At 72.0% G+C, this 685,444-nt stretch carries 595 protein-coding genes, 1 tRNA gene and 38 pseudogenes (1 of these 634 only partly in view); 292 read left to right on the top strand and 342 right to left on the bottom strand.

All coding sequences use genetic code 11. From position 1 onward, the window contains the following. Positions 1–419 precede the first annotated feature (419 nt). Complete coding sequence (locus DC008_RS35325) at positions 420–746, top strand: hypothetical protein (RefSeq protein WP_123954061.1); 327 nt, start codon at positions 420–422, stop codon at positions 744–746. A gap of 35 nt (positions 747–781) precedes the next feature. Here the strand turns inward: DC008_RS35325 and DC008_RS35155 are convergent, their stop codons facing one another. Next, on the bottom strand, positions 782–1,585 hold the full coding sequence (locus tag DC008_RS35155; protein ID WP_208646075.1) for a class I SAM-dependent methyltransferase: 804 nt from the start codon (positions 1,583–1,585) through the stop codon (positions 782–784). A gap of 184 nt (positions 1,586–1,769) precedes the next feature. Here DC008_RS35155 and DC008_RS36215 point away from each other — a divergent pair, with 184 nt between their 5' ends. Next, positions 1,770–1,976 carry a helicase associated domain-containing protein gene (locus tag DC008_RS36215; protein WP_341867319.1) on the top strand — a complete coding sequence of 69 codons (207 nt, stop codon included), beginning with the start codon at positions 1,770–1,772 and terminating at the stop codon, positions 1,974–1,976. A 602-nt stretch (positions 1,977–2,578) separates the two neighbouring features. After that, positions 2,579–3,270, top strand: a pseudogene (locus tag DC008_RS35140) (restriction endonuclease). A gap of 323 nt (positions 3,271–3,593) precedes the next feature. Here the strand turns inward: DC008_RS35140 and DC008_RS35135 are convergent. The 3 genes and pseudogenes from DC008_RS35135 to DC008_RS35125 all read right to left on the bottom strand — a co-directional run bounded on the left by DC008_RS35135 (position 3,594) and on the right by DC008_RS35125 (position 6,548). Next, positions 3,594–4,646, bottom strand: coding sequence for a replication-relaxation family protein (locus tag DC008_RS35135; protein ID WP_164492422.1), 1,053 nt, complete (start codon positions 4,644–4,646; stop codon positions 3,594–3,596). Between the two features lie 433 nt (positions 4,647–5,079). Further along, a pseudogene (locus DC008_RS36210) lies at positions 5,080–5,389 on the bottom strand (hypothetical protein); the annotation flags it as partial. A 73-nt stretch (positions 5,390–5,462) separates the two neighbouring features. Next, positions 5,463–6,548 (bottom strand): coiled-coil domain-containing protein, encoded by a 1,086-nt coding sequence (locus DC008_RS35125; RefSeq protein ID WP_108710479.1) that lies wholly within the window; start codon positions 6,546–6,548, stop codon positions 5,463–5,465. A 515-nt stretch (positions 6,549–7,063) separates the two neighbouring features. On the opposite strand from DC008_RS35125, the gene DC008_RS35120 reads away from it, so the two are divergent. The 3 genes from DC008_RS35120 to DC008_RS35110 all read left to right on the top strand — a co-directional run bounded on the left by DC008_RS35120 (position 7,064) and on the right by DC008_RS35110 (position 10,160). Next, positions 7,064–7,612 carry a hypothetical protein gene (locus tag DC008_RS35120; RefSeq protein ID WP_108710478.1) on the top strand — a complete coding sequence of 183 codons (549 nt, stop codon included), beginning with the start codon at positions 7,064–7,066 and terminating at the stop codon, positions 7,610–7,612. Positions 7,613–7,830: 218 nt separating this feature from the next. Beyond that, positions 7,831–8,940: an ImmA/IrrE family metallo-endopeptidase gene (locus tag DC008_RS35115; protein WP_244221475.1), complete on the top strand. Its 1,110-nt coding sequence runs from the start codon at positions 7,831–7,833 to the stop codon at positions 8,938–8,940. A 107-nt stretch (positions 8,941–9,047) separates the two neighbouring features. Beyond that, complete coding sequence (locus DC008_RS35110; RefSeq protein WP_123954060.1) at positions 9,048–10,160, top strand: hypothetical protein; 1,113 nt, start codon at positions 9,048–9,050, stop codon at positions 10,158–10,160. Here DC008_RS35110 and DC008_RS35105 read toward each other — a convergent pair. From DC008_RS35105 to DC008_RS35085, 5 genes are all read right to left on the bottom strand, one after another. Beyond that, positions 10,157–10,786 carry a hypothetical protein gene (locus DC008_RS35105; RefSeq protein ID WP_123954059.1) on the bottom strand — a complete coding sequence of 210 codons (630 nt, stop codon included), beginning with the start codon at positions 10,784–10,786 and terminating at the stop codon, positions 10,157–10,159. The two genes, DC008_RS35110 and DC008_RS35105, sit on opposite strands and share 4 nt — an antisense overlap. Before the next feature lie 512 nt (positions 10,787–11,298). Then, positions 11,299–11,372: transfer RNA gene (locus tag DC008_RS35100), tRNA-Met, on the bottom strand. Between the two features lie 60 nt (positions 11,373–11,432). Then, on the bottom strand, positions 11,433–12,005 hold the full coding sequence (locus DC008_RS35095) for a transcriptional regulator (protein WP_108710474.1): 573 nt from the start codon (positions 12,003–12,005) through the stop codon (positions 11,433–11,435). Next, positions 12,005–13,609, bottom strand: a complete 1,605-nt coding sequence (locus tag DC008_RS35090; protein WP_108710473.1) for a helix-turn-helix domain-containing protein — start codon at positions 13,607–13,609, stop codon at positions 12,005–12,007. Before DC008_RS35090 ends, DC008_RS35095 begins: the two co-directional genes overlap by 1 nt. Continuing rightward, positions 13,606–13,893 (bottom strand): acyltransferase, encoded by a 288-nt coding sequence (locus DC008_RS35085; protein ID WP_108710472.1) that lies wholly within the window; start codon positions 13,891–13,893, stop codon positions 13,606–13,608. The genes DC008_RS35090 and DC008_RS35085 overlap by 4 nt, the downstream gene beginning before the upstream one ends. Before the next feature lie 396 nt (positions 13,894–14,289). Between DC008_RS35085 and DC008_RS35080 the strand changes: the two are divergent. Further along, positions 14,290–14,640, top strand: a pseudogene (locus DC008_RS35080) (hypothetical protein); the annotation flags it as partial. 75 nt (positions 14,641–14,715) lie between these two features. Continuing rightward, positions 14,716–15,369: a class I SAM-dependent methyltransferase gene (locus DC008_RS35075; protein WP_108710471.1), complete on the top strand. Its 654-nt coding sequence runs from the start codon at positions 14,716–14,718 to the stop codon at positions 15,367–15,369. Positions 15,370–15,587: 218 nt separating this feature from the next. Here DC008_RS35075 and DC008_RS36540 read toward each other — a convergent pair whose 3' ends face one another. Then, positions 15,588–15,794, bottom strand: coding sequence for a hypothetical protein (locus DC008_RS36540; protein ID WP_208646074.1), 207 nt, complete (start codon positions 15,792–15,794; stop codon positions 15,588–15,590). 259 nt (positions 15,795–16,053) lie between these two features. Between DC008_RS36540 and DC008_RS35065 the strand changes: the two are divergent. Then, positions 16,054–16,503, top strand: a pseudogene (locus tag DC008_RS35065) (telomere-associated protein Tap); the annotation flags it as partial. A 3-nt stretch (positions 16,504–16,506) separates the two neighbouring features. Then, positions 16,507–16,851: pseudogene (locus DC008_RS36535) on the top strand (telomere-protecting terminal protein Tpg); the annotation flags it as partial. Between the two features lie 290 nt (positions 16,852–17,141). Here DC008_RS36535 and DC008_RS35055 read toward each other — a convergent pair. The 4 genes from DC008_RS35055 to DC008_RS35035 form a co-directional block, all read right to left on the bottom strand. Beyond that, the gene (locus DC008_RS35055; RefSeq protein WP_108711013.1) at positions 17,142–18,047 is read right to left on the bottom strand and encodes an endonuclease/exonuclease/phosphatase family protein; all 906 of its coding nucleotides are present in this window, start codon (positions 18,045–18,047) and stop codon (positions 17,142–17,144) included. 1,487 nt (positions 18,048–19,534) lie between these two features. Beyond that, positions 19,535–19,912 carry a VOC family protein gene (locus tag DC008_RS35045; protein ID WP_108710469.1) on the bottom strand — a complete coding sequence of 126 codons (378 nt, stop codon included), beginning with the start codon at positions 19,910–19,912 and terminating at the stop codon, positions 19,535–19,537. Continuing rightward, positions 19,909–20,658 (bottom strand): arsenate reductase/protein-tyrosine-phosphatase family protein, encoded by a 750-nt coding sequence (locus DC008_RS35040; RefSeq protein ID WP_108710468.1) that lies wholly within the window; start codon positions 20,656–20,658, stop codon positions 19,909–19,911. Before DC008_RS35040 ends, DC008_RS35045 begins: the two co-directional genes overlap by 4 nt. Before the next feature lie 269 nt (positions 20,659–20,927). Further along, positions 20,928–21,326 carry a DUF6223 family protein gene (locus DC008_RS35035; protein WP_108710467.1) on the bottom strand — a complete coding sequence of 133 codons (399 nt, stop codon included), beginning with the start codon at positions 21,324–21,326 and terminating at the stop codon, positions 20,928–20,930. A 234-nt stretch (positions 21,327–21,560) separates the two neighbouring features. On the opposite strand from DC008_RS35035, the pseudogene DC008_RS35030 reads away from it, so the two are divergent. Then, a pseudogene (locus DC008_RS35030) lies at positions 21,561–21,911 on the top strand (sensor histidine kinase); the annotation flags it as partial. 601 nt (positions 21,912–22,512) lie between these two features. Here the strand turns inward: DC008_RS35030 and DC008_RS35025 are convergent. From DC008_RS35025 to DC008_RS35015, 3 genes are all read right to left on the bottom strand, one after another. Further along, complete coding sequence (locus tag DC008_RS35025; RefSeq protein WP_108710466.1) at positions 22,513–23,502, bottom strand: ornithine cyclodeaminase family protein; 990 nt, start codon at positions 23,500–23,502, stop codon at positions 22,513–22,515. A 154-nt stretch (positions 23,503–23,656) separates the two neighbouring features. Next, the gene (locus DC008_RS35020) at positions 23,657–23,908 is read right to left on the bottom strand and encodes a hypothetical protein (protein ID WP_108710465.1); all 252 of its coding nucleotides are present in this window, start codon (positions 23,906–23,908) and stop codon (positions 23,657–23,659) included. A 382-nt stretch (positions 23,909–24,290) separates the two neighbouring features. Next, positions 24,291–25,214, bottom strand: coding sequence for a restriction endonuclease (locus DC008_RS35015; protein WP_108710464.1), 924 nt, complete (start codon positions 25,212–25,214; stop codon positions 24,291–24,293). Between DC008_RS35015 and DC008_RS36530 the strand changes: the two genes are divergently transcribed. Further along, positions 25,103–25,666: a WhiB family transcriptional regulator gene (locus DC008_RS36530; protein ID WP_425276562.1), complete on the top strand. Its 564-nt coding sequence runs from the start codon at positions 25,103–25,105 to the stop codon at positions 25,664–25,666. The two genes, DC008_RS35015 and DC008_RS36530, sit on opposite strands and share 112 nt — an antisense overlap. 258 nt (positions 25,667–25,924) lie before the next feature. After that, on the top strand, positions 25,925–26,077 hold the full coding sequence (locus tag DC008_RS35605; protein ID WP_164492420.1) for a hypothetical protein: 153 nt from the start codon (positions 25,925–25,927) through the stop codon (positions 26,075–26,077). A gap of 125 nt (positions 26,078–26,202) precedes the next feature. Here the strand turns inward: DC008_RS35605 and DC008_RS36390 are convergent, their stop codons facing one another. Beyond that, a complete protein-coding gene (locus DC008_RS36390; RefSeq protein ID WP_341867318.1) occupies positions 26,203–26,331 on the bottom strand; it encodes a hypothetical protein in 129 nt (42 codons plus the stop codon). Positions 26,332–26,491: 160 nt separating this feature from the next. On the opposite strand from DC008_RS36390, the pseudogene DC008_RS35000 reads away from it, so the two are divergent. Then, positions 26,492–26,782, top strand: a pseudogene (locus DC008_RS35000) (transposase); the annotation flags it as partial. Positions 26,783–27,121: 339 nt separating this feature from the next. After that, positions 27,122–28,954: an AMP-dependent synthetase/ligase gene (locus DC008_RS34995; RefSeq protein ID WP_108710462.1), complete on the top strand. Its 1,833-nt coding sequence runs from the start codon at positions 27,122–27,124 to the stop codon at positions 28,952–28,954. A gap of 69 nt (positions 28,955–29,023) precedes the next feature. On the opposite strand, the gene DC008_RS34990 is transcribed toward DC008_RS34995, so the two are convergent. Beyond that, a protein-coding gene (locus DC008_RS34990; RefSeq protein WP_108710461.1) for an IS5 family transposase occupies positions 29,024–29,841 on the bottom strand; the annotation gives its coding sequence in 2 pieces (ribosomal slippage) (positions 29,024–29,499 and positions 29,499–29,841; 819 coding nt in all). Positions 29,842–30,145: 304 nt separating this feature from the next. On the opposite strand from DC008_RS34990, the gene fxlM reads away from it, so the two are divergent. Beyond that, positions 30,146–31,342: a methyltransferase, FxLD system gene (gene fxlM / locus DC008_RS34985; protein WP_244221474.1), complete on the top strand. Its 1,197-nt coding sequence runs from the start codon at positions 30,146–30,148 to the stop codon at positions 31,340–31,342. A gap of 638 nt (positions 31,343–31,980) precedes the next feature. Here the strand turns inward: fxlM and DC008_RS34975 are convergent. Then, positions 31,981–32,885: pseudogene (locus tag DC008_RS34975) on the bottom strand (IS5 family transposase); the annotation flags it as partial. Positions 32,886–32,920: 35 nt separating this feature from the next. On the opposite strand from DC008_RS34975, the pseudogene DC008_RS34970 reads away from it, so the two are divergent. Together DC008_RS34970 and DC008_RS36200 are read left to right on the top strand one after the other, a co-directional pair. Further along, positions 32,921–33,019 (top strand): annotated as a pseudogene (locus tag DC008_RS34970) (IS5/IS1182 family transposase); the annotation flags it as partial. A gap of 22 nt (positions 33,020–33,041) precedes the next feature. Continuing rightward, a pseudogene (locus tag DC008_RS36200) lies at positions 33,042–33,239 on the top strand (pyridine nucleotide-disulfide oxidoreductase); the annotation flags it as partial. 148 nt (positions 33,240–33,387) lie between these two features. On the opposite strand, the gene DC008_RS34960 reads toward DC008_RS36200, so the two are convergent. The 5 genes and pseudogenes from DC008_RS34960 to DC008_RS36195 all read right to left on the bottom strand — a co-directional run. Beyond that, entirely contained in the window at positions 33,388–34,098 is a 711-nt protein-coding gene (locus tag DC008_RS34960; RefSeq protein ID WP_108710458.1) for a potassium channel family protein, read from the bottom strand. A gap of 1 nt (position 34,099) precedes the next feature. Next, positions 34,100–35,479 carry a TrkH family potassium uptake protein gene (locus DC008_RS34955; RefSeq protein WP_108710457.1) on the bottom strand — a complete coding sequence of 460 codons (1,380 nt, stop codon included), beginning with the start codon at positions 35,477–35,479 and terminating at the stop codon, positions 34,100–34,102. A 185-nt stretch (positions 35,480–35,664) separates the two neighbouring features. Next, positions 35,665–36,531 carry a potassium channel family protein gene (locus DC008_RS34950; RefSeq protein ID WP_108710456.1) on the bottom strand — a complete coding sequence of 289 codons (867 nt, stop codon included), beginning with the start codon at positions 36,529–36,531 and terminating at the stop codon, positions 35,665–35,667. A 130-nt stretch (positions 36,532–36,661) separates the two neighbouring features. Next, complete coding sequence (locus DC008_RS34945; protein ID WP_108710455.1) at positions 36,662–37,915, bottom strand: cation:proton antiporter; 1,254 nt, start codon at positions 37,913–37,915, stop codon at positions 36,662–36,664. A gap of 859 nt (positions 37,916–38,774) precedes the next feature. Next, positions 38,775–39,031, bottom strand: a pseudogene (locus DC008_RS36195) (alanine:cation symporter family protein); the annotation flags it as partial. 94 nt (positions 39,032–39,125) lie between these two features. Here DC008_RS36195 and DC008_RS34935 point away from each other — a divergent pair. Continuing rightward, positions 39,126–39,563: an NfeD family protein gene (locus tag DC008_RS34935; RefSeq protein ID WP_108710454.1), complete on the top strand. Its 438-nt coding sequence runs from the start codon at positions 39,126–39,128 to the stop codon at positions 39,561–39,563. Positions 39,564–39,592: 29 nt separating this feature from the next. Continuing rightward, positions 39,593–40,684 (top strand): SPFH domain-containing protein, encoded by a 1,092-nt coding sequence (locus DC008_RS34930; RefSeq protein WP_108710453.1) that lies wholly within the window; start codon positions 39,593–39,595, stop codon positions 40,682–40,684. Between the two features lie 179 nt (positions 40,685–40,863). Here the strand turns inward: DC008_RS34930 and nhaA are convergent, their stop codons facing one another. Beyond that, the gene (nhaA, locus tag DC008_RS34925; protein WP_108710452.1) at positions 40,864–42,159 is read right to left on the bottom strand and encodes a Na+/H+ antiporter NhaA; all 1,296 of its coding nucleotides are present in this window, start codon (positions 42,157–42,159) and stop codon (positions 40,864–40,866) included. Between the two features lie 252 nt (positions 42,160–42,411). Between nhaA and DC008_RS36190 the strand changes: the two are divergent. Further along, a pseudogene (locus DC008_RS36190) lies at positions 42,412–43,007 on the top strand (cation:proton antiporter); the annotation flags it as partial. A 200-nt stretch (positions 43,008–43,207) separates the two neighbouring features. Here DC008_RS36190 and DC008_RS34915 read toward each other — a convergent pair. Together DC008_RS34915 and DC008_RS36525 are read right to left on the bottom strand one after the other, a co-directional pair. After that, positions 43,208–44,740: an alanine/glycine:cation symporter family protein gene (locus DC008_RS34915; RefSeq protein WP_108710451.1), complete on the bottom strand. Its 1,533-nt coding sequence runs from the start codon at positions 44,738–44,740 to the stop codon at positions 43,208–43,210. 341 nt (positions 44,741–45,081) lie between these two features. Next, positions 45,082–45,456 carry an STAS domain-containing protein gene (locus DC008_RS36525; protein WP_425276561.1) on the bottom strand — a complete coding sequence of 125 codons (375 nt, stop codon included), beginning with the start codon at positions 45,454–45,456 and terminating at the stop codon, positions 45,082–45,084. Between the two features lie 895 nt (positions 45,457–46,351). Between DC008_RS36525 and DC008_RS34910 the strand changes: the two genes are divergently transcribed. Continuing rightward, positions 46,352–47,434 carry a glycerophosphodiester phosphodiesterase family protein gene (locus DC008_RS34910; RefSeq protein ID WP_108710450.1) on the top strand — a complete coding sequence of 361 codons (1,083 nt, stop codon included), beginning with the start codon at positions 46,352–46,354 and terminating at the stop codon, positions 47,432–47,434. 571 nt (positions 47,435–48,005) lie between these two features. On the opposite strand, the gene DC008_RS34900 is transcribed toward DC008_RS34910, so the two are convergent. Beyond that, positions 48,006–49,487, bottom strand: a complete 1,482-nt coding sequence (locus tag DC008_RS34900) for a SulP family inorganic anion transporter (RefSeq protein WP_108711012.1) — start codon at positions 49,485–49,487, stop codon at positions 48,006–48,008. Between the two features lie 5 nt (positions 49,488–49,492). Beyond that, positions 49,493–50,071 carry a carbonic anhydrase gene (locus DC008_RS34895; protein WP_108710449.1) on the bottom strand — a complete coding sequence of 193 codons (579 nt, stop codon included), beginning with the start codon at positions 50,069–50,071 and terminating at the stop codon, positions 49,493–49,495. A 1,162-nt stretch (positions 50,072–51,233) separates the two neighbouring features. Here DC008_RS34895 and DC008_RS34885 point away from each other — a divergent pair. Next, positions 51,234–52,004, top strand: a complete 771-nt coding sequence (locus DC008_RS34885; RefSeq protein ID WP_108710447.1) for a FadR/GntR family transcriptional regulator — start codon at positions 51,234–51,236, stop codon at positions 52,002–52,004. Here the strand turns inward: DC008_RS34885 and DC008_RS34880 are convergent. From DC008_RS34880 to DC008_RS34845, 8 genes are all read right to left on the bottom strand, one after another. Next, a complete protein-coding gene (locus DC008_RS34880; protein WP_208646072.1) occupies positions 51,989–52,825 on the bottom strand; it encodes an amidohydrolase family protein in 837 nt (278 codons plus the stop codon). The two genes, DC008_RS34885 and DC008_RS34880, sit on opposite strands and share 16 nt — an antisense overlap. Next, positions 52,822–53,160, bottom strand: a complete 339-nt coding sequence (locus DC008_RS34875; protein WP_164492419.1) for an L-rhamnose mutarotase — start codon at positions 53,158–53,160, stop codon at positions 52,822–52,824. The genes DC008_RS34880 and DC008_RS34875 overlap by 4 nt, the downstream gene beginning before the upstream one ends. Further along, entirely contained in the window at positions 53,157–54,338 is a 1,182-nt protein-coding gene (locus tag DC008_RS34870; protein WP_108710446.1) for a mandelate racemase/muconate lactonizing enzyme family protein, read from the bottom strand. The genes DC008_RS34875 and DC008_RS34870 overlap by 4 nt, the downstream gene beginning before the upstream one ends. Before the next feature lie 31 nt (positions 54,339–54,369). Next, positions 54,370–55,272 carry a carbohydrate ABC transporter permease gene (locus DC008_RS34865; protein WP_208646070.1) on the bottom strand — a complete coding sequence of 301 codons (903 nt, stop codon included), beginning with the start codon at positions 55,270–55,272 and terminating at the stop codon, positions 54,370–54,372. Between the two features lie 2 nt (positions 55,273–55,274). After that, positions 55,275–56,228, bottom strand: a complete 954-nt coding sequence (locus tag DC008_RS34860; RefSeq protein ID WP_108710444.1) for a carbohydrate ABC transporter permease — start codon at positions 56,226–56,228, stop codon at positions 55,275–55,277. Between the two features lies 1 nt (position 56,229). Continuing rightward, positions 56,230–57,543: an ABC transporter substrate-binding protein gene (locus tag DC008_RS34855; protein ID WP_244221473.1), complete on the bottom strand. Its 1,314-nt coding sequence runs from the start codon at positions 57,541–57,543 to the stop codon at positions 56,230–56,232. 707 nt (positions 57,544–58,250) lie between these two features. After that, on the bottom strand, positions 58,251–59,012 hold the full coding sequence (locus DC008_RS34850; RefSeq protein ID WP_108710442.1) for an SDR family oxidoreductase: 762 nt from the start codon (positions 59,010–59,012) through the stop codon (positions 58,251–58,253). Continuing rightward, positions 59,009–60,028 carry a zinc-dependent alcohol dehydrogenase gene (locus tag DC008_RS34845; RefSeq protein ID WP_108710441.1) on the bottom strand — a complete coding sequence of 340 codons (1,020 nt, stop codon included), beginning with the start codon at positions 60,026–60,028 and terminating at the stop codon, positions 59,009–59,011. The genes DC008_RS34850 and DC008_RS34845 overlap by 4 nt, the downstream gene beginning before the upstream one ends. A 142-nt stretch (positions 60,029–60,170) precedes the next feature. Here DC008_RS34845 and DC008_RS34840 point away from each other — a divergent pair, with 142 nt between their 5' ends. After that, complete coding sequence (locus DC008_RS34840; protein WP_108711009.1) at positions 60,171–61,166, top strand: aldo/keto reductase; 996 nt, start codon at positions 60,171–60,173, stop codon at positions 61,164–61,166. Positions 61,167–61,521: 355 nt separating this feature from the next. Beyond that, positions 61,522–63,921, top strand: coding sequence for a right-handed parallel beta-helix repeat-containing protein (locus DC008_RS34835; RefSeq protein ID WP_208646068.1), 2,400 nt, complete (start codon positions 61,522–61,524; stop codon positions 63,919–63,921). Between the two features lie 826 nt (positions 63,922–64,747). On the opposite strand, the gene DC008_RS36305 is transcribed toward DC008_RS34835, so the two are convergent. Both DC008_RS36305 and DC008_RS34820 read right to left on the bottom strand, forming a co-directional pair. After that, a complete protein-coding gene (locus DC008_RS36305; RefSeq protein ID WP_279632354.1) occupies positions 64,748–64,873 on the bottom strand; it encodes a hypothetical protein in 126 nt (41 codons plus the stop codon). After that, the gene (locus tag DC008_RS34820) at positions 64,870–65,919 is read right to left on the bottom strand and encodes an aldo/keto reductase (RefSeq protein WP_108710439.1); all 1,050 of its coding nucleotides are present in this window, start codon (positions 65,917–65,919) and stop codon (positions 64,870–64,872) included. Before DC008_RS34820 ends, DC008_RS36305 begins: the two co-directional genes overlap by 4 nt. Positions 65,920–65,995: 76 nt before the next feature. Here DC008_RS34820 and DC008_RS34815 point away from each other — a divergent pair, with 76 nt between their 5' ends. After that, complete coding sequence (locus DC008_RS34815) at positions 65,996–66,538, top strand: TetR/AcrR family transcriptional regulator (protein WP_108710438.1); 543 nt, start codon at positions 65,996–65,998, stop codon at positions 66,536–66,538. 111 nt (positions 66,539–66,649) lie between these two features. Here the strand turns inward: DC008_RS34815 and DC008_RS34810 are convergent, their stop codons facing one another. After that, positions 66,650–67,579, bottom strand: a complete 930-nt coding sequence (locus DC008_RS34810; protein ID WP_108710437.1) for an SDR family NAD(P)-dependent oxidoreductase — start codon at positions 67,577–67,579, stop codon at positions 66,650–66,652. Between the two features lie 96 nt (positions 67,580–67,675). Continuing rightward, positions 67,676–68,563, bottom strand: a complete 888-nt coding sequence (locus DC008_RS34805; RefSeq protein WP_108710436.1) for an SDR family NAD(P)-dependent oxidoreductase — start codon at positions 68,561–68,563, stop codon at positions 67,676–67,678. A 72-nt stretch (positions 68,564–68,635) separates the two neighbouring features. Here DC008_RS34805 and DC008_RS34800 point away from each other — a divergent pair, with 72 nt between their 5' ends. Then, positions 68,636–69,550 carry a LysR family transcriptional regulator gene (locus DC008_RS34800; protein ID WP_208646066.1) on the top strand — a complete coding sequence of 305 codons (915 nt, stop codon included), beginning with the start codon at positions 68,636–68,638 and terminating at the stop codon, positions 69,548–69,550. A gap of 373 nt (positions 69,551–69,923) precedes the next feature. On the opposite strand, the gene DC008_RS34795 is transcribed toward DC008_RS34800, so the two are convergent. Then, on the bottom strand, positions 69,924–70,820 hold the full coding sequence (locus DC008_RS34795) for an oxidoreductase (RefSeq protein ID WP_108710434.1): 897 nt from the start codon (positions 70,818–70,820) through the stop codon (positions 69,924–69,926). 61 nt (positions 70,821–70,881) lie between these two features. Between DC008_RS34795 and DC008_RS34790 the strand changes: the two genes are divergently transcribed. The 4 genes from DC008_RS34790 to DC008_RS34775 all read left to right on the top strand — a co-directional run bounded on the left by DC008_RS34790 (position 70,882) and on the right by DC008_RS34775 (position 75,781). Further along, positions 70,882–71,475 carry a TetR/AcrR family transcriptional regulator gene (locus DC008_RS34790; protein WP_108710433.1) on the top strand — a complete coding sequence of 198 codons (594 nt, stop codon included), beginning with the start codon at positions 70,882–70,884 and terminating at the stop codon, positions 71,473–71,475. Positions 71,476–72,064: 589 nt separating this feature from the next. Then, positions 72,065–73,519 (top strand): dihydrolipoyl dehydrogenase family protein, encoded by a 1,455-nt coding sequence (locus tag DC008_RS34785; RefSeq protein ID WP_108710432.1) that lies wholly within the window; start codon positions 72,065–72,067, stop codon positions 73,517–73,519. 82 nt (positions 73,520–73,601) lie between these two features. Then, a complete protein-coding gene (locus DC008_RS34780; protein WP_108710431.1) occupies positions 73,602–74,903 on the top strand; it encodes a DUF2254 domain-containing protein in 1,302 nt (433 codons plus the stop codon). A 227-nt stretch (positions 74,904–75,130) separates the two neighbouring features. After that, entirely contained in the window at positions 75,131–75,781 is a 651-nt protein-coding gene (locus DC008_RS34775; protein WP_235071318.1) for an RraA family protein, read from the top strand. 44 nt (positions 75,782–75,825) lie between these two features. Here the strand turns inward: DC008_RS34775 and DC008_RS34770 are convergent, their stop codons facing one another. Then, the gene (locus DC008_RS34770; protein ID WP_108710430.1) at positions 75,826–76,731 is read right to left on the bottom strand and encodes an NmrA family NAD(P)-binding protein; all 906 of its coding nucleotides are present in this window, start codon (positions 76,729–76,731) and stop codon (positions 75,826–75,828) included. Positions 76,732–77,051: 320 nt separating this feature from the next. On the opposite strand from DC008_RS34770, the gene DC008_RS34765 reads away from it, so the two are divergent. Together DC008_RS34765 and DC008_RS34760 are read left to right on the top strand one after the other, a co-directional pair. Next, a complete protein-coding gene (locus DC008_RS34765) occupies positions 77,052–77,969 on the top strand; it encodes an NADP-dependent oxidoreductase (RefSeq protein ID WP_208646065.1) in 918 nt (305 codons plus the stop codon). Positions 77,970–78,155: 186 nt separating this feature from the next. After that, positions 78,156–78,629 carry a VOC family protein gene (locus tag DC008_RS34760; RefSeq protein WP_108711006.1) on the top strand — a complete coding sequence of 158 codons (474 nt, stop codon included), beginning with the start codon at positions 78,156–78,158 and terminating at the stop codon, positions 78,627–78,629. A gap of 74 nt (positions 78,630–78,703) precedes the next feature. Here DC008_RS34760 and DC008_RS34755 read toward each other — a convergent pair whose 3' ends face one another. The 5 genes from DC008_RS34755 to trxB form a co-directional block, all read right to left on the bottom strand. Then, complete coding sequence (locus DC008_RS34755) at positions 78,704–78,976, bottom strand: DUF6510 family protein (RefSeq protein WP_108710429.1); 273 nt, start codon at positions 78,974–78,976, stop codon at positions 78,704–78,706. Between the two features lie 118 nt (positions 78,977–79,094). Continuing rightward, positions 79,095–79,838 (bottom strand): ferredoxin reductase, encoded by a 744-nt coding sequence (locus DC008_RS34750; RefSeq protein ID WP_108710428.1) that lies wholly within the window; start codon positions 79,836–79,838, stop codon positions 79,095–79,097. Continuing rightward, positions 79,808–80,407, bottom strand: a complete 600-nt coding sequence (locus DC008_RS34745; RefSeq protein WP_108710427.1) for a sulfite oxidase-like oxidoreductase — start codon at positions 80,405–80,407, stop codon at positions 79,808–79,810. The genes DC008_RS34750 and DC008_RS34745 overlap by 31 nt, the downstream gene beginning before the upstream one ends. 101 nt (positions 80,408–80,508) lie before the next feature. Beyond that, the gene (locus tag DC008_RS34740) at positions 80,509–81,717 is read right to left on the bottom strand and encodes a cation:proton antiporter (RefSeq protein ID WP_208646063.1); all 1,209 of its coding nucleotides are present in this window, start codon (positions 81,715–81,717) and stop codon (positions 80,509–80,511) included. A gap of 62 nt (positions 81,718–81,779) precedes the next feature. After that, positions 81,780–82,961, bottom strand: a complete 1,182-nt coding sequence (gene trxB, locus DC008_RS34735; protein ID WP_244221471.1) for a thioredoxin-disulfide reductase — start codon at positions 82,959–82,961, stop codon at positions 81,780–81,782. Positions 82,962–83,253: 292 nt separating this feature from the next. On the opposite strand from trxB, the gene DC008_RS34730 reads away from it, so the two are divergent. After that, a complete protein-coding gene (locus DC008_RS34730) occupies positions 83,254–84,483 on the top strand; it encodes an AI-2E family transporter (protein WP_388238623.1) in 1,230 nt (409 codons plus the stop codon). 883 nt (positions 84,484–85,366) lie between these two features. On the opposite strand, the gene DC008_RS34725 is transcribed toward DC008_RS34730, so the two are convergent. Together DC008_RS34725 and DC008_RS36520 are read right to left on the bottom strand one after the other, a co-directional pair. After that, positions 85,367–85,705 (bottom strand): MerR family transcriptional regulator, encoded by a 339-nt coding sequence (locus tag DC008_RS34725; RefSeq protein ID WP_108710425.1) that lies wholly within the window; start codon positions 85,703–85,705, stop codon positions 85,367–85,369. A gap of 569 nt (positions 85,706–86,274) precedes the next feature. Then, a pseudogene (locus tag DC008_RS36520) lies at positions 86,275–86,501 on the bottom strand (RNase J family beta-CASP ribonuclease); the annotation flags it as partial. Between the two features lie 561 nt (positions 86,502–87,062). Here DC008_RS36520 and DC008_RS34715 point away from each other — a divergent pair. From DC008_RS34715 to DC008_RS34705, 3 genes are read left to right on the top strand one after another with little or no spacing between them, the layout of a single operon-like run. Next, entirely contained in the window at positions 87,063–87,389 is a 327-nt protein-coding gene (locus DC008_RS34715; RefSeq protein ID WP_108710423.1) for a PadR family transcriptional regulator, read from the top strand. After that, complete coding sequence (locus DC008_RS34710; protein WP_108710422.1) at positions 87,386–87,742, top strand: DUF1048 domain-containing protein; 357 nt, start codon at positions 87,386–87,388, stop codon at positions 87,740–87,742. The genes DC008_RS34715 and DC008_RS34710 overlap by 4 nt, the downstream gene beginning before the upstream one ends. 1 nt (position 87,743) lies before the next feature. After that, complete coding sequence (locus tag DC008_RS34705; protein ID WP_108710421.1) at positions 87,744–88,070, top strand: DUF1048 domain-containing protein; 327 nt, start codon at positions 87,744–87,746, stop codon at positions 88,068–88,070. 198 nt (positions 88,071–88,268) lie between these two features. On the opposite strand, the gene DC008_RS34700 is transcribed toward DC008_RS34705, so the two are convergent. Both DC008_RS34700 and DC008_RS34695 read right to left on the bottom strand, forming a co-directional pair. Next, a complete protein-coding gene (locus tag DC008_RS34700; RefSeq protein ID WP_108710420.1) occupies positions 88,269–88,598 on the bottom strand; it encodes a hypothetical protein in 330 nt (109 codons plus the stop codon). A gap of 72 nt (positions 88,599–88,670) precedes the next feature. Continuing rightward, positions 88,671–89,118, bottom strand: a pseudogene (locus tag DC008_RS34695) (transposase); the annotation flags it as partial. A gap of 160 nt (positions 89,119–89,278) precedes the next feature. Between DC008_RS34695 and DC008_RS34690 the strand changes: the two are divergent. Further along, entirely contained in the window at positions 89,279–90,169 is an 891-nt protein-coding gene (locus DC008_RS34690; protein ID WP_108710419.1) for an aminoglycoside phosphotransferase family protein, read from the top strand. 217 nt (positions 90,170–90,386) lie between these two features. On the opposite strand, the gene DC008_RS34685 is transcribed toward DC008_RS34690, so the two are convergent. The 8 genes from DC008_RS34685 to DC008_RS34655 all read right to left on the bottom strand — a co-directional run bounded on the left by DC008_RS34685 (position 90,387) and on the right by DC008_RS34655 (position 98,337). Next, entirely contained in the window at positions 90,387–91,250 is an 864-nt protein-coding gene (locus DC008_RS34685; protein ID WP_108710418.1) for a MurR/RpiR family transcriptional regulator, read from the bottom strand. Positions 91,251–91,370: 120 nt separating this feature from the next. After that, the gene (locus tag DC008_RS34680; protein ID WP_108710417.1) at positions 91,371–92,666 is read right to left on the bottom strand and encodes a cyanophycinase; all 1,296 of its coding nucleotides are present in this window, start codon (positions 92,664–92,666) and stop codon (positions 91,371–91,373) included. Positions 92,667–92,748: 82 nt separating this feature from the next. After that, positions 92,749–93,996 carry a M20 family metallopeptidase gene (locus DC008_RS34675; protein WP_108710416.1) on the bottom strand — a complete coding sequence of 416 codons (1,248 nt, stop codon included), beginning with the start codon at positions 93,994–93,996 and terminating at the stop codon, positions 92,749–92,751. Beyond that, a complete protein-coding gene (locus tag DC008_RS34670; RefSeq protein ID WP_108711003.1) occupies positions 93,993–94,745 on the bottom strand; it encodes an amino acid ABC transporter ATP-binding protein in 753 nt (250 codons plus the stop codon). The genes DC008_RS34675 and DC008_RS34670 overlap by 4 nt, the downstream gene beginning before the upstream one ends. A 155-nt stretch (positions 94,746–94,900) precedes the next feature. Then, positions 94,901–95,452 (bottom strand): amino acid ABC transporter permease, encoded by a 552-nt coding sequence (locus DC008_RS36185; protein WP_244221470.1) that lies wholly within the window; start codon positions 95,450–95,452, stop codon positions 94,901–94,903. Beyond that, positions 95,449–95,862 (bottom strand): ABC transporter permease subunit, encoded by a 414-nt coding sequence (locus DC008_RS36180; protein WP_244221469.1) that lies wholly within the window; start codon positions 95,860–95,862, stop codon positions 95,449–95,451. The genes DC008_RS36185 and DC008_RS36180 overlap by 4 nt, the downstream gene beginning before the upstream one ends. A gap of 2 nt (positions 95,863–95,864) precedes the next feature. Further along, entirely contained in the window at positions 95,865–96,812 is a 948-nt protein-coding gene (locus DC008_RS34660) for an ABC transporter substrate-binding protein (RefSeq protein ID WP_108705094.1), read from the bottom strand. 361 nt (positions 96,813–97,173) lie between these two features. After that, positions 97,174–98,337, bottom strand: coding sequence for an alkane 1-monooxygenase (locus DC008_RS34655; RefSeq protein ID WP_108710415.1), 1,164 nt, complete (start codon positions 98,335–98,337; stop codon positions 97,174–97,176). Between the two features lie 291 nt (positions 98,338–98,628). On the opposite strand from DC008_RS34655, the gene DC008_RS34650 reads away from it, so the two are divergent. Together DC008_RS34650 and DC008_RS34645 are read left to right on the top strand one after the other, a co-directional pair. Further along, positions 98,629–99,180, top strand: a complete 552-nt coding sequence (locus tag DC008_RS34650) for a TetR/AcrR family transcriptional regulator (protein ID WP_164492418.1) — start codon at positions 98,629–98,631, stop codon at positions 99,178–99,180. 224 nt (positions 99,181–99,404) lie between these two features. Beyond that, positions 99,405–100,629 (top strand): annotated as a pseudogene (locus tag DC008_RS34645) (cytochrome P450). 292 nt (positions 100,630–100,921) lie between these two features. Here DC008_RS34645 and DC008_RS34640 read toward each other — a convergent pair. The 5 genes from DC008_RS34640 to DC008_RS34615 form a co-directional block, all read right to left on the bottom strand. Then, positions 100,922–102,187, bottom strand: a complete 1,266-nt coding sequence (locus tag DC008_RS34640; RefSeq protein WP_108710413.1) for a cytochrome P450 — start codon at positions 102,185–102,187, stop codon at positions 100,922–100,924. Then, positions 102,184–102,801, bottom strand: coding sequence for a GTP-binding protein (locus DC008_RS34635; RefSeq protein ID WP_062668330.1), 618 nt, complete (start codon positions 102,799–102,801; stop codon positions 102,184–102,186). The genes DC008_RS34640 and DC008_RS34635 overlap by 4 nt, the downstream gene beginning before the upstream one ends. Then, entirely contained in the window at positions 102,782–103,138 is a 357-nt protein-coding gene (locus tag DC008_RS34630) for a DUF742 domain-containing protein (RefSeq protein WP_108705098.1), read from the bottom strand. The genes DC008_RS34635 and DC008_RS34630 overlap by 20 nt, the downstream gene beginning before the upstream one ends. Next, a complete protein-coding gene (locus DC008_RS34620; RefSeq protein WP_341867317.1) occupies positions 103,135–105,309 on the bottom strand; it encodes a roadblock/LC7 domain-containing protein in 2,175 nt (724 codons plus the stop codon). Before DC008_RS34620 ends, DC008_RS34630 begins: the two co-directional genes overlap by 4 nt. Positions 105,310–106,094: 785 nt before the next feature. After that, entirely contained in the window at positions 106,095–107,072 is a 978-nt protein-coding gene (locus DC008_RS34615; RefSeq protein WP_108710411.1) for a helix-turn-helix transcriptional regulator, read from the bottom strand. 113 nt (positions 107,073–107,185) lie between these two features. Here DC008_RS34615 and DC008_RS34610 point away from each other — a divergent pair, with 113 nt between their 5' ends. Next, positions 107,186–107,941: an NIPSNAP family protein gene (locus DC008_RS34610; RefSeq protein WP_108710410.1), complete on the top strand. Its 756-nt coding sequence runs from the start codon at positions 107,186–107,188 to the stop codon at positions 107,939–107,941. Between the two features lie 300 nt (positions 107,942–108,241). Here the strand turns inward: DC008_RS34610 and DC008_RS34605 are convergent, their stop codons facing one another. The 11 genes from DC008_RS34605 to eccD all read right to left on the bottom strand — a co-directional run bounded on the left by DC008_RS34605 (position 108,242) and on the right by eccD (position 138,408). Further along, positions 108,242–109,699, bottom strand: coding sequence for an oxygenase MpaB family protein (locus DC008_RS34605; protein ID WP_108710409.1), 1,458 nt, complete (start codon positions 109,697–109,699; stop codon positions 108,242–108,244). Beyond that, positions 109,696–110,460 carry a polyprenyl diphosphate synthase gene (gene uppS, locus DC008_RS34600; RefSeq protein WP_279632353.1) on the bottom strand — a complete coding sequence of 255 codons (765 nt, stop codon included), beginning with the start codon at positions 110,458–110,460 and terminating at the stop codon, positions 109,696–109,698. Before uppS ends, DC008_RS34605 begins: the two co-directional genes overlap by 4 nt. Positions 110,461–110,641: 181 nt before the next feature. Then, the gene (locus DC008_RS34595; protein ID WP_108710408.1) at positions 110,642–129,187 is read right to left on the bottom strand and encodes a hypothetical protein; all 18,546 of its coding nucleotides are present in this window, start codon (positions 129,185–129,187) and stop codon (positions 110,642–110,644) included. Positions 129,188–129,259: 72 nt separating this feature from the next. After that, complete coding sequence (locus tag DC008_RS34590) at positions 129,260–129,634, bottom strand: hypothetical protein (RefSeq protein ID WP_108710407.1); 375 nt, start codon at positions 129,632–129,634, stop codon at positions 129,260–129,262. After that, entirely contained in the window at positions 129,634–130,089 is a 456-nt protein-coding gene (locus DC008_RS34585) for a YbaB/EbfC family nucleoid-associated protein (RefSeq protein ID WP_108710406.1), read from the bottom strand. The genes DC008_RS34590 and DC008_RS34585 overlap by 1 nt, the downstream gene beginning before the upstream one ends. 180 nt (positions 130,090–130,269) lie before the next feature. After that, positions 130,270–133,578 (bottom strand): AAWKG family protein, encoded by a 3,309-nt coding sequence (locus DC008_RS34580; RefSeq protein ID WP_108710405.1) that lies wholly within the window; start codon positions 133,576–133,578, stop codon positions 130,270–130,272. A gap of 27 nt (positions 133,579–133,605) precedes the next feature. Continuing rightward, positions 133,606–134,076 carry a type VII secretion system-associated protein gene (locus DC008_RS34575; RefSeq protein WP_108710404.1) on the bottom strand — a complete coding sequence of 157 codons (471 nt, stop codon included), beginning with the start codon at positions 134,074–134,076 and terminating at the stop codon, positions 133,606–133,608. A 122-nt stretch (positions 134,077–134,198) separates the two neighbouring features. After that, on the bottom strand, positions 134,199–134,507 hold the full coding sequence (locus DC008_RS34570; RefSeq protein ID WP_055620471.1) for a WXG100 family type VII secretion target: 309 nt from the start codon (positions 134,505–134,507) through the stop codon (positions 134,199–134,201). 88 nt (positions 134,508–134,595) lie between these two features. Continuing rightward, entirely contained in the window at positions 134,596–134,931 is a 336-nt protein-coding gene (locus DC008_RS34565) for a hypothetical protein (protein WP_108710403.1), read from the bottom strand. 467 nt (positions 134,932–135,398) lie between these two features. Then, positions 135,399–136,961 (bottom strand): type VII secretion protein EccB, encoded by a 1,563-nt coding sequence (gene eccB / locus DC008_RS34560; protein ID WP_108710402.1) that lies wholly within the window; start codon positions 136,959–136,961, stop codon positions 135,399–135,401. A 40-nt stretch (positions 136,962–137,001) separates the two neighbouring features. After that, the gene (eccD, locus tag DC008_RS34555; protein WP_108710401.1) at positions 137,002–138,408 is read right to left on the bottom strand and encodes a type VII secretion integral membrane protein EccD; all 1,407 of its coding nucleotides are present in this window, start codon (positions 138,406–138,408) and stop codon (positions 137,002–137,004) included. 404 nt (positions 138,409–138,812) lie between these two features. Here eccD and eccCa point away from each other — a divergent pair, with 404 nt between their 5' ends. After that, positions 138,813–142,853: a type VII secretion protein EccCa gene (gene eccCa / locus DC008_RS34550; protein ID WP_244221467.1), complete on the top strand. Its 4,041-nt coding sequence runs from the start codon at positions 138,813–138,815 to the stop codon at positions 142,851–142,853. 63 nt (positions 142,854–142,916) lie between these two features. Here the strand turns inward: eccCa and DC008_RS34545 are convergent, their stop codons facing one another. The 4 genes from DC008_RS34545 to DC008_RS34530 all read right to left on the bottom strand — a co-directional run bounded on the left by DC008_RS34545 (position 142,917) and on the right by DC008_RS34530 (position 149,553). Beyond that, complete coding sequence (locus DC008_RS34545; protein ID WP_108710400.1) at positions 142,917–144,152, bottom strand: S8 family serine peptidase; 1,236 nt, start codon at positions 144,150–144,152, stop codon at positions 142,917–142,919. Beyond that, entirely contained in the window at positions 144,149–147,463 is a 3,315-nt protein-coding gene (locus DC008_RS34540) for a right-handed parallel beta-helix repeat-containing protein (RefSeq protein WP_108710399.1), read from the bottom strand. The genes DC008_RS34545 and DC008_RS34540 overlap by 4 nt, the downstream gene beginning before the upstream one ends. Before the next feature lie 150 nt (positions 147,464–147,613). Next, positions 147,614–148,810, bottom strand: coding sequence for a ricin-type beta-trefoil lectin domain protein (locus tag DC008_RS34535; protein ID WP_108710398.1), 1,197 nt, complete (start codon positions 148,808–148,810; stop codon positions 147,614–147,616). Then, on the bottom strand, positions 148,807–149,553 hold the full coding sequence (locus DC008_RS34530; protein ID WP_108711000.1) for a type VII secretion system-associated protein: 747 nt from the start codon (positions 149,551–149,553) through the stop codon (positions 148,807–148,809). Before DC008_RS34530 ends, DC008_RS34535 begins: the two co-directional genes overlap by 4 nt. Before the next feature lie 484 nt (positions 149,554–150,037). On the opposite strand from DC008_RS34530, the gene DC008_RS34525 reads away from it, so the two are divergent. Next, entirely contained in the window at positions 150,038–151,300 is a 1,263-nt protein-coding gene (locus DC008_RS34525; RefSeq protein WP_108710397.1) for a mannose-binding protein, read from the top strand. Positions 151,301–151,413: 113 nt separating this feature from the next. On the opposite strand, the gene DC008_RS34520 is transcribed toward DC008_RS34525, so the two are convergent. Next, a complete protein-coding gene (locus tag DC008_RS34520) occupies positions 151,414–151,662 on the bottom strand; it encodes a DUF4387 family protein (protein ID WP_244221465.1) in 249 nt (82 codons plus the stop codon). A gap of 39 nt (positions 151,663–151,701) precedes the next feature. On the opposite strand from DC008_RS34520, the gene DC008_RS35600 reads away from it, so the two are divergent. The 3 genes from DC008_RS35600 (at position 151,702) to ppk2 (ending at position 153,430) form a co-directional block, all read left to right on the top strand. Then, positions 151,702–151,905 carry a hypothetical protein gene (locus DC008_RS35600; protein WP_164492237.1) on the top strand — a complete coding sequence of 68 codons (204 nt, stop codon included), beginning with the start codon at positions 151,702–151,704 and terminating at the stop codon, positions 151,903–151,905. Between the two features lie 248 nt (positions 151,906–152,153). Then, on the top strand, positions 152,154–152,396 hold the full coding sequence (locus tag DC008_RS34515; RefSeq protein ID WP_108710396.1) for a DUF6411 family protein: 243 nt from the start codon (positions 152,154–152,156) through the stop codon (positions 152,394–152,396). A 44-nt stretch (positions 152,397–152,440) separates the two neighbouring features. Further along, positions 152,441–153,430 (top strand): polyphosphate kinase 2, encoded by a 990-nt coding sequence (gene ppk2 / locus DC008_RS34510; RefSeq protein ID WP_108710395.1) that lies wholly within the window; start codon positions 152,441–152,443, stop codon positions 153,428–153,430. Positions 153,431–153,489: 59 nt separating this feature from the next. Here ppk2 and DC008_RS34505 read toward each other — a convergent pair whose 3' ends face one another. The 5 genes from DC008_RS34505 to aztB all read right to left on the bottom strand — a co-directional run bounded on the left by DC008_RS34505 (position 153,490) and on the right by aztB (position 158,932). Continuing rightward, positions 153,490–154,134, bottom strand: coding sequence for a dihydrofolate reductase family protein (locus tag DC008_RS34505; RefSeq protein ID WP_055620456.1), 645 nt, complete (start codon positions 154,132–154,134; stop codon positions 153,490–153,492). A 399-nt stretch (positions 154,135–154,533) separates the two neighbouring features. Further along, on the bottom strand, positions 154,534–155,736 hold the full coding sequence (gene aztD, locus DC008_RS34500) for a zinc metallochaperone AztD (RefSeq protein WP_108710394.1): 1,203 nt from the start codon (positions 155,734–155,736) through the stop codon (positions 154,534–154,536). An 88-nt stretch (positions 155,737–155,824) separates the two neighbouring features. Further along, positions 155,825–156,787, bottom strand: a complete 963-nt coding sequence (gene aztC, locus DC008_RS34495) for a zinc ABC transporter substrate-binding protein AztC (protein ID WP_108710393.1) — start codon at positions 156,785–156,787, stop codon at positions 155,825–155,827. Continuing rightward, on the bottom strand, positions 156,784–158,025 hold the full coding sequence (locus tag DC008_RS34490; protein ID WP_108710392.1) for a hypothetical protein: 1,242 nt from the start codon (positions 158,023–158,025) through the stop codon (positions 156,784–156,786). The genes aztC and DC008_RS34490 overlap by 4 nt, the downstream gene beginning before the upstream one ends. A 10-nt stretch (positions 158,026–158,035) precedes the next feature. Next, positions 158,036–158,932, bottom strand: coding sequence for a zinc ABC transporter permease AztB (gene aztB, locus DC008_RS34485; RefSeq protein WP_108710391.1), 897 nt, complete (start codon positions 158,930–158,932; stop codon positions 158,036–158,038). Positions 158,933–158,946: 14 nt separating this feature from the next. Here aztB and aztA point away from each other — a divergent pair, with 14 nt between their 5' ends. The 3 genes from aztA to DC008_RS34470 all read left to right on the top strand — a co-directional run bounded on the left by aztA (position 158,947) and on the right by DC008_RS34470 (position 161,543). Beyond that, entirely contained in the window at positions 158,947–159,690 is a 744-nt protein-coding gene (gene aztA / locus DC008_RS34480) for a zinc ABC transporter ATP-binding protein AztA (RefSeq protein WP_374207372.1), read from the top strand. A gap of 93 nt (positions 159,691–159,783) precedes the next feature. Then, entirely contained in the window at positions 159,784–160,809 is a 1,026-nt protein-coding gene (locus tag DC008_RS34475) for a permease (protein WP_108710389.1), read from the top strand. After that, positions 160,806–161,543, top strand: a complete 738-nt coding sequence (locus DC008_RS34470; RefSeq protein WP_108710388.1) for a TIGR03943 family putative permease subunit — start codon at positions 160,806–160,808, stop codon at positions 161,541–161,543. The genes DC008_RS34475 and DC008_RS34470 overlap by 4 nt, the downstream gene beginning before the upstream one ends. A 472-nt stretch (positions 161,544–162,015) precedes the next feature. Here the strand turns inward: DC008_RS34470 and DC008_RS34465 are convergent. The 5 genes and pseudogenes from DC008_RS34465 to rpmG form a co-directional block, all read right to left on the bottom strand. Further along, positions 162,016–162,239: pseudogene (locus tag DC008_RS34465) on the bottom strand (response regulator transcription factor); the annotation flags it as partial. 28 nt (positions 162,240–162,267) lie between these two features. Then, positions 162,268–162,504: a 30S ribosomal protein S18 gene (gene rpsR / locus DC008_RS34460; RefSeq protein ID WP_108710387.1), complete on the bottom strand. Its 237-nt coding sequence runs from the start codon at positions 162,502–162,504 to the stop codon at positions 162,268–162,270. A 59-nt stretch (positions 162,505–162,563) separates the two neighbouring features. Next, positions 162,564–163,715, bottom strand: a complete 1,152-nt coding sequence (locus tag DC008_RS34455) for a CobW family GTP-binding protein (RefSeq protein WP_108710386.1) — start codon at positions 163,713–163,715, stop codon at positions 162,564–162,566. After that, positions 163,715–163,969, bottom strand: coding sequence for a type B 50S ribosomal protein L31 (locus DC008_RS34450; RefSeq protein ID WP_108710385.1), 255 nt, complete (start codon positions 163,967–163,969; stop codon positions 163,715–163,717). The genes DC008_RS34455 and DC008_RS34450 overlap by 1 nt, the downstream gene beginning before the upstream one ends. Positions 163,970–164,016: 47 nt before the next feature. Continuing rightward, on the bottom strand, positions 164,017–164,181 hold the full coding sequence (rpmG, locus tag DC008_RS34445; protein WP_108710384.1) for a 50S ribosomal protein L33: 165 nt from the start codon (positions 164,179–164,181) through the stop codon (positions 164,017–164,019). A gap of 76 nt (positions 164,182–164,257) precedes the next feature. Between rpmG and rpmB the strand changes: the two genes are divergently transcribed. The 5 genes from rpmB to DC008_RS34420 all read left to right on the top strand — a co-directional run bounded on the left by rpmB (position 164,258) and on the right by DC008_RS34420 (position 167,792). Beyond that, positions 164,258–164,494, top strand: coding sequence for a 50S ribosomal protein L28 (gene rpmB / locus DC008_RS34440; RefSeq protein ID WP_108710383.1), 237 nt, complete (start codon positions 164,258–164,260; stop codon positions 164,492–164,494). Further along, positions 164,494–164,799 (top strand): 30S ribosomal protein S14, encoded by a 306-nt coding sequence (gene rpsN, locus DC008_RS34435; protein WP_108710382.1) that lies wholly within the window; start codon positions 164,494–164,496, stop codon positions 164,797–164,799. The genes rpmB and rpsN overlap by 1 nt, the downstream gene beginning before the upstream one ends. A gap of 225 nt (positions 164,800–165,024) precedes the next feature. Beyond that, positions 165,025–165,195, top strand: coding sequence for a 50S ribosomal protein L32 (rpmF, locus tag DC008_RS34430; RefSeq protein WP_055620446.1), 171 nt, complete (start codon positions 165,025–165,027; stop codon positions 165,193–165,195). Then, on the top strand, positions 165,188–166,369 hold the full coding sequence (locus DC008_RS34425) for a GTP-binding protein (RefSeq protein ID WP_108710381.1): 1,182 nt from the start codon (positions 165,188–165,190) through the stop codon (positions 166,367–166,369). Before rpmF ends, DC008_RS34425 begins: the two co-directional genes overlap by 8 nt. Positions 166,370–166,727: 358 nt before the next feature. Continuing rightward, positions 166,728–167,792 carry a hypothetical protein gene (locus tag DC008_RS34420; RefSeq protein ID WP_108710380.1) on the top strand — a complete coding sequence of 355 codons (1,065 nt, stop codon included), beginning with the start codon at positions 166,728–166,730 and terminating at the stop codon, positions 167,790–167,792. 647 nt (positions 167,793–168,439) lie between these two features. On the opposite strand, the gene DC008_RS34415 is transcribed toward DC008_RS34420, so the two are convergent. After that, on the bottom strand, positions 168,440–171,550 hold the full coding sequence (locus DC008_RS34415; RefSeq protein WP_208646142.1) for a discoidin domain-containing protein: 3,111 nt from the start codon (positions 171,548–171,550) through the stop codon (positions 168,440–168,442). A gap of 719 nt (positions 171,551–172,269) precedes the next feature. Continuing rightward, complete coding sequence (locus DC008_RS34410; RefSeq protein ID WP_108710378.1) at positions 172,270–173,220, bottom strand: ion transporter; 951 nt, start codon at positions 173,218–173,220, stop codon at positions 172,270–172,272. A gap of 657 nt (positions 173,221–173,877) precedes the next feature. Here DC008_RS34410 and DC008_RS34405 point away from each other — a divergent pair. The 3 genes from DC008_RS34405 to DC008_RS34395 all read left to right on the top strand — a co-directional run bounded on the left by DC008_RS34405 (position 173,878) and on the right by DC008_RS34395 (position 177,270). Then, positions 173,878–174,525: a carbonic anhydrase gene (locus DC008_RS34405; protein WP_108710377.1), complete on the top strand. Its 648-nt coding sequence runs from the start codon at positions 173,878–173,880 to the stop codon at positions 174,523–174,525. 974 nt (positions 174,526–175,499) lie between these two features. Beyond that, on the top strand, positions 175,500–175,949 hold the full coding sequence (locus DC008_RS34400) for a DUF1931 family protein (RefSeq protein ID WP_108710376.1): 450 nt from the start codon (positions 175,500–175,502) through the stop codon (positions 175,947–175,949). A 127-nt stretch (positions 175,950–176,076) separates the two neighbouring features. After that, positions 176,077–177,270 carry a PP2C family protein-serine/threonine phosphatase gene (locus tag DC008_RS34395; protein WP_108710375.1) on the top strand — a complete coding sequence of 398 codons (1,194 nt, stop codon included), beginning with the start codon at positions 176,077–176,079 and terminating at the stop codon, positions 177,268–177,270. Between the two features lie 5 nt (positions 177,271–177,275). On the opposite strand, the gene DC008_RS34390 is transcribed toward DC008_RS34395, so the two are convergent. Next, on the bottom strand, positions 177,276–177,671 hold the full coding sequence (locus tag DC008_RS34390) for a DUF2267 domain-containing protein (protein WP_244221464.1): 396 nt from the start codon (positions 177,669–177,671) through the stop codon (positions 177,276–177,278). An 83-nt stretch (positions 177,672–177,754) separates the two neighbouring features. Here DC008_RS34390 and DC008_RS34385 point away from each other — a divergent pair, with 83 nt between their 5' ends. After that, positions 177,755–177,967 carry a hypothetical protein gene (locus tag DC008_RS34385; protein WP_108710373.1) on the top strand — a complete coding sequence of 71 codons (213 nt, stop codon included), beginning with the start codon at positions 177,755–177,757 and terminating at the stop codon, positions 177,965–177,967. Between the two features lie 109 nt (positions 177,968–178,076). Here DC008_RS34385 and DC008_RS34380 read toward each other — a convergent pair whose 3' ends face one another. From DC008_RS34380 to dnaK, 9 genes are read right to left on the bottom strand one after another with little or no spacing between them, the layout of a single operon-like run. Next, positions 178,077–178,574: an Hsp20/alpha crystallin family protein gene (locus tag DC008_RS34380; RefSeq protein ID WP_108710372.1), complete on the bottom strand. Its 498-nt coding sequence runs from the start codon at positions 178,572–178,574 to the stop codon at positions 178,077–178,079. Positions 178,575–178,620: 46 nt separating this feature from the next. Beyond that, positions 178,621–180,402 (bottom strand): FAD-dependent oxidoreductase, encoded by a 1,782-nt coding sequence (locus DC008_RS34375; protein ID WP_108710371.1) that lies wholly within the window; start codon positions 180,400–180,402, stop codon positions 178,621–178,623. Then, a complete protein-coding gene (locus DC008_RS34370) occupies positions 180,402–180,665 on the bottom strand; it encodes a UBP-type zinc finger domain-containing protein (protein ID WP_108710370.1) in 264 nt (87 codons plus the stop codon). The genes DC008_RS34375 and DC008_RS34370 overlap by 1 nt, the downstream gene beginning before the upstream one ends. Positions 180,666–180,671: 6 nt before the next feature. Continuing rightward, positions 180,672–181,130, bottom strand: coding sequence for a thioredoxin (gene trxA / locus DC008_RS34365; RefSeq protein WP_108710369.1), 459 nt, complete (start codon positions 181,128–181,130; stop codon positions 180,672–180,674). Next, on the bottom strand, positions 181,127–183,766 hold the full coding sequence (gene clpB, locus DC008_RS34360; protein ID WP_108710368.1) for an ATP-dependent chaperone ClpB: 2,640 nt from the start codon (positions 183,764–183,766) through the stop codon (positions 181,127–181,129). Before clpB ends, trxA begins: the two co-directional genes overlap by 4 nt. Then, a complete protein-coding gene (locus DC008_RS34355; protein ID WP_108710367.1) occupies positions 183,757–184,164 on the bottom strand; it encodes a chaperone modulator CbpM in 408 nt (135 codons plus the stop codon). The genes clpB and DC008_RS34355 overlap by 10 nt, the downstream gene beginning before the upstream one ends. After that, positions 184,161–185,117 carry a DnaJ C-terminal domain-containing protein gene (locus tag DC008_RS34350; protein ID WP_108710366.1) on the bottom strand — a complete coding sequence of 319 codons (957 nt, stop codon included), beginning with the start codon at positions 185,115–185,117 and terminating at the stop codon, positions 184,161–184,163. The genes DC008_RS34355 and DC008_RS34350 overlap by 4 nt, the downstream gene beginning before the upstream one ends. Positions 185,118–185,123: 6 nt before the next feature. After that, positions 185,124–185,777, bottom strand: coding sequence for a nucleotide exchange factor GrpE (locus tag DC008_RS34345; RefSeq protein ID WP_108710365.1), 654 nt, complete (start codon positions 185,775–185,777; stop codon positions 185,124–185,126). 38 nt (positions 185,778–185,815) lie between these two features. Further along, entirely contained in the window at positions 185,816–187,729 is a 1,914-nt protein-coding gene (dnaK, locus tag DC008_RS34340) for a molecular chaperone DnaK (RefSeq protein ID WP_108710998.1), read from the bottom strand. A 340-nt stretch (positions 187,730–188,069) separates the two neighbouring features. Between dnaK and DC008_RS34335 the strand changes: the two genes are divergently transcribed. After that, positions 188,070–189,848 (top strand): PucR family transcriptional regulator, encoded by a 1,779-nt coding sequence (locus DC008_RS34335; RefSeq protein WP_108710364.1) that lies wholly within the window; start codon positions 188,070–188,072, stop codon positions 189,846–189,848. Between the two features lie 325 nt (positions 189,849–190,173). On the opposite strand, the gene DC008_RS34330 is transcribed toward DC008_RS34335, so the two are convergent. After that, positions 190,174–190,464 (bottom strand): hypothetical protein, encoded by a 291-nt coding sequence (locus tag DC008_RS34330; protein WP_108710363.1) that lies wholly within the window; start codon positions 190,462–190,464, stop codon positions 190,174–190,176. A 283-nt stretch (positions 190,465–190,747) separates the two neighbouring features. Here DC008_RS34330 and DC008_RS34325 point away from each other — a divergent pair, with 283 nt between their 5' ends. Beyond that, positions 190,748–191,323 carry a dihydrofolate reductase family protein gene (locus DC008_RS34325; protein WP_108710362.1) on the top strand — a complete coding sequence of 192 codons (576 nt, stop codon included), beginning with the start codon at positions 190,748–190,750 and terminating at the stop codon, positions 191,321–191,323. Here DC008_RS34325 and DC008_RS34320 read toward each other — a convergent pair. Together DC008_RS34320 and DC008_RS34315 are read right to left on the bottom strand one after the other, a co-directional pair. Further along, complete coding sequence (locus tag DC008_RS34320) at positions 191,305–192,015, bottom strand: helix-turn-helix domain-containing protein (protein ID WP_108710361.1); 711 nt, start codon at positions 192,013–192,015, stop codon at positions 191,305–191,307. The two genes, DC008_RS34325 and DC008_RS34320, sit on opposite strands and share 19 nt — an antisense overlap. 38 nt (positions 192,016–192,053) lie before the next feature. After that, complete coding sequence (locus DC008_RS34315) at positions 192,054–192,614, bottom strand: DM13 domain-containing protein (protein WP_108710360.1); 561 nt, start codon at positions 192,612–192,614, stop codon at positions 192,054–192,056. A gap of 224 nt (positions 192,615–192,838) precedes the next feature. Here DC008_RS34315 and DC008_RS34310 point away from each other — a divergent pair, with 224 nt between their 5' ends. Then, positions 192,839–194,428, top strand: a complete 1,590-nt coding sequence (locus DC008_RS34310) for a PQQ-binding-like beta-propeller repeat protein (RefSeq protein WP_108710359.1) — start codon at positions 192,839–192,841, stop codon at positions 194,426–194,428. Positions 194,429–194,536: 108 nt separating this feature from the next. Here the strand turns inward: DC008_RS34310 and DC008_RS34305 are convergent, their stop codons facing one another. Beyond that, positions 194,537–195,454 (bottom strand): SDR family oxidoreductase, encoded by a 918-nt coding sequence (locus DC008_RS34305; protein ID WP_108710358.1) that lies wholly within the window; start codon positions 195,452–195,454, stop codon positions 194,537–194,539. Positions 195,455–195,865: 411 nt separating this feature from the next. Between DC008_RS34305 and DC008_RS34300 the strand changes: the two genes are divergently transcribed. Then, positions 195,866–196,684, top strand: coding sequence for an alpha/beta fold hydrolase (locus DC008_RS34300; protein ID WP_108710357.1), 819 nt, complete (start codon positions 195,866–195,868; stop codon positions 196,682–196,684). A gap of 85 nt (positions 196,685–196,769) precedes the next feature. On the opposite strand, the gene DC008_RS34295 is transcribed toward DC008_RS34300, so the two are convergent. Continuing rightward, entirely contained in the window at positions 196,770–197,441 is a 672-nt protein-coding gene (locus DC008_RS34295) for a TetR/AcrR family transcriptional regulator (protein WP_108710356.1), read from the bottom strand. 68 nt (positions 197,442–197,509) lie between these two features. Between DC008_RS34295 and DC008_RS34290 the strand changes: the two genes are divergently transcribed. Together DC008_RS34290 and DC008_RS34285 are read left to right on the top strand one after the other, a co-directional pair. After that, positions 197,510–198,409: an SDR family NAD(P)-dependent oxidoreductase gene (locus DC008_RS34290; RefSeq protein WP_108710355.1), complete on the top strand. Its 900-nt coding sequence runs from the start codon at positions 197,510–197,512 to the stop codon at positions 198,407–198,409. Between the two features lie 324 nt (positions 198,410–198,733). Beyond that, entirely contained in the window at positions 198,734–199,405 is a 672-nt protein-coding gene (locus DC008_RS34285; RefSeq protein ID WP_108710354.1) for a CBS domain-containing protein, read from the top strand. Between the two features lie 331 nt (positions 199,406–199,736). Here the strand turns inward: DC008_RS34285 and DC008_RS34280 are convergent, their stop codons facing one another. Next, the gene (locus DC008_RS34280; protein WP_108710353.1) at positions 199,737–200,684 is read right to left on the bottom strand and encodes a LysR family transcriptional regulator; all 948 of its coding nucleotides are present in this window, start codon (positions 200,682–200,684) and stop codon (positions 199,737–199,739) included. Positions 200,685–200,754: 70 nt separating this feature from the next. On the opposite strand from DC008_RS34280, the gene DC008_RS34275 reads away from it, so the two are divergent. Together DC008_RS34275 and DC008_RS34270 are read left to right on the top strand one after the other, a co-directional pair. Beyond that, complete coding sequence (locus tag DC008_RS34275) at positions 200,755–201,699, top strand: NAD-dependent epimerase/dehydratase family protein (RefSeq protein ID WP_108710352.1); 945 nt, start codon at positions 200,755–200,757, stop codon at positions 201,697–201,699. A gap of 50 nt (positions 201,700–201,749) precedes the next feature. Further along, complete coding sequence (locus DC008_RS34270; RefSeq protein ID WP_108710351.1) at positions 201,750–202,637, top strand: aldo/keto reductase; 888 nt, start codon at positions 201,750–201,752, stop codon at positions 202,635–202,637. A 388-nt stretch (positions 202,638–203,025) separates the two neighbouring features. Here DC008_RS34270 and DC008_RS34265 read toward each other — a convergent pair whose 3' ends face one another. Then, entirely contained in the window at positions 203,026–204,072 is a 1,047-nt protein-coding gene (locus tag DC008_RS34265) for a hypothetical protein (protein WP_208646061.1), read from the bottom strand. 498 nt (positions 204,073–204,570) lie between these two features. On the opposite strand from DC008_RS34265, the gene DC008_RS36175 reads away from it, so the two are divergent. After that, positions 204,571–204,774, top strand: coding sequence for a DUF6183 family protein (locus tag DC008_RS36175; protein WP_108710350.1), 204 nt, complete (start codon positions 204,571–204,573; stop codon positions 204,772–204,774). A 137-nt stretch (positions 204,775–204,911) separates the two neighbouring features. After that, a complete protein-coding gene (locus DC008_RS34255; protein ID WP_244221463.1) occupies positions 204,912–206,351 on the top strand; it encodes a hypothetical protein in 1,440 nt (479 codons plus the stop codon). 88 nt (positions 206,352–206,439) lie between these two features. Here the strand turns inward: DC008_RS34255 and DC008_RS34250 are convergent, their stop codons facing one another. The 4 genes from DC008_RS34250 to DC008_RS34235 all read right to left on the bottom strand — a co-directional run bounded on the left by DC008_RS34250 (position 206,440) and on the right by DC008_RS34235 (position 210,411). Next, positions 206,440–206,766, bottom strand: coding sequence for a hypothetical protein (locus DC008_RS34250; RefSeq protein WP_123954056.1), 327 nt, complete (start codon positions 206,764–206,766; stop codon positions 206,440–206,442). Positions 206,767–206,921: 155 nt separating this feature from the next. Continuing rightward, on the bottom strand, positions 206,922–208,229 hold the full coding sequence (locus DC008_RS34245; RefSeq protein WP_108710348.1) for a hypothetical protein: 1,308 nt from the start codon (positions 208,227–208,229) through the stop codon (positions 206,922–206,924). Then, positions 208,229–208,807 (bottom strand): hypothetical protein, encoded by a 579-nt coding sequence (locus DC008_RS34240; protein WP_108710347.1) that lies wholly within the window; start codon positions 208,805–208,807, stop codon positions 208,229–208,231. Before DC008_RS34240 ends, DC008_RS34245 begins: the two co-directional genes overlap by 1 nt. 209 nt (positions 208,808–209,016) lie before the next feature. Then, positions 209,017–210,411, bottom strand: coding sequence for an amidohydrolase family protein (locus DC008_RS34235; protein ID WP_108710346.1), 1,395 nt, complete (start codon positions 210,409–210,411; stop codon positions 209,017–209,019). Between the two features lie 467 nt (positions 210,412–210,878). On the opposite strand from DC008_RS34235, the gene DC008_RS34230 reads away from it, so the two are divergent. Beyond that, complete coding sequence (locus DC008_RS34230; RefSeq protein WP_108710345.1) at positions 210,879–211,184, top strand: Atu4866 domain-containing protein; 306 nt, start codon at positions 210,879–210,881, stop codon at positions 211,182–211,184. Between the two features lie 156 nt (positions 211,185–211,340). Here DC008_RS34230 and DC008_RS34225 read toward each other — a convergent pair whose 3' ends face one another. Beyond that, positions 211,341–211,796, bottom strand: a complete 456-nt coding sequence (locus DC008_RS34225) for a DUF5959 family protein (RefSeq protein WP_108710995.1) — start codon at positions 211,794–211,796, stop codon at positions 211,341–211,343. Between the two features lie 212 nt (positions 211,797–212,008). Further along, positions 212,009–212,650 carry an MBL fold metallo-hydrolase gene (locus DC008_RS34220; RefSeq protein ID WP_108710344.1) on the bottom strand — a complete coding sequence of 214 codons (642 nt, stop codon included), beginning with the start codon at positions 212,648–212,650 and terminating at the stop codon, positions 212,009–212,011. A gap of 86 nt (positions 212,651–212,736) precedes the next feature. Here DC008_RS34220 and DC008_RS34215 point away from each other — a divergent pair, with 86 nt between their 5' ends. Beyond that, on the top strand, positions 212,737–213,162 hold the full coding sequence (locus DC008_RS34215; RefSeq protein WP_108710343.1) for a MarR family winged helix-turn-helix transcriptional regulator: 426 nt from the start codon (positions 212,737–212,739) through the stop codon (positions 213,160–213,162). 125 nt (positions 213,163–213,287) lie between these two features. After that, positions 213,288–213,971 (top strand): annotated as a pseudogene (locus DC008_RS34210) (class I SAM-dependent methyltransferase); the annotation flags it as partial. A gap of 89 nt (positions 213,972–214,060) precedes the next feature. Here the strand turns inward: DC008_RS34210 and DC008_RS34205 are convergent. Further along, positions 214,061–214,456 carry a DUF302 domain-containing protein gene (locus tag DC008_RS34205; protein ID WP_108710342.1) on the bottom strand — a complete coding sequence of 132 codons (396 nt, stop codon included), beginning with the start codon at positions 214,454–214,456 and terminating at the stop codon, positions 214,061–214,063. Positions 214,457–214,650: 194 nt separating this feature from the next. Between DC008_RS34205 and DC008_RS34200 the strand changes: the two genes are divergently transcribed. From DC008_RS34200 to DC008_RS34185, 4 genes are all read left to right on the top strand, one after another. Then, a complete protein-coding gene (locus tag DC008_RS34200) occupies positions 214,651–216,015 on the top strand; it encodes an MBL fold metallo-hydrolase (protein ID WP_108710341.1) in 1,365 nt (454 codons plus the stop codon). Between the two features lie 37 nt (positions 216,016–216,052). Further along, positions 216,053–216,418 (top strand): rhodanese-like domain-containing protein, encoded by a 366-nt coding sequence (locus DC008_RS34195; protein ID WP_164492417.1) that lies wholly within the window; start codon positions 216,053–216,055, stop codon positions 216,416–216,418. Then, on the top strand, positions 216,415–217,158 hold the full coding sequence (locus DC008_RS34190) for a sulfite exporter TauE/SafE family protein (protein ID WP_108710339.1): 744 nt from the start codon (positions 216,415–216,417) through the stop codon (positions 217,156–217,158). Before DC008_RS34195 ends, DC008_RS34190 begins: the two co-directional genes overlap by 4 nt. Before the next feature lie 134 nt (positions 217,159–217,292). After that, positions 217,293–217,868 carry a rhodanese-like domain-containing protein gene (locus tag DC008_RS34185; RefSeq protein WP_108710338.1) on the top strand — a complete coding sequence of 192 codons (576 nt, stop codon included), beginning with the start codon at positions 217,293–217,295 and terminating at the stop codon, positions 217,866–217,868. A gap of 517 nt (positions 217,869–218,385) precedes the next feature. Here the strand turns inward: DC008_RS34185 and DC008_RS34175 are convergent. Beyond that, positions 218,386–218,730, bottom strand: a complete 345-nt coding sequence (locus DC008_RS34175) for an alpha-amylase (protein ID WP_244221462.1) — start codon at positions 218,728–218,730, stop codon at positions 218,386–218,388. Positions 218,731–219,093: 363 nt separating this feature from the next. Then, on the bottom strand, positions 219,094–219,717 hold the full coding sequence (locus DC008_RS34170) for a hypothetical protein (RefSeq protein ID WP_108710337.1): 624 nt from the start codon (positions 219,715–219,717) through the stop codon (positions 219,094–219,096). 325 nt (positions 219,718–220,042) lie between these two features. On the opposite strand from DC008_RS34170, the gene DC008_RS34165 reads away from it, so the two are divergent. Both DC008_RS34165 and DC008_RS34160 read left to right on the top strand, forming a co-directional pair. Then, the gene (locus tag DC008_RS34165; RefSeq protein WP_208646059.1) at positions 220,043–220,288 is read left to right on the top strand and encodes a hypothetical protein; all 246 of its coding nucleotides are present in this window, start codon (positions 220,043–220,045) and stop codon (positions 220,286–220,288) included. A gap of 237 nt (positions 220,289–220,525) precedes the next feature. After that, a complete protein-coding gene (locus DC008_RS34160) occupies positions 220,526–220,885 on the top strand; it encodes a hypothetical protein (protein ID WP_208646057.1) in 360 nt (119 codons plus the stop codon). Positions 220,886–220,914: 29 nt separating this feature from the next. Here DC008_RS34160 and DC008_RS34155 read toward each other — a convergent pair. Together DC008_RS34155 and DC008_RS34150 are read right to left on the bottom strand one after the other, a co-directional pair. Beyond that, positions 220,915–221,364, bottom strand: a pseudogene (locus DC008_RS34155) (inositol monophosphatase family protein); the annotation flags it as partial. Between the two features lie 157 nt (positions 221,365–221,521). Beyond that, positions 221,522–222,100, bottom strand: a complete 579-nt coding sequence (locus DC008_RS34150) for a histidine phosphatase family protein (RefSeq protein ID WP_108710336.1) — start codon at positions 222,098–222,100, stop codon at positions 221,522–221,524. A 243-nt stretch (positions 222,101–222,343) separates the two neighbouring features. On the opposite strand from DC008_RS34150, the gene DC008_RS34145 reads away from it, so the two are divergent. Both DC008_RS34145 and DC008_RS34140 read left to right on the top strand, forming a co-directional pair. Further along, positions 222,344–222,562: a CbtB domain-containing protein gene (locus DC008_RS34145; RefSeq protein ID WP_055620396.1), complete on the top strand. Its 219-nt coding sequence runs from the start codon at positions 222,344–222,346 to the stop codon at positions 222,560–222,562. Between the two features lie 14 nt (positions 222,563–222,576). Further along, complete coding sequence (locus tag DC008_RS34140; protein ID WP_108710335.1) at positions 222,577–223,332, top strand: CbtA family protein; 756 nt, start codon at positions 222,577–222,579, stop codon at positions 223,330–223,332. An 80-nt stretch (positions 223,333–223,412) separates the two neighbouring features. Here DC008_RS34140 and DC008_RS34135 read toward each other — a convergent pair whose 3' ends face one another. From DC008_RS34135 to DC008_RS34125, 3 genes and pseudogenes are all read right to left on the bottom strand, one after another. Further along, complete coding sequence (locus DC008_RS34135; RefSeq protein WP_108710334.1) at positions 223,413–224,105, bottom strand: DUF305 domain-containing protein; 693 nt, start codon at positions 224,103–224,105, stop codon at positions 223,413–223,415. A gap of 95 nt (positions 224,106–224,200) precedes the next feature. Then, positions 224,201–224,656, bottom strand: a complete 456-nt coding sequence (locus DC008_RS34130; RefSeq protein ID WP_108710992.1) for a hypothetical protein — start codon at positions 224,654–224,656, stop codon at positions 224,201–224,203. Positions 224,657–224,693: 37 nt separating this feature from the next. Then, a pseudogene (locus tag DC008_RS34125) lies at positions 224,694–224,957 on the bottom strand (LbetaH domain-containing protein); the annotation flags it as partial. On the opposite strand from DC008_RS34125, the gene DC008_RS36385 reads away from it, so the two are divergent. Then, entirely contained in the window at positions 224,953–225,513 is a 561-nt protein-coding gene (locus tag DC008_RS36385; RefSeq protein ID WP_164492236.1) for a hypothetical protein, read from the top strand. The pseudogene DC008_RS34125 and the gene DC008_RS36385 sit on opposite strands and share 5 nt — an antisense overlap. Positions 225,514–225,522: 9 nt before the next feature. Here DC008_RS36385 and DC008_RS34120 read toward each other — a convergent pair whose 3' ends face one another. Together DC008_RS34120 and DC008_RS34115 are read right to left on the bottom strand one after the other, a co-directional pair. Then, positions 225,523–226,143: an NUDIX hydrolase gene (locus tag DC008_RS34120; protein WP_108710333.1), complete on the bottom strand. Its 621-nt coding sequence runs from the start codon at positions 226,141–226,143 to the stop codon at positions 225,523–225,525. A gap of 262 nt (positions 226,144–226,405) precedes the next feature. Next, positions 226,406–227,206: an SCO4651 family lipoprotein gene (locus DC008_RS34115; RefSeq protein WP_108710332.1), complete on the bottom strand. Its 801-nt coding sequence runs from the start codon at positions 227,204–227,206 to the stop codon at positions 226,406–226,408. A 250-nt stretch (positions 227,207–227,456) separates the two neighbouring features. Between DC008_RS34115 and DC008_RS36380 the strand changes: the two are divergent. Beyond that, positions 227,457–227,609 (top strand): annotated as a pseudogene (locus tag DC008_RS36380) (M20 family peptidase); the annotation flags it as partial. A 69-nt stretch (positions 227,610–227,678) separates the two neighbouring features. Here the strand turns inward: DC008_RS36380 and DC008_RS34105 are convergent. Further along, positions 227,679–228,284: a dihydrofolate reductase family protein gene (locus tag DC008_RS34105; RefSeq protein WP_108710331.1), complete on the bottom strand. Its 606-nt coding sequence runs from the start codon at positions 228,282–228,284 to the stop codon at positions 227,679–227,681. 130 nt (positions 228,285–228,414) lie between these two features. Here DC008_RS34105 and DC008_RS34100 point away from each other — a divergent pair, with 130 nt between their 5' ends. From DC008_RS34100 to DC008_RS36515, 3 genes and pseudogenes are all read left to right on the top strand, one after another. Beyond that, positions 228,415–229,257: a helix-turn-helix domain-containing protein gene (locus DC008_RS34100; RefSeq protein WP_108710330.1), complete on the top strand. Its 843-nt coding sequence runs from the start codon at positions 228,415–228,417 to the stop codon at positions 229,255–229,257. Positions 229,258–229,386: 129 nt separating this feature from the next. After that, positions 229,387–230,004 (top strand): dihydrofolate reductase family protein, encoded by a 618-nt coding sequence (locus DC008_RS34095; protein ID WP_108710329.1) that lies wholly within the window; start codon positions 229,387–229,389, stop codon positions 230,002–230,004. 77 nt (positions 230,005–230,081) lie between these two features. After that, positions 230,082–230,204 (top strand): annotated as a pseudogene (locus DC008_RS36515) (dihydrofolate reductase family protein); the annotation flags it as partial. A gap of 137 nt (positions 230,205–230,341) precedes the next feature. Here the strand turns inward: DC008_RS36515 and DC008_RS34085 are convergent. Next, positions 230,342–231,271 (bottom strand): RNA polymerase sigma-70 factor, encoded by a 930-nt coding sequence (locus tag DC008_RS34085; RefSeq protein WP_108710327.1) that lies wholly within the window; start codon positions 231,269–231,271, stop codon positions 230,342–230,344. Beyond that, positions 231,268–232,479: an NAD(P)/FAD-dependent oxidoreductase gene (locus DC008_RS34080; protein WP_108710326.1), complete on the bottom strand. Its 1,212-nt coding sequence runs from the start codon at positions 232,477–232,479 to the stop codon at positions 231,268–231,270. The genes DC008_RS34085 and DC008_RS34080 overlap by 4 nt, the downstream gene beginning before the upstream one ends. Before the next feature lie 152 nt (positions 232,480–232,631). Here DC008_RS34080 and DC008_RS34075 point away from each other — a divergent pair, with 152 nt between their 5' ends. Next, positions 232,632–233,282: a LysE family translocator gene (locus DC008_RS34075; protein WP_108710325.1), complete on the top strand. Its 651-nt coding sequence runs from the start codon at positions 232,632–232,634 to the stop codon at positions 233,280–233,282. A gap of 343 nt (positions 233,283–233,625) precedes the next feature. Here the strand turns inward: DC008_RS34075 and DC008_RS34070 are convergent, their stop codons facing one another. Beyond that, positions 233,626–234,027 carry a DUF6578 domain-containing protein gene (locus DC008_RS34070; protein ID WP_108710324.1) on the bottom strand — a complete coding sequence of 134 codons (402 nt, stop codon included), beginning with the start codon at positions 234,025–234,027 and terminating at the stop codon, positions 233,626–233,628. A 249-nt stretch (positions 234,028–234,276) separates the two neighbouring features. Here DC008_RS34070 and DC008_RS35320 point away from each other — a divergent pair, with 249 nt between their 5' ends. Next, a complete protein-coding gene (locus DC008_RS35320) occupies positions 234,277–234,642 on the top strand; it encodes a hypothetical protein (protein WP_123954054.1) in 366 nt (121 codons plus the stop codon). 135 nt (positions 234,643–234,777) lie between these two features. Here the strand turns inward: DC008_RS35320 and DC008_RS34065 are convergent, their stop codons facing one another. Continuing rightward, complete coding sequence (locus DC008_RS34065; RefSeq protein WP_108710323.1) at positions 234,778–235,206, bottom strand: hypothetical protein; 429 nt, start codon at positions 235,204–235,206, stop codon at positions 234,778–234,780. Positions 235,207–235,388: 182 nt separating this feature from the next. Between DC008_RS34065 and DC008_RS34060 the strand changes: the two are divergent. The 4 genes and pseudogenes from DC008_RS34060 to DC008_RS34050 all read left to right on the top strand — a co-directional run. Then, positions 235,389–235,638, top strand: a pseudogene (locus tag DC008_RS34060) (xanthine dehydrogenase family protein molybdopterin-binding subunit); the annotation flags it as partial. Further along, positions 235,638–235,813, top strand: a pseudogene (locus DC008_RS34055) (2Fe-2S iron-sulfur cluster-binding protein); the annotation flags it as partial. The pseudogenes DC008_RS34060 and DC008_RS34055, both read left to right, overlap by 1 nt. 67 nt (positions 235,814–235,880) lie before the next feature. Next, positions 235,881–236,294: a serine hydrolase gene (locus DC008_RS36160; protein ID WP_244221461.1), complete on the top strand. Its 414-nt coding sequence runs from the start codon at positions 235,881–235,883 to the stop codon at positions 236,292–236,294. Continuing rightward, the gene (locus tag DC008_RS34050; protein ID WP_244221460.1) at positions 236,236–237,318 is read left to right on the top strand and encodes a serine hydrolase domain-containing protein; all 1,083 of its coding nucleotides are present in this window, start codon (positions 236,236–236,238) and stop codon (positions 237,316–237,318) included. Before DC008_RS36160 ends, DC008_RS34050 begins: the two co-directional genes overlap by 59 nt. A gap of 15 nt (positions 237,319–237,333) precedes the next feature. Here the strand turns inward: DC008_RS34050 and DC008_RS34045 are convergent, their stop codons facing one another. Continuing rightward, entirely contained in the window at positions 237,334–238,257 is a 924-nt protein-coding gene (locus tag DC008_RS34045; RefSeq protein WP_108710322.1) for an RNA polymerase sigma-70 factor, read from the bottom strand. 61 nt (positions 238,258–238,318) lie between these two features. Beyond that, positions 238,319–238,792, bottom strand: coding sequence for a carboxymuconolactone decarboxylase family protein (locus DC008_RS34040; RefSeq protein ID WP_108710991.1), 474 nt, complete (start codon positions 238,790–238,792; stop codon positions 238,319–238,321). A gap of 234 nt (positions 238,793–239,026) precedes the next feature. On the opposite strand from DC008_RS34040, the gene DC008_RS35590 reads away from it, so the two are divergent. The 5 genes from DC008_RS35590 to DC008_RS34015 all read left to right on the top strand — a co-directional run bounded on the left by DC008_RS35590 (position 239,027) and on the right by DC008_RS34015 (position 244,462). After that, positions 239,027–239,341, top strand: coding sequence for an NAD(P)-dependent oxidoreductase (locus tag DC008_RS35590; RefSeq protein WP_164492415.1), 315 nt, complete (start codon positions 239,027–239,029; stop codon positions 239,339–239,341). Between the two features lie 84 nt (positions 239,342–239,425). Next, positions 239,426–240,628 (top strand): AAA family ATPase, encoded by a 1,203-nt coding sequence (locus DC008_RS34030; RefSeq protein WP_108710320.1) that lies wholly within the window; start codon positions 239,426–239,428, stop codon positions 240,626–240,628. Then, complete coding sequence (locus DC008_RS34025) at positions 240,625–242,193, top strand: VWA domain-containing protein (RefSeq protein WP_388237538.1); 1,569 nt, start codon at positions 240,625–240,627, stop codon at positions 242,191–242,193. Before DC008_RS34030 ends, DC008_RS34025 begins: the two co-directional genes overlap by 4 nt. A gap of 104 nt (positions 242,194–242,297) precedes the next feature. Next, entirely contained in the window at positions 242,298–243,458 is a 1,161-nt protein-coding gene (locus DC008_RS34020; RefSeq protein ID WP_244221459.1) for a pentapeptide repeat-containing protein, read from the top strand. Positions 243,459–243,616: 158 nt separating this feature from the next. Further along, a complete protein-coding gene (locus DC008_RS34015) occupies positions 243,617–244,462 on the top strand; it encodes a hypothetical protein (protein ID WP_108710318.1) in 846 nt (281 codons plus the stop codon). A 47-nt stretch (positions 244,463–244,509) separates the two neighbouring features. Here DC008_RS34015 and DC008_RS34010 read toward each other — a convergent pair whose 3' ends face one another. Both DC008_RS34010 and DC008_RS34005 read right to left on the bottom strand, forming a co-directional pair. Beyond that, positions 244,510–245,067, bottom strand: coding sequence for a YcxB family protein (locus DC008_RS34010; protein WP_108710317.1), 558 nt, complete (start codon positions 245,065–245,067; stop codon positions 244,510–244,512). 461 nt (positions 245,068–245,528) lie between these two features. After that, positions 245,529–246,119, bottom strand: a complete 591-nt coding sequence (locus tag DC008_RS34005; protein ID WP_108710316.1) for an SMI1/KNR4 family protein — start codon at positions 246,117–246,119, stop codon at positions 245,529–245,531. A 186-nt stretch (positions 246,120–246,305) separates the two neighbouring features. Here DC008_RS34005 and DC008_RS34000 point away from each other — a divergent pair, with 186 nt between their 5' ends. Further along, entirely contained in the window at positions 246,306–246,548 is a 243-nt protein-coding gene (locus DC008_RS34000; RefSeq protein WP_108710315.1) for a DUF6411 family protein, read from the top strand. 171 nt (positions 246,549–246,719) lie between these two features. Here DC008_RS34000 and DC008_RS33995 read toward each other — a convergent pair whose 3' ends face one another. Continuing rightward, entirely contained in the window at positions 246,720–247,817 is a 1,098-nt protein-coding gene (locus tag DC008_RS33995; RefSeq protein ID WP_164492413.1) for a MerR family transcriptional regulator, read from the bottom strand. Between the two features lie 488 nt (positions 247,818–248,305). Here DC008_RS33995 and fxsT (DC008_RS33985) point away from each other — a divergent pair, with 488 nt between their 5' ends. From fxsT (DC008_RS33985) to fxsT (DC008_RS33975), 3 genes are all read left to right on the top strand, one after another. After that, a complete protein-coding gene (gene fxsT, locus DC008_RS33985; RefSeq protein ID WP_108710312.1) occupies positions 248,306–250,735 on the top strand; it encodes an FxSxx-COOH system tetratricopeptide repeat protein in 2,430 nt (809 codons plus the stop codon). Between the two features lie 139 nt (positions 250,736–250,874). Then, positions 250,875–251,333 carry a chromosome partitioning protein gene (locus DC008_RS33980; RefSeq protein ID WP_123954053.1) on the top strand — a complete coding sequence of 153 codons (459 nt, stop codon included), beginning with the start codon at positions 250,875–250,877 and terminating at the stop codon, positions 251,331–251,333. Between the two features lie 89 nt (positions 251,334–251,422). Continuing rightward, the gene (gene fxsT / locus DC008_RS33975) at positions 251,423–253,558 is read left to right on the top strand and encodes an FxSxx-COOH system tetratricopeptide repeat protein (RefSeq protein WP_164492412.1); all 2,136 of its coding nucleotides are present in this window, start codon (positions 251,423–251,425) and stop codon (positions 253,556–253,558) included. Here the strand turns inward: fxsT (DC008_RS33975) and DC008_RS33970 are convergent. Continuing rightward, positions 253,547–254,692, bottom strand: coding sequence for a pyridoxal phosphate-dependent aminotransferase (locus DC008_RS33970; protein ID WP_123954052.1), 1,146 nt, complete (start codon positions 254,690–254,692; stop codon positions 253,547–253,549). The two genes, fxsT (DC008_RS33975) and DC008_RS33970, sit on opposite strands and share 12 nt — an antisense overlap. 138 nt (positions 254,693–254,830) lie before the next feature. Next, complete coding sequence (locus DC008_RS33965) at positions 254,831–255,391, bottom strand: YciI family protein (protein WP_108710308.1); 561 nt, start codon at positions 255,389–255,391, stop codon at positions 254,831–254,833. Positions 255,392–255,588: 197 nt separating this feature from the next. Here DC008_RS33965 and DC008_RS33960 point away from each other — a divergent pair, with 197 nt between their 5' ends. Next, entirely contained in the window at positions 255,589–256,539 is a 951-nt protein-coding gene (locus DC008_RS33960; RefSeq protein WP_244221458.1) for a DUF389 domain-containing protein, read from the top strand. A 26-nt stretch (positions 256,540–256,565) separates the two neighbouring features. Here the strand turns inward: DC008_RS33960 and DC008_RS33955 are convergent, their stop codons facing one another. After that, positions 256,566–257,315 carry a metallophosphoesterase gene (locus DC008_RS33955; RefSeq protein WP_108710306.1) on the bottom strand — a complete coding sequence of 250 codons (750 nt, stop codon included), beginning with the start codon at positions 257,313–257,315 and terminating at the stop codon, positions 256,566–256,568. Between the two features lie 167 nt (positions 257,316–257,482). Between DC008_RS33955 and DC008_RS33950 the strand changes: the two genes are divergently transcribed. Further along, positions 257,483–258,100: a CGNR zinc finger domain-containing protein gene (locus tag DC008_RS33950; RefSeq protein WP_108710305.1), complete on the top strand. Its 618-nt coding sequence runs from the start codon at positions 257,483–257,485 to the stop codon at positions 258,098–258,100. Between the two features lie 178 nt (positions 258,101–258,278). Then, the gene (locus DC008_RS33945; protein ID WP_244221522.1) at positions 258,279–258,818 is read left to right on the top strand and encodes an SMI1/KNR4 family protein; all 540 of its coding nucleotides are present in this window, start codon (positions 258,279–258,281) and stop codon (positions 258,816–258,818) included. A gap of 41 nt (positions 258,819–258,859) precedes the next feature. On the opposite strand, the gene DC008_RS33940 is transcribed toward DC008_RS33945, so the two are convergent. Continuing rightward, entirely contained in the window at positions 258,860–259,606 is a 747-nt protein-coding gene (locus DC008_RS33940; RefSeq protein ID WP_108710303.1) for a phosphotransferase family protein, read from the bottom strand. Positions 259,607–260,043: 437 nt separating this feature from the next. Here DC008_RS33940 and DC008_RS33935 point away from each other — a divergent pair, with 437 nt between their 5' ends. The 3 genes and pseudogenes from DC008_RS33935 (at position 260,044) to DC008_RS35585 (ending at position 262,902) form a co-directional block, all read left to right on the top strand. Beyond that, positions 260,044–262,410, top strand: a complete 2,367-nt coding sequence (locus DC008_RS33935; RefSeq protein ID WP_388237549.1) for a M4 family metallopeptidase — start codon at positions 260,044–260,046, stop codon at positions 262,408–262,410. Between the two features lie 147 nt (positions 262,411–262,557). Further along, positions 262,558–262,671: pseudogene (locus DC008_RS33930) on the top strand (AAA family ATPase); the annotation flags it as partial. Between the two features lie 63 nt (positions 262,672–262,734). Further along, positions 262,735–262,902 (top strand): hypothetical protein, encoded by a 168-nt coding sequence (locus tag DC008_RS35585; RefSeq protein WP_164492411.1) that lies wholly within the window; start codon positions 262,735–262,737, stop codon positions 262,900–262,902. An 8-nt stretch (positions 262,903–262,910) separates the two neighbouring features. Here the strand turns inward: DC008_RS35585 and DC008_RS33925 are convergent, their stop codons facing one another. The 3 genes from DC008_RS33925 to DC008_RS33915 all read right to left on the bottom strand — a co-directional run bounded on the left by DC008_RS33925 (position 262,911) and on the right by DC008_RS33915 (position 264,855). After that, a complete protein-coding gene (locus DC008_RS33925) occupies positions 262,911–263,576 on the bottom strand; it encodes an HAD family hydrolase (RefSeq protein WP_108710988.1) in 666 nt (221 codons plus the stop codon). 64 nt (positions 263,577–263,640) lie between these two features. Further along, a complete protein-coding gene (locus tag DC008_RS33920; RefSeq protein ID WP_108710302.1) occupies positions 263,641–263,823 on the bottom strand; it encodes a zinc ribbon domain-containing protein in 183 nt (60 codons plus the stop codon). A 141-nt stretch (positions 263,824–263,964) separates the two neighbouring features. Next, positions 263,965–264,855 (bottom strand): winged helix-turn-helix domain-containing protein, encoded by an 891-nt coding sequence (locus DC008_RS33915; protein ID WP_235072559.1) that lies wholly within the window; start codon positions 264,853–264,855, stop codon positions 263,965–263,967. 296 nt (positions 264,856–265,151) lie between these two features. Between DC008_RS33915 and DC008_RS33910 the strand changes: the two genes are divergently transcribed. The 3 genes from DC008_RS33910 to DC008_RS33900 all read left to right on the top strand — a co-directional run bounded on the left by DC008_RS33910 (position 265,152) and on the right by DC008_RS33900 (position 266,629). After that, positions 265,152–265,604, top strand: coding sequence for a peptidase inhibitor family I36 protein (locus DC008_RS33910; protein WP_308313321.1), 453 nt, complete (start codon positions 265,152–265,154; stop codon positions 265,602–265,604). Then, positions 265,601–266,005 carry a peptidase inhibitor family I36 protein gene (locus tag DC008_RS33905; RefSeq protein ID WP_267145847.1) on the top strand — a complete coding sequence of 135 codons (405 nt, stop codon included), beginning with the start codon at positions 265,601–265,603 and terminating at the stop codon, positions 266,003–266,005. The genes DC008_RS33910 and DC008_RS33905 overlap by 4 nt, the downstream gene beginning before the upstream one ends. Positions 266,006–266,377: 372 nt before the next feature. Next, complete coding sequence (locus DC008_RS33900) at positions 266,378–266,629, top strand: hypothetical protein (RefSeq protein WP_108710298.1); 252 nt, start codon at positions 266,378–266,380, stop codon at positions 266,627–266,629. A gap of 25 nt (positions 266,630–266,654) precedes the next feature. Here DC008_RS33900 and DC008_RS33895 read toward each other — a convergent pair whose 3' ends face one another. Then, positions 266,655–267,287, bottom strand: coding sequence for a hypothetical protein (locus tag DC008_RS33895; protein ID WP_244221457.1), 633 nt, complete (start codon positions 267,285–267,287; stop codon positions 266,655–266,657). 203 nt (positions 267,288–267,490) lie between these two features. Here DC008_RS33895 and DC008_RS33890 point away from each other — a divergent pair, with 203 nt between their 5' ends. Both DC008_RS33890 and DC008_RS33885 read left to right on the top strand, forming a co-directional pair. Next, positions 267,491–268,018, top strand: coding sequence for a DUF488 domain-containing protein (locus DC008_RS33890; RefSeq protein WP_108710297.1), 528 nt, complete (start codon positions 267,491–267,493; stop codon positions 268,016–268,018). A 104-nt stretch (positions 268,019–268,122) separates the two neighbouring features. Continuing rightward, the gene (locus DC008_RS33885; protein ID WP_108710296.1) at positions 268,123–269,640 is read left to right on the top strand and encodes an MFS transporter; all 1,518 of its coding nucleotides are present in this window, start codon (positions 268,123–268,125) and stop codon (positions 269,638–269,640) included. A 58-nt stretch (positions 269,641–269,698) separates the two neighbouring features. Here the strand turns inward: DC008_RS33885 and DC008_RS33880 are convergent, their stop codons facing one another. Continuing rightward, positions 269,699–270,277: a TetR/AcrR family transcriptional regulator gene (locus DC008_RS33880; protein WP_108710295.1), complete on the bottom strand. Its 579-nt coding sequence runs from the start codon at positions 270,275–270,277 to the stop codon at positions 269,699–269,701. A 92-nt stretch (positions 270,278–270,369) separates the two neighbouring features. Between DC008_RS33880 and DC008_RS33875 the strand changes: the two genes are divergently transcribed. The 3 genes from DC008_RS33875 to DC008_RS33865 all read left to right on the top strand — a co-directional run bounded on the left by DC008_RS33875 (position 270,370) and on the right by DC008_RS33865 (position 273,606). After that, positions 270,370–270,816 (top strand): anthrone oxygenase family protein, encoded by a 447-nt coding sequence (locus DC008_RS33875; protein ID WP_108710294.1) that lies wholly within the window; start codon positions 270,370–270,372, stop codon positions 270,814–270,816. A gap of 144 nt (positions 270,817–270,960) precedes the next feature. Then, entirely contained in the window at positions 270,961–272,022 is a 1,062-nt protein-coding gene (locus tag DC008_RS33870; RefSeq protein WP_108710293.1) for a fatty acid desaturase family protein, read from the top strand. Between the two features lie 153 nt (positions 272,023–272,175). After that, the gene (locus tag DC008_RS33865; RefSeq protein ID WP_108710292.1) at positions 272,176–273,606 is read left to right on the top strand and encodes a S28 family serine protease; all 1,431 of its coding nucleotides are present in this window, start codon (positions 272,176–272,178) and stop codon (positions 273,604–273,606) included. 79 nt (positions 273,607–273,685) lie between these two features. On the opposite strand, the gene DC008_RS33860 is transcribed toward DC008_RS33865, so the two are convergent. Both DC008_RS33860 and DC008_RS33855 read right to left on the bottom strand, forming a co-directional pair. Further along, positions 273,686–274,510, bottom strand: coding sequence for a class I SAM-dependent methyltransferase (locus DC008_RS33860; protein WP_108710291.1), 825 nt, complete (start codon positions 274,508–274,510; stop codon positions 273,686–273,688). 114 nt (positions 274,511–274,624) lie between these two features. Then, a complete protein-coding gene (locus DC008_RS33855) occupies positions 274,625–275,212 on the bottom strand; it encodes an XRE family transcriptional regulator (RefSeq protein ID WP_108710290.1) in 588 nt (195 codons plus the stop codon). A 118-nt stretch (positions 275,213–275,330) separates the two neighbouring features. Between DC008_RS33855 and DC008_RS33850 the strand changes: the two genes are divergently transcribed. Continuing rightward, positions 275,331–275,987, top strand: coding sequence for a CBS domain-containing protein (locus DC008_RS33850; RefSeq protein ID WP_108710289.1), 657 nt, complete (start codon positions 275,331–275,333; stop codon positions 275,985–275,987). A 14-nt stretch (positions 275,988–276,001) separates the two neighbouring features. On the opposite strand, the pseudogene DC008_RS36155 reads toward DC008_RS33850, so the two are convergent. Beyond that, positions 276,002–276,235, bottom strand: a pseudogene (locus DC008_RS36155) (NADPH-dependent FMN reductase family protein); the annotation flags it as partial. A gap of 183 nt (positions 276,236–276,418) precedes the next feature. Then, positions 276,419–277,198, bottom strand: coding sequence for an NAD(P)H-dependent oxidoreductase (locus DC008_RS33840; protein ID WP_108710288.1), 780 nt, complete (start codon positions 277,196–277,198; stop codon positions 276,419–276,421). Between the two features lie 151 nt (positions 277,199–277,349). Between DC008_RS33840 and DC008_RS33835 the strand changes: the two genes are divergently transcribed. Beyond that, the gene (locus DC008_RS33835; RefSeq protein ID WP_108710287.1) at positions 277,350–278,219 is read left to right on the top strand and encodes a helix-turn-helix transcriptional regulator; all 870 of its coding nucleotides are present in this window, start codon (positions 277,350–277,352) and stop codon (positions 278,217–278,219) included. A 62-nt stretch (positions 278,220–278,281) separates the two neighbouring features. Here DC008_RS33835 and DC008_RS33830 read toward each other — a convergent pair whose 3' ends face one another. Next, positions 278,282–278,968: an alpha/beta fold hydrolase gene (locus tag DC008_RS33830; protein ID WP_108710286.1), complete on the bottom strand. Its 687-nt coding sequence runs from the start codon at positions 278,966–278,968 to the stop codon at positions 278,282–278,284. A 109-nt stretch (positions 278,969–279,077) separates the two neighbouring features. Between DC008_RS33830 and DC008_RS33825 the strand changes: the two genes are divergently transcribed. Next, on the top strand, positions 279,078–280,037 hold the full coding sequence (locus DC008_RS33825; protein ID WP_108710285.1) for a helix-turn-helix transcriptional regulator: 960 nt from the start codon (positions 279,078–279,080) through the stop codon (positions 280,035–280,037). Positions 280,038–280,084: 47 nt separating this feature from the next. Beyond that, positions 280,085–280,462 (top strand): nuclear transport factor 2 family protein, encoded by a 378-nt coding sequence (locus DC008_RS33820; protein WP_108710284.1) that lies wholly within the window; start codon positions 280,085–280,087, stop codon positions 280,460–280,462. A 67-nt stretch (positions 280,463–280,529) separates the two neighbouring features. On the opposite strand, the gene DC008_RS33815 is transcribed toward DC008_RS33820, so the two are convergent. Beyond that, positions 280,530–281,801, bottom strand: a complete 1,272-nt coding sequence (locus tag DC008_RS33815; RefSeq protein ID WP_108710283.1) for an acyl-CoA thioesterase/bile acid-CoA:amino acid N-acyltransferase family protein — start codon at positions 281,799–281,801, stop codon at positions 280,530–280,532. 206 nt (positions 281,802–282,007) lie between these two features. Between DC008_RS33815 and DC008_RS33810 the strand changes: the two genes are divergently transcribed. Next, positions 282,008–282,469, top strand: a complete 462-nt coding sequence (locus DC008_RS33810) for a hypothetical protein (RefSeq protein ID WP_123954051.1) — start codon at positions 282,008–282,010, stop codon at positions 282,467–282,469. A 95-nt stretch (positions 282,470–282,564) separates the two neighbouring features. Here DC008_RS33810 and DC008_RS33805 read toward each other — a convergent pair whose 3' ends face one another. Both DC008_RS33805 and DC008_RS33800 read right to left on the bottom strand, forming a co-directional pair. Continuing rightward, positions 282,565–284,289 (bottom strand): acyl-CoA dehydrogenase family protein, encoded by a 1,725-nt coding sequence (locus DC008_RS33805; RefSeq protein ID WP_108710281.1) that lies wholly within the window; start codon positions 284,287–284,289, stop codon positions 282,565–282,567. Positions 284,290–284,362: 73 nt separating this feature from the next. Continuing rightward, positions 284,363–284,920 carry a PadR family transcriptional regulator gene (locus DC008_RS33800; protein ID WP_108710280.1) on the bottom strand — a complete coding sequence of 186 codons (558 nt, stop codon included), beginning with the start codon at positions 284,918–284,920 and terminating at the stop codon, positions 284,363–284,365. 170 nt (positions 284,921–285,090) lie between these two features. Here DC008_RS33800 and DC008_RS33795 point away from each other — a divergent pair, with 170 nt between their 5' ends. Continuing rightward, positions 285,091–286,467: a pyridoxal phosphate-dependent decarboxylase family protein gene (locus DC008_RS33795; protein ID WP_108710279.1), complete on the top strand. Its 1,377-nt coding sequence runs from the start codon at positions 285,091–285,093 to the stop codon at positions 286,465–286,467. Between the two features lie 7 nt (positions 286,468–286,474). Here DC008_RS33795 and poxB read toward each other — a convergent pair whose 3' ends face one another. Both poxB and DC008_RS33785 read right to left on the bottom strand, forming a co-directional pair. After that, on the bottom strand, positions 286,475–288,217 hold the full coding sequence (gene poxB, locus DC008_RS33790; RefSeq protein ID WP_108710278.1) for a ubiquinone-dependent pyruvate dehydrogenase: 1,743 nt from the start codon (positions 288,215–288,217) through the stop codon (positions 286,475–286,477). Positions 288,218–288,292: 75 nt separating this feature from the next. Continuing rightward, positions 288,293–289,081, bottom strand: coding sequence for an acetoacetate decarboxylase family protein (locus tag DC008_RS33785; protein ID WP_108710277.1), 789 nt, complete (start codon positions 289,079–289,081; stop codon positions 288,293–288,295). Between the two features lie 661 nt (positions 289,082–289,742). Between DC008_RS33785 and DC008_RS33775 the strand changes: the two are divergent. Further along, a pseudogene (locus tag DC008_RS33775) lies at positions 289,743–290,399 on the top strand (LysR family transcriptional regulator). Here the strand turns inward: DC008_RS33775 and DC008_RS33770 are convergent. Further along, a complete protein-coding gene (locus DC008_RS33770) occupies positions 290,383–290,940 on the bottom strand; it encodes a GNAT family N-acetyltransferase (RefSeq protein WP_244221456.1) in 558 nt (185 codons plus the stop codon). The pseudogene DC008_RS33775 and the gene DC008_RS33770 sit on opposite strands and share 17 nt — an antisense overlap. Positions 290,941–290,985: 45 nt before the next feature. Between DC008_RS33770 and pyrF the strand changes: the two genes are divergently transcribed. The 3 genes from pyrF (at position 290,986) to DC008_RS33755 (ending at position 292,664) form a co-directional block, all read left to right on the top strand. After that, positions 290,986–291,696 carry an orotidine-5'-phosphate decarboxylase gene (gene pyrF / locus DC008_RS33765; protein ID WP_108710276.1) on the top strand — a complete coding sequence of 237 codons (711 nt, stop codon included), beginning with the start codon at positions 290,986–290,988 and terminating at the stop codon, positions 291,694–291,696. 63 nt (positions 291,697–291,759) lie between these two features. After that, entirely contained in the window at positions 291,760–292,161 is a 402-nt protein-coding gene (locus DC008_RS33760) for a VOC family protein (protein WP_244221455.1), read from the top strand. Next, positions 292,158–292,664: a mycothiol transferase gene (locus tag DC008_RS33755; RefSeq protein WP_208646055.1), complete on the top strand. Its 507-nt coding sequence runs from the start codon at positions 292,158–292,160 to the stop codon at positions 292,662–292,664. Before DC008_RS33760 ends, DC008_RS33755 begins: the two co-directional genes overlap by 4 nt. A gap of 9 nt (positions 292,665–292,673) precedes the next feature. On the opposite strand, the gene DC008_RS33750 is transcribed toward DC008_RS33755, so the two are convergent. The 3 genes from DC008_RS33750 to DC008_RS33740 are packed head-to-tail and all read right to left on the bottom strand — an operon-like array spanning position 292,674 to position 293,572. Continuing rightward, a complete protein-coding gene (locus DC008_RS33750) occupies positions 292,674–292,943 on the bottom strand; it encodes a DUF3224 domain-containing protein (protein ID WP_108710275.1) in 270 nt (89 codons plus the stop codon). Positions 292,944–292,949: 6 nt separating this feature from the next. Beyond that, positions 292,950–293,327 carry a hypothetical protein gene (locus tag DC008_RS33745; protein ID WP_055620330.1) on the bottom strand — a complete coding sequence of 126 codons (378 nt, stop codon included), beginning with the start codon at positions 293,325–293,327 and terminating at the stop codon, positions 292,950–292,952. Continuing rightward, positions 293,327–293,572 (bottom strand): hypothetical protein, encoded by a 246-nt coding sequence (locus tag DC008_RS33740; protein ID WP_108710274.1) that lies wholly within the window; start codon positions 293,570–293,572, stop codon positions 293,327–293,329. The genes DC008_RS33745 and DC008_RS33740 overlap by 1 nt, the downstream gene beginning before the upstream one ends. A gap of 335 nt (positions 293,573–293,907) precedes the next feature. Between DC008_RS33740 and DC008_RS33735 the strand changes: the two genes are divergently transcribed. Together DC008_RS33735 and DC008_RS33730 are read left to right on the top strand one after the other, a co-directional pair. Next, the gene (locus DC008_RS33735; protein WP_108710273.1) at positions 293,908–296,700 is read left to right on the top strand and encodes a glycosyl hydrolase; all 2,793 of its coding nucleotides are present in this window, start codon (positions 293,908–293,910) and stop codon (positions 296,698–296,700) included. A gap of 284 nt (positions 296,701–296,984) precedes the next feature. Beyond that, a complete protein-coding gene (locus DC008_RS33730; protein WP_108710984.1) occupies positions 296,985–298,334 on the top strand; it encodes a M1 family metallopeptidase in 1,350 nt (449 codons plus the stop codon). Positions 298,335–298,346: 12 nt separating this feature from the next. On the opposite strand, the gene DC008_RS33725 is transcribed toward DC008_RS33730, so the two are convergent. Beyond that, on the bottom strand, positions 298,347–299,096 hold the full coding sequence (locus DC008_RS33725) for a hypothetical protein (RefSeq protein WP_108710272.1): 750 nt from the start codon (positions 299,094–299,096) through the stop codon (positions 298,347–298,349). A 403-nt stretch (positions 299,097–299,499) separates the two neighbouring features. On the opposite strand from DC008_RS33725, the gene DC008_RS33720 reads away from it, so the two are divergent. After that, positions 299,500–300,291 carry a GNAT family N-acetyltransferase gene (locus DC008_RS33720; protein ID WP_108710271.1) on the top strand — a complete coding sequence of 264 codons (792 nt, stop codon included), beginning with the start codon at positions 299,500–299,502 and terminating at the stop codon, positions 300,289–300,291. After that, positions 300,288–300,512 (top strand): translation initiation factor IF-1, encoded by a 225-nt coding sequence (gene infA, locus DC008_RS33715; protein WP_108710270.1) that lies wholly within the window; start codon positions 300,288–300,290, stop codon positions 300,510–300,512. The genes DC008_RS33720 and infA overlap by 4 nt, the downstream gene beginning before the upstream one ends. A gap of 59 nt (positions 300,513–300,571) precedes the next feature. On the opposite strand, the gene DC008_RS33710 is transcribed toward infA, so the two are convergent. The 3 genes from DC008_RS33710 to DC008_RS33700 all read right to left on the bottom strand — a co-directional run bounded on the left by DC008_RS33710 (position 300,572) and on the right by DC008_RS33700 (position 305,476). Beyond that, entirely contained in the window at positions 300,572–301,873 is a 1,302-nt protein-coding gene (locus tag DC008_RS33710; RefSeq protein ID WP_108710269.1) for a phosphatase PAP2 family protein, read from the bottom strand. A gap of 315 nt (positions 301,874–302,188) precedes the next feature. Continuing rightward, entirely contained in the window at positions 302,189–304,456 is a 2,268-nt protein-coding gene (locus DC008_RS33705; RefSeq protein ID WP_108710268.1) for a M4 family metallopeptidase, read from the bottom strand. 486 nt (positions 304,457–304,942) lie between these two features. Continuing rightward, a complete protein-coding gene (locus DC008_RS33700; protein ID WP_208646052.1) occupies positions 304,943–305,476 on the bottom strand; it encodes a DinB family protein in 534 nt (177 codons plus the stop codon). Positions 305,477–305,869: 393 nt separating this feature from the next. Between DC008_RS33700 and DC008_RS33695 the strand changes: the two genes are divergently transcribed. The 3 genes from DC008_RS33695 (at position 305,870) to DC008_RS33685 (ending at position 312,017) form a co-directional block, all read left to right on the top strand. After that, positions 305,870–306,961, top strand: a complete 1,092-nt coding sequence (locus tag DC008_RS33695) for a GDSL-type esterase/lipase family protein (protein WP_244221520.1) — start codon at positions 305,870–305,872, stop codon at positions 306,959–306,961. 147 nt (positions 306,962–307,108) lie between these two features. Then, complete coding sequence (locus DC008_RS33690; protein WP_108710265.1) at positions 307,109–310,897, top strand: S8 family peptidase; 3,789 nt, start codon at positions 307,109–307,111, stop codon at positions 310,895–310,897. Between the two features lie 115 nt (positions 310,898–311,012). After that, positions 311,013–312,017 (top strand): helix-turn-helix transcriptional regulator, encoded by a 1,005-nt coding sequence (locus tag DC008_RS33685; protein ID WP_108710264.1) that lies wholly within the window; start codon positions 311,013–311,015, stop codon positions 312,015–312,017. Positions 312,018–312,023: 6 nt separating this feature from the next. Here DC008_RS33685 and DC008_RS33680 read toward each other — a convergent pair whose 3' ends face one another. Continuing rightward, complete coding sequence (locus tag DC008_RS33680) at positions 312,024–312,575, bottom strand: GNAT family N-acetyltransferase (RefSeq protein WP_108710263.1); 552 nt, start codon at positions 312,573–312,575, stop codon at positions 312,024–312,026. Positions 312,576–312,743: 168 nt separating this feature from the next. On the opposite strand from DC008_RS33680, the gene DC008_RS33675 reads away from it, so the two are divergent. The 3 genes from DC008_RS33675 (at position 312,744) to DC008_RS33665 (ending at position 318,434) form a co-directional block, all read left to right on the top strand. Further along, complete coding sequence (locus tag DC008_RS33675; protein ID WP_108710262.1) at positions 312,744–313,532, top strand: SAM-dependent methyltransferase; 789 nt, start codon at positions 312,744–312,746, stop codon at positions 313,530–313,532. A gap of 271 nt (positions 313,533–313,803) precedes the next feature. Then, on the top strand, positions 313,804–316,674 hold the full coding sequence (locus tag DC008_RS33670) for a PQQ-dependent sugar dehydrogenase (RefSeq protein WP_108710261.1): 2,871 nt from the start codon (positions 313,804–313,806) through the stop codon (positions 316,672–316,674). Positions 316,675–316,691: 17 nt separating this feature from the next. Continuing rightward, positions 316,692–318,434, top strand: a complete 1,743-nt coding sequence (locus DC008_RS33665) for a ThuA domain-containing protein (RefSeq protein ID WP_108710260.1) — start codon at positions 316,692–316,694, stop codon at positions 318,432–318,434. Positions 318,435–318,505: 71 nt separating this feature from the next. Here the strand turns inward: DC008_RS33665 and DC008_RS33660 are convergent, their stop codons facing one another. The 5 genes from DC008_RS33660 to DC008_RS33640 all read right to left on the bottom strand — a co-directional run bounded on the left by DC008_RS33660 (position 318,506) and on the right by DC008_RS33640 (position 324,821). Beyond that, positions 318,506–321,043, bottom strand: coding sequence for an FtsX-like permease family protein (locus DC008_RS33660; RefSeq protein WP_108710259.1), 2,538 nt, complete (start codon positions 321,041–321,043; stop codon positions 318,506–318,508). Positions 321,044–321,046: 3 nt separating this feature from the next. After that, a complete protein-coding gene (locus tag DC008_RS33655) occupies positions 321,047–321,814 on the bottom strand; it encodes an ABC transporter ATP-binding protein (RefSeq protein WP_108710258.1) in 768 nt (255 codons plus the stop codon). Between the two features lie 38 nt (positions 321,815–321,852). Next, the gene (locus DC008_RS33650) at positions 321,853–322,764 is read right to left on the bottom strand and encodes a CPBP family intramembrane glutamic endopeptidase (RefSeq protein ID WP_244221453.1); all 912 of its coding nucleotides are present in this window, start codon (positions 322,762–322,764) and stop codon (positions 321,853–321,855) included. A gap of 120 nt (positions 322,765–322,884) precedes the next feature. Next, positions 322,885–323,541 carry a response regulator transcription factor gene (locus DC008_RS33645; protein WP_108710256.1) on the bottom strand — a complete coding sequence of 219 codons (657 nt, stop codon included), beginning with the start codon at positions 323,539–323,541 and terminating at the stop codon, positions 322,885–322,887. Beyond that, positions 323,529–324,821, bottom strand: coding sequence for a sensor histidine kinase (locus tag DC008_RS33640; protein ID WP_108710255.1), 1,293 nt, complete (start codon positions 324,819–324,821; stop codon positions 323,529–323,531). Before DC008_RS33640 ends, DC008_RS33645 begins: the two co-directional genes overlap by 13 nt. A 180-nt stretch (positions 324,822–325,001) precedes the next feature. Between DC008_RS33640 and DC008_RS33635 the strand changes: the two genes are divergently transcribed. Both DC008_RS33635 and DC008_RS33630 read left to right on the top strand, forming a co-directional pair. After that, the gene (locus DC008_RS33635) at positions 325,002–325,196 is read left to right on the top strand and encodes a hypothetical protein (RefSeq protein WP_108710254.1); all 195 of its coding nucleotides are present in this window, start codon (positions 325,002–325,004) and stop codon (positions 325,194–325,196) included. A gap of 165 nt (positions 325,197–325,361) precedes the next feature. After that, positions 325,362–326,825 carry a glycoside hydrolase family 76 protein gene (locus DC008_RS33630; RefSeq protein ID WP_108710253.1) on the top strand — a complete coding sequence of 488 codons (1,464 nt, stop codon included), beginning with the start codon at positions 325,362–325,364 and terminating at the stop codon, positions 326,823–326,825. Positions 326,826–326,998: 173 nt separating this feature from the next. Here the strand turns inward: DC008_RS33630 and DC008_RS33620 are convergent, their stop codons facing one another. Continuing rightward, the gene (locus tag DC008_RS33620) at positions 326,999–327,490 is read right to left on the bottom strand and encodes a hypothetical protein (RefSeq protein ID WP_108710252.1); all 492 of its coding nucleotides are present in this window, start codon (positions 327,488–327,490) and stop codon (positions 326,999–327,001) included. Next, positions 327,487–328,782 carry a molybdopterin-dependent oxidoreductase gene (locus DC008_RS33615; RefSeq protein ID WP_108710251.1) on the bottom strand — a complete coding sequence of 432 codons (1,296 nt, stop codon included), beginning with the start codon at positions 328,780–328,782 and terminating at the stop codon, positions 327,487–327,489. The genes DC008_RS33620 and DC008_RS33615 overlap by 4 nt, the downstream gene beginning before the upstream one ends. Before the next feature lie 209 nt (positions 328,783–328,991). Between DC008_RS33615 and DC008_RS33610 the strand changes: the two genes are divergently transcribed. Genes DC008_RS33610 through DC008_RS33600 form a run of 3 tightly spaced genes read left to right on the top strand, consistent with a single transcriptional unit; the run spans position 328,992 to position 330,634 of the window. Continuing rightward, the gene (locus DC008_RS33610) at positions 328,992–329,597 is read left to right on the top strand and encodes a molybdopterin-dependent oxidoreductase (RefSeq protein ID WP_108710250.1); all 606 of its coding nucleotides are present in this window, start codon (positions 328,992–328,994) and stop codon (positions 329,595–329,597) included. Between the two features lie 2 nt (positions 329,598–329,599). Beyond that, positions 329,600–330,310: a ferredoxin reductase gene (locus DC008_RS33605; protein ID WP_108710249.1), complete on the top strand. Its 711-nt coding sequence runs from the start codon at positions 329,600–329,602 to the stop codon at positions 330,308–330,310. A gap of 33 nt (positions 330,311–330,343) precedes the next feature. Further along, on the top strand, positions 330,344–330,634 hold the full coding sequence (locus DC008_RS33600) for a DUF6510 family protein (RefSeq protein ID WP_108710248.1): 291 nt from the start codon (positions 330,344–330,346) through the stop codon (positions 330,632–330,634). 419 nt (positions 330,635–331,053) lie between these two features. Here DC008_RS33600 and DC008_RS33590 read toward each other — a convergent pair whose 3' ends face one another. Further along, positions 331,054–331,917: an SDR family NAD(P)-dependent oxidoreductase gene (locus DC008_RS33590; RefSeq protein ID WP_108710247.1), complete on the bottom strand. Its 864-nt coding sequence runs from the start codon at positions 331,915–331,917 to the stop codon at positions 331,054–331,056. A 178-nt stretch (positions 331,918–332,095) separates the two neighbouring features. Here DC008_RS33590 and DC008_RS33585 point away from each other — a divergent pair, with 178 nt between their 5' ends. The 3 genes from DC008_RS33585 to DC008_RS33575 all read left to right on the top strand — a co-directional run bounded on the left by DC008_RS33585 (position 332,096) and on the right by DC008_RS33575 (position 335,245). Continuing rightward, the gene (locus DC008_RS33585; RefSeq protein WP_108710246.1) at positions 332,096–332,974 is read left to right on the top strand and encodes a helix-turn-helix transcriptional regulator; all 879 of its coding nucleotides are present in this window, start codon (positions 332,096–332,098) and stop codon (positions 332,972–332,974) included. Positions 332,975–333,533: 559 nt separating this feature from the next. After that, a complete protein-coding gene (locus DC008_RS33580; RefSeq protein ID WP_108710245.1) occupies positions 333,534–334,418 on the top strand; it encodes an NAD-dependent protein deacetylase in 885 nt (294 codons plus the stop codon). 248 nt (positions 334,419–334,666) lie between these two features. Beyond that, a complete protein-coding gene (locus DC008_RS33575) occupies positions 334,667–335,245 on the top strand; it encodes a DUF6328 family protein (RefSeq protein WP_108710244.1) in 579 nt (192 codons plus the stop codon). A gap of 27 nt (positions 335,246–335,272) precedes the next feature. On the opposite strand, the gene DC008_RS33570 is transcribed toward DC008_RS33575, so the two are convergent. Then, entirely contained in the window at positions 335,273–336,313 is a 1,041-nt protein-coding gene (locus DC008_RS33570; RefSeq protein ID WP_108710243.1) for a LacI family DNA-binding transcriptional regulator, read from the bottom strand. 299 nt (positions 336,314–336,612) lie between these two features. Between DC008_RS33570 and DC008_RS33565 the strand changes: the two genes are divergently transcribed. The 4 genes from DC008_RS33565 (at position 336,613) to DC008_RS33550 (ending at position 341,480) form a co-directional block, all read left to right on the top strand. Continuing rightward, positions 336,613–337,923 carry an ABC transporter substrate-binding protein gene (locus DC008_RS33565; RefSeq protein ID WP_108710242.1) on the top strand — a complete coding sequence of 437 codons (1,311 nt, stop codon included), beginning with the start codon at positions 336,613–336,615 and terminating at the stop codon, positions 337,921–337,923. 93 nt (positions 337,924–338,016) lie between these two features. Then, positions 338,017–339,009, top strand: a complete 993-nt coding sequence (locus DC008_RS33560) for a carbohydrate ABC transporter permease (protein ID WP_055620299.1) — start codon at positions 338,017–338,019, stop codon at positions 339,007–339,009. Positions 339,010–339,021: 12 nt separating this feature from the next. Further along, positions 339,022–339,945, top strand: coding sequence for a carbohydrate ABC transporter permease (locus tag DC008_RS33555; protein WP_108710241.1), 924 nt, complete (start codon positions 339,022–339,024; stop codon positions 339,943–339,945). Between the two features lie 95 nt (positions 339,946–340,040). After that, the gene (locus DC008_RS33550) at positions 340,041–341,480 is read left to right on the top strand and encodes a GH1 family beta-glucosidase (protein ID WP_108710240.1); all 1,440 of its coding nucleotides are present in this window, start codon (positions 340,041–340,043) and stop codon (positions 341,478–341,480) included. Between the two features lie 160 nt (positions 341,481–341,640). Here DC008_RS33550 and DC008_RS33545 read toward each other — a convergent pair whose 3' ends face one another. Then, positions 341,641–342,663, bottom strand: coding sequence for a LacI family DNA-binding transcriptional regulator (locus DC008_RS33545; RefSeq protein ID WP_108710983.1), 1,023 nt, complete (start codon positions 342,661–342,663; stop codon positions 341,641–341,643). A gap of 138 nt (positions 342,664–342,801) precedes the next feature. Here DC008_RS33545 and DC008_RS33540 point away from each other — a divergent pair, with 138 nt between their 5' ends. From DC008_RS33540 to DC008_RS33525, 4 genes are read left to right on the top strand one after another with little or no spacing between them, the layout of a single operon-like run. Continuing rightward, complete coding sequence (locus DC008_RS33540; protein ID WP_108710239.1) at positions 342,802–344,103, top strand: ABC transporter substrate-binding protein; 1,302 nt, start codon at positions 342,802–342,804, stop codon at positions 344,101–344,103. 10 nt (positions 344,104–344,113) lie between these two features. After that, positions 344,114–345,070, top strand: coding sequence for a carbohydrate ABC transporter permease (locus DC008_RS33535; protein WP_055620294.1), 957 nt, complete (start codon positions 344,114–344,116; stop codon positions 345,068–345,070). Beyond that, a complete protein-coding gene (locus DC008_RS33530) occupies positions 345,067–345,885 on the top strand; it encodes a carbohydrate ABC transporter permease (protein ID WP_108710238.1) in 819 nt (272 codons plus the stop codon). Before DC008_RS33535 ends, DC008_RS33530 begins: the two co-directional genes overlap by 4 nt. Continuing rightward, complete coding sequence (locus tag DC008_RS33525; protein WP_108710237.1) at positions 345,882–348,263, top strand: beta-xylosidase/alpha-l-arabinosidase; 2,382 nt, start codon at positions 345,882–345,884, stop codon at positions 348,261–348,263. Before DC008_RS33530 ends, DC008_RS33525 begins: the two co-directional genes overlap by 4 nt. Positions 348,264–348,343: 80 nt before the next feature. On the opposite strand, the gene DC008_RS33520 is transcribed toward DC008_RS33525, so the two are convergent. After that, positions 348,344–348,514: a hypothetical protein gene (locus DC008_RS33520; RefSeq protein WP_055620292.1), complete on the bottom strand. Its 171-nt coding sequence runs from the start codon at positions 348,512–348,514 to the stop codon at positions 348,344–348,346. Positions 348,515–348,695: 181 nt separating this feature from the next. Here DC008_RS33520 and DC008_RS33515 point away from each other — a divergent pair, with 181 nt between their 5' ends. Both DC008_RS33515 and DC008_RS33510 read left to right on the top strand, forming a co-directional pair. Further along, on the top strand, positions 348,696–349,271 hold the full coding sequence (locus DC008_RS33515) for a dihydrofolate reductase family protein (protein ID WP_108710236.1): 576 nt from the start codon (positions 348,696–348,698) through the stop codon (positions 349,269–349,271). 315 nt (positions 349,272–349,586) lie between these two features. Beyond that, positions 349,587–350,771 (top strand): beta-ketoacyl-[acyl-carrier-protein] synthase family protein, encoded by a 1,185-nt coding sequence (locus DC008_RS33510; RefSeq protein WP_108710235.1) that lies wholly within the window; start codon positions 349,587–349,589, stop codon positions 350,769–350,771. 3 nt (positions 350,772–350,774) lie between these two features. Here DC008_RS33510 and DC008_RS33505 read toward each other — a convergent pair whose 3' ends face one another. Next, entirely contained in the window at positions 350,775–352,931 is a 2,157-nt protein-coding gene (locus tag DC008_RS33505) for a SpoIIE family protein phosphatase (RefSeq protein WP_108710234.1), read from the bottom strand. 217 nt (positions 352,932–353,148) lie between these two features. Here DC008_RS33505 and DC008_RS33500 point away from each other — a divergent pair, with 217 nt between their 5' ends. Next, a complete protein-coding gene (locus DC008_RS33500) occupies positions 353,149–354,105 on the top strand; it encodes a GlxA family transcriptional regulator (RefSeq protein WP_108710233.1) in 957 nt (318 codons plus the stop codon). A gap of 114 nt (positions 354,106–354,219) precedes the next feature. Then, on the top strand, positions 354,220–355,218 hold the full coding sequence (gap, locus tag DC008_RS33495) for a type I glyceraldehyde-3-phosphate dehydrogenase (RefSeq protein ID WP_108710232.1): 999 nt from the start codon (positions 354,220–354,222) through the stop codon (positions 355,216–355,218). A 74-nt stretch (positions 355,219–355,292) separates the two neighbouring features. On the opposite strand, the pseudogene DC008_RS36510 reads toward gap, so the two are convergent. From DC008_RS36510 to DC008_RS33480, 4 genes and pseudogenes are all read right to left on the bottom strand, one after another. Further along, positions 355,293–355,397, bottom strand: a pseudogene (locus DC008_RS36510) (SDR family oxidoreductase); the annotation flags it as partial. A gap of 55 nt (positions 355,398–355,452) precedes the next feature. Beyond that, positions 355,453–355,608, bottom strand: a pseudogene (locus DC008_RS36505) (SDR family oxidoreductase); the annotation flags it as partial. An 89-nt stretch (positions 355,609–355,697) separates the two neighbouring features. Next, the gene (locus tag DC008_RS36150; protein WP_235072603.1) at positions 355,698–355,976 is read right to left on the bottom strand and encodes a hypothetical protein; all 279 of its coding nucleotides are present in this window, start codon (positions 355,974–355,976) and stop codon (positions 355,698–355,700) included. Positions 355,977–356,051: 75 nt separating this feature from the next. Next, positions 356,052–358,199: a SpoIIE family protein phosphatase gene (locus tag DC008_RS33480; protein WP_382110946.1), complete on the bottom strand. Its 2,148-nt coding sequence runs from the start codon at positions 358,197–358,199 to the stop codon at positions 356,052–356,054. Between the two features lie 405 nt (positions 358,200–358,604). Between DC008_RS33480 and DC008_RS33475 the strand changes: the two genes are divergently transcribed. Then, positions 358,605–359,264 carry an NADPH-dependent F420 reductase gene (locus DC008_RS33475; RefSeq protein ID WP_108710229.1) on the top strand — a complete coding sequence of 220 codons (660 nt, stop codon included), beginning with the start codon at positions 358,605–358,607 and terminating at the stop codon, positions 359,262–359,264. Between the two features lie 81 nt (positions 359,265–359,345). Here the strand turns inward: DC008_RS33475 and DC008_RS33470 are convergent, their stop codons facing one another. Together DC008_RS33470 and DC008_RS33465 are read right to left on the bottom strand one after the other, a co-directional pair. Next, a complete protein-coding gene (locus DC008_RS33470; RefSeq protein ID WP_108710228.1) occupies positions 359,346–359,774 on the bottom strand; it encodes an SRPBCC family protein in 429 nt (142 codons plus the stop codon). A gap of 24 nt (positions 359,775–359,798) precedes the next feature. After that, positions 359,799–360,809, bottom strand: a complete 1,011-nt coding sequence (locus DC008_RS33465) for an aldo/keto reductase (protein WP_108710227.1) — start codon at positions 360,807–360,809, stop codon at positions 359,799–359,801. 169 nt (positions 360,810–360,978) lie between these two features. On the opposite strand from DC008_RS33465, the gene DC008_RS33460 reads away from it, so the two are divergent. Further along, positions 360,979–361,890 carry a LysR substrate-binding domain-containing protein gene (locus DC008_RS33460; RefSeq protein ID WP_108710226.1) on the top strand — a complete coding sequence of 304 codons (912 nt, stop codon included), beginning with the start codon at positions 360,979–360,981 and terminating at the stop codon, positions 361,888–361,890. Positions 361,891–361,902: 12 nt separating this feature from the next. Here the strand turns inward: DC008_RS33460 and DC008_RS33455 are convergent, their stop codons facing one another. Then, complete coding sequence (locus DC008_RS33455) at positions 361,903–362,775, bottom strand: aldo/keto reductase family oxidoreductase (RefSeq protein ID WP_108710225.1); 873 nt, start codon at positions 362,773–362,775, stop codon at positions 361,903–361,905. A 130-nt stretch (positions 362,776–362,905) separates the two neighbouring features. On the opposite strand from DC008_RS33455, the gene DC008_RS33450 reads away from it, so the two are divergent. Beyond that, positions 362,906–363,349 (top strand): winged helix-turn-helix transcriptional regulator, encoded by a 444-nt coding sequence (locus tag DC008_RS33450; protein WP_108710224.1) that lies wholly within the window; start codon positions 362,906–362,908, stop codon positions 363,347–363,349. 11 nt (positions 363,350–363,360) lie between these two features. On the opposite strand, the gene DC008_RS33445 is transcribed toward DC008_RS33450, so the two are convergent. From DC008_RS33445 to DC008_RS33410, 8 genes and pseudogenes are all read right to left on the bottom strand, one after another. Beyond that, complete coding sequence (locus DC008_RS33445; protein ID WP_108710223.1) at positions 363,361–364,278, bottom strand: DUF6891 domain-containing protein; 918 nt, start codon at positions 364,276–364,278, stop codon at positions 363,361–363,363. A gap of 82 nt (positions 364,279–364,360) precedes the next feature. Beyond that, positions 364,361–364,855, bottom strand: coding sequence for a flavodoxin domain-containing protein (locus DC008_RS33440; protein WP_108710222.1), 495 nt, complete (start codon positions 364,853–364,855; stop codon positions 364,361–364,363). Between the two features lie 28 nt (positions 364,856–364,883). Then, positions 364,884–365,606: a CBS domain-containing protein gene (locus tag DC008_RS33435; protein ID WP_108710221.1), complete on the bottom strand. Its 723-nt coding sequence runs from the start codon at positions 365,604–365,606 to the stop codon at positions 364,884–364,886. Then, a complete protein-coding gene (locus tag DC008_RS33430; protein ID WP_108710220.1) occupies positions 365,603–368,302 on the bottom strand; it encodes a bifunctional acetate--CoA ligase family protein/GNAT family N-acetyltransferase in 2,700 nt (899 codons plus the stop codon). The genes DC008_RS33435 and DC008_RS33430 overlap by 4 nt, the downstream gene beginning before the upstream one ends. Positions 368,303–368,406: 104 nt before the next feature. After that, positions 368,407–369,312, bottom strand: coding sequence for a universal stress protein (locus DC008_RS33425; RefSeq protein WP_108710219.1), 906 nt, complete (start codon positions 369,310–369,312; stop codon positions 368,407–368,409). Between the two features lie 108 nt (positions 369,313–369,420). Continuing rightward, a pseudogene (locus DC008_RS36145) lies at positions 369,421–370,036 on the bottom strand (hypothetical protein). Positions 370,037–370,213: 177 nt separating this feature from the next. Further along, a complete protein-coding gene (locus DC008_RS33415; protein WP_108710218.1) occupies positions 370,214–371,122 on the bottom strand; it encodes a DUF1918 domain-containing protein in 909 nt (302 codons plus the stop codon). A gap of 322 nt (positions 371,123–371,444) precedes the next feature. Then, complete coding sequence (locus tag DC008_RS33410) at positions 371,445–371,711, bottom strand: transcriptional regulator (RefSeq protein ID WP_388237620.1); 267 nt, start codon at positions 371,709–371,711, stop codon at positions 371,445–371,447. 235 nt (positions 371,712–371,946) lie between these two features. Between DC008_RS33410 and DC008_RS33405 the strand changes: the two genes are divergently transcribed. The 5 genes from DC008_RS33405 to DC008_RS33385 all read left to right on the top strand — a co-directional run bounded on the left by DC008_RS33405 (position 371,947) and on the right by DC008_RS33385 (position 380,149). Next, a complete protein-coding gene (locus tag DC008_RS33405; RefSeq protein WP_108710216.1) occupies positions 371,947–373,500 on the top strand; it encodes a PH domain-containing protein in 1,554 nt (517 codons plus the stop codon). Between the two features lie 296 nt (positions 373,501–373,796). Further along, positions 373,797–375,182, top strand: a complete 1,386-nt coding sequence (locus DC008_RS33400) for a chitinase (protein ID WP_108710215.1) — start codon at positions 373,797–373,799, stop codon at positions 375,180–375,182. 56 nt (positions 375,183–375,238) lie between these two features. Beyond that, positions 375,239–376,540: a ThuA domain-containing protein gene (locus DC008_RS33395; RefSeq protein ID WP_108710214.1), complete on the top strand. Its 1,302-nt coding sequence runs from the start codon at positions 375,239–375,241 to the stop codon at positions 376,538–376,540. Between the two features lie 124 nt (positions 376,541–376,664). Then, on the top strand, positions 376,665–378,551 hold the full coding sequence (locus tag DC008_RS33390) for a Na+/H+ antiporter NhaA (protein WP_108710213.1): 1,887 nt from the start codon (positions 376,665–376,667) through the stop codon (positions 378,549–378,551). A 107-nt stretch (positions 378,552–378,658) separates the two neighbouring features. Next, on the top strand, positions 378,659–380,149 hold the full coding sequence (locus tag DC008_RS33385; protein ID WP_108710212.1) for a VCBS repeat-containing protein: 1,491 nt from the start codon (positions 378,659–378,661) through the stop codon (positions 380,147–380,149). Positions 380,150–380,162: 13 nt separating this feature from the next. Here DC008_RS33385 and DC008_RS33380 read toward each other — a convergent pair whose 3' ends face one another. Beyond that, positions 380,163–382,241, bottom strand: coding sequence for a SpoIIE family protein phosphatase (locus DC008_RS33380; protein WP_108710211.1), 2,079 nt, complete (start codon positions 382,239–382,241; stop codon positions 380,163–380,165). Between the two features lie 310 nt (positions 382,242–382,551). Between DC008_RS33380 and DC008_RS33375 the strand changes: the two genes are divergently transcribed. Beyond that, positions 382,552–383,484, top strand: coding sequence for a Rieske (2Fe-2S) protein (locus tag DC008_RS33375; protein ID WP_108710210.1), 933 nt, complete (start codon positions 382,552–382,554; stop codon positions 383,482–383,484). A gap of 12 nt (positions 383,485–383,496) precedes the next feature. Here DC008_RS33375 and DC008_RS36140 read toward each other — a convergent pair. The 4 genes and pseudogenes from DC008_RS36140 to DC008_RS33355 all read right to left on the bottom strand — a co-directional run. Beyond that, positions 383,497–383,723 (bottom strand): annotated as a pseudogene (locus DC008_RS36140) (hemerythrin domain-containing protein); the annotation flags it as partial. 57 nt (positions 383,724–383,780) lie between these two features. After that, complete coding sequence (locus tag DC008_RS33365; protein WP_388237915.1) at positions 383,781–385,634, bottom strand: glycoside hydrolase family 76 protein; 1,854 nt, start codon at positions 385,632–385,634, stop codon at positions 383,781–383,783. 96 nt (positions 385,635–385,730) lie between these two features. Beyond that, a complete protein-coding gene (locus DC008_RS33360; protein ID WP_108710208.1) occupies positions 385,731–386,117 on the bottom strand; it encodes an ArsR/SmtB family transcription factor in 387 nt (128 codons plus the stop codon). 194 nt (positions 386,118–386,311) lie between these two features. Continuing rightward, positions 386,312–386,686, bottom strand: coding sequence for a roadblock/LC7 domain-containing protein (locus tag DC008_RS33355; protein WP_108710207.1), 375 nt, complete (start codon positions 386,684–386,686; stop codon positions 386,312–386,314). Between the two features lie 363 nt (positions 386,687–387,049). Between DC008_RS33355 and DC008_RS33350 the strand changes: the two genes are divergently transcribed. After that, entirely contained in the window at positions 387,050–389,326 is a 2,277-nt protein-coding gene (locus tag DC008_RS33350; RefSeq protein ID WP_108710206.1) for a catalase, read from the top strand. A gap of 234 nt (positions 389,327–389,560) precedes the next feature. Next, complete coding sequence (gene rph / locus DC008_RS33345) at positions 389,561–392,155, top strand: rifamycin-inactivating phosphotransferase (RefSeq protein ID WP_108710982.1); 2,595 nt, start codon at positions 389,561–389,563, stop codon at positions 392,153–392,155. 9 nt (positions 392,156–392,164) lie between these two features. On the opposite strand, the gene DC008_RS33340 is transcribed toward rph, so the two are convergent. From DC008_RS33340 to DC008_RS33330, 3 genes are all read right to left on the bottom strand, one after another. Then, entirely contained in the window at positions 392,165–392,671 is a 507-nt protein-coding gene (locus DC008_RS33340; RefSeq protein ID WP_235075281.1) for an ATP-binding protein, read from the bottom strand. 218 nt (positions 392,672–392,889) lie between these two features. Next, positions 392,890–394,500: an MFS transporter gene (locus DC008_RS33335; RefSeq protein WP_108710204.1), complete on the bottom strand. Its 1,611-nt coding sequence runs from the start codon at positions 394,498–394,500 to the stop codon at positions 392,890–392,892. A 140-nt stretch (positions 394,501–394,640) separates the two neighbouring features. Then, the gene (locus DC008_RS33330; RefSeq protein WP_108710203.1) at positions 394,641–395,606 is read right to left on the bottom strand and encodes an SMP-30/gluconolactonase/LRE family protein; all 966 of its coding nucleotides are present in this window, start codon (positions 395,604–395,606) and stop codon (positions 394,641–394,643) included. Between the two features lie 144 nt (positions 395,607–395,750). On the opposite strand from DC008_RS33330, the gene DC008_RS33325 reads away from it, so the two are divergent. From DC008_RS33325 to DC008_RS33310, 4 genes are all read left to right on the top strand, one after another. Next, the gene (locus DC008_RS33325; protein ID WP_108710202.1) at positions 395,751–396,707 is read left to right on the top strand and encodes an ArsR/SmtB family transcription factor; all 957 of its coding nucleotides are present in this window, start codon (positions 395,751–395,753) and stop codon (positions 396,705–396,707) included. A gap of 61 nt (positions 396,708–396,768) precedes the next feature. Further along, on the top strand, positions 396,769–396,984 hold the full coding sequence (locus DC008_RS33320) for a hypothetical protein (RefSeq protein WP_235075278.1): 216 nt from the start codon (positions 396,769–396,771) through the stop codon (positions 396,982–396,984). Positions 396,985–397,073: 89 nt separating this feature from the next. Beyond that, positions 397,074–398,021 (top strand): PLP-dependent cysteine synthase family protein, encoded by a 948-nt coding sequence (locus tag DC008_RS33315; protein WP_108710200.1) that lies wholly within the window; start codon positions 397,074–397,076, stop codon positions 398,019–398,021. A 187-nt stretch (positions 398,022–398,208) separates the two neighbouring features. Further along, positions 398,209–400,608, top strand: a complete 2,400-nt coding sequence (locus DC008_RS33310; RefSeq protein ID WP_108710199.1) for an RICIN domain-containing protein — start codon at positions 398,209–398,211, stop codon at positions 400,606–400,608. A 152-nt stretch (positions 400,609–400,760) separates the two neighbouring features. Here the strand turns inward: DC008_RS33310 and DC008_RS33305 are convergent, their stop codons facing one another. Further along, positions 400,761–401,585 (bottom strand): phosphotransferase, encoded by an 825-nt coding sequence (locus DC008_RS33305; protein ID WP_108710198.1) that lies wholly within the window; start codon positions 401,583–401,585, stop codon positions 400,761–400,763. 153 nt (positions 401,586–401,738) lie between these two features. On the opposite strand from DC008_RS33305, the gene DC008_RS33300 reads away from it, so the two are divergent. Next, positions 401,739–402,557, top strand: coding sequence for an SAM-dependent methyltransferase (locus tag DC008_RS33300; RefSeq protein WP_108710197.1), 819 nt, complete (start codon positions 401,739–401,741; stop codon positions 402,555–402,557). A gap of 157 nt (positions 402,558–402,714) precedes the next feature. Here DC008_RS33300 and DC008_RS33295 read toward each other — a convergent pair whose 3' ends face one another. Continuing rightward, positions 402,715–403,938 carry an MFS transporter gene (locus DC008_RS33295; protein ID WP_108710196.1) on the bottom strand — a complete coding sequence of 408 codons (1,224 nt, stop codon included), beginning with the start codon at positions 403,936–403,938 and terminating at the stop codon, positions 402,715–402,717. 402 nt (positions 403,939–404,340) lie between these two features. Here DC008_RS33295 and DC008_RS33290 point away from each other — a divergent pair, with 402 nt between their 5' ends. Next, positions 404,341–404,562, top strand: coding sequence for a hypothetical protein (locus DC008_RS33290; RefSeq protein WP_055620249.1), 222 nt, complete (start codon positions 404,341–404,343; stop codon positions 404,560–404,562). 95 nt (positions 404,563–404,657) lie between these two features. Here DC008_RS33290 and DC008_RS33285 read toward each other — a convergent pair whose 3' ends face one another. Further along, positions 404,658–404,960: a hypothetical protein gene (locus DC008_RS33285; protein ID WP_123954050.1), complete on the bottom strand. Its 303-nt coding sequence runs from the start codon at positions 404,958–404,960 to the stop codon at positions 404,658–404,660. Positions 404,961–405,086: 126 nt separating this feature from the next. On the opposite strand from DC008_RS33285, the gene DC008_RS33280 reads away from it, so the two are divergent. From DC008_RS33280 to DC008_RS33270, 3 genes are read left to right on the top strand one after another with little or no spacing between them, the layout of a single operon-like run. After that, positions 405,087–407,150, top strand: coding sequence for a DUF4139 domain-containing protein (locus DC008_RS33280; RefSeq protein WP_108710194.1), 2,064 nt, complete (start codon positions 405,087–405,089; stop codon positions 407,148–407,150). A gap of 4 nt (positions 407,151–407,154) precedes the next feature. Further along, positions 407,155–408,714 (top strand): mucoidy inhibitor MuiA family protein, encoded by a 1,560-nt coding sequence (locus tag DC008_RS33275; RefSeq protein ID WP_108710193.1) that lies wholly within the window; start codon positions 407,155–407,157, stop codon positions 408,712–408,714. Then, complete coding sequence (locus tag DC008_RS33270; protein WP_108710192.1) at positions 408,711–409,265, top strand: TlpA family protein disulfide reductase; 555 nt, start codon at positions 408,711–408,713, stop codon at positions 409,263–409,265. Before DC008_RS33275 ends, DC008_RS33270 begins: the two co-directional genes overlap by 4 nt. Positions 409,266–409,323: 58 nt before the next feature. Here DC008_RS33270 and DC008_RS33265 read toward each other — a convergent pair whose 3' ends face one another. The 3 genes from DC008_RS33265 to DC008_RS33255 form a co-directional block, all read right to left on the bottom strand. Continuing rightward, entirely contained in the window at positions 409,324–413,595 is a 4,272-nt protein-coding gene (locus DC008_RS33265) for a galactose-binding domain-containing protein (protein WP_108710191.1), read from the bottom strand. 395 nt (positions 413,596–413,990) lie between these two features. Beyond that, entirely contained in the window at positions 413,991–414,575 is a 585-nt protein-coding gene (locus DC008_RS33260; protein WP_108710190.1) for a TetR/AcrR family transcriptional regulator, read from the bottom strand. Continuing rightward, the gene (locus DC008_RS33255; protein ID WP_108710189.1) at positions 414,572–416,062 is read right to left on the bottom strand and encodes an MFS transporter; all 1,491 of its coding nucleotides are present in this window, start codon (positions 416,060–416,062) and stop codon (positions 414,572–414,574) included. The genes DC008_RS33260 and DC008_RS33255 overlap by 4 nt, the downstream gene beginning before the upstream one ends. Before the next feature lie 270 nt (positions 416,063–416,332). Here DC008_RS33255 and DC008_RS33250 point away from each other — a divergent pair, with 270 nt between their 5' ends. Then, positions 416,333–417,340: an NADP-dependent oxidoreductase gene (locus DC008_RS33250; RefSeq protein ID WP_108710188.1), complete on the top strand. Its 1,008-nt coding sequence runs from the start codon at positions 416,333–416,335 to the stop codon at positions 417,338–417,340. Between the two features lie 25 nt (positions 417,341–417,365). Further along, complete coding sequence (locus tag DC008_RS33245; protein ID WP_108710187.1) at positions 417,366–418,418, top strand: alcohol dehydrogenase catalytic domain-containing protein; 1,053 nt, start codon at positions 417,366–417,368, stop codon at positions 418,416–418,418. Between the two features lie 10 nt (positions 418,419–418,428). On the opposite strand, the gene DC008_RS33240 is transcribed toward DC008_RS33245, so the two are convergent. The 7 genes from DC008_RS33240 to DC008_RS33210 all read right to left on the bottom strand — a co-directional run bounded on the left by DC008_RS33240 (position 418,429) and on the right by DC008_RS33210 (position 425,814). Beyond that, positions 418,429–418,821 (bottom strand): cupin domain-containing protein, encoded by a 393-nt coding sequence (locus DC008_RS33240; protein ID WP_108710981.1) that lies wholly within the window; start codon positions 418,819–418,821, stop codon positions 418,429–418,431. Between the two features lie 85 nt (positions 418,822–418,906). Continuing rightward, on the bottom strand, positions 418,907–420,313 hold the full coding sequence (locus DC008_RS33235) for a glucoamylase family protein (protein ID WP_108710186.1): 1,407 nt from the start codon (positions 420,311–420,313) through the stop codon (positions 418,907–418,909). Between the two features lie 157 nt (positions 420,314–420,470). Continuing rightward, positions 420,471–421,673, bottom strand: coding sequence for a glycoside hydrolase family 1 protein (locus DC008_RS33230; protein WP_108710185.1), 1,203 nt, complete (start codon positions 421,671–421,673; stop codon positions 420,471–420,473). 144 nt (positions 421,674–421,817) lie between these two features. Continuing rightward, positions 421,818–422,687 carry a carbohydrate ABC transporter permease gene (locus tag DC008_RS33225; protein WP_108710184.1) on the bottom strand — a complete coding sequence of 290 codons (870 nt, stop codon included), beginning with the start codon at positions 422,685–422,687 and terminating at the stop codon, positions 421,818–421,820. After that, entirely contained in the window at positions 422,684–423,655 is a 972-nt protein-coding gene (locus DC008_RS33220) for a carbohydrate ABC transporter permease (RefSeq protein WP_108710183.1), read from the bottom strand. Before DC008_RS33220 ends, DC008_RS33225 begins: the two co-directional genes overlap by 4 nt. A gap of 15 nt (positions 423,656–423,670) precedes the next feature. Then, positions 423,671–424,915, bottom strand: a complete 1,245-nt coding sequence (locus tag DC008_RS33215; RefSeq protein ID WP_108710182.1) for a sugar ABC transporter substrate-binding protein — start codon at positions 424,913–424,915, stop codon at positions 423,671–423,673. A 470-nt stretch (positions 424,916–425,385) separates the two neighbouring features. After that, a complete protein-coding gene (locus tag DC008_RS33210) occupies positions 425,386–425,814 on the bottom strand; it encodes a hypothetical protein (protein WP_108710181.1) in 429 nt (142 codons plus the stop codon). A 577-nt stretch (positions 425,815–426,391) separates the two neighbouring features. On the opposite strand from DC008_RS33210, the gene DC008_RS35755 reads away from it, so the two are divergent. Continuing rightward, positions 426,392–426,568 carry a hypothetical protein gene (locus DC008_RS35755; RefSeq protein WP_208646050.1) on the top strand — a complete coding sequence of 59 codons (177 nt, stop codon included), beginning with the start codon at positions 426,392–426,394 and terminating at the stop codon, positions 426,566–426,568. A 10-nt stretch (positions 426,569–426,578) separates the two neighbouring features. Here the strand turns inward: DC008_RS35755 and DC008_RS33200 are convergent, their stop codons facing one another. From DC008_RS33200 to DC008_RS33190, 3 genes are all read right to left on the bottom strand, one after another. Further along, positions 426,579–426,791, bottom strand: a complete 213-nt coding sequence (locus DC008_RS33200; RefSeq protein ID WP_123954049.1) for a hypothetical protein — start codon at positions 426,789–426,791, stop codon at positions 426,579–426,581. Between the two features lie 5 nt (positions 426,792–426,796). Beyond that, a complete protein-coding gene (locus DC008_RS33195) occupies positions 426,797–427,393 on the bottom strand; it encodes a DUF5994 family protein (protein WP_108710179.1) in 597 nt (198 codons plus the stop codon). 248 nt (positions 427,394–427,641) lie between these two features. Continuing rightward, positions 427,642–428,157: a DUF5994 family protein gene (locus DC008_RS33190; RefSeq protein WP_108710178.1), complete on the bottom strand. Its 516-nt coding sequence runs from the start codon at positions 428,155–428,157 to the stop codon at positions 427,642–427,644. A gap of 177 nt (positions 428,158–428,334) precedes the next feature. Between DC008_RS33190 and DC008_RS33185 the strand changes: the two genes are divergently transcribed. Together DC008_RS33185 and DC008_RS35750 are read left to right on the top strand one after the other, a co-directional pair. After that, positions 428,335–428,586 carry a hypothetical protein gene (locus DC008_RS33185; RefSeq protein WP_108710177.1) on the top strand — a complete coding sequence of 84 codons (252 nt, stop codon included), beginning with the start codon at positions 428,335–428,337 and terminating at the stop codon, positions 428,584–428,586. Between the two features lie 157 nt (positions 428,587–428,743). After that, positions 428,744–429,292 (top strand): DUF5994 family protein, encoded by a 549-nt coding sequence (locus tag DC008_RS35750; RefSeq protein ID WP_208646048.1) that lies wholly within the window; start codon positions 428,744–428,746, stop codon positions 429,290–429,292. Between the two features lie 54 nt (positions 429,293–429,346). Here DC008_RS35750 and DC008_RS33175 read toward each other — a convergent pair whose 3' ends face one another. Continuing rightward, positions 429,347–429,745: a DUF5994 family protein gene (locus DC008_RS33175; protein WP_108710176.1), complete on the bottom strand. Its 399-nt coding sequence runs from the start codon at positions 429,743–429,745 to the stop codon at positions 429,347–429,349. Further along, positions 429,742–430,068, bottom strand: coding sequence for a hypothetical protein (locus DC008_RS36375; RefSeq protein ID WP_208646046.1), 327 nt, complete (start codon positions 430,066–430,068; stop codon positions 429,742–429,744). The genes DC008_RS33175 and DC008_RS36375 overlap by 4 nt, the downstream gene beginning before the upstream one ends. 346 nt (positions 430,069–430,414) lie before the next feature. On the opposite strand from DC008_RS36375, the gene DC008_RS33165 reads away from it, so the two are divergent. Next, a complete protein-coding gene (locus DC008_RS33165; protein ID WP_108710175.1) occupies positions 430,415–430,759 on the top strand; it encodes a hypothetical protein in 345 nt (114 codons plus the stop codon). A gap of 21 nt (positions 430,760–430,780) precedes the next feature. Here DC008_RS33165 and DC008_RS33160 read toward each other — a convergent pair whose 3' ends face one another. Then, complete coding sequence (locus DC008_RS33160; RefSeq protein WP_108710980.1) at positions 430,781–431,860, bottom strand: LacI family DNA-binding transcriptional regulator; 1,080 nt, start codon at positions 431,858–431,860, stop codon at positions 430,781–430,783. Between the two features lie 127 nt (positions 431,861–431,987). Between DC008_RS33160 and DC008_RS33155 the strand changes: the two genes are divergently transcribed. Next, the gene (locus DC008_RS33155) at positions 431,988–432,416 is read left to right on the top strand and encodes an MDR/zinc-dependent alcohol dehydrogenase-like family protein (protein WP_235074748.1); all 429 of its coding nucleotides are present in this window, start codon (positions 431,988–431,990) and stop codon (positions 432,414–432,416) included. 62 nt (positions 432,417–432,478) lie between these two features. Here DC008_RS33155 and DC008_RS33150 read toward each other — a convergent pair whose 3' ends face one another. Together DC008_RS33150 and DC008_RS33145 are read right to left on the bottom strand one after the other, a co-directional pair. Further along, positions 432,479–433,312: a sterol desaturase family protein gene (locus tag DC008_RS33150; RefSeq protein WP_108710174.1), complete on the bottom strand. Its 834-nt coding sequence runs from the start codon at positions 433,310–433,312 to the stop codon at positions 432,479–432,481. Continuing rightward, entirely contained in the window at positions 433,309–434,037 is a 729-nt protein-coding gene (locus DC008_RS33145; RefSeq protein ID WP_108710173.1) for a FadR/GntR family transcriptional regulator, read from the bottom strand. Before DC008_RS33145 ends, DC008_RS33150 begins: the two co-directional genes overlap by 4 nt. Before the next feature lie 261 nt (positions 434,038–434,298). Here DC008_RS33145 and DC008_RS33140 point away from each other — a divergent pair, with 261 nt between their 5' ends. From DC008_RS33140 to DC008_RS33130, 3 genes are all read left to right on the top strand, one after another. Next, on the top strand, positions 434,299–434,991 hold the full coding sequence (locus tag DC008_RS33140; protein ID WP_108710172.1) for a hypothetical protein: 693 nt from the start codon (positions 434,299–434,301) through the stop codon (positions 434,989–434,991). Between the two features lie 139 nt (positions 434,992–435,130). Then, a complete protein-coding gene (locus tag DC008_RS33135; protein WP_108710171.1) occupies positions 435,131–435,415 on the top strand; it encodes a hypothetical protein in 285 nt (94 codons plus the stop codon). Between the two features lie 69 nt (positions 435,416–435,484). Next, positions 435,485–436,558, top strand: a complete 1,074-nt coding sequence (locus tag DC008_RS33130; protein WP_108710170.1) for an NAD(+)/NADH kinase — start codon at positions 435,485–435,487, stop codon at positions 436,556–436,558. A gap of 21 nt (positions 436,559–436,579) precedes the next feature. On the opposite strand, the gene DC008_RS33125 is transcribed toward DC008_RS33130, so the two are convergent. Next, on the bottom strand, positions 436,580–437,206 hold the full coding sequence (locus tag DC008_RS33125; protein WP_108710169.1) for a VOC family protein: 627 nt from the start codon (positions 437,204–437,206) through the stop codon (positions 436,580–436,582). Positions 437,207–437,371: 165 nt separating this feature from the next. Between DC008_RS33125 and DC008_RS33120 the strand changes: the two genes are divergently transcribed. Together DC008_RS33120 and DC008_RS33115 are read left to right on the top strand one after the other, a co-directional pair. Further along, a complete protein-coding gene (locus DC008_RS33120; RefSeq protein WP_108710168.1) occupies positions 437,372–437,695 on the top strand; it encodes a hypothetical protein in 324 nt (107 codons plus the stop codon). A gap of 101 nt (positions 437,696–437,796) precedes the next feature. Beyond that, the gene (locus tag DC008_RS33115; RefSeq protein WP_235074757.1) at positions 437,797–438,606 is read left to right on the top strand and encodes a universal stress protein; all 810 of its coding nucleotides are present in this window, start codon (positions 437,797–437,799) and stop codon (positions 438,604–438,606) included. Positions 438,607–438,616: 10 nt separating this feature from the next. On the opposite strand, the gene DC008_RS33110 is transcribed toward DC008_RS33115, so the two are convergent. Then, a complete protein-coding gene (locus DC008_RS33110) occupies positions 438,617–439,381 on the bottom strand; it encodes a calcium-binding protein (protein WP_123954048.1) in 765 nt (254 codons plus the stop codon). Between the two features lie 245 nt (positions 439,382–439,626). Between DC008_RS33110 and DC008_RS33105 the strand changes: the two genes are divergently transcribed. Beyond that, a complete protein-coding gene (locus tag DC008_RS33105) occupies positions 439,627–439,911 on the top strand; it encodes a DUF4190 domain-containing protein (protein ID WP_108710166.1) in 285 nt (94 codons plus the stop codon). 125 nt (positions 439,912–440,036) lie between these two features. Beyond that, positions 440,037–441,248: a phospholipase D-like domain-containing protein gene (locus tag DC008_RS33100; RefSeq protein ID WP_374207450.1), complete on the top strand. Its 1,212-nt coding sequence runs from the start codon at positions 440,037–440,039 to the stop codon at positions 441,246–441,248. Between the two features lie 21 nt (positions 441,249–441,269). Here the strand turns inward: DC008_RS33100 and DC008_RS33095 are convergent, their stop codons facing one another. After that, positions 441,270–441,698: a VOC family protein gene (locus DC008_RS33095; RefSeq protein WP_108710165.1), complete on the bottom strand. Its 429-nt coding sequence runs from the start codon at positions 441,696–441,698 to the stop codon at positions 441,270–441,272. Positions 441,699–441,758: 60 nt separating this feature from the next. Here DC008_RS33095 and DC008_RS33090 point away from each other — a divergent pair, with 60 nt between their 5' ends. Next, positions 441,759–442,631: a PhzF family phenazine biosynthesis protein gene (locus DC008_RS33090; RefSeq protein ID WP_108710164.1), complete on the top strand. Its 873-nt coding sequence runs from the start codon at positions 441,759–441,761 to the stop codon at positions 442,629–442,631. Positions 442,632–442,694: 63 nt separating this feature from the next. On the opposite strand, the gene DC008_RS33085 is transcribed toward DC008_RS33090, so the two are convergent. Further along, positions 442,695–444,836: an FG-GAP repeat domain-containing protein gene (locus DC008_RS33085; RefSeq protein WP_123954047.1), complete on the bottom strand. Its 2,142-nt coding sequence runs from the start codon at positions 444,834–444,836 to the stop codon at positions 442,695–442,697. Positions 444,837–445,066: 230 nt separating this feature from the next. Here DC008_RS33085 and DC008_RS33080 point away from each other — a divergent pair, with 230 nt between their 5' ends. Further along, positions 445,067–446,491 (top strand): Gfo/Idh/MocA family protein, encoded by a 1,425-nt coding sequence (locus tag DC008_RS33080; protein ID WP_108710162.1) that lies wholly within the window; start codon positions 445,067–445,069, stop codon positions 446,489–446,491. 169 nt (positions 446,492–446,660) lie between these two features. On the opposite strand, the gene DC008_RS33075 is transcribed toward DC008_RS33080, so the two are convergent. Beyond that, positions 446,661–447,296, bottom strand: a complete 636-nt coding sequence (locus DC008_RS33075) for a class I SAM-dependent methyltransferase (protein ID WP_108710161.1) — start codon at positions 447,294–447,296, stop codon at positions 446,661–446,663. A gap of 142 nt (positions 447,297–447,438) precedes the next feature. Between DC008_RS33075 and pgm the strand changes: the two genes are divergently transcribed. Both pgm and DC008_RS33065 read left to right on the top strand, forming a co-directional pair. After that, positions 447,439–449,079 (top strand): phosphoglucomutase (alpha-D-glucose-1,6-bisphosphate-dependent), encoded by a 1,641-nt coding sequence (gene pgm / locus DC008_RS33070; RefSeq protein WP_108710160.1) that lies wholly within the window; start codon positions 447,439–447,441, stop codon positions 449,077–449,079. A gap of 115 nt (positions 449,080–449,194) precedes the next feature. Beyond that, entirely contained in the window at positions 449,195–449,662 is a 468-nt protein-coding gene (locus tag DC008_RS33065) for a GreA/GreB family elongation factor (protein WP_108710159.1), read from the top strand. Positions 449,663–449,669: 7 nt separating this feature from the next. Here the strand turns inward: DC008_RS33065 and DC008_RS33060 are convergent, their stop codons facing one another. The 3 genes from DC008_RS33060 to DC008_RS33050 are packed head-to-tail and all read right to left on the bottom strand — an operon-like array spanning position 449,670 to position 453,375. Then, a complete protein-coding gene (locus tag DC008_RS33060) occupies positions 449,670–450,206 on the bottom strand; it encodes a gluconokinase (protein ID WP_108710158.1) in 537 nt (178 codons plus the stop codon). Beyond that, a complete protein-coding gene (locus tag DC008_RS33055) occupies positions 450,203–451,552 on the bottom strand; it encodes a glucose-6-phosphate dehydrogenase (protein ID WP_108710157.1) in 1,350 nt (449 codons plus the stop codon). The genes DC008_RS33060 and DC008_RS33055 overlap by 4 nt, the downstream gene beginning before the upstream one ends. Then, positions 451,549–453,375 (bottom strand): glycoside hydrolase family 15 protein, encoded by a 1,827-nt coding sequence (locus DC008_RS33050; RefSeq protein WP_108710156.1) that lies wholly within the window; start codon positions 453,373–453,375, stop codon positions 451,549–451,551. Before DC008_RS33050 ends, DC008_RS33055 begins: the two co-directional genes overlap by 4 nt. A 228-nt stretch (positions 453,376–453,603) precedes the next feature. On the opposite strand from DC008_RS33050, the gene DC008_RS33045 reads away from it, so the two are divergent. Further along, complete coding sequence (locus tag DC008_RS33045) at positions 453,604–454,386, top strand: DUF899 family protein (protein ID WP_108710155.1); 783 nt, start codon at positions 453,604–453,606, stop codon at positions 454,384–454,386. Positions 454,387–454,399: 13 nt separating this feature from the next. Here the strand turns inward: DC008_RS33045 and DC008_RS33040 are convergent, their stop codons facing one another. Next, positions 454,400–454,858, bottom strand: coding sequence for a universal stress protein (locus DC008_RS33040; RefSeq protein ID WP_108710154.1), 459 nt, complete (start codon positions 454,856–454,858; stop codon positions 454,400–454,402). Between the two features lie 108 nt (positions 454,859–454,966). Beyond that, positions 454,967–456,202, bottom strand: coding sequence for a PP2C family protein-serine/threonine phosphatase (locus DC008_RS33035; protein WP_108710153.1), 1,236 nt, complete (start codon positions 456,200–456,202; stop codon positions 454,967–454,969). Positions 456,203–456,548: 346 nt separating this feature from the next. On the opposite strand from DC008_RS33035, the gene DC008_RS33030 reads away from it, so the two are divergent. Both DC008_RS33030 and DC008_RS33025 read left to right on the top strand, forming a co-directional pair. Next, positions 456,549–457,328 carry a serine/threonine protein kinase gene (locus tag DC008_RS33030; protein ID WP_108710152.1) on the top strand — a complete coding sequence of 260 codons (780 nt, stop codon included), beginning with the start codon at positions 456,549–456,551 and terminating at the stop codon, positions 457,326–457,328. After that, positions 457,325–458,173, top strand: coding sequence for a protein kinase domain-containing protein (locus DC008_RS33025; RefSeq protein WP_108710151.1), 849 nt, complete (start codon positions 457,325–457,327; stop codon positions 458,171–458,173). The genes DC008_RS33030 and DC008_RS33025 overlap by 4 nt, the downstream gene beginning before the upstream one ends. Before the next feature lie 225 nt (positions 458,174–458,398). Here the strand turns inward: DC008_RS33025 and DC008_RS33020 are convergent, their stop codons facing one another. The 4 genes from DC008_RS33020 to DC008_RS33005 form a co-directional block, all read right to left on the bottom strand. Continuing rightward, entirely contained in the window at positions 458,399–458,845 is a 447-nt protein-coding gene (locus DC008_RS33020) for a DUF3618 domain-containing protein (RefSeq protein WP_108710150.1), read from the bottom strand. After that, positions 458,842–459,273, bottom strand: a complete 432-nt coding sequence (locus tag DC008_RS33015) for a phage holin family protein (RefSeq protein ID WP_181890244.1) — start codon at positions 459,271–459,273, stop codon at positions 458,842–458,844. The genes DC008_RS33020 and DC008_RS33015 overlap by 4 nt, the downstream gene beginning before the upstream one ends. Positions 459,274–459,531: 258 nt before the next feature. Further along, positions 459,532–461,160 (bottom strand): DEAD/DEAH box helicase, encoded by a 1,629-nt coding sequence (locus tag DC008_RS33010; RefSeq protein WP_108710149.1) that lies wholly within the window; start codon positions 461,158–461,160, stop codon positions 459,532–459,534. Between the two features lie 90 nt (positions 461,161–461,250). After that, entirely contained in the window at positions 461,251–461,454 is a 204-nt protein-coding gene (locus DC008_RS33005) for a cold-shock protein (RefSeq protein WP_007502648.1), read from the bottom strand. Between the two features lie 279 nt (positions 461,455–461,733). Here DC008_RS33005 and DC008_RS33000 point away from each other — a divergent pair, with 279 nt between their 5' ends. Beyond that, complete coding sequence (locus DC008_RS33000; RefSeq protein WP_108710148.1) at positions 461,734–462,165, top strand: DUF6003 family protein; 432 nt, start codon at positions 461,734–461,736, stop codon at positions 462,163–462,165. 120 nt (positions 462,166–462,285) lie between these two features. Here the strand turns inward: DC008_RS33000 and DC008_RS32995 are convergent, their stop codons facing one another. The 6 genes from DC008_RS32995 to DC008_RS32970 all read right to left on the bottom strand — a co-directional run bounded on the left by DC008_RS32995 (position 462,286) and on the right by DC008_RS32970 (position 466,772). Next, positions 462,286–463,248: a YihY/virulence factor BrkB family protein gene (locus DC008_RS32995; RefSeq protein WP_108710147.1), complete on the bottom strand. Its 963-nt coding sequence runs from the start codon at positions 463,246–463,248 to the stop codon at positions 462,286–462,288. 133 nt (positions 463,249–463,381) lie between these two features. Further along, complete coding sequence (locus DC008_RS32990; protein WP_108710146.1) at positions 463,382–464,224, bottom strand: SCO4651 family lipoprotein; 843 nt, start codon at positions 464,222–464,224, stop codon at positions 463,382–463,384. A gap of 235 nt (positions 464,225–464,459) precedes the next feature. Then, positions 464,460–465,101, bottom strand: coding sequence for an Rv1733c family protein (locus DC008_RS32985; protein WP_108710145.1), 642 nt, complete (start codon positions 465,099–465,101; stop codon positions 464,460–464,462). 102 nt (positions 465,102–465,203) lie between these two features. Continuing rightward, positions 465,204–466,013 carry a rod shape-determining protein gene (locus DC008_RS32980; RefSeq protein ID WP_244221452.1) on the bottom strand — a complete coding sequence of 270 codons (810 nt, stop codon included), beginning with the start codon at positions 466,011–466,013 and terminating at the stop codon, positions 465,204–465,206. Further along, entirely contained in the window at positions 466,010–466,381 is a 372-nt protein-coding gene (locus DC008_RS32975; protein ID WP_108710144.1) for a TraR/DksA family transcriptional regulator, read from the bottom strand. Before DC008_RS32975 ends, DC008_RS32980 begins: the two co-directional genes overlap by 4 nt. A gap of 55 nt (positions 466,382–466,436) precedes the next feature. Then, positions 466,437–466,772, bottom strand: coding sequence for a TraR/DksA C4-type zinc finger protein (locus DC008_RS32970; RefSeq protein WP_108710143.1), 336 nt, complete (start codon positions 466,770–466,772; stop codon positions 466,437–466,439). Between the two features lie 378 nt (positions 466,773–467,150). Here DC008_RS32970 and DC008_RS32965 point away from each other — a divergent pair, with 378 nt between their 5' ends. The 4 genes from DC008_RS32965 (at position 467,151) to secD (ending at position 471,526) form a co-directional block, all read left to right on the top strand. After that, positions 467,151–468,113, top strand: a complete 963-nt coding sequence (locus DC008_RS32965) for a HAMP domain-containing sensor histidine kinase (RefSeq protein ID WP_108710142.1) — start codon at positions 467,151–467,153, stop codon at positions 468,111–468,113. Then, a complete protein-coding gene (locus tag DC008_RS32960; RefSeq protein WP_108710141.1) occupies positions 468,110–468,775 on the top strand; it encodes a response regulator transcription factor in 666 nt (221 codons plus the stop codon). Before DC008_RS32965 ends, DC008_RS32960 begins: the two co-directional genes overlap by 4 nt. Before the next feature lie 99 nt (positions 468,776–468,874). After that, positions 468,875–469,240 carry a hypothetical protein gene (locus DC008_RS32955; RefSeq protein ID WP_108710140.1) on the top strand — a complete coding sequence of 122 codons (366 nt, stop codon included), beginning with the start codon at positions 468,875–468,877 and terminating at the stop codon, positions 469,238–469,240. Positions 469,241–469,312: 72 nt separating this feature from the next. Next, positions 469,313–471,526 carry a protein translocase subunit SecD gene (gene secD, locus DC008_RS32950; protein WP_108710139.1) on the top strand — a complete coding sequence of 738 codons (2,214 nt, stop codon included), beginning with the start codon at positions 469,313–469,315 and terminating at the stop codon, positions 471,524–471,526. A 10-nt stretch (positions 471,527–471,536) separates the two neighbouring features. On the opposite strand, the gene DC008_RS32945 is transcribed toward secD, so the two are convergent. The 4 genes from DC008_RS32945 to DC008_RS32930 all read right to left on the bottom strand — a co-directional run bounded on the left by DC008_RS32945 (position 471,537) and on the right by DC008_RS32930 (position 474,582). Beyond that, the gene (locus DC008_RS32945; protein WP_108710138.1) at positions 471,537–472,631 is read right to left on the bottom strand and encodes a hypothetical protein; all 1,095 of its coding nucleotides are present in this window, start codon (positions 472,629–472,631) and stop codon (positions 471,537–471,539) included. 60 nt (positions 472,632–472,691) lie between these two features. Continuing rightward, positions 472,692–472,937 (bottom strand): DUF5133 domain-containing protein, encoded by a 246-nt coding sequence (locus DC008_RS32940; protein WP_108710137.1) that lies wholly within the window; start codon positions 472,935–472,937, stop codon positions 472,692–472,694. Between the two features lie 164 nt (positions 472,938–473,101). After that, a complete protein-coding gene (locus tag DC008_RS32935) occupies positions 473,102–473,917 on the bottom strand; it encodes a class I SAM-dependent methyltransferase (RefSeq protein WP_108710136.1) in 816 nt (271 codons plus the stop codon). A gap of 191 nt (positions 473,918–474,108) precedes the next feature. Further along, positions 474,109–474,582: a GNAT family N-acetyltransferase gene (locus DC008_RS32930; RefSeq protein ID WP_235074829.1), complete on the bottom strand. Its 474-nt coding sequence runs from the start codon at positions 474,580–474,582 to the stop codon at positions 474,109–474,111. A 254-nt stretch (positions 474,583–474,836) separates the two neighbouring features. On the opposite strand from DC008_RS32930, the gene DC008_RS32925 reads away from it, so the two are divergent. Continuing rightward, positions 474,837–476,474, top strand: coding sequence for a GMC oxidoreductase (locus tag DC008_RS32925; protein WP_108710134.1), 1,638 nt, complete (start codon positions 474,837–474,839; stop codon positions 476,472–476,474). A gap of 52 nt (positions 476,475–476,526) precedes the next feature. Here DC008_RS32925 and DC008_RS32920 read toward each other — a convergent pair whose 3' ends face one another. The 5 genes and pseudogenes from DC008_RS32920 to DC008_RS32900 all read right to left on the bottom strand — a co-directional run bounded on the left by DC008_RS32920 (position 476,527) and on the right by DC008_RS32900 (position 479,252). Then, positions 476,527–477,015, bottom strand: a complete 489-nt coding sequence (locus DC008_RS32920; protein ID WP_108710133.1) for a carboxymuconolactone decarboxylase family protein — start codon at positions 477,013–477,015, stop codon at positions 476,527–476,529. Positions 477,016–477,017: 2 nt separating this feature from the next. Further along, positions 477,018–478,094, bottom strand: a complete 1,077-nt coding sequence (locus DC008_RS32915; RefSeq protein ID WP_108710132.1) for an NAD(P)H-dependent amine dehydrogenase family protein — start codon at positions 478,092–478,094, stop codon at positions 477,018–477,020. A gap of 68 nt (positions 478,095–478,162) precedes the next feature. Then, complete coding sequence (locus DC008_RS32910) at positions 478,163–478,387, bottom strand: hypothetical protein (RefSeq protein WP_208646045.1); 225 nt, start codon at positions 478,385–478,387, stop codon at positions 478,163–478,165. A gap of 44 nt (positions 478,388–478,431) precedes the next feature. Next, entirely contained in the window at positions 478,432–478,653 is a 222-nt protein-coding gene (locus DC008_RS32905) for a hypothetical protein (protein WP_055623125.1), read from the bottom strand. 66 nt (positions 478,654–478,719) lie between these two features. Next, a pseudogene (locus DC008_RS32900) lies at positions 478,720–479,252 on the bottom strand (TetR/AcrR family transcriptional regulator). 8 nt (positions 479,253–479,260) lie between these two features. On the opposite strand from DC008_RS32900, the pseudogene DC008_RS32895 reads away from it, so the two are divergent. Beyond that, a pseudogene (locus DC008_RS32895) lies at positions 479,261–479,497 on the top strand (FAD-dependent monooxygenase); the annotation flags it as partial. A 7-nt stretch (positions 479,498–479,504) separates the two neighbouring features. On the opposite strand, the gene DC008_RS32890 reads toward DC008_RS32895, so the two are convergent. Continuing rightward, positions 479,505–480,206, bottom strand: a complete 702-nt coding sequence (locus DC008_RS32890; protein ID WP_108710131.1) for a FadR/GntR family transcriptional regulator — start codon at positions 480,204–480,206, stop codon at positions 479,505–479,507. Positions 480,207–480,434: 228 nt separating this feature from the next. Between DC008_RS32890 and DC008_RS32885 the strand changes: the two genes are divergently transcribed. From DC008_RS32885 to DC008_RS32855, 7 genes are all read left to right on the top strand, one after another. Further along, entirely contained in the window at positions 480,435–481,676 is a 1,242-nt protein-coding gene (locus tag DC008_RS32885) for an aminotransferase class V-fold PLP-dependent enzyme (RefSeq protein WP_108710130.1), read from the top strand. Beyond that, the gene (locus tag DC008_RS32880) at positions 481,673–482,974 is read left to right on the top strand and encodes an ABC transporter substrate-binding protein (RefSeq protein WP_108710129.1); all 1,302 of its coding nucleotides are present in this window, start codon (positions 481,673–481,675) and stop codon (positions 482,972–482,974) included. The genes DC008_RS32885 and DC008_RS32880 overlap by 4 nt, the downstream gene beginning before the upstream one ends. 2 nt (positions 482,975–482,976) lie before the next feature. Then, a complete protein-coding gene (locus DC008_RS32875) occupies positions 482,977–483,960 on the top strand; it encodes a carbohydrate ABC transporter permease (RefSeq protein ID WP_108710128.1) in 984 nt (327 codons plus the stop codon). Next, on the top strand, positions 483,957–484,793 hold the full coding sequence (locus tag DC008_RS32870) for a carbohydrate ABC transporter permease (RefSeq protein WP_108710127.1): 837 nt from the start codon (positions 483,957–483,959) through the stop codon (positions 484,791–484,793). Before DC008_RS32875 ends, DC008_RS32870 begins: the two co-directional genes overlap by 4 nt. A 405-nt stretch (positions 484,794–485,198) precedes the next feature. Next, on the top strand, positions 485,199–489,467 hold the full coding sequence (locus tag DC008_RS32865; protein ID WP_108710126.1) for a HAMP domain-containing protein: 4,269 nt from the start codon (positions 485,199–485,201) through the stop codon (positions 489,465–489,467). 73 nt (positions 489,468–489,540) lie between these two features. After that, complete coding sequence (locus DC008_RS32860; RefSeq protein ID WP_108710125.1) at positions 489,541–492,018, top strand: SpoIIE family protein phosphatase; 2,478 nt, start codon at positions 489,541–489,543, stop codon at positions 492,016–492,018. A 147-nt stretch (positions 492,019–492,165) separates the two neighbouring features. Beyond that, positions 492,166–492,723, top strand: a complete 558-nt coding sequence (locus DC008_RS32855) for a Dps family protein (RefSeq protein WP_108710124.1) — start codon at positions 492,166–492,168, stop codon at positions 492,721–492,723. 76 nt (positions 492,724–492,799) lie between these two features. Here DC008_RS32855 and DC008_RS32850 read toward each other — a convergent pair whose 3' ends face one another. Beyond that, positions 492,800–493,315, bottom strand: coding sequence for a MarR family winged helix-turn-helix transcriptional regulator (locus tag DC008_RS32850; RefSeq protein ID WP_108710975.1), 516 nt, complete (start codon positions 493,313–493,315; stop codon positions 492,800–492,802). Positions 493,316–493,363: 48 nt separating this feature from the next. Between DC008_RS32850 and DC008_RS32845 the strand changes: the two genes are divergently transcribed. The 7 genes from DC008_RS32845 to DC008_RS32815 all read left to right on the top strand — a co-directional run bounded on the left by DC008_RS32845 (position 493,364) and on the right by DC008_RS32815 (position 499,149). Beyond that, positions 493,364–494,299 (top strand): EamA family transporter, encoded by a 936-nt coding sequence (locus DC008_RS32845; protein WP_164492408.1) that lies wholly within the window; start codon positions 493,364–493,366, stop codon positions 494,297–494,299. A 143-nt stretch (positions 494,300–494,442) separates the two neighbouring features. Further along, positions 494,443–496,101, top strand: a complete 1,659-nt coding sequence (locus DC008_RS32840; RefSeq protein WP_108710122.1) for a PP2C family protein-serine/threonine phosphatase — start codon at positions 494,443–494,445, stop codon at positions 496,099–496,101. Beyond that, positions 496,098–497,204, top strand: a complete 1,107-nt coding sequence (locus DC008_RS32835) for a cobalamin B12-binding domain-containing protein (RefSeq protein ID WP_108710121.1) — start codon at positions 496,098–496,100, stop codon at positions 497,202–497,204. The genes DC008_RS32840 and DC008_RS32835 overlap by 4 nt, the downstream gene beginning before the upstream one ends. Further along, complete coding sequence (locus DC008_RS32830) at positions 497,201–497,608, top strand: STAS domain-containing protein (RefSeq protein WP_108710120.1); 408 nt, start codon at positions 497,201–497,203, stop codon at positions 497,606–497,608. Before DC008_RS32835 ends, DC008_RS32830 begins: the two co-directional genes overlap by 4 nt. 129 nt (positions 497,609–497,737) lie before the next feature. Beyond that, complete coding sequence (locus tag DC008_RS32825; RefSeq protein ID WP_108710119.1) at positions 497,738–498,109, top strand: STAS domain-containing protein; 372 nt, start codon at positions 497,738–497,740, stop codon at positions 498,107–498,109. A 74-nt stretch (positions 498,110–498,183) separates the two neighbouring features. Beyond that, positions 498,184–498,588, top strand: coding sequence for an ATP-binding protein (locus DC008_RS32820; RefSeq protein WP_235074817.1), 405 nt, complete (start codon positions 498,184–498,186; stop codon positions 498,586–498,588). 102 nt (positions 498,589–498,690) lie between these two features. Continuing rightward, on the top strand, positions 498,691–499,149 hold the full coding sequence (locus DC008_RS32815; protein WP_108710117.1) for an SRPBCC family protein: 459 nt from the start codon (positions 498,691–498,693) through the stop codon (positions 499,147–499,149). Positions 499,150–499,152: 3 nt separating this feature from the next. Here DC008_RS32815 and DC008_RS35625 read toward each other — a convergent pair whose 3' ends face one another. After that, entirely contained in the window at positions 499,153–499,485 is a 333-nt protein-coding gene (locus tag DC008_RS35625) for a DUF3140 domain-containing protein (RefSeq protein WP_167457961.1), read from the bottom strand. 96 nt (positions 499,486–499,581) lie between these two features. Beyond that, positions 499,582–500,832 (bottom strand): annotated as a pseudogene (locus tag DC008_RS32810) (cation:proton antiporter); the annotation flags it as partial. Positions 500,833–501,036: 204 nt separating this feature from the next. Between DC008_RS32810 and DC008_RS32805 the strand changes: the two are divergent. After that, entirely contained in the window at positions 501,037–501,450 is a 414-nt protein-coding gene (locus DC008_RS32805) for an SRPBCC family protein (RefSeq protein ID WP_108710115.1), read from the top strand. 21 nt (positions 501,451–501,471) lie between these two features. Here DC008_RS32805 and DC008_RS32800 read toward each other — a convergent pair whose 3' ends face one another. After that, positions 501,472–502,692 (bottom strand): aromatic ring-hydroxylating oxygenase subunit alpha, encoded by a 1,221-nt coding sequence (locus DC008_RS32800; RefSeq protein WP_108710114.1) that lies wholly within the window; start codon positions 502,690–502,692, stop codon positions 501,472–501,474. A 262-nt stretch (positions 502,693–502,954) separates the two neighbouring features. Here DC008_RS32800 and DC008_RS32795 point away from each other — a divergent pair, with 262 nt between their 5' ends. Next, on the top strand, positions 502,955–503,161 hold the full coding sequence (locus DC008_RS32795) for a DUF2180 family protein (RefSeq protein ID WP_108710113.1): 207 nt from the start codon (positions 502,955–502,957) through the stop codon (positions 503,159–503,161). 29 nt (positions 503,162–503,190) lie between these two features. On the opposite strand, the gene DC008_RS32790 is transcribed toward DC008_RS32795, so the two are convergent. Continuing rightward, positions 503,191–503,451, bottom strand: coding sequence for a hypothetical protein (locus tag DC008_RS32790; RefSeq protein WP_108710112.1), 261 nt, complete (start codon positions 503,449–503,451; stop codon positions 503,191–503,193). A 96-nt stretch (positions 503,452–503,547) separates the two neighbouring features. Further along, a complete protein-coding gene (locus DC008_RS32785) occupies positions 503,548–504,168 on the bottom strand; it encodes a sigma-70 family RNA polymerase sigma factor (RefSeq protein WP_108710111.1) in 621 nt (206 codons plus the stop codon). A gap of 148 nt (positions 504,169–504,316) precedes the next feature. On the opposite strand from DC008_RS32785, the gene DC008_RS32780 reads away from it, so the two are divergent. The 4 genes from DC008_RS32780 to DC008_RS32765 all read left to right on the top strand — a co-directional run bounded on the left by DC008_RS32780 (position 504,317) and on the right by DC008_RS32765 (position 509,107). Next, positions 504,317–505,312 (top strand): MerR family transcriptional regulator, encoded by a 996-nt coding sequence (locus tag DC008_RS32780; RefSeq protein WP_108710110.1) that lies wholly within the window; start codon positions 504,317–504,319, stop codon positions 505,310–505,312. 299 nt (positions 505,313–505,611) lie between these two features. Further along, positions 505,612–506,823 (top strand): lycopene cyclase family protein, encoded by a 1,212-nt coding sequence (locus DC008_RS32775; RefSeq protein WP_244221451.1) that lies wholly within the window; start codon positions 505,612–505,614, stop codon positions 506,821–506,823. Beyond that, a complete protein-coding gene (locus DC008_RS32770; RefSeq protein WP_108710109.1) occupies positions 506,820–507,554 on the top strand; it encodes a class I SAM-dependent methyltransferase in 735 nt (244 codons plus the stop codon). Before DC008_RS32775 ends, DC008_RS32770 begins: the two co-directional genes overlap by 4 nt. Beyond that, on the top strand, positions 507,551–509,107 hold the full coding sequence (locus DC008_RS32765) for an FAD-dependent oxidoreductase (RefSeq protein WP_108710108.1): 1,557 nt from the start codon (positions 507,551–507,553) through the stop codon (positions 509,105–509,107). The genes DC008_RS32770 and DC008_RS32765 overlap by 4 nt, the downstream gene beginning before the upstream one ends. A gap of 48 nt (positions 509,108–509,155) precedes the next feature. Here DC008_RS32765 and DC008_RS32760 read toward each other — a convergent pair whose 3' ends face one another. The 5 genes from DC008_RS32760 to DC008_RS32740 all read right to left on the bottom strand — a co-directional run bounded on the left by DC008_RS32760 (position 509,156) and on the right by DC008_RS32740 (position 516,351). Next, positions 509,156–510,160: a Rieske (2Fe-2S) protein gene (locus DC008_RS32760; protein WP_108710107.1), complete on the bottom strand. Its 1,005-nt coding sequence runs from the start codon at positions 510,158–510,160 to the stop codon at positions 509,156–509,158. Beyond that, on the bottom strand, positions 510,157–511,158 hold the full coding sequence (locus tag DC008_RS32755) for a phytoene/squalene synthase family protein (RefSeq protein ID WP_108710106.1): 1,002 nt from the start codon (positions 511,156–511,158) through the stop codon (positions 510,157–510,159). The genes DC008_RS32760 and DC008_RS32755 overlap by 4 nt, the downstream gene beginning before the upstream one ends. Next, positions 511,145–512,728 (bottom strand): phytoene desaturase family protein, encoded by a 1,584-nt coding sequence (crtI, locus tag DC008_RS32750; RefSeq protein ID WP_108710105.1) that lies wholly within the window; start codon positions 512,726–512,728, stop codon positions 511,145–511,147. The genes DC008_RS32755 and crtI overlap by 14 nt, the downstream gene beginning before the upstream one ends. Further along, positions 512,725–513,858: a polyprenyl synthetase family protein gene (locus DC008_RS32745; protein WP_108710104.1), complete on the bottom strand. Its 1,134-nt coding sequence runs from the start codon at positions 513,856–513,858 to the stop codon at positions 512,725–512,727. The genes crtI and DC008_RS32745 overlap by 4 nt, the downstream gene beginning before the upstream one ends. 303 nt (positions 513,859–514,161) lie before the next feature. Next, on the bottom strand, positions 514,162–516,351 hold the full coding sequence (locus tag DC008_RS32740; protein WP_108710103.1) for an FUSC family protein: 2,190 nt from the start codon (positions 516,349–516,351) through the stop codon (positions 514,162–514,164). A gap of 143 nt (positions 516,352–516,494) precedes the next feature. Here DC008_RS32740 and DC008_RS32735 point away from each other — a divergent pair, with 143 nt between their 5' ends. Further along, entirely contained in the window at positions 516,495–517,592 is a 1,098-nt protein-coding gene (locus DC008_RS32735) for an AI-2E family transporter (protein WP_425276560.1), read from the top strand. On the opposite strand, the gene DC008_RS32730 is transcribed toward DC008_RS32735, so the two are convergent. The 10 genes and pseudogenes from DC008_RS32730 to bdeA all read right to left on the bottom strand — a co-directional run bounded on the left by DC008_RS32730 (position 517,589) and on the right by bdeA (position 528,267). Continuing rightward, complete coding sequence (locus tag DC008_RS32730; protein ID WP_382114547.1) at positions 517,589–518,266, bottom strand: adenosylcobinamide amidohydrolase; 678 nt, start codon at positions 518,264–518,266, stop codon at positions 517,589–517,591. The genes DC008_RS32735 and DC008_RS32730 overlap by 4 nt on opposite strands. Positions 518,267–518,366: 100 nt before the next feature. Beyond that, a complete protein-coding gene (locus DC008_RS32725) occupies positions 518,367–519,647 on the bottom strand; it encodes an ABC transporter substrate-binding protein (protein WP_108710971.1) in 1,281 nt (426 codons plus the stop codon). A gap of 17 nt (positions 519,648–519,664) precedes the next feature. After that, the gene (locus DC008_RS32720; protein ID WP_055623164.1) at positions 519,665–520,774 is read right to left on the bottom strand and encodes a branched-chain amino acid ABC transporter permease; all 1,110 of its coding nucleotides are present in this window, start codon (positions 520,772–520,774) and stop codon (positions 519,665–519,667) included. Between the two features lie 22 nt (positions 520,775–520,796). Next, entirely contained in the window at positions 520,797–521,696 is a 900-nt protein-coding gene (locus DC008_RS32715; RefSeq protein ID WP_108710102.1) for a branched-chain amino acid ABC transporter permease, read from the bottom strand. Beyond that, entirely contained in the window at positions 521,693–522,493 is an 801-nt protein-coding gene (locus DC008_RS32710) for an ABC transporter ATP-binding protein (protein WP_108710101.1), read from the bottom strand. Before DC008_RS32710 ends, DC008_RS32715 begins: the two co-directional genes overlap by 4 nt. Further along, positions 522,490–523,323, bottom strand: coding sequence for an ABC transporter ATP-binding protein (locus DC008_RS32705; RefSeq protein WP_108710100.1), 834 nt, complete (start codon positions 523,321–523,323; stop codon positions 522,490–522,492). Before DC008_RS32705 ends, DC008_RS32710 begins: the two co-directional genes overlap by 4 nt. 187 nt (positions 523,324–523,510) lie before the next feature. After that, positions 523,511–524,065 (bottom strand): PH domain-containing protein, encoded by a 555-nt coding sequence (locus tag DC008_RS32700; protein WP_108710099.1) that lies wholly within the window; start codon positions 524,063–524,065, stop codon positions 523,511–523,513. 101 nt (positions 524,066–524,166) lie between these two features. Then, complete coding sequence (locus tag DC008_RS32695; RefSeq protein ID WP_108710098.1) at positions 524,167–525,459, bottom strand: RsbRD N-terminal domain-containing protein; 1,293 nt, start codon at positions 525,457–525,459, stop codon at positions 524,167–524,169. A gap of 192 nt (positions 525,460–525,651) precedes the next feature. After that, positions 525,652–526,707 (bottom strand): annotated as a pseudogene (locus DC008_RS32690) (helix-turn-helix transcriptional regulator); the annotation flags it as partial. 633 nt (positions 526,708–527,340) lie between these two features. Next, positions 527,341–528,267 carry a bis(hydroxyethyl) terephthalate hydrolase gene (gene bdeA, locus DC008_RS32685; protein ID WP_108710096.1) on the bottom strand — a complete coding sequence of 309 codons (927 nt, stop codon included), beginning with the start codon at positions 528,265–528,267 and terminating at the stop codon, positions 527,341–527,343. A gap of 271 nt (positions 528,268–528,538) precedes the next feature. On the opposite strand from bdeA, the gene DC008_RS32680 reads away from it, so the two are divergent. The 3 genes from DC008_RS32680 to DC008_RS32670 all read left to right on the top strand — a co-directional run bounded on the left by DC008_RS32680 (position 528,539) and on the right by DC008_RS32670 (position 530,619). Continuing rightward, positions 528,539–529,186 carry a dihydrofolate reductase family protein gene (locus tag DC008_RS32680; RefSeq protein ID WP_108710095.1) on the top strand — a complete coding sequence of 216 codons (648 nt, stop codon included), beginning with the start codon at positions 528,539–528,541 and terminating at the stop codon, positions 529,184–529,186. Positions 529,187–529,310: 124 nt separating this feature from the next. Then, on the top strand, positions 529,311–530,159 hold the full coding sequence (locus DC008_RS32675; protein ID WP_108710094.1) for a DUF1206 domain-containing protein: 849 nt from the start codon (positions 529,311–529,313) through the stop codon (positions 530,157–530,159). A gap of 28 nt (positions 530,160–530,187) precedes the next feature. After that, a complete protein-coding gene (locus DC008_RS32670) occupies positions 530,188–530,619 on the top strand; it encodes a hypothetical protein (protein WP_055623087.1) in 432 nt (143 codons plus the stop codon). A gap of 45 nt (positions 530,620–530,664) precedes the next feature. On the opposite strand, the gene DC008_RS32665 is transcribed toward DC008_RS32670, so the two are convergent. Continuing rightward, a complete protein-coding gene (locus tag DC008_RS32665) occupies positions 530,665–531,681 on the bottom strand; it encodes a helix-turn-helix transcriptional regulator (RefSeq protein ID WP_108710093.1) in 1,017 nt (338 codons plus the stop codon). 108 nt (positions 531,682–531,789) lie between these two features. Here DC008_RS32665 and DC008_RS32660 point away from each other — a divergent pair, with 108 nt between their 5' ends. Together DC008_RS32660 and DC008_RS32655 are read left to right on the top strand one after the other, a co-directional pair. Further along, positions 531,790–532,188, top strand: coding sequence for a VOC family protein (locus tag DC008_RS32660; RefSeq protein ID WP_108710092.1), 399 nt, complete (start codon positions 531,790–531,792; stop codon positions 532,186–532,188). A 112-nt stretch (positions 532,189–532,300) separates the two neighbouring features. After that, entirely contained in the window at positions 532,301–533,428 is a 1,128-nt protein-coding gene (locus DC008_RS32655) for a hypothetical protein (protein ID WP_108710091.1), read from the top strand. A gap of 7 nt (positions 533,429–533,435) precedes the next feature. On the opposite strand, the gene DC008_RS32650 is transcribed toward DC008_RS32655, so the two are convergent. From DC008_RS32650 to DC008_RS32635, 4 genes are read right to left on the bottom strand one after another with little or no spacing between them, the layout of a single operon-like run. Next, positions 533,436–534,317: an SDR family oxidoreductase gene (locus DC008_RS32650; RefSeq protein WP_108710090.1), complete on the bottom strand. Its 882-nt coding sequence runs from the start codon at positions 534,315–534,317 to the stop codon at positions 533,436–533,438. A gap of 47 nt (positions 534,318–534,364) precedes the next feature. Then, positions 534,365–534,826, bottom strand: a complete 462-nt coding sequence (locus DC008_RS32645; protein ID WP_108710089.1) for a hypothetical protein — start codon at positions 534,824–534,826, stop codon at positions 534,365–534,367. A gap of 47 nt (positions 534,827–534,873) precedes the next feature. Beyond that, positions 534,874–536,493 (bottom strand): phytoene desaturase family protein, encoded by a 1,620-nt coding sequence (locus tag DC008_RS32640; protein ID WP_108710088.1) that lies wholly within the window; start codon positions 536,491–536,493, stop codon positions 534,874–534,876. Further along, positions 536,486–536,989, bottom strand: a complete 504-nt coding sequence (locus DC008_RS32635) for an SRPBCC family protein (protein WP_108710087.1) — start codon at positions 536,987–536,989, stop codon at positions 536,486–536,488. The genes DC008_RS32640 and DC008_RS32635 overlap by 8 nt, the downstream gene beginning before the upstream one ends. Before the next feature lie 119 nt (positions 536,990–537,108). Here DC008_RS32635 and DC008_RS32630 point away from each other — a divergent pair, with 119 nt between their 5' ends. From DC008_RS32630 to DC008_RS32620, 3 genes and pseudogenes are all read left to right on the top strand, one after another. Continuing rightward, on the top strand, positions 537,109–537,795 hold the full coding sequence (locus DC008_RS32630) for a DNA alkylation repair protein (RefSeq protein ID WP_108710086.1): 687 nt from the start codon (positions 537,109–537,111) through the stop codon (positions 537,793–537,795). Positions 537,796–537,849: 54 nt separating this feature from the next. After that, positions 537,850–538,764: an amidohydrolase family protein gene (locus DC008_RS32625; protein ID WP_108710085.1), complete on the top strand. Its 915-nt coding sequence runs from the start codon at positions 537,850–537,852 to the stop codon at positions 538,762–538,764. Positions 538,765–539,124: 360 nt separating this feature from the next. Next, positions 539,125–539,286: pseudogene (locus DC008_RS32620) on the top strand (DUF1684 domain-containing protein); the annotation flags it as partial. An 18-nt stretch (positions 539,287–539,304) separates the two neighbouring features. Here the strand turns inward: DC008_RS32620 and DC008_RS32615 are convergent. Together DC008_RS32615 and DC008_RS32610 are read right to left on the bottom strand one after the other, a co-directional pair. Then, positions 539,305–540,084 (bottom strand): sulfite exporter TauE/SafE family protein, encoded by a 780-nt coding sequence (locus DC008_RS32615; protein WP_108710084.1) that lies wholly within the window; start codon positions 540,082–540,084, stop codon positions 539,305–539,307. Positions 540,085–540,111: 27 nt separating this feature from the next. Continuing rightward, positions 540,112–542,214 carry an MMPL family transporter gene (locus DC008_RS32610; RefSeq protein ID WP_108710970.1) on the bottom strand — a complete coding sequence of 701 codons (2,103 nt, stop codon included), beginning with the start codon at positions 542,212–542,214 and terminating at the stop codon, positions 540,112–540,114. A gap of 79 nt (positions 542,215–542,293) precedes the next feature. Between DC008_RS32610 and DC008_RS32605 the strand changes: the two genes are divergently transcribed. Then, entirely contained in the window at positions 542,294–542,791 is a 498-nt protein-coding gene (locus tag DC008_RS32605) for a MarR family winged helix-turn-helix transcriptional regulator (protein ID WP_164492407.1), read from the top strand. 1 nt (position 542,792) lies between these two features. Here the strand turns inward: DC008_RS32605 and DC008_RS32600 are convergent, their stop codons facing one another. The 3 genes from DC008_RS32600 to DC008_RS32590 are packed head-to-tail and all read right to left on the bottom strand — an operon-like array spanning position 542,793 to position 546,391. Continuing rightward, positions 542,793–544,520, bottom strand: coding sequence for an MOSC and FAD-binding oxidoreductase domain-containing protein (locus DC008_RS32600; protein WP_108710083.1), 1,728 nt, complete (start codon positions 544,518–544,520; stop codon positions 542,793–542,795). Positions 544,521–544,575: 55 nt separating this feature from the next. Beyond that, complete coding sequence (locus tag DC008_RS32595) at positions 544,576–545,463, bottom strand: pyridoxamine 5'-phosphate oxidase family protein (protein WP_108710082.1); 888 nt, start codon at positions 545,461–545,463, stop codon at positions 544,576–544,578. A 58-nt stretch (positions 545,464–545,521) separates the two neighbouring features. Beyond that, positions 545,522–546,391: an alpha/beta fold hydrolase gene (locus DC008_RS32590; protein WP_108710081.1), complete on the bottom strand. Its 870-nt coding sequence runs from the start codon at positions 546,389–546,391 to the stop codon at positions 545,522–545,524. Positions 546,392–546,534: 143 nt separating this feature from the next. Here DC008_RS32590 and DC008_RS32585 point away from each other — a divergent pair, with 143 nt between their 5' ends. Then, a complete protein-coding gene (locus DC008_RS32585) occupies positions 546,535–547,059 on the top strand; it encodes a CGNR zinc finger domain-containing protein (RefSeq protein WP_108710080.1) in 525 nt (174 codons plus the stop codon). Between the two features lie 40 nt (positions 547,060–547,099). On the opposite strand, the gene DC008_RS32580 is transcribed toward DC008_RS32585, so the two are convergent. The 7 genes from DC008_RS32580 to DC008_RS32550 all read right to left on the bottom strand — a co-directional run bounded on the left by DC008_RS32580 (position 547,100) and on the right by DC008_RS32550 (position 555,790). After that, on the bottom strand, positions 547,100–547,894 hold the full coding sequence (locus tag DC008_RS32580; protein WP_108710079.1) for an SDR family NAD(P)-dependent oxidoreductase: 795 nt from the start codon (positions 547,892–547,894) through the stop codon (positions 547,100–547,102). 94 nt (positions 547,895–547,988) lie between these two features. Beyond that, the gene (locus DC008_RS32575; protein ID WP_108710078.1) at positions 547,989–548,462 is read right to left on the bottom strand and encodes an RICIN domain-containing protein; all 474 of its coding nucleotides are present in this window, start codon (positions 548,460–548,462) and stop codon (positions 547,989–547,991) included. Between the two features lie 135 nt (positions 548,463–548,597). Next, complete coding sequence (locus tag DC008_RS32570) at positions 548,598–549,803, bottom strand: glycoside hydrolase family 64 protein (protein ID WP_108710077.1); 1,206 nt, start codon at positions 549,801–549,803, stop codon at positions 548,598–548,600. A 188-nt stretch (positions 549,804–549,991) separates the two neighbouring features. After that, positions 549,992–551,848 carry a GMC family oxidoreductase gene (locus tag DC008_RS32565; protein ID WP_108710076.1) on the bottom strand — a complete coding sequence of 619 codons (1,857 nt, stop codon included), beginning with the start codon at positions 551,846–551,848 and terminating at the stop codon, positions 549,992–549,994. Further along, positions 551,845–553,242: a hypothetical protein gene (locus DC008_RS32560; protein ID WP_108710075.1), complete on the bottom strand. Its 1,398-nt coding sequence runs from the start codon at positions 553,240–553,242 to the stop codon at positions 551,845–551,847. The genes DC008_RS32565 and DC008_RS32560 overlap by 4 nt, the downstream gene beginning before the upstream one ends. Next, the gene (locus DC008_RS32555; RefSeq protein WP_108710074.1) at positions 553,239–553,955 is read right to left on the bottom strand and encodes a FadR/GntR family transcriptional regulator; all 717 of its coding nucleotides are present in this window, start codon (positions 553,953–553,955) and stop codon (positions 553,239–553,241) included. The genes DC008_RS32560 and DC008_RS32555 overlap by 4 nt, the downstream gene beginning before the upstream one ends. Positions 553,956–554,071: 116 nt before the next feature. Continuing rightward, complete coding sequence (locus DC008_RS32550) at positions 554,072–555,790, bottom strand: SpoIIE family protein phosphatase (RefSeq protein WP_388237795.1); 1,719 nt, start codon at positions 555,788–555,790, stop codon at positions 554,072–554,074. Positions 555,791–556,001: 211 nt separating this feature from the next. Here DC008_RS32550 and DC008_RS32545 point away from each other — a divergent pair, with 211 nt between their 5' ends. Beyond that, positions 556,002–556,895 carry a PfkB family carbohydrate kinase gene (locus tag DC008_RS32545; protein ID WP_108710073.1) on the top strand — a complete coding sequence of 298 codons (894 nt, stop codon included), beginning with the start codon at positions 556,002–556,004 and terminating at the stop codon, positions 556,893–556,895. Positions 556,896–557,618: 723 nt separating this feature from the next. On the opposite strand, the gene DC008_RS32540 is transcribed toward DC008_RS32545, so the two are convergent. Genes DC008_RS32540 through DC008_RS32530 form a run of 3 tightly spaced genes read right to left on the bottom strand, consistent with a single transcriptional unit; the run spans position 557,619 to position 559,238 of the window. Next, positions 557,619–558,479, bottom strand: a complete 861-nt coding sequence (locus DC008_RS32540) for an oxygenase MpaB family protein (protein WP_108710072.1) — start codon at positions 558,477–558,479, stop codon at positions 557,619–557,621. A 29-nt stretch (positions 558,480–558,508) separates the two neighbouring features. Next, positions 558,509–558,994, bottom strand: coding sequence for an MSMEG_6728 family protein (locus DC008_RS32535; protein ID WP_108710071.1), 486 nt, complete (start codon positions 558,992–558,994; stop codon positions 558,509–558,511). Positions 558,995–559,004: 10 nt separating this feature from the next. Then, a complete protein-coding gene (locus DC008_RS32530; protein WP_108710070.1) occupies positions 559,005–559,238 on the bottom strand; it encodes a hypervirulence associated TUDOR domain-containing protein in 234 nt (77 codons plus the stop codon). A gap of 221 nt (positions 559,239–559,459) precedes the next feature. On the opposite strand from DC008_RS32530, the gene DC008_RS32525 reads away from it, so the two are divergent. From DC008_RS32525 to DC008_RS32515, 3 genes are read left to right on the top strand one after another with little or no spacing between them, the layout of a single operon-like run. Continuing rightward, positions 559,460–559,924: a DUF6325 family protein gene (locus DC008_RS32525; RefSeq protein ID WP_235074507.1), complete on the top strand. Its 465-nt coding sequence runs from the start codon at positions 559,460–559,462 to the stop codon at positions 559,922–559,924. Between the two features lie 48 nt (positions 559,925–559,972). Beyond that, positions 559,973–560,275: an SHOCT domain-containing protein gene (locus DC008_RS32520; RefSeq protein WP_108710069.1), complete on the top strand. Its 303-nt coding sequence runs from the start codon at positions 559,973–559,975 to the stop codon at positions 560,273–560,275. Then, the gene (locus tag DC008_RS32515; RefSeq protein ID WP_425276559.1) at positions 560,272–561,696 is read left to right on the top strand and encodes a chloride channel protein; all 1,425 of its coding nucleotides are present in this window, start codon (positions 560,272–560,274) and stop codon (positions 561,694–561,696) included. The genes DC008_RS32520 and DC008_RS32515 overlap by 4 nt, the downstream gene beginning before the upstream one ends. A gap of 93 nt (positions 561,697–561,789) precedes the next feature. On the opposite strand, the gene DC008_RS32510 is transcribed toward DC008_RS32515, so the two are convergent. The 3 genes from DC008_RS32510 to DC008_RS36300 form a co-directional block, all read right to left on the bottom strand. Further along, the gene (locus DC008_RS32510) at positions 561,790–563,634 is read right to left on the bottom strand and encodes a glycoside hydrolase family 15 protein (RefSeq protein ID WP_108710068.1); all 1,845 of its coding nucleotides are present in this window, start codon (positions 563,632–563,634) and stop codon (positions 561,790–561,792) included. A 90-nt stretch (positions 563,635–563,724) separates the two neighbouring features. Next, on the bottom strand, positions 563,725–564,168 hold the full coding sequence (locus DC008_RS32505) for a GAP family protein (protein ID WP_279632352.1): 444 nt from the start codon (positions 564,166–564,168) through the stop codon (positions 563,725–563,727). Then, a complete protein-coding gene (locus tag DC008_RS36300; RefSeq protein WP_279632351.1) occupies positions 564,101–564,442 on the bottom strand; it encodes a GAP family protein in 342 nt (113 codons plus the stop codon). Before DC008_RS36300 ends, DC008_RS32505 begins: the two co-directional genes overlap by 68 nt. A 134-nt stretch (positions 564,443–564,576) precedes the next feature. Here DC008_RS36300 and DC008_RS32500 point away from each other — a divergent pair, with 134 nt between their 5' ends. Both DC008_RS32500 and DC008_RS32495 read left to right on the top strand, forming a co-directional pair. Beyond that, entirely contained in the window at positions 564,577–565,491 is a 915-nt protein-coding gene (locus DC008_RS32500) for a YhjD/YihY/BrkB family envelope integrity protein (RefSeq protein WP_108710067.1), read from the top strand. Between the two features lie 111 nt (positions 565,492–565,602). Beyond that, positions 565,603–566,286 (top strand): DUF4328 domain-containing protein, encoded by a 684-nt coding sequence (locus tag DC008_RS32495; protein ID WP_108710066.1) that lies wholly within the window; start codon positions 565,603–565,605, stop codon positions 566,284–566,286. Between the two features lie 40 nt (positions 566,287–566,326). Here the strand turns inward: DC008_RS32495 and DC008_RS32490 are convergent, their stop codons facing one another. From DC008_RS32490 to ku, 4 genes are all read right to left on the bottom strand, one after another. Further along, positions 566,327–567,760 carry an APC family permease gene (locus DC008_RS32490; RefSeq protein WP_108710065.1) on the bottom strand — a complete coding sequence of 478 codons (1,434 nt, stop codon included), beginning with the start codon at positions 567,758–567,760 and terminating at the stop codon, positions 566,327–566,329. A gap of 348 nt (positions 567,761–568,108) precedes the next feature. After that, positions 568,109–568,867 (bottom strand): hypothetical protein, encoded by a 759-nt coding sequence (locus DC008_RS32485; protein ID WP_108710064.1) that lies wholly within the window; start codon positions 568,865–568,867, stop codon positions 568,109–568,111. A gap of 286 nt (positions 568,868–569,153) precedes the next feature. Then, positions 569,154–570,149 carry an esterase/lipase family protein gene (locus tag DC008_RS32480; RefSeq protein WP_108710063.1) on the bottom strand — a complete coding sequence of 332 codons (996 nt, stop codon included), beginning with the start codon at positions 570,147–570,149 and terminating at the stop codon, positions 569,154–569,156. A gap of 148 nt (positions 570,150–570,297) precedes the next feature. Next, the gene (gene ku, locus DC008_RS32475; RefSeq protein WP_108710062.1) at positions 570,298–571,353 is read right to left on the bottom strand and encodes a non-homologous end joining protein Ku; all 1,056 of its coding nucleotides are present in this window, start codon (positions 571,351–571,353) and stop codon (positions 570,298–570,300) included. A gap of 233 nt (positions 571,354–571,586) precedes the next feature. Between ku and DC008_RS32470 the strand changes: the two genes are divergently transcribed. Together DC008_RS32470 and DC008_RS35575 are read left to right on the top strand one after the other, a co-directional pair. After that, positions 571,587–571,991, top strand: coding sequence for a DUF6098 family protein (locus DC008_RS32470; RefSeq protein WP_425276572.1), 405 nt, complete (start codon positions 571,587–571,589; stop codon positions 571,989–571,991). Positions 571,992–572,053: 62 nt separating this feature from the next. Then, positions 572,054–572,191, top strand: coding sequence for a hypothetical protein (locus DC008_RS35575; RefSeq protein WP_164492405.1), 138 nt, complete (start codon positions 572,054–572,056; stop codon positions 572,189–572,191). A 46-nt stretch (positions 572,192–572,237) separates the two neighbouring features. Here DC008_RS35575 and DC008_RS32465 read toward each other — a convergent pair whose 3' ends face one another. The 4 genes and pseudogenes from DC008_RS32465 to DC008_RS32455 all read right to left on the bottom strand — a co-directional run bounded on the left by DC008_RS32465 (position 572,238) and on the right by DC008_RS32455 (position 575,424). Beyond that, positions 572,238–573,455, bottom strand: a complete 1,218-nt coding sequence (locus tag DC008_RS32465) for an ANTAR domain-containing protein (protein ID WP_108710061.1) — start codon at positions 573,453–573,455, stop codon at positions 572,238–572,240. A 146-nt stretch (positions 573,456–573,601) separates the two neighbouring features. Continuing rightward, positions 573,602–573,892, bottom strand: a complete 291-nt coding sequence (locus DC008_RS36130; RefSeq protein ID WP_425276571.1) for a glycosyltransferase family 9 protein — start codon at positions 573,890–573,892, stop codon at positions 573,602–573,604. Positions 573,893–573,907: 15 nt separating this feature from the next. Beyond that, a pseudogene (locus DC008_RS32460) lies at positions 573,908–574,839 on the bottom strand (molybdopterin-dependent oxidoreductase); the annotation flags it as partial. A 111-nt stretch (positions 574,840–574,950) separates the two neighbouring features. After that, positions 574,951–575,424 carry an SRPBCC family protein gene (locus DC008_RS32455; protein ID WP_055623040.1) on the bottom strand — a complete coding sequence of 158 codons (474 nt, stop codon included), beginning with the start codon at positions 575,422–575,424 and terminating at the stop codon, positions 574,951–574,953. A 194-nt stretch (positions 575,425–575,618) separates the two neighbouring features. Here DC008_RS32455 and DC008_RS32450 point away from each other — a divergent pair, with 194 nt between their 5' ends. The 8 genes from DC008_RS32450 (at position 575,619) to DC008_RS32420 (ending at position 582,209) form a co-directional block, all read left to right on the top strand. Then, on the top strand, positions 575,619–577,151 hold the full coding sequence (locus DC008_RS32450) for an FAD-dependent oxidoreductase (RefSeq protein ID WP_108710060.1): 1,533 nt from the start codon (positions 575,619–575,621) through the stop codon (positions 577,149–577,151). Positions 577,152–577,245: 94 nt separating this feature from the next. Further along, complete coding sequence (locus DC008_RS35570) at positions 577,246–577,422, top strand: hypothetical protein (protein WP_164492235.1); 177 nt, start codon at positions 577,246–577,248, stop codon at positions 577,420–577,422. Between the two features lie 50 nt (positions 577,423–577,472). Further along, positions 577,473–578,075: a flavodoxin family protein gene (locus DC008_RS32445; RefSeq protein WP_108710059.1), complete on the top strand. Its 603-nt coding sequence runs from the start codon at positions 577,473–577,475 to the stop codon at positions 578,073–578,075. A gap of 11 nt (positions 578,076–578,086) precedes the next feature. Further along, positions 578,087–578,764, top strand: a complete 678-nt coding sequence (locus DC008_RS32440; protein WP_108710058.1) for a HemK2/MTQ2 family protein methyltransferase — start codon at positions 578,087–578,089, stop codon at positions 578,762–578,764. Next, a complete protein-coding gene (locus DC008_RS32435) occupies positions 578,751–578,975 on the top strand; it encodes a CDGSH iron-sulfur domain-containing protein (RefSeq protein WP_108710057.1) in 225 nt (74 codons plus the stop codon). Before DC008_RS32440 ends, DC008_RS32435 begins: the two co-directional genes overlap by 14 nt. After that, complete coding sequence (locus DC008_RS32430) at positions 578,972–580,006, top strand: iron-containing redox enzyme family protein (protein WP_108710056.1); 1,035 nt, start codon at positions 578,972–578,974, stop codon at positions 580,004–580,006. Before DC008_RS32435 ends, DC008_RS32430 begins: the two co-directional genes overlap by 4 nt. Positions 580,007–580,051: 45 nt before the next feature. Then, positions 580,052–581,524, top strand: coding sequence for an aminotransferase class I/II-fold pyridoxal phosphate-dependent enzyme (locus DC008_RS32425; RefSeq protein ID WP_108710055.1), 1,473 nt, complete (start codon positions 580,052–580,054; stop codon positions 581,522–581,524). Positions 581,525–581,696: 172 nt separating this feature from the next. Then, positions 581,697–582,209: a cysteine hydrolase family protein gene (locus DC008_RS32420; protein ID WP_235074561.1), complete on the top strand. Its 513-nt coding sequence runs from the start codon at positions 581,697–581,699 to the stop codon at positions 582,207–582,209. Position 582,210: 1 nt separating this feature from the next. Here the strand turns inward: DC008_RS32420 and DC008_RS32415 are convergent, their stop codons facing one another. Then, positions 582,211–583,137, bottom strand: coding sequence for a DMT family transporter (locus tag DC008_RS32415; protein WP_108710054.1), 927 nt, complete (start codon positions 583,135–583,137; stop codon positions 582,211–582,213). Between the two features lie 73 nt (positions 583,138–583,210). Here DC008_RS32415 and DC008_RS32410 point away from each other — a divergent pair, with 73 nt between their 5' ends. Further along, positions 583,211–583,825: a TetR/AcrR family transcriptional regulator gene (locus tag DC008_RS32410; protein ID WP_244221450.1), complete on the top strand. Its 615-nt coding sequence runs from the start codon at positions 583,211–583,213 to the stop codon at positions 583,823–583,825. Here DC008_RS32410 and DC008_RS32405 read toward each other — a convergent pair. From DC008_RS32405 to DC008_RS32395, 3 genes are read right to left on the bottom strand one after another with little or no spacing between them, the layout of a single operon-like run. After that, positions 583,813–585,888 (bottom strand): iron ABC transporter permease, encoded by a 2,076-nt coding sequence (locus DC008_RS32405; protein ID WP_108710052.1) that lies wholly within the window; start codon positions 585,886–585,888, stop codon positions 583,813–583,815. The two genes, DC008_RS32410 and DC008_RS32405, sit on opposite strands and share 13 nt — an antisense overlap. A 3-nt stretch (positions 585,889–585,891) precedes the next feature. Next, positions 585,892–586,878, bottom strand: coding sequence for an iron-siderophore ABC transporter substrate-binding protein (locus DC008_RS32400; protein ID WP_108710051.1), 987 nt, complete (start codon positions 586,876–586,878; stop codon positions 585,892–585,894). Continuing rightward, positions 586,875–587,735, bottom strand: a complete 861-nt coding sequence (locus tag DC008_RS32395; protein WP_108710050.1) for an ABC transporter ATP-binding protein — start codon at positions 587,733–587,735, stop codon at positions 586,875–586,877. Before DC008_RS32395 ends, DC008_RS32400 begins: the two co-directional genes overlap by 4 nt. A gap of 144 nt (positions 587,736–587,879) precedes the next feature. Between DC008_RS32395 and DC008_RS32390 the strand changes: the two genes are divergently transcribed. The 4 genes from DC008_RS32390 (at position 587,880) to DC008_RS32375 (ending at position 591,162) form a co-directional block, all read left to right on the top strand. Further along, positions 587,880–589,250 carry an MFS transporter gene (locus DC008_RS32390; RefSeq protein ID WP_108710049.1) on the top strand — a complete coding sequence of 457 codons (1,371 nt, stop codon included), beginning with the start codon at positions 587,880–587,882 and terminating at the stop codon, positions 589,248–589,250. Between the two features lie 43 nt (positions 589,251–589,293). Continuing rightward, positions 589,294–589,773, top strand: a complete 480-nt coding sequence (locus tag DC008_RS32385) for an HIT family protein (RefSeq protein WP_108710048.1) — start codon at positions 589,294–589,296, stop codon at positions 589,771–589,773. Between the two features lie 95 nt (positions 589,774–589,868). Next, positions 589,869–590,558, top strand: coding sequence for a GAF and ANTAR domain-containing protein (locus tag DC008_RS32380; protein ID WP_108710047.1), 690 nt, complete (start codon positions 589,869–589,871; stop codon positions 590,556–590,558). A gap of 109 nt (positions 590,559–590,667) precedes the next feature. Beyond that, entirely contained in the window at positions 590,668–591,162 is a 495-nt protein-coding gene (locus DC008_RS32375; protein WP_055623026.1) for a peptidylprolyl isomerase, read from the top strand. A gap of 64 nt (positions 591,163–591,226) precedes the next feature. Here DC008_RS32375 and DC008_RS32370 read toward each other — a convergent pair whose 3' ends face one another. From DC008_RS32370 to DC008_RS32355, 4 genes are all read right to left on the bottom strand, one after another. Continuing rightward, the gene (locus DC008_RS32370) at positions 591,227–591,658 is read right to left on the bottom strand and encodes a hypothetical protein (RefSeq protein ID WP_108710046.1); all 432 of its coding nucleotides are present in this window, start codon (positions 591,656–591,658) and stop codon (positions 591,227–591,229) included. A gap of 88 nt (positions 591,659–591,746) precedes the next feature. After that, positions 591,747–592,103, bottom strand: a complete 357-nt coding sequence (locus DC008_RS32365; protein ID WP_108710045.1) for a DUF3040 domain-containing protein — start codon at positions 592,101–592,103, stop codon at positions 591,747–591,749. A gap of 272 nt (positions 592,104–592,375) precedes the next feature. Then, positions 592,376–593,620, bottom strand: a complete 1,245-nt coding sequence (locus DC008_RS32360) for a cation:proton antiporter (RefSeq protein WP_108710044.1) — start codon at positions 593,618–593,620, stop codon at positions 592,376–592,378. A 4-nt stretch (positions 593,621–593,624) separates the two neighbouring features. After that, a complete protein-coding gene (locus DC008_RS32355; protein ID WP_208646043.1) occupies positions 593,625–594,110 on the bottom strand; it encodes a cation:proton antiporter regulatory subunit in 486 nt (161 codons plus the stop codon). Positions 594,111–594,366: 256 nt separating this feature from the next. Between DC008_RS32355 and DC008_RS32350 the strand changes: the two genes are divergently transcribed. The 3 genes from DC008_RS32350 to DC008_RS32340 all read left to right on the top strand — a co-directional run bounded on the left by DC008_RS32350 (position 594,367) and on the right by DC008_RS32340 (position 596,525). Continuing rightward, positions 594,367–595,338, top strand: a complete 972-nt coding sequence (locus tag DC008_RS32350) for a HAMP domain-containing sensor histidine kinase (protein WP_108710042.1) — start codon at positions 594,367–594,369, stop codon at positions 595,336–595,338. Then, positions 595,335–595,994, top strand: a complete 660-nt coding sequence (locus tag DC008_RS32345; protein ID WP_108710041.1) for a response regulator — start codon at positions 595,335–595,337, stop codon at positions 595,992–595,994. Before DC008_RS32350 ends, DC008_RS32345 begins: the two co-directional genes overlap by 4 nt. 75 nt (positions 595,995–596,069) lie before the next feature. Then, complete coding sequence (locus DC008_RS32340) at positions 596,070–596,525, top strand: MarR family winged helix-turn-helix transcriptional regulator (RefSeq protein WP_108710040.1); 456 nt, start codon at positions 596,070–596,072, stop codon at positions 596,523–596,525. Between the two features lie 12 nt (positions 596,526–596,537). On the opposite strand, the gene DC008_RS32335 is transcribed toward DC008_RS32340, so the two are convergent. Genes DC008_RS32335 through DC008_RS32310 form a run of 6 tightly spaced genes read right to left on the bottom strand, consistent with a single transcriptional unit; the run spans position 596,538 to position 602,323 of the window. Beyond that, positions 596,538–598,265 carry a PP2C family protein-serine/threonine phosphatase gene (locus tag DC008_RS32335; protein ID WP_108710039.1) on the bottom strand — a complete coding sequence of 576 codons (1,728 nt, stop codon included), beginning with the start codon at positions 598,263–598,265 and terminating at the stop codon, positions 596,538–596,540. Next, the gene (locus DC008_RS32330) at positions 598,262–599,335 is read right to left on the bottom strand and encodes an ATP-binding SpoIIE family protein phosphatase (protein ID WP_108710038.1); all 1,074 of its coding nucleotides are present in this window, start codon (positions 599,333–599,335) and stop codon (positions 598,262–598,264) included. Before DC008_RS32330 ends, DC008_RS32335 begins: the two co-directional genes overlap by 4 nt. Continuing rightward, a complete protein-coding gene (locus DC008_RS32325; RefSeq protein WP_108710037.1) occupies positions 599,335–599,778 on the bottom strand; it encodes an anti-sigma regulatory factor in 444 nt (147 codons plus the stop codon). The genes DC008_RS32330 and DC008_RS32325 overlap by 1 nt, the downstream gene beginning before the upstream one ends. After that, the gene (locus DC008_RS32320) at positions 599,775–600,194 is read right to left on the bottom strand and encodes an STAS domain-containing protein (RefSeq protein WP_108710036.1); all 420 of its coding nucleotides are present in this window, start codon (positions 600,192–600,194) and stop codon (positions 599,775–599,777) included. The genes DC008_RS32325 and DC008_RS32320 overlap by 4 nt, the downstream gene beginning before the upstream one ends. Further along, positions 600,191–601,090, bottom strand: coding sequence for an STAS domain-containing protein (locus tag DC008_RS32315; RefSeq protein WP_108710035.1), 900 nt, complete (start codon positions 601,088–601,090; stop codon positions 600,191–600,193). The genes DC008_RS32320 and DC008_RS32315 overlap by 4 nt, the downstream gene beginning before the upstream one ends. Before the next feature lie 60 nt (positions 601,091–601,150). Further along, a complete protein-coding gene (locus DC008_RS32310) occupies positions 601,151–602,323 on the bottom strand; it encodes a PP2C family protein-serine/threonine phosphatase (RefSeq protein WP_108710034.1) in 1,173 nt (390 codons plus the stop codon). Positions 602,324–602,524: 201 nt separating this feature from the next. On the opposite strand from DC008_RS32310, the gene DC008_RS32305 reads away from it, so the two are divergent. Further along, positions 602,525–602,959 (top strand): MarR family winged helix-turn-helix transcriptional regulator, encoded by a 435-nt coding sequence (locus tag DC008_RS32305; RefSeq protein ID WP_108710033.1) that lies wholly within the window; start codon positions 602,525–602,527, stop codon positions 602,957–602,959. A 225-nt stretch (positions 602,960–603,184) separates the two neighbouring features. Here the strand turns inward: DC008_RS32305 and DC008_RS32300 are convergent, their stop codons facing one another. Next, the gene (locus DC008_RS32300) at positions 603,185–603,583 is read right to left on the bottom strand and encodes an STAS domain-containing protein (protein ID WP_108710032.1); all 399 of its coding nucleotides are present in this window, start codon (positions 603,581–603,583) and stop codon (positions 603,185–603,187) included. A gap of 420 nt (positions 603,584–604,003) precedes the next feature. On the opposite strand from DC008_RS32300, the gene DC008_RS32295 reads away from it, so the two are divergent. Next, positions 604,004–604,462 (top strand): ATP-binding protein, encoded by a 459-nt coding sequence (locus tag DC008_RS32295; RefSeq protein ID WP_108710031.1) that lies wholly within the window; start codon positions 604,004–604,006, stop codon positions 604,460–604,462. Positions 604,463–604,555: 93 nt separating this feature from the next. Here DC008_RS32295 and DC008_RS32290 read toward each other — a convergent pair whose 3' ends face one another. Beyond that, entirely contained in the window at positions 604,556–605,428 is an 873-nt protein-coding gene (locus DC008_RS32290) for an RNA polymerase sigma factor SigF (RefSeq protein WP_235074524.1), read from the bottom strand. A gap of 381 nt (positions 605,429–605,809) precedes the next feature. On the opposite strand from DC008_RS32290, the gene DC008_RS32285 reads away from it, so the two are divergent. The 4 genes from DC008_RS32285 to DC008_RS32270 all read left to right on the top strand — a co-directional run bounded on the left by DC008_RS32285 (position 605,810) and on the right by DC008_RS32270 (position 607,972). After that, a complete protein-coding gene (locus DC008_RS32285; protein WP_108710030.1) occupies positions 605,810–606,670 on the top strand; it encodes a SigB/SigF/SigG family RNA polymerase sigma factor in 861 nt (286 codons plus the stop codon). A 64-nt stretch (positions 606,671–606,734) separates the two neighbouring features. After that, the gene (locus tag DC008_RS32280; RefSeq protein ID WP_108710029.1) at positions 606,735–606,977 is read left to right on the top strand and encodes a DUF5133 domain-containing protein; all 243 of its coding nucleotides are present in this window, start codon (positions 606,735–606,737) and stop codon (positions 606,975–606,977) included. Positions 606,978–607,024: 47 nt separating this feature from the next. Further along, positions 607,025–607,396: a hypothetical protein gene (locus tag DC008_RS32275; protein WP_108710028.1), complete on the top strand. Its 372-nt coding sequence runs from the start codon at positions 607,025–607,027 to the stop codon at positions 607,394–607,396. Positions 607,397–607,576: 180 nt separating this feature from the next. Further along, positions 607,577–607,972 (top strand): ATP-binding protein, encoded by a 396-nt coding sequence (locus DC008_RS32270; RefSeq protein ID WP_244221449.1) that lies wholly within the window; start codon positions 607,577–607,579, stop codon positions 607,970–607,972. A gap of 53 nt (positions 607,973–608,025) precedes the next feature. Here DC008_RS32270 and DC008_RS32265 read toward each other — a convergent pair whose 3' ends face one another. Then, entirely contained in the window at positions 608,026–608,466 is a 441-nt protein-coding gene (locus tag DC008_RS32265) for an ATP-binding protein (protein ID WP_108710027.1), read from the bottom strand. Positions 608,467–608,778: 312 nt separating this feature from the next. Here DC008_RS32265 and DC008_RS32260 point away from each other — a divergent pair, with 312 nt between their 5' ends. The 6 genes from DC008_RS32260 (at position 608,779) to DC008_RS32235 (ending at position 613,291) form a co-directional block, all read left to right on the top strand. Beyond that, complete coding sequence (locus DC008_RS32260; RefSeq protein WP_108710026.1) at positions 608,779–609,174, top strand: TOBE domain-containing protein; 396 nt, start codon at positions 608,779–608,781, stop codon at positions 609,172–609,174. A gap of 144 nt (positions 609,175–609,318) precedes the next feature. After that, the gene (gene modA / locus DC008_RS32255) at positions 609,319–610,122 is read left to right on the top strand and encodes a molybdate ABC transporter substrate-binding protein (RefSeq protein WP_108710025.1); all 804 of its coding nucleotides are present in this window, start codon (positions 609,319–609,321) and stop codon (positions 610,120–610,122) included. After that, positions 610,119–610,946, top strand: coding sequence for a molybdate ABC transporter permease subunit (gene modB, locus DC008_RS32250; protein WP_108710024.1), 828 nt, complete (start codon positions 610,119–610,121; stop codon positions 610,944–610,946). The genes modA and modB overlap by 4 nt, the downstream gene beginning before the upstream one ends. After that, positions 610,943–612,022, top strand: a complete 1,080-nt coding sequence (locus DC008_RS32245) for an ABC transporter ATP-binding protein (RefSeq protein WP_108710023.1) — start codon at positions 610,943–610,945, stop codon at positions 612,020–612,022. The genes modB and DC008_RS32245 overlap by 4 nt, the downstream gene beginning before the upstream one ends. A gap of 55 nt (positions 612,023–612,077) precedes the next feature. Beyond that, entirely contained in the window at positions 612,078–612,491 is a 414-nt protein-coding gene (locus DC008_RS32240; protein WP_108710022.1) for a cytidine deaminase family protein, read from the top strand. Between the two features lie 38 nt (positions 612,492–612,529). Continuing rightward, entirely contained in the window at positions 612,530–613,291 is a 762-nt protein-coding gene (locus tag DC008_RS32235; RefSeq protein ID WP_108710021.1) for a YqjF family protein, read from the top strand. Between the two features lie 91 nt (positions 613,292–613,382). Here DC008_RS32235 and DC008_RS32230 read toward each other — a convergent pair whose 3' ends face one another. From DC008_RS32230 to DC008_RS32220, 3 genes are all read right to left on the bottom strand, one after another. After that, a complete protein-coding gene (locus tag DC008_RS32230) occupies positions 613,383–615,419 on the bottom strand; it encodes a DUF1996 domain-containing protein (protein ID WP_108710020.1) in 2,037 nt (678 codons plus the stop codon). A gap of 238 nt (positions 615,420–615,657) precedes the next feature. Beyond that, a complete protein-coding gene (locus DC008_RS32225; RefSeq protein WP_108710019.1) occupies positions 615,658–616,110 on the bottom strand; it encodes a flavodoxin family protein in 453 nt (150 codons plus the stop codon). Positions 616,111–616,169: 59 nt separating this feature from the next. Continuing rightward, a complete protein-coding gene (locus tag DC008_RS32220) occupies positions 616,170–616,898 on the bottom strand; it encodes an STAS domain-containing protein (protein ID WP_108710018.1) in 729 nt (242 codons plus the stop codon). 128 nt (positions 616,899–617,026) lie between these two features. Between DC008_RS32220 and DC008_RS32215 the strand changes: the two genes are divergently transcribed. Next, on the top strand, positions 617,027–617,392 hold the full coding sequence (locus DC008_RS32215) for a helix-turn-helix transcriptional regulator (RefSeq protein WP_108710017.1): 366 nt from the start codon (positions 617,027–617,029) through the stop codon (positions 617,390–617,392). 25 nt (positions 617,393–617,417) lie between these two features. On the opposite strand, the gene DC008_RS32210 is transcribed toward DC008_RS32215, so the two are convergent. Both DC008_RS32210 and DC008_RS32205 read right to left on the bottom strand, forming a co-directional pair. Next, positions 617,418–618,299, bottom strand: coding sequence for a YegS/Rv2252/BmrU family lipid kinase (locus tag DC008_RS32210; protein ID WP_108710016.1), 882 nt, complete (start codon positions 618,297–618,299; stop codon positions 617,418–617,420). A 76-nt stretch (positions 618,300–618,375) separates the two neighbouring features. Further along, positions 618,376–619,971, bottom strand: coding sequence for an FAD-binding oxidoreductase (locus DC008_RS32205; protein WP_108710015.1), 1,596 nt, complete (start codon positions 619,969–619,971; stop codon positions 618,376–618,378). Between the two features lie 74 nt (positions 619,972–620,045). On the opposite strand from DC008_RS32205, the gene DC008_RS32200 reads away from it, so the two are divergent. Both DC008_RS32200 and DC008_RS32195 read left to right on the top strand, forming a co-directional pair. Next, complete coding sequence (locus DC008_RS32200; protein ID WP_108710014.1) at positions 620,046–620,645, top strand: TetR/AcrR family transcriptional regulator; 600 nt, start codon at positions 620,046–620,048, stop codon at positions 620,643–620,645. Continuing rightward, the gene (locus DC008_RS32195) at positions 620,642–622,222 is read left to right on the top strand and encodes a glycerol-3-phosphate dehydrogenase/oxidase (RefSeq protein WP_108710013.1); all 1,581 of its coding nucleotides are present in this window, start codon (positions 620,642–620,644) and stop codon (positions 622,220–622,222) included. Before DC008_RS32200 ends, DC008_RS32195 begins: the two co-directional genes overlap by 4 nt. Before the next feature lie 6 nt (positions 622,223–622,228). Here DC008_RS32195 and DC008_RS32190 read toward each other — a convergent pair whose 3' ends face one another. Then, positions 622,229–622,861, bottom strand: a complete 633-nt coding sequence (locus DC008_RS32190; RefSeq protein WP_108710012.1) for a class I SAM-dependent methyltransferase — start codon at positions 622,859–622,861, stop codon at positions 622,229–622,231. A 274-nt stretch (positions 622,862–623,135) separates the two neighbouring features. On the opposite strand from DC008_RS32190, the gene DC008_RS32185 reads away from it, so the two are divergent. Continuing rightward, positions 623,136–623,813 carry a lipoprotein gene (locus tag DC008_RS32185; protein WP_108710011.1) on the top strand — a complete coding sequence of 226 codons (678 nt, stop codon included), beginning with the start codon at positions 623,136–623,138 and terminating at the stop codon, positions 623,811–623,813. Between the two features lie 20 nt (positions 623,814–623,833). Here DC008_RS32185 and DC008_RS32180 read toward each other — a convergent pair whose 3' ends face one another. The 6 genes from DC008_RS32180 to DC008_RS32155 form a co-directional block, all read right to left on the bottom strand. After that, positions 623,834–624,613, bottom strand: a complete 780-nt coding sequence (locus DC008_RS32180) for an alpha/beta fold hydrolase (protein ID WP_108710010.1) — start codon at positions 624,611–624,613, stop codon at positions 623,834–623,836. 64 nt (positions 624,614–624,677) lie between these two features. Further along, on the bottom strand, positions 624,678–625,817 hold the full coding sequence (locus DC008_RS32175; RefSeq protein ID WP_108710009.1) for an alpha/beta hydrolase: 1,140 nt from the start codon (positions 625,815–625,817) through the stop codon (positions 624,678–624,680). Further along, the gene (locus DC008_RS32170) at positions 625,814–628,177 is read right to left on the bottom strand and encodes a thioester reductase domain-containing protein (RefSeq protein WP_108710008.1); all 2,364 of its coding nucleotides are present in this window, start codon (positions 628,175–628,177) and stop codon (positions 625,814–625,816) included. The genes DC008_RS32175 and DC008_RS32170 overlap by 4 nt, the downstream gene beginning before the upstream one ends. 63 nt (positions 628,178–628,240) lie before the next feature. Further along, positions 628,241–641,719, bottom strand: coding sequence for a type I polyketide synthase (locus tag DC008_RS32165; RefSeq protein ID WP_108710007.1), 13,479 nt, complete (start codon positions 641,717–641,719; stop codon positions 628,241–628,243). A 124-nt stretch (positions 641,720–641,843) separates the two neighbouring features. Further along, on the bottom strand, positions 641,844–643,571 hold the full coding sequence (locus tag DC008_RS32160; RefSeq protein WP_108710006.1) for a fatty acyl-AMP ligase: 1,728 nt from the start codon (positions 643,569–643,571) through the stop codon (positions 641,844–641,846). A 512-nt stretch (positions 643,572–644,083) separates the two neighbouring features. After that, a complete protein-coding gene (locus DC008_RS32155) occupies positions 644,084–644,317 on the bottom strand; it encodes a hypothetical protein (RefSeq protein ID WP_108710005.1) in 234 nt (77 codons plus the stop codon). Between the two features lie 257 nt (positions 644,318–644,574). Between DC008_RS32155 and DC008_RS32150 the strand changes: the two genes are divergently transcribed. The 6 genes from DC008_RS32150 to DC008_RS32125 are packed head-to-tail and all read left to right on the top strand — an operon-like array spanning position 644,575 to position 649,881. After that, positions 644,575–646,032, top strand: coding sequence for an ATP-binding protein (locus tag DC008_RS32150; RefSeq protein ID WP_108710004.1), 1,458 nt, complete (start codon positions 644,575–644,577; stop codon positions 646,030–646,032). After that, the gene (locus DC008_RS32145) at positions 646,029–646,451 is read left to right on the top strand and encodes a roadblock/LC7 domain-containing protein (RefSeq protein WP_108710003.1); all 423 of its coding nucleotides are present in this window, start codon (positions 646,029–646,031) and stop codon (positions 646,449–646,451) included. Before DC008_RS32150 ends, DC008_RS32145 begins: the two co-directional genes overlap by 4 nt. Further along, on the top strand, positions 646,448–646,810 hold the full coding sequence (locus DC008_RS32140; protein WP_108710002.1) for a DUF742 domain-containing protein: 363 nt from the start codon (positions 646,448–646,450) through the stop codon (positions 646,808–646,810). Before DC008_RS32145 ends, DC008_RS32140 begins: the two co-directional genes overlap by 4 nt. Further along, positions 646,782–647,426, top strand: coding sequence for a GTP-binding protein (locus DC008_RS32135; protein WP_108710001.1), 645 nt, complete (start codon positions 646,782–646,784; stop codon positions 647,424–647,426). The genes DC008_RS32140 and DC008_RS32135 overlap by 29 nt, the downstream gene beginning before the upstream one ends. Further along, positions 647,423–648,661 carry a cytochrome P450 family protein gene (locus DC008_RS32130; RefSeq protein ID WP_108710000.1) on the top strand — a complete coding sequence of 413 codons (1,239 nt, stop codon included), beginning with the start codon at positions 647,423–647,425 and terminating at the stop codon, positions 648,659–648,661. Before DC008_RS32135 ends, DC008_RS32130 begins: the two co-directional genes overlap by 4 nt. Further along, on the top strand, positions 648,658–649,881 hold the full coding sequence (locus tag DC008_RS32125) for a cytochrome P450 family protein (RefSeq protein WP_108709999.1): 1,224 nt from the start codon (positions 648,658–648,660) through the stop codon (positions 649,879–649,881). Before DC008_RS32130 ends, DC008_RS32125 begins: the two co-directional genes overlap by 4 nt. A 146-nt stretch (positions 649,882–650,027) precedes the next feature. On the opposite strand, the gene DC008_RS32120 is transcribed toward DC008_RS32125, so the two are convergent. After that, entirely contained in the window at positions 650,028–651,539 is a 1,512-nt protein-coding gene (locus DC008_RS32120) for a helix-turn-helix domain-containing protein (protein ID WP_108710964.1), read from the bottom strand. Between the two features lie 126 nt (positions 651,540–651,665). Between DC008_RS32120 and DC008_RS32115 the strand changes: the two genes are divergently transcribed. From DC008_RS32115 to DC008_RS32100, 4 genes are all read left to right on the top strand, one after another. After that, complete coding sequence (locus DC008_RS32115; RefSeq protein WP_164492404.1) at positions 651,666–652,286, top strand: L-threonylcarbamoyladenylate synthase; 621 nt, start codon at positions 651,666–651,668, stop codon at positions 652,284–652,286. Between the two features lie 121 nt (positions 652,287–652,407). Next, on the top strand, positions 652,408–653,163 hold the full coding sequence (locus tag DC008_RS32110) for a dienelactone hydrolase family protein (RefSeq protein ID WP_108709998.1): 756 nt from the start codon (positions 652,408–652,410) through the stop codon (positions 653,161–653,163). 64 nt (positions 653,164–653,227) lie between these two features. Then, positions 653,228–654,730, top strand: coding sequence for a metallophosphoesterase family protein (locus DC008_RS32105; protein WP_108709997.1), 1,503 nt, complete (start codon positions 653,228–653,230; stop codon positions 654,728–654,730). An 88-nt stretch (positions 654,731–654,818) separates the two neighbouring features. Continuing rightward, positions 654,819–655,853 (top strand): LLM class flavin-dependent oxidoreductase, encoded by a 1,035-nt coding sequence (locus DC008_RS32100; RefSeq protein WP_108709996.1) that lies wholly within the window; start codon positions 654,819–654,821, stop codon positions 655,851–655,853. On the opposite strand, the gene DC008_RS32095 is transcribed toward DC008_RS32100, so the two are convergent. Next, positions 655,801–667,596, bottom strand: a complete 11,796-nt coding sequence (locus tag DC008_RS32095; protein ID WP_108709995.1) for a hybrid non-ribosomal peptide synthetase/type I polyketide synthase — start codon at positions 667,594–667,596, stop codon at positions 655,801–655,803. The genes DC008_RS32100 and DC008_RS32095 overlap by 53 nt on opposite strands. 92 nt (positions 667,597–667,688) lie before the next feature. Further along, a pseudogene (locus DC008_RS32090) lies at positions 667,689–669,634 on the bottom strand (AfsR/SARP family transcriptional regulator). Positions 669,635–669,859: 225 nt separating this feature from the next. Here DC008_RS32090 and DC008_RS32085 point away from each other — a divergent pair. Beyond that, entirely contained in the window at positions 669,860–670,738 is an 879-nt protein-coding gene (locus DC008_RS32085) for an alpha/beta fold hydrolase (protein ID WP_108709994.1), read from the top strand. A gap of 4 nt (positions 670,739–670,742) precedes the next feature. Here the strand turns inward: DC008_RS32085 and DC008_RS32080 are convergent, their stop codons facing one another. Continuing rightward, the gene (locus tag DC008_RS32080; RefSeq protein ID WP_108709993.1) at positions 670,743–671,714 is read right to left on the bottom strand and encodes a TauD/TfdA dioxygenase family protein; all 972 of its coding nucleotides are present in this window, start codon (positions 671,712–671,714) and stop codon (positions 670,743–670,745) included. A gap of 160 nt (positions 671,715–671,874) precedes the next feature. Here DC008_RS32080 and DC008_RS32075 point away from each other — a divergent pair, with 160 nt between their 5' ends. Beyond that, entirely contained in the window at positions 671,875–672,480 is a 606-nt protein-coding gene (locus DC008_RS32075) for a DNA polymerase ligase N-terminal domain-containing protein (RefSeq protein WP_108709992.1), read from the top strand. A gap of 18 nt (positions 672,481–672,498) precedes the next feature. On the opposite strand, the gene DC008_RS32070 is transcribed toward DC008_RS32075, so the two are convergent. Both DC008_RS32070 and DC008_RS32065 read right to left on the bottom strand, forming a co-directional pair. Beyond that, positions 672,499–672,960 (bottom strand): peroxiredoxin, encoded by a 462-nt coding sequence (locus tag DC008_RS32070; RefSeq protein ID WP_108709991.1) that lies wholly within the window; start codon positions 672,958–672,960, stop codon positions 672,499–672,501. Between the two features lie 112 nt (positions 672,961–673,072). Further along, positions 673,073–673,417: pseudogene (locus DC008_RS32065) on the bottom strand (MarR family winged helix-turn-helix transcriptional regulator); the annotation flags it as partial. Positions 673,418–673,552: 135 nt separating this feature from the next. On the opposite strand from DC008_RS32065, the gene DC008_RS32060 reads away from it, so the two are divergent. From DC008_RS32060 to hemC, 3 genes are all read left to right on the top strand, one after another. Continuing rightward, the gene (locus tag DC008_RS32060) at positions 673,553–674,533 is read left to right on the top strand and encodes an ATP-dependent DNA ligase (RefSeq protein ID WP_108709990.1); all 981 of its coding nucleotides are present in this window, start codon (positions 673,553–673,555) and stop codon (positions 674,531–674,533) included. A gap of 135 nt (positions 674,534–674,668) precedes the next feature. After that, a complete protein-coding gene (locus DC008_RS32055) occupies positions 674,669–675,445 on the top strand; it encodes an NPP1 family protein (protein WP_108709989.1) in 777 nt (258 codons plus the stop codon). A gap of 64 nt (positions 675,446–675,509) precedes the next feature. Further along, positions 675,510–676,445 (top strand): hydroxymethylbilane synthase, encoded by a 936-nt coding sequence (gene hemC / locus DC008_RS32050; RefSeq protein ID WP_108709988.1) that lies wholly within the window; start codon positions 675,510–675,512, stop codon positions 676,443–676,445. Positions 676,446–676,469: 24 nt separating this feature from the next. Here hemC and DC008_RS32045 read toward each other — a convergent pair whose 3' ends face one another. Further along, complete coding sequence (locus DC008_RS32045; RefSeq protein ID WP_108709987.1) at positions 676,470–676,988, bottom strand: hypothetical protein; 519 nt, start codon at positions 676,986–676,988, stop codon at positions 676,470–676,472. A 417-nt stretch (positions 676,989–677,405) separates the two neighbouring features. On the opposite strand from DC008_RS32045, the gene DC008_RS32040 reads away from it, so the two are divergent. Beyond that, a complete protein-coding gene (locus tag DC008_RS32040; RefSeq protein ID WP_108709986.1) occupies positions 677,406–678,221 on the top strand; it encodes a SigB/SigF/SigG family RNA polymerase sigma factor in 816 nt (271 codons plus the stop codon). A 1-nt stretch (position 678,222) separates the two neighbouring features. Here the strand turns inward: DC008_RS32040 and DC008_RS32035 are convergent, their stop codons facing one another. Beyond that, a complete protein-coding gene (locus tag DC008_RS32035; RefSeq protein ID WP_108709985.1) occupies positions 678,223–678,555 on the bottom strand; it encodes an ANTAR domain-containing protein in 333 nt (110 codons plus the stop codon). A gap of 168 nt (positions 678,556–678,723) precedes the next feature. Between DC008_RS32035 and DC008_RS32030 the strand changes: the two genes are divergently transcribed. Continuing rightward, on the top strand, positions 678,724–679,524 hold the full coding sequence (locus DC008_RS32030; RefSeq protein ID WP_108709984.1) for a VOC family protein: 801 nt from the start codon (positions 678,724–678,726) through the stop codon (positions 679,522–679,524). A 27-nt stretch (positions 679,525–679,551) separates the two neighbouring features. Here DC008_RS32030 and glgX read toward each other — a convergent pair whose 3' ends face one another. Both glgX and DC008_RS32020 read right to left on the bottom strand, forming a co-directional pair. After that, complete coding sequence (gene glgX / locus DC008_RS32025) at positions 679,552–681,720, bottom strand: glycogen debranching protein GlgX (protein WP_208646041.1); 2,169 nt, start codon at positions 681,718–681,720, stop codon at positions 679,552–679,554. Then, positions 681,717–682,229 (bottom strand): pep a2, encoded by a 513-nt coding sequence (locus DC008_RS32020; protein WP_108709983.1) that lies wholly within the window; start codon positions 682,227–682,229, stop codon positions 681,717–681,719. The genes glgX and DC008_RS32020 overlap by 4 nt, the downstream gene beginning before the upstream one ends. A gap of 310 nt (positions 682,230–682,539) precedes the next feature. On the opposite strand from DC008_RS32020, the gene DC008_RS32015 reads away from it, so the two are divergent. The 3 genes from DC008_RS32015 to treS form a co-directional block, all read left to right on the top strand. Further along, positions 682,540–682,842: a DUF5133 domain-containing protein gene (locus tag DC008_RS32015; RefSeq protein WP_108710961.1), complete on the top strand. Its 303-nt coding sequence runs from the start codon at positions 682,540–682,542 to the stop codon at positions 682,840–682,842. A gap of 70 nt (positions 682,843–682,912) precedes the next feature. Beyond that, a complete protein-coding gene (locus DC008_RS32010) occupies positions 682,913–684,928 on the top strand; it encodes an alpha-1,4-glucan--maltose-1-phosphate maltosyltransferase (RefSeq protein ID WP_108709982.1) in 2,016 nt (671 codons plus the stop codon). After that, positions 684,925–685,444: the 5' end (the start) of a maltose alpha-D-glucosyltransferase gene (gene treS, locus DC008_RS32005; protein ID WP_108709981.1), read on the top strand. The gene runs 1,199 nt beyond the window's last position; only the first 520 of its 1,719 coding nucleotides appear in the window; the start codon lies at positions 684,925–684,927; its stop codon lies off the right edge, out of view. Before DC008_RS32010 ends, treS begins: the two co-directional genes overlap by 4 nt.

Here is a 685,444-nt window from a genome sequence, read left to right as displayed (position 1 = left end):
ACCGCGAGGAAGTCGAGGGAGAGCAGCTCGGGCTGGGGTCGTTCATCTCCAACGCCCGCCGGCGTGCGGACAAGCTCAGCCCGGAGCGACGCCAAGTCCTCAACGCGTTGGGAATGCGCTGGTGATAGTCGGCTTCCCGGCGTCACATTCAGCCGGGATTACGCCATAACTCTGTTGGACGAGAGGCTCGGACCGCTGCGGTCCGAGCCTCTCTCGTACTCAGCTCGTAACCGCATGTCCTCGCCCTCGTTCGAAGGCGGCCGTCATTGGACGTTGCGTAGCTAGCCCAGCGGTCCGCGACAGTGCTCCAGCCACAGAAAGTCTGTCCTCAACTGCTGTCCCTGCCGCCACGCGCAACCCAAGGGGTGACAGCGCACCGTGTCCTGATCCGCCACAGTCGTCAAGGAGTCTGGCCACTCATGAACATCTCGTCTTCATCCCTTGCCGTCACCGGCATCGGTATCGGTATCACGACCAAAATGGTCGGTGTTCCTGCCTGGGCTGTCGTCCTCTGCGTCCTCACCGTTGTCCTTGTCGTGCTGACGTCTCAAGTCCTGGCCTACCGGGCCAAGGGCAAGGAGACAGACAACGTGGATGCGCGAAGACAGCAGATCGTGGACGTGGCGGCGGTACTGCCCCCAGAGCACTACGCGGCCGTGCTGGGCGAGGTGGCCCGCGGACTCGCCCAGCACGACAGTCCACCACCGCCACCCGCTGATCCCGCCCCTCCGAGCCGCTCACCCTGACCAAGCCAGGCAGGTCGACAACGACGAAAGGCGGATCAGGGTGCCGGCTCTGACGTGCCTCGCGCCTGGTCGCGGCTGGCGACCACCAGGTATCCATCGCTCTCGGGGTCGAAGGTGGTGGACTGCACCGTGAGCCCGACGCTCCGCAACTGCGCCACGAGGTCCTCGTACCGGTAGGGCCAGATGGACAACCGCTCCGAGCAGGCTCGCACTGTCCCGTCCGGCTCGATCTGGGCGACCACGATCTCGAGGAAGTGTTCCTGCTCCCAGCGCTGTTCGATCCGCCAGTAGTAGCTGACGACCGCATCGCGGTCGTTGCGGCGGATGAGCCGATCACGGACATCTACCCGTGAGCCGGCGGAGCGCACGAGCTCCCAGTTACGTGAGTGGAGCACGAGGCGTCCGCCCGGATTCAGCAGCCGCGACATCGCTTCCAGCGCGGTCAGGCGCCCGGCTGCGCCCTCGGCGTGCCCGAGCGAATTGCCGACGCAGAACACCAGATCGAACGTGGAGTCCTCCAGGTGGTCGCACAGCTCGTCCCAGCTCGCGCGGAGAGCTCGCAGAGAGACACCCTGCTCGTCGGCGGCCTTCTCAGTCCGGCGAACCATCCCGCTGCTGGCGTCTGCGGCGACGACGTCAAGGCCGAGACCCGCGAGACCGACGGCGAGCTGGCCGGTTCCACACGCGCAGTCGAGGACGTGCGCATTGGACGGCAAAGAGCCCACGACATCGCTGTAGTACACCGCGGCTGCCTTATCGGGGGTCAACCTGTCGTCCCCGATCAGCCACTCGTATACGTCGGAAAGCGCCCCATAACCAGCCACTGCGATAACCTCCATCACTCGACGACACGCGGGCTAGACCGCGCCTGCGATTCGGACCTTGTGCCTTGCACTGTGTTGGCCGTGTCAGCGAAGCCTGGGGCTGGACCCAACCACTTCCAGCCGCTGAGACTCCACCGGATTTCGGAACCCGGAGTGGCCGGCGGAGTGGCAGCGGCACTACGTCGCGCTTCGGGAACTGGTGGCCGACGAAGAGGGCCAGGCGGAGGTACTGCCCGGGTTCACCGTCTACGGCATGGGCATCGGCAAGTGGCTGGCCTGGCAGCGCAAGACCGAGGCCTTGCAGGCCCTGACAGACGGGCAGCGTGGGCGCCTGGAGCAGCTCGGCATCGTGCCACTGCCCCCCCGGAGCCGGCGGAGCCCGCAAAGCCGTTCACGGCGCCTCTGAGCGCCTTCGAGCGGGGCGCCGCGGCCCTGGCGCAGCACAAGGCCCGTACGGGCAACGGACGATGCCCACGAGTGCGCGAGGTACCGGACGCTGGCCGGCAGCCATCCCTTCGGGGATTGAGGACGGGCTCTGCTGTCGCTGGCGGCCGGGCCTCGTTTGTTGACAACTCGGCGCCCCCTCGCGAGCTGCGCGCGGGTTTGAGCTGGCCTGTTCCGACCTGGATTGATCACCCCGTGCAGTGGTGAGCTGACCCGTTGTCAGTGCTGGCTGCAACTATGGGGCCGTTGCGGGGGATTCATCACGAGGGGGAGGCAACCGTTGCCTTGGGTACGGGATTACGTGCGCTCTGACGGGACGCCGGTTCGCGGTCATTCGCGATGGGCTCCGGGCGCAAGGCGGGAGCTGACGGTCTTAGCCGTCATCGCGTTAGCGGTCGTGGGGATGGGCGGCGGCGGTGGGGGTGCGAGCGGAGGGGGGTCGGCTCCGCGGCCGCAGTCCACGGTTCGCTATCCGGTCAAGTTCGAGAACACGACCACGGTGAAGCATCGGCCGCAGCCTACGGTCTCGTACCCGATCCCGTGGGAGCGCTCGGACGGTGACCGATGACGCCGCGGCGATCCCCTGCGCGTCGACCACGCCGGCGCAGCAGGAAACAGGCAGAGGCAGACCTGTTCGGCGTCCTGGCGGCTGCCGCGATCGCGATCGGGCTGTTCATAGTGGTGGTCGACTGGCTTGTGACCCACTGGTGGGTCCTCGTCATCGCCGCGTTCCTCGCCTCCCTGGCAGGCTTCGCATGGGGGCACCAGCGTCAGCAGCGGGCACGTTGGGATGCCGCGCGAGCGCAGACCCTGCGGTACGGGCTTGCACAGCTGGACGGGCTGCACCACTCACGGTTCGAGGACGCCATACGGGACCTGATGTACCGCGATGGATGCCGCAATGCCGTCCGCGTCGGCGGTGGCGGGGACCTGGGCGCGGACGTGAAGGCCACCGACCCTTACGGCCGCCGCTGGGTCATCCAGTGCAAGCACCGCCGCAACGGAGTCCGAGGATCGGCAGTGGGGACCCCTGATCTCCAAGTGCTCAACGGCACGGCGCGTCAGGTGCACGGCGCGGACGTCGCTGTGATCGTGACGAACGGGCGAGTGACGGCACCTGCAGTGGCTTTCGCGAGGCAGCAGCGGCTGCACATAGTGGACCGCGAGACGCTCGGTGTGTGGGCGGCCAGCTCGCGTCCTCTGTGGGAGCTTCTGCGGGCAGTCCGCCCCCGCGCCGACCCACATCACTGAGCTGAAAGCGAACTTCGCCCGCTATGGGCAGTCGTGAAGGGCCCGAAGTCAAGCGGAACCCGGCAAATTTGCCGGGTTCCCTCATTCCCGGGCCCTTTCACTTGCGAAGCCACCCGAACGCGCCCTCACGCCGACGCGCACGCAAGGGCCTCAGACTCGGCCTCCGCCTGCTCCTCTACCTCCTGCGCAAGACGCGCGCGGCGGCTGCGGCACACTCCGCACTCACCGCTGCCCGGCACCAGACCGGCCTCGGGGGCACGGCCACTTCGATGCCTCCCGTACGCGGCGCTCCTCCTCCCGCTGGGCCTGGCGGGCTTCATCGGCTGCCTTACGGGCGGCGCGGCGCTGGTCGTCGCGTCGGCGGTAGGCGCGGTGGTCGTCGGGGGTGTCGAGGGCCTGCTCCAGGGTCTCGACCGCACTGTGGCCGTAGCGCCATCACACCGGCCCGCGCGGTCCCTTGTCGGCGAGCAGGGCCAGGGTGGTGGCGAGCACGGGCACGGCGCCGTAGTCGCGGTAGCCGTCGCGCTTGCCTTCCGGGGCTGGTGTAGTCGGTGTGCCAGCGGCCCTGCCAGTGTTCCTGTGACAGTCGGCCGACTTCCCCGATGCGTTCCTGCATGACGCGTGGGCCGACCGGCTTGGTGAACACGAGCGCGACGGAAGGGAAGCCTCCGAGGCCGGAGTCCTCCCACAGCGTCGACCACAGCGGCACGTCCCGGCCGAGGTGGTCCTTCGCCGAGCGCTGGAAGAACTTCCGGTAGCGGGCGATCTTGTCGGCGACGGCGGCCGGCGGCTCGGTGTGGTTGTCGACCTCCACGAACAGCACCGGCACGCCGTCCTCGGGCGCGGTCAGAACAGCATCGGCACGCAGGCTCCCCCGACCGGGCGCGGTGAACGTGCCCACCACGGGCAGCGCGACCTCGGTCATCCAGCCCCGCAGCTTGCCCAGCCCCGGCGGGCGCGTCCCCGCCGCCGGCTGCGCGGGAACGGCGGCCGCGGCGCCGGGCTGCTGCGTACGGGCAACCCGCTTGGTGGGCAGCGGCTCGGACTGGCGGAACGCGTCGATCGTGTCCGTCACCTTCAGCGCGTGCGCGGCGCCCGCCTTCGCCGCGTCCCGCGCAGTACCGCCCATCTCACGGACGGGACGATCCAGCTCGGTCGCCGCCGCCGCAAGGCCGGCGGTGGTGAGGTTCCACAGCTGCTCGGTCACCGGCTGCCCGGCCTTGCCCGGGCGGCTGGTCGATCCGACCGACTCCACCAGCCCCGCACCCTTGAGGTCCTTGCACGCGTTGCGCACCGTCTGCGCATCCACCGTCCCCGGCAGCACGAGAGCACGCAGCTGGGCTGCCGTGGCCACCTTCACCACCCCCAGCGCCAGCAGCACCAGAGCACGCACCCGCGCCGTCGACCCGTACGGCCACCGCCGCGTCCCGCCCACCCGATCCCCTGCCGCTCTCCGTCTCTTCGTCCCCGCCGCGGGCCACGCGACGGGCTGCGCCTGCCCGGCGCATGCGGCACCGGAGCCGCTCAGGGCCGGGGCGGGCACCTGGGCCCACCAGCAGCCCCGAGACGACCAACTCCACCACCCCTCACTGACAACAGTGGGAGTAAAGGTGGTTGTCGAAGCGCTGGTCAGGCCTGGATCTGTACGCTGAGCTGCACGGATACTCCAACCCGAACACTTGATCACTGTAGGGGAGAGTGTAGGGGGCACTGTAGGGCGATCTGTAGGGCAAACCACTCCAACCCATCTACTGACCAGGCGTGATCGGGCCTGTGATCGGGGGGGCTGGCTCCGTGGTCGGGCCCGGGGGGCAGGGTGCGTCGCCGGAGTAGTAGAAGCGGCAACTGATGCCGGGGCCCTGCGCGCGGGGCTCGCCAGGGCGCGGGTCGTACGGGGCGCGGCCGCCGGGCCACCGTGACAGCTCAGTGGGCAGGGCTACGCCGTCGTCGACTGCATCGGTCCGCCACCCCTGGATGTCCAGCAGCAAGCCGTCCAGCGGCCCGCCGACCAGTTCGGCATAGGTCCGGTACGGGAGCGGACCGGTACGGGAGTGGACCGGGGTTCGCGTCGTCGTGCTCCGCACCGCAGACCCGACCGTTCAGCAGCTGCTCATCGCCATTCATCCGACAAGCCTTGCAGCCGCCACCCGACAACGTGGTCTGCCCAAGGCGCCTTGGGCTTGCCTGCGCCGCACGATCACTGCCCCTGCTGTGGAAGAGCCCACCCTTTCCAGTCCGGACGTGGTGGCTGCACGATCAGGTCGGCCGCGGACTGCGCCTTGGCCGGCAGTACCGGTACACCGGAACTGCTACGACGGGCATGACGACCTCGCGTCGAGGTGTGGCTTCCACTGATATTGAAGTCCAGCAGAAGGAGCTCCAGATCCTGCGCCTGCGCGAGGCTTCCAACTCTCTCCAGTTGCTGCTGGGCTTGGCGCACGAGTCGCTCGATTTCGATCTTGGCGCGCATCTCCAGGCTGGCACACCGGGCTGATGCCTGGTGACGGTCCTGCTCAGCCTCAGCTCGAAGCCGGTCGACGTTCTTGAGGACCTTGTTGATCGAGGCGTATGAGTTGGCGCGATGTTCTTTGGCTCGGTCTTCCGCCCTCTGCAGCATGTCGCGTGCCTCGCGTTCAGCGGTTTTCATGATGACGCCGGCGCGGCGGTGTGCTTCGTCGACTATCTGCGAGTGTCGTGTGCGTCCCTGCAGCTCAAGATGGAACGCAGTGTTGGCCCCGTCCGCGACGATGGCTGCGGCCTGAGTCTCGATCTCTGGGATCCGCTCGTGCAGGAGCTGGTACTCCTCCTGAGCCTTGCTGAGCAAGTCTCGCGCACGGTGTTCGAGTTTGAGTGCCGCCTGGATTCTCTGGTTTGCAAGTTCCTGTGCAGTGACTGCCTGTGCAACGACCGTGGCGGGCCGCTCAAGGAGCTCCCGCAACCGTTTGTTCTCCTCCTGCAGGCGGGCAATTTGAGCCGCCGGGGATTCTGCGCTCAGGTCGACAGCTGCCCGGAACTTTTGTTCGTCGGCGCGCAGTCGTTCTAGCCGCTCGAGCCATTGGTCGGCGTCGCCATCCAGAGCGGTGACGACGTCTCGGACGATGTCCTCGGTGGGGATCTTCTTGGCGTTGAACAACTCCGATAAACGAGGCTGCTCGTACCCCGACTTGTCCTTGAGTTGTTCCAGGGTGGGGTTGCCCGCGTCCTCGCGGAGCTTGCGCAGCTTGATCGTGAACAACACCAGAGGGCTGCCATCATCCTCCAGGTCCTTCATCTTGCGCCCCATGCGGCCCCCTCGTCGCGGTCTTCGGCAGGGGCGCCATTGTTTCGATAGAGCGCGCGAATAATCCAATTGATCTTCGACTGGGCTCCCGCAGCTTGACGGCTCAATACCAACGGCCCGTTTCATCGGAAGCCTGAACGATGAATTCCGGAACAATCCGATGATCGATCATCCGGGGGTCGTCTAAGCGCTTACTTAGCCTCAAGTTCGTCGTTCCCGCAAAGATGACTTTCGGATTTGGTTTGAACAATCAGGCGCCCTTGACTTGAGGGGACCCTCTACAACCGCGAAGGCGCGGCTTCCGTCACCCGTACTCGGGATTCCTCCACCCCCTGGAACCCCTAGCACAGCCATACGAGGAAGTCGCACTCGAACGCCGCTGGCCCCGAACCCAACCGGGTCCGGGGCCAGGCCCTGCGCCGACTGTGCGGCGCGGCGAGAAACGACCAACCAGCTCCGAGAGGACACCGTGCCTGGACGCTCTGTCGGAGCATCTCGCTTCTCTACAAGGACGACTCATGATGCACTGCGCGACTTCCCAGTTGGTGAAGAACGCGTATCGTCCATGCATCCGAGTGATGATGGGCAGCAACGCACCACACGAGAGCGGCTTCAGCAGTACATGGACCTGGGCCGCAGCCATCTCCCTGCTTGGCCTACTGGTGGGCCTCTACTTCTCCGTCGAGCAAGTACAGAGATTTCGGAAGGCCAAAGAGGCCACTCGACTCAAGCCGGACTATGACCTACTTGATGAAATCGCCGTAATTCTTGACAAGTTGGCGGGAGTACCAGCCCAGAAGGTAGACCTGGCCGCCCTCAACGAGATGCGCAGCCGGGTAAGGCAGGCGGAACGACGTACGCCCACTCTGCCCTTCGGCTCAGTCGTCGCGCACATCGACTCCTACCAAAAGACGATCTTGCCCGACTGCTTCACCAAGAAGCTCACAAGCAAGAAGATCACCCTGGAGGACCTGCTCGACCTGTCCCGGCAACAGGGTGCAGCGCTGGTAGAGATTCGCACCGCGATCGAGGCAGTACAGCAGGAAATTGAGCGTCGCACAGCCTGAAGCTCTAGTCGGCGCGTGGTCCCTGCCCGGATCGAGCCACGCGCCGGCGCAGCTCAAGTCCCCCTGGGTTCCGGGAGCAGTCCTCGGTGCACACCGGAGCCCGACGCCCGACCATCACTCTGCCCGCTCCACTTGACGTTCTGTCATTTTTGTCAACTTCGTTATGTGGTGGAATATTTGGAGCTAATCTTTTGAGGTCTGATCTGAGGTGATACGACGTGAGTGACGTACGTCCGGCACAGCCGGGGATGCTGACGGTGGTCCGGGAGTTCCGCGGCATGACGCAAGCCGACGTGGCTGAGGCGATGGTGAAGGCCTCCGGCGGTGACGCGGCGGTGTCCCAGGGGTATGTGAGCCGCGCCGAGAGCGGCCGGCTGGCGGTCTCGGGAGAGCGGCTGGAGCTGTACGCGGCGGCTCTGGGGTATCCGCCGGATCTGCTGTGTCTGGACCCGCAGGTAGACGGGGTTGGCGTGGGGCTCGTCCACCACCGCAAGCGTGCGTCGTTGACCGTCTCCGCCCTTCGGCACCAGCATGCCCATCTCGCCCTGACGCGGGTTCAGTTGCAGGGCATCGCCGCGTGCCGGCCCGGTCTCGGTGTGCGGTCTGCGGCCATCCCCACTGTCGCACTCGACGCCCTGACCACGGCGAAGGACGCAGCCCGGCAGGTTCGCAAGGCCTGGAGCATGCCGCCGGGCCCGGCGGCTGACATGACGGCATCCCTGGAAGCGGCCGGAACACTGGTAGTCGCGCGTGATCTGGGCAGCGACCGGCTCGACGCGGTCAGCCAGTGGGACGGAACACAACCGCCGCTCATCCTGGCCAACGACCACGCGCCCGCAGACCGCTACCGCTTCAGCCTGGCGCACGAGCTGGGGCACCTGGTCCTGCACCGGTCCCCCGGCGACAGCGCCGTGCAGGAGCGGCAGGCCGACGAATTCGCTGCCGAGTTCCTCATGCCCGCGCGTGACATCCGCTCCGCCTTCGCGCCTCGCGTCGACCTGGAACTCCTGGCCCGGCTGAAGCGAGAGTGGAAAGTGTCGATGGCCGCGCTGCTGCGCCGGGCACGGAGCCTGAACATCGTCACGGACTGGCAGTACCGCAGCGTGCTGGTGGAGATGTCCGCGCTGGGATACCGCACAGCCGAGCCGGTCGAGATAGACCAGGAGCGGCCCCGGTACGTCCCCGGACTGATCCGCTCTGCTCTGGACGCGGGGATCAACGAAAAAGAGCTGGCCCGCTGTGCGCGGCTGCTGCCTGAGGACTTCCAGCTGCTGTACGCCCCGCGCGAAGGCGCGGCGGTGGATTCCGCTTCGAAGGTGAGGCCATGACTGAGTCGTTCCCCTCCCCGCGCCCGGACGCCGGTTCCGATCCCGCGGAGCCTCCCGACCCTCCTCTCACCCAACCGCCCTCTGTACCCGGGCAGCTGCGGGGTCGGATGCTGCTGCAGGCCGGAGTGAGCCGCGTCGGTTATATCCGCGAGCAGCTCGATTTGGTGCGCAGCGGGCTTGTCGTCAGCGGGGCCGGGGCGGCGGCGAAGGTCCGCAGGCTGCGCGAGGAGGGGTTCACGGGACCGCTGCTGGCGGATCCCGCCGTCTACACCGTGGCGGCGGCCAGCGAGGACGACCCATTTCCCGACGTCTCGCAAGGCCAGCTGGCCTTCGGCGACCCGCTGCAGCTGTCGATCGAGGAGCAGGTGGGCCACCGTGCGGGCGCGACGGCGGCCATGACGCCCACCGGATATCTGCACGCGGAAGACTCCGACGCCCTCAAGGCCGCCGTCCACCAGGTTCTCAAGCTCGAGGACCCCCACGTCTTCTTCAGTGTGCCGGTGGACGTGGCGTGGCTGCGCGACGACGCGGTCGGACAGCTGATCGCCTGGCTCAATGTCGTACCGAACCCCAAAGCGGTCATGCTCGGCGGGCAGATGGACCCGCTGGCCGGCTTCTCCCAGGCGGTGGGCAACCTCAAGCGGCTGCTGGCGGAGGTCCCCGGGACCGCGCTGCTGCGTGCCGACCTCGCGGCGTTCGGGGCTCTGGCCCACGGGGCGGCGTTCACCGCTTTCGGCGCCACCAGCAGCGTGCGGCACATCGTCCCGCCTGGCCAGGCGGCCAAGCGGTCCCCGGGCGGTCCGAACTCGCCCTCCGTGCTGCTGCCGGAGCTGATGGACTTCTTCCTCGGCGAGACGCTGGCGAAGAGGTTCGCCGCGGGCCTGGCGCCGGTGTGCCGGTGCGCGGCCTGCGACGGGCTCGTCCTGGACACCTTCGTCAGCAATCACTGGCAGGTGCCGGCGGCCGCCCACAATGCGGCGGTGCTGATGGAGTGGCTGCGCAGCATGGACGCCGTCGAGCCGGCCGGGCGGCCCTCGTGGTGGCAGCAGCGCTGTCGGCGCGCGGTGGACCGCTACCCGGTGCTCAACGCTGAACTCGACCATCCCGGGTTCAGCGCCTTCAAGGTGCCCCAGCAGCTGCTGCAGTGGGCACAGGCCCCCGCCGGCCCGCAGGCCCCCTCCACGGCACGCCCGGTGGCGGGCGCAAAGCGCGGTGACTAGCCGATGCGGTGGTGGAACTCCTCGATGAAGCACCATGCCGCGGGGGTATGGCGGCGCGGCGTGTAGGGCCGGGGTTCCAGCAGCAGGTCCACGCTCTCGCCGTCGGCCACCAGGACGCCGATGCCGTAGAAGGCGGCTTCCATCAGCTTCTCCTCGGGCGCCGGTGGAGCGCTGTCGAGCAGCAGGGCGCGCCGACAGAAGGGGGCGAAACGGCCGGCTTGCTCGAGTCCCCCGCGCCAGCCCGCGGCGCTTGCCCGCACCACGGCGAGATCAACGGTGAGCGGCCGCACCGCGCGACGGGTGACCTCACGGCGGTCGACGTCGGCGGCACCGGCCGGAAGCCGACGTAGCGCCGAACGCAGCCGTGCAGGCAGCGACGCCAGTGCAACGGGCTCGTCGACGGGCAGCTCCAGAAGCGTCTGCAGCGCATCAAGACTGTCGAGGCGTGCCGCTGAGACGCGGGCGCGGCGTGCGCATTCTTCCTCGTCAAGCCGGTAGAACAGCAGCGCCTGGCTGCCCATCAGCTGGAGCGAGACAGACAGCGTGGCCGGATCCAGCAGGGCCGCAGAGGCTGCGCGTACCGACGTGCCCACCGACGGGCTGGCCAAGGTCACCATGCCGTTCACCCTGCCTCATCCGACTTCAGCCGCACCCGGCGGCCCCGACTATCCCACCCGATGGGGCACAGCCGCCTCGTCCAAACGTTCCAAAAACGCGCCCAATCCCTGCCACAGTGCTATGTCACGGACGCAAGAACCACCGCTGTTCCCCGGACACCAGGCCTGCGGGCGGCATGCCGCATGGCCAGGTGGACCACGGCGCACGTCCTGCACCGCACGGCGGCTCGGTGACAGGGTGCAGACCGGCCTTGTGCAGACCAGGACCTGCTGCGAGATCCCAGCGCTGACGCGCACACGGCAACCCTGCACTGTGCGCAGACGCCAGCCAATGCGATTCGAGCACCGTCACCGACGACTCCTCTGTCCGCCGCAGAGCGTCCAGCAAGAACGGCCTGGATCGATCACCTCGATCAGGTAGCAAGGACGACCCGCGCCTCCTGCCGGGCAGGAGTCAGACGTGGGCTCGTGCCGGGAACGCGAGAGAGCCCGGATCGTTTAGATCCGGGCTTCTTCGGCAGTAGCGGGGACAGGATTTGAACCTGCGACCTCTGGGTTATGAGCCCAGCGAGCTACCGAGCTGCTCCACCCCGCGTCGGTGTCCCCACCGTACGCCATCCAGCAGGCGCCGAAGACCACGTTCCGGCGCAGAGCTTTATGCGGCGAAGCCGACGTTGGTGACGTACTCGTACTGGCCCCACTGCGAGCCGAGGTCGACGATCGTGTCCTGCCACGCGGCGTCGAGGCCCTGGTGGTCGCCGGCCGCCCAGGAGCCGACGATGCGGTCCCAGCGGCGCACGTTCATCGTCCGGTACTCCACCACCCGCTGCAGCGGCCGCGGCACCTGGGACTGGTTGAGCGGGTGGATCTCCACCCGGGTGCCGCGTCCGTCGCGGTTGAGGCGCCTGAGGAGATGGCGGGCGACGTTGTGCCGGCGCACCGTCCGGTACGCCTGGTCGATGCGTTCCAGGCTGGTCCTGGAGGGGCGGCGCTTGCCCTCCAGCCAGGCCTTCAGCGTCCGGTGGGTCACGGTGAGTCCGGCATCGCGGGCGGCCTTCAGGGTCTGGGTCGACTTCGTCAGATAGTGCAGACGCGCCATCCAGCCGCGCCTTACGGTCACGGGGGTGGCGATGCCGCCCGCGAGTTCATCGAGTTTGCGCGCGACGGCGTCGCTGCCCTTGATACCCCGGGCGCCGAACCTCCCGAAGTCGATGTTCCTCTGCGGCACTACTCCCCCTCGCCTTCGTGCTCAGCGGCGTCGGTTCCGACGGTGTACGTGTCCTTGACCTTGACCTCGGTAACAGCTCGGCCTTCGGCGAAGACACGGCGCCAGTCACCGATGACGTGCAGTTCGTCGGTGCCCATCGCCCGGACGACGGCCAGGCCCTCGTCATGGGCCTTGAGCGCCTTGAGCCACAGGTTGGCGAAGGCCTGGCTGCGGATGAGGTGCATCCAGTCCGGACGGTAGAGCTCCCGGTTGTAGTTCGACTCCCCCATCGTGGAGACGAACTTCGCGTACATCGCCTTCACATACTCCAGCGTCACCGTGTCGCCCTGCTCGATCGCCGTGTCGCGGGCGTCCTTCAGGGCGATGCGGAACTTCTCCAGCAGGTTCTCCGTGGCCCCGGAGGTGTACGACTCGTGGATCTGAGGAGGCTCGCACAGCTGGTGCCTGGGGCCGGACAGGCGCAGCAGGAGGCGGAGCGTCGGCTCGGTGACCCACAGCGGGCCGGGCTCGTCCCGCTGGCCGATCGGGTTGGGCAGCACCGCCTCGTGCTCCCACTCGGGCGGGGTGATCAGGTGGACTCCGGAGCGGCGGCGGTCATGGGCGAGGCCGGTGGAGTGCTCGAGCTGGCCCAGGGGAAGGTGCGTCTTGAGGGCGGAGAGATAGGCGCCGTTGATGTCGAGCGCGGTCACCTGATGCCGGCCGGGCGGAAGTTCGTGACGGGTCCACTTGGGGCGGGCTTCCCAGATCTGGTCCGCGCCGCGCGCGGACTGCTTCTTGAGGATGTCGGGGATCCAGGGGTGCGCGATCACGTCGTAGCGGGCGCCTCTACGGGTCTCGTCCAGCAGTCGCATCGCGTCGGGGATGGCCCGCTTCACCAGCACCGCTGTGGCTGCGTCGACGTCGCCCCGGTGCTCGGCAAGCGCACCCTGCACGGCCTCACGGATCAGGTCGACCGGCCCGGACGGCTCCTGGAACGCGTGGCGGGCCGGGCCCTTGGAACGCTCAGTCGCACACGCCGGACGTGTCGTGCGCGGCGGCGCTTTCGGGGTGTGCGCGGTGGGCTGTCCGGCCGGCGGGGCAGCTGGGGCCCCGGTGGCGGCGGGCCGGCAGTCGTCCGGGGTCAGGTGCTGAGCGAACCCCGCCACACGTTGTCCGGCCGGACGGCCGCACAGCACACAAGGCTCGGGGGCGACGAGCAGCTCCACGTCCTCCCCGTCCCCGTCCCCGTCCTCGTCCTGTGGGAGGTCGGGTGAGGACAAGGGGGTGGCGGTCGGGGCCGTGCCTGACGTGACGGGCTGCTGCGCAGCCGGCGCCGACTCGGTCTCGGTGGCCGACTCGGTGGCGGTCTCGGTGGCGGTCTCGGTGGCGAGCTTGGCGTTCAGACCGTCCAGCAGGTAGGCGTACTTGGTGCGGGTCTCACCGGCCGGGTCCCGGCCGCTTTCCCATCCGCTCAGCGTTGAGGGGCTCACGCCGAGCGCGCGTGCAACCTGTGCCTTGGACAGCCGGGCCCGCTCGCGCAGCTCGCGGCGCACGTGGCAGGGCGGGAGTTCGGCCTGCGGGCCGACGGCGTCAAGGAGCGAGTCGATCGCGTCGAAGTCGCTCACCGGTCCGTCCCCCTTACTTCGGTGCGCACGCTACGGCGCCGGTCTGCGGGCAGCGCCTCGCACGCTCTGGTCGGACCCGCCAGGAGATCCAGCACGCCGATGCCGTAGTGCTCGGCCAGGACGTCGACGTCGCGCAAGCTCCAGGAGACGGCGCCCGACTGACGGCGCGACACCTGTGTCTGCGTCAGCCCCAGCACCCCCGCCACCGACCGCTGCGATTCACCCGTTACCTGCATCAACGCGGCCACCGTCAGCCGCAGCGACTCCTCCAAACGCAACCCCATGCCACCACCCTACCCGATTTTCATGCAACTCCCGCATCCACATCAGCTTTTCACTATCAAAAATGCAGAAAAGCTTTCAGCGTTCGGCGGGAGCCGAAGGCTCTCCGGGGCGCGGTGCCAGCGATCCATGCCGCCTGGAACATGCGAAAGCCGTCGGGCCGCACGCCGGGCTTCCCGATTCACCCGGCGCGCCTCCTCCACCGCACCACCGGACAGACACCACGGGCACACAAGGTCCACGACACCGCCGCGCAGAGCCCGGCGCAGCCGGAGCCGGACCGCGGCCGCCACCCACGGCAACGCCGAGCCCGGGCGGTGGCCGCCACCCACGGCAACGGCGGCGCACCGTACGCACTCCAGCGCCCAAAAGCACGGCGAACAGGGAGGCGTTGCCAGCGCGAGAGCACCATGGTCCGCGACATGGCCGAACGCATCCTCGGCAACGCTGTCATGTATGTGATGGGCTCCATCGAGAACCCCGACGTCCACCTCGGCGTCGGCAAGCTCGTCGACATCGGCGTCCACTAGCTCATCCTCGACACACCCGTCTGGTGGGGTCTGTGCCACCTGTGCAACGGCGGCCGCTACAAGCACCACGCCCCGTTCATCGAGCGTCGCAACGACGGCCTGTGCCTGCGCACCAGCGACTTCCTCACTCCCCAGGGCTGGGACATCGATGAGGAACTGTGGGCGATCGACGGTGCGAACTGCTCGCCGTGCGACAACAAGGTCCCCGACAGTCACTGACCCCGCTACTGTCTGCCCCTGCCCTCTCACCCCTTGGGCAGGGGCTCCCTCGTACCCGCGACCAGAGGACCAGCCGTGCCCGTACCCCACGACATCCCCGCCGAGACCGAGCTGTGGGACACCTACGCCGCCAGCGTGTTCGACGCCGCGGCCGAACCGTCGTTTAGCTGGACGCAGTACGCCGGCCACGGCCCAGGCCCTGAACTCCTGGGCGCACCCGGTTCGGTGCTGGAGATCGGCTGCGGCACCGGCCGAGCCCTGGCACACCTCGCCCAGCAGGGGGTGAAGGCCACCGGAGTGGACCTCTCGCCCCGCATGGTGGAGCTGGCCGGCCAGCGGTGGGCACCGCTCGGCGTCCGCATCGAACAGGCCGAAGTCCTCGACTGGCTCGCCGCCGCCCAGGCGCACTACGACGCCGTGTACTCCATTTTCGGCGCGGCCTGGTTCACCGACCCGTCCCGTCTCTTCCCGCTGGTCCGTGAACGCCTCAGCCCTGGCGGGAAGTTCGTGTTCTCTCAGCCGCCGGCCATTCCGGGCGCCTACGGCCCTCAAGGCATGTACAAGGGCGGGTTCGCAGATAGAGCGATGTTCACCTACCGCTACAGCTACAAACCCGCCGTATGGGAGCGGCACCTGCTCCGCGCCGGATTCACCACGGCCACAGCCGTGATCGTGGACGCCCCGAAGAACGGTTACATCGGCACTCTCCTCGTGAGCGCCCGCACCTGACAGCCACCTGCAGCGCAACCCCAGCCGGACCCGGCGAGCTGATGTCCATAGCTCAAGAAGCCTGCTGGGGGCCTCCTGTGGACAGCGGGCTGCCATTGAGGGCTTCTCACATGCGCCGTCACCGACAGCGGCAGCCGCCCGTCCCTTGCGATTCCGTGCCGCAGCTCCCCATGCATCTTCCACGCGGAGACTCCGAAGCCAGGAACCCACCCCAGCCATCACCACGGACGCTGAGAACCGGCCGGTACTCCTTCCGGATGCTCCTTGATCCAGGACAGGCCACCCATGCCGAGGCGGCGCCGGGTACGGGTGACGGCTACGTAGGCCATGCAGGCCTCCTTGTCGTCGATCCGGCGGACGGTTGCCTGCCTCGTACCGTCCGGCGGCCCGTCGGAGGGTGGGGTGAAGTCGTCGGCGATCTTCATCTGTGCCCATTCCCGGCCTGGCCTGGTGCGCGGTGGAGACGATTACCTCGCACTGGTCTTCGGGCGTGTGATGGGCCACGGCGGCCAGGATGGCGTCCGCGCCGTGGGTGTCGACCAGGGGCTGTAGATCGCGGCCGGCGGGGTCGTAGGCGGCGTAGCCCTGCAGATCGCCCCCAGGTGATGACAGCACCAAGTCGGGGTGGGTGATGCGGCGTCCTTCTTTGAGGTCGCGGGCTGCCAGCGCCAGAGCGATGGCGGCGTTCTCGCCGCTATCAAGGCCACCGTCAAGGGCGGCATCGGCAAGCTCCGCGAACGGCCGCAGGACAAGCACTACAAGGAGGGCGAGCGGTGGCCGGCCCTGGAACGTCCGACCTGGCGGCCCGACAACCGCGCCGCCGTCATCTCCAAGGCCCAGGTCAACATGCACCGCAAGCTCAACAACATGGCGAAGATGACGGGCCTGTACCCGCTCGCCGTACTCTCCGACTGCGTCGTCTGTCCCAGCCTTGGCCCCTCGCCGCTCGGCTTCCTGCCCTACGCCGCCTCCGGCAAGCCCCAGCCCGGCGCCTTCCGCCTCGGGCCCACCCCGGGCCTGGCCAAACTCGAGGGCGTCCAGTCCATGCTGTGGGCCGTCGACGTGATGGAACAGGGCTACAACCCGGCCCGCCACATCAAGGGCGGCAACGCCGTCCTGGGCGAAGGAGAGTAACCGGTGGGAGAGATCGACGACGCCATCGAACGCGCCGACCGGGAAGCCTTCACCCACCAGCCGCCCAAGACACTCCAGGTGCGCATCAACTTCCTGATGAAGCAGTGCAAGACGACCAAAGCCATTGCCCAGGAGATCGGGGTCAATCGGGGTCAGCCAGCGGTCGGTGGAGCGCTACCGCAAGGACAAACGCAAGCACCCGCCCCAGGCGATCGAGGAACGGATCGACGCCGCCGTACGGGCCCGCTGGCAGCCACAGGCCGCAAACGCAGGCAAAAACAGGCCGCCACCACAGCCGGGATCACGGTGGAGACAAGGGCCCGGTTCGGCTACACCGCACCCGTCGACACCACCGACGACGGACGCTTCCGCCGCCTCACCGTCCACCTCCCCCCACGTACGCGCAGCGCCATTTCGACGCCCGCCAGGCTCGAGCCAGCGACCAGCAGATGCGCCAGATCATCACCGAAGGCTTCAAGGACGTCTACTTCCACGACAACGGAAACCGCGCCATGACACTCTCCGACGTCACCCTCAACGACATCGACTACCTCGACCTCGACTACTGACCCCTGGCAGGTGAGCCGAAGCGCGACAGCTGTCACACCGGCAGGCTCACTGTCACCGCGACCATCAATTCAGCGCAGGGTGATCCGAGCGATGACCGGCAGGTGGTCGCTGCGGGTAGCGGGCAGGGTCCGGATGTGGCCGACGGTCGCTGAGCGGGCCATGACCTGGTCGATGCGGGCCATGGGGAAGGCGGCGGGGAAGCTGAACGCGAAGCCCTGCTCGGCTGTGGTCATCCGTGAGGTCAGCGGGGCCAGCCCACGGTCGTCGACAGTGCCGTTGAGATCGCCGAGCAGGAGGGCCGTCTTCAGCTTCTCGGCGGCGATGGCCTTGCCCAACAGGCCGGCGCTCTCGTCGCGCCGGGAGGAGGCAAGGCCGCTCGCCCGGATGCGGACCGAGGGCAGGTGCGCGACGTACACCGCGATATCGCCGTGCGGCGTGTGGGCCACAGTCCGCAGCCCGCGACTCCAGGTCTCTGTGATTCCTCGGGGTTTGATATCTACCAGCCGTGCACCGGTCAGCGGATGCTTCGACCAGAGTCCGACGGTGCCCTGGATGGCGTGGTACGGGTAATTTGCAGCGAAGGTCTTCTCGTACACCGCCAGCGCCGGGGGCACCAGTTCCTCCAACGCGATGAGGTCGGCCTCGGCATCAGCCAGGGCGCGGGCCGTGCCCGCCGGGTCGGTGTTCACGTCGCTGACGTTGTGCTGCACTACCACCAAGTCGTGTGGGCCAGGCTCCGCACCGGGCCGAAGCAACCCGCCGAAAAGGTGCGTCCAGGCCGCCACCGGCAGCAGCAGCGCCATCAGCGCGATTGCCGAACGGCGCAGCAAGGCCACAACGAGCAGCACCACTACCACCAGGCCGAGCCACGCAAGGAACGATTCCAGCAGACTGCCCAGGCGGCCCACGGAGTTGGGCACCGCCCGGTGGAAGGCCATAAGCCCGGCCATCAGCACCGCGAGCACGGCGGGCACCCACCCTCCCCTCGCCAGGCCGGCCGGCACCGCGGATCTCGTATCGTGCTCCCGCCCGCAGCCCACAGCCCGGATCGGTGCCATGTCCACCGGGCTGCTGCCGCCTCTCCCCTCCACCATGGCTTCCCATCGCTTGACCCTGCTGCCCAAGACGGGCCACCAGGTAAATCAGTTCCGAGGAGCCCCACCCGCACCGCACCGACACCACCTCGACGGCGGCGAGCCCAAGCCGATACGACCAGGCGCGGCTTCTGCAGCCCACCAGATCGGAACGGCACCCGGCCGGTGACAACCCCTTCGCTCCCTGCGCTGATGGTGACAAACAGCCTGCTGATCCGGTGACAACCGCCGTGCCTCACCGCCACAGAACGCCAGATCAGCCGCTCTCGTTGGTGACAACCAGCGCGCTTTGGCACATTGAGCCGAAGCGCGACAGCTGTCACAAGCGACGGGATCGGTGAGGAAGAGCACCGGCCGTCCGCCTCCGTCAGCTGGATCCGCCACGGGCTGACCGAAGCCGCCCGCGCCGGCCTGCTCAACGGCCCCACACACCACTCCCCGCGGCCCTCATCCACGCCGCTAGAGCGGTCGCACACCGCCTGGACGTGCTGCGTTTGGACTGCCCCGACGACTCCGCCTACGGCTCCGCCGAGCAGCCCGGAACTGACGACGTACTGTTGGACAGCATCCGCCAGTTCGACGCCGTGGACTGCGTCACCGCCCACGCCGCGAAACCCAACCGCTCGCAGTTCTACCCGAGCTGCTGCGGCCTGTACGCCCACCGCTCCGAACCCATCCTGCTCCGCCTCCTCGACGACCTGCCGTCTACGAGAAGACCCTCCCGGCGTCTTCGAAGAACAACGGACCCAAGCCATCACCGAGGTAGCCAAGACCGCAGAACGCGAAGGAAGGCAGATCAGCAACGGCCCCTACTTCCTCACCGACGACCGCCTCTGACACCACTCCCACGCACCAACCGTCCTGACCAGTAAGAATCCCTGATCCCAGCCGGTCAACCGCCGCGGCGAAGGCGTCCTCAAGGCGACCCAGCTACTCGACCCGGCTCGGAATCGGCATCCGGGAGCGAGCTGAGGAGCAGCGCCGCGACGCAGCGACAACCGGCGAGGATCCGCTCGGGCATGCGCGGTCTTTTGGTGCGCCGCGATGTCCTCGTCCAGAGCGTTGCGGCGCGCGGCGACCCGACCGTAGAGAGCCGCACAAGAAGCGCACGCGAGCCTGCAAATTGTTCGAAACGGCCGGCCGCTACTCGAGATGCTCAGGGCGGCTCGTGCCCACCACGACCGCCTGCGAGGCCCCCGGGAGCCGCCCATGACCGTGTCCTACGACCGCACCGTCTACCGACACCGCAACGTCGTCGAACGCTGCTTCCGCCATCCTCCGAGGCCCGGGGCTACTCGTCCGCGCCCGGTCCGGACGGTCAGCGCTCCAGCGGCACACCCCCTCGGCGAAGCACTGGGGACAGCACGCTAACGGGCGGGTTCGAACAGTTCGATGAGGTTGTCGGCGGGGTCGGTGAGCAGAATCTGCCGTCCGCCGGGGCCTGAGACCACATCGCTGCGGAAGGTGAGTCCGGCGCTGCGCAGCCTGGTGATCTCGGTGTCGAGGTCGTCGACGGTCAGGTGGATGCGGTTGCGGCCGGCACCGAGGCCGCCGGGGGTGGCGCGGGCGCCGGAGGTGGCGGGTCCGGACAGCAGCAGGCGCAGCGGCCCGCGTGTGACGTCGGCGAAGGCCGGGGCGGGGTGGCTGCGGAGGGTGAAGCCCAGGTGGGTGGTGTAGAAGTCGATGGCTGTCTGGACGTCGTCGACGAGGTAGCGGACGCTGGCGAACTGGTCGGGGCTGGTCACGGCTGGACCTCCTGTGGCGCAGGGGTGAGCAGGGGCAGCAGATGGCGGATGCGGGTGTCGATCTCCGCTGCCGTGCGGGCGAAGGCGGGATGGCCGTTTGGGCCCGGGCCGGCGGCAGCGGCGGGATCGGGGATGCTCCAGTGGACCAGCCGAGGGTGGCCTGTGAAGTCCGGGCAGACCTCGCGGACCTTGTCGCACAGGCTGATCACGTAGTCGAACCGGCGGCCGTTCAGGATGTCCAGGTGTCGGGGACGCTGACCGGAGATGTCGATGCCGTGCTGCTCACGCAGAACCTGTACGGCGTCGGGATGGATGCGGGCTCGGGGGTGGCTGCCGGCGCTGGTCACCTCGACCTGACCGTTGGTGCGGTGGCGCAGCAGCGCCTCGGCAATCGGTGAGCGGGCGCTATTGCCGGTGCAGGCGAACAGCACCGCGGCTCGCCTCACCGGCCGCGGCCAGGGCGGCGGCGGTGGGGTGGGGGCGAGACCCAGTGCCGGGTGCAGGGCGGTACCCGCGCGGGCGAACGCGTGGGCGCACTGCTCCAGGTCCAGGTGGTAGTAGCTGTCGCGGGCGTCATGGCTGCTGCGGCGGGCGGTGACCAGCCCGCCGCCGCGCAGCAGCCGCAGGTGGTAGGAGATCAGGTTCTGCGGCTGGCCGGTCCGCTCCACCAGTTCACGCACGCGGAAGTCGCTCGCGGCCAGTTCGGTCAGCAGCTTCCACCGCAGCGGGTGGGCGGCCAGCTGCACGAATGCCGGGATGGCAGGATCCGCAGGCCTCACAAAGACAAAAATACATCAAATGGAATTGATGTGTCTTGCGGTCGCCAGTCCCGGCGCTCGCTGCCGGAAGACCCACGCACGTCGCGAACCGGCCTCGCCCTGCCCGCCCGCCTCCCTCGCCGTCTATGGCATACGCCGGGCCGTCAGCGCCCGCCGGGCGGGCTGAACCGCTCACCTGCACCTTCGGGGTGCCGCCCCGAAGGCGTACGTCCGGGCGGACCGTTGTGCTGCGTCGCTTACGGAGTGGGCCCGAGCTTGCGCTCGTGTCCAGTGGGGTCGGCGCCTTGTCCGGTGTGCCGGGAGCGAGTGAGAGCACGCCGGCCGAGGAACATGGCGATCAGCCCCAAAGGGATGGCCGCGACGGCTCCCACCATTCCGTTGCCGGTGCCGGGGCCGCCGCTGGAGGTAGCCAGGTGCAGCACCGCCAGGGCCGCGCCGGCCACGCCCACCGCCAAGGCCGGCAGGGCGCCGGTGCGGGCGTTGCCGGTGCTGATACGGCCGGCGATGCGGGCCAGGAAAAGCCAGCCGATGGCCACGCCGGTCAGTCCGACCCAGAGGGCCGGGTTGGCGCCCGTGCGCCCGTCGCCGATGACTCCGCCCTCGGCGGCCGCCACCAGGACATGTGCTGCGCTCATGGCGTTCCCCTCCTTGATGTGTGGGGATTGTCGCGGTTTTTGTGTGGTGCCTTGAGCGTGCCGGTCGGTGGCACGGCTGGTCGTCCGGCGGGGGCAGTCTTTTCGCGCTGCCGCCGGCAGGGCAGTCGACTGCCGCGCGCATGGCAGGCGGCGGGCGGGTACCGCGGGTGCGGTAGTCGGCCGCTCGTCCGCAGGCCGGATCCGCCGGCAGCGGGGTGCAGCTAGGGTGCGCGCATGGGCACAGGGCGTTTTCGTGTCCCGGCCGGTGCCATGAACTGGGGGATCGCCGTCAGTGTGGCGGTACTGCTGCTGGGCACCGGGTTGTCCGGGCAGCACCCGGGCGGGGAGCGTGGGCTGTTCGGCTGTTCGGCTGTGCTGCTGGCGGTGGGCGGTCTGGCGCTGGCCGCGCGTCGCAGGGCTGCGCTTGCCGTGCTGGCCGTGACCGGCGTGTGCGCGGTGGGGTACGAGGCGGCGGGTTTTGAGGTTCTCGCTGTCTCCTACCTGATTGCGGTGTACGGCGCGGTGCGGGCCGGGCACCGTGCCGTGACGCTGGCGGTATCGGTGTCGTTACTCGTCGTGCTGCCTGGACAGGCAGGTCGAGCACGACCGAAACCACCACACCCAGACCCGGCACAAACCCCCGACCCACCCGACCACCGAACACAACACACGCCATGGGGAGTCCGGATCGGCCAGCGACCCCATCCCGACGCTGCCTTGGAACGTGCCGTAACGATGCCTGGCCCACTGCGAGACCTGGCCGATGACCAACCGCAGGTGGTGATCAACGAAAGCGAATGAAGGCCGGATAGGACCCGGCCTCAACTACTGCTCCATTGCGTGCTCTTGAGGACCACGGAGCCCCATCACGGACAATCCGCTGAAGTCCTCCAAGAGGGGCGTCCCTACTGTGCTGGGCGCTGCCGGCCTGGGCGATCCGAAAGGGGTGGGTGGTCTGGTCACGCCCCTTCCGGACCGCTGGATGGACCATGGCCCGGCACTCGGCAGGAGGCGTAAGCCACCAGCGAGGCCCTCAACGCCCGGAATGCCGGGGGTGCCTGGCGCGTAACCGGCGCTGGACACCCTCCCGCGGGGTCAGGTGGCTGGGATGTCGGCGTACGCGCTTGCGCGCCGCCGCGTACGGGCGAACGCGTCCGGCGCCATGTCCCGCGCGCCGACGGCGGCGTCACCGCAGCGTGATCTCCTCGCCGATCGACCGCTCGCGGGCCGACGCGACGACCAGGGCCGTCGCCGCGGCGTCCTGCACGGCCACGCCTACCGACTTGTAGAGGGTGATCTGGTCCGGCGCGGTGCGCCCCGGCTTGTCGCCGACGATGAGTTCGCCCAGCTCGGCGTGCACGTGCTCGGCCGTGATGAGGCCGTCACGGATCGGGGCGAGCAGGTCGTTGCTGCCCGCGGGGAGCGGGGCGAGCACGGCTCGGCGCGATTCGACACACATCAGCGCCTCTACGACCGTGGCGTCGTCGACCTCGCGGCCGGCCGGGTTGTAGCCCACGGACGTGATGTGCACCCCGGGTGTCAGCCAGGGGCGGCGGATCACGGGTTCGACAGCGTGCGTCGTGGCGGCGGCGATGTCCGCGCCGTCGAGCGCCTCGGCGTAGCCGGACACGGCCTGGACCTCGGCCTCCAGCACTCCTGAGAGTTCCTCGGCCAGGGCGGCGGCTTTTGCCGGGTCCCGGCCGGCCACGCGGATCTGCCGGATCGGCCGGACCCGGCAGATCGCGCGGGCGTGGGAACGGGCCTGCACGCCGGTGCCCAGCACCGCCAGCACCGTCGCGTCCTCACGGGCCAGCAGCCTCGCCGAGAGCGCGGAGCAGGCGCCGGTCCGCGCCGCGGTGATGGCCGTGCCGTCCAGTACGGCAACGGGTTCGCCGGTGTCCGGATCGAACGCCACGATCACCGCCTGATGTGTGGGCAGTCGTGCTCCGTCGTTGTGCGGGAAGAGGGACACCAGTTTGGTCATGAGCACCCCGGCCGACGGCAGGAAGCCCGGCATGGCCGCCAGGAATCCATCGTGTGCTGGCACCTGGGCGGCGACGCGGTCGGGTACCGAGGCGCGCCCCTCACTGAGGTCTGCCATCGCCGGGGCCAGGGCGTCGATCAGCGCGTCCATGTCGAGCAGGGACTCGACCTGTGAGCGGCCCAGAACAAGCATGCGCTTCAGCCTCCTGACACCGGTCGCCCAACCCGCGACCGCACAGCCCAAGGGTCGATCCAGGCCTTCCGTCCCCCGCTACGACACGCAGTCCCTCCCGAACACGATCATCCGAACGCGCCTGAGCGACGTACGCCGACATGGGACGCTGCTGTCAGGCGCCCAGGGCTTTGCTCGCCCGGTGGAAGAAGACGTCACCGGCCGGGGAGTGGAGCGTGACGATGTCGGAGGGCAGTTCCAGATGGACACTGACGACGCGGGTCCGGGCACCTGCCCCGCAATAGCGCAGCCAGGCACCGGTGACCAGCTCGTCGTAGATGAACGCGCCCTTCCACAGGCTCAGTAGGCGGCTTCGGGAGGTGTAGCGGTCCCCGACGATCAGACGCCTTTCCCGGCCCTCGGCCATGTCCCCTCCCCGGTGCGATGATCAACCGGATCGTAGCGCCGGGGAGGGAGGGGACGTGCTCAGGGTGTGGCGCGCCCCTCAGACCGCCCGTCGGCATCCGTCGAGTACAGCTGCACACCAGCCAGAACCCCCAGCGGCAGACCGTCCCCGGACCCGGCGAGGGCCTGCCGGGTCCGCCAGGGGCACGTGCCGGGACCGCGCCGACCTCGAAAGGGCAGTCGTCGCCTACGAGGCCCTGCGCACCCGCGTGATCACCCGAGCAGGTCCGTCCGGCAGCAGAAGCGCGCCGACCCCCCTGCGCGGCGGCGACACCCGGCACGCGTCCTCGACACCCTCGACGCCTAGACCGAAGACCCCGGCCCCCTCAAGCTCGCCCGGTCGCTCAGGGAGCGGTCGTGACCTCGAAGTCCCACGGCCGGGGCCCGGTACCGTCGTGCCAGGCACTCAGTTCGTCGCCGTTCACGCACAGGATTCCGCACTGTTCGGCGTATTCGAGGGCGGGGGCGGTGAAGTCGCTCGTCGTGACGACTACGGCAATGTCGGCCTCGTGGACGGTGAAGCAGGTGCCCCCGAACCGCTGGAGATCCTGGGAGCCCACCTTGTTGGTCTCGCAGTAGCGCTTGCACTGGACGATCAGGCGCCGCCCGTCCGGGGTGACGGCCGTGACGTCGGCGCCCAAGTCCCCGGCCCCTCCGACCACTTTGACGTCCCCGCAGCCATCCCGCAGGCACAGGTCGGCCACGGTCCGCTCGAAGGCGTCGGGGTCGAGTTCGAAGCAGTCCACCGGCAGGTCGAGAACGGCGGTGGCCTCCTCCCCCGCTGCCGCCGCCGGGCTGGGCGCCGGCGACACCTCCGGGCGCAGAGGGTCGGCGCCGTACCCGAAGGCCCATTCCGCCGCACCGGCCGGGCACTCGACGGCCGGTAGCGGCACGGCCGCTGCCGCGCCCCCGCCTTCGGCCGCCGCCGTGCCGCGCATGCCCTCCGCCGCCGCCGTAGGGCGCATATCGCGGAGGTTGTCGGACGCGGTCTCGGCCGCGGCCTCCAGCGCCTTAGCCGCGCGGCGCGCGCATCTCGCGGCGGACAGCCTGCGCCACCGGGACCGGGAGGCGAGCACGGACGCGACGATCAGTACGGCGAGCAGTCCGGCCCCTTCCGGGCGGCGTTCCACCATGCCCATCACGATGCGGCCCACCGATGCCACCAGACACAGGACGAGCGCCAGCAGGACGAAGAACAACGTGGTGGTACGCATGTCGAACCGCCGGTCGCCGTACAGGCGTCGGTCACGTGGTGCGGGTACAGTCATGCCGGTCTTCCCCTCCCGAGAACGAAGATCGTCATCTCCTCGTTCCCAAGATCACCGACTTCACCGGTGGGGAGAGCGAGCCGAGTTGGGGACAGCCGGCCAAGGAGCGTCGGCCCCCAGGATTCGGCGGCGCGGGTTCCCGCATCTACGCGGGAACCACCTCCCGGCACACGCCTTTCGGGTCCGGACCTCCAAGAGGAGGTCGGATTGGTCAACCCGGACACCCCCTGCCGGGAACAGCCAGACCTGCTCGTCGACGCCAGCCGCACCACCCCGCTCAAGAAGAAGAGGACCGCAGCCAAGGCCTGTGCACCGGCTGCCCCCTCAGTGACGCCTGCACCGACTACGCCATCGCCAACGACTACCGAGACGGCATCTGGGGCGGCCTCACCGTTGACGAACGCGACCAGCTCACACGCGAACGAGCCACCGCCATCGCCGACGAGAACTGAAACATCGAGCCGCCCAGGACCGGCTCCTGGCGGCTACTGCACCGGGGGCGGGACGGCGTGGACGCAGGCAGAGGCGGTCGCCGCCCGAGAAAGGGGGCCGTTGTCAGACCCTGCTGCCACGCTGGCGGGACCCGCGGCATCCCAGCCGCACCAGAGGAAGGGACCGCTATGGACGAACTGCACTGATATACCGCCGACGTTGTCCTCTACGTCAAGCTCGTGCCGGACCCCACGTCCCCGAACGACCTCATGAGCAATGTGCAGCAGGCCAGAGTCGCCATTCAGGGCGCCTTCCTCCACATCGACCCCCAGCGCGGGAAGGAGGCATACCCGGGCCAGGGGACGTGGAAGGTAACGGTCGTGGCCGCATCGGCCGTCAAGACGATCGAGTACACCACCATGGAGCCCTGACCGTGGCCACGCCCCACTGTCCCTCTCGGCGAGTCTGCAGCGGGGCGCCCCTACGTCCAGATCGCCGGTCCGCCGCCGCGCCAGTCGATCAGGTCGGACCGGACCACGCCCATCTCGTCGAAGTCCTAGAGCCCGGACTTCTGCAAGGACGCCGCGATGTCCAGGACGCGGAACGCCCGGCCGAGGATCTTGCCGCCGACCTGGACGCGCCGGCCACCCTCGTCGGCCGGCGGATACACGATCACTGCGGCCATACCCCCAGCGTGCGACCCCCGCTACGGGCGGGAGTGTCTAATCAACGGCGGATCCGATGGTCAAGGAGATGCGTCTGATGACGGAGACCGCCATGGACAGCAGGCCGAGCAGGTGGTTCAGGCACCGTCGAGTGCGGTGTCTGACGAGGAGCTCGTCGCGATGCTGGTTGACCGGGTCCGAAGCGAGGGACTGCAGCTGACCGGCGAGGGCGGGTTGTTGCAGCAGCTGACCAAGCGGGTGCTGGAGTCCGCCCTCGAGGGGGAGACCACCGACCACGTCGGCTATGAGAAGCACAACCCGGCCGGGAAGAACAACGGCAACAGCCGCAACGGCACCCGGGCCAAGACCGTACTTACCGACGTCGGTCCGGTGGAGGTGAGGGTGCCCCGCGACACCGCCGGCACCTTCGCGCCGGGAGCCTGGACCCGACCGGGAAGGGCCGCAAGCGGTGGACCATGCGCTGGAAGGCACCCCTGAACGCCTTCCAGATCGTCTTCGAGGGCCGCCTGACCCCGAGCAACAACTGACACCTCAGCAACCGCGATCAGCCGTTAAGTTGACACACCCCCTCCCGGCAAGCGGCCTGCAGGTGCTGCTGCTTTGCCCGGGATCACAGCCCCCGTGGTGGGGAGGCCTGAACGGTGCGGGAGAACCCCCAACACCGGACACCGCGCACCAATGCAACGAGACTTGGCCGATAGCACCTAGGCACCCGGGATGCCTGACGGTATGTTGCGCCCCTGCCCGCCGCGAGGCGCGGCACGGTGAACGGCTCATCCTGGGGGTAGCGTGCGTGACTTCAGCCTTCCGGCACTGGTGGAAACCCTGTCGGCGGGAGGCCTTGCGAACTCGGTGTACGACGTGGCGGAACGTGACCCGAAGCTGGAGCAGTTGGCCCGGCGCGACCCCCTGGACGAGCAGAGGTGGTGTGCGGTCACCGCGGCCGACTTCCGTGACGAGGTGCTGGAGCTGGCCAAGGGGCTGCTGGCCAGCGGGATCCAGTTCGGTCACCGCGTCGCCGTGATGTCCCGCACGCGTTACGAGTGGACGCTGTTCAGCTACGCGTTGTGGTCTATCGGCGCCCAGGTGGTGCCCGTCTACCCGACCTCCTCGGCGGACCAGGTCCGCTGGATCCTGTCGGACGCGCAGGTGGTGGCCGTCGTCGTGGAACACGAGGACCATGCCATGACCGTGGGGGCGGTCTGCGACCAGCTGCCGCTGTTGCGGGCGATATGGCAACTGGACGCGAACTGCGTCCAATGGCTGTCGGACGCGGGCCGGGGCATCCCCGACCACGTGGTGCACCAGCACAGCAGGGCAGTGCAGCCGAGCTCGGTCGCCACCGTCGCCTACACCTCCGGCACCACCGGCCCCCACCCCAAGGGCTGCCTGATCACCCACGCCAGTCTCGCGGTCGAATGCGACACCCTGAACGCGGGCTGGCGGGAGATCCTCGCCGAGCCCGGTGAGCAGCCGGCCGTCCTCGCCTTCCTGCCCCTCTCCCACATCTACGGCCTGATGGTGCAGGTCGTCTGCATGCGCGGCGGCATCCGGCTGGGGCATCAGCCGGACCTGTCCCCCGCCGCGTTGCTGCCCGCCCTGGCGTCGTTCCGGCCGACGTACGTCTTCGCCGTGCCGTACATCTTCGAGAAGATCTTCCACTCGGCTCGGCGTTCGGCCGAAGCAGCCGGCCGTGAGGCGCTCTTCGACCGGGCCGCGGACGTCGCGGTGCGCTACGCCGAGGAACTGGAGCGCCGGGACAGAGGCGAGGGCTCGGGGCCGGGGCCGCTGCTGAAGGCCTCACACGCCGTCTTCGACCGTCTGGTGTACGGGCGGCTGCGGGCCGTCCTCGGCGGCCGGGTCCGGTATGCCACCTCCGGCGGGTCGAGTCTCGACCGGGAACTCGGCCTGTTCTTCGCCGGAGCCGGGGTCACCATCCACGACGGGTACGGGCTCACCGAGACGACCGCCGCCGTGACCAGCCAGCCACCGGGCCAGCCCCGCTACGGGACCGTCGGCAGACCCCTGCCCGGCTGCTCCGTCCACGTGGCACGGGACGGGGAGATCTGGGTCCGCGGGGACGTCGTCTTCTCCGGCTATCTCGGCGATCCGGCGGCCACCGGGTCGGTGCTGCGCGACGGGTGGTTCGCGACGGGCGACGTGGGCCGGCTGGACGACGACGGCTTCCTGGTCATCACCGGGCGCAAGAAGGACATACTCATCACCAGTGGCGGCAAGAGCGTCAATCCCCGGGTGCTGGAGGAGCGGCTGCTGAGACATCCCCTGATATCCCAGTGCCTCGTCGTCGGCGACAACCGTCCCTTCATCGCGGCGCTGATCACCCTGGATCCCGAGGCGTCCCAGCACTGGTGCCGGCTCCGCGCACAGCAGCACGCCCGGCCCCGGGAGGCGACGATCAACGAAAAACTGCGTGGGGAGATCCAGCGGGCCGTGACGATGGCGAACGCGGCGGTCTCCCAGGCCGAGGCGATCCGCGCGTTCCGGATCATCCCGCACGAGTTCAGCACGGCCAACGGCCTCATGACACCGTCGCTGAAGCTGCGCCGCGCCGCGATCGTGCAGGCGTACGCGGCCGACATTGAAGCGTTGTACGGGTCCTGAGGCCCCCCTCACCGGCGGTCGGACGGCCCCGCTGCTGCTCCTGGCATCATCCACGGTTAAGACCGTGTCCTACGTGGTGAGGCGGACGAGTCGTTTGTAGCAGCACAGGGCGGCGGCAAGGCCGAGAAAGGCCAGGTAGTTGCGGGGATCGTGCTCGTAACGAGGGCTCAGACGTCGGTAGCCGGACAGCCAGGACATCGTCCGCTCGATGACCCAGCGGCGCCGGCCCAATCGTTCGCTGGACTCGATGCCTTTGCGCGCGATCCGTACTCCGATGCGTTTGCCGCATAACCATTTCCGCAGGTCGGCGCGATCGTAGGCTTTGTCCGCGTGGAGGCGCTGGGGCTTGAAGTACCGGCCGCGATCGGGGTCGTGTCTCGTTTGGTGCCCCTCGACCAAGGGCTTCAGCCCTTCACTGTCGTGGGTGTTGCCGGCCGAGACGCCGACGAGGAGGGGCAGTCCGTTCGCGTCCGACAGGACGTGCATCTTGGAACCCGGCTTGCCCCGGTCCACGGGGCTCGGACCTGTACGTTCGCCCCCTTTTTAGCGCGGACGTGGGCAGTGTCGAGGACGACGCGGGTGACATCGATGAGGCCGGCGTCGTCCAGCCAGTGCAGCACCGTCTCGTGCAGCCGTCCCCAGACACCGGCTCTCGACCAGATCAGGAAGCGGCGGTGAGCCGTCGACTTCGATATGCCGAAGCAAGGCGGTAGTTGGCGCCAGGCGCAGCCGCTGACCAGGACGTAGACGATGGCCGCGAACAGCGTCTCATCAGGTGTGTCCCGCGTTCCCCCGCCCTGCGGCCGTCCCTTCGACGGTGGGATCAGCGGCTCGGCGATCTCCCAAAGTCCGCTCGGAACAATCCAACTCCACGTACCCCGTCCCATATCGGGGTCAACATCCGCCTCACCACGTAGGACACGGTCTAAGTCTGAGCAATAACACGTCCAGATGTACTTGAGTTGGCGTCCGGACCTACTTGCTGCGTGCCAGGTCAACGAGACATCGAGCGCACGATACGCAGGTCGGCTGCCTCTGAAATCGTCCAGCTCTATTTGCGACATCACAGGTCAAAGGGCATGCCATCAGTGAAGATCACATCAACTCTTCTGGACGTCACAACCACCACCCGCCCTGTTGATCCGGATTGGGAGACCCGCCTACTCCTCACCCCATGAAAGTGATGTGACAGTGAGCCAGACACCAAGGGCCGACCAGCTCCGCAACCGGCTCGTCGATGAGATCCTCGCCGAGCGGCGCGTGCCTGCCGACGTGGAACAGGCCATGCGTACCGTGCCGCGGGACGCCTTCCTGCCCGGCCTGGAACTCGAGAACGCCTACACAGATCAGGCCGTGACCATCAAGGACAACCCCGGCAAGCCGCTGCCGCTGTCGTGCGCGTCTGTGCCGTCCGTCGTCGCCATGATGCTCGAGCAGCTCGGCGCCCGCGCCGGTGACAACGTCCTCGAGATCGGGGCCGGCACCGGCTACAACGCCGCCCTCCTGGCCGAACTCGTCGACCACGGGAAGGTCACGACCGTCGACATCGACTCCGACATCGCCCTGCACGCCCGGGCCACCCTCAACGCCACCGGGTACGAACGCGTCACCGTGATCGAGCGCAACGGCCTGCTCGGCGCCCCCGAGAACGCCCCGTACGACAGGATCATCGCCACGGTCGGCGTCTGGGACATCCCCACCACCTGGTGGGGCCAGTTGAAGGACGGCGGCCGCCTCGTCCTGCCGCTGCGCTGGCGCGGACAGACCCGATCGGTCGCGCTGACCCGCCGCGGCGACGAACTGATCTCCGAGGGCATGGAGCTGTGCGGCTTCGTACCGATCATCGGGCAGACCGGAGAGAAGACCGCGGCCCTCAACGCGGACGACTCCATCCGCGTGCACTACGACGAGGACCAGGCCGTCGACACCGAGGCCCTGGCCTCCACCCTGCAACCGGGCAAGACCGCCCTCGAGATGCCGTCCGCCCAGCACGTCGGCGGCGAGGAACCGTTCGACGGGGTATGGCTGCGCGCCACGGCCAGCGACGACCGCGTATGCCGGCTGGAAGTCACGGCGCAGGCACTGAAGCAAGACCTGGTCCGCAGGCCCGCCATCCCCGTCCGCAGCCCGGTCCTGGTCGACGGCGACTCCCTGGCCTACCTCACCGTCACCCGCGAAGACGCCGAGCCCGAGCGCCCGTTCCGGCTCGGCGCGGCCGCCTACGGCCCACAGGCCGAGGAACTCGCGCAGGACCTCATCGCGCACATCGACGCGTGGGGATCCGACCGCCTGGCCGTGCCACGGATGACCGTCACACCTACTGCGGACGGAGCCGCAGCGGGGCACGTGATCAGCAAGCCCGAGAGCCACATCACCCTCACATACTGAGCAAATCCCGGAGGGCTTCGGTCGCCTGCCCTGATCCGACTGACGCCGGCGACCGAGGCCCTTTCTGAGCGCTTCAACAGGAGGCGGGGCACTCCCCCGTGGGCGAGGTGTAACAGATCGCGACGGTTGACGCTCCGGACGTGAAGGGGGTTGCGCTTCACGTCAACCCCGCCCTGATCCGGACAAGATCAATTATCAGACTCCGCCTAGGCGCTGTCCGGCGGATCTTGAGCAGATGGCACACAGACGGCAGTGGAGAAGCCTGGAGATTGCCTGTCACCGGCATGGTCAGGCGCCACCAGCTCCAGCGATGATGAGGGCATCTTCGGGCCAGGCGTAACTCGCGTTTCTGGCCTGCCAGCGGTCGGAGCGGAGCGGCACCATGGCATGGGTGGTAGGAACGGGCGTGCTCTTGGGGCTGCTGGCGATCGCGTTGGGAATCTTGACGCTACGGACAGGGTGGGTCGCCCCCACGGCGCGTCGCCACGTCACCAGGCCGAAGCTCCACGGACTCGGCGCCCTGCTCATGGGCACGTCCTTGCTACTGCAGAGCCTCTTCTACTTTCGGATCTTGCCGAGTGTTTCCTGGGAGGTCCGCTTCTTCGGTGGGAACGCCTTCCTGTTGGCTGGGCTCCTCCTCATCGCCCTGAGCCAACTGCCGCGGCCCCGCCAGAGCCCGGACCACGCCGATCCCTCAAGCGTCTGAAGGATGGTGGCGGATCACGCCGAAGCCATAGGCGGACAGTTGCGGCGGTGACGGTGCCGTGGAAGACGTAGGCTCGCTTGTCGCAACGGGTCGCGACCGCTCGGGAGTTTTCGAGCCGGTTGATGGTGCGCTCGACTTCGTTGCGGCGCCGGTAGGGGTCGCGGTCGAAGCCGGCGGGTCTGCCGCCTGCGCTGCCTCTGCGTCGCCGGTTGGCCCACTGGTCCTTCAGTTCGGGGATGGTGTGCCGGATGCGACGTCTCCGCAGGTAGCGGCGGTTGCGGCGGGAGCTGTATGCCTTGTCGCCGCTGACGTGGTCCGGCCTGGTTCGGGGGCGTCCGCCCCGCGGCCGGGGGACCCGGATCCGGCCCAGGAGCTCGATCATCTGCGGGGCGTCGCCCCACTGGCCTGGCGTGAGCAGGAGGGCCGTTGGGCGGCAGCCGCCATCGCAGGCGAGGTGGATTTTGCAGGTCAGGCGCCCCGGGACCGTCCGCGTCCTTCGTCGGGGCGGTGGTGCAGGGGCCTCGTCCTTTTTGCGGGTCCCGCGGCCGGGTCTTGCGTGCGCCGGCCGCATGCTGGTGAGCCCGGCACAAGGTCGAGTCGACGCCGATCATCGTCCAGTCGATCCGCCCGGCGAGGTCGGCGTCGGCCTGGACCGACCGCAGGATCCGGTCCCAGGTGCCGTCCGCCGACCAGCGGCGATGCCGTTCGTACGGTCTTCCACGAGCCGTGGCGTTCCGGCAGGTCACGCCACGGGACACCCGTCCAGACACGGAACAGGATCCCGTTGACCACGGTGCGGTGGTCGTTCCACCGGCCGCCCCGACCTCCCGAAGGTGGCCGCTCCCCGCACCCGCGGGGACGGTCCCCTCTCCCTCAAGCACAACACGGCCCTGGCCACCCGCTACGACAAACTCGCCCGCCACTACCAGGCCCTGGTCACCATCGCCTGCCTACAGCTCTGGCTTCCCTGACATTGCGGACACGACCCAGGGGTGCGCCGGCTTCCGTCCGGCCCTCTCGCACCGGGCGCCCTCGGGCCTGCGCGGCCCACGCGGCCACATCGCCACCGCGGGCACGCGAGCCGTGGACGAACCGCCTCCGCACCTGCTCGGCCACGGAGATTGGACCGGCCCTGTCTCAGCCACCCTCATCGACGTTGGCCGCCCGGCCGGCCCGGCACGCGGCCCGTGAAATCGCCGAACTCCGTAAGGGCAGAGGCTGATCCGGGCGTCGCCGGCTCAGCGTGCCGACGACCTTGCGTACCTCGGCTGCGGCGCATTCCGGCAGGGGCACGTAGTGAATCCCGGCCGGCAGATTCCGGGGCGCCCGCAACGGGGCTTCAGCTGAGTTCGGCGAACGCCTCCACCGCGCGGGTCTTGCCGGTGACGACGATGACGTCGCCCTTCTGGACGACCGTCTCGGCGGTGGCGTAGGTGAAGCCCTCTCCCGGCCGCTTGATGCCGACCACGGTGATGCCGTACCTGCTGCGGACCTGGCTCTGGCCCAGCGGGATGCCGGTGGCGATGTCCGGGGCGACGGTCTTCACCAGGGCGTAGTCGTCGTCGAACTCGATGAAGTCCAGCATCCGGCCGGTGACCAGGTGGGCGACGCGCTCACCCATCTCGTGCTCGGGCAGGACCACATGGTGCACACCGAGGCGCTCGAGAATCTGGCCGTGCTGACGGCTGACGGCCTTGGCCCAGATGTTGGGCACCTCGGCCTCCAGGAGGTTGGAACTGACCAGTATGGAGGCCTCGATGTCGGTGCCGATCGCGACGACGGCACTGGTGAACTCGTGCACGCCCAGTTGGCGAAGCACCTCCGGGTCAGTGCAGTCGGCGACGGCGGCGTGGGTGAGTCCGTCGCTGTACTTCTGGACGAGTCGGGCGTCGGTGTCGATGCCGAGGACGTCCCAGCCGCGCCGCATCAGCTCGCTGGCCAGCGAAGAGCCGAAGCGGCCGAGCCCGATGACGGCGACACGCTGGTCACCGCCATGGCCGTCGGTCTGCGTCGAGCGCTTGCGGTGGCGACGACGCAGGGCGCGCAGCATGTTAACCAATGACGGGTCGCTCCTCTGGCAGGTCGTAACGGCGGGTGCGCTCGCGCAGGGCGAGGGCTGAGACGAGCGTGATGGGGCCGAGGCGGCCGACGAACATCAGGACGACCAGCAGAAGTTGCCCGGCCGTGGGCAGGTCGGCGGTGATACCGGTGGACAGACCGACGGTGGCGAAGGCGGACACGGTCTCGAACAGCACCGCGTCCATGGGTTCGTCGGTGAGCGCGAGCAGGACGAGCGTCGAGCCCATGACGAGGCCGACCCCGAGCAGCGCCACCGTCAGCGCCTGGCGCAGCACGTGCGGTGCCAGACGGCGGCCCAGCACCGTGGAGGTGGGCTCGCCCCGCACTTCGGCAAGGATCGCGGCGAGCAGCACCGCGAAGGTGGTGACCTTGATCCCGCCCGCGGTTCCTGCGCTGCCTCCCCCGATGAACATCAGCACGCACGTCATCAGCAGCGTCGAGGCGCGCAGCGCGCCGACGTCGATCGCGTTGAAGCCGGCCGTGCGGCTCATGGCGGAGTGGAAGAAGCCGTCGAGGATCTTGCCCGTCGTGGTGTGCGGGCCGAGCGTGCCGGGATTGGTCCACTCCAGCAGACAGGTCAGCAGGGTTCCGGCGACGAGCAGAACGACGGTGGTGCTCAGGGTGAGTTTGGCGTGCAGGCTCCAGGTGCGGAGTCCCGCCGTACGACGCCGACGACGGTGGCGCATCAGTTCCAGCAGTACCGGGAAACCGAGACCTCCCAGGATCACGGCGGCGGCGACGGGCAGGGTCACCCAGGGGTCCTGGGCGTAGCGGGTGAGGCTGTCGGCGTGCAGCCCGAAACCGGCGTTGTTGAACGCCGACACGGCGTGGAAGTAGCCGAGGTAGATGGCGCCGCCGATGTCTTCGCCGTATCCGTACCGGAAGCGCAGCGACAGCACCGCGCCCACCGCGAGTTCCACGACCAGCGTGGTACCGGCCACGCCGAGCAGCACGCGCCGTACGTCACCGATGCCGAGGCTCTTGGTCTCCGCCTGTGCGGTCAGCTGCATGCGCAGCCGCAGCCTGCCCGAGATCAGCACCGCCAGCAGTGACGCCAGGGTCATGATGCCGAAGCCGCCGACCTGGATCAGTGCGAGGATCACGCCCTCACCGAAGCCGCTCCAGTACGTTCCGGTGTCCACCACGGCCAGGCCCGTCACGCACACCGCCGAGGTGGCCGTGAACAGCGCGGTCACGAACCCGGGCGAGGAACCTCCCTCAGCGGCGCAGGGCAAGGACAGCAGCACAGTGCCAAGAAGGACCGCCACCGCGAACGCCAGGACCACCGCACGGGCGGGGTGGGCGATGAGTAGCGACGACCATGACCGCATCCGCGTGGCCAGGCCCGCCATGGCTGTCCCTCCCCCGTCTGCGCGACGGTCGCTGTCTGTGCCCACCGGCGTCGATGCTCGTCGAGTTCCCGGCCGCACACCCTACCCGTGAGTCGCGCCGGTGAGCATGCCCCCGCGGTGCCGACGCGCAGCCACGTGCCCGGCCCAGGCGTACATACCGGTGGGACGCGGGGAGACCTCCAGGCTCAGCGACTTCCATGATCGTGCGCGTAGGCGGCCAAGACCTGCTGTGCGGTGCCCTGCGTGTGCAGGAAGCGGTCGTCGAGCACGGCGGCGAGGTCGTCGAGTGCAGCGGCGAGTACCGAAGCCGCGAGGCGGACACCCGCGTGTTCTGCCCGCCGCGCCTGCGCGGCCAGGTCGGCGGCGAAGCGGATCGTCCGGGCCAGCGAGGTGTCGCCGGGACCGTCGTGGAAGTAATAGGACTCGGGGTACTGGGCGAGGTCCACGCAGACCCGGGTGATGTCGCATGCGAGTCCGTCCAGCACCGCGGCCCCGGCATCGGATTCCAGCTGCCGCGGCATCAGGCCGGCGCTGCGCAGGTGGCAGATGCGCAGTGCCAGCGTCCGGCGTCGGGCCAGGGCGGGATAGATGCCGAGGACCCAGGAAACGGTTGCGGTCAGCAGCGCGAAGCCCACCAAGGCTTCAAGAGGTGCCACGACGCGCAACCAGCCCTCCTCGGGGGCGATGTCGCCCAGGCCGAGCGTGGCGACGATCACCAGGGAGATGTAGAGGGCGTCCACCGGCCCCGAGTGCTCGGCCGGCTCCAGCGAGCTGGAGAAGGCGAACCCCTCCGGCAAGTGCGGCCAGTACACCAGGGCCCACCCCACACTCACGCCACTGGCCCACATCACCACCACACCGACCATGCCGAGCGGCCCGACCAGCCCCGCCGCCCTGCGTACCGCACGGCCCAGGGGGAGCAGCCGCCACAGCCCCGTCATCACGATCCGGCTCAGACCGCCATGCCGGGTCGGATGCCACAGCGTGTGGAAAACGTCCCTCAGGATGACCAGGACCATGGCGGCACCGATCAGCGAGACCAGCCAGTCCATACGACCTCCTCGTCCGGGCGCAGCTGTACCAGCCTGCCGTGTCGCCCGGCCACCCGGGCCGTCACCACCACCAGCGAGCGCTGCGCCGCGCCCCCGTACTGGCCCACGAGCGGAGTATCAAGCACTCGGGTCAGGCATCATCAGTCGTGTCCCGATGTCCGGCCACCACTGGATCTGTCCTCTGGCTGCTCTCTTCATCGCTGGGGATGCCTACCAGATCCTCCACATCGAACATGCGGGCGATCGGCACGTCCGTGGAGCTGTGCGCGATGATCGAGAACGCGATGCACACCGCGATCAGCGTGTAGGCCTCCTCGGCCTGCGGAATGCCGGACTGCAGCACCAGCAGGCCATAGACCACCGAGGCGAAGCCCTTCGGTCCGAACCAGGCGGCCGTCAGCTTCTCCCGGCGGTTGAAGTGCGTGCCGATCAGGGAGATCAGCATGGATGCAGGCCGGATCAGCACGATCGCCAGCACCACCGCCGCATACCCGCCGAGCGACAGGTCCCCGAAGAGTTGCGGTGTCAGCAGCGCGCCGAACACCAGCAGCGCGGCGAACTTCGCCAGCTCCGCGAGTGCCTCGCCCAGCGGCTCGAAGGCGTCCTTCGCCTCCGGAGAGACCGCGACCAGCACCGCGCCGGCGGAGAAGGCGGCCAGATAGGGGTTGGCGTGCGTGAGGTGACAGGTCGCGTACAGGATGATCCCGGTGGCCAGCGGCAGCAGCGGCTGCAGCTTCGGTTCCGCGCCCAGCAGCCGGAAGCGGACGAGACCGTTGACGAGGAGGGGCAGCAGGACGCCGAAGAGGAGGCCGAGCAGAAGCTCCAGGGCGATCTTCCCCAGCGACGCCTCCGCGGTGCCGGACGTCGGGCCCGCCGCCGCGATCAGGATGAGGACGATCGGCAGGGCGAGGCCGTCGTTGATGCCGCTCTCGACATTCAGCAACTCACGTAGTTTGGCGGGCACTTCCTTGCGGCCCACGATCGCCGAGGCGAACACGGGATCGGTCGGTGCCAGGACCGCGCCGACCAGGAACGAGGTCGTCCAGTCCAAGCCGACCAGAAAGTGCGTGACGAGAGCCATGAACACGAAGGCCAGCGGCATCCCCAGTCCCAGAGCTCGAGCGGGGTTTCGCCAGTTGGCGCGCAGTTTGGAGAACGAGACGTGCTGACCGTCCGTGAACAGCACCGCGAACAGCGTCAGGTCCGCCGTCGTGGCCACGATCCCGCTGTCCGGCGTGATGTGGATCAGGCCCAGGAACCCGTCACTGACCAGGGCTCCGCCGACCAGGAAGAGAAAGGAGGTGGACAGCACCGTGCGGGCGGCGAGCCCGGACAGCAGTACCGCGATCAGCAGTGCCACACCGAAGACAGCGACGAGTACCACGGACAACCCCGATCAGCGACAGAGCACTCCCTTGAATCGCCGACCAGGCTTCCCGGCACACCGCCCATGACCCTACACATTCCTTACGCACCATTGACAGGGCCCTGACGGCAGCCGGAGCCGGGGATTCCTGCCGGGAAGCGGAAACGTGCAGCCCTCGGCCTCCGCGGCAAGCAGCCAACTCCCGTTCGCGGAGAAGTGGTCGTGGAAGAGGTACGGGGGGCGATGGGTATGGACGAGTTCTGACAGCAGTTCCTCCGGGACAGCGAACGAACCATCAGTGAACCCGCCCCCAACGAGCCGTCCGCACAGGAACGGACGGACCTGGCCGAGCGGCTCCGAGCAGGCAACCGTGATGCCTCTCAGCGGCAGGACGGGCAAGGGCAGGTCGCGGCTGTCGGCGAAGTGTATGACCCGGAGGACCCATGGCAGGGGCCTCCGTGGCAGGACATGGATGTCCGAACCAGACGCCGGCTCATCGGCCGAACCCTCGGGCTGGCTACGGCGATCGTCGTAGTCCTGGGAGCGACGTCCCAGCTCTCCAGCGACTCCGGCAACGGTGTCACCAGGCCCGGAGATACGGTCCCGACGCAGTCCGACGATGTCCTGGACCAAGTCCCCACGGGTCCTGCCGCCCCGACCCCGGGAAGACCCGCGTCACCGCTCGTCAGCAAGGAGTAGATCGCTTCCACGGCGGTGCGGTCACAGAACGGGCCCGTGGTCACCAAGGCGCACGGTGTGCGCGGGCCGCCTGATCAGGAGCCAGGCCGCCGAGTGTACGTTCAGTCGGTGGTCTTCACCGGCTCCTGGCGCCGTCGCAGTCCGTGGCCTCACCGGCGTTTCGGGCGAAGACGAACTGCAGGCAGTACCGCAACCAGAGCAGTACCGTCTCGAAGGCGTCGGAGGTGATGATGCAGCCGCCGATGCTCTCGCCGACGCGGGCTTCGCCCAGCTGGCCGGGCTGACGATGACGATGCCGGTGGTCAGCACAGTCATGGTGCAGATGACGACCGTGTCGATGAACGGCTCCAGCAGAGCGAGCAGGCCCTCGCTGACCGAGGGCCCGGTCTTCACCGGGGAGTAGGCGATCGGCGCGGAGCCCAGAGCCTGCTGGTGATGCGATGGAGGGAATGCCGCCGAGAAGCACTTGGTCCGCCCGGCCCTCCGGGCAGTAACTTGGAGGAGAAGGCCCCAGAAGGAGGGCGATGCGATGCCGTGGTTCGTATGGCTGTGTGCCGCCGCGGCGCTGGGCATCGCGGAGTTCTTCACCTTGACCCTGGTCTTCGGCTTGCTGGCCGGTGCCGCGCTGGTCGCCGCGGTGGTCGCCGGTGTGGGCGTCGGCCTTCTCGGCCAGTTGCTGGCCCTGGGCGCGGCGGCAGCAGCGGGCCTCGTCCTCGTCCGTCCCATCGCGCTGCGGCATATGGAGCAGCAACCTCTCACACGCGAGGGCAGCGACGCGCTGATCGGCAAGCGGGCCGAGGTCACGCAAGAGGTCACCGCGACCCGCGGTCTGATCAAGCTCGGCGGCGAAGAGTGGTCCGCCCGCGCCTTCGACGAGAGCCTCGTGATCCCGGTGGGAGCGCTGGTCGACGTCATGGAGATCGAAGGCGCCACGGCCGTCGTCTACCCCCGCGAGCTTCTTCCGTGAACGGCTGAACGCACAGCAACGGAGGCACCGTGGAACCCGTCGTCATCCCCCTCCTCGTCGCGGTCATCGTCGTTGTCTTCCTCGTGGCCTCCACCGTGCGGATCGTCCCGCAGGCGCGCCGCTACAACGTCGAGCGGTTCGGCAGATACCGCCGGACACTGCAACCCGGCCTGAACCTGGTCCTGCCGGTGGCGGACCGCATCAACACCAAGCTCGATGTGCGCGAACAGGTCTATTCGTCCGACCCCAGGCCGGTGATCACCGAGGACAACCTCGTGGTGAACATCGACACCGTGCTCTATTACCAGATCACGGACCCGCGGGCCGCGGCTTACGAGGTCGCCGACTACCTCCAGGCGATCGACCAGCTCACCGTGACCACGCTCCGGAACGTCATCGGCAGCATGGACCTGGAGGAGACGCTCACCTCGCGCGAGGAGATCAACTCCCGGCTCCGCGCCGTCCTCGACGACGCCACCGGCAAGTGGGGCATCCGGGTCAACCGCGTCGAGATCAAGGCCATCGATCCACCGCACACCATCAAGGAGGCGATGGAGAAGCAGATGCGGGCCGAGCGTGACAAGCGGGCGGCCATCCTGCACGCCGAGGGCGAGCGGCAAGCCAAGATCCTCACCGCGGAGGGCACGAAACAGAAGGACATCCTGGAGGCGCAGGGCACGCAGCAGGCCATGATCCTTCGGGCGGACGGTGAGGCAAAGGCGGTGGAGCTGGTCTTCCAAGCCGTCCATCGCAACAACGCCGACCCGAAGATCCTGGCCTACAAGTACCTCGAGACGCTTCCGCACCTGGCGAGCAGCGACAACAACACCTTCTGGGTCATTCCTGGAGAACTGACCGAAGCGGTCAGGACCGTCACCCGGGCGTTCGGTGACCAGTCGGCGGCGCAACCCGAGGAAGCGGCCGGCGCCGGCGCTGACCACACGTCGGGCGAAGGCCGGACTCCGGAGCTTGACGCGGGCCGGACGGCTGCGCTCGACGCCGCCGCGGCTGCTGACGAGGCCGGGAAACAGGCCGCGGCCGCGGTGAACGACGCCAAGGCGGAGGCCGAGGCGGCGAAGTCGCCTCAGATGCCGCGCCGGGGGCAGAAGTCTGGCGGTTGAGACCACCTTCGGTCATCGCGCCGATGTCCGGGGGGCAATCCGACTGGGTGTCGAGCCCAGGGCAGCCGCGCAGCCTGGCTTCGGGCCGCCCTGCCGCATCGCGGCGGCCATGGTGGGCGGACGCAGAACAGCAGTGCCGCCGCTGCGGTGAGCAGGCGAGGGCGCGGGTGGTGGCCGGGTCAGGCGCCGCCCGCTTCGGTGCGCTGGTAGATGTCGGGGATGCCGTCGGCGTCCTCGTCGAGGTTTTCCTCCTCGTACAGACGCCGGTACACAGCGTTCCTGCGGCGCAGGAGCAGGGCGGCCAGCAGGGCGGCGGTGAGCGAGGCGATCAGGACGGCGGCTTTGACGTGTTCGCCGACGGCGGTGCCGGGGAAGGCCAGTTCGCCGATGAGGAGGGCGACCGTGAAGCCGATTCCGGCCAGGGTTGCCAGGGCGAGGACGTCGGCCCAGGCCAGGTCGGGATTGAGCCGCGCGCGGGTGTAGCGGGCGGCGAGGTAGGTTCCGGCGAAGATGCCGAGGATCTTGCCCGCAACCAGCCCGGCGATCACCCCGAGGGGTTCGGGGGTGGTGAAGACCTTGCCCAGTGCGTCGCCGGAGACGCTGACACCGGCGGCGAACAGGGCGAACAGGGGCACGCACAGGCCGGCGGAGAGGGGGTGCAGCAGGTGTCCGGTGCGCTCCGCGGGTGATCGTTCCTCGTCCTTGTCGGGGACGGTGCGCAGGAGAAGGCCCATGGCGACACCGGCGACAGTGGCGTGGATGCCGCCGTTGTACAGCAGTGCCCAGATCGCCACTCCGAGCGGCACGTACCACCACCAGCCCTTCACCCGCTGCCGCTGCAGGACATGGAAGACGGCCAGCCCGGCAAGCGCCCCCGCCAGCGCCCCGTAGTTGAGGTCCGCGGTGAAGAAGAGGGCGATGATCAGGATCGCGCCGAGGTCGTCGACCACCGCAAGCGTCAGCAGGAAGGCCCGCAGGGCGGTCGGCAGGTGGGTGGAGATGACCGCCAGAACGGCCAGGGCGAAGGCGATGTCGGTGGCCATCGGCACCGCCCACCCGTCCATGCTGCCGCCGCCGACTGTGACCGTGAGGGCGTAAAAGGCGGCGGGTACGGCCATGCCGCACACGGCGGCGATGATTGGCAGCGCCGCCGTCGCCGGGGTGCGCAGCGAGCCAACGACCAGTTCCCGCTTCAGTTCGATCCCGGCGACCAGGAAGAAGACGGTCAGCAGTCCGTCGGAGGTCCAGTGGCCGACGGAGAGGTCCAGTCCCAGGGCGGGTATTCCGAAGTGGAAGTCACGGATGGTGGTGTACGCGCCGCTGAGCGGTGTGTTCGCCCAGATCAGCGCGACCACCGCGGCGGCCAGCAGGACGAGACCACCCACCGTTTCGGTGCGCAGGGCCCGGGCCACTGCCTGCCGTTCGGGCCAGGGGAGGAGACCGAGGAACGGGGTACGGGGCGGGGTGGCGGCCAAGGCGGCAGACCTCCGGTGGTGTCGGCGAAACGGGCACACGGCCCTACGGACGCCGACCAGACTTCCCGGCACACCCCGCGTCCTTCTTGACGCGTTCTTTACACCCTAACCGCACTGGCCGGTCTGGCCCACCCCACCTCTGGGGGCTGCGAACGGGCAGGCAGCGGGCTCGATGACGTACTCGGGCGAGGCACCGGTGCGGACGGGGTAGACACACCGCCTGGGAGTGATCGCGTCGGGCAGGACGTCGCAGTGACGCCTTCGGACGTTGTCTACGCCTGCCTGGGCATGGGGGCGCTGGGGACGCTGGGGGCGGCTGTGCTGCCCCGGGTGGTGTCCAAACGGCCGTTGTCCCTGCCCATGGTCTTCCTCGCGGCGGGTGTTCTCATCGAGTTGCTGCCGGTGGGCGTACCGGCCGTGGATCCCGTTCGTGACCGGCTTTGGGTCGAGCACACCACTTAGGTGTGCGTGATCGTGTCGCTGATGGGCGCGGGGCTCGCCATCGACCGGCCCTTCGGATGGCGCCGGTGGTCCACTGCGTGGCGCTTGCCGGGCATCACGATGCCGCTGACGGTGGCTGTCGTCGCCCTGCCGGCCTGGGGGCTGCTCGACTGGCCGCCCGATGCCGCTCCGCTGCTGGGGCCGCGCCAGTGCCGACGGATCCCGTGCCGGCTGGTGAGGTGCGCGTGGGCGAGCCACTCGGGGCCGAGCGCGACGAGGACGAGGTGCGGTTCTCCCCGACCAGTGAGGCCCGGCTCAACGACGGACTCGCCTTCCCGTTCGTCTACGCGGCCATCGCCCCGGCCACCGCGGCCGGGACGGGGTGGTCGGCGGCCTGGAACGGGAGCTGTGGGCGATCGTGGCCCTCGCCGTGGTGCTCTCGGTGGTGCTGCGCGGGGCCATGGCGAGCTCTGCCATCGGTCATCTGGACCGGCGGCGACAGCAAAGAGCTCGGCGGCCGGTCGTAGGCGGCAGGCGTACGGGCCCGTACCCACCAAGGCGCGAGGTGAGTACGGGCCCGTACAGGAGCCGGGCCGCCGGGGGGCGGTCAGACGGTGGTCTTCACCGACTCCTCGTCTTCGTCGTCGCTGATCTCACCGGCCTTGCGGGCGCGGACGAACTCCAGGAAGGAGCCGAGCTCGCGCTTGACGATCGGGGCGAGCAGGTACAGGCCGATGATGTTGAAGACGGACAGCAGGAAGAGCGCGGAGTCGGCGAGGCTGATGAGGGAGTCGAGGGACATCAGGGCGCCCAGGACCACGAAAAGACTCCAGACGGCCTTGAAGACGGTCTCGCTGGCCTTGCTCTTGCCGAACAGGTACGACCATGCCTTGAGGCCGTAGTAGCCCCAGGTCAGGATGGTGGAGAAGGCGAACAGCAGCACCGCGATCGTGAGCACGGCCGGGAACCAGGGCAGTACGGTCTCGAAGGCGTCGGAGGTGATGGTGACGCCGCCGATGCTCTCACCCTCGCGGGCCTCGCCCCAGCTGGCCGGGTTGGCGATGACGATGGTCAGCGCGGTCATGGTGCAGATGACGACCGTGTCGATGAACGGCTCCAGCAGGGCGACCAGACCCTCGCTCGCGGGGTGCTTGGTCTTGACCGCGGAGTGGGCGATCGGGGCGGAGCCGAGACCGGCCTCGTTGGAGAACGCGGCCCGCTGGAAACCGATGATCAGGGCACCGATCACACCGCCCACGACGCCGTCGGCCTCGAAGGCGCCCTGCAGGATGGTCTGGAAGGCGTCCGGCACCGCGGTGACGTTGAACAGGATGACGATCAGGCAGGCCACGATGTAGATGCCGGCCATCGCGGGCACCAGCCGACTGGTGACCGAGGCGATGGAGCGGATGCCGCCGAGCAGCACGAGACCGACCAGCGCGGAGACGACCAGACCGAAGAGGACGGCACCGGCGGAGGAGGCCAGGAAGCCGTCCTCGCCGCCGAAGGTCGAGGAGATCTGCGCGTAGCTCTGGTTGGTCTGGAACAGGTTGCCGCCGAACAGGCCGAAGAAGAGGATCATGATCGAGGCGAGGACGGCGAGCACCTTGCCGAGCTTGGCGCCGTTGCTGCCGAATCGTTCCTTGAGGCCCTTGGGCAGGTAGTGCATCGGGCCGCCGGAGACGGTGCCGTCGGCGTGCACCTCGCGGTACTTCACACCGAGGGTGACCTCGACGAACTTGGTGGCCATGCCGAGCAGACCGCACAGGACCATCCAGAACGTGGCGCCGGGGCCGCCCCAGGATACGGCGACGGCCACACCGGCGATGTTGCCGAGGCCGACCGTGCCGGAGACGGCGGCGGTCAGCGCCTGGAAGTGGTTGACCTCACCGGCCGACCCCTTCTCGTCGTACTTCCCTCGCACCACGTCGACGGCGAGTCTGAACTTTCGGAACTGGACGAGCCCGAACCAGCCGCTGAAGACGAGACCCGCGAGCACGAGCCAGGCCACGATCAGGGGAAGGTCGGTGCCGCCTACGGGCACCGTGTAGAAGACGACTTCCCCGATCCATGTGGCTATGGGCTCGAAGAATCCGCTGACTGCTTCGTCGACGGACGTGGTGATGGAGTCGAGTGACACTATGGCTACCTCGGTGGCGCGGGGACCGGCGCAGAAACCTGCGCCGCGGGGAGAGCGGTCTTTGACGAACGCCGTTGTCCGATCGGCGGCCTGAGATGACGTGTCCGCGGACTCGGAACGTCATGGCCCTGGCCTGCGTCGGCGCGTGCGCCGACGCCCCGCATAGCAGCGCGGGGTCGTGCCGCCTACGGATTTGCGAAGTTCTACCACGACATTTACTAGATCTTTAGTGACCCGGATCACACTTCGGGCCGCGTCAGCTAAAAGGCCAGGTGGCGAGATCGGACCGTTATGCGGATACGGAAGTCCGTTCATCGGACACGCATCTCGATGTGAGCGAGTCACGGCGGTGCGGTCGGCGCGCTCCGGTCACCGGTCATCCGTGGTCTGGGCGGACAGGGCGCGAGAGAAGCCGATCTGATGCATGACTGATCGTGCCCGTGCGTTCGTGTGCGCGTGACGATCAGCTTCGTGCCATGCGCTCTCGCAGCGTGAAGGGCCGTGAATAGCGTCTCGCACCCGTCCGGGCTGAGGTACTCCACACCAGCCAGGTCGACTTCCAGGACGCCGGGCCCCGCCTTGATCAGCCGAACCAGGCGCTGCCCTGTCGCTTCGGCTTTGCCGGCGTCCAAAGTGCCGCACAGTCTGACGACGCGGTGATCGGGGGCGCTTCGGACCCCGGTCCAGCCGCTACGACGCAAGCGGAAGAATCGCACTCAGAACTCCGGGCGGCAGACAACGATCGCCGACCGGACTTCCCGGCACCCCTGAATCGGGCATATCGAGGCCCCTGCCCGTGCGTCTGCCCTGAGTAGGCCAGCAGAACCGCAACGGTGCGATGACTCGGCGGAGAAGCGGTCAGCCGAGATGTCAGGAGTCTGCCTGCCCTGTCCGATCTCCTTGACGATCGAGGTGCAAAGGTCGCTAGGGTGACGATGGTTGGATCACGATTGTCTTGACGTGCAGTCCGGTGATGGCACGTCACTTGCACGGGGGAAGCTGTGAGTTCTGACGCAGATGGCGTACACACCATGCCGGCGCCCGCTGCCGGTGCCTGCTCAACAAGCGCGACTGGCCCGACCTGGAGGTCAGGGAGGTCTACCGCGGGCAGGAGCCGACCGGGGACATCGACCACATCGACGCCTCCAACACGCGCGTGGGCCTCGGCAGCGTCCTGGAAGCCAACCGGCGAAGAGGCGGGCCCCCGCACACGGCCTGCCAGGCGCGCATCATGCGCGACACCGTAGAGCTGATGGACACCGCTCCGGGCCACGAGGAGATCAAGCCCAACCTGCGTCAACCGCTGGCGAACTGCCTCGCTGACACACAACGACACCCACGAGATCCTCTCGGGAGTCCAGGGCTCGTACACCCACGAGGCGTATTACGTCTGCCGCACCCATCCATCGTGTATCTGCTACGGCTCGGCCAGTTAGCGGACGGCGCCCCGGGCCGCACCGCCGGCCTGCCTGCTCACGGCCGGCGCGGGAAGACCATCGTTCGGCGCCCGTTCACCACCACCTCATCCGCCGGCCCCGCGGGTGCCGCGCCCCGGGGTTTGCCTGTCGCGTGTCCCGTCGGAGTCCATACACCAAATGAACGAGGCACCCCATGTCCCTGCGGCACACCGTCGCCGGCCTGGCCTTCCTGCCCCTGCTCGCTCTCCCGACGACAGCGCAGGCGGCCACGCACCCACACCCCACCCCGTCCCACGAGTCACCCCACCAGGGCGCCTTCGACCTGCAGGCCCACCGCGGCGGCCTGGGGCTGACCACGGAGGAGTCCCTGGAGGGCTTCGGCAAGGCGCTTCGGCTGGGCGTCAGCACCCTGGAGCTGGACACCCAGATCACCAGGGACCAGAAGGTCGTCGTCAACCATGACCGTCAGATCAGCGCGCAGAAGTGCAAGGACACCGCGCCGCTGACGCCGGGCGATCCGCAGTTCCCGTACGTCGGCAAGTACATCAAGGATCTGACGCTCGCTCAGATTCGCACCATGGACTGCGGGTTCCAGCAGCTTCCCGGCTATCCGGAGCAGGAGCAGATCAAGGGCTTTCGCATGATCGAGCTCAAGGACGTCCTCGATCTCGTCAAGCGGTACAAGGCCAAGCAGGTCAAGCTGAACATCGAGACCAAGGTCGAGGCCGGCGCACCCGAACAGACCGCCCCGCGCGAGGTGTTCGTCCGGCGGGTGTACGAGGAGATCCACCGCTCCGGCATCGAGAAGCAGGTCACGATCCAGTCGTTCGACTGGGGCGCGCTCAAGGCCATGCACAAGCTCGCCCCGAAGTACCCCCTCGTCGCCCTGACCAACTACGACTTTCTTCAGGTCGGCAAGCCCGGCGCCTCGCCCTGGCTCGGCGGCATCGATGCCGACGACTACGACGGTGACTTCGTCAAGGCCGCCGCGACCGTACCCGGCGTGACGGCGCTCTCCCCGAACTACGGGTTCCCGCAGAACGGCACCGTCGCCGACCCGGGCTTCCGCTTCTACCCCGACCGGAAGATGGTCGCCGACGCGCACCGGCGCGGGCTGAAGGTCGTGCCGTGGACGTGCGACGACCCGGCGACCATCGAGGCGCTGATGGACATGGGGATCGACGGCATCATCACCGACTACCCGAACCGGGTGCGGGACATCATGGAGGACCGGGGCATGCGGCTGCCCAGGGCCTATCCCGCTCCGCGCCACTGAGGGCCCGCCGCAGCCGGTCGGCACCCGGTCCTGGAACGCCGACCGGCTGCGGAGTCGCACCTCAGATGCCGCCCTCCGGCTCTCCGCACACGTTCGCCTGCCGACGGCCCGCACCTGTACGCTGACCTGCCTTTTGGCTGAGGCGGGGAGAGGGGCGGCGTGATGGGCATCGATGGGCGAGGGGCGTTGCGGCGGCTGTGGTCGTGATCGTCGCGAGTACGTTCACGTCGTAATCGGGGGCGCGGCGGAGAGCCGTCCCGCCGAGTCGCGCGACAGTGGTCCCACGTCACCGCAACCGCAGCCCAAGGCGTCCGCCTCGCCCTCGCCGGAGTCGCAGCGCTGTCCGGGCCGACGCCCACCGGTACGAGTAGCCGTGGGGCGTGGTGTTCGACGAGTTGGGTCAGGCGTTGAGTCAGCTCATTGGTCTGCGGAAGCGGCCGCCACGGCCACCGTCACCGGTGCCTGGAACATTCCAGTGCCGTCAACCAGGGGTCCGTACGTCTGCTGCTGCAGCCCTATGCCCGGTTCCCGGTCCGGGGCCACGGCCGGCCCCGGACCGGCAGGCGCTGCACTACGGGGCCGCGACCTTCACCAGCTCCGGTGCCGTGACCCGCACGGGTTCCGTGCCGGCCGCGCTGTGTCGCTCGGCCCAGTTCTCGAGGGCCGTGCGGCAGGCGTGGTCCAGGTGGTGCAGACCGGAGAGGTCCAGCTCCACGGGACGGTCCTGGGGCAGCGACTCCAGGCTGTCGAGGATCTTCGGCAGCCTGAGGAAGGTCGCGTTGCCCGACAGGTGCGCATGGATCGGGCCCGCGCCCTTGTCGACGATCTCCAGCCTGAGGTGCGATGCCTCCCAGGCGGTCTTGACCACCGACAGGGCCAGACCGATCAGCACACCCTCGAACATGTTCACGGCGACGATCGAGACGGCGGTGGCCACCAGGATCAGCGCCTCGCCGCGGTGGCCGCGCCACAGCGACACCATCTCCCGGAAGGGGATCAGCCTGAAGCCCGCGTGAACCAGGATGCCGGCGAGCGCCGGCAGCGGGATCAGCGCCAGCGTCGAGGGCAGCAGGGCCGCGAACAGCAGCAGCCACACGCCGTGCATCACCCGGGACGCCTTGGTCCTCGCGCCTGCCTGGACATTGGCGGAACTGCGCACGATGACAGCGGTCATGGGCAGCGCGCCGAGCGCGCCGCACACGGTGTTGCCCACGCCCTGCGCCATCAGCTCCTTGTCGTACTCGGTGCGCGGACCGTCGTGCAGCCGGTCCACGGCCGCGGCGCTGAACAGGCTCTCGGCGGAGGCGATCAGGGTGAAGGCGATGATCGTTCCGAAGAGGGCGGGGTCGGCGAGTTCGCCGAAGGCGTCCATGCCGGGCGGCTGGATCGAGGCCGGCAGGCCGTTCACCTCGACGGTGGCGACGGAGAGGCCGAAGACCTGGGTGACCAGGGTGGCGAGCAGGACCGCGGCGAGCGCGCCGGGCACGGTCCGCGCCTTGCTCGGCAGCTTCTTCCACAGCACGAGCACCGCGACGGTGCCCGCGCCGACGGCGAGCGAGGTGAGGGCCGTGGTACTGCCGAGCGCGTCGACGACGGCGCCGGGGAGCCCGAGGATCTTGTCGGGTCCGGAGGCGGGGGCCTCCAGGCCGGCCGCCGAGTACAGCTGGCCCGCGATGATCACCAGGCCGATTCCGGCCAGCATCCCCTCGACGACCGAGACGGATATCGCGCGGAACCAGCGCCCCAGTTTCAGGGCGCCCATGACGAGCTGGATCAGTCCGGCGGCCAGCACGATGACGCCGAGCGCGGGCAGCCCGAACTCGTTCACCGCCTCGAAGACGAGGACGGTCAGACCGGCCGCGGGTCCGGAGACCTGGAGGCTGCTGCCCCGCATCAGACCTGTGACGATGCCGCCGACGATACCGGTGACGAGGCCGAGTTCGGCCGGGACGCCGGAGGCGACGGCCACTCCCACGCAGAGCGGGAGCGCGACCAGGAAGACGACCAGGGAGGCGGCGAAGTCCTGCCGCAGGTGAGGGTATTTGGTCAGCATGGCGATCACAGACCCTCGAACGCGTCGGTCTCGGTGCGGTGGACGCGCACGGCGCCCGTGTGCACCTCGTAGTACCAGGCGTGCAGGGTCAGTTGTTCATCGGCCAGCTTCTTGTCGATGAACGGGTAGGACCGCAGGCGCAGCACCTGGGCCAGGACGTGGTTCTGCACGCCCTCGGCCACTTCCGGGTCCTCGGTCGTGCCGGACGGGCGCGGGGTGGCGTGGTTGAGCCAGTCGCGCACGGCCGGGACGGCGTCCAGGTCCTCGCCGCGCACCAGCGCGCCGACGGCACCGCAGTGCGAGTGCCCGCAGACCACGATGTCGCGGACGCCCAGCACCTCAACTGCGTACTCGATGGTGGCAGCCTCGCTGGTCGGGTGCTGCGAGGCGTAGGGGGGAACGATGTTGCCAGCGGTGCGCAGCTCGAAGAGCTCGCCCGGGCGGGCGCCCGTGATCAGGGCCGGTACGACCCGGGAGTCCGAGCAGGTGATGAACAGAACCTGGGGGGACTGGCCTTCGGCCAGCTTGGCGAACTCCTCAGGGCGCTGTCCGAACATACGGGCGTTGTCGATGAGGGGCTGCATCTGTGGTGACTCCTCCTGGCGCGCCGTGGGGGCGCGTCGGGCTTACCTGGCGCGCCGATGAGCGCGTCGGTTGACATTGCAGGTGGGGGAACAGCGGTGGGGCACGCTCTGCTGTCAGCAGCGGAACACTTGAAAAGCCGTAAGGGCGGGAGCTGTCGAAGGTCTCGACAGGGGGAACTCGCCTGGTGTCATCCGCTCGGAGGCGGCCGTCGACTCCCCGGCCGACGGGGGACGTCCGGGCCCCTGGGGGGCGAAGTCGAGGGCGCGGTGCCGGTCGCGGGTGCGCAGGGGGCCGGTCGGGTCCCCTGCATGGTCACAGTGGCGTCTACCGGCGGCCTCGGCGCGCGAGACCTTGCCGGAGAGCTTGGCTGCACTCTGATCTTTGGCCTCAGCCTGACGGCCAGTATGCGCGGTTGCGAATTCCCCGGAGGATGCGAAGACAGGGAGGGCGAAAAGGACGGCAGCGACGACCGCAACCACGGTCCATGTCGTCGCACCTCGGAACATGCAGCCCCCTCTCGACAGTTCACACCTCTACTCCAGACCAACCATTGGTCAACGACTGGTCAAGAAACAGCCTAGCCCGGCAAAGTTGTTTGCTGGGTTAACTTAACGTTTCCGGCTGAAGAGAGGCTGAAGCCCGAGGGATCGCTGACGTGAACTGGCCCTTGACGTCCGAGGCTTCGACGTGTTGGAACTAGCTGCTCCCCGCACCCGCGCGGAAAAGCCGACCAGGAGGGGTTCTGCGGGCGCCGGCGACTTCGTCCACCGCCCACCTCGCAAAAATCGTGCAGCCTGGACGGCACGCTCCAGGGCCAAGGGGAACGAACCTGGTCCTGCCGTGCACGGAGTCACCGCTCATTCTCACCCGGCACTCGCCACGACGTCGGCCACGAAGAGCGGGAGGCAGTCCGTAGGCAGCGGAGGACACGGACAGGGAGGGCAACCGGGCCGGCACAACGACGGCTCCCTCAACACGCAACCACGACCTTGCCATGGTGCCGGGCCGTCTTGTGCCACCTGAGGCAGGCTGCCGGGACGACCGCGCGTCGACGCACCTCACAGAGGAGCACCCGTCCGCCTGCCTGCGGACGGGCGTCCTCCGGCCTCGGGACAGGCGGATGCCTGCTTCGCTGCGTGGCTGAACGGTAAGGTCATACGTATGCCTACCGAGTCGCACTCCACAACCCGCCTCTTCCCGCGACGCCTGCCCGCCGGCCGCCTGGGGGTTGCGGTCGTATCCGAGCTCGTCGACCTCATCGTGACGGGCCAGTTGCGGGAGGGCGAGTTGCTGCCCCCCGAGGGGCCGCTGAGCGAGCACTTCGGCGTGAGTCGCACGGTCCTGCGTGAATCGGTGAAGCGGCTGGAGGAGAAGGGTCTGGTGATCGTCTCTCAGGGTCGCGGGACTCAGGTGCGGGCACCCGGCTACTGGAACATGCTCGATCCGGTGGTGCTGTCCGCGTTGATCGACAACGACGAGACGCTCGGCGTCCTTGACGAACTGACCGTCGTGCGGGCCAGCCTCGAGTCGGCGATGGCCGGTGCCGTCGCGGGATCTCGCAGCGCAGACGGGCTGAGGAGGCTGGAGAACGCGCTGACCACGATGCGTGAGAGCGCGTCCGAGACGGATTCCTTCCGGCAAGCGGACGTGGTGTTCCACTACGCCCTCATGGAGATCTCCGGCAACCGGCTGGCGGAGAACATCGCCAAACACCTGTACAAGCGCGCCGTGGAGTCCAGCCGCTACCAGGGGATCGATCCTCCTGACGCGTTCGAGCTGACGCTGAAGGAACACGCCGCGATCGTCGACGCCATCTCACGGCAGGACGTCGCCGCGGCCCAGAAGGCGATGCATGATCACATCCACATCTCGTGGGAGCGCCGTCGGCTGTCCGACCACGCGCCTCGGGCGGGCGGTCAGAAGAGCGAGTAGACGTCCGCGGCGTTGCCGCCGAACACCCGCGTCCGTTCCGCTGCGGAGAGCCCGCCGAGCAGGGCCTCCACAGCGGACTTCCAGGACACCGCTCCCCCACCGAGCTCGACCAACGGCCAGTCGGAGCCGTACAGAAGACGCTCAGGGCCGAAGGATTCCAGGGCTACGGTCACCGAGGCCGCGAGGTCGGCCGCACGCCATGACCCGGGAGCAAGGCCCGAGGTGAGTCCCGAGACCTTCGCGACGACGTTCGGTCGCCGTGCGAGGTCCCGCAGCCGCGACGCCCACCCGCTCCTGTCCTGTCCGGGTTCGGGCGGGCCGCCCAGATGATCCAGTACGAGACGGAGTCCGCTGTGCCGCGTGGCCAGGTGGATCGCCTGAGGAAGCTGCCACTCGCGCACGACGAGGTCGAAGCAGAGGTTCTCACGCTCGAGAACGGCGAGACCCGCGCCGACGTCCTCGCGCGTCAACCACTGCGGGTCCGGGTCGATGTGTGCCAGATGCCGCACCCCGACGACGGGCACGGAGGTGTTCTCGCGGATCCGGTCGAGTTGGGGTCCCACCTCCGCCGCGAGGTCGACCCACGCCACGAGACCGGCGACGACCGGTGAGGCCAGCCCGGCGAGCCGGATGCTCTCTTCGAGGCTGTTGCTCGACTGCACGACCACCGCACGGTCGAGTCCGGTCGAAGCCAGCATCGCGCTCAGGTCGGAGGCGTCGAAGTCACGGGCGATCGGCGCCATGGTCTCCGCGTCGATCCAGTCCTGCGGGTCCAGGGAGCGGTCCCACAGGTGCACATGGGCGTCGACACCGGCACTCATGCGAGGTGCCAGACTTCGTCGATGGGCTGCCACAGCGCCCCGGGGACGCGCTCCTCGGCGACTCTCACCTGACACGGGTCGGTGTGCGTCCACCATTCCCGCGTCGCCGGGTCCTCGGCGATCCGGCGCATGTCCGCCTCGTGGTCCTCTCCCACGTACTCGTAATAGGCGAAGAGGATGTCTCCGAAGATGAAGATGCTGTAATTGCGCACGTTGCACCCGGTGAGCGTGCGCTCGACACTCGGCCACACGGCGCGGTGCAGCGCCAGGTACTCCTCGCGCTTCTCGGGGCGCACACCCACCACCAGGGCCCTGCGCTCAGGTCGAAGGGTCACGACGGCCTCCCTCCGCGGTGGGACGGGGCGTCCGTCCGGTCCGGCTCGGCCACCAGCCGCAGGGCGGCGCGTTCGGGCCGGATGTGCGGTCCGGTCGCCGCGGGCTGGGAGGCGGTAGCGCCGGCCGGTGCCATCGAGGACTCGTCGACCACGATGCCGATCCCTGGGCGGTCGCCCAGGACGATCCCTCCGTCTTCGATCTGCTGGTCGACGTCAAGGCCGATCGGAAAGCGAAGATCCTGGACTTCGTAGGTCAGGAGGTTCGGCACGGCGGCGGCCGCGTGCGCCACCGGGTTCGCGTTGTACGCGACGGGGCTCACCGGCAGGTCGTGGGCGTGGGCCAGTGTCGCCACACGGAGGAAGTGGGTGATGCCCCACACGTTGCCGATCTGGACGACGTCGACCGCGTTGGCGTCCAGCAGGGGGCGATACTGCTCCAGCCCCGTCAGGTTCTCGCCACTCGCGATCGCCGCGCGCACCTTTCCTCGCAACGCGGCCATTCCGGCGGCGTCCCACCGGCGTAGCGGTTCCTCCACCCAGGTGAGGTCCATGCGTTCCTCGATGGCGGCGACGTACCGGGTGGCCTGCGCGTGGTTCCACGACTCGTTGGCGTCGAACATGAGCGCCGGTCGGCGCGAGTTACGGCTGAGAACGTCGCGCATGATCTCCAGTCGAGGCAGATCGCGGTCGAGGTCGCGGCCTCCCTTGAGCTTGCCGGCCTTGAAGCCGCGCTCCGCGAACCGGCCGTAGAGTTCCGCGAGTTGTTCGTCGGTCAGACCGTATTCGAGTCCGGAGGCGTATCCGGGGACGAAGCGCGAGCGGGCACCTAGGGTCCGCCACAGCGGCTCCTCGGCGGCCTTGGCCTTGATGTCCCAGAGGGCCATGTCGACGGCCCCGATGGTGCCGAACGTTGCCCCCGAGTGACCTGCTTTGAACACCCAGGCGAGCATCCGGTCGTAGAGCGCCACGACCGACCGCGGGTCGTCTCCCTCGATCGCGGGGAAGACACGCGCGATGTCGGCATGGGACCCGAGGCCGACCCCCTCGATCCCGGTGTCGGTCTCGATGATGAGGACGGGGACCGGCGTCGCATGGCCGGCCTGGACACCGTTGACGTCCCCGGTGATCCTCCCCCAGTCATGGACGGTGCTCAGACTGCGGTACCCAGTGATCTTCATCGGCCGTGGTTCTCCTCGCATACGCTGGTGGTCATTCCTTGGTTCCTCCGGCTGTCATGCCCGCGACCAGGAATCGCTGGGAGAACAGGAAGACGATCAGGACGGGCAGGATCGACACGATCGTCCCCAGCGCCAAGGTGGGCAGTTGGACGGAGTCGGATCCCGCGGAGCTGGGGTTGAAGGCCGGGGTGGCGGCCAGGAGCGAGGTGAGCCCGACCTGGATCGGGTAGCCGTCGCTGGAGGGGAGCATCACGAACGGGAGGAAGAAGTTGTTCCAGTTCTGCACGAAGCTGAAGAACGCCACCAGCGCGACGATGGGGGCGGCCAGCGGCAGGGCGACGCGGGTGAAGACCTGGAAGCCGGTGCAGCCGTCGATGCGGGCGGCGGCGAGGATGTCCCGGGGGATGCTCGTCGAGAAGTAGATATAGGTGAGGTAGACGCCGAACGGGAAGAACGACATGGGCAGGATCACCGACAGCGGGCTGCCGATGAGACCGACACTGTTCAGTTCGAGGAAGATGGGCAGCACCAGGGCGGTGCTCGGGATCAGCATGACGACGAGTGTCAGCACGAGCAGCGCCTGCCGGAGCTTGAACTCCGTGAGGGCGAGTGCGTAGCCGGCTGGGATGCTGACCAGGAGCGTGATCACCAGAGCCCCGATCGCGTACAGCGCGGAGTTCCCGATCCACGTCGTCACCGCGCCGTCCTGGAAGTCGAACAGCTGGTGCCAGTTCGCGGCGAAGGCCGACCAGGACCCGGGAGAGAACGGGTGGTCGACGACGAGCGCTTTCGAAGACTTCGTGACGGCCAGAAGCAGCCAGACGATCGGGACGGCGAAGAACAGAATGAAGACGACGAGCAGGACGCCGATGATGGAGCGCCCGCTCCAACCGCTCAGACTCGACCGACGCCGTTCGGTGGAGAGTGCTGCCATGGTCATTCCTTCTCGAACAGGCCGCCACGGGTCACGAACACCCAGGACAGCAGAAGTGCGACGACCAGCAAGATCAACGAGATCGCGGCCGCGCCGTTGAAGTCGTTCTGCTGGAACGCGTACTGATAGGCCAGTTGGTTGAGCGAGTAGTCGTTGGGCACCACCGCGTTGCTCGCCTGGCTGAGCAGCTGTGGTTCGACGAACAGCTGGGTGCCGGCCGCGAGCGACATGACGCCCATGTACGCGACCCACTTGCGCAGCATCGGAAGCTGGATGCGCAACGCGATCTGAACGGCGTTGGCTCCGTCGATGCGGGCGGCCTCGATCACCTCGGTGCTGATGTTGTTGAGGGCGCCGTACATGATGATGATCCACCCGCCGGCCCCGGTCCAGAACGCGATGATGGCGAAGATGGCCGGAAGATGGCCCGGTTGGATCACCTGCACGAAGCTGTCGAGTCCCATCGCACCGAGCAGACCGCTGACCGGGCTCGCGGTCGGGTCGAGGACGAAGAGCCACAACAGGACGCTGGAGGCCCCCGCCAGCGCGCCGGGCAGGTAGTAGACGAAGCGAAGGGTCGTGCTCACCCATCGGACGCCGACGGCATGGACCATCAACGCCAGGCCGACGACGAAGAAGACCAGAGCGAGGAGCCAGATGACGAGATAGATGGTCACGTGCAGCACAGCCGGCCAGAACCGGAAGTCGTCGATGACCTTGGTGAAGTTCTCCAACCCCGCGAATCCACCGTCGGCGTCGGTGAAGGCCAGCTGCACCGCGTAGAGCGAGGGAACGATCCCGAAGGCGATCGTGAGCAACGCGTAGGGCGTGACGAAGAGATAGCCGATCGGACTGCGGGCGACGGCGCGACGGGCCGGACTGCCGACGCCCCGGCGCGACCGCCGGCCCTCCGAGGCGTCGGTGGTCGCACGGTCACTCGATGGAGCGAGGGTCATCTCACTTCACCACGTATCCGTTGACCTTGGCCTGGTTCTCGATCGCCGTCTGCCACGTCGGGAGCAGGTCCACGATCGACTTGCCGCCGGTGATGCCCGGGGTGATCGTCTTCGCCCAGATCGCCTCCTGGCTGAACGTGGGGTAGCCCCAGCCACCCCAGACCCGGGACGCGGCGGTGACCACCGGCTGCAGCGAGGTGGCGTAGTACTTGCTCGCCTCCTGCTTGGCGATCCACTTCTCGGCGGCGGGGGCGTACGCCGGGTAACCCGGTGCGGCGTCGACCTGATACTCGTCGGCGGTGGTGACGAACCGGACGAACTTCTGGGCAGCCTTCAGGTTCTTCGAATGGCTGGAGACGAACCAGGTTCCGCCGCCCACGTTCCCGGTCACGGCCTCGTTCTCGCCCTTCCATGTCAACGGCGCGGCGACGCCGAGCTGTCCGGCCGGAACGTCGAGCGACTCAGGGTTGTGGAATATCGCACCGGCGTACCACGCCGGCCCGGGCATCATCAGCACCTTGCCGGAGTACTTCTTCAAGAACTCAGGGGTGAACACGCTGACCACCGGCACGGTCCCCTTGTCGCGGAGCGTGTCCAGCATCGATGCCGCACGCTTGCATTCGGCCGAAGCGGTGTTCACGGTGACGGACTTGGGGCCGGTCACGTCGTTGGCCTGGCACTTGCTCGCCCACATGTAGACCTCGGGCGTCCAGGCGTCGCCGGCGGTCCCGACGATGTAGCCGGGGTGCTCCTCGGCGACCTTCTCACCGAGCGCCTGGTACTCCTCCCACGTGGTCGGGAGGGCGTAGCCGAACTTCTCCAGCAGGGGCTTGTTGTACCAGAGCACCGCCTGGGCGAGGTCGTTGCGCAGGCAGTACACGCGGCCGTCCACCGTGCAGGGGTCGAGCGAGCCCTCGGTGAAATCGCCGAGCGTCTCCTTCGGCACCAGGCCCTTGTCGAGCACGGCCGCGAACGCCTGCTTGCCACCGCTCTTCTGACTGGCCCACGCGGCGTCGTTGTTCTGACTGGAGAAGACGACATCCGGCCAGCCACTCCCGGCGCGATCGAAGAGCTGCATCTTCGTCCGGAAGGAGTTGGACCCGTTGGCCGACCCGTCATAGGTGACGACCTTGATCTTCGTGTCGGGGTTCGCCGCCTGGAACGCCTTCGCGGCGGCCTGTCGGTCCGCGTCCACCCAGACGGTGATCGTCGAGGATGTCTCCTGCTCGGCCTCGGGAAAGCCGTACTTCCCGTTCGCCGCGCTTCCTCCGCTGCCGCAACCAGCTAGGGCGAGGAGGGCCGTTGCCGCGCCCATCACGGCGACGGTCGACGCTCTGCAGCGTGAACGCGCCCCGGTGTGGATTCCGACCATGAGATGTCCCTTGTCCTGTCGACTTCGTTGACGACTCCGCGCCGAGGACTGTAGAGCATACGTATTATGTTTGTCACGAGCCTGGTACGTCTTCTGCGAGGTTCTGTGGTCGGCGCGGCCCGGTGATCGCCATCGGCTGAGGGCAGGAGGGCAGTTGCCTTTCGGTGACCAAAAGCGGCTGAAGGCGACGCAGGGCCGCTGAAGCCGACCCACGATCAGGAAGCGCCCAACTCCGGCCCGCCCGCGCGAGGTCGAGCCGCTCATGACCGACGGGGAGTGAGCCGTGGCCGTTCGCCGTCGACGGTGCCGGCCGGTCACAGGGCAGAGGGAGCGGCCGCTCGCCGTGGGCGGCGCCCGTCGGTCAGCCGGCAGGGGTGAGTGGGCGCACACGGTCGTTCAGGCCGGCACCACTCCTCCACGGGCGGAGCGCCGCTCTTTCGGGGACGGATGACTCCCGCACGTCCGCGGCACCGACTGCGGGAGGCGCGCCCGCCGGTGCGGCAGCCACGGCCCGGACACGGCCACGGCCGTGGCTGCCGGACGAAGGCGGCAACGGTCCGCCTCGCACTGCGTGGGCGCCGACGTCCGCCACGGCCCGCAGGCCGACGGCCCCTCGGCCCAGGGGGACCGCACTCCCCTGGTTCAGTGCCTCATCGGCCGAGCCAGCCACCGTCGACCGGCAGGATCGCGCCGGAGACGTAGCGCGCGGCATCCGACGCCAGGAAGACGGCGGCACCGGCGATGTCCTCCGCCGTCCCCCACCGCCCTGCCGGGATCCGCTCGAGGATCGCACGGGACCGCTCCGGATCGTCCTGAAGCGCCTGGGTGTTGTCGGTCGCGATGTAACCCGGGGCGATGCCGTTGACGGTCACACCGCGCCCCGCCCACTCGTTCGACAGCGCCCGTACCAGTCCCGCCACGCCGGACTTGGCGGCCGCATAGCCCGGCACGTTGATCCCGCCCTGGAACGAGAGCAGGGAGGCGGTGAAGACGATCCGCCCGTGCTGCGCCTCCAGCATCCGCCGCCCCAGGGCCTGGCTGAGTACGAAGGTGCTCATGAGATCGACTTCGAGCACTTCGTCGAACCATTCCAGGGGATGCTCGGCCGCGGGAGCACGGCGGATGGTCCCGGCGTTGTTGATCAGGATGTCCACCGGGCGCTCGCCTGCCGCGAGTTCCTCTGCGAAGCGGGTCACCTGACGCCGGTCCGCGAAGTCGACACGGTGCCCGGTGAACTCACGGCCGAGCCGGCGCACCCGGTCGCCGATCGCCGATGAGGCCGGATCGAGGGTGGCGGAGACTCCCACGATGTCGGCGCCCGCGGCGGCGAGAGCCTCGGCGACGGCGAACCCGATTCCGCGCTTGGCCCCCGTCACGACGGCCAGGCGCCCGGTCAGGTCGTACGGGTTCATGACGCGCCCACCTCGACGAGCAGCTTCATCGCCCGCCCGGTCTCGAGGAGGCCGAAGGCCGATTCGACCTCTCTCAGGGGCACGACGCCCGTGATGAGCCGGTCGGCCGGGACGACTCCCTCGGTCAAGAGCTCGATGGCGCGCTCGAAGTCGTGGCGCTGGTAGACCCGGGCACCGAGCAACGTCAGTTCCCGCCAGAACACGCGGTGCAGGTCGATCGGCCGGGGTTGCGCGTGGATGGCCACCACCACGAGCGTGCCGCGGACCTTCGCCAGGCTGGTGGCGCCGAGCACGGCGGCGGCCGAACCGGAGACTTCGAACACGATGTCCGCTCCGGCGCCGTCCGTCCACTCCTCCACCCAGGCGACCTGGTCGACCGACGACGCGTCCAGCGTCGTCAGTCCCATCTTCTCGGCGGCGGCCCGCCGGGTCGCGTCCACCTCGGCGACCACGACCTCGGCGCCGAACGCAGCGGCGACGAACGCGATCAGCACGCCGATCGGGCCCGCACCGATGACGACCGCCTTGTCGCCTGCGGCGAGCCCGGAGCGTCGTACGTCGTGAACGGCCACCGCCAAGGGCTCCACCAGCGCGGCATCACGCAGCGAGATGTCCGAGGGCAGCCGTACGAGTGTCGACACCGGCACGTTCCAGTACTCCTGAAGGGCTCCCGGGCTGTCGATGCCGATGAAGTCCAGGTTCTGGCAGACGTGCTCGTTCCCCGCACGGCAGGCCGGGCAGGTGCCGTCCCAGGCCAGTGGCATGACGGTCACCGCATCGCCCACCGCCCAGCCCTCCACGCCGGCGCCGAGGGCGACGATCGTGCCCGACATCTCGTGTCCGATCGGCGCCGGCCTGCTGACCCGAGCGTCCATGTCCCCGTGGAACACGTGAAGGTCCGTGCCGCAGATTCCGACGTAGGCAACGGCTATGCGCACCTCCCCCGGGCTCGGCTCGACCGGTTCCCGCTCCTCGATCGTCATTCTTCGGGCGCCCGCATAGCTCGCCGCCAACATACCGATCGACTCCCTCCCGCCACGTCGCAGGCCGCGCCGGCCCACGGAGGTGACGCACCCTAACATGAAACATCATACGTATGCTGTCATGGTAGAACTCGACCTCGTGACCAGCAAGCAACCGCCGCGCGACCACGCGCCCATGGAAAAGACGCTGCCCGTCCGGAGTCTGCGCACCGGGCACCGGCTCACCGAACTGGGCCTGGGAGCAGCCCAGTTCGGCAATCTGTTCACCGAGACGACCGACGCCGACTCGTGTCGTGCCGTCAGAACCGCGACCGAGGAAGGGATCCGCTACCTCGACACAGCGCCGCACTACGGCCTGGGGCTGTCCGAACGACGTCTCGGGGCCGCCCTGCGCGCAGCCCCTCGACCAGGTGTGGTCGTCTCCTCGAAGGTCGGGCGTCTGCTCGTCGACAGCCCGGACACGGCCGACCGCCTCGATGACGACGGGTTCGTCGTTCCGGCGGCGATGAGACGGGTCTGGGACTTCAGCCGTGACGGGATCCTTCGTTCCGTGGAGGAGTCGCTGGCACGGCTCGGGACCGACCGGCTCGACATCGCCTACCTGCACGATCCGGACGACCACTGGGAGCAGGCCTCATCGAGCGGGATCACCGCGCTGACCGAACTCCGGGACCAGGGCGTCGTCGGCGCCATCGGCGCCGGCATGAACCAGGCGGCCATGCTGACCGAGTTCGTGAGGCGGACCGACGTCGATGTGGTCATGGTCGCCGGGCGGTTCACCCTTCTCGACCAATCGGCCCTGGAGTGCCTGCTGTCCGCCGCCCAGGAGCGCGGCGTCGGCGTCGTCGCCGCGGCGGTCTACAACTCCGGCCTGTTGAGCACCGCGACCGTGGACGCCTCGGCGTCCTACGACTACGGGGCCGCTCCGCGGTCCGTCGTCGAACGCGCCGCCCGCATCGCCGCCGTCTGCGAGCGGCACGGCGTCGAGCTTCCCGCCGCCGCCATCCAGTACCCCCTGCGCCATCCCGCGGTCACCTCGGTGGTGACGGGAATGCGCACCGCCGAGCACGTGCGCAGCAATGTCGCGCGGTATCGGGCGGTGATCCCGGAGGCCCTGTGGGAGGAACTGCACGTCACGGGACTCGTTCCAGACCCGGCTCGCATGAGCTAGAGCTCGGGGGCCTCAAGCAAACATCGTACGAATCTTGTCGCAAACATCATACGTATGCTACCCCTGTGACGGGCCTCAAGGCCCCAGTCACAGGAAGCGATCGAACATGACATCGACGTCAGACTCGACACGCTCGGTGAGCGCTCGATGGAGGCGCAGGGCGGGACTCCTCGCGACGCTCGGCACCTGCGCCGTCATCGCATCAGCGCTCATTCCCCTCCAGGCACAGGCCGCGCCCCGGACGGTGTACTTCGCGGCGCCGAACGGGAAGGACTCCGGACACTGCAGTCCGGCGCAGCCATGCTCACTCGAGCGCGCCCAGCACGTCGCCCGCCCCGCGGCGAAGCGGGGTGACGTGAGCGTTCAGCTCGCCGACGGCACCTATCGCCTTTCCAAGCCCCTCCGGTTCGGACCCGGCGACGGCGGCGGCGACCACACCGTCCACTGGACCGCCGCCCCGGACGCCCACCCCGTCATCACCGGCGCCAAGAAGGTCACCGGCTGGATCAAGTCCGATGCGGGCCCCGGCATCTGGGAGGCGGAGACCCCCCGCGGACTCGACACCCGCCAGCTCTACGTGAACGGCGTGATCGCACCTCGCGCCGCCATCCGCCTCGCCAACACGGACGTCACTCCCACCGCGACCGGACTCACCATCAAGAACCCGGCGCTGAACTACCTCGCCACCCTCCCCGACCAAGGGCGCATCGAGTTCGAGTCCCTCGGCGACTTCACGAACCGCTACTCGCCGGTTCAGAGCATCAGCGGCACCGAGATCACGATGGCCCAGCCGGCGTGGGACAACAACACCTGGGGCTGGGACACCGTCCAGAACTCGTTCCTGGCCGGACCGAGCTGGTACCTCGACAACTCGCTGAAGTTCCTCACCCAGGCCGGCCAGTGGTACGTGGATCCGGGTGCCGGGAAGCTCTACTACAAGCCGGCGGACGGAGTCGACCCCAACCGGCTCGACATCGAGCTTCCCCGCCTGGAGACACTGATCAGCATCGGCGGGACGTACGACAGGCCGGTGACCGGTCTTGCCTTCGACGGCATCCAGTTCTCCGGGACCTCCTGGCTCGGCCCCTCGACCGACGGCTACGCGGTCCAGCAGAACGGCCTGTTCATCAAGGGCGCCTACAAGTACCGCCCCGCCGACGCCTTCACCAGCTGCTCGCGCGGCTGCGAGATGTTCGAACGAGCGCGCACCAGCTGGTACCAGGAGCCCGCCGCCGTGCAGGTATCCGCCGCCAGCCGCATCTCGTTCACCGGCAACACGTTCACCAACCTGGGCCAGTCCGCGCTGGGCATCGGGAACGACGCCAACGCCACACGCACCGGTGTCGGACTGGGCGCGAGCGACATCGACGTCGTCGGCAACCGGTTCACGGAGAACAGTGGTCACGGCATAGCGGTCGGCGGCGTACTGCCCGACGCGCACCACCCCGGCGATCCGAGAATGACCAACCGGGACATCCTGATCTCCGACAACACGATCAACCGCGTTGCGGTGGACTACAAGGACAACAGCGGCATCCTCAGCACCTACGTCACGGACGCCCGCATCCTGCACAACGAGGTCTCCAACGTCCCCTACGACGGCATCGACACCGGCTACGGGTGGGGCATCAACGACGCCGGAGGGTCGAACGACTACGTCGACCGCGGCTACTACAAGTGGAACACGCTCTACACGACACCGACCACGCTCAAGAACAACCGTGTCGAGGGCAACCTCGTGCACAACACGAAGGCCCGTTTCGCCGACGGCGGATCGATCTACAATCTCTCCGCCAGCCCGGGAACCGTGGTCGCCGAGAACTACCTGTTCAACATCTCGGGAGTCGGCCTCTACCTCGACGAGGGCTCGCGCTCGATGACGTATGAGAACAACGTGGTCCAGGGCGGATCCTTCCTCTTCACCAACGCATACAGCCTCCGCAACAACACCAGCGACAACGTCATCCAGAACAACTGGTACAACTCCGGTGGAGCCTCGACGCCGAACGCCGAGGCGCACAACAACAAGCTGATCAACAACGTCAAGGTCTCCGGGGCCAACTGGCCCGCAGGCGCACGCGAGGTCATCTGCCAGGCGGGGGTCGCGCCGCGGTACCGGACATCGCTCAACGCCAACCAGTTCGGCGTCAGCGGATGCGAGGCCGACGCACCCGTGGCAGCCGGCTTCGCCACCGCCGGTGGTTCGGCTGTCAGCTCCTACTTCGGGCAGAGAGGGGACGGATTCGGGATCGCGGCGGCCGGCGCCGACGTATGGGGTGCGGGCGGTCAGCGTGACGACCAGTTCGGTTCGGTCTACCGGGCCGGTGCCTTGGCCTCCGGCTCAAGCGTCTCCACCCGCGTCGTGTCGGTCAACGACGCCAACCCCTGGGCCAAGTCGGGTGTCGTGGTCCGCAACGACATGACCCAGGCGGGACGGTCCGCCGGGTATGCCGTCGTCGCGGTGACCGCTCGCAACGGCGTCGTGTTCCAGTGGGACACCGACGGCGACGGATATCTGGACGCCGACGCCCGAGCGGCCGTCGACGTCTTCCGCCCCGTCTGGGTGAAACTCACCCGGTCCGGGACCTCGTTCGGCGCCTCGTACTCCTACGATGGCACCAACTTCGTCGCGATCGGGCAGCCCGTGGCATTGCCCTCGGCCGCGGCCAAGCAGGAGGCCGGCATCTTCTCCACGTCCCATGACGTGAGCCAGTCAGCGATCAACCAGTTCGACGCGGTCACCATCACGCCGTGAGCGTGCTGTAGGTGACGATCACTCAGATCGCAGCAAGTACGGCCGACCGGTCGTGGGGGGCGGGCGTGCGCCCCCCACGACCCTTCTGGTCTTGAAGCCACACAGAGCCGAGTTCGAGGTCGGCAGGCACGGGCTGCGGCCAACCAGGTTCTTCGGAGGAGGAGATCCGCCGGTCACGCCGACGACATCCCCTGCGGTGGGGCGAGATCACCCTGGACGTCGACGAGAACGGACACAGAACCCCCACGGACACAGACCCCCACCGGGAACCGGTTCAGCAGTAAGCGCTTCGAGAAGGTCATGAACGACACGCGCGACGCGTCGTGTGTTCGACTCGCAGCCGGCCAGGACCTGAGCGATCCAGGCCGCACCACCGCCCTGGCAGGCTTCCTCCACACCTGCAACCACCACCGCTGCCCCACCGCACTCGGCGGCCAACCACCGACCAGCCGTCGCCCAGTTCTCAAGGAGGGTCGGCCACCTGGACGTGGCGAACTTCCGTCGGCGCTTCCAGCGCGCCGCGGGCCGTGACGCCGTCGGAGTACCGGAGCCGGTTCGGTATCGCGGCACGAGCCGGACTTCAGAAGGGGGGCGACGGGGCAGTCGGCGAGGATCCGCTCCACGCCCTCCCGATAGCTCGTATCACCGCGCCGTCGACGCCGGCGGACGTACGGTGATCCCGCCCGAGGACACGCCACGCAGGGTGGGTGAAGCGACGTGGAGGACGTGCTCAAAGTCGGCTACGGCGGCGTCCCAGCCGTCGAGTGCTGGAGGTCGGCGCGTACGACGGTGAGCCGGTCGTCGCCGAAGGCGGTGACTCGTGCGGTCAGGAGCGCAAGGCCGGTTCGCGCTGTAGGTCGCGGACGGTGATGCGGACGGTGTGGCCGGTGTCGAGCAGGATCAGGAGGCCTCCGGCGCGGGCGGCCGGGCCGGAGCGGACGATCGGGTTCATGACAGGGCCATTCCGGGGACGCGCCGGCGGATGGCCTCCAGCTCCGCTTCGTCGGAGACGCCCTGCCAGTCGTAGCGCGGGGTGTAAGGGGCCTCCAGATCGCGCACCTCGGCGTCGGTGAGGTCGACGTCGAGGGAGGCCACAGCCTGGTCGATCTGGCTGATGGAGCCGGCGCCGACCAGCGGTGCGGTCACGACCGGCTGACGGCGCAGCCAGGCGAGCGCGATCTGGGCACGGCTCACGCCGTGTGCTTCCGCCACCTGACCGACCGCGTCGATGATCGCCTGGTTGGAGGCTTCCTGCGCGGGCGAGTAGAGAAGATCGGCGTAGGCCGCGTCGGTTTCCGAGCGCTGGGTGGAGCGGGCGTCGTCCCAGGCGCGGGCCAGGCGGCCGCGAGCCAGGGGGGACCAGACCAGGGTGCCGACGCCTTCGTCCAGGCACAGCGGGAGCATCTCCCTCTCCTCTTCGCGGGCGAGGAGGTTGTAGTGGTCCTGCATCGACACGAAGCGCGCCCAGCCGTGCTGCTTCTGCAGGTGGAGGGCCTTGGCGAACTCCCAGGCGTGCATGGAGGAGGCGCCCAGGTAGCGGACCTTGCCGGCCTGCACCAGGTCACTGAGAACCTGAAGGGTCTCCTCCCAGGGGGTGGAGTGGTCGTTGCGGTGGATCTGGTACAGGTCGATGTAGTCCGTGCCGAGGCGCCGCAGGGAATGGTCGACCTCGGTCATGATCGCCTTGCGCGACAGTCCTCGTCCGTTCGGGCCCGGGCGCATCGGGTGGCGCAGTTTCGTGGCGATGACCACGGCGTCACGGTCGGCGTATTCCTTCAGCACCCGGCCGAGGATCTCCTCGCTGGAGCCGTAGGAGTACAGGTTCGCGGTGTCGAAGAAGTTGATGCCCACCTCGAGGGCGTGCCTGATGAGCGGGCGGGCCTCCTCCTCGCCCTTCGACCAGACGGGGTGCCCGCGGTCGGGTTCGCCGTAGGTCATGGCGCCGATGGCGATGGGTGACACGTCGAGGCCGGTGGTGCCGAGCTTGATGTAGCGCATGGTGCCCCTCTAAAGTAAGTGGAGAGCTCTCCGAATAACGTAGTGGAGAGCTCTCCACTTAGCAAGGGGAGGTCTCGTGGTCCGTTCGGACGCCCGTGAGAACAGGGCGCGCATCCTCGCTGCCGCCCGCGAGGCGCTGGGCGAGGACGGCGCCACGTCGATGAACCAGATCGCCCAGCGCGCCGGTGTCGGCCCGGGCACGCTGTACCGCAACTTCCCCACCCGCGAGGCGCTGGTGTTGGCCGTCTACCAGGACGAGGTCACCCGCATCACCGGCACCGTGCCCGACCTGCTCGGTGAGCTGCCGCCGCTGGAGGCGCTGCGCACCTGGACGCTCGATCTGGTCGAGGCCATGCGCAGGAAGCACGGCCTGGGCGAGGCCCTCAGCCCCAGCGCGCACCAGGCGATGAGCGAACAGAGCTACGGCCCGGTCGTCACCGCCATCACCGAGCTCCTCGACGCCGGCAAGAAGGACGGAAGCATCCGCGCGGATGCCGAGCCCGGTGACTTTCTCCAGCTCACCGGCGCGCTCTGGCGCGCCGCCGCCGTCCCCGAGGACCGCGCTCCCCGCATGCTCGCGCTCATCCTCGACGGACTGCGCGCACAGCCACAGCGCTGAGGACCGGCCGGAGATCAGTCGAATACCGGCCGGAAACCGGGTGGACGACCGGCCGGGGCGGGTGACGACCGCGTGCTGACGGCGGTCGGCGGTCGTGTCCGGCAGAGGTGCTCAGTGAGCCCGTGCGAGGAGTTCCCTCGACAGCGCCCACAGGCGTCCGGCGTTGTCCGGGTCGACGGCGTAGCGGGCGACCCCCTGCAAGGTCCCGGTGCGGCGGTCGACGACGTCGCTTTCGTTGCAGTCGACGAAGTAGCGGCCACCCACGCTGTCGAGGAGCGGTGAGGCGGCGAGCAGGACGGAGGCCGCCGCTCCCTGCTCGACCGTCTTGATCAGATGGTCGGGAACCAGCCCGCTGCCGCGGCCGGCGGTGTGCCGTTGCAGGTTCGTGTGGATGGCCCCGGGCATGCACGCGTTGACGGTGATGCCGTCCGCGGCCCAGCGGCGGGTCGCTTCGACCGCGAAGAGGATGTTCGCGGTCTTGGACTGGCCGTAGGCGAGCCACGGATCGTAAGGGCGGAAGGCGAAGTTCACGTCGTCCCACACGATCGGGGAGCGCTGGTGACCGGAGGAACTCACCGCGACGACACGCGCGTTGCCATCGGCGGCCAGCGCCCGGTGCAGGCCCGTGGTGAGAGCGAAGTGACCCAGGTGGTTGGTGGCGAACTGCCACTCCCAGCCATGCGCGGTGTACCGCTCGGGGCAGGCCATGACGCCCGCGTTGTTCACCAGGAGGTGCAGTGGACCGCGCCAGGCGGCGGTGAAGGCGGTGACGGAGGCGGGTTCGGTCAGGTCCAGGTGCGCCACGTGCACCTCGTGACGTCCGGTGGAGGCGGTGATGTCCTTGGCCGCGCGCTCGCCGGAGGCGACGTCCCGCACGGCGAGGGTGACTTCCGCCCCTGCGGCGGCCAGGGCCCGGGCCGTCTCGGCGCCGAGCCCCGACGAGGCACCGGTGACCACCGCACGACGGCCGGTGAGATCGACGCCCTGCGTCACCTCGTCCGTCGTGCTGGAGAAACCGAAGGGGGTGGTGATGAGGCTCATGGGTGAACTCCTTGACGTGCTGTGCGGTCGGGGCGGGCCATGCCCTCGACCGGCCGTGTCTGCAGGCCGGCGCGACGACTCGGCGTCGTCAGGGGGTCAGGGGGTGAGCATCCGGTCCTGTTCCACCGGGGGTGTGCCGTCGTGCCAGGGCAGGACCTCTCCGAACCGGACCAGTTCGCCGTACAGGGCGGGATCCACGTGCTCGGCGAAGACGAGGTCGAGCACGGCTTCGGCGGCCCGGGCGGGTGTCTGGGCCCGGCTGTGGTCACTGAACCAGGGCCGCGAGGTGGCGGTGTCGACCATGCCCGGGCACACGGCCGCGATCAGGGTGCCGTCGGCCAGGTCGCGTGTACGGCGCTCGGCGGCGACGGCGCGGACGGCGGCGACCTGAGCGACCTTGGACGGCACGTTCAGCCACAGGGGCCAGCCCGTCTCCTGCGCCGTCCTGCTGTGGATTGCGCTGCGCCAGGACTCCACGGCGTACTCGACCTGGTCGAGGCTCGCACCGTCGAAGAGGTGGTGCAGCCGGGTATCGAGATGGCCGAGCGTGCCCAGGCTGCTGGCCACGACCAGGAGCCGGCCGCCCGGGCGCAGGACGGGGCCGAAGGCGCGCAGGACCGCGTGGGTGGCGGTGTTGGAGACGTCGATGAACTCATCGGCCCGCTCGGCCTGGGACTCCTCGGGCAGAAGGCGGGCGACCGCGTTGGACACGACGACGTCGACCCCGCCGTGACGCGCCTGGAGTTCCCCGGCGAGACGGGCGATGGCATCGGTGTCGGTGACGTCCAGGACGTGGCCCTCGACGCGGGCACGAGTGCCGGGCGACCGGCCGACCTCGTGGGCGGCCTCCCCCACCCGTCGACGGCTGCGTCCGGTGAGCAGGACGAGATCGTCCGCGTTCATACGGGCCGCCAGTCCCTCGACCAGGGCGCGGCCCAGCCCCTGGTTGGCGCCGGTGACAAGAGCGATGCGAGAAGCGTTCATGCCCGCCACGCTAGGAACGTGGCTCGCCATGCGTCCAACGAAAGTTCGGCACATCTGGTATGCGTGAACGTCATGGACTTCGAGGATGTCTCCCTCACCGCGCTGCGCGTCTTCCGCGCCGTCGCCGAACACGGGACCTTCACCGCGGCCGCCGCGTCCCTGGGCTACACCCAGTCCGCCGTGTCCCGGCAGGTGGCCGCGATCGAACGGGCAGCGGGCACCCAACTGCTGCAGCGCCGGCGCGAAGGCGTACGGCTGACCGCGGCCGGCCGCACCGTCCTTCGGCACGCGACGGTCGTGCTCGACGAGATCGAAGCGACCGCCAGGGAACTGTCCGGCCTGCCCCCAGCGGCCGGTACCGTCCGCCTGGGATGGATCCCCAGCGCGGGAGCCGTCCTACTCCCCCGGGCCCTCACCGAACTCGGCCGCACCGACCCGGGTCTGCGCGTGGTCAGCCGTGAGGGCACCACCCCCACCCTCGTACGCGCCCTGCGCGCCGGCAGCCTGGACCTGGTTCTGCTGGGCTCCGCGCCGCCCTTCCGCTCGCCGGACACCGAGACGCCCCCGCTCGTGGTGGAGACGCTCACCGAGCGTTCCCTGCGCCTGGCGGTACCGGCCTCCCATCCCCTCGCCCGGGGCGACTTCGTCGATGTGGCCGACCTCCGCGGACAGCGCTGGATCGCGGGCCCCTCCTCCGGCGAGGACCGCCTGATGGGCGTATGGCCAGGTTTGGACGAACGCCCCGAGATCGCCCACACCGCACGCGACTGGCTCGCCAAACTCCACCTCGTCGCCGCGGGTTTGGGGCTGACCACCGTGTCGGCGGCGCTCGCCCCGGCCGCACCCGAGGGCGTCCGCATCCTGCCGGTGCGCGGCGGACCTCAGGAACAACGGCGCCTGCTCCTGGCCAGCCTGGCCCGCCGCCCCACGCAGTCCGTCAACCGCGTAGCGGCTGCCCTCCGCGCCGCCGCGCTCGCTGTCACCTGACAGCGCCTACCGGGCGCGGCCGTGCCTGCGGTGCAGTTCCCGGAGCGCAGGACCGCCCGCATGGAAGCCCGAAACGCCCATTCACCGCGGTCCGCGCAGCGTTCGGCTGCGTACCTGGGAGCAACGCGCCGCTGATTCCGGCAGTGCACGCCGCCCGCGGCTGGCGGCGGACAGCAGCGACGCCAGCCGTGACAGGTGCCCCGAACCCGCCGTCACTGCTCACGCAGGCGGCAACTCCTGGGCGACGGCCTTCCCCTCCCAGCCACACAGCGCAGAGCGGGCCAGCTCTCTCCTCCGGGAAGATTCCGGGCGGCGGCGGCACGGATCGGCGCGGACGACCGTCTCGTGCTCTTGTGTCGTCCACGACTCGGCGTCACCCGAGGGGGAACGACGTGGCTGTGAGGCGTTCGGACAGTTGCCACAACTCGGCGGCCAGGGCCTGGTCCTGGGCAGAGGTGCTGCGTGACACCAGGGTCGGTCGGCCGCGCTGTTCACCCCGTCCGTCGGGGCCGACGTAGCTCGCCCCCGGCAGGTCTGTGGTGGCCGCGAACAGGGTGGGCTGCGCCCCGTCGGTCTCGCTCTGCATGATGAGGCGGCCCACGGTCGCCGCGACGGCTTTCATAACCGGCCCCAGATGCCGGTTCAGGCCCGTGGTGGCTGCTCCGGGATGGGCAGCGAGCGCGCGGACGCCGGCGCCTGCCGCAGTCAGCCGGCTTTGCAGTTCCAAGGTGAAAAGCAGGTTGGCGAGCTTCGACTGTCCGTAGGCGGCGGAAGAACGGTAGCGCCGACGCTCCCAGTTGGGGTCGGACAGGTCCAGCGTGGCGTTCTTGTGAGCGTTGGAGGCGATGGTGACCACGCGGTCCGTGATCTTCGGCAGCAGCAGGTTGGTCAGAGCGAAGTGCCCCAGGTGATTGGTGCCGAAGTGAGTCTCGAACCCGTCCGCGGTCCTGCCCGCGGGCACGTTCGCCACACCTGCATTGTTGATCAGGATGTCGAATGGGTGTTCGATGCAGGCCGCGAAGGCGCAGACGGACGCGAGGTCGGCGAGGTCCAGCGGCCGCAGTTCGATCGCATCGGGCAGGTGCAGGACGCTCGCGCGGGCACGTTCGACGTCCCGCACGGCCATGACCACGCGGGCTCCCGCCCGAGCGAACGCGCGGGTCGTCTCGAGGCCGATGCCGCTGTTCGCGCCGGTGATGATCACAGTGCGCCCGTCCTGCGGCGGCAGCTGACCGGCCGCCCAGGGGGCCGTGGTGAGTGAACTGGTCATGGCGCCAATGTATTCAACGAGTACATTGTAGTCAATGAATACATTGGGCTAGGGTGACGCCATGACCGCAGTACGGCCTTACCACCACGGCAACCTGCGCAGCGCCCTGCTGCGAGAGGCGGAGAACGTCCTCGGCGAACGCGGCATCGAGGGCCTGTCCCTGCGCGAACTGGCACGGGCAGCGGGAGTGAGCAACAGCGCGCCCCGCCGCCACTTCGCCGACAAGACGGCCCTGCTGGACGCCCTCGCCGAAGAGGGCTACGAGCGGCTCGGGCGCAGACTCGACGCAGCCCTGAAGACCGCCGAGGGCGACGTCACCGCTCGGCTCGTCGTCTTCGCCCGCACCTACGTCGAGTTCGCCGTCGAACACCGCGCACTGCTGCCCCTGATGCACCGCCCGAAGAGCGAGGCGCGCGATGATGCCCTTTCGGCTGCCAACGACCGGGCCTTCTCCGCGCCGTTGCGACTGCTGCAAGAAGCCCGCGACCGCGGCGACATCGACCCGGACACCAGCGGCAGGGTCGACCTGACCCTCCTGGCGCTCCTCCAGGGCCTGACCGTGCTCGTCGCCACGGGCATGAACGGCGACCTCCCGCTCGACACGCTGGTCACCGGCTGCATCGAAACGCTGATGTCGGGTCTGCGGCCATGCTGAGCCGTCCTCGATCAGAATGCGGCACGGGCTGTCGCCGATGCTGCCGGTCGAGACGCCGCACCGTCGTCACTCAGTGTGAAACGGCTGGCCGGCCGGGTCCGGCGATGGTTCTGGCAGCCGGCCACTGGCGGGGCAGGCCCATCGGCCGCTGGGTGCTCGCATGTGACCGAGCGACAGAGCCGTCCGCCGGTGTCCTTCTCCCGGGACGGCCCGAATGACATTGCGAACGGACGCTGCCGGTGCACGCCCGATGTCGCCGGCGGCCCGACCGCCGCGGGAACCTCACGATCGCATACCGACGTCGGCGTCCACCCTGCGGCCGCGATGATGCTTCCGGCACCACCCGCTCGAACAGTTCCACAAATCGTCGGAGAACGGCTGGTGCCGAACCACGCGGTACACAGCTCGCACCGGCGCGGCGGCACCATGCCCGGAAAATGTCGATGCGCCCGCCCACCAGGCGATGTCTCCCCCGGAAGAGGAGACTGGGAAGCGCTGCCGCGACCCCACGAGTGACCGCGTCACTCAGCGGCCCCACCACTTCCGCGCGTCGGCAGCGACCGAAGCCGAAATGAGGACGGGAGCAGGCATGAGTGACACTTCACGCGCCTACGACGTGGTGGTTGTGGGAGCCGGTCCCGCGGGGGAGAACGTGGCGGATCGTACGAGCGCCGCCGGACTCACCTCGGTGATCGTGGAGAACGAACTGCTCGGTGGAGAATGCTCGTTCTGGGCGTGCGAGCCCAGCAAGGCACTGCTCCGTCCGGTGGTGGCGCGCGCCGACGCCCGCAGGGTCCCCGGACTGCGGCGGGCCGTCCAAGGGCCGCTGGACGTCCCCGCGGTCTTCGCCCACCGTGACAAGATGGCTGCGTACTGGAAGGACGACGACCAGGTCGACTGGCTCGAGTCCGTCTCCGTGGATCTGGTGCGCGGCCACGGCCGACTCGACGGTCCGCGCCAGGTCGTCGTCGAGACCGGTAGCGGCGACACCATACGGCTCACCGCCCGGCACGCCGTCTGCGTCGCCACGGGCACCGTCACGGCGTTCCCCGATCTGCCGGGGCTGGACACGGTGCGCCCCTGGACCAACCGCGACGCGACCGCCGCCCGTCATGTGCCGGATCGCCTCGCCGTGGTAGGAGGCGGTGTGGTCGCCGTCGAGATGGCCACCGCCTTTCAGGCGCTGGGATCCCAGGTCACCATGCTGGTGCGCGGGACCAAGGGCATTCTCAACCGCATGGAGCCCTTCGCCGGTGAGATGGTGACGGAGGCCCTGCGGGAAGCCGGTGCGGAGCTGCGCTTCGGGACCTCCGTCACCGGGGTGGTCCGGGACAACGGTGCGGGAAGCCCCGTCCGGATCACCTTGGACGACGGGCAGTCACTGGTGGCCGACGAGATCCTGTTCGCCACCGGCCGCGCGCCTCACACACAGGACATCGGACTGGAGACCGTCGGCCTGAACCCCGGCAGCTGGCTGGACGTGGACGACTCCTTCCGCGTGACCGACGTCCCCGACGGATGGCTCTACGCGGTCGGTGACGTGAACCACCGTGCGCTGATGACCCACCAGGGGAAGTACCAGGCGCGCATCGCCGGCCCCCTGATCGCAGCGCGTGCCAAGGGCGAGCCCCTCGACGACGGCAGGTGGGGAGCGCATGCCCCGACGGCCGACAGCGCCGCCGTGCCCCAAGTGGTCTTCTGCGAGCCGGAGGTGGCCAGCGTGGGGCTGACGACTCAGGAGGCGGAGCGCGCCGGACGACGCGTCGACGTCGTGGACTACGACATCGGACGCCTGGCCGGCGCAGTCCAGTACGCCGACGGCTACAGCGGCAGGGCCCGGGTACTGATCGACACCGACCGCAACACCGTCGTCGGTGTCACCTTCGTCGGTCCCGGGACCCAGGAGCTGCTGTACTCGGCCACCGTCGCGATCACCAGTGAGATGCCGGTGGACCGGCTGTGGCACGCAGTTCCCGCCTTCCCCACGATCAGCGAGGTCTGGCTGCGCATCCTCGAGACCTATCGGGATCGCGTCGACCAGTAGTACCTCGTCACGATGGGTGATATGGCCGGATCACGGGCATCTTGACGACGGCCCGACCTCGGCCCCCCCCCGGAGGTTGCCGATGCCGGTCTGGGCTTTTCGGTTCCAGCTGAGGCAGTACGCCAGGACCAGCCTGTGGATCCTGCCGGTTCTCGGCCTCGTCATGGGAGCACTGCTGGGCGAGGTCGCTCTCGCGGTGGACGACATGTGGGGGGTGCCGACCGGTTGGCGGTACACGGCCACCACGGCATCAGGCGTCCTGACCGCCATCGTGGGAGCCATGGTCGCCCTGCTGGGGTTCGTCGTCACTATCAGTGTCCTCGTGGTTCAGCAGGCCACCGGAACACTGTCTCCACGCTACATGCGGCTGTGGTATCGCAACCGGTTGCAGAAGCTCGTCCTGGCCACCTTCGCGGGCACCTTCGCCTTCGCGTTCACCTTGCTCCGCAGGATCGAACCCGGGACGGTGCCCGATCTGGGCGTCACGGTCGCCGGACTGGCCGTGGCCGTCAGTCTGGTGATGCTGCTGGTCTACCTCAACCGGTTCGCTCACGACCTGCGTCCCGTGGCCATCGCCGACATGGTCTGCCGTACGGGACTCGGCGTCCTTGGCAGGTACCTGCGGGACAAGAGCCATCGCCCGCTCCTCGGTGAGCCGCCTCATCCGCCCGACAGCATGCCGACGATGATCGTGCCCTGCACCGGCGGCGGGGCCGTTCAGGGGGTGTGCGTGGCCGAACTCGTCGCGATGGCCGCGCGTCACGACTGCGTCCTGGTCGTGGCCCACCGGATGGGAGACTTCGTCCCTCCCGGCGCCGTTCTCCTGGAAGTGCACGGAACCCCTCGCGTACCGCCGGACGCGCGTCGACTCGCCGGTCTGGTGGCCCTGGGCGCCGAGCGGACCATCGAGCAGGATCCCGCGTTCGCCCTGCGCGTTCTCGTCGACATCGCCGCCCGCGCCCTGTCTGCGGCCGTGAACGACCCGACGACGGCTGTACAGGTCCTCAACCACATCGAGGTCTTCCTCCACACCGTAGGAAGGTCGGAACTGTCCGGCCGCCATGTGTTCGCGGACAAGCGGGGCGTGCCCCGGGTGGTGGTGCCCGGACGCGGCTGGGAGGAGTACCTCGAACTCGGCGTCACCGAGATCCGTGAGTACGGAGTCGACTCACTGCAGGTGTGCAGGCGGTTGCGGGCCATGCTGGAAGGTCTCTTGGCCGACGTGCCTCACGAACGGCGCGGTGCGGTACGCGGTCAACTCACTCTGCTCGACGCTGCTGTGGAGCGGGAGTACCCCGACGAATCCCGCCGCGCGCTGGCCCGCACCAGCGATCGGCAGGGCATCGGCAGCGGCTCGTCCGAGGGTGTGGTCATCCCGGACTGAGCCCCCGCGCACGGCCCCGCACCGGCCCGGGGCTCCCCCGGTTGCCCCCGGGCTCACGCGCGCGACAATCGGATCACGTGACGGTCTTCCTGCTCGGTCCTGGATGCCGGCCATCGGACCGGCGCCGGAACGGTGAGTGCTCCCGGCGCTGTGGCGTCGCGAGACAGGTGAGGAATCCGGACTCCGGGTCAGTCGTCCGCCATTGCCGCGTCGCGACCGCGGGCAGAGTGAGTGACGTTCCACCCCTCGGGGACGAACTGAGTGCCCTCGGCTGCGCCACGCTCGTGGACGCCATGGCGCGCATGCACGGCCACCGTGCGCACATCCTGCCGCTGACGAGCCCCGATCCGGGCAGGCCCCTCTTCGGCCCGGTGGCCACCATCGCGTTCATGCCCTGGCGGGACGACCTGGAGGAGTCGTCCAGGACCTTCGCGGACTTCTTCTACCCGGCGCTCGGCGACTCGCCGCGGGGAAAGGTGCTCGTGCTCTCGAGCGGAGGTCACCCGGAGGCGTCCCACGGCGGCGGGACCAAGCTGCTGAGGGCGGTCCGGCATGGGCTGGCGGGCGTCATGGCCGACGGCCGGCTACGGGACTTCGGGCAGTTGCGCGGGTACCCCTTCTCCACCTGGTGCCGGGGTGAAGCCACACGGTGGGGTGGCGACACGGTGATGCCCTACGCGGCGGACGTGGCCGTCGAGTTCGCAGGGGTGTGCGTCACTCCCGGCGATTACGCCTTCGCCGACCCCTCCGGCGCCGTGATCATCCCCGCGGGCAGCCTGAACGGAGTTCTCGACGCCGCGCGGCAGATCGAGGCCGAGGAGGCCCGCGCCGGGGAGCGGATCTCGGCGGAGGATCTCCCGCCGCTCGGCCGGCCCTGACGCCCTGGACGAAGGCGCCGCCGGCCCGGCTGCGCCGACCGGGCTCAGTCGACGTAGAGGCCCTTGCGATCGGAGACGAACTGCTCGATGGTCTGCGCCGGTATGCCCGTCAGACGCGCGACGTCGTCCGTCGCCCGGTCGTAACGGTTCTCCTGGTGCAGTCGGCACATGGTGACGATGTGCTCCTCGATGTGCCGGGGCAGACCGAGCCCGGCCAGTACCTGGGCGCGCCACTGTTCGAGCGGCACGTCGGCGTAGGTGATCGGACGTCCCAGCGCCCGGGAGAACGACTCGGCCATCTCCTCCATGTCCATCGTCCGTGGTCCGGTCAGCTCGTAGACGTTGCCGATGTGTCCTCGCGGGTCCCGGAGCACGGTGGCGGCCACCCGCGCGACGTCGCTGACCGCGACGGGCGATGTTCGCCCGGCCCCGAAGGGCAGGGCGAGCGTTCCGTCCCTCCTGATCGACTGTGCCGCGGCCGAGGTGAAGAGCGGGTTGTCGAGGAACGTGGTGGGCCGGATATGGATCACAGGCAGCCCCGACCAATTCAGCACCTGCTCGGCCAGCCAGTGCAACCGCTGCTGGTGGGACTCGCCCGTGCTGGTGGCCGTCATCTGCGACACCGTCATCTGGGACATCCCGACCAGGGCATCCAGAGTTCCGCATTCCTCGGCCACGCTCGCCACGACGGTCGCGGCCAGCAGGTGATCGCGGGACACGGGCATCGCGAAGTACATCCGCCCGACATCCCGCAGGCCGACGGCGACGGTCTCGGGCCGGGTGAGGTCGCCCAGGACCACATCCGCGCCGAACCGGCGGAACTCGGCCGCACGGTCGTCGTCACGGCGCACCATGACACGTACCGGCACGTCGTGTGTGCGCAGGTCCTCGATCACCAGTCGTCCCACGCTCCCGGCACCGGTGATGAATACGGTCTCACGCGAAGGCATTGATCGGCCTCCCTGTGGCACAGCCGGTGCACGCGCGCGCCGCGGCGTTCGACGCGTACCGGAATCGGCCCACCGCTCGATGCGGTCCGGCCGAAAGACGTCGTCGGGGCCCCTGTCAGCTTGGCACACACGGGCCTTCAGGGCCCACCCGGCGAACAGCGAGGCACACGACGCACACGGACCGTCGCAGACGCTGTCATGTTCACCACCGAACACAGCCGATGGTGACGGCTTCGGAGATATGCTCCTCCGTTCGCTCCCCGAGCCACCCGCCCTCATCCTGGGAGAAGGAGGTCTTCCCGCGGTCGAAGGGAGCGCCGATGAGAGCCGTACGAGCTCACGATCGCGAAGCGGCCGTGGACAGTCTGATCGCGGAAGATGCCCCCTATCCCTACGCCGGCGAGGGCGACGTCATCGTCAAGGTGCGCGCGGCCTGCTTCACACCCGATGAACTCGGCTGGCCTGCCAGTTGGGTCGACCGGAGCGGCAGAGACCGAGCCCCGGTCATCCCGGGGCACGAGGTGTCGGGGGAGGTCGCCGAGGTCGCCGTCGGCACGACCGGGTTGTCGGTCGGGCAGCGAGTCCTGGGACTGACCGACTGGAACCGGGACGGCGCTCTCGCGGACCACGTGGCCGTGGAGGCGCGCAATCTGGCGCCGTTGCCCGCGGACATCGACCACACGCATGCGGCCGCCCTGGTGATGCCGGGCCTGACCGCCTGGCAGGGGCTGCTCGTCCACGGAAGAGTCGAGACGGGGCAGACCGTGCTGGTGCACGGAGCAAGAGGGGGGGTGGGAATGGCAGCCACCCAGCTCGCCCACCGCGCCGGAGCCCGTGTGATCGGGTCCGGGCGCGCGAGGAGCAGGGAGCAGGTACTGGAGCTGGGCGCGGACGAGTTCGTCGACCTGGAACAGCCCGCGTGGCACGAAGCGGTGGACCGCGTCGATGTCGTCTTCGACGCCGTCGGCGGGGAGGTGCTCGATCGATCGGCCGCCGTCCTCAGACCCGGCGGCACTCTCGTCACCATTGCTCACCCTCCGACCCTGCGGCCCGAGGACGGTCGGGCGATGTACTTCATCGTCGAACCCAACCGTGATCATCTCGTGCAGGTCGTCCGCATCTGCCGGGAGGGGGGACTGCGTCCCCTGGTGGGGGCCGTCCGTCCGCTCGATCAGGCGCCGCAGGTGTTCCGGGAGAAGAAGACGACGGCCGGGAAGACGGTCATCGACGTCGCCTGAGCGACCTACCGCCCCGGCGACTCCTCCCCGTTTCGCGCCCTCGACCGGGTCGACGACCCTCAACCGCCGTACTCCGTACGGACGATCAGCCCGACTCGCGCCATCGAGTCGTGAGTCGAGGACGAACCGGTGGCACGAACCGATGGCGCGGGACGAAATCCGCAACAACCGAGAGCTGTGATCCTCATGGATCTGAAACTGGAAGTCGTCGTGCTTCCCGTGTCCGACGTCGACCGAGCCAGGGCGTTCTACGAGTCCGCGGGTTTCCGCGTGGACATCGACAAGGCCGCCAGTGAGGAATGGCGGGCGGTGCACCTCACCCCGCCCGGGTCAGAGTGCTCGATCATGTTCGGCACCGGTCTGACCACCGCCGAACCGGGCTCGGCCCAGGGCCTGTACCTCGTCGTGTCCGACATCGAGAAGGCCCGCACCGAACTCATCGGCCGCGGCATTGATGTGAGCGACATCTTCCACGACGCCGGTGGGGTCATCTACCACGGGCACGGGGGCGGCGACATCGTGCACAACGCCCAGGGCCAGGAACGGCTGGCCGGCCTCCATCCCGACCGGACCTCCTATGCCTCCTTCGCCACGTTCAGCGACCCTGACGGCAACGGCTGGGTGATCCAAGAGGTGACGCAGCGACTGCCGGGCCGCTGACGACGCGGCAGAACCACGGCGTGCGTCTGGTCGACGCTGCCACCGCAGCTCGCGGTGGCAGCGGCTGTCGTGCGTCACGCGGATACCGGCAACCTCAGATGGTCCAGGCCGGAAGCGTCGAGCCACATGTCATGGGCAGAGCGGACCATGCGCAGCAGCACGCCGTCGCAGCCCGGGCAACGCAACACCGTCCCGGGGCCTCCGAGGTACGCGTGCGTCTCGGCCAGCATCATCTGCCTACCGCAGCCGTGGCACTGCCCCGAAGCCATGGTCATGTCCGTTCCGAACAGCGACTCGAGGTCCCCGGCGGCGGCGTTGCCGTCGAGGAAGTCAGGTGTGGGTGTCATCTGGATCCCGTTTCCCTTCCTGTCACGTGCCCCGGACCTTCCCCAGGACGAGCGGTGTGCCGCGGAGCGGCGGCACGGTCCGCGTCGTGCCGTCCGCCGGGCTCGTGGTCTGCCGGGCTCAGCCGAAACGCTCGGTCCGTACGCGGCCCGGGTGGTGACCGAGGGCGACGAGCAGACCGGCCGCCGTTTCGACGAAGGCCGTGGAACCGCAGACATAGCAGGTGGGCTCGAAGTCGGGCGGCCATCCCCCGCCCGACACGACGGAGGCATCGATACGCCCGGCCGGCCGCGGCCACTGTGGCGGCGCGGACCGGGTGTAGACGTAGGTCGTGTCGAGCCCGGGGTCGCCTCTCCTCAACTCGGACGTGAAGAGCCGGGTCTCGGGACTGCGTGCGCTGTAGATCAGCCGGAAGGGCGTACGGCTGCCGACCGCCCGACGCATACGGATCATCGCCATCAACGGCACGAGACCGGATCCTCCCGCCAGGAGGAACACCGGCTCCTTCTGCTCCGGCCTCCACACGAACCAGCCCCCGACCGGTCCGCGGAGCTCCACCAGGTCGCCCACGGTGAGTTCGTCCGTGAGGTAGGGGGACACCTCGCCGTCGTCGGTCCGTTGGACCGTCAGCTCGACCGTCTCACCGTCGGGCGCCGAGGCCACTGAATAGCTGCGCTGAGTGCTGTAACCGTCCTCTGCCGTGAGCCGCACGTCCACGTGCTGTCCCGCCTCATGGCCCGGCCAGCCCGGTACATCGAGAACGAGTGTCCGCGCGAGGCTGGACTCGTCCTCCCGCCGGGTCAGACGGGCCGTCCTCCAGCGGAGTCTCTCGCCTAGTCTCCTCGGTACCGTTGCTCGCGCCATGGGTCCCCATAGGTGTGGTAGCCGACGGTCTCCCAGAAGCCCCGTTCCTCCTCGTGCATCAGCACGATTCCACGAACCCACTTGGCGGACTTCCAGAAGTACAGGTGCGGGACGAGCAGCCTCGCCGGGCCGCCGTGCTCCGGTGGAAGTGCCTCGCCGTCGTAGCGGTGAGCGATCCAGGCCTTGCCGTCGAGGAGGTCTTCCACCGGGATGTTGGTGGTGTAGTCGCCGTAGGAGTGGACCAGTGCGTAATCGGCCCTGGATTCCACGTCCTGAAGGAGAACGTCCAGAGAGACCCCCTGCCACTCCGTCTCGAACTTCGACCACTTGGTGACACAGTGCAGGTCCACCGTGGGTGACTCGGAAGGCAGTGCCAGAAGCTGTTCCCAGGTCCACGTGTGCTTGACCCCGGTCTCCGTACGAACGGTGAACTCCCATTCTTCCAGTGGCACGGTCGGCGTGGGGCCCGCGGACAGAACGGGAAACCCGGTGGTCTCGTACTGGCCGGGAGGCAGTTGGTGCCGTGCGTCTCGCGCGCGGCCGCGGAATCCCCGTGAGACGACGGACATGTCGGCCCCCCTTCTCCGAAGCGGGTAGCTTCCATTTTTCAGGACATGAGCGGGCGAAGCATCTCGACGCCAGGAGCGCCCGGACCCCGCTTGTTGTCCCGTCACTCCCGCTTCTCGACCGACCGCACGTCGGTCGACCGCCTGCTGCGGCTGAGCAAGGGCAGGGCGACCAGGGGAAAGACGATGACGGACACCAGGCCCGCTGCCACCAAGGCGGCAGCGTTGTCCGGCTGGATGGCGTCGAGCTTCAGGCCGATCGTCGTCGCGGCCACGATGAAGGGGAGAGACGTGGCCTGCAGGAGTCCGGCGGCCATGAGTTCCGCGCGCGAGAGTCCCACGGTGCGATAGGCCACTACCGGCAGTCCGCGAACGAGGAGGAGCGCCGCCAGGAACAAGGGCACCCTCAGCACGGTCCCTGCATCGGCGAACAGAGCGTCGAGATCGAACTGTATGCCGCTGGTCACGAAGAAGACCGGGACCAGGAACCCATAGCCGAGACCCTCCAGCTTGATGTGGAACCGCGGATGCGCTCGCTCGGCGTCGGGGTCGACCATGCGCAGCACGGCCCCCGCGATGAAGGCGCCGAGGATGGCCTCGAAGCCCAGGTGTACGGCGACCGCGGACAGGCCGACGATCAGCACCATCGTCAAGCGGATCCGGATCTGGGCACTGGTGTCCGCCAGCCTGGCAACGGTCCGGGACAACCACATGGAACGCCCCGCCCGCATGGACGTCACCACCACGAGCGCGGTCAGACACGCGAGGCCGAGCAGCAGCAGCAGCCGCGAGGCAGGGCCGGAGGCGTGCTCGGAGAAGAACAGCGACAGCAGTACCACGGCACAGAACTCGCCCGCGGAGGCTCCGCCGATGATCAGTTGGCCGACCGGACGGTCGACGGCGTCGGCGTCCTTCAGGATCGGCACCAGCAACCCCAACGAGGTCGCCACGAGTGCCACGCCGACGAGCAGCGTGTTCTCGACGACCCCGGCGACTCCGAGCGCCCAACCCACCAGTACGGCAAGCACGATCGTGCCCGCCATCCCGGTCGCGACACGTCGCGCGAGCGGCCCCTGCCATCGCCTGATGTCGATCTCGAGCCCGGCGAGGAACAACAGGAAGCTCAGGCCGATGACGGACAGAGCCTCAACAGTCTGGTCGGGCCGCACCAGATCCAGCACCGCCGGCCCCAGGACGACACCGGCCACTATCTCGAGGACAGGGCCCGGAAGGTGAGCCCGCGGCACCAGGGCCAGAAGGAAGGGAACACCCGCGGCCACTGCCAGAATGATGACCAGATTGTCGTAGTCCACAGGGACTCCCAGGGCCCCGCGCCAGGCTGAGCGGCACCGTGGGGCCACTCCCGCCGTCCGGGTCAGTGCACGAGTCCGGCCACGACGGTGGCCTCCAGGCGGGCCTCCTCGCCGGTGAAGCAGTCGTCCAGTGCCGCCAGATACCGCTCGGCATCCAGAGCCGCCGCGCAACCGGTGCCCGCGGCGGTGACGGCCTGCCGGTACTCGTGGTCGACGACGTCACCGCACGCGAACACGCCGTCGAGATTCGTACGCGTGGAGTGGCCCTCGACCGCGATGTAGCCGGCGTGGTCCAGCGCGATCCGTCCCTTGACCAGGTCCACCCGTGGATCGAGCCCGATGGCGACGAAGACACCGCTCGTCGGCAGGTCGGTCTCCTCGCCGTTGCTCACGTCACGCACCCGCAGACCCGACACCTTCTCCTTCCCGAGGACATCGACGACCTCCCGGTTCCACAGAAAGCGGATCTTCTCGTTGCGACTGGCCCGCTCTTGCATGATCTTCGAGGCGCGCAGGGTGTCGCGGCGGTGCACGACGGTGACCGAGCGGACGAACCGGGTCAGGAACGTGGCTTCTTCCATGGCCGAGTCCCCGCCGCCCACGACGACCACGTCCTGATCACGGAAGAAGAAGCCGTCACAGGTGGCGCACCAGCTCACACCCCGACCCGACAGCCGCTTCTCGTTCGGAAGACCCAATTCGCGATAGTGCGACCCCATGGCGAGAATGACCGCCCTGGAACGGTGGGTGCCACCGGCGCTGTCGACGACTTCCTTGACCTCGTTCTCGAGACGGGCCTCCACGACGTCGTCGGCGATCAATCGGGCACCGAACTGCTCCGCCTGGGCCCGCATTCTGGTCATGAGGTCCGGTCCGAGCACCGCGTCGGGAAAACCAGGATAGTTCTCCACGTCGGTGGTGTTCATCAGGGCGCCACCCGCGGCGACCGATCCCTCGAAGAGCGTCGGCCGCAACTGAGCGCGCGCCGCGTAGATCGCAGCGGTGTATCCGGCCGGGCCGGAGCCGATGATGGTCACTTCTTGGACTGTGTCACGCACATTGATCACCTGATCGAGCTCAAGGACAGCCACGAGCGCCGCAGGCAACCGTCCGTGCCGAACGAACGCCGGTATTCCGCCCAGAAATCGGCGGCATCCGAATCGGCCGCCGGTCACTCCCGCGAAGCATCGGATGCGCCACATCGCGCAGACGGCCCGGGCGGCGGACCACTCCACCATGCACACGCGGCGAGCCGCACCGCATCCCGTCGGGAGGACCCGCAGTCAGTGGCACGGGAAAGGTCTTCACCGGCGACGCGCCTTGTCTCCCGGTGGCCGCGAGCACCGGTACAACGATTGCCCCAATGAGATGAATTCTCAGTGATATCGCCCTTGAGTCGGCAGGTCGGGGTATGCGCAATGTCTGATACGCCTGCTCAATGCGAGAGGAAGACAGGACAGTACGCTCGTGGGTGCTGGCTGCGGATGAGCGCACCCCACCTGAGGAACCGGTGCCTTCGTGGGATCTCGGAAGTGGTTGAGTCATCTTCGCCACCAGCAGGACGGCCTACGGGGGCGACCGACGAAGAGGACCACCCTCTCCAGCCCCGAAGAGGCCGCACTTCTTCCGTCCCCCCGACGAACATCTCCCTCCGAAAGGCCCGAGCCGGCTGCGACCCTGCCGTGGGGGCTCCGCGTGGCCGCCGAGGCCGGCTGGCGCCTGCTCGTCGTCGCGGCCACTTTGTGGGTGCTGATCCGCGCCATCAGCGCGGTGCGTGTCATCGTGCTCGCCCTCGCGGCGTCCCTGCTGATCACCGCTCTTCTCCAGCCCGCCGTGGCTCGATTGCGCAGGCACAAGGTGCCGCAAGGACTCGCCACCGTCTTGACCACACTCTGCGGATTCATCGTTCTCGGCCTCGTCGGGTGGTTCGTCGTCTGGCAGGTCGTATCGAACCTGGACAACCTTTCCGACAGCCTGCAGGACGGTGTCGACGACCTCAAGCGATGGTTGCTCGACAGCCCGTTCCACTTCACCGAAGAACGTATCAGCGACTTCACCGAGATGCTCAACGAAAGCGTCGGTACCAGCAATGACCTCACCGATGTAGGAATTCACGGCGTCAAGGTCGTTCTGGAATTCCTCACCGGAGCCCTCCTAGCACTGTTCTCGACACTCTTTCTGCTCTACGACGGCCCGCGCATCTGGAAGTGGACCCTCAAATGGGCACCGGCCGCGGCGCGCCCCTCCCTCGACGCCGCCGGCCCCCTCGCATGGCACACCCTGACCTCCTATGTGCACGGCACGGTGATCGTGGCCTTCATCGACGCGGTATGCATCGGCCTGGGCATCTATATTCTCGGCGTGCCCCTGGCGCTTCCGTTGGCCGTCGTCGTCTTCGCCGGAGCATTCGTCCCGCTCGTCGGCGCAGTCGTGTCCGGAATCCTCGCCGTCCTGGTCGCCTTCATCACCAATGGTGTCTTCACCGCCTTCCTGGTCCTTTTGATCGTGCTCGGCGTGCAGCAGTTGGAGGGCCATGTCCTCCAGCCGTTCATCCTTGGGCGTGCGGTACGCGTGCATCCGCTCGGCGTCATTCTCGCCGTAGCGGCCGGGGGATTTGTGGCCGGAATCGGTGGTGCCGTTGTTGCCGTGCCTCTCGTAGCGGTGGCCAACACGGTTGTGAGCAGCCTTTTGCACGGCAATGACGACCGAACGGTCGACGTATCTGATTCCGATGATCCGATCCGTGGCCAGCAACGACTTTTCTGATGCCCTTCCAGCCGGCTGATCCCCGCGCGAAGAGATCGGTGCGACGTCACTCGCGTAGACCGCACTGCACATCGACTGGCCGCGGTCAGCCGAGCCATCGGCCTGATCCAGTACCTGCTGATCGCCGGGATCGTACTGACCAGGCAGCTCGCCCGGCCCATTCATCCTGAGGGCCTCACGACATCCGTGTGGATCCTCGTGGGCGCGACGGCGATCGCGGCGCTCGCCGCGTGCGGCTGACGGTTGCCCGCCGGGCGAGACGGTGCTGTCACGTCGGCTGGTGGACGTCTGGGGCCGTCGTGTTCGCGGCGCTGCTGGCGGCCAGGGTCCGGCCACCCTCGCCCAATTGACGCCGAATCCTCCTGCCGCTCCCATCTTGCCCTGCTCCTCACGGGCGGGCACCACGGACGGGTGGACCGACAGCCGGCGTGCAGGACACTGCCTCAGCTGTGGTCCTCTCACGACGACGCGTCACACATCCACGGCGTACTCCTCCCCGTGCCCGGCGGGGCCCTCGCGGTCCGGCTCAGACCGGCTCGGCGTGTCGGCGTCGAGCCGGCCCCGCATGTCCCCCTCAACATCAGTAGGACCTGCCCCGAACCCTGGAAACCCTCGTTTCCCAGTGGATGTCGGCCTCGCGCCGCTGTCCGGCCGCCTGGCGGTTCGCATTCCATGCACAAGCGTGGGCGTCTCGCCTCGGCTGAGGGCTGGGCGACCTCCCATACCGGTCGCGATCCTTGCAGCAGTCGCCGCTGTACACGGCCTGCTTCGCCGCCCGGTCGGGTGCCTGCCCGTCCGGCTCATCAGCGCGTAGGGGACGCTGGTCTGCCGCCCTGCCACCAAGCCGGTGCGGACACGACGAGCGACGGCTACGTCCGCGGGGTCAGGCCGAGGGCTTCGGCTGGTGGCCGTGTGCGCGCAGCTCCTCGTTGATGCGCTGTGCTTCTTCGAGTTGGTCTTCGAGGATGATGATGCGGCAGGCGGCCTCGATGGGGGTGCCCTGATCGACGAGCTCGCGAGCCCGGGCGGCGACGCGCAGCTGGTAGCGGGAGTAACGGCGGTGGCCGCCTTCGGAGCGCAGAGGAGTGATCAGGCGGTGTTCGCCGAGAGCTCGGAGGAAGGCGGGGGTGGTGCCGAGCATCTCGGCGGCCCGGCCCATCGTGTAGGCGGGGTAGTCGTCGTCGTCGAGGTTGTCGAAACGACGCGATGTGGCAGGGTGCATAGACCTCTTCTTCCGGGGACGCGTCGGGGGGCCCGAACGCCGTCCTGGCGTCCGGGCCCCGAGCTTTCAACACCATCTACCGGCGCATCGCGCCGGGCTTCTGTATCCGCAGGGAGTGCCGCCTGGGAGGCCGGCGCTGCGGGGATCGCGTTTGCGTGACCGGGGACCACCTTCCAATCCGGGGTCTGCGGTACCCGGGCCGACTCGCTCGCCCGGGCGATCCTGATGGCGCTTTCGCTCCTTACCTTCGGCTACACGGGGTGTACTGCTGTTGTGCGGATGCTCGCGGCCCGCGGGCCGCGCCTTGCTTGACGTGCCTGCGCGGCAGTTCCTGTCTGCCGCGCTCACTTCGACTCCTGGGTACGTGCAACACCATAACTCCGCAACCCACAGATTTCTACTGTCGCCACGACAGTTTTTCTTTCCGAGTCAGCGCATGTGTTCTGTCACGCGCAGGCCGCCCTCAGGGTGGCCACAACTCTCGCGCTGGTCGGCAATCGGTCCGCCAGCGCCGGGACCATCGCGGCAGCCGGTACACCGTCCACATCGTCACGTCTTTGTGCCCCGCGGACGGTCATGTTGCGGCCGATCTCACCCAGGCCCCCCAGGGCGATGACACGCAGCCCCCTTCAGGCCGGGCAGGGGCGGCCTTCAGCTCAGGATGCGGATGACTCATACCCTGACGGCACCCGGAGAGCCGGCCAGGACGATCCATTGCCTGTGTGCTCTCCTCCGTCCTACGGCGAGGAGCGGCGGCACGGGGCCGGGTGGGCGAGGATCGGGCAAGGAGCTTCAGGGGCACAGCCGCCCCGTTCGACGTACCGGTTGCCCGCGCACTCGTGAACGCACATGCATTCAACGAAGATCTGTGGCGGCCGAGCGCATGCCTCGATGCGCGCCCCTGGGCCGTCGTCCGCCACCACGTGGCACCGTCTGCGCCCTGCTCACCCGGTCGCAGCGCCGCCGTAGCCGGAGATGGCGCGGGGTCGAAGCGAGCCAAGGTGGAAGGTCTCGGGGTCCGCCTGGCCACCCCGGACGCCTTCGCCGCCCTGGTCGCCGACTACCTCGAACGGGGACGATCGTCCGGCTGGAGCCCCATGGAGCCTTCCGCCGAGAGGCGACCGCCCTCCGCACGCCACCGGCCGACAGCCCCTGGCCGGCCTCCTCCGTCCAGCCGGGGTTTTCGCGTGCTCGCGGATCCGCGGCATGAGGCCGCGGGTGGGTCCCGATCCCAACCCGGGTCCACAGGCGTGGGATTGCGCCCACCGGAGACGTTGCCGTTCCGCTAGTCGGTGATACCGTATAGCGGTACCCGGTATCACGTAGTACCGGCAGGGTTGAGGAGTGGTACCCGGCGGTGGACGACCTGACAGAGATGTTGAAGGGCACGCTCGAAGGGTGCGTGCTCGAGATCATCGGCAGCGAGGAGACCTACGGGTATGCCATCACCCGCCGGCTGAACGACCTCGGGTTCACCGACGTCATCGAGGGCACCGTGTACACGATCCTGCTGCGGCTGGAGAGGAACAGGCTCGTCCAGGTGACGAAGCGCCCCTCGGGGGTCGGTCCACCGCGCAAGTTCTATGCGCTCAACGACGCCGGGCGCGAGGAGCTCGAGAGGTTCTGGGCGAAATGGCAGTACCTCTCATCACGCATCAACAGGCTCAAGGAGGGCGGGAGATGAACTTCTGGGAGAAGGTCACCGGCAGCGATCTCACCAGGGAATGGAAGGTGTTCGAGGCCCGGGCCGAGGTCCTGCCGGACGACCACCGGGCGGCGTGGGAGCAGGTCGTCACCCACCTCTTGCCCTATGGGGACTTCAGCGGCCGCAACCTGATGCCTCTCCTCGACGCCGCCCTAGGGCTGCTCGAAGTAGCTGCGGCGGATGGGCAGAGCGTCGATGAGGTGCTCGGGGAGGACATCCAAGGCTTCTGTGCCGCGCTGGCCGGCGGAGCAGAGGCACGGACCTATCGCGACCGGTGGCGCGAGCAGTTGAACAGGAACGTCGCGAGGAAATTGAGCCGGCTGGGAGGCTGACGTGAGCATCCAGGACATCGTCGAAGGCAAGAAGCAGTGGCGGGCGCACCTGGCCAGGGTCAAGGCACTCCCGCCGGACTATCAGATCGTCTACAAGGAGATGCAGAAGTACCTGTTCAAGGTCGGGCCGGTCAGTCTGCTCGACGAATCCCTCCTCCCCGGCATCGTCGACTTCTTCGAGGAGGGCGTCGCCGGGGGCAAGGGAGTTCTGGAACTCGTCGGCTCCGACGTCGCCGCGTTCTGCGACGACCTGATCAAGGACTCCCCCACCTACGCGGATGCCTACCAGGAATCGATGGGTGGGGACTCCGGCACGACCCGGAAGTGACAGCCGCCGTAGCGGTCGACATTCCGCCGCTCGGAACGTCAGCCGTCGTCCTCCACCTCGCCTCGCCCACAGCGCACGCCCGTCTCCGGCTCGTCGGCCGAAGCCCCTCAATGGATGCGTCCAGCCATGTGCGATGAGGAGGCCGTCACGGTCCGCCCGCGCGGCCTCCCCACCATCCGAGAGCTCCTGGACCGTGTTTCAGAACTTGCTGACCTGCTTGGTTGGCTGTCCGGGGATGTCGCGGGCGGCCATCCAGATGGTGAGGTCGTGGGCGATGTCGTTGATGCTGGTCGCCGTGGTGACCTCGTGCTCGTTGCGGGTGGTGTCACGGCGGACGATCTCAAGTCCGCCTTCGTTCAGGACGGCCACTGAGGTGAACCAGGCAGCGTCGTCCTCGTCGGGCTGGACGACCACGAAGGTGTTGTCGGAGTCGTTAAGGTCGCTGATCAGCATGAACAGCGCGTCCTCGGAGGGGTCGTCGATGCGGTCGCCGTTCTCGCTGTCGGCGCCGTAGTACTGAGCCCCCATCGTTGCTTTCCCCTCGCCCTGTTCACCCTGATTGCAGCCAGCGTGACATGCGCAGACGACGCCTCGGACCGGTCATAACCCCTCGCCGATGGCCGCGATCAGGACGGTCGCTTCGAAGCGGACCGCGAGTTTGTCGAAGGGAGTGGCGACCGCCCGGTTGCGCTTGAGCCGGTTGATCCCGCATTAGACCGCGTGCCTGGCCTTGTAGTCCTCACGGTCGAAGGCCGGAGGCCGCCCGCCGGCCTTCCCTCGCCGTTTACGGTTGGCAGCCTGGTCGGCGGGCTCCGGGATCGCGCACCGGATTTCCCGCTTTCGCAGGTAGGCCCGGTTGGTGCGAGAGGAGTACGCCTTGTCGCCCCGCACACGCAGCGGACGGACACGGGGAAGGCCGGGGCCAGTGCGGTACTCGGATGCCTTCCAGGACGGCGGTGAACTGAGGACTGTCACCACGCTGACCTGCGGTGACGAGCAAGGACGGCGGCCGTTGGCCTTGCCGGCAGGCCAGGTGAATCTTGGTGGTGAACTGCTCGACCGGTGCCGACACCTCTTCAGCGAGCACATACTGCGCCGACGCGCATGGGAAGCCGGAGTCGACAACTGACCCCCTCCCCCGCCGGTGAAGCGGTCGCCGCTTCACCGGCTGCGGCCGTTCTCCGCGCGGCGTCAGTACTGTGCTTCGCATGACCGACACCGAAATCACCGCGGACGTGGTGCGCGATCTGCTGCAGGACCAACATCCTGACCTTGCGGAGCTGCCCATTCGGGAGGTGCCGGGCGGCTGGGGCAATCAAATGTGGCGCCTCGGGGACGAGTTGGCCGTGCGCGTCCAGCGCATGGACCCCACTCCGGAGTTCCAGCTCAGGGAGCGACGGTGGCTGCCCGTGCTGGCCCCACGTCTTCCGCTCCCGGTACCGACACCGGTGCGGTTCGGCGAACCGTCCGAACGCTACCCCAAGCACTGGACCGTCATGACGTGGGTTCCGGGCGAGCCCCTCGACCACGGTTCGATCAGCCGTGGCTCCCACGCGGCCCGCGCACTGGCGGGCTTTCTCCGAGCGCTCCACGTGGAGGCACCCGCCGAGGCGCCGATCGGCCCAGGCTTCGGCACGCACCTCAAGACATGCACGGACAGCTTCGACCACTTCTTCGACGCCGTCGTCCCCGGCGCTGTCGCCGACGAGGTCCGGGCCGTCTGGGACGACGCCGTTGCGGCCCCCGAGTGGCAGGGGCCGCCGGTCTGGGTGCACGGTGACCTGCATCCCGCCAACGTCGTCGTCACCGACGGCACGCTTGCGGGCATCGTCGACTTCGGCGCCCTGTGCGCCGGCGACCCGGCCTGGGACCTCGCCGCCGGATGGGTGCTGCTCCCCGCGGGCACGGCCGCGTCGTTCTTCGACACATACGCCCATGCGGACGAGGCAGCGATCCGGCGCGCCCGCGGACTGGCCGCGATGAAGAGTCTCTTTCTCATGCTCATGGGCCAGAACGGAGACCGGGGGCTTCCCGGCGGCAAGCCCCACTGGGGACCCGCAGGCCGGGCCGCACTCGACCGTGTTCTCAGCGGCATGTGACGGGCAGGACGGCTCCGCGGCAACCGAACCCGGTCGGTCGTGGCTCTTGTCGGCTCGCGTCATTTCAAGCGTATGCAAGGGGGAGCTTCGAAGACCGAGCCCCGGTGTGTCGCGATATCCGTGACGGTGGCTGCCGCCCCCGCTGTCGGGCGGCCCGGCAGGGCTCGACCTGAGGCGCTTTCCCTGAGCGGGATGCTGCCGGCCTGATCCCTCCCGGTCACACCAGCCCGGCGCGGCGGGCGACGTCCTCGGTCTGCCGCATGTGCTGGTGCGCCTCGTCGCCGAGGGTGGTGAGGAGACCGGCGACGACCGTCTCGATGACGGCGAGCGTCGGCACCAGGCTGTCGTAGGGGGACGGGGTCGTGACCCGGCTGGGCAGGACGACCTCGGCGTGGGCGCTGGTGGGTGAGAGCCAGGCGTCGGTGAAGACGACGACCTTGCCGCCGCGTTCCTGGGTGAGCTGGGCGAGGGCCACCTTGTCGGCCTCGTAGCGCCGGTAGTCGAAGACGACGAGGACGTCGCGGCGGCCCAGCCGGGCGAGGGCGGCGGCCCGTTCCACGTCGCGTTCGGGCAGGACGTGGACGTCGTCGCGCAGTTGCATCAGGTGCAGGCCGAGGTATTGCGCGAGCAGGTGCGTGAACCGGCCTCCGACCAGGGTGATCCGCCGCTTGGGATCGGACAGCAGCGCCACGGCCCGCTCCAGGTCGTGCGGCGGAGTCTCCGCCAGGGTCTGGGCGACGGCGGTGGTGAACAGCTTGCTGCTGCGGGCCATGAGGCCTGCCGCGGAGTCGTCGCCCGAGGTGTCCTCCGCGTCCTCGTACAGCGACAGCGGCGAGGCGTTGCGCTGGTCCAGCTCGGCGCGCAGGGCGGCCTGGAACTCGGGGAATCCGCTGTAGCCGAGGCGAGCGGCGAAGCGCAGCACGGTGGGGGCGCTGACGGAGGCGCGTTCGGCGATGGTGGCGACGGTCTCGAAACCGGCGGCGGGGTAGGCGGCCAGCAGCACCCTCGCGACCTTCCGCTCGGCGGGGCTGAGGGTACCCAGCTTGAGCCGGATGTCGTCGGCAAGTGTGCCGGAGGCCATGAGGGCTCCTTTCGGATCATGCGGTGCGCCGGTGCCGAGCCTAATGCCCGCAGGGGCGGCCGGGACCGGCCGCAGGCACCTGCCGGTCCGGGCCGCCGAGCGCGGGCTGGAGTCGGCACGTCACCGGGGTGCGACGTCGATACGCAGTCCGACGAGCGTCCGCGCCGTGGTGCCGTCGCTGGTCCAGGCCGCGAAGCCGGGTTGCTTGGTGAAGGTGACGGTGAAGCGGGGCTTGTTCTCGTAGGTGGTGGCCGTGGCGGTGCGCTGGTTCCTGGTCTCGGCGAGTGCCTGGGCCGTGCTCAGGAAGGAGTAGGGGACCCCTGCGGGGTTGTCGGGCGAGTGGAAGACGTCGTCGTTGGCCGGCACGGGGGACGTCGTGCGGGCGATCAGGGGGCGCTTGCCGGGGGCCGGCTGAGCGGACCAGCGGTGGGCGTCGTAGCGGTCGCCGTCGGTGAGGTGGGTGTAGCGGGCGCGGGCGAGGGTCCAGCCGTCGGGTGTGGTGCGGGCGCGGGCGTCGCGCAGGTCGAGGACGCCCACGCCGTTGCTGCCGAGGACGGTCGTGGTCTCGTGGAGCGTTCCCGGGTTGTCGACGACGAGCGCGCTGTTCTCCTGCAGGGCGTAGACGCGGTCGTGCCCGGTGTCCGCGGCCAGGCGCAGCGCCCGGCCCTCCCTGCCGTAGGCGCCGGTGTGGGTGTCGACGAGGCCGGAGCGCAGGAAGCCGAATCCGCCTTCGGGGAGGTGGCCGAGCCGGGTCCCGTCGTCGAAGTAGCCGGGGGCGCTGCCGTCCCGCAGCGCCCGGTAGGACTCACCGCCGGTGACCATGTCGGGGCCGGCGGCGATCTGTGCGCCCGCGGAGGTGCCGGCGACGACCGCGCCGTCGGCGAGCTTGGCGCGGATGGCGGCGAGCACCTTGGAATCGGTGTGCCGGGCGCCGTGCAGGAGGGTGGTGACGTAGCGGTACTGGTCGCCACCGCCGAAGAAGAACCCGGTCATGGAGTTGACCTGGTCGACCACGGCGTCCGAGTCGGCGTTGGCGATGTGGTCCAGGTCGACGGGGATCCAATCTGCGTCGGCCGCACCGTGCTTCCTGAACAGTCCGGCGTAATAGGCACCGTTGCAGGCGGAGTTGCTGCACTTCTCGGGGTCGTCGGCGTGCGGGTCCTGGCTCTCGGGGACGGACGCGGCGGTGAGGACGCCGATGCGGGCGCGGGATCCGCCGGCCCGCTCGATGATCTCGCCGTACACCTGCGTGTTGTCGGGCGCGAGCCCGCCGCCGATCAGGACCAGGGAACCCGTCCGCGGTGCGCTGCCGGCGCGGACGGTCGCCTGGGCCGCGGGCGCGGCGGTGAGGATCAGTACGACGGCGGTGGCACCGGCGAGGAAGTGGCGCCGGCCGGGCAGGGAGCGATCGCGCATGGTGTCTCCTTGAGAGGTGGTCGGAGGGTCGCTGTGGAATCCGGGCCACCGGCCGGACCGCTACGCGGCCGGGGCCCGGTGGTCAGGCACTCCTGTCGCCGTTGTCGCCGCTGTGGTCACCGAGGGACATGACCAGCGCGGCCAGCAGGGCGACGCGCTCGGGCACGCTCGCCGTGTCCAGCCACTCCTGAGGACTGTGGTCGGCACCGCCGACGGGGCCGAGACCGTCCAGGACCGGAACACCGGTGCCCGCGATCAGGTTGGCGTCGCCGACGCCTCCGGTGGCCGCGGCGCCGAGGGAGAAGCCGAGTGCGGCTGCCGCCTGTTCGGCCGCGGCAAGCATGCGGTGCGATGCCGCGGTCGCCTCCATCGGAGGGCAGTCGTCGAGTTGTTCGACGGTGACGGTCGTGCCGGGGACGGCCGGACGGGCGGCGGCGTCCTCGATGGCCCGCCTGACCCTGCTCAGTCCGGCGGCGGTGACCGCGCGTACCTCCAGGCGGAGTTCGGCCTCGGGGCAGACGATGTTGGGGCGGTGTCCTGCCCTGACGACACCGACATTGACGGTGACGTCGTCCCAACGCCCGTTGAGGGCCTGCAGGGCGACCACGAGGTGCGCGGCGGCCAGGGCGGCGTTGGCACCCCGCTCGGGCTCGATGCCGGCGTGGGCGGCGCGTCCGGTGACGATGAGCCGGAAGTCGGCGACACCCTTGCGGGCGAGCACCAGGTCCCCGTTCTCCCGCGCGCACTCCAGGCCCAGGGCGTAGTGCACGCTTCGGGCGACGTCCTCGGTGATCCGGCGGCTGGCCGGGGAGCCGATCTCCTCGTCGGGGGTGGCGAGGAACACCAACTCGGCGTAGTCCCGCGCCTCTTGCTCCCGAAGGAGTTCCAGCGCGGTCAGGCCGGCCAGCAGGCCGCCTTTGTCGTCGCTGACGCCGGGCCCGTGCGCACGGGTACCGACGAGGCTGAAGGGCCGCTCGGCGGCGGTGCCGTCCTCGAAGACGGTGTCCATGTGGGCGGCCAGCAGGATCCGGCGCCCACCGTCCGCCTCGGCGAGGCGGCCCGTCTTACGGGCGACCAGCACGTCGCCCGTGCGGAGGTCCTCGCCACCGGGGCCGTCGGCGCGGGGCGGCCGGATCCGCTCGACGGCGAAACCGAGCGAGGTCAGGCGCGTCTGCACCCAGTCGGCCACGGCGTTGACACCGCCGGGGCCGTAGGAGCCCGAGTCGATGGACACGAGTTCGGCGAGGTCGTCCAGGTACTGCGGCAGACGGCCACGGGCCGGGCCGAGCAGGTCGGCGGGGCGGGGCCGCTGCCGCGAGGGGGCGCTCACAGGACCTTCGACAGGAACGCGCGGGTGCGCTTCTGCCCGGGGGCGACCAGGACCTGGCGCGGGTCGCCGGCCTCGACGATCACCCCTTCGTCCATGAAGACGGCCGTGTCGCCCACCTCGCGGGCGAAGCCGATCTCGTGGGTGACGACGACCATCGTCATCCCGTCGTCAGCCAGCCGGCGCATCACGTCGAGGACGTCGCCGACGAGTTCCGGGTCGAGGGCCGATGTGGGCTCGTCGAACAGCATCAGCTTGGGCTTCATGGCCAGCGCCCTGGCGATGGCCACGCGCTGCTGCTGACCACCGGAGAGCTGCGCGGGGTAGTGGCCGGCGCGGTCGGCGAGGCCGACCCGCTCCAGCAGGTGCCCGGCCTCCTCGCGGGCCCGCGCCCTGGGCACTCCGGCGACCCGCACGGGTGCCTCGATGACGTTCTCCAGAGCGGTCATGTGAGGGAAGAGGTTGAAGCGCTGGAACACCATCCCGATGTCACGGCGCCGCTCGGCGACCTCCCGTTCCCTCAGCTCGTGCAGCTTGCCGCCGTGCCGGCGGTAGCCGACGAGTTCGCCGTCCACGGTGAGTCTGCCGCCGTCGACCTTCTCGAGGTGGTTGATGCAGCGCAGGAACGTGGACTTGCCCGAGCCGGACGGGCCCAGAAGGCAGCACACGCTGCCGCGCCGGACGGTGAGGTCGACGCCTTTGAGGACCTCCAGCTTGCCGTACCGCTTGCGCACACCTTCGGCGTGCACCATCGGCACGCTCGCGTGGTCGTGCTGCGTCGGCACGCTCTCGTCGTGCTGCGTCGCCACGCTCTCGTCGTGCCGCGTCGCCACGCGCTGGTCGTGGCCAGTCGGGGCGCTGCGGTCGTGCCCGGTCGGGGCGCTGCCGTCGTGCATCTTGGGGGCGCTCACCGGCCCGCCTCCTTGTTCTTCACGCGAGTGGGCCGGGCGGCTGTGCCGAGCAGGCGCCGCAGGGGCGCCACGTGCTGGGGGCCGGCGGTGCCGCGGCCGTAGCGCCGCTCCAGCCAGGCCTGCGGGATGCCGAGCAGCGTGACCAGGGCGAGATACCACAGGCTCGCCACCACCAGCATGGGGATGACCTGGTAGTTCTGGGCGTACACGTCCTGGATGTTGGACATGAGGTCGTGCGCGGAGATGACCGAGACCAAGGCGGTCATCTTCAGCATGTTGATGGTCTCGTTGCCCATCGGCGGGATGATGACGCGCATCGCCTGTGGCAGCACGATCCGGCGCATGGTCAGGGCGGGACGCATACCGAGCGAGTGCGCGGCCTCGGTCTGCCCCTGGTCGACGGACTGGATGCCCGCGCGCACGATCTCTGAGGCGTAGGCGGCCTCGTTGAGCCCGAGGGCGAGCAGCGCCGCGACCGCAGGCGTCAGCAGGGTGTTGGTCTCCGTCTGGAAGAAGGTGACATCGGTGAAGGGGATGCCGATCTTCACGTACTTGTAGAGGGCGGCGGCATACCCCAGAAGATGATCTGCACGAGCAGCGGGGTCCCACGGAAGACCCACACGAAGGCGGTGGCGATGCCGTACAGGACGGGGCTGGCCGACAGCCGCATGACGGCGATGAGCGTGCCCAGTCCGAGGCCGAGCGCCATGGCCGCGGCGGTCAGCCAGAGCGTCGTGCTCAGCCCGTCGAAGACGAGATCCGCGAACAGGTAGTCTCCGACGACGTCCCAGCGCAGGTTGTCGTTCTTGGCGAGCGAGCCGATGAGCCCGACGAGCGCCAGCACCGACACGACCGCGGCGAACCAGCGGGCGTAGTTGCGGACCGGGACGACCTCGAGCTCCGGTGCCCTCTCCCGGCCCGCGTGCGGGGTCTCCGGCGCGTTCTTCGTGACGGTCATGCTCAGTCCACCGCCGCGTTACGGGTGGCTTCCTTCACCGCGATCGAGGCCACGCCGTACTTGTCGAAGATCTTGGTGAGGGTGCCGTCGTCGATGAGGCTCTGGAGAGCCTTCTGGATCGCGTCGGTCAGCTCGGGCAGCTGCTTGCTGACGGCGATGCCGTTCGGCGAGGCGTTGTAGCCGCCCGGTGCGGCGGGGTCCTCCACCAGGTCGAAGGCCTTACCGCTGTCGGCGGTCTTGGCCACCCAGCCGGCGGCGGGCTTGGTGAGGACCTGGGCTGCGACCTTGCCGGAGCGCAGGGCGAGCTGGGCGTCGGAGTCCTTGGGATAGGTCAGGATGCCGATCTTCCCCTTGCCCGCGGCGGCACATTCCCTCTGGTGGGACTTCAGCAGGGTGAGCTGGTTGGTGGCGGCCTGGACGGCGACCTTCCGGCCGCACAGGCCGTCCAGGTCGGTGATCCTGGCGGGGTTGCCGTCGGCGACGAGGATGCCGGAACCGGACTGGGAGTAGTCGACGAAGTCGACGACCTGCTGACGCTCCTTGTTGTCGGTGATGGCGGACATGGCGGCGTCGAACTTGCCGGCCTGGAGGGCGGGCACGATCCCGTCGAACTTCTGCGGAGTGAAGGCGAAGTTCACACCCAGCTTCGCGCCCAGCGCCCGACCGAGGTCGTAGTCCAGGCCGGTGAGCTCGCTCTCCCCCTCCTTCACGAACATCTCGAACGGCGGGTAGGGAACGTCGGTCGCCACGCGTACCTTCCCGGCCTTCTTGATCTGCTCCGGCAGCTTGTCGTGCAGGGCCGGGTCCTTCTTGATCTCCACTCCGGCGACGGAGACCCTGCTCGCCGCCGCGGGAGCGGGGTCGTCGGCGTCCCCGCAGGCGGTGAGGGCGGTGAGGGCCAGAGCCGCCGCGGCGGCGGCCGGGACACGCTGGGCGAGACGAGTGTTCATCGTGGCGGAACCTCTCGGGATTTCTGCCGACGGACCCCTGCCGTCGACAACACAGCAGGGAAGTTACAGAAAGACCCAGCAATTGGCTAGATGTATCGGACGTTACGTTGATGTGAAACGACTGAAGAGGATCGGCGTGCCTGAGGAGATGCCCTCTGTCCTGGGCTTTCTGCGGGGCGGGCGACTCACGACCCGAGACGGTCGGCATACATCCATAGCTCGCCATGACCGATCTGTATCTTCCGATACCGGCCACACGGGGCGGACCCGCCGCTCACGGGAACGACGGGTCCGCGGACGGAGGTGCCGGTGCGCTCCCGGCCGCCAGAGGGAGCCGGCGGCCGGGGCCGCACCGGCGAGGTCAGGAACGCTCCGGGGTGGCATTCGCGTGCGCTTTCCCCTGGCCGGGACGGACGTTCGCCCGGGACAGATCCCCGTCGTAGTGCGCCCTGAGCCGAGGGTCCATGACACGCCGCCACACGGGCGGGAACCAGGCGACCACGATCATGGTGGCGTAGCCGGAGGGGAGTTGCGGGGCCTCGTCGAAATGGCGCAGCGTCTGATAGCGGCGCAGCGGGTTGGCGTGATGGTCGGAGTGCCGTTGCAACTGGAACAGCAGCAGATTGCTGACCGTGTTGTTGCTGTTCCAGCTGTGCCGGGGAGTGACACGTTCATAGCGCCCGTCCTGACGGCGCCGTCGCAGCAGCCCGTAGTGCTCCAGGTAGTTGACCGTCTCCAGCAGACAGAACCCGATCACCGCCTGAAGGAGCAGGAAGGGCAGGACGACCGGACCGAAGGCGACGGCCAGCACCGCGAAAAGGGCTGCGGTCAGCGCCCATGCCGTCAGGACGTCGTTGTGCCGGCTGACGACGGGGCGTCCGCGGCGCTCCAGCCGACGCCGCTCCAGGTGCCAGGCCGAGCGCGCACTGCCCGTGACGGCACGAGGGAGGAAGCGCCAGAAGCTCTCGCCCATACGTGAACTGGCGTGATCCTCGGGCGTGGCCACGCGCACATGATGACCATGGTTGTGCTCGACGTAGAAGTGGCCGTAGCCGCTCTGGGCGAGCGCCATCCGGCTCAACCGCCGCTCCAACTGCTCGCGCTTGTGTCCCAGTTCGTGTGCGGTGTTGATGGCCACCCCCGCCACGACGCCGGTGGTGGCGGCAAGGCCGAGGCCGTCCGCGACCGACAGCGTGCCGCCGGCCCACTGATCGCACGCCCACACCAGCGCACCGAATTGAAGCGGCAGGTACAGGTACGTGCACCAGCGGTAGTAGCGGTCCGCCTCCAGGCTTGCCATCGCCGCTTCGGGCGGATTGGCGCTGTCCCTGCCCGTGGCGTGATCGAGCAGGGGCAGAAGGACGAATGAGAAGAACGGCCCCCACCACCACAGAACCCCAGCACCCGTCAGGGAGACGAGACCGGCCGCCTGAAACGGCAGAGTCGGGACGACCAGAGCCAGGGGCCAGAGGCACCGCTTCGGGTCACGCCACGTCGGGGCATCTTCGTCGCCGCGCTTCGTCATGAGGTCTCCCTTCTATGGGACGTTGCGCCTCCACCGCCGAGTTCAGGGAAGCGGCGGAGGCGCAACTGGGGGGAGCCCCGAGCGTGCCAGCCGCCCATGGCACTGACAAACCCAGCGCAGTGTAAATATTCTGACGCAGCGTCAATTCCGATGGAGCGCCACCCTCAGCATCCGTCTCGAAGGAACCCGTACCTCCGTCGGCTGGGGTCGCTCTGGCACACTGCTGCGATGGCCGCTGCCGATCCCGCCGTGAGACCGCCTCATCCGCCGCGCGTGGCGTGGCGCCTCCAGATGAGGGAGCGCGTCCTGGAGGAGGCCTGGACCCTGGCCGCGCAGAACGGCTGGGACCGGGTGCGGGTCGCGGACCTGGCGGAGCGGTCCGAGGTCTCAAGGCCGTCGATATACAAGGAGTTCGGCGATCGGGCCGGAGTCGGTCAGGCCCTGGTGGAGCGGGAGACGGAGCGGTTCCTGACCCGGCTCGCGGCCGTGCTGGACTCCGGCGGGGGCGACGTCGCCGGTGCCCTGCGCAGAGGAGTCGCGCACACGCTCGACGAGGGCAGACGCAACCCGTTCATCCGGGCCGTGCTCACCGCCGCACGCGGGGGAACAGACGCCCTGCTTCCGTTCCTGACGAGTCGGCCGGACCCGGTGTTCTCCTCGGCACGTGAGCTGCTGAGCGCCTGGCTGACCGATGCCGTGCCCGACGCCGGCCAGGCGCGGCGCGAGGAGGCGGCGGACCTCGCCGTACGGCTCACGCTCAGCCACATGCTCCTGCCGGTGCCCGGGCAGGGCGACGTCTCCGAACGGGTCACGCGCGCGGTGTGCGCCGTTCTGAACCATTGACGTGCCCCACCGTGCGGCGGTCTTCGCCGCGGCCGGGAGCGTCTTCGTCCACGCGGCAGAAGACGGCCTGGGGACCGTGGTGGTCCTCCCCCGGCCCACGGGCGGGCTCCTCACGCAAGAAGAGCCAGACACTCCGTCAACTTCGGCCAGGGCTCGACTGTTTGAGACATTGAAAGATCAATAGTGTGACCCTCGAGCACCAAGCGTCTACCTCAAGGAGTCCCGTGTCCGCTGCCGCGCAGCCTCTCGACATCCTCTCCCCCGCGTTCGCGGCGGATCCCTATCCCACGTACGCGGTGATGCGGGAGAAAGAGCCTCTGATCTGGCACGAGGCCACCCAGAGCTACATCCTCTCCCGCTACGACGACGTCGAGCGCGTCTTCAAGGACAAGAAGTCCGAGTTCACCACGGACAACTACAACTGGCAGCTCGAGCCGGTGCACGGCAGGACGATCCTGCAGATGAGCGGGCGTGAGCACGCGGTGCGCCGGGCCCTGGTTGCTCCCGCCTTCCGGGCAGCGACCTCCAGGAGAAGTTCCTGCCGGTCATCGAACGCAACTCCCGCGACCTCATAGACACCTTCCGCGACTCCGGGTCCGCCGACATCGTCAGCGACTACGCAACTCGATTTCCGGTCAACGTCATCGCCGACATGCTCGGGCTGGACAAGGCCGACCACACCCGCTTCCACGGGTGGTACACGGCCGTCATCGCCTTCCTCGGCAACCTCTCGGGCGACCCGGAGGTGACGGCCGCGGGGAACGGACCCGGGTGGAGTTCGCCGAGTACATGATCCCGATCATCCAGGAGCGGCGCGAGAAGCCGGGCGACGACCTGCTGTCGGCGCTGTGCGCCGCCGAGGTGGACGGTGTCCGGATGAGCGACGAGGACATCAAGGCGTTCTGCAGTCTGCTGCTCGCCGCCGGCGGTGAGACCACGGACAAGGCGATCGCCAGCATCCTGGCCAATCTGCTGATGCATCCCGAGCAACTGGCAGCGGTCAGCGAGGACCGGAGCCTGATTCCGGCGGCGTTCGCTGAGACGCTGCGCTACACCCCGCCGGTCCACATGATCATGCGCCAGTCGGCCGTGGACGTCGAGGTCAGCGGCGGGACCATCCCGGCCGGGGCCACGGTGACCTGTCTGATCGGCGCCGCCAACCGGGACGAGCGGCGCTACCGCGAGCCCGACCGCTTCGACATCTTCCGCGACGACCTCAGCACGACATCGGCGTTCTCCGCCGCCGCCGACCATCTCGCCTTCGCGCTCGGCCGGCACTTCTGCGTCGGAGCCCTGCTGGCCAAGGCCGAGGTGGAGACCGGCGTCAACCAGCTGCTGGACGCCATGCCCGATCTTCGGCTCGCCGACGGCTTCGACCCGGTGGAGCAGGGCGTGTTCACCCGCGGCCCGCAGTCGCTGCCGGTGCGCTTCACGCCGGTCACCACCTGACCCGCGCAAGGGGCGCGCCTCACTCCCGGAGGGCAGCGGCGCACGCCACCAGGGCCGCCGTACACCGTGAATGGCCGGTGCCCGCGAACTCGCAGGCACCGGACCGGACGGCTGAGCGGCGGCGCGCCTGAGGGCTGTCCCGTCATTCCCGGTGGATCGGCGCGCGGCGTCATGTGCGGTGCATCGCAAGGCGGAGGGCCCGTCCGCATACTGGATGTATGCGGACGACCCGACAGCGCGGCGAGGTGCCGTGGCTGACGTCGCGCGCCCGCCGGGAAGGACGGGACAGCCCTCAGTGTGCTGCCGGGGTGAACTCCACGGGCAGGGACTTCAGTCCCCGCATCCAGATGGACGGGCGCCAGGCCAGCTCCTCCGGTTCGACGCCCAGCACCAGGTCGGGCAGATGCTCCATGAGCGTCTCGACGGCCGTCCTCGCCATCACGTCCGCCAGGAGGGGGGCGGGGTAGGGACAGCGGTGTTCGCCGTTGCTGAAGGACAGGTGGGCGGAGTTCTCGGCACCGACGTGGGAGTCCGGCCAGATCTGCGGGTCGGTGTTGGCCGCGGCGAGGCCCAGCACGAGGCAGTCTCCCTCGCGGATGAGCCGGCCCCCCAGCTGGGTGTCGCGCACGGCCCAGCGGCCGATGAAGTTCTGGGTGGGTGTGTCCAGCCACAGCACTTCGTTGAGGGCGTCGCCGACGCTGACCCGGCCGCCGGAGACATTGACCGCGAAGCGCTCATCGGTGAGCAGCAGACGCAGGGTGTTGCAGATCCAGTTGGCGGTGGGCTGCTGCGCGGCGGCGATGACGGAGATCAGGTCCTGGACGATCTCCTCGTCGGTGAGCCCGGCCGGATCCAGCAGCATCCGCGAGGTGACGTCGGGGCCGGGCTGCTCCCGCTTCTCCTTCACCAGCTGCATGATGCGCGCACCGACACGCCCGTAGGCGGCCACGGGGTCGTCGCCCTCACCGGCGTCGAGGGAGATCCGGAGGTCCTCGACGAGTTGCTCGGTGTCCGCGCTGCCCTGCGTCATGCCGCACATCCACAGCACGGCGCGGGCCGGCAGCGCGTGGGCGTACGCGCTCATCAGCTCGGCGTGGCCCCTGCCGGAGAAGCCGGCGATCAGCTGCTCGGCGATCAGCTGGCACTCGCGGGCCAGTTCGAACTGGTCGACGCCCTCCAGTGCCTGGGTGATCACCCCGGCGCGGCGCTGGTGCTCGGCACCCTCGGTGAACAGCACGGAGGGCTGGTATCCGACGAAGGGCATCAGGGGCCAGTCCGGCGGGATGTTCGGCCACTGGTTCCAGCGCCGGGAGTCCCGGGCGAACAGTTCGTCGTGGCTGGTGACGAAGGTGACCTCGGAATAGCCGAGCACCAGCCAGGCGGGGATGTCGTTGTCGAGCAGCACCGGCGCGACGGCGCCGTGTTCGCGCCGCAGGGCGCGGTACAGCTGGGCGGGCGTCTGCTGGTATTCCAGGCCGCCCAGGTGCACGGCAGAGGAGTGGGCCGGACAGCCGGGCGGAGGCGTGGCCCCGGGAGCGGAGCCGAAGGTGTCGCTCATGCTGTGCTCTCCTGGGACAGTGCCAGCGCATACAGGTGGTTGACCAGGGTGATGAGGACCTCTTTGCAGGACGACCTGAGCCGGGCGTCGCAGTCGACCATCGGCACGTGCTCGCCCAGGGCGAGTGCCTGGCGGATCTCTTCGAGCGAGAAGCGGGCGTCGTCGCCGTCGAAGCGGTTGACGGCCACCACGAACGGCGTGCCGTGGTGCTCGAGCCGGTCTATCGCGTACCAGGAGTCCTCCATGCGGCGGGTGTCGACCAGCACCACGGCGCCCAGCGTGCCGGAGAACAGGCGGTCCCACAGGAACCAGAAGCGCTCCTGACCGGGGGCGCCGAACAGGTACAACACCATGCGCTGGCTGAGGCTGATGCGCCCGAAGTCGAAGGCCACGGTCGTGGTGTTCTTGTTCTCCACGCCTTTGGTCTCGTCGATGCCGTACCCGGCCTGCGTCATCACCTCCTCGGTGTTCAGGGGCCGGATCTCGCTGACGGAGCGCACCATGGTGGTCTTCCCGACACCGAAACCGCCTACGACGACGATCTTCAGGCCGGTCTCGGCGGCATCGGCCAGCGGCGTGCGCTGCGAAGGCAGCTCAGAGGTTACGGAGCCCATGGAGGACCTCCTGGAGCAGGGCGGTTTCGGGGAGGCCGGCGACGGATTCGGCGGCGCGGGGATGGCGGGCGCTGACCTTGCCCATGTCGTGCAGGTCGCCGAGCAGAATCCGCACCACGGTGACGGGCAGCGCCAGTTCGGCCGAGATCTCGACCACGGCCGTGGGATGCCGGCACATCTCCAGGATGCGGGCGTGCTCGGACTGCATCCCGGAGGCGGGCTCGCTCTCGCTGACGACCAGCGTCACCAGGTCGAAGAAGTCGTCGGCCTCGCTGCGCCCACCCGTGACCATGTAGAGCCGGTCGGGATCACCGATGTCCACGGGTTTGCGGATCACGTGGTGGCACCCCTGCTGGCGGGAGTACGGGGCTCGGCCCGCAGGTGCTCGCCGATCTGCTGGACCAGTTCGGTCATCTGGTGGCCCACCACGCCCGGGTCGGCGCTCTCGTCGGCGATGACCGCCAAGTGGGCGCCGTCGCCGGCCTCCACGATGAACAGCAGGCCACCGTGGAATTCGGTCATCGCGTGCCGCACGCCGCCGGTGCCGTCGCCGAACTCCACCGAGGCGCCCTGGGACAGCGCCTGGATTCCGGAACAGATGGCGGCCAGTTGGTCGGCCTGGTCGAGCGTCATGTGCTCCGTCCAGCACAGCTTCAGCCCGTCCCGGGACAGGACGAGGGCGTGGCGTGTGCCCGGCGTGCGCTCCATGAGGTTCGTCAGGAGCCAGCTCAGGCTGGTGTCAGTGGTCTCCATGGTGGGTGGGGCGGGGTGCGACCGTTCGCGGGTCACCCGGCCCGTACCTCCAATCCAACGAGGTGGGGCGATCAGTACGGGAGTGGTGGGCGAGGGCGCCCGGTGGGCTGGGGTGCGCGGCCTACTCGTCGCGCGAGGCCTCCTGCGGGTCATCGGTACCGGCTTCCCCGGCGCCGTGCCGACCGCGATGGAAGGCGCCGAAGCGGCTTCCCGCGTCGCGAGCCGGGCCCTGCTCCCCCTGCTGAGCGGGGACGTTTCGGCTGCCGGCCGAGGGCGTCCCCGCTCCGCCTCGGCCATGGTGCGGCCGGGGGCCCGCACGGGCAGGCCCCCCGGAGTAGCCGGGCCGCGCCCACGTGAGCCGGCGGCGGGGGTGTCCGTGTCGGCTGTGCGCGAGCGCACCGGCAGCGGCTTCTCCGCGGCCGGGGCCGGTCCGGGCGCGGGGACCGGCGCGGAGGCTGCCGCTTCCCGACTGCGGCGGGGACTCGCCGGGGCGACGGGCTCGCGCTGCTGGGCCATCAGTTGAGGCGGCAGGAGGACGACGACGCCGGTGCCGCCGCGCGAGGAAGGGCGGTAGTTGACGCTGATGCCGTACTTGGAGGCGACCCGCCCCACGACCGCCAGCCCCAGCCGGGTGCCCTGCAACGAGGCCAGGTCGGTCACCCGGCCCGCGACAGCCTCCTCCGCGCGATGCATGGCGGCGTCGGACATCTTCAGGCCACTGTCCTCGATCGTGACGACGAGTCCGGCGCTGCGCTCCTCCACGTAGACGTGGACCTCGTCGATGGGCGGCGAGAAGTTGGCAGCGTTGTCCATGAGTTCGGCCAGCAGGTGCATCACCCCCTCGGCGGCGAAGCCCGAGATGGCGGCTTTGCTGGAGCTGTGCAGGCGCACCCGCCGGTAGGCGGCGATCCGGCCGACCGCGCCACGCAGAACGCTCTCGACCACGATCGGCTTGTTCCAGACGCGGCTGGAACGGCCGCCCATCAGGAGGGCCAGCCGGTCGGTCATCAGGCCCAGCTGCGACGTGCTGTGGTCCAGGCGCAGCAGGTCGCCGAAGACCTCCTCACCGTGCCGCTCCTGCATGTCGCGCAGGTCGGCGAGCATGCTGACGGTCTTGGCCTGCACCCGGCTCAGAGCCTTGGCGGACGCTGCCTGGGCGGCGGCCGAACGGCGCTCGCTGTAGGCGAGTTCACGCACGAACCACTCGGCGGGGTCGCGCAGCAGCGGACTACGCGGCCAGTCGAACTTGGCCAGGACGGTGTCCGCGGAGCTTCCCTCGCGCAGCAACGCGACGGCGGAGGGCAGCGTCTCGGCGGTCAGACGCTTGAGTTCGGTGCTGCCCTGGGCCAGTTCGCCGCGCAGGGTCTCCAGTTCGGACTCGGCGTGGACGGCTCTGCGGACCAGCGCGTCGAGTTCGGTGGCGAAGACCTCCAGCAACTGGCGCAGGTGCGGATCGGACGGCGGTGTGACGCGAGCGAGAGCATCGTCGGTCCGGGTCCCGCCTTTCACCTGATGCACGAGGCCCGGCAGGGTGACGTTGACCAGCTGGGAGGTCTCCGCGCCCTGCTGCATCCAGTGCTTGCGGGCCATCTCCAGCTCGTCGCTGCGGGATGCGGCGTCCCGGCGGGCCGTGCGCAGCAGGCGGGCGGCGACGGCGACGAGGAGCGCCGTGCACACCCAGGCGACTGCCGCGGTGCCGGTCACCCAGCCGCGGGCCTCGGCGGGGGCCACGACGATGACGGCCGCGGCGCTCACGGCAGTGACGAGGAGCGCGGCAGGGAACACGGCCGGCGAGGAGCGCGCCCCTTTCGCACTCCGGCGCTGGCGGGGGCGGGCAGGCACTGACATTCCGGGGTCCCTCGGTCCTTGGCGGCAGCAGTCCTGGTGACGACTGGAGGTCGCCCTTGATCAGGGCGGCGGTGGGCGCCACTCGTGACCCTTCCGGGTCGGGCACGCCGCCATGCTAGTCACCGAGCCGTGCCAGAAAGCCCGGCCTGAGTGCCCTGCCGTGGCACCGGTTGAATTCGTCGGGAAACATCCATTGTCACGTACGCGTGTGATATTTGACGTCGCCTCATCTGACCGCCATGGAGCCCGCATTCAGGCAATGAGTCGGCGTCGAAGAGTTCAACCGAGACCGAGCCGCAGCCAGATGCGGCCTGGGAAATGAACATTTTGAGCCAACTATCTGTCCCGGTTCGCTCAAGGAAACCGCCGTGAATCAGCACAGTCTCGGCGAAGCGGCCCCGGAGACCGTACCAGCCCCAGGTGCCGACTCACGGAGAGAGAGCGACGGGCCGGAGCGCCTCGGTGATCAGTGGATCGCCCTGCCGGAGCCCGGCGGGCTCGCCCGGCCCGCCGGAGGGCGCTTTCCGCACTGCGCCGTGTTTCGCCGGGCTGCCGCTCAAGGGCCGGGTCGTTCGTGCCGTGCGGCCGAGAATCGGAGGAGCGCAATTCGCTCTCCAGGCCGAGGCAGCGGCGATCGGATGGGAGACGCGGAGTCGGCCCAGGTCGGCCCCGACCTCCATAGGGGGCCCGGGTCAGAGGACGTCGTAGGTGCGGGCGAGCATCCGTACGGTGGCGGCGATGGCCCGGCGCAGTTCGATCGGGGCGACGACTTCGACGTCCCCGCCGAGCCGTAGCAGCTCGCCGCATGCGTGCTCGACGCCTTCGATCGGGATGACCGCCTCCACCCATTCGGTGCCGGGGACGGCGGTCGCCGTGGAGTCGACCGCCCGCACCACCTCCGGGGCGACGTTGTCGGGCAGGCGCCGACGCCCTCGGGGCGACAGACGGATGGTGGCCTCGCCGGTGTAGCGACGCGCCTGGAATTCCGCGAGATAGGTATCCCAGTGCGCACCCAGGTCGAAGTCCTGCGGCCGGTCGAAACGCTCGTCGCCCACGCTCGCGTCGATGATGTGGGCGACACGATAGGTCGCCATCCCGCGGTCCGTGGCGGCCACGAGGTACCAGACGCCGGACTTGAGCACCAGGCCGTACGGACGAAGGCGGCGCTGCACTTCCTGCGGCACCCGCCAGCGGCGGTACCGCACGTCCACCGTGTGCCCGGTGAGTACCGCGTCGACGAACAGCGTGAGATGCGGGGCCCGTTCGGGCTCCCGGTACCAACCGGGGGCGTCCACGTGGAACACGGCGGCGGTACGCGCGGCCTCTTCGCGCAGTCCGGTCGGCAGCGCGGCCAGCAGCTTCAGCCGTGCCGCCACCGCTTCGGCCGCAAGCCCCAAGTCGGCAGCGGCGCCGGGCAGTCCGGCGAAGAGGAGCGCCCGTGCCTCGCCTTCGCTCAGCCCGGTCAGACGGGTGCGGTATCCGTCCAGCAGCTGGTAGCCGCCTCCTGGCCCGGGCTCCGCGTAGACCGGAACCCCCGCCGCCTGGAGTCGAGCCAGGTCACGATATGCGGTCCGGACGGACACGCCCAGCTCGTCTGCGATCCCCCTCGCGGGCAGGCGGCCCCGGGACTGGAGCAACAGCAGCACCGACACCAACCGACTGGCAGACACGGACGCATTCTCCCCGGAAAACCCTGACAGCACCTGGCACACGACTCCCCTACCGTCGACCGGCGTCCGGCTCCCGCCGGACGGGCCACACGCTCACGCGCGATCCAGGACGAATGACAGGAGACCCCGTGCCCCCACCGCACCTCGCCGACCGCGCGACCGTGATCGAGCTGCGGCAGTACACGCTGCGTCCCGGCCGACGCGATGAGTTCGTCGAGCTGTTCGACCGGGAGTTCGTCGAGTCGCAGGAGGAGGCCGGGATGACCGTGCTCGGCCAATTCCGGGATCTCGACGATCCGGACCGCTTCGTCTGGCTGCGCGGCTTCAGCGACATGACGGCACGTCATCGCGCCCTCACCGCCTTCTACGGCGGACCCGTCTGGGCCAGGCACGGCCCCCGGGCGAACAACGCCATGATCGACTCGGACGACGTCCTTCTTCTTCGCCCCTCCTCGGCGGACGCCGGCTTCGCCGTCTCCGCCGCGGCAAGGCCTCCGATCGGCGCACCGTCGCCCGAACGGTTCGTCGCGGCCACCGTGTGGTCCTTCCCGCCGGGGCGAGACGACGGCATCGCACGGATCCGGGACGGCCTGCTCCCCGCTCTCCTCGAGACGGGTCCCCCGCCGCTCGGTCCTCTGGTCACGGAGCCGGCGCACAACACGTTCCCCAGGCTGCCGGTTCGCACCGGGGAGAACGTCGCCGCGCTCTTCGCCTCCTACCCCGACGAGAGCGCGTATCTGCGGCATCTCGCCGATGTCCGGGCCCGTCCCCGCGTACGGGACGAGATCCTGCCGGACATCGAGCGAGAGCAGACGGCCGCACCTCGGCAACTCCGGCTGAAGCCCACAGGCCGCTCGCTCCTCATCTGACGCACGCCCGCTGTGGCGCGTGATCCGGTCCGGGACCGATCCGCGGGGCGAACTGAACCGGATTCCCGTTATGAGGGACGGAGAGAAGGGTCAGCGGGTACGACCTCCCTTGGCCCCGTGCGGCGTCGGGACGGCCTTCCCCGGGCTCAAGGGCATGTGCCGGGCTGTCGAGGGGGCCGTGGCGTTCAGGCCGCCGTCCGCGGTCGGCCCCGACGACCGTCGGGGCCCCCGGTCCACTCCGTCTGAGTGGCGGACGGGAGCCCGGTCCCGGCGCAGCCGGGCGCCTCCTCGCGAAGGCGGTCAGGCGTCGGCGAGGAGAGGGTCGTACGGGGTGTTCGTGCGGCGGCCCGACATGAAGGCGAGGAAGTCGCCCACGAAGGCGCTGCGCCCGTATGTGCCGTCGGTGGTGGTGAGGTCGCGGTGGAAGGCGGTGCGGAAGAGGGCCCGGTACTCCTCCGCGTCGATGGTCCCGCTGCCGTCCTTGTCGGTGGCGTCGAAGAGCACCTCGGCGACCCGGATGAGCGCGGGGCCGGCGAGCGTGGGTACGGCGGCGGTGTACTCCTCGACGCTGACCCGGCCGTCGCCGTCCGTGTCGAGGGCGGCCTGAAGCTCGCGCCACCAGGCCGCGAAGGCGTCGTACAGCCGGGTCTCCTCGGGTTCGTCCAGGTCGAGGCGGGTGGCCAGTTCGCGTGCCATGGCCGCGAGGTCGGGCCAGTCGAGGTGGCCGTCGCCGGTCTGGTCCAGAACCTCCCGGAAGAACTCCTCCGCCGGACGCCGGGCCTCGCCCGAGGGGGCCGGCGCCGGGTCGGGGGCGGTGTCCGCGCTCAGCGGCGACAGGAGGCGGAGCAGCGCCGACGCCTGCTTCATGCGGGCGTGCAGCGCGGTCACGGTCCGGGCGCGGGGATCGTCGCTGTCGGGCGAGAGTGACAGAACCTCGATGACGGTCTCGGCGTCGAACCAGCCGGCCGGAAGGAAACGGGTCAGCCCGGCGGCGAGGTAGGCACCCTGCATGAGCGTCGAGGCACCGGGCATCTCCGGCAGCCCGGCCTTGCGCCGGTAGGACTCGGGGAGCGAGGCGACGGTGATCGCGCCGAGGAGCGGACCGACGACGGCCCGGCCGGCCGCCCACAGCGTCGGCGCGCCGCCGAGCAGTGCCGGGGCGGGCAGATGGTCGAAGAGCCGGAAGAGGATGACTCGGGCGGCCTCGGTGTTCTCCAGCTCGTCCTCGACGACCCTGTCGAAGTACCGCCAGAAGTCGTTCAGGTCCTCGGGGAGCTCCCCGGCGTCGCCGTCGAGCGCGGCGAGGTACGCCCGGTACTCGGCGTACATGCGCTCCATCGTGTCCTGGTCGAGCGGCTGGCCGCTCAGCCGGCACATGGTGACGGCGCTCTCGAAGAGGGTGGCGACGACCCAGGCACGGGTCGCGCGGTCCATGGCGTCGTAGGGGCGGCCCCGGGAGTCGGAACCGCTCATCCGGGCGTGCAGCCTGTTGAGCCGTGCGGCCTCCCGTTCGCGTACCGCCGGGTCGGCGTCGAACATGCGGCGCATGCTGAGGAAGGTGTTGCGCAGCCTGCGCCACGGGTGGGCGACGAAGGTGGAGTTGTCGACGAGAGCGGCGCCGATCTGGGGGTGGGCGGCCTCCAGCACGGTGGCCCGGATCATGGCCGGCGCCCAGCGCGGGTCGTCGAAGAAGGCGCGGAACTGTGATTCCGGGCCGAACAGGGGGGTCTCGTCGGCCGTTGTGGTTCCAGTCGTCATGACGGGTCTCCGTTCGTCTGGGATGGCACGCCGCCGAAGCGGCGGTCACGGCGCCGGTACGTCTGCAGGCAGGCGAGGAAGTCGGGGGCCCGGAAGTCCGGCCACAGCACCTCGGGGAAGACCCACTCGGCGTAGGCGACCTGCCAGAGCATGAAGTTGGAGATGCGCTGCTCGCCGGACGTGCGGATCACGAGGTCCACGTCGGGCGTGTCGGGGAACGGAAGGTGGTCCGCGAAGAGGTGCTCGGTCACCTCGTCGGCCGGTGTCCCCTGGCGGATCAGGGACCGGGCGGCCTCGACGATGTCCCTGCGCCCGCCGTGATCGAAGGCGACGGTCAGCGTCATCCCCTGGTTGTCGGCGGTCAGCGTCGCCAGATCGTCGAAGTCCTGGGCCAGTTCACGGGGGATGCGCGGGTCCGCGACCCCGAGGAAGCGGCAGCGGATGCCACGGGCGAGCAGCAGCGGCGCGTGCTTGCGCACGACGCGGCGGACCAGGCGCATCAGGTAGTCGACCTCGGTGCCGGGACGGTTCCAGTTCTCGGTGGAGAACGCGTACAGGCTCAGCCATTGGACGCCGGCCGTCCGGGCCGCCTCGATGATGTCGATGACGGTGGTCTCCGCGGCCCGGTGGCCCGCCGTCCGCGGCAGCGAACGCCGCTGCGCCCAGCGGCCGTTGCCGTCCATCACGCAGGCCACGTGCCGCGGTACCGGGCGGGACGGGTCCTTGTCCCGCCACTGATCGTCGCGCTCGGTCACATCCACCCCGTATCACCCTGCATACGCCCCCACAGGCGCGTTTCCTCCCAGGAGTCTGACGGTGCGGAGGGATCTTGACAGGGCGAACGGGTGGGGTGTCACCCCTGACTCATGTGCCCGAATCCGACAGGCGTCCGGCGCTTTCGCGTGAAACCTCGAGGGACGCGCTTCGCCCTGTCAGGTCGGGTCAGGTGGGGTCGGTCTGCTGGATGCTGTCGCCGCGGTTGTTGATCGCGAGGTAGGTGCCGATGCGCCGGAAGTCGTTGATGACGCCGAACATGCTCTTGTCCGACGGGACGAGTGCCCGCAGCGGTGAGTCGGCCGGCAACCGGGCGAGGAGCGCCTGCTTGTAGGCGTTGAAGACCTTCGCCGTGTAGCCGGGCTCCGTCGCCGCGTTCATCCGGTGGTCGTTCGTCACCGCGATCGAGGCGAGGTCCATCAGGTAGCAGTCGATCAGGTCCGTGACGTCCCGTGGCTGCGCGCCCTCCACTCCGGCGGCCGCGTCCTGCTGGAGGATCCCCGCCATCGACACGACGATGTCGCGGTAGATCGCGTGGCGGGTGCTGCTGGGGAACGCGGCCATGATGTGGTCGGCCTGGCCGGCGCCCTCGGTGTTCATCGTGCGGGGGGTGCGCAGATCCGTCAGGCCGGGTCCGGCGAGCGGGACTCCCGCGAACATCTCCTCCTCGTCGGGGATGTTCGTGTTCCGGGAGGCGAGGGGGTGCAGGCCGATCTCATGGGCCAGCATCCCCATGATGTGGCCGATGTCGTACTTCTCGAAGTAGTAGCTCGCGAGGTTGATGTCCACCCCGGCCTCACCGCGGTCGATCACGTCGGCAGGCGTCTCCGTGGTGCGCACGCGCAGGGTGATGCGGCAAGGACGGCCGCCCACGTACTCGCGGATCGTGTCGTGCCTGCGCAGCAGGTCCATGATCCGGAGGGCCTTGGCGAGGTATCCGTCGTCCGTGAACCTCAGATTCGTGAAGGTGAGGTTCCCCGAGGAGAACGGCACGTACGCGGGCTCCGCCGGGGTGGTCGCGTCCTGCGGCATCCGTGCCGGGACCGCGTCGGCCGCCCCGGAGCCGGGTCCGGGCTCGGGCAGGGAGACCGGGTCCACCCAGACCGACGTGTGCGGATCGGGTACGGCCGCGGCACGGGCCGCGTCCCAGGTCGGCGGGGTGTCCGTCGCCGGGGCGGGTGTGACCTCCCCGATGAGGGCGCCGAGCAGGGCCAGGTGCCGGTCACGGAGACCACCGGCGGCGAGCGAGGCGTCCTCGGGGGGCTCGTTCGGGGCACCCAGCAGGCTGCCCGGCACGTGCGGGCGGTGCGGGGACGCCGCGTCGCGGTACTCGTCGCGCAGGCCCAGCTGGTGGGTGAGCTCGTGGACGAACTGGACCGGGTCGGCGTCGGCCCACCAGCTGTTCTGGTCCATCGGCCGGTCCCGGCCCACCAGATCCACCGTCAGGTGAGGGTTCTCGGACGGGTCCACGTGCTCGACGGTCACGTGCAGGCGGTCCCCGTTCGGCAGAGGGTGGGCGGGGGTGTTCAGGAACGCGCGCACCCCTGCCGTGAGCCGTTCGCGCACCCGCGCCACCTGGTCCTGGGGGCCCCGGATCGCCAGGCGCACCGTGAGGTCGGTGACCGGCTCGCCCTCGTACGAGAACCGCCGTGCGTCGAAGCCGGCCCGCACCACGAAGCGCGGACGGCCGTCGCGCGGGCGGGGTGCGACCGCGTGGGCCCGCTGCGCGGGCGCGTCCTTGCCCGGCGACAGCCGGGGTCGCGCCTCGTCGCCCGCGAGGGGCTGCTGGATGCTGTCGCCGCGGTTGTTCGTCGCCAGGCTGGTGGCGAGCTGGGCGAAGTCGCGTACGACGCCGAAGAGTCCCTTGTCGGCGGGCAGGAAGGGGCGGGATGGGCTGTCCTCGGGCATGTGCTGGCCGAGCAGGGCCTTGTAGGCGTTGTAGACCTTGGCGGTGTTGCCGGGCTCCTTGGCGGCGTTCATGCGGTAGTCGCTGGTGACAGCGATGGACGCGACGTCCATGAGGTAGCAGTCGATGAGGTCCGTGACGTCCTTGGCCTTCGCACCCTCCACGCCGGCCCGCGCGGCCTGGGCCAGCAGGTCGGCCATCTTCAGGACGATGTCCCGGTAGATGCCGTGCCGGGTGCTGCTGGGGAAGGCCGCCATGATGTGGTCGGCCTGTCCCGCGCTGTCGGTGTTCATGGTGCGCGGCGTCTTCAGATCGGCCAGCCCGGGCACCGGGAGCGGGATGCCACGGAACATCGCTTCCTCGTCCGGGATGTCCCGGTTACGGGAGGCGAGCGGGTGGAGGCCGATCTCGTGGGCCAGCATGCCCATGACGTAGCCGATGTCGTACTTCTCGAAGTAGTAGCTGGCGAGGTTGATCTGCACACCGTCGTCGCCCAGGTCACGTACGTCGGCAGGCGTTTCCGTGGTGCGCAGGTGCAGGGTGATGCGGCAGGGGCGCCCGCCGATGTAGTCCCGGATCGTCGGATGGTCCCGGAGCAGTTCGATGATGCGGACGGCCTTGTCGCGGTACCGCGCGTTCGTGTGCTTCAGGTTGGTGAACTCGAAGGTGCCGGACCTGAAGGGCGTGAGCGTGCCGTCCTGCGGCATGCGGGCCGCGATCTCGGGTTCGGTGTCCCCCGGCCGGGTCCTGGGCAGCGAGACCGGGTCCACCCACACCGACCGGCGGGTGACCGGTGCGGTGCCGGTACGGGCCGCGTCCCAGGTCTGCTCCTCGTCCTGAGGGTGTGGCGCCGGCGTCACGGGCCCGATGAGCGCGGCGAGCAGGGCCAGATGCCGTCCTCGGAGGCCTGCGGGGGTGAGGGACGCGTCGTCGGGCCGTTCGTCCAGGGCGCCGAGGAGGCTGCCGGGGATGTGGGGGCGGTGCGGCGCGTCGGCGTCCCGGTACTCGTCGCGCAGGCCCAGCTGATGGGTGAGCTCGTGGACGAGCTGGACCGGGTCGGCGTCCGCCCACCAGGTCGTCTGGTCCATCACCCGGTCGCGTCCCGCGACGTCCACCGTCAGGTGCGGGGAGTCCTCCGGCCGGACCGCCTCGACGGTGACGTGCAGCCGGTCGCCGTTGGGGAGGCGGTGCCCCGGTTTGTTCAGGAACTCGTGCACACCCGCGGTGAGCCGGTCGTACACCTGGGCCGTCCGGGCGTCGGTGCCGCGCAGCGCGACACGGACGGTGAGGTCGGTGACCGGTTCGCCGTCGTAGGAGAAGCGGCGTGCGTCGAAGCCGGAACGCACCACGAAGCGGGGGCGGTGGTCGCGTCGCCGCTGTGGCGCCTCCGTCGGCTGCGGGTCCGTGCCGGTGCCTGCCCGGGGAAGGCGCGGACGGGCTTCGTCGGTGACGGCGGTGCCGGTCTGGATGCTGTCGCCCTGGTTGTTGAACGTGAAGCTGGTGCCGAGACCGAGGAAGTTGCCGGTGACGTTGTACCAGCTCTTGTTCGCGGGCAGCAGCGGCCGGACGGGGCTGTCGTCGGGCAGCTGCGCGACGAACATCTCCTTGTAGGCGTTGTACACCTTCGCCGTGTAGCGGGGTTCCCAGGCCGCGTCCTTGCGGCGGTCGTTGGTGACCGCGATGGTCGCCAGGTCCATGAGGTAGGTGTCGATCAGGTCGGTGACGTCCTTGGCCCGCGCACCCTCCTCCCCCGCCCGGACGTCCCGGGCCAGCATGTCCGCCATCCTCACGACGATGTCGCGGTAGATCGCGTGGCGGGTGCTGCTGGGGAACGCGGCCATGATGTGGTCGGCCTGGCCCGCGCCCTCGGTGCTCATGGTGCGCGGTGCCTTCAGGTCGCTCAGGCCGGGTACGGCGAGCGGGACTCCCGCGAACATCTCCTCCTCGTCGGGGATGTTCGTGTTCCGGGAGGCGAGGGGGTGCAGGCCGATCTCGTGGGCCAGCATCCCCATGATGTGGCCGATGTCGTACTTCTCGAAGTAGTAGCTCGCGAGGTTGATGTCCACCCCGGCCTCACCGCGGTCGATCACGTCGGCAGGCGTCTCGGTGGTGCGCAGATGCAGGGTGATGCGGCAGGGGCGCCCGCCGATGAAGTCACGGATCGTGTCGTGCCTGCGCAGCAGGTCGATGATGCGGACGGCCTTGTCGCGGTACGTCTCGTCGGTGTGCCTCAGGTTGGTGAACTCGTAGGCACCCGATCGGAAGGGGGTGACGGTCGCGTCCTGCGGCATGCGCGCCGGGACCTCGGCCGGACCGGTCCGGGGCAGGGAGACCGGGTCGACCCAGACCGACCGTCGGGTGACGGGCGTGGCCTCCGTACGGGCCATGTCCCACGTCTCGCTCTCCTGCTGCGGCTGGGGTGTGACCTCGCCGATCAGGGCGCTCAGCAGCGCCAGGTGCCGCTCACGCAGGCCGGCGGCGGTGAGCGAGGCGTCCTCGGGCTGTTCGTCCAGGGCGCCGAGCAGGCTGCCCGGGACGTGGGGGCGGTGGCGGGAGTCGGCGTCCCGGTACTCGTCGCGCAGGCCGAGCTGGTGGGTGAGTTCGTGGACGAGGTGAGCCGGTGACGCGTCCGCCCACCAGGTCGTCTGGTCCATCGCCCGGTCCCGGCCGACGAGATCCACGGTGAGGTGCGGTGAGTCGGCGGGGTCCACATGCTCGACGGTCACGTGCAGCCGGTCGCCGCCGGTCAGGCGGTGGGCGGGGTCGTTGAGCAACCGCCGTACGCCGTCGTCCAGTCGGCGGCGTACCTGCTCGGCCTGGTCCTCGGGTCCCCGGATCGCCAGGCGCACCGTGAGGTCGGTGACCGGCTCGCCCCCGTACGAGAAGCGGCGGGCGTCGAAGCCGGACCGAACCACGAATCGAGGGCGGTGGTCGCGCGGACCGCGTGGGACCGGCGGGGTGGCGGTGGGCTCGTCGGGCGCCACCGTCCGCGGCAGCCGCGGGGATGTGCCGCGCGCCGGGGAGCCGGGGAAGTCGTCGGTGTCCATGGCCTCGTCGCCGGACTCGTACTCGGACGACGACCCGGCGGGGTACTGCTCGTGCGCCCCCTCGGTCCGCTCGCCCTGGAGCACGCCGCCCTGGTCCAGGTAGGCGCCGATGTCCTCCGCGTTCTCCCTGATGTGCTGCACCAGAAGCGGCCGTTCCCGCATCCACTGGGGCATGCGCCAGCCGGGGAAGAACATGCCGTGGGTGCCGGACGCCTGGACGCGGTGGCCGAGCGGGCGCCCGATGTGCTCGTTGACCGCCTGATAGGCCAGGTCGCACGAGGCGCAGGCCATCTTGAACCCGCCCAGCGGCAGCGTTCTGGGCGCGTCCGGGTCGCCGGGGTTGTTCTCCCAGTGGGCCACCCAGTGCCCGAGGAGGGTCAGTTCGCCATGCTCGGAGCCGTGCTCCCCGGGTCCCGGGGTGCCGTCCCGGCCCGCCACGTTGAGGACGCGCGGGTTCGCCAACGCGCGCTTGACGAGGTCGAGTTCGGGCGAGTCGGGATGGTAGAGGCGATACCAGCCGGTGGCCAGCGCCCGCAGCTTGGTACGGTCCCGGACGTCACGCGCGACACCGGGGCGCCGGCGAGCCAGCCACCGCTCGTCGCCCCGCCACCGCTGCCGCTCCCCCGTCAGACGCCGCCCGTCCTGCTCGGCCGCGGACTCGTCGCCGAGGAGCGTGTTCCACTGCTGCTCCAGGGTCTCGTCCCACACCTCCGCGTCGTACTGCTCCTCCAGCCACGTCCGCAGTCGCTCCTGTTCGGCGGTCCGTGCGGCGTGATCGCGCTCCTCCTGGTCGAGCCGGGCAGCCCACTGCCGGTGCGACTCCTCGTCCCTGGACCACTGCTCGAGCTCCCGCACGCGCCGGGTACCGCCCGGCTCCTGCCCCGTGACGAACCAGCGCAGCTCCTGCTCGACCAGGGCGGCCTCGTCGGCGGTGAGCGCCTTCGCGCCGGTGTTGCCGGCGATGCCGAGTGAACCGTCCGGCAGCACGGTGACGGCGATGTGCGGGGTGACCTGGGCGTCGGCCTGGCGGTCCGGCTTGCGGAGCACCTCCTTCACCAGGCGGGCGATGCGGTCCAGCATCCGCAGCGTCACCTCGCGGTCCCGCTCGGACGTGCCGGGCGGGCTCGTCTGAGTGAAGGGCACCCCCGTCCCGAGGCCGAGCACCTCCCGCAGTTCCTCGTACTCCTCGGACGACAGCCGGCCGGCCTGCTCCACCTGGTCCAGGGTCTCGGGCACACCGATCCCCGTGTACTCGGTGAACGCGCTGTCGAACGCCACGTCCGGGAAGCCGCCGAGTCGTGCGTTGCGCCGCCGGACCACGTCCAGCAGTGCGTCGGCCCGCAGCTCGGGCTCCTCCAGCAGGGTGGCGAACTCGACCGCGAACGGGTGCTCGGGGCTCGTCTCGACGGCCTCCCGCTCGCTCTCGGAGCCGGAGTCGAGGTCCATCTCGCCGTCCGAGTCTCCTTCCGCCCTCGTCGCCCCGCCCGCTCCCGACAGTGTGTGGAGCTCGTACGCCTCCTCCTCGCCGGGCAGGCCCGGGAGGTCACCGTCGGTCGGCGGGGCGGTGGCCGGATCCGGGCCCGGCGCGGGTGCCGGGGTGCGCGGGAGCAGCGGGACGAAGTCGCCGCCACGACGCCGGAGTCGAAGGTGCGGGCCCGCCTCGCCGGACGGGCCGGGGTAGGTGTGGGCGGTGCCGTTCTCCTCGACGAGCGTGACGGTGGTGCCCGTCGCCGCGGCGGCCCAGGCGGCGACCGCGCGGTCGGCCCCGGGGCCCCAGGGTGCCTCGGCGAGATGGCGGCGCAGGTGGGCGTCGCGGGCGTCCTGGCTCGGTGCGGGCGCGCCGGGACGGACGACGAGGGGCGGGGGTGCGAAGAGCGTGTCGCGCTCGGCGCGAGAGCCTGGCAGGCCGTTCAGGCGCATCAGCTGCGCGGGGGGCATGTCGGCGCGCCGGCGCAGTCGTCCCGCCTCGTGGCGGTCCAGGCCGGGCTGTCGGGCCGCGTGTTGCAGGGCGGTGGAGAGCGCGCCGAAGAAGCCGTTGCCGCGGCCGGTGGGGGTGCCCTGGGTGTGGGTGGCGCCGTCCGGTGCGGTGAGGACGCCGTCGCGGTCGAGCCGGTAGCGCGGGCCGGTGCTGTCGGCGGGCGGGTGCCAGGGCGGGGTGGCGTGGCTGCGGTGTGCCGGGGCGGGGTCCGGGATGCCGTCGTCCGGGGCGGTGGCCGAGGGGGTCGGCGTCGCCGGGAGCGGGGTGACGACCGGGGCCGGGGTGCCGGGTGGCAGGGCGGCGTGGAAGTAGCCGTCGGCGGCAAGGAGGACGGGGTCGGTGGCCGGGTCGACGGCGGCCGGGTCGGTGCCGTGCGGGAGGAAGCGCTGCTCGCGGCCCTCGCCGGTCACGACCGTCACCGGCGTGCCGAGGAGCCGGGCGGCGAGGGCGGGCAGCAGGTCGGCACCGCCGTGGTCGCCGGCCCGGCGTTCCGACGGGGCGGGGTGTGCGGAGTCCGCGGCCGCGGTGCCGCCCTGCGGCGGCTCGCTCGTGAAGGGCCTGAGCAGGGCGGCCGTCGCGAGGGCCACCCGTTGCCCCGAGGTCGGCCAGAGCGTCTGCGGGAGGCGGCCGAACGCGTCGAACTCGGCCTGCTGCGCGGGGGTCAGCCGCACGCCCGCGAAGTCGAGCTCCGCCTGGGTGAATTCGTCCGCGGCGTCGAGGGCGAGGGTGTCGAGCAGGTCCTCGTTGCGGCTCTCGCCCAGTTCCCAGGCGAGACGGTTGCGGGCGGCCCGGACGGCCTGTTCGGTGATCGCCGGATCCCCGGGAGCGGCGGTGAACCGGGCCGCGAGGCCGGCGCCGAGGAGGTGGGGCAGCCGGCCGCGGTCCTGGGCGACGGCGATCAGCGCGTGGAAGAACGAGGCGCCGTCGTGCGGCATGTCGTGCACCTCGCGCACCAGCGTGCCGTCCGGCGAGGTGAGGGTGCGCGGGGTCGTCTCGGTGGCGTCGGCGATGCGGTACGGCTCGGGCGCCTCGGAGCGCCAGGCCGGTTCGGTGTACTCCTGCGCCCGGTCCGGCACCGGGACGGATGCGCGGCCCTGGTGGTGGGCGGTGAGACGGGAGGCCGCGAGGTGCAGGCGGTGGTGGTCGGCGGCGGCGGAGTCGGTGTGCGCCTGCCGGCGGCGGACCTCCTCCCGCGCGGCCTGCCAGGCGGCGACGGCCGGCGACTGGGCCACGGCCTGCGGCAGGACGGTCGGCCGGTCGGGGTCGTCGTCGCCGAGCACCGCCTGTTCCTGCGGGCTCAGGCCGAGCCAGGTCTCGCGGGCCCGGGCCCGGGCGTCGTAGTAGGCCTTCTCCGCCGCCGCGAGATCGCCGGCCGCCTTCGCCATGGCGTCCCAGGCCGCGCCGACCTCGTCGGGGAACGTGGTGTCGTCCAGGAGGCCGTAGTCGCGGGCGATGTCCTCGCGCAGCCAGACCAGGGCGGTGGTCTCGGCCTCGGCGGCGCGCGGTCCGCGCTCGGCCTTGCCGAGCGCCCGCAGCGGGCGGCTGTCGGTGAAGTGGTGGTCCACCTCGGCCACGGTCAGCCAGCTCACCGGGATCGCGAAGAGCATGCTGCGGTCGGTGACGACCTTCAGATGCGTGCCGAGGGTGGTGTCGACGGTGCCCTTGAGGGCGGTGCCGTCGTTCGCGCCGCCGACGGGTACCGAGGCACCCGGGTTGGTGACACCCGCGTTGCTGTTGCCCGCGAGCGGCGACGTACCGACCATGCCCTCGACGTTGTCGGTGATCCCGGCCTCCAGCGCGTCGGAGGTCTTCGACCGCTGCATGGCCTCCATGCGCGGCTTGTTCTCGACGGCGAGGAGCCGGGCGCCGGCGCGGTGCATCCTCGCGTAGAGGCGGGAGTCCGCGGTGTGGGACTGGCCGAGGAGACGGGCGGACGCCTGGGCGGGGAGCTGTGAGCCGTTCGCGGCGAGGGCCTCCCGGAATCCGGCGGTGAGGCCGACCTGGGTGGTGGCCTCCTGCTGCGCCTGCGCGGGGGCGGTGCCGGGACCGGTGAGCGGGGTGAGGCGCGCCATGCGCACGCGTTCGCTGAGGACGTGACCGGTGTGGCGGCGGCCCAGGTCGCCGTCGCCGAGGCCGTCGGCGCGTGCGGTGGCGAGGGTCAGGGCGTCCTGCACGTTGGCCGCGCCCCGGATGTCCACGGCGAGGATGCCGGAGCCGATGCGGTCGTCGAAGGGCAGTACGTCCGGGTCGGCGCGGCCGGTGCCGTCGTCGCCGGTGCGCCAGGCGGCGATGCCCGGCGGGCGCGCCTGTTCGGCGGTCAGCATCCTCACGGCGCGCTCGGGTTCGGACACGTCCTCCTCGGTGAGCATGCCGTCGGTGCCGTCGTCGGTGGGGGTGAGCAGGCCGGCCGGGACGATCTCGTTGAGGGTGCCGACCGACGCCACGGCGCGCGGGGACAGGAGATCACCGGTCGCGTCGGTCATGGTGACGGTCAGCACGTAGCTGGTGACGATCTCGGCGTGCGCCTGGGTGGTGGCGATGTTCGGCATCGAGGTGCTGCCGGTGGTCTCGGTGCGGGTGCCGGCGCGCTGCTTGGCGGCGGTGCCCTGGAGCGAGGGGTTGGCGAGGAGGATGCCGCTCTCCGCCGCGCGCTGGCCCGTGGCGAGGGTGACGTCGGCGCCCTGGTCCTGGGAGGTGCTGTGGGAGTCGTCGCGGGCGGTGGTGCGATAGTCCTCCAACTCGAAGCCGGTGCGCAGCCGTTCGACGGTGGTGGTGACCGGGGTGAGCTTGAACCGGACCTGCGCGGGGCTGCCGCCGACCGGCAGGCGGCTGGGGTTCCGCCAGGTGCGGTGGCGCACCGGCAGAGTCATACCGTCGGTCGTCAGCTCGTGCAGATGGGCGCGCAGGAAGTCCGGGGACAGCCGCTGCAGGACCTGCTCCCGGTCGTGCGAGGGAACGCCGATCCTCGCCATCCGCCCCATGAGCTGCTGGGCGGCATGACTGGCGTCGAGCTGGCCGCTGGGATGTCCGGGGAAGCGGCGGCCGCGCAGGAAGGGGGGCACGCGGTAGCCCCGGCCGAGGTTGCGCGGGGTGGTGGTGCCCAGGCCGTCCGGGGCGAGCCCGGCCTCGATGGCGTCCTGCATGGGCAGATGGAACATCACCGCGTCGCGCACCCGGTGCAGCGCGGCGGCGGCGCGCCGGGGGGCGAGTGCGCGCCCGAGTCGTCCGGACAGCCGTCCGGCGGCGGAGCCGACCGCGGTGCCGGCGCGGGTGCCGACGGTGCCCATCGCCGCGGTCCAGCGGTCCCGTACGGCGATGGTCTCGGCGGTGTCGGCGACCACCAGGTACATGCGGCCCGCGTAGGTGAGGGTCGTGTTGCGTCCCCGGGTGAGGGTCTGCGCGATGCTGCGGCCCTTGCCCCAGGCGTATTGGAGTGCGGTCGAGTAGGACCCGACGACGGCCGGTCCGCCGGGGGTCTGCTGGAGCGGCATGTCGGCGCCCTGGACGCCGAGGGTGGTGCGCGACACGGTGCTCGCGCTGCCGGCCACGCGGTGCTCGTTGCCGAGGGTCGCTTCGAGGCTGGCCGCCTTCGGGTCGCTCATGACGCGCAGGTTGTCCAGTTCGCCGCGGACGGCGGCCTTCAGGTAGTGCGTCTGGAGCGGTCCTGCGCCGATCAGCCCGGTGATCCGGGAGCCGAACGGGCCGAGATACTGGCCGAGTTGGCCGGCCACGTGCAGGTCGGCCATGGCCCGCCGCAGTGCGCTGCGCACCGGCGCGCCGGGCGCGCTGACGTGCCAGGAGGTGCCGGAGGCGCGGTCGGCGGTGTCCTGCATCAACTGCTGACGCTGCGCGCCGCCTTCGGTGCTGAGAACCACGTGCGGGGCGCGCAGCAGTCTGCGGACGAGCCGTTGCCCCGCCGAGTCGGTTCTGGGCAGGGGGCGGGTGCCGTCGAGGAGTTGGTCGGCCTCGACGGCGGAGAGCCGTACGGGTGCGGCCGCCGGTGCCGGTCCGGCGGGCGGCGGGTCGGCGGGTGCGTACCGGTCGGAGCCGTGCGCGGCGGGCACGGCGAGTTCCACGCGGCCCACGGTCTCGCTGCCCCGGTGGAACAGCGGCCGCTCCTCGGCCTTGCTGACGAAGACGCCGGCGCCGAGGAGGCCGAGCGAGACGAGCCGGGCCCAGCCGCGCGGGCGCCGGTGCCCTTCGAGGGAGGCGCCGAGTTCCACCTGGTAGCTGTAGAGGTCGGCGCCGTTCTGGAAGGTCAGGTGGTCGTGGGTGACCGCGGCCGTGCTGCGGGTGCCCTTCTGTTCGGTCCTGGCGTAGCGGGCCCCCACGGACACGTTGCCGGTCTGGCGCGGCACCCCCGCCTCGGGCACCTTGTCGTGGTCGCGCGGGGACACGCCCACCTCGATGCCCGCGGACAGGGTGGTGGACGCCTGCTGGCCCTGACCGGACACCTCGGTGCCGATCACCGCGTTGCGCAGCGAGCGTTCGCTCATGGTGGTCTCGAAGCGGCGGTCGGTGAGTCTCGCTCGCAGGATCAGCGTGTGATGGCCGCGGCGCACCTTGCCGTCCTCGGTGAGGGTGACCGGCACACCGGTGGTGGTCAGGTCGTCCAGACTCTGCGCCAGGGTGGGCCGGTTGAGGGCCTCGCGGACCTGCCGGTCGTTGTGCAGCGCGGTCCGCATCCTGCCGTCGCCGTACCAGAAGCGCGCCAGCCGCGGGTGCCGCAGCATCGACGGCGGGACGAAGAGGGACGGGTAGGAGCGGTGCAGCGTGTCGAGGACGGTGTCCGCGAAGACGCGCAGCGGATCCTGGGCGGCGGGGGGCCCGGCCTGGTTCCGGGTCCGGTCCGGCGGCTGGGTCTGTCCCTCGGTCGCCATGGTGTTTCCGGGGCGGTCGGGGCGGAAGCCTTCGGCGCGGACCTGGCCGCCCAGGTGCACCGGGTCCTCGCGGGTGAGGTACCAGGGCACCGGCGGCTCGGCGTCCGGGTGGGGGCCGGTCCGTCCGGGTGTCCGGCTGTCCCAGCCGGCGAGCCGGCGTGCGTCCTGGGTGGAGATCCAGTCCAGGCTCACCACACGCACCGGACGCGCCGCGGACGCCGGCTCGCCGGCCTTGCGCACCATGAGGGTGCGCTCCACCCGGTAGAGCGCGACCGGCTGGTTGCGCAGCCGTCCGGTGGTCTTGCGGGCCGCGTCGGTGCCGAGCTGGTGACCGCGCCCGGAGCTGAGGTCCGCCCGGACCAGCGGCCCGCCCTGGAGGCGTACGTCCGTTTCCGGGCCGACGAGGGTGTGGTTGGGGCCCGCGGTGATCTGGATGCCGAAGCGGGTGTCGCGGACGTGACCGCGCTCGTTCTGGTACGTGGTCTGCGTGAGGTCGCGCAGCTCCGCCTTGACCGACTCGGCGACCAGGGTGGCGCGGTGCGGGATCGACCGCTCCACGACGAGGTGCCCCAGCGGACGCAGGGCGCTCCCCCGGGTCAGCTCGGGTCCGCTGACCGGCCCGGCGAACCGGCCGAACAGGGCGAGCAGCCGCCCCGGGCGGACGTACGAGACGAGGGTGCGGTGCGCGGAACTGCCGGGCCGGGCACCGGACAGGGCGAGCGCGACGTCCTCGGGCGGGTCCACCAGGTGCAGTCCGGTGACATCCGTCATCCGCGGCTCCGTCCCGTCCGGGAAGGTGAGCGCCCGCGGGGCCCGGCGGGGGCCGTTGAACGGCACGGTGAGGTCGTCCGGCAGGCGCCAGCTCAGGCCGTCCCGCATGGCGAACCGCGCGGTGTGCACCTCGCTGCGCCGCCAGTTCGGTCCTGTCGCGGACGAGGCGGCCGGGCCAGGCGTCTTCGGTGCCTCGGTGACGCGTTCCACCCGTACCCGGTAGTGCACGTCGTCCAGGTGCAGGTGCGAGCCCTCGTGGGCGCGGTGCTCGGTCTGGTCGTACGCCTGGGTGCCCAGGGAGTAGTCGGTGCGGCGGGTCCAGCCCAGTGAGACGCCGATCTTCAGCAGCCAGTTCAGCGGCGGGCCCATGCTCAGCGCGGCGGCGATCCGGCGTCCGTGGCCGACGCTGCGTCCGCCGCCCGTGCCGGCCTGGCCGCGCCGCATGGTGTCCACGCGGGTGGTACCGCCGTGCACGTCGGAGAAGCGTTCCCAGCGGTGGTACGGGATGGCCTCGACGGTCATCTCGTGGCCGACGCCGGACTTCTCCCGCCCCACGAGGCGTGCGCCGCGCGGGGCGGTGAAGGCGGCGGGCTGGTGGGTCAGCAGGCGCAGCAGTTCCGCCTCGTCGAACTGGTCGCGGAGCTTCTTCGGCAGCTGCCCGAGGATCTCCTCGGCGACCTGCTCGGGCGAGCGCAGGGTGAGCACGCCGGGGCCCGCGAAGAGGCCGGTCGGCCGGTTCCGGCGGGTGCCGTCCGCGTGGGACGCCGGGGTGCCGTCGCCCGGGCCGGGGTCGGCGGCCGGGTCGATGAGGACGGCCGGCAGCCGGCTGCCGTCCTCGAAGGTGACGGTGCGCGGCGGTGGGCCCGGGGGGCGGGCGTCCGGTCCGGTCAGCAGGCGGGCCGGGCGGTGCCGTTCGAGCTGCGTCTCCAGCGGCACCGGGTCGCCCCGGTCGGGGGTCTGGGGGGGGGGGCTGTCGAGGTCGGTGATCCCGCCCATGGCGCGCAGCCACGCGCCGAAGGGGTCGTCGCCCTCCGGCTCGGCGGTGGCCGGGGGCTCGGGGGTCGTGACGGTGTCGGGTACGGGGGCGATCGGGGCGCTGGCAGGGACGAGGGCGTCGTAGTGGTCGGTGCCGTTGTAGGCCAGGTGCAGGGTGCCGCCACGGCCGCCGGGATGGAGGGGGGTGACGAGCGTGGTGGCCGGTGCGTGCGGGTCGGCCTGGACGAGACGCAGGTCGAGGTCGAGGGTGTGGGCCAGCGCCTGCGGGAGCACGTCGGCGAAGGGAGAGGCCCACAGCCCGGCGTGTTCGGCCGCCGCGGCGACCAGTCCCTCGGTGCCGAGGCGGCGCGCGTCGTCCGGGGTGGGCGCGATCTCGGCGAGCCGCGGGTAGCGGCTGTTCCTGACGACGCGCCGCCAGCGCCGGGCGTCGCCGTGCTCGACGACGGCCTCCGCGATGCCGTTCCAGCGCTGGGTGATCCTGCGCTGCGCGTCGGGGTCGCGCACCCCGGCGAGTGCGGTCATGCGCAGGTCGTCCACCACGGCGAGCACCGGGTCCGGGGTGGCCTCGGCCGCCGCGGCGGCCAGTTCGGAGCCGGCGATCCGGTCCCGCAGCAGGCCGCGCAGCCCGGCGACGTCGCGCGCCGCCCAATGGGGCGGGACCTCGTGGGCGCGCGCGCTGTCGAGCAGCGCCCGGAACAGGCAGTTCCCGCCGCCCGGTGTGTCCAGCCGCCTGAAGGTCCGGCCGTCCGCCCGCACGGCGTCCGTGCCCGTGGCGTCCTTGCTGAACAGGGTCAGGTCCTCGGCGAGGCTCTCCGGGCGGCTCGGCGCCGGAGCGAGGTCGGGCCTGCGCCGGGCGAGTTCCGCGGTGTCCTCGGCGCTCAGCGCCAGTTCGGACAGCGGCAGCGGAGTGCTGGACAGGGACCAGGTGATCCGCGCGGACGGCGCGTAGGTCAGCCCGCGCACGTCGTCCGGGGAGACCGGGGTGTCCGGCGGGAGCGCGGGAGGCGGCGGGGGCAGCAGGGCGTCTAGTGTCGTGTCCGGTGTGGCGGAGTCGCGCAATGCGGCGGCGGCGCGCAGGAAGTCGGTGTACTGGTGGGTCGTCGGTCCGGTGGCCGGGTCGACCGCGGCACTTGGCCGGTCGCCGACCATCCGGCGCAGCAGGTCCGGTGTCATGCGGCCGTCGCCGTAGCGGGAGGCGGTGTCGGGGTTCAGCCAGCGCAGACCGTCCACGTACGCCAGCCCCGCGAGCAACTCCTTGTTCTCCGGCCGCTGTTCGGCGTCCGGACCGAGAACGTCACGCAGGGTCCGGATCTGCTGGAGGGTACGGGCCCGGACGAAGGCGTCGGCGGGGCCGGGGCCCGCGTGCAGACCGGCATCGCGGGCGAGAGCGTCCAGGTCGGCGCCGCCGGGCTCCGGGGTGAACAGCCGCCAGCGTCCCGGCCCGTCCGTGCCCTCGGTGAGTACCGCGCGGACGTCGCCGTTCCCGTCCCGGGCCGTACCGACCTCCGTGGTCGGCGCGTACACGGGCCGTCCGGTGCGGTTCGCCACGTGCTGGGCCACCGGCAGCCCCGCCACCTGCGGCTGCCGCCCGGTCTCGCAGGAGAACAGCACGAGGGGCCGCGACCGGTCGCCGTCCCGCGCCCAGGACTTGAGCACCTCCCCGAGCTGCACGCCGCTGACCTTGACGGCGGGGTGTGCGGCGGCGTCGGTGCCGAGTGTGACGGTGCGCGGGGTGCCGTGCCCCACGAAGTAGTCGGCGCCCTCGTCGGTGCCCGCGCCGGGCAGCTCCGTCGGTGGGCCGGTGAACACCGTGCGGGCCGGACCGGACGGGGTCGGGCCCGATGTGGTGCGCACCCCGCGGAAGGTGTCCTGGTCGAGCAGCCCCCGGCGGCCCGTGTCGCGCGGCGTTCCGTCGTCGGCGGGGTCCTGCGAGACGGTCAGTGTGCGTACGGCCCGTCCCGGCCGCGGTGTCGCGGCGGTCTCCGGCACCCAGCGGCGGAGCTGGCCGAGCGGGATCGTGTGGCCGTCCAGGGTGGTGATCACGGTCGCGCGGGCCGGTGTGGCGCCGTCGTCAGGGGACCCCTCGTGCCCGGCGCTCCGCGTCGGCCGCACGACGACGCGTCCTCGCGGCGGCTGGGCCACGGGTGTGTCCGGTGACGCGGGTGGAGGCGGCGTGCCGTCGGCCCCGGGCCCGCGTCCGCCGGCGGTGCCGGGTGCGGTGCCGCCGGTTTCATCGGCCTGCCCCGACTCGAGGTGCAGGTCGGTGGCCGTCTCCGTCCAAGGGCGGGACAGGGTGACGAGCTTGGCCGCCGGGGGTACGGCGGAGGCGCCGGGGTCGAGGGCGGCTCCCTTGCCGCGCGGAGGCGTCGCGGACTCCGTGGGCACCTTCTCGGGCGGCGGGGCGGTGGTTGCGCTCATCGGACCGCCGGTCGTGGTGGTCGTGGTGGTGCTCTCGGTGGCGGGACGAGGTGCGGGGCCGAGCGCGTCGGCCAGCGGCACGAGGATGTCCGCGCCGGGGAAGGCCGTCTCCGTGGTGACCGTGTTCGTGGTGGTGCCGTCCGGCCTGGGCACTGAGTTCGTGAGCGGACGGACGCGGACCGGCGCGCCCGGACCCTCCCGCGTCAGCTCGACGGCGGTGCGGGGCGCCCGACCCGCACCGTCGGCCGTGACCGCCGGCCCCAGGACGACGGCGCGGTCCGCCCCGGCGCGGTCCAGCAGGCCCGTCGCCTCGGGCGAACCCTCCGTAGGGGGCGGGACCTCCGAGACGACGATCGTCAGCGGCGGAGCCGCGTACGACCCGGCGGTGCTCATGATCGGCGGAACGCCACTGAGGTCCAGGTCCGGTGTCAGGACGTCGTCGGAGGAAGAGGGCGCCCCGGCGGGGAACGCGGCCTCCTGGGAGGTGTCCGGGGAGGCGGTGCCGACCGGAGCGGATGTGGTCTCCGCGGAGTCGGAGGTCTCCGTGGTCACGGAGGGCTGCGCGGAGCCGTCCTGGGCGACCTGCGGGCCGACCTGAACCGTCGTGCCGTCCTGCGCGCGGTGCGGACCGTCCGCGACCACCGTGCCGTCCTGCGCGACGCGTTGATCGACCGTAACCGTCGTGCTGTCCGGGGTGCGCGTGCCCTCGGCCCGCGGGCCGGTGGGAGTTTGGGAGCCGTGGGAGGCCTGGGAGCCGGAGGGGGTATGGGTGGCCCCGGGCGTGGGCGAAGCACCCGGCCGGGCGCCGCCGGTGCCGGAACCGGGTGCCTGCTGGGAGGAGTTGGACGCCACGGGGCTGCCCCCGGCCTGGCCAGGAACCCCCTGCCCGGCCAAGCCGTCGGTGCCGTTCTCTACGATCCGGTTCGAACCGCTGGTGACATCGACGTCCCGCGAACCCGTCCCCCCGGCCACGTCCGCCACCGTCGTCGCCGTGCCGAAGCCGTCCAGGGCCCGACGGACCTCGTCGGCGGCGACCTGGAGCGCGGGCCCCTCCCCGAGCGGTACCACCCGGACCTCGGGCACCTGCGAGAGCGCGCCGTGGAGGTTGTCGCGGACGTCGATCTCCGTGCTGCCGGGCGACTGGGCGCCGCGCAGGGCGGCGATGTCGTGCAGCGCCTGCTCACGGACGTCGGCGGGGCCGTTGTGGACCTGCTGCCACAGGGCGTTCTCGGCGGCCGTCGCGGGCAGCGCGCCCGGGGTGTACGCCGGGGGGTCCTGGGGGCTGTAGGGCGGGGGGTCCGCGCTCGTGTACGGCGGTGGGCTGTCCGCGGTACGGACCGGCGTGAGCGTGCGCGGGGAGCCGGTGTCGCCCGTGAGGTCCGTGTCCGGGGCACCGCCGGTGCGGCCGGGGCCCTCGCCGTCCCGCGTGTCCGAGGAGTCGGCCGTGTCGCGGGTGCCGGTGTCCTGGGTGTCGGTGCCGCCGGTGGAGACGGTGGGCGGCTGGTGGCGCAACTTGTCGATGACGTGGCGCAGTTCGGCGCCGCTGTTGAGGGCGGTGTCGGTGAGCGTGGCCTCGACCTGGCTGCTGATGCCCGCGCCCACGAAGGTGGACCAGCTCGTGGACCAGTCACCGTCGAAGGCGCCCTTGATCAGGATCTCCGCGAGCGCTTCGCCGGCGCCGGCCGCGAGGAAGTCGGAGGTGCCCTTGATGCCGTAGTGCCCGGCCAGTGCGCCGGGTCGGTCGGCGTTGTCGCGCAGGATCTGGCTGTTGCGCCACAGGTTCGGGTTGTTCCGGAAGGACAGCGGGTCGTTCCGGAAGGTCGGCGGCGGGGTGTGCGGGACGCCGTCCGGGCCGTTCGCCTGCGGGCCGGGGTCCGGCCGGTCCTTCGGGGTAGGACTGGGGCCGGGGTCCGGCTTGGGGCCGGGGCCGTGGTTGCCGAACTCCGGGTTCGGGGTGTTCTTGAGGTCGGGGTTGGGCTTGAAGTCGAGGTCGGACCCGTCCTTGAGGAAGTTCGTGTCATAGCTCTTGACGATCTTCTTCGCGATGTCGTCGAAGATGCTGGTGAGGAAGCCCGCGGCGGCCCCGAACGCGGCGGACTTCAGGATGTCGTTCCAGTCGAAGCCGTCGGGACGGCGGCCGTTCGGCGCGAAGTTCATCATCGCCAGGCGCACCGCGAAGGTGGTGAACGCCTCGGCGAACGCCTCGGTCAGCGAGGGCGCCAGGTGCAGCCGCTGGAGCAGATGGCTGAGCGTGGTCAGGATGAGGAAGCGGCTGCGCAGCTTGGCCATCATGATCTGGCTGGCCGAGGCGCCGCCGGTGAAGAAGGACATCGCCAGGTAGATGGCGATCTCGATGAGCAGCCGGATGACCTCGGCGATGACCTGCCACTTGGACTCCATGATGTCCATGGAGGTCTTGCGGCGGCCTTCGGCGATCTTCTCGAGTTGTTCGGCGAACTCGCGCAGGTAGTTCTTGCCGCCGTCGTCGATGAGCATGCCCATCGCCTTGGCGTACGACTTGGACAGGTCGTCCGGCATCACCTCGGCGATGTCGTGGATGGACTTGTCGATCAGCGAGGACAGCCGGTCCACCTTACGGCCCAGGCCGGAGTAGGGCCGCCGGCTCTCGTAGGCGAGGTCCTCGTCCGCGTCGATGAGCTTCTCTCCGGTGAGGATGAAGATCATCGCGTTGACCTCGGGCGATGCCTTGATGCTCATACGCCGCCGTCCCGTGAGCAGGACGGAGCGGCCGCTCCCGGGGTGCTGCGGAGGCGGCCGGCGGTGCGGGGATCAGCGACGGCCATGCCCGCCCGGGCCGTCACCGTTCAGGCCGTCGGTCTCGATGCGGCTGTCGGCCCGCTCGATGTTCTCGATGTGGCGGTCGCGGGTGTCCTTCATCATCCGGACCTGGCTGACCGTGGCGTCGGTGATGCCCACGACCGCGTCGCGGATGGACATCATCGTCTCCTTGGTGGTCTGCCGCTCCTTCTGCTCCTGCGGCTTGGCCTTCTCCGCGAACTCGCCCTCCGTTCCGGGCCAGGTGACGGTGGGCGCGAGGTCGTCGAGGAACTCCTCGGTGATGTTCTTGGCCAGGGCGCCGATCTCCTCGAGCTGCCTGGCCAGGGCCTCGATACGGTTCGGGTCGGCGTAGTAGCGCTGTCCCATCAGTCCTCCCCGTCCTCGCCGAGGGCGTCCCGCCAGGCGGGGGTGGCCCCGGTGTCGCGGGGCGTGTCCTCGTCGTCGTCACGCAGCACCTCGGGGCCGAAGATCCGCTCCCAGTCCACCTCGAAGCCCTTCAGCTCCGGGATGCCGCTGCTGGGTTCGGTGAAGGGCGCCATCGCCTTCATCACATGGCGGTTCATCTTCAGGCGGGCCGCGTTCGCCGCCTCCAGAACGCTGGCCGCCAGCTCCTGGGGCGACATGGCGCGGTACTTGTTCTCCAGGAACTCGATCCCGGACAGCTCGCCCTGCGGGCCGACCGTGGCGCGGACCGCGCGGTCGGAGGACAGCACCGTGAACGACGCCTGCCGCAGCTCGCGTTCGGTGCGTGCCACCGCCTCCTGGGCGGCCTGGAGCTCGGCCATCGCCTTCTCGAGGCGCTTCTCCAGCGGTTCCGTCACGCCCGCTCCTTCCTTCGCCGTCGGTCGCCGGGTGCGCCCGGCGGTTCGCCCTGCGCGCCCGGCCCCGCTCGACGGTCCGTCAACTGCCCTGCTGATCTTGCCCGGTGAGACCCCCGCCGCGAAAGCGGGGGCAGGGTGTGATGCGTCTCCTGGGGTGCCCGCCCCCCGCTCGGGCGGGACTCATCGACCGATGACGGCGGGTGTGCCGCCCTCTTCGGTGCCCCACACGTCGGTGTCCTCCTCCAGGTACTCGGAGCTGGTGACCCTGGCGCGGCCTGGCTGCGTCTCCTCCTCGGGGGAGTCACCGCCGGTGGTCGCCACACGGGACGCGGGAGCGAGGAAGGTGTCGTCGTCCTCCTGACGGTTCCACGGGTTGCGCCGGCGGCGGTTGCGGCGTTCGCTCTCCTCCGCCGCGTCGACCAGTACGGCGCGCACCCGCTCGCCGTTGCCCTTGTCGCCGCCTGCCCCCATGCCCCCGGCGCCCATGCCGCCCATCGGCATACCGGGGCTGCCGGGCATGCCGGGAGCCCCCGGTGCTCCGGCGGCCGGGGCGAGGGGTGTGGCGGCGTTGTCGGCGGCGCCGTCCGAGAGGGGATCGACTCCTGTTCCGCCGGAGCCGTCCGCGGTGACGTGGCTCTCCCCGATGCCGACGCCGGGTGCCGCGTCGCCCGCTCCGCCGCCGACGCCCAGATCGGAGAGCGACAGGTCCTGGACGGAGGTACCGCCTCCGGTGTCGTCGAGGCCGCCGCTCGGCAGATCGCCGAGGCCGTCGAGGAGGTCCGAGGTGTCCCGGCCGCCGGACGTGTCGAGATCGTGCAGGTCGATGCGCTCGGTGTTGCCCTGCGGGTCGGTGACGGTGGCGATGCCGGTGTCCGGGTCGATGACCTGCTTGCTGCCGTCGGGGAACTCCGTGGTCAGCATGCCGTTGTCGAGGCTGGTCCGTGAGCCGTCCGGGTTGGTCACCGTGGCGCCGTGGGTGAGGTCGGTGGTCGTGGTGGTGCCGTCCGCGTCCGTACTGGTGAGAAGACCGCTGTCCGGATCGAAGCTGATCCTGCTGCCGTCGCGGAAGTCGGTGGCGATGTCCCCGTCGCTGAGCTGGGTACTGCCGCCGGTCGGGGTCTCCAGCCCGCTTCGGTCGCTGTTGAGGTTCCCCAGGTCGCCGAGGTCGGTCTCCGACTGGGTGGGCAGGTCGAAGTCGATGTCGCCCAGGTCGGCGTCGGCGTTGCGGCTGTTGAGATCGCCCAGGTCGCCGAGGTTCTGGGTGGTCGTGGTGCCGTCGGGGTCGGTGGTGCTGACCTGCCCGGTCGAGGGGTCGACGGTCTGGACGCTGCCGTCGGGGAAGGTCGTGGTCAGCTTGCCGTCGTCACCGAGGGAGGTGACGGAACCGTCGGGGTTGGTCACCCGGGTGCCGTCGCCGAGGTCCTGCGTGGTGACGCTGCCGTCGGGATGCGTGGTGGTGAGGACCCCGCTGTCCGGGTCGAAGCTGGTGCTGCTGCCGTCCGGGAAGTCCGTGGTGAGCTTGCCGGCGTCGAGCTGGGTCGTGCCGCCGCCGGGCGTCTCGACCGGACCGCCGCCCGCGTTCAGGTCGCCGAGGTTCCCCAGGTTCTCGGTGATGACGTCGTCGACCGAATTGTTCGCGTTGTTCGCGTTGTTCGAGCCGCTCTGTCCCGAGTTCACCGCGCCGAGGTTGCCCAGGCTGGTGATGCCGGGGGGCGGGGTGGACGTGAAGGCCTCCTGGTCGCCGCCCTGGCCGTTCACGTCGCCCAGGTCGCCGAGGCTCTCGGTGACCGGGGTGTTCTGGTTCAGCAGGTCGTCGAGGCCGTCGAGGTTCTGCTGATTGACGCCGTTGGGGTCGTTGAGGCCGCCGAGGCTCTCCTCCATGGCCTTGGCCTGCTCCTCGGCCAGGCGCTTGGCCTCCTCCTGCTCGCGTCGCTGCTCCTCGCGGAGTTCGTCCTGGTACTTCTTGTCCTCCTCGCGCTGTCGGTTCTGCTCCTCGCGGAGTTCGTCCTGGTACTTCTTGTCCTCCTCCCGCTGGCGGTTCTGCTCCTCGCGCAGCTCGTCCTGGTACTTCTTGTCCTCCTCCCGCTGGCGGTTCTGCTCCTCGCGCAGCTCGTCCTGGTACTTCTTGTCCTCCTCGCGCTGCCGCTCCTGCTCGGCGCGCAGCTCGTCCTGGTACCGGCGGTTCTCCTCGTTCTGCCGGTTGATCTCCTCCCGCTCCTCCTCGGCCTTCCTCTCCTCGTACTCCTCCGAGGCGGTGCTCGTCGACTTCGGCTTGGGCACGTTGCCGGAGAAGTCGCCGCCCAGGTCGAGGAAGTGGTTGTTCAGGTTCGACTGCACCTCGGCGGCCGGCTTGCCCAGGTACTCGTCGACGCCCTGGCTCCAGATCTTGACGGCGGCGTCACCGACCTTCGCCCAGTTCGCGATGTCGGTGAGGTCTCCGTACTCGGGGTGGACCTGGGTGAAGCCGGCCTGCGGGCTGTGGCTGACCGTCGTGGTGTAGCGGGAGGTGTAGGACTTGATGTCCGTCTTGGCCACGTTGTTCGCGTCCACCCACTGGGCGAGGTCGTCCAGGACGTACCGCAGGACCTGGTGGGGGTCGTAGTACGGCGACTTGGCCCAGGCGAGCCATGCCTCCAGCAGCTTGTTCGCGGCGTCCTCGAGGTACTTGCGGCCCAGCGACAGGGCGCGCGAGTACACGGTGCCGCCGCTGACCGTCCCGTCGCCGGCCGTGGGGCTCTCGTCGAAGGTCTCGACGTAACTGTCGTAGTTCTCGCGGATCTTCTTCAGCAGGCTGCGGAAGACCTCCGCGGCCTCGCCCTTCCAGCTCGCGTCGTCTCGGCCGAAGCGGTCCTCCCAGTCCTTCAGCACGACCGCGTGGTCCCTGAAGAACTTGGCGGCGAAGTCGAAGGACTCCCCGGTGGTGTTGAAGGAGTTCAGGTCCACGACGTCGGCCCCGGGCACGCCCAGGTTGCTGAACCGGGCGTCCGCGGTGTTGCCGCCCAGGAGGGCGAGGAGCGCCGCCCGCGGCCCGTTCATGTACCGGGCGAGCGGGATGGTGCTCATCTTGTCCTTGTTGTAGTCCGTGAACTCGTTGCCCTCACGGACCTGCGCGTCGCGGACGTTGTCCGATCCCGGACTCGCGAAGATGATCTCCTCGCCCGCCTTCACCCGGCCCTCGAAGACGATCCGGGCCTGCATGATGGAGCGCTTCTTGCCGCTGTCGAAGAACCAGATGTCGTAGTCCTCGCCCTTGTTCGTCAGGAATCCGGAGTCCTTGACGAGCAGGCTGAGGCTGCGCTCCTTGATGTCCATCCGGAACAGCTTGCCGCCGTGCTCGGAGCGCAGGGAGTCGAAGATGGTGGCGCGGTCGGGAACCGGATAGCCGGTGATGTGGGTGACCAGGGTGGCCCAGGTGTCGGTCGACGGGTCGCCGGCGTTGTCGAACTTGTCCAGATTGGCGACGGAGTTGGGATCGTACCGATCTGCCACCGGTGGCGCCCTTTCTGTTCGGTCGGGTCAGGACTCTTCGTCCGGGTCGCCGGTGCCGCCGGCGGTGAGGGTGTCGACCTCGTCGAAGGTCTGGAGGAGTGTCTGGGCGTCGATCGCGTCGAGGTTCTTGTCCTTGGTCTTGTTGGCCTCCTCGATCGTCTCGGTGAGGGCCTCCTTCAACTCCTTGAAGAGGTCCATCTGGTCGCCGAGCAGTTTGTCGATGGCCTCGGCCGCGGTGCGGATGTCCTCGATCAGCTTCGGCCCCGAGACCAGCGGCTCGGTCACCATCCTGCCGATACGCAGGAGTTGCTTGTCCTGGGCGAGGTTGTCCGGCGTGGTGTGCCCGTCGATCAGGTGGCCGAGCGGACGGATGTGGGTCCCGTCGCCCTCCTCCTTGTGCTTCTTGGCGGCGGTGTGGACCGGCTGTACCTCGTTGTCCCGGAAGTTCTCCATCTGCTTGAGGTCGAAGTGCTTGACGTCGGCCTTCTCACCGGCCATGGGACGTACTCCTGAGGCTTGGTGCGGGACGGGGACACGGGGGCCCGGCAGGCGCCCCCTTCACGGACGACGGCCGGGCCGCGCCGCCGGACCCTCGACGGGGAGGAAGCTCCGGCGGTGCCCTAACGGGCCCGCACGTTCCCCCAGTTGTCGGCGCTCCTGCGCTCGTCACGGGAGTGGTTGTCGTGGATCGTCTGGATCAGCTCGCCGTTGTCGCCAAGGAGCTGGGCCATGTTCTTGGTGGCCTGGTCCCACTCGGCCTGGACCTGGCGGTAGGTCTCCTGGTCGGAGCCCTCCCAGGAGGCGACGAGCGGCTTGAGCTCGTCCTCCAGGTTGTTGAGGGTCGTGATGATCTGCTGGGTCTGCGCCATCAACTCCTCGATGGCGTTGCGGACCACGGGGTACTGCACGTCGATGATGCCGTCGGCCATGACGTCTCCTCTCGTACGGCCGGGCGCCGGCCCGGGAAGCTCGCGGGGGTCCGGCCTCGCCGTGACGGGGCCGGTGCTGCCGGTCGGGTCAGCGCAGCGCTTCGAAGACGCCCTGGCTGGTCTTGCTGTTGAGGACCTCGGTCAGGTCCTGGTTCTCCTGCGCCAGACGGTTGGCGGAGGTGACGTTCTCCTGGAGCGCGTCGACCATCTTGCTGATCTGGATGACGACCTTCTGCGCCTCGGCGTTCCAGCTGCGGAAGAGCTTCAGCAGGGCCTGGCCCTCGTCGCCGCCGACGCCCGAACGCGCGGCGATCTCGGCGACGTTGTTCTGGATCTTCTCGACCTGGTTCCGGGCCGACTCCAGCGAGGAGACACCCCCCAAGCCCTTGGCATAGTCCGCTCTCCTCGCGGCGCTGTCCGCCATGTCGCGCTCCCTTCGTTCAGCCCTGTCTCGTCACGCGGTTGCCCGCTGAGGCTAAAGAGAAGCCGGTGTTCCGCGCAACGCGCACAGGGAAGATTTGAGCTTCGGTCGGTCTGTCTCAGAATTCTTGCGTGGCAAGGGAGTTGAGGTCAGGTTTCAGCGATATGAACAAGCCTCTCGAGGGCCCGGCCCGCGGCCCCCGGGCGGGAGACGCGAGGCGGGCGTGAAGCGGGCACCGGAGGAAGCCGAACGGGCTTCGCGAAGAGCCGTATCCGGCATTGCAGGCGCTTCCCCGGGATTCCGCGGGCACCGTCGGCCGTGAATATCTGAGCTTTCTTTGAGGTTTCCGCCGCAGGCCGTTCCCCGATGGCTGGGACGAACTTCACACCGTTGACGACGACTTTGGCTCAATACTTCTGTCGGCCCCGCCCTTTTCCTTTCATCGGCACCGAATGCTCTGCTTGCCGTGATCAGCGCGTGGTGTCCGCCTTGTCCCCGATGGCGCTCGCCGCGGCCGGCTTCCGTTCCGGGGCCGGGACGCACCGCGGGGCGGTCACCGTGGGTTCGACGACGCCCGACGCGGCGGACGCGTCGAGGTCCGCCCCGGTCGGGAGAGCCGCGAGCAGCGGCGCCGGGACGGAGGCGATGTCTCCGGCCTCGTAGCCGAGCGCGGCCAGTGCCTTCTTGGACGGGACGCGGTACTTGACGCCGTTCTCCGCCACCAGGTAGCTCGTCCCGGCGTGGGCGGCGCCACTGGCGTTGAGGGCGCGCACCAGGGCGCCCCGGCCGGGCCGGACCACCGTGGCGTCGGTCGGGACGCAGGCCGGCTTCAGCGGCTGTGCGGTGCCCTCCGACACCGCGACCGGGGCCAGGTGGGTCAGCGGCACGAGCACCGATCTGATGCGGACGCCGCCGTCGTCGCCGTCGACCTGTGCGCACAGCGCGGTGCCGCGCGGTACGGACCGCGGGACGGGTGGTGCGTCGGGCAGCTCCGGTGAGGCGGCGCCCTGCGCCGTGGCCCGGTGTTCGCGCAGCGCGTCGGCGCCGACCGTACGCACCTCGGGCGAGCGCCCCTGGTAGGCGTCCTTCTGGGTGGCCGGGTCGCCCAGGACCAGGGCGGCGCCCAGCCGGGTCAGCGGCACCAGACCGTCCTTGCGCAGCAGGTGGTAGGTACTGTCGCCGCCGGGGACGCTGATCTTGAACAGCTGGCCGACGCGAGTGGCCTGCCCGCCGAGTTCGGGCCCGGTGTCACCGCGTCCCTCGACCGCGGGCGGCTTCAGGACGGGGCCGGGGGCCAGTGCGTCGAGGAAGGCCGCCGAGACGGGCATCGGCCGCACGGAGCCGTAGCCGAGGGCGTTGCGGGCGTCCGACGCGCGGTCCAACGGCAGCCGGCTCCCCCGCCAGACCAGGTACTCGGTGCCGTCCGGCCCCTCGACCAGCACTCCGCGATCGCCGCCGATGCCGCTGGTGTCCAGCGGCGCACCGGCCACCAGAGTGGTCGCTCCCGCCTCCTCCACGCCCGTGCTCACTGCGGCGCCGGAGGTGTCCGGCAGCGCGCCGTCCGGGCCCGTGACGCACATGTGCCAGGCACCGTCGTCGAGCCGGCCGGGCTCGGGCACGGCGTCGGGGGCGCCCGGAATGCCTGCGGGGGCGCCCACCGGGACGTCGCTCAGCGACGCCGAGGAGACGTCCACGGACTCCAGGTCGGCGCCGCCGATGAGCCGGGCGGAGGCGTAGTTGCGCACCGGGTGCAGGACACCGTCGGTGTTGGTCCACAGGTAGCGCGCGCCGGTGTCGCGGTTGACCACGAGGTGCGCGTCGTCGCGCCAGGCGTCGTTGCCGCCGGGACGCAGCAGGCCGTAGACGGTGGCGCCGGCCCCGACCAGGACGGTGACGAGCACGCCGAAGACCACGCCGCGCGTGGTACGTCCCAGCGGGCTCTCCGGAGCGTCCGGGTCGGCCATCAGCAGGCCCGAACTGAGCCTGCCCATCATGAAGGTGTGGGCGTGTACCTGGTCGCGTTTGGACTGCACGGCCTCTCCTTGTCGTTCGCGTGCCGGGGTGCGGTGGGCCTCAGCCGAACAGGCCGCGCAGCCAGCCGAAGAGGCCCGCGACCCACAGGCTGAGCGGCAGCAGCGCCACCGCGATCCCGGTGTGCGCCACCTCCGCGGCCCGGCCCCAGTAGGGCAGCATCCGGCGGCCGGGCACCGTCCAGGCGGCGATCACCAGCGCGGCGGCCACGCCGAGCAGGACCGCGAAGACCACCAGGCGCCCGTCGCCCTCGCTGTCCACCGCCCAGCTGCGTGCGAGTAGCAGCAGACCCCAGATGCCGGGCACGGCGAGGGTCAGCCGCTGGCCGATGTGCACCAGGCCCCGGGAGTGCAGGAGCAGCAGCAGGCTCAGCGCGAGCGCCGTCAGGACCTCGGGCAGGTTCGGGCGCTCGGCGAGGACGACCAGGGCTGCCGCCGCGATGACGCCGGTGACGGCGAACAGCGCGGTGACCCAGCGTCCCGCCAGCTCGGTGCGTTCGGCGACGTCGCCGCCCGCGTAGGGCTCGATGCCTTCCTGCAGCTGGCTGGCGGAGGAGGGCAGGGCGGGCATCCGCATCCCGGCCAGCTTGAAGGCGAACGGTGCCACCGCCCCGGCCGCCAGCACGAACACCGCGGCGACCAGGGCCACCGCGGCCGGCACGCGCAGGTCCGTGTAGCCGATCAGGGCGCCGGAGGTCGCGAGGGCCACCGACACGACGGCGGTGCCCAGCAGGGCCGGGGCGCCGACCGCGGTGGCGGCCAGCGCGAGGACGGCGCCGCCCGCGCCGGCCGCACCCGCCGCGAGCAGCCGCGCGCCCACGACCTGCGCCGCGTCCGGGCCGGTCAGATCACCGCCGGGCAGGACCCAGCCGGCCAGCGCCAGGCAGGGCGCGACCAGCAGGCCGAGCGCGGTCGCGGACAGCCGGTCCCCGACCGCGCGGCTGGCGGTGCCCGCGCCCGCGAGCAGCAGGAGGCCCGCCACGGCGGAGCAGGCGGCCCTGACGGAGCCGGAGCCGGCCGCTCCCGGCCAGAACACCAGCACCAGGGCCGCCATGACGGTCGCCACCGTGGCGCCCACCAGCAGTCCGCGGGCCGCCTCAGGGTGCCAGGTGTGCAGCTTGCGGCCGGCGGTGTCGGCTATCCCGTCCACAAGGTCGTCGAGCCGGGCCTCGGGCAAGGCCTCGGTGTGGGGGCGCAGATAGAGCACCTCCCCGTCGGCGAGGCCGGCCCTGGCGAGGGTCGTCTCCTCGTCGAGGGGTGCGTCGCCCAGCCGCTGGAGCGCCCAGCCCGCGTGGTCGAGTCCCGCCTCCTCGGCCTCCTCGCCGACATAACGCAGCAGCGTGGGCAGCAGATCGGCGACCGGCACGTCGGCGGGGACGGCCAGATCGACGGAGACGCTCGGCGCACGTACGGTGAGGCGGCACAGTTCGGCCACCGCGCTGTCGGTCATCAGCTGAACTCTCGTCTTCCGTGGGGGCTTTGACAGGAGGACTTCCCCGCGAACGGGACAGTGCGAAGAGTACGGAAGGTCCGCACAGCCCCGAACAGGGGGGTCTGACAGGGTAATTGGGTCCGTGGGACCGGCAACCACCGCTCCCACGTGGACAGGTCGCGTTTCGTGAATGCACACTACTGCCTACGCTCGCCGGAACGTGCCGGGGACCGGGACGCTTGTCCGGTATGCAGTCGAATGGTGGGAGAGTCGACCGTTCCCTGCTTTCCCGTTCCCCTCATTCATCCGGCGTTCACCGCATACCCGGGTCCCCGGAAATGAGCGGTGCGGTCTTTGCGGCTACCGGTGGTCCCGGTATTCGGCGCGGGCCGGAAAGCCAGTGAAACCGGAGGTTCTGTTCCTTGAGTGTGGTGCTGTTCCGCCGGCCGGCGCGCAGGCGCGGTCCCGAGATGCCCGACGGGCAATTGACCCTCCAGGAGCCGCCGGTCCTCGCCGAGACGGTGCCCGACACCTCGGCGATATGGACCTATCTGCCGATGGCGCTGATGTCGGTGTCGATGATGCTGATGTTCCTGCGCCCCGGCGGCGGCAACGGCGTCTTCATCTACCTGGCGATGGGTGTCATGGCGCTGTCCGCCGGGGCGATGCTCCTGGGCCAGCTGATGCGCCGCTCCAGCGAGCGCAAGCACCGCCTGAAGGGCGAACGCCGCGACTACCTCCGCTATCTGGCGCAGATGCGCAAGCGGGTCCGGTCGACCATCGTGGAGCAGCAGCGGGCGCTGGCCTGGCGCCATCCGGAGCCCTCGTCCCTGCGTTCGCTGGCCCGGACGTCACGGCTGTGGGAACGCCGCCCGGCCGACGAGGACTTCGGAGAGGTCCGTCTCGCGGTCGGCGAACAGCAGCTCGCCCTCACGCTCAACCCGGTCTCCACCCGCCCCGTGGAGGACCTCGAACCGCTGTGCGCGCACGCCCTGCGCCGGTTCATCCGCGCCTACTCCACGATTCCCGAACAGCCCCTCGGCCTGTACCTGCGGTCGTCGGCGCGCGTCCTGCTGCGTCCCGAGGCGGTGCCGGGCGAGGAGCCCACGGCCTCGGCCGCGCACTCCGAGGGCGCCGACGGTGAGGCCGTACGCGCTCTGGTGCGTGCCGCTCTCGGCCAGCTCGCCGTGTTCCACGCGCCGGAGGAGCTGTGGATCGCTCTGTGCGTGAGCGACGAGCGGCGTGCCGACTGGGAGTGGGTCAAGTGGCTGCCGCACGCCCTGCATCCGCACGAGGAGGACGGCGCCGGGCAGGTCCGCCGGATCACGGCCGACCTCACCGAGCTGGACGACCTGCTCGGCGCCGAGTTCGCCGAGCGCCCCGGCTTCGACCCGGACGCCCGGCCGGGCCGTGACGAGCCGTACACCGTGGTCGTCCTGGACGTCGTCACCGTCCCCGAGGGGCACCGCTGGGAGGGCCACGGCTACCGCAACGCCGTCGTGCTGGACGTCTCCGGCGCGCTGCGCTGGCGGCCCGGCCGCAACACGCTGCGCCTGACCGTCGGGCCGGACCAGGTGAACCTGGTGCGCACCGACCGCAGCCGCAAGGAGCGCTCGGTGCCGCTCGGCCGGCCGGACCGGCTCGGCCCGCTGGGCGCGGAGTCACTGGCGCGCCTGCTCGCCTCCCGCCGCATCAGCCTGGGCACCGACATCGCGCAGCCGCTGGACAGCGACGTGGAGCTGACCACGCTGCTCGGCATCCCCGATCTGCACCGGCACGACACCACGGCCCTGTTCGCCCGGCACACCGGCTCGGCACGGCTGCGGGTGCCGATCGCGGTCGGTGTCGACGGCCGCCCCGTGGAACTGGACATCAAGGAGTCGGCGCAGGGCGGCATGGGCCCGCACGGGATGCTCATCGGCGCCACCGGCTCCGGCAAGAGCGAGCTCCTGCGCACCCTCGTCCTGGGCCTCGCCCTGACGAACTCCTCGGAGACGCTGAACTTCGTCCTGGTCGACTTCAAGGGCGGTGCCACCTTCCTCGGCCTTGAGGAGCTGCCGCACACCTCCGCCGTCATCACCAACCTGGCCGACGAGGTCGCCCTGGTGGAGCGTATGCAGGACGCCCTGCACGGTGAACTCATACGCCGTCAGGAGCTGTTGCGCGCCGCCGGCAACTACACCTCCGCCCTGGAGTACGAACGGGCGCGGGCCGGCGGAGCCGACCTCACCCCGCTGCCCAGCCTGTTCGTGGTGGTCGACGAGTTCAGCGAACTGCTGTCGGCGCACCGCGAGTTCATGGACCTGTTCGTGATGATCGGCCGCCTCGGCCGCTCGCTCGGTGTGCATCTGCTGCTGGCCTCCCAGCGCCTGGACGAGGGCCGGATGCACCAGTTGGAGAGCCATCTGTCGTACCGGATCGGCCTGCGCACGTTCTCCGCCATGGAGAGCCGGGGTGTGCTCGGGGTGCCGGACGCCTACGAGCTGCCCGCCCAGCCGGGCAGCGGCTACCTCAAGTCGGGTGTGGAGGCTCTGACGCGCTTCCGGGCCGCCTACTCCTCCGGCACCTACCGGCGCCGTACCGGCGCGGTCGTGCAGGCCCGGGTGGCCAGCCAGGTGGTGCCGTGGACCAGTGGCTGGGTGGTGCCGCGCAGCCTCGACCCGACGCCCGTCCCCGAGCCGGCGACCGAGGAGAGCGGCGAGGAGGAGACGCTGCTCGACGTGGCCCTGGACCGGCTGCGTGACTCCGGTCCGGCCGCCCATCAGGTGTGGCTGCCGCCGCTGGACGAGCCCTCCCCGCTGGACGCCCTGCTGCCCGGCATCGCCCCCGACCCCGAGCGCGGCCTCACCGCGGCGGGCTGGTCCGGGACGGGCCGGCTGAGGGTCCCCGTCGGCCTCGTCGACAAGCCCTTCGAGCAGCGCCGCGACCCGCTGGTCGTGGACCTGTCCGGAGCCGGCGGCCACGTCGCCGTCGCGGGCGGATCACAGAGCGGCAAGTCCACGCTCGCCCGCACCCTGATCGCGGCGCTCGCCCTCACCCACACCCCGGCCGAGATCCAGTTCTACTGCCTGGACTTCGGTGGTGGCGGCCTCTCGCAGTTCGCCGCGCTCCCCCACGTCGGCGGTGTCGCGGCGCGGCTCAACCCGGAACGGGTGCACCGGGCCGTCGCCGAGGTCATGACGCTGCTCGCCCGCCGTGAGCAGTTCTTCGTCGACCACACCATCGACTCCATGCAGTCCTACCGGCGGCGCCGCGCCGCCGGTGAGTTCCCCGACGAGCCGTTCGGCGACGTGTTCATGGTGGTCGACGGCTGGTCCACGGTCCGCCAGGACTACGACGACCTGGTGCCGAAGTTCAACGAACTGGCCGCGCGCGGCCTGAACTACGGCATCCATCTGCTCGTCACCACCACCCGCTGGGTGGAGCTGTCCGCGCAGGTCCGCGACCAGGCGGCGACCCGTCTGGAACTGCGGATGGGTGATCCGATGGACTCGGAGATCGACACCCGCAAGGCGCGCTCGGTGCCGCGCACCGGGGGCCGGGGCATCACCGCCGACAGCAAGATGCACTTCCTGGCCGGGCTGCCCCGGCTGGACGGCAGCGGCTCGCTCGACGACCTCGGCGACGGGGTCGCCCACCTGGTCGGCGAGGTGGCCAGGCACTGGCCGGGCCCGGCCGCCCCGCAGGTCCGGATGCTGCCGCACCGGCTTCCGCTCACCGAACTCCCCGCGCCCGAGCCCACGGAGGGCGGCGGTATGCGGCTTCCCCTCGGCATCGACCAGGACGCCCTGGAGCCGGTGTGGCACGACTTCAGCCGCACCCCGCACCTGATCGTGGTCGGTGACACGGAGAGCGGCAAGACGAACCTGCTGCGCCGGATCACCGCGGGCATCACCGCCCGCTACGCCCCGCACGAGGCGAAGATCATCGCGGTGGACTACCGGCGCACCCTGGTGGACGGCATCCCGGAGGAGTACCGCATCGGGCACGTCATCTCCCTGGACAACCTCAAGGAGACCGTCGACGGCGCCGCCCGCGCGATGAAGACCCGCGTCCCCGGCGCGGACATCGCCCCCGCCCGGATGCGCACGTGCGACTGGTGGTCCGGGCCGCGGCTGTTCATCCTGGTCGACGACTACGACATGGTCGCGAGCAATTCGTTCCAGAGCCCCTTCGAGCCGCTCTTCGAGCATCTCACGCTCGGTTTCGAGATGGGCCTGCACATCGTCGTCGCCAGGAGCGCCATGGGTGCGGGCAGGGGGCTGAGCGACGCCCTCATCCGCCGGATGGACGAGGCGAACAACCCGGCGATCCTGCTCTCCTGCCCGCCCACGGAGGGCCGTCTCGTCGGCGACGCCAAGCCCGTGAACCTGCCGCCGGGCCGCGCCCTGCACATCGCCCGCCGCAAGGCGCGGCTGATGCAGACGGCGCTGGTCGAGCCGGCGGCCGGGCAGGAGGGCTGAGGCACGACAGCGACGGCGGGGGCCGCCCGGTGGCCCCCGCCGTCGTGGTCCGTGTCCGGACCGTCAGTCCTTCGTCGTCGCCCCGTCCCCGGCCCGCGCGGGACGCCAGCCGCGGGCACGGGCCCGGGGCAGGGTGAAGGCGGCCCACAGGACGGCCAGGACGAGTGCGGAGCCGAGGAGGGTCAGGAGCGTGGCCCGTTGGGTGGCGGAGTCGGCGTCCGAGGTGTCACGGACGGCGACACGTGCCGCGGCCCGTTCGCCTGCCGGGGGTGCGTCCGGGCCGCCCAGAACCGTGGTGACGGCGGCGTACGCGTCCAGTTGCGGGATGTCGGCCGGGTACGCGGTCGCGGTCAGCCGGTGCGCGACGGCCTCTGGCGAGTCGTCCGGGTGAGCCGCGCGGACCACCGCGGCGGCCCCGGCGGCGTAGGCGGCGGCGACCGAGGCGCCTGCCCCCAGATAGTGACCGTCACCGCGCGGGCCACCGGACACCACCCCGGCCCCGGGGGCGGCCAGGTCGATGCCCGTGGTGGGCAGGGCCCGCTCGGGGCGGAGGCCGCCGGGCAGCATGTCGGCGACCGAGAGGACACCGGGTTCGCCGGCCGGCCAGTACACGCGGGGCGGGATCGTGTCCGTGTCGCCCCGCGCCGGAGGGTCGGGGGTCGCCGCGGCGACGACGACGGCGCCCGCGCGGCGGGCCTCCGCGACGGCGCGGGTCAGTTCCCGGTCCCGGCGCGGCAGGGCCACCGTGACCGCGATGACGTCGGCACCTGCCTCGGTGGCCTCGCGTACCGCCGCCGCGACGAGCGCCGAGTCGGCCCGGCCGCGGGTGTCCGTGCCGCGCAGGGCGAGGATCCGCGCACCCGGGGCGACTCCGGTGAGACGGCCGTCCGTACCGGCGATCAGCCCCGCCAGGAAGGTGCCGTGCCCGACGCAGTCCTCGGCGGCCGTGCCGTCGGCGGTGACACGGCCCTCGAGGCCGTCGGCGCCGGGGGCGACGCCGGAGTCGATCAGGGCGACCGTCACGCCCGCGCCGACGCCGTGCCCGTGCGTCCGGTCCAGGTCGAGGCGCTGACGTGACCAGTCCTGCTTCTTCGCCCGCTCCCGCGAGGGGGCGGTGCAGGCGGCGTCCGCGTCGAGCACGGAGGGCATCGCCGGCAGTTCCTGGCCCTTCTTCCCGTCGGCCGTCGGCAGCGTCGCCCGGGGTGCCGCGTGGGCCGTGACGGCGGTGGGCAGCAGCAGGGCGGCGGCCAGGCCGGCGCCGGACAGCAGACGGGCGGCCTCACGGGCGGCGGGCTTCACAGTCCGGCCGCCTTCGGAGCGGCGGCGACGTCCTCGGGAAGGAGGATGCGCAGATCGTCCAGGGTGGGCGCGGCCAGCGAACTGAGCCGCCCCGCCTGGCGGGTGACCATCGACTCCAGCACCTGCCGGGCCTGCCGGGCATTGCCGAACGAGCGGTCCCGGGGCAAGGCGTCGAAGTACGACTTGAGCACCGGGCCGGTGCCGGGTCCGCACTCGTAGCCCATGCTCGCGGCCTGGGCGCGCACGATGGTGACCAGTTCCTCGGAGGAGTAGTCCGCGAAGGTGATCCGGCGCGGGAAACGGGAGGACAGACCCGGGTTGGAGGCCAGGAAGCGTTCCATCTCGTCGGTGTAGCCGGCGACGATGACGACGACCTCGTCGCGGTGGTCCTCCATTAGCTTCAGCAGGGTGTCCACCGCCTCCTGACCGAAGTCGGCGCCGCCGCCCTGCGGGGTGAGGGTGTACGCCTCGTCGATGAACAGCACACCGCCGCGGGCCCGTTCGAAGACCTCGCGGGTGAGCTGGGCGGTGTGCCCGATGTAGCGCCCGACGAGATCGGCGCGGGCCGCCTCCACCAGCTGGCCCCGTTGCAGGATGCCGAGCTGGGTCAGGATCTCGCCGTAGAGGCGGGCGACCGTGGTCTTGCCCGTACCGGGTGGACCCGTGAAGACCAGGTGGTGGCTCAGGGAGGGCACCGGCAGCCCGGCGGCGGCGCGGTGGCGGGCCGTCGTGATGAGGTTGACCAGGTCCGCCACGTCCCGCTTGACCTCGGCCAGGCCGATCATGTCGCCGAGGCGGGTCAGCGGGTCGTCCTTCGGCGTGCCGCTCTCGGCGGCCTTCGCGGCGGCGGTGGCGGAGACGTCCTCCGGCAGCAGCAGCCTGAGGTCGTGCTCGCCGACCTGGGCCTGTGCGGCGAGCCGGACCGCCTGCCGGTCCACCATCTCCTCGAACACCCCGCGCGCCGCACGGCCGTTACCGAATCCGGCGTCCCTGGGCATCGCCTCGAAGTGCGCCGCGAGCGCCTGCGCGGTGCCCTCGCCCAGCTCGTACTGGTGCTGGGCGCACATGTTCTCCATGATGGCGACCAGTTCGGGCACGGAGTAGTTCTCGAACTCGACGGTCCGGGAGAAGCGTGAGGCCAGTCCCGGGTTGGAGCCGAGGAACGCCTCCATCTCGCGGGAGTATCCGGCCGCGACCACGACCACGTCGTCGCGGTGGTCCTCCATGAGCTTCAGCAGCGTGTCGACCGCCTCGCGGCCGAAGTCCGCACCGCCGTTGCCGCTGTCCGCGGTGAGGGTGTACGCCTCGTCGATGAACAGGACGCCGCCGAGCGCCCGCTGGAAGGTCTCGGTGGTCTTGATCGCGGTACCGCCGACGACCTGTGCGACGAGGTCGGCGCGGGAGACCTCCACGAGGTGACCGCTGCGCAGGGAGCCCAGTTCGGCCAGGATCGCCCCGTAGAGCCGGGCGACGGTGGTCTTGCCGGTGCCCGGCGGGCCCGCGAAGATCAGATGCCTGCTCATCGGCGGGGCGGACATGCCGAGCTGCTCGCGTCGCTGGGCGAGCTGGGTGAGGTTGACCAGGGTGCCGACCTGCTGCTTGACGTTCTCCAGGCCGATCAGCGCGTTCAGGGCGCCGAGCGGGCCGTCCACGCGGTCCGGCCGAGGTCCGTCCGCGGCGCCGGATCCGGCCGGGTCGGTGTTCTCGGCACTGCCGCTGCCCCACGCGTCCCGCTTGCCGTTCCCGGTACTCTTCAGGCCGTCCACGGCGAGCCGTTCGCCCGGTGTCGTCTGGACGAGCCCACCGCCCTCGTTCTCCCGGGCCAGGCAGTTCACGAGCGAGACCGGCGCGGTGGACTCCACCCGGAAGCCGTCCTGGGCACCGCCGGAGACCTCGCAGCCGCTGAGCGAGGCCAGCGCGCCCTCCTGGAGCAGGAAGCCGTGGCCCTGCGGGGCGTGCACAGTGGTGCGGTTGGCGGTCAGCTCACCGCCCGCCGCGACCACGACCCCTTCCGCACCGGATATCTCGACGCGGAAGTCCCGGACGGTGACGTTGCCTCCGTCCTCCACGACCAGGCCGTTGGTGGCGGTGTCGGAGACGCCGCCGCCCGCCAGGTAGAGGGTGCTGCCGGCGGCCACGCGCACGCCGGCGCCCTGCGGGCGGACGATCTCGCAGTCCTCGGCCCGGCCGCGGGCGTCCTTGCCCGCCGCGATGCCGTCCCCGGCGGGCTCCACGAGACGGGCCCGGCGCAGCAGCGGGTTGGCACCGCCGCGCACGGAGATCGCGGGTGAGCCGCCGATCACCTCCACGCGGTCCAGCTCCGGCGCCGAGTCCTCCTCCAGCAGCAGTCCCGTCTGCTCGCAGTCACGGACCGTGAGTCCGGTCAGCGCCGGGGAAGCGGCCCCCGCGACCCGGAGCGCCGCGCCCTGCGCGCCGTCCACCCAGCAGTCCTCAAAGGTGCCGCGCGCCCGGTCGGTGACCACGACGCCGTGGCCCCGGGTCCGCGAGACACGGCAGCGGCGGAGCACCGGGTCGGTGCCCCCGGCCAGCGCGATCCCGTTCCCGGAGGCCCCCGTGACCCGGACGTCCTCCAGCGTCGTACGGCCCGCGCTGCTCAGATGCACTCCGGTGCTGGTGTCGTGCACGACGGTCCGCACCACCGTGAGGGAGCAGTTCTGCTCCAGGGCGATGGACGGCTTGTCCGTGGAGGAGATGTCGCAGTCCTCGACGCTGCCGGTGGAGTCGCCGTTGGCGAGCAGGCCGTTGCCGCGTGCGGCCCGTACCGTGCAGGCGCGCAGCCGCGCCTCGCCCTGTTCGGCGAGGACGAGTCCGCTGGTGCCCAGATGCTCGAACGTGCAGGACTCCACTGTGGTCGGCGTGGTCGAGGTGACGACGATGCCGGCACCTTGCGGGTTGCTCACCCGGCAGTCCCGCAGCGCGAGGGAGCCGGTGCCCCCGGCCAGCACCGCGGTCCAGGCGGCGCCGACGATCTCGCAGCCGTCGAGCGCGGCCTGCCCGCGCCGTACGTCCACGGCGGGCAGCTCGGCGTCACCGCCGCGCAGGGACAGCTCGGAGAGCATCACGGCGTCGGCCCGCAGGGAGAGGACGCTGCCCGAACGTGGCCGGATCTCGACCGTGCCCCGGCCCTCGGCGGCGGTGAGGGTGACCCGGGTGTGGATCACCAGGTTCTCCGCGTACGTCCCGGGCCGGACGCTGATCAGCGCGCCGGTACGGGCAGCCGCGAGTGCCTCACCGATCGTCCGGTAGCGGTCCCGCTCCCCGGGACCGACCGTCAGTACCTGGCGCGACACGCACCAACCTCCTTGTGGGACAACGTACTCAGCGGGTGCCCCCGATCGTCGGGGGCGGTGTCGGCGAGCCGACGGGGCCATCATGCCCCGCTGCCGGGGCGGCCGGGGCGCGGGAGCGATGCTCTCGGCCGGAAGGTGTCGGGGGCGCGGTCAGACGCTCCACTTCTGGTTGTCGGTGCCGGCGCAGGTCCACAGTTGCAGCCAGGCGCCGTTGCCCCGGTTGTTGTCCTTGATGTCGACGCACTTGCCGACGACGGTGTTCACCAGGTCGTGGCGCTCGTTCAGGACGAACTTCTGGGCCGCGTTGCCACTGCACCGGGCGATCTGGATCGGAGTGCCGTCGCTGTAGTTCGCGTTGGCCACGTCCAGGCAGAGACCCTGGATGCGCAGGGTGCCGTCGGAGGCGAACTGCCACTTCTGCGCGACCCCGTTGTTGCAGTCCCACACGAAGAGCTTCTTGCCGTCGCCGAAGTCGGCGTTCGGTACGTCGAGGCAGCGGCCTGAGAGATGGCTGCGTATCGAGACCGGTGCGCTGAACGTGACGCCCGAGCCGGAATCCGAGGGCCGGTCGGCGCCGCCGCCTCCGGATGCCTTCCCGCCACCCGACTTGGCGGATCCGGCCTTCTCGCCCGTGCCGCTCTTGGGCCGGTTCTCCCCGCCGCCGTCCTGCTTCGGCGTCTCCTTGCCCGAGTTCTGCTTCGCAGCCCCGCCGGGCACTCGTTCCACCGGCTTGCCGGGCTTGCCGGAACTCTTCTCGTGATCGTCCGGAGCGGCGGTGTCGGGCTTGGTCACCACGAAGTCGCCCGGTGCCTCCTGCGCGCCGCCGCCGAGGACGGTGCCGCCGGCCGGCGCGGCCTTGGCACCCTTGTCGTCGCCTCCGGTGAGCACGAGGAACGGCACCGACACGAGCAGTGCCCCGGCGACCGCCGCGCCGGCCAGCGCCGCCTTGCCCGGCCGCCCCACCTGGGCGGCCTCCTGCCGCGGCCGGTCGATGGCGGTCGCGGTCATCGTCCGCACGAGCGCGGGGAGCCGGCTCTTGGCCTCCGCGGCGGCGCCGGGGTCGGCCTCCGAGTCGGAGTCCGGCTCGGCCTCGGGCTCGGGCCGGCCGCCGGGAGTGGTCTCGGGTTCGCTCACGGCTGCCGCGCCCGGGCCCTCGGCTGCCGTGTCCTCGGCCTCGGAACCCGCCCGTGATGTCTCGGATTTGACCCGGCCGCCCTCGTGCGGGGCCTGGGGGGACTTCGCCTCGGGCCCGGGCTGGGCGGCCGTGGCCGTCGAGGCCGTCTCCTCGCCGGCGGAACCGGACGCCACCTGCGGGGAGGTGGAGGTGTGCTGGGCGGGACGCGTCACGGGGTCCTCCCTGTGGTGTGGGGCCAGGGTTCAGAGGAACGGTGGGGCTCGGCCATATGGGGGGCCGGGCGCGCCCGCTCGGCCTCCGGTCCGGGTTCGGGCCGCGCGTCCAGGAGCTTGTCCACCGGGACGAGCAGGGGTGCCGCGGCACCGGCGTTGACCATCATCTGTGTGCCGGAGCCGCGCAGTGACCGGGCGAGTTCCGTCGCCGGGATCTTGTCATGCCGAAGTGCCGCGGACATGAACGCGTGTGCCGGGGAGGTGAACGAGAGGATCACCGGTGCACCGTCGAGACCGGCCGCTGTCAGCGGCCCGCCGTCCGGTCCGCGCACCACCGTGATCTCCGCCCGGGCGAGGGCCGTGATCGCCTCGTCCACCGAGCCGTATCCGGTGGCTGCCCGCTGGGCGGCCGCGTCCACCGGGTCGGTGGGCTCCGGCCAGCCGAGCACTCGGGCCGAGGGCCGGTAGTCCGGGTTGGGGCGGTAGTCCCCTACGTCGCCGTCCTCGTCGGACTGCCACTCCCCCACCACGGCCCACGCGGGCGGCGTACGGTCCTGGGTCCATTCCGGGTCCACCATTCCGATCCAGTGGCCGGGCGCCCGGCGGGCGGCGTCCCGCACCGCCTGGGGTATCTCGGGGGTGTCGGTGGCCCCGGCCCCGTCGGAGCCGGACAGCCCCGCGGTGCCCGGCCCGGGACCGGGGGGCCTGTCGGGCTCGCCCTCCAGCCGTTGTCCGAGCCGCATCTCCACCTGAACTCTTCGGTCGGTACGAACACTTGGATGCCGTCGGCCTGCTGGTGCACCGACGTAGATCAGATCGGGAGCCCCAGGATGCCACACGAGTATCGCCCGTTGCGGGGAGGGCACGGTCCGAATCAGCCGCCCACGTGCCCGTTTGCTGCCCGGGTCGGGAACTTTCCGGGAGCAGCGAGGCGTGAGCGGACAAAGCGACGGGAGAGTTGGGAGAGGTGGTCATCCGATCGCCTTCCGTACGGGCTAAGTTGGGCCGCACGGGAAGACCTTTCGACTCGGGACGCGCCGGACCGGCTCGCGGCCGCCACCGCGGCGGGACGGCGCCCCTCGGCGACTTGGACCGGGCTTCGCACCGGTCCGCCCCCGGCGCGGCGGACTCGACCAACGCCCGCCGGGCTTCCCGGCGTTCGTTCAGCCGACCACTGCACGGGCCCCGGCCACATCCGACAGCTCCGCCACCGAGGAGGAGTACCGCATGTCCCCCCAGCACCCCACCCCCGACGCGAACGCGGAGGCGGCCGCCACCCGCGCAGGGGGCACCGGTTCGCCGTCCAGCCCCTCCGCGCCCTCCGCGCCTGACGAGCCGGCCCTCAGCCGGGGCTCCGGTCCGGAGGCCGAGACCCGGGACACCGGGCAGAAGCCCGGCGCCGATGGGGCGAACGGGCCCGCCGGGCCGGAGGCGGGCGGGCGGAAGCGCGCAGACGCGGACGAGGAGGCCGTCGCCGGGACGGCGAAGGCCGGCGCCGCGCGAGAAGGTGAGTCCACTGCCACCGGGACCGAGGAGGCCGCTGCCCCCGTCGCCGGAACGGCAGAGGCCGAGAGCGCCGCCGCGCGAACCGCAGAGACCGAGAACACCGACGCCGGAACGGCAGAGACCCGAAGCACCGCCGTCGGAACGGCAGAGACCGAGAGCACCACCACCCCGGCATCGCCCGCGGCGGCCGGCACTTCCACCGAGCCGTCCGAGGCACCGGAGGCACGGGTCGCCGTTGCCACGGCCGCTGCCGTCGGGACCATGCCGCCCAACGCCAGGACAGGTACCGGCGTGGGCACCGGACGGCCCCGCAAGCCGGTCCTCGCGGGAGCGGCGGTGGCCGGTGCCGCCCTGATCGCCATACCGCTGCTGCTCACCGGCAGCGCGAGGGACGATGGGCCTCCCGACTCCGCCAAGGGGCTGGCCGCGGGAGGCTCCGACACGGTCCTGAACCCGACGTCGGCCCCCGCCGCCCTCGACGACTACGTGGCCGAGAAGCCCAGCCCCTCCCCGAAGAAGGCGAAGGCGACGAAGAGCGCGCCCTCGAAGGTCGCCCCACCGCAGCCCGGCGCGCCCGCGACGAAGTCCAGCCCGAGCGGCGAGACGGACTCGAAGCCCGAGGCGAAGCCGAAACCCAAGCCCAAGACGACCCCGAAGCCGAACTGGAGCACCGAGACCGTCTACGCGCCCAGTGTCCTGGAGGTCAACCAGGCCTGGACCACCAACCGCATCCGCATGGTCATGCAGACCGACGGCAATCTGGTCGTCTACAACGAGCAGCGCAAGCCGATCTGGGCGTCCATGACCTTCGGCCCGAACCACCGGGCCATCTTCCAACCGGACGGCAACCTCGTCATCCACAATGGCGAGGACCGCCCCATCTGGGCCTCGCAGACCTGGGGCCATGAAGGTGCCCAACTGGTCCTGCGTGCCGACGCCAAGGTGGTGATCGTGCAGAACGGCGGGGTGATCTGGTCGACGTGACACCCTGCGGCAGGGCCGCTTCCCTACGTGTCGGGAGAGGGCACAGGCAACGGTCACCACCAGGGCCGGCGGTGACCGTCGTCGCGGGCGGGGGACTTGCTCACGCGGGAATGTCAGGTGGCGGGCACCGGCAGCAGCGCCGGCGGCACATGGTGCTGTCCGGAATGGACGTCACGGTCACGCAGCGACGCCTGGCCGACGGGACGCGGGAACGAGATCGTGACGACGTTCAGCGAGGGGATGCGGAACAACTGCACGTCAGCTTCGGCCAGTTGGTAGAGGCGGGCGACCGTGCCCACGTTCAGGAAGGTCTCGTCGGCGGCGATGCGGTAGCCGTCCTCGTCGCGCATGAAGAGCTCCATGGTGACCCGGAACGGCCCGGCGTTCTTGGAGCGGACCTCGTGCGCCAGGTCGCCCAGGGTGGCGGGGGCGGTCTGACCGGGCCGGCCGACCAGAACGCCCTCCAGACCGACCCGGCTCCCCTGGGCTCGTCCGCGGGGCCGCTGCGCACGTCCATGTACATCGGCGCGCTGTTCGCGGCGGCGGCGAACGCCACGTTCTTCCCCGCGGGCGCCACCGGCTCCGGACTGCACGCCATGGCCTAGTACTCCTCGGAGTCGCCGCCGGGTCTCTGGTCCTGTGCGCTGCGGACCGGTCCCTGGTCCGCAGCGGCGGCACACCGGGCGACGGGGCTTCCCCTGCGTCCGAGAGGACGTCGCGGGGGTCTGTCTGCAGGAGGCGCGTCAGGTAGGCGTCCCAGCCGTCGCGACTCCCGCGCGCTGCGCCGCGCAGCTCCTTCACATAGGTCGGGCCATCCGGGGCATTCGGGTCCTACCAGCGAAAGGAGCCCACCATGGTGGTTGTCGGCGCGATCGCCGTCTGTGCCGTCCTGGCCGTTCTCGCGTTCTTCATCCCCCGCCTGTCCCGGCACCCGGAACGCGGCACGCAGCGGACGCTCGGCGCAGGAGCGCGGGCCGGTGGAAAGGCGCCCGGCCCGCTGGGTCGGCTCTTCAGCAAGCCGTTCCACAGCAGCTCGCGCGCGGTGGGCCACAGCGGTTCGGCCGGTCGCCGGTTCCGCGGCCGCATGCCCTTCTGACCAGCCGCGCGAACGAGCGGATCAGCGCACGAGCGGGGAGCCGGATGCCGAACACCGAGGACGAGGCCAGACTGCTGGACGGGCTGACCGTGGACGCCAGTCAGCGAGAGCAGCCGATCGTGCTGGACGCCGACGGACGTCCCCTCCGCACCTGGCGGGAGAACTATCCCTACGAGCGCAAGGTGAGCCGTAGGGACTACGAGCGGACCAAGCGCATTCTGCAGATCGAGATGCTCAAGCTCCAGCGGTGGGTCAAGGACACCGGCACACGACTCGTCGTCGTGTGCGAGGGGCGCGACGCGGCCGGCAAGGGCGGCACCATCCAGCGGCTCACGGAGCGGCTCAACCCACGCGGCGCGCGCGTGGTCGCCCTGGACAAGCCCACGGAGCACGAAGCGGGACAGTGGTACTTCCAGCGGTACGTGGCACAACTGCCGACCGCCGGCGAGATCGTCTTCTTCGACCGCTCCTGGTACAACCGGGCCGGCGTCGAGCGGGTGATGGGTTTCTGCTCCAAGGACGAGTACGAACTGTTCCTCGACCAGTGCCCGACGTTCGAGCGGATGCTGGTCGCCGACGGCGTCCTGCTGGTCAAGTTCTGGTTCTCCGTATCCCGCTCCGAGCAGCGCACCCGCTTCGCGATCCGGCAGGTCGACCCGGTGCGCCAGTGGAAGCTCTCCCCCACCGACCTGGCCTCGCTGGACCTGTGGGACGACTACACGGAGGCGAAGATCGACATGTTCCGCGCGACGGACACCGAACACGCCCCCTGGACGGTGGTGAAGAGCAACGACAAGCGGCGCGCACGGCTGGAGACCATGCGGAGCCTGCTGGCCCGCATCGACTACGCCAGCAAGGACGTCGACGCGGTCGGCACACCCGATCCCCTCATCGTCGGCGCCGCGGACACTCTGCTGGAGGCCGGAGAGGAGGCCACCGATCTGTCACCCACACCTCTGTTCCCCGGCGCCGAGGGGCCGGGGAAGCACCCCGACACGGCCACAACTCGAGATTTGGACGTGGGGCCGGACTGACCGCAGAGCGGGTCGACGCCCAGGACCGGGTGTCCACCCACCTCGCCTGAGTCGCCGCCTCACCTCCGCCAGAACAGGTGGTGGGTCACACCACTGGGGCTGGGCACGACCTCAAGGTGAAACCGGTCGAGCAATTCGTCAGGGGACTGCCAGAGCCGTAGCCCGGATCCGAGCTTCACCGGCGAGACCGCGACGTGCAGGGTGTCGACGAGGTCGGCGTCGAGGAACTGCCGGATGGTGGTGACCCCACCACCGAGTCGGACGTCCTGGCCCTGAGCGGCTTCTCGTGCGCGTTCGAGGACCTCGGCCGGGCTGCCGTCGACGAAGTGGAACGTGGTGTCGGAGAGCGTGAACGACGGACGCGTGTGGTGGGTCAGGACGAAGACCGGTGTGCGGAACGGAGGCTCCTCGCCCCACCAGCCGGTCCAGTCATGGTCCTGCCAGGGCCCCCGCTGGGGCCCGAACTTGTTGCGCCCCATGATCTCGGCACCGATGTTGCGCGCGAAGTCGCGCGTGAAGTAGTCGTCGAGGCCCCGGCTCCCTCCGGGATCCGTGCGCATGGGCCAGCTCGCCGTGGCTCCGGCCCAGGCGAACAGCTGGTCGGGGCGGACGTGACCGAAGGGCCGTTCAAGAGTCTGGCCCTCGCCGGCGCCGATGCCGTCACTCGAGACGTTGAAGTTCATGACTCTCAGTAGTTGGTCCATGGGTTGCCTCATCACCTTCCGTCGGGTCCTCGTGCGGCCAGTCGCCGCACATCACGACGTCGAACAGGACGTGCGAGGATCGACAGTGCCGCGCATCTTTTTTTCAGTGGTCAGGCCGGTCGCCGCGGCCGAGCGTCCGAAATCCCGAGGATGCCGGGCACACGGACAGGGCGACAGCCTCGGCGCCCCGACCGGGGGTGCGTGCCGGAACGAGCGGCAGATCGACGAGGCGGCCCGTGCGGCCCAGTGCGCAAGAGGCGTCCGGGCCGCCGGGCCATGTCGTCATCGCGTTCTACCGGTACTGGATCCACCGTTGCACCGAGTGGGTGCCGCTGGTGCGGGATTGAGGCGCGCGGGCATGGCCGGCAGCACGTCGTGGGGGGGCGGCGACCGGTCCGGTCAGTGACCGTCCACCGTCCCGGACAACTCGTTGGTGGCCTTCGGCAGCGTCACGGACGTCAGCTTGTCGCCGGAGTCCAGGTCGAAGGCGTGCAGTTGGCGCATGCCCGGTTCGGAGACGTACGCCGTGTGGTCGCGGACGAAGAGGGTGGGCCTGGGCTGCTGCCAGTCCAGGGGCTCGGTCCAGTTGCCAACGGCGTCGATCTTCTTTTCGACCTTGCCGGTCTCCGGGTCGATGACGTGCAGGACGCCGTTGGTGCCGAGCACGAGTGCCTCACCGTGCGGGCCCCGGGCGAGGGAGCGGAAGGAGTAGCTGGTGCCGAGGTCGACCAGCTTCATCTTCGCAGTGCGGGTGTCGATCAGCGAGATGCGGGTGGGCCGTTCCAGTTCCGCGTCGGGGTCGGTCTTGTAGTCGCCCAGAAGAATCGGGGAGGCGCCGGTGCCGGCCTGGTTGCCGGTGCGGGCGTAGTCGTCGGGGGCGTCGACCTTGGTGAACTTACCGTCCTTGTAGAGGAGTACGCCGTCCTCGCAACCGAGGCCGACGACGTCGCCCTGGGCGGCGGCCTCGCCGTGCACGCCGGGGCAGTTCTCGGCGCGGGCGATCTCCTTGTTGTTCTTGTCGAGGACGAGGGCGCCGGTGCGCGTCTCCTCAGTGCCCAGCGTCGTGACGAGTTCGCCGCCCGTCAGTTCGATGGCGACACCGTGGTGGGCCTCCGCGGAGGTGTAGGTGCGGCCCTCCGGCTGCTTCCCGCCGGCGAGGTCGGCGGGGTCGAACACGTTGACCTCACCCGTGCCGTCGGTGAACAGCACCGTCCTGCCGCCGTGCCGCACCACATGCCCTGGCTTCGCGCCCTTGAACTCGGCGTCCGTGAAGGCCTGTCGGGCCGCGTCGAACACGCGGAAGCCGCTGTCGGTGGAGACGATGACGTGGTCCTCGTCGCCCGCCGGGTTGACCCGGTTGAAGCCGGGCAGCTCGACGGTCCTCGCCAGCTCCAGGGTCTCGCCGTCGAGGACGTACAGTCCCCCGTCGTAGGACGCGACGACCGGGTTCTTGACGGCAGCGGCCTCGCTGCTCTTCGTCTGCTTCTTCGGCTCGGCTTCGGAGGAGGCGTCTTCGCTGCCGCCGCAGGCGGTCAGCGTCATGGCCGCCGCCAGGGCGAGTGCCGTGCCGGTGAGCGTTCCGGCGCGTGTCGACCTGTTCATGCTGTCTGTCCTCTCCGGCCCTCAGGGCACGGGGTTGTGGGGTGGAACGGCCGGCGTGTTCGGTTCGCCGGGCCGCGTGGAAGCGCGTTCAGTCGCCGGTGAGGCCGTCGGCCATGGCCGAGGTGTTGGCGCGCATCATTTCCAGGTAGGTACCGGCGCCCTTGCCCTTCTCGGTCAGCGACTCGGAGTACAGCGAGACCACGTCCACGTCACCGCCCATCTCCTGGCGCAGCACCTCGGCGAGCCGGATGGGCTGGGAGGAGTCGGCGAAGACGGTGCGCACCCCGGCCTCCTCCATGGCCTGGATGAGGGAACGCAGGTCGGAGGAGCTGGGTGAGGCCAGGGTGGTGCCACTGGGGATGACCGCGCCGACCACACGGAAGCCGAAACGGTCGGCGAGGTAGCCGAAGACGTGGTGGTTGGTCACCAGAGCGCGCCGGTCCTCGGGGACGGCTTCGAAGGACTTCTCCATCCAGGCGGTGAGGTCGGCGAGTTGCCCGTCGTAACGTGCCGCGTTGGCCCGGACGGCCTTCTCGTCCACCCCGTCGACGTGTTCGGCGACCTGGTCGGCGATCAGACCGGCGGCCTTGCGCACCCGGTCGGGGTCGGTCCAGAAGTGGGGGTCGGGTTCGCCGGCCTCCTCCTCGGGGCCGCCCTCCTGCCCGGTGTGGAAGGTGAGCGGGTCGGCCGCCTCGCCCGCCGCGAAGGCGGCCACACCGGAATCGCGGGCCGCTTCCACGTGCCGCAGTACGTTCTCCTCCAGGCCGAGACCGTTGTAGACGACCAGCTCCGCGTTCTCCAGCTCCGCGGCCTGCACGGCCGACAGGCCGAAGGAGTGCGGGTCGGCGTCGGGCTTCATCAGGACGCTGACGTCGGCTTCGTCCCCGACGATCTCCCGGGTGATGTCGCCGAGGATGTTGGTGGTCACTACGACCCGGGGCCGCTCGTCGCCGCCGCCCGCGCAGCCGGTCGCCGTGCCGGCGAGGACGAAGAAGCTGACCAGGGTCAGCAGCAGGGCACGGACCCGTGCCGCACGCACGCGCACGCTCATCGGCCCGTCTCCACCATCAGGGACGGACGGACGTCCAGGTCGAAGGTGCGGGCCACGCGGAGGTCGTCGTTGTAGTCGATCTCGTACACGCGTTTGCCCTCGGGGTCGTTGAGGTAGGCGCGGCTGCGGTCCACCTCGATCACCGGAGTCACGGATCCGGGCCCGCGCCCGGTTTCGGGGAGGTCCCTCAGCAGGGGATCGGTGACCGTGGTCTCCTTGCCGGCGGATATGTCGTAGCCGTGCAAGGCTCCGTCGGACTCCAGGACCAGCAGCGGCGCGCCTTCGCCGGCCGTGTTGGCGGCGACCACAGGGCCGGTCTCCACCCGGGTCCAGGTGCCCTTGGTCACGTCCAGGACCCAGACGGCGTCCCTGCCGGCAGGTGCCGTGAGGGTGCTGCTGCCGGGGCGGTGCCGGAACTCGGTGGCGCGCTCCTGCCGAGGCACGTCCTCGCCGTAGGGGATCTTCTCGGCGGTGAACGTGCCGTCGTCCTCGTGGACGAGCAGGGCACCGTCGGCGCATCCGAGGACGATCCCGCGCCGGGTGACCGCGTCGCCCCGCGGGTCCTCGCACTCCTCCTCCGGGGTGGCGACCCGTTCGCCGGACCGGTCGAGTACGGCGAGCCTCGCCGGGCCGCCGTCATCGCCGGTGAGGGTGATCAGGTGTTCCGCGTACGGAACGACGGCGCCGGCGTAGACGCCCGGGAGCCGGGTGGGGGTGCCGAGGGCGCCCTGTTCCAGCTGGGCGCGGGGGTACGCGCTCGCCCTCCCGTCAGCCGACGTGACCACGGTGACGCCCGCGCCGCTGCGGACGCGCGTACCGGTGCCGCCCGGGAACTCGCCGACCTCCTTGATCTCCGCCCGGTAGTAGTGCACGTGATCGCCGTGGTCGACCGTCCACGCGCCGCTGTCGAGGACTTGGGCGCCGTCCGCACCGTGGAAGTAGCCGAAGCGGCCGTCCGTGGTGAGTGCGGCGACACCGGGCATGCGGGCGGTGTCGTGCACCTTGCCGGTGATCAGGTCCAGCACCCGGGTGTCGCCGCTTGCGATGTCGCCGAGCACCAGCCGGGACTGCTGCTCGGCCGCCTCGGCGGCACCCTCGACGTAGCCGTGGGGCGTGCTTGAGGAAGTGCGGCTCCCGGAGCCGGACTCGGCTTCCTCCTGACCTCCGCATCCGGCGGTCAGGAGAATCACGGCGGCCAGCGCGGGCGCCAGCGATGTGACGTTTCTTCGGACGAACAAGGAGATCGCCTCAGGTTTCGTTCGGTCGGGACAGGGGGGCGCTGGCAGCCGAGGAGACCGCCGGAGCCGGGAGGGCGGCCCGGCGCACAAGGCGGCGGTGCCGGAGTCCGGACGCCAGGTGGGAGAGGAAGAACAGACCGACCGCGAGGGCCGAGACGGTCGCGCCGGCCGCGGTGCTCAGGTGCCAGGACAGGAGCAGGCCGCCGAGGACCGCGGCGGCGCCGAGGACCGCGGCCAGGACCATGACGCCGCTCACGCTGCGCGCCCAGGGCAGGGCCGCCGCGGGCGGGGCGATGAGCAGGCCCAGGACGAGGAGCGTCCCCACGATGTGGAACGAGGCGACGATGGCCAGCGCCAGCAGTCCCAGCAGCACGGCGTGGGCGAGCCGGGGGCGCAGTCCGAGCGTGCGGGCCTTGCGCTCATCGAACGCCAGGGCCAGAAAGGCGCGGTGGCCGACCACCGAGACGGCCAGCGCCAGCAGCAGGGCCGCCCCGAGGAGCGTCAGGTCGCGCTCCCGCACGGCGAGGACGTCACCGAAGAGGAAGCCGGTGAGGTCCACGGCGAACGACTGCGAGCGGGACACGATGATGACGCCGAGCGACAGCATGCCCACGAACAGCAGGCCGATACCGGTGTCCTGCGACAGTCTCGAAGTGCGTCCGAGCGCCGTGACGCCCGACGTCATGACGGCCGCGCTCACCACCGCCCCCACCATGAGGTTGCCGCCGAACAGCGCGGCGACCGCGACGCCGGGCAGCAGCCCGTGGGACATGGCATCACCGAGGAAGGCCATCCCCCTCAGCACCACCCACGTACCTGCCAGGGCACATATCGCCGACACCAGGATCCCGGCCCACAGGGCACGCTGCACAAAGGCCACCTCGAAAGGGGCCGTCAACCACTCCATACGAAGACCCTACAATGACAACCATGTTCAAAAACAACCCGCTGTCACCGCCGGACGACACAGCCAGGAACGAGCGTGTCCGGTTCCACGAGCTGAACGCCGGCTATCCCGGCCGCCCCGTTCTTCACCAACTGAGCGCCGGTATAACGGCTTTGACGATGACCGCACTCGTGGGGCCGAACGGAAGCGGCAAGTCCACATTGCTGGGCGTCCTGGCCGGCGTGATCACTGCCACGTCCGGACAGCTCCGGTACGCGGAGGGCTCTCCACCGGCTTTCGTCCCGCAGCGCGGCGCCGTCGGTGACACACTCCCCCTCACCGCGCGGAAGACCGTGGAAATGGGCCGCTGGGCCGAGCGTGGACCGTTGCGACGGCCGACCCGACAGGACCGGGCCGCGGTCGACTCCGCCATGGAACGACTGGGCGTCGCCGACCTCGGCGCCCGCCAGCTCGGCGAGTTGTCGGGCGGCCAGCGCCAACGCGTCCTGATCGCTCAGGGCCTCGCCCAGCAGTCCGACCTGCTGCTCCTCGACGAGCCGACCACCGGGCTCGACCCCGAGGCACGGGAGCGGATCACGGCCTTGCTGACCGACCTGGTGGCCGACGGCACGACCGTCGTCCAGGCCACGCACGATCTCGAGGCGGCCCGCTCGGCCGACGCCTGCCTGCTCCTCGGCGACGGACGGCTGGTCGGACACGGCCCGCCCGAGCAGGTGCTCACCCCTCAGGCACTGACCCGGGTCTGGCAGCCGGCGTGAAGTCCAGGACCGGACGCGGGGCGGCCGGCGTGCCCTCACTAGGCTGGGCGGGCAACCACCGCGCGGTAGTTGCCGAACGGTGAAGCGAGTGACGTGAGCGATCAGAAGTACGCCGGAAAGCGGGGCGGGCCGGCCGACGCCGTACGCCTGGCCCTGCGGGCGGCGGTGAACGTTCTGCTCGGCGGGTTCGCGCTGCTCACCATCGTCACGGTCGCCGGCGTGCTCGGCCCGACACTCGCCCTCGAGCTCTACACGCCCCCCGTCGCGGCCTGGTGGACGGTGTTCACAGCCGTCGTCGTGCAGGGGGTGCCGTTCCTCCTGCTCGGTGCGCTGGTCTCCGCGGCCGTCGGCACGCTGGTTCCCGAACGGGTCTTCGCGCGGTTGCTGCCGCGCAGTCCCGCTCTCTCGGTTCCCGTGGCGGGTGCGGCCGGAGTGGTGCTGCCCGGGTGCGAGTGCGCGTCCGTGCCGGTGGCCGGCAGTCTCATGCGGCGCGGGGTGGCCCCGGCGGCCGCCCTCGCCTTCCTGTTGTCCGCGCCCGCAGTCAACCCCGTGGTGCTCGTCGCCACGTCCCTCGCCTTCCCCGGTGAACCGATGATGGTGGTGGCCCGGTTCGCCGCCTCGCTCGCCACCGCCGTGACCATGGGCTGGCTGTGGGCACGCTTCGGCCGCCCGGAGTGGCTGAGGCTGCCGACGAGGCCCTCCACGGAGGCCGCGAGCTCACGCGCGGGCGCCTTCGCATCCGGGCCGCAGCACGACTTCCTGCACGCCGGGGGCTTTCTGGTGGTCGGGGCGGCCGCGGCGGCCGCTTTCAACATCGCCGTGCCGCGGTCGCTGCTCGACCTCTTCACGGCATCCGCCTGGGTGTCGGTGCTGCTCCTGGCGCTGCTCGCGGTGGTGCTGTGCGTGTGCAGCGAGGCGGACGCCTTCGTGGCTGCGTCGCTGAGCGGATTCGGGCCGGTGGCCCAGTTGGCGTTCATGGTGGTCGGGCCGATGGTCGATCTGAAGCTCTTCGCCCTCCAGACGGGCACGTTCGGGCGGGGCTTCGCCCTCCGGTTCTCGTCCGTCACCTGGGTGACAGCGGTGGCCGGCAGTGTCCTGGTGGGGTGGTGGCTGCTGTGAGGAAGTACGGTTCCGCCGCACTGTTGCTGCTCGTCGGCGCCGCGGTGCTGCGCGTCTCGCTCTTCAGCGAGCTCTACCTCCGTTACGTACAGGCCGGACTGCGGCCGTACCTGATCGCCTCCGGTGCGCTGCTGGCGCTTCTCGGTCTGGTGCGAGGCGCGCTGACGGCCCGAGCGGCACGGGAGGGCGCCGACAAGGCCGACGGGCGCGGTCAGCTTGAGCACGCACACGCCCATGCCGGCGCTCCTCGTGTCGCCTGGCTGCTCGCCCTGCCCGCCGTCGCCCTGCTCTGCTTCCCCCCTCCTGCGCTGGGTTCTTACAGTGCGGCACGGGAAGAAGCCGGGCGTGCCGAGAAGTTCGTCGGCACCTTCCCCGCACTGCCTGCCCGTGACCCGGTGGAGCTGAGCCTGGCCGAGTTCGGTTCCCGGGCCGCGTACGACAGCGGCTTCTCGCTGCGGGACCGCACGGTGCGGCTCACCGGTTTCGTCACCCGTGACGACGACGGCACCTGGTACGTGACCCGGCTGCGGGTCGCGTGCTGCGCGGCCGACGCGACGGCGGTCATGGCGGAGGTCCGTGGCGTGCGGGCACCGGAGACCGACACGTGGGTGACGGTGACCGGCACCTGGTTCCCCAGAGGCCGGCTCGGCTCGGCGGCTGCCTGGCCCCCGGTCCTGGAGGCCACGTACGTCCGGCCGATCACCGAGCCGACGGACCCGTACGAGGAGCGTTGAGGCGTCGGCGCCCGTCGCCGCGGTGAGCCGTCCGGCCCCACCCTGGCAGCGCCCCGACCGGTCCGGGTGACCCGGTCCAGTCCATGCGTGTCGGGAATGACCGCGATTCCCCACTCCGTCGGGCGGACGGTCCGCGCGGGCCGGACGATCTCTCACGCCTCGTGGCAGTGCGTCGGCGGCCGGAGCCGCCGCGAAGACGGGCGTGACCACGTTCGCCCCCGCTTCAGGGAGACAGTGCAAGGACCTATTTCTGGCGGAGCTCGTGAAGTCCGGGGAGGTGGTGACGGTACGGGCCGTTCCATCCAGCGGCCGGGTCAGGCGGCGGGTCATCAGGGTGATCGATGTCCAGACCGCGCTTCGCGGTGCTGGGAAAGTCGTTCGTGGTCCCGCACGTGCCTACGGGCTCACTTGGTCCGGCTGATGGCCCGTCCCGGCACCCACCTTTCGGTGGCACCTGGAAGCGGCTCTGTCTTTAGGAGCCGCTTGGAGTCACCAGGCCGGATTCATAGGCGAAAACCACGAGTTGAGCACGGTCGCGGGCGTGGAGCTTGGTCATGGCCCGGTGATGTGGGTCTTGGCGGTCGCCGGACTGATGACCAGGCGGTCGGCGGTCTCGCTGTTGCACAGACCCTGCGCGGCCAGGGCGACCGCCTCGCGTTCGCGAACCGCCCGGGGCTCCTCGCTGTCGACGTCGGAGCCGATGCCGTGCTCCGCTCACCCGGCGTCACCTGCTGGAGTAGGGCAGCAGCGCCATCTCACGTGCGTTTTTGATGGCGGCGGCGATCTGCCGCTGCTGCTGGGCGGTCACACGGGTGACGCGGCGGCTGCGGATCTTGCCGCGGTCGGAGATGAACTTCCGCAGCAGGTCGGTGTCCTTGTAGTCGATGTAGGTGATTCCTGCCGCGTCGAGGGGGTTCGGAGACGACTTGAGCGGCTTGCGGGGGTCGTGACGGCGGGCCATCAGGGTTCCTTTGGTACGTCGGGTCGGTTCTTTGCGGGTGCCTGCCTGTGCCGAGGCGGTCAGGCGGCGTCGAGAAGGGCGTCGAAGGCGCGCGGCAGGTGCTTCCACACCTCCCGGCCTGCGGCGTACTCCGTGTCGGTGAGCAGGCAGGAGTCCAGGAGCTGCTCGATGTTGTCCCGGTCGAGGCCGGGTGAGGTGAAGACCAGGTGCTGGCAGCGATCGCCGTGCTCGTCGTGCCAGTCCAGCGCGGCGGCCGCCCGGCGCACGGGCGGGACCATCTCCCAGGCGGCGTCCGGCAGTGCGGCGAGCCACGGTCCGGTGCTCTCCACGCACAGGGCGCCACCGGCGCAGTCCCAGGCGAGCAGGGTGTCGGGGCGGTCGGCGAGCCAGAACCGGCCGCGACTGCGGGCGGCGGCGCAGCACAGGTCCTCGAGCGCCTGGTAGAGACGTTCGGGGTGGAAGGGCCGGGCGCGGTGCCAGACGAAGGTGGCGACGCCGGCCTCGTCGGCGTCCTGCGGGAGGAGGGCGCAGGCGGGGTGCTGTGCGGCGGCCGCGGCTTCGACATCGAAGCCCGCGAAGGCCAGTTGGGCGAGCTCTGCTGATCCAGCCGGCGCCCGGCGGGCAGTCGGGTGGAGCTGGGTGAGCAGTGCCCGGTCCTCGTCATCGGCCAGGTCGCTGTCGACGACGGCGAGGACGGGGGCGTATTCCAGCTGCCGGGCCCAGGTGTCGCCGACCGTGCGCTGGTCGGTGGCCGCTGCGGCGAGGCCCGCCTCGGCGAGGTCGTCGCCGTTGCCGATGCAGGGCAGGACGAGCGCCGGGTCGACGGCCGTGATCACGTTGGTGAGTTCGAGTACGCCGGCGCCATGTGCGGCGATGACTTCGGCCATCGCCCTCGGCTCGACGGAGTCCCACAGTTCGACGACGGCGAGCCGGGTGAGGCCGCTGTCGGCGAGCCGCTCCAGCTCGGGCACCAGATCCTCGCGCAGAGCGCAGCAGGCGCAGTCGTTGATGAGCGGCGTGACGCCGCGGGACAGCTCTCCCGAGGCGTCCCGCACCAGGCGGAGCACGGTGCCGTCGGCCGCGGCGGACAGGTCGTGGTGGAGTGCGGTGCTGCCGGGCACGGTGCGCAGCAGACCATCCACGGCTTCCTTTCGCGCCGCGGAGTGCAGCCCGCCGACGATCACGACGGGCAACCGGGCCTGCCTCTCCATCACTTCTCCCCGATCCGGCCGTAACGGCGCTCGAACCGCTCGACCCGTCCGGCGGTGTCCAGGACGCGCGCCGTGCCGGTGTAGAAGGGGTGGCTCATGTTCGAGATCTCGACGTCGACGACCGGGTAGGTGTTGCCGTCCTCCCACTCGATCGTCTTGTCGCTGGTCATGGTGGAGCGGGTGAGAAAGGCGTAGTTCGCCGCCCGGTCGCGGAAGACGACGGGGCCGTAGGCGGGGTGGATTGCGGGCTTCATGAGGTGTCCTTCGAGGTCACAGAGGTCGGGTGGAGGCCACGGACGGGTCAGCGTTCCTCGCGGAAGTCGACGTGCTTGCGGGCGATCGGGTCGTACTTGCGCAGCACCATCCGGTCCGGCTCGTTGCGGCGGTTCCTGCGGGTGACGTAGGTGAAGCCGGTGCCGGCGGTGGAGCGGAGCTTGATGACGGGGCGGCGTTCGTTGCGTGCCATGCCGGTAATATATGACAACGGTTTTCATTTCTAAAACCAGAACCCGTGACCCGACTACGAAAAGGCAGGTAACCCCTTGTCCGCCCACTGCCAACTGACCGGCGCCAAGCCGGGCTTCGGCAACAAGATCTCCCACTCGCACCGGCGCACCTCGCGCCGCTTCGACCCGAACATCCAGAGCAAGCGCTACTGGCTGGCGAGCGAGGGCCGGCACGTCCGGCTGACACTGAGCGCCAAGGCGATCAAGACCGTCGACAGCATCGGCGTCGAGGCTGCGGTCGCCCGCATCCGCGCCCGGGGAGGGAAGGTCTGATGGCGAAGAAGAGCAAGATCGCACAGAACGAGAAGCGCAAGGAGATCGTCGGGCGACACGCCGCCCGCCGCGCCGAACTCAAGCGGATCATCCGCCGCTCCAGCACCCCGGACACCGAACGCGCCGCAGCCGTCGCAGAGTTGCGCCGTCAGCCGCGCGACGCCAGCGCGACCCGGGTCCGCAACCGCGACAGCGTGGACGGCCGACCCCGCGGGCACCTGCGCAAGTTCGGCCTCTCCCGCGTCCGGATGCGTGAGCAGGCACACGCCGGATTCCTTCCCGGAGTCACCAAGTCGTCCTGGTGACCGCCGGGTAACCCCGGAAGGCAGGCGCCCGGTCGCGGCTCGGCGGAGCCACGACCGGGCGTATCCACGACCCCACCACGCCCGACCACGGCACCCGCCACCCCGGGCGGCACACCTGCCCCCAGGGATGCGCACGCGGCGCCAAGGAAGCCCTTCTGCTCATGGTTACCATTTTCATGTAGAGTCCTGGTCGCACCCACGCACTCACCGAGGAGGTCACTTCCCATGGCTGTTCCCAAGCGGAAGACGTCCCGCTCCAACACTCGCCACCGCCGCGCCCGATGGAAGGCGGCGACGCCCCAACTGGTCCCCGTCACCGTCGACGGCGTGGCCCACCTGGTCCCTCGGCGTCTGGCCAAGGCGTACGAGCGCGGCCTGCTGCGCCCCGATGGCTGAGCCCGCGCCCACGCGGCTGCCGGTGACGGTCCTCTCGGGCTTCCTGGGCGCCGGAAAGACCTCGTTGCTCAACCATGTGCTGACCAACCGCGAAGGGCTCCGCGTCGCGGTGATCGTCAACGACATGAGCGAGATCAATATCGACGCGGCGCTGGTGCGCGGCGGCGAGGCCGCCCTGTCACGGACGGAGGAGAAGCTGGTCGAGATGACCAACGGGTGCATCTGCTGCACCCTCCGTGACGACCTCCTGGTCGAGGTGGACCGACTGGCCCGCGAGGGCCGGTTCGACTACCTGCTCATCGAGTCCAGCGGCATCTCCGAGCCCATGCCGGTCGCGGCGACCTTCGCGTTCGCCCGTGACGACGGCGCCACGCTGGGCGACCTCGCCCGCCTGGACACGATGGTCACGGTCGTCGACGCGGCCAACTTCCTCCCCGAACTGGCCGGTGGCGACGACCTGGTCGCACGCGGCCTGGACCAGTACGAGAACGACGAACGCACCGTCAGCGACCTGCTGATGGACCAGATCGAGTTCGCGGACGTCATCGTCCTCAACAAGCTGGACCTGGTCGACGCGTCCGCCGCCGACCGGCTGCGGGCGACCCTCACCCGCCTCAGCCCGGCGGCCCGCATCGTGTCGGCCGTGCACGGGCACGTGGACGGCAGGGAAGTCCTGGGCACCGGTCTGTTCGACCTGGAACGGGCTCAGCAAGCACATGGCTGGCTCATGGAGCTCAACGGCGACCATGTCCCCGAGACGGAGGAGTACCGCATCTCCTCCACCGTCTTCCGCTCGGAACGGGCCTTCCACCCCGTGCGGTTGTGGGAGTTCGTCACCGAGGGGATGGACAGCGGACGGTACGGGGAGATCCTGCGGTCCAAGGGCTTCTTCACCCTGGCCGACCGCCCGCTCGTGACGGGCCTGTGGTCCCAGGCCGGCTCCGTCGCACGCTTCGAGCCCTCCCCCGCCCAGGACTCCGGTGGCACCGAGGCCCAGGAACTGGTCTTCATCGGCACCCACCTGGACGCCGAAGCGCTCCACTCGGCGCTCACCGAATGCCTGACGGACGACGGTGAGAAGCTGCCGCCGGACAGTCCCTTCCCCGCCTGGGACACCCACGGCATCGACGACGCCTGCGAGTACGAGCACCCACGGCTCGTGAGCCACACCTGAGACCCCGGGCCGGACGGAGGTCGCAGCCGCGGCACCGTCCGGCCCGGCACGCCTGTGTCGGGGAGGCGGCTGGCGCTCCTGATCCTGTCGTCCGCCCGGTCCACGAAGAACCGCAAGGAACCGGAACCGCCGCGAGGTGCGGGCCGAAGAGATCACCGGCTCGCGAACCTGCCCGGTCACAGCAGTAGGGGCTGTCCCGTAAATGATCTACGGAGGTCTGTGAGCTGAGGCACGACAGTCGTCACGCAGGCAGGCTTGTCGTCACCGTGGCCGGGTCGGTGGGCGTTGTGGCTGGTTGAGCGGTGATGCGGGTTGAGGCCGCAGCGGACTGTCGGTGGCTGGTGACAGGATCACCGGCATGGCTTTCGTACGTACTACTCCGCCGCGGCCCGTCCAGGTGACCGCGGTCTTCCCGGAACTGGCCCCGTTGGCCCGACCTGCCATCCGATTGCACCCACGTCCGGGGTCGCCTTCGGTCAGGGACAGCTCGGTCGGCGGCCCGTTGCTGTGGCCGGCAGGGGAGCCGTGGCCGCACTGCGAAGACGTGCATCTGCACGTGGACACTGGATTTCGTGAGTCGCTGACCGAGGTGCGGCGCCAAAGACGGCTGCAGTCCTGGTGGCGCCCTGATGACCGGCCTCCGGCGTACACGCCCGAGGAGGAAGCGCTCGAGGAACGCGCTGCCGCGTGGCTCGACGCCGGCCCTCCCTGGCCCGCCGAATGCCCGGTCCCGCTGTTGCCCGTAGCCCAGCTGTTCCTGCGTGACATACCCCTGCTGCGGCCGCCCGGGCAGGCCGATCTGCTTCAGGTTCTATGGTGCCCGTACGAACACGAACCGGACTGCAAGCCGGCGACTGCGGTGTTCTGGCGGTCGGCCGCGGAGGTCGGCGACATCCACAGCACACCGCCGGAACCGTACGAGGCGGACTATCCGGGTTATGTGCCAGAGCCCTGCGTGCTGGCGCCAGAGGCGATCACCGAGTACCCCAACAGCCTGGATCTGAGCCCGGAGCTGCAGCGGATGCTGGAGGACTGGAACAGGTGGCAGACGGCCGGTGCCGGCCTGGACAGCTCCTACGCGCCCTATCCGCGCGAGTTCTACTCCCTTCATCTGGGCAACGCACCCGGCTGGAAGGTCGGTGGTTGGCCACCTTGGGGCCGCACCGATCCCATCCCCCGTCACTGTGCTACCTGCGGAGTCCAGATGGTCCCGCTGCTGACGATTGCTTCCCGGGAGTGGAACGGTGGTGAGGGTCGCAGTTGGGCGCCGCAGGAAGAGCAGGCCACCGCGCTCGCTGGCTCTCGCGGCCTGGTCCGGTACCCCTCGCAGCCGACAAGGGTGGAAGTAGGCAGCACGGACAACATGCAGATCTACGTGTGCCCGACCTCCCCCGACCATCCACACACCGACCTGATCCAATGAACTGTCGACCTGCCACGCACCCTCATGTCGGGGGGCCCAGGAATGCCGCCGAGTCAGGGCGTGTGACGAACCGCTTGCCTCACCGGTGACGACCAGAGCTGCTTCGTCCCGTCGAAACCGCAGGCCGACGGAGGGCCTTGATGACACCTACCGTGCTCGGCTCAGGTCCGTCATCATCTGCCGACCGAGGTGTCCGGCGGGCCAGCCGCGCGGTTCGTGACTGCGCACCGGACAGAGACGTGCGCGCAGTCGCGTCGAGTGCTGCCGGTGCGCAGTACCGCCCCATGGCCTCGGTTGTCCGGTTACGCAGAGCGAGGTGTACCGACGCGCAGGCAGCCCCCTCGGGGCCTGTTGGTGTCCTGTCGCGCACCCGCGGACCGCGCTCACCGGGGTGCGGCAGGAAGGGCGCGGCGGCCGGGCGTTCACGTCATCCGCCGACCGAACGCCGGCAGATGACGCGGATGTCCGCAGCCCCGCGAGCCCGCGGTGAGGGTTGTGGTCGGGCCGGCCATGGGCCCGACCATGGGCATTGTGTCCCCCTCGTGACCGTCGGCGTCTCCGGCCCTCCCGGCCGGCAGCAGGGGGTCGGGGAAATGCAGGGCCACGGCGCCGTGGGTGAACGGTCGGCCTGGAGCGCCCCTGGCACGTCACTGCAGGGACAGATGCTTCAGGCGGGCCCCGCCCTCGTGTCCCGCGTCGGTCGCCAGGGCCACGTAGCGGGCGGTGATGTCCGTGCTGAGGTGCCGGTCGCGTCCGCGGCCCGTGAGCTGACCGGCCGGGGTGTAGGTGAGGCCGTCACCGCTGAACTCGGCGCGTAGTCCGGGCACGTGGCCGCTGGTCCATTCCGTGCGGATGTCGCGGACACGGTGCCGGGCGCCCAGGTCGACGACCAGGCGGCCGTTCGGGCCGGGGGTCCACGCCGTCGCCGGATCGCCGTCGACGGCGGCGGACGGGTCCGACATGCCTGGCGGCAATGGGCTGGTCGGGAACACCGTGCACCCCAGTGCCAGATCGCGCAGAGGGTAGGCGGTGGCCCGCTTCACCGTGACCGTCGTGGTGCGGCCCGCGCGGACCACCGCCACCTCACTGCGCCCTTGGGCGGTCACCTGCACGCGGCAGGCGGGCCCCGTCAGTTCGACCGTCGCGCCGTCGACCACACGCGCCCGCAGACCCACAGGCAGAGGGCGGCTGTCGAGCGGGCGCACGGTAAGCCGTGGTGGCAGCAGCCGGGCTTCGCCCGCGTCGAGTTCGGCGTCGTAGGCGGTACCGCCCTCGGTGAGGGTCTGGTGTCCCTCGAACAGCAGCCTCGGGCTCCCGGTCTGCGGTACGTCGACGCGCGTGGTGACGGGCTCGTCCGACAGGTTGAACAGGCTGAGGTGCTCGTCGGTGAGGGCGGCGCGGACGGCTTCGGAGTCCGTTCGTGGCGTGGGCGCCGTGGAGCGCTCGCGCAGGGTACGCGGCGAGGCGCCGGGGAGTCCCTCGACGAGGAGAGGCGCGGCCGGCCCGTCGGCCAGAATGATCTCGTCCTGGTGGACCGTCAGCCCGGAGGCGGCCCCTCGCACCACCAGGCCCGCGCGGCCGTCGACGTCCAGCCATCCGCCCCGGCTGGTGACGTCGGGCACCGGCCAGGAGGCAAGGTCCTCCCACTGAAGTCCGTCCGCCGACCCCTGCAGCGTATAGGCACGCCCTGCGGCGGCCTCCCAGCGCAGGGTGACCCGGTCCACCGCGTGCGGAGCCCCGAGATCGACAGCCAGCCAGCTGTCCGCGCGGGGGCGGTCGCCCCGTGACACCGCCCACCGGGTCGTCGGGCTGCCGTCCACCGCCAGCGCCGGCTCCTTGCCGGTGTCGTAGGAGGAGGCGGTGGCCGTACCGGTCCGGGCCAGATCGGCGCCGTCCGCTCCGTCGCGCGCTTCGAACGCGAAGAGCGAGTATCCGTAGGTGGGGTCGGGCCGCACACCGAGCATGCGCAGATGCCGCACCTCGGTGCGCGCGAACGTCACCTCGTCGACACGCGCGGCCGATGTGGCCGGCCGGGAGTCTGCCGAGGCCACGGTGGCGCTTCCCTCGGCGAAGCGGTAGGTCCGCGCCCCGGTCAGGCCGGGCACGCCCGGCATGGTCAGATTGTGGATCTCCAGACGTCCCTCCCCCGCGGCGACGCCTGACGTCGCGTACACGACGCCACCGGTGGGCAGCGTGGTGAATCCGGCGTACCCGGACCCCACCTGGAGCATCGTGGCGCTGCCGTCGAATCCGTCCCGGATCCTGCGGTAGGTCCGCACCTGGCGCCGCGTCGCCTTGAGGGAGGTCGTCGGCAGGAACATCGGCGTGGACCCGCTGAGCTTGAAGAGCCAGTCGTCGTGGCCGGGTTGCCAGGCGAACTTCACGAATCCGGGCTTGGTCACGGCACCTGCCCATGCCGTGGGCGTCTGGTGCGACACCAGGCCGGGTCCGGGGCCGAAGTCGGTGACACCCGCAGCGTGTTCGAACAGCTCGTCCGCCGAGAGGGGGCGGACCGTACGGCCCTGTTCGTTCGCCCACAGGTGCAGGAGGTAGCTGATGGCGACTTCCGCCCGGGCCTCCGGCTCGTACTTCGGTTCGCCCGAGAACTTCGCGATCCGGAATTCCGGCGGGTAGCTCTGGTACGCCTCCAGTCGCTCCGCCAAGGCGACTTCCGCCCGGGCGGCGGCCCTGTTCCCCACCACCTGGGCGAGGAAGGCGAGCGGGATGACGTCACGGCCGTAGAGGTGCTCCCGGTCGTCGACCATGGGCATCAGCGGCTCACCGGCATCGCTCATCACGCCGAGGAGGGTGCTCCACAGCTGGTCGGCGTTCGGCTGGTTGGTGAGTACCTGGGGCAGCGGCCGGCTCGCGGCGATGAAGTGGGCGGCATTACGGCCCGATGTGCGCCACAGTTCCTCCTGGTAGTGGGGTCCGAACGAGCCGTGGTTCTCGACGATGAAGGTGTCGTACAGGTTGCGGGCGGTGTTGTCGGAGACGGAAACCCCGTCTACGAGCGCCGGGTTCGCCAGATCCGCCTGGGGCAGTCCGGCCTCGTTGCGCGACCACGCGCCGAAGGCTGTGGCCCAGTCACCGTGCCGTGGGTCGTCCGCGGCCCAGGCCAGCCCCGGGGCCAGGGACTGCGCGTAGACACCCATCTCCTCGAGCTTGGTGTCTCCTTCGTGGCCGCCGAGCAGGCCCCGAGGGGTCCAGCTGCCCGAAGCCGGGTCGTTTCCCGTGCCCAACGCCGTGGTGTAGGCGGCCTGTTCTCGGGCGATGGTGTCGACACGGGAGCGAGTGGTCTCGTCGAGGTCGTCCCACAGCAGCCTCGCGGCGAGAACGAAGTACAGCTGGAACGTGGTGTCGAAGAACAGTGTCCGGCCCCATTGGGTGCCGCCCGCCAGTCTGTTGGACGCGGCGAAGTGCTTGATGGTCGCAATCGTCCGAGCCTTGAGGACCTGCTTCTCCGTCCCCGCTCGGACCTCGTCGTAGCTGCCGCGGGTGAGCAGAACCGCATGGCCGAGCACGACGGCGAAGCCGAAGTCCTTGTCCGTGTAGTAGCCACGAGCCGCGTCCCACTGGGATTCGGTCCAACGGGTGTGGTTCAGCAGGACCCGGTGATAGATGTCCGCCACCGGGTCGGATGCCGTGTGGCTCCGCTGTCGTCCGTGGGCCAGAGCCGTGCCGCTGCCGATGGCGAGAGGCAGGGAGGCCAGCGCACTTGTGGCGCCGAGGAGTTGGATGAAGCGGCGGCGGTCCATCGGGGATCTCGGCAGCACGTGCGGCACCTCTCGAGCAGACAACGTTGTCAGACAATGGCTCGAATTCTTCGGTCCGTCACGCGATACGTCAATAGGTCAGGCACGCGGAAGCAAGAGACCGCCGGGCGCGCCATCGCCCGAGGGGAGCCGCTCTCGCGCATCTCGAAACCGTCCCGACTCCCCTTCCCCAGGCCCGCGCCAAGAGCTCCGAACAGAAGTGGAGCCCGATCATCTCGCGGCGTCCGGTGCGTGCGATCGCAAGGCGCCTGAAGCCCCTGGTAGCGGGGCTACCAGGGGATTTCGGCAACGCGGCGAGCGTGCGGGCCAGGCGTCGTGAGCCGGGCTCCACTTCTGTTCGGAGCTCTAAGCCCGCCGGGCCGGCTCCGCTTGATACGGGCTCCCCGAGGTCCGCCGAGCGGCTCGCCGATTCCTCGGCCAACCTGCTGTGGGACGCCGCCTTCCTGGCCTTGCTGAACTCAGGGAACACAGCCGGGCACCTGCTCATCGAACCCCGGTCGCCGATTCTCAGTGGCGGACGGCGCGGGTCGGCGTCGATCGACCGGCCCTCGATGGGCCGCGACGGCGAGGGACCCGCCCGCGTCAGGCATTCGCCCTTCGCCGCTCTCGTCGCGGCAAGCCGGCGCGGCAAGGAGCTCGCCTTCGCACCCCCTTCGCGGCGGCGGCCCGGCAACGGTCGGCAGATCACCACCGCATCGACATCACGTCCGCCCGTCCAGGCTGGGCACGTCGCGTTCCCTGTGGCCGACTCGAAGCGGCGCGGAGTCGGTGGACCGGGCGATGTCCCGCTCGAGATCGTCCAGTGCGCGGTGGGCCACCTCGATGCGGTGGAGCAGGAGTTGTTCGTCCTGGGGTCGCGGTGTCCGACGTCGTGCTCGTGGCTGCTCGCGCTCCTCGTCCATGCCTTTGGCCTCCTCGAGAGAGGTGAGAACGACACCGATGAGGACGTTGACCAGGACGAACGACGCGAGCAAAACATAGGAGGCGTAGTAGAGGAGGCTCCAGCGGGAGATCTCCAGGCCTGCGCGCACGGCGTCCCCGATCCCGTCCAGGGTCATCAGCAGGAAAAGGGTGAGCACTGCGCGACCGATGGAGCCGTAGTGCTCGGGGTCGTGGCGGCCGAAGAAGACCCAGCCGACCATCGCGTACACGTACAGCAGCAGGGCGCCGACGAGCAGGAAGCTCAAGGTGCCGGGGAGACTGCGGCCCACGGCGACGAGCACGATGCGCACCTGGGGCAGGAAGCGGGCAGTCCGCAGGACCCTGGCCAGCCTGAGCAGCCGCAGCACGGTGGTGTTCTCACGGACGACGGGTGCGAAGGCACACAGGACGACCGCGAGGTCGAAGACGTTCCAGGGGTCCTTCCAAAAGGCGCGGGGCCTGTCCGCGTACGCGGCCATGCGCAGCACGATCTCGACGGTGAAGGCGGCCAGGCAGACGTGCTCGGCCAACCGTAACCAGCTGTGCCACTCCTGGGCGAGACCGGAGTACGTCTCCAGCCCCAGCAGGACGGCGTTGCCGAGGATCACGGCGAAGACGGTGAGCGCGAACCAGCGTGCCTCGGTGACACCGCGGCAGTACAGGGCGACTCGTCGCCGTCCGGACGGGGCATTGGCCTCGGCCTCGGCCTCTTGATCTTGGTGCTGCGGCATTCTGCTGCTTCTTCTCCTCCGTGTGTGCGACGGGTCGCCGCTGCCGAGAGCACGACTGCTCGTCGCGCGAGCAAGATCCAGAAGAGACTTCTACAGCACTGTAGTTGCTGATGGCCCGGCGCCCCCGTGATGCCGGGGCTCTGAGGCCGGCGATTCATGCCGCCTGTGGTCGCAGGCAACCGGCCGGCGCGGTCGCCCGGGTCACCATTACGGCGAGCGTGTCGGAGGGTCGCGCATCACTGCGAGCGAGGGGCGGCGCCAAAAGAGCAGGCCGAACGCGTCGGCGACACCACACCGGGGTCGGGCGCCGGCGGCGCGGCCAATTCGAACGGACCGCAGACCTGATCCCCGCCGTCCAGAAGGCAATGGATCACACCGTTGCCCCAGAGGGTGGCTGAGCCTGACCCGACAGGTCTCGTTCACTTCCAGGGGCGGCGTTTGCCGCCAGCTCGGGCAGCGGGTCGTGGAGCGGCTCCCACGACCGGCTTCAGTCGTGGGCGGGTGGCTCGACCGCGCGCCCTGCGCCACCCCTTCCCTGGCGACGCCGGCGAAGAACGGCTGCGGGAGGCTGCTGCGGCGAGCCCGCGGACTCCTGCGGAGAAGCGGTCGACGCAGCCAGGCTGTGCAGCCGCCCCATCGGCTTCGTAGGCTGCGGGTATGCCTGAGAAGATCCAGACCCCGGACCCCCATGCCGCCTTCGAACTCCTCATGGAGGGCAACCAGCGCTTCGTCGCCGGCACGCCGGAGCACCCCAACCAGGACGCACTCCGCCGTGCCGAGACCGCACCGTCGCAGAGTCCGTTCGCCGTGCTGTTCGGTTGCTCGGACTCCCGCCTCGCGGCCGAGATCATCTTCGACCGTGGCCTCGGCGACCTGTTCGTGGTCCGTACCGCCGGCCATGTCGCCGGAACCGAGGTGCTCGGATCGATCGAGTTCGGGGCTGCCGTACTCGACGCACCGCTGGTCGTCGTCCTCGGCCACGACTCGTGCGGCGCCGTCGCCGCGGCCTGCTCGGCCCTGGAGGACGGGCGGACGCCCGGCGGCTTCGTTCGTGACGTCGTCGAGCGGGTGACCCCCAGCGTGCTCTCGGCCCGGGCGGCCGGACGCGAAAGCGCCGACGAGATCCTGGCCGAGCACATCGAGAACACGGTGGACCTGCTGCTGGAACGCTCCCGAGTCCTGGCCGATCGAGTGGCTGAGGGCCGTCTCGGTGTGGTGGGTCTTTCGTACCGCCTGGCCGACGGCAGCGCCCGGCTCGTCGCCGCCCGCGGCCTCGATGTGGCCGTACCAGCCGTGTCGCCGTGACGGCTCTTCGGCGGAGCCCGTCGGCCTGGTCAGCCGCCTGAGCCCGGGTCCACAGCCGACGCTGTGGTGGAACGACGGTCTGCCCCGGCGGGGGCTTCTGCCCCTGCGTCGTCGTTGGGCGTTGCGCGGCGATGACCGGCGGCGCAACGCCGAGCTCGGACGGCGCCCGTTCTCACGTGAGTGTGGCCGGCAGTCGCAGCCGCTCGGCGGACTCGGTGCCTTCGTCGGCGCCGCTGAAGATGATGCGCGTACCGGGGGCGTCGGTCAGGCGCACCACTTCTTCGTCCAGCATCGGCGCTGTGCACGCTCAGCTCGGGAAGAGGTCCCGGGCCGACATGTCGAGGAAGGTGATGCGGGCAGTGTTCGGACGGGGCTCGTCCGAGGCGGGGTCCGGCGTCGGGAGCCCCGACAAGGCGAACCCGAGCCGGCTGCCGCCCAGGACATCGGCACGCGGCCGACGACGATCGCGGCCTGTCCGCTGGCGGAAGTCGACGAGTGCCTGGACCGCGGGCCGCAGCTTCTCCGGTCCTCCCCTGCGGTTGGCCGTCCGGCTCGGCCGGGCCGGCCGGACCAGGTAGGCGCGCTCGTCCGGCGAGCGTGCCCCACTAGGGTCTTTCGTTTGGATCAGGCCGGATCAGGGAGTGGGGTCCGGTGCCGCGCATCGCAAGGCGGAGGAGGGCGCCATGGCAACCGACGACAACGCGGCGAGGTGCGGTGCCAGACCCCGCGAGCCCGGCATGATCCAAACGAAAGACCCTAGGGCGGGGCAGCTCGTGAAGGCCCACCCCCCGCATGGAAGACCCCCCGTTCACCGGCCCCGGCGCCCGGGCAGTCGGGCTCATGGTCCTGGCAGGGCAATCGCGGGTCGCTCGTTGGGCCCGGCAGGCGCAAGCCTTCGCGCGCTCCATCGGCCACGCTGGCTGGGAGACAGGGGGCCGGGAGCCGCCCGGCGCCCGGAGGCGGAGGTTGCCGTCATGACCGTGATGTCCATCGCCAGGTTCGAGAAGTTCTTCCGTACGGCCGCAGGGCTGGACGTCGACAAGAACGATCTCAAGCGTTACAGCGACTTCGTCGACACCAAGCTCTACGACCTGCTGACCGTCGCCCAGGCCACGGCCAAGGCCAACGGGCGCGACATCATCAGGACCTGCGACCTGCCGATCACAAAGGGCCTGCAGGAGAGCATTCATCGCTTCCGGACGATCGACGAGGAACTGGAAATCAAGCCCATCCTTGAACAGCTCGCCACCCACCCCGCTCTCGACCGCGCACCCGACGAGGACACCGAGGCGGCCTATCCCGAGATCATCGGCGGACTCAGCCTCGCCCTGGCCCAGAGCTTCAAGATCCTCCACCCCGACCTGAAGAACCCCCAGACGCAGCACTGGGACGAAGCCCGAGCCGTCTTCGACCTGCTTCTGTAGGGGCGCGGTCGCGGTTACGGCAGGGGCGGCAGGCTGTGCGATGTGCAGGGCCCGTGCCGCAGCGCTACACCCAGTTGCCCGAGCGCTCGGATTGTGGCGGCTCGGTCCCGCGGGGATCATCGGATGCATGGACAGGAACCCGTCCGTCGGGTCGGGGGAGCTGCTGCTGGAGGAACTCGTCCGGGCGGCCCAGCTGGCGTCGCCCGCGGAACTGCCCGTCGCCCTGAACCGGTACACCGAGGCCGTCGGCTTGGGTACGGCGGCGATCTATCTGGTCGACATCCAGCAAAGACTGCTGGTGCCCTTTGTCGAGGCCGAGCCGGACATGGACCTCGACACGTCGCTGGCAGGGTGGACCTACCGCACCAACTCTCTGCGCGTGGAGGAAACCCCGTCCGGCGAGCTGGACGTATGGCTGCCCCTGGCCGACGGAGCGGAGCGGCTGGGCGTCGTGGAATTCACCGTGGGCACCCTGGACGGGCTGAGGCTGCGGCGCTGCCGAACGACGGCGTTGCTCCTCGCGCTGATCATCACGTCCAAGCGCACCTACAGTGACACCATCGCGCAGCGCATGCGTACCAGGCCGATGCATCTGCCCACGGAGATGGTGAGGGCCTTTCTGCCGCCCCGGTCGATCGGCACCGGGCGCGTTGTCTCGACGGCGGCTCTGGAGCCCGCGTACGAACTGGGTGGCGACGCTTTCGACCACGTATTCACCGAGGACCTTCTGCACACCACGGTCCTGGACGGCATGGGGCACGATCTGGCGTCCGGACTCGCGACGTCGGTCGCCATGGCGGGCTGCCGTAATGCCCGCCGTAGTGGGGCGGGCCTCGCCGAACTCGTGGGCAAGGTGGACGATGCGCTGGCGAAGTGGCTGCCGGATCAGTTCTGCACGGGGGTCTTCACACAGTTGCACATTCCCACTGGTGTGCTGCGGTGGTGCAACTGCGGGCATCCGCCTCCCTTGCTCATCCGTCGCCACCGTCTGCTCCACGCGGCGTTGGACAGGCCCTCTGAGCCTCCTCTGGGGCTGCCGGCGCGTCTCGCCGGGACCGCCCGTCAGGTGCACGAGGTCCGCCTCGAACCCGGGGACCGCATCCTGCTGTACTCGGACGGCGTCGTCGAGTCACGCAACGAGGCGGGCGAGGAGTTCGGGCTGGAGCGCTTCACCGACTACATCATCCGGTCCACCGCGGCGGGGCAGAACGCCCCGGAAGTGCTGCGTCTGCTCATCCATTCCATCCTCGATCACCGGCAGAACAGGCTCAGCGACGACGCCACCATTCTGCTGTTCGAGTGGCAGCCCCCTGATCCGTGACCACGTCACGGCAGGAGCGCGGCGAACGAGTTCGGCACCCGGGATTTCAGATGTTCCCATTCGCCGGCGCTCACGTGCAGCGCCAGGGTTTTCAGGACGGTGCGCACGAGCTGGTCGGTGCCACCGTGGACCGTATAGGGGAATTCACTCCGGACCCGTGCGAAGAACTCCTCATTGCTCATCTTCACCGGCGAGTCGGCCGGTTTCCAACCGTCGTAGTAGATGCCCCTGATGAGGGTCGGCATCTGGGCGCCGAACTGTACGGCCGTCTCGACGGGGAGACGGTCCCGGAGCGGGTGCAGCACCGCCCGCAGCGCCGCGTAGGACTGCTTGCGCCGTTCCCTGGGCCATCCGAAGGCCTCTTCGACGTCCTTGAGGAGCCGATTGGCCTTGTCCACCATGGTGTCGAACGAGGAGAAGCCTGTATCAACCATATGCGTGGGCCTTTCGTTCCGGGTGCGTCACGGGTCAGTCCGGGGACACGATGCGCTGGCGCTGCGCCCGTGGGTGCGGTGCCCAGGGGAGCAAGCGGTATCCGACGCCCCAGGACGCCGAGCGTGACGCGCAGGCATTCGACCGCGAGGACTCGGCGGACATGGGCCGGCGGGCGCCGCTGGGCCTGCTCCCCCGCCGGCTGCTGCGCACCTGGCGCCTGAGGCGCCGCAAGGGGGCCGGCAACGGGTCTCCACCGCGGTGAAGCGGTCTCCACCGCCATGAGGGGACGTCCCTCATGACTCACCCCCGACGCCGTGACTCGCCGGCCCGACCGCGGTGCCGGACGGGTGTCCGAAACCGCGGCCCGCGCGTCAGCCGTCGTTCCCGGTGCCTTCACTCGCCTCGCGGATCTCGACGTGCCGGGGCTTCGCCACCTCGGCCTTGGGGACGGTGATGGAGAGCACCCCGTCCGACATCTGCGCGTTGATCTTGTCCGTGTCGACCTCTCCGGGCAGCCGCAGCCGGTATTCGAAGGATCCGGTGCGGCGGGTGCTCCGTCGCAGGACACCTTTGCGTTCCTTCTCCTTGATCTCTCCGGTGACCACCAGCTCCTGGCCGTTCGCTTCGATGTCGATGTCCTTGCTCTTGACACCGGGGAGTTCGATCTCGATGCGGAAACCGTCGTCGGACTCCGTGACGTCCGCCAGGGGTGTCCACGCGACTGCGGGCGCCGCGGCTCCCATCGTGGATTCGATCAGTCCGCTCATCTCGCTGAGCAGTTGGTCGAACTCCGTCAGCGGATTGCGGGCCCAGCCAACTGGCCTGGCCTGCATGGCCGCACCCCGTTGGTGCCGGACGGGCGTAGTCATTCCCATCGCCTCCTTCTCCTGCTCGTGATCTCGTCTCTCTTCGGGGTCATCCGAGCCACGCGGACTCCTTCTGACGGGTACGCGGGGAGCTGTCGGTGCCGCCGGGCGCGGCCGTGTGGCCCAGGTGGCGGTGCACGAAGTGGATGCTCATCGCGCCTTCACCGACCGCGGAGGCCACGCGTTTCACCGAGCCGCTGCGGACGTCGCCGACGGCGAAGACACCAGGCAGGCTGGTCTCCAACGTCAGGCAGTCGCGGCCCTGGCTCTGCCACAGTCCGGGGACGGAACAGGCCTGCGCCTCGGCCCCGGTGAGCACGAAGCCGCGCGCGTCGAGGGCGAGCGCGTCGGACAGCCACTCGGTGTGGGGCTCGGCGCCGGTGAAGACGAACAGGGACCGCACCGCGAGCTGCTGATGCTCGCCCGTACGGTGGTCGACCACGGTGACCGCCTCCAGCACCTTGTCGCCGAGTGCCTCGGTCACCTCGGTGTGCAGCAGCACGCGCACCCGCGGGTGGCGCTCGACCTGATCGATCAGGTAGCGCGACATGTGTGCCTCGAGGCTCGGCCCACGGACGAGCAGATACACCTGCGGTGCGTACCCGGCCAGGAAGAGTACGGCCTGGCCCGCGGAGTTGCCGCCGCCGACGACGGCCACCGGGTCGGTGCGGCACTGCCGGGCCTCGTAGACGGTCGCCGAGTAGTGGACGCTCGTTCCCTCCAGGCGTTCGATGCCGGGCACGTGGAGGCGTCGGTAGCGGGCGCCGGTGGCCAGGACGACGGAGCGGGCGCTGATCTCGCTGCCGTCGGCGAACCCGACGGCGTAATGGCCGTCGCGCGGTTCTAGGCGGGCCGCCTCCGCCGGAACGCTGATCCGGGCGCCGAACTTGTCGGCCTGGAGCACGGCGCGGTCGGTGAGCTCGGCGCCGGAGATGCCGGAGGGGAAGCCGAGCAGATTCTCGATGCGGGACGACGTCCCGGCCTGACCGCCGGTGGCCATCGCCTCGACCAGGGTCGTACCGAGACCCTCCGAGGCGGCGTTCACCGCGGCGGCGAGACCGGCGGGTCCGGAGCCGACGATCAGGAGATCGCCGTGATGGTTTCCCGCAGGCAGCGAGGGCAGGCCCATGAGCCGGGCCAGTTCCGCGTTGCTGGGGTTGCGCAGCAGAGTGGTGTCCCGCCAGATGACGAGCGGCGTCTCTTCCGGGCCCACGCCGAAACGGCGCAGCAGCTCCTCGGCCTCCTCGTCCGTCTCCAGATCGATCCAGCGGTACGGCAGCCGGTTGCGCGCGGCGAACTCACGCAGCCGCCGGGTGTCGGGCGAATAGCGCGAACCGACGATGCGGAAACCGGCGCCCTGCCCGACGAGCAAAGCACGCCGGCCGAGGCAGGCGCGCAGCACCAGATCGCCGAGGACGGAGTCCCGGGCCACCAGGTCACGCAGCTGATCCATGGACACGGCGAGGACCTCACCGGCGTCCCTGATCACGGCGGTGTAGAAGGCCACCTGCCCGTTCAGGAGACCGAGCTCGCCGATGAAGCGGCCGGGGCCGTGCACACGCAGCAGACGTTCGTCGGGCGTGCCGTAGCCCTCGACGATGGAGACCGAGCCGCTGAGGACGACGTAGAAGGTCTCGCACCGCTCCCCCTCCCGGATCAGCACATCGCCGGCGTCGACTTCGCGCCGCCGGCCACGCTGCGCCAGGCGGTCGATCTGGTCCTCCGGCAGGCGGGGATAGGCGCCGTAGATGTCGGCGGTCTCGAAGGGGCCGCTCTCCTCCGTCTCGTCCGGCACCTGCGCCGCGTTGGGCCGCGTCTCGTCGGCGGACATCACACGAACGCCTCGTGGACGAAGCACCATCGCCAGTCCTCGCCGGGCTCCAGCGACGACACGATCGGATGGCCGTCGGCGGCGGCATGACGGCGTGCGTGCTTGTTCGGCGAGGAGTCGCAGCAGCCGACGTGGCCGCAGGTCAGGCAGAGCCGCAGGTGGACCCACGGGGAGCCGAGCAGCAGACACTCTTCACACCCTTCGGGGGTCCGTGGCTGGACCGGCCGGACGAGCGCGAGGTGGGGGTCGGTTCGTACGGTCATGGCTGATCACCCTTTCCCGGCCGGTTCACGGCCCGCGATCGACTGCTCCACCCAGCGCCGCAGGGCAGGGGCGGGTGCGGCACCCGCCTGCCGTGCGATGGTCTGTCCTTTGTCGAGGACCAGCAGTGTCGGAACCGCCTGGACCTCGAACCGCTGCGCGAGACGCGGGTTCTGGTCGATGTCGACCTTGACGAGTTTGATGCGGCCGGCGAGATCGGTGGCCACCTTCTCCAGTGCGGGGCTCACCATGCGGCAGGGGCCGCACCAGGTGGCCCACAGGTCGACCACGACGGGCACGTCGGCCCGCTCGACGACCTCGGCGAAGTCGTCGTCGCCCGCGTCCGCCATCCACGGCAGAGGCTGCTTGCAGTTGCCACACCTGGGGCGGCCCTCGGCGGACACGGGCACCCGGTTCCTGCGCCCGCAGTGCGGGCACGTGACGTTCGTGGCCTGAACAGTGCTCATGCCGCCTGCGCTCCCTTCACGTCCTCGGGCTGGTCATAGGTGACCACCAGCTCTCCGGCCTGGGCGTCGACGCGGACCGTGGCGCCGTCCTGTACGTCGCCGCGCAGCAGGGCGCGCCCGACGAGGGTCTCGACCTCGTGGGAGATGTAGCGCCGCAGCGGCCGGGCCCCGTACACCGGGTCGTAGCCCTGGTGGGCGATCAGCTCCCGGGCCGAATCGGTGAGTTCAACGGTGATGCGACGCTCGGCGAGGCGGCTTCGCAGCTCGTTGAACTGCAGCTCCACGATCTGCTCGATCTGCCGCTCACCGAGCGGCCTGAACAGCACGATGTCGTCGACGCGGTTGAGGAACTCGGGGCGGAAGTGCCCCCGCAGTTCGCCCATCACCAGGGCGCGGGCGTCCGGCTTGATCTCGCCGTCGGCGGTGGCGCCGTCGAGGAGGTGCTCGGAGCCGATGTTGGACGTCATGATGATCACGGTGTTGCGGAAGTCGACGGTGCGGCCCTGGGCGTCGGTGATGCGGCCGTCGTCGAGGATCTGCAGCAGGGTGTTGAAGACGTCGGTGTGCGCCTTCTCGACCTCGTCGAACAGCACGACCGAGTACGGCTTGCGGCGCACGGCCTCGGTGAGCTGGCCGCCCTCCTCGTAGCCGACGTATCCGGGCGGTGCGCCCATGAGCCGGCTGACGGTGTGCCGCTCCTGGTACTCGCTCATGTCGAGCCGCACCATGTTCTCCTCGGAGTCGAACAGGGCCCGGGCGAGGGTCTTGGCCAGCTCGGTCTTCCCGACTCCGGTGGGGCCGAGGAAGATGAACGAGCCGATGGGACGGCGCGGGTCGCGGATGCCGGAGCGAGCGCGGATGATCGCGTCGGTGACGAGTTTGACGGCCTCGTCCTGGCCGATGACGCGCTCGCGCAGGATCTCGTCGAGGCGCAGCAGCTTCTCGCGTTCGCCCTCCTGGAGACGGGCGACGGGCACACCGGTCCAGGCGGCGACGATCTCGGCGATCTCCTCCTCGGTGACGACCTCGCGCAGCAGCCGCTTCTCCCCCTGCTTGGCGGCCAGTTGCTCCTCCTCGGCCTTCAGCCGGCGCTCGAGGTCCTGGAGTCGGCCGTAGCGCAGTTCGGCGGCGCGGTTGAGGTCGTAGGCGCGTTCGGCCTCCTCGGCGTCGTGGCGGACCTGCTCCAGTTCCTGGCGCAGCTCCTGCACACGGCGGATCGCCTGCCGTTCGGCCTCCCACTGGGCGTGTTTGGCGTCGGCCTCCCCCCGCAGGTCGGCGAGTTCCTTGCGCAGTTCCTCGAGCCGGCTCTTGCTCGCGGGGTCGGTCTCCTTGGAGAGGGCCGCCTCCTCGATCTCCAGGCGGGTGACGCGGCGGGTGATCTCGTCCAGTTCGGCGGGCATCGAGTCGATCTCGGTACGCAACCGGGCGCACGCCTCGTCGACGAGGTCGATGGCCTTGTCGGGCAGGAACCGGTCGGTGATGTAGCGGTGGCTGAGGGTGGCCGCGGACACCAGCGCGTTGTCCTGGATCTTCACACCGTGGAAGATCTCCAGGCGTTCGCGCAGCCCGCGCAGGATGGAGATGGTGTCCTCCACGCTCGGCTCGTCGACCAGGACCTGCTGGAAGCGGCGTTCGAGGGCGGCGTCCTTCTCGATGTACTTGCGGTACTCGTCGAGGGTGGTGGCGCCGATCATGTGGAGTTCGCCGCGCGCGAGCATCGGCTTGAGCATGTTGCCCGCGTCCATGGCTCCTTCGGCGGCGCCCGCGCCCACGACGGTGTGGAGTTCGTCGACGAAGAGCAGGATGTGCCCCTGGGCCGCCTTCACCTCGGACAGTACGGCCTTGAGGCGTTCCTCGAACTCGCCGCGGTATTTCGCCCCGGCCACCAGCGAGCCCATGTCGAGTGCGAACACGGTCTTGTCGCGCAGTCCTTCGGGCACGTCGCCGCGGACGATGCGCTGGGCCAGGCCTTCCACGATGGCGGTCTTGCCGACACCCGGGTCACCGATCAGAACCGGATTGTTCTTGGTCTTGCGGCTCAGGATCTGGGTGACACGGCGGATCTCGGCGTCCCGGCCGATCACCGGGTCGAGCTTGCCGTCCCTGGCCTCGGCGACCAGATCACGGCCGTACTTCTCCAAAGCCTCGTAGGCGACTTCGGGGTTGGCGGAGGTGACGCGCTGGTTGCCGCGGATCCGGGTCAGCGCGCTCAGGAACGAGTCCCGGGTGATGCCGTGCTCCTTGAGCAGCCGTCCGGCGGCGGTGGACGAGCCCTCCTCGGCCAGGGCCAGCAGGAGGTGCTCCACGGACACGTACTCGTCCTTGAGGCGTTTGGCCTCCCGCTCGGCCGCGTCGAGCAGCCGGGACAGGCGCTGGGTGACGAACACCTGGCCCGGCGCCGCTCCAGGGCCGGTCACCTTGGGCCGGCGGGACAGCTCCTGCCCCACCGCCGCACGGAGCTCGTCGGGCTCCCCGCCCGCCTGCCGCAGCAGCCGCGGGATCAGGCCGTCCTCCTGGTCGAGCAGCGCGAGCAGCAGATGCTCACCGTCGACCTCGGTCTGGCCCATGCGGACGGCGGCGGTCTGCGCCTCCTGGAGGGCTTCCTGTGACTTCTGGGTGAGACGGTTCATGTCCATGGCGGTATGTCACTCCTCGTACCGGTGCGGCGCAGTGCGGCTTCGAGCAGGCTGATGCGGTCCAGCAGGTCGAGCACCAGACCGATGGATGCGTAGTTGAGGCACAGACCGGAGCGCAGCCGCTGAACGCGGGCGATGACCGCCGGGGCCGTGGGTTCGAACACCAGGCGTCCGGCGGCGTCGCGCTCTGCCTCGACCAGGCCCAGGGCGACGAACCGCCGGACCAGGTCGGGGTGGACGCCGGCGCGGCGGGCCACGCTGTCCAGGGAGAGCCTGGGCACGGGGACGAGCGGGTACCGCACTGCCGTGACGCCGGCGCTGATCCGTTCAGGGCGCCCGCCCGTGTCGGCCCGTGCGGTCCGGTCACCGGTCGTCCCCCATGAGGGTCGGTCGCTCATGACGTCCTCCTGGGGTCGTACGAAGAGGTGGCGGCGAGCTCCTCGAACAGCTCGCGCTCCCGGTCGCTGAGCTCGGGTGGCACCATGACGCGGAGTTCGGCGTAGAGGTTGCCGTCGGCGCCGCGGGGGTTCGGCATGCCCTCGCCGCGCAGCCGCAGTCTCCGGCCGCTGGACGAGCCGGGGGGCACCGTGACCTTGGCCGTGTCGCCGCCCGGGGTGGGCATCGGAACCGTGGCGCCCAGCGCGGCCTCCCAGGGGGTGACCGGGAGCTGCGCGTACACGTCCCGGCCGTCCAGCCGGAAGAGGGGGTGCGGTCGGATGCTCACCCGCAGATACAGATCCCCGGCGGCGGCGCCACCGCTGCCCCGGCCGCCCTCGCCCGCCAGGCGGATGCGCTGCCCGTCGGTGACGCCAGAGGGTACGTTCACCTCGTACCGTCGCGGCTGCCCGTCCGGGCCGGCGAGCGTGACGGTGCGGCGGCCGCCCCGGTACGCCTCCTCGACGGTGAGCGGCAGCTCGGCCTCCTGGTCGGCCCCCGGTACACCGCCGGGGCCGGCGCCCGCTCCGAAGAGCGAGCCGAGCAGGTCCTCGATGTCGACGCCCTCCGCCCCGAAGTCGTCTCCGAAGCCGGTGTAGCGGACACGGGGGCCGCCCGCACCCGCGGTCCTGCGGCCGCGGAAGCCACCGCCGGGTCCGGTGCCGGCACCGACCCGCTCCTCCCAGTCCTCGGGGACCTTCCGGAAGTCCTCGCCGAAGCGGTCGTACCGGGCCCGGGTCTTGGGGTCCGACAGGACGCTGTACGCCTCGTTGAGGTCCTTGAAGCGTTCCTCCGCCTCGGGGTCCTTGTTGACGTCGGGGTGGTACTTGCGGGCGAGTTTGCGGTAGGCCTGCTGGATCTCGTCCTGGCTCGCGGTCCGTGACACGCCCAGCACCTGGTAGAAGTCCCGTGCCATGACCGCTCACTCCCGCTTCGCGACGGTCACGGCGGCGGGCCTGAGCTGGAGTTGGCCGTCCCCGTAGCCCGGGCGCAGCACCTCGACGACGGTGCCCGGTGGGGCGTCGGAGTCCTGGACGACGCCGACCACCTCGTGCTTGGCCGGGTCGAAGGCGACGCCGGTCTCCGCGTGCCGCGGGTAGCCGAGCAGTGCGAGGACGTTCACCGCCTGGTCGCGGACCGCGCGGACGCCCTCCACGATCGCGTCGGGGTCGGCTCCGGCATGGGTCAGGGCGAGTTCGAGGTTGTCCAGGACGGGCAGGAAGGCGGCGGCCGTGCGGGACCGCTCGGCCGCCCGCTCCCGTTCCAGTTCCCTGGCATGGCGCTTGCGGAGGTTGTCGAGGTCGGCGAGCGCGCGCCGCCAGCGGTCCTCGAGTTCCCTGAGCTCGGCCGCATGATCGTCCTCGGCCGGGGCGGGGCCGCCGGCCGCGTCGGGGCCGGGTCCCTTGTCCGTGTCGGGCCCCGCCCCGGCCGGCGAGCCCGCAGGCGGCAGGTCCCCGCGCGGAGGGAGTACGGCACCCTCCGGAGCCGGGTCGGCCGGGTCCGGCGGGCGTACGGCACCTTCCGGAGCGGCCGGGTCCGGCACGGCCGGGTCGGATTGCCTGGGGTGGATCGGCATGGCGGTTCCTCGGTTCCTCGGTCCTTGTCGAAGGTTCCTCAGTCCTTGTCGAACTCGGCGTCGATGACGTCGTCGTCACCGCCACCGCCGCCGGCCGGGCCGCCGCCGGTCGCGCCGTCCCCGGTGGTGTCCTGGCCGGGACCGGCCGTGCCGGCGCCGCCCTGGTGCGCCAGCAGCCCGGACAGCACCTGCTGCAGTTCGGACGTCAGGGGCCGCACCCGCTCCACGCCCGCCTCCTCCTTGACCGCCGCGCGGGCGTCCGACACCAGCATCTCGGCGCGTGCCTTCTCGTGCGCGGGTGCGGCGTCGCCGAGCTCGGCGAGGCGCTTGTCGACCTGGTACGCGATGGCGTCGAGCTCGTTGCGGGCGTCGACGGCCTCGCGCAGGGCCTGGTCCTCGCCCCGGTTGCGCTCGGCCTCCTGGACCATGCGTTCGACGTCACCGCGGTCGAGGTTGGAGCTCTCGGTGATGGTGATGCCCTGTTCCTTGCCGGTGTCCCGGTCTCGGGCCTTGACGTTGAGGATGCCGTTGGCGTCGACGTCGAAGGTGACCTCGATCTGAGGTTCGCCGCGTGGCGCCGGGCGGATGTCGGTGAGCTGGAAGCGGCCGAGGACCCGGTTGTCGGCGGCCCGTTCGCGCTCGCCCTGGAGGACGACGATGTCGACGGCGGGCTGGTTGTCCTCGGCGGTGGAGAAGGTCTCGGTGCGGCGCACGGGGATGGTGGTGTTCCGCTCGATGATCTTCGTCATCACGCCGCCGCGTGTCTCGACGCCCAGCGACAGGGGGGTGACGTCGAGCAGCAGGACGTCCTTGACCTCGCCCTTGAGCACCCCGGCCTGGATCGCGGCACCCAGGGCCACGACCTCGTCGGGGTTGACGCTCATGTTGGGTTCCTTGCCGCCGGTCAGCCGGCGCACCAGCGCCTGGACGGCGGGGATGCGGGTGGAACCGCCGACGAGGATCACCTCGTCGATGTCGCTCTCGCCCACCTTGGCGTCGGCCATGGCCTGCTGGACCGGCCCCAGGCAGCGCTCCACCAGATCGCCGGTGATCTGCTCGAACGTGGACCGCATGACCGAGTCGGTCAGATGCTTGGGCCCCGAGGCGTCGGCGGTGATGAACGGCAGGCTGACCTGCGTCTGCGTCACCGAACTCAGCTCGGTCTTGGCCTTCTCCGCCGCCTCGAACAGGCGCTGCAGGGCCTGCGGGTCCTTGCGGAGATCGATGCCGTTCTCCTTCTGGAAGTCGTCCGCGAGGTGGTCCACCAGACGTCGGTCGAAGTCGTCACCGCCCAGATGGCTGTCGCCCGCGGTGCAGCGCACCTCGACCACGCCGTCGCCGACGTCGAGGATGCTCACGTCGAAGGTGCCGCCACCCAGGTCGAAGACCAGCACCGTCTCGTGCTGCTTCTTGTCCATGCCGTACGCGAGGGCCGCCGCGGTCGGCTCGTTGATGATCCGCAGCACCTCCAGTCCCGCGATCCGCCCGGCGTCCTTGGTGGCGGTCCGCTGCGCGTCGTTGAAGTAGGCGGGCACCGTGATGACAGCCTCCGTGACCCGCTCCCCCAGCTGCTTGGACGCGTCGTCGGCGAGCTTGCGCAGCACCTGGGCGCTGATCTCCTCGGGCGCGTACAGCTTGTCGCGCACCTCGAAGCGGGCGACGCCGCCCGGGCCCTCCACGACGTCGTACGCCACCGCCTTGGCCTCGTCCGAGATCTCGTCGAAGTGCCGCCCGATGAACCGCTTCGCCGAGTAGATGGTGCCCTTGGGGTTGAGGATCGCCTGGCGCCGGGCCAGCTGGCCCACCAGCCGTTCCCCGGTGTCCGTGAAGGCCACTACGGACGGTGTCGTTCGGTTGCCCTCGCTGTTGGGCACGACGGAAGGCTCGCCGCCCTCCCACACGGCGATCACCGAGTTCGTGGTGCCCAGGTCGATGCCCACTGCCTTGGCCATGAGGAACTCCTCCCGGTGCGGCGCCATGCGCCACAGCTGCGGTCCGATCGTTCAGGTGGGGGCGGGACGTGTGCCGGTGTCGGTGGTCACCGGCCCGCCGCACAGCCGTACGGCCTCGTCGGCGACGTCCTCGTCCGCCGGCGTCGGGGTCCGGCCGCCCCCGGCACGCCCCAGGCTCGCGAACCGAGCGGCTCCGCGCCTGCCCCCCACAGGTCAGAGAACGGCGAGAGCGGTCGCCCCGCGAGCACGAATGAATGCGGCGAAATCGGGTGAAGCAGGCCGCAGAGGGGTACGCGAGAGCCGCTCACCTTTATGTGGGCTCGGGAAAGGTAGTGATCCCATGGCCGACCACTGGGCCCGCGACCTGCGCCGAGGCCGTCCCGTGCCGGAAAGCGGCCTTTCATGGGGCCGTCTCGCGCGGCGGCCGACCGCCTCGGCGAGGGGGTCCCGCCCGCGCCTTCCGAAGCCGGCCGATCCTCCCGACGCACTGCTGGCAGTCTCCCGAGCCCTGTTCGACGCGGGGGACGAGGACGAGATCCTGCGCCTGGCCATGGACCATGTGTCGTCCGTCGGACCGTACAGGGCCGAGGCCGGATACCTCAGGGTGCACGGCCGGCTGCTCCCCGGCCCGCAGGCCGAGCCGGACCATGCGCCGGCCGTCGACCGGACGGTGCGGGAGCTGGCGGGGCAGGACGGCCCCGTCGACGTTCCCGGCCGGTCATGGGGCCGAGCCCTGGCCCTGCACGGGCCCGGTGGCATGCAGGGATACCTCGTGGTGACGTCTCGCTCCCGGCCCACCCACGCCCAGCACTTCCTGCTGGCCATGCTGGTACGGCTCACCGCCGCGGCCCTGTCGGTCGCCGGCGCGCGCCGTCGCCGGCAGGAGGACACCCTGCAGCTGTACCAGCTGCGTCGAGAACGGGCGACCCTCCAGCAGCGGCTGATCTCCCTCGTGGTCGAGGCGGGATATCAGCGGGCCGTGCACGACGCGCTCACCGAAGGCGCGGCATCGGGCGGCGGTGAGGACGCCATCACCCGCGCACTGCACGAGCTGACCGGATTCCCGGTGCTGCTGGAGGACCGCTTCGGCCGGCTGCGGTCCTGGACCGGCCCCGGCCGCCCCGACCCCTATCCGGACCCGAACCCCGCACGCCATGAGGAGATGCTCCAGCAGGCCGCCCGCAGAGGCGGACCGGTGCGGTTCAAGGATCGGCTCATCTCCGTGATCCGCCCCCGTGGTGAGGTCCTCGGAACACTGGCCCTGATCGACCCCCGGGACGAGGCCGACGACTACACCGTGTTCGCCCTGGAGCACGCCGCCACGTCACTCGCCCTGGAACTGTCGCACATGCGTCGTCTGGCCGAGGTGGAGCTGCGGCTGCACCGCGAACTGGTCGACGATCTCCTGGCCGGCACGGACGAGGCCAGCGCCTACGCCCGGGCCGAGGCGTTCGGACACGACCTGCGCCGCGTCCAGTACGTGGTCGTCGTGCGGTGGAGGAGCCAGGTCTCCGACGAGGCTTTCGCGCGGACCGTGGGCCAGTCGGCTTCGGCCGTGGGCATGCCGTCGTTGGTGACTCGGCGTTCCGACCACGTGGTCCTGGTCACCACGGGCAGGCCCCATGACGATGCCTTGTACGAGGCGCTCGCCCGGAAGACCGGAACCACTGACGGGACGATCGGGGTGAGCGCCCGCTGCACGACCCCGGACGGTATCCCCGGCAGCTACCAGGAGGCACTGCGTGCCCTGGAGGTACGCCGGCGGTCCCCAAGCCGACGGGGCATGACGTTCTTCGAGGATCTGGGCCTCTACCGCATCCTCGGACCCGGCAACGACTACCAGGAGCTGGAGGGGTTCGTCCGGGAATGGCTGGGAGAGCTCATCGACTACGACGGTCTGCACCGCGCGGCGCTCGTGGACACTCTGTCCCGGTACTTCGACTGCGGCGGCAACTACGCCGAGACCGCCGAATCCCTCGCGATCCACCGCAGCACGCTTCGCTACCGGCTCCAGCGCATCCGTGAGATCAGCGGCCATGACCTCACGGACGTGGAGGACCGGCTCAATCTGCAGGTGGCGACCCGGGTGTGGAAGATCATGCTGGGTGGGCCCGGTTGAGGGGCCGCGGTGATGGACGTGCGACATCCGTGAGCCCGGCGCCGGCGGAACGGTGAATGCTCGCCGCCAGTTTCGAAGGGCCGGATGAGTTGGGGACGCTGTCCCCCGACGGATGCGCCGCAGTCCCATGACGGACGGGGCCACCGCCATTTCGAGACCGCGCAGATGGCGGCGGCGTATGCCGTCCTGTACCAGGAGGCGAGCTACGCCGGGGCCCACGCAGAGAACCGGCCGTCCGCGTGATTCCTCCGCCGGCGCTCACGCCGATGATCGCCACAACACCGACACAGGACAGCCCTCTGTCTCAGGAGGCCCTGTACCGCAGTCAGCGGTCGCCGCCGAAGTGGTCGAGCAGCGCATCATGGCAGTCCTCCGCGCCGACCCGGCTTCGCGAGAAGGCCAGCACGCCGTCGTCGACGCCATCCCTCTCGGCCTCGGCCAACTGCGCCTCGACGTCCTCGATGTACTCGGCGCACTCGGGGCTGACGGGCTTCTCGGGCCGCGACTCAGGCGCCCGAGAGGTGTTCAGCGCGACGGTGGCAGAGCCACCGGCCACACACAGCACCACCCACGCGGCAATCCAAACCCGGCGGCTCATCCGTAACGGCTTGGGCATGCAGGCATCCTACGAGCGTCACGTTGAGCCTCGCCAGGCACGGTCGGGAAACAAAAGCCCTGGTCAGATGCGATGCTGAGACGCTCGAGAGCCTGCCTACCGGATCAATGCGTGAGGTGATGGATCAATGAGCTGCTTCGACATCGCATCGATCGACACGCTCTCCTGGCAGAGGTGACTGGCCTTACCGTCAGGCTGCCCCCATGTCGTTTCCGTCCAAGACGTCGTCCCCGGCGCCACCTAACCTGACGTCAGAAGCTCAGCACCCGATGAGGAGAAGCAGATGCGCAAGCTGGTCTACACCGGATTCATGTCGCTCGACGGCGTGCTGGACTCGCCCGGTGGGCCCGAGGAGGGGCACCGCAGCGGCGGCTGGGTGGTGAAGGACCTGGAGTTCGTCCCGGAGGCCTGGTCGCTCAAGGGCGAGGAACTCGAGGACACGACGGCGTTGATGTTCGGCCGTCGCAGCTACGAGGCCTTCGCATCGGTCTGGCCCGCCTCCGAGGACCACGCCGCGTACAAGGAACTCCCCAAGTACGTGGTGTCGAGCACCTTGCCGGACGACGCCCTCGTCGACGGATGGGGCTCCTCGACGATCCTGCGCACGACGGAGGACGTCGCCAAGCTCAAGGAGAGCGACGGCGGCTCCATCTACATCCACGGAAGCGCCGAGCTGGCGCGGCGGCTGTCGGAGGCCGGCCTGATCGACCAGTACAACCTGCTCGTCTTCCCCGTCCTCCTCGGCGCCGGCAAGAGCCTGTTCCACCGGGCCGACCAGGACAAGCAGATGCTGTCGCTGCGCGAGTCGGAGAGCTACTCCAACGGCATCCTGAAGCTGGTCTACGACGTCAAGCGCTGACCCAGGTCCAGTGCGATCGCGCCGCCCGCACCCTCGCGCAGTTGTCCGGCGGTGCGACCCACGTAGGTGCGCAGTGCCCGCGCGAGGTGCGGCTCGTCGAAGTAGTCCAGCTTGGCGACGACGTCGGCGGCCGTGTCACCGGCCGCCAGCAGCTCCGCCGCCGTACGGGCCCGTTCGATCTGCCGGACCGCCCCTCGCGTCAGACCGGTGGCCGCCCGGAAGCGGCGCTCGACGGTACGGCCGGACACATCCGGTTCGTGGCCGCGCAGCACCTCGGCGACGAGCGGGTCGCGGATCACGATGCCGGCTTCGACCAGTCGGTCGACCAAGGCCTCGGCGTCGTCAGCGCCGGGTGTCTCCCAGCGGGCACCGTCCAGTCGGAACGTCCGGCGGGTCGTGTCGGGGAGTTCCGCGCCTCCATCGACCAACCGCGGTGTGGGCAGGGCCCGCAGCGAGGTACCGACGGCGAACTCGATGCCGGTGAACACGGCGCCCTCCGGGACGGGTGCCGTGCTCGTCCGGGTCTCCGGGCCGGTGACCGCCGCGTACGGCCGGCCGTCCTGTTCCCAGAACACCAGACCCCAGCGCACACCGGCGACGGACGTCATCGCCGTGACCTGCTCGCTCGTGCAGGTCCACACACTGTCGACCCACGGTGAGTCCGACCGCCGTATCCCGAAACGCAGCTCCACACCCGCAGCGTACGACTGCGGACGGGTCGCGGTCTGCTTCAGACGCGGGCGAGCTCGGCCGCGCCGAAGGAGACGTCGAAGCGGTCGCACCAGATGCTGACGCTGGTGTAGCCGGCAGGGTCGACGTCGTCCGGCAGGACGTAGTTCTGGCTTCCCTTGTTGCCCTTGAGCTTGCCCAGGCTGACGTACTCGCCGTCGTCGAAGACATGCCAGCCTGCCCTGCCCTCCTGCACCGGTGCGTCGGTCAGCAACACGCGAAGGTCCGGTCCATTGCTGGTGTCCAGGTTCTCCAGCCGGACGACGTGGGAGCCGTCGGCCAGCTCCACAAGTCGCACGCTGCCCGACGTGGCGTGCTCGTGGCTGATCAGTTCACCGCTGGCAAGCGTCCGCGGCGCGGGCGGCGGGGACGGCTTCCCGGACGGCCCCGTGGGTGGTGCGGACGTGACAACGGCCCCCGGCAGAGCCTCCTGGACGGTCTCGTCCTGCCACAGCTTCCACGGCTGGAACCAGTACAGTCCGAAACCGACCCCGGCCACCGCCACAACCAGCACCGTGATGATCCACGGCCTGGTCAGGAAGGCCTTCCGCCCGCGCCTCATGGTTGTCTCGCCCTTCTGAGAGTCGCCTGTCGCCACCCATTCAACGAGGGGGGACCTGCCGGCCGCAGCACTCAGGAGATGACGGAATCCTTACGGCGCCACCCCGCCTCGACTCCCCCGGCCAGATGCAGGGTCACTCCGCGCGGACGACCGAACCGCCTCCCAGGAGGCCACAACCCGGCGTCACCCTGGCAGACTGTGCGCCACCTGGGGGGGAGATCGTCATGCCGGATGAACTGAACGTCCACCGCATACTCGGCGACCAGCCGTTCGCCGCCATCGGTCGGCCGGTGTGGGCGGTGGAGGACGTGCCCCACGGTTGCGTCGTCGTCGCCGGTGACCTCGGGCACGTCATGTGGCGCGGCACCGGCGAGTGGCTCGCCCACCGGATCGGCGTGTACGAGGCCGGCACCCTCCGTCCGCGCCACGTAGTCGCCTCCCGCTACGCCGTATGTGCCGTCGAACCCCACCCCGACCTGCCGCTCGCCGCCGTCGGAACCGGCCGCTACGACGGCTCGTGGGACTTCCAGGGAGAGCTGCTCCTGCTGCACCTGGAAACCGGGCAAGTGACCAACCTCCTGAGCAAGAGCCGCCAAGTACGCCACCTGCGATGGCTGGAGGACGGCAGGCTCGCGATGCTGCTCTCCCCCGAGGACAAGGACGGCGGCTTCCACAAGGGCTTCGAACTGGCCGTCGCGGCGGACGACTGGCTGTCCGCTCCGCCCGGTCTGGTCGACCCCGACCGCACACGCCATCCCATGGTCGAGAGCGGACTCCTGTACGACCCACGGGTGGAGGACACGCTCGCGCGTCTGACGCAGGGCCGTTGGCGGCGGCGAGGGGAGGTGCGGGACCTCGCGGTGCTGGCGGACGGCCGGGTGCTCGCCACCGGCCGGCACACGGACCTCGAGTGCTGGGATCCGTCGGGCGGGCTGACCTGGGCGCTCCCCGCCGTCGGGGAGGGCAGTGTCCGTGTCGAGGCCGCCCCGGACGGCCGGTCGGCCTGGGTGACCTACCGGGGCTACCAGCGGGACGAGGTGGCGGGCCGCCAGGTCGACCGCGGGACCACGGTCCGGCGGATAGCGACCGCGGACGGCCGTGTGCTGGACGAGGTGAACCTGCCGTCGGCCCCGGCACCGTCCGCCACACGCGAGGGCTGGCTCGCCCTGTGCCCGCGAGGCCGCGAGGCACACGCCGCACGCGTCCTCACTCCCGCACACCGGGAAGTGGCACGCGTCGACCTGGCCCCCAACCTCTCCAGCTCCCGCGCTCTGCGGGTCAGAAACAGCGCCCGACTGCTGTACGTGGACGGTCCCGGCCCCGACGACGCCGCACCGTGGATCAACGCGATCGAGCCTCCGGGCGAGCAGGGTCAGGCCGTTCTGCGCGCCCTGTTCCCTTTGCGCTGGGACCCGGCGTCGGCGTTCCAACCCTGGTGCGGGCCCGCCGTCGAACTGACGGACGCCCTCGTCCACGCGGGCCGCTCCTACCGACAGGGCGCCACGTACGCGGAGGCCCGCGAGGGCACGTACGTCGTGAGCCGGCGGCTGCCGGACGGGGCGCCACACTGGGTGTACGAGACCGACAAGCCCCTCGCCGACCTCGACGGCGACGAGCGGAGGGTCTACGTCGCCTACCTCACGGGCGAGGTGGAGATCCTGGACGCGGCGACCGGCGAGGTCCGAGCCCGACACACCCTGAGCGCCCACGGCCACGCGGTCACACCGGCGTCCATGGCGTACCGGCCGGAGCAACGGCGGTTGGTCGTCGGGACGGTGGACGGGCGGATCCTGGACTGTTCGGTCCCGGAGTGAAATCCCCGTGAAAGCCCTCTGACGTCTCCGGGCGCCTCCCGCTCGCTCGAGCACCAGGGCCCGTGACGAGGCGGGCGTGCTCCAGCAAGCGTCCGCGTCCGCGCCAGGTCACCGAAGAGGGCGAGAACGCCGGGAATCGGAGCCGTAGGCCTCCCAGTCGGCGCGCCCGCCCGGGCCCATCACCCCGACGTCTCCGGCCAGTTCCTCGGAGGTCGATCGCCGCAGCTCGCGACGGGCCACGCTGGTGACCACGGCGGGAAACAGCGGGCGCAGGGGCTGGCACCAGCGCAGCCAGGGCGGAGCGTAGATGTGGCGGGCGCGGCGGTGAACGCCTGCGGTGAGCCACGCGGCGACCTGTTCGGGGCTGTGCACACGGCGGGCGAACCACGGCTGGTGCCCCCGCAGGGCCCGGAGGACCGGGTGATCGTCCAGTCCGCTGATCATGTCGGTTCCGGTCCAGTGCACGTAGGCGATGCCGACGGCGACCCCATCGGGCTCGACCTCGCCGCGCAGGGCCAGTGCGAAAGACTCCGCACCCGCCTTGGAGGCGCAGTACGCGCTCATCATGGGTGCCGAGCCGAAGGCGGCGGTCGAGGCGATCTGCAGGAAGTATCCGCGCGTACGGGCCAGTCGCGGGAGGAAGGCGCGGGCGGTGTTGGCCGCACCGATCAGGTTGACGTCGATGACACGCCGCCACAGCTCGGCGTCCATCTGGCGGAACGGTCCGCCCGCTGCCACGCCGGCGTTGGCGACGACCACGGACGCGTCCCCCAACTCCCGCGCGACCTCCTCCGCCGCGTGGTCGAGTGCGTCCTGGTCGGTGACGTCCGCCTCGACACACAGGGACGGGCCGGGAAGTGCCGATGCCGCCTGGTGGAGGGTCTGCGCCTCGCGACCCAGCAGCGCGACACGCATGCCGGCGCCGGACAACTGCTGCGCTAGGGCCGAGCCGATTCCACGGGCGGCACCGGTGACGACAGCGACCCGCCCCCGCAGAGGAGAGTCGTGGACGGCGTCCTTGTGCATACGATTCTCGCTCTCCACTGCTACGACGGGCCGGCGCGTGCTGCGTGTGCCCTCCCTGGCACCGGGGCGGGTGAAACCCGGCACGGCGCCCTCTCATCCCTTCGGACCCCTGCGGCCGCGTCAGGAGCCATCGGTCGCGGCTAGGGTCTTTCGTTTGGATCAGGCCGGATCAGGGAGCGGGGTCCGGTGCCGTGCTTCGCAAGGCGGAGGAGGGCGCCATGGCGGAGCCATGGCAACCGACGACAACGCGGCGAGGTGCGGTGCCGGACCCCGCGAGCCCGGAATGATCCAAACGAGAGGCCCTAGCCTCGTATGCGCCGGGCCGCCCGTCAGGATCAGCCGGGTCGGCCTCCGGCGGATGGGGCCGTGTACGCTGCCTCGACACCCCAACACCCCATAGAGGACGGCCTGATGAGCCGAGCAGTCGTGAACGGCGCCACGCTCCACTACGACGACACCGGCCCGTCGACGGGGCTGCCGGTCCTCCTGATCCACGGGCACCCCTTCAACCGCACCCTGTGGACTCCGCAGAGCAAGCAGCTGGCCGCGGCCGGCCACCGCGTCATCACCCCGGACCTTCGGGGGTACGGCGACAGCGACGTCACTCCCGGACGGGTGTACCTGTCCGACTTCGCGGACGACCTTGTCGGCCTCCTGGACACGCTCGGCATCGGACAGGCAGTGGTCGGCGGTGTCTCGATGGGCGGTCAGATCGCCATGGAGGTTCACCGCCGGTACGCCCACCGCGTACGCGCCCTCGTCCTGTCGGACACCTCGTCGCCCGCCGAGAGCACCGAGGGCAAGGCGTTCCGCAACCGCCTGGCCGACAGGCTGCTCGCCGACGGCATGGCCGGCTACGCGGACGAGGTCATCGACAAGATGCTGGCCGCGTACAACGTCACCGCCCTGCCCGACGTCGCCGCCCAAGTCCTCGGCATGATGCGTGCCACCGATCCCCGAGGCGCCGCGGCCGCTCTGCGCGGGCGTGCCGAACGCCCGGACTACGGCGAGACGCTCGCCGCCTCGCGGTGTCCCGTACTGATCCTCGTCGGTGCCGACGACGTGTACACCCCGGTGTCCGACGCCGAAGCCATCGGCCGCCTCGTGCCGCACGCCGAACTGTGCGTCATCGATGGTGCCGGGCACCTTCCGGGCGCGGAGCAGCCGGAACGCTTCAACGAGGCTCTGCTGCACTTCCTGCAGACACAAGTCGCCGCCGACCCGGCTTGACGACGGGCCACTGACAGCTCCCTCATAGACGTCGCGCGGGGCGACCGGATCGTTGCGGTTCCGCCAGGACCGGTCAGGCCGGTGCTCAGGTGACCCGATGGTCAGCGCTCGCTCCGGCCAGGAAGGCCGTGAGAACGCGGCGCAGGCGGGGTTCGACCTCGACGATGGCGTGTCCCAGCCGGGGGTCGCTGGTGTAGAGATCGCGCAGGCGGGGGCCCGGGCTGGCCATCTGCCACAGGGCGCCGGCCATGCCGGTGGCGGTGGAGATCAGATCGAGCATCTGATGCTGATCGAGACCCAGGAGGCGGTGCACTTCAGCACCGATCAGGTCGACTTCGCGCAGGGTGACGAGTTTGAACTCGCGTACCGCCTCGAGTGACACGTTGCGTTCCAGGTTCAGGGGCGCCTGAGCAAGAAGGTCGCAGAACACGGGACGTGCCGCGAGTGTCGAGGCGAAGGCCTCGGCGACGCCGGCGGGGTCCGCCGTCTCGCATGCCCGCAACTGGGCACGGAGCTCTGCCGACCATTCGCGCCAGCCTTCGGCGGTGAGCTCGAGAAAGATCTGCTCCCTGGTCTCGAAGTAGCGCAGCAGGGCCGATTTGTGCATCCCCACTTCGGCGGCGATATCAGTGAGGCTCACCTCCCGGATGCCGCGTTCCCGGCCGAGCCTGCGGGCAGCTTCCAAGATCGCCGTCTCGCGCGCCTGTTTTGCTTCCGCGCTGCGGGCGCGCTGGAAGGAGGCTGGTGGGTGCGTCATAGAGCCATCATAGGAACACATAACACAACGATGTTGCCTTATTAAGAGAACGGTGTTTCACTAACAGTATGAGTGAAGACACTGACACCCCCAACGCACACCAGCGCGTCTGGTTCGTCACCGGCTCCTCCCGCGGCCTCGGACGCGCCTTGATCACCGCGATCGTCGATGCGGGCGACCTCGTCGCCGCCACCGCCCGCAACCCCGAGGCCCTCGCCGAGGAGCTGAAGGGCTACGGCGACCGAGTTCTCGCACTGCCCCTGGACGTCACCAGCGCTGAAGCCTCCCGCGCCGCGATCGACGCCACGCTCGACCGCTTCGGCCGCCTCGACGTCGTGGTCAACAACGCCGGCTACGCGAACGTGTCCCCGGTCGAGACCTCGGACGACCACGACTTCCGCACCCAGTTCGAAACCAACTTCTGGGGCGTCTACAACGTCTCCAAGGCAGCGCTGCCCGTTCTGCGACAGCAGGGCTCGGGCACCGTGGTGCAGATCTCCTCGGTCGGCGGGCGCGTCGGCGGCTCCCCGGGCATCGCCTCCTACCAGGCGGCCAAATTCGCCGTCGACGGCTTCACCCGGTCGTTGGCCGCGGAGACGGCACCGTTCGGGTTGCGATTCATGGTCGTCGAGCCGAGCGGCTTCGCCACCGACTGGGCCGGCTCCTCCATGACCGTCCACGCCACACCGGACGCCTACGACAGCACCGTCGGCGCCATGAACCGCAGAGTGCGCCAGGGCGCGAGCGGCAGCGCCGGCGACCCGAACCGCGCCGCCGAGATCATCGTCCGTACGGTGCGGCGCGGCGCGGTTCCGAGCCATCTGCTTCTCGGGGTCGACGCGGTGAACCTGGCACTCCACTACTCCCGCCGCCAGCTCACCGAGGCGGAAGCCTGGGAAGCGGTGAGCCGCTCGGCCGATTTCGCCGAGCCGTACCCGGTCGAGCTGCCGCCACCGTCGGGGCGGTGACCCCCATGCCGGCCGGCTGACTGACCGGTCGGCTGCACGGGAGGTGGCAGGTTCGAGATCCGAGCTCACTCGTCGGAAACCCTGCCGCCACCGTTCACCGCCGCTCGGAGTGAAGCTCCGGCCCAGGTGGGGTCACCGACGCAGAGGGCCATGGGTGGCGTCGGACGATGCCCAGATGCTCTGCCGTCGCGCGAACGGCTGCCCGGGTCACCGGCCGCGGCGCGCATGCGGCTATGTTCGAAGGAGGAAGCCAGGGGCATGACCAGGGGCGCCACTGGACGCTTCCTTCCATAACGGTGGTGCGAGAAGGGAACGCATACCTCGATGAACCACCAAAAGGTCCGCGACCAGATGAGCGACGCCGTCGTCCGCGTCCAGGCCGGTACGCCGTTCAAGGAGATCGCCCATCTGCTCCAGGAGTACGACATCACCGCCGTTCCCGTCGTGGACGACCAGAACCGTCCACTGGGCGTCGTGTCGGAGGCCGACCTCCTCGAGAAGATGTGGGGCGAGCCCCAGGGCGACGACGACGGGGCGGACGCCTCCGCGGGGCCGGACAAGGCACGCGCCACCGACGCGGCGGGGCTGATGACGTCACCGGCGCTGTGTGCGCGGGAGGACTGGAGCGTGGTGGACGCGGCCCGGATGATGGCGCGGCACCGCGTCAAGCGCCTCCTCGTCGTCGATGCCGACGGTCGCCTGATCGGCGTGGTGAGCAGGAGCGACCTGCTGCGGGTGTATCTGCGGACGGATCAGGCGATCCGCAGGGAGATCGTCGAGGAGGTCCTCGTCAAGGCCCTGGGCGAGTCCCCTGCCGAAGTGCAGGTGGACGTCACGCACGGCCATGTCGTGCTCAGTGGGCACCTGTCGTCCCGGACGGCCGTCCCCGTACTCAAGGACATGTGCCGGGCTGTCGACGGGGTGGTGGCCGTGGAGTACAGGCCGCCGCGCACGGCCGGTTACGACGGCCCTTCGGGAGACGCGGCAGACGGCTGAGCGGGGCGGGCGCCGCACCTTGCTGCGCCTGCGCGCCACCCCGGCCCAGCCCTCGTTCACCGTCACGGGACCGGCCGCTGCATCGGCCCGCCGGCCCAGGAGGTCGCCACCGTCATCGAGGAGGATCCGCATCTCCTCGGAGAGATCGTCGAGGCCATGCCGCGACGCTTCGAGGAACTGATCACCGATCCAATCGCCGCCCAGGCAGGGCCCGACAAGGCACCGGCTGTCACCCTTCGGGCCGCCCGCGCTTCCGAACCTCGACGGGCCGGATCACCCATCGGAGACGAGCCGGCCCCACACCTGCTGTGGTGTCGGTCGGCCAGTCGGCTCAGCCATTGCCCATGATTCCCGATGGTGGCGGCCCCGCAGCCGCTGCGGCCGCCCCTTCCGCGCACTCCCGCAGGGCCGCGATCAGCGTCGACACCGGCGGACGTACGGAACGGCGCAGCACTGCGGCGCCGATGTGGCGGGCCGGTGCCGGCGGGGCGAGCGGCACCGCCCGTACGCCTGGCAGCGAGGGCGTCAGCGCGACGGTGGGGATCAGTGACAGGCCCGCACCCGCTGCCACGAGTGAGCGTGCGAAGAAGTAGTCCGTCGTGCTCCCCCGCACGTCCGGACTGAACCCGGCGTGCTCCGCGTAACGGCGCAGATACGCCTCCGTCTTGAGGCAGCCCAGCACCCAGGGCTCGTCCGCGAGTTCGCTGAGGTCGAGGACCGGGCGGTCGGCCAGCGGGTGTGTCTCGGGAAGGACGACGTGCAGCGGGTCCTCCATGAGGGGGAGCCACTCCACGTCGGGTCCCGGGCCCCGCAGGCCCGGCAGCGGTCCGTCGAAGTGGTAGGCGAGCGCCACGTCCACGGCGCCCTGCCGAAGCAGGGGCAGGCTGTCCTCGGGCTCGGCCGCCCTGACATGGACCACGCTCCCTGGATGGGCGGCCGTCAGACGCGTGAGGGCGCCCGGCAGCAGGTACCGGCCGCCGCTGGTGAAGGTGGCGACCGTCAGCTGGCTGCGAGCTGTTCCCAGACGGTCGATCTCCCGTGCGGCCTGGGCGAGTTCGGCGGCGACCGACTCGGCCGCTCCCACCATGATCCGCCCGGCCTGGGTGAGCGTGACACCCCGGGTGCTGCGGTCCACGACCCGAGCACCGACGCTGCGCTCCAGCGCGGCGATGTGCTGGGAGACGGCCGAGGGGGTCATGTGCAGGGCGGTCGCCGCCCGATTGAAGCTGCCGTGCTCCGCCACGCACCGCAGCACACGGAGCCGCTGCACGTCTATCAACAGTTCTCCTTCATACGTGGCCATCAAGTCGTCACTTCTGCTGATGGCTTCGCGTCCGCAGCATAGGGACATGCGAAGAGTCTGCGTGATCGGCGGAAGCCGGTACTTCGGGAAGCTCCTGGTCCAGCGGCTGAAGGCGGCAGGGCACCGGGTCACGGTGCTCAACCGCGGTTCGTCGACCCCGCCCGACGGAGTGGAGCACCTCGTCGCCGACCGCGACGACGAGCGGGCTCTCACCAGCGCCCTCGCCTCCCGCTCCTTCGACGTCGTCATCGACCAGGTCTGCTACACCCCCGTGCAGGCGGCGATCGCAGTCCGCGCCTTCCGGGACCGTACGGACCGGTACGTGATGACGTCCACGATCGAGGTGTACGACCCGGACACGACCGCCGCGATATCCCCGCTCCCGCCGGGGGAGCCGGTGCCTGAAGACGCCGTGGACCCTGCTTCGTGGCCGGTGGACACGGACCTGCCCTGGCATGACGCTGCCTATCTGGAGGGCCACTACGCCGAGGGCAAGCGGCAGGCGGAGGCCGTGTTCACCCGCCAGGGGTCGTTCGCATTCGCCGCCGTCCGCAGCGCCCATGTACTCGGCGGTGGCGCGCGGGACTTCACCGGTCGGCTGGACCACTACATCCAGCACATCACCGAGGGGAAGCCGTTGGCGGTGCATCCGACGGTGCTGCCCACCGTGTTCGTCCACGACGAGGAGCTGGCCGATCTGCTGCTGTGGGCAGCCACGGCCGCCGACTTCACCGGTCCGCTCAACGCGTGCTCGGACGGCCTGATCGACGTACGTGCGCTGTGTGACGTGATCGCGGCCCGGACCGGCCGCCGGCCCACGTACCGGGTCGCGGTGGCCGGGGAGGAGGCCTCGCCGTTCTCCTTCGACCGCCACTACGCCATGAGCAACGCCCGCGCCAGGCGACTGGGGTTCGCCTTCTCCCGTACGGCCGACTGGTTGCCCGGCGTCGTGGCGGAGGCCCTCGCGGCAGCCCCTGCCCCCGCCACCTGACATGGCCGGCCTGACCTCCTGCGACCGTCGACTCGAAGGAACGCCCACCCATGAAGTACCGCCGGCTCGGCAGCGTCACGGTCAGTGCGATCGGCTTGGGCGCCATGCCCCTGTCGATCGAGCACCGCCCGGACGAGAACCGCGCCATCGCGACCGTCCACGCCGCACTCGATGCCGGAATCACCCTCATCGACACGGCCGACAGCTACCACTGGCACGCCGATGAGCGCGGCCACAACGAACTGCTCATCGCCCGTGCGCTGGCCCGCTACGGCGGCGACACCTCCGATGTCCTCATCGCCACCAAGGGCGGCCGGGGCCGTCCCGGCGACGGCAGCTGGACCGTGGACGCCGGCCCCGCTCACCTCAAACAGGCCGCCGAAGCCTCCCGCGAACGCCTGGGCGTCGAGGCCATTGGCCTGTATCAACTGCACAAGCCCGACCCCGACGTTCCGTGGGCGGACTCGGTGGGCGCGCTGCGGGAACTCCTCGACGCCGGTACGGTCCGCGCCGTCGGGATCTCCAACGTGACCACCGACCAGATCCGCGAGGCACACGCGATCCTCGGAGACGGCCTGGTCTCCGTGCAGAACCGGTACTCCCCCGTCGTACGGGACTCGGAGCCGGAACTCGAGCTGGCGACCCGGCTGGGCCTCGCCTTCCTGCCGTGGAGCCCGCTGGGCGGCCTCTCACGCAGTTCCCTGGACGGCCCGTCCGGCGCGACCTCCGCCGGCACCGTCTTCCACCGCATCGCGTCCGACCACGGCGTCAGCCCACAACGGCTGGCCCTGGCTTGGCTGTTGCACCGCTCCCCCACCGTGATCCCCATTCCGGGCGCGAGCCGTCCCGCCTCGATCCAGGACTCGGCCCGGGCCACGGAGATCGAACTCGGGACGACGGAGTTGCGACAGTTGGATGACCTGGCGATGGCCCGATGACCCCAGTCACCGCCGGGCACATCCGTCACCCCTTCCACGCCCGGTGGCCCCCGCCGCGCCCGACCGGCACCTACGTACACCTGCGATCGGCGGCGCCGGCCGGAGCCTCGGATCTGGCGGTACCCGGCCTGGGGGCCACCGTGTCCCAGAGCGCCTGCGCCTCGGGCGGTGACGAGTGGGGCCGTCGACCACGCTGCGCCGGCCGCGGTAGTCGGCGTGGCGGACATCAGCAGCCACCACTCCCTCATGGATTCGAGCAATGGGTGACAACGTCGGCACGCCCCGGAACGGCTCCGAGGGCGACGCGGTCCACATGCAACTCTTCGCCCCCTCGAGTCGGGCGGGTTGACTCACTCGGCCATGCCCACCATCAGCCCTCCGCGCAGGCTCACTGGAGCAGTTCGATGTGCGGATGGTCCGGGGATGCCGGGCAGACGTGGAGCTGGAGGTTGTTGCCGCCGGTGATGTCGATCTTGGTGAAGTTGCCGTTCGGTTCCCCCACGGGACGCCGTGGCTGGGGCATCCGTTCCTCCTGCGGTATCCAGGTCCCGCTGCCGCCGTCCCATTCGTTGGAGGCGATGGTCAGCAGCGGGACCGCCTCGGTGCCGCACTCGGGGCAGGGGCGGGGCACGGGATCGGTGGGGCTCCAGCGGGTCCAGCCGCCGGTCTTCCAGCCGGGAGCGTGACAGAGGTTGTTGAGGTAGAGCTCGCCCGGATCGTCTGCGTACGAGTTGTAGCGCGCAGGGTCGATCGTCTCCCAGCGGCTCATGTCGTCCAGCTCGCTTCTGAGTTCCTCGCTCAGCTCCATGGGGTTCGGGAATTCGGTGATCTGCTCCGGCGCAAACAGGCACGGCTCCGGGAGGTAGCCGTCCACCTGGACGACGGGCGGCTCGGGTGGTGCGTCGAGGACGTCGGTGACGGTGGCGGAGGAGCGCCAGAAGAGAGCGGTTCTGGGGAGGGCCTTCTCGTGGTCGAAGGGGCACCACAGGACCTGGAGGAGGTCCGCGTCGGGCGGGCACGGGAAGGGGATGTCGCGGGCGTAGAGCTGGGCGACGGGTAGGAGCGCGATCGGGCCGTCGAACCACGGGCGACCGACCTTGATCCGCTTCCATCTCGCCAGTTCGTCGGGGGTCCACTCGGCTGCGGCAGGGTCACGCCGCAGCCGCTCGGCTGCTGCGGCGCGGTCGCGGCGGAGAAGCCGGATGTCGTCCGGGGAGAGGATGTCTCGCGACGCGTCCCTGTCGTGCGGCTCTCCGCAGTACGGCCATGGCTCGTCGGCGGGCCACAGGAGCGGCCCGCCGACGGAGCTGTCGTGCACGCTCGGCGACCCGGGGCGCGGATGCAGCCTGGTTGCCGTGCGCACCAACGGGGCCAACTCGGGGAAGAGCGTGGTCACATCGAACGGCCGCGGAGGTGTGGTGAATATGGCGTTCACCGGAGGGATCTTGCCAGCAGGCTCTGACAGTGGGTGTATCGATCCACCACGTCACCGGTGCCAGGCGGTTTCGCTGAGCCGGCAGCCGGGCGAGACAGCGGGGCAAGCCGTTGCGTGGAGTGTCCACGGCACGGCAGGCGGAGCTGGCTGCGACGGGAATGGGTCCGACGTCCCCTTCGGGCGCGGATGTCAACAAGTTGATGTCGCCTCGGTCACGGCAGCATCAGATACCGGCTGTGCGTCGGCAGGGCCTCAGTTGGTCACTCGCCGGTCCGACCTGCTCGTGTGTGACCGCCTCAGCCGCACACTCCGACGGGAGGGGCGGACGGGCCAGGCTCCTCAGGGACGGGTTCCGTCTTGGTCAGTTCCTCCACCAGGCCGGAAGCCTCACTGCCGGTGAACTCGTCGAACAGTGTGTGGACGGGGTCCGCGCGTTCTGCTACGGCCGCGCGCGCGGCGTCGGCGCTGCGCACCGTACCTTCGAAGTCACCCTGCCCTATGGTGGACGCGCTCGCAGCTTTGTCCGGAACCTCCACGGCAACGCCGCTCGGTGAGGTGGAGCAGAACACGCATGAATGCGACTGGTACAGCTTCGGAGCCGCTACGGAGTGGTTCGAGGGCGTGGCCCGGGACATAGGGCTGGTCTCCGTCGCCCCAAAGGCCCGGCGCATTGCCGTTCTCGCTGCCACGGACACGGACTGATCGGACCGAAGGGCTCGGCGGCCCTCCTGGGCCGGTTCGGAAAGAAGCCTTCGGTGATCAGGCGGCGTATATCGCGCGCCCTACGCGAACCCCGCGCTCTACGATCACTCAGGCACCAGAGCCATAGGGGGGCGGGAATGCCAGAGGGTAAAGAGGCCGGGGCCAGGGCAGCAGAGCTACTTGCGAAGGGTGCGCCGCTTCAGGCCACACTCGACGTCGCCGATCCCCGTGACTGGCTCGCGCTGGACGCAGGGGTGCGTGAGATCGCCTGGTACCGCCCGCAGCTTCTGCCGGAGTGGGAGCACTCCGACCCCCTGCCCACGGACCTGACTCAGCTCGACGAATCTCGCCTCGCACTCGCCCTCTGCCACCGCGACGGCCGAATACGGCAGGAGGCTCTGTGCCAGTCGGTTCGCTACCCCGGGCTGTTGCCACTGGTCGTGATTCGATGTGCCGACTGGGCCGCACCGGTGCGCGAGCTCGCTCAGAAGATGCTGCGGGCGGCCCTGGACGTGGGCTCTGCCCTTGAGCTTGCGCCGCTCATCCTCCGGGTCGGGCACCGCGGCAGGGGTGCCGCCGGCGTCGATCTGCTCGGCCAGACCCTGCGTCGCGCATCCCGCGGGCAGCTCGCTGTTCTCTTCTCCGCCCCCGACCGAACGGTACGGCGCTTCGCGTACCGGCTGGCCGTCGAGGGCCGACTCCTCCCGCCTGTGGAACTGTCCCGGGCGGCCGCCCGGGACCAGGACGCCGTGGTCCAGGACCTCTGTGCCACTGCGGCCCTCGCGGCATGCGCGGATCTCACGGCCCGCGGGAATGCGGAGGCTTACGAGAGCGTGCTGGCTCCACTGCTGTCCGCCCGCAACCCGCGTGCCCGTTCGGCCGGCGTCACGGCCCTGAGACGAGCGGGGCGCTCGCAGCAGGCGGAACGCTTTCTCGGCGACCGGTCCGGGCTCGTGCGTGCCTGTGCACGGTACGTCGTACGACAGCACGGTGAGGATCCGGTGGCCTGGTACCGAGAGCGATGCCTGGCACGGGAGGACCCCGCGTTGCCGCCCGGTGCCGTCATCGGGCTGGCCGAGTGCGGAACGCGCGCGGACGCCGCGCTGCTGCTGCCCCTGCTCATGCACCCGGTGACCGGAGTGCGAGCACGAGCCGTGGCAGGGCTGCGGGCACTGGACTGTGTGGACATGGAACGGCTGCGACCGCTCCTGGATGACGCTGCCGCCGCCGTGGTCCGCGACACCGCCGTCTCCCTGCTGCCTCACGCCAAGGACCTGCCCGCCGACTGGCTGCTGGAGCGCACCGACCGCGAGCGGCCACGGCACGTCCGTGTCGGGGCGTTCCGGCTGCTCGACGCGCGTGGCGGCATCGTGGCGCTGCGCGCGGCGGTCGGCCTCCTCGAGGACCCTGACGTCAAGCTTCGCGCCTGGGCGGCGCAGTCAGTGCAGCGCTGGCATCCGTCGCCGGACGGGCGACGCGGCGACCCTGAGGTGGGGGAACTGCTCGACCGGTGCCGACACCTCTTCAGCGATCACGTACTGCGCCGACGCAAGTGGGAGGCGGGGGTGGGGAGTTGAGGCCATTCCGAACTCCGGGACTCTGCTCGGTTCGCGGCGTCCCGACTCTCGATGGCCGGCTGCCACACGGGCTGTCGCCTGTGGTTCCTCAGCTTGAGTCGTCCGGCCGGGCCCGCACGGTGATCTGCGCGTAGTCGTATCCGCCTGGATCGGACGACGGGTTGTAGGTGACCGTGAGCGTGCGGTGGACGTCGCCGAAGCGGTCGGAGTACGTCACCTCGGACGGCGTCGTGCGCTTCGGCTTCGCGGTGATGTCGTAGGTGCGGAGGAAGTCCTTGACGCTGGAGTCCTGGCCGTTGCCCACCTTGTACCGGAGTACCGCCGTGCCGTCCTTCTGCAGTTCGGCGTGTGTGGGGACGTAGTAGCGGCCGGCGGAGGGGTGCTGGTCGTGGTGCATTCCCGCCGTTCGTTCCACGGTCTCCTGTGGGCTGTCACCTGCCGGCGTGAGCAGTGCGACGCCCGCCCAGATGAGGACGCCGAGTGTCCACGCCGCGCACAGGGCGAGGGACCAGACCCGCCACCTGCGTCGGCGGGGGTTCGGGGCTGGGCCCGTTGCTTGCGGAGGCATGCTCACCCGTTCCATGTGCGTACCTCACTCTGGCCGCCCATGTCGTACTCCTTGGCCTGGCCCGACTGGTGGAGTCTGGCCATCTGGGCGTCCGAGACGTTGCCCATGGCCGGCACCGGTGTCGCCTTGTTCGCGTCCCAGTTGTAGCGGTCGTACACGTGGGTCTGGTAGCGAACCGTCGTTCTGGGGCGGCCGTCCGGGCCGGGGACGACCTCGACCTGGGCGACCGTGTTGTAGTGGAAGGATCCGACCGCGTGGTACCAGTCCGGGTCCTTCTCGGCGGTCCAGCCCTGCCAGCCGGTCTGCTGGACCATTTTCACGGGCTTCCCGGTGCGCTCGTACTCGGCGAGGGCCTGCGCCTCCCAGTTGGGGACGTTCTCCGCGAGCTGTGTCTCCACGTTGCGGTTCATGTCCGGGAGGTCGCCCATCAGCGCGTCCACATCGATGTCCAGTGGCTCTCCGGTGTTGGAGAGGTAGTGCAGCATGTGCTTGGCGGATTGCGGGCCGCCGAGGACCGCGGGGGAACCCATCGCGTAGAAGCCCATCTTGTTCTTGATGGCACGGTCCTCGTCCGTGGCTTCACGGGTGTTGTAGTCGCCGGAACCCTCGTCCGGGGCCGGCGGCGGGAGCAGCACTCCGCCCGCACCGGAGAAGACGCGGTTCAGAGCCTTGGCGCCCTCGGTGTCGGCCTTGACGGCGGCCTCGGTCCGCTCGTCCAGGACGGAGTACGCCACCGCCTTCTTGATGCGTTCGAGTTCGTAGCCCGTGTGCTCGTTGACGTCGGCCGCGTAGCTGAGGGCGGCGGTCACACGGGTGAGGAGGCTGTCCGCGTTCTCCTGGTCCTGCCGGGCCGCCGCCGCGCTGTCCGGGTCGTTGGGCGGGTAGTCCCGTTCGGGGACGGTGACGCCTCCGCTGTCGTGCAGGGTCAGGTCATGTGCCTGGGCGGTCTTCTGCGCCTCGTCCAGCCAGGTGCGGGCGAGCTCGAACCCGCTTCGCGCCGCCTCGAGGGTGCTTGCCGCGGCCTTCGACTCACGCTGGGCGATGGTCAGTTCGTCGTGCATGACGGACAGTTGGACGCGAGCCATCACAGCGGACGGCCCCGCCCAGACGAACGGCAGTTTGAGCAGGACGTTCTGGACGTGCTCGCGTGCCTCGGCGGCCGCGGCGGCCAGGTCGACCCATTCACCGGCAGCGCGCGACCAGGCCTCGGGACGTATGTCCTCCAGGTCCCCGACCCTGATGTCCTGCCGCTCGACGGCGTCCTCGTGCGTGTGGTCCTGGCCCTCGGGGCGGTCGGTGAGCGTGGCCATTACTCGTTCCCCTCGAGCGACGCGAGGATCGCCTGGAAGTCCTGCGCCGTACGGTGTTCCTGGGCGGTGTAGTTCGTATGTGTCTGGCGCATCTTGTCGGCCAGCGAACGGCACTGCTTGGCCAGTCGGGTGATCTCGTCGTCCCAGTCGCTCGTGGTCGACCTGAGCATCCGTCCGCTGGTGAGCATGTGGTGGATTCGCGCCGTCGCGTCGGACTCCGCCAGCCCCTTGTCCGCCTTCTCGAGGATCTGCGCGGCCAGGTCCAGTTCATCCGCCATCTTGCCGAGTTCGGCGTTGCTCACACCGTAACCGTTGTCGTCGGCGCCGCCGGCCTGGGTGGCGGGGACATTGTTCGGGCCTGGGGCGCTCATCGCGCCGGTCCCGGCCGACGTCGTCTGCGTCCGCGTGCCGTCGTCGTAGGTGAAGCCGGGGTCAGGGGCGGACCCTGAGGCGCGGTGCGCGTCACCGTTGTGGGTGGCGCCGGGCGGGGCCGGTGGCTGGTGCGCCGGCCCGGAGTCGGGGGCGTCGGGGCCTGTGCGAGGGTCGGGTGCCGTGCCGGGCGGGGGCGGCATGTCCACGCCATAGTTGGTCCGAGGATCCGGGCCTGTGGCCGGCGCGGATATGGGTGCCACGGAATCGGGCCCTGTGTTCATGTTTCCCCCGTGCCGGCGTGGCCTGCTGCGCGTCAGGGCCCTTCGGCTGCTTCACGATCACTTGTCGTTCGACCCTAGCTGCTCGTGGTCATGCCAAGCAAAGGTCGTCGCCCGCCCTCGCCTCCCCATTGCCACTACGCCGGCGAGGCGTTGAGGACGTGGTCCCGTGAAGCGTGGACCTCGCGGCGCAGAGCGGACAGGTCGACGTCGAGGATGTGACCGTTCCATTTGCGCGGCTCGCCGTTGATGAGGACGGTGCTGATGTTGCGGGGGTCGGAGCCCAGCACGACGGTGCCGATCGGGTCGTTGAGCGGCATGTTGTTGAGGTCCTCGGCCTGGATGACCAGCAGGTCGGCCTTCTTGCCCGGGGTGAGCGATCCGGTCACGGCCTCGAGGCCGTTCGTGCGGGCGCCCTGGAGGGTGGCGAAGCCCAGGACGTCGTGGCTGGTGATGCGGGAGGGCTGGTGGTCGGTGCCGTAGGCCGCGTTGACGGCGCGCATCCGCTGGATCGCGTGCAGCGCACGCATCTGCGTGAACATGTCGCTCGCCAGGGCGACTTCGACGTCGATGCTCAGTGCGGGGCGGACGCCGACGGACAGCGCCTCGTCGACGGCGGGGATCGCGGTCTCCAGGCCGATCTGGGCTTCGGAGGTCGGCGCAAGCGCGACGGTGGCGCCGGTCTCCCCCATCGCCTTCCATGCCTCGGGGGTCAGTCCGGTGGCGTGGATGAGGGTGACGTCGGGGCTCAGGAGGCCGTCCTTCGCCCACCGCAGTATCGCCTCGGAGGAAGGTGTGCCGAACACGGCGTCCACGCTCACGCCGATACTCAAGTCGGCGGCGACCCGTGCAAGTTCCGTGCCGTACGCGAGTCTCGGTCCGGCGATCTCGTCGGTGGCGAGTGCGGCGAGGCGCAACGTCAGCAGTTGGTCGTCGCCGGTGAAGTACTGGTCCTTGAGGCGCGTCAGATCGCCGGGCCACTGGCGGTCCCAGTCGCCGAAATGCGGGCCCATGGAGGCGTGCACGCCGCGGATGCCGGTGTCGCGGAGGGCCTCGACGGCGGCGTCGGAGTGTTCCGGGGTGCGGGAGTTGTGGGAGAAGTCGAGCATGGTCGTGATGCCGCTGTCGATCGCGGTGAGAGCGGCCAGTCTTGTTCCGATGTACATGTCGTCGGGCCGGTAGACAGTGGCGTAGCCGGCAAGGGTGGACATGACGTAGCCGCCGAGGTCGTCGACGTCGGGCATGATTCGGCGCAGCTGGGTCTCCCAGGCGTGCCGGTGGGCGTCGACGAAGCCGGGGCTGAGGATGGTTCCGGTGGCGTCGACGATCACGGCGTCGTCCGCAGCGGTGAGGTCATGACCGACGGCGGTGATGGCGTCCCCCTCGACGAGGAGGTCGCCGTGGTCGATGACCCCGGACGCGGGGTCCATGGTGATGATGGTCGCGCCGGTGAACAGGACACGCCGTTCTTTCGCGGGGCGGCGCCTGATCTGTTCGAGGACGGCGGCGCTGATGGTGCTGTTGTCGGTCATCGAGGGCCTCTTCGTACGGTGGACGGGCGGGTGCGCCCGGGGGCGGCGGGGGCTGGTCGCTGCCGGCCTCGGCCGGCCGGGAGTTCCGTTGATCGCTCTGCTGGGAGTTCGGTTCATCGGTCCGCCGGGCTATGAGGTGAGCGTCGGCCTCTGGGGGAAGCAGCTGCCGGACGGATGCCGGAGCCGCTTGACCTCCAGGTTCGCCGTGCGGCGGACTCGGAACCAGGCCGCCGTGTGCCCGGGTGTGCGGCACCCAGCGTCGGCCCCGTGTTCGCAGGGGGCACACCGGGGGACGCGTGTCGGCCGCCGTCCAGTGGTCGTGGTGCCGCAGACGTTGGTGGGCGCGAGTGGCACAGGGACTCGCACGGGGCGAGGGCTCGCCTCCGTGGGTGTGCTGCTCCCTGGAAACCTGCACATGGGCGGACGGCAGCCTTGTCGTCATCGGCTGTCGGGCCGACCGTGGGGCCATGACCAGTAACGACACGCCCCGTGCCCCTCACCCGTACGTGGGGATGTGGGTGACCTCGGACGGATACATCCGCCAGGAACTGCTGCCGAACGGCCGCTACGACGAGGCTCGCGGCAGCCGCCGGAGCGCCTATACCGGCAGCTACACCGTCACCGGCAGCCATATCGACTACGTCGACGACACCGGGTTCACCGCTACCGGCGACGTCCGCGCCGGTGTGCTCTTCCACGAGCACCTGGTGCTGTACCGCGAGGGCGACGAGCGCGCCCGGGAGCGAGCCATCCGGTCGCGGTCGCGTGACTGATCAGTCACGCGGGAGTTCGTCCTACGAGCGTGGCGTTATACGCCGCAGTGCCGGCGTGGACGTGTCGGACCGCAACTCACCGGTCGGGCAGTGCGGATGTCCACCTCGTCCACCTCGCGCAAAGCCGGCGCACCAGGCGGCACCGACTGGTCGCCGTCAGCGCCTCCACTCATAGGCACCCGGTGATGTCTTGAGGACCTCGCTCGGCCACTCCCGCCGAACCAGTCGAAGGCGTTCCCGCTGATCATGGATCCACCCGTCCTCAAGGGACAGGGGGACGGACACGGAGATGCCGGAGCGCGCCACGTCTTCCACGTGGACGGTGGGCGTCTCATGCTCTCGGTCGAGTGCCTGGACCCGGATCTCAGGACTGCGGTCGTCATCCGGCCAACGGACGTCACCACCCGCGGCAAGCACATCGAGAGCGCGTGACCAGCCATCCAGGTCGTCGGGATACAGGCCGAGGTCCAGCCGGCCGCTCACGAAACCACTCTCGATCAGCACCTCGGCGTCGAGCAGATCGTGCAGCGGCAGCACTCCAGACATTCGGCGACCCAGCACGCGTACTCGGAAGCTGTTGTCACCGTCCGAGAGGTGGATCAGATCCACCACGCACCTGTGCCCCTCATTCGTCACCGCTCACCGGCCCATCCTGTCGACCGATCCGTGTCGACGCCAGCGATTTGTCCGGGAGTCGTTCAGACGGGAGGGATGGGCGCGACCGCCGCCGGACCCGTCCGTCGAGACGGGCCGCACGGGCCGGTACCGGCGGCGGAGGTTGGCTGGTGAGGAAGGGCGCGCCGCGCTGCCTGCGGTGCCGGACGTCAGGCGATCCGGACGCTCGCATGGGTGGCCAGCCGGCGGTAGGAGGCCGGAGTCCCGGGGCCCCGCTCGCCGAGGAAACCCGCGACCATCGCGGTGCCGACGTCGTTGAGGGCGCCGTCGTGCACGGCGATCGCGTCACGGGGAGCGACCTCACGTACGTAGTCGATCAGGTCCCCGACCGTGGACCAAGGTGCGTGTACGGGCAGCAGCAGCGTGCCGACCGGAGCGCTCGGGACGGTCAGGGCATCGCCGGGGTGGAAGAGGGCGTCGTCGACCATGAAGCCGATGTTGGGGATGCGCGGGATGTCCGGGTGGATGACCGCATGCCAGGTCCCGTGGACGCGGATGTCGAAGCCGGCGGCGCTGAAGGAGTCCTCGTTCCCCGTGGTGACGACCTGCGTGCCGATGCCGTCCAGCTTTCCGGCCACGGAGGAGTTGGTCCAGATCCGCAGGCCTGGATGTTCTGCGGCCGCCTTGCGCAGCACCTCCTCCGAGAAGTGGTCGAAGTGCTCGTGTGTGACGAGCACGGCGTCGGCGCCCTCCAGGGCCTCCGGGCTGGTCAGACCGCCTGGGTCGATGACCAGGCGACGCCCGTCCTTCTCCAACCGCACGCACGCGTGCCCGAACTTGGTGAGCTCCATGATCGCCGCACCTCTCCACCACAATGAAACTTATTTGTACAACTAGACTGTACAACATGGTGAGAGATCGCGGCTACAATGGTCCTATGCGCGAAGACGCCCTGGCCGAGGAACTGCGGCGGTCGATCGGGGAGCTGGTCCGGGCGGTACGCACCGTGGACACCATGCCGCCCGGCGAGGCCGCCGTCCTCGGATTCCTCGACCGGGACGGCCCCCTGACCACGGCCGACCTCGCCCGTCTGCGCGGCGTCACGCATCAGTCGGCCGCCAAGTCGGTCAAGGACCTTTCCGCCGCGGGCCTGGTCCGAGCCGAGCCACACCCCGACGACGGCCGCAAGCTCCTGCTGCACCTCACCGACGCCGGCCGGTCCCGCCTCCAGCGGGAACGCACGCTGCGCGCGGGTGCGCTGGGTGCCGCCATCCGCGACACCTTCGACGCCGACGAAGTACGGCAACTCAGTGAGTCAGTCACCCTGCTGTCCCGACTGACGGCCCGCCTCACCGGACGCTGATCGCCGCCGAGAGTCATTCCGGCGCTCTCAGCCCGGATCGGCACGGCAAGGGGGCGGTCCCACCGCCGCACGCTACCGTCGTGAGGGTGACGGGAGTCAGTGCCCACCGGCGATGGTCCGCATCCATGCCGGCGGCCTATGAGCAGTACCTCGTGCCGGTGGTCTTTCAGCCCTTCGCCGAGGACATGGCCGCCCGGACCGCGGCGCTCCGACCTCGACGGATCCTGGAACTCGCAGCGGGGACCGGCGCATTGACCTCGTGCCTCCTTGGGGCGCTGCCCTCGGCCGAGGTGACCGCCACCGACCTCAACGAAGCCATGGTCGCTTTCGGATCGACGCGGGCCCCAGGCGCGGTGTGGCGGCAGGCCGACGCGGAGCGGCTGCCCTTCCCGGACGACAGTTTCGACCTCGTGGTCTGCCAGTTCGGTGTGATGTTCTTTCCCGACCGCGTCGCGGCCTTCACGGAGGTCGGCCGGGTACTGGCCGCGGGTGGCCGGTTCCTGTTCAACACCTGGGGTCCGCTCGAGGCGCATGGCTTCGAGGTCGCACTTCAGGCAGGGTTGGAGCGGGCCTTCCCCGTCGACCCGCCGGAGTTCTTTCGGAGGATTCCCGGCTGTGCGGATCCTGCTGTCGTCGGCGCCGACCTGACAGCTGCCGGATTCGACGTCGAGGACGAGCAGGATCCGACCCTGCCGGGCCGGGCTGCCTCGACAGCCGACCTTGCCACTGGATACCTCACCGGGACGCCGGTACGCGCCGCCGTCGAAGCCCACCGTGACGCGCCGGCCGTCCGGGCCACCGTCATCGACACCTGGTGCGGTGGGCGCCGCACGGCTCACGGTCGGCTGGTGGATGCGGCACCGCGTGCAACGGCCGGCGGACCCCGGACCAGGGAAGGTCAGGTGGCGGCCAGGGCGGTCAGCGCGGCGTCGAGCCGGGCGGTGGCTTCGTCGGCGACGGGCTTGAGGGCGTCCAGGCCGGTGAGGGTGACCATGGTGCCCGGGTCGAGGGCCTGGACGAGCGTGTGGTCGCCGTCGCGGCGGACGACGACGTTGCAGGGAAGCAACAGGCCGATGGAGCGGTCGGCCTCCAGCGCCCGGTGGGCGAGCGGCGGGTTGCAGGCGCCCAGGATCAGGTAGTCCTCCATGTCGTGGCCGAGCTTGGCCTTCAGCGTGGCCTTGACGTCGATCTCGGTGAGGATGCCGAACCCCTGATCGGCCAGGGCCTGGCGGACTGCGGTGACGGCGGCGTCGAAGTCGGTGCCGACCAGGCGGACGGTGCGGTCGTAGGACACGGTGCGCTGCTCCTTCGGTGAGGCGGAAAGCCAGTTCCCTTGATACCCCGGCGGGTACCCGCCGGGGGTGGGAGCAATGCCGCATCCGCAGATTTCGGGGGGGCTCAGGACCACAGGAATACCCCCGGGGGTACCCCTGTTAGGGTGAGTACCAGATACCCCCCGGGGTACATCGTTCGAGAGGAGTCGTAGTCGTGTTCTTCGTTGACACCCTGGAGTTCGAAGGGCTTGGCAATCGCAGCTACTTGGCCGGCGGGGCCGCGGCCGCAGTGGTCGTGGATCCGCCGCGCGACATCGACCAGGTGATCGCCGCCGCCGCCCGGCGCGGGGTGCGCATCGCGTACGTGGCGGAGACCCACGTGCACAACGACTACGTCACCGGCGGCCTGGAGCTGGCCCGGGTCACCGGCGCCTCCTACCTGGTCCCGGCCGCGGCGCACGTGTCCTTCGCCCGCACCCCGATCGCCGACGGCGACACCGTGAACGTGGACGAGAATCTAGTGCTGCGGGCGATCGCGACCCCCGGGCACACCCCGCACCACACCTCCTACGTCCTGGAAGAGGACGGGCGTGGCGTGGCGGCGTTCACCGGCGGATCGCTACTGATCGGCTCAGTGGGGCGGCCGGACCTGGTGGAGCCGCGGCTGACCGAGCAGCTGGCCCGGGCCCAGCACGCCTCCGCCCACCGCCTCGCGGCCGAGCTGGATGACGAGGTGCCGGTGCTGCCCACCCACGGGTTCGGCAGCTTCTGCTCCTCCTCCCAGGCCGAGGGGGACGCGACCACGATCGGCAAGGAGCGCGAGACCAACGACGCGCTGACCTTGGACGTGGACACGTTCGTCACCCAGATGCTTGCCGGGCTGGAGGACGTGCCCGCCTACTACGCGCACATGGGCCCGGCCAACACCGCGGGCCCCGCACCGGTCGACCTCACCCCGCCCCGGCGGGCGGACGCCGAGGAGATCGCCTCCCGGCTGGCCGCCGGTGAATGGGTGGTGGATCTGCGCAGCCGCATGGCCTTCGCCGAGGGACACGTGGCCGGGTCCTTCAACTTCGAGGGCGAGGGCAAGCTCGCCACCTACCTGGCCTGGCTGATCCCGTGGGGCAAGCCCGTCACCCTGCTCGCCGACACCCCGGAGCAGATCGCCGACGCGCAGCGGGAGCTGGCGCGGGTGGGCATCGACCGCCCGGCCGCCGCCGCCACCGGCGACCCGGCCGGCTGGATCCGCTCCGGCGAGCAGCTCGCTTCCTTCCCGCGTGCCCGCTTCGCCGACCTCGCCGATGTCCGTCAGGGCGGCGACGAGGTGGTCGTCCTGGACGTGCGCCGGGACTCGGAGCGCGAGGGCGGCTACATCGACGGCTCGGTCCACATCCCGATCCACGAGCTGCACGGCCGTATCGGCGACGTGCCGGACGGGACGGTGTGGGTGCACTGCGCCGGCGGGATGCGTGCGGCGATCGCCGCCTCCCTGCTGGATGCCGCCGGCCGCGACGTGGTCGCCGTCGATGACGGCTTCGACGCCGCGGCGGATGCCGGGCTGTCCCTGGCCTCCGGCTGATTTCCGACCGTTCCCCCCGCAAGGAAGGAAGCGTGTGATGTTCCTCTTTCGCCGAAACGGGCCCCGTGTCACGGTCGACGAGGCACGCAGTCGTACCAGCGGCGACCGGCCTGACGCTGTCCTGCTGGATGTCCGTGAGAAGCCCGAATGGACCGCGGGCCACGCCCCGGGCGCTATCCACGTACCGCTGACGAAACTGGTCGCCGGCGCCGTCCTGCCCGCCGAAGCCGAGGGGCGTCCGCTGGTGGTGATCTGCCGCAGCGGTCATCGCTCGCAGCAGGCGGCGAAGCTCCTCACCGAGCGCGGAGCGCAGGCGGTGGACGTCGAGGGCGGCATGAACGCGTGGACCGCCGCCGGGCACCCGGTCGTCGACGAACGCGGGAACAGCGGCCGGATAGCGTGACCGTACTCGTTCTCGCCCTCATCGCCGGGGCCGTCATCGGTCTCGCCCTCGGAGCCCTCGGCGGCGGTGGCAGCGTCCTCGCCGTGCCGGCACTGATCTACCTGCTCGGCTTCACCCCGGCCGCCGCCACCACCGCAAGCCTGATCATCGTCACCGCCACCTCCGCCACCGCCCTGTACGCCCACACCCGCGACGGGAACGTGGCATGGAAGACAGGGGCCCTGTTCGCGGCAGCGGGCATCGTCCCCGCCTTCCTCGCCGGCGCTGTCGCCGGGCGCCTGCCCGAAGCGGTACTGACGGCTGCGTTTGCGCTCATCGCCGCGCTGGCGGCCCTGCGCATGCTGCGGCCCTCCACGTCCGAGCCGCCGGACAGGATCCGTCCCGGCAAGGCGGCCGGTGCCGGTGCCGGACTCGGCGCCGTGACGGGCTTTCTGGGCGTCGGCGGGGGATTCCTCGCCGTGCCCGCCCTGGTGAGCGTCCTGGGACTGACCATGCGGCGGGCGGTGGGCACCAGCCTGCTCGTCATCACAGTGAACTCACTCGCCGCGCTCGCCGCTCGCACCGGCACCACCGGCGGGCTCCACTGGGAGATCATCGGCCCCTTCACCGGAGCCGCGATCCTCGGCGCCTGGGACGGCAAACGACTCGCGACGAAGATCTCCGGCACCACCCTTCAGAAAATCTTCGCCGGCGTCCTGCTGGCGGTAGCGGGCTTCATGCTCGTCGACGTGATCGCCTGAACACGACGGCCGCCAACGGCCCGGACCAGAGACCAGGAGAACTCCTCCAGCCCACCACGCATCCCAGGACCGCCTCCAGCCCGCATTCGTCAGATCAAGCTCCACCACGACTTCCGAACCGTAAGGACATTGCCATGACCACCCCCACGGCCCTCGCCACCCACCAGGCGCGCACCCGCCTGCACGAACTGACCATCATCGACGTGCGCACCCCGGGCGAGTACGCCGGCGGCCATCTCCCCGGCGCGCTCAACATCCCCCTCGACCAGATCCAGCGCGCGCTGCCCGACATCCGTCACGCCACCGACCGCGGCGACGTCCTGGTCGTCTGCGCCTCCGGCGCACGCTCCGAGAACGCCTGCAAGATCCTCGCGGAGAACGGCATCACCGCCGCCACCCTGTCGGGAGGCACCGGCGCCTGGGCGGCCGACGGCCACGAGCTCCACCGCCCCCAGAGCGCCTCCCGCGCCACCTGGGGAATGGAGCGGCAGGTGAGGCTCACCGCAGGAGTGATCGTGCTGCTCGGCCTGCTGCTCGGGCTCGTGGTCCACCCCGCCTTCCAGCTCATCTCCGCCGGCATCGCGGCCGGTCTGGTCTTCTCCGCCCTGACCAACACCTGCGGCATGGCCGCCATCCTCGCCAAGCTCCCCCACAACCGCCCCCGCGCCGCCGACCTCGACAACACGCTGGCCGCACTGCGCAACCGCTGAACCACACGACGGAGGGGAGGGATCCGGAGCCGGATCCCTCCCCTCCGTCGTGTGCCAGGCCATGTGGCCAACCGCCCGAACCGGGCGGGTGATCCCGCGTCGCGGCACCACAGCTCAGGCCGGCGAAAGGAACGACCCCACCGGGCCAGGCAAGCTGCTGTTCGCGTTCTTCGCCGCGATGGTGGAGACCGAGCGAGAGAACATCCGTGTGTCCACGCTGGAAGGGCTCCCCCACCGGCTCCGCGGTCTCGCGCAGTAATGTCCGTCTGGCGGTTCGGAGGGCAGGCCCCCGGCTCGTCGGGCAGGCGCGTCGCACGTTGTCATGCAGTTGGGGGCGGGGCCGCTTCGACCTCCCCAGGCTTGACGGCCCCGCCCCCAACGGGACAGCTGACGGTTACCCCGAAGATCCGCGGCTACGCGTAGCCGTTTCGCAGGCCGGGGCGACGGGACAAAGCCGTCCCCAAGCGCAATCGACCCACCATGCATCGTCCAGATCGCCGGTCCCGCGGTGCGGAGGTCATGCGCCAGTGGTGGGGGACGCCGGATCGCACGTCCGCAGCCCCGTGACGTGGTTGCCACTCGTCCCGTAACCGGCGAAGGTGGCCCGGCCGCCGGGCTCGATGACCCGGCACGGGGCCCACTGATTGTTCGTGTACTCGACCGTGACGGATACGGCGTCGTCACACCCGTTGTGGACATCGGTGTAACGCCAGCTCTGGAAGTACTCGACGCACTGCGGAGCCGGCCCTTCCAACGCCACAGCCGCGGACGGTGCGGCAGTCAGGGGCGTCAAGACACCCATCGAGAGGAAGGCGGGGACAGCTATGAGGGTCGGTACATGTCGCATCATGTGGATGGCCATGGGGCGCATCCTCAAGCCACCGCACATGGCCATGCAAGTTTCAGCAAAGGTTTTCAGACAGGATGCAACGGGCTCCAGAAGAGCCAGGTCACGAGCATTTCTCATGCTTGAAAAAATTACAGGAGAACACCCTCCGATCAGTCCCGTGCGTGACAGCAGCTCAGCCGCGTAAGCCACCACGCGAGCAGGCTCCTCCGCCAGGCGGGCGGATGCGTGACGTCCTCCCGGGCCTGACAGCCACTGATCCGGGCGTCCTGATCAACGAATTCCCGTGCACCGCCCACGTGGTGGGACGATGCTCAGATCAACGTCGGGCAGGTCTGAGCGCGGATCAGGGCTGCGGCTCCTCCTGCGGTCCGCCGGTCAGTACAGCTTGGTGACGGCCGTCTTCGTCGTCTTCTTGAAGGCGGTCACGGGCGCGTCACCGAAGTCGCCCATCTGGCCCCACCACACGACGGTGACGGTCTTGCCGTCCCGCCCGACCGACAGCAGGGCGACGTCGTTGGCTCCCCAGGACGTCTCGGTGTGCAGGCCGCGGCCGCGGGCGCCCTCCTCGACCGGCAGCTTGCCGTAGTCCCGGACCTCTGCCTCGACGTCGGGGTCGGCGGCCTCGATGCGGTCCGCGCACGTCCGGATCAGGTCGTCGTAGTGCTTCGCCAGAGCCTTGGCGAGGGCCGGCGTGTCCGCCACGACCGTCAACTGCGCGGCACCGGTGTCGAGGTCGGTGTGGAACGTACGCTGCCGGTAGTCGTAGGAGGGCACGCCCTCCGTGCTCACGCACAGGCCGAGTTCTTCCGGGAACCCCTCGGTGACCGGCCCTGCGGTCCAGGACGACGACGGGTGCGGCGGCAGCTGGGACGCCGACAGGAATTTGGGCGAGGCCGCCTTCGACGCGGCGCCGGCGGCCGGTGCCGTGAGGACGGTGCCTGCCGCCAGAGTGGCGAGGGCGAGCGAGGTCAGAGCGCTCACTCGGATACGCGTGGACATGGGTGTTCCCCCGTGATGAATGCGTGGACGTGGAAGCCGCGGCGAGGCCGGCTGGTCAGCCCGAACCTGGTCGGCGCGACACCAAAAGCATCAGCGCTCACGGCACCGAACACAACGACCGGCAGCCGATCACACGCCATGGAACCATCCCAGGCCAGCTGACCTGCAGAAACAGCAAGGCCTGGGACACCGTCCCGGTCGCGGCGCGGTCACACGACGACCCGAGGAGCTGTGCCGACGAGAGGTGGGGCGCGCGGCGGGCCCAGGGGTGGCGTCCCGGGCGCCCGCATCAAGCAAGGTTCGTTCCTGCCGGTACGGTCAGAGTATGGATGCCGGCGGCCGGCCCACTCTGGATGAAATCGAAGATCGTTTCGTTGGGCTCGTCGCGGGGCGGCTGGCCCGTGACGAGGCCGATCGCTGGGCGGCGAGGTGGGTGACGGAGGACGGGATCGTCTGGGACGACCTGTCCTGGTGGGCGCTGAACCGCCTCTACGGCATCGATCTCCCTGCGGGCCTGGCGGCAGCTACCTGCACGACGACGAACAGGTGCGGACATGGCTCGCTGAGCTGAGGACACGCCGAGCGATGTGAAGCGGCCGCGGCTCCGTCCCCGACCACCGCAAGCGCGCCGCCGACGCAGCCTGTCCCAGCTCGATGAAGACCCGTGCGGGCACAGCCCAAGAGGCGTCCCATGGCTATCGGTCAGGGCGCTGGTCCAGGTGCCGAAACTGCGTGGCTGCTGAGTTCGCGGTGCCGGTATCGTCCGCTCTCCCGACCCGCCGTACCAGCGGCCTATGTTCAGAGAGCGATGCAGATGACCAGCCGGCAAACAACGACGACCTTGTGGCGTCCCACCGGTCCCAAGGAGCTGGCTCTGGTTCGGGAGCTGAACTGGCGTGCCTGGCCGCCCCGGCTGCCCGGGCAGCCGATCTTCTACCCGGTTCTCAACGAGGACTACGCGGTCAGGATCGCGCGTGACTGGAACGTGAAGCACGATGGCGCCGGCTTCGTCACACGTTTCGAAGTCGAGTCGGCGTTCTTGCGCCGGTACCCCATACAGCAGGCCGGCGGGCAGACGATCCTCGAGCTCTGGGTTCCCGCTGAGGAGTTGGACGACTTCAATGCCCACATCGTCGGGGAGATCCAGGTCATCCACGAGTTCCGCTGATGCGGGAGGCCGGCCTCACTGCACAGTCCTTACCTCCGACTCCCGATCATCGGCATCAGCAGCCCGTGGGGCTCCTCGTCGGCGGCGACCACGAGCCCGCGACCGGCCTCATCAATCGGGGCACCGTCGATTCCGGCGACGACGCAGCCGGCAGCCCTGCACAGAGCGATGCCGGCAGCGAAATGCACGCTCCTGGACAGGTCGCCGCCATCGGTGACATACGCGGCGCGCTTGCCGGCGGCGACCCACGCCAGCGCCAGCGTCGTGGATACGACGCATGGCCGGAAGTGTTCGACGAACTCGGGGTGAGCCAACAGATCCACGGCCCGGAATCGGGGCGCACTCGGGAACGGGGGATCCCGATTGACGTCCACCAACCGGGTAGCGGGCGTAGGCATCAGTAGGGCGTCGTCGGCGCCGTCATGCCGCACCCGGGCGCTCTCCGCATCGGTGAAGAGGACCTCGCCGCTGAACGGGTCGTAGTAGCGGCAGGTGGCGGCGATGTTGCCGCTCACTTCCTCGGCATGGCGCAGCACCGCGAGCCGATGGCGGGCGCGTCTTGCGAGCCCGCGTTCAGTCATGAGGGTCTCCTAGGGACGGGAGCCCACCTGTCGATAACGTCCCTCAGTCATAGACCTAGAGCGATTCGCTGCTCCCGACAGGAGCGATCCGCAGGTTCCAGCGGCCGGATCGGCCCGTCAACTGGACGGCGGACAGGGGCGGTACGTCGATGCGCCAGAACGACTGTCGCGGCGCTCCCAGCGCGTACAGCACCGCTGCACGCGCCACGGCCTGTTCGACCACGGCCAGGACCCGGCCCGCATCGTCCGGCAGGCCGTTCATCCAGGCGGCGATCCTGGCGCACAGTTGCGCCACGGACTCCCCGCCGTGCGGGGCCGCTTCGGGGTCCGACATGCACTGGGCGAGCCCGACACCGTCACCGGCCGCGACCTCGTCCAGCGTCCGGCCCTGCCAACGGCCCATGTCCACGTCCCGGAGATTCGGCTCCTCGACGACGGGCTCCCGTCCAAGGGCCTCTGCGGTCTGCCGGCTCCGCTGCGAAGGCGCCGTGAGGCAGGAGGTGGCCGTAGGCAGTGATTCCGCGACTCCCCTCACCTGCCCCAAGACCCTCTCGTCCAACGGCGTGTCTCCGCCGAATCGCACGTCGCGCTCCGTGGGGGCCGCGGCGCACAGCAGCGTGAGACGGATGGTCATGATGGGCCTTTCTGCGAGGTCGGTTCATCGTAGGTGGCGTACGCCATGTTGGCCGAAGTCCCCATTGCCCCCTACCATTCGGGGCGACAAGGACGACGGCGCCACGGAAGTCCGGTGCAAGCCCGGCACGGTCGCGCCACTGTGTGCCACCCCGCCAGCCAGGCGTGGTGGTGAGTCAGACCCAACGCCGTCGTCGAGTGCTCCACACGATGCGGGACGCGTAGTTCCCGAGGAGGTCTCGCCATGGCGCAGTCCACTGCCGCCCCCACCCCCACCACCCAGACCCTCGCGCCGCTGCCGCTGCGGGCGGTCGCCCCCTGGGCCGTCTTCGTCGGCGTCCTGATGCTGGTCCTGCTGTACTTCGTCGGCGCCGAGCAGGGCGCCACCGCTCTGGTCTCCGGTGAGGGCGTGCACGAGTGGGTGCACGACGCCCGGCACCTCCTCGGTTTCCCCTGCCACTGACGGAGCACGTCTCGATGAACTCCGTCACCGTACGCACCTTGTTGGTGCGCGGCATGCTCGCCGGCCTGGGCGCCGGTGTGCTCGCCTTCGTCGTCGCCTTCCTGATCGGGGAGGGCTCCGTGGACGCGGCCATCGCGTTCGAGGAGTCCACGTCCCATGACCACGGTCATCACGGTGGCGAGGAACTCGTCAGCCGCACCGTGCAGTCGACCGCCGGTCTGGCCACCGGGGTGCTCGTCTTCGGCGTCGCCATCGGCGGCATCGCGGCGCTCGCGTTCTGCTTCGTACTGGGCCGTATCGGCCGGTTCGGGGCACGGGCCACCGCTGCGTTCACCGCACTCGCCGGGTTCCTGCTCCTCTACCTGGTGCCGATCATCAAGTACCCCGCGAATCCGCCCGCCGTCGGCGACCCGGACAGTATCGGCGAGCGCACCATCCTGTTCGTGGGGATGATCGCCCTGAGTGTGCTGCTGGGCATAGCGGCCATCCTGCTGGGCCGCAAGCTCGCCCCGGCGTGGGGCAACTGGAACGCCTCCATCGCCGCCGGCGTCGCCTTCGTCGCGGTCATGGCGGTCACGATGGCCGTGCTGCCGCAGGGGGACAACACCCCCAAGGGGTTCCCGGCGACCGACCTGTGGGAGTTCCGCGTGGCCTCGATCGGTATCCAGGCTGCTCTCTGGGCCAGCTTCGGGCTGTTGTTCGGCTTCCTGGCCGAACGCGTCCTGGAGCCGAAGCGGGTAGCGGACAAAGCCGTCTCGGCGGCCGCCTGAGCGACAAGCCATACGGCGGGGCTACCGGGGGCGCGCCCGGTAGCCCCGCCGTCGTCGTGTCCGCCTGCTGCGGACGCGGGTCAGATCCGGTCGAGGATCCTCTTGAACTTCTGGACCTCGGCGGACTGGGACTCGACGACGTCGGCGGCGAGCTTCTTGGCCATGGCGTTACGGCCGTTCTTCTGCTCGTCCTCCGCCATGGCGATCGCGCCCTCGTGATGCTCGATCATCATCTGCGCGAACATCCGGTCGAACTCGGTGCCCTTGGCGGACTCGAGCTTCTGCATGTCCTCCTCGGACATCATTCCGGACATTCCTGACCCGCCGTGGCCCATGTCGGAGGAGCCGTGGTCCATGCCGGGCATGTCCTTCTCGGCGGGCGCCGGCCTGCCCCAGGACTTCAGCCAGGACTTCATGGTCTGGATCTCGGGGTCCTGGGCCTTCTCGATGTCCGCGACCAGGGACTTGATCTGCGTGTCGGCGGCTCGGCCGTCCGCGAGCTCGGCCATCTCCAGCGCCTGCTTGTGGTGCGGGATCATCATCTGCGCGAACATGACGTCCGCGTCGTTGAACGTGCCGACCGCCCGGTTCCCGTCGGCCGACCGGGTGGGCGCGGCGGACGTGGCGGACGCGGAGCTGCCCCTCCCGTGCTTCATGCCGTCCATGTCGTCGCTGCCGCAGGCGGCCAGAAGCAGCCCGCTCGCCGCGACGGCGCTCACCAGCGCGATGCGACGGCGAAGGCGGCGACGCGGGACAGGGTTGTGCGTACTCATGTGCGAATACCTCGCTCGATCAGTTCTGTCAGGGGAAGTGGACATGCGGTACAGGCTCTGTGCGCGGGCAGGCGAAGCCCGCGCTGCGTGTCGGCCTATATCCGCAGCACTGACAGCTGAGCGCAGAGGGGTCTGGTGGGTGGCGGCAGGGCCGGGAGTACGGCCAGGGCTCGCGCGAGGAGAGCGGTGAGGTGCTGCTTCCGGCGAACCGACGCTCCCAGCAGCGACCAGAGCAGCCATCCGGTGAGAACCGCCACACAGACGGACAGCGGATCCATGCCGGTCATGGGGTGCTCTGCCGAGGACTGGACCGGAGTCATGTCCGCGTGGTCCGTCATCGCAGCGGGCGCGGCTGCTGGACCAACACCCGCGACTTCGTCGCGCTGATGGAGGCCGGCGGCGGAGTGGGATGCGCTGCCCAATCCAGTGCCGGACGAATGGTCCGGATGGCCCATGGTGTGCATGGCGAACACGCCGAACGTGAGCACGGCCACCAGCAGGAGGTACCCGAAGGCACCACCCACCCGCAGCCGACTGCTCACACGCAACATGGACCCCATGCTACTCAGCCGAAGCTCCGAAGCCTTGCTACTGGGGCTTCGGGGCCGCGGCTTCCAGTTCATCGATGCTGCCGGACATGATCGTCCGGATGTGCTCGGTGAGGTGCTGGGCCGGCCAGTCCCACCAGGCGACGGCCAGGAGGCGGGCGATGTCCTCGTCGTCGAAGCGACGGCGGACGAGCCTGGCCGGGTTGCCGCCGACGATGCCGTAGTCGGGAACGTCGTCGACGACGACGGAGCCGGAAGCGATGATCGCCCCGTGTCCGATACGGACACCGGGCATCACCGTGGTCCGTGATGCGGAGACGCGCGGCGATGCCTTGCTCGGCGGCGAGTCGTTCGTGCAGGAGTGCGGCGGCTCGGTCGGTGTCGTCGAGGAAGAGCCCGAGCCCGCTGATTGCGGCCAGGCGCACGTCCGGGTGGTGATCGCGGGCGAGTTCGGCGAACTGCGCGCCACGCTCACGCAGGAAGGTGACGGCCTGCGCGCAACCCATCGGGGGGTAGTACTCGGTCTCGGTACCGTCCTCCTCGAAGCCGCGGTCCAGGGACTCCCGGCCGATGCTCACCACCAGCTCGACGACAGCGGCCCGGTCCGGGGTGGCGTGGTCTGCGGCCAGTTCGAGAAGGAAGGGCAGACTGGCCGCCGTTGGGGGATACACGCTGCCCTGGTGGTGGACCGCGCTGTAGAACCGGTCGAGGGCCGTGCGGCGTTCCTCGGCGTCCGGGGAACGCAGGGACCGCAGCAGCCCCGGCACCTCCTCGGCCGAGCCGTATGCGTGCTCCATCGACGCCCAGTCGATGGCGTGAAGTCCGTCGAACATGACCCGAACCATGCCAGGCGGCACTGACAACGGCGGCTAACTGCGGTGTCCGCCGGCAGCCCGGGCCCGTTGAAGTTTGCGGGTGAAGCGGTGCATGTGGGGGTCGAGCACGTCGTCCGGCTCCGCGAGTACCTGGTCCGTCGTGAGCCACCGGATGGAGCTGAACTCCTCCTCGTCGTAGGAGGTGATGGTGTCAGCGTCGGTGGCAAGGAGATACCAGAGCGAGACGTCGGTGTGTACGCCCGGCCCCCGCGTGTCTGTCACGGTGAGGAAGAAGGGCGACTCGCCGGTGAGCGGCGACGCGATGGCCTCGATGCCGAGTTCCTCTTGGCACTCGCGCACCACCGTGGCCCACGGGTCCTCGCCCGGTTCGACGTGTCCGCCGGTCGGCAGCCACAGGCCCGCCTTGCGGTGCGCCACGAGCAACAGCCGGTCACTCGTGTCGTCGAGGACGACGAAGTAGCTCACCAGGTGCATTGGGGGGACGTCTGGCTTGCGCACCCGGTAGAGCGGGGCGCCGCTCCCGATCCACTGCGTCGTGGTGTTCAGGTGGGTGCCTTCCAGGCTGTCCCACGGATCGATGGTGCCGATCGCATCCAGCAGGTGGGCACGCGGCCGTTCATCATTTTCGCGGTGTGGATGGCCGGTTGAGGTCATCCGCGCATCCTGGCAGACGCCACCGACAGGCCAACGCCTCGCGCGGGCCCGTGAGACTCGTCGTCCCTTAGAACTCCGAACAAAAGTGGAGTCCGATCAGCTCGCGGCGTCTGGTGCGTGCGATCGCAAGGCGCCGGAAGCCCCTGGTAGCGGCGCTACCAGGGGCTTCCGGCAACGCGGCGAGCGTGCGGGCCAGACGCCGCGAGCCGGGCTCCACTTCTGTTCGGAGCTCTTAGGCCCGGCGCCCATGCTGTCGTCCGGTTCAACCGTTCAGGACGCCGCTGACCTCGGTCACCGGGGTGGTGTCCGAGGGGCGCGGAACCGTGACGCGGACCGGCTTGCCGATGTCCGTGAGGGTCATCGTCGATGTCACCCCTGCGCCGGACATGTTGACGTTCATACGGACCCGCACCAGGCGTCCCTTGCCGTCGATCCATGCGTCCGCGAAGACCGGGAGGTCCCCGCCCAGGGCGTCGCGGGTTCGGTCGATCTTCGCGCGGACGTCCGGGGCGGTGCGGAGAGTGGTGGTGCGGTGGTCGAGGATGCCCCGGTAGTGCGCCGTACGCACTCCCTCGACCTTCTCCTCGCCCTGTCGGGAGATCTTGCGCATCGCTGCGATCTGCTGCAGGACGTGCTCGGGGTCGTTCAGCGGTGCCCGCAGCAGGTAGTGGGCCTCGGCCTTGTCCCGAGCCATGACTCCCCAGTTGTCCACGCCGGACCCCTGGACGCCGTTGATGTAGATCTTGCCGTCCGCGAACACCTGCTCGCTGTGGTCGATCGCACCGCCAGGGAGATCGACCTCCAGATGGCCACGATCCGCCGCGAAGTCGAAGCCGCCGGCGATGGTCAGGCGGTAGACCTGGCCGTCGCCCTCGATTTCGATCTCCTGATCGAACCCGGCGCTGTCCTGACGAAGCGCCTCAACAGCCTTCCGCACGGCGGATTGTTGGTCCGCCGATGCCTTCGCCGACTCAGCCTTGTCATTGCTTTCCGCGTCCGCCGCGGAGCAGCCTGCGCCCAACAGCACGGCGGCGGCGGTGAGTGCGAGAGGACGGCGACCCATGAGACTCTCCGAAGTTTCTGAGCGAGCGTCCTGCCCCTCGCGGCACGCCTCGCGCGGCGATCTTACGAAGTCGTGCACAACAGTGCGAACGAAATGCGCTCGCCCTCCGTCCGGCCCACAGCGAAGCCCTCCCGCACGACCGATCTTCAGCGATCCGTAGACGCCTCCAGCGCTTGCAGCACCTGCCGCACTTCCCCACGCCACTGACCCTCATCTGCCCCGTCCACCCAACCGATCGCCATTTCGGATCTTCCTGGCGGCGGCCGGTGTGCCGGTCCTGGATGGCATCGGGGCGGTCGGTCAGGGAGCCCATGCCCGCTCGGAGTGCACGTCCGTGTCCGGCATGGTGTTCCGGTCGGCGCCGGCGGCCGGCGTTCTCACGGCACTCGCCGGGAGTGAGTGAGGCGCTGGGCGCCAGGAGGCGGTGTCCAGCCCGTTCAGGTGCGGGCTGGACCGACGTGGGCGTTCGCCTCTAGTAACTGTCGTAACTGGGTTCCCCGTTCGCGCGGTAGACGCCGACGACGGTGCCGCCCTTCGTCGTCGTCACACTGACCGGCTCCAGCGCGGTCGGGATCGCTCCATCGGCGAACAGCCGCTTGCCGGTGCCGATGATGACCGGGTGGATGGTGAGCCGGTACTCGTCCACGAGGCCGTGTCGCATGAGGGTCTGGGCGAGGTCGCCGCTGCCGACGACGCTGATGGCGCCGCCGTCGGACTCCTTCAGCTTGCGCACGGCGTCGGCGGCGTCGCCTTGGAGCAGCTCGGAGTTCTGCCAGTCGAGGGACGTCAGCGTGCGGGAGGCCACGTATTTCCGCATGCTGTTCAGCCGGTCGGTGAACGGGCTGCCGGGATCGGCGGTCGGCCAGTACGACGCGAAGATCTCGTACGTCTTCCGGCCGAGCAGCATGGCGTCGAAGTCCTCGTACCAGCCGACGATGGCCGCACCGACCTCGTCGTCGTCCACCGGCTTCTGCCAGCCGCCGTGCTCGAACCCGCTCTGCCGGTCCTCGTCCGGACCGCCCGGCGCCTGCATGACGCCGTCCAGGGTCAGGAACGTGCAAACGATGATCTTGCGCATGATGCGCTCCCTTTCGTCTCGTCGAAGGGGTAGACGGCACGACCGCCGCAAACTCATCGGCGCTAGAGGGAGCGGCGCCCGATTCGCTGGGTGTCGCGCACCCGTCACGGCCGTCGGGCACACTGAACGCATGGAGTACGTCGGCCGGGCGCCCTGTCCTCCCCTCGACCGGTTCGTCGACGACATCTACTGTCTGAGCGGGGTGCCGCGTCACCGCCGGATGAACATCCCGCCGATGCCGTCCGCACACCTGTTCCTCAGCCTCGGCGACCCCGTCCTCCTGCGGGACTCCGCTCCCGGGGTGCCACCGGCCGTGCTGGCCGAGGGGTGGTTCATGGGCCTGTGGGCCAGGCGTTTCGTCGTCGAGTACCCCGCACGGGTCCGGCTCGTGGGCGTTCACTTCAAGCCCTGGGGGCTGGCGCCGTTCGTCGGCGTGCCGGCGAGTGAGCTGCGGGACCGGTGGGTACCGGTCGACACCGTCTGGCGGCGCTCGGTGGACCGTATCCGCAACCGGATCGGCGACACCGGGTCGGCGGCCGACACGCTGGACGTGCTGGAAGCCGAGCTGCTGTCGCGGCTCGCCGAGGCACCGCCGCGCGGACTTGATCTCGTCCTGCACGCGGGCGGGCGTCTGGTCGCGTCCGGCGGCGCGGTTCCGGTCGGCGCGCTGGCCGCGGACGCCGGGGTGAGCGGCAACCATCTGGCCGCGCAGTTCAAGGCTCATGCAGGGGTCACCCCGAAACGGCTGGCGCGGATCTACCGCTTCGCACGGCTGATCCTTTCCGTGGACGCCCGGCATCCGACCGGTTGGCCGGAGCTCGCCCATACGGCGGGCTACTTCGATCAGGCCCACTTGAGCCGGGAGTTCAAGGATTTCACCGGCCACACGCCTACGGAGTACCTGGCGCTGCGACGCCGGTTCCCGGCCGCGCCGGGGTTCCCGCCGGACGCCGGTCCGATGCCCGTCGATTGATTTCTTACAAGCCCTCTCACGGCTCAGCACGGCAAGATCGGCTGTGCACGAGTGGTGCGGGTCTGTACCGGTGTGTACGGACGGGCACGGGGACTTCGTGCACACGCAGACGGAGTCGAGGAGGATCCCGTGGGCACAGTGATCATGCACAACGTCGTGTCGGTGGACGGCTTCATCGCCGACGATCACGACGACGTGGGGCCGCTTCACGAGTGGTACTTCAGCGGGGACACCCCGATCGGAGCGGGTGGGGACCAGCAGGACGGGTACGACCACTCCAGCGTCGGCAGCGCCTTCAAGGTCTCGAGTGCGTCGGCGCAGTACGTCCGGCCGATGTGGGAGTCGATCGGCACGATCGTGATGGGCCGCCGCTTCTTCGACCTGACGAACGGCTGGGAGGGCCATCAGCCTGCCGGCGACCACGTGGTCGTGGTGTCGCATCGGCCGAAGCCGGAGGGATGGCATCCGGAGGCGTCCTATCACTTCGTCGACGGGGTGACGGCCGCGATCGACAAGGCGCAGGAGCTCGCCGGGGAACGGGTCGTCGCGGTGAGTGCCGGCGAGGTCGGCGGCCAGATCCTCGCGGCAGGTCTCGTGGACGAGGTGGCGATGGACGTGGTGCCGGTGGTGTTCGGCTCGGGCAGGCGGTACTTCGGGAGCGTCGACGGGCAGGTCCTGCTCGAGGATCCGCACGTGGTCATCCAGGGCGACCGGGTGCTGCACCTCAGGTACAAGGTGCGCCGCTGAGGATCGCAGGTGCGATGAGTTCGCCGACCGGCTGAGGTCTTCCTTCTGACAGGGGGGTGAGGATGGAGGCGGTAATCATGGGGGGTCCGATCCGGCTGTACACGTCGATGTCGCTCGACGGCTTCATCGCCGGTCCGGACGACCGGCCGGGACAGGAGCTCGGGCGACGCGGCGGACGTCTCTTCAACCGGCTCGACGATCTGACGGATCCGGACGGTTACCGGATCGAGCGGGTGGAGTGGCCGACGGGCCACGGCAGCGGCATCACGCCGGAGGACTTCGCCTGAGGTGACTGCGGTGCTCCTTTCGCCGCCTTCCAGGATGCCGCGGCGCAGGCTCAGGAAGGTCGGCCGACCGAGAGGTCGTGAGTGGTGCCGTCGGCCACGGCCTGGAGCTTGTCCGGGTTGGCCACGTTGTGGATGGCGGTGATACGGCCGTCCCCGTCGAAGTCGAAGGTGACGGTGGCGATCACGCCTGCCGGTCCGCTGAACACGATTCCCGGCCCGCCGTTGAGCTCGACGAGTCCGGCGTTCATGTCGGCCGGCTCCACGCCCTGGTAGGTGACGGTGCCGACGGCCGCGAACCAGGAGGCCACCGTGGTCGCGCCGACGACAGGGCGCAGGGCCTGGCGGACCTTGCCGCCGCCGTCGGTCCACAGGGTGACGTCCGGGGAGAGCAGTTCCATCAGGGCGTTGACGTCACCGCCGGTGGCCGCGGCGAAGAACCGCTCGGTGGCCGCGCGCTGCCGTGCCCGGTCGGCCGCGAAGCGCGGGCGCCGGGCCCGTACGTGCTGGCGGGCCCGGTGCGCCGCCTGCCGCACCGCGCTCTCGGAACGCTCCAGCGCCTCGGCGATCTCGGCGTGGCTGAAGTCGAAGACCTCCCTCAGCACGAACACCGCGCGCTCCAGCGGGCTGAGCGTCTCCAGCACCACCAGCATGGCCATCGACACCGACTCGGCGTCGACGACGGCCTCGGAGGCATCGCCCGTGGTGAGGACGGGTTCCGGCAGCCAGGGGCCCACGTAGGTCTCGCGCTTGTGCCGTGCGGAACGGAGGCGTTCGAGTGCCAGGTTGGAGACGATCCTCGTCAGATACGCCTTGGGGTCGGCCACCTGCGAACGATCCGCGCCCGACCACTTGATCCACGCGTCCTGGACCGTGTCCTCGGCGTCGGATGCGCTGCCGAGGACACGGTAGGCCACGGCGAACAGCAGCCGTCGGTGCTCATGGAAGACCGCCTGGCCGGGGGTGGCGGACGGGCCGGTCACCGGTTCCCACTGATCCGGGTGAAGCGGCCGCCCCGGGGCCAGAACGCGCCCGATGCCGGCATCTTCTTCATACGGCCGTACGTCGGCCAGGGCGAGGCGGTCACCGTCTCCTTGTACCGGACGGCCATGCGTCCCGTCAGGCAGAACCGGCGCGGGGTGTCATCAGGCCGCGTGAACTGCACCACGGCGTCGTGACGTCCGAGGCTCACCGGCGTGTGGTAGTAGCCGAAGCGAAACGGCTTGGGCTGCCTGCCCCTGAGCACGCGCTCGATCGACAGTGCGGCGTGCACGCCGGTCGGCATGCCGCCCTGGCAGGTGCCGTGCATGACGCCGTAGACCTGGCGGATGGCGGCCGCGTCGCCGATCGCGTACACGTCAGGGTGGGACACCGACCGCAGCGCGGTGTCGGTGACGATCCGCCCGTGCTCGTCCACGGCCAGCCCGGCGGCGGCCGCCAGCGGTGATGTCCGTGTGCCCCTGGTCCACAGGACCGCGTCGGCCGCGACGGTCTCGCCGCCTGCCAGTTCCACCGCGCCGGGCAGCACCTTGGCCACCTCGACGCCGGAGCGCACCTGGACGCCCAACCGGTGGAGTGCGGCGTCCAGATACGTCTTGGCCCTCGCGTTCATGGTGGAACCGGGCTCCTGCCTGCCCAGGAGTACGACGTCGAGGTACGGGTGCTGTTCCGCGATCTCCGCGGCCGACTCGACGCCGGTGAGGCCACTGCCCGCGACCACTACCGTGCCGCTGCCGAGCCGGGCCAGCCGTTCGGCCAGGAACTCGGCGTCCTCGGCACCGCTGAGCGTGTGCGCGTGCTCTTCGACGCCCGGTACGGCCGAGGTGTCGGTGGTGGTGCCGAGCCCGTACACGAGCGTGTCGTAGGGCAGGACCTGGTCGTCGTCGATCCGTACGGTCTTCGCTTCCGGGTCCACGGCCGTCACCCGGCCGCGTACGAAGCGTGCGCCCGTGCCCGCCAGGAGTTCGGCGATGCTCAGCACGGCGAGCTGCTGCCCCGTCGCCGCCATGTGCAGCCTCATGCGCTCGGTGAACCGCTCCTGCGCGTTCACCAGGGTCACGTCCACGTCGTCGCGCCGCTTCGCCCGCGCCGCGAGCTGGACGGCCGCGGCCATGCCGGCGTACCCCGCCCCCAGGATCACGACGCGGTGGGCATGCGCCGCCGTACCCGTCTCGTGTTGTGCGTTCTTCATCGTTCCGTCCTCCTTCTATCGCGTCTTGACGCCCACGAGATGGGAGGAGAGGGCGCGAACGTGACACGGAGAATCTGTGATGCGCGTCACGGGCAGGGTGGGGTACTCGACCGGGCCATGGCCGTGGGCGGGCGGCAACGGAAGGGGGAGGGATGTCAGTCGACCTCGTCGGCTTCCTCGGTGTGGTGCTGCTGGCCTACGTCGTCCCTGGTCCGGACTTCCTCGTGGTGCTCAGATCGGCCACCGAACATCCCGCCAAGGGGCGGGCGGCGGCGCTGGGCGCGCAGAGTGGGCTGTGCGTGCACATGCTGGCCGCCGCGGTCGGGCTGTCCGTGGTCGCCGCTCGCTCCCCGGTGATCTACGACGCGATCAGACTCGGGGGCGCGGGCTATCTCGTGTATCTCGGTGTCCGGGCTGTGCTCGCCGCCCGGCGTGCGGCCCGCCCACAGGGCGCTCAGCGTCAGGCGATCGCCCCGGTTGTGACTGGGGGCGGTGGGTCCGGCAGTCGGTGGCGGTCGGGTTTCCGGCAGGGGCTTCTGACCAACGTGCTCAACCCGAAGGCCGCGCTGTTCTTCCTGAGCGTCCTGCCGCAGTTCGTCCATGGCGGCGGCTCGCCGGGGCGGCAGATCTTCCTCCTCGGCATCCTGGACGTGCTCATCGGCGTGGCGTACTGGTTCGGCCTGGTCGCCGTCGCCGCACGGCTGCGCGCGCTCCTGGCCCGCCCCGCCATCCGCCATCGTTGGGAGCTGACGACTGGGTGGCTGTTCATCGCCGTCGGCGCCGGTGTCGCGGTGGCGGCGTGAGGAGTTGTGCGCCTTGATCTGTGCTCCGCCGGAGGGGCCCATAGCGAACGGTCGCGCAGCTGTACGCTCGGGACGCGCCGGATCCGCGCCCGCGCCCCGCATCTGTGAGGCGTACGGCCACGACATGAATGCGCTCCTGACCATCGCCACGTTCGAGGGCAACGGCGGCAGCAGCCGGCAAGTGCAGGAGTCGTCCGGCGATTGCGGCGCCACCGACCCTCGGCAGCCCACCCAGGTCCAGATAGGCAGCGGCTACGACCAGCAGCTGCACATCTGCCCCGTGTCACCGCACCACCCGGACCACCCGCACCTGAAGCTCATGCACTGGCTGGACGACACCGGGTCAGGCGCCTTCCCCGTCCGCAACTCGCTCGGCTGTGACGAGGTAGCCGGTGAGTTCGCCGTGTTGGCGTTTCAATGCCCGTCCATCCGCTTGCCTGACAGGCACCAATTCGGTTGTGCCCGGCACCGGGTGGCGCACGTTCGACGTGCTCCCCGGAGGGACTTCGTACCGGCAGTGCACTTCTGTCACGGTCAGCACCCGCAACCTGGTCGGCGCGTGGTCATCTCCCCGGCCATGGTGCTCCTCGCAGAAGTCGATCTCCGCAGCGCGATCGCGACCGACCAGGTCCGCGTAGTCCTCGGGATCGACCTCAAGCAGCTGCCACGAGACGACATCTCCCGGCGTGAAGCTCTCCCCGCAGCACTGGATCTGCCAGTCATCGACCCAAATCGTCAACGTCATGCCCTCATTGTCCGCGCGAGGTCGCGCAGGTGGTCGCCCGTCGGCCTTCGACACCGAGGCGTACCAGCAGCGCAACGCCGGATATCGTGCACCAGCACGAGTAGCCAGGAGGACAGGTAGACGGCCGAACCGGAATAGCGGCGCTGCGGGAGATCCTGGATCCCGAATGGGGGTGCGGACGAACACGCGGACTGGACGGTAGTCGAAGCCCAGCTGAGCACTCCCCTCCCTGCCGACTGTCGCGACTTCATGACCGTCTACGGTGGCGGCTGCATCGATGACCTGATCGTCCTCCCACCCCTGCCCGTGGGAAACGGTTGGCAGGCATCGATCACCGGTCACGCAGCCGGCTTCCGCGAGCTGTGGACCACGGAGGGTGGAGCACCCGGAGTCGAACTGGGTGCCGATCGAGTAGTGCCCTGGGGCAGCGGATGCAACGCAAACGAACTCGGTTGGCTGAAGACCGGGCCGAACCCCGACGAGTGGCCTGTGGTCGTCTGGACAAGGCACGGCGACCCGCACTGGGCCCTGTTCGGCTGCGGTATGACGGAGTTCCTGCGGCGCCTCATGACTGCTGAATTCGACGCGTGCCCGCTGAGCGACCTCTCGCTGTGAGGGCGAGTAGGTACCTTCGTCCATCACGAGGAGCAGGAACGCCGCTTCCACAGGCCTGGCCCCGATGACCGGCGAACCAGCCCCTTACGCGGGCATGTTCGACTGAAAGCCGACATCTCCTCCAAGGAACACGCTCTAGTTGTCGAACCAGACCACCAGACGAACGTTCTCCGCCCGGTGCCGCTTGGCCAGTACCGCCATCACCGACCAGACGTCACCCCAGTCCTCGTCAGGCACCCGTGGCTCTGCGCTGTCCCAGACCTGTCCCGCGAGTTCGGCCCAGTTGATCCACGACGCACTGTGCGCGTTTTCCTGTTCCCACTCGAAGGCCCGTGTCGCGGCGCGTGAGGCGTCTCGGGGAAAGCCACGCTGGGCCGCGAGCGGCTCGCTGCATCCTCCGCGGACGCCGAAGAGGCTGCCGAAGGCGTCATAGTCGCGGCCCTTGAAGATGTGATCCAAGAGCATCGCCTGGTGCCAGCGAAGCAGCGGCTCGTCGTCATCGGGCTCGGAACTGTCGACGCAGCTGTTCCTGACCTCGATGTAGCCGTGGATGTCTGTACCCATGGAGCGATCATCGCAGGCATCCAGGTCGCTGACCAGCGGATATCACGGACGGTGGCGACCGTCCAGTTGGTGAGGCGCAGCCCGCACGACCTTGGTCCCAGACACGCCCGAGGTGTACACCGACTCGATCGTCTCCGCATGCAGTCGGGCGATGTCCTCCGCCGCAGGCCCACCCATCCGGGCGCGCGCGGACCTTCGGCCGGTGCACATCGACGCCGTCCGGACCCTGCGGGTCGCCTGGAAACCGGGGACGGCCGAGGGCAAGCCCGACGCCTCCGTGCTGAAGGAACTGCGTGCCGCCGAGCCGTCCAGGGGGCTGCCGCCGCTCACGCCGACCGTGGAGGCCTCCTTCACCGTCCGCCTCCGCAGCAACAGCGTGCTGGAGAGACCAACTGCGCGATCGCCGACGTACGGTCCGACCGGGCGGAGATCAGAGCGGCTACTGCCAGCCGGGCAGATCATGGCCGCCGTCGCGCTGGTCCGGCGCGTCGCGGAGGAGGGCCGCGAGATCACCGAGGCCGACCTGGACGGCATCCGCAACATCCGTCGCTGCGGTACGTGCCCCCGCATCCGCGAGACGATCAGGGCGGGTGCCAGGGACATGTGAGGGCGCCGAGGACATGCGTTGAGATATTCGCTTGGGCGCGGTGACAGCATCTGTCTAAGGTGCGCGAATGGCTTCCCAGCGTGCCCTGTTGCCGCGCTCGACACCGGCCGCCTCCGGGGTGTCGTCCCGTGCGATCGCCGCCCTGCTGGACCGGCTGGAGGCGGCATCGATCGAGTGTCATTCCCTCATGGTGGTGCGCCACGGTCACGTCGTCGCCGAGGGCTGGTGGGCGCCGTACTCTGCTGAACGGCCCCACCTGCTCTACTCGTTGACGAAGTCGTTCACGTCGGTCGCCGTGGGCCTGGCGGTCTCCGACGGGTTGCTCTCCCTGGACGGTCGGGTGGTGGACGTACTGCCCGATCACGTCCCGGACGACCTCTCGGCGCAGGCGAGCCGGATCACCGTCCACCAATCTGCTGTCGATGACGGCCGGCCACCCCGTGGACAGCCTCGCCGACGCCTGGGAGCGCGAACCCGATGACCTGGTGAAGGGCTTCCTGAGCCTGCCGTTCGCCGCGCCGGAGGGCACGCGGCACATCTACGACAACTCCACCACCTTCCTCCTGGCCCGCATGGTGGAACGGGTCACGGGCCGCACCCTCGACGACTTCCTCGACGACCGCCTCTTCAAGCCGATGGGCGTCGACCACGCCGAATGGGACCGGGTGAACAGCGGTGCCGTCTTCGGCTTCCACGGTCTGCACCTCACGACGGAGGCCATCGCCGCGTTCGGTGAACTGCTCCTGCGCGGAGGCGTGTGGGGCGGCCGGCAGCTCGTCCCACACGAGTGGGTGGAGCTCGCGACAAGACGGCACATCGAGTGCGAGCCGTTCCAGGACGGGACCGCCGACGCCGACTTCTCCTGCGGCTACGGCTACCAGTTCTGGATATCGCGGCACGGCTACCACGGGCACGGCGCCTTCGGGCAGCAGTGTGTGGTGGTGCCGTCGCGTGATCTCGTGGTCGCCGTGACCGCCCAGGGCGAGTCACAGACGGTGTTCGACGCCCTGTGGGAGTGCCTGCTGCCCGGCCTGGACCGGCCGGGAAGCGCCGAGGACGACGAACTCCTCGCGGCCCGGCTGCGGCAGCTGGCCTTGCCGCCGGTGCCGGGTTCGTCGGCCGGTCCCGGTCCCGGTGGTTCGGTCAGCGCCGTACTCGACGCCTCCGCCGAGGACTCGGCGCTGCCCGACGGAACGACGGTGACCGTCGACAGCGCCGACGGCGGATGGCTCGTACGCTTCGGGTCACTCTTCGACGCCGAGGTCGGTTCCGGCGACTGGCGCGAGAGCAGCCCGCTCGGCCGCCCTGTCGTGGCGTCCGGCGCCTGGCAGGGCAGTGCCTTCGTCGCCGACCTCGTCCTCATCACCACCCCGCATCACGTCCGGCTGGTGGTGGACGGGGGCGCGGGGACGGCGACCGCCGTCTGGAGCACGGTGCCCCTGACCGGGCCCTGCCTGGAGCTGCACCTGCGGTCGCCCCTGATGACACGGCCGGACGTCTCGTGAGCCTTGCTGAGAAGATCACCGGCTCCGCCTGCGGGCCTGCCGCACCTCCTGGTCGACGGCCCAGACGTCGGCGACCGGGCCGAGGTGGCCGAGCTTGTCAGGGTTGATGACCGAGCGGATCGTCTGGATCTGTCCGTCGAGGACGTCGAGGACGACGATGTGGAGGATCTTGCCGTCGCGGTCTCGGAACAGCGCGCCGGGCTGGCCGTTGATGTCGTGCGGTTCGCAGGTGATGTCGACCTGGACCATGAGCGGGTAGACGGCGGCCAGCAGCCTGGCCACGCTCTCCGCGCCGGCGACGGCCCTGGCGAGCTGCGGCGCCTTGCCCCCGCCGTCCCCGACGAGCTGGACGTCGGCGGCCAGCAGACTCCTCAGCCCGTCCACGTCGCCGTCCGCCAGCGCCTCGAAGAACCGTCGCGCCAGCTCCTGCCGCTGTCTGCGATCCGCTTCGAAACGGGGCCGCCCGTCGTGCATGTGCCGGCGCGCCCGTACGAGCAGTTGCCGGCAGGCCGCCTCGGAACGCCCCACCGCGGCGGCGATCTCGTCGAAGCCGAACGCGAAGACCTCGCGCAGCACGAACACCGACCGCTCCAGCGGACTGAGCCGCTCCAGGAGCAGCAGCGCCGCCATCGACACCGAGTCGGCCAGCTCGGCCGCGCGCGCCGGGTCCTCGTACGGGTCGTTCATCAGCGGCTCGGGCAGCCACGGGCCGACGTACTCCTCGCGCCGCACCCGTGCGGAGCGCAGTACGTCGATCGCGATCCGGGTCACCGTGGCGGACAGGAACGCCTTGGCCGACACGGGAAGCGTGGTCGAGGCGTCGTAGCGCAGCCATGTCTCCTGCACCGCGTCCTCCGCCTCGCTCACGCTGCCCAGGATCCGGTACGCGATCGAGAACAGCAGCGGTCGCAGCTCCTCGAACTCCTCGACCTTGCCCACGTCTGTTTCTCCTCTACGGTCTGCCGGCCGCCCGGATCTGCTCGGTTCGGTGGTACTCGCTTCAGTGGTACTGGCCCACCTGGTAGTCGCCGGCCGGCTGCTGGGCGATGATGTTGAGCCGGTTGGCCGTGTTCATGAACGAGATCAGCAGTACGAGGGCGGCGAGCTGGTCCTCGTCGTAGTGCTTGGCGGCACGCGCCCAGACCTCGTCGCTGACCCCGGTGGCCGCGTCCGCGACCCTGGTCCCCTGCTCGGCCAGCTCCAGCGCGGCACGCTCGGCCTCCGTGAAGACCGTAGCCTCACGCCAGGCCGCGACCAGGTGCAGCCGTACCTGACTCTCACCGGCCGCTGCGGCGTCCTTGGTGTGCATGTCGATGCACACCGCGCACCCGTTGATCTGGCTCACGCGCAGCGCCACCAGTTCCTGTGTGGTGGCCGGGAGCGGCGATTCCTTCAGTTCCCGGCCGACCGCCATGAAGTGCTTGAGCGCCTTGCCGGCGGTCGGGGTGTCGAAGTAGTTCAGTCGCGCGTCCATCGTCTGATCCTCCTGGGTCGTCGGGGTGCCTACATCCCCCGAGACGAGACAGCTCTGACGCCTGTGACACGACCCGGTGTGATCCAGGTCTCGCAGCTCCCCAGCTGTCCGGCCGTGCTCTGCGCTCACCCGGCATGTGCTCGAGCGCGCGACGGCGGAGGGCCTGCGGCGGCGCCTCGTCCTGGTCGGGCGTGCGGCTGCCGGGTCGGACACGTTCGTTCGCGCGGCGGCGGGGTGCTGATCGACACCGCGCGTGCCAGTGTCGTACACGAGGAAGCCCTCGACCGGGCGCTGCGGGATCCTGACCACGGGCCTTCGCGGGCCGCGGTCGACGTCTTCGAGTCCGAGGGGGCGCGCTTCTCGTCCGCGCTCGCCGACAACCCGCACTGCACGCTGTCCCCGCATGTCGGAGTCATGACCCGGAGCGCGGTGCGGGCGGCGTCCCGGCGTCTTGTCGAGGAGTTCGTGCGCTTCGTGAAGGACAACGGCCTTGTGAGGGCCGAGGGCATGGCGTCGGACCCCGGCGGGGCGTCCGACGCCAAGAAGTAGCCTGGGGCACCGTACCGACGGTCGCGCACCGGATGCGTGCCGTCAGGGGAGGGCAACGCGAGCAGGGAGCCGGGAAGAAGACGTATGAGTGAACCCGACGCACAGACCACCGCCGGGAAGCTGCGGACGATCGTCAGTGAGCTGTCGGAGCGCTTCTACGAGCGGGACGACGTGGTACGCACCTTGGTCGTGACCTTGCTCGCCGGGCAGCACTCCTTGATGCTCGGCCCGCCCGGCACGGCCAAGTCCGAGCTGGCCCGGGACCTCACCTCCAGGGTCGAAGGAGCCTCCTACTGGGAGATCCTTCTGTCGAAGTTCACTTCTCCCACCCGGATGTTCGGCCCCATCGACGTCGGTGCCCTGGCCCGGGGCGAGTACCGCCAGGTCTACGAGGGGCGCGCCACCACCGCCCATGTGGCGTTCATGGACGAGATATTCAAGTGCTCGACGGCGGCGCTCAACGAGACGCTGGGCTACCTCAACGAGCGGATCTACCACCCGGAGAACGGCGGCGAACCCATCCGGTGCCCTCTGATCGGCGCCATCACCGCGAGCAACGAACTGCCCGACGCGGACGACTCGGCCGCCGTCTACGACCGTCTGCTGGTCCGGATCGAGATCGGCTATCTGACCGACCCCTCGAACTTCGCCGCCCTGGTTCGTTCCGCCGTCCGCGCCCCGGCACCGGCGTCCACGCCGACCACGATCCACTTGAGCGAGCTGCAGGAGGCCGTGACGAAGTCGGTCCCGGCGGTCGAGGTCCCGGACGCCATGGTCGACGCCATCTGCACCCTGCGGGCCGCCCTGCGCCGCAAGGAACTCATCGCCTCCGACCGGCGCTGGCGGCAGGCGGTCGGCCTCCTCCAGGCGTCCGCCCACCTCGACGGCCGTACGGAGGTCACCGAGACCGACCTGTCGATCCTGACCCATGTCCTGTGGAACTCCCCGGCCGAACGTCCCGTCGTCGAGCGCGAGGTGCTCCACCTGGTGAATCCGGACGCCAAGGAGGCGCTCGACCTGGCCGACACCCTCGACGAACTGGAGACCCAGCTCGACGCCATGGCCGGCCGGTCCCGGGAGGCGCTGAGCGACTGGGTCATCAAGAACGCCCACAACAAGCTCGCGACGGCGGGCAGACGCCTGGAGCAACTGCGGTCGGAAGCCGCGGGCGCCGGTCGCTCCACGACCACCATCGACCGCGTCACCCTGCGCCAGCGCGCCGTACGCGCCCGCGTGCTCACCGAGGCTCTCGGCCTGGACACGAGCATGGTGGACGCCCAGCCGTGACCCACGACGCCTCACACCCCACCCCGCCTCAGGAGGCCGATACACCGCCCAGCGCCATCCCCGCACCACGGCACACGACCACCGTGGTCGCGGACCGCTTCGACCTGGCCACATGGCACGACACCCGCGCGCAGTCGACCGCTCTACGTGATCTGGCCGCGGAGCTGAGCGCACGCCACGAAGCTGCGACCGGCCTGCTCACCGACGTGTTCCTCGCCGCGTACCAGGCCCGGCCACGGCTGCGCGACCGTGCGACGGTGGACCCCGCCCGGCTGGTCAACCACCACATCCTCACCTCCCTCATGGAGCCACCGGAGTTCGCCGAACTACGCCGGACGACCGCCGGTGACGCCTACGCAGCCGCCATGTCCGTACTCGCCATGTCAACCATGCTGCGCCGCATCCTCGAGCGCGCCGACGAGGCCGAGCAGGCGAGGAGGGCTCAGCTCCAGGACGAGAGGGCCGCCGCTCAACTGGCGGAGGCGGTACGGCAGTCGGACGGCGAGGCCCCCGACACGGATCCGGCGCTGCGGGAAGCAGCCGAGTCGGCCCGCACCGCATCCGTGCAGGCCATGAACAGTGCCACGCAAGCCCTGGCCGCCGCAGCCCCCGGGGTACGGGCCGCCGCCCTCGCCGCGGCGGCGCAGGCCGCCACCGCCGCACGGCGTGAAGCCGAGCTCCTCCGGGCCTGGGGTGTGGGCTCCGCTCAGACCGAGCGGTTGCCGTTCGCGGAACGCCTTCGGCTCGCCGAACGGCTGGCCACCAGCCGCCTCGCCCGATGGGCCGACCTGATCGGCCGCTTCAGGCAGATGGCGAGCGGTGAGCGCGCCCGCAAGGTGGAGCACACCAGCGGCGAACTGGTCGGCGTCACCCTCGGCGACGACCTCTCGCGCATCGTCCCCTCCGAACTGGCCCACCTGGGCCTGCCCGCACTCCGTGCCGTCTTCGCCGCCCGCTACGCCGCCGGAGAGCTCATGCTCTACGACAGCCGCGGAGAGCAGTCCTCCGGCCGTGGCGCGATCATCGCCTGCGTCGACACGTCGCATTCCATGTACGAGGAGGGCCCCGGGGGCGTCACGCGGGAGGCGTGGGCCAAGGCCTGCGCGCTGGCGCTCCTGGACCAGGCCCGGCACGCCCGGAGGGACTTCGTCGGCATTCTGTTCTCCGCCGCCGACAAACTGCAGGTGTTCCGGTTCCCGGCCGCCGAACCCGCCCCTGTCGAACGGGTCCTGGAGTTCGCCGAGACCTTCCTCGGGGGCGGCACCGACTACCAGCGACCGCTCGGCGCGGCGGCCGAGTTGCTGCAGCAGGAGTTCGACGACGCGGCCCGCTCGCGCGGCGACATCGTGATGATCACGGACGACGACTGCGACGTCACCGAGGCTTGGATGCGCCAGTGGAAGGAGACCAAGCGCCGGCTGGGCTTCCGGGTCTTCGGCGCGGCCGTCGGCGTCCCACCCGCGACCGCCGCCGAGTCGGTCCTGGACGTGCTGTGCGACAACCTGCGCTCGATCGAGGACCTCACGGACGTGCACGCGGCAGCCGATCTCTTCCGCGTCATCTGACCAGGCCGGGGACAACTCACCGAATGTGTACGGTCCTTCGCAGGCCAGGGTCCGTGCACAACACCCTTGATCGTCTTCAGGGCGACGCCTAGGCTCCCATGCCCATGGACACGGGGGAACCAGACGACGGGCGGCAGGCGTGGCATGAGGGGCCGGTCACGCGTCGTGTCGCCGCAGGTCTGCTGACGGGGGCGGGGCTCGTCACGCTGGGCACGCTGTTCGTCGTACTGCCGGGAGTGGTGGTCGACCACGACCTGGCCGGGGCGAGCGTCGCCGCCCAGGATCGGCTGAAGGCGGTGAACGACGTCCGTACGACGCTGCTGCAGGTGGTCGGCGGCCTGGTCGTGCTCTTCGGCGCGTTTGCCACTTGGCGGCAACTGCGGGTGAGTCAGGACGGGTTGCGTGCCGCTCAGGAGGGTTACGTGACCGATCGGTTCAGCCGGGCTGTCGACCAACTCGGCAGCGACAAGCTGGATGTGCGCATCGGCGGACTGCACGCGCTGTGGCGGATCGCGGAGCAGTCCGCCCGCGACCGGGAGGCCATCATCTCCATTCAGGCCGCGTACCTGCGCACGCACCTGCCCTGGCCACCCGCCGCGCCGGAATCAGCTGCGGCGGACGCGCCCATCAACGACATCGCACCCCTGGAGACCCGCTCCGCCGACGCCCAGGTGGCGCTGACCGCGCTCGGTGTCCTGTGCCAACACCGGGAGCAGTCCTGGGTCAATCTCAGCATCACCGACTTGCGCCGGGCCGACTGCGACGGGCTGTGGTTCCCCGAGGTCAACTTCGACCGCGCCTGCATGGAGGCGGCCGGCTTCTACCGCGCAAATCTGACCCAGGCGTCGCTGGTCTCGGTCAACCTGCGGCACGCCGACCTCACAACTGCGATCCTCCGCCGGGCTCGATGCGTTCTGGCCGACCTTCGGGCCTCGAAGCTGGTGAGAACCGACTTGCGTGACGCCGACTTCACCGAGACCGACCTGCGGGAGGCGAACCTCCGCAAGGCCGACGCCCACAGTGCGGTGTTCCACCGCGCCGACCTCCGTATGGCCGACTTGCGCGGCACCGACCTGAGCACCGCCGACCTCGCTGGAGCACGCCTGACCGGCGCCCTGGCAAGTGAGCGCACCCGCTGGCCCAGCGGCTTCGACCACTCGGCCGCCGGAGTCGTCGACACCGAAGACCCCGGACCCGAGCCCTTGCCCCTCCTCCAGCCGCCCACGCTGACGTGGCAGGCACCGCCGCTGAGATCCATTCCCTGACCGAGTCGCGCCGGTCGGTCCGGCGTCGACCACACTCGGCCCGACCGACGTCACCGCTCTGTGCCGCGTCATACGGATGGACGCCGGGCAATGCCGGTTCCGCGGCCGGTGCTCTGGCAGAGTCGACCCGTGTTCCGTATCGCCGCCACTCCACGCACATGACACCGACCGAGCAGCACGCCGAGGGCGCGGGGCCGTTCACGACCCGGCTCACATGGCAGCCGCCCAGCGGTGGGACCGCGGTCTGGGAGTCGAGGCCCGCCCGGCGCCGGGGCGTCATCACGGCCGGTCCGCCCGGAGCACCGGCCGGCGGGAAGGTCGGTGTCGACGCCCGCACACGCGACCGGATGCGCAGGCTCAACACGATCGCGGCGACCGCGTTCGTCATCGGCGGCGCGCTCTTCGCGGCCGGCGCCGGTGTCGCCCAGATCGGCTCGGGAGACGCCACCACCTGTGCCTCGATCTACTTCGCCGGTGGTCTGTTCTTCAACACCGGCGGCTATGTCTCCCTGCTCCAGGTCGTCAACGCCCCGCGCCACGAACCCGGAGGCGAGGGGCGTCTGTTCACCCGTTCGTGGCGCTGGTGGAGCTACGAACCGGCCCGGGTGGACTGGCTGAGCGCGCTCGTCCTCTTCGCGGGCACGCTGGTGTTCGCCGTCGACCTCCTGGCCTCCTTTCTGCAGGGTCTCAGTGTCCAGCAGGTGAACCGGCTGATCTGGGCGCCGGACGTCATCGGCTGCCTGCTGTTCTTGATCTCCGGTCATCTGGCCTTCGTGGAGATCTGTCACCGCGCATACCCCTGTCTACGCCGCCGCGATCTGGGCTGGTGGATCGTCGCGGTGAACCAGATCGGGTCCGTCCTGTTCATGATCTCCGCGCTGGCGGCCTACACCCGCCCCGCCACCGGCAGCCTGGTCAACGCCGACATCGCCAACTGGGGCACCTTCCTGGGCGCCGGTTGCTTCTCGCTGGGCGGCGTACTCCAGCTGTACGAGCGGCCCTGACCTCTACGTGATCGGACGGGCCGGTGGGGTGGCAGTCCGAAGCAGCGTCAGACGCGCTCCGTGCACCGGTCGAGTAGTTCGCGGAGTCGGGGGACGTCGTCGGGGGTGCTCAGGCCGCGCTTGGGCAGGATCTCGACGCACAGGATGTTGGGGTCGCGGCTGAGCAGGGCGAAGTGCCCTTTCGTCTCGCGGTAGCCCTGGTACACCGACCACTTCTGGATGAGCGTGGTGTGGTCGCTGCTGGTCGTGATGCCGGACGGGGACACGGTCGTGCGGTACTCGCCCTGCCATCCGACGAGCCGCTGCACCTGGGCGGCCTGCGCCCGCGGGTAACCGGCCACGAGGACGAGGACGAAGAGGAAGAGCACGGTGGAGACCGGTTCGACTTCGCCTCGGCGGACGGCGCCCAGCAGCCACTGAGCCACCCACAGGAAGAGGAACACGGCCCGCAGCACCAGCCCCCACCGCTTGATCCGCTGCCGCGCCCGTATACCGGCCAGTGTGTCGGCAGGCTGCGGACGGTACACCAGGTGCACCGCCGCCTCCTCCACGCCGGTGGCGTGGCTCTCTTCGGCCCCACTGGTGACTTCGCGGCCCTCGGCCATGGTCCCTCCCCCGTTGGACGACCCGCGGATAGTACCTGTCCGCGATCACGTCGCGATACGGCGGTGGGCGGGCGGCCCACGTGACGGCGATCCAGGCGCCGTAGGAGTGGCCGCACAGGTCCGTTCGGGCGTGCCCCAGTCCGTCCAGCAGAGAGTCCAGCCAGGTCGTCAGGTCGCCGGCGTTCTTGAAGGGCACGCGCCCCGGTTCGGTGCGGCCCGCGTCGCCCATCAGGTCGACCGCGTACACCCGGCGCCGACAGATTTCAGCGACACGCTATCGCCGGAGAATGCCCTCGCCCCGAGTATGTGGCGCAGCGAGGGTGCTGGTCTCCGGGTAAGTACACGCAGCACGCCGCCCACCCGGCGCCGGTGTCGCCGTGGCCGGCGTCGCCGAGCGCCGAGGTCATCGGCGGGAACAGGGCACCTCGCAGCGCGCGTCGGCCACTACAAAGCGTCTGGCGTCACCAGGGCTCTCCCGTGGACGGGTCGAGGCCTGCCTCCAAACGCCGTTGCTGTTCACGCCAGTTGACGAAGGAGTGCTTCTTCGGGAGGACGACACTGATCGTCTCCTCCTGGAATTCCTCGTCGGTGAGCAGCCTGTGCAGGAACTCCGCCATTCCGGAGGAGTGGACCTGGAAGTGGGGATTCGTGTGCCGACCGCAGACGAGCACCGGCCATTCATCGGGATCGTCGCCCGTCCTCAGCCAGCAGTAGATGTCGGCGCCGCTGGTGACGCCCCAAGCCAGCATGGAATCCGGGTCCACATCCAGGACTTTCCGACCGCCGCACATCTCCCACGTGCCGCGGGCGTTCGCCGTCTCGTCCTTCAGCCCTGAACCGTCCGAGTAGGCCTCGGGTCGCGGTACCGGCAGCAGGATGTCGATGGACTCACTGAGCTCCCCTGCCCCGTACACCTCCATGAAGGCGACATAGTCGGCCGGGAGGCGGGTCCCCCAGATCTCCTCCAGCTCGTTCCAGTCGATCCGCTCGTCCACGCCGTGCGTCGTCGGCACGACCTGCGCCAGCGCCGCCACCACCGGATGTCCACCCACTTCCGCTCCCCCGCCCACATCCCACATCGTCGAAGAGCCACAATCTACGTGATCACATACTCCGAGGGCACCGGGCGCCAGGAGCGGCCGAGGGTCCAGCCACTCGTCCCTGATCTCGCGCGAAAGTCCTCCACATAGGTGCGGTGATGCGGGGCATGCGACTCCTACCATCGAAAGGAGCCAACCGTGGCAATCGTCGGCGTGATCGGCATTTGTGTCGTACTGGCTGTTCTGGCCTTCTTCATCCCTCGTCTCTCCCGGCACCCCGAACGCGGCACGCAACGCACGCTCGGTGCCGGTGCGCGAGCCGGGGGCAAGGCGCCCGGTCCTCTGGGCCGCCTCTTCAGCAAGCCCTTCCACAGCAGCTCGCGTGCGGTGGGCCGCAGCGGGTCGGCGGGGCGCCGGGTTCGGGGCCGTATGCCCTTCTGAGCAGTCTGGATACCGGGCGGGGAGGACACCACACACCCGGCTCGAGTCGTGACGAGTACGCCATCGCGGCATCCCGCGAGGCGACGGACTCCAACGGTGGACACCGAGGGCACGCCCTCTGAGCGTGTGGCACGGGCCCGGCATCTTCGCGATGCCGGGCCCTCCGTCCGTTCACGCGATGAGCAGGCGGAGGCCGAGATCTGCCGCGTCCAGGCCGGCGAGGTCGCCGTTGCGCTCGGTCCACCGGCCGGACTCCAGGTCGTCGCCGAGGCTTCGCACCGCCCGCTGCTCCGCCTCCGGGCCGACCCTGGTCCACACCGACATCGCGCGGCGCACCGGCTCCTCCAGATACGCCCCCGGTCGACGCCAGTACGCCTCGAACAGGCCGTCGGCGCAGTCCCACGGGATGGGTACCGGCTCGGTGCGGGCGTCGATCGCGTCGGCCATGCCGGCGAGTGAGGGGAACCCCGCGAGGACTCCGGCGAACTCCGGCAGATAGTCCCGGGTCAACCAGAATCGGTCCTGCCATCCGGGCTCGTCGATGTCGAAGGTGAGCACGACGACGCGGCGGGCCACACGCCGCATCTCGCGCAGCCCTGCGAGCGGGTCCTCCCAGTGGTGCACGGTGGACACGGCCATCGCGGCGTCGAACGAGTCGTCCTCGAACGGCAGACTCTCCGCTGCGGCGGCCACACACGGTGCCGAGCCGACCGGGCGCTGTCGTCTCATGACCGCCGACGGTTCCACGGCGGTCACCTCGCGCCCCGCGGGTTCGTAGTTGCCCGTGCCGGCTCCGACGTTCAGGACGGTCCGTGCGTCGCCGAGTGCGTCGAGGATCTGGGTGGCGATCCGTGGTTCTGTGCGGCGCGTCGCGGTGTAGGCGCCGCCGATCGCGTCGTACAGGCGCGAGCCGAGCACTTCCAGCTGTTCCTCCGGTGTCACCGTCAGTCCCCTCCCCCTTGCTTCGAGTTCCCTGTCGAGGGCCGCCACCATGGCGTCGGCGCGGTCACGCCGTTCCAGCAGCAGGTCGCGGAGCTGGATCAGGCGCGCGACCACGTCGGTCGACGCGTCGCCCACCAGTTCCGCGATCTCACGCAGCCCGAGGCCCAGCCGCCGGTGGGCCAGCACCTCACGTAGGCGCTCGACGTCCTCCGCCGAGTAGGCCCGGTACCCCTTCGCGGTGCGCGCCGACGGCCGTACCAGCCCGATCGCGTCGTAGTGGTGCAGCGTGCGCACGGTGACGCCGGCGAGCTCTGCCACGCGTCCCACGGTCCAGTGATCCTCCACGGCCCCGACTATGCGGCCTGACGCCACGTGAGGGTCAAGGGCGCCGGGCAGGGTGACCGCACCTGCGTCAGGAAGGCATCCGCCGTGTCGGACCTCGACAGTCAGATCCCGTACTGGAACTCCGCCGCGGCCACGAAGACGTCGACGCCCACCGGGTCCTCAAGCCCGGCGGGTCTCTCCACGTCAGTGGCTTCTTGCTGCAGGAGGACGAGCGCAACCGCGCGTTACGCCCGGGGCTCCTCCCACTTCGACGACCACGGCGTCTTTGAGACGGAAGACGGTGGGGTATCCAGGCATCACTCGCGCTCATGGTTCTTCTCGTTGCTGCGCGACTTCACGACCGTGGCCAGTCGGGACATCACCGTGAAGACCATGAGCGGCCACAAGGCGAGGGGGATCCGGATACTCGGCCGCAGGCCTGTCTCCGGCCCCCACGACTGAGCGCAGGCTGACTCCGGCGGGGGGTGGTCATGGAGGGATCCGAGGGCAGGCCCTGGTTGTTCGTCAGCCATGCGGGGGCCGATCTGGCGTGGGCCGAGTGGGTGGCCTGGCAGTTGCAGGACGCCGGGTACGACGTCGAGCTGGACTCCTGGCACTGGGGTGCCGGGGACAACGTCGTCGTGCGGATGGACGAGGCCCTCGCTGAGCGTCGACTGGTGGCGTTGTTCTCGGCCGCCTACTTCGACCGCCGCAGATGGACGACGGAGGAGTGGACGGCGGTGATCGCCGGCCGGGATCGGCTCGTCCCGGTCCGCCTCGACGACTCGGCGGCGCCACCCATGGTGCGAGCGCTCAAGGCTCCGGCGCTGTACGGGATGGAGGAGGAGGCGGCCCGGCAAGCGCTGTTGGCCGCGGTCGCCGGGCCCGTTGGGGCACCCGACGTACGACCGCCGTTTCCGGGCGACGATGAACGCCGTAGCCGCTCGCGGTCGACGGGGCCCCGGCTGCCGGGGTCACTGCCCCGGGTGTGGAACGTACCGGCGCGCAATCCCGGACTTGTCGGCCGTGACGAACTCCTTGTCGACCTTCGCGGCCGGCTGGCGAGCGGGCCAGCGGCCGTGCCGGTCGCTCTGCACGGGCAGGCGGCGGTGGGCAAGAGCCAGGTGGCCGTCGAGTACGCGCACCGCTTCTGCGGCGACTACGAGCTGGTGTGGTGGGTGCGGGCGGAGGACCCCGCACTCATCCCTGACCAGCTCGCTCGGCTGGCCGTCGCCATCGGCGCCGCTGACGCGACCACATCCACCCAGGACGCCGTACCCGCGCTGGCGGCGGAGCTGCGGTCGCGGACGCGCTGGCTGATCGTGTTCGACAGCGCCGAGGACCCCGATGCGGTGGCCGCCTCTCTGCCGTCCGGAGCGGGACACGTCCTGATCACCTCGCGCAGCTCGCGCCGGCACGAGTTCGCCACCCCTGTCCCTGTCGGCGTACTGGCCCGCAGGGACTCGGTCTCGCTCCTCCGGGCCCGCACGCCATGGCTGACGGCCACAGACGCGGACCGGCTCGCGGCGGCACTGGACGACTGGCCCCTCGCCCTGGTGCAGGCAGCCGAGGTCCTGGCCACGACGAGCGTGCGGGATTATCTGGAGCAACTCGCCGACAGGGCCGGTGAGGTGACCGACGCGGGCAAACCGCTCGACTACCCCCGGACGCTGGCCGCACAGATACGGCTCAGCACGCGACGTCTGCGCGTGCAGGATCCCCAGGCCGTCCAGGTGCTCCACGCCTGCGCGTTGCTCGCTCCGGAGCCGTTCACCCTGCCGGTCCTGGAAGGCCGCCAGCGCCCTGGCGCCTCGTCGTTCATCGGTCAGGTCCTGGTCGACCGGACCGCGCGGAACCGCGTACTGACAGCGCTCCAGCGACACGGGCTGGCGCGCGTGGAAGGCGGCGCCCTTCATCTGAACCGGCTCACCCAGGCCGTCATAGCCGCCCAGCTCACCGTCCCGGAGCGTGCCGCCGCCGCTCGCCACGCCAGCCTGCTGCTCGCCGCCGCGTTCCCAGGCCGTGCCCAGGATCCGGCCGCGTGGCCCGGCTGGCCCGATCCGCTCCCGCATCTGCTCGCCATCGCGCCCGGCGATCTGGTCACGGACGCCGCACGGCTGGCCGCCTGCGAGGCCTGCCAGTACCTGGTCGACCGCGGCAGTGCCACGGCCGTACTCCCCCGGCTCGAGAGCCTGCACCGCACCTGGACCGCGGAGTTGGGCGCGGATCATGCCGCCACCCGGCGCGCCACCGCCTGCCTGGCCCGGGCCGCCGCTGCCGTCGCCGATCATCACCGCTCCCTCTCCCTCCACCGCGGCCTCCTCGACCGGCAACGACAGGAACTCGGCGCAGACCATCCCGAGGTGTTGCGTACCGCCGCGAACCTGGCCGCCGACCTGATGGATCTCGGACAGACCGACGAGGCACTGGTTCTGGCCCAGGGCACGCTCCATCGATACCGGCAGGTCGTGGGCGAGGAGCACCCCGAGACGCTCGCCGTCGCATCCACCGTGGCGGTCTGTCTCGCCGGGCTGGGACGCGTGGAGGAGGGCCTGGCCCTCGCCCAGGACATCGTGAGCCGGCAGCGGCGGGCCCTCGGCGAGGACCACCCCGACACGCTGTCCACCGCCTCCAACATGGCGACCGACCTGGCGGAGTTGGGGCGTCTGGCCGAGGCGTGCGAGCTGGCCGAGGACACCCTGCTCCGCCGACGGCGGGTCCTCGGCGACGACCATCCCGAGACTCTGGACACCGCGTCCAACCTGGCGGCGACCCTGGCGGGGCTGGGCCGGATCGACGAAGCCGTCCGCATCGCCCGCGACACCTCCGAACGCCGACGGCGTGTCCTCGGTGAGGACCACCCCGACACCCGCCTCAGCGTCGCCCTCCTGAACGCCCTCGGCGTCACCGATCGCGCCTGATGGCCGTACATCCCGTCGGCCTGCGCCGAGCGACGTCGACTGAACACGCCTCAAAGGCAAGGAAGTTGTCGGGTAGCAATCGCCAGCAACCATGCCGTCAAGGTGTTAAATGGTCTCAGCCGACAACGGGGGAGGAAACGTGCCCACACCCGGAGTGGACCTGGTGGCCGGAGCGGCGGTCGGATACCTCGTGCGCAAGGCGCGCAGAGTGAGTGCCGGAGCCGACGTCGCGGCGGATCAGGTGCTCGACGAGAACATGGACGCCCTCCACGAACTGGTCAGCGGAGCCGTCGGCGACGATCCCGCCCTGACCCGGCTGCTGGAGCAGGCCGGCGACGGCGAGGTGACGGAGCGCACGACACGGCGGGCGACGGACGCGATCGCCGACATGGCGGAGGAAGACCCCGCGTTCGCGACGGAGTTGGCCGCGTCCGTCGACCGTCTGCAGCGTCACGAAGCCGGCCTGGCGCCGTACAACGGAATCGGCACGGCACGTGACCTCCGGGCCGAGACAGGCGGAGTCGTGGTCGCGGGCAACGTCTCGGGAGGAGTGACCACCGGCCACCACCCTTCCCGGCCGGGGCCGCACGAGGGCTAAGCGGTCCCGGAGAGACGCCCGCCCAGCCGACGGTCGCCGCCGCCAAGGCAGCGCTCTACGGCGGACTACTTGCCGACCACATCGACCATGTGCAGGTCATATCCGCTCCATCGCCCGAAACGGCCACCCGCTTACGGCCGATCCGCTCCCTGCCCTCCCGTAACCAGGCGTTCACCGGCCGGACCACTCTCCTCGAACGTGTCGCCGCCAGCATGCGGGACGGCGGTCAGGACGGCCCTGCCGACGAACCCGGAGTGGTGTCGCTCATCGGCATGGGCGGCATCGGCAAGACGCAGCTGGCCCTCGAGTACGCCCATCGTCATGCCCAGGACTACGGACTGGTGTGGTGGGTCGGCGCCGATCAGCTCGCCGCCGTCATGGCCGGCCTCACGGCCCTCGCCTCCCAGCTCGGACTCACCGCCGTCCAGCCGTCCCTCCTCATACGCGCCCTCTGGGTGGAACTGGCCGCCAGGGACGACTGGTTGCTGGTGTACGACAACCTCGACGATCTCGGCGCGATGAACGATCTCCTCCCTCCCGACGGAGGGAAGCTGCTCATCACCGGCCGCGATCCCCGTATCGGGCGCATCGGTACGCGCATCGACGTCCCCGAGTTCGAACGGGACGAGTCGATCACGCTGCTGTCCCGCCGGTGCCCCACCCTGTCCCCCGAGGACGCCGACCGCGTCGCGGCCGCCGTGGGGGATCTCCCCCTGTCGGTGGAGCAGGTCGGCTGCTTCCTCGACGAGACCGGGCTGGAGACGTCCGACTATCTCCGGCTCCTCGAGTCGCAGCCGACGGAGAGCGGCCTGGACGACCGTACGGTCTCGGCGCACCCCGGTCTGGTGTCGGTGGTGGCCACGAGTCGTGACCGGCTGGTGGCGACGGCCGGCCCGACAGCGGCCACCCTGCTCGACCGGCTCGCGTTCCTGGCGCCGGAGCCGATCCCGCTGGGCTCCGATCCCGCCGTCGGGCCGCCCCGGTTCGGAGTCCAGCTCGGTGACACGGCCACGGCCGCCCTCGCCGTCCGCAAGATCGTCACACTGGGCCTGGCCCGGCACGCCGACAACTCCCTGCAGATGCACCGCCTCGTCCACACGCTGCTCCGGGCGAGGCTGCCGCAGGAGGAGCACGGGGTGATCCATCACGCCGCCGAGGAGTTGCTCGCCACCATCGCCCTCGGCGACCCGGACACCCCGGAGTCCTGGCCCGAGTACGGCATGATCGTCCCGCATGTCCGGGAGCTGCTGTCGTCCGCCGCGGCCCTGCCCGGTCCGCAGCTGGACGCGGACGGGTTCCGTGCGCTGGTGCTGAAGGTGCAGCGCTATCTGTACTTCTCCGGCCAGTCGCGGTCCGCGGTCGACATCTGCCGGATCACCCGGGAGTCCTGGACGGAACGGCTCGGCCCGGACCACCCCGACACGCTCAACTCCGGCTACAACCTCGCGTCCAACCTCTTCGAACTCGGTGAGTACGCGCAGGCGAAGGAGGTCGACCAGGACGTCTGGGAAAGACGGTGCCGGGTTCTCGGGATGGATCATCCGGACACCATCCGGTCGGCGCACCAGCTCGCGGCCGACCTCTGCGACCTGGGCGACTTCGCCGGGGCACGGGCCCTGGACGAGCAGGGGTGGCAGCATCGCAGTCGGCTGCTCGGCGAGGACCACCCGGACACCCTGCAGTCGGCGCACTACCTGGGCTCCGACCTGTATGAACTCGGCGAGCGCGAGAAGGCCCGCGACATCAACGAGGAGGTGTGGCGGCGGCGTCAGCGGGTGCTCGGCGAGACGCACCCCGACACGCTGCACTCCGCGCACCACCTCGCGTCCGACCTGTGCGACCTGGGTGAGTTGGAGCGGGCCCGGGAGCTGGAGCTGTGGGTCCTGGAGCAGCGGCGCCGGCGACTGGGCGAGGACCACCCGGACACCCTGCGCTCGAGGCACTACCTGGCCATCACGCTCCACCAGATGGGCGACTACACGCAGGCCCGGGAGCTCAACGAGGAGGTCTGGAACCGGCGGCGTCAGCTGCACGGCGACGACCACCCGGACACGCTCCGTTCGGCCTACAGCCTCGGGGACGATCTGGCCGCCCTCGGGGAGCACGCCCGCGCCCGCGAACTGCACCGCGACACCCTGGTACGGCGGCGCCGTGTGCTGGGCGAGGGCCACCCGGACACCAAGCGGTCGGCTCAGGCCTTGGCGGAGGTCCCGTCAGCGCCGTGACCGTCCGTCGCCCAGCTCCTCGGCGAGACCGGCGATCACCTGTCCGGCGCGGACGACGACGTCCGGGTCGCGCAGGAGGGCCATGCGGAGGTGCTGCCGTCCCAGATGCGGTGACGCCCAGTAGAACCGCTCGCCCGACAGGACCTGGACGCCGCGTTCGGCCAGCAACTTGCGGACATCCTCGCCGTCCAGGTCGTCCCGCTCCACCTTCAGCCAGGCCAGGCCCAGTTTCCGGGTGTCGTCCGTCCTCAGGAAGGATGCGGGGACCGTCTTCTCGAAGAGCTCGCGGTTCTTCAGGACGAGTTCGCGGAGGTAGCGGCCGTTGTCGGCCTCGGCGAGGTTCACGAACTCGGTGATCAGGCGGACGGTGAAGGGCGAGAGGTGGAGGAGGAAGTCCGAGTGCATGGCCGAGACGGCGTCCACCAGGTTCGGTGAGACGGAGAGGAAGGGAGCCTTCAGCTCCGCCGCCGGCCAGACCTTCCCGGTGTCCTCGATCACGACGCAGTCGATGCCGGACGTGGCGAGGATGCCGTAGTGGTCGTAGACCTCGTCGTCGGACAGGTAGACCCGGAAGCAGCCGTCGAGGACGAGAAGTTTGCCGTTCGTCCGGCAGTACTCGACGACCCGATTGAACGCCTCTTCGCTCACCACGGTGCCGGTCGGGTTGTTCGGACTCACCAGGAAGATCACATCCGCGGTGAGGGTGCCGAGCAGCCTCTCCAGCGCGGCCGGACCGTCTGTGAAGGCCGTCTCCGGGAACGGCTGCAGGGGGATGTCGTGGCGCTTCAGGATGTCGGCGATGTTGTCGAAGCAGGGTTCGATCAGGGCCGCGGAGAGATTCCTCATGCGGAGCAGGTTGGCGACCATCTCCACGGCCATCGAGGCGGAGTAGGACATCAGGCCGGTGAAGTGGTCCGGGAGGTACGACTGCGATCCGAGCGAGAGATAGCGGCGTATGTACTCGGCCTCGGCCCGCTGCCCGCCCCGGCGGTCGGACTCCGTGAAGAAGCGCGCCGAGCCGGCGATCATCTCGGATTCGGCGGGGGTCCAGGGGCGGAAGGCGTGACCATCCGACAGATTGAGCTCGAACGGGAGCGCGTCCACCTCCTCCTGAGTGAGATTGCGCTCGACCACCGGCACCCCTTCTGTCCTCGCGTGACTGCCTGTACGTATCACCTACGTACCCTCTGATCGTCCCTCTTGGCTCACATCATCCGCAAGATGCGGGTATATCAACTTCGTTGCCTTTGAGGGCTGTTCGGGCAAGAACGGCTACGACGGGCGGCCGCCGAAGTCCCAGTTGTGGACCTCGATGTCGGCATAGCGGTCGGAGGTCAGGACGGCGCGTGCCGTGTCCGGGTCGGGCGCCTGGACCAGGGCCGCGGTGCCGAGCCAGCCGGTGCCGTCGTCGGACAGGAGCGGGCCGTAGGCGATGAGCACGTCCCGGTCCGGCGGCACGGTGAGGTCGGCGGGCTCCCCAGCACCGAGGCCGAGCACCAGGTAGCGGTTGCCGCCGGTCCATCCCCCGGGGACGTCGGGGAAGTCCCACATCGTGCGCCCGAGCAGGTTGCGCCACCGGCGGAGCAGCACGTCCCGGTAGGCACCGGCCTGGTAGTTCGGCTCGTCGAAGGCGAAGGCGCGGGCGACGGCGGGATCGGCGAGGTCGAGGATGTGCACGCTGCCGGTGGGTGTCTCGCCGTCGTCGGCGAACGTCGGGCCCCGGGCGATCATCTCCTTCGCGTACTGGTCCATGTAGGACCAGTGCTCCTCCGCCAGGTCGAGGCGCAGGGACAGGGAGGCGGGCCGGTCGCGGTGGTAGCAGAAGAACTCCATCCCTGGAATATCTCTTCAGAGGGGTGGCCGGGTCGAGTGGGATTCCGGGTCTGGGACACCTGGCCATGGGGTTGTGGCTGCGGGACGGGCATCGCGTGGTCGTGTCCCAGCCGCGGCCACCGGGCCGGTCGTGGTTGTTTGGAATCATGATCAGGCAGCTTCGAGCCCGTGTACTGCCGGCGTCGCAGCGCCGGACGTTGGACGAACTGACCCGGGATCTGGTCCTCGCCTCGGGCGACACCACGTCCAAGAGGTCGGCGTTCTGGACGATGCTCACGCTGGCGGCGATCATCGCGGGCGGCGGGGTCCTCACGGACTCGACGGCGACCGTCATCGGCGCCATGATCATCGCCCCGTTGTCCACCCCGATCATGGGCATCGCCCTCGGGTCGGTGCTGCGCCGTCGCACCGGCTCGGCCACCGTCGTCCTCCTGGCGGGCCTCCTCGTCGTCGCGCTCGGGATGCTCATGTCACTCGTTCTCCCCAGCGACTACGACCTGCTGTCCAACAGTCAGATCGCCTCGCGGACCTCGCCCGACCTGATGGACCTGGTCGCCGCCCTCGCCACCGGTCTGGCCGGCGCGGTCGCGCTGGCCCGCCGGGACGTCGCCTCCGTCCTGCCCGGTGTCGCGATCGCCATCTCCCTCGTCCCGCCCCTGGTGGTCGTAGGGGTCTGCCTGGGGAAACTGTCGGGATGGCTGGCGCTGGGCGCGCTGGCCCTGTTCGTGTCGAACCTCTTCGCCCTCGTCTTCGCCGGCATGGTGGTCTTCGCCGCGCTCGGGTACGCCGGGGACGCGGACAAGGCGGCCGGGCGGCCCACGGGCAGGACGTCCGCCGCCATGGCCCTGCTGTTCGCCGTCGTCCTCCTCCCCCTGGCCGCCAACACCGTCGCCACGCTGTTGCTCAACGCCTGGACCGGCCGGGCCAAGGACGCCGCGCAGGAGTGGCTCGCCGACGAGCCGGGCGCCTCCGTCACCAGCGTCGACGCGAACTCCCGGACCCTGCACATCCATGTCCGTGCGCCCGGCCGACTGCCCCCGGTGCGGTCCCTCCTCGAGGAACTCGACGGACGGATCCCGCAAGGCATTCCCATCGTGGTGGACGCGACGCGGGGGGAGCGCATCGACGCCGGGAAGGTCGGTGGCTGAACGACTCGGTGCCAGTCCGAGAAGCATCAGCTTCGGAGCACGACGCGGTAGTGGGTGGTCAGGCGCCGGTCGTCGCCGAGGACGTGGAACGCCAGACCGGGCGGCTGGTCGCGGTCGGCCGGGCGGTCGCCCTCCCAGGGCATCCGCAGGGTCCAGGTGACGCCCGGACCGACGATCAGTGGCCGGTCCGCGAAGGTCGACGCGGCCGCCGTATGGGCGTGTCCGGTCAGGACGGCGACGACCTTCGGGTGTGCCGCGAGCAGGGCCGCGAGTTTCTCGGGCTGTTCGAGCCTGCCGGAGTCGGGCAGTGGGTGGTGCAGTTCGACGGGCGGCTGGTGGAAGGCGATGAGTGCCGGGGTGTCCGGCGGCAGTTCGGCGAGGCGGGCGGCGATCCAGTCGAGCGTCTCGGCGTCGAGACGGCCCTCGTCGCGGCCTGGGATGGTGGAGTCGCACATCAGGATGGCGGTCCCGGCGATGTGGTGGATCCGGTTGATCGGGCTCTCGTCGGGTGCCTCTCCGAGGAGGGCCTTGCGGTAGGCCGGACGGACGTCGTGGTTGCCGGGGCAGGTCAGCACCGGGAACGGGGCCGTCAGCAGACCGGCGGCCTCCATGTACTCGGCTTCCGCGCCGTGGTCGGCGATGTCCCCGGTGACCAGGAGCGCGTCCACGGGGTGCGGCAGGTTCCGCAGATAGTCCATGACGCGGCGGGCGCGTTCGGTGGCCCTCTCGCTGCCGTCCAGGTGCAGGTCACTGATCTGGGCGAGCAGTACAGACATGCTCGGTCCCCTCCCCCGGCGGCTCCCCGCCGCCGTACAGGCCGAGGCCGGGGTGCCGTCACCCCACCTCGACTCCTAACGGAAGTTCTCACTTTTACCGTTAGAGACCTTAGACTGTGCCGGACGACGTGATCAAGTGGTCGGCACCGAGAGGGAGGGAGGAGCCCATGGAGCGCTGGCTGGCGCTGGAACTGGCGAGCACGATCCGGCACGACGGGGACGGTGGTGTCGCCGACGACCTCGCGTCGGTTGAAGGGGTGACTCGCTGGGTCGAGGCGCAGGCGGATCTGCTCTCCGGTCAGGTGCGCATTCGGAAGTTGTCCGTGAATGACGATCTGAGAGACGAGATCGTCGCTCTGCGGCAGGCGGTGCGGTCCCTCTTCGCCCGCACGGTCAGTCCCGCGCCGCCCAGTCCGGCGGACGCGCGGCGACCGATGCCGGTCGAGGAGGCGCTGGCGTACCTCAACTCCGTCGCGGCGCGTGAGTCGGTCGTACCTCAGTTGGACTGGCCGTCGGATGGTGCCCCCGCGGTCCGTCTGGTGTCGGCGGAGGGTGATCCGGCGGTCCGGCTTCTGGCGGCGCTGGCCCGTGCCGCCGTCGACTTTCTGAGCGGTCCGCATCGCGACCGTCTGCGGGCCTGCTCCGCGCCACGCTGTGTGCGGTACTTCGTCAAGTCCCATGGCCGGCAGGAGTGGTGCAAGTCATCGTGCGGCAACCGCGCCCGCGCCGCGCGCCACTACCAGCGACAGCGCCGGGCCACCGACGGCGGTCCGGCCGCCTCCTGACGCCGGGTGGCTGTGGATGCGGGCAGTAGATCAGCGCGGAGTACCCTGCCCGTCGGGTTCTCCGTCGGCGCCCCGTAGTGACGCGTACTGTTCATAGGCTTCGCAACGACGGTGCCCGACAACGACGTTGCGGAGGGGGCTGTGCGGAATGGGCGTGGTGGAAAGTTGGTCCCGCGTGATGGATCTCCTCCGGGAGCACGCCCCGGCCGATCACGCCGAGCTGCCCGGCCCCGCGACGGAGGAGATGCTGGCGGCCGCGGAAGAGCGGATGGGAGTCCGGCTCCACCCGGACCTGCGGGCGTGGTTGCTGCGGAACAACCTGGATCTTCCTGAGGAGGAAGCCGACGACGACGTGCAGTGTTGTGGCTTCGCCGGGTTCCCGGACGAGGGACGGTTCTTTCTGGGCATCCGGGCCATGGAGGGGCTGTACGCGAACCGCTGGAGGCCGGAGGGGTTCGACCCTCCGGACGGGCCGGACCATCCCTTCTGGCGCAATGAGTGGATCCCCTTCCAGTCGGATCAGGATGGCTGGTCGGGGAAGTTCGTCGATGTGCGGGACGGACGTGTCGGCAGCTGGTTCGTGGGCGAGAGCACGATCACGGGCGAGTACGCCTCACTGGCTCACTACTTCGACTCCGTGGCACAGCTGCTGACGCGGATCGCGGCCGGCGACCACCCGGTCTGTGAGGTGGCCGAAGGGCGACTCGTGTGGTCGTGACGCGACGGCGCCCCCGGCCGGTTCAGTAGACCGACGGCCCCTCACATCCGGGATCTCAGTACGTCGATCTCGCAGCCCGGCGCTGCGGCGTCGAAGCCGTGCTCGATCAGCCACCGCACCGCCAGCAGGCTCCGCACCGACCACCACGCCCGGATCACGTCGCGATCGACGTCGGTGCCGTATCCGGCGAGCACGTCCTCGAGGTGCTCCTCGTGTCCGAGGGTGAACGTGGCGAGGTCGTACAGCGCGTCGCCCTGCCCCGCCTCGGACCAGTCGATGATGCCCACGACCTGGTCGTCCTCCACGAAGACGTGCGCGATCTGCAGGTCGCCGTGCGTGAAGGCGGGCGTCCACGGGCGCAGCGCGGCCTCGGCGACCTCGCGGTTGCGTGCGACAAGGTCGGCCGGCAGGAAGCCGTTCACGACGAGCGCTTCGCACTCGGCGTCGAGTTCCGCCGACAGGGCGGCGATACTCCGTCCCGCGCGGCCCGGCCGAGGTGGCAGCGGCGCGTCGTGCAGCGTCCGGATGGCGGCGCCCGCGGCGGCCCACGCCGCCGGTGACCCGGTCGAGGGACCGCCGAGGCGTCCGAGCGTCGTCCCGCGGACGGCGGCCGTGGCGAGTACGACCGGCTGGCGCCACAGGACCTCAGGTGTCGGGACCGGCGCGAGGGACATCGCCTCGACTTCCGCGTCCAGGCGCGCCGGGTCGGCGTCCACCTTCAGGAACACGTCACCGACGCGCAGGGTCGCCCGTTCGGAATGGGCCACGACGACTTCGACCTCGTCCATGGGCGACCAGTATCCCGACGGTGATCGTCGGCGTCGCCGGGTTTGTCACCTGCGACGAAGCAGCAGGCAACGTGGGACGCAAGCTCCGCAAGCCACGCGGATTCACCCGAACCGGGCGCCGGCGCAACACCACCGCCATGGCTGGATATCGCCTCCCTGAATGGTCAAACCAGTGTGACCTCCAGGTAAATCCGCTCGTTGCCGCGCCCGCCCTCCGACGCCTGGCCAGGAGACCGTTGACCGGCTTTCGGACATTGATCTCCGGGATAGTGACAGCCGACAGGCGTACTGAAACGATCCACGACGGCGCGAGAGCGTCACGCGCCGTCAACTTCCAGAGGCTTTCGAGCCGTTCCTTTGTCGTTGCTGTCGTTCCCTGTCGTTCCCTGTCATCGCCTGCCGGCCCTGTCTGTGGCCGGGCAACAAGGAGTTCACGAGTGACGAACCACCACGCCGTCGACGGCGTCCCGATATCGCCCAGACCCACGCCCCGGCGTGAGCCCCGAGGGCCCCGCCGGCCACGCGGGCTCGCCGTGGCCGCCGCCCTGGCCCTCACCGCGACCTTGGCCCCGGTGCTCCCGGCCGGTGTCGCCGCCGCCCTCCCCGCCGAGCAGGAAGCTCCCCGGCGGATCGCGGCCGACGCCAGGGCCGGGGCACGCCCCGTCACCCTCACCTCCGGGCAGCGGGAACGGCTGCTCGAGGCGGCGGCCGACGCACGATCCGACACCGCCGAAGCGCTCGGCCTCGGTGACGAGGAGACCCTGGTCCCCAGGGACGTCATCAAGGACGCCGACGGCACCGTGCACACCCGCTACGAGCGCACGTACGCCGGACTCCCCGTGCTCGGCGGGGACTTGGTGGTGCACGAGAAGGCGGACGGCCGCACGGTCAGCAAGGCGACGAACGCACGGGTGAAGGTGCCCGGCACAAAGCCCGCCGTCAGCGCCGCCGAAGCCCGGCGCAGCGCTCTCGGCGCCGCCGAGGACGCGCGCACCAAGGCCCCGACGGCGGCCGACGCCCCACGTCTTGTGGTCTTCATGGGCGACGGCGGCCCCGTCCTCGCCTGGCAGTCCTTCGTCACCGGCACCCAGCCCGACGGCACCCCGAGCCGGCTGAGCGTCGTCACGGACGCGGCGACGGGGAACCGTCTCCAGAGCGTCGAGCAGATCGCCACGGGCACGGGGCACAGCCAGTACAGCGGCCAGGTGGACATCGGCACCGTGAAGAGCGGTGACGTCTTCGAGTTGACCGACCCGGACCGCGGCAGCCACAAGACGTACGACCTCACCGGCGTCGGCGGCTCCGGTGTCCTCGTCACCGACGAGGACGACGACTGGGGCGACGGCACCACCGCCGACCGGAAGACGGCCGCCGTGGACGCCGCCTACGGGCAGCGGATGACCTGGGACTTCTACCGGGAGTGGTTCGGCCGCAACGGCATCGCGGACGACGGGGCCGGCGCGCGGTCCCGTGTCCACGCCGGCGACAAGCTCGCCAACGCCTACTGGGACGACCTCTGCTTCTGCATGACCTACGGTGACGGCCGGGACAACGCCCACCCGCTCACCGAACTCGACATCGCCGCCCACGAGATGACGCACGGCGTCACCTTCGCCACCGCCAACCTCACCTACACCGGGGAGTCCGGCGGCCTCAACGAGGCGACCAGCGACATCATGGCCACGGCCGTGGAGTTCTTCGCGGACAACCCCGCCGACACACCCGATTACACCCTCGGCGAGCTCGCCGACGTGCGCGGCACCGGCAAGCCGCTGCGCTACATGGACCAGCCCTCCAAGGACGCCCACCCCGACAAGGGCACCTCGCTGGACTACTGGACGCCCGACCTGCGCAAGGAGGACGTCCACCACGGCTCCGGCCCCGCCAACCACTTCTTCTACCTCCTCTCCGAGGGCAGCGGGAAGAAGACGCTCAACGGCGTCTCGTACGACAGCCCCACCTACGACGGCCTCCCCGTCGCGCCGATCGGTCTGCGCAACGCGACAGCCATCTGGTACCGGGCGCTGACCACCTACATGACCAGCGGCACCGACTACGCCGGGGCCCGCACCGCCACCCTGCAGGCGGCCGCCGACCTGTTCGGGCAGGGCAGCGCCACGTACGAGGCCGTCGGGAACGCGTGGGCAGCGGTCAACGTGGGCGCCCGCTACGTCCACCACATCGCCGTCGTCGCCCCGTCCACGCGCCCCGCCGCCGTGGGCCAGCCCACCAGCCGTCAGATCGTGGCGACCGGCTCCAGCCCCGGACGGCTCACCTACTCGGCGCACGGGCTGCCCAAGGGCCTGTCCATCGACTCCCGCACCGGTCTGATCACCGGCACGCCGAAGAAGGCCGGCACCTTCACGGCCGCCGTGACGGTCAAGAACACGGCCCAGCCCGGGGCCAGGCAGACCGTGCGCTTCGACTGGCCGGTACTCGCCTCCGGCGGAGGCTTCTTCGTCAACCCGGCCCGCTACGACATCCCGCAGTGGGGCACGGTCGAGTCACCCCTCGTGGTGACCGGCCGCAAGGGGCACGCGCCGAGCGACCTCAAGGTCACCATCGACCTCGTCCACCCCTGGGTGGGCGGCCAGATCGCCACCCTGGTCAGCGAGGACGGTACCGAGATCCCGGTGAAGCCCTGGTACTGGAACAACGGGGAGACCGAACTCCACGCCACGTACACGGTCGACGCCTCGGCGGTCCCCGCGAACGGCACCTGGAGACTCCGGGTCACCGACAACACACCCGGCATCTTCACCGTCGACCCCGGCTACGTCGACCGCTGGAGTCTGACGTTCTGACGGCCTGACGACGACCTGAGATGACAACGCTGTCACGGCTCGGAGCCCACTCTGGACCCCGAGCCGTGACAGCTGCCCCGCACCTGCCCCGTGAGATGGAACAGCGATACGGAGCGGCCGCATGGGCGGCCAGGTGGGGAGTCACTCGTGATCGTCTGGGTGAACGGCGCGTTCGGCAGCGGAAAGACCACGCTCGTCGACGAGTTGCGCGAGCGCTGGCCCGAAGCACTGGTCTACGACCCGGAGATGGTCGGCTATGTGCGTGTCGGCGCTGCCGCGCGCCTCGGCTGAGTGTCGATGCGACACCGACCGGTGAGGTTGTCGATGAGCCGTCTGAAGACGGTGGCGCTGTGGGGCATGCTCGCGCTGTGCGTCGTCTTCATCGCCCGGGTGGGCTGGGGCTTTCTCCAATTCGAGCATGACGTCGAGAATCCGCGCGAGGGCGGTTTCTCCGGCTGGCAGTGCGAGCGCGGGGAGGACTGCGGGAACTGAGCCGGGGCTCAGGCCAGCGGCGTGTCGTCCAGTGCCTTCGCGAGGTCGGCGGGCGTGTCGTAGAGGGCGACGGCGCCCGCGTTGCGCAGTTCGTCGTCGCCGAAGCCGCCGCTGCGGACGACGAGCGCCGGCATCCCCGCCCGCTTCGCCGCCTCGACGTCCCATACCGAGTCGCCGATCATCACGCTCGGCGCGTCGGGCGGCGCGCCCAGCTTCTGCAAGGCCACGTGCAGGAGGTCCGGCGCCGGCTTGGACGCCTCGACGTCGGCGCTGCTGGTCCAGTCGTCGGCGATGTCGCGGGCGTCCAGCATGTCCAGGAACGCGTCCACGTGCCGTTCCTTGCCGGAGCTGGCCAGCACCAGCCGGTGACCGCGTTCCTTGATGGCCAGGAGCAGATCACGGGCGCCCGGCAGCGGCGCCATCTCATCGATCAGCCCGTCGACCTCCTTGCCCTGCTGCTCGCGGACCCGGTCGCCCACGCGGCGCTCCAGGTCCTCGCCTCCCAGGGCCGTGACGAGCTGGTCGCCGCCCATGCCGATCAGGCGGTGCAGCCGCCACACCGGCCAGGTCTCGCCCACCGAGCGCAGGGCCCGGTACCAGGCGAGCGCGTGGTGGTAGTTGGAGTCGATCAACGTGCCGTCGACATCGAGGACGGCGATGCGGGATGTGCTCACGCGCACCGGCTACCCATCGACGCACCTCTCACACAGGCGCCTGTCCACAGCGCCAGGCCGGCCTCTAGCCGTGCGAATCGTCGCCGAGGTCCCGGCGGACCGCGACGCCCTGGTCCTGGACCAGTCCCGCCTCCTCGGGCAGGTCCAGGACCGCGCCGCAGTGCGTGCACAGCTCGCCGTCCCCGGCGGGCGTGCCGCACGCCTTGCAGAAGCGGTTGCGCTGTTCGTTCTCCGTCGTGCCTGTCATGACTCTCCGGTGTCGGGGACAGTGATGGTTCCGGGAGTACCCATGAGGCCGGTGAGGAACCTCGCCGACCCGCATCGAGGATCATTGACCTGCACCGAAGCTCGAAGATCACTGGAGCAGATATGGTAGGCGCACAGCCCCTCACTCCCGGCCGCACCCGTTCGCCGTCAGGAGGCTGGCGCCCAGCGGGGTGAGGACGTGCAGCACGGTGTTGCGGTCGCGGACGGAGGCGGCCAGTCCGGCCTCCCGCAGGATGCCGACGTGTTCGCTGGCCGTCGACGGGGTCACGCCCACCCGGCGGGCCACCTCGCTGGTCGTGCATCCGTCCTCCAGGGCCCGCAGGACGACGGCCCTGCCCTGGCCGAGCAGCCGCGCGAGCGTGCGGGGGTCCGCGTCCGTCCGCCGGGGCAGCCACCAGCGGTACGAGCGCACCACCGGATAGACCAGTACGGGCGGCAGCTCCGGGTCGGTCAGGGTGATCGGCGTCTGCCAGCAGAACACGGACGGCACCAGGAGCAGCCCCCGGCCGTCCAGCCGCAGATCGCGGTCGTACGGGTACGCCGTCTCCAGCACCGGCGGCCGCCAGCGGATCGCCGGTCCCAGGGTGGAGAGCAGTGCGTCGGCGCCGCCGCGCAGTATCTCCCGGGCACGTACGGCCCGGTCGGCCTCGACCTGGGCCCGGATCGCGGACCAGTGCGGGGCCAGGGCCGTGTGGAAGTAGCCCCGCAGTGCCTCTCCGAGGTGTTCCAGTGCGGCCGGCTCGCCCTCCGCCAGCGGGCGCAGCCATCTCGGTGCCCTGGTGAGGACGTTCATCTCCTCGCCGAGCCGTCGGCGCGGCGTCGAGAGCACCGCCTCGACGCCTTCGTCCAGTCCGAGGGAGGCCTCGGGCGGGTTGAGGAAGTCGGGGAAGCTGCCTCGGGGCGGGGCGAGGGCCCTGACGAGGTGAAGGTGGTGACGGGGCAGCCGGCTCAGTGCGGCGCGGGCGTCGGTCCGCCATATGTCGAATACGGCCCGTCCCTGACGCGTTGCCAAAAGGTTTACGCTGAGTACGAGTTCCCACAAAGGGTCGGGGCTGTCGGCGACTCGGGTACGGAGCAGATCTTCTCGCGTGAAATGTACTCGGAGCACGGAATTCCATCGCAGTCAGTCGCGTGTTCAACTGAAGAAATCAGCGCGGGACAGGACCAATGGTCCCGTGGCGACGGTGACCGCGATATCACCTTTCGCGCCAACCGGCCCGACGCGCACTCCCGTTCAGGCATATCAGCAGTCTTTTTCGGCTGGCGCCGAAACATCTGGCGGCGGCGGACGGCGACGGGGCAGCCTGAATGACGTACGCGACCAAGCCCGTAGCACTCGACCAAGCTTGTCGCACCGCACTGTCGCTCAAGGGGGAAGAACACATGCGCACACGTGCTGCCATCGGGGCAGTTGCGGCTGCCGCTTTCGCCACTGTCCTGGTCAACGCGCCCGGCGCGGCGGCGGAGGCCGACCCGCCCGGCTGTGGGAAGGAATATTTCTGCGCCTACAGCGGGGAGAACCAGACCGGCCGGCTCGTCCTGAAAACCAAGGGAAACTGGAGCGGCAGCGTCGCCTTCCGCTCCGCGTTCAACAACGGGGTGCGTTTCCCGGGCGCCGATCACGTCGACGTGACGTACACCGTGGACGGCGGAACCGAAACCGCCTGTCTGCACTACAACCCCGGTCCGGGCGCCTACAAGGCGAACGCGGTTCCGGGCACCCGTGTCGTGAAGGTCGTATGGCGCGGGGAGTGCGCATGAATGGGGTGCGCGCGATGCTGACCGGAAAGCGACTCACCGCGCTGGGCGCCGGGGCCGTGGCGACCGCCTTCGCCGGGGTTCTCGCCGTGGCTCCCACGGCGTCCGCGGAAGCGAATCCGGCGGGCTGCGGCAAGGGTTACTTCTGCGCCTACAGCGGTGCCGACCAGTCGGGCCGGCTGGTCCTCAGGGTGGCGGGCAACTGGTCGGGGAACCTGGCCGTCGGCTCCATCTTCAACAACGGGGTCGCCTATCCGGGCGCCGACCACGTCGACGTGACGTCGTATCTCAACGGGCAGCCGTCGACGGACTGCTTCCACTACAACCCGGGTCCGGGCCGCTACAAGGCCAACGCCGAGGCGGGGCTGACGATCACGCGGGTCGTGTGGCGGGGTGAGTGCTGAGCCCCTGACACCTGCATGACACACGCCGCCGGCCGGTGCGAGGTCCCACTGGTCGGCGGCGTGCGTGGCGTGCCACCCGTGAGAAGCGCGCGTGGTGTGCCTGAGTAGGGTGACGCCATGTACATGCAGGGGCGCGGGCTCAGACCCGGAGCGGTGGCGGTTGCGGTCGTGGCGAGCCTGATCGGCTTGTCGTCAGGTTGCGCCTCCGGGGGACACGACGACGCCGGCACTCCCTCGGGCGACGGTACGAAGAGGCCGAGCGCGAGCAGCGGCGCCAGTGCGCGTCCCGTCCAGGCCTCCCCCAGTTCCACGCCCCCGGCGTCCCCCTCCCCCGAGGACACCCGGCCTCTGAAGGACGCGACGGCCGTACTCGTGACCTGCGCGAGCCCGGAGGACCCGCGCGCCACCGTGAAGGTCATCAATCCGAACACGCGCGACGGCTCCTTCGCCGTGAAGATCGGTTTTCTGGACGCGCGCGGCCTCGAGATGGTGAAGACCCACGATCCGGTGTGGGCGGCCGCCGGGGAGACCACGACCTACCGGGTGCGCGTCACCACGGCCGGGGTCGTGGACCACATCGCCCGGTGCGTGGTCGAGCCGCGGGCGGCCTGGGTCGGTCACTGACGGTTTCCCGTCCCGGTGGCGCCGATCAGCAGTGCCGCATCCGGACGTTGGGCTCCTGGTAGACGCCCTGGTCCGTCTCCCGGTCGATCCTCAGCAGGCTGAGCCCGTCCGGGATCACGTAGTCACCGGACTCGGGGAAGGCCATGCCGGTCCACCGCTCCCACTCGGCGACCGTGCCCGTCATGGTCTGTGACGCCGGGGCCGGCGCCAGGATGTCGGCGCCCAGGCGCTGGTGGGTGCGGATCCAGGGGCCGAGCGCCAGGCCGTCCTCGCGGGTCCACCGTACGAAGGTCTCGATCGGTGTCACCGGGTACCGGGCCTTCATCGTCGGCCGGACCGGGGCGATCACCTGCTGCCACCCGGCCTCCTTCGCCGTCTCGCGCAGCGCTTCGAGGGTCCTGGCCGCCAGTCCTCGTCCCTTGAGCGACGGCGTCACGATCGCTCCGCAGATCACCCGGGTGTTGGGAGTGGTCCCCGCGTCGCGACCCTCGACGGCGTGGACGAGTGCCTGTGTGTAGCCCGTGGGGAGGGACTCGATCTGCCCGTCCCAGTGGATCGGCACGCCCCAGCCGGACGCGACCGGCACATCACGGTCGTCCACGAGCATCAGGTTCAGGTCGGCGAACCACTCTCCGACCCTGCCTATGTACTCCTTCACCAGCCGGTCAGCGGTGATGAACTTCGGGAAGCCCTCGCTGAAGAGCTCCTTGAGGTGCTCGTCCGGCCATGTGCGCGCGTCGGTCCGCTCGACCTAAGATCATTGCCCGTTCCTGGCACACCGTGCGTTCGGTGAGTACCGTCGCGGCAGGTGGGCACCCTGCACCGAGGCGGGGGCCTTACCGTCGGCGGAGGGCGAGCGCGATGACGGACCGCGTCCTGACGATCGGGCACTCGACCCGCGCGTTCGACGAGGTGGTCGGCATGCTGCGCGGCAACGGCGTCACCTGTCTGGTCGACGTACGGTCGTTCCCGTCGTCCAGGAAGCATCCGCAGTGGAACCAGGCGGCCGTCGTCGAGGCGCTGCCGTCCGACATCGGCTACCGGTGGATCCGTGAGCTGGGTGGCCGCCGGCACACGCCCGCCGGAGTGCCGAGCCCCAATGGCGCGTGGCGGGTGAAGGCCTTCCGTGACTACGCCGACCACATGGGCACGGAGACGTTCGCCCAGGGGCTCGGCGAGCTGCTGGAACTGGCCGCGCACGAGCGGCCCGCGATCATGTGCAGCGAGGCGGTTCCGTGGCGCTGTCATCGGCGGCTGATCACGGACGCGCTGCTCGTCGCCGGTGTGGAGGTCCTGCACATCATGTCGGCCACGACGGTCGCCCCGGCCGTCCTGAGTCCCCACGCACAGGTCGTCGACGGCACACTGGTGTATCCCCCGCCCCGCTGACCCTTCGGAACCCCCGTGGCCCATTTGCAGGCGGGCGGGTGTGCGCGCCCTGCGGGCGGGGAACCGGGGAACCTGTTCGGCCGGGCGGTGCGAGAGGACTCCATGTGACAGCGTCGGCGTCAGCGGCGGGCGACCGGAACCCAGGTGGCGGTACGGACGCGTACGAGCCCGACCCTCGGCGGTGGCGGGCGCTCTGGGTCACCCTGGTGGCGGGGTTCATGAGCCTGCTGGACGTCACGATCGTGGCGGTGGCCCTGCCCACCGTGCAGCGCGATCTGCACGCCTCCCCCGCGCAGGTGCAGTGGGTGGTGTCCGGGTACACGCTCACCTTCGCGCTCGCCCTCGTCACCGCCGGGCGGCTCGGCGACGCCCTGGACCGGCGCCGTATCTTCCTGATGGCGCTGTGCGGCTTCGTCCTCTGCAGCGCGGCCTGTGGCGCCGCTCCGAACATCACGCTGCTGGTCGTGGCCCGTCTCGCCCAGGGTCTGGCGGCCGGTTTCATGGCGCCGCAGAACTCCGCGCTGATCCAGCAGATGTTCCGGGGCGCCGAACGCGGGCGCGCCTTCGGGTACTTCGGGGCGACCGTCGGTGTCTCCTCCGCGTCCGGCCCGCTCATCGGCGGCATGATCCTCGCGCTCGCCGACGGCCCGCAGGGGTGGCGCTGGATCTTCTACGTCAACGTCCCCATCGGCGTCCTCGCCGTTCTGCTCGGGCGCCGGCTGCTGCCGCGCACCCGGCGCTCCGGGCGGGGGCACGTGGACGTGCCGGGGGTGCTGCTCCTCGGGCTCGGCGTCCTGGCCGTCATGTATCCGCTGGTCCAGGCGGAGGCGGGCGGGCTGGGCCGGCTGTGGTGGCTGTTCCTCGTCGGCGCCGCGATCCTCGTCGTCTTCGTCCGCCGGCAGTACCGCCTCGTCGCCCGGGAGATCCGGCCGCTGCTCGATCCACGGCTGTTCACCACGGTGCGCGGCTACGCCGTGGGCGCCGGTGTCGGCACTTTGTACTTCATCGGCTTCAGCGGGGTCTGGCTGGTCTTCGCCCTCTTCTACCAGGACGGCCGGCACTTCTCGCCGTTGGAGTCCGGGCTGGCCGTGACCCCGTTCGCGCTCGGTTCGGCGGGGGCGGCGGTGATCGCGGGGCGGTTGGTGGACCGGTTCGGGCGGCTGCTGACCGTGTGCGGGCTGGCGGGGGTGATCTGCGGTCTCGGCGGAGCCGCTCTGCTGCTGCGGTTCGCGCCCCTCGACATCGCACCCTGGATCGCCGCCCCCGTGCTGTTCCTCGGCGGTATCGCCGGGGGGTTCGTGGTCTCGCCGAACATCACGATGACCCTGCGGGACGTGCCGGTGCACATGGCGGGAGCGGCCGGTGGCGCACTGCAGACCGGGCAGCGGCTCGGAGCGGCAGTGGGCACGGCCGCCCTGCCCGGCCTCTTCTATCTCGTCCTCGGCAACGGCGGCGACTACCAGAACGCGCTGGTCGTGTCCCTCGGCACCGGCATCGTCGGCATGCTGGCCTCGCTCGCCCTGGCCATGTACGACTGGGTGCGCGACCGGCGCGCGCGGGCGGCGCACGGGAAGTGCCCGGAGGAGGTCGCGAACAGCCCGGTGCACTCCCGGCTGTACTGACCGTCCGACCCCGGTGAGCCGGTAGCGGGCGGCCGCGGCCCTTCGTCCGCCCCGCCGGTCAGAGCACGGCGAGGCGGTCCACCAGCAGGTCGATCCGGCGTTCGGTGTCCTCGGGCGGGAGCCGTCGCGCCCGGGTCAGGGTGGCCAGTCCGTGCAGGGAGGCCCAGAACGTCTCGGTGAACAGCGCCGGGTGGACGCCGTCGCCCGCGACCTCGGCGAGGGTCTCCAGCAGGGCGGCGAAGGCGTCCTTGAGCTCGTCGGGGGTGTCCTCCTGGGCGAAGGCCAGGCCACCGTCGAGGTGGAACAGGGCGTCGTACACCGCCGGGTTGCGGTCGGCGAAGTCGAGGTAGGCGCGGGCGAGCGCGGCGACCCGTTCGCGCGTGCCTTCGGCGGCGGCCGTGGCGGCCCGTACCGCCACGGCCATCTGGGCGGCCCCCTGCCGGGCGACGGCGCCGATGATCTCGCGTTTGCCGCGGAAGTGGCTGTAGAGGACGGGCTGGCTGTACTCGATGCGCTCGGCGAGCCGGCGGGTGGTGACCGCGTCCCACCCCTGCTCCTCGGCGAGTTCACGGGCCGTCGCCACGATCAGGCGCTCGCGCTGCGCCCGCTCGCGTTCCTTGCGTTCCTTGACCGACATGACTCGAATCGTAGCACCGCTAGACATTCAAGCGGCAGCAGGTCTAGCGTTGACCCATCAGCTAGCATCGCTAGAAATGAGGAGGGGCCGTCATGCTCAGTGCGCTGGAAGTGGTCACCGTCGTGGTCGTCGGGCTGATGGTGGGGGTGGAGTTCGCCGTCGCCTTCGTCATGAACCCGATCTTCAACGCCCTACCCGAGGACAGCGGCCAGCTCGGCCGCGCCCATGGCGGCCGGATGCTCGGTGCCGTGATGCCGTTCTGGTACATCGGCTCGCTCGCGCTCACCGCGATCCTTGCGGCGGCCGAATGGCACGACGACGGCACCGCGCTCCTGGTCGTCGCCGGTGCCCTGCTCATCGTCAGCGTGGTCATGTCGATCGTGCTGCTCGTCCCGATCAACAACCGGGGCAAGACGTGGACGCCTGAGAACCGGCCCGCGGACTGGAAGGAGCAGACGAACCGCTGGAACCGCTACCACTACGTCCGGGTCGCCGTCATCATCGCCGCCTTCACGCTGCTGGTCGCCGCCCTCGTCTGAGGCAGGCCCCGCTGCCCACCGGGCACCCCGCGCCGAGCGGTTGGCCCCCGGGCTTTCCACACCGCGAGGGTGGTGCTACCCCCTCCCCCGCCCGGGGGGCGACCGCCATTCCGGCACCGGAGAACGGCCCGGATACTCCTCTGCATGACCTATCCCACGGTGATTCCGGCAGACCCGACCACGCAACGGCAACAGGACGAACGACGCGACGGAAGCGACTTCTCCGAATTGTCACGCCGGATAACCGAGGCCGGGCTTCTCCGGCGCCGCCCGCTGTATTACGCGGTGCGTTTCGGCGCGGTGGCCGCCGCCCTCACCGGAAGCATCGCCGCCTTTTTCGCCCTCGGGAACACATGGGGCCAACTCCTCGTCGCCGTCGCCCTGGCCGTGGTCTTCGGGCAACTCGGACTGGCCGCCCACGATCTCGCCCACCGCCAGGTCTTCTCCCGCCGGCAGCCGAGTGAGGTGGGCGGCTTCCTCGTCGCCGACCTGCTGCTCGGCATGAGCTACGGGTGGTGGATGAACAAGCACACCCGGCATCATGCGCACCCGAACCACGAGGGCAAGGACCCCGACGTGGCACCGGACATCCTCGTCTGGTCACGCCGTCAGGCCGACAAGGCGCAGGGCCTGCCCCGTTTCGTCGGAAAGCATCAGGCCGTTCTCTTCTTTCCCCTGCTGACCCTGGAGGGGCTGAACCTCAGCTTCAGCAGCTTCCGGGCGCTGCGGACGCGGTCGGTGAAACGTCCCCTGCTCGAAGGGACGCTCCTGGTGGCTCATTTCGGGCTGTATTTCGGCGCCATTTTCTCCGTCCTCTCGCCCGGTAAGGCGCTGGCCTTCATCGCGGTCCACCAGGGTCTGTTCGGCATCTATCTCGGGTCGGTGTTCGCGCCCAACCACAAGGGCATGCCGATGATCGACGAGGGGACCCGGCTGGACTTCCTGCGCCGCCAGGTCCTCACCTCACGCAACGTCCGCGGCGGCGTCCTCGTCGACGTCTTCATGGGCGGGCTCAACTACCAGATCGAGCACCACCTCTTCCCGAGCATGCCCACCCCGGCGCTCGGCCGTGCCCAGGTCATCACCGAGCGGTACTGCGCCGAACTGGGCATCCCGTACCACCAGACCGGGCTGATCGCCTCGCACCGGGAGGCGCTGCGCCACCTGCGGAGCGTCGGGGAACCCCTGCGGACCGCGCGGCGCTGACACGAGGCTTCCGGTGCAGGGCCGCTCATCGACGGATGGGCGGCCCGACCCTCGTATCTCTCCCGCCACACAGGGTTTTCCCTATGTCCCCTGGCGTGGCGGGGAGTTGGTCGAGTAGCTTCCGGCGCACATCTGTCTCACAGGGGAGTGCGCATGCGCAAGGCGCTCAGATGGCTGCTGGCGCTCACGGTGCTCATAGGCACACTGAGTACGGCCGGGGCGGCCACCGCCGCCGGGCCGGAGTCCGGCACCGCTGACATCAAGGAGAGGCTGCTCTCGATCCCGGGCATGAGCCTGATCGAGGAGAAGCCGTACACCGGGTACCGCTTCTTCGTCCTCAACTACACCCAGCCCGTCGACCACCGCAGGCCCTCCAAGGGGACGTTCCAGCAGCGGATCACCGTGCTGCACAAGGACACCGCGCGGCCGACCGTGTTCTACACCGGCGGCTACAGCGTCTCGACGACGCCGCGTCGCGCGGAGCCCACCCAGATCGTCGACGGCAACCAGGTCTCCATGGAGTACCGCTTCTTCACGCCGTCCCGGCCCGAGCCGGCCGACTGGTCGAAGCTGGACATCTGGCAGGCCGCCAGCGACCAGCACCGCATCTTCACGGCGCTCAAGAAGGTCTACGGCAAGAACTGGATCTCCACAGGCGGTTCGAAGGGCGGCATGACCGCCACCTACTACGAGCGCTTCTACCCCAAGGACATGGACGGCGTCGTCGCCTACGTCGCCCCCAACGACGTGGTGAACAAGGAGGACTCGGCCTACGACCGCTTCTTCCTGAACGTCGGCACCAAGGAGTGCCGCGACCGGCTGAACGGCGTGCAGCGCGAGGCGCTGGTGCGCCGGGAGCCGCTGGAGAAGAAGTACGCCGTCTACGCCGCCGAGAACGGCTACACCTTCAACACCGTCGGCAGCCTGGACCGGGCCTTCGAGGCCGTCGTCCTGGACTACGTGTGGGGCTTCTGGCAGTACAGCACCGTCGCCGACTGCGCGGACATCCCGGCGGACGCCAAGAACGCAACGGACGACGAGATCTGGAACTCCGTCGACACGATCTCCGGCTTCTCGTTCTACACGGACCAGGGCCTGAGCCCGTACACGCCGTACTACTACCAGGCCGGCACCCAGCTGGGCGCGCCGACCATCCACTTCCCGCACATCGAGAAGAAGTACGTCCGCTACGGCTACCAGCCGCCGCGCAACTTCGTGCCGCGCTCCATCGACATGAAGTTCCAGCCGAACGCCATGCGGGACGTCGACTCCTGGGTCCGCGGCAACGCCCGGCACATGCTGTTCGTGTACGGGCAGAACGACCCGTGGGGTGCCGAGCCGTTCCGCCTCGGCAAGGGCGCGCGTGACGCGTACGTGTTCACCGCTCCCGGCATGAACCACGGCGCGAACGTCGCCGGCCTGGTCGACCAGGAGAAGGCGCTGGCCACGGCCCGCATCCTCGACTGGGCGGACGTCGCCCCGACCACGGTGCAGGAGAACCCGGCGGCGGCGAAGCCGCTGGCGAAGTTCGACGCGAAGCTCGACAAGCGGGACGTCGAGCGGCAGCGGGCGCTGCGTCCGTAAGGCGCGAGCCGCCACTGGCGAGGGCCGTGGACCGTGGGCGCGAGAGCCCGTGGTCCACGGCCCTTCCGCGTCGGTGCTGTCACCGGGCGCGGGCCGCCCAGACCGTGCGCTCGGTGCGGACGGCGAGATCGGTGCGGTGCAGCAGGCTGTTCGGGCCGTCGGTGTCCAGGAGTTCGTCGAGGGCGGCGAGATCCTCGGGGACGAGTCCGGAGGAGGCGGCACCGCGGAGGCGCCGCAGACTGCCGTACGCGTAGCGGCCGACCGCCTCGCCACCCCCTCCTTCGAAGGTGAGCGTGCGCTCGTCCTCGACGGTGAAGCCGGCGGCGCTCAGCATCGGCCCCCAGTCGGCGCCCCGGTGCGGGAGGTGCTCGGCGTGGTGGCCGTCGATCGCGGCGTGGGCACGCTCCTCCAGCCCGGGCCGGTTCTCCGGGGCGTCGGCGGGCAGGAAGCGCGGGAATCCCGCGAGTTCGACGACCGCGAACAGGCCGCCTGGAGCGAGCAGTTCACGGACGCGGCGCAGTACGCGGTCGGGGTGGGCCATGTGGTGCAGCGAGGCGGAGGCCCACACGAGGTCCGGTGTGCCGAGCTCGGGCCAGTCGTCGCCGTCGAGGTCGGCCTGCACGGTCCGTACCCGCCCGTCCACCCCGCGGGCGCACGCCTTCTCGCGCAGGAGCCGGAGGTGCCCAGCCGAGGTGTCGACGGCGGTGACCTGCGCGTCGGGGAAGCGGTCGAGGAGCGCGAAGGTGCCGGCGCCGGTGCCGCATCCGAGATCCACGATCCGGCGCGGTTCGCTCCGCAGGGGCAGCCGGGCGGTGATGTCCGCCGTGTGCTCGGCGAACACCTCGGCGTCGAGGTCGAGGATCTCGGCTTGGTCGCTGTCGCTGTGCTGGTGAGGGTGAGCCATGGGCACGACCGTAAGAGCCTCATGCGCACATCGGAAGGCAGCTTGCCAGATACGCAAGAAGCCGGCCCCACCCGCTGCTCGCCGCGCAAGGTCGCGCAGCGTGCCGGATGTCCGTCAGTCGGCATCCGGGACGTCGGCGGCGGTGTCTCTCTGATGACCCCGGCGGGCGTCCCGGTCGAAGATGCCGAGGATGTCGCACGGTCCGCCCTCGGCGCCGATGGCGTGCGGCATCATCGTCGGGAACTCGGCGGCCTGGTTCGTCTCGATGCGGTAGCGCCGGTTGCCGAGCATGAGGACGGCCGTTCCGGAGAGGACCACGAGCCATTCGCGGCCGGGGTGCGCGCGCATCCGGGCCGGGTTGTCGGGCGGGGGCTGGGTCATCCGCTGACGCATCACGCTCATCCCGGGATCACCTTTGACGGGCCAGCGCATCGAGCCGTGGGCGGCGTCGATCATCGGGCTGATGACGACGTCGTCGGCGGCGTTCTCCACGAGCTGGTCCAGAGTCGTGTCCAGGGCGCGGGCGAGGGTGACCAGCTGGTCCAGGGCGAGGCGGCGCTGACCGTTCTCGATACGGCTCAGCGAGGACTGGCTGAGGTTGGCGCGGGTGGCCAGTTCCTCCAGCGACCAGCCCTGGGCGACCCGCAGGGCGCGGATGCGTTTGCGTACAAGGCTGTCGAGCTGCCCGTCCTCTTGCGTCATGGGCAACAGTGTATGCCCATGACGCAATAAGGGTCGACCGGCGACAGCAGGGGACGTTCGGCCCAAGCGGCGTGCGGCGGCTCGGCGGAGAGTGGAAGTGGAGACGAGGTGATGGGAGATGACCGGGACCGCGTACACCGTGAGCGATGTGATGACGCAGACGGTCGTGGCCGTCGGCCGCGACGCGCCGTTCAAGGAGATCGTGCGGACGATGGAGGAGTGGAAGGTCAGCGCCGTGCCGGTGCTGGAGGGGGAAGGGCGTGTCATCGGCGTCGTCTCCGAGGCCGACCTGCTGCCCAAGGAGGAGTTCCGTGAGGGCGAGCAGAGTCTCATCGAGCAGCGCCGGCGGCTGGCCGATCTCGCGAAGGCCGGTGCGACGACGGCCGGCGATCTCATGAGCACGCCCGCCGTCACCGTCCACCCGGACGCCACGCTCGCCCAGGCCGCCCGGATCATGGCGGTCCGGCACGTCAAGCGGCTGCCGGTGGTGGACCGTATCGGCATGCTGCGGGGGATCGTCAGCCGCGCCGATCTACTGAAGGTCTTCCTGCGGCCCGACGACGAGATCGCGGACGAGGTCCGCCGGACGGTGGTGTCCCATCTGCATCCGATCACCGGGCACTCCGTGGACGTCACCGTGCACGAGGGGGTCGTGACCCTGCGCGGGCCGGTCCGCGATACCGCGCTGGTCCCGATCGCGGTACGACTGGCGCGGGCCGTCGAAGGGGTCGTGGACGTCGACCCGCAGCTCACGGGTGCCCCGACCGCCGTCTGACGGTTCACCCGGCGGGCGCGAGCCGCCACCCGTGCGCCCGGCGAGGCGGAGAACTGGTCGGTCGCGTGGGCCAGTGCCTCGGCCTTGTCGGGGACGACGCCCACCGTGCCGTCCTCCCCCACGGCGATGTCCTTGTCGAGGGTGAACCAGCCCGGCACGATGTGCGCCGCGCCCACCGGGCACAGCGCGTAGTCGATGGCGAGCACATGGGCCGTGCTGCCGCCGGTGGCGACTGGCAGCACGGTCTTGCACACCACCGACGCCTCCACCACGGCACCGCTGCACACCCGTCTGCACCACGTCCGCGCCGACGCCCCGGAGGCGGTCGTTCGTCATCGCCCCCAGCACGCAGGAGGCGATCGTGGTCAACGTGCCGAAGCTGTACGCGCTCCCGGCCGACGGGTCCTGACGCGATCCTTCGTCCCTGGCGGTCAGCCGCGTACGTGCAGCCCGAATCCGCTGCGGCCCGCGGGCTCCAGGCCGTCCTTCAGATGCAGCGAGGGCATCTCGTAGTCACCGGAGTTCTGCGGCCGGAACGGGATCGGCTCGGTCGACTCCAGGGTGAGCAGCCGCTGCTCCCACGCCTTGGCGACGTCCGGGTAGTCCGCCTCGGTCAGCCGGTCGGCGCCGTACAGCACGAACGGGGGCAGCACCTCGATGCCCGGGTAGTACAGGATGCCGTGGTGGATCGGGAACAGCAGGTCCTCCATGGGGCCGTTGATCCCGCGCGCGGAGTAGTGCGACTCATGGCCGCCCACGGTCACCGACAGCAGCGCCCTGCGGCCCGCCAGGGTGCCCTCGCCGTACCGCTCGCCGTGCCGGGTGTCGCTGTGCTCGCCGACGCCGTAGGCGAAGTTGCGGGTGAACACCCGGTCCACCCAGCCCTTGAGGATCGCGGGCATCGAGTACCACCACAGCGGGAACTGGAGGACGATCGTGTCCGCCCACAGCAGCTTCTCCTGCTCGGCCCGGACGTCCGGGGTGAGCGTCCCGGTGTCGAAGGCCCGCCCCGAGTCCCGGACGACCTCCAGCCGGCGCAAGCCCTCGGTGCCGTAGTCCGCGGCGTCCACCACCGCCTTCCAGTTCATCGCGTACAGGTCGCTCACCCGCACCTCGTGCCCGGCGCCCTCCAGCGTGGACACCGCTAGGTCCTTCAGCGAGCCGTTGAGCGACGTCGGCTCCGGGTGGGCGTGGACGATCAGCGTCTTCATGACAACTCCCTTGTGGATCGGTCGCCTTCGATCCTGAGCGCCGCGACGGCCGCTGTTCAGGGACGCCTTGTCCAACGGACCGGACTTCCTGGTAACGGCAGGACCACCCTCACGCCGCCGGGACGTCCGGCACCGGAGCCATACTGAGGACATGGAGGATCTTGCGAGCTTCCTGCGGATCCGGCGTTCCCGCGTCGACCCGGAGACCGTCGGCATCCCCGTCGACAGCCGCCGCCGGGTCGAGGGGCTGCGCCGCGAAGAGGTCGCGCACCTGTCCGGAGTGAGCGTCGACTACTACGTACGGCTGGAACAGGGCCGCGCGACCCAGCCGTCCGAGCAGGTGCTGGACGCGCTGGCCCGCGTGCTCGGACTCGACGAGATCGAGCGGGGGCACCTCACCCGGCTCTCCTGTCAGCGCCGCCGGCGGGCGAAAGCGCCGGGCGGGCGGCTGCGCCCCGAGGTGCTGCGCGTCCTCGACCTGGTCACCGGCGCACCCGCGTTCATCATGAACCACCGCCTGGACGTGCTCGCCGGCAACCGCCTCGCCGGGCTGCTGTACGGCCGTCCGATGCCGGGGCTGAACACCGCCCGGCACATCTTCCTGGAGGAGGCCGACCGCGGTCTCTACGCGGACTGGGAGAAGTGCACCGTCGACGTGGTCGGGCATCTGCGGCTGGCCGCCGGCGAGTATCCCGACGATCCGCGCCTGGCCTCGCTGATCGGTGAACTGGCCATGGGCAGCGAGCGGTTCCGCCGTCTGTGGGCCCGCGCGGACGTCCGCGCCCGCACCCACGGCCGCAAGGCGTACCGGCATCCGCTGGTCGGGCTGCTGGAACTGCACCAGGAGAACTTCGCCCTGCCCTCCGAGGCGGGCGCGGAGCTGGCGGTGCTGTCGGCGGCCCCCGGCAGCGCCGCCGAGGACGGGCTGCGGCTGCTGGCGGGACTGGGCGCGGACGTGCCGCGGGGCGGGCAGGCGGAGCGGTGCGAGCGGGGGGACGTACGGGGGCGGAGCGGGCGTTGAGGGCGGTGGCGGGGGCGGTGTCGGTGTCGCCCCCGGGCCCCTACATCCCCCCGTCGGCCCCCTCAGTCCGCGTCGGTCGCCGCCGCCAGGATCCGGGCCAGCTCCACCGGCTGGGTGATCATGGGCCAGTGCCCGGAGTCGATGTCGGCGAACTCGACGTTCTTGGCCCGGGCCAGTTCCGGTACGTCCCCCGCCGCGATCCACTCCCGGGCCTCGGCCGGCGTGAACTCCGGACAGACGACCAACACCGGTACGTCGAAACGCCGTTCGTCCGTCAGCCGAACCACTCCCCTGGCCACCCCCGCCGGCACGGGGATCGCGGCGGCCGTGAACGCGCTGCGCGCCTGCTCGTCGAGGTCGGTGGCGTCCGGGCCTTCGAAGGGCTCCCAGCCGGGGAAGGGCATGACGCCGTCCCTCACCTCGAAGAAGTCGGCGTACGGCCGTCCGTCCTCGGCCGGGAAGCCGCCGATCAGGACGGCCCCGGCCAGCTTGTCCGGCCGCCGGTCGGCGGTCAGCCACGCCAGCGAGCAGGCCGCGGAGTGCCCCACCACCAGGACCGCGTCGGACGCCCCGTCCACGGCCGCGAGCACGGTCTCCAGCTGGTCGTCGAGGGTGGCGGACGCGTCACCCTCCCCCTGTCCCGGCAGCGTGAGCGGCACAGGGCGATGCCCGAGCCCCTCCAGCGCGGAGGCGACGCCGCCCCAGACGGATCCGTGCAGCCACAGGCCGCCGACGAGCAGGATGTCCATGATCGATTCTCCTTCTGCCGCTTGACGCACGTCACCGTAGAAGGAGATCCGGACGATCCACTGCCGGAATGCGCGACGACCACGCGGGCGGACCGACTAGCCTGCCCGCGTGCCGAACGATCCCAGCCCCACCGCGCGGGCCCTGCGCGCCCTGGAGATCCTCCAGCTCCGCCCCGGTACGACGGCGGCCGAACTCGCCGAACGGCTGGGCGTGACGGAGCGTGCCGCCCGCCGTTACGTCGAGATCCTGCGCGAAGCCGGCATCCCCGTGACGTCGGCCCGGGGGCCGCACGGTGGCTACCGGCTGGGGCGCGGGACACGTCTGCCGCCCGTGCACTTCACGCAGGCGGAGGCGCTCGGGCTGGTGATGGCGGTGCTCAGCGGTCAGCCGGGCGCGGCCGACGCCGAGGACCTGGTCAGCGCCGCCCTGGGCAAGGTCGTCAAGGCGCTGCCGGAGGGGGTCGGCCGGGAGGCGGCCCTGCTGCGGGAGTGCGCGTCGGCCGCCCCGGACCCGTACGCGACCCGGCCGGACCCGGTCATCACGAGCGAACTCGTGGGTGCCGTCGCGGCACGCCGGCGTGTGCGGATCGGGTACCGCAGCGAGGCCGGAAACGAGTGGGAGGCGGAGGTCGATCCGTGGTCCCTCGTGGTCCGCTTCGGCCGCTGGTATCTGCTGTGCCACAGCCATCGCGCGGACGCGGTCCGCACCTACCGGGTCGACCGGGTCCGTACGGTCCAGGTGACCGTGCGGCGCTTCGAACCGCCCGCGGGGCTCGATCCGGTGGCGGTGCTCGAGGAGAACCTGGGCCTCGGCTGGGAGTTCCCCACGCGTGTCGTCTTCGACCTTCCCCAGGACGAGGTGGCCCGTTGGGTCCGGCCGCCGATGGGCCGATTGGAACCGCTGGGCGGCGGCTGTGTGCTGGTGGGCAGCACACGCAACCCGGCCATGTACGCGCAGGAGTGGCTGGCGACCCTGCCCGTCGCCTTCCGCGTCGAGGGCGGGGAGGATCTGCGGACGGCGGTCGCCGCCCTCGCCACGCGCTTCACGGCCGCCGTGGACGGCCCCTGATCGGACTGCACCGCCGCGTTGTCAGTGGGGCCCGGCACGATGGGGGCATGGAACCTTCGAAGACCGTTCAGCTGCTCTGGGACCGGATGCAGGCGCGCGACTGGGCAGGCGTGGGCGCCCTGTTGGCGGACGACGTGACCGTGGACTGGCCGGTGAGCGGCGAACGCATCCGGGGCCGGGAGAACTATGTGCGCATCAACGCGGAGTACCCGGAGGGATGGTCGATCAGGGTGCTGCGCATAGTGGGGTCCGGGGACGAGGTGGTGTCGGAGGTGGAGGTGCCGCACGACTCGATGGGCACCCACCGTGTCGCGTCCTTCTGGCGGGTCCGGGGCGGCCTGATCACCGAGGGCCGCGAGTACTGGACCGAGCTGGGGGCCGACCCCTCCCCCGAGTGGCGGGCGCCCTACGTCGAACGGCTTTGAGGGGTCGTTCCCGGCCTGCGTCGAGCGTCTCTGAGGGGCCCTTCCCGGCCAGGTCCGGGAGCGAGCGTCACCGGCTCAGGAAGCTCCGTATCCGGGGCCAACTGTCCGCCTTGGCCTCGGCGTCGTCTTCCGCTGTGCCGCCCAGGTCCACCCACCGGTCCGTCGCCGGGTCGTGGACGTACCGGCCCGCTGCCTGGTACGGCACGCCGACGCCGCCGTGACCGGCTCCCTCGTAGGTGAGGGCCCGGTGCCGGGCGCCGGAGGCGTTGGTCCGCTCGGCGATGCTCGCGGCGGCGTCGGCGGAGAGCCACAACCGGTCCTTGTCGCCCGCCACGGCCAGGACCGTGCCGCGCACCCGGTCCAGCGGGATGGGGTCGAGCCGCACGGGGCGGCCCGCCCGCGTCCAGCTCACGTGGTCCTCGGCCGGTCCCGCCGCAGCGAACACGGTGCGAGTGCCCGGCGCCAGCGCCACCGCGTCCCGGATGAGTCCCGGGTAGTACTGGGCGAGCAGTTGGGCCACCTCGCTGCCGCGCGACGCGCCCACGGCTGCGAGTTTCTCCGACCCGTCACCGGACCGGCTCCGCAGGAGTCGCGCGGCCCGCACGAAGTACTCCAGCTCGATGTCGCGCAGCTCCTTCGGCCTCCCCTTCCCCTCGCAGGCGAAGTAGCAGAGGGAGAGGGCAGGATGGCCGCGGGAGGCGAGCAGGGCCGCCTCCCGGTCGAAGCCGCGGCCGCCCTCCGATCCTCCGAACAGCAGGACGGGGGCCTTGCGGGCGGCTCCGGGCGCCGGCAGGAAGAGCAGGCCGTCGACCTGGTCGTCCGCGACGGTGAGCCGGTGGTGCCGCACCCCGTCGGCCAGCCAGCGCCGGGTGACCGTCCGGTGGGCGATCTCCCGGCCGCCGCTGCGCACCGAGAGCCGTACCTCGTACGACGGCCGCCGGGTGGGTGCACCGGGGAAGAACCAGCTCTCGTCCGCCTCCCCCTTGTGCGGGCGCATCGACCAGAACAGGCCCATGCCGTCGGTCTCATGGAACGTCCCGCTGTCGGGGCGGCGCCGCGAGAGGTCCACGACGCCGTCGCCGTCGGCCGTGTACCGGGCCCGGCCGGACCAGGCCAGCCCGTCGCGGTCGACGGCACGGGACGTCACCGTCACCCGCTCGTCGGGGTGCAGCCCGGTCACACGGAGGCGCACCGGCTCGTCCACGAACGCCGTCGACTTGTCGACCTCGATACGGGCGCTCGCGCTCGCCTTCGGCGGCCCCTCCGCCGTACACGCCGCACCCGCCAGCAACGCCATCAGCACGGCACCGATCGCCGTACGCACCCCCGTACGCCTCATGCCGACAGTCTCTCCCACAAGATCGCGGGACATCAACGCCGGATCGGTCGTCCTGACAACTGTCAGGAGGGCATGTGCGCCTCCCGCGCCTAGGGTCGGCGTAGACGTCGTGCGCCGGTCGGCGCCCGCGTCCTTTCTCGGACCGTTTTTTCTCGGACCGCTTTTTCTGACCGTGGTCTCAACAGGGGGAACTGATGAGCCGCTCCATGGATCGAAGGACGTTGCTGAGGTCGGCCGGGTCCGCCGCGGTGGCCGGGTCGCTCGGCGCGCTGGGCGTCTCGGCGCTCGCAACGCCCGCGCACGCGGCACCACCCGGCACGATCAACACCGACCAGGTGTTCGTGACGACCAACCGCCTCACCCATGCCCCGAACCAAAGGGGAAGCATCACCATCGAGATCCGCTCGGGCTACTACAGCGGCTACCAGTACGGCTGGGGGCGGATCCAGGGGTCCGGCTGGGACCCGCGCGGCTGGGTCTGGCTGGACATCAGCACGGACGGCGGCCGGAGCTGGTCCTTCGCCGACGCCACCTACCTCTCGGACGGCACCGGTTACACGCACACGTCCGGGTGGCTGACGCAGGCCAACCCGAACTACGTGTTCCGGGCCAGCTACGACAGCAACCTGAACGCGGTGAACCCGTACGTCCGCAGCGGGGTCTGGTGACAGGTCCCGACCGAAGTCGGCACAAGCCCTGGCCCGGGAGCAACCATGCCCCGGGCCAGGGCTCGTCGTGACGCCGGCCGTTCAGTCAGACGGCCTTACGGCATCATCTCGTACGCCCCCGACAGCGCCTCGACGCGCTGCCAGACGCGGTCGGAGCGGTCGCCGTCGACGACCGGGCGCCGGACCGCGCCGAGCGCCCACCGCTGCTGGTCCTCGGTCGCGGAGTCCTTGCCGTGCAGTTCGACGGCGTGCGCGGAGAAGTCCCGTACGAGCACGGCGAACAGCTCGTCGAGCACGTCCTCGTCGAGGCCCGACAGCGCGGCCTGCTCCAGGACCAGCTGCCCGTGGACGACCAGCGCGAAGAGCTGTCCGACGGCGAGGAGCAGGTCGAGGTCCCGGCTCTGCTGCTCGTCCGGGGCGGCCGTACGGACGAACTCGCAGAGCGCGTCGGCCTGTTCGCGGAGGCGGGTGACGTTGGGCAGGTGGGCGTAGGTGTCGAAGGCGGGCCGCCAGTCGTGGAAGCGGACCGAGCCGAGGCCGCGGGCCGGGCCCTGCCGGAACAGGAAGTCGTCGTCGGCCGCGTCGAGGCGGGTCGGGACGGGCTCGTACGCGACCGGGTCGAGCAGGTGGTTGCGCATGAACTTCAGGATGAGGGCCAGATTGACGTGGACCGTGCCCTCCAGCTTGGGCAGCCCGCGGATCTCGACGGCGGCCTGCGCGAAGTAGTTGTCCTTCTCGAAGCCCTTGGCGGCGATGACGTCCCACATCAGGTCGATGACCTTCTCGCCCTCCGTGGTCACCTTCATCTTCGTCATCGGATTGAAGAGGAGGTAGCGGCGGTCGTCGGGGCCGGCGGTGCGGAAGTAGTCGACGGCACGGTCGCTGAACAGCTTCATGCCGACGAGCCGGACGTACGCGTCCGCCAACTCCCGGCGCACATGCGGGAACGCGGTGACGGGACGTCCGTAGAGGATGCGGTTCTGCGCGTGGGTGACGGCCTCGTACATGGCGTGCTCGCAGATGCCGATGGAGGCGGTGCACAGGTTGAACTTGCCGACGTTGACGGTGTTCAGGGCGGCGTCGAAGGCGGCCCGGCCGGTGTGCAGGACGTCTTCCGCGGCGACAGGGTAGTCCTCCAGACGGAACTCGCTGACGTACTTCGAGGAGTCGACGACGTTCTTGACCAGGTGGTACGCCGGGTGGCGGCTGTCGGCGGCGAAGAAGACATAGCCTTCGGGGCCCTCGACGTCGGTGCGGCGGCCGAAGACGGAGACGAGTCCGGCGGCGTTGCCGTTGCCTATGTAGTACTTGGAGCCGGTGGCCCGGAAGCCGCCGTCGCCGTCCGGCTCCAGGAGCATGTCGGTGGAGTAGATGTCGGCGCCGTGCGTCTTCTCGGACAGGCCGAACGCGAACACCTCACCCTGGGAGAGCAGTTCGGCGGCGCGGGCGCGGGCGGCGGTGTTGTCGCTCTGCCAGACGGGGCCGAGGCCGAGGATCGTGACCTGCCAGGCATACCAGTAGTCGAGGCCGTAGAAGCCGAGGATCTCGTTGAGCGCGGCGATCCGGGCGGTGTCCCAGCGCTTGTCGCCCTCGCCGTCGCCCGCCGCGGACGCGGGGGTGAGGAAGGTCGCGAACAGCCCCTCCTTGGCGGCGAAGGCGAGGAAGTCGCCGAGCCAGGCGCGGGTGCGGTAGTCCTCGATGATCCGGCGCTTGCCGCGCTCCTCGAACCAGTCGACGGTGGCGCGCAGCAGCCTGCGCGTCTCGGGGTCGAAGTGCGCGGGGTCGTAGGTGCGCGGGTTGAAGAGCAGCGCGTCGGCCATGGAAGCCGCCTTTCGGCTGGAAGGGGTGAGGGTGGGTCCGGGCGCCGGGGGCCCGGAAGGGCTCGCGGTCGCGTCAGTCGTCGGTCCGGAAGCGGGCGAGCGTGGCGAGTACGTCGTCGAGCCAGGCGATCATCATCTGCTCGTAGGCGATGCCGCCGCGGAGCACCACGTGCTGGAGTTCGCGTTCGGCGTCGAGCGCGCCGTCCGGCGGGGGTGTCCCGAAGTCCCGGGTCTCCCCGGCGCGGTAGTGGGCGAGGCGGTCCGTGTGGGCCCGGCGGTGCCGCTCGACCTCGTCGATGAGGGCGGCCGGGTCGGAGAAGGCGGCGCCGCGCACCTTGACCGCGAGGTCATGACGGACGCTCTCGGGTTCGGTCGGCTCGCCGAGCCAGCCGGAGAGCGCCTGGCGTCCGGGGGCGGCGACCGAGTACTCCTTCTTGTCCGGACGCCCGTACTGCGGGACGTCCCGGACATCGACCCAGCCGTCGCTCTCCATGCGCTTGAGCACGCGGTAGATCTGCTGGTGGGTCGCGGTCCAGAAGTAGCCGATGGACCGTTCGAACCGCCGGGCCAGTTCGTAGCCGGAGCCCGGCTTCTCCAGCAGGGAGACGAGGATCGCGTGCTCGAGCGCCATACCCTCGATCCTGCTATGCACCTCGTTGCATAGCAACGTGGGCGGGGTGAGACACCGGTCACGCGACACATGTCGCTCACGTCATGCCCGGCCCTTCTCGCTCCCCGGGTGCGCGATCGTCCCCGATCGGCCGCTTCCGGCCGTCCGGACGGGCTGGTTACGGTGCCGCCATGGACGAGCTGACGCAGATCCTCCGCCACGCCGCCGAGCAGGCCGCCGCCTACCGCCGCTCGCTGTCCGAGCGGCCGGTTGCGCGGCCGGTGGACCACGCGGCTCTGCGCGCCGCGTTCTCCGTTCCCCTCGACCGCCCGGGCGCCGACCCGCGCACGGTGATCGACGAGCTGGTGGCCGCCGCCGATCCAGGGCTGGTCGCGTCGGTGGGACCGCGCTTCTTCGGGTTCGTCGTGGGCGGCGCCCTGCCCGCCGCCACCGCAGCGGACATCCTCACGGCCGGATGGGACCAGAACGCCTTCAACGCCGTGCTCTCCCCCGCCGCGGTCGCCGCCGAGGAGGCGGCGGGAGCCCGGCTCAAGGAGCTGCTCGACATCCCCGCGACGGCCTCCGTCGGCTTTGTCACAGGCGGCCAGGCGGCCAACACCGCCGGACTCGCGGCGGCCCGGCAGCACCTGTTCGCGGAGGCGGGGTGGGACGTCGGACGACAGGGCCTGGGTGGAGCCCCGCGCCTGCGGGTGGTCGCGGGCACAGAGCGCCACGCCACCGTCGACCGCTCCCTGCGGCTGCTCGGACTCGGCACCGACTGTCTGCAGCCGGTGCACACCGACGAGCGCGGGGCGCTGGACATCGAGGACCTGCGCCGCGTCCTGGCCGCCGACCCGGACGCACTGACGATCGTCTGTGCACAGGCCGGCAATGTGAACACCGGGGCGTGCGACGACCTCCGCGCGGTCTGCGACCTCACGCACCCGAGGGGAGGCTGGGTGCACGTGGACGGTGCGTTCGGGCTGTGGGCGGCGGCGAGCCCGGCGACCCGGCATCTCGTGGACGGGGTCGAACTGGCCGACAGCTGGGCGTGCGACGGGCACAAGTGGCTCAACGTGCCCTACGACTGCGGGTACGCCTTCTGCTCCCGTCCCGCCGTCCACGCCGAGGCGCTGTCGTACAGCGCGTCCTATCTCACCCGGGCCGAGGCGACGCCGGCCGGGGGCGCGGACTACACGGCGGAGTCGTCACGCCGGGCGCGCGGCTTCGCGACCTGGGCGGCGCTGCGTGAACTCGGGCGGGACGGGGTCGCCGAGATCGTGGACCGCTGCTGTGCGCTCGCCCGGCGCTTCGCCGACGGCCTGTCCACGGAGGGCTTCGACGTCGTCAACGAGGTGACGCTCAATCAAGTCCTCGTCGGTTTCGGGTCGGACGACCGCACCGACGCCGTCGTCCAGGCGGTTCAGGAGGACGGCACCTGCTGGGTGGGCGCCACGACCTGGCGCGGACGACGGCTGATGCGTATCTCGGTGTCCGGCCACGCCACGACCGAAGCGGACGTCGACCGCTCGGTCGCGGCGATGGTGCGACAGACGCGCGCTCTCTGACGCGGCCTCACATGAGCGGCAGCTGACGGAGGTTGGTCCTCGCCAGCTCCACGATCTCGTCCCCGCGGCCCGTGAGGATCGTGCGGGTGGCGAACAGAGTGAAGCCCTTCATCTGCTCGAAGGTGATGTTCGGCGGCAGGGACAGCTCCTGGCGGGCGGTCCGAGCGTCGACGAGCGCGGGCCCCTCGTGGGCGAACGCCTTCTGCAGGGTCTCCTCGAGCTGGTCGGCGCGGTCGACGCGGACTCCGAAGATGCCGACGGCGCGGGCGATCGCCCCGAAGTCCAGATCCTCCAGCTCGGTGCCGTAGTTGACGATGCCGCCGGCCTTCATCTCCAGTTCCACGAAGGACAGGGCCTGGTTGTTGAAGACGATGACCTTCACCGGGAGGTCGAGGTGGCGCAGGGTGATCAGCTCGCCCAGGAGCATGCTCAGTCCGCCGTCCCCGCACAGGGCGACGGCCTGGCGGCCCGGCCCCGAGGCGCACTGGGCGCCGATGGCCTGGGGCAGGGCGTTCGCCATGCTGCCGTGGTTGAAGGACCCGATGAGCCGGCGTCGGCCGTTCATCGTGAGGTAGCGCGCCGCCCAGACGGTGGGGGTGCCGACGTCGGCGGTGAAGACGGCGTCGGCGGAGGCGTGCCGGTCGACGGCCGCCGCGACCTGCTGCGGATGCATCACCGACGCGGACCGCTTGGCCTCGGTGAGGTCGTCCAGGCGGGAACGCACGGTGCGGTAGTGGCCGGTGAGTTTGTCGAGGAACTTGGTGTCGCCCTTGGCCCGGATCAGCGGGAGCAGGGCGGCGGCGGTGTCCTTGACCGTGCCGACCAGGGGCACCTTCACACCGACCCGGCGCCCGATGTGCTCCCCGCGGATGTCGACCTGGACCACGGGGACGTCGGATGGGGGATAGAACGGGCGGTAGGGGAAGTCCGTGCCGAGCATGAGCAGGGCGTCGCAGTGCTCCATCGCGCGGTAGCCGGAGCTGTAGCCGATCAGACCGGTCAGCCCCACGTCGTACGGGTTGTCGTACTCCAGGAACTCCTTGCCGCGCAGGGCGTGCACGATCGGTGACTTCAGTGCCCCGGCCAGGGCCATGACCTCGTCGTGCGCTCCCTGGCATCCGGCTCCGCCCAGGATGGTCACCCGCTCGGCGCGGTTGAGCACGTCGGCGGCCGCCTCGAGGGCGGCGGTGTCCGGGGTGACGTGCGAGGTCGTGGCCCGGACGGGATGGGAGAACGCCGCGAGGTCGCCGCGGGCGAGCAGCATGTTGCCCGGGACGACGAGGACGGACACGCCCCGGCGTTCGAGAGCCGTGCGCATCGCGATCCGCAGCAGCCGCGGGACCTGCTCGGCCGTCGCGGCGAGTTCCGTGTACACGCTGCACTCGCGGAACAGCTCCTGCGGATGGGTCTCCTGGAAATACTCGCCGCCGATCTCCTCGGCCGGAATATGGGCGGCGATCGCCAGCACCGGGACGCGACTTCGCTGAGCGTCGTAAAGGCCGTTGATGAAGTGCAGATTGCCGGGACCGCAACTGCCCGCCACCACGGCGAGTTCACCGGTGACCGCGGCCTCCCCGGCCGCCGCGAACGCCGCGCTCTCCTCATGGCGTACATGAGCCCAGCGCATGGTCCCATTGCGGCGCAGCGCGTCCGTGAAACCGTTGAGGGAGTCACCCGGAAGACCGTAGACGCGGCGGACTCCGGAGGCCGCGAGGGCCTCCACCACACAGTCGGCAACTGTCGTGCTCATCTGTCGGCACCTCACTGTTTCGGGACGAGTCGAGCCCCACGGTCAGAACACTTCTGTGCGGCAATCCGTCCGGGTTCAGCCCAGCGGAAATACCTGCGTCACGTTGTAGGACATCGAACCCCGGAATCCCATGCCCGAGCGCACCGGGCGGAGATCGGCGAGCTCTTCGCGTGGCGCCGGGTAGAACTCGATCTCGCTGCTGCCGATCCACACCTGGGCCAGTTCCTGATCGCCGTAGTCCATGCGCACCAGTTCGTGCACGGCCGGCTTGTCGTACTTGCCCACTTCGAGGGTCGGGAAGTGCCGCAGGTTGACGGTGGCGCGGCTCAGCAGGGGCGACGGGTCCTCCAGCGGCTTCTCCAGCGTGACCCGGGCCTGGGCGAGCGTCCGCTCGTCGCAGGAGACACTGGCGCCGAACCGGGCGCCGGGCGCCGGCGTGGGAGACGCCTTTCCCGGTGAGGCGAAGACCCGCGTCTGATGCACCTGCCCGATCTTCTTCGGGAATCCCTGCACCAGCCCGCGCGCCAGGGCGTGGTGATTGTCGACGTAGATGTACGGGCACCAGGAGACCGGCTGTCCGTCGTAATGGGCGTCGACGAGGACGAAGAACTCGCGGTACTGGCTGTAGACCGGGTCGAGGTATTCGTCGTTCTCCCCGTTGAACTGCCAGTCGAAGAAATAGGCGACGACCCGGCCGGACGTCTCCGGATCCGGGGACAGACCTTCAGGAAGGGTGGCCTCCGCGGCCGCGGGATCGGTCCAGAATTCGACACCCACCACGTCTCCTGCGTAATGCCAGGGCGGCGCCATCGCCCCGTTCGCCTCGCCCTTCGGGGAAAGCGGAACAGTGTATCCCTTGAGCATGGAGACCTCCAGCCGGATACGCAGGGGAGCAGGCATACGGCTGCATGTGCGCGAGCCTGGTCAATCCCCCGCTGGGTTGTACCGAACCAAAATAGCTTGGATGCTCAACCGTTGCCTGGGGAGCCACCGCAGCCTTTGTCCCGGTACGACGATGCGGATTCCGTCCACCTGAACTGACGTCGTCGGTCGGCTCGTTGCCGGTCTGGTCAGGCCGCTGGCGGAGTCGGGGACGTGCGGCCGGACGGGCCGGTGTGCGTGGCGGCGTGGGCGACGGCCTCCTTGACGGCTTCGAGGGAGAAGGAGCGCAGGCGCTCGGGGGCGAGGTCCAGGTGCCGGAGGCGAGGAGCCGTATGAGACCGACGTCGGCGATGCGCGGCGCCATCCACTGCCCGCGCACGGTGATCGAGTTGCGCATGATCCATGGGTAGGGCAACGCGAGGTCGTCGCCGCCGAGCAGTGCCCAGCACCTCGACCAGATCTCCCCGCCCACCGGCTCGGGATCGGGTACCTCCCGCACCGTGAGCGGGGCACCGAACTCCGTCAGACCCGCTGCTCGCACGGCATTGACCTCCGCATTCGTCGTCGTTTCCCTGATCGACGTCAGGGAAGCGCAGGGCATGCGGGAAGCGACGATCGAGCATGCCTGGTATGCGTATACGGCATGGACGTCTCCAGTTCGGGCCTGCGGGTCCTGCAGCAGATCGCCGAGTCCGGCAGCTTCACGGCGGCGGCCGCCCGGCTCGGCTACACGCAGTCGGCGGTGTCGCGCCAGGCCGCCTCCCTGGAGCGCGAGGCAGGCGCCTCCCCCGGTTCGAGCGGCGCTCGGACGGCGCACGGCTCACCCCCGCCGGGCTGACCCTGCTGCGGCACGCCCGCACGATCCTGGACACCCTCACGGCGGCCGAACGCGATCTCACGGGGACCGCCCCGCGCACCGAGGCCGCACGGCTCGGGGTCTTCCTCAGCGCGGGCTCGGTGGTCCTGCCGGTCATACCGGGGCGGCTCGCCGCGTCCGATCCGCACCTCACCGTCACGACCGTCGAGGGCACCACGCCCGGCCTGACCCGGGCACTGCGCGCGGGCTCCATCGATCTCGCCGTTCTGACCTCGCGCCCGCCCCACCGGCCCCCGGACGACGAGTCGCCGCGGCTGCACGACCGTGCCGGCCCGCCTTGCGCCGCTGCTGCCGCCCGGGGTGAGCCTGCTCCACGTCGACGGGGCGTCCCCCGAGATCCGCCGGGTGCTGGTGGCCCGCCTGCCGGGCCGCGCGACTCCGGCCGTCACGGCGGCCACACGGGCGATCATGGCCGCCGTCTGACGCCTCCTCCCACCGGTGCTGAGCCCTCCTCCAGAAGGGTGAACGACTTGGGTGCACCACCCGGTTGGGGCTTGCCCCCCTTGTGCCCGACGACCCGGTAGCCGGCCTCCAGGTAGTAGGCGTTCAACCGCGCGTTGCCGGCCAGGCAGTCCAGGCGTACGTACGCCCGCCCCGCCTCGGCGTCGCGCTCCTCGGCGGCCCGCGACAGCAGCCGTCCCGCCCCCGGCCATGCGAGGGCGCGGTCGACCATGAGCCGATGCACATACCCGGCGATCGGCGGCTGCGGTCCCCAGGCGTCCTCGTCGTCCCACCACAGCTCCCACGCCCCGGCGACCCGGCCCTCGGCCTCGGCGACCCAGACCTCGCCCATCTCCATGACACGGCGAAAGTGGCCCTCGTCGAGCTGGCCGGGCTGCCACTGCCCCGCCTTACCCCGCGCGATCATCCAGCGGGCGGCCTCGTCACGCAGCCGGACCAGAGTGCCGAGGTCGGCGGCGCCGGCCAGCCGGAAGCGAAGAACGTCACGCCGGAATCCTCGCACGGGCGGTGGGCGCACCGGTCGTGGCCGTGCGACGACAATGACGCCATGGACCCCACTCGGCAGATCATCATCGCGCTGGACCACGCCAACCGTCAGGACGCCCAGGCGGTCATCGATCGGCTCGGTGACGCGTGCCGTTTCTACAAGGTCGGCCTGGAGCTTCTCACCGCGGCGGGGCCGGAGTTCGTGCGCCATCTGGTCGCTCAGGGCAAGGAGGTGTTCCTGGACCTCAAGCTCTTCGAGATCCCGAACTCGGTCGCCGGTGCGGTGCGCGCCGCGGGCGAACTCGGCGTCTCCATGGTGACGGTGCACGGCATGGGCGGGACGGGCATCATGTCCGCCGCCGTCGACGCGGCCCGCGACTGTCCCGGTCTGCGTGTTCTCGCCCTCACCGTGGTGACCAGCATGACCGACGCCGACCTCGCCGACATCGGCGTCCCGGACACGGCCGAGGCGCAGGTACTGCGGTTGGCGCGACTGGCCGAGCGCGCCGGATGCCACGGCGTGATCGCCTCGCCGCGTGAAGTAGCGCCGCTGCGCGCGCTGTTGGGGAGCGATGCCGTGATCGTCACCCCCGGAGTGACCCTGCCCGGCGCGTCCCCTGCCGAGCACGCCCGCCCCGGCACACCCCTGGCCGCCGTCACTGACGGCGCCTCACATGTCGTCGTGGGACGGTCGATCACCCGCGCGCCGGACCCGCTGTCCGCACTGCGCCGGGTCCGCGCCGACCTGTCACCCACTACGACGCCCCGTTGAGACCCGGGGGCGATACCCGAAAGCGCTGGGCGAAAGCGGCCCCGTACGAGATCATCGGTATCCGTGACCCATACGACACCCGAGACCCCGTGGCCCGGCGACATCAGCGCCATCACCCTCTTCGTGGAGGACCTGGACGCCACGAAGCGGTTCTACTGTGACGTGTTCCGACTCCCCGTGACGTACGAGGACGACGAGTCGGCCGTCTTCAGCTTCGGGAACACCCTCATCAACCTGTTGCGGTCCACGGCGGCGCACGAGCTGATCGACCCCGCGCGCGTCGCCGCCCCGGACACCGGCTCCCGCGTTCAACTCACCTTGCCCGTGGACGACGTCGACGCGATGTGCGAGGAACTGACCGACCGTGGTGTGACGTTGCTGAACGGCCCCATGGACCGGCCCTGGGGCATCCGCACCGCCGGCTTCAAGGATCCGGGCGGTCACATCTGGGAGATCGCCAAGTGACCCCTCCCGCCAAGACCGAGCTGCAGGTGCTGCTGTCCTTCCTGCACGCACAGCGCCGCCATGTCCTCGGCATCCTCGACGGCCTGGGACCGGAGGCGCTGCGGCGGCCCGTACTGCCGTCGGGGTGGAGCTGCCTGGGGCTCGTCCAGCACCTCGCGCTCGATGTCGAGCGCTTCTGGTTCCGGGCCGTCGTCACCGGCGATCAGGCGGTCATCGACGCCCTGGACGAGGTCGAGGACGCCTGGCACGTGGCCCCGGACGTCCCGCACACCGAGGTGCTCCACCGGTACCGGGCGGAGGCGGCCCTCTCCGACGCCGTCGTGGCCGCCGCGGACCCGGACGCCCCCTTGGTCTGGTGGCCCCACCACCTCTTCGGCCCACCGCACCTGCACACCGTCCGGGACGTCCTGCTGCACGTCATCACCGAGACCGCGTGCCACGCCGGACACCTGGACGCGGCACGCGAACTCCTCGACGGCCGGCGCTGGCTCGTCCTGACCTGAGCGGACGGCTCAGCCCAGGTCGTGGTCGAAACAGATCCGATGCGTACCGTCGGCGTCGACCGCGAGCCCTCCGGCACCGGTGATCGCCGCGAGGTCGCCGGCGCCGCTCGACGGCACGATGGTGAAGAACTCCGCCGAGCGGTCGCTGCCGGAGGTCGTCGCCGAGTGCACGATGTTGAAGGCACCCTCCCGCCCCTGCACCGAGCCCTCGGTCTGACATGCACTGCCGGATGACGGGTGTCTCCGGACGTTGCCCCTCAAGGGGTGCGCCCAGGCCACCGTCCCTCAGGTCGCCGTAGGCCACCCGCGCAACAGCTCCGCGATCCGTCCCGCCGTGCACGTCGGGTCCAGGAGCAGGTCCTTGAGGGCCACGGCGTGCTCGCGGGCCGGTTTGACCGTGATGCCGGCCGCCTCGAGGTACATGACGCCGGTCGCGGCCGCCACGGCCATGTTGGAGCGTTCCAGCCAACGGCAGCGTCCCAGCGTGTGCACCAGGGCCGCGGCTTTGGCGTACGGGCTGTCGTAGACGGGCTGCTCGAACAGCTCGGCCCGGTGGCGGGCGACCGCCGAGACGGGGACGCCGTAGTCGTCGGGCGCGGGGTCGTTCGCCCCGGCGATCTCGGTGACCTGCAGGATCCAGGGGACATCGATGTGCAGGTCCATCAGGCGGCGCGCACTCCGCCGGCCGCCCGCGTCCGCTCGCCGTCCTCGGCCTCGTCGAAGATCGCCTGGTGCTCCGCGAGGAAGCGTCCGGCGGCCTCGACGGCACGGGCGCGCAGCCCGCTGGCGTCGTCCTGCACCAGCCGGGCGAGATAGTCCCCCACGCTCAGGCCCAGGTCAGCGGCCCGCTTCTTCGCGAGCTCCGCGATGTCCTCGTCCACGCGCGCGCCCAGCTGTGTCTTTGCCATGCAGGCATGGTAACAGCTGTTACCAGGTCGACGGAAGGCCCGGAGTCGCCCTTGCCGGCGAGCAGGACCGGCCCCCTCCGCCGCCACCCCCGGCGAGCAGATCCGACCCCGCCCGCCGTGATCGCCCACACCCAACGTGCAGACCTTCCCCACCTCAACTCCCCCACCACACACCCCTCTTCACAGCTGACCAACAACCTGCGAAGACAAAACGGATTTCAACTTCCGGCTGCGTTCAATGCATTGACACGCTTATTACCCAGCGTTTACGTTCCGGCCATCTGAGAGCGCTCTCAACTCTCGGACTCCCCTCCTGTGAAGACTTGAGGTGCCCCATGCGATCCCCACGCACCAGACCAGCGGCAGTCCTGTTGCTGGCCTCAGCCCTCGCAGCCTTCGGGCTCGGTCCGGCCGCCTCCCCGGCGGCCGCGGCCACCGTGCCCGTAGGTTCCGGCAGTTACTCCGACAGCAGGCCGCCCGGCACATCGGGCCCCACCACCAACACAGGAACGCCCGTCACCCCCAAGGTGACCGCCGCTGCCAGGAACCGGCCGGTCCCCACCAACGACTGGTGGTCCTCCCTGGCCTTCCAGCGGTACGGCGACAACCCGTGGTCGACCCCCATGTACGGCCACCCCCTCACCTACCAGGCCACCGCCAACGGACTGGACGTCGGCTACCCGACCTCCCCGGCGATCGTCGGCGACGGACGCCAGTACGAGTACGCCCACAAGCGCGACCTGACCATCGGGCTGTCCGGCCTCAACTCCCCCGACACCAAGGCCGACGACTGGTCCGACTGGACGGTCACCCCGCTGTGGTCCGACGGCAGCCGCACCCTGCGGACCACCATCGGCCACGGCTCCCCCTTCGTATACGCCAAGGGCACCGGCGGCAACGCGCAGGTCACCACGGCCGGAGCGCCGACCGTCTTCGCCGACCAGGGCAACGTCCTCGGCATCACCGTCGGCGGACACCACTACGCCCTGTTCGCTCCGAGCGGCAGCGACTGGAACGTCTCCGGCTCCACCGTCACCGCGGGCCTCGGCGGCAAGGACTACTTCTCCGTCGCCGTCCTGCCGTCCACGGGCGCGCTCTCGACGTACGCGAAGTACGCGTTCAGCTTCGTCACCGACTCCAAGGCGACCTGGAGCTACAGCGGCGGCACCGTGCGGGCCACGTACACGCTGACCACGGAGGCGCAGGAGGGCAGCGAGCGCGGCACGCTCCAGGCGCTCTACCGCCACCAGTGGCTGAACACCTCGGACGCCCTGACCTCGTACACGTATGTCTCACCGCGCGGCACCATGAAGGTCCGTGAGGCGGCCTCGTTCAGCACCAGCCAGAAGGCGTCGGCGGTCCTGCCCGCGCTGCCCAAGTCGGACGGGGTGGACACGGCGCGGCTGCGCGGCTACCTCAACGACGTCGTGAACGCCTCCGACCCGTTCTCCGGCGCGTCCGACACCTACTGGACCGGCAAGGCCCTCGGCCGGCTGGCCCAACTGGTGCCCGTCGCCGAGCAGATCGGCGAGACCGGCACCCGTGACCGGCTGATCGGCCTGCTCAAGGGCAAGCTGCAGGAGTGGTTCACGGCCGGTGGCGCCAACGAGTTCAGCTACGACAAGGACTGGAAGACGCTCACCGGTTACCCCGCGTCCTACGGCAGCGACACCGAGCTGAACGACCACCACTTCCACTACGGCTACTACGTCTACGCGGCGGCGATCGTCGCCCAGTACGACCCGTCGTGGGCGGCGGACTCGGCATGGGGCGGCATGGTCAAGACCCTCGTCCGCGACACCGTCAACCCGAGCCGCACCGACAGCTCGTTCCCCTTCCTGCGCGGTTTCGACGTCTACGCCGGGCACAGCTGGGCCTCCGGTCACCAGGGCTTCGCGGCCGGCAACAACCAGGAGTCGTCCTCCGAGTCGACCAACCTCAGCGCGGCCCTGGTCCTGTGGGGTTCGGCGACCGGTGACACCTCGCTGCGCGATCTCGGCACCTTCCTGCTGACCACCGAGTCGGAGTCGATCGCGCAGTACTGGTTCGACGCGGACGAGCAGGTCTTCCCGTCCTCGTTCGGCCATGACACGGTCGGCATGGTGTGGGGCAGCGGCGGCGCCTACGCCACCTGGTGGACGGCCAACCCCGAGGAGATCCACGGCATCAACGTCCTCCCGGTGACGGGTGGTTCGCTCCACCTCGGCGGTGAGAAGGCCGCGATCCGCCGCAACATCGCGGAGATGGAACGGGAGAACGGCGGCCCGGCCGTCGAATGGCGGGACATCCTCTGGGAGTTCCAGTCGTTCGCCGACCCGGCCTCGGCCAAGTCCAAGTGGGACTCCGGCAACGGCGGTTACACCCCGGAGCAGGGCGAGTCGAAGGCGCACACCTACCACTGGATCAACACCCTCGACACCATCGGCGCCCCGGACGCCTCCGTCACCGGTGACATCCCCGCCTCGGCCGTCTTCACCAAGGGCTCGACACGCACCTATGTGGCCCACAACCACGGCTCGTCGGCCCGGACGGTCACCTTCTCGGACGGCAAGACGCTGTCGGTGCCGGCCCGTTCGACGGCCAGCGGCACCGGGTCCGGATCGCAGGACCCGGACCCCGACCCCGACCCCGATCCCGACCCGGAGCCGACGGGGAACACCTTCCAGCTGCGCGGCGGCGGTGTCCTCACGACGGCGACCGGCGGCACCGCGGGCAGCGACACCATCGCGTCCGCCGGTGGCACCAACCACGACGGCACGCCGTATCAGCCCCTCGTCTACGAGGCCCGGGGAGTGAACGGCACGCTCACCTCGGGCGCAGGTACCACCTTCAAGCTCCAGGTCGACGCGGGCACCTCGGTCGGTCTCGGCCAGCAGGCCCGGATCAGCTACGACCTGACCGGCGACGGCACCTTCGACCGGACGGAGACGTACAACTACTTCGCCACCGACCCGGTCACCGGGTGGGAGGAGTACAGCCAGGCCAGGGGCCTCAGGTCCAGCACGGGCACCCTGGGCAACCTCAAGAACGGCACGGTACGCCTGGAGGTGTGGAGCGCCATCGGCAACGGCAGCTCCAAGCTGCAGACCGGCACCGACAAGTCGGTGGTGGTGATCCCCTTCAGCTGACCCGACCGTGCGCGCGGCGGACGGCGGAGCCCTTCCGTCGTCCGCCGCGCGGCCGTGTGCCACCCGCACGGGTGAGGGTGGCCGCAAACAGCCCACTCCGGAGCGGCACCCTCCCGGGAATTGACCTGAGCATGGGAAAACTGGGCCTCCGTCGCCTCTAGTGTGACGGCCAGCCGATCTCCAGCCGCCCCCCTCCAGGAGTTCCCGTGACGTCACCGAGCAGCCGGCCCGCCCGGCGCATACCCGCCGTGCTCCGCCGCAAGGCGCTCCTCGCCGCCGTACCCATGACCGTGACGGCGCTGCTCGCCGGCGCGGGGCCCGCGGTGGCCCACGGCACGGGTTCGGCGGGCGTCGGTGACCCGTACTTCCCGCTGGCCGGCAACGGCGGCTACGAGGTGGACCACTACGACCTGACGCTGCGGTACGACACCGGCAGCCGGCGCCTGGAGGGCAGAGCCGTCCTCACCGCCCGCGCCACCCAGCGCCTCGCGCGTTTCGACCTCGACCTCACGGGCCTGAAGGTCACCTCGGTCACCGTGGACCACGCGAAGGCTGCGTTTCGGCGTTCCGGGCAGGAACTCGTCGTCACCCCGCGCCGCGCGCTGCGCCCCGGCCGGGCCTTCCGGGTCACCGTCGACTACCACGGCACCCCGAAGCCGGTCACCGACCCGGACGGCTCCGCAGACGGCTGGATCCCCACCGACGACGGCGCCTTCGTGGCCGGTGAGCCGCAGGGCGCGATGACCTGGTTCCCGGCGAACAACCACCCCACCGACAAGGCGACGTACGACTTCACGGTGACCGTGCCCAAGGGGCGCACGGCCGTGGCCAACGGCGTGCTGCTCGGACAGCGCACCGCACACGGGCGCACCACGTTCCGCTGGCGCGCGGCCGAACCGATGGCCGCCTATCTGGCCACCGTCACCGTCGGCACGTTCAAGGTGGAGCGGTACACCACCCGCGACGGCGTCGAGGTCTACAACGCCGTCGACCCGCGGGAGGCCCGGGCCGCGGCGCCGGTGCTGCGGAAGCTGCCCGAGGTGCTCGCCTGGGAGAGCGGGCTGTTCGGGCCGTACCCGTTCCGCGCGGCCGGCGCGATCGTCGACCACGCCCCGGACGTCGGCTACGCCCTGGAGACCCAGACCCGGCCGCTGTACGACTCCGCGCCCGACCTGGCCACGCTCGTGCACGAGAGCGCCCACCAGTGGTTCGGCGACTCGGTGTCCCTGACCACGTGGAAGGACATCTGGCTCAACGAGGGCTTCGCCACGTACGCCGAGTGGCTGTACGACGAGCAGCACGGCGGCGACACCGCCCAGAAGGCCTTCGACACCCTGTACGCCCGTCCCGCGAGCGACGAACTGTGGGCGTTCCCGCCCGCGGACCCGGGCAGCGGCGCGAACATCTTCGGCACGCCGGTGTACGCGCGGGGCGCGATGGCCCTGCAGGAACTGCGGCGCGCCGTCGGGGACAAGACGTTCCTCCGCATCCTCCGCGCCTGGGCCACCAAGCACCACGACGGGCACGGCACGACCGCCCAGTTCGTGAAGCTGGCGGAGGCGACGTCGGGGAAGCGGCTGGACGGACTGTTCCGGACGTGGCTGTTCACGGAGGGCAAGCCCCGGCGCGCCTGACCGCACGCCGGGTCACCGGCGTCTCGTCCACGGCCGCATCAGCTCCAGGTCCTCGCCCCAGGCGTCCAGCACCTCGCCGTGCCCGGCCCGCCGCGCGGCCGTCTCGACTTGGGCGAACAGCCCGCGCTGGACCGTCACTTCGCCGGTCGCCGTGATACGGCCGACCGTGTCGAGCAGGGTGTCGGTGTCCCACCCGGGGAGCGGGTGCCGGGCCAGTTCCCAGGCCAGGTACTTGTTGTAGGGGCGGGGACGGCGGTCGAGTGTGAAGAGCAGGTCGAGGAGGTGGCCGACGCTGTCGGCGGCGTCAAGGCGTGCGGGGAGGGACTGACCGTCCCGGTCGTTCTTGAGGGACCGGTAGACGGAGTTGACGTAGGCGTCCAGCCGGGTCGCGGCGTCGCGCGCCGCCTCGTCGGCGGTCAGGTGCGCCTTGGCGGCGAGGATGCGGGTGATCTCCCCGTCGAGGCGGTCGAGGACGACCCGGGCGCGCGCGAGGGCGTACCGCTCGAAGCCGGGCATCCCCGCCGCCCGGAAGTCCGTGAGGGAGACGACGACGAGGTCCAGTTCGGCACTGCGGTGCCCGGCGAAGCGGGTGAGGCCGGTGGGAGCGTCGTCGGCGAGGACCACGTACAGATCGTGGTCGGAGTGCCGGGTGGCCGTGCCCTCGTGGGCCCGGGACCCCTTGAGGACGAGCCCGACGACGGCCGGGTCGGCGGCGGCGAGGGCGACGAACGCGTCGTAGGTGAGGGGCTGTTGCGCGGTCATGGTGGGGATCTCCGTGGGGTGATGACGGGTTGCCTGCCAGGGCCCCCGCATCCAGGGCGCCCGTACCGTCCGCGGCTGCGCGGGGCCGCCGCCCGGAGAATCAACGCACGCCGGGACTGTACCCCGGGCCGACCGGGTAGCGTCGGGTCGGCCCGGGGAGGGGACGGACGTGACTGCGCGCCCGGCCGTGCCGGCGGCCGAGGCCGGCAGCCCGCGTCAATTCGGTGGAGCCGCGTATCGCCCCGCTGATACGTTCGCGGTGGACCGGCCGAGTCGTCGTAGGAGGTGAGACCCGTGAACGCAGTTTTCCGTGGGTGCTCCCTCATCCCGTCACGGTCCGGCGGCTGACGATCGGTGTCGCCAGGAGCGCCTGAGTTCGAGGCTCTCCTGGAAGGGGACTCCGATGGATCCGAAGACCTACCCATCACATCCGGCCGAGCAGGCCACGCTGGTCACGCGCGTCGCGTACGGGCAGTGGCATGCCCTGGAGGACGACCTGGTGGTCGGCCGAGGGCATGTGCAGCACCGGCCGGACGGACGACTGTTCGTCAGCGTCGACGCCTGGCACGACACCGCCTTCGCGCAGCTCGCCGAGGCGATGACCGCGGCGTTTCCGGCGCCGCTGCACACCGTGGTCGACGAGGCCGACACCGAGCTGACGGCCCGGTGGCGGCGGGCCGGTTTCACCGTTCCGCGCCGCGAGGTGGAGTACGCCGTCCCCACCGACCCCGACGTCACAGGGCTGCGTGCGGTCGTACCGCCGCCGGGCGTGACCATCGTGCCCGCCGGACAGGCGGACGAGGGGATGCTGCGCGAGGTGGACCGTGTCATCCGGGCCGAGGTCGAGGCGACCGTGGGCTGGCGGTCGATGCCCGCCGAGGTGGTGCCCCGAACGGAGGGCGACACCATCGTCGACCCGGCGCTGTACGCGGTGGCCGCGACGCCGGACGCCTACCTGGGGCTGATCCGGGTGGTGCGGGTGAAGCGGCCGCGGATCGGGCTGCTCGCGGTGCGGGCCGGTGAGCGGCGGCGCGGCGTCGGCCGGGCTCTGCTCGCCCACGCGCTGGGTGTGCTCCACCGTGCCGGGACCGCCGAGGCGTGGGCCGAGGTCGACGCCTCGAACGCGGTGGCGTCGGCGCTGTTCCGGGGCGTCGGGGCGCGGCCGGTGGGCGGCACGCTGGAGCTCGTGCGATGACGCGGACCAGGAACGTCATCGAGGCCGAGGGCCGGGTCGTGGAGTGTCTGCGCAGCGCCATGTTCACCGTGGAGCTGGAGAACGGCCACCAGGTCCTCGCGCACATCAGCGGGAAGATCCGCAGACACTACATCCGGATCATGCTGGGCGACCGGGTCCTGGTGGAGCTTCCGCCGTACGACCTGGCGCGGGGGCGGATCGTGTTCCGGTACCGGAACTAGCCGTGTTGTCCGTGGGGCCCGGTCCTGAACCGGACCGGGCCCCTTGGGCGTGCGGGCCGTCAGGCCGGTTCGGGTTGGGGCTGCGGCTGCCGGGCCGGGACGGTCCCCGTCTCCGCGTCCCAGAGCCTGGTCGTGCGGACGTAGACGTAGACCACCGACGTCATCGCCAGGACCAGCAGCGGCCCCCAGATGCGCGGGTGCAGCGCCATCTCCATCGGGAGGTACCGGTAGCTCACCAGCAGGGCGGTGAAGACCACCGTGCCGTACGAGACGAGCACGACGGCCGGCCGGTCCCAACCGCGCACCTGGGCGCGCAGCGCCGCCTCGATCGTCAGCGCGAACACCACACCGGCGAGCAGGTCCACGCCGTAGTGGTAGCCGAAGCCGAGGGTCGCGGTGAGCGTGGCGACCAGCCAGAACGTACCGGCGTGGCGCAGGAGCCGAGGGGCCCTGCGGGTGTGGATGAAGATCGCGATGCTCCACGCCGTGTGCAGGCTCGGCATGCAGTTGCGGGGGGTGAGCCCGTCGTACGGCATCGGGTGCGGGGTGCTCAGGGGCGGCGGGGTGTGGGGCCACAGGTTGAGCAGGGACCATTCCACGCCGCCCGTTCCGGACGCGCCCGGGCCGTAGGCGAAGACGGGGCCGACCACCGGGAAGATCATGTAGAAGGCCGGGCCGAGCAGGCCGATGACCAGGAAGGTGCGGACCAGGTGGTGGCGTGGGAAGCGGCCTTCGGAGGCCACGTTGCGCAGCTGGTAGAGGGCGACCACCACGGCGGCCACGGCGAGCTGTGCGTAGACGATCTGGACGATGTCGGTGCCGATCGGGGCCGTGGCCTCGAGCATCCGCCCGGCCAGCCAGGACGGGTCGCCGAGGGCCCGGTCGGCGGTGGCCACATACGGGTCGAGGACCGTCGGGCGGGTCTTGGCCGTGATGATCAGCCAGGTGTCACCGGTCTTGCGGCCCGCCATGAGCAGGAAGGCCAGTCCGACGCCCTTCAGCAGGAGGGTGCGTTCGGCGCCGGTGCGGCGGGTCACGGCGATGACCGCGAACGCCAGGATCACCCAGAGCGCGCCGCCGCCGAGGAAGTACTCGCTGGGCGGGTCGACGCCGATCATCCATCGCACCAGGGCGGAGACGACGTCGATGCCGAGCGCGGCGCCTGCCGCGAGGAGGCGTTGCCGCCAGGTGAGCACCACCATCAGCAGCGCGAGACCGGCGTACAGGGGGCCCGGTTTCGGGGCGTATATGAGGTCCTTGACCTGACTGGTCATCGGTCCCGGGACGCCGATGTCGCGTGCGGCGATCTCCAGGGCGACCAGGAAGCCGAGGACCGCCACGCCTGCCGCGGTCCAGAACATCGCCCGTGGCCGGCGCCATGGGACGGGTCCTTCGGCCGTGTCCTTCTCGTTCGGGGAGATCCGCGACGATATGGATCTCACCGTTGTGCCCGGTGTGTCATGGGCAGCCAAGCCACCTTTCGCGTCGCACGGCATGGTCTCCCTGGTGGGGGCGGCGGGGACCGTCGTCGGTGCGCACATGCTATCCGGGCGGCTCTGGGCGCTTTCCGCTGGTCACCGACAACGCACCGGGCACGGCCCCCGACATGACGGCGCCGCCGCCCGGCCCAGGGAAGGACCGGACGGCGGCGCCGTCAGGCGGGAGGCGGTCGAGGATCAGGGGGTCAGGGTCCAGCGGGCGATGTGGCCGACGTCGATGTTCGCACGGTCCTGCACGCGCAGCGCCCAGGTGCCGTTGAGCGGCTGTGCCGAGGCGTCGACGGTGAAGGTCTGGTCGACGTTGTCGGCGGAGCCGCCGCTGCGGTTGAGCAGCGGGTAGACGGTGCCGTTCGGGCCGACGAGGTCGACGACGAGGTCGCCGCGGTAGGTGTGGACGATGTTGACGTAGACCGAGGTGGTCGCGGAGGCGTTGCCCTCGCGGCCGCTGATGGTCACCGGGGACAGGACGGCCGCCCCGTTGTCGGGGATGTCCACGCGGGTGGCGTTGGAGTAGACGTAGGCGATCTGCCAGGTGAAGGTGTCCGAGGCGGTCGCGCCGGTGCTGTCGGTGACCGTGACGGTGACGTCACTGGTGCCGAGGGTGGCCGGGGTGCCGCTGATCAGTCCGCTCGGGCTGATGCTCAGGCCCTCGGGCAGGCCCTCGGCCTCGTAGGTGAGGCTCGCCCCGGAGTTGGTGGTGTAGGCGTCGAGCTGGAGGCTGACGTCCTGGTTGACGCCGCTGATCTGGTCGGCGACCGGGGCGAGGTTGACGCCGAGCGCGATGCGGTTGCCGACGTTGATCCCGGCCCAGGCGTCGGCGACGGCGAGGTAGGTCGGGCTGTAGGCGCCGAACAGGTCCGCGGCGGCGGACAGGGTGGCGGTGCGGGCCCCGGCGTAGTTGGTCGTCGACGTCATGTACGTCGTCAGCGCGCGGTACCAGATCGCGGCGGCGTTCTCGATGCCGATGCCGGTGACGGGCTGCCCGTCGTAGGTGGGGCTGTCGTAGTCGACGCCGTTGACGGTCTTCGGGCCGCTGCCCTCGGACAGCAGGTAGAAGAAGTGGTTGGCGGGGCCGGACGAGTAGTGGACGTCGATGCCGCCGAGCGTGGAGCTCCAGTTGTCCCTGGACGCGCCGTCCTTGGAGGGCTTGTCCATGTAGCGCAGCGGGGTGCCGTCGCCGTTGATGTCGATCTTCTCGCCGACGAAGTAGTCACCGGGGTCGGCGGGCAGGTCCTCGTGGAACTCGACGGCCGCGGCGAAGATGTCGGAGGTGGCCTCGTTGAGACCGCCGGACTCACCGGAGTAGACGAGGCCCGCGGTGGCGGCCGTGACGCCGTGGCTCATCTCGTGGGCGGCCACGTCGAGCGCGGTCAGCGGGTGGGTGTTGCCCGAGCCGTCGCCGTACGTCATGCAGAAGCAGGAGTCCTGCCAGAAGGCGTTGACGTAGTTGTTGCCGTAGTGGGCACGGCTGTAGGCGGCGACGCCGTCGTTGCGGATGCCGTTGCGGCCGTAGCTGTCCTTGAAGTAGTCCCAGGTCGCCGCGGCGCCGTACGCGACGTCCACGCCCGCGGTCTGGCGGTCGGACGGCTGCCCGTTGCCCCAGACATCGTTGTCGTCCGTGAAGAGGGTGCCGGTGCCCGAGGTGCCCTGGTTGAGGTCGTACGTCTTCTGATTCGCGCGGTCGGGGTCGACGAGCTGGAACGTCGACCCGGACTGCGTGGTGCCGATCTCGACGTCGCCGACGAACTGGCCCTTGCCGGAGCCGGTGTGCACCTTCTCGGCCGCCAGGAGCTGCTTGCCGGTGGCCGCGTCGGTGACGACCTGGAGTTCGCTGGGGGTGCCGTCCTTCTGGACGCCCTCGACGACGGTCTCCCAGGCGAGCACGGGCTTGCCGGCGCCGGCCCACACCACGAGCCGGGGCGCGCGCTCCGTCTCGGCGCCCTTGACGTCGGTCTTCTTCGACGCGGCGAGGGCCTTGCCGGCGGCGGCGGACTGGGTGACCTTGGGGCTGAGGGTGTTCAGGGCGAGCGTCGCCTTGCCGGCCCTGGTGACGGTCGTACGGCCGCTCCTGTCGTGGACGACGAGGTCGCCGCCGAGGACGGGGAGTCCGGCGTACGTGCGCTCGTAGCGCGTGTGCGTGGTGCCGTCGGCGTCCTTGACGACGTCCTTGACGAGGAGCTTCTCCTTGCCGCCGAGGCCGATCCGCTGTGCGGTGCCGGCCGCCTCCGACTGGGCGCTCTTGATGAGGGCCGTGCGGCGGGCGGGGGTGAGGGCGGCCGGGGCGGCGCCCGCCCGGGGGTTGGCGGTGATCTTCGCGGGGCCCGGGTCGGCCGGCGCCGCCGCGGCCAGACCGGGAGCGGCCAGGGCCAGCAGGGCCCCGACTGCCGTGAGGGCTATACCGGTTGCGCGTCTGCGCCGGACGAGGGCGCGGTGTCGCAGGGACAAAGGGGTGCTCCTTCGGGACGGTCGGCCCGTGTGGGGGCCGTGGACGAGAGGACCGGCGGGGTGTGCCGGTCCGTAGCGCTGCACGGCATGCGGGTGGAAGGAGGTGGGGGGTGGCAAGACGTCCGTTTCGCGTGGTGGTCACGTGGACGAACGGTGAACTCGAGCAGAAGGGTGACACCGGACCCTTGCGTTTGTCATGCGACCGCCAAAGTGACGGCTTGAATTGGCCTCGCAAGCCGGGTCAAATGGGCGCGGCGGGCGCGGGATTTCGGCCGCGCGGCCCGGAAGCAGCCGCAGCGAGTCCGCTGATCATCGCCTGCCTGACCACGTAAGACACGACTGAGGCCCTGCAACCGGCTACCGCCACGCTCAAAGGGCGGGTCCTTGTGAGCCTGGCCGGATACGGCGACCAGAGCATCTCCGCCCTGACGGAGATGCTCAAGAACCCGGCGCCGACCCCATGACCACGTGGCTACGGGACTGCACTCAGGTGCCGGTCACCCCGTCCAGCCGTTCGCGGAGCAGGTCCGCGTGGCCGTTGTGGCGGGCGTACTCCTCGATGAGGTGGACCAGGATCCAGCGCAGGGAGACGCCCGCGTCGCCTACGCGACCGGCCTCCCGCTGGGACAGGCGGCCGGCGTCGTCGAGGGAGGCGTCGGCCGTCAGTTCACGGCCCCGGGCGATCTGCGCCTGCCAGGCGGCCGTCGCCTCCTGCAGGCCGCGGTCCGGGGCGAGGGTGAAGCCGTCGGTGTTGTCCGCGCCGAAGACGGGTGGCACGTCCAGGGACGCGAAGACGCGCTGGAACCAGTTGCGTTCCACTTCGGCCATGTGCTGCACGAGGCCGAGCAGCGTCATCCGTGAGGGAGGCACCGCGGCGTGCCGCAGACGCTCGTCGTCGAGGCCGGCGCACTTCAGGGCAAGGGTCGCACGGTGGAAGTCGAGCCACGCCTCCAGCATGGTGCGCTCGTCGGCGTGGGCGGGAGGGACGGGCCGGCCGTCCGGTGTCGTAGTCGTCGTCATCAGGTCACCGTGGCATCAACACATCGCCCGCGTAATGGACTTCGTCCGCGACGAACACACCGCGTGTCGTCGGACCGGGGTTGCCCGCACCGACCCGGGGAAAGGCTTTTCACGCTCGTTTCACCCGTCCCACGGGAAGGACAGGAACCAATGAGCCCTCTTCTCCCTCGCGTCTCAGCCCGGCCCCGGTCACTTCGGTCGCAGGCGGGCCGCCTCGCCGTGGGCCTCGCCTTCGCGCTGACGGCCTCGGTGCTCGCCGCATCCGCCCCCACTGCGGCCGCCCCGAGCGAGGCGGGACCGCATCGGCCGTCCGCCGCGAAGGGGTGGTTCACCTCCTGGACCGGCTCCCAACAGGGGCGTGCGACACAGCAGTTGAACGATCAGTCCGTGCGGATGATCAGCCATCTCAGTCAGGGCGGTGACGCCCTGCGGATACGGCTGCAGAACACGTTCGGCGAGACGCCGTTGACCGTGACCGCGGCGACCGTCGCGCACAGCGACGGCGGCGGGGCGGCGACGGAGGGCGATCCGGTCCCCGTCACCTTCGCCGGGAGCGGCACGGTCGTCGTCCCGGCCGGCGGCGAGGTGTGGAGCGATCCGGCCCGGCTCCGCACGGCGGCCCAGGAGGACATCGCGGTGTCCGTCTCCGTGTCCGGCACCGTGACCGCCGGCATCCACAACAGCGCCTTCCGCGACAACTACCTGACCCCGCCCGGCTCCGGGGACCACACCACCGACGCCTCGGGTTCCGCGTACACGCGGACGACCGGCTCGACGTATCTGGTCACCGCCGTCGACGTGCACAACCCGCGGCTGCGCGGCACGCTCGTCGCGTACGGCAGCTCGGTGGTCGACGGCACCGGGTCGACCGACTGCGGTCCGGGCTGCCAGCGCCCGGGCGAGAACCTGCGGTGGACGGACTTCGTGGCACGGCGCATCACCGAAGAGCTGCCCGCCGACCGGCAGTTCACGGTCGCCAACGCCGGTATCGGGGGTACCACCAGTGCCGCCACCTGCCCCCGCACGGACCCGTCGCTGCGCGGCCTGGACGCGGTGTCCCGTCTGGAACGCGACGTGCTCGCCCTCCACGGGGTGACCGGGGTGCTCTACTACTACGGCACCAACGATCTCGCGGCCGGATGCGCTGCCGACCAGATCCTGGACAGCTACCGGGAGGTGTTCCGGCGGCTGCGGGCGGCGGGCATCGAGGTGTACGTCACGCCGATCACCCCGCGCCCCGGCTACACGGACCAGAACAACCGGGACCGGCACGCCGTCGGCACCTTCGTCTCGACGTGGAACTCCTGCGCCGGCACCTGTGACGGTGTGCTGCCGTTCGACCAGGTGCTGAGGGACCCGTTGAAGCCGAACGGCATCAACCCGCCGTACGACACCGGGGACGGCGTGCACGCCAACATCGCCGGTCAGGAGGCCCTCGCGGACATAGTGTCGCTGCCGATGCTGGCGGCGTCCGCGTCCCGCTGAACCCGTCCGCATGGGGCGTCACTTCGGTGTCGCGGTTGCGACATGTCCCACCTGTGCCAGCGAAAACGAGTGACACGGTGATCACCACCGCCGGATTCTGTCCAGCGCGCGGACATCCCCACGCGCTGGACGGAAGGCACTGCACACATGAGACGGATCCGCCTGGTGGCGGCGATATCGACAGGACTCGTCCTGGCATCCGGCGCGGTGGCGCCGACCGCCGCCCCCTCCGATACGGCGTCCCCCTCCCGACAACCCGCCCACAAACCCTCGCACACTCTGGGCACCGTTCGCCTCATCACCGGCGACCGGGTGACCGTGGGCACCGACGGCGAGGGGCGGCGCACCGCCTCGGTGACACCCGGACCCGGACGGCGAGGCCTCGTCTTCCGTACGTACGAGGAGGACGGGCGGCTGACCGTCATGCCGTCCGACGCCGGGAACCTGGTGGCGGCCGGGGTGGTGGACCGCGGCCTGTTCGACGTGGGCGCGCTGCTCGCGCAGGGTTACGACGAGGCGCACAGCGACGCGCTGCCCCTGATCGTCGCGGGCGCCGACGGTGCGGCGGCGTCCGCCGTGAAGCGGCTGACGGGCCTGGCCGAGGACGGCTCCCCGGTCCGCCGCCTGGACAGCATCGGCGCGCGTGCCGTGCGGGTCGCGGACGGCGACCTCGGGCGGTTCTGGAAGCAATTGACGCCGGATGCCGACGGGTTGAACTCCGCGCGGACGGCGAGCACGCCACGCGTGTGGCTGGACGGCCGGGTGCGGGCCACCCTCGACCGCAGTGTGCCGCAGATCGGCGCGCCGGAGGTGTGGAAGGCCGGCCAGCAGGGCGAGTCGGTCAAGGTGGCCGTGCTGGACACGGGCGCGGACCAGACGCATCCGGATCTGGCCGGGCGGATCTCCGAGGCCCGGGACTTCTCCGACAGTTCCGGGACCGGGGACGTCTTCGGGCACGGGACGCACGTCGCCTCGATCGTCGGAGGCAGCGGCGCGGCCTCCGTCAACGGCAAGGGCGGCAAGGGCGTCGCCCCGCGAGCCGACCTGATCGTCGGCAAGGTGCTCGGTGACGACGGCTTCGGGTCCGAGTCCCAGGTGATCGCCGGCATGGAGTGGGCGGCGGGCAGCGGTGCCAAGGTCGTCAACATGAGCCTCGGCTCGGACGTCCCGACCGACGGCACGGACCCGATGAGTCTGGCGCTCAACGAACTCACCGAGCGTACCGGCGCGTTGTTCGTGGTCGCGGCCGGCAACGCGGGCGAGCTGGGCAGGGGCACGATCGGCTCCCCCGCCGCGGCGGACGCGGCGCTCACCGTGGGCGCGGTCGACCGTGACGGCGGGCTCGCGCCGTTCTCCAGCCGTGGTCCCCGGGCCGGTGACGACGCCGTCAAGCCCGACCTGACGGCACCGGGTGTGGGCATCGTGGCGGCACGCGCGGACGGCACGACCATGGGTGAGCCGGTCGACGCCCGGCATGTGGCGGCCTCCGGTACGTCCATGGCGACCCCGCACGTGGCGGGCGCGGCGGCGCTGCTCGCGCAGCGGCACCCGGACTGGAGCGCGGCCCGGTTGAAGGACGCGCTCGTCAGCACGGCCCGTACGGCGTCCGGTCAGGAGGTGACCGAGCAGGGCGGCGGCCTCGTCGACGTGGCCGCGGCAGCGCTGGGCCCGGTCACCGCGACCGGCACCATCGCCCTGGGCCCGCTGCGGACGGACGGCGGCGAGCCGCGTACGGAACACCTGCGGTACACCAACACCTCGGGTGCGGCCGTCACTCTCGGGCTCACGGCCCGGCTGGCCACCCCCGGAGGACGGACGCCCGGCGAGGGCGCCGTGAAGCTCGGCTCCTCCTCGGTGACCGTGCCCGCGGGCGCCACCGCCGACGTACCGCTGACGGTGGACCCGAACCGCGTGCAGCGCGGCGACTACTACGGCTATGTGACCGCGGCTTCGGCGGACGGGAAGGTCACCGTGCACACCACGGTCAGCCTCGCGGTCCAGGGGCCCACACACCGGCTCACCGTCCGTACGGTCGACCTCTCCGGCCGGCAGGTGGAGGCGCTGCCGAACATCTGGGGTCCGGACGGCTTCGTCGGCTACACGAGCACCGAACCCGCCGTCGCCGAGGTCGAGGAGGGCACGTACCAGCTCGACTACTCGACCCTGGACAACGCTTCCGACGGGCAGGAGCTGCGGCAGGTGGTGCTGCCCGAGGTGCAGGTCACCAAGGACATGACCGTCACGCTGGACGTGCGCAGGACGACGTTGGTCGACATCCGAACGCCCCGCCCGGCGGAGCAGCGCGGCATCCTCAGCTACCAGACGTACCGGAAGATCGACGGGCGCGCTCTGCTCGCGGGCACCATGTACTTCGACGTCGTCCGGCGCCTGTACGTGAGCCCCACGAAGGCCGTCACCGACGGGACGTTCGAGTTCGCGTCCCGCTGGCAGTACGTCGCGCCGATGCTGCGGATGAAGGTGACCGGCGGCAAGGGCGGCCCGGCGGCGCCGAACGCGTTCTACATGCCGTCCTCGCCGCTGTTCGACGAGAAGGGCACAAGCCTGACCGCCGTCGACGCGGGGGACTCCACCGCGCCCGACTTCTCGAAGGCCCGTGGCAAGCTGGCGGTCCTCACCCATGAGGACTCGATCGACGAGCGGGCCCTGACCGAGCGGGCGGCCGCGGCCGGCGTGCGGGGCATCGTGTTCGTGCACTTCGCCGACATCGCCTGGACCCGGTGGCACCCCGACGGCGACCGCTGGGGCGTGCCGACGATCCGGATCGGCAAGACGGAGGGAGCGGCCCTGCTGAAGCGGATCGGCAAGGGGACCACCACGGTCCGCCTCACCGGCACCGCCCGCAGCCCGTACCTGTACGACATCATGCAGGTCTCGAAGCAGCGCATCCCGGAGAACGTCGTGCACACGGTCTCCGAGCGCAACAGCGCTGTCGTGCGCAGCCGGTACGCCGAGAACGGCGGCCTCCCCTGGGCGAGCGAGCAGCGTTTCGGGCGCCGGCCGTACCAGGACACCGCCTGGCTGCAGTACACCCGCTACGTACCGACCGGGTTCGACCGGACCGAGTACGTGAGCAGCGGGGACACCGAGTGGCAGCACCTGGTGCACCACGAGACGACGTACGACGTGGACACGCCGCTGCGCGCCGGCATGGCGGACGCCCCGCGGACGTACCGGGCGGGCGAGCGCACGAGCGACACCTGGCAGGCGTCCGTCGTCCGGCCGTCGATCCCGCGGGGCACGACGACGCCGTCCGTGCGCAAGGGTGACGTGCTGAGCGTGCGGATACCGGAGTTCACCGACTCCCGGGCGGGCCACTGGTCCCGCCTCGTCGTGGACAGCGGGGGCGGCGGCATCGGTACGCGGGCCCCGCGGGGCGACGCGGCCGAGGCGGTCCTGTACCGGGACGGACGGCAGGTGGGGCGGGCCGACGGCGGCTTCGCCGACTTCGAGGTGCCGTCGGGCACGGCCGGCTACCGGCTGGACCTGACCACTTCGCGGACCTCGCCGGAGTGGGCGTACGCGACGGGCACCGAGACGTCGTGGACGTTCCGTTCGGGCACGGCGGACACGCCGGCCACCCTGCCGCTGCTCCAGCTCGACTACGACGTGCCGGTCGACGTGGACAACGCCGTCCGCCCGGGCCGTACGCACACCGTCGGCGTGTCCATCCGCGCCCAGGACGGGCTCGCCGCGCCGCGCGGTGTGAGCGTCCAGGTCGAGGTCTCCTACGACGACGGCCGGACCTGGAGCCCGGCCGGGGTGAAGTCGCGGGGGCACAACGCCTTCGCGGCCACCGTCACCAAGCCGTCCCGGACCCACGGCGACGCCTTCGTGACACTCAGGGTGACGGCGCGTGACACGGCCGGAACCTCGGTCCGGCAGACCGTGAAGCGGGCCTACCTGCACCGCGGCTAGGCCGTACACGAGGGTGAGTGGGCAGGCAGGCCGCCCACTCACCCTCACCGCCTGTCACATTCGTGGAGTACGGTGTCCGCCGTTCGGGTTGGCCGGAAGTCGCGGGGAGGACACCATGACGCTGGAGGCCGCAGGGGTGTCGGAGGCCGAGGAGAACGTCTACCGGTATCTGGTGACGGTCAGCCACGCCTCGGCGGTGGACGTCGCCGAGCGCATCGGGCTCGGCCCGGCCGAGACGGAGGCCGTGCTCGACGCGCTGACCCGCAAAGGTATGGCCAGCCACACCGACGTGCTGCCCCGCCGGTTCCGGGCCACTCCCCCGGACGTGGCGCTGATGCCCGGGCTGAAGCGGCACGCCGACGCCCTCGACCTCGCCCGCGTCGAGGCCACCGGTCTGCTGGAGGTGTACCGCGACACGATGCGTCGGCGGGACGCCGGCGAACTGATCGAGGTCATCACCGGCGCCGAGGCGCTGCGCCAGCATCTGCGCCAGATCCAGTGCGGCGCGCGGGACGAGATGCTCTGGTTCTGCAAGGCCCAGTACGTGGCGATGCCGTCGGGCAGCAACGACTCCGAGTTCGAGGCGCTGGGGCGCGGCGTGCGCTACCGGGTGCTGTACGAGAAGGCGTTCTTCGACGACGAGGGAGCCGTTGACAACGTTGTTGCGGGCGTGCGGGCCGGGGAGGTCGCCCGTGCGGTGCCGCATCTGCCGCTGCGGCTGGCGGTCGCCGACCGGGCCGTCGCGATCTGCCCGCTCGTGCCCGGCGGCCCGCAGGGGAACCCGGACGAACCGACCGCTGCGCTCGTCCGGGACAGCAATCTGCTCGCCGCGCTCATCGCCCTGTTCGAGCGGTACTGGGAGACCGCGGTGCCCCTGGACGTCGACGACTCGGGCGCGGTCGCCGGGACGGACGGCGTCGGCGGCCCCGACCCGCTGTCGGCGACGGACCGGCGCCTGCTCGCGCTGCTGGTGGCCGGGGTCGCCGACAAGGCGGTGGCGACCCAGCTGGGCCTGAGCCGGCGCACGGTGCAGCGGCACATCCAGCGCATGATGGAGCTCGCGGGCGCGGCGACCCGGATGCAGCTGGCGTGGCAGGCCGCGCGCCGGGGCTGGTTGTAGGAGCCGCTACGGCACTTGGGGCGCGCTCGGTGTGCGCGGCTGCCGTTGCCCGAGCCACTGGTCGGCGCCCCAGGCGCGGAACCGCTCGACCTCGGTGAAGCCGAGCTTCGCCGCGAGGCGCATCGAGCGGGCGTTGGCGGTCTGTGTCGCAAGCACCACCGGCTCGCCCGGGAGGCACGCGTCGACCCAGTCGAGCGCCGCCGCGCACGCCTCGGCCGCGTACCCGTGTCCCCACGCCCGCGGCAGGAAGAGATAGCCGAGGTCGACCTTGCCCAGGGCCGCCTCGTTGCGGTGCTCCGTCACCCTCCTGACCAGGATCTGGCCGATCATCAGCCCGTCGCGCTCGACGACGAAGCTGCCGGGCCACGGCTCGGGCACGGCCGGCACCTCGCGTTCGAGTTCGTCGCGCTGCCGGGGACCGCCGAGGTAGGCGTGCACGTCCGGCGACGCCAGCAGCTCGATGAAGGTCGCGCGGTCCCGGACCTCGGGGGCGCGGAGCACGAGCCGCTCGGTCCTGATCGGCGCGGGCGGCCAGGTGACGGGTCCCAGTTCGGTCATGGCGGCAGGCTAGCCAAGCCGGGGACGGACCGTGCGACGTCCCGGCGTACGGGCCGTCCCCGGTGCAGCTCGCCGGCAACTCCCGCCGCACATACGGGAGATGGTTCAACGACGTAAGATCGACTCGCGAACGTGTCCGTTCACCCCCACCGGCGCGATGGAGCTGCCATGACGACCGATTCCCAGCCGTCCGTCCAGATCGACACCAGCAGGGCCCACCCGGCCCGGGTCTACGACTGGCTGCTCGGCGGCAAGGACAACTACCCCGTGGACGAGGCGGTCGGTGAGCGGCTGCCGCCCGAAGCGCGTGACGGGGCGCGGCAGAACCGGGAGTTCATGCACCGGGCCGCCGCGTGGCTCGCCGCCCAGGGCACCGACCAGTTCCTGGACATAGGCACCGGCATCCCCACCGAGCCGAACCTCCACCAGGTCGTGCAGAAGGTCGTCCCGTCGGCGAAGGTCGTCTACGCCGACAACGACCCGATCGTCCTTCGGCACGCCGAGGCGCTGCTGATCAGCTCGCCCGAAGGTGCGACCGACTACATCCAGGCGGATGTGCGCGAGCCGGAGGCGATCGTCCGGCACGCCCGGCGCGTCCTGGACTTCGACCGGCCCATCGCGCTGTCGCTGATCGCCCTGATGCACTTCATCACCGACGAGCAGGACGCCCACGGAATCGTCCGCGCCCTGGTCGACACCCTGCCCTCGGGCAGCCATCTGATCCTGTCGCACGCCTCGTCCGACCTGTTCCCGGAGCTGTCCGACCAAGTCGTCGCCGAGTACGCGAAGGGCGGCATCCAGCTCGCGTTCCGGCCCCGCCCGGAGGTGGAGCGGTTCTTCGACGGACTGGACCCCGTGGCACCCGGTCTGGTGACGGCGACGGAGTGGGCCCCCTCCTCCCCCGCCGCCGAGGCCGAGCCGAGCGGCATCTACGCGGGCGTGGCGCGCGTGCGCTGAGGCGGTCGCCCCGTGGCAGGGGTGGTGGGCCCAAGACTCGGTAGGGCGACTTTGTCTCCGTCATGAGAAAAGTAGCGAGATCTTGTGCGGAAGGGGTTCCGGGCGCGGACGAAGGCCGCTAACTTCCGGGAACTGAAGCGGTCATCGAGGCCCAGCGACGCGCGTGGGCCTGTGCTCGACGGCGCGACGGCGCGCGCCCGCAACCCCCCACCGGCGGTCGTCCGGCGTTCCACCGGCGACCGCCGCCACCCCACCCTCTCCTGGAGGAGCCGTGCGCACGAGATCGCCCTTACCCAGACGTGTCCGCACCGCACTGCCGGCCGTGGTGTGCGCCCTGGCCCTGGCCCTGCCGCTGAGCCCCGCGGCGGCGGCCCCCGGCGAGGCACCCGCCGCTCCCGGCGGCCGCGCCGCCCCCGCCGCGGCCGCCGAGGACTTCCAGCAGGTCACCCTGGCCAAGGGGGTCGCCGAGATGGGCGAGCCCATGACGATGACGGTGCTGCCCGACCGCTCGGTCCTGCACACCTCGCGGGACGGCACACTGCGCCGCACCGACGCGGCCGGCACCACCAGCGTGGCCGGCAGGCTGGACGTCTACAGCCACGACGAGGAGGGCCTGCAGGGGGTCGCCGCCGACCCCGGGTTCGCGTCGAACCGGTTCGTCTACCTGTACTACGCGCCGAAACTCGACACCCCGGCCGGGGACGCCCCTTCGAACGGCTCGGCCGCCGACTTCACCCCGTTCGACGGGGTCAACCGGCTCTCCCGGTTCGTGCTGAAGAACGACAACACGCTCGCCCTCGGCAGCGAGAAGAAGATCCTGGACGTGCCCGCCTCCCGCGGCCTGTGCTGCCATGTCGGCGGTGACATCGACTTCGACGCGGCGGGCAACCTGTATCTGTCGACCGGCGACGACTCCAACCCGTTCGCCTCCGACGGCTTCACGCCGATCGACGAGCGCGCCTCCCGCAACCCGGCGTACGACGCACAGCGTTCCGCCGGCAACACCAACGACCTGCGCGGCAAGATCCTGCGGATCAAGGTCGACGCCGACGGCTCGTACGCGATCCCGTCCGGGAACCTCTTCGCACCCGGCACCGCGAAGACCCGGCCCGAGATCTACGCGATGGGCTTCCGCAACCCGTTCCGGATGAGCGTCGACCGGGCCACCGGCACCGTCTACGTCGGCGACTACGGCCCCGACTCCGGCACCGCCAGCCCCTCCCGCGGCCCCGCCGGACAGGTCGAGTTCAACCGCGTCACCAAGGCCGGGAACTTCGGCTGGCCGTACTGCACCGGCAAGAACGACGCCTACGTGGACTTCGACTTCGCGACCAACACGTCCGGCGCCAGGTTCGACTGCGCCGCACCGAGGAACACCTCGCCACGCAACACCGGCCTCACCGACCTGCCGCCCGCACAGCCCGCCTGGATCCCCTACGACGGAGGCTCCGTCCCGGAGTTCGGCAACGGCTCGGAGTCCCCGATGGGCGGCCCCGTCTACCGCTACGACGCCGCCTCCTCCTCGGACGTGAAGTTCCCGCAGGAGTACGACGGGGACTTCTTCGCCGGTGAGTTCGGCCGCCGCTGGATCAAGCGCATCGAGACCGGCGGCGACGGCACCGTGCAGTCCATCAACGCCTTCCCCTGGGCCGGCACCCAGGTGATGGACATGGCCTTCGGCCCGGACGGCGCCCTGTACGTCCTCGACTACGGCACCGGCTACTTCAACGGCGACGAGAACTCCGCGCTGTACCGCATCGAGCATGTGACGGGCGGGCGCGCCCCGTTGGCGCAGGCCAAGGCGAACGTCACCTCCGGCAAGGCCCCGCTGGCCGTGTCGTTCTCGTCGGCCGGCAGCAGCGACCCCGACGGCGACACGCTCGGCTACGCATGGACGTTCGGCGACGGCGCCACCTCCACCGCCACGAACCCGTCCCACACCTACACCGCCGAGGGCCAGTACACGGCCACGCTGAAGGTCACCGATCCCGGCGGCAAGTCGGCGACGGCGTCCGTGCAGATCACCGTCGGCAACACCGCCCCGACGGTCCGGATCGACACACCCGCCGACGGGCAGATCTACGACTTCGGCGCCGCCATCCCGTTCAAGGTGACGGTCACCGACCCGGAGGACGGCACGATCGACTGCTCCCGGGTGAAGGTCAACTTCATCGTCGGGCACGACAGTCACGGGCATCCGCAGACCTCCGCCACCGGCTGCACGGGCACGCTGCAGACCCTCGCGGACGGCGAGCACGACCCCAACGCCAATATCTTCGGGGTCATCGACGCCGAGTACACCGACAAGGGCGCGGCCGGCCAGCCCGCGCTGACGACGCACGACCAGCGGGTCACCCAGCCCAGCCACCGGCAGGCCGAGCACTACGGCTCCTCCGCGGGCGTGCAGATCATCACCAAGACCCCGGCGCACGGCGGCCGTACCGTCGGAGAGATCCACAACGGCGACTGGATCTCCTTCACTCCGTACGCTCTCGCCAACGCCCGGTCGTTCACCGCACGGGTCTCGTCGGCGGGCGCCGGCGGCACCATCGAGGTACGGGCCGGCTCCTCGACCGGCACGCTGCTCGGCACGGTCACCGTGCCCGTCACCGGCGGCTGGGAGACCTTCCAGGACGTCACGACGTCGCTGAGCAACCAGCCGGCCGGGTCCACCTCGCTCTTCCTCGTCTTCAAGGGCGGCGGCGGAGCGCTCTTCGACGTGGACGACTTCTCCTTCAGCACCGCCTCCGGAGGCGGCAGCCGCACAGGTGAGGTCAAGGGTGTGAACGGCAAGTGCCTGGACATCGACGCCGCGGGCACGGCCGACGGCACCAAGGTGCAGATCTGGACGTGCAACGGCACCACCGCCCAGCGCTGGACCATCGGCACCGACAGCACCTTCCGGGCGCTCGGCAAGTGCCTCGACATCGACAACGCCGGCACCGCCGACGGCACGAAGATCCAGCTGTGGACCTGCAACGGCTCCGCCGCCCAGCAGTGGGCCCCGCAGGCCGACGGCACCGTACGCAACCCCAACTCCGGGAAGTGCCTGGACGCCTCGGGCGGCACCTGGAACGACGGAACCGCCGTCCATCTGTGGACCTGCCACACCGGACCCAACCAGAAATGGACCCTGCCGTAGAAGGGAGGAACCTCGTGATGCGCACTCTGTTCAAAGCGGCCACCGCGTTGTTCGCCGGCGCCGCACTCTGCATGTCTCCCCAGGCCTCGGCGCTGCCGGGCGGGGCACCGGACGCGCCCGCCACAGCGGCGGCGGCCGACCCCGCCTACCGGATCCTGGTCTTCTCCAAGACGGCGGGCTTCCGTCACTCCTCGATCGACGAGGGCATCGCCGCACTGCGTGATCTGGGCGCGGCGAACAACTTCACCGTCACCGCCACCGAGGACGCGGGTGCCTTCACCACCGCCAACCTCAGCCAGTACCGCGCCGTCGTCTTCCTCTCCACCACGGGTGACGTGCTCGGCGGCTCCCAGCAGACGGCGCTCGAGCAGTACATGGGGGCGGGCGGCGGGTACGTCGGCGTCCACGCCGCCGCCGACACCGAGTACGACTGGCCGTTCTACGAGGGTCTGGCGGGCGCGCTCTTCCAGTCCCATCCCGCGATCCAGCCCGCCACCGTCAAGGTCGAGGACCGGTCGCACGACGCCACCGCCCATCTGGGCCGCACCTGGCAGCGCACGGACGAGTGGTACAACTACCGGACCAACCCCCGGAGTTCGGCACACGTCCTGGCCTCGCTGGACGAGTCCAGCTACTCCGGCGGCACCATGTCGGGCGACCATCCGATCGCCTGGTGCAAGGACTACGCCGGTGGCCGTGCCTTCTACACCGGCGGCGGCCACACCGAGGAGTCCTACACGGACCCGGCCTTCCGCCGGCACCTCCTCGGCGGGGTCCGCTGGGCCGCCGGACTCACCCAGGCCGACTGCCGCCCCGAGACCGGCTACACGTCCCTGTTCGACGGCGGCGGTACGACCGGCTGGAGGCAGGCGGGGCCCGGTGGCTTCACCCTTGCCGACGGCACCCTCACCTCGCACGGCGGGCTGGGCCTGCTCTGGTACGACGCCAAGGAGTTCACCGGCGACTACTCGCTCAAGCTGGACTGGCGGATGAGCGGCGACGACAACTCCGGTGTCTTCGTGGGCTTCCCGGCCTCCGACGACCCGTGGTCGGCCGTGGACAACGGCTACGAGATCCAGATCGACGCCACCGACAGCGCCGACCGGACCACGGGTGCCGTGTACGGGTTCAAGTCGGCCGACCTGGCCGCCCGGGACGCCGCGCTGAACCCGCCGGGCAGCTGGAACACGTACGAGATCCGGGTCACCGGGGAGCGGCTGGAGCTGTTCCTGAACGGGCGGAAGATCAACGACTTCACGAACACCGATCCGGCGCGCAGTCTGCGGCAGGGGCACATCGGTCTGCAGAACCACGGCGACGGTGACGAGGTGGCCTTCCGCAACATCCGGATCAAGCAGGCCGGGAGCCCGTCCGGCCCGCGCACGGGTGAGGTGAAGGGGGTGAACGGCAAGTGCCTGGACGTCGACAACGCGGGCACGGCGGATGGCACGAAGGTGCAGATCTGGACGTGCAACTCCAGCGCCGCCCAGCGCTGGACCGTAGGCGAGGACAGCACCTTCCGGGCGCTCGGCAAGTGTCTGGACGTCTCCGGCGCCGGCACCGCCGACGGTACGAGGATCCAGCTGTGGACCTGCAACGGCACGGGCGCCCAGCAGTGGACGCCCCAGACCGACGGCACCGTACGCAACCCCCTGTCCGGCAAGTGCCTGGACGCCTCGGGCGGCACCTGGAACGACGGAACCGCCGTCCATCTGTGGACCTGCCACACGGGCTCCAACCAGAAGTGGACCCTGCCGTGACGGTGGGGCGGTGACAGCCGTCGGCCCCCACTCGGTCCGTCCGAGTGGGGGCCGACGGCCTCCCCGGGCCGCTACTCCCGGAGCCCGATCCCCCGTACCGGGCTGACACGCAGCACCCGGCCGATGGGCAGCAGCACGGCGACCAGGGCCAGCGTGACCGTGCCCGCGACGATCGTGACCCAGCCGAGCACGGGCACGTAGGGGACGCGTTCGCCGGTGACGGCGTTGACGACCGAGGACAAGGTGACGGCGGCGATGGCCCCGCCGACGGCGAGGGCGACCCCCAGCAACCCCGCCTGCTCGGCGTGGATCATCCGCTTGATCTGGCCCCGGGTCACCCCGACCAGGCGGAGCAGGGACAGTTCCCCGGTGCGGGCCAGCGCGGCCATGATCAGGGTGTTGGCGGCGGCGAGGACGGCGTAGCCGACGAGGACGAGGATGAGCATCCGGTTGAGCCAGGCGCTGACGGCGAGGTCCGCCGCGAGTTCCGCGGTCAGCCGGCCCGTGCCGGTGACGGCGGCCCCCGGGTACTGGCGGGCGAGGGCGGCGAGGGCCGCGCTCACCTCGGCCGGGGAGGCGTCGGCGGCGGTGCGGACGAGGACGTGGTCGTCGAGGCCGGTCCGGGTGTGCCCGGCGAGCGTGGCCTTGCCGAGGGTGACGTCACCGAAGCCGAACCCCCGGTCGTAGACGGCGACGACCCGCAGGGTGACGGGGGTGCCGTCGCCGAGCCACAGGTGTGCCCGGTCGCCGACCTCCCAGCCGGCGGACCCGGCGAGTGCGGTGGAGACGGCGACGGTGTCCTTGCCGCCGAGGGCTTCGAGGCCGCCGGACCGCACGCCGAGGTCCATGGTCCGGTCGGCGCCCTTCGGATCGATGCCCTGGGCGGATGCCGTCGTCGGTTCCAGACCGCCCCGCACGACCACGGCCGTGCGCCGTACTCCGGTGGCGGCCTCGACTCCCGGGATGTGCCGGGCCTGTTCGGAGGCGGAGGCGGGCAGGCCCGCACCGCTCAAGAGGGCGTGCCGGGCGCGGGTGCCGTCGTGGGCCTGCGCCTCGGTCTGGCGCTGGAGGTTGTCCTGGAGGAACCACACGGTGCCGCCGAGGCCGATGGAGAGCACCAGTGCGGTCAGCACGGCCACCATGCCGCGGGCGCTCGCCCGCAGATTGGCGGCGGCGAGGTAGCCGCTGTTCCCCCACACCGTGCGCAGGACCGGGGTGAGCAGACGCGCCGCGCCCTGGTTGATCCAGGGGGCGAGGAGCGCGATGGCGAGGACGAAGGTGTAGAGCATGCCGATGGCGGCCCCGAGTGCCGTGTCACCGGCGGTGGCACCCGTGACCCCGATCAGGGACACGCCCACCGCGAGGAACACCAGGCCGGACACGATCCGCGCCCGGCCGCCGAGGCCCTTCTCGACGGCGGCCTCGCCGAGCGCCTCCGTCGGCCTGATCCGTGTGGTGCGCAGGGCGGCGATCCACGCGGCGGCCGGCGCGACCAGGGCGACGGCGGCGGTGACCGCGAGTCCGGACAGCAGACCGCCGCGTACGGCGAACGTCTCGGGGACGAAGTGCCGGTCCACGAGTTCGTCGCGGATCCAGCCGGTGGCGGCCAGGCCGGTGGGGACGCCGACGAGCGCGGCCAGCGCGCCGAGCAGGCCCACCTCGGCGAGGATCATCGCCCGGACCTGGCCGGGGGTCGCCGCGACGGCCCGCAACAGGGCCAGCTCGCGGCGGCGGTGACGCACCGACAGACCGACCGTGGAGGCCGCCACGAAGACGATGACGACCGCTGCGTAGCCGCCGAAGGCGCTGCCGGCCCGGACGGTCAGGTCACGGGCTGCGGCCGCCTCGGGTTCCTCGGCCAGTCCGCGGTCCTCGCCGGTGTAGGTGGTGACGCCCGCGCGGTCCGCGACGCGGCGGACGGCCGTGACGACGGCCGCCGGGTCGGTGCCGGGCTCGGCGAGCACGCCGATCGCGTCGAACCGGCCGGGGCGCGGGTCGAGGCGGGCCGCCCGGGCGTCCGTGAAGAACAGCGCGCTGCCGCTCCCTCGGGCGGCGGGCGCCTCTACGATGCCGCTGATCCGTACCGCGAGGGTGCGGCCCCCTGTGACGACCTCGCTGCGGTCGCCGACGTGCAGCCGCGCCGTGTCCGCCAGCCGGGAGTCGACGGCGATGTCGGCGTCGGACCTCGGTGGCGCCCCGGCGACCAGCCGGTACGGGGCGAGCGGGGTGCTCGACCAGCCGTGCCCGGTGACCCGGGTGCCGGGTGCGGCGGGTGACGTGACCGGTATCCACCGCTCGCCCACCGCCTTCGACACGCCCGGCAGGGCGGCGATCCGGGGCACGAGGGACTCGGGGACGCTGCCGCGTTCCGGCAGGGGCAGGGTGGTGGACTCCTTCTCCCCCAGCGTCGTGTGGGTGACGGTCAGGTCCCGGTCGGCGACGACGGCGACGGTCCGGGCGTAGCGCTGCGGGGTGCCGTGGTACCGCAGGCCCGACTCCACGAGCAGCGCGCAGGTCATCAGGACGGCGACGCCCGCGGCGAGCGCGACGAACGTGGCGATGAAACCGCCCTTGCGGAAGCGCAGCATCTGCGCGGCCAGGGAGAGCACGGCTCAGCCCTCCCCGTGCACGGCGTACGACGGGCGCCCGAGGTGGGCCAGTTGCTCGGCGATGCGGGCGGCTCCGGGCTGCGGCATGTCCCGTACGACGCGGCCGTCGGCGAGGACGACGACACGGTCGGCGTAGGACGCGGCGACCGGGTCGTGCGTCACCATGATCACGGTCTGGCCGGCGTCGTCGACGACGGCGCGCAGCAGCGTGAGCACCTCCGCGGCGGTCTGCGTGTCCAGGGCGCCGGTCGGCTCGTCGCAGAAGATCACCTCGGGGCGGGAGACGAGCGCGCGGGCGATCGCGACCCGCTGCTGCTGCCCGCCGGACAGTTCGGAGGGCCGGTGGCTCAACCGGGCGCCCAGGCCGACCCGTTCGACGACCTCCTGGACCCAGCGCGGGCCGGGGGCGCTGCGGGCCAGCCGGGACGGCAGCATGATGTTCTGTTCCACGGTCAGGGCGGGCACCAGGTTGAACGCCTGGAAGACGAAACCGACGCGGGTGCGGCGCAGCACGGTCAGGTCCTTCTCGGACAGCGACGACAGGTCGCTCTCGCCGATCCGTACGCGGCCTGAGGTGGGCCGGTCGAGTCCGGCGGCGCAGTGCAGCAGGGTGCTCTTGCCGGAGCCGGACGGACCCATGACGGCGGTGAAGGTGCCGCGGCGGAAGTCGATGTCGACGCCGGCGAGGGCCACGACGGGCTGCTCGCCGTCGTATGTCCTGGTGACGCCTTCCAGGGTGACGGCACGGGCGGCCGGGGACGACGGGTGCATCGGAGGTACCTTTCGGGACAGGTGAGTCGGAGGCGGGTTCAGACGGTGAGGGCGGGCTGCCGCTTCGGCAGGCCCAGGCGGCCTCGGGTGGCGACGAGTGCGATGACCGCTCCGGCGCGGGAGGCCAGGAACAAGGCGTGGGTCACGTCGGCGTGGGACATCCCGGGGAACAGGTCCTCACCGGCGATCGAGAAGTAGTTGTTGACCCCGCAGTGCAGCAGCATGACCAGCGGCATGCTCTCGCCGGACCGGTTGAACACCCAGGTCATCACGAAGCTGAACAGGGTGGCCGTCGCCACGAATTCGACCGGTTCCGTCCAGGCGACGTCCGGGCCGCCGCCCCAGTCGGTGAGGAACAACGGCAGGTGCCAGCCGCCCCACAGGACACCGACGACGAGGGTGGCGGCGAGGGGGCCGTGGCGGCGCTGCATGCGCGGCATCGCGAACTCGCGCCAGCCCGGCTCCTCCGCGAGCCCGGTGGTGATCAGCTGGGCGATCAGGCCCGGCAGGAACGCAAGGACCACCGTGGCGGACGGCCGCGCGGGGCCGTCGCCGGACAGCACCACGGAGGCCAGGGTGAGCGCGAGCGGCACCGACACGAGGACGGCCAGGTACCAGCGCCAGCTCACCTTGAAGCGGGTCATGCGGCTCCGCCAGGTGCGCAGTCCGGCGCGTCCCTCGGTGAGGGCGATGATCAGCAGCGCCGAGCCGATGGGGCCGAGGTAGGCGCCGGGCAGGACCCCGGTGAGCTGGGAGGCGCCGGCGCCGCCGGGGAAGGTGAAGTGCCAGACGCCCAGGCCGTTCTCGGAGAGGACGTACGGCAGCCAGGCCGCCCAGCTCAGTCCGTAGGCCAACGAGAAGAACCAGGTCAGCGGCCGGCGGCGGACGCTGCCGCGCAGCGGGCGCTCGACCGGTGGTGTGCTGGTCCGTGCGGGGGTGTCGGTACTCACTGGGGGTCCTCTCGGCGGTCGCTGACGACGTGTCCTCAGCACACCACCGGGAGCCCGGCCGATCATTGCCGCGCACACCCCGAGTGGGGGTACAGCAGGCTGTACCCCGGGGCGGTTCCGTCACCGTCGGCGGGCGTCCTCCAGGTAGTGCAGGACGGCCGCGACCCGCCGGTCCACCTGGTCCGTCGGGGCCAGGTCGAGCTTGGCGAAGATGCTGCGGATGTGCTTGTGGACGGCTCCGTCGGTGACGACGAGCCGCTCCGCGATGGCGCTGTTGCCCAGGCCCTCGGCCATCAGGCCGAGCACGTCCTTCTCGCGGGGGCTGAGACGTTCCAGGCGGGTGTCCCGACGGGACCGCGTGAAGAGCTGGGCGACGACCTCGGGGTCGATGGCGGTCCCGCCGTCGGCGACCCTGTGCAGCGCGTCGAGGAACTCCTCGACCCGGCCGACGCGTTCCTTCAGCAGGTAACCGAGACCGCCGACACCGCCGGTGAGCAGTTCGGTGGCGAAGCTCTGCTCGACGTAGGCGGAGAGGACGAGCACGGCGAGGGAGGGATGGCGGCGCCGGGCCTCGACAGCGGCGCGGATGCCTTCGTCGGTGTGGGTGGGTGGCATACGGACGTCGAGGATGGCCACGTCCGGCTTGTGACGGTCGACGGCGTCCAGGGCGTCCTCGGCGGTGCCGGCCGTGGCGACCACGTCGAGGGACTCGGCGCGCAGCAGCAGGGCCAGCCCTTCGCGCAGGAGGGGGTCGTCCTCGGCGATCACGATCCGCATGGCAGGTCCACTTCCAGGGTTGTCGGGCCGCCCGGCGGGCTCGCCAGTCGGAACGTACCGTCGTGTGCGGCGACGCGCCGCCGGATGCCGGCGAGTCCGGAGCCGGCGCCGGGCGGCCCGCCGTCGCCGGACTCGGACGGGGCCGTGGCGCCGCCGTGCCCGTCGTCCTCGACGGCCAGCAGAAGCCGTCCGCCGGTGAGCCGGGCGGTGACGGTGGCCCGGCTCGCGCCGCTGTGCTTGGCGACGTTGGTGAGGGCCTCGGCGACGACGAAGTAGGCGGTCGCCTCCACGGAGGCGGCGCAGCGCCGGGGCACATCCACGTCGACACGGCACGGAACGGCGCACTCGGCGGCGAGCCCGGTGAGCGCCCCGGCCAGGCCCCGGTCGGACAGCACGGGCGGCAGGATGCTGCGGGAGACGGCCCGCAGGTCGGCGAGCGCCTGCTCGGCGGCGGACTGGGCGCGCTCCAGGAGTTCCTGGGCACCGGCGGGGTCGCGGGCCACCATCCGGCGGGCGGCGCCGAGCAGCACGGTCACGGACACGATCCGGTTCTGTGTGCCGTCGTGCAAGGCGCGTTCGATACGGCGGAGTTCGGCGGCGTGGGCGTCCAGTGCGGCGGCACGGGTCGCGGTCAGTTCGGCGACACGCAGGGAGAGGTCGGTCTCCGGGCCGGCCGCGAGCAAGCGCCGCCCGGGATTGGCCTGGGCGCGTGCCATGGCGGGGCCGAGGCCCAGGACGATGGCGATCCAGCCGACGCCGAGGAGCGCGACGGCGACGGCGTCCGCCCATGAGGTCGACGAGCCGATCCCGATGGACGTGGCCGTCACGTCCGCCGGCACGAACCGCCAGTACAGCGGGAACGTCAGATCCCGTACGGCGAGGATCGGCAGCAAGAAGCCGAAGAGCCCCAGCGGCAGGCCCACGACGACATGCCGGGCGAGCCAGCGCAGTTCACGCCGGGTGGTGGGGTCGCGCAGGGCGGCGCGCGGGCTGTCCGTCGGCGGCTCGGGTGCCACCACCTCGGGCCCGAAGCGGGCGAGCCGCGCGCGTTCCGCACCGGCCAGCCGATGCAGGGCGCGCAGCGCGGCCGGCGCGGCGAGCAGCCCCATGCCGAGGGGGACGGTGAGGGCACAGACGACCAGCAGGATGAGGACGAGCAGCGCGAGAAAGGCCGTACGGAGGCCGGAGACCAGCTGCCTGATCGCGCCCAGCGCGTCCCGCACGACTCCCCCGACGTACCCCCGCCGGCCTGTGCCCGGGTGTTCGTCGCCGTTCGACATGCCCACTCCTTCCGTCGAGCGCGGCGCGAACGACCCTATAAGAGGAGGTGAGCCGTCATGACCCCGCTCGGCGGCAGGTAGAGCCTGCTGTACCCCGGGGCCGGGTGCCTGCGGGATCGAAGGGGTGGGCGGTGGTGCCTAGCGTCGGATCACCACACGTCGCCCCCCCTAGGAGGAGCCATGTCCCGTCCCGAATCGCCCGCCCGCGTCGACCTCGCCCGTGCCCTGCTGTGGCCGGCGCTCGTGATCAGCGTGCTGGGCAATGCCGTGGCGTCCCTCGCCGGTGCCGACACGGCCGTGAACCTGGCCTTCGGGGCGTTCACCGCGGTGACGGCGGCGACGCTGGCGGTCCGGCGGTGGCGCGAGCACGGGTGACCGGCAGGTCTGGCGTGCAACTTCGGTGTGCACGCGGCCCATTGACGTCCCTCGCCCCCGCCGTTACGTTCCGAGAGCGCTCTCTCATCCGTCCTCCGGTTCCCCAGGCCGACGCTCGTGGCGGTGGCCGCAAGGAGAGGGGCACCGCCCTGGCAGGGAGGCCCCATGACTCCCGTACGAAGGCTCCTCCGGTCCCCGTGGGCCGCGCTGTGCGCGCTGGCGCTGCTCGTGGGGCTCGCCCCGCAGGCCGCCTCCGCCCCGGCTCCGAAGGCGGCCGTCTGCAACAAGTTCTGCGACGCCCGCGACCCCGCCCTCTCCCCCGGCGACCGTACGCCGGTGACGGCCTCCCTGTTCGGGCGGTCGATCGTGCTGCACTTCGACGACGCCGACGCCATGGGCTGGGCCTCCCTCGACAACGGCAGCCCCGGCGACGAGGTCTGGCTCGACCGGTCCTTCGACGGCGGACGGTCCTGGAGCGCCGGGAGCCGGCTCGGCGCCACGACGGTGCCCGCCGAACGCCGGGGCTGGCGCACGCTGATGTACAACGTGGACGACTGGGCCGGCCACGGCGTCGGCGCGCTGCGCGCCTGCGGCAGGGCCGGCGACCGGACCGAGATCGCCTGCACGCCGTGGGCGCGCACCACCTGGAACGCCGGTGACCGGCGGACGGCGGCGGCCACCGGGCTGATGACCTTCTACTCTTACGCGACCGGCCTGTTCGCCACGACCGGCTGGTGGAACTCGGCGAACGCCCTGACCGCGGTCATCGACAACATCCGCGCGTCAGGGATGGGGAGTTACCGGTACGCGATCTCCCGCACCTACGACCTGAACGTGACCGCGCAGGGCGGGCAGTTCCGCAACGACTACATCGACGACACCGGCTGGTGGGGGCTGGCCTGGATCGCCGCGTACGACCTGACCGGGGACGCCCGCTATCTCGCCACGGCCCGCGCGGACGCCGAGCACATGGCGGCCTACTGGGACGGCACCTGCGGGGGCGGCGTGTGGTGGAGCACGGCACGGACGTACAAGAACGCCATCGCCAACTCCCTGTACATCCACCTCAACGCGGCCCTGCACAACCGGATCGCCGGCGACACGACGTACCGGGACCGCGCCCGGGCGGGCTGGGCGTGGTTCCAGGGCACCGGGATGATCAACTCCGCGCAGCTGGTGAACGACGGGATCGACCTGGGCACCTGCCGGAACAACGGGCAGCCCGTCTGGTCCTACAACCAGGGCGTCCTGCTCGGCGCCCTCACCGAGCTGCACCGGGCCACCGGGGACGGCGCCCTGCTGGCCAGGGCCCGCCGGATCGCCGACGCCGCGACGACCGCCCCCTCCCTCCACACCGCCGACGGCATCCTGCGCGACCCCTGCGAGGGCGGTGACTGCGGTGCCGACGGTCCGTCGTTCAAGGGCGCGCACGTGCGCGGGCTGCGCAAGCTGGACGCGGCGCTGCCGGACCACCCCTACACGGCGTATCTGCGCGGCCAGGCCGACCGCGCCCACGGCAGCGACCGCACCCCGCTCGACCACTACGGGCTGCGCTGGTCGGGCCCCGTCGACACGGTGGACGCGGCACGGCAGCAGAGCGCGCTGGATCTGCTGAACGCGACGCCCTAGGCCGTGTCCGCAAAGTCCCGCCTGCCGTTCGACGCCCGGCACGCCCTCTCGCCGCACCGGCCGGCCACCCGCGTACAACCAGTACGCGGGAGCCCGTCCGGCGCGCCGAGAGCACGCACCGGACTCCGCTCGGCCCGCCCTACGGGCGGACGACGCGACTTTACGGACACGACCTAGCGCGAGCGTTGGCGGCGGCGCAGGGCCCGCAGTGCCGCCACGGCCAGGGAGACGGCGAACAGGGCCGCTGTCACCAGGAGCCAGCGGACGAGGAAGACATCGCCCGGCAGCCGCGTGGCCGGCTCGTAGCGGGCCACGCCGCCGCTGATCAACGGGAACCACACCAGCAGCAGCAGGGCGGACGCGGTGGCGGGCAGCCGTACGTGGTTCAGCAGGAAGGGGGCGCGCGAGCCGAACAGCGCGCGCAGGCCCGCGTCGATCACCGAGTACAGGGGGACGAGGACCAGGTCGTGCACCAGGGCCGCGCCGACCACCCAGTACACGACCGTGATCCACTCGTCGGCGTCCAGCAGCCGCAGGCCCGCGTAGCAGACCAGAACGAGTGAGGCGGCGGTGAGCAGCAGGTGCCCGGGGCCCGCCCCGTACCAGCGGCGCCACCACAGTCCCGCGCTCCGCGAACCCGGCGCGGGGTTCGGCGTGTTCGTCATACCACCCTCCCGAAGGACAGCCGGGCGACCCACTTGGTGTTGAGGACACCGGGGGCCGCCGGAACGATGACGCGCGCCGGGTAGCCGTGGTCCGGCGACAGGTCGGCGCCGTTGACCTGGAGGGCGAGGAGTGAGTCGGCGTCGCGCACCTGGTTGTGGCGCAGGGCCGCCCGGCGGAAGGAGCCGTGCAGTTGCAGGGACTCCACCAGGACGTCCGGCGCCCCGTCCGGCTCGTACCCGACGAGCGCGGCCAGGTCGCGCAGTCGTACGCCTCGCCAGTGCTGGTTCTCCGTCGACCAGCCCTCGACACAGGCGATGGGCAGGGCGGCGGTGTGCTGGGGCATGGCCAGCAAGTCGGCGCGTGACAGGCGTACTTGGCCTCGGGGTCCGGTGACCACGAGACGCCATGCCTCCCCCGTCTGCCGGTCGGTGACACCGGCGAGGGCGGCCGGCTTGTTGATCTGGAAGCCGTTGGGTCCGCTACCGGGGTCGCCGCCTCCGTGCGGGGCGAACAGCGCGGTGCGGCGCAGCGGCCCGCCGATGCTCTGCCCGGCCGTGGTGAGGAGCAGCAGCAGCGAGCCGCCTCCGACGAGTGCGGCCAGCCCGCGCCGCGAGAGGGTCGGCGGCGCCGGGTCGGGAGCGGCCAGGTCGTCGGAGGACGCCGGGCGGGCGGTGGTGGAGCGGACGTACGCGAGCGGGCCGCCGTGCTCCCGAAGGGTGCGTACGGTCCCCGGGATCCGCAGCGCTGCGTGGGCGGCGAAGGCGGACATGAAGACCCAGGCGCCGTAGAAGTGCAGGCGGTAGAAGGAGCCGGGGAAGACGTAGTCGAGCTGGACGTTGAGGACGCCGGTGAGGAAGGTGAACAGGCCGCCGCCCACCAGGAACAGCAGGGAGAGGCGCTCCAGTGCCTGGGCCACGGACCGTACGGGCGGCAGGGCGAAGAACCGCGGGATGACCGACCACAGCTTGGCGAGCAGCACCGGGATCAGCGCCACACCCACGGTGACGTGGACGCCCTGGGTGACCCGGTACAGCCAGTACGGACGGGTCGGCCATGCGAAGAGGTAGAAGCCGAGCAGGCCCTTGTCCGGCGTCTTGTCGTTCAGCGGCGACAGATCCGGGTTGTAGGCGGCGTACGACAGCAGGCCCGTCACGAACACCAGCGGCACGCCGGCCAGCAGTACGGCACCGAGCAGGGACGTCAGCCAGGTCCCGCGCAGGGGGCTGTGCCAGAAGCGCGGGGACACGGGCAGGCGGTCCACCAGCGCACGTAGGTCGCGTCGGTCGGTCATGGGGGCGGGCCTCGGCTCTCGGCTGGGCGGCGGTGCTGACTGTCCCGGACAGTAGGGCGCCGATGACCAAGGAAGTCTTTTGCCGAGGTGACGAAAGTCTGACGGCGGCCTTTCCGGGCGCGAGTGGCCGACGGCCGCCGTCTGCTCAATAGTGTGAGGAACGGGTCCTTCGCGCGGGACGACATGTCACCGTTTCAGGGAGACGAGCTGTGAGTTCTCTTTCACCCGGGTTCCACGGACGCGGTCGCCCCGCGTCCCTCAGCGAACGTCTGCCGCCCGGGCAGTACCCGACGGAGTCCTTCCCCGTCCTGTCCGCCGGTCCCACCCCCAGGGTGCCCACCGAGACATGGACGTTCACCGTCACCACGGAGGCCGGCGAGGAACACAGCTGGACGTGGGACGAGATGACGGCCCTCCCGCAGGAGGAGTCCGTGCACGACATCCACTGTGTGACCCGCTGGTCGAAGTTCGACACGCGATGGCGGGGGGTCAGCCTCGACACCCTGCTCGCCGACGTCGACACCGCCGCCGAGTACGCCGTGGCCCACAGCTACGGCGGCTACACCACCAACCTTCCCCTCGAGGACCTCCTCGACGGCAAGGCGTGGCTCGTGCACACCTACGACGACTATCCCCTCTCCCCCGAGCACGGCGGCCCCGCCCGCCTCCTCGTGCCGCACCTGTACTTCTGGAAGTCCGCGAAGTGGGTGCGCGGCCTGCGGCTGACGCAGGACGACGAGCCGGGGTTCTGGGAGACCGCCGGGTACCACAACTACGGCGACCCCTGGCGGGAGCAGCGGCACTGGGGGGACTGACCATGCCGATCCCGTGGCGTTCCGCCCGGCTCGTGAAGCGCGAGGACCAGACGGCCTCCGCCCGCACCCTCGTCCTGGAGGCTCCGGGCTGGCCCGGGCACCTGGCCGGACAGCATGTCGACGTACGGCTCACCGCCGACGACGGCTATCAGGCGGCCCGCAGCTACTCGCTGGCCGCGCCCGCCGACGGCGACCGTCTCGAACTGGGCGTCCAGTCGACGGCCGGAGGTGAGGTCTCGCCCTACCTCGTGCACGATCTGCCGATCGGGGCGGAGGTGGAGGTGCGCGGTCCGCTGGGGAACTGGTTCGTGTGGCGGGCCGGGCAGAGCGAGCCGGTGCTGCTGGTGGCGGGCGGCTCCGGGGTCGTCCCGCTGATGGCGATGATCCGCGCCCGCCGGCAGACGGCCACCGGGGGCCCGTTCCAGCTGGTGTACTCCGTGCGCGGCGAGCCCGACCTCTGGTACCACGACGAGCTGCGGGCCGACGGCCCCGACCTGGACGTCCGCGTCCTGTACACGCGGCAGGCCCCGCCGGGCAGCACGCGCGCCGCCGGGCGGCTCACCGCGGCCGACCTCGAACCAGTGGTCAGCCGGCTCACGCCCGCCGGGACCGTCTACGTCTGCGGGCCCACCGCCTTCGTCGAGACGGCCGCCGAGCTGCTGACGTCCTCGGGGCAGAACCCCGCCCGCATCCGTACCGAACGGTTCGGGTGAGCCCCGCTTGCCCACGACTTCCGGAGGTCATCGATGGCCCAGGTCTCCCCGCACCACGACTCCCCCCACCTCGACGGCAACAGCCTCGCCGGGCCGCTGTCGGACCTCTTCTCCGTCGACGTCACCCGGGCCTGGTGGCGCTGTCCGGGCTGCGGCTCCACCGGCCCGCTGGCCGAGCTGCACGTGTACGGCCCCGAGCCCGGTCTGACCGCGCGCTGCGCGCACTGCTCCCAGGTGGCGCTGCGCCTGGTCCGGCACGAGGAGCACACCTGGCTCACGCTGGGCGGCGCGGAGGGCGCGTTCCGTTTCCGGACCGCCCGGTAGGGTCGGATCCTCGGGCGGCGTTCTCGCGTCTGCGGGCGGCCACGGTGACGACGGCGACGCCCCCCGCCGTACACCATCAGGACGGTGCCCCGGGCCGTAAGGTCGCCCCGGCGGACCTCCTGGGCGTACTTCACCTGCTCGTACGTGCTCGTGCCGATGGAGCGGCCGGTGGCGGTGCCGTAGGACAGGGCGCAGGTGCGGCCCGGGCGCACGGGCGCGGGCTCCGGCTCGCCGTCCGCGCCGGTCTGCAGGCCGGGGCAGCGGGAGCCGGTGCTCGCCGCCGCCCGCAGCAGGTCGACCGCGCCCTACGGCAGCGGGAGAACGAACGGCACCAGCAGCACGATCCGTGTCCTCGTCGGCCCCACGGCAGAGGGGCCCGGCCGGGGCGTTGACCCCGGCCGGCGGCACCGGTCCCTCTTCTACGCGGCGGCGGGGAAGTCCGTCGCGGGGGCGGAGTCCGCGGTGGCGTCCAGGTTGGCCTGGAGGGCCTGGACCTTCGCGGTGGCGTAGGCGTGCGAGTCCGAGCCGAGCACCTGACGCAGCGGTCCCTCACCGGTCCGCACGCGGTCGATGATCGCGGCGGCCCCCTTGACCGGGTCGCCGAGCTGGCTGCCCTGGAGCTTGAGATGGGACTCGACCATCTCGCGCAGCGCCGGGTAGTGCTCGGTGGTGGCGGTGGGCAGGGCGAGGGAGTCCTGGGTGAGGAAGTCGGTGCGGAAGTAGCCCGGTTCGACGATCGTCACGTCGATCCCGAAGTCGGCCGCCTCGGCGGCGAGCGCCTCGCTCAGGCCCTCCAGCGCGAACTTGCCGGCGCAGTAGAGCGCCCAGCCGGGCACGGCGGTCAGTCCCAGGACCGAGGACACGTTCACGATGTGGCCGGAGCGCCGCTCGCGCAGGACGGGCAGCGCGGCGCGCAGCACGTTCCAGACGCCGACGACCTGTACGTCGAGCATGTCGCGGACGTCCCGGCCGCTGGTCTCCTCGACCGCGCCGAGGAAGCCGTAGCCGGCGTTGTTGACGACGACGTCCAGGCCGCCGAAGTGGTCGGTGGTCCGGCGCACCGCCTGCTTCACCTGCTCGTCGTCCCGCAGGTCGACGGTGAGCGGGAGCAGGCGCCTGGTGTCGACGTCGTCGCCGAGCGCGGCGAGCAGTCGCTCGGACGACCGGGTGGTCGCGGCGACGCCGTCACCGCGCTCGAGGAGCTGCCGGACCAGTTCCAGTCCCAGGCCGCGGGAGGTGCCGGTGACGAACCAGGTGGCGGGTCGGTCGGTCGGGAAAGCCATGATCGTCCTCCTGTGGAGCGGGCCGTCCGGGGCGGTTCCCCGGTGTTCGGCATGACTCCAGACTGGAACCGCGAGGGCGGCCGTGGGCCCGCATATCCCGCCCTGCGCGACCGAGGACGCCGCAACCTAGGACGCGTGGACCCAGTCCGGGACGGCCGGTTTCGGCGACACTGGTGGCGTGGCCAAGACGAACAAGGAACTCGCCGACTTCCTGCGCCGGGCCCGAAGTCAGGGTGATCCCGCCCGGGCCGGGCTCCCCGCGGACGGACGGGTGCGCCGGGTGCCGGGTCTGCGGCGCGAGGAGGTCGCCTTCCTGGCCGGTGTCTCCACCGACTACTACACGCGCCTCGAACAGGGCCGGCCCATCACGCCCTCCCCGGCGGTGGTGGAGGCCCTGGGCCGGGCCCTCGGCCTCGACGCCACCGGGCGCGCGCATCTGCACGACCTGATCGGCGGCGGTGCGGCACCCGGGCGGCGGCCCCGGCCGGTCCAGCGGGTGCGTCCGGGGCTCTACCAGCTCCTGGACTCCCTCGACGGCGAGCCCGCGCTGGTCCTGGGCCGCCGTACCGACATCCTCGCCGCGAACCGGATGGCCAAGGCGCTGTTCAGCGACTTCGACCAACGGCCGCCCAGGGAGCGCAACTACGCGCGCTGGATGTTCCTGGACGACGACGCCCGCTCCCTGTTCGTGGACTGGGAGGACCAGGCGCGGGCCGCGGTGGAGAGCCTGCGGTTCGAGGTCGGGCGGGCCCCCGACGACCCGGCGACGCTCGCGCTCGTCGAGGATCTGCGCGCCCGCAGCCGGGCGTTCGACGAGTGGTGGGAGCAGCACCGCGTCCACCAGCGCACGTACGGCTCCAAACGGCTCCGCCATCCGCTCGTCGGCGAGATCACCGTCGACTTCGAGACGCTGGCGCTGCCCGGCGACCCGGACACCACCCTGTTCGTGTACACGGCCGAGGCCGGGTCCGCGTCGAAACGGGCCCTGGACCTGCTGGCCAGTTGGACGCTCACGGACGCGCCGGGCGCGCGTGCGGACCACGCGCCGGAGTCCTGACCCGCCCGGGGCCGCCGCAAAATCGTTTGGCGGCGGCCGGGCCCGTGCCTACCGTTCGCCGTGATGGCGATGTCGTTCCGGAAGCCGCCGGAGAACCAGCACGAGATCGTCGTCCGCGACCGCAGAGGGCCGGACGTCCGGCTGCCCGCGCAGCCCGTGGGCCCGACCATGGCGCACGACCTGGTGCACGCCGTCGTGGAGACCGCCCTCGGCATCGAGGACGGCTTCTGGGGCGCCACAGCGCGCGGGGCCGGCTTCCAGGTGTTCCTCCTCGTCACCCCGGGCCGGCACCGGCGCTCGGGCCTGAAGGTGCTGCGCCGGGACGGCGACGCGGTGCCGGCCGCCGAGCTGCGGGTGAACTGGGCGTACCGGGACTGGCGCGGCCTGCCCACGGAGGGCCGCGGGGTCGGTCCCGCGCCGCTCACCGGGGACGAGCCGGCCAGGACCGGGCCACGCCTGGACGCCGCCGCGGCACACTGGGCGGCCGTCCCGGAGGGCGGGGACCGGTCTGGCGCTGGGGCACGGACCGTCGGCCCGGCGCGCTGCGTACCCTTGCGGCATGCGGATGCGCCCCACTCTCGTCTGGACGCCGGCCGAGGACTGGCCGGCCGGCACCACGGACCTCGCTCCGGTCGTCGACGCGCTCGACACGGGCGGGGTGCTGGTGCTCAGCGGGGCGGGGATCTCCACCGAGTCCGGCATTCCCGACTACCGGGGCGAGGGCGGCAGTCTGAGCCGGCACACCCCGATGACCTACCAGGAGTTCACGTCCAGCGCCCAGGCCCGCCGCCGGTACTGGGCGCGCAGCCACCTGGGCTGGCGGACCTTCGGCCGGGCCCACCCCAACGCCGGGCACCGGGCCGTGGCCGCGTTCGGACGGCACGGCCTGCTCACGGGTGTGATCACGCAGAACGTGGACGGTCTGCACCAGGCCGCGGGCAGCACCGACGCCGTGGAGCTGCACGGCGGCCTCACGCGGGTGGTCTGCCTGTCCTGCGGGACCTTCAGCCCGCGCGCCGAGCTGGCCGCCCGGCTGGAGGAGGCCAACGCGGGCTTCGACCCGGTGGCCGCCGCGATCAACCCGGACGGTGACGCCGACCTCACCGACGAGCAGGTCAGGGACTTCCAGGTGCTGCCCTGCACACGCTGCGGGGGCCTCCTCAAGCCGGACGTCGTGTTCTTCGGCGAGAACGTCCCCCCGGCCCGCGTCGAGCGCTGCCGCACGCTGGTCGCCGAGGCGACGTCGCTGCTGGTCCTGGGCTCCTCGCTGACGGTGATGTCCGGGCTGCGGTTCGTACGGCAGGCCGCCGAGGCGGGAAAGCCGGTCCTGATCGTCAACCGCGACCCGACCCGGGGCGACCGCCACGCCCTCACCCGGGTCGCGCTCCCCCTGGGCCCGGCCCTCACGTCGGTCGCCGCCCGCCTGGACATCCGGGTCGACTGAGGCGCCGCTACGCGCGGTTCCGCCGTTCCAGTTCCTCGGCATGGTTGTGCGCGGCGGCGCTGCCCTGTCGTCCGGGCGACAGCTTCACGACCGCCTTGTCGCTCTTCGGGTTCCCGCTCAGGCAGGCCCCTCAGCGTCCGGCACGACACCCTGCGCCAGGTTCCGCGCGACCGGCCCCGGAACGCCCCCTACCTGCATGGAAAGGCACATGCGGGGCAGACGGAGTCTCTGACCCGGGGAGGATGTGTATGACGATCACGGAGCAGTCCGCCGAGACCGAGGCCGCCGAGGCCCCCTGCTGCGGACGGCATGACAGCCCGCCCGCCGCGCCGGACGACGAGAAGCCTGAGACGCCCGAGACGCCGCGCGAGCGCGTCAACCGGCGCTGGAACGAGGTCCTTCAGGAGACGCGGGTCGCCCAGACCGGTGTGCAGATCCTCTTCGGCTTCCTGCTCAGCGTGGCGTTCACCCCGCTGTTCCGGGAGCTGGAGGCGCTGGACAAGGGCATCTACGTCACGACGGTGGTGCTCGGCGCGTCGGCAACCGGATCGCTCATAGCGCCCGTGTCGATCCACCGCTTCCTGTCCGGTCAGCGCATGAAGGACGAGCTCGTGGAGGCGGCCGGCCGGCTGATGATGTTCGGCATGGTCCTGCTGGCGCTGACCATCGGCTGCACGCTTCTGCTGATCCTCCGCTTCGTCGTGCCGGGCGTCCTCGCCGAGGTGCTCGTCGGCGGCGTCATGCTGTGGTTCGGCCTGTGCTGGTACGTCCTGCCGCTGCACCTGCGCCGCCGTGCCGAGCGCCGCGCCCGCACGCAGGACGCGTAGGGTGCCCTGCCCCGGTGGCCATGGCGATCACGGCCCCTCGTCGTCCGACACACCCCCCGACGACTCCCGCACCACCAGTTCCGTCGGCAGCATCAACTGCTGCCGTTCCGCGCCCGGTTCGGTGATCTCGGCGAGGATGCGGACCATCGCGCCGCCCAGCTCCTCCACGGGCTGACGGACCGTCGTCAGCGGCGGGTTGGTCCAGCGGGCGTGCGGGGAGTCCTCGAAGCCGACGACCGCCACATCCTCCGGCACCTTCCGCTTCTGGCGCCGCAGCTCCTCCAGCGCGCCGATCGCCATGAGGTCGGAGGCGGCGAAGACGGCGTCGAGGTCGGGGGCTCGTTCAAGAAGCGAACGCATCGCCCTGGAACCGCTCTCCCAGCTGAAGTCGCCCACCTCGACGAGGTCCTGGCGGGCGGGCACACCGGCCCCGTCGTGCGCCGTCCGCCAGCCCTCGAGGCGGCTGCGGCCGACGTCCATGTCGAGCGGACCGGCGATCGCGGCCACCCGTTTCCGGCCACTTCCCAGGAGGTGGCGGACCGCCTGGATCGCTCCCCCGGTGTTGTCCGCGTGGACATAGCTCAGGGCCTCGTCCGCGTCGCGGCGGCCTGCGAGGACCGTGGGCAGGCCCATCTCCTCCAGCATGGCGGGCAGCGGGTCGTCGGAGTGCACGGACACCAGCAGGACGCCGTCGACGCGGCGGGTGGCCACGGACTCGGTGAGCTGCTCCCGTTCGGCCTGGTCGCGGACGAGCATCAGCTGGAGCTGGGTGCGGCTGTCGGCGAGGGCCTGGCTGACGCCCCTGATCAGGGCGGCGAAGAAGGGCTCCGAGCCGAGACGGCTCGCGGACTCGGGGATGACGAGGGCCACCGCGTCGGTCCGGCTGGTGACCAGACCGCGGGCGACCGAGTTCGGTACGTAGTTGAGCTCCTTGATCGCCGCGAGGACTCTGGAGCGCGCCTCGGCGCTGACCAGTTCCGAGCCGTTCACGACGCGGGACACCGTCGTACGGCCCACACCGGCGCGGGCCGCGACCGTCTTGATCGTCGGACGGCGGTTCCCAGCCATGCGCTCCCCTCCCTGCATCCGCGGCAGCTCCCTCCGCGTAGGTGACCAGCGCCAATTCTGGCAGACGGCACCGTCGGAGAGGTGGCCCGTCCCGGGACGAAAAATGAACGCGAATCGTGCGGAACGACGGTTCTTCGCGTTCAAGTCATTGACAGATGCGCTCGCTCCGGAGAGTCTGCCATCCATCGCTGGGAACGTGCCCACCCGAGATTGGGCACGTTCCCACCACTCGCCGGAGCCGCTGCGGTCATCGTTTTCGTGTCGGGGACACGTCTGCGCAGGCCGTTGGGAGGAGAACCATGAGCAGTCTCGGATCGTTGCGCGGAAAGAGGCTGGCGGCAGCAGCTGCGGCCGTCAGCGCGCTGGCCCTCGTCGCTGGTTGCAGCAGCGGTGACGACTCGGTCACGGGCGGCGGCAAGAAGGACGGCAAGGTCACCATCACCATGGGCCTGTTCGGGGTCATGGGCCTGAAGGAGACCGGCCTGCTGGAGCAGTACGAGAAGGAGAACCCGAACGTCACGATCAAGGCGGAGATCGCCGGTGACGAGCAGACCTACTACACCGCGCTGCAGACCAGGCTCGCCGGCGGCAAGGGCCTGAAGGACATCCAGGGCATCGAGATCGGCCGGGCCAAGGAGATCACCGAGACCCAGGCCGACAAGTTCGCGGACTTCTCCGACGTCTCCGGCACCGACCACTTCCTGCCGTGGAAGGAGTCCCAGATCAGCACCAAGGACGGCAAGGTGCTGGGTCTGGGCACCGACATCGGCCCCATGGCCGTCTGTTACCGCAAGGACTACTTCGAGCAGGCCGGCCTGCCCACCGACCGCGAGGAGGTCGGCAAGCTCTGGGAGGGCGACTGGAGCAAGTACGTCGAGGTCGGCCGCACCTTCAAGAAGGACTTCAAGGGCGACAAGGTCGCCTACATGGACTCCTCCAGCGGTCTGTTCAACGCGATGGTCTACGGCTACCCGGAGCAGTACTACAACGAGAAGGGCGACCTGATCTACGACTCGAACCCGGTCGTGAAGGACGCCTGGAAGCTCTCCGCCGACGCCGCCGAGGGCGGGCTGACGGCCAAGCTCCGTCAGTTCCAGCCGGGTTGGGACCCCGGTCTGGCCAACGGCACGTTCGCGACGGCCGTGTGCCCCGCGTGGATGCTCAGCCACATCAGTGAGAAGGCCGGCGACGCCAACAAGGGCAAGTGGGACGTCGCCCGGGCCCCGAAGGGCGCCAACTGGGGCGGTTCCTTCCTCGGTGTGATCGAGCAGAGCCCGGTGAAGGAGGAGGCCAAGAAGCTCGTCGCGTGGCTGACCGCGCCCGAGCAGCAGGCCCACATCTTCAAGGAGATAGGCAACATCCCCTCCTCGAAGACGGCCCTGGACAACCCCGACGTGAAGAACGCCAAGTCGGAATACTTCGACAACGCGCCGATCGGTGAGATCTTCGGCGCCGCCGCCCAGGAGATCCCGGACAAGCAGGTCCTCGGCCGCAAGGACGGCACGATCAAGGACACCTTCTCCCAGGGCCTGGCCCTGATCGAGCAGGGCACCAAGCGTGACGAGGCGTGGGAGACCACCACGGAGCGCATCGAGAAGGCCGTCGGCTGACCCGATGCCCACCGCGGCCGCCCGGGCCCGCACGCGTGATCGCGGGCGGGTCCGGGGCCGGCCGTCCCCAGCCCCACTCAGGAAGGAAGTCCGGTGGCCACCTCCACCACCAAGGCCCTGGCCGGCGAGGAGCCGCCGGCCCCGCCCGGCACCGAGGGCGACGCGTCCGCCCGGCGGCGTGGCTCCCTGCTGCACCGGCTCGACGTCAAGGGCGCGCCGTACGCGTTCGTCGCACCGTTCTTCGTGGTCTTCGCCGCGTTCAGCTTCTACCCGCTCATCTACACGTCGTGGATCTCGCTGCACCATGTGGAGCTGGCCACCCTCGATGTACGGGAGTGGGTGGGCCTCGACAACTACACCGAACTGTGGCAGGACGAGCGCTTCTGGAACGCGCTGACGAACACCATCACCATCGGTGTCATCTCGACCGTGCCGCAGCTGCTGATGGCGCTCGGTCTGGCGCATCTGCTCAACTACCGGATGCGCGCCTCGCTGTTCTTCCGGGTCGCGTCGCTCGTGCCGTACGCCACGTCGGTCGCCGCCGCCGCGCTCGTCTTCACGATGATCTACGAGCGTGACTTCGGCATGATCAACTGGGCGCTCGGCTCGATCGGCATCGACCCGCTGGACTGGGAGGCCGAGAAGTGGCCGTCCCAGGTCGCGATCTCCACCATCGTCATCTGGCGCTGGACGGGGTACAACGCGCTGCTCTACCTGGCCGCGATGCAGGCCATCCCGGCCGAGCGCTACGAGGCGGCGTCCATCGACGGTGCCTCCCGCTGGAAACAGTTCACCAACGTCACCGTGCCCGGGATCCGTTCCACGATCGTCTTCACCATCGTGCTGTCGACGATCGGCGCCACCCAGCTCTTCGGTGAGCCGCTGATCTTCGGTCAGGGCCCCAACGGCGTCACCGGCGGCGCGGACAACCAGTACCAGACGCTGGGCCTGCTGCTGTACGAGGAGGGCTGGAAGAACTACCAGATGGGCCGCTCGGCGACCGTCGCCTGGGCGATGTTCCTGCTGCTCGTCCTCGCCTTCGCCGTACAGCGCCTGATCAAGCGCCTGCGGGCCCGTTCGTCCTGACCTGGAGCCGACATGACCACTCAAAGCCTCCCGGTCCGGACGAAGACCCCGGCCCGGACCCCCGAACCGACGACCGGCCGCGGCGGCCGCCGGCGCCTGCTGCGGATGCGCGCCGGACGCCAGCACCACGCGGGACCGCTCGCCTACGTCCTGCTCGCCGTCATGGCGATCCTGTCCATCTTCCCGCTGTACTGGACGATGGTGGCGGCGTCGACGGACAACACCCGGGTCAGCCAGACCCCGCCGCCGTTCCTGCCCGGCCCCAACCTGTTCAGCAACCTCGCCCGCGCCTGGGACGAGGCGGCCATGGGCAAGGCGATGGTCAACAGCCTGATCGTGGCCGGGGTGATCGCCCTGTCCACGGTGCTGTTCGCGACGCTCGCCGGATTCGCCTTCGCCAAGCTGCGGTTCAAGGGGCGCAACATCCTGCTGATGCTGGTGATCGGCACGATGATGGTGCCGCCGCAGCTCGGTGTCGTCCCGCTGTTCATGATGATGTCCGAGCTCGGCTGGTCGCAGCAGCTGCCCGCCGTCATCTTCCCGACGCTGGTCAGCGCGGTCGGCGTGTTCTTCATGCGCCAGTACCTGTCGGAGGCGCTGCCGGACGAGCTGGTCGAGGCCGGACGCGTGGACGGGGCGCACTCGTTGCGCATCTTCTGGAGCATCGTGCTCCCGGTGGCGCGGCCCGCCATGGCCGTCCTGTTCATGATCACGTTCGTGCACGCCTGGAACGACTTCTTCTGGCCGTTCGTGGTGCTCGACATGACCAACCCGACGGTTCCGGTCGCCCTCACCCAGCTCAGTGCCGGCTATGTCCGCGACCAGTCGCTGATCATGGCGGGCGCGCTGCTCGGCACGCTTCCGCTGCTGGCGATGTTCATCGTCTTCGGACGGCAGATCGTCAGCGGCATCATGGCCGGCGCCGTCAAGGGCTGACCCCGCACACCGGCCCGGCCGCACCTCGCCGGGCCCGCTCAATCCGTGTCGGCCCTTCGCTCCACGCGAACGGCCCCACTTCTGAAAGGACTTCCGTGGTCACCGCTGCACAGCAGAGCGAGTCCGGCATCGACGGCACCCGCACCTTCCCCAAGGGCTTCCTCTGGGGCTCCGCGACCGCCTCGTACCAGATCGAGGGGGCGGCCGCCGAGGACGGGCGCACGCCGTCGATCTGGGACACCTACGCCAGGACGCCGGGACGGGTCCGCAACGGCGACACCGGTGACATCGCCACCGACCACTACCACCGCTGGCGCGAGGACGTCGCGCTCATGGCCGAACTCGGCCTGGGCGCCTACCGGTTCTCGCTGGCCTGGCCCCGTATCCAGCCCACCGGGCGCGGCCCCGCCGTGCAGAAGGGCCTGGACTTCTACCGGCGTCTGACGGACGAGCTGCTGGAGAAGGGCATCCAGCCCGTCGCCACCCTCTACCACTGGGATCTGCCGCAGGAGCTGGAGGACGCCGGCGGCTGGCCGGAGCGGGCCACCGCCGAGCGGTTCGCCGAGTACGCGGCGATCGCCGCCGACGCCCTCGGTGACCGGGTGAAGACCTGGACCACGCTCAACGAGCCCTGGTGCAGCGCCTTCCTGGGCTACGGCTCCGGTGTGCACGCTCCCGGCCGGACCGACCCGGTGGCCGCGCTGCGCGCCGCGCACCACCTCAACCTGGCGCACGGCCTGGCCGTGCAGGCGGTGCGCGACCGTACGCCGTCCGGCACCCAGTGCTCGGTCACGCTCAACATCCACCACGTCCGCCCGTTGACGACACGGGAGGCCGACGTCGACGCGGCCCGCCGGATCGACGCCCTCGCCAACCGGGTCTTCACCGGCCCGATGCTCCAGGGCGCCTACCCGGAGGACCTCTTCAAGGACACGGCGTCGCTGACGGACTGGTCGTTCGTGGCCGACGGGGACCTGGAGCGGATCCACCAGCCGCTGGACTTCCTCGGCGTCAACTACTACACGCCCACGCTGGTCTCCGAGACGGACGGCAGCGGTACGCACAACTCCGACGGGCACGGCAACAGCCCGCACAGCCCGTGGCCGGCCGCCGACAGGGTCTCCTTCCACCAGCCGCCCGGCCCCACCACCGCCATGGGCTGGGCCGTCGACGCCACCGGTCTGTACGACCTGCTGCGCCGGCTGTCGCAGGACTTCCCGCGGCTGCCTCTGGTGATCACCGAGAACGGCGCTGCGTTCGACGACTACGCCGACCCGGAGGGGCGGGTCAACGACCCGGCGCGGATCGCGTACGTCCGCGACCACCTGGCCGCCGTGCACCGGGCCATCGCGGACGGCTCCGACGTACGGGGCTACTTCCTGTGGTCCCTGCTGGACAACTTCGAGTGGGCCCACGGCTACAGCAAGCGCTTCGGCGCGGTGTACGTGGACTACCCGACCGGCAGGCGCATCCCGAAGGCCAGCGCCCGCTGGTACGCCGAGGTGACCCGCACGGGCGTGCTGCCCGGCGCCTGACCGGAGTCCGGGGCGGCGGCTCCCCCGGCCGCCCCACGGGTCCGCCCCCGCGCCGAGGAGGGGACGGGGGCAGACCCCTTCCGGGCGGGCCGCGCACACGCGCGGCCCGCCCGGCTTTCCCGTACGCCGAACCCGCGCGAGGGCCGCGTCCGGTGTGCGCTCAGCCCTGCCGCGGTGGTGCAGTGCTCCGGCGTATCACCAGGTGGGTGGCGAGTTCGATGCGCTGGGCGCCGGTGCCGGGTTCGTCGGGGCGGACGAGCATACGGGCGGCCTCCTCGGCCATGGTGCGCAGCGGCTGGTGGACGGTGGTGAGCGGCGGGCTCGACCACTGGGCGAGCGGCACGTCGTCGTAGCCGACCACCGACAGGTCCTCGGGCACGCGCAGACCCTTGACGCGGGCCGCCTCCAGGACGCCGAGCGCCTGGAGGTCGCTGCCCGCGAAGATGGCCGTGGGGCGGTCGGGGCCGTCCAGCAGGGACATGGCGTGCTCGTAGCCGCCCTGGACGTGGAAGTCGCCGAAGCGCGTCAGCCGGGGGTCGCACTCCAGGCCGGCCATCGACATCGCCGAGCGGTAGCCGTCGAGCCGGGCCAGTGAGCACAGCATGTCCTCGGGTCCGGTGACGATGGCGATGCGCCGGTGCCCGAGGTCCGTGAGGTGACGGGTGGCGGCGAGACCGCCCGCCCAGTTCGCGGAGCCGACCGAGGGCACGTCCGGGTCCGGGTCGCCCGCAGGGTCGACGATGACGAAGGGGATCGCCGCCGCCCTGAGCCGCCGTTTGACGTCCTCGCGCAGGGTCGAGAAGACCAGCACCACGCCCATCGGCCGGCGTTGCAGCACTCCGGGCAGCCAGTCGGGGCCGGGGGTGTGCCGGGTGCCGCTCTCGGTGAGCGCGACGGTCGCCCGGTTGTCCCGGGCGACGTTCTCCACGCCCCTGATCAGCTCCATCGCCCAGACGCTCTCCAGTTCGTGGAAGACGAGCTCGATGAGCGGGGAGCGCGACGCCGCCTGGGCGCGCCGCCGGTAGCCGTGGACCTCGAGCAGGTGCTCCACCTTGGCGCGGGTCGCGCGGGAGACGTCCGTCCGTCCGTTCAGGACCTTCGAAACTGTCGGCATGGAGACACCGGCTTCTTTCGCTACCGCCGCCAACGTGACTCTGCCGCTCACCTCTTCGTCTTCGTGCATGAACGCAGGATAGGCCACCGCCGATCGGTAACGGTTCGGTCGAGTAGCGACATGACCGTTGACCGGATGTGGGCTCTGACCTACTGTCCCACCGCATGGACTTTCGGCGATGAGGCCGAAACTTTCGAAAGGCGAACGATGAAGACACGTGCGCGCTTGCCCAGACTGGTCGCCTGCGGTGCGACGCTCACTCTCGCGCTGACGCTCTCGGCCTGTGGGGACGGCGACGGGGGCTCGGGGTCCGACGGCAAGATCCATGTCCTGGTCTACGGGGACGCCACCAACAAGGTGGAGAAGCAGCTCGTCGAGAAGTTCAACAAGACCTCCGACGTCAAGGTCGTCCTCGACACCCTCCCCGGTGCGGACTACCAGAAGAAGCTGCAGACGATCATCAACACCCCGCAGGCCCCGGACGTCTTCTTCAACTGGGGCGGCGGCAGCATCAAGCCGTTCGTCAAGGCCGGCCTCCTGATGCCGCTCGACGACTTCATCGAGAAGAACCCGGACCTGGAGAACAAGTTCCTGCCCTCCGTGTTCAACAACGCGGTGGTGGACGGCAAGCCGTACGGCGTCCCGATGCGCGGCACCCAGCCCGTCCTGCTCTTCCACAACAAGAAGGTGCTCGACGAGGCGGGCGTGAAGCCGCCGAAGACCTGGGACGAGCTCCTCGAGGCCGTCAGCGCGCTGAAGGCGAAGGGCGTCACCCCGATCGCGCTCGGCGGCGGCGACATCTGGCCGACCCAGATGTGGTTCCAGTACCTCTACGACCGCGTGGCCGGCCCGGAGCTGTTCGCGAAGGCCCTCGGCGGCGACAAGAGCGCCTGGGAGAGCCCGGACAGCAAGAAGGCGCTGGACATGATCAGGGAACTGGTCGACGCCGGGGCCTTCGGCAAGAACTACGACTCGGTCAAGTACACCAACGCCGGCTCCGTCCAGCTGGTCGCCTCCGGCAAGGCCGGCTTCGAGCTGATGGGCTCCTGGTACTACTCCCAGCAGCTCACCGACCACCCGGACTTCGCCGAGAAGAGCCTCGGCTACACCGCCTTCCCGACCGTCTCCGGCGGCAAGGGCGACCCGAAGAACGTGGCCGGCAACACCAACAACTACTACTCGGTCATGAAGAAGACCAAGCACCCCGAGGCCGTCGCCGAGTTCCTGAAGCTCATGTACTCCGACGACTTCGTCAAGGCGCAGATGGACATCGGCAACCTGCCGACGACCACCAACACCAAGGACTTCCTCGACCAGGCCGCCGACCCGAAGTACTCCCGCTTCCAGTACGACCTGGTCGCCGACGCCCCGTCGTTCCAGCTGTCGTGGGACCAGGCGTACCCGCAGAAGGCCAGCTCGGACATGCACAAGGCCATCCAGCAGTTCTTCAACGGACAGCTCGACACGGACGGCTTCATCAAGGCCATGCAGGCTCTCCCGACCGACTGACGAACGGCTCATGACCACACAGATCACGAGCGCCCGGCCCGCCGCCGGCCCCCGCAAGGGGGCCCGGCGGCGGCCGCCCGCCTCGAACGCCACGAAGGTGGGCCGCCCGAGCTTCGCCTGGGCGCTGCCCGCCGCACTGTTCTTCGCCCTCTTCGCGATCGCCCCGCTGGTCATGGTGGCGGTGCTGTCCTTCATGACCTGGGACGGCATCAGCTCCCCCCAGTTCGTGGGCATGGACAACTGGTCGCGCCTGATGGACGACCCGGTGATGCTGAACAGCATCTGGCTGACCCTGCTCCTGACCGTGCTCGGCGTCGTCATCCAGACACCGCTCAGCATCGTCCTCGGGGTCTGGGCGGCCGGCAACCAGCGCAACCGCGCCGTGCTGTCGGTCATCTACTTCATCCCGCTGCTGCTGTCCGCCACGGCCGTCTCCGTGCTCTGGCGGGCGCTGCTCGACCCGAACTTCGGCATCCCCGCGGAGGCCACCTGGCTGTTCGGCGACGGCAACCTGTTCGGCGAACAGGCCACCGCCATCGGCGTCCTGGCGTTCGTCAGCACCTGGCAGTTCACGCCGTTCCACACGCTGATCTACCAGGGCGCCGCCCGTGCCGTCCCCGAAGTCCTCTACCAGGCCGCGGAGATCGACGGGGCCGGCCGCTACCGCCAGTTCTTCCACATCACGCTGCCGCAGCTGCGCAACTCGATGATCACCTCGATGATCCTGATGATCGTCGGCGGTCTGACCACCTTCGAGACGGTCCTGATCCTCACCCAGGGCGGCCCCGGCACCGACACCACCATCAGCGCCTACTACATGTACGACAAGGCGTTCCAGGGCTTCGACTTCGGCACCGGCTCGGCGATCGCCCTGGCCCTGGTGGTCGCGGCCACGATCATCTCGCTGGTCGTCGTCCGGGTGTCCGGCTACGACAAGATGCGCAGCACCATGGAGGGTGTGTCATGAGGCGCCGCCCCAACTACCTGGCCGGCGCCGGCTCGCTCGTCTGGCTGTTCGTCGTCGGTCTGCCGCTGTACGTGATGCTCGCCGCGACGCTGCGCACCCGGCAGGACTACGCCGAGAACGGCCCGGTCTCCCTGCCCGACAGCTTCACCCTGGACAACTACGCCGGCGCCTTCGACTCGGGCTTCGGCCAGTACTTCGTCAACACGCTCGTCGTCACCGGCTGCGTGATCGGCATCGTGCTGCTGCTGGTCCCGCCGCTCGCCTACGCGATCGTCCGCAGCCGCGGCCGGACCACCTCGGCGATCTTCCGGCTGTTCCTGCTCGGCCTCGCGATCCCGGCCCAGGCCGTCATCGTGCCGATGTTCTACCTCATCAGCGAGGCCGGGCTGTACGACAACCTGCTGGGCGTCATCCTGCCCACGGCGGCGTTCTGTCTGCCGATGTCGGCGCTCATCCTCAGCGGCAGCATGCGGGACATATCCCCGGAGCTCTACGAGGCCATGGCCATGGACGGCGCGAGCCCGCTGCGCATGTTCTTCCAGCTCGTGATGCCGCTGTCCCGGGGCGGGCTGTCCACGATCGTCGTCTTCTCGGCACTCCAGGCGTGGAACGGCTTCCTGTTCCCGCTGGTCCTCACCCAGTCCGACTCCACCAAGGTCGTCACGCTGGGTCTGTACAACTTCCAGACCGAACACGGCATCGACATCCCCGGTCTGCTGGGAGCCGTGGTCCTGTCCATGGTGCCCATCCTGCTCGTCTACCTGTTCGCCCGTCGCGCCCTCGTCCGGGGCCTGATGGGTGTCGGAGGAAAGTGAACACCGACGTGGCCGTAGAGACCACCCCCGAGACCCCCCTCTGGAACGACCCCTCCCACCCCGTCGCCGCCCGGGTCGACGCGCTGATCGGCGCCATGACCCTCCAGGAGAAGATCGCCCAGCTGTACGGCGTCTGGGTCGGCGCCTCCGACCAGGGCGGCGAGGTCGCCCCGCACCAGCACGACATGGAGGAGGCCGTCGACCTCGACGCGCTGCTCCCCACCGGTCTGGGCCAGCTCACGCGGCCCTTCGGCACCGTGCCCGTCGACCCCGCCATCGGCGCGCTGTCCCTGATGCGCACCCAGGCCCGGATCGCCTCGGCGAACCGCTTCGGCATCCCCGCCCTCGCCCACGACGAGTGCCTGGCCGGCTTCGCCGCCTGGGGCGCCACCGCCTACCCCGTCCCGCTGTCCTGGGGTGCCACCTTCGACCCCTCGCTGGTCCGCGCGATGGCCGAGGCGATCGGCCGTGACATGCGGTCCGTCGGCGTGCACCAGGGCCTCGCCCCGGTCCTCGACGTGGTGCGCGACGCCCGCTGGGGCCGGGTCGAGGAGACCATCGGCGAGGACCCGTACCTCGTCGGATCCATCGGCACCGCCTATGTGGCCGGCCTGGAGTCCGCCGGGATCGTCGCGACCCTCAAGCACTTCGTCGGCTACTCGGCCTCCCGCGCCGGACGCAACCTCGCCCCCACCTCCGTGGGCCCCCGCGAACGCGCCGACGTGCTGCTGCCGCCGTTCGAGATGGCGATCCGCGAGGGCGGGGCCCGCTCGGTGATGCACGCCTACACCGACACCGACGGCATCCCCTCCGCCGCGGACGAGGCCCTGCTGACCGGACTGCTGCGCGACACCTGGGACTTCGACGGCACCGTCGTCGCGGACTACTTCGGCATCGCCTTCCTCAAGACGCTGCACGGGGTCGCCGGTGACTTCGGCGACGCCGCCGGCGCCGCCCTGAAGGCCGGCGTCGACGTCGAGCTGCCCACCGTCAAGACGTTCGGGGCGCCCCTCGTCGAGGCCGTCACCGAGGGCCGCGTCCCGGAGGAGATCGTCGACCGCGCCCTGCGCCGCGTCCTCACCCAGAAGGCGCACCTCGGGCTGCTCGACGCGGACTGGAGCCCCGTGCCGCCCGCGCTCGACGGCGCCGACCTGGACGACGCCGAGGCGCTGCGCGGCCGGATCGACCTGGACCGCGCGGCGAACCGGGAACTGGCCCGGCGGATCGCCGATCAGGCCGTCGTCCTGCTCGGCAACGACGGCACGCTGCCGCTGACCCGGCCCCGCCGGATCGCCCTCGTCGGCCCCAACGCGGCCGAGCCCACCGCGGTGCTGGGCTGCTACTCGTTCCCCCTGCACGTCGGTGTGCAGCACCCCGAGTTCCCCGTGGGGCTCGAACTGCCCACGTTGCAGGACACGTTGACCGCCGAGTTCCCCGACGCGGAGATCACCGCCGTCCGGGGCACCGGCGTCGACGACGGGGACCTCTCCGGCATCGCCGCGGCGGTCGACGCGGCGCGTGACGCGGAGGTCGTCGTCGCCGTCCTGGGCGACCGCGCGGGCCTGTTCGGACGCGGTACGAGCGGTGAGGGCTGCGACGCCGAGTCGCTGGCCCTGCCCGGCGCCCAGCAGCAGCTCCTCGACGCGCTGCTCGACTCCGGCACGCCGGTCGTCACCGTCCTGCTCGCCGGGCGGCCGTACGCCCTCGGCCGGGCCGTCGACGAGTCCGCGGCGATCGTCCAGTCGTTCTTCCCGGGCGAGGAGGGCACCCGTGCGATCGCCGGTGTGCTGAGCGGCCGCACCAACCCGTCCGGGCGGCTGCCGGTCAGTGTGCCGCGTGGCGCGGGTTCGCAGCCGTCCACCTATCTCGGTGCCCGGCTCGCCCAGGCCAGCGAGGTCTCCAACATCGACCCGACCCCGGCGTTCGGCTTCGGGCACGGGCTGTCGTACACCACGTTCGCGTGGAGCGACCTGACGGTCGGCACCGAACAGGCGGCCACGGACGGCGAGTTCGCGCTCTCCCTGACCGTCCGCAACACCGGTGACCGGGCGGGGACGGAGGTCGTCCAGCTCTATCTGCACGACCCGGTGGCGTCCGTCGTACAGCCCGTGCAGCGGCTCGTCGGCTACACCCGCGTCCCGCTGGAGCCGGGCGAGGCACGCCGGGTGCGGGTCACGGTCCCGGCGGACGTCGCCTCGTTCACCGGCCGCGACGGGCACCGGGTCGTGGAGCCCGGCGAGCTGGAGCTCCGGCTGGCCGCGTCCAGCACCGACGCGTGTCTGACGGCGACGGTCACCCTGACCGGGCCGGTGAGGCGGGTGGACCACACCCGGCGCTTCCACGCGGTCCTCACCCAGGAGCCCGTGGACAAGGACTGAGGGGCACCGTCTCGGATGTGAGCGCACAGCGAAGGGCCCGGCCGAAGCCGGGCCCTTCGCTGTGCGGTGACGGTGTCAGGTCACCATCGGTACCAGCGGCCGCGACCACCACCTGCCGTGGTGGAGCGCATCACGAAGCCGAGCAGCCACACGACCAGAACCACGACCGCGATCCACCACAGGGCCTTGAGGGCGAAGCCCGCACCGAACAGGATGAGGGCCAGAAGCAGGACAAGAAGCAGGGGAACCATAGTTATCAACCTCCTGACCCTCGATTGCCCTGCGATCCTCAATCCATACACCGAGGTTGCCTTGTTTATACAGGGGAAGCCGGGGCAGACGGTGACGTTGCGACAAGGGGGGCGATGAGTATGGCGGCGGGCGCCGGTCTATAGGAGCAGTACCGCCCTCGCATCCCCCGGGAGTCCCGCCATGACCGCCATCTACACGTTCGACGTCTTCTCCAGTCTCGACGGCTTCGGCGCCGCCGGCGGCGACTGGACGGGCTACTGGGGCAAGCAGGGCCCCGAGCTCCTCGACCACCGCCTCTCGCTCTACGGCGAGGAGCAGCGGATGGTCTTCGGCGCCCACACGTACCGCGTCTTCGCCCAGCTGATCGCCTCGGACACGGACGAGGCGGTGCACGACCCGTGGGTGACCCGGATGCGGAACACGCCGGCCACGGTCGTGTCGAACACGCTCGAGGAGCCCCTCGACTGGCCGGACGCCCGGGTCGTCGGGGGTGACGCCGTGGACGTGGTCGCCCGCCTCAAGGAGGAGTCGGACGTACCGCTGCGCTCGCACGGCAGCCTGTCGATGAACCGGGCACTGATGGCGGCCGGCCTCGTGGACCGCATCCAGGTGACACTGTTCCCCGTGATCACCGGCAAGAGCGGACTGGACCCGATCTTCCAGGGCGCGGCCGACTTCGACCTCGAACTGATCGACCACCGGACGCTCGACGGCCACATCCAGGAACTCACCTACCGGCCGACCCTGCATCCCTGAGTCCGCCGCCCGTACCGGCCCACGTGCCCCGAGCCCAGGAGGGTTCGGGGCACGTCCGCGTTCTGATGCCCGGTCAGTTCACCGCCTCCTGTGCGCGGCGTCACAGACATGGATGCGATCCAAGTTGCCCGCATCACAGCGGAAATGCCCGAATAGGCCCAAGCTCGACTCGGACGCACACGCCCGAACTGGGCCTTGTCGGCGTCGATTTGGATACGCCCCACCTAAGTGACGCACACCACAGCGCTCGTGCCGTACGCCCCGCGCTTCCCGTGACGACGTACGCCCCCCGCTTTCCGCAGAGAGGTGCCACCCATGCCCGCGTTCCTGAGCCCCCCTGCCGTGATCCACGGCGAGCACACCGTGAAGACCAGCGAGATCGTGGCGGACGTCCTCGGCCGGCACCCGGACGCGGCCTGGGCGCCGCGTGTCGAGAGCATCGCTGCCAGTACGGGGATCGAGGCCCGCGGCTGGATGCTGCCGCTCCAGGCCGCCGTCGCCCCCGGCCGGGGCGACGGGCTGCCGGCCGCCGGTGCCGACGCGACGCGCGCGGCGCTGGCCGGCGAAGGCCTCACGGGGCCTGACGCGGACCGGGTGATCGCCGCCCTGGAGTCGATACCCGCACCGCAGACCGTCGCCGAGCGCACCGCGCCCGCCTGGGCCGCCGTCCAGGAGTACGGCGAGCGCGCGGCGCGCGGCGCCCTCCAGATCGCCGGTCTGGACGCCTCGGACATCGACTGCGTGATCACCAGCAACTCCACCACGCCCGCCCTGCCCGGTCTGGACGTCTCCCTCGCCAACCGGCTCCCCCTGCGGGACGACGTCCTGCTGCTTCCCGCCACCCAGTGGGCCTGCATCGCCGGGACCCGCTCGCTGGCGCTGGCCGCCGACCTGGTGGCCGCGGACCCCGACCGGGTGGTCCTCGTGGTGATCTCTGAGGCGCTGAGCACGACCTACCAGCCCGCGGACGACACCCTGGAGTCCCTGATCGTCCGGCTGCTGTTCGCCGACACGGCGGTCGCCGCCGTCGTCACCGGCCGCCCGCGGCCCGAGTCGGTCCTGCGGCTGGACTCCGCCTGGAACCACACCCTGCCCGGCACCCAGGACCTGCACCGCCTGGAGACCCGTGCGGACGGGACGCATTTCGTGATGGACCGGCGCGGCCCGCGTGCCGTGCAGGAGACCGTCACCGCGATGTGGGCCTGGCTCCAGGAGCGGTACGGGGAGGACCCCGAGGCCTGGCACCCCGACGTACTGCTCGCGCACCCCGGCGGGACGCGGGTGCTGGAGTACATGGAGCAGACGATGCCCGAGGCGTGGCCGGCTGGACTGCTGGAGTTCAGCCGGGACAGCTACACCAGCGGCAACCGCGGCGGAGCCGCCGTGTTCGACATCATGCGGCGGGCGTACGACGCCGGGCAGCCGGCGGGCAGCCGCGCCGTGCTGTACGCGGCGGCACCGGGCCTGACGGCCACGGCGCTGGAAGGTCGGTGGCTGTAGGCCTCAGCGTCCCACCGAGGCCCAGACCACCTTGCCGTCGTCGGTCCAGCGCACGCCCCACCGGGTGGTGAGCCCGTGGACGACGTGCAGTCCCCGGCCGCCGTCGCCGAGAAGGTCCTTGCGGCCGAGCCGAGGCCTGCCGTTGCCCTTGTCCCCCACCTCGCACAGCAGCTGGCCGTGTCCGCCCCTGATCAGCCGGACCGTGAGGGGCCCGCGGGCGAAGCGGACCGCGTTGGCGACCAGCTCGCCGACCACCAGCAGCACGCTGTCCCTGGTGTCCTCGCGGGTGCCCCACCGCTCCAACAGCCCGGTGACCAGTGCGCGCGCCCGGGCCGCCGCGTCACCGCGGGCGGGCAGCCGCCACGTCGCGGTGTCCTCCTTGCGGTAGCCGATCATGCGGGCGAGCAGCAGGGTGACGTCGTCACGCCGGTGCGCGGGCGCCAGCGAGCGGACGACACGCCGGGCCGCCTCCTCCAGGGGGTCCCACGGATGCACCGCCGACACCGCGTCGGACAGCCTGCCGATGCCCTCGTCGATGGACATCGCCGGATCCTCCACCAGGCCGTCCGTGTAGAGGGCGAGCATCGAGCCGGGGGGCGCGGCGAACGCGTACACGTCGAACGGCTCCCGCAACGCGAACTCGGCGCCCAGCCCGGGGTGCGGGCGGACCGCGACCGGTCCGGCGGTGCCGTCCGGGGGCACGAGGATCGGCGGCAGATGACCGGCGCTGGCCAGCTCCACCCGGTGGCTGACCGGGTCGTACACGGCGATGCAGCAGGTCGAGCCGAGGGCGCTGTAGCCGGCCGCGAGCCCCGACTCCGCGTCGTCCAGCAGCGACACCGTGTCGTCCAGGTGCTCCAGCACCTCGCCGGGCGCGAGCCCCGCGGACAGCAGCGCGCGGGCCTCCATGCTGAGCTGCCCCATGGTCGCCGCCGCGCCAAGGCCGTGCCCGACCACGTCCCCGACGACCATCGCGGTACGGCCGTCCGGCAGCGGGAAGCTGTTGACCCAGTCGCCGCCGACGCCGGCGCTGTCCGGGGTGGCGGGCTGGTAGACGCTGGCGGTCTCGATGGTGTCGCCGGCGGACCGGGGCAGCAGACGGCGCTGCAGCGCCAGGACCTGGGTGTGCTCGCGCTGGTGCTGCCGGGCGAGGTCGACGTGGTGGGCGGTGCGGGCCACCAGTTCCTGCAGGTCGAACAGCTCGCCGTCCTCGAAGGGCCGGTCGGCGCGCCGCCAGACCTCGGCCACGCCGAGGACGACGGGCGGCTCGCCGTCCAGCACCAGGGGCACACACGCCACGCAGGCCGCCTGGTCGCCGGGGATCAGGGTGCGGGCGAGGCGGGGGGTGCCGAGGACCCGCTCGACGGCCGCCCGGTCGGGCAGGACGACGGCCTGCGCGGGGTCGTCCCGGCGGATCGCGTGGGACAGCAGGCGGCTCGCGTCGGCGGGCAGGTCGTCACCAGGGGTGACATAGCCGTCGGGCCAGGCCCGGTCCGGTACGAGGGCGGCGCGGCGGAGCCGTACGCGGCCCTGCGGGCGGTCGGTGACCACCTCGCCGGTCCACACCGCGAAGTCGAGGTCGATGGCGGCCACGTCACCCCAGGCCAGCAGGGACTCGGCGAGGGACTGCGCGGTCTCGCCGATGTCCAGGGAGGTGCCGATCGCGGTCTCGGCGGCGTACAGGTGGAGCCGTCGCGCCATGGCGATCAGGGAGATGGTCAGGCCTTCCCGGGGTCCCGCGGCGGACAGGATGCTCATGGAGACGACCAGCTCGGAGCCGTCGCGGCGGCGCAGCCGCTGGACCCGGGCGACATGCGGCTCGCCGGTCTCGAGGACCTGGCGCAGCCGCCGGGTCACCGTGGGGACGTCCCAGGGCGGCAGGAGGTCGACGAAGGGCATCCCGGGGACGGGGTCCACTCCCGCGAAGACGGGCGCGTCCAGGTTGGAGTCGGTGATCCTGAGATCCCTGTCGACGTTGACCGCGCCGAGTATCTGCTCGGGACGCCCGGCGCCCCGCCGGGGTTTTCCCTCCCCGCGCGACGCGGCCGACTCGTCGATGTCCCCGGTGTCCTCGGCGTCGCCGTGCGGGATGTACTCCCCCAGCGCACCGCTGACCATGTCGAACGGTGACGCAGACGACGGGGGAGGCGTGGAGTCCATGCGGTTCTCTCAGCTCGCTCGCCGGCCACGGCACCGCGCCGGCGCCGTACCGGAGCCAGGGTGACGGGGTCCCGAGATCTCTGGCCGCACACCCCATTCAATAACACCCCGGTCCGCTTCGCCCACAGCAGCGGGCCGGACGCCGGTCACGCGGAGTGACGTACGTCCGGGGCCCTGCGGACGCCTCCCAGGTCGGGGCCTCCGTATCCTCGTCCCCGTGTCACTCCCCCGTCTGCACCGTGTCGCCGTCCTCGTCAGCGAGGGCGCCAAGCCGCTGGACGTCGGCATCCCCGCGCAGGTGTTCACGACCCGGGCGAGCATGCCGTACGAGGTGCGGGTGTGCGGGGCGACGCCCGGGCTGGTGACCGGCGGGGACGGCCTGTCGTACGCCGTCGCGCACGGTCTCGACGCGCTGGCCTGGGCGGACATCGTGTTCGTGCCCGGCTACCGGCATCCGGACCGCGACGACCCGCCGCGGCCGGTCGTCGACGCGCTGATCGAGGCGCACACGCGCGGGGCGCGGCTCGCCGCCATCTCGACCGGGGCCTTCACGCTCGCCGCCACCGGTCTGCTCGACGGGCGGCGCGCGACCACGCACTGGCACTACACGCGGGCGCTCGCCGCCCGCCATCCGCGGGTCCAGGTCGACGAGAACGTCCTGTTCGTCGACGAGGGCAGCGTGCTGACGTCGGCCGGTGCCGCCTCCGGAATCGACCTGTGCCTGCACATCCTGCGCGGCGACCTCGGGGTGGCCGCCTCCAACCACGCGGCCCGCCGGCTGGTGGCGGCCCCGTACCGCAGCGGCGGCCAGGCCCAGTACGTGCCGCGCAGTGTGCCCGAGCCGCTGGGCGAGCGGTTCGGCGCCACCAGGGAGTGGGCCCTGCACCGGCTCGGCGAGCCCCTGACCCTGGACGTCCTGGCGCGGCAGGCGGGGGTGTCGGCGCGCACGTTCTCCCGGCGTTTCGTGGAGGAGACGGGCTACACGCCGATGCAGTGGGTGATGCGGGCCCGGATCGATCTGGCCCGTGAGCTGCTGGAACGCTCCGAGCGCAGCGTCGAGCAGATCGCCGCCGACGTCGGGCTGGGCACCGGCGCGAATCTGCGTCTGCACTTCCAGCGGATCCTCGGGACGACGCCGAGCGACTACCGGCGCACGTTCACGCGCGGCGAGTAGGCCGCCTGGGGACGGCCCTGGCGACATCCTTGCGAACCGTGGCGGTCCCGCCACTGTCCGGCCGTCCCCGCGCGCGCGAGCCTTGGTGGTGGCAACAAGAAGGGACACCCACTCATGACTCGCATCGCCATCAACGGTTTCGGCCGCATCGGACGCAACGTGCTGCGCGCCCTGCTGGAGCGCGACAGCGCCCTCGAGATCGTCGCCGTCAACGACCTGACCGAGCCCGCCACGCTCGCCCGGCTGCTGGCCTTCGACAGCACGGCCGGCCGGCTCGGGCGTCCGGTGACGGTCGACGGGGACACCCTCGTGGTCGACGGGCGGCGCATCAAGGTCCTGGCCGAGCGTGAGCCGGCGCAGCTGCCCTGGGCCGAGCTCGGCGTGGACATCGTCCTGGAGGCCACCGGCCGGTTCACCTCGGCGAAGGCGGCCCGCGCGCACCTGGACGCCGGCGCCCGCAAGGTGCTGGTGAGCGCGCCGTCGGACGGCGCGGACGTCACCCTCGCCTACGGCGTCAACTCCGACTCGTACGACGCGGAGCTGCACACGATCGTCTCGAACGCCTCGTGCACCACGAACGCGCTGGCCCCGCTGGCCAAGGTGCTGAACGACCTCGCCGGGATCGAGCACGGCTTCATGACGACGGTGCACGCCTACACCCAGGAGCAGAACCTCCAGGACGGCCCGCACCGCGACGCCCGCCGCGCCCGCGCCGCCGGCGTCAACATCGTCCCGACCACCACCGGCGCCGCGAAGGCGATCGGCCTGGTCCTGCCGGAGCTCGACGGCAAGCTGTCCGGCGACTCGATCCGCGTACCGGTGCCGGTCGGCTCGATCGTCGAGCTGAACACGACCGTGGCGCGGGACGTGACCCGCGAGGACGTGCTGGAGGCCTACCGCACGGCGGCCGAGGGCCCGCTCGCCGGTGTCCTGGAGTACTCCGAGGACCCGCTGGTGTCCTCCGACATCACCGGCAACCCCGCCTCGTCGATCTTCGACTCGGCCCTGACCCGCGTCGACGGCCGCCACGTCAAGGTGGTCGCCTGGTACGACAACGAGTGGGGCTTCTCCCACCGCGTGATCGACACCCTGGAACTGCTGGCCGCTCGCTGAGCATCGGCGGACTGAAGCGCCGGGCGGCCGACGACCGCCCGGCGCTTCGTCGTACGGGTACCGAGGCCGCCGTCGACGTTCCAGGTCGCGCCGGTGACGAAGCTCGCCTCCGGGGACGCCAGGAACGCGACCACGTGCGCGATCCCCACCGGTTCCGCGATCCGGCCGAACGGCTGCACGAAGGCCAGGTGTGCCCAGGCCGCCACCGGGTTCGGGCCGGGAGTCGTGCTGGGCGGCCATCGGCGGGGTGCGGCAGCCGGCGCAGACCGCGTTGACACGGATGCCGTCCGGGGCGGCTTCGAGGGCGAGGGTGCGGGTCAGTCCGAGCACGCCCGCCTTGGCCGCGGCCAGGCGCGGTGCCAGGCGCCGGGAGCCCGGCCCGATCGACAAGCCCCCCTGGGCCGTGTCCGCAAAGTCCCGCCTGCCGTTCGACGCCCGGCACGCCCTACGGGCGGACGACGCGACTTTACGGACACGACCTAGGACACGCCCGTCTCCGCGCGGGCCGGAGCGGCCCCCGCTCCCCCGTCTCGCACATGGGTCCCGGCGTCGGCCGACTCCTCGCCGAGGCCCAGCCGGTACCGGAGCAGGAGCAGGGCCGTGGTGTCGGCGACGGGGGCGAGGCGTTCCAGCAGGGTGCGGATGGCGGGGTCGTCGCCGGCCCGTACGGCCTGGACGATTCCGCTGATCAGGGCGCGTACGGGCGCCGGAACGGGGTGGGTGTCGTCGAGCGGGGAGAGCGTTGGTCTGCAGTCCATGCCTCCGTGTACCCGGTGCGCACATGGCCAGAGTCACTCGTTCAGGCGATGTGGGGTGCGCGCGGGCTGCCGGACTCAGCCAAGCGGCCGTACGAGGAGCAGCGCGATGTCGTCCGGGTTCGGCGCCGGATGGCCCGCGTGGCCGAGCAGGGCGTCGGCCAGGGCGTCGAGGTCCTCGGGGGACGTGGCGGCGAGGCGGTCGGTGACGGCGGCGATCGCGTCGTCGATGTCGACACCGGGCCGCTCGACGAGGCCGTCGGTGTAGAGGGCGAGGACCGAGCCCGACGGGAGCGGGATGTCCACGGTGGCGTAGTCGGCCTCGGGGGTGATGCCGAGCAGGAGTCCGGCGGGGGCGGTCACGGGTTCGGCCCGGCCGTCCGGGTGCCGCAGGAGGGCCGGCGGATGCCCGGCGGTGGCCAACCGTGCGCTGTGCCCGGCCAGATCCAGATGGACGATGAGGCAGCTGACGAAGAGGCCCGGGTTCAGGTCGGCCAGGAGCCGGTTGGTGCGGGCGAGGATGTCGCCGGGCGAGGCGCCGGAGGTGGCGTGCGCGTGGACGGCGGTGCGGACCTGGCCCATGAGCGCGGCGGCCGTCGTGTTGTGCCCCTGGACGTCGCCGATCGCGGCGATGGCGCTCGTCGGGGTACGGCGGATGAGGTCGTAGAAGTCGCCGCCGATGTCCAGGCCATGGCTCGCGGGCCGATAGCGGGCGGCCGCGTCGAGGCCGGGGACGTTGCCCAGGCTGCGGGGCAGCAGGGCGTTCTGCAGGGTGTGGGCGAGGCTGTGTTTGGCGTCGTAGAGCCGGGCGCGGTCCAGGGCCTGCGCGATCAGCCCGGCCAGCGAGGTGAGCAGGGCCCGCTCGGCGGGCGGGAACGAGCGGGGCGCGTCGTAGGCGAGGACGAGGGAGCCCACGGGGCGGCCGGAGACGATGAGGGGCAGGAAGGCATAGGAGGCCATGTCGTCCTGGTGCCGTGCCGCCGGGTAGTCGCGCTGGAGGTCGGCGAAGCTCCGGTAGAAGCTGGCCTTGCCCGTGCTCACGGCGCGTACGGCCGGGGTGTCGGAGGTGAGGGACGCCGTCTCGAACCGGGAGATCAGCTCCCTGCCGTACCCCCGGTGCCCGGCGATGCGCAGGCGGCCGTCCTGCAGCATCAGCAGGGCGAGCGCGGCCGGGCCGAACGCGGGGACGATCTGGTCGGCCGCCAGCTCGACGACGTCCTTGACGCCGGCGGCCTCCGCGAGCGCGGCGGCGACATGGGTGAGGTGGTAGAGCGCCGCGGCGCCGACGGGTTCCGCCGGTGAGGGGGCCGGGGCGGTGGCGTGCGGGCCGGTGGATCCGTCGTCGGCGGGGGCGATGTGGACGCTGATGCCGGTGTCGTTCGGGTAGAGCCGGAAGGACAGCCGGGTGTCGGGCGGACGGGTGGCGGTGAAGGTGATGGGCCGGCGGGAGATCACCGCGGCCCGGTAGCGGTCCTCGAACAGCGGGTCGTGCAGCCAGAGCAGCACCTCCCAGGGCCGGTTGCCGAGGAGTGCGGCGGCTCCGGCGCCGACGAGTTCGGCGCCGGCCGGGTTGATGTAGGTGAGCCGCCCGTCGAGGTCGAGCGCACAGCACCCCACAGGCAGGCGCTCGGCGAACGCGAGGGCCGCCATCGCCCGCAGCGGGTCGGCGTCCTCCGCGTGGGGCGCGGTCAGCAGATGCGGGACATCCGGGATCTCGGGCAGATGGCCGCGGTCCGCCTCGCGCTGCAGGAACTGCGCCGCGCGGGCACACCCGGTGCCGATCGCCTCCCGCTCGGCGAGGCTGAGCTCCGGTGGATGCCACACCGGCCACAGCAGCACCACGCCGCCCCAGACAGGACCGCCGTCGGTGATCGGGGCGGCGGCGAGCATGAAGTCGTACGGCAGCACGAGGCCGAGCCGTGGATAGCGGTGGGCGGTCTCCTCCTGGCTGCCCAGCCAGATCAGCCGGCGTTCACGGATGGCGTCGACCACCGGGATCGCCGTGTTCATCGGGATCCGTGCCCAGGGCGCCGCGATCCGCCGCGACACGCCCGACACCAGCGCGAGGCGCAGCAACTGCTCGCCGGGCGCCGGCACGTACACCATCCCGACGGACGCCCCGGTGTCCCGGACCAGGTCGGCCAGCAGGGAGACGGGCAGTTCCGCGTGCGGACCGGAACCGCCGTCCGGCAGGTCCCGCACGGCGTCACCCGGTCCGCGCGCCACGCCGCACCACCTGGCGGTGCGCCGACCGTCGGTACCGCCGCCCGCGTGGGACGTCCGGCACGGAGGGCCGCGCCCCGCACCGACCGCGGCGCAGCACGTCACCCATATGCGGACAGTACGCCCACGGGCGGAGGTCGGCACCCTGACCGGAGCCCGGGGGTGCCCTGCCGAAGCGGGCCGCGCCCGGACGGGTGAGGTGGGCGGGGTGAGCGGCGTTTCGGGGTGCGGGGTCCTGCGGGGCGGCGCACCGTCGGTCGGGTGGGGGCGCGGGCCGTGGCCGGAACCGGTCGCCCGCGGATGCTCACAGGCGAGCGACGGCACCCGTCCGCGGAATTCCCGGAATAGCCCTGCGGGGAACGGGGGTTGGTGCCGTGGGCAGGACATTCTTGCGACGGAAGGCATGTCATGAAGATCGGCATCATCGGAGCCGGCCACATCGGCGGCAACCTCACGCGTCGCCTCACCGCGCTCGGGCACGACGTCTCGGTCGCGAACTCCCGTGGCCCCGAGACCTTGACGGAACTCGCCGAGGAGACCGGGGCCACGCCGGTACGTGCGGAGGAGGCGGCTCGGGGCGCCGAGATCGTCGTGGTCACCGTCCCTCTCAAGGCGGTCCCGGATCTGCCGTCCGGCCTGCTGGACGGGGCGGCCGAGGGCGTGGCGGTCATCGACACCGGCAACTACTACCCGCAGCGCGACGGCAGGATCGCCGGGATCGAGGACGAGGGGCTGACGGAGAGCCGCTGGACGGAACGCCAGATCGGGCACCCCGTGATCAAGGCGTTCAACGGCACCTACGCCCACGACCTCATCGACCGCGCCCGCCCCGAGGGCGCCCCCGACCGTATGGCGCTGCCCGTGGCGGGCGACGACGAGGCGGCCAAGCGCAAGGTGATGGCCCTGATCGAGGAGCTCGGCTTCGACGCCGTCGACGCGGGCGGCCTGGACGACTCCTGGCGCCAGCAGCCCGGTACCCCCGTGTACGGGCTGCGCGGCGGCGTCAAGGAGGTCCAGGACGCGCTGGCGGCGGCCTCGCCGGAGCGGCAGCCGGAGTTCCGCGGCTGAGGCTCCGGCGTTCTCCAGGCGCCCAGCGTCTGGCGCATCGGCGTTGAGTCAGGCGCCCAGCGTCTGCGCATCGGCGTTCTGTCAGGCGCCGAGCGTCTGGCGCAGGGCCGTGAGGCCGTCGCGGTAGATGCCCTGGAACAGGGCGGTCGCCTCCTCCTCGCTCACCCCGGCCGGGGTGAAGGTCCCGGACCACTCGACGCGTGAGCCGGTGCCGTCCACGTCGTGCACGGTGAGGGTGGAGCGGTAGCCGGTCACGGGGAAGGGCGCGTCGACGATCGAGTAGGTGTAGGTGCGCGCGTCGTCGTCGAACCGCTCCAGGCGTTCGACGATGACGCCGCCCTCCTCGTTGGTCAGGACACGGACGCGGCCGCCCTCCCTGAGCTCGCTGACGGGGATGTACGGCAGCCAGTCCGGCAGGGCGTCGAAGCCGCCGATGAGCTGCCAGACGGTATCGGCCGGTACGGGGAGGTCGATGGTCGCGGTCGTGCTCGTGCTCGTGCTCGTGGTCATGGTGGTACTCCGATGATCAGCGGGTCAGGCGGTCGGTACGGGGGCGTTCTCGGCGATCAGGCCCTCCTCGCGCAGCGCGGTCCAGAACGCGGCCGGGACGTCCGCGTCGAGGGCGGCGACGTCCTCGGCGATACGGCTGGGCCGGGTGGCTCCGGGGATGGCCGCGACCGTGGCGGGGTGGGCCAGGGAGAACTGGAGCGCGGCGGCCTTGACGGGGATGCCGTACTGCTCGGCGAGGGCCTTGATCCGGTCGACCTCGGCGAGGACCGCGGCCGGTGCCTTCTGGTACTCGAAGTGCTGTCCGCCCGCGAGGACACCGGAGCTGTAGGGGCCGCCGACGACGATGTCGACGCTCTGGGCCTCGGCGGCCGGCAGCAGGCGCTGCAGGGCGCGGTCGTGGTCGAGGAGGGTGTAGCGGCCGGCGAGCAGGAACGCGTCCGGCTTCGGCTCGTCCAGGTCGAGGGTCAGCTCCAGCGGCTCGACCCGGTTGACGCCCAGGCCCCACGCCTTGATGACGCCTTCGTCGCGCAGGCGCTGCAGGACGCGGAACGCGCCGGTGCGGGCGGACTCGTAGGCGGCCAGCCAGTCGTCGCCGTAGAAGTCCTGCGCGACGTCGTGGACCCAGACGATGTCGAGGCGGTCGGTCCGCAGACGGCGGAGGCTGTCCTCGATGGACCGCAGGGTCGCGTCGGCCGAGTAGTCGTTGATCATCTTGTTCGGCCGGCCGTGCTCGAAGAGGCCGCCCTTCTCGCCCAGGTCGCGGGCGGCGGGGTCCTCGGTCTCGTCGAGGATGACGCGCCCGACCTTGGTGCTGAGCACGAAGGCGTCGCGGGGGCGTCCCGCAAGGGCGTCGCCCAGGCGGATCTCGGACAGTCCGGCGCCGTAGAAGGGCGCGGTGTCGAAGTAGCGGATGCCCTGGTCCCAGGCGGCGTCGACGGTGGCGGCGGCCTCGTCGTCGGGGATGGCCCGGAACATGTTGCCCAGCGGGGCGGTGCCGAAGCCCAGACGGCCGGGCAGGAGGGACGTGATCGACATGGTGGTACCTCGTCGTGGTGCGGAAGACGGTGCGGTCTGCGGGCCGTCGGACGGAGGGGCCGGGGTCACCGGCCGGGCCTTCGACGACCTGACGTGTTCGACCGTAGGATCGGAACTTGAGACTGTCCAAGACTTGCTTGGACACACTTGAGTCCCTGGAGGTCTCACCATGCTCGACCTGCGCCAGATCCGGTACTTCGTGGCGGTCGCCGAGACCGAACACGTCGGCCAGGCCGCCGAGCGGCTGCACATCTCGCAGTCACCGCTCAGCCGGCAGATCGCGCAGCTGGAGAAGAGCCTCGGTCTGACGCTCTTCGAGCGCGGGCAGCAGCGGATCCGGCTCACCCGCGACGGCCAGGTCTTCCTGTCCGAGGCCAGGGCGCTGCTGCGGCACGCCGACCGCCTGGAGAACCTGGGCCGCCGGCTGGGCCGCGGCGAGGAGGGCGGCCTGTGCATCGGCTACATCGCCGACGCCATGCACACCGGTGTGCTGCCCGCGGCGCTGCGCTCCCTCAACGACGAGCGCCCCGGCATCCACGTCGCCCTCTACAGCCTGCCCCCCGCCGAACAGTTCGAGGGGCTGCGACAGCGCAGCCTCGACATCGCGCTCGTCCACGAGCCGCCGCCGTCCGAGGACCCGGACCTGACGGCCGCGCCCCTGCTGGAGGATCCGCTGCTGCTCGCCCTGCCCGCCGGGCATCCGCTCGCGGAGCGGCCGGAGCTGACGCCCGAGGACCTGGACGGGCAGCCGTGGATCGGCGTGGAGAATCCCCAGGATCCGGTCTGGCGGGACACGTTCGTCGCCTCGTGCGCCGCGTCCGGCTTCACCCCGGACATCCGCATGGACGCCGCCGAACCGCTGACCGCGCTCGGCCTGGTCGCCTCCGGGCTGGGGCTCGCCCTGGTGCAGCGGAGCATGGTGCGCGGCATGTCGGAGGCCGTCGCCGTCCGCGAACTCCCCTGGCACGACCGGTCGGTGCAGCTGTGGGCCGCCTGGCACCGGGTGGACCTGCGCCCGGTGGTCGCCTCCTTCCGCGCCCTCACCCTCGCGTCGGGACCGGTGAGCGCCGCCCGCGCGTGAGCGCGCCGGGCGTCAGCGCCCGATCTTGTCCAGCTCGGCGAGATCGCCGTCGGAGAGCGACAGGCCCGCTCCCGCGACGTTCTCCCGCAGGTGCGCCACCGACGAGGTGCCGGGGATCAGCAGGATGTTCGGCGACCGCCGCAGCAGCCAGGCCAGCGCGACCGACATCGGCGTCGCGTCCAGCCGAGCGGCCACGGCCGTCAGGGCGGACGCCTGGAGCGGGCTGAAGCCGCCGAGCGGGAAGAACGGCACGTAGGCGACGCCCTGCTCGGCGAGTTCGTCGATCAGCTCGTCGTCAGCGCGGTGGGCGAGGTTGTACATGTTCTGCACGCACACGATCGGCGCGATCGCGCGGGCCTCGGCGACCTGTTCGGCCGTCGCGTTGCTGACCCCGAGGTGCCGGATCAGGCCCTGACGCTGAAGGTCGACGAGCGTGTCGAACGGCTCCGCGAGCGATCCGGGGACGGCCCCCCGCGCGTCGCCCAGCCGCAGGTTGACGACGTCCAGCGTGTCGAGGCCGAGGCGGTCCAGGTTCGCCTCGACGGCCCGGCGCAGCTCCTCCGGCCTGCGCGCCGGAGGCCAGCCGCCGTCCGCGTCCCGGACCGCGCCGACCTTGGTGACGAGGTGCAGGGCGTCGGGGTACGGATGCAACGCCTCGCGGATCAACTCGTTGGTGACGTGGGGGCCGTACGCGTCGGCCGTGTCGATGTGCGTGATGCCGAGGCGGACGGCCTCGCGCAGCACGGCGAGGGCGCCCTGGCGGTCGGCGGGCGGGCCCATGACACCGGGGCCGGCCAACTGCATGGCGCCGTAGCCGAACCGGGTGACGGTCAGATCTCCCAGGGTCCAGGCGCCTCCGGGGAGCGAGGCGGAGGGGGTGGTCATGATGGGCCTTTCGGGTCGGGTCCGGGACTGGTGCCTGACGGCGCCTTGCACCACTATTGGTTCGCTGCTTCCTGTAGGGAAGTAGGCACTTCGAAGTGCGTAGGGCACCCGACGGTGGGAGGAACGGTCCATGGTGACGACGGCGGAGGAGCAGCGGCAGGCTCAGACCAAGGCGGAGTACGACGCCTTCCTCGCGGCCTGTCCCAGTCGCCGACTCCTCGACCGGATCTCCGGGAAGTGGGTCACGCTGGTCCTGGCCGCGCTCGGCAGCGGCGACGCGCCCCGGCCGGGCGCCGACTGCGCCGACGGGCCCCGGGCGATGCGCTACTCCGAGCTGCAGCGCCTGCTGGCCGGCGTCAGCCAGAAGATGCTCACCCAGACGCTGCGTTCGCTGGAGCGCGACGGTCTGGTGTCGCGCACCGTCGTGCCGACAGTCCCCGTCACGGTGTCGTACGAACTCACCGACCTGGGGCTGTCGCTGTACAGGATGATGCGCGGCATCAAGACGTGGGCCGAGGCTCACATGGACGAGGTGCTGGCCCACCGCGAGACCTACGACGCGCACGGCGCCTGACGCTGTGCCCCCTATCCGACCAGGCGGCGGCGCCAGTCCAGTGGGGTGACGGTGATGGCGCGGCCCGGGTCGCCGTCCCACTCCGTGTGGAGGCCCACCCCGTCGAGCGCGGCGACGATCTCGTGGCCTGTCGCCTCCGTGGTCTCGGACGAGCCGTCGAAGCCGCCGTAGAGCAGCATCAGTCCATGGCCGGCCGTGGCGGAGTCCGTGCACTGGGAGTGGAAGAAGACATACCCGCGGGCGTCGGGGTCGCCCGCGGCGCCGATCTCGGACTCGCCGCAGTTGCGGCAGCAGGCGAAGTTCTCGCGGGCGGTGATGCCGGCCTCCTGGAGGGCCGTGAACGCGCGGGTGAGCCGCTCGGGATCGGTCTCGCCCTGCCACGTGGCCTGTTCGGCGACGCGCTCGAGCCACAGTCGGTCGGCCAGCGCGATCGCCTGCTCGTGGGACACGGGGCGGCGGTCGTCGGTGACCAGGTGGTCCTCGGCGAGTTCGGCCAGTTCGGCCCGCGTGGCATAGCCGCCGGCCAGCGTCTCGCGTACGCGCTCCTCCAATGCGACACGCTCGTCGTCGGAGAGGTCGAGCGGCGGGACGTCCTGGACCGGTCCCATGTCGAGCCGCGACCAGGTCAGGCCGTCGTGCCATCCGGGCTGGCGGCGTGCCCAGCCCGTGAGCGCCGTGGCGACCGCCTCGGGCGTGTCGGCCGTTGCCTGGAAGTGCCGGTCTGCCGCGCCGTCGCGGTGCTCCACCGTGTAGGCGCCGCCGGCCTGGTGCCAGACCTGGGCGAAGACGTCGGGCAGGTCGGGTATGCGCTGGACGACCAGGAACCGGTCGCCGTCACCGCCGATGCGCCGGACGAGCCCGTCCAGTTCCTCGGCCGACACGCGCACGTGCTGCTGCCAGTTCTCCGTCTCCACCTTGATCTCGAGCATGCCCAGACTCTGGCACACGCCACTGACAACGGGACTGGGTGGGTTGGCGACCGCCGTGCGCCCTGCCTCGGTGAGACACCCCCTATGCCGTCAGGTCCGCGGCGACCGACCCGGCCCACTCCTCGATCTGAGCGAAGTCGCGGAAGTCGCCGCCCTTCCCGCTGCGCAGGATCATCCGGGCGACCCGGCCCCTGGCCCCCTCCGACAGGCAGCCGCCGAAGGTGATGTGGCCCTCGGCGTCCACCCGGTCCATCGCGCGCTTCACCCCGGGCACCGGGGGAATGTCGCGCTCGGAGGCCGACGGGTCCAGCGGGCCGCTGCTGAACAGCCACACCGGACGGCCGGCCAGGTCCGCGCGGTGCCGCCGGACGAACCGGCGGGCGTCCTTGTGCCAGCGTCCCGCGTACAGTCCGCCGCCGACCACGACGGCGTCGTAGCCGGACACGCTCTCCACCGTGCGGGCGGGCAGCGCCTCGGCGGTGAGGCCCTCCTTGCCCAGTACGTCGGCGACGGTCTCGGCGATCCGTGCCGTCGAGCCGTTCGTCGTCCCGTAGGCGACCAGCACCTTGGTGGTCATGGTCCTTGCCCTCCTGTCCACTCTCGGGTCACGGCCCGCGGAGCCAGTCGTGCGCGAAGCCGTGCAGGGCCGGTTCCTCGGGGCGGGTGTGCGCGTCGTCCAGGCGGTAGGACAGCTGGTTCACCACCGCCACCACGCCGTCGATCTGACGGGTCATCGACACGGCGATCTCCGTCTCGCTGCGGCGTTCCAGGTGGCCCGCCAGCGTGACCACGCCCTCCACGACGGTGACCGTGACAGCGCGCGGCGGCAGCCACAGGGCGCCCACCAGCACCTCGTCGACGACCTCGGCGCGGATGTCCTCGTCCGGCCGCAGGAAGACCTGGAGCAGGTCGCGGCGGGTCACGATGCCGACGAGGCGGTTCTCCTCGTCGAGGACGGGCAGCCGTTCCACCCGGTGCCATGCCATGGTCCGGGCCGCCTCCACGATGGTGTCGTCGGCGTGGACGGTGATCGGGGGCTCGGTCATCAACTGCCCGGCGGTGCGGGCCTCGGCCTTCGCGCCGCGCCGGCGTCCGGCGCGGGTCAGCCGGTCGAGGCCGAACCGCTTTCCGGTGCCGGGCTCGGCGGCCTGGCGGGCCAGCAGGTCGGTCTCGGAGAGGACGCCGAGGACCATCTCGTCGTCGTCCACGACGGGGAGTCCGCTGATGTGGTGCCGGTCGAGCAGCCGGGCGACTTCCTTGAACGGGGTGCCGTACTCGGCGCGGACGACGTCCGTGGTCATGACCGAGCCGACCTTGTCGTGTTTCATCGGGGGCCTCCTCGGCGGAGTCGGCGCAGATACGGGTCCTGGGGCGCGCGGGGCACCAGGCGCACCCGCGCGTCGAGCACGGTGACGCTCTCCGGGGTCGCGAGCACCGGGTTGAAGTCGGCCTCGGCGAGCTGCGGCAGGTCGGCCGCCATCCGGGACAGGCGCAGCAGCAGTTGTTCGAGGCCGGCGAGGTCGGCGGGCCGTGCGCCGTCCGCGCCGAGGAGGAGTGGGGCGCACCGGGCGGCCGTGATCAGGTCGTGCACGTCGTGGTCGGTGAGCGGGGCGAGGCGGGCGGCGTGGTCGGCGAGGACGTCGCTGGCGGTGCCGCCGAGCCCGAAGAGGACGAGCGGGCCGAAGACCTCGTCCTGCACGACACCGGCGAACAGCTCGGTGCCCCGGTCGGCGAGCGGCTGGATCAGGACGCCCTCCAGCAGCCCGGCGAAGCGGGTCTCCAGGTCGCGGAAGGCGGCCCGGACCTGGGAGTCACCCCGTAGGTCGAGATGGACGGCGTGCTCGGCGCTCTTGTGCACCAGTCCGGGCCAGTGGCCCTTCATCACGACGCGTCCGTCGAAGCCGCGCAGCCGCTCGGCGGCCAGGACGGCGTCCTCCTCGGTCTCGGCCCAGGCCCAGGGCGCCTGGGGGATGCCGTAGCAGCCGAGGAGTTCGGCGACGTCCCGCGGATGCAGCCAGCCGCCGTCCGGGTGCCGGTCGAGGTACCTGTCGGCGACGGCGCGGGCTCGGCCGGTCTCGACGCCGTCGAGGGCGGGGACCGTGCCGAGGGGGCGGGCGAGCCATGCGGCACGGCGGGCGGCGTGCGCCAACGCCCGTGCGGCCGCCTGGGGTTCGGCGTAGGAGGGGACGGTGGTGCCGTCGGCGGCGGGCAGCAGTTCGACGGGCAGGGCCTGTTCGAGGCGTACGGCGACGACCGGCCTGGGGCGCCGTCCGGACCGGGTGAGAGCCCGGACCAGGTCGTCACCGGTGGCGGCGGCGAGCGCGGTGGGGACGAGGGCGACGACGACGGCGTCCACGGCACGGTGGCGCAGGAGCCGGTCCACGCAGGTGGTCAGCTGGTCCTCGGTGACGGCGGCGGTGACGTCGACGGGGTTGCCGGTGACGGCGTCGGCGGGCAGGTCGTCCGCGAGGTCCGTGGTGAGTTCGGGGAGCTGGAGCCCGGCCTCGGCGCAGGCGTCGGCGGTGAGGACGCCAGCGCCGCCCGCGTTGGTGACGACGGCGACACGGGGTCCGGCGGGCAGCGGCTGGGAGTGCATCAGCGCGGCGGTTTCCAGGAGTTCGCCGCAGGAGCGGGTCGCCGTGATGCCGGCCTGGGTGAACAGCGCGGCGCGTGTCATGGTCCGGGTCGCGGCGGCCGCGGTGTGGGAGGCGGCGGCACGCCGGCCGGCCTCGGTGCGGCCCGCGTCGACGGTGAGGACCGGCATCCGGCGGGCCACACGCCGGGCGGTGCGGGAGAAGGCGCGCGGGCTGCCGAAGGACTCCAGGTACAGCAGGGCGAGGTCGGTGCGGCCGTCGCTCTCCCACCACTGGAGCATGTCGTTGCCGCTGACGTCGTACTTGTCGCCGAGCGAGGCGAAGGTGGAGACGCCGGTGCCGAGCCGGGACAGCCCGTCGAGCAGCGCGATGCCCACCCCGCCGGACTGCACGGCCACACCGGCCGTACCGGCGCTCGGGGGACGCGGGGCGAACGTGGCGTACAGGCGCAGTTCCGGGTCGGTGTTCGCGAGGCCGAGGCAATGGGGGCCGACCAGGCGCATGCCGTGGGACCGGCAGGTGTCGAGCAGTTCGCGGCCCTGTACGGCGTCCAGTCCGCCGGTGACGACGAGGACGGCCCGTACGCCGGACTTGCCGCACTCCTCGGCGGCCGCGGGGATCGCGTCGGCGGGGACGGCCAGCACCGCGAGGTCGGGTGTCACGGGCAGCGCGTCCACCGAGGGGTGGCAGGGGACGCCGAGGAGGGACCGTGCGGTGGGGTGCACGGCGAAGAGGCGGCCCGTGTAGCCGCCGGAGCGCAGCTGGTGCAGGATCGCCCGGCCCGTCGAGCCCGGCCGGCGGCCGGCGCCGATCACGGCGACGGTCCGGGGGCGCAGGAGTGGTTCGAGGCTGAGGACGTCGGCGGTACGGCCGCGTTCCTCGACGGCGGTGAGGTAGGTGTCGCTCTGGTCGAGGGTGATGACGCACCGGACCTCGGGGCCGTCGAAGTGGCGGGCGGTGCGCAGGCCGAGGCCGGCGAAGAGCCGGAGCACCTCGTGGTTCTCGCTGAGCGCGTCGGCGGCGAAGGTGGTGATGCCGTGGGCGCGGGCGGCGGAGACGAGGTGCTCGACGAGGAGGGTGCCGATGCCGCGGTGGTGCAGATGGTCGGCGACCGCGAGGGAGACCTCGGCCCGGTCCGCCTCCGCGGTGCCGCCCGTGTCGTACTCGGCGAGTCCGACGACGTCGCCGCCGGTCTCGGCCAGCAGGGCGAGGTGTCCTGGGCGGGGTGGCCCGCAGGTCCGGTCGGCGGCGGCCTCGGCGGAGCCCCGGCCGGCGGTGAAGAACCGCAGGCGCAGGTTCTCCGGGGACATGGCGTCGTACAGGGCGCGGATCCGGTCGTGGTCGGCCGGCCCGGCCGGGCGGATGCCCACGGTGGTGCCGTCCGCCAGGAGGGCGTGGGCGGTGGGCCGGCCGGGCGTGTCGTCCTTCATCGCTCCCCCTGCTGCTGTCCTCGGTGGTCTGCGGTCTTCTACGGTGTTCTGCGGTCTTCTACGGTGTTCTCCGTCGTGGGCCGGTGCGGCCCGGGTGCCGTCCGTCAGTGGTGCGGGACGACGGTGACCGGTGCCACGGCGTGGTGGAGGACGGCGTGGGTCACCGGGCCGATGTGCGCGCCGAACGGGCGGCGGCGGATACGGCGGCCGACGACCACCAGGGACGCCTCACGGGAGACGTCCACGAGCCGTGCTCCGGGGCTTCCGGCGGGCACTTCCTCGCTGACCTCGACGTCGGGGAACTTCTGCCGCCAGGGCTTCAGCGCGTCGGCGAGCAGGGCGGCCTGCTGCCGGACGATCTCGTCCTGGAGTTCGATGTCGACGGTCAGGCCGTAGACGTAGTACGGCGGGAGGTTCCAGCCGTGGAGCACCCGCAGCCGGGTGCCGCGGCGCGCGGCCTCTTCGAACGCGAACTCGATCAGCGTCCCGTCGGGGCTGTTCGCGTCGAGTCCGAGGACGACGGGCCGGAACGGCGTCTCGGTCGACGGCAGCCCGTCGGCGTCCTGCTCGTGCTCGTCGGTGGCCTGTTCACCGGCCCGGACGAGGACGACGGGGCGTTCCGAATGAGCGGCCACCGACAGTCCGACGGAGCCGACCATGAACCCGCCGATCCCGCTCAGGCCGCGCGAGCCGAGCACGACGAGTTCGGCCTCCTTCGCCGCGTCCAGCAGGGCTTCGGTGGCGTCGCCCGTGCGCTGCTCGATGGTCAGCTCCATGTCGGGGTGGCGCAGCCGGATCGCGTCGGCGGCCTCGCGCGGCATGCGCTCGGCCCAGTTCTGCTGGGTCTCGGCGCCGAGGAGCGGGGCCTGGGCCATGGGCGGAGGGATGGGCTCCCAGACATGGACGATGGTCAACGGCAGTCCGCGCAGCCGCGCCTCGCGGGCCGCCCAATCGGTCGCGGACCGGCTCTCGGATGAACCGTCCAGACCTGCGACAACAGTGCGGAACATGATGCTGCCTCCTGATCCGATCTCTGCTTCCAGGGTCGTTCGCGGGTGGGCGGGGGGGCAGGGGCCGCTGGTCCCCGGACCGGGACCGACCGGCCCAACGGCCCCGGGTCAGCGCAGCCAGGGGTGACGGGCGACGAACGGCAGCCGGGCCCAGGCGTGGCCGAGCCCCCGGGCGGCGCCGGCCCGGCAGCGGCGAGCGCGATCCGGACGACGGCGCAGACGAGGTGGTAGTCGGCGAAGGGGTTGGTCGACATGCTCGGCGAGCCGTCGCACAGATGCCGGGCGGGGGCCACTCGGCCATCCACATCAGGGCCGTCATCACGGTGCCGGCGACGGCGACGAGCCGCAGTGCGACGCCGAGGGCGAGCAGCCCGAGCATGAACAGCCAGTCCGCCCAGGCGTCACCGGCCCAGGAGGGGAAGACCGACTCCATCGGACCGACCGCGACCCCGCCGAGGAAGCCGCGTGTCGGGGAGCCTCCGTCGAGCCACTCCCTGCCGGACGGGGTGGCGTGGCCGAGGCCGAAGGTCTTGTCCAGGAAGGCCCACAGGAGGACGAAGCCGGTGAGCAGCCGCAGCCCGGCGAGGACGCACGCGCTCACGGCGGTACGGCCGACCGCGGCCTCGCCGGTGGCGGACTCGGCGGTGGCGGACTCGGCGGTGGACTCGCGCGCGGGCGAGAATCGCAGACCGGCGTGCCGGTGTGACGGATCGTGCACAGCCATGATCTTCATCCCCCTCGGGACGGATGCGCCGTCGACGTCGTCCACTCTCCCGGTGGGGACATGGCGTGACGCGGTGCCGAAGGCGACGGTCCGGGGGGCTGAACGGCCCTACCGCGTGGGTACGTTCGGACCCACGGACGCCGATTCCGCGCCAGGGCGCTCGGCGCGTGCGACCTGTCAGCGGTCGCCGGAGTCCTGCCGCTCGGCGGGGGCGATACGGCGGCCCGTGAGGCGTGCGGGCCTCAGCGTGATCCACAACTCCCGTTCCCCGCCCACCCAGGGCATGGTGTGCGCGTTCTCGGTGAGCCGCCGGGCCGTGCCGGCGTCCGTGACCGCGTTCGCGGGTCCCACGGCCAGCACGCTCCAGCCCTGGCTGAGGGTCTCGTCCACGTGGTCCACCTCGAAGGCGACCTCCGTCCCGGCGGCCGCCGCGACGACCGAACCGGGTTCCGTCCGGAAGGCGATCATGTCGTCGACGATCTCGTAGTTGACCGGGACGATCGCCGGGCGCCCGGCGGACTCCGTCACCCCGACGCGCCCCACTCCGTGCGTCGACAGCAGCGTGCGGCAGGAGTCCAGGTCCAGGTCGCTCACCTCCGGGCGGAGCAGGGCGTGCCCCTGGCCGGGCGGCAGGTCCGCGCCTCCGCCGCGCAGCGCCGTCGCCGTGGTGCCGAGGACGTCGGCGAGGCGGGTGAGGGTGGCCGCGGTCGGGTCGGCGGGGTGTTCCTCCAGGTAGGCCAGGTAGTCCGGGGACATACGGGCCCGGGCGGCCGTCTCCTCGCGGCTGAGCCCGTGCCGGCGGCGCGCGGCGACCAGGCGGCGGCCCATGTCGCCCGGGTTGGGGGCCCTCCCCCGGGGCTCCGTGCGCCCGGTGCCGGACCCGGCGCCGGGCTCCTCCTGCTCGAGGTGGTGGACGTGCGCGTCGGGGCCGGGGAAGACGAGGGTCACCTCGTCGGTGTCCGACCAGCGCACGTCGTAGGGGGGCGTCCCGTCCTCGTGGTGCAGCCCGACGATCTCGCCGTCGCGTTTTGCGGCGCCGGTGGACGGGCTCTCGATGACCAGTTGATCTCCGACGTGTGCTCGCATGGCCGTCGCCCTTCCTCCCGGTGGTGCGCGGTGGTGCGTGATGCCGCGTTGCGGTGCTCTCATCCCAACGTCGCACGCGCGGCCGGACGCCGCATGGGTCGACCGGCCCCAGGTCGTATTTCGAAGGTCCCGTCCGGCTAAGGGCTGTCCCGCAATTCCCGGCGGGCGCGCGACGCCGCCGGCTACGACACCTCGCCGCGTTGTCGGATCGTCCGCATACATCCAGTATGCGGACGACCCTCCGCCTTGCGATGCACCGCATCCGACGCCGCGCGCCGATCCACCGGGAATGACGGGACAGCCCTTATCGGGCGAGAGGATCTCAGCACTTCATCTCGTGCGGCGCCACCAGTTCCCGCTGGGCGGTCTGCGCGACCCGGGAGAGCAGCACGCGCAGCTGCTCGGCGTCCCCGTCGGTGAGGTCGGCCAGCAGGCGGGCCTCGGCGGAGGCGAGGCTGCGGCGCACCTCGCCGAGACGGGCGCGGCCGGTCTCGGTCAGGACGACCTGACGCGCGCGCCGGTCGCGCGGGTCGGGCCGGCGCAGCACCAGATCCTGCGCTTCGAGGTCGTCGAGGAGGTACGTCATCACGGTCCGGTCCAGGCTGATGGCAGGGTCACCTACGCCTGGCCGACCGCCACCTGGTCCCAGTCCTTCACCACCTTCATCCCGGGCACCCGCACCGTCACCCTGGGCGCTCCTGGCACTGCCGGTGGGGTACGCGCCCGACCTGCCCCAGGTGTGGCAACCCGGCAACTTCGGCCACCCGAATGCTGCCGTGGACCCGACAAGCAGCTCGGAGACGGGTGATGGCACGCTTCCGCGTATGAACAGCGCGCCCGAAGTGACGTGCCGCACTCGGTCGAGGCGGCCCCTGTGGTTCTTCGTCGGTCTCGGCGTGGCCGGGCTGGTCCTGGCCGTGGTCCGGCTCGTGGGCACGGGCGGGGTTCCCGACCGGTGGGTCGCCGCCGGGGCCTGCGTGCTCGTGCCGATCGGCGTCGTGGGGATGTACGGCCTCGCCGTCCGGGTGCACGCCGACGCGCGCGGGCTGTCGTACCGGACGCTGCTGCGTCGCCGAAGCGTGGCGTGGGGCGATGTCGCCGATGTGCGGGTGCACGTCCAGTACGTGCGGAACGGCGAGCTGTACCGCGTGCACGTCGTCACACGTGGCGGGCGGACCCTGCGCCTCCCCCTGCCCTTCGGGACGGCCGCCGACGACCGGTCCGAGTTCGACGCCACCGTGGAGGCGCTGCGCGCGCTGCACCGCGAGCACGGCGCACCGGAGTCGGACCATCTCGCCGTGCTGACCAAGGGCACGGCCGGGCGCGGCCTCCGGCTCCCCGCCTTCCTCTGCGTCCTGTTCCTCGCCGGGGCGGTGCTGGCCGCGTGCTTCGTCCCGGTGGTGGCCGAGAAGAAGCTGGCGTGGACGTCGGCCGTCCCGTGTGCCGAGGAGTCGTCGGGGCGCGACGCGGACTGTCTGACGTACCTTCCGGCCGTGGTCGAGCGCACCGACGTGGCGCGGGGGAAGGGCCAGAGCTGGGTGTACTTCACCGGCGGGCGGCCGGTGGAGCGGGTCTCGGTGTCGAAGGAGGGGGCCTCAGGGTTCGACGAGGGTGACCGCGTCGAACTCACCGTCTGGCGGCGCCAGGTGCGGGAGATCGTCGGGGAGCACCATGCGTGGCGCGAGCACTTCCCCGCCGCCGGAGAGGTCACCGTGATCGCGGCGATGTCCGCGCTCATCGCCGCCTACCCGGCCGCCCTTGTCGTGCTGCGCCGGCGCGCGCGCCGGCGGCCCGCCGACGAGATGCTGCCGTCGCCGCTCCCGTTCGCCGGTGCCCTCGTCGGCACGGCCGTGTGGGCGCTGCCGTACTGCTACACCCATCCGACCCTCGCGCCCGGTTCGCCGGCCGGTGTCGCCTGGGCCGGCGCGGGCTCGCTGCTCTCGGTCGGTCTGTTCGCCCTGGCCTGGCGCGCCACCCGTATCCGTACGGCCGGTGCGGACGGCACACCGCATGCACCGGTGGACGCGGGAGCCGAGGACGTGTTCCTGCCCGCCCGGTTCCTGGAGGCCACCGAGTACAACCCGAACGGCTTCGGCACCCACATCGTCCTCGGGGGCGGTGAGCCCGCCGTACTCCCCCACGCCGGTCCGGGCCGGTTCGCGGCGCGTTCGATCCCGGTGGAGCGGCTCACCGTCCGGACCGTGCGCCGGCCCCGCGGCGGGGACGGCGACCTGGTGCCGAGGAGCTGGGACATCGCCGAACTGGACGACGCGGGCAGGCCGGTCCGCCTCGCGGCCGCCCCCACCGACCTGGCCCGCATCCTGAGCGCGTTCACCGCCGACGACACCCCCACGGTCGCCGCCGGTTCGGACGGCTGACGGAGGGCGGCCCTCCGTCAGCCGCACAGCCCCAGGCGCCGAGAACCCCTGTCGCTCACATTGGACTGGACCAAACCCGGTCCGATGTCTTGACAGGGGTTTTCCGCTGCTCCTTAAATTCACGGTGTGAAGTAACTCTGCATTCCCGCAGTAACCCCTGTTTTCCCCCACCCTCGTTCAGCGGTCGACGACTTCACAGCCCCCCACCTCCCGTCTGTCATGGGCACGCCACACAGCCCTCGGTCGTGGACGAGCCGCGAGCCGCCCCGCGCGACGACGACACAACAGGACGACGCATGCCTTCTCCCTCCCTCCCCAGGACCGCCCGCCGCGGCGCGGCCGGCGCGGCCGTGGCCGCCCTCCTCCTCACCCCGCTCACCGCCCTCCCCGCACACGCCGCCGCCCAGGCCACCGGGCAGATCACCGGCCTCGGCGGCAAGTGTCTGGACGTCGCCGGCGCGGCCACCGCCAACGGCACCGCCGTACAGCTCTACGACTGCAACGGCACCGGCGCCCAGCAGTGGAACGTCGGCTCCGACGGCACGATCCGCGCCCTCGGCAAGTGCCTGGACGTCGCGTCCGGCGGCACCGCCGACGGCACCCGGGTCCAGCTGTGGGACTGCAACGGCAGCGCCGCCCAGCGCTGGACCGTCACCGCCGCCCGCGACCTCGTCAATCCGCAGGCCGACAAGTGCCTCGACGCGAAGGGGGCGAGCTCCGCCAACGGCACCCCGGTGCAGCTCTGGACCTGCACCGGCGCCGCCCAGCAGAAGTGGACCGTGCCCACGGCCGACACCCCGGCCCCCGGACCGGGCGCGATGGCGGTCGCCCCGTACCTCTACAACGGCTGGGGCGACCCGCCGAGCCCGACGACCGTCATGAACGCGACCGGCGTCAAATGGTTCACCCTCGCGTTCATCCTCAGCAACGGGTACTGCAACCCGCAGTGGGACGGCGGCCGTCCGCTGACCGGCGGGGTGGACCAGCAGACGATCAACACCGTGCGGGGCGCCGGCGGCGACGTCATCCCGTCCTTCGGCGGCTGGAGCGGCAACAAGCTGGAGAGCTCCTGCGGCAGCGCGGGCGAGCTGGCCGCCGCCTACCAAAAGGTCATCAACGCCTACGGGCTGAAGGCGATCGACATCGACATCGAGGCCGCCGCCTACGACAGCCCGACCGTGCAGCAGCGCACCGTGGACGCCCTGAAGACCGTCAAGGCGAACAACCCCGGCATCAAGGTCTACGTCACCTTCGGCACCGGCCAGAACGGGCCCGACGGCAGCCTCATCGGCAGGGCCGCCGCCTCAGGGCTCACCGTGGACAGCTGGACCATCATGCCGTTCAACTTCGGCGGCGCCGGCCAGAACATGGGGCAGCTCACCGTCCGCGCGGCCGAGGGTCTGAAGACCGCCGTCAAGAACGCGTACGGCTACAGCGACGACCAGGCGTACCGGCACACCGGCATCTCGTCCATGAACGGAATCACGGACAACGACGAGACGGTGACCGTCGCCGACTTCCGCACGATCCTCGCCTACGCGCAGCAGCGGCATCTGGCGCGGCTGACGTTCTGGTCGGTCAACCGGGACCGGCCGTGCACGGGCGGCGGCGCGGACAGCTGCTCCGGGGTGGCCCAGCAGCCCTGGGAGTTCACCCGCGTCCTCGCCCAGTACGCCGGCTGATGGAAGGCCCACCCCGCCCCCCGACTCACGCCGCTCCCGCGGCAGGAGGAGCAGACATGCCCCCACGCACCCCACCCAGACGGCCTCACTTCGTCGCCCGGCTGCTGGCCCTGGTGGCTCTCGTCCTCGGGCTCACCGCCCCGGCGGGCTCCGCGTCCGCCGCTCCCGAGGCGGCGGCCCCGTTCAAGGTCATCGCCTTCTACAACGGCACCTGGGACGCCGCCCACATCGACTTCGTGAAGGAGGCCAACCAGTGGTTCCCGCAGGCGGGGGCCGAGAACGGCTTCACCTACCGGGCGACCACCGACTGGAACCTGCTGGCGAACGGCGGGGTGGACGAGTACCAGGTCGTCCTGTTCCTCGACGACGCGCCGCAGACGGCGGCCCAGCGGTCCGGGTTCGAACGGTATGTGCGCGGCGGCGGGGGCTGGATGGGCTTCCACGTCTCGGCGTTCACCACGAACGCGGGGTCCTGGCCCTGGTACTACAACTCATTCCTCGGCAGCGGGAACTTCAGGTCGAACACCTGGGGCCCCACCACCGCCGTCCTGCGCACCGAGGACCGTACGCACCCCGCGACCGCCGGTCTGCCCGGCACCTTCACCTCGGCCGTGAGCGAGTGGTACAGCTGGTCGAACGACCTGCGGGCCAACCCTGACATCAAGATCCTGGCCTCGGTCGATCCGAGCAGTTTCCCGCTGGGCACCGACCCGAACCAGTCCTGGTACAGCGGCTACTACCCGATCCTGTGGACCAACACCCAGTACCGGATGCTGTACGCGAACTTCGGGCACAACGCGATGAACTACGACACCAACACCCGGCTGTCGTCGACGTTCGCCAGCGCCACCCAGAACCGCTTCCTCCTCGACGGTCTGAAGTGGCTGGGCGGGGCCGGCGAGGGTCCCGCGCCCACCGACCCGATCTCCCCGACGGCCTGGTACGCGCTGAGCGACCGGGCCGCCGGGACCTGCGTCGACGCCCGGTCGGCGGCTACGGCCAACGGCACGCCCGTGCAGCAGTACACCTGCAACGGGACGCTCGCCCAGCAGTTCCAGTTCCGGCCCACCGACGGCGGCTACGCGCGGATCGCCATCCGGGGCAACCCGAACCAGGTCGTCGACGTCACCGGCGTCTCCACCGCCGACAACGCGCCCCTGCAGCTGTGGGCGTACGGCGGGGGCGGCAACCAGCAGTGGCTGCCGGTGCGCGAGGCGGACGGCGCCTACCACTTCACCGCCCGGCACAGCGGCAAGTGCCTGAGCACGAGTGGCGGTGCGGCCAACGGCGTGCAGCTGGTGCAGCGGCCGTGCGACGGGTCCGCCGCCCAGAGCTTCCGGCTCACCGCCCAGCCGTGACCCCGCGCCGTGGCGTCCCCCTCGAGGGGTCGCCACGGCCGTCCGGGTGAGCGTCTGCGGGCCGTACGGAAACGGGGCCGGTCGTCCACTGCCCGGCGGGCGCACGGGCGGCGATAATCGGCCGGTGAGCGGCTACGACCCCAGCGATGCCAGTGACACGTTGACCAGCCAGACCCGGGCGCGCTGGCGGACGTTCGTGCAGACCGAGACGGGCAGCGCCGCCCTGCTGCTCGCGGCGGTCGTGGTGGCCCTGCTCTGGGCCAACATGGACCCGCACTCGTACGAGGCGGCGTGGGGGGCGACCTTCACCATCGGTTTCGACACCTACCACCTCGCGCTCGACGTGCACGAGTGGATCAACGCCGGGCTGATGAGCCTGTTCTTCTTCGTGGTGGGGCTGGAGGCGCGCCGCGAGTTCGACATGGGGGACCTGCGGGACCGGCGCTGGGTGGTGCTGTGCGCGGTGGCCGGCCTGGGCAGCATGGTCGTACCCGCGCTGATCTACGTCGCGATCAACGCCGGTCATGACTCGGTGCACGGGTGGGGTACGGCGATGTCGACGGACACGGCGTTCGCCCTGGGCATCCTCGCGGTGTTCGGCCGCCGGCTGCCGGCCGCGCTGCGCGCCTTCATGCTGTCGATCTCCGTGGTGGACGACCTGGTGGCGCTGGTGGTGATCGCCGTCTTCTACAGCGAGGGCGTCGAGTTCATGGCGCTGCTGGTGGCGTTCGGCGGTCTGCTGGCCATCGTGGGGCTGCGTCTGGCGGGCGTCCGCAACGGCATCTACTGCGCCCTGATGTCGCTGGTCGTGTGGATCGCCCTGCACGAGGCGGGCGTCGACCCCGTCGTCACCGGGCTGGCCGTGGGCGCGCTGGTGGTCGCCTATCCGGCGCCGCGCAGCGACCTGGAGCGGGCGAGCCGGCTGTTCCGTTCGTTCCGTGAGCAGCCCACGCCGGAGCTGCAGCGCTCCGCCGTCCAGGGGCTCGCCGCCGCGATCTCACCCAACGAGCGGCTGGAGCAGAAGTTCCTGCCCTGGGTGAGCTACGGCATCGTGCCGCTGTTCGCGCTGGCCAACGCGGGCATCGAACTCAGCGGGCCGAAACTCGCCGACGCGTTCACCTCGCCAATCACGCTGGGCATCGTGGTGGGCTGCGCGGCGGGCAAGCTGATCGGGATCGTCGGCTCCATGGCGGGCGCGCGGCTGCTGACGCGCGGCATGCTGCGGCCCACCGTGGGCTGGGGTTCGGTCACCGCGGGCGGGGCCGTCGCCGGGGCGTCCTTCACGGTGTCCCTGCTGATCGCGGCGATCGCGTTCGAGGGAGAGGAGCTGGAGCAGGCGCAGATCGGCGTCCTCACCTCCCTCGTCGTGGCGTTCGCCCTGACCTGGCTGGTGTCCGGCGCGATCGGGCTGCTGCCGGAGGCCCTCAGGGCCCGCGCCCTGCTGGGCACGTCCGAGACACCGACGGATCTCGCGGTGGCCGTCGATCCCCGGCACGACCAGGTGCGCGGGCCCGAGCACGCGGCGGTGACCGTGGTCGAGTACGGCGACTTCGAGTGCCCCTACTGCGGACAGGCCGAGCGGGTGGTGCGCGAACTGCTGGGCTCGGACTCGGACATCCGCTATGTGTGGCGGCATCTCCCGCTCCCGGACGTCCATCCGCACGCCCAGCTGGCGGCCGAGGCCGCGGAGGCCGCCGCACGACAGGGCAGGTTCTGGGAGATGCACGACCTGTTGCTGCAGCGTCAGGACGCGCTCACCGGCCGGCATCTGCTGGCCTACGCCGAGGAGATCGGGCTCGACGTGAAGCGCTTCCGCGAGGACCTCGAGCGGCACCGGGGGGCGCGGCGGATCGCGGAGGACGTCGACTCGGCCGACCTGAGTGGAGTGTCGGGCACCCCCACCTTCTTCATCAATGGCCGGCGCCACCAGGGCGCCTACGACATCGAGGCCCTGACCCGCGCGGTCGAGCAGGCGCGGCAGCGGGTCCTGGCGGCGGAGACCTCCGGATGACACCCGCGGGACTGAGCGCCATCCGGTCCCTCAGCGGCTACAACTGTCGCGGCCCTTCGCGGGTCCAACCCGCACAGGCCACACAGGTGCGACCCCAGGGACAACACATGACGCACGGCAACCCGGCGGCCGTCGCCGCCGCCTCCTTCCTGCTCCTGACGGGCGCGGTGATCACCGCGGCCCCCGGCGCCCACGCGGGCACACCCGCCGGGACACACACCGTCGAGCGCGGCGCCGACTTCGACGGAGACGGGTACGACGACGTCCTCGTCGGGGCACCGACCGGGACGGACGGCAGCCGTGAGAACTCCGGCTACGTCACCGTCCAGTACGGCGGACCGCACGGCATCGGCACCGCCACCGGCGCCCGCGCGGCCCGTACGGCGGTCTTCGGGCAGAACACGCCCGGCGTGCCCGGGAGCGCCGAGTCCGGTGACGGCTTCGGCGCCGCCGTCGCGAGCGGGGACCTGAACGCCGACGGCTACGACGACGCGATCGTCGCCGTGCCCGGTGAGGACGTGGGCGGTGTGAGGGACGCGGGCCGGGCGACCGTCCTGTTCGGCTCGCGCACCGGGCTCAAGACGTCGGGCAGCGTCACGTTCGGGGCGGCCACGCCGGGCGCGGACGCCGGTTTCGGCCTGGCGGTGGCCGCCGCGCGGCTGAGCGGCGCCGCACCCGGTGACATGCTCGCCGTGGCCGACCGGCGGGGCGTGCATCTGTTCACCCACGCCGGTGGCGCGCTGCGGCCCGCGGGACGCCTCGACACGGTCGGCGCACCGGGCGACGAGAAGATCCAGCCGGCGTCGCTGACCACGGGCGACTACGACGCCGACGGCCACGCGGACCTGATCGTCGCCGGGCGCAGCCTGGAGGAGGACGGCCAGGGACGTTCGGCGGTCTACCGCGGCGGAGCCGGCGGCCTCATCCATGTCCGCGACCTCCCCGGTGGCCCGGCGACGGCCTCCGGGGACATCGACCACGACGGGTACGACGACCTGGTCGCGGGGCGGCCGGACCGGCTGGAGGACGAGTACGAACCGCTCACCGGCGGCTCCGTCCTGGTGTTCCTCGGCGGCCCGGACGCCTTCGCCGACCTGGACGAGTTCGGCCGGCCGGACCAGGTGTGGCTCCAGCGCGATCCGGGGGTGCCGGGCACTCCCGAACTCGGCGACGGCTTCGGCTACGACGTGTCGCTGGGCGACGCCGACGGGGACGGTTTCGCGGACCTCGCCATCGGTGTGCCCGGTGAGGACGTCGGCACCGTACGGGACGCGGGGACGGTCGTCGTCCTGCGCGGCTCGGCCCGGGGGCTGACCACGGCCGGTGCGGTCTCCTTCACACAGAACACCGCGAACGTGCCCGGCACGGTCGAGAAGGGCGACCGGTTCGGCGCTCAGGTCCGGTTCGTGGACACCGGCCGTGACGGGCGCGCCGCTCTGCTGGCCACGGCGCCCGGGGAGAACTCCGCCGACGGAGCGGCCTGGTATCTGCCGGGGACGGCGGCCGGCACGGTGGCCCGGGGGTCGTGGTCGTACGGTCCGCGTTCCCTGGCCGCGCCGCCCGCCGACGCCGGGTTCGGGACCGCCGTCGACGAGTGAGCGGAACTGCCCGTCAGGTCTTCAGGGGGTGGGCCTGGGCGATGAGCAGGGCCACGTCGTCGTGGTCGGAGGGCGTGCGCAGCGCGCGCAGCAGCCGTTCGCACCGGTCCTCCGGGTCGCTCGGCGGGCCTTGGAGCAGGCGCAGCAGGTGGGCGAGCCGTTCGTCGATGGGGTCGTCGCGGGTCTCGACGAGTCCGTCGGTGTAGAGCACGAGCTGGTCGCCGGGTTCGAGCGCGACGGTCGTGGTCTCGAAGGCGCCGCCGCCCACCCCGAGCGGGGTCCCCGAGGGCAGGTCGAGCAGTCTCGGCGGGCCTCCGTCGGGCACCAGCACGGGCGGCAGGTGCCCGGCGGACGCGATGTGCAACTGGTGCAGATACGGGTCGTAGACGGCGTAGGAGCAGGTGGCGAAGAAGGGGTCCAGGTCCTGGGTGATCTTGTCCAGGTGGGTGAGGATGCGGGCCGGGTCGAGGTCGAGGTCGGCGAGCGTGGACGTGGCGGTGCGCAGCCGGCCCATCGCGGTGGCCGCCGGGATGCCGCTGCCCATGACGTCGCCGACGGCGAGGGCGGTGCGGTCGCCGTCGAGGGGGATGATGTCGTACCAGTCGCCGCCGACCTCGCTGAACGCCTGGGCGGGCCGGTAGCGAGCGGCGATCTCCAGGCCGGGGTGGCGGGGTGAGAGCTGCGGGAGCAGGCTGCGCTGGAGGGTCTCGGCGGCGCTGCGGAAGTGCTGGTGCAGGATCGCGTTGTCGATGCTGAGCGCGGCGGCCGAGGCCAGCTCACAGGCGAGGGTGAGGTCGTCCTCGTCGAAGGGCCTGGGGTTGCGGGCCCGGGCCAGGCCCATGACGCCGATGACCTCGTCACGGGCGATCAGCGGCACCGCCATGTCGGTGTGGACTCCGGCCTCGGCGAGCAGCCGCGCGGCCTCGTCGTCTGCCGCGACCCGGATGAGGTCGGCCACCTCCAAATGCTGGATCAGCTGGGGTTCGCGGGTGCGGAAGCAGTGCGCCGCCGGATGGTCGGCGTGGTAGGTGGTGAGGTGGCCGGGCTGGATGATCGCCTCTGAGGCGTCGGTGGGGTAGGCGGTCTTGACCGCGAGGGCGCGGAAGAGCGGGAGGCCGTCGCCGGTGTCGGGCCGCCCCGGCTTGAGCAGGGAGTCGATGAGGTCGACGGCGACCATGTCGGCCAGGTCGGGAACGAGGACGTCGGCGAGTTCCTGCGCGGTCCGCTCGACCTCCAGGGTGGTGCCGATGCGGGCCGAGCCGTCGGCCATGATGCGCAGCCGCTGCTGCGCCCGCTCGGCGCGCTGCGCCGACTCGTAGCGGTCGGTGACGTCCACGATGACGGTGGCGATGCCCAGGATCTGCCCGCTGTGGTCCTCCAGGCGGTACAGGGAGACGGCCCAGGCGTGGTCGCTGTCCGGGTCGGCCCGGGTGCGTCCGACCACCTGCTGGTCGACCACGGGCCGGCCGGTCTCCAGGACCTCGTGCATCTGTGCCTCGGCGGCCGCGAACGGCTCGCCGGGCAGGATCTCGCGGAAGCCGCGGCCCACGTGGCCGGACTCGGGGACGCCGTGCATCCCGGCCAGGGCCGGGTTGACGGCCACGTAGCGCAGGTCGGTGTCCAGGACGGCGAGTCCGATGGGCGCCTGGGTGACGAGCTGGCTGGACAGGGCGACCTTGCGTTCGACCTGGCGCAGGGTCGCCCGGTCGGTGGCGAGTCCCAGCGCGTAGTGGTCCCCGATGTTGTCCGTCAGGCGCATGTTGCGGAACTCCACCACGCGGATGCCGCCGTCCTTGTGCCGCACGGGGAACGCACCCGCCCAGTCCTCGCCGGTCTCCATGACCCCGGCGAACAGTCTGACGGCCTCGGCGCGGTGCTCCGGGTCGACGAGCAGCCGGGCCGCGTACTGGCCGAGCGCCTCCTCACCGGTGTAGCCGAACAGCGCCTCGGCCTGGGGGCTCCACATGTCGATGCGGCCGTCGGCCTCGACGAGGACCGCGGCGACGCCGAGGAGGTCCATCAGCCCGCTCGCGCCGGAGGTGGCCTCCAGCGGGAAACCCGGCTGCCGTGGACGCTGCTTCCCTCGGCCCATCACACTCGCCCCTCTTCCCGTACCGTCGGCGTACCCCGGTCCGCACTCCGCCGATGACGGCGTTCTTCCCACAGGTCGGCGACCCGTTCACGATGCGGCAAGGGACATACGACGGCCAGGGGACTCGCCGGGACCGCGCGGTGCCGTCGGGCCTCCCTGAGGTCCGGCACGCGGTACACGACCCACACCATGAATCAACCCGTCGCCTCGGTCAGCACGTCACTTCTGCTTCCCATGGTCCGTCGAGGACCTCGCCGGGGCTCTCGGACCGGCCGTTTGCCTCGTCGTATGGGTGGTAACCCGGGCGGGCATGAGCGAATCGCCACGCCGTCCTCCGGGACGGAACCGTGTCCTGTCGTTGCTGGACCGTCTGGAGCGCGAGCCCGCGGCCGACCGGGTCGTGGACGCGCTGCGCACGGGGGTGCGGGCCCTGCCCCTGGGGCGTGCCCGGGATCTGCTGCACGGCCGGCCCCTGGGGCATCCGGTGCACCCGCTGCTGGTGCAGGTGCCCATCGGCAGCTGGCTGTCGGCGGCCGTGCTGGATCTGCGGCCCGGCCGGTCGCGGGAGTCCGGGCTGCTGATCGGGGTCGGGCTGGCCGCCGCGGGGCCCGCCGCGGTCGCCGGCTGGGTCGACTGGGCCGAGCTGCACCGCGAGCAGCAGCGCGTAGGCCTGGTCCACGCCCTGTCGAACATCGCGGCCGTCGGCCTGTACGCCACCTCGCTGACCTGTCGGCTGCGGGGCCGTGAGGCGGCGGGCCGGGCGTACGGCTTCCTCGGGCTGACGGCGGTCGGTGTCGGGGGCATGCTGGGCGGTCATCTGGCCTACCGGCAGGCGTCCGGCGCCAATCACGCGGAGGAGGTGCCGCACGTCGTCACCGAGGGCTGGCACCGGGTCGGGGCCGTCGCGGACTTCCCGGTCGGCGAGGCCGTGCGGCGCAGCGTCGACGACGTGCCGGTGCTCGTGGTGCGGGAGACGGGCGGGGAGGTCCACGCGCTGGCCGAGCGGTGCAGCCATCTCGCCGGGCCGCTCGCCGAGGGCACGATCGCCGACGGCTGTGTGCGGTGCCCGTGGCACGGCAGCGTGTTCCGCCTGTCGGACGGCTGGAACGTGAGCGGTCCGGCCACCGCCCCGCAGCCCTCCTTCGAGACCCGGATCATCGGCGGCCATGTCGAGGTGCGGCTGCGGCACCAGAACGGCGGGCGGCCCGCCCGCAGGCAGGTCACCCGTTCCGCGCGTCCGTAGGTAGGAGGAGGGTCAGCCGCCCTCCCCCATCGCCTTGCGGACCGTGTCCCGGGTGCGGTCCATGAGGGCCGCGACCGGGCCGAGGGCCAGCCGGCCATGTTCGCCGCGCCGGACTCCACGCCGGGGTACGGCCGGGTCGGCGCCATGGCCTCGGCGGCCTCGGCCATGGTGGCGAGCTGCCCGGGGTCGGCGCTGCGCCGGATGTGCGTGAACTCGTACCGTTCCTCGGCACGCGCGTGTCCGCCGGCACTCCGTCCGCCGAGCGTCGCGGGATGCCCACCACCTGACGCCGTCCGTCACCGGCGCCCGGGGAGTCCCTCCACCGCTGTGAGGGCTTCCAGGGCGCTTGCCTGGGTGCGCCAGTCGGCCGGGTTGGGGGCGGTGCCGGCCCAGCGCTGGCCCAGGCGGTTGAGGGGGTCCCGGTCCTTCGCCCAGATCGAGTCGGCCTGGCGGATGAGGTAGGCGCGGTGGGCGGCCGATCCGGTGGCGTCCGCGAAGTCGGCCAGGTGGCGCACGAAGATGCCCTTGAACTGCTTCTGGTTGTCGTCGCAGGACGCGGTGCCGAGGTCGCAGGACTCGGTGAGGACGCCGTCCCGGGTGAGCTGCGGGGAGGTGACGGCCGCGTCGGCGAGCCGCCGGGCGGTGTCGAGGTGGCGGCGCTCGCCGGTGCCGCGCCACAGCTGGGTGAAGGCCCCGATGGCCAGGCCCTGGTTGTAGCTCCACACGGTCTGGCCGTTGTTGGCGCAGCCCGCCGTGAGACCGTCGTTGACGAGTCCGGCCGCGTTGATCATCCCGCTGTCGAGGTACCAGTCGGCGGCCGTCGCCGACCGGCCGCCCCAGAGGGTGTCGCCCGGCAGTCGCTGGTGCAGGGCGGCCGTCAGCCACAGGTACAGCCCGTTGGTGACGGCGTTCTTGTAGGTGCGCTCCCGGTCCCACCACACGCCTCCGCCGCAGGTGCGCGGGTCCCAGTACTCGTGCACGTACGACGTGATGGTGACGGCCTCGTCCAGGTAGCGCCGCTCGCGGGTGAGGTCGTACGCCGTCAGCCAGGCGACCGCCCACCAGGCGGCGTCGTCGATGGCGCGGCTGATGAAGTGCCCCTCGACGGGGTCGGAGCCGCGCGCGCCGGCCGGGAAGGCGCCCTTGTTCTGCTCGTAGGTGCGGGCGATGGCCCAGTCGTAGTCGTGCCGGCCCGTGCGGCGCGCGAACTCGGCCACCGTGGTCACGGCGACCGCCGAGTTCCACCAGCTGCTGCGCCACCAGCCCTCGTCGGTCCGGTACGACGCCATCAGGGCGTCCGCCGCAGCCCTGGCCCGGGTCGGGGCGGGCCGCGCCCACGCCGTGCAGGCGCCCTCCTGGCGGTCGGCCGCCCGCCCGCAGGCCCGGACCGCCCCGCCGTACAGCAGGCCGCGCGGGTCGCGGGTCGCGACCATGACGGTGTGTGTGCCGGACGCGCCGGCCGGTACGGACGTACGGCCCAGGGAGGAGCCCTCGGGCCAGGTCGCGCCGCCGTCCCAGGAGCGGTCCAGCCAGACCTCGTCACCGGCGCCGCCCCGCCCGATCGTCGCCCAGGCCATGCCGCGCGCCTGGTCGACGTGCAGGTCGATGGCGCGTCCGAAGAGGGTGGCCGCCGGCACGGGCCGGTCGTCGCCGGACGCCCCGGCGGGGTCGTCGCCGTCGCAGGACGAGCCGTCGCACACGGTCGGGTACACCCAGTCGGTGCAGGTGACGGCCGCCGCGTCGCCGCAGGCGCGGATCCAGCCGCGGCGGTGCCCGACCGGGTCGGTGAGGTTGTACATGAGGGTGCGGGTGCCGGTCCACGTCCCGGGCACGGTCGCCTTGCCGAGCAGGGGTTCCCAGGTGGCGCCGCGGTCCCAGGAGCGGTCGAGCCATACGGCGTCGCCCGGGGTCGCCCGGTCGATGCTGGCCCAGGCCATGGAGTCCGGGTCGGAGACGTGCAGCCGCAGCAGGCGCCCGTTGATGACGCGGTCGCCGACCGGGAAGGTGTCCTCCCTGGCCTTCGACGGGTCGAGGGTGTCGCAGGACAGGGCGCACACCGGTACCGGGGCAGCGTGCGCCGGGGTGGGGCGGGCCGTCAGGCCGGCGGCGGCGACGGCCAGGGCGACGAGCCCGCCGAACAGGCTGCGCATCCGTATCGGCATGACGTCCCGCTCCTGTTCCCCGCACCACTGGAACTGTGTCATGGCCACGACAGCACCGTCCGGCCCCCTTGTCCAGGGTGCGTGTCAGCCCACGCCGTCCCCGCCGGGCCGCCGGGCCGCCGCGGCCACCGGCGGAGCGGAGCCGTCGGACTGCTGCAGCTCCGCGAGGAGCTGGTTGCGGCCGGCCAGCAGCTCCGTGAGGATGCGCCGGGCGGCCCGCAGCAGCTCGGCCACGTCACCGCCGGCGAGCGCGTAGCTGACGGTCGAACCCTCCCGGATGGACACCACGATGCCCGCGCGCCGCAGGACGGCCAACTGCTGCGACAGGCTGGAGGGTTCGATCTCGATGTCGGCGAGCAGGTCCCGTACCTGGACCGGGCCGTGCTGCAGCAGCTCCAGCACCCTGATGCGCGCCGGGTGCCCGAGCATACGGAAGAACTCCGCCTTGGCTTGATAAAGGGGAACGTGCATCACGCTCTTCCTGCCGGTCCGTCAGTACGTCTCCCATGACGCGGCGGACCGGAGGGTCCGGACGCGCCATGGGGGTCCCGCTCATCCTGCTCTTCCCGGGCGGCGGGCGTTCACGAAGTGCGGCCCTCTCCATGTGATGACTTGAAGAAGTCTTCAACTTGTGGGCGCACGGCGGCCCGGAAACGGCCGAAGAGTCAGACCTCGAGTTGTTCCTCGAGCCGCTTGAGCTGGTGGCGGGCCATCGCGAGGTTCGATCGGGCCTTGTCCAGGACGAGGTAGAGGAACAGGCCGTTGCCGCCCCGGCCGCCGATCAGCCGGATGACGTGGTACTGGTGGCTGAGCGTGATCAGGATGTCCTCGACGTCGCCCTTGAGGCCGAGGTGCTCCATGGTCCGCACCTTGGCGCGGATGACGTCCGTGTTGCCGGCGGCGGCGACGTTGAGGTCCAGGTCCTTCCCCCCGCCCAGTGTGCCGAGGGCCATACCGCTGGTGTAGTCGACCACGGCCGCGCCCAGCGCCCCCTCGATCCCCGCCATCATCTCCTTCAGTGTGACTTCCACGTTCGCCATCGGCGCCTCCCCTTGTCGGTGCGTTCGGCGGGCGCCGGTCCCGGGCCCGCGAACGGCACCGTAGGCCGATCCGAGGGGGCCGGGGGGCGGCCTGTGCGGGAACGACACCGACCGATCGGAAGATATGAAGAACGCATCGGTGAACGATCACGCCTGACCGGCGGGTGCCCGTCCCGGTGGCCGTCCTGGACGCCGGGCCGGAGCCTTCCTGGTCACGGCGGCCCGCGCGGGACGCAGGGGGCTCGCGGGGTTCCTGAGACGGGGGATATGTCCGGCACAGCCGGGTACTCGGCGCCGGATCCCACGGCAGCCGGCTCTTGACGCCGGCGGGCCTCAGCCCGGCGGAAGCAGAGGACGATAGCGATGAGCCAGCCCAACCCCCTCAAGCGGGCGGCGGACAAGGTCACGGAAGCCGTCCAGGGCGACGGCAAGGGCCCCGAGGACGGGATTCCCGGCAAGCCGGCCCCGCAGTCCCCGACGCTCGCGGAGCCGACCGAGCCGATCGAGCCCCTGCCGCCGAAGCCCGACCAGAGCGGGCCGGACACCATGTCCCCCACCGGTCAGGCGACGGGAGCGGCACGGGCGCGCATGGCGCAGTCGGGGGCCTGTCTGACGGACGCCCAGGGTGTCCGCCGGTACGACACCGACCACTCGCTCAAGGCGGGCGCGCGCGGACCGGTCCTGCTCCAGGACCACCATCTGCGCGAGAAGGTCATGCACTTCGACCACGAGCGCATCCCGGAGCGGGTCGTGCACGCCCGTGGCGCGGCGGCGCACGGTGTCTTCACGAGCTACGGCACCGCGTCCTCCGTGACGAAGGCGGCGTTCCTGGCACCGGGCGTGGAGACGCCGGTGTTCGTGCGCTTCTCCACCGTCCTGGGCTCCCGCGGCTCCGCGGACACGGTGCGCGACACGCGGGGCTTCGCGACGAAGTTCTACACCGAGGAGGGCGTCTTCGACCTCGTCGGCAACAACATGCCGGTCTTCTTCATCCAGGACGCCATCAAGTTCCCGGACATCATCCACGCAGGCAAGCCGCACCCGGACCGGGAGATCCCGCAGGCGCAGAGCGCGCACGACACCTTCTGGGACTTCGTCACCCTGCACACCGAGGCCACCCACCACACGCTGTGGAACATGTCCGACCGGGGCATCCCGCGGTCGTACCGGATGATGGAGGGCTTCGGCGTCCACACGTTCCGGCTGGTCGCCGAGGACGGTTCCACGACGCTGGTGAAGTTCCACTGGAAGCCGAAGCTCGGGGTGCACTCGCTGGTGTGGGAGGAGGCGCAGCTCGCCGGCGGTGTCGACCCGGACTTCCACCGCCGTGACCTCGCCGACGCCATCGAGGCGGGCGCGTATCCGGAGTGGGAGCTGGGCATCCAGACCTTCCCCGACACCCCCGACCAGATGTTCGAGGGCATCGATCTGCTGGACGCGACCAACATCGTGCCGGAGGAGCTGGCCCCCGTGCAGCCGATCGGGCGGCTCACACTGAACCGCAACCCGTCGAACTTCTTCGCCGAGACCGAGCAGGTCGCCTTCCACGTCGGTCATCTGGTCCCCGGCATCGACATCACCGACGACCCGCTGCTCGCCGGGCGGCTGTTCTCGTACCTGGACACCCAGATCACCCGGCTGGGCGGCCCGAACTTCGCGCAGATCCCGATCAACCGGCCGCACGCGCCGGTCAACGACATGCACCGCGACGGCTTCCACCAGGACGCCGTCCACCGCGGGGTCGCCCCGTACCGGCCCAACTCCCTCGACGGGGGCTGCCCGTTCCTCGCCGGGGCGGACAACGGCGCGTACATCGAGACTCCGGTGCGGGTGCCGGAGGGGACCAAGGTCCGCGAGGCGCCCGAGTCGTTCTCCGACCACTTCAGCCAGCCGCGCCGGTTCTGGCTCAGCATGAGCGCGGTCGAGCAGGAGCACATCGTCGGCGCCTACACCTTCGAGCTCGGCAAGTGCTACGAGCAGGCCGTCAAGGAACGGGCGTTGCTGGTGCTGGCCAACATCGACGCCGGTCTGTGCGCCCGGGTAGCCGAGGGCCTGGGCCTGCCGGCGCCCGAGGCGACCGTGCCGTTCGCCGACGTCGACCCGAGTCCGGCGCTGTCCCAGGTCGGGCAGGTGTGGCCGACGGAGGGCCGGCTCGTCGGTATCGTCACCGCCGACGGCGGCGATCTGGACGGCGTACGGGCGGTGCGGGAGGCGGTGCTCGGCGCGGACATGGTGCCGCTGGTCGTCGCCCCCACCGGCGGCATGCTGGGCACCGGCGACGACGCCGTCACCGTGCAGCGGACGTTCGTGACCGCGCGGTCCGTCGAGTTCGACGCGGTACTGGTGGCGGGCGCAGCGGCGGCGGGCGGCGACGCGTACGGCTCCCGTGACGCCAAGGCACTGCCCTCCGGGCCCCCGGCGGGCACGGACCCCCGCGTGGTCCAGCTGCTGGCCGAAGCCTTCCGGCACGGCAAGGCGATCGGTGCGTGGGCGGGCGGCGAGGCGGCCCTGGAGGCGGCCGGTGTCCCCGTCGACGCGCCGGGTGTGGTGGTCGGCGCCGACGGAGCGGCCACGCTGGAGCGGGTGCGGGAACTGATGGGCGCGCACCGCGTCTGGGAGCGGTTCACCACGACCGTCTGAGTCACTCGGCGGGCGGGCCGGTGGACGCCCGACAGCGAAGGGCGAGGAGATCCGTCTCCTCGCCCTTCTCAAGGTATAGCCCACATGGGGGCTTGCGGCAAGGCCCCCATGAGGGCGCAGAATCGGCGGCCGTTGCCACTGCCTGCGGAAATGAGGGCTCGACGTGCTTGTGGTGTGGTCGGCGTACGAACGGTCGCTTGTGCCGTGCGGGACGACCGAGGCGGAGGTGGCGTGGTGACCGAGCCCCTTGTGGTGGACCTTCGGGACGTCGACGCGACGCGGATCGCCGACGTCGGCGGCAAGGGCGCCCACCTGGGCGAGCTGTCCCGGATCGACGGCGTCCGGGTGCCCGACGGGTTCTGTGTGACGACGCACGCCTTCCGTCGGGTCGTCGCCGCGTCGCCGGAGGTCGGTGAACTGCTCGACCGGCTGTCCCTCGTGGACGGCAAGGACGCGGCCGGTGACCTCGCCGTACGGCTGCGCCGGGCCGTCGAGGAGACACCGCTGCCGGACGAGGTGGCGGCGGCGATCACCGGCGCGCTCGCCCGCCACGGTGAGCGGTCCGCGTACGCGGTGCGGTCCAGCGCGACGGCCGAGGACCTGCCGACCGCCTCCTTCGCGGGCCAGCAGGACACGTATCTGAACGTGGTGGGCGCGGAGGAGGTCCTGCGGCACATCAGCCGCTGCTGGGCCTCGCTCTTCACCGAGCGGGCCGTGACCTATCGCGGACGCCAGGGCCTCGACCACCGCACGGTCCATATGGCCGTGGTCGTGCAGCACATGGTGGTGCCGCGGGCGTCCGGCATCCTGTTCACGGCCGACCCGGTGACGGGCGACCGCCGCACGGCGACCGTCGACGCCGGGTTCGGCCTCGGCGAGGCCCTGGTCTCCGGACTGGTCAACCCGGACGTGCTCACGGTGCGCGACGGCGAGGTCGTCACCCGCACGATCGCCGCGAAGCAGCGCGCGCTGGAGGCCCTGCCGGGCGGCGGGACGCGGGAGACGACCGTCGATGAACAGCAGGCACGCGAACCGGCCCTGACGGATGATCAGGCCGTCCGGCTGGTCGCTCTCGGGCGGCGGATCGAGGCGCATTTCGGGAGCCCGCAGGACATCGAGTGGTGTCTGGCCGACGACGGCTTCCACATCGTGCAGAGCCGGCCCGTCACCACCCTGTTCCCCGTCCCCGAGCGGGACGACGACACCTTCCGCGTCTACGTCTCCGTCGGTCACCAGCAGATGATGACCGACCCCATGAAGGCGCTGGGGCTCTCGGTGTGGCGGATGGTGGCCATGGCGCCGATGCATGAGGCGGGCGGGCGGCTGTTCGTCGACGCGACCGCCCGGCTGGCCGCGCCCGCGAGCCGGGCCGCCCTCCTCGACGTCATCGGCAAGGGCGATCCGCTGACCCGGGACGCGCTGGAAACCGTCCTGGAGGACGCGGAGTTCGCGCCGGCGCCGCCCGGCGGGGCGGGCCCCGGTGGCCCGCCACCCGGGGACGGGCCCGCCCCGATCGAGACCGATCCGGGCATCGTCACCGAGCTGATCGAGCGCAGCCGGCGGTCCGTCGCCGCGCTGGAGCGGGACATCCGCGCGAAGACCGGCCCCGCGCTGTTCGACTTCCTGCGGGAGGCCTTCGAGGAGCACAAGCGGGTCCTCGGCGATCCGCTGAGCATGCGCGTGATCATGGCGGGCATGGAGGCCACCTGGTGGCTGAACGACCGGCTGGAGGAGTGGCTCGGGGAGAAGAACGCGGCCGACACGCTCACCCTGTCCGCCCCGGACAACGTGACCTCCGAGATGGGCCTGGCGCTGCTCGACGTCGCCGACGTCGTCCGCCCGCACCCGGAGGTGGTCGCATTCCTGCGGGGCGTCGAGCACGACGACTTCCTGGACGAACTGCCGAAGCTCCCCGGAGGCACCGAGGTGCGGGACGCCTTCGAGTCGTACCTCGACCGGTACGGCATGCGCTGTGTCGGCGAGATCGACATCACACGGCCCCGCTGGCGCGAGCACCCGAGCGCGCTCGTGCCCGTCGTCCTCGACCACGTCCGCGGTTTCGAGCCGGGGGCCGCCGCCCGCCGCTTCGAGAAGGGCCGCCGGAAGGCCGAGGCGAAGGAGCACGAGGTGCTGGCCCGGCTGCGGGCCCTGCCCGACGGGGAGAGCAGGGCCGAGGAGACCCGGCGGATGATCGAGCGGGTCCGGACCTTCATCGGCTACCGGGAATACCCGAAGTACGGCATCGTCGCCCGTCTCTTCGTCTACAAGCAGGCGCTGCTGCGGGAGGCCGACCGCCTCGTGCGGTCCGGAACCCTCGCCGACCGCGAGGACGTCTTCCACCTCACCTTCGCCGAGTTCGAGGAGGCCGTACGTACTGGCAGGGTCGACCAGGGGCTGGTACGGCGCCGTGCGGAGGCCTTCCGGTCGTACCGGGCGCTCACCCCGCCCCGGGTGCTCACCTCGGACGGTGTGGCCCTCACGGGGGCGTACCGGCGGGACGACGTGCCGCCCGGGGCCCTGGCCGGTCTGGCGGTGTCGGCCGGGACGGTCGAGGGGCGGGCCCGTGTGGTCCTCGACATGGCGGACGCCGATCTCGCTCCGGGCGACATCCTGGTCACGCCGTTCACGGATCCCAGCTGGTCACCGCTGTTCGTGGGGATCGCGGGCCTGGTGACGGAGGTGGGCGGGCTGATGACGCACGGCGCGGTGATCGCCCGGGAGTACGGCCTGCCGGCCGTGGTCGGGGTGGAGGGCGCCACCCGGCTGATCCGGGACGGGCAGCGGATCCGGGTGCACGGGACGGACGGCTATGTCGAGCTTCTGTCCTGACAGCGACGGCTAAATCGAGCTTCTGTTCTGACCGCCGGGCCGGCCCTCGGTTCCGGCGGTGTGGGGCTCGTCGACCAGGCTGATCCGGGCCGTGATGCGCTTGCCGACCTCCTCGCGCTGGGCCGAGAAGCCCTGGGAGACGGCCATGACGATCTCCAGACCGTGCTGTCCGACCCGGCCGGCGTCGGCCGCCCGGGCCACGGGCAGCACGGGATCGGAGTCCCACACCGCCACCTCCACGGCGTCGCCGTCGATGCTCAGGTCCATCCGGGCCGGACCGGGCGCGTACTTGCGGGCGTTGGTCACCAGTTCGCTGACGACGAGCTGGGTGAGGTCCATGCCGCGCTGGGACAGGGGCACCCCGTACTCGCTCTGCGCCCGGGTCAGGAAGGCGGCGGCCATGTGGCGGGCGTCGGCGATGGCGGTGCCGTCCCCGTCCAGCGCGACGCTCGTGCGCAGCACGGCACTCTCCGCGGCGCCCGCCCTCTGCATGCCCGTGGGCTCTGGATCCCTCATCAATGCCTGCGCTCCCCGTTCGTCCGCCCGCGCCTACCCACGCGCGGCCGGTCCACTCCCCACGCCCGGCCGCCGTCCGGCCCGCCTCCCCGGCGGCGCCGTCCGATCCTGCCACCCCCGGCTTACGACGGCGCTCGGGCACGAACTCCCAGCGTGCAGTATCGCCCACCCGGCGCGGGCCTGCACGGCCGACCCGGATTCCGGACGGCACGGCCCCCTCAGGCGGAGCCGGGCTGCCTCGTCGGGATGCGTGAGGTGAAGAAGAGTGCGAGGGCGCAGGCGAAGGCGAGGATGGCGAGGGCCGCGCGCAGTCCGTCGAGGCGGGCCTCGGCGTTGGCGTCCAGCGCCGCCCGGGCGACCTCCTCGTCCACGCCTTCCTCGTCCAGCGCTTCCCTGAGCTGAGCGTCCGACAGGAACGTCACGCCGCTCTCAAGTTGTACGGCGGCCCGCTCGCCGATCTCGGGCGGGACCGCCGGGTTCTGCTCGAAGCTGGTCAGGAACGACGAGGCGAGCACGCCGATCAGCAGGGAGCCGGCGAGGGCGGTGCCGATGGACGAGCCGAGGTTGGTGACGGCGTTCTGGATGCCGCCGACCTCCGCGCTCTGCTCGTCCGGCACCGCCGACACGGTGACCGCCCCGAGCTGGGAGGCGAGCGCGCCGGTGCCGAGGCCGATGAGCAGGAAGGGCACCGTCACGATCTCCGCCCCGGCGTCGGCGTCCAGCGCGGCCATCAGGACGACCGCCCCGGCGAGCAGCGCCAGGATGCCCAGCCGGACGACCCGGCGGGGTGAGACGTCGGGGAGGAAGCGGGGGATCAGGGTGGCCGCCGCCAGCAGGGTCAGCGACAGCGGCAGCAGCCGTGCGCCGGTCTGCAGTGCGGACAGGCCGAGGGCGATCGACAGATACAGCGGGACGACGAAGAACACGCCCATCAGGACGAGGTACTGGAAGAAGAACATGGTCAGCCCGCCGGTGAGCTGCCGGACCCGCAGGAGTGCCGGGTCGACGAGCGGATCGCGGTGCCGGGTGACCAGATGTGCCTCCCAATACAGGAACACCCGGATCAGCAGCACACCGGCGAGCATCAGCCAGATGACGAGCGATACGCCGAGCCAGTCGGGGGCGCCGGGCCGGGGGCGGAACCAGCCCCATTCGTCGGAGCGGAGCACGCCGTACACGAAGGTGCCGAGGCCTAGCGCGGACAGGGCCGCGCCGATGAGGTCGAGGCGGGGGCGTCCGGCGCTCAGCGGGTCGCGGATGTGCCGGGCCACCACCAGGATGACGGCCACCACGGCCATCTCCCCGGCGAACACCCAGCGCCAGGAGAGATAGGTGGTGGCGAAGCCGCCGATCAGCGGGCCGAGGGCGATCGCCACGGCACCGGCCGCGGCGACGAGTCCATAGGCGGCGGGCCGTCGTTCCGCCGTGAAGTTGCCGGCCACCAGGGCCACGATCGCGGGCAGGATGAGCGCCGCTCCGACGCCCTCCAGGAAGGACCAGCCGAGCAGCAGCACGGGCAGGTTCGGGGCGAGGGCGGTGGTGAGGGAGCCGCATCCGTAGATGACGCAGCCGATCGCGAAGGCGCGGCGGCGGCCGATGACGGCGCCGACCTTGCCGCCCGGGATCATGAGCATGGCCATCACCAGGGTGTAGGCGGTGATGGCGCCCTGGATGCCGGTGACCGTGGTGCCGACGTCGTCGGCGACCGTCGCGATGGAGACGTTCATGACGGAGCTGTCGAGCGCCATGAGGAACTGCCCGGCGGCCAGCGTCCACAGGACGAGCCGCCCTTTCGTCGCACCCTCGGCCGTGCCGGTCCCGGACGTCATGAGCAAGGCATTGCCGCCCGTCCGTGCCGTGCCCTGGCCTGGCGGCGGAGTTCAGCCGCTCGGCGCACACACGGGCGAGGCGTGCGGGGCCCGTCCGCTCCCCCGTGGAGGGCGGCCCGTCGCACGCCGTCGCCATGCCGTCAGCCGTCCGAGCCGCACATCGGGTCGTCGAGGGCGGTGACCGTGTAGGGCGGGGTGCCGGGCGGTTCGTCGTTCTGGCTGTTGACGACGTACAGGCGGCATCCGCGGCGGGCGAGGGTGGTGGGCAGGTCGAAGGTGTCGCCGGTGACGCGGTGCACGACCGTGCCGGTGCGCAGCTCCGCGTCGAGCCGGGCGATGTACACCCCGTGCGGGGCGCCGTAGTTGAGCACCGCGTACAGGGTCCGGCCGCGCAGCACCATGCCGTCCGCGCCGAACGACGTCTCCCCCAGGTCGAGGCGGCCGATCTCGCGGGTGGCGGTGTCGATGCGCCATACGGCCTCGGTGCCGTTCGAGGCGACGAGGAGGGTGCGCCCGGCCGGGTCGGCGACGATGCCGTTGAGCAGCCAGTACCGGTCGGGGAAGCCGGGGAACGCGCCGCGCATGTCGGCCCACGGCTCCAGCGGGCCGACCCGGCCGTGGTGCAGCCCGGCGCGCAGGACGACCGGGTTGGCCCAGTCGGTGACGTACACGGCGTCGGGCGTGATGACCAGGTCGTTCAGGTCGGGGGCGCCGAGGGGTCCGGCGGGGGCGTCCACGGCCTGCAGGAGGCGTCCGTCGGGCGCGTGGACGGTGAGCCGGCCCCGGCCGACGGAGAAGACCCGGCCCGCGCGGTCGGTGTGGACGCCCCGGGTGCTGTCCCGGGATGTGGCGCCCTCCGCCGGGAAGGGCCGCATACGGGGCGAGGTCACCCGGCCCCGGTACAGGGCACCGGTCGCGTCGGAGGACACGTACATCGTGCCGTCGGCGCGGACGTCGATGCCCTCGGGCAACGTGCCGGGGGTGTGGGAGACGACGTAGCTGCCGGGGAGCGGCCGGCCGGTGCCCGCGGCGGGCACGGCGGCGGTGCCGACCAGCAGGGCCGCGGTGACGAGCGCGGGCGCGAGGAGTCGGTGCGGTACGGACATCTGGCCTCCAGGAGGTCATGGCGCAGGGGGTCGTGGCGTCGGCGGGGGCGCCGGATCCGCACGCAGGATCGCCGTCCGTGGAGGGCCCGCGCCCGTCCTTTCGGGCAGGGCCGAAAGGACGGCCGCTCCGGTAGCCTGCCCGGCGTGTTACGGATACGGTTCGGCCCGGCCGACCTCGCCCGCGTCACCGTGGCCACGGCGCCCGACGTCCTCCTGGAGACGGCCCTGAGCGTCCGTCACCTCGTGGCCCCGGCGCCTGGTCCCGCGGGCCGCCGGGGCGAACTCGCGGCCTGGCGGCGGGCGGTCGCGCCGGGGCTGGCGGCCCGCGCGGGCGTCCTGACCCGGCTGGTCCGGCCCACCGGTGGACTGCCGGACTTCCTGTACCAGCCGACGGCGAGGGACGCCGCGTCCGCCGCCGAGCTGGCGGCCCGGACCCCGACGGCCCGGCTGGCCGCCGAGCTCGCCGTCCTGCCCGAGAACCCCACCGCGTCCCTGACCCGGGACCTGGCGCAGGGATCGCCGGCCGCGCGGCGGCGCCTGGCCGAGGACCTGACGCGCTATCACCGCTCCTCGGTGGCCCCGCTGTGGCCCGCCGTGCTGAACGCGGCCGCGGCAGACCGCGCGCTGCGCTCGGAGACCCTGCTGCGCGGCGGCGTCGAGGCGCTGCTCGCGACCCTCCAGCCGGGCTGGCGCTGGGAGCCGCCCGATCTGCTCGTCCCGTTCGGGTCCTCGCACACCGTCGAGCTGTGCGGCCGGGGGCTGCACCTCGTGCCGTCCTACTTCGCCGCGGGCGCGCTGCTCGTGTACGACCCCTCGGCGCCGACGGTGCTCGTCCGTCCGCTGCCCGTCGCCGACCGCGCGGTCGCTCCGGGCGACGTACTGGGCGCGCTGCTGGGCCGCACCCGGGCGCAGGTGCTGGCATCGCTGTCGACACCGGCGGGGACGACTGCCCTGGCCGAACGGGCGGCGGTCTCCCCGGCGACGGCCAGCGAGCACGCCTCGGTGCTGCGGGCGGCGGGACTGATCACGACGGTGCGGGACGGCAGCCGGGTCCTGCACGCGCTCACCCCGCTCGGGGAGGCACTGCTGGCCGGCGGGTGAGGCACCGGACTCAGAAGCCGGGCCGGGGAACTGATCGTCCGCCTGCGGCGTAGTGAAGGGCATGGCACAGGGCGGAAGCACGATGGGTGAGGAGCCGGGCTGGGGCGAGCTGCTGGGGGCCTTCGTTCTGGTGGCGTCCATCCCGGTGGTCGTCGGCGGGGCGCTGATCTGTGCGCTGGTGGGACTCTCCGTGTGGGTCTCTTCGGCGGTACGGCGGCGGCGTACTGGCGGGGGCGGGGGCACGGAAGCGGTGTGCGATCCGAACGGTCCGGCCTGATCCGGACGAGAGGCCCTAGCCTGGAACGGTCCCCGGCTGTCGGGACCGTGTCCGGTGCGGCGGCCGCCTCTGGTGAGCGAGGAGTCCTCATGCCCGCGCCCGGTGCCCCGTCCTCGTCGCTGCGCACGATCGGGGGCACGCCCCTGGTGCGTCTGAGCCATCTCGTCCCCCAAGGGGCGGCGGACGTCCTGGTGAAGGTCGAGGGCGGCAACCCGACCGGAAGCTACAAGGACCGGATGGCCCTGGCGATCATCGAGGGCGCGGAGCGCCGGGGTGCCCTGAGGCCGGGGCAGCACGTCGTCGAGTACACCGGGGGCAGTACGGGTTCCTCGCTGGCCTTCGTCTGCGCGGTGAAGGGGTACCCGCTGTCGCTGGTGTCGTCCGACGCGTTCGCGCCCGAGAAGCTGCGCACCATGCGGGCGTTCGGCGCGGACGTCATCGTGCTGCCGAGCGAGGGCGGGCGGATCACACCCGAGCTGTTCGTACGGATGCGGGAGGCGGTCGAGGAGATCGTGAAGCGCGACGGAGCCTTCTGGACCGATCAGTTCCACAACACGGACGCGCTCACGGGTTACTCCGAGCTGGGCCGCGAGATCCTCGAACAGACCGGTGCCGACGGGACGACGGTGGACGTGTTCTGCGCCGCCGTCGGCACCGGCGGCATGTTCGCCGGAGTCTCCACGGTGCTCCGCGAGGCCGGCCTGCCGCGCGCCGTCGCACTCGAGCCGGCGTCCTCGCCGATGCTGTCCGCCGGCGAGTCAGGCCCGCACCGGGTCGAGGGCGTCGCCACCGGGATCGTCCCGCCGCTGCTCGCGCACGGCCCGTTCGACGAGGCCCGCACCGTCGAGGAGCAGGAGGCCCGGCGGCTGGCGCTCCCGCTGGCCCGCCGGGAGGGCGTGTTCACGGGCACGTCCGGTGCCCTCAACGTCGCCGGCGCGCTCCGCCTCGCGCGGGAGGCGGGCGCGGGACACACCGTCGTCACGGTCGCCCCGGACACGGGCCTGAAGTACCTCGCGGGCGATCTGTACGCCGACTGACCGACTTCCTCGCCGCGCCACCTCTGGACAGGTCCGCGTCAACGTGCTGTCATGCCAACGGCCGTCATTTCCAACGTTGTAGAGCATGGCGGCGCCCAGCGCTCCGCCGTCTTGCCCACGCCTCCCCACGTACGTGCGCGACATCGTCGTCCCCCTCGATCGCCCCCTATCGGAAGGCAGGTCCCCCATGTCGCTGAGTCGACGGGCATTGCTCGGTGCGGGTTCGTTCTCCCTCGGAGCGGTGGCTCTCGGCGCTCCTTTCTCCGGGGTCGCGTCCGCGGCGCCCGGACCGGCGGCCGAGAAGCCGGTGCCGGACCGGTTCCTGCGGCTGCGCCCGGGCAGCATCACCGCGCGCGGCTGGCTCGCCGGACAGCTGCGGCGCCAACTCGACGGCCTGTGCGGGCGGTTCGAGTCCGGCTCCCACTTCCTGGACTTCTCGGCGACCGGCTGGGTGCACCCGGAGCGCGGCGGCTGGGAGGAGGTGCCGTACTGGCTGCGGGGCTATGTCCCGCTGGCCGTCGCGACGGGCGACGCCGCCGCGCTGAAACGGTCGCGGGTATGGGTGGACGCCATCCTGGCCACGCAGCAGAGCGACGGCTTCTTCGGTCCGCGTGCCCTGCGCACCTCACTCGACGGCGGCCCCGACTTCTGGCCGTTCCTGCCGCTGCTCCAAGCCTTGCGCAGCCACGAGGAGTACACCGGCGACCCGCGCGTGGTCCCGTTCCTCGTGCGCTTCCTCCGCTTCATGAACGCCCAGGGGCCGGGCGCGTTCGACCGGAGCTGGGTGTCGTACCGCTGGGGCGACGGTCTGGACATCGCCGTCTGGCTCTACCGCCGTACCGGTGAGGCGTTCCTGCTCGATCTCGCCGCGAAGATGCACACCCACGGTGCCGACTGGACCGGAGCCACCCCGAGCCGGCACAACGTGAACATCGCCCAGGGTTTCCGTGAGCCCGCCCAGTACGCGCAGCTCACCGGTTCCGACGACCTCACCCGGGCCACGTACAGCGCCTACGACAGCGTCATGGGCGAGTACGGCCTCTTCCCCGGCGGCGGGATGGCCGGTGACGAGAACTACCGGCCCGGGTTCACCGACCCCCGGCAGGGCTTCGAGACCTGCGGCATCGTCGAGTTCATGGCCAGCCACGAACTGCTGACCCGCATCACCGGCGATCCCGTGTGGGCGGACCGCTGCGAGGAGCTGGCGTTCAACATGCTGCCCGCCTCCCTCGACCCCGAGGGCAAGGCCATCCACTACATCACCAGCGCCAACGGCGTCGACCTCGACGACCGGGCGAAGACACAGGGGCAGTTCCAGAACGGGTTCGCCATGCAGGCGTTCCAGGCCGGTGTCGACCAATACCGCTGCTGCCCCCACAACTACGGCATGGGCTGGCCGTACTTCACCGAGGAGCTGTGGCTGGGGACGCCCGACGGCGGTCTCGCCGCCGCGCTGTACGCGCCCAGTTCGGTGCGCACCCAGGTCGCGGGCGGCACGACGGTGACCGTCACCGAGGCCACCGACTATCCCTTCGGGGACACGGTCACGCTCACCGTGTCGACTCCCCGCCCCGTGCGCTTCCCGCTGCTGCTGCGCGTCCCCGGCTGGTGCCGCGACCCCGAACTCCGGTTGAACGGCAGCGCGTTCGCGGCCTCGGACGGCCCGTCCTGGGCGCGGGTGGAGCGCACCTGGCGGGACGGCGACACCGTCCGCGTCCGGTTCCCGCAGCAGGCCCGGCTGCGGAGCTGGCCCGGGCAGCACGGCGCGGTCAGCGTGGAGCGGGGCCCGCTCACCTTCTCCCTCGCCATCGGGGAGGAGTACGAACGCATCGGCGGCACCGACGCGTTCCCCGCCTACGCCGTCCACGCCACCACGCCGTGGAACTACGGACTGGTGCCGGAAACCCCGCTCACCGTCACCCGCACGGCGTCCCGGGTCCCCGGGCAGCCGTTCACCCCCCAGGCGGCACCCGTGCGGATCACGGCACAGGCCCGTCGCATACCGGAGTGGATCGCGGACGACGAGCACGTCGTCGCACCGCTCCAGGACAGCCCGGCCCGCAGCACGGCGGCCGTGGAGAAGGTGACGCTCATCCCGTCGGGCGCGGCCCGGCTGCGGATCACCTCGTTCCCCACGGCGACGCCCGACGGCCGGCCGTGGACCCCGGAGCCGCCGTTCCGCCGGGTGCAGAACAAGCACAGCGGCAAGGTGCTCGCCGTGGACGGGATGTCGCTGGAGAACAGCGCCCGTGTCGTGCAGTTCGCCAACACGGGGACCGCCGACCACGCCTGGCAGCTCGTGGACCGGGGCGACGGCTGGCACCTGATCCGCAACGGCCACAGCGGCAAGGTCCTGGGGGTCGACGGCATGTCGACCCAGAACAGCGCCCGGGTCGTGCAGTTCGAGGACAACGGCACCGACGACCATCTGTGGCGGCTGGTCGAGGACGGCGACGGCTGGTACCGGGTGCTCAACAAGAACAGCGGCAAGGTGCTCGGGGTGGACGGCATGTCGACCGCGGACAGCGCGCAGGTGGTCCAGTTCGAGGACAACGGCACGGACGACCATCTGTGGCGCTTCCTGTGACGGCCCCGCGGCTCCCTATGGGCTATCCCGTCATTCCCGGTGCATCGCAAGGCGGAGGGCCGTCCGCATACTGGATGTATGCGGACGACCCGACAACGCGGCGAGGTGCCGTAGCCGGCGTCGCGCGCCCGCCGGGAATTGCGGGACAGCCCTTAGGGGGTCGCCCGGATCTGCTCCAGCCATTCGGCGGCCAGCGCCCGCCCTCCGGGGAGCTGGTCGTCGCGGTCCCAGCGCCAGGCGGTGACGATCGCCAGGACGAGGGTCCGGCAGCGGCGCAGAAGGTCGTGGTCGGCGCCCGGGTAGTGGGCACCGACCTCTTCGGGCGCGTGGGCGAGGTCGAACTCGACGGGCCCGCGGCAGCAGGTCTCCAGGTCGATGAAGAGCACCCCGCGGTCCGTGGTGAGGACGTTGCCGGGGTGCGGTTCGCCGTGCAGCAGCTGCTCGGCGCCGCCGTGCTCGCTCACGGCCTGTCCGAGGGTGCGCAGCGTGTCCGCGAGCAGGGTCCGGTCGGCGTCGGGGAGGTCCGGCGTACGGGTGTGGTCCGCCACGAGCCGGCGGGCCTGAGCGACCCGGTCCGTGAAGTGGGGTGCCGGGACGTCGAGGGCGCGCATGTCCGTGTGCAGCCGGGTCAGGGCGGCCGCGTACGCGGCGGGCGGGACGTCCGGCAAAGCGGCGGGCGGGTAGTACGTCCACAGTGTGATCACGAAGCCGTCCCGCTCGTACGGTCGCGGCGCGACGCGGGGGTCGAGGGCGGCGACGGGACTTCCTGAACCGGCGAGCGCCTGGGCCAGGGTGATCTCGAAGGCCGCCACCTGCTCGGTCGCGGGTGCCACCCTGGCCAGGAGGTCGCAGGGCAGCAGACGCAGGGTCAGCTTGTTGGAGTCGTTCAGGACGACCGCTTCGTCGGCGGGCAGGCCGAGCGAGGTGACGACCTCCAGGGCCGCGGCCTGTGCGCGGGACGCCTCGGTGCGGTGCATGATCGTCCTGCCTCTCCGCCGGGGACGCGACGTGTCGGCGATCATGCCAGGGTCCCGGCGGGGTCCGCCTCCCGGTTTGCGGTCACGCCTCCCAACTCGGCCCGGTAGGTTGCTCCTTGCCGGGTTGAACAGGCCAGATCTGGAGGGCTTCGCGTGACCGAGATTTCCGCTGCGTCGAGGGAGGCGCGCAAGCGCATCAAGACGGACCAGCCGCACACGGCCCGCATCTGGAACTACTGGCTGGGCGGCAAGGACAACTACGAGGTCGACCAGGCGGCCGGGGACCAGATCCGCGGCCTGCACCCGGGCATCGGCGACTACGCGCTGGCCGACCGCAAGTTCCTCGGGCGGGCCGTGCGGTACCTCGCCGGCGAGTGCGGCATACGGCAGTTCCTCGACATAGGCACCGGTCTGCCGACCGCCGACAACACGCACGAGGTGGCCCAGCGCATCGCGCCGGAGTCCCGCATCGTCTACGTCGACAACGACCCCATCGTGCTGGCGCACGCGGAGGCCCTGCTGACCAGCACGCCTGAGGGGCACACGGCCTACCTGGACGAGGACCTGCGCAACGTCGACGCGATCCTGCAGCAGGCGGAGCGGACGCTGGACCTCACCCAGCCCGTGGCGCTGATGCTGCTCGGCGTCGTCATCTTCATCGAGGACGACAAGGAGGCGACCGGGATCGTGAGCCGGCTGATGGACCGGCTGCCCTCGGGCAGCCACCTGGTGCTCTCGCACACGGTCACGCACCCGGACATGCCGGACGTCGACGCCGCCGTCGCCTTCTGGAACGAGCACGGCACGCCGAAGCTGACCCAGCGCACACCGGAGGGTGTCGCCCGGTTCTTCGACGGCCTCGAGATGCTGGAGCCGGGCGTCGTCTCGTGCAACCGGTGGCGGCCGGACGAGAGCCTGGCCGGGCTGCCGGAGGACGTGGCGATGTTCGGCGGTGTGGGGCGCAAGGCCTGACGCGTCCGTCCCGGAGCCGATCGTGCTCCGGACACACGACGGGGCGGCCAGTCATCGCTGCTGTGCCGCCCCGAAGTGCGTCCCTGCTCCACCCGCCGGTCGAGTGCCCCGGCGAGGCCCCCTCACACTCGTGATCCAAGAAGTTTTTCTGGTCGCCTCAGGCCTGGTGCGTGGGCGCCGCCTCGGTCCGGGCCTCGGCGGCGGACGACGTGATCACCTCGGAGCTCGCCGCGCGGCCGTCGCGCCGCTCCAGGGCGCCGCCCGCGAAGGCCAGACCGAGACCGGCTACGGCCAGGGCCGCGCCCACGAGGCTCGGCGAGGCCCATCCCCAGCCCGCCGAGATGGCGAGGCCGCCGAGCCAGGCGCCACCGGCGTTGGCCAGGTTGAACGCGGAGTGGTTGGAGGCCGCCGCCATCGTCGGGGCGTTCTTGGCCTTCGCCATCAGCAGCATCTGGACGGGCGTCGTGATGAGGGACCCCATGGCGCCGATGAACGTGATCGTGATCAGCGCCCCGACCGTGCTGTGGACGGTGAAGTAGAACGCCACCAGCGCGGCCGCGAGCAGGGCGAGACCGCCGTACATGGTCGGCCGCAGGGCGCGGTCGGTGAGCGGGCCCGCCACCAGGGTGCCGAGCGTCATGCCCACGCCATACAGGGCGAGGACCAGGGTGGTGGAGGAGTCGGAGATGCCGGTCAGGTTGGTCAGCATCGGCACGAGGTAGCTGTAGACGGCGAAGAAGCCGCCGAAGCCGATCACCGCGGTGCCCAGGCCGATCGCGACCTGCCGGTTGCCCATGGCCCGCAGCTCGTGCCGGATGCCGGACTGCCGGCCGCGCGGCTGGTCCGGGACGAACAGCGCCAGCGCGATCAGCGCCAGGACCCCGATGACGGCGACGGCGCCGTAGGCGGACCGCCAGCCGAGCTGCTGGCCGAGCGCGGTGCCGGCCGGGACGCCGACGATGTTGGCGATCGTGAGTCCGAGGAACATCTTGGACACCGCCCGGGCGGCCCGGTCGGGGGCGACCAGCTTGGAGGCCACGACGGCGCCGACGCCGAAGAGCGCGCCGTGCGGCAGGCCCGCCAGGAAGCGGGCGGCGAAGAGCAGACCGAAGTCGGGGGCGAAGGCGGAGGCGACGTTCCCGACCACGAACAGGGCGGACAGCCACAGCAGCAGCCGCTTGTGCGGGACGCGGGCACCGATACCGGTCAGCAGCGGCGCGCCGACCACCACGCCGAGCGCGTAGGCCGAGACGACGTTGCCCGCCTGGGGCACGGACACCCCGATCCCGTCGGCGATCTGGGGCAGCAGCCCCATGGTGGCGAACTCGGTGGTGCCGATGCCGAAGGCGACGACAGCCAGGGCCAGCAGAGCCAGAGGCATGGTGCGGGTGAACCTTTCGAAGACGGTGGTCCGGGACTATGGAGGAGCCGAGAGGCCGAGGTCACAGGAGTTTCTCGACCGGCCGCGTCGAGCACCGTTGCCCAGCGCACCGCCCCACGCAGGGCAGGCCCATCAACACGGCAGCAATCACGGACCTGCGCGCATTCCTGGATCGAGCCACAGAGCGACGTGATCTACGTCATGTGATGACGTGCCGGTGCGCACCCGGTCACACCGTGCGCTCCGCGATCGTCCCGCCACCGCCGTACGCGTCTCGCGCGTACAGTAACTCGTATGCCTTTACCGGAAGTTGGGTGGCCCGGGCCACCGCCCCGGGAGCGGGCTCACCCGCTCGGATGCTCTCGGCGCGCAGAAGATCGTCACGCTGTGCATGGTGAGATCATGAACACCACACCGCGCCTGAAGAAGGCCATCTCCCGCATGCCGCGCACGCTCGCCGTGACCACCGCCGTCGGAATCGCCTGTGCCGCGGGCCTGGCGACCGCGGCCCCCGCCATGGCGGCGCCCACCACTCACGCCGCCGTGCAGGCGGCCCCCGCCGGCGGCGGGGAGGACCAGCAGTGCGGCAACGGACTGCTCGTCCTGCTGAACTTCTGTAACTGACCGACCACTCGAACCGACCCCACAGCCTCCCCAAGGCGGTCAGGCACAAAGGCGAGTGACTTTGTGCCTGACCGCCCTGACGCGCGCGACCGGTCTCAGACGCCCACCTGCCGGGCCGGGACGGACGGCCGTACGGAGACGGCGGAGCGGCGCTGTTCGGCGGCCGTCGCCCGCGCGGGGGCGACACTGCGCAGCCACCAACTGGACAGCCCCAGCAGGCCGGTGAAGACGACGAGGAGCAGCACGGACGTCCACATGGTCCGGCTTCCGGGGGACGAATACGCCGTCCCGAGGCTCGTCGACGCCCACAGCAGGGCGCCGGCGGCGTAGACGGTGCGCATCCGGCGCAACTGCCGGGCTATCGACCAGGATTCACGGGACTCGCTGTGTGCTGCCATGCGCGCCGTGTACCCCGGTCCGCGTCGTACGCACCTGCCATCTCACACATCTCCGGAACCACTGGCGGGCCGGGTACCGGCTGCGCGTAGGCTGCCGTCGGCAGGCAGACGGCGGGGGCGGGGTGGATGAAGTCCGAGGTCGCACAGACACAGGGGTGGGCGTCGACGCTGGACGCGGTGGTGGTGTACGCGCAGGGCGCGCTGTGCACCCGCGTCGCCCGGGGCACCGTACCGGAGGACGGCCGGGTGCGGGTGACGGGGCTGCCGCGGTCGATGGACCCGGGGTCGCTCCGCGCACGGGTGACCGGTGGGAGCGGCGTACGTGTCACCGAGGTCCGGGTCGAGGTGGACGCCGAACCGGCCGGCGCCGAGGACGCCGACGCGCTGCGGCGCGAGATGGAGCGGCTGCGGGACGCGCACGCGGCGATCCAGGCGCGGCGCGACCGGCAGGCGAAGATGATCGGTGAGATCGCCGCGCTGCGCCCGGTGCCGCCCACCCGTGAGCCCGGGGACCCGCCGCGTCCCACGCCCGCCGACGCCTGGCTGCGTCTCGCCGAGTTCGTCGACGAGCGGCTGCGGGCGCACCAGCTCCGGCTGACCGCGCTGGAGGAGGAGCTGCGCCAGGCCGAGCACGAGCTTGCGGTGGCGACGGACCGGTGGACCCGTGCCTCCACCGACGTGCCGTCCGAGCACATCGCGACGAGCGTGGTCGCCGTCCTCACACTCGACGGCGCGACGCCGGACGCCGGGCCGGTGGAACTGGAGCTGGAGTACGGCGTCCCGGGTGCCGTCTGGGTCCCCGCGTACCGCCTCCTCCACCGGCAGGGCGAGGACGGCGGCACGCTCGTGCTGCGGGCCTCGGTGGCGCAGCGCACCGGCGAGGACTGGACCGGCGTCCGGCTCGCCCTGGCCACCGCGGATCTGCGCCGCCGCACCGATCTGCCGAGGCTGCGCTCGCTCCGGGTGGGACGGCGGCAGCCCGCTCCCGCGCCGTCCGGCTGGCGGGAACCCCCGGCGGGGCTCGCCGACCTCTTCTCCGGGTACGACGCGGCGGGCCCGCGCCCCGTGCCCACTCCCCCGCGTGCCGCTCCGGTCCCGCCGCCGCCGATGCCCCCGGGATACGGCGTGGCGCCCGCCGCGCTGCCCGAGCCTGGCGGGCCGGCCGCGCCCGGGGCCGCTCCCTTCCAAACCGCCCCGCCCCCACCGCCCGCGCCGCAGGCGTTCGGGATGCCGCCGGCCGGCTTCGCGAGTGCCCCGCCCGCCTTCGACGTGGGAGCGCCTGCCGCGGCACCGGCACAGCGGTCGCGGCGGGCGGGAGCCGCCCCCATGGCGCCGCCGCCGTCACCGCCGGCCGCCGCGCCGCCCCGGCCCAGCGGGGCCGAACTGGACTACACCGCGCTCGTGCTGTCCGGTGCCGACGAGTCCGGTGACCGCCGGGGCCGGCTGTTCCCCGGCGCGTCGTACGACGCACGGGCGGACGAGCTCCGCCGGCGCGCCGAGTCGGTGGCCGCGCTGCCGCTGCCGGGGCACGCCGTACGGCCCCGGGCGTCCGCGGGGTCCTTCGACCATCGCCATGACGCGGTCGCCCGCGCCGACATCCCCTCCGACGGTGTCTGGCACACGGTCACCGTGACGGAGATCCCGGTGGGGCTGCGCACCGAGTATCTGTGCGTGCCGTCCGTGGAGCAGACGGTGTACGCGACGGTCTTCCTCTCCAACGCCACCGACCAGGCGCTGCTCGCCGGGCCGGTCGAGGTGATGAGCGGTGACGACTTCCTGACCACCGCCGCGCTGCCCACGCTGGCCCCCGGCGGCCTCCGCCGGATGGGGCTGGGACCGGCCGAGGGCATCCGGGTCACCCGCCGCACCGAGCTGCGCGAGTCGACGGCCGGCCTGCGGAACAACACGACGGTGCTCGCGCACCGCGTCCATGTGGAGCTGGCCAACCGGCTCGCGCACCCCGTCACCGTCGAGGTGCACGAGCAGGTCCCGGTGACGTCCGAAGCGGACGTACGCATCGACGAGCAGGCCGACTGGACGACACCGGAGCAGGACGCCGACCGCTACGCCCCGGGCACCCGCGTCTGGCGCGTCGACCTGCCCGCCGGCGGCGAAACCGCCATCGACGGCGGCTACGACATCCGCGTCCCGGCCGCCAAGGCCCTGGTCGGCGGCAACCGGAGGAGCTGACACCATGCCCACGGACACCCTGCCGGTCCCGCTGCCCGTCACCGCCGTGACCTGCCTGGAGGACCGCGCCCACATCGAGCGCACCGCCGACCTGGACGTCGGCGCCGGCGTCCAGCGGCTGCGCCTCGGCCCGGTGAGCGCGCTCGCGGTCGACCGCACCCTGCACGCCGACCTCTCCGGCGACGTCGAGGCGGACGTCCTCGACGTACGGATCGTGCGGACCTGGACGCCTCGCGGGCCGCGGCCCGCCCCGGACGACTCCGCGCTGCGCACCCGGGTCCGCGCCCTCGAGGAGGAGCAGCGCACGCTCGGGCACACCCGCGACCGGCTGCGCGCCCGGCTCGACCTCCTCGGCCGGCTCGCCGCCGACCTGCTGCGGGACATCGCCGAGGGCGCGGGTTCCGGCGAGACCGACGAGGGGCGCTGGACCCGTGAGCTCGACCGGGTCGACGCCGAACGCGACACCTGCGCGGAGGAACTGCGGGCCGCCGAGGCCCGATCGACGGCGCTCGCCGGCGAACTGGCGCAGGCGTCCCAGGCGCTCGGGCTCGCCGAGCAGCGGCCCGCCGAACTGGTCGGGCATGTCGAGCTGACCGTGCGGTCCGAGGCCGCCGGGCGGCTCCGGCTGCGGCTGACCCACCTCACGGCGTGCGCGCTGTGGCGCCCCGCCTACCGGGCGGTGCTCGACGGCGACGCGGTGACGCTGGAGACCGACGCGATGGTCTGGCAGCGCACCGGCGAGGACTGGTCGGACGTACGGCTCACCCTGTCCACGGCGCGTTCGGCGCTGACGACGGATCCGCCGCGGCTGACCGAGGACCGTCTCACGCTGAAGGACCGTACGGCCGAGGAGCGCCGCACGGTCGACGTGGAGCTGCGCGAGGAGGACATCGCGGAGCTCGGCCCGACGGCGGTCGTCGGCCTGCCCGGCGTGGACGACGGCGGCCAGACACGCGTCCTGCACTCCCCCGCGCCTGTGTCGGTCCCCTCGGACGGCCGGGCCCACCGGGTGCCGGTCACGAAGGTCACGACGCCCGCGCGCAGCCAGTACGCCGCTTCGCCCGAGCTGTCACCGCTGGTCACACAGGTGGTGCGGTTCGACAACACCTCCGGTCACGCCCTGCTGGCCGGGCCCGTGGACCTGGTCCGGGGCAGCGGCTTCACCGGCCGCGGCACGCTGGAGTTCACAGCACCGGGCGCCCCCGTGGAGCTCGCCTTCGGCAGCCACGACGACTACCGGGTGGTCCGCCACACCGAGGAGTCCCGGGACACGGCCACGCTCACACAACGCACGGTGATCACCCGCACGGTCCGCCTGCACATCTCCCGCTTCTCCGCACCCGACGCTCACGGCGACCAGATCGTGGCCCTACGGGAACGCATCCCGGTCTCCGAGGTGTCGGCGGTCGAGGTACGACTCCGCAAGGAGGCGTGCACCCCGGAGCCGGACACGATCGACGCGGACGGAATCGCCCGCTGGGACCTGCCCCTGCCCCCGGGCGGCCGCCGCACGATCACCCTGGTGTACGAACTCTCCGCGAGCGGCAAGGTGGTGGGGTTGTGAGACGCCGGATCCTGCTTCTGGCCGCCTCGCTGCTGGCCTCGGGATGCACGGCAGGGGACTCGGAGGGCGGTTTCGCCCTGGACAAGGACGGGATCGCGACGGTGGCGAAGGACGACAGGGACCTCGCGCCGGATCTGTCGGGCCGTACCCTGCACGGCGAGCGCCTCTCCGTGGCCTCCTACCGGGGCGAGATCGTCGTGCTGAACGTGTGGGGGTCGTGGTGCACGCCGTGCCGCAGGGAAGCCCCGCACTTCGAGAAGGTCCATGAGGACCTCAAATCCCAGGGCGTGCGGTTCGTCGGCATCAACGTCGGCGACCCCCGGGCCGCTCACGCCCGTTCCTTCGAGAAGGAGTTCGGCGTCACGTACCCGAGCCTGCACGACCCGACCAGCAAGCTGATGCTCCGTTTCGAGAAGGGCACGCTGAGCCCGACGACGATTCCGTCGACGCTCGTGCTCGACCGGGACGGCAGGATCGCGGCCCGCTCGCTGGCCGCGCTCGGCGAGGACGGTCTGCGCCGGATGATCTCGCCGGTCCTGGCGGAGGGGTGAGCGGCGGCGACACGACGGGGCCGCCCTGAAGGGGGCGGCCCCGGGGTGCTTCAGGCGGTCACTCGATGATGATTCTGAAGGTGCTGGTCGTGTTGCGGATGTCCTGGGCGTTGCCGTTCATGCGCAGGTTGCGGAAGACGGCCTCGCCGACTGCTGGGCCCTGACCGGGTTCGGGCAGCTCGTTGGCCCAGATGCCGAAGCCGGACTTGGCGTCGAACGCGTCGCCGCTCTTCTTGGAGTCCGTGATGGAGATGTCGGTGAAGATGGTGTCCTTCACCGGGAACTGCGCTTGCCCGTTGACGTAGTTGGTCTGGAACATCACGCCTCCGTAGGTGGAGTCGCTGATGTCGACGTCGTCGACCCGGATGCCCTGGAAGACCTTCGAGGCGGAGAACGCCCAGATGGCGGGGAAGACCTGCGAGCCCCAGAAGTGGCCGCCGGTGCGTTCCAGGGAGACGTTCTCGATCGTGGTGGGCTCGGTCCCGAAGCCGTTCATCGGGTAGCCGAAGTCCAGCGAGGAGATCGTGATGCCGGAGTAGACGAGGGTGTCGGCGACGCGGATGTTGCGGAAGGTGTTGTCGTAGCCGCCGTAGACGGCGATGCCGGCCGCGCGCCAGGTCAGGGTGGAGGTCAGGTTCTCGTAGAGGTTGTTCTTCTCGTCGGCGCCGCCGGCGTCGATCGCCGAGAAGAGGGCGAAGCTGTCGTCGCCGGTGGCGCGGGCGTCGTTGTTGACGACGTGGTTGTCCGTCGAGCCGTTCGTCATGTTGACGCCGTCGGCGAACAGGTCGCGGATACGGGAGTTCTTGATGGTCATGTTGTCGGTGTTGGCGCCCCAGTAGAGGCACACCATGTGCTCGACCCAGATGTCGTCGATGGTGATGTCGGAGACGTTGGAGAAGTCGAACACCTTGCCCGGGCCGTCGATCCGGGACGTGTAGTTGCCGAAGTAGGCGAACCCGGCGAACGTGGAACCCTTCGCACTGGCCTCGGCGCGGAAGCCGACGTCGGTGTTCTCCTGCGAGGCGGGGGCGTGGAACCGGGTGAACCACGGCCCGGCGCCGACGACCTCGACCGCCTTGCCGTACACCTGGAACTTGCTCGACGTCTCGTAGTCGCCGGCGGGCAGATAGACGCCGACGAGTGTGCCGGTGGTGTCCATACGGACCTTGTCGAGGGCGTTCTGCACGTCCTGGTGGGAGAACCCGGCCGGGACCGCGTAGGCGGCCGGGTCGGGGTTGGCCTTCGCCGTCGCCTGTTCGGTGTTGACGAAGTCGATCGCGTACGTCGAGGAGTTGGCGGCGTCCTTCTGCAGCCGGATCCGGGAGCCGGCCGGCACGGTCCTGCCGAGGTGGACGTTCGCCTCGTCGTAGATGTGCCGGGGGGCGCCGGCGCCGGGTGAGTTGCCGGGCGCGGCCTCGTTGCCGTACAGCCAGGCGTACTTGGAGGTGAGGTCGACGGGCTTCAGGAACTGCCCGTCGACGTAGACGTTGAGCGTGGTGTTCGTGCCGTCGGGGATGGAGAAGCGCGTCACCAGGGTGTTGGTGGCGGCGCGGGTGGTCCACTCGACGTACTGACCGGTGCCGTCGAGGGTGACGGCCTTGCGGCCGCTGGCCTCGCCCGCCACGTCGCCGATGGTGCGGTTGGGGCCGACGACCTTGGCTCCGCCGCCGACCGTGCCGTCCTCGGCCTCGTACATGTCGTACGGCATGTCGGCGCCGCGGCCGACGAACAGCGGGTGCGTGGTGGTGTTGTTGGCCCGCTTGACGGGCAGTTCGTTGGCGTCGTCGGCGATGACCGTCTTCACGGTGTACTTGCCGTTCGCGGCCGTCCAGGTGCCGAGGCGGACGGGCGCGGTGGTCTGGCCCGCCGCGATGGCGCCGGTGTGGGAGCCGGTGAGCGTCTTGACGGTGGCTCCCTTGGCGTCCTGGACGGTCAGGGTGATGCCGTGGGCGCCGGACGCGGAGGCCACCGAGCCCTGGTTCCTCAGGGCGACGGTGAACGTGACGTCGTCCCCGGCGGAGGCGCTGGTGGGCGTCCAGGAGACGGGGGCGGCGAGCAGGTCGGAGCTGGCGACCGGCTTGACGACGAGGGCGTCGGGCCGGGTGTAGGTGTTGTTCGCCTCGTTCTGCTCGATGACCTTCTCGGACGGGTCGACCTCGGCGCCGACCGGGTAACTGCCCGCGTCCCGGGTGCCGATGCTCGCGGTGACGGCCTTCGACTCGCCGGCCGCGAGAGCCGGGACGTCGGCGGTGGACGCCTTGCTGCCGGCGAGGGTGAAGTCGAGGTCGGTGGCCTTGGACGCCCTGGTGCCGCTGTTGGTGACGGTCGCGGTCAGGCTGACAGCGTCCGACTCGACGGGGGCCGAGGGGGTGTGGGTGATGCCGGTGACCTTGAGGTCGGGGTTGGCGGCCGGGGTGCCGATGACCTGGAGTTCGGCGACCTGGGCGCCCGGGGCTCCGGAGTTGGCGGTGAACCGCAGCCGGATGTCGGCCGCGGCGCCGGAGACCGGGATGGTCACGCTGTTCCCGCTCGCCGGGTTGAACGTGTACTCCTTGGCGGCGGCGAGGGTCTCGAAGGTCGTGGCGTCCTGGTCGCGGCCGAGGACCTGGATGTTCTGGGTGCGGGTGGACCAGGCGGGGTCGGGGTTGAGCTTGACGACGACCCGGTCGAGGTCGGCGTTGGCGCCGAGCTTCGTGGTGAGGGTGGCCGGGTAGGCGCCGCCGCCGCTCTCCCAATAGGTGGCGATCTGCCCGTCGTTGGCGTTCGCGGCGACATAGGTGAAGACGGTCGAGGACGCCTCGACGGGCTTGCCCTGGGCGAGGTCGGAGCCGGCCGTCGTACCGGGGCGGGTGACGCTGTTGCTGGCAGGCGACACGTTCCCGGCGGCGTCCTTCGCCTTCACGTGGTAGGTGACCGTGGCCCCGGCGGACGGGGTGTGGGTGTACGTCGTCACGTCGCCCGCCACGGACTTCACCAGCTCGTTGTTGGCGTACACGTCGTAGCCGGTGACCTTGACGTTGTCGCTGGACGCCTGCCAGGTCAGCTTCACGTCCCCGCCGGACTGCGTGAAGGCGAGGTTCGCGGGCGCGGTGGGTGGCTGGGCGTCGCCGCCCGACCCCTTGCGGGTGACGCTGTCGCTGTCGGCGGAGACGTTGCCCGCGGCGTCCTTGGCGCGGACGAAGTAGGTCACGTCGTCGCCGACGGGCTGGGTGTCGGTGTAGGTCAGCACGTTCCCGGCGACGCTCGCCCGCAACTGCCCGTTGGCGTAGACGTCGTAGCCGGTGACGCCGGTGTCGTCGGTCGCGGCGCTCCAGGTGAGCCGGATCTGCCCGGTGGCGGGCTCGGTGTAGGCCAGGTTCGCCGGCGCGGAGGGCGCCCGGGTGTCCCCCGTGGCGGGCCCGTACACCTCCAGCTCGGACACCTGGCCCGCGGGCCAGCCGGTGTTGGCGGTGATCAGGACGCGGACGTACCGGGTCGTCGTGGCGTCGAAGGAGAGGGTCACGGACTGGTCGTTGCCGCTGTCGAAGGTGTAGGCCTTGGAGGCGGTCAGGTCGGTGAAGTTCCGGTCGTCGGTCGAGCCCTGGAGTTTGAGGGTCTGGCTGCGGCTCGGCCAGCCGGCGGGCAACCGCAGCGTCACCTCGTTCACCTTGACTGAGGAGCCGAGGTCGACCTGCAGCCACTGCGGGAAGGCGTTGTTCCTGCTCTCCCAGTAGGTGGCGCGGCTGCCGTCACCGGCGTTCGCTGCGCCGTAGACGTCCGCGTGCCCGCTCTCCGTGAAGGGCTTGCCCTGGGCCAGGTTGGGGGTGGCGGCGGCGCTCGTGAGGACCTGCATCTCGGCGAGCTGGGCGGTGCCGGCGACCGAGTTGGAGCTGAAGTCGGCGCGGACGTATCGGGCGAGGGTGGCCGGCACGGTAATGCGGACCGTGTTGCCGTCGCCCGGGCTGAAGACGTAGCGCTTCGACGGCTTGAGCGTGGCGAACGTCCTGCCGTCGGCGCTGCCCTGGAGGGCCAGCGTCTGTGTGCGGGCCTTCCAGTGTTCGGGCAGGCGCAGCACGACCTGCCGGACACGCTTGTCGCGTCCGAGGTCCGTCTGGACCCACTGGGCGGACTCCTTCGCGGCCTGCCAGTAGGTGTCGGTGTCGCCGTCGGTGACGGCGACCGCCGCGTGGGCTTTCCGGGCGCTGCCGGCCGTGGCCGGGGCGGTGGCGGCGGCGTCAGGGCCGCCGGCCGCGTGGGCGCCGACGGCCGGCAGGCCCAGCACCGCGACGGCACACGCGAGCAGGGCGGTTGCCGTGCGCCGTCTCGGAGTTCTCGGCTTGGGTCGAGTCATGCGGGGTCACTTCCTGGGGAGGCTCGCACGCCGGGGCGGCGAGGGCGGCTCGTTCCTGAGGTGGTGCCAGGTGGTGCCAGGTGGTGCCAGGCAGTGCGCGGGGGCAGAATTTTGCAGTGATTCATCGAAATATTGCAGAGCACTGTGGGCCGGTCTACTGTCGCGGCAGCACAAATTTCACCAAAATCCCTCAGCGGCGGGCGCGGGAGGCCCTACGGCGGCGCCGGCCGGGCCGCCTCGGCACTCAACGGCCGCGCTCACGACGGCCACTGGGCCACATCAGGAAGCACTGGAGCCGCGCGGCGACCTGCCGTTCACTTACGCACCGACAGCGCAAGTGAACGCAAAGACGCGCAACTTCTTGCGTGACGATGCCACGCGCAGCGCATGGACTTTCAACGCGTCAGATACGCCTGCACAGCCGGTGCGTACCGCTCGACCAGTTCGTCCACCGCCGTAGCGCGCACTTCCGTGCCCCGTGCGATGCCGTACATGACGCCGAGGCCGAGAAGGGTGGCGACGGCCAGTTCGGCGCGCAGGCCCGCGTCGGGGCCGTCGAGGCGCGCGGTGATGCGCTCGGTCACCTGGCGGCGGAAGTTGGCGCGCAGGATGTCGCCCTGCTCGCCGTGCAGCGGCGCGAACACGATCCGCAGCAGCGGGTCGGCGCCCTGCTCGGACTGGCTGACCAGCACATGCCGGACCATATGGGCGCCGAGCCCCTCCAGCGGCGCGGCCAGCAGGGCGTCGGCGTCGGCCTCGAAGGACATGACCCGGGCGAACAGGGTGTCCTTGTTGCCGAAGTACTTGAGGATCAGCGGCGGGCTGACGCCGGCGCGGTCGGCGACGGACTTGAGGGTGATGTCGGCGTGCGCGTGCCGGGCCAGCAGATACCGGGCGGCCCGGAGGATGGCCGCCTTGGTGGCGGCGGCGTCCCTGCGGGCCGGTGTGGGCGTGACGGGTGGAGTGCTCACGGCACTCATGCTCCCTCCAGCGCCTCGTCCCACGCGCCCCGGGGGCCGTTCTCGGTGCCGCGCACGACATCGCCGGTGCCGCCGGCCGGTTCCGCGGGAATGCACCAGGCGGCTACGGCGGCCACCACGGCGACGGCGCCCGCCATGACGAACGCCAGGAGATACCCGTGCAGCGTCGGCACCGGCACCCCCGCGACGGGACTGGTGTGGTGCACGAGGATCGCGGCCACGGCGGCGCTCGAACCGGCCTGGCCGATCGTGCGCATCAGGACGTTGACGCCGTTGGCGGAGGCCGTCTGCTCGGCCGGGACGGCCCGCAGGATGAGGGTGGGGAGCGCCGAGTACGCGAGCGTGGTGCCGACGGCGACGACGGTGGCCCCGGTGATGATCATCCACAGGTCCCGGCTGTCGGCGATGCGGAGGGCGTACCCGGCCGCGATGACCAGGGCGCCGAGGGCGAGGGTGACGCGGGGGCCGCGCGTGGCGGAGATCCGGGCGGAGACGGGCGACAGCAGCAGCATGACGACACCGCCGGGCAGCAGGCAGAGGCCGGTGGCGACGATGGACAGCCCCAGCCCGTACCCGGTGGCCGCGGGGGCCTGCACCAACTGGGCCGTCACGAGGGTGTTGGCGTAGAACGCGAACCCGGCGAGCAGCGCTGCCACATGCGACAGGCCGACCCTCGGCCGGGCCACCAGCCGCAGATCCACCAGCGGCTCCCGGGAGCGCAGTTGCTGCGCGCACCACAGGCCGAGCACCACGACGGCCCCGGCGAACAGGCCGACGACCCGGGCGCTCCCCCAGCCCCACTGACCGCCCTGCGAGACGCCGAGGAGCAGGCACACCAGTCCGACGGCGAGGCCCAGCGCGCCCGTGACGTCGAAGCGGCCCGGCTGCCGGACCGGGGACTCCCGTACGGCCCAGAAGACCAGCATGACCCCGGCGGCACCGAGGGCGCTCGTCACCCAGAACATCGTGTGCCAGTCCGCGTACTGCACGATCAGGGCGGCCAGCGGAAGGCCCAGCGCGGCGCCGATACCCACCGTGGAACTCATGAGCGCGACGGCCGACCCGCGGCGTGCGGGCGGCAGTTCGTCGCGCAGGATGCTGATGGAGAGCGGAACGACCGCGGCGGCAGCCCCGGACAGGGTGCGGGCGGCGATCAGGACCCGGATGTCGGAGGACAGGGCGCACAGGACCGAGCCCGCGGTCATCAGGGTGAGCGCCGCCATGAGGACCCGCCGCTTGCCGTACATGTCGCCGGCCCGGCCCAGCACGGGGGTCAGTACTGCCCCGGACAGCAGGGTCGCGGTGACCATCCAGGAGACCGCGCCCGGCGAGGCGCCGGTCAGCGCGGGCAGGTCGGGCAGCAGGGGCACGACCACCGTCTGCATGAGGGCCATGAGGATGCCGCCGTAGGCGAGCACCGGCACGGTGAGCCGCCCCTCGAGGCCGCCCTTGGTGAGCGGCTCGGCTATGTCGGCGGATCGGTCCATCGGCACGTCACTCCAGCGGGGAGCGCCTGGTGGGGCGGTGGGCTGATGAGGTGAATGGCTATTCACCTTAACCGGTGAATAGCCATTCACCCAAGCTCGTGAGGTTTCCTGCCCAGCGATCAACGGCAGGCCGACCTCCACCCTCCCTTGCTCAGGGCGCCCCGCACCCGTACGCTCACCGGCCATACCGACTGGACGGTAGGTACACCCGTGAGGGCGCCCCCGTCCACCGGTGGCACCGCTTCGCCGACCTCCAGGGAGCCTCCGCACATGTCCGGAACCAATCACCAGGTACGTCTGGCCGCGCGTCCCGTGGGCGAGCCGCGACCCACCGACTGGGAGCACACGGAGGAGCCGGTCGGCGAGCCCGGCGACGGCGAGTTCCTGGTCCAGGTGCTCTACCTGTCGATCGACCCGGCGATGCGCGGCTGGATGAACGCGGGCCGCTCCTACATCCGCCCCGTGGAGATCGGCGAGGTCATGCGCGCGGGCGCGATCGGCCGTGTGATCGCCTCACGCCACCCCGGGTTCGCCGTGGGCGACCACGTATCGGGCTCGTTCGGCGTGCAGGAGTTCTGCGTCTCCGACGGGCGCGGCGTGACGACGGTCGACCCGGCGGTCGCCCCGCTGCCGACGTACCTGGGCGCCCTCGGCATGTCCGGGCTGACCGCCTACTTCGGCCTGGTGGACATCGGGCGCCCCGAGCCGGGACAGACGGTGGTCGTCTCGGGCGCCGCCGGAGCCGTCGGCAGCGTCGCCGGTCAGGTCGCCAAGGCCCTCGGCTGCCGGGTCGTCGGCATCGCGGGCGGCGAGGAGAAGTGCCGGCTGCTGGTGGACGAGTTCGGGTTCGACGCCGCGATCGACCACCGCGGCGAGGACATCCGCAAGGCGCTGCGCACCCACGCGCCGGACGGCGTCGACGTCTACTTCGACAACGTCGGCGGCGACGTCCTGGACGCCGTCCTGCCCCGGCTGGCGCGCGGCGCCCGCGTCGTCGTCTGCGGCGCCATCTCCCAGTACAACAGCACCGAGCCGAAGGGCCCGGCCAACTACCTCTCCCTCCTGGTCAACCGGGCCACCATGACGGGGATGGTCGTCTTCGACTACGCCGACCGGTACCCGGAGGGCGTGGCCCAGCTGGCGGCGTGGCGGACCGAGGGGCGGCTCACCTCCCTGGAGGACGTCGCGACCGGCGGTGTGGCGGCCTTCCCCGACACCCTGATGCGCCTGTTCCGCGGCGAGAACCGCGGAAAGCTCGTCCTGAAGATCGCGGACTGAACGGGCGGGACGGGAGGGGAGAGCGATGAAGGCACTGACCTTCCACGGCCGGCACGACATGCGGTACGGCGATGTCCCGGACCCGGCCGTCACCAGCCCCACGGACGCGGTCGTCGAGGTGACCACGGCCGGTATCTGCGGCAGCGACCTGCACATCTACACCGGCCATCCGTTCAGTCCCGAGCTCGGCTACACACCGGGCCACGAGTGCGTGGGCGTGGTCGCCGACACCGGGGGCGAGGTCACCGGCTTCCGGCCCGGCGACCGGGTGCTGGTGCCCGCCTCGGTCGGCTGCACCCGCTGCCGGACCTGCGCGGCCGGTTTCACGGCCCGCTGCGAGCGCGCGACGTCGAGCCTGGATCTCTGCTACGGCGTGAGCCCGCGACTCCCGGGCAGTCAGGCCCAGTTCCTGCGGGTTCCGCACGCCGACATCAACCTGGTGCGGCTGCCCGAGGGCATCTCCGACGAGGCGGCCGTCGTCCTCACCGACAACGCCCCCACCGCCTGGTACGGCTGCCGCCGTGCCCGTATCCAGCCCGGTGAGACGGTCCTGGTCGTCGGTCTGGGCCCGGTCGGGCTGATGGCCGCGCAGTCCGCCTTCGCGATGGGGGCCGCACGGGTGCTCGGCGCCGATCTGGTGCCGGAGCGCCGCGCGTTCGCCGCCTCCTTCGGCGTCGAGCCGGTGGAGGGTGACGACCAGAAGGCCGCCGTCCGTGAGCTGACCGACGGCCGGGGACCGGACGTCGTGGTGGAGGCCGTGGGCTCGGACGCCACCATCGAACTGGCCCTCAAGGCGGTGCGGCCGGCGGGCCGGGTCAGCGTGATCGGGGTCAGCCACAGCAAGGCGTTTCCCTTCCACATGGGGCTGGCGCAGATCAAGGAGCTCGAGTTCCACATCGGGCTCTGCTCGATCCACTACGAGCTGCCGCCCCTGATCGCCCTCGCGCAGAGCGGCCGGATCACCCCCGAGGCCGTGGTCTCGCACCGCTTCCCGCTGTCGGAGGGCGCGGCGGCGTACGCCCTGTTCGCCGACCGGTCGGACGGGGTCCGCAAGATCCTCCTGGACCCGACGGGCTGACCGGGCCGGTTCAGGTCGCGCGGGAGCGGATGGTCATGCCGGGGCGCCTGCGGTGCACCGTCACATACGACAGACCTTGCTCCCCCGCGGCCAGGGCGCGCCGGCTGCCGTGGGGCAGCCACAACAGACCGCCGGTGGTGAGGTCTTCGTCGCCACCCGAACCGGTGACGGTGCCCTCCCCCGCGACGACGAGGAGCAGGACGTCGAGGTCGGGTTCGACGTGCGGGTCGACCCGGCGGCCCGGCGGCAGGTGCACGACGTTGGCGTCCAGCTGCCGCCCCGGCTCGCTCAGTTTCCACAGGACCCCGGCCGGCGCCGGGGCCTCGGTGAGCGCCGTGACGTCGCACAGCAGCCGCGCGAGCGGCTCCTCCTCCGGGCCGGTCGATCCACCCTGGTCGCCCACGAGCCGTTCCTTCCGATCGGGTGCCGGGGCGATCATACGGAAGCGGCGCGGCCGTCGGGTCCGGCGACGGCCGCGCCGCGTCCGCTCAGATGGAGAACCGCTCCTTGCGCAGCAGAGGCCGCACGCGGCTCGCGAACCCGCCCGTGCGGAACGGGGCCTGGAGCAGGCCGGGGCGCAGTCGCTGGGCGAGCGCGGCGATGACCATGCCCTGGTCGAGGGCGAGGACGAAGTCGCTGACCCGTCCGGTGGTGACGTCGACCGAGTCGCGGAAGCCGTACCGGTCGTCGTAGGCGCCGAAGGCCCGGTCCAGGCCGCGCAGGTTGGCGACGGCCTCGGTGGGCGCCTGCGCGAGGGCGAGGAAGTTGGCGTGCGGGGTGACGACGCCGAGCGACCGGTAGCCCTCCTCCTGCATGCCGAGGGCGTCGACGCCGTACTCGCTGTAGCCGCCCTCGGGGACGGAGGCCGGGGAGAAGCCCCAGTAGCCGTAGCCCTCTTCGGCCAGGCCGTGTTCGATCTGGGCGCGGACGTACCGCTGGTGGGTGAGGCCCCAGGAGCGTGGCGACCACTCGGACTCGGGGACGAAGAGCGGGACCATCAGGGCCTCGAACATCGAGCCGCCCCAGGTGGGGACGACGTCGAGACCCCGGTAGGTGTAGTGCCCCTGCCACACACGGACGCCGTCGATCTCGGTGTACGCGCCGCTCGGCTCCTGTTCCTGGCCCGCCCCCGGCAGCAGCGTGCGGAACAGGTGCCAGTAGTGGTCGGAGGGCACCGAGCCGTCCGCGATGCCGAGGTAACTGGCCATGCGGGGCTCGGTGTTGAGCGCCCCGTAGTGGTGGCCGGTGGGCTCTCCCTTGCCGGGTCTGTCGGGCCAGTAGCCGCCGCGCAGCTGGCCCGGTCCGGCGACCGGGTCCGCCGGGTCGTAGGGCGTGTAGTAGTACGACCAGTCGGCGTCGGCGAGGAGTGCGGCGACGCGCGGGCGCAGGGCGGGGTCGGCGTCGGCGGCGATGCGCAGACCGGTCACCAGCCAGGCGTTGTCGACGGTGGAGAGGAAGGGCCGGACGGGGTCGCCGGTCTCGGGCCAGGCGGTCAGCAGGGAGCCGTCGTGGGCGTCGTACCAGTTGAACCAGAACCCGTGGGCGCGCTCGAGCCGTTCGACGGCGCTCAGGGCTCGCTCCAGGCGGCGGTGCATGGTGCTCTCGGAGATGAGCCCGAGTCCGGCGGCGGCGACCGTGGACCACAGGCCGCAGCCGATGTTGGTCGGCGAGGTCTGTGCGGAGGGTACGGGGGTGCCGCTGCCGCTGACGTCGATCTTGTCGGTGGCCAGGCCGAGTTCGGTCGTCATGGCCTCCATGGAGCGGTAGGTCGCGGCGAACCACTCCATGAGCAGGCGGCGTTCGCCGGAGGGAGCCGCGTGGGCGGTGAGCGGCGTGGCGCAGGTGAGGGCCGCGGCGGTGCCGGCGGCGGCGGTGATGAAGCGTCGGCGGTTCATCGGTCTGGCTCCCTGGGGTGAGGGGACGGACGGTGTGGTGCCGGGAAGTGCGAGGTCGAGGCGGGGCCGGCCGGTGTCAGGGGCCGGCCGGCCCGCGCCTGTCAGGGGCGGCCGTGGGACGGGGGCGTGCGGGAGGCGACCCCGTCCGGGCCGGCGGTCAGTCGCCGATGCGGGGCAGGGCGCGGTCGCGGGCGAGGCCGCCCAGCCAGACCGCGGACGGCTTGGCCGTACGGGCGAAGGTGACGGGGTCGACCGCGATGAGGCCGAAGGTGGGCCGGTAGGAACCCCACTCGTAGTTGTCGAGCGCGCTCCACGCCAGATAGCCGCGGACGTTGAGCCCGTCGTCGAGGCAGCCGGCGACGGCGTCGAGGGCGCCGGTGTAGTAGTCGATCCGGCGGCTGTCGTCGGCGGTGGCGATGCCGTTCTCGGTGACGATCAGCGGGGTGTCGTCGCCCAGGACGGCGGCGGTGTGCCGCAGGGCGTGGCCGACGGCCGTCGGGTAGTACTCCCACTGGGTGAGGGTGCGCTCGGCGTCCTCGGGTGCGGGGATCGGGCCGTCGGCGCCGATCTTGGTCCGGGTGTAGGACTGCACGCCGATCCAGTCGTCGCCGCGGGCGGCCTCGATGAAGACGTCCTCGCGCGGGTGCCGGTAGTCGGCGGTGATCCGCTCGGCGCCGGGGAGGGCCTGGTACACCTGGTTCGCAATGGTCCAGCCGACCTTGATGTCGGGGTGCCGGTCGCGGAGCGTCTTCACGGCCGCGTGGTGCGCGGCGATGATCGCGTGGGTGGTCTCCTCGTCCGGAGTGGGCAGCCCGGCGGGCGGGAAGCCCTGGTCGCCGGCCTTCTTCAGACCGGCCATCACGGCGATCATGTTGGGCTCGTTGATGGTGCAGACGTACGGCACCCCGTCGGCGATGATCGGCGCGCAGTGCTCGACGTAGCGGGCGAAAAGGTCGGCGGCTCCGTCCGCGGTCCAGCCGCCGCGGTCCTCGAACCACTGCGGGACGGTGAAGTGGTGCAGGGTCACCATGGGGCGCAGACCGCGGGCGATCGCGCCCTCGACCATCCGGCGGTAGTGCGCGATCTCGGCGTGGGAGAAGGTGCCCTGGACCGGCTCGATCCGGGACCACTCGACGCCGAAGCGGTAGTCGGTGAAGCCGAGCTCGGCGAGGAGGTCCATGTCCTCGTCCCAGCGGTGGTAGCTGTCGCAGGCGTCGAGGCTGGGCTCCTCGATCCCGGCGGCGGGGTCGTGCTCCTTGCGCCACCAGTCGCTGTTGACGTTGTTCCCCTCGATCTGGTGTCCGGCGGTGGAGGCCCCCCACAGGAAGCCGTCGGGGAAGGGGGTGGTGCGGTGCGTCATCGTGTGTGGCTGTCTTTCCGTGGGTGGGGGTGTGGGGGTCGTCCGGGCACGACGGCCCGGCCCGGTGGCGTACGGGACGGCGGCCGGGCGGGTACGGGGGGCGCGGTGGGGCCCACCTGAGGCTGGGCCTGCTCGAGGCCGGGCCTACTTGAGGCCGGCCGTGGCCACGCCCTGGGTGAAGTGCCGCTGCAGGACGGCGAAGACGAACAGGACAGGCAGGACCACGAGCAGCGAGCCGGCCATCAGCATGCCGTTGCCGCCGGCGACGGTGCGGTTGGGATCGTTGGCGAAGGTCGCCAGCGCCACCGGCAGCGTGTACTTGTCAGGGTCGTTGGTGGCGATCAGGGGCCAGATGAAGTTGTTCCAGGAGCCGAGGAACGTGAAGATCGTCAGCGTGGCGAGGGCGGGCTTGACCAGCGGCATCACGATGCGCCAGAAGATGTACCACTCCCCCGCGCCGTCGAGGCGGGCCGCCTCCAGCAGCTCGTCGGGGACCTGGAGCATGAACTGCCGCATGAGGAACACCCCGAAGGCGCCCGCCGCGAACGGCAGCACCAGACCCGCGTAGGTGTCGATCAGCCCCATGCCGTTCATCAGGACGTACAGCGGCAGGATCATGAGGTTGCCGGGGACCATGAGGGCGGCCAGGACCAGGCCGAAGACCTTGGAGCGGCCGGTGAAGTCGAGCTTGGCCAGCGCGTAGCCCAGCATCGAGCAGAACACCAGGTTGCTGACGGTCACCAGGACGGCCACGATCGCCGAGTTCAGGAAGTACCGCGGCATGTCGAGCTGGTCGAGCAGGGCGGCGAAGTTGTCCAGCGTCCAGTGGGTGGGGATCCACACCGGCGGGCTCGCCGTGAGGTCCTGCCGGCTCTTGAACGCGGACAGCGCCATCCACAGGAACGGGGTGGCCATCACCAGCAGTCCGAGCGAGGCGACGGCGTACAGCAGGGGCTTGCGCGCACGTCCGGTGCGGCGCGGCCGGTGCGCCTTGGCGGCTGTCTCGGCGGTCATCGGGTGTTGTCCTTCAGCAGGCGGAGCTGGAGCACCGTGATGCCCATGATCACGACGAACAGGACGTACGCCATGGCGCCGGCGTAGCCCATGTGGAAGAAGTTGAAGCCCTCCCGGTACATGTCGAGCGACACCGTCAGGGTGGAGTCGGACGGGCCGCCCTGGGTCATCACGAACGGTTCCTCGAAGACGTTGAGGTAGCCGATGGAGGTGATGACGGTGGCGTAGAGCAGGGTGGGCCGCAGCAGCGGGACGGTGATGCGGCGCAGTTCCTGCCAGGCGCCCGCGCCGTCCAGCCGGGCCGCCTCACGGACCTCCGTGGGGATCGCCTGGAGGCCGGCGATGCACAGCACCATGACGGTGCCGAGGTTGCGCCACACCGCCATGGCGATGAGCGACGGCATCGCCCAGGTCTCGGAGCCGAGGAAGTCGGGTGCGGTGACGCCGAGTTCGGTGGCGAGGGAGGCGACGAGCCCGTCGGACGGGTCGAGGACGAACCGCCAGACGATGGCCACCGCGACGATCGTCGTGACGACCGGCGCGTAGAAACCGATCCGGAAGAGCGTACGGGCGCGGTCGATGCCGTTGTTGAGGAGGATCGCCGCGAGCAGCCCGAGCAGGATGGTCGCCGGTACGCCGACGACGACGAAGTACGCCGTGTTGAACAGGGCCTTGAGGAAGGTCTCGTCCTGGAACAGCCGGATGTAGTTGTCCAGGCCGACGAACTCCGCCTCCAGCGGGCGGGTGACATGGCGGGCCCCGAAGTCGGTGAAGCTCATCAGGAGCGTGGCGACGATCGGGAAGAGCATGAACAGCCCGAACAGCACCAGGAAGGGTGTGGAGAACAGCCATCCGGTCAGGTTGTGCCTGCTCAGGGACCGGCGCCCGCGGGGTGCGGGGGTACTGCCGGGCCCGGGACTCTTGTCGACGGCCGCGTGGGGGGCGGCCGGTCCTGTCGTGAGGGACATGAGGGGGGAGCTCTCTTACTTCACGAGGCCTTCGATCTGGGACTGGGCCTTGTCCAAGGCCGCCTTGGCGCCGGACTTGCCCTGGGTGACGGACTCGATCGCGGCGTCGACCTTGGAGGTGATCTCGGTCAGCCGGGGCTGGGACGGCGGGGTCTTGGCGGTGTCCATCTGGGCGCGCCAGATCTGCAGCGCCGGGTCCTTCGCGAGCTCGCCGGACTCCCAGGCGCCCTTGTGGGCGGGCAGGTCGTTGGTCCGCTCGAACCAGTCGGCCTGGCCCTCAGCGTCGGCGAGGGAGGCGATGAACTCGGTGGCGGCGGCCTTGTGCTCGCTGTCGGCGGACACGGCCAGGCTGGAGCCGCCGGCCATGGACACGGACGCCTTGTCGGCGGGGACGGGGGCGATGGCCCACTTGCCCTTGAGGTCGGGGTAGTTCTCGTCGAGGAGACCGGTCATCCAGGGTCCGCCCAGGAACATCGGCACGGCGCCGGTGTTGAAGTCCTTCGTCACGTCGTAGCCGGGCTGGACCGACTTGTCGCTGAGGTCCTTGCGGAAGAAGCCGCCGTAGTTCTCCAGCGCCTCGACGGCGGCGGGCGAGTTCACGACCGGCTTGCCGTCGTCGTCCAGGACGGCACCGCCGGCCGAGTACAGGAACGGGTAGAAGCTCTGCACGGTGTCCAGGCCGCGGGGCTGGATGGACAGGCCCCACTTGGTGCCGGCCTTCTCCCGGTACGCCTGCGCGGCGCCGCTCAGCTCGGCCATGGTGGCCGGCGCCTTGTCGATGCCCGCCTTCTTCGCGAGGTCGGTGCGGTAGAACAGCACGCGCGTGTCCACGTACCACGGGACGCCGTAGGCGGTGCCGTCGTACGAGCCCTGCTGCCAGGCGGCGGGGAAGAAGTCCGCCTCCTTGAAGGTCTTGGTGTCGACCGGCTCCAGGACGCCCATGTCGGCGAACTCGCCCAGATAGGTCCCGCCCATCTGCACGACGTCGGGGAGCTTCCCGGCGGCGGCCGCGGCGACCAGCTTCTGGTGGGCGACGTCCCAGCCGATCGGCGTGACCTTGACGGTGATGTTGGAGTGTGTCTTCTCGTACTCCTTCGCCACGTCACCGAGCTTCTCGCCCTCGGTGCCCATGGCCCAGACGGTCAGGGTCTGCTCGGCGTCGGCGGCCACGCCCGCGCCACCCGAGCCGCCACAGGCGGAGAGGGTGAGCGCTGACGCGAGGGCGAGGGCCAGCGACCCGGTGGCGGCGGCGCGGTTCATGGAGGGCTCCTCCTTGAGCTCTGAACGGATGTATGCGCTGTCTGTAAGCGCATACATCACTCTGTTGCAGCACTTCGGGGCCTGACAAGAGGGGTTGTGGTCACACTCCGGTAACGAGCGCGAAACCTGCCCGCCGGCCCGAGCGGCACCCCTGCCACGAGGCCGCGCGCGGTCGGCGGTGCACCTGCAACGTAGGTCGGATCATTGCATAGGGAAAGGATGTGTGACGTATGCCGCGGAGTCCCTGCGGAGCAGGTATGAGCGCGGCCTGCGGGCGCGGTGGCCCCTGGCCGACGATGGGGCGAGGCGCTGGCCTGCGGGCACCCCTGGAGCCAGGTGCGGGGGCGCGGGAGCTGCGGGGCGGTGGCGGGCCGGGCGGTGGCGCGCGGGACACCGGAGAGGCGCACATGGCTTTGCTGGCGCGACCTGGCGGGCGGCCCAGCCGGCGATCGGCCGGCGCTACGGATTCGTCAGTCGGCGTAGTACTCGTCGTGGTAGGCGGAGTGCTTCTGCACGGAGAAGTCCTCGAACTGCCCGCACGTCTCGAGCTCAAGCAACCGTTCCAGTGCCGCCGCGGCGGCAGGTGCCGGATGGGCCGAGAGATGTGCCTTCGTCGCCTCGAGGCCGTGACCGAGCAGCAGCTCGGCGTCGATCGAGCAGGCCGCGTCGAAGCTGGACTGCTTGGCATCCCAGATGCGGAGCACGTCGTCGAGGTCGCCGCCGTTGAACAGGTGGACGCAGCAGAGCTTCATCACGAGGGTGTTGCCCTCGCCCTGGCCGCGTCGCTCACGCGCCGCGTGCTCGGCGAGGAGTGCACGGATCTCGTCGAGTTCCGCCCCGACGGGGCGAAGCCCGTAGCGGCGCAGGCATTCGTCCTCTTCCGTGCCGTATGCGTCCATGCCGACTTCATCCATACCCGTCCCCCGTGATCACTGTCTACAGCCGCATTCATAGGCTGGGCGGACGGTCGAACGCAACACGGGGGAACAGGTGCTGCCTGCGCACAGGCTCGAGGTCGGAACCGAACCGCCGGCCGAACCGGCGCGGAACTCGGTGGGCGGCCGGCCCTTCCTCGACCCGGGCCAGGACTGGCCGGAGTGCTTCCGCGGTGAGCGGATGGCGCTGTTCTTCCAGTTCGACATCCCCTCGGACCTCGAACCCTTCGGTGGCGACCACCTCCTCGCTTCCACTGCCGCGCGCACAACGACGCGTCCTGCCCGGAGGTCGTCGACGGCCGCCTCGAGCCCCGGTACCGGGACGCTCCGCAGCCGGGTCACCCGGCCCCGTTCCGGCGGGTCCTGCTCCAGACCCTCGGGGCGCAACCGGCTCCCGAAGCCGAACCGTCCATCCGCGCGTTCCCGCTGACCCTGCGCTCCTTCGAGGACACCCCGGCCGGGGCCCAGACCTTCAAGGTGGGCGGGCCCCGTCCTGGGCGCAGCGTCCGAGTTCTACACGTGCGCCTGCGGCGCGGACCTGGTGTACGTCTGCCAGGTCCCGGAGAACAGGGACTTCGCCGTTCACCCCGGCCGGCCGGAACAGCCCGACAGCGTCAGGCCCGACGCCTACGGGCTGTTCCTGGGCAACGAGGTCTATCTGCCGGCGTGCCCGGACCGCTGCGATCCGGCGGCCGTCTGGCCGGTCAACCAGAACTGAGGGGTCCGCATCACGTCCTCTGTCCCACGCCGGTTGCTCCCCGAGACGCACCATCGGCCGGCGTGCTGTCGTCGGGGGCGGAGTCGCCCGCGACCGGTGTACCGGAGCGACCGTGGTGAAAAGCCGCGGTGCGGTCGCTGTGACGCGAGTTGACCAGGTGGATGAGCAGCACCCCGAGGGCGATCATCGCCAGGATGGCGATCACGGTCACGAACGTCTCCATGGTGCTCACCTCTCCGTCGGCTGCTGCGGCGCGGTGCCGGTCGCGGCCGGGAGAGAGGGGCGTGCGGCCGGATCGCGCGCCTCATGTCCCCCTTCGGAGTCCCAGACCGCCTCCACGGCCCGGTCGGTCTCATCCACCGTCCGCAGGCGCGCCGCCTCCGCCATCAGCCGGCTCGCGGTCGACGTGCCCAGCGGGTCGCACGCGGCGGCCATCAGCCACGCGGCCGAGGCCGGAGGCGTCTGCGGCGGCACCACCAGGAGGTTCCAGCGGCCCATGCGGTACGAGAGCAGCATGAGCTCATGGGGGTCCTGTTCGGCGAGGAACCAGCCCACCTTCACCACGTGCCCGGCGACGGGCACCCTGCCCGGTACCACCGGCCAGTGCGTGGGATTCACCGTGACCCGGGTGATCCGCCCCCACAGCGCTTCCAGTACGGAGGTCAGGGAAGGGAGTTCCGCCCCGAGATCACGGCTACGGGGCCACCAGGCGCCGTCCAGCAGAGCGGGTGTGGAACCGACGGGAACGAGCGACAGACGAAGCAACGACGACGAGGCCGGCTCGTCGGGTTCGAGTGTCGGCGAGGAGGAGATGGTCGCAGTCATCACGCGGACCCTGCCCCGGGCCGGCCGTGGCCGGCCCAGCGTATTCGATCGCCGAAAACGACACGGCCGTGGAAGCCGGTGCACGGAATATCCTCGGTAGGTCCAACGTACTCCCCCGGCAGGCCGAACGGACCGTACGGCCGAGGGAGATACGACGCCGTCCGCCCCCCGCCGGCATCCCGTCACCGGCGCGGCGGTTCGCCCGGGGCCTCGAGGACGGGCGCGGCCGGTCCTCCGTGCCCCCGGGACTATCCCCTGCGGGCCTGCGGGCCTTCCACGACGCTCGTCGGCTCCGTTCGCCCGGTGCCGGTGTCGATGAGGATCTGTTCAGCCTGCGTCGCGCTGCCCGCGCGGACGGCCTCGGCCATCGCGGCCTGTGCGGCGCCCGGCGTCGCATGCGGTGGGATCACGAGGAGGGAGAAGAGATCCCGGTCGCCGCGGGTGATGAGAACCGTGTCGTCGCCGACCGGGAAGGAGTCGATGTGGACGACGCGGTCGTCGATGATCATCCGCGTCGGCAGCCTTTCCCACGCGCCCGCGTCCAGGCCCACCCGCGTGATGGGCCCGAGGTGCCGGGTCAGTGCGGTGATCAGGCGGGGGAGCTCGGCGACGATGTCGCGGGAACGAGGCCACCACGCCCCGTCGAGCACACCCTGCCGGTCATGGGTCGTCTCCAGCCGTGCGACAGCCGTCCCGGGCCGCACGGCCTCGTGGACGGTGTCCGGCAGAAGCCGGGTCACCCGCGGGGAGCCGGAGTCGGACATCGCGCTCGCCTGCCTGCCTGGCTACCGGGACTGAGGAGACCGAGTGGCCTCCTCCTCTCACCGTACTCCGCGGACCGCACCGGCCGGAAAGGCCGACGGTCATCCGTGAGACACCCCGGCGGTAGAGTGAGTGATCAGTCCCCATCCCATACCGGCACATCGAACTCCGAGGTCGCCATGCAGTCCACGGAAATCCCCTCGGAGGGGCACGCCGAGGTGCACATCGTCGCGGCCTCACCCGAGGTCGCCCGTCGGGTCGCGGAAGTCCTCCGTCGTTGCTTCGCCGCCACCGAGCAGCGCAGCTATCCCGCGGGCCCCGACGGCGGGACCCGCCTCGACCTCACCGTGGACACCACCCGCGCGGCAGAACCCGCCCGCTCCTGGCTGGAGACCAGCCGGTCCGCGCAGGACAGCCGGCCAGGGAATTGAGACGGCGGCCGGAAACGGCCCGCCCGGCTCCCTCGGGGAGTAGCGTGAAGTCACCGGGAGCACTTCGCACACCGGCCCCTATGCCGATGTCGTTCCCGGTGTGCGACGACACCGGTCGGTTCCGCTCCCGCGGCAGTGCCGGAGACAGGTCTGCGCGATGTCCGCGACCACCTCTCATCTGCCGCTGCGGGCCGCTCCTTTCAGGGCTCCGACCGTGCGCCTCGCGCTGAGACCCGAGAGCCCCGCCCGCGGGCATTCCGACCTGGACGGCGCCTGGTGGCCCCGTTCTCGTGACCTGGCGAGCGAGCTGTCCACCCTGGCGGACGTGCTCGATCCGCTGTGGGGTCGCATCACCCGGGTCGCGGTCGACCCCCGCCACTGGCCGAGCCTCTCGCCCCGGATCTCCGTCAACGGACATGTGGTGAAGGTCGGTCGGTTCACGTCGGAGCTCGATCCGAACGAGATCCTTCTGCTGTCCTACACCGCGGGCCGCTGGGACCTACTGGTGATCCCGCCGGAGACCGGTGCCTCTTCGGCCGCCCGGCTGATGGCCGCCGCGAGCGGGGACACCGCCGCGCACACGACGGCGACCGCGGTCATGACGGCTGAACGGGTCCGGCACGGGAGGCCGGACGCGGCCGAGGTCGCGGGCGGCGACGCCTTCTCCACGCGGGACCCGGATGAGCAGGACGCCGTGAGGATGTGAAAGCCCGTCCGATGCCGTCCGGTCGGGCCGGGCGGCACCAGACGGGTCCGCGTCTCACCCCTGGTCGCCCGCCGCGGCCGCCATGAGCGGTTCAGCGGCGTCCTCGGTCGTCTCCGGCGGCACGACCAGCAGGTCCCAGCGCCCTTGGCCGGGCGCGAGCAGGACGATGGTGTGTGCGGCGGATGCCGTGAGGGTCCGGCGCAGCCGCACGACCTGGTTGGAGACGAGCATCCGACCGGGCACCGCGGCCCAGGTCGCCCCGTTGACGGTGACACTGGCGATGTTCCCCCACGCGCGCGGCAACCCGACGAGCAGACGGGGAAGTTCGGCGAGCAGGTCGTACGAGCGGGGCCACCACGCCCCGTCGATCGACCGGGGCACACCGCCCCGGGGCGCCAGGCGCAGACGGAGCAGGGGCGGGGAGGGACGCGCGGGTTGTCGTGCGGCGGTCATGAGAACTCCTGCCGACTGCCGTGCGCGGGCTGGTGGTTGGGGTCAGGCGCGGCGGGCGTCGATGCGTGACGGGGCGGGCCGGCATACGTCGTGCGCCCGGCCGAACCGGTCGAGCGGACGGTGCCGGCGGCCGACGGGTCGAGCCGGCCGCGGTCGACGCCGTGACGTGCGCTGGTGGGGTCGGCATGGTGGAGGCCGTGCCTGCTCGTGCCGAGCGAGGGCAGGGCCGCCGACGACAGCTCGGCGGCCCGGTCGCGGCGCAGGGGCGGCGGTGCGGGCTGCGACGGTGCGACCGTCGTACAGGGCGTAGGGCTGACCGGCATGCGGACTCCTCGACCTCGATGCGGATGGCGCGGCCGGAGTCAAGGGCTGCCCATAGGACGGGGGCGCGCCGTAGTCGGTGGCGCGCCGTAGAAGGAATGTGGTCTGGTGGACCCATTGGAATACGAGGGCTGGAACACGAGTGAGCGGTCCGGAGCCGGTCGGAGTTCCGGCATACGAAAGGGCCTCGTCGTCCCCACGGTACTCCCGGCGGTGCGGCGACCGCGTCTGCTTCGCCTCGCACGCGGCATCGCGCACCTCATGGATCACCGCCGGACGTCGACGGCGGCACGGCTCGACGCCACGCCGCTCCGGCGTCCGGCACAACGCACAGGAAAGCGGACCTAGATGTACGACCAGACACGCGCCCAACAGCCGGCGGACGGGCCCCGCGGTCGCGCGGAGCGTCGCTCGCCCGGCCCGGCACCCCTGTTCCCCTCGGACGAGCGGGACAGGATCGCCCGGCGCCTCGGGCGGGCCCTCAACACCTTCCCGGACGCTCCGGTGGAGTCACTGGAGGAAGCCGAAGCCGCCTTCGACGAGACCACGGCACAGCTCATGGAAGCCCTGGCCGAGCAACGGCGGGCCCTCCGCGAGGGCTGGCAGGACCACGACCCGGAGACCCAGTCCACCGAACTGCACCTCGCGCTGAGGCAGTACCGCGAGATCACGCAACGCCTGCTCGGTCTCTAGCCGCCCGAGGGGGCGGGGGCCTCAGACAGCGCCGAACGTCCCCGTCCCCGTGCCGGCGCAGCCGCAGCTTTCGCGACGGGCGACGCTGACCGGCAGGACCAGGGACACCGGCTCGTCGCCGCTCTGGCCGCGCAGGCGGCCGATCAGCAGCTCGGCGGCCTGCTCGCCGAGGCGCACCATCGGCTGGCGGACCGTCGTGAGGGAGGGCCGGACCAGACGGCTGAGGGGGATGCCGTCGAAGCCGGTGACGACAACGTCGTCCGGGACCCGTACGCCGCGCCGTTCGAGGGCCTGGAGGGCGCCCACGGCCATCTGGTCGTTGGCGAAGACGAACGCCTCGGGCCGCTCGCCGTCGGTGTCGGTGTCGCTGTCGCACAGCAGGTCGGCCGCACGGGCACCCTCCGCCTGCGTCATCATCGGCATCCGCAGCGCGGGCTCCGTCCCGGTGTCGACTCCGGCCTCGGCGCAGGCCCGGCGGAAGCCCCGGAAGCGGGCCTCGACATCCGGCGACGTGTCGTCGACGCCGACGTACGCGAGGCGGCGCAGCCGGTGGTCGTGCAGGAGGTGCCGGGTCAGTTCGTACTGGCCGTCCTCGTTGGCCACCTCCACATGGTCGAGGTGGTCCAGGGACGGGTCGGCACGCGGTCCGGCGAGCATGACGACGGGCTGACGCCGGGAGATGACCTCCAGCTCCTCGGTCGGCACGGTCCGCGCCAGCACCGCGAATCCGTCGACGCGGCCGGCGACCTTGGCGACCAGGCTCTCGGGGCCGCCTTCGAGGGAGGCGGCGATCAGCAGGGCGTAGCCGTGGCGCCGGGCGGCGCGTTCCATGCCGCGGATGATCTGGTCGGAGTAGAGCATCGCCGCGTCGTCGTCGTCGATGTCCGCGGTGTCCGGGTCCGCGTAGTCGGGGAAGCACAGGCCGAGCACGCCGGTCGACCGACTGGCGAGGCCGCGGGCGTTGCCGCTGGGCACATAGCCGAGCTCGCGGGCGGCGGCCAGGACGCGTTCGCGTGTGGCGGCCCGTACGGAGTCGGGGTTGCGGTAGACCCGGGACACGGTCGCGATGGACACGCCGGAGCGCTCGGCGACGTCGTACACCGTGGGTGCGGCGTTCACGATGCGGCGCCCTCCATGGTCGTTCCCCTGTCCTTGCTGGTCGCGCAAGGCGCCGACCTACGAATGAAAGCGCATTCACCCTAGGGCCGGGGCGGGGTGGGAGGCAACCGTGGACTCCCCCGCGGCGCAGGTCGACGGCGGCGCAACGGCGCTTGCGGTGACGCGCGCGGCATCGAACGACGGGGAACTCACCGGACAGCCCGAGGTCCCGTCTCCCCTGCCGGTGGCCGCCCGCCACGCCCTGCGCCAGGCCATCATGTCGTGCCGGAGCGGCGGCGTGGTCTCGGTCATCGGCGTCTACGGTGGGATGATCGACAAGTTCCCGGCGGGCGCCTGGATGAACAGGTCGCCGACCCTGCGGACCGGGCAGTGCCACGTGCAGAAGTACACGCGGCCGCTGCTCGGCATGATCGGGCAGGGCAAGATCGATCCGACCCGGATCATCACCCACCGGCTGCCCCTGACCGAGGGGCCGACCGGCCACGACCTGTTCAAGAACAAGAAGGACCACTGCGAGAAGGTCGTCCTCACGCCCTGAGACAAGCGCGGGGAGCCGGTCAGGGCGTGACCGGGAATCCCTTCGGATACGGCCACCCGCGCTCAGTGCCTGGGCTGCGGGGCCCACCCCGGTGGGCCGAACGCGTAGCCCGCTCGGTCGCGCCAGCGGGTGGCCGTCCGGATGTCGTGCCAGGTGGCCGCGTACTCGTGGAAGGCGACGCGCAGCGGGTTGTACGTGTCGATGTTCTTCGTCAGGCCGTACACGACGCGCTCGCCCTCCGGCTGGAACGTCCCGAACAGACGGTCCCAGATGATCAGGATGCCGCCGTAGTTGCGGTCCAGATAGACGTTGTTGGAGCCGTGGTGGACGCGGTGGTGGGACGGCGTGTTGAAGACGAACTCGATCGGGCGCCACAGGTGGTCCACGCGCTCGGTGTGCAGGAAGAACTGGTAGATCAGGCTGATCGACTGCTGCAGCAGGATCATCCACGGCGGGATGCCGAGCAGCGCGAGCGGCATCCAGAACGGCAGCCCGCTCATCGGCGTCCAGCTCTGCCGCAACGCCGTCGACAGGTTGAACCGCACGCTGGAGTGGTGGACCACATGGCTCGCCCACAGCAGCCGCACCCGGTGGTGTGCGCGGTGGAAGGAGTAATAGGCCAGGTCCTCGGCGAAGAAGAGCAGCACCCAGGTCCACACCGACCCGGGCGACAACTGCCAGGGCGCCACGCTGTAGAGGGCGGCGTAGGCGACGATCACCACCGCCTTCCACGGCAGGGCGATGACCTGGCTGCCCGCGCCCATCGACATGCTCGTCGCGGTGTCGCGGACCTCGTAGCCGCGTTCGTCGTCGTCCGGCAGGAAGCGGTACGACAGCGCCTCCACGGCGACCAGCAGGACGAACGCGGGGATGGCGTAGACGACGGCGGGTATCACGCCGGACCTCCTTCGGGCTCCCGGGTGGGGTGGGCGGCGGGGACACTGCGGGCCAGCAGGGCGCGGGCCGCCGCCTCGGCGCCCTTTTCGTCGCGCGAGGCGATCAGCGCGGCCAGCTTCATGTGCCCGGCCATGTCCAGCAGTTCGGTCGCGCGCAGTTCGACCGGCACCTCGCCGGCGGTGAAGCGGTCGGCGACCAGCGTGTTGAAGGCCAGCAGATAGGCGATGTTCTCGGAGCCCTCCACGATCAGGCGCCACCACGCCACGTCCGCCGCCGCCAGATCGGCGAGATCCGGGCCGCGATGGGCGTAGGCCGCCGCCGCGCCCACGACCTCGGACGCCGTCCGCTCGGTGCAGCGCGCGGCGCACAGCCGGGCCGCGTCCGCGCCGATGGACGCCCGCATCTCGAGGATGTCGCGGCTGAGGTCGTAGGACGCTGACAGGCCGTCGGTGTGGGCGAGTTGCAGGGCGAGGTCCAGGCCGGCCGTGCGCCGCCAGTCGAGGACCCGGGTGCGTCCGCCGTGGCTGACCTCGACGAGCCCTGCCTGCTGGAGCCGCTTCACCGCCTCCCGTACCGCGTGCCGGTTCACTCCGAACTCCGCGGCCAGGTCGCGCTCGGCGGTGAGCGCGGTGCCGGGGGCCAGGGCGCCGCTGAGGACCCGGTCCCGGAGCAGCGTGAACAACTGGTCGGAGACCGCCTCTCGGCGGATGCGCTGCTCTGTCATGGCCACACCGTGTCAGCGGCCACCGTCACTGGTCAACTGGTTGGACCAGATTCCCTTCTGGCTGAAAGCAGCCGTGCCGCAGGGCTCCGGGAAAGGGGTGGAATCGGCCCGGCGGGGCGCGAAGCAGCGCCTCGACCCTGTGCGTTGGCAATCGATCGAACGACGCGCGACCGCCCTATCCGCGTTTCACGCGTTAGATTTCGCAATACGTGCGGACCCGGTGTCCGCGACAGGGACACGTAGAGAGAGGTGCCACGCGTCATGTCCGGAAACAGCACCACGGTCACCGAGTTGACCTCGCAGTACAGCGCACAGGTGACGGCCGACCTGGAGCGCAACCGCAAGGAACAGGACCGCATCGCCGGTGAGATCGAGGCGTTGCAGGGGCAGTTGGCCGCCCTGCGGCACGATCAGGCCGTCCTGGAGAACATCCAGCGGGCGATCGGAGCCCCGCAGGAGTCCGCCGGGACGGCCGAGGAGGCCGAGCAGGAGGCCGTCGCCGCCGTGCCCGCACCGCGTGCCGCCCGGCGTACGAAGGCGTCCGGCCCGGCCGAGCGGACGAAGCCGACGCGCCCGGCCAAGCGGGCGAAGGGCAAGGCCGCCGCCACGAACCGCAAGCGGAGCGGCACCAAGAAGGCCACGAAGTCCACCACCACAGCCGCCGAAGCGGCCGACTCGTCCACCCCGTCCTCCCCGTCACTCGTCGAACTCGTGCGCGACCATCTGGCCGCTCACCAGGAGCCCCGCTCCGCCGCCGAGATCACCTCGGCGCTGGCCGAGCAGCACCCCGAGCGCGGCGTGAAGGCGACGGTGGTGCGCAGCACGCTCGAAGGGCTCGTCGCCCGGAATCAGGCGCACCGCAGCAAGCAGGGGCGGTCCGTCTTCTACACCGTCCCCGACACGGCGGCCGAGCCGTCCGCGCCCACCGAGGCCGCCCCGGAGCAGGCGGACTGACTCTCCACACCGCCCGCCGCCTCCGAACGGACCAGCCTCCGGGGTCTTTCCGGTGATTTACGCCCGCCCGGGCCCGTCGCCCGGGCGGCGGCGGGTACGGCGTCTGCGGACCGGCCTCACGACCTGGAGGAGAGTGGGCATGTACGCAGTGGTGCGGCGGTACGAAGGGGTGACCGATCCGGCGGAGGCGGGACGCCGGGTCGGGGAGGAGTTCGTGCCGATCCTGCGCCGGGTCCCCGGGTTCGTGGCCTACTACTGGGTCGACGCCGGTGGCGGCGTGATGCTGTCGACGGGCGTCTTCGAGGACCGGGCGGGCGCCGAGGAATCGACGGCCCGTGCCGCCGGCTTCGTACGGGAGCGGCTGGCCGAGCTGCTCCCACAGGCGCCCCTGGTGACGGCCGGTGAGGTCGTGGCCCATTCCTAGGCTCCGCCTCACAGGCCGCTCGCCCGCATCCGCGGCCCCGGCCGGGGCCACGAGACTCTGGAGGCAACGGTGACGGTGAACCGCGTGGGACTGGTGGTGCACGGAGGGCGTCCGGAGGCCGTCGACGCGGCCGCCGCGGTCCGTGCCTGGTGCGCCGAGCTGGGTGTGCCGTGCGTCGATATCGACGTATGGCACGAGGGCGGCCGGCACAACGCCCGTGACGAGGTGGAGGCCGCCGGTGACCCCGACCTCATCGTCACGCTGGGCGGGGACGGCACGTTCCTGCGGGGCGCCCGGCTCGCCGCCGAGAACGACGCCCTCGTGCTCGGCGTGGACCTGGGACGGGTGGGGTTCCTGACCGAGGTGTCGGCGGCGGCCATGCGGTCGGCGCTGGACGCGGTGCGGGAGGAGCGCTTCGACATCGACAGCCGCCTCCTGCTCGCCCTGCGCGCCTCCCGCCTCCTGGAGATCCCGTCCGGCATGGAGGCCCTGATGGAGTACGGCCGCGGCCCGCTCCTGCCGCCGCCCCGGGTGCGTACGGACTGCAGGGTCGACGAGGACTGGGGCGTCCCCCTGGACGTGACGGCGCTCAACGACGTGGTGCTGGAGAAGCTCGCCCGCGACCGGCAGGTGTCGGTGGGCGTGTACGTCTCGGGCCGGCTGCTGGCGTCCTACTCGGCGGACGCCCTGCTGGTGGCGACGCCGACGGGCTCGACCGCCTACAGCTTCGCGGCCGGAGGTCCGGTCGTCTCGCCCCGCGCGGAGGCCCTCGTCTTCACGCCCGTCGCCCCGCACATGACGTTCGACCGGTCCGTCGTCACCGCGCCGGACGAGCCGGTCGGGCTGCGCATCCTGGAGCGGTCCGGGCAGGCGGCGGTCAGCATCGACGGCCAGCTGCGCGGTGTGCTGGGCCCGGGCGACTGGATCGGCGTGTACGCCGCGCAGCGCCGGCTGCGGGCCGTACGGCTGGGGCCGATGGACTTCTACGGGCGGCTGCGGGAGCGGATGAACCTGACCGACGCTCCGGCCGCCGTCGCCGACGGGTCGGCCGCCCCGCTGTGGTCCGTGACCACACCGCCCCCGGGCGACATCGCGCACCTCGCCCTGCTGACGGCCCCGGAGGGCCCCCCGCGCGCGCCCTGAACCGATCCATCCCGGACCGGGTCACCGCTCCGCGTTGACGTCCGCCGTCTTCCACTCGAAGGCGTCCGGGTCGGTGAAGGGGCCGGCGGAGCTCGCGATGGCCAGCCGGTGGGAGCCGGTGCCCTCGGGGGAGACACCGGCGACCTTGGCGAGGCCCCGGCGCTTGTAGAGCGCCAGCTTGACCGGGCCGGTGCCGGTGTCGAACTCGCAGTACTTGCCGCCGAAGCTCTTGCCCACCACGAGGCCGTGGTCGACGTAGAACTGCTTGCTGGCCTTGACGTCCTCGACGCCGAGCAGCAGCACGATCTCCTGGAAGTCCCGGGTGGCCGGGCCGGTGTTCTTCTTGGACGAGGAGGCCACCTGCCAGATCGTCCCGTCGGGCGCCTGGACGACACCGCCGTAGCCCCACAGCGACTTGGCGGCGGGCTTCAGGGTCGTGGCGCCCGCCTCCACCGCCGCGTCCACGAGGGCGTCGACGTCGGCGGGCTGGGCCACGACCAGCGACAGGGTGAAGCCGCGGAAGCCGGTGCTGGGCGACTCGGCGGCCCGGAGCCGGAGCTGGCCGGTCAGTCCGAAGGCGGTGGTGTAGAAGCGTTCGGCGGCGGCCGGGTCGGCCACCTCGAGGGTGACGAAGTCGATGGAAGTCATGAGGAAGACGCTAGAAGGGTCCGGCGCGCCGCGCTTCTCGATTCCTGACCGGTCCCGCCCGGCCCCCTCATGACGGGCGGCGCGAGCACGGCCTCCAGACGGACTCGGACCTGGATCTCCCGCGCCGGCGGCGCGCGGTGCAGCGCAGCGGCATGGTAGGTCGGGATGTGCTTCGGCGTCCGGGCCTTCGGCTGGAAGGAGGCGGCCGAGCTGGACGGGTGGGAACGGATCGAGCCGGGCCCTCTCGAGGGGGCCTCCGACGCGGCGGCGGAACACGAGTACCGGGCCGGCGAGATCGCCGGCGAGTCGGGCTCCGGGACGGTCCGGCATGTCATCGACCGCCGTTTCCGTGCCGCCGACCACAACCGCTACGCGCTGGTCGCCTACGGTCCCGACAGCCAGGACTGCGCCGAGCGGGAGCTGATCGACACGGCGGCCGCCTGGTTCTGCCCTCCGGCGATGCCCTGCCCGGCCCCCGACGGATCGTGACGGGGTGAGCCGTCCGCGCCGGCCGGGTGGCAGGGCCGCCCCGCCGGAGTGATCCTTGGACAGGCGTGTCGTTCGGGGGCCCGGTGATGGCTGGAGGTCCGGTGGGAAAGCTCGTGGTCGCCGGTGTGGACGGCTCGTCGTCCTGCAGGGCGGCGGTGGAGGCGGCCGCGCTCGAGGCCCGGCGGCGCGGTGCCGGGCTGCGCGTGGTGCATGCCTTCGGCCCGCCGACCCGGCCCATGTACGCACCGCCGGATCCGGGCCCGCTGGAAGAGCTGATGAACGAGGCGGCGGACCACGCGCACGAGGCCGCCCCCGACATCGAGGTCACCCATGAGGTGGTGACGGGCGGTGCCGTGGAGGTGCTGACCGCCGAGTCACGGGCCGCCGACCTGCTGGTCGTCGGGGCCCGGGGCGTCGGCGGCTTCGTCGGGATGCTGCTGGGTTCGACGGCCGTGTCGCTCGCGGCGCATGCCCTGTGCCCGGTGCTGGTGGTCCGCGGCGAGCAGGGCGGCGACGGGCCGGTCGTGGTCGCCGCCGACGGGTCCCCGCGAGGTGAGCGGGCCGTGGAGTTCGCCTTCGCGGAGGCGGCGCTGCGCGGGGCCGAGCTGCTGGCCGTGCACGCGTGGCAGCCGGACTACGCACCGGCCGGTACGGGGGTGGAGGCGGCGGAACGGCTGCTGGCGCTCTCGGTCGCCGGGTTCGCCGAGCGGTACCCGGACGTGGTGGTCCGGCAGCAGGTACTGAGCGGCGAACCCCGCGAGACGCTGATCGAGTCCAGCCGGAACGCCCAGCTCATGGTCGTGGGCGCCCGGGGACGCGGCGGTTTCGCCGGACTGTTGCTCGGCTCGGTCAGCCAGGCGGTGCTGCACCACGCGCACTGCCCGGTGGCCGTCGTCAGGGGCCAGGACTGATGCACGGCCCTCAGGGGCGTACGTCCACATGGTCGCCGGTGGCCTTCGCCGCGCCCGTGGTGGCGGTGCCGGCGAAGTTCCAGCGCCAGTAGCCGTCCTCGGTCGCTCTGGCCATGATGTGCAGGGTGCCGGTGCTGCTGGTCCTGGCGGTCGCGACGGTGGCGTAGGTGCTGGAGTTCTTGGGGCGGAACTGCAGCTTCACGGTCTGGCCCGCGTACCCCCGGTACCGGTAGGTGTCCCAGTCGGCCCGTTCGAGCCGGCCGGTGACGACGAACCGGGAGCCCCTGACGGCCGGCTCGGGTGAGGCGTTCACCGTGAGCCGGGCGGCCCGCTTGAGCGAGAACGACCCGAGGTCCCGGGCGAAGACGGACGTGCCGTCCGCGGTGTCGGCCAGCGCGTCGACGGACCAGGTGCCGGCCTGCGCGTTGGTGAGGTCGACCGGGTCGTCGCCGCCCGGCCGCAGGTGCGCGTTGACGGTGAACGTGGTCGTGCAGGCCGTGGCGCTCTCGCAGAAGGCGTCGGTGGTGTAGAAGCCGCCGTTCGGTCCCTTCAGGTCGACGTCGACGAACGTCAGGGCCGGGTTCCCCGAGCCGGTGACCGTGACGGGGAAGGTCACGTCCTGTGTCGTACCCACGACGACGTCACGTCCCTGGTTGACGACGGCCTGGCCGACCACCTGTCCGGCGGCCCGGTCCGCGCCGGCGGCGCCGGCCGACGCGCCGGCTCCCGCGAGCAGCACCACGGCGGTTCCCACGACGACACCGCGACGACTCATCGTTCCTCCAAGGGGGCGTTCCCACTGCCGCGTTCGGCACTGCGTACGACTGTTGAGGCGGCCCGACCGTTGCCCCGCCGGAGCCGTGGAAAGCGCACGGGTTCGCGGCTCGTCTCCGCTCCCCCGGCTCGCCGGTTCCCGGCTGCGCTGACATAAGAACGCCGTAAAGGGGCATTCGGGGTGCAGCCAACAGTGAGGAGAGCGCGGGTCGTTCGGTCCGCGCGACCGGCAACAGGGAGTGTGCAATGGCGAGTTACGGTGGTTCCTCCGCCGCTTCGGGGTCGCGTACGAACGGCCTGGCGATCGCGAGTCTGTGCTGCGGCGTCGTGGGCCTGTTCGTCCTGAACATCATCCTCGGCCCGCTGGCCGTCGTCTTCGGTGTCGTCGCCCGGCGTCAGGCGGGCGCGAAGAACGGCGCGGGCATGGCGACGGCCGGCATCGTCCTCGGCGTGGTCGACGTGCTCCTGTGGATCCTGTTCGTCACGCTCGCGGCGAGCAACGGCGGCTTCAGCTGGTACATGGGCGGCTGACCGCCCACCACTGCTTCCCGCGCCACCGAGGGGCGTGAGGGCGCGCCGACGGGGCATCCGCTTGGGGGGCCGCTCATGCGGCCCCCTGAAGCACATGTCTTTGAAGGCCCTGTGGGAGACCCGACGTGATACTCGACGGCATACCGGCACCGACTCCTGACCAGGACAGACCTGCGTCGACGGCGGAGCGCAAGCAGCGGCTGCGCCGCCGTCTGGAGCGGCTCATCGGGGTGGCGGCGACGGAGGGCAACGAGCTCGTTGCGCTGCGCAACGGCGACGAGATCTTCCCCGCGATGCTCGGTGCGATCCGCGATGCCGAGCACACCATCGACATGATGACCTTCGTCTACTGGCGCGGTCAGATCGCCCACGACTTCGCCGCCGCACTCGCCGACCGCGCGCGTGAGGGCGTCCGTGTGCGGCTGCTGCTGGACGGTTTCGGCGCGAAGGAGATCGAGGGGCGGCTGCTGGAGCTCATGGCCTCGGCCGGGGTGGAGATCGCGTGGTTCCGCAAGCCCGTGTGGTTGTCCCCGTTCAAGCAGAACCACCGCTGTCACCGCAAGGCCCTGATCGTCGACGAGCGCACCGCGTTCACCGGGGGTGTGGGGATCGCCGAGGAGTGGTGCGGCGACGCGCGCAATCCGTCGGAGTGGCGGGACACGCATGTGCGGGTGCGCGGTCCGGCCGTGGACGGGATCGCCGCCGCGTTCGCGCAGAACTGGGCGGAGTGCCACGAGGAGCTGTTCGACGAGCGTGACCGTTTCACCGAGCACCGGCAGGAGGGGTCGTCGGTCGTACAGGTGGTGCGCGGGTCCGCCAGCATCGGATGGCAGGACATGCAGACGCTCATCAGGGTCATGCTGGCCTCGGCGGTGGAGCGCTTCCGCCTGGTCACCGCCTACTTCGCGCCCGACGCGTACTTCGTCGACCTGCTGTGCGCCACCGCGCGGCGCGGGGTACGGGTCGAGATACTGCTGCCCGGTCCGCACACCGACCAGCGGGCCTGTCAGCTGGCCGGCCAGCAGCACTACACGCGGCTGCTGGAGGCGGGCGTCCACATCCGGCAGTACCAGCCGACGATGATGCACGCCAAGATCATCACCGTGGACTCGGTGGCCGCCCTCATCGGCTCCACCAACTTCAACCGGCGGTCCATGGACCACGACGAGGAGGTCATGCTCGCCGTGCTGGACGAGGAGTTCACGGCCGAGCTGGACCGGGACTTCGAGGCCGACCTCGAGAAGAGCGTGGAGATCGATCTGCGCCGGTGGCGGCGGCGGGCGGCGGCGCAGCGTGTGAAGGAAGCAGCGGTCACCCCCATCCGGCGCTTCCTCTGAGGCCGGGGGCGGGCCGCCCGCTCAGTCGAGGCAGAACTCGTTGCCCTCGATGTCCCGCATCACGATGCACGCGTCGTGGCCGTCGTACAGCAGCCGCTCGCGGACCGCGCCCAGCGGGAGGAGGCGCGCGCACTCGGCCTCGAGCGCGGCGAGGCGTTCCTCGCCCACGAGCCCGGTGCCGACCCGTACGTCGAGGTGCACGCGGTTCTTGACGACCTTGCCCTCGGGGACGCGCTGGAAGAACAGCCGCGGCCCCTCGCCGGAGGGGTCCTGGCAGGCGAACCACGCGCCGCGCCTCTCCTCCGGCCGGTCGTCCCAGTACGCGTCCCAGGTCGCGAAGCCGCTCGGGGGCGGCGGTACGACGTACCCGAGGACCTCGCACCAGAAGCGGGCGAGGCGCTCCGGATCGGCGCAGTCGAACGTGATCTGGACCTTCCTGATCTCTGCCACGGCACGCACCCTAACAAGGGCCTGCGGGAATGACCTTGGGAGCGGGTAGGTTGCCCGAGCATGACGACGAACGCGAAGCCCGAGGTGCTCCGGTACACCGCCTTCTCCAGCACGCCGGAGGGAGGCAATCCCGCGGGGGTGGTCCTGGACGCGACAGGTCTCGACGAAGGGGACATGCTGGCGATCGCCGCGGACCTCGGCTACTCGGAGTCCGCGTTCCTCACGGCTCCTCCCGCGGACGGCGGGGGTCCGGACGGGCGGGCGTACACCATCCGCTACTTCAGCCCCAAGGCGGAGGTGCCGTTCTGCGGGCATGCGACGGTCGCGGCGGCGATCGCGCTGTCCGAGCGGATCGGGCCCGGCGAGCTGGTGTTCACGACGCCCGCCGGTGTGGTGCCGGTGGAGGTGACGGAGGACGGCGGGACGGTCCGGGCGACTCTCACCAGTGTGGAGCCGCGCCTGGAGCAGATCGCGGACGGCGATCTCGGGGAGGCGCTGGCCGCGCTCGGCTGGCCGGCCGGTGATCTCGACCCCGCATTCCCGCCCCGGATCGCGTTCGCCGGGGCCCGTCATCTCGTCCTGGCGGCGGCGACCCGCGAGCGGCTCGCGGATCTCGCGTACGACTTCGCGCGTCTGGAGGCCCTGATGCTCCGACTGGACCTGACCACCGTCCAGTTGGTGTGGCGTGAGTCCGCGACCGTCTTCCATGTGCGGGACCCGTTCCCGGTCGGCGGGGTCGTGGAGGACCCGGCGACCGGTGCCGCCGCGGCCGCGTTCGGCGCCTACGCCCGGGAGCTGGGCCTGGTCCCGGAGGACGCCGTGCTGACGCTGCTGCAGGGCGAGGACCTGGGCCGTCCGGGCGAGTTGACGGTGACACTGCGCGCCGGTGATCGGCGGGTCCGGGTGAGCGGCGCGGGGACACGGATCGGCTGAGAACCCTCGTCCTGCGGTTCGGGTGGGCGGTGTGTGCCGCCCACCGGAACCGATGACGTCCCGTCAGGAGATGCGGATGCCCGACCAGTCGGTGCTCTTGCCGGCCTGGGTGCGGTTGGCGAAGCCGCCGCGTCCGTCGCCCTTGTTGAGCCAGGCGCGGCCCTGCTTGTCGAGCGAGATCAGGTCGGCCCTGCCCTCCCCGGACAGGTCGAGGCCGCCGACGACGTCCTTGTAGGACGTGCCCCAGTCCTTGAAGACCAGCGCCCGTGGCGTGAAGGTGCCGCGGCCGGTCCCCTCGAAGCGCCAGAGCTCGTTGGACCTGTCGATCGCCAGCAGGTCGTTCCGTCCGTCGCGGTCGAGGTCCCCGGCGGCGATGAGCCGCTTGTACGTGCCGTAGCCCGAACCGGCGACCGTGCGGGCCTCGAAGCCGCCCGCACCGTTGTTCGCGTAGAGGTAGAGCTTCCCGCCGGCGGCGGAGCGGGTCAGCAGGTCGGGGCGGCCGTCGCCGGTCAGGTCGCCAGGTGACACGACGGTGTCGTAAGCGCTCCAGTCCGAGGAGACCTTGAGGCTGTACGTCTGCTGGTCGGGCTGTCCGCTGCAGATCGTGACGTGGATCCGGGCCTCGCCCTGGGGGCCGCGGGTGAACACGTCGTCGCAGCCGTCGCCGTCGAGGTCGCCGTAGGGCAGCACGAGCGTGCCGGACGGCCAACTGCTGCTCCGTTTCTGGGCCGTGAGCCTGGTCGCGTCCCCGGCGTAGACCTTGACCCCGGCGCTGCTCCGGCCGAACAGGTCGGCCTTGCCGTCGTCCGTGTGGTCGCGCCACGCGGGCAGGGCGCGGGCGGCTGTGGTGGTCTGGTGGACTCCGTCGAGGACGGTGGCGCCGGTGGTGGACGGCTGGTACTCGTCCCATACGGCGACCGGGCGGCCCTGGGCGTCGGCGGCGAGCTGCGGGGCGCCCGCGAACCGGCCGCCGGTCGCGCTGAGCCGGTGCGCGGCGGACCAGGTGCCGCCCTTGAAGACGGCCGCCATCGCGTACTCGGCGCCGGAGCAGCCCTCCCGCCAGGTGACCGTGACGGTGCCGCCCGAGGTGGCGGCGGCGGACACCGAGCGGACCTTCTTGTGGGTGGAGAAGGCCTGGGTGAAGGGCTGCCAGGTGCCGGTGGCCGCCGAACGCAGCGCGTACCAGGGGCCGGTGCCGTAGCCGGGGGCGCCCGCGACGAAGAGGTCGCCGTTCGGCAGCTGGACGGGTGCCGTCATCCCGCTGGTGCTGCCGGTGGCGGCCGCGGTGCGCGGGGCGCTCCATGCCGTCGATCCGGCGGTGCGCCGGGTGTACGCGAGATGCTCCCGGTCGTCGTAGAAGTCGTCGAAGCCGCCCTTTGGGCGTGCGAACGCCTTGGGACGTGCCAGGTCGGCGGCGGGGACGGGGAGGCCGGTGACCGTCTTCCAGGCGGTCGCGCTCCCGGACTTCTCCAGGGCGACGACGGCCTTGGTCCGCTGCCACTGCCACACCAGCAGGGCGGTGCCGTTCCTGTCGACCGCGAGGTCCAGGGCGGCGATGTCCCGACTGCCGGACGGCGGCTGTGTGTTGAGGCCGGCGGGTGCGGTCCACGCGGCCTGCGGGCCGGGCTTCTCGGCGGCCTTCACCACGCCGGAGTCCGTCCATACGGCGACGAGGCGGCCGTCGGGCGCGGCGGCGAGGTGGTGGTACCCCTTCTCGGGGACCGGGGCGATGTACTCGGGTGCGGAGAACGCGGTCGCCCCGGGGGCGAGGGTCGCCATCCGCAGCCAGTGGGTGCCGTGGTCGTCGGCGCGGCGGGCCCGCCAGACGAGGCGTACCGAGCCGTCGCCGAGCGCGACCAGTTCGGTGTTGTAGGGGCCGGCGTCAGGCCAGGTCTGCGGTGCGAGCCAGCGGGGGCCGCCGGCGGGCCGGATCCGGGTGGACCGGGAGAGCGCGTCGCCGGTGAGTGCGACCAGGGTGCCGTTCCCGGCCGCCACGAGGGCGTTGAGGCCGCCGGAGGCGGAGCCCGGGGTGGGGCTCGGGGCGAGTTGGGTCCGGGTGGCCCAGGGGCCGGGTGCGCGCTGGTCGGCGGTGGCGGTGGCGCCGGCCGTGGCCGCCGGCGGCTGTGCGGTGGCCGGTGTCACGGCCGCCAGGGTGAGAACGGGTGTCAGCGCGAGGCCGAGCACCGCGCGTCCTTGTGTCGTCATGGGCAAGCCCCCCGGGCCAGACGAATCCGACGCACGGATTCGCTGAACTGTTCGAAGGGCAGCAGCGTATATCAGCCAAGATCGCCTGGCATCCATGCTCGTTCCTGCTCGTAACCGCTGTTTATCGAGCACGTATTGACATGCGCGGGTCGCAGCCTCCAGAGTCATGCCGCGACAGAACGACCGTGTCCCGGCACTGATGCACGCCACCCCTGAGGAGTGTTGCCGTCATGTCCGAAGCACCCGCTGTCTCCCGCCGGCTGCTCCTCGGCGGAGCCGTCGCCACCGGGGCCCTCACCGCCGGTGTCACCGCCGCGGCCCCGGGCGCGGCGGCCTCGGCCGGCCGCGAACCCCGCCGCCGCCCCGGGCAGAAGTCGATGATCGGCGTGCCCTTCGAGCCGCACCGGACCGTGCGCGTCGCCGTCATCGGCCTGGGCAACCGCGGCGGCGGCATGATCACCGGCTGGGCGGCCGTCCCCGGCTGCACCGTGACCGCCGTCTGCGACATCCGCGCCGACCGGGCCCGCGCCGCCGCCGACCGGCTGGAGGCCAAGGGCGAGCCCCGGCCCGCCGCCTACGGCGGCTCGGCGGACGCGTACACGAAGATGCTGCGACGCGACGACATCGACCTGGTGTACGTCGCCACGCCGTGGGAGTTCCACCACGAGCACGGCCGGGCGGCGCTGCTGAGCGGCCGGCACGCCGTCGTGGAACTGCCCGTCGCGACCGAGCTCGACGAGCTCTGGGACCTCGTCGACACCTCCGAACGCACCCGGAGACATCTGCTGCTGTCGGAGAACTGCAGCTACGGCCGCAACGAGCTGGCCATGCTGCGGATGGCGCACGACGGCCTGTTCGGTGAGATCACGAACGGGCACGGGGGCTACTGCCACGACCTGCGGGAACTGCTGTTCTCCGACACGTACTACACGGACTCCTGGCGGCGGCTGTGGCACACCCGCAGCACGGCGTCGCTGTACCCGATGCACGGGCTGGCCCCGATAGCGGCAGCCATGGACATCAACCGCGGCGACCGGATGACCACACTGCGCGCCACGGCGACCGCCCCGAAGGGGCTGGCCGACTACCGGGCGCGCTTCATGCCACGCGACCACCCGTCATGGAAGGAGACGTACATCAACGGCGACCTGATCACCTGCCTCATCGACACGCACCGGGGCAGGGTGCTGCGCGCCGAGCACGAGGTGAGTTCACCCCGCCCGTACAGCAGGATCAACACGCTGGCCGGCAGCCGCGGCATCGTCGAGGACTACGCCGGGCCGTCGCCGACCGGTGCGCGTGTCTATCTGGAGCCGGACCACGCCGGGCACAGCTGGCGGGACTTCGCCGACTACCGCAAGGAGTACGACCACTGGCTGTGGCGGAAGGTCGGGGACGACGCCGCGAACAACGGCGGGCACGGCGGCATGGACTACGTCCTGCAGTGGCGGATCGTCCAGTCGATGCGGGCCGGGCTGGTGCCCGACTTCGACGTCTACGACTCGGCCACCTGGTGCTCGGCGGTCCCGCTGAGCGCCGCGTCCCTGGCGCGGGGTGGACGGCCCGTCGTGGTCCCGGACTTCACCCGGGGCGCCTGGTCGGCCCGGCGCCCCGGACTGGACTCCGAGCCCACCGACATGCCGCCGGTCGGCTGACGCACGTCTAGGGTCTTTCGTTGGGATCAGGCCGGGCTCGCGGGGTCTGGCACCGCACCTCGCCGCGTTGTCGTCGGTTGCCATGGCGCCGCCATGGCGCCCTCCTCCGCCTTGCGATGCACGGAACCAGACCCCGCTCCCTGATCCGGCCTGATCCAAACGAAAGACCCTAGTCGCGGCGGCAGCGCACGAACAGATGCGGCTCGGGCCCGCCGTCCGGGTGGTCGGGGGTGAACACCGAACCTTCCGCGGACAGCACGGTCAGTCCCGCGTCCCGGACCAGCGCGAGCACCCCTTCCTCGGAGAAGCTGGTCGCGCGGATCGCCCGGCCCATGAAGACCACCTCGACGTCCTCCACGTCGGCGGGCACCGTGGCCAGCACCAGGTGCCCGCCGGGCCGCAGCGCCGAGGCCAGCCGCCGCACCAACGCCGCCTGGTCGGCGCGGGACATCTGGAGCAGCGAGAAGAACACGCAGATGCCGTCGAACGACCTGTCGTCCAGCGGGAGTTCGCGGATGTCGGCGTGGCGGAACTCGGCGCCGGGCACCTGACGGGAGGCCAGCTCGACCATCACCGGGGAGACGTCGACGCCGAGCACCGAGTGGCCCGCCGCCACCAGGGTCGCCGCCGTGGGCCGCCCGGTGCCGCTGCCGACGTCGAGGACCCGCCCTTCCTGCGGCAGCCGCTCGGTCAGCCACTCCAGCGCGGACAGATGCGCGGGGGCGTGCGCGAACGCCTTCTCGTAGTCGGCGCCCAGCGCGTCGAACAGCTCGGCCGCGGGCGGCCGTCGGTCGTCGTGCCTCACGTCGGTGTCCCCTTCCCTCGCCGGAGTGCATGGTCGCACCGGTCGGGTACACGCCACAACGGGTGCCCGCGGCGCGTCCCGCCGTCATGGGCGGGGGACAATGGGGGCGTACCCATCGGACGACGTGTGCGAAGGAGCGGACATGCAGGACGCGCGTGCGGGGCAGGTCGCGGGGCCCGGGGATCTCGTGGATGTGGCCCGGCTGGTCACGGCCTACTACGCCCTGCGGCCCGACCCGGCCGAGCCGGGGCAGCGGGTGGCGTTCGGCACCTCCGGACACCGCGGCTCGTCGCTCGCGGCGGCCTTCAACGACGACCACATCGCCGCGACCAGCCAGGCGATCTGCGAGTACCGCGCCCTGCAGGGCACCGACGGCCCCCTCTATCTGGGCGCGGACACCCACGCCCTGTCCGAGCCGGCCCGGGTCACGGCCCTGGAGGTCTTCGCCGCCAACGACGTCACCGTGCTGATCGACCAGCACGACGGGTACACGCCGACCCCGGCGGTGTCGCACGCCATCCTGACGTACAACCGGAACCGGACGTCCGGCCTCGCCGACGGTGTGGTGGTCACGCCCTCGCACAACCCGCCCGCCGACGGCGGGTTCAAGTACAACCCGCCCAGCGGCGGCCCCGCCGGCTCCGAGGCGACATCCTGGATCCAGGACCGCGCCAACGAGATCATCACGGGCGGCCTGAAGGACGTACGGCGCATCCCTTGCACCCGTGCCCTGGCCGCGCCCGGCACCGGCCGCCACGACTTCCTCGGCGCGTACGTCGCCGACCTGCCCCAGGTGCTGGACCTGGACGCGATCCGCTCGGCCGGGGTGCGCATCGGCGCCGACCCGCTCGGCGGCGCGTCCGTCGCCTACTGGGGCCGGATCGCCGAGCAGCACCGCCTCGACCTGACGGTGGTCAACCCGCTCACCGACCCGACCTGGCGTTTCATGACGCTGGACTGGGACGGCAAGATCCGTATGGACTGCTCCTCGCCGTACGCGATGGCGTCGCTGATCGAGCGGCGCGACCGGTTCGACATCGCCACCGGCAACGACGCCGACGCCGACCGGCACGGCATCGTCACCCCGGACGGGGGCCTGATGAACCCCAACCACTATCTGGCGGTGGCGATTTCCTATCTCTTCTCGCACCGGGAGCAGTGGCCGGCGGGCGCGGGGATCGGCAAGACCCTGGTGTCGTCCGGAATGATCGACCGGGTCGCGGCCGACGTCGGCCGGGAACTCGTCGAAGTCCCGGTCGGATTCAAGTGGTTCGTCGACGGCCTGTCCGACGGCTCGCTCGGCTTCGGCGGCGAGGAGTCGGCGGGCGCGTCCTTCCTGCGCCGCGACGGGTCGGTGTGGACCACCGACAAGGACGGCATCATCCTGGCGCTGCTCGCCTCCGAGATCACGGCCGTCACCGGCCGGACGCCGTCCGAGCACCACGCCGGGCTCACCGAACGGTTCGGCTCCCCCGCGTACGCGCGCATCGACGCCCCCGCCACCCGGGAGGAGAAGGCGCTGCTCGCGAAGCTGTCCCCCCAGCAGGTCACCGCCGACACCCTCGCCGGTGAGCCGGTCACGTCGGTGCTCACCGAGGCCCCCGGGAACGGGGCGGCCCTCGGCGGCATCAAGGTCTCCACCGCCAACGCCTGGTTCGCGGCCCGCCCGTCGGGCACCGAGGACGTCTACAAGATCTACGCCGAGTCCTTCCAGGGCCCGGACCATCTGCGGCGGGTCCAGGAGGAGGCCAAGTCCGTGGTCCTCACGGCGCTGGGCGGCTGACGGGCGGGGCGCGGGCGGAGCGGCGCGGGACGGCTGGCGAGGCACGCTCGGACGGGTCAGGATGCGGCGAAGTGTCTAAAATGGGGACACATCGTCTCCGGCGTCAGGAGCAGGCATGTCCAGCCAACCCGCGCCGATCAGCAGCGCCGCTCGCCAGGCGCTGGAGCAGGAGCTGTCACGGCTGCGCACCGAGCGCGACACCGTCGCCTCGACCCTCAGGGACTCGGACGCGGCGGTCGGGGACCTCGCGGACGCGGCCGACGAGTTGCAGCGCGCCAACGACCTGCGGCGGATCGACGCCAGGATCACGGACCTCACGACACGGCTGGACACGGCCGGCACGGCGGGTCCGCCGCGGGACGACCGGGTGGGGGTGGGCAGCACGGTCACCGTCCGCTTCACCGACGGCTCGCAGGAGACGTTCCACGTCGGTGAGACCACCGTGGGCTCCGACGGGTCGCTGGTGACCGTGGACAGCCCGCTCGGCCGTGCCCTGCTGGGGCACGAACCCGGAGACACGGTGCACTACCACACCCCCGGCGGCTCGCAGAGCGCCCTCGTGGTCTCCCTGGGGCAGTCCTGACCTGTTGTCAGGGCGTGCCGTCCGCAGTGCCTCGGAACAGCCGGGCCGCCGTGGCGGCGACCTCCTCGGGCGGGGGCGTCACATCGATCGAGGTCCCGTCCTCGCCGGGTTCCAGGGGTTCCAGCGTCCGCAGCTGCGAGTCGAGCAGCCCGGCGGGCATGAAGTGGCCGCTGCGCCGCCCGATCCGCTCCGCGAGCAGCCGCGGATCACCGGTGAGGTGCAGGAAGAAGGCGCCGGGGCAGGCCGCGCGCAGGACGTCCCGGTAGCGGCGCCTGAGCGCGGAGCAGGTGACCACGGCACCGGTGCCGTCCTCCTGGTGTGTGCGGAGCAGCCGGCCGACGCTCTCCAGCCAGGGCAGGCGGTCCGCGTCGTCGAGCGGGACGCCCGACGCCATCTTGGCGATGTTGGCCGGCGGGTGCAGTTCGTCCGCGTCCGCGAACGGCACGCCGAGACGTACGGCCAGCAGCCGGCCCACCGTGGACTTGCCGGTCCCGGAGACGCCCATGACCACCACGGAGGGCGGGTCCGTGCCGTGCGGGGTCATCGTGCGGGCGGGCCGTCCGAGCCGGCCGGATACTCCTCCAGCGGTACGAGGTCCTTGCGCCACGCGGACAGCACGGGGTCGACGACCCGCCACGCCTCCTCCGCCTCGTCGCTGCGGATCGACAGGGCCGGGTCGCCCGTGAGCACGTCCAGCAGGACCCGGGCGTAGGCCGGCAGGGGCGGCGGGTCCATCCGGGCGGTGAGGGTGAGCGGGGTGAACGCGTCTGTGCCGGAGCCGGTGCCCGTGAGGTCCAGGGTGAGTCCCTCCGGTTCGAGCTGGAAGCGGAGCACGTTGGGCACGGCGGTCCCGCCGTGCCGGAACGGCAGGTGCGGCACGGAACGGAAGTGCACGGCCACCTCCTTGCGGTCCGTGCCGAGCGCCTTGCCGCTGCGCAGCCGGAAGACGCAGCCGGACCAGCGCCAGTTGTCGATCTCCAGTTCCACCTCGGCGAAGGTCTCGGTGCCGCGGCCCGGGTCGACGCCGTCCTCGTCGGCGTAGGCGGGGATGTCACGGTCGCCGATCCGGCCCGGCAGATAGCGCGCCCGGCGGGTGCGGCGCACGGCGTCCTCCTCGGTGAGCGGCCGGACCGAGCGCAGGACGTCGACCTTGCGGTCCCGCAGGTCCCGCTCGCCGAGGGTGATCGGCGGTTCCATGGCCACCAGGCACAGCAGTTGCAGCAGATGATTCTGGATCATGTCCTTGAGGGCGCCGACGTGGTCGTAGTAGCCGGCCCTGCCCTCCAGGGCGAGGGTCTCGTCCCAGACGATCTCGATCTCGGCGATGTGCGTGCCGTTCCACAGCGGCTCCAGGACCCGGTTGGTCAGCCGGCTGCCGAGGACGTTCTGCACGGTCGACATGGCCAGGAAGTGGTCGACGCGGAACACCGCCTGCTCCGGCACGAGCGCGGCGAGCAGCCGGTTGAGCTCCTGCGCCCCGGCCAGGTCCTCGCCGAACGGCTTCTCCAGGACGATCCGGCTGCCCTCCGGCAGGCCGGCCCGGTGCAGCGCGACGACCGCCGCGGGGAACACCGCCGGGGGCAGCGCCAGGTAGACGGCGACCGGCCCGTCCCCGGCGAGGGCGGCGGCGACCTCGTCGGGGTCGGCGACATCGCAGCGGACATAGCGGGCCGACGCCACGACCGCGTCGGCGTCCTCGGACCGTGACGGCCCGAGCCGGTCCGCCGCCCACTCCCGGTACTGGTCGGTGCTCCAGTCCTGGCGTCCGGCGCAGAGCAGGTCCAGGCCGTCACCCACGTGCCCGGCGCCGCGCAGGGCGGCCAGCGCGGGCAGCAGGAAGCGGGCGGTGAGATCGCCCGTCGCGCCGAAGACGGCAAGCCGCCCGATCATCGCGTGACACCCGCCCGGGCCCTGGCGAGGTTCACCCCGCTCGCGACCACCCCGATATGGCTGAAGGCCTGCGGGAAGTTCCCCATGAACGCTCCTGTCGTGGGATCGATCTGTTCCGACAGCAGCCCGAGCGGGCTCGCCCGGGCGCACAGCGAGGCGTACAGGTTCTCCGCCTCCTCGATCCTGCCCTGGGCGACGAGGTTGTCCACCAGCCAGAAGCTGCACAGGACGAACGCGCCCTCGTCACCGGCGAGTCCGTCGGGTGACTCGTCGTGCAGATAGCGGTACAGCAGGCCGCCGCCCGCGGACAGACGTTCGGCGACGGCGGCGGTGGTCGCCGTCATCCGGGGGTGACCGGCCGGCACGACCTCGCGCAGTGGGAGGGCGAGCAGACTGGCGTCGAGGACGCCGCCGCCGTCCAGGTGCGCGCTGAGGGTCCGCGCCCCGGGGTCCCAGGAGTCCAGGACGAGCTGCCGCAGCCGGTCCGCGGCGTCCCGCCACTCGGTGACCCGGCCGGGCAGTCCCAGCCGCGCGCCGATCCGCGCGGCCCGGTCGACGGCGACCTGGCAGAGCCCGGCCGAGTAGGTGAAGACGCGGCCTTCGCCACGGACCTCCCAGATCCCCTGGTCCGGCTGCCGCCAGGCCTGCTCGGCGGTGTCGGCGAGGCCGGCCAGGCTCGCCCACAGGGCGGGCTGGATCTCGCCGCCGGAGCGCAGCCACTGGTGGGCGCAGTCCAGGATCTCGCCGTACACGTCGTGCTGGCGCTGGTCGGCGGCGCCGTTGCCCCAGCGCACGGGGGCCGAGCGCCGGTACCCCTCCAAGGCGCCGTCCACGGTCTCGTCGGGCACCGGGCCGCCCCGCAGGCCGTACATGATGCGGGGCTGTCCGCTGTCCTCGAAGGCGTCCAGGACCCAGCCGAGGAAGGCGTCCGCCTCGCCGCCGAACCCGATACGGCGCAGCGCGAACACGGCGTAGGCGGCGTCGCGGATCCAGGCGTAGCGGTAGTCCCAGTTGCGGACGCCGCCGATCGGGGCGGGCAGGGAGGACGTGGGGGCGGCGACCAGCGAGCCGTGCACCCAGTCGTCGCAGAGCTTCAGGGTGATCGCGGCCCGTCTGACCAGGGGCTCCTCGGGGCCGTCGTAGACGAGGTGGCGCATCCAGCGGTGCCAGGCGTCGGCGGTGGTCCGCAGCATCTCCTCCGCGTCGAAGCGGTGGTGCCGGTGGAAGCGCCCCCAGGACAGGACGATGTCGAGCCGTTCGCCCCGCGACAGTTCGTGGACGGTGCGCAGGCCGTCGAGAGGCCGGTTGGAGCGCAGATGCAGCCGTAGCTCCGGGCGTCCGGACGGCAGCACCTCGAGTCCGCTGAACAGGGCCCGGGTGCGGGCGCCGCCGCGCGGTTCCAGTTCGGCGCGCAGCCGGACGTGCCCGTCGAGGACCCGCGCCGAGCGCACGAGTTCGCCGCGGCCGGCCGGTACGTCGTCGGTGAGGTCGGCGCCGGAGCGCAGGGACAGCGCGTCGGTGATCCGGACGACCCCGGTGGCGGCGCGCAGTTCGGTGACGAGGACACCGGTGTCCGGTTCGTAGAACTGCCGTGCCTCCCTGAGGTCCTCGGGCGCGAGGGTGAAGTGGCCGCCCCGGGCGTGGTCGAGCAGGCCGCACAGGACGGGCGCGTCGTCGAAGCGGGGCAGGCACAGCCAGGGGACGGACCCGTCGAGGCCGACCAGGGCGGCGGTCGTACCGTCGCCGATGAGCCCGAGGTCCTCCAGCGGCAGATGGCCGTCGGGTCTGCGGACCGGCCGGAAGGGCGGGTCGGGGTCATGCATGCCGTCTCGTTTCCCAGCGTCGAGGACCCGGGTCCCGTACGCGCCCGAGGACCCCTCAGGGCATCGTGCAGGGTCCGGTGACGACCGCGCGTGCGGTGCCGTCCTTCCCGGGGACGTCCGGGGGCCGTACGGCGCAAGCGGGGTTTCGTCCGACCGGTCCCGGCCGATGAGTTCCGGGCCCTGCGCCGGTCTGCCCTCACAACGCCGTGCACCGACCCGGAGGACACCATGACGTCCACACCCCGTGACCTGGACACCGAGCGGCCCGGCCGCCCCGTCGTCGACCTGGCCACCTGGCAGAAGGCCCGTGACGAGCTCCTGGTCCGGGAGAAGGCGCACACCCGTGCGGGCGACGCCCTCGCCGCGGACCGGCGCCGGCTGCCGATGGTGGAGTTCGACGCCACGGTGGAGGTCGTCGGCCCGGACGGGCCTGTCCCGTTCCTCGACCTGTTCGAGGGCCGCGACGAACTCCTCGTCTACAAGCACATGTGGTACGACGGCACCCCGCCGCAGGGCCAGTGCGAGGGCTGCACGACGGCCGCCTGGCATCTGCGGGACGCCGTGTACCTGAACGCCCGCGGGGTCTCCTTCGCCATCGTGACCACGGGCCCCTGGGACGAGGTGGCCGCCTTCGTGGACTTCATGGGCTACACCCAGCCCTGGTACTCGGTGCGCGGCGTGGACGAGCCGGTCGGCGGCGCGACGGGCTATCTGACCAGCTATCTGCGCGACGGCGACCGCGCGTTCCTGACCTACAGCACGACCGGCCGCGGCAACGAACCGGCCAACCCCTCGCTCGCCCTGCTCGACATGACGCCCCACGGGCGCGGTGAGGCGTGGGAGGAGCACCCCGAGGGCGGTACGGCCCCGGCCGGCGAACCCTGCTGGTACTGGCGCACGGACTCCGACGGCCGGGCGACCTGGGGCCCGACGAGCCGCCCCGCCGCGCAGTGGACGAGGCCGGGCGCGACCCCCGAGACGACCCTCGGCCGGAGGGGTCCCTGCCACTGACCGCCCATCCGCACTACTGCCCGGTGGCGCGGACGACCACCACCGGGCAGGCCGCGTGCTGGGCGCAGTGCTGGGCCACGGACCCGAGGAGCAGACCGGCGAAGCCGCCGCGGCCCCGACTGCCGACCACGAGCAGGGTGGCCTCGCGGGACGCGTCGACCAGGACCCCGGCCGGGGCGCCGTAGCGCACCTCGGTCCGCACCTCGACGGGCGGCCGTGGCCCCAGGGTTTCCTCGACGGCCGTGGTGAGTTCGTCGCGGGCGCGTTCCTCCAGCGCCGCCTCGTCGGTGCTCTCCGGTGGCAGCCAGCCGAGCGCCCCGTGGTACTGCGGGACCACCCAGGCGCCGAGCACCCGTACCTCTCCCCCGGTGAGCCCCGCCTGCCGCACGGCCCAGCGCAGGGCATCCCGGGACGCGTCCGAACCGTCCACCCCGACCACGACCCGGTCCGCTCCCTCAGCCTGCTCGGCCATGCTTCCTCCTCGGCTCGACGGCCCGGGCTCCAGCCTCCGCCCGATGGCCGCCCGCCGCAGTCCCACAGGGCCGGCCGGGCGTCGGAGGCCTCGGACGCCTCGGACGCCTCAGAGGCGGATGACGATCAGCGCGATGTCGTCGGAGGAACCGCCCGCCACGTCGAGCCGGGCGAGCAGCGCGTCGGCCAGCTGGTCGTGGCCGAGCGTGCCGTCCTGGGCGAGGGCGGAGGTGAGCCGGGCCAGGCCGACGTCGATGTCCTCCCCGCGCCGTTCGATGAGGCCGTCGGTGTAGAGCACGAGGGTGTCGCCCGGCTGGTAGGAGACGCCGGCCTGGGGGCGGGGCACATGGTGCTCACGGGTGCCCAGGGGCGGGTCGGTCGCCCGGTCCAGCAGCTCGCACGAGCCGTCGGTGTGCAGCAGGACGGGCGGCGGATGCCCCGCGTTGCTGTAGATGATCAGCCGGCTGCGGGTGTCGACCAGGACCTTCACCGCGGTCGCCGCCGTCGCGCCCTCCATCGAGCGGGCGTACAGGCCGAGCACCTCCAGCGCCTGGGCCGGGCTGGGGGTGGCCCGGATGACCGCGCTCAGGGCGCTGCGGAGCATGCCCATGACGGCGGCGGCGCGCAGCCCGTGCCCGACCACGTCGCCGACCGCGGCGGCGTAGCGGTCGGGCGGCAGGTCGACGACGTCGTACCAGTCGCCGCACACGTTGAGCGAGGAGGCCGCGGGCAGATAGCGCACGGCGATGTTGTCGTGGTGCAGATCGAGGTCGGGGGCCGACAGCATGGCCTCCTGGAGCGCCACGCCGATCTGGCGTTCCCGGGCGTGGGCCTGACGCAGCTCCTGGTTCAGCCGGTGCGCCTCGCGGGCGCGGACGTACAGCTCGGCCGCCATGCCCTTCTTCAGGTCCGTGAACTCGCCGGCCGGCTCCTGAGCCCGCTGGGAGCGGACGAACCCGGTGACGTCGTCGGCGCGCTGGACGATCCACCGCACCGCGCCGTCCGGACCCACGATCGGGGTGTGGATCTCCGACCACCAGCGCTCCTCGAAGCCGCCCGAACCGTCACGGGCGGGGATGTCGTAGCGCTGGAGGACCAGGGTCTCCGGCTTCCCGCTGTTCAGGACCCGGGTCAGGGAGGCCCTGAGGTTGTCCTCGGCCTGCTCGGCGCCCGGGTTCTCCGGCAGGGCGTCGAAGAAGCGCTTGCCGACCAGTTCGTCGGCGGTGCGGCCGGTGACCCGCAGATAGGCCGGGTTGACGTAACGGATCACCAGGCCCGTGTCCAGAACGAGATACGGGCTCGGTGTGGCGTCGAAGAAGGCCGTGAATTCGATGTCCGCCGTCATGCGCGCTCCCCACGACCCCCGAGCGCGTTCTCCGTCAGTACCAATCTAAGCGGGGTGCCGCCGCTCGGCTTCCCGGTGGCCTCCGCGCGTCCGAGCCCGACCACGGGCCCCATCGGCATCCCAGGCCCCCGTATCGCCGCAGGCCACAGGGGGCGGGACGGTTCCAGGGCGGCGGGTCCGGCACGGGTGGTTGCGGCGGGTCCGTGGGTGCGGTGATGCTCGTGGTGTCGCACCGGGCGGGAGCGGACCGACCATCCGCCGACCGCCGCCGCGCGCGACTCCACGCGTCTGTCACGCCGGGCCCGCAGCGGGTGCCGCTCGGCGTCATCTCGGGGGAGACACCGGCTTGGAGACGATCATCGTTCAGCCGTCCGGCCCGTCCCGGCCGGGCGCCGGCGCACTGCTGCACCTGGGGCCGGGCGACACGGCCGAGTTCGGGCGTGACCTGCCCGGCGAGCGGACCGGCCGCTTCGTCGCCCTGCGCGATCCGGGCGTGTCCCGGCGGGCGGGTCTGCTGGAGGCCGCCGGGGACTACTGGCGGCTGTCGAACTTCAGCGGCGACACCGCGTACGTGGTGGAGAACATGGAGAGCGGCGGGGAGTATCTGACCGTGGCGCCCGGACGGCTCGGCGCGCCCGTGCCCTTCGAGTTCTCCCGGGTCGTCCTGCCCGCCCTGGACGGGAGCGCCGGGTTCACGGTGTTCGCCCCGCAGCATGCCTACCTCGACGAGCGGTGCGCGCCGGGCGGGGGCGAGCACACCGTGCACCCCTTCGCGCTGGACGCGACGGCCAAGTACTTCCTGGTGCTGGTCGCGCTGTGCGAACCGCGGCTGCGCGGGGTGCCGGACGGCGCGCTGCCGGGCGCCGGTGACATCGCCCGGCGATTACGGCCCCTGGACGGCTGCGGCGGCCTGACCCGTTCCGCCGTGAACTACCACATCGACTATCTGGCCCGGACGAAGCTCCGCCTGGACCTCGGCGGGGACCCCGGTGACGACGACGGGCGTACGGGGGCCAAGCGCGCCCGGCTCGCCTCGCTCGCCCTGCGCTTCGGTCTCGTCCGGGAGGAACACCTCGCGCTGCTCCCGCCCCGTCGGCGCGTCGCCCCGGAAGGGGACGGGGTGTGAACCCTCGCGACCGGGGGCCCCGTCTCCCGGTGGGCTTCCAGGTCGGGGGCTGGGCGCTGGGCGCCGTGATCGGCTCGGGCGGCCGGAGCATCGTGTACGAGGCCCGGTCGGTGCCCGGGGGTGCGCCGGCCGCGGTCAAGGTGGTGTCCACGCCGGACGACCTGGTGGAGCGGGAGGTGTGGTTCGGGACCCGGGCCGACCATCCGCACCTCCTGCGCACCCGTGCCGTCCGCCGGATCGACGCGCCGGAACCGGCCGGTGCCGTCGCCCTCGTCATGGACCGGGCCGACGTCAGCCTGCGCCAGGCGCTGGCCGCCGGCGTCCCCGGCCTGGACCCCGTACGGCTGCTCCAGGGGATCGCGGCCGGGCTCGCCCATCTGCACGGCCTGGGGTGGGTGCACGGCGACGTCACCGCCGCCAACGTGTTGCTGGGCCCGCGGGACGGGGTGCGACTCGCCGACTTCGGCCTGACGTCGGAACCCGGCGGCGTGTACGCCCGTACTCCCCCGCTGGGCACGCTCGACCACCGGCCGCCCGAGTGGTGGTCGCCGCGCCGGCGCGCCGACGGCACCGTGCTGCGGGCCACCGCCGACATCTGGGCCTTCGGTGTCCTCGCCCACCAGGTCCTCACCGGAGGGCACCACCCGTTCCCCGGCCTCCACGCGCGGGCCCGCGCGCTCGCCGCCCAGGCCTACGCCCGCGGCAACGCCCCACTGCGGCTGCACCCCTCCCTGGACGAGGGACGGCACCGGCTCATCGCGGACTGCCTCGCCCGGGACCACGCCTCCCGGCTTCCCCGCACCGCGGCGTCGCTGGTCGCGCGTATCGGAGATGGCTGGACGTGACTGAGGGCTGTCCCGTGATTCCCGGCGGGCGCGCGACGACAGTCCACGGCACCTCGCCGCGCTGTCGGGCCGTCCGCATACATCCCGTATGCGGACGGCCCTCCGCCTTGCGATGCACCGCACCTGACGCCGCGCGCCGATCCACCGGGAATGACGGGACAGCCCTCAGTGGGATCGACGCCATGACGACGGCGTCGATCCCGCTGGATCAGGGCAGTGGCCCTGTCAGTGCTTGCCGTGGCGCATCAGCCACACGCAGACGCCGAGCGCCGCGGCGGCCACGAGCAGGCCACGGTGCTCCCTGGCCATCCGCGCGCCCTGGGCGGCCTTGTCCTGGACGGGCTGGGGCGCCTTCTCGTGCCACAGCCGGCCGGCCTGTTCCGCGGTCTCCTTGACCTGGCCGGGCACCTTGGCCTGCACGCGGGCCGTCGCGTCCGAGGCCTTGGCCTTGACCTCCTCGGCCTTGTGGGCGGCCTGCTCCTTGAGGGCGCCGGCCCGGTCGGCCGCCTGGACCTTCACCTCGGCGGCCTTCTCCTGCGCCCGGGTCTTCACATCGGCCTTGGCCGCCAGGGCCTCCACCGTGGTGCCGAGTTCATGCCGGGTGTGCTCCACCTGCGCGCGCAGTTCCTCGGGGGACTCGGCGGTGGGCTTGTCGTGGGGCGGCTGAGTCATCGGTGCGCACTCTCCTTGATCTCGGCCACGTCGGCCTTGACGTTCTCGATCGTCTGTTCGGGCTTGGGCGGGGCGGCCCGCGACACCTGCTTCTTGCCGGTCAGCGCCATCACCGCGGCGATCACGCCGAGGACCGCCGTCACGATGAGGGCGGCCGCCCACACCGGCAGCGGTACCGCCAGTGCCGCGATCGCCGTGGCCACGAGTGCCTGGAGCATGAGGAACCCGACCAGGCCGGCGCCTCCGAAGAGCCCGCCTCCCTTGCCGTACCGCTTGCCCTTCTCCTTCATCTCCGCCTGCGCCAGGTGCAGTTCGGCGCGCACCAGCTCCGTCAGCTGTTGCGAGGCGCGCTGCACGAGTTCGCCCACGGGCTCCGACTTCGCCGTCTGCTGTTCGGCGAGGGGGCGCGTCCGGGTGTCCGACGCCATGGCGATCACCTCCCGTCTCTCGGTTCTGGCAGGAAGGCGCCGCAGCGCCGTCCGCTGAGCGGGCGAGTACCCCGAAAGTCCCGTTCACGACAAACGAATGCCGGTCGGATCACTGCTTGACGCCACCTCCACGCCTCCGAGGCGTGCGCCGGGCCCTTCGAACGCCGAAGGGCCGGTCCTCCGCATCCGCGTGATCGCGGGGTGCGGAGGACCGGCCCTCGGTGCTGCTGCCGGCTGGTCGGCCGGGGCGGCTGGGGTCTAGGCGGTACGACCACCGCTACGGCCGCCGCCACGCCGGTCCGCCGTACGACCGGCCGCGGCTCCCCCACCGGTCGCTGACCTGCGCGGGCCGCCGCGTCGCGCGCCGCCCGCCGAGGTGCCGGTGGCGGCCGTGGCGCCGGACCCGGACCGGCCCGTGGCGCCGGACCCGGATCGGCCGGTGGAGGCGCGGCCGGTCTTGCGGGCGGTGGCCTCGGGTGCCGCCTTGGCCTGGCCCTCGGCGCGGCGCCGTCGGCCCCCGCGCGAGGACGCCGGCTTGGCGGTGCCGTTCTTGCGGGCCGGGCGGGACGCCGCCGGCTGCGCCTGCTCGGGCACCGGGAGGGTGACGGCCACGCCGGACGGTTCACGGGCGCCGGTGATCGTGGCCAGCGCTGCGTCGCTTGAGGTGATCCGGGACGTGCGCGGACGGATGCCCGCCTCCGACATCAGCCGGGTGACGTCCCGCTTCTGCTCGGGCAGGACGAGCGTGACGACGCTGCCGGAGCCGCCGGCGCGGGCCGTACGGCCGCCCCGGTGGACGTAGTCCTTGTGGTCGGTCGGCGGGTCGACGTTCACGACGAGGTCGAGGTCGTCGATGTGTATGCCGCGGGCCGCGACGTTGGTCGCGACCAGCGCGGTGACGTCGCCGTTCTTGAACTGCTCGAGCGTGCGGTTGCGCTGCGGCTGCGAGCGTCCGCCGTGCAGGGCGGCGGCGCGGACGCCGACGGACAGCAGGCGCTTGGCGAGCCGGTCCGCGGACCTCTTGGTGTCCAGGAAGAGGATGACCCGGCCGTCACGGGCCGCGATACGCGTGGTGACGGCCTTCTTGTCGGTCTCGTCGAGCAGGTGGAGCACATGGTGCTCCATCGTCGTCACGGCTCCGGCGGACGGGTCCACGGAGTGCACCACGGGGTCGGTGAGGAACCGCTGAACGAGGCGGTCGATGTTCGCGTCCAGGGTGGCCGAGAAGAGCAGCCGCTGGCCGTCGGGCCGTACCTGCTGGATCAGCTTGGTGATCTGCGGCAGGAAGCCCATGTCGGTCATCTGGTCGGCCTCGTCCAGCACGGTGACACGCACCTGGTCGAGGACGCAGTCGCCGCGTTCCACGAGGTCGTTGAGCCGGCCGGGGGTGGCCACCAGCACCTCGACGCCGCGGCGCAGCACACCGGCCTGCTTGGTGATCGACAGGCCGCCGACCACGGTGGTCAGGCGCAGGTTGACGGCGGTCGCGTAGGGCGTCAGCGCGTCGGTCACCTGCTGGGCGAGTTCACGGGTGGGCACCAGCACGAGGGCCAGGGGCGCCTTGGGCTGGGCGCGCAGTCCGGCGGTGCGGGCCAGCAGGGCCAGGCCGAAGGCGAGCGTCTTGCCGGAGCCGGTACGGCCGCGGCCGAGCAGGTCGCGTCCGGCGAGCGAGTTCGGCAGCGTGGCGGCCTGGATGGGGAAGGGGGTGGTCACGCCCTGCGCGGCGAGCGTCTTCAGCAGCGCTTCGGGCATGTCCAGACCGGCGAAGTCCTCGACGGCGGGAAGTGCGGGCGTCGTGTTCTCCGGCAGCCGGAATTCCCTGTGCGACGGCGTGGGCGTGGCGGGTGCCGAAGCGCGCCTGTTGGACTTCTGGGGTCTGCGGGCCATGCGGTTCTCTCTCTGCCTTCCTGGAAACAGCACAAACCGGGGTCCGCATCACAAGGATGCGGACCCCGGTGAGCGGAATACGTCCGGCAATCAGGCGGGGACGATGTTCTCCGCCTGGGGGCCCTTCTGGCCCTGCGTCACGTCGAAGGAGACCCGCTGGCCCTCCTGGAGCTCGCGGAAGCCCTGCGTCGCGATGTTCGAGTAGTGGGCGAAGACGTCAGGGCCGCCGCCGTCCTGCTCGATGAATCCGAAACCCTTTTCGGAGTTGAACCACTTCACGGTTCCCTGTGCCATGACGTTCTCCTTCTGATAGGCAGAGGCCCCATCCGGAGAAGCCGGTAAAAACGAAATATGCGCCTGATGGATAAGCATTCCCGTCAGGCGCACATAGGTTCATGGGTACCACAACTGCAACTCTGAAAGCGTAGCACAGCTCGGCCGGTCACACCCGTCGGCGCGCCGCATCCGGGCATCCCCTGAGCTGGAGCGGTAAGGCCGTCGTGGCGGGGTAAGCGGACGTCCACCGGCCCCCGGCCGGGCAGTCGGACGACCCCCTGTGGAGAAGGATCCAGGATGACCGAGGACGCGTACCTGTTCCTGCTGGACGAAGACGACCCCACCGCACCGCTGGGCGTGGCCCCGGCCGCCGTCGGTGATCTCGCGTGTATGGACACCCCGGCGGTGCGCGCCTGGCTGGACGCCCAGGGTGTCACCGCGACCTCGCCGCGGCTGCGGCTGCTGCCGCCGGAGGAGACCGGGGCCATCCCGGAGGGCGCCGAGCGGCTGCCCGTCCCGCTCGGCGACGAGGAGCTGAGCCGGGTCCGGCACACGACGGCGCCGGAGCCGCTGGCCCGTCTGGAGGAGGAGCTTCTGGCGTGGCGGGACTGCGCGGACGGCCGGGACGGTCTCATCGGGCGGGCCCTGGCCGCCGGGGTCGCCCCGCACCGCATCGTCGAACTGACGGGCGTGGACCCCGCGGCGGTGACGGCCGCGGCGCGCGGCTGACGGGCGGCCCAGAGGTCAGCCGCCCGCTCCTGGGTCAGGCTGGACGGCCGGCACAGTCCTGCGGGTCAGCCGCCCGCCCTGGGCCAGGCGGGACGGCCGCCTGACAGGCCGCCCCGCGCGTCAGCCACCCGCCCCGGGATCCGGCTGGACGGCGGACTCGATCCCCGCGCGGGCCGCCTCCAGCTGGGCCGCGAAGGCGATACCGAGGAACAGGGCGACGGCCGTCAGGTTGGCCCACAGCAGCAGGGCGACGAACGCGGTCAGCGGGCCGTACAGGGCGCCGAAGGCACCACTGCCCTCCACGTACAGCGCGAGCAGCCAGGTGGCCGCCACCCACAGGACGAGGTGCACGGCCGAGCCGAACGCGAGCCAGGTGTAGCCGGGCTGCACCCGGCGCGGGCACCAGCGGAAGATCACGGCGGAGGCCACCCAGGCGAGGACCAGCCCGACCGGCACGTCCAGCACCGCCCACCATGGCGAGCCGCCCTCCAGCCCTGCGGACTCCGCCACGGCGTCGCCGAGGGCCTCGCCCGCGACGAGGGCGACGAAGCCCAGCCCCAGGGGCAGGCCGGCGGCGACCGCGAGCACCATCGCGCGGGCGTACTTGCGCGGGAAGGGACGGTCCCGCTCGATGCCGTAGATGCGGTTGGCGCCCCGCTCGATCTGACCCATGGCCGAGGCGAGGTTGAGCAGGGCGAAGCCCAGGCCCAGCCACAGCGCGAGGGTGCTCCACACGTCGCCGTGGGCGGTGCGCCGGGTGCCTTCGAAGGCGTCGGCGACGATGTCGGCGCTGGCGCCCGGCACGATCCGGCCGAGGGTGCGCTCGATGATGTCGCCGACGCCCTCGGTGTGCACGGAGGTGGCGAGTCCGACGAGCGCCACGGTGCAGGGGACCAGGCCGAGGACGACCTGGAAGGCGAGGGCACGCGCGTTGCTGAACCCGTCGGCGTAGCGGAACCGTGCGAAGGAGTCGGTCAACAGCCGCCATCCTCCGTAGTGGCGCAGGGCGGTGAACGCCTCGTCGCCGGAGAGCTCCTCCCCGATCATGTCCCGGGTCTGTGGCACACGGACGGCGGTACCCATGGTGGCTCGGCGCTCCCTCGTCGTACGGCGGTTCGGTGACCGCATGCCCGGGAACGGTCCCGCTCCACCCCTCCCGGCGGTAAAGCCGTGGGCCCGGCCTGCGGAGGCCGGGCCCGGGTGGGCTCGGACGGGGTCAGCTCTGCTTCCGACCCTGGCTCGCCGCCTGGTTCGTGACGTCGGCGACCTGGCCGGCGGGCGGGGCCTCGGCCTCGACGTCGGTTCCGAAGTCGGTGAACTCCATCACCGTACTGATCGTGATCTGCCGGGGCGCCACGCTCGCGCCGGACGCCGGCGCCTTGACGGTCATGTCGATCTGCTGACGCCGGATACGGCCGTCGTCGTCGAGCCAGAGCCGCATCGGCAGCGTCCGGCCGACCTGGTCCCGCAGCCGCTCGCCGCCGGGCAGCCGGGAGACGTCGACGGAGACGTCGTAGCGGACCGTGCCGACACCGGCGACCTTCTCGGAACCGGACCTGGAGACGTCGTCGTCGTTGATCGCCTCGGCGTAGGCGGCGGACCGTGCCGGGTCGCCGATCTGCCCGGGGTCGGCACCCTGCTGCCGGGCGACCTTGCTCAGGTCGATCTTCATCCAGGGCTTGCCGTCCTTCTGCTGCCCGGGCACCTTCTGGTACAGCACCCGGTCGACCACGCGCTGCTCGACGGCACGGCCTCCGGCGGTGATCGTCATGGTGCTGTCGCCGTCCTCGAAGTCGATGGCTCCCTCGCCGTCGGAGGTGATCGACTTCCCCTCGGCCCCGGCCTTCACCTTCATCGTCATCTTCGCCGAGTCGGCCTCGGCGGTCTTGTCGTATGCGCCGCGCACCGCTTGTGTGCTCTGCTGCCGGCCGCCGGCGCTCTCACCGGCGGCGGGCTTGCCGGCCTCCGGTTCGTCGTCGCCCCCGCAGCCCGTCAGTACGGCGCTGCCCAGCACGACGGCCGTGCCGATCGCGGACGCCTTCGCCCTTCTGCTCCGCATGAGCTCCCTCTCTCCTCGCACCGGCCGGCCCCCTCGGACGTGGCGCCGGCGTGCGACGTGGGTGCCCCCGGGCGGGCCCGATATGCCCTGAGACAGGGGTGGTTGACCGGATGCGGTGGCTTTCGGCCCGTCCTTCGGCCATGTCGGCGGGTGCGGGGCGTGCGCGGGTGGGCACCTGGTACTGCGGGCTTCTGTCATCCCGTCAAGCGGAACAAGAAGATCCGGTACGTCGGGGTCAGCGCACCGTCCAGCGCGGGGCGGTGCGGGCCCAGTCCTCGTCCCAGCGGGCGAGGTTGCGCCGCTCCAGCCGGCGGACGGCCCAGCGGTGGGCGACCGCTGCGGCGACGGGCACGGCCAGCGCGGCGAGCACGGCACAGCCCAGCGCGCTGTCACGGACCTGATCCCTGGTCAGGGGCGCTTCGGTGACGCGTCCTTCGGTGTCGGCCCACACGCGGATCACGCTGCCCGCGGGCGTCGACGGAGGCACCTCGGCCTCGGCGGTGCGGGTGCGGCCGGCGTCGTCGGTGAAGCGGACGGTGACCGGGTAGCGGACCTTCCCCGCCTCGTCGCTGCCGGGTTCGAGATGGCGCGGTGCGTCGTGCTCGGTGACGGCGGTGACCTCGTAGCGGGTCGCGGCCTGCTGACGGGCCGTCCGCAGATAGTGGCGGTGGGCGGCGTCGCCGGCGAGGACCATGGCGACGGGGGTGGCCGCGAGGACGGCGAGGAACAGGCCGAGGGCGATCCACGCCTGCGCGAGGTCGGCGGGCCGCCGCAACGGGTTGCGCCGCCAGCGCCAGGTCAGGGCGTGGCGGGGTTCGTCAGGGTCGGGGTCCGGGCGTTCAGGGGGTGGCTGTGCCGGGGGGATCGCGCGGGCCATGGGGCTCCTTCCGGGTGGGCGGCCGGCGGGCATGCGCGACTACCCTGCGGACGTGCGTCCGCAGGGGGTCGTGAGCAGCCCGGAGGGATGAACCAGTCCGGTCTAGTGCGGGTGCGGGGAGTCGCCGGAGGCGGGCGTGGCCACCGACGGATGGCCGTGCACCGACTGCAGGAGGGCCGCAGCGCCGCGTACGGCGGCCGTGTGCGGGGACGGTACCGGCCGTACGGGGGCCTGCAGCCGCTCGGTCAGGCGGTAGGCGAGGTCGGGGCGCAGGGCGCCGCCGCCGGCCAGGAGGATGCCGCGTCGCAGGGCGCCCCGCGTCTGCGGGGTGTCGTCCAGGATCGCGGTCACCATGGCGATGACCGCTTCGGTGATACGCGAGGGCGGCACCGACCGGTCGATGTCGCCGGTGCCCACCGCCGTGCGGCGCGCGTCGGCCACCGTGCCGTCGATGAGAAGGACGACGTCGGTGACGTGGGCGCCGATGTCCGCGACGAGCAGGGGCCGGCCCAGGTCGGCGCCCGCCGCCTCGGCCACGGCCCGCGCCGCGGGCACCGTCAGCACGCTCTGCGGGCGCAGCGCCTCTGCCGCCGTGCGGGCCTGCGTGCGGAACGCCATGCCGCCGAGGACGGGCGCCGCCAGGATGACGAGCGGCCGGCCCAGGCGCGGCAGCCGGTGGCCGAGGAGCCGGTCGAGCATCCGGGCGGTGCCGGGGGTGTCGACGATGGCACCGCGCCGTATGGGGTGCAGGGGGCCGTCGCCGAACGTCACGGTGGGGACGTCGAACAGCAGGCCGTGGCCCGGCATCCACGCGCGGGTGCGGGCGCTGCCCAGGTCGAGGGCGATGCCGGGGCACCGCCGCGGCCAGGGCCGGTGCCGGGCCCGGGCCGCGTGGGGGTCGACGGCGGTCACCGCTGGGCCTCCTTGACCTGCTGGCACCGCGCGCAGTAGCCGGCCTGGGGCACGATCATCAGGCGTTCGCGGTCGATGGTCCGGCGGCACAGACGGCAGGTGCCGTAGCTGCCGTCGTCCATACGGGCCAGGGCCGCCTCGACGTCGGCGAGGACCATGCGCGCGGAGGCGGCGAGCTTGACGCCCACCTCGACGCGGCCCGCGGCCTGGCGGTCGCGCAGCGCCTCGGCGCGGGGCAGGGCCGCGGCCGTGAGCTGCTGGAGCTGCTCCCGGCGGAACAGGAGCTGCTCGTGCAGGTTCTCGCGGAGCGCGGCGAGGTCCTCGGCCGACAGGGCCGTAGTGCGGTCACCGGTGATCTGGTTCACCACTTCACCCCTTCGGGCAGGGCGGGAGAGGGAGGCAGGTGGAGAGGGGACGGGGTCGTCAGGCGGCGGTGCGCTGGCAGGGCACGCAGTACCGGGCGTACGGCAGGATCTCCAGACGTTCCGCCGGGATCGGCCGATCGCAGCCCTGGCAGGTGCCGTAGCCGCCGGCCTCCACGCGCGCGAAGGCGGCGTCGATCTCCTTGAGGACGCGTTCCAGGGTCTCCTTCTGCCCTGACATCAGCTGCTCGGCCTCCGCCTCCTCCCCCGCCTCGGCCAGGGCCCGCAGCTGGGTGAGCCGGGTGGCGCGCTCGTGCTCCAGGCGCCGGCGGATCTCGTCGGCCGTCGCCTGCTGGGGACGGTGAGCGGAGTCGGAGGGGGTGGTGTCGAGAGACATGGCGGGTCCTAGGGTCGTGGCGGTCGTGACGGGGCCGGGCATCTCGTGATGGGGCCGGGCGCATACGGAAAAGACCTGCCGGCGGCAGGCCTGGCGGATACGGGGACCGGGATCACGGTGGCGGGGTCATGCCCCCACCGTGGCCGATCCCGCGCGCGAATCCCATCGGGCGCGATACCCATTTACCGACCGGCCGGCCAGTGGCCGGCGCGGCTCCCACCGGTGGAAATGGGCACTGGCACCCATCGACGTACGCGTCCGCCACGAGCAAGCTGGGGCTCAGGCCGGTCCGCAGCCATGGCCGTGGCTCATGCCCGGGGTACGCGGTGACCGAAAGGGTGGACAGAGCCCTGTCACAAGGAGAGAGGCGTCATCGCGGTGTCCCTGTTCTGGCGGATCTTCGCACTCAACGCGGTGGTGCTGGGTACGGCCACCGCGCTGCTGCTGTGGGCGCCGGTGACCGTCTCCGTGCCGGTGCTGCTGACGGAGGCGGTCATCCTGGTGGGCGGCCTGGCCGTCATGCTCATCGCCAACGCCGCCCTGCTGCGCATCGGGCTGGCCCCACTCGGCCGGCTCACCAAGCTCATGACCACCGTCGACCTGCTGCGGCCGGGCCAGCGCCTGCCGGAGCAGGGGCGGGGTGAGACCGCGGAGCTGATCAGCACGTTCAACGCCATGCTGGAGCGGCTCGAGCACGAACGGGCCGCCAGCAGCGCGCGGGCGCTGCTCGCGCAGGAGGGCGAGCGACGCCGTATCGCCCAGGAGCTGCACGACGAGGTCGGCCAGAGCATGACCGCGATCCTGCTGGTGCTGAAGAAGGCGGCGGACGAGGCCGACGAGCCCCTGCGCGGTGAGCTCCAGCAGGCGCAGGAGATCACCCGGGAGAGCCTGGACGAGGTCCGCCGGCTGGTCCGCCGGCTGCGGCCGGGCGTCCTGGAGGACCTGGGTCTGGTGAGCGCGCTGACCTCGCTGGCGACGGAGTTCGCCACACACACCGGGCTGCACGTGAGCCGTTCCTTCGACGCCGACCTGCCCGAACTCGACCCGGAGAGCGAACTGGTGCTGTACCGGGTCGCACAGGAGGCCCTGACCAACGCGGCCCGGCACGCCGAGGCGGCGAAGGTCGAGATGAGCCTGCAGCACACCGGAGGCACGGTGACCCTGACCGTCAAGGACGACGGCCGCGGCACGGGGGTCGCGCGCGAGGGCGCCGGGATCCGTGGCATGCGGGAGCGGGCCCTGCTCGTGGGCGCCGCGCTCGACATCACCTCCGAACCGCGCGCCGGAACACAGGTCCGTCTCGCGGTGCCCGTCCCGTCCGTCCCCGGAAAGCAGTCATGACCACCACCGACACACCCGTGATCCGCATCCTCCTCGCCGACGACCACGCGCTGGTACGGCGAGGGGTGCGGCTGATCCTCGACCGGGAGCCGGACCTGGAGGTCGTCGCGGAGGCCGGGGACGGCGCCGAGGCCGTGGCGCTGGCCCGCGGCCAGGACGTCGACCTGGCCGTCCTGGACATCACGATGCCCCGGATGACGGGGCTGCAGGCCGCCCGTGAACTCAACGCGCTGAAGCCGGACGTGCGGGTGCTGATCCTGACGATGCACGACAACGAGCAGTACTTCTTCCAGGCGCTGAAGGCCGGGGCCAGCGGCTATGTGCTGAAGTCGGTGGCCGACCGCGACCTGGTCACCGCCTGCCGCGCCGCAATGCGCGACGAGCCCTTCCTGTATCCGGGCGCGGTCACCGCCCTGATCCGCAACTACCTCGACCGGGTCCGGCACGGCGAGGAGCCGCCGGGGCAGGTCCTCACGCCCCGGGAGGAGGAGGTGCTGAAGCTCGTCGCCGAGGGCCACTCCTCCAAGGAGATCGCCGAGCTGCTCTTCATCAGCATCAAGACCGTCCACCGGCACCGGGCCAACCTGCTGCACAAGCTGGGCCTGCGGGACCGCCTCGAACTCACCCGCTACGCCATCCGGGCGGGGCTCATCGAGCCCTGACCCCCTTCCCACTGCCCGAGGGTCCCGGCCGCCTACTCCCCGGCCAGGATCCTCGGGCGCACCACGGCTCCGCCGAACCCGACCAGAGGGGGACGTCGCATGGCGCGCACCGCACGGCCCGCCCCCTGTGCCACGGGGCCGGTCGTCGTCCTGCTCGCCGTGCTCCTGGCCCTGCTGAGCCCTCCGGTCCACGGCACCCCTCACCCCTCCCCCGCGCCTTCGGCGGGCAGCGGCGCACCGCGGGCGGACGACGGACACGACCACGTCCGCCCGGCCGTCGTACGCGGCCAGGGTGACGCCCCCGCCGAAAGGCCGGCGACACCCGCCGAGCCGGCGTCGCGCTATGAGCCCCACAGTGGGCCCGCGCAGGCCCGTGCCTTCCGTACGGCCGCGCTCGCGCCGGACCACGCCCACCCGGCCCACGCCCCGCACCGCCGCGCTCCGCCCCCCACCTCCGGCATCTGACGCAGTTCGTTCCCCTTCCTTCCCGACACCCGGTCACCGTCGTGGCCGGGGTGTGCCTGCCGGAGGCCACCCGTGAACCGCGCCCTGCGCATCAGAGGGCTGCTCGCCCTCGCCGTGATCGCCCTGTCCCTGTTCGTCTCGTTCACCCAGCCCGTACGCCTCGGGCTCGATCTGCGCGGCGGCACGCAGATCGTCCTGGAGACCCGCCCCGGTCCGGGCGACTCCGCCGCCGAGGCCACCGACCGCACCCTGGAGGTGCTGCGCGACCGTATCGACGCGCTCGGCGTCGCCGAGCCCTCCCTGTCCCGCTCCGGCACCGACCGGATCGTCGTGGAACTGCCCGGCGTCCAGGACCCGACCGAGGCCGCCGATGTCCTGGGCCGTACCGCGCAGCTCACCTTCCACGAGGTCCTCGGCACGGCCGCCGATGAGGACGGCACGATGGCGGGCGCCGAGCATCCGCGCGTCGTGAAGGACGAGTCGGGGCAGCCGCTGCGGCTGGCGGCGGCCAAGCTGACCGGCAAGGACGTCGAGGAGGCCGCGGCACGCCTCGACCAGCAGGGCGGTGCCGGCTGGCATGTCGCCCTCGACTTCAAAGGCAGCGGCGACGCCTGGGCCCGGCTGACCGGGGAGGCCGCCTGCCATCCCGCGGGGGACGCGAGGCGGCGGGTGGCCATCGTCCTGGACGACAAGGTCATCTCCTCGCCCCAGGTCGACCCCTCCGTCGGATGCGGCACCGGTATCACCGGCGGGTCCACCCAGATCACCGGTTCGTTCACCGTCGACGAGGCCAAGGAACTCGCCCTGCTCATCAACGGCGGCGCGCTGCCGGTGCCCGTCGAGACGGTCGAGCAGCGCACGGTCGGCCCGACGCTGGGCGCCGAGGCCATCACGGCCAGCGCCTGGGCGGCGATCGTCGGCACGGCACTGACCGGCGTGTTCATCATCGCCGTGTACCGGCTGCTCGGCTTCCTGGCCGTCGTCGCGCTGGCCTGCTACGGCCTGATCTCCTACGCCGCACTGGTCGCGCTCGGCGCCACGCTCACCCTGCCGGGGCTCGCCGGGTTCGTCCTGGCGATCGGCATGGCCGTCGACGCGAACGTGCTCGTCTTCGAGCGGGCCCGTGAGGAGTACGCCGCTCGCCGGCGGCCGAGCCCGCGGTCCTCTCTCGCGGCGGGGTTCCGGGGCGCGTTCAGCGCGATCGCCGACTCGAACATCACCACCCTCATCGCCGCCGGGCTGCTGTTCTTCCTGGCCTCAGGCCCGGTGCGCGGCTTCGGTGTCACCCTGGGCATCGGTGTGCTCGCCTCCATGTTCAGCGCGCTGGTCGTCACCCGCGTCCTCGCCGACCCCGTGATCAACCGTGCCTGGCTGCGCCGCCGGCCGCGGCTGACCGGGATCGCGCACACCGGCGCGGTCCGGGACCGGCTGACCCGCAGGGCGCCCCGGCTGATGCGGCACCCCCGACGCTGGCTGGCCCTGTCCGCGGCGGCACTGGTGCTGGCGGCGTCGGGCATCGCGGCGCGCGGCCTGGACTTCGGTGTCGAGTTCACCGGCGGCCGGCTCATCGAGTACGGCACCTCCTCCCCCGTCGACCCCGACCGGGCCCGCGCCGCACTCGCCGACGCCGGGTTCCCCGGGGCCGTCGTACAGGAGTCCGGGGACCAGCGGATCAGCGTGCGCACCGACCGGCTGACGAACGCCGAGGCGGCGGCCGTCACGGAGGCCGTCGACGCGGTGGGCGACGGGGCCGACAAGCTCCGGGACGAGACGATCGGACCGAGCCTGGGCAAGGAGCTGCGCCAGGGCGCGCTCATCGCGCTGGCCGTCGCCCTGGGCGCCCAACTGCTCTATCTGTCCGCCCGGTTCCGCTGGCTGTTCGGCACGGCGGCCGTCGCCGCGCTCGCCCACGACGTCGTGATCCTCGTCGGGATCTTCGCCTGGCTGGGCAAGCCGATCGACGGTGTCTTCCTCGCGGCGCTGCTCACCGTCATCGGCTACTCGGTCAACGACTCCGTCGTCGTCTTCGACCGCGTCCGGGATCTGATGCGCCGTAAGCCCGAGGCACCCTTCGCGACCGTCGCCGAGCGGGCGCTGCTGCAGACGCTGCCCCGCACCGTCAACACCGGGATGGGGGCGGCGCTCATCCTGACCGCTCTCGCGGTGTTCGGCGGCGACTCGCTCACCGACTTCGCGCTGGCCCTGCTCATCGGGGTCGCGGTGGGCACGTACTCGTCGATGTTCACGGCGACCCCACTGGCCGTGGAACTGCACCGGCGCAAGTAGAGGGTGACGGTCACAGAGCCCAGACGTACAGGGCGCTGTCGGCGGCGGACACCGTGTACCAGGTGCCGTCGCCCAGCGCCCTGGGCGGTCCGGACACCTCGACCGGGTAGGTGATCGGGTCGAGCGGCCGCGGGGAGGCCGGGGCGACGAGCCAGTGCCGGCCCGCCCCGTACTCCTCGTCGCTCTCGGTGGTGCCGACCACGATGGTCTCCTCGTCGACGAAGCCGCCCTCGTAGCCGAAGTACGCGCGGATCTCGTCGGCCTCGGCGTCCTCCTCGGCCGCCGGGTGCGGGGGAACAGTCTCCGCGTCCAGGGCGGCCGTCACCTGGCCGTCGGCGGCGCGGTGCACGGCGAGGGTGTCCTGGTCGTGGGTCACGGTGAGCAGGCGGTCCCCCGTGGGGCTCACCGCGAGCAGCACGCGGTCCTCGCCGCCGAAGGTGTCCACGGTGAGCCGCCTACCGTCCCATCGGCCCCAGAGCAGGGGCGAGCCGTCCTGGCCCTCGCCGACGCTCAGACCCATCCGGCCGGGGTCGGGGTGCGGGACATGGACGGATCCGGCCGCCACCGTCCCCGTGGCGGCGCGGGCCAGCACCGTGCCGTCGGCGGCGTCGAGGACCAGCCACTCCTCCGGGCCGTCGTCCCCGTCCGCTTCCCCGTCCGCCGAGGGGCCGGGTACGTGCGCCCAGACGAGCTTGCCGTCGGTGGCGAAGGCGACCGAGCCGCTGCCGGAGTACCGGTGGTCCCGGTCGTCCACGTACTCGGAGGCATCGGTGTGTCCCGCGCACCCCGCCCAGCAGGGGTGTCGAAGCTCCCAGCGCGTCCGGCCCGACGGGTCGACGGCGCGCAGGGCGTGCCGTCCCGCGAACACGGCGAGGTCGGCGCCGGGCGACACCGCCCACGAGCCGAACCCCGGCGGCCAGGGCGCGGGGAAACGGATCGTCGGACCCGGCGCCCAGCCCGCGAGTCCACGCACGATCAACTCGGTGTCGTCGCACTGGACGAGATACCGGGCGCCCGGCCCGGACATCAGGCACGGTGCCGACCCGAAGCCGGTGACGGGAGAGGGGGCCTCGAGCGAGGCGACGAGGCGGGCAGGACGGGACACGTGGGCTCCACAAGGTCCGGGGACTCTGGCGGAACCCTAGGCCGCGCCACTGACATCGCCTCAGGCGGCCAGCGTCTCGTCCTCGGGCCTGCCCTCCCGGCGGTCGGCGCCGTAGCGTTCGAGCAGGGCGTCCGCGGCCTTGAGCGCGTCGCCGGCGGTCCGGGCACCGGTCATCACGCACAGCGTGTAGGTGGCGTCCTCGAGCACCCGGCTGGTGCGGCCGGTGGGAAGGACGTCGTGAGCGATACGCGCCTCCGCGAACCGGGCCAGGGCGCTGCGCAGTTCCTTCTCCGCCGGCAGGATCATGGCGATTCCTCTCTCCCGAGACAGGGCCGTCGTACGGCCGACTCCCCGCGCGGGGAGGAACCGAGTGCGTCCCCGCGCAACACCGCCCGGCACCAGGTCCGGCACCGAGCTGATCACCAGGTGCCCCGGGTCGAAAGGTTCATGCCCGCACCCTGCACGGAATTTCACTCGGGTCTGCGTCCCCAGGCCGTCAGCAGCCCTGCCGACAGGTCGGCGCACGCGTCCGAGGACAGGTGGCGGATGCCCTCGTCCACGGCCGCGTCGTCGACGAGGCCCGTGGCACGCAGCGCCTCCCGGCTGCGGTCCCAGGTGTCGGCCCAGAAGCGGCTGATGGGGCTGCCCGGCTCCAGTGGCGGTACATGGATCTCGGCGGCGACCCGTTCGAGTCCCGACGCGCGCAGCAGGTGCGGATACGACGGCACCCAGGTGACGTCCGTGCCGATGGTGTCCCGCAGGCCCCGCCACATCGCGCGCATCACACGCGTGTAGGGCGTGTCGGGGGCGCGGTCGCTCGTCAGGTCGACGGCGTCGCCGAGCACCAGGAGGCCCCCGGGCTCGACGCACTCCAGCAGCGTCCGGATCACCCGCTCGCGGTCCGGGAGGTGCATCAGTACGAAGCGGGCGTGCACGAGGTGGAAGCGGCCGGGCGCGAAGTCCGGTGCGGTGACGTCGGCTTCGCGTACCTCCAGGCCGGGTACGGCCCGCGCGGCGAGGAACCGGACGTCGCGGTCGACGGCGAGGACGCTGTCCACGCCGGCCTCGTCCAGCAGTCGCCGCGCGATCGTGCCGGTGCCCGCGCCCACGTCCAGGCACCGCCACCCGGGCCCGGCGCCGAGCGCCCGCAGCCGCGCCACGGTGACGTCGTCGTAGGCGAGGGCGCCGTAGTCGATGCGCTCCTCCTCGCCCTGCTGTCCGGGCCGGAAGACGGTCTCGCCGTAGCGACCGGAGCCGGGTTCCGCCCGCTCCTCGGCGGGCCTCATGGCGCCACCGGCGTACGGGTGTGCAGAGTCATGGCGGAACCTCGTCGCGTGGCGGTGAGGGGAGCGGGGGCGGCCCGTCAGGTGGCCGCCCCCGCACCGATCCTGCACGCGGACCCTCCTGTACGGCCGAGGCGCGCCGGGACACACCGAGGGTGAACCGATCGGCCCAACGCACGGGCCGGGCGCGGGTGTCAGCCGACCACGGGGCTGCGGCGTTCGATCAGCATGACGTCACGCCACACCCCGTGGTGCCGGCCGATGCGTTCACGGACGCCGATGACGCGGAAGCCGGCCTTGCGGTGCAGGGCGAGGCTCGCGGTGTTCTCGGGGAAGACCCCGGACTGGATGGTCCAGACGCCCGCGGCCTCCGTGGAGGCGATGAGCGCGTCGAGCAGTGCGGCACCGACGCCCCGGCCGCGCGCCGCCGGGTGCACGTACACGGAGTGGTCGACGACTCCGGCGTAGGCGCACCGGTCGGAGACGCGGATCACCGCCACCCATCCCAGCACCTTGCCGGTGGCGTCGAGCGCGACGTACCGGTGCTCGGGCAGTTTGACGGCGTCGAAGGTGTCCCAGGTGGGCGCGACCGTCTCGAAGGTGGACTGGCCTTCGTCGATCCCGAGCTGATAGATCGTCAGCACCTCCTCCGCGTGCTCGGACGTCATCGGGGCGATGGACAGGTCGTCGGCCGGACTCACGGTCGGCTCTCCTCGGCGTATCGAGTCGGTCAGGGCGGCGTTGCGTGCCCACGGTCCCATGGCCCCGGTGACAGCGGGGCGGACGGGCCGACGGCGTATTCCTGAGGCGACCTCTCCCCATGCATGCGGAACACCTTTCAAGTTACCCGGAGGTTTCTCGTGACTTCTTTCACAGCGCTGCGTAGAACTCGTTTCCGTTCTATGTCAGAAGGGAGATCTGCATGGACTCTGGCAGAGCCAGTCACGTCGAAGGAAGAGGTCTTTCCCGCCGCCACTTCATCAGTGGAACAGGTTCTATTCTTGGCGCCGCGACATGGGGCGCATTCGGCCTTCCCCCGGCCGCCGCCGCCCCGCGCGAGGCGGTCATCGAACCCGGCGCACAGGTCACCGCACTCGTCATCGGCAGCGGATACGGAGGGTCCGTCACCGCGCTCCGGCTCGCGCAGGCCGGCGTCGACGTCCACATGGTGGAGATGGGCATGGCCTGGGACACCCCGGGCACCGACGGCAAGATCTTCGCCAACACCACCAGCCCCGACTACCGGTCGTTCTGGCTGCGCACCCGCACCAAGCAGCCACTGAGCAATTTCCTCGGTTTCCCGCTCGACCGGGACGTGCCCCGGTACACGGGCATCCTCGACGCCGAGGAGATGGGCGGCATCGTGGTGTACCAGGGGCGCGGGGTCGGCGGCGGCTCCCTCGTCAACGGCGGTATGGCCGTGACCCCGGAGCGCAGCCGCTTCCCCGCCGTGCTCCCGTCGGTCGACGCCGACGAGATGTACGACGTCTACTATCCGCGTGCCAACAGCACCCTCGGTGTGCGGACCATCGACCCGGCGTGGTTCGACACGACGGAGGCGTACACGTACGCGCGCGTCGGCCGCAAGCACGCCCAACGGTCCGGATTCCGCTTCGTGTTCGTACCCAACGTCTACGACTGGGACTACATGAAGCGCGAGGCCGAGGGGTCCGTGCCCCGGTCGGCCCTCGCCGGCGAGATCCTCTACGGCAACAACCACGGCAAGAAGTCCCTGCCCAAGACCTATCTCGCGCAGGCCCGCGCCACCGGACGGGTCACCATCTCACCGCTGCACCGGGTGACGTCGGTGACACCGGCCACCGGCGGTTACTCGGTCACCGTCGAGCAGCTCGACACGACCGGGACCGTCACCGCCACCAAGACGGTGACGGCGCGACGGGTGTTCTTCGCAGCGGGCAGCGTCGGCACCAGCAAGCTGCTCGTCCGCCTCAAGGGGACGGGCGCGCTGCCCGGCCTCAACCACGAGGTCGGCAACGGCTGGGGCGAGAACGGCAACGTCATGTGCGGCCGCGCCAACCATCTGTGGGACCCCACCGGGGCGCTCCAGTCGTCGATCCCGACAGCGGGCATCGACAACTGGGCGGCGGGCGGCGCGTTCGCGGAGGTGGCACCCCTGCCGACCGGCATCGAGACCTGGGCGTCGTTCTATCTGTCCATCACGAACAACCCGCACCGCGCCCGGTTCACCTGGAACGCGGCGGCGGGAAAGGTCGAGCTGGACTGGCAGACCGCGTGGAAGCAGCCGTCGATCACGATGGCGAAGACGATCTTCGACAAGATCAACGCGAAGGAGGGGACGATCTACCGCTCGGATCTGTTCGGCGTCCACAAGATCTGGGGCGACCACCTCACGTACCACCCGCTGGGCGGAGCCGTGCTCGACAAGGCGACGGACAACTACGGGCGGCTGCACGGCCATTCGGGCCTGTATGTGATGGACGGGGCCCTCATCCCGGGCAATGTGAGCGTGAACCCGTTCGTCACGATCACCGCGCTCGCCGAGCGCAACATCGAGAGGATCATCGCCGACGACTTCTGACCGCGACTCGATCGGTGGGGCGGGCCGGGACCACGGGGTCCCGGCCCGCCCGTCATGCTCCGCGTGCCGTCGGGACGACGCACACGCTGTCGATCCCCAGCACGTGGTTGAGCCGTCCGAACGCCAGCCAGGAACCGATGCTCATGCTCAGCTCCACGATCTCCGCCTGGCTGTAGTGCGCCTTCATCCGGTCCCAGAACGCGTCGTCCAGACCGTGGTGGTCGGTCGCGTAACGCTCGGCGTACTCGGCGGCGAGCCGGGTGCGTTCGTCGAAGGCGTCGGTCGTGCGCCACTGCGCGACGGTGTCCAGGAACTCCTCCTCGACCTTCTGCCCGTCGCGTTCGGTGCGCCAGCCGAGGCAGAACCGGCAGCCGTTGATCTGCGCGATCCGCAGCCGGGCGGCCTCGAACTCGCGCAGCCCGAGGGTCGTGTGCTCGTAGACGGCCAGGGAGAAGGCGCCGGCGGCCCGGCCTATCTCCGGTACGAGGTCGCCCCAGACGTACGGGATGGGGTCGGCGCCCTCGGGGATGTCGATGCGCATGGTCACCTCTTTCCGAGTCGGCCCGCCGCCGGGCGCAGCGGGACGTCGAGCGCGTCGTGGAGTCCCGGTCCGGCCTCGGCGAGCCAGTCGATGGCGTTCACCAGGCGCCCGGCCGCCGTCGCGTTCCCGCCGGCCGCCCGGTTGTCCCCCTCGTCCGTCGCCTCGACCGTGACCTCGATGCGGGGGCGGCCCTCGACGATCACGCGGTGGGCCCCTGCTCCGCCGTCCGGCGGCGTGGGCCAGTCCGGGGCGCAGGAGGGGTGGATCCGGGTGATGTGCTCGACGACGATCCGGGGCTCGCCCGCGACCATGCCGCGCACCTCCAGGCGTACGGCTCCCTGGGTGCCGGCCCGGAACTCCCCCATCGTGGCCGTGTGGACGGTCTCCTCCAGCGGGCGGCGTTCCAGCGTCTCGTCGATGCCGTCGAGTACGGCGCCCAGGGCGCGGGCCATCATCCGCAGCTGCCCGCCCCAGATCATGGTGGGGATGCCCTCGGCGAGCATCAGTGGCTGGTGGTCGAGCGGATGCCCCATGCCGATCAGATCGCGGACGGCCTCCTCCTGGTCGTACGTGGAGTAGTCGAAGATCTCCTGGCAGCGGAGCACATCGATCTCCGAGCCCAGTCCGCTGACCAGCAGCGGGAGGGCGTCGTTGGCCCAGCCGGGGTCGACGCCCGAGACGAACAGCGCGCCGCCCCCGGCCTCGGCGGCACCGGCGAGGACGTCGCGGATCTCCTCGGGCGCACTGGTGGGGTCGTACATGCCGTACAGGGAGGGGGTGACGACGACCGCTCCGGCGCGCAGGGCGCGGGCGACGTCCTCGATGGCGCCGTCGGGGCGTACGTCGCCGGAGGCCGCGTACACGACCGCCCGGGGGCGGGCCCGCAGCACCGCGTCCACGTCGTCGGTCGCCGCCACGCCGAGGGGGCGGCCGAGCCCGCTCAGCTCGCCCGCGTCCCTGCCGGCCTTGGCGGGGTTCGACACCAGTACGGCCACCAGGTCGAGCGCCGGATGGGCCGCCACCGCCCGGATGGCGGCGCGCCCGACGTTGCCTGTGCCCCAGACCACCGTGGGAATCATGCGCGGAGGGTAACGACGCGTAGCGAAAGTTCCCATAGCCGTGCACGAGGAATCCGGCCGGTCCGGGGTCAGCCGTCGCTGTCGTGGCCCCAGCGGTCCGGGCCGACACCGCGCCAGTCGATCCAGGGCGCCAGTGCCACGTCGGACGGGTCGATCTCCAGTCCCGCGCGGCGCAGGAACTCGGCGACATCGGTGAGGTTGTGGGCCAGTCCGAGGATCTCGCCGTCGACCCGGACGCGCCGGCCTCCGGTCGGGGACGGCGGATGCACGGTCACACGCGGGGATCCGGACATGTCCTCAGGATCATCCGGGTCGCCCGACCCCGCACTCCAGCGCGTCATCGGGCGGCCCGGCCGCCCGCGCGGCCCAGCTGCCGCAGCTCCCACCACGCGCCGGGGCTGGGCCGCCGGTGCTGCCAGTAGGGGTGGAAGAACACCTCGGCCGACAGCCGGTACAGACGCCGGCGCAGTTCGGTACGGCCGGGCCGCTCGGCGAGCTGCCGGTAGGTGGCGCTCCACTCCTGCTGGGCCCGGGTGAGGTCGTCTGGAAACGTACGCATGGCCGAATTCAATCATGTGTTCGATTTCCAGGGCCACCGGGACCCGGTGGTGAGGGGACGGCCCGCTCACGCCTCCGGGGAGAGCGTGCTCCAGCCGCGCTCCAGAAGCTCGAGGACCCGGGTGACGGCCGCCCGGGTGTCGTCATGGACGGCTGCCGCGCGGGGGGCCTCCAGCGCGAAGCGGGCCAGGGCCGTGCAGGCGGGGTCGGCGGCGGCGAGGCCGCTCTCCGCGGCGATGACCCGGGAGAGGGCGGCGGTGTGCCGCAGCCACATCTTCCGGCCGTAGCCGAGCAGCGCGGGGGTGCCGTTCACCAGTGCAGTGAAGGCGCGAAGCGGGGGTCGCCGTCGCCCGGGGCCAGGCGGATGGACAGGGCGTGCTCGCGCAGGGCGGCGGGAAGGGACTGCCCTTCGGGGCGCTCGCGGACGGCGGCGAGGAGGCGGGCCTCCTGCTCGGCGTCCTCGTCGAGGACCAGGGCCTCCTTGACCGGGAAGTGCTTGAACAGCGTGGTGGTGGAGACGTCGGCGGCGTCCGCGATCTCACGGATGCCGACATCGTCGTATCCGCGCTGCAGGAACAGGCGCAGGGCGGCGTCGGCGATGGCCTGGCCTCGGGGACACCGCCCACCTCATGCCGCCGCTGGGCGTCGGCGTCAGCCTCTCCATGCTGGACGCCTGCGAACTCGCGCTCGCCCTGGCCCGGCACGACACGGTCGACGAGGCCGTCCGCGCCTACGAGCGGACCATGCTCCCCCGCTCCGTGGAGACGGCCCGGGCTCTCGACGGTGCCGCCGAGCACCCGCTCTCCACCGAGCTGCCCGACTTCGCGGCCGCCGAACAGGGCTGACGGCTCCTCAGCCGGTTGCGCCGACCTCCTCGACCGGCGGCATGAAGGCGCGCAGCCAGCGTTCCGTCTGGGCGACATGGGCCTGGGCCGCGCCGGCCGCCGCGACCGGGTCGTGGTCGGCGATGGCGGTGGCCAGGACACGGTGGTCGTCGTCGCTCTTCCGCCGCAGCTCGGGGCCCTCGGGCAGGGTGAAGACCTGGTACTTGCGGCTGCGGGCCCGGAAGACGGCGAGGAGGGTCGCCAGGGTGGGGTTGCCGCCCACCCTGGCGATCTCCGCGTGGAAACGGTGGTCCAGTTCGGAGGCCTCGGTGGGGTCGCTGGTGGCCTCCATGGCGTCGATCAGCGAGAACAGGGTGTCGACGTTCTCCGGGGTGCAGCGCGCCGCCGCCTGGGCGGCCACATGGGCCTCCAGGACGCGCCGGATCTCGTAGACCTCCAACAGGCCGGAGAGCGGCAGCAGTTCAAGAGTCAGGGAGAGGCTGCCGATGACGTCCTCGGGCCTCAGCTGAGAGACGTAGGTGCCCGAGCCGTGCCGGGGTTCGATGACGCCCAGGGCGGCGAGCATGCGGACGGCCTCGCGCAGCGACCCCCGTGAGACGCCCAGCTCCTCGCAGAGCTCGCCCTCGGGCGGGATGCGCTCGCCGGGGCCGAGGCGCCCCGTCCCGATCATGTGCCGTAGGCCGTGGAACGCCTTCTCGACTGCGGACATCCGTCCCCTCTTCCTCCCCGTACGGGCCGGCGATCACGCCGCCGGCGCCTCGGAGCACTGTAGCGACTTTCCGATGTGTCGGCCGCATATCACCCGGAAGTCATCTGATGACTTTCACGGTACGACCCCTTGTTTCCCCCTCTGAAGATGTGCAGGATGCCGAGTCATCAGATGTGTCCGGCGGATCCTGTGCTTCCGCAGGACCGCCCTGCCCAGATGTGGAGACCTGTGAGCGAGACCGAGGTGACCACCGCACCACGCCCCCTGCTGCTGGCCGACGGCACGCCGGCCGACCGGGCGTGGTCGCTGGACCCCGCCCTCAAGCACCTGAACCACGGCTCCTTCGGGGCCGTGCCGCTGGTGGCCCAGGAACGCCAGGAACTGCTGCGCGTGCAGATGGAACGCTCACCCGTGGTGTGGTTCCCGGCGCTCCCGGAGCGGCTCGCCGCCACCCGGGTGCGGCTCGCGGAGTTCCTGCGGGTCGACGCCGGCGATCTCGCCCTCGTCCCGAACGCCAGCGCCGGCGCGAGCGTCGTCTTCGCCGCGCTGGCCCTGCGCCCCGCCGGGGAGATCGTCGTCACCGACCACGGCTACGGGGCCGTGACGATGGGGGCCGAGCGGCTGGCCCGGCGCCACGGCGGACGCGTGCGCACCGCCCGGGTGCCGCTGGACGCGGACGAGGAGCAGGCGTACGAGGCCGTGACCGCGGAGTTCTCCGACGCCACCCAGCTGGTGGTCGTCGACCAGATCACCTCGGCGACCGCGCGCCGGCTGCCGGTGGAACGCATCGGCGCGGAGGCCGGGCGGCGCGGCATCCCGGTCCTCGTGGACGGCGCCCACGCACCCGGTCTGCTCGACGCGCCGCTCACCGGTGCGACGTACGACTTCTGGACCGGCAATCTGCACAAGTGGGGCTGCGCACCGCGCGGTACGGCGGCCCTGGTGGCCCGGGGACCGCTGCGCGAGCTGCTGTACCCCCTCATCGACTCCTGGGCGGCGGCCGAGCCGTTCCCGGACCGCTTCGACCAGCAGGGCACGATCGACGCCACGTCCTATCTGGCGGCGCCGGCGGCCCTGGACTTCGTCGAGCGCACCTGGGGCTGGGCGGCCGCCCGCCGCTACATGGACGAACTGGCGGACTACGGCGCCGGGGTGATCGGCGCCGCGTTCGCCGGGACCGTGGGCTCGGACAACGCTGTCGACGTCGGTATGCCCGTCCCCGGGATGCGGCTGGTGCGGCTGCCGGACGGGCTCGCCGCCGACCGGCTCCAGGCCGACGCGCTGCGCGACCGGGTGGCCCGCGAGCTGGACGTGGAGGCGGCGTTCACCAGCTTCGGCGGCGTCGGCTACATGCGGCTGTCCGCGCACGTCTACAACACCGCCGCCGACTACGAGTACTTCGCCGAGGAATGCGTCCCCGTCCTCGGCGCGTGGGCACGAGAGAACACAGGGAAGAGGTCAGCACAATGAGAAGAAGGACGGCAGTCCTCGCGCTCGGCACCGCCACCGCGCTGCTCGTGACCGGCTGCTCCACCATGAGCCCCGAGGCGGACGGCACCGTCACGCTCAACATGGTGGAGAGCCTGACGAATCCGACCCGCACCGCCCTGCTCGAGGACCTCATAGCCGACTTCGAGCAGCAGAACCCGAAGGTCAAGGTCAACCTGGTCTCCCCGCCCACCGAGCAGGCCGACCAGAAGCTCCAGCAGATGCTCCAGTCCGGCAGCGGCGTGGACGTCCTGGAGGTCCGCGACATCACCGTCGGACCCTGGTCGAACAACGGCTGGCTGTACGACATGAAGAAGGACCTGGACGGCTGGAAGGGCTGGGAGGCGATGACGGAGAACGCCGTCAACGCCTCCAAGGACGCCAAGGGCGCCACGTACTTCGTCCCCTACGGCTTCTACGGCCTGAGCCTCTTCTACCGCACCGACCTCATCGAGAAGGCCGGCTTCGACAAGCCGCCGGCCACCTGGGAGGAGCTGCTGGAGCAGGCGAAGGCCATCCACGACCCGTCCGAGCGGCGCTACGGCTACGCCTTCCGCGGCGGCGCCAACGCCAACAGCAACGCGACGGCCGCCATCGAGGCGTATCTCGCCGACGACGTGGACCCGGCGAACGGCTTCAGGCTGAAGGACGGTCGTACGATCTTCGCCGCCCCGGAGGCCGAGGACGCGATCGAGAACTATCTGAAGCTGTTCAAGCAGGCGTCCCCCAAGTCGTCCGTCGCCTGGGGCTATCCGGAGATGGTCGAGGCCTTCTCCAACGGGTCGACGGCGTTCCTGCTCCAGGACCCCGAGGTGATCGCCACCGTCTCGGAGTCCAAGTCGATCTCCAAGGACCAGTGGGGCACCGCGCCGCTGGTCGCGGGCCCCGGCGGGAAGACCGTGCAGCCGCTGGCCACCGCCGGCTGGGGTGTCGCCAAGGGCAGCGGCCACAAGGCCGAGGCCGTGAAGCTGGTGCAGTTCCTGTCCCAGGGCGAGGCGTCGACGTCGTTCACCAAGAAGAACAGCCTGGTGCCCCTCCTCAAGTCGGCGACCAGTGACCCCTTCTACAAGTCCGGTCCCTGGGCGAGCTACGTGACCATGACCGAGCAGCCGGACAAGTACCTGGTCGTCACCCAGCCGCGTGGCGTCAGCTGGTGGGCCGAGTGGCAGCAGAAGGCGGACGCCGACGTGCAGAAGCTGGTCCTGGGCAAGACGTCGCCCAAGGAGCTGCTGGCCGGCTGGAACGCCTTCTGGACCGAGAAGTGGCAGCAGGAGCAGTAGACATGCCGGTCACGTCCACGACGACGTCGAAGACCACGGCGCCGGCCGAGGGGGCGGCCTCCCGCAAGGGGGGTCTCCCCCGCGGGGGCCGCCGCAAGCGGGAGTTCACCACCCGGCGCGGCCTCGGCATCGCCGCCTATCTGGCGCCCGCCGCCCTGTTCGTGGCGGTCTTCACCTACTACCCCATGATCGCGGGCGGCCAGATGGCCTTCCGCAACTGGAAGCTGACCGACCTCACCGACACCTCGTGGGTCGGGCTGAAGAACTTCGGCGACGTCTTCGCCGACCCCGCCTGGGGCACGGTGCTCACCAACACCGCGGTGTGGGTGGTCGGTTCGATCGTCCCGCAGCTGGTGATCGGTTTCGCGCTCGCGCTGTGGCTGCGCCGCCGCTTCCGCCTGCGCGGTCTCTACCAGGCGCTGATCTTCTTCCCCTGGGCGATCTCCGGCTTCCTCATCGGCATCCTCTTCCGCTGGATGTTCAACAGCGAGTTCGGCGTGGTGAACGATCTGCTGCAGAAGGCCGGTCTGGTCGACGAGCCGATCGCCTGGCTGGCGGACCCGGACACCGCCATGGCGGCGGTGCTCGTCGCCAACATCTGGTACGGCGTCACCTTCTTCGCGATCATGATCCTGGCCGCGCTCCAGTCGATCCCCGACGAGTTGTACGAGGCGGCCGCGCTGGACGGCGCGGGCAAGGCGCGCACGCTGTTCCAGATCACGATCCCCTACATCCGGACCACGCTGGCGCTGACCGTGCTGCTCCGGGTGATCTGGATCTTCAACTTCCCCGACCTGATCTTCGGTATGACCGGCGGCGGGCCGAACAACGAGACGCACATCGTGACCACCTGGATGATCAAGATCACTCAGCAGGGCGACTACGGCAGGGCCTCCGCGCTCGGCCTCCTCGTGGTGGCCGCGCTGCTGGTGTTCGCGGTGTTCTTCCTGATGGCCACGCGCGAGAAGAAGGGGGCGAGGGCGTGATCGGCAAGGAGTCCACGGCCGGCCGGGCCGTCAAGTTCGTCTTCCTCGGCGGGTGGCTGCTCTTCACCGTCTTCCCGCTCTACTGGATCGCCGTCACCTCGCTGAAGGCGCCCGGAGACATCTTCCACTTCCCGCTCGCGTACTGGCCCGAGCACTTCTCGCTGGAGAACTACCGGGGCCTGTTCGGCACGGCCGACTTCGGGACCTACCTCACCAACAGCCTGATCGTCTCCCTGGTGGCCGGTGCCACCGCGACGGCGATCTCCATGCTCTCGGCGTACGTTCTGGCCCGCTTCGAGTTCCGCAGCAAGTCGGCGCTGCTGATGGCGGCGCTGGTGACGCAGATGATCCCGTCGTTCATCGCCCTGGGCCCGCTGTATCTGCTGATGACGGACCTCGGCCTGGTCGACAACCGTCTCGGGCTGATCCTCGTCTACATCGCGGTGTGCATCCCCTTCTGCACGGTGATGCTGCGCGGGTTCTTCGAGAACATCCCGGACGCCCTGGAGGAGGCCGCCATGATCGACGGCCTGTCGCGGTTCTCGGCGCTGTTCCGGGTGCTGCTGCCGGTGATGCGGCCCGGGATCGTCGCGGCGTTCATCTTCAACTTCGTCAACTGCTGGAACGAGCTGTTCCTGTCGGTGACGCTGATGAACAGCGACGCGAACAAGACGGTGCCGACCGCGCTGAACGGGTTCATCTCCAGCTTCAACATCGACTGGGGCTCGATGTCCGCGGCTGCCGTGCTGACGATCCTGCCGACCATGCTGCTGTTCGCGTTCGCCAGCCGTCACATCGTCCAGGGACTGACCTCGGGGGCGGTCAAGGGCTGAGCGTCGCGCCAGGTCGGGGCAGGTGGATGGGCTCCGGCCGTGTGAGGCGTGTCCCGGCGGGTCACTCGGCGACCGAGGGGTTGGGACCACAGCCTCTTGGGTTTCCCGGGGCCCGCCCGCCCCGGGAAACCACACATTCCGCCCTCCGGGACCCCGCGGCAAATCCTCTCGTGTACCTCGTCCTGGCGCTTTCACTCCTCTTCGAGGCCATCGTTCTCGGCACACCGGAAGGCCCCTCTCCGGCTTTTGTTGTCGCCCGGCAACTGAGTTAACCTTCACCGGATCTTTTCATCCGGCCGGTTGCCGTGAACTGCGGAAACCGCCTGGTGAGTGGGCCCTTCACCGGGCCGGCGCGGTTCCGAGTCCTCGGTGCGGGGGCTCTTGGGGAGCGGAACGAGGGTGCGCATGACCAGCAAGACGACCGAGGCCGTCGAGACCGCCCCGGGTGACCAGGAGCTTCGGCAGCTGCTGGCCGGGCTGACCGCCGTACGCGACGGTGACTTCGGCACCCGGCTGCCGTCCGACGGCGAGGGCCTGGTCGGAGACATCGCCAACGTCTTCAACGGCATGGTCGACCAGCTGTCCGTGTTCACCTCCGAGGTCACCCGGGTGGCCCGCGAGGTGGGCACCGAGGGCACCCTGGGCGGCCAGGCGGAGGTGCCGGGCGTCTCCGGCACCTGGGCGGACCTGACCGACTCCGTCAACGCCATGGCGGGCAACCTCACCACCCAGGTGCGGGACATCGCGCAGGTGGCCACGGCGGTCGCCAAGGGCGATCTGTCGCAGAAGGTCGACGTCCCGGCGCGCGGCGAGATCCTGCAGCTCAAGGAGACCGTCAACACGATGGTCGACCAGCTCTCCGCGTTCGCCGACGAGGTGACCCGCGTCGCCCGCGAGGTCGGCAGCGAGGGCCGGCTGGGCGGCCAGGCCCAGGTGCCCGGGGTCGGCGGCGTGTGGCGCGACCTGACCGACTCGGTCAACTTCATGGCGGGCAACCTGACGTCCCAGGTCCGCAACATCGCCCAGGTGACCACCGCGGTCGCGCAGGGCGACCTCTCCCAGAAGATCACGGTCGACGCGCGCGGCGAGATCCTCCAGCTGAAGAACACCATCAACACGATGGTCGACCAGCTCTCCGCCTTCGGTGACGAGGTGACCCGCGTCGCCCGGGAGGTCGGCACCGAGGGACGCCTCGGCGGGCAGGCGGACGTCAAGGGGGTCAAGGGCACCTGGCGGGACCTCACGGACTCCGTGAACTTCATGGCGGGCAACCTCACCGCGCAGGTCCGCAATGTCGCCCAGGTCGCCACGGCCGTCGCGCAGGGCGACCTCTCCCAGAAGATCACCGTGGACGCGCGCGGCGAGATCCTGGAGCTCAAGACCACCATCAACACGATGGTCGACCAGCTCTCCGCGTTCGCCGACGAGGTCACCCGCGTCGCCCGCGAGGTGGGCACCGAGGGCAACCTCGGCGGGCAGGCCGTCGTCCGGGGCGTGTCGGGCACCTGGAAGGACCTCACCGACAACGTCAACGTGATGGCGTCCAACCTGACCGGTCAGGTCCGCTCGATCGCCAAGGTCGCCACCGCCGTCGCCCGCGGCGACCTGTCGCAGAAGATCACCGTCGAGGCCAAGGGCGAGGTCGCGGCCCTCGCGGACGTCATCAACACCATGGTCGACACGCTGTCCGCGTTCGCCGACGAGGTCACCCGTGTCGCCCGCGAGGTCGGCACCGAGGGCCGGCTCGGCGGCCAGGCGCACGTCCCGAACGTGGCGGGCACCTGGAAGGACCTCACCGACAACGTCAACTCCATGGCGAACAACCTGACCGGTCAGGTCCGCAACATCGCCCTGGTGACGACAGCGGTGGCCAACGGCGACCTGTCGAAGAAGATCGACGTCGACGCCCGCGGCGAGATCCTGGAGCTGAAGACCACCATCAACACGATGGTCGACCAGCTGTCGTCGTTCGCCGCCGAGGTCACCCGTGTGGCCCGGGAGGTCGGCAGCGAGGGCCGGCTCGGCGGGCAGGCGGAGGTCGAGGGCGTCGAGGGCACCTGGAAGCGGCTCACGGAGAACGTCAACGAGCTGGCCGGGAACCTCACCCGGCAGGTCCGGGCCATCGCCGAGGTGGCCAGCGCGGTCGCCGAGGGCGACCTGACCCGCTCGATCACCGTGGAGGCGTCCGGCGAGGTCGCCGAGCTGAAGGACAACATCAACTCCATGGTGGGCTCGCTGCGGGAGACCACCCGGGCCAACCAGGAGCAGGACTGGCTCAAGACCAACCTGGCCCGGATCTCCGGCCTGATGCAGGGCCACCGCGACCTGCCGGTCGTCGCCGAGCTCATCATGGACGAGCTCGCCCCGCTGGTGTCCGCGCAGTACGGGGCCTTCTACGCGGCCGAGGACAGCGACCGCGGCCCGGAGCTGCGGCTCGTGGGGTCGTACGGCTACCCCGACGCCACCGACCGGCCGGAGCGCATCCGGGTGGGCCGCTCACTGCTCGGGCAGGCCGCGCGCAACCGCCGTACGGTCAGCGTCGAGGAGCTGCCGGAGGACTACGTGACCATCTCCTCCGGCCTCGGGCAGACGGTGCCGCGCGCCCTGGTGGTGCTGCCCATCGTGGTCGAGGACCAGGTCCTCGGCGTGATCGAGCTGGCCTCCGTCACCCGCTTCACCCAGATCCACCAGGACTTCCTGACGCAGCTGATGCCGACCATCGGCGTCAACCTGAACACCATCGTGGCCAACGCGCGCACCGACGAGCTGCTGGAGGAGTCGCAGCGCCTCACGGCCGAACTCCAGGAGCGCTCCGAGGAGTTGCAGGTGCAGCAGGACGAACTGCAGCGCTCCAACGCGGAGCTGGAGGAGAAGGCGTCCCTGCTGGCCTCGCAGAACCGCGACATCGAGGCGAAGAACCTGCAGATCGAGCAGGCCCGGCAGGAGCTGGAGACCCGCGCGCAGGAGCTGGCGCTGGCCTCCAAGTACAAGTCGGAGTTCCTGGCCAACATGAGCCACGAGCTGCGCACCCCGCTCAACAGCCTGCTGATCCTGGCCCAGTTGCTGGCACAGAACCCGTCGCGCAACCTCACGCCGAAGCAGGTGGAGTACGCGGGCATCATCCACTCCGCGGGCTCGGACCTGCTCCAGTTGATCAACGACATCCTCGACCTCTCGAAGGTCGAGGCGGGCAAGATGGACGTCACGCCGGAGCGGGTGCCGCTGCGTGAGCTGCTGGAGTACGTCGAGGCGACGTTCCGCCCGATGACGACGCAGAAGAGCCTGGAGTTCGCGGTGGCGACCGCGCCGGGCACACCGGCCGACCTGCTCACCGACGGCTCCCGGCTGCGGCAGGTGCTGCGCAACCTGCTGTCGAACGCGGTGAAGTTCACCGAGCAGGGCGGCGTCGAGCTGCGGATCGAGCCGGCCGCGGACCGGGAGGTGCCCATGGGCGTCCTGCGCGGCGGTCCCGTCGTGGCCTTCCGGGTCAAGGACTCCGGTATCGGCATCCCCAAGCAGCAACTGGAGACGATCTTCGGGGCGTTCCAGCAGGCGGACGGCACGACCAGCCGCAAGTACGGCGGCACCGGCCTCGGTCTGTCGATCACCCGGGAGATCGCCCATCTGCTGGGCGGCGCGGTCACCGTGGAGAGCACGCCCGGCCAGGGCAGCACGTTCACGCTGTATCTGCCGGTGGCGCGGGCCGACTTCGAGGGGGTGCTCGACGGCACCGCCCGGTCCCCGGAGCAGCAGGACGCGACGGCCGAACTGCTGCCGGCCGCCGCCTCGGAGACCTCTTCCGTCAAGGCGCCCGAACAGCGCAGACGCCGGCTGCTCGTCGTCGAGGGCCGCACTCGCGGTCTGCTCACCCTGGTCGCCGAGCGGGCCGTCGCGGACATCGCGCCGGACGCCGACGACCGGCTCGGCGCGATCGACATCATCACGGCCGTCGGGGCGCAGGAGGCGGCGAGCACCCTGGCCGCCGAGCCCTGCCACTGTGTGGTCCTGGAGCTCGGCATGGCCGACGAGGAGGGCGCGCGGCTGCTGCAGGCCATGGAGGGCGACTCGGCGCTGGCGAGCGTGCCGGTGCTCGTGCACACCGGTCACCATGTGGACCAGGCGCGGGAGCAGGCGCTGCGCTCGCGGGCCAGCGGCCGGCCGCTGGACTTCCTCTCCAGCCTGGACGAGCTGCGCGAGCGCATCACCCTGCACCTTTCCGCCGAGGAGCCGGGGGACGTGCTGCAGCTGGTGCGTCCCGAGGAGCCGCAGCGGGCGATGACACAGGTCGTGGACAGCGCGTTCGCGGGCCGTACCGTGCTGGTGGTGGACGACGACGCGCGCAACCTGTTCGCGCTCAGCGGGGCGCTGGAGCTGCACGGCTTCCAGGTGCTGCACGCCGACAACGGCCGCCGGGGCATCGAGACGCTGCTGGCGCACCCGGACGTCTCGCTGGTCCTGATGGACGTGATGATGCCGGAGATGGACGGCTACGCGGCCACCGCGGAGATCCGCGCGATGCCCCAGTACGCGGATCTGCCGATCATCGCCGTCACCGCGAAGGCGATGCCGGGCGACCAGGAGAAGAGCCTGGCGTCCGGGGCCAACGACTACGTCACCAAGCCCGTCGACACCAACGACCTCATCAGCCGGGTCCAGCGCTGGCTGTCGCCGTGACGGGCGGTCGCACCGCCGCGTACCGCCGACCGCCCGGCGTCCCCGGACGTCCCCGCCGACGAACAGGTCAACCGTGAGCCATCCACTTCAGCCGGCCGAGCCGGAGCCCACCGGTGCTCCCCCCGGCGCCGAGCCGCCGCCCGAGGAGCTGTCCACCGCCGTCGCCCTCCCCGACGGCGACGACCTCGCGGTGATCGAGGTGCCGGCCGGCGACGGCGACGCGCAGCGCTCCCCCGTCGGCAGACTCGCGGCGACCGTGGAGCGGCTGCGCCGGGAGGTGCGCGCGGCGCAGGCCGAGGCCGACGGGCGGGCCCTGATCGAGCTGGCCAAGGGCATCCTCGTGGAGCGTCTGGGCTGTGGTCCGGCGCAGGCGGCCCGGCAGCTCGCCGAGCTGACCGAGCAGGCGGGCATGTCCCCGCTGGAGTTCGCCGTCGAGGTCATCAACCAGGCGGCCCGGGACCGGGTCGCGGAGGTGACCAGCGCGTTCCTCGCGAGCACGGCCGAGGACCCCGACAGCGGCGCGTCGGCGGTGCGGTTGCGGGCCGCCGAGAGCGGGGCGCTGGCCGCGCATGACGCGCAGGCCGTGGCCGAGTCCTTGATGGAGCACGCCCTGCGGCCGATCGGCGCGGAGGCCGTGGCCATCTGGGCGCTGGGCTCCGACGGCTCGCTGACGCTGGCGGGCAGCGCCGGGTTCTCGACGGCGGAGGCGGGGCGCTGGCGGTACGTCCCGCCGGGCGTGGCGACCGTGGCGCGGCGCGGACTCGGTGAGCGGTCGGGGCACTGGATCGGCTGTCTGTCCGACACCCAGCTGCCCTCGATCGGCCAGCACCTCCATCCGGACGGCGGCCGGGCGGCCGTACCGGCGGGCACGGGCGGCCGGATCCACGGTGTGCTGGAGATCGTGTGGCCGGGGCCGATCGAGCCGCAGTCCCCGCAGATCGTCCGTCAGGTGGAGGCGCTGGCCGAGCTGTGCGCGCACACCCTGGAGACGTCGACGCCGCCCCGTCCGGGCGACGAGTGGCGTCCGGGCGGGCTGCCGGACGTGGCCGAGCTGATGGACCTGGCCGACGGACTGCACGATCCCGCGCTGGTGCTGCTGCCGTATCTGGACGCGGAGGGCGAGCTGGTCGACTTCCGCATCCACCACGTCAACAGCCGTTTCCTCGACCCGAGCGGCCGGCCCCGGAGCGTCGTCACCGGTTCGCTGCTGCTGGAGGCGTATCCGATGGCCGCCGGGGAGAGCGAGCTGTTCGACCATGTCGAGCGGGTCTACGCCACGGGTGAGCCGTTCCGGGCCCGGCGGATGCGGCTGACCGCGCTGGTGGACGAGGTGCCGCTGGCGGCGGTCGCGGACATCCACGCGAGCCGGCACGGCGCCTGCGTCCTGCTGATCTGGCGCATGGAGGACGAGACGGCACGGCTGGCGAGTCTCCTCCAGCACGCGCAGCGCCTCGGCCGCATCGGCGGGTTCGAGGAGAACCTGCTGACCGGTGAGATCACCTGGAACGTCCAGCTGTACGACCTGTACGGCAAGCCGCCGTCCGACGGCCCGATCCCGCTGGAGAACCTGCCGGCGCACGCCCACCCGGACGACGCGGTGTCCATCGGGCGGTTCCTGCGCACGCTGCTGCACCAGCGCAGGCCCGCCTCGACGGCGTTCCGGCTGCAGCGGCCGGACGGTGTGACCCGGCACATCCGGGTGGTCGCCGAGCCGGAGCTGGACACGGACGGCCGGCTGTTCGTCGTCCGGGGCGCCTACCAGGACATCTCCGCGCACCACTGGACGGAGGTGGCGCTGGCCGCCACCCGGGACCAGCTCGCCCACTCCGAGCAGCAGGCCAGCGAGCGCAACCGGCTGGCCCTGCAGCTCCAGCACGCGATCATGCCGCCCACGCAGGCCCCGCTGGACGCCCCCGGCCTGCGGGTGGCGGTGCGCTACCGGCCTGCCGAGACCCAGCATCTGGTCGGCGGCGACTGGTACGACGCGGTCGTGCTGCCGTCGCGGCTGGTGCTGCTGTGCGTGGGGGACGTCGCCGGTCACGGCATAGACGCGGCGACCAGCATGGTGGTGCTGCGCAACGCGCTGCGCGGCCTCGCGGTGACGGGTGCCGGCCCCGCCCAGCTGCTGTCCTGGCTCAACATGGTCGTCCACCATCTGACCGGCGGGGTGACGGCGACGGCCGTCTGTGCCCTGTACGACCCGGAGCGGCACACGCTTCGGTGGGCGCGGGCCGGGCATCTGCCGCCGGTGCTGGTGCGCGGCACCGAGGCCAGTCCGCTGCCGCTGGTCAAGGGCCTGCTGCTGGGCGCGGTGCCGGAGGCGACGTACGAGGAGGGTGAGGTCCAGCTGGCCGTGGACGACACCCTGCTGATGTACACGGACGGTCTGATCGAGCGGCGGGACCGGTCGGTGGAGGAGTCGCTGACGCAGCTGCTGGTGGCCGCGCGGACGGTGCCGCCCACACTGGAGCAGCAGCTGGACCGGCTGCTCACGTACAGCAGGTCGGACACGGACGACGACACCTGCATCGTCGGCGTCCGGGTGGCCTGAGGACCGTGGACCGGCCGGGTGGCGCTCACCCGACCGGTCCACGGCCCGGTGGTCCGATCAGTGAATGAAAGGCGCATCACAGGTCTGCCCCGGCGAAAGCAGGGCACCTGATTCCTACTTCACCCTTTCTGAAGAGGAGTAGCGAACATGGCGAAGGACCTCACCCCCAAGTACACGGTGCCCGGCATCGAGCGCGAGGCGGCGGGGCGGCTCATCGACGTCCTGCGCCTGCGGCTGCACGCCCTCAACGACCTTCACCTCACGCTCAAGCACGTGCACTGGAACGTGGTGGGCCCGCACTTCATCGCCGTGCACCAGATGATCGACCCGCAGGTCGACCGGGTACGCGACATGGCCGACGACACGGCCGAGCGCATCGCCGCCCTCGGCGGGGTCGCGCAGGGCACGCCGGGTTCCCTGGTCAAGGAGCGGACCTGGGACGACTACTCGATCGGCCGGGAGGACGCGCTGGCGCACCTCGGCGCGCTGGACCTCGTCTACACCGGGGTCATCGAGGACGTCCGGGACGCCATCAAGGCCGTCGGGGAGATCGACCCGGCCACGGAGGACCTGCTCATCGAGCAGCTGCGGGACCTGGAGCAGTTCCAGTGGTTCGTCCGGGCGCACCTGGAGAACGCGGGCGGCACGCTGACGACGGCGCGGGCCGGTACGGAGACGGAGGCGGCCGAGGCCGCCAAGCGGTGACCGGTGAGGGCGGGCGCCCTCACCCGTTCGGAGAAGAGCCCCGGTCGCGACAGGCGGCCGGGGCTCTTCCGTGTCTTCAGGTGCTCCGTGGCTCGTCGAGGCGGGACAGCCAGGTGGTCAGCAGGGTCTCCAGGGTGTCGGCCTCGTCGGGCGAGAGCAGGTCCAGCAGCCGCCGTTCGTTGCGCATGTGGTCGGTGAAGGCGCGGTCGATCAGTTCCCGGCCGGGCGGGGTGAGGGCCACGATCCGGCCGCGCTGGTCGTCGGCGGAGCGGCGGCGGGTGACGAGTCCGGCGCGCTCCAGGCGGTCGATCCGCTTCGTCATGGCGCCGGTGGTGACCATGGTGTGGGCCGCGAGCTCGCCCGGTGCCCGCTCGTAGGGCTCCCCGGCGCGGCGCAGCGCGCACAGCACGTCGAACTCGCCCTCGCTGAGCCCGTAGTGGCCGTAGACGAGGGCGAGTTCCCCGGTCAGCCGGTCGGCCAGGCGGTGCAGCCGGCCGATCACGCCCTGGGGGCGGATGTCCACGTCGGGCCGTTCCCGGCGCCATTCCGCCTGGATGCGGGCCACGCGGTCGAGGGGTTCACCAGGTTCCATGCCGTCCATCCCATCACAATAGCTTCTCGGGAAGCTATATTGTCTTCCATGGAAGCCAATATGCGGTGGGTGTCGATCACCGCGTTCGCGCCGGTGGCCTGGGGGGCCAACTACTACGTCACCCATGCGTATCTCCCGGCCGACCGGCCGCTCCACGGAGCCGCGCTGCGGGCGCTGCCCGCCGGGCTCGTGCTGCTGGCCCTGTGCCGGAAGCTCCCGCGCGGGGCCTGGTGGGGGCGCGCCGCGATACTCGGCCTGCTCAATGTGAGCGTGTTCTTCGTCCTCGTCTACGCCGCCTCCCAGCTGCTGCCCACGAGCGTCGCGTCGACGGTGATGGCGGCCTCCCCGGTGGCGATGCTGCTCATCGCCTGGGCGCTGGTGTCCGAGCGGCCCGGCCTCGCGCATCTGGCCGGTGCGGCGACCGGGCTGGCCGGGGTGTGTCTGATGGTGCTGACGGGCGGCGAGTCGGTGAGCGTGCCGGGGGTGCTCGCCTCCGGGGCGGCGATGCTCGTCTCGGCCTTCGGTCACATCCTGACCAAGCGGTGGAGCACGGACGTCGACGTGCTCGCCTCGACCGCCTGGCAGCTCACGGCGGGCGGCCTGCTCCTGCTGCCGTTCGCGGTGGCGGTGGAGGGCGGCCCGCCCGCGCTGTCCGGCCCCGCGCTGCTCGCCTTCGCGTTCACCGGCCTGGTGGCCACCGCGCTCGCCTTCGTCGCCTGGTTCACCGGGCTGCGCCATCTGCCGGCGGGGACCGTGGGACTCGTCGGACTCCTCAATCCCGTCACCGGGGTGCTCCTCGGGGTCGCGGTCGCCGGTGAGGCGCTGACCCTGAAGCAGTACGGCGGACTCGCCCTGGTGCTGCTCGGGGTCGCCCTGGGCCGGCCCCGGCCGCCCGCTGCGGCCCCGGCGGCGCGTTACGCCCCGAACGATCCGGGTACCCGGAGGGATCGCGCTTCGCACGGTGTACGGCGCGGGACCCGCTGAGAGCGGGGACTTCCCGCCGCCGTCGGCCGCTTCCGGCCGAGATTGACGGGCCGCGCACTGTGCTGCGAGGCTCGGGAGGAAGTGTGACCGTTGTCGTCGAGCGAAGGGTGATCAGGTCCGACAGGTGCGGAGCTGACGAATTCATGACGCGTGTTGAAGGCTCCTTGCCCCAGGGGCAGGAGCTCTTGTCGTCCGTGGGTACCGCGTGGATGCGGGCACCCTACCCCGCTCTGGTCGTGGACACGGCCGGGGCCCTCGTGGAGATCAACGCACAGGCCGCCCGGCTCTTCCCCGCGGCCGGCCCCGGCATCCCGCTCGCCGACGTGGCACCGGACTGGCTCGTCGAGGGCCACCGGCGCGCCGCCGTCACGGGCGGCGAGGACGCCGGCGGGCCCGTACGCGGCCGTCACGGGCAGTGGACGCTGGAGGCGCACGCGACACCCGGCGCGGACGGCCAGGTGGTGTGGTGGCTCGTCGACGACACCCACCGCGAACTCGCGGAGACGGCCCTCAGGAACGAGAAGGAACGTCACGGCTTTCTCGCCGAGGCCTCCAGCCGGCTGCTCGCGTCCCTCAACACCGAGCGGTGCATGGAGGTGGCCGTGGAGCTGGCGACCCGGTACCTGGCCGACGCGGCCGTCCTCGTCGCCCCCGCCGCCGGACGCCGCCACCCGTTGTCGCTCTGCGCCGGGGACGGCGTCGTCCACCGGACGGCCCGGATCGAGCCCGCCGACGTGCCCGGCCTCAAGGAGGCCCTGCAGGGCTTCCCGCCCGTGCCGTCCCGCTGGATCGACCCGTCCGCGCTGCCCGAGTGGGCCGTGCCGGAGGGTTTCGACGGTCCGGTGGGCTCGGTCGTGGTCACTCCCCTGCCCGGGCACGGCGTCCCGGCCGGCGCCCTGATCCTGCTGCGGCGCAGCGACCACGCCGCCTTCGACGCCTCCGAGGAGTCCTTCGCACGGGTCTTCGCCGCCCGCGCGGGCGCCGCACTGTCCGCGGCCCGCCTCTACATGGAGCAGACGTCCATCACCGCCACGCTCATGGCGGACCTGCTGCCGCCGATGCTGCGCCGGGTGCACGGCGTGGAGTTCGCCGGCAGCTACCGGACCGCCCAGGACACCGAGCGCGTCGGCGGGGACTTCTACGACGTCCACCCCGGCGCCGCCCCCGGCGACAAGACCCTCGCCGTGCTGGGCGACGTGTGCGGCAAGGGCCTGGAGGCCGCCGTGCTCACCGGGAAGATCCGCAGCACGCTCCAGGCGCTGCTCCCGCTGGCCGGCGACCACCAGCATCTGCTGCGCCTGCTCAACGGCACGCTGCTGAACAGCCGGCACACCCGGTTCTCCACCCTGGTGCTGGCCTCGGTGCTGCGCCAGGAGAACACCACGCATCTGTCGCTGACCAGCGCCGGGCACCCGCTGCCGCTGATCGTCCGGCAGGACGGCACCGTCGAGGAGGCGCCCACGTCCGGCACCCTGATCGGCGTGCTGCCCGACGTGAAGTCGACCACCGCCGAGGTGGATCTGCGGCCGGGCGAGAGCTGTCTGCTGTTCACCGACGGGGTCACCGAGGCCCGGGGCGGGCCGCTCGGCGACGTGATGTTCGGCGACGACCGGCTGCGGGCGGCGCTGGCCGATTGCGCCGGGATGCCCGCGGAGGCCGTCGTCGAGCGGATCCACATGCTCGTCGCCGAGTGGATCGGCGACAACCGGCACGACGACATCGCGGTGATGGCGATCACCGCGCCCCGTACGACGCATCTCACAGCCGTGGACGGCCATACGGCGGGCAGGTACACCGCATGACCCACATGACGACCGCGCAGGAGGACGGGACGCTCGAGCGGGCCCGTGAGCAGCTGTGGCAGGCGGTGTGCGCCCGCGACGAGGACGCCGCCGCCCGGGCGGTGTTCACCGCGCTGGACGACGGCGCCGAACCGCAGGACATCCTCCTGGACGTCATCGCCCACACCCAGCGGGAGGTCGGCCGCGCCTGGGCGGAGAACCGTTTCACGGTCGCCCAGGAGCACTCCGCCACCGCGATCCACGAGCGGATCATCGCCGCCATGGCGCACCGCGTCCCCGCCCCGGCCACCGACGACCCCCGTGTCACGGTGACGGTCGCCTGCGTGGACGGCGAGTGGCACGCCCTGCCCGCCCGGCTCCTCGCCGAGGTGCTGCGGCTGCGCGGCCACCGGGTGGACTTCCTCGGCGCCCAGGTCCCGACCCCGCATCTCATCGCCCACCTGCACGCCACCGCGCCGTCCGCCGTGGCCCTGTCGTCCTCGCTGCCCCTGCGGCTGCCGGCCGCGCACAGCGCGATCACCGCCGTCCAGGCCATCGGCATCCCGGTCGTCGCCGGGGGCGCCGCCTTCGGCGCCGACGGCCGCTACGCCCGGCTGCTGGGCGCCGACGCCTGGGCCCCGGACGCCCGGACCGCCGCCGGACTGCTGGAGCGCGGGCTGCCCCGCCCGGCCGGCGGTGCCGTCCGGCAGAGCGTCGACGACCTGCCGCACCTCGTCGACCAGGAGTACACGCTGGTGACACGCGCCAGACGGCAGGTGGTCCGAAGCACCCTGGCGGGGCTGGAGGAACGGGTGCCCGCGATGCGCGACTACAGCGAGGAGCAGCGCGAGCGCACCGCCGAGGACGTGCTGCACATCGTGGAGTTCCTCGCGTGCGCCCTCTACACCGACGACAGCTCCCTGTTCACCGGGTTCCTGGACTGGACGGCCGACATCCTGGAGGCCCGCCGGGTGCCCGCCCGTGTCCTGGACCCCACCCTGGAACTGCTCCAGGGCGAGCTGAAGGACTTCCCCCGCACACTCGGCCTGCTCGCCGAGGGACGGGACACGCTGCGCCGGCGTGCCGCCCGTCCCCCCGCTCACGGACCCGGCGCCCCCGTATGAGCACCACATCCGACGACAGCGTCTTCCACCTCGACACGGCCCTCGACGCCACCGGTGACGCGCACATCCGTATCACCGGCGACCTCGACTGGGACAGCGCCGACGAGTTCACCGAGGCGGCGCGCGCCCTGCTGCGCGCCGACCCGGCGCCCCGGCGGCTGCGCCTCGACTGCGCCCGGCTGACGCTGTGCGACTCGCTCGGCCTCGCCTCGCTGCTCATGGTGCAGCGCGCCAGTGCCGAGGCCGGGACCCCCCTGCACCTGGACAACCGGCCCGAGGCGCTGCGGCGCCTGCTGGACATGACCGGCACCGCCGAGCTCTTCGACGGCTCCGCGGGCCGTGCCGCCGACGCCCCGGACGCGTCCGGCGAGGCCGGCGCGGCACCCCCGCCCGGCCGGACGTGACCCGTGCGGCATCCGCCCCGCGCCCAGCCGGTCCCGGCCGTCACCGCTCGCGGTGAGCGGGGGCGGGGGCGGGGGGACGGGTGCGCACCCACCTTTCTCACGCGCGCGGGCACCTGTGAGAATGCCCCGGTGAACGACGAAGCCGAGATCATCGAGACCGTGGTCGAGGACGTGCGCGTCGTCCGGGTCACCGGCGAGTTCGACGCCGACGAGGCCGACGCCGTCACCGCCGCCCTTGCCGCGCCCCGCGACGGCGCCGCCCTGGCCACCGTCGTGGACCTGGGCGGGGTGACCTTCGCCGACTCCTCCCTGCTGCAGGCGCTGCTGACCGCCCGGCAGGACCACGCCACCGCCGGCCTCCCGTTCGCCCTGATGGCGGTGAGCCCTCTCGTACGGCGCCTGCTGGACCTCACGGACACCGCCCGCGTGTTCACCACGGCCCCGGACCTGACGTCGGCCCTGGACCTGATCCGCGAGGAGATCATTTCTCGTCGGGGATGACCAGTCATACTCGCCCGCGATGCGGGAACCAGGGAAAGGGGTGTTACGGGCAAGTGGGACATGAAGGAGGAGATGTGACCGCAGCAGACCTCGCCGCCGAACCTCAAGCGCGGCCCGTCACCGCCGCCATGGCCCGCTCCCACGTACGCGCCCTCCTGGGCACCCGCGCCCAGGGAGAGTCGCCCTCCCCGACCACGGTCGACGACATCCTGCTCGTCGTCACCGAACTCGTCACCAACGCCGTACGGCACGGCGGCGGGCTCGTCGCCTTCGACGCCACCCTCGACGGCGAGACCCTCACCATCAGCGTCACCGACGCCTCGCCCGCCGCCCCGCACACGGTGCAGCGCACCCACTCGACCGCGCCCGGCGGCTTCGGCTGGCCCCTCGTGCGACAGCTCAGCCGCGAGGTCACCGTGACGCCGACCGCACACGGCAAGACCATCCGGGCGATCATGGCGGCCGGCCCCGGCGCCTAGGAACGCCGGAACGCCTGGGCATTCCCCCGTTCGCCTAGCGGGCCGACCCGCTCTCCCATAGGGTCGCGGGCAGACGACGGCTCCGACATGGGAGGAGTGCCGATGTCCGGACAGTTCGAGACGACCTTCGAGGTCGACCGGCCCGTGGACGCGGTGTTCGACTATCTCGCCGACGGCCGCAACGACCCCCAGTTCAGCCCCCGCGTGCAGCGCATCGAGCGGGTCCCCGACTCCCCGACCACCGTGGGCACCGTCTTCCGGAGCACCGTCAAGGACGCCGGGATGAAGACCGCCCGGGAGTTCCGCATCACCGAGCTCCAGGCGCCCTCGAAGATCCGCTGGGCCGAGGTGTCGAAGAACAGCGTGACCGCCGACGAGGGCGGCTACGACCTGGAGCCGCTGGGCGACGGCCGCACCCGGGTCCATCTCTACAACGTCCTGGAGGGCCACGGGGTCGGCAAGCTCCTGGTGGGTCTGGCCGTCGCCGCCGCCCGCAAGGACGCGCCCGCCTTCGGCGAACGGATCAGGACCGCGGCGGAGGCGGCCATCGCCCCGCGCTGACCGTCAGGCCAGGGGGTCGTGCCCCCAGTTCATCAGCGAGTGCCGCCAGCGGCTGTCCTCGACGTCTCCCGACGGCCGCTGTGCCAGATGGCGGCGGACATAGCCGACGACCTTGCGCATGTGCCCGTAGTCGTCGTCCGTCAGGTCGTCCTTCTTCGTACGGAGGATCTCGGCGATCCGCCGCCCGGAGGCGTGCCCGGTGGACTCGCCGCCGTCCCTGTGCTGCCCGGCCTCGCGCGACTCGTCGGTCGCCAGCCACTCGTCGAGCCGGGACGGTGACATGTTCACCACGTCCCGGAAGTCGCTCCAGGTCTCCTCGCGCTCCGCGTCGTCCACGCCGTCCCACTTCCGTCGGTGTCCGGGCCGCCCCCGTCCAGACTGCGAGGGCCGCGCTCGATCCGCAGCTTCTGGTCCGCCGTCCCGCGCGCTCTCCGCGCCCCTGTCACGCAACCGGTCGAGGCGGCCCACCACCGGGCCCGCCGTCACCCCGTGCACGACGACGGAGACCAGCACGGTGAACGTCACGACCGCCCACAGCTCCCGCGCCGGCACCGGGAACTCGTGGTGCCCGAGGGCGTACGCGAGGTAGTACAGCGAGCCGATGCCACGGATGCCGTAGGCCGCGATCACCCAGCGCTCCCGGCGCCCCGGCCGCCCGCCGAGCAGCCCGAACCAGCCGGCCCAGGGGCGGATCACCACCAGCAGCAGCACCGAGGTGACGGCGCCCTGCCAGGTCAGCGCGTCGAGGCCGCCCCGGGCGACGAAGGCGCCCAGCAGGAACAGCACGGCGGCGGTGAACAGCCGCTCGATCTGCTCCACGAAGTCGTGCAGGACGTTGTGGAAGCCATGGGCGCGCTCCGCCGCGCGCAGCGCACAGGCCGTGACGAACACGGCCAGGAAGCCGTAGCCGCCGACCAGCTCCGTCACGCCGTACGACAGGAAGGTGGCGCCCACCGCGACGAAGCCCTCGCGGTGTTCGGACAGCCGCAGCACCGGCCGGCGGGTCCAGAAGAACAGCCAGCCGAGGAGCCGTCCGATGACCAGACCGCTCACCACCCCGACCACGCACTTGAGGAGGACGTCGTGGGCGACCCAGCCGCCGATCCAGTCGGCCGACCAGCCGCTGCCCGCGGCGGCCAGCAGCGCCAGCGCCGCGTACGTCAGGGGGAACGCGAGCCCGTCGTTGAGTCCCGCCTCACTGGTGAGGGAGAAGCGCACCTCGTCCTCGTCGTGCGGGTCCTCGGTGGGCTCCCCCACCCGCACCTCGGAGGCGAGCACCGGGTCGGTCGGCGCGAGGACCGCGGCGAGCAGGAGCGCGGCGGCGGGCGGCCAGTCCAGCAGCCACCAGGCGGTCAGCGCGGTCGCCACGACGGTGAGCGGCATGGTGATGCCCAGCAGCCGCCAGGTGGTGCCCCAGCGCCGCAGGCCCACGGGCCGGTTGAGGGCCAGCCCGGCGCCCATCAGCGCGATGATCACCCCGATCTCGGTGACATGCTCGGTGACCAGCCGGTCGGCCACCGGATCGACCTCGGGCAGCGGCAGGGGCAGCAGATACACGCCGACGCCCGCCGCCAGGAACACCAGCGGCAGCGACAGCGGCCGTCCGGCCACGACCCGCGGCAGCACCGCCGCGAGCAGCGCCCCGGCGCCCAGCCACGCGCTCACCGCATCGCCGATCGTCACGTTCCCGTGCCCACCCTCCCGTCATGCCGTGTGCTCCCACGCGTCGCACGAAGCCACGGCCGTCACCTGAACCCGGCCCGCGTACCCCCGGCGCGGGTGTCCTATGAGCGCGCATCCGTCCCGGCCGTCCCGCCTGGGACGGTTACGTCCGCGCGGGCCGGGAACGCGGTCCGCCGGAACACCCGAGGCAAGGCTGGTGCAGCGATGACCGAGTACGAGCGTTCCCGCACGATGCCCGCGCAGCCCGAGCACGTCTTCGACCAGGCCGCCGCTCTCGACCGGCTGGGCAGCTGGCTGCCGGACGCCGTACACGTGGAGGCGGACGACCCGCCCGCCGTGACCGTGCACGAGGACCGCACCGACGAGGACACCGCCGCGCTGCTGCGGGCCCGGCCGGAGCAGATGCGGCTGGAGTGGGGCACGCGTGACGACGGCGCCTACGCGGGCTGGCTCCAGGTGGCCGGGATCGACAGCGGCGCCAGCGAGGTGACGCTCCATCTGTCCTTCTTCGACGAGCGCCACGACCCCGGCGAGGCCCGGGTCGGCGAGGCCCTCGACAGCAGCCTGGCCCGCCTGGAGGAGCAGGTGCGGTTGCGGGTCGACAACGCGGCGGGCTGATCCGGTACCGGCCACGGCCGGTCAGCCGCCGTCCACCGCCGGGAACTCGACGCCCGGCCCGCCGTACGCGGGGCGGTCCCCCGCGTACGGCCGGTGGGCCGCCACCGGCGGGGCGCAGCCGGCGGACGCCGTCCCGCACACCGGTGTCGCGGCGCCCAGCGGGACGCCGTTGCCGCGCAGCACCGAGCGGACGTCCAGGATGAGCGGGAAGACCTCGTGGTTGCGGTCCTCGCCCTGCTCGTCCCAGGCCCGCTGCTCGGCCTCCACGGCCATCCGGTCCTCGGCGAACACCCGCTCGGTGAAGCGCCGGATGAGCGGCCAGGCCAGCCGCAGCGCCCCCGGCACCTTCGGCTTCTCGATCATGAGCAGGCCGTAGGCGTGGCAGACGCGCTGTTCGGCGTCCTCGGGGACGTACACCGCCCACAGCCGGAACGCCGGGTGGTCCGCGCCCTCGGGCACGAGGTCGAGCGTCTGGTACGGATACTCGGTGCGGATCGTCATCACGTCCGCGGAGTCCTTGCCGCCCAGCCCCTCGGCGGCGAGCAGACCGGCGCCGCGATTGCGCTTGCCCCCGGAGTGCGTGAACAGGTACCGCGCCTCGACCGAGCGCGGGGTGGTGGTGTAGCCGAGCAGTTCGGGGTGCAGGGTGCCGACGACGCCCCTGTGCAGGAACTGGTGGTTCATGTCGAGGAGGTTCTCGTGCATGAACGAGTAGTGGCAGCGCACCGTCCGGCTGAAGGTCATGGTGCTGTAGCGCGGTGAGCCGTAGGCGGGCAGGTCGGGCAGCTCGGTGACGTCGGCCTTCTCCGGGTCGCCGGGGAAGACGAACACCAGCCCGTACGCCTCGCGGACGGGGTAGCCGCGCACACCGCGCGGCGGTCTGCGGTCGCCCTTGGAGAGGTAGGGGATCTGCGAGATACGGCCGTCGCCGCGGTAGGCCCAGGCGTGGTAGCAGCAGCGCAAGGTCTCGCCCTCCACGACGCCCATGCTCAACGGCACCTGCCGGTGCGCGCAGCGGTCCTCCAGGGCGTGCACGATGCCGCTGCGGGTCCGGAACAGCGCGATGCGCTCCCCGGCGAAGACCGCGGCGACGGTCCGGCCGCGGCGGACCGAGCGGGACCGGGCGACCGGGTACCAGAAGTCGGGATGCGCCCCCACCCGCCTCAGGTCGAAGGCGGCGTCCGGTTCCGGGTGTCCCGGGCTCCGGCTCTCCTGGCTCCCGGCGGAGTCCGTCTGGTTCATACCTCTCCCTCGCGTCGGGACGACCGGCCGGGGCCCGCCCGAGACGCGTCGCGGGGCCCGGCACCCGCTCATCCTCACGGCCGGAGGGGGCCGTGTCCCGCCCAGCACGTCCACCGGGGTGAGGGGCCGTCACCCGCCCCTGAGTTGCGGCGGGGCTCCGCCAGGCATTCCATAGCCATGCGGAGCAGTCGCCGGGGACCTCCGGCCCCCGGCAAGCGTGCAGGGCCGACGCTGTCGGGCGCGCTGGCGGAGAGGTCCGGATATGAACTGTTACGAATGCAACCAGTTGGACCGCGCCACCGACGCGGTCGCGGTGTGCAACGTGTGCGGGGCCGCGGTCTGCGCCGAGCACGTGCACTCGGAACCGGTGCAGATGCGGGGGCCCGCGCAGCCGGGCAAGGTGATCCACAGCCGGCCGGCCCGGCGGATGACGTGCCCGGTGTGCCGTACGGCCGAGAAGGCGACCTGACCACGGTTCCGCGCCTCGCGCGTGCCGTCTCAGTCGGCGTCCGGCTCTCCCGTGCGGCGCAGATCCCGTTCGATGCGTTCCCAGACGTGCCGGGACGGGGCGTCCGGGAGGTCCGGGGCCTCGATCGCGCGGGCGAGGCTCACGACCCGGCGCAGCCGGGACAGTTGCTCGCGGCAGCCGGGGCAGTCCGCGAGGTGCCGGGCGGTGTCGCCGTCCTCGCCGGGGTCGTCGTCGCGCAACGCCCACTCCACCAGGGTGGCGGGCGTGAGGTGCCCGGGGGCGGCCGTCATGGGTCGTCCTCTCGCGAGTGAGCCCCCTCCTGCGGGAGGCTCACTCGCTGTTTCGGATGCCGGGCGCGCGGTGGATGCGGTGCCGGGCGCAACGCTTCAGGCGGCCATGGTGTCGGCGCGGCCCTGTTCGAGCGCGCCGCGGAGGCGGTAGAGGCCGCGGCGGGTGTGACTCTTGACGGTGCCCAGGGGCAGGCCGGTGCGCTCGGCGATCTGGGCCTGCGTCAGGTCGTCGTAGAAGGCCAGGCACAGCACCTGCTGCTGGCGGGCGGGGAGCCGGGACAGGGCGTCCACCAGCAGCACCCGGTCGAGGACGTCGTCGGGGCCGGTGCTCTCCCCGGCCGCCGGGTCCGTGCTGTTGACGGCGTCGGCCAGGGCCAGGCGCCGGGTCCGCGCGGAGAGCGCGTCGGCGATCTTGCGGCGGGTGATGCCGACGAGCCAGGCGCCCAGCGGGCCGCGTTCGGGCCGGAAGCCGTGCCGTCCCCGCCAGGCGCCGAGGAACACCTGCTGGGTGACGTCCTCGGCCTCGTGCGGGTCCCCGAGGGAACGGGCGGCCAGGGTGTGCACCAGCGAGCCCCAGCGCCGGTAGATCCCCGCCAGGGCCTGCTGGTCGCCGGCGAGCAGGCCCCGGGCCAGCTCCTCCTCGTAGAGGGTCTCCTCGGCCGGCGCGGAGCCGGCGGGGCGGGTCGGGATGGTGGCGGTTCGCGTTCGCGTGCTCATGGCCCGGTTCCTCCTGCCGCTCGCCGGGTGCCGGGAAGGCCGTCGGTCGAGCCCTGACGGTCGCCGTGCTCTCCGGCGCGGCCCTCAGTCTCTTGAGCATGAAACGACGCAGACAACACGCGTCGTTTGTGCGTCGTACACTGTCAGGGTGGACACCGACACGCGGGACGACAGGGACGAGGGGGACGCCGGACGCGGCGGCGGGCTGACGACGGGCGAGGTCGCCCGGCGGCTCGGCGTGGCGCCGACCACCGTCCGCACCTGGGACCGGCGCTACGGCCTGGGCCCGGACGCGCACACCGGCGGCCGGCACCGCCGCTGGACCCCCGCGGACGTCGCGCGGCTGGAGCGCATGTGCGCGCTGACCGCCAACGGGCTACCCCCGGCCGAGGCGGCGCGCCTGGCCCGCGAGGGGGCACCGGAAGACACCGCCCGGCCGACCGCCGGACCCCCGCCCCGGCGGGCCGCGCCGGCGCGCAGCCGGGCCGGCAGCGGACTGCGTCTCGGGGACGTGCGGCAGGAGTGCAAGGGGGTCGCCCGCGCGGCGCTGCGCCTGGACGCGCCGGCGCTGGACGCCCTGCTCGCGGCCGCGATCGAGGAGCACGGGCTGGTCACCGCCTGGACCGAGGTGATCATGCCGACGCTGCAGGCGGTCGGCCGGAAGTGGGAGAACTCGGGCGACCGCTATGTCGAGGTCGAGCACTTCCTGTCCTGGCATGTCTCCGGTGCGCTGCGGCGGAGCGCGCCCCCTGTGGCCGCCGACCGTCCGGGCGCCGTCGCCGTCCTCGCGTGCGTGCCCGGGGAGAGCCACACCCTGCCGCTGGAGGTGCTGGCCGCCGCCCTGTCCGAACGCGGCGTCCCCGTGCGGATGTTCGGCGGGGCGCTGCCGGCCGGTTCCCTGGTGGCGGCCGTACGGCGGACCGGTCCCTCGGTGGTGGGGCTGTGGGCCCAGTCCCGGTCCATGGCGAGCAGACCGCTGGCCCAGCACGTCGCCGGGATGGAGTGGGGCGTACGGGGAGCCCGACGGCGACCGGTCGTGCTGCCCCTGGGACCGGGCTGGGCGGGATCGCCGATGCCCGGTATGCCGCGCGCGACGAACCTGGCGGAGGCGGTCGCCGCCGTGGAGGCCCACATGCGGGTCTGACCGCCGCCGTCTCGACCGCCGCGCACCGGGTACGCGCTCCGCGCAGGGCGATTCGGGTGGGTCGTACCGGGGTTGCGGGCGGGCCGCCCGCCGGTGGGCCGCCCGGCGCGGTAACCGTGGTCGCGAGGAGGCGAGGAGGGCTATGCGGGCTTGGCCGAGCGATTCCGGGGCGGGGGCCGGTCCCGTGCATCCAGGGGTGGGCGGCGCGCGGAAGACGGGGCGTATCGAGACGGCCATCCACCGACAGATCCGGAGTGAGGCGTGAGCGGCGACGGCACTGGCCCCCGGCGGTGGGTCGCGTGAACGGGCCCGCACCGGACACCGACGTGCTCGTGCTGGGCGGTGGCGCGGCCGGGCTCTCCCTCGCGCAGCAGTTGACCGCGACCGCAGACGTCCGGGTGCTCGTGGTCGAGCCGCCCGACGGCCCGGTCCGCCCGCCGGTCCGGACCTGGTGCTTCTGGGACGACGGTGACAGCGGCCTCGACGACGTCGTCAGCGCGTCCTGGCCACGGCTGCGGGTGCACGGCGGCGACGGCACATCGCACACCGTCGACCCGGCCCCGCTGCGCTACCGGATGCTGCGTTCGACGCGGTTCGAGGAGTATGTGCACGCCCTGCTGGCGGAGCGGCCCGGCTGCGGTGTCCTGCGCGCCACGGCCGGCGCCGTACGCGACACACCCGGCGGGGCGGAGGTCGACTGCACGACGCCCGACGGCGGTCCGGTGACCGTGCGGGCCCGGCTCGTCTTCGACTCGCGGCCCCTCGGCGCCCTGCCGCCCGCCCGCACCCGGCTGCTCCAGCACTTCCGGGGCTGGTTCGTGCGCACGGCACGGCCCCGGTTCGACCCCGGCGTCGCCGACCTGATGGACTTCCGCGTCCCGCAGCCCGGGCGCGGGCTCGCCTTCGGGTACGTCCTGCCGCTCGCGCCGGACCACGCCCTCGTCGAGTACACCGAGTTCTCCCGGACGCCCCTGACCACACCGGCGTACGAGAAGGCCCTCGACCGGTACTGCCACGACGTGCTCGGGCTGGGCCCGTTCACGGTGGAGGCGGCCGAGCAGGGCGTCGTGCCGATGACCGACGCGCGCTTCCCGGTGCGGGTCGGTCCCGCGGTGTACCGCATCGGCACGGCCGGCGGCGCGACCCGCCCCTCGACCGGCTACACCTTCGCCGCTGTGCAGCGCCAGAGCCGGGCCGTCGCCGTCTCCCTCGCCGCCGGACGCCCGCACGTTCCGCCGCCGCACGGACGGCGGGCCCTCGCCATGGACGCGGTCATGCTGCGCGCCCTGGACACCGGGCGCCTCGACGGACCCGCCTTCTTCACCGGCCTGTTCGCCCACACCCCCGCCGAGCGGCTGCTGCGGTTCCTCGACGGCGCCACCTCGCTGCGGGAGGAGTGGGCCATCGGACTGCGCGGTCCCGTGGGCCCGATGCTGCGCACCGCCCTCGAACTGCCCCTCCTGCCCCGCCGTTCCCACCCCGCACCACGATCCGGAGACCGCCTCCCATGACACTGCTGCGCGACCACGACCTGGCCCGCGCCTTCGACCACGCGTCGGGCACCTACGACCGCCTCACCGCGCTCAACCCCGGCTATCGCGCCGAACTCCTGCGCTCCGCACGCCGGTTGCGGCTCCCCCGGGGCGGCGAGGGGCTGCGCGTCCTCGACCTCGGCTGCGGCACCGGCGCCTCCACCCGCGCCCTGCTGCGGTCCGCGCCCCGCGCCCGGATCACCGCCGTCGACGCCTCGGCCGGGATGCTGCGCCGGGCGCTCGAGAAGCCCTGGCCGGAGCAGGTGCGGTTCCTGCACCGCACGGCCGAGGAGACGCTCACGGACGACGAGGGCCCGTACGACGCCGTGTTCGCGGCCTATCTGTTCCGCAACGTCACCGAGCCCGACCAGGTGCTCGACACCGTACGGACCCGTCTGCTGCGGCCGGGCGGGCGGCTGGCCGTCCACGAGTACAGCCTCAGCGGGTCGACGGGCCACCGGGCGCTGTGGCGGGCGGTGTGCGGCGGGGTGATCGTCCCGATGGGCACTCTCACCGGAGACCGCGCCCTGTACCGGCACCTGGGCCACAGCGTGCTGCGCTTCGACACGGCCCCGGCGTTCGGGGACCGGCTGACCCGCGCCGGCTTCATGGACGTACGGGCGCTGCCCGTCGCCGGCTGGCAGACCGGCATCGTGCACACCTTCCTGGCCCGCAACGGCTCCCCCGCGCACCCGGAGCCGGCCCGATGACCGCCCAGGGTCAGCCCGCCGCCCGGCGTGGCCGCGACCGCAAGGCCGAGGTGCTGATGCCGGCGCCCGGCCGGGAGCGGTTCGCCCCCGGGGAGGCGCCGTCCGTCGCCGTGATCGGCGGCGGGATCGCGGGGCTCGCCGCGGCCACGCTGCTGGCCGAGCGGGGCGCCCGGGTGACCCTCTACGAGCGGGAGCAGTCCCTGGGCGGCCGGCTCGCGGGCCGGCGCACCCGTCTGGCGGACGGCTCCGACGTCACGATGAGCCGCGGCTTCCACGCCTTCTTCCGCCAGTACTACAACCTGCGCGGTCTGCTGCGGCGCACCGATCCCGGGCTCGAGCGGCTCACCCCGCTCGCCGACTATCCGCTGCGGCACAGCGGCGGTCTGACGGACAGCTTCGCGAAGGTGCCACGCACCCCGCCGTTCAGCGCCCTCGGCTTCGTCGTGCTGAGCCCCACCTTCGGCTGGCGCGACCTGGCCGCGATGAACGCGCGCGCGGCGCTGCCGCTGCTCGACGTGCGCGTCCCCGAGGTGTACGAGCGTTTCGACCACGTCAGCGCGACCCGCTTCCTCGACGGGGTGCGCTTCCCAAAGACCGCGCACCATCTGGCGTTCGAGGTGTTCTCGCGGAGCTTCTTCGCCGACCCCGCGGAGCTGTCGGCGGCCGAACTGCTGCTGATGTTCCACATCTACTTCCTCGGCTCGTCGGAGGGGCTGCTCTTCGACGTGCCGGACGAGCCGTTCCCGCAGGCGCTGTGGGAGCCGCTGGGCGAGTACCTCGAGCGGCTGGGCGCGGTCGTGCGCACGGGCACCCCCGTCGACGCCGTCGAGCCCCGGGAGGGCGGTGGCGCGGAGGTGCGGACCGGTTCCGACGCCGTCGCGTACGAGGCGGTCGTGCTCGCCCTCGACCCGGGCGCGCTGCGGCAGTTGGTCGCCGCCTCACCCGCGCTGGGGAACGAGGCGTGGCGCGCCGACATCGACGCGATCCGCACCGCCCCGCCGTTCCTCGTGTCCCGGCTCTGGCTCGACCGGCCGGTCCGCCCCGAGCGGCCCGCCTTCCTCGGGACCAGCGGGTACGACGGACTGGACAACATCAGCGTCCTGAACCGCTACGAGGGCGAGGCCCGGCGCTGGGCCGCGCGCACCGGCGGCTCGGTCGTGGAACTGCACGCGTACGCGGTCACCGACGGACGGCCCGAGGACGTGCAACGCGGGCTCCTCGAACGGCTGCACGAGATCTACCCGGAGACCCGGGACGCGATGGTGATCGACGCCCGGCACGAGTGGCGCGCCGACTGCCCGCTCTTCCCGGTGGGTTCGTACGGCCGCCGCCCCCGGGTGCGCACCCCGCACCCCTGGCTGACGCTGGCCGGGGACGCCGTCCGGTGCGACCTGCCGGTCGCCCTGATGGAACGGGCGGCCACGACGGGCTTCCTCGCGGCCAACGCGCTGCTGGCGGCGCGGGGAGTGCGCGGCCAGGTCCTGTGGACGGTGCCGCGCGCGGGCCGGTCCCCGGCCCTGCGGGCCCTCGGCGCCCTGGCGACGGCACGCTGAACGCGGCCGGGCGGGGACGCACCCCGCCCGGCCGCCTTCGTAGCCCGCTCAGCCCGGGAAGCGCCCGGTGCTCCGCAGCGCCCAGCGGCGTTCCGCGTACGCCAGGTCGTCGCGCCACAGGCGGCCCGCCGTACGGCGCATCAGGGGCCGCACGGCGGGGGCGGCCGCCCGGGCGAGGGCGAAGCCGCGGCGGTCGGAGGCGGCGACGATCGCCTCGACGACCGCGGTGCGGGGCCTGCTCGCGCCCTCGGCGGTCAGCGGCGTGGCATGGGTCTCCACCACGGACGTCGCCCCCTCGCCCTCCGTGATGCGCATGAGGACCGTGCGCGGATCGGGCGCGGTGAACTCGGCGCGCACCGGCACCACCCAGGAGCCCAGCGCCCGGAAGGAGACGTCGACGACGAACGCGTCGTCCCCGTCGCCGTCCGGTGAGCCGACCACCTTCAGGTCGACGAACGAGTACGGGTGGAACCACGAACCGTGCCAGGGGTCCAGGCGGTTGGCGACGACGTCCTGCGGCTCGCAGGTCCCCACCGCCGTGAACACGGCGTCCAGCGCGCCCGCTTCGGGGCGGCGCGGCACCACCGGCCGCTCCAGCGGCTCCTCGCCGCCGACCTCGTCCAGCCGTACCCAGACGAGGACCCCGTCGTCGTGCACGGGGTACGGCTCCCAGCCGGCGAACGGGGCGCCGTCCAGGGCGAGTCCGTGCCAGTGGCACACCAGGGTGCCGCACACCACACGGCTGTCGCGCAGCGGCGCCCCCAGGTGCGGGCAGATCCCGGACCCTGCGTGCGGTGTGCCGTCCTGCCCGCGCCACAGCACGACCTCGACCCCGCCGACGGTCCTGCCGCAGGGGCGTTCGCCGGCCCGGACGTCGCGGGAGGCTCCGACGACGAACCAGTTGCCGGAGGGGCGGGCCGAGGCCCGCTTGAGCGCGTCGGCGATGAGCGCGGGGCGGGCCTGCCGCCAGGAGGGCCGCTGCCGCGCCCAGTCCGGCGGGCGCCGGAAGCGCAGCGGTGAGGTCCAGCGGGCGTCGTCCGGTCGTCGGGTCACCTTGCCTGCCCCTTCGTCTGCGGCGCCGGCCGCCCGGCCGCGGGGGCCGGGTGCGCGGCGCGGGTGGTGGTGTGCCGGCGAGCCGCGAGGATGCGGACCGCGCCGGCCGCTGCGGTGGCCGCGCGGCGGCCGACGGAGACGACCGCGCGGCGGTGCAGGACGTCGTAGTCCTGCTCGGCGATGGCGTCGAGGATGCCGCCGTACAGGGTGAACGCGGTGCGGATGCAGGGCCGTACACGGGGTTCGAGCATGGCGATGCCCGGTTCGGCTGCCCGGTAGACCTCGCGGGTCAGGGCCTCGGCGGCGGCGAACGCGGCGCGGATGCGCGGGTCGCGGCGGCCGGTGCGGCGGCTCCACTCCAGCAGGGGCCGGTCCACTCCGTGGGCGGCGAGCAGGTCGGCCGGCAGATAGACGCGGCCCCGGTCCAGGTCCTCGCCCACGTCCCGCAGGAAGTTGGTGAGCTGGAAGGCGACCCCGAGGTCGGCCGCGTGCGGGGCGGCCTCCTCGCGGGGGACGACGGTGCCGAGCACCGGCAGCATCTGCAGGCCGATGACGGCGGCCGAGCCGTGCATGTAGGCGCGCAGGTCGGCGTAGGTCGGGTAGTCCGTGACGGTCAGGTCGGCCCGCATCGAGGCCATGAAGTCGGCGAACAGCGCGGTGTCGATGGAGTAGCGGGCGGCGGTGTCGGCGACGGCGCGGACGACGGGTTCGTCGCCGCCTCCGGTGCGCAGTCCGTGCGCGAGGTCGCTCTCCAGGCGGCGCAGCAGCACGTCCCGTTCGGCGGGGGTGCGGTCGCGGTCGAGGTCGTCGACGATGTCGTCGGCCCAGCGCGCGAAGCCGTACAGGGCGTGCACGGCGCAGCGGCGTTCCAGCGGCAGCAGGCGGGTGGCGAGGAAGTAGGTGCGGCCGTGGCGGGCGTTGAGGGTGCGGCACCGCAGGTAGGCGTCGCGCAGCGCGGGGTCGGTGATGCGGGCGGCGTCGAGTTCACGACGGGACATCGGTACCTCGTACGGTCGGGGCGGACGCGGCGCGCCCGGTCGGCGGGAGGGCATGGGCGCGGGAGGGGCGGCGGCGCGCGGTGGCACCGGTCACGCCGGTGACGCGGGCGGCGGCGAGCTTGCCGCTGACGAGCACCGTGGGCACGCCCACCCCGGGGGTGGTTCCGCAGCCGGCCAGGACGGCGTTGTCGACGCCGCGGACCAGGTTGCGGGGCCGGAAGGGGCCGGTCTGCGCGAAGGTGTGGGAGACCGAGAAGGGGCTGCCCGCGGCGTGGCCCTGGGCGGTCCAGTCCAGCGGGGTCACCAGCATCTCCTCCTGGACGCTCGCGTCGAAGCCGGTGAGGCCGCGCCGTTCCAGTTCGGCGACGAGGCTGTCCCGGTAGCGGGGGCCGAGGTCGCGCCATTCGGGGGCGGACGGTCCGACGTCGGTGTTCGGGCAGGGCGCCAGGACGTAGTGCAGATGCCGTCGGGGCGGGGCGAGTTCGGGGTCGTGGGTGGTGGGGCGGGTGATGAGCAGGGACGGGTCGCTCATCAGGGCGCCGGTGCGGGTGAGCTCGTCGAAGGTGGACTCCCACGCCGTGCCGAAGGACAGCGTGTGGTGGGCGAGTCCGGGCCAGGTGCGGTCGGTCCCGGCGTGCAGGATCACCGCCGACGGGGAGTGCCGCAGCGGGACCGGGCGGCGCGGGGCGCGGCCCAGGAGGCGGTAGGTGGTGGGCAGTTCGCAGGTGAGCACCACCGTGTCGCAGGCGATCCGCTCCCCCGACGCCAGACGGACGGCGCGGACCCGGCCGGCGGACTGCTCCAGTGAGGCCACCTCGGAGGACCAGCGCAGGTCGGCGCCTGCCTCGGCGGCCGCGTCGGCCATCCCGCGGGGCAGCGCGTGCATACCGCCGCGCGGGAACCAGACCCCGGCGACGGTGTCCATGTAGGCGATCACGGCGTAGGCCGCGAGGGCGCGGGCGGGGGCGACCCCGGCGTACAGGGCCTGGAAGGAGAAGATCCGCCGCAGGCGTTCGTCGCCGAGGAAGCGGCCGATGCGGCGGTCGAGGCGGCCGAAGCCGCCGAGGGCGGCCAGCCGGGCCAGGTCGGGGCTGACGAGCTGCAGCGGGGAGTCGAAGTTGGCGTCGATGAAGCGGCCCATCTGCGCCCGGTACAGGCGTTCCAGCCAGCCCCGCAGGTCGCGGTATCCGGCCGCCTCGGCCGGTCCGGCGAACCGCCGCACCTCCTCCTCCATCGCGGCGCCGTCGGTGTGCACGTCCAGCGCGCTGCCGTCGGCGAACAGCGCCCGGTACGCGGGGTGCAGCGGCATCAGCTCGACGTGCCGGGCGAGGCTGTCGCCGACCGCCGCGAACGCCTCGTCGGCCAGGTGCGGCATGGTCAGGACGGTGGGCCCGGTGTCGATCCCGTACGGGCCGAGCCGCACGCGTCCGGCCCGGCCGCCGGGGCCGGCGTCGCGTTCGACCAGGGTGACCCGGCGTCCGGCGCCCAGCAGATGGAGGGCGCAGGCGAGGCCGGAGAGGCCGGCGCCCACGACGACGACGTGTTCCGTCGGTCCCGGTACGGTCCTCACGCGATGTCCTCCGTCCGCTGCGGGACGCCGCCCGAGACCCGCGCGACCAACGCGGCGAACTCCTCGCGTACGGCGGTGTCCGCGCCGGTCCCCTCGAAGTGCCGCAGGCTCGCGGCGGCCAGTTCGGCGATCTTCGTCTCGGTGAGCGCGCGGGCGCCGGTCCACTCCAGGGCCTTGCGCATCCGCTCGACGGCGCCGTCCGGACGGTCGGAGGGCGCGGGGGCGAGCGCCGCCACGGCCTCCTCGTCGCCGGAGGCCGCCGCGAGCCGGACGGCGACGGCGAGCAGATACGTCAGCTTGCGGGTGCGCAGGTCGTCGTCGGCCGGCTTCCCGGTCAGCGCGGGGTCGCCGAAGGCGCCGAGGAGGTCGTCGCGGAGCTGGAAGGCCAGCCCGGCGTGCCGTCCGGCGCGGCGCAGCGCGTCCACGGTGGCGGGGCGGGCCCCGGCGAGCACGGCGCCCAGGGCGAGGGGCCGCTCGACCGTGTAGAGGGCGCTCTTCAGGGTGGCGACGGTCAGCGCCTCCTCGACGCCGGACGCGCCGGTGGCCTGGGCGTGCAGATCGCGGTACTGGCCGGCGACCATCTCGCCGCGCATGGCCCGCCACTCCTCGTACAGCCGGGGGCCGTGCGGGAGGCGCAGCGCGACCTCGGTGAGCAGGTCGTCGGCCCAGGCGAGCGCCAGGTCACCGGCGAGGACGGCGGCGGAGGCCCCGAACGACTCCCCGGAGCCGGTCATCCGGGCGGCCGAGTGCAGACGGGTCAGCTCCACGTGCACGGTGGGGCCGCCCCGGCGCAACGGTGAGCCGTCCATCAGGTCGTCGTGTATGAGCGCGCAGGCCTGGAGGAGTTCGAGGGCGGCCCCGGTGCGCAGGACCGCGGAGGCGTCACCCGTGCCGCCCGCGGCCCGCCAGCCGCACCAGACGAACGCCGTGCGCAGCCGTTTACCGCCCCTGCGGATCAGTCCCGCGACGCGCCCGGCGACGTCCTCGGCGAAGACCGGGTCCACCTGCCGGGCCTGGCGCAGTCGGGTCTCCAGGACGTCGTCCAGCACGGCGTCGACGCGCCGGGCGGCGTCGAGAGCCGTCGCCGGCGCGTGGGCCGTATCGGCTGCCGTCGGCCTCATTTCCAGCATGCACGGCCCCTTCTCACTCTCCGTCACCTGCACACCTGTACTTCTGCCGAGGCCTCGGGTGTGGATGCGCCCATGTGTTCCCCGCCTGCTCGCTCCGCCGGTCGAATGCACTCCATGGGCCGAACACGGCCGTGAAGGTGGGCCCCGCGTACCCGCGAGGGCCCGCGGCTCACCCGGTGTCGCCGATCCCCTACCGGCCGGAACCAGGACATGAAGGAGTGAAACGGACTCCCAGTGGACCACCGACCGGCCGCGTTCCGGCGCTACGGCACGGGCGATCCGGCGGGATTCGCCGTACCGCTCCTATTCGGGGCCGCCGCCGGAGCGGGCGCGTGCGGACCGGCGGAGCGCGTCGGGGAGACGGGACTCGATGCGGGCGAGCTGGGCGGCGAGTCCGCGCAGCCAGGTGTCGAGGTCGACCCCCGCCGGTGCGGGCCGCCCCGGCGGGGGTTCGACCGGTGGCTGCGAGGGCCGGGGCGGCGGGGGTTCGCCGGCGCACAGTGCGGCCAGCCGGTCGGTGGTCTCGGCGAGGGCGCGGGCGCGCGCCTGTTCCCGGTCGGCCGCGGACGGCGGCAGCGCGGCGACGGGCAGATCGAAGCGGGGCAGCCACTGGGCGCCGAGGAAGACATGGTGGGCCGTCATGAGGACGGCCTGCCAGTCGGCGCCGCCGTGCCCGCCGCCCCCGGGTTCGCTTCGGAACTGCGCGTACGCGGCCTCCGCGAGCCGCAGCCGGTGCAGGGCGGGCAGCGTCGGCGGGGGCGGCACCGACCCCGGGGGCACGGCGGCCAGCATGGCCACGGTGCCCTTGATCAGCGGGCCGCACTCGCGCAGCAGCCCCGCCATCGTGCGGCGCACCTCGGCGCGGGCGCCGGCCGGCCAGGCGAACAGCCCGCACAGCAGTCCGATCGCGCTGCCGGTGACGACGTCCACGATCCGCACCTCGGCCAGCTGCCAGGACGCCGGGGTGATCTGGGCGAACGCGGACGACACCACCAGCGTGAACAGCCCCTGCGCCCAGGCGATGCCCAGCAGCGGCCCGACCGAGAACGCGACGAGCATGGCCGGGGCGAGCACGGCTGCGTAGGCGTCGGTGTGCCGGCCGAGCCCGATGAGCAGCGCGCCGGCGGCGACGGCGCCCAGCAGATTGCCGAGGACGGCCCGGCGGATGGCCGCCCAGGTCTCGCCGACGGTGGTCCGGCTCAGGGTGAGCACCGTCAACAGCACCCAGAAGCCGTGCGCCAGGTCGAGCGACCCGGCCACCAGGCGGGCCGCGGCCAGCGCCACGGCCATGCGCAGCGCGGTGTGGAACTGCACGGACCGGGGCGTCAGATTGCCGGTGATCCGGCGCCACCAGAGCAGCGGGGTGCCGCTGTACGCGTACCAGAACAGCACCGGCGGCTCGATGGGCTCCCTGCGCCGCCCGTCGAGGCCGACGCGCACGGAGATCTCCAGGGTGCGCACCGACTCGGCGATGGACAGCAGCAGCGCCTGCCGGCGCAGGACGTCCGCGGGCGGCACCTCGCCGGCCGGCCCGGCGGCCTGCCGCACCCGGATCCGCTGGAAGTCCTCGATGGCCGCGTCCATCCGGTGGGAGGGCGGCGGGGCACGGCCCGTGCGCAGCGCGGTGACGGTCTCGTCGAGCAGCGTCGTCACCTCCGGCAGGAGCGAGCGCAGAGCCCGGTCCGTGCCGTCGGCGTCCTGCCCCGCGGTGCCGGCGAGGGCGCGCAGTTCGCCCCGCTCGGTCAGATGGGCCAGCTGCTCCAGCAGCCGGCGGGTGGCGGTGCCCGCCTGGGCCATGCCGCGCATCGCGCGTCCCGGGCCCGCGGGGCGCTGCGCGGGCGCCACTCCGGACAGCCTCAGCCGCGCGCCGGCCTCGCGCAGTTCCTGCGGGGAGAGGGCGAGGTCGCCGGTGATGGCCGCGCGGGCCGTGCGCAGCGCCTCCGCCAGGGCCGCGCGATAGGTCGGGTGGCCGGGTGGATCGGGCAGCACGAACAGCTCGCACACCACCAGCGCCAGCACCCCGACGGTGAGCCCCGCCAGCCGCAGCCCGAGCGCGCCGGGGTCGTACGGCGGGAAGCAGGCGAGGATGTAGAAGAGCTGGAGCGCGGGCGCGGCCCCGGCAGGGCGCGGGCCCGCGACGGCGGCGAAGGCCAGCAGGAAGCCCACGACGAGCATGCCGAGGACGGCCGCCCAGGTGTGTACGGCCAGCGCGGTGCCGAGCGCCACCAGGGCCAGGCCCACGGGCAGGGCCTTGAGCATGACCTCGGCGCGCTGCCGCCCCGACCCGGGGATCGTCGACAGCAGGCCCAGCGAGATCGGCGCGAAGAGCGCGTACAGCGCGAGGACGGGCTCGTCGAAGCCGTACAGGCAGGTGTAGAAGCCGGCGGACGCGGCGAGGGCCACCCGCACCGCCCGGCGCAGGATCGCGGTCCGCCTCGCCTTCTTCGGGCCGGTCGCGGCGGATGCCGGTGGAGCCTGGGCGGCCTTCTGCATGGTCCTCCCGGACGGACGCCACGGCGACGCATCGCGGCACGGAACGGACATGGTGCTGACGTTCTTGATTCTTGCCGGGTACCGGCCTTCGGGCGAATTCCGGGCGGCGGTCGCGATCGCGGGGACATTCGGTGGTACGGGGCATGGAGATGGCCACTCCCCCCGATCCGTCTCCCCCGCCCCCCGGTCGCCCGGGCGGCGTGGACGCCGGTGTGCCGGGCTGGCTGCGGACGGCGGCCGCCTACGCGTGGCGGATCATCGCCGTCGCGATCGTCGTACGGGCCGCCTTCTCGGTGCTCGGGCAGTTCCACCGGATCGCGGTCGCCGTCTTCCTGGGTCTGGTCCTCACCACCGTGCTGCGCCCCGCCACCGGGCTGCTCGCCCGCCGGATGCCCCGTCCGCTCGCGGTGGCGGCGTCCCTCGTCGGCGCTCTCGCGCTCGTCATCGGGGCGCTGGTGCTGGTCGGCGAGACGGTGGCCGATCAGCGCAAGGGTCTGCAGAGCGAGTTCGAGAAGGGGATCGACCGGATCGAGGACCAGTTGGAGGGGCCGCCGTTCCGGCTGCCCGCGGACACCTTCAGCGATGTCCAGTCACGGATCGGCCGACTGCTCTCCGAGCACCGCTCCACGGTCATCAGCGAGGCGGTGAGCGGCGCGAGCCGGCTGGTGGAGGTCCTCACCGTGCTGGCGCTGGCGCTGTTCTGCGCCGTGTTCTTCACGCATTCGGGCGACCGGCAGTGGCAGTGGATCTGCGCCCAGCTGCCCGCCTCGGCGCAACGGCCGGTCTCGGTGGCCGGCCGGGCCGCCTGGCGGACGTTCACCGGGTACACCCACGGCATCCTGCTGGTCGCGGGCACCAACGCCGTGCTCGTCGGCGTCGCCCTGCTCGCGCTGCGCGTGCCGCTCGCCGTGCCCCTGGCACTGCTGGAGTTCGCGGCCGCCTTCATCCCGCTGATCGGCTCGCCCATCGCGCTGGCCGTCGCGGCGGTCGTGGCGCTGGCGGCGAAGGGGCCGATGACCGCGCTGATCGTGGTCGCCCTGATCGTCGTCATCGGGCAGATCGAGGGGCACGTCCTGCATCCCCTGGTCTTGAGCTGGGCGGTCAGTCTGCACCCGGTGGTCGTAGCGCTCGCCGTCGTGGGCGGGGCGATCGCGGCCGGGTTCATCGGCGCGGTCGTGGCCGTGCCGTTCGTGGCCGTCCTGTGGTCGGTCCAGCAGGCGTTGCGCGGCATGAAGAACTAGCTGCGTGCTGCCGCAGTGACGGCCTGGTGGACGGCGCGGGCCACGCGGGCTCCCCACAGCGAGCGCGGGCCGCCGAACGCGTGTGTCTCCTCGCCCGGGACCGGTCGGCGTACGGCGACGCACACGGCGTCCGTCGGGGTCCCCGAGCAGTCGAGACCGACGTCGACCAGTGCCTGCACCTTGGCCTCGGTCGCGGTCATGACGGTGTTGACCAGGGCCGCGTCGGTCAGGGCCACGGGCACCGCGACCACGATGTTCACGGTCCCGGGCCGGACGGCCGTCATGGCGGGCTCGGTCCAGGACGCCGCCCAGCCCCGTACGCCGAGCCCCGCGGTGGCGATCGCGGTCACCCCTTCGTCCTGCCCGCTGCCGTGAGCCCGGACGTCCGCGGCCGTCATCAGCCCGACGCCCGGCCCGTGCGCGCCGGCGTCCCGGGCCAGGTCCGCGAGGTGCCGGTCGGGGTCGGTGCGCCGGTAGCCGTGGGCGACCTGGGCGTTGAGGACCCAGGCGCGGTCGCCGATCCCGCCGCCCAGCACGGCGTTGCTGACCATCCGCCAGCCCTCCCCGGCCCGCCACAGGAGGGCGTTCAGACTCTCGCCGTCCTCCGTGCGGGTCACCTGCTCCACCATCGGCGGCGCGGGTGCGGGGCGGGACGGAGGGACGACGGCGGTCACCGGGGAACTCCTTGCGCGCGGCGGGGACCGGCCGATCGTACGGGACGGGCGGCCGGGTGTCCGGACCGCCCGTCCCACACTCGGAACAACCGGTGTGCCGTCAGCCTCGGGACTCCAGGTACTCCTTCACCCCGGGCGCGGTGTGCGCGTCCTCCTCGTTCACGACGGCGCCGACCGCCTTGGCGTCGGGCTTGAGCACATAGGTCTCGGTGCTGGCGGGCCGGGCCTTGTCGGAGAAGTTCTGCGCGGTGCCGAGGCCGACGTCGACGGCGGACTGCGCGCGGTGCGCCGCGACGACGTCCTCGCGGGCCAGACTGCCCTTCTCGCAGGCCTTCTTCAGGTCGTCGCCCATGATGCGGGCGGCGTTGTAGCCGGACAGCACACCGGCGTCGAGCAGGGAGCCCCGGTACTTCTTCTGGTAGGCGGCGACCATGTCGCGCACGCCGGGCAGCTCGGAACTGACCGCGGGGGCCGCGCTGACCACGTGGAGCAGGGCGGCGAGGGCCGGCGCGGCCGGTGTCTTCATCAGCTGCGGCGCGTAGCCGGGGGCGCTGCTGACGACGGGCACCTTCAGGCCCCGGGAGGCGGCGACACCGACGAGCGAGGCGGTCTGGGCGGGCCCGGCGCTGATCAGGATCGCCTTGACGCCTTCCTTGCGCAGCGCCGAGACCTGGGCGGACAGATCGGTGTCGGTCGCCTTGATCTTCTGTCCGGCGACCTTGAGGCCCGCCTTCTTCGCGGCCCACTGGGAGCCCTCGAGCGCGTTGGCGCCGTAGTCGCCCTCGAAGTAGACGTGTCCGATCGTGTCGCCCTTCGCCACCTTCTTCGTACGGGTGAGGTAGTCGACGGCGGCGATCATGTCGACGTCGTAGGTGGTGCCGAGGACCTGCACGGACTCCTTGTCGAGCAGGGAGGCGGCCCAGGCCTGCGGGAAGGTCAGCACCTTGTCGCGTTCGATGTCGTCGAGCAAGGCGGCCATCACGGGTGAGCCGATGACCTGGGGCAGGGCGACCACGTCGGAGGAGAGGTCGGCGTAGGCGGTGACGGCCTTCTGGACGTCGTAGCCGTGGTCCTTGACGACGATCTCCACCCGCCGGTCGCAGATGCCGCCGTCGGCGTTGACCTCGTCGGCCCACATCTGCTGGGCCTGCACGATGCTCTTGCCGAGGGTGGCGTAGGGCCCGGTGAGGTCGGTGAGGGCGCCGAGCCGGATGGTCTTGTCGGTGACGCCGGGCCCGGTCTTGATGCCGCCGGCGCCCTCACCGCCGCTCTTGGCGGAGTCGGCCTTGGAGCTGCATCCGGTGCCGGCGAGCAGCAGGGCGGCGAGGCCCGCGGCCAGGAGCGTCCTGGTCCGTGGGACGGCGCGGTGCGGGGGCTTCACAGGGTCGTGCGTGGGCTTCACGGGGTCGGCTCCTTGGCTCGTACGGCGGACGCGGGGGACGGGGACGGTTCGGGGGCGCCCGCGGGCGGGGGCGCGGCGCGGGGACGGCGCAGCCGGGCGCGCAGCCGGCGGGCCAGGCCGTGCAGTCCGTCGGGGGCGAACAGCAGGATCAGCACGATCGCGGCGCCGTAGAGATAGCGGGCGGCCTCGGTGGGGCCGACCGTGCCGTCGGAGGTGCCCGGGGCGGCGACCAGCGGCAACTGGTCGGCGTAACGGGTCATCAGCAGGGGCAGCGCCGTGACGAAGACGGCTCCCGCGGTGGCGCCCGCCACCGAGCCGAGGCCGCCGATGACGATCATGGCGAGGTAGTCGACGGACAGGACGAGGCCGAAGTAGTCCGGGACCACGCGGCGGAAGGACAGGGCGAGCAGCACCCCGGCGAGGCCCGCGTACATCGACGACACGACGAAGGCGGCGGAGCGGTACCGGGACACGTCGACGCCCATGACCGAGGCGGCGGTCTCGCTGTCGCGCAGCGCCACCAGGGCGCGTCCGGGGCGGCCGCGCAGCAGTCCCCGGGCGGTGAACCAGGTGAGCGCGAACAGGGCGAGCCCCAGGTACCACAGCCGTTCCTCGGCCCCGAACGGCACGCCCAGCAGGGTCAGTTCGGAGTCGGCGGAGAAGGAGAAGCCGCCGAGTTCCAGCGGGGGCACCGAGCGGCCGTTGAAGCCGCCGGTGACGGAGTCCGCGGTGAGCAGGACGTGGTGGCCGAGGAAGACCAGCGCCAGCGTGGCGACGCCCAGGTAGACGCCGCGCACCCGGCCGGCGACGGGGCTGAACAACCCGCCCGCCGCCCCGGCGAGCAGGACCGCCAGCACGGCGGCCACGGAGGTCGGGAGCCCCGGGCCGGGCTCACCGGCCAGCCAGACGTAGCCGTAGGCGCCGACGGCCAGGAAGAAGGCGTGGCCGAGGGAGAGTTGGCCGGCGGTGCCGGAGAGCAGGCCGAGGCCGACCGCGCCGACCGCGGCGGCCATCGAGAACAGACCGATGCGCAGCCAGAACGCGTCCAGGTAGAACGGCAGGGCGCACAGGACGGCGACGACCGCGAGGGTCCGGCCGAGGCGCAGGGCGTGGGCGCGGGAGGATCGCTCAGACACGGACGGCCGCCTTTCCGCCGAACAGCCCGGTGGGCCGCACCAGCAGCACGAGCACCATCACCGCGTAGGGGGCGACGTCGCCGAACCCCTCGCCGAGGACGTGCAGTTCGGACTGGTAGCCGGCGACGAGCGCCTCGGTCAGGCCGATCAGCAGACTGCCGGCGAGGGCGCCGGGCGGGGACGCCATGCCGCCGAGGATCGCGGCGGGGAAGGCTTTCAGGGCGATCTGCCCGGTGGTCCGTTCCAGGCCGGGGGCGGGGAACGCGGCGAGGAAGACGGCCGCGAGGGCCGCGAGCGCGCCTGCCAGGCACCAGGCGAGCATCCGGACCCGCACCAGCCGCACCCCCATGAGGGAGGCGGCCTCGACGTCCTCGGCGGCGGCGCGCAGCGACAGGCCCCAGGAGGTGTACCGGAACAGGGCGAAGACCCCGGCGATGACGAGGGCGGAGACGACGATGGCTGCGATCCTGCTGTCGGCCACGGTGACCGGCCCGAGCGCGCTGACGTCGTCGCCCCAGGGGTCGCCGAGGGCGAGGAGGTCGCCGCCGATGCGCCGGGACAGGTCGGTGAGGATGACGATGTCGACGCCGATGGTGACGATGGTCTGCACGTGGGCGGCGTGCGGGTCCGCTCCCCCGCCGGCCTGGAGCAGGAAGCGGTCCATGGCGCCGGCCACGGCGGCGGTCACCAGGACCGAGACGGCGAGGGCCCCGGCGAAGCCGAGGTCGTCGTGGAGCACGGCGGTGAGGTAGCCGCCGAGCAGCAGCAGCGAGCCGTGCGCGAAGTTCATGACGCCGGACGCCTTGAAGATGATGACGAAGCCGAGGGCGACGAGGGCGTAGACGGCGCCCAGGGCGAGGCCGTTGAACAGGGTGTCCAGGAAGGTGGTCACGCGGCGTCCTCCTCGTCGGCGCCGGTGCCGAGGTAGGCGCGCAGCACCTCGGGGTCGCCGCGGACCTCGTCGGGGGTGCCGTGGGCGATGACCCGGCCGAAGTCGAGGACGGTGACCTCGTCGGCGAGCCGCATCACCAGGCCCATGTCGTGTTCCACCAGCACCACGGAGAGGCCGAGTTCGGCGCGCACGGTGTGCACCACCTCGACGGCGCGGGCGCGTTCGGCCGCGTTCATGCCGGCGACCGGCTCGTCCAGCAGCAGGACGCTGGGCTCCAGGCACAGGGCGCGGGCGAACTCCACGCGCTTGCGGTCGCCGTAGGGGAGCAGGGCGACGGGGCTGTCGAAGTGCCCGTCGAGACCGGTGAGTTCGGCGATCACGCGGGCCCGCGCGAGGTGGTCGCGCTGTTCGCGGCGGGCGTGCGGCAGGCGCAGCGCGCTGGCCGCGAAGCCGGCCCGGGACAGGGCGTGCCGGCCGAGCATGAGGTTGTCGGCGACGGTGCCCTGGGTGGTGACGATGTTCTGGAAGGTGCGGGCCATGCCGAGGGCGGCGATGCGGTGCGGGGCGAGCCGGGTCAGGTCGGCGTCGCCGAGTCGCACGGTGCCGGACGCGGGGCGGCACAGTCCCGACAGGACGTTGAAACAGGTGGACTTGCCCGCCCCGTTGGGGCCGATGAGCGCGTGGACGCTGCCGGGGGCGACGGTGAAGGACACCGCGTCCAGGGCGGTGAGACCGGCGAATCGGACGGTCACGTCCGTCACGGCCAGTTCGGGTGGTGCGGTGGTGCGGACGGTCACGCGGCTCCCTGCCCCTCGGTGTCGTTCGTGCCGGGGGCGGTGGCGCCCCCGGTCGTCTTCGCGGGCTCCGGTGTCTCGCCCAGGTACAGCCGGCGTACGGCGTCGGTGCGGGCCAGTTCGTCGGCGGGCCCGGACAGGCGGACCTCGCCGACCTCCAGGACATGGGCGGTGTCGGCGAGGGACAGCGCCATGCCCGCGTTCTGCTCGACCAGCAGGACGGCGGTGCCCTGGGCGTTGATCTCGCGGACGACCTCGGCGATCCGGTACACCATCTGCGGGGCGAGGCCCAGGGAGGGCTCGTCCAGCAGGAGCAGCCGCGGGGCGGCCATCAGGGCGCGGCCGATGGCGAGCATCTGCTGCTCGCCGCCGGAGAGCAGTCCCGCGGCCTGCCGGGTGCGTTCGGCCAGCCGCGGGAAGAGGGCGAAGACCCGGTCGCGGGCCTCGTCGACCTGCGCGGGGCGCCGCCGGCCCAGGCCGAGGCCGCCGGTGCGCAGGTTCTCGTCGACGGTCAGTCCGGCGAAGACGCGGCGGCCCTCGGGGACCTGGACGACTCCGGCGCGTACGGCGGCGACCGGGTCGCGTCCGTCGAGTTCCGTGGTCCCGTAGTGGATGCGGCCCGCCGTGACGGCGCCCCGGTGCAGGCGCAGGGTGCCGGACACCGCGCGCAGCAGGGTCGTCTTGCCCGCGCCGTTGGCGCCGAGCAGGGCGACGACCGAGCCGTGCGGGACGGTCAGGGACACGGAGCGAAGGGCGGACACGGCCCGGCCGTAGGTCACGTCGAGCGCTTCGACGCGCAGGGCGGGCTCCGCGTCCGGTGGTGCTTCGGGCATCACGTCTCCTCGGATCCGTGCCGTCGGGCACGGGTGCTTCGGGGGGAAGGGCAGCCCACGACAGCACGCCCGCGACCGGCCGGTACAGGTGTCCGCACGAGGTCGCTGCGTGGTCCCAACGGGGGTGGGTCGGGGTTGTGCCGGTGCCCAGGTGCGGCCGGCCGTGCGGCACCGGGACGGGTCTGCCCTACAGGCTCCTCAGGATCTCCGCCCTGCGGTCCCGGTACTCCTGCTCGGTGATCGTCCCGGACGCGCGCAAGTCGTCCAGCGCGCCCAGGCGGGCGGTGATGTGTCGGGCGGACACCGGCGGCGCGGCGAGGCGTCGGCCCAGCAGATCCGCGAGGGCCGTGCCCTGGTCGCGGGGCACCTGGCGGATCTCGGTCCTGCCGCCCGCCGAGACGACGGCGAGCGTGCCCGTCAGCAGGCCGCTGGTCCACTGGACCGAGCTGATCCGGTCGTACGGGACGTCCTCGACCGTGCGCGTGAGCACGCCGTGGCCGTAGAAGACCAGGCGCCGGTCGGTCAGGGCGAGGACGCCGGTGCCGCGACCGTACGTGCCCGTGGCGAGCATCTCGATGGTCTCGCCCTCGTCCAGGACCTCGGGAAGGCGCCGTACCGCGTGCCGCACGCCGAGGTTCGCGACGCGGAGGGCCGCCGCGTTGACCCGGGTGCGCACGGCCGCGTGCGGCCAGGTCCGGGGCACGGGCGCGAGGAGCCCGCGCCGGCGTTCCCTGTCAGCCATGGCGCCTCCAGCGGACCGGCCCCCCGGCCTCCTCACCCGAGTGCACCATCAGGGGCGCGGCCCCGCATCTCCGTCCGCCGGACGCCCGCCGGGGCGGCCGGTCAGCCGCGCAGCAGGCGCCGGGCCGTCAGGGCGAGGCTGATCTCGACGACATCGGCCGGGCGGGCCAGGGAGCGGCCGGTGAGCTGCTCGCAGCGGCGCAGCCGGTTCAGGACGGTGTTGCGGTGGCAGTACAGCCGTTCCCCGGCGCGCTGGGCGGAGCCGTCGCAGTCGAACCAGGCGGTCAGCGTGTCCAGCATGACGTCCCGGTCGGCCGGGTCGAGGCGCAGCAGCGGGCCGAGCACCTGCTCGGTGAGGGTGGCGCCCAGCTCCGGGCAGGAGACCACGAGGGCCTCGGGGAGGTGCTCGGTGAGCCGGATCGTGCCGCCGTCGGGCGGGCAGATGCCGAGCGCCAGATCGGCCAGCCGGCGGGCGTCGCCCACCGCGGCCAGGCCGGTCACCGCGCCGCCGACGCCGATCCGCCGGCCGTGCACGCCGTCGGCGGACAGGCCCAGCGCCTCGACGGGGTCGCGGCCCTCGTCCGCGTCCCCCTCGTCGCCGACCAGGACGATGCCGTGGTCCACATCCCCTCCTGAGTGCCAGTACACGCTCGCATCGGGTGGTACGGCGGTGGCGCGGACGCCCGTCGGCAGCTGGGGCCGGCCGCCCGCGACCGCGACGACGACATAGCGGCCCTGTTCCGGCAGGCGCAGCCCCTCGGCGGTCTCCGGCAGGTCGGCGATCCGGCTGGCGCCGTCCAGGAGGGCGGCCGCGAGGAGCCGCACCCGGTTCTCGCGCCGCCAGGCGAGCTGCCGCTCGGTGTGCCGGTACGCCTCGGCGACGATGCCGCAGTGCTCGTCCACGAAGTCCCAGACGTCGGTGGCGACGTGCACCAGGAGCCGGACGTCCTCGGGCGCGGAGCGGGAGGTCTCCTCGACCAGCCGCTGCCAGACCAGGGAGCCGCCCAGCCGGAACGCGTGCAGCAGGGCGTCCAGGGGCAGCCCCTGCTCGGCCCGGTTGACGCCGATCCGCCAGGTGCAGCGGTGCGCGGCGTCGCGGGTGCCGCGCGGGTCGAGCAGGGAGGTCACGCTGTGCCGCAGCGAGCGGTGGGCCTCCTCCCAGGTGGCGCCGTGGTCGTGGGCCAGCGCGGCGCGGTACGCGGGTTCCTGCTCGCCGAGGGCGGCCAGCAGCCGGTCGGTGAGTTCCGGGAGGTCGTCGAGCAGGACACGGGCCGCCCGGTGCAGGACGCGCAGCGCGTCGGCGTCGATCAGCGACCGCAGGCGCGGTGTGCGCTGCCGCGGAACGGGCACCGGCCCGGTGCGGATCGTGGCGCGTGTGCGTACGGCAGGATGCATCGCGGTCCTCCCCCAGCCTCGGCTTCCCGGCAGGGCTCCGGCGCCGGGCCGGCTCAGCGGTGTCCGGCGGGGTGCGCTGCCCGTGCGGCGGTCGCCACCCGAATCGTCCTGCACCGAAGGATGGCATACCGTCCGGTCGGTCCCTAGGGGTGTGCAGGGGCATTCTTCGGCCGGGGCGGGTCTCGGGGTGGTTCACCGGTCCTCCTGGCCGACCATGAGCGCCAGTTCGATACGGGAGCGCACGCCGAGGGCGGCGAAGACGTTGCGCAGGTGGTAGTCGACCGTGCGGGTGCTGACGGCGAGGCGCTGGGCCACCTCCCGGTTGGTGGCGCCCTCGGCGACGTACCGGGCGACGCGCAACTGCTGCGGGGTGAGCCGGGCCAGGCCGGCGGCCCGCTCGGTCCTGGACGCGGCGCCGTTGGCGCGCAGCTCGGCGCCGGTCTGCTCGGCCCAGGCGGCCGCGCCGCAGCGTTCGAAACCGACCAGGGCGGCGCCGAGGCGGCCGCGGGCCTCGCGCAGACGCCGGCGGCGGCGCAGCCAGCGGCCGTACAGCAGCTCGGTGCGGGCGCGCTCGAAGTCGCCGCCGGCCTCGTCGTGCAGGGCGAGCGCCCGCAGATAGAGGTCGTCGGCCCGGTCGCCGGGGGCGAGCAGGGCCCGGCAGCGGGCGAGCTGCGCCGGGGCGTGCGGGTCGGCGCCGAAGGCCGCCCACAGCGCGAGGTCGCCGACGAGCGGCCGCGCGTCCTCGGGGTGCCCGGCGAGCACGGCGGCCTCGACGAAGCAGGGCACGGCGAGCATCCACACGGCGAAGTGCCCGCGCCGGGGGCCGGGTCCGACGAGTGGTCCGAGCCGGTCGGCGGCGTCCAGGGGGCGGCCCCGGGCCAGGTCGGCGCGGGCCACGGCCCATTCGGCGAGGGTCGCGGCCTGCGCCAGGCCGTGCCGGCGGGCGATGGTCAGGGCGGTCGCCGCGTAGCCCTCGACCGCGCCGGTGTCGCCTTCGATGGAGGCGGCCAGGGCCAGCATCGCGTGGTGGCTGGCCGTGATGTTGCGGTGCCCGGCCGCCGCCGCGGCCCGGACGCCCTCCTCGGCGTGGGCGCGGGCCTGCGCGTGCCGTCCGGCGCGCAGTTCTCCGTAGGCGAGGTACTCCAGCGCCCGTGCCTCCGAGGCGACGCAGCCCGTGTTGCGGGCGGCGGCCAGGGCGCGGGCGCCGGCGGCGCGGGCCTCCCGGAGGTCCCCGAGCAGCAGGGCCGCGGCCGCCGCCCGCAGCAGGCGTTCAGGCCGGTCCTCGGTGCGGGCCCGGTCCAGCACCCGCCGCAGCGGCCCGACGGCGAGCTCCGGCCTCCGGGCCAGCAGCGCGCGCATGCCGTCGCGGTGGTCCCGGAGGAAGGCGTCGCCCGTCCACCCTGGTCCGGCGGGGGCCTCGCCGTCGAGGACACTCAGACAGGCCGCGATGTCGCCCGCCGCCCAGGCGGCCTCCGCCGCGGACATCCGGGCGGCCCCGGCCAGTTCGGGCGCGTCGGCGGCGAGCAGGGACGCGGCCAGCAGCAGGCTCTCCCGGGCGTCGTCCACCGGCCCGTCGAACAACTGCCGTCGGCCACGGGTGAGTTCGAGATGCCCCCGGTCGACCACGACCCGGGGAGCGGTCCGCGCGCTGCTCCTGTCTGCGGTCATTCCCGTGACGTTACCGGCGCGTAACGCAAGGCGGAAGGCCCGCGTCCGTACCGGGGCGGGCCCGAATCCCGGGCCTCACCTGCGCGTTGGCGGTGGACGGCGGGCGACGGGTCTGTGCCGGCGCCCAGCCGTCGGCGCCGGGGACCGTGCCCCGGCACAACGCGGGGGCGGTGGACGCCGTACGCGCGTCCACCGCCCAAGTGCCGTGCGTTGTCAGGAGGTGTGGGGGCAGTTGCCCCGGTACTCCTCGATGGTCAGGCTCGGTTGCGGCAGCGGGCACAGGAACTGCTCGTAGCGGGTGTCGTTGTCGATGAACCGCTTGAGCCAGGAGATGCTGTACTTCGCGATCGTCGTGTTCGACGTGTTGGGCGTGAAGTGGGTCGCCCCGTTCAGCTCCAGGTACGCCCGGTCGAGGCGCGAGGACAGGCCGTTGTAGAACGGCTCGGCGTGCGTGGCGACCGGGGCGATGGTGTCGCCGTCGGCGCCGAAGATCAGGGTCGGCGTGGTGAGCTCGGGCCAGCTCTTGTCGGTGTTCCACGGGGTCAGCGGGATCGCCGCCTGGAGCGAGGGACGGGTCTTGGCGGCCTCCAGGCTGCCGCCGCCGCCCATGGAGTGCCCCATGACGCCGAGGCGGCTCGCGTCGACCCGTCCGCGCACCGAACTGCGCTCGGTCAGGTAGTCCAGCGCGGCCAGCAGCTGTCGGCCCCGCGAGTCGGGCTGGTCGACCGTGGTGAGGGTGTCGATGGTGAACACCACGAAGCCCTGTGAGGCGAGCCGCGGTCCGAGCCAGGCGATCGACGACTCGTAGGCGGTGAAGCCGGGCGACACGGCCACGGCGCCGAAGGTGCCGTCGCTGGTCGAGGTCGGGTAGTAGATGGTGCCGCCGCCGAATCCGGTGACCGCGAGCGAGGAGACGGACGTCTGCGACACGGAGTACGGGCCGCGCGTCGCCTCGATGCTGGACGTGGTGGGGGCCGGTCCGCGCTCGTAGGGGTTGTCGGCGGCGTGGGCACCCGGCCCGCCGAGGGTGCCGAGTCCGACGAGCGCGGCGAGGGCCGCGGCGGCGCCGGCCAGGCGACCGGTCCGGCGCCGCGCGGACGCGGGGGCCTGCGGACGTGTGGTGCTGTGGGGGTGGTGCACGGGTCGTCCTCTCTGTCGTGGCGGGCGGGAGGCACCACGGGCACACGGGACATGGGGAGTCGGCCGTGTGCCCGCGGTGGGACCCGCCGTGGGCTGGCCGTGCCACTGTCGGGGACCGTGCGGCCCGCGCGGACCGGCAATGTCACCGGTCTTGTGGCGGGCGGTGCGCGGCACCCGGTGGCCGCGGCCGTACGGCGTTCCGCTGCGCGGCGGCCCGGATGCGGCCAAGCTGGGGCGTGCAGGACCCGACCGCAGGAGCAGGGAGCCGCCCATGTCACTCGCCCGTGTCCACAACTTCTCCGTCTCGCTCGACGGCTTCGCCACCGGCGAGGGACTCAGTCGCGAGGCGCCGTTCGGGCATGCCGGGGAACGGCTGCACCAGTGGATGTTCGCCACCCGCTGGTGGCACGAGCGGAGCGGCGACGCGGGCGGGACCAGCGGCGCCGACGACGTCTTCGTCCGCCGGTTCGAGCCGGGGATCGGCGCCGAGATCATGGGCGCCGGCAAGTACGGCTATCCCGGCTGGCACGAGGACCCGGACTGGAAGGGCTGGTGGGGGCCCAATCCGCCGTTCCACACGCCGACGTTCGTCCTCACCCGGCACACCCGGCCGCCGCTCGCCATGGAGGGCGGCACCACCTTCCACTTCCTCGACGCCTCACCGGCCGACGCGCTGAGGACGGCACGGGAGGCGGCGGGCGGGAAGGACGTACGGATCGGCGGCGGCGCCACCGTGATCCGGGAGTTCCTCGCCGCCCGGCTCATCGACCATCTGCACGTGGTGGTCGTACCGATCGTGCTGGGCCGGGGCGTCCGCCTCTGGGACGGGCTGGAGGGGCTGGAGCGGGACTACGCCGTCGACACGGTCACCACGTCGAGCGGTGTCACGCATCTGACGTTCGAGCGGACGGCCCGCTGACGCCGCGTCGCACACCTCCCCTCCTGACACTCGCGTTCCCGTCTGTCACGGCCCAGGCCGCCCCGGTGGAAGCGCCGCGTGTGCGGGGGCCGCGCCGGGGCATCCGCATGTCCGGGAGGTTCACATGAACACGAGTGCGATGGCGTCGACCGGACGGCTCGGACGGCTGCGGAGCGGGCGGGCCGCACGGGGTTCGGTCACGCGGGGGGCGGCACGGGCGGGGCTCGCCGCACGGGGTGTGATCTATCTGCTGGTCGGCGCGCTGGCCGTGCAGGTCGCGTTCGGTGACACGGGCCGGCAGGCCGACCGCGGCGGCGCCCTCGCCGAGCTGTCGCACCGGCCCTTCGGCGCCGTGCTGCTGTGGGCGCTGGGCATCGGGCTGGTCGGGATGGCGCTGTGGCGGCTGAGCGAGGCGGTGTTCGGCGCGCCCGGCGAGGACGGGCGCAGCGCGCGCAAGCGGCTGATGGCGGCGGCCCGCTGCGGCTTCTACGTCTTCGTCGCCTACTCGGTGCTGTACTTCGCCGCCACCCGGCACCAGAGCTCCGGCGGGTCCAGCGACCAGCAGTCCCGGGATGTGACCGCCCGGGCGCTTGAGCTGCCCGGCGGCCAGTGGCTGGTCGGCGCGGCCGGGATCGGTGTGGTGGCCGCGGGGGTCTGGATCGGCGTCCGCGCGGTCCGGCGCAAGTACCACGACAAGCTCCAGCTGGGCCGGATGAGCCGGCGCACCCGTCAGCTGGTGGACGTCACCGGCGTGGGCGGTGGCGCGGCGCGCGGCCTGGTGTTCGCCGTGGCCGGGGTCTTCGCGGTCCGTGCGGCCGTCGCCTATGAACCGGACCGGGCGAAGGGCCTGGACGACACGCTGCGCAGCCTCGCCGAGACGCCGCTGGGGCCGTGGCTGCTGGTCTGCGTGGCGGTGGGTCTGGTGCTGTTCGGGCTGTTCTCGTTCGCACTGGCCCGCTGGCGCCGTGTGTGAGCCGCGCGGGGCGGGAAACACGGGGCGAATGAGCGAATTCGAGATTCCGCAAGGCGACGGCCGGCCCGTGGACGTGTACCTGGACCTCCTGCGCGTTCGGATGGACACGGAGGACTACCGCCTCCTGCGACGCCTGGTGGAGCCCGTGCTCCAGGCGATCCAGGAGGAGCGCCTGTCCAGCCTCGACCTCGCGCTCGACTCCGGGGCCGACGACCTGCCCCAAGAGGTCCGTGAGGAGGCCGCCCTGGTGATCGCCACCGCGGTCACCGGCCGCATGGACAACGAGGTGGTCGAGATCGACGTCGACGAGACCGGTCCCGTTCGCATCGTCACCGACGCCACCACCGCTTCGGACCCGGAACGCCTCGGCGAGATCGCCGACTACATCAGGGAACGGCACAGGGAGACGGAGGAGCTGCGCGGCATCGCCGAGGTCAGCGGGCTCTCCACCGACTTCTGACCCCGGGCTGCCGAGGGGTGCCCCGAAGGACCGGCTGGACCGGCTTCACGGGCACCCTTTCGGCATGTCCTCCGGCGGGACGCGGCGGCGCGCGGAGGCGGCCAGCCGGTCGGCGAACGCGGTGACGAGGCCGCGCAGCTCGTCGGGGCGCTCCACGACGAACGGCCGGTCGAGTGCGGCGAGTACCGGCGGCAGCCAGTCCAGCCGCTCCGCCCGCAGTTCGACGCGCAGCCAGCGCCGGTCCTCCCCTCCCTCGCCCGCCGGATGCTCCTCCACGCTCGCGACGGAGGCGGGCAGGTGGCTCTGGATGTGTGCGGCCGTCGCGTGGATACGCAGGGTCACCTCGTGGCGGTACGCCGCCGTGGCGAACCCGGACACCACACGCTCCGCCGGCGAGGGCCCCTCGGGCGCTGCGAACGAGCCCGGCAGGGTCCGTGCGTCCGCGATGCGGTCGAGCCGCAGGGTCCGGTCCTCGTCGATCCCGGCGTCCCTGCCGGTGACGTACCAGCGGCCGGCGTGCGCGACGATCCCGTAGGCGTGCAGGGTGCGGTGGCTGCGCCGCCCGTCTCGGTCGGTGTAGCGGAGCGCGACGGGACGGCGGTGGCGCACCGCGTCCGCGAGGGTGAGCAGGACACCGGAGTCGGCGGCATCCGGCTCTCCGGGCTCGTCCGTGAAGGCGAGGGATTCGAGGAGGGCGTCGAGCCGGCGGGCCAGGTGCCGGGGCAGTACGCGCCGGATCTTCGCCGACGCCGTCTCGGCGGCCGTGCGCCGGGATGTCGTCAGCCCCGCCCGGCGGCCGGCGACCAGGCCGAGCAGCACGGCCAGCGCCTCGTCGTCGCCGAGCATGAGCGGGGGGAGCCGGTGTCCGGGACCGAGCCGGTAGCCGCCGTAGCGGCCGCGCACCGACTCCACGGGGACGTCGAGGTCGATCAGCTGGTCCACGTACCGCCGCACCGTGCGTCCCTCGACGCCGAGCCGGTCGGCCAGTTCGGCCACCGTCCGGGTGCCGCCCGACTGCAGCAGCTCCAGCAGGGTCAGGACACGGGCGGTGGGCCGGGACATACGTCCAAACCTAGCGGCAATAGAGGACCGATCATGTCCCCTATTTCTCCTAGCCTCGCCGGTGAACGTCTTCCGCACAACGTCTTTCGCACCGCCGAGGAGAGTCCCATGGAGTTCGTCTCCGTCCGCATGATCACCGCCGATGTCGCCCGCCTCGTCGCGTTCTACGAGCGCGCCCTGGGCGTGCCCGCGACCTGGGCCACCGAGGAGTTCGCCGAACTCAGGACCCCGGGTGCGGCCCTCGCGATCGCGGGCACCGCCACCGTCCCGCTGTTCGCCCCCGGCTCCGCCCGCCCGGCGGCCAACCAGAGCGTGATCGTCGAGTTCCTCGTCGACGACGTCGACCGTGTGCACCGGGACCTGACCGGCTTCGTGAGCGATGTCGTCGCGGGGCCCACCACGATGCCCTGGGGCAACCGGTCCCTGCTGTTCCGCGACCCGGACGGCACCCCGGTCAACTTCTTCACCCCCGTCACCCCGGCCGCCCTCCAGAAGTACGGACGCTGACCCCGCGCCCCGCAGATTGCTTTTCGGCCACGGAGCGGCGCCGCGAAGATCGTCTCCCTCTATCCTTCCGCTGCCGCCATCGACGGTGGCCGAGGGACAGACGGGGGACGACATGACATACCGGCGCGCGGCGATACCGGCCCTGGTCGGGGGTGTGCTCATCACCTTGCTGCTGTGGTGGGCCGGGGCGAGCGCCCACGCGCTCCAGTTGCAGGGCGCCACCCGGGCCCTCGGCATCGAGTCCGTCCAGGAGCTGCGCGGCTGGCTCGCGCCCTGGGCCTACGACCAGTCGGTGCTGATCGCGCCCGGTGACGGCGCCGGGGTGAGCGGGACGCCCGACTACTCCGATCTGCGGCGCACCGGGATGCAGATCCGGTTCGTGGCGCTCTTCCTCTTCTACGTCGGGGGCGCCCTGCTCCTGCTGCGCCGGATGCCGCCCTCGCACGGGCGGACGCCCGGCACACTGCTCGCGCTGTGGGCGTGGGGGCCGGTGGCCGGGACACTGGCGGCCGGCGTCTCCACCCCGTGGCTGATCGCCTCGGGCGGGCAGGGCAGCTACCGGTTCCTGCCGCGGCTGGCCGCGGGGATCGAGTCCAGCGGTCCGGTGGCCGTGCTCGTCGCGCTGCTGGTCGCCGGGCTCACGGTCCTGGTCGGGCGCGCCGTCGCCAAGGACGCGGGGACGCCACCCCGGTCGGCGGTGCCGGTGCGCGCCGCACGGCTGGGGGCCACGCTGGGCACCGCCTGGATCGCCGTGTCGCTGCTGATCCTGTCGTACGACGGGGTCGCGGCGCGGATCCACACCGCGTTCGGCGGCACGGGACGGCTGTCCGAGCCCGGCGACCTGCTGCGCCAGTGGCTGATCCTGGGCGGCTGGACGGCCCCGGCGGGCAAGGCGTTCGACGACTGGCTGCTCTACCGCCTGGTGGACGTGCTGGTGCTGGTGGCGGTGTGGTGGGCGCTGCGGCTGCTGCCGGGCCTGCTCACCCGGGTCACGCTCCCCGCGATGGCGGTGGGCGGGGTCTGCGCGACGGTGCTGGCGCTGCTGACCGGCCAGGTCCTGCGCATCCCGCTGGACGACACGCTCGGCGTCTGGGGCCCGACCCACTTCCTGGCCGGCCTCGGCCAGCATGTCCCGGCCGCGCTCACCTTCGGCGCGACGGCGGGCATGCTCGCCCACGTGATCCTGCGGCTCGCCGGCGAGCGTAGGGCGGAGGCCCCGCAGCCGGTCGCAGCGGTGTGACCGGCCTTCAGGCCCCTCCCCCGGACGCCGCCCGGTCCGCGTCGCCGCCCGCGCCGAGCGGGCCGGTGTGGGCGAGGGGGATCTCGGCCTCCAGACGGGGCATGGCCCGGCGGGTCACGCGGAGCACCACCGGGGGCAGAGCCGCGCGCACCGGCTGGGTGAGCCGCAGCCACGCCGGGGCGTAGACGGACGTACGACGGCGTTCGAGGCCGCTGACCAGGCGGGCGGCGACGGTGTCGACCGGGTACACCCGGCGTGCGGGCGGCGGCATGTGGCCGCGCAGTTCGCGCAGGACGGCGTACCGGTCGGCGTCCCGGATCATGTCGGTGTCGGTCCAGTTGATGTAGGCGACGCCCACACCGACCCCGCGGTGCGCCACCTCGGCCCGCAGGGCGTGCGCGAAGGCCTCCACGCCCGCCTTGGAGGCGCAGTAGGCGCTCATCAGGGGCGCGGCGCCGATCGCCGCGAGGGAGGCGATCTGGAGCAGGAACCCCCGGGTGTCGAACAGGTCGGGCAGGAAGGCGCGTGCCGTGTTGGCGCTGCCGGTGAGGTTGACGTCGATGACCCGGGCCCAGGCGGCGGGGTCCGAGGAGGGGAACGGCCCGCCCTCGGCGATCCCGGCGTTGGCCACCAGGGCGGACACGGGTCCGAGACCCGCCCGGACCCGCCCGGCGGCGTCCGCGAGGGCGTCCGGGTCGGTGATGTCGGCCTCCAGGGCCAGGGTCGGCCCCGGCAGTTCCTCGGCCAGCGCCTCCAGTTCCTGCTTCTCGTGGCCCAGCAGGGCCACGCGGGCGCCGCGTCCGGCGATCTGCCGGGCCATGGCGGCGCCCAGGCCGCGGGCGGCTCCGGTGACGACGACCGTCCGGTCGGCGAGCGGGCTGCTGCGCACGGGCGGTCCCTCCTCTCAGTGGTCGGTCGGGGCCGGGTCCGGCCGCGTCACGACTCCTCGGTCGGCGGCAGCGGCGCGTGGTCGGGGTGGCCGTGGGTCCGGCGCTCCTCCTTCATCTCCGCCTCGAAGAGGTGGTCCGTGCCGTCGGCGAGCTCCTGCAGCGCGCTGGCCTCGAGCTGCTGGAAGGGCCGGTAGTAGGTGGCGTTGTAGGCCTCGATGATCTGGAAGGTCCAGTGCCCGGGGATGACGTTGCGGCCGAGGATCTCCTTGCGGACCTTCTCGGCCCACTCTGCGTGGCCGGCCTCGCGCAGCAGCTCGACCGCGCGGTCCAGCTGCAGATCGGCGGTCCCGGTCAGCTGGTGGAAGTCGTAGAGGCGGCCGCGGGCCCGCTCGGTGGTCTCCAGCGCCTTGGAGAGCGCTCCGAGGGCTTCCACGGTCTTGTCGTCGACCCCGGCGGGGCGGGGCCGGATGCGGTCGCGGTGTGCGGAGGCGTCGTCGTGCGCGGTCATCGTTCTCCTCGACGGCGTCGAACTGGCTGCGGTGGGTGGGTGTGTCGTCATCGTCGCGTGCCGGTGCGGTCCCGGCCGCTCAGCAGACGCTGGGCGCGGGACAGTCCGGGCGGCCGGTGGCGGTGCAGGGCGGCGCGTGCGGCGTTCGCGCCGGGCGCGCCGTGCACTCCGCCGCCCGGGTGAGCCCCGGAGGAGGCCAGGAAGAGGCCGGGGATCGGGGTCTCGGGGCGTCCGGTGCCGGGGACGGGGCGGAAGAAGAGCTGCTGGTGCATGGCGGTGGTGCCGCCGTTGATGGCGCCGCCCATCAGGTTGGCGTCCATGGCCTCCAGGGTCGGGGGCGCGAGGACGCGGCGAGCGCGGATCCGCCGGCGGAAGCCGGGTGCGAAGCGTTCCACCTGGCGTTCCATGCGGTCGGCCATCAGCTCCTGCTCCTTGGCGTTCCAACTGCCGGTGACGCCCTCGTCGGCGGCGTCGGCGCGGATGTCGTGCGGCACATGGGTGTACGCCCAGGCGGACTCCGTGCCCTGCGGGGAGCGGGAGGGGTCGGAGGTGGTCATCTGGCCGAAGAGCAGGAAGGGCCGGTCGGGGACCTCGCGCATGGCGAGCTGGGCGGCGAATCGGGTGAGCTCGTCCACGCCGTCGGCGAGGTGCACGGTGCCGGCCCGGGCCGCCTGCTCGGCCTGCCAGGGCACCGGCCCGTCGAGCGCCCAGTCCACCTTGAAGGTGGCGAAGTCCCACTGGAAGCGCCGCAGGTCGTCCAGCAGCTGCGCGGGCAGATGCTCGGGTTCCACCAGGTCGCCGTAGAGGGCGGGCACGGACAGGTCGGCGAGGACGGCCCGGCGGGCCGCGACGGTGTCCCCGGCCGCGGTCCGTACGCCGACGGCCCGTCCGCCGCGGACGACGACACGCTCCACGCGCTGCCCGCAGCGCACCTCGCCGCCGAGCGAACGCAGCCGCCGGACCAGGGCGTCGGTGAGGGCACCGGACCCGCCGGCCGGCACGGGGAAGCCGTAGGTCTGGCCGAGCATCGTCATCAGCCAGCCGAAGCCGCCGCTGCCCGCCGACTCCGGGGCGAGGTCCGCGTGCAGGGCGTTGCCGGCGAGCAGCACCCGGCCGCCCTCGCCCCGGAACTCCTCCTCGCCGAGCCTGCGCACCGGCAGGACCAGACTGCGGGCCATGCGCAGTCCGCCGGCGGCCCGCAGCCGCAGCGCGAGCCGCGCCCCCGCGCGCACCGGCGGGAACGGCGTGAACAGGGTGCCCAGCAGGTCGGGGCGCAGTTTCTCCCAGATGTCGTGCAGCCGCCGCCAGGCGTCCCCGTCGCCCGGGGCGAACGCCTCGAGGGACGCGGCGGTGACCTCGACGTCGCGGTCCAGCAGGGCGCAGCGGCCGTCCGTGAGGGGGTGCGCGACCACGCTGGGCGCATGGCTCCACCGCAGGCCGTGCTCCTCCAGGCGCAGTCCGGCCAGGATCGGCGAGGCGGCGGCGAGCGGGTAGAAGGAGCTGAAGACGTCGCTGACGAAGTCGGGGTCGACGCCCCGGTCGTGGCGGACGGCACCGCCGGGCTCCGGCTGCTCCTCCAGCACCTCCACCTGCCATCCGGCGTCCGCGAGGACGTTGGCGGCGACCAGCCCGTTGGGGCCGGCGCCGATGACCACGGCGTCAGGCATGCCCGGCTCCGTGGGCCGCCGCCGGACCGGCGCTGTCCTGGCGGTCGGGCCGCTCGTCCGGGGCGGCCTCGCTCTCGCAGAGCCGGGCGAGGCGGGCCAGCATGGTGCGGTGCCGGAGCTGGATCAGCACCTCGAACCCGGCGTTGTGCAGCGTGCCACCGGCCCCCTGCAGGGGGTGCTCGTCCACGATGACGAGCGTCTTCTCGCCCCAGGGCCGGACGTCGATCGAGATGCGCGCGGTGCCGAGCGGGCCCGCCTTGGCCTCCAGCTCCAGACAGCGGCCCTCCTCGTAGCGGCGGACGACCGTCTCGTTGACCAGCCGGGCAGGGCCCACCTTGATCTCGTAGCGGATCGCCGAATCCGTCTGCGGCCACTGTCCGCGTACGGGTTCGGACCGCGCGGTGCCGACGACCCACTCCGCGTACCGGGTGCCGTCCGCGAGGACGTCCCAGACGGCACTCGGCCCGACGTGTATCAGACGATGGCGTTTGGCCACGGAGACCTCCCAGATGCCAGGACCGTGTGTCGGTCGACTCCGGCGCCCCGAGTTCCCGCACTCCGGGTGTCCAACCGGCGCCGTATGCTGCCCCCGCGCACGAGGGACGGGAGACCGTGATGGCCGAGACGGCCGGGGCCGGGACGACGGTGACCGAGGTGATGGCCGAGCTGGCCGCGCTGGAGGACCCGAAGACGCGCGCGGTGAACGAGCGGCACGGCGACGACCACGGTGTGAACCTGGGCAAGCTCCGGGCGATCGCGAAGCGGCTGAAGACCCGGCAGGACCTCGCGGAGGAGCTCTGGGCGACCGGTGACTCGGCGGCGCGGCTGCTGGCGCTGCTGATCTGCCGGCCCAAGGCGTTCGGCCGGGACGAGCTGGACGCCATGCTGCGCGAGGCCCGCACCCCGAAGGTGCACGACTGGCTGGTGAACTACGTGGTGCGCAAGAGTCCGCACGCGGAGGAGTTGCGGGTGGCCTGGTTCGCCGATCCGGACCCGGTCGTCGCGAGCGCCGGCTGGGCGCTGACCACCGAGCGGGTGGCGAAGCGTCCGGACGGCCTGGATCTGGCGGGACTGCTCGACACCGTCGAGGCGGAGATGAAGGACGCCCCGCCGCGGCTGCAGTGGGCGATGAACCACTGCCTGGCCCAGATCGGCATCGAGCACCCGGAGCACCGGGCCCGGGCGATCGCCATCGGTGAGCGGCTGGAGGTCCTGAAGGACTATCCGACGTCCCCCGGCTGCACGTCGCCGTTCGCCCCGGTGTGGATCGACGAGATGGTGCGCCGGCGCGCCGAGTCGTGATCTTGCGCACAAGGGAATGGACCCGTCCGGGCATCAAGGGTGATCGTTGACGGCATGACGGACCTCTCGCCCCAGACTCCCCGCACGCCGTCCGCCGAGGCGGTGGAGGTCCGTCGCTTCTGGGAGGGGCTGGGGCTGCCGGGTCTGATCGACGTGCACACCCACTTCATGCCCGAGCGGGTGCTGCGCAAGGTGTGGGGGTACTTCGACGCGCTCGGGCCGCTGACCGGCGGTGTCGAGTGGCCGATCACCTACCGGCACGAGGAGGGTGAACGGGCCGATCTGCTCCGGGACTTCGGGGTGCGCGCCTTCACCGCGATGCTGTACCCGCACAAGCCCGGCATGGCCCGCTGGCTGAACGGCTGGGCCGTCGACTTCGCCCGCCGCACCCCCGGCTCCCTGCACACCGCGACCTTCTTCCCCGAGCCCGGCGTGGAGACGTACGTCCGGGAGGCCGTGGAGGCGGGCGCCCGGGTCTTCAAGGCGCATGTGCAGGTGGGCGCGTACGACCCGGCGGACGAGCTGCTCGACCCGGTCTGGGGTCTGCTCGCGGAGGCCGGCGTCCCCGTCGTGGTCCACTGCGGCTCGGGCCCCGCGCCGGGCAAGCACACCGGGCCCGGCCCGATCGGGCAGGTGCTCGCCCGCCACCCCGGACTGCCGCTGATCGTCGCGCATCTGGGGATGCCGGAGTACGAGGACTTCCTCGGTCTCGCCGAGCGGTACCCGCGGGTGCGGCTGGACACCACGATGGCGTTCACCGACTTCTCCGAGGAGATGGCGCCGTTCCCGCGCCGCGCGCTGCCCCGGCTGGCGGCGCTCGGCGACCGCGTCCTGCTCGGCTCGGACTTCCCCAACATCCCCTACCCGTACGCGCATCAGCTCCGGGCGCTGGAGCGGCCGGGGCTCGGCGAGGAGTGGCTGCGGGCGGTGTGCCACGACAACGCGGCGGCGCTGTTCGGCATCCGGTGAGCCGGGCGGACGGCCCCCGTACGGGCTGTTCCGCCGAAGTGACTGGTGCGCACACGCTTCCGTGTAGTTCCCTGACTCCATGACCGTGCTCGTGACCCGCCGCCACGTTGACCACGTGCGTGTCACCACCACGGCCTGTTCCGTCGTGAGCTGACCTCGTCCTCCGGCGTCGAACCGTTTCTTCCACCGCGTCACGCCGACTCCCGACCCCTGCCCTTCTTCGGGCCGGTCCCGTCGGCCCGCGGTGACTTCACCCTCCCCCTTCCCGTCCCAGGCATCGCCGCACCCGTACCCAGGGAGAGCCATGAGCCAGCCCCTCGACTCCGTCACCGCCGGTCACACCCCCGAGGACGCTCAGACATCGACGCGCCCGCCGCCGACGGCACGGTGACCCTGGACTTCAACCACGCCACCAATCTGCCGTGCGCCTACACCGACCTGGCGACCTGCCCGCTTCCGCCGGCCGAGAACCGGCTGCCGGTGGCGATAGAGGCGGGCGAGCGGATCTCCGAGTCCGCGTGACGCGTGGTGCGGGGCCTGTCAGGCCAGGCCCCGCACCACGTACAGGCCGCCCACCGCCATGGCCAGGGTGCCGAGGAGCAGGCGCAGCGCCCGGTCCGGGAGGCGGGGCTGGAGGCGGGCGCCGAGGTAGCCGCCGATCAGACCGCCGATGCCGCAGGCCAGGCCCAGGGACCAGTCGGGGGCGACGTCGGAGCCGGTGAGCGACAGCAGGGCGAAGGCGGCGGCGCCCACGACCGATGTGGCGAACGTGGACGCGAGGGCGGCCGGGGCGACCACGGCGACCGGCATGCCGCGGCCCACCAGGACCGGTCCGAGCAGGGAGCCCCCGCCGATGCCGTAGATCCCGCCGACGATCCCGACCACGAGGGCCAGCGCGGTCACGGCGCGCGGTGACGGCTCCGGGCGCGGGGGCGTCCGGGTGGGCCGCAGGGTGCGGGCGACGAGCCACAGGCCCAGCGGGGTGAGCAGCCCGGCCACCAGGAGCCGGAAGACGGTGGCGCCGGGGACGGCGAAGACCCGTACGGCGGCGCCGATCACCACACCGGGGAGGGTGCCGAGGACCAGGAGCCGTACGAGCGGGCCGCCCAGCGTGCCCTTCCGCCGGTGCCGCAGGAGGGCGCCGGGGCCGGCGACGACGTTGTAGAGCAGGTTGGTGGGGGTGACCGCCGGGCTGGGCACGCCGAAGACGCTGAGCTGCACGGGCAGCAGGAAGACGGCTCCCGACACCCCGACCGGCGCGGTGACCAGGGCGATCACCAGGCCGGCGGCGAGACCGTACAGCTCCGTCGGCGCGGTCATCCTGGCTCCCTTCCCCTGGCCGGGACCCTATCCCGCGGCCGTACGCTCCCCGTCGTCGCGCCGGGCCAGGGAGCTGGGCCACCAGGCCCGGCGGCCGATGTCGAGCATCAGCGCGGGCACCAGCAGCGACCGGACGACGAGCGTGTCCAGCAGGACTCCGAAGGCGACGATGAACGCGATCTGTACCAGGAAGGCCAGCGGGATCACCATGAGGGCGGCGAAGGTCGCGGCGAGGACCACACCCGCGGAGGTGATCACACCGCCGGTGGTGGTGAGACCGCGCAGCACGCCCTCCCGGTGCCCGTGCAGCAGGGCCTCCTCGCGGACCCGGGACATCAGGAAGATGTTGTAGTCCACGCCGAGGGCGACCAGGAAGACGAAGCCGTACAGCGGTACCGAGGCGTCCGTGCCGCTGAAGCCGAGCAGGTGCTCGAAGACGAGCGTGGACACGCCGAGCGTCGCCAGGAAGTTGAGGGCGACGGTCGCGACGAGCAGCACCGGGACGAGCAGGGAGCGCAGCAGGAGCATCAGGATCAGCAGGATGATCGCGAGGACGACCGGCACGATGAGCGTGCGGTCCCGGGAGGCGGTCTCCTGGGTGTCGTACTGCTGTGCCGTGTAGCCGCCGACCAGCGCGTCGGCGCCGGGGATGGCGTGCACCTCGGCGCGCAGCCGCTCGACGGTGGCCTTGGCGGCGTCGCTGTCCGCGGCGGCCTTCAGCGTGGCGTCGACGCGTACGCGGCCGTCGACGACGAGGGGCTTGCCGCCCCCGGGCCGCCCGGACCCGGAGACGGCGCCGGCGGAGGCCACGCCCTCGGTGTCCTCGGCCGCGGCGGTCACCTCGTCGACGCGGTCGGCGGCGGCGATGATGACGGCCGGGTTGCCGGAGCCGCCGGGGAAGTGCTCGCCGAGCGTGCGCTGGGCGGCCACCGACGGGGCGTCGTTGACGAAGATCTCGTCGAGCGGCACGCCCTTGGAGGACAGCTGGGGCGAGAAGGCCGCGAAGACGGCGAGGACCAGCGCGGTGACCACCCAGGTGCGGCGCGGCCGGCCGGCGACCGTGGCGGCGACCCGGCGCCATACGCCCCGGCCCTGCGCGGACTCCTCGGGCGGCTGCGGCTTGGACGGCCAGTAGGCGGCGCGCCCGAGCAGGGCCAGCACGGCGGGCAGGAACGTGAGCGTGGTGAGGACGGCGCACACGATGCCGATGGCGCCGACGGGTCCGAGCGCCCGGTTGTTGGTGAGGTCGCTGGCGAGCAGCGCCAGCAGGCCCAGCGCGACGGTGGCCGCGCTGGCGGTGATGGCGCCGAAGGACCGGCGTACGGCGGCGAGCGCGGCGACGGACCGGTCCCCGCCGCGGGCCAGTTCCTCCCGGAAGCGGGCGGCGAGCAGCAGGGCGTAGTCGGTGGCGGCGCCGATCACCAGGATGGAGAGGATGCCCTGTACCTGTCCGTCGACCCGGACGACGTCCCGGTCCGCCAGGGCGTAGACGACGGCGCAGGCCAGCGCGAGGGCGAAGACGGAGCCCACGATGATGAGGAGCGGCAGCAGCACGCTGCGGTAGACGAGCAGCAGGATGACCAGCACCGCGCCGAGGGCGACACCGAGGAGCAACCCGTCGATGCCCGCGAAGGCGTCGGACAGGTCGGCCTGGCTGGCGGCCGGTCCGGCGATCTGCGCCGTCGTGCCGGACACGCCGCTCGCGGCGTCCCGCACCGCGTCGAGGGTGGTCTCCAACTCGTCGCCGAGGTCGGGCCTCAGCTGGACGACGGCCTGCAGCGCCTCGCCGTCGTCGGAGGGCAGCGCGGGCGAGGGCCGGCCCACGACGCCCTGCTCGCCCGCGAGTCCGCCGACGGCCCGGGTGGCCTCGGCCTGCTGGGCCTTGGAGACGCGTTCACCGTCCGCCGTCCACACGACGATGGCGGGCAGCGTCTCGGACTGGTCGAAGGCCTTCCGGGCCTCGAGGACCTGGGTGGACTCGGCGCTCTGCGGGAGGAAGGCCGCCTGGTCGTTGGTGGCCACCTCGCCCAGCTTGCCCGCGTACGGTCCGAGCGCTCCGCCGACGCCCAGCCAGACGAGCAGCAGAACGACGGGGACGAGCCACCGGGCCCAGCGCGGTGCGGTTCTCATCGGCATCCCATGCAATAGTCGAGTCAAGTTAGCTCAATGGAAAAGTATCTCACTCATTGAGTGATCTTATACTGCACCCATGAGCGGTTCCGAGGTGCCCTCCCCCACTGTTCCGGCGGCCGACCCGACAGGGTTGCAGTCGTTCGCCGTCCTTCTGCGCCGTATGAACAGCGAGTTCAACCGCATCGCGCAGGAGTTCGCCCAGGCCCAGGGGCTGCATCTGACGGACATGCAGGCGCTGATCGCCATCCTGGACGCCGATCCGGAGGCCGGGCCGATGACCCCCGGCCTCCTTCGCCGCCAGCTCAACCTCACGTCGGGCGCGGTCACCGCCTGTCTCGACCGGCTGGAGCGGGCCGGGCACATCCACCGGGTCCGGGCGGCGGACGACCGCCGCGTGGTGCACCTCCACTACGCCGAGCCCGCGAAGGCGGTCGCCCGGGACTACTTCCGCCCCCTCGCGCACAGCACCGACGCGGCCCGGAGCCGTTTCTCCCCCGAGGAGCTGGACGTGGTCGTGCGGTTCCTGCGGGAGCTGAACGCCGAGCTGGTCCTGCTGCGCAGCGGGCCCGCCTGACTCACATGTCCAGGACGACGTCGGTCCGGGGCCGGGAGCAGCAGATGAGGGCCTGCCCGGCCGGCGGCGGCTCCAGCGGCGCGGGCGCGTAGCCGACCTCCCCGGACAGCACCGGGGTGACACACGTGTGGCACACCCCGGTACGGCAGGCCCAGCGGGCCGGCACATCGCAGGCGTCGGCGAGGTCGAGCAGGCTGCGCGCCCCGTCGGGGAAGGGCGCCGTCACTCCACTGCGGGCGAAGGTGACCCGCGGTCCGGTGCCGGGCGGGCCGGGCGGCGGGTGCGGCGCCGGGGCCGGGGTCCCGGTGAGGCCGGGAGTGAGGGACGGCAGGGTCGCGAAGAGTTCGGTGTGGACACGGGCCGGGTCGACGCCCGCCTCGGTGAGCGCCTGCCGTACGTCCGTCATGAAGGAGTCGGGCCCGCAGACGTAGGCGCTCGCCTCGGCGGGTACGCCCAGGGCGCGGACGGCGTCCGGGGTCAGGCGCCCCGGAGACGCGTGGGCCCGACGGCGCTCCTCGGGGGTGGCCGCGCTGTAGTAGACGTGCTCGTGGGCGTGCGGCAGGGAGGCGAGCACGGTGTGGGCCTCGCCGCCCAGGGGGTGTTCACGCGGTCCGCGGGCGCCGTGCAGCCACCACACCTCCCGGTCCGGGGTGCGGGCGGCGAGCTCGTGGAGCATGGCCAGGACGGGGGTGACACCGATGCCGGCGGAGACGAGGAGCACCGGTCCGGCGCCGCCGTCCAGGACGAAGTCGCCGCGGGGCGCCGCGACGTCGAGGACCGCTCCCGGGCGCAGGGCGGTCGTGAGATAGCCGCTGGCCGTGCCGTGCGGTTCGCGTTTGACGCTGATGCGGTAGCGGCCGGAGCCGGGCGCGGCGGAGAGCGAGTAGCTGCGGATGGGGGCGGGTGGCCCGCCGCCCGGGACGCGCACCGTGAGGTACTGCCCGGCCCGGGCGTCGGGCAGCGGTGTCCCGTCGGCCGCGGTCAGATGGAGGGAGACGACGGTGTCGGTCTCGGCGACCACGTCGGACACCCGCAGACTCCGGAACCCGTCCCAGGCGGGTGCCCCGCCGCCGGACTCCCCGCCCTCGGCCTCGGCCAGCAGGTCCCGGAACGAGCCCTGCCAGCCGGGGCTGAGGGCGGGCACCGCGAGCGCGCGGCGCAGCAGCTCCGGGTCCCGGCCGGGGAGGTAGAGGAGGGCGTCCGTATCCGCCACGCTCAGCGCGCCGGGGCCGGTCCGGGTCCGGACGACCGGATCGCCCGCCTGGATCCGCCCCTCCCGGATCACCCGCATGTAGAAGCCGGGCCGGTGGTGGGCGACCAGCAGCGCGGGCATCTCTGGCACGCCCAGGCGCAGCCCGACGCGGTAGCAGGTCACACGGGGCTGGGTGACCTCGAACTCCGCTTCGCCGACGCGGTACCGGTCGCCGATGCACACCTCGTCGTCGGGCAGCCCTTCTACCGTGAGGTTCTCGCCGAACTGGCCGTACGCGAAGTCGTCCCGCCCCAGGTGCCGTTGCCAGTACCGGTAGGACTCGATCTGGTAGACCAGTACGGCGCGTTGCTCGCCGCCGTGTCCTTGGAGGTCGCCCTGCCCGTCCCCGTCGAGGTTGAGCCGGCGGGCCATGACCGGGCCGGGTACGGAGTGCTTCCAGACGCCCGTGCGGACGGTTCTGCCCTGCCAGGGCACGTCCTGGGGCATCCCCACGTTCACCGACAGCAGTGCGGGCATCCGGGCGCTCCTTCCGGTACCAGTCAAGACCGGTCGGCGTCCGGTCTCATGTCGATCACCCGGCGGGCGGCGCCTCGCGCAGCCCGATACGCCCACCGCGCACGCGCAGGGGCCGGAACCGGACCCGGCGTCCGGTGCCGCCCTCGTCGGGGGCGGCCGCGGGGTCCTGCCACTCCACGGTCGCCTCGCCGCCGAGGTGCAGGGTGCGGCCGGTGGCGAAGTCGAGGAACAGCAGGGCGGCGGCGGGGTCGACGGTGAGGTTGCCGAGGCTGTTGAAGAGGTTGTTGCCGGCGTAGTCGGGCCACCACAGCTCCCCGCCCTCGATACGCACGAACCCGGGCGCACCACCCTTGTGGGAGGCGTCGGTGCCCCGGGTGGGGTGGGTCGTGCCGAGGAAGAAGGTGTCGGCGCGCTCGATCAGGCCGCGGTCCTGCTCGTCCAGCGTGTCCCGGTCGGCCGTGGGGGCCGATGCACCGAGGACCGGGGCGGCGGTGTCCGGGGCGAGGAGGCGGGGCTGGATGTAGGCCGGGCAGTTGCCGAACGCCTGGTCGGCCTCGATGGTCAGGACGTCGTCCGTACGGCCGGTCAGCCGCCCGTTGACCCGGATCCGGCGCCGGAGGCCGAGGTCGATCGCGAGCAGTCCGGCCGGTTGCGGCACAGGCAGGCCGTGCAGCGGATCGCCGGCCGGAGGGACGGCGGCCACGGTGAGAGTGGTGCCCTCCCCCGCCAGGAAGCCGGGCTCCCCGGTGAGCGGGGAGATCCACAGCTCACCGTCCCGGTCGCGGGCGGTCAGGACGGCGAACGTCCGTGCGGCGAGGGCCGCCCGCAGTCCGCCGCCCAGCCACGGCGGCTGCAGCATGCCGTGCAGCCGTCCGGCCGCCTCCGTGGCGCCGGCCCGCTCCTGGACGGCACGCTCCCCCTCATGGAAGCCCGTTGCACTCATGGGGACTCCTCTCCTGGTGGCCGCCGCTGTGGCGGGCCCGTTGGAACGGTGGACGGGGTCAGTCGAGGACGCGGCCGAGGAAGGCGCGGATGTCCCCGGCGATGGTGTTCAGATGGGACTCCAGGGCGAAGTGCCCGGTGTCCAGCAGCCGGATCTCCGCGTCCGGCAGGTCCTGGCGGAAGGCCTCGGCGCCCGCCGGGCCGAAGATCTCGTCGTTGGCGCCCCAGACGGCGAGCAGCGGGACCTGGCTGTCGCGGAAGTACTGGTGGACCCGCGGGTACAGCGCGATGTTCGTGAGGTAGTCGCGGAAGAGCGCGAGCTGGATCCGGTCGTTGCCGGGCCGGTTCAGCAGGGCCAGGTCGTGGGTCCAGGTGTCGGGGCTGACCAGGCTCGGGTCCGGGACGCCGGTGACGTACTGCCAGCGCACGCCCTCCGGGGTGAGCGCGAACCGCATGGGGCCCTCGGTGTCGGGGCCCGGGTTCTCGCCGTACGCGAAGACGTCCTTCCAGAAGGAGGGGACGAGTCCCTCCTCGTAGCCGTTGCCGTTCTGGGTGACGATCGCGGTGATCCGGTCGGGGCTCCTCAGGGCGAGCCGCCAGCCGATGGGGGCGCCGTAGTCCTGCACGTACATCGCGAACCGGTCGACGCCGAGCTGCCTGAGCAGCCCCTCGGTGACGTCGGTGAGCGCGTCGAAGGTGTACGGGAAGTCCTCCAGGGCCGGCATCGCGGACTGGCCGAAGCCGATGTGGTCCGGGGCGACGACGTGGTAGCGGTCGGCGAGCGCCGGGATGAGCCGGCGGAACATGTGCGAGCTGGTCGGGAAGCCGTGCAGCAGGACGAGGGTGGGCGCGTCCGGGTCGCCGGCCTCGCGGTAGAAGACGTCCAGGCCGTCGACGACGGCGGTGCGGTGGTGCACTGCATACTCCATGATCCTAACCCCTCTAGAGCCGTTCACCAGTTACACACCCAGTCGACCACGACGGCCCTAACCTGTCAACACGCTTTGAAGGGTTACCCTCGATGGAGGGCGGGCACGCGGTAGCCTGCGCAGGTCGAGACCGAGGAGACGGAATGGAGAGCGCACGCGTGGATCAGGACGCGCTGCTGGAGCTGCTCAACAGCACTCCGGTGGTCGACGGCGCCGTGGAGGACCTGCTCGCCGACCCCGAGGCCGCCCGTGCCTGGCAGCGGGCGCACGGCGGCAGCGGCACCGCCGCCGAGCGACGGCACCTCGTCGAGGCGCGCGATCTGCTCCAGCAGGTGGTCCGCGGCAACCTGCCCGCCACCGCCCTCACCCCGCTGCTGGAGGGCGTCACCTCCCATCCGCACGTCGGCCCGGGCGGCGTGACCTGGGAGCCGAAGCCGCCGGCCGACCGGCGGCTCGGGGTGGAGGCGGTGCTGGCCTGGGGCGCGATCCAGGAGTCCCTGCCCGGCAGGCTGCGCCCGTGCGCCAACGAGGAGTGCCGGCGGTTCCTGCTGGACCGCAGCAAGACGAACAAGGGGCGCTGGTGCTCGATGGCCCTGTGCGGCAACCGTATGAAGGCCCGGCGCCACTACCAGCGCACCCGCGAGGCGGCCGCCCGCCAACCGGACTGACCCCGCCCCCACCGTGACGGATGAGGACGGGGCCCGCCGGTCACGGCAGGATGGAGTCGACGTATCCGCCGTCGACCCGCACCGCGCCGCCCGTCGTGGCCGACGCCTGGTCGGAGCTGAGGTAGACCACCATGTTGGCGATCTCCTCCGGCTCGATCAGACGCTGCAGCAGGCTCTGCGGGCGGTACTCGCGCATGAAGGCCCGCTGCGCCTCGTCCCACGGCAGGTCCTTGTCGACCAGCTCGTAGACGAAGTCCTCCACGCCACCCGTGTGGGTGGGACCGGCGATGACGGAGTTCACGGTGACGCCTGTGCCGGCCGCCTGCTTGGCGAACCCCCGGCTCACCGCGAGCAGGGCCGTCTTGGACATGCCGTAGTGGATCATCTCGGCCGGCGTCACGATCGCCGAGTCGCTGGCGATGTTCTGCACGCGCCCCCAGCCCCGCTCGGCCATCCCGGGCAGGAACCGCCGGATCAGCCGTACGGCCGACAGCACGTTGACGTCGAAGTAGCGCCGCCACTCCTCGTCGCTGATCTCCAGGGGGTCGGCGGAGCCGAAGATGCCGAGGTTGTTGACGAGGATGTCCACCTTCGGCAGGAGCGCGGCCACCTGCTCGACACCCTCCTCCGTGGTCACGTCCGCCGCCACGGGCACCAGGTCGGCACCGGGCACCCGGCTGCTGAACTCGGCGACACCGCGCTCCACCCGGTCCCGGCTGCGCCCGTTGACCCCCACCCGCGCCCCGGCCCGGGCCAGCCCGACGGCGATCGCCGCGCCGATGCCCTGGGTGGAACCGGTCACCAGCGCTGTGCGGCCCTTCAGATCGATCTGCATGCCTAGCCCTTTCCCGTGTCCGTGCGTACGTCTTCGGGTACCCCGCGGCAACCCTTGCGTACGCCCTCAACAGGCGGGCGCGCCCATACGGCGTTCAGCCGATGGTGTAGCGCTGGTTCTGGGCGTTCCGATCGCATGCGGCGGTGCGGTAGTAGCCGTCGTCCTGCTGGTAGAGGCAGCGGCCGGTGCCGACGCTCTGCAGCATGACGGCGCTGCCCGCGGCGGGCTGGACGGTGCGCCACTTCTGGTACGACCCGCCGTTGCACTCCAGGGGGTAGACGTCGCCCCGGTCGTTGCTATCGAGACAGCGCTTCCAGACGGTGTTCCTGAGCGTGGTGTTGGTGTTGAGGCGTCCGTTCCACTGCCACAGGAGGCTGCCACGTCCGGTGCCGCAGCGGTCGGCCTTGAGGAGGGTTTCGTCGTGCTCGCGCAGGCAGTCGCCGTAGCGGTAGTTCGCGAAGCGGCTGGTGGCGGTGGCGGCCGAGGCTGTGGTGGGGGTGAGCAGCGGGAGGGCGAGGCCCGCGGCGGCGACGAGGGCGGCAAAGGCTTTGCGGGTCGGGCGGCGCAACAGATGTCTCCTTGCGGTGTTTTTCAGCGATATCGCACCATGATCCCGGAACAGCACCGCACATGCCGTGAAAACACGGGAAACGCCGGCACCCGGAGAACGGACTCCCGATGCCGGCGGCAGGGTGACGCGGGGTCAGTTGAAGGACTCCAGGGTGATGACCGCCTGGCGCGGGTCGCCGTCGTGGACCAGGGACTCGTGGTGGCCGACGTCGTCGAAGGCGAAGGCGTAGGCCTTGCCGTCGGACATCTGGGAGTGGATCACTCGGGCGTAGTGGTTGGTGACGCCGTCCCGGTAGAAGTTGTCCGCGTTGGCGTCGGGCTGGTTGGGGTTCACCAGCAGGGTGGAGCGGTGGAAGCCGGCGCACAGGGTGCGTGAGATCGGGCCGCGCACCTGGTCGTTGGGCGCGTCGAGCCTGCGGTGACAGCCGAAGATCGACGAGGCGTCCGGCTTCTCGAACTGGGTGACGACGGCACCGGCGCTGTTGGTGAAGCGCATGACCCCGCCGGAGACCCGGCCGAAGTACTTGGTGCCCGGCTGATCGGCGAACGGCGTCACCGTCAGGGTCGCGGAGGTGTACTTCTGCCACACCCGGTTGATGTAGTCGTCCAGCACCGAGGCGGGCAGCGCGCCGGTCTCCAGGCCGTACAGCGGCGACAGCGCGCGCAGCACGGTGCCGTCGGCGCGGGTCTGGATCAGGTTGCCCCAGCCGCCGGACTGGGACCTGAGGCCGTTGAGGACGGCGTTGTAACCGCCGGACTTGAGCTTGCCGGTGGTCGTGGTGCTGCCGTCGGGGCGCTGCACACCGACCGAGTACGGCGCGGAGAACATGTCGACCTGGGTGCTGTTGAGCCACAGGCCGCTGTCGTTGAGCGTGTACTCGGACCAGTTGAAGAGGATGTTGCGGTTCGGGTCGCTGGGGTTCTGCACGGCGGGCTGGACGAGCCCGCCGGTGGTCAGCTTGAACACCAGCTTCTGCCCGTACGAGAAGTACACGCGGCCGGAGAACTTGGGCATCCGGATGGTCGTGGACTGTCCGGCGGCGGGGCCCGGTATGGAGGCGTCCGGCGCGGGGGTCGGCGGGTTGCCGCCGGCAGGCCAGGGGTGGAAGGTGCCGTTGGCGTCGGCCCAGCCCTGCCGTCCGGAGGAGAGCTCGGTGCCGAGGTTGTAGATGTACACCTGGTCGCCGCGCGCCGAGTTGTTGGTGATCTTCAGGGGGATGGTCGCCGGGACGGCGGCGTGGGCGGGTGGGGCCGTCCCGGTCGCCAGCAGGGTGCCGCCGAGGACCGTGGCGAGGGCCATGCCCGCCGCCGCGATCCGGCGTCGGAAGGTCTTGCGCATGCTCCGTCTCCGTTCGACTGGGGGATCGAGGATTTCTGAGAGCGCTCTCAATGTCCCGCGCTGGTATGGACCTGTCAACGACTCAACCAATATCGACTGTCCCGGCAGCCGGACGGGGCACAGGAGTCGGGCGCGGCAACGGGGGCGGGGCGGCCCGCGACCGGCCGCCCCGCCTGCTCAACGCCGGGTCAGGTGCCGTTCAGCCAGCGGTCCGTGACGGCCAGTGCCGCCGCCATGATGCTCAGCTGCGGATTCACCTCGGGGCAGCTGGGCAGCACCGATCCGTCCGCGATCAGCACGCCGCGCACCCCGCGCAGCCGTCCGACGGGGTCGGCCGGCGAGCGGTCCTCGTCGGCGCCGGCCGCGGCCGTGCCGGTGGGGTGGAACGCGGACACGTGCAACTGGCGTACGGACACGTCCGCCAGCAGGGCCTCCAGTTCCGCCATCGTGCGGGCCCGGGGCGCGTGCGGCACGCCGGTCAGGACCTCCTCGGCGCCGGCCGCGAACAGCAGGCGCCCCATGGCCCGTTGGGCGCGCAGCAGTCGGCCCGCGTCGCGGCGGTCCAGGTCGTAACGGAGCAGGGTGCCGTGCCGGCCGAGGACCCGGCCCGAGGGGCGGTCGGCGATCATCGCCCCGAGCGTCGCCAGGTGTTCGGTCTCCTCCAGGGCCTGGCGTAGGGCGCGTCCGACGCCGGGGAGTACGAAGGAACTCATGCCGGGCGGTGCGGCGGTGGCCTCGATGAGGATGCCGTCGGCGTGCAGTTCCTCGACCGCGACGCTCTGCAGGACGGCCCGTCCGCCGCCGACGGGGGCGGAGAAGCGGCCCGCGACGCTGAGGGCGGGGTGGACGCTGAGGTTGCGTCCGAGTGCCGGGTGGGCGCCGAGGCCGGAGCGGCGCAGCAGTTGAGGGGTCTGGAGGGCACCGGCCGCCACCACGACCAGCGGGCCGAGGATCTCGAGCTCGCTGCCGTCGGGGCGGCTCACCAGGACACCCGCGGCGACGGGGCCGCCCGGCCGGTCGCGGTCGGTGAGGAGGCGCCGTACACGGGCGCCCGTGACGATGCGGGCCCCGGAGGCGCACGCCTCGGGCAGCACCGAGAGCTGGACGCTCTGCTTGGCGCCGGTCGGGCAGCCGACGACGCACTGGCAGGAGCCCCGGCAGCCGGGGGCGTTGCGGCGCAGGGGGCCCGCGGCCCAGCCGAGGTTCCGGGCGCCGGACAGGGCGAGTCTGCCGTTCTCGCCGAGGACGTCGAGCGGCTGCCGGGCGACGTGCAGGGTGCGTTCCGCCTCGTCGAGGTGGCCGGCGAGACCGTCGGCGGCGGCGAAGCCGTGCGTGGTACGCCAGCGGGTGAGGACGTGGTCCGGAGTGCGGTAGCAGGTACCGGAGTTGACGACGGTGGTGCCGCCGACCGCGCGTCCGGTGGGCACGACGAGCGGAGGGGTGCCGTACGCGATCGTGGCGCCCGCGTCGCGGTACAGGGAGGTGAAGCGGTCGAGGGGGGTCCGGCGCGCGAAGGAGGCGGTGGTGTGGTGGTCGCCCTCCTCCACGACGACGACCCGCAGCCCGGCGCGGGCCAGGGTGCGCGCCGCCATGGCCCCTCCGGCGCCGGACCCGACGACGACGGCGTCGGCGGTGGACCGACTCGGCCAGGCGTAGGAGGGCGTGCAGTCCAGAGGCGGATCGTCGGGGACGGATCCAGGGGACGGGGTTCCGGCGGCCAGCATCCGTTCGGTGCCGGCGGCGAGCAGGACGGGCACCTTGAGCGCGTCCAGGACCGGCAGGGCCGTGCGGTGGGCGGCCAGGCCGGTCAGCAGGCGTTCGCGCTCCTCGGGGGCGAGGCCGCCCAGGCGGCGGCCGGTGCGGGCCACGGCGTAGGCGTCGAGCGCGAGGGCCGCGCCGTGGACACCGGTGCGTGCGAGGCGCGGCATCGCGGCCAGCAGGGTCCGCAGGCGGCCCGGCACGGCCCGTACCCAGTCGGTCGTACCGTCGTCGGCGAGGAACGCGGCGCCGAGCGCGGGGAGTGTGGCGTCGGGGCGGGTGCTCATCGCTCGCCGACCTCCGCGTGGGCGGTGCCCGTGAGCCGCCAGTGCGCCTCCGGCCGCCACCTCCCCCACCAGCGCTCCAGGGTGATCTCCGCGTCGGCGCTCTCGCTGTTGCGGCAGACCGCGGCGGACCCGTCGGGGTCGGTGTAGTCCAGGGCCAGCGTGCGCTCCGGCGGCTGGGTCACCGTCACCCGGATACGGCGGAGTCCGGCCCGGCCGGTGATCTGCCAGCGGGGCAGGGCGAGGTCCGCCGTGAAACGGCCGGCTCCCGCCCAGCCGACGGCGGTGCGCTCGGCGCGCCTCGGCCAGGTCCGGCCGCCGTGCAGCAGCCGCAGGAAGACGAGCGGGGGCAGCCGGTCGAGTCCTGGACGGGTGGAGCGCGCGGCGACGATCTCGAGGATGTCGCCGCCGCCGAGGTCGGCGTGGAGCCAGCCCCAGCGTTGCGCGTTGCCGTGGCCGTAGATACGGGCGCTCGCGCCGAAGGCGCCGTCGAGGCGCAGTTCCTCGTCGTCGCCGTGACGGACGGTGCCGGTGTAGCGGCAGCGGGAAGCCGGCAGCATATGGCTGGCGGGCAGCCACGGGTGGCGCCACGACCAGCGGGGGAAGGTGTGCACCGGCGCGCCCTGCGGTGTCTCGGTGAGCGACCAGGTGACCGGCCCCGCGCTGCCGGACAGCGCGCCGGGGGTGACCCGGACGCCGTCGGCGGCGAAGCCGTCGGGGCTCTCCGTCACCGGGACGGGGCCGAAGCGGGCGTGCCGCACGGGACCGTCCTGGGGGAAGACGGCGGCCCAGCCGTGCGCGTGGGCGGCGGAGCCGTCCGTGGGGGCGACGACCTCGTGGTGCAGCCACACCCCGGTGCCGGTCGCCGGGTCGGTGAGGGTCGTGTACCAGACCTCCGTGCGGCCCGGCTCGCCGTCCCAGCGCGGTGCCAGGTGCCGTCCGGGGCCGGGCGTGGACGGGCGGGGGAAGCGGAAGCTGGCGAGGAACGGCAGGAGCTGGGTGCCGAGCGGGAAGCGGAGGGTGCCCGACCCGGCCGGCCGGCCCTTCTCGTACAGGCTGTACGGCAGCACGGTCATCGAGGTGACGGGCCGTGCGGGGGTGAGGGACTTCCAGCCGTCCAGTTCCAGGCGCCGGCCCTCGAGGGTGAAGGTGAGCCGGTAGCGGATGCGGCGGCGGGTCAGCGGGGCTATCTCCAACTCCCCCGTCGCCTCGGCGTCGTCGGAGCGTCCCGCGATCCGCACCCGTCCGGTGAGCCGGGCCCGGGTGGTGCGGTGCGGCAGCACCATGGCGTCGGCGCGGGCCACGAGGTCGAGGCGGACGGGCCGTTCGCGGTCCTCGCCGTCCAGGCGTACGCGGCCCAGCAGGGTCTCCCGGAACACCGTCCCGCGGGCGCTCACCGCTGTCCGCCCTGACCGCGGCCGGTGTCGGCCAGTCCTTCGAGCATGATGCGTTCGGTCGCCGACAGATAGGCTCCGGCGGCCGTGCGGGCCGCGCTCTCGTCACGGGCGGCGACGGCCTCGACGACGGGGGCCAGCCGGTCGTGGGCGGCCCGGGCGTCCTCGAAGGGGCCGACCAGTGCCGAGCGCACCGGGAGGTAGGCGTTGAACAGGGTGTTGGTCAGCAGGACGTACACCCGGTTGCCGGTGGCGCGGGCCAGCGCGCGGTGCACCTCGGCGTCCGCGAGCTGTGCGTCCTCGCCGCCCTTCGCCTCGGCGACGGCCGCGACGAACCGGCGCAGTTCGGCGACCTGGGCCTCGGTGGCGCGCGAGGCGGCGCGTTCGGCGATCAACGCGCCGATGCTGCGGCGGACTTCGAAGATCTCCCCGATCCAGTCGGGGCTGTGCCGCACCAGCATCGGCAGCAGGTCGGCGCCGCCCAGCCGCAGGAAGTCGCGGACGCGGGTGCCCACTCCGTGCCGGGTCTCCAGGAGTCCCGCGTGCACAAGGCGGCCGAAGGCGTGCTTGAGAGTGGTGCGGTTGACGCCGAACTCGTCGGCGAGTTCCCGTTCGGGCGGCAGATAGCTCCCGGCCGGGTGCCGCCCGGCGAGAATCCGTTCGCGCAGGCGCTGTTCCAGGACGTCGACGACGGTCTCGCGCGGCAGTGCTCCCATGGGGGCCCCCAGCGTGGGTGGTCGGTGAAGTGTGGTCCAGTGACTGAGCCACTGAACCACCGTGGTTGACCACGCGTCAACAAGTCGTGCACTTACGGTTGTTGGAAGGGCGCCGCTCAGGCGGGGACGCGCAGGGCGAGCAGGGCCACGTCGTCGTCGTTGTCGGCGGGGCGCACCCGGCGCAGCACCTGGTCGGCGAGGACGGAGAGCGGGCGGTGCACGGACGCGGCCGCGTGCCGGTGCAGCCGGTCCAGACCGACGTCGAGGATCTTGCCGTGCTCCTCGACGAGGCCGTCCGTGTACAGCACGAGGGTGCAGCCGGGCTCGAGCACGGCCTGCGCGTCCGGCCGTCTGGTGCGCAGCCCCGTGCCCAGGGCGACCCCGTGACCGGCCTCCAGGAAACTGCCCACGCCGTCCCGGTTGATCAGCAGCGGAGGCGGATGGCCGGCGTTGGTCCAGGTCAGCTGCCAGGTGCCGTCGTCCAGTGACTCGACCCGGGCGAAGATCATGGTGGCCATGCTGACGTCGGTGATGTGCTCCATCGCCTCGTCCAGGCGCCTCACGATCCGGCTGGGCGGTTCGTTCTGCGCCCACGCGTAGGCGCGGAGCATGTTGCGGAGCTGGGCCATGCCGGCCGCCGCCTCCAGGTCGTGCCCGACGACATCGCCGATGGCCAGGGCCGTCGCCCCGTCGGACAGCGGGAACGCGTCGTACCAGTCGCCGCCCACCTGCGAGGCGTCGGGAGCGGGCAGATAGCGGGCCGTCATCTCCAGGCCCGCGACGCCCGGCATCTGGGGCAGCAGATGGTTCTGCATGGTCTCGGCGACCTTGCGCTGACGCTGGTAGAGGCGGGCGTTGTCCAGGGCGAGCCCGGCGCGGCGCGCGATGTCCTCGGCCAGCGGCAGGTCCGCCGCGGTGAACGCCACCGGGTCCGTGGCACGGCCCATGGTCAGCGCGCCCAGCACCTCGCGGGCGCCGCGGATGGGGGCGATGGCCGCCGAGTGCATGCCCGTACGGTCGAACAGACGGCGCTGCTCGACCGCGATCCCGGAGTCCGGGGTGCCGTGGTACTGCTCGGGTCCGGTGATGGTGGAGGCCACGCCCCGCAGGGCCCGGGACAGCGGCCACTGGGACTCCGCCAGGACGGGCGGCATGGGCCCCTCCAGATCCTCGTGCCGCTTGAGCGTCGTGCCGTCCGCGTGGACGACGAGCTCCCGCCACACCTCGTCGCGCTCGGAGATCAGGTCCACGACCACCCAGTCGGCCAGCCGTGGCACGACCAGATGGCTGAGCCTCCGCAGCATCTCCTCGGTGTCGAGCGTCGAGGTCAGCTGGGCGGTGGCCTCGGCCAGCAGGGCCAGGCGTTCCAGGTCGGTGAGGGTGGCGGCCGGTGTCTCCGCCGGGGACGCCGGCTCCTCCGGGGCCTCCTGCGGGTGGAAGATCACCAGGGTCCAGCCGGCCTCGTCGCCGTCGGACTCGTAGGGCGTTATCAGCCAGGCGACGGCCCGGACGGAGCCGTCGGGCAGCGCGAAGTACTCCGGCGCCCCCTGTGCGGGCCTGCCCGCGTGGAACGCCTGGCGCATGGAGCACCGGCTGTGCGGCAGCCGGTGACCGTGCGGGTCGCGGTGCAGCAGGTCGTGCGCGTCGTAGCCGGTGAGGTCGCCGGAGGCCCGGCCGAGCATGCGCTCCGCCTCGGGGTTCACCGCGATGATGTAGCCCCGTTCGTCCACGACGTAGGCGCCGGCGCCGAGGGCGGCCAGGGCCCGGGACAGTTCGGCGGGCGCAGGCGCGACGGCCTCTCTGCGCATGCTCTCGGTGCCCTGCGGCCCTTCCACGTCCAGCCTCCCTGCCGATCGGTCCGGGATGCGCACGCGCGTCCGCGCGCCCTGCCGAACCACGCCACCGCTCCCGGTGTGCCCTCCGTATGCCCCTCGATGGCCGAAAGCCACCTTCCTTGCAGCGCCGCCGTCCCGGCTGGAAGATCCACGTGACCGGAGCGTACGGCGTGGCCGTCGCGTACGCGCGCTCCGGCGGGGAGGAGCCGGCATGGAACGGCGGACGGGCGGATCGTACGGCCTGTTCGTGGGCCTGTGCACGCTGGACGTCCTGCAGCTCGTGGACCGGCTGCCGGGGCCCGACGAGAAGGTGACGGCACGGGACCAGCTCGTGGCCGCCGGGGGCCCGGCCACGAACGCGGCCGTGACCTTCGCCCATCTGGGCGGCACGGCACGGCTGCTCACCGCGGTCGGCGCGCATCCGCTGGGCGAGGGCGTCCGGGCGGACCTGGACCGGGCGGGGGTGACGGTGACCGACCTGGCGGCCGGCCGGACGGAGCCGCCCGCCGTGTCGTCGGTGCTGGTCACGGCGGCGACCGGGGAGCGCGCCGTCGCCTCCACCAACGCCCGGGGGCACCGGCTCGCCCCTCCCCCGGACCTCGACGCCCGGGTCGCCGCCTGCGACATCGTCCAGCTCGACGGCCACCACCCCGCCCTGGCGCTCGCCACGGCCCGCGCGGCGCGTGCGGCCGGACGCCGGACCGTCCTCGACGGGGGCAGCTGGAAGCCGGGCACGGAGGACCTGCTCCCGTACATCGACGTGGCCGTCTGCTCGGCTGCCTTCCGCCCACCCGGCACCGGGACCCCCGACGACACCCTGCGGTTCCTGCGCTCCCACGGCGTCCCCTGGACGGCCATCAGTCATGGGCCACGCCCCCTGTTGTGGGCCGGCCCGGACGACAACGGCACGGTGGAGGTGCCCGACGCCCACGTGGTCGACACCCTGGGCGCCGGCGACGTCCTCCACGGCGCCCTGACACACGGATTGGCCCGCCTGCCCGACCTGACCGGCCCCGCCTTCGCCACCGCCCTGCGCGGGGCGGCGTCCCTGGCCGCCCGCTCGTGCACGTCGTTCGGCACGCGGGCGTGGATGCGGGACGGTTGAGCGGGGGTTCACCCGGTCCGGCCCGGGGTGCTCGGCGGGCACGCCACACCGAACGGGCTCACCGAGCCTGCCCGGGTGGGCTCGCCGGCGGTCCCCGGCGCACCCGGACGGGAGTACGGCCCGCCCGCGACGATCGGGAGCCCGGCGTCGCCTCCCGGAACCTGCCGACGCGGCCGTGCTCCGCGTCCGGCACCCGGTACCGGGGCCGGGCGCTCGACGGGCGGGCGCTCGGCCGGCCGGCCGGCTGCCGCAGCTGAGCCGGCTCGCGCCGCCACCAGGGCGGGCTCACCGGACGCGACCGCACCCGGCGGACCGTACGGCCCGACCCATACGACCGGAAGCCCGGCGCTCGGCTGGCAACCCACCGACGCGACCCTGCGCCGCGTTCCGCACCCGGCACTGCAGCGCGGCGCTCGACGGGCATGTCACCCAGCACACCCGGTCGGCCGTACGGCGAGGCCCTACGGCGACCAGCCTGCCGGACGGCTGCCGCAGCTGAGCCGGCTCGCGCCGCCACTGGGGCGGGCTCGCCGGACGCGACCGCACCCGGCGGACCGTACGGCCCGACCCCGGCGTTCGGGCTGCCGGAACCTGCCGACGCGGCCGTGCTCCGCGTTCCGCACCCGGCACTGCAGCGGGGCACTCAGCGCAGCCTGTCGGCCGGCCCCGGGCGGGTGCCGGAGTCGACCCGTGCGGCGGGCACCCGGCATCGGAGTGGTGCCGTCAGTCCGGGCCCGGGGGCGTCGGGGGGCGCATGATCCAGCGGATGGTGCGGGTGAGGGCCTGACCTGTGGGGCGGATCGCCAGGTCCTCCACGACCGGGAGGCGGGGCAGCCACAGGAGGCGGCGGGCCCACGGGGGCAGCAACGCGACGGCGTTCGCGGCCAGGCCGCCGTACAGGGGGCGGACCGCGAGGGGGACGGGCGGCTGGAGAAGGAGGAAGCGGGCGGTCGCTCGGGCCTCCGGGGTGGCCCGGAGTTCGGGGCGGTACGCGGCGAGGCGTGCGGTGAGCTCGCGTCGGTCGCGCGGCGGGTCGGTCACGCCCAGCGCCGACGCCACCCGGGCGACGTCGGCGACGTAGCCGTCGTAGCCGGCGGCGTCCAGCGGGTGTGCGCCGAAGCGCTCGTGGGCGCGGAGGAAGCTGTCGGTCTCGGCGGCGTGCACCCAGCCGAGCAGATGCGGGTCGGCCGCGTGGTAAGGCCTCCCGTCGGCCGCGGTGCCGCGGATCCGCTCGTGGATGGCGCGGACCTGGTCGACCGCCCGCTGCGCGTCCTCGGCGGTGCCGTACGTCGTCACGGCGAGGAAGGTGCTGGTGCGCTGGAGGCGGCCCCACGGGTCGCCCCGGTAGCCGGAGTGCCCCGCGACCGCCGCCATCGCCAGCGGGTGCAGGGACTGCAGCAGCAGCGCGCTCAGCCCGCCGATGAACATGGACGCGTCGCCGTGGACCGAGCGGATCGGGCGGTCGGGGCCGAACCAGCGCGGCCCCGGGGTCAGATGGATCCGGGCGCGGGTCGCCGGGCCGTCAGGGCCCGCGACCCGGCGGAACAGGGCCTGTCCCAGCTGGTCACGCACCACGTTCAGCACGGTCGGGCTCCCTTCCGCCCTCGTCGTCGTCATCCGGCGGCGGCCTCGGGTCCCGCCTCCCGGTCGGAGGCCGGCCACACGTACGGCAGGTCGTCGGCCACCCCGGGAAAGAGGGCGGCGTACACGTCGGGGTCCTTGCGGACCAGCGCCGAGCGGTGGCTCTCGTGGAAGGCCTCGTCGCCGAGCCACGGCGGCAGCTCACCGGTCGCCGCCAGCTCCTCCTGCCCCCGGACGGGACCGGGCCGGTGCGCGGCCAGTCCGGAGACCAGGGAGGCCGCGCAGCTGTCCTGGTGCCCCTGGTCGCGCCAGACCCGGCAGATCTCCAGGCCGTACCGCACCAGGGCCTCCTCGTAACCGACCCACATACGGACGGCCGGGTGCCGGCGCCAGCCGTAGCCGGGCACGGTCAGGCCGCGCAGGACCTGGAGCGCCTCGACGCGCTGCTTGCCCAGCCGGCGCCGGTCCAGCAGCAGTGCCGTCCGCCCGAAGTCCGGGTCCGGCAGGAACGTCTGCATACGGCCCCGCTCACTTCTTGCGCAGCGCGGACGGCTTGTGGACGGCCGACCTGCCGGACTTCTCGCTGCGCACCTCGTACTGCGGTTCCTCCGCTGAGGCGTCCACGGTGCGGCCCGCGGCCTCCGTACGACGGGTGATCTTCCGTTCGACGGTGCCCTCGGCGGTGCTGCCGTGGCTCTTCCAGGTCACCTCGTCGCCCTTGGACAGCCGCCCGTCGTCGGACTTCTTCGCCTTCTTCGCCACCGTGATCCCTCTCTTCCCTCATCCACCGTCCCGCGCAGGCGGGGTCGTCGGCCGGGACCCGCCCCGAGTGCCCGCCCGGCACCGGCCCAACCTGCACGGCCGCCCCGGATGCAGGGGCGCGGGCCGAGTGCTGCAATGACTTCAGGGCCGGAGCCGGGCCTCGCGTATGCCCCGCCGCCGTCGGGGGCGAGCGGGCCCACAGCATCGTGTGAGGAGTGGTCATGCACCAGGACATCGCGGACATGGGGCCCGTCGACTACCTGATCGTCGAGTTCCCCGGCAGCCGGATGACGGGTGAGGGGCTGCCCCTCCTCGTGGACCTGGTCGACCGGGGGATCATCCGCGTCCTCGACCTGGCCTTCGTACGCAAGGGCACCGACGGTTCGGTCGAGGCCCTGGAGCTGCGGAACACCGGGGACGAGGTCGACCTCACCGTGTTCGAGGGGGCCTCCTCCGGACTGCTGGACCAGGGCGACCTGGAGGACGCCTGCGCCGCGCTGGAGGCGGGCAACTCGGCGGCGGTGCTGGTCTACGAGAACCTGTGGGCCGCTCCCCTGGCCCGTGCGCTCCGGCGCGGCGGGGCCGAACTGGTGGCGAGCGGCCGTATCCCCATGGACAGCCTGGTCGCGTCGCTGGACGCGGCCGAGGCGGCGGCGCCCGCGGGCGGGTCCGTCGTCGCGCGGTGAGTGCGTCCGCCCCCGCCCCGGGCACACCTCAGCAGGGAGACGAACGACATGCCAGGACTGCTCCGCGGGGTCGCCCGCACGGCCGTCATCTCCGGGACCGCCACGGCGGTGTCCAACCGGGTCTCGCGCCGCCAGGCCGGCCGCTGGGCCGAACAGGACCGGCAGCGGGGGATGGTGTACGAGCAGGAGGCGGCCCCCGTGGCCCCCGCCCCGCCCGCCCCGCCCGAACCGGTGGCGGCCGACGACATGACCGCGAAGATCGAACAGTTGAAGCAGCTCGGTGACCTCAAGGCCCAGGGGGTACTCACCGAGGAGGAGTTCCAGGCCCAGAAGCGCCGGATCCTCGCTTGACGCACGACGAGCAGGGCGCGCGGGAGCCGTCCCCGTCCGGGGGACGGACCCAGCCGGAGGAGGCCGACCGGCTGCGCGCGATGCTGCGCGACCCGGCGTATCTGAAGGCGCTCGTCTTCTCCGCGCTGATCGGCGTCCCGGTGTCGCTGCTGGCGTTCTGGTTCCTGGCCGCGCTGCACCAGCTGGAGCACGCGCTGTGGGTCGACCTCCCCGACGCGCTGGGCTGGGACACCCCGCCCTGGTGGTGGCCGCTGCCGGTGCTGGCGGTCGCCGGGGTCTGCGTCGGCCTGGTGGTCCGTCATCTGCCGGGTGCGGGCGGGCATGTGCCGGCGGCCGGACTGCACGCCCCCGGCATGTCCGCGTCCGCTCTGCCGGGTGTCGTCCTGGCCGCGTTCGCCAGCCTTCCGCTGGGCGCCACCCTCGGTCCCGAGGCCCCGCTGATCGCGTTCGGCGGTGGCCTGGCCATGATGTTCGCCCGGCTGGCCCGCGCGCCGACGACCCCGCAGAGCGCCGCGCTGCTCGGCGCGGCCGGTGCGGCGGCCGCTCTGCCGGCGATCTTCGGCAACCCGCTGATCGGCGCCGTGATCCTGATAGAGGTCGCCGGGGTGGGCGGTCCACGGCTGTTCGCGGTGATGCTGCCCGCGCTCCTGTCCAGCGGTGTCGGCTCCCTCGTCTTCACCGGGTTCGGCCGCTGGACGGGCCTGTCCACCGGCGGCCTGTCCCTCCGGCTGGGCGTGCCGACGCCGCACATCGACGCCGGGGACGTCGTCTGGTCGGTCCTGCTGGCCGTGGCCATCGGGTTCGCCGTGCACCTGGTCATGGACACCGGGCGGCTCGCCGCGGTCTTCGTCGCCGGGCGGCCGGTGACCCGTACGGCGCTCTGCGCGCTGGGCGCCGGGGTGTGCGGGGCCGTCTACACGCTCGTCACCGACCGGAACCCGGCGGACGTGGCGTCGTCCGGTCAGGCCACGCTGGCAGGCCTCGCACAGGACCCGCACGCGTGGGGGGTGGGCGCGCTGATCGCCGTCCTGCTGTGCAAGGGCCTGGCGTACGCGCTGTGTCTGGGCAGTCTGCGCGGCGGTCCCATCTTCCCGGCGCTGTTCCTGGGAGCGGCCGCCGGGGTGCTGGTGGCGCCGCTGCCGGGACTGGGCGTCGTGCCGGGGCTGGCGGCCGGGATGGCGGCGGCGGGCGGGGCGGCGCTGCGACTGCCGGTGAGCAGTGCGGTGCTGGTCGTCCTGCTTCTGGGCCAGGCGGAGATGACACCGGTGGTGCTGCTGGCGGCGGTCGTGGGGTTCGCGACGGTCGAGCTGCTGCCGCCGGGCCGTGCCGTTGCACCGGTCGGAAAGCCCGCCGAGGCCACCGCGCCGGGCGAGCCGGAAGGCCGTACCCGGGCCGCGGGCGGCGGCGCGGGCAGCGTGTGACGGGCGGCCTCGGGACGCTTCAGCCGCAGACCCGGTCGAGGCGGTCTCGAGCGCTTCAGTCTCGGCTCCGGTCGAGAGGCGCCCCGGGACGTTTCAGTCCCGGCCCCGGTCCAGGGCCGCGTTCAGGGTGAGGGCCGCGTCGACGAGGGCCAGATGGGTGAAGGCCTGCGGGAAGTTGCCCAGTTGGCGGCCGGTGGGCGCGATCTCCTCGGAGTACAGGCCGAGATGGTTGGCGTACCCCATCATCTTCTCGAACACCAGGCGGGCCCGGTCGGTCCGGCCCGCGCGGGCCAGGGCGTCGACGTACATGAAGGTGCACAGCGAGAAGGTGCCCTCCGAGCCGGCCAGGCCGTCCGGCGACGCCTCCGGGTCGTAGCGGTAGACCAGGCTGTCGCTGACGAGTTCCTCCTCCATGGCGGCCAGGGTCGACGTCCACAGCGGGTCCTGAGGCGTGATGAAACCGACGGTCGCCATCCGCAGCAGCGAGGAGTCCAGGACGTCGCTCCCGTAGTGCTGGACGAAGGCCTGCCGGGTCTCGCTCCAGCCCTTCGTCATGACCTGCCGGTAGCAGGCGTCGCGGGCCCGGCGCCAGCGGGCGGGGTCGGCGGGCCGGCCGTTGGCGCCGGCGAGGCGCAGCGCGCGGTCGAAGGCCACCCAGGACATGACCCGGCCGTAGGCGAAGTCCTGGCGGCCGCCGCGGGTCTCCCACAGTCCCTCTTCCGCCTGGTCCCAGTGGTCGACCAGCCAGTCGAGGTTGGTGAGCAGCGCGGTCCAGCCGTGGTGGCCCATCGGATGTCCGTGCCGGTGCGCGAAGTAGATGCTGTCGAGGGCCTCGCCGTAGATGTCGAGCTGGAGTTGGCCGGCGGCGCCGTTGCCGATGCGTACGGGTGCCGAGCCGGCGTACCCCGCCCAGTGGTCGAGGATCTGCTCGTCGAGGTCGGAGGAGCCGTCCACCCGGTACATGATGTTCAGCGGGCCGGTGGTGCTGTCGCGTCCGGCGCGCTCCCTGACCCGGTCGGTCAGCCACTGGATGAACGCCTGTGCCTCCTCGGTGAAGCCGAGGCCGAGCAGGGCGTACACGGAGAACGACGCGTCCCGGATCCAGGTGAACCGGTAGTCCCAGTTGCGTTCGCCGCCCAGTTGCTCGGGCAGTGCGGCGGTCGGGGCGGCGACGACGGCCCCGGTGGGCGCGAACGTCATGAGTTTCAGGGTGATCGCGGACCGCTCGACGATCTCGCGCCAGCGGCCGGTGTAGCGGGACTGGTGCAGCCAGGACCGCCAGTACCGCACGGTCTCCTGGAACTCCTCCGCGTACTCGGCGAGCCGGATGGTGCGCGGAATGCCGTCGCCGCCCCATTCAAGGACGAGTCCGCGTTCCTGGCCGGCCTCCAGCGTCATCGTGAAGTGTAGGGCGTCACGCCGGTCGGCGAGGACGTCGATCAGCCGATCGTCCTCCGGCTCCCGGATCGGGTGCACGGTGAGGTGGGTGCCGTCGTCGGCCTCGAACGTCGCCCCGTGCGTGGTGATGTGCACCCGGTGCGGGCGGCGCCCGTAGTCGAACCGGGGGGCGATCTCGACCTCGAACGTCATCCGGCCGCGGACACAGCGGACCATCCGCATCAGCCGGTGACGGTCCGTGACGGTGGTGCCGGTGACGGGCATGAAGTCGTGCACCTCGCCGGCGCCGGCCTCGGTCATGTAGCGGGTCACCAGGATCGCGGTGTCCGGCAGGTACAACTGCTTGGTCGCGTAGGCGCCGTGGCACGGCCGGACCGTGCAGTGCCCGCCGGCGTCCTTGTCGAGCAGACCGCCGAAGACGCTCGGCGAGTCGAACCGGGGGGCGCAGAACCAGTCGACGGCTCCGTCGGTGCTCACCAGGGCGGCGGTCTGCAGGTCGCCGATCAGCCCGTGGTCCTCGATGAGGGGGTAGTCGTCCATCGGGGCGGACCTCCCGGTGTGCGCCGGTCCCGTCCCCCCTCCGCCTCAGGGTAGGACGGCGGTGCGGGTTCGGCGCGCGGGGCTCCTGGGTCAGCCAGCCAGCCCGGAGACGCTCTTCCCCACCAGGTAGAGCCCGATGGCGACACTGCCGACGACGATGGCCCGCTCCGCGTGGCCGGCCATCCAGCCGCGCATCGCGAGCAGCCGTCGCCGGGCCCGCTCGGGGCGCAGCGCGAGGGAGGTCTCGGCGGCGAGCAGGCTGGCGGTCGCCAGGAGGCAGAACGCGACGAGGACGAACCACGTCGACTTGTGGGAGCCGTCGGCGTCCACGACGGTGACGGCCCCGGCGGCCACCAGACCCCACGGCTGGAGCAGTACGGCGAGGACGGCCGCCGGCCAGACGGCGCCCCGCTCCAGCCGGTAGGTGAGGAACGGCGACGAGCCGCCGGTGCCGTCGGCCCTGGACTCACGGGCCTTGCGGGCGCGGTGCCCGGCCGGCTCGCGTCCGCTCCGGCGCAGCAGGTGCCCGCGCACGCCGTAGCGCGACCAGCGCGACCCCGATGGCGAGTTTCACGGCGAGAGCGGCCGTGGACGGCGGTGAGCGCGGTTCCGGCGGGCTGCCGCCGGTGAGGGTGAGCACCAGGACCAGCACGACGACGAAGCACGCCGTCCAGCCGGTAATGAAGGCCAGCCCGATCCGCAGGCCCCGCGCCGACGCCACCACGAGGACGAACGCCATCAGCGGGAGGGGATCGAGCGTGATGGCGGGGGCGACGAGCATCAGGTCGAGGACCATGGGCGCCCCCATCGGGCACGGTACGGGTCGAGCGTACGCACGGCCGTCGCCCGCCCGCATCTTCGCGTGGGCCCGTGCGCACGGCGGCGGACGGCGTGCCGGGCACCGCGTCCTCGCGCACTCTGGAGGTGGGAAGGAGCGGCTCGATGGAGACTCGCCGGCGTCGGTCGTCCCCGCTGCGCGCCGCCTGGTGGCGTGAGCGTTCCCGGGCGACGGTCGCGTGGGCGACGGCCGTCCACGCGCGGCTGGAGCGCCGTTTCCCGGTGATCACGGGGATCGTGGACCGGCTCGTGGCGGTGAACATCTTCGACTCCGCCACCCGGATCGCCGCGCAGTGCTTCCTGACGGCCGTGCCGCTGCTGTTCGTGCTGAGCGCGTACGCGCCGGAGGCGCTGCAGGAGCAGGTGACGACGTCCATCACCACGGTGTTGGGGCTGACCGGGCAGGCGAAGGCCGAGGTGGAGCGGACGTTCCAGCCGCCGTCGGAGGATCTGCGGCAGGCGACCGGCGTGGTGGGCGGTCTGATGGTGCTGCTGTCGGCGACGGCGGTGAGCCGGGCGGTGCAGCGGCTGTGCCGCCGGGCCTGGCAGATGCCCCGTTCACGGACGAAGGTGGCGCCGTGGCGGTGGCTGGCCTGGATCGGCCTGTGGCTGGCCGCGCTGGTCGTCCAGGGGCTGCTGCACAACGGGTTCGGGATGGGGGCGGCGCTGGGGTTCCCGATCGTGCTGCTGATGCAGGCCCTCATGTGGTGGTGGACGCAGCATCTGCTGCTGGGCGGGGCCGTGCCGTGGGGGCCGCTGCTGCCGGGCGCCCTCATCACGGCGGTCGCGGTCAGCGGTCTGTCGGTGACCGCGCACTTCTACATGCCGCGGGCGCTCAACAGGGCGCTCACCGACTACGGTTCCTCCGGTTCCGTCTTCGTGCTGCTGTCCTGGCTGATCGTGGTGTGCGTCGCCGTGGCGATCGCCCTGAGCGTGGGGGCCGTCCTGTCCCAGGAGCCGTATCTGAGACGCCGGTTGGGGCAGCCCCCGGAGTCACCGGACGCGCCCGGGCCGGACTGAGCCACGGGGCTGCGCATACGGCGTGGACGGGGCGGTCGTGCTGGCCTATGGTTCGTCCGCACGCGATCTTCCGCGGGCTTTTCCACTCGTCGCCCGTGGGGGGTCGTCGTCATGTCCTTCTCCTCTGACCTGCAACCGCGTCCGCAGTTGCCCGGCGCCGCCCGGCCGTCGTCCCGGGTGCTCCTGGTCGTCGTCTGCGTGCTGCTGGCGGGCATGGCGCTGAGCGACCTGTTCGCGGTGTTCGCTGGTCTGCGGTTGCGCTCGCTGGCCGGGAGCTCGCCCGAGCGGGCGCTGGACGACGGCTTCGCGCTGTTCGAACGGGCGGGTGACGTCCAGGGGATGGTGTCCCTGCCCGGCGCGATCGTCTTCGTCGTCTGGTTCTACCTGATGCGACGGGACCTGGGCGTGCTGGCACCCGACGGGTTCCGCAACGGCCGCGGCTGGGCCATCGGGGGCTGGCTGATACCGCTGGTGAACCTCTGGATGCCGTACCGCGTCGCCGTCGACATGTGGGGCGCTGCGGCGCCGCTGCCCCACGAGGGGCGGCCGCGCGGGACGTCGCTGTGGCCGGTGAACCTGTGGTGGGGGCTGTTCGTCGGCGCGACGCTGCTCGGCCGGTTCGCCGCGTCGTACTACTCCGACGCCGAGAGTCTCCAAGAGGTGCGCGAGGCCATGGCGCAGTACGCGGTTGCCGACCTCCTGCACACCGGTACCGCCGTGGCCGCCGGGTATCTCGCGATCCGGCTGACGGCGATGCAGCGCTTCAAGGCCCTCGAGGGGCCGTTCGCGAAGTAGGTGAGCCGGGCGTGCCGTGTGCCGCCCGGCTCACGGCACGTCAGGGCTGTGCCTCGCGCTCCCCGTCGTCGGAGGCGGCGCGGGTGCCGGTGCGGTCGCGGGTGAACCACGCGACCGCCCACAGCGCGACGCCGACCAGCAGCAGCACACCCGCGATGCGGTACTCGTCGCCGGGGCGTCCGGACGACCACGGCAGCACCAGATAGAGGCAGGCGACCGCGCCCACGACGGGCAGGACACGGCCGGCCCGGAAGTGCGGGGTGTCCACGGTGTCCTTGCGCAGCACCAGGACCGCCACGTGCACCCCGGCGAAGACGGTGAGCAGCAGCAGCGACGTCGTGCCGCCGAGGAGGGCGACGACCGGGCTGTCCGGGTTCAGCGAGACGAACGTGATGAGGCCGAAGGCGATGACGGTGGTGAACACGATCGCCGCCTGCGGGGTGCGCCGTACGGGGTGCACCTTGGCCAGGAACGGCGGCAGGACGCCCTTGCGGCTCATCCCGTAGAGCAGCCGGCTGGCCATCATCATGTTGATCAGCGCCGAGTTGGCCACGGCGAACATGGAGATGAACGGCAGCAGGTCGGAGATCGGGAAGTCGGGCGCCGCCGTCCGCACCACGGTGGCCAGCGGTGTCTCGCTCTCGGCGAGCCGGCCGACGGGCACGACCGCGACCGCGCACACCGACACCAGGACGTAGATCAGGCCGGTGATGCCGAGCCCGGTGAACATCATGCGGGGGAAGATCCGCGACGGTTCCCTGGTCTCCTCGGCCATGTTGACCGAGTCCTCGAAGCCGACCATGGCGAAGAAGGCGAGCGAGGTGGCGGTGCTGACGGCGAGGAAGACGTTCTTGTCGGAGGCGCTCTCGAAGGCGACGACCCGGGAGAAGTCGGCGTTCCCCCCGGCGATGAACCAGCCGCTGATCAGGACGACGAGCAGCAGACCCGACAGCTCCACGGCGGTCAGGAACACATTGACCTTGAGGCTCTCGCTGACGCCCCGCAGGTTCACGAGCAGCACCAGCGTCATGAAGCCGAGGGCGATCGCGAGGACGAGTCCGTCGCCGCCGTCCAGTCCGAACCCGGTGACCAGGTTGGCGGCGAAGGCTCTGGAGGCCGCCGACGCCGAGGTGATGCCGGAGCACATCACGGCGAAGCACACCAGGAACGTCAGGAAGTGCTTGCGGAACGCCTTGTGCACGTACAGCGCGGCACCGGCGGCCTCGGGGTACTTGGTGACGAGTTCCAGATAGGAGCAGGCGGTGATCAGGGCCACGGTGAACGCGATGACGAACGGCAGCCAGGCCGCTCCCCCGACCTCGCCCGCGACCTGGCCGGTCAGGGCGTAGATGCCGGTGCCGAGGATGTCCCCGACGATGAAGAGCAGCAGCAGACCCGGACCCATCACCCGCTTGAGTCCGGGCTCCCCGTCCGGGGCGGTGGCGGGTTGGTCCTTCTGTCCCGTGGATGTCATGGCGTACTCCTCGTCGTGGTGGTGGCCGGGACCCTCACTGATGACGACTACTGCCCTGATCGAACGGCCGCATGTGCGCGACGGGAATCGGGCTGCTGTACGGCCTGCCGTACCGCGCGGGAAACGTACGAGGCCCGTCCGCGTGTCGCGGACGGGCCTCGTGCCGGAGCGCCGGGCAGGCCTTGCACCTGCATCTCCCCGCAGGAAGCGGGGCGTCTTTCCTTGGACCACCAACGCAGGGTCGGTGACCGCGAGTTGCGGTGACCGGCTCTGGGAGCAAGCTTAGTACATGTGGGCGAGTGCCCGCGCCCCCGGGCCAATCCGTCCGTCCGTCGGTCCGTCAGTCGATCAGTCGGGGCAGTCGCCCTGCTGGAGGCGCTGGGGCCGGGACAGGGCGACCTGGTCCCGGACCACGCCGTCCTCGTCCTTCACCGGTGAGGCGGCCTTGAAGTCGGTGATCGCCCAGTAGTGGTGACCGTGGCCCTCCATCGGGCCGGTGCCGGTGTGCTCGTAGTCGATCCACAGCACCCCGGTGACCTCCTGGCGCTGGTGGCGGTGCTGGAGGTGCGCCTTGTGGCCCTTGGGCACGAACGCGCTGAAGCTCTGCGTGCTGCCCGTGGAACGGCCCCAGGTGTGCTGGTAGCTGGTCTGGATCGACGCCTTGACGAGTTCGCTGAGCCCGATCTCGACGCCGGCGCCCACCGTGACGCTGTTGGAGGTGGAGTACTCGTTGCTGTGGGACCAGGTGAGGTTGTTCTGCTCGTTGCCGCCGTAGCAGTTGGAGAAGTCGGCGGTGAGCGGCTTCCAGGTGCCGTAGCCGGTGGTGCGCGGCTCGCCGTACGGGTAGAAGCCGCAGGCGACGCCGGGTATGTCCTGCTCGCTCTCGGCCGCGCAGTCGCGGACGATCTGCTCGGCGGTGATCCGGTCGTCGCCGGAGGTCTCCGGGTAGGCGTCGGCGGGGGCGCCGAAGGCGGTGCCGTTCTCCAGGCAGACGTATCTGCCCTGGCAGAAGGAGGGTGTCTCCGCGTGGGCGGTCGCCGTGCCGAGGGCGCCGAAGCCGAGGGTGGCGGTGGTGACGGCGAGCAGCCGTGCTCTGCGAGGGTGCATGGTGAATCTCTTCGTGTGGTGGGGGGTTGGGGCGGAACGGGCCCTTCCGGGGACGTCCGCGCCCTCAGACCCTAGGCAGCCGGCCGGGTGCGGTACAAGCGTTCGAGTCAGAACGGCCGCAAGGGGTCGGCGAGTTGGGCCGACCCGCCGGTAACGGCTAGCGTGACTCGGCTCGGTGCCCCGGCCCGTGCCGGTGGACGGCGCACGTCGCGGGCGTACGCGTCCGGACTCAACGGACGGGGGCGGGGGCGGACTTCGGCCGGACCGGGCACCGGACGCCCGGAGGTCAGCCGCCCAGCAGAGGCAGGGTGAGGCCGCAGCGGACGGGGTGGGCGTGCGCCGGGTCGAGGGCGTTGCGCACGAGCTGGGCGGCGTTGGTGTCGTAGGCGAGCGACAGATGGTCGGACATGTCCTGCGGGCACACGTCCTGGATGAGGATGTTGCGGACGGTGGCGCCCGGGCCCGCCGTCAGGAAGTTGTTGCGGTACGGCGTGGCGAACAGGTCGTACCGGGTGGAGACCACCGTGTACGAGATGCCCGGCTGCGTGTCGCCGTCGCGGTCGAGCCGGCGGTTCACGGCGGAGCCCACCATCTGGTCCGACCACGCCTGGCCGACGACGGCGGACACGGCCGGGTCCAGGCCGAGGCGGCCGGTGACCGTGCCGACGCCGGAGATGTCGCCGCCGTGGTTGGACGGGGCGAGGGCGATCAGCCTTCGCACCTTGTTGCGCTTCGGGTGTGCCGGGTCGGTGCCGCCCTCGAAGCGCAGATACCAGCGCGGGGTCGGGCCGCCGCCCTGCGAGTGCCCGACGAGGTCGACCTTGCTGGCGCCGGTGGCCTTCAGGACGCGGTCGACGTACCGGGCGACCTGCCGGGCGGACTTCGGGATCGGCCCGGTGGCCTTGAACGGATTGCCGGGCGTGCCGCCGTAGTTGGGGGCGAAGACGCAGTAGCCCAGGCTCTTGAGGTAGGGGGCGAGCATGCTCCAGTTGGCGTAGGCGTTCGCCGCCGAGCCGTGCAGCAGGACGACCGGGCGGGGGTGTTCGCGCGAGGGCCGGCACGACCAGTCGTCGGCTCCGGCGGGGGCCGCCTCCGGGTGGACGAGCCCGTACGCCACCGCCGCGGCGACGTCGAGGACCGGGCGCGTCGGTGCGGGTTCGGCGGACGCGGTGGCCGTGCCGGTCAGCCCGAGGGCCAGCGGCAGGGCGACTCCCGCGCAGAGCGTCGCCCAGCGGCCGCGCGGCCGCTGCGGCCCGCTCCGGGAAACCTTCCGGTCCGCCATGGTCACTCCTCGTCTCCGGGCCGGCCCAGCGCCGACGCGAAGATCATCGGGGACCCTCCGGGCGCGGGGCGCCGGGGCCGCTCACGGCACCTCCGATGGAGCAGACGCATTTCATCCGACCGGCCCAGCCGGTGCGGGGAGGGGTCCGTCAGGCGGCGGCCTTCTTGCGCCGGCGTCCGCCGCCGGCGAGGGCGTCGATCAGCTCCTGACGGCTCATCCGGGACCGGCCGGGGATCTCCTGCGCGGTGGCGCGTTCGTACAGCTCGGCCTTGCTCAGCTCACGCAATTCGCTCTTCTTCGGAGCGGCGGAGCTCTTGCGTGCCGAACTCTTGGGCGCGGAGGCGGACTTGGACCGCTCCGACGCGGGCTTGGACTGCTTTGCCCCGGACTTGGTCTGCCCGGCCGGGGACGTCTTGCCGCCGCCGGAGCGGGCGCGTTCGATGCTGCCCTGGAGGACCTCCATGAGGTCGACGACGTTGGTCGCGCTCGGCGGCTCCTCGGCCGGGGCGATCTCCTGCCCCTCGGCCTTGGCCTGCACCAGCTCGCGCACCTTCTCCTCGTAGGTGTCGTGGTAGCGCGACGGCTCCCACGGGCCGCTCAGGGCGTCGACGAGCTGGAGCGCCATGTCGAGTTCCTTGCCGCTTCCGGCCCGGTGCTCCGGGAGCTGCGGCAGCTCACGGGTGGAGTCGCGGACCTCGTCCGCCCAGTGCAGGGTCTGGAGCATCAGCGCCTTCTCCTCGGCGCGCAGTGCGGTGAGGTACTGCTTGCCGCGCATGACGAAGGTGGCGACACCGATGCGGTTGGCCTTCTCCAGGGCGGCGCGCAGCAGTTCGTACACCTTGAGGTGCTCCTCGCCGCGCGGCGCGAGGTAGTAGGTGCGGGCGAAGTACACCGGCTCGATCTCGTCCAGGTCGACGAAGTCGGAGATCTCGATGGTCCGGCTGCGGCCCGGTGCGATCGCGTCCAGCTCCTGCGGTTCGATCACGACGTACTCGCCGTCCGCGATCTCGAAGCCCTTGACGATGTCGTCCGGGGAGACCTCCTCGCCGGTGCGCTCGTTGACCCGGCGGTTGCGGATGCGGTCGGAGGTGCCGCGCTGCAGCTGGTGGAAGTGCAGGGTGTGGTCCTGGGTGGCGGTGTAGAGGCCGACCGGCACGCTGACCAGCCCGAACGTGATCACACCTGTCCAGATCGCCCGCGCCATGACCGTCCCGCTCCGTCCGTGTCCCGAGTGCTGCCCTCCACGCTGGCACCACGACGGCGGGCGCGCGCGTCGAGCCGGCCCGGCCGGGGGCCGACCGGCGCAACCCCTCACACCGGGGCGGCGAACGCGGATGAACTGTGCCGGGACTGGAAAGCTGGTGCCCACGGCACGTGCGACACCGGGCCCGGACACCTCGGGGATGACGCCCTTCGCGACGCTGGGCGAGCTCGCCGATCTGGTCGCCGCCCGCCGGGGCTGTACGTGCGCTGGTCCCTGGGCCCCGCCACGGACATGGCGGCGATGTCGAGCCGGGACGAGCTGACGGGGCTGCGCTGCCCGGTCTGTCCGCGAACCCGCTGGACGTCGAGGAGCGGTGGGACGGCCGCCCGCTCCGCGTCTGGGTGGCCCGGCGCCTGTACGACTACGCGCACCTGCCCCGCATCAAGGACTCCCGCACCCGGCCCTGGGTCCTCACGGCCCGCGAGGCGGCCCGCGGCCCCGACAACGAGCCTCTGGTCAGGGACGTACGCCCACTGGGCTGGATCGAGGACCGGGTCATCACCGAGGCCGACCGCGTCGTCCGGCACCACCGGAACTCCTGGGGACCGCTGGACCGGGGCGGCACGACCGGCACCTGAATGCCTCGCCCCGACGGGCGTGGGTACCCGGCCCCTCCCTCATCGGATCGAGGAGGACCCCCGTGACTGAATCGCCCCCGTCCCGGGCCGAAGGCGACCGCGACCAGGACGACACGCCGGCCCAGACGGAGGAGGCGGCACGGACGACCCCGTCCCGGGCGGAGGGCGACCGCGCGGACGATGACGGCGACCCGTCGTAAGCCCAGCGGGAACGGGAGAGCGGCTGGTCGGGACCGTGAGCCCCGGTCACCGGCCGTCACGGTCACGGCCAGGCCTGTGCTGGTGCAGGTGTTCCAAGGCGTCCAGGACCACCGTGCGGCGGTACCAGCTGCGCCAGGCCGCCACGTCTGAGGCCAGGCGGAGCAGTTCGGCGCGGCGGGCTGTGCCCGGCCAGGTGCCGGGGTCGTTGCGGTGCAGGGTCAGGGTGCCGGTGCAGTGCCGCTCGGGGGTGATCAGCGGAACGCTGTACACCGCGTGGCTGCCCGCCGCCAGGAGGGCCTGGCCGGCCGGGTGGGCCGCGAGGGTCTCGTCGGCGGCGACGTCGGGCACCGCGACGGGTGCGAGCCGGCTCTGGGCCAGGGCGACGGGGACCGGCGGGCCGGTGACGAGGGCGACCTCGTCCCAGTAGGCGGCGTCGAGGCCCTGATGGGCCTCCAGGATCAGCGCGTGGTCCTGGGCCGGGTCGGTGAGGTGCACCTCGCCCGCGTCTGCCTCGGCCACGGCGATCGCCGTGGCCAGGGCGGCGCCGATGATCTGCCGCCGGTCGGTGACGTCTCCGGCGCAGGACCGCAGGAACGCGGTGTCGGGCGGCGGGGCGTGCGTCCCCCGTCCCGGGAACCACTCGTCGTCGCTCTGCGGCGGAGGCGCCGTGACGACGGCGGACGCGAGGACCCGCAGGGGGACGTTGCGCTGCTGGGAGCCCTCTCGCAGCAGGGCGAACGCGGCTTCGGGGTCGGGCAGGCCGTAGCGGGCGATGAGCATGCCCTGCGCGATGCCGATGAGCCCGGCGGTGCGTGCCTTGGCGCGGAGTCCGAAGACCTCGCCGCGCAGGCTCTCCGCGTCGGTCGCCGGTCGGTGCCGCCTGGGCCGGGCCGTCGGGGCGGGGACCGGTGTGGGGGGAAGCGTTGTCAGGGCCTCGGCCAGTGTGCCGTACAGGCGCAGGCCGGGGAGGTCCTCCTCCTGCTCCAGTTCCTTGCGCGCCTCGGGTGTCGCCACGACCAGGACCGGGGCGTCCGCGAGGTGCAGGGTCCCGTCCCGCAGGGTCCGCCGGACCGTGGCGTCGACCGCCGGGGCGGCGGCCATGTCGAGGACCAGCCGGTGGCCCAGACGGGCGGCGCGGTCGAGATGGTGCCGCAGTTCCTGGTCCAGCCGGACGCAGCCCTCGGCGTCCGGTGCGCCGGCCAGACACACCACCGTGACACGGCCGGTGGCCGGCACCATCCTGAGGGGGGAACGACTCGCCATCGTGCCTCGCTCTTCCGCTCCTGTCGGCCGCGTGCGTCGGACGGGCGGTGCGCCGGGGTGGCCCCGCCGCCCGACCGCATATCCACCCTCGCCCGCGTGTGCCGGGAGGGCAAGGAGAGAACCCCGGTGAGGGGGCGGATCGCCTGTCAGGCCGGGGACGGGGTGAGGAGGAGGGAGCGGGCCGCTACGACGACCTCGGCGGTGTCGATCCGCAGCAGGCACGGGTCGGGGGCGGTCCCGTGCGGGTCTCCGGGGGGTCCCGGCCGCCACAGGGCGATGTGCCGGCCGCCAGGCGGTGGCCCCCAGAGGCGGGGCGGCACCGGGCCGAAGAGCGTCACGGACGGTGTGCCGTGCGCCACCGCCAGATGGGCCAGTCCGGTGTCACCGCTGACCAGGAGTGCCGCGTGGGCCCCGCCGGCTGACCTGCGCGGGGTCAGCCGCCCCTGCCCGCCCTGAACAGCAGCTGCGGGGACAACCCATTGCGGGGTGCGGTCGGCGACGCGCTCGGCGAGTTCGTCGAAGCCGACGGTGTGCGCGTCGACGAAGGCACGGTCGACCCGGCCGGTGCGGATGATCTCGTGGAGCAGCGCGTTGAGCAGGGCCACATTGGTGCCCGGGCGGGGCGCGAGGTGGACGGTGGCGTGCCGGGCGACCTGTGTCGGGCGCGGGTCGACGCACACCAGGCGGGGCGGTTCGGGGCCGGGCAGCCGGTCGAGCACCCGCATCCACAGCACGGGCTGGGTCTCGGCCATGTTGTGACCGAACAGCGCGAGGACGTCGGCGTGGTCGACGTCCGTGTACGAGGCGGGCCGGTCGTCGCAGCCGAAGGTCTCCTTCAGCGCCTCGGCCGCCGTCGCCGTGCACAGCCGGGTGTTGCCGTCGATGTGGTGGGTGCCGATCCCGGCGCGGGCGATCACGGCGAGGGTGTAGTACTCCTCGAGGAAGAGCTGGCCGCTGGTGTGGAAGCCGATCGAGCCGGGCCCGTACGCCTCCGGCAGGTCCTTGCTGCGGTCGACGATCCTGGCGAGGGCGATGTCCCCGTCGCAGGGCTCCAGCCGTCCGTCGCGGCGCACGAGGGGCGTCGTGAGCCGGTCCTCGGAGCGGTTGGCCTGCCAGCCGAAAGGTCCTTCGGCCCGAACCTCCCGTGGTTGACGCGGTCCCGGGCGCTGCCAAGGACCCCGACGATCCGTCCGCCGGCGACGGCGACGTCCATGGCGTCCCCGTTGGAGTGCAGGACGGACGCCGTCGGCACCCAGGCGTCGACGTCCCCGGCCGTGACGCCGGGTCCCAGATACGAGTCGACCCGTGCCGGCCACGGGGTGCCGGGGCCGTACGGGGTGCGTTCGCCCCACGGCTCGGCGATCCGGTCCACCTCGGCGCGCATGGGCGTCACCACGCTTCCCACGTCGGGACGACGTGCGTCCCGCCCCGCCGGACGGGACGACCGGCCGGTCCGCCGTGGTACGGACCGGCCGGGAGTGCTCCGAGCGCGCCGTCAGAGGACGGTGCCGGGGTCCTCCGGCCGGATGCGTCCGCGCCATCCGCCGGTGCTGCCGCCCTTCTCGACGTACTCCTTGAAGCGGTGCAGGTCGCCCTTGACGCGCCGGTCGATCATGCCGAGGGCGTCCGCGCCCTTCTCGGCCATGCCGGTCGGCTCGACGTCCATCGTGAGTTCCACGCGCGTGTGCGCGTCGTCCAGCGGTTCGAAGCGGACCGAGCCGCGCTGCTTGGTGTCCCCGCTCACGGATCGCCAGGTGATGCGGTCGTCGGCGAGCTGGTCGACGATCTCCGTGTCGAACTCGCGCCGCACCCCGCCGATGCTCGTGACCCAGTGGTTGTGCCGCTCGTCGAGCTGGCGGACCTCCTCCACGCCCTCCATGAAGCGCGGGAAGTCCTCGAACTGGGTCCACTGGTCGTAGGCCCGGCGCAGCGGAACCTCCACGTCGACCGTTTCCTTGACCGTGCTCATCGATCCTCCTGATGCGCTCGTCTCGCGGGCCGGTTCCGTGCGTCGCGGCCCGGCCTGTCGTGCGTTGCGGGGGTCGGGTACCCGTGCCACGGGATGTAAAAGTCCGTGGGTCCGGCAAAAGATCGTCGGTCCCGCGAACGACCGTGGTCCGGCGATTCGGCGTGTGTTCCCGGCCGGCCGGGAACCCGGCGCCCATGAACGCTGAGAGCACGCCCTACGAGTCGTACTGGCTGCGGACCGCCCCGCCCGGCGATCCCGCTCCCCCGCCGGACGGTGACCTCTCCGTCGACGTCGCCGTGGTCGGCGGGGGCATCGCCGGGCTGAGCACGGCGTGGGAGCTGGCCCGGCAGGGCCGTGAGGTGGCCGTGCTGGAGGCGGGGCGGCTCGCCGCCTCGGTCACCGGGCACACCACGGCCAAGCTGACCGCGCTGCACACCCTGGTCTACGACCGGCTGCGCCGCACCAGGGGCCCGGAAGCGGCCCGGCTGTACGCGCGCTCGCAGTCCGAGGCGATCGGGCACGCGGAACGGGTCGCGCGGGAGCTGGGCGTCGACTGCGAGTGGGAGGAGGCCGCGGCCCACACGTACGCCGAGGACCCGCGGCACGTCCCGGAGCTGCGCGCCGAGGCGGAGGCGGCCCGGGAGGCGGGCCTGGACGCGGAGTTCGTCACGGAGACGGACCTGCCGTTCCCGGTGGCCGGCGCGGTCCGGGTGAACGGGCAGGCACAGTTCCATCCGCGCAAATACCTGCTGGCGCTGGCGGAGGACCTGCGGCGGCTCGGCGGCGCGGTGTACGAGGGCACCCGGGTGACCGGGCTGACCGAGGGCGAGCCGTGCGTCCTGACCACCGAGGCGGGCGTGCGGGTGCGGGCTCGCAAGGTCGTGGTGGCCACGCACTACCCGGTGTTCGACCGCGCGCTGCTCTTCGCGCGGCTGTCCTCGCGCCGGGAGCTGGTGGTGGCGGGCCCGATCGCCGGGGAGCACGCGCCGCGGCAGATGTACATCACGCCGGAGCGGAACACGCGCTCGGTGCGTACGGCGCCGCTCGACGACGGACGCCGGTTGCTGATCGTCACGGGCGAGCACTTCACGCCCGGCACCGCCGACGCCGAGGAGCGCTTCGAGCGGCTGGCCGCGTGGACGCGGCGGTACTTCCCTGAGGTGACGCTCACGCACCGGTGGGCCACCCAGGACAACGACGCGACGGACACCGTGCCGCTCGTCGGCCCGTTCCACGCCGGCGGCGAGCACACGTACGTGGCGACCGGCTTCGGTGGCTGGGGCATGAGCGGCGGCATCATGGCGGGCCGGCTCCTCGCGGATCTGATCGGCGGACGCGAGGTGGCGTGGAGCGGGCTGTACGACCCGCGCCGGCTGGGCCCGGTCGTCCGCGAGGGGGGCCGGTTCCTGGCGCACCAGGCGCAGGTCGCGCGGCATTTCGTGGGCGACCGGATCACCCCGCTGCCCGGGAGCGGTCCCTCGCCGGACGACATCGCGCCCGGCGACGGCGCGGTGGTGCGGTCCGGCGCGGGACTGTGCGCCGTCCACCGGGACGCGGACGGCACGCTCCACACGCTGTCGGCCCGCTGTACGCACCTCGGCTGCATCGTGTCCTTCAACCGGGCGGAACAGGCGTGGGAGTGCCCCTGCCACGGCTCCCGCTTCGCCCCCGACGGCCAGGTGGTCCAGGGCCCGGCGGTGCGGCCCCTGCCCCGGCGTGATCTCTGAACCGCGTTTCCCGGCCGCGGGTCGGGGGCACCCGGTCGGCACTTCAGGGAGCCGCGACCGGCTCCCACCCGAGCAAGGAAGAAGTTGAAGCGCCGTGACCGCGCGGACCGCGAAGAAGGAAGTCCTGCACCTGCCCCGGACCGGCTGGATGGAGTCCCGGCACCCGGAGGAGAAGGCGATACGTACGTGCGTCGCCGCCGTGGAGGACAGAAGCACGCAGCCATCGGCCCGCGCGGAGGCCGAGTGGAACATCGTCCGGGGCGAGGACTGAGCCCCTCCCCGGCCGATGGCCGACCCCCGTCCTCGATCCCCGGAGCGACTGTGAAAGCACTGGTCATCAACTGCACCCTGAAGGGGTCTCCCGAGCCGTCCAACACCGAGGCGTTGGCCTCGGTGGTCGCCGGTCGGCTCGCCGAGCAGGGCGTGGAGGTGTCGTCCGTACGGGCCGTCGACCTGAAGATCGCCCCCGGTGTCGTGACCGACGCGGGCGACGGCGACGAGTGGCCCCAGGTGCACGAGCGCGTTCTGGACTCCCAGATCGTCGTCATGGCCTCGCCGACCTGGCTGGGACGTCCGTCGTCGGTGGCGCAGCGCGTCCTGGAACGCATGGACGCGATGCTGTCCGAGACCGACGACCAGGGACGCCCCGTCGCGTACAACCGGGTGGCCGGTGTCGTCGTCACCGGCAACGAGGACGGGGCGCACCACGTCATCAGCGAGATCTCCGGGGCCCTCGCCGACATCGGCTTCACGATCCCGGGCCAGGCCTGGACGTACTGGCATCTGGGCCCCGGCCCCGGGCCCGACTATCTGGACGAGCAGAGGGGCCGCGACTGGGCGCACAGCACCGGTCGCACCATGGCCGACAACCTGCTCGGTGTCGCCCGTGCCCTGTCCGAGCGGCCGCTGCAGGCCGCGGGCTGAGGAGCGCGTCCATGACCACAGAAGCTCTCGCTCCGCACCCTCCCCTGCGCTGCTGGGTGCTCCCGGGCGTGTACCGCCCCCAGTTCGACACCCGGCTGCTGACCCGCGCCCTGCACCTCGAGGGGGTCACCGCGGGGACCGATGTGCTGGATCTGGGCACCGGCAGCGGCATGCTGGCGGTGGAGGCGGCCCGCCTGGGCGGACGCGTCACCGCCGTGGACATCTCCCGGAGGGCGCTGGCCGCCGCCTGGTGGAACGCCCGGCAGAACGGGCAGACCCTGCGGCTGCGCCGCGGCGACCTGATGACGGCGGTGCCCGGCCGGCGGTTCGACCTGGTCGTCTCCAACCCGCCCTATGTACCCGCGCCCGACAGCCGCCCGTCGAAGGGCGCGGCCCGGGCCTGGGACGCGGGGGCGGACGGAAGGCTGCTGATCGACCGGATCTGCGACCACGCGCCCGCGCTGCTGCGCCCCTCGGGGAGGCTTCTGATGGTGCACTCGCATCTGTGCGGGGTCGAGGCCACGCTGGCCCGGCTGACCGCGGCCGGGCTGCGGGCCCAGGTCGTGGAGCGGGCACAGCTGCCCTACGGCCCGGTGCTGCGTTCCCGGGCGGAGTGGCTGCGCGAGCGCGGTCTCGCGGACGAGGATCTGACGGAGGAACTGGTGGTGATCCGCGGTGAGCGCGTCTGAGCGGCCCCGCCGCATCCGGGTGCAGCGGGACGGCCCGCTGCTGATCGAGGGCCCGGTCGAGGTGGTCGGCGAGGACGGCGAGGTGACGGTCTGCGACCGGTTCAGCGTGGCCGTCTGCACCTGCCGCCGCAGCAAGATCTTCCCCTGGTGCGACACCAGTCACCGCAAGCGGGCGAAACGTACGACGACGGACGAGGACGGGACCGCATGACCACGACGACTCCCCGGCGGCTCTCGCGGCGGACGGTGCCCGCGCTGCCCGAGCCGCGCGGCCCGCTCTCCGGCGCCGTCATGGACCTGATGCGCGGCGCGCGGGACGTGGAGGTGCCGGCGCCGGCCGCGGCGGATCCGTACGGCGACGATCTGCAGCTCGCCCTGTACGCCCTGTACGAACTGCACTACCAGGGCTTCGAGGGCGTGCCGGAGGCGCGGGAGTGGGACAGCGGCCTGCTGTCCGTGCGCGCGGCGCTGGAGGATCGGTTCCTGGGCGCGCTGCGCGCCGACGTGCCGGCCGGCGACAGGGAGAGCGCCTGGGCGGCGCTGGACGAACTGCAGGTGGAGCCGGTGGACGGCACCGGCAGCGTCTCGCACTTCCTGCGCGACGAGGGCACCCTCGGGCAGCTGCGGGAGTACGCGGCGCTGCGCTCGCTGTACCACCTGAAGGAGGCCGACCCGCACGCCTGGGTCATCCCCCGCCTGTACGGCCGGGCGAAGGCGGCGATGGTCGCCATCGAGTTCGACGAGTTCGGCGGGGGCCGCGCGGACGAGATCCACGCCCAGCTGTTCGCCGACCTGATGGCGGACCTGGGCCTGGAGACCGCGTACGGCCACTATGTCGATCCGGCGCCCGCCGAGATGCTGGCGACGGTGAACCTGATGTCGCTGTTCGGTCTGCACCGGGCGCTGCGGGCCGCCCTCGTGGGGCACTTCGCCTCCGTCGAGGTCACCTCGTCCCCGGGGTCCCGGCGGCTGGCCGAGGCTTTGGAGCGGGTGGGCGCCGGCCCGGCCGCCGTGCGGTTCTACGCCGAGCACGTGGAGGCGGACGCCGTGCACGAGCAGGTCGTACGGCACGACGTCGTCGGCGGGCTGCTCGAGGAGGAGCCGGGGCTGGAGGCGGACGTGGTGTTCGGCATCCGCGCGACCGGCCATCTCGAGGACCGGCTCGCCGCCCGGCTGCTCGCGGCGTGGCGGGACGGCGGGTCGGCGCTGCGGACCCCGGAGCCGGTGGCCGCGACCGCCTGACGTCCGGCCCGGCATCGGGGACGGCACTCGGGGAACCCGGCCCCCATGGGGATGAACCACGCCGAAGCTCCGGTCCTCGAAGCGCTCGCCGCCTACGGGAACGAGGACGAACTTGCCTTCACTCCCCCGGGTCACAAACGGGCCCGGGGCGCCGACCCCCGGGCCCGGGCCGTGCTGGGCGACGCCGTGTTCTTCGGGGACGTCCTCGCCAACGGCGGCCTCGACGACCGGCTCGCCCGCAACCAGATCCTCGTGCGGGCCGAACAACTGATGGCCGACGCGGTCCACGCGGACCACACGTTCTTCTCGACCTGCGGCAGCTCCCTGTCGGTGAAGGCCGCGATGCTGACGGTGGCCTGCCCCGGCCACAAGCTCCTCGTCGGCCGCGACGCCCACAAGTCGGTCGTCGCCGGGCTGATCCTGTCCGGGGTCGAACCGGTGTGGGTGGAACCCCAGTGGGACGCCGGGCGGAGCATCGCGCACCCGCCGTCCACGGCCGCGTACGAAAAGGCGTTCGAGGAGCATCCGGACGCGGACGGCGCCCTGGTCACCAGCCCCACCCCGTACGGCGCGGCCGCCGATCTGAGCGGGATCGCGGAGGTCTGCCACCGGCGCGGCAAGCCGCTGGTCGTGGACGAGGCCTGGGGCGCACACCTGCCCTTCCACGCCGATCTGCCGGCCTGGGCGATGGACGCGGGTGCCGACATCTGTGTGACCAGCATCCACAAGATGGGCAGCGGTCTGGAGCAGGGCTCGGTCTTCCATCTGCGGGGGGATCTGATCGACCCGGCCGAGCTGGCCTCCCGTGCCGACCTGCTGGACACCACCAGCCCCAACGTGCTGATCTACGCCGGGATCGACGCCTGGCGGCGGCAGATGGTGCAGCACGGCCACGACCTCGTCGGCGGGGCGCTGAAGCTGGCCGCCCGCACCCGCGAGGCGATCGAGGCCATCGACGGCATGCATGTGAACGACGCGGACGACTTCTGCGGCCCCCATCTGGCCGCCGGCTTCGACCCGCTGCCGGTCGTGATCGACATCAGCGCGCTCGGCACCACCGGCTACCGGGCGGCGGACCGGCTGCGCGAACACCACCACATCGACGGGCACCTTTTCGACCACCGCAGGATCAGCGCACAGCTCACCCACGCCGACGACGAGGAGACCACGGGCCGCCTGCTCACGGCGCTGCGCGACCTCGCCGAGCACGCCCCGGAGCTGCGCGACGCACCGCGGGTCGCGGTCCCCTCCCCCGCCGGGCTGCGGATGGAGCAGGCCGAACTGCCCCGGGACGCCTACTTCGCACGCCACGAGAAGGTCGCCCCACGGGATGCCGTCGGCCGGGTCGCCGCCGAGATGATCACCCCGTATCCGCCGGGCATCCCCGCCGTCCTGCCCGGCGAGCGCCTGACCGAGCCGGTGCTGGAGTATCTGCTGACCGGTGTCGAGGCCGGGATGTTCCTGCCGGACGCGGCGGACCAGCGGCTCGGCACCGTACGGGTCGTCGCCGAGGACTGACGGCCGTCCCGCGCGCCCCACCCGTTACACCGGCGCCGCCGCCGGGTACTCGACTGCGCGTTTCCCCCATACCGGCCCGTTTCCCCCAGGGAGAGGCGTGACTGACGACAGCGGGAGCACCCCCCGCACCGACCCGACGGACACGACGAAGGTCGCCCTCCTCGTGATCGACATGATCAACACGTACGACCACGAGGACGCCGAGCTCCTGGTGCCGTCCGTCGAGCAGGTCGTACCGGTCCTCGCGAAGCTGATCGAGCGGGCCCGCGCGGCGGACGTGCCCGTGATCTACGCGAACGACAACTTCGGGCGCTGGCGGTCCCACCACGGCGAGCTCGTGGAGAACGCGCTGTCCCGGCCGCGCGCCGACCTGGTCGAGCCGATCCGCCCGGACGACGAGTCGCTGTTCGTGGTGAAGGCCCGCCACTCCGCCTTCTACGAGACCCCGCTGTCGTATCTGCTGTGGCGGCTGGGCGTGGGACACGTGGTGCTGGCCGGGCAGGTCACCGAGCAGTGCGTGCTGTACTCCGCGCTGGACGCGCACATCCGGCATCTGGACGTCACGGTCCCCCGGGACACCGTCGCCTCGATCCATCCGCATCTGGCGTCCGCCGCGCTGGAGATGATGGAACTCAACATGGGCGCCTCCATCGTGGACGCGGCGGACGTCGACTTCGGCGCGTGAGTCAGCGCCGGGCCCCGGTCACCGCCTTCGCGGCGTCTTCCGGGATTCGTTCGGCGGGCCGGTGACCGGAATCAGTGCCGCCGCGGACGACGAGCACGGCGGCGAGGGCGACGGCGAGTCCGAGGGCGGTCCGGACGCCGAAGGGCTCGCCGAACATGAGCGCCCCCCAGACGGCCGTCACGGGTGCCATCAGGAACATCAAGGTGTTCACCTGGGTGACGCCCGAGCGGCTGAGGATGATCCAGTACAGGCCGTAGCCACCGAAGGTGGCGAGGACGACGAGCCAGGCGGTCGCGGCCCAGAAGGCGGGATCGGCGGGCGGGACGGCCGCGCCGGAGCCGACGGCCAGCGCGGTGAAGACGACGGCGCTGGTGAGGCAGTGCGTGGTCAGCGCGGCCTCGGGCGCCACCTTCGTACGGGCGCGGCCCTCGAGGAAGGTGGCGGCGACCAGCGACAGCATGCCGAGGAACGGGACGGCGTAGGCCCACCATGCGGCATGCCCGCCGGACGCGGCGTCCGCGCTCGTGACGACGGCGACGCCGGCCACGCCGAGGCCGAGACCGAGCCACTGGCGGCGTGTGACGTACTGGTGGAGGAGCGGACCGGCCAGGGCCCCGGCGACCAGGGGCTGCACGCCGTCGATCAGGGCCGTGGTGCCGCTGGAGACGCCGAGCTGGATGGCCCAGTACACGGTGAGCAGGTAGCCGCTCTGCGAAAGGGCACCGATGACGACCTGCCGGGCCACGTCCCGCGGGGCGAGGCCGCGCCAGGAGGACCGGGCCAGGGCGACGGCGAGCAGCACGAGGGCGAGCGGCAGGAACCGCCACATGAGGAGGGTGACGGCGGAGGCGCTCCCCGCGCCGAGCTTGGCCCCGATGAAGCCGGAGCTCCAGCAGATCACGAAGGCGGCCGACAGCAGCGCGTTCATGCGCGGGCCTCCAGTAAACAGATCGGTATAGTCAGTACCCGGCCAACTATACAGATCGGTATACACTGGGGGCATGGAGAGCGTGCGGAATCCGCGACGGATCACGATGACGCCGGCCGCCCTGCGGGTGCGGTCGGCCGCGGACCGGCTGTTCTACGAGCGGGGCATCCACGCCGTCGGCGTCGACCTGATCGCCACCGAGGCCGGGGTCACCAAGAAGACGATCTACGACCGGTTCGGCTCCAAGGAGCAGCTGGTCGTGGAGTACCTCGCCGACCGGGACGAGCGCTGGCGGGCCTTTCTCGACGGCCATCTGAACGTCGCCGGGCCCGGCGCCCGCGCCCGCGTCCGGGCCGTCTTCGACGCCTCGCTCGCCTGGGCCGCGGACCACAACTCCAAGGGCTGCAGCATGGTCAACGCCCACGCCGAGATCAGCGACCCGTCCCATCCCGCGTACCCGGTCATCACCGGCCAGAAGGCATGGATGCTGGCCCTCTTCACCGACCTGGCGCGGGAGGCCGCCCCCGGCGAGGCCGAACGGCTCGGCCGCTCACTGATGCTGCTGCACGAGGGGGCGCTCGTCGCGTACGGCCTCGGCGTGTTCCCGGACCCCATCGGCCACGCCCGCGACCAGGCCGAGGCCCTGCTCGAGGCGGCCGGGCGCGGCGCCCGGGCTCAGCGGCCCTGACGCCGGCCGCGCACCAGCAGATACAGGAAGTACGGCGTGCCGACGGCCGCCGTCATCAGGCCCGCGCCGAGCTGCGCCGGGGCGATCACGGTACGGCCCAGCAGATCCGCCGTACCGACCAGCACCGCGCCCAGCAGGACGGCGACGGGCAGCACCCGGACGTGCCGGCGGCCCACCAGGGCCCGCGCCGCGTGCGGGGCCACGAGGCCGACGAAGCCGATCGTTCCGGCGGCGGCGACAGCGGTGGCGCTCAGCAGCACCGCGAGGACCAGGAAGCCGAACCGGCCCCGCGCCAGGCCCAGTCCCAGCAGACGCGGAGTGTCGTCGTCGAGCGAGACGAGGTCCAGCTCCGTGCGCCGGGCCACCGCGACGGCCAGCCCGAGGACGAGGACGACGGCGAGCGGCACGACGTCCGGCAGAGTGCGGCCGTAGGTCGAGCCGGACAGCCAGGTCAGCGCCTTCGTCGCGTTGAACGGGTCGGTGAGCACGATGAGCAGGCTGATCAGCGCGGTGCAGGCGGTGGCGACGCCGATGCCGACGAGGACGAGCCGGTTCTGCCGGAAACCACCGCGCGCGGCGAGGCCGAAGACGAGGACGGAGCTGACCGCGGCGCCCGCGAAGGCCGCGCCGGCCATGCCCCACGATCCGGCGATCGGCACCGTCGTCACCAGCAGGACCGCGCCCAGCGCGGCACCGCCCGAGACGCCGAGGACCCCGGGCTCCGCGAGAGGGTTGCGGGTCACGGCCTGCACGAAGGTGCCGGCCAGGGCGAGGGACGCGCCCGCGAGGAGGGCCGCGAGGACCCGGGGCACCCGGGTGTCCAGGACGAAGGAGACACCCCGGCCCGCTCTGCCCTGCGCCCAGTTCGCGACGTCGCCCAGCAGCAGTTTGCTGTCGCCCAGCAGAAGGGCCGCGATCGTGACGCCCACCAGTACGGCGGCCAGCACGGCCGTCGTGGTGAGGAACACGGCCCGGCTCCGGATGCGCAGCCGGTCGGGCGGAGCCGCCCCCGCCGTGTCCTTCAGCCGGGCCGCCATGACGACGAGGAACACGGCGCCGACGAGGCTGGTGACGACGCCCGTCGGCACGGCGACCGCGAGATCGGCGGGCACGAGGGCGCGCAGCAGGACGTCCGAGCCGAGCACCAGGGCGGCGCCCGTGAGACCCGCTATCGGCAGGCGTACACGCGAGCGGGTGAGGCCGCGGGCCCTGCGGGCGAGGGCCCGTACGAGGGCGGGGGCGCACAGGCCGACGAAACCGATGGGCCCGGCGAGGGTGACGGCGGTGGCCGAGAGCAGCGAGGCGAGGACCACCGCGGTGACGCGGGTGGCGCGCACGGGGACGCCGAGGCCGCGGGCGGCGTCGTCGCCGAGCGCCAGGGCGTCGACGCGCCGGGCGACCAGCAGCAGCCCGGCGAGTCCGGCGAGGGCCGGCGGCGCCGTCTGCAGCAGGCCGTCGAAGCCGCTCTGCGCGATGCTGCCCTGGTTCCACTGGTAGAGGCCCTGGGTCTCCTGCGGGAAGAGCAGCAGCAGTCCCTCGGTGGCGGCGGTGAGGCCGAGGGCGAGCGCGGTGCCGGCGAGCACGAGCCGTACGGTGCCGGCGCCCGGGCCGGAGAGGCCGAGGACGACGGCCGCCGCGGCGAGGCTCCCGGCGAAAGCGATGCCGGAGGAGGCGAGCAGCGGCAGCGAGACACCGGTGACGGCGGCCAGCGCGAGGGCGAGATACGAGCCCGCGTTGACGGCGAGGGTGTCCGGGGAGGCCAGCACATTGCGGCTGACCGCCTGGAGGGCGGTGCCCGCCATGCCGAGGACGGCGCCGACGAGGAGGCCGGCGGCGGCCCTCGGCAGCCGGGAGGCGACGACGACGGAGGCGTCGCCGGCGTCGGCCCGGCCGGTGAGGGCCTTCCAGACCTCACCGGCTCCGACGTCGGCGGTGCCCTGGGTGAGGTCGGCGACCGCGAGGGCCGCGACCAGCAGGATCAGTGCGGCCGTCACCGCGGCCGTGCCCGTCCTGGAGGGGGCGGCCGCCGGCCGGGCGACAGAGGGGGGCGCGGTGACGGCCATGCGCTACTTCGTCAGCTCGGCGACGACGGCGTCGACGTACCGCTCCATGGAGCCGGGGCCGCCGAACATCCAGATGCCGTCGGGCAGCCGGTGCACCTCGCCCTTCTTCACGAAGGGCAGCGAGGTCCACACCTTGTCCTTGGCGAGGGCGCCGGTGAAGGGAGTGGCGCTCTTGTCGCCGTCGTTGCCGATGTAGGCGAACCGCACGTCGGCGGGGAGCTTGGTGAGGCCCTCGACGTCGGTGGTGCCGAGGCCGTAGTCCTTGTCGCCCTCGACGGTCCAGGCGTTCTTCAGGCCGAGCTTCTCGTTGACGGCCCCGATGAGCGAACCGCTGGTGTAGGGCCGGATGGAGACCTGGTTGGAGATGTCGTAGCCGTCGGCGAAGGCGAACTCGGCGCCGTCGAGACCGGCGTCGGCGAGGGCCTTGGCGCCCTCGGCGAGCTTGGTGTCGAAGTCCTTCTTGAGGGTGGCGGCCCGTTCGGTGGTGCCGGTGGCCTCGGCGATGAGGTCGAGGTTCTTCGTCATCTGGCCGAGCGGGTCGGACGCGCCGGCGGAGCGCACCTCGATGACCGGGGCGACCTTCCGCAGCTGCTCGACGGCGGCGGGCGGCAGATCGGTGCTGGCGACGACGAGGTCCGGGGAGAGCGCGGCGATGGTGTCCATGCTGGGCTCGCCGCGGGTGCCGATGTCCTTGGGCTCGTTCTTCAGCGGGACGGCCTGGTCCCAGGTCTTGTAGCCCTTGACGTCGGCGACGCCCACCGGGTCGACGCCGAGCGAGACGAGCAGCTCGACCTCGTGCCACTCGGTGCCGACGACCTTCTTGGCGGGCCCGTCGAGCTTCACCTTCGTGCCGGCGGCGTCGGTGAGGGTGATGGCCTGGTCCTGCTTCTTCGCCGCGGCGTCGTCGGCCGCGGGCTCGGTGGTGCCGCAGGAGGTCAGGGCGAGGGCCGCGGCGGTGGCGACCGCCGCGGTGGTGATCAGGCGTCTCATGAGGGTGTGCCGAGCCTTTCGGTTCGCGTGTGGTGGCGGCCGATCGCGCGGGTGCGCAGCCGGCCGGTGAGCGGGTCGGTGCCGACCTCGATGCGGATGCCGTAGACACCGGTCAGCCGCTCGGCGGTCAGGACGTCGTCGGGGGTGCCGTCGGCGACGACACGTCCCTCGTGCAGCAGGACGACGCGGTCGGCGAGGGCCGCGGCCTGGTCGAGGTCGTGCAGGACGGCGCCGACGGCGATGCCGTGGTCGTCGGCCAGGTCGCGGACGAGGTCGAGGAGTTCGATCTGGTAGCGCAGGTCGAGGTAGGTCGTCGGTTCGTCGAGCAGGAGCACGCCGGTCTCCTGGGCGAGGCAGCTCGCGAGCCACACCCGCTGCAACTGGCCGCCGGAGAGGTGCTCGACGCCGCGTCCGGCGAGGTCCTCGACGCCGGTCAGGGCCAGCGCGCGGTCGACCGCGGCGGTGCCGTCCGGGTCCGCCCCGCCCCACCGGCCCCGGTGGGGGTACCGGCCGAACTCGACGACGTCCCGTACGGTCAGGCCGCTGGGGGTGGGGCGGCCCTGCGTCAACAGGGCGACGCGGCGGGAGAACTCACGCGGGGTCAGCGCGAGTCCGTCGGCGCCGTCGACCACGAGGGCGGCGGTGCGCGGCCGCTGGAGGCGCGCGACGGTCCGCAGGAGGGTGGACTTCCCGCTGCCGTTCGGCCCCACCAGCACGGTCACTCGACCGGGCCGGAGCGACAGCGACGCGCTGTGGACGACGTCGACGCCGTCGTACGCCACGGTGACGTCCGTGGCGGACAGTTCATGACCACGACGGGGACGCGCCGCCGCCGAGGTCGTCTCCTCTGCTTGCACGTGACAGAGGTTAGCCTAACCTAAGTCGATCACGGGAGGGGATCCACCCGATGGACACCCGGCCCCCTCCGGTACGCTTCCTCGACTTACGGCGTCCGGCGCCTACTGTGACGATCCACGCGATCTCGCCGTACCGGAGGAGGGATGACCGTGGACCGGGCGCGGCCTGCGGGTGAACGGCGGGGCTGGGCACCACTGCTGGCCGTGTGCGCCGGCTACTTCATGGTGATCCTGGACGTGACCGTCATCAATGTCGCCGTCCCCGTCATCGGCCGCGAGCTGTCCGCCTCGCTCACCGGCGTCCAGTGGGTCACCGACGGCTACACGCTGGTCCTCGCCGGCTTCCTGCTGACCGGCGGCGCGCTGGGCGACCGGCTCGGCAACCGCCGCGTCTTCTGCGCCGGTGTCGCGGTGTTCACGGTCTCCTCCGCCGCCTGCGCGCTCGCGCCGGACGCCCCCTCCCTCATCGCCGGGCGCCTCGTGGAGGGGCTCGGGGCGGCCCTCATCGTCCCCGGCTCCCTCGCGCTGCTCCAGCAGGCGTACCCGGAACCGGCGGCCCGCTCGCGCGCCTTCGGGCTGTGGGGATCCATGGCGGGCATCGCCGCCTCGGCCGGTCCCCTGCTCGGCGGCGCGCTCGTGTCCACGGTCGGCTGGCGCTGGGTCTTCCTCATCAACCTCCCGGTCGGCGCGGCCTGCCTGGCGCTGACGCTGCGGCACGTGGCGCCCTCGCCCCGCCGCGCCGACCGCGCCCTGGACTGGCCGGCGCAGTGCGCGGTGGTGGCGGCCGTCGCCCTGCTGACCACCTCGCTCAACGAGGCCGGACGACGGGGCTGGACCGATCCGGCCGTCCTCGCGGGCCTGGGCCTGGCGGTTCTCGCCGCCGTGCTGTTCGCGGTCCGCGAGAAGCTGGCCCGCTCCCCCGCACTGCCCGTGCCGCTGCTGCGCACACCGGCGATGAGCGGTGGTGCCGTGATCGGCCTGCTGTTCAACTTCGCCTTCTACGGCATGGTGTTCACGGCGAGCCTGGAGTTCCAGCGCGAGCGCGGCTACAGCGCCTTCGAGACGGGGCTCGCGCTGTTCCCCGCGGTGGCGATGACCATGTTCGCCTCCGTCCTGTCCGGCCGGCTGGCCCGCCGCACCGGCGACCGGCCCCTGGTGATCAGCGGCATGCTGCTGGCCGCGCTGGGGCTCGCCGGGTGGGCGGCCGCGGGCCCCGACCCCGGCTACGCCCTTCTCGTCGCCCCGATGATGGCGGCGGGCTTCGGCACCTCGTTCGCCCTCACCGGCTCGACCACCACCGTCATGGGCGCTGTACCCGCCGGGTACGCGGGCACCGCCTCGGCGCTGTTCAACACCACCCGCCAGATCGGCAGCGCCACCGGCGTCGCCCTCGGCGGCAGCCTGCTCCTGTCGGCCACCACCCCGTCCACCGGCCTGCGCCTCAGCATGGCGATCGGCGCCGCCGCCTACCTCACGGCCGCGGCACTGGCCTGGAGGTGCGTGCCGAAGCGGTGACGGCCGCCGCGCCCCGGCCCCGGGCGCGCTACTGTCGCCGATCATGGGCGACTCATGGCGCGGGGACAGGATCGGCAGCGCGCTCCGGGGGGCCAACCCCACCGTGCCGCGCCGACTGGAGGCCGGGTTCGCGGTGATCGGGGACGTGCAGTTCCTCCCCGGCTACTGCGTGCTCCTGTCGGACGACCCGACGGCCCAGCGGCTCTCGGACCTGCCGCGGGAGAGGCGGTCGGCCTTCCTGTCCGACATGGACCGGCTCGGCGAGGCCGTCGAGCGCGCCTGCGGACGGCTGGACCCGGGCTTCCGGCGGGTCGACCTCGAGATCCTCGGGAACACCGACCCCTTTCTGCACGCGCACGTGTGGCCCCGCTACGGCTGGGAGCCGGACGGTCTCGTGCGGATGCCGGTGTGGCTGTACCCGCGCGACTCCTGGAGCGCCCCGGAACACGCCCTCGGCCCACGGCACGCCCCCCTGCGGGCGGCGATCGGCGCTGAGCTGGACCGGTCGGCGTCACGCCTCTGACCTGCGTGGACGATCGCCGTAGGCCGCGTCGCCCGTACCGCTCGCGGCGCTCCGTGGAATGCTGGAAGGGCGCACGCCGAGAGGTGGAGGACGGAATGGACTGGGCCTGGTTCGCGCGGCAGATGGCGTCGATGGCACGCGATCTCCTGGCGCAGGAGTCGGTCGACGCGACCCTGGGACGGATCACCCACACCGCCACCGAGCTGGTGGAGGGCTGCGACGCCGCGGGAATCCTGGTGCTGCGCGGCGACGCGGTGCGGACGCTGGCCGCCACCGACGACCTCGTCGTGGTCAGCGACCGGATCCAGGGGGAGCTGCGGGAGGGGCCCTGCTTCGACGCCGCGCGCTCCCGAACGGGCGAACGCGTCTACCGCATCCCCGACTTCACCGCGGACGCGGTGCGCTGGCCCCGCTACGCTCCCCGGGCCCAGGAGCTCGGGGTCGGCAGCATGATGGGTTTCCTGCTCTACACGGAGGACGAGGATCTCGGGGCCCTGAACCTCTACTCCCGCAGGCCGGGTGCCTTCGCCGAGGCGAGCGAGCTTGCCGGGTGGCTGCTCGCCTCCCACGCCGCGATCGCCTTCTCCAGCGCCCGCACCCACGCCCAGATGGAGGAGGCCGTCGCCACCCGCCATGTGATCGGCGAGGCCAGGGGCATCCTCATGGGCCGTCACGGACTGGACGAGACGCAGGCCTTCGACGTCCTGCGCCGCTACTCGCAGGAGAACAACGTCAAGCTCCGCGAGGTCGCCCGGCAGATCTGCGAGAAGGGCGCCCTGACCTGAGCAGCGGGCACCCCCGCGCGGGGAGGGCCGCACTCTAGACCACGGTCCCGGCGCCACGCCCGGGGGGCCGTGTTCGACCTGGCCGAGCCGGGAGTGGAGAATCAGGGGCATGAGCGAGAACGTGTTTTTCCAGATCTCGGCCGACGGCGAGGACCTCGGCCGCATCGTCTTCCGGCTCTTCGACGACGTCGTGCCGAAGACCGCGCGCAACTTCCGTGAGCTGGCGACCGGCCAGAACGGCTACGGCTACAAGGGCGCGCCCTTCCACCGGGTGATCCCCGAGTTCATGCTGCAGGGCGGCGACTTCACCAACGGCAACGGCACCGGCGGCAAGAGCATCTACGGCGAGAAGTTCGCCGACGAGAACTTCCAGCTGAAGCACGACCGTCCGTTCCTGCTGAGCATGGCGAACGCCGGACCGAACTCCAACGGTTCGCAGTTCTTCATCACCACGGTCGTCACGCCGTGGCTGGACGGCAAGCACGTCGTCTTCGGCGAGGTCGTCGAGGGCGAGGACGTCGTCAAGGCCGTCGAGGCCCTGGGCAGCCGCTCGGGCTCGACCGCCAAGAAGATCGTCATCGAGGACTCCGGCATCGCCGCCTGACGTACCGTCAGCACGGATACGGCCCGGCGTGGATCCCACGCCGGGCCGTACACGTCAGCGGAGGTCAGGCGTCGCCGGGAGCCTCCGGGGCGCCGCCCGCGACGGTGCCAAGCCGGCGGTACGCGGCGCGCGCGTGCCGCAGCCGGGCCAGGACCGTGCCCACCAGGGCGGCGGTCAGCAGGCACGCCAGCCAGAACGTGTCACGGGACCCGGCCCAGGTGAGCGTGCCCTCGGGCGGCACGCCGAACGCGTTGAGGAACAGCCAGCACAGGACGGCCGTCCCGGGGGCGGCGCTGAAGCGGGCGCCCAGCCCCAGGAACGCGGCCAGCAGCGACAGCGCGGTCAGCGCCAGAAAGGGCCGGTCGGGGCCGACGAGGGCGTTGACGAGTGCCACGAGGACCAGCGCGCCGCCGAAGGCCCCCGCCCACACCAGACGGGTGGGCACGGGCTGGGGAACGGGCCTGGCGCCATTGCCGTGGGACACCCATTCGATCACTGCGGTGCTTCCTTCCGGTCCACCCCCGCCGCCCGGCGATGAGGAGAGTCCCGGTCGCCACGGCGCATGAAACTGAACCGTGATTGTCTCACTGGTCCCTGTACGGCCTCCGCGGCCGGTTCGGGGGTCGCTCGTAGGGTGGCACCGGCGGTGTGCCGGGGGAACCGCCCTTCCGGCCATGTGCTTCGGGCCGGGGCGGGCTCCCGCAGCGCTCCACGGCGATCCCGGCGAGGACCAGCCCAGCGGCGATGAACAGCCCGTCGGCCACGGCGATCCCGGTGCCGAGGCCGGCGAGGCCGGCCGCCAGCAGCCACCAGGCGCGGGTCCGCCGGTACTCGCGGGGCCGGGCGGGCCGGCCCGCGCGGAACCGCCGGATGAACCGCGGGTCGTCGCGCAGGAGTTGGGCCTCGAGGGCGACCAGTCGGTCGTGGTCGGACGGGGGCATGGCTCCTCCTTCCCGGAGCGCGTCACCGCGCCTGGAGCCGATCCGATCGAGGGGGGTACCGACAGTCGAACCCGGGCGGTCGTGCCCCGGCCATCGGTCCCCGCACCCATGTTTCCCGGGCCGCGACACCCACAAGCCCGGGCGGCTGGACCTGCACGAACCCCTCGCACAAAACGGCCCGGGCGGCGGTTTCCGGCGGGATGTATCCCGCCGGAAACCGCCGCCCGGGCCGTTACCGAGTCACGCGCCGCCGGTCGTCGCCGGCGGCCGGCTCACGCCGTTCCGGCCGGTCCGCTCCGGACCGTCTCGGCGGACTCCTCGGGCAGCCGCTCCGTCGCCGGGGGCGGCGTGGAGCCGCCCTTGCGGCGGGTGAGGAACGCCGCGACCGGCTCGGTGTAGCGGGCGGTCAGCGGGCCCACGACGACGAGGATCAGGACGTAGGCGGTGGCCAGCGGGCCCAGCGAGGGCTCGATGCCGGCCGTGACGGCGAGTCCGGCGATGACGATGGAGAACTCGCCGCGGGCGACCAGCGTGCCGCCGGCCCGCCAGCGGCCCTTGACACCCACGTCGGCACGCTTCGCCGCCCAGTAGCCGGTGGCGATCTTCGTGGCGGTCGTGACGACGGCCAGCGCGAGGGCCGGCAGCAGCACGGGCGGGATGCTCGCCGGGTCGGTGTGCAGCCCGAAGAAGACGAAGAACACGGCGGCGAACAGGTCCCGCAGGGGCGCCAGCAGATTGTGCGCGCCCTCGGCGACCTCACCGGACAGGGCGATGCCGACGAGGAAGGCGCCGACGGCCGCCGAGACCTGGAGCTGCTGGGCGATCCCGGCGACCAGCAGGGTCAGGCCGAGCACCACCAGGAGCAGCTTCTCCGGGTCGTCGCTGGAGACGAAGCGTGAGATGTGCCGTCCGTAGCGCACGGCCAGGACGAGGACGAGCCCGGCGACACCGAGCGCGATGGCCAGCGTCAGGCTGCCCGCCGCGATCCCGGCCCCGGCCAGCAGGGCGGTGAGGATCGGCAGGTAGACGGCCATCGACAGGTCCTCGAGGACCAGGATGCTCAGGATGACCGGGGTCTCGCGGTTGCCGAGCCGGCCCAGGTCGCCGAGGACCTTCGCGATGACGCCCGACGACGAGATCCAGGTGACACCGGCCAGGACGACGGCGGCGACCGGCCCCCAGCCCAGCAGCAGCGCCATGGCGGCGCCCGGCAGGGCGTTCAGGGTGGCGTCGACGAGACCCGCCGGGTACTGCGTCTTCAGATTGGAGACGAGGTCGCTGGCCGTGTACTCCAGGCCGAGCATGAGCAGCAGCAGGATGACGCCGATCTCGGCGCCGATCGCCACGAACCCCTCACTGGTGCCGAGGGGCAGCAGCCCGCCCTCGCCGAAGGCGAGACCGGCCAGCAGATAGAGGGGGATCGGCGAGAACTGCAGACGTCCGGCCAGCCGGCCGAGCAGGCCCAGGCCGAGGATGATCGCACCGAACTCGATGAGGAAGATGGCGGAGGAGTGCATCGAATCACTCCCGCCCGAGTATCGCGGCGGCCGCCTCCACGCCCTCGCGGGTGCCGATGACGATCAGGATGTCTCCCCCGGCCAGCCGGAAGTCCGGCGTCGGCGAGGGGACCGCCTGGGCGCGCCGCAGGACGGCGACGAGGGAGGCACCGGTCTCGGTCCGCATCTTCGTGTCGCCGAGGACGCGTCCGTTCCAGTACGAGGTGGAGGACAGCTCGATGCGCTCGGCCACCAGACCCAGATCGGTCGTGGACAGCAGGTTCGGGCTGTGGTGGGAGGGGGCCAGCGCGTCGATCAGCGAGGCGGTCTCCGCTTCGTTCAGGTGCAGCGACTGGGCGCACGCGTCCGGGTCGTCGGCGCGGTAGACGTTCACCGTCCGGGTGCCGTCGCGGTGGGCGATCACCGACAGATGCCGGTGTTCCCGCGTGGTGAGGTCGTACTGGACACCGATCCCCGGCAAGGGCGTGGTGCTCATCCGCGGAGCAGGCACAACCCCTCCCCTCCATGTTCGTTCGCGACTTGGTGCCGGCACGGCTCGTCGGCCCGGTGGCCACCGTGCGGTGTTCATCGTGCCAGGTGCGCGCGAGCTGGGGATATGGGTGTCAGCACGGATGGACGCGGGGCGGCGCCGACGGTGAGAATCGGTGCGGGGCAGTGGGCCCCTTCACAGGCCGGGCCCCCGCCGGGGGTCGTCCGGCGGCCACGGGAGACAGTGGAGGTGAGCGGCAGCGGGAAGGGCGGCGATCATGACGTTGTACTGGCGGATCTTCCTCCTCAACGCGGCGGTCCTCCTCGCCGCGGTGCTGCTGCTCCTGGGACCGGTCACCGTGTCCACGCCCGTGCTGTTCGGGGAGGCGCTGGTCCTGCTCACCGGGCTCGTGGTGATGCTGGTCGCCAACGCGGCGCTGCTGCGGTTCGGGCTCGCCCCGCTGGCGCGGCTGACCCGGGCCATGGCCGCCGCCGACCTGCTGCGCCCCGGCAGCCGTACGAACGTCACCGGGCCCGGTGAGATGGCCGAGCTGACGAAGACGTTCAACGCGATGCTCGCCCGTCTGGAGGCGGAGCGGGCCACCAGCACCGGCCGGGTGCTGTCGGCGCAGGAGGCCGAGCGGCACCGTCTCGCGCAGGAGCTGCACGACGAGGTCGGCCAGACCCTGACGGCGGTCCTGCTCCAGCTCAAGCACGCGGCCGACCGGGCGCCCGAGACGGTCCGCGCCGATCTGCGCCAGGCGCAGGAGACCACCCGGGCGGGCCTGGAGGAGATCCGGCGGATCGCCCGCCGGCTGCGCCCCGGCGTCCTGGAGGAGCTGGGGCTGCACAGCGCCCTGCGCGCCCTGGCGAACGAGTTCACGACCTCCCGGCTGAGCGCGACGACGCAAATCGCGCCCGGCGTCCCCGCTCTGGATCCGGCGACCGAGCTGGTCCTGTACCGGGTCGCCCAGGAGGGGCTCACCAACACCGCGCGGCACGCCGGTGCCACCCGGGTCGAGGTGCGGCTGCGGCCCGAGGCCGACGGCCGGGTGACCCTGCTGGTCACCGACGACGGGCGGGGCATCGGGTCGGCGCCGGAGGGCGCGGGGATCAGCGGGATGCGGGAGCGCGCCCTGCTGGTGGGCGCCGACCTCTTCGTCGGCCCCGGCCCGCGGGGCGGCACCGAGATCCGTCTGTGCGTCGACGGCAGTCCGTCCGGCCCCGGCCCCCAGGAGAACGCACGATGACCGCTCCCGCCCGCATTCTGCTCGCCGACGACCACGCCCTGGTGCGTCGCGGAGTGCGGCTCATCCTGGACGCCGAACCCGATCTGACGGTGGTGGCCGAGGCCGCCGACGGCGCGGAGGCCATCGAGCGGGCCCGGGAGCTGGGCGACGGCGTCGACCTGGCCATCCTCGACATCGCGATGCCCCGGCAGACCGGCCTCCAGGCGGCGCGCGAGCTGTCCCGGGTCCAGCCGGGCCTGCGCACGCTGATGCTGACGATGTACGACAACGAGCAGTACTTCTTCGAGGCACTGAAGGCGGGTGCCTCCGGCTATGTCCCGAAGTCCGTCGCCGACCGGGATCTGGTCGAGGCGTGCCGCGCGGCGCTGCGGGACGAGCCGTTCATCTATCCGGGTGCCGAGTCGGCCCTCATCCGCACCTATCTGGACCGCATCCGTTCGGGTGACCGGCTGCCGGCCCGCCCGATCACGGAGCGGGAGGAGGAGATCCTCAAGCTCGTCGCCGAGGGGCACTCCTCGAAGGAGATCGCCCAGCTTCTGGTGATCAGCGTCAAGACGGTGGAGCGGCACCGCGCCAATCTGCTGCAGAAGCTGGGGCTGCGCGACCGGCTGGAGCTGACGCGCTACGCCATCCGCGTAGGACTCATCGAACCGTAGGGGATGTCTCGCCGTGTACTCCGCCCCGCTCGGGGTACGCCCCTTTGCACTGATGAAGTCCAGGCAGGACGGACCATGCCCCCCGAACAGGATTCCCCCCTCCCCTCCTACGCCGTCGGACGCGAGACCGTCGAGGCCGTGGAGGGCCTGGTGACGTTGTGGTTCTCGGCGGTCGCGGATGTGAATCCGCGGCTGTCGCCGCGTCAGGTCCGGGCACTGAGAGCAGTACGGCGCCGGCCCGAGCTGAATGTGACCGCGCTGGCCGGGCATCTGCGCATCGGCCTGCCCACCGCCAGCCGGCTCTGCGACCGGCTGGAGGCGGCGGGGCTGCTGAGACGCTGTGTGCAGCCGGACAACCGGCGTGAGGTACGGCTGGAGACCACGGCCCAGGGCGACCGCTTCCTGGCGGAGCTCACCCGGCTGCTGTCGGTGCGGCTCACGGCCGCGTTCGAGGGGGTCGCGGTCCATCGGCGGGTCGGGCTCGAGGGGGTGCTGCGCGCCCTCGACCACGGCCCCCTGGACCCCGAGTAGCCGCCGCGGGGCTCAGACGGGCTGCTCGTCGCCGTGCACATGGCACAGCAGCAGGCAGACGTCGTCGTCGTGCTCGGAGTCGTGCAGCAGCGGGTGCAGCAGCCGGTCGGCGGACCCTTCGAGGTCCTGGTCGAGTTCGTCCGCGCCGAACGTGGCCAGGGCGTCGGTGAGCCGCCCGATGCCGGGGTCGATGCCCTGGGCCCGGCGCTCCACCAGTCCGTCGGTGTAGAGGGCGAGCGTGGAGCCGGGGGGCACGGGCGCGGTGTGGTCGGCGATCCGCTGCTGCAGGGGGATGCCGAGCATCGCGCCCGGCTTGGCGTCCAGGGTGAGCACCTCGCCGTCGGGGGTGCGCAGCACCGGTGGCGGGTGGCCGGCGGCGGCCCAGGTGAGGGTGTCGTCGTGCGGGTGGAAGCGGGCGATGACGGCGGTGGCGTACAGGTCCATGCGCAGCCGGTGCAGGAACTCGTGGAGCCGGGTGAGGAGTTGGCCGGGGCCGCTGCCGTCGACGGCGTAGGCGCGCAGGGCGGTGCGCAGCTGGCTCATCACCACCGCGGCGTGCAGTCCGTGCCCGGTGACGTCGCCGACGACGGTGATGAGGCTGCCGTCGGGCTGGCGGAAGGCGTCGTACCAGTCGCCGCCGATGTTCAGGCCGCGGGTGGCGGGGAGGTAGCGGGCCGCGAGGGTCAGTCCGGGGGTCCGGGGCAGCTCGGTGAGCAGGGCGCGCTGCAGGGTCTCGGCGATGTCCCGGTTGTGCTCGAACCGCCGGGCGTTCTCCAGGGCGATGCTGGCGCGGCGGGTCAGCTCGACGAGCATGACGGCGTCGTCGGCGTCCCAGCCCTCGTCGGGGGCGGTGAGGGTGAGGACGCCCTGCGGGGCCCGGCGGGTCAGCAGGGGGATGCAGAGCAGGGCCCGGCCGGGATCGAGGGCGGACGGCGGATGGTCGTCGACGCCGGGCAGGCCGCCGGGGTGGTCGGCCGCGTACTGGGGCCGCTCGCGGCGGGCGGCGACGACCGCGGCGGCCGGGTGGGAGGCGCCGCCCCGGGCGGGCTCGGTGCCGTCGAACAGCCAGACGTCGATGGCACGGGCGTAGCGCGGGACCAGCAGGGCGGGCAGCAGCCGCACGATGGCCTCGTGGTTCAGGGAGGCCGTCAGGGCGGCGCTGGCGTCGGCGAGGAAGGTCAGCCGGCCGCGGGCCGCCTCGGCCTCCCTGCGGGCCTTCTGCTCGGCGTCGAAGAGGCGGCGCTGGGCCTGGTTGGCGGCGTCGAGTTCGGCGTGCAGGGCGAGGACGCCCTGGTTGGTCTGGTGCAGTTCCTCCCGGTGGAAGGCGACGAGGGCCTCCTGCTCGTCGAGCCGTTCCAGCAGCAGGGCGGTGTCCTCGTCGGCGCCGAACAGGGCCTCGGCCAGCGAGGCGGGGTCGTCGGCGCCGTGGTCGCCGTCGGAGAGGTCGACGTCCTCGGCGCAGGAGATCGCCATGCGCCAGGGACCGGGGCGGTCCTGGGAGCCGCGGCCGACCGGTTCGACCTCGAGGACGAACTCGCCGCCGCCGGGCGTCGGGGTCGTCGTGACACCGATCCGCCAGGTTCCGCCCTTGGTGAGGCACTGCCGCAGATGCGCGGTGAACGCCGTGACCAGACGGGTGCGTTCGACCGTACTGACCCCGCAGGTGGCCGCCAGCCGGGCCGCGGCGATACGGGCCCGCGCGGCCTGGGTGACGGTGCGGACAGACCAGGTTCGGATCATGAGGAGCGGTCCGGGGGGCTGGGGCTCAGGACGGCGACGGCGGTGTCGTCGCGGACCGGGCGGGCGGAACTGCTGGCGTCCCGCACGATCGAGGCGGCGACGACGGCGGGGTCGAGCAGGGTCGGTCCGCCGGTGGCGGGGCCGGGGCTCCAGCGGCTGGGCAGGCCGTCGGAGTGCAGGACGAGAAGGCTGTCGGGGGTCCAGGCCTCCTGGTGCAGGCGCAGATGCGTCGGCAGGTGGGCGCCGACGATGCCCGGGCGCGAGACCAGTCCGTGCCAGGTGTCTCCACGACGTAGCCGGGCCCCCGCGTTTCCCACCCCGGCAAAATACAACTGCCCGGCACTCACGTCGAGTTGGGCCACGGCGACGGCCGCGCCCCGGGTCTCGCGCAGCGCGGTGTGCATCCGCCGCAGCAGCTCGTCCGGGGACAGATGGGCCGCCTGGTGCAGGGCGTGCGTGGCCGCCGAGGAGGCGCGGGCGGCCTGGGGGCCGTGCCCGAGCCCGTCGGCGAGCATCAGCGTGACGCGGTCGGCGGTGCGTACGCACGTCCAGGCGTCGCCGGAGTACTCGCCGCCGGCCAGCGGGACGTTGACGCCGCCGGCCCGCACCGGGACCTGCGGCGGGTACGGGCCGGTGCCGGGCCGGTCGGTCCGGGGGCCGATCCTGGCCATCGCGACGGTCCCCTTGCCGGGCACGCTGTGCAGGCCGAAGCCGTCGGAGGTGCGCCGGCAGGTACCGAGGCCCGCGCCGAGGGAGTCCCTGGTGGAGAAGCCGTCCATCAGCGCCGTCTCGACGTCGGCGATGCCGGGGCCGTGGTCGATGGCGACGATCTGCACCAGCCGGAGGGGGTCGTCGCCGTAGGACGGCGTGGCCGGGACGACCAGGTCGAGCAGGACGCGTCCGCCGCCCGCGTGCTTGAGGAGGTTGGTCGCCAGCTCGGTGGCCACGAGTTCCGCGGCGGCGAGCCGGTCCTCGGGCAGCAGGGCGCGCCCGGCCGCGTCCCGGGCCGCGACACGGACGTCGCGGACCCGGGTCGAGTCGTGCACCGGGACCTCCCAGACGCGCGGCATCAGGGTGCCTCTCGCTGCCGGGGCGGCCCGGCGACCCAGGACGTCACGGTGACGGTGGTGCCCTGGCCGCGGGCGCTGTCGACGGAGAACTCGTGGACCAGGCGCCGGGCGCCGGGCAGCCCCATGCCCAGCCCCTCGCCGGACGTGTAGCCGTCGGAGAGTGCCTGGTCGAGGTCGGCGATGCCGGGGCCGTCGTCGCTGAAGACGAGGCGCAGGCCGCGTACGCCGCCGTCGGTCACCTGTGTGCACTCCATCCGGCCGCCGCCGCCGTGGACGAGGGCGTTGCGCGCCAGCTCGCTGGCCGCGGTGACCAGCTTGGTCTGCTCGACCAGGCTGAACCCGAGCTCGGCGGTCATCTGCCGCACATGCTGCCGGGCCCGGACCAGGTCCAGGTCCGAGGTGAGCGGCAGACGGGCGGAGACACTTCCGGTGCTGTGGGTCACGGCCGCTCCCGGCGGGCGCCGGCGGTCCGGGGCAGGTCCGCGACCTGGGCGCCGAGCAGGTTCATGGCCTCCTCGGTGCTCAGCGCGGTGCGCAGCCCCGGGAGGGTCAGGCCGAGTTCCACCAGGGTGATGGCGACGGCCGGGCGCATCCCGGCGACGACGGTCTGCGCGGCCAGCAGCTGGGTCATGGCGGCGATGTCGCTGAGCACCCGGCCCATGAAGGAGTCGACGATCTCGACGCCCGACAGATCGATGACGACACCGGTGACCGCGTCGTCGGAGACGGTGCGGCCGATGTCCTGCCTCAGCCGTTCCGCCGTGCTGTCGTACAGATCGCCCTGCAGGGTGACGAGCAGGATCCCGCCGAGGCGCAGCACGGGCACATAGCCGTCGGGCGGTGTGGCGGTCCCGGTCACCGCGGCTCCACGACGGGGCCGGCGGAGGGCACGATGTGCGCGCCCTGCTGCTGGAGGGCGTAGGCCAGGGCGTCCGCGAGGCTGGCGCGGGTCTGGATCGAGCTGAGGTCGATGCCGAGGTGGACGATGGTCTGCGCGATGGCCGGCCGGATGCCGGAGACGATGCACTCGGCGCCCATGAGCCGGGCCGCCGCGACGGTCTTCATCAGGTGCTGGGCCACCAGCGAGTCCACGGTCGGCACCCCGGTGATGTCCAGGATCGCGATCCGGGCGTGCTGTTCGACGATGGCGTCCAGCAGGGTCTCCATGACGACCTGGCTGCGGGCGCTGTCCAGCGTGCCGATGAGCGGGACGGCGACGATACCCTCCCAGAGCTTGATCACGGGGGTGGCGATCTCCAGCATCTCCAGCCGCTGCCGGTTGATGAGGTCCTGTCCGGCGACGGTGGTCGTCTCCAGCATGACCAGCCGCAGGGTGCCCATGAGCACGGCCAGGACGGTGGTGCACTCGCGGACGTGGTCGGCGGGTGCGCCGGACAGCTCGTCGAGCAGCAGCTCGGTGACGGGCGGGCGCAGTGCCTCCATCTCCGCGGAGATCTGGCCCATGGTGGCGCCGGCCCGGGCGCGGGCCTGCGCGGTGCGCGCGAGCTGCTCGCGGACCACGGCGAAGCCGTCGGCCTCCAGGTCCTCGATCCGTCCGGACGCGGCCACCGCGGCCAGGGCCTCCACGACGGAGCGGCCCGCCTCGACCGCCTCGTCACGGGAGACGGTGAACACGGTGCGGAACACCGCGGCGTCGGCCCAGCGCTGGGCGATCTGCTCGCGCCGCTCCCGCAGGAAGGCACCCACCTCCTGCTTGGGATCGGTCCTGTCCTTGGCCGTGTGCTGTTCCGGCACGAAGTTCCCTCCTCGTTGGTTGTGCGCTGCCCCGACCCTACGGGGAAGCCGAGCCGCCGGTCAGGCCACCTCGGGCGGCCCGAACCAGTCGAGACACACCACGAGCGCGTCGTCGGCGGGTTCGGTGGCGCCGCGGTGGCCGGACAGCTCCCGCAGGACGGCCCGGGGGACCTCGGCGGCGGGCAGCAGGCTGGTGGAGACGATGGCGCGGGCCAGGGCCCGCTCCCCGTACTCCTCGCCGCCGGGCGCGCAGACGGCGTACACCCCGTCGCTGACGAAGAGGAGCCGGTCGCCGGGGGCGAGGTCGACCTCGTGGGGGACGTAGTCGGTCTCCTCGAACATGCCGAGCGGGAGCTGGGCCTCCAGGTCGACGGGGGTGACGCTGCGGCCGCGCAGCCGCAGCATCCGCGGGGACCCGGCGTCGACGACCCGCAGCCGCCCGGTGCGCAGCTCCAGGTCGACGAGGAGCACGGAGATGTACGACTCGCCGCGGTACTGGGCGAAGACGGCCTGGTCGGCCAGGGCGGCCTGGTCCTCGATGGAGAGCCCGGCGCGGCGCGCGTTGCGCAGGGCGTTGATACCGAGGTTGGTCAGCAGGGACGCCTCGATGCCCTCGCCCATGCCGTTGGTGACGTAGACCATCAGGCGTTCGGCGTCGGCGGACCAGTCGAAGTTGTCGCCGTGGATCGCGTAGGCGGGCTCCAGCTGGGCACCCAGGGCGTACTCGGGCCCGGTGCAGGAGCGTCCGGGCAGGAGCTGCCACTGCATCTCGGCGGCGAGGGTGAGCCGGTCGGCGCGACGGGCCCGCATGTAGACGTCGGTGTCCCGGTCGGCGACGACGATCTCGTGGCCGAGCACCTGCGCGATGTCGGCGAGCTCGTCCAGGGCGCTGTCGGCGTCTTCGGCGGGGGGCATGGTCACGATGAGGACGCCGAGGCGGTCGCCGCGCACGGTCACCGGGAGGTGCAGCCGCACCCGGCCGCCGGTGAGCTTCTCGGTGTACGGCTCCTGGGAGCCGAAGGCCCGTCCGGCGGTGCTGCCGCGGGCCGGGACGGACTCGGCCCGGCCGTCGGTCGCGTGGACCTCCTGGAGCTGCACGAGGGCGTAGTCGGCCAGGTACAGCTCGACGGACGTCGCGCCGTACTCGGCGCACAGCACGTCCCGCGCCGCCTCCACGAGCCGGTGCGGTGCCGCGGAGCGCAGCGCCCTCTCGGCTGCCACGAATCTGTTCACGATGTCGGATCGGCCATCCTCGTCACGGTGACGGCGCCCGGCCCCCGCGTCACCGCGGGAACCGCCGTCGGTCCCTCTTGTCCGTATCTATCGTTCTGCACGTATTGCCCGGAACAGCGGGCTGACAGCATCCGCCAAGCCTGAAAGAGTGGGGCCGTGACTTCCTCCTACGCCCATCCGCGGCCGGACGAGGTGGCACACATGACCTCCGAGGCCGCCGAGTTGCTGGAGGTCCTGTGGGGCCGCGCCTCGACCTCTCCGGTGTCCGCCTCCCAGATCCGCGTGCTGTTCATCCTGGAGCACAGCGACGGCATCAACCTGCGCATGCTCGCGGAAGCGCTCGGCTCCACCCCGCCGTCCACGAGCCGGCTGTGCGACCGGCTGCAGGCGGTGGGCTTCGTCGAGCGTGAGACCAGCGCCGCCAGCCGCAGGGAGCTGCGGCTGCATCTGAGCCGGCGTGGGCGGACGTTCCTGGCGGAGCTGCGCGCGCGGCGCGAGGCCGCCCTGCAGTCCGTCCTGGAGCAGATGCCCGTGGCCAAGCGGGACGCGCTGCTGGAGGGCCTGGAGGCCTTCTGCCGCGCGGCTTCGGCGGAGATCCACGAGAGCGACGAGGAGCCGGACGCCCGAAGCGCCTGACACCCGTCGCCGCGCGGTCACGGGACCGGGAAGGGACGGGGTCGGCGCCATCGGACGGCGGCGCGGACCGTCGTTGCCGAACGGCACGTTCCACCACCCCTCCCGCGCTATGACTCGCTCACTCTGTTGCCTCATGGCCATAGTTGTCAAACGGCAACTGTTGTGCCTGCGGGGGCAGGAGACGCCCTGCGGGCCGTCCCGGTGGAAACCGATGGAAAGCGGCGTTCAGTCCTCGTCCGGGGGCTCGGGGGCGACCGGGCCGCCGGAGTCCGCCACGGCCAGCGCCTCCTCGACGCTCTCCACGATGGGCACGGTGATGCTGACCCCGGTGAGGTCCATGATCCGCCGGACCGCGGGGGTCGGCGAGATCACGTACACACCGCCGGGGATCTCCCGCACCTCCTGGTAGGCCCGCAGCACGATGTTCATGCCGGACGAGTCCATGAAGGGCACGCCGGCGATGTCGAGCAGGAAGTGGCGGCGGCCGTGATGGAGCTGGTTGGCCAGGTGGTGCTGCAGCTCGGTGGCCGTGTCCATGTCCAGGTCACCCTCGACCGTCAGCAGCACGGCGTCCTCCCTGGGCACTTCCACCTTGATCGACAAGGGATTCTGGGCAATGGACACAAGTACCTCCCACAGGCGTTGGCGATCGGGACGGGTTCCCCGAACGGCCGGTTCGATGCATCGCGGAACACGTCGTCCGGGGCCGGCCCGGGCCGGTCGTCGGCGGTCCGGGGTCGGCACCCCTCGACCCGGCCGTGGCTCACGGCCCCGACCGTGCGTCGACGCGTTCCGCTGGGCCGTCTACCCCCGGATCCTCCTCGTACACGGCCGGATCCCAGGCGCTTCCCCGCAGGTCACCCGTCCGGACGGCCGTACGGACACAGGCGCGGGGAAACGGTTTGATCCCCTTCCGTCTGGTCACGCGAAAAGGGAGGGAACGTCACAGATCGTGGAGGAGGGAAGAAAGCGGCTCCGCCCCCGTCCGCCCGGGACGCCCGGCGACCGGCCCGTCTTCCCGCCCTCCGGTCAGGGAGCTGCAGCATGAGTCAGGAACAGGGGGCCCACGCCCCCACCGGCCCGGCCGGCGACCCCGCGCGCCACCGGCCGCTCAACCCCGCCGAGGCGCGGGGAGCGGTACGGCGTGCTCTCGCCGAGCGCCCGACCGGCCGGAGTGCCCCGTACACGCCCGACTCGCTGTCGGACGCGCTGCTCGTCGCCTCGGAGCTGACGACCAACGCGATGCTGCACGGCGGCGGCATCACCGACTTCGACGTCGAGGTCGTCGGCGAGAACCTCCATCTGTCCGTGTGCGACCGGGAGCGCCGGCGGCCGGTGACGCTGGAGTCCGTCGACCGCCGCGGCCGGCACCGCTGCGGAGGGCGTGGCTGGCCGATCGTGTGCCGGCTGGCCTGCGAGGTCGAGGTGGCCGACCTGCCCACCGGCGGCAAGCGGGTCACCGCGGTGATCCCCCTGCTCGGGCCGCACCCGGAGGGCGCCTGACCCCGGACATACGGGTGGGCCGCCGGCCTCGCGGCCACGGCCCACCCGCGACGCCTCGGCGCCGCGCTTCCTGCGACTTCCCTCGTCCCGGGGTCAGGCGACCCCGGGCTCCAGCAGTCCGACCCGCAGCTGCTTGATGATGCGGCTGATGAGCCGCGAGACATGCATCTGCGAGACGCCGATCTGCTCGGCGATCTGCGACTGGGTCAGCTCCTCCACGAACCGCAGGTGGATGATCTTCCGTTCCCGGTCGTCCAGTCCCGCGATCAGCGGGGCGAGCGAGTGGAAGTCCTCCACCAGCTCCAGCGACGGGTCCTCCTCGCCGAGGAGGTCCGCCAGCACCGACTCGCCGCTCTCCGCGTCACCGGAGACGGCGGCGTCCAGCGAGGCCGACTGGTAGCAGTTGGAGGCCTTGCGGGCCTCGATGACCTCTTCCTCCGACAGCGACATCAGCTCGGACAGCTCACGGGTGGTCGGCGTCCGGCCGAGCCGGGAGCTGAGCTCCTCGGTGGCCTTGGCCAGCTCCACGCGCGCCTCCTGCAGCCGGCGCGGCACATGCACGGCCCAGCTGGTGTCACGGAAGAAACGCTTGATCTCACCGACGATGTACGGCACGGCGAAGGTCGTGAACTCGACCTCGCGAGAGATCTCGAACCGGTCGATCGCCTTGATCAGCCCGATCGTGCCGACCTGGACGATGTCCTCCAGCGAGTCCCCGCGGGCACGGAAGCGCGATGCCGCGTACCGCACGAGGGACAGGTTCATCTCGATCAGGGTGTTGCGTACGTACTGGTATTCGTGCGTGCCCTCTTCCAGCACATCCAGTCGGTCGAAGAACTGACGCGACAGCTCGCGTGCGTCCTGGGGCTTCACCCGCGACGGGTCCTCGATCAGCGGCAGCGCCGCCTCCGTCGCGTCCTTCTCCTGTGCCGTGGCCGTTGCCTGCGCCACCGTCACGGCTGCCATGTGCCGCCCTCCCGATGCCAGAACCTGTTGTCGTACCCCCGCGTGCCCCCGATCCCGCGGGTCAATCCCGAGGAAACCGAGAATCTCGAGGAACTTCTCGTACGCGGTGACTTCTCGCCGGAAACCACGTCCGGATGCATCCACCATAAGCCGCGTCCGCTCCCAGGGACCCCGCCGGGCCCCGTCCATCCGGCGCGCGGACTTCTTTCCCCTTCTTCTGCGTGTGCGCTGTTTGCACCACAGGACCCGGGGCATGCGGGATTTCGTGCTTCGGACCAGAGGCGCGCCGGTGCGAACGACGTGAGCCGCTCCGGGGCCAGCGTGCCCCGTGCACCGTTTCCACACGCACATCCCTGAGAAGGCCGTTCAGGAGCTGTTTTCATGCTGGTTGAAACGTCCGCACATGGTTCCGACCTCCCTGCCCGCCCCCGCGTCTCCGGCGGGCGCGTCCACGACGACGCCCCCGACACCGCGAGCACCTTCGTCCGGCTGGCCGAGCTGCCGCACGGGCCCGAGCGGGACGCGCTCCGCGACGAATTGACCCGGGCCTGGCTGCCGATGGCCCACCGGATCGCCGGCCGCTTCCGCAACCGCGGGGAGTCGCTGGAGGACCTGCGCCAGGTCGCCGCGCTCGGCCTGGTCAAGGCGATCGACCGGTACGAGCCCGGGCGGGGCGCCTTCGAGAGCTACGCCGTGCCCACCATCACCGGTGAGATCAAGCGGCACTTCCGCGACCGGATGTGGGCGCTGCGGGTGCCGCGCCGCGTCCAGGAGCTGCGCAACAAGGTGCGGATCGCGCGCCGTGAACTGACCGAGTCCGGCTCGGGGGCGACCGCGTCCGTCGCGGACATCGCCGCCCACACCGGGCTCACCGAGGACGAGGTGAACGCCGGCCTGGAGGCCCTGGAGAGCTACAGCACGCTCTCCCTGGACGCCGAGATGTCCGCGAGCGACGACGGCTTCAGCCTCGCCGACACGATCGGCGGCGTCGAGGAGGCGTACGACGTGGTCATCGACCGGGAGGCGGCGAAGGAGGGACTGCGGCGGCTGCCCGAGCGCGAGCGGACGATCCTCTACATGCGCTTCTTCGAGGACATGACGCAGAGCCGCATAGCCGACCAGCTCGGTATCTCCCAGATGCATGTCTCACGGCTGATCAGCCGGTGCTGCGCGAAGGTCCGGGCCGAGGTGCTCGACCAGGACGCCCACCCGCAGCGCCGCGGCGGAGGCCGCTCCGGCTGAGACCGCCGGCCCCTCCCCCGTACGACGACTCCGTGCGACGACTTCATCCGAGGAGCGGACACCGATGCTGATGCCCCACCCGACGCTGCTGCGCCGGCTCGTCGACGAGTACGAGGCGCTCATGGCGCGTACGGCCCCCGGCGAGGGCCCGGACCGGCACGACCCGCGGGTCCAGGACCTGGCGTACACGCTGTGCGTCTCGACCGGGACGCGCGAGGTGGGACATGCACATGAGACGGCGCGGCACATGCTGGCCGCGTCTCTGGACGAGCCCGCGGCATGCCGCGCGGCGGCCGCCGCCGTGTAGACGGGCCGGCGGCACGGATGTGAACGGTCATGACGGAAGGGAGCGATGTGGGCACCGACGGAATCTGGTCCTACCGGCCGGGCAGCGGGCACCGGGAGGGGCTGGACCTCACCGGGTTCAGAGTCGAGGCGACCGACGGGATCATCGGGCATGTGGACCGGCAGGCCGACGACAGCCATCAGCGCCATCTGATCGTCGACACGGGCGCCTGGGTGTTCGGCCGGAGCCTGGTGATCCCCGCGGGCACGGTGACCGGGGTGGACGAGCGGGAGCGGACCGTCACGGTCGCCTGCACCCGCGCGGAGGCCAAGGAGGCCCCCCGGTTCGAGACGGACCGCGAGACCCGTGATCCGCGGTACCTCGCCGCCGTCGGTGCGTACCACGCGCGGCTGTCCCATGCTTCGCGGGCTTCGGGGTAGCCGGGTGGTCATGCACGGGAACGGGACGAAGGGCACGGGACGAGCGTGTCCGAGGGATGGTGGCATGACGACAGCCGCACGGCACCGGGTGCGCGCCCGCCGGGCCTCGCGGGCCGGGGCGCGCACCGCGGGCGGACGCTCGTGAGGCCGGCGGAGCACCGGCGGGCCGGGGACGGAGGCGTGCTGCGGTTCCGGTCCGCCGAGGTCAGCAGCGCATCGGCGGCACGCGGCTTCGTGAAGTCGGTCGTCGAGGAGCACGCCCGCACCTCCCCCGTGGACGAGCGCGCGGTGATGGACCTGATGCTGGTGGTGTCAGAGCTGGTCACCAACGCGATCCGGCACGGCGACGGCCTCGCCGGGTTCGAGGTGGCCGTGGAGCGGGAGGGACTGCGGCTGCGCGTGCACGACTACAGCGACACCGTGCCGTCCGCCGCCTACGGTCCGGGCACGTTGCCGCAGACCCACGAGGGCAGCGGGTACGGCTGGCCCCTGATCATCCGCCTGACGCGGGAGATCCGGATCGACCACCGCCGTGAGGGAGGCAAGACGGTCAGCGTCCTGGCGCCGCTGACATGAATGCCCGTCCCGCGGCCGGGCGGCCCTTCCGCAGGACGGTCACACGTCATGGTTCACCAGGGCAGGAAGGCGTGGACGTCCTTTCCGTCCTCGCGCACCACCACGCTGACCTGGTCGCACAGCGTGTGGATGAGATACCAGCCGATGCCTCCGCCCTTGCCCGTCCCGGGGTGGAAGGGGCGCGGCGCCGGCCGGGTGGTGCTGGTGTCGCCGAGCGTCACATGGACGCCGTCGAAAGCCTTGCGCATGGTCAGCTCCATGGGACCCGGCGCGTACTGGATGGCGTTCGAGACCAGCTCGCTGACCACCAGCAGGATGTCGTCCCGGTACTCCGGGGTCGCCGGGGGCGAGGCCCGCGCGAGCGTGTTCAGATACTCCTCCGCGCCCAGACGCGCACGCGTCACATCGCCGAACCCCCCGTCGAAGCGGGCCCCCCACTCCTGTGTCTGTTCCGTAGACGGCTTCTTGCCGCCGTCCTGTGATTCGGTCGCCATCACACCTTCTTCGGCCCCGTCCGCCGTTCGGCCGCGGTGACTTGTCCTTGCTGCTTACTCCGCTGCTGGTTCCCAGCGAGAGCGCGGCTACGCGTCCCGAACCGGGTGCAGCCTGCCAGGTTCCCCTTCGGCGGGGTACCCACACGCGGACACCGGGTGCCATCACCGGGCAAACGGACCCGGTGCCGGCCTTCCGGTCCCCTGCGGTGTGTGCGTGATCACAGGCGCGGGGACCCTACGGCTGTCCCTCCCGGTCCCCGCCCGCGCGGTCCCCCGGCGGAACGTCCCTGGCGGCTGACCTATCTTGGCGCCATGCAGGCATACACGATCGGTCAGGCGGCGCGGCTGCTGGGTGTCAGTCCGGACACCGCCCGGCGCTGGGCGGACGCGGGCAGGATGGCCACCCATCGCGACGAGAGCGGCAGGCGCCTCATCGACGGCAGGGACCTCGCCGCCTTCTCCGTGGAGCTCGCCCGCAGCGGCGCGGGCGAGGAGGCGCCCTCGTCCACCTCCGTGCGCAACGCCTTCCCCGGCATCGTCACCGCGATCAAGCTCGGGGACGTGGCGGCCCAGGTGGAGATCCAGGCCGGCCCGCACCGGCTGGTGTCGCTGCTGACCCGGGAGGCCGTGGAGGAGCTGGGTCTTGAGGTCGGCACGGAGGCCACCGCCCGGGTCAAGTCGACGAATGTCCATATCGACCGCACGTGAGCCGGGCGAACCTTCCGTAGAAACGCACATGCCAGGGCAGCGGCCCCCGTCCACGGCTTATGCGAAGTGACCAGAGCCTTTTCCCTTGTATCTGCGGCAGTATGATCGGCATACGCGTTCGTTCGCGACCGAGGGAGTGCCTCCGTGCCCAGCCGTTCTTCGCGCCGGATCCGGCGCGCCCTGTCGTCGGGTGCCCTGGGGGCCGCCGCGCTGCTGGTCCTGGGCGCCTGCTCGTCCTCCGGGCCGCCGCCCGCCTCGGGATCGGGCGGTGTGTCGGGTGAGGTGACCGTGTTCGCCGCGGCCTCCCTCAAGGAGAGCTTCGAGGAGCTGGGCGAGCGGTTCGAGCGCGAGCACCCGGGCACCCATGTCACCTTCAGCTTCGGCGGCAGCGACGCGCTGGCCGCGAGCATCACCGGCGGCGCGCCCGCCGACGTCTTCGCCTCGGCCAGCCCGAAGACGATGAAGATCGTCACGGACGCCGGGGACGCCTCCGGTACTCCCGTCACCTTCGTCCGCAACCGGCTGGAGATCGCCACCCTCCCCGGCAACCCCGACCGGATCGGGTCCCTGAAGGACCTCACGCGCAACGGCCTCAAGGTCGTGCTGTGCGACGCCTCGGTGCCCTGCGGGGCCGCCGCCAAGAAGGCCCTCGACGCGAGCGGGCTCGAGCTCACCCCCGTCTCCTACGAGGAGGACGTCAAGTCCGCGCTCAACAAGGTCGTCCTGAAGGAGGCCGACGCGGCCGTCGTCTACAGGACCGATGTGCAGGCCGCGGGTGACAAGGTGGAGGGCGTGGAGTTCCCCGAGTCGGCCGACGCCGTCAACGACTACCCGATCACCGTGCTCGAGCGGTCGGAGAACACTGAGGCCGCCGAGGCGTTCCTCGCGCTCGTACGCTCCCCCGAGGGCCGGAAGGCCCTGACCGGGGCCGGGTTCCTCGCGCCGTGAAGGCCCAGGATTTCCCGGCCGTTCCCCGGCGCCGCCGCCGTGTGAGCCGGGGTGCCCCGCTGCCGCTGCTCGTGCCCGCGCTGATCGGGGTCGCGTTCCTGGTCCTGCCGCTGATCGCCCTGCTCGTACGGGCCCCGTGGCGGAGTATGCCCGATCTGCTGACCAGCACCGAGGTGTGGCAGGCGCTGCGGCTGTCCCTGGTCTGCGCGACGGCGGCGACCGCGGTGAGCCTGGTCGTCGGCGTGCCGCTGGCCTGGCTGCTGGCCCGGGTGGAGTTCCCCGGGCGGCGGCTGGTCCGGGCGCTGGTCACGCTGCCGCTCGTCCTGCCGCCCGTGGTCGGCGGTGTGGCGCTGCTGATGGCGCTCGGCCGCAACGGCGTGGTGGGCCGGCTGCTGGACGACTGGTTCGGTGTGACCCTGCCGTTCACCACGGCGGGCGTGGTGGTCGCGGAGGCGTTCGTGGCGATGCCGTTCCTCGTCATCAGCGTCGAGGGCACCCTGCGCGCCGCCGACCCGCGCTACGAGGAGGCCGCCGCCACCCTGGGCGCCTCCCGCTTCACCGCGTTCCGCCGGGTCACGCTGCCGCTCGTCGCGCCCGGCATCGCGGCCGGCGCCGTCCTCGCCTGGGCGCGGGCGCTCGGTGAGTTCGGGGCGACCATCACGTTCGCCGGGAACTTCCCCGGCCGGACCCAGACCATGCCGCTCGCCGTGTATCTGGCACTCCAGAACGACCCGGAGGCGGCGATCGCCCTCAGCCTGGTCCTGCTCGCCGTGTCCGTCGCGGTGCTCGCGGGCCTGCGTGACCGCTGGATGACCGCCTCATGACCGCGACGGCCCACGACAGCGCGCCCGCTCGCGACGGCGAGGGGCTGGACGCCCGCCTGGTCGTGGAGCGGGACGCCTTCCGCCTCGACGTGGCGCTGCGCGCCGCGCCCGGTGACGTGGTCGCGCTCCTCGGACCGAACGGCGCCGGCAAGACGACCGCCCTGCGCGCGCTGGCCGGCCTGGTCCCGCTGTCCGACGGGCATCTGCGGCTGGACGGCGCCGATCTCGACCGCACGCCGCCGGAGTCCCGCCCGGTCGGGGTCGTCTTCCAGGACTATCTGCTCTTCCCCCATCTGTCCGCGCTGGACAACGTGGCGTTCGGGCCCCGCTGCCGCAAGGTGCCGAAAGCGGTCGCCCGGGCGCAGGCCGCCGCGTGGCTGGAGCGCATGGGACTCGCCGAGCACGCCGCGAGCAGACCGCGCCGGCTGTCCGGCGGGCAGGCCCAGCGGGTCGCCCTCGCCCGGGCCCTGGCGACCCACCCGCGGCTGCTGCTCCTCGACGAGCCGCTCGCCGCGCTCGACGCCCGGACCAGGCTCGACGTACGGGCGCGGCTGCGTCACCATCTTGCGGACTTCGAGGCGGTGGCCGTCCTCGTCACCCACGACCCCCTGGACGCCATGGTGCTGGCCGACCATCTCGTGGTCATCGAGGACGGGCGGGTCGTCCAGGAGGGCGGCCCGGCCGACATCGCGCGGCATCCGCGCAGCGACTACATCGCCCGGCTGGTCGGCCTCAACCTCTACCGGGGCGAGGCTCTCGGGCACACCGTCCGGGTCGACGGCGGCCCGCTGGTCACGACCACCGAGGAGCTGACCGGTCCGGTCTTCGTCGCGTTCCCGCCCGGCGCGGTGACCCTGCACCGGGAGCGTCCGACCGGTTCCAGCGCCCGCAATCTGTGGCGTTGCGAGGTGGCCGGTCTGGAGACGCACGGCGACCAGATCCGCGCGGCGCTGTCCGGTGAACTCCCGCTGGCCGCCGACCTGACGACGGTCGCCGCCGCCGAACTCGACCTGCGTCCCGGCGCCACGGTGTGGGCGACGGTCAAGGCGACCCAGACCCACGCCTATCCCGCCTGAGGCCTGTCACCCGCCCGGGGTGACAATGAGCCTCCCCCGTACGGAAGCAGAGGACATGAGCGCCGAGGACATCCGCGTCGACCACGCACTCGTCGAGGCCGCGGGCCGCGTCGCCCGCGAGGCGTGCCGGGGCGACAACCACACGGTGGCCGCCGCCGCACGCGCCCGGGACGGCCGGATCGTCACCGGCGTCAACGCCTACCACTTCACGGGCGGTCCGTGCGCCGAGCTCGTCGTCATCGGCGCGGCCGCCGCGCAAGGCGCCTACGAGCTGGACACGATCGTCGCCGTCGGCGACCGCGACCGCGGTGTCGTCCCGCCCTGCGGGCGCTGCCGTCAGGTCCTGTTCGACTACTTCCCGTCCCTCGACGTCGTCGTCGGCTCCGAGGAGGGCCTGCGGACCGTGCCCGTACGGGAGTTGCTGCCCGCGACCTACGTCTGGGCGGACCACCAGCTCGACGCCGGCTAGCGCGGCGGGCGGCGACGGCGCTCTGCGATGCTGGACGCGTGGTCGAGCCGTCAGCCGTCTCCCCGGACGCCCCCTCCCGTGTCCGCAGCCCGCTGCTCACCCAGCGCTGGCTCGATCTCGCCTTCCTGCACTGGGCGGTCGACCCGGCGGCGGTGGCCGGGCTGCTGCCGCGCGGCACCGTCCCCGACACCTACGACGGGGCGACCTACGTCGGTCTGGTCGCGTTCCGGATGCACCGGGTCGGCTGGCTGGGGCTGCCCGGGGTGCCGTATCTGGGGACGTTCCCCGAGACCAATGTGCGGCTGTACTCGGTCGACGCGCACGGGCGGCGCGGGGTGGTGTTCCGCTCCATGGACGCCGCCCGGCTGATCCCGGTGGTCATGGGGCGCGTCGGCTTCCGGCTGCCGTATCTCTGGTCCCGGATGGCCGTGCGCCGGGCGGGCGACACGGTGACGTACACGAGCTCCCGCAGATGGCCGGGGCCGCGGGGCGCGTACAGCCGGCTCACCGTGCGGGTCGGGGAGCGGATCGCGGAGCCGACGGGGCTCGAGCACTTCCTCACCGCCCGCTGGGGCATGCACAACGCCTTCTTCGGCGCGTCCGGCCCCTCCGCGTATCTGCCCAACGACCATCCGCGCTGGCCGCTGCACCGCGCCGAGGCGGTGCTCCGCGAGGAGAACCTGATCACGGCGGCCGGTCTGCCCGCGCCCGAGGGCGATCCGGTCAGCGTGCTGTACTCCCCCGGGGTGCCCGTACGGCTGGGGCGTCCCGCGCGCCCGGCGGGCCTTCCCACGCCCTGACCGACAGCGCAGCACGAAGGGCCCGGACCGGTGTGCCCGGTCCGGGCCCTTCGCCGTCACGTCACCGTCTCAGGTGTGGCGCGTCACTCCCTCAACGGGCGTGCCGCCTGGTGCGCATGAGCACCACGAACCCGGCGATCAGCAGAACGGCTCCGCCCGCGGCCGGCCACAGCGAGGTGCCGGTCTCGGCGAGGTCGCCGCCGACCGCCTGGGCCCGCGCACCACCCGTCAGGGAGTCGGTGTCGCTGGTCGGGGGCTGGGTCTGCGCGGGGGTGCCGATGGCGTCCGCCTCGTCGCCGCCCTCGTCGTTCCCTGCGTCCGGCTCACCGCTGGACTTGGGCGCCACCGTGCTGGACACGGTGGGCTCGTCGTCCTGCGGCTGCCCGGCGCCGGCGCCGCCGTTCCCGCCGTCGTCGTTCTTGCCGCCGCCGTCGTTCTGACCGCCGCCGTTGTCCTGGCCACCGTTGTCCTGGCCGTCGTCACCCTTGCCGTCGTCGCCGCCGTTGTCGGCCGGCGGGGTGGTGGGCGCCTCGGTGGCGGGCTCCTCCGTGGCCGGCGGCTGCGTCTCGTCGTCGCCCTGGCCGCCGCCGTCACCGTTGCCGCCACCGTTGCCGCCGTTGTCGGCGGGCGGGGTGGTGGGTGCCTCGGTCGGCTCCTCCTGGCCCGGGTCGCCGCCGCCGTCACCGGCGCCGACGCCGCAGGTGCGGCCTTCGTTGATGCAGTCGACCATCTCGCTCATCAGCTTCTCGTCGAAGACGTTGATGAAGTCGCCGTGGTCGGTGACGGGCTTGTGCAGCTGCTCCGGGAAGGAGTCCACCGCGAACAGCGGGGTGGTCCTGCCGCCGTCCTGCAGGCTGGGCGCGTCGACGTCGTAGACGATCCGCTGCACCAGCTGCGGGATGGCCTTGAAGCCGTTGCCGCAGCTGCCGTCGGCCGCGGCGAACGCCACGTGGGCGCGGTGGTTGGCGCTGTCGATGTTCTGACCGTCCCAGCAGCTCTGGAACTTGAAGGAGCGCACCACGTCACTGCCCTGCGGGCACAGCGGGTACTTGTCCTTCAGCTGCCGGTCCTCGAAACCGGTGCAGCTCCAGGAGGCGTTGGCGTTGGCCGGGCCGTTGACGAACGCCTTGGCGTCGCCGGTGATGATGCGCAGGAGACGCGGCATCTCGGTGACCTTGCTCTGCGGGTTGCCCACGAAGTTCAGCGTCACCTCCTTGGGCTGGACGATCTCGCCGGCGTTGCCCTCGATACCGCCGCCGGGCTTGTTCGCGTCCTGCTCCTGCTTGCCGTTCTGCAGACGCAGCACCGGCCAGTAGTACGTCGACTTGTCACTCTTGTCCACGCAGCTGGTGTCGGCGTTGGCCAGGTCCTCGTCGCTCGCGAAAGCGGTGTTGGACTGGTTGCCGATGTAGTCGTGGAAGTGGTGGGCGCCGTTGGAGACACCGGGGGCCACGATCACGTTGTCCGAGTTGAACAGCCCGTTCTCGTTCACACCGCAGCTGGTGGCGAAGGAGCCGCTGGAGCCGCCCTTGCGCACGGCCGGCTCGGAGACGTTGGGCTGGACGGACTTGATGTCCACGTAGTCGGCGGCGACGGGGCCGTTGCCGGCCTGACCGCCGTTCCCGTCCTGGCCGTTGTCGCCGTTCTGGCCGTCGCCGCCCTGTCCGGCGTCGCCCTGGCCGTCGCCGCTCTGCTGGCCGCCGTCGCTCGGCTGCCCGGCGGGCGCGCTGCTCTCCGGGGCGCGCAGGGTGCAGGCGGCGAGGGCGTCCAGGCCCTCGGGCCGGTCGCCCTGGCGGTCCACGGCGATGGCGATCCGCTCGATCGTCGCCGCGCGCTTCTCCTTCAGCGGCGTCATGATCGAGTTCTCGGCGAAGGCCTTGTCCTGCTCGATGGCCTGTCCGGCGTTCATCAGTCGCTGGTAGGCGTCGGCGATCTGCTGGTCGAGGAGGGCGAGTTCCTTGGCGACGTCCTCCTTCGCACCCTCCGGCACATCGGTCAGCTTGGTGCCGACGTCGGGGCAGTCGATCGTGCCGGCCGGGGTGGACAGCGTCTGGGCGGAGTCCGTTCCGCCCTCCTCGGTGGCCGAGGCAACGACGTTGGCCGCGACGAGGCCGCCACCACCCAACATCAGCGCGACCGCTGCAAAGGTCGCGCGCCGTGCGCCCGTGGGGCGTCTCCGCGTGCTGCGTCCCAAGGAATTACTCCATCGCCTCGTGATCGGTCAGGGCATGAAAATCCCCCTGCTCCCATACGGAGGCGAGCCCCACTGTGTTCAACCGCCTCGGAAATTCTCACAAGTTTCTCAGTGCCCGACGGTTTGAAACGCTCTCACCTGCGTCGACGCAGGTGAATTGGGCGCGGATCCCTCAAGGCATGAGGCCCGCGGCGAGCGTGGCGCCCAGCTCCCAGCACGCCTGGATGTCGTCCTTGCCGGGCTCGCCCGTCACGGTCACCGGACGGGCGGACCGCTGCCAGCCGAGACCGGTCGTGATGGTGTCGACGGCCCGCAGGGCGCCGGTGACGTCGCTGCCGCCGTGCACATAGTGCCCGAAGGAGCGGCCGCGGGTGGCGTCGAGGCAGGGGTAGTAGATCTGGTCGAAGAAATGCTTCAGGGCGCCGGAGATGTACCCGAGGTTGGCCGGTGTGCCCAGCACGTAGGCGTCCGCGGCGAGGACGTCGGAGGCGGTGGCGGACAGTGCCGGGCGGCGGACGACGTCGACGCCCTCGATCTCGGGCGCGGTCGCACCGGAGACGACCGCCTCCAGCAGGGCCTGGCAGTTGGGCGACGGGGTGTGATGGACGATCAGCAAGGTGGGCACGAGCGCACCCTGCCCCCGGGGCGCCGGTCCGCGCAAGCGGCACGCCCGGTTCCGGGCGCTCAGCCGTCGGTCACCTGGACGCGCCCGATGGCCGAGGACAGTTCCGCCCGGAGCCCTGCGGGCAGCGGCGTGCCGCCCTGGGCGGCCTCGACGAGTTCCCCGGCGAGCAGATGCGGCTCGGTGCCGCCGCGCTCGGCGGCCGTGACGAGCACCGCCCAGGCGTCCCGGGGGCCCAGGCCGTAGTAGGCCATGAGGATGCCGCGGGCGAGGTCCTCGGTGGGCCGGGTGCGCATGGCCTGGCGCAGTTGGGCGAGTTCGGTCCGCAGGTCGTGGCCGGTCGCGTCCGCCGCCTCCCCGTCCGGTGTGCGTCCCGTCGCGTCGGCGCCGTCCGGGGCCGGTCCGGTGAACAGGTCCCGGGTGCCGGTCAGCAGAAGCAGGCGGTCGACCGTGGCGCTGCTGCCCTGCAGCGCCACGGTCTTGCCGTCGGCCAGGGCCCGCCGGCGTTCCGCGAGGAGGATGTTCAGGGCGGCGCAGTCGCAGAACGTGACGCCGCGCAGATCGAGGTCGACGCCGCGCACCGAGCGATGCAGGGCGTCCCGCAGGATGCGTCCGAACCGGTCCCCGGCGTCGAGGTCCAGCTCGCCGCGGACGACCACCCTGGTGCGATCGCCCTCGGGACACAGGGCCGCGACCAGCGGTAGCGGCGGGTCCACCAGCGGCGCGCCCATCGCTCCGGCGTCCGTGGCGTCGCCTGCGGCAGAAAGGTGTACCGACGCGAACTCGGGCATGTCCGCCTCTCCCTCAGGTCTCCCCGTCTCCCGCACAGCTTGAACCCGAAGCACCGTTCACGTCAACTGATACATGAATCGCCGTACGTGTTTTTGGATACGTGAATCCTCGGCCGTACTCTAGGGCCATGGATGTAGTCCCTGAGCCGCACACCGGGTGGACCTTTCTCACCAACCACGCACGCGTGCTGGCCACGATCGCCGACAATCCGGATGTCCGCATCCGGCATATCGCGGCGCACTGCCGGCTCACCGAACGCGCCGTCCAGAAGATCATCTCGGAGCTGGAGAGGGACGGCTATCTGTCCCACAAGCGGGAGGGGCGCACCAACACCTACCGCGTCGAGCCGGGGAAGCTGCTGCGGCATCCGGCGGAGGCGGGGCTGCCGGTGGCGGCGCTGATCGGTCTGCTCGTGCAGGACCAGGAGCAGCGCGACACCGCCTCCGAGCAGCTGCGCGCGACGCGTTCGCCGCAGCGCGTCGAAGGCGGCTGACGACCGCCGGGCGGTGAGTGATGCCTCAGCAGAGGACGCGCAGGGCGCCCGGCAGGACCCGGACGGTGACGGGGAGCGTGGCGTCCACCTCGCCGTCCGCGCCGTAGGGCACGTCCCGGTCGGCCACGATCCGTATCTCCTTGCCCCGCAGGATCTCCACCTGCGGGCGGTTCACATGCGTGCCGTCCTTGAGCTCGTTCATCAGGGCGAAGAAGAGCCGGCGCGGCGCCTGGCGGATCATCACGACGTCGAGCAGTCCGTCGTCGACGCGCGCGTCCGGCGCTATGCGGCGGCCGGAGCCGTAGTAGCCGGAGTTGGCGGCCACGACCGTGTAGCCGACGTGCAGGTGCTCGCGGCCGTCGACGGTGACGCGGTAGCGGGCGGGGCGCCAGGTCGTGACGGCGCGCAGGCCGCCCGCGTAGTAGGAGGCGGCGCCGCGCAGCAGGGTGGCGTTGTTGGCGTGCCGGTTGGCGAGGGCGTCGACACCGGCGTACACGCTGCCGAGGACGACCGTGCGCGGGTGGACGGCCGACTCGACCTCGATGGTGTCGACCGGGCGGGGCTCGGCGTCGAGCAGCACCCGGGCGAGCGCCGCCGGGTCGGTGGGCAGTTCGAGGGCACGGGCGAAGTCGTTGCCGCGGCCGGCGGGGACGAGCCCGAGCAGGGCGTCGGAGCCGCTGAGGGCCCCGCCGACACCACCGGCCATGCCGTCGCCGCCCACGGCGAGCACCACGCGTCCGCGCTCCCCGGCGTCCCGGGCCAGTTCCTGGGCGTGCGCCAGGCTGCGGCTGTACAGGGTCTCCAGATCGGCCCCGGCCTCCCGCAGCGGCCGGGCCACGTCCAGCAGCGCGGCAGCCGCGGCGGACCCGCCCGCCGTGGGGTTGACGATGGCGGTGAACTGTCGCATCGGTGTGCCTTTCGGGCCGGCGGTCAGGAGCCGCCAGAGGCGGGGAGGTGGAGGGAATGTACGGTGCGGTGGCGCGTCAGTCGAGGGGCAGCAGGACACCCGGGTTGAGCAGGCCGGACGGGTCGAGGCGGCCCTTGACGGCACGCAGCGCCTCGACGCCGAGCACCCCGGCCTCGCGGACGTACCAGTCGCGGTGGTCCGTGCCGACGCCGTGGTGGTGGGTGATGGTGCCGCCGGCCTCGATGATCGCGTCGTTGGCGGCGCGCTTGGCCCGCTCCCAGTGCTTCAGGGGGTCCTCGCCCTGCGCCGAGACGACGGTGAAGTACAGGGACGCGCCGTTCTCGTAGACGTGCGAGATGTGGCACATGACCAGGGGCGGGGTGCCGGCCTCGGTGAGCGTGCCGGTGAGGGCGTCGCGGACGGCGGCGTGGAGGCCGGGGACTCCCGACCAGAAGGTGGCCGTCTCCAGGGTCTCGGCGAACGCCCCGGCGTCCAGCAGGGAGTCCCGCAGATAGGGGGCGGAATAGCGGCCGTGCGCCCAGCGCCGGCCCGGTTCCTCGCCGAGCGGGGTGCCGCCGCAGGCGTGCAGTACGGCCGCGGCCTGCTCGCGCCGGTGGGCGGTGTCCTCCTCGGTACCCTCGTAGCCGGTGATCGCGAGGCAGCCCGCGTCCGTCGGGAGGCCGCCGCCGATCGCGTCGGGCTGGGCGAGGCCGACCAGGGTCTCGGTCTCGTCGGACAGGCGCAGCACGGTCGGGCGCGGGCCGTCCTGGGCGAGGCGGCGCAGCGCGGTGGCGCCCTCCTCGAAGGAGGCGAACCGCCAGCCCTCGTAGACGCGGGTCTGCGGGACGGGCCTGATCCGTACGGTCACGGAGGTGATGACGCCGAACGCGCCCTCCGAACCGAGCAGAAGCTGGCGCAGGTCGGGGCCGGCCGCCGAGCGGGGGGCGCGGCCGGTGTCGAGGGTGCCCTCGGGGGTGGCGACGGTGAGGCCGAGGACCATCTCGTCGAAACGGCCGTAGCCGGCGGAGGCCTGGCCGCTGGAGCGGGTGGCGGCGAAACCGCCGATGCTGGCCCACTCGTAGGACTGGGGGAAGTGCCCCAGGGTGAAGCCGTGTTCGGCGAGCAGCGCCTCGGCCTGCGGGGCGCGCAGGCCCGGCTGCAGGGTGGCGGTGCGGGAGACCGGGTCGAGGGCGAGCATCCGGTCCATCCGGCGCAGGTCCAGGGCGACGAAGGGGCGGCGCCCGGCGGGCGCGAGGCCCCCGACGACGGAGGTGCCGCCGCCGAACGGGACGACGGGCAGGCCGTGTCCGGCGCAGGCCCGCAGGACCGCGACGACCTCGTCGTGATCGGCGGGCAGGACGACGGCGGCGGGGAGGTCGGCGCCGACCTCGCCGTCGCGGATGCGCAGCAGGTCGGGGGTGGACTTGCCCCGGGTGTGCCGGACACGGGTCTCGGCGTCGGTGCGGACGTGCTCCTGGCCGCCGGCCGCGGCCACCAGGTCCTGGAGGGCGGCGGGTTCGAGCCCCGGCTCGGGTACGGCGATGTCCGCGAGGGCGACCGGCGCGGCGGTGCGCGGCCTGACGCCGAGCAGGTCGCGCAGCAGCCCGGTCACGGTCTCGGGCAGCGGTGCCGCCTTGGCGGGGTCGCCCCAGCCACTCCACAGCATGTCCATCGGCTGTCGTCCTCACGGGTCGGGTCGGGCGATGCCGTGTCCCGGACGGCCTCGCAGGCGTTACACTGTGACACATGACGCCTATTCGTCACAACCACTCGGACGGCGGCGCGGTGCTCGACGCGGTACGCGACTGCGTCCTCGCCGTCGGAGTCCGCCGTACGACGATGACCGACGTGGCCCGCCGCGCCGGGGTCTCCCGGATGACGCTGTACCGGCGGTGGCCCGATGTGCGCTCCCTGGTCGGGGACCTGATGACCCGCGAGTGGGTCGCGGCCGCCACCGGCGCCATGCCCGAGCGGCGGCCCGGGACGCTCACCCGCGACCTGATCGCCGACGGACTGGTCGCCGGGGTGGCCGCCTTCCGCGCGCACCCGCTCTTCCACAAGATCGTCGACGTCGATCCGGAACTGCTCCTGCCGTACGTCCTCGACCGGCGCGGCGCGAGCCAGGAGGCGCTGCTCGCCCTGCTCGCGGACGTGCTGCGCGAGGGCCACGCCGACGGGTCGGTGCGCCAGGGGCACGTCGAACGGCAGGCGCGGGCCCTGCTGCTGATCGTGCAGTCCTTCGCCCTGTCCCTGCGGACCATGACCGACGCGGACGACACCGAGCTGAACGGCGACGCCTTCCTCGCGGAGCTGCGCGGCATCCTCGAGAGGACCCTGACGCCATGAGCACCGCCACTCCCCCGCCCGGCGGGGCGTCGCTGTCCGCCGCCCGGCGCGCACGCGAACTCACCGCGACCGTCGGCGGTCCGGCCGTCGACGTCCTGGTCGTCGGGCTCGGCGCGACCGGCGCGGGCGCCGCCCTGGACGCCGCGTCCCGCGGTCTGACGGTCGCCGCGATCGACGCGCACGACCTGGCCTTCGGCACCTCGCGCTTCAGCAGCAAGCTCATCCACGGCGGGCTCCGCTACCTCGCCTCCGCGCAGTTCGACGTGGCCCACGAGAGCGCCGTCGAGCGCGGTGTGCTGATGGAGCGCACGGCACCGCACCTGGTGCGGGCCCAGCCCTTCGTCCTCCCCCTGACCCCGCTGGTCTCCCGCGCCCAGTCCGCGCTGGCCTGGGCCGGCTTCCGGGCCGGCGACACCCTGCGCCTCGCGGCGCGCACCGCCCGCGCCACGCTGCCCGCGCCGCGCCGCCTGTCCGCAGTGGAGACCCGGCACCTCGCGCCCGCCCTGCGCACCCAGGGCCTGCGCGGCGGACTGCTGTCCTGGGACGGCCGCCTCACCGACGACGCCCGGCTGGTCACCGCCGTGGCCCGGACCGCCGCCGCGCACGGCGCCCGTGTGCTGACCCGCGTACGGGCCCTGGAGCTCGGCGCGTCCGGCGCCCGCGTCCGCGACGAACTGACCGGCGAGGAGGGCGAGATCAGGGCCCGTGTCGTCGTCAACGCCACCGGCGTCTGGGCGGACGGCCTCGTCGAGGGCATCCGCATCCGCCCGTCACGCGGCACGCATCTCGTGCTGCGCTCCGACCGGCTCGGCCCGCTGCCCGCGGGGCTGCACGTGCCCGTGCCCGGCGAGACCAACCGCTTCGTGCTGGTGCTGCCGCAGGGTGACGGCCGGGTGTACGTCGGCCTCACCGACGAGCCCGTGGAGGGCCCCGTGCCCGACGTCCCCGACGTCCCGGAGACCGACATCGGCTTCCTGCTCGACGTGCTCGGCTCCGTCCTGGACGTCCCGGTCGGACGGGAGGACGTCGTCGGCGCGTTCGCCGGGCTGCGGCCCCTGCTGGACACCACCGCCGAGGTCGGCTCGGCGGCCGGCCGCACCGCCGACGTCTCCCGCAGGCACGCGGTCCTCACGTCGTCCGAGGGCGTGATCACCATCGTCGGCGGCAAGCTCACCACCTACCGCCGGATGGCCGAGGACGCCGTCGACGCCGCCGTGGCCACCGGCCGGGTGAGCGCCGGCCCCTCCCCCACGGCCTCGCTCCCCCTGGTCGGCGCCGCGTCGCCCACCGCCCTCGCGACCGTCCAGGCCCCGCACCGCCTCGTCCAGCGCTACGGCACCGAGGCGGCGGCCGTCCACGCGCTCGGCGCCACCGACCCCCGTCTCAACGAGCCGGTACTCACCGGGCACCCCGTCACCGCCGCCGAACTCCTGTGGGCGGTCCGCCACGAGGGCGCCCTCGACGCGTCCGACCTCCTCGACCGCCGCACCCGCATCGGCCTGATCCCGGCGGACCGCACGGCCGCGATGGAGGCGGTGCGCGAGGCGCTGGGAGAGGAGACGCCGACGGGCGCATAGGCGGGTTCAGCGGCGGCGGAAGTGCCACACGTGGTTGTCCCGGTGGCCCTGGACGCCGTCGGGGGACGTGTGCGGGCTGCGCACGGTCTCCTGGACGACCACGGTCCACTCCGCCTCGGGCAGGGCCAGTTGCTCCGGGACCTCCGCCAGGGTCGGGAACTCCGCCGGGAAGGGCGGCTCGGTCTGCCAGGACGGCCAGCCCGCGTGCAGGACGATCAGCAGGGTGCCGCCGGGCGCGACGGCGTCGGCGGCCCGCCGCAGGACCGTCTGCTGGTCGAGCGGCACCGGCGACTGCAGGAACTGCGCGTTGACCAGGTCGTACGTGCCACTCGGGAACGTCTCCCCGAGGACGTGCCGCTCCCAGGACGTGCGGTCGGCCACCCCGGCCTCGGCGGCGTGCCCGGCGGCCCGCTCCAGAGCGGTCCGGGAGATGTCGACGCCGGTCACCCGCCAGCCGCGCGAGGCGAGCCACACCGCGTCGCCGCCCTCCCCGCAGCCGAGGTCGAGCGCGGTGCCCGGGGGCAGCTCCTCGGTCTCCCGGACGAGGAGCGCGTTGGGCCGGCCGCTCCACACGGGGCCGCCGTCGCGGTAGCGGGCCTCCCAGAACTCGGCGGCCTCCAGGGCATGGGTCTCGGTCACGGTGCCTCCCGGTGCATAGGTGCGTACGGCCAGCCTGCGGGGGCGGCGACCGACCCGACAAACACCGTTGCCGTTCCGGCAAATCGCGCGCCCGGTCAGTCGTCCGGGGCCTCCAGCCAGAAGCCGGCGCGGGTCCGCCCACCCGTGGCACACGGATTTCAGCGGCCGGTGCGGGCCGCCGGTGCAGAGCTCATCGTGCCGCGGGCCCGCCAAGGTGCATGGCCTGCGGCTCGGCTACTGTGGGCCGGCTGATCAGGACGGCTGGGGAGAGTCGATGCGGGTGGGGACGGTACGGATGCGGCGCGGGGTGGTCCAGGTGGCCTTGCTGGCCGGGGTGCTGACGGGGTGTTCGGGCGGCTCCGACGAGGAGCCGGAGAGCCGGGCGAGCGCGTCGGCCGAGGCGTCCGGCGGGGGCGGGTCCAGCGCGGTCAAGAGCGGTGGCAGCGTGGGCGCCGCCGGGTCGGCCTGCGCGCTTCCGGTGACCTTCGACGTCGCCGAGTCCTGGAAGCCGAAGGCCGTCGAGGCGAGGTCCGCCGAGGGTGAGGACGAGCTGGTCGAGGAGCTGGCCGCGGCCCTGCTGCACCAGGGGCCGGTCACCGCGGCCTGTGAGATCGACGCCAAGCCGGCAGGGAACATCGGTTTCCTGCGGGTGTGGACGGGCGAGCCGGGCGCTGCCGACGCGCGCACCGTCCTGAAGGAGTTCGTCGCCGCCGAGAAGGGCGCCGAGCAGGCGAAGTACCGCACCTTCGAGACGGCTGACGGGGTCACCGGCGCCGAGGTGACGTACACGTACACCAGTGAGGCCCTGGACGAGACGAAGGAGGAGCGCGCGCTGGCCGTCGCCACGAAGCGCGGCCCGGTCGTCCTCCACCTCGGCGGACTCGACACCGACGAGCACCGGGCGATGCTGCCGGCCTACGAGCTGGCCCGGCGGACCCTGCGCGTCGGCTGACGCCGGGCGCCGCCGTCCGTTCAGTCGCCTCGGGTGAGGAAGCGGTCGAGGACGGCGGTCAGTTCGGCCGGCTTCTCCACGGGCAGCTCATGGCCGGCGTCCAGCACCCGGACCTCGGCGTCCGGGTACGCCGTGGCCAGCCGGAGCATCGGCGCGATCGGCAACTGGACGTCGTGGTAGCCGTGCACCAGCAGGGTCGGCGCCTGGATCGCCCCGATCCGGTCCGAGACGTCGAAGGAGCGCATGGCGCCGTACAGCGTCATGACGACCTCGCGCGGGGTGCCGGCGGAGGCGCGGATGTACTCACGGACCTCCTCGCGCGGGTAGCCGGGGGCGAAGGCGCGCTGGATGTTGGCGGCGACGAACAGCTTGAACGGCACGAGCGTCGAGGCGGCCATCAGCAGGGCGCGGCCCCGGCTGTAGGCCATCTTGCCGATGGAGTTGACCAGCACCATGCGCTCCACCCGCTCCGGGTGCGACAGCGCGACGGTCTGGGCGATCATGCCGCCCATCGAGTGCCCGACGATCACGAACCGCTCGATCTTCAGATGGTCCAGAAGGGCGAGGACGTCGGCGGCGAGGTCGTCGATACGGCGCACGCCCGCCCCGGTGCTCTCGCCGTGCCCGCGCAGATCGAGCCGCACGACCCGGCGCCGCTCGGAGAAGTGGGCCGTCTGGTGGTCCCAGCGGTGCCGGTTCGCCGTCCAGCCGTGCACGAACACCAGGGGCACACCGTCGCCGTCGCGGGGGCCCTCGTCGTCGTACGTCAGCGTGGCGCCGTCGACTTCGAGCTGCGGCATGGAGGGCCTCCTGGGGAGCGAGCGGGTTACTGACCGGTACGGTATCCGGACCTGCGGTCCGCCGTCACCGGCGTTCGCCGAGGAAGTCCAGGATGTGACCGAACACGTCCAGGGCCGCGCCCCGGCCGAGGAACGTGTCCAGGTGCCCGTAGCCCGGTATCTCCGTGTAGCGGACGTCGAGTTGGGGCTGCCGTCGGGCCAGGACGTCGTGGCACAGCTTCTGCGAGTCGAGCCACAGGCCGTTCTCGCTGCCGGACAGCAGCAGCACCGGGGTGTCGATGCGGGCGGCGGCGTCCAGGGCGTTCTCCGGCAGGGCCCGGTAGCGGTGGTCGGTGTCGTTCCAGCGGACGACCGTACGGGCCAGTTCGATCCGGCGCAGATGCGGCAGGATCCACAGCGGGGCGGGGCCGAGCAGCTCGGCCAGCCGGTCGTGCGTGGCGGCGGACAGGTGCTCGTGGACGAACAGGGAGGCGCCGGTCCCCCACGCCGAGTGGTGCAGGATCTGGCAGGTGGGGTCCGGGCAGGCCGCGCCGCGTGAGGCCAGCGCGAACAGCGGGGTGTACTTCGACCAGAGGCCGACCTTGCGGAAGTCGACGGGGATGTGGTCGATCCGGGAGCGCAGCAGCTCGCCCGCCAGGGTCATGCGCAGGGAGGTGCGGCCCGCGAGCTTCGGGGTGAGGAAGACGCCCTGGGACACCACTCCGGCCAGCCCCGGGACCAGGCCCGCCGTCATGCTCAGCGACAGCGTGAGGGAGCCGATGCAGTGGGCGACCACGAAGAGCGGCCGGTCGCCGATCCGGGCCCGGATGTGGGAGACGGCCGCCGGGATGTCGTGCAGCGCCACGTCGTCGTACGTGTACCGGCCGCCGGTCTCGTTGTACGGCAGCCGGCAGCTGCCCCGCCAGTCCAGCAGCCAGGGCTCGTAGCCGTCGTCGAGGAGGACGTCGACCAGGTTGCGGGTCTCCGGCAGCAGGAACATGTCGGCGGAGGCGGTGTGCCCGTGCAGGAGCAGCACGGCGGGCCGGCCGCTCTCGCCGGGGTCCACCCGGGTCAGGCCCAGGCGCACTCCGTCGCCCGCCCGCAGCGGGATCTCCTCGACGGCCGCCGGGTCGAGGCGGTGCCGCAGCGGCCGGGGCGTCACGGTGCTCCGGACCCTGCGCAGGGCCGGCCGGGTCGTCCGGGGGGCGGGCGTACGGAAGATCATCGGTGGTTCTCCGTCGGGTTCGGGGTGCGGCGCAGGTCGAGCAGGTCCGCGGCGGCCCGGGCGAAGGGCCCGGCCAGGCCACGGCCCATCTCCAGCCCGAACCAGGCCAGCCAGGTCAGCTTGGCGGCACGTTTTTCCCGCCCGGTCAGGCGCGGGTCCACGCGGATGCCGTCGATCTGGTCGCGGACGTAGGTGTCGGCGGGGACGACGACCTCGCCCGCCAGGCTCGCCGGGTCGCCCTCGCGGCCGAGCTCCACGGTCAGGGTCCGGGTCTGGCGCCACAGATCGCGGCGCGCGCGGGCGTACTTGTGGCCCTCCAGCCACCAGCGGCCCCCGTCGGCGTCGGTCAGTTCCAGGCGGTAGCGCAGCAGCGGGTGCCGCAGGCCGTGCTGCTGCGGGATGCCCTCCTCGGGGCGGACCCAGAGGTCGCCGCGGGCCACGGTCAGCGCTGCGTGGTGCGCGGCGGGGCAGTCGACCTCGCCGCGGACGTCGACGCGCCGCTCCGTCACCAGCTGGTGCATGCTGGCGACGGACAGGGTGAGGGCCATCGAGCAGGGCGAGTCGGGGGCGCCGCCGACCGGGCCGACCCCGCCCTCGGTGGTCTCGGAGAACCACAGGTAGGGCTGATCGTCCTTGTGCGGCAGCCTGGCCAGACCGTCACCGGCGAGGCGTTCGAACGTCTTCAGCTGCGCCCGGGCGTCGTACCGGGCGGCGGGCGGCAGACCGAGCGCGTCCACGAGCGCGTCCGTCCGCTCGGCGGTGGCCGCCGGTCCCGTCAGGGTCGCCTCGCACAGTTTCAGCGCGGTGGGGCTGCGCAGCACCCGGGTGAGGAAAGCGAGTTCGGGGACGGGCTCGGCCTCCAGACGGGCGAGGGTGTCCGCCCGCCACTCCTCCCAGTCCCGCACGCGCACGTGCATCCCGCCGAAGGCCATGTCCCGGACGACGTCGTCGAGGGTGTTGGGCACGCCGGTGAGGTTGTAGTCGAAGCCCCATGCGTCCGGTTCGCAGATCACGGCGACGGCGGTCCGGCTCACCCAGTCGACCGGGGCGGCGTTCAGATACCGGAAGGCGGGGACGGAGCGGAAGCGGGCGAACGCCGACAGGAGGCCGCTGCTGAGGTCCTGGGGGTTGTAGGCGCCGGTCCTGGTGTGCCCGCCGATGCCGCCGGGGCGCAGGGCCGTGACGACCAGGCCGTGATCGCGGGCCCGGCGCAGGGCGACCTCGGCGGCCCACTTGGACTGGTCGTATCCGGCGACGAGCCGGTCGACGTGGGCGAACGGGTCGTCCTCGCCCATCGAGGGGATGCCGACCTCGTTGAAGACGGCGACGGAGGAGATGTGGTGCAGCGGCTTGGGGCGGCCCGTCGCGGCGAGTTCGGCCAGCGTGAGGGAACCGAGCACATTGCTCGCCCGCAGAGACGGGTAGCCGCGCAGGAAGTCCACGGCGGCGGCGACCGACACGACGCTGTCCAGCTCCTCGGCGAGCCGGTCCCAGAGGTCGGTGGACAGGCCCAGGCGGGGTTCGCGGATGTCGCCGGGGAGAACGGTGACACGCCGGCGGACCTCCGACGACCAGGGCAGCGCGTACCCCTTGAGCGCCGCGCCCAGCCGGGCCACGGCCGCCTCCTCGTCGGCGGCACGGACCAGGCAGTAGACATGGGCGTCGCTGTGCCGTAGCAGGTCGAGGAGCATGTGGCTGCCGAGGAAGCCGGTGGCGCCGGTCAGCAACACACGGCGCGGCGGCGAGGGTTCGGGGGACGCGACGAACGGCAGCCGGTCGGCCAGGGAGAGGTCGGCGAGGATCTGCGCCAGGTCCTCGGGGCGGGCGGCGGAGTCGGTGGGGGTGGACGTGAGGGTCGGGGCGGGGTGTGCGGGGTGGGAAGCCGGCTCGGTGGTCACCAGTCCGGTCGTGGGCCGCTGTACGACGGTCAGTCCGGCCGTTTCCCGCTGTACGACCGTGCCGTTGGCGCGTATCGCGCGGCGCACCAGGCTTGCGGGGCGGGCGTCCGCGAACACCTCGTCCAGGTCGACCGTCAGGCCGAGTTCCGTCTCCAGTGCGGCGACCAACTCCACCGCGTGCACGGAGGTGCCGCCGGCGTCGAAGAAGTCGGCGTCGGGCGCCAGGTGGCCGGCGGGGACGTAACGGCCCGCCAGGGCGGCGACCTCGGCGACGAGGGCGACCTCGTCGCGGGGCGCGGCGGAGGGCTCCGGGATGGCGGGTACGTCCGGCTGCGGTGCCGCCCCGGGTGCGACCCTGGCCAGCAGGTCGGTCACCGAGAGACCGATGCCGCCCCGCTCGATCGCCTCGGCGGTCGCCCGCTGGTCGGCGGGTGCCGGCCCGTTCTCGTTCACCTCACGCATGGAAGCCCTTCACAAGTCGTCTTACCTCTATGTCGATCGCACTCGCGCCCGCGCATTCACGCATCACGACCGCCGCCAGGAGCGGAACGCCCGCAGCTGGTCCGGCGTGACGACGGCCTCCAGACGGTCGTCGTCCGGATCGCCCCCGCCCAGCGCCGCGAGCAGCCTGCGCGCCGGTGTGTTACGCGGCGTGCGCTCCGCCGCCAGCCGGACCTTTGCGCATCCCAGCTCCTCCGCGCGCCCGGCCAGCCACTCCAGAAGCCGCTCCTCGACACCCCGCCCGAGGGCGCGGCAGCTCAGCAGCCACGCCGTGACGTCGAGCCGGTCGCCCTCCTGGCGCAGGGCGAGGAGGCCGATCTGTCCGTAGTCGCCGAAGCGGTCACGGGCGGACGCCGTCCACACCTCGCCTTGCTCGCGCCAGCGGCGGACGTCACCGCCGTCGGCGGAGCGGGCCCGCAGGGTGAACTGGTTGGTACGGCGCACGAGTTGCTCGGCGCGGTCCACGTCCCCGTCCGTCAACGCCCGGACGTCGACCTCCAGCCGCAGTTGCTCCAGGAACTCCTCGAACCCGGTCTCCTCACGCACGGCGTCCCGCTCCCGCTCCTGGGCGTAGAACCGCGCCCGCAGCGCGTCCTCGGCCGTGGCCGCCCTCGGGACCATCGGCCACAACCGGTCCAGGAACGCGGGCAGTTCACCGGCGGCCGGGCAGGTCACCGACAGCACCTGCGGGGCTGTGGCGCGCATCCGGGCGATTTCCGCCGGGTTGTCGTCGAGGAACAGGAAGCTGTCCAGACCGAGACCGAGAGTGCGGGCGGCCTCGGCCAGACGATCCGGCTTCGGTTCCCAGGCGGCGGAGACCACGCTGAAGTGCTCGGCCTTCAGCAGGCTGTCCGGGCGGTCCAGCACGGCGCGGACGGTGTCCTCGTCGTTGTTGCTGACCAGGACCAGCAGCACGCCCGCCGCCCGCCACTGGAGCAGCCGCCGCGCCAGCAGGGCCCGGACATCGCCCAGTTCGACCCCCTCGGGGCCGGCCTCACCGGCCACGCCGCCCCACAGGGTCTCGTCGCCGTCGACCGCGATGACCTTGGGCGCCGGGCGGTGGGCGGCCCGCACGGTCTCGGCCAGGCGCAGGGCCACGGCCGCCTGGAACGGCGCGGTGAACGGCAGGTGGGCCATGTGCTCGGTGCGTTCGTCGAAGGCCTGTTCCGCCGTGTGGTCCCGGGTCCAGGCGTCGGGTCCGAGGACGGCGACGCCGGGCACCTCGGCCAGGTCGGCGGCGACCTCCCGTTCCCACCGGGTCAGGCGTTCCTCGGCGGGGGCGGAGGGCAGGATGCCGACGATCAGCGGGGTGCGGCCGCGCTCGGCGGCGGCGCGGACGGCGGCCGTGTAGACGCCGCGCAGCTCGGCCAGTTGAGCGTCGTCGACCGGGCCGAAGCGCTGGAGGTCTGCGGCGCGCAGCAGGACGACGCCGGCGGTCGTGGCCGGGTCGGCGAACACGCCCGACGGGTCGCGCAGCGCGGCCGGCACCTGGTGGTACGGGGCCTCGGCGACGGTGACCGGGACGCCGGGGGCCGCCGCGCCGAGGGCGGCCTGGCACATGGCCGGCAGGTTGCCGAGGGCGAAGGTGGCGGCGAGGGCGAGCCGGTGGCCGGGTCCGGCGGCCGGTGCCAGGGCGCGGACCGGGCTCGAGGGGTCGCCGGCCGTTTCGGCGAGCAGCCGCAGCAACTCCTCGCCGAGCCCGGTGGCGGCCTCGGCGTCCAGGATGTCGAGGTTGTGGTCGAGCCGGATCCGACCGGCGTCCGGCGTCATGGTCACCATCAGGTCGAGGTCGGAGTACCCGGTCCCGACGGGCAGCACCTCAAGGGCCTTCAACCCGCCGCCGGAGCGGACGTAGTTGAAGTACACCTCGACCAGGGGTGCGTCGGCCCGGTACAGGCCCTCCTCGGCCAGCACCGGCAGCACGTCGGTGAACATGGCGCCCTTCCTCAGCACCCGTTCCAGACGTCCGTCGGTGCGGCGCAGCACCTCCTCGATCCGCTCCCCCGCCCGGGCCTCGGCGGGGAACGGCACCGGCACCCCGAAGAAGCCCACCGCGTCGTAGGCGTCGGCGTGGATGCGGGTGTCGACGGGCACGGCGAGGACGAAACGCTCCCGCTCGCGCCTGCGGGACAGCAGGACGGTGAGGGCGCCGAGGCAGAAGGCGGCCGGGGTGACCGCCAGCGCGCTCGCCGCGGCCGCTACGCGCTCGGCCAGCCCGTCCGGGATCGGCAGGGTGACGCTGCCGGCCAGGTACGTACGGGCCTCCGGGCGGGGGCGGCTCAGGGTGAGGTCGAGCCGCTCGCTGCCCCGGAAGTGCTCGCGCCACCCGTCCGACTCACCTGCGGCCGGGGCGTCGGCGCGCTGGGCCTCGATCAGTTGACGCACCTCGCGGTTGGTGACGGTGTCGCCGAGGGGGCCGGCGGTCAGCTCGGCGTCGATCTCGCTCGCCACCAGCAGCAGCGACTGCAGATCGCCGACGGCGTGGTGGGCGCCGTAGACGAGGGTCTGGCCGCGCTCGCCCGCGTCCAGGAGTTCGAACCGCCACAGGGGTGCCGTCGCCAGGTCGAAGGGCGGTTCGAGGAGGGCGCGCAGCGCGTCGGCGGCGTCCGGTTCCCTGCCGTCGGGGACGACGGTCCAGCGCAGCGGTGTCGCCGGGAGGTCCCGTCGCACACGCAGGACGCGGCCGCCGCCGTCCGCGTCCGCGACGGCGGTGCGCAGCGCGGCGTGCCGTGCGGTGAGCCGGTCGAGGACGCCGGTCAGGGTCGCGCGGGTGACGGGTGCGGTGAGGCGCACGGCCAGGCCGACGGCGTGGGCGGCCTCGGGCATGCCGGGCCGGGCGCTGCGCAGCAGCCGTACGACGTCGCGGGTCGCCGGAAGGCGTTCCTCGGCCGGGACGTCGTCCGGGACAACCGGGGCGTCGTCCGCCGTGGCCGTCCGTTCGGGCAGCGCGGTGCGCAGCACCTCGGCGAGGCCGCGCAGGTCGGAGGCGGAGAAGACGGTGGCGGCGGGGAGTTCGACGCCGAGGTCGCGGGCGAACGCGTTGCGCAGCCGCACCAGCATCAGCGAGTCGAGGCCGAGTTCCTTGAGGGCGGCCGTCGCCGGGACCTGGCCCGTGCCGCCGGACACCTCGGCGATCCGGGCGCGGACGTACGCCTCCAGCCGTACGGCCCGTTCGGCGTCGTCGGTGGCCGCGAGCACCTTCTCGACGAGTTCGTCGGTGCCGGTGGACGGGGCGGGGAGGGTCACCAGGTCGGCGAGGATCGGGCGGGTGCGGACGGCGTCGGGGTCGAGGGTCAGCAGCTCCCAGTCCAGGGCGAGCGGGGCGAGCTGTCGCCGGGACACGCCGAGCACCCGGTCGAGCAGTTCGCCACCGTCCCCGGCGGACAGGGCGACCAGTCCGGAGCGGGCGGTCTGCGCGGCGCGGGCGTCGGACCCGGCGACCATGCCGACGCCGGCCCAGGCGCCCCAGTCGAGGCTGAGGGCCCGGCGGTCGTGCAGCGCGAGATGGTGGGCCCAGGCGTCGAGGAAGGCGTTCGCGGCGCAGTACGCGCTCTGCCCGGCCGAGCCGAGCAGTCCGGCCGCGGACGCGAACAGCACGAAGTCCCCGGCCTCCGGAACGAGTTCGGTCAGCAGGGCGGTGCCGAGGACCTTGGGTCCGAGCACGGTGAGGACGCGGTCGTCGCTGAGGTGGGCGAGGGTGGCGTCGTCGAGGACACCGGCCGCGTGCACGATCCCCGTGATCGGGCCGAGCTCCGCGCGTACACCATCGAGCGCGGCCGTCAGACCGGCGCGGTCGGTGACGTCCGCTCGGGCCACGTGCACGGCGACCCCGCGCTCGCGGAGGCCGTCGATCCGGGCGAGGGCGTCCGCGTCGGGGGCGCCGCGGCCCAGCAGGGCCAGACTGCGGACACCCCGGCCGGCCAGCCGCTCGGCGACGACCCGGCCGAGGCCGCCCAGACCGCCGGTGATCAGGTAGGCGCCCGACCCCGTGGGCAGTCCGGAGTCGTCCGGGCGGGTACGGGCCAGCCGGGGGACGTGACGTCCGTCGGGGCGCAGGGCCACGAGGCGTTCGTCGTCGGCGTGGCGCAGCTGGGTCCACAGGGCGTCGGTGCCGCCGGTGGGCGGCAGGTCGACCAAGGTGGTGCGCAGTTCGGGGTGCTCCTGGGCGACGGCGAGGCCGAAGCCCCAGGCGAGCGCCTGCTCGGGGTGGGTGACACGGGTGCTGTCGCCGGCGGCCTGACTGCCGCGGACGACGATGTGGAGGCGGGGCGCCCAGGCCCGCTCCGCGAGGGCCCGCACCAGGTGCAGGGTGCTGAGGCAGCCCAGCCGGGCGGCCTCCCCGGCCGTGCGGCCGTCGTCGATCGCGGGGGCGTCCAGCGCGGTCAACTGCACGATGTGGCGCGGTGGTTCGTGCGGGAAGGCTTGGTCGAGCAGCCGGGCCAGCTGGTCCGGGTCGGCGGGGTCGAGCACATATCGGCCGGGTCCCTCGGCGGCGAAGGCCTCGCCCGGGCGGGCGATGACGTGGGGCGTGGCGTCGCCCAGGCGGTGGGCCAGGTCGGTGGCGACGCCGGTCGTGTCGGCGAGGACGAGCCAGGTGCCGGGTGCCGGGGGTTCGTCGGCGGCCGGGCGGGGCTGCCAGCGCGTCTCGAACAGCGCCCCGTCGAGCGGCGAGAGGGCGGTGAGCCGGAACTCCGATGCCTCGACGAGGAGTTGGTCGTCCTCGTCGTAGAGGCGGAGGTCCAGGGTGGCGGTGTCCCCGGAGATCGATCGCAGTGCGCAGGTCACCCACGCGGGGCTGGTGCGCAGCCCGGTGTGGCGCAGCCGGCCGACCCCGGCGGGCACGAACGCCCGGGCCTGCGGGGCGTCGGCGGGCAGGGCGGCCGTGTGGAAGGCGGCGTCGAGGACGGCGGGGTGGAGCAGATGCCCGGCGGCGGGCCGGTCGGTGAGCCGGGCGAAGGCGGCATCGGCGGCGCGGCGGCCGGACTCCAGGCCCTGGAAGGCGGGGCCGTACTCGATGCCGAGGGTGGCCAGGGTGCCGTGGACGGCCTTCAGGTCGACCGGGTCGGTGCAGCGGGCGCGCAGGGCGGCCGGGTCCTCCTCGGGGTCGGCGGGTCCCGTGGTGATCCGGCCGGTCACATGCCGTTCCCAGGTGGGGTCGCCCGTTGGGGCGGCGGAGACGGTGAACTCCCGTACGCCGTCGGCGCCGGGCCGCAGTACGAGTTGCAGCCGGACCGGCCGGGCTGCGTCCAGGCGCAGCGGCTGGAGGAATTCGACGTCGGTGAGGTGGACGTCGCCGCCGTCCTGGACGGTGCGGGCGGCCTCCAGCGCCATGGTCAGGAAGGCCGCGCCGGGCAGCCACACCTCGCCGGTGACACGGTGGTCGGTGAGGTAGGCGAAGCGGCCGTCGCGCAGGTCCACCTCGGTCTGGAAGAGATGCCGGCCGGGCTGGTCGCTGGCCTCGACGTGCGTGCCGAGCAGCGGCGAGCTGCCGGGCGCGGCCGCCGGGGCGGGGGCGAGCCAGTGGCGTTCCCGGGCGAAGGCGTAGGTCGGCAGGTCGGCACGGCGGCCGGCCGGGAACAGCGCCGTCCAGTCGGGGGTGTGACCGGCCGTGTGGAGTGCGCCCAGGGCGCGCAGCAGGGTGTCGCGCCGGCCCGATCCACGGCGCAGAGTGCCCACGGCGACCGCGTCGACGCCGGCCTCGGCCGCGACCGCCTCGACGGCGGCGGTGAGCGACGGGTGCGGGCTGAGTTCGACGAAGTGGCGGTGGCCGTCGTCGAGGAGGCGGCGGATCGTGTCGGCGAAGCGGACGGGTTCGCTGAGGTTGGCGTACCAGTAGGCGGCGTCGAGGCGGTCGCCCGGCACGGGTTCGGCCAGGACGGTCGAGTACAGCGGGGTCGTCGTGCTGGTGCCCCGGACGTCGGAGAGGAGGCCGAGCAGGTCGTCGCGGACCTCGGCCATCAGGGGGGTGTGCGAGGCGAACGGCGTCGACAATGGCCGTGCCCCGATCCCCTGCGCCTCCAGGCTCTGTCGCAGGTCGGCCAGGGCGTCGGCGGCGCCGGAGACGGCCGTGGCGTGCGGGCCGTTGACGGCGGCGACGAACAGCAGTCCGGCGTAGGGGGCGAGCAGTTCCTCGGCCCGGTCGCGCGGCACGTCCAGGGACAGCATGCCGCCCCGTCCCGCGACAGGGACGACGGCCCGGGCGCGGCCGGTGACGACGGCCACGGCGTCGTCCAGGGTGAGGGCGTCCGCGCTGTAGGCGGCGGCGATCTCGCCGAGGCTGTGCCCGGCGACGGCGTCCGGGGTGACGCCGACCGAGCGCCAGGCGGCGGTGAGCGCCGCGTTGACGGCGAAGAGCACCGGCTGGAGGTACTCGGTGCGTTCCAGCGGGGAGAACTCCTCGGGCGCCCGCAGCGCGGTGAGCACCGACCAGCCGGCGTGCCGGCGCACGGCCTCGTCGATCCGGGTCAGTTCGGCGCCGAACGCCTCCGTGTCGGCCATCAGGTCGAGGGCCATGCCGGGCCACTGGCCGCCGTGCCCGGCGTAGAGGAAGGCGACCTTGCCGGTGGGGTCCTCGCGGCGGACGGGCGGCGCCGTACGCCCGTCCGCGAGGTCGGTCAGCGCGGCCCTGAGCTCGTCGCGGTCCTCGGCGACGAGGGCGGCACGGTGCTCGAAGTGGCCGCGGTGCCGGGCCAGGGTGTGGGCGACGTCGTGCAGGCCGGTGTCGGTGTCGGCCAGGTGGCGGGCGAGCGCTCGGGCCTGCCCGCGCAGCCCGGCCTCGCTGCGGCCCGAGAGCACGAACAGGTCCGGTCCCGTGGAGGCTCGGGGCGCGGGGCCGGGCGCGGGCGGCGCCTCCTCCACGATCACATGGGCGTTGGTGCCGCTGATGCCGAAGGCGCTGACGCCCGCGCGCCGTACGCGGTCCGCCGACGCCGGCCAGGCGGTCTCCTCGTGCAGCAGGCGCAGCCCGCTGTCCGCCCAGTCGACGTGCCGGCTCGGCGGATCGGCGTGCAGGGTGCGCGGCAGCGCCCCATGGCGCAGGGACTCCACGACCTTGATCAGGCCGACGACGCCCGAAGCGGCCTGGGTGTGCCCGACGTTGGACTTCAGCGAGCCGACGTACAGCGGGCGGCTCTCGGGGCGGGAGGCGCCGAACACCTCGGCGAGGGCGTTGGCCTCGATGGGGTCGCCGAGGGTGGTGCCGGTGCCGTGCGCCTCGACGTGGTCGACGTCGGCGGGGCTCAGCCCCGACTGCTCCAGGGCCCGGCGGATCACCTGCTCCTGCGCGGGGCCGTTGGGCGCGGACAGGCCCTGGCTGCGGCCGTCCTGGTTGACGGCGGTGCCGCGCAGCACGGCCAGCACCCGGTCACCGTCGCGCCGCGCGTCGCCGAGACGCTTGAGGACGAGCATGCCGGCGCCCTCCGCCCAGACGGCCCCGTCGGCGGCGTCGGAGAACGAGCGGCAGCGGCCCGTCGGGGACAGCCCGCGCAGCCGGCTGAACTCGACGAAGGTCCCCGGCGTGACCATCAGTGTGACGCCACCGGCCAGCGCGAGGTCGCACTCCCCCGACCGCAGGGCCTGCGCCGCGAGGTGAACGGCCACCAGGGACGAGGAACAGGCGGTGTCGACGGTGAGCGCGGGGCCGTTGAGGCCGAGCGTGTAGGCGAGCCGCCCGGAGGCCACGCTCAGGGCGGTTCCGGTGCCGACGTAACCGTCGAGCTGGTCGAGCCGGGTGCCGGACAGGTAGTCGCTGCCGAACATGCCGACGTAGACGCCCGTGCTGCTGCCCGCGAGGTCGGCGGGCACGATCCCGGCGCGTTCCAGCGACTCCCAGGCGGTCTCCAGGAGCAGACGCTGCTGGGGGTCCATGGCCGCCGCCTCCTTCGGGGTGATCCCGAAGAACGCGGCGTCGAAGGAGTCGATGTCGTCGAGGAACCCGCCCTCACGGGCGTAGGACTTGCCGGGTGCGTCCGGGTCGGGGTCGTACAGCGCCTCGACGTCCCAGCGGGCGGCCGGGAACGGCCCGACGGCGTCCCGGCCCTCGGCGACGAGCCGCCACAGCCCCTCGGGGTCGCGGACCCCGCCGGGCAGCCGGCACGCCATGGCGACCAGGGCCACGGGCTCCTGGGCGGACGGGGCCCGGGCGGGCTGACGTACGGCCGTCGCCCGGGCCGGGCTGCCGAGGACGCCGTTCAGCAGGTGGTCGGCGAGCCGGGCCGGGGTGGGGTGGTCGAAGAGGAGGGTGGCGGGGAGCCGTGCGCCGATCCGGGTGCCGATCCGGTTGCGCAGGTCGACGGCGGTCACCGAGTCCATGCCGAGGTCGCGCAGCGGCTGGTCGGGACGGACCGCGTCCGCCGAGCGCAGACCGAGCGCCTGGGCGGCCTCCTCGCGGACCAGGGCGAGGACCCGGGCGGCGCGTTCGGTCTCCGGCAGCCGGGACAGCCGGTCCGCCAGGGTGGGGCCGCCCGGAGCCGTGGCGGGCCGCTGCGCGGGCAGCAGGGAGCGCCACAGGGCGCCGTCGGGCGCGGCGGCACGCAGCCGGGGCAGGTCGAGGGACCAGGCGACCAGGTGCGCGGTGTCGTGCCGCAGCGCGAGGCCGGTCAGGGCGGCGCCCTGCTCGGGCGTGAGGGCGCGGTGGCCGAGGCGGGCCATGCGCGCCAGGTCGGCGTGCTCGGCGGCCAGCCCCTCGCCCGCCCAGGCGCCGTAGGAGACGGAGAGGGCGGGCAGACGTGCCGCGCGCCGATGGTGGGCGAGTTGGTCGAGGAAGGCGTTGGCGGCGGCGTAGTTGGCCTGCCCGGCGGTGCCGACGACACCGGCGGCCGAGGAGACGAGGAGGAACAGGTCGAGGTCGAGCCCCGCGGTCAGCCGGTGCAGATGCGCGGCACCGTCGACCTTGGGGCGCAGCACCTCGGCCAGCCGCTCGGAGGTCGTCTCGGCGAGCACACCGTCGGCCAGCACACCGGCGCAGTGGACGACCCCACGCAGGGGCGCATCGTCGCCGACGCTCGCGAGCACACCGGCGAGGGCGGCCTCGTCGGCGACGTCACAGGCGACGACCTCCACCTGGCAGCCGAGCGCGGCCAGTTCGTCCACGACCTCGTCCGCGCGGGAGTCAGCCGTCCCTTGACGAGACGTCAGGAGCAGGCGCGGCACCCCGTTCTCGGCCAGCAGGCGGGCGAGGCGGCGGCCGACGGCACCGAGGCCGCCGGTGATCAGCACCGTGCCGTCGGTGGGGATCGCAGGGCCGGTGCCGGCCGGGGCGGGGCGCGCCCGGACGAGTCGCGGCGCGAGCAACTGCTCACCGCGTACGGCGAGTTCGGGCTCCTCGGCCGTGAGGGGCACTTCCTGGTCCTCGGCGTCGAGGTCGACCAGGGTCAGCCCCAGCTGAGGATGCTCGGCGCGTGCGCTGCGGGCCAGGCCCCACAGCACGGAGTGGGCGTACCCGGCGGCGGTGTCGGTCTCCGTGGCGGCGACGGCTCCGGTGGTGACCCAGACGATCCGGGCGGGGGCCTCGTCCGGCGGCAGGGCGATCAGCGTCCGCAGTTCGTCCAGCGCGACCGCCGCCGTGGCGTGGGCGGCGGCGACCGGGTCGGCGTCCGGAGCGGGGGCGGGCCACCGGCGCACCACGGTGCCGGCGGGCTGCTCCGACGCGATCGGTACCGGGGTCCAGGCCACCTCGTACAGATGGCGGCCGAGTTCCGTACCGGCGGTCAGCTCGGCCGGGTCGGCGGCCCGCAGCCGTACGCCCTCCAGCCGGCCGGCCGGGAAGCCGTCGGGGTCCCACAGGGTGACGTCCAGGACGACGTCCTCGCCGGGTTCCGGGGTCCGGCGTACGACGGCGACGAGGTCCGTCGCACCGCCGGGCGGCAGGGCGCAGCGGCCCATCGCTACCGGCAACAGCACCCGGCCGTCGAGGGGTTCGAGGACGGCGGCCAGCTGCAGGGCGGCGTCCAGGAGCGCGGGGTGGACCGGATAGGCGGTGTCCTGGACGGGCAGGGAGAGCCGGGCCAGTACGGTGTCGTCTCCCGTGACCGTGGCCTCCCGGACGCCCTGGAAGGCGGGCCCGTAGCCGAGGCCGAGGGCGGCCAGGCGTGCGTAGGTGTCCTCGTCCCACGCGGGGGCGAACTCCTCGGGCCAGACGGGTGGTTCGGCGGTGGGCGACTCGGACGGCTCGGCGGCGGACGCCGTGGCGTGCAGGGTCCAGTCCGCCGTCTCCGGGCCGCGCGGACGGCTGTGCACGGTGACCTCGGCCGCCGTCACCTCGACGGACACCTCGACGGTGCCGCTCTCGGGCAGGGTGAGCGGCGTGAGGAGCAGCAGGTCCGCGACCTCGACGGACGTGTCGGGGCGGGCCACCGCGAGGGCGGCGCGGCACAGTTCCAGCAGGGTGGTGCCCGAGACGACGGTGTGGCCGTGGACGGTGTGGTCGGTGAGCCAGTCGGCGGTGGCCGTGGACCACTCGTTGCGGAAGGTCCAGCGGGTCTCGTCGGCCGACCGGAGCTGGATGCCGAGCAACGGGTGCGCGGCCCGGTCGAAGAGCCCCTGCCCTTCCACGGGGCCTGCCGCCTCGATCCAGTGCCGCTGCTCGTCCCAGGCGTACGTGGGCAGGTCCACGGGGGCGGTGGGCGGCGCGAGGCGGCGCCAGTCGAGGCGGTGGCCGTGGACGTGAAGGGTGGCGGTGGCGCGGTCCAGGCAGGCGGGGCCGTCCTCGTCGCGGCGCAGCGAGCCGACCGTCACGAGGTCCTCGTCGATCGTGTTGAGGGCGGTCAGCAGGGAGGGGTGGGGGGCGAGTTCGAGGAAGCAGCGGTACCCGTCGGCGATCATGCGCTCGACGGTGGGGGCGAAGCGGACGGGTTCGCGCAGGTTGCGGTACCAGTGGTCGGCTTCGAGTTCGTCGGTGACGGGCTCGCCGGTGACCGTGGAGTACCAGGTGACGGCGGTGGGCTGGGTGAGCACGCCGTCGAGTTCGTCGAGGACGGCGGCGCGGACGGGTTCGACCCGGTCGCTGTGGGAGGCGTAGTCGACATCGAGGACGCGGGCGAAGACCTGCTCCCGCTCCAGTCCGGCGACCAGCGTCCGTACGGCGTCGACGGCGCCGGAGACCACGGTCGAGCGGGCGCTGTTGACGGCGGCGACGGTGAGCTCGCCGTCCTGGCCGGCGATCCGGCGCTCCACCTCGGTGTGCGGCAGCGCGACGACGGCCATGGTGCCGGTGCCGGACAGGCCGGTCAGGGCCTGGCTGCGCAGGGCGACGACGGCGGCGGCGTCGTTGAGGCTGAGGGCGCCGGCGACGCACGCCGCGGCGACCTCGCCCTGGCTGTGGCCGACGACGGCGTCCGGGTGGACGCCGCGGGCCCGCCACACGGCGGCCAGGGACACCATGACGGCGAACAGCACCGGCTGGACGACGTCGACGCGGTCCAGGTCCGGGGCCGCGGGGTCGCCGCGCAGCACGGAGGTCACGGACCAGCCGGTGAAGGGGCGCAGGGCGGCGTCGCAGCGGTCGAGTTCGTCGGCGAACACCGGGTCGTGGTCGAGGAGATCGCGTGCCATGCCGGGCCACTGGGCGCCCTGGCCGGGGAGGACGAAGGCCACCTTGCCGGTGCGGGCCGGGTGGGGCGGGCCGGTGACGAGGTCGTCGTCGGGTGTGCCCTCGGCGAGTGCGCGCAGAGCGCGCAGCAGGCCGTCCCGGCCGTCCGCCCGGGCGACGGCCCGGTGCTCGAAGTGGGTGCGGTGGTGGGCGAGGGTGGCGGCGACGGCGGGCAGAGGCAGCTCGCGGTCCTGGAGGTGGTCGAGCAGACGGGCGGCCTGGGCGCGGAGCGCCGGGAGGCCGCGCGCGGACAGCGGGAGGAGGACGGGGCAGGGCGGGGTGGCGGGCCCGGGCTCCTCGGCCGTGGTGGGGGCCTCCTCCAGGACGACGTGGGCGTTGGTGCCGCTGATGCCGAACGCGCTGACTCCGGCGCGCCGCACCCGTCCGGCGTCCCGGGGCCAGGGCTGCGCCGTGTCGAGGACGCGCAGTCCGCCGTGCGTCCAGTCGATCCGTTCGGTCGGCGTCGCGACGTGCAGGGACGCCGGTATCCGCTCGTGCTGGAGCGCCAGCACGGTCTTGATGACGCCGGCGATGCCCGCGGCGGCCTGGGTGTGCCCGATGTTGGACTTCAGGGACCCGATGCCGAGGGGCCGGCCGGCGGGGCGGTCCGGGCCGAAGACGGCGGCGAGGGCGCGGCCCTCGATGGGGTCGCCGAGCGGGGTGCCGGTGCCGTGCGCCTCGATGTGGTCGAGGTCGTGCGGCCGGAGCCCGGCCGCGTCGAGCGCGGCCCGTACGACGCGTTCCTGGGCGGGCCCGCTGGGGGCGCTGAGGCCCTGGCTGCGGCCGTCCTGGTTGATCGCGGAGCCCTTGACGACGGCGAGGACGCGGTCGCCGTCGCGGCGGGCGTCCGCGAGCCGCTTGAGGAGGACGACCCCGCAGCCCTCCGCCCAGACGACACCGTCGGCGTCGGCGGAGAAGGCGCTGCACCGCCCGGACGGCGACAGCCCGCGCAGCCGGCTGAACTCGACGTGCCCGCGCGGCGTCAGCAGCAGCGTGGCGCCGCCGGCCAGCGCGAGGTCGCACTCGCCGCCCGCCAGCGCGCGTGCCGCCAGATGCAGGGCGACCAGCGAGGAGGAGCAGGCGGTGTCGACGGTGACCGCGGGTCCGCGCAGGCCGAGGGTGTAGGCGATGCGGCCGGAGGCGACGCTGGGCGCGGTGCCGGTGCCGACGTGGCCGTCGAGTTGACCGAGGCCGGCCGTGGCCAGGTAGCCGCCGTCGTAGAGGCCGACGTAGACGCCGGTGGAGCTGCCGTTCAGGGTGGCGGGGACGATGCCGGCGCGTTCGACGGCCTCCCAGGCGGTGCGCAGCAGCAGCCGTTGCTGGGGGTCCATGGCGGCGGCCTCGCGCGGGGAGATCCCGAAGAACGCGGCGTCGAAGCGGTCGATGTCGCTCAGGTAGCCGCCGCGCAGGGAGTACGCCTTGCCGGTCGCCTCCGGGTCGGGGTCGTAGAGGTCCCGGGTGTCCCAGCGGCCGGCCGGCGCGTCCCCGACGGCCTCCTGGCCCTCGTCGAGGAGCCGCCACAGCGCGTCGGGGTCGTCGGCGCCGGGCAGCCGGCAGGCCATGGAGATGATCGCGATGTCGTCGGACCGGTGCGGGGCGGGGCCGCCGGGGTCCTGGGGCGCGACGGCAACCTCAGGGGTGGTCGCGAGGACGGCTTCGGCGAGTTCCGCGATCGTGGGGTGGTCGAAGACGAGGGAGGGGTCGAGAGTGCGGCCCGTGAGCGCGGACAGGTCGGCGGCCAGGGCCACCAACTGCCGTGATCCAAGACCCAGTTCGGCGAGCGGCCGGTCGGGGTCGACGATGTCCGGGTCGAGTCCGGTCACCTGGGCGACGGCCGACTCCAGCCAGGCCCGGACGTCCTGCGCGGTGCGCGGGGGCGGATCGGGGAACTGCTTCGGGGACTCGTGCGCAGGCATGGAGACTCATGTCCTCGTGGGTCGCGGAAGGAGGCCGCGTCGCCGGGGCGCGTGGGCGCGCGGGTCCGGCGGCGCGGTGTGCGCCGTACGGCACGCGGGGCGGCGTACGGCGGACGGGGCGGCGTCAGCCGAGGGCGGGTTCCTCGATCAGGGCGAGGGTGCCGCCCAGGTAGGCCGCCCGGGACGCGTGCCGCTGGATCTTGCCGCTGGAGGTCTTGGGGATGGTGCCGGGCCGGACGAGGACGACGTCGCGCACGGAGAGGCCGTGGGCCTCGGCGATGGCGCTGCGCACCACGTCGGTGATCTTCTCGGCCTCGCCCACGGCGTCGGGGGCGATCTCGGCGACGAGGACGGCCTGTTCGGTGCCGGCCGTGCCGTCGTCGGTGGGCGCGGGGTCCACGCCGAAGGCGGCGGTGCAGCCGGGGCGCAGGGCCGGGTGGGCCGTCTCCGCGGTCAGTTCGAGGTCCTGCGGGTAGTGGTTGCGTCCGTCGACGACGATGAGGTCCTTGAGCCGGCCGGTGACGAAGAGTTCGCCGTCGCGCAGGAATCCGAGGTCGCCGGTGCGCAGGAAGCGGCCCTCGTGTCCGGCCAGGCGGGCGCGGAAGGTCTCGCGGGTGGCGAGGGCGTTGCGCCAGTAGCCCTTGGCGACGCTCGCGCCGGACACCCAGATCTCGCCGACCTCGCCGTCGGGGAGTTCCTCGTGCCGCTCGGGGTCGGCGATGACGACGGTGAGGCCGGGTCCTGGGCGGCCGGAGCCGACGGCGTCGGTGTCGGGCCGTCCGTCGGCGGGCGGGAGCAGGGTGGGCGCGGTGCCCGGGGTGCTGCCGCTGACCATGAGGGTGGCCTCGGCGAGCCCGTAGCAGGGGTAGAGGGCCTCGCGGCGGAAGCCGGCCGGGGCGAAGGTGTCGGCGAACCGCCGCAGGGTGGCGGCCCGTACGGGTTCGGCGCCGTTGAAGGCGACCTTCCACGAGCTCAGGTCGAGGCCGTCGAGGAGGTCGGGGGTGGCGTGCCGCAGGCTCAGTTCGTAGGCGAAGTTGGGGCCGCCGCTGGTGTGGGGGCGGTAGCGACCGACGGCGGTGAGCCAGCGCTGCGGCCGCTGCAGGAAGTGCAGCGGGGAGAACAGGGTGGCGGTGACGCCGAGATATACGGTGTTGAGGACGGGGCCTATGAGGCCCATGTCGTGGTAGACGGGCAGCCAGCTGACGAACATCTCGTGTCCGTGCTCGGCGATGGCGTCCGGGGTGTGGCCCATGCGTGCGGTGATGATCCGCTCGTTGTCCAGGAGGTTCCCGTGGGTGACCATCACGCCGCGCGGCGCGGAGGTGGAGCCCGAGGTGTACTGCAGGAAGGCGACGGAGTCGGCGTCCAGGTCGGGTTCGCGCCACGCGTCGGCGGCGTCGTCGGGTATGTCCTCGGTGGCGACCCAGGTCAGGCCCGCGAGTTCGGGCAGGTGCTGGGTGAGGCCTGACAGGGCCTCGATGACCTCGCGGCCGCCGAGGATGACCTTGGCGTCGGCGTCGGCGATCAGCCGCCGCATCCGGGTCAGGGCGCGGTGGTTCTGCGTGCGGCCCCGGGGCGGGACGCCGGGGACGGCGACGACTCCGGCGGCGAGGCAGCCGAAGTAGCCGCACATGAACTCCAGGCCCGGCGGGTACAGGAGCATGGCCCGGCTGCCGGCCAGGCCGCGCTCCTGGAGCCAGGCGGCGACGGCGCGGGAGCGCCGGGCGAGGCGGTCGTAGGAGAGTTCCTGGATCTCGCCGTCGCAGTCGCCGGTGACGAGGTAGCGGTAGGCGGTTCGGTCGGGGTGACGTATCGCGTGCTCGGTCAGAAGGTCGACCAGGGATCGCACCATGTCGCGAGTCTCACCTGTCTGGATCGGTGGGCGGAGAGTGACGTGCGAGGGTCACGTGCTGGACACGTGCAGACGCCTCGGTCGGCCCGGGCCCCCTTGCCCGGCCGTCCGTCCCGACGACCCGCCGAGGGGTCACGGCGCTGGTCCGCCGTCCCCTCGTGTCCCCCCGCATCAACTTGCTACCGGCGAGTAGCACCCTAGCAAGCGAGTCCGGCCTCTTGGGCCGAACGCATGTAAACCCTACGTGTCGGGCGGATGTTGACGAAGCCGGGGCCCCACCCGCGCGTCGCCGCCCCCGCCCGGCCAGGTGAAACCGGTGCCGGGCAGCGCGAAGCCCGGCACCCGCTCCGGTGCCGGGCAGTGCGAAGCCGGACACCCCGCGTCCGCCGGGCAGCGCGAAGCCGGACACCCCGCGTCCGCCGGGCAGCGCGAAGCCGGACACCCCGCGTCCGCCGGGCAGCGCGAAGCCCGGGCACCCCTTGCCTCGGGGCCCGGGCCCGGCCGGTCGGGACTCAGCCGGCGAGCCGCCGGCTCAGCAGCTCCTTGCCGAGTTCGGCGCCCTTGCGGCTGTCCGCCTGCGCCTTGCGGAACAGGTCGGCGACCTCGGCGTCCTGGGCGCGTTCGGCGTCCTCGATGTACGTCTCCAGCCGCAGCGCGTTGCTCAGGCACGCCTCTACGTACCGGATGAGGTTGTAGTCCTTGTCCTGCGTGCCGGCGACGCCTCCGGTCTCCGTGGCGCCGGTCATGCGGGGCACCTCCTGACGTCGTACGGTCGTGCGCCCTCGCCGGGTACGCGTCGGGCCGCCGCACACACGATCCGGGGGCGGCAATCCCGACAGTCCGCGACAGATGCGAGCAGATTCCCGGCACTTCCGAAGGGAAGTATGTGCCGACCGTGCGAGATCGATCGATGACGGTGTGTACTGTGCTCCGAGCGCCGCGCGTCACGGTCTCGCGACGAGGCCTGCCCCACCCCGAACCGACCTTCTGGGAAACCGACTCGATGATCGAATTACCGGACCTGGTGACCGGCGGGCTCGCCGTCGGTGTGCTGTCCGCGCTCGCCCTCGGCGGCCTGCTGCTGCGCGCACAGCGTCAACAGGCGGGCCAGCGGGTCGAGATCGCCCGGTTGCGCGCCCAACTGGACGAGACCGCCCGGGCGTTGGCGGCCGAGGTGGAGCATCTCGCGGCCCACCGCCTGCCCGCCGCGGCCCGGCAGCAGACCCATGCGAGCGTCGCCGTGCCCGGCCCGCTGCGCCCTCAGACGTCCGGGACCCCGCTGGGCCTCGCGCTGGAGCACGTCCTGGACGCCCTGCGCGCCGAACTCGCCTCTCAGCGCACCCGTATCGACGCGGCCGCCCAGGCCGGTATGCGCGGCGCCACCCGCGAGATCCAGGCCGCCCTCTACCGCCTCCAGGACGCCCTGCGCGGACTCCAGCAGAAGTACGACGACCCGGAGTTGACGCAGACGCTGTTCCAGCTCGACCACGAGAACGAGCAGTCGCTGCGGCGCGCGCAGGTCGCCGCCGTGGTGTGCGGCGCCTGGGTCGGGCTCGCGCGCGAGGAATCGCACCTGGTCGACGCGGTGACCGGCGGCCAGGCCCGGCTGGCCGGCTACCACCGGGTCCGCGTCCACAACCATCTGGAAGCCGGCACCGCGCTGGTCTCCCACGCCGTGGAGCCGGTCGCGATCATCGTCGCCGAGCTCCTCGACAACGCCCTGCGGCACTCCGCGCCCGACACCGACGTCGTCGTCAACCTGGAGCACGTCCACCACGGCGTGTGCGTCACGGTCGACGACGCCGGCGTCGGCATGACCCACGACGAACGCGCCCGCGCCCAGCGGCTGGTGGCGGGGTCCGACCCGATCCTGCTGACCGACCTCGGTGATCCGCCCCGGATGGGCCTCGCGGCCATCGGCCAGCTCACCCGGCAGTTCGACCTGGGCGTCGACCTGTCGTCGCCGTCCCCGTACGGCGGGGTGCGCGCCGTGCTGCGGGTGGACAGTCACCTCCTCGGGCACATCGACCCCGAGGTACGGCCGCCTGCGGCGAGCGCGCCCCGCTCCACGCGCCCGGCGTCCCGCGAAGAGCCGGCTGAAAGCCCCGCCGACACCGTGCACGGCTACGGCGACGACCGCACCGAGGCCGGCACGGGGTCCACGCACGACGACGACCGGGACTCAGCCCCTGCGACCGGCGGCCTGCCCCGGCGCCGGCGCCGTACCCGCGCCACCGCCGCGCCGGAGGAGCCCGCCGTACCGCGGCCTACGGCACAGCGCCCGGAGCAGGCGGCCGCCGCGCTCGGCGCGCTGCAGGCCGGCACCGCCGCGGCGAGGTCCACGGCGGACGGCCGTACCACCGAAGAGGCGGCCACCGGCACAGAGACACCGGCGGAGCCCGACCACACCGCCCCGACCGACCACGAACTGACCGACCACGAAGGGGGAACGGCTCGATGACCAGCCGCGACGCGGGAGACACGGCATGGGTTCTCGACCCGGTCCTGGAGGTGCCGCACGTCGTGGCGGCCGTGCTGCTCACCCGGGACGGACTCGTGACCGGCTGGACCGACGCCCTGACCCGGCCCTCGGCCGAGCGGGTCGCCGCGATCACCAGCACCGTGCAGGGCGCGTGCCGTACCGCGGCCGCCGCCTTCGCGGACCGGGACGGGGCCGAGGTGCGCCAGGTCGTCATCGAGTCCGACCACGGCTATGTGCTGATCGTGCCCACGGACCACGGCACCTGTGTGGCCGCCTACGGTGACCCGGAGGTGCGTCTCGACCTGCTCGCGCACCGGGTGCACTCGCAGGTGGCGCGGCTGGGCGAGAAGGCGATGGCCGCCGCGTCCCGGGGCGGCGACGGCGGCGCGCCGGCATGACCGGCCGCCGTGGTGGCCGTCCCCTGGTCCCCGCGTATCTGTCGACCGGCGGAGTGGCCCGGCCCAGCCGGCCGCACCTGGAGCGACTGTCGGTGCTGACCCGCGTCGGCACGCCCGCTCCCGCCGGTCTGCCCGCCGCCCAGCTCGCCCTGCTGGACGCGCTGGAGGACGGCTCGCTGACGGTGGTGGAGGCGGCGGCCCTGCTGCGGCTCCCGGTGTCCGCGGTGCGCGTCCTGGCGGGCGGCCTCATCGACCGGGAGCTGGCGACGGCCCGCGCGCCGATCCCGCCCGCCGCACGCTTCGACCCCGACCTGCTGAAGAGAGTGGCCGATGGCCTTCGCGCCCTCAAGCACGCCTAGCGGCGTCCGCGCCCGCGCCACCGCGGGCCCGTCCGACGACGTCCATCTCCCCGACACCGCCCGGGACCTGGTCAAGATTCTGGTGACCGGCCCGTTCGGGGTGGGCAAGACGACCCTGATCGGCTCCGTCTCCGAGATCCGGCCCCTGCACACCGAGGAGCCGCTCAGCGAGGCGTCCGCGCCGGTCGACGACATCGCCGGGGTGCGGGACAAGTCGACGACGACCGTGGCGGTCGACTTCGGCCGGATCAGCCTGCCCGGCGGGGTCGTGCTGTACCTGTTCGGCACCCCCGGCCAGGAGCGGTTCCGGCCCCTGTGGGACGACATCGCCTACGGCGCGCTCGGCGCCCTGGTCCTGGTGGACAGCCGGCGCATCGACGCCTCGTTCGACGTGCTGGGGCTCGTCGAGGAGTCGGGGCTGCCGTACGCCGTCGCCTTCAACACGTTCCCGGACGCGCCCCGGCACCACACCGAGGGCGAGCTGCGCGCCGCCCTGGACCTGGAGGACGGCACCCCGATGGTCACCTGTGACGCCCGGGACGCCGACTCGTCCGTCGACGCGCTCCTCGCGCTCGTCCAGCACCTCATCGACCGCGACACCCCGGAGGGCCGGTGACCGTCCACTCCCCCGACCTCGACAGCTTCTCCCGCGCGACGCCCGTACGGCTGTGGGAGGACGGCTTCGCGCTGGACCCCTACCGCTACTACGAGGCGCTGCGCGCCCAGGGCCCGGTCGGCTGGGGCGAGTTGGCGCCGGGTGTGCCGGCGTACGTCGTCACCGGCCGGCGCGCGGCGCTGGACCTGCTGCACGACACGGAGGCCTTCTCGCACGACCCCCGGCCCTGGGAGTCGACGGTCGCCGACGACTCGCCGATCCTCGGCATGATGCGCTGGCGGCCCAACACGCTGTTCGCCGACGGCGCCGCGCACGTGCGGTACCGCACCTCGCTGATCGACACGTTCGACGGGATCGAGCCGCACGATCTGCGGGCCCGGGTGCACCGCGCGGTGCGGGTGCTCGTCGGCCGGTTCGGGCCGCGCGGCGAGGCCGATCTGGTGGGCGACTTCGCGCGGCCGCTGATGGCACTGGTCTTCAACAGCCTGTTCGGGCTGCCGGACAGCCAGAGCGACCGGCTGGACGTGGCGCTGGGCAAGATGATGGAGGGCGGCGCCGAGGCCGCCGAGGGCGAGGCCGAGTACGGCGGCTATGTGCTGGAGCTGATCGCCGCGAAGGCCGCGGAGCCGGGCGACGACCTGCCGAGCCGGCTTCTGGCGCACCCGGCCGGGCTCACCCCGGAGGAGGTCACCTGGCAGGTGTTCCTCACGCTGGGCGCCGGGCACGAGCCGACGGCGAAGCTGGTGTCGAACGCCCTGTCCCGCATCCTCGGCAACCCGACGTTCTACTCGACGCTCACCAGCGGGGCCCGCCCTGTCATGGACGCGGTCGTGGAGGTCCTGCACCACGAGACCCCGCTGGCCAACTACGGCATCCACTACGCCCGCACCTCCCTGTCGTTCCATGGCGCCTGGGTCCGGGCGGCGGTCCCGGTGGTCATCTCGTACGGGGCGCTCGCCCACTTCGCGGAGCGGGACGCCCCCGGCGAGCGGCACCCCCGGGACGCCTCCCATCTGTCCTGGTCGGCGGGACCGCACGCCTGCCCGGTGAAGCAGCACACGCTGCTGATCGCGACCGAGGCCATCGAACGGCTCACCCAGTGGCTGCCCGACCTGGAGCCGGTGCTGCCGCGTGCGCAGCTGACCTGGCGACCCGGGCCGTTCCACCGGTCGCTGACCTCGCTGCCCGTCCGGTTCAGCCCCCGCTCCCCCGACCAGCCAGGAGGCCCGTCGTGACCGTGACCGACCGCATCGCCATCGACCCGCTCGGCTCCGACATCCCCGGCGAGAGCGCCCGGCTGCGCGCCCTCGGCCCGATCGTCCCCGTCGAGCTGCCCGGCGGCATCCCGGCCTGGGCCCCGACGACGTACGACACTCTGCGGGAACTGATCCTCGATCCCCGGGTCAGCAAGGATCCGCGGCAGCACTGGCGGCTCTGGCCCGAGGTGCCCGAACACCCCTCGTGGGGCTGGATCCTGGGCTGGGTCGGCGTGGTCAACATGCTGTCGACGTACGGCGGCGACCACGCGCGGCTGCGCAAGCTGGTCGCGCCGAGCTTCACCCAACGGCGTACGGAGGTCATGCGGCCCCGGGTCGAGGCGATCACCGCGGAGCTGCTGGACGCGCTCGACGGGGCCGGTGACGCGGTCGACCTGAAGGCGGAGTTCGCGCACCCGCTGCCCATGCGGATGATCTGCGAGCTGTTCGGCGTGCCGGACGAACTGCGCGAGGACACGGCCACGCTCATCGCAGCGATCATGGACACCTCCGACCCGACGCCGGAGCACGCCGCGTTCGTGCAGCAGCAGATCGGCTCGGTGCTGGGCGCGCTCGTCGCCCACCGGCGGGAGCACCCGGGCGACGATCTGACGACCGAGCTGATCCGGGTGCGCGACGAGGACGGCGACCGGCTCAGCGACGAGGAGCTGCTGTACACGCTGCTGCTGGTGATCGGCGCCGGCTTCGAGACGACGGTGAACCTGATCGGCAACGCCGTCGTCGCCCTGCTGACCCACCCGGAGCAGCTGGCGGCCGTACGGGCCGGGGAGATCGGCTGGGACGCGGTGATCGACGAGACGCTGCGCGCGCACCCGTCCATCGCGTCGCTGCCGCTGCGGTTCGCCGTGACCGACCTGAAGGTCGGGGACGTGACGGTCCCGGCCGGGGACGCGATCATCACGACGTACGCCGCCGCCAATCTGGACCCCGCGCACTACGGCCCGGACGCCTCCGGTTTCGACGCGGCGCGCGGGGCCGACGACCATCTGTCGTTCGGGATCGGCGTGCACCGGTGCATCGGTGCCCCGCTGGCCCGGCTCGAGGCGCTGACCGCGCTGCCCGCGCTCTTCGACCGCTTCCCCGGGCTGCGGCTCGCCGTCGGCGGGGAGGAGCTGCGTCAGGTCCCGTCGTTCATCGCGTTCGGCTGGCAGGAGATACCCGTGCGCCCGCGCGGCTGACGGAGAATCCGCGCGAGGACGCGACCGGTCCCCCGTTCCGGTCGTGTCCCCGCGGTGCGTAGACCGTACGGCCCCCGCGCGGGCCCTGTGTATCGCGTCGGTGCCCGCTGGGAGCCCGCCAGGACTCACCTGTGCACAGCCGCGCCCTAAACGCCCGGTTTCGCCGCGTGCAGGGCGGGGAGTTCCAGGTCGCCGAGCGCGAGATGCGCCAGGACGACCTCGTACAGATCGCTGCCGCCGGACAGCAGCGCGCGCTCCAGGACGGGCTCCGCGCTGCGTACGTGCTCGCGGACGGTCTGGGCGTGCACGCCGAGGCGCTGCGCGGCCCGTTCGGCGTTGCCGCCCTCCGCGATCCAGGCGCGCAGCGTGCGGCGCAGGTCGCGGCTGTCGTGGTCGAGCCGGGACAGCAGGTCCCGCGCCCAGGTGACCATGGCGCGCCCGGACAGCAGGTCGTCCAGCGACACCGGGTCGTCGTGCGGGGCGGCCGGGTCGCCCGGCGCTCCGGCCAGGCCCTCCTGGGTGTTGAGGGCGACGTGGACGACCGCCCGGGCGGCCAGGTCGGAGAAGCTGGTGCTCAGCAGCGTCTCGACGCGCTCCATGCGGGCGCGGACGGTGTTGCGGCTGACGCCGAGCACCTTGGCGGCGTTCACCGCGGTGAACTCCAGGCCCAGCCGGGTGGTGGCGAGCAGTTCGGCGCGGGTGTGGTGCGGCAGCGCGTCGAGGGGGCGCAGTACGCGGGTCGTCCAGCAGCGCAGGGCGGCCGGGTCGACGAGGCGTTCGGGGTGGGTGCGTTCGGCGTAGACGGCCGCCTTGTCCGGCCGGAAGTGGGCGACGGCCAGCGCGCTCACGGCCTGCCCGTAGGCGGTGGCGGTGCGCACCAGGGACTGCCGGGCGCTGCCGCCGAGGAAGGTGCGCGGGCGCGGCCCGATCAGCGACCGCAGCTCACGGGCCTCGGCGTCGCCGGGGGTGACGACGATGACGTGCTCGTCCACGGCGGGGCAGAGCACGACCAGGGCCCGCTCGCCGGTGACGTCGACGCACTCCTCGGCGAGCCGGTCGCGTTCGTCGGCGCTGCCCTCGACGACGTACACGCAGGCGGTGTCGGTGTCGAGCAGTCCTGGCCACAGCCCCGCCGCGACGCGGCGGGCGGACACGGTGTCCTCGACCATGAGCAGCTGGAGGATCGCCAGCCGGAGGTCGGAGGTCGCCCGTTCCAGACGGCGGCCCGCGGCGGTGGTCTCCCCGGCCCGCAGCAGGAGTTCCAGGACGTGCGCCGTGTGGCCGACGATGTCGGCGGCCCGCCGGTCGAACGGCTCGGGGCGGGACACGGCGAGGACGCCCGCCGCCGACGGGTCCGGGTAGGCGACCCGGACGAGCCGCAGATGGCGGCCCCGGCCCTCCCAGGCGGCCGAGGCGATCCGGCCGGCGGCGACGGCGGCCACCAGCTGGTCGTCGAGGGGCGGCCGGGTACCGGCGACGAGGGCGCCGGTGTCGTCCTGGAGGCAGGCGGTGCCCCGTACGGCGTCCGCGAGCCAGGACACGACACGGCGGACGTCCCTGCCGTGGGGCCGCAGGTGGTCCAGCAGTTCCTGCGCCCACGCCGAGGGCGCGGCGTCGCTCACCCCTGCCTGCCCGGCCCCGTCCTCTCCGCCAGCCATGTCGGCCTTCACCTCGTCTTGCGGTTCTGCGCTTCGTTCACGTACCGGTCGGGGACGTTACCTCACGTCCGCGCGGCGGGCCGGTGCCGACGAGGTCCGCGGCCGCCCCGGGGATAGGCTCGGCCAATGGCGAAGTACTACGACGTGCACCCCGACAATCCGCAGCCGCGCACCATCGCGCAGATCGCCGAGAGCGTCCGCTCCGGCGCGCTCATCGCGTATCCGACGGACTCCTGCTACGCGCTGGGCTGCCGGCTGGGCAGCCGTGACGGCATCGACCGCATCCGGTCGATCCGCCGCCTGGACGACCGGCACCACTTCACCCTCGTCTGCCAGGACTTCGCGCAGCTCGGCCAGTTCGTACGGATCGACAACGACGTCTTCCGCACGATCAAGGCGTCGACGCCCGGCAGTTACACCTTCATCCTCCCGGCGACCCGGGAGGTGCCCCGCATGCTGCAGCACCCGAAGAAGAAGACGGTCGGCGTCCGCATCCCCGACCATGTCGTCACCCAGGCGCTGCTCGCCGAGCTCGGGGAGCCGCTGCTGTCCAGCACGCTGCTGCTGCCCGACGAGGAGGAGCCGCTGACGCAGGGCTGGGAGATCAAGGACCGGCTGGACCATGTGCTGGACGGCGTCGTCGACTCCGGCGAGTGCGGCACCGAGCCGACGACGGTGATCGACTTCTCGTCCGGCGAGGCGGAGATCGTGCGCGCGGGCGCGGGGGACACGTCCCGGTTCGAGTAAAGGCGTCCCCAAAAGGCAGGGGGTGCCGGGGGCCGTCGGACCGCGCGTGGAAACATGTGCGCGGTCCGGCCTCCGCGGGCCGGTGACCTGTTGTGCCGTACCCGTAGAGAGGGCCACCCCCATGACCTCCGTCCAGGGAAACGTTGTCGACATCCCCACCGAGGACGGCGTCGCCGACGCCTATCTGACCCGTCCGGCCGACGGCGGGCCCCGGCCCGCGGTCCTGCTCTACATGGACGCGTTCGGGCTGCGGCCCCGGCTGGAGGCGATGGCCGACCGGCTCGCCGCCCACGGGTACACGGTGCTGGTGCCCAACCTGTTCCACCGGGCCGGCCGGGCCCCGGTGCTCGATCTGCCCGAGTTCATCGACACGGCGGCCCGGCCGGACATCTTCCAGACCCTCGGGCCGATCATGCGTCAGCTGACCCCCGAGGCGGCGATGCGCGACGCCGGCGCCTATCTGCGCTGGCTCGAGTCCTGCCCGACCGCCGCCGACGGTCCGGTCGCGCTGACCGGCTACTGCATGGGGGCGCGGCTGTCCCTGCTGACCGCCGGAACCTACCCGGACCGGGTCGCCGCCGCGGCCGGCTTCCACGGCGGCCGGCTCGCCACCGAGGACCCGGACAGCCCGCACCTGGTGGCCGGACGCATCACCGCGGAGCTGTACTTCGGGCACGCGGACCACGACCACTCCCTGCCGCCGGAGCAGATCGACCGCCTGGAGACGGCCCTCACGGAGGCCGGGGTCCGGCACCGCTGCGAGGTGTACGAGGGCGCCGGCCACGGCTTCACCCAGTCCGACACCGCCGCCTACGACCGCGCGGCCGACGAGCGGCACTGGGAGGCGCTGCTCGATCTGCTCAACCGCACGTTCTGAACGGCCGGTTGGGGTGACGGGGGCGGGCGGCTCCCCGTCAGCCGATCATTGTTACGGTGCACCGGTGTCTGTCTCCTCACGTGATACCGCGGAAGGCGCCGGCTGGGGCGCGGCCGAACCCGGCAGCTACAAAGGGCTGATGCCGCCCGGTGGCCGGAAGATCTCCTGGCTCGACCCCCGGATGCTGTGGGCGGCCCGCAACGGCGTGCTGGCCTCCCTGTTCGGGGATCCGACCGGGCGTACCCGCGGCCGGTGGGTGGCCCGGCGGACGGCCGCCGGGGCTCCGGCCGACAAGGTGATCCGGCGCGACGACCCCGACCGGTTCTCCTTCCTCGTCATCGGGGACACCGGCGAGGGCGACGACCCTCAATATGCCGTCGTCCCAGGGCTGCTGAAGGAGGGTCGGGACACCCGGTTCGCGATCCTCGCCAGCGACGTCATCTACCCGGTGGGCGGCGCCGACGACTACGGCCCCAAGTTCTTCCGGCCGTACCAGGACTACCGGGCGCCCATCTACGCGATACCCGGCAACCACGACTGGTACGAGGACCTGACCGCGTTCATGCGGGTGTTCTGCGACGACGCCCCGCCGCTCCCGCCGGAGCCCGCGCCGCGCCCGCTCAGCCGGGCCTGGCTGCGCTCGCTGCTGTGGCACCGACCGCGCCAGGGCGACGGCCAACGGCTCGAAGAGGCACGGAGGTTGCGGTCGGCCCCCGAGCAACTGGCCTCCCAGCCGGGCCCGTACTGGGCGATCGACGCCGGCCCGGTGCGGATCGTCGGCATCGACACCGGGCTGCTCGGCACGCTCGACGCCGAACAGGGCGCGTGGCTGCGCGAGGTGTCCAAGGACCCCCGCCCGAAGATCCTGATCACCGGCTCCCCCCTGTACGTGGACGGTGAGCACCACCCCTGCGCGATCGAGGGCGGCGGCACCGTGGACGACATCGTCCGCGATCCCGCGCACCGCTATGTGGCGGCGATCGGCGGCGACATCCACAACTACCAGCGCTATCCGGTGCGGGTCGGTGACCGCACGATCCAGTACGTCGTCGCGGGCGGCGGCGGCGCCTTCATGCACGCCACGCACACCATCCCGAAGGTCGACGTGGCGGGCGTCGGCGAGGCGGACTTCCGCTGCTACCCGCTGCGCGGCGACTCCCTGGCCTTCTACAGCGCGCTGTACGGCCGGCGGCTGCGGCTGCGCCGCTTCTTCACCCTGACCGAGGCCGAGGCGGCGGCCGTCGTCGCCGAGCGCCTGGGCATGCGGCTGACCCGCGCCCAGCAGACCACGGCCCGGGTCACCCGACGGGTCCGGCTGGTGGCCGCCCTGCTCGGCGCGGGCCGCCGCCCCGACCGCCGCGCCTGGCTGCGGCTGCCGGTGCGCAAGCTCTACACCCAGCTCTTCTCCCCGAGTTCCGCGACGTACAGCCCGCCGTTCTTCAAGTGCTTCCTGCGCCTCGACGTCGGCCCGGACGCGGTACGGCTGCGCTGCCATGCCGCGACCGGCAACCTCGCGCAGGAACTCGACCCGCCGGTCGAGGACGAGGTGACGATCCCGCTGGTCTGAGGCGCCCGACGGAACATGTCCGTACGGGAGCGTGTTGCCTGAGCCGTACGGCTTGATCACCCGGTCATCGGACGACGACGGAGGACTCGTGGCAACCGACTCCCGCCCCTTGCGCAAGCTGGGCTTCCTCACCATCGGACTGTTCGACGGGGCGGACCCGGCCCGGGGCCACGAGTCCACGCTGGAGATCATCGAGCTGGGCGAGCGGCTCGGCTTCGACAGCGCCTGGGTCCGCCACCGGCACCTCCAGTACGGCATCTCCTCCCCCGTCGCCGTCCTGGCCGCCGCCTCGCAGCGCACCCGCCGGATCGAACTGGGCACCGCGGTGATCCCGCTCGGCTGGGAGAACCCGCTGCGTCTCGCGGAGGATCTCGCCACCGTCGACCTGCTGTCCGCCGGGCGCCTCAACCCCGGCGTGAGCGTGGGCCCTCCGATGCACTACGACCGGGTCAAGGAGGCCCTGTACCCGGACACCGCCGACGCCGAGGACTTCGGGTACGAGCGGGTGCGGCGGCTGCTGGACTTCGTCCGGGGCGAACCGGTCACGGACTTCAGCGGCACGGAGGGCTTCGAGGTGTTCTCCGACCGAGTGCAGCCGCAGTCCCCGGGGCTGGGCGGCCGCATGTGGTACGGCGGCGCCAGCCTGCGCTCGGCGCGCTGGGCCGGTGAGCACGGCATGAACCTGCTGACCAGCAGTGTCGTCAAGGTGGAGGACGACCAGGGCGCGCCGGGCGCCCCCGACTTCGCACGCATCCAGCTGTCCCACATCCAAGCCTTCCGGGAGCGCCACCCCGACGGTGAGCGGGCCCGGGTCTCCCAGGGCCTCGTCGTCATCCCCACCGACTCGGCGACACCCGGACAGCGGGCCCGCTACGAGAAGTACGTCGCCGAGCGCACCCCCCGCACCAGCTCGCCGCAGGGCCCGGCGCGGCTGCTGTTCGCGCCGGACCTCATCGGCACCTCCGAGGAGATCGCCGAACGCCTCCACGCCCACGCCGCGTTCCGCGAGGTGGACGAGGTGGCGTTCGCGCTGCCCTTCACCTTCGGCCACGACGACTATGTGCAGATCCTCACGGACATCGCGACCCGGCTCGGTCCGGCGCTGGGGCGTCCGGCACCCTGAACCGGGCGGCGGACACCTCCTGGTCGAGCAGATGCAGCGGGGCGGCCGACACACCGGCCGCCTCGACGGCGTCCCAGTACGCGAGGGCACGGGACGGGTCGACCAGGCCGTGCGTCAGGGGCAGGCCGCCTGGATCGCGGGCCGGGTCCGTGGCGCGGTGGGCGTGCAGCAGCGACTCCAGCCGGCAGGAGGCCAGGGTGCCGGAGACGCCGGAGCGCCCGGCGAAGCCGGTGGCGGCGACGTCCGGGAGGTCCTCGGCGAGCCGGGGCCGGTCGGCCCCGACGTCCAGCAGGCCGCCGCCGACGATCAGCACATCGCCCCCTGCACTCATGCGCTCCAGCGCGCGGGCGGTGTCGAAGCAGTGCGGGAAGGAGTCGTCGACCAGGACGGTGCCGGGCCGCAGCCGGTCGACGTCCACGAGCGCCGTGGCCCCGCTGACGGCGGTCACGATCAGCTCGCTCGCGTAGACGTCGTCGGGCAGTCCGGGCCCCGACTCCACGATCCGCACGGGCAGTTGGGGGTACGTCTCCCGCAGCTCCGCCGCCAGTCGTCGGAGCCGGGGTGTGCTGCCCGGCAGGTCGCACAGCACGAGCCGGGCGGGCGGCCGGGGTGAGGTCGCAAGGAGCAGCCGCAGGGACGAGACGCCGATCGAACCACAGCCGACGACGGCGAGCGACAGCCGGTCGAGCCGGCCCCCGGTGGCGTCGAGGGCGGCGTGCACGGTCTTCACGACGGCGACGGTCGTCGTCGCGTGCCCGGTGGTGATCGCCGTGTCCGTCCCGGCCTCCCGCAGCACGTCGAAGCCGTAGCCGGTGAGCGAGGGGATCGTCCCGGCGAGCGATACGCAGCGGGCGCCCAGCGCGGCCGCCTGCTCGACGGCCCGCGCGGTCCGGGCCGCGAGGTCGCCGGCGGCGGCCAGTTCGTCCGCGAACAGCGGCAGGGCGACGAAGCCGGTGGCGCCCAGCGGGGTGCCGGTGCGCTCCAGCAGCCGGGCGCGGCCGTCCGGGAACAGCAGCCCGCGTATCTCCTCCCGGCCGGGGCGCGGGGCGCCGGGCGGCAGCCCGGCGAGGGCCGCGAGATGCGCCGGGGCGGGCAGGTAGCCGACGAGGGCCGCGTCCAGCGCCCGGCGTGAACGATGTGTGCCGGCCCGCAGTTCCTGCTGGATCTGTTCGGCCAGCTCGACCGCCTCGTCGGCCGTGAGCGCCGTCGCGGAGACGCGGACGGTGACGCGCAGCCCGTCGGCGCCGGGCAGCGGCCGTACGGCCAGGAACACGTCGGTGCCGGGCGGGGGCGGCGCGAGGAGGGTGTCGGCCTCGTCGGCGTGCAGCGAGAGCGTGCCTCCGGACGGCGCGCCGAGGGAGGTGAAGTCGAGGAAGGTGAAGAAGAACTGGGCGTGCGCGGGCAGCCCGGTGGCGGTGCCGGGCCCGGCGGGCCCCTCGGCCCGGGCCAGCTCCGCCTCGGCGACGATCCGGTGCAGGTCGTCGGCGAAGGCGGGCCGCCGGCCAGGCTCGGCTGCGAAGGCGGGCGACCGGCCGGGCTCGGCGGCGAAGGCGGGGGTCCGGGCGTGGCCGGTGGGCGGGGTCGGGCGCAGCGCCACCGCCTGCGCGAAGGGCCCGAACACCCGGTGCGCGTCCGGGACGGAGTCCTCGCGCCCGGTGACGGCGAGGCCGATCACCAGGTCGGTCTGCCCGGTGAGCCGGGTGAGCGCGCGGTGGTAGGCGGTGAGCAGCGGCGCGTGGAGCGTGCTGCGCGCCGAGCGGGCCAGCCGGCGCAGCCGCCCGGTGCCGGCGGCGTCGAGCGTGAACCCGGCCGTGTGGAACCCGGCCCCTTCAGCACCGGAGCGCGGACGCAACGCGGGTGGTGTGTAGGGGGCGTTGAGCCGCGCGCGGTACGCCTCGGCCTCGGGGCCCGACGGGCGGGGCCGCTCGGCGGACCGGACGACGTGGTCGCGGAAGGTGCTCTCCAGCGGGGCCAGGCCGTGGGGCAGACCGCGGTCGAGACGGTCGTACACGGTGAGAAGTTCCCCGGCGAGCAGGGCGGCGCTGTAGCCGTCGCCGATGAGGTGGTGGGCGTGCACGAGGAGGACGTGCTCCTCGGGTGCCGTGGTGAACAGGGTCGCCCGCAGCAACGGCCAGCCCCAGGGCTCGAGTCGGCGCCGCCCCTCTTCGGCGATCCGTGCCTCAAGCACGTCGGGGTGGATGGTCTCGTGCCGCACGGGCAGCCGCAGGGAGTCGGGGAGTTCCTGCTGCACGGGCGGCCGGGCGCCGGCCGGGAAGACCGTGCGCAGCATGGGGTGCCGGGCCACCAGCACGTCGACGGCCTGCTGGAAGAGGTCGGGTCGCAGGGGGCCGGTCAGCCGGAACCGGGCGAGCCAGGCGGAGCCGGTGGCGGGATCCAGGGTGTCGGCGAGGAGGAAGCCCCGCTGGGACGGTGTGAGGGGGTACGGGCCGGTCGGGACGGCCTGCGGGGCCGGTTCGGTGTTGACGGCCTTCGCACCGGTCACGGCAGCGTCCGGGGCCGGCTCGGCCGCGTCGACGGCCTTCGCGAGCGCGCGCAGGGTGCGGTGGGTGTAGAGGACCGTCGGCCGTGGCACGGCGGGGAGTTCGGCGCGCATCCGGGCGAACAGCTCCAGCACCATGATGGAGTCGCCGCCCAGCTCGAAGAAGTCGTCGTCGGCGCTGATGTCCGGCGTCTCCAGCAGTGCCGCCCAGATCCGGGCGAGCGTGCGCTCGGTCGGGGTGGCGGGCGACGACGAGGGACGCGGAGCGGGCACGACGGCCGTGAGCGGGACGTCCGTCTCGCGTGCCAGCCGGTCGCGGTCGATCTTCCCGGTGCCGGTGAGGGGCATCGCGGGGACCTCGCGGACGCGCCCCGGCAGCATGTACGGCGGCAGGGTGCGGGACAGGAACGCCCGGACGGCACGCGTGCCGGGGACCCGGGCGCCGGGCCGGGGTTCGAGGTGGGCGACCAGGCGTCCCTCGGCGGGCAGGACGGCGGCGCGGGCGATGTCCGGGTGGGACAGCAGGACGGCCTCGATCTCGCCGGGTTCCACCCGGTGCCCGTGGATCTTGACCTGGTCGTCCAGACGCCCGAGGAAGGCGAGCACGCCGTCGGCCGTACGCCGGACCCGGTCGCCGCTGCGGTACCAGCGCCGCCCGTCCCGCTCGACGAAGGCCGCCGCGGTGAGTGCGGGTTCGCCGAGGTAGCCGGGGGTCAGTCCCGCTCCGCCGATGAGGAGTTCGCCCACCTCGCCGGGTGCGCAGGGGCGCAGGCCGGGCGTGACGACGTCCACGTCGGTCCCGGCGACCGGGCGGCCGATGGGCACCTGACGCAGCTCGTCGGCCGGCCGGGCGTCGAGGATGTGGCAGGTCGCGTTGATGGTGGCCTCGGTGGGCCCGTACAGGTTGGCGACCCGGTGCCCGGGGGCGCCCCCGCAGGCGTCGAGCAGGTCGAACCAGCGGCGCACCTGCGCGGCGGGCAGCGCCTCACCGCCGACGTGCACCCAGCGCAGGGCGGAGAGGTCCGGGGGCGTCCGGTCCTGGGCGGCCCGGTTCTCGGCGGCGGTGAGCAGCCGTTCCCACAGGGTCGGCACCGAACTCCACACCGTGATCCGGTCGTCGACGACCCGGTCCAGGAGGGCGTCCGGGTCGCGGAGGACGTCCCGGGAGAGGGTGTGCACGGCGGCCCCGGCCAGCAGCGGCGCCAGCACCTGCCGTACGGAGGCGTCGAAGCACACGGACGCCGTCTGCAGAAGCCGGTCGGCGGGCCCGTAGCCGAAGGTGTCCAGCGACCAGTCGAGATAGGTGAGCATCGACCGGTGCGTGATCGGGACGGCCTTGGGGCGGCCGGTGGAGCCCGAGGTGAGGATCACGTAGGCGACCGCGTCGGGGTCAGGGTGCGGTTGCGGACCAAGGTCGGACGGGGTGCCGGAAGCGTCGATGAACACCATGTGGGCGCCGTCGAGTTCGGCGGCCGCCTCGCGGGTCGCCGCGTGGGCGACGACGGTGGTGACGCCGGTCCGGAGCAGCTGCTCGCGTCGGCGGGCCGCCGGGTGGCCGGGGTCCATCGGGACCCAGCCGGCGCCCGCGCGGAGGATGCCGACGATGCCGGTCACGACGTCCGGGCCCTGCTCGACGAGGAGCCCGACCAGGTCGCCCCGGCGTATGCCGTGCGCGCGCAGCCGGGCGGCCAGGGCGGCGGAGGCCGTGTCGAGGGCGGCGTAGGTGAGCGTGCTCGTGCCGGTGTCGATCGCCGCGGCGTGCGGGGTCGCGCGGAACCGGGCGAGGAGCCGGGCGACGATCCCGTCACCGCCGAGGTGTTCCCTGTGCGGGGCGTGGGACTTGGTGGTGTCCCGCAGTTCCGCCAGGTAGTCCTCCGCCAGGCGTGCGGTGGTCTCGGGCCGGAACAGATGGGCGGGATGGTTCCAGGAGAAGTGCAGGGCCGCGTCCGCCTCCCAGCACAGCAGGCCGAGCCGGGTCGCGGCGGAGGCGGTGGCCGCCGCCGCAGGCGTCACCTCCACGGGCCGGCCCTCGCCGTGACGTACGGGGAAACGGGCGAAGCTGAACCCGGCGGGCGCGACCGTGCGGGGAGCGGACCCGGTGGCGGGCAGGGACACGGCGAGGTCGGGGCTGCCCGGCGTGCCGTGCGCCTCCGCCTCGCGCCAGATGTGCCGCAGCCGTACGGCCAGTTCGGGCGCGCTCTCCGCCGGGTCGACCCGCACGAACACGGGGAGGGTGTCGGCGAGCGGGCCCACCAGGCGTTCGATGCCGGGCAGGGCGGCCTCCCGGCGGGCGCGCGCCACATTGACGGCGACCGTCGGCTGTCCGCCCCAGCGGGCCAGGCACCGGACGTGGACGGCGAGGAGCAGATGGAAGAGGGACACCTCGTGCCGGGCGGCCATGTTCCGCAGCGCGGCGCTGAGTTCGGCGTCGGCGGTCGTCCGGTGATGGACGTACGGCGGTGTCGGCGCGGCGTGCGGATCGCCGTCGTACGGCAGGGCCGAGGCGAGGTCGACCGGCCCGTGCGCGGCGATCCGTTCGCGCCAGTAGGTCAGGTCGCGGGCGAAGGCGGGGGTGTCGCGTTCGGCGGCGAGGAGGGCGGCGTACTCGCCGAACTCGGCCTCGACAGGCGGCAAGTCATCGCCGGGCCCGGTGTACAGCGACCAGAGGTCCTCGCACAGCACCTTGAGGCTGTAGCCGTCGGCGGCACCGTGGTGGACGACCAGCAGCAGGTGCGCGAGCCCGGTGTCCCGGCGGTCCCGGACGAGGACGGCACGCACCGGGTCCTCGGCGACGAGGTCGAACGGCCGGTTGCACAGCGCCAGTTCGAGTTCGGCCAGGGCGCGCTCGGTGTCGTCGGCGTCCCGCACCTCGTACCAGCGGGGCGGGCGGTCGACGCGTCCGGCGGGCGCCGTGTACTGCAGCGGGGGCATGCCGTCGGTGACGCGGAGCCGCAGCATGGGGTGCCGGGCGGCGAGCAGGGCGAGGGCACGGCCGAGGACATCGGGGTCGAGCGGGCCACGGACGGTCTGGCGGACATAGCTGTGGGCGGTGACGCCGTCGAAGAGGACCTCGGTGGTGAGGAAGGCCCGTTGCAGCGGAGTGAGGGGGATCGGCCCGTCAGCGGGGTGCGGGCGCGCGAGGACGGGCCTGTGGTCTTCCAACGGCTCGGTCCGCAGATACGCCGTCAGTTCGCCGAGCGTGCGGTGCTCGAAGAGCAGGGTGGCGGGCAGCGGCCGACCGAGTTCGTTCTCCAGGCGGCGCGCGAGGTCCACGGCGGTGAGGGAGTCCAGCCCGAGCCCGAGGAAGGGGTCGTCGTCGCCGATGTCGCGCGGGGCCCGGTGCAGGGCCTCGGCCAGGAGCCGGCGCACGAGGTCGGAGTCGGCGTCCGGGGCGGGCCTCTCGGGGCGCCCCTGCGTAGAGACGGCGGGGACCGCCTCCGCTGCCGGCGCCATGAGCACCACATGCGGAGCACCGGTGCCCACCGCCGTTCGGAGCCCGGCGATCGCCTGCCGGGCCGTCATCGGCGGCACACCCAGCTCGCGCAGCCGCCCTGCGGACGCGGCCCCGACGGCCGTTCCCGCGTCGCTCACCGGCCCGAAGCCGACGGCCTGCCAAGGGCGGCCCGCCGCGTGCTCGGCGGCGGCGAACGCGTCGAGGAAGGCGTTGGCGGCGGCGTAGTCACCGAGCGCCCCCGCCAGACCGGGCAGCACCGAGGCGACCGAGGAGAACAGGACCCGGACGGCCGGATCCTGGCCGTGGCGGCGCAGCGCGTCGGCGAGCAGGACCGTGCCGCGCACCTTCGCCGCGAGGACCTGCCGGATCTCGCCGTCGGACTTGGACCGCAGGGTGCCGGGCCGGACCGTGCCGGCGGCGTGGAACACCCCGTCCAGCGCCGGCAGCGTGGCGACGAGCGCGTCCACCGAGGCCGGGTCGCCGACGTCGGTGGCGTGGTGGCGGACCCGGACACCGAGCGCCCGCAGCTCGGCCGGCAGCGCCTCGGGAGCCGTCACCGAGCGTCCGGCGAGGACGAGTTCACGGGCACCCCCGGCCGCCAGGTCCCGGGCCAGCGCCGAGCCGAGTCCCCCGGCTCCCCCGGTGATCAGGTAGGTGCCGCCGGGCGGCAGGCCCGGGGCCGGGGTGTCCGGCACGTCAGCCTGCGTACGGCCCCACCGGCGCCCGGCGCGCCGGGCGACCGTGGGCTCGGCCTCCGGCCCGTGGGCCGCGCGCAGTTCCTGTTCCAGGGCGTCGACACGGGCGGCCAGGGAGTCGGCGCCGGTCAGGTCCACGCCCCGGGCCGTCACTCCCCGGTGCTCCTGCGGGACGGCCAGCGCGAGTCCGTGCGCGAGCGCCCGCGCCGGGACCGCCGGCTGCGCCGGGGTGCCGATGGCGTAGGCGTCCTCGGTGACGACGAGCAGGCGCGCGGAACCGCCGGACAGCAGGTCGAGGACCTGCCGCAAGGACGTCAGGGTGTCCTCGACGGCCGTGTCCACGTCCGTCGCCGCCCCGGTCAGCCACACCACGGTGTCCGGGGCCGGTCCGTCGTCCCCTACGGTCACCCCGCCGGACGTGAGCCGTTCCGCCAGCGCACGGCCCAACTCGCCGTCGCCTCCGACGAGTCGGACGACCTGGGGCGGCTCACCCATCACAACGGGGGCTTCGGCCCAGAGCAGGCGCCGCACCACGACGTCGCGGCCCGGCCAGTACCGCCGACGCCGGTACGGGTACGTCGGCACCTCCACCCGCGCCCGCCCGGTCGCCCGGCGCGGGAGTGCCCGGCGCAGGGTCCCTCCACGTGCCCACAGCCGGCCGGTGGCCTCCAGCAACGCGCGGGCGTCACACTGAGCGGGTGTCAGGACGGCGATGTCGGCCGCGTCCTGCGCGGTGGCCGTGGCGCGGACGGCACCGCCGAGCGTGTCGCCGGGCCCGAGTTCGAGGAACGTGTCGTAACCGTCCCGCAGCAGCCGTTCCACGGCCGCGCCGAACCGTACGGGCGCGACGGCGTGCCGCTCCCAGTACGCGGGGGTGAGGTCGGGTCCCCAGTCGGCGGTGACCGTGCTCAGCATCGGCACCTCCCCCGGCGTCGCCGTCCGGGAGCGCGCCGCGTCGCGCAGCGGGGCGAGGACCGGCTCCAGCAGGGGTGAGTGGAAGGCGTGCGACACGTGGAGCCGGCGTGCGGCGACACCGCGCCCGGCCAGCTCCGCGAGGGCCTGGTCGACGGCGGCCCCGGAGCCCGCGATCATGACCTGGCGGGGCCCGTTGACGGCGGCGACGGACAGGGCGCCCCCGGACGCGGCGACGAGGGCGGCGACGGTGTCCTCGTCACCCCGGACGGCCGCCATGGCACCGGGGCGGGCCAACTCCGCGACGAGCCGCCCGCGTTCGGCGGCGAAGCCGACGGCCTCGGCGAGGGTGAGGGAACCCGCGACACAGGCGGCGGCGATCTCCCCCACGCTGTGCCCGGCGACCGCGTCGGGGACCATGCCCCAGCGGGCCAACTGCCGGGCCAGGCCCACGCCGAACGCGACGAGCAGCGGCTGGGCGACCTCCGTCCGGGCCAGGTCGCCGGGGTCCGCGTCGGCGTCCAGGCACCAGTCGGCCAGCGAACGGCCCCGTACGGGCCCCACGACCGAGGACGCCTCGTCCAGGACCTCCCGGAAGGCGGGCGCCGCCCGGTACAGGGCACGTCCCTGGCCGGGGCGCTGGGCGCCCTGGCCGGGCAGCAGGAAGACCGTGCGCGGGCGGGACGGCCGGACGCGGCCGAAGTCCTCGGTGCGGGAGGCCGCCAGACGGTCCGCGAGATCGCCGTCGGCGACCAGGGCGAGGCGATGGGGGCCGTCGTCGCGGGCGGTGCCGACGGCCGCGCAGATGTCCGCCTCGGACAGCTCGGGGTGGGCGCGGGCGTGGGCGGCGAGGTCGTCGGCGGCGGCCCGCAGGGCGTCGGCGCCGCGGGCCGACAGGGTGAGCAGGTGCGGACCGTCGGCAGCCGGTGGCGCCTCGGGCGCCGGGGCGGGTGCCTCCTCCAGGACGGCGTGGGCGTTGGTGCCGCCGAAGCCGAAGGCGTTGACGCCCGCGACCAGCGGGCCGGGCGCCTGCCAGGGCTGCACGGTGTCCACGAGCCGGAAGCCCGGGGCCAGGCGCTCCAGCGAGGGTGCGGGGGGCGAGGAGTTGGGGGTGGGCGGGAGGCTGCGGTGCCGGAGCGCCAGGACCGTCTTGACCAGGCTGGGCATACCGGCGGCGTTGAGGAGGTGCCCGACGTTCGCCTTCGCCGAGCCGAGCAGGCGCGGGAGCCCGTCGGGGCGCGGTGGGAAGGCGTGCCCGAGGGACTGCGCCTCGACCGGGTCGCCGACCGGGGTGCCGGTGCCGTGGGCCTCGACGTACGACACCGTGCCGGGGTCGACACCGCACTCGGCGTAGGCACGCGTGATGACGTCGCGCTGGGTGCGCGGGTTGGGGGCGAGCAGGCTCAGGGACCGCCCGTCGTTGTTGACGGCGGTGCCGCGCACCAGGGCGAGGACCGGGTCGCCGTCGCGTTCGGCGTCGTCGTGCCGTGCGAGTACGAGGGCCGCTCCGCCCTCGCCGGGCACCAGGCCGTCGGCGGCGGCGCCGAAGGGGCGGCTGACGCCCGTCGGGGACAGCGCGCCCGCGTCGCCGAGCAGCCGGTGGCCGGTGGCGGTGAGGGCGAGGTGGACGCCGCCGACCACGGCGATGTCGCACTCCCCGGCGAGCAGGCTGCGGCGGGCCAGATGGAGCGCCACGAGCGCCGACGAGCAGGCGGTGTCCACGGCCAGGGCGGGCCCGTCGAGGTCGAGTGCCTGGGAGAGACGGGCGGCGATCAGGTTGGGCAGATTGCCGGTGAGCGCGCCGGGGTGCCCGGCGAGATCGCCCCCTGCCGCCTGGGCCAACACCTCGCGGTAGCCGCTGTCGCCGACGGCGGCGAACACGCCGACCTTGCGGCCCGCGCGGCGCGGCCCCGCGTATCCGGCGCGTTCCAGGGCCTCGTGGGCCAGTTCGAGGAAGACGCGGGCCTGCGGATCGGTGGCGCGCGCCTCGGCGTCGTCCATGCCGAAGAACTCCGCGTCGAAGTGCGCCGGTTCGGGCAGGAAGGAGCCGAACCGCCCGGCGGCCCGCGTGCCGTCGCCCCACCGGTCGGCCGGTACGGCGGTCACGGTGTCCCGGCCGGACACCAGCAACTCCCAGTATTCATCCGGCGTTTCGGCGCCGGGGAACCGGCAGGCCATGCCGAGGACCGCGACGGGCCCGCCGCCGTCCGGCGCCGGGGACGCGGCCACATCCGCAGCGGCATCGGGCGTCAGGGAGAGGATGTGACCGGCCAGGGCGGTCACCGTGTCGTGGTCGCGTACCACCCGTGGTTCCAGCGGTACGCCGAACGCCTCCTCGAGCGCCGCGAGCACCTCCATCGCCCTGACCGAGGAGCCGCCGAGGGCGAAGAACTCGTCCTGGGGGCCGATGTGTTCGGGTGCGAGGTCCAGGGTCCGCGCCCAGATCCGCCGGACCGTCTCCTCGGCCTGCCTCCGCGACGGCGGCACCACTCCCGGCCGTCCACCACCCCTCTCCTCGAATGCCCCCGCGAACCGCTCCTCGACCCGCGCGTACGCCCCGGCCTCGAAGCGGTCCCGCATCAGCGCCCGCCGCAGCTTGCCGCTGGTGGTCCGGGGGAACGCCCCCGGAGGCAGCGGGAGTACGCGGACGTCGTCGTGGCCGAGTGCCCGGCGGACCCGGGCCGCGACCGCGTCCAGCACCGGCAGCACGGTGGCCCGCGCGGGCCGCGCCCACTGCACGAACACCACGACCCGGTCGTGCCCGGTGCCGGGATCCGTCGACCCGACCACGGCGACCGTGCCGCCCGGGAGCCCCGGTGCGGAGGCGGCCGCCTCCTCCACGTCGATGGCGTGGAAGGTCCGCCCGCAGACGAAGACGACGTCCTTGTGCCGCCCGGTGACACAGAGCCGTCCGTCGTGCAGGAACCCGAGGTCGCCGGTGCGCAGCCAGCCGTCGGTGAACGCGGCCCCGCTCGCCCCGGGATCGCGGTGGTAGCCGCGCGCCACCTGGGGGCCGCGTACCTCGATGTGCCCGACGCGCCCCGCCTCCAGCACCCGACCCGCGCCGTCGGTGATCCGGACCGAGCAGCCGGGGACGGGCCGCCCCACATCCATCAGTTCGACGGCATCACCCTCGCCGGGGACGGCCCGCCCGGCGCTCAGTTCCCGCCGGTCCAGTCGCAGCGGCTGCGCGGTCTCCCCGAGCGGCGGCACGGTCACGGCGAGGGTGGCCTCGGCGAGACCGTACACGGGCAGCATGGCGGTGGTGTCCAGGCCCGCCCGGCCGGCCCGGGCGGCGAACTCCCGCCAGACGCGCGGCGCGATCGGCTCGGCGCCCACGAGCAGCAGCCGTACATGGCTCAGGTCCAGCCCGGCCCAGGCGGCGTCCGGGACGCGGCGCAGGGTCAGCGCGAGCGCGAAGTTCGCGGCGGACAGCAGGGTCGCCCGGTGCCGGGCCGCCGTCTCCAGCCAGCGGACCGGGTGCTTGGCGAAGGCGAGGGGTTCGATCCGGATCTGCTTCAGGCCGGCCGCCAGGGGGACGAGGTGGGTGCCGATCAGGCCCATGTCGTGGAAGTACGGCATCCAGGTGGCGAGTACGTCGTCCGTGGTGATGGCCATGGCCGTGCGGATCTGGCGCAGATTGGCCAGGACGGCCTCGTGGGTGAGTTCGACGCCCTTGGGGGTGCCGGTGCTGCCGGAGGAGAACTGGAGGAACGCGAGGTCGCCGGGGGCAGGGCGGACGGGTTCGCTCAGCGGGGCGCTCGCGCGCAGGTCCGCGAGACGCAGAGCGTGCACGGGGCCGGGCAGTTCGGTGAGGAGTCCTTCGGTGCGGTGGTCGACCAGTACGGGGGGTCTGCCCAGCAGTTCCCGCACCGGGCCCACCCGGTGTGTCTCGGGGGCGAGAGGCACGGGGACGAGTCCGGCGGCGAGCGCGCCCCAGAACAGGGGCTGGAAGTCGGCGCCGGAGTCCGCGAGGAGCGGCACCGGGGTGCCGGGCACGACTCCGGCCGCGCGCAGGCCGCCGGCGACGCGCAGGGCCTCGTCGCGGAGGGCGGCGTAGGTGACGACGTGGTCGTGGCCGTCGTCCCGGACGTGGACGATCTCCTGCCCGGGGACGTCCTCGGCGGCGTGCAGCAGCACGTCGAGGAGCGTGTCGGGGGTACGGCGTCCGGGAGCGGGCATGGACGTCCTTCCTGTCCCCGGGCGCCGGGGTGTCGTCGATCACTGCCCTGTACGACGGCCCGCCGTGTCGAACGGTTCATCGAATGGGTGCGTCAGCCGGGGCCGAGGTGGTCGCGGACGGGGCCCAGGGTGAGCAGTCCGCTGCCCGCTCCGGCGAGTTCGGCGGCGGCGGGGGCGAGGGCCGTGCGGGCGCGGGTCAGGACGGGTTCGTCGCCGAGGGCCGCGGCCGCGCGTGCGGTGAGGCACCACAGGGCCTCCTGGAGGAGGTCGGGGGGCGGCTCGGGGGTGGCGTGCAGGGCGTCGCGCGCGTCGTCGCGGTGGCCACCACGGTCCAGGAGGAGCAGAGGGCGCGCCCAGGGGGCGTACGGCCCCAGTCGGTGTCGGTGCCGGTGTCCAGGGGCAGGCCGTGCCGCAGGCGCAGACAGAGCAGGGCGAGCGCGGGCAGCCCGTGGGCGAGGCCCGGCATTCCGGCGCCGTCGAGGAGCGCCGCCGCGTCCCGGTAGGCGGCCTCGGCCTCGGCGGGCGGGGCGTGCTCGGCGGCGTCGCGGCGCAGGGCGGCGTACCAGCCGGTGAACACGGCGACGAGCGGGCGTTCGTGCCGGGCGGCGAGGGTCTCGGCGGCGGCCGCGTGCCGGTCGGCGGCGGTGAAGTCGCCCAGGGCGCATCGGGCCTGGAGGCGGATGAGGTGGCCGAGGATCTCGGAGGAGGACAGGCCGTGCCGGGCGGACAGGGCGACGAGTTCCGCGCCGACGGTGTCCCGGCGGGGCGCGAGCCCCGTGCGCTCGAAGGACTGCATGAACACGGCGTTGAGGGCGAAGGCGAGGACGGCCGGGTCGTCGAGGCGGCGGGCGAGTTCCTCGGCCCGGCGGGCGGCCTCGGGTCCGCGTGGGTCGCGGGTGCCGCGTGACTCCAGGGCGACGGTGGCCAGCAGCCGGGCACGGTCCGCCTCGTGGCCGTCGGCGGGGAGCGCGGCGAGGGTGCGTTCGGCGGCCGCGACGATGTGCCGGGCCCGGTCGGGGTCGTCGAGGCGGGTCCAGATCGCGGGGACGTCGTAGGCGCCGATGATGCGGGCGGTCAGTTCGGGGTCGCCGAGTTCCTCGGCGGCGGTGACGGTGTCGAGGCGCAGGGCGCGGGCGGCGGGCAGGCCGGTGCCGCCGGTCAGGGCGAGGGTGCGCAGCAGTCCGGCGGTGGAGTCGAGGCGGGCTCGGGCGTCGGGGGCGACGGCGCGGTCGTAGGCGGCGGCGACCTGCTCCCAGACGCGGGCGGCGGGGGTGCCGGAGCGGCCCAGGTGCGGGGACTGGCGGAGGATGTCGGCCTCCAGGGCGCGCAGTCCGGGTCCGGGGTCGACGCCGAGTTCGTCGGCGAGGAGGGTGCGGGCCCGGCGCAGGACGTCCAGCGCGTCGGCCTGCCGGCCGGTGCGGTACAGGGCGAGCGCGAGCAGCCGCCAGGCGTTCTCCCGCCAGGGGTGCTCCGCGGTGTGGGCGCGCAGGTCCGCCGCCGCCCGGTCGGCCTGGCCGAGCGCCAGCAGGGACTCGGCGCGCAGTTCGAGGGCGTGCCGGCGCAGATCGGTCAGCCGGTCGGCCTCGGCGCGGGCCCACGGCTCGTCGGCGAACTCGGCGTAGGCGGGTCCACGCCACCAGCCGAGCGCCTCGTCCAGGCGTACGACCGCCTCGGGGGCGGGCAAGGACGCGGCGTCGGAGACGGCCTGTTCGAAGCGCCGGGCGTCGACGGAGTGGGCGGGGATTCGCAGGGCGTAGCCGGGGCCGTCCGTGACGAGGAGCCGGGCCGGGGCGCGTGGCGGCCGGTCGGGTTCGAGGGCGCGGCGCAGTGCGGCGACGAAGGTGCGCAGGGCGCCGACGGCGTTGTCGGGCGGGTCCGTCCAGAGGTCGTGGACAAGGCGGGAGACGGGGACGACGCGGCCCCGGGCGACGACGAGGCGGGCCAGCACCGAGCGGTGCCGGGGGCCTTTCAGCGGGATCGTGTTCCCGTCCGCGTCCCAGGCCGTGACCGGTCCGAGCACTCCGAGACGAGGACCCACGTCTGCCACCGTCCTCCTCCGTCGCCGGTCGCCGGCCGCCGACGGAAAGGGCTGGTCGGTGGCGGTTTCCACGATAGTCGGCGACCGGCCGTGGGGTGGGCGGCGGGGACCGTCGGCGAGGTCTTTCCCAGGTCCCGGGCGTGCTCATCGGCTGCTCATCCGCCGCCCCCAGGATCGGGTGTGTACCCCCTACCCCTTCTGACGCTCGCCGAGAGGAGCGAAGTCATGACGCCTGTCATCCCGGGCTTCGACCAGCACCGTGTGCCCGTCGCCGACGGAGTGGCGCTGCACGCCGCCGTGGGTGGTTCCGGTCCGGCCGTCGTGCTGCTGCACGGCTTTCCGCAGACGCATCTGATGTGGCGCCATGTGGCCGCCGATCTGGCGGCCGACCACACGGTGATCTGCCCGGATCTGCGGGGCTACGGCGCCAGCGACCGGCCGGCGGACACCGACGGCTCCGTCTACGCCAAGCGGACCATGGCCGCCGACGTGGTCGAACTGGCCCGCCGGCTCGGCCACGACCGCTTCGCGCTGGCCGGGCACGACCGGGGCGCCCTGGTGGCGTTCCGCGCCGCCCTGGACCACCCCGGCGCGGTGACCCATCTGGCGTGTCTGGACGTGCTGCCGACGCTGGACATGTGGGACGTGATGCGCGGGGTGAGCGCGGCCGTCGGGTACCACCTGTATCTGATGGCGCAGCCGCCGGGGCTTCCGGAGCGCATGATCGGCGCCGACCCGGACGCGTTCTTCGGGCACTTCCTCGACGCGTGGACCGCCGACCCGCGGGCGATCCCGGACGGCGTGCGGGCGGCCTATCTGTCGGCGTGCCGGGACGCGGTGCCGTCGATCGTGGCGGACTACCGCGCCTCGGCCGGCATCGACGTGGAGCACGACCGGGCCGACCGGGACGCGGGGCGCACCCTGGCCATGCCGGTCGGCGTGCTCCAGCAGGACTGGGGCGCGGCCCTCGGCTACGACGCGGCCGCGGTGTGGCGGGCCTGGGCGCCGGATCTGCGGCACACGACCGTGACCTGCGGTCACTTCATGGCCGAGGAGTCCCCCGGGGAGGTGGTGAAGGCGCTGCGGGACCTGCTGGCGCGCTGAGCGGTCACCAGCGGCCCGGTGCGGTGCCGGTGAGGGGCTGCGACGGTGTGCCGTCCACCCCTACGGGTACGTCGCCGGCCAGCATCACCCGGTGCATGATGCGGGGCGCGTCGAGGTGGGCGGTGTCGGAGGGCGCGAGGTGGATGGTGGCGCGGTTGTCCCAGAAGGCGACGCTCCCCGGTTGCCACCGGAAGCGGACCGTGTACTCGGGCCGTACGGCCTGCTCCAGCAGCATGCCGAGGACGGTGGCGCTCTCGGCGCGGGAGAGGCCGTCGATCTGCTCGACGTAGTAGCCGTTGACGTACAGCACCCGCTCCCCCGTCTCCGGGTGCACCCGCACCAGCGGGTGGAGGGTGGCGACCTGATGGTCCAGCAGATGGCGGACGTAGGCGTCGTCGCCGGGGCGGGGCTGGTAGCCGACGCCGAGCCGGTGCTCGGCCCGCAGCCCGTCGACGAACCGCTGGACGGGGGCGGACAGTCCGGCGTAGGCGGCGGCCAGATTGGCCCAGGTGGTGTCGCCGCCGTACGGGGGCACGGTCTCGGCGCGCAGGATGGTCGCGGCGGGCGGGTCGACGCGGGCCCCGTGGTCGCAGTGCCAGCCGCGCAGCAGATGGTGGCGCCGGCGCCGCAGCCATTCGTCGTGCTCCATGCCGAACCGGCCGCCGAGTTCCAGCCGGTCGGCGGTCGTCTCGATCTCGGGGTGCTTCTCCGGTGAGGCGCTGCCCCTCCGCCGCAGGACGACCGGCTCGCCGAAGCGGCGCGCGAACTCCACGTGCCCGGTGTGGTCCAGCCGCTGGTCCCGGAAGAACACGACCTTCCAGCGGAGGACCGCGGCCCGGATCGCGGCGACCTCCGCGTCGTCCAGTCCCGCGGCGAGGTCGACGCCGGTGATCTCCGCCCCGATGTGCCCGGCGACGGGGTGCACCTCGACCGCCGTGCCGCGTGTCCCGTCCGTGGTGGCCCTGTCCCTGGTCATCAGCACACTCCGTCGGTCGTCCGGACCGGCCCGGTGGCGGCCGGTCGTCGCAGATGATCGTGGCAGTGTCCGCCCGTCCTGGCGACAGGGCCTCCGCCGGAGGGCCGGGAGTCGCCCGCGCCGCGGCGGGGTACCCGGTGCGTTCGGGAAGGAGGCACGCGTGGCCGAGAGGGACGGGCTGCGGGAGTACCGCGGCAAACGCGACTTCGACCGGACACGGGAGCCGCGCGGGCGTGGGGCGTCAGCCGAGGGGGGACCGCGGTTCGTGGTGCAGATCCACGACGCGAGTTCCCTGCACTTCGACTTCCGGCTGCAGGTGGGGGACGTCCTGCGGTCGTGGTCGGTGCCGAAGGGGCCGTCCGGCGACCCCCGGGACAAGCGGCTCGCCCTGCCGACGGAGGACCATCCGCTGGAGTACGAGGACTTCGAGGGCGTGATCCCGAAGGGCGAGTACGGCGGCGGCACCGTGATCGTGTGGGACAGCGGGACGTACGAACCGCTCAGTCATGACCGCCAGGGGCGGCCCGTCGACTTCGCCGAGTCGCTGGAGCGCGGGCACGCCCGGTTCCGGCTGCACGGCTCCAAGCTGCACGGCGAGTTCGCGCTCACCCGGCTCCGCGGCGGCGAGGACGACCGGGAGGCGTGGCTGCTGGTCAGGGCCGGCCGGGGCGCCCATGGGCACGGCACGCCCGACCCGTACCGGGCGCGTTCCGTCCGCAGCGGCCGCACCCTCGCCCAGGTCGCCGCGGACGCCGGTACGGACTGACGGGTCGGGGCCCCGCCGTCAGGCTTCGCGCAGTGCGGCGAGGGCCCGGTCGGCGTGGGTGTTCATCCGCAGTTCGCTGCGGACGACCTCCAGGACCGTGCGGTCCTGCCCGATGACGAAGGTGACCCGCTTGGTCGGGGCGAGCGAGAAGCCGCGGGTCACACCGAACCGCTCGCGGATCGCGCCGTCGGCGTCGGACAGCAGCGGCATGCCCAGGGTGTGGCGGGTGGCGAACTCCTGCTGGCGTTCGACGGCGTCGCCGCTGACGCCGACCGGCTGTGCGCCCACGGCGGCGAACTCGGCGGCGAGGTCCCGGAAGTGGCAGGCCTCGGCGGTGCAGCCGGCGGTGAGGGCCCCGGGGTAGAAGAACAGCACGACCGGTCCGTCGGCGAGCAGTTCGCTCAGGTGCCGTACGGTGCCGGTCTCGTCCGGCAGCGCGAAGTCCTCGACCTTGTCCCCGACCTCGACACGCGCGCTCATACGGTTCCTCCTCGGCTGGCCTGCCGCCGGATGCTACCGGACGGTAGGCGGGCCGGATCGGGTGCCACCGCCCTTGTGCCGCCGGGCGGTTGAGCGGTGGGCGCGGTGTCCGTCAGCCCGTGCGGCCGCCGGGGACCGTCGGAGGGGTCTCGGTGTCCTCCTCGGCGGAGTGGGCGAGGAAGCCGTCGACCATACGGTGGAACAGCGTGGCCAGCTGTCCCAGCTCGGCCGGTGTCCAGTCCGCGAGGGCGACCTGCATACCGCGCGCTCCGGCCTCACGGACCCGGGTGACGGCCTGCCGGCCCGCCTCGGTGAGCTCGATCCGCTGGGCCCTGCGGTCCCCGGGGTCGGGGACGCGGACGACGTGCCCGGACCGCTCCGGCTGCTGTGCGGTGCGGGTGACGTGCGAAGCCTCGACGCCGAGCCGGTGGGCCGGCTCCCCCGGGCGCAGCGGCTCCCCGATCCACGGCGCGGGAGGGCATGCCCGTTCACCCGGTGGGGCGGCCCGGGGCCGCCGATCAGGGGCGATCCGATCAGGGGAAAAGGGCGGCGGGGGCGCGTGAGGTGGGGCGGCGACGTCGAGAACTGACCCGTGAGCCTGCCCCTGATCCCTCCGATGCTCGCCACGCCCGGCAAGCTGCCGCCGGCCGCGCAGGACGCGCGCTGGGCGTACGAGACGAAGCAGGACGGCCAGCGCGCGGTGCTCTACACGGAGGGGGACGGCGACCTGCTGCTGCGCTCCCGCTCCGGTGACGACATCACGGCCGCCTACCCGGAACTGCGGCCGTTGGGCGAGGCGCTGACCGGCACCCCGGCCGTTCTCGACGGGGAGATCCTCGCACTGGACGACGAGGGGCGCGCGAACTTCCAGCTCCTGCAGTCCCGGATGGGGCTGGCGCACGCGCCGGCGAAGGCGGCCCGGATGGCCGCCCGGACCCCGGTCCACCTCGTGCTGTTCGACGTGATGCATCTGCGCGGCGGCTCCCTGCTGGACACGCCGTACTCCCGGCGGCGCGGGCGACTGGAGGAACTGGGGCTGCACGGGCCGTACTGGTCCACCCCGGCCGCGCTGGTCGGGCACGGCGCCGAGGCGCTGGCCGCCACCCGTGAGCACGGCCTGGAGGGCCTGGTGTGCAAGCGGCTGGACTCGCTGTACGAGCCCGGGGTGCGCTCCCGCGCCTGGATCAAGATCCGCAACATGCTCAGCGAGGACGTGATCGTCGGCGGCTGGCTGCCCGGCAAGGGCCGGCTCACCGGTCTGCCGGGCGCCCTGCTGGTGGGTCAGTACGCGCCCGGTGGGAGCCTGCGCTACGTCGGCGGTGTGGGCACCGGCTGGAGCGAGGCCGAGCGCACGGAGCTGGCCGGGCTGCTGCGGGCCGCCGCCACCGACGAGTGCCCGTTCGACCCGGTGCCGCGGGTGGCGGACGCCCGCTGGGTGGTGCCCCGGCTGGTCGGCGAGGTCCGGTACAGCGTGCGCACCCGCTCGGGCATGCTGCGCCAGCCGTCCTGGCTGCGGCTGCGGCCGGACCTGACACCCGAGGAGTCGTCGGCGTACCTGCCGAACGCCCGTTGAGAGCAACGCCGTTCGTTCCTCCAATCTTCACCGTCCGTGGTCTACGGGGCCCTTGGCGCGCGAGTGGAAACCGGGGATCCTGAACTGCCTTTCCCCCCACAGCCGTTGGGCTGCGCCGTACCCCGAGGAGACGCAGTGTCTTCAGAGACGTTCCGCACGCACCGCAGAAGATGGCTCACCGCACTGGCCGGTGCCGCCGCGCTCGTCATGGCCTTCCCCGCCGTGGCCCACGCCGCGCCGCCCCCGGCGCTGCCCGGCAACGCGGAGGCGGCCGAGCGGGCGTACCAGCCCGCCTTCGACTACGACACCGACGGCTGCTACTCGTCCGCCGCCATCGGCCCGGACGGCACCGTCAACCCCGGCCTCAACCCGACGGGCGCGCTCAACGGCAACTGCCGGGACGCCTCGGACCTCGACAACACCAACGCCTACAGCCGCTACAAGTGCAACAACGGCTGGTGCGCCTATCTGTACGGCCTGTACTTCGAGAAGGACCAGGCGCTGCCGGGCGTCAGCCTCGGCGGGCACCGGCACGACTGGGAGCACGTCGTGGTGTGGGTGCAGGGCGACGCCGTGCAGTACGTCTCGACGTCCAACCACGGCTCGTTCACCGTCCACGCGGCGTCGTCGCTGCGCTTCGAGGGCACGCACGCCAAGGTCGTCTACCACAAGGACGGCATCAGCACGCACTGCTTCCGCGCGGCCAACGGCAACGACGAGCCGCCGGAGAACCACAGGCGGACCTGGCAGTATCCGCCGCTGATCGGCTGGAACGGCTACCCGGCGGGCCTGCGCGACAAGCTCGTCGCGCACGACTTCGGCAGCGCCCACTTCGGACTGAAGGACGGCAGCTTCACCAGCCATCTGGCGTCCGCGAAGCCGTCCGGCATCCCCTTCGACCCGAACGCCTGACGCAGGGGGCCCGAACCGCGCCATCGTGTCCTGACGGTGGCGCGCAAGGGTCTATGGTGGCGGCATGTCCGTGCCTGAACTGATCCGTGTCGTCTCCCGTGACTCGCCCATGGCACTCGCCCAAGTGGAGCGCGTCCGCGCCGAGTTGGCGGCCCTGCACCCGGGTGTGCGCACCGAGGTCGTGCCCGTGCGGACGACCGGCGACAAGTGGCTGGGCGACCTGTCCCAGGTGGAGGGCAAGGGAGCGTTCACCAAGGAGGTGGACGCGGCCCTGCTGGCCGGCGAGGCGGACCTCGCCGTGCACTGCCTGAAGGACGTCCCGGCCGACCGGCCGCTGCCCGCGGGGACCACGTTCGCCGCGTTCCTGCAGCGGGACGACATCCGTGACGCGCTGGTGCACCCCGGCGGGCTCACGCTGGACGAGCTGCCGGCCGGCACCCGGATCGGCACCTCCTCGGTGCGCCGGGTCGCCCAGCTCGCGGCCACGCACCCGCATCTGGAGTGCGTGCCGTTCCGCGGCAACGCCAACCGGCGGCTGCGGAAGCTGGCGGACGGCGAGGCGGACGCGCTGCTGCTGGCGGTGGCCGGCCTGGAGCGCATCGGCCGGACCGCCGTGATCAGCGAGGTCCTCTCCCCCGAGACGATGATGCCGCCCATCGGGGCCGGCGTCCTCGCGCTGCAGTGCCGGGAGGGCGACACCGACCTCATCGACGCGGTCAGCGGTCTCGGCGACCCGGACACCTACCGGGAGGCGACCGCGGAGCGCATGCTGCTGCACGTCCTGCAGGGCCACTGCAACAGCCCGATCGCGGGATACGCGCGCGTGGACCGGGGCGGCGAGCTGTCGCTGCGGGCGTGCGTCTTCACCCCGGACGGCAAGACCCGGCTGAACGCCCACGAGTGGGCGGGCCGGCTGGACCCGGCGACCCTGGGCACCTCGGTGGCGGTGGCGCTGCTGCGGCAGGGCGCCCGCGAGATCATCGACGGCATCCCGCACTGAGCCGCGGGCGCGCGGGGCACCGCGTCAGGCGGTGCCCTCCTCGGCCTGCTCCCGCAGGAAGTCGCTGACCTGGAGTGCGAGACCGTCGCGCAGGGTGGCGGCATGGGTGCCGACGGGCTCCTGGAGGCCCAGGCCTCCGGCCCACAGCCGGCGGTCGGCCCACTCCTCCTCGACCCGCAGCTGGATCTGCACATCGACCTGGCTCAGGCTGGCCTCGGGGCCCGCGGCGTACAAAACGGCCGTGGCGCGGCGCAGCGGGTAGACGTCGAAGCCCTCGATGAACTGGGAGTTCCGCCAGTCGATGAAGGCGGCCTCGCCGTCGCGGCCGATCCGTACGTCGATCTGGCCGTCCTCCAGGTGGATGCCGAGGTGCCGCTCACCGCGGTTCTCGACGGTGACCCGCAGCCGGAAGTACGTCTGTCCCTCGGCGGCGTCGTCGCGTCCGCGCGGGGGTTCGGCGGCCTCCAGACCGTGGACGCGGACACGCAGACCGGCATGCTCGTCGTACTCGTGCCAGTCCCCGACCACGTTCGGCTCGTACACAATCCACCTCTCGTCCTGGGCCTGCTTCCTATCTTTGTGCTCAGTGCACTGTCAAATGAGCGGAATGCGCTGTGGCCAGCCCATTCGCACCCTTGATCACCGATCAAGCCGTGGGCAGGAACTATCCGTCCGGCCCGCGGTCCGGCTCGAGCACCACCGTGCCGCACATCACGTTCCCGGCCAAGATCATCGGCTTCGGCATCCGGACGGTCCACGCCTTCGATTCACCCCGGTATGTCCTTCTATCCATGAAATGCGTTTCGAGTCACCGATAAGGGGGAATCTTGAGATATGTGCTTCGGACAGGAGGCACGTCCGTGGGAGCCGACCGACAGCCCCCTGGGTGTCTCCTCAGGTCCGGGTTCGCGCTTCCCACGGTGTCTGTCCCGTCAGCACCGCTGAGGGAGGTGCGCTCGGATGAGTGCCCCCACCAGAACGAAGCAGCATCCGCACGACGACGCCCCGGACACCGCCCGCGCTTTCGAGCGCCTGGTGACCCTGCCCGACGGCCCGGAGCGCAAGGCGCTCAAGGACGAGCTGATCCGCTCCTGGCTGCCCATGGCCGAGCGGATCGCGGTCCGGTTCAAGGGCCGCGGCGAGTCCCTGGAGGACCTGTACCAGGTGGCCGCCCTGGGCCTGGTCAAGGCCGTCGAGCACTACGACCCCGCCCGCGGGCACGCCTTCGAGGCGTACGCCGTGCCCACCATCACCGGTGAGATCAAGCGGCACTTCCGCGACCACATGTGGACCCTGCACGTGCCCCGCCGGGTCCAGGACCTGCGCAACCGGGTGCGTAATTCGACCAAGGAGCTCTCCCAGAGCACCCCGGGACGCGAGCCCACCCTCGCCGAGATCGCCGCGCACGCCCACCTCACCGAGCAGGAGGTGCGCACCGGGATGGAGGCCCTGGAGTGCTTCTCCGCGCTGTCGCTGGAGGCGGAGATGCCCGGCACCGACGGCTACGCGCTGGGGGACGCCATCGGCGGCCCCGACCCCGGGTACGAGGTCGTCGTGGACCGGGTGTCCGTCGAGCCGTGTCTGCGCCGGCTGCCCGAGCGCGAGCGGACCATCCTCTATCTGCGCTTCTTCGGCGGCATGACCCAGAGCCGGATCGCCCAGCAGCTGGGCATCTCCCAGATGCACGTGTCACGGCTGCTCAGCGGATGCTTCGCGCAGCTGCGCGAGGAGCTGCTCACGGAGGCCGCGGCCGCCGAGCCGTCCACGGCGGGATGACTCAGTCCTGACCGGACTCCGGGATCTGCGTCGGGCCGTGCCGTTCGAGGGCCTCCTGCAGCGCGACGCGGATCTCGGCGGGCATCTCGCCCTGCCGGCCCCACAGGATGATCAGCTCGGCGACGCGGCGCAGCTTGATGTTGGTGTGCTGCGAGACGTCCTTCAGGACCGCCCACCCCTGGTCGGGGGTCACCCGGCCGAGCGCGACCACCATGCCGATCGCCTGGTCGACGACGGCGTGCGCGCCCACGGCGCGCCGGAGCTGGTCGACCTCCTCCTGCAGCTCGGCGATCCGGGCGCTGTCGTCGCTGGGCTCGTTCGGTGCGGGCGTCACGGCTCCATCCTCTCCGCCTCGCCCGGCCCGCGCCAGTGAGCGCGGGCCGGTTCCCGTGGGCCGTTTCGGCGCCACGCCGGGGGTACTCGACAGGCTGCGGAGCGGTTCCGGTTGGACACTGTGACGAAGACCGGTGGCCGTCGGCCGAGCGAGACCAGGACGCGACTCATGAACGATGCGAGAACCCCCAGGGGCACGGCCGAGGTCGTGTCCACACACTCCGTGTTCGGCGCACCCTGCTGGGTGAGCCTGACCAGTCGTGGTCTGGAGGCGGCGCAGGACTTCTACTCGGCGGTGCTCGGCTGGCGCTGGCGTCCGGCCACCCTCGGAGACCGCTTCCGGGTGGCGCTGGCCGACGACGTGCCGGTGGCGGGGATCGCCGCGGTCGCCTCGATGTGGCAGATGGCCGTCGCCTGGACGCCGTACTTCGCGGTGCGCAGCGCCGACGAGGCGGTGGCCAGGGTCGCGGAGCGCGGCGGCACCGCGGCGGTGGGGCCGCTGTCCCTGCCGCCGGGGCGCGCGGCACTGCTCGCCGACCGCGACGGCGCCACGTTCGGCGTGTGGGAGGGCGAGCTGATCTCCAACTGGGAGACCTGGCGGCGTGCCGCGCCGACCTTCATCCGGCTGCACACCCGCGACGCCTTCGACGCCGCCATGTTCTACGGCGAGGTGCTCGACTGGGCGAACCAGAGCCCGGGGTGCTGCGAGGTCCACTACGAGGGCGGCGAGGTCGTGCTGCGCAGCGGCGGCGACGTGGTCGCGCGGATCGAGTCGGGGGCCCTGGAGGCCGCGCCCGACCCGACGATCCGGCCGCACTGGCAGGTGCACTTCGCGGTGGCGGACGCCTCGCGCTGCGCGCGGGCCGCGGAGCGCAACGGCGGCAGTGTGCTGTCGCTGAACCCGGAGGAGGCGGTGCTGCGTGACCCGGACGGCGCCCAGTTCACCGTGACCTCGCGTCGCGGCCGGTAGCCCCGGCCGCGACGCGAGGTGCTGCCGCTAGCTGTCCGCCGGGGCGGAGACGCGGGACGGCCTGGAGAGCAGCACCAGGCTGCGGCGTTCGACCAGGAGGGCCGTGCCGGCCTTGTGCTCGGTCTCGTCCGGCGGGCCCTGCGGCTCGGCGGTGTCGATCAGCGTCGTCCAGCGCTCGCCGTAGCCGGCCTGCGGGAGCTGGAACTCGACCGGTTCCCAGTAGCTGTTGAAGAGCAGGAGGAACGAGTCGTCGACGACGGGCCGCCCGCACCAGTCCGGTTCGGCGATCGCGTCGCCGTTGAGGAAGGCGGCCACGGCGCGGGCGTCGGGGCTCTGCCAGTCGTCGTCGTCCATCTCGCGGCCGTCCGGTGAGAACCACACCAGGTCGGGCAGCGGCTGGTCGGGACGGGTGGCCGTCTCCCCCTTGAAGAAGCGGCGCCGGCGCAGAACGGGGTGAGCAGCGCGCAGCCCGATGACGTATCGGGTGAAGTCGGCGAGCGCGCGCTGCTCGTCTGTGAGACGCCAGTCGATCCAGGAGATCTCGTTGTCCTGGCAGTAGGCGTTGTTGTTACCCCTTTGGGTGCGGCCGAGTTCGTCGCCGTGGCAGAGCATGGGGATGCCCTGTGAGAGCAGCAGCGTGGCGAGGAAGTTGCGCTGCTGGCGGGCCCGGAGCCGGAGCACGGCCGGGTCGTCGGTGTCGCCCTCGGTGCCGCAGTTCCAGGAGCGGTTGTGGCTCTCGCCGTCCCGGTTGTCCTCGCCGTTGGCGTCGTTGTGCTTGTCGTTGTAGGAGACGAGGTCGCGCAGGGTGAACCCGTCGTGCGCGGTCACGAAGTTGACGCTGGCGCGCGGACGGCGCCGGCTGTGCGCGTACAGGTCGGAGCTGCCGGTCAGCCGGGAGGCGAACTCGCCGAGCGTGCCGGGCTCGCCGCGCCAGAAGTCCCGTACGGCGTCCCGGTACTTGCCGTTCCACTCCGACCACAGCGGCGGGAAGTTGCCGACCTGGTAGCCGCCCTCGCCGACGTCCCACGGCTCGGCGATGAGCTTGACCCTGCTGATCACGGGGTCCTGCTGGATCAGGTCGAAGAACGCCGACAGCCGGTCCACCTCGTGGAACTGCCGGGCCAGGGTGGCCGCGAGGTCGAAGCGGAAGCCGTCGACATGCATCTCGGTGACCCAGTAGCGCAGCGAGTCCATGATGAGCTGCAGGACGTAGGGGTGGCGCATCAGCAGGCTGTTGCCGGTGCCTGTGGTGTCGTAGTAGTGCGCCCAGTCGCCGTCGACCAGGCGGTAGTAGGAGGCGTTGTCGATACCGCGGAACGACAGGGTGGGGCCGCGTTCGTTGCCCTCGGCGGTGTGGTTGTAGACGACGTCGAGGATGACCTCGAGGCCGGCCTCGTGCAGCGCCTTCACCATCGCCTTGAACTCGCTGACCTGTTCGCCGCGGGTGCCGCGGGCGGCGTAGGCGTTGTGCGGGGCGAAGAAGCCGATGGTGTTGTAGCCCCAGTAGTTGGACAGGCCGCGGTCGAGGAGGACGCCGTCCTGGACGTACTGGTGGACCGGCATCAGCTCGACGGCGGTCACGCCGAGGGACGTCAGATGATCGACGACCGCGGGGTGCGCGAGTCCGGCGTAGGTGCCGCGCAGTTCGGGCGGGACGTCGGGGTGGGTGCGGGTGAGTCCGCGGACGTGTGCCTCGTAGATCACGGTGTCGGCGTACGGCCGTCTGGGGGGCCGGTCGTCACCCCAGTCGAAGTGCGGGTCGGTGACCACGCCGAGCATGGTGTGCCCGGCGCTGTCGGCCGGGGAGGGGCCGCCCGCGGTGCGTTCGAAGAGGGAGGCGTGGTTGTCGACCTGGCCGTCGACGGCCCTGCTGTACGGGTCGAGCAGCAGCTTCGACGCGTTGCAGCGGTGACCGAGGCCGGGGTCCCAGGGGCCGTGCACCCGGTAGCCGTAGCGCTGGCCGGGGCCGACGCCGGGGACGTAGCCGTGCCAGACGAAGCCGTCGACCTCGGTCAGCGGGACGGCGGTGTGCCGGTCCTGGTCGTCGACGAGGACCAGCTCGACGCGTTCGGCGACCTCGCTGAACAGGGCGAAGTTGGTGCCCTGTCCGTCGTGGGAGGCGCCCAGCGGGTAGGGGTGCCCGCTCCAGGCGGACACCCCTGTGCTCAGGTCCTTGCGGCGCCTGCGTGCCGTCACCGGGCCTCCTCGAGGACGCCGTCCCGGACCCCGGCCGCGCCGGCCAGGGCGGCGACGGGCATCGCGCGGGGTACGCGCAGCGCCTCGCGGAGGCTGGGCGCGGGGGCGATCGGCACGAGGGGGGCGCGTTCGCCGGCGCGGGCGCGCTGCGAGAACCAGATGACCTTGCTGCCGGTCTCGGTGGCGCAGCAGCCCCAGCCGTCGCTCATCGCGGCGAGGTGCCGGAGGCAGGCGCGCAGCTCGTGGTCCGGGCGCAGGGCCCGGTCGTTGTCACCGATGGCGGTGATGAGGTGCTGCCCGTTCCACCACATCTCGATCGAGGTGTTCTTGTCCTTCGCGTGCTCGTCGATGGCCCGCAGCAGCATCTCGGTGCCGTGGCGGACGGGTTCGACGAGCGTCTCCAGGTCCCAGTACCTGAGGTGAGCGGCCAGAATTCGGCTGACCTGACCGACCCGTTCAGGGCTGACTTCCACATCGAGGTGGTAGTAGCAGGGCACTGCGGTCTTCACCGTCGTTACCTCCTCACCGCGAAAGCTCCCGCTCTCCTCGTCCCCGCGGGACGGGCCCCGAATGCGGAGCGTGAGCGCTGATCGCCTCTGAGTCATCTCAGAGTGAGTGGCGTACGCCATTCGTGCAACACGAGCGAACGGGTGAGGCGGTAGTTGAAGATCCAACAGGACGCTGCGTCGCCGACCGTGCACCATGTGTGAAGACCTCGATGCCCGCAACGGAACCCGTGTGTGCCGCCCGCACGCACGGGTTCCGCCCGACGGTCGGGAGACGCGCCATCGAGCCCGGAAGTGGAAGGTGAGCGGGGCCATGCTGCTACCGGCCAAAGCCGAAGTCGCCCGCCTGCTGCGGCGGTACCGGGCCTGGGAGCGCGCCATGCTGGCCGCCCCGTCCGACCGAACGGTGCGTGCCACCTTCGAGGACACCGGTTACACCCTGTGCGTTCTGATGGGTAAGCGTTGCGCTCGCGAAGCCGCGGACGCGGCCGAGCAGTACCTGCGTGACACCCCGTCGGCCTACCTGTTGGAGCAGGAGGAACGGCCGCGGACGGTGAGCGTCGCGACCGGGCAGGGCCGGCCGCGGACGCGTCGGCGTTTCCACGCGGGAAGGTAGCCGCCTTCCGGCAGAGTTCGGATCCCCGGCCGGGCCATGTGCCCGGCCTCGAGCACGGTGGAGGTGAACCATGGGCAGGACCAAGAGCAGGACCGGTGCCGGCGCCGGGGCCGTAGGCCGCATCCCGGTACGGGACGTACGGCCGGCCGTGGAGCGCGGCAGGCATCCGGCGAAGGCGGTCGTCGGGGAGACCTTCGAGGTCACCGCCACCGTGTTCCGGGAGGGCCACGACGCCGTGGCCGCCAACGTCGTGCTGACCGATCCGAAGGGCCGCCCGGGTCCCTGGACGCCGATGCACGAACTCGCGCCGGGCTCCGACCGCTGGGGCGCCAAGGTGACCCCGTCGGCGGTGGGACTCTGGACGTTCCATGTGGAGGCCTGGAGCGACCCGGTGGCCACCTGGCGGCACACCGCCCGGATCAAGGTGCCGGCCGGGATCGACGTCGGGCTGGTGCTGGAGGAGGGCGGCGAGCTGTACGAGCGCGCCGCCGCCGGGGTGCCCGACCCGTCGGAGCGGTCGGCACTGCTCGCCGCCGCCGAGGCCCTGCGGGACGACTCCCTGCCTCCGGTGTCCCGGCTGTCGGCGGCCTTCGCGGCCAACGTGGACGCGGTCCTCGGCCGGTATCCGGTGCGGGATCTGGTGACGGCGTCGGAGGCGTTGCCGTTGCTGGTGGAGCGGGAGCGGGCGCTGTTCGGGTCGTGGTACGAGTTCTTCCCGCGCTCCGAGGGCACCCCGGAGCGGCCGCACGGGACGTTCGAGACGGCGGCGCGCCGGCTCCCGGCGATCGCCGCGATGGGCTTCGACGTCGTGTATCTGCCGCCGATCCATCCGATCGGGACGACGTTCCGCAAGGGCCCCGACAACACGCTGTCCGCCGGTCCGGACGATGTGGGGGTGCCGTGGGCGATCGGCTCGCCCGAGGGCGGGCACGACGCCGTCCACCCGGATCTGGGGACGATCGAGGACTTCGACCGGTTCGTGGCCCGCGCGCAGGAGTTGGGGCTGGAGATCGCGCTGGACTTCGCGCTGCAGTGCTCGCCCGATCATCCGTGGGTGTCGAAGCATCCGGAGTGGTTCCACCACCGCCCCGACGGCACGATCGCGTATGCGGAGAATCCGCCGAAGAAGTACCAGGACATCTACCCGATCGCGTTCGACGCGGACATGGACGGGCTGGTCGCGGAGACCCTGCGGATCCTGCGGCACTGGATGGGCCACGGGGTGCGGATCTTCCGCGTGGACAATCCGCACACCAAGCCGGTCGTGTTCTGGCAGCGGGTCATCGCCGACATCAACCGCACCGACCCCGATGTCATCTTCCTGGCGGAGGCGTTCACCCGTCCGGCGATGATGCATACCCTGGCGCAGATCGGATTCCAGCAGTCGTACACGTACTTCACCTGGCGGACCGGCAAGCAGGAGCTGACGGAGTATCTGACCGAGCTGTCCGGGGAGGCCGCCGCCTACATGCGGCCCAACTTCTTCGTCAACACCCCCGACATCCTCCACGCCTACCTCCAGCACGGGCACCGCCCCGCCTTCGAGGTCCGCGCCGTCCTGGCCGCCACCCTCTCCCCCACCTGGGGCGTCTACAGCGGCTACGAACTGTGCGAGAACACCCCCCTGCGCGAAGGCAGCGAGGAGTACCTGAACAGCGAGAAGTACCAGCTGCGCCAACGCGACTGGGAGACCGCCGAACGCGAGGGCCGCACCATCACCCCCCTCATCACCCGGCTCAACACCATCCGCAGGTGCCACCCGGCGCTCCACCGGCTGCGCAATCTGCGCTTCCACCACACCGACAACGACGCCCTCATCGCGTACAGCAAACGCACGGGTCCCGACACGGTGCTGGTGGTCGCCAACCTCGATCCTCAGCACCCCCAGGAGGCCACGGTCTCGTTGGACATGCCGCAACTCGGGCTGGACTGGGACGCCTCCCTGTCCGTGCTCGACGAACTGACGGGTGAGACCTACCGCTGGGGCAGGGCCAACTACGTACGGCTGGAGCCCGGAAGGGCCCCCGCGCACGTCTTCCACGTCCAGGCATCGCCACCGCAGATCGGAGGGTCCTCCACCTCATGACCGTCAACGAGCCCGTCCTGGACACCTTCGAGGACACCCCCGTCAAGGACCGTGACCCCGACTGGTTCAAACGTGCCGTCTTCTACGAGGTCCTGGTCCGCTCCTTCCAGGACAGCAACGGCGACGGCGTGGGCGACCTCAAGGGCCTGACCGCCAAGCTCGACTACCTGCAATGGCTCGGTGTCGACTGCCTGTGGCTGCCGCCCTTCTTCAAGTCCCCGCTGCGCGACGGCGGCTACGACGTCTCCGACTACACGGCCGTCCTGCCGGAGTTCGGGAACCTCGCCGATTTCGTGGAGTTCGTGGACGCGGCCCATCAGCGCGGGATGCGGGTCATCATCGACTTCGTCATGAACCACACGAGTGATCAGCACCCGTGGTTCCAGGAATCCCGCAAGGACCCCGAAGGCCCCTACGGCGACTACTACATGTGGGCCGACGACGACAAGGCCTACCCCGACGCCCGCATCATCTTCGTCGACACCGAAGCGTCCAACTGGACCTTCGACCCGGTCC

It is taken from the genome of Streptomyces nigra (assembly GCF_003074055.1).
In the GTDB taxonomy this organism is placed as follows: Bacteria; Actinomycetota; Actinomycetes; order Streptomycetales; family Streptomycetaceae; genus Streptomyces; species Streptomyces nigra.
Note: the sequence above shows the minus strand (reverse complement) of the source record. Positions and strands in the feature narration are given on the sequence as shown.

Coding starts and splice junctions, on each gene's coding strand:
- DC008_RS35325 (WP_123954061.1), top strand. CDS start 420: ATGAACATCTCGTCTTCATCCCTTGCCGTCACCGGCATCGGTATCGGT.
- DC008_RS35155 (WP_208646075.1), bottom strand. CDS start 1,585: ATGGAGGTTATCGCAGTGGCTGGTTATGGGGCGCTTTCCGACGTATAC.
- DC008_RS35125 (WP_108710479.1), bottom strand. CDS start 6,548: ATGGGGCGCAAGATGAAGGACCTGGAGGATGATGGCAGCCCTCTGGTG.
- DC008_RS35120 (WP_108710478.1), top strand. CDS start 7,064: ATGATGCACTGCGCGACTTCCCAGTTGGTGAAGAACGCGTATCGTCCA.
- DC008_RS35110 (WP_123954060.1), top strand. CDS start 9,048: ATGCTGCTGCAGGCCGGAGTGAGCCGCGTCGGTTATATCCGCGAGCAG.
- DC008_RS35085 (WP_108710472.1), bottom strand. CDS start 13,893: ATGGGGTTGCGTTTGGAGGAGTCGCTGCGGCTGACGGTGGCCGCGTTG.
- DC008_RS36540 (WP_208646074.1), bottom strand. CDS start 15,794: ATGAAGATCGCCGACGACTTCACCCCACCCTCCGACGGGCCGCCGGAC.
- DC008_RS35035 (WP_108710467.1), bottom strand. CDS start 21,326: ATGAGCGCAGCACATGTCCTGGTGGCGGCCGCCGAGGGCGGAGTCATC.
- DC008_RS35025 (WP_108710466.1), bottom strand. CDS start 23,502: ATGCTTGTTCTGGGCCGCTCACAGGTCGAGTCCCTGCTCGACATGGAC.
- DC008_RS35020 (WP_108710465.1), bottom strand. CDS start 23,908: ATGGCCGAGGGCCGGGAAAGGCGTCTGATCGTCGGGGACCGCTACACC.
- DC008_RS36530 (WP_425276562.1), top strand. CDS start 25,103: ATGCCACCAGACACAGGACGAGCGCCAGCAGGACGAAGAACAACGTGG.
- DC008_RS35015 (WP_108710464.1), bottom strand. CDS start 25,214: ATGACTGTACCCGCACCACGTGACCGACGCCTGTACGGCGACCGGCGG.
- DC008_RS36390 (WP_341867318.1), bottom strand. CDS start 26,331: ATGGCCGCAGTGATCGTGTATCCGCCGGCCGACGAGGGTGGCCGGCGC.
- DC008_RS34960 (WP_108710458.1), bottom strand. CDS start 34,098: ATGCTGCGCGCCCTGCGTCGTCGCCACCGCAAGCGCTCGACGCAGACC.
- DC008_RS34955 (WP_108710457.1), bottom strand. CDS start 35,479: ATGGCGGGCCTGGCCACGCGGATGCGGTCATGGTCGTCGCTACTCATC.
- DC008_RS34950 (WP_108710456.1), bottom strand. CDS start 36,531: ATGGACTGGCTGGTCTCGCTGATCGGTGCCGCCATGGTCCTGGTCATC.
- DC008_RS34935 (WP_108710454.1), top strand. CDS start 39,126: ATGCCGTGGTTCGTATGGCTGTGTGCCGCCGCGGCGCTGGGCATCGCG.
- DC008_RS34910 (WP_108710450.1), top strand. CDS start 46,352: ATGTCCCTGCGGCACACCGTCGCCGGCCTGGCCTTCCTGCCCCTGCTC.
- DC008_RS34900 (WP_108711012.1), bottom strand. CDS start 49,487: ATGCTGACCAAATACCCTCACCTGCGGCAGGACTTCGCCGCCTCCCTG.
- DC008_RS34895 (WP_108710449.1), bottom strand. CDS start 50,071: ATGCAGCCCCTCATCGACAACGCCCGTATGTTCGGACAGCGCCCTGAG.
- DC008_RS34885 (WP_108710447.1), top strand. CDS start 51,234: ATGCCTACCGAGTCGCACTCCACAACCCGCCTCTTCCCGCGACGCCTG.
- DC008_RS34880 (WP_208646072.1), bottom strand. CDS start 52,825: ATGAGTGCCGGTGTCGACGCCCATGTGCACCTGTGGGACCGCTCCCTG.
- DC008_RS34870 (WP_108710446.1), bottom strand. CDS start 54,338: ATGAAGATCACTGGGTACCGCAGTCTGAGCACCGTCCATGACTGGGGG.
- DC008_RS34865 (WP_208646070.1), bottom strand. CDS start 55,272: ATGGCAGCACTCTCCACCGAACGGCGTCGGTCGAGTCTGAGCGGTTGG.
- DC008_RS34860 (WP_108710444.1), bottom strand. CDS start 56,228: ATGACCCTCGCTCCATCGAGTGACCGTGCGACCACCGACGCCTCGGAG.
- DC008_RS34855 (WP_244221473.1), bottom strand. CDS start 57,543: ATGGGCGCGGCAACGGCCCTCCTCGCCCTAGCTGGTTGCGGCAGCGGA.
- DC008_RS34850 (WP_108710442.1), bottom strand. CDS start 59,012: ATGAACCCGTACGACCTGACCGGGCGCCTGGCCGTCGTGACGGGGGCC.
- DC008_RS34845 (WP_108710441.1), bottom strand. CDS start 60,028: ATGTTGGCGGCGAGCTATGCGGGCGCCCGAAGAATGACGATCGAGGAG.
- DC008_RS34840 (WP_108711009.1), top strand. CDS start 60,171: ATGGAAAAGACGCTGCCCGTCCGGAGTCTGCGCACCGGGCACCGGCTC.
- DC008_RS36305 (WP_279632354.1), bottom strand. CDS start 64,873: ATGAACCCGATCGTCCGCTCCGGCCCGGCCGCCCGCGCCGGAGGCCTC.
- DC008_RS34820 (WP_108710439.1), bottom strand. CDS start 65,919: ATGCGCTACATCAAGCTCGGCACCACCGGCCTCGACGTGTCACCCATC.
- DC008_RS34810 (WP_108710437.1), bottom strand. CDS start 67,579: ATGAGCCTCATCACCACCCCCTTCGGTTTCTCCAGCACGACGGACGAG.
- DC008_RS34805 (WP_108710436.1), bottom strand. CDS start 68,563: ATGAACGCTTCTCGCATCGCTCTTGTCACCGGCGCCAACCAGGGGCTG.
- DC008_RS34800 (WP_208646066.1), top strand. CDS start 68,636: ATGGACTTCGAGGATGTCTCCCTCACCGCGCTGCGCGTCTTCCGCGCC.
- DC008_RS34795 (WP_108710434.1), bottom strand. CDS start 70,820: ATGACCAGTTCACTCACCACGGCCCCCTGGGCGGCCGGTCAGCTGCCG.
- DC008_RS34790 (WP_108710433.1), top strand. CDS start 70,882: ATGACCGCAGTACGGCCTTACCACCACGGCAACCTGCGCAGCGCCCTG.
- DC008_RS34785 (WP_108710432.1), top strand. CDS start 72,065: ATGAGTGACACTTCACGCGCCTACGACGTGGTGGTTGTGGGAGCCGGT.
- DC008_RS34780 (WP_108710431.1), top strand. CDS start 73,602: ATGCCGGTCTGGGCTTTTCGGTTCCAGCTGAGGCAGTACGCCAGGACC.
- DC008_RS34770 (WP_108710430.1), bottom strand. CDS start 76,731: ATGCCTTCGCGTGAGACCGTATTCATCACCGGTGCCGGGAGCGTGGGA.
- DC008_RS34765 (WP_208646065.1), top strand. CDS start 77,052: ATGAGAGCCGTACGAGCTCACGATCGCGAAGCGGCCGTGGACAGTCTG.
- DC008_RS34760 (WP_108711006.1), top strand. CDS start 78,156: ATGGATCTGAAACTGGAAGTCGTCGTGCTTCCCGTGTCCGACGTCGAC.
- DC008_RS34755 (WP_108710429.1), bottom strand. CDS start 78,976: ATGACACCCACACCTGACTTCCTCGACGGCAACGCCGCCGCCGGGGAC.
- DC008_RS34750 (WP_108710428.1), bottom strand. CDS start 79,838: ATGGCGCGAGCAACGGTACCGAGGAGACTAGGCGAGAGACTCCGCTGG.
- DC008_RS34745 (WP_108710427.1), bottom strand. CDS start 80,407: ATGTCCGTCGTCTCACGGGGATTCCGCGGCCGCGCGCGAGACGCACGG.
- DC008_RS34725 (WP_108710425.1), bottom strand. CDS start 85,705: ATGCACCCTGCCACATCGCGTCGTTTCGACAACCTCGACGACGACGAC.
- DC008_RS34710 (WP_108710422.1), top strand. CDS start 87,386: ATGAACTTCTGGGAGAAGGTCACCGGCAGCGATCTCACCAGGGAATGG.
- DC008_RS34700 (WP_108710420.1), bottom strand. CDS start 88,598: ATGGGGGCTCAGTACTACGGCGCCGACAGCGAGAACGGCGACCGCATC.
- DC008_RS34690 (WP_108710419.1), top strand. CDS start 89,279: ATGACCGACACCGAAATCACCGCGGACGTGGTGCGCGATCTGCTGCAG.
- DC008_RS34685 (WP_108710418.1), bottom strand. CDS start 91,250: ATGGCCTCCGGCACACTTGCCGACGACATCCGGCTCAAGCTGGGTACC.
- DC008_RS34680 (WP_108710417.1), bottom strand. CDS start 92,666: ATGCGCGATCGCTCCCTGCCCGGCCGGCGCCACTTCCTCGCCGGTGCC.
- DC008_RS34670 (WP_108711003.1), bottom strand. CDS start 94,745: ATGGTGCACGCCGAAGGTGTGCGCAAGCGGTACGGCAAGCTGGAGGTC.
- DC008_RS36180 (WP_244221469.1), bottom strand. CDS start 95,862: ATGACCGTCACGAAGAACGCGCCGGAGACCCCGCACGCGGGCCGGGAG.
- DC008_RS34660 (WP_108705094.1), bottom strand. CDS start 96,812: ATGAACACTCGTCTCGCCCAGCGTGTCCCGGCCGCCGCCGCGGCGGCT.
- DC008_RS34655 (WP_108710415.1), bottom strand. CDS start 98,337: ATGACGAAGCGCGGCGACGAAGATGCCCCGACGTGGCGTGACCCGAAG.
- DC008_RS34650 (WP_164492418.1), top strand. CDS start 98,629: ATGAGGGAGCGCGTCCTGGAGGAGGCCTGGACCCTGGCCGCGCAGAAC.
- DC008_RS34640 (WP_108710413.1), bottom strand. CDS start 102,187: ATGAGCGACACCTTCGGCTCCGCTCCCGGGGCCACGCCTCCGCCCGGC.
- DC008_RS34635 (WP_062668330.1), bottom strand. CDS start 102,801: ATGGGCTCCGTAACCTCTGAGCTGCCTTCGCAGCGCACGCCGCTGGCC.
- DC008_RS34610 (WP_108710410.1), top strand. CDS start 107,186: ATGACAGGAGACCCCGTGCCCCCACCGCACCTCGCCGACCGCGCGACC.
- DC008_RS34605 (WP_108710409.1), bottom strand. CDS start 109,699: ATGACGACTGGAACCACAACGGCCGACGAGACCCCCCTGTTCGGCCCG.
- DC008_RS34595 (WP_108710408.1), bottom strand. CDS start 129,187: ATGAGCATCAAGGCATCGCCCGAGGTCAACGCGATGATCTTCATCCTC.
- DC008_RS34590 (WP_108710407.1), bottom strand. CDS start 129,634: ATGGGACAGCGCTACTACGCCGACCCGAACCGTATCGAGGCCCTGGCC.
- DC008_RS34575 (WP_108710404.1), bottom strand. CDS start 134,076: ATGGCCGGTGAGAAGGCCGACGTCAAGCACTTCGACCTCAAGCAGATG.
- DC008_RS34570 (WP_055620471.1), bottom strand. CDS start 134,507: ATGGCCGACGGCATCATCGACGTGCAGTACCCCGTGGTCCGCAACGCC.
- DC008_RS34565 (WP_108710403.1), bottom strand. CDS start 134,931: ATGGCGGACAGCGCCGCGAGGAGAGCGGACTATGCCAAGGGCTTGGGG.
- eccD (WP_108710401.1), bottom strand. CDS start 138,408: ATGACCGACAGCGCGGTGGCCGAACTGTGCCGCCTCACCGTACGTGCG.
- DC008_RS34530 (WP_108711000.1), bottom strand. CDS start 149,553: ATGCGGCTCGGACAACGGCTGGAGGGCGAGCCCGACAGGCCCCCCGGT.
- DC008_RS34525 (WP_108710397.1), top strand. CDS start 150,038: ATGTCCCCCCAGCACCCCACCCCCGACGCGAACGCGGAGGCGGCCGCC.
- DC008_RS34520 (WP_244221465.1), bottom strand. CDS start 151,662: ATGGAGCTCTTCATGCGCGACGAGGACGGCTACCGCATCGCCGCCGAC.
- DC008_RS34515 (WP_108710396.1), top strand. CDS start 152,154: ATGGTGGTTGTCGGCGCGATCGCCGTCTGTGCCGTCCTGGCCGTTCTC.
- ppk2 (WP_108710395.1), top strand. CDS start 152,441: ATGCCGAACACCGAGGACGAGGCCAGACTGCTGGACGGGCTGACCGTG.
- DC008_RS34505 (WP_055620456.1), bottom strand. CDS start 154,134: ATGGACCAACTACTGAGAGTCATGAACTTCAACGTCTCGAGTGACGGC.
- aztD (WP_108710394.1), bottom strand. CDS start 155,736: ATGAACAGGTCGACACGCGCCGGAACGCTCACCGGCACGGCACTCGCC.
- aztC (WP_108710393.1), bottom strand. CDS start 156,787: ATGAGCGTGCGCGTGCGTGCGGCACGGGTCCGTGCCCTGCTGCTGACC.
- aztB (WP_108710391.1), bottom strand. CDS start 158,932: ATGGAGTGGTTGACGGCCCCTTTCGAGGTGGCCTTTGTGCAGCGTGCC.
- aztA (WP_374207372.1), top strand. CDS start 158,947: ATGACAACCATGTTCAAAAACAACCCGCTGTCACCGCCGGACGACACA.
- rpsR (WP_108710387.1), bottom strand. CDS start 162,504: ATGGCCCGCCGTCACGACCCCCGCAAGCCGCTCAAGTCGTCTCCGAAC.
- DC008_RS34455 (WP_108710386.1), bottom strand. CDS start 163,715: ATGGAGAGGCAGGCCCGGTTGCCCGTCGTGATCGTCGGCGGGCTGCAC.
- DC008_RS34450 (WP_108710385.1), bottom strand. CDS start 163,969: ATGAAGCCCGCAATCCACCCCGCCTACGGCCCCGTCGTCTTCCGCGAC.
- rpmG (WP_108710384.1), bottom strand. CDS start 164,181: ATGGCACGCAACGAACGCCGCCCCGTCATCAAGCTCCGCTCCACCGCC.
- rpsN (WP_108710382.1), top strand. CDS start 164,494: ATGGCGAAGAAGAGCAAGATCGCACAGAACGAGAAGCGCAAGGAGATC.
- rpmF (WP_055620446.1), top strand. CDS start 165,025: ATGGCTGTTCCCAAGCGGAAGACGTCCCGCTCCAACACTCGCCACCGC.
- DC008_RS34425 (WP_108710381.1), top strand. CDS start 165,188: ATGGCTGAGCCCGCGCCCACGCGGCTGCCGGTGACGGTCCTCTCGGGC.
- DC008_RS34420 (WP_108710380.1), top strand. CDS start 166,728: ATGGCTTTCGTACGTACTACTCCGCCGCGGCCCGTCCAGGTGACCGCG.
- DC008_RS34415 (WP_208646142.1), bottom strand. CDS start 171,550: ATGGACCGCCGCCGCTTCATCCAACTCCTCGGCGCCACAAGTGCGCTG.
- DC008_RS34410 (WP_108710378.1), bottom strand. CDS start 173,220: ATGCCGCAGCACCAAGATCAAGAGGCCGAGGCCGAGGCCAATGCCCCG.
- DC008_RS34405 (WP_108710377.1), top strand. CDS start 173,878: ATGCCTGAGAAGATCCAGACCCCGGACCCCCATGCCGCCTTCGAACTC.
- DC008_RS34400 (WP_108710376.1), top strand. CDS start 175,500: ATGACCGTGATGTCCATCGCCAGGTTCGAGAAGTTCTTCCGTACGGCC.
- DC008_RS34395 (WP_108710375.1), top strand. CDS start 176,077: ATGGACAGGAACCCGTCCGTCGGGTCGGGGGAGCTGCTGCTGGAGGAA.
- DC008_RS34390 (WP_244221464.1), bottom strand. CDS start 177,671: ATGGTGGACAAGGCCAATCGGCTCCTCAAGGACGTCGAAGAGGCCTTC.
- DC008_RS34385 (WP_108710373.1), top strand. CDS start 177,755: ATGCGCTGGCGCTGCGCCCGTGGGTGCGGTGCCCAGGGGAGCAAGCGG.
- DC008_RS34380 (WP_108710372.1), bottom strand. CDS start 178,574: ATGACTACGCCCGTCCGGCACCAACGGGGTGCGGCCATGCAGGCCAGG.
- DC008_RS34375 (WP_108710371.1), bottom strand. CDS start 180,402: ATGTCCGCCGACGAGACGCGGCCCAACGCGGCGCAGGTGCCGGACGAG.
- DC008_RS34370 (WP_108710370.1), bottom strand. CDS start 180,665: ATGACCGTACGAACCGACCCCCACCTCGCGCTCGTCCGGCCGGTCCAG.
- trxA (WP_108710369.1), bottom strand. CDS start 181,130: ATGAGCACTGTTCAGGCCACGAACGTCACGTGCCCGCACTGCGGGCGC.
- clpB (WP_108710368.1), bottom strand. CDS start 183,766: ATGGACATGAACCGTCTCACCCAGAAGTCACAGGAAGCCCTCCAGGAG.
- DC008_RS34355 (WP_108710367.1), bottom strand. CDS start 184,164: ATGAGCGACCGACCCTCATGGGGGACGACCGGTGACCGGACCGCACGG.
- DC008_RS34350 (WP_108710366.1), bottom strand. CDS start 185,117: ATGGCACGGGACTTCTACCAGGTGCTGGGCGTGTCACGGACCGCGAGC.
- DC008_RS34345 (WP_108710365.1), bottom strand. CDS start 185,777: ATGCCGATCCACCCCAGGCAATCCGACCCGGCCGTGCCGGACCCGGCC.
- dnaK (WP_108710998.1), bottom strand. CDS start 187,729: ATGGCCAAGGCAGTGGGCATCGACCTGGGCACCACGAACTCGGTGATC.
- DC008_RS34335 (WP_108710364.1), top strand. CDS start 188,070: ATGGCCGACCACTGGGCCCGCGACCTGCGCCGAGGCCGTCCCGTGCCG.
- DC008_RS34330 (WP_108710363.1), bottom strand. CDS start 190,464: ATGCCCAAGCCGTTACGGATGAGCCGCCGGGTTTGGATTGCCGCGTGG.
- DC008_RS34325 (WP_108710362.1), top strand. CDS start 190,748: ATGCGCAAGCTGGTCTACACCGGATTCATGTCGCTCGACGGCGTGCTG.
- DC008_RS34315 (WP_108710360.1), bottom strand. CDS start 192,614: ATGAGGCGCGGGCGGAAGGCCTTCCTGACCAGGCCGTGGATCATCACG.
- DC008_RS34310 (WP_108710359.1), top strand. CDS start 192,839: ATGCCGGATGAACTGAACGTCCACCGCATACTCGGCGACCAGCCGTTC.
- DC008_RS34305 (WP_108710358.1), bottom strand. CDS start 195,454: ATGCACAAGGACGCCGTCCACGACTCTCCTCTGCGGGGGCGGGTCGCT.
- DC008_RS34300 (WP_108710357.1), top strand. CDS start 195,866: ATGAGCCGAGCAGTCGTGAACGGCGCCACGCTCCACTACGACGACACC.
- DC008_RS34295 (WP_108710356.1), bottom strand. CDS start 197,441: ATGACGCACCCACCAGCCTCCTTCCAGCGCGCCCGCAGCGCGGAAGCA.
- DC008_RS34290 (WP_108710355.1), top strand. CDS start 197,510: ATGAGTGAAGACACTGACACCCCCAACGCACACCAGCGCGTCTGGTTC.
- DC008_RS34285 (WP_108710354.1), top strand. CDS start 198,734: ATGAACCACCAAAAGGTCCGCGACCAGATGAGCGACGCCGTCGTCCGC.
- DC008_RS34275 (WP_108710352.1), top strand. CDS start 200,755: ATGCGAAGAGTCTGCGTGATCGGCGGAAGCCGGTACTTCGGGAAGCTC.
- DC008_RS34270 (WP_108710351.1), top strand. CDS start 201,750: ATGAAGTACCGCCGGCTCGGCAGCGTCACGGTCAGTGCGATCGGCTTG.
- DC008_RS36175 (WP_108710350.1), top strand. CDS start 204,571: ATGGTGGACGCGCTCGCAGCTTTGTCCGGAACCTCCACGGCAACGCCG.
- DC008_RS34255 (WP_244221463.1), top strand. CDS start 204,912: ATGCCAGAGGGTAAAGAGGCCGGGGCCAGGGCAGCAGAGCTACTTGCG.
- DC008_RS34245 (WP_108710348.1), bottom strand. CDS start 208,229: ATGGCCACGCTCACCGACCGCCCCGAGGGCCAGGACCACACGCACGAG.
- DC008_RS34235 (WP_108710346.1), bottom strand. CDS start 210,411: ATGACCGACAACAGCACCATCAGCGCCGCCGTCCTCGAACAGATCAGG.
- DC008_RS34230 (WP_108710345.1), top strand. CDS start 210,879: ATGACCAGTAACGACACGCCCCGTGCCCCTCACCCGTACGTGGGGATG.
- DC008_RS34220 (WP_108710344.1), bottom strand. CDS start 212,650: ATGGAGCTCACCAAGTTCGGGCACGCGTGCGTGCGGTTGGAGAAGGAC.
- DC008_RS34215 (WP_108710343.1), top strand. CDS start 212,737: ATGCGCGAAGACGCCCTGGCCGAGGAACTGCGGCGGTCGATCGGGGAG.
- DC008_RS34195 (WP_164492417.1), top strand. CDS start 216,053: ATGTTCCTCTTTCGCCGAAACGGGCCCCGTGTCACGGTCGACGAGGCA.
- DC008_RS34185 (WP_108710338.1), top strand. CDS start 217,293: ATGACCACCCCCACGGCCCTCGCCACCCACCAGGCGCGCACCCGCCTG.
- DC008_RS34175 (WP_244221462.1), bottom strand. CDS start 218,730: ATGGCCATCCACATGATGCGACATGTACCGACCCTCATAGCTGTCCCC.
- DC008_RS34170 (WP_108710337.1), bottom strand. CDS start 219,717: ATGTCCACGCGTATCCGAGTGAGCGCTCTGACCTCGCTCGCCCTCGCC.
- DC008_RS34165 (WP_208646059.1), top strand. CDS start 220,043: ATGGATGCCGGCGGCCGGCCCACTCTGGATGAAATCGAAGATCGTTTC.
- DC008_RS34160 (WP_208646057.1), top strand. CDS start 220,526: ATGCAGATGACCAGCCGGCAAACAACGACGACCTTGTGGCGTCCCACC.
- DC008_RS34150 (WP_108710336.1), bottom strand. CDS start 222,100: ATGACCATCCGTCTCACGCTGCTGTGCGCCGCGGCCCCCACGGAGCGC.
- DC008_RS34145 (WP_055620396.1), top strand. CDS start 222,344: ATGGCGCAGTCCACTGCCGCCCCCACCCCCACCACCCAGACCCTCGCG.
- DC008_RS34140 (WP_108710335.1), top strand. CDS start 222,577: ATGAACTCCGTCACCGTACGCACCTTGTTGGTGCGCGGCATGCTCGCC.
- DC008_RS34135 (WP_108710334.1), bottom strand. CDS start 224,105: ATGAGTACGCACAACCCTGTCCCGCGTCGCCGCCTTCGCCGTCGCATC.
- DC008_RS34130 (WP_108710992.1), bottom strand. CDS start 224,656: ATGTTGCGTGTGAGCAGTCGGCTGCGGGTGGGTGGTGCCTTCGGGTAC.
- DC008_RS34120 (WP_108710333.1), bottom strand. CDS start 226,143: ATGACCTCAACCGGCCATCCACACCGCGAAAATGATGAACGGCCGCGT.
- DC008_RS34115 (WP_108710332.1), bottom strand. CDS start 227,206: ATGGGTCGCCGTCCTCTCGCACTCACCGCCGCCGCCGTGCTGTTGGGC.
- DC008_RS34105 (WP_108710331.1), bottom strand. CDS start 228,284: ATGCGCAAGATCATCGTTTGCACGTTCCTGACCCTGGACGGCGTCATG.
- DC008_RS34100 (WP_108710330.1), top strand. CDS start 228,415: ATGGAGTACGTCGGCCGGGCGCCCTGTCCTCCCCTCGACCGGTTCGTC.
- DC008_RS34080 (WP_108710326.1), bottom strand. CDS start 232,479: ATGAAGAACGCACAACACGAGACGGGTACGGCGGCGCATGCCCACCGC.
- DC008_RS34075 (WP_108710325.1), top strand. CDS start 232,632: ATGTCAGTCGACCTCGTCGGCTTCCTCGGTGTGGTGCTGCTGGCCTAC.
- DC008_RS34070 (WP_108710324.1), bottom strand. CDS start 234,027: ATGACGTTGACGATTTGGGTCGATGACTGGCAGATCCAGTGCTGCGGG.
- DC008_RS35320 (WP_123954054.1), top strand. CDS start 234,277: ATGACCGTCTACGGTGGCGGCTGCATCGATGACCTGATCGTCCTCCCA.
- DC008_RS34065 (WP_108710323.1), bottom strand. CDS start 235,206: ATGGGTACAGACATCCACGGCTACATCGAGGTCAGGAACAGCTGCGTC.
- DC008_RS36160 (WP_244221461.1), top strand. CDS start 235,881: ATGGCTTCCCAGCGTGCCCTGTTGCCGCGCTCGACACCGGCCGCCTCC.
- DC008_RS34050 (WP_244221460.1), top strand. CDS start 236,236: ATGACGGCCGGCCACCCCGTGGACAGCCTCGCCGACGCCTGGGAGCGC.
- DC008_RS34040 (WP_108710991.1), bottom strand. CDS start 238,792: ATGGACGCGCGACTGAACTACTTCGACACCCCGACCGCCGGCAAGGCG.
- DC008_RS34030 (WP_108710320.1), top strand. CDS start 239,426: ATGAGTGAACCCGACGCACAGACCACCGCCGGGAAGCTGCGGACGATC.
- DC008_RS34020 (WP_244221459.1), top strand. CDS start 242,298: ATGGACACGGGGGAACCAGACGACGGGCGGCAGGCGTGGCATGAGGGG.
- DC008_RS34015 (WP_108710318.1), top strand. CDS start 243,617: ATGACACCGACCGAGCAGCACGCCGAGGGCGCGGGGCCGTTCACGACC.
- DC008_RS34010 (WP_108710317.1), bottom strand. CDS start 245,067: ATGGCCGAGGGCCGCGAAGTCACCAGTGGGGCCGAAGAGAGCCACGCC.
- fxsT (WP_108710312.1), top strand. CDS start 248,306: ATGGAGGGATCCGAGGGCAGGCCCTGGTTGTTCGTCAGCCATGCGGGG.
- DC008_RS33965 (WP_108710308.1), bottom strand. CDS start 255,391: ATGGAGTTCTTCTGCTACCACCGCGACCGGCCCGCCTCCCTGTCCCTG.
- DC008_RS33955 (WP_108710306.1), bottom strand. CDS start 257,315: ATGTCTGTACTGCTCGCCCAGATCAGTGACCTGCACCTGGACGGCAGC.
- DC008_RS33950 (WP_108710305.1), top strand. CDS start 257,483: ATGGAGCGCTGGCTGGCGCTGGAACTGGCGAGCACGATCCGGCACGAC.
- DC008_RS33945 (WP_244221522.1), top strand. CDS start 258,279: ATGGATCTCCTCCGGGAGCACGCCCCGGCCGATCACGCCGAGCTGCCC.
- DC008_RS33940 (WP_108710303.1), bottom strand. CDS start 259,606: ATGGACGAGGTCGAAGTCGTCGTGGCCCATTCCGAACGGGCGACCCTG.
- DC008_RS35585 (WP_164492411.1), top strand. CDS start 262,735: ATGAGCCGTCTGAAGACGGTGGCGCTGTGGGGCATGCTCGCGCTGTGC.
- DC008_RS33920 (WP_108710302.1), bottom strand. CDS start 263,823: ATGACAGGCACGACGGAGAACGAACAGCGCAACCGCTTCTGCAAGGCG.
- DC008_RS33910 (WP_308313321.1), top strand. CDS start 265,152: ATGACGTACGCGACCAAGCCCGTAGCACTCGACCAAGCTTGTCGCACC.
- DC008_RS33905 (WP_267145847.1), top strand. CDS start 265,601: ATGAATGGGGTGCGCGCGATGCTGACCGGAAAGCGACTCACCGCGCTG.
- DC008_RS33890 (WP_108710297.1), top strand. CDS start 267,491: ATGACGGACCGCGTCCTGACGATCGGGCACTCGACCCGCGCGTTCGAC.
- DC008_RS33880 (WP_108710295.1), bottom strand. CDS start 270,277: ATGTCGGTCAAGGAACGCAAGGAACGCGAGCGGGCGCAGCGCGAGCGC.
- DC008_RS33875 (WP_108710294.1), top strand. CDS start 270,370: ATGCTCAGTGCGCTGGAAGTGGTCACCGTCGTGGTCGTCGGGCTGATG.
- DC008_RS33870 (WP_108710293.1), top strand. CDS start 270,961: ATGACCTATCCCACGGTGATTCCGGCAGACCCGACCACGCAACGGCAA.
- DC008_RS33865 (WP_108710292.1), top strand. CDS start 272,176: ATGCGCAAGGCGCTCAGATGGCTGCTGGCGCTCACGGTGCTCATAGGC.
- DC008_RS33860 (WP_108710291.1), bottom strand. CDS start 274,510: ATGGCTCACCCTCACCAGCACAGCGACAGCGACCAAGCCGAGATCCTC.
- DC008_RS33855 (WP_108710290.1), bottom strand. CDS start 275,212: ATGACGCAAGAGGACGGGCAGCTCGACAGCCTTGTACGCAAACGCATC.
- DC008_RS33850 (WP_108710289.1), top strand. CDS start 275,331: ATGACCGGGACCGCGTACACCGTGAGCGATGTGATGACGCAGACGGTC.
- DC008_RS33840 (WP_108710288.1), bottom strand. CDS start 277,198: ATGAAGACGCTGATCGTCCACGCCCACCCGGAGCCGACGTCGCTCAAC.
- DC008_RS33835 (WP_108710287.1), top strand. CDS start 277,350: ATGGAGGATCTTGCGAGCTTCCTGCGGATCCGGCGTTCCCGCGTCGAC.
- DC008_RS33830 (WP_108710286.1), bottom strand. CDS start 278,968: ATGGACATCCTGCTCGTCGGCGGCCTGTGGCTGCACGGATCCGTCTGG.
- DC008_RS33820 (WP_108710284.1), top strand. CDS start 280,085: ATGGAACCTTCGAAGACCGTTCAGCTGCTCTGGGACCGGATGCAGGCG.
- DC008_RS33815 (WP_108710283.1), bottom strand. CDS start 281,801: ATGAGGCGTACGGGGGTGCGTACGGCGATCGGTGCCGTGCTGATGGCG.
- DC008_RS33810 (WP_123954051.1), top strand. CDS start 282,008: ATGGATCGAAGGACGTTGCTGAGGTCGGCCGGGTCCGCCGCGGTGGCC.
- DC008_RS33805 (WP_108710281.1), bottom strand. CDS start 284,289: ATGGCCGACGCGCTGCTCTTCAACCCGCGCACCTACGACCCCGCGCAC.
- DC008_RS33800 (WP_108710280.1), bottom strand. CDS start 284,920: ATGGCGCTCGAGCACGCGATCCTCGTCTCCCTGCTGGAGAAGCCGGGC.
- DC008_RS33795 (WP_108710279.1), top strand. CDS start 285,091: ATGGACGAGCTGACGCAGATCCTCCGCCACGCCGCCGAGCAGGCCGCC.
- poxB (WP_108710278.1), bottom strand. CDS start 288,217: ATGAGCACGACAGTTGCCGACTGTGTGGTGGAGGCCCTCGCGGCCTCC.
- DC008_RS33785 (WP_108710277.1), bottom strand. CDS start 289,081: ATGCTCAAGGGATACACTGTTCCGCTTTCCCCGAAGGGCGAGGCGAAC.
- pyrF (WP_108710276.1), top strand. CDS start 290,986: ATGGACCCCACTCGGCAGATCATCATCGCGCTGGACCACGCCAACCGT.
- DC008_RS33745 (WP_055620330.1), bottom strand. CDS start 293,327: ATGGACCTGCACATCGATGTCCCCTGGATCCTGCAGGTCACCGAGATC.
- DC008_RS33740 (WP_108710274.1), bottom strand. CDS start 293,572: ATGGCAAAGACACAGCTGGGCGCGCGCGTGGACGAGGACATCGCGGAG.
- DC008_RS33735 (WP_108710273.1), top strand. CDS start 293,908: ATGCGATCCCCACGCACCAGACCAGCGGCAGTCCTGTTGCTGGCCTCA.
- DC008_RS33730 (WP_108710984.1), top strand. CDS start 296,985: ATGACCGTGACGGCGCTGCTCGCCGGCGCGGGGCCCGCGGTGGCCCAC.
- DC008_RS33725 (WP_108710272.1), bottom strand. CDS start 299,096: ATGACCGCGCAACAGCCCCTCACCTACGACGCGTTCGTCGCCCTCGCC.
- DC008_RS33720 (WP_108710271.1), top strand. CDS start 299,500: ATGGATCCGAAGACCTACCCATCACATCCGGCCGAGCAGGCCACGCTG.
- infA (WP_108710270.1), top strand. CDS start 300,288: ATGACGCGGACCAGGAACGTCATCGAGGCCGAGGGCCGGGTCGTGGAG.
- DC008_RS33710 (WP_108710269.1), bottom strand. CDS start 301,873: ATGTTCTGGACCGCGGCAGGCGTGGCGGTCCTCGGCTTCCTGGTCGCC.
- DC008_RS33700 (WP_208646052.1), bottom strand. CDS start 305,476: ATGACGACGACTACGACACCGGACGGCCGGCCCGTCCCTCCCGCCCAC.
- DC008_RS33695 (WP_244221520.1), top strand. CDS start 305,870: ATGATCAGCCATCTCAGTCAGGGCGGTGACGCCCTGCGGATACGGCTG.
- DC008_RS33690 (WP_108710265.1), top strand. CDS start 307,109: ATGAGACGGATCCGCCTGGTGGCGGCGATATCGACAGGACTCGTCCTG.
- DC008_RS33685 (WP_108710264.1), top strand. CDS start 311,013: ATGACGCTGGAGGCCGCAGGGGTGTCGGAGGCCGAGGAGAACGTCTAC.
- DC008_RS33680 (WP_108710263.1), bottom strand. CDS start 312,575: ATGACCGAACTGGGACCCGTCACCTGGCCGCCCGCGCCGATCAGGACC.
- DC008_RS33675 (WP_108710262.1), top strand. CDS start 312,744: ATGACGACCGATTCCCAGCCGTCCGTCCAGATCGACACCAGCAGGGCC.
- DC008_RS33665 (WP_108710260.1), top strand. CDS start 316,692: ATGCGCACTCTGTTCAAAGCGGCCACCGCGTTGTTCGCCGGCGCCGCA.
- DC008_RS33655 (WP_108710258.1), bottom strand. CDS start 321,814: ATGCACCCGTCGTCCCCGGCCGCCCGTGCCGTCACCCTGGAAGGCGTC.
- DC008_RS33645 (WP_108710256.1), bottom strand. CDS start 323,541: ATGCGGATCGTGATCGCCGAGGACGACCCCCTCCTGCGCGAAGGGCTG.
- DC008_RS33640 (WP_108710255.1), bottom strand. CDS start 324,821: ATGTCGAACGGCGACGAACACCCGGGCACAGGCCGGCGGGGGTACGTC.
- DC008_RS33635 (WP_108710254.1), top strand. CDS start 325,002: ATGTCCCGTCCCGAATCGCCCGCCCGCGTCGACCTCGCCCGTGCCCTG.
- DC008_RS33630 (WP_108710253.1), top strand. CDS start 325,362: ATGACTCCCGTACGAAGGCTCCTCCGGTCCCCGTGGGCCGCGCTGTGC.
- DC008_RS33620 (WP_108710252.1), bottom strand. CDS start 327,490: ATGACGAACACGCCGAACCCCGCGCCGGGTTCGCGGAGCGCGGGACTG.
- DC008_RS33615 (WP_108710251.1), bottom strand. CDS start 328,782: ATGACCGACCGACGCGACCTACGTGCGCTGGTGGACCGCCTGCCCGTG.
- DC008_RS33605 (WP_108710249.1), top strand. CDS start 329,600: ATGCCGATCCCGTGGCGTTCCGCCCGGCTCGTGAAGCGCGAGGACCAG.
- DC008_RS33600 (WP_108710248.1), top strand. CDS start 330,344: ATGGCCCAGGTCTCCCCGCACCACGACTCCCCCCACCTCGACGGCAAC.
- DC008_RS33590 (WP_108710247.1), bottom strand. CDS start 331,917: ATGGCTTTCCCGACCGACCGACCCGCCACCTGGTTCGTCACCGGCACC.
- DC008_RS33580 (WP_108710245.1), top strand. CDS start 333,534: ATGCGGATGCGCCCCACTCTCGTCTGGACGCCGGCCGAGGACTGGCCG.
- DC008_RS33575 (WP_108710244.1), top strand. CDS start 334,667: ATGACGATCACGGAGCAGTCCGCCGAGACCGAGGCCGCCGAGGCCCCC.
- DC008_RS33570 (WP_108710243.1), bottom strand. CDS start 336,313: ATGGCTGGGAACCGCCGTCCGACGATCAAGACGGTCGCGGCCCGCGCC.
- DC008_RS33565 (WP_108710242.1), top strand. CDS start 336,613: ATGAGCAGTCTCGGATCGTTGCGCGGAAAGAGGCTGGCGGCAGCAGCT.
- DC008_RS33555 (WP_108710241.1), top strand. CDS start 339,022: ATGACCACTCAAAGCCTCCCGGTCCGGACGAAGACCCCGGCCCGGACC.
- DC008_RS33545 (WP_108710983.1), bottom strand. CDS start 342,663: ATGCACGAAGACGAAGAGGTGAGCGGCAGAGTCACGTTGGCGGCGGTA.
- DC008_RS33540 (WP_108710239.1), top strand. CDS start 342,802: ATGAAGACACGTGCGCGCTTGCCCAGACTGGTCGCCTGCGGTGCGACG.
- DC008_RS33535 (WP_055620294.1), top strand. CDS start 344,114: ATGACCACACAGATCACGAGCGCCCGGCCCGCCGCCGGCCCCCGCAAG.
- DC008_RS33530 (WP_108710238.1), top strand. CDS start 345,067: ATGAGGCGCCGCCCCAACTACCTGGCCGGCGCCGGCTCGCTCGTCTGG.
- DC008_RS33520 (WP_055620292.1), bottom strand. CDS start 348,514: ATGGTTCCCCTGCTTCTTGTCCTGCTTCTGGCCCTCATCCTGTTCGGT.
- DC008_RS33515 (WP_108710236.1), top strand. CDS start 348,696: ATGACCGCCATCTACACGTTCGACGTCTTCTCCAGTCTCGACGGCTTC.
- DC008_RS33510 (WP_108710235.1), top strand. CDS start 349,587: ATGCCCGCGTTCCTGAGCCCCCCTGCCGTGATCCACGGCGAGCACACC.
- DC008_RS33505 (WP_108710234.1), bottom strand. CDS start 352,931: ATGGACTCCACGCCTCCCCCGTCGTCTGCGTCACCGTTCGACATGGTC.
- gap (WP_108710232.1), top strand. CDS start 354,220: ATGACTCGCATCGCCATCAACGGTTTCGGCCGCATCGGACGCAACGTG.
- DC008_RS36150 (WP_235072603.1), bottom strand. CDS start 355,976: ATGGACTGCAGACCAACGCTCTCCCCGCTCGACGACACCCACCCCGTT.
- DC008_RS33475 (WP_108710229.1), top strand. CDS start 358,605: ATGAAGATCGGCATCATCGGAGCCGGCCACATCGGCGGCAACCTCACG.
- DC008_RS33470 (WP_108710228.1), bottom strand. CDS start 359,774: ATGACCACGAGCACGAGCACGAGCACGACCGCGACCATCGACCTCCCC.
- DC008_RS33465 (WP_108710227.1), bottom strand. CDS start 360,809: ATGTCGATCACGTCCCTCCTGCCCGGCCGTCTGGGCTTCGGCACCGCC.
- DC008_RS33460 (WP_108710226.1), top strand. CDS start 360,979: ATGCTCGACCTGCGCCAGATCCGGTACTTCGTGGCGGTCGCCGAGACC.
- DC008_RS33455 (WP_108710225.1), bottom strand. CDS start 362,775: ATGACCACCCCCTCCGCCTCGCTCCCCGGAGGCGCCTGGACCCTGGGA.
- DC008_RS33450 (WP_108710224.1), top strand. CDS start 362,906: ATGGTGACGACGGCGGAGGAGCAGCGGCAGGCTCAGACCAAGGCGGAG.
- DC008_RS33445 (WP_108710223.1), bottom strand. CDS start 364,278: ATGCTCGAGATCAAGGTGGAGACGGAGAACTGGCAGCAGCACGTGCGC.
- DC008_RS33440 (WP_108710222.1), bottom strand. CDS start 364,855: ATGACCACCAAGGTGCTGGTCGCCTACGGGACGACGAACGGCTCGACG.
- DC008_RS33435 (WP_108710221.1), bottom strand. CDS start 365,606: ATGAAACACGACAAGGTCGGCTCGGTCATGACCACGGACGTCGTCCGC.
- DC008_RS33430 (WP_108710220.1), bottom strand. CDS start 368,302: ATGAAGGACGACACGCCCGGCCGGCCCACCGCCCACGCCCTCCTGGCG.
- DC008_RS33425 (WP_108710219.1), bottom strand. CDS start 369,312: ATGTTCCGCACTGTTGTCGCAGGTCTGGACGGTTCATCCGAGAGCCGG.
- DC008_RS33415 (WP_108710218.1), bottom strand. CDS start 371,122: ATGCGAGCACACGTCGGAGATCAACTGGTCATCGAGAGCCCGTCCACC.
- DC008_RS33405 (WP_108710216.1), top strand. CDS start 371,947: ATGAACAGCGCGCCCGAAGTGACGTGCCGCACTCGGTCGAGGCGGCCC.
- DC008_RS33400 (WP_108710215.1), top strand. CDS start 373,797: ATGCCTTCTCCCTCCCTCCCCAGGACCGCCCGCCGCGGCGCGGCCGGC.
- DC008_RS33395 (WP_108710214.1), top strand. CDS start 375,239: ATGCCCCCACGCACCCCACCCAGACGGCCTCACTTCGTCGCCCGGCTG.
- DC008_RS33385 (WP_108710212.1), top strand. CDS start 378,659: ATGACGCACGGCAACCCGGCGGCCGTCGCCGCCGCCTCCTTCCTGCTC.
- DC008_RS33380 (WP_108710211.1), bottom strand. CDS start 382,241: ATGGGCCGAGGGAAGCAGCGTCCACGGCAGCCGGGTTTCCCGCTGGAG.
- DC008_RS33375 (WP_108710210.1), top strand. CDS start 382,552: ATGAGCGAATCGCCACGCCGTCCTCCGGGACGGAACCGTGTCCTGTCG.
- DC008_RS33365 (WP_388237915.1), bottom strand. CDS start 385,634: ATGCGCAGCCTGTTCGGCGGGCTCGTCGCCCTGGCCGTCGCCGCCGCC.
- DC008_RS33360 (WP_108710208.1), bottom strand. CDS start 386,117: ATGCACGTTCCCCTTTATCAAGCCAAGGCGGAGTTCTTCCGTATGCTC.
- DC008_RS33355 (WP_108710207.1), bottom strand. CDS start 386,686: ATGGCGAACGTGGAAGTCACACTGAAGGAGATGATGGCGGGGATCGAG.
- DC008_RS33350 (WP_108710206.1), top strand. CDS start 387,050: ATGAGCCAGCCCAACCCCCTCAAGCGGGCGGCGGACAAGGTCACGGAA.
- DC008_RS33340 (WP_235075281.1), bottom strand. CDS start 392,671: ATGAGGGATCCAGAGCCCACGGGCATGCAGAGGGCGGGCGCCGCGGAG.
- DC008_RS33335 (WP_108710204.1), bottom strand. CDS start 394,500: ATGACGTCCGGGACCGGCACGGCCGAGGGTGCGACGAAAGGGCGGCTC.
- DC008_RS33330 (WP_108710203.1), bottom strand. CDS start 395,606: ATGTCCGTACCGCACCGACTCCTCGCGCCCGCGCTCGTCACCGCGGCC.
- DC008_RS33320 (WP_235075278.1), top strand. CDS start 396,769: ATGGCACAGGGCGGAAGCACGATGGGTGAGGAGCCGGGCTGGGGCGAG.
- DC008_RS33315 (WP_108710200.1), top strand. CDS start 397,074: ATGCCCGCGCCCGGTGCCCCGTCCTCGTCGCTGCGCACGATCGGGGGC.
- DC008_RS33310 (WP_108710199.1), top strand. CDS start 398,209: ATGTCGCTGAGTCGACGGGCATTGCTCGGTGCGGGTTCGTTCTCCCTC.
- DC008_RS33305 (WP_108710198.1), bottom strand. CDS start 401,585: ATGCACCGCACCGAGGCGTCCCGCGCACAGGCCGCGGCCCTGGAGGTC.
- DC008_RS33295 (WP_108710196.1), bottom strand. CDS start 403,938: ATGCCTCTGGCTCTGCTGGCCCTGGCTGTCGTCGCCTTCGGCATCGGC.
- DC008_RS33290 (WP_055620249.1), top strand. CDS start 404,341: ATGAACACCACACCGCGCCTGAAGAAGGCCATCTCCCGCATGCCGCGC.
- DC008_RS33285 (WP_123954050.1), bottom strand. CDS start 404,960: ATGGCAGCACACAGCGAGTCCCGTGAATCCTGGTCGATAGCCCGGCAG.
- DC008_RS33280 (WP_108710194.1), top strand. CDS start 405,087: ATGAAGTCCGAGGTCGCACAGACACAGGGGTGGGCGTCGACGCTGGAC.
- DC008_RS33275 (WP_108710193.1), top strand. CDS start 407,155: ATGCCCACGGACACCCTGCCGGTCCCGCTGCCCGTCACCGCCGTGACC.
- DC008_RS33265 (WP_108710191.1), bottom strand. CDS start 413,595: ATGACTCGACCCAAGCCGAGAACTCCGAGACGGCGCACGGCAACCGCC.
- DC008_RS33260 (WP_108710190.1), bottom strand. CDS start 414,575: ATGAGTGCCGTGAGCACTCCACCCGTCACGCCCACACCGGCCCGCAGG.
- DC008_RS33255 (WP_108710189.1), bottom strand. CDS start 416,062: ATGGACCGATCCGCCGACATAGCCGAGCCGCTCACCAAGGGCGGCCTC.
- DC008_RS33250 (WP_108710188.1), top strand. CDS start 416,333: ATGTCCGGAACCAATCACCAGGTACGTCTGGCCGCGCGTCCCGTGGGC.
- DC008_RS33245 (WP_108710187.1), top strand. CDS start 417,366: ATGAAGGCACTGACCTTCCACGGCCGGCACGACATGCGGTACGGCGAT.
- DC008_RS33235 (WP_108710186.1), bottom strand. CDS start 420,313: ATGAACCGCCGACGCTTCATCACCGCCGCCGCCGGCACCGCCGCGGCC.
- DC008_RS33230 (WP_108710185.1), bottom strand. CDS start 421,673: ATGACGCACCGCACCACCCCCTTCCCCGACGGCTTCCTGTGGGGGGCC.
- DC008_RS33225 (WP_108710184.1), bottom strand. CDS start 422,687: ATGACCGCCGAGACAGCCGCCAAGGCGCACCGGCCGCGCCGCACCGGA.
- DC008_RS33220 (WP_108710183.1), bottom strand. CDS start 423,655: ATGTCCCTCACGACAGGACCGGCCGCCCCCCACGCGGCCGTCGACAAG.
- DC008_RS33215 (WP_108710182.1), bottom strand. CDS start 424,915: ATGAACCGCGCCGCCGCCACCGGGTCGCTGGCCCTCGCCCTCGCGTCA.
- DC008_RS33210 (WP_108710181.1), bottom strand. CDS start 425,814: ATGGACGCATACGGCACGGAAGAGGACGAATGCCTGCGCCGCTACGGG.
- DC008_RS33200 (WP_123954049.1), bottom strand. CDS start 426,791: ATGGAGACGTTCGTGACCGTGATCGCCATCCTGGCGATGATCGCCCTC.
- DC008_RS33195 (WP_108710179.1), bottom strand. CDS start 427,393: ATGACTGCGACCATCTCCTCCTCGCCGACACTCGAACCCGACGAGCCG.
- DC008_RS33190 (WP_108710178.1), bottom strand. CDS start 428,157: ATGTCCGACTCCGGCTCCCCGCGGGTGACCCGGCTTCTGCCGGACACC.
- DC008_RS33185 (WP_108710177.1), top strand. CDS start 428,335: ATGCAGTCCACGGAAATCCCCTCGGAGGGGCACGCCGAGGTGCACATC.
- DC008_RS35750 (WP_208646048.1), top strand. CDS start 428,744: ATGTCCGCGACCACCTCTCATCTGCCGCTGCGGGCCGCTCCTTTCAGG.
- DC008_RS33175 (WP_108710176.1), bottom strand. CDS start 429,745: ATGACCGCCGCACGACAACCCGCGCGTCCCTCCCCGCCCCTGCTCCGT.
- DC008_RS36375 (WP_208646046.1), bottom strand. CDS start 430,068: ATGCCGGTCAGCCCTACGCCCTGTACGACGGTCGCACCGTCGCAGCCC.
- DC008_RS33165 (WP_108710175.1), top strand. CDS start 430,415: ATGTACGACCAGACACGCGCCCAACAGCCGGCGGACGGGCCCCGCGGT.
- DC008_RS33145 (WP_108710173.1), bottom strand. CDS start 434,037: ATGACAGAGCAGCGCATCCGCCGAGAGGCGGTCTCCGACCAGTTGTTC.
- DC008_RS33140 (WP_108710172.1), top strand. CDS start 434,299: ATGTCCGGAAACAGCACCACGGTCACCGAGTTGACCTCGCAGTACAGC.
- DC008_RS33135 (WP_108710171.1), top strand. CDS start 435,131: ATGTACGCAGTGGTGCGGCGGTACGAAGGGGTGACCGATCCGGCGGAG.
- DC008_RS33125 (WP_108710169.1), bottom strand. CDS start 437,206: ATGACTTCCATCGACTTCGTCACCCTCGAGGTGGCCGACCCGGCCGCC.
- DC008_RS33120 (WP_108710168.1), top strand. CDS start 437,372: ATGTGCTTCGGCGTCCGGGCCTTCGGCTGGAAGGAGGCGGCCGAGCTG.
- DC008_RS33110 (WP_123954048.1), bottom strand. CDS start 439,381: ATGAGTCGTCGCGGTGTCGTCGTGGGAACCGCCGTGGTGCTGCTCGCG.
- DC008_RS33105 (WP_108710166.1), top strand. CDS start 439,627: ATGGCGAGTTACGGTGGTTCCTCCGCCGCTTCGGGGTCGCGTACGAAC.
- DC008_RS33090 (WP_108710164.1), top strand. CDS start 441,759: ATGACGACGAACGCGAAGCCCGAGGTGCTCCGGTACACCGCCTTCTCC.
- DC008_RS33085 (WP_123954047.1), bottom strand. CDS start 444,836: ATGACGACACAAGGACGCGCGGTGCTCGGCCTCGCGCTGACACCCGTT.
- DC008_RS33080 (WP_108710162.1), top strand. CDS start 445,067: ATGTCCGAAGCACCCGCTGTCTCCCGCCGGCTGCTCCTCGGCGGAGCC.
- pgm (WP_108710160.1), top strand. CDS start 447,439: ATGCAGGACGCGCGTGCGGGGCAGGTCGCGGGGCCCGGGGATCTCGTG.
- DC008_RS33065 (WP_108710159.1), top strand. CDS start 449,195: ATGTCCAGCCAACCCGCGCCGATCAGCAGCGCCGCTCGCCAGGCGCTG.
- DC008_RS33060 (WP_108710158.1), bottom strand. CDS start 450,206: ATGACCCCGCACGGCACGGACCCGCCCTCCGTGGTGGTCATGGGCGTC.
- DC008_RS33055 (WP_108710157.1), bottom strand. CDS start 451,552: ATGATCGGGCGGCTTGCCGTCTTCGGCGCGACGGGCGATCTCACCGCC.
- DC008_RS33050 (WP_108710156.1), bottom strand. CDS start 453,375: ATGCATGACCCCGACCCGCCCTTCCGGCCGGTCCGCAGACCCGACGGC.
- DC008_RS33045 (WP_108710155.1), top strand. CDS start 453,604: ATGACGTCCACACCCCGTGACCTGGACACCGAGCGGCCCGGCCGCCCC.
- DC008_RS33040 (WP_108710154.1), bottom strand. CDS start 454,858: ATGGCCGAGCAGGCTGAGGGAGCGGACCGGGTCGTGGTCGGGGTGGAC.
- DC008_RS33035 (WP_108710153.1), bottom strand. CDS start 456,202: ATGACGGCGGACATCGAATTCACGGCCTTCTTCGACGCCACACCGAGC.
- DC008_RS33020 (WP_108710150.1), bottom strand. CDS start 458,845: ATGACTCAGCCGCCCCACGACAAGCCCACCGCCGAGTCCCCCGAGGAA.
- DC008_RS33015 (WP_181890244.1), bottom strand. CDS start 459,273: ATGGCGTCGGACACCCGGACGCGCCCCCTCGCCGAACAGCAGACGGCG.
- DC008_RS33010 (WP_108710149.1), bottom strand. CDS start 461,160: ATGGCCCGCAGACCCCAGAAGTCCAACAGGCGCGCTTCGGCACCCGCC.
- DC008_RS33005 (WP_007502648.1), bottom strand. CDS start 461,454: ATGGCACAGGGAACCGTGAAGTGGTTCAACTCCGAAAAGGGTTTCGGA.
- DC008_RS33000 (WP_108710148.1), top strand. CDS start 461,734: ATGACCGAGGACGCGTACCTGTTCCTGCTGGACGAAGACGACCCCACC.
- DC008_RS32995 (WP_108710147.1), bottom strand. CDS start 463,248: ATGGGTACCGCCGTCCGTGTGCCACAGACCCGGGACATGATCGGGGAG.
- DC008_RS32990 (WP_108710146.1), bottom strand. CDS start 464,224: ATGCGGAGCAGAAGGGCGAAGGCGTCCGCGATCGGCACGGCCGTCGTG.
- DC008_RS32985 (WP_108710145.1), bottom strand. CDS start 465,101: ATGGCCCGCGCGATCCCCCCGGCACAGCCACCCCCTGAACGCCCGGAC.
- DC008_RS32970 (WP_108710143.1), bottom strand. CDS start 466,772: ATGTCTCTCGACACCACCCCCTCCGACTCCGCTCACCGTCCCCAGCAG.
- DC008_RS32960 (WP_108710141.1), top strand. CDS start 468,110: ATGACCACCACCGACACACCCGTGATCCGCATCCTCCTCGCCGACGAC.
- DC008_RS32955 (WP_108710140.1), top strand. CDS start 468,875: ATGGCGCGCACCGCACGGCCCGCCCCCTGTGCCACGGGGCCGGTCGTC.
- DC008_RS32940 (WP_108710137.1), bottom strand. CDS start 472,937: ATGATCCTGCCGGCGGAGAAGGAACTGCGCAGCGCCCTGGCCCGGTTC.
- DC008_RS32935 (WP_108710136.1), bottom strand. CDS start 473,917: ATGAGGCCCGCCGAGGAGCGGGCGGAACCCGGCTCCGGTCGCTACGGC.
- DC008_RS32930 (WP_235074829.1), bottom strand. CDS start 474,582: ATGACGTCCGAGCACGCGGAGGAGGTGCTGACGATCTATCAGCTCGGG.
- DC008_RS32925 (WP_108710134.1), top strand. CDS start 474,837: ATGGACTCTGGCAGAGCCAGTCACGTCGAAGGAAGAGGTCTTTCCCGC.
- DC008_RS32920 (WP_108710133.1), bottom strand. CDS start 477,015: ATGCGCATCGACATCCCCGAGGGCGCCGACCCCATCCCGTACGTCTGG.
- DC008_RS32915 (WP_108710132.1), bottom strand. CDS start 478,094: ATGATTCCCACGGTGGTCTGGGGCACAGGCAACGTCGGGCGCGCCGCC.
- DC008_RS32910 (WP_208646045.1), bottom strand. CDS start 478,387: ATGTCCGGATCCCCGCGTGTGACCGTGCATCCGCCGTCCCCGACCGGA.
- DC008_RS32905 (WP_055623125.1), bottom strand. CDS start 478,653: ATGCGTACGTTTCCAGACGACCTCACCCGGGCCCAGCAGGAGTGGAGC.
- DC008_RS32890 (WP_108710131.1), bottom strand. CDS start 480,206: ATGTCCGCAGTCGAGAAGGCGTTCCACGGCCTACGGCACATGATCGGG.
- DC008_RS32880 (WP_108710129.1), top strand. CDS start 481,673: ATGAGAAGAAGGACGGCAGTCCTCGCGCTCGGCACCGCCACCGCGCTG.
- DC008_RS32875 (WP_108710128.1), top strand. CDS start 482,977: ATGCCGGTCACGTCCACGACGACGTCGAAGACCACGGCGCCGGCCGAG.
- DC008_RS32865 (WP_108710126.1), top strand. CDS start 485,199: ATGACCAGCAAGACGACCGAGGCCGTCGAGACCGCCCCGGGTGACCAG.
- DC008_RS32855 (WP_108710124.1), top strand. CDS start 492,166: ATGGCGAAGGACCTCACCCCCAAGTACACGGTGCCCGGCATCGAGCGC.
- DC008_RS32850 (WP_108710975.1), bottom strand. CDS start 493,315: ATGGAACCTGGTGAACCCCTCGACCGCGTGGCCCGCATCCAGGCGGAA.
- DC008_RS32845 (WP_164492408.1), top strand. CDS start 493,364: ATGGAAGCCAATATGCGGTGGGTGTCGATCACCGCGTTCGCGCCGGTG.
- DC008_RS32840 (WP_108710122.1), top strand. CDS start 494,443: ATGACGCGTGTTGAAGGCTCCTTGCCCCAGGGGCAGGAGCTCTTGTCG.
- DC008_RS32835 (WP_108710121.1), top strand. CDS start 496,098: ATGACCCACATGACGACCGCGCAGGAGGACGGGACGCTCGAGCGGGCC.
- DC008_RS32830 (WP_108710120.1), top strand. CDS start 497,201: ATGAGCACCACATCCGACGACAGCGTCTTCCACCTCGACACGGCCCTC.
- DC008_RS32815 (WP_108710117.1), top strand. CDS start 498,691: ATGTCCGGACAGTTCGAGACGACCTTCGAGGTCGACCGGCCCGTGGAC.
- DC008_RS32805 (WP_108710115.1), top strand. CDS start 501,037: ATGACCGAGTACGAGCGTTCCCGCACGATGCCCGCGCAGCCCGAGCAC.
- DC008_RS32800 (WP_108710114.1), bottom strand. CDS start 502,692: ATGAACCAGACGGACTCCGCCGGGAGCCAGGAGAGCCGGAGCCCGGGA.
- DC008_RS32795 (WP_108710113.1), top strand. CDS start 502,955: ATGAACTGTTACGAATGCAACCAGTTGGACCGCGCCACCGACGCGGTC.
- DC008_RS32790 (WP_108710112.1), bottom strand. CDS start 503,451: ATGACGGCCGCCCCCGGGCACCTCACGCCCGCCACCCTGGTGGAGTGG.
- DC008_RS32785 (WP_108710111.1), bottom strand. CDS start 504,168: ATGAGCACGCGAACGCGAACCGCCACCATCCCGACCCGCCCCGCCGGC.
- DC008_RS32770 (WP_108710109.1), top strand. CDS start 506,820: ATGACACTGCTGCGCGACCACGACCTGGCCCGCGCCTTCGACCACGCG.
- DC008_RS32765 (WP_108710108.1), top strand. CDS start 507,551: ATGACCGCCCAGGGTCAGCCCGCCGCCCGGCGTGGCCGCGACCGCAAG.
- DC008_RS32755 (WP_108710106.1), bottom strand. CDS start 511,158: ATGTCCCGTCGTGAACTCGACGCCGCCCGCATCACCGACCCCGCGCTG.
- DC008_RS32745 (WP_108710104.1), bottom strand. CDS start 513,858: ATGCTGGAAATGAGGCCGACGGCAGCCGATACGGCCCACGCGCCGGCG.
- DC008_RS32740 (WP_108710103.1), bottom strand. CDS start 516,351: ATGCAGAAGGCCGCCCAGGCTCCACCGGCATCCGCCGCGACCGGCCCG.
- DC008_RS32735 (WP_425276560.1), top strand. CDS start 516,495: ATGGAGATGGCCACTCCCCCCGATCCGTCTCCCCCGCCCCCCGGTCGC.
- DC008_RS32705 (WP_108710100.1), bottom strand. CDS start 523,323: ATGCCCGAAGCACCACCGGACGCGGAGCCCGCCCTGCGCGTCGAAGCG.
- DC008_RS32700 (WP_108710099.1), bottom strand. CDS start 524,065: ATGGCTGACAGGGAACGCCGGCGCGGGCTCCTCGCGCCCGTGCCCCGG.
- DC008_RS32695 (WP_108710098.1), bottom strand. CDS start 525,459: ATGCATCCTGCCGTACGCACACGCGCCACGATCCGCACCGGGCCGGTG.
- DC008_RS32680 (WP_108710095.1), top strand. CDS start 528,539: ATGTCACTCGCCCGTGTCCACAACTTCTCCGTCTCGCTCGACGGCTTC.
- DC008_RS32675 (WP_108710094.1), top strand. CDS start 529,311: ATGAACACGAGTGCGATGGCGTCGACCGGACGGCTCGGACGGCTGCGG.
- DC008_RS32670 (WP_055623087.1), top strand. CDS start 530,188: ATGAGCGAATTCGAGATTCCGCAAGGCGACGGCCGGCCCGTGGACGTG.
- DC008_RS32665 (WP_108710093.1), bottom strand. CDS start 531,681: ATGTCCCGGCCCACCGCCCGTGTCCTGACCCTGCTGGAGCTGCTGCAG.
- DC008_RS32660 (WP_108710092.1), top strand. CDS start 531,790: ATGGAGTTCGTCTCCGTCCGCATGATCACCGCCGATGTCGCCCGCCTC.
- DC008_RS32655 (WP_108710091.1), top strand. CDS start 532,301: ATGACATACCGGCGCGCGGCGATACCGGCCCTGGTCGGGGGTGTGCTC.
- DC008_RS32645 (WP_108710089.1), bottom strand. CDS start 534,826: ATGACCGCGCACGACGACGCCTCCGCACACCGCGACCGCATCCGGCCC.
- DC008_RS32640 (WP_108710088.1), bottom strand. CDS start 536,493: ATGCCTGACGCCGTGGTCATCGGCGCCGGCCCCAACGGGCTGGTCGCC.
- DC008_RS32630 (WP_108710086.1), top strand. CDS start 537,109: ATGGCCGAGACGGCCGGGGCCGGGACGACGGTGACCGAGGTGATGGCC.
- DC008_RS32625 (WP_108710085.1), top strand. CDS start 537,850: ATGACGGACCTCTCGCCCCAGACTCCCCGCACGCCGTCCGCCGAGGCG.
- DC008_RS32615 (WP_108710084.1), bottom strand. CDS start 540,084: ATGACCGCGCCGACGGAGCTGTACGGTCTCGCCGCCGGCCTGGTGATC.
- DC008_RS32610 (WP_108710970.1), bottom strand. CDS start 542,214: ATGAGAACCGCACCGCGCTGGGCCCGGTGGCTCGTCCCCGTCGTTCTG.
- DC008_RS32605 (WP_164492407.1), top strand. CDS start 542,294: ATGAGCGGTTCCGAGGTGCCCTCCCCCACTGTTCCGGCGGCCGACCCG.
- DC008_RS32600 (WP_108710083.1), bottom strand. CDS start 544,520: ATGCCCGCACTGCTGTCGGTGAACGTGGGGATGCCCCAGGACGTGCCC.
- DC008_RS32595 (WP_108710082.1), bottom strand. CDS start 545,463: ATGAGTGCAACGGGCTTCCATGAGGGGGAGCGTGCCGTCCAGGAGCGG.
- DC008_RS32590 (WP_108710081.1), bottom strand. CDS start 546,391: ATGGAGTATGCAGTGCACCACCGCACCGCCGTCGTCGACGGCCTGGAC.
- DC008_RS32585 (WP_108710080.1), top strand. CDS start 546,535: ATGGAGAGCGCACGCGTGGATCAGGACGCGCTGCTGGAGCTGCTCAAC.
- DC008_RS32580 (WP_108710079.1), bottom strand. CDS start 547,894: ATGCAGATCGATCTGAAGGGCCGCACAGCGCTGGTGACCGGTTCCACC.
- DC008_RS32570 (WP_108710077.1), bottom strand. CDS start 549,803: ATGCGCAAGACCTTCCGACGCCGGATCGCGGCGGCGGGCATGGCCCTC.
- DC008_RS32565 (WP_108710076.1), bottom strand. CDS start 551,848: ATGAGCACCCGCCCCGACGCCACACTCCCCGCGCTCGGCGCCGCGTTC.
- DC008_RS32555 (WP_108710074.1), bottom strand. CDS start 553,955: ATGGGAGCACTGCCGCGCGAGACCGTCGTCGACGTCCTGGAACAGCGC.
- DC008_RS32545 (WP_108710073.1), top strand. CDS start 556,002: ATGGAACGGCGGACGGGCGGATCGTACGGCCTGTTCGTGGGCCTGTGC.
- DC008_RS32535 (WP_108710071.1), bottom strand. CDS start 558,994: ATGCAGACGTTCCTGCCGGACCCGGACTTCGGGCGGACGGCACTGCTG.
- DC008_RS32525 (WP_235074507.1), top strand. CDS start 559,460: ATGCACCAGGACATCGCGGACATGGGGCCCGTCGACTACCTGATCGTC.
- DC008_RS32520 (WP_108710069.1), top strand. CDS start 559,973: ATGCCAGGACTGCTCCGCGGGGTCGCCCGCACGGCCGTCATCTCCGGG.
- DC008_RS32510 (WP_108710068.1), bottom strand. CDS start 563,634: ATGGACGACTACCCCCTCATCGAGGACCACGGGCTGATCGGCGACCTG.
- DC008_RS36300 (WP_279632351.1), bottom strand. CDS start 564,442: ATGGGGGCGCCCATGGTCCTCGACCTGATGCTCGTCGCCCCCGCCATC.
- DC008_RS32500 (WP_108710067.1), top strand. CDS start 564,577: ATGGAGACTCGCCGGCGTCGGTCGTCCCCGCTGCGCGCCGCCTGGTGG.
- DC008_RS32495 (WP_108710066.1), top strand. CDS start 565,603: ATGTCCTTCTCCTCTGACCTGCAACCGCGTCCGCAGTTGCCCGGCGCC.
- DC008_RS32490 (WP_108710065.1), bottom strand. CDS start 567,760: ATGACATCCACGGGACAGAAGGACCAACCCGCCACCGCCCCGGACGGG.
- DC008_RS32485 (WP_108710064.1), bottom strand. CDS start 568,867: ATGCACCCTCGCAGAGCACGGCTGCTCGCCGTCACCACCGCCACCCTC.
- DC008_RS32480 (WP_108710063.1), bottom strand. CDS start 570,149: ATGGCGGACCGGAAGGTTTCCCGGAGCGGGCCGCAGCGGCCGCGCGGC.
- ku (WP_108710062.1), bottom strand. CDS start 571,353: ATGGCGCGGGCGATCTGGACAGGTGTGATCACGTTCGGGCTGGTCAGC.
- DC008_RS32465 (WP_108710061.1), bottom strand. CDS start 573,455: ATGGCGAGTCGTTCCCCCCTCAGGATGGTGCCGGCCACCGGCCGTGTC.
- DC008_RS32455 (WP_055623040.1), bottom strand. CDS start 575,424: ATGAGCACGGTCAAGGAAACGGTCGACGTGGAGGTTCCGCTGCGCCGG.
- DC008_RS32450 (WP_108710060.1), top strand. CDS start 575,619: ATGAACGCTGAGAGCACGCCCTACGAGTCGTACTGGCTGCGGACCGCC.
- DC008_RS32440 (WP_108710058.1), top strand. CDS start 578,087: ATGACCACAGAAGCTCTCGCTCCGCACCCTCCCCTGCGCTGCTGGGTG.
- DC008_RS32430 (WP_108710056.1), top strand. CDS start 578,972: ATGACCACGACGACTCCCCGGCGGCTCTCGCGGCGGACGGTGCCCGCG.
- DC008_RS32425 (WP_108710055.1), top strand. CDS start 580,052: ATGGGGATGAACCACGCCGAAGCTCCGGTCCTCGAAGCGCTCGCCGCC.
- DC008_RS32420 (WP_235074561.1), top strand. CDS start 581,697: ATGATCAACACGTACGACCACGAGGACGCCGAGCTCCTGGTGCCGTCC.
- DC008_RS32415 (WP_108710054.1), bottom strand. CDS start 583,137: ATGAACGCGCTGCTGTCGGCCGCCTTCGTGATCTGCTGGAGCTCCGGC.
- DC008_RS32410 (WP_244221450.1), top strand. CDS start 583,211: ATGGAGAGCGTGCGGAATCCGCGACGGATCACGATGACGCCGGCCGCC.
- DC008_RS32405 (WP_108710052.1), bottom strand. CDS start 585,888: ATGGCCGTCACCGCGCCCCCCTCTGTCGCCCGGCCGGCGGCCGCCCCC.
- DC008_RS32400 (WP_108710051.1), bottom strand. CDS start 586,878: ATGAGACGCCTGATCACCACCGCGGCGGTCGCCACCGCCGCGGCCCTC.
- DC008_RS32390 (WP_108710049.1), top strand. CDS start 587,880: ATGACCGTGGACCGGGCGCGGCCTGCGGGTGAACGGCGGGGCTGGGCA.
- DC008_RS32385 (WP_108710048.1), top strand. CDS start 589,294: ATGGGCGACTCATGGCGCGGGGACAGGATCGGCAGCGCGCTCCGGGGG.
- DC008_RS32380 (WP_108710047.1), top strand. CDS start 589,869: ATGGACTGGGCCTGGTTCGCGCGGCAGATGGCGTCGATGGCACGCGAT.
- DC008_RS32375 (WP_055623026.1), top strand. CDS start 590,668: ATGAGCGAGAACGTGTTTTTCCAGATCTCGGCCGACGGCGAGGACCTC.
- DC008_RS32365 (WP_108710045.1), bottom strand. CDS start 592,103: ATGCCCCCGTCCGACCACGACCGACTGGTCGCCCTCGAGGCCCAACTC.
- DC008_RS32360 (WP_108710044.1), bottom strand. CDS start 593,620: ATGCACTCCTCCGCCATCTTCCTCATCGAGTTCGGTGCGATCATCCTC.
- DC008_RS32350 (WP_108710042.1), top strand. CDS start 594,367: ATGACGTTGTACTGGCGGATCTTCCTCCTCAACGCGGCGGTCCTCCTC.
- DC008_RS32345 (WP_108710041.1), top strand. CDS start 595,335: ATGACCGCTCCCGCCCGCATTCTGCTCGCCGACGACCACGCCCTGGTG.
- DC008_RS32340 (WP_108710040.1), top strand. CDS start 596,070: ATGCCCCCCGAACAGGATTCCCCCCTCCCCTCCTACGCCGTCGGACGC.
- DC008_RS32335 (WP_108710039.1), bottom strand. CDS start 598,265: ATGATCCGAACCTGGTCTGTCCGCACCGTCACCCAGGCCGCGCGGGCC.
- DC008_RS32330 (WP_108710038.1), bottom strand. CDS start 599,335: ATGCCGCGCGTCTGGGAGGTCCCGGTGCACGACTCGACCCGGGTCCGC.
- DC008_RS32305 (WP_108710033.1), top strand. CDS start 602,525: ATGACCTCCGAGGCCGCCGAGTTGCTGGAGGTCCTGTGGGGCCGCGCC.
- DC008_RS32295 (WP_108710031.1), top strand. CDS start 604,004: ATGAGTCAGGAACAGGGGGCCCACGCCCCCACCGGCCCGGCCGGCGAC.
- DC008_RS32290 (WP_235074524.1), bottom strand. CDS start 605,428: ATGGCAGCCGTGACGGTGGCGCAGGCAACGGCCACGGCACAGGAGAAG.
- DC008_RS32285 (WP_108710030.1), top strand. CDS start 605,810: ATGCTGGTTGAAACGTCCGCACATGGTTCCGACCTCCCTGCCCGCCCC.
- DC008_RS32280 (WP_108710029.1), top strand. CDS start 606,735: ATGCTGATGCCCCACCCGACGCTGCTGCGCCGGCTCGTCGACGAGTAC.
- DC008_RS32265 (WP_108710027.1), bottom strand. CDS start 608,466: ATGGCGACCGAATCACAGGACGGCGGCAAGAAGCCGTCTACGGAACAG.
- DC008_RS32260 (WP_108710026.1), top strand. CDS start 608,779: ATGCAGGCATACACGATCGGTCAGGCGGCGCGGCTGCTGGGTGTCAGT.
- DC008_RS32245 (WP_108710023.1), top strand. CDS start 610,943: ATGACCGCGACGGCCCACGACAGCGCGCCCGCTCGCGACGGCGAGGGG.
- DC008_RS32240 (WP_108710022.1), top strand. CDS start 612,078: ATGAGCGCCGAGGACATCCGCGTCGACCACGCACTCGTCGAGGCCGCG.
- DC008_RS32230 (WP_108710020.1), bottom strand. CDS start 615,419: ATGTTGGGTGGTGGCGGCCTCGTCGCGGCCAACGTCGTTGCCTCGGCC.
- DC008_RS32220 (WP_108710018.1), bottom strand. CDS start 616,898: ATGCCCGAGTTCGCGTCGGTACACCTTTCTGCCGCAGGCGACGCCACG.
- DC008_RS32215 (WP_108710017.1), top strand. CDS start 617,027: ATGGATGTAGTCCCTGAGCCGCACACCGGGTGGACCTTTCTCACCAAC.
- DC008_RS32210 (WP_108710016.1), bottom strand. CDS start 618,299: ATGCGACAGTTCACCGCCATCGTCAACCCCACGGCGGGCGGGTCCGCC.
- DC008_RS32205 (WP_108710015.1), bottom strand. CDS start 619,971: ATGGACATGCTGTGGAGTGGCTGGGGCGACCCCGCCAAGGCGGCACCG.
- DC008_RS32200 (WP_108710014.1), top strand. CDS start 620,046: ATGACGCCTATTCGTCACAACCACTCGGACGGCGGCGCGGTGCTCGAC.
- DC008_RS32195 (WP_108710013.1), top strand. CDS start 620,642: ATGAGCACCGCCACTCCCCCGCCCGGCGGGGCGTCGCTGTCCGCCGCC.
- DC008_RS32185 (WP_108710011.1), top strand. CDS start 623,136: ATGCGGGTGGGGACGGTACGGATGCGGCGCGGGGTGGTCCAGGTGGCC.
- DC008_RS32180 (WP_108710010.1), bottom strand. CDS start 624,613: ATGCCGCAGCTCGAAGTCGACGGCGCCACGCTGACGTACGACGACGAG.
- DC008_RS32175 (WP_108710009.1), bottom strand. CDS start 625,817: ATGATCTTCCGTACGCCCGCCCCCCGGACGACCCGGCCGGCCCTGCGC.
- DC008_RS32170 (WP_108710008.1), bottom strand. CDS start 628,177: ATGCGTGAGGTGAACGAGAACGGGCCGGCACCCGCCGACCAGCGGGCG.
- DC008_RS32165 (WP_108710007.1), bottom strand. CDS start 641,719: ATGCCTGCGCACGAGTCCCCGAAGCAGTTCCCCGATCCGCCCCCGCGC.
- DC008_RS32160 (WP_108710006.1), bottom strand. CDS start 643,571: ATGGTGCGATCCCTGGTCGACCTTCTGACCGAGCACGCGATACGTCAC.
- DC008_RS32155 (WP_108710005.1), bottom strand. CDS start 644,317: ATGACCGGCGCCACGGAGACCGGAGGCGTCGCCGGCACGCAGGACAAG.
- DC008_RS32150 (WP_108710004.1), top strand. CDS start 644,575: ATGATCGAATTACCGGACCTGGTGACCGGCGGGCTCGCCGTCGGTGTG.
- DC008_RS32145 (WP_108710003.1), top strand. CDS start 646,029: ATGACCAGCCGCGACGCGGGAGACACGGCATGGGTTCTCGACCCGGTC.
- DC008_RS32140 (WP_108710002.1), top strand. CDS start 646,448: ATGACCGGCCGCCGTGGTGGCCGTCCCCTGGTCCCCGCGTATCTGTCG.
- DC008_RS32135 (WP_108710001.1), top strand. CDS start 646,782: ATGGCCTTCGCGCCCTCAAGCACGCCTAGCGGCGTCCGCGCCCGCGCC.
- DC008_RS32120 (WP_108710964.1), bottom strand. CDS start 651,539: ATGGCTGGCGGAGAGGACGGGGCCGGGCAGGCAGGGGTGAGCGACGCC.
- DC008_RS32115 (WP_164492404.1), top strand. CDS start 651,666: ATGGCGAAGTACTACGACGTGCACCCCGACAATCCGCAGCCGCGCACC.
- DC008_RS32110 (WP_108709998.1), top strand. CDS start 652,408: ATGACCTCCGTCCAGGGAAACGTTGTCGACATCCCCACCGAGGACGGC.
- DC008_RS32095 (WP_108709995.1), bottom strand. CDS start 667,596: ATGCCCGCTCCCGGACGCCGTACCCCCGACACGCTCCTCGACGTGCTG.
- DC008_RS32085 (WP_108709994.1), top strand. CDS start 669,860: ATGACGCCTGTCATCCCGGGCTTCGACCAGCACCGTGTGCCCGTCGCC.
- DC008_RS32080 (WP_108709993.1), bottom strand. CDS start 671,714: ATGACCAGGGACAGGGCCACCACGGACGGGACACGCGGCACGGCGGTC.
- DC008_RS32070 (WP_108709991.1), bottom strand. CDS start 672,960: ATGAGCGCGCGTGTCGAGGTCGGGGACAAGGTCGAGGACTTCGCGCTG.
- hemC (WP_108709988.1), top strand. CDS start 675,510: ATGTCCGTGCCTGAACTGATCCGTGTCGTCTCCCGTGACTCGCCCATG.
- DC008_RS32040 (WP_108709986.1), top strand. CDS start 677,406: ATGAGTGCCCCCACCAGAACGAAGCAGCATCCGCACGACGACGCCCCG.
- DC008_RS32030 (WP_108709984.1), top strand. CDS start 678,724: ATGAACGATGCGAGAACCCCCAGGGGCACGGCCGAGGTCGTGTCCACA.
- DC008_RS32015 (WP_108710961.1), top strand. CDS start 682,540: ATGCTGCTACCGGCCAAAGCCGAAGTCGCCCGCCTGCTGCGGCGGTAC.
- DC008_RS32010 (WP_108709982.1), top strand. CDS start 682,913: ATGGGCAGGACCAAGAGCAGGACCGGTGCCGGCGCCGGGGCCGTAGGC.